Source organism: Maritalea mediterranea (assembly GCF_021568695.1).
Lineage (GTDB): Bacteria > Pseudomonadota > Alphaproteobacteria > Rhizobiales > Devosiaceae > Maritalea > Maritalea mediterranea.
Map to the genome: position 1 here is coordinate 742,419 of NZ_JAKGTI010000001.1, position 922,746 is coordinate 1,665,164.

Below are 922,746 nucleotides of genomic sequence, written 5' to 3' on the forward strand. Positions count from 1 at the left end.
CGCTCATTTTACAAATCGTGATTGGCGTGCTTGTTGTGGCCGGTGGCTGGTTTGCCATGCGCGCGATTCATCAGGAACTGCGCGCGCGCCAATTCGTCGAAAAGACAGTGATGTCGGTTCTGATCGCGGCCTCCGGCGTGGCGATTCTCACCACTTTGGGGATCGTGCTATCGCTGATTTTCGAAAGCGTCAATTTCTTCCAAAAAGTGAACTTTCTGGATTTCTTGTTTGGCACCCACTGGAGCCCGCAAAGCGCTTTTGAAGGTGTGGGCGAAGAGGCGACAGACCGCAACTCAGAGGTTTTTGGCGCCATTCCCGTTTTTGCCGGCACCCTGTTGATCACCGCGATTGCTATTCTTGTTGCAGCACCAATCGGTCTGATGTCAGCGATTTACCTGTCTGACTATGCTTCACCGAAAGTGCGCGCCACGGCCAAGCCAATTATGGAAATCCTGGCCGGTATCCCAACGGTGGTTTATGGCTTTTTTGCCGCGCTCACCGTTGCGCCCTTCTTCCGCAACACGGGGGAGGCGATTGGCATCTCCGTTTCATCGGAAAGTGCATTGGCCGCCGGGCTGGTGATGGGCATCATGATCATCCCGTTTGTCTCTTCCTTGTCAGACGACGTGATCAACTCGGTGCCCCAAAGCCTGCGCGATGGCTCCGCCGGTTTGGGCGCCACCAAGTCCGAAACAATCCGCCGCGTTATTCTGCCAGCGGCCTTGCCGGGCATTGTGTCGGCGTTAATGCTCGCCATTTCCCGTGCCATTGGCGAAACCATGATTGTGGTGATGGCCGCCGGGCTTTCTGCAAATATGACAGTGAACCCGCTTGAGGCGGTCACCACCGTAACTGTACAAATTGTAACCCTGCTGGTGGGTGACCAGGAGTTTGATAGTGCAAAAACACTCGCGGCCTTTGCCTTGGGCCTGGTGCTGTTTTGCGTTACCTTGCTGCTGAACGTCATTGCGCTTCGGGTGATCAAAAAATATCGAGAGCAATATGACTGATTTAACAGGTGGCAATGTGGAACAGGCCTCGATCCATACCAGCGAAGGCGCACGCCAGCGATTGGCCAAGCGTTACCGCGGCGAGTCCGTTTTTAAATGGCTCGGGCGTTCGGCAATCGGCGTGTCCGTCGCCTTCCTGCTCTTGTTGCTCTCCACCGTGGTGTTTCAAGGCATTCCGGCCTTTACCTTTAATTTCGTCAGCTTGCCGTTTGAGCTGACCGAAGAAAAACTGGGTCTGGACAATTCTGAGACGAGCTTGCGCCGCGCCAATTTTGACGCTGTGGTGCGTGATGGCATTCGTGACCAGTTTCCCACCGTAACTGGGCGGAGCGAAAAACGCGCCTTGAGCGGCATTCTCTCTTCAGGTGCTTCGGTCTATTTGCGCCAACAGGTGCTGGATAATCCGGCGTTAGTCGGCAGCGACGACACCCGCTTGGAAGTGCCAATTTCTGACTTTGCAGATCTTTATCTCAAAGGGCAGATCACCAGTGATTATCGCATCCAAGGTCAAGGCGCTTTAAGAGTGGATCGCACTGACAATGGCCTGCGCTTGATTGCAGATGAGCCGGTTTTTGCCGATGCATTGGCGCGCGCTAAAGAAGCCCTGCGCGATCAGGCCGCAAGCCTGCGCGCCCAGCAATCCGGTCTGCAGCTTTCACTCAACAAAACACGTGGTGACATTAAAGCGCTGCAAGAGCGAATTCCGGCAGAAACAAATGCCAACGTGAAAAACCGCTTGGAAGCCGAGTTGGAGCGCTATCAATCTGACATCACGGTGTTGGAAGCCCGTATCAAGCAGATCGAAGAGCAGACCAAAAAAATCGACAGCCGGGTAGCCAATCCCGGTTTGGGCGAAGATCTGACGGGCGAAATGATGTCTGTGCTCGTCTATATCGATGACGCCGTGCTGAAGGCCCAAAAGGTGACCAACACCACCGCCAATGTCGAAGAATTTATGCCGATCGATGCCGATGTCACCAATGTGGCGGCAGACCAATGGTATATTCGCGTGTTGGAAGTGCCCGAATCCAACCGCAAATTCACAGACCAGGAAATTGTGTGGACCGATGAGTTGGTGGAACGTGGCTATGTTCGCTCTGGTCTCAACACCATCTTCTTTACCCGCGGGGCCAGCCGTGAGCCGGAAATGGCCGGCGTACTTGGCGCCGCTGTGGGCTCTGCGCTTACCTTGATCGTCACCCTGCTGCTGTCCTTCCCCTTGGGCGTGGCTGCGGCGATCTATCTGGAAGAGTTCGCCCCGAAAAACCGTTGGACCACGTTGATCGAAGTGAACATCAACAATCTGGCTGCCGTGCCTTCAATTGTGTTTGGTTTGCTCGGCTTGGCCGTGTTCCTCAACTATTTCGAACTTGACCGTTCTGCCCCTTATGTCGGCGGTATGGTGCTGGCTTTGATGACACTGCCCACCATCATCATTGCTTCACGCGCCGCTCTGCGGGCAGTGCCGCCTTCCATTCGCGAAGCCGCCTTGGGCATTGGCGCTTCCCGTTTGCAAACCGTGGTCCACCATGTGTTGCCTTTGGCCATGCCGGGCATATTGACCGGCACCATCATTGGCATGGCGCAGGCTTTGGGCGAAACCGCACCGCTCTTGATGATCGGCATGGTGGCCTTTGTGGTGGATATCCCCATGGGCTTTTCCGATCCGGCCACCGTTTTGCCGGTGCAAATCTTCATGTGGGCAGATTTCCCAGAACCGGCATTCCAACAGCGCACATCTGCGGCCATTATGGTTTTGCTTGGGTTTTTGATTACAATGAACGCGCTGGCCGTTGTCCTGCGCAAACGTTTCGAACGCCGTTGGTAAGCCGATCTTTAGGTTGCCATACATATTGAGGTAGAGAATGAGTGTAGAAGCAAATTTGGCCGCCACTGCAGCAAAAGCGCCCGCTGCGAACGCCAGTAAGGTGAAAATGAGCGGCAACGGCGTCAACGTGTTTTATGGTGAAAAACAGGCGCTGTTTGATGTGGATTTGAACATCTACGAAAACCAAGTGATCTCTTTGATTGGCCCTTCAGGCTGCGGCAAGTCCACCTTTTTGCGGTGCTTGAACCGCATGAATGACACGATCGACGTGTGCAAGGTCACCGGCAAGATCGTTTTGGATGAAGATGATATTTACGACAAAAATATCGATGTGGTGGAACTGCGCGCGCGGGTGGGCATGGTGTTTCAAAAGCCAAACCCGTTCCCGAAAAGCATCTATGAAAATGTGGCCTATGGTCCGCGCATTCATGGCATGACCCGCACAAAAGATGAGTTGGACGATCTGGTCACCTCCTCCTTGCGCCGCGCTGGCCTTTGGGAAGAAGTGAAAGATCGACTGGACCAGCCCGGTACCGGGCTTTCTGGCGGTCAGCAGCAGCGTTTGTGCATTGCGCGTGCCATCGCCACCCAGCCTGAAGTGTTGTTGATGGATGAGCCCTGTTCGGCGCTTGACCCCATTGCCACCGCGATCATTGAAGAATTGATTGACGAACTGCGCGCCAACTTCACTATTGTGATCGTGACCCACTCGATGCAGCAGGCAGCGCGGGTGAGCCAGAAGACAGCGTTCTTCCACTTGGGAAAACTGATTGAAGAAGGACCTACTGACCAGATTTTTACCAACCCGATCAACAAAAAGACCCAGGATTACATTACCGGACGTATCGGGTAATATTTAAAGCGCAGGGGCGTTGCGATAACGGTCCCCAAAGCGGCACTCAGCACTAGCGGTGAAAGATAAAACAATGGCAACACCAGATAACGAACATATCGTCACTTCCTATGAGGATGAACTGACTTCTTTGACCCGTGCCATTTCTGAAATGGGTGGCATGGTTGAGGTGGCCATCACCAATGCCACGCAAGCGCTGGTGCGCGTAGATCATGAATTGGCCAAGCAAACCGCCCAGGCCGACAAGCGTGTGGATGATATGCAGCGCCTGATCGACGAGCAGGCCGTGTCGATGATTGCACGCCGCCAACCCATGGCGGGAGATTTGCGTCACATCGTTTCCGCCATCCATGTGGCCAACGATTTGGAGCGCATTGGCGACATAGCTAAAAACTTGGCGCGCCGCACCTTGCATATCGATAGCCAGCGCGTCTCCAAGCAGCTTTATAATGGTGTGCGCCACATGTCCGATCTGTCGTTGCAACAGGTCAAACGGGCGCTGGATGCATTCACCGCACGGGATGCAAAAATTGCCATTGACGTGTGCCGTCGCGACGATGAGGTGGATTCTCTCTACGTATCGCTGTTCCGCGAGTTTCTTACCTATATGATGGAAGATCCGCGCAACATCACCGATTGCACCCATTTGCTGTTCTGCGCCAAAAATTTGGAGCGGGCAGGCGACCACGCCACCAATATTGCCGAGGCCGCCTATTATCTGGAAACTGGCGGCAATCTCTACAATGATGTGGAGAGCGGCAAGGTCTCTTTGGGATAGTCCATAACATTGCGAGGATAGGGTGATGTCACCACATGTACTGATCGTCGAGGATGAAGCCGATCTGGCGGTTATGCTGCGCTATAATCTGGAGGCAGAGGGCTATAAAGTCTCTGCAGCTGAAAGTGGCGACGAGGCCGATTTGATCATGCGTGAGGAGGTGCCCGACCTGATCCTTCTGGATTGGATGCTGCCCGGCCTTTCCGGCATCGAACTGTGTCGCCGCTGGCGCACGCGTGAAGAAACCCAGCGCACACCGATCATTATGATGACCGCCCGCGGTGAAGAGGAAGAGCGCGTGCGCGGTCTGGCCACCGGCGCCGACGATTATGTGGTCAAACCCTTCTCCGTGCCCGAACTGCTGGCGCGGGTGAAAGCCTTGCTGCGCAGGTCCAACCCGCATCTGACGGCCCAAAGCCTCACCGCGGGCGATATTGAACTCGACCGCGAAACCCACCGCGTACGCCGCTCAGGCCGCGAAGTGCATCTCGGTCCCACCGAATATCGCTTGCTGGAATATCTCATGCAAAATCCCGGCCGCGTCTATTCGCGCGAGCAATTGCTGGATGGCGTTTGGGGCCATGATGTCTATGTGGATGAACGCACCGTCGACGTCCATGTTGGCCGCCTGCGCAAAGCCATCAATCGCGGCCGCTCAAAAGACCCCATCCGCACCGTCCGCGGCGCTGGCTATTCCTTCGACGAGAAATTCGCCACAGCTTAAGTCGAGCTGTGGCATGCACATGCCGCGAAGCTCACCCGCCATGAGCTAAAGCGCGCGAATGCGATTGTTGCGGGCGTTGTGTTCCAATTCGGCTAGTCCCAACAATTCTAACGTTGGTCCCACATAATTGGCGAACCGTCCGCGATATCCTTTGCGCAATCCATAATAGCCGCCAACGGGATTATCTGCCGAGCGGGCCCAGTCCTCCAGCGTGCCGGGTTTGGTTGGCTTGCCTTCATCCGCATTGCCCAATGGCATCCAATCCCCGTGCTGCTTGAGCATCGCATAGGCATCCTCCAAGGCCCGAAGCTGATAGGATAATCGGGTTTTGCCCACCTGCACCACCAATGCGGGCGGATCGTTCAACTCGTCTTTCCAAACCTGAAATTCAGAAGTGAGCGGTGGCGTTTTAAGCACCCAGGGGTCTTCCTGTGTGCCAGATCCAAAAACAACATCATTCATAATTTTCGGCCTTTTGTTTTAACGCCAATGCGAATTTCTCAAAACTTGGGTTCAAATCTGGCATGGATTTCACAATTAAACCAGCAAGTGCACCCTTAAAAATTTCTTCCATTTCGAAGATTGTCGTTTCGCCAGAGCGACGTAGGATGAAGGTTCGAGTGCCGGTGAATAGGCCAAAGGGCATGCCGCCTCGCCAGACCATTTTGTGTGGTGGCTGAAACGATATGATCTGCAACGCAAATGCGCGGTTGGGGTCGACTTCAGACCAAAGCTTCAGGCGCGAGCCGGCCGCGAGCTCGCCCTCAAGTTTGATAATGCCAAAAGGCTGCGGATCAGTTTGCAAGCCGTCCAGCAAGGCGCGCCAGACATTTTCGACGGATGCGGCAATTTCAATTTTTGATTGGTAGGTTTTCATATCTCTCTTCTGTCATTCAACTTATTGACAGCATCAAACCTAAATGACCTAATATGACATCTTATGTCATATTAGAAAGTTCAATTATGCGCGCTGCCCGCTTGCTGCAAATATTGCTCATTCTTCAAAATAGGGGTCGCCAGACATCCGGGCAGTTGGCCAAAGAGTTGGAAGTCGCGCCCCGCACGATCCTGCGTGATGTTGATGCGATGACCGAGGCTGGTTTGCCCATTATCGTGCATCAGGGGCAGGGTGGCGGCATTGAACTGGGGTTTAACTACCGCACGCGCCTAACCGGGCTTTCGCGGGATGAAGCGGCGGCACTTGGTCTTGTGCTTTGTGCACAAACACCCATGGTGGCGGCGTTGGGGCTCGAAGACGCCGCACAGCGCGCCCGCGCAAAACTAATTGAAAGCCTGCCTGACAAGCCCCGGCTTGAGGCGACAAAATTGGCAGCAAGGTTTGAACTGAACAAAAATACAAATGTTGAGGATCCACGTGTCCGCGCAATGGCCCACGCCGTGCGCGCTGCAACAATTGTGCGGCTCCGGTTTGCCAGCAAGACTGAACAGCAAATCCACCCGATCAAACTGACATTGGATGACACCGGTTGGTGTGTCCGCGATGGCCTCACCGCCAAAAATATACCTATAGCAGACTGGGGGCGGCTGAACATTTCGGCCATGCGCTTTTCAAGCGATACAAATGATTGAATGTCATTTCCGGCAAGGCGACCAGCATGATGGTGCAGGTTTCCCCTGCGTTGGGATTCGATCTGGTCGGCTGAACCCCAGGGCCTCGCCATCAAATTTTGATCCCGTAACTGATTACAAACGATTTTTGATGTAGCTTTGCTACATCCGCATTTTCGACCGTCGTTCGATGGCAAAAAGCCGCTTTAGAGATAAAATATGACATACGCCCGCACGATGGGGCAAAAATTTTGCCGGTCGCGCATCGCGTTTGCTGGCGTTAAAGCATTTTAGGAGCAAGGCATGATCAACAAATATAGATGGTACGAGATTGTGGGCATCTATATTGGCATCGCCATATTCCTCACCTTTATCCTCGCGCCCTTTATTGAAGCCTTTTTGGTGTCGCTGCGTCCTTGGCGGGAGATCGTGTCCATACCCTATGAGGTCTTCACCGATGGCATGAGCTTTGATGCCTATTTCACCGTGTGGAACCATGTGCCCTTGCTTGGGCACTATATTTGGAACAGCTTTTTCATTGCCAGCAGCGTGACCATCCTGACCTTGATTGCGGTGATCCCCGCCGCTTGGGCCTTTGGGCGATTTGAGTTCAAGGGTCGTGAGGTGTTGCTCACCGCATTTCTGACCATCACCATGATTGGGCCGACCGTTTTTATTCTGCCGCTGTTTAAAATTTTTCTTAAATTCGGACTTCTGGATACTTATTGGGCGGTGATTTTGCCCGGCGCGACCTTTTTGATCCCCGTGGGCATCTGGCTGCTACGTTCTTACATGTTGACCATCCCCCGAGAACTTGAAGAAGCGGCATGGGTTGATGGAGCCTCAAGGCTCTATATTTTGCGCCGGGTCATTATTCCCATCGCCATGCCGGGTATCGCCGTGGTTGCGATCGCCACCTTTATCGGCGCCTATTCGCAACAATTTGTAATCGCCTTTGCGTTTTTGTGGACACCGGAAATGCAGCCGCTGCCGCTTGGGCTATATCCCTATGCTGAAGGATCCGTTGCGCGTTGGAACGACGTGATGGCCGCCAGCCTGATTGGCATCTTGCCCGTCATGCTTATTTTCCCCTTTGTGCAGCGGCGCATGGTCGCCGGCCTCACCGCCGGTGCGGTGAAGCAATAGCGGCCCCGCCGCACCAAGAGGCCGGATTTCTCAACATATCCGGCTTGCATTCGGGATGGTCTATGGTTTAGAACACCCCTTTTCCGGTCGCAGCCTACCCGGATATCAAAACAAGGGCCCTAAAAATGAAAACACTCGTTATCTGCTCGGGCGGGCTGGATTCCGTTTCGCTCGCGCATATTATAGCCGATCAGCATGAGCTGACCCGGCTTGTCTCCTTCGATTATGGCCAACGCCATCGCAAGGAGCTTGATTTTGCAGCCGCCGCTGCCAAGCGCTTAAACGTGCCGCATCATCTCATGGATATGCGCGGCATCGGTGCCGCCTTATCTGGTTCTGCGCTCACCGACAATGTTGATGTGCCGGATGGACACTATGCCGAAGACACAATGCGCGTGACCGTGGTGCCAAACCGCAATGCCATCATGCTCACCATTGGCTTTGGCATCGCCGCGGCCAATGGCGATGAGGCTGTGGCCACCGCGGTGCATGGCGGTGACCATTTTATCTATCCCGATTGCCGCCCCGAATTCACCCGCGCATTCGATAAGATGCAAAAGGCAGCGCTGGATGGTTATGCAAATGTCCAGCTCTATACCCCGTTTGTGGAACGCAGCAAGGCGGACATTGTGAAAGAAGGTGCGGCACACAGCACTCCTTTTGCTGAAACCTGGTCTTGCTACAAAGGGGGCGAGGCGCATTGCGGCCGGTGCGGCACATGTGTCGAACGCCGCGAAGCCTTCCACCTTGCGGGCGTGGAAGACCCTACAGATTATGCTGATCCAGACTATTGGCTTGAAGCCGTGGCAGAAGGGGGGAAGCGATAATGTTTCGTATTCGCAAAGAATTTCATTTCTCCGCCTCGCATCAATTGGACCATTTGCCCGCAGACCATCAATGCGCGCGGTTGCACGGCCACAATTATATTGTTGTGGTGGAACTGGCCGCCGAAACCTTAAATCAAGACGGGTTTGTGCGCGATTATCACGATCTTAAACCGCTCAAAACCTACATTGATGATCACTTCGACCACCGGCATTTGAATGATGTGATGGATGGCCCTTCCACAGCGGAAAATATGGCGCTGCATTTTTATAAATGGTGCCACGCGCGGTGGCCGGAAACCAGTGCGGTTTTGGTCAGCGAAACGCCCAAAACATGGGCCGAATATCGCCCATGACTTTGCGCATCGCAGAAATTTTTGGCCCCACAGTGCAGGGCGAGGGCGCGCTGATCGGTGAACCTACCGTCTTTATCCGCGCAGGCGGTTGCGATTATCGTTGCAGCTGGTGCGATAGCCTTCATGCCGTGGAAAGTCAGTATCGCCACGATTGGGCCGCGATGAGTGATGAGGCCGTGTGGGACGAGGTGCTGCGGCTCTCGGACGGGCAACCGCTTACGGTGTCACTGAGCGGCGGCAACCCCGCCATTCAAGATTTTGGCCCGGTGATTGCGCGGGGCCGTGCGGCGGGGTATCGTTTCGCCTGCGAAACCCAAGGTTCCGTTGCACGGCCGTGGTTTGCCGAGCTGGACACATTGGTGCTGTCGCCCAAGCCGCCGTCCAGTGGCGAAGTGGTGAACTGGTCCAACTTCTATGAATGCCTAAAAGCGGGAGCTGCGGCGCGGCAAATGGTGATGAAGATCGTCATTTTCGACCAGGCCGATTATGATTGGGCAAAGCAAGTCCATGGTCGCTATCCTGATCTGCCGCTTTATCTTCAGCCCGGCAATCCGGAGGTGGACCCTCAAACCCCAATTGACCCGCAATCGCTTATCGATCGATTGGCGTGGCTGACAGACACAGCGATGGCTGATCGCTGGTTCGCCCCCCGTATCTTGCCGCAACTGCATGTATTGTTGTGGGGCAATAAACGCGGCGTATAGGAGAAACTCATGACTGAAAATATCTATGCGAACTTAAAGCAACTGGGCGGCGAAACCCGCATTCCAGCATCGCCGGAAGATGCAGAGCTGGAGCGTGTGCCCAACCCGCAAGCAGACGTGACCTACAATGTGCGCTTCACCGCACCAGAGTTCACCTCACTTTGCCCGATGACCGGCCAGCCGGATTTCGCGCATTTGGTGATTGATTATGCCCCCGGCGCGTGGTTGGTGGAGTCAAAATCGCTCAAGCTTTTTCTAACCTCTTTCCGCAACCACGGCGCTTTCCATGAAGATTGCACCATCTCCATCGCGCGCCGTTTGGTCGATTTTCTGGAGCCGCAATGGCTCCGGATCGGCGGCTATTGGTATCCACGCGGCGGCATCCCCATCGATGTGTTCTGGCAATCTGGCCCCGTGCCTGAGCAACTTTGGCTTCCCGACCAGGGCGTCCCCCCATATCGAGGACGCGGCTAATCCTTTGAACGTTCCGCAGCGGCCAAAGGGGACAAGACGGTCAAGCTCTGTGAGGGGCGCCGCGCGACTTTTCGCGCGCCTGCGCAAGTGCCCGCTCGGCTGCGAGCGAGATAAACTCCTTTTAAACCGAGCCGATCTTTCAGGGCCGCTCGAGCCTATCTCGTTGGTTGTTTGAAAACATAAAGGGGGGCGAGGGTGTCGTGCGCTTGATCGCCAAGGGTAGCGAAATGGTCCAAGTCGTACCCTCAGAATAGGTGACGGTAAGTTGGCCGTTTAATTGTTGGGCCAAGGCCAGAACGATTTGGCTACCTTTGCCCTTTCGCTGAGGCACTTCGTCCACCCAAACGCCATTGTCGGCAACCACAAGGACGAAGCCCTCCTTTTCATGTTTGAACACGACCCGGATTTCCCCGGAGTTGCGCCCTCTAAAGGCATGTTTGATGGCGTTGGTCACCAACTCGTTCACCAAAAGGCAGATTGGCAATGCGGTTTCAGCAAGAATCTCAATGTCAAGAACGTCGCACGCAAGCGTAATATGCGCTGGGCAAATCGCGTCTTGCAGGTGATCCAACAATGCCATGAGGACGGCTTTGGTGGTCACCGTTTCGGTTTCATTTCGTGCATCCAAAATGTCGTGGATTATGGCGATCGAATGTACCCGGGTTGCGGCCAACAAAAGCGCTTCAGTTGCTGCGGGGTGTTCGGCGGTTCGCGACTTGGTGCGCAAGAGTGCCGCGACAATGGCCAAATTGTTTTTCACCCGGTGGACCACCTCCCGTCTCAAATCTTCTGCCACTTGAATGGCCGCGCGTAGGCGTTCCTCGGTCTTTTGTTGAACAATCAGCTGGGCATTGAGCCGACGGACTTGCTCCGAATGTTCTGCAAAGCGAAGGGGGGCGGAAGGAGATTCCATCAATAGGATGTGCGGTTCGGCCCGCCCATCCACCATGAGCGCGCGGCCTTTTAACTCAATACGCTTCTCCCCACGATTAAGTGCAATGGGAACCCAGCTTGACGAGCCGGCAACCGAGCGCAACAGTTCCGTCAATTTGCCGCTGCGCGGTTGCCAGGCGTTAAGCTCGGATAACGCCAAGCGATCTTCCGGGGAAGAATAGAGCCTGCTGGCCCGCGGGTTACAGGCAATTATTTTGCCGTTCTTATCAACGATTGAGACCGCCAAAGGCAATTCCAACAAAACATGTTGGGCCAAATCTTGGTTGATATTTGGCGGCCCGGTTGTCACAGTTCATCCGCTAAGTCTGGGTCGAAAGCGCGATAATATTCGCGCTCATGCACTTCGCCCTTATTATCTTTATTGAGGCGAACCACAACTCTGCACCCCGGGTCTCCTTGAGCGATTGTTTCCTCCAGATCGACCCGTGCGTAGCCTAGATTATCGGCGGTGATGCGGCCGAAAACGTTTGAGGTCATCATGCAAAGCGACGGGCGGTCTTTCACAGCCGCGCCAAACGGACAACGCCGGTTTCCAAATACCAGCTCTTCTTCGGAGGCAGAGATAAGGTAAAAATCCCCACCAATGCGCCTTTTCAGATCAACACAAACTTTGGCGATCTCGGTCGGGCTCAAGCGAGGCTAGCCAAGCGCTTCCCTATAGCTCTCATCGATCCAGCCCCCGATTTTGCTGCCGACTGTGCTGATATACCCCTCAGCGGCTTCTATCCCAACAATATCTTCCAACGTGCCCGAAAGCTCGCGCAACAATTTTCGCAAAAAAATATCTCGATCGAGTGGGAGTTCGGCTTCCTCAACGCGCTGTGTCATGGGGTCTCCACCTGGGCACTGGTTCATTTTAAGTATAACACAAATATAAAATAATGATATTGTGATGTAATTCGCCCACTCTGGCAATAGCGAGGAGGCGACACAGGCGCAGACATTGCAAAAGATGCCGTAAAAGTCGCCGTCCAACCCTAAGCAAAAAGAAAATTGACCTGCAAAGGGAAAAGAAGGACGAGCGCAGCGAGGACCCCGGCGCACTTGTTCGCGCGCCCACGTAGTCTAGGTGACCAACCTCCCGCCGCGAGGGCAAAAATGGTGCCGCTCAGCCGTGAGCGAAAAAAAGAACACCTCAAGCACCCGTACCAACCCTTTTGGCACCTAAATAAGGCTTGGGCGGCTCAGCCCGAAACTTTTAAGTTTCGCGCCCGCGCAGGCTAGGTGGCCAGCCTCCCGGCGCGAGGGCAAAAATGGTGCCGCTCAGCCGTGAGCGAAATGAAATAGGCTCCCCAAAAAAATAGGGCCGCCCAAGGCGACCCATATTCAGTTACGCTGTTTAGCTTTTCTTGCGCCGGTCAAGGGAGTGATAAGCCCGCTTAGAGTGAAATTCGCAATAGGGCTTGCCTTCATCGCTGTGGCGTCCACAGAAGTGGAAGTCGTCAGCAACGGGGTCCCCGATTGGCCATTTGCACGTATGTTCGTTCAGTTCCATCAGGCCGATACGTTCGGCTTCGGGAATGAAAATCTCAGATTCAGCGTTCAACTCAAAGCTTTGCTCGGCTTCGGTGTCTGCGCTCATTTTCAGCGCAGTGTTGCCGGCCACTGCTGGTCCGCTTGAACGGCGCGGCGCTGAAGATGCAGCTGCCGGCCGGCTGCTGGCCGCCGGGCGTGCGCTCGTGTTTGAAGCGGCCCCACTTGGTCGTCTCGGTGTGCTGGACGCAGTTGCCCGTGGCTTGCGCGCCCGAGGTGCTGAAGACGCGGGCTTGGCCCGGCCTGATAGCTTAAGCCGGTGTACCTTGCCGATCACCGCATTGCGGGTTACCCCTTCGCCAAGCTCAGCCGCGATTTGGCTTGCGCTCAAGCCTTCCATCCAGAGTTTTTTCAAAATCGCAACGCGCTCGTCTGTCCACGCCATGGAGGTCCTCCATTCCAATCAAAAGATAGACTCCGATACCTCACCGAAAAATGTGTTCAATCCGGTTCAAATACCATCCATCGTATGTACTTATAGGTCCGCCACACGAGATATCGTGTTCCTATAGCCCCACTTTACAAGACCGGATGAATCCGTGACAAGGCTCGTCTCGCTTTATTTCCGGTTATCCAAGACATTTTTCACTGGCGTTGCATTTACGCCATTTCGCAACCAATTGACTTTTTCCGGTTAAACTGGTCATAAATGCTCTGGTTATCGCGTTGCGCCTTGGCGGGCAACGCGTTTTTTGCTTTATGCACGCACCTTGAACCTAAGGACAGAAAGGAAAATCAGGAAATGTCCGCACTCTACCAAAATTACAAACGCGCCGATCTCTCGTTTGAGCGGGGCGAAGGGGTGCGACTATTCTCGTCTGATGGCGGAGAATATCTTGATTTTGCCGCAGGCATCGCCGTGAATGCGCTTGGCCATTCTGATGCTCACGTGGTGAACGCGCTTAAAGAACAGTCAGAAAAGCTCTGGCATGTCTCAAATGTGTTTTCCATTCCAGAGGCTGAAAAGCTGGCGCAACGGCTGGTGGACATTTCTTTTGCCGATATGGTGTTCTTCACCAATTCCGGCGCGGAAGCGATTGAATGTGCCATCAAAACCGCGCGGCGCTATTTCTATGACAAGGGTCAACCAGAGCGCTACGAGATCATCACGCTCGAAGGCGCCTTTCATGGCCGGACATTGGGCACCATCGCCGCGGGCGGCAATGAAGGCTATTTGACCGGCTTTGGCCCCAAGGCTGAAGGCTTTCCGCATGTGGCGGGCGATCTGGAGGCGATCAAAGCCGCGATCAGCGATAAAACCGCTGGCATTTTGCTCGAGCCGATCCAGGGCGAAAGCGGCATCAATGTCTTTAGCAATGAGTTTTTGCGTGACCTCCGGGCCCTGTGTGATGCGCACGGCATTTTGCTGATTGTGGACGAGATCCAATGTGGCTATGGCCGGACCGGCAAAATGTTTGCTTATGAATGGGCAGGCATTGCTCCCGATATTATGGCGCTGGCTAAAGGCATCGGCGGCGGCTTTCCGCTCGGCGCCTGTCTGGCGAAAGAAGAAATTGGCGCCTCCATGGTGCCCGGCACCCATGGCAGCACTTATGGCGGCAACCCCATGGCCTGTGCTGTGGGCAACGCGGTGCTTGACCGGATTTCGGAAGTTGGGTTTTTGGCCCATGTGGACGAAATGGGGCAGTATTTGAGCTGGTCCTTGCAGCAATTGGCGCAAAAATTCCCTGACGAAGTGTTGGAAGTGCGCGGCAAAGGGCTGATGGCGGGCATCAAGGTCAAACAGCCGGTCTCCGATTTGCTGGCCAAATTGCGCGACCATCATCTGCTGGCCGTTGGCGCAGGCGACAATGTCGTGCGCTTTTTGCCACCGCTCATTGTTGAAAAACAGGATATTGATGAGGCGATGAACCGCATGGAAAAGGCCCTCTCGGCCTGATTTTCTGGCGCTCGGTCTTCGCTTCTCCCAAGCAACTTAACGCAAAGGACAGTCACCATGGCTGCAACGCAACATTTTTTGGACCTTGGTCAATTCACCAAGGACGAGCTGAGAAAAATTCTTGATCTGGCCCATGCGCTCAAGGCCAAGCTGAAAGAAGGCGAAAAACCGCCTTTGCTGGAAGGCAAAATGCTGGCGATGATATTTGATCGCGAAAGCACACGCACCCGCGTCTCCTTTGATGTGGGCATGCGCCAGCTGGGTGGCCAGACATTGATGTTGACTGGCGATGAAATGCAATTGTCGCGCGATGAGACCATCGCCGACACGGCGCGTGTGATGTCGCGCTATGTCGACGCCATCATGATCCGGTTGTTGAGCCATGATGACCTTGAGGAAATGGCGGCTGCAGCCACCATCCCGGTGATCAATGGGCTGACCCGCTTTTCGCACCCCTGTCAGATTATGGCCGATATTTTGACCTATGAGGAGCATCGCGGTTCCATTGAAGGCATTAAAATCGCCTGGCAGGGCGATTGTAACAATGTGTTGATGTCATGGATTCAGGCAGCCAATCATTTTAATTGTGAGTTGAAAATTGCGTGCCCCGAACAATATAAACCCAATCAGGCCATGCAGGCAGAAATTGACGCTACAAACGGGCGGGTGCAGGTCACTCAGGATCCCTTGGCCGCCATGCAGGATGCAGATTTGGTGATCACTGACACTTGGGTGTCGATGGGTGATTTGGACGCCACCATTCGCCGGGAAATTTTGTCGCCCCATCGGGTGACTGCCGAGTTGATGGCCGAGGCCAAGCCCGACGCCCTGTTTATGCATTGCTTGCCAGCCCACCGCGGGGACGAAGTGACCTCCGACGTGCTGGATGGCCCGCAATCTGTAGTATTTGACGAAGCTGAAAATCGGCTGCACGCCCAAAAAGCAATATTGTGTTGGGTGTTCGGCATTGAGGAGCTTAAATGACAGATGATTTTTTGAAAGCCGTTGGCCTTGATCGCGAAGAAAGCTTCAGCGACAAGGTTGTGCCGTTCGCCGTGGAAGATTTGGATGTGCGCGGGCGCTCGGTTAAGTTGGATGATGCGCTCAACACCATTTTGACGCGACATGATTATCCAACGCCCGTGGCGCGCCTGCTGGGCGAAGCCATTGTGCTGGCCGCTGTGGTCGGCTCTTCCCTCAAATTTGAGGGGCGCTTTATTCTGCAAACCCAAACCGATGGCCCGGTCAATATGATTGTGGTCGATCTGCAAACACCCAACGGTTTGCGCGGCTATGCCCGTTTTGATGAGGTCGCTCTCTCTGAAGCGGCAGAAAAAGGTGAGTTGGCACCTGAGCAATTGTTGGGCAAGGGCATTCTGGCCATGACCATTGATCAGGGCGAGATGACGGAGCGCTATCAAGGCATTGTGCAACTTGACGGGGCCTCTTTGGAAGAGGTCGCGCATCGCTATTTTATGCAGTCCGAGCAGATCCCGACCATCGTGCGATTGGCCGTGGCGCAATATAGCGAGAAAGGCAAGAAGCAGGATCAATGGCGCGCTGGCGGCATTTTACTGCAGCATTTGCCAGAGCATGGTAGGCGCACCATGGCAGATTTGCCCGGGGATGGTGATTTCGATAATCCTGAAACCCAGGATGAAACGTTTGAGCCCGAGAACAATTGGGTAGAAGCCAGCTCATTGTTGAAAACGGTAGATGATCATGAATTGGTGGACCCGGAAATTTCGGTCGAGCGACTTTTGTTCCGGCTTTATCATGAAACCGGCGTGCGCGTTTTCGACCCGATGGAGATGATCGAAAAGTGCGGTTGTAATGCCGACAAGATCGAAGCCATGCTCGACCAGTTCTCCAACGATGATATTGATGCGATGGTGGTTGATGGGGACATCGAAGTGGTTTGTGAGTTTTGCTCAACCGCCTATCACTTCAACCCGCACCAGTTCCGCAAGGACTAAAACGCACCAAAGCGCGACCCCGCAAGAGTTGTAAAAGGTCGGGATACTGTCCCGGCCTTTCTTTTTTGAGTGCGCCATTTGGCCTTTAACAGAGGCCCTAAAGCCGCGGGGAAAAGATTTTTGCTTGATCCGACCCCATCAACCCCTACGTAAAGATGAACAAAGTTTAATTTGTTGAATGTGCGCGTGCCGCGTAAGTTGAACAAAAACCGGGATCTTTACCATGGACCGTATGATGGATCAGGCTGAGCAAACTGATCAAAATACCCCGCCGCCGTCGCAACAACCGAAGCGCAAACGGGGGGCGATGGCCATCATCGGTCTGTTCGCGCGTCTGATCATCACATTGGCGATACTCGCAGGCGCGGGTTTTTTCGCGTTTCAATTGGTGTCCAGTCGCCCAGAACCGCCAGAACGGCAAGCCCGCGAACGCACCTTTACGGTGCGCACCATTGAGGCCACAGTTCAGACTGCCCAGCCGAACCTGACCTATTTTGGCGAGATTGTTGCAGCTGGGGCGCTGGATGTGCGGGCCCAAGTTGCTGGCGAAATTGTTGAAATTCACCCGGATCTGGCCGTGGGCAATCAGCTTGCGCAGGGCGATCTGATCGCGCGAATTGATGATTTCACCTATCGCGGGGCCCTGACGGAGGCGAAAGCCAGCCTGGCGGAGGCGCAACTCGCCGCCACTGAAGCGCGCGAGCGGTTGCAACTGGAGCGGGACAATCTCAGCTTTGCTCAGGAACAGTTGGATCTGTCAAAAAAAGATCTGGAGCGCGCCCAAACCCTGCTGCAATCCGGTGCATTGACGCAAAAAAACGTTGATGATCGGGAGTTGCTGGTGTCTCAGCGCGAGCAAGCGCTCAAACAAAGACAAGCCAACATCGCCATTCAACAGGCCCAGCTTGATCGGCAATTGGCCAGCATGGAGCGGTTTGAGTGGCAAGTCGAGCGGGCCGAACGCAATCTTGCCAACACCGAAATCCGCGCGCCCTTTGATGCGGTGGTCAGCGCGGAGTCGATTGCGCCCGGCAAAATTGTGAACGCCAATGAAGCCTTGGTCAGCCTTTATCGGCAGGACCAGCTTGACGTGCGCTTCACCATGTCGGACCGTCAATATGGCCAGATCTTTGCGGATGGGCTGATCGGGCGGCCCATTCGTGTGGTTTGGGAAGTCGAGCCGCAAAACTTGACGGCCAAGGGCACCATCACACGCGCGGGCGCACAAATTGATGCGGCCAAAGGTGGGGTCGAAGTGTTTGCGCGACTTGAAAATGCTGAGGCATCCACTTTCCGCCCCGGTACATTTGTCAAAATTCTTGTGCCCGGCCGCGCCTATGAAGATGTGATCCGATTGCCAGAAACCGCGATTTATGACAATCGCCTGATCTACACCATTGAAGAAGGCCGCATGGTGCCGCACGATGCGGAAATCATGGCCCGTGACGGGGCGCAGCTTTTGGTGCGTGCCGATGTGGCAGATGGCGCAAAGGTGATCACCACCCGGCTGGCGCAAGCAGGCGACGGGCTGGCCGTAGTTGAAGAAGGTGAGGCGCCACCCATTCCACCGCGCGACCCTGCCCGGGCGGAGAACCGGGGAGAGCGGGACAACCCCAATGGACAGGAGCGAGAGGGCAGGCGCCCCCCGCAACAACAAACACAGGCAAGCGAAAATGAGGAGCCAGCCTCATGAGCGCCACCGGTACAAATCGCGCGCGCTCTATCGTCGAATTGTTTGTGCGCCACCGCAACGCCGCCAATTTGTTGATGATCTTGATGATCCTTTTCGGCGCGTGGGGTATATCCAAACTCAATCGCCAGTTTTTTCCGACGCTGGAAGTGAAACAAATTCAGATTTCGTTGGTCTGGTCCGGGGCCAGTGCCGACGATATCCGTAAAAACATGCTGCAAGCGATCGAGCCTACCGTACGGTTTTTGGATGGCGTGCAGTCCATGTCGTCTCAGGCGCGCGAAGGGGCAGGGTCAATCACCCTCGTTTATGAACGCGACACCGACATGCGGCAAGCCGAAGCCCAAGTGGAAGCGGCCGTGGCGGGGGTCACCAATCTACCAATCGAGGCGGAGACACCAGAGGTCAACACGCCCAAATTCTTCGATCCAATTGCGGATATCGGCATTTCGGGGCCGTTTCCAGAAGCCACTTTGCGCCATTATGCGCGTGAGATACGCGACGGCCTGTTGGATGCCGGTGTAGATCGGGTCACCTTCACGGGCTATCGTGATCGCGAGATTAAGGTGGTGGTTGACGATCAAAGATTGCGCCAGCTTGATCTCACCACAGCCGAGATCGCCCAAGCCATCGCGCAAAACACTGCCGATCGTCCTTCCGGCTCTGTCGAAGGTGACCTGCAGGCGCAAATCCGCGCACTGGCCCCTGAAATTGGCGTCAATGCGCTTTCGCGGCTGGAAATCAAGACCACCTCGCAAGGGGACAAGCTGCTGCTGGGCGATGTGGCAACGGTAGCGGACGGGTTTAACGCGGATCAGAGCGTTGGCTTTATGGGTGGCGACCAGGCGATCCGCCTCTCGGTGTCGCGATCGGCCACGGCTGACACGGTGGAATCCTTCGAGACCATGAACAATTATCTCGAAGAAATTCGGCCCACTTTACCAGACTCCCTCAAAATCGAAGTGTTCAATGCTGCCGCTTCCCTGGTGGAAGACCGATTGAGCCTTTTGGTCAATAATGGCCTGCTGGGCCTTGGTCTGGTGTTGTTTGTGCTGTTCGTCTTTCTCGACTTCCGCATCGCCTTCTGGGTGGCGGTGGGCATACCGGTTTCCATCTTAATGACGCTGGGGGTGATGTATTTCACCGGCCAAACCATCAATATGATTTCCATGTTTGCCCTGTTGTTGACCTTGGGTATCATTGTTGATGACGCAATTGTGGTGGGTGAACACACGGCCACGCGCTATGCCTTGGGCGATGACCGGGCAGTGGCCGCCACCAAAGGCGCAGGCCGTATGGCCGCGCCGGTGATCGCAGCCAGTCTGACCACCATGGCGGCGTTTGGTCCGATTCTGTTGGTTGGGGATGTGGTGGGGCAAATCCTGTCCGCATTGCCCATGGTGGTGATCGCTGTATTGATCGCGTCTTTGATCGAGTGTTTTTTGGTGTTGCCCGGGCATCTTTCCCACGCCTTGCCGAAAGAGCGTAAGGCACCCGGTTTCTTCCGCCGCAACTTTGATCGCGGGTTTGAATTTTTCAAAGAACGTATTTTTGGGGCCGTCTCGCGCGTGTCCTATCGCTGGCGTTACGCCACCACGGCCATTGCCCTTGCGCTGGCCATTATTGGCGGTGCGCTCATTCCGGCGGGCAAACTCGGGTTCGAGTTTTTTCCTTCTGTTGAAGGGGAAACTGTGTCACTCAACGCCAACTTCCAGCCCGGTGTGCCGCAGGAAGATATGTATGCCCTGATCGAAGAGATGGGCAAGGTCGTCACCAAGGTGGAACAGGAACTGACCCCCGAGGGTGAAACCCTGATCGTGACCAGCTTTGCTTCGCTGGACGTCGAAAATGGCCGCGCAAACATTCAGGTTTATCTAACGCCGTCCGAACAACGCTCGGTGCGCACACGTGAAATCGGGGCGGCCATTCGGGCGCAATTGCCGCGTTTTGCCGGGGTGGACCGGATTGGCGTGCGAGAGCCGCGGGGTGGACCGCCGGGCCGTGCGATTGATGTAGAGTTCACAGGGGCCGATACCGCCACGTTGAAAGCTGCTGCCGAAGATTTGACCGCGGTGCTTGAAGGATTTGAAGGGGTGCAAGACATCAATGACACCCTCAATTATGGCAAACCCGAACTGGTGCTGGAACTGACACCTCGGGGCAGCGCGCTTGGTTTCAATATTGACAATCTGGGTAGCCAGATCCGCGACGCTTTTGAAGGGCGCGTGGCCCGCCGGGTTGCGGCAGAAGACGAAGAGATCACCATTCGCGTGGAACGAGATGGAGAAAACGAAGGCACCTCCGCCCTGCGTAATTTATGGGTACGCTCACCTGCGGGTAATTTTGTCCCCTTGTTGGAGGTGGCCAGCCTGAGTGAACGGCAAGGCTTTAATCGCATTGTACGCGAGGAAGGTAAAACGACCGTCCGGGTGATCGCGGACACCGACAACAACATCACTTCAGGTGCTGATGTCTTGGAGCGTTTGGAACAAGATTATATGGGCGCGATTGTGGCTGAACACGGCGTACAATATAGTTTTGGCGGCACACAGGCCGAACAGAACGCGGCCTTCGGCGATCTTCGGTTGGGCGGGATTATCGCGCTCGGCATCATGTATGTCATCATCGCCTGGATATTTGCCTCCTATTTTGCACCGCTTGCCGTCATGCTGATCATCCCCTTTGGGGTTGTGGGGGCAATTTGGGGACACTTTTTCATGGGCTACAACCTCACCATCATTTCGGTGATGGGCCTGTTGGGGCTGGCCGGTATTCTGGTGAACGATTCCATCGTGCTGGTGTCCCGCTTGCAGGAGCGCCTTGAAGAAGGCAATAGTCTTTACGAAGCGGCCACCGGTGCCGCGAGAGACCGGCTGCGCGCTGTTGTTCTCACCTCACTCACCACAATTGGTGGATTGGCGCCTTTGTTGTTTGAAACCAGTTTGCAGGCTCAATTCCTGATCCCAATGGCCATCACCATTGTGTTCGGGCTGGGCTTGGCGACCGCGCTTGTGTTGTTTTTGGTGCCGGCCTTTATCGGGATTGGCGCTGATATCGGGGCACTGATCGGCTGGTTATTTATGCGACCCAATGCCCCCACTTTTGGCGGCCTGTTGCGGGGCGAGCATCACAATGCCCCCCGCAGCCCAACTCCTGCAGAATAGGCAAGCATCAGCCGCGCCAAAAGCGCGGCAAAAACAAAACTAATACGGTGAAGATTTCAAGCCGTCCCACAATCATGCCAATGGCGATTAGCCACTTGGACAGGTCGGACAGGGGGCCAAAATTGCCGGACGGGCCAATAATGTCGCCTAAACCGGGCCCAACGTTCGAGATCGCTGTGGCGGCGCCGGAAAACGCGGTGAGACTGTCCAGCCCGGTGAGCGATAGAAGCAAGGCCAAAATAATGAAAAAGAAGAAGTAGAGAAAGATAAAGCTCATCACCGATGCGGAAACCGTGTCGGAGATGATCTGCCCATTATAGCGTTTTACAAAAACGCCAGAGGGGTAAAGGATTTGCTTAATATGCTGTTTTAAATCCAAAAACAGCACTTGAAAGCGGAAAATCTTGATCCCGCACGACGTGGACCCCGCACAACCACCGATAAAGGTGATGATAAAAAACAGGCTGATGGCAATGCCGCCCCATGACCCATAATCCGTTGTGGCATAACCGGTGCCGGTCATCACTGAGGTGACCGAGAAAATGGCATGGCGAAAAGCCACCTCGCCGCGGGCAATATCATCTGCATATTGCACAATGATCGCCACAAGTGTGACTGCTCCCAAAACCAGCAAAAAAGCGCGCACCTGGCTGTCGCGCCACAGGCTGCTTAAATTGCCGCGTACCATCTTCACATAGATTAAAAACGGCAGCGCCCCCAAAATCATGAAGCTCACCGCGATATAGTCAATCACGGCAGACCCGAAGCTGGCGATTGAGCCATCGCGGGTGGAAAAGCCGCCGGTGGCCACCGTGGTCATCGAATGGGCAATGGCGTCGAAAAGGCCCATCCCCGCAGCCCAGTAGCAAACGGCACAGGCAAAGGTGAGGGTGATATAGATGGTGGTCATATTCGACGCGATTTGGGCTGCCCGCGGCAAAATCTTTTCTGCCGTGTCAAAGGCTTCAGCCTTAAACATCTGCATGCCCCCGATCTGCAGCATGGGCAAAACGGCCACGGCCATCACGATGATCCCCAAGCCGCCAAACCATTGCAACAGGCTGCGCCAGAGCAAAATGCCCGGCGGCAGAGTGTCCAGTCCGGAAATCACCGTGGCCCCGGTGGTCGTGAGGCCAGACATGGATTCGAAAAATGCGTCCGTGTAGCTGAGATTGATCCCGGCCCAATAAAAGGGCAGGGCGCCGAAAACCGCCAACACCACCCAGATGATGGCGGTCATAAAAAAGGCCTGACGTGCATTGAGGCTCTGATCATGGCCAAATGAAGCAGCCCAGGTGCCCGCGCCCAAAAGCGTGGTGATCAGCCCGGAAGTGACAAACACAATCCAGTCATCATTGCCCACCAGCGCATCGGCGATGGCCGGCAAAAACATGGAGCAGCCCAGAATGGCGGTCAGCACGCCAATAATCATTAAAATCGGACGAAATTCCATAAATGTGCAAGTCCCGGATGGTTGCCGACTCTTCTGCCATGTCTGAACACATGTCTGATCACATGTCCGTTCAAACGTCGCTCACAATCATGTGCGCGCCATTCTCAACCCTTGAGTGATAGTTTAGTTTGCTTCGCAAGTGAAGCCTTGTAAAACTTTGAACGCGATCAAATCATTCAGGGCGATGTGAGGAAAACAGCCATATGCTTGACGGCCAAATGCGCAAATGGATCGATCCACCGCTCAATTATCTGGGCCGCAAAATCGCCGCGATGGGTTTAAGTGCCAACAATGTCACCTTCGTTGGGCTGGTCATTGGCCTGGGCGCCGCTGCTTTTGCCGCGATGGGCAATTTCCACGCCGCCCTGTGGATCATGCTTTTATCGAGGCTTTTTGATGGGTTGGATGGGGCCGTGGCCCGCGCGACCCAGAAAACCGACTTTGGCGGCTATTTTGACATCACCGCAGACTTTCTGTTCTACGGGGCATTCCCCTTGGCCTTCATTGCCTTTGACCCGGCGCAAAACGGGCTGGTGGGCGCGCTGCTGCTGGTCAGCTTCTATTTTAATGGCGGCACCTTTCTGGGCTATGCCATTTTAGCAGAAAAACACAAACTGCCCGCCACCAATCGCGGCTCAAAATCGCTGCACTTTTCCATCGGCCTCACCGAAGGTACCGAAACGATTGCCTTTTTCGTTGTGATTTGCATCTGGCCGCAGCATTTCAACCTGCTGGCCGGTCTCTTCGCCGCTGCGGTTTTTTACACAGCTTTTGCCCGCATGCTGTTGGCCTACCAGGAGTTCGGCGGCGTAAAAACCAAGGAATAGGGGCTGGCATTGATCCCGGCTCAAGGCCGGGATGGATGGGTCAAGAGCGCACGACGTAACACCTATTGGCCGCCCCGGACTTGATCCGGGGCCACAAAACGCCCCGACGCTAAGGGGCCACGAACAACCCTAGATCTGATCCAGTGCAAATTGCAGGTCGGCCAGCAAATCTTCCTCGGCTTCCAACCCCACCGACAAACGCAGCAGCGTTTCTGATATTCCCAATTCGGCCCGGTCTTCCTCGTCCAACCGTTGGTGAGTCGTGGTCGCTGGGTGGGTGATGATGCTTTTTGCATCACCCAGATTGTTGGAGATTTTGATCAGCGCCAAATGGTCGGCCACCGCATAGGCGTCGGCCTGTGTGCCCTTCACTTCAAAAGCCAGCATGTTAGAGCCAGCCTTCATCTGTTTTTGCGCCAACTCATATTGTGGGTGCGAGGAATGACCGGGATAAAAGATCCGCTCCACCTTCGGGTGGTTGGCCAGCATATCGGCAATCGCTTTGGCATTTTGCGTCATTTTTTCCACGCGCAGCCCCAGCGTTTCCAGCCCCTTGAGCATCACCCAAGCGTTAAACGGGCTCATGGACGGCCCGGTTTGCCGGATAATGGTGTGCACATCGCCTTCGATCAGCTCCTGATCGCCCACAATCACCCCGCCCAAACAGCGGCCTTGCCCGTCAATATGCTTGGTGGCGGAATAGACCACCATGTCCGCGCCCAACTCAAGCGGGCTTTGATAGATCGGGGTGGCAAACACATTGTCGACCACGAACTTCGCATCATGCGCCTTGGCGATTTTGGCCACGGCTTCAAGGTCCACCAATTCCAAAGTCGGATTGGTCGGGCTTTCCACAAACACGGCCTTGGTGTTGTCGCGCATCGCCGTTTCAAAATTCTTCGGGTCGCGACCATCCACTAAGGTGGAACTTACACCCCAGCGCGGCAGAAAATCTTCCACCACATAGCGACAGCCGCCGAACAAGGCCCGTGAGGCCACCACATGATCGCCCGCCTGCACCAGGCTCATTAGCGCCGTGGTTACTGCCGCCATGCCGGTTGCGGTGCCACGCGCCGCATCCGCGCCTTCAAGTGCCGCCATGCGGTTTTGAAACATTTCCACCGTGGGGTTGGAAAAGCGCGAATAAATATGCCCGTCCGTATCGCCCTTAAAGCGCAGCCGCGCATCTTCAGAACTGGGATAGGTAAAGCCTGAGGACAGAAAAAGCGCTTCTGAAGTTTCCCCATGTTGGCTGCGCTCCGTGCCGCCATGCACCGCCCTCGACGCCGGGGATTGGTTTTTCGGGTCCAGCAATGGATTTGTCTTGGTCGCCATAGTTCTTTTGGCCAGTGGCCAATCTCCAAACAAAAAAGCCGACCCAATTGGCCGGCATACGGTCGCCTTTAGCTACTTGTTTTAGGTGGCTGCAAGCAGACCGGCCAAATCACCACCGAATTATGTGATCTAATGCCAATTGTGGCTTGGCGTCAATGTTTAAGATTGATAACAAAAGTAAGTCGTCAAAGAATTAAATGGAAACGTCAGCCTAATGACTTTGCCCACCGGTATCTTTTCCGCCCGCATGATCAATCAAATGCATGATGACGGCGCCATTATTGTGCAAAACCCTTTCGATGCGGATCAGGTGCAACCGGCCAGCCTGGATTTGCGCCTCGGCACCATGGCCTATCGGGTGCGCGCCAGCTTTTTGCCTGGCCCCAAAACATCGGTGGCAAAGCGGATCAATGATCTTGAATTGCACCAGATTGACCTGACCGCCGGTGCCGTGCTCGAGCGGGGCTGCGTCTATATCGTGCCGCTGATGGAAGAGCTGGCTTTGCCCGCGGGCGTCAGCGCCACCACCAATCCCAAAAGCTCCACTGGCCGCTTGGATATTTTCACCCGTGTCATCACTGATGAGGGCCGCGCGTTCGACACAGTGCCCGCTGGCTACAAGGGCAAGCTCTATCTCGAAATCAGCCCCCGCACATTCCCCGCATTGGTGCGCCAAGGCTCACGCCTCAGCCAAATCCGTTTCCGCGCTGGCGATAGCCGTTTGAGCGTGGCCGAGCACAAAGAGTTACACGCCAAAGAAACCTTGGTGTTTGATGATGATGCCATTGTCGAACAGGGCGTGTCCCTTTCAATTGACCTTCTTGGCAGTGATCGCGGCGGATTGATCGGCTATCGCTCCAAGCGCCACACCGCTGTGGTCGATGTGGACAAAAAAGCAGCACTCGACATTCTCGATTTTTGGGAACCCTTGCATGATCGCGGCACGGGCGAGCTGATCCTCGACCCGGACGAATTCTATATTCTCGTCTCGCGCGAGGCGGTGCATGTGCCGCCAGATTATGCCGCCGAAATGGTGCCGTTCGACCCTCTGGTCGGCGAGTTCCGCGTGCATTATGCCGGCTTTTTCGATCCCGGCTTTGGCCACGCCGGCGCCGCCGGTGCGGGCAGCCGCGCCGTTTTGGAAGTGCGCTCCCGCGAAGTGCCGTTTTTGGTCGAACATGGCCAAACCATCGGCCGCCTGATCTATGAACGCATGGCCGAACGCCCTGATAATCTTTATGGTGCCGATCTTGGCTCAAACTATCAGGGCCAGCACCTCAAATTGTCCAAGCATTTTAAGCAGAACTGATCGGACATCGCCCCGACTAACGTGGATTGCCGCCGTTGCGCGCGGGTATAAGCATACCCAAATCGAGGTTTCGTTGATCCCGCCTCAAGGCCGGATGGCCACGAGGGAAGCCGGAAATGCCTCCCCTCGTGGCCGCCCCGGACTTGATCCGGGGCCAATCTCCCTATTCCAGCTCAGAACCATCCAGCTTGGTGAACCGGCGCGCCTGACCATCCCGATGAAAAACAAGATCATGATCCGGATAGATCACGCGATCAGTTTGCTGATTATTGCTCACAATCAAATAGCTGGCCTCGGCACCAGACCGGTTCTGCAAGCAATGTCCAATCTTGCTGCCTGCCTTCCAAGCCGCGCAATCACCCGGTCGCAAGATCGTTTCCTCTTCTTCCACCAGCACCAGTTCGCCAGTGAGCATCAGCAAAAATTCATCCTCATTTTCATGCCAATGGCGATGTGATGAGGCCGAACCCGGCGGTAACTTTTCCATGCGCACGCCTAACCCGGTTAAACCGGCGGCTTTGCCGAGTGCTTTTTCGGCATAGGGCCCATCATTCTGCCCGGTAAGCGGGTGGGGTTCGCTGCCCTGTGCCGTCCAATTCGGCATATCAATTTTGGGCATAAGTCTACCGCTTCAGCTTCACGCCGGTGCCGTAGGCCAAAATTTCCGCCGCACCATCCGTAATCAGCGATGTGGTAAAATTTACCCCGATAATCGCATCGGCACCCACGCTCTCGGCATGGGCCACCATGCGGTCATAGGCCTGCTCGCGCGCTTCAGCCATCAGCTTGGTATATTCGCCCACTTCACCGCCCACCAAATTTCGAAAGGCGGCAATAATATCGGTGCCCACATGTTTGGCGCGGATGGTGTTGCCGCGCACAATGCCGATGGTTTCAATGATTTCGCCCTCAGGCACACTCAGTCCGGTGGTTACAATCACTTGTCATTACTCCTGAATATTATCTTCGTAATATTTGTCTTCTTTATTGTTCAACTTGTCTGAAACAATACGGGACATGATGTAAACACCGATCGCCAGCAAAATGAAAAAGGGCCACAAGGGCACGCCGGACGCAAAAATACCAAACGCCATCACGCCGACATAAACCCCCGCCACGACAATCACAATGGCCAGGGCGATTTGATCGAGGGACATAATACCTCTCCTTCACTGTCGCTGCGCAAAACGCGTAGCACACAGCTTAAAGGTAGGTACTGTGGCGGCGCTTTTCAATCAAATTCGAGCGGTTGAAGCTCAATTCATCTGCAACCTCAAACGCCGTCATCCCCGTGAAAACGGGGATCCAGTCAGGCGCAACTCAAGAGGTAAAGTCTAACAGCTTGCCGCGTAGACAGTCCGGCCTGGATTCCCGCCTACGCGGGAATGACGCGGGAGAAGCGAGCTAGCTCGTCTCCCTCCCCTTGATGGGGAGGGAATAAGGGTGGGGTGTAACGCGCGAGGTGTTAGGTATTGCTCAAAACGCATGCCGCGCATGATGGCAGAGCGCAAGTCCCAACCCCACCGGTCATCCCAAGACTTGATCTTGGGATCCATTTCACCTGTCAGTTTGCCAATGGGGGTAGGGATTCACGAATGACAGTTTCCACAATACATGGGAATCGAAGAAACAAACCCTGCAATGACCTGCAGAATGGGGAGAGAGCATGCCAACCCGAAAAAAAGAGCGGGGAGCGATCAGACAGAAAGTGATCCCGGGTCAAGCCCGGGATGGTGCGGGTGAGGAGAGCTGAGGAAGGGATCAATCACCTCAACCACCCCGGACTTGATCCGGGGTGAGGAAGGTAACAACCATCTCAACCACCCCGGACTTGATCCGGGGTCTAACCCACCTTGACGAAATCATTTCCCCCGCAACTGCGAAATCGTCGCTGTCGGTGAAATCGCCTCGGCCGCCGTTTTGATATGAATAATCGCTGGCTTCCCGCTTTCCCGCGCCCGTTCAAACGCAAGCGGGAACTGGTCGGTGTGCTGCACGGTTTCGCCGTGGCCACCCATAGCGCGGGCCCAAGCGGCGAAGTCGGGGTTCACCAAATCCGTGGCGGAAATCCGCTCCGGATAATGCTTTTCCTGGTGCATGCGGATGGTGCCGTAAATGCCATTATCGATCACCAGCACAATGATGTTGGCGCCGAACTGCTTGGCGGCGGCAAATTCTTGTCCGGTCATTTGGAAACAGCCATCGCCGGCAAAGCAGATCACGTCACGCTCCGGGTGCCGCAACTTGCCGGCGATGGAGGCAGGCACGCCATAGCCCATCGACCCAGAGGTTGGGGCCAATTGGGTGCCAAAGCGCTGGAAGCGCCAGAAACGATGTAGCCAAATCGCATAATTGCCTGCGCCATTGCACATAATCGCATCGTCAGAAAGCGCTTCGCGCAGATAGGTCATCACGCCGCCCATTTGCACATCGCCGGGCGTTTCCGGCATCGCATCGGTCCAGGCGCGATAAATCTCGTTGGCCTTTTTGCCGCGGTCCGCTGCGGGCAGGGCATCAACATGATCCACCGCATCAAAGAAACATTCTGGCGTGGCATTGATGGAGAGCGTCGGCGTGTAAATCCGCCCCAATTCCTCCGCGCCCGGATGAATATGGATCAAAGTTTTGCCCGGATTGGGCATCCCTAAAAGCGTAAAGTTCTGGCTCGGATTTTCCGAAAAACGCGCACCCAGTAAAATCAGGCAATCGGATTGCTCGATCTGTTCTTTCAGCGCCGGGTTGATCCCCAGGCCCACATCGCCCGCATAATGGCTATCTGTGTGGTCAAACAATTGCTGCCGCCGGAACGAGCAGCCCACTGGAATGTCGTGCTTATGGGCAAAAGCCTTCAACTGCGCCACAGATTGCTCGGTCCACCGCGAGCCGCCTGCAACGATGAAGGGGCGTTCTGCTGTGCGCAAAAGTTCTTCAAACCGCGCTGCAGCCCGGACGCTCGGGGCAGGCTCCGCAACTTCGATGTAAGGACAAACGGGCACGTCCACTTCGTCGCGCAACATATCTTCTGGCAGGGCCAGCACCACAGGGCCGGGGCGACCAGACATGGCGATATGATAGGCATGGGCAATCACTTCGGGAATGCGCGCCGCATCGTCAATTTCTTCCACCCATTTGGCCAAATCGCCAAAAGTTTGCCGATAATCCACCTCCTGAAACGCCTCACGGCCTTTCATGGCGCGGCCAATTTGACCCACAAACAAAATCATCGGCGTGCTGTCTTGCTTGGCGATATGCACGCCCGCGGCGGCATTGGTGGCGCCCGGTCCGCGGGTCACCATGCAAATGCCGGGGCGGCCCAGCATCTTGCCATCGGCTTCCGCCATAATCGCCGCGCCGCCTTCATGGCGCGAGGTCACCACATCGATATTGCTGTCATGCAGCCCGTCAAGCACCGCCAAATAGCTTTCGCCCGGCACGCAGAACACGCGGTCCACCTCCTGCGCTTCGAGGCATTTCACCAAAATTTCGCCGCCGGTCATTTTCGCCATTTGTATGTGCTCTTTAATTATCGTTGAGAGCTTTAAGCTCGTTCAAAATTTCTTGCGTATGCTCGCCCACTTTCGGAGAAGGGCGATCAAATGTCAGTGCTGCGTCTGAGAATTGGATCGGCGTGCGCACGCCGGGTACCCCATCCATATCAAGCGCCATCTTGCGGGCCACCACTTGCGGATCGGCAAACACTTCATCAATCCGGTTGATGGGGCCGGCGGGCACGTTCGAGGCGTGCAGTGCGTCCAGCAATTTCAGCTTTTCCCACTTTTGAAATTCAGTTTCCAGCAGGGCGGTCAACTCAATCCGGTTCGCCACCCGCGCCGAATTGGTGGCAAAACGCTCGTCTTCGGCAATCTGTTCCTGCCCAATCAGCTTGGCCAAGCGTTGGAACTGCCCATCATTGCCGACCGCCAAAATGATGTGACCATCTTTTACCGGCAGCACTTGATAGGGGCAGATATTGGGGTGGCTGTTGCCCAATCGGTTGGGCGCGGTGCCGCTCGCCAGATAATTCATCGCTTGGTTGGCCAAAACGCCCACCATGCTGTCCAAAAGTGCCATATCCACTTGCTGGCCTTGGCCCGTGCGCTCGCGCTGCCACAGCGCCGCTTGAATGCCGATGGTGGCATAAAGGCCGGTGATGATATCCGCCAGCGCCGTGCCGATTTTTTGCGGTTGCCCATCCGGCTCGCCAGTGATGGACATCATGCCCGACATGCCTTGAATGATAAAATCATAGCCCGGCTGCTCGGCATAAGGCCCATTTTGGCCAAAGCCGGTGATGGAGCAATAAATCAGGCGGGGATTAATCGCCTTCAGGCTTTCATAGTCGAGCCCGTATTTTTGCAAGCCATTAAGCTTGAAATTTTCCACCAACACGTCCGACTGCTTGACCAGTTGGCGAATGGTTTCAAGGTCGTCCGCATCCTTAAAGTTCAGCGCGATCGAGCGTTTGCCGCGGTTGCAAGAATGGAAATAGGCAGCGCTTTTATCCTCGCCGCGTTCAATCCATGGAGGCCCCCAGGCGCGCGTGTCGTCGCCATTGGGCGATTCCACCTTGATCACGTCCGCGCCCAAATCCGCGAGGGTTTGGCCGACCCAAGGGCCAGCCAAAACCCGTGCCAATTCCAGCACTTTTAAACCTTTAAGCGGTTGCTCTTGCATTGATAATACCTTGCTGCCCGGGCTTAAAAGAAGGCCTGCAAGCCGGTCTGGGCACGGCCCAAAATTAGGGCATGCACGTCGGCAGTGCCCTCATAAGTGTTCACCGTTTCAAGGTTGATCATATGACGGATCACGTCAAATTCGTCGGAAATGCCGTTGCCGCCATGCATGTCGCGGGCCATCCGAGCAATGTCCAACGCTTTCACGCAATTGTTGCGCTTCATCAACGAGATCATTTCTGGCGCCGCTTTGGCTTCATTCATCAAGCGACCCACGCGCAGCGAGCCTTGCAGACCCAGCGTAATGTCGGTCATCATGTTGGCCAGCTTCATCTGGTACAATTGCATCTGCGCCAAAGGCTTGCCAAATTGCTTGCGCTCCTGGCCATAGCGGTTGGCCGCATGCCAGCAGGCTTCCGCCGCGCCCATCGCGCCCCAGCTAATGCCATAACGCGCCCGGTTCAAACAGCCAAACGGGCCTTTAAGACCTTCCACATGCGGCAGCAGCGCATCTTCGCCCACTTCCACATTGTCCATCACAATTTCACCAGTGATCGAGGCCCGCAAAGACAATTTGCCGCCCACTTTCGGCGCGCTCAAGCCCTTCATGCCTTTTTCCAGCACAAAGCCTTTAATCTTGCCATCATGGGCTTCTGACTTCGCCCAAACCACAAAAACATCGGCAATCGGGCTGTTGGAAATCCACATTTTTGTGCCGTTCAGCACATAGCCATTTGCGGTCTTTTTGGCGCGGGTCAACATGCTGCCGGGGTCAGAACCTGCATCTGGCTCGGTCAGGCCAAAACAGCCAATCAGGCTGCCATCAATCAGGCCGGGCAAATATTTCTGCCGCTGCTCTTCGGTGCCATAGGCATAGATCGGATAGATCACCAGTGAGCTTTGTACAGACATCATCGAGCGATAGCCGCTGTCCACGCGCTCAACTTCCCGCGCAATCAGGCCATAGGCGACATAACCTAAATCCGCCCCGCCATATTCTTCCGGAATGGTTGAGCCCAAAAGCCCCATTTCGCCAAACTCTTTAAACAAGTTCGGGTCGGTCTTTTCTTCATTGTAAGCTTCGCGCACACGTGGGCGCAGCTTTTCATCGGCAAAGGCGCGGGCTGTGTCCACCACCATGCGCTCTTCATCGGTCAGCTGATCGTCCAGCAAAAACGGGTCTTCCCATTTGAACGAGCTGAGATTGGGGCGGTCTTTATCACGAATTTTGGGGCGATCGGCAGTCATCCACTTATCCTTCTCTTGTGTTCGGTGCGTCTAACGGGCCGATATCCTCCGCGATATCCCATACGATGGCCCACGCACCCAGCAAGGTATATTTATGAGTTTGGAGCATTAAACGCTTTAAGATTGAAGGATTGAAGCGAAAAATAGGTATAAGTTCATGCATATATAGCATGAACCATGTGATCTAACTCGAAGATAGTTAATTGATGGTCGAGGTTTGGGTTTTGCCATGGTTTTGTTCCGGGCGATCATGGAACGAAAAGCGCGCCTGTTGGTTTCCCATAAACAACCAAATTTATTGCTGCACCGCGCCATCGTGGCAAATGTGCTTCTGCGCGAGGTGGCAGCAAGACAAACCTCACGATATTTAAGGAGATTGCGATGCCTAAGCTAAACGAGTCTAAAATCCTGATCATGGCGACCCATGGGTTTGAGCAGTCAGAACTGTTCACACCCCTTAAAAAACTGCAGGAAGCCGGGGCCACGGTGCATGTGGCGACACCAGATGGTGAAGCCATCATGGGCTGGAATGATAAGGACTGGGGCGAACCCATTGATGCAGATTTGAAGATCGCCGATGTGAAAGTTGATGACTATATTGCATTGGTGCTCCCTGGCGGCCAAATCAATCCAGACCTGTTGCGTGTGGATGAAACAGCGATCAGCAAAATTCGCGAGTTCGTCAAAAATGACAAGATCATAGCGGCCATCTGCCATGCGCCTTGGCTGCTGATTGAGGCCGGTGTTGTAGAAGGTCGTGAAATGACCGCTTACCCTTCCATCCGCACTGATTTGAAGAATGCGGGTGCCAAGGTGGTGGACAAGGAAGTGGCCATTTCCAACGGGATCATCACGTCGCGCAACCCCGGCGATCTGGACGCGTTTGTGTCTAAGATTATTGAGGAAGTGCGCGAAGGTGAGCATGCGCGAAAGGTGGCGTAATGCCCCTCAGCTCTAACAGCGCTCCCGGCTTAGGTCGGGGGCGCTCGCTCTAGCCATGCAAGTGATAGATGTCCGTGTCCAAACCATCTTCATCCTTGGTCTTGGCGAACAATTCGAAACCAATTTTCTTCAAAAGCTTAATTGATCGGCTGTTTTGAGGATCAACCGTTGCTTGCAGCGGGATAAGTTCATAACGGTCGCGGGCAGCATTCACCAGGCCTTGCACAATCTCCGTACCCAGCCCTTTGCCCCATTCTTCTTGAGAGAGGCCATAGATAATTTCAATTTCCTGCTCTGGGGGCTGCACATAGCCTGCCCAACCAATCAACTCGTCCTTATCCTTGTAGACAATCGCACCGGTGCCAAATCCATTGGTTTCAATATTTTTGCGCGACCGATCGATCCAAAGCCTCACCTGATCTGGCGACAAAGGTTGCCCGTCCCCCACATATTGATAAACGTGTGGATCGGTTTGCAGCGCCACCAGGGCGTCAAAATCATTCGCCTCAAAAGGGCGGCAGATCAGGCGTTCAGTTTCAAACAGGATTTCAGGCAGGGGCATCTTCGAACTCTCCAAACTCACATCTAGTGTATCAGATGTCAGGATGAAAAACGACGGTCAATTCCCACTGCTTCATAAATATCCTGCATCAATTGCATGGTGACGCGGCTATCCTCACCCCCGGTGAGTGCAGGCGTGTCGGATCGGATCGCCTGGATCGTTGCATCGAGCTGATAATCATAAGTTGTGTTGCCGCCCAACGTATATTTCCGATGAACCCCGTCAATTTCCGTTTCAATAAAGTGGCCGCTATGGGGGGCAATCGGGTTCTGCACAAAAAGTCGCCCCTTTGTGCCGTCCAGTTGCAAATAGGCGACTTCGTTCACCTCGTCTGCCATGTTGCACCCTAGCTCCACCTCCGTGTCTCCGGATGTGAATTGGGCGCTGATTTCTTCATCAACGCCTCTCGGCGTCAAGCGGGCGTTTGCGCGTTGTAATTTGAGGGGATGTTTAAGCAATGTCTGGGCCCAATGAACGGGATAGCACCCAAGGTCCATCAACGCCCCGCCCCCTAAGTCCAACTGATGGCGGAACGGGCTTTGGGCTTGCGGTATCGGCACGTCAAATTGAGCGCGAAAACGCTTTATGGTGCCAAATTTCCCCGCCTGGATCAGCTCGAGTAAATGCGCGAATAGCGGATGATAGCGGTGATGAAAGGCCTCGATCAAATGTTGTCCCGTCTCCCGCGCGCAATCAAGCATTTGCTTTGTCTGTTCGATATTGAGAGCGAACGGCTTTTCCACCAGCACATGCTTGCCTGCCCGCATGGCGGCACAACTCAAATCCATGTGCCGTGAGGGGATCAACGGATTGTAGATCAGGTCGATATCATCGCGGGCGATCAACGCATCATATCCGTCCACCGCTTCTTGAAACCCATATTCAGCAGCATAATTTTTGGCTTTGTCGAAATCTCGGGCAGCCACCGCCACCAACGTGACGTCGTCGCGGCGGCGTGCCGGCTTCACAAGCGCCTCGTGCGCAATTGCAGCGGCACCGAGCATGCCAATGCGCATTTTGGCTGGCGCTTTTTGCATAAATCACCTCGTTAGATTTCTGTTTTGCCGCCGTTCCAGCGAACTGAGTGCACTGGCGATGGCCAGCGTAAGGACCACATACAGGATAGCAGCTGTGTTGAACGGCGCAAAGGGCAGAAAGCTAGATGCCTGAAATTCTCGCATGCGTTGCGTAATATCGCGGACTGACAGGACCGACAGCAAAGAAGTGTCCTTCAGCATGGCAATGAATTCGTTGCCAAGTGCTGGTGTGATCACGCGAATAGCCTGTGGCAAAATCACCAGCCGGGCCGTGTGCCACTTGGATAGACCCAACGCCTGTGCCGCTTCGAGCTGCCCTTTGGGCACGGATTGAATGCCCGCGCGGAAGATCTCCGCCATATAGGCCGAATATCCAATGGAAATGGCCACAATGCCGCGCCAAAATCCGCTCATATCGATCACGCCATTGGAGATGTCGCGGATATTGCCCGCCAACGGCAAACCCACATACAGGATAATCACCAGCATCGGAATGCCGCGGATGGTATCAATGAATAATTCGGCTCCAATCGCAATCGGGTGTTTGCCGTGCTGAAAGCCCGAGAGGGTAAGCACCGCGCCGATAACGGCGAAAACCACAAAGCAGAAACCCAGCGTATGGTACAAATCAGGTAATATCTGCGCTGTCCATTCGGCCCGCATATCATTCGGCAGAAGTTCAGCTGGCAGCACAATGCCTGAAACATTGTCCCGTTCATCGAGCATTTTTAAGCCGCGTTCTAAAGAACTGGTGGACAAGATCGACAAGGGTTTGCCTGATTGCAGCACCCAGTCACTTTCGCGCACGCTGTCCAGCAATCGAGACGGGGTATCCTTCATGATCAGGACGCGCGCGCTGGCATCTCCAGCAACAACATAGGTTTGTTTAGGCTGCATAAAGGCGAAAACGGCTCCGGCAATCAGCAAAACAACCAAAACAATGGAAAAGTTAAACGTTTTCTTTTTGGGCTTCAGCCCCACAATGATGGCGAGAACCAGGCCAAGGATCGACGCGGCAATATAGGCGAACACAACCGCGCGGATGGACAAAAACAGACCGGAGGCAAAACCCAAATGCGCCACAAACAAGAGATAGAATAGAACAAGAGCGTTTGTGCCGATCAGGCCGCGCACAGCCCACTTTTTAATGATCGATCTGTTGGTGAACGTGCCCGCAAAGAGCAGGGCTGTCAACACGCAAAAGCCATCTAAAATCCACTGAAACAACAGGCGATATTTGGCAGCAGCGATTTCTGTAAGTTGCCACGGGGTAGAGCCTGGCACCACATCCTCAGAGCGGATTGCATCAATTGCATTCACCACCAGCGCATTCAAAAACGCGTCAAAGCTCACGACCCGTGTGAGCACGAGCAAGCCAACGGCTTGGATCAAAACCAGCCAGATCAACTGAGCGGGCTCAAGCCCCAACAGCTTCTTTTTTGCCAGAAAGCCTGCCAGCCCGAAAGTGCCAAGACTCAACGGCAGAATCAGCGCCAAAAATGAGGCCAGCATGGTCGGTGCACCGGGCTCAGCGCCAATTATGGCGATGAACGATCGGCTATAATCTGAGGAGGTGAAGGTGAGATAGATGAAGATGGGCAAAACAATCAGCAGAACCAGATTGCTTGATCGCATGTTCAAAAGTGCATTCATGCAAGTTCTCTTCGTGTTTGCGATGGGTGAGCGGGCGCCTGTTACGCCCGCTCATAATCGCTATTCTTTTCCGAAATATTCATTGATGAGGGCGTCCAAAGTGCCGTCAGCCTTGATCTCGGCCAATCCCTCATTGAACGCATCCACAAGCTCGGATCCTTCGGGGAATACGAGGCCAAGCGGATCACTTTCCAAGCCATTGATGGCGGGCACAAGCTCGCCGGCAAATTCCTGCTCGTAGGCCGTGGCGGACACGCCGTCCACCACAACGCCATCAATGTCGCCATTGGACAGGGCCAAAATCGCCGCTGCGCCGGTATCATAGACATTCATATTGGCGCGCCCCACCAGGCTTTCCGCCAATTGAGCGTTGGTGGTGCCAGTTTGTGCGCCGAGTTTCATCCCGGCTTTAACATCATCCAATGTGACATTCTCATCGTCCACCCGCACCATGATCGACTGACTCATGACCAGATAGGGGTCAGTGAAATCAACAATTTTGTCTCGTTCTTCGGTGATGGACACGCCGGAAGCGACCATGTCAAATTCGCCCTGAACCAAGGCGGCGAATATACCATCCCAGGCGGTGGTAACAAATTGCGCCCGACAGTTGATCTTCTCGCAGATGGCGTCAACAACATCCACGTCAAAGCCGACAATTTCGCCGGTGGTTTCGTCTACAGTTTCCATGGGTGGATAGGTGGTATCCGACCCCACTTTAAGGACCTTACCGCCCAAGTCGGCGGCCTGCCCGCCAAGGGTCATCAGTGCGGTCAAACCGATACTTGCGGCAAAGCCTAAGCTTTTTTTGATCATTTCTCTCTCCCTTTATGCATCAAAAGCATAGTCCAATTTCAACGATCCTTCTCGCCTCACACCGCAAAAAAGACAGCGTGGGCAGAAAAGTTAATCGTTTAACTTTTTAACGTAAACACTGTTTTTCAATTTTTTCAATTGAGAAGTTCAACTTACTCATGATTATTTGGCATCAAATTATGTGATGTCGGTATGTTGAATATTGATGAGTCCTCAGGTGTCAAAATGGTTCTTGACGCCATTCCCAAACCACGGCATATCAGGACAAGCCTTAAAAGCGGGTGTAGCTCAATGGTAGAGCAGCAGCTTCCCAAGCTGACGACGAGGGTTCGATTCCCTTCACCCGCTCCAGATGCCATTTTGTTTGATCATCAGCACAAAAGTGCGGCACCGGATACCTGCGCGCACCGCTTCTCTCCCGCTTATTGCCATTTGCTGTCGCGCCTGCGTTTCGTCGCTCAACTCGCGGATCGGCTATTGAAATGTTGCCGCCTGCAGTAGGCATAGAGGAAGAGCTGGCCGATACCAACTCAGCCGCCGATTTGGCCTAATTGGCTATTGAGTTCGAAAATCGCCAACTGAAACAAGCCTTCTAATGGCAGGGTATAGCCGCTTTCCTTTTCGCGTTGCCGCACCCGCGCCCAGATGTCATCTTCGCGCACCGCATCCAGAAAATCATGGCCATGCCAGGTGAGGGAATGCGGATACCAGGGGGCGGATTTGTCAAAGCCGCGGCCTTCGACAGCATGGATCAAATTGCCCTCATGCATCATGCGCACATGCTGAAAAACGGTCACATCATTATAATCGTCGTGGGGCAGATCGATGGTGCCAGGCTCGTCATCCACCGAATTTTCAATCGCAATCAAAATTTTGCGCACCAAATCCATATCCCGTTTCATAAATTCCCTTTCTGCGACATATCTCAATATAAGCATATGTCTCAGGCGCTGACGGTGCCTTGTCTTGGATCAAGTGGCGATCAAGGAACGGGTTTGAATGCTGGTGCAACTGAAAAAGTGGCCGCCCCGGACCTGATCCGGGGCCAACCCTCCAGTAACCGACAATGCCTATTGCGTCGGCATCAAAAAGATCTCATTCACCGCGCAGCGCGAATCCGCCTTAAGCGCGTGCATCACCGCATCAGCAATATCCTCCGGCTGCAATTTGTCGGGCTTAGGCTCATCAAAGAATGGCGTGTCCACCATGCCCGGCGCGATCACGGTGCAGCGGCCGCCAAATTCGCGCATTTCTTCCGAAAGATTGCCGCCATAGCCATGCACAAACCATTTGGAGGCGCCATAAACCGACCCGGCAATATGTCGACGTCCGGCGGCGGAGCCAGTGAGCAGCAGATGGCCTTTGCGTTTTTTGAGGTGGGGCATGGCGGCCTTCACGGTCCACAAAACGCCCATCACATTCACCTTGATCATCTGCTCCCACTCATCCGGGTCGCCCGCCTCGGTGCCCGGCGCAGAAAGACCAGTGCCCGCATTGGCATAAACCGCGTCAATGCCACCAACCTGATCTGCGAACTTGTCCACCGCGTCCTTCACGCTTTTAAAGTCGGTCACGTCGCCGGGCAGGGCCGTAGCCTTGTCGCCCAACTCATCCACCAACGCTTTGAGCTTGTCTTCGGAGCGCGCAAAAAGCCCCACAGTCCAACCGTTTTGAACAGCCTGCCGTGCCGTCGCCGCGCCGATCCCGCTGGATGCGCCGGTGATAAAAAGTGTCTTCTCGCTCATAAAAACTCCTCAGTTTGAAAATCCAGCTGTGGGCATAACGCACGGGCCGAACTTTGGTTGCTTCGCGCCGTCTTAGCGCCTTGATAGGGCGAAACGACCGCCCAGCCCATCTTGATGATCATAAAAGCGCGCGCCGTAAGTTAAGCCCTTGAACCACCAAACCAATCAGGCAATAATGCCGCAAAGGGCAGGCCATTCGGCAGGCCAGCATTGATATCCCGCCGCTCTGTCGGCGCGAACATTTCGGGAGACAGGCATGAGCGGGTTGATGGCACTGCTGGATGATGTGGCGGCGCTGGCCAAATTGGCCGCCGCATCAATTGACGATGTGACGGCACAGGCCGTCAAGGCAGGCTCCAAAGCCGCCGGTGCGGTGATTGATGATGCCGCCGTTACCCCCAAATATATGCAGGGCTTTTCCCCGGCACGCGAATTGCCCATGGTGTGGAAAATTGCCCGCGCCTCGCTGATCAACAAGCTGATTTTCCTCTTGCCCGCCGGGCTGGCCTTGTCCGCTTTTGCACCATGGATGATTCCGCCTTTGCTGATGCTCGGCGGCGGTTATTTGTGCTTTGAAGGCGCCGAAAAGGTTGCCCATTTCCTAGGGTTTGGCAAAGGCCATGGCGGCCCGGACGGCAGCCACACCGAAGGCGATGCCGCCCATCTGGAAAAAGAAAAGGTGGCCGGCGCGATAAAAACCGATTTTATACTCTCGGCCGAAATCATGACCATCGCCCTGGCGGCCATCCCCGAAAGTGCTCTCTGGATGGAAGCTGCCACATTGGCCATGGTCGCGGTGGGCATCACCGTGCTGGTCTATGGCGCGGTGGCGCTGATCGTGAAGGCCGACGATGTCGGTCTCTATCTGGCCGAAAATGGCCGCCTGAGTTTAACCCGAGCCCTTGGCCGCGGCATTGTCTATGGCATGCCCAAATTCATGACTCTATTGATGGTGGTCGGCACCACCGCCATGCTCTGGGTCGGCGGCTCGATCATTCTGCACGCCCTCGACCAAATGGGCTTCTCCGCCCCTTATGACATGATTCACCACGTCGCCGTAGACGCCGCCAACGCCATTGGCGCCTGGCAAGGCGCGATAGAATGGACCGTTACGGCCGGCTTAGACGGCATCTTCGGCCTCGCCCTCGGCGTGATCCTGATCCCCATCGGCGTCAAAATCATCAAACCCCTCTGGACCAGATTTGCCCCAAAGCCCGTGGCGGCACCGGAATAAGAGAAAGCCAAGCGCGGGCGAGGCATTATTTCCCTCCCCTTGATGGGGAGGGATCAAGGGTGGGGTGGAGCCATAAGGCACAACGCCAACCAACCCGCATCCCCCTTTTCCTCGGGCTTCACCCGGGGATCCAGTCCGGCGCAACCGCACGCGGCGAGCGAGTTACCCCAGCGCACTCATCCAAGCCACCAATGACATCAATGCGCGCAAGCTTGTCTGGACATTTTCAAATCAGTGCGAAAAACAAGACCAATCGGCAGACTTTGCCACAGGATTAGCCCATTCTTAATGAGTTCACCGCAAGTTCTAAAGCTTGGGACTTTGTAAAGCAGGCTTGATTGGCATGTCTAAACCTATTGGTTGTAACGGCTGTAAAAATGCGGACGCGAACAAATTCGTCGTGCCGTTCACGATGGCATTTCAACCCATCGTTGATTTGGCCAAGGGGCATATCTGGGGATATGAGTCCTTGGTTCGGGGGCAGAACGGCGAAAGCGCGTTTGACGTCCTCAGCCAAGTCACTGAGGAGAACAGATACGCATTTGATCAGGCGTGCCGTGTTAAAGCGATTGAACTCGCTGGCGAAAAGATGCCCCCCGTTCAAATGCGATGTTGTCGATCAACTTTTTGCCCAATGCGGTATATGAGCCAAAGGCGTGCATCCGCGCCACCTTGGCCGCATCAGCAAAGGCAAATTTTAGCCCGAGTCGACTGATGTTTGAATTTACCGAGCAAGAGGAAATGCGGGATACCGATCATGTTCAGCATATTGTGACCGAGTACCGCAAAATGGGGTTCACAACTGCCATTGATGATTTCGGGGCCGGGTTTTCTGGTCTCGGTCTTTTGGCACGCTTTCAAACCGACATTGTCAAAATTGATATGGAATTGATCCGAAATATCGACCAATCGCCAAGCCGGCAGGCCATTGTGCAAGGGATCATGACGATGAGCAATCTCATGCAATTCAAAGTGTTGGCAGAGGGGGTCGAAACAGCAGCGGAAACTGACACTCTGCTCGAGCTGGGCATCGATCTTTTCCAAGGCTATTTTATCGCCAAACCCGCGCTCGAGACTTTTGCGCGCGAGGCCGATATTCCAGCTCTCTCCAATGGCCTTGCTGGTCCATGAAAGAAGCCAGCGGGCACACAAACTTCGCTACCCGCCGAAGAAGCCCAACGAACCGCTTGAATTTTTCTCCCGTCTTAAAAGCCACAGGTCCAAACCGGGCCAAAGAGCGCAAAAAAGCCCGATAACAACAACCGCACTCACATTCTAAAACTCTGATCGCTTCACCCAAAGCGCGGCTTCAATCCGAAGCCTTTTTACCAGCTGAAAGTCCGTTCTGGATTCCCGCGTGCGCGGGAATGACGAAGGTAAAGGCGGTGCGATCGCCGAACAGGGGAGGTGTTGGTGACGCTCGACCTAACCCACCACCCCGGACTTGTTCCGGGGGCCACACCAACAGCGCCCATGGCAGTGCCTAAGCGCCAAACACCACCGTCATTGCAAGACATGATCTTGCAATCCATTTCACTTGTCCTCTTGGCAAGAGATAGGAGAAAGGCCGAACAAGCCTGCCACTTGGCCAGTCGCAAATGGACCCCAAGATCAAGTCTTGGGGTGACGGGAGAGGCAATTTAACTGCCCAATCATTGATGTCGAGCCGGAGCCCTACTGCACAATGCCAACACCCCGCAGACACGTCATCCTCGGGCTTGACCCGGGGATCCAGTCAAGCGCAACCGAAGGCGTACAACGCCAACGGTATACTCCGCAGAAAGTCCAACCTGGATTCCCGCGTGCGCGGGAATGACGAAAGTAGCGGCGGTTCGATGGCTGTACGTTAGATGGGCCAGCCACCTGCCCACACGTCACCCCGGACTTGATCCGGGGCCAAAGAGATAGCGCTCATGGCAGTGCCCACCCCCCAAACCCCACCGTCATTGCAAGACTTGATCTTGCAATCCATTTCACATTTTCTCATGGCAAGAGGGAGGAGAAGACCGAACAAGCCTGCCGCTTGGCCAATCGCAAATGGGCCCCAAAATCAAGTCTTGGGGTGACGGGAGGAGAATGCTGTCGGGCATAATCAGGGGATGTTGGAGCCATTTGGCACAACGCCAACACCTCGCTCCCTCGTCATCCTCGGGCTTGACCCGGGGATCCAGTAAAGCGCAAACTAGGACCGAAGCCGTAAACGGTTTGCCCAACTGAAACTCCAAAATAGGTTCCCGCCTGCGCGGGAAAGATGAAAGCATTAGCGGAGTCCGATTCAAGCGACTATGGGACCAGTAGCCTGCACAAACATCGCCTGGGCTCGATTCAGGGCCTATGTAGTATTTTCCTCTAACCATTGGCATTGCTGAATGTCTAATACAACCTTGCCGTAAAATCCAAATGATGTGGTTTAATATATGAAGATCGAGTCTCAGGACCAAGCAATAGAAGCATTGCTAAAGGGAACAGTATTTGAAATCCCAAGTTTCCAAAGACCTTACTCTTGGGAGTTGGATCACATAAATAAGTTTTGGGACGACATACTGGAAAACATATCAGATACATATTTCATTGGTTCAATGGTTGTCTACAAAGGTAATCGCTCGAAAGTTTTTGTTGTAGACGGCCAATAGCGGCTAACAACCATCGCGATATTGCTTTGTGCATTGAGAGAAGGATTTAAGAAGGTTGGTGCCAAAGCTCTTGCAGAAGGCATACAGGCATACATCCAACAAAGAGATCGTGATTCGCGTGTCGTCTACGTGCTAAAAACGGAAACAAGCTATCCGTATTTACAAGAAGAGGTGCTCAAAGACAAACCTTCAACTATTGCCACGCGGCTTGGTGACGAAGAACGGGCCATCGAAAGAGCCTTTTCAGAGTTCAATAAAAAGATCGCAATAGAAACTGACGCTATTCTAGGTAATCTTGAAAGAACGCCTGAAGAAAACAAGACTGAGGTTGTACGCTGGCTTACTGAAATTAGAGATACGGTGTTAGACCTGAACGTAATCGTTGTTACGCTTGATAATGAAAGTGACGCTTACACGATTTTTGAAACGCTGAACACCAGAGGTAAGGACCTCGCGCTCACGGACTTGCTACGAAACCATTTCAAAAAGATGATCGACGAAGGGACAGAAGTTGATCATGCAACACTGAAATGGCGAAATGTAATTGCAACTATTAGGGGCGCGCCGATAAACCTGGATCCGGATGAGTTTGTAGTGCATTCTTGGCAATCAAGATATGATTTCGTAACAAAGGCCAAAGCTTTCGCCAAGGCGAAGGAGCGGATCGATAGTAGCAATGCTGACAATCATCTAAATCGCTTCCAAAGTGACGCTGAGCACTGGAGGTCAATCTTTGATCCTGATTTTAGTTGGACTAATGATGAGAAAGAGGTTGCGAAGTCACTTCGAGCATTGCGGATATTCAAAGTGAAACAGTCCACGCCCGGCATTCTTTCTCTAATTCGAGCATATAGGGATGGGATCATTCGATACCGGCATTTGCGCGACGCACTCAACATGATTGAAAAATTTCACTTCACCTTCAATGCAGTTACGTCTTCTAGGTCCTCCGGTGGAATATCTGGAATGTTTGCTTCATTTGGAAAACAAATGTTCAATAGCAGGAACACTGAGAGCGCAGTGCAAGTCTTGCGTGATTTGAATCGTAAACTTCGTGATAGAGCACCTGATCCGGATGAGTTTGATGCTAACTTTCGCCAAATTGTCTTCACACGTGGTCAAACTTCGCAGAAAGAGCTTATTAGATATATCTTGAAAAAGGTGCAAAATGAGGAAGGTAGTCCGACTGTGGGTGAAAGTGATGATCTTACAATCGAACACCTTATTCCCCAGGCGTCTGACCGGGATGAGACCATAGTTGGTCAAATTGGAAACCTTATTTTGGTCGACAAAGTAACCAACGGCCGATTGGCGGATAGGAGGTTTTCAGAAAAGAAAAAGATATTGCATGAAAGCGGATATCGGCTTCCATCAGCGTTTACCGAAGTTGACGACCTGACCGATGAAATCATCGAAGAAAATACCATGCGTGTTTCTAAGTTATCGCGTTCAAAGGTTTGGAGTATCTAGGCCTTGATCGGTGAGTGTTATGATCGCCGGTATGAGTTATATCCTCCGCCACAAAAAAAAGCCGCCTCGCGGCGGCTTCCTCATTTTCTCCAACCGCTTAGGTCAGATCATCAATATTGGTGATCACCCGGCCCAGCAGGCCATATTCAATGGCCTCTTTGGTGTTCAGCCAGAAATCGCGGTTGGTGTCTTCGGCGATTTTTTCCGGTGTTTGGCCGGTGGCTTCGGCAAACAGAATGTCGAACCGTTCGCGCATTTGCTTGATTTGCTCGGCCTGAATCTGGATGTCAGAGACTTTGCCGCCCACGCCGCCGCTTGGTTGGTGCAGCAGGAAGCGGGTGTTGGGCAGGCACAGCCGGTTTTCGCGTTTGGCGCCGATAAAGATCAGCGCGCCGGCGCTGGCCACCCAGCCGCTGCCGATGGTGCGCACTTTGGGCTTAATGAATTTGATGATGTCATGCACCATGTCGCCACTTTCCACATGGCCGCCAGGTGAGCTGATAAACACATTGATCGGATCATCAGATTGATCGGCAAGTGCCAACAACCGACCAGAAGCTTCGCGCGCGAGCTTGTCGTTGATTTCGCCTGTGATCAAAACCGTGCGGTTTTTAAACAGGATTTTCTCAACGGTTGGGTCGTTCTTGTTGTCTTGTTTGTCTTCGTTTTCATTTGCCATAGCTAAAATCTGTCCTTGCCGTTCGAAATGCATCTTGGCTTTTTAATTCATGATTCGGCTAAATCTAACGTAAAATTGTGTTCAGCCAAACAATTCCATTTGCCATTGTTAATGGGGCATGATCTCTTAGGTGATATTGGTTGCACCAATGTTCAAGGGGAGACAAATGCCAGTTATCAATCGTGTTGCTGAATTTCATAAAGAACTGACCGAAATCCGGCAAGACATTCATGCTCATCCCGAGCTGGGCTTTAACGAACATCGCACCGCAGCGCTGGTGGCGGAAAAGCTTAAAAGCTATGGCGTGGATGAAATTGTCACCGGCATTGGCAAAACCGGCGTGGTGGCGGTGATCAAAGGGCGCGAGAACAAATCCGGCAAAACCATCGGCCTGCGCGCCGATATGGATGCGCTGCCCATCACCGAGATTTTGAACCATGAGTATAAATCGCAAAATGAGGGCGTAATGCATGCCTGCGGCCATGATGGCCACACCACCATTTTGCTGGGCGCGGCGAAATATTTGGCCGAAACGCGCAATTTTGACGGCACCGCCGTGATGATTTTCCAACCCGCGGAAGAAGGTGGCGGCGGCGGCAATGAAATGGTCAAAGACGGGATGATGGAGCGCTTCGGCATTGATGAAGTCTATGGCCTGCACAACTCCCCCGGTACCAAAACCAATCACTTTGAAATCCGCACCGGCGCACTGATGGCCGCTGCTGACTTTTTTGAAATCGAGATTGTGGGCAAGGGCGCCCATGCGGCCCATCCGGACCATGGCATCGATCCGATCATCGTCGGCACAGATCTGGTGCAGGCCTTTCAACGCATCGTGTCGCGCAATGTGGGCCCGCTCAAATCCATTGTTGTGTCGGTAACCACCTTTCATTGCGGCACGGCGGACAATGTGATCGAACAAACGGCTCGATTGTCCGGCACCGTGCGCACGTTGGATATGGACGTGCGCGACTATGCGGAAAAGCGGATGCAGGAAATCTGCAACGGCATTGCCCAATTGCATGGCGCCAAAATCAATCTGAACTATCAAAAAGAATATCCGGTCACCATCAACCATCCGGCGCAAACCAAATTTGCAACGGAGGTCGCCAAAGAAGTGGTGGGCGAAGATCGAGTGAAGGACGATATTGAACCGGTAATGGGCGCGGAGGATTTTTCCTTTATGCTGCTGGCCCGGCCCGGCGCTTATATTTTCTTGGGGCAGGGCGACACGCCAAATTGCCACCACCCGGAATATGATTTTAATGATGAAATCATCCCCACCGGCTCCAGCTTTATGATCAAGCTGGTCGAAAAAGCAATGCCGATTGGAAAAAATTGAAATTTCGCCATAAAAAGCTGGAGTTTTGCTGAAATAGACTAAAATTATGGCGCTCGATTTCAGTTTTTGCGCAAAAGAAAAGGGATTTCAGATGGTTACACCTGAAATCTCTCTCTAATTTCGATGATTTTGACCCTTAGAATGTTTTAAAGGTCAGCGTGGTCAACGAACGCTCAATGCCCTCAATATCCAAAATATTGTCGTTGATGAACATGCCCACATCGTCCCCTTCGGGAATATAGATCTTCATCATCAAATCAAAATTTCCCGAGGTCGAATAAAGCTCGGAAACAATTTCGCGCTCGTGAATTTTGTCGGCAACTTCATAAGTCTTGCCCGGCTTGCACCGCAATTGAACAAATACGCAATTCATAATTGTGTCCTCACATGCCAAAGTTCGGGGAATAGTTCCACATCCAGCATCCGGCGTAAATAGCTCACGCCACCTGTGCCGCCTGTGCCCCGTTTAAAGCCGATAATCCGTTCCACCGTGGTGACATGGTTGAAGCGCCAGCGGCGAAAATAATCTTCAAAATCAACAAGCTTCTCGGCGAGTTGATACAACACCCAGTGCTTTTCCGGGTCCTTATAAATGGTCGCCCAAGCCGCTTCAACACCGTCGTCGGCCACATGGGTTTTGCGCACATCGCGGTCCAGAATATCTTTTGGAATATCGACGCCATTGGCATGCACCAGTTGCAGCGCCACATCGTAAAGGCTTGGCACCTCAAGCTCTTTTTTGAGCATGGCGTGAATTTCTTCCCGGTGCGCATGGGGCTTCAGCATGGATTGGTTGCGGTTGCCCAAAATATATTCAATCTGCCGATATTGGTAAGATTGAAAGCCGGAGGATTGGCCCAATGTCTCGCGAAACTGGGTATATTCCGACGGGGTCATGGTGCGCAGCACGTCCCACGCATTGTTGAGCTGCTCGAAAATACGCGCCACCCGCGCCAGCATTTTGAACGCTGGCTCAAGGCGGTTTGCCTGCATCGCCGCGCGGGCCGCATGCAGCTCATGCACAGCCAGCTTCATCCACAATTCGCTGGTTTGATGCTGGATGATAAACAACATCTCATCATGCGCCGTGGAGAGCGGTTTTTGCGTGTTGAGGATGGTATCAATTTGCAAATAGTCACCATAGGACATGCGTCCATCAAATGACATTTGAGCGCCTTCTTCGCTCGGATCATATGGCTTGATCATGTAACTTTTGACCTTTTTTGGTACTTGGGATCGTCCCAAACCTTATCATTAATAATCGTACCAAGAATGGCCGCAGCGCCACGCACATCATCATGATCAACATAAAGCGGGGTAAACCCGAACCGCATCATATCCGGGGCGCGGAAATCGCCGATTACCCCGTTGGCAATCAGTGCCTGCATCGCCGCATAGCCATTCTCGAAATGGAATGACACTTGCGAACCACGGCGCTTGCCTTCACGCGGCGACCCCAATTGCAGTTGCGGGCAAAGCCGCTCAACTTCATCAATAAACAAATCACATAACTCGATGGACCGCGCGCGCACCGCGTCCATCTCCACCATGTCCCAAATGTCCATGCTGGCTTCCAAAACGCTCAGGGCGATGATCGGCGGCGTGCCCACACGCATCCGCTCAATGCCCGGCGCCGCGCGATAATCGAGATCAAAGGCGAACGGCGCTTCGTGACCCATCCAGCCGGAAAGGGCCGGGCGCGCCGCATCTTTATGCTTGTCCGCCACATAGATAAAAGCAGGGGCACCGGGACCACCATTGAGATATTTATAGGTGCAGCCCACTGCAAAATCAGCGTTGCAGCCTTCAAGGTCAACGGGCAATGCGCCTGCGGAGTGGGCCAAATCCCAAATGGTCAAAATGCCATTGGCATGGGCTTTTCCGGTCAGCGCTTTCATGTCGTGCTTGCGCCCGGTGCGATAATCCACCTCGGTGATCATCATCACGGCCACATCGTCGGTCAGCGCACCTTCAACTTCTTCTGGCGCGACCACACGCAGCTCATATTCGGCGCCCAAGCTCTTCAATAAACCATCGGCCATATATAGGTCCGACGGGAAATTGCCGCTGTCGGACAGCACGACCTTGCGGCCCGGATTGAGCTCCAATGCCGAGGCCAAAGCCTGATAAACCTTGATCGACAGGGTGTCGCCCATGACCACAGAACCAGCGGGCGCGCCGATTAATTTGCCAATCCGGTCGCCAATCTCGCTGGGCTTGTTGATCCAACCGGCCTTATTCCAGCCGGTGATCAGCATCTCGCCCCATTCATCTTGAATGGTGCGCTCCACCACGCCCATCGCCGCTTTTGGCAACGGGCCAAGGCTGTTGCCATCCAGATAAATCATGCCCTTGGGCAGATGAAACTTGGCTTTGGTCTGGGCGAAAATATCGGTCACGCTTGCTTCTCTCTTAACTGGAACCGTTGGATTTTTCCGGTTTGGGTTTTGGGCAATTGATCAGTGAAGATCACGGAGCGCGGATATTTAAACGGCGCAATGGTGGCTTTCACATGATCCTGCAAAATTTTGATCAATTCCTCTGATGGCGTGGCGTCTTCGGTTAGGACCACATGGGCTTGCACAATATGCCCGCGCTCATTGTCTGGCACGCCAATCACCGCGCATTCAAGCACATGCTCATGCGACAAAAGCGCTGCTTCAACTTCAGGTCCGGCGATGTTGTAGCCAGATGAAATGATCATATCGTCATTGCGGGCAGCAAAATGGAAATAGCCATTCTCGTCTTCCACAAAGGTGTCGCCGGTAATGTTCCACCCGTCCGTGACATATTTGGCCTGCCGCTCATCATTCAAATAGCGACAACCTGTGGGGCCACGCACGGCCAAACGCCCCGGTTCGCCACGCGGCATTTCGTTCATCTCGTCGTCAACCACTTTGGCTTCATAGCCGGTCACCGGCTTGCCGGTGCACGCAGGTTTAGCATCATCCAAGCGGTTGGAGATAAAGATGTGCAGCATTTCGGTGGCGCCAATGCCGTCCAGCATCGGCTTGCCGGTTTTTTTCTGCCATTCCTCAAACACAGGCTCAGGCAAGGTTTCACCCGCGGATACCGCACAACGCAAGGTGGACAAATCCGCCCCTTCATCCATGGCCCGCAACATCACGCGATAGGCGGTGGGGGCGGTAAAACAGATGGTGGCTTTGTGGGTCTCGATGATCTCGATCATGTTCGGTGGCGACGCTGTTTCCAGCAAGGTGGCCGTTGCGCCAAAGCGCAAGGGGAACACGGCCAAGCCGCCCAGCCCGAAAGTGAAGGCCAAAGGTGGCGAGCCGACAAACACATCCTCTGGAGTGACTTGCAACACCTCTTTGGCATAGCCATCAGCGATGATCAGCAGATCGCGGTGGAAATGCATGGTGGCTTTTGGTTCACCCGTGGTGCCCGAGGTAAAGCCCAACAGGGCCACATCGTCGCGACCCGTTTTCACCGCGTCAAACTTCACCGACTTGCCCAAGGCAACCCGATCCAGTTCCGCATCATGATTGGCCGTGCCATCAAAGCCGATAATGGTTTTGAGATATTTCGAGGTTTTGCCGCAGGCAACAATCTCGTCCATCATCCGCGTGTCGCACAAGGCAAATTCAATTTCGGCCTTGTCGACAATGGCACCCAATTCGCCCGCGCGCAGCAACGGCATGGTGTTCACCACCACCGCGCCTGCCTTGGTGGCGGCCAGCCAGCAGGCAACCATGGCGGGGTTGTTGGCAGAGCGGATCAACACGCGGTTGCCCGGCTTCACGCCATAATCTTCCACCAGCGCATGGGCCAAACGGTTGGTCCAGTCCGCCAATTCCTTATAGGTGCGCTGGCGGCCATTGCCGATCAAAGCAGTGTGGTCGCCAAAGCCTTTTTCCACCATCGCATCGGTGAGGGCGCGGCCTACATTCAAATATTCCGGATAGGTGAAATCTTCCGTATTGATCTGCGGCCACTGATCAAATGGCGGCAAGTTCTCCCGGCAAAAATGGTCCACATGTCCGGTTGGTCCTAAAGTTTCCATCATCCCCTCCCAAGCGGCGCCTAAGCCAAGGCCTGGCGCGCAATCACAATTTTCTGGACGTCTGATGCGCCCTCATAAATACGCAAGGCGCGAATTTCTCTGTAAAGGCTCTCCACGATCGACCCTTTGCGCACCCCGTCGCCACCGTGAATCTGCACGGCTTTGTCGATCACCTCTTGCGCTTTGTCCGTCGCGTAAAGTTTGGCCATGGCGGCTTCCCGCGTCACGCGAGCAGCGCCCATATCTTTGGTCCAGGCGGCGCGGTAAATCAGCAAGGCAGCCGCATCCACATCCAAGGCCATATCGGCAATGTGGCCTTGCACCATCTGCAATTCGGCCAAGGGCGCACCGAACAATTCCCGCGATTTGGCGCGAGTCAAAGTTTCGTCCAATGCCCGGCGGGCAAAGCCCAATGCGGCCGCCCCAACGGTGGAGCGGAACACATCCAAAACGCTCATGGCGATCTTAAAGCCAGCGCCTGCCTCACCGATCATGCCGGTTTTCGGCACATGCACATTGTTAAACTTGAGCCGTGCCAATGGGTGCGGCGCGATCACGTCCAAGCGTTCGGCAATCTCTAGCCCTTCGCTATCGGTTGGCACCACAAAGGCGGATAGCCCCTTGGCCCCCGGCGCTTCGCCTGTGCGGGCAAATACTGTGTAGACATTGGCGATGCCGCCATTGGAAATCCAGGTCTTTTCCCCATTGAGCACATAATGATTGCCCTTATCTTCGGCGCTCAATTCAATATTGGCCACATCCGATCCGGACTTGGGCTCGCTCAAAGCAAACGCCGAAAGCGCTTCGCCTGCGCGGGTTTTGTCCAGCCAAGCCTGCTGGTCCGGTGTGCCGAACAGCGACAGCGCCCCGGTACCCAAGCCTTGCATGGCAAAGGCAAAATCGGCCAGGCCATCATGCCGCGCTAAAGTTTCGCGGATCAGGCACAGGCAGCGCACATCCAGCGTTTCGCCTTGCTTCGCGCCGCTATATTGCAAAAAGCCTGCTTTGCCCAACGCGGCCACCAGATCTTTGCAGGCCTGATCCACATCGGAGTGATCGACGGGCAAATTGGCGCTGGCCCAAGCCTCTAGCTCAGCGTGCAAGGCGCGGTGCTTATCTTCAAAAAAGGGCCAGTTGAGAAAGCTTTGATCGGCCATTAATTGCCCTCAAACTTTGGTTTTTCTTTCGCGACAAACGCGTGATAGGCGCGCTCAAAATCCTTGGTTTGCATACACAAAGCCTGCGCCTGCGCTTCGCTCTCAATCGCTTGTTCGAGGCTCATGCTCCACTCTTGATTAAGCTGGGTTTTGGTGATCCCGTGGGCAAAAGTCGGTCCCGCCACCACACGCTCAGCCAGCTTCATGGCCGCATCATCTAACTCATCGGCGCTGTGCAGCGCGTTGAAAAAGCCCCAATTGTGACCTTCCTCGGCGCTCATGGAGCGACCCGTGTAAAGCAGTTCCGCCGCGCGACCTTGCCCGATCAGGCGGGGCAGCATGGCGCACGCGCCCATGTCGCAGCCCGCAAGGCCAACACGGGTAAACAAAAAGGCGGTTTTGGCTTCCAGTGTCGCCAACCGCATGTCGGACGCCATGGCGATAATCGCGCCCGCCCCGACGGCCACGCCATCGACAGCAGAGATGATCGGGGTGGAGCAATTGAGCATGGCTTTGACCAGATCCCCGGTCATACGGGTGAAGGCCAACAGCTCCTTCATGTCCATGCCCACCAACGGCCCGATAATGTCATGCACATCACCGCCGGAACAGAAATTGCCGCCATTACTGGCAAAAATTACGGCGTTGATATCATCGGCATAATGGAGTTCGCGGAAGAAATCGCGCAACTCGGCATAGCTTTCAAAGGTCAGCGGGTTTTTCCGGTCGGGGCGGTTCAATTGCACAATTGCAATGTCGCCCTTCATGGTCAGCAAAAAATGCTCGGGTTGATAATCGGCCAGTTTAGTCATGCTGATGATCCTTTCGGATATGGTTGAGCGCGTCGATAAAGTGTTCAATGTCCTGATCTTGCACATTGTCCATCAATTCATCGATCCAGCGTTCATGCTCGGCGGCCATTTCGGCAAATTTCTCGATGCCCTTCGGGGTGAGGCGCACCAGCGTGGCGCGCTTGTCGCCCTTCACGGAGACCCGCACCACATAGCCATCCTGCACCAGCCGATCGATAATGCCCGTCACATTGCCGTTGGAGACCATCAATTGCTGAGACAATTGGCTCATCAACAGGCCCTCGCGGGTGCGGTCCAGCATCGCCATCACATCAAAGCGGGGCAGGGTGGATTGGTAGGTGATGCGCATGCGCTCGCGCAGCTCATTCTCCACAAAGCGGGCCGTTTTCAGCATATGCAGCCACAGGCGCAAGCGCTGCTTGCTCATGGGGTGTCCCGTCACCGGGTCAGTTGCGCTCATACTTCGCCTCCTGAAATAGAAAGGGCCACACCGTTGAGCCCCTCACTATGCGGACCGCACAAATTAAGTGCCGCCGCGGCCACTTCTTCCGGCTCGATCAGCCGTCCCTGCGGATTGTTTTTTGCCAGTGCCTTAAGCGCATCATCTGCGCTCATGCCTGTCTTTTCCATAATATTGGCGATGGACCGCTCGGTCATTTCTGTATTGAGAAAGCCGGGGCAAAGCGCATTGGCGGTGATGCCGCTTTTCGCCACTTCCAGTGCCATGCTTTTGATGAGGCCGATCACCCCATGCTTCGCCGCCGCATAGGGCGCGACATAAGGATAGCCTTTCAGGCCAGCGGTAGACGCAACAGCGATCAAGCGCCCCCATTCTTCGCCCTTCAGCCGCACCAAACCCTCCTTGAGGGTCAGGAAGGTGCCGGTCAAATTCACATCAATCATGTGCTGCCAATCGGCAAGAGAGGTCTTGGCCAGGGGGGCGCTGGATGACGCGCCCGCATTGGCGACCACAATATCCATCACGCCGATCTCGTCAAACAGGGCTTTAACCGACTCTTCGTCGGTGATGTCGACGGTTGCCACGTTGATGTTGGCATGTTGGCTGGCCGCTTGTTCAAGCGTTGCACGCGTGCGGCCCGCCACGGTGACCGTGCCGCCCGCTTCAGCGAACTGCTTGGCCATCACCGCGCCCACGCCGGTGCCGCCGCCTGTGATCAATATGTCTTTGCCGTTTAGTGTCATACCTTGATCCCAATGCCTTCATTCCGCTCTGCCAGTCGCATCATTTGATCCCGACCAGGCAAATAGGGCAAGGGCCATTCGCTATCTTTGTCGCCAAGGGCGGCTGCGGCATGCAACGTCCAATAAGGATCAGCCAAATGCGGACGCGCTAAACATACCAGATCAGCCCGGCCTGCCATCAGAATCGAATTGATATGGTCCGGCTCATAAATATTGCCCACGGCCATGGTGTTCAGTCCGGTCTCATTGCGGATGCGGTCAGAGAACGGGGTTTGGAACATGCGGCCATAAATCGGGGCGGCATCAACTGAGGTCTGGCCAGCGGACACGTCAATAATGTCGATCCCCACGGCGGAGAACATTTGTGCGATCTGCACCGCTTCGTCTGGCGTTACGCCTTCTGCGCCCACCCAGTCATTGGCGGAAATCCGCACGGACATAGGCTTGTGATCCGGCCAGGCATCGCGCATGGCTTGCGCCACTTCCAGCGGATAGCGCATGCGATTGTCCAGTGAACCGCCATATTCATCCTGCCGATTGTTGGACTTGGGCGAAATGAAGGACGAAATCAAATAGCCGTGCGCGGCGTGCAGCTCGACCATGTCGAACCCGGCGCGATCCGCCATCTTGGTGGAAGCGACAAACTGGTCGCGCACCATATCCATATCGTCGCGATCCATGGCCCTTGGCGTCGCATTATCCGGCGACCAAGGAAGGTCGGATGCAGACAGAAGCGGCCAATTGCCGTCTTTCAACGGCGCGTCCATGGTTTCCCACCCCAATTGGGTGGAACCCTTGCGGCCGGAATGGCCGATTTGCATCGCCATTTTGGCGCTGGTCTCGCTATGCACAAAATCTGTAAGGCGGGTCCACGCCGCCTCATGCTCGGGGGCATAAAGCCCCGGGCAACCCGGCGTGATCCGCCCTTCGGGCGACACGCAGGTCATTTCCACATAAACAAGACCAGCGCCACCCTTGGCGCGCTCAGCGTAATGGGCAAAATGCCAATCGGTGGGGCAGCCATCCTTGGCCTTATATTGGGCCATGGGGGAGACCACCACGCGGTTCTTCAATTCCATATCGCGCAGCTTGAATGGCGCAAACATTGGCGCACGATGCACGCCCTTCGCGCCAGCCTGCTCCTGAAACCACATTTCAGCAGATTTCAGCCATTCCGGATCGCGCAGGCGCAGATTCTCATGGCTGATCCGCTGTGAACGGGTGAGCAGGGAATAGTTGAACTGCACCGGATCGAGATCGAGATAGCGCTCCACATCTTCAAACCATTCGGTTGAGTTGCGGGCCGCACTTTGCAGGCGCAGCACATCCAAGCGACGATCTTCCTGATATTTGCGGAACGCGGCGTCGAGAGTCGGCTCAGTGTGCAAAAACTCAGCCAGCGCAATGGCGCTTTCAATGGCGAGTTTGGTGCCCGAACCGATGGAGAAGTGGGCCGTGGCCGAAGCATCACCCAACAGCACGACATTTTCATGGTGCCATTTTTCACACAATACACGCGGGAAATTCAGCCAGGCCGAGCCACGAATATGGTTGGCGTTGGTCATCAGGCTATGGCCGCCCAAATGATCTTTGAAAATCTCTTCACAAATGGCGATGGTTTCCTGCTGGCTGATTTCGCCAAACCCAAACTTTTCGAATGTTTCAGGCGCGCACTCGACAATAAAGGTCGCCGTGTCCTTATCGAATTGATAGGCGTGGGCCCACACCCAACCATGCTTGGTTTTCTCAAAAATAAAGGTGAAGGCATCATCAAATTTCTGGTGGGTGCCGAGCCACACAAAATGACATTTGCGCGTATCGATTTCGGGCTTGAAATGCTCGGCAAATTCATTGCGAGTTTTGGAGTTCAACCCGTCAGCGGCCACCACCAAATCATATTCTTTCATCAGAGGCGAGGCGCTATCAATTTCGGTTTGGAACTCCATTTTAACGCCGAGTTCGCGGGCGCGTTCCTGCAAGGTCAGCAGCAATTGCATGCGGCCCACGCCGCAAAAGCCATGGCCGGTGGAAACGGTGCGGTGCCCATCATGCACCACCGCGATATCGTCCCAATAAGCGAAATGCTCACGGATCGCTTCGGCGCTTTCCTTGTCATTTTCGGCCATATTATCAAGGGTTTCATCGGACAAAACCACGCCCCATCCAAATGTATCATCTGGTTTGTTGCGTTCAAAAATCGTAATGTCGTGCGACGGATCGCGCCGCTTCATGCTGATGGCAAAATACAGGCTGGCCGGGCCACCGCCCAAACATGCGATTTTCATAATGTCCTCCCAATGGCGCAATGTTGATCACGCATGAAGGGTATGATTGCATCAGAAATGATATATTTCAAGCTCAAAATTTTAGGCTTGAAATATATTCAATTTTGGTGAACACTAAATGGCGATAGGGAGGACATATGGGCGAGCAAAATATGCTGCGCATAGAGCAGGTGGACATTAAAGGCCACAATGCCGCGTGGGCGATTCTCAGCATTGATCGACAAAAGCAGCGCAACGCACTCAACACAGAATTGTTGGGGCAAATTGCCGATGCGCTGGACGAATTTGCCCAATCTCCAACTGTGCGTGCCGTGCTGATTTGCGGCGAAGGCGAGCATTTCGCCGCGGGTGCCGACATTCATGAGATCAAAGACAAAGGGCGGGAAGAAGGCTATCTCGACCCGCGCAAAGCTCATTGGAAACGCATTCGCAATTGTCCGTTGCCGCTGGTGGCGGCCGTGGATGGCTTTTGCCTCGGTGGCGGGTTTGAACTGGCGCTGATGTGCGATTTGATCGTGGCGGGCACCACCGCCAAATTCGGCTTGCCGGAACCCAACTTAGGCCTGATCCCCGGCGCAGGCGGCATTGAGCGGCTGACCGCCATGGTGGGCCGCGCACGGGCCGGGCGCATTGTGCTTGGCGGCGAAATTGTCGATGCGATCACGGCCAATGATTGGGGCATCATCAGCTATATGGCCGAAGATGGGGCGCTGCCTTTTGCGGCGAAACTGACAGAACGCTTGGCCTTGCGCGCACCCTTGGCGATGCAGGCGGCGAAAAAGGCGATTGTCGCCAGCGCCGAAACCCCGCTTAAACATGTGATGGGCGAAACCAGAGGCGATTTCGAAACTTTGCTCGGCACCGCGGACAAAGCCGAAGGCGTGACTGCCTTTCTTGACAAACGCAAACCCGCATTTGAGGGCAAATAATGGCTGAGCTGAACAAAATCGGCGTGGTGGGCGCAGGCGTGATGGGGCGCAATATAGCGCTGTTCTTCGCGCAATCCGGCCACCAGGTGCAGCTCTTTGATGTGAACCATGACGCGGTGACCTCTGCGCTGGACGCGGTGGGACAGACTTTGGCACGGGCCGTGGATAAAGGACGGGTGAGCGCCGATGACGCGGCGGCCACCAAAGCGCGGCTGAGCGCCGCAAGTGAAATGGTCGATCTCGCCGATTGCGATCTGGTGATCGAAGCCATCGTCGAGCGGTTGGACATTAAGCAAAAGCTCTTCGCTCAACTGGAAGAAGTTTGCGGTGCAGAAACGCTGCTGGCCACCAACACTTCGTCGCTGAGTGTTGCTGATATTTTTGCCAATCTCACCCATAAAGACCGGGCGCTTGGCCTGCACTTTTTCAACCCGGCCCACATTATGAAGCTTGTCGAGGTCATCACAGCCCCACCCGTATCGCAGATACGATGTGATGACCTCGTCATTTATCTCAACCAGATCGGCAAAACCGCAATCAAGGTAAAAGATAGTCCGGGCTTTATCGTCAATCGATGCGCGCGCCCCTTCTATGGTGAGGCACTGGCGATTTTGGAAGAAGGTGATTTTTCGGCCCATCACATTGATGCGGCCATGCGGGCGCAAGGGTTCCGCATGGGGCCGTTTGAATTGATTGATCTGGTGGGTGCCGATATCAATCTGGCTGCCAGCGAAACCATGGCCAAAGCCTTTGATTTTCACCCGCGTTATCATGTGTTTGATCGCCTGCAACGGCAGGTGGATGAGGGCGCGCTGGGCCGCAAAAGCGGCAAAGGCTTTGTGACCGAAGATATCAAAGTTGAGCTTGCTGAGGCCGAACAGCAGCAAATTGCTGAACGCATATTGGCGACACTGATCAATGAGGCGGCGTCTGCCGTGGATCACCAGGTGGCGGCGCCGCAAGATATTGATCTGGCGATGCAATTGGGATTGAATTTCCCCAAAGGGCCATTTGCATTTTTGGCCGAAATCGGGCTTGATCGAGTGCGAGAGATTTTGGCGCAACTGGAAGCAAATGCCCCGACCTATCTGAAAGGGCGTTATCGGCCAGCCGCAGCCTTGCAAGGGGGAAAATTTGATGCGTGACGGACTGCCAAGCTGGACGACACCCAACGATTGGGATGATGCCTATGCCAACGCCGACCATATCGAAAATGCCGGCTCCTATGTTGAGCATTGGAAGCAGGCGTCCGAGCGGTTTCGTGAAGAGATGCTGGCGGCGGGACGCGCAGAACTTGATCTGGCCTATGGCGATGCCAAACGGGAGAAATTAGACCTGTTTTTGCCCGAAGGCACGCCCAAAGGCCTGTTTATATTTGTGCATGGCGGCTATTGGCTAAGTTTTGATAAAAGTGCCTGGTCGCATCTGGCGGCAGGTGCAATCGCCAAGGGGTGGGCCGTCGCCTTACCATCCTACACGCTGGCGCCGGAAGCGCGGATCAGCACCATGACCCAGCAAATTGGCGCGGCCATTCTTTACGCCGCCACCAAAGTGGAAGGGCCAGTGCACATTGCCGGCCATTCGGCTGGTGGGCACTTGGTGTCGCGCATGATGTGCGCCGATACGCCCTTATCAAAAGAAGTGCAGGCACGGCTGAAACATGTGATTTCCATTTCAGGGCTGCACGATCTGCGCCCCTTACTCAATACCCGTATGAATGAAGGCTTGCAGCTGGATTTGGCGGAAGCGCGCGCGGAGAGCGCTGCGCTGCGTGAGCCTCTTGCGGGCGTTAAGCTCACCTGTTGGGTGGGGGCGGACGAGCGCCCCGAATTTTTGCGTCAAAATCAGCTCTTGGCCAATATCTGGACAGGGTTGGGCGTGGATACGGATGCGGTGGAAGCGGACCACAAACATCATTTCAATGTGATTGCTGATCTAGAAGAGGCCGATAGCGGGCTGACCCGATTGGCAACGACTGAGGTGGAGGCTTGAGATATTTTAAGCATGATATTTTAATATTGAAATATATTGAAATTCATGCATGGATGTAACTATTGGAGCTTGCGGCAATTGGGTAGCTTAACCCTATTGTTGTCAGATTTGGCCTTTGCTTTGGGAGAGGCAAAGGGCAAACTAAATACTTCACCTGTCGTGAAGTATTGTAATCGGCGAACTTAGGTTCGCAGTTTGGGAGGAAACTATGAAGACGCTAAAAACTATTATGGCCAGCGCTGTGGCGATGAGCTTGGCCCTTGGCGGCTCGGCCATGGCTGAAGGCGCCAAGATCGGCATGATCACAACGCTTTCTGGCGGCGGTGCCGGCTTGGGCGTGGATGTGCGCGATGGCTTTATGCTGGCGATTGAACAAGCTGGCCGCGACGATGTGGAAGTCGTGATCGAAGATGATGCGCGCAAGCCTGACTTGGCCGTGCAAATCGCCGACAAAATGATCCAGTCTGAAAAGGTCGACATTCTAACCGGTATCATTTGGTCCAACCTCGCGATGGCGGTTATTCCATCTGCTGTGGCGCAAGGCAAAATCTATGTGTCGCCAAACGCTGGTCCATCTGCTTTGGCAGGCAAAGGCTGTAATGCCAACTATTTCAACGTGGCATGGCAGAACGACAATTTGCACGAAGCCATGGGCGCATACGCCAATGTGGCTGAATATACAAACACCTTCATTTTGGCGCCAAACTATCCGGCTGGCCAGGATGCGCTGAATGGCTTTAAGCGTGAATATCGCGGCCAGTTGGCGGGCGAAGTGTTCACCAAATTGGGCGCAACTGACTATGCTGCTGAAATCGCACAAATCCGCGATTCAGGCGCAGACAGTGTGTTCTTCTTCTTGCCAGGCGGCATGGGCATTGCGTTCATGAAGCAATATGCAGCCTCTGGTGTTGATCTGCCGGTGATGGGCCCTGCCTTCTCATTTGACCAAGGCATTTTGGGCGCTGTAGGCGAAGCGGCACTAGGCGTGCGTAACTCGTCACAGTGGAGCAAAGACATCGACAACGAAACCAACAAAGCCTTTGTTGCTTCGTTCCAGGAGAAATATGATCGGTTGCCATCGCTTTATGCCAGCCAAGGCTTTGACGCAGCAAATCTGATCCTTTCTGCCTTGGACAAAGCCGATGTGAAAGACACAGAAGCGTTCCGCGCAGCATTGAAAGAGGCTGACTTCAAGTCCACCCGCGGAGACTTCAAGTTCGGCAACAACAACCACCCCATTCAAGACATTTACGTGCGTGAAGTCGTGAAAGAGGGTGACGTATTGACCAACAAAATCTTGGGTCTGGCCCTTAAGGACCACCAAGATGCTTATGCTGAAGATTGCCCATTGCAATAATAGCTGAGTTGTTTGGCGGGGCGTTTGCGCCCCGCCAACATCCAAACCGCTGGGGAAAATATGTCCACCACTCTCTTGTTCGAGCAGCTTCTAAACGGCCTGCAATATGGCGTGACGCTGTTTTTGATGGCCGCTGGCCTGACGCTGGTTTTCGGCGTGATGGGACTGATCAATTTGGCGCACGGCTCGCTCTATATGATCGGAGCATTTGCCTGCGCAGCGGTGGCTGCGGCCACAGGTTCATTCTGGCTTGGCCTAGTGGCGTCTATAGTGGCGGCGGGCTTTGCCGGGGTCTTGATCGAGATGCTTGTGATCAGACGATTATATGATCGCGATCACCTCGACCAAGTATTGGCCACCTTTGCCTTGATCCTGATCCTTTCTGAAGGCTGCCGGATGGTGTTTGGCTCATTCCCCCTTTATCTCGACGCGCCGGGCTTTTTGGCCGGTCCCGTCACCCTGTTTGGCGGCTTTCAATATTCTGCTTATCGGTTGGCGATCATCCTAGTCGGTGGTTTGGTGGCGCTGGGGCTTTATCTCCTCATCACCAAGACCCGTCTTGGCATCCGCATTCGCGCCGGTGAGGCGGACCGCGAAATGATCGCGGCGCTCGGCGTAAATATCGGTACGCTTTATACCATCGTTTTCGCCATCGGCGCGGCCCTTGCAGGCTTTGCCGGGGCGATGATGGGTGCCATCCAATCGGTGCAGGTGGGCATGGGCGAACCCGTATTGATCTTGGCCTTTGTGGTGATCGTGATCGGCGGCATCGGCTCCATTAAGGGCGCGCTGATCGGCTCAATCCTCGTGGGCGTGGTCGATACGCTCGGCCGCGTCACGCTGCCCGGCTTTTTCAACCTGTTTATGGACACAGCCGCCGCCAACTCGGTGGGTGCCGCGCTCTCGTCCATGTCAATCTATGTGCTGATGGCGATCATTCTGATCTTCAAGCCGGAAGGATTGGTGAGCAACAATGCCTAGTCTTTCCCGCGAAACCTATTTGAACATTTTTCTCAGCCTCGCGCTGTTGGTGTTCCCCTTCATCGCCACCGCGATGGACGAACCCTTCTACATCACGCTGGCGACCCGCGTGGCGATTTTGAGCCTCGCCGCGGTGGGCTTGAACCTCGCCCTCGGCACAGGCGGCTTGGTAAGTTTTGGCCATGCGGCATTCTTCGGCATTGGCGGCTATGCCATGGGCATTTTGGCCAGCCACGCGCAAACCTACACGCCGATTTTCACTTGGCCATTCGTGATCGAAGGCACCAACCAGATGCTGATCATCTGGCTGGTGGCGATTGTGATGAGCGGTATTGCTGCCTTGTTTATCGGGCTGTTGTCCTTGCGCACGTCGGGTGTCTATTTCATCATGATCACCTTGGCCTTTGCGCAAATGATCTATTATTTCATGATCTCCTGGCCCACCTATGGCGGCGAAGATGGCTTGTCCATCTATGTGCGCAACCAGTTCCCGGGCGTAAACACGCTTGATCCCTCAAGCTTCTTCTATATCTGCCTAGTACTCATGTTTGCAGGGCTTGGCCTGTCGGCCATGATCAAAAACTCGCGTTTCGGCGCGGCGCTGCAAGCGGCACGGCAAAATGAGGAACGGCTGGCGGCCACCGGCATTCGCCCGTTCAACATCAAGCTCACCGCCTTTGTCATTTCCGGCATGATCACCGGCTTGGCCGGGGCGCTGATGGCGGATCTGAACCGCTTTGTGTCGCCCACCATGTTGTCTTGGCACATGTCAGGCGAGATCATGGTGCTGGTGATTTTGGGCGGCGTCGGGCGGCTTTATGGCCCCGTAGTCGGTGCGTTGATCTTTATCATTTTCGAGTTCATCTTCGGCGGCATGACAGAGTTCTGGCAATTCTATTTGGGTCTTGTGCTGCTCGGCGTGGTGCTGTTTGCCCGCGGTGGTGCCATTGGCCTGTTGGCCGGAAAGGCGCGTCATGACTGATCAACCCGTTCTGGAAATTCAAAACTTAAATAAGAGCTTTGGCGCACTCACCGCCACCGATGACGTGACCCTTGATCTGAAAAAGGGCGAAATCCACGCGCTGATCGGGCCGAACGGGGCGGGCAAATCCACCCTGATCAAACAGATCTGCGGCCAGCTCAGCTCCGACAGCGGCAAGGTGATCTTTAACGGCCGAGATTTGGCGGGCATGGATGTGGCCGACCGGGCGAGGGCCGGGTTGGGGCGCACCTTCCAAGTGTCCTCACTGGTGATGGAATTCTCCGCCCTGCGCAACGTGATGCTGGCCGTGCAATCCAAATTGGGCACCAGCTATCGCTTTTTCAAAAATGTGCGTGGCGACAAAAGCCTGACTGAACCTGCCATGGCGGCACTCAAACGGGTTAATCTGGAGGAACGTGCACATATCATGACGGCGGAACTGTCGCACGGCGAACGGCGGCAGCTTGAAATCGCGATGGCGCTGGCGCTTGATCCCAAAGCCTTCTTGCTCGACGAGCCTATGGCGGGCATGGGTCCGGAAGGTTCGAAAAAGCTGATCGGTTTTCTGGACGAATTGCGCCATGAAGCGCCAATCCTATTGATCGAACATGATATGGACGCCGTCTTTTCGCTGGCCGACCGTATCTCTGTGCTCGTGTATGGCCGGGTGATCGCCACCGGATCGGTGGAGGATATCCGCAACAACCCAGCCGTGCGCGAAGCCTATTTGGGGAGTGCAGCCTAATGTCAAACATTCTGCTTTCCATCAAAGATATTGAGGTGTTTTACGGCCCATCACAGGCGCTGTTCGGCGTGTCGCTTGAAGTGAAAGAGGGCGAAGTGGTGGCGCTGATGGGCCGCAACGGCATGGGCAAAACCACCACCATCCGCACCCTTTGCAAAATGTCCAAACCCACCAAGGGCGATATCCATTTTGACGGCACTTTGGTCAACAAATTGCCCAGCCACAAGGTGGCGAAGTTGGGGGTGGGGCTGGTGCCGGAAGGGCGGCGCTGCTTCTCCAACTTGACGGTTGAAGAAAACCTCGTGGCGGCCCAGCGCGATGGTGAATGGACGCTTGAAAAGGTCTATCAATTGTTCCCGCGGCTGGAAGAGCGCAAGGACCAATTGGCCAACACTTTGTCCGGCGGGGAACAGCAAATGCTGGCCATTGGCCGGGCATTGACCACCAATCCAAAATTGCTGGTGCTGGATGAAGCAACCGAAGGCCTGGCCCCCGTGATCCGCGAGGAAATCTGGCGGGCCGTGAAAGCGTTGAAAGCGCAAGGCCAATCCATTTTGATCGTGGATAAGAGCCTCAGTGAATTGCTACCGATTGCCGATCACTGCGTGATTTTGGAGCGCGGTGAAACCGTGTGGACGGGCACACCGGATGCGCTAACGGACGATCTCGCCGATCGTTATTTGGGGGTCTGATGAGCAAGATTTTCACCCACGATCAGGACATTTTGTTCCAGCACTGCGATCCCGCGGGCATTGTGTTTTATCCGCGCTTTTTTGAGATGATCAATCTCACCATCGAGCGCTGGTTCGACAAAGAGATTGGCTATTCCTTCGCGCAAATGCATGTGGCCGACCAAACGGCGGTGCCCACCGCCAGTGTGGAAGCAACGTTCAATGCCCCGGGCAAGCTGGGAGAAGAATGGCAATGGCACCTGACGGTTGAGCGGGTGGGCCGCACCAGCGTGAAAGTGCGCGTGTGGGGCACCCACGACCATCAAACCAAGGTGGAAAGCACCATGACCCTGGTGCACATCACCAAATCCACCGGGCGACCCATTGAATGGTCGCAACAGCTTAAAGACAAAATGACACTCTATTTGGAAAAAGAATAATGGCACATATTGTTGTACACCCTGAAGGATGGAAGCCCGCAAAAGGCTATGCCAATGGCATGCTTGCTGAAGGGCGCACGCTGTATGTGGGCGGCCAAATTGGCTGGACAAAAGATCAGGTTTTTGAAGCCAAAGACTTTATTGGCCAAATGGAACAGGCCCTGCGCAATATTCTCGATGTCGTGGAAGCGGCCGGGGGTAAGGCTGAGCATCTCACCCGTCTGACATGGTATGTGACCGACAAGCAGGAATATCTGGCGCACCAAAAGGAAGTGGGGGCCGCCTATCGCCGGGTGCTGGGTTATCACTTCCCGGCCATGACTATGGTGGTGGTGTCGGCCTTGGTGGAAGACGAAGCACTGATCGAAATTGAAGGCACCGCGGTGTTGCCCAACACCTAAGAGCTGGCCTTCAGCATAATTGGCGCTTGGCGAAATTCAGCGTTTGCTGCGGTGTTTCGCCAAACGCATCGCGATAGTCCTGCGAAAACCGCCCCAAATGGTTGAAGCCCAAAGCCGAGGCAATCTGCGTGACGGTCTGCCCATCATGGGCCCCTTGCAGCAGATAATGGGCGCGGCGCAAACGCTCTAGCCGCACCATTTGCATCGGCGTCAATCCATAGGTCTGTTTGAAGCCATATTGCAGCGCCCGCACCGAGGCACCAGCGGCCCGGGCAATATCATGCAGACAGATTTCGGCACTGAATTCACTTTTGATATAGGCCATGGCGCGCTTGATCTGCGCCGGGGCCAGATGCACCGGCGTCGCGTCAAAGAAGCATTGAATATTGCTCGGTGCCGCTTCCAAAAATTGCAACAGCAATTCCGACAGGCCATGCGGGGTAGCGCCCGAATCTAAATCCGCGAAAATGCGGCGCAACTGATTGCGCCATGGTTGGAGCTGCTTGGCCTGCATGCGTAATTTGGGATCGAACCGGATGGGCGCATCCAAGGAGCGACCCAGCATCATTTCGGCTTCCTTGCGCAAATGCTCTGCCTCAATTTGCACCAGCAGCATTTCGCAATCCGCGTGCCAGATCATATCGGTTTTGAGATCGGGGTTCAGGATGGTGGCAAACTCAATGGTGCTCTCCACCTCCATTTTGCCATTGGTGATCTGCGCCCCGCCAGCCAATGGAATTTGGATCAGATAAAAACGTTCCAACTCGCCGGGGGTGATGCGCACGGCACCACCATAGCGCATATAATTAAACGAAAAGCCGGGTAGCGCCACATGATTGTGCACCGCATCTAAACGTGACTGCGGCGCCGCAAAATCCAACCGATGGGCGCAATATTTGCGCGCCACCATTTCCCGCGCGCACTCCAACTCCGCTGAATGAAACAGCCGATATTTAGCCAAAGGCTCCATTGTTGTAGTTCTCCCAACGGCCGTACGCATTATTTTGCGTTTTTCGGATAGCCGTCTCCCTCTATCTGACATTTAGTTTAGGCATAAAATAATAAATGTTGCAATCGGCTTGGAGGAGGGGACGATGACAACGAAGAAAAAGGTGGCCGTAATCGGTGCTGGGGTGAGCGGTCTTGTGACCGCAAAGACGTTCAAGGAAAAGGGTCACGATGTGACCATTATCGAACGCAGCCACGATCTGGGTGGCGTGTGGGAACTTTCGCGATCCTATCCCGATGTGCAAACCCAAAGCCCTAAAGATTTGTACCGCTATACCGATAAGCCCATGCCGGATGATTATCCGGAATGGCCCAAGGGGCCGCAGGTCCATGCCTATCTGGACAGCTACGCCGCCGACTATAATCTGCGCGACCACATCCGCTTCAACACCAGCGTTTCAGAGACGTCTCGCCGCGCGGACGGGCATAAAGGCTGGACGCTGCATCTGGTGGATCAGGCGGGCAAGGAAAGCACTGAGGACTTTGATTTCGTCTCGGTCTGCACCGGACAATTCAGCGAAAAGAATATTCTCACCCATCCCGGTCAAGAGGCATTTGAAGCGCAGGGCGGGCAGGTGATGCACTCATCTGAATATACTGACCCGTCCATTGTGGAAGGCAAAAATGTCACCGTGCTCGGCTTTTCCAAGTCCGCCACCGACATTGCGGTGAATGCGGTGAAGTCAGGCGCAAAATCCGTCACTATCGTTTATCTGCAATCGGTCTGGCGTGTGCCCTATTTCATCGGCGGGCTGATCAACTTTAAGCGCATCCTTTATATCCGCAAACAGGAGCAAATGTTCCCGAGCTGGGGGCTGAACCCGATGCAAAAGCTGGCGCATGTGATCGGAAAACCTTTCGTGTGGGCCAATTGGCGTGCGCTTGAAGCCTTGCTGACCATGCAGCTCAAGCTGAAAAAGACCGGGCTGCGGCCAGAGATCAAAATTGAAGATGAAATCAATTGCTCGGTGCCGATTGTCACTCCCGGCCTGTTCGAGATGATCGCCGTTGGCCGCATCAATTGCATCAAAGGCACTTTCAAAGAATATGAGGGCGACAGCGTGGTGCTGACCGGCGGCGAAAAGGTGAAAACAGACCTCGCCATTCAGGCCGTTGGCTGGAAGCTGGGCGTGCCCTATCTGCCGAAAGAATATCAAGACAAGCTGGTGGAAGAGGATGGGCAATATCGGCTCTACCGCATCATCGCTAATCCCGATTTGCCGGACATGGGCTTTGTGGGCTTCAACTCATCCTTCTGCACGGTGCTATGCGCCGACCTCGCCGCCAACTGGCTGGTGCGCTATGCTGATGGCAAACTGGCCAAGCAGCCGACAGCAAAGCAGATGAACGACAATATCGAGCAAATGCTGCACTGGAAGCGATATGAAAAGCCGTCAGCCAAAGTCTATGGCGGGCTGTGTGTAGCCCCTTACCACTTCAAACATTTTGATGAATTGCTGGACGATATGGGCGCCAAGATCAGGCGGCGCAATCCGCTTGCGGAAAACTTCACCCCGCCCGACGCCGACGCCTATCGCCGCTTTTTGGATTCAACCCCGGATTATCGGGTGAATTAGGAGGAGAGAAAATGACATTAACACCAGGCATTACCGCCAAAGGAGAAGGGCTTGAGGGCACCAAATGGAACATTTTGGGCCAAACCTATATCCCCAAACTCTATTCAGAAAACGCCATGATCTGGCACGCACTTTTGCCTGCCGACAGCTTTGTGCCACCGCACATTCACCCCACGCAGGATGAGTGGATCACCATGCTGGATGGCGAGTTGGAGCTGGCCTTTGGCGATGAGATTTTAACCGCCCGTGCAGGCGACACGGTGCGCATGCCCATGGGCATCGCCCACGGCATCACCAACAAATCCGGCAAAGATGCGAACTGCTTTTTCGGCGTCGCCCCCAGCCGCAAACTCTTTGATTTGTTTGAAGCCCTGCATGATTTGGGCGACCCGGACGAAGTGGTGCGCCTCTCCGCATTGCACGAAGTGAACTTTCTCCCCCCACCATCTGAATAAGGTTTAACCTGACGCGTCTTCAACAGATGGCACAAAGAAAGAAGGGCGGGGAAATTCCCCGCCCTTTTGGTCTCGATGGAAGATGACTAGCCTAACAACAGACTCGGCAACCACAACACAATGCTTGGGAAAGCAATAAGCACCGCAATGGTGATCGCATCCGCGACAAAAAACGGGGTCGCGCCGCGGAACACATCTTGCACTGAGATATCGTCGCGCACACCGGCAACGACGAAACAATTGAGCCCAATGGGCGGGGTGATCAAACAGAGCTCGGCCATTTTCACGACAATAATGCCGAACCAGATGGCGCAGCCCCAGCCGCTCATGCCAAAGGCACTTTCTGCCGCGGTGACATCCATGCCGCCATTCAGCGCCATGACCGCCGGGAAGACCACGGGCAGGGTGAGCAGCAACATGCCGATCGCATCCATAAACATGCCCAGCACCGCATAGGCGAGCAAGATCATGATGAGGATGATCATCGGATGCTGATCCAGCGAGGTGACCCAATCTGAGAACGCGCCGGGTAGGTCGGCAAAGCCCAAAAAACGCACATAGATCAACACGCCCCAAATGATGGTGAAGATCATCACCGCCAGCTTGGCAGATTCGGTGAGCGCGTCTTTGAATTGCCCCCACCGCATGCCATGCAACAGGGCCATCACAAAGATGATAAAGGCCCCGATCGCCCCACCTTCAGTCGGCGTGCCCCAGGCATCGCCACCAAACGGATTGTAGATAAAGCAGATGATGATGATCACCACCGCAAAGATCGGCAGGGCAGGGGGCAGTGCCTTGAAGCGCTCGCCCCAGGTAAAGCCGCTCACGGATGGGCCCAGATCCTTATTGACGGTGGCCATCAGCACCACCAGCCCGCCATAAATAAGGGCGGAGACGGCGCCGGGAATAAAGCCCGCCAGCAGCAACGCGCCCACATCCTGTTCCACAATAATGGCGTAAATCACCAGAATGGCAGAAGGGGGGATCAGTGAGGCCAGCGTACCACCCGCAGCCACAACGCCTGCGGCAAAGCGCTTGTCATAACCGATCTTGAGCATTTCAGGGATGGCGATGCGGGCAAAGACAGCAGATGTCGCCACCGAAGCACCCGATACGGCGGCAAAGCCTGCGGTGGCAAACACCGTGGCCACACCCATGCCACCGGGTAGCCAGGCCACCCATTTCTTCGCGGCCTCAAACATGGCGCGTGTCAGCCCGGCATAATAGGCAAGATAGCCGATCAGAATAAAGGTCGGGATCAGCGACAGGGCCTGAGACGACACTTTGGAGTGCGGCACTTGCCCAGCTGTTTTCGCGGCAACGCCCAACGCCCAGAAAAACTGGTTGGGATCATAACCCTTTTTCGACCAGAACACCCACACCAGACCGATCACGCCGGCCATGGCGGCAGCAAAGGCCACACGCACGCCAATTAACACCATCAGGAGCAGCAGGCCCGTAACGATCAAGCCAATATCAATGGTGGTCATTTGCTGTCCTCCTCAAGGCCGGACACATGCTCGGCTTCGCGTTGAGCTTGCGTGGCGGCATCTTCGATCAGCGGCACGGCCACGGGATGGGCGGCATTGGTGGCAAAGGCGCGGCCAAAGCCCCACAATTGGATCACCAGCCGCAGGCTGAGAATGAAAAAGGCCACCGGTGCCAGCAACTTGGCGGGCCAGAGCGGCAGGCCGATATCAATAGATGAATCGCGGCTCCACATGGGGACGCTGAAATCAAATGACCGTTGGAAATGCGCCCAGGAGCCCCAGACCAAAAGGATCATCAGGATCAACATGGCGAGCGTGCCGACAAATTCGGCCAGCCAGAGCGGACGACCTTTGAGCTGCCCGATCAAAATATCCATGCGGATATGACCGCCGACCCGTTGGGTATAGGCAATGCCCACAAAGGCAATCAGCGGCATGATCTGCTCGATCCAGTCTACATAGCCGGAAAGCGGACGGTTGAAGAAATTACGCCCCCCGACAGAGAAAACCGCCATAACCATCAGCGAGAAAATCGCCAGGCCACCGATCAGAACCAGAATTTTTTCAATGGAAAAGAGCCGTTGATCCAAACGACTTAGAAAGCTGTTGTCCGTTAAAACGGATGCGGTGCCAGCCATGGTGTCCTCCCCCGAAAACCATCAGCAAAAATACCGGCCACACCCAAGAGGTGCGGCCGATAGGTCTGTAATTGGCTTAGTTTGCCAAGGTTGAGTTCACCAGGTCCAGCAATTCTTCGGCTGGCAGGCCTTTGGCCTTGTTTTCCTCAACCCAGTTTTGGGCAATGCTGCCGGCAGCAGAACGGAACTCGTCCAACTCTGCATCGGTATAGGTGATGCGCTCAATGCCGCGCTCATCCAACGCAGGACCCCATTTTTCCATGGTGTTGTTGTTGTAGTTGTCCACATAGTGCTGCAGTGATTCCGGAATAGAGCTCATCAGCGCTTCGCGGTGCGCGTCAGACAAGCTGTTCAGCGCATCCGTGTTGGCCACAACCGGGCAGTTCACTGTGCCGGGGTTCATGTTGGTGGTCCACCAGTCGCCGCTTTCAATGGTGCCGAAAGACATGTGGGCGTGCGGGGCAAAGGCCACCGCCTTCACAACGCCGGAATCAAGCGCCTGACGCACTTCTGTTGCAGACATGGAGTTGGGCACAGCGCCAAGTGTTTCCATGGCGCGGCCAATACCGCCTGTGGCACGCACAGAAAGACCTTCAAAATCTTCCAGCGTACGCGGTGCGTCGCCAACACCCACAAAGTTATATTGTGGCAACGGCGAAGGCATCAGCAAGGTCGCATTCCAGCGGCCCAAATCTTTTTGCGTGGCGGGGTGGTTGTAAACCGCCATCGACACTTCGATCTCTTCTTCCAAAGAAGAAACGCCCAGGAACGGCAATTCCAGAACGGTGATGGATGGGTTTTTGTCGGCGTGATAGCCCGCGCAAAACTGCGCCATTTCAAATGCGCCGATGGAAATGCCATCCAAGTTTTCGCGGTTGTTGGACAAGCCACCATAGGACAAGTTGAGCGTAAACTCGCCGTCGGTTTTTTCGTTCACCAACTCGGCCAAACGCTCCACATGCTCAGTGAAGGCGCGGCGCTTACCCCAAAGGGACACATTCCATTCCACCGCGACGGCTTCGCCCACAAAGGCGACGCCCAATAACGCAGCAATAGCTGTTTTCGTAATGGTCTTCATCTTGTTCCTCCCAAGAAAACCTGAACCAAATCTGATTGCATCAACCGACCCGGCAGGTGCCGAGTCGATGCTGGCTATAGATTAGGCAGGCAGCGTGGGATTGGGTATGAAGAAAACTGCCAATGGGAAAAGCACGCCCCTGCGGATTTCCGCAGGGGGGATTTGCGCAGTTGCGGGTCGCTGCGCCCACTCTTCGGCGCTCGCGCCGCGAGGCTGGCCCGGCCACCTCGGTATTTTTACACGCCGCCACCGGACACTGCGTGTCCGTCCCCGGCACCCCCGCCATGGGTGCCCCGCTTTAAAGCTGTGCAGGGCGCCACCCCACCCCCTCACGTCATTACCGGACTTGATCCGGTAATCCATGTAGCGTTAGCATTGGGCACTCCCCACCAATGTGGTGCACATTCACAAGCGCTGCTTGGACCCCGGATCTAGTCCGGGGTGACACTGTTGTGTGGCGAGGCGTCGTGACAAACATCTGCAAGGGAAAAGAGTTGCCGCGTGCATTTGTTTCCCAGATTTGGTCTTATGCCGTGTCGGCGCAAGCAACGGAGAGTGCTGAAATCTTATCCATTCTTACGGTGGCCGTCCCGGCCTTGAGCCGGGACCAGCTAGCCGTAACCGTTAAAGTTGGCCCCGGATCAGGTCCGGGGCGGCCGCGATGAGAGCGAGAGGCTGGGGAAATATCCACGAGAAAAGAGCGGGAAGGACGCGAACGATGGTTGCGCGTAAAAAGAGCGCCAAACAGACCTCGGACCAAACGTCCTCTACAACAACTCAGACTTATCCAAATTCAATTTCACGATCTTCTCATTGAGCGTGCGGCGACCGATACCCAGCGCCTCCGCCACGGCGTCCATGCGGCCTTGATGGGTTTGGATGGCTTTGGCGATTAGGCTGCGTTCGAAGCTGGCAACGGCTTCGCGCAGGGTTTCGGGCACATTGCCCATATCATTGTCGAGCCGCATGGAGGCGCCGATGGAGCCGCCACCACGGCGCGCGGCCAGCACCCGCCGCTCAGCGACATTGCGCAGTTCGCGCACATTGCCCGGCCAGGCATGCGCCAGCAGCGTGGCAATTTCTTCTGCATCCAGCTCGGGCGCGGTGGTCTCATAAAGCGTGGCATAATGGGCAAGGAAATGCTGCATTAGCAGCACAATATCGTCTTTGCGTGACCGCAGATTGGGCAGATCAATCACCACAGTGGAAAGACGATAAAATAAATCCTCCCGGAAGCGCCCGGCAGCGATGGCATCATTCAAGTTTTCGTTTGAAGCAGAAACGATACGGACATCAACAGACTGCGGCTTGTCTGACCCAATCGGGATGATCTCATGGTGTTCAATGGCCCGCAGCAACTTGGCTTGAATGTCCGGGTTGAGCGAGGCGACCTCATCCAGAAACAGCGTGCCGCCCTCGGCCTGCATAAAGGTGCCGAGACTTTCATTTTGCACGCCAAACACCATCCGCTCAAAGCTGCTGGCTTCAAAGGTGGCGCAATTCATGGCGATAAAGGGCTGGTCCGCCCGGTCGCTCAAATCGTGAATGGCGCGCGCCACCAGCTCTTTGCCGGTGCCCGTCTCCCCCGAAATCAACACTGGGGCCGGTGTGGAACTGAAATCGATGATCTGTTCGCGCACCGTTTGCAGTTGCGGCGACTGGCCCAGCAGCACCCGGTCAATGCCCGACAATTTGGCCAGCCGCTCCTGCAGGCGCTGGGTGTTTTGCGTCAGGCGATGGCGTTCAGCGGCATTGTTCATGATCCGCAACAGGCGTTGCGGGTCGAACGGCTTTTCCAAAAAACTATAGGCACCGGCGCGCATGGCCTCGACCGCCATGGGAATATCACCATGAGCTGAAATCAACACGATGGGTGGGGTGGGTTGTTCCATATGCAACAAATCGAGGCCCGAACCCCCGGGCATGCGCACATCTGACAGGATCGCATCGGGCTGCCACTGATGCAGCTTTTGCTCCACTTGCGCGATCCCGCTCAATAATTCCACGCGCCAACCGGCAGCTTCCAGCAAATGTGAAAGCGATTGGCGCATTTCTTTATCGTCATCAATCACCAGCGCGCGAAAGGGGCGTCTTTTTTGGTCACTATCGCTCATGTTTCGCCCTCTGTCTGGTCTTGCGGGATGGGCGGCAGCAACACAGTAAAGGTTGCGCCCCCATGGTCATTATCTTGCGCAAACAACTCGCCCGCATGTTCTTTCACGATGGAGGCGGAAATGGCAAGGCCCAGCCCCATGCCTTCTCCCGAGGGCTTGTCGGTGCGGAACGGCTCCTGCAATTCTTCAATTTGCTGCCCCTTCAGCCCGTGGCCATTGTCAGCGACATAGATCACCACCTGACCACGTTCGCGGGTCCAGCCCAACTCAATCCGTGGCGCTTTTGCCTGCTCCACTGCACTAATGGCATTGCGCAGCAAATTGACCAGCACCTGCTCGAAGCGCGCGCCGTTGCCCAGAATCTGCGGTCCAGGCAAGGGCGCTTTGATTTGCAAATCGATATCACGCTGCTTTAAATCATGGCGCACCAGCTCCACCGCATTCTCAATCGCTTTGGCCACATCAAACGGGGCCTGTTGATCCTGTTTGGGCTGTGCGAAAAACCGCAAATCGCGGGTGATGTTTTCCATGCGCCGCACCAGCGCCGAAAGGCGAGTGGCCAGACTATCCGGCTTCTGCGCCGCACCCATTTCTTCAATAGCGATATAATTGCGCATGGCGGACAGGGGTTGCCCCAACTCATGGGTCACCGACGCGGCCAATTGGCCCAACGCCGCCATGCGGCTGGATTTCTCCAACTCCTCCTGGGTTTTGGCCAGTGCTTTTTCCGTCGCCTTTCGCTCTTCAATTTCGCGCAGTAACCGTTGTCGATCTTGATGCGAGGCATGCAGCGCCCGGCGCAACCGTTCAGACCGCCAAAAGATAAAAAGGATCGCCAAGAGCGCGACGGAAATAGCCGCCAGAAACACCACGAATAAGGCACGCTCCTGTAATCCTGCGGTGTTGACAATAAAATGTAATTCCCAGGGCTGGCTTCGCACCGGCACGCGAACGCCAATGTGTCGTTCTCCAGCGAGAGCGATTTCATCATCACCCAACCGTTGCCAATCCAAAGGTTGCAGAGCCTCCTGTCCAAATTGACGCATATTGCGGATATCGAGCAGACGTTCTTCGCTGATGGGCGACAGGGTCTGGTAATGCCATTCCGGCTGGCTGGCCAACACAATGATTGAATCGAGGTTGGTGATCAGGATTTTTTCACCGGATGCTTGCCACGCCTCAACCAACTCGTCCAACTCAATTTTAAGCGCAATAACGCCGATGATCTTTCCGGCAGCGTTTCTAACTGGTTCAGCGACAAAAAAGCCGGGCCGCTTGGTGGTGGCGCCAATGGCAAAAAACTTGCCGCGCTGCCCGCTTTTCGCCGTTTGAAAATAGGGGCGGAAGCTATAGTTTTCGCCAATGAAATTCACTGCTTGTGCATGGTTTGATGCAGCAATGGTCAGCCCGTCCAAATTCATCACATAAAGCGCTTCTGCATTGGCGCGGGTTGCAAAATCTTCCAATCGGCGGTTAAGCGCGTCCCGACTGGTCGGGTCTGTTAGCCCGCGCACCACCGCCGGGTCTTGCCCCACGATAAAGGGCAGATGCTCAAGCCGGTCCAAGGCGCTTTCCAGCGTGGTCCGGTAAAAATCTGCTCGCCCCTGCGCCCGGTCCAACTCGCTGGCCTTAAAGGTAGAGAAGGCTGCAGCATAAATCACCAAAAACGCCACACTTAGCAAAAACACAGCGATGAGCGCTGCCGCAAGTCGGCGCCGTTGAGAGTGTAGGGATTTTGGGGCGCTTGCGGTGAACATTACACAATCAGGCTCGAAAGAAGGTCGTTTTCAGTAATGTCCTGATAGGAAAAGCCGCCGCGCGCCATTTTATCAAACAAGATTTGAAAATTCGCCGGGTCGTTGGTCTCGATGCCCAAAAGGACCGTACCGAAATTGCGGGCCGATTTTTTCAAATACTCAAACCGGGCGATATCATCATCCGGCCCCAGCATATTCAAAAAGTCTTTCAACGCCCCGGGCCGCTGCGGCAGGCGCAAAATGAAATATTTCTTCAGCCCGCGATAGCTCATCGCTTTTTCTTTGACCTCGGGCAGGCGCTCAAAATCGAAATTGCCACCAGACACGATGCAGACGATCTTTTTATTGGCGATGTGTTCAGCCGGCAAATCTTCAAGTACGTCAATGGAGAGCGCACCAGCTGGCTCCAGCACGAGGCCCTCAATATTCAGCAGGGAGCTGATGGTGGCGCACAAACGGTTTTCCGGCACCAGATGCACCTGATCGGCGGGCACATCTTTTAGCATGTCGAAATTCAGTGCACCAATTTGTGCCACCGCGGCGCCATCTACAAAATTGTCGATCTTATGGAGTTTGACGCGCGTTTGCGTTTCCAAACTACGCTTCAGGCTTGGCGCACCTTCGGGCTCCACAAACACAAATTCAGTTTTCGGTGCAATGTCCTTAAACAGCTGCAGCAGCCCGGCACTTAAACCACCACCGCCCACAGGCAGAACCACAATATCTGGCGCTTCGTCTGCCAACTGCGCCATAATTTCCAGCCCAATGGTGGCTTGACCTTCCACAATATGTTCATGATCAAATGGCGGCACCAAATGTGCGCCCTGATCTGCACAAAATTGCTGCGCCGCCGCCAGACATTGATCAAAAATATCACCCGTAAGGCGCACCTCAACAAAGTCGCCACCAAATGTTTCGGTTTTGTCGATCTTCTGTCTTGGCGTTGTGACCGGCATAAAGATGGTGCCATGCACCCCAAAATGGGCGCAGCTAAAGGCAAAACCTTGAGCGTGGTTGCCCGCAGACGCACACACAAAATGCGGGGGCTGTTCGCCTTGATGCGCCGCCAGTGCCTTTGAAATAAAGTTAAACGCGCCGCGCAATTTGTAAGAGCGCACAGGGGTTAAATCCTCGCGCTTGAGATAGATATCTGCGCCATATTGTTGCGTCAAATGTACATTGAGCTGCAGCGGTGTGGCGGGCAAAACTTGCTCGAGATTGGCTCTGGCCTGTTTAACTTTTTGTGTGAATGCGTGCACGACTTCATCCGGAATAAAAACGATCAGACTGGGATTTGTAAGTGGCCACCCGACAGAACGCAAGTCATCCCATCAGCTAAGAGAGGTCATCCAATGATCCAGATCGTCAATCGATCGGCCGTGCGGGTCGTTTGCCCTTTAACACAAACTGCCTTCGTGCCCGGCGCAGCTTAACCCGCCATCGTTTGGTGCGGTTTTGCTGACGTGGCCACAATGTGCGCATTACGCGGGTTTTGCCGTGGGTGGTTTTCTCCCACCCAAATGGGTCGAAAGCCAATTGCCACGCTGCGCGCAGTGTGGCGACAGAGGTGAGAATCCAGTATAGCGGCAGCAATAGCTGGTAGAATATAAGCAGCGGCTTTCCTGCCCGGATAAGACCTAATATTCCGATGATCAGGGCGCTGCCATAAGTCATCGACAGGACGATGAAATAGGGCCAGGCATGGGCCAGACGTGCGGGGAGCTCCGCTTGATAAATGAGGACCTCACTTACAAATTTGACCAGAAAAATACCGTGCATGGGCGCGGCAAACACCATGCCGCCAATATAAAGATAAAAGAAAAGGAAGTCTCGCCAACCCAATTGCAGATGCAACAAACGCAACTCGCTGGAATGGACCAGCAATGTTTGCATCCAACCCTTCATCCAACGCGTTCGTTGCCGCACCCATGGCCATATATTGATGGGCGCTTCCTCGCGCGTTGTCGAGGGCAACATGCCACAGCGCATGCCTATACGCGCCAGACGCAACCCTAAATCGGCATCCTCTGTGACATTGTAGCTGTCCCACCCACCCACATGGCGTAGCGAGGTGATCCTGAAATGATTTGATGTGCCGCCCAGCGGCATCGGCATAGCCAAGTCTGCCAGCGCCGGCATGATCAAACCGAACTGAGTGGCATATTCTGTTGTGAACAGCGCCGTGAGGGCGGTTTCTCCGCCATTATCGATCACAAGCTCGGCCTGAAAACAGTCTATCTCCGGCTGTTGGGCAAAAAGGGTCGCTGCCAATCGCAATTGGTCAGGGTGGGGGATATCCTCAGCGTCAAAAACAACGATATGGTCGCCGCGTGCCAGCGGCAATGCGAAGTTGATCGCTTTGGGTTTGGTGCGCGGGGCACCATCTGGCACTGTGACCAATTGAAATGGCAGATAGTTCAACTCCGCCTCCACAGCGGCAATCGTGTCCACGGATACCGATTCAACAACAAGCTTGATGTCGAGTTTTTCGGGCGGGTAGTTAAGCGCTTTCAGGGCTCTTGCAAGTTGCGGCACCAATGCAGCCTCGTCCCTTAAAGGCACCAACACGCTATATGTTGGCAATTCAGCATCACCCAGAAGCCGCGGTGGTTTGCTGCGACCCAGCATCAACCCATAGAGCGACGCATAAAGACGGAATGCTGCCGGACTGAGGTAAAGCAGCGCCAAGAACCAAAAGATGACAATTTCAAGAACCGGCGGGTCCCATGCAGAAAGGACGGCAACAAACAGCACAGCCCCCAAAAACAAAAAACGCTTGAAATCGCCCAACCCAAGATGCGCGCTGGCACGCGGCCAGACGCGCGCCAACCTTTGGATGGCGGCGTCGTAAAGTGTTGGATTTTGCGCCTCTTGCACCGCCTGGCGTAGCGCCCTGAGTGGCACGATACAAATTTGCGACCGCAACTCCGGTTGGCGTTTAAGCCGTGCATGCAGGGCGACTAACCGTTCTAAACTGGGCGCCGCGAAGATCAGTTCACGGTCAAATACCTTTCCGCGTATCTGCCGCATATCGGGCAAAAATTCCAGGCGGTCAATCTGGGGCATATTTATCGCGCCGGGAGGCACGGTGGGATGGTAGGCCAGCCCCAAGATTTCCGCGGCCCGGGCGTAAAGGGTGGTTTCCGCGATTCCATATCGCGCAGCGCATACATGCAACACGTCTAGATTCTGCGTCTCCGCGTGGGAGATCAGCGCGGATGCGTGGTAGCGATCCACCCGGAAGGGGGCCAACAATTGCTGCAATAGATCTGTCGCTCGCAGATCCGTCCGCAAATAAATCAATGTAAATCACTATAAAAAATAAATAAAATAAGCTTTACTGTGGCAAAATCCTTTGGCTGAGTCAAAATGTGAATGAGTGCGAATGAGTGATTTTTTCAGGCGGTTGCGAACTCTTGTGGCCAGCATGCTATTGGTTGGCCTATCGGTGCCGACCATCGCTGCCAGCGCCCAAACCCTGCCCAACCATGTGGATTTAGACGCCCACGAAGATGTGTTCGACGCCAGTCAGATCGGGGCCATCCGGTTTTTGACCACCGCCGACTTTCCGCCGCTCAATTTTCGCAATGGGCAGGGGGAGCTAGTGGGGTTTCATATTGAACTGGCCGAAGCGCTATGCGCTGAAATCCGGATCAAATGCACCATGCAATCCTGGCCGTGGGAACAATTGCCGACCGCGCTGGAAAGCAGTCAGGGCGATGCTGTCATCGCCGCAATTGCCGTTGGCCCGGATACCGTTGAAAAAATGGATTTTTCGCAAAGCTATTTGAAGTTTCCCGCCCGCTTTGTGGCACGGCAGGAGGGGCAATTGCGCTCCAGCGACGAGATCAAAAACAAAGTGGCGGTGCGCGAAGGCTCTGCTCAGGCGGCGTTTTTAGCGCAGCACTTCAATAATCTCGAGCCAGTGCCTTTTGACAATGAGGTTGAAGCGCTGGAAGCGGTGAAATTTGCCGATGTGGATCGTGCCTTTGTCGATGGCATGCGGGCCTCGTTCTGGTTGAATGAAAACCCCGATTGCTGCGCCTTTGATGATGGCCCTTATTTTTCCAATGACTATTTTGGAGCGGGGCTCACCATCGCTGTGCAAAAAGGCGATGATGCCACCCGCCGCGCCGTCAATATCGGCCTGCGCCGCCTTCAGGAAAATGGCAAATTCACTGAGCTTTATTTGAAGTGGTTTCCGGTGAATTTTTACGACTAAATTTTGCGTTCGTCTTCAGCTTGAAGAAGGGCAGCAAAATCGACCATAAAAAAGTCTCCGGCCCCTGATCCTGCGCATCCTTCTGCCCGATGATCATCTTGTCGTGACCCAGCTCCGGCTCCACGCTATAGACCCGGAACAACCGGTCCCAAACACTTAAGGCAAAGCCATAGTTGGTGTCATGTTCGCGCCGCTCAATCGAGTGGTGAATGCGATGCATATCGGGGGTGACGATAAACCAGCGCAAGACATGGTCCACCTTGGGCGGGATTTTAAAATTGGCGTGGTTGAAAATGGCCGAGCCATTGACCACCGCCTCAAAAATCACCACCAACACCGCATTGGCGCCCAACAAAAGCACTGCGGCGGATTTGATAAAGATCGAGAGAATAATCTCCAGCGGATGAAAGCGCACAGCCGTGCTGGCGTCCAGATCCTGATCGGTGTGGTGCACCCGGTGAATGCGCCACAGGAGCGGAATTTTGTGGGTGAGGACATGCTGGCCCCAAATCACAAAGTCGAGCACCAAAAACGCGATCAGCCATTCCAACCAGACGGGCCAGCTCAGCCAGTAAAACAGGCCGAACTGTTGCTGTTGGGCAAAAAGAGCGGTGACCACAGCGGTGACCGGCACCAGCAACACCACCAGTGTGACCGCCAGATAATCAGATAGCAAAATACCGAAATTGGTGGCCCAGCGGCGCCAGCGCGTATGACGCCGTTGCCGACGGGGCCAGACGGCCTCCAGCACCACCATAATCACCAAAATAGACGCGAAAGCGGCAAAGCGCCATGTCCCTTCGCTGGAACCGAGTTCCGGCATAGTCACTCCTTTATTGCCATTTCTTTAGCATGGGTGCGCCCGCCACAAAAAGCAAATGGCTGTGAACAGATTGTGAGCAACAAAAAGCGCGCGGTGTTTGACCGCGCGCCGCAAATGCCAGAACCTTCTAGAGCGCTTAAACCACGCGGTGACGCGCTTGCGCCGCTCGCTCAATGGCGGAGCTGGTCAGCCGGTCCAGTCCGAATTTCATGCGCAGCAAGTCCAGCACGCGGCTTTCTTCTGGACGGATCTGCAAGTCAGCGGCGGCAATCTCCACCGCCATGGCATAGGCCGTGTCGTTCAAGTGCGATGGCAAATCGCGGGTGATTTCGTCAATCACGCTTTGCAGATCGTTGGCCTTATCCAGCATTTTAGCGCAGTCGGCTGCGACCAGCGGCAGGCTGTCTTCAGAAAAATCTTGGAACACCGGCAATTGGCGCACCACTGAGCCAATGCGTTTCATCTCGCGATCGCTCATTTTCCGATCTGCTGCCGAAGTGACGACCATGATGTAAATCAGTGCTTCTTGTGGCGACAATGACATAAAAACCCTCTTTATTTGCCCCGAACATTATCGAAAAGCTAAGGTGCGCGCAGGGCAATTACAAGCATGCGCGCGCACCTTTGTGCATTTTCAAAAAATGTGCGCCTATTGACGCCACCCGCGCAACGTGCGAAATGCCGCAGGCACGGGCTTTGGCGCGGCAAGAGATGCGCCTGACACCCAAAAATAAAAAGATGATTGAAACCGGAAAGGGACGCCAAAATGGCAAATACCCCCACACTTTTTGACGCTGATTTTTTTGACGCGGCACAAGATGCCCGCGCATGGCCTTTTGAAGAGGCAAAAAAGGTGCTCAAACGTGTGGAAAAATCCGGCAAGAAAGAAGCGATTTTTGAAACCGGCTATGGACCTTCCGGCCTGCCACATATCGGCACCTTTGGCGAGGTGGTCCGTACCTCCATGGTGCGCCATGCCTTCCGGCTGCTGACCAAAGATGAGATTCCGACCAAGATCATCTGCTTTTCTGACGATATGGATGGCTTGCGCAAAGTGCCGACCAATGTGCCGAACCAGGAGCGTATGGCCGAATATCTCGGCAAGCCGCTAACCAAGGTGCCGGACCCGTTTTCGGACGAATATCCAAGCTTTGCGCACCACAATAATGCGCGTTTGCGTCGGTTTTTGGATGATTTTGGCTTTGAATATGAGTTTGCCAGCGCCACAGACTATTACACGTCCGGTCGGCTGGATGCCGCCTTGCTGCGCATGCTGGAAGTTTATGATGATGTGATGAAGGTGATTTTGCCTACCCTTGGGGAAGAGCGGCAAAAAACCTATTCACCCTTCCTGCCCATTTGCCCGCGCACCGGCATTGTGTTGCAAGTGCCGATGATTAGCCGCGATGTTGAGCACGGCACCGTGACCTATGTGGACCCGGAAACCAATGAGGAAGTAACCGTGCCGGTCACTGGTGGCGCGGTGAAATGCCAATGGAAAGCCGATTGGGCGTTGCGTTGGTATGCGTTGGGCGTGGATTATGAAATGTCCGGCAAGGATTTGATCGATAGCGTCAAACTCTCCTCCCGCATCGTGCGCGCCATGGGCGGCACACCGCCGGAGAGCCTAAGCTATGAATTGTTCCTCGACGATAAGGGGCAGAAAATCTCCAAATCGAAAGGCAATGGCCTGTCGATTGAAGATTGGCTGACCTACGCTTCGGACGAGAGCCTGGCGCTGTTTATGTATCAAAAACCAAAAACAGCGAAGAAGCTGCATTTTGATGTGATCCCGAAGGCGGTGGATGAATATTACACCTTCTGCACCAAAGCCGAGACACAGTCGCCGGCGGAAGTGTTGGAAAACCCGACCGTGCACATCCATGCGGGCATGCCGCCCAAGCATGATATGCCATTGAGCTTTGCGTTGTTGCTGAACCTTGTTTCTGCTGCCAACGCTTCAGATGCGTCAGTGCTGTGGGGTTTTATCACCCGATACGCGCCAGTGGCGACACCGGAAACACACCCTGAGCTGGACCGGATGGTGGGCTATGCCATTCGCTACTTCAATGACTTTGTGAAACCCACAAAGCAATTCCGCGCGCCAACAGATCAGGAACGTGCCGCGATGGAAAAACTGGCCGCCCGCCTGGACGAGGTGGATGACCAAAGCGATGCAGAAGCGATCCAGACCCTGGTGTTTGAGATCGGCAAAGAGTTCGAATTTGAACCGCTGCGCAACTGGTTCAAAGCACTTTATCAGGTGCTGCTGGGCCAAGACCAAGGCCCCCGCTTCGGCTCCTTCATCGCCCTTTATGGCGTGGCCGAAACCAAGCAATTGATTGCAGACGCGCTGGAAGGCAAGTTCGCGGCATAACAAAGGTTTGGGGGCGGCACCCCACCCCTAACCCCTCCTCATCAAGGGGAGGGGGATGATTATTGTCTGCATTTGCGGTTGAGTGGTGGCTTTTTTACGCGCCGCCACCGGCCGCTGCGTTCCCGCCCCCGGTACCTCCGGCTTTTTTTACGCGCCGCCGTCGCGCACTGGGTTCGCCACCCCGGCACACCCGCCAATGGGTGCCCCGCTCTTATGCTGTGCAGGGCGTGACGACGCCCACTCACGTCATTACCGGACTTGATCCGGTAATCCATGTAGCGGTGATGGTTGGTACGTCTACACTTATACGGCGCACACTCGCCCATGCTGCTTGGACCCCGGATCAAGTCCGGCGTGACGGCCGTGGGTGGGGAGGCGTTCCGGCCTATGCTGGCACGGGAAAGCGTGGACGAGCGTAGCGAGGACTCCAGACAACTTTTTGGCCGCGCCCGCGCAGGTTAGGCGGCTAGCCTCCTGGCGCGTAAAAAGCCGCCGCTCAACCGTGAGCGATAATCACTGACTCGCCCACAAAATCCGCGCAATCCAATCTAGGTCCTTTGTTTTGATGATCCGCGGCTCGTGGTCTGGGTTGATCGAGTGCAGTTCCACCTGATTTGCGGTCTGTCGATGCAGAATTTTCGCCATTACTTCCCCATCCTGCGTGCGGACCACAACCCGGTCGCCGCGGCGCACCTGTTCGGAAGGGGAAACAATGATCACATCGCCATCGCGATAAAGCGGCAACATGCTGTCGCCATTCACCTCCAGCGCATAGGCGTTGGCATCCGGCCCCACCGGGAAATGCACCTCATCCCAGCCATGGCCGACGGGAAAGCCGCCACTGTCAAAAAAGCCGCCGGTGCCCGCCTGGGCAAATCCAAGCAACGGAATGGGATGTTCATGCGCCTCCGGTTGGGAATAGACCCCGCCACCGGCCAAAAAACTATCCATTTCCTCATTGGTTGCATCTAAAATCTTTGCTAGACTCTCGGTGGACGGCCAGCGTTCACGCCCATCCTTGCTGGTGCGCTTGGAAGGGTTGAAGCTCGTCGGGTCCAGGCCCGCAAGGCGCGCCAACGCCGACACAGAGAGCCCTTTGCGCTCTGCCAAAGCGTCAATCGCGTTCCAAATATTGCGGTGAGAAATCATGGTTGGACCCTGTCGTTTACAGGAATAGTTTCGCAGATGCGGATTAAAATCCTATATCTTGGTAACTATTCTTAATAAATTTGTAAAGTAAAAAGGCTCCACATCGCTTGCACTTTTGTGCAGAAAGGACTAAGCCTTTGTTGAATAAACAATTTAGCGTTTAATACCCATGATCATTTATAAAGTCTGCCCCAAAGCTGATTACGAAGCGGCCAAAGATGAAGGCTTTTATCGCGGTATGCCCGTCGATATTGAAGATGGCTTTATGCATTTCTCCACTGCGGCGCAACTGCCGGAGACCTTGGAGAAGCATTTTGCCGGGCAATCCGACCTCGTGCTGCTCTATGTCGATGCGGAATGGGTGGAAAATCATTTGAAATGGGAACCGTCTCGCGGCGATGATTTGTTTCCGCATCTTTATGCCGAGTTGAATTTGGCACATGTGCTCAGAACGCATGATTTGAAAGTGGACGAGAACGGCAGATTTATCCTGCCCGACGATATACGATAGATGAAATCCTACATTTCCAAGATCCTGAACAACCCGCTGGTCCAAAATCTCACGCGGGACGCGTTGCTGAAGATGGACCCGGAGCAGGCGCACCGCACCACCATCAGCGCGTTGAAGTTGGGGGCAGTGCCCGAGCAGGAGGAAATGGACCCGGCGTGTCTGACCACATCGATTGCCGGGCTGGAGCTTAAAAACCCGATCGGCATGGCCGCCGGATTTGATAAAAATGCGGAGGTGCCCAACCAATTGATGCAAATTGGCTTTGGCTTTGTGGAAGTGGGCACCATCACCCCGCGGCCGCAAGAGGGCAACCCCAAGCCGCGCCTGTTCCGCTTGCCTGAAGAAATGGGCGTGATCAACCGGATGGGCTTTAACAATGAAGGCCATGAAGCCGCCTTTGAACGGCTAACCCGCAATAAGCAACCGGGCACCACCATCGGCATCAATGTGGGCGCCAATAAAGACAGCGAAGATTTTGTGGCAGACTATGTGCAAGGCGTGAAGCGCTTTGCCCCGATCGCCGATTATCTGACCGCCAATATTTCCTCACCCAACACACCGGGCCTGCGCAATCTGCAAAGCAAAGACGCGCTCAAGCGGCTGTTGACCGAAGTGCTGGCTGAACGAAGCCGCGCCTCTGTGCGGGTGCCGGTCTTCTTGAAGCTGGCCCCGGATTTGAGTGAAACCGAAATGGATGAAATCACCACCGTGATCGAAACGCTCGATCTGGATGGCTTGATCATTTCCAACACCACCATCCGCCGCGACTTGGTGGACGGGGCTGAACATGCTTACGAAGCTGGCGGCCTGAGCGGACGACCCCTGTTTAATTTCTCGACCCAACGCCTGGCGCAAATGCGCCAACGAGTTGCCAAGGATATGCCGATCATCGGCGTAGGCGGCATTTATTCTGCTGAAACCGCTTTGGCCAAATTTGAAGCGGGCGCTGATGCGGTGCAGCTTTATTCGGCGCTGGTGTTTGGCGGCATGGAATTGATGACCAGCATCAAAAAAGGGCTGGTGAGCGAAATGATGCGTTATGACTATAAGAGCGTCGCTGACATTTCCGGCTCCAAAACTGACGATTGGGCCAGCGGCAAACTCGAAATCTAGGCTGCTTCGCGCTCGGGGGGCTGTTCTGAAAACAAGCTGGGCACCCGCCGCATCAGCAGCCATAAAAAGATCACGCTGCGGGCGATGAAAAAGCCATGTAGCGCCAGCCACAATCCATAAATGCCGAACAAGGGCACCGCAACCGCCCAGATCGCCAGAAAGGCGAGGGCGGAGAGGAACATGCCATTGCGCATATCGGTGCCCATGGCTGCACCGGCGAACACCCCATCAAGCACAAAGGCCAGCACCCCGAACACCGGGGCAAGGGCGGCGAGCCATAAAAAGTCGCGTGCGGTTTGGCGCACCACATCGCTGGTGGTCATAAAGTCAATCAGCAGCGGTCCGTACAAAATGAAAATTACCGAGAGACAGCCGGAAAGCACAAAGCCGGAGAGCGACGACAGCTTGATGGCGCTGAAAAAGGCCGGGCGCCACCGCGCCCCAACCGCCTTGCCGCAAAGCTGTTCAGAAGCCGCGGCCAGCCCATCCAAAAAGAAGGAGGCGATCATCAAAAAGTGCAGCAAAATCCCATTGGTGGCCAAATAAAGGTCGCCTGCTTGTGCACCTTCACGGGCAAAGAAAGAAAAGACTGCATTGATGGTGACTGAGCGTAGTAAAATATTGCTGCTTAAGGACAGAAGCTTTTTGATCTCGGCCCGGTCCAGCAAATTGGCCTCATGCAGCCGCCGGGCCAATTGCGAAAACCCGCCCAGGGTATGAATAGCAACAAAGACGCCGATCACCATAAAGATCAGGGTGGCGATCACGGTGCCCCAGGCCACCCCGGCGATGCCCAGGTCAAACTGGAACACCAGCACATAAGACAAGATGATGTTGGTGAGGTTCAGCCCCGCCTGCAGCGCCAGCGCGGTGAGCGATTGGCCCCGGCCCAAAAACCAGCCTGCCAGCACAAAATTCATCAGGGCGAAAGGCGCGGCAAACAGCCGGATAAAGAAATATTGCTCAAACGCAGCATTCACCGCATCGCTAGCGCCATAGACCACCTTGGCAAATTGCGCGATGGGCCCGCCGAGCAGCAGGATCAATAGCCCGGCTCCTAGCCCGATCACCAAACCGCGGGCCAATTGCGCTGTTTGCTTCGCCTCGTCGCGCGCGCCAAACGCTTGCGCCGTAAGGCCTGTGACCGACATGCGCAGGAAATAGAAAAAGGCGAACATAAAGTCGAACACCAACCCGCCCAGCAGCAAACCGCCAAGCAGATCCACTTCGCCCAAACGCCCCACAATGGTGGTGTCGGCAATGCCGAGCAAAGGCTCGGTGACAAAGGCAAAGGCCGTGGGCAACGCGATGTACCACACATCCTTGTGCCGCACATCGAACGGATAGGTTTTGACACTCATGTCAGACGCTTTCATGCAGCGCGCGGACGCGCCAAAGGTGATTAGCCGCGGGTGATGGTGGGCGCGCTTGGGGTCTGCGCCACGGGCATCACCTCAACGCAGTTGATGTTCACATGCGCGGGCCGTGTGGCAAGAAACCAGACAATCTCTGCAATATCCTGCGGCACTAGCGGCAACACATCTTCATAAAGCTTTTCGTTGGCTTCTTCGCTGCCCGTGCGCACCAGCGTAAATTCAGATTTGGCCATGCCCGGCTCAAGACTGGTCACACGGATATCGCTGCCCGCCAGATCGCTGCGCAGATTGTAGGAGAATTGATGGGTGAAGGCCTTGGTGGCACCATAAACATTGCCGCCGGGATAGGCGAAGCTGCCCGCAATTGACCCCACATTGATAATGCTGGCGCCTTTGCCCGCTTTTTTGAGATGCGGCAGCAGATTGAGGGTGGTGTCCAGAACGCCCATAATATTGGTGTCCACCATGGTGCGCCATTGCTCGCGCGATACATTCGGCACCGGGTCTACGCCTAGCGCAAGGCCGCCATTATTGAACAGGCAATCGATGGTGCTGTGGCTTTCGGGCAGATTTGCAATGCCGGACTTGATCGAGTCTTCATCGGTCAAATCCATCTGAATCACATGAATCTGACCCTCGGGAAATTCGTCCTGCAGCTCCTTCAGCCGTTCTTCGCGCCGGCCCGTGCCCACAACTTTCCAGCCATTGTTCGCGAACAGCCGGGCGGTGGCTGCGCCAAAGCCTGATGTTGCGCCAGTGATGAAAATGGTTCTAGCGTCTGAAAAATCGTGGTGCGCCATAATAAACGACTCCGAAAAATGGTGGGACCACTTTTCTAGCAATGATTATTTTGCGCTGTAAAGCCGTGCGGCCGCGATAAAGTTCTGCGCTATTTAAAGGATTTCAGAATCCGGATGATGATCCACAAGGGGAACACCACAGCAGCGCCATAAGCAAACCAGACCGCAACGGTGGCAAAGGTGGTGCCGAAATCAGAAAAGATAGAGCCGATCCATCGGCCAAAGCCACCAAAAATATCACCCGGGGTCAGACCCGATTGATACATCACAAAGCCCACCAGCAGTGAAGCCAGAACCAGCTTTAAAAACTGTCTGCCACTGGAGTCGCGACGATCCTTATGGTCGTCAGCGTCATAGATGTGATCACGTTCAGGCATTTTTGATCCCCTCGGTCGAATTTAAGCTGGCGCGATGGCGTCTCATTTGTGAAATATAAGCACGATGGCGAAAACAACAAGAAATCAATCTGATTCTTTTCAAGTCGCCCCCGATTTGTTCACGCAAAGCTGGGGCCTGCCGCCGATTGTGCGCGACTGGTTTTTGGGCCGCAAGTGGGTCCCGCGCGAGCATCAGCTCGACATGCTGGAAGCCGATAGAGCGGGTAAATCATCACTTCTGATTGCCCCCACTGGCGCGGGCAAAACCCTCTCCGGCTTTTTGCCCAGCATTTGCGATTTGGCCGAAATGCCCCATGACGGGCTGCACACGCTTTATATTTCGCCGCTCAAAGCCCTGGCGGTGGATGTGGCGCGCAATTTGATTAACCCCATCGAGGAGATGGGCTTGGACGCGCGGGTGGAAACCCGCACGGGCGACACCCCATCTTCCCGCCGCCAACGCCAGCGCTTTGACCCGCCCCACATTTTGATGACCACGCCAGAGCAATTGGCGTTGATGCTGTCGCACAAAGAAGCGCCGAAATTGTTTGGCAATGTAAAGCGTGTGGTGCTGGATGAACTCCACGCACTGGCTTTGTCCAAACGAGGTGACTTGCTCGCGCTCGGGCTGGCACGGCTGGGCACGCTCTGCCCTGATCTGAAAGTCTCAGCCCTCTCGGCCACCGTGGCCCACCCGGAGATGTTGCGCGATTGGATTGCCGCCCCATGCCCTCAACGCGAAGTGGCGATGGTGACCCATGACGGTGGGGCCAAACCGCAATTGTCGATTTTGGCAAGCGACGACCGTGTGCCGTGGGCGGGCCACTCGGCGCAATATGCGGTGCCGGATTTGCTGAACATTATCAAAGATAATGGCACCAGCCTCTTGTTTGTGAACACCCGCTCGCAAGCGGAGCTGCTGTTTCAGTCCCTGTGGGAATTGAACGAAGAGTCGCTGCCCATCGCGCTGCACCATGGCTCGCTGGATGTGGAACAGCGCCGCAAGGTGGAAGCGGCGATGGTCACGGGCAAACTGCGGGCGGTGGTGTGCACCTCCACCCTCGATCTCGGCATCGACTGGGGCGATGTGGATCTGGTGATGCAAATTGGCGCGCCCAAAGGCTCGTCCCGCCTGTTGCAACGCATAGGCCGCGCCAACCACCGTTTGGACGAACCCTCGCGCGCCATTCTGGTGCCCGCCAACCGCTTTGAAGTGCTGGAATGTGAAGCCGCGGTGGAAGCCGCAGAGGAGGGGGCGCAAGACAGTGAAGACCCACAGCCCGGCGGGCTGGACGTGCTGGCACAGCATATCCTCGGCATGGCGTGTAGCGATCCGCTGGTTGCCGATGCACAATATGAGGAAACCCTGCGCGCTTGGCCCTATCGCGACCTCAGCCGCGACCTGTTTGATCGGGTGATCGAGTTTGTCGCCACGGGCGGCTATGCCCTTAAAGCCTATGAACGCTATGCCCGCATGCGCAAAACAGAAGATGGCACATGGCGCATTTCCCACCCCAAAGTGGCGCAGCAATATCGGTTGAACGTGGGCACCATTGTGGAAGAACCGATGCTGAAAGTGCGGCTGGTGCGTTCCAAAGCCTATAAGCGCGGCGCGACAACGGGCCCGATTGGCCGGGGCGGGCGCGTGTTGGGCGAGATGGAAGAATATTTCCTCAGCCAATTGATGCCCGGCGACACCTTTCTTTTCGGCGGCGAAATGGTGGCGTTCGAGGCCATTCGCGACAATGAGGCCTATGTGTCGCGCTCTTATAACAATAACCCGAAAATCCCCTCCTATATGGGCGGCAAATTTCCACTGTCGACCTATCTCGCAGAGCGAGTGCGGGCGACCTTGGCTGACCCGACAAGCTGGAAAGTACTGCCCGATCAGGTGCGCGACTGGTTGAGCTTGCAGCGCGATGTATCACTTTTGCCGGGCAAGGAAAGTCTGTTGGTGGAAACCTTCCCCAAGGCCGACAAATATTTCATGGTTTGCTATCCCTTTGAGGGACGGTTGGCACACCAGACTTTGGGCATGTTGTTGACGCGGCGGTTGGAGCGTGATCGCGCCAAACCACTCGGCTTTGTCGCCTCCGAATATGCGTTGGCCATTTGGTGCGCCACGGACATTGGCCATCAATTCAAATCTGGCCGCCTTAGTTTGGATGAGCTTTTTTCTGAAGATATGCTGGGCGATGATTTGGAAGACTGGCTGGATGAATCCAGCCTGATGCGCCGCACCTTCCGCAATTGTGCCATTATTTCCGGGCTGATTGAGCGCCGCCATCCGGGCAAGGAAAAGACTGGGCGGCAAATGACCATGTCGTCGGACCTGATTTACAATGTGCTCTATGAGCATGAGCCAGACCATATTTTGATGCAGGCCACGCGGCGCGATGCCGCGCGCGGCTTGCTGGATATTGAGCGGCTGGGCCATTGTTTAAAACGGATCAAACGGCATATTATTCATCAAAAGCTGGACCGAATCTCTCCGCTGGCAGTGCCGGTGATGCTGGAAATTGGCAAAGAGCCAATCTTTGGCGAAGGGCGCGAAAGCGTGTTGGTGGAAGCGGCGGAAGAATTGATGCGCGAGGCAACAGGACAATGAGCGAAATCGAAATCCGCGATCTACGGCCAGAAGAATGGCGCGATTGGGCCCGGATGCGCGGCACGCTTTTTGAGATCAGCTTCGACGAGGCCAGCGACGATGTGCATCGCTTCCTTGCAGGCACCGACCCAAACCTTAAGGCCGTCTTCTGCGCCGCCAGTGATGACCGGTTGATCGGCTTTGTCGAAATTAGCGAGCGATCCTATGCTGATGGCTGTTATGATGGGCCAGTGGCCTATATGGAAGGCTGGTATATCGATGAAAATTATCGTGGCACAGGCGTGGGCAAAGCGCTGGTGCAGCGGGCAATTGATTGGGCCAAGGCCAAAAATTATCCGCACCTCGGCTCAGATGCTGAACTTCGCAACACCAACAGCCAAAAGGCACATCAGGCACTTGGCTTCGAAGAAATAGGGCGGATTGTGCAATATCGGATGGCGCTAAAATGAGTTTGGCCGCACAGCAAAAAACAGATGCGTTAAGTTTCACTTTTGGCGGCCAGGATTTTGTGCCGCTGCTGTCGGGCGCATTGTTCTGGCCCAGCCAGAACGCGCTTTTGGTGGCGGATTTGCATTTGGAAAAAATGTCCTCCTTTGCCAGATCGCGTCAGTTTTTCCCGCCCTACGACACAAAGGCCACCCTGGCGAAATTGGAACGCGACTTGAACCTGACCGGCGCAACCCGCGTCTTCTCGTTGGGTGACAGTTTCCACCGCGATGAAGGCACCACCACCTTGTTGCCGCATGATCGGGAGCTGGTGGCCAGTTTCGTCGCGCATTATGAGTGGATTTGGGTTGCAGGCAATCATGACCCGAGTGCCCATGATCTGGGCGGCCATTGCTGTGATGAATTGTTTATGGATGGCCTGACCCTCTCACACGAACCGGACGCAAAGTTCGCGCCGCAAATCGCCGGTCATTTGCACCCGGGCGCCCGCATCCGCATCAATGGGCGGTCCACCAAGCGGCCCTGCTTTGTGTGTGATGATGATCGGCTGATCATGCCCTCATATGGCGTTTCCACCGGCAATCTCAATGTGTTGAACCCGGCCTTCAAGCCGGTGCTCAATAAAGACCAGATGCGGATTTATGCCATTGGCCGCGATCAGATTTATCCTGTGAGCGCCAAATATCTGGTCAAAGGCTAAAGCCGTTTGTGGTAGCCGGTTTTGTCTGGCTTTAGGCCGACCTCTTGGTAAAAGTGATGCGTACCCTCGGTCTGGCTGCCTGTAAGCAGCATGACCTTATAACAACCAGCCGCTTCAGCGCGGTCAAACGCATCGTGCAATACCTTTTTGCCTAAGCCCGTGCGGCGATATTGTTTGTGGGTCACCACATTTTCGATCAGCGCTATCGGGCGGTTGCCCCGGGTGAGGTTGGGCAGAATAAAAAGGGTGCAGCTGGAAACGATAATGCCATCCAGCTCGGCCACGATGATCATCCGGTCCGGATCTGCCAGCAGCGCTTCCAATTCCTGCTCAAACTGATCTTCATTGATTTTTGGATCATCCGGGTGAAGATGGGTGTAAATGTCCTGAAGGGCAATGGCATCGCGCTTCGTAGCGAGCCTGACCCGACAGCCCATCATAGGTTGACTATGATCCGTGCAATCAAAATGAGAATGAGCGTGATGCACACGAGCCAGGTCATCACCAATCGTAGCCGGGCATAGGCGGGCGGCACGCGCCCGCGAATGCCGGACCAAACATCCCACACGCCATGAATGCCGAATCCGACAGTGAGGATCAACAGCCCAATGGTGAGCGGCAGCAGCAAAGTGATAAACCCGGCAACGGAGCCAAATATGCCCACGATATAAGTCAGGTCGCTGCCCGCACCGCCCTGTAGCCGTATCCCCCAGCGAACGCCGCCCAGAAACGACAGAATCAGGGCGCCATAACCAAGCAGAGCCCGCTCAAAAATAACCGGATCAACCGGGGACAGGCCCGGAAAAATGACAAGAACAAATCCTGTGGCAAAAGGTACCCAGCCCGCCAGGGCGGCCAAGGAAACCGTGCGCGACCAAAAAATGGGAAGAGACATATTATCTCCTAAAAACAACCCCGCTCAACCAACCGGTGAATATGGCCAGAATGACGCAAACCACGCCATAAATCAAAGAATATTCTTTGGCGCTATTGGCAACAAACCGTTCAAAGCCAACGGTGCGCACCGTGAAGCGTTGGGGGGCATTGTCGATCAACTCGCCATTTTGAAATACATAAGTATTGGCCAGATAAGTGCCATTGGGCACGTGCGCTGGCAGGGCAATGCGGGCGGAAAAAAAGGTGTCAGAAAGAAACTGCACCCCATGCTCGTCCAATGAATAAAGCCCGCGCTTTTTCATCAGTCGGATCAGCTGTTGGGCAAACACATCGGTATTCTGGGTGCGTCTGACTGGCCGAATATGCGGCGAACTGTCAAATGCCAACCCATTGACACTGAGCACACCCGCATCTGCAATTTTCTCCAGTGGTGCGCTGGAGACCAGCGCAAAATAGGATGGAAAGCCTTCAAAGGCCTCCTGCTCGCCATTGAGCCAAATTCCATATTGGTGCGTCTTCTTCCGCGCCACATAAGTGCCGGCCGGCCCCTTGATGGAGATGACAATATTGTAATTATTGGTCACCTGATCATGTTCGAACCCGATATCTGGCTCGATCGTGCCGAAAATCGTGATGGTGTCTCCAGCAAAGTTAGAACTGATAGAGACCACGGGTTCGGACGTCGACATCACCAGGCGTTGCGCAGAGGCCTGTACCGTCATTACAGCCAATGTGAAAAGCGCCAGAAGCAAACGCATCATCCACCCCCCACACTTGAAAGGACCGCGACAGAGAAGGGATCACTCGGGGTGAGCAGCAATGACAGGGCAAACCGCACGGCAACCGCCAACACGATGAGGGCCAAAAGGGCGCGCAATTGGTCGCCGCGCAGATATTGACCGGCCGACACCCCAAACTGGGCACCGATCACAGAACCGGTCATCAACGTGAAGGCCAGAACAATATCGACGGTTTGCGAATTGACTGCGTGCAAAATGGTGGTGGCGGCCATAATGGCCAAGACCTGCAGCAAGGAGGTGCCGATCACAATGGAGCCGGGCACGCGCAGCAGATAGATCAGCGCGGGCACCAGAATAAACCCTCCGCCGATGCCCAACAATGAGCCCAGAAAACCGATGCCCCCGCCAATCAAAATAACAGGAAAGATTGAGACATACAGATTAGAGCGCTTGAACCGCACCCGAAAGGGCAGGCCATGCACCCAATTATGCTTGCCGGGCAATTTGGTGGGGCGGCTATCGCCCTGCTGTCGATGTTTGATGATAGAACGCACTGCTTCAATCAGCATCAGAGTGCCAATGGACCCCAAAAAGATCAGATAACCCAGTGAAATCACCAGATCGAGCTGGCCCGCGCTGCGCAACTGACCGAAAGTCCATACGCCTAGAAAGGCGCCGCAGACACCTGATACGATCAGAAACAGCGCCAACTTCAAATCGATGCCGCCCCGTCGCCAATATGAAAGTGCGCCAGAGGTGGACGCGGCCACAACTTGGCCCGTTACTGACGCCACGGCCACGGGCGCAGGAATGCCGGAAAAGATCAACATGGGGGTGAGCAGAAAACCGCCGCCAACGCCAAACAGACCGGAGAGGAAGCCCACAGCGCCCCCTAATCCAACCAGCATAAACAGGTTGAGCGAGAGTTCAGCAATGGGCAAATAAAGCTGCACGAGACGGTGATCCTAAAATTCGATAAACACCCATTTGGTGAATTGATGTGCGCCCGGTGTAGGCCGCACTATGTCAGCCTGTCAATTGGGCTGAACCAAGATTTGGTTCGAATTTTTAAATCACATGCCATTCGGCGCAAGATTAAATGGGCTGGCTGCTCAAAATGGCCATCAGACGTGGATTGATTGCGCCGCTTTCATTCATGCCCAGCGCCCGTTCAAATCCGCGGATTGCGTCTTCGGTTTTCGGGCCCATCATCCCGTCCGGTTGACCAACAGAAAAGCCGAGTTTCAGCAATGCGGTTTGCACGCCCAAAACCACTTCTTTTTTCTCAATAGCCGGGCCGGGATCAAACGCCGGATCCCAAGTGCCGATTGGCGCATAATTTGCCCCCAACGCGACCTTTTCAGGCTGCCAATTGGCCACGCGATCCTTCAGGTCCTGCATCTGCGCCGCGTCAATAGAGCGGGCCACATCATCCCGTGCCCCCTTCGCGTCCTGATCGCCCTGCAGAGCTGCCAGCGCAAACCAGAAATAGGATTTGCCCAAATCCTGTTCGACGCCGAGGCCGCGGGCATAAAGCATGCCCAGATTAAACTGGCTGTCAACAACGCCCTGATTGGCCGCGCGCTCAAACCAGACGCTGGCTTTGGAGAAATCCTGCTGATTTGCGTCTGCGGATGCAAACAGCGCGGCCAAATTGTGCATAGCCATCCGATTGCCGTTTTCGGCGGCCCGTTTGTACCATTCTTTGGCTTGATCGATATTCTGTTTGACGCCAATACCGTGTTCAAAAGCGGCGGCCAAGCGATATTGTGCCGGGGCATAACCGGCTGCAGCGGCCTGTTCAAACCATTTGCTGGCGGCTTGAGAATCCTTGGGAACAACTTGACCTTCCATCAGGATGGCCCCCATTTCAAACTGGGCCCGCACATCACCGCCTGCAGCAGCCATGCGCAATCCCTCGGGGCCAACTTCGGGAACAAGTTCCTCTTGTTCAGTTTTAATGGGCTCGGGGGAGATAGATGCTGTGGTCAAATCGCTGTCCACGCCGTCCGCATGCGGCGGGACCAAGCCTACATCCTGATCGGCCAAGGTGTTCTGGTCTGTGAGGGCAGCCAACTCGCCAATTTCGATTGCCGGCGATTGTGTCATATCAATTTGGCGTGGGGCAGATGCGTCGCCAAGCGCTGACACATCTGCGTCGGCCGGTTCGGAGATGGACGGGGCCGCACCAGTGGTCGCCGCATTCTTGTCGCTTGAATTTTGGTTGATCAGATTGACCGTCATGGCAATGATCGCCACGATTGATGCGCCCAGCAAGATCGGCTGCCGGTGACGGCTCAGAAAGCTTTCTTGCGCCTCTTCCTCATCCGGTGCCGTCTCATCAAGCGCGTCACGATGGTCTGGGTGACCGTCCAGTGAGATTTGATGTTCATCGTCAAAAGCACTCTTGGGGCGCTCGATTTTTTCTGCCTCTGGTGCCGGTGCCGCTTCTTCATCTTTCTTCTTGCCGGTGAACGGCATCATGAAGCGCTTACGGCGCTGCTCGGCGGCAACTTCCATTTCCTCAACATCGTCTTGAAGATTTTCACTGGCCTCGTGCAGATGGTTTTTGCTGCCGTTTAGAGGGGCCGCTGCCGGACGTTCAATTGTTGGTTCTGCAGATTGCGATGTTTCTTTTTCGTCTTTACCGGCCTTAATGCGAGCAAACGCGCGCCCCAGCAGACTAGTGGCTTGTTCCTGTGGATCGTTTTTCGCCACAGCAGCGCTGCGCGCGGCCGCAATAAAGCTTTGTCGGGCTTGGTGAAGAGTGTCATCCTGAGCTTGACCTTCTGGCCTGTCAGCAGCAGTCGATGAATGGGGCTGAGAAGCCATGCCTTCACTGCCGAACGACGCCGAGTTTGCCGTATCTGAAGCAGAAGGTGCAGGTGCGTTCCCATCATAAAGATCACTCAAAGAGCGGGGGCCATCATCGTAACCGGTTGTCTCCGTATCGAAAGCCGAACGGGGACGGGGGACATCTTCCTGCGCCGACGTTGCCGGTGTATCTTCCACGGGTGCATCGGCAGGTGTCGGAACATGTGTGTCCTGATCCTTTAACACGGGCGGCTCATAATGTGGCGCAGCTGTCTCTGGAGAAGTCAACTCAGCTGCGCTGGCTTCAGTGTACCCGTCAGACCGCTCTGCCGTGTCGTGGGTCTCCTCATCTGCGGCGATGTCCGCAAATCCCAGCCCAACGGGCGCATCAGAACCTTGATCTTCATCTGTCGGCGCGCTGCCTATGGCCTCTTCAAATGAGGGGGCGACAGCCGTCTCGTTGTGCGATGGCTCGATGTTGGCCGCGTGCGGCGCTGGCGCATCGGCTTCGGCCGCTGCGTCCCAGGCGGCAAGTTGACAGGCTGGATCATTAGATGGAAGTTCGGCTAAGGCCTCGGCGTGAGCTGGCTTTGCTGCCGGAGCGGACATCGTTTGCAATTTGGCATCAAGCGCCTCAAGCTGCGCGGTCAATCCAGCCTCAATTGCCTTCAAGCCCTCAAGATCAATTGCCGGTGCGTCTTGAGTTTGCGGTGGTTCGTGTGCGCCTTGCAAGGACTGGATAGCGTCAATGATCCGGTCTTCCATGCCTTTCAAGCTGCGATAGAAATTATCTGCGGGGGCACTGCGGTCCTGCTGTGCCCGATCAATGGAATCGATGGCGGCATTGAGCCGATCTTCCATAGATGTAAGCGCGCTCAAAACGTCTTCATTGTTTTGCGGCGTCAGTGATGCTGTTGAAGCATCACGCACCGAATCCAAACTGGAAATGGCGTCGTTTAAACGCTGCTCAATAGCGTGCAGTTCGCTTAAATCCGGCTGGGCAACTTCCAATGTCGGTTGGATTAAATTTTCCTGCAAACCTTCAAGCCGGGCCTCAATAGAGTCGAAACGCGGTTCAAGCGCCCCGGTCACCTCAGAGCGCACACCTTGCATCTCGCGGCGAATATGGTCGGTCACGCGCGTGGAGTGTTTATCATCCAACGTTGAGATCCGCTCGCCGATTTCCTGCAACTGGGCATAAATTTCCGGCAATTTTTGCGCCATGGATTCATCTTGCAAATGCCCAACCGCGCTGGCGATGCCCGCAACAGATCGAGCGATGGTGTCGAGCTCTTTGGGGGGCGCCCCAGCGGTGCGCTCCAGCGCATCCAGCCGCTCATAAAGATTATGAATGCCATTTTCCAGCCCCTCGATATTAATCGCTGGGGACTGGCTATTTTCGCGAAATTCCTCGAGTTGGGCCAGCTGCTTGATCTGGATTTCAGCCAGACGCTGGGTGGAATTCATCAGGTCATCCAACCGCGCGCCCACATCGTCGAGCGCCGGGTCACTGTGCCGTTGGATAAGGTCACCCAAAGCACTGATGCGCTTCTCAATTTGGTTGAAATTGGCACTATAGTGCTGCGGGTCCTGTTTCAAGCTCTGATTGGCCAGATCGCGCACGCTGCGGTGCAAACCCTCCATGCCTTGCATAATTTCATGCACATAAGCAGGTGGATCGATCGGTGCCAACTCTCGTTCTTTTTGCTGCGGGGCGGGACCATTTAGCCTTGGTTCATTGTCTTGCCGCCGAATATTCGGACGAATTTGATCTTGCCGCGCCCGAATTTGTGCCACGGCACGGTCCAGTCGCGCATTGCCACTTTCGCCGTCATCATGTCGCATGCTGGCGGGCTGCATGTTCTGCTTGCGGTCCATGCGGGCCACGGCAGATTGCACCTGCCGCAACGCGTCTTGTCGGCGCAAATCCTGATCGTTCATCTCTTGGGGTGAGGGGGCCTGTTGCATGAAATGCTGCGCCCCGTCGTCGGTGCCGTAGCGGCGCACAGGTTCGAGATGGTCCTCGCGCACCTCGCGTTGCTGCTTATGCTCATATTCGGCGATTTGTCCATGCACGTGATCCAGCAAACCTTCGAGCTCACCCTTCAGCGCATCCCACTCCGCGTTACGCGAAGGCGCTTGCTGATCGGAAGAGTATGTTTGCGTAGGGAACCGGCGGTTTGGCATTTTCTATCCATGTCGCGTGCAGGCAAATCAACACGCATGTTTGAGTTCTCGAACGCCCATACCATTTAACAGTCTTGGTAAAGAAGCTGTTAATTTGGGTCAAAAATCGCCGCAAATTGAGAAAATTCGCTCATTTTTGGTAGATTTTTTTGACTTTCAAGGCATCTCGCAACAAGTGTTTGTTAAGATTTTGCAGTCATGCCATAAAGGCAACAGACCCCATTTGGCCGGAATCGGGCTAAGACAATCAAACAGGCCATGACCATGTCGAACTCGACCCGCGATGATATGAACGAAACACAAAATCTAGCCGGATATGTCTATACCATCGGCGATTTGGCGGACTTCTTCGGCATCACCCACCGTGCCCTGCGCTTTTATGAAGATAAGGGCATGCTCAAGCCCAAGCGGGTGGGCCAAAAGCGCCTCTATTCCAAAAAAGATCGCACCAAGCTGCGCCTGATTTTGAATGGCAAGCAGATCGGCATGACCATTCGCGAAATTCAGGATTTCCTGGAAAGCTATGAATTGCGCGACGGCAATGATCGGCAGATGCGCGAGGCGCTCAATAAAATCCGCTCGCAGCGGCTGTTGCTGAAACAGCGCCGGGAATCCATTGAAATGAGCCTGGCGGAGCTTGAGCGGGTGGAGCAGATTATCGCCGGCATGGTGGATGGTGGGCTGACAGACGACTGACCCGGCTTTAAGATTTTTGTGACGGATGCATGACAAGCTGGGCAAAAGGCGACTTGTTTGCCGGGTAATTGTCAGCTAAACCAAAATAATCGGGACCAACCGGATAAATAAATGGCACAAATGCGCATTATCATCGCCGACGACCATCCGCTGTTTCGCGCAGCATTGCGGCAAACCATCGAAACCCAATTCGGCGACGCATCCATTGAAGAAGCTGGCGATATTGAAGCCCTGACCGGGCTTCTGGAACAAAATCGCGATTGCGATCTGGTGTTGCTTGATCTAGCGATGCCCGGCGTGCGCGGCTTTTCCGGCCTGTTGCTGGTGCGGGCACAATATCCCGATATTCCGGTGATGATTGTTTCCGCCAGCGATGACCAGCAAACCATGTCGCGCTCCATCGATCTCGGTGCTTCCGGCTTTTTGCCGAAATCCACCAATGCTGATGCCATCCAAACCTCCATGAAAACCGTTCTGGACGGCGGCATCTGGGTGCCAGATGGCTTCACCTTTGATGACGCGCAAGCTGAAATCGCGGAATACACCAAACGCCTGTCCACCCTGACGCCACAGCAAGTGCGCGTGCTTATGATGCTTTCAGACGGGTTGATGAATAAACAGATCGCTTATGAGCTGAGCGTTTCCGAGGCCACCGTGAAGGCGCACGTCTCCGCCATCTTGCAAAAGCTGAATGTCGACAGCCGCACCCAAGCCGTGATCGTGGCCTCCAAGCTGGAGCAGGGACAAATCGAAGCGGTTGCCGGGGCCTAAATCACCAAATAAAGCGCGCCAAACACGCCTGGTGCCCAGATCAGAAACTGGGACAAGGGGGTGTTAAACCGATATTCTTTGTGGTTGCGGCAGAGCCAGTGGGCGCCGATATGGGCGATGGCGAACAGGGCGAACCAGAACTTGGCCGTGGCCATCATCTGTGCATTGGTGAGGAAAAACAGCCAGTTCAACACCACAAAGAGCGGCACATGCAGGACCGTAAAAACCTGAAAGCCGAGCTGGTCGGGCAGCAGATTGGTGCCGGGGAAAATCCGCCATTCCTTTTGCTTGATCGCGTCGAGCTCATGTCCAATGATCAACGCATAGCAGATGAGAAAAATCCAATCAGCCATGGCCAATCCTAATCCAATCGCGACATCAGGGCGCGCAGGGCTGCGGGTTTAAGCGGTTTGGGCAGCAGCGAGACATTGCGTTCTTCCGCTAGATTTTGCACCTGTGCGCTGCGGTCCGCCGTGATCAGAATGGCGGGCAAATGGCCCCCCACGGTCTGGCGCAGCCATTGGATGGCGTCCAGCCCTGAGGATTGATCCAAATGATAATCCATCAACACAATATCGGGCACCCAGCCTTCCAACAGATCGAGTTGCGATATCTGCTTGAGCGATCGTGCCACACGCACATCGCATCCCCAACCGTCCAGCAGCGCCTTCATGGCTTCTAGAATGTCTGGCTCATTATCCACACACAAAATCTGTTTGCCCTGCATGGAGCCGCCATGTTGCGGCGGGGTCGCGGCCTTGGCGGGTGGGGGTGGCGGTGCGTCGGCGGCAGGCGGCAAATAGATCGAAAAGCGCGAACCGCGCCCGGGCACGCTGTCCAGTTCGACGTCCAAATTAAGCGCCTGGCCGAAGCGTTGCACAATCGACAAGCCTAGGCCCAGCCCTTGGGCAATGCGGGCGCCCGGCTCCAGCCGAGAAAACTCGGTAAATATTAGAGAATGCTGGTCTTTATCGATGCCGATGCCATTATCAATCACATCCAGCCGGATGCGGTTGCCGCGTTTGCGGCATCCCACCAGCACCGCGCCGCCCTTCGCAGTATATTTGATCGCGTTGGAGACCAGATTTTGCAGCACGCGCGCCACCATGCGCCGGTCTGTGCTCACCATGGCGTCGGCACCCACCAATCGCAAATTGATGTCTTTGGCGGTCGCCGCCGGTTCAAACTCCACCTTAACCTTCTTCAGCAATTCACGAATAGAGAAAGCAGAAATGGACGGCTTTAAAGCGCCGCTGTCGACGCGGGAAATATCGAGCAGCGCTGACATGATGTCTTCCACCGCAACCAGCGCATCATCCACATTTGCGGCAAGGCGCGCCAGGTCGGTGCCATGGGCCCGTTCCACCATGGTGGAGGTGTAAAGCCGCGCCGCGTTCAACGGCTGTAGCAAATCATGGCTGGCGGCGGCCAGAAAGCGGGTCTTGTCCAGATTGGCCGCATCGGCTTTGGCGCGGGCGCGTTCCAGCTCGGTGTTCAAGTGTGTGAGGGCCTTGGTGCGCTCCTGCACCCGCTTTTCCAACGATTGATTGACCTGCGCCAATTCGCGCTCCGCCGCAACGCGGGCGGAAATATCGGTGTAGCTGATCACTAGCCCCTCATTGGGCAGGCGATGCGTGCGTACCTCGAGATATTGGCCATTCGGCCCGGACCGCTCCAAATGGCCGGAAGAATTTCGCTCAATTTCATCCAACCGGGCTTGAGCCAATTCGGCCACGTCGCCCTCGCCATAATCGCCGCGCTCGGCCAAATGCCGCACAACATCGGCCAACGAGGTGCCACCCACACATAGCGAGCCGGGCAAATCCAGAATGGTTTGAAATTGATCGTTTGACATGTCGAGCAGGCGGTCTTGATTAAACACAGCAATACCCTGGCCCAAATGCTCCACTGCCAACCGCAAAGCGGATTCGTCACATTTGTGATTCTTGCTGTCGGCCATGCCCGCTCCCAAGCTGTTTTGCCTGTTATAGCCAATTCGCCCTGAAGGGCAAAGCGCCATGCAACAGGTTGTTCTCGATGCGCTTGCACACAACCAAGAGTTGTGATACGAGAAATAGGAAAATAAACCTATAAAGGAAATAAGTCACACATTTAGGAATAATATCTATGATAATTTACCTAAGGACTTGACCGGACTAGGCAAGCGTTTACGACCAAGCATAATTACGAATAGTGCAATGCTGCGTATTTTAAAGCATTGAATTCATACTTAATTCCAATTTGGGGCAGAACATGATGGTGATCATTACACTTCCGCCGTTACAAGCTTTTTTTCCTAAAGGATCGGGATGATGACCAATAACATCTATTATCCCAATGCCTTAAACCGCGACCTGCTGGTCAAAATAGTTGACGCGGACCCGGCCACCTGTGAAGCCCTAGGCGTGCTGTTCCGCTTGGAAGGCTTTCAGACCAGCGCCGCCACCTCCATTGCCGAGTTTCTAGGCTCTATCGAGCGCAAAATACCCGATGTGGTGATTATCAATATGCGTGTGGGCGAAGAAGACAGCTTGCCCACCGTGGCGCGATTTAAAAATATGCGCACCGGCGCCCCCATATTTATGCTTACCGAGTCGCAAAATATCGGTGGGGCCGTGGATGCCATGAAAGTGGGCGCGGCGGATGTGATCACCAAACCGATCGATACCGAACATCTGGTGCGGTCCGTGCGCCAGGCGCTGCAGCGTCATGTGCATATCGGCGCGGTACAATCCGGCTCCCATCGCCCCGTCGAAGTGCGCGGCTTTAGCCAACTCACCCCGCGGGAACGCGAGGTGCTGCAATTGATCACCAACGGCCAATCCAACAAAGAGGCTGGCCGCGAACTTGGCATCTCCCCCCGGACCATCGAAGTGCATCGCGCCCGGGTGATGGAAAAACTCGGCGCCCGCAACACAGCCGATTTGGTGCGTATCGTTCTGACAAGCTGAACGTCCCCCCTCAAGTGAGGTTAACTGGCGGCCCTTGATCGGGTCGCCTTTTTTCTTGCGCTTTGAAATTTGTGTTTTTAAGTTCGGTTTGTGGGACGGCCCACTTCTGAACTTCTTTCAGGACGACCTGACCCAATCGAAAGCGAAGGTATTATGTCCGACCCTTCTCCTAAAGGTGAAACAGATCTAAACACGTTGCTGGCGGAGATGACGCCGCAATTGGATGAGCAAATTTGGGTGTTCCTAACCCTTACGGCGCGGGATCATGCGCTGGAGGAAAAGGCGTTGATGCGCTTTGATGAGGAGGAGGGGGCAACCTACATCCTCAAAGAAGCTGATGCAGAAGGCTATGACGCAACCTTTCGCTGCCAGCGCATCACGCTGCAAATTCACTCGGCTTTAGAAGCTGTGGGATTTTTGGACGCCATTTCATCGGCGCTCACCCTGAATGGGATCAGCTCAAATGTGGTCTCGGCATTTTACCATGACCATTTGTTTGTGCCGGTTGAGAAAACGGCACAAACCATGTCTGTGTTAAAAGCGCTAAGCGCGTCCGCGCGGGAGTAGAGGCTTAGCCCCCAATCGTTGGCAGCACCAGATCACCTGAATTGAGCGCTTGGGCAGTGAGCTGCGATGTATCGATATTCTTGGGTAAGCCCAGCACATCCCACACTTGCAACAGAGCATCGCGCAATTCAAAGATCATCTCATCATTGTGCAATGGTGTTGGGGTGATCCGCAGCCGCTCTGTGTCTTTCGGCACAGTGGGGTAGTTGATCGGCTGAATATAGATATTGTGCTTTTCCAGCAGCATATCGCTGGCGGCTTTGCAGCCCCGGGCTTCGCCCACAATCAGCGGCACAATATGGGTTTCTGTCGGCATCACGGGCAGGCCGGCTTCGGTCAAAATCTCTTTCGTCCGTTGGGCCTGGCGCTGCTGGCCTTCACGTTCCACATTTGATTGCTTCAAATGATCGATGGACGCACGGGCCGCGGCGCACAATGCTGGTGGCAAAGCGGTGGTGAAAATAAACTCAGAGGCATAGGAGCGCACCGCATCCACAATCGGCTGGCTGGCGGTGATATAGCCGCCCATCACGCCAAAGGCTTTCGCCATGGTGCCTTCAATAATATCGATGCGATCCATCAGCCCTTCGCGCTCACAAATGCCAGCGCCGCGGGGGCCATACATGCCCACCGCATGCACTTCATCAATATAGGTGAGGGCGTTAAACTCTTCGGCCAGATCGGCGATTTCTTTGATCGGCGCCACATCGCCATCCATAGAATATACTGATTCGAACACAATCAATTTCGGACGATCTTTGCCCGCCGCTTCCAACAATTCGCGCAAATGCGCCATATCATTGTGGCGGAAAATCTTCTTTTCCATGCCAGACTGGCGCACACCCGCAATCATGGAAGCATGGTTCAATTGGTCAGACAGCACCAGGCAATTGGGGATCAGCCGCGCAATTGTTGAAATTGCCGCCTCGTTGGACACAAAGCCAGAGGTGAACACCAAAGCCGCTTCTTTTTTGTGCAGGTCGGCGAGCGAGCGCTCAAGCTCAACCAGTGGGCGGTTCGTGCCGGAAATATTGCGGGTGCCGCCAGCGCCAGCGCCCAGCTTGCCAGCTGTTTCCTGCATGGCGGTGATCACTTTTTCATTCTGGCCCATGCCCAAATAATCATTGGAGCACCAGATCGTGATTTCCCGCGCATTATCCGCAGCGTCCCGGAACACGGCGCGTGGAAACTTGCCCGCAACCCGTTCCAGATCAGCAAATACACGATAGCGTTTTTCACGACGTAGTGTGTCGATGGCGTCTTCAAAAAGTCCGCGATAATCCATCAACTCGTCCCCTTATTTCATGCCCGTGTTGGCCATAACCATAAGGCCAACTTAGTCGCAAAATACCACGCAAGCGATCCGGCAACATGACGCAGGTCAATTGATGAGATATTTTTTCGCGACCATATATGCAATAACGCGAACCTATTAACGATTGCAATTGATTTTGGTTAAATACCTTGAAATTCCGGCAGCTTGCCGTTCAAATCCATGTGAGAAGCGACTCTATTCTTCGTCGGTTTCCGGCACATATTCAAGCAAATCGCCAGGCTGACACTCTAAAACATCACAAATCTTAGAAAGGGTTTCAAAGCGCATGCCCTTGGCTTTACCGGTCTTGATCATCGACAGATTCTGCTCGCTCAGTTTCACCCGGTCGGCAAGGGTTTTCAGGCGCATCTTGCGCTTGGCCAACATCACATCCAAATTGACAATTATGGGCATAAATCCGCCTATACAAACCCTTGATTCTCTTCGTGCGCCGCCTGACCCACAGCGAAGATGTGTGCCACAACAAGCATAGCCAGCGCAATAAACAGGGTGGAATAGGTGTCAAACGTCACCTGAAAGATGATAGAGATCTGGTTGGGAACTTGCTGCAATTTAACATAGGTGACCAGAAACACGCCGCCGAAAATCTCATAGCAGACCACGGCCAGATTGGCCCAGGCAAAGCGGCGGAAACCGGTCACCGAAGCCTCGGATAACCAGCGGGCGGCGGCGGCTTCTCTAAAGGTTTGGCGCAAACCGGCAAAGCCAACCAATAGCGGCACCAGATAACCCGCAGCAAACACGCCCAGCACGATACGTATGGCCGGTGTAAATTCATCGGCTTGAACGTCAAGCACCTGATTGCCCAGCAAGGCCAATTTGAGTGTATCGCCAAACAGAACCAACAGCGCGATCATGATGGGGATGACATAAATCGCAATCGACAAGAGGACCGATAAAATACGCGCCAGTCGCGAGACGGCTTTGGGGGACATGAAAACACTCCTTAAAGTACGTAAATTCAAGTATTACTTTAATTAATGAAAGTCAATTGATGGTAGGGCAAAAAAAGGCCCGCCATGATGGCGGGCCGGAGGTGAGGAGGAACGTTGACTAATTGAGGAGGAAGAAGCCCGCATTTAATGCGGTGGCAAAGCCGATCCAGGCCATATAGGGCAGGGCCAGCCAGAAGCTGATGCGATCCCGCGTCCACAGCAAGGCCATACTGATCAGCACCACAATATCGAGCGCACCGATATAGATGAGCGCGATGCCGAGATTCTGCGCGCCGAAGAAACTGGGTGTCCAAATGGTGTTCAGAGCAAATTGCAAAGTCCACAGAGCGATCAGAACCGGTTTGATGTCGCTTTGCGGCAACATCACAATGCGATAGCCGATGGTGGCGACAAAAATATAAAGAATGGTCCAGACCGGGCCAAAAAGCCAAGCCGGTGGCGCAAAAAAGGGCTGCTCCAGCGCAAAATAGTAGGATTGAATTTCCCAAAGCGCCGCGCTGCTGGCGGCGACAATTGTGCCAAGATAAAAAATCACCCAAATCAGTATTTTGCGTGCCATAATGAACTCACTTTCATTTAATCAACGATGGGTATCTACTTTTGGATCATAATCGTTGAGGTTAAATATCCAACGAATTAGTTCAACTACTGAACTCTCCATCGGGTGGTCTGTTCCATGTCGATCTCGATAAAGAAACTCAATTTGAAGCTGGCCGAACGGCTCGAGCCCTACTATTTCCGGCTGGTGGGTGGATATGAGCGCTCCAATGCAGTGCGCAAACTGGAAAGGCTTGAGCCCTATACGATTGGCATTACAGGCAGTTGCGGTAAATCCACGACCACCAAACTTCTTTCGGAATTGTTGGCTGAAGCATATCAAGAGGATGTTCACTCGGGGTTGGGCAACAACACCAAACGCTGGGTCTATCGAGGTTTGCGAAAGCTGGAACGACCAAACCAAACATGGGTGCAAGAGATATCTGGTGGCGAACCCGGATATCTGGACTATGTCATTAAAGATATTCCATTAGATATCGCGATTCTCACGACCATCGGGGGCGATCATATTTCTGCATTTGGCACTGAACAGGCGATTTTGGACGAAAAGTCCAAGCTGATCTCCGCGCTAAAGGTTGATGGCGTCGCATGTTTAAACATAGATGACGAACATCTGGCTGGCTTGGCCGCGCGGTGCAAAGGCCGAAGCAACATCGTCACATATGGCCTGAACAGTGATGCTCAAATTCGCGCGAAGATTATCACTGCCGATTGGCAATCTCGACTGCAGTTCAAGCTGTTTGTGGGCCAAAAGCAGTTTGATGTAGCGACGAAATTTGTAGGTAGTCTGCTGTTGACCAGCATATTGGCGGCCCTTGCAGCCATTCACGCTAAAGGCTTGCCGTTGGAGCCGGCGATAAGAAAACTGGCCGAACTCGAGCCGATGATGAATCATATGAGCGTGCATCAATCGCCCTCTGGCCAGACCTATTTGATGGATGCATTTAAAGCGCCATATTGGGCTACAAAATTGTTTGCGACAGACCTTATCCAAATCAAAAACGGCAAAATTGTCCTCGTGTTGGGCCAAGTATCTGATACGGGGAGTACAGGGTCCCGCGCTTATCGACAAATCATGCGCGCTGTTGCCCCGCACTGCGACATGATTATCGGCGTTGATGGCGCATTCCGGGCCGCCCAGAAACTTCAGAACGAATTTGATCATTGTGAAATTGTGCCCTGCAACGATATTGTTGAAGTTCACCATAGATTGGAACAGCAAACCGATGCGTTGATTGTCGTGAAATCCGGTCGACGGTCAAAATTGTGGCGTCTTTGGGAAATGGCCAACGCTCCAATCGATTGTCAAATCATGCCCTGTGATCTGGAAACGGGCTGCCCCTACTGTCCCAAACTGCGCGCCTATTGATGAATCGACCCAAACCATCAATATTTGTGACCAAGATATTCAAAATGATCATATAAAACGGCCATTTGATTAATGACACTGATAAAGTGAGGCGCTAGCCTGCCGTTTCATGAGAAGGATTGCAGTCCGTGACAGTTTGCATAAGCAGGGGTAATATGTCGATCAAAACGGTTTTAAAGCAGCACGCATTTATCAATGGCGAATGGGTTGAGGGCAGCGGTGGCGATCGCTTCGAAATCACCAATCCAGCCACCGGTGAGGTGATCACCAGCATCAGTGATTGCTCTGCACAAGATGCACAACAGGCGATTGCCGCCGCAAAGGCCGCTTTTAAGCCTTGGGCTGCCAAGACTGCCAAGGAACGCTGCCAGATCATGCGCCGTTGGTTCGACATTGTGATTGAACATGAACAGGCGCTGGCCGAACTTCTGTCCACTGAGCAAGGCAAGCCACTGGCTGAGGCACTGGGCGAAATCCGATATGGGGCCGCCTATATTGAATGGTTTGCCGAAGAGGCGCGCCGAGCATATGGCGATATTGTGCCCACCCACAAAGGTGATGCCCGCATTCTGGTGATGAAGCAGCCGGTGGGGGTGGTGGCGGCCATCACGCCATGGAACTTTCCAAATGCCATGATTTCGCGCAAGGCCGCACCTGCATTGGCCGCTGGGTGCCCGATTGTGATCAAACCGGCAGAGGACACGCCGCTCTCGGCGCTGGCACTGGCCTATATGGCAGAATTAGCCGGGATCCCCAAAGGGGTCATCAATATTGTCACCACCAGCAAAGCGCAGGAGGTAGGCGAGGTGCTCACCACCCATGCGGATGTGGCGAAAGTTTCCTTTACCGGCTCTACTGAAGTGGGCCGCATCATTATGCGCAACGGCGCGGACACGATTAAAAAGCTTTCGCTGGAACTGGGCGGCAACGCACCCTTTATTGTGTTTGATGACGCGGATGTGGACCGGGCGGTTGACGGCGCGCTGATGTCCAAATATCGCAATTCCGGCCAAACCTGCGTTTGCGCCAACCGGCTCTATGTGCAGGCCGGCATTTACGATGAATTTGTTGAAAAATTCAGCGCCAAAGTAGCGGAGCTGAAGGTCGGTAACGCTTTTGAAGACGACGTGGTGCTCGGTCCGCTGATCAACACCGACGCCGTCGCGAAAGTGGAAGAACTTGTGGGCGACGCCCTCGATAAAGGCGCCAGCGCCACCATTGGCGCCAGCAAAAGTGATAAAGGCGAACTATTCTATAACCCGACCATCTTGCGCGATGTCAGCCGTGATGCACGGGTGCTCCGCGAGGAGATTTTTGGCCCCGTCGCCCCGGTGATCAAATTTGAAGATGAAGCCGATGCCATTGCCCTAGCCAATGATTCCGAATTTGGTCTGGCGGGCTATTTCTATTCCAAAGATATTGGGCGCGTTTGGCGCGTGGCCGAAGCGCTGGAATGCGGCATTGTGGGCGTCAATGAAGGCGTCACTTCAGCCGTTGAAGCGCCCTTTGGCGGCATCAAACAATCCGGCTTGGGCCGCGAGGGCTCCCACTATGGTCTCGACGACTATCTTGAGCTAAAATATGTGCTTATGGGTGGATTAAGCGAATAGGGCATATCATGAAAATATTGCTGACCGGGTTTGAACCATTTGGGGGCGAACAACACAATCCGGCGCAGCAACTGGCGCGGGCGCTTGACGGAGAAACCCACGAAAGCGACCGGATTGTCAGCGGTATTTTGCCGGTGGCGCGCTATGGCGCGATCAATGCCATGCAGCAGCTTATTGATGAGCATCAGCCGCAAATGGTGGTCGCGCTTGGCGTGGCCGCCGGGCGCGAAGGCATTACGCCCGAAAAGGTGGCGATCAATTTTGATGATTATCGCATTGCCGACAATCAGGGGAATCAACCTATGGGCGAACCGGTGGTCGAAAACGGACCCAATGCCTACTTCTCCACCCTGCCAATCAATTTGATGGTGAAGGAAATGGCGCATTTGGTGCCCGCCGGCATCTCATTCAGCGCGGGGACCTTTGTGTGCAATCATTTGATGTATGGCCTAATGCACCATTGCGCCCAACACCGCCCCAGCATGCGGGCGGGTTTTATCCATGTGCCGCAGGCCACAGAAAATCTCCCCCCGGAAGGGGCCGGTGACCTGCCACATCTGCCTCTGGCGCAGATGATCGAGGCGCTGGAACGTGCGATATTTGCCGCCGCCGCCCACAAAGGCGACGATCTTAAACGGCACGCTGGCGGCACACATTAAAATCAATTCCTAGTCCGACAACGCCTCGAGAACCGCGGCCACCAAAGGTTGCGGCTTGTAGTTCCATCGTGATGGGGTGAGGCCCATGCGCAGCACCACCAATTGCGCCTCTGGACTGATCGCAATAGATTGTCCGTCATGGCCCAGCATCCAGATCATATCCTTTGGTAGATCATAGCCGGCGTCCGGGTTGAGTTGATTTGGGGTGTCCCCGCGCGGTCCATGCAGCCAGAGCTGACCCTGGCCATATTCATTTTCTCCCCAAGGTGTGACCGATTTCGGGGTTGGTGAGACCATGAAGTCAAAAAATCTTTCAGGGATAATTTCATTTCCCAGCCATTTGCCGCGCGCTGCCAGCAACTGACCAAAGCGTGCCCAATCATGCGCGGTGGCGTAAAGATAGGACGACCCCATAAAGGTGCCACTGGCATCTGTTTCAAACACAGCACTGCGCATATTCAAGGGGCCGAACAAGGCGCGATCCGGCCAAAACAGGGAGTTGGTGCCCAGCTGATTTTGCCAAATCCGTGATAAGATGACACTGGTGCCTGAGGAATATTCAAACTCGCCATTGCCAAGTCCGTCCTGCAATTCCTTACCAGACGCAAATTTGGCCGCGTCGCCGGTTAAATACAGCATACGCGTCACATCTGACACATCTCCATAATCCTCGTTCCAAGCCAGGCCGCTCTCCATCGCCATCAGCATTTTCAGGCTGATATTGGCACGCGGATCATTGTGCCAAGCGGGCAATAAGTCGGCGCTGTTCAGGGTGAAATCCTCGGTTAACAGACCACCAATGAGCGCAGCATTGACGGTTTTGGTCATTGACCAGCCCACCAACGGCGTTTGGGCGTCAAATCCTTTGCCATACCGTTCTGCAACGATGCGCCCTTTGTGGACCACCACAACGGCGCGCATCTTTGGGCCAACCAAGGTCGGATTATCTAGAATAATTTGAAGTGCTGCATTGTCTGACTGAATGACCTTATCGCCCATCGGCCAGATTGCATTTTCGTCATAGTTTTGAAAGTCGGGCCGTTTCAGGGTGATATCCGCCAGCCGGGTTTTGTCCCCCGAAGGAAGGGACGCACAGCCCAATCCTGCGCGATAAACCGCTTGGCCCGGCGCAAAAATGCCCAGCAGCCTGGCGGTGACCTGCTGTCGGTCTCGATCAACGTCAATTTGAACATATTTGAGCAACGGATGTCCGGGGGCCTGAACGTCTTCGCGCAGAACCTGTTGGGGGTCGCGGTCTGCCACAAACACGTTGGAACAAACGATTTTCGCGGCGTAGTTTGTTCCAACACGCAGCAAGTCGGGTGGCGCGACAAGTAAGAAACCAATCGCCCCCACCACGATAATTACAATCGCTGCGATGACCCATTTAAGGGCAGACTTCACACGCTGCATATAAATCCCTCCCAGAATTTTTTGGCCATTGAAGGTGGTTTTGTTCCCGAAAGCAAGGTCAAGGTGACTTATGCTCGCTCTTCCCGCCAATCCTGTAACTGCATGCCCCAATAGGCGATTTGCGTCGCTGCCCGGCCAAGCATGCCGCCACCCCACCGGGCCTTGAAAGGGGCGAATAGCTTATAGCGATCCGAGTGTCCGGCTACGGCTTCTGCTACAAGCTTGCCTATGGTTGCCGTGGTGTTCAGCCCATGACCACCGGTTGCAGTGGCGGTCCAGATTCCGGGCTCTAGCTCGCGCAACAGCGGCATTTTATGCACGCAATAGCCCATCAGACCCGACCAGGCATAATCGATTTCAAGGGTATCTAATTGTGGATAAATGCGCGTGATGTCATTTTTGAGCATATTGGCCAGCTTTTTGGGTTCTGATTTTTGCGTCGTGATGCGCCCGCCCCACAAAAGCCGTTTGCCTTCATCCACCAGTCGATAATAATCCCCCGCACGGCGGGTATCGGAAATCGCGCCGCGATAAAGAATAGCCTCAGCCAGCAGGTTTTCCATCGGTTTGGACGTGACCACATAGGTGGCCACCGGCAGCACGGCCCCTTCGATCCGGGGATAAAGATTATGCAAATAGGCGGAGCCGCACAAAATCACCTGGGCGCAATGAACGCGCATGCCTTGTTTTGTGGTCAGCTCAAATCCTGCTTGCATTTTTTGCAGATCGACCGCTGGACTATGGGTAAAGATCTGCGCACCCTGGGCACGGGCATCGTCCGCTAGCCCAAGCACATAGTTAAGCGGATGGATATGAATGGCGCTGCCATCTTCAAGCCCTTGATAGTATGTATCAGACCTAAGCAATGTCCGCACTTCCGCCGTGCTGCGGGCTTCATATTGCGCGCCATATTCAGCGTTCATCTGCGCGGCATGGCGCAGCATGGCGTCGCCCACATCATGGCGCACCACTGCCATCCAGTTTTGACCCATGGGGACCTGCGGCGTCGCAAATCCCGCCATGCGGTCCTTCACATATTGTGTGCCTTCCTGCGACACGCGGAACAATTGTTTGGCGTGGTCTTTACCCAGCTTTTTCTCGAGCGCCGGCATACCTTCTGCAAACCCATCCGACACAAAGCCGCCATTGCGACCTGAAGCGCCCCAGCCCACCTCCTCGGCTTCCAGCACGCAGACTGATCTGCCAGCCACAGCCAACTCACGTGCAGCTGTCAGACCTGCCAGGCCAGCGCCGACAATGCAGACATCAGCTTCGATATGTTCGGCAAGGGCAGAGAAGGGCGCAATCTCTATGCGCGTGTCATTGTAATAGCTGTCGATATAAGTCATCAGAGTCTCAAAACAAAAAAAGGTTGGACCAATAGTCTAACTCGTTTCCACCTGATCGGGAAGTTGCCAATTGATGGGCTGACTCCCCTGATCAGCCAAAAACGCATTGGCTTTGGAAAAATGCCCACAGCCCAAAAAACCGCGATGCGCGGAGAGGGGCGAGGGGTGCGGGGCTTTCAGCACCAAATGTCGATTGCGATCGATAAAGCTGGCTTTTTTCTGGGCATAGCTGCCCCACAGCATAAAGACGCTCGGTTTGTCCTGCTCATTCACCTGCCGGATCACCGCGTCGGTAAATTGCTCCCAGCCTTTGCCTTGATGGGCGCCAGCTTGGCCCTGTTCCACAGTTAGCACACTGTTGAGCAGCAATACGCCCTGTTTGGCCCAGTCTTCTAAAAAACCATGCCGTGCCGGCGCGATGCCCAGATCGCGCTCGATTTCTTTGTAGATATTGATGAGGGACGGGGGAATCCGCACGCCGGGGCGCACGCTAAAGCTCAACCCATGCGCCTGCCCGGGACCGTGATAGGGGTCCTGTCCCAAAATCACGACTTTGACATTGTCGAGCGGGGTCAGATCAAGGGCGCGGAAATAGTTCGACCCGGCCGGAAAAATCACAGCGTTCTGCGCTTTGCGGTCCAGCAGAAACTGCTTCAATTGCTGCATATATGAACTGGTAAATTCATCCGCCAGCGCCGCTTTCCAGCTCTCTTCCAATTGAATGTCGGCCATGATTTCCCTCGCACTTTTTACTCAAGTGCAGACTAAGGATTTTTCAACCAACAGCAAGATGGCCGACGCGCCTACCATACCGAATCATCGGTTTGGCCAACTTCAGTTCGAAAGCTTTGTTCAAAGCTCTGGGAGTCGCGGGTAATATCTCCGAGTACCTCAGTTTAGAAGGAATTTTTGCGCAATGAACAATGGTCGCCCGCAATTAGGATAGGATGAACTAGGTGAAATAACAGGGACCAGGCTTAAACGCGCGAAACGGGTCAGCAAGTGTACGCAAATCGTCTACTATTATTATACATTCGTCTTCTTCTTTTTTCGCTGGGACATCATTAATTTTGTCCAATTGGCATTGCTGTAATTTTACGCCGTCACGAATATCAAGATCACCAGACCGACCTAGGAAGCAGAAGACATCGAAAAAGCACACGCCGTCGTTAGTTGGCTGGTATTCTGGGCTAGGGCATGACGCCAAGGCACCAGTAGTGCCAAACATTGCAAAAAATGCCACAGGCAATATGAATTTTTTCATCTCATTTCTCGCTTAACGATTTGTTAATCAATTGTGTGGTCGGAACGATCGCACGGATTTAACATCAGTGGCAACGAAAAAACGAATTTACCTACACATATAAAGCGACCGCAATATGTTGTTGGGGGCGACGGCCAGCGATACTTTAAAGAGAAAATGGTGCTGCCGGAGAGAATTGAACTCTCGGCCTCTCCCTTACCAAGGGAGTGCTCTACCCCTGAGCTACGGCAGCATTGTTGCGATCAAATGGTGATCTTACGTGGTGCGAACATTTTCGCAGCAAGCGCCGAGGTTACTGCCACAATGATTTCAACAACGCAAGGGGAAAACTGGACGAGAGCGCAAAAAACATGCAAGAAACGGATCGAACAAGGATGAGCCCGTTTTTCACCTAACAATGTGAAGTTTGAAGTGATGACATCTCAAAACCAAAAATCCAAGGAAGAGCAGCGCAAGGAACGGCTGGCCGCACAGTTGCGCGCCAATTTACGCCGCCGCAAAAGTCAGTCTAAAGCCCGTGTGGAAACCCCGACGGGACTGGCGGAACGCCCAAAAGGCAAACCAAGTGCCTTTGAAAAAATGAAAGAAAATAAAGATTAAGTGCGCTTTTGCTTCATCGCGTGCTACCTTTTGGCCGCATTTTTGGGCATAAGGTGCGCGAAACTAGTCTAAGACCGCTGTCGGGTCAGTTAAGAAGGAAATAATATGGATCGTATTCGATTGGTTGGTGGCAACGAACTCAATGGCGAATTGCCCATTTCAGGTGCAAAAAATGCCGCATTGCCACTTATGATCGCATCTTTGCTGACCAAAGATCCCTTGATACTCAATAATGTCCCCCGTTTGGCCGATGTGAAGCAGCTCGAGCGCATCCTAGAGAATCATGGTGTCGACATTTCCGTGCAAGGCCGTCGCCGCGGCGATGATGACATGCAGGGCCAGCGTATCACCTTCACTGCCCATGATATTGTCGATACATGCGCGCCTTATGAGCTGGTCTCCACCATGCGGGCCAGTTTTTGGGTCATCGGTCCGCTTCTGGCGCGGATGGGCGAAGCCCGGGTTTCCATGCCCGGCGGTTGCGCCATTGGCACACGGCCGGTGGATTTCTACATCGACGGGTTGCAGCAACTGGGCGCAGAGATTGAAATTGACGGCGGCTATGTGAATGCCAAAGCCCCCGGCGGCCGCTTGAAAGGCGGCAAAGTTGTGCTGCCGCGTATCTCTGTGGGGGCAACCCATGTGATCATGATGGCGGCCACATTGGCAGAGGGCACATCCGTGATCGAAAATGCGGCGATGGAACCTGAAGTCACCAATCTTGCCGAATGCTTGATCGCCATGGGCGCCAAAATTGAAGGGGTCGGCACCCGCACCTTGACCATTCAAGGCGTGGAGGCCCTGCATGGTGCTGAAGTGGACGTGATCCCCGACCGGATTGAAACGGGCACCTATGCCATGGCTGTCGCGATGACAGGTGGCAATGTGCTCTTGAAAGGCGCCAACCCCGAACATTTGCGTGCGGCGCTAGATGTGCTGAAGCAAACCGGTGCAGACGTGATCGAAGAAGAAGAGGGCGTGCGCATCGTTAAGAATGGCAGCGCGGTCAAACCGATCAATGTGGATGTGTCCGAATATCCGGGCTTCCCCACCGATCTGCAGGCGCAATATATGGCATTGATGAGTCGGGCCGACGGCAAATCCACCATCCGCGAAACCATTTTTGAAAACCGCTTTATGCATGTCAGCGAATTGGCGCGACTTGGCGCCCATATTGATGTGGAGGGTCAAGCGGCCGAAGTGACCGGGGTGAAAAATCTCAAAGGCGCTCAAGTGATGGCGACGGATCTGCGGGCCTCCGTGTCTCTGGTGATTGCCGGTTTGGCCGCCGAAGGCGAAACCATCGTCAACCGCATCTATCATCTGGATCGTGGTTTCGAGCGGCTCGAGGACAAATTGAGTCGCTGTGGCGCAAAAATCGAGCGCGTGACCGGATGAACATCAACGCCAACCACGAATAATTGAAGCAATGCCATTGTGAACTTGCGCCACAAACACTAGGTATGACCCACGGCTTGATAATGCAGGAAAACAAAATGGCTGATCTGAAATTGCTCGCGCTCGACCAAGAAGATTTGGATGTGATCTCTGCCTACACGCAGGATGCGATCATTAAAGTGGCAGATATGGGCTATGTGCCCGGCGACAAGCGCTTTGCCTTTCTGATGAATCGTTTCGCCTGGGAAAAAGGCGATAAATCGAAAAAAGGTGAGCGAAGACGCAGCGCGCTTCATTTCGACAATGTCTTGTCTGCAAAATCTGCTGGCTTTGACGTCAACGCGAAGGATGGCGTGTTAGAGTTGCTGACCATCCGTTTTGAAGAAACAGATGCGCCTTCGGGCACCATTACATTGAACTTTGCCGGCGGTGGCTCCGTAGCGCTTGAAGTGGAATGTCTTGAAGCCCGTTTGGCTGATCTGGGTGCGGCATGGCGTGCCAAGGCCAAGCCCGCACACGAAATCGAATAGGAAGTTTTATGCCGCAACGACTGCGCACATTTGATGCCGACTTTGAGAACAAGTTTGATCTGCTTTTGAATGCAAAGCGTGAATCCTCGGTGGAGGTGAGCGATGCGGTGGCTGAAATTCTGCATCAGGTGCAACAGCGCGGCGATGATGCGCTGATCGAATTGACCGAGAAATTTGATGAGCTGAAATTGTCATCGGAAGGCTTGGCCTTTGATCAGGACGAGATTGATCAAGCCTATCTCGACACCCCGGATGACCTGATTGACGCGCTGAAGCATGCCTATAAGCGGATCACCGCCTATCATGAGCGGCAATTGCCGAAAGACGAATTGTTCGAAGATGAGCAGGGCGTCACCCTCGGCTCTAAATGGAACGCGGTGGATGCCGTAGGCATTTATGTGCCCGGCGGCTTGGCCAGCTATCCCTCATCAGTTTTGATGAACACCGCGCCAGCCCGCGTGGCCGGCGTTGAACGCGTCGCCATGATGGTGCCCACTCCGGGGGGTAAGGTGAACCCAACGGTTCTGGCCGCAGCTAAAATTGCTGGCGTTGACGAGATTTACCGGATCGGCGGCGCCCAAGCCATTGGCGCGCTGGCCTTCGGTACCGAAACCATTGCGCCGGTGAACAAAATTGTTGGCCCCGGCAACGCCTTTGTCGCCGCGGCCAAACGTCAGGTTTTTGGCAAAGTGGGCATCGATATGATCGCCGGGCCATCAGAAGTGCTGGTGATCGCCGATGACAGTGCCAACCCGGCTTGGATTGCGGCAGACTTGCTGGCCCAGGCGGAGCACGACACCGCAGCGCAATCCATCCTTGTCACAACAAGCTCAAAATTGGCAGATGATGTGATGGCCGAAGTTGAGCGGCAACTGGAGCTGTTGCCCAAAAAACATCTGGCCGGGCCATCCTGGGCCGATTTTGGCGCGGTGATCGAGGTGAATGACCTTGATGAAGCGTTCGACATTGCGAACCGTATGGCACCTGAACATTTGGAATTGTCCTTGGATAACGCCGAGCAATATATCGACAAGGTACGCCACGCCGGCGCAATCTTTTTGGGCCACCACACGCCTGAAGCCATTGGCGATTATATTGGCGGCACCAACCATGTGCTGCCCACCGCGCGGTCGGCCCGTTATGCCTCCGGCTTGAATGTGCATGATTTTATCAAACGCATTTCCATTTTGGGCTGCACGCCAAGCTCGCTTTCTGCCCTGGCACCCGATGCCATCGCCCTGGCTGAAGCGGAAGATTTGCAAGCCCATGGACGTTCGGTCTCAATTCGGCTTAATCTGTAGCCGATAATTGTTTTGAGGCTGGATGCGCATTTTGGACCCGGAAACCGATAAGCTCGTCACCGTTACTCTTGATCCGGAAACCATCATTTCCATTGATCCGGATGAGGTGCATGAACGGCGCATCGCAGTTTATGATCTGGTGGATCAAAACGCCTTTGCCCCGGCCAATGGCGCCAGCGGACCCTTTGCGCTCCACTTGTCCATTCAGGGCAATCATCTGGTGCTGGATATACGCGATCCGGAAACCAGCGAACCGATTGCGGCGCACTTTTTGTCGCTCACGCCCATGCGGCAGATGATTCGCGATTATTTCCGCATTCGCGACAGCTATTATGACGCCATTAAGAGCGCCCAGCCCATGCAGATCGAAGCCGTCGATATGGGCCGCCGTGGCCTGCACAATGATGCGGCCGAAATGCTGCGCGAACGGTTGAAGGGCAAGTTGGACATGGATTTGAACACGGCGCGCCGCCTGTTCACCCTGATCTGCGCGGTGCAGCCCTATGCCGATCGCTCGGTCAGCGTGGCGCAAAAGCAGCCTTCGGTGCTGTTTGTTTGTTCCATGAACTCGGTGCGCTCGCCCATGGCCGCGGCCTTGGCGCGGAAATATTTCCCCTCCGAGCTCATTGCTCGCTCAGCCGGCGTTCGCTCTGGTCAGGTGGACCGCTTTGTCCATGATGTGATGGAAGAAATCGGCATCGACATGTCGGTGCACACCCCCCACACCATGGACGAATTGGTGGCCACCAGCTTTGATCTGATCGTCACCCTGTCGGAAGAAGCGCCTGCGGCGGTGGATGCCAAAAACTATGAGGCGGGCGCACGATTGCACTGGGATGTGGACGACCCGACCCTTGAAGAGGGCAATCGCGAACAGCGTTTGGATGCCTATCGGGCCTTGCGTGAAGATTTGACCCAAAGAATCAAGGCCGACTTGCCAGCCCACTTGACGGGCGTGAAAGCAAATGGTTCACAAAAGTCGTGATTTTGTATAGTTTGCGCCAACCTATGCTGCTATAAGGCAGAAAAATTAGCTCAGGAGACAGAATGGCTAAAGAAGAAATGCTCGAATTCCCGGGCGTCGTGCAAGAATTGTTGCCGAACGCGACCTTCCGGGTAAAGCTTGAAAACGACCACGAAATCATCGCCCACACAGCCGGGCGCATGCGCAAAAACCGCATTCGTGTTTTGGCAGGCGATAAGGTGCTGGTTGAAATGACACCTTATGATCTGACCAAAGGGCGGATCACTTACCGCTTTAAGTAAGCGAAACGCGCCCAAGGCGCTGTTGCGGAGATTTCATCTATGGTGGCCCGTCCGGACCTGATTTTGGCGTCTGCATCGCCGCGCCGTTTGGCGCTGCTCAATCAAATTGGGATTGAGCCAGATCATCTCGTGCCCGCTGATATTGATGAAACCCCGCATAAGGGCGAAACGCCGCGCAAATTGGCCGGGCGCTTGGCACATATGAAGGCCATCGCCACCCAGCACAAAGCCCGCCAAACCGGCATTGATGACAATGCGCTGGTTCTGGGCGGCGACACCGTGGTGGCTGTCGGCCGCCGCATTTTGCCCAAGGCCGAAATGCTCGAGGACGCCGCCAATTGCCTCAAGCTTTTGTCCGGCCGCACCCACAAGGTCTATACCGGCGTTTGCGTGTTGACCCCGGGCGGCCAGGCTCGCCGCCGTTTGGTGGAAACCAAAATCCGTTTCAAACGTTTGTCCAACGACGAGATTGAAGCCTATCTTGCCTCTGGCGAGTGGCAGGATAAAGCTGGCGGCTATGCCATTCAGGGCATTGCCGGGGCTTTTGTGGTCAAGTTGCAGGGGTCTTATCCGGCCGTTATGGGCCTACCACTTTTTGAAACCGTGTCGCTGTTGAAGGGCGAGGGCTATCCGATCCAGTTCAACTGGCTCAATTCTGCTTCGGGGATTTGATTATGGCTGACGATGCGAAAACCAGTGAGGTTAAGGTCACCGGCTTGCGCACGCCCAAGCCCTGTGTGATGTGCGGCAAGCCGAGCGACCGCAAATTTCACCCCTTTTGTTCCAAACATTGTGCCGATCTGGACCTGGGCAAATGGCTCAATGGCTCCTATGCAATCCCGGTTGTGGAGGAAGATGGTGCCGAATTTGACGAGGAAAATTAAGCGCTTGGGGGTAAGCCAAATTTTTCTCTCAAAATTTTGCATTTTTTGCATCTCGGCGCTGGACACAAGGGATTGAACGCCCTATAACCTCGCCATCATGCTGATTGCGCCACGCAATCAAATTGTGCCCAGGTAGCTCAGTTGGTAGAGCAGCGGATTGAAAATCCGCGTGTCGGTGGTTCGATTCCGCCCCTGGGCACCACGCTCTTCCCAAAATTATAACATTCTGGTTTTGCAATATAATTGCGTCCTGTTGACCTTTGGCTACCAATGCTTAAGGTGCAGCTTAATTGCTATTATTTATGTTATATTATGTTTCGACTTTTTTTATTGATGTTGCTGGTTGCCCAACTGGTGGTGGGCGCGTTTGCAGCCGAAGATCTTTATAAGCCTGCCTATTCGCGTGCTTTGCATGGCGTCTACTTGCTCCACAATCCTGACGATGAGATTACCCATTATTACCTCGTGGTCCATGCGGGTGAGGCGGACATGTCCGGCCCCCACGGATTGTCGCACTTTCTCGAACATTTGGCCATGTTTTCGGCTGCGCATAAAGATCGAGGCGAAAGCACCATCAAGGTTGATGAGAATGCCTTTGCCTACAAGACAGCCACCGTCTTTTTCGCAGCTGATAAAGAAAATGAGGGGCCAGATGTCGTTCTGGGGCGCCTGGCCAATGTGTTCGAGCCCATCCATCTCGACCGCCAGTTTATGCGCGAAGAGCGCCGCATTGTTGAACGCGAATTTCAACACCACCAACAGCGCTACCCTTATTCCCATCATAGTGATGCGGTGTTTAGCCGATTGCTTGATGGCCAATCGGTTGGTCGCTCTGTGCTGGGCACCCAAGAATCCATTCGCCAGCTCAGCATTGATGATGCGTTGCACGCGCACCAAAAGTTTTATCGACCCGACAATGCCTCGCTTTATGTGTGGGGCGATGTCAATTATTCGACCATTAACAAGCTGGTCAAAAAACACTTTTCGATCAAGGAGGAAAAGGGTGATCGCCACCAGCGCGAAAGGCTAGCGCTTGGCGACAAGCGCCATCAGGATGAGGCGCGAAGCGAAGATATTTTCCGTGATCGGGTCATGATCAAAAAACTCGTTCCGTTCCCGGCGCAATATAGTTGGGCGCAAAAAATGGTGTTGCGCGATCACCTGCATGACCTATTGACCTCAAATGGACGAAGCGGGCTCCGTCAGCCTCTGCAGTTTGACGCGTTTTGGGTGGCGGATTTGGAGATTGAGCTGGATTTTATCACACAAAATGTACTGGCTTTGGAGATATTTGCGGCCCCTGATTTTGATGTTGAACTGGAGCAGCTAGCAACAGAAATCGAAACTCAGCTCTCCAACCTTGCGACCGCTGGTGTTTCACGCGCCAGCTTTTATGATCTGAAGAATGACACAGAGTTTTTCTATGCCGATTTGCAGAACACCCCGGGTGATCTGCACGAATATGTTTTTAAGTCTCTTTTGCTTGGCGTGGAACCCGTCAACGGGCGAGACATCAACAAGGCCGCTAAGGGCCTGACCCACCTTGACTATGACGCCGTGATGCAAGCCATTGCCGCGCCAAGCGATATTGCCATTAGATTTTTGCGAGCAACGCCATGAAATACTTAAGACAATTGCCATTCATATTGATTTTTACATTCCTGTCAGGCTGCATCGCGGTAAATGCAGATCTGCCGGAAATCAAATCCGTCACCACGGATAAAGGCCACGACGTCTATTATATTCCCCTTGAAACAGAAACCGTCACCATCCACGCAGCCTTTAAGAATGACTATATTTTCACCGAAGGGGCGAACCCAGTGGTGCCGCACATCGGCTTGCAATTGATTCAGCAAGCAGGGGCCGGCGACATCGAGCCCGCAACCTTGTTGAGCGAATTTGAGGATTTGGGCGCAGACGCTCAACTTCACGCGCGCCCGGATGCGATACATGGCAAGCTGGTTGCTGATGTGGCGGATATTGAGGCGGCGGCCAAACTTGCCAATCAAGTATTGACGGATTCCACCCTGGATGAACGTTGGTTCCGCCGCGTCGCGGGCAATCTGGTTGAGAAAGCCGGTTTGGACCGCAATCATTCCGGTGTGTTGGGATGGAGCGCCATGCGTAAACTCAGTTTTGATCCTATGGTGGCGCGATTCTGGTCGGCCAGCTTCGCGGACACGCAGGCTGTCGAACTTGACCAGGTCAAGGACTGGTACCAACAATCATTCAATGCCGGCGATGCCATTATTGTATTGTCCGGCCCCAAAGACATGGCGTCTGGGCTGCGGGCGGTTGACATACTGCTTGATCAACTCGATCAGAAACAGCCCCGCGCAGTGACTGTTGAGCAGGAGCCCTTTGTGCCAGTGGCAAAGACGATATTAATCGAAAACTCTGCAGCTAATGATGCGCTGGTCTTGCTGTTTGATCACGTAAAAGGCGAAGCGCGCAGGCGCGAATTTGAAACCTATTTCACCGCTTATGAACTTGGTGCTACGTCGGAATCGCGGTTGCATCGTAAACTTCGCGACGAGCTGCGCGCGGCATATGAAGTTTTTACCCAATTCGCTGATTTTGATCGGCAAGTGCGATTGTTGGCGATGGGCGGACAGGTGTCACCGGATCAGGCCGTTGCGGCACTGCGCCTGGCCAGCGAGACCTATGACAATTATCGAGAGCAAGGCATGGACCAATCTGGTTTTGATCAGGTCAAAAAAGTCTATGTTGATCATTTCGAGGACATTCTAAATGAAGACAGCTTGCCCCCAAATCTGGTGCTTGAGGCGCTTTTGGAAGGGCATGAAGTTGAGTTTGTCAACTCGCTGTTGCCCACCGTCAGGGGAATGAATCTGATGACTCACAATGAGTTTTCTGCCGCGCATCTTTCTCCAAGCGACCAGCTTTTAAGAATTATTGTGGCGCCCGATATTGACGCGATCGAGCTTGATGTCGACTGTCGGGTCAAACAGCCGGAGCAGTTGGCTGAGTGTGTATAGGAAAGGGGAGGGCGTGTTCCCCATTTCGGTGCAGACGCCAGCCCACTCATTTTCAGCAACACGCACAGCCATTTGGCTTGATAATTTAGAATCGTTCTAAACTGTTGATTTTTCTCTTGAATTTCAATTTTGATGTGTGTAAGAAAATCGATATAAAAATATGATAATTAAAATCATATTAAGTGACGTGCAGATGCGTCGACCTTAAAATATTGCTGTCGATCGCGACCTTTGCGCAGCAATATTTGCACTGGAACGCAGGACCTTCCTGCGTTCCAGCTTTTTCATCCCGCGGAGGTGTGCCATGCAAAAATCGCAAACCCAATTCATCACAGAAAAAGGCTCACGCTATCTGGGTCAATTATGCAAGCATTTTGCTCATAAGATCGATGCGGGGTTTGAGGGCAATCATGGTTATGCCAATTTCCCGTTCGGTAGCGCCAAAATGCGGGCCGATGACAATCAGCTGGAAATTGCCATTGAAGCGGCAGATGAAGCAGCCCTCAACCGCACCAAAGATGTGATCGAAAGCCATCTGGTGCGCTTTGCCTTTCGTGAAGAGCTAGAAGAGCTGGAGTGGCGCGACGCCTTATAACCGGCAAGTTCGCTTTTGGATCTGACTTGTGGCGAACTCGCGTGTTTCGCGGCCCTTTTTGCGTGACTGGTGATGCCCAGCCAACCCCAATATTGGCTCTATTTTTTGCAACACACCTTTTATCACTTGACCTTACATTGACTGGAAGCTTTAGAACAGACACCATGTTGCCATTGGTCAGGCGCGCAATCTGATGCACACCAATGGTGCAATCAGTGCGCTGATAGGGCGTGACGACAAATGCTTTCACCGGTGAAAGGAATATAATGTCTATTTGCTGTGAAGAAAAAAGGGCGGACAATTTGCCAGCTTCGATTAAGGAGCTGTTGTGCAAGGCCCATGCCATTGGCTATTCCGAAGAAGAACTGGCGGAACTGCGCAAGCTTTATGGCCGGACTGAGGAGGTGCAACAATGAATATTGGTGCCGCCGCGGAACGAGCGAATCTGCCCAGCAAAACCATCAGATATTATGAGGATATCGGCTTGATCAAACCTGGCCGCGCTGACAATGGATATCGCGATTACTCCGATGAAGATGTGCATCGGCTACAGTTTTTGCAACGTTCGCGCAGTCTGGGCTTCACCATTGAAGAGTGCCGCACATTGCTCTCGCTCTATGACGATGAATCGCGTGCCAGCGCTGACGTGAAAGAGATTGCGCGAGAAAAGATCAAAAAAGTCGACGCCAAGATTGCCGAGCTGCAAAGCCTTCGCTCCACATTAAATGTGCTGGTCAAAAACTGCCATGGTGACCAGCGGCCCGATTGCCCGATCCTTGATGATTTGGCCGGCCACAAGGTCGGCGCTGCGGAACCCCAATCAGCCTGATATTTCTTGTCGCCAAGGCGGGTTGGCGCCATGGCGCGACACGGTGACAGCGGCAGCCTTGGCCCCCAATTCGATGGCGCGGGTTAATTGCTCTTCACTCAAGGTGAGAAGGCTGCCGAACAGCTCTTGTTCCTGCAAGGCGCACAAAAAGCCGGCGCTAAATGTATCGCCGGCGCCCACCGTATCGACAACTTGGGCGGGCGTCGATGGTACATCAAGCTGCACATGCTTGCTCACGGCCTCAACCCCGTCACCCCCTTTGGTGATCAGGATAAGCCTGGTGCCCAGGCGCAGAATGTGCGCCAACGTCGCCTCAACCGAACGCTTGCCAGCAATCCAATCCAAATCTTCGTCCGACACTTTCAAAATGCTGGCATGGCCAAACATCTCATCCAGCTCTGCGCGATAGCTTGCCTCATCTTGAATAAAGCCGGGGCGAATGTTCGGGTCCAGCATTACGGGCGCCAGTTGGCCAATCTGCGCCATCAATCGCCGATAATAGGGGCCGGACCTGTGGCCCAAAAGACTGATGCCGCCAAAAAACGCCATCTTCAGATTGTTCGGCAGGTGCGGCTTTTCATCGGCGGTAAAATCTTGCGCGGCGGTCCCTTCGTCATAAAATTGATAGCTGGCATGCCCGTCCTGCAGATGCACCATGGCGAGCGGACAGGGCAGGACGCTCGTCACCACCGGGTCAGTACCCACATGGCTCTCGGCTAAGGCGTTCAGCAGCTTTTGGCCCAGATCATCCGAAGAAATTTTGGAATGGAACTGCACATTGGCTCCCAACCGGCCCAATGCGATGGCGGTGTTGAACACGGAGCCGCCAACAGCTGGTGCAAATCCTTGTCGACCATCCGCCGCTTCAATCGGCAGCATATCCATCAATGCTTCGCCACAACACAAAATCATAGGGACAATCCTTGGTTAAACCCGGAAATATTCTTCCAAAGGCAGTTGCGCCTGCTTATTTGGTTTTATCAAGGCTTGGCCGCCGGTGCCATTGAAAATGAACTGACGCGTAGGCACTTTTTGATTGATCACGCTGGTGCCCTGGCCCAAAACACAATGGTCGCCGATCTCCGTCTCGCCGATAATCGCGCTGTTGGGATATACGATCACTCCCTCGCCGATGCGAGGTGCATGACCATGATTTTTCCCAACGGTAGAGTTTTGATATAGCACCAGATAATTGCCATAGGTGGCTTTGGCCAATACGATTCCAGCGGAATGGCCGATAAAAAACACGGGCGGCATATCAATCTCATAAAACAAATCAATGGCGTTCATCGCTTTATTGAGCAGAAAAAGGCGCGTGGGCAGTTCACGCTCGCCAGTTTGAGTGAAGATTTCATTGCTGAGCAGATAGAGAAAGGTGCAATATTGCGTTGAATGCAAATGGTCAAACTGCCCGGGCGTCCACATTTTCACATGTTTGATCAGATGATGCAGACGGTCCAATGCTGCGGGAAGGTGCGTTTCAATCTCCCTCTGTGCCCGCGCCAACACGGTGTCGGGCAGCAAATTGACCGTTTGTTGCGCCACATAGGTGGCTAACGCTTCATTATTCAACATCATGTTGCCTAAGCTGGGCAAAAAGATCTGTCAGCGCATCGCCACACAATTGAGCAGCCATTGTCTCGCGGGCAATTTGCGGCACAACCTCAAGCTTGACGCCATTGTTTTCAACATATGCACCCTCATAAGGCGGAAACCAAAACGCGCGTGCATATCGCTCGACCGTTTCCTGATCAGCGTCATTGGGTATTCGCTTTAGCGGCAGAAACTCTTCCAAAGAATGATACCGCACTTTGTGTGGTGGTTGTGGCTCTGCTGGCAGGTCAGCCCCGCGCTCAACCATCGCCACAAACTGTTTGAACAGAGTTATCATTTCTTTTTGCGCGAGCTGCTCCAAGGCAAAGCCAGTCAATACATCAGACTGGATGGGGAAACGGCGCACCTTTAACAATGGACCATCATCAAAGCCTTCGCCCAGATGATGGCAGGTGCAGCCAAATTCCGACTTTTGCTCCAAAATTGCCAAATTATAGGTGCCCCATCCACCATATTCCGGCAAGGGCGCCGCATGAAAGTTCACCGCCGCCAAGCCCGCTTTTTTTGCGATCTCAGGCTTTACCAAATGGCGGAACATATAAGAAATAACCACGTCGACAGGGCCGACCAGCGAGAACAAATCCTTTTGTCTGACCACTGGTAAGCCCAGTGAACGGGCCGCCATCTTCAGGTCCGGTTCTGGATACCATGGGTGTGAAATGGTGCCCGAAACACAAACGGCTTTGATATCCCAGCCTTGCTCGTGCAAATGAGTGAGCGCCACAACCGAGCCAGGCTTTGAACCCATGAAAATTACGCTCGGTTTGCTCATTTATGCCGCCTTGTTGGCAAAGAAATCACCAATCGTATCGCTAACCTGATCAACAACCGACAGCTCCATCATCGAATGCAGAGGCAGCGACAAGATCTCATGGCCCACGGCATCGGTCACACTCAAATCCCCCTTCCGACAGTCCTTCCAAAGAGAAAACCAATGGCCGGGTTGCCAATGTATACCGGTGTCGATGCCCTTTTCCTTTAGGTATGCGCGCAAATCGTCGCGATCTTCTTGCGGCACGCGGATATAATAAAGAAAAGGATTTACCTCATCGAAGCTAGAATTTGGGGTGCGCACCTGCGCAACAGAAGCCAGCCGTTCGGAATATCGCTTCGACGCAGCAGCACGCGTCGCACGAATTTGATCCAGCTTGGCAATCTGTTGCACCCCGATGGCGGCGTGCAAATTCAGCATGTGATAGCGATAACCCACGCGCTCCACATCAAAAGTCCAGGCGCGCTTGTTCTGATACATGACCTCAGACGGCTGCTGCATCCCCAATAGCCGCAGCTCGCGCACATATTTCTGCTCTTCTTCCGTGCGCACCACAACGGCCCCGCCATCAAGGCAGGTGATGGTTTTCACCGGGTCAAAGCTGAACACGCAAATGTCAGAATAAGACCCCACCGGCTTGCCCTTATAAAAAGATCCGAACGAATGACAGGCATCGTGGATGACCCGTAAATTATGCTTGTTGGCGAAGGCTTCCACCTTGTCATAATCGGAGATGATACAATCATAATCCATAATGATGATGGCCTTAGTCTTGTCGCTGACCAGCGCCTCGGCTTTATCAATGTCCATTTCAAGGGTGTCATCATCGCAGTCGCAAAATACAATGTCTGCGCCCACCCAACTGATGGCCTGATAATCGGCCGAGCAGTTGAACGCCGAAACGATCACCTCATCACCGGGCTTAACACCTGCCACCAAAAGTGCGACATGCAAGGCTGCCGTGCCGGTGCTGACCGCCGACACGAAGCGGTCGGGGGCATTAATGACTTCGCCGATTTTTTCTTCAAATTCGGCGACATAGCTGCCCATGCCCAGCCAGCCCATTTCCAGAGATTGAGTGGCCGCACCAATTTCGTCGGGACCAATTAAAGGTTTAAAGACAGGAATGTCGTTCATTGTGGCCTCACATGCGGATCGGACAATCGATTCGTGGTCAGTGTACCCTAAATCTGTTTTGTTGTGAGCCTTGGTATTGCCCAAGCAAACTCAGTGCCGACGCGCAATTCTGGCTGCAAATTCTGCATGATTTCCGGGGCGATGTTCCACGGCAAAATCAGGATCACATCCGGCTGAGCCTTAATCAGTTCCGGCGGTGACACGATGGGGATGTGACTGCCTGGCATGTATTTGCCTTGTTTTGACGGGGCTGCATCGGCGATCATGGGCACAAGGTCGGGTTTTATCTTGGCATAATTCAACAAGGTGTTTCCCTTTGCTGCTGCGCCATAACCCCAAATCGATTTGCCTGCTCGTTTTGCGTCAGCCAAATATTGCACCAACTCGTCTTTGATCCGGTCAACTTCCGGCTGCAAATTTTTGTAGGTGCTCAAGTTCATCAGGCCAAAATTGATTTCCTTTTGCAGCACCGCACCCACATTGCCACTGGGTGCTCGCGGGTCATGGGCATGGGCCAAAAATACTCGCAAACTGCCGCCATGAGTTGGTAATTGCGCCACATCAATGATTTTCAGATCGGTCTGGATGGCAATTGCGCGTACAGCAATCAGCGACAAATAGGAAAAATGTTCGTGATAAATCGTGTCAAACTGGCATTCGCGCAACAGATTGAGCAGATGGGGAAATTCAAAGCTAATGGTGCCGCCTGGCTTGAGCAGGTGTGCTGCTCCGGCGACAAAATCATTAATGTCTGGCACATGCGCCAGCACATTATTGCCGATGATCAAATCGGCCCGCCCATGGGTGGATTTGATCTCATCGCTGACCATCAGGCCGAAAAAATCGCGCCATTGCGGAATGCCCAAATGTTCGGCTGCATCCGCAGTGGCCTTTGTCGGCTCCACGCCGAGACAGGGGATGTGCGCAGCAGAAAAATTGCGCAGCAAATACCCATCATTGGAGGCGAGTTCGACCACAAAACTGGTCTCACTCAACCCAAATCGATCGATCGCCTGGCGCGAAAACGTCGCCGCATGCTTCAGCCAGCTTTGCGAGGTTGAAGAAAAATAGGCATAGTCTGGCGTGAACAGGGCGTCAGCCCGGGTGAAATCCTCTGTTTGCACCAGAAAACACTGATGACACACATTCACTTTTAACGGCAGTTTTGGCTCGAACTGCTCAAGCTCGTCTGGACGGATATAAGCATTGGATGGGGGCATGTCGCCCAAATCCAAAACCCGATGCTTTAGCGTGGTCCCACAATGTCGGCACTTCATATACGCACCCCGCCGCCGAAACGTGCAAGAGAGGGCAGCGACAGGTCCCGGGCGGACAGATTTCGGGCGGGCAAGGGCCAAGCGATATTCAGCTCGGGATCATCAAATCTAACACCGCCTTCAGCGTCGGGCTGATATGCTGCGGAATGATGGTAGATCAATGTGGCCTTTTCGCTCAACAGTTGAAAGCCATGCGCACAGCCTTTTGGTATCAAAAGGCCCTGTTGGTTTTCAGCACTTAGTTCAACAGCAATATGCTGTCCGTAGGTTTTCGAGCCAGCGCGCAGATCGACAGCCACATCCAGCACGCGACCTTCAATGACCTGCACAAACTTCATTTCTGCATGGGGAGCAAATTGCAGATGCAGCCCGCGCAACGTGCCTGCCTCCATATTGCGGGAAAGGTTGGTTTGAACAACGGCCCCCTGCCAGCCCAATGCCCCCAACTGATCGGCACAAAATAGTCGTGAAAAGCTGCCCCGCTGATCGCCAGCCTGCTGACGGGTGGTGATGGTGACACCTTCCAGTTTGGTATGAGCACCCTCAAATATCATCGCGCCTCCTCAAAGGCATCTATGTCCTGATTGCACAGCGTTTCGGCACGTTCGCCTGCATAAAAGGCTTTATACCACTTCATTGTGCGATGCAGCGCGTCCGCACTGGTCCATGTTGGCCGCACGCCAAATTCTTCAGCGATGCGGCGGGCGTCCAATTGCAGAATGCCAGCTTCATGCGGTCCCTCGTCCGCATTGTTTAATCTCAACTCGCCCCGGCCAAACGCCACACGCGCTTCATTCACAAGTGCGCCGACTTGCATTTTATCGCTGGTTTCGGGCGCAATGTTGTAACTGGCATGTTGCGCTTGCGCCGCATGCTCGCACAGATAGAGATAGCCGAACAATGGCTCCAGCACATGTTGCCACGGCCGCACAGCATTGGGGCGACGCACCTCTAACGGTTCATCTTGTGTCCAAGCCCGAACCGCATCCGGAATAATCCGGTCGATTGACCAATCACCGCCGCCAATGGCGTTGCCTGCGCGTACGCTGATCAGCTTGGTCGCGGCTTCTTTAAAAAAGCTCTGGCGATAGGACGAGATCACAAGCTCCGTAGCCGCCTTGCTGGCGCTATAGGGGTCGTGCCCGCCAAGGGGAGCGTCTTCCTTGAACGGCACACCTTGTTCCAAATTGCGGTAAACCTTGTCGGTTGTGGCAACGATACAAACCGAAGGCGCGTGTATTGTCCGTAAAATTTCCAGCAGGTTGGCGGTGCCCATCACATTGGTTTCAAATGTATCCAAGGGGGCGTCATAGGACGGGCGCACCAGCGCTTGTGCCGCCAAGTGCAACACAATTTCGGGCTGCGTGTCGCGCACTATTTGGCGCAATGTTGGCACCTGCCTTAAATCCCCAAATCGGCTGTCCATTCGGTCGCCCAGACCAAGCAGGTCATAAAGGTTGGGTGTTCCGTCGGGGGGCAGTGCAAAGCCAACCACATCTGCTCCCAACTGCAACAGCCAATGGCTTAGCCAAGCGCCTTTGAATCCGGTGTGCCCGGTAACCAAAACTCTCTTCTCCGCCCAGAAATTGCGCATCAGCTTTGGCTTGGCCATTTGTGCTCAATCCCAAACTTTCCAAGGTGCGGTGTCCGATTGCCATGCCCGTTCAAGTCTATTCTTGTCGCGTAGCGTATCCATTGGATGCCAGAAGCCTTCATGGCTAAAGGCCCGTAGCTGGTCGGTTTGGGCAAGTCTGACCAGTGGCTCCTCTTCCCAACTGGTCTGATCGCCTTCAATCATATCGAGGCATTGTGGCGACAGTACAAAATAACCGCCATTGATGGCAGCGCCGTCGCCCCTCGGTTTCTCGTTGAAACCCACCACAGCGTCGCCATCGGTTTCCAACGCGCCATAGCGCCCTGGCGGGGCCACCGCGGTGATCGTCGCCAGGCGGCCATGCTGTTTGTGGTAATCAATGAGTGCACCAATATTCACATTTGCTACGCCATCACCATAGGTCATGCAAAACGCCTCATCGTCGGCAACATAATGGGCAATGCGCTTGAGCCGACCGCCGGTCATGGTGTCGATACCTGTATCCACCAAAGTCACCTTCCACGGCTCCGCATAACGCTCATGCACATGCATTTCGTTGTTGGCGATGTCGAAAGTAACATCGGATTTGTGCAAAAAGTAATTGGCGAAATATTCTTTGATCACATAGCCCTTATAGCCACAACACACCACAAAATCATTGACCCCATGGTGAGAATAGAGCTTCATAATATGCCACAACAGCGGCATGCCGCCGATTTCGATCATTGGCTTGGGGCGTAAGTGGGTCTCCTCCGAAATGCGTGTGCCCAGCCCGCCTGCCAAAATCACCGCTTTCATATATCGGCCTCACAATACCGAACCCACATTTGGCGGTAAGCATTTTCCATGCGGTTGACGAATGCTTGTTCATCCATTGCCGGGCTGTTTTGCATATTTTCCCGCATAGTGGCCCGGATATCAGCCAGCTTGTCCAGATCGCTGGCCAGATTCACGGCAATATCAACATATTCCTCTTCGCTCTGTGCCACCCATTCGCCAAAGCCGGCATGGCGCAAAATGGCCCCGCCTAGCGTGCCGACGCTCGCACGATTGTAGAGGGTCACATAGGGGTTGCCCATATAAAGGTGCTCGAACAAGGTGGTGCCTGAATTATGCGGGAAGCAGTCGAGCGCGATATCGATTTCGCGCAACACATCCCAAGGCGGGCTGTTAAAGCCCATGATCAGCCGGTCACGCGTGATGCCATATTTGGCGAACTTTTCCGCGACTTGATCACACATCATCGGGTCTTGATAGTTGCGGCTATCCAGCCTCAATTTCGACCCATCTACCCGCATCAATATCTGCGCCCAGACCTTGATGGTATTTTCGTTCAAGCGTACGGAGCGCGATAGGGTACAAAAGGTGACATATCCATTATCTTTAGCAGGCAGGGGGCTGACCTCGCCCATGTCTGGCCCAGGTCGATAGACCACCGAAGGACCATCCAGGCGCCACACTTCGCGTTCGCCAAACAAATGATCGTCCCGTGCAGGGGTGACATTCTCATCACCTAAATAATAATCAATGGCATCCATCCCGGTGGTGTAGCCAAAATCGAGCCAATGCACCGACACTGGCGCGGGCCTGCGGGCAAAGGCCAAAAGCCGATTGCCTTTCGCATGACCTGAAATATCAACAAGAATATCGATCTGATCCTGACGAACACGCTCGGCCAATGCGGCGTCACTCATCCCATTGATTTTTATGAAATGGTCGCTGTGCGCCATATACCGTTTGGTATAGTCGTCAACTTTCGGCATGTCTGCATACGCGAATATTTCAAAATTTGCCTTATCGACATGCTCGAACAGGGGCAGCATGTGATATGCCACCGCGTGTTTATATAGCGTTGAAGAGACATAACCTATGCGCAGACGTCGCTCTTTGTCCTTGCTGTTATGATGTTCTCTTTGCTCGCTTTTCAACGGCTGCGCGAATACCGCATCGAACTTTTTGTACCACTCAAAAATCTCTTCACCGGATTTGCGTGGGTCATAGTTCATGGTGAACAGCATGTTTGAATAGGCTTCTGTGTATCGGGGCTCTGCAGCAATGGCCTGCTCAAAATGTTGTTGGGCTGGATCAAACGCACCATATTCTTGATGTAAAATGCCCATATTGTTGTGGGCGCTGGCAAAGTCTGGTCGCAACTCAAGCGCGTGTTCAAATTCTTTTTGCGCTTCCACAAGCATCCCGCGGCGCATAAAAGCATTGCCAGCATTATTGTGCATGCCTGCCGAATTGGGCGCCAATGCCAACGCCTTTGCATAGCTCGCACTCGCCTCTTTGCTGCGCCCCATAGCAAACAAGGCGTTGCCGTGGTCGTTGAACGCATGAGCGTGCTCTGGATTGATCGTGTAGGCGCCTTCAAAACAGGCGAGCGCGTCCGTGTAATCACCCGCGTCAGCCAAAGCCAAACCCAAATTATAATAGTGATCAGGATTTTGCGGCTCGATCTCAGCTGCCTTTTGCAGCATCTCAACGGCAGCAGATATTTCACCTTTGTCACGCAGGATAAGGCCCAAATTTCTCAGGGCAGGGGCGAATTGGGGATTGTCTGCGATGAGTTGACGATATTGCGCTTCAGCTTCGTCGGTCCGGGCAAGCTTTTGCAAGGCACTCGCACGATTAAATTGGCCGTCACGGAATTGTGGTGCCAATTTCAACGCCATTTCAATAAAGCTTAAGCCCTTCTCCGCCTCGCCATTTTCAATAAACAAATTGCCCAAATTGCTCAGGGCTTCGGGATTTTGCGGTTGCAAATCCAGTGCTTTTTCCAATGCATTCTGTGCAGCGTCAAAATTTTCGAGCGCTTTTTCGACAATCCCCAAACTATTATAGGCAGCCGCCAGTTTAGGGTCCGCCTCTGTCGCCAACAAATGATTTGCACGAGCACCTTCAAGATCACCCAAATCTTTTAAGACCCCGCCCATATTGTTGAGGTAATGAGGGTGATTGGGGTTGGAGAGGAGAGCTTTTTCCAAAAACTGTTTGGCAATGTCGAACTTGCCCACTTGCTTGGCCAAAAGTCCCATCAAATGGTTTGCATCGCCATGTTGGGGATTGATCTTCAGGATGGCCTGATATTGTTGCTCTGCCTGCGGCAGCTCGCCCTTTTGGTGGTGGGCCACACCTTTGGCCAGCATGTCCTGAATAGGGCCATGTCCTGTTCCCGCACCGGGCTGTTTTTTGGCCAGCTTTTCTTGGCGACGGCGTTCGGATCGGTTCATGTTGTCTGGCCCCAGATGTATTAAAGAATCAGTCTAAGTGAAATGCTAGCATCAAAGAATCTCAGCGCATAATGCCGCATTAAAAACAAAGGCGGGATGCAACGCACCCCGCCTTCATCATTTTGACCATTTTGAAATGGCTTATTCTTCAATCGTCACATTGGCGAAATAAGGTACGCCCAATGTGGAACGCCAGAAGCCTTTCACATGTGTCCCCATCATCATGTAAAGATTGCGGTGATACATTGGCAAAATCACATGATCATTCATCATGATCGCTTCGGCATTGGCCATGTGTTGCAAGGATTCTGACTGGTCAACTGCGGCCTTGGCAGCAGCGATTTCGGCGTCATAATCTTCGTTTGCCCATTTGGCCAGATTGTTCGGGCTTGTGGACACAAAGTTGTCGAGGAAGGTCATTGGGTGCGGATAGTCTGCGCCCCAACCCATTTGTGCAATTTGGTATTCAACTTTTTGCACTTCTGGGTAGTAAACTTTCCACTCGCTCACATCGATTTCAACATCGATATTGAGGTTCTCTTTCCACATTTGCTGAATAGCTTCGAGCAATTTCTGGATTGGAGGAGAAGCATAGGTCATGAAGACGGTCTCAGGGAAACCTTCACCGTTCGGGTAACCAGCTTCAGCCAGCAATTTCTGAGCTTCTTCAGCTTTTGCGGTTTCGCCCAAACCATAATCTTCAGCCACATCGCGGAAATCTTCGCCGGCAACATTCATGCCGTAAGGCACCAAGCCAGTTGCTGGCACGTCTGCTGATTGCAGCACGAACTCAACAATTTCCTGACGGTCAATGGCCATGGACAGCGCTTTACGCACTTTCACGTCATCAATCGGGCTTGCTGCTGGGTTGAAGAACGCATAGGTGGTGCCCAATGATGGGATCACCAAGAACGCATCGCTTTCAACTGACAAGCGTGGCACTTCTGATGCAGGTACGGATTCAATGCCGTCTACATCGCCAGCTTCCATCGCGGCCAGGGCAGTTGATTGTTGTGGGATCAAACGGAAAGTCAATTTGTCGAGCTTAACATTGTCCGCACCGTAATAGTTGGGGTTTTTCTCGAAAACAAAACCTTCACCCAAATTCATTTCGGTCACGCGGAACGGGCCGGTGCCGATATAGGTGTCTGGGTTGCGTGTCCAACCTTCGGGATCGGCTTCCACAATATCCTGACGCACAGGGAAATAGGTTGAGTAGGCCACAAGCTGCAACATGTAAGGCACGCGCTGCTTCAGGGTGAACTGCACGGTGTGCTCGTCAACAGCCTTCATGTTGGGCTCAGCGTCGCCGCCTTCATAAAACTCTTCAGCCCCTTCAATGTGATAAAGAAGGGCAGAGTTTTTCGCGCCGCTTGCAGGGGTCAGAACCCGTGTCCAGGCATAGATGAAATCGTCGGCGGTGACAGGTTCGCCATCAGACCATTTTGCATCTTCGCGCAATTTAAATGTGTATGTCAGGCCGTCGTCTGAGATTTCCCAGCTTTCAGCAAGGGCCGGCACAATTGAACCGTCTGGTGCGAATTTCACCAGGCCTTCAAATGTGTTGCCAATGATCGGTGCCGCAAAGGTTTCGTTTGTGGTGCCGGGATCGAATGTGTCAGACTCATTGTTGACCACATAGACAAGTGAAGATTCAGCGTAAGCTGCACCGCCAAGTGCCAATGAAGTTGCTGCAATGAGAGGGATCAGTTTTTTTAACATCTCACTCCTCCGTGGGGACTATCCCCATTGTTTTGTTCAGGCCCTTTTGGTTGGGCCTTTGGTTTAGGTGCCGATTATTCGGCGTAGTGGCAGGCAACTTTGTGGTTGTCGGCCAATTCTTTCAGCTCAGGCTCTTCTGCCGCGCACAAATCGGTTGCCAAGGGGCAACGCGTGCGGAACCGACAGCCTGAGGGCATGTCGATCGGGCTTGGAATTTCGCCCTGCATTTGATCCTGATTGTCCTTGCGCGCTTCCACCGGGTCCGCAATAGGAATGGAAGCCAAAAGCGCGCGGGTATAGGGGTGTTTCGGGTCGTCATAAAGCGCATTGTTTGGCGCGATTTCGACGAGCTTGCCCAAATACATCACGCCAATCCGGTCGGAAATATGCTTCACCATGGAAAGGTCATGCGTGATGAACAAATAGGTGAGGCCCAGCTCTTTTTGCAGATCCTCCAGCATGTTCACGACTTGCGCCTGAATAGACACATCAAGCGCCGAAATCGCTTCATCGCAAATCACCAGCTGCGGGTTCAACGCAATCGCGCGGGCAATGCCGATCCGCTGGCGTTGACCACCAGAAAACTCATGCGGAAAGCGGTTGGCGTGGTCTTTGTTCAGGCCCACCACTTCCAACAATTCATGCACCCGGGCCGTGCGGCTTTTATCGTCGCCAATGCCCGCAATTTCCAACGGCTCGGCGATCAAGTCGCGCACATTCATGCGGCCATTCAGCGAGGCGTAGGGATCTTGGAAGATCATTTGAATGTCGCGGCGATGCGGGGCCAAATCTTTCTCTTTGAGCTTGGCCAAATCCGCGCCGTTAAACTCAATCACGCCATCGGTCGGGCTATAAAGCCTGATCAATGTGCGGGCAAGGGTGCTCTTGCCACAGCCACTTTCGCCCACAAGGCCCAGCGTTTCACCGCGACGAATGTCGAGATCAACGCCATCGACTGCCTTCAAGAATTTCGGGTTTTGGCCAAAAAAGCCCGCCGAGACCTGAAAATGCTTCTTCAGGTCGCGAACGCGCATCAAAACCTCATCGTCACGCATATGTGGTTGCTTATCCATTGGAAACCTCGGGCGCGTCGAATATGGATTGCAGGGCTTTGGGCGCCTCTTCATGGTGCAACCAGCAGCGGGCCTCGTGCACAGTCGGCTTCGCGTTCGGGCGCTCAAACAATGGCGGCATCGCTTCTAAACATTGTTGGATCGCGTGCGGACAACGTGGCGCGAACGGACACCCTTCAGGCGGCCGCAACATATCTGGTGGCGAGCCGGGGATTGGCGTTAGCCGTTGCTTGGTGTGGCTGCGCACATCCGGAATCGAATGGAGCAGACCCGTCGTGTAAGGATGCTGCGGGGATTCAAACACGTCATAGACGTCTCCCGTTTCCATCACCATACCGCCATACATCACTAGAATGCGGTCAGCCACTTCGGCGATCACGCCCAAATCATGGGTGATCAAAATGATGGCCATGCCCAGCTTTTCCTGAAGATCTTTCAGCAACAGCAAAATCTGGCGTTGAATGGTCACATCAAGCGCCGTGGTCGGCTCATCCGCGATCAGCAATTTCGGATCGCAGGTGAGGGCCATGGCGATCATCACGCGCTGGCGCATGCCGCCTGAAAATTCGTGCGGATAATTATCCAATCGGCTCGCGGCGCTTGGAATTTTCACCAATTCAAACAGCTCAAGCGCCCGCTTGCGGGCTTCGCCGCGTGAAACAGGCTTGTGCGCGACAATGGTTTCGATCAGCTGCTCACCCACCGTCAGGGTCGGGTTCAAACTGGTCATCGGGTCTTGGAAAATCATCGCAATGTCGTCACCGCGGATGGTGCGCAATTGCTTGTCTGACAGGCCGGTAAGTTGCTTGCCTTCAAAATCGGCGGACCCGTCCACCACTTCACCATTGGCTTTCAGCAAGCCAAGGATTGAGAGGCAGGTGATCGATTTGCCCGAGCCGCTCTCGCCCACAATGCCCAAAATCTCACCCGGCTTCACGTCAAAGCTAACGCCGCGCACCGCCTGCACATCACCGCGCGAGGTGTGGAAATGGGTGGTGAGATTATCGACTTTCAATAAAGGTGCTGAACTCATTTGCGCAACCTCGGATCAAGTGCATCCCGCAATCCATCGCCCAAAAAGTTGAACGCAAACATGGTCAATGAAATTGCAGCTGCAGGGAAAAACAATTGGTGCGGATAGGCGCGCAGGGTTTCCACCGCTTCCGCGGTCAAGGTGCCCCAGCTGGCCATCGGCACGCTGACGCCCAGGCCGATAAAGCTCATAAAACTTTCGATAAAAATGGCGCTGGGGATCAACAGGGTCAGGGTCACCAAAATGGGGCCCATCGTGTTGGGCAGCAAGTGGCGGGTCAAAATCCGCTTGGTGCTCGCGCCCATGGTTTTGGCCGCCGCAACATAATCCTGATTTTTCAGCGACAGCATTTGCCCGCGCACAATCCGCGCCATATCCACCCAGAACACCGAGCCAATGGCGATGATGATTGAAAGGAAGCCGGACTGGAATACCACCATCATCAGGATCACATAAAGGGTGAGGGGAATGGTGGCGATGATCTCCACAATCCGCATCATCACATTGTCCACATTGCCGCCAAAATAGCCCGCAATGCCGCCATAAAAGACGCCGATAAAGAAGTTCACCATCGCCGCGACAAACGCCACGGTCAGCGAAATACGCGCGCCGTAAAGCTGACGCACCAACACATCGCGACCCAAACTATCTGTGCCGAACCAGTTGGTCTGGTTCCAGCGATAGCCAATGGACTCAATCGCATTGCCATCGCCATCCACAAGCGTGGCGGGCAGTTGGCTATAGTCCACACGCACTTCCGCATCACCAAACACATAAATGTGCTGCTTTTTCATCAAGTCTTTGCGCTTGGCGCGCACAAGCCCAAGAATTTCGCCATTTTCGGCCACTTCATAGAGCTTGAAGTTGCCGCTATTGAGAAACATATATTGCGCCGACGCGTCGGTTGGTTCTGTCTTGTACACCTCAAAAATCGGCGGAATATTGGAGAGCTTCAAATCCTGATCATAATAGGTGTGATGGGTAAGCATCGGCCCGAAAATAGCCGCCAAAATCAGCAAGATGATAAAGGCGAGGCTGGCCATGGCCGGCTTATTGCGCCACATACGCTGGCGCACATCTTGCCAATAGGTCAGGCTTGGCGCGGCGATAAATTCGGCATCTTGTGCCCCACGATCCACCGGTGCCCATTTTTCCTTCGGGACAGTCACATGAATGTCGGTCATTGTGCTTTCTCCCCAAGTTTAATGCGCGGATCGAGCACCATGTAGAGAAGGTCAACAATCAAAATCATCAGCATCAAAAACGCCGCATAGAAAATCGTAATGCCCATAATGGTGGTGTAGTCTCGGTTGGAAATGGACAGCACAAAGTGGCGTCCAATGCCCGGCAGGGCGAAGATTTGTTCAATCACGAAAGAGCCGGTCAGCAAGTTGGCCACAACCGGACCCAGCACCGTGACGATGGGGATCAACGCATTGCGCATACCGTGCTTGAACAAGATGGTTTGCGGATGCAGGCCCTTGGCGCGCGCGGTGACCATATAGTCCTGCCCCAACACTTCCAGCAGCGAAGAGCGGGACAGCCGCGCGATAAAGGAAAGCCAAAAGCCGGAGAGGGCGAGAACCGGCAAAATATAGCCTTGCCAACTGTCCAGCCCAAAGGTGGGCACCAACTGCCATTGCAAGGCAAACAGATAGAGCGCGATGGTGGCCAGCACATAAGAGGGAATGGCGACGCCCATGGTGGCGATTGCCATAATGGTTGTGTCCTGCCATTTGTTTTGGTGCAGGGCCGCCACAATGCCCAAAGGAATGCCCAGGGCCACAACGCACAACATGGCCAAAAAGCCGGTCTGTGCTGTTACGGGCAGGCCTTCGCGGATCAAATCATTCACCCGCACGCCGGGATATTTGAATGAGGGGCCGAGATCAAAAGTGATGATGCCCTGCAGATAGCTGAGATATTGCTGCCAAATCGGCTTATCCAGCCCATATTTGGCATTCAACGCCGCCTCAATCTCAGGTGCCAACATTTTTTCAGAGGTGAAAGGTCCGCCAGGAATGGCGTGCATCAAAAAGAATGTCAGCGTAATGATCAAAAAAAGGGTCAAGGCCATCATCAAGATGCGCTTGATCAGATAGTTTAACATTTACCGCCCCGCTGGATGGTTACATCGGCGTGTGCTTGACTTCCCCCATCAAGCAGCGCCCAACCAAATTGATACCAATCAAAATACAAGATTGGAGGGGCGAGTAAAGAAATTTTTATAGAAATAAAACTTTTTCGATATGCGTCAGTCGCTTTTGCCTAGATTTCCAGTGCTTAGCATGTTAATTTTTTCAAATGTCGGGGATTGCCCTTAAAAAGTAGGACAATTTGCCCATTTCTCATTTAAATTGTCAGTATTGTAACACTTTCATATTTGATTAAGTGCGAATTCTGATTAGGCTGCCAAAATCTGAACGAGGGAAACTGACCACATGGCTTCACCCCCATTGCTGATACTTGGGAACGTGAATATTGAATTGGTGATGGGCGATCTGGATCATTGGCCGGACTTTGGGACGGAAATGACCATGTCCTCGTCCGACTTTCGTGCCGGTGGCGCGGCGGGCACAACAGCGTTGGCGCTCTCAGGTTTGAGCGTCGACCATCGACTGATCGCCACAGTTGGGTCTGACAATTTGGGCACATGGCTGCAGGGCGAATTTCAACCCGGCACCACATCTTGGACCACCATTCCCACCGCCACCACCGTTTCAGTCAATATGCTGCATGATGGCGGCAATGTGGTGGTGTTCAACTCGACCGGCCATTTGCAGGACGTGACGCTCGACACCATGATCGATGCCATTCCTCCGGCCACCTCAAAATCGTCCTTCGCCCTGGTCACCGGTGCGCATTTGATGCCGTCGGTCACGGCGGGCCTGTCGCAGCTCCTGACCATGCTGTCCACCATGGGCTGGACCACCGCCCTCAGCCATGACCGCCCTTTTGAAGGGTGGACGGAAGACACACGGGCCGTTTTCCTCAGCTGGGTGCGCGCCACTGACTGTATTTTGATGCGTGAGCATGAGTTGCGGGCCGTGATGGAAGAAGACGATACCGACGAAGCGGAAAAAGCGTTGGTGAAGACGCTGGCGGACCACCAGGTGCTGGTGGTCTTGCGTGGTCGCACGCGGGCCGATGGCTTTTACCAGGGGCAAATGGTCACCGCATCGATCGATGAATTTGAGACCAACGACCCGGTGGGCTATTCCGACATCTTCAACGCCGCCTTCATTTCTTCTTATATGGCCGGCGAAGGCCTGGAAACGGCCTTGCAAAGCGGCCTCACCGTAGCGTCAATCGCTGTCAGCACTTCGCCACGCATCTATGGCGTTTTCGTTGACTGATCTCAAAAAAAAGGGGCGCGTGCGCCCCTATTCAATCCGATTTAAGATGCGGCTCAGTTGAGGTCGCGCTTAAAGCTGGCCCCAATGCCGTATGATCTTTGCCCGGCAATATGTCCTGCATCCAAGGCGTACATGACATCAAACTGTAGATCGCTGAACGCATCCAGTTCCATGAAATAGCTGGCCGCAAAATCAATTTCACGGCCGGATGGTGAAAGATCGCCAGTGACCTGATCATAAATAATGTTGCCGTCCTTATCCCGGCCCACAGGAAGGTTCATGGTCACGTTGCCCGAATCGGCACGGATTGGCTGCGCGAGAGACAACGTCACCCGGTCGCCCTTTTGCACAAGATTGGACTTGGCAACGCCCACATGAAAGCCCGAGAAATTGGCATCATCAAAATTTGTCACAAAGCCGTCGCCATTGGTCTGACCAACAGCACGCCCCATTTCAGCACCGCCAAACACCTCAAATCCGTTTGAAAGTGACGAGTTGAAACTCAGATTAACGCTTTGGGCGCTGGTCAGGGTTGGGGTGTTAAAGGCCTCATTGCCGACCATGCCCAAAAAGGCGCCGCTTTCAACCATTTGGTTGAGGCCCACACGCAGCGACGAATTGCCCAGATCAAATTGAGCCAGAGCACCCGCGCCAGAAAGTGAGCCGTTCACATTTTCACTGTGCTGGCCGCTAAAACCATAAAAGCCATAATGTCCAAATTCGGTTTTATAGTTTTGCGAAATTGCCGTTGCAGTTTCCGCGAAGGACAGCATGGAGACGTTAGACGCCAAATTGCTGGAAAGACCAAGATCAGTTTGCAACTGCGCCAACCCGTCTTGCGCCCCGAAATAAAGCACACTTTCAACCGAGTCACTGCTTTCCCCAAAGGAGAGGGAGGTTTTGGCTTGTCCCTTGTCTTGCAGTTGGTCCAGCGAGGCTGAGCGGTAGCGGTTTTGGTTTTCAGCAACAAAATAGTCTGCGCGGATCTCAAAATTGCCGTTCAATGCGTCAAAAACCGCCATTTCCTGCTCTTGCAACATGCGTGTCAGACCATCACCATATGTGCCGCTTGTCGAAATGGTGGCATCGCCCAATCGCGTGCGGGTGCCGGTTTCAAGATTGGAACCCCGAACGACAACCGCATCACCGATAGGCTGCAACGCTGCAGCCACGTCCATTACCCCATGCCCGAAAATGTTGGAATAGGCGTGTGTGATTCCGCCGCCAAAATTTGTGGAGCCGCTTTCACTACCGGCGAAGAAATTGTTATTGGCGGTCGCCAGCAAACGATCACGCCATTCACCCGGTGAAAGCGACGGAAATGCTTGCGCGACCAATGCAACGCCGCCCGCTATTTGCGGCGCAGTATAGGACGTGCCCCACCCGGTTTCATAGGCATTGTTTGCATTGTCGGACGCGCCTTTGGTGTCACCATCGCCCACGAGGCAGAACTGGGCGGCTTGTCCGCAAGGGGTGGAGATAAGGCTGGCGCTAATAATGTTATGATCGCTGTCGACCGAGAATTTCGCTTCCACTACCGAAATCCATGCTTCCTGTAATTCGGTGGCCAACAAGGGCAGGCCAGCACTCACATCTACATCACCTAGATTGTTGTTCGAGCTGGCAAAAACGATTACACCGCCATTTTGGAAGTTATTCAGTGCGTTGATATAGCTCTGCCAGTTTGCGGAGCTGTCGCCCACTTCTGCTGCCATTGCCTCGGCCGCAGTTTTGCCGCCTGACATTTGCGCCTGTGCGTCCCCGATAACAACATCAAATCCCCAGCTATTATTTTGGACGACAGCGCCTTTAGCTGCCGCATCATTGGTTGCAGCAGCGAGCCCACCCATATTATTGCGGGCAAATGAAGAAAGGTGCAGGTCTGCATTTGGCGCAACACCCATAATGTCGCCGGTGCCGTAATTGCCCGTGGCAATTGAAGCCACATGTGTGCCGTGATTTGAGCCCAAATGGGGTGTTACAACCCCATACTCATGGATGATTTTGCCGCTAAACTCTTCATGAGTGGTCAAAAAACCATCGTCCACAACTGCAACTACTTGACCTTCTCCAGAAACACCGGTCGAAAGAGCTCGGTGCACTTTTGTCAAAAGAAATGGGTGAGGGTCGACGGCCACACGCCCGGCACTATTGAAGTTTGCGGATCGAAACTCGGCTGTATTGGCAATACTTGTGGCGAGAGCTGCGTCCTCTGTGCCTGTAAAGCCCGCTGACCATGCAGCGATGATAGGATCGCCGCCGCCGCCGCCCGAACCGCCGCCCGGACCACATGCCGCCAGCAGCAAAACGCCTATGCAGGCTCCCGTTTTAAAAACCAATCGATGAATTTTATGGAAACCCTTCATAGCGTTGTCCAGCTCCCCCAAAAAGTAGTTGTAGTCAGTGTAAAGTATAAACTGTCTAAATGCATCAACTTGTTAACCATTAAACGAACTTCAAGTCAAAGCTTTTAGATTGATCGATTGGATACCAATCAAAACCAATTGAATCGGTTTCTCGCAATTTTCCACGGTAGGTTTTGTAGTTTTCTATCGAATTGCGGTTTGAATGATCGCCAATTGCCAGGATGACGTGATCAATAATATAATAAAATCAATTATTTAATATGTTATTTTCGTTTTTGAATTTGTCTTTGTACTTTTTGTAATTTTTTGGTTGCATAATGGTATTAAATTGGCTTTAATAGTCAGGGAGAGGTTGGGTGTCGTTGTAATTAACGGGCCTAATTCGATGAATATGGCGTCACCGGTTGTGTCGCGCGGGAGGGAGTGGTTCATGGCGAATCTGTTGAAAAATGCCACATTGTTTGATGGTGAGCGTTTTTTGAACAATCAGACTGTCGAAATTGTTGACGGCAAAATCTCTCGCATTGGTGATATTGCTGACGTCGAGCAGTCCGGTCACGAAATTGTAGATTTGTCTGGCCAGATTCTGGCGCCCGGCTTTGTTGATGTGCAGGTCAATGGCGGCGGTGGCGTCATGTTTAATGATCAGCGCAGCGTTGACGGGCTGGCCGAAATTGTGCGCGGTCATCGTCAATTCGGCTCTACCACATTGATGCCCACGCTGATTACTGATTCATTTGAGGTTATGCGCGAGGCAGCCGATGCCATCAGTGCCGCCATAAAGTCTGGCGTGCCCGGTGTGCGCGGCGTACACTTTGAAGGTCCCTATCTCAGCCTGAAACGGCGCGGTGTGCACGCGCCCGAGTTTTTGCGTGAAGTCGATGAAGATGCCTTTGATTTATTCACGCGTGGCGATTTGGGCGAGGTGATTGTCACTGTTGCGCCGGAATGTGTGCCCAGCGCCTTTATTGCCGACTTGAGCAAAAAGGGCGTGCATGTTTGCGCCGGGCATAGTGCGGCGACCTATGAACAAGTCGGTGAAGCGCTTTCCGTTGGCCTGCGGGGCTTCACCCATTTGTTTAATGCTATGCCGCCGCTGGCCAATCGCGCGCCGAGCGTGGCGGGCGCCGGTTTGGACGATCCAAACAGCTGGTGTGGCTTGATTGTGGATGGCTACCATTTGCACTTTGCGAGTGCGCGCATCGTCGTGCGGGCCAAGCCGCAAGGCAAAATTATGCTGGTGACCGACGCAATGGCTACGGTTGGCGCGAAGGAAAAGCACTTCAATCTTTATGGCGACACCATCCAAGCCGTGGATGGCCGTTGCGCGCTCGATGACGGCACTTTGGCCGGGTCGGATCTGGATATGATGCGCGCCGTGGAATTGACCCACAAGCAATTGGGAGTAGAGCTGGGCGAAGCGTTGCGCATGGCATCGCTCTATCCTGCCCAATTCTTACGGCTGGACGACCGCATTGGTCGGGTCTCGCCGGGCTTTGATGCAGATCTCGTGGCATTTGGCCAGGATGACATGAAAGTCACCCGCACCTGGATTAAGGGCGAAGGGGAGACGCATTAATGCCGGTTTGCTTTGACATTGGCGGCACCAATATCCGCTCGGGTTGGCCCGATGAGGTTGGTATTGTGCAGATTGCCGGTCAACGGGCAACGCCGGGCGACTCGCTGGCGGATTTTCTGGCCACCATGGTTGACATGGTGCAGCAGGCGCCCGCAGCGCAACAGGATTTTGTGGCCATTTCCATCGCTGGTTTTGCTGATCCTCAAACTGGTGCGCTGACGATCGCGAACATTCCTTGCCTCAAGGGCGAAAACCTTGCCGGACTGCTTGAAGCGCGGCTGAATATGCCGGTTGTGGTGGTCAATGATGCGGATTGTCTGGCATTGGCCGAAACCTATGCCGGGGCGGCCAAAGGGGCCGCGAATGTATTTGCCATTGTCTTGGGCACCGGCGTCGGCGGCGGCCTTGTGCTCAATGGTGAACTGGTTGTTGGGGTTGGTGGTATTTCCGGTGAATGGGGTCATGGCCCAATCGTTGATCCCACTGCGGGCGGACGCGTTGAAAGTCTTGGATATTTCCAATGCGGCTGTGGCCAAAAAGGCTGTCTTGATACGGTCGGCGGCGCGCGCGGCATAGAGAATGTGCACAATGCGCTGCACAACGCCGAGCGCAATGCAGAACAGATTTTGGACGCTTGGCGCGCTGGCGACGAAGCGGCCGCGCTGAGCGTTGAGGTCAGCACTGAAATGGTAGCCCGCGCCCTCAGCGCCTTTGTGAATATGCTCGGGCCTGAATCTATTCCCGTGGGCGGTGGCTTGGCACACGCCAAAGATCTGATTGCGCTTATCGATCAAAAAGTGCGCGGGATGGTGCTGACAACATATGAGTTGCCATTGGTCGTGCCCGCCCACAATCTGAAAAATGCGGGTTTGGTTGGCGCCGCTTTCATCAACCCCACCTCTGGGCGGCCCAACAAAGTGCGCGGGGTGTCCTGATGAGCAGGATTAATCTCGAAATTTGTGTGGACACGCCGCAAGCCCTGATCAATGCCAAGCAAGGCGGCGCAGACCGGGTCGAGCTGTGCTCGGCATTGGTGGCCGGTGGCTTAACACCCAGCCGCGGCTTGATGCAATTTGCAGCGGCGCAAAAAATGCCCGCCCATGTGATGATCCGGCCGCGCGAAGGCGATTTCTGCTTTGACGCGCAAGAAGTGCAGCTGATGTTGGATGATATTGCGTTGGCGCAGCAGGAAAATATGCAAGGCGTCGTGCTGGGGGCAACGCACAAAGATGGTCGTTTGGATGTGGAGGTGCTGCAAGAGCTGGTGGCCGCTGCAAGCGGCATGGACATCACCTTGCATCGCGCCTTTGATGTGACCCCTGATCCGTTTGTTGCGCTGGAAGAGGCGATTGTACTCGGGTTTAACCGTATCCTGACCAGCGGCCAGCAAAAGAGCGCGCTCGAGGGGAAGGATTTGCTTGCCGCTTTGATGGCTAAGGCCGGAGATCGCATTGAGATCATGCCCGGCAGCGGCATCAAGGCCAGCAATGTAAAAGAGCTGGCGGCCAACATGCCGTTGAGCAGTGTGCATGCATCTTGCGCAGTTCCGGTAGCGCAATCGCCGCAACGTGCGGTTGCGCTGGGCTTTGCCGACATTGAGGGGCGACGCGAAACCAGTCTGCAAGCGGCAAAAGAATTGGCCAGTGCGCTCAATGCGCTGGAATGGGTGATGCCATGACTACATCCACTTTCCACACCATGCCCGCAGAATTTGGCTTTAAAATTCAAGATTTTAACGCAATTTGTGAAATTGATTTTCACAAATTGCCGCAAAAATTACAAATCTGGCTTGAGAAATTGCAAATTTTGGTCCAATGTACGAAAATTAATTTCATAATGGATCGGGAGGGATCGTATGGCCTTTAGAATCGGTGTCGTTGGACTGGGATATCGCATTGGTTATTTGATGCAGGTCATCGGCCAAACTCAAAAGGACATTGAGTTTGTTGGCTATGTTGACCCAAATCCGGCTGGATTGGGCTTGGTGAACGGGGAGGGGGTGCCCGGCATCTCTGTTGATCCATCAGCGCTGAAGTCCTTTAACCCGGGCAAGCAGTTTGACAGCCTTGAATCGCTGATCGCGGAAGGTGATTTAGATTTGCTGATGGTGGGTTCGCCCAACCATATGCATTTGGAGCATTTGCGCATCGCGATCAAATCCGGCATTAAAACATTCACGGAAAAGCCGGTCGTCACCACGGAAGCTGAAACCTTTGAATTGTTGGAGCTTTTGCAAGAAGCCGGCAATGTTGACCAGGTGATGATTGGGTTGGTGCTGCGCTACGCGCCACTTTATCGCGATTTGATTGCGGCGCGCGACGCGGGTCAACTGGGTAATATCGCCTCAATCGAAGCCTCTGAACATATTGCGCCTTATCACGGTGCCTTCTTTATGCGCGATTGGCGTCGTAACTCGAAATATTCTGGCGGCTTCATGCTGGAAAAATGCTGCCACGATTTGGACCTTTATCAAGGCCTTGTGGGCAAGCGCCCGAAACGTGTGGTCAGCTTTGGTGGTCGTCGTTCTTTCGTGCCGGAAAACAAGCCGGCAGAATTGGCAAATGTTTATCAATATAAGCCGAGCGGTTGGAACGGCAGCGACAAGGTGTTTGATAGTGATGGTGACATCATCGATTATCAAACCGCGCTGATCGAATATGAGGGTGGCGAGAACCTCTGTTTTCACACCAATATGAATGTGCCTGACGAGTTCCGTCGCTTTGCGGTGATCGGTTCAAAAGGCATGGCGGAAGGCGATTTTATTCGCAATTTCTTCAAATTGACCGCAGCTGAAAACTCAGAAACGCTGGTCGATAAATCCTACAAATCCTCAAATCTGTCTGCGCACTACGGGGCTGACGAGCAGATGATTGAGGATATTTTCAATCACTTGCGGCACGGCGAAAAGCTCCCGGTTTCCATTCTGGACGGCCTGGAAGCAGGGCTGACCGCGATCAAATTAGACGAAGCACGCTTGTCGCATTCTGTTGTTGATCTCACCGAGACGTGGGCGAAATTTGACAGCTTCAAGCTTGCCAAGGAGGAGGTTGCTTAAATGCAGGCAATGGGGGGACGTCCAAATGTGTTTCCGTATTTGCTGCTTGTGCCAGCGTTGTTTATCACGCTGGCCATTGTGGCATGGCCGCTGTTGGAAACAGTTCGGCTATCATTTACGGACGCATCGCTAAAGCCGACGGAAGAATTTATCGGCCTGGCCAACTATGAGAAGATTTTCTCACGCCGTTTTCCTGAAGTCATCGGGCGCACATTCTACTGGATGGCGATTTCCGTGACCTTGAAAATGGTGGTTGGTGTCATGGGTGCCATGCTGTTGAACTCTGCGGTACCTGGGCGCGGCCTGATGCGCGTGCTGGTGATGCCCCCTTGGATTGTGCCGATCGCGATTGGCGTGTTTATGTGGCGCTGGATGTATAATGGCCAGTTCGGCATGATTTCGGGCGTGGCCCAATATCTGGGTATCCTCGCAGGCCCCTATGAATTTTTGGGTGACCGCACGGGCGCATTCTATTCCACAGTTGTAACCGACGTTTGGGTCGGCACCCCGATGGTCACCATTTATCTGTTGGCCGCCATGCAGTCCATTTCACCGGATCTGCACGAAGCCGCCTGGGTGGATGGCGCCAGCCGTTGGTACCGCTTCCGCCGCATCACCTTGCCGCTGATTATGCCAGCGGTGGCCACAATGGGGCTGTTGAGCGCGATCTGGACCTTTAACTCGTTCGACATCATCTGGATTTTGACCGAAGGCGGTCCGCGTGGATCGACCACAACCATGATTATCGACACCTATAAAACAGCGATTTCACGCAATCGCTATGGTGAAGGTGCTGCGCGTGCTGTGATGATTGTGATCTTCCTGTCCTCGTTCGCAGCGTTCTATTTCTACATGCTGTCACGCATGGCAAAACGGAGCTTGAGCAATGATAAATAAGTACCGTTGGTGGGAAATTGTCGGCATCTATCTGGGTATCGCCGTCTTCTTGTTGTTCATTCTGGCACCGTTTTTGGAAGCCTTTTTGGTGTCGTTGCGTCCGCTCAACCGCATCAATTCTATTCCGTACAAAATCATTACGGATGGGATGAGCTTTGAAGCCTATTTCACCATGTGGAAAAACGTGCCGCGGCTGCCCCTTTATATTTGGAACAGCTTCTTCATCGCCACCTGTGTGACCATCATTGTGTTGATTGCCGTGGTGCCTGCGGCCTGGGCCTTTGCCCGGTTCGAGTTTAAGGGACGCGATTCCATTCTGGCTGCCTTTTTGGCGATCAATATGGTGGGCGGTGCTGTGTTGATCATCCCCTTGTTCCAGCTGATGCGGGATTTGGGCTTGCTCAATACCTATATGGCGATGATTGTGCCCGGGGCTGCCTTCTTGATCCCCACCGCCATCTGGCTGTTGCGGTCCTATTTGATGAAAATCCCCCGCGAGCTTGAAGAAGCCGCCTGGGTAGATGGCGCCAGCCGCCCCTATATCCTTTGGAAAGTGATCCTGCCGATTGCGATGCCAGGGATCGTGGTGGTGGCTATTGCAACCTTTATTGGAGCCTATGCGCAGCAATTCCTGTTCGCATTGACCTTCAATTCCAACTCTGACCTGCATCCATTGCCGGTCGGTATCTATCAGTTCTTTGGTCGTCAAACCGTTGTGTGGAACGAGGTGATGGCCGCGAGTTTGGTCGGCATTTTGCCAGTGCTGATCATTTACATCTTCTTGCAGCGATACATCATCGCTGGCCTGACTGCTGGCGCAGTCAAGGAATAAGAAGCGCTGTACTAATTGGCAGAAAAAAGGGAGTTCAAGATGAAACTGACTAAAATTATGCTTGGTGGCGCTTTGCTGCTTAGCTCTGCAACATTCGCTGTTGCGCAAGATCAATCACTCCAAGTTATCCTTTGTGGTGACGACACTTGGGGTGGTGAAGTGAACACGAAGCATGCCGCTGAATGGGAAGCTGAAAACCCAGGCTACACAGTAGACTTCGAATATGTGCCTTGGGGCCAGTGCCAGGAAAAGGCAACAACATTGGCCGCTGCTGGCACACCGCCTGCGGTTGCTTATATGGGCTCTCGCACATTGAAGCAGTTGGCACAAAACGATCTGATCCTGTCGCACGACTTGTCAGACGAAGAGCTGAGTTCATGGGCTGGTCCAATTTTGGGCACCGTGACAGCTGACGGCAAAGTGTGGGGCCTGCCTCGCGCATTCTCAACAAAAGCCTTGTACTGGAACAAAGACTTGTTCGAAGCCGCTGGCCTTGATCCTGAATCACCGCCAAAAACTTGGGACGAAATGTACGACGCTGCGTCTGCCATTAAAGAAAAAACTGACGCCGATGGCTTCGGTTTGGCCGCTGCCTCGTTCGACAACACCATGCACCAGTTCATGAACTATGTGTACACAAACGGTGGTGAAGTGATCAACGCTGACGGCGAGATCGTTTTCAACTCACCTAACAACGTTCAAGCGCTTGAGTTGTACGGCAAAATGGCTGAAGTGTCTCAGCCTGGTCCAGTTGCTTATGACCGTGCGAAATTGCGTCCATTGTTCGTGGAAGGCAAAATTGGCATGTTCATTTCTGGTCCTTGGGAGCGGAACGCAGTTGGCGATGCTGTAAATTGGGGCGTAGCGCCAATTCCAGTAGGTCCAATGGGCACTCCGGGTACATTGTTGATTACTGACTCATACGCAGTGTTCAAAGGTTCAGGTGTTGAAGATGCCGCGTTGAGCTTTGCCAAGTACATGACAAGCTATGACAAGCAAATGGAATTTGAAATTGCTGCTGGCTTGACACCACTGCGTCCTGATCACCCAGAAGTTGCCAAAATGCGCGAAGAAGATCCTACTTGGAATGCCTTCCTTGACGCGATTGCCACTGGTGGTCCAGAGCCTTTCGTAACTGACTATGTTGGTCTGCAAGACGTGATCAACGAAGCTGTTCAAGGCGTCGTTTTGGGCGAAGTATCTGCTGAGGAAGCCGTAGAATTTGCTGCGGAAGAATTGGAAGAATACAAATAAGCCTTTGCAAACAAGTGGGGTCCGCCTTTGGCGGGCCCTGCAATGAAAACCGCAAATAAGGGGGAGGATGACCGTGGGTCAACTCAAACTCGATAACGTTAAAAAAAGCTACGGCGACGTTGAGGTCATTCAAGGTGTTTCGCTTGACGTTAAACACGGTGAGTTCATCGTGTTCGTTGGACCATCGGGCTGCGGCAAGTCAACTTTGTTGCGCATGATTGCCGGCCTCGAAGAAATTACAGCAGGTGATGTTGTGATTGACGACAAGATCGTCAACACATTGCCACCAGTGAAGCGGGGCATCGCGATGGTGTTCCAGTCATATGCGCTCTATCCGCATATGAGCGTTTATGAAAATATCGCATTCCCTCTACGTGTTGAGAAAAAATCGAACGAAGAGGTTGATGAAAAGGTACGCAAGGCGGCAGAAATTCTGCACCTGACCCCACGCCTCAATCACCGTCCGGGTGAATTGTCTGGTGGTCAGCGCCAGCGTGTGGCCATTGGCCGGGCTATTGTGCGTGAACCCAGCGTGTTCTTGTTCGACGAGCCTTTGTCAAACCTTGATGCGGCGCTGCGGGCAACCATGCGTGTTGAGCTGACCAAGCTCCACCATGATCTCGACGCGACCATGATTTATGTAACCCACGACCAGGTGGAAGCCATGACCATGGCCGACCGTATCGTGGTGTTGGATGGTGGCAATATTGCCCAAGTGGGCACGCCACTTGAGCTCTATCACAAGCCAGACAATCTTTTTGTGGCTGGTTTTATCGGCAACCCGAAAATGAACTTCATTGAAGTGACCGGAAAGGGTTCTGACAAAGATGGCGTGCGCGTGGAAGTGCCGAATGCTGGCGAATTCACCTTGCCCGTCACTCCACATGATGAAGACAAGATCGCCGGGCAAAAGCTCACCTTGGGTATTCGTCCCGAGCATACGCATTTGAGTGAAGGCGACATTGCGCTGAACATGACCGCCAATGTGGTTGAGCGTTTGGGCATTCACACCGTTGGCTATGCCAATCGTGATGGCGTCGACGAAGTGTTCTGCACCGTGCAGAGCGGTTCAGCCCCCATCAAGGCGGGCGCGCCATTCCAATTGCGTTTCAACGCCAAAGATTGTCACCTGTTCGACGCCGATGGCAAAGTTTATGAGCGCAAAATCGAGTTTAAGGATCTGAGCTTGCCAGACATGAACTAGAGCAGGCGTTCGTACTGATCAGCGAAATTCTCCTTTTGAGACTTTCTTGGCTCCTCCCCACGGGCCTGAACCCCATCCTCGGATGGGGTTCTTTTTTGGCCTATCCATTGGTCTCCAGAGGACACTCACCTTCCAGATGCCAAATCTTGGCCACGATCTGCCAGCCAGCCTTATCGTCCCAAACAAAATTGAGATGATCCGCGAAAATGTTGGTGCGTGAGCGCAGCCGCAATTTCACCACGGCGCTTAGGGGCGACAGCCAGTCAATTGTGATGATTTCGTCATATCTTTTTTGATTAAAACTGGCGGGCGAGGGGCGGTCGGCCACATCGGCGCGAAAGCTCGCGATCGGATCGACAAAAATCTCGCCATTGTCAGCATCGAATAGCGATGAAGAGGGGTGAAAAACCGCATCCAATTTGTCCACGTCGCAAAAATAGATGGCGTCGAAATAGGTTTGGATGGCGGTGAAAAGCTGATCGGTTCGAGACATAAAAACTCCGTTGAAATTATGCTGTAATTTTTTGGAGTTTTCTAAAATTTTAGCGGCACTTCCAGTGGCGGAAATGACGTTTTACGTCAAATTCCCGCCAAACTGAATGTCCGTGTAAAATGGTGATTACCAAACCCGACCGCGCGCGGCCACATCCACCATTTCGATGAACTCACCATCCCGGTGCAGCGCAATCTGATCCATCAAATTGCTTACCACGCAGGTATGGTTGGGAATGATGCGCACCTTGTCACCCACTTTCGGCTTGTCCTTGCAAGCCGAAAGGTCCACAACAGCGTGTTCTTCCGACAACCCGCTGATCACCGCTTCAGGATAATCAACAATATACCCAAAGTCAGAAAAGCCCAGCAGATCTGAGGTGAGGGCCTTGGACCCCGAATCCAACACTGCGCGATTATCGGTCGGGCGAGACACAACAGTGGCCAAAATGGTCATGGCGCAATCATCAAATGTGCAATGGCCAGCCCGCACCAAAGAGCGGTCATTATAGATGTAGGTGCCCGCGCGATGCTCTGTCGCGGATTTGGCTTTTTCCGCCGAGTACAAGCTTGGTGAGCCGCCGCTAGACAGTACGGGACAGGCAATGCCCGCCTCGTCGAGCAAAGCCTTGGTGGCGTTGAAGAAATCATCTACCGCCTCTTCGCCATTGGGGGACGGGTAGGTCATCAGCCCGCCAAAGGTCAGACCGGGGGCGGCGTTAATCTTCTCGGCCAATTCGAGCGCCTCTTGCGGCGATTGCACACCGCAGCGCCCGCCACCCGTATCGCACTCCACCAGAACCGTGAGCGGCTTATGACCCTCAAATGCAGCAGCAAGACCTTCAACCGTTGTGGCGCTATCCGCGACAACCGACAGGGTGATCTGCTCATTCAACTGACGCAGTGGCTCCATCTTTTCAGCGCCCACAATGTTGAAGGTCAGCATGATGTCGTCAATGCCAGCATCCGCAAAAACCTGCGCTTCTGAGATTTTCTGGCAGGTAATGCCGATGGCCCCGGCATCAAGCTGCTTTTGCGCAAAACGCGGAATTTTGTGGGTTTTGATATGCGGGCGGGATTTCTTTCCTGCCTGATCCAGATAAGATTGAACCCGCTTGATATTGGCATCCACGATGTTTTCATCGATCAGCACAACAGGCGTACTCAGATTATAAATCGAGTTGTTTTCGGTCATTATGATGTCCCGCTTGGCGCGTTTGATTTGGTGTTAGCCCAGATTATGCGGATCAGCGACTTTGGGCCAAATGTTTTTTGGCGCTTTTTGATAGTCGGTGGTTTTCGGATCATTCGGGTAAGGCCGCCCGGCCGAACAATAGATAATCTTTTCCGCAATTGGCGCGAATGAATCATAGAAGTGATTGGTGGATTTGATCAGCAAAATATCTTTTGCCGCCCAATCGACCCCCCCCACATCAAAAAGGCTTTTGCCAAAGCTTTGGCAGCGCGTTGAGTTGAGGATCACTTCAAACCCGTCAAAGCTGATCGTGGCAATGTCTCCCATGGGTACATAGCTGTCGCCAAACCGATGCTCGGCATTGATCACCAGCTTTTCAACCCTCACGCGCTTGTCGATGGGGTTGCCGGTATGGGGCGCGGATTTTGCGCCGAACCGCAAAGGGATTTCCGCCCCTTCGCCTGCGGCAAAGCAAATCTGCACCGCAATCGGGTCCCAGATGGTACCCACGGCCACATTGGTGGCGCCAACGCGCATCAGCTCTTCCAGGATCACGGTGGCATCGCCCGCCGTGCCGCCGCCCGGATTGTCCCACATATCGGTCAGCACCACCGGCTTTTCTGCACCCTTGGCGGTGGAAACAGCGTCAGCAACCGCTTGCACTTCATCCGGTTGTTCCGGCATGCATTTGCCCCGCATGGCAAACACATCCAAGCCCAACTCGCGTGCAAGCTGGTCGCCTTTTTGCTTTTGATTGTCGGTCACCACCACCATCTTCGTGCCCATTTCCGGCACATCAGAAGCCATAAAGCCATGGATGAGCGAAAGCGACAGAATGTTATCGTCACTTTTTTCCAAGGCAAACATCTTGTCCACAAAGCTGCGCATGGGCTCCCTGGAGGTGGGGAACACATCGATCATTTTACAGTCAAATACGCTCACTTCGGGCTTAACCTCGCCCGAGAGCGTGGCATCCAGAATGCGGTAGAGATCTTCCGCCCGATCAACAAAGTCGATGTGCGGAAATTCCTTGAACGCCATAAAAAAATCGAGCTGATCGACACGCTTTTGCGTCAATTGACTGTGAGGGTCGAAGGTGGCGCAAATCACGCAATTTTCGCCCACAAGTTCGCGCACGCGCGCCAGCAAATCGCCTTCCGGATCGTCATAATCCGCCGCAACCATCGCGCCATGCAAGCCAAGCGCCACCGCATCCAGCGGCAGCGCCTGCTTGACCTGGTCGAGAATTTCATCACGCAGGCTCTCAAAAGCCTGATGGTTGATGATGCCGGCGGGGTCAGCCCATGCGGCAGTGCCTTCAATAAAGGTCCACTGCCTGTCCTTTGCCCATTTGCGGCCAATTGGGATGACGGCTGAACAAAGGGTCGGGGTCTCTGGGTGGGTGCCAGGACGGGCGTAAAGTGATGCCTCAAAACCCCGCCGGTCAATCGCGATCGGAGAAAACGTGTTGGATTCGGTGGCCAAAGCTGCCGAAAAGACGCGCAAATTTGCCATAGTGACTATGCTCTTTCGCCACCCATTGGATTGGGCAAATAGCCGGTGAAGCCGGTGATTTTCCAGCGTCCATCAACATTTGCGCAGTAATAAACAGTTTGCCACAACATGCGGTCGCTCGTGCCATCTGTGCGCGGGATTCGACCATCAAATTTCTTGTGTACGATGGCCTTGTCACCGTTAATTTCAATGTCGCGCAGCACGGTGGCGTTGAAAATCGCGTCCATCGGGTCGCCTTCAAAGGCACCTGCCTGCGATTCTTTTTGAAAATTCTTGGCCTGATCCAGCCATTCGTCAGCATAATCCTTTAGCGTCGGAAAAGCCAAGCGCCAATGATCTGGATTGGCTGTATTGTGTCCATGAACGCCCATAAACCCTTGTTCTACAAAGTCATTTTCGACCATAGACCAATCGGCGGCGATAAAGGCTTTGATGTCACGATCCACCAACATTTCCCAAATTTGATGGCGCGCGCTGTCTGATTTTTCGAACGGATTTTGTTTTGATGTCACGATATTCTACTCGGCAAAAAATTTTCATTTTTGTTAAAATTCCTATAGAAAAACTGGATGATTTCTGCTCATATGTCAATCGATAAGAAAATAATTTACATTCTGAATAGTTTGGAGACGATCAATGACGTTGAAGCGTTATGGAGCGGAAAAATCTGGCGCGGGTGGTCAAAACCTGCCTTTTGCACGCGCGGTAGAAGCTGATGGCTGGCTGCATGTGTCTGGCCAGGTGGCCATGAAAGATGGCGAAATCGTCAATGGCAATATTGTGGAGCAATCCCACGTGGCCATCCAGAACCTGATCGCAATTTTGGACGAAGCCGGTTATGGCCTGGAACACATTGTGCGCATTGGCGTATGGCTTGATGATCCGCGCGACTTCTGGTCCTTCAATGGCGTCTATAAATCCTACTTTGGCGAGCATCCACCCGCACGCGCCTGTGTACAATCTAGCCTAATGGTCGATTGTAAGGTGGAAGTGGATTGCATTGCCTTTGATGCCAGCCGTAAATAGGGCTTTGGGCAGTTAAAGGAATGGGTTGATGGCGGACATTATCGCAACATTGCAAAAACAACATGATGAGCTGTCCCGCTCGGAACAGCGCATCGCTGAGATTGTTTTTGAAGATAAAGCGTTTGCGGTAAATGCCTCGATCATTGAATTGGCGGCGCGGGCTGATGTCTCGCCGCCAACAGTCACTCGGTTTTGCCGGCGGCTGGGTTGCAATTCCTTTTCAGAATTCAAGGTCAGGCTGGCTCAGTCTGCCTTTATCGGGACCCGATATCTGGAGCCGGAGATCAAAGTTTCCAGTGCTCAAGAGGTGATCGATACGGTGATGGGGCGGGCCCAATCCACCCTCAATGTGTTGCACGAAAATGTCGATCCCGCTGTGGTGGAAAAAATCGCTGAACGCATCCTGAAAGCAAAGATGATTTATGCTTTCGGTTCGGGCGGCAACTCCTCCCTCTTCGCCCACGAAGTGCAAAACCGTTTGTTTCGCTTGGGGCTGCGCGTGGCCGCTTCGGAAGATCATTCGATGCAATTGATGACGGCGTCGACCTTGTCTGAAGAGGATATGGTGATTGGGCTTTCCATTTCAGGTCGCAACCGCGAATTGGCGCGGGCTCTGGAGGTGGCGGCGGGCTATGGCGCGGCCACGGCCAGTGTGACAAAAGGCGAAAGCCTTGTGGCGCAAGCCAGCCAATTGAGCCTGGCGGTTGATTTACCCGAGGGCACGGACGTGTTGCGTCCTTCATCTGCCCGTTATGCCTTCCTGGCCGCCATAGACATGATTGCTTTTTTGGTGGCCATCAGACGTAAAGACAGCGCGATTGAACCTCTGCGCCGGATCAAGCGGCAATTGGTGACCTATCGCGATGAAGACGATACGCAAGTACTTGGAGATTGATAGTGTCAAAGCAAAGCACACAACAAACAGCCATCGTGACCGGCGCTGGTGGCGACATTGGCCGCGCCATCTGCATTGAACTGGCCAAAGATGGCTTTGCCGTTTTGGCACTGGATATTGCCAAAGCGCCAAATGACGAGACCATCCGGCTGGTGCACGAAGCAGGTGGCACGGGTGAAGCGCTGATCTGTGATATTCTGGACGCGAACGACCGCGCCAAAATGGTGGAGGCCGGACGCGAGCTGGGCGCCATTTCCTTGCTGGTGAACAATGTGGGCGCGATCACGGCCGAGAGCTTGCAGCAGGCCACAGTGGAAAACTTTGAACAAGATTTCAAAATCAACCAGCTCGGCGCATTTGCCTGTTTCAAAGCCATTGAAAAAGATCTGATCGAAAATAAGGGCGTGTTGACCAACATCGCGTCTGTGAACGGTCTTGGTGTGTTTGGCCATCCCGGCTATAGCGCGGCCAAGGCGAGCCTTTTGCATTTCACCCGTTTGGTGGCGGTTGAATATGGCAAGTTTGGCATTCGCGCCAATGCGATTGCCCCGGGCACCGTGCGGACCCAGGCATGGGACGAACGGGCCAAGAAAAATCCTCAAGTGTTTGAGGATGCAAAACGCTGGTATCCCTTGCAGCGTGTTGCAGACCCTGTCGACATCGCAAAAGTGGTGAGCTTTATTTCGTCTCCAGCTGCGGCTGCAATTTCGGGCGTCTGTCTGCCTGTGGATTGCGGACTGACCGCAGGGCAGGCGGAACTGGCCGGCACCTTTGCACAATCAGAAGACTATTAGGGAAATCCTGTCGATTTCCGTCCCTAAAATTTAAGAGGAACAAATTATGTCAACGCCAAAATTCCGTCTTGAGGCCACATGGGTGGACCACGGGGAGGAGCCAGCAAAGATGAAGCTGGCGCTGACAAACCTTTCTGGCGCAGACCTGAAAAATTTTCGCTTGTCCTACACAGGTTTGATGCGCGTGAAAGCAGATGTGAAGGAGGAGAACGCCACTTTCGTGAAACGCTTTGCCAATTTCCATCAGTTTGATCCGCTTGACGGCGTGGTCGTGGCTGATGGTGAAACCTGGGAATTCACGGTTCAAAATCTGACCAGCAATGCCCAACACCGCATGGATGGACCAAAGTCCGGCTATCTTACCCTTGAAGATGGTACACATGTGGATGTGGACACTGGCGATTTGCAAATTGAAGGCCGTCCAAGTGAATTTGCCGGCAATCTTGTCCCGGAAGGCAAATTGACTGATCCGATCGCAGTGGTGCCATGGCCAAACCATGTGGCCGTTGGTGATTTTGATACGCCACCAGTGGTGCTGTGCGCTGCTGAAGGCACAAGCGCTGACGAAAAGCGTGCGATCAACACCGTGGCTGCATTGGCCAAACGCCTGAAGCATGAGCTGCCAGACCGTTTGCGTCTGACAAATGTGCCCGGCGGTCGGAAATTGACTTTGGTGAACAACGCCGCTTTGGCCAGCGAAGCCTATGAGCTTTCGTTCGCGAAAGACGAAGTGGTGTTGACCTATGGTGACAAGGCTGGTTTGAACTATGGTTTGATCACCCTGTCACACATGATGGACGGGGCAAAAGCTGAACCGACCAAGTTCAAATTCCCAACATCAGGTGAAATCAAAGATGCCCCGCGTTATGAGTGGCGCGGGTCACATTTGGACGTGTCTCGCCAATTCTACCCCACGGATGCGGTAGAGCGGTTTATCGACATTTTGGCGTGGAACAAGCTGAACAAATTCCACTGGCACCTGTCTGACGATGAAGGCTGGCGTGTGGAAATCAAAGGCTATCCAAACCTCACCAAAGATGGGGCCGTAATGGGCGAAGGTCACGCCATGCCCGCACAATTGGGCGCAGGCCATGAATCGACGGGCGGTTTCTACACCCAAGACGAGATCAAAGAGTTGATCGTGCATGGGCAGGCGCTCAATGTGGAGATTATGCCGGAACTGGATATTCCGGGCCACTGTAACGCAGTGCTCGCAGCCTATCCTGAACTGCGTGACCCGGAAGAGCCCGAAGATAATTATCGTTCCATCCAGGGCTATCCAAACAATGCCATCAACCCCGGCATTCCCGCCACCTACAAATTCATCGAAACAGTGATGGAAGAAATTTCCGAACTGTTCCCGTCCAAATATATCCATGTGGGCGGCGATGAAGTGGATGAGAACTCTTGGTTGCAATCGCCAGCGGCCCAGAAGGTGATGAATGAAGAACGCTTGAACGGCACCATGCAGTTGCAGGCGCACTTCCTCGGCAAAGTACAAAAGACCATCCGCAAAAAAGGCAAGATTGTCGGCGGTTGGGACGAAGTCTCCCACGGCGGTGGCATCGATAAAGAAGGCGGCACCTTGTTGTTTGCATGGCAAAAGCCAGAGGTTGGCCTTGAGCTGGCCGAGCAGGGCTATGACGTGGTGATGACACCGGGCCAGGCCTATTATCTCGATATGGCGCAATCCCCCGCATGGCAGGAATCAGGTGCGTTTTGGGCAGGCTATGCCTCACCGGAAAAAACCTACACCTACGAAGCGGCGGGTGAGTTCCCTGACCACCTGAAAGGGCGGTTGAAGGGGGTACAAGCCTGTATCTGGTCTGAGCATCTGATCTCGCGACAAGTGTTCAACCATCAGGTGTTCCCGCGTTTGAACGCCATTGCGGAAGCCGGATGGACCGAGAAAGATAACAAGGATTGGCCGCGCTTTGCCGCCCAATGCAAATTGTTGCCACGCCTGTAAAACCTGAAACCATCACCCTACACAGAAGAGGGACGTCATAATGCGTATTGCCGTTGCCGGATTGCACACAGAGTGCAGCACCTACACCAGCGTGGAACAGACCAAAGAGAATTTCGATATCATGTTGGGCGATCAATTGCTCAAACATGATCTGTTCGCTTTTCTGGATCACGAGGGTGTGGACATTGCCCCTCTTTTTTATGCGCGGGCGACCCCCGGCGGGCCGGTGGCGGCAAAAGCCTATGACGGGTTCAAAACACAAACCTTGGCCGCGCTCGACGCGGCCTTGGACGAAGGCCCTGTCGATGGGGTCTATCTCGCCATGCATGGTGCCGTGCATGTGACCGGCATGGACGATGCGGAAGGTGACTTTATCGCCGCAATCCGCGAGCGGGTGGGCGATGAGGTGATCATCTCCGCCAGCTATGATTTACACGGCAACGTCACCCAGAAAGTGATCGACCAACTCGATATTTTCACCGCGTTCCGCCATGCACCGCATATCGACACTTATGAGACCTTTGAGCGGGCTTTCCTCTATCTTGTGGACGCGCTGAAAACCGGCAAGCGACCGAAATTGTGCTGGGCCCCGATCCCGGTGCTGTTGCCCGGTGAAAAGACCAGCACGGTGGATGAACCGGCAAAATCGCTCTATGCCCAATTGTGGGATATCGACAAGCGCAAGGGTGTTCTGGATGCCTCGCTGATGGTCGGCTATGTATGGGCGGACGTGACCCGCGGCACCGCAGCGGCTGTGGTGTGCGGTTATGACGAAGCGGCCATGCAACAGGCGGCAGAAGATATCGCACAATCCTATTTTGACGCACGCGACAAGTTTGCCTTTGGCGTGCCCGCTGCGCCGTTAGGAGAAACACTGGACGCGGCCTCAAAAATTGACACCGACCCGATTGTGATTTGTGACAGTGGCGACAATCCCGGCGGCGGTGGCGTTGGTGACCGGGTGGATGTGCTGAAAGAAGCCATCTCTCGCGAGATGAAAGATCTGCTGGTGATCGGCATCTGTGCGCCAAAAGCGGTGGCGAAATTGTTCGATGCCGGGCTGAACAAAAAGGTGGCACTGCAATTGGGCGCTGAGCTGGACACGCTGAACTCCCCGATCATTGAGGGTGCGGCAACGGTGTTGCGGCTGGCCGAACTGGCCAATGGTCAGCGGCTGGCGCTGGTAGAAGTCGGCGGCGTGCGCGCGGTGTTGAGCGAGAAACGCCAAATGTTCCACGACCCAGATGATGTTGCGCCGTTGGGGCTTGATGTGGCGGAAGAAAAGATGATTGCGATCAAATGTGGCTATATCTCTGCGGAGATGACCAAGTTCGCCAATCCCAATTTGATGGCGCTGACCGATGGGGCGGTGAACCAGGATATTGAGCGCTTGAGTAATCATCATCGACCCAGCCCCTGTTATCCGTTTCAAAAAGACTTCGCGTTCACTGCAAAAGCGCGCATGGCCAAATAGAAACGCCGCTATTTACAGCAGCCAGAATCGCCGGATAAGCTAGCGCCAACATTCTTTGGCGGCGCGCCAATGCGTCGCTTTTCCTGGAGTTGGGAAAAGCGGGCAGGGGGCAATTCTTGCATATGAGCGCCGTACCTCATCTGACGCGGATTGCTTTATGCTGTTTATCTTTAATGTCATCGCCCCTGTTTTCTGCCTTGTGGGGTTGGGCTATTTCGCCACCTGGTTCAAGCTCTTCCCCCAAGATGGCATCAAGGGCTTGATCGCATTCACCAATAATTTCGCCGCCCCGTTCTTGCTGTTCCGCGCCATGCTGACCATCGATTTTTCGTCGGCGCTGAACCCCAACCTAATTCTACCTTTTTACATTGCCGCGCTCACCGGCTTTGTTGTGGGCATCTTTCTGGCGCGCACGCGATTTGGTGCGCGGCCGGGTGAATCTGTGGCCGTTGGCTTTGCTGCCCTGTTCACCAACACGGTGTTGTTGGGCATTCCCATCATCCAACGCGCCTATGGCGAAGAGGCATTGACCACCACCTATATGATCATCGGGTTTCACGCCCCGCTGCTGATGACCGTTGGCATGCTCACCATGGAAATGTCGCGCCGCGACGGTCGACCGATCCGCTTTGCCCTGCGGGATGCGGGGAAGCGCATCGCGACCAACCCACTGCTGATCGGTATTGCCTCGGGCGTGATCCTCAATCTGTCAGGCATTTCGCTGCCCCTGTTCTTGGACGACACGACCAAACTGCTGGTGAGTGCTGTGCTACCCACGGCACTTTTCGGCTTGGGTGCGGCGCTCACCCAATATCGTGTGTCAGCGAGCTGGCCACCAGCGCTCTCCATGGCGCTGATCAAGAACCTGCTTCACCCCGCGTTGGCTTATGTGATGCTGGTGCCGATTTTGGGGGTGCAAATGGAAGTCGCGCGCATTGTGGTGTTGCTGGCGGCCATGCCGACCGGCATCAACGCCTATATCTTCTCCACTTATTTTAATCGCGGCACTGACGTGGCGGCCACCACCGTTTTGATTGGCACGCTGATTGGTGTCTTCACCATCTCATTTTGGCTTTGGGTGCTCTCATGAAAAATATTCTGATCGCTGGCAACCTGCCGCAAGATTGTCTGCAATTAATGAGCCAACATTTCACTCTATTTCGTTTGGATGTGGCCGAGGATAAATCGGCGTTTTTGGCAGAGCATGCCGCACAAATCGATGGCGTGAGCGGCGGTTCTGTCGATGCTGATTTGATGGACAAATTGCCCAATTTGAAGATCATCGCCAATTTTGGCGTGGGCTATGACAATATCGATGTGGAGGCGGCAAAGACGCGCAATATTGTGGTGACCAACACGCCCAACCGGCTAAATGCCGCCGTGGCGGAACTGGCCCTTGGGTTGATGATCGCCCTGGCGCGCCGCATCCCCAAAAACCATGAAATGGTGCGCAATGGCCATTGGCCCAGCGTAAAGCGCGCGCCGCTGACCGGGCAATTGGCCGGCGCCAAGCTGGGCATTTTGGGGCTGGGCCGCATCGGCAAAGCCATTGCCAAACGGGCGGTGGTCTGCGACATGGAGATCAGCTATTTTGGCCGCACGGATCAGCAAAATGACTATCGCTATTTTGATGATCTGACCGCAATGGCCCACTATGTAGACTGGCTGGTGATCATCGCACCCGGGGGCGAGGGGACCGAAAAATTGGTCAATGCCGAGGTGATCGAAGCGCTCGGCCCGGACGGACATTTGGTCAATATCGCGCGCGGCAGCATAGTGGATGAACCGGCCATGATCGCCGCGCTGGAGCAGGGTAAGTTGGGCGGTGCGGCGCTTGACGTGTTTGAAAACGAACCGCACATGCCCGATACCCTACGCAACCTGCCCAATGTCGTGCTATCGCCCCATGCGGGCAGCGCCACCCACGTCACCCGCCGGCAAATGGGCGCGCAAGTGGTGGACAATCTGGTGGCCTTTTTTGATACGGGCAAAGCCCTTGATCCGGTGATGTGAAATTACAGTTCACGGTGCAGCACCCCACCCCAGCCCTCCCCAACAAGGGGAGGGGGGTAGGCTGTGCATTTCGGAAACGCGCAGATTTAGAATTGAATTGCCCGTGGCCGGATAGTGCTGCGCGGCGACTGCCACGCACAAAAAAATCCCTCCCCTTGATGGGGAGGGACATAGGGTGGGGTGATCCCCCGAAAACGCCGTCCGTTTAGCTGTTCGGCATGGCCGTTTCCACAAGCTGCGCCCAGTAGGAGCAGCCATAGGGGATGATCTCGTCATTGAAATCATACTGGTCCTGGTGCAGGCCCGCCGTGTCGCCATTGCCAACAAAAATGAAAGCGCCGGGGCGCGCGTTGGACATAAAGGAGAAATCTTCCCCGCCAAGACTTGGCTCGGTATTGGCGTCCACACGCTCATCACCCACCAGTTTCTTCGCCACTTCGGTGGCGAAAGCGGTTTGGTCTGGGGCGTTCATGGTGACGGGATAGCCATCGCGGTAATCGACTTCCGCTTTGGCACCAAAGCCTGCGGCAACAGTTTCGGCGATGGAAATCAGCCGTTGCTTCACTTGCAGGCGCACTTCTGGATCTAGTGCACGCACGGTGCCAGCCAGTTCAACATTCATCGGGATGATATTGTGGGCCGAGCCGCCATTGATGATGGTGGTGGAAACCACGGCAGATTGCACAGGGTCCACATTGCGGGCAACAATGCTTTGCAGCGCTAAAACAATGTGGGACGCGACCACAATTGGATCGACGGATTTGTGCGGCATGGCCGCGTGGGAATCAACGCCCACCACCTTGATGTTCCACATATCTGCAGCCGCCATAATGCCGCCTTCGCGGATCGCGAATTCGCCCACCGGAATGCCGGGGAAATTGTGCATGCCGAACACTTCTTGAATGCCGAAGCGGTCCATCATCCCGTCATCCACCATGGCCTTGCCGCCCGCACCGCCTTCTTCCGCTGGTTGGAAAATCACCGCGACAGTGCCGTCAAAATTGCGGGTTTCGGCCAGATATTTTGCTGCGCCGAGCAACATGGCGGTGTGACCATCATGGCCGCACGCATGCATTTTGCCCGGTGTTTTGGAGGCATATGGCTTGTCGGTTTGCTCATGGATGGGCAGCGCGTCCATATCGGCGCGCAGGCCAATCACTTTGCCTGAACTGTCTTTGTTGCCCTTGATGATGCCCACAACGCCAGTTTGGCCAATGCCGGACACAACTTCATCGCAACCAAAGCTTTTGAGCAGTTCTTCCACTTTGCCCGCGGTGCGGTGCACATCATACAAAAGCTCTGGATGTTCGTGAAAGTCGCGTCGCCATGCGGTAATCTCGTCATGAAATTCTGCGATACGATTGATAATCGGCACGTTTGGTCTCCCTACATATATTGGTTTTGCGCGCCGTGGCGCGAAATTGGATGCGGCATAGTGCAACAAATCAATTGGTTTGACCAGAGGCCAGTGTAACCATCAACAAGGGCTCAGAAAATCTGAAAAATCTCAGCTCTGCCGGCGCGGAGAGGGACACGCAATTCGCTGCCGTTTAATGTCACCGGGCCTGCAATTTCGCCTGCAAGTTCAATGGTGCGCAACACCTCAAATCCATTTGCAAAGCTGATCATATGCAAACTTTTGCGGTTGGGGCCGGGCACAATTAAATCAGTAATCCCGTCGGCATTCATATCAGCCTGTGCGGAAAGCTGTTGCTCACGAGAGCCGAGGCGATGGTTGGAAAAGCCCACATGTGTCGAAACCAATGAAAGCTGTCCTTTTGTAAACCGCCATAGTTGCAGCTCTTTCGCTAAGTGTGGCTTGGAAACCAAAGCGATTTCCATGTGTCCATCGCCGTCAAAATCGGCAATACCCGCCGGGTTGAGCCAGCGATTGGGCTGGCCAATATAGGGCGTTTGCGCGCGTAGATTGATGTTGCCAGGGGCCAGATCATATATCGCTAGCGACGCGCCTTTTTGGATATGGCTTTGCACCAATATCAGTTCTTCATGCCCATCGCCTGTAAGATCCACCAGACGCGGCACCCGATCTTCAAAAACCTCAGTCGCGGGCAGGGTGAAATCCGATTGCGTGCCATCGCGATAAGTAACGCGAAAGCCAGCAGCCTCAAATTGATCGCTCAACACAAAATGTTGGTAGCGCTGGGTGGGCCCAATCAGTTCAACAGACTGGACAAGATTTGTGCCCGTTGCGGTGTGGCTGTGCGGCAGTATTTGTGCCCATGCCGTGGGTATTGCCAGCACAAAGCTGAGGGCAACAAGGGTGAAATTGAGGGCAAAGCAGTGAAATGGTCGCAAAATCTAGGGTCCTATGCGTCGAATGGCTAAGAATTCTATCTTGCCAAACGGGGTAAATCGCGTGCAAATCACTTGCACGTGAAACCATAAACGCCTACCAAAGTGCAGCGAACAAAGCGAACCCACAGAAGTTGGAAAGACAATGTTTGAAACTTTAAAACCCGCCCCGCAAGATAAGATTATTGCCCTGATTGCTGAATACGCAGCTGACGAGCGCGACAGCAAGATTGACCTTGGCGTGGGCGTTTATAAAGACGAAACCGGCAACACCCCGATCATGACCGCTGTGGCCAAGGCGGAAGAACGCCGGGTGAAAGAGCAAACCACCAAAACCTATGTTGGCATGGCCGGGAATGTTGGCTTCAACAATGCCATGATCGACCTTGTTTTGGGTGACTCAATTTCACGCGATCGCGTGCGCGGCGCGCAAGCGCCTGGCGGCACCGGCGCCCTGCGTTTGATTGCTGACTTGCTGAATGTGGCCAAGCCGGGCGCGACCGTTTATCTGTCAGACCCCACATGGCCAAACCATTTACCGTTGATGAAGGCCGCAGGCCTCAAAACGGCGACATACCCTTATTTTGACGCTGACACTGGCAAGGTGAAATTCGACGAGCTTTGCGCGGCACTGGAAAAGATGGGCGCTGACGATATTGTGCTGCTGCATGGCTGCTGCCACAACCCAACCGGCGCCAACTTGACTGATGAACAATGGGACACGGTGGCTGAAATCGTGGCGAAAACCGGCACTTTTGTGCTGGTTGACATTGCCTATCTCGGCTTTGGCGATGGTTTGGAAGCAGATGCCTATGGCGTGCGCAAACTGGCCAGCACCTTGCCGGAAATGGCCGTGGCGGCATCATGCTCGAAAAACTTTGGTTTGTATCGCGAGCGCGTGGGCTGTGCGATGATCATCGGCGCCAATGAGGAAGTGGCGAACATCACCTTCTCACAATTGCTCAGCGCTGCCCGCGCCAACTACTCCATGCCACCTGATCACGGCGCGGAAATTGTGCGCATCATTTTGAATGACGAGGCGTTGCGCAAAGAGTGGGAAGATGAGCTTACCCATGTGCGCAACCACATGGTGACCATCCGCGAAAAACTGGCCGAAGCCATGCGCGAAAGATCCAACAGCGCCAACTTCGATTTTCTGGCCGAACACCGCGGCATGTTCTCCCTGCTCGGCATTTCGCAAGACAAGGTTGAGCAACTCAAAAAAGACTTTGGCGTCTATATGGTGGGCAATTCCCGCATGAACATTGCGGGCCTCGGTATGGATAAGATCGAACAGTTTGCGGACGCTTTGGTGAAGGTGACTCGCGAGGGCTAATCACCTTCTAGTTTGAATGACTAAGGGCGCCGCTGGCGCCCTTTTTTATGGCAGCTTGCGGACAAAAGCGTTGAACTTGCCCATATCGCGCAACACAGGCCCGTGGCCGAAACAGATGATTTTCGGCTTAAGCGCGTAGAGCTTTTTGATGGACTGAATATTCTGTTGCTGATCGGTGGTGAACGCCGCAGGGGGCAGGCCAAGTCCAACGATCGTCGTCAACAAATTCATGTTCACCAAGGCGTCCCCAGCGATCAGAACGCCATCAGCGCGGCGGAAAAATGAGATATGCCCGGGGGCATGGCCCGGCGTATCCACCACTTCAAAGCTGCCCACCCGATCGCCTTCTTTCAGCGTCTGGTCCACCTTGTGGCCGGGCCCGGCCCAGAATTTTTGTTGAAAGCGCGCGATCAGGCTGTCGCGCTCTGGATAGTTGCGGGTGGCGTGGCCACTTTCGGCATTGTCGCGTTCAATCTCAGAGGTGAGTAGCGGAATGCCGAGACGGGTGCAGATGTCTTTACTTGCGCCCTGATGGTCCGCATGAGCGTGGGTGAGGACGTGTTTGCTGACCTCATGCCCTTTGAGGGCTTTGAGAATTTTCTTGCTGGAGCTTTTAATGCCTGCATCCACCAGCACATCGTCAATGAGATAGCAATTGATGGCGTTGCGTGGCATCAGCGGGATTTGAAATACGGCGGGGGCGATTTCATGCATCTTTTACTCCAAACGATAAATGCTGAATCAAATGCTGCTGCACCTGCTCTAGCGGGTGCAGAGATTTCTGCGTGCGCGCCAAAATCAACGCGCCTTCAAGGGCACAAAAGCTGAATTGCGCCAACTGTGCCGCCACCTCAGGTTGCTCGCCAAAGCGAACCAGCCGCTCGGCCACAAGACCCTGCCAATAGGCATAGCAATCAGAAATGGCCGCCGCGATCTCTGCTTCCTGTGCGCTTAACTCAAGCGCAAGGGTGGAGACAGGACATCCTTTTTCAAACTCTGATTGAATCAGACTTTGCGCAAAGCCTTGCACCAGAGCGGCGATGAAAGCCTCTTTGCTGTCGGCAGCGGCGCCTGCCTGTAGGATCGCTTTGCCAATTTCATTTTTCGCGCGATTCACCACGGCAATGGCGATATCGTTCTTGCCCTTGGGGAAATGATAATAAATCGACCCTTTGGGCAGGTCGCCCGCCTGGCAAAGCTCGTTCAGCCCCACCGCCACAAAGCCCTTGCGCTGGAACAGATCCATGGCAATGGCCGTCAGTTTCGATTTTGTCGTTTCGCCCTTGCGCTTGCGGCGCGGTGTTGTCTGTTTTGTGCTCATTCTATGTTATATAGACCAGTCGTCATAAAAAGCAAGTGGATTTTGTAGGAGGGGCAATTTGGCTCTTGAACGGCGCGCTTGGGTGGGCGAGGTTAAGTGCGGAGAAAGGTGGCCGAACGTGCTAAAAAAACTGATGAAATCGCAAAATCTCACGCTACGCGATGCGGAGCCGTCGGATGCTGCCGCGCGTTTTCAGATCGGCCGGGACCCTGAAATCACGCGCCTATTTGGCGTAAGCCGCAAAGATGTGATGCCACTTACGCATGAAGAATGCGCGGATTGGGTGAAGGGTGTGCAGGACAGCGATTGGGCCTGGGTGATCGATGTGAATGGCCCGATAGGCAGTTGTCGATTGCATAGTTATGACGCCACAACCAAATCTGCGACCTTTGCCATCGCCATTTTCAGCAACGCGCATCTGGGACAGGGCATTGGGACAATTGCCACCAATTTGGTGTTGGCATACGGCTTTGACGAGCTGAGCCTAAAGCTGATCAGGTTGCGTGTGCTCGCCTTCAATCCCCGTGCCATTGCCTGTTACAAAAAATGCGGTTTTGAAGAGGTGGCGCGCGAGCCGAAGGGCGAATTTGTCGATGGCGAATGGGTGGCGGATATCTTTATGGAACTTTCGCAAGCGACCTTCCAAAAGCGAAAGGCTGCCTCACTTCAAGCCTAGTTCTTGCGGCGACACGTCTTGGCGCAACCCAGCCAGAAATCGATCAATTTTTGCTTTAAGTGAGCCAAGTGGCACGCGCAACAAATCGTCTGGGGTAATGGAAAGCAATTCCAATTCCACTTGAAAGGCTGCGCGTTCCGCTTCCAGGTGCGCGGGCAAGTTGAGCTTCTTCGCTGCCTCCAGCATTGAAATCAGCCCGTGAATCTTTTCGACAATGGAGAATATCTCAAACATGGCGGCAGCCTGTTCCGGGTGATCCCGCCAGGAGGTGCCACCATAAATCTCCTGCGCAACGCGCTGACCCGCGCCAAAGCAATTATAGCGCACGCAGCCGGAAAAGCCTTTTTGATCAAGCTTGTCGTGAATCCCGCAAAAATGGTCGTTTTGCAAGTGCGGGCAGGGCACATTGGCGGGTTTGTCGAATGCAAAATAAGCGCCCTTGTCAAAGGCAAAGGCTGCGCAACAATAGGCCACGCAGTGATCACATTCGGGTTCCAGAGAAAATGCCGCCATATTTCTGTGCTACAGGGGAGAACTGACACAAACAAGCAATTTATTTTTGACCAAAAGGTCAAAATAATCTAGTTTCGTCAAACTTAATCGCCGCGGGAGCGGCTTTAACCCTTGCGAATGGCTCAACAAGTATGAGACAAGGCATCAATATTTCTAGACAATCGGGTGCATCATGAAGTTTTTTGTCGACACAGCAGAAGTCGCCGAAATCAAAGAACTCAACGAATCTGGCCTTTTGGATGGGGTGACCACCAACCCAAGCCTGATCGCCAAATCCGGCCGCGATTTTATTGAAGTGGTCAAGGAAATCTGTGACCTGATTGAAGGGCCAGTTTCCGCCGAAGTGGCAGCAACCGATTTTGACGGCATGGTCAAAGAAGGCGATTACCTCGCTTCACTGGCCGACAATGTGGTGATCAAACTGCCCTTGACCATGGATGGTTTGAAAGCCTGTCGCTATTTCACCGACAAGGGTGTGAAAACCAATGTGACTCTGTGTTTCTCTGTGAACCAGGCCCTGTTGGCCGCCAAAGCTGGCGCAACCTATGTGTCGCCCTTTATTGGCCGGTTGGACGATATCAATCTCGACGGCATGCAGCTGATCGAAGATATCCGCACAGTCTATGATAATTACGGCTTTGAAACCCAAATTCTGGCGGCGTCAATCCGTTCGGCCAACCATGTTAGCGATAGTGCGCTTGCGGGTGCCGATGTGGCAACGATTCCGCCTGCAGTGATCCGCAAATTGGCCGAACATCCATTGACCGAAAAAGGTCTGGATGCCTTCGTCAAAGACTGGAAATCCACCGGCCAGTCCATCCTGTAAGGACTAGAGGAACGTATTATGTCAGATAAGGCGCTGGAACAGTCAGTGCGCGAGGCGCTGGCCGATATCAAATTGCCTGGCGGGGGCGTATTGGCTGAATATCAGGGCCTTTCCGACATTATCGTCACCAAAAGTGCCGTGGCGTTCGCGATCACGGTGGCGCCCGGCATGGAACAAGCATTCCAGCCAATTTTGGAGGCGGCAAAACAGGCTGTTTCCAACGTGGCGGGCGACAAAAAGCCGATGATCTCGTTGACCAGCGACAAGGCCGCTGCGCAAAAGGCCCAGAGTGCGGGACAACCCAAGCCGACCGTGCAAAAAGAGCCGGTAAAGGGCGTGAAAACCGTGATCGCCGTGGCCTCCGGCAAGGGCGGGGTGGGCAAATCAACCACCGCCGTCAATCTAGCGCTGGCCTTTGCCCAAGAGGGCAAAAAGGTGGGCATCTTGGATGCGGATATTTACGGCCCGTCCATTCCCAAACTCTTGGGGTTGCAAGGCAAACCCGCCGTGCGCGAAGATGGCATCTTTGCACCCCACGAAGCTTATGGGCTGAAAGTCATGTCCATCGGCTCCATGCTGGAAGGCGATCAGGCGGTGATGTGGCGTGGCCCCATGGCCAGCTCAGCCCTTAAACAGCTGTTGCGCGAAACCGACTGGGGTGAACTGGACCTGCTGGTGCTCGACCTGCCGCCCGGCACCGGTGATGTGCATATCTCATTGGTGCAGCAGGTGGAATTGACCGGCGCAGTGATCGTGTCCACACCGCAGGACCTGGCCCTGATCGATGCCCGCAAAGCCATTGATATGTTTGCCCGCACCCAAACCCGGATATTGGGGCTGATTGAAAATATGAGCTATTTTGAATGCCCTGATTGCGGCAGCCAGCACCATATTTTCGGCGATCATGGCGCGGAGAATACCGCGAACGAGTTGGGCCTAAAATTTTTGGGCGGCATACCGCTGCAAATGGCGATCCGCGAGAATTCGGACAGTGGCAAACCCGTTGTCGCGACAATGCCGGATAGCCCGGAAGCCAAAGCGTTTCTGGAGATCGCGAAGAAGCTATAGCGCGTTAGCTCACCACCCTGTCATCCTCGGGCTTGCCCCGGGGATCCAGTCTAGCAGACGCCAAGGCCCAAATCGCAAACAATTTGCCACTTCGATATTCCAACCTGGATTCCCGCCTGCGCTGGAATAACGATTGCTGGCTGACTAGACCTGCAAACCAACCACCTACCGCACAATCGTAATCCGCTCGGCGGCGCGCGTAATCGCGGTGTAAAGATGCCGAGCGCGGTCTTCGCGGAAGGCATAGCTCTCGTCGAACAGATAGACATGATCCCACTGGCTGCCCTGCGCCTTGTGCACGGTGAGGGCGTAGCCGAAGTAAAAATGGTCGAGCTCGCGCTTTTCTCCCCAGCTTAACTCATCTTCCCGACCCTCAAAAAACTTCTCGTGGGTTTTGATTTTAGCGCGCGTACGACGGTCGCCCGCATCATCAGGCGAGAGCTCCATTTTGATCACGCCTTTCTTCTTTTCCCGCATTTCTTCAATGCGCCAAAGCTGGCCATTCAGCAGTTTTTTCTGATGGTTGTTGCGCAAACAGATCAGCTTGTCGCCCACCACGGGGATTTGCGCGGGTAGGTTCTTCAGCTCACGCACGCGATCATTGTAGGTGAGGCGGGTGGCATTTGTGCCGCATAAAATCTGGTCTGCTGCCAACACCTCATCCCGCTCCACATCGCGGCGCGAAATCACTTTACTGTCGCCATATTCACCATATTCCAAATGGTCGCCATTTCGGATCGCCATTGACAATTGGATTATTGGATTATCCGCCGCCTGCCGATGAATTTCGGTGAGCATAATGTCCGGCTCGGCATCGGTGAAAAAGCCTGTGTCGTGGATGGGGGGCAGCTGGAACGGATCGCCCAACACAAGGATTTTCTTGCCGAAGGACATCAAGTCACGCGCCAAACCTTCGCCCACCATGGAAACCTCATCAATCACCACCAGATCGGCCTTTTTCACCTCGCTGTCGCGGTTCAGCTTGAACTCGGGGCTACCGCCCAAATCCTCGTCATCCTTGCTATCGACATAGCGATAAATCAGCGAATGAATGGTGCTGGCATCGGTACAGCCCCGCCGTCGCATCACCATGGCTGCCTTGCCGGTAAAAGCCGCAAAGACCACCTTGTCGACGCCTTCAGCCAAATGCACCGCCAGAGTGGATTTGCCCGTTCCGGCCCAACCGAACAGACGGAAAATCTGCGGGGCATCCTTATCTGCCAGCCATTTTTCAACCGCGCGAAGGGCGTCTTCTTGTTGGGGAGACCATTGCATATGAGGCGCCAAAATCTTGTGAAACAAAGCGTGAAACCCTCACCCTAAATGAGTCGGCCAGCCGGGGCTATATCCAGCCATGATGCAGCCAAAAAGTGTACCGTTCGGCGGCTAAAATTGGCCAAGAACATACGGCACATCAGATGCAATATTTTTGGCGTGGCGCTACCCAAATGAGAGGATGCCAAACGCCGCTTAGGCTCTTTATTTTTTCGTTATCTAAGGGAGGTAAATCTATAAGTATATGAAATATATATTTAAATTAAATTGCTTTGGAAGTGAATTTCTCCACTTGGCAACATGCTACTTTTGTGTAAACTTAAATGGGCAAGCTTTTTGAACGCTTTTTTGTCGTGTTTCCAAAACGTTTTGGATTTGAGAGAGGATGACAAAATGGCGCCGCAAAAAATTGGGGCGCTAAAAGTGTTCAAAGCCAAATTTTTGTTTTGATGCACCGATTGGGAGGATTGCATGCAAAGAGTTTTGATTTCAGGGGTTTCGGCACTGGCTCTGAGCCTTGGGTTGGCGGGTGCCGCAACGGCGGACGACCATTCCATGGATCTGTCAGGCGAAACCATCACGGTATTTGGCCCTTGGCTGGGTGTGGACAAGGAGCACATTGAAGCGGTGCTGGCGCCATTTGAAGAAATGACCGGGGCCGATGTTGAATATTCGGGTTCGGACAGCTTTGAACAGCAGATTGTGATTGATGTTCAGGCAGGGTCTGCGCCAAATATTGCTGTGTTCCCGCAGCCCGGCTTGGCGGCGGACTTGGCGTCTAAAGGCGGCTTGGCGCCCTTGGAAGACGATACCACCGAATGGGTGAAAGAAAACTATGCTGCCGGTCAATCCTGGGTTGATCTGGGGTCCTATGAAGGCCCGGACGGCAACAAAAACCACTATGGTTTCTTCTATAAAGTCGATGTAAAGAGCCTTGTTTGGTACTCACCAGACAATTTCGCCGATATGGGCTATGAAGTGCCAGAAACCATGGAAGAATTGTTGGCGCTTTCTGAACAGATTGTGGAAGATGGCGGCACACCATGGTGTATCGGCCTTGGTTCTGGCGGCGCCACCGGCTGGCCCGCGACCGACTGGGTGGAAGACATTATGCTGCGCACCCAGCCCCCCGAAGTTTACGACCAGTGGGTGGCCAACGAGATTCCGTTTGACGATCCTCGCGTGGTGGAAGCCATCGAAACATTCGGTACATTTGCGCGCAATGATGATTGGGTAGATGGCGGCAGCGCTGCTGTTTCTGCCACCGACTTCCGCGACAGCCCGAAAGGCCTTTTTGAGGTGCCACCTAAGTGCTACATGCACCGTCAGGCCTCTTTCATTCCATCCTTCTTCCCTGAAGGCACTGAATTGGGCACCGATGCAGACTTCTTCTACTTCCCTGCGTTTGAAAGCAAAGATCTGGGCAAACCGGTTCTGGGCGCAGGTACCTTGTTCGGCATCACCAATGATTCAAAGGGTGCGCGGGCGCTGATCGACTATCTGCAAACCGCACAAGCCCATGAGATTTGGATGGCACGTGCGGGCTTCCTCACACCGCATAAGGGCGTGGACACATCCAAATACGCCAACGACACGCTGCGCGGTCAGGGCGAAATCCTGCTCAACGCCACCACCTTCCGGTTTGACGGCTCAGACCTGATGCCGGGCGCAATCGGCGCAGGTGCATTCTGGACCGGCATGGTGGACTATGCTGGCGGCAAACCTGCCGAAGAAGTTGCTGCAGAGATCCAGGACGCCTGGGACTCAATCAAGTAACTTGATCAATCTCGGAAGGCGCTGCTTTAATGCAGCGTCTTCCGCCTAAATGTTCGTTTTGCTATTGAGGGAGGAGCAAAATGATTGCGCAGATTTTGAGCGCAACCCAAACCGTGATCTTGGGGGTTGCTGCCTGTGTTATCTATTTTTGGGGTGCGAACTGGGTGCTGGACCGCTTGTTGGGCGGGGAGAATGCCACACCGAACAGAGAAAATAGACGCGCTGCCATTCGGCCTTGGGTGTTTTTGTTCCCAGCCTTGTTTTTCCTCTCTCTCTATCTGATTTATCCGGTTTTTGAGACGTTCCGCCTGAGTTTTTATAATGCCAGCGGCGCTGAGTTCGTCGGCATCTCAAACTTTGTTTGGGCGCTGGGCGATCCCAACTTCCAACAATCTGTGTTCAACAATTTGCTCTGGCTCATTGTGGTGCCGTCCTGCGCCACCGCCTTTGGCTTGGTGATCGCCGTGATGGCCGACAAATTATGGTGGGGCAATATTGCCAAAAGCCTGATCTTTTTGCCCATGGCCATTTCGTTCATCGGCGCCTCCGTGATTTGGAAATTTGTTTATGATTATCGCAGTGGCGACAGTGAGCAGATCGGCATTCTAAACGCGATTGTGCAAGGGCTCGGTTTTGAGCCGCAAGTTTGGATACAAATTCCGTTCTGGAACAATTTCTTTTTGATGGCCATCCTGATCTGGATTCAAACCGGCTTCGCCATGGTAATCCTGTCGGCCGCGCTGCGGGGCATTCCCGAGGAAACCTTGGAAGCCGCGCGGATTGATGGCGCCAACGATGTGCAGATTTTCTTCAACATCATGATCCCGCAAATTTTCCCCACCATTCTGGTGGTGTGGACCACAATTACAATCCTGGTGCTCAAGGTGTTCGATATTGTGTTGGCCATGACCAACGGTCAATGGGACACGCAAGTGCTGGCCAATCTGATGTTTGACTGGATGGTACGTGGCGTGGACTTCGGGCGATCCTCCACCATTGCTTTGGTGATCATGATCGCTGTGCTGCCCATCATGATTTGGAACATTCGCCAGGCCAGCAAAGAAGAGGGGACACGCTAATGCGGATGGATCTTTCACGCTTTTTCACCCATTTGATCTTGCTGCTTCTGGTGGTGGTGTGGACGCTGCCGACCCTTGGCCTGCTGGTGTCCTCTGTGCGGGATAAGGATCAACTGTCCGTTTCTGGCTGGTGGTCAGCGCTGACGACGACCGAGCGTACCGACCAGGCCCGTACGGGCACTGCCGACATCCAAGTGCAGGAAAATGGACAATATGTGATCTCCGGGGATCTTTTTGACGGCGATGCGGCCGGCAGAGAAATTCAGTTTTTTGGGGTCACGAACAACACCTATAACGACAACAAGGCGGGTGATACAATCACGTTGAAAAACGGCACTGCGCTGACCGTAAATGCAGATGGCAGCTATCGCTGGGTGTCGGACGAGCCTTTCGAAACCAGCCGCGGGCAGCGTGTGCTCTATATTGCAGCCACCCCACCGCGCTTCACGCTCGAAAACTATGAGGAAGTATTGGAAAGTGAAGGCATTGGCCGGTCTTTCATTAACTCTTTCACGGTGACGATCCCGGCCACCATTATTCCAATCCTGATTGCGGCCTTTGCAGCCTATGCATTGGCATGGATGCAATTTCCGGGTCGGGGCATATTGGTCGCATTGGTCGTCGGTCTGTTGGTCGTGCCGCTGCAAATGTCGCTGATCCCGATCCTGCGGCTCTATAATGGCGTGATGCCGCTCTTTGGTGCGGAGAGCAAATCCTATCTGGGCATTTGGCTGGCCCATACCGGTTTTGGCCTGCCGCTGGCGATCTATTTGCTGCGCAATTATATGGCCAGCCTGCCAAAAGAAATCATGGAGAGCGCGCGCATGGATGGTGCGTCGCACTTCAATATCTTCACCACCATGGTGTTGCCACTTTCTTTCCCGGCATTGGCGTCCTTTGCCATTTTCCAGTTCCTTTGGGTTTGGAATGATCTGCTGGTGGCCACTGTGTTCCTCGGGAACAACGATCGACAATTGGTGTTGACCGGCCGGTTGCGCGAGCTGATCGGCTCACGCGGCGACAATTGGGAAATTCTCACCTCCGGGGCCTTTATTTCCATCATTGTGCCGCTGATCGTATTTTTCGCCTTGCAACGCTATTTCGTGCGCGGCCTGCTGGCCGGGTCGGTCAAAGGCGGATAGAGTAAGCATCTATGCCAAGAATAGACGGCCCGGCGTTCAGCGCCGGGCCGATTTATAATGTAACCATAAAAAACGCGTTGCGGGCAGGCCGATGCCAATGGCCATAAAAGACAGTGCAACCATTTCCAACGGAATTGGATATTCGCCCAGCGCGACCGCCCCAAGCAGCGCCGTTGCAATTGGAATCCCCACTAAAAATAAAGAGGCAGTTTGCGAACCGAGGTGACGCGCGGCGAAAGTGGTCAAAAATAGAGCGATAGCGCCAGATAAGACCCCTTGGATGATGGCTTGGGAGAGGATTTCAGCAGAAGAAGCCACCAGTAAATTGCTGGGCATGGCCAAAAACATCGGCACCATCAACGGCCAGGAACACCAAACAACGCCAGCGGTTACCGCCAACGGGTCAATTTGAACGTCACGCACGGTAAGGCTGAAATAAGCAAATCCGGCCCCAACGGCAAAAAGGATTAGATCACCGGGCAGGGCCCAGGGGTCAAACAACAGATCATAGCAAACGAACAACCCCATGCCGCCGCCGATCAGGATGAGGCTGATGCGGCTTTGAAGCGATACCGGAGCTTTAAACGCCAGCATGCCAATGATCGAAGAAAACAGCACAACCGACGAGGGCAATATGGCTGCCGCATGAGCAGCGGGGGTGAAATCAAGGCCAATATTGATCAGAAAGGGATAAGGTGCACCGGCCAAAAAGGTAAGTACAATGATCCGTTTCCACCCCAGGCGGACAAAGGCGCGCACATGGCGCTGCCGCACAATAGGCAAAAAGAAAAGACCCGAGGCGATGATGCGAACAATCGTCAAGTCTGTGGAAGTCATTCGCGCCGTCTCACCCACGTCCGTAAGACTGAAGCGTGCGCCGACAAACTGCAGCGCATAAATGCCAATGGTGCTCAAACCGGCCAGAATGGCGAGTAAACGGATATTCATTTTGAACCCAGAAGTGTGCGATCAGCGGATGATCTTAAGGAGGGATATGCCTGCGGGCGGCAAGAAGACCACTATCAGCATATTCAAGGCTTATGGCAAGCAACGGGAGTACGTGTAATCGCGATTTTTCATCATCACATGGCGCGAGTTGCGCATAAAAAGCCCGGCCAATCGGCCGGGCTGTCGTTTGTGTTACCCTGATGGGTCCTATTGCCAGGTGGTATAGCCCAGCTTCATGGTGGTGCCCGCATAGCCGTTCAGGCGGAACTGTGAGATGCGGCCCTCATTAGTTTTGACACAGACATACGATCCGACGGGCATTTCCCAGATTGAGATTGGTGTGCTGGAAAAACTTTCGGTTTTACAGCCATTGTATCCACGGTTGGATCTGTCGCCGAGCGCCAGTTTTGCGCCATTGCGGGGTTCGATATATTTTTCCACTGGGTTGACCGCATGGTACCAGATGTCGGCGCCGGCACTGCCCACATTGCCATTGTCCAGATTGGCCATAAAGCTGGACTTCAAATTGATCGGCCCGGTTGAGTGGGTCACAGGCGGTGTAGGCGTCGGTGTGGGCAAGGGCACCGGAATAAAGCCGGTGAAGATGCGCAAGGACGACGCCTTATTGCGAATGGCCACGGGCAGATGCGTCTGGCTGCTGGTGTAGTTTTTGCAAAGGCCACTCAGATTTGCATTGCGGCACAAGCGCACTTTGGCGCTGCCATGCAATTTCACAGAAGCAATATTGTCGTTAAATGTGCCGTCCAGCGTATTGAGTACGGCTGGGCCGTGGCAGAACTCGCTGCCCGTAAAGTTTGATCCGGTATAGAAACAGGCCACATTGCCAGAAGGGGGCGCGGGATCAGGTGTGGGGGTTGGTGTTGGTGAACCACCGCCGCTGCTGCCGCCGCAATTAATATTGAGGCTCGGGCCGCCAGATCCAATATTGAAAGAGAAGCTGCAATCTTCCGCGGCACCTCCGCTGGGGCCACCACTGGCGGGCTCAAGATAGTTTGAGCTGACCCACCCGTCAGGCCCTTCATGTTCAATATAGCACCATCCATTTTCCGCGCATTCATTCACCTCAACCACTTCCCCTGGTGTGAGCGTGTCAACAACGCTGAAAGACGTGCCAGGTCCATTGCGCACATTTAAGGCGGTGGTGGATTTTGCGGAAGTTGCGTAGGCTGCCGCAGTTGAAAGTATAAAAGTAGTTGCAGCAAATCCGGCTGCTGTCATCAGTTGTTTAAAGGTCATTTCTCTCTCCCATTTCCAAAGCTGCCAGCATTGACAGTAACCTTGGTTGGCAAGAAAGCAAAATGTGCCTGAATGTTTCCTGAACGCAAAGTTTGGAAAATCTTTATGTAAAATTTTACTAAAAAGGAGGGACGCTACTCCACCACAAAGTGGTCGGGGATCAAATGAGCGGGCAAGTGTGGCCTTAATTTAAACCGGCCGGGCACCAATTCGCCGCTGGGGCCACCCTTGTTTTGAATGCGTTTCATCAACTGCCGCACAAGTGCATGCCCACTATCATTAAGGGGCGCGCGTACAAAACTAATCAACCCTTCCAGATGCCGCACATCCACGTGGCGCAACTCGTCATCCATCGTGGCGATCTCGAGATCTTCACCAACAGTGCGGTTGGACGCTTCAATGGCCGCCCGGCCCTCCACTGTCATCACAGCCGAGGAGTAAATGATCGCGGTGATATCAGGATTCTCAAGTGCCTTTTGCGTGAGCTGAAAGCCCGCATGCACCATCGGGTGCACCGCGTTATAGACCGATAGACCTTCAGAAAGTCCCGCCTTTTGAAAGGCCGACTGCACGCCGAGACGCCGTTCCACAGCAAAGGAATAGTGCTCGTCGCCATTAATAAAGGCAATCTGTTTGTGTCCGGCTGCCAGCAGCACCGTGGTCAGCGTTTCAAACAGGCCAAAATTGTCAATGTCCACCCAGGAATATTGATCAGATCGCGATTCGCGCCCATGTACCACAAAGGGCAGGTCGGTCTTTAACAAATAGTCGATGCGCACATCGTCAGGTTGCGGCAGTTCCAGAATAAACCCGTCCACACTCTGATCATTCACATAGCGCTGATAAAGCGAAATGATTTCCTGTTCCGCCCCCGAGGCAAACACCACATCATAATCATAATGCTTCACTTCACGCAGCACCCCGGCAAACACCTCCACAAAGTGGGGATCAACAAAGTGTTGCGACCCATCGCCCTTAATCCATCCCAGCGAGTGCGACTTTTGCGTGACCAGCCGCTGCGCGTTGCGGTTTGGGGTGTACCCCATTTCCCGCGCCGTTTGCTGCACCCGCTCACGGGTTTTGGCGCTCACATCAGAATAGCCATTCAGGGCGCGCGAAATTGTGGTGATCGACAGCCCGAGGGCCGCCGACAGATCCTTGATGGTGATCTGTTCCCGATCACGTCCTGTTGGACCATCTTCCTGCATAAAATTTCGATTCCCGGCCTGTGATTGTCGTCAATCAGTAATTTTCCAGATCGAACTTTCAACAATCGGTTGACGAGGGCAATATTATCCCGCTAAAAATAGTCTACCAAAACGTTTTGGAAAAAGAAATACCAACAGTTTTGCGCCATCGGTAATCAGATTGACGGGCAGGGGCAAAGCTAAAGAATCGACGACAAGAACAAAGGTATTTGATGAGCACCTTCGCCTTGCAGAATAACGCCAGCGACAAATGGCAAAAACAAAAAAATTGGTGGCGCGGCGCGGTCATCTATCAGATTTACCCCCGGTCTTTTCAGGACGGCAATGGTGATGGCATTGGCGATTTGCGCGGCATCACCGACCGGCTCGACTATGTTGCCGATTTGGGCGTCGACGCCATCTGGCTCTCGCCTTTCTTCACATCGCCGATGAAAGATTTTGGCTATGACGTGTCCAACTATCGCGATGTCGACCCGATCTTTGGCACTTTGGCAGATTTTGACCAGCTGTTGGACAAGGCCCACCGGCTGGGCTTAAAGGTCATGATCGATCAGGTGATCAGCCACACCTCGGAATTGCACGATTGGTTTGAGCAAAGCCGTCAGGACAAAACCAATGAAAAGGCCGATTGGTATGTCTGGGCCGATGCCAAGCCCGATGGCTCGCCGCCGAACAATTGGCTGTCCATTTTTGGAGGCTCCGCCTGGACCTGGGACCCGCGTCGCTGCCAGTATTATTTGCACAACTTTCTCGATTCTCAGCCGGACTTGAATTTTCATAACCCGGACGTGCGCAAAGCGCTGTTGAGCGAAGTGCGATTTTGGTTGGACCGCGGGGTGGATGGCTTCCGGTTAGATACGGTAAACTTTTATGTGCACAACAAATCGCTAAGCGATAATCCAGCCCTGCCCAAAGATCAGATCAACGCGACCATTGCACCGGCGGTGAACCCTTATAATTGGCAAGACCATCAGTTCGATAAAAGCCAACCGGAAAATGTGGACTTTTTGCGGGACCTGCGTGCGGTTTTGGACGAATATGATCACATCACCACGGTGGGCGAGATTGGTGATGCCCAGCGGCAATTGGAATTGATGGCCGAATATACGTCCGGCGGCAATAAGCTACATATGGCTTATACGTTTGACTTTTTGGGCGGCGAATTCAAGGCGCCCTATTTTGCGGACCGCATTAAGGCACTTGAAGAAATCGTCACCGATGGCTGGCCGTGCTGGGCGTTTTCCAACCATGATGTGGTGCGCCACGTTTCGCGATGGGCGGGTGAACGGGACCGTGAAGCCTTGGCCAAGCTTAGCGCAATGTTGCTGTTGTGCCTGCGCGGTTCGGTCTGCATCTATCAGGGGGAAGAACTGGCCTTGCCGGAAGCCGATATTGCCTTTGAGGATCTCGTCGACCCCTATGGCATTGAGTTTTGGCCAAACTTTAAGGGGCGTGACGGGTGTCGCACACCCATGGTGTGGCAGAAAAACGGCCCCAACGGCGGCTTCAGTATTGCCAACAAGACCTGGTTGCCCGTGCCACGCGCCCACAAGGAGCTGGCGGTGGACCAACAGGCGGATCACGGCACGTTGCAGCTTTATCGCGACTTTTTGCGGTTCCGCCAGCAGCATCCCGCTTTAAGAAACGGCGCGATTGAGCAGTTACAAGCAACCGACCAGATTCTGTATTTTGAGCGCGCCGATGCTGAGGAGCGTTTGATTTGCGTGTTCAACATGTCCGATCAGCCCGCACAATTTGCGCTGGATTTGGACAAGGTGCAAGATAGCGCTTGGCCACATGACGCAACCCGAGAAAAGAACGGGCTGCACTTACCGCCATTTGGTGCCTTTATCGGCATTAACGGCTAAACCTTTGGGAGGAGGGGATCATGGCTGATATTACCATCAAGGATTTGAACAAATCCTATGGTCCAGTTCATGTTTTGAAAGACATTAATCTAGACATCAAAACCGGCGAATTTGTCGTGTTTGTCGGGCCATCCGGGTGTGGTAAATCCACCTTGCTGCGCACGATTTCGGGGCTTGAAACCATCAGCTCCGGCGAGTTGAGCATTGATGGCCGGGTGGTGAATGATGTGGCGCCGTCCAAGCGCGGCATCGCCATGGTGTTCCAGTCTTATGCGCTTTATCCGCATATGAATGTGTTCAACAATATGGCCTATTCGCTCAAGCTGTTAAAATTGCCAAAGGCGGAAATCAAAGAAAAGGTAGAATCTGCCGCAGCAAAATTGCAACTGACCGATTATCTGGATCGCTTGCCCAAACAGCTCTCCGGCGGTCAGCGCCAGCGGGTGGCCATTGGCCGCGCCATTGTGCGCGACCCGAAAGTGTTTTTGTTCGATGAGCCCCTGTCCAACTTGGATGCAGCGCTGCGCGTGCAAATGCGTATGGAGATCGCCGGACTGAAAAATAGCCTGCCCAACACCACCATGATCTATGTGACCCACGACCAGGTGGAAGCCATGACCATGGCCGACCGGATCGTGGTGCTCAAAGATGGGGTGGTGCAACAGGTAGGTACGCCCATGGAGCTTTATGAGAAGCCCAACAGCCTGTTTGTGGCAGGCTTTATCGGCTCCCCCAAAATGAACTTTATCCAAGGTGAGCAGGCCAAACCCTTCAACGCCCACACGGTCGGCGTGCGTGCCGAGCACCTCGATATTGTCGACGCCAATGGCGATTTCAACGGCACGGTGATGCACACCGAAGTGCTGGGGTCCGACACTTATATCTACATCAATATCGGTGAAGAAGAGCCATTGGTGGTGCGCCGCGATGGCAACGCACCCCTTGGCTATGGCGAGAAGGTCGAGATCAAAACCCGCCCAGAATATATCCATCGCTTTGATCAGGATGGACAGCCTGTCTGAGTTAAACAATCCTCCCCGCTCGATCAATTGAGCCAACTTTGAGCCCGGCAATGGCCGGGTTCTTTTTTTTGGGGGGGGGGCAGCCTTCTGTCGCGTAGCTGTCATCTAGCTGTGCGATTCTGGCGCTGTGTCAGGATCAGGAGGCGCAAATGACCGTTACGATTTATCACAATCCCAATTGTGGCACCTCGCGCAATGTGCTGGAGATGATCCGCCGCACCGGCGAAGAGCCCAACATCGTCTTTTATCTGGAAACCCCACCCACGCGAGAAGAGCTGGAAATGCTGCTGGTGCAGATGCGGATGCCGGCGCGCGGTCTTTTGCGCCAGAAGGGCACGCCTTACGATGCGTTGGGGCTGGAGGATGAAACGCTCAGCGAAGATCAATTGATCGATGCCATGATGATGCATCCCATTCTGATCAATCGGCCGATTGTGATTTCTGAAAACGGCGCGGCCCTGTGCCGACCTTCAGAAAAGGTGCTGGACCTGCTGAAGACGCCGCTATATGGCAGTTTCACCAAAGAAGATGGGCAAGTGGTGCAACTTTAAACCGGCAGATTATAATGCCCGAGGGCAGGGCCGACCTCGTCCTCCTCATAGCCGAAATGCGACAGCAGCAAAGTCTCCAGCTTTTCATGCGCCTCAACAGTGCGTTCAAACTGTGCGTCACTTGGGTCATCGATCAGTTTCGCTGCTTCATCTGACAATTGCACGAGCAAGGCATGCACGACTTCATGTTCTTCACGCAGCCGCTTCACCACCTTATCAAGCGCAGCTTGCCGCCCCTCAAGCGCTGGGAACATATGCATATCTTCAATCTGGTGATGGCCATTGACCATCTGGCAGTGCTGGCCGCACAGATTGCCGAAAATCTGATAATTCTGGAAAATCGGATTGTCTTTAATCTGCGCGTGAAATTCTGAGGCGCTGGTATCGCCTTTGCGCACGCCCTCAAGCAGCGTCCGCATCATGCGCATATTGCGGCGATGATGCTCATGAATCGCGCGCAGATGGCGCATGGGCTGTTTTTCCTGCTCAGAAAGCTGGCCAAAATCAGGCGCCTTGGGGCGGGTCGAATCGTCGGGAATGATAATACTCTTGTCCATAAAGGCGTTATATCAAACAGATTTAGCTTTTAGAGCGGGCCCGATGGCAGAAGACTGTTCAGTTTATTCGAACAGTGTCCTCAGATTGATAATCGGGCGTCTAGCAGCTTTTTTGTGATCGCCGCCTGTGGATGATCAAACACATCCTCAACTTTGCCGTGCTCAACAATTTTGCCGTGGTCCATCACCATCACCCGGTCTGTGACCGCCCGCACCACATCCAAATCATGGCTGATGAACAAATAAGCCATGCCATATTTCTCCTGCAGATCATGCAACAAGGCCAACACGTCACCCCGGATCGACACATCAAGGGCGGAAACCGGCTCATCCAAAATCATCAATTTCGGCTTCAGCACCATGGCGCGGGCGATAGCCAAACGCTGGCGCTGACCGCCGGAAAAAGCGTGGGGATAGCGATGCAGCATGTCGATGGATAAGCCAACGCGCTGCACGGCCTCATGCACGCGCTCTTGCTTTTGGGCCGCTGACAGCTCCGGCATCAAATGCAACGGTTCCAGCAAGGCGTCCTGCATCCGCATGCGCGGGTCAAAGCTGCCAAACGGGTCTTGAAACACCATGGAGATTTCGCGCCGGGCCGCCACTGGAATGGGGCCAACGCCATGACCAAAGCGGTGCCCGTCAAACTGCACACTGCCGCCTTGCGCTGGGTCTAACCCTGCCACCATGCGCGACAGAGAAGTTTTGCCACAACCGGACGGCCCCACTAGCCCCAGCGTTTCACCGCTATGCAGCGCGAAACTGACCTGATCGACTGCTGTGGTGATATCGGGGGACTGCCAGAAATAGCGCTTTTGCTTGAACTGCCGGGTCAGCCCGTCAATCTCAAGCAACGGCACGCGTTGCGCCGGGCGTTTGAATTCGGGCCGTTTTGTCGGCTTTGCCGCGGCAACAAGGCGTTTCGTGTAAGGCTGTTGCGGATTTCTCAAAATGGCCTGACTGTCACCATGCTCCACCAATTTGCCTTTTTCCAGCACATAGATCTGATCGCAAAGCGCGGCCACGGCGCCGAGATCGTGGCTGATAAACAGCAGGCCCATTTGCCGGGCGCTGGCGATCCGCTTGATCAAATCGATCACACCGCGCTGGGTGATCATATCCAGGGCCGAGGTCGGCTCGTCAGCGATCAATAGCTCCGGCTCACCCGCCAGCGCCATGGCCAACCCGACCCGTTGGCGCTGGCCACCTGAAAGCTCGTGCGGATAGCGCCGGTGCATGTCGGCGCGCAAATCCACTTCTTCCAGCAACTGGCCAATATGGGCTTTGGTGTTGAGGTCGGGGCGATGAAGCGCCAGCACTTCACCAATCTGATCGCCAATGCGCATCAACGGGTTCAGCGCCGTCATGGGTTCTTGAAACACCATGCCGATCTGTGCCCCGCGATAGGGGAAAGGCAAATCCTCACCTAACTGCGTTGCATCGATCTTTGCAGCTTGGCCAAAATTCAATTGGAGCGCGCCCGAGGCTTCTGCGCTCTCAGGCAGCAAATTCATCAGGCTGAGCGCGGTGAGGCTTTTGCCCGATCCACTTTCTCCCACAAGCCCGACACGCGCCCCGGCTTCAATCTGCACATTGATGTTGGACAAAACCTCCCGATCGCCAAAACGAATGGAGAGATGATCAAGACTAGCCAGCGACATTGATGCCTCCGGCTTTGCTCAATTTCGGGTCCATCTGGTCACGCAACCCATCGCCCATCAGATTGAGCGCCATCACAAAGATGATGATGGTGAGGCCCGGCCACACCGCTTGCATCGGATAGGCCAGGAAAAAGCTCTGCGCCTCCTTCAACATGAGGCCAAGGCTGGTTTCCGGCGGCTGGGTGCCAAGGCCGATATAGGAAAGCCCGGCTTCGGCCAGAATGCCCAAAGACAATTGGATGGTCGCTTGCACAATCAACAGGCTCAAAATGTTGGGCAACACATGCCGCACTGAAATCTGCCACACTTTCAGGCCCGACAGGCGTGCCGCGTCCACATAGTCGAGCGTCCAGATGGAGAGGGCACCACCGCGTGCCACCCGCGCAAATACGGGGATATTGAAAATGCCAATGGCGATCATGGCATTGATGGCGCTGGGACCAAACAGGGTGGTTATGATGATCGCGGTGATGATGGCGGGAAAGGCGAACACAAAATCGTTGAGCCGCAGGATCAATCGCTCCAACCATCCGCCATGCCCAGCGGCCAACAGGCCGAGCGGCACGCCGACCACCATGCCGATGCCCACCGCCAAAACCGCCACCCGCAAACTGGTGAGCGCCCCCGCCATCAACATGGAAAAAATGTCGCGGCCGAAAAAGTCCGTGCCAATCACATGTTGAAGTGACGGCGAACCAAAGCGGGCGGCGATGTTGACGCCATTGGTGGGGTGCGGTGTCCACACGAGCGACAGGAGAGCCAGCACGATCAGAACGGCGCTCAGCACAAAGCCAATGGCAAAGCTGGGGTGTCGGAAATTGCTGGCAAATTGCTTAAACACGCGCATCAGTTGCCCGCCCGTTTTTTCAAGCGCGGATCAACCAGCGCATAAAGCAAATCCACCAGAAACATGATGATGACGACCAGGCCGACCAGCACCAGCAATGCGCTGCGCACCACAAATAGATCGCGGGCGGAAATGGCGGTGAAAATCAACCGGCCAAGACCGGGCAGGTAAAACACATTTTCAACAATGATGGTGCCGGCGATCAAAAAGGCGAATTGCAGGCCCATAATGGTCATCACTGGCAAGAGGGCATTGCGGACCCCGTGTCGCCAAAGGGCCTGATTTTTGCTTAAGCCCTTGGCGCGGGCGGTGCGGATAAAGTCCTGCCGTGCCACATCCACCAGCGAGGTGCGCATCACCCGCGCCAAAATCGCCGCTTGCGGCAAGGCGAGGGCAATGGTCGGCAGGATCAAGGCGCGGAAGGCGGCGGTCGGGTTTTCGGCCCAGGGCACAAACCCGCCGGGCGGCAGCCATTTGAGTGTCACCGCAAACACAACCACCAACAGCATGGCAAACCAGAAGTTGGGGATCGCGATACCAATCTGCGCCAAGCCCATCAGGCCCGCATCGCCAAACTTGCCTTGATTCTGTGCAGCAAAAATCCCCAAGGGCAAACCAATCAGCGTGGACAGCAGCAGTGCGCCAAAGGCGAGCGGCAGACTAAGCTGCATGCGCTCGAGGATCAACTCAGCGATAGGGGCACGCTGGCTGGCGCTCATCCCCAAATCGCCAGTGAATAGGCCCATGAGCCATTGGCCAAATCGCACAAATGCAGGCTGGTCCAGCCCCAATTGCTGGCGCAGGGCGTTCAACGCCTCGTCGGATGCATTGATACCCAGCATGAACCGCGCCGGATCACCGGGCAGCACATCCAGCAGAAAAAAAATGAGCGCCGCAGCGACCAGCAAGGTCAGTGCGACACCCAATAATCTTTGTATCAAATAGCCAACCATGGGCGTATCGGGCTGATTTTGCCCAGCTTTGTCAAGCGCAACTTATCCGGGGTCGATCAGTCGGCCCATTTCACCTGAGTCAGATCATTGCCCTCAACCGGTGAGTTCGGCCACATGCCGGAAAGGCGCGCATCCCACACCCCGGTTTTGGCCAGCTGGAACAAATACCCATTCACCGCATCTTCAGCGAGAATCTTTTGGGCCTCCTGCGCCAATTCCTTGCGGCGGGCTTCGTCTGTGGAGACGTTGAGTTCCTCAATCAGTTTTTGGAAATCTGCATTGTCATATTGGAAATAATAGTCCGGATTGGCGTAAATCCCGATATCAAAAGGCTCCACATGGCTGACAATGGTCAGATCATAATCCTTTTTGGTGAACACATCTTCCAGCCATTGTGCCCATTCCACATTGATCAGTTCCAGCTCAATGCCAATCTCACGCAATTGCGCAGCCAAGATTTGGCCGCCGCGACGCGCATAAGTTGGCGGTGGCAATTTCAAGGTGGCTTTAAAGCCATTCTCATAACCTGCTGCCGCCAGCAATTCTTTCGCCTTCGCCACATCGTGTGGATAGGTGTCGAGCAAATCCACATAATAGGGATGGTGTGGCGCAAAATGGGTGCCGATTGGCGTGCCATAACCAAACATCGCCCCATCAATGATCGCTTGACGATCAATCACATGGGCAATGGCCTGACGCACGCGCAAATCATTGAACGGTTCGGCCTTATTGTTGGTGGCCAAGATGGTCTCACCTTCTGTGGAGCCAACCACCACATCAAAGCGCGGATCGGCTTCAAAAATCTCAAGCGTTTCTGGTGCAGGGAAATTCGCAAAGCCATCCAACTCGCCCGCAAGCATCGCATTTTGCGCCGCATTCGGATCTGAAATAAAGGTGAAGATCGCCCGGTCCAGATAAACGTCATTGCCGACATAATCCGGGTTCTTTTCCAAAATCACCTTGGAGCCTTGTTGCCAATCCACAAATTTGAAGGGACCGGTGCCAACAGGGTTGGTCTGATTGGTCTCAGCGCTTTCCGGCGCCACAATCACCGCATCGCCGCGGCCCAGATTGAACAGGAAATTCCCTTGCGGGCTGGCAATCTCGATAGCGATTTTGTTCGGCGCCATCACTTCAACCTTGGTGATGGGGGCAAAAATGCCCTTTTGCGCATTCACACTGTCCTCAGCGCGGGCGCGATCCAGGCTAAATTTCACGTCCTCCGCATCAAAGCTGGTACCATCATGGAAGGTCACACCTTCTTTCAACGTAAATTCATAACGCGTGCCATCCTCAGAAATGGTCCAGTCGGTCGCCAAGGAAGGTTGCACGGCACCATTCTGGTCAATGCGTGTGAGGCCCTCAAACAGATTGGCATAAACCACCTCATCAATCGCAGCGGCCGCCCCTGCTGTAGGGTCAAGGTGAGGTGGCTCCAGCACCAACCCAAGACGAAGTTCATCAGCCAGCGTGGTTGAGGAAAACAAGGTTGCGGCCAAAAGGCCCGCAAGGTGAAGCGCAGAATTTTTCACGGATATTCGCTCCCATAGATTTTTCTTATCTTTATAGGAGAAGCGGGCAATCTGAAAAGGGAGCGCGCGAAATATTTATTTGACCATACGGTGAACAGCGCCAAGCAGTTTAGCGATTATGGCCCTGCAAGCGACCGCCCAGAATGGCGGGAATCAAGCCAATGCTGACAATCAATAAGGCGGGTACAGCGGCGGATTCGAAATTCTCGAGGCTAGCTTCTGCATAGACAAAGGTTGCCAGCGTTTCCAGCCCGATGGGCCGCAACAACAAGGTGGCGGGCAGCTCTTTGATGCACTCGACAAACACCAGCGTCATCGCCGCCACCAGGGCAGGGCGCAATGTGGGCAGGTCGATCTCGATCAGCGTGCGCCATTTGTTGGCCCCGAGGATATGGCTGGCGTCGAGCAGGTTAAGGCCGCGTTTCTTCATCGCCGCCTCGATATTGTTGTGGCTGACGGTCAAAAAGCGCACCGTATAGGCATAAAGAATGGCGAAAGGTGAGCCCGACAGGATCAGACCGACGGTGGTGCCCCAGATGGCACGGGTGCCGTCATTGATCAGTCCATCCAAAAAGCCAAGCGGCACCAGAATGCCGATGGCCAGAATGGTGCCGGGCACCGCATAACCAAAGGTGGCGAGGAAAGACCAGCCGCCGCGCCCATCGCGATTGACCATTTGTCGGGCCGTAAAATAGCCGATGGCCACACACAATAACGCGCCGCCAGCGGCCAGCAGGATGGTGTTGACAAAAGCGGGCCAGATGGATTCTTGCAGGGCCCCCCGCATCACCCGAACGATCGAGGTGGAGAGCAATTCAAGTACCGGGACACCAAAGCCCAAAAACACAACACCTGAGCAGAATGCAGTGACCATCAAGCCGGCCGGCAGGCTGAGTTTGATCAGTGAAGGGGGCACGCGGGAATCGCGCCGGGTGAGATAATCACGTTTGCGGCGGGCATATTGCTCCAGCCAGATCAGCGTGCCGATCAAAAGGATGGCTGTGAGCGCCAGTTGCGCCGCACCGGGCAGGTTGGAGCGGTTCAGCCAGGTGGTATAAACAATCTTGGTGATGGTGTTGACGCCGAAAAATTCCACCGCGCCCACATCATTGAGCACTTCCATCAAGGCCAAGGTTACCCCCACAATCAAAGCGGGTCGCGACAGGGGCAGAATGATCGCAAAGAAGGTGCGCCAGGCGTTGGCCCCAAGCGCACGGCTGGCAGCCACAAGCGCGCCGGACTGCATGAGGAAAAAGGCACGGCAACTCAAATAGACATAGGGATAAAGCACGAGGCTCATCACAATGGCAGCGCCATCAAGGGTTTGAATATCGGGAAACCAATAGTCGCGCACCAGTTCGGCACCGGTGATGCTGCGCACCAAGGTTTGCACCGGCCCGGAAAACTCCATCACCTCCACCCAGGCATAGGCCGAAATATAGGTGGGAATGGCCAGCGGCAGAATAAACGCCCACTGGAAGAATTTGCGTCCCGGAAACTCAAACGAGGACACTAGCCACGCGCTGAGCAACCCAACAATCGCTGTAAACACGCCGACAAACAAAAGCAGCAACCCGGTTTCGACCAAGGCGACCGGCAGCATGCGAGAGAAAAGACCGCCCTCAAGACTAAAGCGCCCCAGGGCCAGAAAAGCGAGCGCAAGAACGGGAAGGGCCATCAAAAATATGATGAATCCCTGAACGAAAGAAAGGCGCGAAACCGCGCCTTTCCAAAACTCAATTCTGTTTTGACCTATATTTGCGATAGGACAACCCCGTCTTAGTTTTGTGGGCCTTCGTCGAATTTAACTTCGTCGACCAACTTGCTGGCTTCATCACGTTTATCAGCGATTTCAGACAATGCAAGATCATCCGCTTTCAATTCGCCCCAGCTTGCCACAAGGTCGGACGCTTCAACACCAGGCAACACAGGGAATTCAAAGTTGGATTCCGCGTAGATAGACTGTGCTTCTTCAGACAGCAAGAAGTCGATGAATTTCTGACCGGCTTCAGCGTTTGGCGCATGTTTGGCCAACACAACACCTGAGATGTTCACGTGTGTCTTGCTTTGCTCGGCATCCGGATACACCAAGCGAACAGAAGCCGCCCAATCTTTTTGCTCTGGCTCAGTCTCGTTGGTCAGCATTTTACCCATATAATAAGTGTTGCCGATGGCAATGTCGCATTCGCCAGAATAAATGGCTTTAACCTGAGCGCGGTCGTTCCCTGTTGGTTTGCGGGCAAGATTGTCACGCACATCTTCGAGCCATTCTTTGGTGGCTTCTTCGCCATTATTGGCGATTTGGCTGGCGATCAGGCCGATGGAATAAACGTGCTGGCCAGAGCGTGTACACACGCGGCCCTTCCATTTTGGATCGGCCAAGTCAGCGTAAGAAAGATTTTCTTCTTCAACGCGGTCCTTAGACACATAGAAAACGCGTGCGCGCAGAGACAAAGCGGCCCAGGCGCCGTCTGGATCCACATATTGCTGAGGAATGTCGGCGGTGATTTCTTGTGGAATAGGCTGCCAAACACCAGCTTGTTTCGCGGCGTCCAAACGGCCAATATCAACGGTCAGCAACACGTCGGCCGGAGAATTTTCACCTTCTGAAACCACACGGTCCACAAGACCTTGTTTAGCAAACAAAACATTGGTTTTGATGCCGGTCTCTGCTTCAAAGGCATCGGTCAATGGCTTAAGCAGCTCAGGCTGACGATAGCTATAAACATTGATCTCCTCTGCATAGGCAGAGGCGGTGCCTGTAAGGGCTACGCCGAGTGTGGCAAGAAGAAGTGTCTTTTTCATTTTTTCGCTCCTGTTTTTCCGGGGTTAAGGCCCGTCGGTTGCGGTGGTTTTGCGCAAATGGTGCGTGAAAGTCAATCAAGCGATAGACCCTGAAAACGCCGAAAAATAGGCGTGTTTTAAAACCATTCTAAACTGGAGGCAAAAAGTCCATATTTTCCGGTTTGGACAGAAAACCGCATGCGCTTTGGGGTGTGGCGGTATGTCGCACCCGACCTAGCGTTGCTGAGTGGTTTTTTGCACGCGATGGCCGGGAATCCGTAGTGCCATCATCATGCCATGCTCGCCCAGCGGGTCGAGCGTGAGGCCAAAGGCATTGGCCTTTGCCAAAGACCGGGTGAGGGAAAGCCCCACAGCAGAGCTGGCTGTGGTGCCTGCGTCTTTGCTGTTTTCCCCATTATGGTGAAACACCGCGAACTTCTCGCTCCGGTCAACTTGGTTACTGCCATTGTCACGCACATGCACGGATACATCGCCATTATCTTCATGAATCGCGCTGACAATCACATTGCTGCCCGGTGGGCTGAGCGTTACCGCGCTGGCCAGCAAATTCATAATCGTTTGGCTCAACAGCTTTTGATCAGCTTCAACCAGATATTGGGCATCAGGAATGGCGCTGCGCACGAACACTTGCTGGGCGTTGGCCTGATTGCGAATTTTGCTGATACACACAGTCAGAAGATCACCCAGATCAATTTCCGCGGTTTCCAACTCATAGGTGCCATCGCGATAGCGACTTAGATCGTCCAGTTCGCCCACGACCCGTTCAAGCCGACGCGTCGCCAACTGGATGTCTCTAATATATTCTTTGTACCGGTCATTGCCGATAGGTCCATAGGCTTCTTCAACCATCAAGCTATTGAAGCCCGAAATCGTGGCGAGGGGACGCCGCACTTCGCGGCTGATCAACGGCAGAAGGTCGGCTTCGGCGCCCGTGTCCTCAGCGGTATCGCCAACTGGAGGCTCGGTGTTTTGCACTTCCGCTACAAGGCCAATCAATTGAAAATCATCACCAGGCGCCAAGGGATGGCGCAGAAAATGGATGTTGCAATGGGCCGCACCTGCAAATAGATGCACATCTGCCTCTTGCTTGGTGCCTGCCAGCAAGCCGAAATAGGCCGATCGGCTGTCCGCATCAATATATTCCATCAAGGTGCGATCCAGCATAAGCTCGCGACTTGGTCCAATAAGCGCCTCTGCTTCGGCCGAAGCATCAATTACATGCCCGCGATTGTCGAGCACAAGCAATCCCTTTTTCTGCGCTGTCGCAAGTCGCGTCAACAACTCAAGATCGAGGGCCGCAACCTGAGGGTCCTCATCCAAAAGGGCTGCATCATTCTGATCTTCATCGCCGTTGGCAAAACCGTCGGGCAGTTCTATCGGCTCTTGCCGCTCATCTTCTCGGGCGGTGAGCATGTAGGCAGATTTGCCTTGCCAGGTGGTCGTTTGCAAACGGGCTACGACGGCAATGTCGGTTCCATCCTTGCGCAACAGTTTGGTGACAGGCCCAACAGAACCATCACCGTCATCGGCGCGCGGAAAGATTTGGTCAAATCCAGCCTGCCGCAATTCGGTGCTGGTTTTATACCCTGCCAGCTCCGCCATGGCACGATTGGCAAACAACAGTTCCTGGTCGCGGAACAGCAAGATTCCCAAGGGCAAGCGGTTAAGCACCAGTGTCTCGTCGCTCAGGGCCACCAAAGCCCCGGAAATCGACGTATCTGACTTCTTTACGTCTCCAGGGCGCGCAGGGGCGATCGAGCGTGTACCTTGCCGGGGCGTGCGGCTTGGATTGGCCGGGGCGTCCATCGCGTTCTCAGGGATGCCATTGGCGTTCAGTTGTGCGGCGGCCTCGCTTTCGCTGGCCGGGGACCGGTCCAAAGAAACGGATGACGGTTTAGACGATGTCGAACGCGTCTCCGCCATATCATTGTCCTCGGCCTCACGTGCCGCCGCCGTTTCGTCCGGCCCCACCCGTTCGCGCAAGACGCGCGACAATTCCTCGAAATTGTAGCGGGCACTGGGGTCATCTGTCAGTCGGTCTTGCGACGAGGCCTTTTCAGATTTGATGGGCTCGGCCACGCTTGTTTCACCAGATGATTGATCGGTCAGCGCCACATTTGCGGACGCTGGCGGCTCGGCGGCGCTGGTCAGCTTATGTTTGGCCCGGATGATCCACAATTGCGGCGCCTTCGGCGCGTCTTGTGACGCATCCGTTTGATCAGACGGGCGTTCATCCTCAGCATCCGCCGTCAAATCATCTTCCATGTCATCGGCTTCGATGGAGGTGAGGCGTTCAGCTGATTCACTTAAGCCTGTGTTGGCTTGATAGAGATGATCGATTAATTCGGTCAAATCATGCGGCAATGCCTCATCATCAGACTCAAGTGCATCGTCGGGCAGTTCGCTTTCATCACGGTCTTCAGATGGCGATGCCCGAGAGTCCAGTTCAGTGGTGACCTCTTCAGCCGCCGTGTCGTCCTCTTGATAAAGACTGTCGGCGGGCGAGTGCCCTTGCCCATGCTCTGCCTCCGGGGCATCCCCGTCCAACTGATCCAGCAGACCATCTGCGGGCGCCGCATCGACGGTCGAGCTGTCTAAAGATGCGGATAGCGCATCGGCACCCATGTCCGCCAAATCCTGCAGCAAGCCAGGTTCAAACACCAGCATGCGTGCCCGCGCCGAAATATCGAATTGATCGGTAGCTGCCTGCTCCAGCAGGTCTAAAGCAATTTCCGATATGATTGGTGGCTCATTGTCCCCTTGCGGCACGCCGGCTCCAGCGACAACCTCGTGATTGTCGTCAACCACCACATAATCCAGCTCAGGCGTGAACATTTGCGCGCTGGCCGCCAAGTCATAGGCTTCGCCGCTAAATAGTTTCGGATCAATTGTGTCGGTTGAGATCACCAACAATCCCGTCAAATGATCATCAATCAGCGGAATGCAGCTACAGGTGGAGGAAACCGGCTTTTTGCCGATTTGAAAGCGCATCCGGGAAAGGCTGGCGCGGCCATGCGTGCCCAAGCGGATCAGCCGATTGATCTGTCCGCGCAGCGGCACGGGATCCGGCAGCAGTTTGACCCGTTTCTTCTTGGCTTTGGTGCGAAACAAGCGGGCCGCAAGGTTGCGCCACAGCAGGCGCGTGCCATCTTCATCCCAAAACCAGACGGGTCTGGGATCCAAAGTGTAGCTCAGGACCCGTTGGCCGATTTCGCTATGTACCCAATGTGAACGCATATACTTTCATCACCTTGCCAAGGCAGATTACCAGCTTTGCTGGAAAAATTTACGTTTTCTTAATATAATCAATAGCTCCAGCCGTCTAGCTTTGGGCCCCGGTGTGCGCCAAAAGACCTTTTTCATGGTTAAGATGGAAAAGTGCAATTTTTTTTGAAAGAGCGGCTTTTGCCCTCTTGCCAATTCAAATGTTCGGCCCTATGTTCGCGCGCACAAACAACGTGCCGCCTTAGCTCAGTTGGTTAGAGCGCTAGATTGTGGATCTAGAGGTCCCCCGTTCGATCCGGGGAGGCGGTACCATTCTCCCCGAACTTGTTTAATTACCCTACTTGGATATGCGAAGGTCGCTGAGCTGATCTGCGATGGCCAAGAATACACCCTCAAGTTCATCCGGGTCGGATGGGAAATAGGCCCGGCTGTCTCCTGATGCACAATCAGTCAGCATTGCGCCATTGGACGATCCTGCTGAAACCCCCAGACCAATCGTATAGACTTCAATGCCGTCAGCCTTTGCATTGGTGCATACCTGCAAGGTGCGACGGTTCATTTCATCGCGAATCTGCCGGGAGTTCGAATTCAGATCCCCCATACGCTCGTTGTAATGGAACCCATACATCGAATAATAGTAGGTGTTGTTGAATTTGTCACCAGACGGATAGGCAGTATTCTGTCCGTCAGTCATCACAATCATCACCTTGCTGGTGCCCCGGCCATAGTCATCGCCTTCAGAGAAGGGCGGCTGAGGTGAAAGCACACGCAATCCCCACATGGCACCCATGTGGATATTCGTGCCGCCTTCAGCATCCATCGATTTGATGCTTTTTTTGACATCTTTCATATCGTTGGTCAGCGGAATGACGGGGTCAACAGTGCAACTCCCGTTCGGAGATTTATAGCCAAGTTTTTTTGGCTTTGCCCCATCATATTTGCAAATACGTTCTTGGCGTTCGCGCAGACTAAGCGACTCGAATTTGGTTGCATCGCACCATTGCACATAGATGGTTCCCCGCTTTGAACCGCCCCAGTGCGAACTTTGCTTTGTGATGGTTTTATCTTCACAAGTGCAGGTGTTGTTTGGCATGCGATCATAGCCATACGTGGGGAAGTGATGGCTCTCCCATCCACTAGGATTGCGGTTTCTTCCGTTCCAATACCTATAACGGCATTCACCTATGACTTCTGTGGGACAAGATGGAGGGTTATCCTCAAGATAGTCAAACCGGTATCTGGTGTCATCCGGCGTGTCGGGCTGGAACAGGGGCACGATGTAAGTGTCCCCATCGGCCATTGTGGTGCCCTTATCATACACGTCCAGCCGTTCAGCAAAAGGAAGTGACTTATTGTGTGGGCGCGCCTCAACGCAGCCTGCCCAATCCACATCGGGCATAGCGTCATAAAGATCGAAACGACTCAATCTTTGCGCAGGATCCGAGATGTCATGGCCGGTCGACTCATCATCATCATCATCGAAATTGTCCCAGCTGATGGATGATACCCCCGCGGTATCCATCCAGCCTGAATAGCGGTTTGAAGGATCCACCTTGACCATGTCGGCAAAGGGGACAAGACCGAAAAACACCTTTTCCGGTTTGTCCTGATATTCAGAAATAACGTCAACTGCCAATGCAGCAGCTTCGCGCAAGCGCTTTATCTTTGTGCCGCGCATTGATCCTGAATTGTCCAGCACCAGTGAGACTTCCAGCCGGTTTCGGGCGCGGGTGGCCTCTGCCTCAATCAGCGCTTCCATCTTATCGATGCCGATAAACCTAACAAAAAAGGTCGGTCGGCTAATGCGGGCACTGAGAAACAAGCTACCAGCTTCTTTGTCGATCTCCGGGTCCAGCATGGTGGCCGTTACACTAGGGTTCGCGATGGCCTCATCAAGAAGCTTTGCTGCCGCATCTTTGATTGCAGCTTTACTATGGGTGTGGATTTTGGGTTGCAGGGCCAGGGCCGCGGCATCCAACGATATTTGCGCTGTCGCCCGGCTTTGCTGGATGTTCACAAAGTCGACAGCGGAGCCACCCGTGGCGATCAGGACAATCGTCATCACGCCAAATATGACGGCGAAAGCGCCGGATTCATCGCGATGAAATCGCTTTAGCAGCTTGGCAAGTAACAACATGTGGCTCACAAGTCATTCGAGTAAAGTTGATGAATTGTGGGCCAAAAAAGTAAACTAAATCACAATAACTTTGGCCCCAATTGAGGCGCGTTGATATAAATCGATAATATCATCATTGGTGAGCCGGATGCAGCCAGATGAAACCTTGCGGCCAATAGACCAGGGCGCGGTGGTGCCGTGCAGCCGATAAAGCGTGTTGCCGATATATAGGGCCCGGGCGCCCAGCGGATTATTGATGCCACCGGGCATAAAGGCAGGCAATTCAGGCTGGCGCTTGCGCATTTCGGCCGGTGGGGTCCAGCTGGGCCATTCCCGTTTCGCCGTAATCCGGTGCGTACCGCTCCATTCAAATCCTTCGCGCGCCACCCCGATGCCATAACGCATGGCGCGACCTTGCCCCAAGATCAAATAGAGATATCGCGCCGTTGTGTCGACAATGATTGTGCCCTTCGCTTCTTGTGAATTGTAGGGCACAACTTGCCGCAAATATTGTGGATGCTGCCCATATTTATTGCGCACCTGCAACTGATGTTGCGGCGTGCCGGTGGTCACACTCATGCCAGCAGGTGGCGCCACATAAATGGTTTGGCCAAAGCTGTTTTTGGTTTTTACCAGCCCATTGTCTGCCCAAGCCGTCGATCCGCCAACTAGGGCCAAAATCGTGACAATGCCCGTCAGCAAAATTTTCAACTTAAAAAGGGAATTACGCATAACAAATCACCCCGCCACAAGAATGTGGGTCCACTAAAATTTAAGCCAAATAATAACGGCTGACGCCAAATAAAGCGTGAAGTGAGATGGTATATAGAGGCTGAAAAAACAGAGTTTATGGGGTGTTAAGCAGAATGGTTAACGACTAACACATCTCAGATAAAGGCGGTGTCGATCAGGTCGTCATCCATAAACCGATCATCAAGATCATCTTCTTGACGCACTTTTTTCAATATGTCTGACATGGATTGCTGACCAACGCGCCCAGATTGCAACGACTGGCGCAGGGCCGTCTCTAAGTCCGTAGCATTGATTGGCTTGGCCACAACTTGATCTGCGCCAAGATGAAGCGCACGTTCAATATTTTCGCGATTGCGATAGGCAGACATTACGATCACGGGAATCGTGTGGGCCGGACCAAACCGCCGGTCACGGATGACACCAAGCATTCCTGCACCAGAGATTTCCGGCATATACCAGTCAACAATCAGCGCGTCATATGCATTGCTGTGCAATCGCAGCAGTGCCTCGGCACCGCTATCAGCTTCATCGATATTGTGGAAACCGATTTGCTTGAGATTGGCAATCGCCAAACTGCGTGCATACTGATTATCGTCAACAATCAGCAGTCTGAGATCCCGCAAGGCTGTATTAGAGTGGTCTGACAATTTATTTAACCTGTCAGTTTATGAATTAGCGCTCAAATTGATGAGTGGGAATTTAAATCAATTTTTTCAGAAAGCAACGCAAAAAATGGTGAGCAATGAAAATGTTACTCCCGACGCGAAACCCCGCTGTTTCTGGTGTGGGGATGACCCACAATATATTCATTATCATGATAGTGAATGGGGCTATCCGGTCGATGACGATCGGCGCTTGTTTGAAAAGGTTTGTCTGGAGGGATTTCAGTCCGGCCTGTCCTGGCTGACCATTTTGCGCAAACGCGAAAATTTCCGTGCTGCCTTTGACAATTTCGATATTGAGAAGGTTGCCCGATATGATGAGCGCGATGTGGATCGCCTGTTGGCCGACAAGGGCATTGTGCGCCACAAGGGCAAAATCGCTGCCACCATCAATAATGCCCAGCGTGCCATTGAATTGCGGGACGAGTTTGGCACATTGGCGGCCTATTTCTGGCAATTTGAACCGACACAAGACGAGCGGCCTGACGTGAAAGACGAGGCCACCTTGCGCAAACTTGCCCAGACCGAAGCATCGCAGAAACTGGCCAAGGATATGAAAAAGCGCGGCTGGAAATTCTTCGGCCCTACCACCGCTTATGCCTTCATGCAGGCTATGGGGTTGGTGAATGACCATACCGAAGATTGCTTCGCCCACCAGAAGGCCGAGGAAGCCCGAAAATCATTTGCACCGCCACAGCCTAAATAGGCCAAATTTTAGGCCTTTGACTTGTGCGATAGGGCATGATCGTTTAACTAGCGACGCGCATGGTGTTTTTTCCCGCCATGCGCATCAACCGAAACCGAAAAACTAGGTATGATCATGGCCAAAAAAGCAAAGCGTTTAACGCCCATTTTGCCGCGCGGATTCGTAGACCGCGACCCCGATGAAATCATAGCGGTGGATGCCATGATCCATCGGATCAAAGCTGTTTACGAACGCTATGGTTTTGATCCACTTGAAACGCCAATGTTTGAATATACCGAAAGCCTCGGCAAGTTTTTGCCGGATACGGATCGGCCAAATGCGGGCGTGTTCTCCTTGCAGGATGATGATGAGCAATGGATGAGCCTGCGCTATGATCTCACCGCGCCATTGGCCCGTTATTTCGCGCAGAATTTTGAAACCCTGCCCAAGCCTTTCCGTTCCTATCGCCAAGGCTATGTGTTCCGCAACGAAAAGCCGGGGCCGGGGCGCTTCCGCCAATTTATGCAGTTTGATGCCGATAGCGTTGGCGCGCCAGACCCGGCGGCAGATGCCGAAATGTGCATGATGATGGCCGACGTGATGGATGAGTTGGGCCTGTCCGGCAAATTCGTGGTGCGCGTCAACAACCGCAAAGTGTTGGATGGTGTGCTAGCAGCTGCCGGTTTGGCCGATGATGCCGAGACGTCCCTGATTGTGTTGCGCGCGATCGATAAGATGGATCGCTTGGGCGTTGATGGCGTGAAGCTGCTGCTGGGCGAGGGCCGCGAAGATGAAAGCGGCGACTTTACCAAAGGCGCGGGCCTGAATGGCGACCAGATCGACCGCATTCTCGCCTATGTGACTGCGGATGCAGATAGCGAAACATTGTTTGATGTGCTGGCCGAGCAGGTGGGCGACAATGAGCAGGGCCAACAAGGCGTGGCTGAACTCAAAGAAATGCAGGCGCTATTCGATGCGGCTGGCTATAGCCGCGATAAGGTAAAGATCGATCCGTCTGTTGTACGTGGCCTCGAATATTATACCGGGCCCGTTTTTGAAGCCGAGCTGACCTTTCCGGTGACCAACGAAAAGGGCCAGACTGTGATCTTTGGTTCTGTTGGCGGTGGTGGCCGTTATGATGGTCTGGTCAGCCGTTTCCGTGCGGAAGCGGTGCCAGCGACCGGATTCTCCATTGGCGTCAGCCGTCTGGCTCATGCCTTGCAACTTGTCGGCGAACTGGGCGACAAAGAGCGCTTTGGCCCCGTGGTTGTGCTGATCATGGATAAGGACGAGATCGCCAATTATCAGAAAATGGTCGCCGAATTGCGGGCCGCTGGCGTGCGGGCCGAGCTTTATCTGGGCCAGTCCAAAAATATGGGCAAGCAGATGAAATATGCGGACCGCCGCAATGCACCTGCTGTGGTGATTGAAGGCTCGGAAGAGCGGGCGGCTGGCGAAGTGCAGGTGAAAGATCTGGTGGCGGGCAAAATCGCCTCCAAAGACATCACCGATAATGCTGAATGGCGCGCCGCGCGCCCGGCACAGGTCAGCGTGAAGCGCGATCAGCTTGTTGAGCACATCAAATCGCTGGTGACACAAAACGAAACGCCGGATGCGGCGAACTGATATGGCTTTTACTCAAGCGGAATTGCAGCAAAAGCGTGAGGCGCTGGAAGCCAACCTCCGGCAACGAGCAGAAATGACCGCGCCGGACATTTTGCAAAAAGCCGATTTGTTTTTCGATTTGGCGGGCGAGGATATCGGCCGTCGGTTGTTGCTGACCACCGGTGCTGACGGCACGGATTATTGCCTGCGGCCAGACTTTACCCTGCCGATTGCCGCCTCCTATATCGAGAAATATCCTGAGTTCGAGCCAAAATCTTATGGCTATCTCGGCCCGGTCTTCCGGCAACGGGACAATGGTCCCGCCGAGTTTGATCAAGCCGGTCTGGAGTTTCTTGCCGCTGAAAATGGCGATCAGGCTTTTGAGCAATGCCTGGCCTTTGCCATCGAAACCGCTGCGCTCTATGGCGAAGAAAAACCGCGCCTGCATCTGGGTGCAGTTGATCTGTTTGAAGCACTGCTCGATCAGATCGAACTGCCGGATGTGTGGCGCCCGCGTGTGCGCGACCGGTTTGGCCATGATGCGGCCATGGGGCGGTTGTTAGACCGTCTGTTCGCCCCGGAAGATCAACAGGATCAGCCTGAACTGCCAAACGATTTTGACGGCGCCAAAGCCAAAATCCTCGAAATGATGGAAGAGGCCGGTTTGTCTCAATATACCGGCCGCACGGCTGAGGAAATTGCGGAACGCTATCTGGAAAAGCGGCAATTGGCTGAAGCGCCGGTTTCTGCCACCACAGTGCGCACTTTGCGCGAGTTTTTGTCGATCACGGGCCGCGCCCATGAGCAGGTGTTCCGCATCAGTGCACTGGCGCAAAAGGTTGGGATCAATCTTGACCCGCAATTGGAGCGGTTGAGTGCACGGCTGACCAAACTCAAGGCAGACGCACCGCATATTGAGGTCGAGTTTGACGCAGGCTTTTCGCCGCGCCTCGATTATTACACGGGACATGTATTTGAGCTGACTTCGCACCTGACAGGGGATGTATTGGTCTCTGGCGGGCAATATGACCGGCTGTTGCAGCGTCTCGGCGCGCAAAAACCCGTAACCGCGATTGGCTGCGCCATCTGGGTGGATCGGCTGGAGCAGGGAGGCGCACGATGAGTTCTATTCTTTTGGCCATTCCGTCTAAAGGGCGGTTGGAAGAGGCAACGCGCGAGGTTTTTGCTGACCTAGGGATGCCCATTGAGCGCCCGGGCGGCGCGCGCTCTTATTTGGGCGAAATGGCTGCCATGCCTGACGTGACCGTGCGGTTCCTTTCTGCCAGCGAGATCGCCCGCGAACTGATTGCTGGCAATATCGATCTGGGCGTCACCGGCGAAGATCTGGTGCATGAGGCGGCAGAGCGTGGCATTGAGCAGGTGGAACTAGCCAAGCCCTTGGGTTTTGGCGGAGCCGACGTTGTGGTGGGGCTGCCGGAAAGCTGGGTCGATGTGACCGCCATGCGCGATTTGGCGGATGTGGCCTCGGATTATCGCCACCGCCACGGCCAATGGCTGCGTGTGGCCACGAAATATATCAACCTGACCCGCAAGCATTTCGCGCTGCACGGCATTGCTGAATATCGCATTGTGCAATCCATGGGCGCGACGGAGGCAGCACCCGCGTCTGGCGCTGCCGAGTTGATTGTGGATATCACCTCGTCCGGATCCACACTGAAAGCCAATCAGTTGAAGGTCCCAAAAGATGGGGTGATTTTGAAATCAGAAGCCAATTTGGTGGTGGCCCGCAATGCCCAGTGGGATAAGGAAAAACTCAATCTGATGCGGGACTTTCTCGACAAAATGGAAAAGGGCCTCGGCGAAAAAATCACCGAAACCCTTTGAGATGACAAGGAGCGTAATTGATTAGTCTTTGTCGACAGCAAAGGCGCCTGGCCCATGCAGCCAAATGTACAAATAGCCGCCGGCCATCGCCAGGTTTTTCATGAAACTGGTCATTTGCGCTTGGTCTGCAGGCTGGAAGTGCGCCATAAAACCACTGGCCACGCAGAACACGGCCAACAAAAGTGCTGCAATACGCGCTTTGAAACCCACCAGAACAGCCAAGCCAGCGATCACTTCAAAAAGGCCGACCAGATAGACGCTCAAGCCAGGCACCGGAATGCCCAAAGCTTCAAAATAGCCTGCTGTTGCAGCAGCCGCTGTAAGTTTAGAAAAACCTGCCATGATAAAAATCAATGACATCAAAATGCGCGCCACAAGTGGCGTTACTTTATTTACCCCGTCCATAATTCTCTCCGTTTTTTGACGTAGCGCTCAAGTTAAGGGTCCTGCAATATAATACAATACACCAAAAACAGTACAACTTGTTCAATATTTGTATACAGTGCTGAGCGTGCATTTTGTCTGGTCCTGCAGTGCGCAGGGCGGCATAATGCAGCCAACCAACCGAAACGAGACCTTCTATGGAATTTGAAATAACCTTGCTGGTGATGATGGCCGGCGTCGGCTTTGTCGCTGGCTTTATGGATGCAATTGCAGGGGGTGGTGGGCTGCTCAGTGTGCCCGCCTTGCTGTTTGCCGGTTTGCCGCCGGTGGGGGCGCTGGCAACCAACAAGATGCAATCGGTGGTCGGCGCCATTGTGGCGGCGACGACCTATGCCCGCAAAGGTTTTGTCGATTTCAAACAATTGGGGGTGGCGATCATCTCCACCTTTATCGGTGCTGTGATTGGGGCTTTTGCGGCCACGCGCATGGACGCAGATTTTCTTTTGCTGCTGGTACCGATTTTGCTGATCGGCGTGGCGGCATATTTCCTCCTGTCCCCTCGCTTGTCAGATGATGCCCGCGCTGAACGGTTGAGCTTCACCCTGTTCGCGCCGCTTATGGGCTTCATTATCGGGTTCTATGATGGGATTTTTGGCCCCGGTACAGGTTCTTTTTTCACTGCGGGTTTTGTCACGCTGTTTGGCTTTGGCATCACGCGGGCGGTCGGGTCCACCAAGGTACTCAATGCCACGTCAAATGCAGCAGCTTTGATGTTTTTCATTTTTGCGGGGGAAGTGATCTGGATCATCGGCGCCGCCATGATAGTCGGCCAGATTGGTGGCGGATATCTTGGGGCGATAACCGGGATGCGTTTTGGGGCGCGTTTAATCAAACCCCTTATCGTGATCATTTCGATCGCGATGGCGCTGCGCCTACTCTGGCCACAGCTTATTGTTTTATTGAATGGTGGTAATGGCTTGTAACTTTTGCTTAATCTGGCATTAATCAACATGGTTCATATTGCGTTAAGGGGGGCCGAGTTTGTCGGCTGGGAACATTGCAATAATGGAGGACCAAACCTGTGTCTCAAAACCAAGATCAGGTTTCGATTAATGAGCGACGCAAGATTATGGAGCTTGATGCGCAAGCGGCCGATCGCGTGGCGCTTGCCAAAACACATATTCTGAAACATCTGCCCGAAGCGCTGGATCGTTATGAAGATAAGCTTCGTGCCTCGGTGCCGAACTCTCCATTTGTGGCGCCAGAGGCGATGCAGCAGGCGCGAGTTCGTCAATCCAATCAGTGGGAGCGGATTGCCAGCGGAAAGTGGGACGAAGAATTCTTGCGAGCAGGCCGTGAAGTTGGCCATGCCAATGCGGATAACGGGCTGGACCTGAAATATTATGTCTCAGGCTATGCCCTTGTTGTGGAAGATGTCATCAAAGGCGTGATGACAGAGATGCTGCATGCACAGACAAGCCGCAAGGGACCCTTTGGCCTGGCGGGGAAAGCAGATCACGCCCAAATCCAGCAGACAGCGCAAACGGTAAGCGATCTTGTTAAAGTCTTGATGTTGGACATGGAACTGGCCATCAGCTCCTATGTCTATCAAACGCGGCAAGAAACTGAGGCGGTAAATGCTGAAATGCAAAGCGTGCTCTCGGCTGCGGTCAATGGAGATTTCGGTCAGCGCATTGATCTGGCCGTGCAAGATGAAAATCTGAACGCCCTTATTCACAGCACCAACCAGTTGATGACAGAAATGGGTGATCGCCTGGAAGAGGCCGATGACGCGCTCTTCTCCATGGCCAATGCAGATTTGACCCATCGGATTGAGGGGCAGCGTACTGGGGCCTTCGCACGCTTGCAAAGCAATATAAATGCGGTTTCAGATCAATTGTCTGAGCTGGTAGGGAAAATTCAAACCACGTCAGGTTCGCTCAAATCAGCTACCGGCGAAATTTTGTCGGGTGCCAATGATTTGGCTGAACGCAGCAACCGCCAAGCGGCGGCGATTCAGCAAACGACAGCGACCGTCAAAAATATGTCTGAAGCTGTGGCGGACAACACCAAACAGTCGCGCGAAGCCATGCAACAAGCTGACGATGTGCGCCGCACGGCAGAAGAGGGCGGCGAAGTGATGAACAATGCCAGTCAGGCCATGGAACGCATCACCGAGTCGTCCAACAAAATCTCCAACATTATCGGGTTGATTGACGATATCGCCTTTCAGACCAATTTGCTGGCGCTAAACGCCTCGGTGGAAGCGGCACGCGCCGGAGAGGCGGGCAAAGGATTTGCCGTTGTCGCGGTGGAAGTGCGCCGATTGGCACAAAGCGCTGCTGAGGCCTCCAATGAGGTGAAGGCACTGATTGAACAATCTGCCCATGAGGTGACCGACGGCACCAAGCTGGTGCATCGCGCAGCCGAAAGCCTTAACGCCATGCTGGAAGCCGCGCGCAAAAACAATGAACTGATGGAATCCGTCGCGAAAAATAGTGAAGAACAATCCAGCGCCATTCGTGAAATCTCAACCGCGATCTCGCAAATCGAGGAGATGACACAACACAATTCATCGCTGGTGGAGCAAACCAATGCGGCGATCGAGCAAACCGAGAGCCGGTCTCAGGAGTTGGACAATATGGTGGATGTGTTCAAACTCACCACGGGGCATGAACATATGATGTCGCGCCGCGCAAGTTAAGCGCTCTCAAACAGGTTACAATAAAAAGGGGCGATCCGAAGATCGCCCCTAATGCTTTGTAGCGTTGGGAGGATGGCTTAGAAGCCCATGCCGCCCATGCCGCCCATACCACCCATGTCAGGTGCTGCTGGTGCGGAACCTTCCTTTTGTGGAATTTCAGCAACCATAGCTTCAGTAGTGACCAACAGGCCAGCAACGGAAGCAGCGTCCTGAACGGCAGTGCGCACAACTTTAACAGGGTCAACAATGCCCATTTCGATCATGTCGCCATATTCGCCAGTTTGCGCGTTGTAGCCATAGGTTTCGCTGCTGTTTTCAAGGATCTTGCCCACAACAACTGAGCCTTCGCCACCTGCGTTCTGTACGATTTGGCGAATAGGCGCTTGCAGCGCACGCTGAACGATTTTGATACCAGCTTCCTGGTCGGCGTTTTCGCCTTTAACAGAAAGTTTGGCAGATGCGCGAAGCAATGCAACGCCACCACCGGCAACAATGCCTTCTTCAACCGCAGCACGTGTTGCGTTCAACGCATCGTCCACACGGTCTTTACGCTCTTTCACTTCAACTTCTGTCGCGCCGCCAACTTTGATCACAGCAACACCGCCGGCCAATTTCGCCAAACGCTCTTGCAGTTTCTCGCGGTCATAATCAGAAGATGTTTCTTCGATTTGCGCTTTAATCTGGCTTACGCGTGCTTCAATGTCGTCGTTTGAGCCAGCGCCATCAACGATGGTTGTGTTTTCTTTGGTGATGTCGACTTTCTTCGCAGTGCCGAGCATGTCCAAAGTCACATTTTCCAACTTGATGCCAAGATCTTCTGAAATCACTTGACCACCGGTCAATACAGCAATGTCTTCCAACATTGCTTTGCGACGATCGCCAAAGCCTGGTGCTTTAACAGCAGCCACTTTCAAGCCGCCGCGCAGACGGTTCACAACCAATGTGGCCAAAGCTTCGCCTTCAACATCTTCGGCGATGATCAACAATGGACGGTTGGACTGCACAACAGATTCCAGAATTGGCAGCATGGCTTGCAGATTGCTCAACTTCTTGTCGAACAACAAGATGTAAGGATCCTCAAGCTCGGCAACCATCTTTTCTGTATTGGTGCAGAAATATGGTGAGAGGTAACCACGGTCAAACTGCATGCCTTCAACAACATCCAGTTCTGTTTCCAAAGACTTGGCTTCTTCAACAGTGATCACGCCTTCATTGCCTACGCGCTGCATGGCTTCGGCAATATCCTGACCGATTTGACGCTCGCCATTGGCAGAGATGGTACCCACTTGAGCAACTTCATCAGAAGTGGAGATTTTCTTGGCGCTCTTGGCCAATTTCTCAACAACTTCAGCAACAGCCAAATCAATGCCGCGCTTCAAATCCATTGGATTGAGGCCCGCGGCCACAACTTTCGCGCCTTCATTTACGATAGACTGCGCCAACACAGTTGATGTTGTTGTGCCGTCGCCAGCAATATCGTTGGTTTTGGAGGCAACAGTGCGCACCATTTGGGCGCCCATATTCTCGAACTTGTCTTCTAGATCAATTTCTTTAGCAACGGTTACGCCATCTTTGGTGATGCGTGGTGCGCCGAAAGACTTCTCGATCACAACGTTACGGCCTTTAGGGCCTAGGGTCACTTTAACAGCATTCGCGAGAATGTTGACGCCCTTGAGCATCTTATCGCGCGCTTCGGTGGAGAATTTTACTTCCTTAGCAGACATTATGTTTGCTCCTTAGAAACTTATTTTTGGGGAACGCTACAAAGGCTGAGATTAGCCTTCGATAACGCCCATGATGTCGCTTTCTTTCATGATCAACAGGTCTTCGCCGTCGATCTTGACTTCAGTGCCTGACCATTTGCCAAACAGAACGCGGTCATCAGCTTTCACATCAGGTGTGATGTGCTTGCCATCTTCGTCGCGCGCGCCTGGGCCAACAGCAACCACAACGCCTTCAGAAGGCTTTTCTTTCGCAGTATCAGGGATGATGATGCCGCCTGAAGTTTTTTCTTCAGAATCGACACGACGAACGACTACGCGGTCGTGAAGTGGACGGAAGCTCATGTTCGCTCCTTCAATTTCCATTAAATTGACGTTAATTCCGCTGCTATTAGCACTCTCATGAGGTGAGTGCTAAAAAGCATCGCACAGGAAATAGTGATCAGGGAGCTATGTGTCAAGAACGAGGGCGTGAAGTTTTTTCTTTTATTTTGTTTTTGGCCGAAAAATCGCAAAAACGAGCGGAAAAAGCACAACAAACGCGGCGCGCCAGGATTGCCTTTGCGCTCAACTAACGCTAAGCCTTCAGCGAATTTTCGCGAGGGTAGATGGGAATCCATGTCAGTGCAAGTTGAATCATCACAAATGGCTGCAGGCTGGAGTGCGCCCAAGCTGACAATCGTTGTGCCCACCTTTAATGAGCGCGGCAATATCGAGCTTTTGGTTGAAAAACTTGAGGCCGTTTTTCCAACAACGCCCTTCGAAATAATATTTGTTGATGACAACAGCCCTGATGGCACTGCAGAGCTTGCCAAAGATATTGGCAAGAAAAAGCCATGGGTTAAATGCATCAAGCGGATTGGCCGCCGAGGGCTTTCCTCTGCCTGCGTTGAAGGCATTTCCGCCAGCAACGCGCCTTTTGTGGCAGTGATGGATGCGGACCATCAACATGATGAAACCGTGTTGCCGCAAATGCTGGCGATGGTTGAGGCCGACAAAGATCTCGTCTTGGCCTCACGTTTTCTGGATGGTCGGTCTGCGGGCGATGGACTGACCAAATTCCGCGAAACGGCGTCTAATGTAGCCAATTGGATCGCCAATCTGGTCACGGGAACGAAAATTACCGACCCCATGACCGGCTTCTTTATGCTCAAGCGTGAGAAATTTGAACAGGTCGCGCCTAAACTATCCGATGAGGGCTTTAAAATTCTGCTCGATATCATCGCCACAGCGCGCAATATGGGCAAGCCGCTTCAAATCGGTGAAGTGGGCTTCACTTTTCGCGCCCGCCACGACGGGGAAAGCAAGATGAGCCCGCTGATCGCTGTCCAGTTTTTCGGGCTTGCATTGTCTAAAATGACCGGTGGTTATCTGCCCTCGAGCTTCTTTTTGTTTGCCGCTGTGGGCGGGATTGGCGTTTTTGTGCATCTGCTCGCGCTTACCCTTGCCAGCGGGTGGCTTGGTTTTAATTTCACCAACGCCCAGCTTTTCGCCACCATTGTGGCCATGACGTCAAATTTCCACCACAATAACATGTTCACTTATGCGGATCGGCAGCTGCGTGGGCTGAATTATTGGAAGGGATTGCTGAGTTTTTATGCGGTCTGCGCCATTCCCGCCATTGCCAACGTATCGGTCGCGGCCTTTATCTTTGAACAAAACTCACTCTTCTATTTGGCCGCAATCGCCGGCATTATTATCAGTATCGTGTTCAACTATGCGATGACGCGCATCTTCACCTGGCGAGCTTAGGATAAAATGAAAGCAGGGGCACGCAATTCTCGTAAGTTGTTCGCATGGTCCGACCAAGCGTCTCCTTTCGCCAAATGGGTGCTCTGGCTGATCGTCTTGACCGCTATTTGGCGGATCTGGGCAGGATCGATGGTGGGCTTTGGCATCGGCGAATCTTACTATCTCGCGTCCGCCCGCGCTTTGCGCCTGTCATATTTCGATCAACCACCCCTGTTTTTATGGATATTGTGGGCAACCAACTTGATAGTGCCGGGCGAGGTGCCTGCACTGTTGCGCCTGCCGTTCATATTGATGTTCAGCCTGAGCACTTGGATCATCTACCGCATCGGTGAACGGGTTCAAAGCGCCCGCGCTGGCTGGCTGGCGGCATTGCTGTTCAACATATCATTGCTTTTTCAGCTTTCCATTGGCGGTTGGGCACAACCCGAAGCCCCGCTAATGCTGTTCTGGCTGCTCACTGTTTGGTTCTTGCTGGATATATTTGTCGAAGACCCAAAAGCACCTTTGATCAGCTGGGTCTGGGTCGGCCTTATGCTGGGTCTGACATTTCTGTCAAAATATCACGCTGTCTTCCTGATTTATGGTGCCGGTCTCTATACGCTGGTCGCGCCGGGCGCGCGCAAATGGATTGTGCATCCCGGTCCCTACATTGCTCTAGTGCTTGCGGCTCTTGTTGCCGCGCCCGTCCTGATCTGGAATATCCAGAATGATTTTATTTCCTTCAGTTTCCAAGGGGGACGCGCATTTGGCGATGATTTCTCCCCGATGCGCCTTCTGCGCATGATCATCGGCCAGTTGGTCTACATCACCCCCTGGATTGCCCTGCCTGCCTTGGCGGCGGGCTTATTGGCTTTCGTGAAGGGGCCAGGTGGCCGTTGGCCGCGCGCCAAATCGCCAGGCATTGCGTTTTTCTTCATCATGCTGGCTCACGGCCCGATATTTTTGTTCACTGCCGTGGCGGCATGGTCGGAAACGCAGTTCCATTTCCATTGGCAGGCCCCTGGCTATATGATGCTGTTTTTGGTGTTGGCCATGTGGATGGACGCGGGGTGGGCCCGGCATAAGCGGGCTTTGTCAGCATTTTTGCTGCTCGCAACGCTGATCAATTTTGGCTTGATGAGCATTTTGGTCACCCACACCGCAACCGGTTGGTTACGCAACGTCATCCCCGGATTCAGTGAGGGCATCGATCCCACAAGAGACGCGCTGCCTTGGACGGCGTTGCGACAGTTCTTAGAAGAGAACGGCGCGCTGGAGAATGGGAATTTCGTGGCTGGTCTCCATTGGACCGAGTGTGGCCATGTGGATAACGCGACCAAAGGAGAAGTGTCGTTCCTGTGCATGTCCAGCGACCCCCGCAATATTGCCTTTGTTCAAAACCCAGCGCGACTCGCTGGCCTGGATGGCTATGTCGCAACATCGGTTTGGCCACACCAAGCGGTGTTGGACCAAATGTCGCCACTCTTCGAATCTTTCGAGCAGGTGGGCGAGGTGCTGATCACACGGGGCGGGCGTGCTGAGTTGGCCCCGGTGCGCATCTATCGCGGCGAAAACCTGATCATCGATCGAAGATATGGCCCGACCACTACGGGCAAATATAAGGTGCCCCTTCTGCCACTCACCAAAATTGCCCGCATCAACGGAACAATTGATGTGTTGGGGGCCCCCACCCAAATCAATGCTTATGTCGACGACCGGCAAGTTGGCGCAGCAAATGTGATGGAGGGTAAATTTGACATCGGGGTTCAAATGCCAGCCCAATTGGGACAACAAACCATCATGCTGGAACTGAAAGCGCCGGATGGAAAGCCCGTGTTTGCCAAATCAGTGTCGGTGAAGATTGACTATCATCGCTGATCTCCTGTCGCGGCATAAACCATCCGGACCTCGACATTATCACGATCAATAATTTCAAAGCCGAGTCGCGCATAAAGATGTTCAGCGTCACTTTGGGAGAGCGCGATCAAATGGATTTGTTTGCCCATTTGGTCCGCTTTGCGCTGCAATTCCATGACAATTGACCGCCCAATGCCACGCCCTTGATAGGCCGGCAGCAAATAGAGGTGAGCAAGACAAAAATGGTCCGCTCTCGGCAGCAACGCATAACAACCGACAATGCGGCCTTCATCAATAAGGATGGTGGTGTGTTCTGGCGCAAACTCATCAACAAAGCGTTGGCGTGCCCGCGCCGGGTTAAACCGTCCCAGTTTTTCAAGGCTGGGGCGCATGGCGATCAAACGCAACTCGATCAAAGCGTCCAAATCGTCTGGCCGGGCCGGCCGACGCGCGAGAGGTGAGGGCATAAAGCTTATGCGGCGCTTTCAGCTTCCATTTTCTCCCAAGACATTTTCTTGCGATAAATCGTGGAGGGGCTGATTTCCAAAGCGGCTGCCGCTTGAGAGATATTGCCGTCAAACAGGGCCAGCGCCTCTTCAATGATGCGTTGTTCCTGTTTCCAAAGCGGCTCCAGCGCAGCGGACTGTGCACGGGCATGTCGGTTAACTTCGGGCGCGGGTCGCACCGTCTTATGCCGGGCATGGGCTTGGCTTTCCACATCTGCCAAGCGCACCATGCGCGCCGTGACCAATTGTTCGTCATGCATCACCACAATGCGACGCACAAGGTTTTGAATCTGTCGCACATTACCTGGCCATTCCCGCGCCATGAACTGTTCCGCGGTCTCCCGGTCAAAGCCGATAAATTCTTTGCCCTCTTCTTCAGAATAACGGGCAAGAAAAGTTTCGGCGATTGGCATAATGTCTGCTGGGCGCTGGCGCAGGGGCGGCAAATGAATGGGCAGCACATGCAGGCGATAAAACAAGTCTTCGCGGAATTTCTTTTCCGTGATCATTTGCATGGGGTTGCGGTTGGTGGCGCAAATAATGCGCACATCCACCTTACGCGGCATAGCTTCGCCGACGCGATTGATGCTGCCCGTTTGCAAAAAGCGGAGCAATTTGGCTTGCAAGCTCAAATCCAATTCTCCGATTTCGTCCAGAAACAATGTGCCGCTATTGGCCAATTCCACGGCCCCTTCGCGATCTTGCATCGCACCGGTAAAGGCGCCCTTCACCACGCCGAATAACTCGGTTTCCATCAAATCTCGCGGAATTGCCCCACAATTAATGGCCACAAAGCGTCCCTCAGCGCGATTCGACCGTGCATGCAACGCTTCGGCGCACACTTCCTTGCCGGTGCCGCTTTCCCCGGTGATAAAAACGGGGGCATTAGACGGGGCGATACGTCCGATTTGTTCGTAGATCACCCGCATCTGGGGGGATGCACCAACAAATCCTTCGAAATCAAGACGATCTTCATTCTCGATCGGCGGTGAAAACTGATATTTCTTTCCATGCCGCGCGGACAGCTCTTCCAACCGGTCAAACAAAGTTTTGGCGATCACGGGTTTGGCGAAATAATCGTGGGCACCCGCGCGCATGGCGGCCACCGCCATGGTCACTGATCCACCTTCGGAAAGGGCGATAATCAGCGCGCCTTGGGAATAATGCGCGATTTTGGACAGCGCGATCTCAGCGTCGGGCTCCACGTCCCCAATGCTGTTCAATTCAACAAAGATAATATCGAAATCATGGGATTTCAGCGCGCTCAGGCTCTGCTCGCCGCTGGTGACATGGGTGCAGGAAAGCTGCATCCCGTTGCCCTTATTGTCCAAAAAGTCCTGACAATCATTCAGAAGTGAATTGCCATGGTCGACAATCAATAGACGCGGTGGCCGTGAAGAGCCGCATGAAACTGGCATTCTGCCGTTACTCCCGATTCTGGGTCATATATCGCATTCTTGCTGACCCATCTTTGCTAATTAGGGTAAACAAAGTGTTTGCATTTGATGCAAATTTGTAAAAATAGCGCAAAACATCAAGTTTGCGATTGCTTTGACGGGCAAAAAAGCGATGCTATGCTAAGGATTGGGGAATCTGGATTGAAGGGCCTTTAGTTTAACGTGCGCGCACTCATACTGTTTTTTATCTTTGTGGCGTGTTTGAGCGTTGGCATAACCGCCTATTTCGGGCTGGGTGTGACTCTCATGGATGCGCTTTTGGTCACCGGATTTTTTGCGTTGACTTGCGCTGTCGTGATTGAGGGCATGTTTCGCCGCCGCACGGAAAAATATCTGGCCCAACGTGTATCTGAAATAGCCCAACAATTGGGTGTGGTGGCCCGCACCAACGAGATCATGTCCGATCAGGTCAACTATTTGTCCAATATCAATGTGAACAACCGTTTGGAGGACGTAGAATCCGACATATCTGTGTTGGGCACGGTGGTACGCGAGTTGGCTGAAGCGGTGGCTGAAGTGGAAGAAACGCAGGCCACTCAAGCCATGGCGGTGCATCAAGCGGAAGAACCCCGGCCGCGTGATACCTCAAATGTTGCCCCCCTGAAAAGAGAGACCGGTTCGACAACGATAGAAGATCAGTCAACCGATGTGCCGATTTCGATCTTGCAAGATGCCTTGGCTGAAGGACGCTTGCGCCAATATTTGCAGCCCATCGTCACATTGCCGCACCGGCGCACGCTGGGCTATGATTTGGTGCCAAAAGTGGCCCAGTCAGGTGGTAAGCTGTTGAATGCAAGTGAGTTTTTGCCTCAGTCTGACCGCACAGGAACGATCGCCGAGCTGGAGCAAATGCTGGTGCGCCAAGGTGCCAACATCATCCATCGCTCCAACAGTGCCGGGGAGCCCACATCGCTATTTGTGCCGATTTCCTATTGCCTCTTAAATGACACCGACGCTTGTGAACAACTGATCGAGCTGGTGCGCTCCAACCGCGCGGTTACCGCCAGCCTGTTTTTGATGATGGATGAAGAGCGCTATGCCGCTTTAAACCAGGATCAACGGGCGATGCTGTCACAATTCGTAAAAATCGGCGTCGGCATCTGCTTAAACAAAGTGCGCAGTCTGCGTCTTAATTTTCAAGAGCTTTACGCTCGCGGCGTGAGATATGTTAAGGCGGATACACAGCGTTTTATTGACAAGCCTCAGTCCTATTCCGATTTGCACAATGCTGATGTCGCAGATTTCGTGCAACGCTATGATGTCGGCTTGATCATGGACAATGTGGTGCAAGAAGAGCAAATTTTGATGTTGCTGGACGACAAGATACCCTTTGCCCAAGGCGAACATATCGCACCACCTTCACCCGTTCGGCCCGATTTGTTGGGCGAAAAACAACGCGTTCAATCATCCGCCTATTGATGGCAAACTCCAAATAGAGCGAAAAATATATGTCTTTGAAAAAATTCGGTCTTTCAGACCTGATCAATCATTATGATGCCTTGTTTTGTGATGTGTGGGGCGTGCTTCACAATGGTCGGCTGGGGCACAAGACGGCAATTGACGCGTTGCGCGATGCCAAAGCAATGGGCAAGGCCGTGATCTTGGTGACCAATGCGCCGCGTCCCTCTAGCGAGATCGCCGCTGAAATCGCCGAATTGGGCGTAACGACCGATATCTACGACGCAATCGTCACCTCGGGTGATGCGACCCGCGATCTGATCCGGCCCTATGAGGGGCAATCGCTTTTCAGGCTAGGCCCGGAAAGCGACGGGGCCTTGTTTGAGGGTATTGCGGTGCAGTTTGGCCCCCTGGACAAAGCGCAAGCTATCATTTGCACTGATTTGGAATATGGTCGTACGCCAGAAGATTATTCAAAAGAAGTGCTCGATTGGAAGCGGCGCGGGCTGCCCTTTATCTGTGCCAATCCGGACAAGGTTGTGGAAGTGGGCGATGAGCTGATCTATTGCGGGGGAGCGCTCGCCGATGTGTACGAGCAAGCTGGTGGCGAAGTGCGCCTGGCCGGCAAACCATATGCGCCAATTTACCAGCGTGCCACACGCTTGGCCGCAGAGAAATTGGGTGAAGACCCGGCGCCAAATCGCACCCTGGCCATTGGCGACAGCATACGAACGGACGCCACCGGCGCTGCGCAAATGGGCTATGATTTTCTGTTTATCTCAGGGTCAATTCATGCTCAGGAGCTTGGCGATATCGAAAATCCGGACTTGGATTTGGTGACCAAACTGGTCGCGCAAAGCGATGCCAACACCGTCGGGTATGCCCCGCGCCTTTATTGGTAAGCGCAGGGCGTCCCGGGGGAGGGTCGCTGGGTTGACCGTTAAAACATCGCGTCGATGTCAGACTGAGAAACGCCTTCACCATCATGGGCTGGGCCGCTGACCAACTTGTCGCGATTGCGTTTTTCGCGGTCGGTCAACTCGCCGCTGGAGAGCGGGGCGATATTGTTGTTTTCAATCATTTTGCACAACACCTCAATCCGGTCTTCAATGACCTCCATCGTATGGATAATTTTGGTGACACGCTGGCCGGTTAGATCTTGAAAGCTGCAGGCTTCAAAAATCGCCATCATATGCTGCTCCACTTCGGCAGCGTATTTTTGGGGATCGGATTTATCCGCGGCCAATACCTGTTCGGCCACATTCATAATCGTGTCGGTAGCCACTTCTGTGGCTTTGACAATGGCGCTGAGCTCGCGGCCCATTTCGGGAATGCGTTTGGCGAAAATATCATTGGCGTCGACGCGCGAAAGTTCGCTGCGCAAGCCCTCAATGGCCTGCAATATCTCTTTAAGTTCCTGATGCATCGATCGATCAAGACTGCGCACCAACGGCTTAAGTGCGGTTGTGACTTTTTCAGCCAGGGCAATCACATCCTTTAATGGAATACGTTCATCATCGCGTTCGGCCAGATCGGTCAAATCCAGATCAGAGCCTGATTTTTCTGCTGCATGTCCCATGGGTTAGCCCGCCATCTGCTTTTCAAAAACCGCTTGCATCTTGGCGAACAAGACCTCGGTGGTGAACGGCTTGATGATATAATTATTGACCCCGGCACGCTTGGCCGCAATCACATTTTCCGTGGCCGACTCTGCAGTGATCATGATAAAGGGCACGTGGGCATTTGCCGGATCAGCGCGCACATGGCGCAGCAACTCATAGCCAGTCATCGGTTCCATATTCCAATCGGAAATGATCAGATCATATTTTTGTTGTGCGACCTTTTGCGCTGCCTCATGACCGTCTGCAGCGTCATCGACATTCTCAAATCCCAATTGTTTCAACAAATTACGCAATATCCGCAGCATTGTGGCATAATCATCCACAATCAGAATGCGCATGGAACGGTCCAGAGCCATTCTCTCACCCCCAGAATTCTTAAAATATGGTGCTATGGTAAGGTGGCGTGCTGAAATAGCGGTAAACCAAAGCCTTGGGAAAACCCCTTATTGCGATGTGGCAAAATATCGTCAGGCTCTGCTTGCAAATTTTCGTCAAAAGGGGCAGTTTGCGCCAATTCATTTCTGCCTTTGATTCAGTAAGCAGGGCTTTGCACTATGGCATTTACCATCGTTGAAAATCTGGGTGAGCTGCCGTCACATCTACGTGGCGGTGTGGTGGCCATCGGCAATTTTGACGGTTGCCATCGTGGCCACCAGTCCATTTTTGAGCGCGCGCAGCAAATGGCCCGCGCCAACAATGTGCCCGCCCTGGTGCTGACTTTTGAGCCCCATCCCCGCGACGTGTTTGCGCCCAAGCCCTTTATGTTCCGGCTGACCGAGCGCAACCAAAAGGCGCGGCTGGTGGAAGCGATGGGCTTTGATGGCATTGTGATCATGCCGTTCACCAAAGAATTTTCGCAAAAATCAGCGCCCGAGTTCATTGAGAACTATATTGTCGACCAGCTGGGCGCCTCGATTGTGACGGTGGGCGCCGACTTCCATTTCGGCAAAAATCGAGCCGGCACGCCGCAATATCTGGTGGAAGCGGGCCCGAAATACGGGTTTGATGTGGTGATCAACCATATGCTCGATGAGGGCGATGCGCCCGTATCTTCGACGCGGGTGCGCGAAGCTTTGCGCGAAGGCGAGGTGGAATTTGCCAATCAGTTGCTGGGCTATCACGCTTTTATCGCCGGTGAAGTCAGCCATGGCGACAAGCGCGGGCGCGAGCTGGGCTATCCCACCGCCAATCTGCACCTGTCGCCCCATGAAGGGCTAAAGCACGGCGTTTATGTGGTGCGGGCGCGGGTGAAGGGCAAAACCTATAATGGCGTCGCCAATTATGGCCGCCGCCCCATGTTCGACAATGGCACCACCCTGTTTGAAACCCATATTTTCGACTTTGCTGAAGAAGTCTATGGCGAATATATGGAAGTGGCCCTGTGCCAATATCTGCGCGGCGAAGAAAACTTCAATTCCCTCGATGAATTGATCACCGCCATGGATAAGGACAGCGAGAACGCCAGAAAGGTGCTGGCGGATGAACGTGCCATGTCCGAGATTGATATCAAGCTCGGCTTCTTTGATAAATAGGGCAAGGGGGCAGGCAAAACCTCAAGTTTTTCAGCCGAAAGATTGACTTTGCGCCCTGTTCTGGCCTAATGCCACTGAACCAACAATAAATCGGTGACCAACTCGTGGCCTTTTTTGATCACACGCTTAGAACTTTTCAAACCGTCGCTTTGCGGCGCGCGATCAACCCTGCGCAGATCATTCCGATTATTCGAATTATTAGCCGGCCTTCGTAACCAGCGCGAAAAAGCGCGAGCGAAGTGTCGGATAAAAATTGAGAACACGCCACGGCCATTCGCCCGTCGGCATTTCCAGTACAAATTGAATGACGGTTAGCACCATGAGCGACAATTCAGGCGCGGATAATCCGCAAAATGTTAAACAAGATTATTCGGCAACATTAAACTTGCCCAAAACAGATTTTCCTATGCGGGCGGGCTTGCCCAAGCGCGAGCCAGGTTGGCTCAAGCGCTGGGAAGATATGAACATCTACCAGCAGCTGCGCGACGCCTCTAAGGATAAAGAAAAATTCATCCTGCACGACGGCCCGCCCTACGCCAATGGCAACATCCATATCGGTCACGCCCTCAACAAAGTGCTCAAAGACATGGTGGTGCGCTCGCACCAGATGATGGGCTATAACGCGGCTTACATCCCAGGCTGGGATTGCCACGGTCTGCCCATCGAATGGAAGATCGAAGAGCAATATCGCGCCAAGGGCAAAAATAAGGACGAAGTGCCGATCAACGAGTTCCGCAAGGAATGTCGGGAATTTGCCCAGCATTGGCTGGACGTACAGCGCGAAGAGTTCAAACGCCTCGGCGTGAATGGCGATTGGGACAACCCTTACATCACCATGTCTTACGATGCAGAGGCGCAGATCGCCCGTGAATTGATGAAATTTGCCACTTCCGGCCAGCTTTATCGCGGCTCAAAGCCGGTCATGTGGTCTGTGGTGGAACGCACGGCGCTGGCCGAAGCGGAAATCGAATATCATGAATATGAGAGCGATGCGATCTGGGTGAAATTCCCGGTGACAGCCGCAGGCGGCACCGGCGATCAGGCCGACATGGTGGAAAAACTGATGGAAGCCAGCGTGGTGATCTGGACCACCACCCCGTGGACCATCCCCACCAACCGTGCCGTGTCTTTCTCGTCTGACATCTCCTATGGCCTTTATCAGGTCACCGACGCGCCAGAAGAAAACTGGGTGCAACAGGGCGAACTGCTGCTCCTTGCCGATAATCTGGCGGCAGATGTGTTTGGCAAAGCGCGGGTGGACGCCTATGAGCGCGTGGGCGACGTGCCTGCCGATGTGCTGGGCGGTATCGAGCTTGAGCATCCGCTGAACGGCCATGGCGGCGGCTATGATTATACCGTGCCGTTGCTGAACGGCGATCACGTCACCGATGAAGCGGGTACCGGCTTTGTGCACACGGCACCGGGGCACGGCGCGGACGACTTTGAGGTCTGGATGGAAAATGCCCGCGAATTGGAAGCGCGCGGCATCGACACGACCATCCCATTCTGTGTAGACGCTGGTGGCTATTACACCAAGGACGCGCCGGGCTTTGAAGGCGCGCGCATCATCGATGATAAGGGCAAAAAGGGCGACGCCAACAAGCGGGTGATTGCCGAGCTGTCTGCACGTGGTGCCATGGCGGCCCGCGGGCGTTTAAAACACCAATATCCGCACTCTTGGCGCTCGAAAAAGCCGATCATCTATCGCAACACGCCGCAATGGTTTGTCTATATGGACCGCGATATTGACGGCGCAGGCGATACGCTGCGCACCCGCGCCATGGACGCGATCGAGGCGACAAACTTTGTGCCGCAGACCGGCAAACGCCGCCTGAGCTCTATGGTAGAAGGTCGCCCGGATTGGGTGCTGTCGCGCCAACGCTCCTGGGGCGTGCCGATCTGCGTGTTCGTCAATGAAGATGGCGAGGTGCTCAGAGATGATGAGGTGAATAACCGCATCGCCGAGGCGTTTGAAGCCGAAGGTGCCGATGCCTGGTTTGCTGAGGGCGCAAAAGAACGGTTCCTCACCGACAAATATAATGCGGCCGATTGGGAGCAAGTGACCGACATCTTGGATGTGTGGTTTGACTCAGGCTCAACCCACGCCTTTGTGCTGGAAAAACGCGACCATCACCAGTCGCCTGCGAATGTTTATCTGGAAGGCTCAGACCAGCACCGCGGTTGGTTTCAGTCCTCATTGCTGGAGAGCTGCGGCACCCGTGGTGGGGCACCTTACAAAAATGTGGTGACCCACGGTTTCACCATGGCCGAAGATGGGCGCAAAATGTCGAAATCGATCGGCAACACCATCGCGCCGCAGGACATTATCAAGCAATATGGCGCGGATATCCTGCGCCTCTGGGTGGCCTCTGTCGATTATTCGGAAGATCACCGGATCGGCGACACGATCATCAAAACCACAGTTGATGCCTATCGCAAGATGCGCAACACATTGCGGTTCCTGTTGGGCAGCCTGGCCTATTATGACCCGGCGGAAGAAGTGGCGTTCGAGGATATGCCTGAGCTGGAGCAATATATGCTGCACCGCTTGGCCAAGCTTGATGAAGATGTGCGCGGCTACTATAAAGCGTTTGATTATAAACGGGTTTTCTCAACCCTGTTCAACTTCATGACCGTGGATTTGTCGGCCTTTTATTTCGACATCCGCAAGGATGCGCTTTATTGCGACCCGAAATCCAGCGTCAAGCGTAAAGCGGCCATGACCGTGTTAAACAAACTGTTTGAGTGCCTCACCGCCTGGTTAGCACCGATCATGGTGTTCACCATGGAAGAAGTGTGGTTGGAGCGGTTCCCGGAAGGCGATAGCTCTGTGCACAAGCGCGAGTTCCCCACAATCCCCGCCAACTGGCAAAATGTGGAACTGGCTGAAAAATGGGCCAAAATCCGCAAGGTGCGCCGCGTGGTCACCGGGGCGCTGGAAATTGAGCGCCGCGAAAAACGCATTGGCGCGTCGCTGGAATCAGCGCCGAAGGTTTATGTGTCAGACGCAGACCTCTATGTTGCGCTGCATGGCCAGGATATGGCGGAAATTGCCATCACCAGCCAGGCCGAAGTGCTGCAAAATGAAGGGCCGAGCGAAGCGTTCCGCATGGACGAAGTGCCCGGCGTTGCCGTGGTGCCGACCCTTGCCGAAGGCAAAAAGTGTGAGCGCTCCTGGAAGGTGTTGCCTGAAGTGGGTGAGGACCCGGACTACCCGGACGTTACCTTGCGTGATGCGCAGGCCTTGCGTGAACTAGCGCAATCATAGGAACTTAACAATGAAGGCGAATATTGCCCATAAAAGCCTGTTTGCCTTCATTCTGGCCCTGTTGATCGATCAGGGGCATAAGCTCTACATGCTCAATATTGCGGGGTGGACCGGCGGCGAGATCGTCAGTGTCACTCCGTTTTTTGACTATGTGCTGGCTTGGAACACAGGCATTTCTTATGGCTGGCTGGGCGAGTCATCACCCCTTGTGCTGATCGGCGTCATGTCTGTAGCCATGCTAGGGCTGGCCATCTGGTGGCTGACGGCCAAGACCGAACTAACCCGCTGGGGCATTGCCATTGTGCTGGGCGGCGCATTGGGCAATCTGATTGACCGCATTGCTTATGGCGCGGTCGCTGATTTCTTTTCGTTTCATGCCTATGGCTATTATTGGTATATTTTTAATCTGGCAGATGTAGCAATTGCCCTTGGCCTTCTTATCTTGTTATGGGATATAGTGCTAAAGCCTGAGGGGGAGGGTTCCTCAAAATAGCCTTTTTTGGGACCTATGGCCTTTGGGCAAGTTTTTTGGAGTGGCATGTATGTTCGGAACGAACCAGAAATTTCCTACTATCGCTAAATGGACAGGGATCGGGACACTTGTCAGTGCATCGCTTCTGGGCTTGTCCGCATGCACCACAGTGGAAGGCACCAACGCGTTTAAGGACGGCAACACTTTTGAACGCGAAGTGATGTCGGAAACATTGCGCGGGTTGGGCATTTTGGAGCGTGAGGAAAAAGAAGATATTTCCGCGCCGCGTGCGCCACTGGTTCTACCGAAAGACACGAAGTTTTTGCCTATTCCAACGAAAACAGCGGCTGCGGCTCTTCCAAAAGACTCTGATGAAGTTCTGCTGGATGAAACCAGGCTGACTGAAAATGAAATTCGCCTGATCCGGGGCGCCCGGGTGGTGGACTTGAATGATGCGACCGGCCGCGCGTTCACGCCGAAGGAAGCCAAGGAAGTCGCACGGCGCTTCCGCGAGCAGCGTATCGCCTATCAACAAGCGTTGAGAGATGGTGGAAGACGGCCGCTTTATCTGCCGCCTGAGAAGTATTTCACCAAAGTGGGCGGGCAGGATTTGATCTGTCTGGCTGAAAATGGCGATTTGGTGCCATTGGATAGTCCACTTTGCCCGCCAGAGATCAGAGAAGCGTTGCAAGGCTCGTAACAAACGGGTAAACCCGGCCGATATAATTTTCTTCGTAAAGGGCTCCCATGGCCAAAAAAGACGCTGGCAGCACAAATGACCGCCAGAAAGGTGATCGCATTGCCAAGGTAATGGCGCGCGCCGGATTATGCTCACGCCGCGCAGCGGAAACCTGGATTGCTGACGGCCGCGTGTCCGTTAATGGCAAAACAATCGATAGCCCGGCAATCAATGTGACGGACAAAGACCGCGTGTTGGTGGACGGTAAACCGCTGGGCGAGCGGGAAGCCACGCGCATGTGGCTCTACCATAAACCAGCGGGGCTGGTTGTGTCTGAGCACGACCCTGAAGGTCGGCCCACCATTTATGACGCTTTTGAAGAAGCGGGATTGCCCCGCGTGTTGACCGTTGGTCGTCTGGATATCAACACCGAAGGCTTGCTGCTGCTCACCAATGAGGGCGGATTGAAGCGTGTGCTTGAATTGCCGTCCACAGGTTGGGCGCGGCGTTATCGCGTGCGCGCCTATGGCCGCATCACCCAGGAAAAGCTGGACGAACTGAAAGATGGGATCACCATCGACAAGGTGCATTATGGCCCGATTGAAGCCACGCTGGAACGCCAGCAGGGCAGCAATGTGTGGCTGATCATGTCCTTGCGTGAAGGCAAAAATCGGGAAGTGAAAAATGTCCTCTCGGCTTTCGGGTTAGAGGTGAACCGCCTGATCCGCCTCAGCTATGGTCCCTTCCAACTCAATGAGTTGAAGCCGGGCGAAATTCAGGCCGTCAAAACCCGCGTCTTGAAAGATCAGCTGGGCCAGAAACTGGCCGATGCGGCAGGTGTGGATTTTGAAGGACCGATTGTGCCTGTTGTGCCGAAGGCGGAAAAGAAAAAGGCCGAAGAGAAGCCCGCCCAGTTTGGCCGCGCTCGTGGCCGCACCGGTGAACCGCGCAAGCCAAAAGATGATAAACGCGCCCCGCGTCGTCGGTTTGATGAGGCGGAAGAAACGCCAAAACGCCGCGTGTTTTTTGATGATGGCAATATTGGCGAACATGTGCCTCGCGCCCGCAAAAAAGATGATGAAGATCAGGGCCCCCGCGGCAAAAAGCGCTTTGGTGATAAAGGGGGAAAATTCGATCGCGATGATCGCGGCCCCAAGCGCGAATTCAACAAAGATCGCCGCGACGACAAAGGTAGCGACAAAAAGCCGTTCGAAAAACGTGATCGCAAAGAGGGTGGACGTCCCTTCGGCGAGAAAAAGTTTGGCGACAAGAAAGCTTATGGCGATAAACCACGGGGTGAGCGTGGTGGAGAGCGCAAACCGTTCGGTGATAAACCACGCGGTGGTGCAGGCCGTCGTGATGACCGTCGCCCGGATGATCGACGTGGTGCCTTTACGGACCGCAATAAAGAAAGACCAGAACGTGGCGAGCGCAGTGATCGCGGTGATCGAAAACCATTCGGCGATAAGCCGCGAGGCAAGCCCGCAGGCGGCCGGGGCAAACCGCGCGACGACCGCGGCGGCCAAGCTTTTTCTGATGCAGGGCGTCATAAAGGACGTCCAGCAGGAGAGCAGCGCGGTCCACGTGGCCGTGGTGGCAAATCAGGCGGTAAACCGTCCGGTGGTCGGCCCTCCGGCGGCAAACCCTTTGGCGGCAAGCCAGGCGGGCGTCCGCCGCGCAAATCGTAAGGCGGGCTGAGTTTTATGCGTATCGTTGCTGGCAAGTTTAAATCCAAAACCATTGCGGCACCGCAAACGAACGACATTCGGCCCACGTCAGATCGGGTGCGCGAAAGCCTGTTCAATATTTTGGCCAATTATTTTGGGCCGGTGATGAGCGAATGTCGGGTCTTGGACCTTTTTGCGGGCACTGGCGCGCTGGGCCTTGAGGCCCTGTCACGCGGCGCGGAGCACGCGACCTTTGTGGATACAGGCGTTGAAGCGCGGGCCTTGCTGCGTGAAAATATCCAGGATTTCGGTGTGGCCGGTCAATCCCGTATGCTGCGTCGTGACGCAACTGACCTCGGCCAAATCCAGCGCATCTTGCCGTGCAATCTGGTCTTTCTGGACCCGCCCTATGCCAAAGGCTTAGGCGACAAAGCGCTGGAAATCGCCCACAAAGGCGGCTGGATTGCCCCAGAAGCGATCATCGTCTGGGAAGAGCAAAAGGGTGTGGAAATCACGGCGCCGGAAGGTTTTGAACGTCTCGACGAACGCACCTATGGCGACACGGTCATTCACTTGTTCAAGGCACCTGCTGGCTAGGCGCAGCGCCCGCCAACTGCCCGCTCCGGCACAATATATCACTGCTCAGACCTCGCCCTCCCACGTGATTGCAAGACTTGATCTTACAATCCATTTGAGGGTAATGGCCCGGCACCTAATTGGTTGGTTTGAGCCTTCAAGCTGTTGTTCGGACTACAACGATCCTGCGCCTTCGCCAATGTGAAATGGACCCCAAGATCAAGTCTTGGGGTGACGGCGGGTGGGTGTTGATAGGGCGAGAAAATCAGTGGTGCGTGGCCCACATGCGGGGCGCAAACAAAAAAAGGTGAGCGCTGGGGCAACCGAAGAGAATCATCTCGGGGCTAGTCAGTCTTCGCCATATTGTTCCCATAGTAATTTTTCGAATGTGCCCCTTTCCTCTGGGCCGCCCCGGACTGGATCCGGGGCCTGTACCCCTGCGCTTGAGGGGTGGTCCCGGCTCAAGGCCGGGACGGCCCAGTGGGAATGGTTTTCTCCTCGCGTCAGTTCAAGCGCGGAGACACAGCGTGGTAGCAATTGGCGGGGATGCCGGGGTAGTGAGCGCTGCGAACGACGGCGGCGCGTGAAGATGCCGGGGATGCCGGGCCAGCCCGCCCGGCGCGAGGGCAGGAAAACGTGAGCGCTGCGAACGACGGCGGCGCGTGAAGATGCCGGGGGTGCCGGGCCAGCCCGCCCGGCGCGAGGGCAGGAAAACGTGAGCGTAGCGAACGACGGCGGCGCGTGAAGATGCCGGGGATGCCGGGCCAGCCCGCCCGGCGCGAGGGCAGGAAAATGTGAGCGCAGCGAACGACGGCGGCGCGTGAAGATGCCGGGGGTGCCGGGCCAGCCCGCCCGGCGCGAGGGCAGGAAAATGTGAGCGTAGCGACCGGTGGCGGCAAATCAATCGAACCTACCGCCGCCCAAACAGCCGCTCGATATCCGCTTTCTTCAGCTCCACATAGGTCGGGCGGCCATGGATGCACTGGCCGGAATGAGGCGTGGCTTCCATATCGCGCAGCAGCATGTTCATCTCCTCAGCGCGCAAGCGCCGCCCGGAGCGCACCGAACCGTGACATGCCATCCGGGCCGCCACTTCCTCCAAACGTTCGCGGACAATGGAGATATTGTCCCATTCGGCCAGCTGATCAGCCACATCATTGATCAGCTTTTCTACATTGGGATGCTTCAAAATGGCCGGTGTCTCATGCACCGCGATGGCACGAGGGCCAAAACGTTCCACGCCCAGCCCCACCTGTGCCAATTCTTCTTGCGCTTCTTCCAATCGGTCGCAATCTTCTTCCGGCAGCTCCACCACCACGGGGATCAATTGTCGTTGCGCGGGAACAGGGCCATCGCTCAATTCTTTTTTGAACCGCTCATAAACGAGCCGCTCGTGCGCCGCATGTTGGTCCACCACGATCAAACTGTCCGGCCCTTGGGCCACAATATAGTTCTCAAACAATTGGGCACGTGCGGAACCGAGCGGGAAATCATCATCTTCCGGCGGAATCTCTTCGCTCTTTTCCATGCGGGCGCTTGGCTGATGCAAATCCTGCATACGTGGTGCGCCAAAGCTGGGCGGTGGAGGCGTGAAGCCCGCGTGACCCCATTGTGGCTGCTGGGGCATGGCAAATCCATCGCCTGTTGCGTTCGGCGCCACATGTGACGGCTGAGATGGGGCAGCAGGTTGCGGTTGCGGCGCACCACCGGGTTGAAACGCATTCAACGTCGCATCCGACACCGTTTTTGAGGCGCGGAACCCTGCCGCATCGAGCGCATTCATCACGCCACGGATCACTGCCGCACGCACCAAGCCGGCATCACGAAAGCGCACTTCCGCCTTCGCCGGATGCACATTCACGTCCAAATCCTGGCTGGGCAAATCCACAAACAGCGCCGCAACCGGAAAACGATCGCGGTGCAAAAAGTCAGCATATGCGCCGCGCAAAGCGCCCAACAACACCTTGTCGCGCACGGGGCGGCCATTCACAAAGTAGAATTGCGAGAGCGAATTGGCTTTGGTGTAAGTGGGCAGGGCCGCCATGCCGCGCACGCGCACCGGGCCGCGCTGATAATCAATCGGCACCGCATTTTGCGCGAAATCCAAGCCCAAGATTTGCCCCAAGCGGTTCTTATCGCCCTGAAAATCATCCTCCGCGTCGGAAACCGGTTGGGCGGGCCAGTTTAGCGTTTGCCGATCAGAGCCAGACAGAATGAACTGCACATGCGGTTTGGACATGGCCAACCGCTTCATTACATCGGTGATCGCATTGCTTTCTGCGCGATCAGACTTCAAAAATTTCAACCGTGCAGGCACATTTTTAAACAGCTCACGCACCTCGATCACCGTACCGTGGGGCATGGGATGGGGCGAAATCACCGCATCGCCATCCACGAAGCGCAATTGTAAGCCCAGCTCCTCATCGCGTGGCCGCGTGGCAATGCGCAGATCCGCCACCGCGCTAATCGAGGCCAATGCCTCTCCGCGAAAACCAAGGGTAGAGATATGATCGAGATCATCTTCCGGCAGTTTGGAGGTGGCGTGGCGTTCCACGCTCAAGCGCAGATCTTCTTCGCCCATGCCATAGCCATCATCCTCAATGCGGATCAGGGATTTGCCGCCCGCACCTGTGGTGATGGCAATGCGGGTGGCGCCCGCATCCAGCGAGTTTTCCACCAACTCTTTCACGATGCTGGCCGGGCGTTCAATCACCTCGCCAGCTGCGATTTTGTTCACCAGATCGTTGGGCAGTTGCCGAATGCGCATGGCTGATTCTCCTATCCGCCAAGCATAAGGCGAACCGATAGGCTTTGCATCCTTTGCCAACCTATGGCAGGTAACATTTCAACAAGTAGGATGATGATGACCAAGCCAACCAAGCCCACACCCATGCAACAGGCCTTAGAACTTGCCCGGCAAGCCGCTGTAGCAGGCGAAGTGCCCGTGGGGGCGGTTATTGTGAAAGATGGTGAAATCATCGCCACGGCGCAAAATGAAATGAAGCGCATAGGCGACCCAACCGCCCATGCCGAGATGCAAGCCATGCGTAAGGCATTGGCGAAACTGGGCACCGGACGTCTTGATGGTTGTGATCTCTATGTAACGCTGGAGCCATGCACCATGTGTGCCGGGGCAATTGCCCATGCCAAACTGCGGCGCGTTTATTATGGGGCAGAGGACCAAAAGGGCGGGGCCGTGGATAATGGTGTGCGTTTCTTCACCTCACCCACTTGCCATCATCAGCCCGAAGTGATTTCAGGCATAGGCGAAGCCGAGGCCGCTCAATTGCTTATCCAATTTTTTGCTGAGAGGCGAGCATAAGGTCAATGCGCGTGGCCAGATCGCGCTTGAGCTTTTCCTTCACCGTGTCGCCTGCTGCCAGAATGTCCCGTACGCGCCAAAATTCATAGGCGCCAAAATGCCCCACAGGTGGACGCACATAGATATCAGGCGGGTAGGCGGCAATGGCATAGGCGCTGAGTGAGTGCATCATGATTTGCGCGGCGCCAAGTCCGACATCAATTGCCGAAGGCATGGTGGAGTCATTAACAGGCACCGGATCGCCGTTCACATCCACACCGATCAGAATATCCATATTGTGCGCCGCATGCTCCAAGGGCAGTGGGTTCACCACGCCACCATCCACCAGGGTCTGGCCACCATGTTCTACGGGTTTGAATAGGCTGGGAATCGCAATGGAGCCGGCAATGGCCGGGGCGATCTCGCCGGTATGAAACACAACCTGATGCCAGGAACGGTAATCAGTGGCAATCACCCTCAGGGGTATCTTCAACTCTTCAAAGTGAATAGGCAGTGTATCCGGCGCGAAGGAGGTTAACACCTTGGTGGCGTCAAACTGCATGGAAATGCCATCTTGAAACATGGCTTTAATGCCCGTCACCTGCGTGCGCCATAAGCGTGAACTCAGGGCGCGCATGGTGCCCAGCACATCAATTGCATAGCTTCGGATTTCACGCCCACTCATGCCAGCGGCCCAGCCAGCGCCAATAAAGGCGCCGATGGAGGTGCCGGCAATCAGGCTGGGCTTTAAGCCCAACTCGTCCATCGCTTCAATCACTGCAATATGCGAAAGGCCCCGTGCGGCACCGCCGCCAAGCGCAACGCCAATTCTGGGACCTGTTATCGCCATTTTAACACCTGAAGGTTCGCATTCAACTTAGATGTTAAATGAAATTGTTTAAACTTTTATATCTTCAAGTGCCGATCACGAAGATTTGCGCTCAAGTGCCCGCCAGGCGATATCTTTTCGGTAAAATCCATTGCCCCAATCCACGCGCTCAATTACCGCGTAGGCTTTGTCGCGAGCGGTTTGAATCTCATCCGCAACCGCAGTCACATTCAACACTCGTCCACCGGTGGCCACCAATTGACCCTCCTCAAGGGCAGTGCCCGCATGGAAAATTTTCACGCCATCGTCTTCTGCCGCGTCGAGACCGTTGATGGGCGTGCCTTTGTCATAAGAACCGGGATAGCCGTTTGAGGCCATCACCACAGTCAATGACGTTGCGTCCCGCCATTGCGGTGTATGCTGATCCAATGTGCCATTCACAGTGGCCTCCAAAAGGTCCACAATGTCTGACTGCAATAATGACATCAGCACCTGGCATTCCGGATCGCCGAAACGCACATTATATTCAATCAGCTTCGGTCCGGTTTTGGTGATCATCAGCCCGGCAAACAGCACCCCTTTGAAGGGAGTGCCCCGCGCCGCCATGCCTCGAATGGAGGGCGCGATGATTTCCTCATCTACCCGTTTGATCATCTCTTCGGTCATCACTGGGGCAGGAGAATAAGCCCCCATACCCCCGGTGTTCGGGCCTTTATCGCCATCATAGGCGCGCTTGTGATCTTGCGCGGAAGGCAACAATTTGTAGTTTTTGCCATCGCTGATGGCAAAAAGGCTGGCTTCTTCGCCCATCAAGCATTCTTCGATCACCACCGAGGCACCTGCAGAGCCAAAGGCGCCGTCAAAAATCGCAAACACGGCATCTTCCGCTTCTCGAAGCGTCTGCGCCACAATCACACCCTTACCTGCGGCCAATCCGTCTGCTTTCACCACGATGGGCGCACCCTCCGCCCGCACATAGTCAATCGCAGCATCCACATCGTCAAAGCGTGCATATTTGGCCGTCGGCACGTTCATTTCGTCGCACAAAAGCTTGGTAAAATGCTTGGAGCCTTCGAGTTGTGCTGCGGCTTTGGAGGGGCCAAAGACCTTGATGCCGGCTTGTTCCAAATCGTCGGTGATGCCAGCCACCAGTGGCGCTTCCGGCCCGACAACAACCAGGTCAATTTTTTTGTCAGCACAAAAGGCCGCTACCTTGTCGTGCGCCCCTACATTGAGGGTCACCAATTCACCACAGTCGGCCATGCCCGGATTGCCCGGCGCGATATATAGTTTGCCCAAACGTTCAGAGCGTGCAATCGCCCATGCGAGGGCGTGCTCACGCCCGCCAGAACCCAACAGCAATATGTTCATTTCTTAATCCAAATCCAAATCAGCCCAAGCGATTGTTCCCATATCATGTTGATTTAGAAAGGTCACCCTTGACGATTCAATTATGAACAGGCACCAGTTAATCTATGGAAGAGCAAACCGGTGCGCAGGCTTCAAACGCCCACGAATTCACAGTATCCGAAATCTCTCAATCGGTGAAACGCACCATTGAGGATCAGTTTGGTCACGTGCGCATTCGCGGCGAGGTTACTGGCTATCGCGGTCCGCATAGCTCCGGCCATGCCTATTTTGCCTTAAAGGACGAAAAAGCCAGAATTGAGGCGGTGATCTGGCGCGGTAAATTCTCGCGCCTGCGCATCAAGCCCGAAGAAGGCATGGAAGTGATTGCCACCGGCAAGCTCACCACCTATCCCGGCTCGTCCAAATACCAGCTGGTGATTGACGATATTGAACCGGCGGGCGCCGGGGCACTGATGGCTTTGCTCGAGCAACGCCGAAAACAATTGGCCGCCGAAGGTCTGTTTGATGCCGGGCGCAAGCAGGAACTGCCTTATTTGCCCCAAACCATCGGCGTGATCACCTCGCCCACCGGCGCAGTGATCCGCGATATTCTTCATCGTCTGGATGATCGGTTTCCAACACACGTCATCGTGTGGCCGGTGCGGGTGCAGGGCGAAACCTGCGGCCCGGAAGTCGCCAACGCCATCAATGGGTTCAATGCTTTGCCCGCTGATGGCCCGATCAAGCGGCCCGACCTGTTGATCGTGGCGCGGGGCGGCGGCTCAATCGAAGATTTGTGGGGCTTTAATGAAGAAGAGGTGGTGCGCGCTGCCGCGGCATCAACCATCCCGCTGATTTCTGCGGTGGGCCATGAAACAGACATCACCCTGATTGACTATGCGGCGGACAAACGCGCGCCCACCCCCACGGGTGCGGCCGAGATGGCAGTACCCGTAAAATCAGAACTGATCAACTATGTGCTGGATCAGGGTACGCGCCTGCGCGCGGCCCAGGCCCGGAACATCGCCACCGCTAAAGACAGGCTGCGTGCCGTATCGGCTGCCTTGCCCAAAGCCCAGGACCTGACCAACGTACCGCGCCAGCGCTTCGATATGGCGACCATGCGGCTCGGCAACGCCCTCAATCAGTTTGTGGACCGCAAGCGCGCAAGCTATTCCCAGATCAGCGCCCGCCTGTCGCCCCACGGCTTGCGGCAGAAACAGCAAAACTTCTCCGGTCAATTGCAAAGCCTGAGCGCCCGGTTGCGTCCCGCGGCCTTGGCCACGTTTGAGCGTAAGCAGACCAAAATTGAAAACTTGGGCAAGCTGCTTGATAGTCTGAGCCACAAAAAGGCGCTGGAACGTGGCTTTGCACTGGTCACTGACGCTGAAGGCAATCTTGTGCGTTCCGCTACGACACCCGAAAAGGGCGAGGGGCTAAATGTGCAATTTGCAGATGGGGATTTGGGCGTGATCGTGGCCGACGCGCCGCCCGCCAAGGCAAAACCAAAATCCAAGCCCAAACCGAAGGCTGACGCTGAAGAAAAAGAGCAAAAACAGAAAAGTCTGTTTTGATTTTTTGCTCGCCCCGTCCTAAATAAGGGGCGAAAGAGGTTTGACGATGAATATTTTTGAAAATGGTTTTGGCCAAAGCGAAGCCAAGTTGCGCTATCTGGATGCGGATTTTGCCGTAATCAAACCAGGCACCTTTGTGCGCTGCGCCGTCACCGGCCAACAAATTCCGCTGGACGAGCTTTCCTATTGGAGCGTGGATCGGCAGGAACCTTATGTGGATGCACACGCCTCGCTTGAAGCGCTGCAAAAAAGCAAAAAGTAACGCCGCATGCGCGTTTTGATCATCACCAATGGCATGGGCGAAGATGCCATGGGTGCCGCCTTGGCCAAGGCACTTGCCCCACAATGCGAAATGGAAGCCCTGCCCACAGTGGGCGAGGGGCTTGCCTATCGAAATATTTGCCCGTTAGTGGGACCACGCGGTCATCTGGCCAGTGAGGGCCACCGCAAACAAGGCTCTTTGATCAAAGATTTCCAACATGGTTTGGCGCTGACCGCTCTTAAACATGTGCGCTATATGCGCCAGCAACGCGGCCGCTGGGACAAGATAATTGTGTTGGGCGATATGGTTGGCTTGGCGTTATGCAAAGCCGGGGGGCATGCTGTCGACCTTTACCTGGATTGCTACAAGTCCGGCTTTGCCTCAACCTACTCTGCTGTGGAGAAACGATTGATAAAAGCCACAGCCGCCAAGACGCTATGTCGCGATGATATACTGGCGGGTCAATTGCGTGCCTATGGGCTTGATGCCGGATTTGTCGGCAACATCATGATGGACACAGTCCCAGAACTCGCCATGGATGTAACCCCGCTTGTTGGCGATAAGACTGCCGTGACGCTGCTGCCAGGCAGTCGCAACGCGGCCAAGGTGCTCTTTGAGCTGCAAATAAGAGCGTTGGGGCGTTTAACAGGAAAATACCCAATCAGTGTTTTAGTGCCTGTTGCCCCCACGGCGGATGCTAATCAATTGATCAGGGTCTCTGGACTTAGAGCCGTTGACAAGGAGCCCGACCTGACAGCACCGGAATATTTGGCAAAGGCCGAGATGGTGGATAAAACGCCAGTACATTTCTTTGATAAAGGCGTTGGCAGCCTTGCAAGAGTGTCGCGTTTTGTAGCCGGTCAGGCGGGAACCGCCGGTTTCCAGAGTGCCGGACTGGGCGTGCCAGTAATCGCCCTTGTGCCTCCCGACGCCCGGCCAAGCCGTGTTGCGAAAAATGAACGCCTCATGGGCGAGAGCCGTATAACAACATCTCTGGACGTCAATGAACTGACCGCTGCCATGGCATCGCTTCTTGAAGATGAAGCCGACGCCAAACGCCGGGGCCACATTGGCATGGAACGCATCGGCCCGGCTGGTGCTTTGGATTATGCAGTAAGACTCATTCTTGCGGGCGGCTGAGCCGCATCGAACTCATGCGGCTAATTGCTCGCTTCAGAACCTTGCGGATCAAAATCCGACCGATCCGGACGCGGCGGCAGTTCCTTGCTATCGGCCAACAAAAAGGCCCGTTTCAGCACGTTATCCAGCCGCTTCGCCAGCTCTTCAGAATAGGGCGTGAGGTCTTTTGCCGTGCGTGGCACATAGAGCGGTTCATCCACCACCGCAGAAATGCGGGAGAAGGGGTGGTTGATTTGCATCTTATCCCAAACTTTTTCCAGAACAGAGCGGCGCGAACTGGACACGGCATAAGGTATAATCGGGCGGCCGGAAAAGCGCGCCAACAGCGCCACCCCGTCAGAGACCTGCCGCCCGGGGATGGGGGGAATATCTGCCGTAATGCCAATAGATTGGCCATTTTTCATCGCCCGCACCATTTCGCGCATCGCCGCCATGCCGCCAGTGCCTTCATCCTGCTTCGGGCTGGCGCCTGAGCCATCAATATTGGAGCAGCCGAAGCTTTTGGCAGCGGCGGCCACCAATTGTCCGTCGGGGTGGCGCGAGGTGAGAATGGTCAATTGGCTGGCCTCAGGCACCAATTTCATGCCCAGCATGCCTTGCCCGTGCCAACACACATAGATGGCCGGCATCAAATCTGCACACTTTTGTTCTGCATTTGGCGGATCATAGACAAATTTGGACGTGGCTGAGGTCAGGCGCAAATAGCCGCCCAAAATATGCCATCCAATAAAATGGCGAGCTTTGGTGCTGTTCAGCCCCCGCCCGCCAGATGTCTTTCTAGATTTTGCGTTCACCGATTGGCCTTAGGCATCAGGGTCAAGCAAGCGGTGCATATGCACGATAAAATATCGCATATGCGCATTATCCACTGTCATCTGGGCCTTTTGCTTCCAAACGGCATAGGCGGATTGATAATTGGGATAAACCCCAACAATATCCAACTCATCCAGATTGCGGAATTGAATTTTTTCCAAGTCTTCCAGTTCGCCGCCAAACACCAAATGCAGCAATTGTTTTTCTTCGCTCATTTAAACCCCACCATTTTTGTCGTTTCTATGCTGCAGGACACCCATAGACCTTGCGCAGCACATCATGCACATCATCTTTTAGCGTCAGGTCAGACATTGCCGCAAGGGCGCCGTGACGAATTTCTCGCTTATTAAAGCGCGGCACGCCAACACATACATCTTCCAATGTATAATTGCATTCCGATAAGATAAGAGCAGGTGCCGCAATATCCCAATCCTGTGCGCCGCGTCGCGCCACCGCGACATCCAGCACGCCGGTTGCCACCTGGACCAGCCGATAGGCAAGCGAGGGCAGGGCCGGTCCGCGCACATAATCAATGCCGCGCTCTTCCAGTTCGCGATGCACCGCCCCCGGGGCCGGGATCACCGGGCCAGCGCCCAAACGGTTGCGCCGCTTGATCGGCGATTTGTTCAACAAAGCACCATGACCTGCCACTGCTTCATAGAGTTCATCGCGAATGGGCGCATAAAGCACACTCACTTTGGGCTGTCCGTCTTCAACCAGCGCAATGCAGATGGTCCAGCTATCTTCGCCGCGAATAAAGCCTCGCGTCCCATCAATAGGGTCCACAACAAACACTCGCCGACACTCCAACCGTAACGGGTCATCGGCTGTCTCTTCGCTCAGCCAGCCATAACCGGGCCGCGCTTTGGTGAGCATGTTTTTCAAGAAATTATCGACCGCATAGTCCGCCTCGGTCACGGGTGAGGCGTTATCTTTTGTCCAGGTTTTTACATTTTGCCGGAAAAAACCGGTCGCGATGATACCGGCGCCCACAACAGCATTTCGGATGAGGTCCAGATCGTCTTGCAAGTCAGCCATGTCTGGATTTGCCATCAAAGGCCCCCGAAACCCCAATAAATCTAAGCTCTTCCGTGCTTAATCGAGCGAACATGGAAAGGCAAGAACTTCGTTTCGGTTAATCCGTGGTTACCCCCGGTCATAACCTGCTAACCCTTTTGAGAACAAGGAAAACTTAACCCAATTTTTTAAAGGGATGCCAAACCTTGGCTGCTAATTTGGCTCGCATAAGAAGAGCAGCAAAACAAAGAATAGCTCTCAGGTTAACAGGAAGGCACGAGATAAAAATGGTGCAAGGAAAAACAGTTTCAGGATCGGATCTGATCTTGTTTGGAAAAGACGGTGTGAAATGGCCAATATTGTCGCCCGCAAATGACAATGGTCAGCGCGCGAGTGAGGTGCAAACCGTCACTGTACGCAAAATGCTGTCCAAAAGCGGTGTTCCGATCAAAATCAAAGTTCCGGTTAAAGAATATTACGGAGTAGCTGTCGCCACCAGCATCACTGAAGATGGCGAGCTCTTCAGCTCAATAGAATTGGTCCATGCGGACGAAGATTTGAACTATCGCGTGTTTGAAGAACAAGGTAACCACACCGTGGTGGCCGAATGGCAAAATTGGGGCAAGCAGTTGGGCTTGCCGCTGTTTATCCGGTCCGGCAATGGCGGGTTGGTGCCCTACTCGCAACATGTGGGTGGCGTTATGGTTGGGCAAGAAACCAACCGTCGCAAGCTGGGACCAGAGGCCACGCGCCGTCCACGCTTTCTCAATCGTCGCAAACTAGGGCTTGTGTCCGGCTAGATCGCATATTCGATATAGAGCGCAAGGGTGAAGCTGAGGCCCACCCAAAAATTGGATTTAAACCGGATCAGGCAGTTTGATGTCTGGTCCGGTTTCAGCGTGAGAATTTGCCAGGCCAAAAGCGCCGGGGCAACCCACATCACCCAATAATAGACCGGGCCTGCGCCCGCGCCATCGGCGGCCAAAAACCACAATATAGCAGCGCCAAGATAAAATAGCCCCGTGATGGGTTGCGCGTGATCGCCAAACAGCCGGGCAGTGGATTTAACGCCGATTAACGCGTCATCTTCCCGATCTTGCAGGGCATAAATCGTGTCATAACCGATGGTCCACAATATCGCCCCCGCGTAAAGATAAAAGGCGGGATAATGCAGTTCGCCAAACATAGCCGCCCATCCCATCAGTGCGCCCCAGTTAAATGCTAGGCCTAGAAAAAGCTGTGGCCAATAGGTGATGCGCTTCATAAAGGGATAAATGATCACCAGCCCAATGGACGACAGGCCCAATATCTTGGTGAAATCATTGAATTGCCAAAGAATAACCAGCCCCACCAGACATTGCGCTGCCAGAAACACAAAGGCTTGCGGCACACTGATTTTACCCGAGGGAATGGGCCGCAATCGAGTCCGCTCCACCTTGCCATCAATATTGCGGTCTACAATATCGTTTAAGGTACAGCCTGCACCGCGCATCGCAATGGCACCGAGAAAAAACAGCAATAGATAGGTGAAGTTGAAGCCGGTGGCCGGGCGCGCGACAGCGGCGAGTGCCAATGAGATTGCACAGGGCCAAAATAACAGCCAATACCCAATGGGCCGATCCCACCGCGCCATTTTGGCATAGGGGTGGATGGCTTTGGGGGCATAACGGTCCACCCAATTGGTTTTGCTGGCATCGGCAATTATTTCAGAATTGGGTTTGTCTTGCATCGCGCACCACTTCCACCTATTGAGTTGTTCGGAACGCTATTCTTTAGCCGCCAAAAGTCAAGCAAGAGGCACCAAAATGCCGCGCCAACATAAATCTTTGCCCCGCCTTTTTGTGGATCATCCCCTATCGGTTGATGGCCAGCTGAAACTGGATAAAGCCCAATCCAACTATCTTGTGAATGTGTTGCGCCTAAAAAAAGGCGGCGAGGTGATTCTGTTTAACGGGCAAGATGGCGCCTTTCGCGCCAGTCTCGTGCATGATTCAAAAAAAGCTGCCGAGCTGGCACTGCACGACCGGACCAGCACGCAAACCCTACCCAGCAAAATTGACTATATTTTCGCGCCCATCAAAACTGCGCGATTGGATTTTATGGTGCAAAAGGCCACCGAAATGGGCGTGAACGCCCTGCGGCCGGTGCAAACGCAGCACACGCAAATGGCGCGCATTAATTATGATCGTATGCAGGCCAACGCGATTGAAGCGGCTGAGCAGTGCGAAATCCTGAATGTGCCAGAGGTGCACGAAGCGACCACACTGGAAAAACTGATTGCCAATTGGGACGAGACCGACCCGGATCGCATTCTAATTTTTGCCGACGAGGAAACTGACGTGGCGAATGCGGCTGAAGCCCTTCAACCTTATACAGATCATCAGGTTGCTGTTCTGATCGGCCCGGAAGGCGGCTTTTCAGAAGCCGAACGGACCCTATTGCGGGCACAAAAATTTTGTGTTCCCATCAGCTTGGGACCGCGAATTCTGCGGGCCGATACGGCGGCGATTGTGGCATTAACACTTGTGCAATCAAATATCGGTGATTTACGATAAAAGGATTGCATCCTATTTTTTCCGCGTTATTGTCGCCAGCAAAGATCGCGCTGGCATAGCGGGACACAACACTGACGACCGGACGGACCTTCTATGGCCAATGCAGTTAAAAACGCCCCCCTTATCGAGTCGAAATCCGACCTGATTTACGCGCTGGAAAAAGGGTGCAAGCCAAAGCAGGACTGGCGCATTGGCACGGAGCACGAAAAATTCGTATTCTGTAAAGACAGCCATAAGCCCTTGCCCTATGAGGGAGAAAACGGCATTGGCGCGATTCTCACCGAAATTCAAAAACGCACCGATTGGACACCGCTTTTAGACAAGGGCCATTTGATTGGCCTGAAAGATGAAAGCACGGGCGCCTCCATTTCGCTGGAGCCGGGTGGACAGTTGGAGCTTTCAGGCGCGCCGTTGGAAAAGCTGCACGATACCTGCTCAGAAACCGGCAATCATTTGCGTTTGCTGCGGGGCATCACTGATAAGCTCAATATTGAGTTTTTGGGCCTGGGTGTGGCGCCAGCCTGGTCGCTAGAAGACATGCCCATGATGCCTAAATCCCGCTACGGGATCATGAAGCCCTATATGGAAAAAGTCGGCACACTCGGCACGTCCATGATGTTCCGCTCCTGCACCGTGCAAGTAAATCTCGACTTTTCGTCCGAAAAAGACATGGTCGACAAATTGCGCGCCAGTTTGGCGCTGCAGCCGATCGCAACAGCATTGTTTGCCAACTCGCCCTTCATTGATGGGAAGCCGTCAGGTTACCTTTCTTATCGCTCGAAGATTTGGCAGCACACAGACAATGACCGCACCGGCATGTTGGACTTTGCGTTTGAACCGGGCATGGGCTTTGAGCGCTATGTAGATTATGCCCTTGATGTGCCAATGTATTTCGTGATGCGTAATGGCGAATTTGTCAATTGTGCTGGCGAGAGCTTCCGCGCCTTCCTGAAAGGCGAGCTGCCGCAATTGCCGGGTGAAAAACCAACAATCGCGGATTGGGAGGATCATCTCTCCACCTTGTTCCCTGAAGTTCGGCTTAAAACTTTCTTGGAAATGCGCGGTGCGGACGCAGGGCCTTGGGATAGTATCTGCGCTTTGCCCGCCCTATGGGTCGGTTTGCTCTATGATCAAGGCGCGCTGGATGGCGCATTGGAGTTGGTCAAAGATTGGACCGCTGAGCAACGCAATCAATTGCGCATCGATGTATCAAAGTCTGCGTTAAATGCTGAAATCAATGGCCGCACGGTTTTGGATGTCGCCAAGGATGTCTCTAAACTAGCGAAGTCCGGACTGGTGGCGCGCAAGAACAAGAATTATGAAGGCTTTGACGAGTCTGTTTTCTTGAACATGATCAAAGAAACGCTCGATACCGGAAAAACACCCGCCGAACATATGCTCGACGCCTATAACGGCCCTTGGGAAGGCGACATCAGCAAAATCTATACGGAACGCTTGTTCTAGCCTGCGAGCTTCTCCACCAAATAATCAAACACCCTCCGCACACGGCGGTTTGTCTTTAGCTCCCTATGGGCCACCAGCCACATTGAGAAGTTGAGCGAAGGAAAATCCGGCAAAACTCGGCGCACGCCGGGTTCCCGGTCACCCACACTTGTGTCCATTATGCAGACACCTGCGCCGCTTTTCATCAGATTCCACATCACCACATAGCTATCCACCTGCAAGGGGAAGTTGGCTTCAGTCAGGTTCATGCCATGTGCATTTAAGCCATGCATCACCACATTTTCAGAATCCAGGCTGATAAATTCAGCGCGGTTGATGTTGTCCAGGGTAAGGGGCGGATTAAACTGGGTCAGGTAGGCGTCGCTAGCATAGAGCTGCGCTTGCACATCCATAAGTTTTCTTGCGTACAAGTCCGGCTCCGTTGGCCGGAAGAAACGCAGCGCAATATCTGCTTCGCGCCGATGCAAATCGCTCGCCCGGTTTGAAACAACCAGTTCTATTTCAAGTTTGGGTTCTGACCGACGCAATTCAGTTATGATGGGCGGCAACTCTGTTGCGGCAAACATTTCGGCAGCGGCAATGGATACGCGCCCTTCAATCGCACTGGATTGTCCGTGTGCTGCCAGAGAGAATGCGCCAGCCGCATCGCCCATCTTGCGGGCATGGGCCAATAGCTCCAGACCACTCGGGGTCAGGGTAATGCCGCGGCCATCGCGCTCAAACAAAGTGACCTTCAACTCCTGCTCCAGCGCTTCAATCTGCCGACCCAATGTCGGCTGCGCAATCCCAAGCGCGCGCGCCGCGGCAGAGAAGGAGCCTTCCTCCGCTGCCACCAAAAAGGCCCTTACCTTGCTCCAGTCAAAATCGATTCCACGCCAACTCATGCATTTATGCATAGCAGTTGCACGAAATTGGTCAATTTATAATAGCGATCAACTGGGATAGGACGGGCATTCGACATTGAAAATTTCAGGGCATATCCTCATGACACAACCCACATATCTAAATCGCAATGCGGCACGGCTGGCCGGCATCTTCTTTATTGGCTCATTCCTGTCCTATGGGATTGGCACCGCACTGATGGAGCCGCTTTTGTTGGCAGCAGATCCGATCACCACAATTGAGTCCCAGCGCATCACCTATTTAGTGGCAGCCTTTGCCGTGGCGATCCTGCACACCTTCACCAATGTGGGGGCGATCACGATTCTGTTTCGCGCCATGTCGCCTTTTGCCCCGCTCAAAGCGCTGGGTTATCTCAGCCTCACCCTGATGGGCACGATGGCACTGTTGGTGGGCAGCGTATTCTTGATGTTGGCCGTGCCCACAATCGACGCGACTGATCCCCTGTATACAGAAGCCTTCGGAAAGCTGCTTTATTATATCAATTTCTATTTCTACCAGTCCGGTATGACGCTTTGGGGCGTTGGCGGCTTGCTGATGTGTGCCGTGCTCTGGCGCACTCAATTGGTGCCGCGTTCGTTGGCGATTTTGGGGGTGGTCGGTTACACAATTTTTATTGTCGGCACGACTTCAGAATTTTTCCTGTCCGGCTGGGGCGTTATGCTATCCATTCCCGGCGGCCTGTTTGAAGTGGGCTTAAGCATATGGCTGATCGCCAAAGGGTTCAACGCAAGTGCCAACACGCCCCACGCGCATCAGGCCGCATCTTCCATGGCTTGATCCAACTCGGCCTTTATGTGCGCCACCAGCGCACTATAGATGCCGCCATAAGCATTGGCGGCCCGACGGATCGCAATATCTGCCGCCTTCAGGGGCGGCAGCCCGTCCTCCAGCCCCAACCGACGCATATCAGGCGTGATCGAGCTTTCGGCTAACACCCCCACGGCCAGCCCTGCCATCACCGCGCTGGTGATGGCAGTGGCATTAGAGGAGGTGTACGCCACCCGATAATTGATATTGGCATCGCGTAACGCGCTCTCTGCGTTGGAGCGCCAGCAGCATTGCTTGTTGCCACAGGCAATCGGCAACGGATCTTGTTTGTGCGCGTCAGAGTTGGGCCCGATCACCCAGGAGAGCGGCTCTGTGCGCAAGATTTCACCCGTTTCATGATTGGTGCCCTGGGTGAAGACGATCAAATCATAATCACCCTGCTGCATGTCGCTGATCAACTCTTCAGAGGATTTGCACTTCACATCCACTAGAATTTTGGGATGGGTTTGCTGAAATGAACTCAGCAGAATCGGCAGCACCTTCACGGCATAATCGTCTGGAATGCCGATTCGGATCGTGCCGGAGAGCACGTCTGAGGAAAACAAATCTTCAATCTCTGCGTTGATTTCCAGCATCCGCCGCGCATGGTGATAGAGCGCATCGCCCGCGCGGGTAAGCGAAATGGATCGACCGTCACGCACCAGCAATTCCTCGCCCAGGCGTTCCTCCAGTCTTTTAATCTGCATGGAGACAGCTGACTGGGTTTTAAACACCCGTCGCGCCGCTTCGGTAAAGCTGCCGCAATCGGCGATAACAGCAAATGTACGCAACTGATCAAGATCGAGGGGATTGGCCATATTCATCACAGAGATTGATTATTGAGATGAATACTATTTGTTAGACGAATGGGAAAAATGTCAATAGCGTGCAAGCATCATTCTGGTCCAACCATTATCTTGGACCACTAACCCCCGAAACTTTGTGCCGAGCGCCACAGGCGTCTCGGCAACTTTTTGGTTAAGGTTCAGGATGCGGGTGCTTCTGCCGCTTCCGCAGTATCGGCTGTTGTCGCTGGATCTTTGGCATCCGGAGTCAAGCGATCGATCAACCAAAAGGCGCCAACCACCGGCAATATACCAAAAAAGATCGCGCCGATGGCTGCGCCCCAAATGATGCCCGGCAGCCCGCCCCAGAGGCCACCGACATAGATAAAGGGCAAGACGCCGATTGTATGTCGGGCCCAGTTGGACAGTGTCGCCAAGAGCGGATAGCCCAAATTGTTGTAAGCCGCGTTGGAGACGAACAACATGCCATTGAATAGAAACGAACCCGCCAGCACCGTACAGAACAGGCGGATCACCAGCGCCATATTGCCCTCGGCCTGATAAATGGCAATGATCTGGTTTTGTGCGATAAACAGCAGAGCCCAGGCTACAAGCACATAAACGGCATTAAAGATCAGCCCGTCAATCAGCGCCTGGCGCACACGGCCCATTTGCAGGGCGCCGTAATTTTGGCCAATGATCGGCCCGACCGCACCCGAAAGGGCGAAGATCACACCAAAGGCGAGGGGGATCAAACGGTCCACCACAGATTGGCCGGCCACCGCGGCATCGCCATAGTCGGCCACAGCGCGGGCAATCAAGAAGGCCCCAACGGGTGCCGCCAGATTAGTGACCACGGTCGGCGCAGCAATCTTCAAAATGTCGCCAAGGTCCTTAAAAAAGCGGCTCAAATCAGGCAAGGTGATGGCTTTGTGGATGCCGATCAAATAATAAAGACCAAGAGCGGCGAACGACACACGCACAATCGCGGAGACGATTGCGGCGCCAATCACTTCCCAGCCAAACACAAAGATAAAGATCGGGTCTAGCACCGCCGTCAGGAAACCGCCGATCAAGGTGATATACATTGAGCGTTTCGCATCGCCATGCGCCCGCAATATCCCCATGGTGACAATGCCGATGGCAAAGAATGGGGTGGAGGGCAGCACGATGAAAAGATAGGTGCGTGCATAGTCGAGCGCTTCGCCGGTGGCCCCCAACAGGTCCATCAGCCAATCGGTCAACAAAAAGCCTAATGCTGCGATCAAAAAGCCGAAAATGGCGACGCTGATCACCGATGTGCCCGCATAGGATTTTGCTGCTTCATCCTGTCCGGCGCCCAATGCCCTCGCCACCATGGCCGAGGTGCCGATCATAAAGCCGACCGACATGCCGATAATAAAGGCAATCACATAGGAGGCCCGGCCCACAGCGGCTGTTTGACTAGGGTCTTCCAGCTGACTGATATAAAAAAGCGTAATGGCATCCACAAAAAAGATCGACATCAGGCCGATGGCCGAAGTCGTTGTCATAATAATGACATGGCGCATGGTGGAGCCGGTGAGAAATACCGCGCTTTTGCCGCTTGTGGATGCGTTGCTCATAAGCCTACTCTTAATTGGTGGCCTCTTTGGCCAAACAGTCATTAACCGGGCTTAACTAGACGCATTCACCTCTGCGGTTCAAGGCAATTCTTGTCGCACATAAATCTCATCAAAGCATTCTGCGGCACGGTCAGCCCTAAGGCAGGGCTTTGTAGCCCTCGCCAAAGCCGTTCATGGAAACGGGAATGCCAATGCCTTCTTCCGGTGTTTTGAACACAACAAACAAGGCGGTTTCCGCGTTCGACAGCTCGTCAATCAGCTCAGGCGTCAACACAACTTCCGCCATGCACCCATTGGGCAAGCACCGAATGAACGGCGCCCGTCCTTTGTCGTTGCCGTCCAGCACCAGGCCCAATTGGTTGGGCAGCAAAACACCAAGTGGTGCCAGAATGCGCAACAGCTGCGTTTTTTTATCTGCAGTCTTTAGAATAATGACGCTCAGGGCCACGCCAGGTTGGTCTTCGGCCGTCACATTCTGGATCAGCGCACATTGCTCAAAGCTGGCCCCTGGCGGCGTGTCGCAGGTCATTTGCCAATCGCCATAATCGCCTTTCACCGTGCCTTGCGCCTGCGCGCCAGAGAGCATCAGCCCAAACATCAGCAAAATGGAAATAAGCTTGAAAAAACGCATGATATGACGATTCCTTTACCCCAAGACTTGGTGACCTTGCGTGCTTTCGCCGCGACAGTCAATTCGGCACGCGGCGATTAGATTGCTTATTCACATGGCAAAATTGCGGCCTAAAACACACAGTCTCGCCCGGTCTGATGCAGAAATTTCGAGAAAAATACAGAAAAATGCTTCAAAACTGTCGATTGCAACCATATGACGCACTGTTTTATGGCGGTTTGGAATTGCTTTGCGCCGTCTGTTATGGTTTTAGTCTGTTTCAAGATTCTGCTCTTGGTCGTCTTAACGCGAATTGACAAGCCAGTTCGCTTGATCTTTAAGCGTTACCGACGAAAAAGGGCTTAAACATGTCGCAAAGGGAGACTGGCGTGAGCAAACTTCTTGCACGTCTGGCTAAAATCACATCTGCAATTTCACTGGGCCTTATGCCCACCGCCGCTTTGGCGCAAAACGGGCAGCCAGAGCCCGGCGCAATCGGTTTGCAAGAATCTGTAACCCCAATCATGGATGCAACCATTGCCTTTCATGATGGTTTGTTGATGTGGATCATCACTCTTATAACCATTTTTGTAACGGCGTTATTGATCTGGGTCATGGTTCGCTACAATAAGCGTGCAAACCCGACGCCTTCCAAATTTACCCACAATACACTGATCGAGATTGTTTGGACCGTTGTGCCGATCATCATCCTGATCGTGATTGCGGTGCCGTCATTTGGCGTGTTGTCAGATCAAATGACCATCCCGGACGGCGAGCGGAAATATTTGGGGTCAAATATCTTTTCTCGTGATGCAGGCGAAGTGATCCCCGAGCCTGAATTGACCGTTCGTGTAACAGGTCATCAATGGTACTGGGATTACGAATATCCTGACCTGAATGGGGCATTCTACTCTTCTTATATGCTCAGCAAAGAAGAGATTGCCGAGCAAAAGCCCGGGCAGCCCTATTTGTTGGCCGTGGATAATGAGCTTGTGGTGCCTGTTGACACAACAGTTCGCGTTGAAGTGACCGCCGGCGATGTGCTGCACGCTTTTGCTATGCCTGCTTTCGGTAACAAAACCGACGCGGTGCCGGGTCGTTTGAATGAGACATGGTTCCACGTGCGTAAAGAGGGTCTTTACTACGGCCAGTGTTCAGAGCTGTGCGGCAAAGACCATGCCTTTATGCCGATTGCGGTGCGCGTTGTTTCGAAAGAAGAATTCGCAGCATGGGCTGAAATCATGAAAGCCGAAGACGATGTCGAGGCTGCTAACGGGACTTTGGCGAGCCTTTAGGGCCCGCCGCTAATTTTGCCGCCCAAAGAGGGATCTCAAGGGGATCTTGGGGCGTTAAGGAAAGAGGCAAGGAAAGCAAATGGCGAACGCAACTGCTGCCCAAAATTCACATGATGCGCACGACCACCCAACGGGTTGGAAGCGCTATGTATATTCAACCAACCATAAAGACATCGGCACGATGTACCTGATCTTTGCGATCATCGCAGGGATCATCGGTGGCGCATTGTCTGGCTTTATGCGCTGGGAATTGGCTGAACCTGGCATTCAGATTTTCCCTGGCTTGGCGTCAATGGTTTATGGCCATGAATGGCAAAGCGCCGTGGCGCTGGATGCGGGCAAGCACATGTATAATGTGTTCACCACAGCCCATGGTCTGATCATGGTATTCTTCGTGGTGATGCCAGCCTTGATCGGTGGGTACTCTAACTGGTTCGTGCCGTTGATGATTGGTGCACCGGATATGGCGTTCCCGCGGATGAACAACATTTCATTCTGGTTGTTGCCACCGGCATTCATCCTGTTGCTGATGTCCATGTTCTTTGAGGGCCCTCCAGGCGGCATGGGCACCGGCGGCGGTTGGACTATCTATCCGCCATTGTCCACATCCGGTCAGCCTGGCCCCGCGATGGACTTCGCCATCCTGTCACTGCACGTCGCCGGTGCATCGTCAATCTTGGGTGCGATCAACTTCATCACCACCATTTTCAACATGCGCGCACCCGGCATGACCTTGCACAAAATGCCACTTTTCGCGTGGTCGATCCTGGTCACAGCCTTCTTGCTGCTGTTGTCCTTGCCAGTATTGGCTGGTGCCATTACCATGTTGTTGACCGACCGTAACTTCGGCACAACCTTCTTCGAACCTTCTGGCGGTGGCGACCCGATTCTGTTCCAGCACTTGTTCTGGTTCTTCGGTCACCCTGAAGTGTATATTATGATTTTGCCTGGCTTCGGCATTGTCTCGCACATCGTGTCCACCTTCTCTCGCAAGCCTGTATTTGGCTATCTGGCGATGGTTTATGCGATGGTGGCGATTGGCTTTGTTGGCTTTATCGTGTGGGCGCACCACATGTACACCACAGGCATTTCGCTTGATACTCAGCGCTACTTCGTATTCGCCACAATGGTGATTGCGGTGCCGACAGGGGTGAAGATCTTCTCATGGATTGCCACCATGTGGGGCGGCTCCATCGAGTTCCGCACACCCATGCTGTGGGCCATCGGCTTCATCTTCTTGTTCACCGTTGGCGGTGTAACAGGTGTGGTATTGGCCAACGCTGGCGCTGACCGTTCATTGCACGACACCTACTATGTGGTTGCACACTTCCACTATGTATTGTCACTGGGTGCCGTATTCGCGATCTTTGCCGCTTGGTACTACTGGTATCCGAAAATGTTCGGCTATATGTACAACGAAACATTGGGCCAGCTGCATTTCTGGGTAATGTTCATCGGCGTGAACCTGATCTTCTTCCCGCAGCACTTCCTCGGGTTGAACGGTATGCCACGTCGTTACATCGATTATCCTGAAGCCTTTGCATTGTGGAACATGGTGTCTTCCATCGGCTATCTGATCATGGCTTTGGGTCTGGTGTTCTTCTTTGCCTCTATCATCGAATCCTTGATGAAAAAGCGCAAAGCAGCGGACAATCCATGGGGCGAGGGTGCCACTACTCTTGAGTGGACATTGCCTTCACCTCCACCGTTCCACCAGTTCGAAACTTTGCCAAAAGTAAAGTAACCAACTGGCTAGATAGGGAAAAATGACAATGGCCTATATTGGCGATCAAAGGGACAACACAGCATGGGGCGGCGCGGAAGTCGAAGACTATTTCGCGCTGCTGAAGCCCCGCGTTATGTCACTGGTGATCTTCACGGCCATTGTCGGCTTGCTGATCGCGCCGGGTTCACTGCACCCGCTGCTCGCCGTCACAGCTATTCTGTGTATCGCGATCGGGGCGGGCGCATCTGGCGCGCTCAATATGTGGTATGATGCCGATATTGACGCGGTGATGAGCCGCACTGTCAATCGGCCTATTCCGGCGGGCCGTATCACGAAATCCGAAGCATTGAGCTTCGGGCTCGTACTGTCTGCATTTTCGGTGGCCATTTTGGGCCTGGTGACCAACTGGGTCGCCGCTGGCCTGTTGGCGTTCACCATTTTCTTTTACGCCGTGATTTACACCATGTGGCTGAAACGCTGGACGCCACAAAACATCGTCATCGGCGGCGCGGCAGGCGCGTTCCCGCCTATGATCGGTTGGGCCGCTGTCACCGGCACCATCACCATCGAAAGCACCGTGTTGTTTTTGATTACATTCTTGTGGACTCCACCCCACTTTTGGGCATTGGCGCTATATAAAAAAGGCGACTATGCGGAGGCGGGCATTCCCATGCTGCCTAACGTGGCCGGGGAACGGGTAACCCAAAACCAAATTTTGATTTATACCTTGATTCTGGCCGCGATCTCTGTCGCCCCCACCTTGTTGGGTTTTGCCAGTTTGGCCTATGGCATTGTCGCCGCAGGTTTAGGGTTGGCCTTCACCTTTTATGCGGTCCGCCTGTGGCAGCAAAAGGAAAGCGTTGCGCTGAAGAAAGCGGCGCGGCAGCTTTTTGCCTTCTCGCTGATCTATTTGTTCGTGGTTTACCTGGTGTTGCTCGCTGATGTGAGTGTAGCCAATTTTATGGCAGGGGGTAGCGCATGAATGACGAGGTGAAAATGACCGAAGAAGAAAAGCAGGCCAAGCGTCTTCGCAAGCGCTCTGTTGCGCTCGCCCTTGTTTTGGGGGCATTGGCCATCTTGTTTTACGCGGTGACGATTGTAAAAATCGGCCCGGCCATCTTCCAGCGGCCCTTGTAGGAGAACGCTGCAATGGCCCATATAGATACGCACAATTCTGAAAACCGCAGCAATAAGCGCATCGCTTATGGCTTGGTTCTGCTCGTCGCCCTGATGATCGGGATGTCATACGCTGCCGTTCCCTTATATCAGCTCTTTTGTCAGGTTACGGGATATGGCGGCACCACCCAGCGCGCCGAAGACAGCGCGGTCGGCATTATTGATCGCGAAATGATGGTGCGGTTTGCCGCGCAAGTGGACCCTGACTTGCCTGTGAAAATTGTCCCTGCGGCAACGCAAGTGGATAAGGTGGGCAAGAAAATTACGGTGAATTATCGCGCGACAAATTTGACAGACGCGCCGGTGAGCACCACCGCAAGTTTCAATGTTGCCCCAGCCTCCATGGGGGCCTATTTCAACAAGATTGAATGTTTTTGTTTCACCGAGCAAACACTTGCTCCGAATGAAACAGTAGAAATGCCGGTTCTATATTATCTAGATCCGGAGCTGGATTTAAACGATGAGCTTGATACTATTCGGGAGATCACGCTCTTTTACGCATTCCATGCTTCATAAGATTGGGAGAAGCTAAATATGGCCGCACACGCCAAAAATCATGATTATCACTTGGTCGACCCAAGCCCATGGCCATTTATCGGGTCTGTTTCAGCGCTCATTATGGCAATTGGCGGTATTGCTTGGATGCAAGACTGGACGCCATATGTCTTCTTCATTGGCCTCGCCGGTGTGCTTTACACCATGTATGGCTGGTGGCGCGATGTGATTAAAGAAAGCCATGCAGGCGATCACACCCCGGTTGTCCAACTGCACCACCGTTACGGCATGATCCTGTTCATCGTTTCAGAAATCATGTTCTTTGTGGCTTGGTTCTGGGCCTATTTCGATATGTTCTTCTATGTTGATGAAGCGCAGCAGATTGGCCGTGTTGCGGCAACGGGCGGCCACTGGCCCCCTGATGGCGTAGAATTGTTTGACCCTTGGCACTTGCCAATCTTCAACACATTGCTGTTGCTCACCTCAGGCATGACTGTGACTTGGGCCCACCATTCGCTTTTGGCTGATGATCGCAATGGCCTAAAATGGGGCTTGGTGCTTACTGTTATTCTGGGTGCCGTCTTCACCTTTGTACAAGGCGTTGAATATGCCTCTGCTGGGTTCAGCTTCTCAGGCAATATTTACGGTGCCACCTTCTTTATGGCGACCGGCTTCCACGGCTTCCACGTGTTTGTGGGCACAATCTTCCTGCTCGTGTGCCTGTTCCGTGCGCTGTCTGGCCACTTCACACCGAAGCAGCATCTCGGCTTTGAGTTTGCCGCCTGGTACTGGCACTTTGTGGACGTCGTTTGGCTGTTCCTGTTTGCCTCCATCTATGTCTGGGGTGCATGGGGCGTTGCCATTTCCCACTAAGGGAAGGGCAGAACCAATTTCAAGGGGCGCGCCATCGGTCGCGCCCTTTGTGTATTTAGGGCAAAGGCAAACTGAATGACTGACGAACCGGATATTTCACCCTTTTCAGCGGGGTTGCGCTGCCGATGCCCGCGATGCGGCGACGGCAAATTGTTACGCGGCTTTTTGCAGGTGGAAGACCAGTGTGAACGCTGCGGCCTGTCCTTCAGCTTTGCCGACAGCGGCGATGGACCAGCGGTATTCATCATGATGATTGTTGGCTTCATCATTGTGGGCGCAGCATTGGCGGTGGAAGTGGCCTTTTCACCATCGGTTTTGATGCATTTGCTGTTGTGGATTCCGGCCACTCTGCTGTTGAGTTTTGCCTTGTTGCGTCCCCTGAAGGGGCTGATGATAGCCCTGCAATATAAAAACGATGCGCACGAAGCAAAGTGGGCTGATGAGGAGAACAAGCCGAATGAGTGAGTCGAAACAAAATATTCGCCAATCCGGGCTCGGCAAATCTTTCTTTGTTGGCTTCCTGCTGCTGTGCATGATCCTGTTTCTTGCTCTCGGCTTTTGGCAGCTCGATCGCTTGCAATGGAAAGAGCAGCTTATTGCGTCGGCCAACGATCGGTTGAATGCCGAAAGAATGGATATTCCCTCAAAGGCCGCCTGGGCCGATCTCGATCCCGACACTTTTGATTTTCAAAAAGTGCGCATGACCGGTCAGTTCCTCGACTGTTGTGAAGCGCGCGTATTTATCTCATTGCCCAAAAAACGCGATCGATATTCTGGTCCCGGCTACTGGATTGTGACGCCATTTGAATTGGCAGAGGGCGGCGTGGTCTATGTCAATCGCGGGTTTGCCCCGCAAGAACTCACGCTGCCCAAGGCTGAATATGCCCGTGCACCGCAAGGGGAATTGACCCTTGAAGGCTATATGCGGCGCCCCGAACGTGTGGGCAGCGCAACGCTTGAGCCTGATCTGGCCAAACAGGTGGATTGGGTGATCAATCCGGCGCGTTTGAATGAAATTTTGTTTCCAGAGTTGGAAGATGTCGCGCCCTTTTATGTAAACCTTTCGAGCCCCACGGCCAATGATTTGCCACAGGCGCCAGACGAGGCAGCTCTCAATTTCACCAATCGGCATCTTGAATATGCGTTCACCTGGTTCGGCTTGGCGGCATTGATGCCCATATTGGCGATTTTTTGGCTCATTCGTACCCGTCGCCCCCGGCAAGAACTTGCGAAATCGAAAACGGAAGATTAGGGTGCACCCTCAAATTCACCTTCGGACGATCTTATGGAATATGTAAGTACGCGCGGTGATGCGCCGCGATTGGGATTTTGTGATGCAGTCCTTGCTGGTTTGGCGCGTGATGGCGGTCTTTATCTGCCCGAAAGCTGGCCGCAATTTTCGAGCGATCAAATCGCCGGCATGGCCAACCGGCCTTTTGCCGAAATCGCGTTTGAGGTGATCTCACCCTTTGTCGATGGCGAAATTGCCAACGACAAATTGCGCGAGATGGTTGAGGCCGCCTATGGCACCTTCCGGCATGAAGCCGTGGCCCCTTTGGTTCAGATCGCGCCGGGCCATTTTGTGCTCGAACTGTTTCACGGGCCAACGCTTGCGTTCAAAGATGTGGCGATGCAGTTTCTGGCGCGAGTGATGGACCATATTCTGGGCGAACGCGATCAGCGCGCCACCATTGTAGGCGCCACCTCGGGCGACACCGGCTCCGCTGCTATTGAAGCATTTCGCGGTCGCGACAACACCGATATTTTTATTCTCCATCCCAAGGGCATGGTGTCGCCGGTGCAACAGCGACAAATGACAACTGTGCTGGATGAGAATGTGTTCAACATCGCCCTTGAGGGCAACTTTGACGATTGCCAAACCATCGTCAAAGACATGTTCAACAACCACCATTTCCGTGATTCCGTGTTGCTGTCCGGGGTGAATTCCATCAATTGGGGCCGCATTGTTGCGCAGGTGGTCTATTATTTCACCGCCGCTGCTGCGTTGGGTGCGCCGCACCGTCAAATCAGTTTCACCGTACCCACAGGTAATTTCGGCGACATTTTTGCCGGCTATGTGGCCAAGCGCATGGGGTTGCCGATCAAAAGTTTGATCATTGCCACCAATGAAAATGATATTTTGCGCCGTACTTTGGATGAGGGCCGCTATGAAATGGATGGCGTCTCCGCCACCACAAGTCCTTCAATGGACATTCAGATTTCGTCCAATTTTGAGCGTTTGCTGTTTGAAGCGTCCGGTCGCGATGCGGAGCTGGTCAAACGCCAGATGGCGCAACTGAAACAATCCGGTGGGTTTGAACTGACCGCGACCGAAGCCAATGCCATTCGTGCTGAGTTTTCAGCCGGCACAGCTGATCAGGCGCAAACGGAAAAAACACAAGCCGATACTTTGAGCCATTCTGGCTATCTGCTCGACCCGCACACAGCGGTGGCTGTAGCAGTCGCCAATACGCAAATTGAACCCTCCACGCCGATGGTGTCGCTTTCGACAGCCCATCCGGCAAAGTTCCCGGCAGCGGTGAAAGCTGCCACCCAAATTGACCCGGCGCTGCCGGACTGGCTGAGCGATCTATATGAGCGCGAGGAGCGCTATCAAGTGATCGCCAACAGTCAGAGTGAAGTTGAAAACTTCATCAAGTCCAAATGCCGCGCCTATAAGGAGACCTAATGCCATTACGTTCGACCACCCTTGATAATGGGATGACGGTGATCACCCATTCCATGCCGAGCCTTGAAAGCGCTTCTGTGGGGGTTTGGGTCAAGTCCGGCTCTCGGTGTGAAACCGAAAAGGAACATGGCCTGTCCCACCTGCTGGAGCATATGGCCTTTAAAGGCACCGACACCCGCACCGCCCGGCAGATTGCCGAAGAAATTGAAAATGTGGGCGGCGATGTTAATGCCGCCACCAGCATTGAAAATACCGGCTATTTTTCACGCATCCTGAAAGAGGATGTGGGCCTTGCCGCCGACATACTGTCCGACATTTTGCAAAACTCACAATTCAGCAATGATGAGCTGACTCGCGAAAAGCATGTGATTTTGCAAGAAATCGGTGCCAGCCATGACGCGCCGGACGATTATGTGTTCGATTTGTTTCAGGAAGCCGCCTTCGAAGACCAAGCCATCGGTCGCTCGATTTTGGGCACCACAGAGTCAGTCGAGAGCTTCACGCCAGACGCCATCCGGGCCTATATGGACCGCATGTATGTGGGTGACCGCATGGTGATGAGCGCGGCGGGCAATGTGGATCATGATCAATTGGTCGACATCGCTGCTAACAAATTTAGGGATTTGAAAGTCAGTGGCGCCCCTGATCCGGTGGAGGCGAAATTTACAGGTGGAGATCGTCGGCTCAATCGCGATCACGAGCAAGCGCATATTCTGATTGGGGTTGAAGGCCGCCCCTACCACCATGACGGGTTTTATGCCTCGCAAATCCTTTCTGCCATTCTGGGCGGTGGCATGAGCTCGCGCCTGTTTCAGGAAGTGCGCGAAAAGCGCGGCTTGTGTTATTCCATCTTCGCTTTCCACTGGGCCTTTGCCGATACCGGCATTTTTGGCGTCTCCATGGCCACCGGCGATGATGATGTGCAAGAACTGATGCCCGTGGTGCTCGACCAGTTGCACCAAGCCACCCAAAACATCACGGAAGAGGAAGTGTTGCGCGTCCGTAACCAGATTCGCGCTGGCTTGTTGATGTCGCTTGAGCGTCCATCGTCACGTGCCGGTCAATTGGCGCGGCAACAGCTCTTGTGGGGCCGTCCCATTTCGTTGGAAGAAACGGTGGAGCGCATCAACCGGATCGATGCCGATCGGGTGATGGAGGTGGCGTCGCAATTGTTCCACAACGCCAAGCCAGTGGTTTCGGCCATCGGGCCTTTGGATCACTTTCCGTCCTACGATAAAATTCAAGACGGATTGAAAGCATAGGAGTGGCGGGGTGATTGGACGGTTCTTCTCGTTGCAAACGCTCACCCCGCTGGAAACCGAGCGGCTGCATATGCGTCTGCCGGAGCTTGAAGACTATCCGCAATGGGCCGAGCTGCGCGCTGCCAGTCAAGACTTTCTCAAACCCTACGAGCCAACCTGGGGCGAAACTGAACTGGCGCGCTTTTCGTTTCGACACCGCGTCAAAAAAGCGCGCAGCGATGCAGCGGCGGACAAGGCCTATGCCTTTTTGATCTTTGAGAAAGCGGAAAATCTGAGGCTGGTCGGGGGCTTGAACCTGTCCAACATTCGTCGTCGCGTTGCCCAGGCTGTCACCTTGGGCTATTGGGTCGGAGCCGAGCACATCAATAAAGGTATAATGAGTGAGGCGGTCGCCAGAGTTTTGCCATTTATTTTTGATGAACTAAGCCTTCACCGCGCTGAAGCGGCATGTCTGGTGGATAATCATCGTTCCATGCGGGTCTTGGAGAAAAATGGATTTGTGCGCGAAGGTCAGGCGGAAGGCTATTTAAAAATTGACGGAAAATGGCAGGATCACGTGCTTTTCGGGCTCACCAAAGAACGATATAAAAAACACAATAAGTCATGATCAGAACACTTTGAAGTCTGACAACAATCACGACAATAAAGTTGATGTAACGGTTTTTTCGGGCTACGAAAAACCGTTGGGGGTAAATATGGGAATGTACCGCGTGCTGCGTAGCGCTCTTTTTGTTTTGGCGCACCTTTGCCTTTTGTTCTGGGTCGGGGCGGCGACAGCATTGGAAGTGGTGACCATTCCGGAGAAGATTGGCGCGGTTGATCTCACCGCGGCTGTTGAACTTCGAGAGGGGCAAGAGGGCAGGGTGCAACTGTCCACCGCACCGGACGTCAATGGTATTATTCGCCGTATCGAAGTACAGGCCACCAATGCCAGCGCCAATCCCGATTGGGCGCTGATCGCAATCCATAATCCGTTGGATGTGCAAGTCGAACGCTTGTTGGTGGCGCCCTTTTTCCAGTTGCCCGGCTCTGGTGTGTTTCGCACCGATCTGGGTGGCAAACGCATCAATGTGATCACCGCCAGCCAGGGGTTCCGTCCCCAACGGGTGGCCGATCAGGAAGCTGATGTGTTTTCCATTACGGTCGATCCAGGGGCAACTGTCACCTATGTGATCGAGCTTGAAGGGGAAAAACTACCCGAATTGGTGTTGTGGGAACCGTCCTCCTATCGTGACTATGTCAATGCCTTCACGCTGTTCCGTGGCACAGTGTTGGGCGTTTCGGGGCTGCTGGCGGTGTTCTTGTCGATTATGTTTGTGGTGAAGGGCCGCGGCGTTTTCCCTGCGGCTGCAGCGCTTGCTTGGGCTGTCATGTTCTATTTGCTCGTGGACTTTGGCATATTGGCAAAGCTGATCAACATTCAGCCGACCCAGTTGCAGACCTATCGCGCCGCGGCGGAGGCGGCGCTGGCCACAACCTTATTCGGCTTTTTGTTTATCTATCTGAACCTGCACCGATGGCACATCCGCTTTATCCATCTGGCGTTGGCGCTGATGCTGGTCATGCTGGCGCTGATCATTCTGGCCTTCTTCCAGCCGGTGTTGGCCGTGGGAACGGCACGGGCGGTGTTGGCGCTGTTGGGTGTATTCGGCATTGTCGTGGTAGGCTTTTTGGCACTGCGCGGCTACGATCGGGCGGTACTGATCGTGCCCACCTGGATCATTTTCGTGGCCTGGCTGGTGTTTGGCTATATGGTTGTGTCTGGTGACATCACCAACGATATTGCCCAATCTGCGGTCGCGGGTGGTCTCGTGTTGATCGTGATGCTTCTGGGCTTCACGGCCATCCAGCATGCCTTCACCGAGGGGCAGGTATCCATTGGTGCCTTGTCGGAAGTTGAACGGCGTGCCCTGGCCTTGACCGGCAGTGGCGATTTTGTCTTTGACTGGAATATTGAGCGTGATCGTGTCGTCGTTTCTGACGGACTGGCCGCGCGTCTGGGCGAAGACCCGAATGCTCTTCGTGGTGACATTAAATTATGGCTGGAGCGTCTTCATCCGGAAGACCGGGACCGCTTTCGCACTGCACTGGATACATTGGTCGAGCTTCGGCGTGGTCGCGTCGCGTCTGACTTCCGCATCATCACCCATGATGGTAGCTATCGCAATTTCCGGCTGCGGGTAAAGCCAGTCTTGGGCGGCAACGATGAAGTATCGCGATGTGTTGGCACCTTACAGGATGTCACAGATGAACGTGTTGCGCGTGATCGACTTTTGCATGATGCAGTGCACGACAGTTTGACAGGCCTGCCCAATATCGAACTTTATCTAGACCGGCTGGATCGGGCATTGACCCGCTCGCGCGAATCTCGCGCCACGAAGCCGGCAGTTTTTTTGATCGATCTGGATGGGTTTACCAATCTCGATGAGCGGATCGGTCATGTGGCCGCTGATTCCGTTTTGCTCGCCATTGCGCGTCGTCTGTCACGTCTGATGCGGCCTCTTGACACGCTGGCACGCATTAATGGCGACCAGTTTGCCGTGATCCTTGTGTCAGAGGATAGCGCTGCCAAGATCGCCGGATTTGCCGAGCAATTGCGCAGGGCAATCCGGGAGCCGATCAAGTTTGGCGATAATGAGCTGTCTGTGTCCGCATCAATGGGCATCACCATTTATGACAACAAGCCGATCACAGCACAGCAAGTGCTGCGCAATGCCGAACTGGCCATGTTGCATGCCAAACGCGACGGCGGCGATCGGATCGAAGCGTTCCGCACCACAACAAGCGATACCGCAGCTGCCCGCAATCCGTTGGACGTTGATTTGAAAACGGCAATTGATAATCGTGAAGTTCAAATTCTCTTCCAGCCCATTTTTGACCTGTCCAACGGTCAACTGGCCGGCGCCGAGGCCTTGATGCGTTGGCACCACCCGCAGCGCGGGGCCATTAGCCCGTCTGAGTTCATTCCGTTGGCGGAACGGGCCGGTCTGATTGAAAAACTGGGCCGTGTGGTGATTGAACAAACCTCGTCACAGCTCAAGAACTGGCTGTCGGGTGGCGAAATGGATAAGAACTTCTTCCTCTCGATCAACCTGTCGGCGCAACAGCTTTCATCTGAGACCATGCTCAACGACATGCGCTCACTGGTATCGACAAACCCGAAAATCGCGCAAAGGTTCTTGTTGGAGGTGACGGAAAGTCAGGTCATGACCAGCCCTGAGCATTCGGCCTACGTGCTGGATTCACTCAAGAGCCTGGGCTTCCGCTTGGCGCTCGATGATTTCGGGGTGGGACATTCATCGCTTTCGTATTTGCACCGCTTCCCGTTCGACTTCATCAAAATCCCATCCACTTTTGTGCAGCTCGATGAACGTCACGGCATTGCGCAAACCCAAATGCCGATCATGAAGTCGATCATGTCCCTGTCCCACGATCTGGATTTGAAAGTGATTGCCGAAGGGGCGGAAAGCGATGAAGAAGTGGCGCGCATTCAGGGGCTCGGTTGCCATTATGCCCAGGGCTTCGCCTTCTCCAAGGCAATCTCCGGGGGTGAATTTGAGCAATTGTTGGCCAAGGATGCCAAGAGCCGGAAACAAGCTGCCCGCGACGCGGAGCAGCGGGCCCGTAAAGCCGAAAAACAAGCGCAGGCTAAAAAACTGGCCGCAGCAGAACGTCAACGCAAAAAAGAACTGGCTGACAAACGCGCTGCCGAAAAACGTGCGATTGCGGAAAAGGCTTCAAAAGTGGCCCAACCTGATCGGGTGCCAGAACCAGATAAACCGGCATCGCCGACCAAGAAGTCAGAGGAATAAATCACGGCTGAGCGTTTGAGCTGAAGCGCATCAATAGCGAGCGCCGGATCTAGGCGTTGCCGGAATGCGGCGTGAGAAATGCCAAATCGATGCCGGCATCTTTCAGCGCCTTGCGATAGCGTTCTTCCATCGGGGTGGAAAAAATGAGTTCGGCGCTGGCCGGCGCCACCATCCAACCATCGCGCACCAGCTCACTTTCCAGCTGGCCCGGTTCCCATCCGCAATAGCCCAACGCGAGCAAGGCCTTTTCCGGCCCATCCCCTTCGGCAATCGACCGCAAAATATCCAGCGTGGTTGATAAACACATTTCATCATCAACCGCCATAGAATTGTCAGCGGTTTGATAATCGGGGCTGTGCAGCACGAATCCGCGACCGGTTTCAACGGGACCGCCCACCACAATCGGCTGCTGGTATGGGTCGGCATGGCCTTCTTCCACATGGTCGGTGACCTTAATGTCGAACTGCGCCATCAAATCGGCAAACTGCATGTCGGGCATACGCTTGTTCACCACCAGTCCCATAGCGCCCTCTTTCTCATCGTGGGCGCACAGATAGATCACGGTGTCTTTGAACCGTTCATCTTCCATGTCTGGCATGGCCACCAGTAATTGACCTTTTAGTGAAAACGTCACGCCGTTCACCTTCGTTTGCTTAAAAAGAGTCTCGCTCTATCCATATGAATAAAGGCTTAACAGGTAAATGCGGTAAATCAAATATTGTTCACAAAGCCCTGAACAGGATTGTCTTTTCTGCGCCACAAATTTGGCGTATGAGACGCGTCATGACATCAAGACTTTTCCTTCTATTTGCCATTTTGATCGCCACGCTGGGCGCAGCGCGCGCAGACACGGGGGCGTGGGTCAATGTGGCGCCAGGTGCCAAGATCCGCTTGCTCACTGCCGATCAAGTGGGGCCGGATAGCAGCATGCTGGCCGGTCTTGAATTTCAGTTGCGGGACGGCATGAAAACCTATTGGCGCGTGCCGGGGGAAAGCGGCATTCCGCTCACCGCCGATTGGGAGAAAAGCCAAGGCATAAAAAGGGTCGACTTTTTATGGCCTATGCCCAAGCGCGAACTGGATAAGGGCTATTTCGACTATGTCTATAAAGAAGACTTCATCTTGCCGTTCGCCGTGCACCTTGATGAGAGCGACGCGGCGGTGCCGCCGCGCCTAGTGGGCGAACTGATGCTGGGCATATGTGGTGAGATCTGCGTGCCGGTGAAGTTTAAAATCGACCGAGCCCTTACGCTTGATCGAGAAGACCGGCCGGTCGGCTTTAAACTTAGCGCAGCCCTGTCCTATGTGCCTGTCGAAGATGACCGCGCTGACGCGCCCTTCGACGCAGTTTACTTTGATTCAGAAAACGATCAGCTGCTGGTTCCGATGTCATCTGATCCAAAGGAAAATGAGACATTAATCCTTGATTTACCAATCCAATCTTTGCTTTTCGACGTGCCTCAAAATCGCCCCGGTTCGTCAGTACTCACCATCCAACCGCTAAATGAGATTTCTTTGGCTGACCATATTGGGTCCGCGGTCAGACTGACATATAGTGGCCGCGCGGGCGCCTTTGAAAAAACGGCGCCCGTTTTATCGATAGAGGCGCTTGATCAGTAATTCGAGGGCATGGCTAGTTGAATGTATAGAGGGGATTTATGGCATTAGATATCGGCAGCAAGGCACCATCACAAAACGTCAAACTGGTAAACGCACAGGGTGTGCAAGAAGTTGATTTTGCGGATTTGGTGGCCGACGGCACATCTGTTATTTTTGCGGTGCCGGGTGCCTTCACAGCCACGTGCCACCTCAATCATATGCCAGGCTATATTGCACTGGCGGACGAGTTTAAGTCCGCTGGCGCGGATCGAATTTTATGCCTTTCCGTGAATGATCACTTTGTGATGCAGCACTGGGGCGAGCAAACCGGAGCGCTGGGCGTTGTTGATCTGGTGTCAGATGGCAATGCAGATTTGGCCAAGGCGCTCAAGCTGGACAAGGACTTTTCAGCCGCAGGTTTCGGCACGCGTTATGTTCGCTCTAGCCTTTTGATTAAAGATGGCGTAATTTCCCATGTGGAGATTGAAGCGCCGGGCGGCGATATCGTCGTAACTGGTGCGCCACATATGTTGGATGTGGTTAAAAACAGCCAGTAAATCGGGTTGTTGGGGTATTTCGGGGGGCCAAAGGGTCAAAAAGTGAGAAGCATGTCAGTACGCGTAATTTGCAAACAAATATTCCGCCATTCACGCATGGCGGGTGTTGGTGCCATGGCGGGAGCACTATTGCTGTCCGGTTGTGTCGGCTCGTTCACCGGCGGCAATACGGATAGTAAATATATCAATAGGTCCGCGAGCGAGACCGAAATCGCCAGCGCAGCACCTTCGGCCTTACCAATCATCGCCAGCGAGTGCCCCGAAATCAAAATTCGTCCGGGTGGTGAAAGTTTTGCCCTTTACGCGCGTGGTAAAGAAGGTGACCCTAAAGGCCTGCGGTATCAGGCGGTCATCGACAAACAATCCCGCAATTGTATTGTTTCTAACGGCTTGATCACCGTTAAAATGGGTGTTGTTGGTCGCTTATTGGCTGGGCCTGAGGCGGGCTCTGGCGCCGTCGATGTGCCCTTGCGGTTCGCCGTTGAGCGCGACGATATGGCGGTCTTTTCCGAAAAATACAATATCCCGATCACCATCACCCCTCCAAATCAAGGCGAAGAATTCGTCAAGGTTGTGGAAAATGTGGCCATCCCCTATGTGGGCGGCGAGCAGATCACCATTTGGGTTGGCTTTGATCCAAAAGGATAAATACTTAAAACGCAAAACAGGTTGACCTAGCGGAATTTACTGCTAGGTTACCCACTGCAATGCGGGAGAGATTGGGCCTTAGAGCCTGACGCCGAAGGAGCAACCGCCCCGGAAACTCTCAGGCAACAGGGACCGCATGCAAACATAACTCTGGAAAGCGAGTTGATCTTTTTAAGGTCGATTCCACCGAAGGGGGTAGCCGGAACGCTCGTTCCGGGAAATCTCTCAGGTTTACCCGACAGGGGGGGCGCCAGGCGACATAATTTGTCGCGTCGCTGGCACTTGTCGGATAAACAAATGAGGGAATAATGGCAGGGGCGGATTCACAGGATCTTTTGCAAACACCATTGCACGACACCCATATTGCATGGGGCGGTCGCATGGTTGGTTTTGCAGGCTATGCAATGCCGGTACAATATAAAGGCATTGTCGACGAGCACCATCACACACGAAATGAAGCATCGCTTTTTGATGTGTCGCACATGGGTCAATTTGCCGTTACTGGCGCGGACCATGACACAACAGCACGCGCGCTCGAAAGCCTGATGCCGGGCGATCTGGTGGGGCTGAAACCCGGCGAAATGCGCTACACGCTTTTGCTGAACGCTAATGGCGGTATCGAAGATGATCTGATCGTCACTCGCCCGGCAGAAACAGATCGCGATGGCACCTTGCTTATCGTGTTCAATGCGGGTCGCAAAGAGCATGATGTGGCCATTTTGCGCGAAAAGCTTGGCGACAAACTCTCCATCGAAACCTATTTTGACAGCAAGGCGCTGTTGGCCCTTCAAGGCCCAAAAGCCGCCGATGTGCTGTCACGCTATTGCGACTTACCGCAAAAACTCAGCTTTATGAACGCCGCCCCCGCCACCATCGAGGGCTTGGATGTTTATGTGTCTCGTGCCGGCTATACCGGTGAAGACGGTTTTGAATTGTCCGTCGCCAATGAAGACGCCGCAAAGTTGGCTGAATTGCTGGTGAGCAATGACGAAGTCGAACCTGCTGGCCTTGGCGCACGCGATAGTTTGCGCCTTGAGGCGGGCCTGTGCCTTTACGGTCATGATATGGATGATCAGCGCGACCCCATCAGCGCTGGCCTGATCTTTGCCATCGGCAAGGGCCGTCGCGTGGAAGGCGGTTTCCCCGGCGCATCGAAAATTCAAAATCTGATCTCCGACGGCGTGTCGGAAAAGCGTGTGGGCATTAAGTTTGAGGGCCGCATGCCGGTGCGAGAAGGCGCTGACATTGTTGACGAGAATGGCGATCCTATTGGTAAGGTCACTTCAGGCACATTCGGCCCCACCATCGGATCGCCAGTGGCGTTTGCCTATGTGCCGACAGATAAGGCGAAAATTGGTACAGAATTGACGGCCCTTGTGCGCGGCAAGCCCGCCAAAGGTACGGTGACCAAGCTTCCATTTACACCAGCAAATTATGTGCGTCTTTAATCCAAGGGGGAAGAAATGAGCGACACAAAATATACCGAAGATCACGAATATATCCGGGTTGAAGGCAACCAAGGCACCGTGGGCATCACCGACTATGCGCAAGAGCAATTGGGCGATGTGGTGTTTGTGGACGTGCCTGAAGTGGGTGCCAAATTTTCTAAGGGCGACGAAGTGGCCGTTGTGGAATCAGTGAAAGCTGCATCAGAAATCTATGCGCCAGTATCCGGCACCGTAACCGCGGTAAACGAGACCCTTGCTGATGAACCCGGCCTGGTGAACTCTGATCCGGTTGTAAATGGCTGGTTCTTCAAAATCGAAATTGATGATGCAAGCGAGCTGGATGGCTTGCTGGACGACGCTGCCTATAAGGCACATATCGAGTAAACGAGGATAAATATGCGCTATCTTCCAAATAGTGATCAAGACAGGCAGGTCATGCGCGATGCCATCGGCATCAAAAGCGACGATGAGCTGTTTGTACGCGTACCAAAAAAGGTTTTTGACACAGCTAAGCCAGACTTGCCTGATCATCAACCAGAATTTGCTGTAGAGGCGCATATTCGCCAACTGGCTCGCAAAAACCGAGCCGGTGGCGATGGTCCGTTTTTTGTCGGGGCAGGGGCCTATCGCCACCATGTGCCCGCAAGCGTAGACCATTTGATCCAGCGGTCAGAATTCCTGACTGCTTACACTCCATATCAGCCTGAAATCTCTCAGGGCACGCTGCAAATGCTGTTTGAGTTTCAAACGCAAGTGGCAAACCTGACAGGCATGGAAGTGGCCAACGCCTCGCTTTACGACGGTTCAACCGCGGCCATGGAAGCCGTGTTGATGGCCCGTCGCCTGAAAAAGCGTGACGGTGTTGTGGTGTCGGGTGGGTTGCACCCGCAATATCGCGACACCATCGCCACCTATTTGGGCAAAGACCCTGCATTCAAATGCATGGACGCTGACCCACAAGCGCAAGAAGACATTATTGCGCAAATTGACGACAGCACGGCCTGTGTTGTGGTTCAATCACCGGACTTTTACGGCAATTTGCGCGATTTGCGCCCAATTGCCGAAGCCGCCCATGAAAAGGGTGCGCTGTTGATCGCCGTGTTCACCGAAGTGGTGTCCCTCGGTGCCATCGAATCTCCCGGCGCCCAGGGCGCTGACATTGTGGTTGGCGAAGGCCAATCCATCGGCAACCCGCTGACTTTCGGCGGACCTTATGTCGGCTTGATGGCCACCCATCCGAACCTGGTGCGGCAAATGCCTGGCCGCGTGTGCGGTGAAACCGTGGACGCCGAAGGTAATCGTGGTTTCGTGTTGACGCTCTCGACCCGTGAGCAGCATATCCGCCGCGATAAAGCCACGTCAAATATCTGCACCAACTCTGGCTTGTGCGCTTTGGCGTTCTCCATCCACATGTCTTTGCTGGGTGAAAAAGGCATTGAACATTTGGCATTGCTGAACCATCAGCAAGCCGTGAAAACCGCCGACGCCTTGAGCAAGATCGATGGCGTTGAAGTGCTCAACAGCTACTTCTTCAACGAATTTACGGTGAAGTTGCCAAAGGCGGCTGCCCCAATCGTGGAAGCATTGGCTGAGAAAAACATTCTCGCAGGTGTGCCCGTTTCGCGCTTGGAGCCCGGTAAAAAAGAACTGGAAAATCTGTTGGTCATTGCGGCCACTGAGTTGACCAGCGATGCAGATATTGACGCATTGACCAACGCATTGAAGGAGGTCATCTGATGTTGAACAATCAAGGCCGTCCAACCGGTGTGGATAATGTCACATCATCAAGCGCTGTAAACGGCGCAGCCCTGTTGCCATCAGAGCCATTGATCTTTGAAATCGGCACCAAAGAAAAATCTGGCGTGGATTTGCCTGCGCTTGATCAAAATGTGGGCTCGAAATTGGGTAAATTTGCCCGCAAATCAGATATCGATTTGCCCGCCCTGACCGAGCCACAAGCCATGCGCCACTACGTGCGCATCTCCCGGTTGAACTATTCAATCGATGCGGGCTTTTACCCGCTTGGCTCGTGTACTATGAAGCACAATCCGCGCCTCAATGAAAAAATGGCGCGTTTGCCCGGCATTGCGGATATCCACCCGCTGCAACCACAATCAACTGTGCAAGGCGCAATTGAATTGATGGAAGAACTGGCTCATTGGTTGATGGAATTGACTGGCACTAAAGCCGTTTCCATGACACCTAAAGCCGGCGCACACGGCGAAATGTGTGGCATGATGGCCATCAAGGCGGCGCACGAGGCTAATGGCCAGAGCCATCGCAATATCGTGCTGGTGCCTGAAAGCGCCCACGGCACAAACCCGGCCACAGCAGCATTCTTGGGCTACAAGGTGAAGCCAATTAAAGCTCGCGAAGATGGCACGGTAGATGTGCAGGCTGTAAAAGACGCTTTGGATGAAAATGTGGCGGGCATCATGCTCACCAACCCCAACACTTGTGGGCTGTTTGAGCCTGACGTGATCGAAATCGCCGATGCGGTGCACGAGGCTGGAGCCTATTTCTACTGCGACGGCGCGAACTTCAACGCCATTATGGGCGTGATCCGTCCGGGCGATTTGGGCATCGATGCCATGCACATCAATCTGCACAAAACCTTCTCCACACCGCATGGCGGTGGTGGTCCAGGCGCTGGTCCGGTTGTGTTGTCTGACGCGTTGGCGCCATTCGCGCCACTGCCCTATGCGAAGCGCGATGGCGATAAGCTCACCTTGGTCGAAAACAAAGGCGAGGGCAGCGATCACTTGGGCCGTTTGTCAGCCTTCCATGGCCAAATGGGCATGTATGTCCGCGCCTTGACCTATATGTTGTCACATGGTGTGGACGGTTTGGGCCGCGCCGCGCGCGATGCAGTGCTCAATGCCAACTATTTGAAGGCAAAATTGTCAGATTTGTACAATGCGCCTTATGGCGACCAGCCCTGCATGCATGAAGTGTTGTTTGATGACAGCACCCTGAAAGGCACAGGTGTCAGCACTCTTGATTTGGCCAAGGCCATGATCGATGAGGGGTATCATCCCATGACCATGTATTTCCCATTGGTGGTGCATGGCGCCATGTTGATCGAGCCAACCGAAAGCGAAAGCTTGCACACGCTCGATCAGTTTATCGGCACCATGCGTGAACTGATGGAAGACGCCAAGGCAGGCAATGTGGAGCGCTTCACCAATGCGCCCATGAAAGCGCCGATGCGTCGGCTGGACGAAACCCGGGCCGCGCGTTCGCCTATCCTTAAATGGGAAGCACCGACGCAGCAAAAAGCGGCTGAATAACAAAACCGCCTCACGGAAATTCGTGGGGCGGTTTTTTCATCTCACGTGAGGTGAAAACGGACAAAAGCGGTAAAACAATAACAAATAAATGCCGCTTCATTAGGCGGTGGGTGCTGCAGAACCCACCGCCTTTTTCTTTGCCACGGTCCTGCTGCATTTTTGCGCCAGTCTTATGAAATGATTATCCGCGCAGCGCAGCCACATGAAGCACAGGAGTTGAGCGAGCTTTGTTTACGCTCCAAGGCCTATTGGCCCTATGACGCCGCCTTTATTGAAGCCTGTCGCGATGAGTTGACCCTGTCTGCCGCCGATATACAACACGGCAATATCCAAGTGGCCGAAATAGCCGGCCGACATGCTGGGCTGGTGCAACTGGAAAATAGTTGCCCCGTCGCAGAACTTGAATTGCTTTTTGTTGATCCAGATTTTATCGGCAAACGCGTCGGCCACGCGTTGTTGCAATGGGCGATCGACCAGGTCCGCAACAAGGGGGGGCAAAAGCTCATCACCGTCGCTGATCCCTAGGCCGCCCCATTCTATGCCCATATGGGATTTAAAAGGACAGGTTTTTCACCCTCCGCATCCATCCCCGGCCGCGAGCTGCCAGAGATGGAATACGCCCTGATTTAACTATCATGACGGGGCTGACACAACTGCCAGCTCACCCCAAATTTGTCGCTCACCCAGCCATAGCGTTTTGCGAAGTCATAGGCACCCAGATTCATCATAACTTGCCCTTCCTTGGAGAGCCGCTCATAGGCGAGATCAAGGCTAACCTGGTCTTCAAAGAACACAAACAGCGAGAAGGAGGGGGTGAAATCGAACGGTTGATCAATTGGGCTATCGATCATCAACAATTGATTTTGTCCAAACAATAGATTTGCCGATTCTATTGTACCATCCTCTCGCGTGCGTTTGTCGGTCACTTTTGCAGCTGGAATGGCGTTGGTATAATGTTCAAGTGCGGCGCTGGCATTGCCCTTGAACATCAACATGGGGTGCAATTTCATAAAAAGCCTCGATAATCAATAAAGTTGCATTGTGCCTAAATTGACCGCAATCTTCAATAAGGCATTGCAACTCATGATATTTGCATGCTTTTGCAGTGAGAAGCGGGCAGAAGAAGGAGTGAGAAGGTGCGAAAATTTTTTATATTCTGGCACGGTATGAAAGCCGCATTCGGCGACGAAACCGTCCGTACAATTCTCAGCGTCACCCTGATAATTATCTTTCTGACGTCGCTGCTCTATATGTGGATAGAGGGGTGGGGGTTCATAGACTCGCTTTATTTCTCTGTGATGACTATTTCCACAGTCGGATATGGCGACTTCACACCAAAAACTGATATCGGCAAATTTTTGACCATTGTGTACGTCATTTCCGGCATGGGTATTTTTGTGGCGTTGGTCACGCGCATTGCCAATACGATGCTGCGCCAGTCGGCTGAAGAGATTGAAGAACTGCGCCAGACATCAAAAAGGACGTGATGAGTGGTGCCTGCTCTTGATCGGCGGGAATTGGGGATTGGTATTGGCGGGAGAACAATAGCAGACATAAAAAAAAGCGGGCCATAAAGGCCCGCTCTAATTTGTTGACAGAGGTCCGGTTGACCCTAGTTCAGCTTGGCTGACACGTCCTTAATGGCAGCGTCGATCAACGCGTCGCCCTTTTCGGACATCTTGTCGGCCAGAACGATCCGCGCAGCTTCAACAGCAATATCTGCAGAGCGAGCGCGCACGTCAGCGAGCGCTTGGGCTTCCGCTTGGGCAATTTTCTCTTCCACCGCTTTGGTACGGCGGGTGATCAAATCATCCAGCGACTGTTGCGCTTCTTCTGTCATCCGGTCAGCTTCAGACTTGGCAGCTTCAACAATCTCGGCTGCTTCATCTTCCGCGGCCTTACGCTTACGCTCATATTCCGCCAGAAGGGCTTGCGCCTCTTCGCGCAACCGCTTGGCCTCTTCCAACTCATCCGCAATCTGTTTGGACTTGTCGTCCAGCGTGGCAATCACTTTTTTGGGCACGCCCAAATAGGTGATTAGTCCCAAAAAGACAACAAGACCGATAAACGCCCAAAGGGATGCATCAAGTTCCATCTTGTTATCCTTTCACCACTTTCGCGACCGCGTCTTTCGCAGCTTTTTGCGCGGTGCGGCCAACAATGTTGGTCACAATCGCCAAAGCTGTTTCAGATGCGATTTCCTCAACATGCTCCATAGCAGCCTGTTTGGTCTCGCGAATATCGTTTTCTGCTGCAGCCATTTTCTTGGCCAGATCGGCTTCGACCTTGGCGCGTTTCTTGTCGAGATCAGCACGGATGGTATCGCGTGTTTCCTCAGCAATATTATGCGCCTTTTGCTTGGCATCGGCCAATTCTGCTTCATAGGCCTGAATGGCTTGGTCGGTCTTTTGCTTCAGCCGTTCGGCTTCAGCCAAATCCCCTTCAATGCGGTCACGCCGCACCTCAAGAATTTCGCCAATGCGCGGCAAAGCCACCTTGCTCATCAGGAAATAAAGCGCAGCAAATGTAAGTGCTAACCACAATAGCTGAGATCCAAAGGTGCTTGGATCAAACGGCGGGAAAACGCTTGCCGCTGCTTCTTGTGCGCTATTTGTTTTGCTTGCCATGTGAATACCTGGTTTTTACCGTCGCCAATAAAGGCAACAAACAATGCATCTATTCTGCCAAAGTCGGGCAAAAATGCAATGAAAGGCAGCCCATTTGAAAATTGGGCTGCCTTAAAACTTTTAACGCGCGTTGATTAAACGGCGAACAAAAGCAACAGGGCAACCAAGAACGAGAAGATGCCCAAAGCTTCAGTCACCGCAAAACCGAAGATGAGGTTACCGAACTGAGCTTGTGCTGCTGAAGGGTTGCGCAACGCACCTGACAAGAAGTTGCCAAAGATGTTGCCCACGCCCATTGCTGCGCCTGCCATGCCAACACATGCGATACCGGCACCGATAAGTTTTGCTGCTTCCGCTTCCATTTTGAACTCCTTTAAAAGCTGGACCTTATTGCGGCATTTGCCGCATTGTTAGTTGAAACCGTAGTTGTTAATGGCTTGGGTGAATTGCATCATTCAGATACATAGATGTGAGAACCGCGAACACATAGGCCTGCAAGGCAGACACCAGGAATTCAAGCGCTGTTAGCGCAACGGTCATAGCGAATGGCAAGGTGGCACCCAAAACACCAACCGCACCAAGCGAAGAGAGGCTGACAATAAAGCCGGCGAACACTTTCAAAGTGATGTGTCCCGCAAGCATATTGGCAAACAAACGAACTGAAAGGCTGATCGGACGAGAGAGAAATGAAACGATCTCAATCGGAATAACGATCGGCAATACATATCCGGGCACGCCAGCCGGCACAAAGAGCTTCAAAAAGCCCAGGCCATTGCGCATAAACCCGTAAATAATCACAACGCTGATCACCAGCATGGCGAGGGCGAATGTGACGATGATATGGCTGGTTACTGTGAAGAAGTAAGGCACCATACCAAACAGGTTGGCCACCAGCACGAACATGAACAGCGAGAACACAAATGGGAAAAACTTCATCCCTTCCGTGCCTGCGCTCGATCGCACCATATTGGCCACAAACTCATACATCATCTCGGACAGAAGCTGCAGTCGCCCCGGCACAAGGCCGCGACCGCGGGTTGACAAGATCAAAAATGCTGAGATCGCGACAACAGTCAGCACCATAAAAAGGGCAGAGTTGGTGAACGCGATTTCAAAACCGCCAGTTTCGCCTTCGCCACCAATGGTGAAAATGTCCGTGATCTTAAACTGTTTAATTGGATCGTTTGCCACGCCCCAGCCCCTTATCGCTATTTTCCGTCAGCATCATCGCGATGCGTATCCGGCCCTAAATCCATCTTCGGTGTGATGATCGCTTCGGCATTCATGCGTGCGGCAGATCGCACAACATTCATCACACCAGCAACAAAGCCCACCAGCACCATCACCAATAAAAGCCAGGGCGATGTGCCCAAACCCATATCGGCAAAATAACCAATAAAGCCCCCCACAATGATCGCTGCGATAAACTCGGTGCCCAACCGCGCCGCCTTCGCGTGACCAGATAGGTGCTCTTTAGGTTCAGTCTTGTATTCACCATAACCACCTCGTTGCCGTGCCGCTCTAATGCGGGCATCGAGATCGCCAGTGGGTGGACCACCAACCAAACCTTTCGGGGCGTCTGTTTTGGCGCCATTTTCATCAGAATTGGACATTTTACCAACCCGCCAAAACTGGCTTTACGCACAAAATAGAGTGCCCCTCAAATTCGGGGGCAACATAGGGCTTTGCCATTTTGCTGTCAAGATTATGGGTGTTGCGTTAAGGTCTTGAATATAAATGATAAATGAGAGTGTGCGAATCTTTTTGCTGCGGCAAAATTACCGCGAATTTAACTTTGCGCACATTTTGAACATAAATCCGAGGACTGGCCATAGCTAAGATTCGGCAAGTGCTTGAATTTTGTACATATATGTATAAAAATAAGCTATCCAACTTGAGAGCATTATGGCCCGGCACAAATCCTTTCACCTTACAGATGCCTATGAAATATTACTGGACCGCTTCTGGCGGCATGGGTTGTCGTCGATGAGTGTGAAGGGCATGGCCGATTGTTTGGGGCTGACCCGCTCGAGTTTTTACAATGCATTCGGCAGCCGCGAGGCCCTGCTGCAAAATCTGGTGTTATATTATGAGGTACAATCACCGCAAATCGCATTGGTGGTCGCAGAGCCGCCAATCGATGTGAAATATCTCTTCACCGCTTTGATACGTGAGATGTGCGTCGCGCACCGCGCCGATCCCGACCGCAAAGGCTGTCTGTTGACCAACCTCGCCATTGAAACGCGCGACAATGAGCCAGCGCTGCGCAAACTGCTCCTGCAAATCAACGCAGATCGCATCGCACGATTGATCGAAATCTGTTTATGGGCCGTCGCCGCAAAAGACTTGCCCCGCACCACCGACTGTGAAAAACATGGACATCAGCTTTTCGCGCTGTTGGAGCAGATCAATCTTCTCGCCCGCACCTTACCCACTTGCGACCCGCTTGAGGAGATTGCGCTCACCCAGCTTGCCCGACTGGGGCTTTATGCGGAAGGTGAGGGGGAGCTTGAAGCCGTTGTCTGATAAGAAGCTTCACCTGCCGCCCCGGACTTGATCCGGGGCCAACCCAATCACCCCACATCCTCCAAAAAACTCTCTGCTGTGGTCAAATCCACGGAGACCAGATTGGAGATGCCCTTTTCCGCCATGGTCACGCCGAACAAGCGATCCATGCGCGCCATAGTGATGGGGTTGTGGGTGATGGTCACAAAGCGGGTGTCGGTTTTCTCGCGCATACTATCTAGCAAATTGCAGAACCGCTCCACATTGGCATCGTCCAGCGGTGCGTCGACCTCATCCAGCACGCAGATGGGGGCCGGGTTGGTCAGGAACACCGCAAAGATCAGCGACATGGCGGTCAGTGCCTGTTCGCCGCCTGAAAGCAATGTCATGGTTTGCGGCTTTTTGCCCGGCGGCCGCGCAATAATCTCAAGCCCGGCTTCCAGCGGGTCGTCACTTTCCACAAAAGTTAGTTCTGCTGTGCCGCCCCCAAACAGCTGGGTGAACAAGTCTTTGAAGTGGTTGTTCACCTTTTCAAATGCCTCGTTCAGCCGTTGGCGCCCCTCGCGGTTCAAGTTGGAAATGCCCGTGCGCAGCTTGGCAATTGCCGCGATCAGATCTTCGCGGTCGGTCACCATAATATCGAGCTGTTCTTCGGTTTCCGTGGCTTCCTGTTCAGCGCGCAGATTGACGCCGCCCAGCCGCTCACGTTCGCGTTTCAGCCGGTCCAGCTTGGCGTCAACCTTGTCGATTTCGGGCAGGGGCGCTTCCGGCTTCAGCCCTGCCACTTCAGCAGTACGGCTCGCGGGAATGTCCAACGTCTCGGATACCATCTGCTCAATCTGCATCCGCTGGCTGGCGAGGGATTTTAGGCGCTCTTCAATCCGTGCGATTTCTTCGCGCACTTTGGACAGCGCCGCCACCGCATCGCGGGCATCCTTATCCTCATTGCGCTGGCGTTCCATCGCCACAGCCACCTTGTCCGCCGCCCGTCTTTGCGCGTGAGCCGCATCTTCAATCTGATCTTCCAGCTTGGCCCGCTTGTCGCTGAACTGGTCCGGCGCGCTGGCCAATTGCGCCAACTGCTCGTCAATATCTGCCTTGCGTTTCGCCAGCACATCCAGATGCGCCTGCGTATCGTTCAGCCGGTTTTGCCATTTCTGCTGTTCGGCCCCGATGCGCTCCAGCCGCTGCTTGCGCATTCGCGCCGCATTCTCAAACCCGGCCAGCCGCATCCGTGCATCATTGGCCACGCGTCGCAGCTCGGCCAATTTTTGGTTGCCCGCTTCAATCTGTTGGGTGAGGGCGCTCTCATCCTCAATCTGCGCCAGCGCAGCTTCGGCATCGGTCACCGCAGCCTGCGCCTCGTCCTGGCTGGATTTCAGTCGAATTTCCGCTTCTTCCAGTGCCGAACGACGAGAGGTCAGGTCCACCAGACCTTTTTGCGCCGCGTCCAGCGCGCCCTGCGCCACATTGATCTGCCGCTGCGCCTCGCGATAGGCTTGGCGCGTGGCCTGTGCCTCTTGCTTGGCCGCATCCAGTTTGGCCGAAGCCGTTTGATATTGCGTGTCCAATTCTGCCGCAGCTGCTTTGGCTTTGGCCAAATCCGCTTCAATCTCTTGCAACCGGTTGCGCTGCGCCAATCTCTGTGCCGCCGCGCTTGGCGCATCCGCCCGCGCTACAAACCCGTCCCAGCGCCACAAATCACCCGCAAGCGTTACCAGCGCTTGGCCCACATGCAATTGGCTGTGCAGGGCCTTGCCGTGCGCAAATTCCACCAGCCCGATCTGATTCAACCGTCGTGTCACCAAATTGCTGCCGGTCACATACTGGCTCAGCGGCGTCACGCCCTCGGGCAGGGCGGGGTCATCAGCGCCCACCTCGGCCCCGGCCCAGTAAAGCGGTGCGCCTGCATCAGAAGACGCGTCCAGATCATCGCCCAGCGCTGCGCCCAGTGCCGTCTCATAACCCGGTGCCACCTGCAGCGCATCCACCACGGCGGGCCATAGCGATTTGTCATGCACATTGAGCATTTTGTCGATGGCCTGCGCTTCCGCCTCCAGCCGGGTGACTTCGCTTTTGGCGCTGCTGCGCGGCTCGGCCAGCGCATCCATCGCTTGCCGCGCCTGTTCCACTTGCGCTTCAGCCGCATCCGCCGCGTGCTCGCTGGCGACCAGCTTCGCTCTGGCCTCTTCCAACTCGCGCTCGCGAAGTTGAATGGTTTTATCTTCCTGCAACTTGGCCACAACCTGTCGCGCTTCTTCGCGCACATCGGCCAATTGCCGCGCCAGCTTTTCGGCCCGTGTGCGGGCATCATTCAGGCTACGTTCGGTTTGGGCCTTGTGGGCGCGCAAATTGCTCAGCTTGTCGCGTTCAGCGCTCAGCCCCTTCTCGAATTCTTCTGCCGCTTGGCCGGAATGCTCGGCTTCCTGTTGCGCCGCGGCCATATCCTGCGCCTCGGCCTCTTCATCCGCCAGCAAGCCCTTTTGCTCGTCGATCAGCCCGCGCAAAAACTCTTTGGCTTCTTGCACCTGCGTCTCATCGCGCTCCACATCGGCATGCACCTGGTGCGCGCGGCCTTCCAGCTCAATACGCCGGTTTTTCGCCCGCCGCGCATCGGCCTCCAACTGCTCCAGCGCCATTTTGACCCGCTGCAATGCTGCCGCCGCTTCTGCCTCTGCCTGCCGCAAGGGCGTCAGTTCGGCTTCCGACTGTTCCAGCTTTTGCCGCGCGCCAAGTTCCACATGGGTGGCGTCGGCCAGCAAATTCACCAACCGTTGATGCTCGGCCTGCGCCTCTTTTTCCGCCACCTTGGCGTTCACCCAGCGCAGGTGAAACAGCGTCGCCTCGGCCTTGCGGATTTCGCCTGAAAGCCCGCGATAGCGCGTGGCCTGCCGTGCCTGCCGCTTCAAATTTTCAAGCTGGGTGGAGACTTGGCCGATAATATCGTCCACGCGCTCCAGATTGTTCTCCGCCGCCCGCAGCCGCAATTCGGCCTCATGCCGGCGTGAGTGCAGGCCGGATATCCCCGCCGCTTCTTCCAAAATGGCACGTCGTTGCACTGGCTTGGCCGCGATCAATTCGCCGATCTGCCCCTGGCGCACCAGCGCCGGGCTGTGCGCCCCGGTGGAAGCATCGGCAAACAAAAGCTGCACATCACGCGCTCGCACCTCGCGCCCGTTTACGCGATAGACGGAGCCGTGCTCCCGCTCAAGCCGGCGTGTCACTTCCAGTTCGTCATCTTTGTTGAAAATGGCAGGGGCGGTGCGGTCTTTATTGTCCAACACCAAGCTGACTTCTGCCGTGTTGCGAGCGGGGCGGCTGGACGATCCGGCAAAGATCACATCATCCATGCCTGAGGCACGCATATTTTTATAAGAATTTTCCCCCATCACCCAGCGCAGGGCTTCCACCAGATTGGATTTGCCGCAGCCATTGGGGCCCACAATGCCGGTCAGGCCGGATTTCAGATGCAGTTCTGTGGAGTCGGGAAAGCTTTTAAAGCCGAGAAGCTTGAGGCGCGAAAATTTCATCTCGCGCCTCGTTTTTCGAAGTGCGAGGGCCTAAAGAAGTGGATCGATCTCTTTAGCCCAATTTTCAAGCGGCACTACCCCTTCAATCAACTTGCCGTTCACAAAGAACGATGGAGTCGCACTCAGGTTAAATTCCTCAATCGCCTGGGTCCGCAACAATTCTAGTTCCTTAAAAAGCGCTTGGTTTGTCAAGCTGGCGTCGAAGGTTTCCTGTGTAAATCCGTTATTTAGTGCAATTTCGGCAATTGCATCACGCGGCGTTTCAGAGGCAGCCCAAGTGCGTTGAGTCGCAAAGAACACTTTGAGGATCTCATAATAATCCACATTCACGCCTTCTTCCTCGCTTGCGGCGAGCATATAAACAACAGCATCAAGGATGTTGCGCACGAACGGGCGCACCACAAACCGGATTTTACCGGTATCGATATATTGCTCTTTGAATTCTGGATATACAGCATTGTGGAATGTGCCGCAGTGCGAGCAAGTGGGTGATGAATATTCGATCACGGTCACTTTTGCGTCTTCATTGCCGATCCAGCGATCTTCAAACGCCAGCGGTTTCATCAAATCGCCGGTCGGCGCATATTCCGTTGGGGTCTCGTTGTCAGCTGTATTGACGGTGCTTTTGTTCTCAGCCTGGGCATTGCCGCCATTGTTGTCGCACCCGGCCAGCATAAAGGCACCGGCCCCGGCGCCAACCATCAGCATATGTCTGCGAGAAAGATCCACGTTCCACTCTCCATCTATTGTTTGATGGCAACTTACACATAATAATGATGGCAGCAAGAGGGCAGGGCGCTATTGCCGTCCTGCCCCCACCTCACATTTGAGTGATGTGCTGCTTATTTCCGCAGCAAATACACACCGACCCAGATAAACCAGACGATAAAGCCAAGCCCGAAGATCGAACCGCCAATCTCTGATGCCGCTGGGATTAAAGTGGAAAGACCCGCCGTGCCGATCACCATGCCCAAAATATTCAGCGGCTTTTGCAGCTGGTTTGACAAAAACGCCCCCAGCGAAATCACCAGCACCCAAAAGCCCCCGGCCAACTCATTGCCGCCGCCAATTCCGTTTTCCACATGCGAGAGCGCCAGATAAAGCGTTGCGGCCCCGTCCGGATCGCTTGCCGCCATGCCCGTCACCGCCGCCAGTGAGATGTTCGACACCATGCCTGCCGCCAAAATCAGCCCGGCCCAGATCAAGCCGTAGGCAGATCCGATGGCCGCCAAGGTCGGCGCGCCGCCTTTCAGTCGATCATAAAGCGCCACGGCCAGCATCACCATGGCGAAGCTGTTCATAATCCAGATGACAAAATTCCACACGGCGAGCGTGGTCGTGTTGTCGATCATAAATTGAACCTTGTCCGCTGCCTCGCCTTCAAAATACCCCGCCGGGGCCAACACGGCGAGCAACAGGCCAAAGCCAAACAAATAGGTGCCACCAGCTACAATGCCTGCCACGCCGCCGGCTTTTTGCAATTTCACATTCATCATTTTCATCCTGCACAATTAACGTGGCTTGCACATAAGCTTCATTGGGCAGGGCGCAAATGACTTGAGAAATCATTTTATTGACCCCACATATCACCAGATTAAGATATGGGGCGTAGTCGGGGGGCGAAATGATGGAAAAAGGCAGCGTTTCAGCTGGTTATCTAAAATCAATCTTGGATTATGCGGTAGATCAGGGCGCGTCGCGTTCCGTGCTATTGGCCGCTGTCGACTTGGACGACGCCATTTTCGCCGATGCGGATAACCGCGTGCCGATGGAAAAGTTTCGCCGCATGATGCAGCTGGGCGCCGAACACACGAACAATCCCGCCTTCTCGCTGGATTATTGTTGGGACATGCCCTTTGTCCGCACCTCCATTGTCGGGTTGATCGCTGAATCCACCGCCAATATGGGCGAGGCGCTGGAGCAGCTCAATCGCTATGGCAAGCTTGTGGCCGAGGTGGATATTGGCACTGCAGGCGAGCGCTTCGCCCTGGTGCCTGAAGGTCAAGAATTATGGCTGGAAGATACGCGGCTGAACCCCAATGAGTTCCCCGAACTCACCGAAAGCACCTTTGGCCGCTTCATTTGCGAGTTCCGCCGCCATTTTGGCGACACCCCCTTTGTCAAACGCATCAAGGTCACCCACGAGCGGCCCGCTCATTATAAGGATTATGACCGGGTGCTGCAGGCCCCGGTCGAGTTCGCGGCAGACCGCAACGCCATGGAAATCGAAACCTCTTGGCTTACGGTGAAAACCGATTACGCCGACCGCTATGCCTTCGGCATTCTCTCCAAACATGCCGATGCGTTGCTCAAAGAGCTGGAAAGCAGCAAAACCATCAAAGGCCGGGCCGAAAGCATCATGATCCCCGTGCTGCATACGGGCGAACTGACCATGGATCAGGTGGCCGACAAAATGGGCCTTTCTCGCCAAAGCCTTTATCGCGGCCTTAAGGCCGAAGGCATCTCCTTCGAACAATTGCGCGACGATCTCCGCCACAAAATGGCCTGTCACTATCTGGCCGAGAAAAAAGTCTCCGCCAACGAAACCGCCTACCTCGTCGGCTTCTCCGACCCCAGCGCCTTCTCCCGCGCCTTCAAACGCTGGACCGGCCAAGCCCCGGGTTCGTGGCAGGCGGTGGGGTAGGGGCGAAGTGGTACTGCACCAATCAACCCCACCCGCGTCATTTTACGACTTTACTCCACCGATGAGAAATGCCCGAGGATAGCAATTCTTTGCTATTTCGGTGAGATGAGGAATAGATGATTGCAATGACAACGCATTACACATCAAGTCAAAGGTGGCTTTAAATATTTACCAATTGCCATTATTAAAGTGCCATGAATGACGTAAAACGAATCAAACTATTCAACCGCCAGAAGCTGCTTTTAGCGCTATTAAAAGCATTCGGCGGTGAACTTAAAAATGTAGATTTTCAGAAATATTTATTTCTGTTTACGAGAATTTGTGAGCAGGAGAAAAGTTTCGACTTTGTACCCTATCGATACGGCTGCTTCTCTTTTCAGTCCTATGCTGACAGGCGAAAACTCAAAGAACTGGGTGTGCTGGAGGGCGACAGCTGGAAATTATCGAAAGGTATTGATGACGTTCATATTGATATCGACGAAAGTGTTTCTAATAAAGTAAACCTATTTGCGGATAGGTATCGTGGAATTTCTGGTAAAGACTTGATACGCGAAGTCTACAAAAAATATCCCTATTATGCCATCAATAGCGAGATTGCAGACGAAGTTCTAAATCCGGCTCAGTTGCTAGAAGTTCAAAAAATGCAGCCATCGGTTGATGGCGATGAGAAAGTTCTGTTCACTATTGGCTACGAGGGGGGATCTATTGACAACTACCTCAATAGACTGGTTGCTAAGGGTGTTTCCTTACTTATTGACGTTCGAAAGAACCCAATAAGCCGCAAATATGGTTTTTCAAAACGCACTTTGTCTGATGCTGTTTCTAAGTTAGGTGTCGACTACTTACATATCCCTGAGCTTGGCATAAACTCAGTGGATAGGAAGTCATTGAATAACATAGATGATTACAAGAAACTTTTTGACAAATATGAAAAAGAAGTGCTCTTTTATGCTGATACTGAAGTAAAATTTATATTAGAAAAACTGAATACAAGGAAACGTGTTGCAGTAACCTGTTTTGAAGCTGATCATTGTATGTGCCATAGAAGTCGTGTTGCAAATTCAGTTGTTGCAGCTTCTAATTACGAGGTTGTGCTGCGCCATATTTAGTCGTTATGGCAATCGAAAAGATACTAATTACCGTAAAGACCTATCCGGTTACCTCCAAAAAGTATGTAGAAACCGTTTGTACAGCGGGCATTCGTGAGGATGGCTCATGGGTCAGAATTTATCCAGCACCGTTTCGTTTGTTAGGTAAAGAGTCACAGTACTCAAAGTACCAGTGGGTGGAATTGGACCTCGTGAGGAATGATACGGACTTACGTCCAGAGAGCTTTCGCCCAGTCAACATCGATGCTATCAGACCATTAAATAAGATAGATACTAAAAACAACTGGGCTGAGCGCAGGCGACTGATACTATCAAAAAACGTGGTAAGAACGAGGCTCGATGAGATCATTCGAGATGCGAATGAAAATCGTTACTCACTTTGTGTTTTCAAGCCAGCAAAAATCCGAAACTTCCTGGTAAAGCCAAAAACCAACGAGAAGCAGGATCGGCGAGCAGCCGCTCAGGAGCTAGCAAAACAGGGCATGTTGTTTTCCAGCGGCGAACAGGCTGAGCTTGAGCTCATGCCAGCAATTCCATATAGATTTCTATACGAATTCGAAGATGCTGTCGGTAGGACGAGCAAAATGCAGATTGATGATTGGGAAACAAGCCAGCTTTATCTATCATGTACAAACAGAGGTCATACTCCCGAGCAAGCAGCAGAGATGGTCAAAGATAAATATCTAAATGATTTTGCAAAAAAGAAAGACTTACACTTCTTTTTAGGAACAACAAAACGTTGGCATGGTCTCAGCCCAAATCCGTTTTTAATCGTAGGCACGTTTCATCCACCACACTCCCCACAACTAGAGATGCCTCTTTGACTAACCCCGCCCCCTAAGCCCCCGCCCTAGCTTCATCAGTGCCTCGCGTAGTTCCGCATCCTCAATGCCATCCAGCTCTGCATTCAGTTCCGCCTCAACCTTCGGCGTCAGCGGCCGCAACTGAGGCCGGGTGTCCTCTTGCTGCTGTGGAAGAAACGGGCGACGGGATGGTTTGATTTTATCCACCAGATAAAAGCCGAAATAGCGGTTGATTGCGCCTTTGATCATGTCGGTTTCATGGGTGAAGGCGAGGGCGTAGATGGGGTCGACGCTTACGGTGAGTATCGCGCCGGCTGCGCCTTCAATCTGCCCGGCATGGGGCCATTTGAGTTGGTCGGGGATCACCGATTGGTCAAACGGTTCGGGCACAATATGCGCCCAACGGGTCAACAATTCGGCATTAGCAAAGCCGCGCTTTTGCGCCAGCGGTTCAATCGCCCGTTCGGCCAATTCCGAAATAGACTTGGCGCGGTTCCAATGTTTGTACGGCCTGGTTTTTTTCTTCTCTGCCATCGGGTGCCCGTTCAAATATGTTGCGCACAAATGGTGCTTTTGGCTTGAGCCAGCGGCGCAACGCAGTAGAGTGCCCATCATGCATGAAAAAATCTCAAAAACTAGGGGGAAAAACGCCCCCACTTTAGACGCGGAAGCGATGCTCGAGTGGTATGACCGCTCAGCCCGCACATTGCCATGGCGCGTGGGGCCGCAGGCGCGGGCAAAAGGGGTGTTGCCCAACCCCTATTTCGTCTGGCTGTCGGAGATTATGTTGCAGCAAACCACAGTGCCGACGGTGGGGAAATATTTCGCCGCGTTCACGTCGCAGTGGCCGACTATTTTTGATCTGGCCGCCGCCCCGCGCGACGATGTGCTTAAAGCCTGGGCGGGCCTTGGCTATTATGCCCGCGCCCGCAATCTGCATGCCTGCGCCCAGGTGCTGGTTGAAGAGCACAACGGCATCTTCCCCGCCAGTGCCGAAGAATTGCAGAAGCTGCCCGGCATCGGGCCCTACACCAGCGCCGCCATCGCCGCGATTTGTTTTGATGAGCAGGTGGCCGTGGTGGATGGCAATGTGGACCGGGTGGTGGCGCGCTATACCGCTTTGGACACGCCGGTGCGCGATCAAAAGCCGTTTGTGCGCGAAGTGGTGGCGCGGTCGGTACCCAAGCGGGCCGGGGACTTTGCCCAAAGCCTGATGGATTTGGGCGCCACCATCTGCGCCCCAAAACGCGCCAACTGCTTGATTTGCCCCATCGCCGAAAATTGCGCGGGCCGCAAATCCGGCGCGCCGGAAAACTATCCGGTGGCCGCGCCGAAAAAGCCAAAGCCCCAGCGCTTTGGCCATGCCTTTGTGGTACAAAATCAGCGGGGCGACATCTTCCTGCGTCAGCGCCCGGAAAAGGGCCTCTTGGCCGCCATGACGGAAGTGCCGGGCAGCGAATGGGTTGGCGACCGCACCGAACCCGAGTTCCCGTTTGCCGGAGACTGGCACAAGCGCGGCACCATCGACCATGTGTTCACCCATTTCGCCTTGGAAGTGACCGTCTGGTTCATCCAAAGCGACACGCCCCCGGCGGCAGAAGGGTGGTGGCAACCAGGTGAAACCGTCGAGGGCGAAGCCTTGCCCACCGCCTTCAAAAAAGTGCTGCAAAAGGCATTGAAATAGTCATTAGCGCAAAATTCTCGCGGCGATGGGCGGGGCCAGCAGGTTTAAAAACCGCAGCAATTTGGCTTTGCCCACCCAGATTTCATTTCGCCCTTTGGCAAGACCATTCACCACCTCAAGCGCTGCCTGTTGTGGTGAAATCTTTCCGGTGCCACGGCCTCTGGTCATTTCCGTATCCACCAGCGCCATCACCGCTTCGCTGATCTGAACTTGCGGCGCTTCATCCTCACATTGATAGCGGATCGCGCGGGTGAAATGGCGCACCCACGCCTTGGTGGCGCAATAAACGGGGGAGGCCGCTTTCGGCGCAATCGCCAGCCCGGTGCTGATGTTGCAGATCAGCGCTCGCTCTTGCCGCGCGAACTGCGGCAGCAGCCCAAGGCTCAAAGAGATAAGCGCATCAAGATTGAGCGCGATTTCGTCGCGCCCATCTGCAATGTTCCGTGGTGCATCGCCAGCAAGCACATTCATCTCAACCTGCCGCGCGGCATTATTGATCAGCACATTCAGGTCCGGATGGTTGGTCAGCAGATGCTCAATCAACTGGTCAACCGCTTTGGCCTCCGCAAGGTCACTAGCATAGGGCGTCACCGCTTGAGGGAATTGCTGTTGCAGCCGCCGCAAATCATCTTCATTGCGACCCACCACAATAAGTTGAGCACCCCGCGCGATCAGTAGTTTCGAAATTTCCAGCCCGATCCCCCGCGCGCCGCCGGTCACCAACGCCTTGCAGCCCGAAAAGTCAAATCCCATCACCACACCTCATTTACAAAAAATCGTTGAGTGTGATAATTGAGTAATTACTCAGTTTTGGAAACTCGCATTTGTCTTCGCTCGCCAAACAACCCGCCAGTCCTCGCAAACGGCCGCGCCAAGCCCGCGCACGTGTAACTGTTGATGCAATTTTGCAGGCCAGCACTCGCATTTTACAAAAGCAAGGGTTGGAGAAATTCAACACCAACCACATCGCCGATGTGGCCGGGGTCAGCGTGGGCACGCTATACCAATATTTCCCGAGCAAGGACGCAATCCTAATCGAACTGATCCGGCAAAAGCGCAGCCAATTAAGCGATGCATTGGCAGACGCGGCAGCGCAATCTGCTGACCTTACGCTGGAACAGGCATTGGACAATCTGTTGCGCGTGACCATCGCCCACCAACTGAGCTGGCCGATGGTGGGGCGCACGCTCGATTATGCCGAGAGCTTTCTGCCTCTCGCGGATGAAAGCTTCAACTTCAAGCGAGAACTCACCGACATCATTTCGACATTGCTCGCCAAATTCTCAGTGCCGAATGCGGATATGGTGGCGCGTGATTTAATCTTCGCCTTAAACGGATTAATCGAGGGGATTTTGGCCACGCACAACGCAGATGCGGACCAAATCTTCACCCGCGCACAATTTTTGGCACACGGCTATATAAATGCAGTCAGAGAAAACTGAAATTTGCTGAAATAATCTAAAACTTTTTGGAGTTTTTACCCCGATTTCACCTGCCCAAAGAAAAAGCCGCTGATCTGACTTAGACCAGCGGCATCGAGGTTGCCTGTATGCAGTACTGGAGGTCAGGCTGATAATTTCTCCATGCGCGAGCGAATGTCCGCGCGTAATTCGTCAATCAAAACAAGGTCTTTTCCCTGTTGGATGTGCCAATAGGTCCAGCCATTGCAGGCCGTTTGCCCTTGCACCGCGGCGCCCACCTTATGGATCGAACCCTCATGCCCCTCGCATGAAAGTGACCCATCGGCCCGCACCACCGCTTTGAATTTCTTTTTTGAATCCAACAAGATAGCGCCTGGTTCCACCATGCCTTGCTCGATCAAAGAGCCAAACGGAATCCGCTTTTCCGCGCGCTTGCCCTTCACCGTTTCCAACACCACCTTGTCCAGCGGTTTGATGGCGGCGATGCGCTTCAGCGCCGCATTGATATAGTCGCTCTCGCGCTCAATGCCGATAAAATGGCGGCCCAATTTCTTGGCCACAGCGCCCGTCGTGCCGGTGCCGAAAAACGGATCAAGGATCACATCGCCCGGCTTGGTTGTGGCCATAAGTACCCGATATAACAGCGATTCCGGCTTTTGGGTCGGGTGTACCTTTTCGTCATTCTCGTCCTTCAACCGCTCTTGCCCGGTGCAGATCGGGAACAGCCAGTCCGACCGCATCTGCGTGTCATCATTGGCCTGCTTCAGCGCGTCATAATTAAAGACCGGCTTTGATTCTTGACTTCGACTTGCCCAGATAAGTGTCTCATGTGCATTGGTAAATCGCGTGCCACGGAAGTTCGGCATCGGGTTGGACTTGCGCCAGATAATGTCGTTCAGCATCCAATAGCCCAGATCCTGAAGGGCAGCGCCAACGCGGAAAATATTGTGGTAAGACCCGATCACCCAGATCGCGCCATTTGGCTTGAGAATGCGCTTTGCAGCGGCCAGCCAGTCGCGGGTGAATTGGTCGTAATGGGCGAAATCGTTGAACTTGTCCCAATCATCATGCACCCCGGCCACATTGGATTGGTCGGGGCGGGTAAGCCCTTTATCTAATTGTAGAAAATAGGGGGGATCGGCGAACACCAGATCAACTGATCCGGCGGGCAGGGCATTCATCCGTTCAATACAATCGCCAACCAGAATGGTGTCGATCGGCAAAACTTCTTTCGCTTCCTCAGAAGCTAGCGCCATATCCCGCGCCTCGGAACCCAACTCACGCAACATTTACTTAACCCTAACGCAATACTACCTCGCCAGTTGTAATTTGTTAGGGTTAAGCGAGCTTTAAATCTTATGGTAAACCAAAAGTAAACAATGAGATTGCGCCGCTAAAGCACTGTTTTGAATCAGTTTTCTTTGGCAATTATTTCTGCGATTGGCTTGAAATCTTTGCGATGATGATCGCAAGCCCCATGGTCAATCAATGCGGTCAAATGCTGCTTGGTGCCATAGCCTTTATGTTTCAAAAAGCCGAAATGGGGGGCATCGCGCTCCATAATCTCACAGGCCCTGTCGCGGGTCACCTTGGCGATGATTGAAGCGGCGGCGATGGAGAGGGAGCGGCTATCGCCCTTGATCAAAGAGTGCCCGGCGCAAGGGAGATTGGGCGGCACATCTCGCCCGTCAATCAGGGCGACGTGCGGCTGCTGCGCAAGCGCTTCCACAGCCCGCCGCATGGCCAACAGGGTGGCGCCACGAATATTGTGGGTGGCGATCATCTCCGGCGGCGCGCTGGCAATGCCAACTTGGGCACCGCTAAGGAAAATCTCATCATAAAGCCGATCCCGCACCTTCATGGTCAGTTTCTTGCTGTCATTCAGCCCGTCCGGCACGTTTTCGGGATTAAGGATCACCGCCGCGGCAACCACTGGCCCGGCAAGTGGCCCGCGTCCAGCTTCATCCACGCCGCACACAATTTTGCCCTGCGCACGGAACGCGTCCTCCAGCGACAGATCAGGACTGCCGAATAAATCTGATTGTGAAGTCGATGATGAGTCGGGTCTGGTCATGGCAATTTGTGCCATAGTCGAGGAGGCAAGTGAAGTGTGAACCCTTTGCTCGACCGGTTTGCATTCAGCCTATGCCCTGTTATGGTTTGGGGAACAAGATTTTAATCCCCCAAAATCCTCCAAGAAAAACAAAGCAGCAGGGAAATCGAAAAATGGAACAAATGTCCGAAATGGCAATTGGGTATGGCCCGATTGTGATCAATGCAATCAAAGCGCTGATCATTCTTGTGATCGGCTGGATTGTGGCCAACACGGTCTCACGTGTGGTGCGCAAAAAGGTGGCTGAAAACGATCGTATCGATAGCACCATTGGCAATTTCGCTGCGGCAATTGCCAAGTGGGTTATTCTGCTGATGGTGGCCATTGCCGTGCTCGGCCTGTTCGGCATTGAAGCCACATCGCTTGTGGCCGTTTTGGGCGCCGCCACGCTGGCCATCGGCCTCGCGCTGCAAGGCACCCTGTCTGATTTGGCTGCCGGCTTTATGCTGATCATCTTCCGTCCTTACAAAAACGGCCAGTTCGTTGATATTGGCGGCACTGCGGGCACGGTCGTGGACATCAATCTGTTTGTGACCGAATTGGTCACACCTGACAATGTGCAGATCATTATCCCAAACGGTCAGGCCTGGGGCGCAATCATTACCAACTATTCCCATCACAACACCCGCCGGTGCGATCTGACTTTTGGCATTGACTATAATGATGATGCGGACAAGGCGATGAAAATCATTGAAGATCTGGCCAAAGCCGACGATCGGGTGATGGATACGCCAGAACCGTGGCTGCGCGTGACAAATTTGGGCGATAGCAGCGTTGATATTTCGGTGCGCCTTTGGTGTCAGGCAGCGGATTATTGGAACCTGAAATTCGCCATGACCAAAGCGGTGAAAGAAGCGTTCGATAAAGAAGGCATTTCCATTCCATATCCGCACTCTGTGGAAATTAAGAAAGAAGGCTAAGGCCATTCGGCCAAAGCAAGGGCCCGCCGGACAACCGGCGGGCTTTTTTGATCCGGGCGGAACTATTGCTTGTTCAGCCACTCCAAGATGGCTTGATTGGTTTCCTCCGGCTTTTCCTGCTGAATCCAGTGGCCGCAATCAAGGCTGACCTCATCCACATTCGGCACAAAGTCAGAGAGATTTTCCGATTTAGGGATCATGTCCCGCTCGCCATAAATCATCAAAGTGGGCTGTTTGATGATCGGGTCCACATCGGCCAAGATGTGCCAGTTGCGGTCCATATTGCGATACCAATTGATGCTGCTGGTGAACCCGTTTTGCTCAAAACTTTGCACCAGAACCGTTAGTTCATCATCACTCAGCACTGGATCGCCCGGCGCCTCTTCGGCCTTGGCGAGATTGATCATCATATTGCCCGGCTCCGGCGGCGTCAGCGGTACATTTTTGCGAAACAGATTGCGGAGAAAGCGTTTGGTATTTTGATCCAGCACCGCATCGGCCACGCCCGGCTGGCGGTTAAAGTGGACAAAATAATGATCGCCGCCAAATATCTCTTCCAAAAACTCGATCCAGGGCTTTTCCGTCCGCGCCTGATAGGGCAGGGCCAAATTGATGATTTTACGCACACGCTTCGGGTGCAACTGGGCCATGCACCACACCACATTGGCTCCCCAATCATGGCCGACGAAAATCGCCTCGTCATAGCCGAAATGATCAAGCAGCGCGGCAAGATCGTTTGTGAGGTGGGTTATGTCATAAGCGGTCACCTCCGCCGGGCAGGAAGAATTGCCATAGCCTCGCTGGTTGGGCACGATGACATGATAGCCCGCCGCCACAAGGGCAGGCACCTGATGCCGCCAGGCAAAGGCATGTTCGGGCCAGCCATGGCAAAGCACAATCGGATTGCCCTTATTTTCCTGGCCGGCTTCAAACACCTCAAGCTCCACACCATTTACAGCGATTATGGTGGGGGGTGGGAAATTGGTTGAGTTGATCATCGTGTCCATTATTCACCTGTTCGTTCTGCGCCGCTGGGGCGCGCATTGGTCTTTATCGCGAGATTGGCTCGCTTTGAGGACACTATGGATATTTATGCCATTATTTGGCATATTTGTTTGATGGCAGACTCAAGTTTTGAAAAACGCGCAGACCGGCGCACACGGCTTTTGGGATTGCTCCGATCAGAAGACCATTGGACAACCGCTGATTTACGCACGCAATTGGGCGTCAGCCAGCGCACCTTGATGCGGGAATTGGCGGCGTTGAAAGAGGCAGGCTATCCCATCGAGTCGGACAGGGGGCGCGGCGGCGGCATTCGACTGGATGGGCGCTGGGGCATCGAGCGGCTTAATCTAAGCCATTATGAAGTGATCGAGCTGATCCTTTCCCTCGCCATTGTGGAAAGTCTGCAGTCACCGCTGCTCACCGGCAATCTTAAAGCCATCAAGCAAAAGCTGTTTCAAGCCTTTCCACAAAAACAACGCAGCGCCGTCAGCAATATCCGCAAGCGGGTGATGATCGGCGACAATGCCAACAAATCTATACTCTCCGCATATACGCCCCCGCCGCAGCACATCTCCGAATCCATCGCCGAAGCTTTTTTGCAGCAAAGCCTTTTGGAGATCGACTATCAAAACGAAGCCATGGCCCGCCGCACCCGGGTGATCGAAGCCCAATTCATCCTGCTCAACTGGCCCATCTGGTACATCATCGCCTGGGACCATTTGCGCGACTCGTCGCGGGTTTTTCGGATTGATCGGATTAAGAAGGCAAAAGTGGTGGACGGCAGTTTCTCCTTGCGCCCGAAAGAGGTTTTTACCGGGATATATCGGCCGTTTTATCAGACGATTTAAGGAAGTCGCTGAGGGCATTACGGTTTGATGTTGTGGGTTGGGCTATTTGCATGGATTCAACGCACAGCGTCATTCCCGCGTAGGCGGGAATCCAGTTGGGAACTTCTACTGTGCAATACCTAAATGATTGGGGTCTTGGTTGGCGCTTGCCTGGATCCCCGGACCGAGCCCGAGGATGACGTGGTGGGCGCGGTTGGTTTTGCGGATATCATCATTGCTGCTTTGGCCCCGGATGTAGTCCGGGGCGGCTATGGTGACGTTGGTTGTTGGATGCGAACCTGCGGCCAGTAAGTCAGAATTACCTGTTGCATTTACCGACACATGTCGGTATATACATCCTTATGCGAACACGATTGAGCAAAACTGACCGCCGTAAGGACATATTGAACAAAGCGCGACTGCTGATTGCGGCGCGCGGCTATGCGGGTACGGAAATGGAGGATATTCGGCTGGAGTGTCAGCTTTCGCGCGGCGGGCTTTACCACCATTTTGGCAATAAGCGTGCTGTGCTTGATGCATTGATTGAGGAAGAAGTGCTGGGGCTCGTCAGGGTGCTTGATGAGTCTGAAGTTTGGCCCATTGCAGTGCTTTTAGACTTTGGGTCCAGTCATCTTGGCAATGATCCCGGCATTGTTGCGGATCTTAATGCGCCAGAGGAGCGATTAGACTATCTCTCCAGCCTTGAGGTGGCTTTTGACCGTCATTTGACCCCAGTACTTGGCAAGAAAATGCAGGAGCACATTCTTCCCGAATTCGATGCCGCACATGTGTCTGAGCTCTTTGTAACGGTGAACGCGCATGTCAATCGCCGTCATATCCTTGGGGACTGGACGGATGAGCAAGCAGCAGGTTTTGCGGCAACAGCGCTTCAAGCCCTGGTGCCATTCTTAAAAGACCCAACCCAGCTTCACTCAACCATCGCCGAATTGAAAAAAGTGAGCACGTCATGATGCCAGTTTTCTTTCTAGGCCTAACCTTTGCCATATCGCTTGCGGGCTTTGCCTGTATTTGGGCCATTCCGGCTGCTAGGTCGCCTGAAACATTGATCGGACTTCCCTTCTGGCTGGTCATGGTATGGGGGCCGTCTTTGGCCGCGCTGATCGTGAGCGCGCGAAATGGTCAACTATCAGATTTGTTGGCGCGCCTTATAAAAGTCTCCTCCATTCCGCCAGAGGTCTGGCTGCTGATTGTTGCGCCCGTTCTCGTATTGATCATCTTGCGCCCTTTCGCACCAGACGCAACATCTCCCCTTAGTGTCGGTATGGTTGTTGCACTTGTTGGATTCAATCTGATCCTCGGGCCTTTGGGCGAGGAGCTTGGTTGGCGCGGTATACTGCAAGAGCATTTAAATCAAAGATTTGGCTGGCTTGAGGCCTCGCTGATGGTTGGCGTGATCTGGTTGATCTGGCACTTGCCCCTCTGGGCAATCGACTCGCCGCACGCGCAAATTGCGCTGCCTCTGTTTGCCGTGCATGTTATGCTCTATGCCATCATTATCGGTGCCGCCTATACGATCTCGGGCGGATCAATCCTGCCCGCTGTCATGATCCACCTCACCTTCAATGTGGCCGCAAACCTGGCGATATTTGCCGGCTATAAAGAAGCCAACGCCTGGTTTTCCATGAGTATCGGTCCCTATGTTCTGTTGGCCATTTGCGCATGTGTTTTTGTCTATATGCGAACTGGGCAGTCTGGCTTGAGATGGCTGCCATTCTAAGAATCCAATCTCGCCTCAAAAATATCCAGAGTGCCGCCCCAAGGCGTTGGAGTACCGTGCGGGGGCACGACAATTGGGGCGGGCACTCTGGTAGGGGAGCCAAGTCTGTTGGCATTAGGGCCGAAGGATAGGGGAATCCTAAAACAGACTTAGCTGCGGGTCTTCCACTTTTGGCGGAGTAAACAGGTCTGTGCGCAAATGCGGCATGCGCTTTTTCATGCCATAGCGCTCGATCGCCAGGTCAAATCGGCGTTGCAGCGAGAAAGCATAGGGGCCTTGCCCGGCCATGCGCGAATGAAAGCGCGGGTCGTTTTCGCGGCCCTGGCGCACATCGCGCACCAGATTGAGCACATGCCGCAGCCGATCCGGGAAATGCCGCAACAGCCATTCGCGGAACAATTGCCGCACTTCGCCCGGCAGGCGCAACATGATCATGGTGGCGCTTTGCGCGCCATTGGCCGATGCTGCCGCCAAAATTTTCTCGATTTCCGCATCATTGATCGCAGGAATGACTGGCGCGACGGCCACTGAAACCGGAATGCCTGCAGCACTAAGCAGCTCCACCGCTTCCAGCCGCCGCGCAGGCGAGGAGGCGCGCGGTTCCAATTTCCGCGATAGGATATGGTCCAGCGAGGTGATGGACATGGTGACATGCACCAGATTTTGCTTGGCCAATTGGGTCAATAAATCCAGATCTCGAACAATCAGGCTGGATTTGGTGGTGATGGTGATCGGGTGCTTATGCGCCACAAACATTTCCAGCAAAGCGCGCATGATCTTCTTGTCGCGCTCAATCGGCTGATAGGGATCTGTGTTGGTGCCAATGGCGATCGGCTTCACGCTGTATTTTTTGTTCAGCCACGCCTCATAGAGCCGCTCAGCTGCATTGGTTTTGGCATAAAGCTCACGCTCAAAATCCAGCCCCGCCGAATGGCCCAAATAAGTGTGAGTGGGGCGGGCAAAGCAATAAACGCAGCCATGCTCACAACCGCGATAGGGGTTGATCGAGCGATCGAAATGAATGTCCGGCGAGTCATTTTTGGTGATGATCGATTTGGACTTTTCGTCCCGCACAGTGGTTTTGACCGCCTCCAGCGCGTCAAGATTGCCCCAGCCATCTTCAACATTCTCGCGGCTAAAGCGTTCAAACTTTGAAGTCTGGTTGGATTGAGCCCCGCGCCCGCGATTAAGATGTGGCGCGATGATGCTGCGAGACAACATATCCGCATCGCTGCTTTTCGCAATGCGCGCCAGGCTTTCCGGTGAGGGCGGAAATACTGCGTTCATTCCCATTTTAGTCTCCGTGCCTTTGGCGCAAAGATGCGCGCTCAGTTCAAATCAGTGTGTTCCTGATTCTTAGCACGATTTGGAGAACAAAAAAAGAACATTTAACGCGATTTTAACAAAATCAGCGCGGGAAGAAGTGGCGCGAAGCCCCGTCAGTCATGGTCTGGCGCCATATTGAGCCGTGGAATATTATCGATGAAATTGCACGGCTTGTGGCGGCTGTCCAATTGATAGTTGATCACGCCCTGCCAGCCATCACGACACGCTCCTTTGGAGCCTGGCAGGCAGAACACCAAGGTGTTCCGAGCCAAACCGGCGGTGGCGCGGCTTTGCAGGGTGGAGGTGCCAATCTGGGCGGCAGAATATTGATGGAACAGCACGGAAAAGCCATCAATGCGCTTGTCGAACAAGGGCTCTAAAGCTTCCGGTGTTACGTCACGCTTGGCAAAGCCGGTGCCGCCGGTGGTGATCACCACGTCGATGTTCGCATCGTTGAGCCAAGGCTCGACAATGCCGCGAATGGCCTCAATATCGTCCTTGACGATCTGCCGATCCAGAACCTTGTGACCGCTCTCTTCGATCATGGATTTCAGCAACGCGCCGCTATCATCATTTTCCAGCGAGCGCGTGTCGGACACGGCCAAGATGGCGATGTGGAGCGGGATCAGTGTTTTGGTTTCATCAAGATTAAATTTGAACATAGGAATTCCGATTGAGAACTAGCTCTCATTTTGAAGAGCGCGTTTAAACTTGAGCATATCATGCCAAACAAGCGCCTTTTGCGCTGGCTTGTTCAGCAAATGGGACGGGTTCAGCGTGGCGAAGGCTTGGGCGCGGTGCCCATCAATCTCAACAGTGTGGGCTTGGCCGCGCAGGCGCAAAATGCTGCCCTTTTGATTGAGAATTGCGTGCGCTGCTTGTTCGCCAAGGCAGAGGATGAATTTTGGCTTGATCAGCCCAACCTGCCGTTGGAAAAACGGCAGGCATAAGTCATGTTCAATGGGCGAGGGGCGTCGGTCGCCCGCGGGACGCCACGGCAAGATATTGGTTCGATAAACCTGGCTGTAATCGAGCTGGATGGCGGCGAGAATTTTTTCCAGCAGCGCACCCTCAGCGCCTTGAAACGGTAAGCCCGCCAAATCATCCTGCTTGCGCGGCGCACCCCCAGCCACCATCAAATCGGCATCGGCGGGGCCTTCACCAAACACCAGCTTGTCCGCATGGCGCTTGAGCGGGCAGGCGTCAAAATGCATCAATGCGTCACGCAAAGCCTCTAAATTATCTGCTGCCTTTGCCGCTTTTGCGGCAATTTCAATCTCGGCTTTGCCGGCCATATTCTGGGGACGGGCAGCCGGTTTGGTCTCTTCCTGCTGCAAAAGCGGGTTCGCAATAGGCCCCGATCCATGGTTCACTGCTGGCGGTGCCGCATTTTGCGAGGTTTGTGACGCTGCAGCTGGGGCAGCGACGCCAGTTTTTGGCGCGGCAAACCGATCCACCGCTTCATCATCCACGGCCAAATCAACGCCCATCGCCTCGTACCATTCCAACAGGCTGGCAAGGCTGGCCATATCTGCGTCCAGATACGACGCGCCAGGCACAGGTGCAAAAGCACCTTTCTCAGCATTGTCATTTGGCGGTGGGGTATTTTCACTCATATTTTATTCATAGCCCATTGAATTCGGGGCGCATAGCGCCTGGCGTCTCAAGTGAACGATTTTTTTGATGCAATTTAATGTCACATCCTTGCACCTAGGCCATAAAATAGCCAATCTATGGGCCATATCTATGATTGTTCGAATCTAAATCAAACAAGGGCTATCCCAAACGTGATGAATTGTTCAAAAAAACTGCACCACCTTCTTCTGGCGTCAGCGATGGTGTTGGGCACAAATGGTTTCGCACAAGCCCAAGACATCACAAATATCGAACAATTCTCGCTTTATCACCCGTCAATCTCGGGCAGCTATCTGGCGGGACGTGGCGCGTTTGAAGACCGACAAAATGATTTGGCTGCCTCCTATTTTATGGATGCGCTGGAAGCCGATTGGGGCAATATTGCGTTGCTGGATCGTGCCTTTGTCGCGCTGGTTTCCGCCGGGCGCGTTGAAGAAGCTGAAATGGTGGCCAAGCAGTTATTGAGCGTGGAGCCGCAAAATGAATTGGCTCGCATCACCGTGGGTGTGGTGGCGCTGAAGGAACGGCGCTATGCCTCCGCGCTTAAAACGCTTGAAGGCATGTCTAAAGATTCATTGTTTGGCATCACCGGCAATGTGATCTGGTCCTGGGCTGTCACCGACGTGAAGAACGGCCAGGTGGGCGTGGAAAATCTGGAGCCGATCAGCCAACCGGGCTTTAAAAACTTTTTGGTGTTTCAAAGCGCGTTGATGGCGGACCTGTCTGGTGATCTGAAATTGGCCGAAGCATTGTATGATCAAGCCTACGAGGCGGATCCGTTTGTTTTCCGCATTGTTGAAGCTTATGCGCGCTTTTTGGGCAATCAGGGAAAATTTGACGCGGCATTGGACATTATCAAGCGGTATAATGACCGTGGGTTGACGCACGTCAACATTGAGACGTTGACCGAAATGCTGGCGCAGAAAAAACGTCCAGGACGGATGGCCAATAATGTGCAGCAGGGCGCTGCTGAAACCTTGCGTGGCCTGTCTTCCGCCTTGTCGCGTGAGCAGGCATCAGACATTTCGATCCTGATGATGCGCCTTGCCGGCTTCTTGCACCCCAAATCTGATTTGATCACCTTCTCCATCGCTGACTTGATGGAACGGGCCGACCGGTTTGAAGTGGCCAACGCCCATTATGCCAAGGTGGGGCGCGATTCGCCCCTGCATGGGGAAGCATTGGTGCGCACAGCCGAAAATTTGCAAGAAATCGGCGATGTAGACGAAGCCATTCGCAAATTGTCCAATCTGGCGAACACCATGCCCGACAACCTCACTGCCGTAATCGCGTTGGGGGACGCATTGCGGCGCGACAAACGTTATGAGGAGGCTGCCAAAGCCTATGACCTGGCGTTGGAGATGACTGGTGGCGAGCGCACCATTGATTGGCACCTCTACTATGTCCGCGGCATCGCCCATGAACGGGATGGAGCGTGGGAAAAAGCAGAACAGGATTTTCTACAGGCGTTGGAATTGAACCCCGACCAGCCGCAGGTTTTAAACTATCTTGGCTATAGCTGGGTCGATCAAGAAATGCAGCTTGAACGCGCATTGGAGATGATTGAAAAGGCCGTGGCCTTGCGCCCTGAGGATGGTTATATCGTCGACAGTCTCGGCTGGGCCTACTACCGGCTGGAACGGTTTGAGGAAGCGGTGGAAACCTTGGAACGCGCGGCGCGTCTGAGCCCGAGCGACCCCACAATCAATGATCATTTGGGCGATGCCTATTGGCAGGTCGACCGCAAACGAGAAGCCAGATATCAATGGTCAATCGCTCTGGAATTGACCACCGAGGATGATGAAGAGTTGGCGGAGGAAATTCGCAAGAAGCTGAAAGGCGATTTCAGCACCCTGAAGCGGGTGGCGGATTTGAGCAACTAGCCGATGAGCCCCAGCCCTAACGCGGAATGGTATGAGCCCGCCCCGGCCAAGATAAACCTGGCACTGCATATTGTGGGGCAGCGCAGCAATGGCTATCACGAGCTGGAAAGCCTTTGCGTGTTCACGCAATTGTGCGACGAACTGACAGTTCAGGCATCTGAAAAAGACGAGCTGGTGCTGACCGGGCCGTTTGCTGCTGGCTTGCGCGGTGAACGCTCGAATATCGTGCTGAAAGCGCTGGCTCTATTTCGCCAGAAATTCCCTGATAGCTTGCCCAGCGGGCTGAAAATCAAGCTGATCAAAGCTTTGCCGGTCGCAGCAGGTATTGGGGGTGGCTCGGCCGACGCAGCAGCCATGTTGCGCCTGGCCAATCGGCTGTCCGGCCTTAATCTGACTGTCAATGACCTGAAGGAAATAGCGCTTGAGTTGGGTGCGGACGTGCCCATGTGCTTGCTTTCGCGTACCGCCTTTGTGGATGGGGTGGGCGAACATATAGAGGCGCTCCCAGAATTTCCCACCCTGCAATTGGTGTTGGCCAATCCTGGTAAGCCTGTCTCAACGGCAGACATTTTCCGCAAACTGCGCGAAAAACAAAACCCGCCACTTAAGCGCGATGCCGCCGATTTCGGCCACATCACCGCCATCTCCATGTGGCTGGAAGGCACCCGAAATGATTTGCAAAAGCCTGCGATAGAGTATTTGCCTGAAATTGCTGACATGATGGCCGATCTTGGGGAGCAAAAAGGGTGCCTGCTTTCGCGCATGTCTGGCTCGGGCGCGACCATTTTTGGTGTCTTCGGGTCCTCGGCTGAAGCGATGTTGGCGGCACAAAGCTTTCGCAAAAATTGGCCGCATGCGTGGGTGGCCCAATCGGCAACACTCTGACGTCGGACATCAGTTTGTTTTGTAACTGGTTTTCGGTGTTCGGTGGCATTTGATCAAAATTAGCGATCAATTCTCAAGAGACAGATTTTAAACTTTGGTCAAACCAACCTGACTGACCGGAGGCCAGATGAATCGCGCCCAAATGTTGCAACCCATCCAACTGATTTACGTGAGTGCCGCGACAAGGCCGCTAGAGCCCGCGCAATTGCGCGACTTATTGGCCGTGGCCCGCAAAAACAACTACTCCGTAAAAGTCACTGGGGTACTGGCCTATCATGACCAATGTTTCTTGCAGGTTTGGGAAGGCGCGCGTGTCGCCGTTGAGGCGATATATAATCGTGTGAGCACTGATCCGCGCCATCAACAAGTCACAACTTTGTTGCGGCAGGAAATCGATCGCAAAGAGTTTGAAGAATGGTCACTGGCTTATTTTGACGGCAAAGACGATGCCGAGCGGCTTGCTGGCTTTGTGAAGTGTTTAAACGCACTAAAGCAACAAACAAAAGGCGAAAGCGCCGCCCTCAATATATTGAGCCAGTTTGAAAACGGTGATTGGCGGAATCTGCTGGAGCAAAGTCGAAGGGCGCAGGTGGCCTGATCTTAAAAAGACGCCTAGTAAGCGCGTTCCACGCAATAATCAGCAACATCAATCAGAATACGACCACCTGGATGGTCGGCAAATTCCTTGAGATGCGTTTTGGCGACATCCGCATGTTCGCGGGCACGCTTCAGCGCGTCTTCTAGCGCGTTGGTGTTGTGCAAAATCTCGACGACGCGCGAAACAGCTTCAGCACTCGCTTCTGCGTCGCCCAAATGGGCCTTGATGAAATCACAGTCCGCTTGGTTGGCATTTTGCAGTGCATGCAAAATGGGCAACGTCATTTTGCCTTCGCGCAAATCATCGCCAACATTCTTGCCGATGGTGCCGCTAACACCGCCATAATCAAGCACATCATCCACAATCTGGAAGGCGATGCCCAACTCGGCACCATATTGCTTCAGCGCCTTGCGCTGTGCCTCGGTGGCACCGCCGGCCATGGCCCCCACTTCGGTCGCAGCTTCAAAAAGCGCGGCGGTTTTGGCTTTAATCACGGCAAAATATTCGTCCACCTGAGTGGTCAAATCATTGGCTTTGGACAATTGGAACACTTCACCCTCAGCAATGATCGCTGCAGCTTGCGACAGCACGCCCAGCGCATCCACATCGCGGGTTTCCACCATCATCATAAAGGCCTGGCCGAGCAAAAAGTCGCCCACCAAAACGGACGCAGCATTGCCCCACACCATGCGGGCCGCCAGCTTGCCCCGGCGCTTAGAGCTCTCATCCACCACATCATCATGCAGCAAGGTGGCCGTGTGCATAAATTCAACGGCGGCGGCATAATTGATGTGATGCGTGTTTTGCGGCGTGAACAGACGGGCAGCGGCCACAGTCAACATCGGGCGCAAGCGCTTGCCGCCAGCATCGATCAAATAAGACGCCACTTCGGGCACCATTTCCACCCGGCTGCCCACGCGGGCCAGCAGCATTTCGTTAACCGATTCCATATCGTCGCGGGTAAACGCAATCAGCTCGTCAACCACATCTTTGGGTTTGACCTGATCAGCCATTGCCTGTGCGCCACTCATATTTCGCCCCATGGACAAATGTCCCAATTCGCTTAATCGAATTTTTGCTGTAATCTGGTGTCAAACTCAACAAAACTTGTTGCCAATCGTCGGACAAGATAACTCTATTCGATATTAAGATTCATATATGTGCTTATGTCCGTAGACCACCCGCAAGGGAAAGTAAAACAACATTGTGTCACATCTGACGCTTTTTTAGGGGGTAAACTCAATGTTTGCCAGCCCGAAAAGGGCTTTCGCGCAGGCGTGGATAGCGTCCTGCTCGGCGCGGCGGTGGATGACGATGTGAAATCATTGCTGGATTTGGGCGCTGGCGTCGGCGTGGCGGCCATGACAGCGTTGACGTACTGCCCCGGATCCACGGCGCTTCTGGCCGAAATTGATCCTGAAATCGTCGAGATTGGTCACGATAATTTGCACGACAATGGCTTTGTCACGCGCGGCACTTATAGCTTGATTGACATTATGTCTTCTGGACCAGAGCGAGTGGCTCAGGGCATGGCGCAGGACCATTTCGACAGCGTGATTGCAAATCCACCCTATTTCGACGAAAAGACCGTTTCACTGCCTGATGACAATTACGGCAAGCGCGCGCACGCCCACGCGATAGATTGTTTAGAGCGGTGGGTGAAAGCGGCGGTGAGCTGTGCTGCGGCTGGTGGTGAAGTGATCTTTATCCACCGTGCGGCGGAGCTGCAAAAGCTGATGAAGTATTATGATCGGCGGTTGGGCAACATTACGATTTTACCGATCACATCTCGCCCGGGGCAGGAGGCAAGCCGGGTGTTGGTGCGGGGGTATAAGGGATCGAAAGCGCCCTGCAAGCTCTTGTCGCCGCTGCATTTGCATGGCAGTGAAGGGCGCGAATTCACACCCCAACTGCAAGCCATTTTAATGGGAAAAGACAAATTGCACTGGTAGTTTGAATTTTAAACCTTACATTGTGGGCAATCATTGAAATTCAAAGCGCTGTGGCGCAAACAGGGAACTCTATGCACGACGATTTGACCGACAAAATCAAAGCACCTTGGCACGCACGACTTTTGGGCCGCGACAATGTGCAAATACCGGTTGTGCGCCTCACCGGCACCATTGAAGCCAGCCAAAAGCCCGACCGGATCAATATTGCCAATGCCGCTCCTTTGCTCCAGCGAGCCTTCAAGATCAAACAGGCGCCCGCCGTGGCCATTATCATCAATTCGCCCGGCGGTTCGCCAGTGCAATCGCGTTTGGTCGCGAAATATATTCGCGATCTGGCGGCAGAAAAAGACAAGAAGGTGCTGGTCTTTATTGAAGATGTGGCGGCCTCCGGCGGCTATTTTATCGCCACAGCGGGCGACGAGATCATTGCGGACCCCAGCTCCATTGTCGGCTCCATCGGCGTAATTTCGGCCACCTTTGGTTTTGTCGATGCCATCGAAAAGCTGGGCGTCAGCCGCCGGGTTTACACCGCAGGGGAGAACAAATCGACACTCGATCCGTTCCTGCCTGAGAAGCAGGAAGATGTGGACCGGCTTAAAAAGCTGCAGCTCGATGTGCATGAAGTGTTCAAGGACTATGTGAAAGAGCGTCGCGGTGACAAGCTGGACTTAGAAAAGGAAGGCCTGTTCTCCGGCGAATTCTGGACCGCAAAGAGCGCCATTGAATTTGGTCTTGTTGACGCGCTGGGCGACATATATGAAACTTTGAAAAAGCGTTATGGCAAGAAGGTCAAGCTGATGAAAATCGAGGAAAAGCGCGGATTGTTTTCGATGCCGCGTATCCCGTTTTTGGGCGGGCAGGTCGGCCAGCAATCTTTGAGCGATGACATGCTTTCAACCCTAAAGGCGCAGGCCCATTGGTCGCGTTTCGGACTTTAAGAGGCAAACGTGTTTCTTCGTATCGCTGTTTTTGTTCTGCTGGTGGTGCTGGTCTATTACGGCATCAAGAGCATTCGTGAGAATTTCAAACAGCATTTCAAAAATCTGGATGAACAAAAAAAGGCGCGCGATCAATCCGACCGCGCGCGCGGCAATATTGTTGATCTGGAAAAAGACAAAAAAACCGGCGTCTATAAGCCGAAAGACAAAAAAGACTGACGCATTTGCGGGAGCTGCACTTGTTTTGTAACTAACTTGCGCGCTCAATTACAAAAAGCCCGTTTAAGAGGCACGCGCACATGCACGACAAAACTTTGCAGTTCACCGACCATCCTTTTCGCGCCAAGGCGCTGGGCGAAATCCACGCACGACCGGTTCAGCCGCTCGGCCCCGAAGGCCGATTGCGAAAGGTGGCGACCTATTTCGGTCGCGAGCCAGGGCGCCACGATCAGATGCGTGAAGAGTTCGCCAGCTGGTGCCACAAAAACCAGATCAAGCCGCAATTCCTGACCGACCGCCAGGCGCGCTATCAGGTGGGCGAATATGCCGTCACCTGGCAATTGCATTCCGAACATGTTTCGATCACCTGGATGCCGGAAAGCTTGCCGGACGACCCTTGGCCCCAAGGGATTGGGCTGGAAGCGATCACGGCGGCGCAATTGTTGGTGACGACGCGGGTGGATCTGATCAATGCCGAAACCATTCATCAAAACGCCCTCAAAGGGTTCCGGCGGGCGAGCCTCTTCTATGCCAAGGTGGAAGAGGGGATGGCGGAAATCGCCACCGACTTCTTGCCGGACAAGGACGGGTTCACCCGACTTGAATTTGCCGGGGCAGGGATATCCGATGTGCGGCGCGGCGTGATTGCCCGCTATCTGCTGGAAGTGGAGACGTTCAGGTCGCTAGCCTTGGTGGCGCTGCCGGTGGCGCAGGATATTGGCCCCAAAGTGGATAATGTGGAGCGCGGGCTCGAAAATATTCTCAAGCGGCTGAACAGCGAACCTGATTCCGAGAATAATGAGGAACTTCTGGCTGAACTGAACAAACTGGCGCTGGAAACCGCGAATTTTCACAACGAAACCAATACGCTTTTTGCCGCCAGCTATTCCTATGATCAGCTGGTGCGGCATCGGCTGGGGCTGTTGGAAGAAAAGCGGGTGACTGGCCATACCAATATGGCGCGCTATTTGAGCAATCGTATGGACCCCGCCATGTCCACCTGCGCTGCATTGCAGAGCCGATTAAACGCATTGACGGATCGACTGACCCGCGCTGCCGAATTGCTGAACACCAAGGTGTCGATCGAGATTCACAAGCAAAACCAGGATGCGCTGAAAGCCATTTCCGATACCAGCGTGAGCCAATATAAATTGCAAACAACGGTGGAGGGGCTTTCCACCATCGCCATCACCTATTATGCGCTGGGTGTTATCGGCTATATTGTGGCCGGGCTGAATATTGAAGGTATGCCCTCAAAGAGCTTTGTGCTGGCGATTGCCGCGCCTTTTGTGTTGGCGCTCACATGGCTGGCCATGCGGCATATCAGGCAATTGCACAATAAGCATTAGCCTGCGTTCAAAATTTAGTTTGCCGCAAGGGCCACCTGCCGCTTGATAAATCGGCAAGGCGCAATTAGGTTGCAGCCCGATTACACCGATTGAAGCGACACGATCGCGGTTCTGCCAAAGGTCAAGTTTATGAGCGAACAAAATGTGCCGGCCCATCTGGACCCCAAAAAATCATTTCAGGGCCTGATTTTGACATTGCAAAATTTCTGGGCCGCCCAGGGCTGTGTGATTTTGCAACCCTATGACATGGAAATGGGCGCGGGCACCTTCCATCCGGCCACAACTCTGCGTTCGCTGGGGCCAAAACCGTGGCGCGCCGCCTATGTGCAGCCCTGCCGTCGTCCAACAGATGGCCGCTATGGGGAAAACCCCAACCGCTTGCAACATTATTATCAGTTTCAGGTTTTGCTGAAACCCAGCCCGGAAAAACTGCAAGAGCTTTATCTGCAATCGCTCTATGCCATTGGCATTGATCCGAAAATGCACGATCTGCGATTTGTAGAGGATGACTGGGAAAGCCCAACCCTTGGCGCTTGGGGCCTGGGCTGGGAATGCTGGTGCGATGGCATGGAAGTGAGCCAATTCACCTATTTCCAACAGGTGGCCGGTTTTGAATGCTCACCGGTATCTGGTGAGTTGACCTATGGTCTGGAACGGATCGCCTGCTATCTGCAGGATGTGGACAGCATCATGGAGCTGAACTTTAATGGTCGCGAAGGCGACGAGAAGGTCACCTATGCGGATGTATTTCTGCAAGCAGAGCAAGAGTTTTCGCGCTATAATTTTGAGCAGGCCAACACGGAAATGTTGTTCCAACACTTTAAGGATGCGGAAGCCGAATGCCGTGCCATTCTAGAAGCGGGTGATAACGGCAATCATCACAAAATGGCGATGCCAGCCTATGAGCAATGCATCAAAGCCTCACACATCTTCAATTTGTTGGATGCCCGTGGCGTAATTTCGGTGACTGAGCGGCAAAGCTATATTTTGCGGGTGCGCGAACTGGCCAAAGCCTGCGGCGGTGCCTGGCTGAATACGGAAGCGGGTGGCGCATAAGGCTTGAACGGTTGGGTGGCTCGCCCTATATCAAGGCGGCAAACCAAAGGAGCCTTGATATGCAGAAAAAGCACAAAAAGGCCCCGAACAGGCCCCCCAATATGGCTGCGAGAGCCTTGGGCGAGAAGCAATTCGGTGCCAAAGTGATTGAGCAAAAGCAAAAGTATTCTCGTAAATCGAAATTCAAAAAAGGGCGATTTGATGTTGATCAGTCGCCCTTTTATTTTGCTCATATGGACGCATCGGGCTTTTCGTGTAATGTTTGCGCTTAGATGTTGAAAGACATAAAAAAATTGGCTTGAGGCAAGCGGTAAGGCGGGAGACAAGAATGGACTTTTTACAGATCTTTTTGGCGGTGAGTGGAGTCATCGTCTTTTTTGGTATTCTCACCTACAACAAGCTGGTGAAACTGCGCCAATTGGTGCGTGAAGGCTGGTCTGGCATTGATGTCCAGTTGAAACGCCGCGCAGATTTGATACCGAACCTTCTTGAAACTGTAAAAGGCTATGTCACCCACGAGCGTGAAACCTTGCAGGCCGTGACCGAAGCGCGCGCAGCGGTGCAAAGCGCAGGCGATGCTTCACCCCAAGAACGCGGCAAGCTTGAAAGCATGTTGTCTGGGGCATTGGGGCGTTTGTTTGCGGTGGCAGAAGACTACCCTGATCTGAAGGCTGATAGCTCCTTCATTGAATTTCAAGAAGCGCTGCAGCAGGTGGAAGATGAGATCCAACTTTCGCGCCGCTATTATAACGGCACGGTGCGCAATTTAAACGTCACAGTGGAAAGCTTCCCTTCCAACATTGTCGCCAACATGTTTAATTTTACACAAGAAGAATACTTCGAACTCGAAAATGAATTGGATCGCGCTGTTCCAGATGTGTCCTTCTAATCGGTTTTGCCATAGCTTAAAGACGATTATTCTCGCAGTGTTGGCGGGCTTGTGGCTCGCCATATCCGCGCACGCGGCTGAACGGATCACGTCCTATGCCGTCAACATCGAAGTGCTGCCCAACGCCGAGCTGCAAATCACCGAACAAATTTCTGTGCGGGCCGAGGGCGATCAAATCCGCCGGGGCATCTTTCGCGATATACCCACCGTCCTGCAGGATGATGAAGGGCGTAAAATCCGCGGTTCCATCTATGACGTTGTGGTGACCCGCGATGGCGCGCGCGAGAACGTTTCCATCGAAGGCATCGAAGGCGGAAAGCGCCTTTATATCGGCGAGGAAGATGTATTTCTTGATCCTGGCATCTACACTTACGAGCTGAAATATAAGATGGACCGGCAGATCCGGTTCCGCACTGATCATGATGAACTCTACTTCAATGCCATTGGCCAGTTTTGGGCTTTCCCGATCGATAAGGCCGTGGTGCGCGTTGAGTTGCCTCCGGGGGCTGGAATTATTGATCACACAGCCTATAGCGGCCGCTATGGCGACGACACGCAGGATGTGAGCATTACGCAAAACACTGACGGCAATCTGACCTTTACCGCTACACGGCCCTTTGCACCTTATGAGGGTATGAGTGTGGCTGTTGCCCTGGAAAAGGGGGCCATCGCTGAGCCGGAAGGCATGAAAGCCTTTCTCTATTTCCTATCCGATATGCGCGGACAAATTTTTCCGCCCATTTTCGCCATTCTGATTTTGCTCTATAACGTGTTCGCTTGGACTCGCGTGGGGCGTGATCCACCGAAGGGCACGATCATCCCGCTGTTTTATCCACCCGAAGGCTTTTCGCCGGCGCTCGTTCACTATGTGCATCATTATGGATGGCATAAAGCGGGATGGCCGGCTTACATCGCGGCGTTGATTTCGCTTGCGGTCAAGGGGTTGGTGGTGATCGGTGAGACGGAGGATAAAAACACGACCGTCAAAGTCACCAATGCTGCAATGCCCTCGCTGCCGCCGGGGGAACTGCGCATTTATAATTGGTTGCGCTCAAAAGGTGAAATTGAGATCAACAAAGATATTGGTGGAAGCTTGCACGACAATCACAATGAAGTGCTGGAAACAATTGAAGACGAAAACCGTCGGACTTATTTCAATCACAATGTGGGCTATATCGCCTTTGGCGTCATCTTTTCCGCCCTCTCCATCTTCGTCATGGTGTTTTTCGAGATTATCGATTTTATATGGTTGCCTATCGCTGTGGCGCTGGCGGCGCTGATCATGACCGCAACCGCCGGCATTTCGCATCTGATGGCCGCTCGGTCCATGTTTGCTTGGGCTAAGGTCTTTGTGATTGTTGCGATTATTGGCAATTTTGTCCCGTTTATGTTCACCACAACAGGCCTGTGGGACACCCTGCAGGCGGCCTGGGATAACGGCACTTTCGAAAGCGTGCTGGCGAGTTGGCAGGGCGATATGGCGGTGATTTCCGTACTCTCGATTGTGGCAATCAATGCGATATTTGCCGTGCTGATGCGGGCCCCCACCATTCAGGGCCGCAGGGTGATGGACCAGATCGAAGGCTTTAAAATGTACCTGGAAACGGCCGAAAAAGAGCGGCTGAACCTGCATGATGAGCCCGAATTGAACAAGAGGCGCTTCGAGGCGATTTTGCCTTATGCTATTGCGCTGGGCGTCGAGAAGCCATGGGCAGAGCACTTCCAGAATGAGATGAAACGGGTGGCCGAGCGTACCGGTCAAAAGGCTGATGTGCATTTGGGCTGGTATAGCGGCAGACGCTTCACGGCCAACCGACTGGCCTCCAGCCTCTCCAAAACCACCGCATCGATAAGCGCCGCCATGATTGCCGCCAAGCCGCAATCTTCCTCCTCGTCCGGGTTTTCTTCCGGTGGCGGCTTTTCCGGCGGTGGCGGCGGCGGCGGCGGTGGCGGCGGCTGGTAAGCCGATTGGCCACCGAGTTGCGCCGCCAAAGGATTTGCCATGGACAAGCCGCGGTAAGCCCGTTATCAAGCCCCTGATATCAACACTTTTTAACAAGCGATCATCAATATGCCTGAACTCTTGCTTGAACTGTTTTCAGAAGAAATCCCGGCTGGCCAACAGCGCCGCGCGGCGGAAAACTTGAAAAAACTGATTACCGATCAATTGGTGGAAAAAGGCGTGTTGTATGAAGGTGCGGTGGCTCACGCCACGCCACGCCGCCTGACGCTACATATTGCGGGCCTGCCCAAGGCGTCCGAAGACGTCAAAACTGAACGCAAAGGCCCGCGAACGGATGCGCCGGAAAAAGCAATCCAGGGCTTTTTGCGCGCCGCTGGCCTGAACTCAGTTGACGAAGCGCAAGTGCAAAGTGACCCAAAAAAGGGTGATTTCTATGTGGCGGTGATCGAGAAAAAGGGTGAATTGACCACCGATATTCTCGCCAATCTGCTGCCGGGCACCATTGAGAAGTTCCCCTGGCCGAAATCTATGCGTTGGGGATCGGGCAAGCTGAGCTGGATTCGCCCGCTGCGTGCCATCACTGCGACCTTTGGTCATGAAGGCGAAGACCCGGAAATTATCGACTTTGAGGTGGATGGACTGAAGTCCGCCGATATCACTTATGGCCACCGCTTTATGGCACCGGATGCCATCAAAGTGCGCCGTTTTGACGATTATGCTCAGGCGCTGGAGCAAAACAAGGTAGTGCTGGACTTTGACCGTCGCAAAGAAATGATCCGCGCCGATGCGGCCAATCTCGCCTTCGCCCAAAATCTCAATGTGATTGAAGATGAGGGGCTGCTGGACGAAGTGGCCGGGTTGGTGGAGTGGCCGCAAACCATGATGGGCCGTTTTGATGAAAAGTTTCTCTCACTGCCCGAAGAAGTAGTGATTACCGCGATCCGCGCTCACCAGAAATGCTTCTGCCTGCGCGATGGCAACACAGGCAAACTGGCCAACCATTTTATTCTTGTCTCCAATCTGGATGCGGAAGATGGCGGCAAAACCATTGTGGGCGGCAATGAGCGGGTGATCAAAGCACGGCTGTCCGACGCGAAATTCTTCTACGATACCGATTTGAATGTGCCACTGGAAAACCGCTTGTCGAAGCTCGACAATATGGTCTTCCACGAAAAGCTGGGCACCCAGAGCGCCCGCGTGGAGCGGTTGATTGCGTTAAGCAAAGCCATCGCCGCGCAGATCAACGCGCCCACGCAGGATGTGGAACGCGCCGCCAAATTGGCTAAGGCCGATCTGGTGACCGATATGGTGTTTGAATTCCCCGAATTGCAGGGGCTGATGGGCCGCTACTATGCCGAAGCGCAGGCTGAGAAATCCCAAGTCGCGGCGGCATTGCAGGACCATTATAAGCCGGTGGGGCCAAGCGATAATGTGCCCGAAGATTTGACCGCAGCCGCTGTGGCGCTGGCGGACAAGCTGGACATGCTGACCGGCTTCTGGGCCATTGATGAAAAGCCGACAGGGTCAAAAGATCCGTTTGCATTGCGTCGCGCGGCGCTGGGCGTTATCCGCATCTGCTTGGAAAACAAGCTGGACTTTGCCTTTGATCAGCTGCTGGCGGACCACATGCAAAGCTTCACCGTTGAAGGTGAGGCGGAAGAGGTGCTGGCATCCTTGTGCAGCTTTATGGAAGACCGGCTGACCGTGCAAATGCGCGAGCAGGGTATCGCTCATGACGTACTTAGCGCCGTGCTCTATAAGAACGGCTTGGCCAAGGGCGTGAGCCTTGTGAACATTGCCGCACGGGCGAAAGAGCTGAACGGGCTGGTGAAAAGTGAGCAGGGGGAAAGCCTTGTGGCCGGTTATCGACGCGCGGCCAACATTTTGCGCGCCGAAGAGAAAAAGGATGGCCGCCGCTATCAGGACGAAGTGGACCACACCCTGTTCAAGACCGGCGAGGAAGAAAAACTCGCGACCTCGATCGAAGTGATCAATGAAGCGGTGGCCGCCAACATTGCCGCCGATGATTTTGCCACCGCCATCAGTGAGCTGTCCTCCCTGCGGGCGCCAGTGGATGCGTTCTTTGAGAATGTGCTGGTGAATGACGACGATCAGGCTGTGCGGGTCAACCGGCTTAATCTGCTGGCAAAACTGCGCGATACCATGCATTTGATCGCCAATTTCTCCAAGCTAGAAGGCTGATCAGCCCTTAATTTGAACAAATTGCAGTTTTAGTAAACGCCGTAAGCCGTAAGGTTTGCGGCGTTTTGTATCATTTTGGTATTTTTTAAATACTTCATTAACCACAAATCTCTAGACGCTAATATTCAAAATGCCTAATCTGCTGGGCGTTAGCGGGTGAGTAGAAGAAAGTGATGCAGTTGCGTAAGATTGTTTTAGCGATGGTGATGGCCCTTTTGCCCATCTCGGCCTCGGCCGCTCAATATGAAGTGCAAGCGCAAAATGGCAATGAACAGGGCTGGTCGCTCAAAGCCGATTGTGAGGCCAATTTAAGCACAAGTTGCACGTCGGCCTATTTTTGCTCCAATGAAATCTGGATGGCGAATGCCTCCTTTGATGCGGTGCAACAGCGCCGATATGATGGCCAGCAACTGGTGATCGTAAAAGATGGCAACCCCATTTGCGCGGTGAATTGATCTCCACCCGAACGGCCTATTACTTTTCCTTAAAAGGCGCCATACCCCGATTGGCCAACTGATCGGCGCGCTCATTGCCTTCATGCCCCGCATGGCCTTTCACCCAATGAAAGGTGACATCATGCTGCTGAAGTTTCGAATCAAGTTCCCGCCATAAATCTTCGTTTTTAACCGGCTTTTTAGATGCGGTGCGCCAGCCATTGCGCTTCCAATTGTGGATCCAGCCGGTAATGCCGCCTTTGACATATTGGCTGTCCGTATAAAGATCAATCGGGCAGGCACGCTTAAGCGCGTTAAGCGCCTGAATCGCTGCCATCAGTTCCATACGGTTGTTGGTGGTGTTGGCCTCACCGCCGCACAATTCCTTTTCCTTGCCGTTAAAGCGCAGCAGCGCGCCCCAGCCACCGGGGCCAGGATTGCCTGAACAGGCACCGTCGGTAAAAATGGTCACACGCTCAGCCACGCCACATCTCCCGCGTATATTTGTGAAACGTCAGTTCTTTGCCTGTTTCCTCTTCCGTCTCGGTGTGGGTGAACACCATACCGATGGACCGGAGAATATGTATAGAGGGCGCATTGGCCGTATAGGCAAAGCCCCAGCAAAAATCATGATCGGTTTCGCGAAACAGCCAGTCACGGATGGCAACCGCGGCTTCCTTGGCGTAGCCCTTGCGCCATTCTGATCTTAAGATCGCATATCCAAGTTCAGGTGTATTCTGGGGGCCATGCACGCCAAAGCCAGCGCGACCCACAAAGGCACCATCTGACTTCCGGATCAGGCGAAATTTGCAAAATCCAAATCGGGCATAGTTTTTGGCCCACTCATTCATGCGGGCTTGCGCGTCCTCACGCGTTTCGCGACGACCGAGCAAATAGCGCCCAACATCTTCATCATCGTGCAGCCTGAACACATCTTCAAGCTGGTCTGGGGTCCATGTGCTAAACACCAGCCGGTCGCTTTCAAACAAGGGCTTGCCGTCCATTATCAGGCCCGCAGCTCCCGCGGCACATTAAAGGCGATATTTTCTTCTGCCGTCACTTCAGTGGAGACGGTGATGTCATAATGTTCGGCAAATTTTTCAATGATCTCATTCACCAGCTCTTCTGGTGCCGAGGCACCGGCAGAGATGCCCAATTTGTTCACGCCCTCAAAGTCAGCCCAGACGATGTCGCTGGCGCGCTGGATCAAGCCAGATTTCGGGCAGCCTGCGCGATCGGCCACTTCCACCAGCCGCATTGAGTTGGAGGAGTTAGGGGCGCCAACAACCACCATGGCATCCACATGCGGCGCGACCTGTTTCACTGCCTCCTGCCGGTTGGTGGTGGCGTAGCAAATATCTTCCTTGTGCGGTGCGCTGATGCTGGGGAAGCGCTTTTGCAGCGCCGCGACAATCGCCGCTGTATCATCCACAGAAAGGGTGGTTTGCGTGACAAAGGCCAAATCATTCGCTGATTTGGGCTCAAACTTTTCCGCGTCCTCGACCGTTTCGATCAAAGTGATCGCGCCTTCGGGCAATTGGCCCATTGTGCCGATCACCTCCGGGTGCCCCGCATGGCCGATCAGTACAATTTCCTTGCCCTCATCATAATGGCGCTGGGCTTCCACATGCACTTTGGACACCAGCGGGCAGGTGGCGTCGAGATAGAACATTTTACGTTCCTGCGCATTGGCGGGCACCGATTTTGGCACGCCATGGGCGGAGAAGATCACTGGGGCGTCCGTGTCGGGGATTTCATCCAATTCTTCGACGAAAACCGCCCCCTTTTCGCGCAGGCCATCTACCACATATTTATTATGTACAATCTCATGCCGCACATAGACCGGCGCGCCATATTTTTGCAACGCCAGCTCTACAATCTGGATCGCCCGGTCCACACCGGCGCAAAAACCGCGTGGGGCACAAAGAATTATTTCCAAAGGTCGTTTTTCTGTCATAGTGGTGAGAGATGCGTTCTATTTGTGGTGAAGTCAAGGCATAGACAAAAGCTCAGTTGCCCTGAACTGATTTGATCCGCATAGTAATAAATGTGAATCTGTTTGTCTCGGGTGAAAATTGTGCCACATTCCATCAATCAGCAAATCTTTGCGCTTGCGCCGGCCAATGAGCCGCCGCGCCTGAACAAAGAGCAGGAGCGATTGGTCGTGGGCAAGGCTGCCTGGATTTATGCCATGGCACAATCCGGTGTGCCCACAGCGCCCACAATCTGCCTGACGCGCCAAGCCTGGGAAAATCTGAAAACCGCCGATGTGGGCAGCCCCATGGCCGCCCATTGGGTGGCGACCCTGTTCAAATTGGTCAAGAAGGGCCAGCAACCGCCCAAGCTGGTGGTGCGCACCGCCGCCCACACGCATTTGGCCGGGCTGGCACGGGTGCGCGGGGCCATCGACGCGCCGGCAAAGGACAAAGACGCGCTGGACGTGAAAAAGCCACTCGGCCGCGCCATTCAACGGGCATTCGATTCTTACCAGATCGGCACCCCGGTTTGGGCCGATGATGGTGCCGTCAATCTGAAGGACGAGCAGATCGTTATCGTGCAGGCCGCCTTCGATCAGCCTGTGGTGCAAATGCAAACGCGTGACCTCAATTCAGGCCTGATGGGGCCAACGGCCGTCAATGGAGAGCGGGCATTGCCGGAGAGTTTTACCGGCACCGCGGCGCAGGAGCTCTGTGCCACCGTAGATCGGTTGGCTGGCACGCATATGATTTGCCTGGCTGCTCTGGCGGGGAAACGTGTGGTGTTTCTATCGGCGCGTCCCGTGCAGGCCCCCATATCGGCCATTCTGGAAGCCGCCTGCGATCGAGTGGCGCGTGGTATTTGGACGCCAAGGCAGGCAGTGAGTAAAGTCGACCCGGGTCGACTGCCGCAATTGCTGCACGCTCGTTTAAAGAGTAAAAAACGCGCATCGCCGCTCTCAGTCGGCATGGGCGTTTCCCCCGGCGCGGCCAGCGGCGCTATTGTCTTTTCCGCTGAGGATGCGTCGCGCTATCAGGCGCGGGGCAAGGATTGTATCCTGGTTAGTCTCGAAACGGGACCAGCTGATATTGAGGGCATGCAGGCTGCAAACGGCATTCTCACCGCCCGGGGCGGGATCACCAGTCATGCAGCGGTGATCGCGCGGGTGACAGGCAAACCCTGCGTTTCCGGCGTGCGCTCTTTGGTGATCGACATGGAAAATGGCACTTTGCAACTGGGTGATCGCACCCTGACGCAAGGCGCGGAACTAACTATTGATGGAAACTCGGGCGAAGTCTATGCCGGTGCGTTGCCGCTGACACAGCCCAATATTGGCGGCGCTTTGGGTAAATTGCTGGATTGGGCGGATGGAAGCCGCACCATTGAAGTGCGCACCAATGTGGAAACCATCGAGGGTGCGCGAACAGCTCTGTCCTTTGGAGCAGAGGGCATTGGCTTGGCGCGATCCGAACATATGTTTTTTTCCGCGGAACGCATGGTGGCGCTGCGCCGCATGATGTTCAGCCAAGATCTGGATGATCGGGTGGAGGCGCTGCAAGGGCTAGTGGAATATCAAGCCAATGATTATGCCCAGCTGTTCACCGAAATGGAGGGGCGACCCATCACGGTGCGCCTGTTTGATCCGCCACTTCACGAGTTTCTGCCCCGCACCCCGGAGGAGGTTCAAGAGACCGCAGCCTCGCTCGGGCTCAAAATTAGTGATTTTGAGCGGCGACTGGAGCGGTTGATTGAGGTGAACCCGATGCTGGGGCATCGCGGTTGTCGTTTGGCGATATCTTACCCTGAAATTCTGGAAATGCAGATCAAGGCGCTGGTCGCAGGTGGGAATGCGGCGATACAGACCAATGATGTGCCGGTCAATCTGGAAATCATGGTGCCATTTGTTTCTTCTTCGCGAGAGGTCGCCTGGGTGCGTAGCCATATTCTGGCGCTGATGGAGCAATTGGGTATGTCGCCCTCCGAAACATTCAAATACTCCGTTGGCACCATGATTGAGTTGCCCCGTGCCGCGATCCGCGCCGGGGAGATTGCCAAACATGTTGATTTCTTCTCTTTTGGCACCAATGATTTGACCCAAACTACTTTCGGGATTTCGCGCGACGATGCGCCAGCATTTTTGGCGGCCTATCAACGCAAAAAACTTTATGATGCCGATCCGTTCGTCACCATCGACAAGAAGGGCGTTGGCGAGCTGATCCGCACCGCCATTCGCCGCGGAAGAGCCGCTAACAAAGATTTAAAGATCGGCATTTGTGGCGAACATGCGGGTGATCCGGAGAGTCTGAAGTTTTTTGCAGGTCTCAATGTCGATTATGTGAGCTGCTCCCCGTTCCGCATTCCCATTGCGCGTTTGGCCTTGGCACAGGCAGCAATTTAGGCCTTTATTTACCAAAGGGTCAAAATTTAGCCCCATAATCTCCTTTTCAGCGCTGCAAACCAACCACATTCAGACCGTGATTCGCGTTTACTCCCCATAAACCAAGATTCGACATACTAGGCCCACGGCGCGTTTATGCCTGTGAGTAGCATCGAGTAAAAAATGAGTTTGAAAATGGCTGGCCCGAAAGGGCAGGGGCGCGTAAAAAATAAGCCGCTATATAATGGCTTTTGCGCGATATTGAGCTTTGCAACGGTGATGATCGCTTTTACCAACGTTTCCCTGGAACGGTTGGACGAAAGCGCTGAGTTGTTTATCGATCCTATGCAGATCGACAAATTGCTGGCATCACGTGAAGCCGCACCCACTTTGGAAAATTTCTCTGTTGCGGCCGCTTTTGTCGGCCCAAATCGCGATGCCAAAACCGACCGGCGTCGCGGCCCGACCGCAATGGAGGTGGCGCAAAGCTTTGCCCAGACGCGCTTCAAACTGGCGGAGGCAAGGGCACCCAAAGTGGAAATGCCTGACCCAATTATGGTGGCTGCCATCGGTGACACCCCAAAAAAGACGAGAACGCCAGGCGAAGATGTGGAATTGGTCGCTGCGCCGCAGGAAATGCCCAAAATGGCCGCGCTTAAAGCGATTGATGCGATTTCAGGCACTGCCGAAAATGGTCCGGACGCCGTCGATCGAGACCCCAACCTGCCATTCCCAGTAAAAGTGCCAACAAAGCTGGCCTATGCGCGCGACAATGCCCCCAAAACAACAGATTTGACCGCGCCGCTGACGCAAGCGTCCATGGACGCGGACAAACGTGAAAAGTGGTGCATGGCAACAGCCATTTACTTTGAGGCGCGTGGCGAAAAATATCGTGGCCAGGTGGCCGTGGCTCAGGTCGTACGCAATCGGGTCAAGCACAAGGCCTATCCCAACACAATTTGTGGTGTCGTGTTTCAAAATCAAACTTGGCGCAATCGCTGCCAGTTCTCATTCGCCTGTGACGGCATTCCAGAGCGTGTTAATGAAAAAGGCGCGTGGGCCACCGCAGAGGAAATCGCCCATAAGGTGATCCGCGGCGATATATATCTGCCTGAAGTGTCGAATTCGACTCACTATCACGCCGACTATGTGAACCCGCATTGGGCCTCGCGCCTGAAGCGCATGACCAAAATCGGGACGCACATATTCTATCGCTTCAAACGCGGCTAATTCGGGTTTTGCGCGATCACTTTGCCATAGATTGGTAATAGTAAACGATGGAAGATGGGCTGTGCATCAGGTCAACCTGGCGCTGATGCAGCTCCGCTTTGGTAAAATAGGTCATTGAGCCATCTGTCACGCCGGGCACCAACGGGAATACCCGTTCAGCTTTAATGCCCGGATACATCACGCTGGATGAGGCAAAGCCATCGGTTGAATAGGTGCCAGTGCTGGTGTAGGCGATGCGGACATCGTGTTCATTGCCATAACCGATCTTACGCACTGTGGCGCTGGCAAACGGTTCCATATCAACATTATCGTTCGCCGTGATGCGAAAATGCTCATCATTGATGCGCACGAACTGGGTCAAATCAATGGGTTGAGGTGCCTGTTCATCCCGTATTTCATCAGCACCTGCTTGCACGCTGCGCACAAACTCCGGCCCCATTTCAGCTAGAGCTACGCCACCGGTCACAGCAAGCAAAAAGGCGAGTGGGCCAAAGTGGAAGCTTGAAAATGGTGAGCTGCGCATGATGAATCCTTTTTAAAAATATGTTGTTTAAGGATTTATCAACCATTGCCATGCGCGGTCAAAGCAATGCTTAAGAAATGGTTAACAGATGCGCCATAACGGGACGCTGTTGCTCGGCAAAAAAAGCGACGCAGTCGAAGTTAAATGCAGGGCATTTGCGGGTTAGCGTGCGGCAGGGCCGGAGATTTCAGAAAAGTTTTGCATAAATTGCTCATGCGCCACATGGATGGGCCAGGGGCGAATAAGGCTTTCGAAGTCCGGCATATCAAAGCTCGCAAGGCTTGGCTCGCCAAAAAGTTTGCGGGCCTCTGCCGGTTCAAATCCGGCCAGATTGACCGCCTCAAAATAGGCGGCCTGCTGATCGGCCTTTTTAATCTGCTTCACGACGCTGGCCGACGGATTGGCGGGCAAAGAAAAACGCACATGGATTGCGCCAAGCAATCGGTTTTCAAGTTTTTTGTACTCGCCGCCCATCGCCGCTTTCAAAGGTGAGATAATATCGCCCATCACATATTCTGGCGCATCATGCAGCAGCGCATAGAGCCGCGCCGACCCGTCAAATTTGGGATTGGCGGCGACCGCCAGATGCATCACCAGAATCGAGTGCTGGGCCACAGAGAAAGCATAGTCGCCATTGGTTTGCCCATTCCATCGCGCCACACGCGCCAAGCCATGGGCAATGTCGCTCAACTCAATATCCAGCGGCGAAGGGTCCAACAAATCCAAACGACGGCCAGACAGCATGCGCTGCCATGCACGGGGTTGCGATTTCGCCATGGGGGAGGGCTCTCCGGAATTGTGCGCAGGTTTAAGAATCGCTCAAATCGTAGCTGGCCCAGTGGGGCGCCGCAAGCTGAACTGGCTGCTCCCCGTGCAAAAAAGTGGCGCCCTTTTTGGCTTTATCGGTCCGCACCAGCGCCAACCCCAACCGGTCGCTGACATTCAGCAGATCGCCAATCTTTTTCTCATTAGCCTCGATGGGGCCGGGCGCGTCCAAGGGCGCTTCGGCCGAAACGCACATAATGCGCTTACGCGCGGTGCCGCGATGCTGCATGCGTGACACCACCTCTTGGCCAATATAACACCCTTTTTTGAAATCAATGGCGCCGGGCAGCAAATCCATGCCGATATCGTGGGCGAAAAAGCTGTTGGGCTCGAAATCAGCCGGGCAGGCGGCAATGCCATTTTCAAACCGGGTTTGCGTATAGGCTGCGGTGCCATCATCCCAATCCTCGGCATCGCCTATGGCCGCGTAATGGCGGAAGCCCATGCCGGGGCGGATATCTTTAAACGCCTCATCGGTCTCTTCGCTGGACCAGCCCACGGCCATATCCTCAACCGCTTCCATTTCCACATTGGCGCGCATCTTATAAAGTCGCATCCGCTTGAAAAAATCATCCACCAGCGCCGAATCGAGATCGGTATAAAGGGCATCGCCCAGCCGGAAGATTTGCCCTTCAAACAGGATTTTGCCCTGCGGCGACAGCAGCGCGAACCATTGGCAGGTCTTTTCCTCCAACGCGCGGACATTGGCGGTGAGCGTGTCATGCAGCAGCTTTTCCGCATCAGGACCGGAAAAGGAAATCAATTTGCGATCAAGTTTGAAAATAGTTGGCATAGGCCCTCTCACTTGGCTTGCCCTTTGTGGGGGCATCGCGTTAAACCGAATGAAACCTACATATCATCTAACAAAGAGCACACCACCATGAATGCGAAATTTGACAAAATTTTTATCAATGCAACGCTGGTCAATCATGATGGGGTGCACCAAGCAGATGTGGGCGTGATCAATGGCCGCATCGCCCATATTGGTGATTTGCAGAACGCAGAGGCAGGGGAAACGATCAATTGCAAGGGGCTGCATATCCTGCCCGGCGTGATCGACACTCAGGTGCATTTCCGCGAGCCGGGCGCAGAGCACAAGGAAAATCTTGAAACCGGGTCGCTGGCTGCGGTGATGGGCGGGGTGACCGGGGTGTTTGAAATGCCCAACACCAACCCGCTGACCATTGACCGCACCACTTTTGAAGACAAGATCAAACGCGCCACCCACCGCATGCATTGCGACTTTGCCTTCTATATTGGCGGCACCCACGACAATGTGGAAGAGTTGCCACTGCTCGAGAAGCTGCCGGGCTGTGCCGGGGTAAAAGTGTTTATGGGCTCGTCCACCGGCTCGCTGCTGGTGGAAGATGACGATGGGGTGGAAAAGATTCTTTCCGCCATCAGCCGCCGCGCCGCCTTCCACTCGGAAGACGAGCCGCGCCTGAATGATCGCAAGCATTTGCGCGTGGAGAATGACCCGTCAAGCCATCCGGTCTGGCGCGATGTGGAAGCGGCGGTGAAGAGCACCAAGCGCCTGCTTGCGCTCGCCCGCAAAACCGGCAAGCGCATCCATGTGCTGCACATTTCAACTGCCGATGAAATGGATATTCTGGCCGCCAACAAAGATGTGGCCACCGTGGAAGTCACCCCGCATCACCTCACTTTGGACGAAACGGCCTATGACCGATTGGGCACCTATGTGCAGATGAACCCGCCAGTGCGCAATGCCGAGCACCGCGCCGGCATTTGGCGCGGCGTGGATTTGGGCATTGTCGATGTGCTCGGCTCCGACCATGCGCCGCACACCAAAGAGGAAAAGGATCAGCCTTATCCCAATTCCCCATCGGGCATGACCGGGGTGCAAACACTGGTGCCCATCATGTTGGATCATGTGAATGCCGGGCGCATGAGCCTTGAACGCTTTGTGGACCTCACCAGCCATGGCCCCAACCGCTTGTTCCAGATCAACCATAAGGGCCGCATTGCGGTGGGTTATGATGCCGACTTCACCATCGTCGACATGAACCGCGAGCAAACCATCACCAACGACTGGATCGCCTCCAAACCGGTCTGGACGCCTTATGATGGCGTGAAGGTGCAAGGCTGGCCCGTCGGCACCATCCTGCGCGGCCACCGCGTGATGTGGGAAGGCGAGCTGGTGGATGCCCATAAGGGCGAGCCCATGCGCTTTGCGGAGAGCATGGCGGCGGAATAACTCCGTCGGACAGCGGATCGAGCGTTTGACCCCGGATCAAGTCCGGGGTGGTAGGTGCTTTGCTAAAGCCCCATCCGTTAACAACACCATCCCGGCCCTGAGCCGGGATCACTTGCAACCGCATAAACTGGCCCCGGATCAGGTCCGGGGCGGCCACCATGTGACACGTTAGGCGAATTGGTTGACAACCATATAGGTGAACTTATGCGTTTTGCGAAGAGCATGGCGGGGTAGATAGGGGTTTATGCGGCGAGGCAATATGAGGCAAGGCGGGTGTTTTGGCTGAGCGCGCGAAGTTTACTTTCTGCATCACTTCGAAGTCCGTTTTGAGGCCAAAGTTAGAAAATCTGCTAGGCAATTTTATACTGACTGCGATGCCTAAATTCGGCTTATTGCAACCGCTTCTTTTGCGACTACGGGGTCGCTTAAGATACGCTCGATCCATTCTTCCGTTTCAGAACTTGGATTTATGATTTTTCCGATTGCAGTTGCGTCGTTTGCCCAGAGTTCCTCACGAATGAACCCTTTGTCTTTTAGGTCCTTTAGGCATTCAAGTATTGCATATCCTCGCGGTACCAGACTCACCATATCTTCAATATCATCCATTGCTGCCTTCATATCGCGAGCAATGGTAACTACAGCAAAATGAGAAGCTGTTTCTGCAGGCGAGTAGCCACTCTCGGTTGATAACAGAGCAACTCCCGCACCGTAGGGTGTTAAATCTAATCCGAGATGTTTCGTAAATCTCTCAACTTGTTGAACTGGCGAAGCATTTGATTGCACAAAAGTTTTTCTCTTTTTGAACGGCCAAACCATGTTTCAACCTCTACTAGTAATCTTTTTCAATGTTTACATCGAGTATGCTGCCATCGTTCTAGGGAAAGCGCACTCAAAAAGGTTGATAGTTGACCATGACCAGCATTTTGGCTCATGCGTGCCTCGATTGCGACGGCATGCGAATGTCTAAAGGGTCCGCAAACCTGCCATTTCTCACAGCACAAAAAAGCCCCGGCAAAACCGAGGCTATTATCCTAATCACCCGCAACGAAGAACTGCCAGACGCCGTTTTCGTCGATGCCGACGCGGAAGAAGTACCAGCCGCCATAAAGGCGCATTTCTTCGACGTCCAGATGGCTCACAATCTTGTAGACCTCAACCAACTCCTGATCGCTTAACCCTTGCAGATTGTGGGTAGCATAAGCAGGCCAAACATACATTTTCGGACGGCCATCACCCAAATCCTGCACCGCATAGGGGGCTTCAAGAAGCTCCAACATAATGGCCATCAATTCAAGGCCTTCACCGTCGTTGGAGCTGTCGCGCAGAAATTGAATGGGTTGATCTACAACGCCGAAGCTGAATTGCGGTGCGTCCGGCTGTGCATCTATGATGGGGCGAAAACGTTCCACATCACCGGAGCGGGCCGCATCCATCAAAAGATCGCGGGTTTTCGCTACCTCTGGGGGCAAGACGGATAAATCGCGCTGCGGCTCTAGATTGTCATAAGCCGCCGCGCGCGCATCGGCGTTTTCGTTTGGTGGGATGATGATCTGATCGTCGCTCGGATCAGCAGGGCCGAATTGTGAGGTGACCTCGCTGTTCGCGTTGCTGCTATTGCCGCTGGTGCTGGCAATGGCAGGTGCGGTGAGGGCACCTGCCAACAAGGCAGCACTAATGGTCGAAGATGCAAGGAATCTCATCATTTCGCTGCCTTTCGTCGAGAGACGATTTACTGAATCGTGCGATCCACAGTGTATTCGCCTAGCTCAACTTGGCCAGGTAATTTTTCCAGCAGCTTGGCAATCGGCGCTTCGCCATATTGTTCCACCAGCGTGGCAATGGCAGCAAAAAGGGCGGCATGGGCCAGCGCTTCTTTTTCAACGCCTTCCACATCGGCATTGCGCCAAGCTTCAGCCAGATATTGCAGCGCCAGCTGGCGCTCCTCATCATCGCGTTCAAACAGCGATTGCGTGCGTGAATGTTCAAACATAAATTTCTCCTGACACCCAAGCTGTAGCACGGCTTTTGGGCGCGGACACCAAGCTTCTTTAATAAAGGTTAATTTGGCGAAGAAATCCACATTATTCCGCATAACGGATGTGGATATCGTAGCTGATTTTGGCCCCTTCCTCGAGAAAACGAGCCGTCAGAAGTGAAGCGGAATCGGTGCAGCGCACGTGCGATTGCTGAAAGTCATTGTAATTGGCGTTAAATGCGCCGGCCAGCCGTTCGCGCCGGTCTTCATCCACCTCATCCAAATCCATCAGCTCCGCCAACTCATTCCGCCAGTCCACGCCTGAACGCATGCACAAATCATCCAGGTGATACAGGGCGCCCATAATCTCCGCCAATCGCTCCATTTGGGGCTGATAAGCCGGATCAATGGCGCGCGCAGTCACGCTGCCGCAAAGCGCCAGCAAAAGCGCAGATAAAAATAGGCGAATCCTGTCGTGCAATTTGATCTCCCAAAAAAGCGGCATCGTCAGTCTTAGAACGATGCCGCCAGTCTAAGCAACTAGGGAGGTCATTTTTGTAATATTTTCAGGTCGTCCATAAAGGCGCGGGCAGCAAAGGCGAAGGTGATTTCATGCACCACGGGCTCTTCACCCTGTTCCGTCTTGCGGACCACTTCAATATTGCCCACGTCGCGCCCTTGGCTGATATCGCCACGGTCCAGCGCAGAGGCCTGGCCCGCCGACCAGCGGAAGATCAAATCTTCATGGATGACTTCGCCCATTTCCTGCAACAGCGGCAGTGTCACGCCAACGGGGGTGGGTGATTGCACCAGCGCCACGCGCATCATCGGGTTGATGTCGTCCGGAATTTCACCGCGGAACAAGAAGGGCCGGGCCGAGCTATCATAGCCAACATAAGGATTACGGCCCATTTGCGCGATGCGGCGCGGGTCCGGCACCAAAATCTGGCCGTCAGGGTAAGTCTCACGGAATAACTCAAGGCTCATCAAGCGAGAGGGATATGCTTTTAGCTTTTCACCGGCCCGGTCACCAACAATGGCCTCGCCGGTAAATTGCTGCCACCAATTTTGTTCGGACCGATCATACATGATCAGGTCGGAATGGCGCAGCTTACCTGTGGTGCCGAATTCCACAGCTTCGCCATCAAGCCGACGATCAAATACAATCGAGGTGTTGCACAAGGGGCAGTAAGTGACAGCTATCGGGGTGCCTCCCATGCTGTCATTGACAATTTCGTGCCACATCATGATTCGCAATGGATAGGCGCGGGCCTCGCCATTTAGTTCCAGTCCGATCACAGGTTCATTGCCAGGAATGCTGGCTTCCTCTGACACCGGCTTGAATTCAGGATCATCAATGGAGGGGATATTGTCGCGGGCGATAACGTTGATCACCTCGTCAAAAGGTACTGTGGCCTTGGAAAAATTGGTCTCCCAACCTTCAAGTTCCCAACGTTGCGGCGGCTCCTGCGCTGGAAGCAAGTCGTCCGCCACGGTGATGTTGGCGCTAACGACAAACGACAGTGCACTCACAATAGATAGCAGTTTTTGCATATCGGGCTCCTCTAGCTTTGGCACAGTGTGGCCCAAGCAAAGGCCTGTCACCAGTCAAATACACTCACAGTTAGGTGATAAGCCGGTGATGCGCGGCGCGAATAATCGGCCAAAGGTCCGGCGTGTAGGGCAAGTCCGGTATCTGTTTTAGCGATATTTGCCGCACCGCTGCCGCATCATCCAGCGCCGTCGCTTCGGCGATCGGCGCGGTGGCCGCAAAAACCTGCAAGGTGAACCCGGCGGATTTGTGCTTTTGCACCGCGAGGAAATGAGGCACTTTCAAACCGGTTTCTTCCTCAATTTCGCGATGGATCGCGGCGTGAGCCGTTTCGCCCGCTTTTATCCGACCGCCCGGCAGGGACCAATAATGCTGATAAGGCGCATTTTTACGCTGCACCAGCAATACTTGATCGCCTTCGAACAGGGCGGCACTGACCACATCGACCTGGGCACTCATAGGGGCGGCAGTCGGCGTTTGACCGGTGAGCTTTTGATGATCGAGCTGTTGGTGGCGGCATATTGGCTGATGGAATCAAGGATCAGATCCAGCTGCTCAATAGATTTGAGATGGATTTTGCACACGAAACAATCCTCGCCTGTCACCTTGTCGCATTCAGTAATTTCTGCCGTTTGCTGGATCAGCTTGGTGACCCGCTGCAATTGCCCGGGCATCGGGGAAACGCGCACAATGGCGCGCAAGGGATAGCCGATCTGGTCTGACGCGACATTCAGCGTATAGCCCTTGATCACCCCGCGCTCTTCCAGCCTTTTGAGACGCTCTGAGGTGCTGGGGGCGGAAAGCCCCACCTTTGCGGCCAGCTCTTTAAGAGGTGTTTTGCCATTTTCAAAAAGAGTGTCGATCAGCAATTTATCTGCATTATCCATATAAAAATGTCATTTCGCCTAATTATGTTCGGTATATTGACATGATAGCCGAATTTTTCACATGTGCAATATTGATACTTGGGTTTAGCGTTGATCCCCATTACAACTGGATGTGAAAGAGAAGAGCATGCAACGCAATTGGATAGGGGTGGTGGAGCTTGTCACCGCCATGATGATTTCCGGCACCATTGGCTTTTTCGTTGTGGTGTCGAACCAGCCCACCTTTAATGTGGTTTTCTCTCGCTGCCTGATCGGGGCAGCGGGCTTGGGCATCGTGTGTGCCGCCTTGGGCATGTTCAAACGCGAATATTTCACCAAGCGCAACATCATTTTGGCGGTGCTCAGCGGCGTGGCAGTGGTGACCAACTGGATCTTGCTTTTCGGGTCTTTTTCGAAAGCCTCCATCACCATTTCTACCGTGGTCTATCACACCCAGCCGATCATTCTGGCGATGATGGGCGTGGCCTTTTTAGGTGAAAAGCTGAACTTCTCCAAAGTCTTTTGGCTGCTGTTTGCCTTTGTCGGCATGATCGCCGTGGTCAGCGCGCGCGACATCTCCACCGATACGGGCACCGACTATCTGATGGGCGTGATCATGGCCTTCGGCGCAGCGATGCTTTACGCAGTGACCGTGTTGCTGGTGAAAAAGCTGACGGGGGTGCCGCCGCATCTGGTGGCGTTGACGCATGTGAGTGTGGGCACCATCATGCTGTTCCCCCTGATGCAATGGCAAATCATGCCCGCAGGGCAGGTGGAGTGGGGCGCCATCCTCGCACTTGGTCTGATGTGCACGGTGCTGATGTATATCATTATGTATGACGGCATTCAGCGGCTGGAAACCAGCGTTACCGGTGCCCTTGCCTTCATCTATCCCGTCGCTGCGATTGTGGTGGATTATCTGGCCTTTGATCGGCAACTCACCTGGCTGCAATGGGTTGGCTCTGCTGCCATCTTGCTGGGCGCTGCGGCGATGACCTTGCGCTGGCGCGTGCCCTTTATCGATCGGACAAATGGCGATAAAGTTGCGGTCAAAACAGGTTAGGCAAAAATATGTGCGGGCGGCTCGATTTACATCATCCACGGGAAGAATTGATCAATCTGTTCAATCTCGATGGAGATCTTGAAGATTTCCCTGCCCGCTACAATATTCCGCCCACTCAACCCGTGCTCAGCATCGTCAATCATGGCCGCGGCAATGAAGCCCATCTCATGCGCTGGGGGTTGGTGCCGCACTGGGTGAAAGACCCACGCGAATTCACGGTGCTGGCCAACGCGCGGGTGGAAACGGTGGCGGAAAAGCCGGCCTTCAAAAGCTCGCTCAAAAACCAGCGCTGTCTGGTGCCCGCCAGCGGCTATTATGAATGGCTGCGCCGAGATGGTGAAAAGCAACCTTTTCACATTCATAAAGAGGACGGCTCGCTGCTGGCACTGGCCGGGCTATATGCCACATGGGAAGGGCCGAACGGCGAGGAGATCGACAGCTTCACCATCCTCACTCAGGAAGCCACGGGCGAGCTGGCGGATATTCACCATCGTACACCGGTTCATGTGCCCGAAGAGAACATGGAGGCGTGGCTCGACACTAGAAACGTGAATGCGCAAAAGGCGCTGGATCTGGTGCGGCCGCTGATCAAGCACAATGTGACCAGCTATCCCGTCTCTAAACGGGTGAACAATGCCCGCAATGAGGGTGAAGATTTGATTGTTGAGGTTGAGCTGGAACCCGAAACCAAAGAAAAAGCCGCGTCCAAATCCAAGGATACGACGCAGCTGGATTTATTTTGAATCCCAATTGTGCTCAACGAGGGGACGGGTCAAACAGTGATGCCAGCGTGCCGAGATAAGCGCGCCACGCGGCATGTCCGCTCTGTGTCATTTCAGCGGTCGTCAGTGGCTTGCCCTCGACAAAACGCTTACTGATCTCAATATAACCAGCCGTTTCCAGCTTCTTCAGATGAACCGAGAGATTGCCATGGCTTGTCTCCAGAGCTTTGACCAGTTCAGCAAAGCTCGCCTTGGGCTGACTTGCGAGGTAGGCCATGATCCCCAACCGGATGCGCCCATGGATCACTTCATTTATCGCGTCGGGCTTGATCCCCGTCATTATACTTGCTCTGCCGTGTGGAGGGCGGGCGGCTCATGGCGCATCAGGATAAGTCCGGGCACAACCGACACCAGCACCACAACACCCGCCAGCGCAAGATATAACAGTGAACTGCCCGCCAATAGAGGCACACCTGCTGCCGCGAAAAAGGAAATCCAGGCTGGCACCCGCATCCATCTCAATTGCGATGCTGCCGCAGTGGCCAGGAAGGCGGCGCCATAAAGGGCCAGCGCCACGGCCGCAATCATATCGAACATGATTGGGGAAGCACCCTGCATTGTGGCCAATATCACGCCAATCACAAAGAGGAGAATGCCCAAGCCCGCACCTTGCCAAATCTCGCGTTGGACTACATTGCCCACAGCAAAAGCCCCTGGCTTCGGTGCCGTATTGCGCGACAGCAGAACGGTCCCCAAAGCCCCAAAGATGCCAAAAGCAGGCCAAAGGAACGCCAGGGTCTCAACTGGTAGTCCTGCAAATCCTGTGATTACGGCAAAATGCCCGAGATAGGTCAGAACCAGAAGGCCACCCCAAAGCAAAAGAAAACGACCGCCCAACAAGGGCGCACGGGCGGCGCGTTCGGTCATGGCGCGCACATAGGCAAGATCAGATTTTGGATCAGGATCGCTCTTATTGTCAGTCATTTGGTTGCTCCAATCTGTACCTGAGGCCCAGAAATTGCCAACTTTTCAAGGTGTGGCCCAAGGTTTTAGGGGACGAAACGTCCGCAGGAGCCTCAGTCAAATATAAATATAATAGCTATAAACAAGTTTATATATCAAACTACACAAAGATGTAAACTATTTCGGCAAGCGCTTATCGCGCCTATAGGTGACCTAAGTGTTATAATCGTCAGAGGGACGAAAAAGCTGACAGGCGCATTCGGTCCCATGCTATTGCTGGAGGGTTTATGACTCAGACCAAACCAATCTTTCGGTCATTGTAGGATTTGATCTTACAATCTTATTGAGATCAGCGGTTTGGCACCCAATTATTGGAAAAGGCACAAGGCTGTAGCGTTTTTTTGGCGTGCGCGCGCGGTCGTGGCTTAGGAGCGTAAAATTTTTCCCGGATTGAGAATGTTTTTCGGGTCCAGCGCCAGCTTGATGCTTTTCATCATATCCAAGGCGGTAGGGTCTTTCTTTTGCGCCAACAAGTCAGCTTTCATCTGGCCGATGCCGTGTTCGGCAGAAATAGAGCCGTTGAGCTTGGCCAAGATTTCATAAGTAGCCTTATGAATCTCGGGCGCAAAGGCTTTGAAGTCGCCTTCAAAACCCTCGGGCGCCAGAAAATCATAATGAATATTGCCATCACCCATATGGCCAAAAGCAATGGGACGGATGCCCGGCACAATACGCTCGGCGGCGGCGTCAACTTCATCCATTAATGTCGGGATGTCACGAATGGCAACAGAAATATCATGCTTTATCGACTGTGCCTCGCGGTTTTGGCACTCGGCATAATTCTCGCGCATCAGCCACATTAACTGCCGGTCACCCAGCGAGTTGCAAAGGGAGGCGTCGGCGACCAGCTCTTTCTCCGCAAGTTCCTCCAAGACGCCCAGCAAAGCGCCATCCTCATCGCCTTCAAACAGCGAAAGCTCTAACAAAATATGCCAGTTTGTCGGGGCGTCTTTGGCGCGCGGATCACGGGTGATCAGCTCGTGCTTTAGCTGCAAATCCATCCCAATGGTCGGCAGCAGCTCAAAGGAAGTAAGGCGATTGCCAGCCCGCTTGCGGACAATTTCAAAAACCTCAACACCCACCTGTGGTGATGCTATATTGAGCAGGGCGGTTTCGAATGCGCGTGGGCGCGGAAACATCTTCATCGATGCCGCAGTGATAATGCCCAGCGTGCCTTCGGCCCCCACCAGCAGATCTTTCAAATCATAGCCTGTATTGTCTTTGCGCAATTTTGAAAGGCCTTTGTAGAGGCGCCCATCGGCCAGCACTGCTTCAACCCCCATGCACAGATCGCGCGAATTGCCATAGGCCAAAACCGCGGTGCCCCCCGCATTTGTTGAAAGGATGCCGCCAATCTGGCAGGAGCCCTCTGACCCCAAAGACAGCGGGAAGAGCCGATCAGCTTCTTCGGCGTGTTTTTGCGCTTCCAGCACCGTGATTCCCGCTTCCAGCGTCATCACATTGGTTGAAGTGTCGACTTCACGGACCTGGCGCAATTTTGAAAGGCTCAGTATAATCTCTTTGCCAGTGGCGGGAACTTGACCGCCCACGAGACCTGTATTGCCGCTTTGTGGCACCACGGCAATTTCGTTCTGATAGGCAAACTGCATCACCTTTTGCACCATCTTCACCGAGGTGGGCGTGACGGCACATTGGGCGCCCTTTTTGTATAGACCACGCGGCTCCTCCAGAAAGCGCGTCAGGGCCCCTTCATCCTGATGAAAATTCGCCTCGCCGACAATTTCAAGGAGTTTATCAAAGGGTTGCGCTGGGGCCATAGCTCTGGTTGCTCATCTGGTCTGGTTGGAAAGGAATGTTAGAAAACTGCGACAAAAACTTGCCCGTTTTCGCCTGCTGTGTCAAAACCCAATGCAAAGGTTTTACTCAAGGAGTGCATTTATGACCAGCGGCAACCTGATGCAAGGCAAACGGGGCGTGATCATGGGCGTGGCCAACAACCGGTCCATCGGTTGGGGCATCGCCAAAGCAGTTGCGGGCCAAGGCGCCGAACTGGCGTTCACCTATCAAGGCGAGGCGCTGAAGCGCCGCGTGGAGCCCCTGGCGGCAGAAGTGGGCTCTGATCTGGTGATCGAGGCCGATGTTACCGATGAAGCGGCGCTGGACAAAGCCTTTGCCGCCATTGAAGAAAAATGGGGCAAGATTGACTTTCTGGTCCACGCGATTGCTTTCTCAGATAAAAATGAGCTGGAAGGCCGCTTTATCGATACAACCCCTGGCAACTTCCAGAACTCCATGAATATTTCGGTTTATTCATTCGTGGCGGTGGCCAAACGGGCCCGCAAAATCATGAATGAAGGCGGGTCACTGGTGACGTTGACCTATTACGGTTCGGAAAAAGTGGTGCCAAACTACAACGTCATGGGCGTTGCCAAAGCCGCACTGGAAGCGTCAGTGCGCTATCTGGCGGCTGATCTTGGCCCCGAAGGTATCCGTGTGAACGCCATATCCGCCGGTGCGATTAAAACGCTGGCCGCATCTGGCATTGGCGACTTCCGCAAAATGCTGTCATACGGCGAAGCCAACTCACCATTGCGCCGCAATGTGAGCATTGACGAAGTGGGGAATGCGGGGCTTTACCTGCTGTCAGACCTCTCGTCAGGCACCACCGGCGAAATCCACCACGTGGACAGCGGCTATAATGTGATGGGCATGCGGGTGCTCGACAGCGAGGAGTAGGCCGCGGCCACAAAAATTGTAAAGAGTGACCTTGCGCTATGGCACATGCTGAATGGCCGTTGATCTATTTCGTGCGGCACGGACAAACCGATTGGAACCGGACCAGCCGGTTCCAAGGGCAACGTGATGTGCCGCTAAACGATCATGGCCGCAGCCAGGCTAAATCCAGCGGCGAAATCTTGCGCGAGCTGATCACCCGTGACGGCGGCGACCCGGGCCAGTTTGACTGGTTCTGTTCGCCACTCGGGCGCACGCGCGAAACCATGGAGATTGTGCGCGCCCAGTTTAATGAGCCACTGCCTGAGGTGACATTCGATAACCGACTGCGTGAAATCTCATTCGGTCATCTAGAAGGTATTCTGGCCAGCGACGTGCAAAAATTGTTCCCCGAAGAACACGCGCAGCGTTCACAAAGCAAATGGCGGCATCGGCCAAAAGATGGCGAAAGCTATGCCGAAGTGATTGAGCGGGTGGACGAATTTATGCACGATCATATTCAACGCCCGTCCATCGTGGTGGCCCATGGTGGCGTGGCGCGCACCTTCCGTCATCTTGTGACGGGCGAGCCCGGCCATGTGCTCGACAAATGGGCGCCATCGCAAGAAGCGGTATTTCGCTTTCAGAATGGTCAATTTGCTGAATATCTTGCCTAGACAAGCAAAGGCAGCCCGCGCAACATTACGCTTAAGCCCAAAAGGAAATAGGACACACCATGTCGCACAATAGTTTTGGTCAACTTTTTCGCTTCACCACCTGGGGCGAGAGCCACGGACCGGCCTTGGGCGTGGTGATCGATGGATGCCCATCTGGGCTGGCCATTTCCGAGGCGATGATTCAGGAGAAGCTTGATCGCCGCAAGCCCGGCCAATCCAAATATACCACCCAGCGGCGCGAACCAGACCAGGTTAAAATCCTGTCGGGGACTTTTGAGGATGAGCGCACCGATGGGTTGCGCACGACCGGCACGCCGATCTCGCTGATGATCGAGAATACCGACCAGCGGTCCAAAGACTATGGCGACATTCGCGATAAGTTCCGCCCCGGCCACGCCGATTTCACCTATGAGCAAAAATATGGCATTCGCGACTATCGCGGCGGGGGCAGGTCTTCAGCGCGGGAAACCGCGGCACGCGTGGCGGCCGGTGCTGTGGCCCAACTGGTGGTACCGGACATAAAAATCCGCGCCAGTCTGGTGCAGGTCGGTCCGCACAAAATCAATTATGACCGCTTCGATTGGGATCAGGTAGATCAAAACCCCTTCTTCTGCGCCGACCCGGTGGCTGCTGCAGAATGGGCGACCTATCTCGATGGCATTCGCAAAGAAGGGTCCTCTGTTGGCGCGGTGATCGAAGTGGTGGCTGAAAATGTGCCGGTGGGCCTCGGTGCACCGGTCTATGGCAAGCTTGATCAGGATTTAGCCTCGGCCATGATGTCCATCAATGCCGTGAAAGCGGTTGAAATCGGCGCAGGCTTCGATGCAGCAGAGCTGACCGGTATCGAAAATGCCGACGAAATGCGCGCTGGCGAGGGCGCACCCTATTTCAAGAGCAATAAGGCCGGGGGCATTTTGGGCGGCATTTCCAACGGTGATCCGGTGGTGGTGCGCTTTGCTGTAAAACCGACCAGCTCCATTCTGGTGCCGCGCGAGACGGTGACCAAAGCCAATGAAAACACCGACATCATCACCAAAGGTCGCCACGACCCGTGCGTCGGCATTCGCGCCGTGCCTGTGGGCGAAGCCATGATGGCCTTGGTGCTGGCCGACCACTTCCTTCGCCACCGCGGCCAAACCGGACGTGAAGGCGGCGTAGGGTTTTAGGGGGAAATCGGCCTAAGTCGCTGTCACCCCACCCCAACCCTCCCCATCGAGGGGATCCGAAACAAAATGCGTGTTGCGGGTTCGTTACCGCCGCTTGGATCCTCGGGTCAAGCCCGAGGATGGCGGTGGTGGGGGCGGTGAATGCGGGGGGAGCCTATCGCCTTCCTCGGCGTCATTACCGGACTTGATCCGGTAATCCATGTAGCATTGGTGATTTGCCCGGCCGGGGGCGTCTCTTCACCCCGCCTTACAATACCAATGAATAAACTCCTGGTTCCCATCGCCGCCGGAAATGGGCGAGGGCGTGTCGCACTGTTTTTTCCCATCCGTGCGGCGAGTATATCATCCATCCGTTGGCGGGTGGTGGTGCTGTCTGATCACTTCCTTCGCCACCGTGACCAGATCAGTCGTGAAGGTGGCGTTGGGTTTTAGGGGGAAATCGGCCTAAGTCGCTGTCATCCCACCCCAACCCTCCCCATCGAGGGGAGGGGGATCCGCAACAAAATGCGTGTTGCGGGTTCGTTACCGCCGCTTGGATCCTCGGGTCAAGCCCGAGGATGACGGTGGTGGGGGCGGTGAATGCGAAGGAAGCCTATCGCCTTCCGCAACGTCATTACCGGACTTGATCCGGTAATCCATGCAGCTTCGGTGATAAGCCTCAGACAAGACGAAGCCTCACCCCGCCTTGCAATACCAATGAATAAACTCCTGGTTCCCATCGCCGCCTGAAATGGGCGAGGGCGTGTCGCCCTGTTTTTCCCAACCATGCTCGGAGAGAAAATCATCTACGCGTTGGCGGGCGGTAGTGATGGCGGATTGGTCTTTGACGATGCCGCCCTTGCCAATGGCAGCGCGGCCGACTTCAAATTGCGGCTTGATCAGCAACAGGGCATGGGCGCCGGGGGCACAAAGGTCTAGTGCCGGGCCGATCACCTTGAGCAGCGAGACAAAGCTGACATCACTGACAAGGATGTCGATGGGGTCAGGAATGTTCTCCGCCGTCAGCGCTGTGGCGTTGGTTTGTTCCATATTGATGATTTGCGGCGCGGTTTTCAGCTCGTCAGCCAACTGATCCTGCCCGACATCTACCGCATAGATTTTCGCCGCATCATGCTGCAGCAGGATCTGAGTGAAACCGCCCGTAGATGCGCCGAGGTCAAGGCAAACTCTGCCACTGACATCGAGCTGGCTGAGATTCAAGGCCGCTAAAAGTTTAAGGGCAGCACGCGAGACATATGGCGCGGAGGGGTCGTCGATCTCGACTTGATCAGCCTCGTCAACCTTATGCCCCGGCTTGCTGACCACTTTTCCATTGACGGTGACGCACCCGCGCACGATCGCGTCCCGCGCACGGGCCCGAGAGCGGGCCAGCTTGTGCGCGTCCAAATAGTGGTCAAGCCGCATCACCGCGAACTTAGCCTTCGATGTTCAGCAAACGCCGCAATTTCGCCACGGCGCTTTCCTTGCCCTCGCCATAGGCAATGGTACCGGCAAACTGACCGTTCTCATCCAGCAAAAATAGGGTGGCGGTATGGTTGACCAGGTAGTCCGAGCTGTCTTCATCAACAGCTTTTTCTGAGAAGATACCGAATTTCGATTTGATATTGTCCACCTGTTCATTGGTGCCGGTAAGCCCGATGATGTCGTCGCCAAACGAACTGAGATAGGCATCAAGTTGCTCTGGCGTATCCCGTTCCGGGTCCACCGTCACGAATACGGTTTTAATGTCTTTGCCGGTCAGGTCCAATGCTTGCCGCCAGACATTACTTTCATAAAGCGTAGTGGGGCATACATCAGGGCAGAAAGTATAGCCGAAAAACAGCATTGTCGGCTCGCCCTTCAAATCGTTCTGGTTGAAACTCTCGCCCTTAGTGGTGACCATTTCAAAATTGCCACCAATGCGCACCCGGTCAGAATCGGGGAGGGTTTGGCGATAAATCATCAGGATTGTGGCGGCGATACCTACAATCAAAACAAGGCCCCAAAGGACAAGGCGCACACGGGCGAGGTTCATCGTACATCTCCAGATAACTCAGAATTGTTTGAAACCTAATTTCAAACCATTGTAAAGGCGATGCGACCCATCGTCCTTGCGCTAAATCATTGAATCAAAATGTGAGGTAGCAGACTCTAATTGTGAGGAAGGCTTGATAGCGCGTTGAACTTAAAGCCCTTTTTCGATCAAACCTTTAATTTTGACGGCCTTTTCAAAGTGGTCAAGCTGATGGGTTTCAATCCACCAACGTGCCGCCTCCATTAGCGCATCAGGGGCATCATTCTTATTTTTGAAAAAGGCGTAAAACGACACGCCCACATTGTCGCCCTTTTGCGCAATCTTCTTGTCGCAGATTTCAATGGCTTTTTGTCGTAGGCTTTCGCGCACCTGTTTACCCGTCCAGCGGTTCGGTGCCCTGCGGCTGACCATTGCCATCAAGGGTGATTTTTTCAATCCGCGCTTCGGCCTGCTTCAGCAGTTTTTCACAATGTGCCTTCAACAATCCGCCGCGCTCATAAACTTCGATGCTTTCCTGCAAAGGCGCACGCCCCGCCTCAAGCTTGCCCACAATCTGTTCCAGCTCGGTCAGCGCGGTTTCAAAATCCATTTTTGCAATGTCGCTATGCTTGTTGTCGTTCACGCCAAATTCCTTCTAATTCTTTTGCCGCATCAAAGGGAACACCCATTTCGCCATGCTCTAGCATATTGATATGCGCTGCAACACCTTCGGCCAACGCATTTAAATGATATCCACCTTCCAATAGGGAAACGATGCGACCTTCACAGCGTTTGTCAGCAATATCCATGATTTTGCCAGTGATCCACGCATAATCGTGCGGTGTCCAATTCAAAGATGCCAGCGGGTCACGCGCGTCTGCGTCAAATCCTGCTGAAAGCAAGATGAAGTCCGGATTAAACCGGTCCAAAGCTGGCAGCAGGCGATCCAAATAGGCTTCACGCATGGCACTACCGTCGCCGCCCGGCCCGAGGGGTACATTGTATATATTTCCCGCGCCCGTTTCCCTCGTCATTCCGGTGCCGGGAAAGAGCGGCATCTCATGACTGGAGGCGTAGAACATGTTGCGGTCGTCATATAGAATATCTTGCGTACCATTGCCGTGATGCACGTCAAAATCCACAATGGCGATCCGCTCCATGCCATAATGCTCACGGGCCCAAAGCGCGGTGATGGCGATGGTGTTGAATAAACAAAAGCCCATGGGGCGGTTGCGTTCTGCATGGTGCCCCGGCGGGCGGATGGCGCAAAACCCGTTTTGGTGGTGGCCCTGCATCACGCTTTCCACAGCATCCATGGCACCGCCAATGCCGCTCATCACCGCTTCGAAACTGTTGGCGGCAATGAAAGTGTCGCCATCGATTTCGGCAATGCTTTCCACCGGTCGACGCGATTTCACCAACTGGATGTGCTCTTTGGAATGAGCCAGCGAAACAAGTCCCAAATCCGCATATTTGGCTTCATTCTGGTCAAAGTCGGCAAAGCGTTCATGGGCATAAAGCAGGTCCAGATAATGCAAGCGATCTGGATTTTCCGGATGGCCCTTGGGCATTTGATGCTGCGCGCCTTGCGGATGTTGAATAAGCAAACATGCCATATTGGTTTTTAACGCCTTCACGTGCGATTGATGAACTTGATTCTTGACCTTCTGGCAAAGCCTTGTCAAACAGCAGCCATGGAAGAGCCGCGCGATAGCACACAAATGGTTAAAATAGAACAGGCCGCCCGCATTTTGCAGGCGGGTGACGTGGTCGCCATGCCCACTGAAACTGTTTATGGCTTGGCAGGCGACGCCAGCCGCGACGATGCGGTGGTTAAAATCTTTGAGACGAAATCGCGTCCCCGGTTCAATCCACTTATTGTGCATTGCGCCACGATTGAGATGGTTGAAACCATCGCAATGTTTCCACCGCTTGCCAGAAAACTGGCGGACAAATATTGGCCCGGCCCATTGACAATGGTATTGCCCAAACATGTCGGGGCGCCGCTGTCGGATCTCGTGACTGCTGGGTTGGACACGGTAGCGGTCCGCATGCCAAAGCACGATATGGCACGCACGCTGATTGAAAAGGCTGGCTTTCCAGTGGCCGCCCCATCAGCAAATCCTTCGGGCAAACTTTCGCCAACTACGGCGCAGCATGTGCTGGATGGTTTCGACGGTCGGGTGCCCGTTCTCGAAGGGGGACCGTCCGTGGAAGGCGTAGAGTCCACCATTGTGGCAGTACAGGACGACCAACTGATTCTATTGCGGCCCGGCACAATTTCGCGTGATGATTTAGCTGCGGCAACTGGACGGCCGGTGCTTGATCCTGAGGATAAGACCATTAAAGCGCCAGGAATGTTACTTTCGCACTATGCGCCCAATGCGACGGTGCGGTTGAACGCGGATGAATGCTTAGATGGCGAGGCAGCGCTTAATTTTGGAAACAGTAAGCTGCGCAGCAAGGTCGCGACGCTCAATCTGTCGCCATCGGGGGATCTGGCCGAAGCCGCGCGCCATCTATTTAGCTGTTTGCGAGAGTTGGATCGACCGGACATTCGCACCATTGCGGTCGCTCCGATTTCAACGGCGGGTTTGGGCGAAGCGATCAATGATCGCTTGCGCCGCGCCGCTGCCGATCGGTCTTAGGTGTCCTCTCGGGGATTGTAAGGTTTCTGGTCGCGCCAGAACCGCATCAGGCTTTCCAAATCCGGGTCTTTTTGTTCCGGCAGCTTGATCCGCAAATTGACATAGAGATCGCCTTCACCAAACAGACCTTTGCCTTTCAGGCGCAAGGATTTGGTGGTATCCATGCCAGGCGTCACTTTCAACTCGACTGCACCGGAAAGCGTCGGCACGCGGACCTTGCCGCCCAGCACTGCTTCATAAAGCGTAATCGGTACATCGACGCGCAAATCATCGCCGTCCTTGCGGAAATGCTTGTGCTTTTTGACTTTGACCTGCACCAGCACATCGCCACGCTTGCCGCCCATGGGGGAAGATTCGCCTTGGCCTTTCAGCCGCACCTGCTGCCCATCATTTAGCGGATAGGGCAGATTGACTGACAACACTTTGCCGTTAGGCAGGGTGACGGGCACTGGCTCGCGCGCATTGATCTCTTCTAGGGTCACGTTCAGGCGTACCTTGATATCTTCACCTTTGGGGCGATTGCGCGCGCCTGTTGAGAAGTTTCGGGCGCTGCCCATGCCCATCGGGCCGGCACCACCGCCGCGGCCACCAAATCCACCGCCGAAGCCGCCCATGAACTCTTTCAAAATATCTTCAGGATTTATGCCGCCAGCGTGCTGGCCGCCTGCACGTGGCCCGCCACCGCCACCGCCGCCGCCAAAGCCGGAAAAATCAAACCCGGCCATTTTCGGGTTGCCGTCAGCGTCTATCTCGCCACGATCATATTGCTGGCGCTTCTGCTTATCGGACAAAAAGTCATAAGCATTCGTCGCCTCAGCGAACTTTTCCTGAGCTTTAGGGTCTTTATTTTGGTCCGGGTGATAGGCCTTTGCCAGTTTACGATAGGCAGACTTGATCTCCTGATCGCTCGCCGAGCGCGCCACACCCAAAACGCTATAGGGATCACGCATATAACGAGTCACTCCAAAATTTGGCTCTGACCGCAAGCGCCGCCAGAGCGATTTCACATTTGCTTCATATATGGAGATCGCAACCCGCAATGTCCAGTATTTCCGCGGAAAAGAAGGGGATTTTCTATGCGTTTAAATGGGCAGCGGCCGCTGTTCTTCAATCGCTTCCATGGCAAAATAGGAGGTAACTGAGTCCAATTCTACCTTCGAGATCAGCCGCTGATAAACATCGTCATAGCTTGACATATCCTGTGTGACCACCTTCAAAAAATAATCGTAATCCCCGCCAATACGGAAAAAATCAATCACCTCAGGAATTGTTGAGACATGGGCGCGGAATTTTTCCAGCCAGTCCGCCGAATGATGCCGGGTGCGCAGCATTACAAACACCACCAATCCGAAGCCGAGGTCTGCCCGATCCAGCACAACAGTGGAGCCCTTGATAAAGCCTGCGGCTTTCAAGTTCTGGAGTCGCCGCCAGCAAGCGTTTTGGCTGAGATGGACAAGTGATGCCAAGTCCCGCTGAGTCAGCGAGGCATCGCGCTGCATATGCCTCAAAATGGCGCAATCATACTGATCTAGTCTATGGCCCTTCATGTGGTCATTTGACCAAATTAATTTGTGATTGTCCATTTAGAATGAGAAAAAAATTCAGAATTTTCGCGTAATAATTGACTTGAATGATGCGAAGAGGGTCAAAATGTGTCGTTGGATCGCATATTTGGGTCAACCGACCCATATGGAAGACTATCTCTATGACGGTGAACGTGCCCTTTGTGGGCAGGCTATGAAGTCCCATGAAGCCAAACTGGGCGTTCATGGCGACGGAGGCGGCCTCGGCTGGTATGATCGTAAACCCTTTCCCGGCCTCTATCGCAATGCAGGCCCGGCGTGGGGCGATCCCAATCTACGCGAGCTAACGGCCCAATTGCAGGGCCATCTGTTTTTCGCGCATGTGCGGGCCTCCACCGGTGCGCCGAGCATTTTTGTAAACTGCCATCCCTTTCGATGCGACAATTGGTTGTTCATGCACAATGGTCAGATCGGGGGATTTGACGAGGTGAGGCGCGGTCTGGAGCATGGTTTGGATGATGCAGCCTATCGGCTGCGCCAAGGCAGCACGGACAGCGAACTGATATTTGCGCTGTTGCGCACCAACGGGCTGCAACATGATCCCGTCCGGGCAATTGAAGTCACGCTCAATAAGATCCTGACCCAAATGCGGCAAGCGGGGGTGAAATCCGCGTTTCGAGCCACATTTGCGTTGGCGGATGGTGACAATATCTGGGCCGTGCGCTGGTCCAGCGATGCTCATGCGCCCTCGCTCTATCAACGCCAGAATTGCGACCATCTTTTGTTGGCCTCAGAGCCGATCGACGAGCATGCAGACAATTGGCGCGAGGTACCCGCGAACGCCCTTGTCCATGCGCGCCGCAGCGCTGATGGGGCCGTAAATATTTCCCAATCATTTCTATTTGAAAAGGTGGCATAAATGTTTGATCAGTTTAAGCAACAGCTTGCGTCCCAATCCGATTTGCCGGCATTTCTGCGCGATCAATTGATCGGTGAAAACGCGATGATCGAAGGGCCGTTCGGCCCTAAAAAGCTGATCTATGCTGACTATGTTGCCTCCGGTCGGGCCTTGCGGGTAATCGAAAGCTTTGTGGCCGAAGAGGTGCTGCCCTTTTATGCCAATTCCCACACGCGGGCTTCCTATTGCGGACGCAAGATGACCGCGATGCGCGAAGCGGGGCGAATGGAAATTGCCCGTATTTTGGGGGCGGGGCCAGAACATTCAGTCATTTTTACCGGTTCTGGCGCCACCGCCGCCATTAATAGGCTGGTGAAACTGGTGGGTTTGGAAGATGCTGTGCGCCGTGGTGAAGCGCCGGTGGTGTTTCTGGGGCCTTATGAACATCATTCCAATATTCTGCCTTGGGTCGAAAGCGGTGCTGAAATCATCTATGTGCCCGAAGCTGCCCAGGGCGGTCTCGATAGCGAAGCGCTCGCGGAACTGCTGGACCAATATGCGGATCGCCAGTTGCGGATCGGCAGTTTTTCAGCCGCGTCAAACGTTACAGGTATCACCACCGATGTGATCGCGATCACCAAATTGCTCAAATCCAAAGGGGCCCTGAGTTTTTGGGATTATGCCGGCGGTGCGCCTTACATGCCTGTAAGCGTTAATCCTGCTGAGGGCGCAGAAATTGATGCCCTGTTCCTTTCTGCCCACAAATTTCCCGGCGGTCCCGCGGCGACCGGCATTCTGGCCATCAACAATAATATTGTACGGCGCGATGTGCCATCCTGGCCAGGTGGCGGCACGGTCACCTATGTCTCCGAATGGGGGCGGGACTACTCCGCATCCATCGCGTCAAGAGAGGAGGCTGGCACGCCCAATATTATTGGCGACATCCGCGCGGCACTTTGCTTTTTGGTCAAAGAGGCAATCGGTGCCGACTTCATGGCCACGCGCCAACGCCAATTGGTGCAGCAGGCCATGGCCCGATGGAACGCCAATCCCAATATTCATGTCTTGGGTAATCTTGAGGCGGAGCGACTGCCCATTTTTTCGTTTCTCATCACAGATGCGCATGGTCGACTTGTGCCCCACAATTTTTTTACCCGCGCTTTGTCTGATCTATACGGCATTCAGGCGCGTAGCGGTTGTGCCTGCGCAGGACCTTATGGGCATATCTTGTTGAACATTGATCAGCATCAATCTCAACAGGTGCGCGATGAGATAAAGCAAGGCAATGCACTGGCCCGACCCGGTTGGGTGCGGCTGAATTTCAGCTATCTGTTTGATGACCAAAAAGCCGGATTCATCATTGATAAGGTTGAAGAATTGGCCAATAGTGCAGGCACATATCTGGATCAATATCAGTCTGATCCGCAAACGGGCAGTTTTTGCCATATCGAGGACAGGCTGCAAGCAGTCGGCTAGGGCAAGTGCCCGATGCCGACCTGAACAAGGAGCGGCATATATGGCGCAGGACAATATCGAAGCCCTGGTGAAATCACGCAATCAGGACCTTTTTGACCCTGAGTTCACCGGAGACATTGACCCTTATGAATTGTTCGATCGCTGGTTGGAGCTGGCGTGGGAAAAAGAGCAGTTCAACGCTAACGCGATGTCGCTAGCCACGCTGGATGAAGATGGGCTGCCCAATATTCGGGTTGTCCTGCTGAAAGAGCGTGAAGCCGATGGTTTCACCTTCTACACCAATACCAACAGCAAAAAGGGGCAGGAGCTCAACAAACATCCAAAGGCGGCGTTGGGTTTTTACTGGCGAACGCTGAATTGGCAAGTGCGGGTGCGTGGCGATGTGAAGCCGGTGGCAGCAGACCGCGCCGATGCCTATCACACTTCCCGTCCGCGCGGGTCGCAGATTGGCGCCCATGCGTCGCACCAATCGCAACCGCTTAGTTCGAGGCAGGAGCTGATTGACCGGGTTGAGGAATTGACCCAGCACTATGAAGGGCAGGATGTGCCGCGGCCTGACCATTGGTCAGGCTACACAGTGATGCCCACCGAAATTGAGTTTTGGTGTGATGGAGAGTTTCGTTTGCATGATCGCGTGCGCTTTACGTGGTCGTCAGACGGTGCTTGGCAACATCAACGGCTGAACCCGTAGGGTCGCGATTTCGGTGCGCATCTTTATCAAAACATCAGCTTGGGCAGTATGGGCAGCGCGTTTGGCGCGTCTTGTTATCCCATTGTTTATTGTCGCTATTGGTGCGCACCATATCGAACTGATCGACAGCACTATATTTGTTGTCCTATTCGCAATGGCCACATTCTTGGGCGTTACCGCGCTGGGCTTGGGGATGATTGCTTTTGTCCGCCTCTGGTATACAGGCGACCATGGGTGGGGCATGGCAAGCTGGGCAAATCTTGTAGGTGTCGGCACTGCCGTCACGTTGGCGTTGACCGTGCTGCTCGGAACACAATATCCGCAAGCCAATCAAGTCAGCACCAATATTGAGTCCCCACCGCTGCTTGGCGTGGCCGTGTTGGACAGCGAGGCAAAGCTCAAGGAATTGGAGCGGATGGCGACCGAAGTTGCCGTGAGTTTCCCGACGGCGGTAACCCGCGCCTATCCCTTGGGAACCGACGAGATGTTGCCGCTGTTGGAACGTCAGATCAGCGCTGCTGACTGGGGCGGTTCGGTGACCAGACAATTTTCAAGCCAGGATACAACCCGCTATCAGGGAGACGTGAAGACGTGGCTCGGCTTCAAGGACAGAGTAGCGATTCGCGCGATACATGACGAAATGCAAACCGAAATAGATATGCGGTCAGCCTCCTATTTTGGTGAAGCTGACATGGGGGCAAACGGGCGACGCGTTCAGGATTTTCTGGCCGATTTGGATGCCGCAGTAAGACAAAAGCTGTTGCAACTCAGCCGTCAAGCGCCGTTGCAGGAAGAGCCTATTTCTGACGAGGTCGAAATCGAAGCGGGCGAGTAGGGAATTATTCGACAGCATAAAGTGGACGGCGCAAAAGGCGTCGTCTGCGGCTTAGTTCGCCCGCAGCGTGCAGATAGTGAAGATGCGCTTTAACCGTCAATAGGGCTGCACCTTTAACGGCCATCGGTACATCGGGATAAATCTGATCGGTCAACTGCCATGCCGTCAGCGGCCCGTTGGCATGCAACAATTCAACTATTTGGGTGTTGCGATTTAAACGGTGCGCTTTGAGGTCTTGGGCAAAGGCCTTGCCGTTTTTGATACGGTCGCCGTGGGCAGGCAAATAAATGGTGCCGGGGCAGGAGAGCAACAAGTCGATCGAGTCGAGATAGGGCCCAAGCGCTCCGTCCGGGTCGGCAATCAGCGTAGAGTTCCAGCCCATTATATGATCACCAGTAAAAATATGGGCCCGGTCGGACAGCGCAAAGCTGAGATGATTCGCGCAATGGCCCGGGGTTTCGATCACTTCCAGTTCAACAGCACCCAATTTGATCAAATCGCCTTGTTTCAACTGCTGGTCTGGCCGCAAACCATAATGGCCGGAACGCTTCATCGGATCAGTTTCCAGCATATTTAAAGGGCGGGCAGGCCGATGCGGCCCACCAAACATCAAGGGCACATCATATTTTCTGGCCAGTTTTGGGGCCAAAGATGAGTGGTCCCTATGGGTGTGGGTGAGCAATATAGCCGTGATTCTGCGTCCCTTTCGTGCACGATCAATCGCCAACATATGCTCAGAATCATCTGGGCCGGGGTCAATAATCGCCAACTCGTCCTGCCCCACCAGAAAACTATTCGTGCCGGTAAAGGTGTAGGGGCTGGCATTTGGTGCCACGATCCGTTCAACAAACGGGGCAACAGGTTCGGCCACGCCCACCTTGGGGGCAAAGTCAGTTTGATATTCCGGGGCCGTTTGGTGGTTGGACAATTCTGGCTACCTTGGCATCTTGGGCATGTTTGAAGTTGCCAATTTGTAGGGGCAATACCGTTTGACTGCAACAATGGGCAATTGAGTCAAATTGTGTGTGAACAAACCAGACTCGCTTTAGCATTTGCTCATTACTGGGTCGATGCGCAAAAACCGGCTCGAGGGCAATAATGATGCGGCGATATTCATCCGATTACGCGTCCAAACTCAGCTTTATGCAAAAAGTTTGAAAAAGGTGGTTTTCAACGGTTGCACATCCAAATGAAAACGCATATATACCGACACCGTTCAGTCATTAAATTGACGAACATGCTGGGGCGTGGCCAAGTGGTAAGGCAGCGGTTTTTGGTATCGCCATTCGCAGGTTCGAATCCTGCCGCCCCAGCCATCTTTTCCTGAACACTTCTGAACTGATTGTGGTGCTCGATCCGGGCGCAGCTTATTTGCGATTCGATCAGGCGTAATGCTTTTTCTTCGACATTTTGCCGATACCGGGATTGAATGAATTTGTCGGGTCGCAGCATTTATAATGGGCTGCCAAGTCGGGCTTGGCGGCATAGAGATGCCCCACATTATGTTCCGCCGGATATTCCGCCCCACGTTGATCCAAAAGCTCAAGCATAGCGGCTTTGAGTGCCTTGGTGTCGGCACCCTTTTTCACGACATAGTCCTGATGCAACACATGGCAGAAGAAGTGGCCATAATAGAGCTTGTGCACCAGTTGATCCTCAATGTGCTCCGGCAAGGATTCGTACCATGCCTCATCATTGCGTCTAAGTGCGATATCGAGCGGCAGAATCTCTTCCACCTCTTTGCGATGAATCGCCATATATCGCACTGCAGCGCCTGCCGCTGCGAATCGATGCAGACCTGCCAATTTGGCTTCGCGACCTGTACATTCGAAAAAGTCACCGTCGCGATCCGCAAATAGTTCGGTCAAATAGGTCGCCGCCTCTTCAACGCCCTCATCGCGCATCTTCAAGATCAAGTGGTGCCGATAGCGCTGACGGAACGCCATCATCCGCTTTGGCAGAACACGGGGGGTGAGGCGTGCAAAAAGCTGCATCGCGCGGTCTGTCAAATTGGCTAAAAGCGGGATGTCGCGTAGACGCGAGTCGACCGCACCCTTAAGTGCAAAGAAAGCCGGTAGGCGATCGGTCCCGAGCCAATCGATCATCATCACAGTGTCTTTGCCATAACGTTCGGTCAGGTCGAAAACCTCGCGCTCCATATATTCACCGGATACGGGCAGAGTTTGAAAATGGGTAAGAATATGCCGCCGCAATTGTGTGAGATCTTCGGTGTTGTTGGTGCCGACATAGAAGGTTTTTTCTTTTTGCGGCTTGGGATAGCTGTCCAAGCGCACTGCAAAGACAGCCAACTTGCCGGCTGAGCCAGACGCTTCGTGCAGCCGCTTCTTATCCGCATTGAAGCGGGCAGGGGTATCTGCGTCCACATCGCGCACATGGGTGGCATAGTCTGTTGCAGAGGCCTTGCGATTGCTCTCAGCGCCGCTTTGGTCATACGCACCATTTTCCAGCTGTGTGAGCATTTCTTCAGGCGTATCCCCCAGTTCTAGCCCCAAATGATTGACCAGCTGAAGCTGTCCATCGGCATCTATCTGCGCGAACAGGGACAATTCGGTATAGGCAGGACCGCGCTCCACCAAAGAGCCACCAGAATTGTTGCACACGCCACCCACAATGGACGCACCGATACAAGAGGAGCCAATCACCGAGTGCGGCTCGCGTCCCAAAGGAGCCAAAAGCTTTTCCAACGCAAACAAGGTGGAGCCGGGAAAACCGATCACCTGTTTGCCTTCGTCCAACACTTGGATTTGGTCCATGCGGCGGGTGTTGATGAGCACCACATCGCGATCATAGCTGCCCGAGGGGGTGGAGCCTTCGGTAAGCCCGGTATTGGCGGCCTGCATGATGATGATCTTGTCCGCCGCCCAACAGGCTTTGATCACCTGCCACTGCTCCTGCAGGGAACCCGGTTGCACCACGCACAACGCTTCACCCTCGCCCGAGCGAAACCCGCGGCGGAAGCGCTCAGTGGCGCGCTTGCCCGTTAAAACATGGCGCCGCCCCACAATGGCGCGCAGATCATCAATCAATGCAGTATTATTCACGCTAAACCTCTTTAAAGCGTACATTATCCCGGTTCAGCTCATCGACACGACTGACACCCATCAGCCGCATATCGCGTTCAATCTCCGCCCGCATCAGGCCAAGCGCCCGCTCCACACCGGGCTGTCCGGCGGCCGCCAGCGGAAACAGATATTGGCGCCCGACACCCACCGCCTTGGCCCCTAATGACAGCGCCTTGAGCACATGCGTTCCGCGTTGGACGCCGCTGTCCATCAACACGTCGAGGCGGTCGCCCACGGCATCAACAATCTCTGCCAGCTGATCAAATGGAGTGCGCGAGCCGTCAAGCTGACGCCCACCATGGTTCGAGAGCACAATGCCGGTGCAGCCAATATCGGCCGCGCGACGGGCATCTTCCACAGTCATCACACCCTTGAGGCAGAATTGGCCATCCCAATCTTTCACCATTTTCGCCACATCATCCCAGTTCAAAGTGGGGTCGAGCATTTCAGTGAAATAGCCGCCAATCGAGCTGGCACCGCCCCCCATATCCACATGGTCTTCCAATTGTGGCAGGCGGAATTTCTCGTGGGTGACATAATTGATGCCCCACATGGGCTTGAGCATAAATTGCGTCAGGCCCGCCAGGTTTAGCCGGAAGGGTATCGAAAAGCCGGTGCGCAGATCGCGCTCGCGATTGCCGCCGGTGATGCTGTCCACGGTCAGCATCATCACGTCTACCTTGGCCTCCTTCGCCCGCTGCATCATAGCTTCGTTCAATCCACGATCGCTGTGGAAATAGAATTGATAGATTTGCGGATTTTTGTGCTTTTGTCGAAGTTCTTCCAGCGATACGGTGCCCAAAGAGGAGACACCAAACATGGTGCCATATTTCTCTGTGGCTGCGGCCACCGCGCGTTCGCCGCGATGATGAAACAAGCGCTGCAGCGCTGTGGGTGAACAATAGACCGGCATGTCGAGCTTTTGCCCCATCACCGTGACAGACATATCGATTTCCTTCACGCCCGCGAGAACAGACGGCAACAAATCGCAGCGATTAAAGGCCTGACTGTTGGCAGCTAGCGTCACCTCATCATCCGCACCGCCATCAATATAGTTGAAGATGGGGCTGGGCAAACGGCGCTTGGCCAGTTTGCGAAAGTCTTGGAAATTGTAGCAATCTTTAAGACGCATAAACTTGCTCCTTGGTCGGGCCATCCGAAAGCCGCGTGGCGATTGCACCCAACAGGTGCAATGATGAGACCTATGTTCACTCTCTAAGCTTGCCGCATCGGTGCTCGGCGATCAAACCTATATTGTCATTAGCCTTTGTGAGGGTTCTGTCAAAGCCCAACAAACGCCCGGTCGGTCCACAATTGTCACAATTGTCATTGCGTCGGTCGTGGTGGAGTGCCTATTGGCGGAATGGCGCATTGGTGCGCTACGCTTGGTGTGCTATTGAACCCAAAAAAGGCCGAAAGCCAAATCAGACAGGGAATAAAATATGGATCAAAAAGCCAATCCGGTACTGGTTGAGTTCACGCGCGGCAACTGGGTGGAAAACCGTCATCGGGCCGCCTTCTGCATAGCCGACTCGAGCGGGAAAATCGTCGCCAACGCAGGCGACATAGAGCATCCTATCTATCCACGCTCAGCGATTAAATCGCTGCAAGCATTGGCGCTGTTTGAAAGCGGTGCAGTGGAAAAGTTTGGTCTCGACGATCGCGACTTGGCCTTGGCGTGCGCCTCGCACAAGGGTGAATCCGTACATGTAGAGGGTGTGACGCGCTTTCTCGATAAAATTGGCATGACGGTGGATGATTTGGAATGCGGTGCCCATGTGCCTTCAGATAAGGTCGCACGCAACAATATGCGCAAAAACGGAGAGGAGCCAAGCGCCCTCCATAATAATTGTTCGGGCAAGCACACGGGCATGTTGGCGGTGGCGAAAGCTCTGGGCGAAGACCCTAAAGGATATATCGAACAGGGCCATCCGGTGCAAAAGCTGGTGCGCACCTGTGTCGAAAAAACTGTGGGTGCGAGCATGAGCGCAGACCGGTGTGGACGTGACGGATGTTCAATCCCTACTTGGGCTTCACCTTTACGCGGATTCGCCACTGGATTTGCCAAGCTGAGTGACCCACACTCTGATTTGCCAGAGCTTTATAAAAAGGCCGGTCAGCAGCTTTTTGATGCCTGTGCGCAAAATGCCATGCTGGTAGCGGGCACCGACCGGATTGACACCGATGCCATGACCGCCTTCAAAGGCAAATTAATGATGAAAGTTGGCGCCGACGGCGTTTTTTGTGGTGCCTTGCGCGACAGCCACCTCGGCTTTGCGTTAAAAGTTGATGATGGCTCGGTGCCGGCAGCGGAGGCGATTGTGGCTGGCTTGGTGGAAAAGCTGGCAGAGGTCTCAGAGGAGCAAAAGACGCTATTGGCCAAATGGTCCCACAAACCGACGAAAAACTGGCGTGGCTTTGAGGTGGGGACAGCGCATCTGAGTGGCGAGTTCGCCTCCTTCTTTTAGGGCGAGGTTTTAATTCACCACATTGTTGGTGACATAAATATGGTCTGGCGATTCCGTTGCCAGATCATTAAAAGCAATATCCATCCACTTGCTGCCCACCATCGGCTGTTCGCACTCAAACAGTGAATTGCCGGTGATGTTGATTGGCCCATCGCCTTCCACTGCTGAGGCGGCGATACCATATTTACATTTGCGCACCAGATTGCCGCTGGCCAGCAAATTGCGATGGAAGGGGCCCCAGCCCAGTAATAGACCTGCGCCCGGCACATTCTCCACCACATTACCGGTGAGGCTGCAATCAGCCTCTGCTGCGATTCCCAACGGGATCGTGTCCGGATTGTTCGGGCTTTTTTCCCAGATGTTGCGCACAATATTGTTGGCACATACAGCCAGATAACCGCCATCATTATAGTTGGTGATCGAGATGCCGGTGGCGGCTTCATCAATCAGATTGTCGCTGATCAGAGAGCCGGAAAATCCAAATTCAGAAAAAATCGCGACTTCACCGAGATTTTTGCAGTTGTTGCCAATAATCTGGGTGTTGCGTGTGCCATTGGCCCGCACCGCCGTGAAGGCACAATCGCGGATAATATTGTTGGCAACAATGACATTTTGCGATCGAAAAACATTGATGCCGTTACCATTTTGGCCGTTGCCACCACTGCGCCATTCAATGGCTTCAATCTGATTCTGCGCAACGATTGTGCCATCATAACCCGGCTCGTCGCGCCAGATCAGAATGCCATTATTGCCGCAGCCTTTGATGACATTTCCACGCACCTGGGACCGCAATCCATTGTTCAAAAAGATTGCCGCGCTGCCCATCTGTTCAAACCGATTTGCATTGAGGTGAACCTGCGCATCATAGCCCAACACACCATGTTTCGCGCTGGCGAAAAAGCCGCATTCCTCAATGTTCACATTGCGCACAGATTGCATATATAAAATCGCGTTGGCGGCCAGATCTTGCGCGCCAACCAGATCGAACCGCTCAAGGCTGATATGCTGTGCGCCGACCATCGTAAAGATTGGCTTGTCGCTCATTTGAACCAGTTTTGTGGCAGCCCCTGCGCCAATGATCTGGGTATTGGACGGCAGGCCCACATTGGACACATTGTAACTGCCCGCGGGCAAAAACAACTTTTGCTTGGCGCTATTGGCTGCATTAACAGCGGTGGTGAGCGCCTCTGCCTGATCATAAGGCGCACCGGGCGTCAGACCAAAATTGCGTCCGTCCAGCAGCGCGCCATTGACCGCATTTTGCGCCAAGAGGGGAGTGGACAAGCCAAGGCTCGCCGCCCCGCCCAAAAACGATGCGCCACCTGCCAGCAAAAATTGTCGTCGACTGACCATACAATCCTCCCCAAATGATCGCTCCTATTGAGCGCAATCTTTGCGACAATTGCAAGTCATGTGTGGTGAGCTGGTTAACCTGAAGGCGGCGCTTTATATTTTGCGCAATTTGACCGCCGTGCCGGAGCAATTCACCATCAACATGGCCCCGCGCGCGCCAACCGTTTCATAATCAATATGAACACCAATCACCGCATCAGCCCCAATGGCGCGTGCTCGGTCGCACATTTCTTCTAGTGCTGCCTTGCGCGACTTGCTCAGCGTTTCCTCATAAGCGCCAGAACGGCCGCCAATGTAGTCGGTCACCGTCGCCATCACATCACGCACAAAATTAGCGCCCAGTATGGTCTCGCCCATCACAATGCCCATATATTCGGTGATTTCAAACCCTTGCAGCGAGTCTGTGGTTGTCGTCAGCATCTCTAGCCCCCAAATATCAATGATCGACAAATGGGGCGCGCGGCAGCGTATTTCAAGTCACGCCGGGTTTTATCCGCATCCAATGGGCATATTTGCCAAAAACAGCACACATCCTATTGAGCTTTGTTCACCCCAGCGCTTATATGAGAGTTCAACTGTGAAAAGGGCACTCTTGGATGTTTGTTGACGGTAAAGTCTATTTGGGCACCAGCGCCCGCGCGGAATATCTTGATTTGAAACTGGCCAACCGGCATGGACTTATCACCGGTGCAACCGGTACCGGCAAGACCGTCAGCTTGCAAATCATGGCCGAAGGTTTCTCGCGCGCAGGGGTGCCGGTTTTTTGTGCCGACGTAAAGGGTGATCTGTCAGGGATTGCCGTGAGCGGCGAAAGCAAAGACTTTCTTGAAGAACGCGCCCAAAATATCGGCTTTGACGACTATGTTTATGAAGCCTTCCCCACCATTTTCTGGGATTTGTTCGGTCGCCAGGGGCACCCGATCAGGGCCACGATTTCTGATATGGGACCGCTGCTGCTCTCGCGCTTGTTGGACCTGACCGAAGTGCAGGAGGGCGTGCTCAACATCGCCTTTGCCTATGCGGACGATGAGGGGCTGTTGCTGCTCGATCTCAAGGATTTACGCGCCATCTTAGGTGAAATCGACGAGAATGACGACGTCATCTCAAAGCGCTATGGCCGCGTGTCGCGCGCGTCAATCGGCGCGATCCAGCGGTCGTTGCTGGTGCTGGAGCAACAGGGGGCGGAGCATTTTTTTGGCGAGCGCGCGCTGGATATTCGTGATTTGATGCGCACCGACAAAGATGGGCGCGGCATTGTGAGCGTGCTGGCCGCGGACGAGCTAATGCAGTCGCCGCGCCTTTACGCGACCTTCTTGCTGTGGCTCTTGTCCGAATTGTTTGAAGAACTGCCCGAAGTGGGTAATCCAGACAAGCCACATCTGGTGTTTTTCTTCGATGAAGCGCATTTGCTATTTGACGATGCGCCTGACGCCTTGATGGACAAGGTGGAGCAGGTGGTCAAGCTGGTGCGGTCCAAGGGGGTGGGCGTCTATTTTGTGACCCAGAACCCGTTAGATATTCCCGATCCCGTATTGGCGCAATTGGGCAACCGGGTGCAACATGCGTTGCGGGCCTATACGCCACGTGAGCAGCGGGCGGTGAAAACCGCTGCCGATACGTTCCGCCCCAATCCCGACTTTGATACAGCAGAAGTGATCACACAGCTGGGTGTGGGCGAGGCATTGGTTTCCACATTGGAAAAGAAAGGTGTGCCCTCAATGGTGGGGCAAACCATGATGCGCCCGCCATCTTCGCGTCTTGGGCCCATAACGCCTGTTGAGCGTACCCAAATCATCAAAAATAGCCCCGTCGCGGCGCTATATAGTGAAACGCTGGATCGCGATTCCGCATTTGAAGAATTGCAACGCCGCGCTGCTGCCAAGCAGCGGGAGGAGCAATTGCAATTGGAGCGCGAAAGCCGTGATGATTTCGGCGATTTGTGGGAAACCCGCACCGGCTATCGAGATAAATATCGTGACGACAGGCCGAAAACCAAGCGCAAGTCGCGTCGATCAACCCGTCAAACACCCACCGAAGCGGCGGCAAAAACTTTTGCCCGCACCGTGGCGCGACAGTTGGGTAACCAGCTTGTTCGTGGTATTTTGGGTTCACTGAAACGGGGACGTTAGAATGAAGGGCACAAAGCCAATCAAAACGGCAGGTTTTCTGGTGCCAGCCGAACGGGCTGAACATCAAAAACAAATCACCACCGCCCACAAGGTTGGTGAATTCCTAGCCCAAAAAAATGTTGATCTGTGCTGCGCTATGCCGACCGGGGAAGTGGCCTCTGCCTTTGCCTCTGGTGCACTAACCAAAGGGGGGCGGGTGGTCATCTACCACCAGCAAAACACGCCAAGTGTTAAGCTGCCCGAAGGCGGCGAAATCATCGAGATTGACGGCTCCCCGATGAAGCCCGTGGCCGAATCTGTGTCGCACTTTTGGGTGTTGCCTTGTGGGGTGCGCGATTTGGGCCGCTATCTCGAAACCTGGCTGGCTTCAGCCTGCCGCCCGCTCGTGTGCTTGTCCGGTCATGATGAATTTTTGCTGTTGCGCGGTTTTGTGGAGGAAATCGTCTCAGTGGACCGGCCCGATGCCGTGGAGCGGATCATATTTGCCAAAACGGTTGAAGAAGGCTGGGACAAGATGGCGGCTCTGCTGTCCGATCGGTCCAAATAGAGCGTGAAACGGCCTTAGTCACTGATCAGTGTGGCTTGTTCGACAAGCCATTCATCCTGTCGCGATAGGCGGCAAACTCAATCACATTGTCATGCTGTGCGCTGATATGTTCGAGCTTGCGCTCATCGATGGGCGTGGGTCGATTTTCGTTGTCGGACGCCTCATCCCGCCAATCGCGGCTGGATGCGGCGGAAGTGGGGATGCGCACAAATTGACCATTGGCCCCCAAACGAGCGCTGACCCGCTCTTTAATATAAGCGGGCGACATCGGCTTGACGATGATCTCGTCAATGCCGGCATTCACCACACTGGCCTGCAACTCCCGATCAATATTTTTGATCATGGTGATCGTTTGCAAAGCCTCAATTTCGATATTGGGGTTCTTGCGTAAGCTGTTCAACACATCCGGTGCTGTGCGGTCAGCCAACTGATAATCCAGAATTAACAAATCGAGGGGAGCAATGTCCGCATAGCGCAGCAGGTGGGCTGCGCTGGAGAATTCCCTGAGCCGAAGGCCAGAAATGTCGCGCAGAACCATGGACAGGATCGAGCTGAGCGCCGAATTTTGCGTAAGAATCCCAACGACTTTCGTGTCAAACAAATCACCCCTCCTATGGTTAAAGAAGGGTTAACATTGCTTTGGTGCGTTTGCCTAGAGATTCGTTTGGTTTTTCACAGCACAAAAAAGGCCCGCCAAACGCAAAGGTTTGACAGGCCTCGATTTTTCGCAATCAGAAAAATTGCTTATTTTGCGGCTTCGTAAAGCTCCGCAACATATTCCCAGTTCACCAATGAATCGAAGAAGGCTTCGAGATATTTCGGGCGGGCATTGCGGTAGTCAATGTAATAGGAGTGTTCCCAAACATCACAACCCAGCAATGGGGTTTCGCCGTGAATCAACGGGTTTTCGCCATTTGGTGTTTTGGTCACGGCCAATTTGCCGTCCTTCATCACCAGCCAGGCCCAACCAGAACCAAACTGAGTCGCACCAGCATTCAAGAACGCTTCCCGGAACTCATCAACTGAGCCAAGGTCGGATTTGATTTGCGCTTCCAGATCACCAGGGATCGCGCCGCCACCATTTGGCTTCATCCATTTCCAGAAGTGAATGTGGTTATAGTGCTGTGCCGCATTGTTGAACAAGCCGGCATTTTTGCCATAGCTTTCGCGCACAACATCTTCCAGCGACTTGCCTTCAAGGCCTGAGCCTTCCAGCAATTTGCTGCCATTGGTCACATAAGCCTGGTGGTGCTTATCGTGGTGATATTCCAGCGTTTCCGCTGACATATAAGGGTTCAACGCATCGTAGGCGTAGGGGAGTTCTGGCAGTTCAAAAGACATGATTGGCCTCCAATTTATTGTCGTTTGTCTCGATATCCTCAACTCTTATAATCGGTTCTTTGTTCCGCAACAAGAGTTATGGAAAGAAAAAACTTTCTTTATTTTGCGCCCTTTGTAGTTTGCAATGCAAAGGCATAGGCGAGGGCAGTCTCCTTGATTTTCTCAAACCGGCCCGACATGCCGGCATGGCCTGCACCCATATGGGTTTTGAAAATCAGGGGATTCGCATCCGTTTTCATATCGCGCAGCCTGGCCACCCATTTGGCAGGCTCCCAATAGGTCACCCGCGGGTCGGTCAGCCCTGCCATCACGAAGATCGCCGGATAGTCCTTGGCTTCGATATTGTCATAGGGCGAATAGCTGGCGATATAATCATAATCCTCTTTTGAGGTGATCGGGTTGCCCCATTCCGGCCACTCCGGCGGAGTGAGGGGCAAAGTGTCGTCGAGCATGGTGTTGAGCACGTCCACAAAGGGCACCAGCGCAATGATGGAGCCGAACAGGTCTGGCGCCTGGTTGGCCACCGCGCCCATCAACATGCCCCCGGCTGAACCACCCATGGCGGCAATGTTGCCTTTTGCGGTGTAGCCTTGTTCCACCAGCATTTCGCCAGCAGCGATAAAGTCACTGAACGTATTCTTTTTATTGTGCTTCTTACCTGCGGTGTACCATTTATACCCTTTTTCCATACCGCCGCGAATATGGGCAATAGCATACACCATGCCCCGATCCACCAGCGACAGGGTGGAAATGGAAAAGCCAGCGCCCATCGACATGCCGTAGGAGCCATAGCCGTAGAGCATTAGCGGCGCGGTGCCATCAGGTTTGAAATCGGCCCGATGCAAAATGGTGACCGGCACTTGCTCACCATCCGGTGCGGTGGCAAACAGCCGGCGGGTCACATAATCTTCAGGATTGTGTCCGGACGGGATTTCTTGGGTCTTGCGCAAAGTACGCTCTTTGCTGTCGATCTTATAATCGAACACTTGTGGCGGCGTAGTGGGGGAAGAATAGAAATAGCGAATTTCGTCATTGTCAAACTCATAACCCCCGGCCACGGACAGCGTATAAGCTTCTTCCTTAAAGCTGATCTCTTCCTCTTCGCCGCTATCAAGCGTCCGCACAATAATGCGCGGCAGGCCTTCAAACTCCTCTTTGCGCACCAGATAGCGCGACTTTAGGAAGTAGCCTTTCAGCAACACGCCGGGCCGGTGTGGCACCAGATCTTCCCAGTTCTCAATGTCGGGATCAGCAACCGGTGCGGTGACCAGCTTATAGTCTTCGGCCCCATCATAATTGGTGTGGATATAGAATTGCCCATGGGCTTCTTCCACATGATATTCATGGCCATTCTGCCGCGCGGCAATCAATTTCGGTTCGCCCAGCTTATGCGCATCGATAAAGCGCACTTCGCTGGTTTCATGGTCATGGCTGTCAATCAGGACATAATTGCCCGAATTGGTTTTGCCCACGCCGAGGAAGAAACCGGAATCTGGTTCCTCATAGATCAGCTTATCCTTGGCCGGATCATCTCCCAGCGCATGGTGAAACACTTTGTGCGGGCGGTGATTGTCGTCCTGCACCGTATAAAAGAAACTCTTGGAATCGGCCGCCCAAGTGACGCTGCCGGTGGTGCTTTTGATCTGGTCTTCCAACTCATCGCCCGTGGCCAGATCGCGCACAAAGATGGTAAAATATTCCGACCCGTTCCGGTCTGCTGACCAGGCCAGCAATTTGTGATCGGGCGAATGGCTGGCGCCGCCGGAGCGGAAATAACCATCGCCGGCTTCTTTATTCATATCCAGCAATACTGTCTCGTTGCCGCCATCCCGGTCCGACCGACAGACTTGCGGATATTGTTGGCCCTCCAGCGTGCGGGTGAAATAGGCGTAGTCATCATGCTTGAACGGTACAGAGCTATCGTCTTCTTTGATGCGCCCGCGAATCTCATTGTAGATTTGCTCGCGCAAATCAGCACTGTTGGCCATATGGGCTTCGAAAAATTCGTTTTCCGCTTCCAAATAGGCGCGGATTTCCTTGTCCAGCACCTCTGGCTCGCGCATCACTTGCTGCCAATTCTCATCGCGCAACCAGTGGTAGGGATCATTTCGTTCAATCCCGTGGTGCGTGGTGAAATGGTCCTTCTTCTCTGCTTTTGGGGGCGTTAGATCGCTCATAATTTCACTCATCTTCCGGTTGCGGCACAAATTTTAAAGCTGTGCCATTGGTGCAATAACGTTTTCCAGTGGGTTGTGGCCCATCATCAAACACATGTCCAATATGTGATTGACATTTCCCGCATATCACTTCGATTTTCCGGGCAAAAAAGGTGCGTTGAACCTGTAATTTGACCGCGCTCTTCTCGCCAAGGTCGAAAAAGCTCGGCCAACCCGATCCTGAATCATATTTGTATTGCGCTGAAAAGAGCTGTGCACCGCAGCCGCGACATAGATAGTGCCCTCGCTTATAGAGCTGATCATAAGCGTGCGAAAAGGCGCGTTCCGTGCCCTTTTTGCGCAGCACATAATATTCTAGCTCGCTCAACTCGCTCTGCCAGTCCTGCTCAGACTTTTGCTTATGTGATGATTTGGACATGATCGGTTTGGAAAGAATTGCATTGGCGGTAACGCCCTAACTTGGGGAGCTTGGGCGCAACAATCAAGTCTTTGCAAAAACCAATACGATGTTTATACGGTATTTCTGCATTTTGTGATCTGAAATCACTGCAAAACCGTTGTTTGGTCGGCTCTTGCCCTTGTCGTTATCCTACAGACTGGGTCAAATTGTTTTACTTTTTTCTGCGATTCGGGACGCAACCAGAAAAAAGTGTGCCAAACCGCAAGATTTGCGCCCCATGCTGGCGCGCCGAATGGAGAGTGATCATTGTCCGACTTGCCCAACCATTATGCTTTGTTGCTGATCGCCTTGGCTCCCTTTATCACCGCCCTTTTGGCCCCTTGGGTTAACCGATTTGCCAACGGCGTCTCCGGTTGGATTTTGGCCACCGTGCCCGCTGCTATCTTTTTGGTGTTGGCCACCTATATCGGTCCAATCGCCGACGGCGGAACGGTCTCCTTCACAATGAGCTGGGTGGAGAGCCAATATTTTCACTTCCCGATCAATCTAAGCTTTTTTGTCGATGGCCTGTCGCTGATCTTCGCCCTGCTGATTTCGGGCATCGGCACCTTTATCGTCACCTATTCCGGGGGGTATTTGAACGGCCACCGGCATCAGGGGCGGTTTTTGTCGTTTATTCTCATGTTTATGGGCTCGATGCTCGGGCTGGTGCTGGCCGACAATATCATCACCCTGTTTGTGTTCTGGGAACTCACTTCGATCACCTCCTTCCTGCTGATCGGCTTCAACCACAATAAAGAAGCGTCGCGCCGTGCCGCCATACAAGCGCTGGTCGTCACCGGGGGCGGCGGCCTGTTGCTGCTGTTTGGCCTGTTGATGATTTTTGCCGTGAGCGGTCACAGCGAACTGAGCACCTTGATGATGGACCAGAATGTGCTGCGCGATCATCCGGCTTATTTGCTGGTGTTGCTGCTGGTGCTGGGCGGCGCCTTTACCAAATCAGCGCAGGTGCCGTTCCATTTCTGGTTGCCCAACGCAATGGAAGCACCCACGCCGGTTTCGGCCTATTTGCATTCGGCCACCATGGTGAAAGCCGGTGTTTATTTGATCGCCCGCATGAGCCCGGTGCTCAATGACACGATATACTGGAACACCATCCTGCCGATCTTTGGCGGCATCACCTTGCTGACTGGCGCGATCATGGCGCTGCGCCAGACCGATATGAAACAAATGCTGGCCTATACCACGCTCGGTTCGCTCGGCATGCTCGTTATGCTGCTCGGCCTCAGCGAGAAGGTGGCCATATTGGCCGCATTGCTGTTCCTTGTGGCCCACGCCTTCTACAAGGGCGCGCTGTTTATGGTGGTGGGCGCCATTGACCATGAAAGCGGCACCAGGGACCTCACCGAAGTCTCGGGTCTGCGCGCCAAATTGCCCTTTACATTCATTGCAGCCGTGTTAGCCGCCATCTCCATGGCCGGTTTCCCGATATCTTTGGGTTACTTCGCCAAGGAAGAAATTTATCTGCTGTTTGGTCCTGAAAATGTCTGGAGCATGGCACTGGTGCTCGTGGCCTTGATCGGCAATGGCCTTATGATGGCTGTGGGTCTGGCCATCGCCATCAAACCCTTCTTTGGCAAAATGCTGGAAACCCCAAAATCGCCGCACGAAGCGCCACTCTCCATGTATTGGGGGCCGATCATTCTCGGCGTGCTCGGTTTGGCTGCTGGCTTTTACATCACCGATGTCGGCCAAATTTTCTTCGCACCGGCGGCAACCGCCGTCTACGCCAAACTGGTGGAAACGCACCTCAAGCTCCACTTTGACGCCCTGTTGATTGCATTGTCCGTCGCCACCTGGGTGGTAGGCGGTTTGGCCTTCTACAAGCTTGAATCCATCCGCAGCTTCTTGCGTCGGGTGGCCACGGTATGGCGCTGGGGTCCGGATCAAGGTTTCGATCAGTTTATGTTTGGTTTGATCAGGTTGGCGGATCGTGTGACCCGCTTATTGCACCATGGCCGGTTGGAACTCTATTTAATCTTGGTCTTTGTCTGCCTTGCAGGCGCACTGTTCACGCCTCTTATCATGCAAGATGCGTTGCCAAAACTGCCAGCATTCCCCAATTTGCACTTTTATGAATGGTCAATCATTGCCATTGCCGCGATTGGTTTGATTGCGGTGATCGCCGCCAAAACCCGATTGGTGGCCATTGTGTCCCTCGGCATTCAGGGTTTCTCTGTCGCTGTGATCTTCCTGCTGTTCGGTGCGCCCGACCTTGGGTTCACTCAATTGATGGTGGAGACATTATCTGTTGTGATCCTCGCGTTGGTGATGACCAGATTGCACCTCGACCAACGTGACGCGCGAGTGCTGGAAGAAGCGGTGCGCGACGGCGCGATTGCCATTGTGTGTGGCTTCGGCTTCGTGGCAGTGCTGCTGGCTGTGCTCAGCGTGGAGTTGGATACCTCATTGTCCGACCTGTTTGTGGCGACCAGCGTGCCAATCGCCCACGGCCGCAACATCGTGAACGTGATTTTGGTCGACTATCGTGCGCTGGATACGCTGGGTGAAATCACCGTTGTAATGACCGCCGGTATCGCCATTCTGGCCCTGATCGGCATCCGCCTGGGTGGGCCCAAACGCGGGATCGGCGCGCCCAAAAAGGCGCCTAAATCCGGAGCGCCCAAACGCACCACACCAAGAAGCAAAGGAGCACGCGCATGAATACGGTGATTTTTCGAACAATTGCGCCGTTTCTGGCGGCTCTGATGATCCTGTTTTCAGTGTTTGTGTTGTTGCGCGGCCATAATGAGCCGGGCGGGGGCTTTATTGGCGGCTTGATCGCGGCTTCGGCCATCGCCATTTATGGCATAGCCGCTGGCGTGAATGAAGTGCGCAAAGCTTTGGTATTCCATCCCATTGCTGTCGCAGGCCTTGGCGTGTTTCTCGCCACATTGGCCGGTTTCATGTCGCTGTTCGTCGACGCGCCCTTCTTGAAAGGGTTGTGGCTGTTCCTGGAGTTGAGTGATGGTACAGAGTTGGCACTTTCCACTCCCTTACTGTTCGACATTGGCGTTTATTTTGTGGTGGTCGGCGCCATTTCGGCCATTGCGTTGGAGCTGGAAGAAGACGAGGAGACCCGCTAATGGAAATCGCCCTTGCTTTTCTTGTTGGTCTATTCTTTGCCGTGGCCATCTATTTGCTGCTGTCGCGTTCGCTGATCCGGATGCTTTTGGGTATCGCCATTATCGGCAATGGCGTGAATTTGCTGATTTTCACGGTGGGCCGCCTGACCCGCGAGGTGCCGCCGATTGTGCCGGATGGGGAATATGCGCCGCTGGAGCAGATCGCCAACCCTCTGCCGCAGGCACTGATCCTCACTGCAATTGTGATCGGGTTTTCCCTGTTTGCCTTTTTGTTGGTGCTGACTTATCGCGCCTATCAAGAGCTGGACGCCGACAATACAGACACCATGCGTGTGGCCGAGCCCGAGGATAGCCCTCGGCCGCCACTGAGCTACTAGGAGAAGTTGATGGCTGTTTCATCGACGCCAAAAAATCTCGAACTACCACCCGCGATGATCGAGGGTGCCACTGCTGCCGCAGATTGGCTGATCGTGTGGCCGGTGGCCCTACCAATGATTGGCGCTGCCATTTTGGTGATGGCGCGCAAACGTCCTGAATGGCAGGCTCCATTTGCCTTTACTATTCTGCTGGCCACGCTGGTCGCCAACTTCATGCTGTATATGCGCGTGCAGGGTGAGGGGCCGCTGACGATGACCATGGGCAATTGGCTGCCGCCTTATGGCATCAGCCTTGCCGCTGATTCGCTTAGCGCATTGTTTTCGCTGGTTAGTGCCTTCATTATGCTGGTGGTGATCCTGTTTGTGCAGTCTGAAATTGAGGTGCGCGAGAACAAGTTTGGCTATCACCCGCTGCTGCTCTTGTTGCTGGCCGGGGTCTCGGGCGGTTTTCTCACCGGCGACTTGTTCAACCTTTATGTCTGGTTCGAGGTGATGTTGATTGCCTCCTTCGGCTTGCTGATCATTGGGGGGCGCAAAATCCAACTGGATGGTGCCGTCAAATATGGCTTTTTGAACTTTCTCGCCACCACCTTCTTTCTGATCGCCATTGGCTTCACCTACGGCCTGGTAGGCACATTGAACATGGCGGATATTGCGCTGAAAGTGCCCCAGGTGGAAAGCGGTGCCATCTATGCTGTTGCGGCACTGTTCTTTCTGGCCTTTGCCATGAAGGCCGCCGCGTTCCCACTGAATTCTTGGTTGCCCGCCTCATATCATGCGCCGGACCCTGCCGTATCTGCGGTGTTTGCCGGATTGCTGACCAAGGTTGGCGTTTACGCACTCGTGCGCACCCATTTGTTGTTGATCCCGCAGTCGCACGCCTATTTGCAACTGCTGATTGAAATTATTGCCGGGTTCACCCTCGTGCTGGCCCCGCTCGGCGCGATGGCGCAAACCAATGCGCGTCGCGCCCTTGGTTTCTTGGTTATTGGCGGCATTGGGGCCATGATGGCAGGCCTTGCTATTGGAACGCCCACCGGCATATTCGGACTGGCCACTTATGCGGTAAACTCAATGCTGGTGATGACCGCGCTATATCTCGTGGTTGGCCTGGTGGAGCGCATGGGCGGCACCAGCGATATTCGCAAGCTGGGCGGGCTTTATCGCGCCAACAGTTGGCTGTCGATCATGTTTATCACCCTTGTGTTCGCAGTTGCGGGGTTGCCGCCCTTGCTCGGCTTTTGGCCAAAAATGGTCTTGGTTCAAGCCGGCATTGAGATGAGCAACTATTGGATGGTCTCATTGATCCTGCTGAACTCAATTCTGACGTCAATTGCGGGGACACGCCTGTGGGCGCATATTTTCTGGCGCGATGGTCGCGAAGGGGTGAACTCAGAGCAAATCAATACCCGAATTCGCCCCCTGCCGCCCCGTGCTAAAGTGTGGGGGCTTTGGCCAGCCGGCATGTTGGTGGCGTTCATTTTTGTTGCTGGCCTCGTGCCGCAACCTTTATTCAAGGCGGGGGCAACCGCGGCGTTCGCAGTCTATGATCCCGGTGAATATGTGGGTGCCGTGTTTGGTCGAGAAGCAGTGGCGCAGGAGTAAACAATGACCCTATTGCTCATATCTGTACTATTGGCCCTGACTTGGGCTGCCATCACTGGTACATTTTCCCTGGGAAATCTGCTCCTTGGCTTTGTAATCGGCGGTATGTCGCTTTGGGTGATACGCCTCCAAGTCGGGCAGTCTCAATTGCTACAAAAAATCCCAAAAATCATTTCGTTGGCGGCACTGTTTATTTACGAGTTGGTGTTGAGTGCGTTCAAGGTGCTGTTGTTGGTGCTCTCGCCCGGCATGCATAAGCGGCTCCAACCCGCAATTATCGCATTCCCCCTGCAGGCGAAGTCGGATGCTGAAATTACTTTGTTGGCCAATCTGATTACATTGACACCGGGCACGTTGAGCGTAGACGTATCTCCGGACCGGACTATGCTCTACGTACATGCGCTGGAAATGCCCGATAAAAAGAAAATGATCAAAGACATCGCCAATGGCTTCGAAGCCAAGATTATTGAGGTGTTTCAACCATGATGAGCGGCGTTGAATTTTTGGATCTGGCCATCAATATCGCATTAGGCTTGCTGAGTCTGGCCTTTTTTCTCACCTTGATCCGTATCCTGCTTGGGCCGACCCTGCCGGATAGGATACTGGCCTTAGATATGCTGTTGACAATCGGCATCGGCTATATTGCGGTTATTGCCATCAAAACCGGCTATGCGCTCTATCTCGATATTGCCATTTCACTTGCCTTGGTTGGGTTCTTGGCCACCGTTGCCTTCGCCCGCTTTGTGCTACAGCGTTGGAAAATTCGGGCCGAGCAACTTGAAAGTGCACACAAGGATATGGGAGCTGAGGAATGATGCAGGATATTTTGGCCTATCTGGTGGGCATATTTCTTATAGTCGGTGGCATTTTCTCGTTGGGCGCGGCCATCGGTTTGTTGCGCTTGCCTGATCTATATACGCGCATGCATGCTGCTTCTAAGGCGGGCACCTTGGGGGCAGGCTTTGGTTTTCTCGCAATCGCGCTGGCGTCCTTGGATGGATCTGTAATCCTACGGGCCTTTGCGGGGTTTGTTTTTCTGCTTCTAACAGCGCCGATTTCCGCACACTTGCTGGCGCGCGCGGCCTACTTTGCAGGTTATAAACCGTCGCCAGTGACAAAAGTTGATGAAATGGACCCTAAATAAATCCTAATGCGCGATTGAAAAATTGTTGGGCCACATAAGCAAATATTTGCAACTTTATACAGTTTGTTGGTTGCAATTTGAACTTTCGCGTAATATCTAAGTGTTAAATATTAGCATTCGCTAAGATAGAAGCAATCGGCAGGAAGTGGTTAAATAATGTCTGAGCAACAAGATAATAATCAAGTTGACCTTAAATCTGAAATTATTGAGCTAAGCACGGATATTGTGAGTGCATATGTCTCGAACAATGCCGTGAGTCAAGCAGATTTGCCAAAGCTGATTGCAGATGTTCACGCAACCTTGGCTGGATTGGCCGCCAGCCCGACAGAAGCTGAGCAGGAAAACCGCAAGCCCGCAGTGCCAGTGAAAAAATCTATCACGCCCGACTACATCATTTGCTTGGAAGATGGCAAGAAGTTCAAATCGTTGAAGCGACATTTGCGCACGCATTATGATCTGTCGCCGGAAGAATATCGCGAGAAGTGGGGCCTGCCCAGCGATTATCCGATGGTGGCGCCAAATTATGCCGCGGCCCGGTCTCGGTTGGCCCGTGAGATGGGCTTGGGGCGCAAAGCAGGAAAATAGTCTGCTTGAAACTGATCAATTTTCAAAGGCTGACCCCGAGTCAGCCTTTTTTATGCACTATCTAAGGTTGCATTTTGGAATTGGGTTAATGGACTTAACGCGTTGATATTTCGAGCAAAAGATGAAATGTCGTTAATTTTATCTTAATAAACTTATCCCCGGTCCTTCCAAGTCAGGTTATAGGAATATATACCTAAAAATGGAAAGACCATGCATATTTATCAAATTTATAGCTACACAGATCAAGTTGAAACTGACTTGAGCCCCAACTCAACCCGGCTTTTGGACAAGGACCCTGAGGCCCGGTTCATCTTAAACCTTGTCGCGTGCGCGCGTCAGGTGCCACCCCGCGCTTTGCTGAGCCGCGCCAGGGGGGACGGCAACATTTGTCTGGCACGACAAATGGCAATGTATCTTATAAATGTCGTGCTGCGCCGGTCGCTAACCTATACCGGCGAGTTGTTCGACCGTGATCGGCGCACCGTCTCGCACGCCTGCGCGCGCATCGAGGAGTTACGCGAACGTCAGCAGTTCGAGCGGGTAATGTGTTGTTTTGAACGAACATTGCTGCTGGCCATTGATGAGTTTTCGCTAGAATCGGGGTGGAACTAATGCAACAGATTCGACGGCAGCTTAAATTTGTGCGCCTGCTGCACAGGGGCGGCGCAGCTCAGAAGTACGGCCACCTAGTGCGGGTGATCGACAAAACTCAAAAAGCATCGCTCGACAGCCAAGCCGTTGCCGCGCTGGTGAGTCAAGGCGTGTTGCGTCAGCAAAACGATCGGCTGCTCACCACCAGCGAGGCACCACATTGGATGCGGCGGCAAAAACTCATGCTGGCTGATTTGCAGCAAACGACAGGCTCGCCAACATATAAGTCCACTAAGAATTTGGATCTGCCGCTGGTGGGCAACGGCCAACTCAATCGGCTGTGTGATCGAAAATCAGTTGGAGGTGGTCGCCTCACACCAGACCATATCTTGGTGGCCAACCGTCTGGAACATCTTATAGAACGGGCGATGCTGACCCCCCAAATTACTCGCAATTACGAACAACTCAGCCTTAGTTTGGGGCAGTCGCGTGGCTATGGTTCGGCAGATATCAGTGATATGGCCGCCGATGCCCGCAAACAATTGGCCCAGCTATACCAATTGCTGCCAACCGATTGCATGAATGTATTAGTGGATATTTGCGGCTTTGCCAAAGGTTTGCAGGAAATCGAGGCTAGCCGCAATTGGCCCCGTCGCAGCGCCAAGCTCGTTGTAAAAATCGGTCTTGATCAGCTGGGGGCAATCTGGGGCATTGGCGATTTGGCGCCACAAGGCCGAATGCGGGGAAACGGAAAATAATAAGTGCGCGGCAGCAGCCTAGGCCGCTGTCGCGATCGATTCCACGCGTTTGATCATCGCTTTCAGGCCATTGGCGCGCTGGGTGGTGAGATGCTCTTGCAACCCGATGGCAGAGAATGCTTGTTCCGCATCCATTTCCGCGATCTCATCCGTGGTGTGACCAGAGAAATAGGCGATGACGATTGCCACCAGGCCCTTTACGATCATCGCATCGCTATCGCCTTGCAGCGTAAGCAGGCGCTGGCCATCCTTTTCCTCGAAATCGTGGGTCAGCCACACCTGAGACACACAGCCCTCAACTTTGTTGACCGGACTGTAGGCGTCTTCGGGAAGTTTCGGCAGTGATTGCCCCAACTCAATGACAAATTTATAGCGGTCTTCCCAATCGTCCAGAAATTCAAGACTTTCTTTGATGTCCTCAAAGTCCATAGCGACACTCCTTTGCCATTCTGATATCCAAGTCAACGGAGTTTGACCACCCGACAGATCAAAAAAAGAGCCGTGGCACCCGGGGAAGGCGCACGGCTCAGAAAAAAGACCGCATTTGGAGTAGCATCGGGGAAGTGATGCGGTCTCGTTAAAGTCAACCTGCCCAATCGGGACGTGGTGGCGGCACCGGAAACGAAGATGTCCCATCTGATTTTGCAGATATAGTGACTGGCTTGGAGGCCAAAGCACTGGCGACAACAAGGGTTTTGACGCTGTTGCAACCAATTTCAGTACAGTCGAAATGGTCAGCATTTTGAACCACAAACTCAGAGGCACCGTTTACCGCGGCACTCGCTAGTGCTTTGCCCGCTTGTTCGGGTTCAAACGCGAAGGGTTTGATCACCAAAAAACCGATCAACAGCCAGAATGAACTACGCAAGATAAACATTTTGGCCCCCTTTTTGTCTCGACTTAAAAACTCATTGGAGCCAACCTAGCCAAGAGCTGTAAAACCAGGATGCAGAATTTCGATAAAATTTTAGACAAATTTGAATTGTCTGGTCGAATTCCCCGCAACATGTTGATTTTGCGCTCAGAAATAAAATGATGCCAAATGGTGGAGCTATGGGTGAAATAGAGATTATACCTTTTGAGGCAGGCTTTCGACAGGCGGTTATTGATCTCACAATCGATGTCTGGACCCCGATCTTTGCAAAAACGAAAAGGGAGGTGCCCGGATTTGTCTTTGAGGCTTTTTATCCTGATGGATGGGCCGCGCGTCAAAAACAGGACGTTGGGCACTTGCTCGATTCTGAACCTGCCAATATCTGGCTGGCCGTAAAAAACGGACGATTGGTGGGGTTCCTGGGGCTACGCTTTCATGACCAAGACCAGATGGGTGAAATCTATATAATCGCCGTGGCCCCACAATATCAGGGCCAGGGCATCGGCAGAAAGCTCATGCAGTTCGCCCAAGAAAGGACAGCTGAAATGGGCTTGAGCATGTTGATGGTGGAAACAATCGGCGACACAGGGCACGCGCCCGCCCGGCGCGCCTATGAAGCGTTCGGCTTTGAAGAATGGCCTGTGGCCCGATATTTCAAGAAACTCTAGCAGAGGATCGCCACTTAAGGTGGAACTTTCCTCAACATAGTGCCGTTGTGATCAGGAGAGGCGGTGTGATCGCCATTTGAATGTGCATTCTTCGCGCGGAGCGGGGCTGGTCAATCATGTTGAACTGGATCGTAAGCCACAGCCAAATCATCAATTCGATGATCAATCTCGCCATGTTGGTGGTGTGGGTGGCCTATTTGCAAACCTTTATCTCAAGCTACCACCGCCAGACACGTTCCAAGATCATGATTACGCGCAATGGCGTTTATAGCCTGAAATCCCGATGTCTCGTGTGTAATATGAGTTCCGAGACGATCTATTTGCTCAGCCTGTTGATTGAGCTGGATACGCCGGATGGCCATAAAAGCTACCCGATTACCGAAATTGAAGGATTTGATGCCTCACAGAAACCTTCAGATGACGATGTGCGCAGTCGCCAAGGGCCGCTCGAGTCTGGCAAGGTGCGGGACATGGGTTCTTTTCAGGAAATGATCGCCCATGCGCTTGGCGAAGGAGAGGGGACAATTTCGGCGGATGAGCAGCATTGGCCACCGATTGAAAGCCTGAAAGTGCGGGCAATCGCCAGCTACGGATCCGAGGATTTGCCCGTTGGGGCCTGCCGCAGCTTCAAAGTACGCCGCAAAGAGTCAGGTTGGGAAGTGCATCCCCACACCAGTGAGGCGCGACAGATTCGATCCCGTCGAGAGCGTAAGGAATTGAAATCATTGCTCGATAATGCGCTTGTATAGCGAAAATAAGCTCTAAATCGCGGCCGTTTGCTGTTCATTTTGAAGGCGGGGCGAACCGAGACTGCACAAACCGCGCACCGCATCGCCAGATGGAAAATACTTTGTTTACCACACTAGATAAAAGTGCGCCCAAGTCGGTTAATTCAGCCCCTCATTAGGTCACCGTTTAAGACCCTTTTAGATTCTTCCGGGCATGGTGTGGTCAATCAATAACTGGCATCAAGCGGAAATGTAATGCGTAATCCCTTGACCATGGTACAAGAGGCGTATCGGTCACCCCAAAATGGGGCAGTTCACGGCAGTGTCGACGATTTGCGGCAGCGGGTCATCCAAACCAATGCGATTTTCGGATTGGCCTTGGTTGTGCTCGCGATTCCGTTCGCGGTCTTCCTGGCGTCGCGCAATGACATCCAATTGGTCATACATGCTGTCCCGCTCAGCATCGGTTCGATTTTGTCTTGGCGGTTGGCGCAGACCGGCAATTTGCGCTGGGCGCTTGCTTTGCAGCTCATCGCCCTGACCGGCATGGGCGTGTGCGTGACGCTGCTCAATGTTGGGGCGGGCGCTGTGGGATTGACCATTGGCGCGGTGGCTGCACTCTACGGCTATCTGCTCGGCGACTTCAAAACCACTCGGTTTGTTTTTGGTATCGCCATTTTGGGAGGGATCGGCCAGGCCGCAATCCTCATATCGCATATGGTTGTGCCAGACATTGCCCCCCTCGCAATCGACCTATCTGTTTTGTATGTGCTGATTCCGTTGGGATTTGTCGCCGTCTCATTGACGCGATTGCGGCAAGCTTATTTCACACACTCCAAGACCCAAATGCGTGCCTTCAAGCATTTGGTGGAAAGCGTGCAGGATGCTGTTGCCCGTTATTCTGTGGAGGGCGATTTAACCTACCTCTCACATACAGCAGAGAACTTTTTTGGCTGCAAACGATATGAGCTGGCCGGCAACGGCTTTGTAGAGCGGATTCATGTGCTGGATCGTCCGGTTTACCTTAAGGCGCTAGACGAGGCGCGGACACAGGGGATGCCTCGCTCAGTTGAAATGCGAATGCAATGCGTGCGAGACGATCATTATAGCTTCATTTGGGTGGAGGCATCGCTTTCGCCGGTGCAGGAAACCGATCCTGACTCGGGCGGTCATGAAGTGATTGCTATTTTGCGGGACATTACCCAACGCAAGGATCAAGAAGTCATTACGCAAAAGGCGCATCAGGCCGCCGAACAAGCGAACCAATCGAAATCACGCTTTCTGGCCACTATTGGTCATGAGTTGCGCACCCCGCTCAATGCCGTGGTGGGCTTCTCTGACATGATGCTGGATAATATTGGTGGCGAGTTGAGCCAAGATCATCGGGAATATGTGTCGCTGATCCGCCAGAGCGGGACCCACCTGCTGGACACGGTCAACATGTTGTTGGATATGTCCAAGCTTGAAGCAGGTAAATTTGAGCTGCAAACCAGCGCTATGGAACCATCTTCATTGGTCGAGCCATGTTTTGCCATTGTGGCCAGTGCTGCCCAAGCCAAAAACATCAGTTTAGAATCTGAGCAGGTCAATGCGTTGCCGCCGATGGTGGCCGACGAAAGAGCTTGCCGACAAATTCTGATCAATCTGTTGTCCAATGCCATCAAGTTTAGTCCCGAAGGGGCCACAGTGAAATTGCGCATGCGGACAAAGGGCACACGGATCGAGTTTAGCGTGATCGATCAGGGGATCGGTATTTCCCAATCGGATATCGAACGGATTGGTGAGCCATTCTTCCAGGCCAACAATGGCCTGACGCGAGAATATGAAGGCACAGGATTGGGCCTTTCAATCGTACAAGGGTTAACCGCGTTGCATAGCGGCGAGTTTAAGATCAAATCTACCCTTAATCAGGGCACAACCATGATGGTCCTGTTGCCGCTGGAGGGGGCCAAGCCTGTGGATCAAATCGGCAACAATGTCGAGGAGTTGAGCGACTTGCAGTTCAAGGTGGAGGCGGAACGGGCCGCCATTGAAGCCGAACAGAAAAAAGCCGCAAAAGCAGGTTAATAGTTTAAAGGGGTCGGGGACATGAGCGCTTATAGCGTTGGACAGTCAGGAGAAGAGCGAGATATTCAAGGGGTGACCATGCAGATTCTAAATGGCGCATGGGCCATTGTGCGCACATATCCAACCAACACGATTTGCACTTTGCTGTTGACCGTCGGCATCGGCGTATCCGGCTGGAACGCCCTATATGGTCAGCAAAATATACATCCGGCACCCTTGTGGGGCGAAAGCCATGGCGCGGCGACGCAGCCTTCAGTAGAGACCGTGGCGACGCCGCCAGCAACGGTGCCGCCCGCGCCAACGCAACGCACCGTGCAGCCGAAACCGGCGCCGGTGACCGACAATGCCACTACCAGCTCGATTACCGCCCCCAAAACCACCCCGCAGCCCATTCCAGACGTGGTGACGGGCAACCCGACAACATTCCACATTCAAAAGAACCTAGCCAAGCTGGGCATTTTTAAAGAGAAAGTGGATGGCTATTACGGCCCGAAAACCGCCACCGCCATCCGGGCCTTTGAGAGCCAATATGGGCTAACGCCAACAGGCGCGGTGAGCGAAGAGTTGCTGACAAAACTGGAAAATATCGTAGGGGGTGGCCGCAGCGCTGCACCAACTGCAACGCCGCCCTCGACGACCAGCCAAGACCCGCTGGCCCAAATTGCGATGAGCGCAGCAGATGATGCAGAGGCCTCTGCGCCACAATCCTATTCGCGTGAATATGTGATCAAAATTCAAAAAGGTCTTTATTCGCTGGGATTTTTACAAGGCGCTATCGATGGCGTGCCCGGCGCGCAAACTGAACGGGCCATCCGACAGTTTGAAGTGTTCAATAATTATCGCGAGACCGGCGAAATCACACCCGAGCTTTACGACATGCTGCTCGCCGCCAATGCTAGCTTTGAATAGATGAAACGCTTACGTGCGGATCTGTGGGTGTCCGCCTTTGTGCGGCTGCACACCCAACGGGGCAATATGTGCGTCGTCCGCCAACGCGGGGATGAGATCGCCGGACAAATCTGGGTGGAGGTGGATCATCTGAACGGCACCAACAGCCTTTACGTGCCCGCCATGCAACTCGACTCAGACGGGCAGGAACGGGTTTTTGAAGCAAGGTTTGATCGTGCCAGCGCGCAAGAGGTGGAAGCCCGCATCCAGCAGGAACGCGCGTTTGATCCTGATTTTTGGGTGATCAGTCTGGAAACGCGGGATGCGGATATCGGCCTTACACTTGCCGAATAACTTTACCGCGCGTTGCGCAAACGGCTGACCGCATTGGCAGCCCTTTCCAGCACGTCCGAGCTTTGCGCTCGCTGCTTGGCCGCCGACGCAGCCACCAGCGTGCGAATGCTCTTGCGCCCGGCTGGCATATGTTCGGCCGGTTTGTCCAAAGCGCTCAACTCCACATCGCCACGCCATACTGAGAGGATGAACACCATAGCCTCGGGCTGCAAATGCTGGAACAAATGCGCATATTGCTTCAAATCTTTAGAGTTGTCGCGATCGCGGGAGCTAGCATGGATCAACACTTTCAATCCATCTTGAGCTTTGCAGCCAAACGCTCTTAACACCACAAACAGGGCCGCGCCACTCACATCATGGGCAATCTCGCCGCATTTCAATTCATCCAAGCCGGTCACCTGGGTCAACAATCGTGTCACCTTGGGTCGCTGATTCTTGGAGAGCAACTTCATCATCGCCTGCGTAAACTCGCTGGTCGCCACTGAGATATGCTCGAATGTCCGGTGCATTGGGGTTTTTGGGACTTGCCGCTGTTCGAATGCAGCCAAAACTTTGATTCGATCCGCTTCCTTCAGGTCAAAAAATGCGTGCAGCAAATAGGCTTTGTCGAAATCCTCACGGGCGGCAAGCGACCAGGCCACTTTTTGGTCCATCCCCGCAGCCTTTGAAATAGCGCGCAGATAAGGGCCTTTAAATTCAATGGATGGGTTTGCCGCAAGCGCGCGATAAACCTTGCGGCTGTTAATCGGAAACAACTTGGCCACCAGCTTGGGGCTCAAATTGGGACGGGCTGCAATTTTGGCAATTTGATCGGCATTATTGCGCGAAATGACGGTAAACAGAACCTCGTCGGGAACATAGTCTGTCTCCGATAGATATTGGTCGATATCTTCTCCAATATTGTCGGTGATCAGCGCTTTAAGTTTTGGTGAGAGATGTGGTGCCTTGGTAAGCGTCATCGCGGCGCGGGTGCGGGCCTCCGATTCGGCAGCGGGGAACAACCGTTCCGCCAGCGCCTCGAACTGCTGCAACTCGGCATAATCGGGTTTTGGTCGCTGGGCAAATGCATCGCAAGCCGCCACCAACAGGGTGTTTGCCCGCTCGATGCCACCATTCTCGATTAGCAATTTAAACGTTTCGTAGGGTTGGAAGCCGATCATTTCTTGCCTGAGTTTACCAAAGTGGGTCAAAACAAATCACTTACCCACTTTTTTCATTAATTCGTTAGCAGACTATTAACCTTGACGATTTCTTAATCATTTTTGCACAAACATTAACATGTCCGTCATTCCGATTGTGAGTATTGAGAGCTTTATGAAGACATAAACACAGATTTTTTGATGAGGTCCCCAATGGGGAAGATATTGTTTTTTCAACCGCAGCGCCGAACTTCGCGGCATGTCAAACTAGATATGAACGCGGAAAATATCGTGATTTTTCCGGGTGTACGTTATGAACGAGCCAACAGTGCAAGTGAAAAGAAACGCCGGAAAAATAAAGTGCGCAAGCCGCACTAGCAAAGCTGCGACGCTGACATTGCTGTTGCCCTTATTGGTGCTTGGCGCCTGTGCCCGGCCTGTAGGTGATTTTGGCCGCGCCGAAGACAGCGTAATTCATGATGAAATATTGCCGCGCGTGGGGGCCATGAGCGCCAGCAGCCGCGAAGAACCTGTGTCCCGGTTTATACTGACCGACGAAGAAAAGCTCATGCGCAATCGCGTTTGGCGATTCCTGATCGCACCGCATGCCAGCGACTGGATGTTTGACGCAGCTGTGGAGCGCCAGCGCACGCGCCTTAGCCCGCCGACTGATCTCAACTTTAATACTGACCGTTATTACACCCAATTGCGATTGGATGATTATCGGTCAACCAATACACGATATGTCACGATCGCTGAAGATGCAGACACCGATTTGAAAACCATTCCTGGCACCTTTGCCGCGATCTGTGACGTGATGGAGGTGGAACGACGGCGCAATACGGCAATGGAAGGGCTATACCCCAACAATGATGCGGTGCGTAAGGAAGTGCGGACTCGCGAGTTTGAAAACGCCAATGTGATTGCTTGGTTCACGCGCGCGCTGGATTATCGCTACAAAAGCTATGATGTGGCGCTTAATCGACTGTTGGTGGAAACACCTCACCAAGAAGCCGGGTTGTCGAATGTCGCACTGAACCGTCTGGCCATTTTTGTAGATCGTGCCAAGCGAGGTGAATTCTGTGACCCGTTCACGGACCAGACCTACACGGCGCATCAGGAACTGCCAGCGCTGCAATCGCGCTATGAGAACATGGATTACAACATACCCGCTGAGGCGGAAATCCTTAAATAACGCTGTCTTGCGTGCAACTGATGCTCTCCAGCGCCTGATCATAGCGCTGACGCAACGCATCATGGTCTGGCCAGAGCCGAACAATTGCGGTGAGTTGATCGCTGGGTGCGTTCACAATCAAAAAGCCCTGACCGATATCTAAGCCTTCTTCCGCCAGCAGACGGGATTGAGCCGGGTTAAATACCCCGATCTTAATTTCATCCCCGCTGCCCGCCCGGCTGGTGGTGGAATAGATCACCCGACCGTCGCGGGCGGCAACCGCGATCGACCAGAAACTATGTGGCAGCTTGCCGTCAATGAACATGGGGCCACGCGCCAGATCAAACTGGCAAACACCATAGCTTAGGGCGGGGTCCAGTTGCAGGGCACGGGCCAATTCCTCGTTCCCATGATCGAGCGCAATAAAGGCCTGATCGGGTGCAATCTTGGCCAGACGCGACCAGGCATCTCGCTCGGCAAAGTTGGGCACAAGCAAAATCACGCTGAGATGGATAATTCCCCCAAGGATCAAGCCAGCCAAAAACCAAAGTGCAAATCGCCCCATTAACACGCCTCCTTCACGAGCTGGGGCAGGGCAATTTCCTCAGACCCAAGTTTAGAAAACGCATTTGTATCATAAAGGGTGAGCAGCAATTCAATACGCTCCAGACCGTCAGTGTTCAGCCAGTTGCCGGGCTGCACCTGTGGGGCGATGGTCAAATCGATTTCACCATTTGGACCAAACAGCATCTGCCCGCTCTCCACATGGCCATAAACCTGACGGGTCACAGGATTGCGGACCTGCACGGTCCAAAGCGCATGGTTGGGCATATGCCCTTGCATGGTGTAACGGCAATCGCCGCGCAACCAGTTATCCTCAGCATCCTTGCGGGCGGCAAAGCGCACCCCTTCGCCTTTACCTAAGGGCAACATGCCCTGCCGCGCCAAATGCGCCCGGGAATAAGGATCAATCTGTGCTGTGCCCAATTCGGGCCAACCGGACCACACGCCATAGTGAGTTGCCGTGAGTTCACGACCATCTTCCAGGCTGTAATAGCTCAGCCCAAATCCCACAACAAGAGCGGTGACGACAACGATTAAAGGATAGAATAGTTGCTTCACAGCCCCGATTTCTCCTGATGGGCATTAAGCGCCGCATGGCGCTGCGAATCCGGATCAATATCCGCCTCAATTGAGGTGTGCAACTGATCAAACAATTGGTGAAGTTGGCGCAGTTTCTCTCCGGCATCCGGCGTGAGAGAGGGGGGACGCTGCAAAATCGTGTCAGCGTCTTCGGAAGTGTTGCTGCTTGGTGCAATCGGGTCTTCAATTCGCGTGAAGTCAGCGCCCGGTAGTTCCTTGATATCAATGTTTGAATGGGCATAGGCCATAAATTTTTGCCATGTTTGCGCAGGTAAACGCCCACCCGTCAGATTGTTGGTGCGGCTGTAATTATCATTGCCATACCAGACCGCGGCCACATAATTGCCGGTATAGCCACAAAACCAAGCGTCTCGATAAGACTGTGTGGTGCCCGTTTTGCCCGCGGCGGGTGTGCCGGGCACGTCAGCGCGGCGCCCCGTACCTGAGGTCACCACAGACCGCAGCATCTCATTCATGCCGACGACTGTTTTCTCGCTCAAAACGCGTTCCGGTGGCGGTTGGTTACGGGCGTCATAAACGGTTTGGCCGCGCAAAGTGGTGATGCGACTGATTCCGTAGGCCTTTGCCCGATAGCCGCCATTGGCGAACACGGCATAAGAGGACGCCATATCAATAACGCTGGTGGAAATCACGCCCAGTGGCAACGACCGGGTGACAGGGAAATCATTTTCGATGCCCATTTTGTGCGCCAAGTCCGCGATCGGGCCGCGACCGGTGGATTGCGAAAGCCGCACCGGCACCGTATTTATCGATCGCGTGAGGGCGTTTTTAAGGGTCACACGGCCAGCATAGGAACGGCCATAATTGCGGGGGCACCAGTCACCGATGCAGATGGGAGAATCTGAAATCACCGTGTCTGGTGAATAACGACCAGATTCCAAGGCGGTCGCATAAACAAAGGGTTTGAACGAGGAACCGGGTTGACGTTCCGGGTTGGTGGCCCGATTGAATTGGCTCTTGCCATAGTCAGTGCCACCGACCATGGCCCGCACGGCTCCATTTGGCTCCAAAACAACCATCGCGCCCTCACTCACTCGATAAGCCTGTCCTTCTTCGCGCAAGATCGAATTGACGCTCTCTTCTGCATGACTTTGCAAAACAGGATCAATGGTGGTGCGCACCACAAAGCTGACCGAGTCGCGCTCGTCTGCCACCAACACTTTGACCTTTTCAAAGGCCCAATCGAGAAAATAGTTGGGCGAGTTGATTTCATTGGTACGCTCAACCGGCGTCGCGGGGGCGCGGCGCGCCGCGGTGACCTGTCCCTCGGTTAAAAACCCGGCCTGCACCATATTGGTGAGAACCTCGTTGGCGCGGGCGCGCGCAGCGGCCAAATCAACATGGGGTGCATATTTGGTAGGGGCCTTAAACAGCCCGGCGAGCATTGCCGCTTCCGCCAGAGAAATATCTTGTACCGTCTTGCCAAAATAATATTCTGCCGCAGCCGCAATGCCAAAATTGCCGCCACCCATATACGCACGGTCGAAATAGAGCTTTAGAATTTCGTCCTTTGTATAATGGGTTTCCAGCCAAAGCGCCAAAAAGGCTTCCTTGATTTTGCGTTCAAATGTGCGCTCTGAGGTCAAGAACAGGTTCTTAGCCAATTGCTGGGTGATGGATGATCCACCCTCCACAACAGAATTGGCGCGCACATTGGTGATCAGGGCCCGTGTGATGCCCACCACATCGATGCCAAAATGGTCATAAAAGCGCCGATCTTCTGTCGCCAGCGCCGCTTGGATCATATAGATCGGCAATGTCTCCAACGGCACAGAATCGTCGGTGCGAATGCCGCGCCGGCCAATTTCGTTGCCATAGCGGTCCAAAAAGGTGACCGAATAATCCTCTGTATTGTTGAACTCGCCACTGGCTGTGGCGTAAAATGAGGGCAGGGCCAGCGCAGTCATTAAGACGAGGCCGATGGCAAGAAAGGACAAACCGTCAGACAGCAACTCGATCAGCAGGCGGCGAAAACCGGTGACCTTGAACTTGGCCATTATATCGCTGAAGGTCTGATATCCGCGCCCAAGCGACTGAAAAAAATCATAAAGCGACGAATCCAGCCAGGCATCGAACCGGATAAATTGGGACGCCTTTTTGCGCTTGGTCTTTGTATAAAACGGATCCTGCACCGATTCACCACTTTATTGGGTTGAGTACCAAATTGGATGCTTTGCCCCATAAAAGGCGCTAAGCGCTTGTACATAAAGCACTGATATAACACATGCTGCCCCATTTATGAGCAAAAACACAGGCGGAATACAATGAATTTTTGGGAAGAAAAGTCCCTTGACGAAATGAATGAGCAAGAGTGGGAAGCCTTGTGTGACGGCTGCGGCCGGTGCTGTTTGGTCAAGCTGGAAGACGAGGATACGGGGCAAATCGTGACCTCTGATGTGCATTGCAAGCTTCTGGACCCGCATAGCTGTAGATGCTCAAACTATGAAAAAAGGCAGGAAATCGTGCCGGATTGTGTGAAGCTGACACCAAATAATATTGCCGAAATACGATGGATGCCCGTCACGTGCGCCTATCGGCGCCTTTTGGAGGGCAAAGGTCTAGCCTGGTGGCACCCATTGATATCTGGCAGTCGCGAAACAGTGCATCAGGCGGGGATCTCGGTGCAGGGGCGCACCACCAATGAAGAACAGGTGCGCGATGACGAATGGGAGGATCATATCGTCGGCTGGCCCGAATTTGATCCCACAGCTGAACAAAATGGCGACCAGTGACGTTTGGCGACTATAAAGTGAGGAGCTGAATCAAAATGCTAAAGCCATTCGGAGACCAGATTTGGACAATCGATGGCCCCCCGATCGTTGCCGCTGCCGGGTTTCATTATCCAACCCGGATGGTAATTATTCGGCTCGCCGATCAAAGTCTTTTTGTTTGGTCCCCGATTGAACTGACGCCGGAATTGCGCGACGCTGTCAATCAGATCGGTGAGGTCGGATATCTGGTTGCGCCGAACGACATGCACCATATGTTTATCAAAGATTGGATGCATGCCTATCCATTGGCGAAAAGCTTTGCTGCGCCTGGCTTGGTCTCCAAGCGAAAAGACATTTTATTTGACTCGGTGTTGGGCGATACGCCGCATCCAGAATGGGCTGGGCAAATTGATCAGGTGGTGATGGATGGCAACCTCATCACTAAAGAAGTGGTTTTTTTCCACGCGCAAAGTGGAACGGTGATCTTTACCGATCTGTTGCAGCAATTACCCCAAGACTGGTTCAGCGGCTGGCGCCGGGTGGTGGCCAAACTCGATCTCATGCTTGATGACCAGCCGCAGGTGCCACGCAAATTTCGGGTGACATTTTCTCGCAGAAATGAGGCGCGGGAGGCGCTCAAGAAAATCAAAAACTGGCCTGCGGAACGGGTGATAATGGCCCATGGCACGCCAGTTGAACAGGGCGGTGGAGCCTTCATTGAACGCGCCTTTGCCTGGCTGAAATAAGAAAAAATGCATCGGATAGGAAAATAGTCCTTGACTATGTGACGCTCTTTTGCTAGTGTTTGGATATGGTCGAAGAAGTGCGGCCAATATGGTCGCCAGCGACTGAACATTATTGATGAGATTTTACACCCGCCCCCGCAAAGGCGGGTTTTTTATTGGGAAATTGCATTGAAATTGAGCGACGCGGAATGGGGAGAGATCAAAGAGGCCTATGAAACGAGCGATATGCGGGTGGTTGAAATATGTGCATCCTATGATGTGTCGCCCGCAACCCTTTATGCCTATGCCCGCCGCAACAATTGGGTGAAGCGTAACCAGAAGAAAAAGGCGCAATCGGGACAGGATTTCCGGGCGCGTCTGGCCACATTGCTGGACATGAAGCTGAACGCGCTGGAAGCGGACTTGACCCATGTGAAGGCCACTGACCTGACGGCCATAGCCAATTTGCTAAAGCTGTTCGATAAGGCGAATGAGAAACCGGGCGCGAATGAAGCAGCACCGCAAATTCGGCCCGACCAAGTGGCGGCGATGCGCCAACGCATTTTAAAGCGGATCGACGCCCTGCGCGACAATGCTAAATAGCGACCTGATTGCCGAGCTGAGCGATGCGGAAGTGCAGGCGCTTTATCATGATTGGCGATTTTGGGCGCGGCCCGATCAAGTGCCCCCACAAGGCAACTGGCTGACCTGGCTGATGCTGGGCGGCCGCGGCGCGGGCAAAACCCGGGCCGGCGCCGAATGGGTGCGCGAAAAAGCGCTGGGTCTCAACCAAAAAGCGGCAAGCCCAATTGCCTTGGTAGGCGAAGATATTGCCGATGCACGGGCGGTCATGATTGAGGGGGTATCCGGCTTGCTGGCCATTCACCCTGCAGACCAGCGGCCCGTTTTTCATAAGTCGCGCGGCGAGTTGGAATGGCCGAACGGGGCGGTGGCGAAACTGTTTTCGGCGCACGACCCAGATGCTTTGCGCGGGCCGCAATTTGCGGCAGCCTGGGCCGATGAATTTTGCAAATGGCCTGACCCGCAAAGCTGTTGGGACATGCTGCAGTTCGCCTTGCGCTTGGGCGAGGCACCGCAACAAATGGTGACGACAACACCGCGGCCGATCCCGGCGCTGAAAAAACTGATGCAGGACAAAAACTGTGTGGTGACGCGCTCCAGCACCAATGACAATGCCGCCAATTTGGCCCCGAATTTCTTTTCAACGGTCACGGCCCATTATGCGGGGACGCGGTTGGGACGGCAGGAGCTGGACGGTGAAGTGTTGGAAGCCGCGGAAGGTGCTCTGTGGCAACACGCGCAGTTCGATGAGTTGCGGGCAGGGAGCCCGGCACAATTCGATCGCGTGCTCATCGCGATCGACCCGCCGGTGACAAGCCACAAGCATTCTGACCAGTGCGGCATTGTGGTGGCCGGGCAGGTGGGTGAAATGACCTATGTAATGGCCGATCTATCATTTCAGCCCGCACCAGCGCTGCAATGGGCCCGCAAGGTGATCCACGCCTTTGATCAGTTCGACGCTGATCTGGTGGTGGCGGAAACCAACCAGGGCGGCGATTTGGTGGGGCTGAACCTCAAGCAATTGGTGCCCAATCTGCCGATCAAGCAGGTGCGGGCGCACCGGGGCAAATATGCGCGCGCGGAACCCGTGGCCATGCTCTATGAGCGCGGCCTGGTGCGCCATGTGGGTGACTTGCGGCACTTGGAAGACGAAATGTGTGCCTTTGCGCCCGGCCAGACGGGACAAGGATCGCCCGACCGGATGGACGCTTTGGTGTGGGCCGTCACCGAACTGGCTTTGGGCACAGACGCGCGCCCGCGCATTCGCAATTTTTAGAATTTAACGGAGACATTTCATGGCTTTATGGTTCGACCGCCTGCGCGGCCGAGGGCACAGTGCTGCGCCGGAGCAAAAGGCGCAAGCCACGGGCTTTATCACGCTGATGCGGCAGCAATCGGCCAAATGGTCGGGTAGAGATTTCGCCGCCCACGCCAAACTCGGCATGATGGCAAACCCGATCGCCTATCGGGCGGTGCGCCTGATCGCGGAAAGCGTGTCACGGGTGCCGCTTGAACTGGTGCAACATGACAAGAAACTGGCGGATCATCCCGCACTCACGCTGCTCAAGCGCCCAAATGGCGAGACGAGCTGGCCCGATTTTGTGGAAGAACTGACCACCTATCTGCTGCTGGCCGGCAGCGCCTATGTGGAGATGGTGCGGGTGGATGATCACGCGCAACTCTTTGTGCTGCGGCCAGATCGTGTGACCCCGCTGATTGGCAAGGATGGCTGGGTGAACGGCTATCTCTATGAAGTGGATGGTCATAAGCGCAAGATCAAGCTGGATGGCGCACACGGACGCACCTTGCTGCATTTGAAGCAGTTGCATCCTCTGAGTGACCATGCTGGCTTGCCACCCGCCGCCGCCGCGATGCAGGCGATTGAAACCCACAATACCGCGTGCGACTGGCACAAGGCGCTGCTCGACAATGCGGCGCGTCCGTCTGGCGCGCTGGTCTACAACGCGCAAAACGGCAATCTGAGCGACGAGCAATTTGCGCGGCTCAAACGCGAACTGGCTGACGGCTTTCAGGGCGCGGCGAATGCCGGTCGCCCGATGGTGTTGGAAGGTGGGTTGGACTGGAAGTCTATCGGCTATTCGCCCCGCGATATGGATTTTCTGGCCGCAAAGGACAGCGCCGCGCGCGACATTGCCACAGCCTTCGGCGTGCCGCCCATGATGTTGTGCTTACCTGGTGACAACACCTACGCCAATTATCGCGAGGCCAACCGCGCATTTTGGCGGCAAACCATTATCCCGCTTTTGACGCGGCTGAGCGCCGCGTTGGGGCCATGGCTGAGCGAACACTACCAGGAGCCATTTGAAATCATCCCGGACTTCGACTCTGTCGAGGCCATCGCCAATGAGCGCTTGGGCCGCTGGACGCAGATTGACGGGCTGAACGCGCTGACCGATCGGGAAAAGCGCGAACTGATGGGCTTTCGCCCACAAAAAACACGAAGGGGAGGACAATGAGTGAACTCACATCAACCATCATTGAACGTGGTGATCTGGCGCATTTAGCGCTTTTTTTATGGGCAAGCGGTGCCTCGACATTGCTGGTGTGGAACATGCGGCAACTGGCCGATGCCCACCGGCGGTTCAACATGTTTGTGCAGGAAATCGCAGCCCTGAATCGACTTTTCAGAAACGGGAGCTAAATATGCGTTTTTTAGAGACATTTTTTAATTCATTTAGGCGCCAGCGGGTGCGCGGCGAAGAGGCGCAACAGATTTTCCGCCAATTTGCCCAAACCCTGATGGTCATCAAATCGCGCCGCCAATCGCCCCGCTTGCGCAAGGCGGCAAGCCATTGAACGCCACCATTATGATTGATGCCAATGGCCGGTTTGAAGGCTATGCCAGCCTGTTTGGCAAGATCGATCAGGGCGGTGACGTGGTCATGCCCGGCGCCTTCGCCAAAAGCCTTAAAAAACGACCGGCCCGCCAAATCCGCATGCTGTTTCAACATGATCCAAAGGAGCCCATCGGGCGCTGGTTGGATGTGTGGGAAACAGATATCGGCTTGAAAGTGCGCGGGGAACTAACCGCCACGGTGCCCCGCGCTGACGCACTGGCCGCGCTGATCGAGCATGGCAGCATTGATGGGCTGTCCATTGGCTTTCGCACCGTCAGGGCCGCCCGGGCGCAAGCGGCAAAGCCGCGGCGACTGCTGGATGTCGATCTTTGGGAAATCTCAATCGTGACCTTTCCCATGCTGGGCAGCGCCCGCATCCAGCCCCCAAAACTTGCGCGGCAATTGCGCCGGGCCAGTCAACTTTTTGCCTCCAACACCTAAAGGATGATCAATGAAGAACAATTCCACCCCGGAACTTGAAATCAAAGCCCATACAGGCGGCGCAGATGATGGATCTGTGAGCGCCATGTTTGACGAATTTATGGGTGCCTTTGAAGAGTTTAAGTCCACCAATGATGAGCGGTTGAGCGCGCTGGAAAAACAGCGGGAAGATGCACTATTTGACCAAAAACTGGACCGATTGAACGCGGCAATGGACAGCCAGAAACAGGCCATGGACCGCATGGTGGCCAAGAATATGCGGCCCGCTCTGGGCGGCGAGAACACCGCTTTGGGCTTGGATGGCGAGTATAAGGACGCCTTTTCTGCCTATGTACGCAAGGGCGAAGAGAAGTCGCTCTCGATCGGCTCAAACCCGGATGGGGGCTATCTGGTGCCAGACGAAACCGATGGTGAAATTACCCGTCGTTTGACGGCCATTTCCCCGATCCGTGCCATAGCCAGCGTGCGGCAAGTCTCGTCAGCGATCTACAAAAAGCCCGTCTCCATCACCGGGCCGGCCGTGGGCTGGGTGGGCGAAAGTGATGCACGCCCTGAAACCAACAGCCAAACCCTGGCCGAAATTGAGTTTCCGACCACTGAGCTTTATGCGATGCCTGCCGCCACAGCGAGCTTTCTGGATGACGCGGCGGTGGATGTGGAGCGCTGGATTGCCGATGAGGTGGAAACGGCTTTCGCTGAGCAAGAAACCACGGCCTTTATCACCGGCAATGGCGTGAAGAAGCCCACTGGCTTTTTGTCCGCCCCGCAAGTGGCAGAGACGAGCTGGAGCTGGGGCAACCTTGGCTACAATGTGACCGGCGTTTCTGGTGATCTGCCCGCTGCGGATGAAAGCGATGTGCTGATTGATCTCGTCTATACCCTCAAAGCGGGCTATCGCCAGAATGCGAGCTGGTTGATGAACCGCATCACCCAGGCCGCCTTGCGCAAGTTGAAAGATGCCGATGGCAATTATTTGTGGCAACCCGCCACACAGCCAGGCGGCAACGCCAACTTTATGGGCTTCAATCTGGTGGAAGCCGAAGATATGCCGGATATTGCGGCAGATTCTACCCCGATTGCCTTTGGTGATTTCCGCCGCGGCTATCTGATCGTTGACCGCCAGGGGGTCAATGTGATCCGTGACCCATATTCCGCCAAGCCCTATGTGTTGTTCTACACCACCAAGCGTGTGGGCGGTGGCGTGCATGATTTTGATGCCATCAAGCTCCTGAAGTTTGGCACCTCCTAAGCGCAAGAATACGCCTTTCCCTCCCAAACTGGCCGGTCTTCGGACCGGCCTTTTTTATTTCCGAAAGAAGGGGCGACATGACCTCCATTTTAGTTGCTGGCCCGGCGGTTGAGCCGCTCAGCGTGGCCGAAACAAAATCTTATTTGCGGCTGGACCATGCTGATGATGATGCGCTGATCGCCACCCTGATCGCGGCGGCGCGCAGCCACATTGAAAGCGTGACCCGCAAAGCAATGATCACCCAGCGATGGAAGTGGGTGAGCGATGTTTGGCCCGGACACGGCATTACGCTGCCGATTGCGCCTTTTCAGGCGCTCGAAAGCATCAGCCTGTTTGATGATCCGGGCACCGAAACCATCTGGCCCCTGGCGGAAGTGAAACAGAACAAGCAAAGCGGTAAATGCACGGTTTTTCTGGCACCTACCAGCACAAGTGTGCCGCGCTTGCGCGATTATGATGCGGTCGAAATCACCTATCGAACGGGCTTTGGCGATGCAGCCGGTAATGTGCCGGAAGATCTGCGCCTCGCCATGCTGCGGCTGATCGGCCACTGGTATGAGCACCGCGAAGCGGTGGTCACGGCAGGTAGTGGCGCGGTGATCCCAACCCAATTTGATCTTTTGATCAGCAAATATTGCGAGGTGCGCCTATGAGTACTTTGCGCAAACAGCCGAGCCTCGCCAGCTTGCGCAATCGGGTGCTTTTGTGGCGCCTCATTGACACTCCAGATGCGGCAGGTGGCACTGATTTTACACTGAACAGTCTGGGCCAGAGTTGGGCGCGGATTGAGGTGAGCGGCAATGGTTCAGGCGCAGGCGCGGGCAAATCGCGGGCAGCACAGTTTGAATTTACCCTGCGCCATGACCCGCAGCTGGCCAATGGCGACCTGATCGAGTGGCAGGGCGCACATTATCAGATTGAACACATCGAAAATCTGAATAGGCGTAACGCCTATCTGATCTGCACCGCCACCCATATTGAAATGGAGGGCGCGCATTATGGCTGACTTTGCCCTTGAGCTACAGACCGAACTGGTGACGCTGCTGGCCAGTGATCCAACGCTGACCAATCTGATTGGCAGCGGCAAGATCGTGGACGCGCCGCGTCGGGGGCAGCGACCGCCCTTTATCATCATCAAGAGCCATCAGTATTCGCCCCGCGATGCGATTGCCAGTTCGCTGTTCGATCATGAGATCGAGCTGGAATTCTGGCACGCCCGCAGCGCACGGCAATTGGGATTTCAGGTGGCCGAACGGGTGGTAGAGCTGTTTCTCACGCACGATTTTGGAAGCAGCTTTCGCGCGGTGCGGCAAAACCATCGGCACACCAAAACAAGCATCGAACCGCGCACCGGCTGGGTCAAAACCCTGATCGGCCTGCGCATCACATTAGAGCCACTAAGCTAGACATAAGAGGATCATATGGGCGCACAAAGCGGCAAGGACATGCTGTTGAAGCTGGACGAATCCGGCAGCGGCAGCTTTATCACCGTGGCGGGCATACGTTCGCGACAATTGGCATTTAATGCCCAGACCATCGACACCACAGACAGCCAATCTGCCGGGCAATGGCGGGAACTGTTGCAAGGGGGCGGCGTTAAAACCGCGAGCCTGTCGGGCAGTGGCATTTTCAAAGATGCGCAAAGCGATGCGCGGATCCGCGAACTGTTTTTCGCGGGACAGGTGCGGGACTGGCAGGTGTTGATCCCCGATTTCGGCACTATAGAGGGCAAGTTTCAAATCACCGCGCTCGAATTTGCCGCCAACCACAATGGCGAAGTGACCTTTGATGTGGCGTTGGAAAGTGCCGGTGAAATCAGCTTTGGAGCGCTTTGATGGTCAATCCACGACGCGGCGAAATTGAGTTGATGATTGATGGCAAGCCACACACATTGTGCCTGACCCTCGGTGCGCTGGCCGAGCTGGAAGCGAAACTGCAACTCGATGATTTGAACGGGCTGGGTAAACGCTTTGAAGCCGGGCACATCAGCGCGCGCGACATGATCACGATCCTTGGCGCCGGGCTGCGCGGCGCGGGCCATGCCATCAGCGATCAGGATTTGGAAAGCTGCCACATCGAAGGCGGGGCGCTCGGCGCCGCCAAGGCCGTAGCGCAACTGTTGCACCTTACATTCGCGGCCCCGCTGGACCAATAGATGGCACCTTCACCCTTTCCCTGGACCGAGTTTGCCCAGATTGGCTTTGGCCTGTTGCGCCTGTCGCCAGCGGCGTTTTGGGCGGCGAGCCCGCGTGAACTGGCGCTGGCGGTGGAGGCCAAGCACAAAACGCTGGGTCATGCCGCGCCGCTGGAGCGGCAGAAGCTGGCCGAACTAATGGCCGATTTTCCTGATGGAGACAGACATGAATCTTGATGAATTAAACGAGCTTACAGGTGAGTCGGGCAAGTTGGACGACTTAAATACTGACCTGGAGCGCATCAAAGAATTGGCTAAAAGCGTAGGCGACACCATCACCGACGCCTTCACCCAGGCGCTGGTGAATGGCAAATCGCTCAAAAGCCTGTTGACGGATATTGCCAAAGCCTTTGCTCAAATTGCCGTTAAGGCGGCATTGCAACCCGTGGGCAACATGATCACCGGCTTTGTGACCGACCTGTTTAAGGGCACAAACAGTGCAAACCCCAAAGTAGAGCCTTTTGCCAAAGGGGGCGTTTTGAACGCCCCGACCTTCTTTCCCATGCAAGGCAATATTGGGCTGGCGGGCGAGGCGGGGCCGGAAGCGATCCTGCCCCTGAAGCGCAATAGCCGCGGGCAACTGGGCGTCGCCAGCGATGCGGGACAGGCGCCGATCATGATCTCCATGACCGTCAACACCAACAATGCGCATAGCTTTGCCCAGGCGGAAGCTGAGATTTCTGCCGGGTTGCTGGGTGCGATCAAGAGGGGGCAACGGGCAAGCTAATGGCATTTCATCATATACGTTTCCCCATCAATATTGCGCTGGGCGCGCGGGGCGGGCCGCAATGGTCGACCGATATTGTGTCGCTGGTGTCGGGTGCTGAAGAGCGCAACACGCGCTGGGCGCAGTCGCGGCGAAAATATAATGCAGGATATGGCGTAAAAAGCGCGGCGGATATGCGCCAGATCCTCAGCTTTTTTGAAGAGCGGCGCGGGCGCTTTCACGGGTTTTTGTTTCGTGATCCGTTGGATCATAGTTCCAACCAGGAGACGGTAACCCCCTACGATCAGGATTTGGGTTTTGGCGATGGCAGCCAGACTAACTTTCAACTGATCAAGCATTATGGCAGTGCGTTTGATCCTTATGAACGGCAAATCAAAAAGCCCGTTGCCGACAGCGTACGCGTGGCCGTGAATGGCAGCGAACTGGCTCCTGGCGCAGATTTCACGGTGGACGACACCACTGGATTGCTGAGCTTTGCCAGCGCCCCTTCATCCGGCGCCAGCCTCACCGCAGGTTTTGAGTTTGATGTGCCGGTACGGTTCGACACCGACCATCTGGATGTCGAACTGTCCAGCTTCGATGCCGGGCTGATCCCTTCCATTCCTTTGATTGAGATTCTGACGTGAGACAATTTTCACCGGCGTTCGACGCTCATTTAAAAAGTGGGGCCACGAGCCTGTGCAATTGCTGGCTGCTGACCCTGCGCAACGAACAGCAATTGGGCTTTACCGACCATGATCAACAGATCGCGTTCGATGGCCATGTGTTTGAGCCCAAAGCGGGGTTTCAACCCAGTGCCATGACCGACAAGCGCAACGAAGCAGTCGACACTGCAGAGGTGCTTGGCTTTGTGGATGATGAGAGACTGACCGAGCAAATGCTGCGGGCAGGGCTGCTGGCCAATGCCCAGGTCGATTGGTGGTGGGTGAATTGGCGTAAGCCAGAAGAGCGCCATTTGATGCGGCGCGACTATATTGGTGAAATCAAGCAGGTGGACAATCGGTTCGAAGCTGAATTGCGTTCGCACCATGCCAAATTGAACCAAAAACGCGGGCGCATCTATCAACGCCATTGTGACGCGCAATTTGGCGATGGACGTTGCGGCATTGATGCTAACTCCGCCAGCTTTTCCGGCACGGTGACCGTGACGGCCATCGCCGAAGACGGCACGATAACGGTGACGGGGCTGGAGGCGCGCGCGGAGGGCTGGGCCAGCAAAGGCACCATGCACTGGCAAAGTGGAGCCTACAAGAACGACCGCGTCAGCATCGCACAGCACGCCCGCACTTCGGGCGAAGATGTACTCACCCTATCGCATATCAAGCCCGAACTGATCGAAGTGGGCGATATGGCACGGGTGATTATTGGCTGCGACAAGCAATTTTCTACCTGCCGTGACAAGTTCAACAATAGCGCTAATTTTCAGGGTTTTCCGCATATTCCAGGCGATGATTTTGTGCTGCGCTATCCGCGCCCCGGTGATGATTTGAGTGGCGGGGTGCTGTTCAAATGATTGAATCCGAAAAGGTGGTGGCCGCCGCAAAAGAGTGGTTGGGTACGCCCTATTTGCATCAAGCTGCAAAGAAGAATCTGGGCTGTGATTGCCTTGGTCTGATTTTGGGCGTTGGCCGCGAACTGGGTGTCGATTTGCCCAGAACAGTGCCGCCCTATTCAGCCAGTTGGCGCGACCCGCAAGCAGGCACTTTGTTGCAGGATCGGGCCGACCATTATTTGCAGCGACAAGGTGACAGAACTCCGCGTGCTGGCGATGTTTTGCTGTTTCGCATGCGGCGCGATTTGCCCGCCAAACATTGCGCCATTCTGATTGCACCCGACCAGATGATCCACGCGCAAGAGGGCGCAGGCACAATTCAGCTGGCCTTTGATGCGCCATGGCAGCGTCGGTTGGTGGCGCACTACACCTTCCCGAATTGAGGATATTCTTTTGGCAACTTTATTACTTTCAGTTGGCGGGCAGGCCCTTGGCGCCGCGCTGGGCGGACCTGTGGGCGCGACCATCGGGCGGGCCCTGGGCGCGCAGGCGGGCAGCGCCATCGACAATCAGCTATTTGGGGAGGACGCTCCAGCGCCTAACGGCGCGGTGCGGCTTTTGGGATCGCGTGAAGGCACGGCCATATCCCGCCTTTACGGCTGGTCACGTCTTTCGGGCAATATTATTTGGGCCACAGAATTGGAGCGCCGGACCGCGGCGAGCAGCGGGGCGAAATCTGCCTCGAACCAGCAGGATGATGAGACCTATGTGGTCAATCTAGCGGTGGGTTTTTGCGAGGGCGAGGTGGCCCATCTGGGCCGCATGTGGGCTGATGGGCAATTGCTCGATACGCGCAATCTGACCTATCGCTTTCACAAAGGCAGCGCAGACCAGATGCCAGATAGTCTGATTGCGGCGATGCAGGGCGCCGACAATTGCCCTGCCTATCGTGGTCTTTGCTATATCGTGTTTGAAAATCTGGATATCGGCCAGTTTGGTAATCGCATTCCGCAGATTTCGGTTGAATTGTGTCGTCCTGTTGGGGATTTAGAGCAAAATCTGCGTGCGGTTTGCGTGATCCCCGGCTCAACCGAGTTTGGATATGATCCTTCACCGCGTGTGCGCTTGCTAGGATATGGCGAAACCAAAACAGAAAATGCGCACCAACAGGTGGGAAAATCAGACTGGGATGTCTCCATTAATGAGCTTAGCGCGCTATGCCCAAACCTGAAGCATGTGGCGCTGGTGATAAGCTGGTTTGGGGATGATCTGCGTTGCGGTGAGTGTAAAGTCGCCCCCCGCGTGGTTGACCATGGTCGGAATCTGAAGGATGTGAACTGGGAAGTGACCGGTTTGGATCGCCAGTCGGCAAATGTGGTGAGCCTGAGCAATGACGGTCCTGCCTATGGTGGTACGCCCTCTGATCAATCCATTATTGATGCCATCCATGATCTGCATAGTCGCGGCATCAAGGTGACGCTTTACCCTTTGATGATGATGGATATCCCGGCAGACAATGAGCTGCCCGATCCCTATGGCAACATTTATCAACCGCCTTACCCATGGCGTGGCCGAGTGACTGTAAATCCCACGATCGGCCGGCCTTCAAGCGCGGATCAGACTGCGGCTGCCGCAAGCCAAATTTCGCAATTTATGGGCCTTTGCCAGCCCGCAGACTTTACAGTCAGCAATGGAGTGCCCCTTTATAATGGACCAAGCGAATGGCGCTATCGTCGATATGTGCTGCAATACGCCAACCTCGCCCGCGCCGCTGGTGGCGTCGACGCCATGATGATCGGTGCGGAAATGCCGGGCTTGAGTTTCGTTCGTGACGGCAGCAAGAGCTTTCCCTTTGTGCAGGCCCTGAAACAACTCGCGGGCGATGTGCGTCAAATTGTGGGCGTAAGCTGCAAAATCACTTATGGTGCTGATTGGAGCGAATATCACGGCTATCAACCCGCAGATGAGCCGGGCGGCAAATATTTTCATCTCGACCCGCTTTGGGCCGATCCCAATATCGATGCGGTGGGTATCGACAATTATATGCCGCTTACCGATTGGCGAGAGCACTCAGATCATCCTGATGGTCAGGTATCCCGGCACGAAAAAGATCTGAATTATCTCGCCAAAAATATTTATGGCGGGGAGGGGTATGATTGGTATTATGCCTCGCCGCAGGACCGCGCAGCGCAAATCCGCACACCCATTACAGATGGTGTCGCCTCACAAGATTGGGTCTGGCGCTATAAAGACGTAAAATCCTGGTGGTCCAATCCCCATCATAATCGGCCCAACGGTGTCATTGACGGAACTGCCACGCCGTGGGTGCCTGAAAGCAAGCCCATTTGGTTTACTGAGCTTGGCTGCGGGGCGGTACATTTTGGGGGCAATCAGCCAAATGCCTTTCCTGACCCGAAGAGCGTTGAGAACAAGCAACCCTATTTCTCAGAAGGGACGACGGATTCTGCGATGCAGCGGCAATGCTTGCGGGCTCATCTTAGTCGCTGGCAAAACGGGGATGAAGTCCACAATCCGATGTCCGGCCAATATGGCGGCCCCATGCTGGATGCAGAGCGCATTTATTTTTGGGCTTGGGATGCCCGTCCATATCCCGCCTTTCCAATACTGACCCATGAGTGGTCTGATGGCGATGCCTACTTTACAGGTCATTGGCTGAACGGGCGTCTCGGTGGGGCAACCATTGACGAAATGGCAAAAGCGATTACGGCGGAGGCTGGCATTGACATTGATGTGGACGTGACCTCGCAATTGTTGATCGAGGGGCAGCTGACCAGCGCAAATGCCAGCCCACGCGAGGAGCTTGCCGGCCTGTTGACTTGCGAAAACTATTATATTGACGACCGGGCTGGCCGCCTCACATTGACCGCACCGCGCAGCCACCAGCCCGCTCAGATTGAGGCCGAGAAATTGGTGGCCAACAAGGATCGGGCCATTGAAATAACGTTCGGCGATGATGAAGACAGTGTGCGCCGCCTCGATCTGACCTTTTTGGATCATTTGGCTGACTATGGTGCAGCCACAGCCTTTTATGATCAAAACAAGTCCGAAGGGGGCCGCGCTTACTTGAATTGGCCCACAACACTTGATCCGAGTGCCGCAGCTAATATCGCCAAGGCCCAGTGGCAGAATGGCCAAAATGCAAAGGCGAAATATCAGTTTGAACTCCCGCCTTCATTGGCAGCCTATTCAATCGGCGATGTTATTGAAATTGCGGGTAAAACGGATAAAGCGACAGTTGACACAACCCAGTTGGCCCACAGTCAGCGTATAACAACTTCGTTGCCGCGCAGTGCGGGCAGTAAGGGACAAGCCGCACCAGTTGCGCGTCGCGGCCGGACTCCTGAGCCCTCGCAAAGCGCACCGCTGATCATTTTGGCGCAAATGCCGAATGAAAATGCGGATGAACTGAACACAAAACTGTTCGCGGCCGCCTATGCCAAGCCCTGGCCGGGCAGTGTGCGCCTGACCGACATGCAGGGCCAAAATGTGGCTGAGATTGAAAAGCCCAACCCCATTGGCATTGTGCAAGAAGACTTCGCACCTGCCACCCATTTTGATCTATGGGATCATGCGCAAAGCCTTCTGGTCCGCATGTTAGAGGGGCATTTGAGTTCTGCAACGCCATTGGCTGTGATGCAGGGTGTGAACCGCCTCTGGGTGGAAAAGACTGACGGGAGTTGGGAACAAATCGGCTTTGCCACGGCCGAGCTTGTGGCGCCAAAGACCTACCGTTTGTCCCGATTGTTGCGTGGCCTTGGCAAAACCCAATTCGCGGCACAGCAACCAAGCGTGGCTGGCGCGCGCGTTTTGGTGCATTCAGAGGGCAAGGCGCTTTCTGTGCCCAGCGAAAAAGTCCGGACTGAGCTTGGTCTTTATGCCTATGCCGGTGCGGCAAGCGCCGAACCGATTGAAGTGGCGATCACGCCAAGCGCCAATCCCTTGCTGCCACTTGCACCGGTTCACCTGAGGGCGATGCGGGTGGCAGGTTCAAATGATATTCAAATCAGCTGGGTGCGGTGCACGCGTGCGGGCGGCGATATGTGGCAGGGGCAAGATGTGCCTATGGACACGGAAAGCCTCAGCTTTGAATTGCGTATCGGCCAAGATGAAACAACGCTGCGCACGACCCAGATAACACAACCCACATTCACCTACAGTGCCGCAACCCAAACCGCCGATTTTGGCGGTTTAGTGCACTCCGCCTGGATCGAAGTTAGCCAAATCAGCGCCATTTGGGGTGCTGGCCATCCAAAAAGGATCAATTTTAGTGACTAATACTGCAAAGCTTGGCCTGCCGCTGATCCAACCGGATCAGGCCCTTAAACATATTACCCATAATGAAGCCATATTGGGGGTGGACGCCCTGTGTCAGATCCAGCTTGAAAATATTGGCGCCAATACACCTCCGGACCCGGCTATCAATGGCAAAGCCTATGCCGTAGGCGATACGCCGACCGGAGAGTGGAGTGGACAGGGCGGTAGGATCGCGCTCTCTACGGAGGCAGGCTGGCGGTTTTATACGCCACAAGAAGGGTGGCTAGCCTGGAATTTGGCCGACAGCACGCTATATCTTTTCACTTCAGGCGCCTGGGGCGTCTTTTTTGATCATCTCACTCAGTTGCAAAATCTGCAACAATTGGGGCTTGGCGCCACTGCAGACAGTTATAACAAAATTCTCGCCAAAACCCCTTCCAGCCTGTTCTCAGCCGAATATCCTGCCGATGGCGGGTCCGGCGATACCCGAGTGACTTTGAATAAGGCGGCCAGCACCCATGCCGCACTGGTGGGCTGGCAGAACAATTGGTCTGGCCGCGCTGAAATTGGGCTGCTGAACAATGATGATCTGGCGCTGCGTCTTTCTGATGATGGCAGCACCTGGCGGACCGCCTTGGTGGGGGATCGTGAGACCGGGAAAGTCCATCTGCCGCATGGCATCTCAGGTGAGGCTCCGGGCGTGGCGCAAAAGATTTCGATTTTGCCCGATAGCGGGCGCTTTGCTGCTGAAAAGACAGGAACGGTGACAAGCTTCGCCGCGCCAGCCTATTTGAAAAATGAAAACGGCTCCACCTTCACAAGCCATGGCAAATTTCACTATGACAGCAGCACTTATGGCGGGGCAGGGTCTGCGCTGGATAGCGAGGTGCAGGCGCTGGCGGATTTACTGCGCGAAAGCTGGGCAGCGCGTTACCATCCGGAATTCTGGGTGGCCAAATGCACCGCGGCATCCAGTGGTTATTACGAGAATACCCAAAGCGGCAGTTCAAAATACCGGCAAATGGCCTATGACGGGCTATTCGGCACCCGGCAGTCGGCCTCGCTTTATGTAAAGGCCGCCAGCGGCACCTGGCTGGTGTCCGCCAGCGAATGCGATGTGCAGATTGATGGCGCGGCAGTGACCGACTATCAAACACTCACCGCTGCTGATGGCTGGGTTCATGTCGGCACACAATTTGCAGCGGCGCCTCGCCAAGCCAAGCACCAGTTTGTCGATTTGCTACCCTTTTATGCCAATACCGGCGACGAACTGCTGCTCGCGTTGCCGGCCGTCTTCAATGACCGCATTCAGATAGACCCGTTGGAAGGTCTTATCCCATCCATCTTCTCTGTCTCGTAAGGGGCGTTCATGAATCATTTTCAAACAGCACTCGCGCATATTTTTGCGCAAGAAGGGGGCTATGTGGATCATCCCCATGATCCGGGTGGGGCCACTAAATATGGCATCACGCGCGCCACCTTAGCGCGCTATCGCAATATAAAGCCCGTCTCCAACTTGCCAAAATCTGCAGTGCGCCGCATGCGCAAAACCGAAGCAACACAGATTTACTACTGCTACTATTGGCATCCCATTTTCGGTTCAAAACTGTCAGCGGGGCTGGCTTTTTGCCTGTTCGACTTCGCTGTGAATTCAGGCCCGCCGCGGGCTATCAAGACGCTGCAAAACGTCGTCAACGTGCCTGCTGATGGGCGCATGGGGCCGATAACTTTGGCGGCAATCAAAACCTATATCTCCATGCGGGGCGAAGCGCAGCTTATTGACCGCATTTGCGCTGCACGCCTGCGATTCTTAAAGCGTTTGCGTCATTTTTCTACCTTTGGCCGCGGTTGGCGGCGGCGGGTGGAAGCAACGCGTGCACAAGCACTTAAACTTGCTAATCGCATCCCTAATAATGAGAGGAATAAGATGATTAATCTACAAGGCTATAAGACCTATATCACTGCAGGACTGATGCTGTTGGTCGCCATTGCGCAATTGGCTGGTGTTGACGTACCTGCATTCGACACTGCCAATACTGGTCAGTTGATGATGGAAGCTTTCGCCATCATCTTTTTGCGCAAGGGGATCAAAGAAACGGCGATCAGCTAGCCGCCAAGACGCGTTCATTTTGTGTTCAGCTTCTGACTGTTAATAAGGAGCCATGACACAGAACAGACTCTTCAACCGCATCGCGACGGCTCTTTTGGTGGCCGTTGCACTGATCACGATACCCACGGCACAGGCGCAAAATGCAGGCTGCACCGTGGACCGCATGGTGATCAATCAGGCGGTGCAAAACGGTGAAATTCAATCATTTGTGCAAATCAAAAAACAGATTAAGCTGAAACGTGGCGACCGGGTGCTGCGAGCTGAACTGTGTATGCGGCCGCAAGGTCCGGTTTACGCGCTGACCATTGTCAACGACAATGGCATGGAACGCCGTTTGGATGTAAATGCGGTCGACGGCACAATAATTCGGTAAATTGGGGTCAAGATTATGCGCGTGTTGGTGGTTGAAGATGATCCGGATCTAAATAAGCAATTGTGTGAGGCTTTGGAAGAAGCCGATTATGTGGTCGACAAAGCCTTTGATGGCGAAGAGGGGCACTTTCTGGGCGACACTGAACCCTATGATGCTGTGGTTCTGGATATCGGCTTACCCGTAAAAGACGGCATATCCATCTTAGAAGACTGGCGCCGGGAAGGGCGCAATATGCCGGTTTTGCTGCTCACCGCCCGAGATCGCTGGAGCGACAAGGTGCAAGGCATTGATGCAGGCGCTGATGATTATGTCGCCAAGCCTTTCCATATGGAGGAAGTGCTGGCACGGCTGCGAGCACTGGTACGTCGCGCGGCCGGTCATGCCTCTAACGCGATAGAGATCGGGCCGTTACGTCTCGACATCGGGGCGAGCAAAGTGACCCTCAACGGTTCTGCCATTAAACTCACCTCTCATGAATATCGCTTGTTGTCCTACATGATGCATCATAATGGCAAAGTGATTTCACGCACCGAACTGACCGAACATCTTTATGATCAGGACTTTGACCGTGACTCCAATACGATTGAAGTGTTTGTGGGTCGGTTGCGCAAAAAGCTCCCGGATGGCCTGATCGAGACCGTGCGCGGCCTGGGCTATAAGCTGTCGGCTGAATGACCAAAAGGTTCTCCATTTTTACGCGGATTTTTGTGGCCACGGCGATTTGTCTGGTCATCGGTCTGGGGGCTACCGCTTGGGCTTTGTCATTGGTTTATGCCCGCGCGCTTGAGCGCAATATCGACAATGTGATCGAGAGCCAATCAGATCAATTGATCGGGTCTATTCTTGATGAGGAAGAACCGGAAGACTGGTCGTTTCAGAATATCGATCCGCGCTATCAGGAGTTGGGCAGCGGTTGGTATTGGCAAATTACCGATATAAACGGCTCACCATTGGCCACGTCACCATCCACCTTTGGTGTCGACTTGCCTGACCTTAAAATTCCCTTCGATGATCAAAACCGACGACGGGCCGATCTGCGCGATGCAGATGGTATTTTGCAGCGTGTGTCTGAACGCAAACTCTTCACCCAACATGGCGATTACCGTGTATTGGTGACCGCAAATTGGGATGAGTTAAACGCCGACGTGGCCCTTTTCCGCAACCAGACCATCCTGGCGTTGACGGCAGTGGGCATTGTATTGGCACTGCTGGCGGCGTTGATCGCGCGCGTTTCCCTTGGGCCAATGAAAGAGTTGCGAGATGAAATTGGATTGGTCAAAGATGGCAAAGCCGAGCAGATTGAAGGTGTTTACCCGCCAGAAATGGCGCCGGTCAAAGACGAATTGAATGCGCTGCTGTCCACAAACCGCGAAATTGTACGTCAGGCGCAAAATCATGTCGGCAATCTGGCCCATGGGTTAAAGACGCCGCTGGCCGTGTTGCGCAATGAAGCCCGAGCAAAAGACGAAATTGAAAGCAAAATGGTACGCACGCAATTGCAGCGGATGGAGGAAATTGTCCAACGCTATTTGCAGCGGGCGCAAATGGCCGCGCGTTCACAGATACAAACAACGCACACACCACTGGTTCCGGCGCTCGAGCGTTTACTGGGCGCGATGCGCAAGATCCACCATCCCATTCAATATCATTGGCGAAACACTGATGCGGCCGATGCGCTAAGTGTGCGCATGGATTCTGGCGATCTTGATGAGGTTTTGGGCAATATACTGGATAATGCAGGGAAATGGGCAAAAAGCCAGGTGAGCATCAAAACAGAGTACAATCACAACCAGATCGAGATAACGATCTGCGACGATGGTGAGGGTGTTCCGCAACAGAAACTAAAAAAGATTGCCGAGCGCGGTCATAGACTGGACGAAAACACACACGGCAGTGGACTTGGTCTTGATATTGTTAAAGAACTTGTTCAACTAAGTGGTGGTCGGGTAAATTTTGAATGCCCGCAAGATTCGGGCTTGGCGGTTTGTTTGACGCTACCGTGTCGAAAAAGATGATGCGCCAATTTTGGCCGCAATTTAGAGGCAAAGGTAAGGGTATGGAAAAGCAAACACATAAAATCGCAAAAGTGGCTATTGTTCTTGGGGCGACTGCATTGATTGCTGGCTGCGCGCGCATGGATATTGGCACCAGCCGAACAACATATTCCACTGCTTCAAATGCAAGTGTTGCGGCGACACCGCCCGTGGTGAGCGCAACGCCAAGTGATGAGTTCCAATCCGGCCAAATTCTAGAATTTATCAAACCTGAGGCTGCCTCACTGCTGAGCGAAAAAGAAACCAGCGAAGCTGCGAGCGCTCAGTATTATGCGCTACAATTTGGCCGCGTTGGTGCCTTCCGTACATGGCAGGGTGACAGCGAAGCCAAAGGTGAGGTAACCGTGGGTCCCTATATCAAGGTAAATGGCCGCGATTGCCGTGAATTTACCCACACTGTCATCATCAGCGGCAAACGTTATGTTGCTACCGGTACAGCATGCCGCGCCGATAATGGCGAGTGGAAAGTCGAAACGGTCTAAAGAGCTGCCAGAAAGCGTTTATTTACAAAGCTGGTCTATGCTGAAATAGATTAGTTAGTAAAGTTGCGTTGAAATGCCCCTTGCCACGTCTCATCAGTTTGTGACGGAAGACCCTGACCCGAATGGATCGGGGCTTGATCCGTTTTATTTTTCGAGCGAGGACGAAGCCAAAGAACGCATCGCACGTTATGGATTGCTGGGTGCTGTCTTAAATCTGCTCGAGCCGGTCATGATGCGGTCAGAGCCCTTAATAAATGGCACGGCAATTGAGCGAAGAAAGCTGGAAAAGTTTTGGGTTTGGCTGGAACGGGATGGGGCACCAAAGCTGATCGAAGGGCTAAAAGCCAGCATTCTAGAAAAACCGACAAAAACTGATCATCTTGTTGTATCCGGATTCACCCAATTGGTTGCGCCGCTTGAACGCCAGTATGAAGCGGCTGAGCAAAACGAAGAAACGCGCCGTCGTTTAACAATTCAGTTGGGCGGTTATGAGGTTTATGCATCATTCCCGCTTATCCTGGCTGCGTTCAAGCATTTTGAAAAGTTGAGAGCGGCAGTCGAGTTGGCATTGCACATCCGGCAATATAATACAGAAAAAGAATTCTCAGATCTCATTGACGCTGTAGATTTGCCATCCGGCGAGGAACAAAAGCTTTGGTGTACAGCACTTGTGAATTGCATGGAGCAGCCCGACAAATTCATGCGGGGTGTGCTGGATCATTGCTATGGTGAGACCGAGCAAACGGTTAGAAAGTCGGGATATGGTCCCTATGGTGATGCCATGGTGGTCAATCTGCAGCAAATGGTCGACCAGATTGAGGACCAGGCCGGCATATATAGCGATGTGGATCTGATCTGCCTGTCGATAAGCAGGTTTCATCGCATCGCGCGTACATTGCATTATTATTTGGACCTCGGCAAATCCAGCCAGTGGAATCATTCTATCGAAATTCTGACGGGGCGCGTCTCGAAGGTATTGGAAAAGCGACTTGCGGAAGTGGTGCCACATGTCACCACTGTTCTGCATACGTCGACACAAAATGCGCATGCGCTTTTCACGACTGATAAGGTTTTGCAAGCATATAACAGCGTTTATCTTCTGGATGCGGCGCGCGGAGCGCGAGAGTCTTTGGCGGTAAACTCGATTGTTGACAAAAGCTGGACCGAGCTGGGCAAGTCGCTTGAAATCCTTTTGGAACGGGCGATGGTGGATCAGAAGGCCGCTCCGTTTGGCGATAGTTTGGCGATAGCAAAAGTCGATATTGCCATCAAGCTATGCGCTATCCGCTTTGGCGCAGAGTATGCGCAAATCATGATGAAAAAGCGGGATAATATCGAACGGCGCAAGCTGAACCCAGAAGCCATCGATCAAAAAACGCCTCAGTGATCAGGCCTCAATGGTGGCGCCTAACCGGGCAGGCAACGCTTGCCCGCCGCGCCGTTCAACGGAGACATTGAGTCCGGGACTTGCAAGGTTGCCATTGCAATGGGCCAACGTTCGTTCGCCATCAACCCGATAAATAATGCCCAACGGGCCCTCGGATTTCTCCTGCCCGGCGACGAAAATCATCTGGCCCACGCGCAGCTTTTCAGCGTTCTGTGGCACGATCTCAAAGCCTTGGCCATCGGGAATGGACTGGCTGAAATGTTGAGGGATTTGCGCGTCTAGTGCTTGGAGTGGACGGGCTGATGCAAAATATCCGTTCGCAAAGTACTGGCGCAAGGTTTGGTCGGTTGTGTGCAGTGCCCGCAAATAATAGTTTGTCGCTTCTGGAAAATCGTAGAAGGCGGTATTGCGACGGCGGAGCAATTGCGGCAGCTTATAGCGATATGCTGCCGGGCTTTCATATACCTGAGAATTGTGCTGTCGCTTGGCACCTTCACGCAGGCCTGATTGCCCCAGTCGAGACATTGCTTCAGCCACACTGGACAAGCAGTCGTTTTGAGAACTGTAGCCAGCCGCAGTGCCGACAATGGCAATATCTGCAGGACCGGCATCAGGCAAGATACGTGACGAGCGTTCATCCAACTCGCAACTTCCGCCAGCCTTGACCCAAAGTGAATTGTCTGGTTGTGGCGGGTAGCCGATGATCAACGCCTCACTTTCCACCTGAAAATGCTGATGTTGTGCATCCAAATGAGACGGGTTGAAGTGGCATTGAATTTTATCAGTTAGGGGGGCGATCGACTGCAACTGTACCGCGGAGCTCATTTTGACCCCAACGGCTTTTGCAAATTCAATGTGGCGCGAGTTGGGAGCGTCGCGTCCGTCATACGCCTTGTAGAATTCCAGCCCGGCCTCTTTCAGGTGCATCGCAAGTCGGTAGGCCCCGTTCTCCATTGTATAGAGGAGATGTTGGTCAAACTGAACCACCCCATAGGCCCAGATATCGCGAAACATTTCCTTGGCGTCGAGTACTCGGTAGGGAAGATGATTTTCCAGCGTAAAACCGTGATGATCACCTCCTGTCGCGATCACCAAATGATCAAAATGCAGCCAACTCAATTCGGTGCGCTGCTGATCGTTGTGAAATAGGCTATGTTGCAATAACAGGCTTTTGTCTCGTACATCCAACGCTTTGCTGCCGGTGAAGACGTGAACATTATCAAGTGTTTCCACTTTTTGAACCAACTCATCGATGAGAACAGCGGGATCGGTCTCGTCTTCCGATCTCCCATAATAGGCACACATGCCGCCCAGCATCTGGTCTTTTTCAAGCAGCAGCACATCATGGCCTGCTTTCGCCGCCGATATTGCCGCCTGTAGCCCGCTGATTCCTCCACCAACTACGACGGTTCGATGAACAAGACTGTTGGCGTGATTGAGGTCGAAATGGGCATTTTGACTCCAATTCAGCGCCAACGGTCCATTGCGTTGTCCGCGCATAAACCGCACAAGTCGCGACCACGCAGTGACCGGGGCCAACTCTACCTCTAAAGCATCGCCGTCATGCAGCACCAAGTCAGCGGCGAGGATAAAACTATGCCGCGAGGTTGTGTCGACATAGCGCGCAAATATTGGCAAAGTCGCGTTAAGAGCAAGACTTTCGCCCTTGGGGCCCGAAACTTCGGTGACACCATTTGCGATGAGCGCTGAATAGAGCGTGTCGCCGAAAAAAGCTTTCAGGCGCTTTCTATTGACAGTGATTTCGATTGGGCGATTGAAATCGACCAAATGACCAACTTTTTGCTTGCCAATTTGTTGAACGCGCTCACGCATCTTCTTGAGTTCCCAATGCACGCAACAGGCTACCTTCGCCACCCCGATTCTTACCCAACTGAGCATGCCCCCAAAACGAATCCTTCGGCGTGCTGTTGCCAGTCAGTTGCTTCGTTAGTTGTTCTGCCAATGTGGGCACCAACGCCAAACCAAATTGCTGAGCCCCAGCAAAACATAGGACTTGCCTTGCTCCTACTGTATCGCAGACCGGATAGCCGTCGAGCGTATTCATCATCAGGATTTGGTCGAATTGTCGAACGCGCCTATCCACGATTTCGCCGTGATATTTTATCAGGTGCGTGGCCAACTGATCCATCGTACCTGGCGCGCTGAACAGGATATCATGTGCGCCCAGTTCGAACCGCCAAAGTCCCGTGCTGATGTCCAACTGGCTCGCAAATGTTGGCGCCTTTTGCTGGTGAAAGCGAATAATATGTTGCCATTGGGGCGCAATGGGAGTGGCTTGGGGATGGGCAGCCAACTCATCATGGATCATATCTGGATCTAACATGAGGACGCGGTTTGCCGAAAAAGTCTGTGATGCTGCGCGTGCTGTGAAACGCCCATTCTTGGCGATGTTCGACGTGTCCAACTCTGACCGGTTCAGCAAGGTAAAGGGGTGCTCGTCTGACACGATGCGGTCAATCGCTGGCAATATGGCCTCGGTATCAAACTGCAACGCTTCTGGGAACACCAGTTGTTCTCCATCCGTTGTCGCATGCACGCGTCGCTCGCACACTATTTCTGCATGGATTGCTGCCCCCTCGGCAAATTCCAACAATGGTATGTGCTCTTGAAGGCGGGCAAAAACGGAAGTCGGCCTTGTCTGAATCAAATGTTCTATTTTGACCGATGCAAACAGCCGCTGCATTTGTGCAACGCCCAGTGCGAGATGCTCAAAAAACAATGGCGAAGTGCAAAAGCCCACAGAGAGCTGCGGCATTGGGGGCAACCAATGCGCCTGATCGGGATCAGAGACCAAAAGCACTTTCAGTTCATGCTGCGTTGAAAGGCTGAGGGCCAAAAGTCGGGCTGTTGCCGTACTCCCAAAGATGACCAAATCGTATTTCTCTGCCATATCAACTAATTGTGTTCGTCCCGCTGCCTTTGAGTTGCACCACGTCCAGCGCGATGCGTCAATCCGCCTAGTGATAATTGCTTAAGATTTTTCGCAATATGCGCTAAACAGTGCCTCGAGACCCTAACACTAAAAGGTTGGCCGAATTGAATAGCTTCTGGTTGTCCGCGCTTTTGCTCGCCCTAGTGGTCGCGCTTGTATTGTTGATATCGTCTTGGCGACGTGCCCCTTCACCCAACAGCCGTATCGCCGATGATGGTGATATGGCGGATGCCGACACCGCTTTTTTCAAAAGCCAATTGCAGGCACTTGAAAATGACCGCGAGGCAGGATTGCTTGATGACGAGCAGTTTAGAGTGGCACAGGCCGAATTGGCGCGTGAGGCCTTGGCCGCGCAGCAGAACGCCAAAAAATCAACTCCAGCGGGCAGTTGGACAATGGTCCATAGTGCATTTGCCCTGGTGGCTTTTCTGGCAATTGGGGTAGGCACATACGTTGCGCTTGGCACCCCGGCGCTGAAAAACCAACCGCTTGCAACCCGCCTCGCCGCCATCGAGAACCTCGATGTGAACGATGCAGTCGCCAAAATTGAGGCGCAATTGCAGGTTACCCCAGACGACCTGCGCGGGTGGCGCGTGCTCGTGCCCGTTTATGTGCGACAAGGCAATGTTGAAAAGGCAATCATCGCCTTTGAAAACATCATCCGTCTCGAAGGCGAGAATGCAGACAATGTGACCGATCTTGCGGAGGCTTACTTGATGCAAGCGGGCGGGGAGCCAACTCCGAAGGTAAATTCATTGTTGAAAAAGGCTGGCGAACTTGATCCACGTCACGTGCGGTCGCGTTTTTATCTGGCAAATATTGCGCTGAGACAGGAAGAGTTCGAGCTTGCCAAACAAAGGTGGCAGGCAATTTTGGATATTGCACAAGGTGATGAACCTTGGGTCGAATCCGCCCAAAATGGATTGAACGCTGCACGCGCTGGATTAGGCGAAGCTGAATCGACTGTCGGCCCCGCGCCGTCACAAGATGAAGTTGAGGCTGCCGCACAAATGGACGAGGCTGATCGCAATGAGATGATCACCCAAATGGTACGCGGGTTAGCAGATCGGCTTTATACCGATGGGGGGAACGTTGACGAATGGGCTCGGTTAATTCGGTCACGCATTGTGCTGGGCCAGCAAGCAAAGGCCGAGGCCGATATTGAAGCCGCGCGTGCGGCGTTCAAAAATAATGAACAGCGAGCTCGCGCGTTGGAAGACGCTCTTGCGCCGCTGCTGCAGGAGCTTGAAGAGGAGCAAGATCAGTGACACGCAAGCAAAAGCGTTTGGCCATTATTGGGGGCCTTTCCGCGGTTGTTCTGACCGCTGTGGTGTTCATCGCCATCGCCATGCGAGGCACCGCGTCCTTTTTTGTCGTACCCAGCGAAATCCAAACCCAAAATATCGCGATCAATCAAGCTGTGCGGTTGGGCGGCATTGTTAAGTCGGACAGTTGGGTGAAAGAAGGCACGTCGCACAATTTTCTGGTGACAGATTGTAAAACCGATATCGCGGTTCATTATGACGGAATCGTGCCGGACCTTTTCCGAGAAGGACAAGAGGTTATTGTGGAGGGCGCCTTGATCAACAATGAACTGTTTGAGGCCACCAATGTGCTGGCCAAACATGACGAGAACTATGTGCCAAAGGACATGGTGGACAAGTTTGAAGAGCAGGGGCTTTGCCCGGGCCACACAGATGAAGCATATGGGTAAGCAACATGTTGAGCATTGAACTGGGCCATTTCGCCCTCATTTTGGCATTCGCCCTTTCGCTGGTCCAGGTTGGCGTATCCGCCTATGCCTGGCAGCGGCCGAATGAAGGCGCCTTCAGCTTTGTGCGTCATGCTGGCGTCATGCAATTTGTGTTGGTGCTGCTGTCGTTTGCGGCGCTGACATTTGCTTTTGTCACGTCCGACTTCTCGCTTAAGCTTGCCTATGAACACTCCCATTCTTTGCAGCCCACACTTTATAAATTCACCTCAGTGTGGGGCAATCATGAAGGGTCCCTGCTGCTATGGGTGTTGATCTTGACCCTGTTCGGCGCTGCCGTGGCCGTGGGCGGTGCAAACCTGCCGAAAGCCTCGCATAATCTGGTTTTGGGCACGCAAGGTTTTTTGACCTTTGCCTTCATCGGGTTCACCATCTTCACGTCAAATCCGTTTGAGCGCCTGCCCGAGATGCCGCTTGAAGGGCGCGACTTGAACCCGATCTTGCAAGATATTGGCCTCGCCATTCATCCACCGCTGCTCTATCTCGGCTATGTGGGCTTTTCGGTTTGTTTTTCCTTCGCCATTGCCGCGCTCATCTCTGGCAAAATTGACGCCGCTTGGGCCCGCTGGGTGCGGCCATGGACCATGCTAAGCTGGATATTCCTCACCCTCGGTATCGCAATGGGGTCATACTGGGCCTATTATGAGCTGGGTTGGGGCGGCTGGTGGTTTTGGGATCCGGTCGAAAATGCCTCCTTCATGCCATGGTTGACCGGCACGGCGTTGCTCCATTCGGCACTGGTGATGGAAAAACGTGGTGCGTTGAAAATTTGGACCATCTTGCTGGCCATCATCACATTCTCGCTCAGCCTTTTGGGCACGTTTCTGGTGCGGTCGGGCATTTTGACGTCTGTTCACTCCTTTGCCACCGACCCATCGCGTGGGCTGGTGATTCTAGGCATGCTCACCTTCTTTATCTGTGGTGCCTTTATTCTGTTTGCCTGGCGAGCACCCACCCTCAAGGCGGGCGGCCTGTTTTCGCCCATTTCGCGTGAAGCCGCTTTGGTGTTCAACAATTTATTTTTGGCCACCGCCACCATTGCCGTTTTGGTCGGCACGCTTTATCCGCTGGTGCTCGATGCGTTTACCGGCATCAAAATATCTGTGGGCGCGCCGTTCTTTGATCTCACCTTTGGCGCACTCATGGTGCCGCTATTGCTGGTAGTGCCGTTTGGGCCGTTTTTGCCGTGGAAACGGGCGAGCATCGCGCAGGCGAGTAAGCGCCTGTTTGGCGCTATTGTCCTAAGCTTGATCTTGGCCATTATTGTCGCGGCCTATCTGTGGGAAGGCTTTACGCTCACTCCATTGGGTATTTTGCTTGGTTTCTGGGTGATCATCGGCGCCTTGGCTGATTTGGTCGAGCGCAGCAAACTGTTCAAAGTGTCTCCCAGCGTCTCTTTGCGGCGCCTGGCAGGGTTGCCCAAAAACGTCTGGTCCACCAGTTTCGCGCATATGGGGCTGGGCCTCACAGTGTTGGGCGTGGTGTTTGTGACCGCTTTTGAAACCGAAACAATCACCACCATGCAACCGGGTGATCAGATTGAAGCCCACGGCTATAGCGTGCGTTTCGTGAACGAGCAGAATGTACCGGGCCCCAATTTCACTTCCGAAACTGCAACGTTCGCAGTGGCGCCTGTCGGTAAACGAGAAAACCTGGTGGCTTCCGAAAAGCGCAACTATCCGGCCCGTCAAATGCCCACGACAGAAGCAGGCATCACAACCTTTGGGCTGTCGCAGGTTTATATTTCAATCGGTGATCGGGTCGAAGATAATGGCCGCGTCGTGCGGATCTGGACCAAACCATGGATCCTGTTGATTTGGATCGGTACGGTGGTAATGGCTCTGGCTGGAACTTACTCGTTGACGGATCGGAAATATCGCATTGCTGCACCAAACCTTGTTAGAAAACAAGCACTTGGAGCAACAAAATGAATCGAATTCTGATGATCTTGATTCTGATTGTGAGCTTCGTCCCGCAAGCTATCGCGGTTCAACCGGACGAGGTGTTGGATGACCCGGCGCTGGAAGAGCGCGCCCGCGACATTTCTGCTGGATTAAGGTGCCTGGTGTGCCAAAACCAGTCAATCGACGATAGCGATGCCGATCTGGCGCGCGACCTGCGCATTGTGGTGCGCGAGCGGCTGGTGGCGGGCGACAGCGATGAAGAAGTGCTGGACTATGTGGTCGATCGCTATGGCGAGTTTGTGCTGCTCAAGCCCACCTTTTCAGGCCACAATCTGGTGCTCTGGATCGCGGCACCTCTAGTTTTTGTGATTGGCCTTGTTATGGTGTTCTCTGTTTCTATGCGTCAGCGAAAGCTGTCCACTGCCGCCGGCATGACTCCTGAAGAGGAGCAAATGCTGGCCGCGCTAGCCGAAAGCGAGAACGACCATGCCGACAAAGATCAAGCCAGCCGCAAGCCAACGGATTGAATTTGAAAACAGCCGCGGCATCAAGATCGCCGCAGCGCTGGACCTGCCAAAATCGAGCATCCGCGCCTTTGCGGTGTTCGCTCACTGCTTTTCATGCTCTAAGGATTTTGCCGCCAGCCGCCACGTCGCGAATGCCTTACAAAATGAAGGTATTGCGGTGTTGCGCGTTGACTTTACCGGTCTCGGTCACTCTGACGGCGAATTCTCCAACTCCAATTTCTCCACCAATCTCGAAGATCTGCAGGCCGCCTGCGCCTGGCTTTCTGAGCATCATCAGCCCCCGCAATTGCTGATTGGCCATTCGCTTGGCGGCGCGGCCAGTCTAATGGCGGCGCTGGATATGCCAAACATCAAAGCCGTGGCCACAATTGGGGCGCCATCTGCGCCCGATCATGTGCTCAACCTACTGGGCGATAAACGCGACGATATTGAGCAGACGGGCGAAGCAGACGTGTTGCTGGGCGGTCGACCCTTTAAAATCCGGCGGCAATTCGTCGAAGATGTAACGGCCTTTAAGCTCACCGACCGCTTGCGCGAACTGAAGGCCGACTTGCTGGTCTGCCATAGTCCGATTGACGCGGTGGTGGGCATCGAGAACGCACAGGACATATTCGTTGCGGCCCGCCATCCCAAGAGCTTCATCTCGCTCGATCAGGCCGATCATTTGCTTTCCAAGCGCAAAGATGCGGCCTATCTGGCCGGCGTGATCTCGGCATGGGCGGCCCGCCATTTCCCAAGCGCCGACAAATATTATGAAGACGCGGGCCACATTATCGCAGCAGAAAGCGGCGAGGGGCCATTGCACCTCAATGTGAATGCGGCGGGGCACGCCCTACAAATTGACGAACCGGAATCCGTAGGCGGCACAGACCGCGGGCCCACGCCCTATGATTTGTTGGGCGCAGCCCTCGGTGGTTGCACCACCCTGACCTTGCGGCTTTACGCCAACCGCAAAAAGCTGGATGTGGAACACATAGAAACCTATGTCGACCATGAAAAACGCCACGTGAATGATTGTGAGCAATGCGAGGACGGCAAACAGCGCGTCGATCATTTCAATCGCCGCATCAAGATTGTGGGCGATATCACCGATGCTCAGCGGCAGCGCATGCTGGAAATTGCCGATATGTGCCCAGTGCACAAAACACTGGAGCAGCAATCGCACATTTCTACTGCACTGATGGACAATTGATGCCGCTTGCCAGCGCGCTGGCTTAAGGCTAATAAAGCGCCATGGACATCTTCCTGGCGCTTCTGCCGACTGACCTTGCCCCATCCTTCTCGCTGCTTTTGATCTTGGCGAGCTTTTTCACCTCAGCGACCACCGCTGCCTTTGGTCTAGGCGGTGGCGCCATGTTGATCGCGTTGATGACCACGGTCATGACCCCGCTGGTCGCTATCCCCGTGCACGGGGCCGTGCAGTTGGGCAGCAATGGTGGCCGTACGCTCTTGCGCCATAAACATATTGTTTGGCCCTTCTTCTTCTGGTTCTGCGTCGGCAGCGCGTTGGGTGTCGCCGTCGGCGGTCAGATTGCGCAACTCTTGCCCGAAGATCTGTTTCGCGCCGTGATCGGGTTGTTCCTGATCTATACGGCTTGGGGACCCAAATTACGCTCGGTCATCAAGTCACCTGTCCTTACAAGTTTCACTGGTTTCGTGGCGGCCACAATTTCCATGATTGTGGGCATATCCGGCCCCTTGGTTATGGGCTTCTTGCAAGGGTTAAAAGACCGCCGAGAAATGATTGCCACCCACGCGGCACTGATGACGGCACAAAATGTGCTCAAGCTCCTCACTTTCACCCTGCTTGGATTTCAGTTTGCCGCCTATCTACCGCTGATTCTGTTGATGATTGCCACCGGCTTTTTGGGAACAATATCCGGGTCAAAATTGTTGGACTGGATGCCGGAGCATGTGTTCCGGAAAATATTCAGACTCATATTAACGCTTTTAGCGTTGTGGCTGATTGTGCAAACAATTTTGGGATAGCACCGTTTCCCACTGGATAAATGCGACAAGAAAGCGTCAATGGATGCCATAGTTTAGCCCTCAACATTACAAAAGTTTAATGTGCGCGTAATCATGTTGAAAGGGACACATCCCCATATTGGCGGTCATAGAATTCCATTCCAATAAGGAGGTTTTGATGCAATCTGTGTCAAAGACAACTCGAAATCGATTTAAGGCAGTTGCGGCTGCCGCGCTGGTCTCAACCAGCGTCATCGCGACCGGCGTGTTAACGACCGGTGTGATGTCAACCGCACCAGCAAACGCGCAAATCTCAATTGAGAACGTGGCCCCGTTCAGCTTTGCTGATCTGGTCGAAACCGTTAGCCCCGCTGTGGTGTCAATCCGGGTGAAAACCCGAATCGAACAGGCCCGTGGCCCGATGACAAACCGCGATGGCTTCCGCATGCCGGATTTGCCAGAAGGGCATCCGTTTGAGGATTTCTTCGATCAATTTAAGGAGCCGCGCGGTAACGGCGATCGTCCGCGAGAACGCTTTGGTCAGGCCGTTGGCTCCGGCTTTATCATCTCTGCTGATGGTTTTGTGGTGACCAACAACCACGTGATCGAAGACGCGGATGAGGTGATGGTCGTTATGGAAAATGGCGACGAGATGGCCGCCCAAATCATCGGGACAGACCCGCGCACCGATCTGGCCTTGCTCAAGATTGAGGCGGCCAGTGACCTGCAATATGTCGAGTTCGCCGAAAATGAAGCGCGTGTCGGCGATTGGGTTGTCGCTATTGGTAACCCGTTTGGCCTGGGTGGTACAGTGACCGCAGGCATCGTATCTGCACGCGGCCGCGACATTAACGCCAACGCCTATGATGATTTTATCCAGATCGACGCGGCAGTGAACCGCGGCAACTCGGGCGGCCCAGCCTTTGACACAACCGGTAAGGTTGTGGGGGTAAACACAGCCATCTTCTCACCAAGTGGCGGCAATGTGGGCATCGCCTTTGCCATCCCCGCGGCCACAGTGAAGCAGGTTGTGTTTGACTTGATGGACGACGGTAAAGTCACCCGCGGCTTCTTGGGCGTATCCATTCAGAACGTCTCCAAGGACATTGCCGACTCCGTCGGGCTTGAAAAAGCCCATGGTGCGCTGGTGACAGAGCCAAGCCCGGACAGCCCGGCACAAAAGGCCGGGATCAAATCCGGCGACATCATCACCTCAGTCAATGGCGAGGAAATTGATGATGCCCGCGAACTGTCCCGCGTCATCGCGGAATATGCCCCTGGCACCATTGTTGAAATTGGTGTGTGGCGTAACGGCGAAAGCCTCGAACTGCGGGTAGAATTGGCGCGTCTTGAAGAAGAGCAGGCGATCGTTGAACCGGAAGAAACACCGCAATTGGATCCTGCCGAGCCACAGCATACCAGCACGGGGCTGACCCTTGTGCCCAATGATTCAGGCGATGGCTTGCTGATTGTGGACATTGACCCTGAAAGCCCTGCCATCGAAAAAGGGTTTGCGCCAGGTGATGTGGTGCTGGAAGCCAATGGTGAACCGGTCAACTCAGTTGCTGAATTTGAAGAGCAACTTGAGGTCGTCAAGAATGATGGCCGGTCCAACATTCTAGTGAAAGTCGCCCGTGACGGTGTCACTCGCTTCGTTGGCCTTGCGATTGAATAAAGATTAGGCCACCATCTGCCGCGCCCTTTTTTCGGGCGCGGCAGTTTTTTGACCCTAGCTTTGGGCGCAGCGTAGATGAAAGTACTTTTAATTGAAGATGATCGCGATGCTGCGAATTATCTGATTCAGGCCCTGGATGAGGTGGGACATGTGGCCCACCATGCCGCAGACGGTGAAACCGGCTACGCCATGGCATCGTCCATGGACTATGATGTGATGATTGTGGACCGCATGCTGCCCCGCCGTGATGGTCTGTCGATCATCGAATCTTTGCGCGCCGAAAACAACACCACACCGGCGCTCATCCTGTCCGCTCTGGGCGCGGTCGATGATCGGGTGCAAGGGCTGCGTTCTGGCGGCGATGACTATCTCACCAAACCCTACGCTTTTTCTGAATTATTGGCGCGTATCGAAGTGCTTGCCCGCCGGGCCTCTCCCGCTGAGGCCGCATCAACCTATCAGGTGGGCGATCTTATGCTGGATCGCCTCTCGCGGCAGGTGGAACGTGATGGCGAGCAAGTTAATCTGCAACCGCGTGAATTTCGTCTGTTGGAATATTTGATGAAACATGCCGGGCAAGTGGTCACCCGCACCATGCTTTTGGAAAATGTGTGGGATTATCATTTCGATCCGCAAACCAACGTGATCGACGTGCATATGTCGCGGCTGCGCACCAAGATTGACAAAGGCAAATCAAAGCAATTGCTGCACACAATCCGCGGCGCAGGATATATGATCCGTGAATAGAATTTGGCGCATTTGGAGAACCACAACGTTCAGGCAGAGCGGCTTTTTCGTGCTGCTCTTTGTGGTATTTTCCGTGTGCATTCTCGGCTATATCGCCTACCAAACCAGCATTCTCATCCAGCGGCAACAAGTGAGCGCGATCGATCGCGAACTCAGCCAACTCAGCCGCACCTATCAGCGCACGGGCACCCCAGGTCTGGTGCGCGGCGTGCAACGAATGGCAGACCGGCCGGGCCCGGGCATCTATTATGTCGCTGATCCCACCGGCCAGGTGCTGGCTGGCAACGTTGAGGAAATCCCCACATTTGTGCTGCAGGAACCCGGTATCCATAGCTTCCGTTATGAGGTGGAGGATCATTGGGACAATGATGATAACCGCATTCAGCGCGAGGAATATGACCGGCCTGACCGTGGGCTGGCTTTGGTGAAGAGTTTTCGCTTGCCATCTGGTTTTTATCTGGTCGTCGGCCGCGATATTGTCGAACGCCGTGGCTTCAGCGCCATCATTTTTGAGGCTTTCGGCTGGGGTGTCTTCTGGATCCTTATTCTGTCGGTGCTGCTGGGCACCATCCTGGCGCGAAACATATTGCGACGACTGGATATGATTTCCGCTGCGTCAAAAAAGATTATGACTGGCGATTTGTCCGAACGTCTGCCCCTGACCAAGCGCAATGATGAATATGATCGCGTGTCGGAAAATCTCAATGAGATGCTGGACCGAATTGAAAGCCTTATGGCGGGGTTGAAAGAGGTCACGGACAATGTGGCCCATGATTTGAAAACCCCGCTCACCCGCCTGCGCAACAAGGTGGAGCGTGCGCTCAATCGCAATGATGATCCAGAGCAAATGCGCCAGGCCTTGCAGGCGACCATTGAAGAAAGCGACCAATTGATTAGGACTTTCAATGCGCTTCTTTTGATTGCGCGGGTCGAGGCGGGGGCTCCCGATGGGAGTTTTGAATCAGTCGCAGTCAATGAAATCATCGAAGATATTGTCGATCTATATCAACCCGTTGCTGAAGATTCCGGAATCGAATTATCCACCAATCTTGCGCCTGTCTCCTCGGTAAAGGGCAGTCGCGAGCTGATCGGGCAGGCCGTTGTCAATCTGGTGGAAAACGCCATCAAATATGCCAAGGCAGCTGAAGGTGCACCCAAAATCGAAATTGCTTTGGAGCAGCAGCAAAACCATATCCGGCTTTGCGTCAGCGACAATGGCAAAGGCATTCCGGAGCGGGATCGCGAGCGGGTGCTGGAACGCTTTGTGCGACTCGAGGAGAGCCGTTCTGAAGCCGGCTCGGGCCTCGGCCTTTCTTTGGTCTCAGCCGTTGCCAGATTGCACAAAGGCAAGCTAGAGATATTAGACAATAATCCGGGCACCAAAGTGCTGATCACGCTACCAAAGGAAAGCTAATGTCGACACCGCTTCTCGCCGAATTGAAACCCGTTTCGTTCAATATAGGCACAGCGGAGACATTTCAGAACTGGCAGCGCGAATATGCCCCCAATGCCGATGCCGCGTTGGGCCCCATCCTTGCACCCATTATTGCCGCGTCACCTTTCCTGCACGACTGCGCCAGCAAGGAAGCCGATTGGTTGCTCGCCGCGCTGCACAAGCCATTCGACGCGACAATCGAAGCCTTGTTGGCCGAAACCGATATGCTGGGGCAGCGTGCGGAGGCTGCTGCGGATTTGTCCCGCCAATTGCGACAGAATAAGCGTCGCTTGGCACTAATCGCAGCGCTGGCTGAAGTGGGGCAGGCGACGCCCCCATCCACCACAACCAGCGCGTTGGCCTTGTTTGCAGATCGGGCCCTTGATGCCATTTTGGACCATCTGGCGAAAGAGTTGGCCCATCAGGATAAGTTGACGCTTCACAATAAGGCTCGGCCCAGCGCCCAACTTGGCCTGTGCGTTTTTGCGTTGGGCAAACATGGCGGGCTGGAGCTCAATTACTCGTCGGACATCGATATTGTCGTATTTTACGACCCTGACCGGTCACCGTTTGAGGACAGTGCGCGTCAGGGCCGCATCTATGAGCGTTTGGTGCGCCATATGGTTGCGCTAATGCAGGATCGCGACGAGCACGGCTATGTGTTCCGCACAGATTTGCGCCTGCGGCCCGATCCTGGCTCCACACCGGTGATCATCTCCACCCGCGCCGCCATGACCTATTATGAAAGTCGCGGCCAGAATTGGGAGCGGGCCGCCTGGATTAAGGCCCGGCCCTGCGCTGGTGATCTGGAGGCCGGCAAAGCGTTTTTGGCCGAACTCACGCCCTTCATTTGGCGCAAGCATCTCGACTATGCCACCATCGATGATATCCGTGCCATTAAGCGCCAGATCAATGTGGCCAAAAATATTGTTGGCCGCGAGGTCTATGGCCACAATGTGAAATTGGGCTTTGGTGGCATCCGCGAGATTGAGTTTTTTGCGCAAACCCAACAATTGATCGCGGGCGGGCGTGAACCGGGCCTGCGCACGCGTTCCACTGCGGATACTTTGGACGCATTGGCTGAGACGAACTGGATTTCAGCGAAAATTGCCGATGAGCTGGAAGAAAATTACTGGTTTTTGCGTGCAGTGGAAAACCGGGTGCAAATGCTGAATGACGAGCAAACCCATCAGCTGGGCGATAACGATGTCGCCATCGCACCGATTGCGTCTTTGATGAATTTTGATGATGTGGAAAGCTTTAAGACCGCCTACCAGAATTGCTTGGTACAAGTGGTGGGGCATTATGGCGAGTTGTTCTCTGACGATGGTGATGAGCAATTGGCCCATAAGCTGGTGTTCACCGGCAGCGATGATGATCCAGACACATGGCAAGCCCTGTCCGATATGGGCTTTCGCGATCCCAGCACCGCCATCACCACCATCAAAAAATGGCACTATGCCAGCTATCCGGCCACACGGGCCGACAAAGCAAGACAAAATCTAACGGCGCTTGTGCCGCATCTGCTGCAATCACTGTCCAATGCCCGCAATGCGGACGAGGCCCTGAAGCGATTTGATATTTTCCTTTCCAAATTGCCTGCGGGGGTGCAACTCTTTGCCCTGTTGCGCAACAATGAACGGCTGCGCCATTTGCTGGTCGATTTCATGGCGTCTGCCCCGCGCATGACTGATGCCATTCTGCGCCGGGTACACATCGTTGACGGGCTAATTGATCCAGCCTTTTACGACGAAATCCCCACAGCGGCCGCGCTCACAGAAAAGGCGAATGACTTTCTCGGCGAAGCCCGAAATTATGAAGATTTGATCGACCGGTCCCGTATTTTTGGCCAAGAGCAGATATTTCTCACCAGCGCGGGCCTGATTGCCGGGACCGTAACGCCTGAGCAGGCCACGGAGCAATTCTCAGCACTGGCGCAGAACTTGATGGAATGGCTGTTTGAAGGGGTACGCAAGGAGTTTGAAAAAAAGCATGGCAAGGTGCCGGGTGCACAAGTGGCGTTGCTGGCCTTTGGCAAGCTTGCCAGTGCCGAAATGTCCGCGACGTCGGATCTCGATTTCATCCTGCTTTATGATGCCCCCAAATCCAGCGACCGCTCAGATGGTGCCCGTCCGCTGGAAACGCCGCATTATTTCACCCGGCTGACACAGCGCTTGGTGGCGGCCCTGTCCGCGCCCACGGCTGAAGGGGTGCTTTACCAAACCGATATGCGCCTGCGACCGTCCGGAAATGCAGGGCCTTTGGCCACAAGTTTTCGCAGCTTTGATCGTTATCAGCACAAAGAAGCTTGGACGTGGGAGCACATGGCGCTGTCGCGTGCGCGTGTGGTGTTTTCTGATGGGGACTTGGGGGAACGAATTCACAAGGTGATTTCGGACACGCTGAACGCACCGCGCGACAAGAAAAAACTTGTCAATGACGTATGGGATATGCGCCACCGGATCGAAAAGGACAGGTCCGCCAAATCCGTGTGGGACCTAAAACTGGCCATTGGCGGCGTAATTGATCTGGAGTTTATCGCCCAGTTCGCCCAATTGGCATATGGCGATGAACTGGCGGTGCCCCAAGCGCCACCACAGCGCATTTTTGAACGTTTGGTGGAGACCGAACTTCTTATCGAGGCGCAGGAGCTAAAGGATATTCACGCCGAGTTCACCGCGGTATTGCAACTGATGAGCGCCTGCCTGAACGATCCTTTGAAGGTTGAAAGCTGGAGCGAGGGGTTTCAGGAGTTGCTCACCCGTGTCACCCATTTTCCCTCGCTGAACGCGTTGTCGACTGACTTGCAGGCCAAGCAAGAGCGGGTGCGGGCGTTGATGGAGAAATTTATTGTGGTCTAGCGGCCTGTCTTCGGCTTACGCGACAGCCGCATGGGGCAGCGGCATATCCTCAACGACTTCATAGCGGGGCAGGGTGATCAACACTGTGGTGCCGATGCCCACCGCGCTGTCGATATGAATACGTCCACCATTAAGTTCGGCGATGGCGCGAGCGGTGGAAATCCCCAGCCCAAGCGCATTCTGTTCTTTGGCGAAAGCAGCTTCCCCCAAAACAAAAGGTTGGTTCAACAGTGCCATGCGCTCATGCGGGATGCCAATGCCGGTGTCGGTGATTTCAACAATGATCCCGTCAGCAGCGTCCCAGCTATTAATGGCAATCTTGCCACCCTTGGGCGTAAACTTTACCGCATTGTCCAGGATGTTATTCAACATGCGCTGCATCAAGTTCTTGTCGGCGAACACATTCCCTGTTGCATTGGAGAAGTCGACAAACTCGACACCAATCCGTTCAGCGCGTGCTTTGAACTTGCCGGTTTGAGATTTCAATAGCTCATTAATCGCAATTGGCTCTGCCGACTGGATCGTGTTCCCGGCTTCAAGTTCGGACAGTTCTAAAATGGCGGCGAAGGATGCCAAAAGCGCCTCGCCAGATCGTTTGATATCGCCTAAATATTCGATATAACGCTTGTCACCCAACGGGCCGAACGGTTCGTGCTGCACCATGTCCGCAAACCCGATAATATGGTTGAGCGGTGTTCGCATGTCGTGGCTGAGATGGGCCAAAAACGACGTTTTGGAGCGGCTCGCCGCCTCTGCGGCCAGCTTGTCAGCAGTGCATTGGCGGATCAGCGCCTGCCGCTCTTTCTCCAACAGGTCATTGTCACGTTTGGCGCCCATTTCTTCGGAAATGTCAGTGACAATCGTGACGAAATTGCGTTGCGATTTTGCGATGTCCTCAATGCGGATATGGCGCCCATCCAAACAAGTGGCAGTGGCCACGCGATGATCGTCCACATCGCAAATGGTTTCAAAGCGGAAGGGGTTGGCGGCGAGTGCCATCAAATTTGTGAAAGAACGACCGCGCAATTTGGTGCCTTTAGACAGGCCCATCATGTCGCGATAGGCATGATTGTGCCAAAGTAGATTGCCATTGCGGTCCCAATAGGCGATTCCATGGGGCAGGTCGCTCATGGCGCGCAGCAACTCTTTGTCTTCACGCAATTCATTTAGATGCATTCGATAATTGAGTTGCGCCTGTTCATCAGCTGCACTCAATCTAATGAGCGCAATGCCACCAAGCCCACACAATATCCCAACGCTAATCAACTGAGCGGTCACCCCAAGCTCAGCGGTGAAAAAGACCGCGCCTAGCACAGCGATCAGCCATGCTAGCGCGAGTTTTCTCGTTGTTGGAACGAGCGTTTTTGGAGGCCTGATTGCGGTGTGAGGGGGGGGCGCAATCACTTTTTGTGTCTTTGCTTCGGCAAGCAAGGAGCGGTGTGTGTTGGGGTGTTGTCCAATTAGGGTGAAAGACTTCGATTTCAGAATTCTCAAACGTCGCGAAATGTTTTTAAAGAATCCTGTCCCGACTGCGTCGGATGTCTCCATCGACAACATATGAACTCTCCAAATTGACTAAAAAAGTGCCCCCAAAGGACTGTTTGTCGCCCTTTGATAAACTCAATTTGAATCAAAAAATGGGAGCTTGTCGACCCCTTTTAGATAGGCAAAAATTGCCTTTCTAAAAACCGTGAATCTTTTGAATCACTTAATTGGTAAAAAAAATTAACCGCCTAATGTTTTATTCACCATTTCCGACAAATTAGGCGAAATTTTCTCACTTTGCTTAATGCGCTCAAGCGCCGCCCGCGCGGCTTCACGGCGTTTTGATTCGTAGTTTTTCCAAATACGAAAGGCCACAGCAAATCGTCCTGCCACTTGCGGGTTAAATTGGTCAATCTGCAAAATCACATCCGCGATCAATTCAAATCCAGCCCCATCCGCGCGCGCGAATTGGGTGGGGTTGCCCTGTGTGAACGCACCAAACAAGGCATAGACTCTGTTCGGTGTTTCCAGAGAAAACCGATCATCGTCCATTAATCGTTTGATACGATCAATGGTCTGGGCATCATCAATACTGGCGTTCAGGCCCAGCCACTTGTCATAAACGGTCATGGCCTCTGTATAATTTCGCTTGAAATCGTCCAAAAGTTCAACCGCGCGGTCTGGTGCATTCGCACACATAATCGCCAACGCCGCTTGGCGGTCAGTCATATTTCGCGCCTCACGGTAGTGGCGTTCTACCAGTTCAAAAAGCTGCCCTTCCTTCAACGTGGCCAGCAGCGAGAGTGCCTGGTTGCGTAGATCGCGCATGCCAGACTGCTCGGCGTTTGGTTGATAGTCGTCTGGCAGATGTAAAGTGGAATAAAGCGTGACAAGTTGGCCACGCAATTTGTCGGCCACGACCTCGCTGACCTTTTGCCGAACGGTCTTAATCCGATCCGGGTCGATATTTTGGCCCAATCGTTGTGTATAGTCCTGATAGGTCGGCAATTTAAGACAAAGCGCCTTAAAGGCGGGTGATAAGTTCTGACTGTCGAGCGTTTGGCTCAGCGCCACGGCAACCGGCTCTAAAAGCTCAATATCCAGCTCAGGCCCATCCACATCCATGGCTGGCGCAACAATGTTCATGATGGCGGATTGTAAGCTTTCCCAACGGTTAAACGGATCACTATCGAGCCGCGCCCGGTGCAGATCTTCCTCAAGGCTGGCCTTGGTGTCGAGGGTGACCGGAGCTGAAAACCCGCGGAACAGCGAGACCACCGGCGCACTGGAAACGCCGTGGAACGTCACAGTCACCTCATCCTCATTCGTCACAATCAGATCATCTTGAACTTCAGCGCCTTCGGCGTGTTCCCATGTCAAATCCTCGCCATTATTGGACACGAGGCCAAACCTGATCGGCAGCACCAGCGGTGATTTTTCATCATCACCAGGGGTGGGGGGCACTTCTTGCTTCAATACGAGCGTGAACAGCTTCTGTTCGGCAGCATAAGAGGTGCTGTAACTCACGCGCGGGCGCCCCGCTTGTGTATACCATTTTTGGAACTGGCTTAAATCGCGTCCGCTTACATCTTCAAAACATTTGATGAACTGCTCAATCGTGGCCGCTTCGCCATCATGGCGATCCAAATAGAGATCGACGCCTTCATGGAAGGTCTGCTTGCCCAGCAGCGTCATCAACATGCGCACCACTTCCGCGCCTTTTTCGTAAACAGTAGACGTGTAGAAATTATCGATCTGCTCATATTGGCTGGGGCGCGGTGGATGGGCGAGGGGGCCGCTATCCTCAACAAATTGAGATTGGCGCAATCCCTTCACATCATCAATCCGTTCCACATCCCGAAACCGCTCGTCAGATGAGAATTCCTGATCCCGAAAAACCGTCAGCCCTTCTTTCAGGCACAATTGGAACCAATCGCGGCAAGTGACTCTATTGCCAGTATAATTGTGAAAATATTCGTGGGCGATGATCCGCTCAATCAGAGCATAATCTTGGTCAGTGGCGGTCGCCGGATCGGCCAGCACATATTTGTCGTTGAAGATATTGAGGCCCTTATTTTCCATTGCCCCGGCGTTAAAGTCACTCACCGCCACAATATTGAAAACATCCAGATCATATTCGCAGCCAAATCGCTCTTCGTCCCATTTCATGGAGCGCACCAGCGCGTCCATCGCATAGCGGCACAATTCGGCTTTGCCCGGCTCGGCATAAATATTGAGGTCCACATTTTTACCGGATTTTGTGGTGAACTTTTCTGAAATTTTATCCAGTTTTCCCGCCACCATGGCAAACAGATAGCAAGGCTTTGGATGCGGGTCGTGCCAAAGCGCAAAATGGCGGTTATTGCTCATTTCGCCCTTGTCCATCGGATTGCCATTGGACAACAGCACCGGCGCCAAATCTTTGTCGGCGACCATCTTCACAGTGAAAACCGACATCACATCGGGGCGGTCAATAAAGTAGGTGATGCGCCGAAACCCTTCGGCCTCGCATTGCGTGCACCAATTGCCCGAGGATCGGTAAAGCCCTTCCAGACTTTTGTTCTTCTCAGGCGCGACTTCCACGACCGTGCTCAGCACAAAGCTTTGCGGGGGATCAAGCAATTTAAGACCATTTTCGCTTAACTCGTACTGACCCGCACCCAAAACGTCATCGCCGATTGCTATCGACACCAATTCCACTTGCTCACCGTCCAGTTCAAGAGGCGTGCCAGCTTCCACACCGGCGCGACGTTCAATATGAAGATCGGTGGTGATCTGCGTGCGCTCTGGTGAAAAGTCGACCCACATCTCCGTTTTCGGAATGAGATAGTCGCTTGGCTTATAGTCTTGTAAATAAACAATTTTTTGCTCTTCGCTGCGCATAATCTGTTCCGCTTATCTTGGGATGGTGAGCCTAGATTGGCACATTTTGTCGCACTGTTGCCAATGGGCAACAGCCTCGAATCGTGTTTGCCGATATTCTGAACGGCTTGGTCGCAATTGCCTAGCGTCTAATCTTAAAGGTTCACAATGTTAAATTCTGTTTTTAATTGGTTCGAGCGGTTATACCCGCCAACGGAGCTTGCAAAAAATCCGCACCCGCCGCAAGGGGTGAAGGACTTCTATATTTATTTCTTATCACAATTTCGCTGGGGCCTTTTGGCAAAGATGGCCCTTGTGGCAGTGGGCGCAATCGTTGATGCGATGATCCCGGTATTTTTGGGCCAATTGGTTGAGGTCACCACCAGCGGCACCCCCGGCAGCATCTTTGCCACCCATGGCGCAATGTTGCTTGGCTTTGCTTTGGTGATCATTGTCCGCCCGGCGGCTTTCATTCTTAGCTCACTTGTGCATTTTCACACCATTTTCCCGCCGCTGATGGCGCGGACGCGCTGGCAGAGTCATTGGCATGTGGTGCGGCAAAGCTGGTCCTATTTCCAGCGGGACTTTGCGGGGCGGATCGCCAACAAAATCATGGAAACCGGCAATTCCCTTGAATCGAGTTCCATGCAGGTGATCGACTCGGTTTGGTACATGGTGGTTTTTCTGGTTGTGGCGTTCACTGTTTTGGCCAGCGTTGACATTATCTATGTGGTGCCATTGATCATCTGGCTTTTGGCTTACTTGGCCATCATGGTGCGGTTTCTGCCGCGCATTGCGCGTCGGTCTAAAGACAACTCCGATGCGCGCTCGGTGGTCACTGGGCGGATTGTGGATTGCTACACCAATATTCAAACGCTGAAGACCTTTGCCTCCAGCAAGTTTGAAGATGAATATGTGGCCAATTCCGTCAAAAACCACACCAGAGTGCTGCATCGGCTGATGCGCGAATATACGATGATGTGGACACTTCTGTTCTTGCTCAATGCCGGTTTGTTGATTGGTCTTGGCTATATGGCGATCAGTGCCTGGGATAGTGGCAACCTGTCGGCCGGCAAGCTTGCGACCATCATCCCATTTGCCTGGCAAACAGTGAACATTTCCGGCTGGATTTTGGAAGTTGCGTCGTCGATCTTTCGCGATTTCGGCACGGTGCAGGATGGGGTGGAGACAATCGCCCGGCCCATCACCATGGTGGACGCGAAAGATGCGCCAGACCTGAACGCCAAGAAGGCAGCGATCGAGTTCAAAAACATTCATTTTGCTTATGATGCTGACAAAACGAGCGACAAGCCGCGCGTACTGCAAAACCTTGATCTCACCATCAATGCCGGCGAGAAAATCGGCCTGATCGGGCGGTCGGGTGCAGGCAAATCAACATTGGTGAACCTGTTGTTGCGTCTGTTTGATACGCAGTCTGGCGAAATTCGTATCGATGGTCAGCGCATTGACCGGGTGACACAGGACAGCTTGCGCCGTGCCATCGGCTTTGTGTCGCAAGACACATCTTTGTTGCACCGGTCCGTGGGGGAGAACATTAAATATGGTCGTCCCGACGCGTCTGATGAAGACATGATTGCCGCCGCAAAGCAGGCCAAAATTCACGATGTGATTTTGGGCTTGGAGGATGAGAATGGCAATAAGGGCTATGATGCGCGGGTGGGCGAGCGTGGGGTGAAACTTTCGGGCGGTCAGCGCCAGCGGATCGCCATCACTCGTGTATTGCTCAAGGATGCACCTATTTTGATCTTGGACGAGGCCACCTCTGCGCTGGATAGCGAAGTGGAAGCCGCAATTCAGGAACAGTTGCAGCGTCTGATGGCGAATAAAACTGTCATCGCCATTGCACACCGCCTCAGTACCATCGCGGCGATGGACCGCCTTTTGGTCATGGATGAAGGGCGTATTGTGGAGCAGGGCACCCATGATGAATTGCTGAATGCCAATGGCCATTATGCCGCGCTGTGGCGGCGACAGTCTGGCGGCTTTGCCAATATGGAGGCGGCAGATCCGGCCATTCCCAACGGTTGAACTTTTAACGAACCTAGAATAAAGAAAGATTATTCTTTCTAAAAAGAGCGAAGAAAAATGATAACAAGAATATTTGAGTGGTTTGAGCGCCGGGTCGCACCTTTCCCGGAACAAGAACCGCAATTGCCGCCGAAAACGCTCGTGGCCTTTTGTCGGCACTATTCGAAAGGGATGGAGCTCTGGTTGCTGCTGATGGCGCTGGGTGCGGCGATGCTGGCGGTGCTGGAAGTGGTGCTGTTCGCCTTTCTGGGCAATGTGATTGACTGGCTTTCCGCCGCTGATCCGAAAACCTTTGTGCAGGATGAATGGCCAACCCTGGTGGCGATGACGGTGATTATTCTCATCATCAAACCCGCCACGGCTGCCTTTTCCTCCTTTGTGTTGCACCAAACGCTGATGGGCAACTTCCCCATGCGCATTCGCTGGGATGTCCATGGCTATTTGATCCGTCAGTCCATGAGCTATTTTCAGGATGAATTTGCCGGCCGCATTGCGACCAAGCTGATGCAAACCGCCTTGGCGGTGCGCGAAACCGTCATGAAAATCCTCGATATCCTCGTCTATATCTCGGTCTATTTCATTGGCATTCTGTTTGTGATGGCCAGCGCCGACTGGCGTTTGATGGCACCGTTCGCCATCTGGCTGGTCGCCTATATCGCCATCATGCGCTTTTTTGTGCCGCGTATGCGTGACGTGTCGCAAAAGCAAGCCGATGCCCGTTCGATCATGACCGGGCGAATTGTCGATAGCTATACCAACATCGCCACGGTAAAACTGTTTTCCCATTCGGGTCGTGAAGCACGCTATGCCCGCGATGGCATGAACGGCTTTCTCAAAACCGTTTACAACCAGATGCGCCTCGGCGCGAGCCTCGATATCATTATCGACACGCTGAACTCGCTGTTGCTGTTCTCCGTTGGTGCCATCGGCATCATCTTGTGGCTGAATGGCGCGATGACACCGGGGCCGGTGGCCATCGGCATCGGCATTGTGCTGCGCATTTGGGGCATGTCCCACTGGATTATGTGGGAAATGTCGGCTCTGTTCGAGAATATCGGCACGGTGCAAGATGGCATCAACTCCATCTCATTGCCGCGGCTGGTGTCCGACAAGAAGGACGCCAAACCGATTGGCGAGGTGAAGGGCGACATCAAGTTCAACAATGTCACCTTTAATTACGGGTCAGATAAGGGCGTGATCAACAATTTGAACCTGCACATTCCGCAGGGTCAGAAGGTGGGTCTCGTGGGGCGTTCCGGCGCGGGCAAATCCACCTTGGTGAACATTTTGCTGCGCTTTTATGATGTGGAGCAGGGCACCATCACCATTGATGGCAAAAACATTGCCGATGTGCAGCAGGACACGCTGCGTGAGCAGTTGGCCATGGTGACGCAAGACACCTCCTTGCTGCACCGTTCAGTGCGGGACAATTTGCTGTACGGACGGCCCGATGCAACCGAAGAGATGATGATTGCGGCGGCCAAAAAGGCCAAAGCCCATGACTTCATCCTTGATCTGGTTGATCCGCAAGGGCGCCGCGGCTATGACGCCCATGTGGGTGAACGTGGCGTGAAGCTCTCAGGTGGCCAGCGTCAGCGTGTGGCCATTGCCCGCGTGTTGCTCAAAGATGCGCCAATCCTGATCATGGATGAAGCCACTTCAGCCCTCGACAGTGAAGTGGAAGCAGCCATTCAGGAGCAATTGCATCAATTGATGGAAAACAAAACTGTGATCGCCATCGCCCACCGTCTTTCCACCATTGCGGAGATGGACCGGTTGATCGTCATGGATCAAGGCCAGATCATTGAAGACGGCACCCACGCTCAGTTGCTGGAAAATAACGGGCATTATGCCTCGCTATGGAAACGCCAATCCGGCGGCTTCATCGATTATAGTGATGACGAGGAAAAAACGGCATAAGGCAAGTAAGGGCGGCTCAGGCCGCCCTTTTTCTATTGAACTTCTAAATTATCGATCAACCGCACATTATCGAGAAACACGGCGGCAAACAGGCGGGCCGGGCGGTCCAATATGTCCAGCAGTACCAGATCAGCATTGTCGCGAAACTCAAAATAATCGACTTGGCCAAATCCAGCTTCCGCTAGGCGCAATTTTGCCTCAACAATCGCCTCGTCAATAGACTTGCCAGCCTGCACATCCAAAATGCATTTTTCCATAATGTTATGCAGGGCAGGGGCTATGGCGCGGGCCTCATCACTCAATCGGACATTGCGCGACGACATGGCCAAGCCGTCCTGCTCTCGCATAATCGGGCAGCCAATCACGTCAATGTCAATATTGAGATCAGCAACCAGCCGCCGGATCACCTGCAATTGCTGATAATCTTTTTCGCCGAAGAAGGCCTTGTCGGCGCCACTTTGCAAAAACAATTTGGTGACGACTGTCGCCACCCCATCAAAGTGGCCGGGTCTCGTGGCACCACAAAGGCAGTCTGCCAGCCCCTCCACTTGCACCTTGGTGGCAAAGCCCGCGGCATACATTTCATCAGCGTCGGGCATATACACCAGATCGACATCTAGCGGTTTTAATTTTTCCAGATCTGTCGCCTCGGTGCGTGGATACGATTCAAGGTCTTTGGGGTCATTAAATTGGGTCGGGTTGACAAAAATCGACACCATCACCTTGTCGCTTTGCGCCTTTGCGGCCTCAACAAGGCTCAAATGGCCTGCATGTAGCGCGCCCATGGTGGGCACAAAACCGATAATTTTGCCTTCAGCGTGCCACGCTTTGCGCACCGCACGCAATTCAGCGATGGAGCGTACAATCTGCATGTCTCAGCTCTTTTTTTTGGCCTGATATACATGGTCAAGGGTGGGGAAGGTGCGGGCGCGCACTTCTTTGGCATAATGCGCTATGGCATCATCAGCCTGATCGGCCAACTCCGCATAGCGTTTAACAAATTTCGGTTTAAAGCTGGAAAATAGCCCCAGCAAATCATCCACCACCAAAATTTGCCCGTCGCACTGCACCGAAGCGCCAATGCCGATGGTTGGGATTTCAAGCAAAGCGGTGATTTCGTTGGCCAAGGGTTCGGTCACCATTTCCAAAACAATCGCAAAAGCGCCGGCATCTTGAACCGCTTTTGCATCCTCCAAAATGCGTTGATGATCGTCGCCGCGCCCTTGCACCGAATAGCCGCCCATCGCCTTCACCGATTGCGGGGTGAGGCCGATATGGCCCATCACCGGAATGCCACGCTGTGTGAGATAGGCGATGGTCTCTGCCATATGCGCGCCGCCTTCAAGCTTCACCGCCTCGCAGCCGGTTTCGCGCATCAGCCGCGCCGCATTTTCAAAGGCCTGTTCCTTATTGTGCTCATAAGAGCCAAAGGGCATATCCACCACCAGCAGCGCTTGCTCCACCCCGCGGCGCACCGCTTGGCCGTGCAGGATCATCATTTCCATGGTCACGCTCAGCGTGCTTTCAAAGCCGTGCAGCACCATGCCCACACTGTCACCCACCAGCACCACATCGCAATGCTTGTCCACCAGCCGCGCCATGGGGGTGGTATAGGCGGTGAGGCACACAATCGGGTCTTGACCCTTTTGTGCTTTTAGCGCGTGACCGCTCGGGGTTTTAAATTTGGAATTGGCGCTCATATGCTGGTCCTTTTTGGGTTACACCCCGGCAAGCGCGGTGTTGGACAAATCTTGGCGCACTTTGGCCATTTGCTCTTGATAAATCAATAAGGCCTTCGGCTAGCACCACGCCCTAATCCTGGATGGCTCCATTAGGGGCACAATAAATGCCATAGAGCGTGCGCAGCACGGCCTCTACTTCGCCCGAAGCGAGTGAATAATTGATCACATTGCCCTCGCGCCGCGTTTTAACCAATTTGAGATTGCGCAACTTGGCCAAATGTTGCGAAAGCGCAGGCTGGGATAACCCCACCTGATCCGCCAGCTCGAGCACCGACATTTCATCTTCCACCAATTTGCACAATATCAGCAGCCGCTTGGGGCTGGACATGGCCGAGAGCAGTTCAGACGCTTCAGTTGCCCGTTCCTGCAAAAGTTCAAAATCGCTCGGTGCGCTCACAATCAGATCCTTTAAGCTGTTGTTGCGTTTTAACAAATAATGCCACCACCGCAAATTCAAATTTTATTCAAATTCGGGCTTGCATAATATTAGTATTTGCTTATATACCAATATGTGAGATGAGACAAACACCAAATAGATAGGGTGATTTATATGACTGAATTCACGCCAGTTGAAGCCATCATTGGCGGGGGCTTAATCGGCATTGCTTCTGTTTTGCTGATGGGGCTCCACGGCCGCATTGCAGGCATGACAGGTATTCTAGCGGGCATCTTGCCGCCCGCAGTGTCAGATAAGGTCTGGCGCATCGTGTTCCTGTTGGGGGCGATTGCCGGGCCTTTAGCCATCTTTTTGCTGACCGGTGCACCGGTAGATTTTCAAAATCCTGTACCCATCTGGGCCATGATTTTGGGCGGAATCATTGTCGGCATCGGCGTTAATTATGGCTCCGGCTGTACCTCAGGGCACGGCGTATGCGGCATGGCGCGTTTTTCCATTCGTTCCATTGCGGCCACTGCCACTTTCATGTTGTCCACCTTCATCACGGTTTATGTGGTGCGGCACATTCTGGGGGTGTTTTAAAATGCGATTGATTTCATTTTTCGCCATTGGCCTGATTTTTGGAATGGGTATCGCCCTTTCGGGCATGGCAAATCCCGCCAAAGTGCTGAACTTTTTTGATGTAGCGGGCAATTGGGACCCCAGCCTTTTGCTGGTCATGATTTCCGCCTGGCTGGTCACGGTCATAGGGTACTTCTTCGTTCTGAAACGGCCAAAGCCGGTCTGGGCTGATGTCTTTAATCTGCCAAAGGCCAAACAGATCGATTTGCCGTTGATTGGTGGTGCTGCCACCTTCGGCATCGGCTGGGGCCTGACCGGTTACTGCCCCGGTGGATCGATCCCTGCGCTCGGCCTTGGATTGCCCGAACCCTTTATATTTGTCGCCGCCATGGTTGCCGGGATCATCTTCGCCAAATTCTTGCGCGCCCGCGGCACATCTTCTCGTGCTGCCCGGCCATCGCAATAGAAATTCTCGACTTGAAAGGAGATCATAATGATTGAGCCTCTCCCCTTTACACCCGATCTGTCACAAAAACCGATCGTCACGCCATTCTTTGATGAGCCGACCAACACCATTTCCTATGTGGTGGCGGATCCGGACAGCAAAAAATGCGCCATTGTCGATAGCGTTATGGACATTGATTATGCCGCCGGTCACATCACTTATGATGGTGCAGATCGCATCATCAAATATGTGCAGGATGAAGGTCTTGAAGTGGAATGGTTGATTGAAACCCATGTCCATGCCGACCATTTGTCCGCCGCGCCCTATATCCAGGAAAAGCTGGGCGGCAAGCTTGGCATCGGCGAAAACATCACCATCGTGCAGGACACATTCGGCAAAGTCTTTAATGAAGGTACCGAGTTCCAGCGGGATGGCAGCCAGTTCGACCAACTCTTTAAAGATGGCGACAGCTACAAGATCGGCAATCTAACCGCCTATGTGATGCACACACCGGGGCACACCCCCGCTTGTATGACCCACACCATCGGCAATGCTGCCTTTGTCGGCGATACCTTGTTTATGCCCGATGGTGGCTCTGCCCGTGCGGACTTCCCGGGCGGCGATGCCCGCACGCTCTATCGGTCTGTGAAGCGGGTGTTGCAACTGCCTGATGAGACTCGGCTTTTCATGTGCCACGATTATGGCCCCAATGGCCGTGACATCGAATGGGAAACCACCGTCCAGGATGAGCGCGAGCACAATATCCACGTCAAGGACGGTGTCACAGAAGACGAGTTTGTGAAGATGCGCGAAGAGCGAGATGCCTCTTTGGCCATGCCCAAGCTGATTATTCCGTCACTGCAAGTGAATATGCGGGCCGGTCGGATGCCGCCAAAAGATGATGACGGCAATGTCTTTCTCAAAGTGCCCGTGAATAAACTGAAATAGGGGGTCACAATGCAACTCAAGCAAATCAACAACGACTATTTCATCTCCGGGCAGGTCGGTTTTGCTGACCTGCAGATCCTGGCCGATCATGGAATCAAATCCCTGATCTGTGCCCGTCCGGACGACGAGGAGGGCAATCAACCTCGCTTTTCGCACCTACAACAGGAAGCGGAAAAAGTGGGCATCAAAGCTGCTCATGTGCCGATCAAGCCTGGTCAGGCCTGCGGCGACGATGTGGACAAATTCGCCAAGGCTTATGATGAACTGCCAAAGCCAATTCTGGGCTATTGCCGCTCCGGTATGCGGGCCCATGCACTTTGGGAATTGAACGACGAAGCCAACGCAAACAGCTAATAGTTGAGTTGAAAGAAACGCCATATGCTTGATCGCGTCAAAAAGCTGCCCATCTTCGATTGGGGAAAATCATATAATGGTGAAGTGTTCACGGCCGACCTTGTGGCTGCGATCATCGTCACCATCATGCTGATCCCTCAATCTCTGGCTTATGCCTTGCTGGCGGGCTTGCCGCCGCAAATGGGACTTTATGCCTCCATTCTCCCGCTGGTGGCGTACGCGCTTTTTGGCTCCTCCCGCACGCTGGCAGTCGGGCCAGTGGCGGTGATCTCGTTGATGACCGCTGCTGCGGTGGGCAAACTGGCCTTGCAGGGCACCGCTGAATATGCGGCAGCTGCAATTCTTCTGGCGTTTATTTCGGGAGTGATGCTGCTGGCATTGGGCCTTTTCCGGATGGGTTTTCTTGCGAACTTCCTTTCCCATCCGGTCATCGCCGGTTTCATCACGGCCTCTGGCATTATTATCGCAACCTCTCAGCTTAAACACATTTTTGGCGTGGATGCCCACGGGCATAATTTGTTGGACTTGATACTCTCCTTGGTCGCCCATGTCGGCGAGATCAACTGGATCACCGCCGCCATCGGCATCCCCGCCGCCCTGTTCCTGTTTTGGGTGCGCAAAGGCTTGAAACCCTTGCTGCTCAAAATGGGCGTAGGGCCCCGCTTGGCCGATATCCTCGCCAAAACCGGGCCGGTGTTCGCCGTTGCGGTCAGCATCGGCATTGCGGCCTTCTTCCAACTGAATTCACAAGGCGTCGCGTTGGTGGGCAGCGTGCCGCAAGGTTTGCCCGCGCTGGCCTTACCTACATTCGACTTGGATTTGATTTTTGCCTTGGCAGGATCAGCAGCCCTGATTTCGGTCATTGGCTTTGTCGAGTCGGTCAGCGTGGCGCAAACTTTGGCGGCCAAACGCCGCCAGCGCATTGATCCGGACCAGGAATTGGTGGGTCTCGGCGCTTCTAACATCGCCTCCGCCTTTGGTGGCGGCTACCCGGTTACCGGCGGGTTTGCCCGCTCCGTGGTCAATTTTGACGCGGGCGCACAAACCCCCGCCGCGGGCGCATTCACAGCCGTTGGGATCGCTTTGGCCACCTTTTTCTTAACACCGTTTCTCTTCTTCCTCCCCAAAGCGGTATTGGCTGCCACGATCATTGTGGCCGTGCTCAGCCTCGTGGACTTTTCCATCCTCAGTCGCACCTGGCGCTATTCCAAAGCCGATTTTGCGGCGGTGGCCACCACGATGGCCATCACCCTGATCTGGGGCGTGGAGTTTGGCGTCACCGCCGGGGTCATCACCTCAATCGCCATCCATCTGTATAAAACGTCTAAACCGCACACCGCCGTGGTGGGGCGCGTGGACGGCACAGAGCATTTCCGCAACGTGGACCGGCACAATGTGATCACCTGCGATGAAGTTCTGTCCCTGCGCGTGGACCAGTCGCTCTATTTTGCCAATGCCCGTTTTCTGGAAGATAAGGTCTATGATCTGGTGGCGCGCAATAAGGATCTAAAACACGTCATTCTGATGTGTCCGGCGGTCAATGAAATTGACATGTCTGCACTTGAGAGTCTTGAGGCGATCAATGAACGGCTCGACAATCTGGGCGTCAAACTTCACTTCAGCGAAGTGAAGGGCCCTGTAATGGACAAGCTGGAAAAGTCTGACTTTTTGCATCATCTCACGGGCAAGGTCTATTTGTCACAATATCATGCCTATCGCGATTTGGCGCCGCACACATGCATGCCTGCCACAACCAGTATTGCGGCAAAATAATTGGTTCAACTGCAACGGAATTAGTGTCGTCCAATGGGTGGTATTAATTGTTTCAAATGCGTTCTTTTGCGGCATATTTTCATCAATGAGTACCGTTTAGGCTGGCTAAACCTTGCTGGCCTCACGAGTGAGCGGCAGGCGAAAACCGACAAAACGCGATAGGTCTGCCGACCTCGCTATCCTCACCGCATTAGCCACACCGTCCCCCAAGGTGTGGCTTTTGTCTGCGGGGGCGATCCCAAACAATATGTACTGCTACAACGTTTTGGTGTTGAACTGGTATGTCAACTTTCGGCCAAATCGCGCAATTAGCAGTTGCTTGTTGCATCTGAATTGTGAATGGTGCCTGCCATTGGGCAATAGACCCGTCGGGTTTGGACCCTGATATCCCTCAAATTGTTTCAGTTGGAGCTGAAACCGGAAAGGATGATCTGAGATGAATACCCCAAAAATCGCCGCTATGGTTGGCCTTGCCACGAGCTTGTTTGTAACGGCTGGAGCAGGCGCGGCAGAATATAATTTCAAATTACACCACTTTTTGGGGCCGCAAACCCCTTCACATCTTGAAACGGTTGCCCCATGGGCCGAGGCCATTGAAAAAGCGTCAGACGGCCGTGTCGAGATTGAAATTTTCCCTTCCATGTCCCTGGGCGGCACGCCGCCAGAACTGGTGGGGCAGGCCCGTGACGGGGTGGTCGATATTGTGTGGACCGTGAACGGCTATACCGCCGGCCTGTTCCCGCGCACCGAAGTGTTTGAATTGCCCTTCGTTCACCGCAACGACCCTAAAGCCACCAATTTGGCGATGCACGACCTGTTCGAAGATGAGTTGCGTCAAGAATATAAGGGCCTTGAAGTCATGTTCCTGCATGTGCATCAGGGCAATGGCCTGCACACCGTCGACAAAGAAGTGCGCAGCCCTGAAGATGTGGCTGGGCTGAAAATCCGGACCCCGTCGCGCACAGGCGCCTGGACCATCGAAGCGCTGGATGCCGCCCCGGCGGCCATGCCCGTGCCCAGCCTGCCGCAAGCGCTGTCCAAAAAAACAGTCGATGCGGCGTTTGTGCCCTTCGAGATTATCCCGTCTTTAAAACTGGAGCAGCAAACCAACTATCAAATCGAAGGTGCGGATCAAACCCGCTTTGGCACGCTGGTGTTCCAAATGTCCATGAATAAAGGTCGGTGGGACGCGCTGCCCGAAGATATTCAACAAATCTTCAAAGACCATTCCGGTCCCGAATGGCTCGCCCATCTCGGTCAGGTTTGGGCTGAAAATGATGATGAAGGCATCGCGCAGGCCATCGCAGCCGGCAACACCCATATTGTGCTGGATCAGGCCCAAACCGACGCTTTTGAAAAAGCGCTGGAGCCGGTCATTGCCCGTTGGGTCGACGAAGCCACCAAATCAGGCATTGATGGAGAAGGGCTGCTGCAAAAGGCCCGCGCTGCGATCGAAAAACACGTTGAATAGTCGGATACCTACAGGCATGAAAAAAGGCGCGGTTCGTTAAAACCGCGCCTTTACTGTCTTCACGATAGTTGGCTATTCGCCGATTTGATCGACAACCACATGCGTCCACGCATTCTTTGGAGGTGCAGAAATCACGGGGTCGGACCCACCAGCCAACAAAGTGGCCACTGTGCGGTTATAGTCGTCTTCATCCAAACGGCCGTCAGTGCCAGCGGTGAGCTTAGCGACTTCCCGCATCATGCGACGCTGATGCTCTTCTGTCTGCGCGCCGGTATCGTCATTTTCCAGCACAATGTCAGCGGCTTCGTCTGGATTTTCTTCCGCATATTTCCAGCCCTTCATGGAGGCTTCTACAAACCGGGCAAACTTGTCGACCATTGCGGGATCATTCAAGTCTTCTTCCAGCACATAGAGGCCATCTTCCAACGTGGCGACGCCAGCATTCTCATATTTGAAGGTAATCAGCTCATCTTCTGAAATGCCTGCGTCAATGATCTGCCAATATTCGTTATAGGTCATTGTGGAGATACAATCAGCCTGCTTTTGCAAAAGCGGATCGACGTTAAAGCCTTGCTTCAACACGGTCACGCCGCCATCGCTGCCGTCTGTTGGAATCCCGAGCTGGCTCATCCAGGACAAGAATGGATATTCGTTGCCGAAGAACCAGACGCCCAAAGTTCTACCGGGGAAGTCATCTGGTGAGGTAATGCCGCTTTCTTTCAGACAGGTCAGCATCATGCCTGAGCGCTTGAAAGGCTGGGCGATATTGACCAAGGGCACGCCTTTTTCGCGGCTGGCCAACGCAGATGGCATCCAGTCCACAATAATATCAGCTCCACCACCAGCAATCACTTGTGGGGGGGCAATGTCAGGACCACCGGCCTTGATCGTCACATCCAGATCAACTTCATCATAAAAGCCCTTGTCCTTAGCGACATAATAGCCGGCAAATTGGGCTTGCGTGACCCATTTGAGTTGCAGCGTGAGCTCGTCAGCAGCATAGGACACACTTGCGGTTGCAAGGCTTGCTGCCAAACTTAAGGCCAACGTTATTTGTCTCTTCATAGTCGTCTCCTCTTGAAATTGGCAGCCTTGCTTATGGTTATGATCTATATGAAGGATGCCAGAAAGTTACCGCCCTCTCTAATAGGGCGATCAGCCCGTAGGAGAGGGAGCCTGCAAGGGCTGCGACAAAAATCTCAGCCCAGACCATGTCGACATTCATCCGCCCCACCTCGGTGGATATGCGGAACCCCATGCCAACAATGGGGGTGCCGAAAAACTCGGCCACAATCGCCCCAATCAATGCCAGGGTGGAATTGATTTTAAGCGCATTGAAAATAAACGGCATGGCAGCTGGGAGCCGGAGCTTCATCAGCCGTTGCATATAATTTGAGGCATATGTATGCATCAAATCCCGTTCAATATGACCCGAAGCCGCCAAACCAGCCACAGTGTTCACCAGCATGGGGAAGAAGGTCATAATCACCACAACCGCCGCCTTTGATGGCCAATCGAACCCGAACCACATCACCATGATTGGCGCCATGCCCACGATCGGTAGTGCTGCCACCAGATTGCCTACGGGCAACAGCCCTTTACGCAAGAATGGAATGCGATCCACAATAATGGCGGCGATAAAGCCAGATCCGCACCCCATTACATAACCGGCCAACACCGCCTTGAGATAGGTTTGCTGAAAGTCGGCCCACAAGATATCGAGCGAATTGGTGATCCGTTCCCAAATCATAGAGGGCGGCGGCAACAGCACCGGTGGCACATTAAAGCCGCGGCACAACCCTTCCCATAGCACAAGCAGTGCGGCGCCAAACAAAATAGGAATGAAAACATCGATGCCGGTTTGGACGGTTTTGTCGCTAAATTGCTGCCTCGCCAGCATCTGATTGATGGCCCAAGTGGCAATCCAGAAGGTCAATGCCGCAAATATCCAGGTCAAATTCATGCTGCCATCCCCATCCGTTTGGTCACACTACGCCCGATTATATCCACCATCATCACCAAAAAGGCCGCCAGCAACGAAGCTGCAATCAGCGCGGACCAGATTTGAATGGTTTGACCATAATAGGACCCGGAAAGGAGCCTTGCACCTAAGCCAGCCGAAGCGCCTGTCGGCAATTCACCCACAATGGCACCCACCAGCGAAATCGCCACTGCCACTTTCATGGACGTAAACAAAAATGGCACCGAGGCGGGCCAGCGCAATTTCCAGAACACTTGGCTGCGGCTCGCATTATAGGTGTGCATCAAATCCAAATGCATCACTTCAGGCGAGCGAAAGCCCTTCACCATGCCCACCGCGACCGGGAAGAAAGACAAATACATCGAAATCACCGCCTTGGGCAGCAGCCCGGAAATCCCTATGGCATTGAGCACCACAATCACCATGGGTGCAATCGCCAAAATGGGAATGGTTTGCGAGGTGATGATCCAGGGCATCAGGCTCTTATCGAGCACGCGGGAATGAACTATGCCCACGGCCAGCAAAATGCCCAACACCGTGCCCATGGCAAAGCCCAAAAGGGTCGAAGATAGGGTCACCCAAGTGTGGTAGACCAGTGACCGTTTGGAGGTGATCTTTTTCTCCACCGTCGTTTCCCAAATCTCCACTGCCACCTGATGCGGTGCCGGCAGAATGGGCCGTTTTTGTACCATGGTGTTGCTGATCAGTTCGATGGTCGAAAGCTCGGTATCCGCTCGCGCAGCCTGGTCACGCTCAAAAGGCGCGTTCAACACCACGGTAAACACATACCACAACACAAATATGGCCAGCAGCACCGTGCCGATCGGGATCACCCGGTCATGCAAAAATGCCGAAAATCCTTCACGCTCCCTAACCATTGTCACTGTGCCCCAGCTTTAAGCCCTCGCGCACCTGATGTGCAATTTCGATAAACCGCGGCGTTTCGCGAATATCAAGGGTGCGGTTGTCGCCTAGGTCGCAATCAATGATTTCATGAATGCGTCCGGGACGAGGGCTCATCACCACAATCTTGGTGGACAAAAACACCGCCTCGGGAATGGAGTGGGTGACAAAGACCACTGTCTTTTTGGTTTTGGCCCACAGATCGAGCAATTGCTCGTTGAGATAATCCCGCACGATTTCATCGAGCGCGCCGAAGGGTTCGTCCATCAGCAGCATATCTGGATCAAAGCTTAGCGCCCGTGCAATGGAGGCACGCTGCTGCATGCCGCCAGACAATTGCCAGGGATATTTTTTCTCAAACCCATCCAGATTGACCAACTCAAGGTTTTTCTTGATCCGTTCAGCCCGTTCCGCCTTGTCGATCCCCATCACTTCCAAGGGCAAAGAGATATTGCCGCCAATGGTGCGCCAGGGATAAAGCGCCGCCGATTGAAACACATAGCCATAGGCACGGTTCATCCGGGCTTGTTCGGGCGTCATGCCATTCACTTCAATGGTGCCGCCCGTGGGTTTTTCCAAATCCGCAATCACCCGCAATAGTGTGGTCTTGCCACACCCGGATGGGCCGATAAAGGAGACAAATTCGCCCCGATCAATGCTCAGATCAATATTTTTTAGCGCGTGTACCGGGCCATCGTTGGTTTCAAATGTCAGGTCCAGATTCTGTGTCTGGACTACAGTTTGCTGCTCCATTATTTGGTTTAAACCCCGCTTGCCGGAATACCGGTCCGTTCAACTTTGCGGGGGGCGGTCAGCTCTTTCCAGGTGGAAAGGGCTTTGTTTGTGGCGCCAAAGGAGTCGCGCTTCACAAACTTGCCATGGCCTTCCTCGGTTTTCACCGCGCCATCATCAATCGCCACTTTGCCGCGGGTCAGGGTGAAGCGGGGCAGGCCTTTCACATGCTTGCCTTCAAACACATTATAGTCGATGGCCGATTGCTGCGTGCTGGCCTCAATGGTCTTTTCCTTGTTCGGATCCCAAACCACCAGGTCCGCATCCGCACCCACCAAAATCGCACCCTTCTTGGGGTACATGTTGAGGATTTTCGCACTATTGGTGGAGGTGACGGCCACAAACTCATTCATGGTCAGGCGGCCCGTATTCACCCCATAAGTCCACAGCATCGGCATCCGGTCTTCCAACCCGCCGGTGCCATTTGGGATCTTGGTGAAGTCACCAACGCCATAACGCTTTTGCTCGGTGGTGAAGGCACAATGGTCCGTCGCCACAACTTGCAGGCTGCCTGATTGTAAGCCCGCCCACAGGCTGTCTTGGTGCTTTTTATTGCGGAACGGCGGCGACATGACGCGACGTGCGGCATGGTCCCAATCCTTGTGCGCATATTCGCTGTCATCAAGGGTGAGGTGCTGAATGAGTGGTTCGCCAAATACACGAATGCCATTTTGCCGTGCGCGACGAATGGCTTCGTGCGCCTGCTCACTGGAGGTGTGCACAATATAAACCGGCACGCCTGCCATATCGGCAATCATGATCGCGCGGTTGGTGGCTTCGCCTTCCACTTCTGGTGGACGAGAATAGGCGTGGGCTTCCGGCCCATTATTGCCCTCGGCCAGCAACTGCTCCTGCAATTGGGCGACCACATCGCCATTTTCCGCATGAACGAGAGGCAGGGCGCCAATCTCGGCACAGCGCTTGAAGGAGGCATACATTTCATCATCTTCCACCATCAAGGCGCCTTTATAGGCCATAAAATGCTTGAAGGTGTTGATGCCCTGTTTGGTGATTTCAGGCATCTCGTTGAACACCTGCTCACTCCACCAGGTTACGGCCATATGGAATGAATAATCACAATTGGCGCGCGTGGATTTATTGTCCCACATTTGCCGCGCTTCCAGCAGCGATTGGCCAGGGCTCGGCAGGCAGAAATCCACCACCATGGTGGTGCCGCCGGCCAGCGCCGCGCGGGTGCCGCTTTCAAAATCATCGCTGGAATAGGTGCCCATAAAGGGCATTTCCATATGGGTGTGCGGATCAATCCCGCCCGGCATCACATAACAGCCTGTCGCGTCCAGCACTTCATCGCCAGAAAGGTTGGGCCCAATCTCGGTGATCACGCCGCCTTCTGTTTTGACGTCTGCCTGATAAGTCAAATCCGCGGTGACAACTGTCCCGCCCTTGATCACTTTCGATGCCATATCTTCCTCCTATGGGTCGCTCTTTTTGAGCCGTTATTAGTTCCTCTTAAATCTTAGAGTTGACCTCTAATGTATGCGCCGGATTTTTCCGGTCGTTTTGTTTTGCCCGATCTGATGTCGGGGTGTTTCTAAATAGTCCGTCGCTCTCTCAGCGCCAGCTTCTTTTCCCTTCCTGCCGATCCCGGCTCAAGGCCGGGAATGCCCCGTGGGGAGGGCACGGTATCTCTCCTTGTGGCCGCCCCGGGCTTGATCCGGGGCCACTCTCAACCTGTTCTCCCGAGGCCAATCACCATCACTCCACAATCTCCGCCGTCTCCACAACCGCATGGAACAACACATCTGCCCCGGCTGTGGCCCACTCAGGTGAAATCTCTTCATCCTCATTGTGGCTCAAGCCATCAACGCAGGGGCACATCACCATGGCCGTGGGGGCCGTGCGGTTGATCCAACAGGCATCATGGCCCGCGCCGGAGATAATGTCACGATGAGAATAGCCCAAGCGTTCCGCTGCGTCGCGCACGGCTTTCACACAATCCTTGTCGAACTCAACCGGATCGAAGCCACCAACTTTTTCAAGTTCAACCTCAAGTCCCATTTCATCGCAAATCTTCTTTGCGCCTTCGGCCAAACGCTTTTCCATATCTTGGATCACGCTCAAGTTTGGCGAGCGGAAATCCACCGTGAACACGGCCTTGCCGGGGATCACGTTGCGGGAGTTCGGGTAAACATCAATATGGCCAGCTGCGCCTACCGCATCGGGCTTGTGCGACCAGGCGATTTCATCCACCAACTCCAAAATTCGTGCCATACCAAGGCCAGCATTTTTGCGCATGGGCATCGGGGTGGAGCCGGTGTGGCTCTCCTTGCCGGTCACCGTCACCTGCGTCCATGAAAGGCCCTGGCCGTGGGTCACCACGCCAATATCTTTGCCTTCGGCTTCAAGGATAGGACCTTGTTCAATATGCAGCTCGAAGAAAGCATGCATCTTTCGATCGCCGACTTTTTCATCGCCTTTCCAGCCGATCCGCTCCAGCTCAGCGCCAAACTTTTTGCCCTCGGCATCTTCGCGATCATAAGCCCAATCCTGGGTGTGCATGCCAGCAAAAACCCCGGACGAGAGCATCGCCGGGGCAAATCGAGTACCTTCTTCATTTGTCCAGTTGGTGACCACAATTGGACGCTTTGTTTTGATGTTCATGTCCCGTAGCGAACGGACAATTTCCAGCCCGGCCAGAACACCCAACACCCCGTCATATTTGCCACCGGTGGGCTGGGTATCGAGGTGGGAGCCCACATAAACGGGCAGGGCATCCGGGTCTGTGCCTTCATGGCGCATGAACATGTTGCCCATTTCATCAACGCCCATGGTCATGCCGGCCTCTTCACACCATTTGCGGAAGAGGTGGCGGCCTTCGCCATCCTCATCGGTCACCGTCTGGCGGTTGTTGCCGCCACGCACGCCGGGACCGATTTTGGCCATTTCCATCAGGCTATCCCAAAGCCGGTCGCCATTGATTTTATGATTTGTCCCTGGTGCTCCCATTGGTCTCGTCCCTCAAATTGTTTTTGTTGTCTTAAGATGGGAAAGTGAAGACAGCGCCTTCTTTGATCCCGCCTGGCCATCTTGTGGTGATGGTTTTCAACCGTGTGTAAAAATGCACGCCTTCGGGCCCATACATGCCATGGGCACCAAAGGAAGAGCGCTTCCAGCCGCCAAAGCTGTGATAGGCCACGGGCACGGGGATCGGCACGTTTACGCCCACCATGCCCACTTCAATCTTGTCAGCAAATTCGCGCGCCGCGTCGCCATCGCGGGTGAATATGGCGGTGCCATTGCCATATTCGTGCTCATTAATCATCTTGACGGCTTCGCCATAGTCCTGCGCTCGCACCACAGAGAGAACTGGGCCGAAAATCTCTTCCTGATAGATCGACATGTCTGTGGTCACCCGGTCGAACAGGGTGCCGCCAACATAATAGCCGTTTTCATAGCCCTGAGGGGCGTAGCCACGGCCATCAACCACCAATTCGGCGCCAGCTTTTTCGCCTTCATCAATGTAGCCCAAAACCTTGTCCTGATGCGCTTTGGTGATAAGCGGGCCCATTTCAGCATCGCTGTCCGAAGCGGGGCCAACTTTTAGCGCTTCAACGCGCGGCTTCAGCTTGGCCACCAGCGCATCAGCGGTCTTGTCGCCAATCGGCACGGCTACCGAAATCGCCATGCACCGTTCGCCAGCCGAACCATAGCCCGCGCCCATCAAGGCGTCCGCAGCTTTGTCCATATCGGCGTCTGGCATAACAATCATGTGGTTCTTCGCGCCGCCCAGGGCCTGTACGCGCTTGCCCGCATCGGTGCCGCGCTTATAAACATATTCAGCAATTGGGGTAGAACCCACAAAGCTGATGGCTTTGACATCGGGATGATCCAAGAGCGCGTCCACCGCCTGCTTGTCACCATGCACCACATTCAAAACCCCATCAGGGAAGCCCGCTTCCTTGAACAAATCCCACACCAGCATCGGCGCAGACGGGTCGCGCTCGGACGGCTTCAACACAAAGGTGTTGCCGCAAGCAATCGCCACTGGGTACATCCACAAGGGCACCATTGCCGGGAAATTGAAGGGGGTGATCCCGGCGACAACGCCCAAAGGCTTGCGGTCCGCCACTGTATCGACGGACGGGCCGACATTGCGGCTGAAATCACCCTTCAGTAGGGAGGGAATCCCACAGGCAAATTCCACCACTTCAATGCCACGGGCCACTTCGCCCAGCGCATCATCATGGGTTTTGCCATGCTCTTTTGAAATTTCGCGGGCAATGTCGTCCGCGTGCTGGTTCAGCAATTCATTGAACCGAAACATATAGCGGGCGCGCTTCAGCGGCGGCGTGTCGCCCCAGGCCGGGGCCGCAGCCTTCGCCGCTTCGATCGCCGCATGCACCTCATCCACGCTGGAAAGCGGCAGTTCTGCACTTTGCTCGCCTGTGGCGGGGTTAAACACCGGCACCTTATTGGATGATTTTGAGGTGACTCTTTGCCCGTTTATGGCGTTTTGAATAATGTCCATTCTATGCGGCCTCGTTCAATACTGTGCGCAGCGTATCCACCAATTGGTCGATATGCGATTTTTCAATGATAAGTGGGGGCGACAGGGCAATCGTGTCGCCGGTTGTGCGGATCAATAACCCACGTTCATAGGCATCCAAAAAGCAAGAGAACGCGCGCTTTGTCGGCTCTCCAGCAATCGGTTCCAGCTCAATCGCGCCGATCAGGCCAATATTGCGAATATCGATCACATGCTTGGCGTCTTTCAACGAATGCAGCGCATCGGCCCAATAGGAATCCAGCTCCGCGGCGCGGGTCAGCAAGCCTTCACTTTCGTAAGTTTCCAACGTGGCTAGCCCAGCGGCGCTGGCGATGGGATTGCCTGAATAGGTGTAGCCGTGGAAAAACTCGATCAGATGCTCGGGCCCGTTCATAAAGGCATCGTGAATTTCGTCACGCACAAACACCGCACCCATGGGGATCACCCCATTGGTCAGACCTTTGGCGGTGGTGATAATGTCCGGCATCACATCAAAATGTTGGGCCGCAAAGGGCGACCCCAACCGACCAAAGCCAGTGATCACTTCGTCAAAGATCAGCAAAATGCCATGCTTGGTGCAAATATTGCGCAGGCGTTGCAAATATTCCTTGGGCGGGATCAGCACGCCAGTGGACCCGGCAACCGGTTCAACAATCACCGCCGCGATGGTCGACGCGTCGTGCAACGCCACAATGCGCTCCAATTCGTCCGCCAAATCAGCGCCATGCTCCGGCATGCCGCGCGTGAAGCGGTTTTGGTCGGGCAAATGTGTGTGCGGCAAATGGTCGACGCCCGTTAGCAAGGTGCCAAACATTTTGCGGTTGGCCACAATGCCCCCCACAGAAATGCCGCCGAAATTGACCCCATGATAGCCGCGCTCGCGGCCCACCAGCCGGGTGCGCGAACCTTCACCTTTGGCCCGATGATAGGCGAGGGCGATTTTCAGTGCTGTGTCTACTGACTCAGAGCCAGAATTGGTGAAAAACACATGGTTCATGCCGACAGGGGCAATATCGACCAACCGATTGGCCAATTGAAAAGCCTTTGGGTGTCCCATCTGAAACGCTGGCGCATAATCCAACTCGCCAGCCTGTTCTTGAATGGCCTCAGTGATTTTCGGTCGACAATGGCCTGCATTACAACACCAAAGCCCTGCCGTGCCATCCAGCACCTCGCGGCCATCGCTGGTGGTATAATGCATGTCCTTGGCGCCAACAAACATGCGCGGCTGTTTTTTGAATTGACGATTGGCGGTGAACGGCATCCAAAATGCGTTCAGATCATTAGGCACTATTGTGGCGTCGTTCATCGATGCTTACCTCCCCCAAGGCATTTAGATGCAGTTCAATCAGGTCATTAAACGCTGGAAAAAACGTTGCAAAAAATTGACTGCTTGATCAAAGTTTAGCAAAGCTATTTAAATGGTCAAGCGCAAACTGTGCAGGAAATATGGTTGAGAATTTCGGCCAAATTACGTCTGTTCAACATTGCGAAAAAAGCGGTCTTCTTAAAGTGGTCTGGCAAAGTAAGCAGCAAAAATACAAAGAGTTCGAGATAAGTTGGATCAAATTGAGAATTCAGGAGTGGGTGGCAATTCTGTTTTGTAATGGAGCGATGCTTATTACTTGATGGTGTGAGAGAAACGCCCGATGAGTTCTTCCTAAACGAAGGTCTGGGTGAAATGCACTAGACGTTTGGTTATGATAAGATTATGTAATGCGGGATTGTTGGTGCGTAGCGCGTGTGAACTTGTCCACAGCCATGCCGACAAACAGTATATGAAGGGATTGTAGATGGCTGGGGTCGGTATGCAGACGCCAAAGCGGCGCACGCGTATTCAGCGCGCGAATGAGAAAAAGATTCTCGAGGCGGCGCTGGAAGTGTTTTCACAAAATGGATTCCGCGGATCCACCATCGATCAAATCGCTGAAGAAGCCGGCATGTCAAAGCCCAACCTGCTATACTACTTCAAATCCAAGCAGGATATTCATGAAACGCTTTTGTCTCGTCTGTTGGATTCCTGGCTCGCCCCGCTGCGTGAACTGTCAGAAGATGGCGATCCGCTGGAAGAGATCCTGAATTATGTGCGACGCAAGACCGAAATGGCACGCGATTTTCCGCGTGAAAGCCGCTTGTTCGCCAACGAGATTGTGCAGGGTGCCCCACGCATCAAACCTATTCTTGAAGGCGAGATCAATGATCTTGTGCTGGAAAAATCCAAGATAATGGACAAGTGGATGCACGAAGGGCGGATCAAAAAAGTTGATCCCCGACATCTGATCTTTTCCATTTGGGCCACGACACAGCACTATGCCGACTTTGAAGTGCAGGTGAAAGTGGTGATGGGGCAGGGTATAGATGATCCAGCCCAGTTTGAGGCAACTAAAGCCTATCTGGAACAGCTGTTCACCTCGCTGTTGAAAGCAGATTAACGCCTAGTCTTCCTTGGCAAAGGCCAAAACCGCCAGCGCCAGAACAGTTACGAGAGCACCCATCGCGACGCTGGGGTTGACCCAACCGCGTCCGCTCACCCCTTCGATCAAGATGATAAAGCTGGGGGTGAGATAGCCATAAGACATGACTTTGGAAGCCGGCAGCCGCAAGCTGGCATATTGCAGCAAAAAGAAGGTGAGGGCAGTGGTGAAAATGGTCAGGTAAAGCCCGGCCCAATAAACCACCGCAGGCAAATTCAGCCAATCTGTTCTCAGGATTTCGACAAAGGCATAGATGAACAGGCAAAAGGCACAAGCTGCCAGGGTCCAAAAGGAAAACTGCACCACCGGCTCGCCCGTGTTCAGCCGTCGCACCAGCGGCGCATAGGCCCCATGAGCCACAACTCCGACAAAAAAGATCGCTTCGCCGGTGCCGATATTAAACGCGAGCAATGCATCCAGATCGCCGCGAAAGATCACCCAGATGGCGCCGATTGCGGCGATCATTAAGCTGATCAACATGCGAGGCGAGACGCGCTGGGCCAAAAAGACCACCCCGAACCCGGCGGATATCAGTGGCATCAGCGTAAAGACGGCACCAGTTGAAACCGGTGAGGCAATCTTCAGCGCTTCAAACATGGTCACGAAATAAACGCCCATCAGCGCGCCCAAAATCAAAAAACGATAGGGCTTTTGAGGTAAAATGGCGCGACCAGAGGTGAGCGGCACCCTTAAGAAGTATGCAATCAGCGCCATGACAATGGAGGCAAGCAAGAAGCGGGCGGCGCTGAGCGCGCCCGCATCAATATGCGGTGCGGCGAGGGCGCCAAAGGAAAAGGAAGCTGCGATCAACATGGAAAACAGGATCATAGCCAAATGGCCGCGAAGTTTTTCGCGGCCATCTATTGTGCGCCGGAATGAGGGGCGCTCAGATTCTAGTGTCGGGTTCTGGGCTATTCTGCCGCCTCCGGTTTGGCCCCTGGATTGTTGGGGTGAGTCGTCCAATTGGCATAATTGGGGTCAATTGGTTTGCCTGTGCGTGGATCCATCCCGGCAATTGGTTCCATGGTGATGCAATCATCCACCGGGCAGACATTGACGCATAGATTACATCCAACACATTCTTCGTCAATCACTTCAAAGCGGCGCTTGCCGTCCACCATATTGGTGATCGCCTGGTGCGAGGTGTCCTCACAAGCGATGTGGCAGCGACCGCACTCAATACATAAATCCTGATTGATTTTTGCCTTGGTGACATAATTGAGGTTGAGATATTGCCAATCCGTGACGTTGGGCACGGCGCGACCAACAAATTCATCAATCGAGGCAATGCCTTTTTCGTCCATCCAGTCGCTCAAACCGGTGATCATTTCCTGCACCACTTTGAAGCCATAGGTCATCGCCGCGGTACACACCTGCACATTGCCACAGCCCAAAGCGATAAACTCGGCCGCGTCGCGCCAGGTGGTGATGCCGCCAATGCCGGAGATGGGCAGACCTGCTGTTTGCGGATCGCGCGCAATTTCAGCCACCATATTCATGGCGATGGGTTTTACAGCCGGGCCGCAATAGCCGCCATGGGTGCCTTTACCATCAATGGTGGGTGAGGGGGCAAACTGATCCAGATCCACTGATACGATCGAGTTGATGGTGTTGATCAGGCTCACGGCATCCGCACCGCCAGCTTTCGCCGCTCGCGCTGGATATCGCACATCGGTAATGTTCGGCGTCAGCTTCACAATAACAGGCTTGGAATAGTACTTTTTGCACCATTCGGTCACCATCTGGATATATTCCGGCACTTGGCCCACCGCAGCGCCCATGCCACGCTCGCTCATGCCGTGTGGGCAACCGAAGTTCAGCTCAATGCCATCGGCACCGGTTTCTTCCACCAGCGGCAAAATCGCTTTCCAGCTGTCTTCATCACATGGCACCATCAGCGACACGATAATCGCCCGATCCGGCCAGCGCTTCTTCACTTCCGTGATTTCTTTCAGGTTCACATAAAGATCGCGGTCCGTGATCAGCTCAATATTGTTCAGCCCGATCAAATGCCGGTCATGTCCATAAATCGCGCCATAGCGCGGGCCATTTACATTGACCACGGGCGGGCCCTCGGCGCCAAGTGTTTTCCACACAACGCCGCCCCAGCCCGCTTCAAAGGCGCGCTCCACATTATAGGCCTTGTCCGTTGGTGGGGCCGAAGCCAGCCAGAATGGATTTGGAGACGTTATACCTAGAAAATTTGAAGTTAAATCAGCCATGAGTGTCTCCTCCTAACCCTGCAGAACTGAGTTGATATGTTGTGCGGCGATCTTGCCGTCCTCCACGGCCACAACCGTCAGGTCTTCGCCGCCGACAATGCAATCGCCACCGGCCCAGATTTTGGCATTGGAGGTCTGGCGTTGGTCATTCACCTTGATCCGCCCTCCTTCCAAATCAATCTGGCCGCCGCTCAATGCACTTGAATCAAATTTTTGGCCAATGGCCTTAAACACTTGATCGGCTGGAATAATCTGGGTTTCGCCGGTGCCGCTCAAGATGCCATCCGCAAGCGCGGTTGTTTCCACTTCAAGGCCACACACTTCGCCATCGCCATTCAGTTGAATAGCTTTGGGCTGCCGCCAATGTTTGATGTCCACCCCGTGGGTTTGCGCCAATTCCTGCTCATAAAGGCTGGCATTCATGGCCGACTGACCGCGACGATAGCAGATGGTCACGTTCTCCGCGCCCAGCAACTTGGTTTGAATGGCGATATCAATTGCGGTCATCCCGCCGCCGATCACGACAACATTGCGACCCACATTGAGGGTAGACTTGTCTTCTGCCTGGCGCAGCGCCGCAATATAATCGATTGCGTCTTCACAACCCGGCGCATCTTCACCCTCCAGATTCAGGCGATTGGTATTTTTCAGGCCCAGCCCCAAAAACACCGCATCATAGTCTGCGGCCAATTGGTCAAGCTCCACATCGCGCCCCAGCATCTGGCCATTTTTAATTTCAATACCACCAATTTCCAGCAAGAAATCAATTTCGCGTTGGGCAAAATTGTCGGTGGATTTGTAGCTGGCAATGCCGAATTCGTTCAGACCGCCGGGTTTATTCCGGGCATCAAAAACCACCACATCATGACCTTCGCGGGCCAAATGGTGTGCACAGCTCATGCCTGCGGGGCCAGCGCCAACAATGGCAATCTTTTTGCCGGTTTCGGGCTTGCGGGTGAAGGGGTGCGGACGTTTCTCGTCCATAAAGTGGTCGGTGGCATAGCGCTGAAGCTGGCCGATTTTTACGGGCTTGCCTTCAGCTTCCTCGCGTACACACACTTCTTCACACAAGGTTTCCGTGGGGCAAACGCGGGCGCACATGCCCCCCATAATATTCTGGTTGAAAATGGTCTTGGCCGACCCCACCGGATTATCCGTTGCGATCTGGCGGATAAACAGCGGTATGTCAATTGAAGTGGGACAGGCGGTCATACACGGTGCGTCATAGCAAAAATAACACCGTTCCGCTTCCACCTTGGCCTCGTGCCAATCAAGTGGCGCATGTAGATCGGAAAAATTCTCTTCATATTCAGCTGCGCTCAGACGTGCACTTCGTACATCACGCGATAAAACCTGCCGGTCAGACATCGTTCTCCCCTCCCTGATTTGACGCGGACGACTGTGCTTCAAACTCCAATGAACCAGTTTTCCTCGAACTGATCCTGCCATTTCCCAATGGCGCGGTATTCCGACGCCAACCGTTCGCGATCCGGTATCAAAATCTTGAATTATTTTTATCAAAAGGTCAAATTTTTATTTTCGCCTCGTATTTATCTTACGGAACCTTTCTCATAATGAGCCGTTTGGCCCGAAAAATCGCGGCATTTTGGTGCATAAGGCTAAGTAAGTCTTGTTAGTTTCAACAAGATGCATTAACAGCTGCACTGCGAATTGTTCGCATTCAAATAATGCTTTCCACCCTGATCGAAGGTGCTGATGTCCATCACGCGGACAGGGGGAAGCTATGTGTGTGAATAGTCAAAAGAATTTGTAAAAAATCGAGGTGATTACGATGGCTCATGTTGGCATGAAACTCCCGAAAGTGACCTTCCAGACTCGCGTACGCGATGAGTCAATTGAAGGCCCGAACCCATTCCGTTGGGAAGAAAAAACAACTGATGATTTCTTTAAAGGCAAGCGCGTTGTGCTCTTCTCATTGCCCGGCGCCTTCACGCCAACATGCTCCACTTACCAACTGCCAAACTACGAAAAAATGTTTGGTGAGTTTCAGGAAGAGGGTATTGATGCCATTTATTGCCTGAGCGTGAACGATGCCTTTGTGATGAACAAGTGGGGCAAGGACCAGGGCGTTGAAAATATCGGCCTGATTCCCGATGGCTCTGGCGAGTTCACCCGCAAAATGGGCATGTTGGTCAAAAAAGACAATCTGGGCTTTGGCTACCGCTCATGGCGCTATGCAGCAATCATCGACGATGGCGAGATTGTGGGCTGGTTCCCTGAAGAAGGCTTTGAAGATGATTGCGCGACCGACCCTTATGATGTGTCCAGCCCAGAGCATGTGATCACATGGCTGCGCGACAACAAGCCATTTGAAAAAGAGCAAGTTGCCTAGTTCGGCGAACGCCTGAACGATACAAATTTGGAAGGCGCGTGGTGAACGCGCCTTTTATTTTGCGCTATCGCGCGTTTGTAAGAACTGAATCAAAGACTCACTGGCCCCCAGAATATGCGCTCGGGTCAACGCAACGGCCTTGTCGGCATCCCGCGAGCTGCAGGCGTTCAAAATGCCCATATGCTCGCGCCTTGCCCGTTCCATCCCGTCAGTCAAAACCAATTGTGCCCGAAGATAGCTCTCAATCCGATCAAGCGCCTGGCTGACAATTTTCAGGTGATAGGGGCGCTCGGCCTTGGCATAAAGTGCATAGTGAAAATCACGATTGAGTTCGCCATACCGCGCCGAATCGGTTTCGGTGGCGAAGGCATCGCAAGCGCGGCGGGCTTTCTCGATCGTTTCATCGTCCATGTTCTCGACCGCATAGCGGATCACTTCGCCCTCCAGCAGCGCTCGAAACTCAAATATTTCGCGCACTTCATCCACGGAGAGGGAGGTGACCGTGGTGCCCTTATAGCGTTCTGTTTTCACCAGGCCTTGCTGCTCTAGCCGGGAAAGCGCCTCGCGCACGGGAATACGTGACGTGTTGAACATGTCTGCCAGCGCATCTTGCCGCAAATGCTCGCCCGCGCGAATTTCGCCGGTGAAGATCGCCTCGCGCAAGGCTTCAAAAATAAGATCAGCTGCCGAAGCCGATGCGCGCACGTTTGTTGCATTAAATTTCATAAGATTCGTATGCCCAAAAACAATTTGATCCCAACATAAATAGTCCGCCCCCCTTCGCCAAGCCTTGACTTAGCGCGCATTTGTGGCCGCGCTCAAAGCGGTCTTATCCAAAGGTATAGCATATTTTATAAAGAATATTGTAGATTGTATCCAATTTTATGTTATAGAGAAAATGTAAGACGCAAAATTGCCCTTGCTCGCTCCTGATTTTCGTTGCCCTTCATCGGATGGCGACTGGGGCAGAGGTCAAATTGCATCAACCTAACCGGGAGGACGGTATGAAATTTTTGAAAGTAGCCGCAATGGCGGCAATGGTGGCCGGATTGGCCGCGCCACAGGCATTTGCTGACAAGCTGGACGACGTGATCAACAATGGTGTGTTGCGTTGTGCTGTTGTGTTGGATTTCCCGCCCATTGGCTATCGCGACGAAAACAATGAGCCAGCTGGCTTCGATGTTGAATATTGTAATGATATGGCGGCAGCCCTTGATGTGGATGCGGAAATCATCCCAGTGACCTGGGCAGAGCGTTTGCCCGCCATCGTTACCAACCGTGCAGACATCGTGTTCGGCGGCACATCTGACTCGCTAGAGCGCGCCAAAACCGTCGGCTTTTCAATTCCTTACGCTATCTACTTCGCGCAAGCTGTTGTGGGTAAGGATAGCGGCATTGAGAGCTTTGAAGACATGAAAGGCAAGCGCGTGGCTGCCGCTGTGGGCACTGTACCAGAGCAAGAGTGGCTGAAGATTGCTGAAGAGTGGGGCGAAGAGAACCTCTATCAAGGTTATCAGAGCGAAAACGAAGTGTTCCTCGCCGTGGCGCAGGGCAAAGCGGATGCTGGTATCACCACCAACACCGCCGTCAAGCCAATCACCGAGCAATATGACAGTGTTGTGCCTGGACCACGTATGCCTTGGACCACAGACTACACTTCAGTTGCCGGCCCGCGTAAGGACGTGTCCTGGCTCAACTATATCAACCTGTTCATCACCCATCAGGTGCGTTCAGGTCGTTATGAAGAGCTTTGGCAGAAATATGTTGGCGATGCAGCTCCAGAACTGCGCATCCCTGGCGTAATGTACTAAGCGAAACCTGGGGTACTGACCCTTAGTCATCTGCTCGCGGCAACGCTCATGTGCTGCGGGCAGATTCCCCAACCCTAAACAAAGGAGGAGACGCAGGTGAACTTTGATTACACGTTCCACTGGCGTCCGGTGATCCGCAAACTACCAGAGCTGCTTGAAGCCAGCTTGGTCACCTTGCAGATTTCGGTACTCTCCATGATTATTGGCATTGGCATTGGCTTGGTGTTGGCCTTGTTGCGCATGGGTGGCCCGAAATATCTGTCCTGGATTGCCACCGCTTGGGTTGAAACCGCGCGCAACACGCCCGCTTTGTTCCAGCTTTTCTTCTTCTCTTTCGGCTTGGGTGCCTTTGGTTTGCACCTCACGCCTTATTTCATTGTGCTGGCCGGGCTGTCCTTTAACAATGCCGGTTATCTGGCAGAGAATTTCCGTGGCGGCTTTCAGGCTGTGCCCGACACGCAGATGCGTGCGGCGCGTTCCCTGGGCATGTCGGCCACGCAGGCTTACACGCGCATCATTATCCCGCAAGTGTTCCGCATTGTTTATCACCCCATGACCAACCAGTTGGTCTGGGCGGTGTTGATGAGCTCTTTGGCGATGATCGTGGGCTTCCGCGAATTGGCGGGCGAAACCCAGGCGCAAGCCTTCAAGACCTTCCGTATCTTTGAGTATTTCGCGGTCACCGCGCTCATCTATTACGTGATGGTGAAAATGATTTTGGGCATCTCCAGGCTGCTGTCCTGGCGTTTGTTCCGGTATTAGGAGGGGAGTGAATAAATGAACGATTCAATCGCATTCTTCTCTGGCTTTGGCCCCAAAGATCTTTGGATATTGGCGCAAGCGGCGTGGCAAACCCTGTTGATTTCGGCACTATCGATTTCAGGCGGAACAGTCGTCGGCATCTTTTTTGGCTGGATCCTGTCTGAATCGAAAGTGGTCGGTGCCATCACCATTGGCTTCATTCTGGATGCATTCCGGTCCATACCGCTGATTATTCAGCTGGTGTTGTTCTACAATTTGTTCAACGTCATCGGTTTGGCGGTCAGCCCGTTCATGGCAGGCGTGATCATTTTGGGGGTCTACACCTCCGCGCTTGTGGCCAGTGTGGCCCGTGGCGGCATCGAATCTGTGGGCACGCCTATGCGCCGTGCCGGGCGATCCTTGGGCTTGAGCTATTTTCAAACCATGCGCCATGTGGTGTGGCCTATCGGGCTGCGTGCCGTGTTCCCCTCATGGGTCGGTGTTGCGCTTGGTGTGCTGAAAGACAGTGCCCTGGTGTCCGTACTTGGCCATCCAGAACTCTTGAAAGTCGCGCGTGATCTGATCACGCGAACTCAACAACCCTTGCTTGTGCTCGCAGTGGCCGGCGCGTTCTATTTCGCGCTCTCATTTCCCATCTCGCGCTACGCAGCACATCTTGAAAGGAAGTGGCAGTCATGATCGAAATTAAAGAACTGCACAAATATTTCGGCGCTCTGCATGTGCTGAAAGGCATTGATCTCAATGTCAAAAAAGGCGAAGTGCTGTCCATCATCGGCGCGTCCGGCTCCGGCAAGTCCACCTTGCTTTATTGCATCAATGGGCTGGAGGCGATCCAAAAGGGCGAAGTGAAGGTCGATGGCGTGTCTGTGCACGACAAAGGCACGGACCTCAACAAACTGCGCACAAAAATGGGCATGGTGTTCCAACAATGGAACTCGTTCCCGCATCTGAGTGCGCTGGAAAATGTCGCCCTGGCCCCGCGCATTGTGAAGGGCAAATCCAAGTCGGAAAGCCGTGAAATTGCGCGAGCTCAGCTCGAACATGTGGGTTTGAACGACAAGATTGACGTGTACCCGTCAGCCTTGTCTGGCGGTCAGCAACAGCGTCTGGCCATTGCTCGCGCCTTGGCCATGGAGCCGGAATATATGTTGTTTGACGAAGCCACATCCGCGCTGGACCCTGAATTGGTGGGCGAAGTGTTGGACACAATGCGGCTTTTGGCAGAAGAGGGCATGACCATGATTTGCGTCACCCACGAAATGGGCTTTGCCCGTGATGTGAGTGATCGCGTGGCCTATTTCCATGAGGGCGTTATGGAAGAAATTGGCCCGCCAGAACAGATTTTTGGCAAACCGGAAAGCGCGCACACGGCGAAGTTTTTGGCCAACGTGCGATAGGTTTTCTATAACGAGTTGAGAGTGAATATGCGCAGGGCGGAATCGCCCTGCCACCAGTAAGCTATTGCGAAGGAAAAGGTGCAATGACTGCGAATATTTTTACGGGCTGCATCCCGGCTTTGATGACCCCCTGTAAGGCGGACCGCACGCCAGATTTTGATGCGTTGGTGCGCAAGGGCCAAGAATTGATTGAGGCGGGCATGTCTGCCGTTGTCTATTGCGGTTCGATGGGCGATTGGCCGCTCATTTCAGATGAAGACCGTCAAACAGGCGTGGCCCGTTTGGTGGAAGCTGGCGTGCCAACCATCGTTGGCACCGGCGCGGTCAACTCAAAAATTGCCGCTGAACATGCTGCCCACGCGCAAAAAGTCGGCGCCCATGGCTTGATGGTGATCCCGCGTGTTTTGTCACGCGGCACATCCATCACCGCGCAACGTGCCCACTTTGCAGGCATCTTGAACGCAGCGCCTGATCTGCCGGCTGTGATTTACAACAGCCCCTATTATGGCTTTGCCACCCGCGCGGACCTGTTCTTTGACCTGCGCAAAGATCATAAAAATCTGGTCGGCTTTAAAGAGTTCGGCGGCAAAGACGATTTGCGCTACGCCGCTGAATATATCACCAGCCAATCCGACGATGTCACGCTGATGATCGGTGTGGACACAACCGTTGTGCATGGCTTTGTCAATTGCGGCGCTGGCGGTGCTATCACCGGCATCGGCAATGCCCTGCCGAAAGAAGTGCTGCACCTTGTGGCATTGTCGCAAAAAGCAGCCACCGGCAACGCTGCCGCGCGGGTTAAAGCCAATGAGCTGGACGATGCCTTGGCTGTTCTATCCTCGTTCGATGAGGGCGCAGATCTGGTGCTTTATTACAAGCATTTGATGGTGCTCAATGGCGACACCGAATATGAGCTGCACTTCAACGAGACCGACAAATTGTCGGATGCCCAGCGTAATTACGTTGAACAACAATATGCTTTGTTCCGCGCTTGGTATAAAGATTGGAGCCAGCAACCGGACGTGTTGGCTCTCAACGATTAATTCGGATTTAGACCGAAAATACGCCAAACCACGATCCTGTAGATTGGAGTAACTAATGGAATATAAAAGCTTTATTGGCGGTGCCTGGCATGAGACATCTGACAGCACCCCCAATGTGAACCCATCGGACACCTCAGACATTTTGGGGCATGCCGCCGTGGGTGGCGCTGATGATATGGCCCGCGCAATTGACGCGGCCTCTGGCGCCGCCGCACAATGGGCAAAATCCACACCGCAGCAACGTTTTGACGTGCTGGACTTCATCGGCAGTGAGATTTTGGCGCGCAAAGCTGAATTGGGCGAATTGCTGTCGCGTGAAGAGGGCAAAACCTTGCCTGAAGGTATTGGCGAAGCCGCACGCGCTGGCCAAATCTTCAAATTCTTCGCGGGCGAAACCTTGCGCCAAACTGGCGATGTTCTCGCCTCCGTGCGCCCCGGCATTGGTGTGGACGTTACGCGTTCGCCCGTTGGCGTTGTTGGCCTTATCACGCCATGGAACTTCCCCATCGCGATTCCCGCATGGAAAATTGCGCCAGCTTTGGCGTTCGGCAATGCCGTGGTGTTGAAGCCAGCGGAATTGGTGCCGGGTTGCGCCCATGCGTTGGCGGAAATCATCTCCCGTTCCGGCTTGCCGGAGGGCGTGTTCAACCTTGTGTTTGGCCGCGGCTCTGTTGTCGGGCCGGAATTGATCGGTTCGAACAAGGTCAACGCCATCAGCTTCACAGGCTCCGTCGGCACAGGCCGTGCCATCGCCGCCGATTGCGGCAAATTGCTGAAAAAGGTGCAGCTTGAAATGGGCGGCAAAAACCCAATGGTTGTGCTGGACGATGCAGACCTCGACATTGCAGTTGATGTGTCCGTAAACGGCGCCTATTTCTCCACCGGCCAACGCTGCACTGCCTCATCACGTTTGATCGTAACCGAAGGCATCCACGACAAATTTGTGGCGGCTGTTGAAGAGCGGTTGAACAACCTCAATGTGGGCCATGCCTTGCGCAAAGAAACCCATATTGGCCCGGTTGTGGATGAAAAGCAGCTTCAGCAAGACCTGGATTATGTGGACATCGCAACCAAAGATGGCGGCAAAGTCACTGGCGGTCAGCGCTTGAATCGCGACACCGAAGGCTTCTTCATGGCGCCCGCCTTGGTGACTGAAACCACCAACGATATGCGCATCAACCGCGAAGAAGTGTTTGGCCCCGTGGCCAGCGTGATCCGCGTGAAGGATTATGATGAGGCGCTTGCCGTGGCCAACGATACGGAGTTCGGCCTGTCATCCGGCATCTGCACCACATCGCTGAAGCACGCGTCACACTTCAAAGCCAATGCCGAAGCCGGCATGGTGATGGTGAATTTGCCCACCGCGGGCGTGGATTATCACGTGCCATTTGGCGGCACCAAAGGGTCCAGCTTCGGCTCACGCGAGCAGGGCACGTACGCGGCGGAATTCTACACCACCGTCAAAACAGCTTACACCCTCCCATAAGGTGTGCGCCCGGCGGCGGTGCACGCCGCCGGGCATTTCTTCAAGATTAAGAGGCGCATATGGCCACGCAACCCAAACATGATGTGATTATTATCGGCGCCGGCATCATTGGCTTGGCCATCGCCCATTATGTGCAGCAGACCGGGCGTAAAGTCACTTTGGTGGACCGCAAGGGCGTGGCGCAGGAAGCCAGCTTTGGCAATGCGGGGGCCTTTGCCTTGGCTGATATTTTCCCGTTGGCGTCGCCGGGCATCATGCGCAAAGCGCCAAAATGGCTGCTTGATCCGCTGGGTCCGTTGTCGGTGCGTCCACAATATGCGCTCAATATCGTGCCCTATCTGCTCAAATTCTTCCGCGCCTCCTGGCCGGATCAATATCGCAAATCCATTGTCGCTCAATCAGCCTTGCTCGACCTTTCTGCCAGCGAAGTCGATCGCATGGCGCAGATTCCGCAGATCGGCACTCAAATCCGCACCGATGGTGCGCTGCAACTTTATGAAAGCGAGCGCGAGTTCGCCGCCAGCCAATCCAGTTGGCAGGCGCGGCTAGAGTTCGGCATCGAATTTGAACATCTCGATGCAAACCGCTTGGCTGACTTGCAGCCGGGCCTATCCGGCCACATCAAACGCGCGACCTTCATTCCCAAATGGCAAACGGTCAATGATCCCTTCGAGTTCGCCCAAATCCTGTGGCGCATGGTGCAGCAGGATGGCGGCGCGTTGATCACGCAAGAAGTTCAAGCCATTTCCAAAGCGGGCGAAGTGATGCTCGCCAACGGCGATATGCTTTCGGGCAATCACGTGGTGGTTGCCGCTGGCGCGTGGTCGCATCAGTTGGCCAAGCAGGTAGGCGACCATATCCCGCTTGAAAGCGAGCGCGGCTACAACACCACTTTGCCCGTCGACGCGTTCGACCTGAAGCGTCAAATGATCTTTGGCGAGCATGGCTTTGTTATGACTCCGCTTTCCACCGGCATTCGTGTCGGCGGCGCGGTCGAATTTGCCGGGCTGGACGCCGCGCCAAATTACAAGCGGTCTGAAATCATGTTGCAAAAGGCCAAGCGCTTTATGCCAGACTTGAAAACAGAGCAGGGTACCCAATGGATGGGCTTTAGACCCTCCTTGCCAGACACATTGCCCGCCATCGGCAAAAGCGCCCACACGCCCAATGTCAGCTATGCCTTCGGTCACGGCCATTTGGGGCTCACCCAATGCTTTGCCACGGGCAAACTGATGGCCGAACTGATTGACGGTCAAACGCCGTCACTTGATTTAACTCCCTTTAATCCGTCTCGTTTTTAGGAAACTCCCATGGCGAAACACAGCTTTTTCTGCATTGATGGACATACTTGCGGCAATCCCGTGCGCCTTGTGGCGGGCGGTGGGCCAGACCTGAAGGGCGCGAACATGATCGAAAAGCGCGCCCATTTTCTGGCCGAATATGATTGGGTGCGCCTTAGCCTGATGTTTGAACCGCGCGGCCACGATGTGATGTCCGGCGCGATCCTTTACCCACCCACCCGCGATGATTGCGACATCGCCATTCTGTTTATCGAGACCTCAGGCTGCTTGCCCATGTGCGGCCACGGCACCATCGGCACCGTCACCATGGCGCTGGAAGAAGGGCTGGTCACGCCAAAAGAACCGGGCGTGCTTTATCTTGATGCCCCTGCCGGGCGCATCAAGGCCGAATACACCATGAAAGACGGCTATGTGGAAGAAGTGCGCATCACCAATGTGCCGAGCTTCCTTTATGCCAAAGGCCTTACCGTTACGGTACCTGATCTGGGCGAAATCACCGTCGACGTGTCTTATGGCGGCAACTTCTACGCCATCGTAGAACCGCAGGAAAACTTCAAAGATATTGAAGGCCTGTCATCCCTCGATTTGATCCGCTGGTCGCCGCAATTGCGCGCCGCGCTCAATGAGAAATACGAGTTTGTACACCCCGAACATCCTGAGATCAACGGCTTGAGCCACGTCCTCTGGACAGGCGCTGCCCGCGATCCCGAAGCCACGGCCCGCAACGCGGTGTTTTATGGCGACAAAGCCATCGACCGCTCGCCTTGTGGCACAGGCACATCGGCTCGCATGGCCCATTGGGTCGCCATGGGCGATTTGGCCGTGGGCGAAGACTTTGTGCATGAGAGCATTATCGGCTCGCTGTTCCGCGGCCGGGTAGAAGCGGCCACTAAAGTGGGAGACCGTGATGCCATCATCCCATCAATTGGCGGCTGGGCCCGCAAAACCGGATACAACACGATCTTTGTTGATGATCGTGACCCATTCAAACATGGCTTCATTTTGCCATAGGCAAAAGGGCGACGGAGGACATTATGAAAATCACTGCACTGCGCGTTTATCAGATTGATTTGCCGCTGAGAGAAGGCCGGTACAACTGGTCAAATGGCAACTTTGTTGAAGTGTTTGATTCAACCGTTCTGGCGGTTGAAACCGATGCAGGCATCACAGGCTACGCCGAATGCTGCCCGCTCGGCTCCGCCTATTTGCCCAGCTATGCCAAAGGCGTGCGCGAAGGGCTGAAAGAACTGGCCCCCCACGTCATCGGCCTTGATCCACGCGATTTGAACATCATCAACAACGCCATGGATGCGGGCTTGCGCGGTCACCTCTACGCCAAAGCGCCCATCGACATCGCCTGTTGGGACATTTTGGGCAAAGCCACCGACCTGCCGGTTTACACCCTGTTGGGCGGCAAACAGCAGGAAAAGGTCGCGCTTTACCGCGCCATTTCGCAGGAAGACCCGGAAATGATGGCCAAGAAAATCGATGGCTATCGCAATGAAGGCTACACCAAATTCCAGCTCAAAGTCGGCGGCGATGCCAATGACGATATTGCCCGCATCCATGCCACCCGCGAGGTGCTGGACCGTGGAGAAGTGCTGGTCGCTGACGCCAATACTGGCTGGAACCGTCACGAAGCCGCGCGTGTCGCCGCCGCCGTGGCCCATCTGGATGTTTATATCGAACAGCCCTGCATGACCTATGAAGAGTGCCTGTCCATCCGCCGCCGCACCGCGCGTCCCTTCATTATGGATGAAAACATCTTTGATGAAGCCATGCTGCGCAAAGGCTTGGCCGACGATGCCATGGACGCGATCAATCTGAAAATCTCGAAAGTCGGCGGCCTCACCAAGGCGCGCCTGATGCGTGACATTTGCGTCAATGCAGGTCTGGCCATGACCATTGAGGACACATGGGGCGGCGACATCGTCACCGCCACCATCGCCCATCTGGCCGCGTCCACCCCGGAAGCATTCTCGTTCTCGGCCACGGACTTTAACTCCTACGGCACTGTCGATTTCGCCGCATGCGCCCCCAAGCGCGTGGATGGTTTTATGTCGCCAGCAGACGCGCCGGGCTTGGGCGTTGAGCCAGATTTCGACGTGTTGGGTGAACCCGAATTTGAATTGAGAGGCTAATATGCGGTCGAGCAAAACCATTCATGTGGTGTCCTGCCATGCCGAAGGCGAAGTGGGCGATGTGATTGTCGGCGGCGTGGCGCCGCCGCCGGGCGAAACCCTTTGGGAACAGCGCAAGTTCATCGAACAAGATGAAACGCTGCGCAATTTCGTGCTGAACGAGCCGCGTGGCGGCGTGTTCCGCCATGTGAACCTGTTGGTGCCGCCAAAGCACCCTGAGGCGCAAATGGGCTTCATCATCATGGAACCAGCCGACACGCCACCCATGTCCGGCTCCAACTCCATCTGCGTGTCCACCGTGCTGCTCGACAGCGGCATTTTGCCAATGACAGAGCCAGAAACGCATCTGACATTGGAAGCGCCTGGCGGGCTGATCAAAGTGGTGGCGCAATGCAAAAATGGCAAAGCCGAAAGCATCACCGTCACCAATGTAAAAAGCTTTGTCGACCAATTGCAGGTGCCGCTTCGAGTTGAAGGCGTGGGCGAAATCACCGTCGACACAGCCTATGGCGGCGACAGCTTTGTGATGGTCGACGCCGAAGCATTAGGCGTTGAGATTAAACCAGAAAATGCCAAAAAACTGGCAGACCTCGGCACCAAAATCACAGCCGCTGCCAACGCACAACTCGGCTTCACCCACCCGGAAAACCCGGATTGGGATCATATTTCCTTCTGCCAATTTATGGGCAAAACCACACGCGAAGGAAACATCCTTTCCGGCGCCAACGCCGTGGCCATACGTCCGGGCAAAATCGACCGCTCCCCCACCGGCACAGGCTGTTCCGCCCGCATGGCGCTGATGCTGGCCAAAGGCGAAATGGACGCGGGCGACAAATATATCGCCACCTCGATCACAGGCTCAAAGTTCAACTGCGATATAGCCGAGCAGGTCAAATGTGGAGACCGCAACGCCATCCTGCCGCGCATCAATGGCCGCGCTTGGATCACAGGCACCCATCAGCACATGTTGGACCCGTCCGACCCCTGGCCAGAAGGTTACCGCCTCAGCGACACTTGGCCGATGGATCAGGACTAAAGCTCATCTCCCAAGGGGTAAGCGACTTTCGCCAAGAGACGACACGTATAAGACCGGCGGTTATCGTTGGTGCTAGGAGCAAAAAACCTACAAACCCAAACCAATATCCCATTGTGCTCATAAATGCTGGCCCACTAAAAAAGAAAAAATCAAACAGGAGTTTGGTGGGCGTCAGGATGGTGCAGAGTAATAGGGCATTTTGCCAAAAGCCCATATAAAGCAACGGAGGTGTCTGCCATCCAAACTTTTTGTGCAGCCATAACGCAATGCGTGGAGGCTCAATAGGTTCGCTCGACCAAAATAGCTTTTTCTCGTGCAATTCGGTCAACGCTTGAAGCAGTTTATGTTCGTAAGATTTCATCTGAAATTCCGGAAATTGGCTTAAAGTATGGAGGCATTTTTTCTCGGTCTTCGTTTTTTCTTCAAGATATTGAAGCCAAATATGGATTCCGTCCACAAGGGCCTATAGCTCATCCCAAGGGGTAAGATTGTGTTTGTGGGCGCTTACGCGATAATAAAGGTTCATAAAGCCGCCAAAAAGCAAGCCAACCAGGATGCTGCTGCCCATCGCCAAGAGGGGCGGCACATTGCTATGCGACCAGAATAAAAACCACATCAGCACACCCCAGATGACACCGAAATATAGGCCGTTGAGCACAAACGCGTTCAGCGGCTTGCTATAATGCGGCGGCCGCACCTGCAGTCCAAACGCCCGCGCCAGCTTGTGTATTGGCGGCGTGTGGTTGGATTTTCAAATTTTGGTGGCCTGAAGCTCTTCTATCGCCTTTTGGTATTTTTCCTCAAAGCCCATAAGTGCTTGCCTCAAAGATCTTCCCAGCGCGAGAGGGCACAATCCTCCCGTTCATTTTCCACCTGGGCGCAGTAAAACACGGCATAGATCAGCCCGTAGCTCACAAACATCAGTGGTAAAAACGGCATGGGCATCGAAAAACCAAAAATGTTTTTCAGTAAAAGGCAACTGGAAGCACTCACCAGCAGACCGAACAAGATTGTTTGTTGCACAAACAGCTGCAAAGACTCCCGATAATGTACAGGTCGGATCGGTAATCCGATCCGATAAAGCAAAGCGTCAAATCTTTTCAGTTGAACAATTGAGTCTAACCGGCAATTTTCAAGTTCCGCCTGCGCTTTTGCAAGCTTGTCAGAAAAAGTCATTAATAATATCCGCAAACCATCCACATGAATCACTATCTAACAATTCGCAGATAATTACAATTCTTGTGAATTAACCCATTGCTGCCGATTGGTAAGTATAGGCAGTTCTTCTACAACAACCTCATCTGCCAGCGAAGAATATCCGCTGGATTAGGCTTCAACCCGTTTCGGCGCACTGCGCACGGCGCTGTCCAGTTCCAGCAACACCCGAATATTGCGTCGATTGTCGGTCAAATCAGCAATCGTATACTCGTCCAGCACGTCAAAAAACGCATTGAGCGCGCGATAGAGCGCATGGTTAAACCCGCATGTGCCGATCAATGGGCAGGTGTTTGATTCGAGATCGAAACATTCAGCCATGTCAAAATTATCTTCTGTGGCGCGGATCACTTCGCCCAGCCCGATATCTTTGGCCTCGCGTTTAAGCTTAATGCCGCCATGCCGTCCGCGAACAGTTTCCACAAAGCCTGACGCATTCAAAATCTGCAATATTTTGAACAGAAACGTCTCTGAAATATCGTAAAACTCGGCGATATCGGAGATTTTACTAAGGCTGTCATTGCTGGCGCAATACATCAATATGCGCACAGCATAGTTAGACTGTTTCGTTAAACGCATCGCATGGTCCTAACTTGAGATTTAGGCTCAGCATAAAGCCTATACCGGCAAAACTCAAATGGTTTCGGAGGCGAGAATGCCCCCATTGGCCGCGTGCGCGCAGGTGTCACATCCGCCAAAGCGTCTTGCCAATTGCCATTCCTGCAACACAAGTTTTAGATGCCAGAACGTATCGTTGCGAAAGCCAGGATCATGATTGAATTTTTGATTGCTCTATTTGTTTTTCTATTTGCGCATATGCTGCCACAAATAGGTGACTTGCGCGGCAAAATCATCGCGCGCACCAGCCGTAAAGCCTATATTATTGGTTATTCAGTTCTTTCGACATTGTTGTTGATCTGGATGATCTCAGCCGCTTTGCGCGCCCCACGCACCATACTTTACGCTGCCGATCCGCTCACGGTCCGTATATCGATGGGGTTGATGTTGATGGCCATCATCCTGTTTGTCATGGGCGCACTGCGGCCCAACAGCTTGTCTGTCAGCTTTCGCCGTGATCGCGGACACCAAAATTCAAACCCCGGCATACTCGCCCTCGTGCGTCATCCGATAATTGTGGCGTTTGCGCTTTGGGCTTTTGCCCATATTTTGGTGAATGGCGAACTGGCTAATATATTACTGTTCGGCATCATGCTGGCCTTTGCCCTGCTTGGCATTGCGCGCCTCAATAAAACCAAACCGCAAAAGCTCAGTGCCGCGGATTATGCCCGCGTGAAACAAAGAGAGGCAGGAAGTTGGGGCCAACGGTTACGCCGCGCTGGTGATCGCCAGCTGGCCATTGAGCTGGTTATCGGCATCGCGCTTTACATTGTGATCCTTCATGCCCATGGACCGATCATTGGCGTTGATCCACTGGCCTATCTTTAGCTTTTGGCGTCGCGCACCAAATATTTTTTGAGTGCAGGCGCGATGGAGACATTGAGCCCCGTGAGCCGCCATGTGGTGAACCAAATGGCACCCGCACCGGTGATAAAGGATATGGCCGCGGCAGTCGCCGCGCCCACCAGCCCGAACAGCGGCACCAGTACAAAATTGGCCGCCAGCAGCACCAGCAATCCAAGCAAAATGGCGGGCAGGCTTGCATATGGCTTTTTGCGCGATGACAGGATCACAGCCCCGGGACCAAAAGCGGCCCGAGCGATCAAAGCACTGCACAAAATGGTCAAGGGGATCACGCCCTGATTAAACGCAGGTCCAAAAAAGTAAAACACGATGGGGCTGAAAATCATCACCCCGACCGTCAATACCACGGCAAGCCCGGTGCCAACCAGATTGGCATCGCCGATTTTTGCCTCGAGCGCCGCAACATCCTGCTTTTCTTCTGCGTCCAACAGATCGGGGGAAACGACCGCACCAATGGCGATAATGCCGAAAGAGGCGAGCACGAACATGCGCGCGCACACCCCAAAGATCGCGATTTGTTCCTTGTCCAACAGGCTGGATAACAACAACAGATCGATGTCGAAAAAGAAGTCGGAACTCAGCGCCACAATGATCCAGGGCAGGGCATAAAACCACCAGCGGTTAAATTCGCGCTGCGGCATTTCAGTTTCCCGTGGCAGAGCGCGTATCGCGTGGATCGTCACAAAGAAGTGCAGGGTGGCAAGACCCAGATAGAATATCGCGACCCACCAGATCAGCGCGCCGACGCGATCGTCTTCGACGCCAATAAAAGCCACAATCAATATGCCCAAAACAATAAACAGCGGCCGGAAAATTGTGTCGGCGAACAAGCCGAAAAACGGCTTTTTAAGGCCCACAAGAATGGCCCCATTCAGATTCACGATTGCCGTGCCAAAGGCCATCATCGCGATGGTGGGCCAGATGCTTTGCAGCAATGTTCCCGCCGGGCCGATCAGGTGGATCAATTGCCCCACAATGTAGAGTAGAGCCAGACCCGGGAATATCGCCATGCCATAGGCAAGCACGGCAAAACGGGAGAGGGTGGCGCCATCCTGTTTGGCTTTATACTCAGCGGCAAAAAAGGCGCCGATGGTTTGAAACCCCAATGGAAGGGCAATCGCCATCAGATTGGCGGCAGCGATGGCCAGCAAATATTCGCCCAGTTGGGCCGCACCCCACAGCCGCGCGATCATCGCCTGTGCCAGAAAGATCACCCCGGCGCCACCAATGCGCACAACAAAAATCAACGCAGATTTGGACGCCAATTGGCGACGTTCGCCCATAAAATTCTCCAAAAAGATCTGCACTGAGATTAGCGCACATCATGTGTATTTCTTGCTAACGCGCCAATGACTTGCGGTTGAACAGCATATTGACGATCTTTTTGCGTTGTTCGGCGGGCAGGGCTTCCATTAAAGCTTTAAGCTTTGGCCGGATAAGTTTGAGCCAGAGCGTGGCGTAAAGATAGCCTTTGGCGTTCAAGGGCTTTATCAAATCACTGGCATCCACTTCACCCGTTGCGTAAACCATTTTATACGGGACAGAGGGGATGAGAAAATCAACCTGTTTGACGCCAATTTCATAACAATTTTTGATGATTTCTCCCAATTGCAGCCGCCCGGGTGCCGAATAGGAGTGTGCTTCATTCCAAGTCGACATATAGGCATAGTAACGGTCTTTATAGATAAAGCCCCACTGGTCCGCGACGGCTTCACCATCTAGTGTTAAGCAAAAGGCGATCGGGCGGATGTCTTCATCTGTGACGTTTTTAAACGAATTGAGAAATGTTCGAAAAGAATCATCCTGAAAGGCCCGAGAGGTCAGCCCCATGCGTTTTTGCCATTCAACACGGCCATCAAAGCAGCGATCGATCACACTTTCCAGCATACTGCCTTCAAGGGCATAATGATGTTGGAGTTCCCCCTCGCGTTCAAACCGGTTATAGGCATTCCGTAGCCGTTTGCGCGTCGCCTTTTTGAGGGCAGCATAATATTCGTCATAGCTGTTCCATGGTGTCAAATCCACAAAGGGTGCAGCCTTCTCTTCCATTGCGTGGTCGAGACATTCCTCACAGCCAGCGTAAAGCGGGCCATCATGTCGCACTTGTCCCAAATGGATATAGTCCGCGCCAGATTGGGCCAGCAGCGGGTGCATGGCTTCAAAAATATCGACGGCGCGGTGGGCGGGGTCGGCAAGCATTTCGGTATATTGCTGATAAGGTTCGCTCAACCCGGTCAGGATCTTGCGACCCTTCTTGTGCCAAATGGCCAGCGGCAACAGTCCGACCAAACTCTCGTTCTGAGAGGCCGCGATTACATAATATTCTTCATTGCCCGAGTTGCGGTTTAGTTCAAGAACGTGCGCGCACCATTCAAAACTTTGAAACAGCGCAACCCCTTCCGATTTTTCTTCCAGTGCCTGCCACTGGTCTTTTATCGCCCGAATTTCATCTGCCGAGCGATAAACCTTTACATCAAAGGTCATAAAAGCTTTGCCCCGAAGCTATTTTGTAAACTGATAAGCCGCAATATCCTTCACACCATCTGGCGCGTTAGGATCGACTGCAAAGTCAACTGTATATGGTTTAACATCTTTACGTTGAATGCCAGAAAATTTCACCGCCCCTGCCAATACCAGCTTGGTATAGAAGGTCAGCCCTCTGGTGCCGCGATCAAGATTTTTCAACCCCATCTTACGCAACATGCCATTGGCAAAATTCACCGCATATTTATTGCGCAGTGCATCGGTCCAATGCTCGGTGGTCACCGAAACATTCATGCAGTCATAATTGTCCACCCGGTGCGGACAATTGAGGGGCCAATGCAGCATCTCGCCCGGCTCAAGGTCATAAATGGTGGCATAATCATCGAACCAGTCCTGGAACTGGATGTCAGTTTCATGCGCCTCATTGATCACCACCTTCTCAATGCCATAGGCGCTCAAAAAGGGCGGTTCTGCGGGATAAACGAAAACCTTTTTGCGTCCCCGCACTTGCCAGAGCGACTGTCCGGGCACATCCACGTGATATTTCACCCGCACATTTGGCGAAGAAATCAGAATGGTCATATTCTGCTTGTACGTCTTTAAACCCGGCACATATTTTTCGAAATCGTCATAGATCGCGCGCAACATGTCATCAAAAGCGGGGTTTTGTCGCGCCGGGGCCCGCAAGTTGATCCAGATATTGCCGTTTTTGACGGCATCCAAAATTTCTTTGCCGCTGGCATTGCCGAATTCGCCTTCGCGGCGCACACCACTTTTCGGGTCCATATAATTAACGTGATAATCCTGCCGGTCGACATTCTCCAAAATGCCTTCCAGGGCCTGATCAGTGAAAAGCCCTGTGTCCGCTAATTTATGTTGTAAACATAGCGGGTGCTGGCCAAACAGGCCGGCATAATGCGCTTTCCAATCGGTCAGAACCCCATCAATCCGTCGATCGAGCATTGCTCTCTCTCCCCTCAAAATCCTATGGTTGAGTAGATTAGCGCGCGTTTATGTCGAATGCGTTAGTGTCAGCCCTTGCAACGGGACTTATTCAAACTAGGGTTAATTTTGGTTTGATCGATCCCTCCCAAAGCCGAGGGCCATCGCAATTGTCGAATCGAATGGATTACGCCAGACTGCCCGTTTTCAACGCAGTGAAATTGTCTCATGCCCCATCAAACTTCCGCCCAAAACGCGACCAAAGCCCGCCAGTTCGCCGCGCTCCATCGATCCGGCCCTTTCATTCTGGCCAATGTGTGGGATGCAGGCACCGCGAAGCTGATGGCTGCGCTTGGGGCCAAATCCCTCGCCACATCGTCTGCTGCTCATGCCTTTACGTTGGGGCTCACGGATGGGGGGCAATTGTCACGTGAAGAAGCGCTGGCACATGCCAACGAGATAAATGAGGCGACAGATTTGCCGGTAAACGGCGACTTTGAAAACGGGTTTGGCGATGACCTTGATGATGTACGAGAAACCATACGCCTTTCGATCGACGGTGGCTTGGCGGGCTGCGGCATTGAGGATATCCGGTTTCCCCAACATAAGCCGTACGCTTTTAATGAGGCCGTGGCGCGCATCGAGGCCGCGGTCGACGCCAAAAAAGCCGCCTGTGCGGCGCACAATGCAAAATTTACGCTTACCGCACGGGCCGATGGCGTCATGATCGACCAATATGATCTGGACGAAGCCATTCGCCGCATTCAAGCTTTCGCCCGGGCAGGGGCCGATGTGGTCTATGTGCCCATGCCAAAGTCATTTGACGATCTCAAGACCATCGTCAAAAGCGTCGACGTGCCGGTCAATGCCTTATGCGCCGGCCCTTACACGCAATATAGCGTTGCTGCGTTCGGCGATATAGGTGTGGCGCGCGTCAGCCTGGGCAGCAGCTTGGCACGGGTCGTGCACCGGGTCATCCTTGACGTCGCCAAGCCCATGATTGAAGCAGGTGATATGACCGCTTTATCAAATAGCATCTCCGGCGCCACTATTGATGAGCTACTGGCCAGTGGTGGCCGCAACACCGCACCATAGGTCGAGTGCTGCAAATAAATCACACTTAAACGGAATAGTTTTAAACCGGTATTCTCGCCCTTAAAAAGTCGCAAACTGGGGCCCATTTGAGGGGGTGCATTGAACCAAAATGGTCAATGTAGCGTTTAGGCCATTAGGCACAATAGGACCCGGTCGAATATGAATGCGCTTGCAAAATTTATAGCTATAGCGAGCACGCTTACGCTAGCCGCCTTCGCTGCGCCGTCGGCATATAGCCAAACTGAAATCACCTCGCTGGACACGTGCCTCGAGCGCGTACATGCTTTGGAAGACCGAAGCCTTTCAGTCCAGCTCAACGCCGAACAGTTTAACCTGCTGATTGAAATTCTGGTTGCGGCGACGGACTTGTGTCGCCAGCGCGTGCTTGATGAGGTGCCCCCTTATCTCGCGCAGGCAACAGATATCATTGAAGAAAATTCCTGATTTCAACCCTGTTTTTTGCGGTGGTGTCGCTCAAATGACGTTGCCAAATCTAAGCGCTGCGCCTAAGTTCGTTTTATGAAAAATGAGCCTTTTGCCCTTCGTCAGATTTGGCAGCGCGCGCTTTTTGTTGCGGCGACGCTGCTGTTTATGGTTACGCTGAGTTGGGCACAAGTCGCCAATCTTGACCAAAAGCTTCAACAGCTCAACGAGATTGAGCAGGAAATTGAAGATGTCGATCGCCTGATCAAAAATGCTGACAACGACAATACACTGATCGGTGCCCGCACAACCTTGCTGGATTTGCAGACGCGCGTGGACGAAGTGGTCAAGCCGGTCGAGGATCGATTGGCGGTGATCTCATCACAATTGGATGTATTGGGCACCGCGCCGCCACCGGGTGAAAGCGAAAGCCCGCAAGTCGCGGAGGAGCGGGCTGAAGCTCAGGCCGAGCGCAAGCAGCTGCGCATCATCTCCACCAAAGCCGACGAAATCGATCAAAAAATCATCAGAGAATATGATCAGATCGCGCAAATGCGGCGACAGATTTTTGCCAGCCGATTGTCTCAACGCTCTCCCATAACGCTCAGTTTGCTGACCAATATTGGCAGCGAGAGTGTGGCCACCTTCAGTCGGTTTCAGGCTAAACTCCGCACCTGGTGGACCGTTAAGATTGCACCAAATCCGGCACCGCTCTTCTTGGTTGGTGCCCTTTTCGCGGTGCTGCTTGCCGGGGCCTATGTGCTGTCGCGCCGCGCCAGCAATGTGTTGAGCCAGGGCACATCCCGTCTGAATGCCCTGATCTATATTTTTGTGACCGCCATGGTCCCCTCGGTCCTTTTGGCTGTGGCGTTGGCCGTCAGCTATTGGGTCATGGACTTCACCTCTTTATTCACGCTGGATTTGCGCGGCTTCGTCGGTACGCTCTTCATGGTGCTTTTGGGCCTGTTTTTCGTGCTGCGCCTGACCTACACCTTTTTGGCCCCGCACAACGCTGATCTGCGCATTGTGCCATTCTCCAGTTTTGCCGCCCAGCGCACCTATGTACTTGTCAGCTCTTTGGCTGTTGTCCACGCGCTTGACCATTTGGCCGGCAGATTGGGGCAATTGGTCAACGCGCCCTTGGCGTTTACCATCGGCAATAGTTTCTTGGCGGCTTTCCTGATTGCCCTGTTGCTGCTGGCTCTTGCACGCGTCCGTGACAACCCTGAAGATCCGCATTCACGTACATTGCCAGCCTGGGTGCGCATTCCGCTGCTGCTTGCCTCAATTGCCATCATTGTCGCCGCCGTGGCCGGATATATCGGCTTGGCGCGCTTTATGGCCCAGCAATTGGTGGTGACGGGCACCATTCTCGTGACCGGCTTTTTTGGCTATTTGCTTGCGCAAGAATTGGGCAAACCCGGCGTGTTGGTGTCCACACGTTCGGGCCGTTGGTTGCAGAACCGGCTGTCTCTTGATGAAAGTGATATTGACCAATATGCGCTGTTCACCAGTATTGGCTTCCTGGTGCTGATCGTCATGATCATGATCCCGGCCATTCTGTTGCAATGGGGGTCGCGGGTTGAAGATGTGGTCACCTGGGTACGGCAGGCCATTATCGGCTTCCAAATTGGCAGTTTTGAGTTTTCGTTGGCCAGCGTGTTTTATGGCGGCATCATATTTGTGCTTGGTCTGGTGCTCACCCGGATATTCCAGCGGTGGTTGGGCAACACCGTATTGGAGCGTACGCGGGCCGACCATGGGGTGAAAGACTCAATCCGCACTGGCGTCGGCTATGTCGGTATTGCCCTATCGATCTTTTTGGGCATCACCGGGGCAGGGGTGGATTTGGGCAGCTTGGCCATTGTTGCCGGTGCCTTGTCTTTGGGTATTGGTTTTGGCCTCCAAAATGTGGTCTCTAACTTTGTTTCCGGTTTGATCATGCTGGTCGAGCGTCCAATTAAGGTGGGAGATTTTGTCGAGGCCAGCGGCTTCTCCGGTACCGTTTCAAAAATCAGTGTGCGCGCCACCGAAATCAACACCATTCACAACCAGACCATCATCATCCCCAACTCCGAGTTCATCAACGCGCCCGTGGGCAACTGGACCCACAAGATACGTTCAGGCCGTGTCGATATCCCGATTGGCGTGGCCTATGGCAGCGATTTGGAGAAAGTGAATAAGATTTTGCTGGAGATTGCGCAGGATCATGACAATGTCCTGAAGCGCCCAGAACCCTTCGTGTTCTTCCAAGGGTTTGGCGACAGCTCGATCAATTTCCAATTGCGCATTCACGTGAATGACTACACCATCTATCCGCGGGTCCAAACAGATATATTGTTCGCCATCGATAAAGCGTTCCGTGAGCAGAATGTCGAAATCCCGTTCCCACAACGCGATTTGCATTTACGCTCAGCAGATCCGAAAATCATGGAAAAGCTTGGTGGCGCGTCGGCGTCACGCCCGAAACCCCGGGCAGCCACAAAACCCAAATCGGAGACCTGATCTAAATAATCTCGTCTTCGTCAAACAAGGTTGAGCCTTCGACATCGGCTGTGTGCTGATCAAGCGCGGTTTCCGCGTTGCGGTTACGTGCGGGCTGAGCAACGTGAAACGTTGCATCGCCCTCATTCACAATCGGCAATTCGCTGCGCCCGATGATCACACCATCGCTTTGGGCGGTTATTGGCGTCTCTATTTCGCCGAACGGGTCTGAAACCACGCCGAGTATATCGTCTTCGAGCACCGTGTCCCCGGACCTTTTGAACGTGCGCAAAAGCCCCCCGGCTGGCGAGCGTAACCAATAGCTGTTTGTGCAAAAGATCGATTTGGCCTTGGACGGCGCAATCGGTTTGCCAGAAATCATGCCAAGCCCCTGCAGGGTGCGCAGCACGCCTGTTGTGCCTACGCGTACGGCAAATTCATCGAACCGCAGTCCGCCACCAGCTTCATAGAGCAACACCTCACAATCCAAAGCGGATGCGGCTTCTCGCAGGGAGCCTTCCCGCACCTTGGATTTCAACAGGATGGGGGCACCAAACATGTTGGCCAGCTCTGTCAGTTTGGGGCGATTAGGCGTGACACGTACCTGCGGATAATTGTCGCGATGGCTCGCCGCGGAATGCAAATCAATGCCGTAATCAGACCGTTTGACAATTTCAGTGATGAATAAATGCGCCAGTCGCCCGGCCAGCGACCCAGTTTCTGATCCGGGGAAACTCCGATTGAGATCACGCCGGTCAGGCAGATAGCGCGAATGGTTGAGAAAGCCGAAGGCATTGACGATCGGGATGCAAATCAAGGTGCCGCGCAAGCCGCGCAGTTTGGGAGATTGCAGCACCCGGCGCACAATCTCCACGCCGATCACTTCATCGCCGTGAATGGCCGCGCTCACAAACACGGTGGGGCCGGGGCGCTTGCCGTGGATGACATGGGTGGACATGGTCACCGGCGTATGGTCAGACAACACGCTAACCGGCAAATCCACAGTCCGCCGATAGCCCGGTGCAATGCGCACACCGCCAATCTCAAATGCTGGCCGTGTCATAAGGCTTTAGCCCTTGCCCTTGGTTTTAGTGGCGCCAGGCCGATGGTTCTTTTCCATAAATTCGATGATCTTGCCGGCAATATCGAGGCCCGTGGCGCTTTCCACCCCTTCCAGCCCGGGGGATGAGTTTACCTCCATCACCACCGCGCCATGGTTGGAGCGCAACATATCCACGCCGCACACATTCAGACCCATGGATTTTGCTGCCCGCACTGCCGTTGACCGCTCTTCCGGTGTGATCTTCACTCGACGTGATGACCCACCGCGGTGTAGATTGGAGCGAAACTCGCCTTCAGCGCCACGGCGTTCCATGGCCGCCACAACTTTGCCGCCAATCACAATGGCGCGAATGTCGGTGCCGCCGGCTTCCTTGATGAATTCTTGAACCAGAATGTTCACCCCGGCACCACGAAAGGCCTCAATCACAGATTTGGCAGACCGGTCACTATCGGCCAAAACCACACCAATACCCTGGGTGCCTTCCAGCAATTTAATCACCAGCGGCGCACCGCCAGCAAGCTTCAACACTTCTTCAGTTTGCCGAGGGTCATGGGCAAAAGTGGTGACGGGCAAGCCAATGCCATCGCGCGACATCAATTGCATGGAACGCAGCTTGTCGCGCGAGCGACCGATGGCCACGGATTCATTAAGCGGATACACCCCCATCATCTCGAACTGGCGCAAAACCGCGAGACCATAATAGGTGATAGACGAACCGATGCGGGGGATCACCGCATCATATTGGGTGAGCTTCTCGCCATTATAGAAGACTTCTGGGCGTCGCGAGGCAATGTTCATATAACATCGCAGCGTGTTGATCATGTCGAGTTCATGACCTCGCGCCACAGCCGCCTCTTTCAGGCGTTTGTGCGAATATAGCGAGGAGTTACGCGCGAGCATGGCAATTCTCATAAGAACCTCAAGTAAGACGTTTCCCAGTAGTGATCGTTGCTTTGACGGACAGGAAGACCCCGCCACGTTCGTCCGTGCGCCGTGGCGCGGATCACAAAGCGTTTTTAATAGCATTGCACAGATCGTGCGTCGCTAAAAGGGGCATATCAGCCAAGCTCTTTCGACAACAGCATAAAAAGCGCTTGTGCGCAAAAAGTGGGGCTATTGCACCAGCGATTTTATCTCGCTCACCAACGCGCCGCGATGTTGGATAACCTGTCCCGCCACCTTATGGGCAAACTGGGCGGCGTCCACCATACTTTTCCCGTTCAGCCTAGCCGCGATATAGCCGCCATTGAAGCTGTCGCCAGCCCCTGTGGTGTCCACCGGGCTGATGGGGGCCGGTGGGCCAACCCATTCTTTTTCCGTGCCGTTGGTCACCAACGCATCGCCGGGGCCAGCCTTCACAACCACTTCCGAGCAACCAGCCCGCAAATAGCGCTCAGCCACCTGTTCGGATGAACGTTCGTCAAACAGCACATATTCGTCGGGCACTGTAGGCAATGCCATGGTGCTCACGGCAGAAGCTTTAGCTGTCCAGTCGGCCATTTCGTCACGATTTTCCCATAGGGAGGGGCGCAGATTGCTGTCAAAAATCACTTTTTGACCGTCGGACTTGGCTTTTTCTAACAATGTCAGGAACTGATCTCTGGTGTCTGGCTGCAAAATGGCAAGACTGATGCCCGAGAAAAACAATGTTTTGTCGGCACCCAGCAGCGAGCGTTCCAAATGCGCCATGTCGCGTGCCATCTCCTTGGCGGCAGACATTGCGCGCCAATAGCTGAACGTCCGCTCTCCCTGATCAAGCGATATCATATAAAGCCCCGGCGTTTTGCCCGGCAGGAATCGGATCAGGTCGGTCCCGATATTGTGGTTTTGGATGCTTTGGGCCAGCGCTTCGCTTTCCCCATCATCGCCAAGCGCGGTGAAATAGTCGACGCTTACCGATTGCGGCAGGAAAGCGCGGGCATAAAAGGCCATATTAAGGCTGTCGCCCGCATATCCCTTTTTATAAAGCCCGTTTTCCAATGCACTCATTTCGATCATGCATTCACCAATGGAAACTAGCTTGCTCATAAGGGAACTCCAACATGTTGGTCGCGCAGCGGCAAAGACCTTGCGCTTTTAGCCCCTTGAGTGAGGGGCTGGCAAGGCCTATCCCGCGCTATGCGGTTCGCTGTTGGTTGGGGCAGGATCAATCGGTGGGCACGGTTTCACTGCTTTCAAGGCTTGGGGCGTCCACAATTTCCGGATTTTCCGTATCGGTGTTGTCAGCAAAGATATAAATGGCGACAAAAGCCAAAATGATTAAGGGCAGCGAAATGAGCAGCACACGCGTGCTGAACCCGCGCTGTGCTTGGCGCGCTTCAGTTTTATTCAGTGTTTCTTGATTATTATCCTTGGTGCGTTGGTCTTGCATAATTACCTCCGTACGTTGTTAACGCGCGAACCGCTCTTGGGTTCCCGTTCAGTGAGCTACGACACGCTCGAGCTACCGGATTGATGATTTAGAGGGGCGGGTTCGCACTTCGGACAAATGTCCAGCCGCCTGATGTGCGCGCGCGAGCTCTATTGCCGCAGCTCCAGTGCGCAGCCTTTACATGAGAAGCGCTTGACCTGCGCTTGCCTTTCCCTATATCTGCGCGCAGTGTCCGGCGTGCAGCAAACAGGCGACAAGGCCAAGATTTTGTGCTAATGCACGCCACCAAATTCCAACAAATGTGACTGACAGCATGAGCCTAAAGCACGCGCGCAAATTTTCCGTAGCCCCGATGATGGACTGGACAGACCGCCATTGCCGGTTTTTCCACCGCCATTTGTCGCGGCATGCGTTGCTGTTTACTGAAATGGTCACCAGCGCGGCGCTCATCCGTGGCGGCGCCGACTGGTTGCTCAATTATAATGATGATGTGGAGCATCCCATCGCCGTCCAATTGGGCGGGTCCGATCCGCAAGAACTGGCCGACGCCACCAAGCTGTGCGACCGGTTCGGCTATGATGAAGTGAACCTCAATGTCGGCTGCCCGTCAGACCGGGTGCAGTCTGGCCGCTTTGGCGCCTGCCTGATGGCCGAACCGGAACTGGTGGCCGATTGCGTGCGCGCCATGCGCGACGTCACCGACACGCCAGTTACTGTGAAATGCCGCATTGGCATCGATGATCAGGACAGCGAAAAAGATCTGCGCACCTTCGTCGACCATATGTTGGAGGCCAATGTGGATGCGCTTTATGTCCATGCGCGCAAAGCATGGTTGCAGGGCTTGTCCCCCAAGCAAAACCGCGAAGTGCCACCGCTCGATTATGATCGGGTGTACCGCTTGAAAAATCATGTGGGCGATTTGCCGTTGATGATCAATGGTGGCATTGAAGATTTGGCGCAATCAAAAGACCATTTGCAGCATGTGGATGGGGTGATGCTTGGCCGCGCCGCCTATCACAACCCAACCCTGTTGTGGGATGTGGACCGCGAGATTTTCGGCGATAGCACGCCGCCGATCTCACTTGAATCACTTTGTGAAGTGATGACAAATTATGCTGAAATTCAAATGACTAAGGGCGCAAAACTGAACCAGATTGTGCGCCACATGCTCGGTCTTGGTTTTGGCAAACCCGGTGCACGTCGTTACCGTCAATTGCTCACCGTGGAGGCGGTGAAAGCCGCGCGTGGCGTTGAATTGATCGAAGAGGCTTTTGATCTGTTGATCGCCGCCCGCCAGGCTGCCGCCTGATCAGTCGGTGAAGGTCAGGCGATCACCTTCCACGCTAAAGCCCCGCAAAGTCTGCAAATAATTCATGCCCAAAAGGTTGGACTTTAGGGCCTCCGGTCGGGCCACCATGGCATCGATATTTTCGCGCACAATGCCGCCCACTTCTATCCGATCCAGCTTAACTAAGGCCGCTTCAGTTTGGCCATTCGCGGTCTGCACCGGGATAGAGTAGATCAGCCTGGTTGGATCATAACCGGCAGCACGCGCACTGTCGGCGGTCAACACAATGGCAGACGCCCCGGTATCGAACAGAAATTGTTGTTCAGTGCCGTTGATCTTGGCATTGATCACAAAATGTTCGTTGGCATTGCGGCTGAACATCACCGTGCCGCTTTCGGTATCGGTATAACCCGCGCCCGGCGAAAGCTGCGCCCATAAGCGGGCCCCAAAGCTTTCGAAATCTGCGCGAAAGCTATAGCCGATAATGATGGCCGCAAAAATTGCCACCCACATCACGATGCCCGAGAGCATTTCGCCCAGCCGAATGCGACGACCAAAGGCACCGCCGGCCACCAGCACCAACACAGCGATCAGCACCACCAATTGACCAAAATCCTGTTCGGCCAAGCCGATCAGTTGCCCCGCATTGGAGGAGATCAAAAAGGCGAGCGCGAACGCCACCAGCAGTGCGATGCCAATAAAAAACAAATCGGGTCCTTTCCTCGGGCGCGAAAAATCTAAATCAAAATAAAGGCACTCAATGCGGCAATTTCAAGAAGCAACTGTAATGCGCCAATTGTGTCACCCGTTTGTCCGCCGAGCAGTCGCGTCAACAATTTCAACCAGAATACGCAAAGCGCTGCGCCAAAGATCAATGCCAGAAACAGCGCGATCGGTCCGGCAAAGAGCAGCGCAACAAAACAAAACAGAACAAGGGCGGGGATCAACCCGATCACGAAATCTTTTTTCGATAAAATGCCCGCACCGGCCGAAGCGCCGTCGGCCCGTGCCGCAGGCAGCATCACCGCCACGACCGGCGCGGTCTGTCGTGCCAGCAGGGCGCTCACCAACCACAAAACAGCAGCCGCGACAGGGCTGAGGGCAATCAGCGTACCCAGCGTGATGACGCGCAACATAAAGGGAGCGATTAGCCCCAAAACGCCATAAGTGCCATGGCGAGAATCTTTCATGATTTCCAATCGTTTGGCCACATCATGTCCGCCAAACAAACCGTCCATTGCGTCGCCAAACGCATCCTCTGCCATGGCGCCGGTGATCACGGCGCTCATGGCAATCGCCACCGTGGCCACAAACAAGGATTGGACGCCATAAGCGCCAAGCAGCAAAATGGTCAGCGCCGGAAATACGCCAATAATCAAGCTGGCGACGGGCAGGAAATGAATCATTTTACCAAAATTGAGCGGCAGGTGGGGGCTATCGCCTGTTGGCAGGCGCGAATAGAACCGCAGACCCATCACAATAGCATCAACCGGCGAAAGCTTGGGAGAGGGTGGCGGGGCCACCCCATCATTATCATTGGTCGGGCGCACAGGGGGCGGTGTCGAACTGGTCAATTGCATTTCCTTAAATGTTGGCTAAAAGGGGACGTCCATTTAACCCAGACGCGAGTCGATACCATGACCGAACAGACCCAGAAAAGCCCTTTCGATGATTTCCAGGAACTGCTGATGTTGTTGCCAAACGGCAGTGAAGCGGCAGTGGAGGCGGTGCAAGCGCGCGATGCGCAGCTCACCAAACCGGCGGGATCGTTGGGGGAACTGGAGAAAATGGTTGAATGGCTCGCCCGCTGGCAGGAAAAGCCAAGCCCCACGCTCAACAACCCGATGGTGGCCATTTTTGCGGGCAATCACGGGGTGGTCAATCAAGGTGTTTCCGCCTTTCCGCCGGAAGTCACCCAGCAAATGGTGGCTAACTTCACCAATGGCGGGGCGGCGATCTCACAAATCTGCGCGCTGCACGAGTTGAACTTGCGCGTTTTTGAACTGGCGCTGGAGGTGCCCACAGGTGATTTCACCCAGACCGCTGCGCTGGATGATCGCGCCTGCGCCGCCACCATTGCCTATGGCATGGAAGCAATCGCAGGGCGGCCGGACCTGTTGTGCATTGGCGAAATGGGCATTGGCAACACCACGCCAGCCGCCGCGATTTACGCGGCGCTGTTCGGCGGCACTGGCGAGGATTGGGTTGGGTGCGGTTCCGGTGTGGATGATGCCGGGCTGAAGCGTAAGGCAGACGCGGTCAATCGCGGTCTCGACTTGCACAAAGACGATCTCGACACCCCCTTGAAAGTGCTGGCGCGCTTGGGTGGTCGTGAAATCGCCGCCATGGCGGGCGCCATCATTGCAGCGCGGCACAACAAATTGCCGGTGATTGTTGATGGATTTGTCGCCACTGCTGCGGCTGCTGTGGTGCATGCCGCCAATCCCATGGCGCTCGATCATTGCATCTTCGCGCACCAGTCTGCCGAAACCGCCCACAGCGAAGCGCTGGCGAAAATGGGCAAAAAGCCGCTCTTCGATCTGGGTATGCGTTTGGGGGAAGGCTCCGGTGCCGCGATTGCGGCCTCTATGGTCAAGACAGCGCTGCACCTGCATCTAAACATGGCCACTTTTGAAGAAGCGGCGGTGGCGGGCAAGCAGACCACGCACTAAAACAAGGGCGGAGGTTTAGGCCTCCGCACCGGTTTTGTAGATCTGCAACTTCCGGCGATTGTTGCGAACGGGTGCCATGGCTTCCATCACGCGAGAACGCGGGAAGGTGGCAATAACCTCGGTGCCAAAGCGGAGCTTGGAGAACAGGTCAAACCGACCACCATGCAATTCCATAATTTTCTGCACGATGGGAAGGCCCAACCCCGCACCTTGTTCGGCCGTTTTTTGCGCCAATGAGCCCTGTCCGAAAGAAGAAAGCACGGTGGCAATCTCGTTCTCGGGAATGCCGGGGCCATTGTCGCGCACCGAAATCATTTGGCAATTGTTCTCGCCTGCGGCCACCTTAAAGATGATCCGGCCTGACTGCGGGGTGAATTTGATGGCATTTGACAATAGGTTCAAACAAACCTGACGGATCGCGCGTTCATCACCCCACAATTTGGGGAGTTTGTCGTCAAACTCGGCCACAAGCTCAATACCTTTTGAGCGGGCGCGGATTTCCAGCATACGCCGACAATCTTCCGCAATATTCACCAGCGAAATGGCCTCTTCATTCAGCTCATATTTGCCAGCTTCAATGCGAGATAAGTCGAGTAACTCGTTGATCAAATTTAGCAAATGTTGGCCAGAAGAGTGGATGTCTGCTGCATATTCCTTGTAGCTTGGGTTTTCCATTGGCCCCAGCACCTCAGAAGACATCACCTCAGAAAAACCGATAATGGCGTTCAGTGGCGTGCGCAACTCATGGCTCATGGTCGCCAGGAACCGCGACTTGGCAATGTTGGCTTGCTCAGCCTCCCGACGCGCCTCATCCGACATGCTTTTAGCTTCTTCCAGCTCATAGATCAGCATATCTTTTTCAGCCCGATGCTCGAGCGATTTAATGGCTGACTTGTGCAAAGTACGCGCCAAAAAGCTGAAAAATATCCCGGCACCGACAGCGAGAACGGCCAAAGCATAGTTCAACATGCCGCCAGAAATGACCAGCATGCTGCCAACCGTAAGAACACCGGGCACCGAGTTGGCCAGCGTGGCTGAAGGGATGGCACGGGAAGAAATCGCATTTGCCGCCACACCAACCAGCAAGATCGCCCACTGGATCACCGCCACTTCTTGTGAAGCCCCCACAATGGGCAGGAGCGCAATGGTTGACCAGCCCGCGCCATAAATGGTCTCAACCATTACAAAGGTGGTGGTTTGCCGGCGCGCATTAAATTTCTTTTGCGGTGCATTTAAAAACTGCCGACAGGCGAGCATTACAGAGATATGCCCGACCACAACGATCGCGGCCCAGCCCAGCATATAATAGAGGGGAACCCATACCGAGGTGAGCAGCGCAATCGCCACCACAAGCACGGGCATGGCAAATTTGCCGGAAAGCCGGGTACTTGCATATTCCTGCAGCAACTCAAAATCGTAGGACGCCATCGTGCCAGAACTGGAGGTGAGGCGCTGGCGCGCATCACTTACGGCTCGCTGGTGGGATCGCCCACGATCAGCGCGCACAGCGTTTCGAGGCTCTTGTGAAGAGTCTATGGACATTAGAACGCAATACTCACAAATTGTCCGAAAACTACGGTTAAGAATACTCTAACGGCCGATGGTTAATCCCTCGTTACGAAAAAAACAGGAATAGGCATGCGACGCAGATTTTTTTCCCTTCGGCAGTCCCTCACTTTTGTGGTGATTGCAGCGGTGCTCGTGGCTTTGGTGATCGGCACGCAGACCCCTCAAAACCGGTCATTGCAAGGGGTTGCAGCGGTAAGTGACGGGGACTCGATTCGGCTCGGTGGTCAGCGCGTTCGCCTGATCGGCATCGACGCGCCGGAACTGGCCCAAACCTGTGCAAAAGGGCAAGAGAATTGGGCATGTGGCCAGGACGCCAAAGCGTCACTTCAAAGCAAGATAGATCAGCAACGAATCGTTTGCGTGGGCGACCGACGCGATCAATTTCGGCGGCTATTGGCCGTTTGCTATTTGGGGCGCGAAGATATTAATGCCTGGCTGGTGCGTGAAGGGTGGGCGGTATCTTACAATGATTACACTATTGATGAGGTGCTTGCCCGGCGTGATCGGCGGGGGATCTGGGCCAGTGATTTTGAAGTGCCACACAAATGGCGCGCGCGCCACGGTGCCAGTGAAAGTGGTATATTGTCTTGGTTATGGTCCTACTGGCCATTTTAGAATTTCAGTTTCAAATTCTGAATAATTCTTGCCCTGTTTTTTAAACTGGCGTATCTCTATCACGCTGAGTAGAACTATTTTTTATTTTGGTGTGCTATGCTCGACAAAATTGATCGCAAAATTCTTGCGCTTTTGCAAAAGGACGCCACTATGCCCGTGGCCGAAATTGGCCGCAAAGTAGGCCTGTCCACAACGCCATGCTGGCGACGAATCCAGAAAATGGAAGAAGATGGCGTGATCAAGCGGCGCGTCGCGGTGCTCGATCCGGCCAAAGTCAACGCCGGCGTAACCGTCTTCGTCTCCGTGCGCACCAACCAGCACAATGAAACATGGCTCAAAAAATTCGCCAGTGTGGTGGAAGCGCATGATGAAGTGGTCGAGTTTTATCGCATGAGCGGCGATGTGGATTATGTGCTGCGCGTCGTTGTGCCGGACATTGCCCACTATGACCGCTTTTATCAAAAGCTGATTTCGGAAATGTCGATGAGCGATGTCAGCTCGGCTTTCGCCATGGAGCAGATCAAATATACCACGGCTCTGCCGCTCGATTTTTCGGATTTGGAAAAAGAAAAATGATGTGGTCGCGGCTTAGCCGCCCGTCACTGACATATGGCGTTCCACATGTTTTTGCGGCTTTTGCCGGTCAATCTCAAAATCGTGGCCCTTTGGCTTGATCGCCATGGCGTGATCCAGCAAATCCGCCACCGCCTGCGGCCCATCCTGACGCAGCGCATCACGTAAATTCACTTTGTCATTCTGCCCAAGGCACAAATAAAGCTCGCCGGTGGCCGTCAGGCGCACCCGGTTGCAGCTTTCGCAAAAATTGTGGGTGAGGGGACGGATAAAGCCAACTCGGCCACCTGTCTCTTTCACCCGTTTATACCGGGCCGGGCCGCCTGTATCCAACGCGATATCGTCCAGCGTGTAGCGGGCGCCAATCGTCTCAATCACCTCGGTCAGCGGCAAATATTGGTCTTGCCGATCCACATCCACCGCGCCCATCGGCATGGTCTCGATCAAGGTCAGATCCATGCCCTTGCTGTGGGCCCATTCCATCATCGGCACAATTTCATGATCATTGCCGCCGCGCAGCGCCACCATATTGATCTTGATGTTCAAACCCGCGTCTAATGCACACTCAATACCGTCCAGCACCTGCTGCAGCCGACCCCAACGGGTGATCTTGGCAAATTTGTCCGCATCCAGCGTGTCCAGCGACACATTGAGGCGCTCAACACCGGCATCGACCAAATGAGTCGAAAAGCGCTTGAGCTGGCTGCCATTGGTGGTCAAGGTCAATTCGTTCAGCGGCCCATCTTTTTTCAGCTGCCCCAACCGTTCGATCAAGGTCATGATATCGCGCCGCACCAGCGGTTCACCGCCGGTCAGGCGCAGCTTCGTGACACCCCGTGCCACGAAAATCTTCGCAATCTGCTCAATCTCTTCCAGGCTCAACACCTCGGACTTAGGCAAAAAGCTCATATTCTCTGCCATACAATAGGTGCAGCGGAAATCGCAGCGGTCCGTCACCGAAATCCGTAGATAGGTAACGGCGCGACCAAACTGATCAATAAGCGGCTGTGGGGATGCAAGGTTCGTCATGGGCCGAAAATAGGGTTTTCCGTGTCTTGATGCAATCAAATGCGCACAAAAAAACCGGGCTTTTGGCAAAACCCGGTTCAATTCAATTTGATCTTGATGTGAGCCTAATGCCGCACAATCACCCGCGCACCAACCTTGGTGCGGTTGTAAAGATCGATAATGTCATCATTGGTCAGCCGGATACAGCCGGACGAAACCGCTTGGCCGATGGTCCAGGGCTCGGCAGTGCCATGCAGTCGATAAATGGTGCTGCCGATATAGAGCGCGCGAGCGCCCAGCGGATTATTGGGGCCGCCTGGCATATAGGCCGGCAAACCCGGAACGCGCTTGCGCATGGCAGGTGGTGGTGTCCAGCCGGGCCATTCTGCTTTACGCGTGATCCGGTGTGAACCGGACCAACGGAAACCATCACGCCCTACGCCCACACCATATTTAATGGCCTTGCCATTTCCGAGCACAAAATAAAGGCGCCGTTCTGATGTTTCCACCACAATAGTGCCCTTAGCCAATTTTGTTTCATATTCAACAGTTGTGCGTTTGATCCGAGAGCCACCGCGGCCAGAAGATTGCATCTCGCTGGCATCAACCCATCTTTTCTTGCGTACGTCGTAAACACGGTCGGCACTGGCGTCCATTACCAAAGTGCCCATTACCGCTACACTCAACAAAGCTACAATGAGCTGTTTAAGCAGTTTCATGGCCCCATCATCTCCAAAAAATTAATTAATGCTCAGCCGCGCGTGCCCCCACGCACCAGCCGCACCCCTCCTAAAAAGCAAGTTTTAGGTTAAAACAATATGAAACTGTAATCCTCTTGTCCAAAATATTTTTATAAATCGATAAACTTATTGTGAGAACGACAGGTTCTTTGCTATGGCGTTGGTTGAAATATTGGCCATTACAATCATTGTGAGATTATCTTGTCTGACGAACTGAAAAAACAGGCGGCCCTGGCGGCCATGTCCGAAGTTAAATCAGGTATGCGAATCGGATTGGGCACTGGCTCAACTGCCAAACACTTTGTTGATTTCCTTGGGGCAGAGGTTGCCAAGGGGTTCGATTGCCTGTGTGTGCCCACCTCAATCGCAACCATGAAACAGGCGGAATCGCTAAATATACCTTTGACCACATTGGACGAGATCGATCGATTGGATGTCACGGTTGATGGCGCTGATGAGATTGACGCGCAAATGCAGTTGATAAAAGGCGGTGGTGGCGCACTATTGCGTGAAAAAATCGTGGCCGCGGCCTCTGATAAGATGGTGGTGATCGCAGATACATCAAAATTGGTTGATCATCTGGGTCAGTTTCCGCTGCCCGTTGAGGTCAACAAGTTCGGGTTGGGTGCGACGCGAAATGCGGTAGCTGAAATCATGGCGGCGTTCAAAGCTGAGGGCAGCTTGGTTTTGCGTCAACAAGGGGACGCTCCGTTTGAAACCGACGGCGGACATTATATTATGGATGCATCTTTTGGCCGCATTTCCGATGCAAAAGCATTGTCAGCAAATCTGTTAGAGGTTCCCGGCGTTGTGCAACATGGTTTGTTTTTGGGCCTTTGCGCCAAAGCTTATCTGGCCGACGCAAACGGAGTTAAAGAGCTTGGATAGCCAAGCGGGGAGTATTTTGAACATGAAAAAACTGACTGCAATGATTTTTGCTGGTGTGGTGTCAGTTGCGGCACCGCTTGCTGCAAATGCTCAGGAAATTACGCCAGAGCATTTGGACACTGCCAAGAAATATGTACAGCTGTCCGACACAGCGTTTGTTTATGAAACCTCTGTGGTGAACGTGTTGAAGCGCGTTGCCGACGCTTTGGCAAAGCAAAATCCTGAAGTTTCTCGCGAAATTGTCGAGGAGGGTCGCGACCTTGCGCAGGAATATCTTGACGGTGAAAATAAACTTTACCCTCAATTTGCGCGCATTTATGCCTTGCGCTTCACACCGGAAGAACTTGAAGAGATTATCGCCTTCTACGAAAGCGAAGTGGGACAAAAACTGCTGGAAAATAACGTTGGCATCAACCGCGATCTGAAGGCAGCTGTGAAGGTTTGGGAAAACAATTTCCTGACCGACTTCGAAATGCAGCTGCGTGACCGGCTTGAGGCCGAAGGGCTGGAATTGCAGTAAGTCTCTGACCCCACGATTATGTGAAGCCCCTTGGGTTGCCCAAGGGGCTTTTTTGTGGTCAATCACAGGCAATTAAACAGGAGTTATGTCATGGGACGTCATTTTGATTTGATCGTAATTGGCGCTGGCTCGGGTGGCGTGCGCGCCGGTCGGTTGGCATCAACCTATGGGGCGAAAGTAGCCGTGATTGAGGAATATCGCTTGGGCGGCACCTGCGTTATTCGCGGTTGTGTGCCGAAAAAGCTGTTCGTCTATGCCTCTCGCTTTGCCGACCAGTTTGAAATGTCGAAAAGTTTTGGCTGGACCATCGAGAACGCTGAATTCAACTGGCAAACCCTACGCGACAATAAAGACAAAGAGATCAAACGCCTTGAAGGCATTTATGGCAATATTCTTGACAATGCGGGCGTCACCACGATCCGCGACCGCGCAGAGCTGACCAGTGGCACATCTGTCAAACTGAAAAAGAGCGGCGAAGAACTCACCGCTGACCGCATCTTGATCGCCACGGGCGGCACCCCGTTTGTGCCTAGCATTCCCGGCGCTGAATTGGGCATCACCTCCAACGAAGCGTTCCATTTGGAAAAATTGCCAGAAAAAATGCTGATTGTGGGCGGCGGCTATATCGCTGTTGAGTTCGCGGGCATCTTCGCTGGCATGGGCGTCAAGGTCTCGCTGGCCTATCGTGGACCTCAAATCTTGCGCGGCTTTGATCAAGATGTGCGTGACATGGTGGCCGAGCAAATGCAGGCGCGTGGGGTTGATATATTGACCAACACAGACCTGGAAGCGCTTGAAAAGTCCGGCGACGACATCAAAGTCAAGTTTAACACCGGTAAATCACAAAGCTATGGCGAGGTGATGTTTGCCACCGGCCGGACCCCCAGCACCAAGGGGCTGGGCCTTGAATATGCCGATGTGGAGTGCGGTGCGCGCGAAGAGATCATTGTTGACGAACAATCGCGCACCTCGTGCAAAACCGTTTTCGCCGTTGGCGATGTAACCGACCGGGCAGCATTGACCCCCGTGGCCATTCGCGAAGGTGCGGCGTTTGCGGAGACCTTTTACAATGACAACCCAACCTTCGTGCATCATGATCTGATCCCGACTGCTGTCTTCTCTGAACCTGAAGTGGGCACAATCGGTCTGACTGAAGCAGAAGCCAGCAACAAATATCACAAGGTTAATGTCTATAAGGCAACGTTCCGCCCCATGATGAGCACGCTGAGTGATAAGCCGGAAAAAGAAATGTACAAGCTGATCACCGATGCGGACACAGACAAGGTGTTGGGTGTGCATATTGTGGGCCATGCGGCGGGCGAAATCATCCAGACCACTGGCATCGCCGTGACTATGGGCGCCACAAAGGCCGATTTTGATCGGACCATCGCGGTGCACCCCACAGCGGCTGAAGAATTGGTGACCATGAAACAACCCAGTTATGTCTTGGAATATGGCAAAAAGGTCGATTAGCGGCGCCAAACGCCGGGCCGCGGGCCCGGCGTTTGTAACGCCCTAGCTTTAGGCCATGCCAACCAGACCGCGCAATCCAGCACCGACCAGATAGGCCAGCCCGGCTGCTGACATGCCGATGGCAAAGGTCTCAAGCGCGCTGACCCACCAGCTCCAGGTGGACCAAAGCGATTTAACCGCCCCGATAATCAAAAACACAATGCCGGTCATGACCGCAGCGATGAGTGCCCCGGCAGGCAGGCCGAGGAAATAGGGAAGAAGCGGCACTGCACCGCACAATAAAAAGGCCCAGAATGTGGCCAGTGCAGCCTTGACGGGCGAGCGTTGGACATTCGACAGCCCATATTCCTCGGTCATCATGGTCTCCAGCCACATATCTTCATGGGTGGTGATCAGGGTGACAATTTCATCAAGCTCCTCGCCGGAATAGCCCTTATTGGCAAAAATCTGCCGCACCTCTTCGCGTTCGCCTTCGGGGTGTTGGCGAATATGACGCTTTTCCACCTCCAGCATGCGCTTGTAATCGTCAATTTCAGCCTTGGTGCCGGAATAGTTGGAGGCTGCCATGGAAAACCCGTCCGCCAGCAGATTGGCGATGCCCAGCACAACAACCACGCCCGCTGTCAGTTCCGCGCCAACCACACCGGCAACAATTGCAAAAGTTGTTACCGCACCATCAATGCCGCCATAGATCCAATCGCGCAGATAGCTGATTTTGGGCCCCACGCTTAGTCGGGAATGTATGTCTGAAAATTTGTGAGAATGGTCGAGGTCGCGCATAATGAACTCCGTAAGGCGGGGTACGGGTGTCTTATATCGAACAATCCAATTGTTCAAAGTGACATTTTTTCGCGGTTACCGAACCCAAATGGCGCTTAATAACTGGTTTATGCCGATAAATTCTGGTAAATCCAGAGGGTTATGTAACTAGATCTATTTGAAAGCGAGTAAATTATGCATAACTGGACACCTGATAGCTGGAGATCAAAAGACATCCGCCAGGTTCCGGCTTATCCAGATAAGGCGGAGCTGGCTGCTGTTGAAGAGCGCCTTGCAAACTTTCCGCCGCTCGTATTTGCAGGCGAAACGCGGGGCTTGAAAGAACAATTGGCCGACGTGGCAAGAGGGAAAGCCTTTTTGCTGCAAGGTGGCGACTGCGCCGAAAGTTTTGCTGAACACCATGCGGACCACATCCGCGACTTTTTCCGCGTCTTTTTGCAAATGGCCGTGGTGCTCACCCATGGGGGCTCAAAGCCCGTGGTTAAAGTTGGTCGTGTGGCCGGGCAATTTGCCAAGCCGCGTTCGTCAGATAATGAAACAAAAGATGGCGTGACACTGCCAAGCTATCGCGGCGATATCATCAATGATATCGAGTTTACTGAAACCTCCCGCGTGCCGGATCCGCAGCGCATGATTATGGCCTACCGCCAATCTGCCGCAACATTGAACCTGATCCGCGCCTTTGCCTCTGGTGGCTATGCCAATCTGGAGCGCAACCACGATTGGACCATGGAATTCATCAAGGGCACAAACTCTTACGACAAATATGAGGGTGTGGCGCAAAAGATTGATGATGCCATCGACTTTATGCGCGCCTTGGGCATCACCGCGGACAACACACCGCAATTGCGTGAGACCAAATTCTATACCAGTCACGAGGCGCTGCTGTTGGGTTATGAGCAATCATTGACCCGCCGCGATTCCATCACCAATGATTGGTATGCCACTTCCGGCCATATGTTGTGGATCGGTGATCGCACCCGCGATATCGACGAAGCCCATGTGGAATATTTCTCTGGCATTAAAAACCCAATTGGCATGAAATGCGGCCCATCGCTGGAAACAGATGATCTGCTGCGTTTGATCGACAAGTTGAACCCGGAAGACGAAGCTGGTCGCCTGACATTGATCACCCGGTTTGGCTCAGACAAGGTGGAAGAGCACCTGCCGCGCTTGATCGAAGCCGTGGAAAAAGAGGGCCGCACCGTGGTCTGGTCCTGCGACCCGATGCACGGCAATGTGGTCAAAGCCTCCACCGGCTATAAAACCCGTCCGTTCGACCGGATATTGTCTGAAGTGAAGAGCTTCTTCGACATTCACCGTCAAATGGGTACCTATGCCGGCGGCGTGCATGTGGAGATGACCGGCAAGGACGTGACCGAGTGTGTCGGCGGTGCATCAGCGGTCACCGAGGCTGAATTGTCCAGCCGTTATCACACCTATTGCGACCCACGCCTCAATGCCTCTCAATCCATTGAGCTGGCCTTTTTGGTGGCGGAAGAAATGCAAACGCAACGCTCCGAGCGTCCGCGTAAACTGGCCGCGATCTAGTTCATTTCTAAGCAGAAATTGGGTGAGGGCGTCACAATTATGTGGCGCCCTTATCTGTTTGTTAAGACAAATTTAGCCGCCCATTAACCTTAATAGCTCATAAATAGCCGCAATTGTTTTGAGTTTTGGAGCGCAACATGCGGCACGCACCAGTTTGCTATATATTAACAACCCTTATCGGTATTTCTGCTGGCCAGGTCGCCAGCGCGGCCGACTTTCCGACTGATTTGCGTGGCGGCTACACTGAACAGGGATGGGCAGAATGGGACGACAACCCGTTGGTCGGCATTCGCGCGGGTATGCGATATTCTTATTCTTTAGGCGGCGGGTCGGTCACGACTGAGGGGGTCACAATCGGCCCGACATCCATTCCAGGGGGCACCTCCGAATTCTCTGACGTTGTGCATTCGGGTGAGCTTTATTTGCGCATAGATGATTACTCCACCAACACCTACCTGAAAGCTGTCGGCGGCTACTCGATGGCGTTGAGTGCAGATTATTCAAATTCCTACACATCAGGCACCACAGACGCGGGCAAGGTGGCACACTTCAAAGTTGATCTCGGATATATGCCAATTGAACTTGGTGACGACGAGAATGGGCTAAAAATTGGTGGTTTTGCCGGTTATCAATATATGCACGAGGGGCAACAGCTTGGCGCGGCAAATTTCAACCCGATTAACTCCAACGCAGACCTGTCTTGGGTCACCGATACTGAAAACTATTTCGTGCCGATTGACTATGCCCAACACAGCTTGAATGTAAATGCAATGCGCTTAGGGGTGAATAGCGAGGCAAAGCTTGGGCCTTTCGACATTGAAGCGGAATTCACAGCCATACCCTATGCGCAAATTTCCGGTGTTCTGGGTTTTCATGGGTTCAATGCCATCGATCAGGGAGCTTACACAACTTATAAATCAACTGCATCGCAGTTCGACGGCTCCGGCTGGGGCGGTGAAACCGAACTGATGCTGGGTTACAACATTAATGAGAACTTCGCGATCCGCGCAGGTGGGCGTGCTAGCTATCTTCAGGCGAGCGGTGACTTGGTGTATGGGCTTGCTGATGTGACCGATCCCGTAGATTCCGACACCGATGGCATATATGAAACAGGGCCGGCAACGGGCGGAACATATTATCTGGTGCCGGAAAAAATTGATGCGCTGTCTATGTGGCGCTATGGCATTTTGGCCGAACTCACTTATTCGTTCTAACCTCCAAAATAAACACACTGTTCAAGGCCGGGCTCTGCCCGGCCTAATTTCGTTTCAAGCTCTTGCTCTTAAAGGGCCGAAGCGTTAAAGCATGGGCTGTTTTGAACCTGCATGATGGACGGGCCGCGTGGCTGATAAATTGCGAATTGCACTGGCGCAACTCAACCCCACAGTTGGCGCCCTTTCCAAAAATGTTGAAAAAGGCAAAGCCGTCATAGATGAGGCGGTGAAAGCGGGTGCGGACATTTTGATGTTCCCCGAACTTTTCCCCACGGGCTATTTCCCCGAGGATTTGCTGTTCAAACCCCAGTTTGTCAAAAAGGCGATGGAAGCCGCCAAGGAATTGGCGGCCCACGGACGCGACAAGGACATTTCCTTGCTGATCCCCTCGATCTGGGTGGATAATTTCCAGCTCTATAATGCGGTGCTGTTGGCCGAAGACGGCAACATTATTGATTGGCGGGCAAAGCACGATCTCCCCAATGATGACGTCTTTTATGAAAAGCGCTATTTCACCCCCGGCAAGTTGCCCGGACCGTTCAACATTCATGACGTGCGTATCGGCGTGCCGATCTGCGAGGATGTATGGCGCAAAGATGTGGTGGAATGTCTAGCCGAAACCGGGGCGGAATTGCTGCTCTGCCCGAATGGCTCGCCCTATTGGCGCAACAAGCATGATTTGCGCATGAATGTGGTGGTGGAGCGCGTGGTGGAAAGTGGCCTGCCGATGCTCTATCTCAACCAGATTGGCGGGCAGGATGAATTGGTGTTCGACGGCGCGTCCTTCGGCGTCAATGCTGATCGTTCTCTGGCCTTTATCGGCAAAAGCTTTGAAGAAGAACTGATCATCACCGATTGGCACCGTGGTGAAACCGGCTGGGTGTGCGACACCGATAAGGCCGAGCCACTGGCCTCAAATGATGGCGCTCCATGGCGCGCCTGCGTGTTGGGCTTGCGCGATTATCTGCACAAAAACCATTTTGAAAAAGTGGTGTTGGGCCTCTCAGGCGGCATTGATTCCGCAGTGGTTGCAGCGATTGCCGTGGATGCCATCGGCGCAGAAAATGTGCACTGCATTATGCTGCCCTACAAATACACGTCCGAAGACAGTCTGAAAGACGCCAAAGACTGCGCTGAGATGTTAGGCGTGCGCTACGATGTGGTGGCTATTGGCGATGCAGTGGAAGCCGCAACCGACGCGCTGGCCCCTTTGTTTGCAGGCCTCAAGCCAGGGCTGGCGGAAGAAAATCTGCAATCGCGTATGCGCGGCACCTATTTGATGGGCGTCTCCAATAAACTCGGCTCCATGCTCATCACCACCGGCAATAAGTCGGAAATGGCTGTGGGTTACGCCACGATCTATGGCGACATGAATGGCGGCTTTAACCCGATCAAAGATCTTTATAAAATGCAGGTCTATCATCTGGCCGACTGGCGCAACCACAATATGCCGAAAAACTGCCTTGGCCCCAAGGGGAGGGTGATACCGCAACCCATCATTGAAAAAGCGCCAAGCGCCGAACTGGCACCGGATCAAAAAGACCAGGATAGCCTGCCGCCTTATCCAGTACTGGATGCGATTTTGGAAGGCTTTGTGGAAGGCGAAAAGAGCTTTGAGGAAATTGTCGGGGAGGGGCATGATCCGGAAGTGGTCGCCAAAGTGCAAAAATTGCTTTATATCGCCGAGTACAAACGTCGACAGGCCGCGCCTGGACCGAAACTGACCAAAAAGGCGTTCGGTCTGGGCCGCAAATACCCCATTACAAACGGTTTTCGCGACGAAGGAAATTAGGAAAAATTATGTCTACAGTCGTGCGATTTGCACCATCCCCAACGGGATATATTCACCTCGGCAATGCGCGCCCAGCTTTGATGAACTGGATGTTTGCGCTCAAAACAGGTGGTCAATTCATTCTGCGTTTCGACGATACAGATTTGGAGCGCTCGAAAAAAGAATATGCAGATGCCATCGAGAAAGACCTTGCCTGGCTCGGCATCAAACCGCATCGCCTGGAGCGTCAGTCAGAGCGCAAGGCCGCACACGACGCGGCCCGCGACAAGCTGATTGCCGATGGCCGCTTGTATCCCTGTTATGAGACAGCAGACGAGCTGGATCGCCGCCGCAAGCGCGCCCGCGCCATGGGACGTCCGCCGATCTATGATCGCGCCGCGCTCAAACTGACCGACGAAGAAAAAGCCGCTTTTGAAGCTGAGGGCCGCAAGCCCCACTGGCGCTTTAAGCTGGAAGGCAAAGAAGTTCATTTTGATGATGTGGTCCGCGGTGATCAGGTCGTGAACACAGACACCATGTCCGATCCTGTGCTGATCCGTGCCGATGGCTCTTACCTTTATACGTTGCCTTCTGTTGTGGACGATATCGATATGGGCGTTACCCATGTGATCCGAGGCGAAGACCACGTCACCAACACGGGTGCGCAGATTGAACTGTTTGAAGCCTTGGGCGCGACGCCGCCAACCTTCGGGCACCACAATTTGTTGACTGATGCCACTGGCGAAGGCTTCTCCAAGCGCAAGGGGTCGTTGTCCATCACCAATTTGCGGGAAGAGGGCTATGAAGCCATGGCCGTGGCACTGATCGCCATTCTCACCGGCACCAGCCAGCCCGTCGCGCCACACAACAGTCTGGAAGAGCTGGCGCAAACCTTTGACATTTCCATGGTGTCACGCAGCGCCGCCCGGTTCGATCCGGCGGAGTTGAGCAGTTTCAATGCCCGGATGGTTCATGGCATGAGCTATGAAAATGTGAAAGATCGTCTGGCGGAAATGGGCGTTAATGATGGCGAACAGCTTTGGAATGCAGTGCATGAGAACCTTGAGAAGGTGCAGGACATTCGCGATTGGCAAAAACTGGTCGCCGGACCGGTCAATCCTGTTGTTGCGAAAGAAGATAAAGATTTTATTGCCACTGCCGCCGAGCGGTTGCCCGCAGAGCCGTGGGATGAAAACACATGGTCAGCATGGACCAATGATTTGAAGGCGGAAACAGGCCGCAAGGGCAAACAATTGTTTATGCCCCTGCGCTTGGCGCTCACCGGTCAGAGCCATGGACCAGAGCTTAAGACCCTTCTCCCACTTTTGGGACGTAAGGCGTGTCTGGACCGACTATCCTAACGGTTTTATCGCCAAAATTCACAAGGCGAAGACCGGAATAAGAGCTGGCGGCAGTGACCTGAACGTTGCTGCCGCCATTTTCACGTCTTGGGTCCGGCCGTGGTAGCGGAATAAAACTGGCAGTCGTTACTTCCAATTCCAGCTTTTTGCGCGGATCGCGCCGGGGCAGGGGAAAGCTTACTTCACCAAAACTAATGATGGCTTTGGATGAATCGCCGCCCTCGGACAGTTCGATTTTGCCGTAGGTGGCGGCCTGTTGCGGCTGGCACGCCTCATCATAGACTTGGCGGTAGCGGAAGGCATTGGGACTTTCGCTATAGGGAGTGCCATTCATATCCACCATTGTCTCTGGCGAGCCGTCGGTATTGGAATAATAATAAAGCTTTACGTCACCTTGGCGAAAATTGCCCTGGCACACCGCTTGGTCGTCTGGCAAATATTCGGGCAGCGTTGAAAAGCTCACCGGCCAATAGAAGCCGTCGCACGAACGCGCGCAGACCGTGCGATATGTCTCGCGGTTATAAAGATCGTAATAGTCTTGTTCGATGATACCATTGTCATCTCGCGAGCCAAAAATGCGCTCGAATAGGGATTTGCGTTCCGGCTCACGATTATTGATGGTGCGCCCGCTATTTCGGTCCCCACAACTAAACCGGGCATATTGCTGCAACGCTTGTTCGCGCGCCTGCGCAATCTCGGCACCTTGTTGCACTTTGGCCCGCAAACTATTGAAATTGTCGCGCTCGCGCTGGATCTTGCGGCCGATTGAACGACAGGTTGAATCCAGCCGTTTACCCGCATTCAGCGCTTTTTGGCAGCCCCGACGCACAAACTGGCTTTCCCAGGCTTTTACTTCCTTTTGCTTTTCGCGCAATCCATTGTAATTTTCGCGATAGTTGCGAAAGTCGCGGTCGCGCTCGAATGACCGGATCTGCCGTTGCAGGTTACGACAGCTATCTGATTGCGCAAACGCCATTGTTTGCGGCAGCAGGACGGAAAAACAAAAGACCACAAGGGTTGCGAAGCGAAGCATAACACCGTTCATTTGTATCAAGGGCCTAACGTGAACGCCCTTTTAGACGATTTGGTGGCAAAAACTATCCGTCACTGGCAAATTTTTGTGCCAGAACCATAGTATATTCTGATTCTTAGGGTCTACACTCTAACCTAACAACAGCGACAGACGGGTGTCGCACAGCAGGGGGCAGCATGAAACTGGCAACTTTGGACAATGGCACGCGCGATGGACAATTGGCAATTGTGAGCAAAGACCTTAAGCGATGCACGTCCGCGTCCGCGATTGCTCCGAACCTTCAAAGTGCCCTTGATAGTTGGTCAGACCTCTACCCGGCGTTAGAAGATTTGAGCCGTAAACTCAATCAAGCTGATATTGCAGGCAAGGCTTTCGAGCCTCATTTGACTCTGGCCCCGTTGCCGCGAGCCTATCAATGGATTGATGCCTCCGCCTACTTGACCCATTTGCAGCGGGTGCGGGCCGCCAAGGGGTCGCTGCAAAACCCTCAGGACGAAAAGCCGATCATGTATCAGGGCGGTTCCGATCATCTGCTCGGGGCCGAACAGGATATCGAAGTGAATGGTGATGATCTGGCGCTAGATTATGAGGCGGAGATTGCCGTGATCTTGGGTGACGTGCCTAAAAACCCGACCGAAGATGAGGCGCGCAATGCCGTGCGGCTGATCACGCAGTGCAACGACGTGTCGTTGCGCCGGCTGGTGGCGGCCGATCTGCAGGACGGGTTTGGCTTTTTCCATTCCAAGCCCGCCACGGCCTTTGGCCCGGTTGTCGTCACCCCCGACGAGCTGGGGGCTGCCTGGCAGGATGGACGAGTGGCCGGGCAATTGCAGAGCCGCGTAAACGGTTTGCTCTATGGTCAGCCCCGCACCGAAAAAGAAATGGTGTTCAATTTCTATCGGCTCATTCAGGCCGCGGCCCAAACCCGGCACTTGCGTGCGGGTACCATTCTGGGCGGCGGCACCGTGGCCAACACCCATGATGAAATCCTGCCCATCTCCAGCGACGGCGTCGGCTTTTCCTGCATCGTGGAAGCCCGCATGGCCGAAAAAGCCGCCGACACCGATCAGCGCACGCCTTTCCTTAAAGATAAGGACCAGGTCTCGATTCAGTTCGTCACGGACGACGGTGACGCGCCCTTTGGCGAAATCAAACAGTCGGTCGCAGTGAAAACCGCCTGACCGTTTTATAACCCTTCAACCAAAGTCAGAGGTGGGGGCAGCAATTTGCAGTTGCATTTAGTTGCGCACGTAACTAATATGCCCATATAGTTACGAACGAAACTAATTATGGAGGGAAGAATAGAGATGAAGATCGAACAAATTCACCACGTCGCCTATCGCTGTGAGGATGCGAAAGAGACGGTGGAGTGGTACACCAAAATGCTCAATATGGATTTCGTGCTCGCCATCGCTGAAGACCATGTGCCATCCACTCACGAGCCGGACCCCTATATGCACCTGTTTCTGGATGCGGGGAACGGCAATGTGCTGGCCTTTTTTGAGTTGCCCACCAAGCCGGAAATGGGGCGCGACGAAAACACCCCAATCTGGGTGCAGCATATTGCGTTTAAGGTGAAAGACCGTGACGAACTGCTCGAGTTCAAAGATCATCTGGAGAAAAATGGCGTCGAAGTGTTGGGCGTCACCGACCACTCAATCTTCCACTCCATCTATTTCTTCGACCCCAATGGCCACCGGGTGGAGTTGGCCTGTCCCAATCCTGAAGAAGAAAAACTGCTCAAGCGTTTGGACGAGGTGAAATGGGACATGCTCGAAGAATGGTCCCGCACCAAAAAGGCGCCCAAACACGCCGACTGGCTGCACCAAAAAGAATTGGCTGACGTGTCCTAACCGGCCACGCGCAGCCTCATAAAGGCCGCATTCTTGCGGCCACCTATCACGTAAATGTGAGTGCGCGACAATCGAATTGTGCGCATTCGCCGATGCAATTGTTGTCATTCAATGGCATAATTGCGACAAATTGACATAGCAAAACCTTGCATGTGATAGGGAGAGATAAATATGAAATTCAAACTGATCGCGGTGGCCGCCACCTCAATTGCTTTGGCCATGGGCGGCGTGGCCGGCCTCAATGCACAGGAAGATGTGATTGCCGAGCGTCAGCAAGCCATGAAAGACATGGGCGCTGCCCTGAAGGCTGGCAATCCAGGTGATGTTGCGCCCTTGGCGGCCAAGTTAAAAATGCTCTTCCCTGAAGGCTCCACCAGTGCTGATTCTGAAGCCACACCGCTGATCTGGGAAGAATGGGATCAGTTTGTCGCGCTTTTCGACAAACTGGAAGCAGACTCCTTGGCTGGCGCTGGCGCGCGCGAGTTGGGCGGTACGTGTAAGGAATGCCACGACAAATATCGTGAGAAAAAGAGCTAAGCTTTTTCTACAGCAGCAAGAATTTGAGGGGAGCCGCCAGCGGCTCCCTTTTTATTTGACCAATTTTCCGTCTATAGGCTTGATTTTCTCCGCGCTTTTCGCTCAAAGTGCGCCCATGAAGCAAAACCGTAACCAAATTTGTATTATTGGCTGCATTATTATCCGCTAAATTTTAGCGGCGCGGTTTTGTATTTCCTAATTCCATGACATTGCAAAATCCTCGCCGCTGACGGCCGATTATGGCTGGCCGCAAAATCAATATTGGGCTGAGGGACATGACTGAAATTCAACTATACAACACGCTGACACGCCAAAAAGAAAAGTTCGAGCCAATCGATCCCAACAATGTGCGCATGTATGTGTGTGGCCCCACCGTTTATGATTATGCCCATATCGGTAACGGACGGTCGGCGGTTGCTTTCGATCTGTTATTCCGGTTGCTGCGTCATGTTTATGGCGCAGAAAATGTCACTTATGCCCGCAACATCACCGATGTGGACGACAAGATCAACGCCCGCGCCGCGCAGGAACATCCGGGGATGGAGCTGAATAAGGCCATTCGCGAAGTGACCGAGCGCACCGCCAATCGCTATCAGGCCGATATGCACGCCCTGGGCAATCTCGACCCGGATTTGCAGCCACGTGCAACCGACAATATCGCCGAAATGATCAAGATGATCGAAACGCTGATCGAAAAGGGTCACGCTTATCAGGCAGGCGGGGAGGTGCTTTTTGATGTCACCTCCATGGCCGACTATGGCAAATTTTCAAATCGGAATCTGGACGAGCAACAGGCTGGCGCCCGCATCGAGGTGGAAGAGCATAAGAAGAACCCCGGCGATTTCGTGCTGTGGAAGCTCTCTGATGAAAATCAACCGGGTTGGGACAGCCCTTGGGGCAACGGCCGCCCGGGCTGGCATCTGGAATGCTCGGCCATGACCGAGCGCTATCTCGGCAAAGTGTTCGACATTCATGCGGGCGGCATTGATCTGGTGTTCCCCCACCATGAAAACGAGATTGCCCAATCGCGCTGTTCGCATGGCACTGATCGCATGGCCAACTATTGGCTGCATAACGGCTTTTTGCAGATCGAAGGTGAAAAAATGTCCAAGAGCCTGGGCAATTTTTACACTATTGCTGATTTGCTGGAGACGACGAGTTTCGGCAATCGCAAATGGCCCGGCGATGTGCTGCGTCTTGGCCTGATCATGACAAATTACCGTGAGCCGATCGATTTCACCCTCAAACGGCTTGAAGAGGCGGAGAAAAACCTTAATCGCTGGAAGGCGACCAATTTGAAGCTGGGGTTGGATTTTGTGGAGGAAAACCGCGCCGAATATGAAGCGCTTGGCCCATGCTCAAAGCTGTTGGCGCATTTGGCCAACGATATGAACATGTCCGGTGTGTTGGCCGAGCTACACCGGCACGCAGGCGGCGACCGCGAACATAATGCACGGCGCTTGTTCGGCTCAATGCAATTGTTGGGTCTGGTCACTTTTGATGCCATGAAAGCCTATCAGGCGGCGCAAAATGCCGGTCCGCAACATGAGCAAGCCGACGAGATTGAAGCCAAGATTCAAGCGCGTCTGGATCATTTGAATGCCAAAGAATGGGGCGAGGCTGACGCGATCCGCGATGAGCTGACCGCCATGGGCATCAAGCTGAAAGACGGTAAAGACGAAGCGGGCAACCGCATCACCAAGTGGGAGATCGCGTAAATGTCCGAGACTATTCACACTGGAGGCTGCCAATGTGGTGCGGTGCGCTACAAAGCGCTGGGCGACGATTGTTTGTCTTCCCTTTGCCATTGTCGCATGTGCCAAAAACAGTCTGGAAGCTATTTTGGTGCGTTTGCCACTTTTGGCAACGATAAGGTGACATGGACACGGGGACAGCCGAGCTATTTCCAAAGCTCCACGGTGGCTAAGCGAGGTTTTTGCAAAGACTGCGGCACCCCGCTTACCTATGAATGGGACCGCGATGGCATTTCATTGTCGATCGGCAGCTTTGACGATCCAAACAAAGTCGCCCCCACCAAACAGCTTGACCATGCGGCACGCATCAGAAGTTTTGATCAACTGCATGAGTTGCCTATACGCCCGGAAGATCCTGACTTTCAGGCGCAACTATCTGCCATGAAAAACTTCCAGCACCCTGATTACGATACAGCCGAATGGCCCGAACGCGAGTCCTGAAATATGACCAAAGAACGCCTTTATCTTTTCGACACCACCTTGCGCGATGGGGCCCAAACGGCGGGCATCGAGTTTTCAGTTGAGGACAAGATTACCATCACCAAATTGTTGGATGATCTGGGCGTTGATTATATTGAGGGCGGCTATCCCGGCGCCAACGTGGTCGATACCGAGTTTTTCGAAAAAGACCGCACCAAAAATGCTATTTTTACCGCCTTCGGCATGACCAAACGCGCGGGCCGCTCGGTAGACAACGACCCCGGCGTTCAGGGTCTGCTCAATTCCGCTGCCAAGGCCGTTTGCTTTGTCGCCAAGGCGTGGGACAAGCAGATCGAATTGGCCATGGGCATCAGTCAGGCGGAAAATATAGATGCCATTGAGACCAGCGTTGCAGCAACCCTCGAGGCAGGCAAAGAATGCATCGTGGATTGCGAGCACTTTTTTGATGGCTATAAGTCCAACCCCGATTACGCCATCTCCTGTGCCCAGGCGGCCTTCAGGGCCGGTGCGCGTTGGGTCGTGCTGTGCGACACCAATGGCGGCACCATGCCAGACGAGATTGAAACCATCATCGAGCGGGTTAAACAAGCGGTGCCGGGTGACCATCTGGGCATCCATGTGCATAATGACACGGAACAGGCCGTCGCCAACACATTGGCGGCAGTGCGGGCCGGGGTGCGCCATGTGCAAGGCACGCTGAATGGCATTGGCGAGCGGTGCGGCAACGCCAATCTGATCTCACTGATCCCTACATTTGCGCTGAAAAAGCCATTCTGTGACCAACTTGAAATCGGCGTCGGCACCAAACAGCTTGAAAGCCTCACCACCATTTCACGCCAATTTGATGAGTTGCTGAATCGTGCGCCCGCCCGCCAAGCGCCCTACGTCGGCGCGTCGGCCTTTGCCACCAAGGCGGGTATCCATGCTTCTGCCATCTTGAAAGACCCATCATCGTACGAGCATATCGACCCGGCGCTGGTGGGCAATGAGCGGAATGTGATGGTCTCCCAGCAGGCCGGTAAGTCCAACTTGCTCTCTGTGCTTGAGCGTGTGGGCCTGACGGTCAAAAAGGACGATCCGCGACTAGATCAGCTTTTGCGCAAGGTCAAGGAACGTGAAGCCCGTGGATATTCTTATGACGGTGCGGACGCATCATTTGCCCTGCTCGCCCACCACACCTTTGGCCAATTGCCCGAATATTTCAGGGTGGAGAGCTTTCGCACCTCCGTTGAGCGACGCTACAACGCAAATGGCGAACTCATCACTATGTCCGAAGCTGTCGTAAAAATTGAAGTAGATGGCGAGTTGCTGATGTCGGTTGCTGAAGGCAATGGCCCGGTCAACGCGCTCGATTTGGCCATGCGCAAGGATCTGGGCAAATATTCAGACCGGATTGACGACCTTGAATTGGTGGATTTTAAGGTGCGTATCCTGGACGGCGGCACGGGCGCGGTCACCCGTGTACTGGTTGAATCGCGGGATAAAACTGGCGAACGCTGGTTTACCGTCGGCGTTTCACCAAATATCATTGATGCATCCTTCGAGGCACTGTATGAATCGGTGACTTATAAACTTATGAAAACCGAGTCTTGAGTGAATAGTTGGTCGTATAGGCGCCATCTTCACAAGACTAAGGGGAGGCGAAACTGGCGGAAACGGCATCTAAATCTAATCTATATGTTGCACTGGGCTTTGCGGCGGCCACAACCTTAATTGTAGGGGGCGTAGTTGCTGCCCCGGCCATCAATGCATGTACCGGGCAGGATGCTCCCTTTGTCAGTTGTGTGATCAATCAGATCACCAACCGCACACCGGTGCAGCAAAGCGCAAATGTGGCCACTGAAACGGATGAGCAGGGCGAAGCGGCAGAAGCTGACGCCGGCACTGATGAGCGGCTGGAAGCCACACCAGCAGACCAAGACACAGCGACGCAAGAAGCGGTTGAACAGATCGTGCCTGACTTTACGATTGCCCGCGCGGCGCCGGATGGTTCGGTTGTGATCGTTGGCACTGCCGATCCGGACCATGAAGTGTCCGTCCTGATTGATGGCGAAGTCGTTGGCACCACCGCGCCTGAACGCACGGGCGAATGGGTTTTTGTGCCCGCCCAACCTTTGGCCACCGGTGGCGTAGAAATCACCGTGCAGTCTGCCACACCCGATGGCGGCATCATCAAATCAGCCAAATCAGAAATTGTGCTGATCGATGAGAGCAAAAACAAAGAGCCGATCGTCATTGCGTCCGTTTCTGGCGAAGCAAGTGAAATCATTCAAGGCCTGAATGAAGAACCAGCGGCAGTCGCGGAACAGCCTGTCGAGACAGCCGAAGCCACTGGTGCCGAGGCGGAAACGGCCGATGCTGCTCCGGTTGAAACGGCGGACGCCCCAACAGCGGAAAGCGCCGAAACGGCAGAGGGCGACGTAACTGACGTGGCTGAAGCGGACATATCTGAAGAAGCGGACACCGCTGCGGAGGCGTCTGCTGAAGCTGATGCGGCCAGCGGCGACTCATCAGACGAGGAAATGGTGGTAGCTGACGCCAGCAACGCCGGAACCTCTGAGGAGATGACACAGCCCGCTACCGATGCGGATGCGACAAAATCTACGGCAGAGGAAACTGACGTGGCCTTGTCCGAGCAACCCTCAGAGGCCGAAACACCTGACCAGTCGCCGACTGAGCCAGCCGCATCAGGTGAGGAAACGCAAGTTGAATCAGAAGTTGAAGTGGCTGACTCTTCTGCTGAAGAAGCGACCGCAAGTGATTCAAATGACTCTGAAAACACCGCCGAGATGCAAGTGGCTGAGGCGGAGATGACCGCGGAGGCCAATACCGACGAACAAGCTGCTGCTGAAACAGCAGCGGACGCGCCGGTTGAAACAGACGCGCAAACCGCGGACGCTGCTCCAAGTGAAACGGCACAGGATGCCACCAGCGAAGACATGGAAGTGGCCGCGCTGGATAGCAACGAAAGCAGTGTGAGCGCCGAAGGTGAACCAGCCGAAATCGTCGATGAAGCCACCGAAGTGTTGGAAGCCATCGAAGCGTTCGTGCAGCCCACAATTGATGCCATCGAGATCGATGGGCAGCAAAACTTTATCGCGGGCGGTGGACCTGAAGGCGGCATTGTCCGATTGTATGTCGATAATGAATATGTCGCCGATGCCACCGTACAGGATGGGCGCTGGTTGGTGGAAACGGAAGAGCAAGTGCTTACCGAGCCAAGCCAGCGGGTGCGGGCAGATCTGATTGACCCGAACACTGCCAGCGTATTGGCTCGGGCCGAGGTGAATTTCGTGGTAGAGCGCATCGCCACTGCTGACGCGGAAGAGGCGACAGAAGCCACCGAAGAGACCACATCAACAGACGAGACTGCTGCGGAAACAGCGGCCACGGCAGAGGCTGATGCGGAAACCAGCGAAGCGACGATGGAAACTGCCGAGGCGGATATGGACACTAGCGCCACGGATGATCCTCAAGCAACGCCCAGCGAAACTGAAGTTGCTGAAGTGACGGAGGCACCTGTCAACGCCGAGGCACCCGCCACCGCCCAGGTCGCTGAGGCGCCCACGACGGAAGCTGACGCCACGGCCACTGTAGACATGGCCACTGCCGATGCCCCAAGTGAAGAGATGACCGAAATATCAGAGGTCACTGACGAAGCGGCAACACAAATGGCGGAAGCCGATACTGCTGAGACCAAAGCCGACAACAGCACCGCGTCAACCGAGGCAGAGAGCGCTATTGAGATGGATGTAGCAGAAGCAGCAGACAGCGCAACCGCATCTGAAGCTGAGGGGACGGCGACCCCAATGGCAGACGAGATGGCAAAAGCAGAAGCTGAGGTGACGACGGACGCGGATATGGCGGAAACTGACGCAGCGACCGATCAGGCCACCACGGAAATGGCTGAGGCTGATATGGATGCCGACAATGGTGTCGAGGCCAGCGCCGAGGACACCCTGCCGTCGACAGCCGATGCAGAACCCGCCCAAGATGCTGAGACCGGCGAAACCGAATCTGCCGACGCTGAAATCCCCACCATCACTGCGGTGCCTGTCGATGATGTGGAAGGACGGTTTGTCTCTGGCAAGGCGATTATTCGCAAGGGCGACAATTTGTGGACCATTGCCCGGCGTGTTTATGGTCGGGGTATAAAATACACCACGATTTACGAAGCCAACGCCAATGAGATCAACAATCCACATTTGATCTATCCTGGCCAAGTGTTCGATCTGCCAATAGATCAGGACATCAATAAATAAATTGCAGCTTGCAGTTTCAAACTAAACCCTTTATCGTAAAAATACGATAAAGGGTTTTCTGTTTGGCCCCGCTGACGCGCGGGTAGTCCTGTGCGACTTTTTTGCCGTTGAGCCCAATTCCTTTGTAAATGGAGTATATCCATGCGTTCGGATCCACGCGATGAAGAACTGGCAAAACTCACCCGCGCGCTGGGCCATCCGGCCCGCGTTGCAATTCTGCGCTATCTAACGCAGCAAAAAACCCCGTGTTGCGGCGATGTCACCACCTGCATCGATCTGGCCCAATCCACGGTGTCCCAGCACCTCAAAGTGCTTTTGGAAGCGGGCTTGATCGAACGAAAAGGGCAGGGCACTAAGAATTGCTATTCCATCTGTGTCGAGCCCTTCGAGCAGTTGAAGGCCGGGATTGATCAGATCCTGTCCGACCATCGCACCGCCACCCAAAAGCAAAAAGCGAGTACCCCGAGCTAATGGCAGATAATCAAGCCGATCAAAACAAGAAACAAACCGTCAGCGCCGAAGAAGGCGATGTCATCACGACGGTGAAAAATCTCTGGCCCTATATGTGGCCCAGCGATCGTCCCGAACTCAAAATGCGCGTTGTGCTCGCCATTGTGGCCCTTTTGGCCGCCAAAGGGGCCGAGGCGCTGGTGCCGCTCGCATATAAAGGCGTTGTGGATATTCTGGGCCAGCCCGATGGCATGGAAACCGCCATGTGGATCGGCCTGTCCCTGCCCATCATTCTGGTGATCGGCTATGGTATCGGCTCGATCCTTGAAAGCGGCTTTATGCAGCTTCGCGACGTGCTGTTTGCTCGTGTGGGGCAACATGCCGTGCGCCAATTGGCCCATCGCACCTTTAACCATTTGCACGCCCTTAGCCTGCGTTATCACTTGCAGCGCCGCACCGGCGGCCTCTCGCGGGTGATTGAACGGGGCACCAAAGGCATTGAAACCATTGTGCGTTTCACCATGCTCAACACCGCGCCAACCCTGGTGCAGTTCTTGATCATCTCCACCATTTTCACGCTGGCTTTTGGCTTTAGCTATCTGGCGGTGCTGGTGATCACCATTTGGGGCTATCTCTACTTTACCATCAAGGCCTCCAACTGGCGGATCGGCATTCGCCGCGCCATGAATGACAGTGATACGGACGCCAATTCCAAGGCGATCGATAGCCTGCTGAATTTTGAAACTGTCAAATATTTCGGCAATGAAGAAATGGAAGCACGCCGGTTTGACGGGGCAATGGCCACCTATGAACGCGCCGCCACCCGCATGTGGACGTCGCTTGGCTTCTTAAACTTCGGTCAGGCGGTCATTTTCTGGGTCGGCATGATCGTGATTTCCATCATGTCCGTCACCGGCGTGATGTCTGGCGATCTGAGCGTTGGCGATTTTGTGCTGATCAATATGTATATGATGCAGATTTATCGACCCCTCAACTTTATCGGCTTTGTTTATCGCGAAATCCGTCAGGGCCTCACTGACATCGAAAACATGTTCCACCTGCTGGATCAGGACGCTGAGATCGAAGACAAGCCCGATGCCAAACCGCTTAAGGTGGAGGGCCCGGTGCTCACATTCAACGATGTGAAGTTCCACTATGATGCAGACCGGGAAATCCTCAAAGGCATCAGCTTTGAAGTGCCAGCGGGCAAAACCATCGCCGTGGTGGGCCCCTCCGGTGCGGGTAAATCCACCATCTCCCGCCTGATCTATCGCTTCTATGATGTCATCGAAGGCAGCGTGGAGATTGACGGGCAAGATGTGCGCGACGTGACCCAGAAATCGCTCCGTGCTGCCGTAGGCATGGTGCCGCAAGACACAGTGCTGTTTAACGATTCCATCGAATATAACATCCGTTATGGCCGCCCTGACGCAACTGAAAACGAGGTGCGTGAAGCTGCACAACTGGCGCAAATTGCAGACTTTATTGAAGGCCTGCCTGATGGCTACAACACCCAGGTGGGCGAACGGGGCCTCAAACTGTCCGGCGGTGAGAAGCAACGCGTGGCCATCGCCCGCACCATCCTGAAAAGCCCGCCCATCCTCATCCTTGATGAGGCGACTTCGGCGCTCGACACCCAAACCGAGCAGGAAATCCAGTCCGCGCTGGATGCCGTTTCGCAGGGGCGCACCACGCTGGTCATCGCCCACCGTCTGTCCACCGTTGTCAATGCCGACGAGATCATCGTGCTGCGCGATGGCAAAATCGCCGAGCGCGGCAACCACGAAAATCTCTTGGCGCAAGACGGCCTCTACGCCCAAATGTGGAACCGTCAGCGCGAAGTGGACGAAGCCGGCGAACGCCTCCGCCGCGCCCGCGAAAGCGCCGGCAGCGAAGGCTTTATCACGGTGAAGAAGGATGAAGAGCCTGCTGAGTAAGTCAAGCAGGTCACCCCAAATTTAACGCACAAAAAAACGGCCCCGCGAGGGGCCGTTTCACTTTGGAGGTTGATAGGGCTGAAAACCTATTCAGCCGCTTCCGGGGTCGGGCGAGACACGATGGTCACGCCATTCTTTTCTTCTGCCAGCAGTGTGCCTTCCACCGGGGTGCGGATATATTGCTTAGCGCTATCCGCATGGCCGGGGATTTTTGCATCACTGGGCTGATCTTGCGGCGTTGCTTCTTGTTGCGCCGCTACTTGATCTTCTGGCACATCTTCCTCAGCAGGCGCTTCCGCCGCACCATCTTCAGTTTGGGCGGGCGTTTCGGCAGTCGCCTCAGATTTGCGGCCAAAGACCCACCGCACTGGAGCTGTGACAAACATCACCACCGGGCGAATGAACTGCCAGGCCCAGACGAAGAAGTCTTTCCACACGGCAGGGGCTGAAATCATTACCGGCACCATGACCAGCGTAAGCAGGGTAGAGAAGCTCAACCCGGCAATCACCGCTGTCGCCAATTGAATCCACCAGGCACCAGAGGGGTCACCAATCACAATTTCGCGGGCGAAAAAGTCGATGGAGAGGCCCATGGCCATGGGGATCAAGCCAAATACAGTGGTGATCGTGGTTAGCATAACTGGGCGCAACCGTTGTGACGCGGTCATCAGCGAGGCAGTCACTGGATCAACCCCATCTTCCCGCCGGAAGCGGTTATAAGTGTCGATCAACACAATCGAGTTGTTCACCACAATCCCCGCCAGCGATACAATGCCGACGCCGGTCATAATGGCCGAGAAGGCTTGGCCCGTGATCATCATGCCCAGCAGTACGCCTGCGACCGACATAACAACGGTAGAGAGCGTAATAAACACCTGATAAAAGCTGTTAAACTGGGTGAGCAATATCAGGAACATGAGGAACATTGCACCCAGACCGGCCTGCATCATAAAGGCATTGGTTTCTTGGGTCTGTTCGTCAGCACCCGCAAACTCAAAGTCAACGGTTGATGGCCAGGTCTGCGCGCCAATCCATTCTTTAAGTTCGTCTACCTTTTGAGCTGCCGTTACTGGGCTGCCATCTTCATTTTCAGCTGGTGCAACATTGGCCCGCACGCTCATTGTATATTTCTCGTTGCGGCGTTCAATGTTTGCCACCTTCGGCACCGCTTGGCGCTCGATGAAGTTTGATACCGGCACCAAACCCTGGTTGGTGATTACACGCAAACTATCAAGAGCATCAAAGCTGCGTTGGTCCTCAGGCAAACGCACCTGAATGTCCAACTCATCTTTAGCATCGTCGGGGCGATAGCTGCCAATGGTTACACCGGACGTGACCAGCTGCACATAAGGCGAGAGTTCGCGCACACCCAAACCAAACAAGGCGGCCTTTTCACGATCAACCTTGATTTCCCAATCGATGCCGGGGAGGGGGCGCCCATCCTCAACCTCGATCATATTGCCAAGGTCATTTTCGATGAACTGACGAATTTCAGCCACAACCGGCGCCAGCTCATCATAGCTTTGCGCCACAACCCGCATATTGACGTCTTTACCTGTCGGCGGCCCTTCTTCGGCCTCCAGCAATTCAACGCCAAGGCCAGAAATGTCTGCCACATTTTCGCGAATGTCGGCAAAGATCTCTTTGGCGTATCGGCGATCGCGGAACGGCTCAAACTCAAGCTGCAAATTGCCGATCGTGTCTGGTGGCGTAGACGTCACAGCACCGGTGGAGCCAAAGTTCAATACAGCATCTTCAATGCCGTCAACTTTGAGCACACGCTGTTCAACCTCAATCAACAGGTCGCGAATTTCCACTGGTGAATAGTTGCCGCGCCCTGTGATCGCCACGGTTGCATATTCAGGTTCAATCGAGGGGAATGCCTCAACGCCCGTGGGATTATTGGAGAACTGATAAAATATGCCACCAATAATGCCCAACCCCACGATCATGACGATCAGTGGGCGGCGGATAATGGCATTCAAGAACCGAACATATCCGCCGGTGAAGCCGGGCACCTTTTTGGGGTCGAAATGGTTGTGAACGGAGAGTGACTTCGCCGCATCCATTTCTTTCTGGCTCACCCGCTTGCGCGCCACCAGGCCGCCAATCACAGGTAAGAAGATCATGGCTGTGATCAAGGATGAAATCAACGTAATGATCACCATGATCGGCAGATAGCTCATGAATTTACCGATGATACCGGGCCACAACAACATGGGCGTAAAAGCCGCCAACGTGGTCGCCGTGGAGGAGACAATCGGCCAAAACATCAGCTTTGCAGCGCGAATAAACGCTTCCCGCCGCTCCATGCCTTCAGAGATTTTGCGGTCGGCATATTCCACAATCACGATTGCGCCGTCCACCAGCATGCCCACGGTCAGCACCAGACCAAACATGATCATCATGTTCACGGTGTATCCCAGCAATTGCAGGAAGAAGAACGCCATCATAAAGCTTGTTGGAATGGCAATGCCCACCATAATGGCCGGGCGAATGCCCAACATGGCGATGGTCACGATCATCACCAGGGCAATCGCAGTCAAAACCGCCGATTGCAGTGAGTCCAGCATGGTTTTGGAGAATTTAGCCTGATCCAACATATAGGAGGCGTGAATGGTGGTCGGCCAATCGGCCTTTGCCGCTTCCACCACTTTGCGCACATTGTCGGATGTGTCGATGATGTTAGCGCCGAGACGTTTATTCACTTCCAAAATGATGGCGGGTTCGCCATTTACGCGAGTAAAGTCAGTTGCGTCTTTAAAGGTACGCTGAATGGTGGCGACATCGCCAAAGGTGACAATGGTGCTGCCGTCTGTTTTCAGCGGCAGGTTAAACACGTCGCTTGCCTCTTCGATAAGGCCCGGCACTTCAAGTGCAAACTTGCCTTGACCTGTGTCCAACGTGCCCGCGGGCACAACCAGATTGTTCCGCGCCAAAGCGTCGAACAATTGGTTGGTGGTCAAATTGTAGCTTTCCAGCTTCAACAAATCCACAACGATGTCGAGCACTTCCTCGCGGTTGCCCGCCATGTTCACATCGCGGACGGTGCCGATGCCTTCAAGGTCTTCTTGCAGGTCCTGCGCCACGCGCAGCAAGGTGCGCTCCGGCACGTCGCCGGAGAGCGCCACCGTGATGGTGGCAAAGCCATTGGCCGAGATTTCGTGGATGGTGGGTTCGTTGGCATCGTCAGGCAGTTGCGACTTGGCCATGTCCACCTTTTCGCGGGTGTCTGTCAGCGCCTGGTCTTTGTCGAAGTTGATGTCAAACTCGAGGAACACAGAGGCATGGCCTGTGCTTGAAGTGGAAGAGATCGACTTCAGCCCATCCAGATTGCGCAGCTCTGTCTCCAGCGGACGGGCCAGCAATCGTTCCGCATCAGAAGGGGAAACCCCGGTTTGAGATACCGACACATAAAGGTAAGGCACATCCACATCGGGCTGGCTTTCCTTAGGCAGGTTGATATAGGCCGACACGCCTGCCAAAAGCATCACCAGCATCACAACGATGACAGTCTTAGGGCGGCGGAGTATGTTTTCGAGGGCACCAATCATGATGTTGTCTCTTCGCTTACATTGTCAGCCACGACCTGTTGGCCCGCGACCACATATTCTTGTCCAACGGTAATAATATCAACGCGTTCGGGCAGTCCGGTCACCCAGATACCGCTTTGGCTATCCCGCACAATTTGCACGGGGTAGAACGCAACCTTGTCACCTGTTTCAACAACGCGTACGCCCAGGGTGCCGTCATTATCCAATGTGAGTACAGACTGGGGCACCAAATGCGCGGGCACTGAGCCGAGCACTGCGCTGGCTTCTGCCGTCAACCCGGCACGAATATCGTTGTTCGGGTTTGGCAACTCCACTTCAACCGGAAAGGCGCGGGTGGCGGTGTTTGCGGTGGGGCTGATATAGGACACTTTGCCTTCAACTTCACGACCTGTCACTGTTTTCACGGTCACCGGCAAGCCGATGCGCACCGCGTCAATTCGGCTCTCCGCCACGTCGCCCACGAAAACAAGCGGGTTCAATTGCACAAGGGTAACGCACGTCCCGCCAGCCGAAAGCATATCGCCTGGCTGTGCCATCGGGTCTTGTACAATGCCGCCAGCTTCCGCATAAATTTCTGTGCGTTCCAGTTCAGCCTTTGCTTCATCCAATTGCGCTTTTGCGGCCTTCAAGCTGGATTCAAAAGCGGCTGCGGTGTTGGTCGGCGCCAACTCTTTTTCTCGCAGCTTCTTGTTGGTCTCGAAATCGGCCAATGCTTGCTGGTACCTTGCTTCAGCTTGCGCCAAGCGCGCTTCGCGGGTGCCTGCATCCAATGTGCACAGCAGTTCGCCTGCCTCCACCACATCGCCTTTTTCAACATGGCGTTTTTCCAAAATGCCGGTTGTTTCTGCGCGAATGGAAACGGTTGCCTTGGCCTTGGTGTTGCCGCGCAACGTCACCTCAAGCGGCAGCGCCTCAACGGTGAAGGTGCGCGTGCGCACAGATTGAAGTTCATCGGCAGCAGCTTGTTCGGCTTCTGCCTCTGCCTGCGCGTCTGCAGCGGCGGCATTCGCCTCTTCTTCACTCTCAATCAAGCCGAATTCGGTCATCAAATCCTTGGCTTTGTCGGCGCCGGGTAAGTCAACAGCGTCGAGCACTTGCGTTTCGCCATTTCCGGGCCCTTGGCCTCCTTGCACGATGTAACCCGAGGCCATCCAGCCGCCAATGCCAACCAACAGCAAAAAGGCAACGCCATATGACAGTAGAAAACGCATAAATCTTGTCCCTATTCGGCCGCGCGTTTGGGCACATTTTCGTCCTGTGCCAGCGCGATAATCTCATGTTTATGATCGATTAAATATTGGCGGGCGCCACGCATACAGTGCTGCCCGAATTTCAACACCCAGAGCTCGGAGGGTTTCGTAAATTCCTTCTCCAGTTTTTTGATGTTCTCTATGGCATCGTCGCACTTGGCGATCCGCTCATTCACCCGTTTCTCCACCAGCGATTTGGGTAAATCTTCCACAAACCGCAAAAACAGCAGAAACTCCGAGCGGAACACATCGTCGTTCAGCTCGTCATAAAGGGAGTTGATAAAGAAGGTGCGCCCGGTTTCGGTGATCTGGTAAACCCGTTTGGAGGGTTTGCCTTCCTGCGCCACCGTGCGGCTGGTGACATATCCTTCTTCTTCCAGTTTGGACAAAGCGGGATAGATGGAGCCAAAGCTGGCCTCCATGAAATAGGCATAATCGCCCTCAGTGGAGCGTTTGCGAATGTCATATCCGGTGGTTTCGCCTTGAGTCAGAATGGCGAGACAGATGGTTTTTACATTCATTATAAGTAGCGCCTTATATATGACCGATATATATCAACTCTATATATGACGGAAAATTATAATGACAAGTCCGTGGTCATCACTTTTTTGTAAAAGGGCAACAAAAGGTAAAGGCCACCTCCATCACATATCAGCGTAACGCCGTTATGTTGCAATTGGATTAGCTAGGTAGGTAAATGGGAGCTTAGCGCGCCTTTTCAAGCGCCTGGCGCATAATTGAGGCACATTCTTGCGCATGGGCAGGGGAGGCGGCAGCGGCGAAATAGGGGTTGAGAAAATCGACCTCCGTTTTGCCATAGCGCATGGGACCACCATTTGCTTCGATCAGCGCGCCGCCCGCCTGTGCCAAAATGGCATGTCCTGCCGCAATATCCCACTCGCAGGTGGGGGTGAAGCGTGGATAGTGAAGGGCGGCCCCTTCGGCCACCAGGCAGAACTTGAGCGATGAGCCGACAGACACATCCTCGCACGGGCCTGCTTCATCCAGAAAATACTTGATCGCCCCGTGTGCATGGGAGCGGCTGGCCACAATTTTACACCCCATTTGCGGATCGGTGGCGATGGGGGTCCATTGCCCGAACTGGGCGTCCACGATGATGGACTTGAAGGCACCCTCCGGCCCACCATAATAGGCGGTGTTCATCGCTGGCGCGATGATCACCCCATGGGTGGGGATGTGATCCTCCACCAGCGCAATATTCACCGTGAATTCCCCATTGCGCTTGATAAATTCTTTGGTGCCGTCCAGGGGGTCAACAACAAAAAATCGCTCACCCAATGTGGGTATCTTGCCCGCTGCAACGCTTTCTTCGCCCAACACCGGAATATTGAGACCACGCAGCCTTTCGATGATCACAGCTTCACCTGCCGCATCGGCGGCGGTGACGGGAGATCCATCCTCCTTGCGCGCCACTGTGATATGGCTTTGATAATGCGCCAGAATGGTTTGGCTCGCGGCCAGGGCAGCCTCCAGCATCTGTTGGGCGAGGGCGCTAAATGTGGGCATGGGGCAGACTATTCCTGGATATTTATATCGAGGCCGATATCGAGCGGGGTGGCCGCCATGGTGATCTGGCTGGTAGAAATGAACTCCACGCCCGTTTCGGCAACTTTGCGCACGCTCTCAAGATTAATTCCGCCAGACGCTTCCAGCCGCGCCGCCCCCTTGGCCCGATGCACAGCTTCGCGCAACTGTTTTGGGGTCATATTGTCCAGCAACACAGCGGTTGCCCCCGCATCGAGCGCCTCTCCAAATTGGTCCAGCGTGTCCACTTCCACTTCAATGGAGGTGAGATGACCCGCAAACGCCTTGGCCGCCAGAACGGCCTGCTTTACCCCGCCCGCCACAGCAATATGATTGTCTTTAATCAGGATCGCGTCATCCAGTCCAAACCGATGGTTCGACCCGCCACCACATTTAACCGCATATTTTTCAAAAGCGCGCAGGCCAGGCGTGGTTTTGCGGGTGCAGCAGATTTTGGCGCCGGTGCCGTCAATCTCGTCCACAAACCGCTTGGTAAAAGTGGCAATGCCGCTCAAATGGCACAAAAAATTCAAGGCAACCCGCTCAGCTGACATAAGCAATCTTGCATTGCCGCTGATTGTCGCGATGTCTTGACCGGGTGCGACCACGTCGCCATCGGCCACATGGGCCACAAACTGCAACCCCGCGCCGATCTGCGCGAACGCGGCTTCTGCCAGCGCCAAACCGCTGATCACCCCATGCTGTCGCACATTCATCACCGCCCGGGCCGTTGCGCTGGGCGGCAGGGTGGCCTGGCTGGTCAGGTCGCCTGCTTGGCCGAGATCTTCCAAAAGCGCATCGTCCACGGCGCGCCGCACAAGCGGATAAGCCAATTCGGCAGGCAATTGTGGATGTGGGGCCAAGATCATGTTCCTTTTGACGTTGATGCCATAGCATTAGCGAGGCCAAATTGCTTTATCAAGCAATGGCGTGCTCTTTCACCGCTATTTTGTAGGAAAAATGACCGGTTCATCGCCGGGTTGCCACGGCGAAAATTTAGGCATGATGGCCTCAAACCGCGCGCTGTCCCAAAAATAATCGAGCCAGGCGATCAAATGCGGACGGTCCTGCGCCCAGAACCAGTTGCGATCCACATGGGCAAATTGCCGGATAAACGGCCAAATGCCCAGATCGGCAACGCTGATCCGGCCATGGAACAAAAACCCGCCATCGCGCAAGCGTGCGTCGAGCATATCAAGGAACGGCAACGCATCATTTCGCGCTGGTTCACCGCTGTCCAGCTCGTATCGGCTTGGATATTTATAGCGGTCCAACAATGGCTTAAACTCCCGATCTAACTGCGCGATCAACGCATGCATCTGCGGCAGATCCTGGCCGCCATGCTGTAAATTTTCGGGGTCATGCTGCGCCAGCGCCCATTGCAGGATGTCGTGACTTTCCTCGATAACCTCGTCACCCAAATCCAGCACAGGCACGGTGCCCTTTGGTGATCTTTGCAAAAACAAGTCAGGCTTGTCGCGCAACAGAATTTCGCGCAATTCAACCTCAATCCCGGCGGCATGCAGGCCGAGCCGGCCGCGCATGGCATAGGGACAGCGGCGAAAACTATAAAGAATGGGTCTGCTCATATCCTGCTTATGACAAAGCCGACAGGGCGCAGCAACCCATAAAACGGGCGTCACATATGCCATTTTTGGCATTAAACTGTGGGTAAGTTTACAAATTTTCATTAAAAAATTTGTTTATCACATTGTTTTGAAACGGTTTTGGTTTTGTGATGGTTAATTGTTACATATTGCCAAAGGAATAATTTTGATTGAAACTTTCGTTAATTTGTTGTTAACTGGATGCGTATTTTAAAAATGTTTTAGTATTTAGTATCATGTCAGATAATGCAGTTTTAAGCCTGCAAAGTTCAAACTTTGTGGCCAATCAAAATCCCCAAAATGAACAAATGGTGCTGGCACCGCGTCAGTCAGCATCGACGACTCTGTCAAGCCAGTTCTGGCCCGAACTCGGGCAATTGGACAATGCATTTGATATTTCCCACAGCACCTTGTGGAGCTTTATGAATTTTGAGGGGCGGGCGGCCTATAACCCCGCTCTGCTAGACGATTTTCATGGGTGGCATCGCAATATTCGAGCGTTGAAAGAGGAAATGGGCGAGCACTTCAAATTTGTCGTGCTCGGCTCGCGACATCCGGATTTTTTCTGCTTGGGGGGCGATCTGAACTATTTCTCCCAATGTATTGATAATCAGGATCGGGATGGGCTCTACGAATATGGTCGCTCCTGCATTGAGATTTTGCACAACAATTGGCGCAGTATTGACAGCGAAGTTCTGACGGTGGGGCTGGTGCAAGGTGACGCATTGGGCGGCGGTTTCGAATCTTTGCTGTCGTTTGACTATATTTGCGCTGAAGAGGGCACAAAGTTCGGGTTCCCAGAGCAGATGTTCGGCCTTTTCCCTGGCATGGGGGCGCTAACCTTCCTTGGCCGATCACTTGGCTTTGCTAAAGCAGAGCAACTGGTGCGCACTGGCCGCACCCTGACGGCTGAAGAGCTATACGAAATGGGTGTTGTTCATATTTTGGCTGAAAAAGGGCAGGGGCTGAGAGCTGTGCAACGTTTCATTGCCAAAAATGAGCATAAGCACGCCGCCTTGTGCACCTACCGCAAGGCCGCCAAACGTGCCAACCCAATTCCGTTTGAGGAATTGGACGATGTTGTTTCCCTTTGGGCGGACGCCGGTATGCGGATTTCGGCCCGGGAACTGAAGGTGATGCATCGGCTAGTGGCAGCCCAATCCAAAAAAACATCGCCCGCTGCTGAGTAGCGGGCGATGATGATTTTTAATTATACAGAGCGGTCTATTGCGCCGCGGCGTTTTCGCTCCGCGTCTTAACCTGCTTCAGGAAATCTGAATCAAATTTGCCTTTGCCGATTTCCAGCAGGCTGGTCGTATCTTCATTGTTGAGCGGTCGGCACAAATAAAAACCTTGTATCTCGCTTACGCCAGCTTCGCGCAAATAGTCCATTTGCTCTTGTGACTCAACGCACTCCGCCACAACTCGTATATTGAGCGCCTGCCCAATATGTGCCACCGCTGTAGCAACAGCTTTGGAGCTGGTGTTGCTCTCCAGATCGCGCACAAACGATCCGTCAATTTTGATCTTGTGATAGGGGAAAGTGCGCAACTGTGAGAGCGAAGAAAACCCGGTTCCAAAATCGTCCAGTGAAATATTGACGCCAATGGCGCGGAACTGGCGCAAAATATCAAGTGTAGCCATTTCATCCTGAAAGAAGGCGGTTTCTGTGATCTCAAGCGACACACGTTCCGGCTTAACCTTGAAGCGCCGTAACTGTGATTTCAGATACTTCGGAAAATCGGTGTCTTGAAACTGAACGGCGCTAAAATTGATGGCGATCGGCGTATCCGTTGGCCATTTGGAAGCGCATTTGATCGCCTCACTCAGAACCCAACGGCCAATGTCGATGATTTGTCCGGTCTGTTCGGCCACCTGAATAAATACAGAAGGGGCAACGCGCCCCCGTTTTTCGTGGGTCCAGCGTATCAGTGTTTCAAACGCTGAGATTTCCAAGGTATTCGCATCCACAATGGGCTGGAAGGCCAAGCGGAACTGATTTTCTTCCAGCGCATATTTGATGTCGAGCTCCAAGGCGCGATCTTGCTGAGCTTTTTGATCCATCTTTTGCTCAAAAAACTCATATCGATTTCGCCCCATATTCTTCGCGGCATAAAGCGCCATGTCGGCCCGTTTGAGCAGCAGCGCCGCATCCTCACCATCCTTTGGAGAGATCGCAATCCCGATGGAGGCGCCGATGCGCACATAGTGCGAGGCCACATTGAAGGGCTGCTTCAGTGCTTCTATGATCTGGCTCGACAAAATCTCTGGCGTCCGCGCATGAGGCGTCAGTTTTTGCATCACCAAAAACTCGTCCCCGGCCATTCGGCCCACTTCGCATTCGTCAAGGCAAACATCGCAGATGCGCTTGGCCACTTGTTGCAACAAATCATCACCGACTGGATGACCGAGCGTGTCGTTCACATTTTTAAAGTGGTCCAGGTCAATAAAATAAACAGCGATCTCTTGATCAGAGTGGTTATTTTTCAGCAAGTTGCGAAAACTGGTTTGCAGGGAGGTCCGGTTCATCAAGCCGGTCAACTGGTCAACCAATGCCAAGTGCCGAATTTGGGCTTCGGCTTCCTTTTGTTCTGTCACGTCGGCGAATACCAGCACCCTGTTGCCTGTGGAGGTCTGCCGTGATGAGACGTCGACATAGCGGCCGTCTTCCAACTGGATGGTGTGTTCAAAATTGGCCTTCGCCCGGTCCTTATCAAGATCGCCATCAAATACGAAATGATCGCGATCTGCAGGATGGATGAGCTCGAGCACTTCTTGGAAAGATTCGCCTTTATGCAGCCTTTCGGGTGGGCAACGCAAAATGTCACAAAGAATCGGGTTCCACACCAACAGCTTATTGTCGCGATCAAACATGCAAAGCCCATGCGACATGTTTTTAAGCGCGCCATCAAACAGATTGGCCTGCTGTTCGAATGAATCGGCAAGCTCTTTATTTTTTTCTCGTGTTTCCAATGCGTTGATAATTGTTTTGCGCACGGCCAGGGTGATATCTGTCATGCCAAACATGAAGATGAGTAGCGCCGCGCCAACCACTTCGTAGAACAGGGTTTCATGCAGAATCAGACCCAGCCCCATTGGGACAGATGCAAAGTAGAGCTGCCCGAGCGCCACCCAGGGGCGGCTGGCATTGCGGCCCGCGATGGAAGCAGCATAGGCTGCCGTCGTGGTGGTCAGCATCAAGTGGATCGCGCCATTATCAACACGCAACACTGCGAACAAAGTTACCATGCCCAAACAAAGCGAAAAGGCAGTACCACCAATGGCATAGGCCCATTCCCATTGATTAACATTGTGAGGGGTTACCGGCTGCCCCGACCGCAAATAATAAACGCCCAGCGCAATTCGTCCGAGGGCAATCAGCACCACCGCATAGGCGAGGTTCACAACCAGTTGATCATTTGCAGTGAAGGACAATACGGCGGCAATAAACAGCCCAGCGACAGCCCCTGAAATTAACGAGGCAAAGGGATGAAACAGCCCATCAACAAGCTGCGCCCGAATGGTCGCTGAGAGCTCTTTTTCTGATCGGATGGTCTCTAATAGTCTTTTAAACATGTGATCACCAACTAAATTGGACGACGCGCAAGGTTTGAAATAAATTATATTACATCAAGATTTTAGAATATATTCTTCTTCAAAAAGTTAAGTTTTCCTGCAAAATCCGAATATCTTTCACCATTGCGCATTTGAACCCTTTGCTCTAGATTTGATTTCAACACGTAACACATCGTCATTGGGGCGCCGCTTTCAGCGTAGCGACCCGGACTGGATGGAGCAAATATAGAGTGACCGAAAAGATTCGGTCCGCAAACCAGAAAAGCCCATCACACCCTTCTATAAAGGGCACAGATGAGGGGCACTTGGCAACTGGTCCCAAGGACCAACACGCCAGAGGCGGCCAACGGCCTTCTCCTGGCCAATCGCGGACCCATAAACGAAATGGCCAACGCCACAAATCCGTGCGTGGCCCCGCCAAGCCAAATATTTATGGTGCCTTGGATTTGGGCACCAATAATTGTCGGCTTTTGCTGGCTCGACCCACCGATAGCGGCTTTAAGGTTGTGGACGGATTTTCCCGAATCGTGCGTTTGGGGGAGGGCCTGTCCACCACGGGATCGCTGACCCAGGCCGCCATGGATCGCACCATTGATGCGCTCAAGCAATGTCAAACCAAAATAGGCAATCATCGCATTGCCAAATTGCGTTTGATCGCCACCGAAGCCTGCCGTTCCGCCGACAATGCGGAAGAGTTTTTGCAGCGCATCCAGCTTGAAACCGGCATTGAACTGGAGGTGGTCGACCGCAAGACCGAAGCCCAACTGGCCGTTACTGGTTGCGCTGATCTTGTTGATCCGGGCGTGAGCGGTGCCGTGATTTTCGATATTGGCGGCGGTTCGTCCGAATTGGCGTGGTTGGATTTCCGCGGCGGACGCCCGAAAGCTCGTGGCAAAATGGCTGCCTCTATCCGGTCTTGGCAATCGCTTCCGGTGGGCGTTGTTTCGATCGCTGAAAAGTTTGACGGGGTCAATGTTACCCCCGAAAGCTTTGAGGAAATGATCGCATATGTGCGTACCTTTTTGAAGAAATTTAAGGGCCGCGAGAAGCTGAAGCGTGCCATTGCCGAGAATAAAATGCACCTTGTGGGCACCTCCGGCACCGTAACCACCCTGGCCGGTCTGCACCTTGGGTTGGACCGATATGACCGCTCCAAAGTGGATGGCCTTTGGATGGGCGAACAGCATGTGATCGACACGATGCGCGTGTTGTTGAACATGGACTATGACCGCCGCGTCGCCAACGCTTGCATCGGCCGCGAGCGCGCTGACTTGGTGATTCCCGGCTGTGCTATTTTTGAAGCGATCCGGCGGGAATGGCCATGTGACCGCATCCGCGTCGCAGACCGTGGGTTGCGTGAAGGCATTTTGATCTCCTTAATGTCAGAGGACCGCGTATGGTCGAAACGGCCTGGACGCAGTGCCCGGGGCAACAGGAAACCCCAAAAGCAACGCAATGAGGGGGCGAAACCATCATGAGCAAGAAGCCAAACAAGCCCGGTGGTGGCGGCAAGAAGGCCCGAGGCAAAGCGATTGCCAAAGCGGCCGGCAAGGCCAAGTCAAAAGCTTCAGATCGCAGCCTTAAGACGCGGGTCAAGACCGCCAAGGGCCGCAAAATCTCCTCTACCTTGTGGCTGCAACGCCAATTGAACGACCCCTATGTGCAGCGCGCCAAAAAAGAAGGGCGTCGCTCCCGTGCGGCCTATAAGCTGATTGAGCTTAATGAAAAGCACAATATTTTGCGCCCCGGCATGCGTGTCGTGGATCTTGGCTGCGCCCCTGGCGGCTGGTGCGAAGTTGCCACCGAAATTATGGGTGCAGATGCCGACGATCCGAAAATTGTCGGCATTGATTATCTTGAAATGGAACCGATGCCCGGTGTGATCTTCCTCCAGAAGGATTTCAACGATGATGACGCGCCCGAGATGCTGATCGATGCGCTGGGTGGTCACAAGGTCGATCTAGTGCTCTCCGATATGGCGGCGCCCACCACCGGCCACAAAGCGACGGACCATTTGCGCATTATGGCGCTCGTCGAACTGGCGGCGGACTTCGCCATTCAAATCCTGAAGCCCGATGGTGCCTTTGTCGCCAAAGTATTTCAGGGCGGTACCGAGAATGAATTGCTGGCGCACCTTAAGCGCCATTTCAAATCAACGTTCCATGCCAAGCCTCCGGCCTCGCGACAGGATTCATCTGAGAGCTATCTGATCGCCAAAGGCTTTAAGGGCAAGCAGGACTAGGTCCTGACCCTTGGCGATCAGGCCATTGGCTTGACCTTGGCCTTATGGCCAGACACATCGTCGCCCACCTGTTTTGACAGTCCCAATATAGGCCACATGGTCATTGCAGTGATCGCCGCCAGCACGAAGAAGGCCAGCTGCATTTCGCGCACACCCACTTCGGTGCCATTGATCAGCGAGAACACATCGAGCAACAGCGCGGCAAATGCTACGCCCAAGGCGAAGGCCAATTGAATGCTGACCGAGCTGATCACCGTGGCTGAGCCAGATTGATGTTCTGGTGTTTCAGAGAAGGTGAGGGTGTTGAGCGAGGTGTAGAACATGGAACGGAAGAAGCCCATAAACAGCAGGATCGACATCATCACCCAGATTGGTGTTTGCGCGGTGAAGAAGCCATGGGTGACGGCCAATAGCGTCGACATGATCACCGCGACAATCAAAAGGACTCTAAAGCCAAACTGTTGCAGCGCGGGCTTCAAGAAGAACTTCATGATGATGGCACCGGCGGCGCCGATAAAGGCGATCATGCCACTTTCGAACGGCGTATAGCCAAAGCCGATCTGCAGCATCAGCGGAAACAGGAACGGAAAGGCCCCGCCAGCGATGCGATAAATAAAGCCGGAGACAATTGAAGTGCGGTAGATCGGTTCCTCAAACACTTTTAAATCAAGCACTGGCTCGTCCACCCGACGCGCATGCCTCCAATAAATATAGCCCGCGCCAAAGCCCGCCGCTGCAACGCTGGCGCCAAATATGGGCGGCAGGGCGGGCATGGAAATAACGGACAGGCCGAAAATAATGCCGGAGAAGGCGGTGCCGGTGAGCAGAAAGCCGACAATATCGAGCTTTCGCTTGTCGCGATAGCCGGTGCCCGGCAGATATTTGCTGGCCAGCACAATGCCGATCAGCCCGATCGGGATATTGATATAGAAAATCCAATGCCAGGAGAAATAGGTGGTGAGGAAGCCCCCCACCGGCGGCCCGGCCAAGGGCCCGAACAGGGCTGGCATGGTGAGCCACGCCCAGGCATGGATCAAATCCTTTTTCGGCGTGTTGCGGATCAGAATTAACCGCGACAGCGGCGTCATCATCGAACCGCCCATGCCTTGCAGGAACCGCGCCGCGACAAAGGTGAACAGCGAGTCGGCAAAGGCGCAGGCCAGCGAGCCCAGCATAAACACCACAATCGCCCCGCGAAACACATTGCGGGCGCCATACCGATCCGCCATCCAACCGCTTATGGGAATAAAGATCGCCAGCGCCACCAGATAAGAGGCCAGGGCGAGTTTCAATGAAATCGGGTCGGTGCCAATATCGGCAGCGATAGCGGGCAGGGCTGTGGCGATGACGGTGGCATCCATCAACTCCATAAACAGCGCCACCGCCAAGATGAGCGGCGTGATGCGATCTTGCATGGATTATGTCTTTTTGATTCAGTGGTCCAACCAGTCTAACGCTCTTCTGCATCCCTGTCACCCCGGATGAATTTTTATCTGATTACGCGACGTTGTATGTGTGACCTGCATTGTGTTTGAACCGTGGGCATGGCTATAGTTTTGGCCAATAAGGAGGCATGTATGGCCAAAGGTGAATGCAATTGTGGCGCAGTGGCGTTTGAAATTCATAAGCCCATTCAGGATGTTATTATTTGTCATTGCTCTATATGCCGCAAGGCGACGGGCAATAATGGCATGGCGCTTGTGCTCGTGATGAATGAGGAGTTCACCTGGCTGCGCGGGCAGGAGCATATCCAATATTGGAAAAAGCCCGACGCGGATTGGGAAGGCTGGTTCTGCCAGATCTGTGGCTCCACCTTGCCCGGCCGCAATGATGATACCAAGCTGTATGTGCCGGTTGGATTGATCACCGAAGGCGGTGAAAATCTGCGTGTCGCCCATCATATTTTCACCAATTCCCGCGCGGCATGGGATGAAATTGGTGATGGCGGCGTGCAGCATCCGCATGAGTTTGGCTCTGGATTGGGGGTATAGCTTGGTGGTGGCTGCGGTTTGGTGTCGTTTGGTCCCGGATCAAGTCCGGGACGGCCATGTTGTGTGTCGGGGTTGGTGTTTCCTCTTCATGGTGATCTAGACCCTTTGGCAGTTGCTGAGGATTTTTGGCTTGTGCCCCAGATTGTGCGGTTCGGGAATATGCCATATCGCCCCTCCCTGAGGCCGTCCCGGACTTGATGCGGGACCAACTCACGAATACCGCCCATACCAAAGCGCCCGACATGCACAGCATTCGGGGGATCATTTGCGGGGCACGAGATGGTGCAAAACTCGTGTGGTTGCGCAGAAAAATGAGCCTATTCCCATCTCGCGCCAACGGCATTTTTCGCTCAGCCAAGCCGGTTCGAGGTGCTGACCCAATATCCCCATCCTCAAAAGGACGCCCTCGGTGTCGGGCAAAACCAACATGGCGGCGCGGCCACCGCGTCCGGCTAACCCACCGTTTCTCCCTTCTTGCTGCTCAAGCGCCGCATATACCCCGTCTGTTCGTCAACAAACCGCATGGGGCGGAAGATGAATATGATTTTATCACGGTCTTGAGGGGCGGGGATAAGTTTTTGCCGTGGCAGACAGGTAGGGATTAAGGCGATTGTGTCTTCAAAGTTGAATAATCACTTTAATTCAGTGTGTTAATCGATGGCACGGTCGCAATGTGGTCTGCCAGTCGCGAAATAGGCACAACTTAAAATTGTGCGAAATTGCTTGAAATGTGTGATTTGCTGTTTTTATGGTTTGACGCAGTTTGGTCCCGAATCAAGTCCGGGACGGCCTCTGGGGCGGGAGCGTCATGGGACGTCGCAAGGCTGTGCCCTCCGAGGTGAGTGTAAAAAGTCTGACTAATATTTGGGTTGACTAAGCCTTCACGCAAATGAGGTTACCTAACCTGTCCAAACGGGGTGGCGGTCCCGGACCTGATCCGGGACCAAAGGTCGTGAATCTCTTGCACGACAATTGCGGGATTTTTCCGTCTCATTGAAGCCAGATGAAAAAATCCCCGACAAAAGTCGGGGATCAAAACCTAAATGTTGTGACGACTTAGAAGTGCCAGAGGGCAGACGCGCCGAAGCTGTGGCCGGTGTTGCCGGTGTCGGACCAACCGAGATATTTATATTCGAAATCAAGCGTAACTTGATCGGAAACCACAAACTCGGTGCCAAGGCCGATGGACGTATATTGGTCGCCAGTGTCGTAAAAATGTCGACCAATGCCCGCATAGGCCAGCACATCCTGCGTGAACAAATAACCTGCGCGCGCCTCGATGCCACCACTGCCGCCCATTGCGCCAGAACCTTGATCGCGATAGCCGCCTAGCCAAATTTCTGCACCGATCAGGAAATCGTCTTGCGTTACATTCACGCCGACAATGGCATCAAGCTGAGCCATGGTGTCACCATTTATATTTGCGCCACCGATGCCAACGCCGGCATAAAACCCTTCCCAATCAAATCCAACCTGTACATATTCTGTTGGCAATGGCGGATAGTCGATCGCATCGCCTGCCAGCGCAGAACCAACCATTAACAATGTTGTGGCGGAAAGTGTAAGAATAGATTTGAGTTTGGTCATTGGTTCAGCCCCCTAGAATCACGGTCCTATTAATAATTTGTTAGGGTTAACAGGCGGTTTACAAACGGAGTTGCTTAGCTGAAAACCCATTGTTTGCGCGAGGCGTGGCCGAGTTGAAAATAGATACTTTATCATGTGCTCGAACTATTTTTTGCCCTTCAATGGTTTATTCCGTTCGCCTAGAGGCGGGGTAGTCCCACTTTCTTAAAACTGTCTTAAAAATTAAGTGCTGCCCCTCTATGCAAAAGGGGAGACGCGTGGTATTGACCCTCGCCAACCATAGTATGGTGGCGCTTCCCCCCACCGTCCTGTGATCGTTCCGAAAAATCTGCTTCCGACGGAGGGCTCGACCCGTGGCAAAAATCATTTCCACCGCAACCGGCGATATCGCTTTAACTTTTGACGACGTGCTGTTGCAGCCCGCTGAATCCAGCGTGATGCCCGCCGATGTGGATATCCGCACCAATGTCACCAAAGATATTGAGTTGACCTTGCCCATCCTGTCCTCCGCCATGGACACGGTGACTGAAAGCAAAATGGCCATTGCGCTGGCCCAGGCTGGGGGCATGGGGGTGATCCACCGCAACCTAACCCCGGAAGAGCAGGCCGAGCAGGTCAAACAGGTCAAGCATTTTGAAAGCGGCATGGTGGTGAATCCAATCACTATTGGGCCTGAAGCCCCGCTTGAGGCGGCATTGGCGATAATGGAGCAGCGCAATATTTCCGGCGTGCCCGTGGTGGAAAATGGCGGCCTGGGCGGCCGCAATGTGGGCAAGCTGGTGGGCATTCTGACCAACCGCGATGTGCGGTTTGCCGATAATATGAAGCAGCCCATTTCTGAACTGATGACCCATGAAAATCTGGTGACGGTTAAGGATGGCTCGACGCAGGATGAAGCCAAGCGCTTGCTGCACGCCAACCGGATCGAGAAGCTGTTGGTGGTGGACGACAATTATCATTGCGTCGGTCTGATCACCGTGAAAGACATTGAAAAAGCGCAACTGAACCCGAACGCCATTAAAGACAGTAAGGGCCGCTTACGCTGCGCGGCCGCCTCCACCGTGGGCGACAAGGGCTATGATCGCTCTTTGCACCTGATTGACGCGGAAGTGGATTTGCTGGTGATCGACACGGCCCACGGCCACAACACCGAAGTGGCCAAAGTGGTGTCGCGCCTGAAAAAAGAGAATTCCAAGGTCCGGATCGTGGCGGGCAATGTGGCCACCGCCGAAGCCACCCGCGCTTTGATTGATGCGGGCGCGGACGCAGTGAAAGTGGGCATTGGGCCAGGCTCCATCTGCACCACCCGTATCGTGGCGGGTGTTGGTGTGCCGCAATTAGCGGCCGTGATGGCATGTGCCGAAGAGGCGGCAAAGACCGGCATTCCGATCATCGCCGACGGCGGAATCAAATTCTCAGGGGATTTGGCTAAGGCCTTGGCCGGTGGGGCAAATTGCGCCATGGTCGGCTCGCTCTTGGCGGGCACAGACGAAAGCCCTGGCGAAGTTTATCTCTATCAGGGTCGCTCCTATAAATCCTATCGCGGCATGGGTTCTGTGGGCGCCATGGCCCGCGGCTCGGCTGACCGTTATTTCCAGCAGGAAGTCAGCGACAGCATGAAGCTGGTGCCCGAAGGCATTGAAGGGCAAGTGCCCTATAAAGGCCCGGCAGGCAATGTGTTGCACCAATTGGCCGGGGGATTGCGTGCCGCCATGGGCTATACCGGTTCGCCCAATTTGAAGACCTTCCGCGAAGAAGCGCAATTTGTGCAAATCTCCGGCGCATCACTGAGCGAAAGCCATGTGCATGATGTCTCCATCACCCGCGAGAGCCCGAACTATCGCGGTGGGCGTTAATGTCAGGCTTTGAGAAGCTTTTATTGCTGATCACTTTTGCGCAAGTTGCGCTGACGTTCGGGGTGCTGTTTTATCTGGGGCGGCTGCGGCTGCCCCTGGTGCAGGCGGGCGAGGTGAAGGTGGCAGACATCGCGCTGCATGATGGCAATTGGCCCGAAAAGTCGCAGCAAGTTTCGAATAATTTCAACAACCAGTTTCAATTACCTGTGCTGTTTTATGCGGCGGTGGCGATTTGCTTTGCGGTGCGGTTCGTGCCCGGCATCTTTTTGTTGTGCGCATTCGGCTTTGTTTTAAGCCGTTATGTGCACGCCTATATCCATTGCACCACAAACCGTGTATATCGCCGGTTCTATGCTTATTTTGCCGGGTTGGTGTTGCTCACCATTGGGTGGATTGACCTGGTGATTGAGCTGATGTTGGTTTTGTGAGGCGAAAATGCGGTTACCCGGCAGATTAAGTGCAGCGATTGAAGTGCTCAATGACATTGAAAAGCGCAAACGGCCCGTGGCCGATGCGCTGAAGGATTGGGGCTTGTCGCATCGCTTTGCCGGCTCGGGAGACCGCGCGGCCATCGGCAATATTGTTTATGACGCTTTGCGCAAAAAGCTGAGCAACGCCCATGTCGCTGGCGGCGACACGGGGCGCCATCTGGCCTTTGCCACCCTGATCCGCGATTGGGGCGAAACGCCTAAAAGCTTGCACGCCATGTTTGAGGGCGACAAATTTGCGCCCGAACCGTTGAGCGATAAAGAAATCGCCACGCTTACGCGCGCAAACCCGCTGGCCGATGCGCCGCTGCATGTGCAAGCCGATATTCCGGAATGGTGTCAAAACTCATTCGAACGCAATTTTGATGAGGAGTGGGTGGCTGAGGGCCAGGCGCTGGCCACGCGTCCGCCAGTCGACTTGCGGGTGAATACGCTAAAGGCCAATCGTGACAAGGTGCTCAAAGCGCTTAAGCGCGTGAAACCTGTAGCAACTGAAATCGCACTGAATGGCGTGCGCCTAAAGGCTGGCACAACTGACGCGCGTACACCCAATGTGCAGGCGGAAGAGGGCTACCAAAAAGGCTGGTATGAAGTGCAGGACGAGGGCAGCCAGATCGTGGCTGACCTGATCTTTGCGCGGCCGGGCGAAAAGGTGCTGGACCTTTGCGCTGGGGCCGGGGGCAAAAGCCTCGCCATGGCGGCGGCCATGGAAAATAAGGGCCAGATTTTTGCCTATGACAGCGACCGCAAACGCCTCTCGGCGATTTTTGAGCGCATCAAACGCGCCGGGGCGCACAATATCCAAGTGCGCCAGCCGGACGATGGATCGCTGGATGATCTGCTGGACAGCATGGATAAAGTGGTTGTGGATGCGCCGTGCACCGGTTCCGGCACCTGGCGGCGGCGACCCGATGCCAAATGGCGCCTCAGCCGCGAACAGCTGGATGTGCGCCTGCGCGAGCAGGAAGAAGTACTCTCGCAAGCGATTCCCTTTGTGAAAGTGGGCGGCTTCTTGATCTATATTACCTGCTCGGTGTTTCCGGAAGAAAATGAGGGGCAAATCTATGCCTTTCTCGATGAAAACCCCAGCTTTGAATTGGTGTCGGCAGGGGAAGTCTGGCAAGACCTTTATGGCTTTGACAAACCACAGCCCTGGTCGTCTGATCTGAAATCGATCACCCTGACCCCGGGCACCACGAACACCGATGGTTTTTATTTCGCCGTGATGCTCCGCAACGCTTAAAATTGTTAGCGTTTTAGCGAAAAATTTAACCTTGCCTGATAGCTTGAACGACAATCAAGTTTTCGAGGCAACCATGAGTTCTGGGACCCCACAGCAGCAGATTCATCTGGCCGAATTATTGGCCGCGCTCAGCCATGCGCTCGACATTACCGAGGGGCAACCGGTGGGCCATTGCGTGCGCGCCTGTTGGACGGGGTTGCATGTGGGACAGCAAATGGGGCTCAAGTCGGGCCAATTGTCCGATCTGTATTACACGATTTTGCTCAAGGATTTAGGCTGTTCCAGCAATGCAGCGCGCATCTGTGCCCATTATCTGGCCGACGATCTGACCTTTAAGAATGAGTTCAAAAAGGTCGATGGCAGCCTGCCGCAAGTGCTCAATTTTGTGATCACCCAGTCGGGCGTAAAAGCCAATATGGCCGATAAGTTCAGATCGATTATCACCACGCTGCGTCACGGTGGTCAGATCACCCGTGAACTGATCGAGACGCGCTGCCAGCGCGGCGCGGCCATCGCACGGCAAATGCATTTCAACGATGCGGTACAGCAGGGCATTTTGAGCCTAGATGAACATTGGGACGGCACGGGCCAGCCCGACAAGTTGCAGGGGCTTGAAATTCCGCTCTACTCGCAGATTGCGCTGTTGGGACAAGTGGTGGACGTGTTCTTTATGAATGACGGACGCGACGAGGCCATCAAGGCGGTGCGCAGCCGGGCGGGCACCTGGTTCAACCCCAAAGTGGTGGATGCTTTTCTCGCGCTTGAAACTGATGAGGCCTATTGGCAGACGCTCGCCCGTAACGATCTCTCGGACATTATTTATAGATTTGAACCCGGCCAGAGCGCCCGGATTGCGGACGAAGACTATCTCGACGATATTGCGCAAGCATTCGCTCAAGTGGTGGACAGCAAAAGCCCGTTTACCGCAGGCCATTCCGAACGGGTGACCCTGTTTGCCGATTTGATCGCCGAACAAATGGGCTATGCGGAAGAAAAGCGTCGCTGGCTGCGCCGGGCAGCCCTCTTGCACGATATTGGCAAGCTGGGCGTATCCAACTCGGTTTTGGATAAACCAGGACGACTGAATGACGAAGAGTTTGCCGAAATTAAGAAACACCCCGTCTATTCGAAAGACATCTTGGCCAATATCCGCGCATTCGGCGATATTGCACCGGTGGCTGGCGGTCACCATGAACGATTGGACGGTAAGGGCTATCCGTTTGGATTAAAGGGCGATGAAATAGATATGGACACGCGCATTGTCACCGTGGCCGATATTTTTGATGCGCTGACTGCCGATCGACCTTACCGCGCAGCAATGCCCGTGCCCAAAGCGCTCAACATTATGCGTGAAATGGTGGACGACGCCATCGACCGCAATTGCTTTACCGCGCTGTGCGCCGCCATTGCCAAATTTGATCAATTGCCCACTGCGGACCGGCAAGCAGGTGAGTTGAAAGCGGTAAGCTAGGCGCGCGCCAAGAAAATTTCGGGCAATAGCTAACTGTACGGCCATCCCGGCCTTGAGCCGGGATCAGCTTCCGTAACATGACCCCGGATCAAGTCCGGGGCGGCCCCAAATGGAGGCTTTGCAATCGACTGTTCGCATGACTGCGGTAATGTACCCGCCATATTGCAATTATTGACGCCCTTTATTCGAACATTCTCTTTCACTGCTTTCCTCAGCTTCGTCATACCCACCGCCGTCACCCCAAGACTTGATCTTGGGGGCTATTTCACATTGGCCGCAGCGCAGGGTGAGCGCAATTTTGGCCAAACTCATGCCAAGACATGAGTTGGAATGGATTGCAAGATCAAGTATTGCAATGACGATGTGTGTGGGGAGAGGACGTGCCGCACCTGAAACGCCAACTGGCCCCGGATCATGTCCGGGGCGGTGAGACTGGCGAGGGCATGTGAGTCTTCATAGGTGCGCGGCTCAGGTCGACAATGCATATTGTGCTGCATACCTGTCGGTCCCCTCCCAACTCCATCCCGGCCTTGAGCCGGGATCAATTCTCCCCATTAGCCGAATAGGCTCGCAACACCCGCAGTGCCATCAATGTGGTCCAGCGGCTGGGCTGGCGACCTTTTTCCATTTTGAAATGTACTTGGCCGGCGCGGGCCGCTTCGGTGCGCCAGCGGCCATCTTTGTGTCGTTTGGCCCGCAACACATCTATCGCGTCTAGCATCCGGTCATCCCAGGGCACCCGCGCGGCCTGAAAATGATCTAGGGCGCGCAAGATGTTATAGTACCAGCGCGGCGGGAAGCTGAGTTGCAAAAAGTCCTTGCGAATAATCTCGCCAGTGCGGTCCGACTTATAAAAGCGGTGCAGCAGCATGAACTCGCGCGCCGCAGCCGCGCAGTTTTTTAATTCTGCCGCGCGGTAGGTGTAGCCGTTGACGAGATATTCATGAATGCCTTCCAATACCGAGACGGTGGAGTGCAGGGAACTATGATGCGGCTTGGCGCGGTTGGAGCGGCAGTTAAATCCGCCATCCTGCATATGCTGGTCGATCAGAAAATCGACAATTGAGGTCAACTCTTCCGCAGGTGTGCCAAAATAGCTGGCATAGTTCAGCACCATGCCATTGACACAAACATCGCTGCGGGGGTCGGACTGCCCGCATCGAATGCCGCCATCATCGCTCTTTTGCTCAGCAAAAATCTTGCGAATGCTGTCGCGAATGGCGGCATGATCCGGGGCAATATTCAGCAGTTTCAGATCAAGCAGCGTATAGTGCGAGCTGATCCATTTGGGTTGATAAAAGCGATCGCCCCAAACCCCGTCAGACCCGCGCGCCGCCAAAAACTGCGCGCCCCAACCCTCCGTGGCAATGCGCGCACGAATATCGGGCCGCCCCTCATCGAGAAGGTCGCGATAGGTCTGATACTGAATGGCCGGATCGTCGGCCAATAGCCAATCAATGATTTCATCCTGAGTCATGGCAATAGATTAGCATGCGGCGCTGCTGATGAGTTGATATTGGTCAAGGGGCGCACGGCGTGTGGTTTTGGCCCCGGATCAAGTCCGGGTTTGCCCCAAATAGTGGCCTCGCAATATGCTGCCTGAAATTCAGCAATATTGGGAAGCTATTCGACCAGCATCCCCCGTTCTCCTCAGCATCACCACACGCACCGCCGTCACCCCAAGACTTGATCTTGGGGTCCATTTCACATTGGCCGCAGCGCAGGGTCAGCGCAAATTTGGTCAAACTTGTGCCAAGACTACAGGTGGAATGGATTGCAAGATCAAGTCTCGCAATGACGTAGTGGTTGAGGAGAAGGCGGGTCGCATCGAAACGCCGACTGGCCCCGGATCAAGTCCGGGGCGGTGAAGCTGGCAAAAGCATCTTGTGTAGCTGTAGGACAGCTGTCGCAGGAGGTTCGGGATGAGCGCTATTCAAGCTCATGCCTCCCCGTCACCATCCCGGCCTTGAGCCGGGATCAATTGAATGCATCTTGCAGACACATCAGCTTACAAATCGACAACGCACTTTTTAGAGTGACCACATTGCTTAACGTGGTTTTTGAAATGAAAGATTTCGCCAAGCTATTTTGGGTGCACCTTGTTACAAGGCGACAGCACCTACCAGTAATATCCACCGCCATCTTTGTTTGCGGTCAATGGCTTTTATAAGCGGTAAACGATAAACTTGTACCGACTTCAGTTTGGGCCTTTATTCTGGTCTTTTTATCTATGGTTTTAGAAACGCCCTTTTCATTTGCATTCTATGGTTTTGATCCTGACATAAAGGATCATCATACCGCATTGCCTAATGTCCCGCTAGGGAAGCAGTTTTGTGTCACACTTGTGGGATTGGGCGTGGTGTTAAGCTACTTCGCCTTGCTGGCTTTTCCAGTTTGGGCTTATCTAGTTGTGATGGCGTTTTTCTTGATAATATTGCATAATCAATATTGGCGCTCCAAACACGCTAAACGCCATAAACCACACAGCCCATAAAAAAAGCCGCCGGAAAATCCAGCGGCTTTCAAATCTTTACCCGTCAACCAAACTACGCAGCGTCACGGCGTGGCTTGCGGCTGCGTTGTGGCTTGCCGCCTTTGCGTGGGCCGTTTTTCGGGGCTGCATTTTTGTGTTGGCCATCGCGACCACCACCGCCATTGCGATTGCGGCCACCACGTGGTGGGCCACCGCGACCACGGCGTTGATTACGTTTTGGTGGGGCGCCGCGTGGAATTTCAATTTCCACTTCTTCGCCTTCCATATCCACGGCAGGAATATCCAACTGCACAAGGCGCTGGATCAGGCCCAGATAGGGCCGCTCTTCCGGATCACAGAAGGAAATCGCCAAACCAGATGCGCCGGCACGGGCCGTGCGGCCAATGCGGTGTACATAGCTTTCCGCCACTTCCGGCAATTCATAATTGACCACAAGGCCAACGCCGGGCACGTCAATGCCGCGGGCGGCAATATCGGTGGCCACAAGCACCTTGCAGGCGCCTTTTTTGAATTGCTTTAGGGCGCGCTCGCGCTGATTGTGCGACTTGTTGCCATGAATGGCCTGGGCTTTGATGCCCGAAACGCCAAGACGTTTGGCCACTTTGTCGGCACCGCGCTTTGTGCGGGTGAATACGATGGCGGTTTTGTCTTCATGCTCCAACAGCACATCAGAAATCGCTTCAATCTTGTCAGCTTTGCTCATCGAAATGACACACTGCTCGATTTTGTCGGCAGTCGGTTTGTTTGACGGCACAGACACTTCAAGCGGCTGGTGCAAATGGGAATTGCTCAGCTTGCGAATTTCTTTCGGCATGGTGGCAGAGAACAACATGGTTTGACGCTCAGTTGGCGTCAAATTCAGGATCTCTTTAATGGCGGGCAAGAAACCAATGTCGAGCATTTGGTCGGCTTCATCAAGCACCACCATTTGCACGTCATCAAGCGTCAAAGCATTTTGCTTCAACATATCTTGCAAGCGGCCTGGGGTGGCGATCAGAATATCAACGCCTTGCTGCAACTGGTTTTTCTGCACCCGATAGGACACGCCGCCAACAATGGTGGCTACGCGCAAATTGGTGCGGGCAGAGTAATTGCGCACAGATTCGTGAATCTGAGCCGCCAACTCACGGGTTGGCGAAAGGATCAAGGCGCGCAAGCGCTTATTTTTCGGCGCAGGCCCTTGGGCTTGCAGCTTATGCACGATCGGCAGCGAAAAGGCTGCGGTTTTACCAGTGCCGGTTTGGGCAAGGCCCACAATATCACGCCCATCCAAGGCAGCCGGAATGGCTTTGGATTGGATAGGGGTGGGCTCGTTCAACCCAAGTTTAGGCAAAACGGCAAGAATCGGCTTCGCTAAGCCGAATAGTTCAAAACTCAATGGAATATCTTTCGTTGTTGGCGCCGGCAGCATCCGAGTCTCGTTATGAACTAACTTTGCTCGGCTTATGACAGGGATGTCATTCTGATAGCGCGTGGCCAAAAATAATTTCGGGCCGGTCCAAATCTGCGCTCAAACAACATTATGCGGCGATAAAGTCAAGCGAATTCGCATAAATTGCCAAATGAAGGCTGCAAAAGGCAGATATTTTTCGCTTGCCATATATGAGAAAATATCTCATTTTAGAGAATATGAGGGCGCTATGGACAATTTTACATCGCAATTGGCGGAACGACTGAAAACATTGCGACAGGATGCTGACCTGACGCTGGATCAATTGGCGCAGCAATCTGGCGTTAGCCGGGCCACGCTGTCTCGCTTGGAAAAAGGCGAGGTGAGCCCGACGGCTGAAGTGTTGGGCAAATTATGCGCCGTTTATGGGCTGCCCATGTCGCGCCTGATGGCCATGGTCGAACAAGAATTTGTGCCGCTGGTGCGTCAGGAGGAGCAGGAGTTTTGGCACGATGCCAAAACTGGCTTTACCCGCACCAAAGTGTCGCCTCCCGCGGCCAAGCTAAAGGGCGAGGTCATTCGCGGCCGGTTGGAGCCGGGCTGTCAGATCATTTATGATCAACCGTCATTGGCCGGGCTGGAGCATCATCTGGTGATGCTGGACGGGGCGCTTTTAATCCGCATTGACGATCAGCATTTTCGCCTGAAGACAGGCGATTGCCTGCGCTATCAACTCTTTGCCAGTTCTGAATTTATCGCCCCGCCCGATAGCGGCGCGGAGTATCTAATTATGCTTGTGTGAGGATTTATGCAGATTTTGCGCGCCACGCTGGATCAGTTTGATCAGCATTTCGATGATCTGGTCGAAATTTTGCAGCAAACCGTCAACCACGGTGCGGCTGTGGGCTTTATCGCACCGCTCAGCGCCGAGCGGGCAGCACAATTTTGGCAGGAGACGATCCGTCCCGCCGTGGCCAGCGGCGACCGGGCCTTGTTTTTGGCGCTGGAGGAGGGGCGGGCCGTGGGCACGGCGCAATTGATATTGGGCATGCCCGACAATCAGCCCCATCGTGGCGAAGTCTCCAAAATGATGGTGCATCCTGACCATCGCCGCAAAGGCATTGCCCACCACCTGATCGCGCGGCTGGAAGAGGAGGCTAGGGCCCATCATCGCTGGCAGATCACGCTGGATACACGCACCGGCGGCGGGGCAGAGCCGTTCTATCATCGCATGGGCTATAAGGTGGCCGGGATCATTCCCAATTTTGGGAAAAACGCCACAGACGACGCATTCCATGCCACCACCTACATGTACAAAACGCTGGATGAGCGCCGATGCCAACAGGCTGGCTAATCGGCGGGCTGATGGTCGCCGCCATTTTGGGCGGCGCGCTGATCGCGGCGCAGGGGCCCATCTATGCCCGCATGGCTGTGGGCCTGGGCAATCCCATCACTGCAACATTGATGGCTTTTCTGATTGCCACTTGTGCTATCAGTTTGGTTGCCATCATAACAAAGGCACCGATGCCCGATGGGCAGGCGGTGCGCACCATGCCGCCTTGGGTGTGGCTTGGCGCGCTGGTCGGCGTTTATCAGGTGCTGGTGTCCATCTTTGCGGTGCCACGTTTGGGCGTGGCGCCCTTTATTTTGCTGGTGATTGTGGGACAGATTTGCGCCAGCCTGCTTTATGATCATTTCGGCCTGTTTGACCTCAAAATTCGACCCGTGAATGTGCAGGCGATGCTGGGTGCAACACTTGTCATTATCGGCGCGTTGCTGGTGATTTGGCGGTCAATTCTAGTTGCGCGGCAGCCCGGGCAAATAAAACCGTCAATTGCACTCATTTTTTGCCAGAATCGGCGTGAATCCCGGTTGCGGAATCTCACAATTGGGGGTAAAGCGTCGCCATGACAGACATCATCCACGACACCACCCAAAATATCCTCATTATGGACTTCGGTTCACAAGTGACCCAGCTTATTGCACGTCGCGTACGCGAGGCGGGCGTTTATTGCGAAGTTCATCCCTTCAACAATCTTGGCGACAAGCTTGAAACCCTCAAGCCCAAAGGCGTGATCCTTTCCGGTGGCCCGGCAAGCGTGACCGATGACATGGCGCCAGAAATCCACCCCGACATTTGGGCGCTGGATGTGCCGGTGTTCGGCATCTGCTATGGCCAGCAAGCCATGTGCATGTCGCTCGGCGGCAAAGTTGAAGGCGGCGACCACCGCGAATTTGGCCGCGCTGATGTGGAAATCACCGCGCCGTGCCCACTGTTTGAAGGTGTCTGGGACGTGGGCCAGAAATATCCTGTGTGGATGAGCCATGGCGACCGCGTGGTGGATATTCCCGAAGGGTTTGTGGTGAAAGGCAAATCGCCCGGCGCACCTTTTGCGCTGATCGCCCATGAAGCAAAAAAACGCTTTGCGGTGCAGTTCCACCCCGAAGTGGTGCACACCCCGGATGGTGCGAAACTGATTTCCAATTTCGTCCATAAAATCTGTGGTTGCGACAATTCATGGACCATGGCCGCCTATCGCGAAATGGCCATTGAACGCATCCGCGAAGAAGTGGGCGACGCCAAAGTGATTTGCGGCCTGTCCGGCGGCGTCGATTCCTCTGTGGCTGCGGTGTTGATCCATGAAGCGATTGGCGATCAGCTGACCTGTATCTTTGTGGATCACGGCCTTTTGCGGATGAATGAAGCGGAAGAAGTGGTGACCCTGTTCCGCGACCATTACAACATCCCGCTGGTGCATGTGGATGCCGAAGACACCTTTATGGGCGAGCTGGACGGCAAGTCGGACCCGGAAGAAAAGCGCAAAATCATCGGCCGCTTGTTCATCGAAACCTTTGAAGAAGAAGCGAAAAAAGTGGGCGGTGCTGAGTTTTTGGCGCAGGGCACACTTTATCCTGACGTGATCGAAAGCGTCAGCTTCACGGGCGGTCCATCCGTCACCATCAAATCGCACCACAATGTGGGCGGCTTGCCGGAAAAGATGAATTTGAAGCTGGTCGAGCCACTGCGCGAACTTTTCAAAGACGAAGTGCGCGAACTGGGCCGCGAGCTTGGACTGCCCGACAGCTTTGTGGGCCGCCACCCGTTCCCCGGACCGGGCCTGGCCATCCGCTGCCCCGGCGGCATCAACAAAGAAAAAGCCGACATTTTGCGCAAAGCCGATGCGATCTATCTCGATGAGATCCGCAAGTCTGGCCAATATGACAAGATCTGGCAGGCATTCGCCGTGCTGCTGCCCGTGCAAACCGTTGGCGTGATGGGCGATGGCCGCACCTACGAATTCGTATGCGCCCTGCGGGCTGTTACGTCGGTCGATGGCATGACTGCCGATTTCTATCATTACGATATGGAATTCCTCGGCCGCACCGCCACACGCATCATCAACGAAGTCAAAGGCATCAACCGCGTCGTCTATGATGTGACCTCAAAGCCCCCGGGGACTATTGAGTGGGAGTGAGGAGCGTTGGCCGTTAGGCCAGAAAAAGCCAATGATTTGGCTTTTTAAGCAACGAACGCCCCGAGCTTTGCGAGGGGCCAGACCGACTGGTAGCGTAGAATTGGTCCAGTGGACCAATTTGAGTTGCGAACGCCCGAAGCCAGCCTGCGTGGCGCGAACGCAGAAAGAAACAGCGCGGCGTAGGGCTAGGCGTTGGCCACTTGTAAGTTGCGATTGTCGCAAATACCTCAGGGTTTGGCCGCCGTTGAATTGGCCCCGGATCAGGTCCGGGGCGGCCGGAGTGAGCGTTGCCCACTCATCTCGTGGCATTCCCGGCCTTGAGCCGGGATCGGTTGGCAATTTTTGCTCGGCCTGGTGATCTTCGTGCATGTTGATGGCTGTTATGATTTCCTATGCCAACACAAGGGTGACACGGATACCAAGACCAATTCTAGCGCTGAGGCGGGGCCACGGATGAGGTCCGGGGCGGAGAGAGGGCTGGCAACCTAAAGCCACGCCGGTGCGCAACGCAAAATCGAATAAACAAACACCAGCGACGCATCATTTGATGCGCCGTTTTGTTGATCGCTATTGCGTCCAGCCAAAAGTCTTCCTACATTGCATTCAATAATTTTTAGGGGGATAAAATGGTCTGGTTAATCTTGGGCTTAGTCTTGTTTTTGGGCGTTCATTCGGCACGGATGTTGGTGCCTGATTTCCGGGAAAAATTCATCGCCAAACATGGCGAGATGATGTGGAAAGGGCTTTATGCCATCGAATCGCTGATCGGTCTGGCGCTGATCATTTGGGGCTATGGCCAGGCGCGCATGGACCCGGTTATTCTTTATGAAACACCTTATTTCTTCCGCCATATCGCCCATTTGCTGATGCTGGTGGCCTTCATCGTGCTGGCCGCGGCCTATGTGCCCGCAGGCAAAATCAAGGCAGCAACCAAGCACCCGATGATCCTGTCGGTCAAAATCTGGGCCTCCGCCCACTTGCTGGTGAATGGCGATCTCGCCTCGCTGATCCTGTTCCTCAGCTTCCTCGCCTGGGCCGTCTGGAACCGCATCAACGTCAAACGCCGCGGCGAACCCACACCTGACGCGGGGCCGGTGACCAATGACATGATTGCCGTAGTTATCGGCGGCGTAGCGTTTGTGATCTTCGCCTTCTGGGGCCACGGGACACTGATTGGGGTGCCGTTGTTTTAATGGAGTGTGAGGTTGGTTGCGAATGCTGAGGGCGCATCAACTTTCGTCAGTGATGCTTTGTTAGGAATGTCTGTAAATGAATGCAGAGTTTGCAGAGGTTCGAGGGTTCCTCGATAGCATCATTTCATTTAGGATGATCTAAAATTTAAGTGTGTGCTAGTAGATGATCAGTGAGCATTGGGAGAAGAGTATTTTTATACCTAGTCGCTTTTTATGGTGATTGTCATAGACCTTTACTAGTTCAATTTTATTTTCGGAGAACTTATGAAACGTTTTTTATTCCTTTCGCTATTTGCAGCATTTGTTTTGGCGGGCTGTAAAGCAGATAATGTGCAAATCGAGTTGCAGACTTCCGATATTGTTGACGTCGCCCAAGGTGGGGCAACAATGGTTGAGTTTGAAGCGGAGTTCTCCAATTTTGGTGAACTTGACGATGAGCAGCGTGCCCAGGTAAGTGCGCTTGAGTCAATCTTGGAGAATTATCTCACACTTAACGATTTTGAATTAGCGCATACAGAAACTGGCTTTAAAGTGACGATTGAAGGGGAAATTACAATGACCTCTGATTTAAACGTTGATGACGCCTATTTCATCGGTGTCGCACAATCGGATATTGTGAGAGATGCCACTTTAGTCCAGTTAAAGACCGGAAGTGATTTTGACCGAATGCAGCGAGAGATGAAGGCAGTAAATTTCATGTTGGCACCAGATGCCTTTCATCCTACTCGCTTTCGTCTGCGCGGTGAAGCGCCTATGGACATACTGGCCCCTGCCGTACAGATCGATGGTCACCATTATCTTATGTGGCAAGGTACAGCTCGAGATCGACTATCGTTGGTTTTTTCAGGTGGGGCTTTTGAAGAGGTTGGGGCAGGCTTTTTTATCCGCTAAAGGCAAATATTAGTGCTCACTCATTCCCCGCCGCACACCGAATGCAAAACGCGGCGGCCGGATCAACCTCGAGGCGCTGTTTCGCGATCGGATCGCCGCAATCTTCGCAAAAGCCGTAATCGTCATTTTCGATGCGGGTGAGGGCCATCTCGATGCGGGTGCGTTCGCGTTGGCGGTGGCGTTTTTGGGCTTGGGCCATGGCTTGCCCCTGCATTGCATCCATGCGGGAAAGGCGGCCGACGGATTGCTGGTCGAGTTCGACGGCTTGCCGTGCTTCTTCGCCCAGCGCGTCAATGGCTTGCAGCTCTTGCTGTTTGGCCAGCAAAATATCTTTGAAGGCCGCGATTTCTTTTGCGCTTAACTCATCCATAAGCCGCTGATTTTAACTGCTTTTACAAAAATTCAAAGGGGCCACGAATTTTCACTGCATTTTGCTTCAGATAAATTGCATTTTTGTTGGCTTCACACTATGGTGCAGCACTCAAATACAGCCCGAATAAAGAGCAATAGCATATGTCAGACGAAATTTTTCACGAAGTCGAAGAAGATTTGCGGAATGAACGCATGCGTAGACTGTGGCGCCAGTTTGGCCCCTATGTGATTGGCGCAGCGGTGCTGATTGTGCTTGTTGTGGCGGGCAATGAAGCCTGGCGCTGGTGGCAAAGCTCACAGCAAAACAGTTCTGCCGAACAATTTGTGGCGGCGCTGGACGAGGTGGAAGCCGGAAATTATCAGGCCGGCCTTGAAGCGCTGGACAAAGTGCAGGCCGAAGGTGCGGGCAAATATCCGGCGCTCGCGAGCTTCCGTGAAGCTGCCGCCTTGGCCCAGCAGGGGCAAATTGATGAGGCTGTGGCCACTTATGATGCCATTGCCGCAGGCCAAAGCGATCAGCGCTTGCGCGAATTGGCATCGCTATTTGCCGCTTATTTGCTGGTAGATGGCGGTGATCCCTTGGCGGTGAGCCAGCGGGTGGGCGATTTGCAGGTTGACGGACATCCGATGCGCAGTGCTGCGCGTGAGGCGCTTGGACTGGCCTATTACAGCGCAGGCGATTTCGCGGCGGCCTATACGCAGTTTGAGGCTGTGGCCAATGATCGTGGTGCACCGCGCAACCTGGCGCAGCGTGTTGGCCTTTATTTGGCCCAACTTGAATCGCAAGGCGTAACCGGTGCGCAGAGCGAAGAAGCGGCTGCTGCAACCGAAGAAGACGCCGCAGCGAGCGAATAACGCTGCTGGCGTAAAATCTGGCCGAGTGGAGCCATCAAAATGAGTGTATCTGTTGCGATCGTTGGGCGCCCCAATGTCGGCAAATCGACATTGTTTAATCGCCTGGTGGGCAAAAAACTGGCGCTGGTGGATGATTCCCCCGGCGTAACGCGTGACCGACGCGAAGGCACGGGCCGCATCGGCGATCTCACCTTCAATCTGATCGACACCGCAGGCTATGAAGATGCCGACGATGGCAGCCTTGAAGCGCGGATGCGCCAGCAAACGGAAGAAGCGATCCGCGTGGCGGACGTGATCTTGTTTATGATCGACGCGCGCGCGGGCGTGACGCCGATGGACGAGCATTTTGGCCGCCTGCTGCGCAAGGCCGACAAAAAGGTCACGCTGGTGGCCAACAAATATGAAGGCCAATTGGCCGATGAAGGCCTTTACGAGGCTTTCAAACTGGGCTTTGGCGAACCGATTGCGCTTTCCGCTGAACATGGCATGGGCCTGGCCGACCTTTACAATATTGTCGCCACCACCATTGAAGAGGCAGAAGAAAACCTGAAAGAGGGCGAAGCTGAATTTGAGGCGGCCGTGGCCAACCTTGATGAAAGCATGATGCCCGAAATCAATGTCGATCTGGAAGAAGACGGCAAAGGCGTTGAAGACGGCAAGGGCACCTATGACCCAAACCGCTTTTTGAACGTGGCCATCGTGGGCCGCCCCAATGCGGGCAAATCCACGCTGATCAACAAGATGGTGGGCGCGGAGCGCGTGCTGACCGGCCCGGAAGCCGGGATCACCCGCGACGCCATTATGGTGCCCTGGGAATGGCAGGGCCGAACCATCAATCTGGTGGACACGGCAGGCATTCGCAAAAAGTCCAAAGTGCAGCAAAAGTTGGAAAAGCTTTCGGTGGCCGATGCTTTGCGCTCTATTCAATATGCCGAGATTGTGGTGCTGATGCTGGACGCCACCATCCCCTTTGAAAAACAGGATCTGCAATTGGCCGATCTGGTGGAACGCGAAGGCCGGGCCATCGTGATCGCGCTCAACAAATGGGATTTGGTGAAGGACAAGCAGGGTCAACTCAAAGACATGAAAGAAGCGTGCGAGCGCTTGCTGCCGCAGCTCAAAGGCGTGCCATTGGTAACCCTGTCCGGCCTGCGCGGCAAAAATATCGACCGGCTGATGGAAGCGGTGCTGAAGGTGGAAAAGACTTGGAATTCAAGGATTTCCACTGCGCGTTTGAATCGTTGGTTGACCGGCATGACCGAAAGTCATCCGCCCCCGGCCGTGTCGGGTCGCCGCATAAAATTGCGCTATATGACCCAGGCGAAAACCCGGCCGCCCAGCTTTATCATTTTTTGTTCGCGCCCGGACGCGCTGCCAAAATCCTATGAGCGATATTTGGTGAAAGGCCTGCGCGAAACCTTCGGTTTGGAAGGGGTGCCCATCCGCTTGTGGATCAGGGGCGGGCAAAACCCATATCATGAAAAAGGCAAGTTTAAGCCATCATAGAATATCAAAGGGTCGCGGAAGCGGCCCTTTTATTTTCTTACGCCTTTTGCACCAGCGCGGCGGCCATGGCCGAGCCGAGCAAGCCCGTCGCCGCACCATATTTAAGGGTGATTTGCCCCGCATGATTTTCGAACAGGAGGCGGCTATAGCCCGCCAACAGGGCACAAATGGCAAATATCGCGAACACCAATCCCATAAACAGCGGCACCAGCACCATCAGCTGCGCCACAACGTCTCCCCGATGATCAATAAATTGCGGGAAAAAGGCGACAAAAAAACCGACCGCCTTGGGGTTGAGGGCGGTGATGGCGAACCCTTGGGTGAACGGGGCCTGAACCTTCTGATTGGCATCCAGCTTGATTTCAGCTGACGCCCGCAATTGCTTGATGCCCAGATGAATCAGATAGGCGACACCAGCCCATTTGACCAGATTGAACAGCATCACAGAACTCTGCAAGACAGCGCCAAGACCGAGGAGAGAGATGGTGAGCAACATCGCATCCGCCACCAACACACCGAGCGTGTATTTAAGCCCGGCAATCGTGCCTTGCCGAAGGCTCACCACAAGCAGCAGCAAGATGGACGGGCCGGGAACAATGGTGATCAAACAGGTTGCGATGATAAACCCAATTAGCATGGCAAATCTCCTTTGCCTCAATTAGGCATGGTTGCGTCATCAATCAAAATGATAAATAGGAATATGACTATTTATGATTCTGATGAAATTGGCTTGACGACGACATGGCGCGGGCATAGCTTGAGGTCAACTGACCATTGATTGAGTTTCTCACATGACCACTGTTTCTCTGATCGCTTATTGCATCGCGCTGGCCATCGCTGTGGCCATTCCCGGCCCGGGCATTATGGCCCTTTTGGGCACCGCGCTGGGCCGTGGCTTTAAACCGGCCTTCGCCATGCTGGTGGGCATCACCTTTGGCGATTTGACATGGCTGACTTTAGCGATCTTGGGGCTAGCCGCCGTGAGTGAGCTTTATGCAGACGCCTTTCTGGTGGCCAAATTTATCGGCGCCGCTTATTTGCTTTATCTGGCCTATAAGTTCTGGACCAGCAGCGAAGCGCCGCAAAAAACAGAAGTGGTCAATAAACGTGGGATCATGGCGCTGACGCTGAATGGTTATATTATCTGCCTCAGCAACCCCAAGCCAATCCTGTTCTATCTGGCGCTTGCGCCCGTGCTGCTGGATATGAGCGCCATTACGCTTTCAGACTATTTCGTCATTTTGGGCTGCACCGCCGCCATTCTGTTGCTGGTGGCTGTGCCTTATCTGCTGGTCGCTGCAGGCGCCCGCGAATGGCTCTCCTCCACCCGCGTCTATAAATGGATGAACCGCTCCGCCGCCGTGATCATCGGCGCCGCAGCGCTGGCAATCGGCTTTCGGGCGCACTAAGCGAAAGCAGGGTCTTTTCAATCGTCATTACCGGGCTTGACCCGTTAATCCAGATTGACTGTCGGTTTTTAACGGCCCAGGGCGTCGGGTGTTTTGCACTTTCGACAAGTTGCCTGGACCCTCGGGTCAAGCCCGAGGGTGACGGCGGTAGGAGTTGACGGCAGTTTGGGCCCCGCCTTTGAGGATCAATTGGCGGCTGGCGCCATTGCGCGCTATCTGGATGGTCGCTTGTCGCCGGAAGCGGGCGCAGCCGTGGCGATCTTTTCATCCTTTGAATGGGATTTGCTGGCGCAGCTTGAGCAATCTACATCCGGGCAGGAGTTGATTGAGCGCGGCTTTCAGGAAGATGTAATCTGGGCGAGCCAGCTTAATGCGTCCGATTGCGTACCGCGCTTGCAGGCCTTGCCGCGTTCATATGAAGAGGTGGGCATGACCGTGGACGATATGCCCGCTGGCATGACTGCTGGTCAGGCGATATGTTTTTATGCGGATCGTTTGGCGTAAGGGTCTGCCACCCAATCTCTTGAGGTTTTATCGCCCGACCCTAACCTCTCCCCAATCAAGGGGTGGAGAAATGGTTGGTGCCATGCGACGACTTCCCCCGTGGCCATCCCGGCCCTGAGCCGGGATCAAGTTAAATCGCTAATGCTGCCAGAACCCTCGGGTCAAGCCCGAGGGTGACGGGAGAGGTCTCATGACGTCACCCAAGGTGGTTTACGAGTTATAGCGGCGAGGTCTCGCCGTTATTCTTCAAATCGATAAACTGGCCGTTTTCAGTGTAAGACGGCGTGATCAGATCGACGAATTTCGGGGCGATCTCGCGGGGGTGGGGCAAGGTGTCCGGATTTTCGCCGGGCACGGCCTTGGCGCGCATTTGGGTGCGGGTGGGGCCGGGATTGACCACATTGATATTGAGCGGTGTGTTGGCATGTTCGCCGGCATAGGATTTTGCCATGGCGTTAAGCGCCGCCTTGGTGGCAGCATATAGACCCCAATAGGGCTTGCAGCTATAGGCGGAACTGGACGAGACAAACAAAACGCGCCCCGCATCGGATTGCTTCAATAGCGGCTCCAGCGAGCGGATCAGGCGGAAATTGGCGGTGACATTGAGCTTGAAGACTTTGTCGACCTCTTTCGGGTCCAGATGGCTGACCGGCGTGATTGAGCCGAGCATGCCGGCATTGCCGATCAACGCATCCAGCTTACCCCAACGTTCAAAAATGGCGCGCCCCATCCGGTCAATCGCATCACCATCCATCAAATCCATGGGCACCAGCGTGGCGCTGCCGCCTGCGGCCTGAATTTCATCGTCCAAATCTTCCAAACCGCCCACCGTGCGGGCAATGGCGATCACATGTGCACCGCGATTTGCCGCTTCAATGGCGGTGAAATAGCCAATACCTCGAGAGGCCCCTGTGACCACAATCACACGGCCGGCCAGATCTTGTTCTTCTGTCATGGATTATCCTGCCTCTCTGAGCATAGAGCGTTGTTTGATATTGCCTTTTTCCGCTTCCAGATCCACCAGGCGGGTCGGGTATTCACCGGTGAAATAATGGTCGGTAAATTGCGGATTTTTGGGGTCGCGTTTCACGCCGCCAACGGCCTCATAAAGCCCGTCTACAGAAAGAAAATGCAGGCTGTCGCAACCGATAAATTCGCACATGGCGTCATGATCTACATATTGATTGGCAATCAATTTGGAGGGATCTGGCGTATCAATGCCATAATAATCGGAATGGGTGATCTTGGGGCTGGACACGCAAAGATGCACTTCCTTTGCCCCGGCATCGCGGACCATTTGCACGATTTTGAGCGAGGTGGTGCCGCGCACCACAGAATCGTCCACCAGGATCACACGCTTGCCATCCAATTGCCCCCGATTGGCCGAGTGCTTCAACTTCACGCCAAAGGCGCGGATTTGCTGGCTCGGCTCAATAAAGGTACGGCCCACATAATGGTTGCGGATGATGCCCAACTCAAACGGAATGCCACTTTCCTGCGCGTAGCCAATGGCCGCCGGGGTCCCCCCATCGGGAATGGGCACAACCACATCTGCATCCACCTGCGCCTCGCGGGCCAGATTGATGCCCATATTTTTGCGCACATTATAAACGGAGCGTCCCGACACAATGCTGTCTGGTCGCGCAAAATAGACATATTCAAACAGACACATGCGCTCTGGCTTTTCGCCAAACGGCATGGAGGATTCAATCGTGATCTCGCCATTGGCCTGGCGTTCACAAATGATCACTTCGCCATTTTTGATGTCGCGCACAAATTTCGCGCCGATAATGTCTAAAGCGCAGGTTTCCGACGCCAGAATGGGAGAGCCGTTCAAATCGCCCAAGACCAGCGGGCGAATGCCGTTCGGATCGCGCGCGCCAATCAATTTGGTGCGGGTGAGGGCGATCAGGGCATAGCCGCCTTCCATCTGGCTGATGGCATCAATAAAGCGGTCGGAAGAGCGCTGTTTTTGCGACCGGGCGATCAAATGCACCACTACCTCGGAATCCGATGTGGATTGGCAAATGGCACCGTCTTTGATGATCTCTTTGCGCAGCTTGAGGGCATTGGTGAAATTGCCATTATGGGCCACGGCGATGCCACCGGCGCTCAATTCAGCAAACAAAGGTTGCACATTGCGCAGGGCGGTTTCCCCGGTTGTGGAATAGCGCACATGACCGATAGCGGCTTTGCCCGGCAGGCGCTCCAAGGTCGCGGCGTCGGTATAATGGTCGCCCACAAGGCCCATATGCCGTTCGGAGCGAAACTGCTCGCCATCAAAAGTGACAATGCCTGCGGCTTCCTGACCCCGGTGCTGAAGCGCGTGCAAGCCCAAAGCGGTGAGGGCGGCGGCATCATCTTGCTCGCCTAAAATCCCGAAGACCCCGCATTCCTCACGCAAACTATCTCCATCAAGATCAAATTCTTCATGGCCATCCTGGGTACCAGCCGCGCTGGTTGCGTGTGGTGCGTGCATCAGCAATTCCGCCCTATAGACAAAAAGGGGTTACCATATAATCGGCTCATTACGCCGCTCTTAGACGAGAGTCAACTCATCTCGCCCCGGATTCCAGTCAACAATTAGGCGCATAGGCCGCTAGGTCGAGCTGGTCTCCAATTCTTCTTCCAACTGGTCCGTACCTTCGGTCACCGGCACTTCTTGCTCTGGTCCGGAGCTGCCGCGCAGAAAGTCTGTGACCATTTCTTCCACATTATCCGGCAGGGCCGCAATCAGATCATCACCAATTGAGGTGAGCATCGGCATGGTTTTGCTGTCTGCCGCAAAGCGCTGCAGCTCATTGGCGAAAAGCCACTGGCCGAAAATCAGCAATACCACCACGATCAGAATGCCGCGAACGCCGCCAAACACAAAGCCCAACGACCGGTCGAGCGGGCCGATCTTACTGTCGGTCACCAAATCGGCGATCCACATGGTCAAGAGGTGCAAAATGATCAGCGCCACCACGAAGCTGGCCAGCACCGTCACAATGTCGGCCACAGTCGGGTCCGCTACATAATTGCGGGCCAATTCGGGATGGTTGGCATACATCCACCAAGCGAACACAGCAGAGCCGCCCCAAGTCACCAATGACAAAACTTCGCGGGTAAACCCACGCATGGTGGCCAAAAGCGCCGAGATCAACACAAGAACGCCAACGATAATATCAAAGGTGGTGATCATAAAAACATCCCTTTTGAACCACTTTGCGCTTCATTTACCCTTTATCGGCCAGCCTGCCAAGAGTTGATGGCCGAATTTAAAATTTTGTGCAACTGACGGTTAAACCGGCTCCCGTTGGGGATTTGCCCGCCCTTTGCTGGCAATTTGTGCCACCAGATCGGCCAATTGCTTATGACTGCCCAACTGCATCTCTAACCCTTTATCATGGTCCTTCAGCTTGGCCGTGTGGGCAATGCCAAAGCCCAGCTTTTGCGCCTCCTTCAGCCGCGTACCGGTATGGGACACAGGGCGTACGCCACCTGAAAGGCTGACTTCGCCAAAATAAACAGCGTCAGCAGGCAAGGGCGCATTGGTGAGCGAGGAGACAAGCGCCGCCGCCACCGCCAGATCGGCGGCAGGTTCGGTGATCTTGAGGCCGCCCGCCACGTTCAGATAAATGTCATTGGCCCCAATGCGCACACCGCAATGGGTTTCGAGCACCGCCAATACCATGGAGAGGCGGGCATTGTCCCAGCCCACAACGGCGCGCCGCGGCGTCCCCAAGGGGGAGGGCGACACCAGCGCCTGAATTTCCACCAGCACTGGGCGCGTGCCCTCCATGCCGGCAAAAACTGCGGATCCGGTGGCGTCTTTATCCCGTTGATCGAGAAACAAGGCTGAGGGGTTCGCCACTTCGCGCAGCCCCATATTGGCCATTTCAAAAACGCCAATTTCGTCCGTGGCGCCATAGCGGTTTTTAACCCCGCGCAAAATGCGGAAATTATGGCCGCCATCGCCTTCAAAATAGAGCACGGCATCGACCATATGTTCGACGACGCGCGGCCCGGCAATCTGCCCGTCTTTGGTCACATGGCCGACAAGCACCACGGCGGCACCGGTTTTCTTGGCATAGCGGGTCATGGCCTGAGCGCTGGTGCGCACCTGGGTGACAGTCCCCGGCGCGCTGTCGATCCGGTCGGTCCAGAGCGTCTGGATCGAGTCAATGATCACCAAATCTGGTTTGCCCGCCGCCTCCAAGGTCGCCAAAATGGTTTCCACATGGGTTTCGCTGGCCAGTTGCACCGGCGTGTCGGCCACACCAAGCCGAGAGGCGCGCAACCGCACCTGGGCAATGGCTTCCTCACCGGAAATATAAACCACATTGTGGCCTTTGGCAGCCAAGGCCGCGGCGGCCTGCAGCAACAGGGTGGATTTGCCAATGCCTGGATCGCCACCCACAAGGCTGGCGGAGCCCACAACAAAACCACCACCGGTGACCCGGTCCAGCTCGGCAATGCCGGTGATCACCCGCTGAGCATCGTCGGTGGCACCCGTCAGCGACACCAGCTCAATGGGGCGCCCCGCAGCCGTGGCGGTTTTGGGGCCAGAGCCGACCCCGGAATTGATTTGTTCCTCAACGATTGAGTTCCATTCGCCACAATTATCGCACCGCCCGGCCCAACGGGGCGTGACACTGCCACAGGACTGGCAGACAAATTGCGCCTTCTGCTTCGCCATCTAGGCTTCGCCCCCCACATAGGCGCGGCGATAGCGCCCGTGCAAATTGGTCAGCACTTCATAGCCAATGGTGCCCGCGGCGTCTGCAATATCGTCGATTGACACGTTCGGCCCTAAAATCTCAACCATTTCACCCGGCACCGGCCCGTTCGGTCCGAAATCAGTAACATCAATGGCGGTGGTGTCCATGGAAATGCGGCCAACAATCGGCGCCAGCTTCCCATTGATGGCAACGCGGGCGCCCATATGGTTGGTCGACGAGCCATTGGCACGGAAAAACCCATCGCCATACCCAATCGCGGCCAAGGCAATGCGGCTGTCGCGTTGCAAGGTATAATCGCCACCATAACCGACCGATTCACCGGTTTTGGCGTCGCGCACCTGCAAGATGGGCACTTCGAGATTGACCACATGCGACAGCGGATTTGTTCGGCCGGAAATGGCGCGGCCGCCATAAAGGGCAATGCCCGGGCGCACCAACTGAAAATGGTTATGCTTCGAGCCCATCAGCCCGGCGGAATTGGCCAGCGAGCCGGGAATATCTGGAAAATGCGCCATGATCGATTGAAAAAACGCCAATTGCGTGCGGTTTTTCTCATGGGTTGGCTGATCGCCGCAAGCCAAATGGCTCATGATCATTTGCGGCTGATATCCAGTCTTTTCCAACTGCTGGCGCACCCAGCTGACATCTGACAGGCGAAAGCCCAGCCGGTTCATGCCGGTGTCGAAATGCAGGCTGGAGGGATAGGCTTCCCCCTGTTCCACACAAAAGGCCAACCACTCTTCCAGCATCGCCATGGAATTGAGCACGGGCATCAGCCGCGCCTGCGCGTAAATCTCGGCTGTGCGTGGCCAAAGGCCACCCAACACGAAAATATGGGCGGCCGGCAGGGCCGTGCGCAAACGCAACCCTTCTTCCGGATTGGCAACAAAGAAAAATTGTGCCCCTTCCTTGGCCAGCGCTTTGGACACTTCTTCCAGCCCCAACCCATAGCCATTGGCTTTCACCACCGCGGCGGTGAGGGTCCCCGGCGAAATCTTGTCCAATGCCGCCCAGTTGCGCGCGATCGCATTCAAATCAATGGTGAGTTGACCTGAACTCAATAGCGAAGAAGCGGAGATGTCGGTCATATATGTGTCCAATGGCTCAATATTCGGCACCGCGATGCCCGTCAAACTAATCTAGCTGTTCTGGCAGATACTCATCTTTAGCCAAATTGCCAAAACGTGTAAGATTCGCATTAAAGTGTAGCTGCACTGTGCCCGTAGGACCATGCCTTTGCTTGGAAATAATCACTTCCGCGCGGCCCTCAACCTCATTCATCTTGGCTTGCCACTCAAAAAACTCCGGTGTGTTTTCCTGCGGCATCTTGCCTTTGAGGTAATATTCTTCCCGATACACAAACAACACCACGTCGGCGTCCTGCTCGATCGAACCCGATTCCCGAAGGTCAGCCAATTGCGGGCGCTTATCATCCCGCGCTTCCACCTGACGGGAAAGCTGAGAGAGGGCGATGATCGGTACATCCAGCTCTTTGGCTAGGGCTTTGAGACTGGTGGTAATCTCGGTCAATTCCTGTACCCGGTTGGCTTGCGATTTTGCCGACGAGCCGGACAGGAGCTGCAAATAGTCAACGATCAACAAATCAATGCCCTTTTGCCGCTTCAAACGGCGCGCCCGGGCGGCGAGTTGCGAAATGGCCAGGCCACCCGTGTCATCAATATAAAGCGGGGCCTTGGCCATGATATTGGAGGCCTCGACCAGCTTGGAGAACTGGCTTTCGTGGATTTTACCGCGCCGGATGTCGGACGAGGAGATGCCCGATTGTTCCGCCAGAATACGGGTGGCAAGCTGCTCTGCGCTCATTTCCAGCGAGAAGAAGGCGACCACACCGCCATTGGCAGGCTTAATCGAGCCATCGGGCAGCACCTCGGGCTCGTAGGCCTTCGCAATATTAAAGGCGATGTTGGTGGCCAGTGAGGTTTTACCCATGGCGGGACGTGCCGCGAGAATAATCAAGTCAGAACGCTGCAGGCCGCCCATTTTCTGGTCCATATCGATCAAACCAGTCGCCAAACCGGACAAAGAGCCGTCCCGACGATAGGCTTCCCCCGCCATATGCACGGCTTCGCGCAGGGCAGCACTGAAATCAACAAAACCCCCATCGGAGCGGCCTTTTTCGGCAAGTTCAAACAGGGCCTTCTCGGTATTTTCAATCTGCAGGGAAGGCGGGCTGTCAAAATCTGCCGTATAGGCCTCGTTGGCCAAGGTTTCACCCACAACAATCAGTTTGCGGCGGATCGCCAGGTCATAAATGGTTTGCCCATAATCCGCCGCGTTAATAATGGTCGTGGCATCAGCCGCCAGACGCGCCAGATATTGCGTCATGGTGAACTCGGGCGTCAGGTCGTCGGGCAGAAAGGTCTTTACAGTGATGGGGGTGGCGCGCTTGCCGGACCGAATGATCTTGGTGCAAACCGAATAAATATCCGCATGCACCTGCTCATAAAAATGTTCTGCCAGCAGAAAATCGGAAACCCGGTCAAACGCCTCATTGTTCACCATGATCGCGCCCAAAAGGGCCTGTTCCGCTTCAACATTGTGTGGCGCCTGCCGATAGTCTTCAGACTGTGCAACGTCGAATTTTTGTACTGCTTCCATTCTACATTCCCCTTGGGTCTCGACCCCGGATCAACCCATGGCCAATTGTCCACAATTTAACAGCTTTGGCCAGTGCTAGCTTTGATTGACAGGTACTTCTTTCATTGCCAATTCGCAGGCCTGTGATCAATGGGGAAAAGCGATGCGCCCATCAATATCCAAAGACCGTTTCTCATCAGCAACAAACCGGACAATAAAAAAGGCTGGAGCAGCGCCCCAGCCTTTAATTCAGATCGAAAAGAAGAAAGCTTATTCAGCTTTTGCTTCTTCTGCTTCGTCTTCAGCAGCCTGTGCTTCCTCGGCAGCTTCTTCCGCAGCTTCTTCGGCTTCCGCTTCAATTTCCGCAGGCACTTCGTCAAAATTCATCACGGTGAGATCTTCACCTTGTGCCTGACGATCCGCCTCATCTTGTGAACGGGCAACGTTCACAGTGATTTCGGAGGTCACTTCAGCGTGCAAAGCCAGGGCCACAGTGTGCAAGCCAACAGCTTTGATAGGCGCGGCCAGCTCAACTTGAGAGCGGCCCACCTTGATGTTGTCCTCAGCTAGGCTATCTGTGATGTCCCGTGCAGAAACAGAACCGTAAAGCACACCAGTTTCACCCGCCTGACGGATAATGGTGACGGTTTTACCGTTCACTGATTCGGCCACTGCCATCGCAGAATCACGACGCTCGGCGTTGCGCTTCTCGATTTCTTCACGCTCGGCTTCAAAACGGGCGCGGTTTGCTTCGTTCGCACGCAATGCTTTGCCTGTTGGCAACAAGAAGTTGCGGGCAAAACCGTCTTTAACAGTCACTTCGTCACCAATGGTGCCCAAACGACCAACGCGCTCAAGTAGGATAACTTTCATTTTATATCTCCAATGCTGTCCCGCAAATTGCGGTTAGGGGAGGTGTCCCCAACGTTCGGCGAACCGAACTTAACTTACAACGTAAGGCAAAAGGCCCAAGAAACGTGCGCGCTTGATGGCACGTGCCAATTCACGCTGCTTTTTCGCAGAAACCGCTGTGATACGGCTTGGAACGATTTTGCCGCGCTCTGAAACATAGCGCTGCAACAAACGAACATCTTTATAGTCAATCTTTGGAGCGTTGGCGCCAGAGAAAGGACATGTTTTACGACGACGCTGGAAAGGACGACGTGTTTGTGTACCTGATAGATCACGAATTGCCATGGTCAACTCTCCTTAGAAACGACGGCCGCCGCCACGACGATCATTGCGATCATCGCGCTTTTGCATCATTGGGGATGGGCCTTCTTCCAGCTCATCAACGCGCACAGTCATGTAACGCAACAAATCTTCGTTGAAGCGCAACTGACGCTCAACTTCCGCAATTGCGGTAGCTGGTGCTTCAACATTGAGCAAAGTGTAGTGAGCTTTGCGGTTTTTGTTGATGCGGAATGTCATGGATTTCAGACCCCAATATTCAGTTTTGGAAACTGTACCGCCATTGGCAGCAAAAAGGTCTGTAACAGTTTGGGTAAGCTCTTCCACCTGTGATGTGGAAATATCCTGACGTGCCAGGAAAATATGCTCGTACAATGGCATATTATTTCGCCTTTTGTTTGGTTTACACTTATGTTCATCCGCCGGCGCAAAGCCCCTTTGAAGCCTTCAAAAGGCGTCAAAGAAATCTTACAAAGAGCGGGAACACGGGAGGCCGATGCCCTTCCTGGCACCATCTGTCTGCATAACCATGTGGCAATGAAAAACAGTCCTCCGTTCAGCTCCCGGCCAAACGAACAGGGGCTTCATAAAGTGAGAAGCGGTAAAATGCAAGCCTTTTGCCGGTTTTTATTGCGCGGCCTATGCCCAGAAAATTCAGGACTTACACACAGGCGAAATGGCAAATAGCCGAGTTTGTCCTTGCGTCTCAATCTGAGCAAACTATAAACTCCCCCGAAAATTCAAAGATAAAAGGGGAGTGGCCAGCGCATGACCACGTCAAAAGTACGCCCGTTGGAGAGCGATGATAAAGAACGATGGAGCGAGCTTTATGCCGCCTATGCGCGCTTTTACAATGCAACCCAAAATGGCGAGATGCGCGAGCAGGTCTGGGCGTGGCTGATGGACGAGTCAAACGAGCTTAAGGGACTTGTTGCGCTGGACAAGAAGGACAATGTGGTCGGCATTGCACACTATCGCCCCTTTTTGCGACCGCTGGCGGCGTCAAAAGGCGCCTTTTTGGATGACCTGTTTGTAGACCCGTCGCACCGCGGTTCAGGGGCTGCAGAGGCTTTGATCGGCGAAATTAAAGCTGTGGCCGAAAAAGAAGGCTGGACCATTGTTCGCTGGGTCACCGCTGACAATAATTACCGCGCACGTGCTGTTTATGACCGTGTTGCGCGCAAAACTGACTGGCTGACCTACGATATTCAGCTTTAGATTATTCAGACCAATCAAGTGAGGCTTGAGATATGAGTTCAACCGCATTCACCTTTCCCGGACAAGGCAGCCAGGCTGTCGGCATGGGGCAAGAGCTGGCGGAACATTACGATGTGGCCAAAAAGGTTTTTGAAGAGGTCGATGACGCGCTGCAAACCAAATTGTCGTCCATCATGTTTGGCGGGCCTGACGACACCTTGCGGCTGACCGAGAATGCCCAACCCGCGTTGATGGCCGTGTCGATGGCGGTGATCCGTGTGTTGGAGAGCAAAGGCGTGAAGGTTGGTGATGTGGCCAAATATGTGGCCGGGCACTCGCTGGGCGAATATTCGGCCCTTTGCGCTGCTGGTGCGCTTTCAATTGCAGACACAGCGCGTCTTTTGCAAGTGCGTGGGCGCGCCATGCAACAAGCTGTGCCGGTGGGCGAGGGCGCCATGGCCGCCATTCTTGGCCTTGAATATGATGAAGTTGAGGAAGTGGTGCAAGCTGCCGCCCAAGGGTCAGTCGTGGAAATCGCGAATGACAACGCGCCGGGCCAAATTGTGGTCTCCGGGGCCGCGTCCGCTGTGGAACGCGCGGTGGAAATGGCCAAGGCCAAAGGCGCAAAACGTGCCATGCTGCTGCCCGTATCCGCCCCTTTCCACTGTTCCATGATGGGCCCGGCAGCGGAAGCCATGGAATCGGCCTTGGCAAGTGCTGAGGTGAAAGAACCGGTGGTGCCGGTGGTGGCCAATGTGTTGGCAACCCCGATTTCCGATCCGGCCGAAATCAAGAAGCGTCTGGTCAAACAGGTGTGCGGCAAGGTGCGTTGGTCGCAATCGGTGACCTGGATGACCACTGAAGGCGGCATCGACACATTGGTGGAGCTGGGCACTGGCAAAGTGTTGACCGGTCTGGCCCGTCGCATCAATCGCGACGCCAACGCACTGGCGATCAATACGCCGGACGATATTGAAAAATATGTAGAGAGCTTAGGCTAAGACCCAAACCTATAGGGGAACTAAATGTTTGATTTGAGCGGTAAACGAGCGCTGGTGACCGGAGCAAGTGGCGGTATTGGCCGTGCGATTGCCGAAAAACTGGCTGAAGCAGGTGCAACGGTGGGCCTATCCGGCACACGCGTGAATGTGCTGGAAGAAGTGGCAAACGGCATTTCCGGCGACACCCATATTCTGCCTTGCAATCTTTCAGACAAAGACAGTGTAGACGCCTTGATCCCGTCAGCCGTTGAGGCGATGGGCGGTCTGGACATTCTGGTGAACAATGCCGGCATCACCCGCGACAATATTTTCATGCGCATGAAAGACGAAGAGTGGGATGATGTGATCGCGGTAAATCTGACCGCGGCCTTCCGCCTATCCCGCGCCGCGGTGAAAGTGATGATGAAGCAGCGCTATGGCCGCATTATCGGCATCACATCGGTCGTGGGCGTCACCGGCAATCCGGGCCAAGGCAACTATGCTGCCTCAAAGGCTGGTCTGATCGGCATGTCCAAAGCGATTGCCCAAGAAGTGGCCAGCCGCAATGTGACGGTCAACACCATCGCGCCGGGCTTTATTGCTTCGGCCATGACGGATGAGTTGAACGAAAAACAGCGGGACAGCATTTTGGCCACAATTCCAACAGGCCGGCTGGGTACAGCAGATGAAATCGCCGCCGGGGCAGTCTTTCTGGCCAGCGACGAAGCGTCCTATGTGACCGGGCAAACCATGCACATTAATGGCGGTATGGCCATGATCTAAAACCGCTTTGATCTTACATGAGAATTTTTTTCTCAATATGGTCAAATGTGGAAAAGTATGATAATGCCCCGTCCAACACGGGTCCAATACATGCCTTAACCTTGATTTTATTCAAGATGAGGTGCATTTAAGCGGACAACACGCCACACAAAGTGGTGCCGTTGAACTAAATTGTAGACTTTTAGGTGAAGAGGAACCAAATATGAGCGATATTGCAGATCGCGTTCGCAAGATCGTTGTTGAGCATTTGAACGTAGATGCCGACAAAGTGACAGAAAAAGCCAGCTTTATTGATGATCTTGGCGCGGATTCGCTCGATCAGGTTGAACTGGTTATGGCGTTTGAAGAAGAATTCAGCGTAGAAATCCCTGACGATGCCGCTGAATCCATTCAGACATTTGGCGATGCCGTTTCTTTCCTTGAAAAGGCTGTGAAGTAAGACCAAGGGCTGAGCCCTTAGCAGCCGTAGGACATCTGAGATGAAGTTGCGCAGAATAGTTGTCACCGGTCTTGGCATTGTCAGCCCTTTGGGCGCCAATGTGGAGACCGTTTGGAAAAATATTCTTGACGGCAAAAGCGGTGCCAAAAAGGTAGAAGAATTTGATGTGTCAGATTTGGCTTGTCAAATTGCCTGCCGCATCCCGCTTGGTGACAGCGCCGAGGGCAACTTCAATCCGGATGACTGGATGGACGTAAAAGAACAAAGAAAGGTTGACCCTTTCATTGTTTACGCCATGGCGGCCGCAGGTCAGGCGCTTCAGGACAGTGGTTTTGAGGCCAAAACAGACGAACAAAAAGAACGGGCCGGTGTATTGATCGGTTCGGGCATTGGCGGCGTTGGTGGCATTTATGATGCCTCTGTTACGCTCGCTGAAAAAGGCCCGCGTCGGATCAGTCCGTTTTTTATCCCTGGTCGCTTGATCAATCTGGCGTCCGGCTATGTTTCAATCCGTCACGGATTGAAAGGGCCAAATCATTCTGTGGTCACCGCTTGCTCAACCGGCGCACACGCTATTGGCGATGCGGCCCGCTTGATCGCGCTGGATGATGCAGATGTGATGGTGGCCGGTGGCGCAGAATCGCCGGTAAACCGCCTTTCGTTGGCTGGTTTTGCGGCCTGTCGCGCCCTCTCAACCGGATTTAATGATGATCCGACACGCGCATCTCGCCCATATGACAAGGCCCGAGATGGCTTTGTAATGGGGGAAGGTGCAGGCACCGTCATTTTGGAAGAATATGAACATGCCAAGGCCCGCGGCGCCAAGATCTATGGCGAAGTGGTTGGCTATGGCCTGTCGGGCGACGCCCACCACATCACAGCGCCTGCCGAAGATGGCAATGGCGGCTATCGCTCCATGCAGGCAGCTATTAAGCGCGCCGGACTGGATGTGAGCGACATTGATTATGTAAACGCGCACGGCACCTCAACGCCTCTAGGTGATGAGATCGAGCTCGGCGCGGTGACACGACTTTTGGGCGAACATGCCAAAAACCTCACCATGTCTTCAACCAAATCTGCTGTCGGCCATTTGTTGGGTGCGGCAGGCGCGGTAGAGGCAATTTTCTCCATTCTCGCCATGCGCGACAATATAGCACCGCCCACCATCAATTTGGACAATCCGTCGGTTGAAACCGAGATTGATCTGGTGCCAAACAAGGCAAAAGCCAAAGAAATCAATGTGGCGCTGTCCAACTCTTTCGGCTTTGGTGGCACAAACGCCTCTTTGGTGTTCAAAAAGCTGGATTAGGTGAAGTGCAAAAGAGCGGGGATGAGCCATCTTCGCTCTTGTTTTTGCCCCATTCATCTATTCAGTATAGCGCCAAATTATAAGAAGCAGGGTGCCATGTTTGGAAAACGCAAAAACAAAAAAGTCCGCAAAAAACCAAATACATTCGTGCAAGTGGCCAACGCCTTTATGACCCTGATTATATTGGGGATCGTGATTGCCGGTGGCCTACTTTATTATGGCATCAATCAATTCAACGCTGCAGGGCCAGTTAAAGAAGAAACCATCTTCGCGGTGCCGCAGGGGGCGGGCGTTTCCACCATTGCCCGCAAACTGGAAGATGAAGGGCTGATCACTAACTCGTTCATCTTTCGTTTTGGGGCTGTGGCACTGGATAAAGATACGGAGTTGAAAGCTGGCGAATTCCGCATTGCGGCCGATTCTTCCATGCGCGAAATCCTTACAGAACTGAGCGAAGGCCGGGCAATCCAATACAATGTGACCATTCCGGAGGGGTTTACCTCTTGGCAGATCGTTGAACGGCTGAGGGCTGCCGAGCTTTTGACCGGTGAGATTGAGAATATCCCGGCCGAGGGCACCTTGCTGCCAAATACCTATAATTTTGAGCGTGGGGCAACACGACAAAGCGTTTTGGACCAGATGAAAGAAGCGCATGATGAGGCGCTGGCCGAAATCTGGGAAAACCGCGACGAGGGCCTGCCGATAGAAACGCCTGAAGAATTGGTGATCTTGGCCTCAATCGTGGAAAAAGAAACCGGCTTGGCTGAAGAGCGCCCGGAAGTGGCCGGGGTGTTTATCAACCGGTTGAACCGCGGCATGCGGCTGCAATCTGACCCGACCATCATTTATGGCATCACCAAAGGTGAGGGCACTCTGGGTCGCGGGTTAAAGCGCTCTGAAATTGACACCAAAACTGACTATAATACCTATCAGATCGATGGGTTGCCAATTGGGCCGATCGCCAATCCCGGCATCGAATCCATGAAGGCTGTGGCCAATCCGGCAGAGACAGATGCGCTCTATTTTGTGGCGGATGGCAGCGGCGGACATGCCTTTGCCAAAACCTACGATGAGCATCGGGCCAACGTCGCCAAATGGCGTCAAATTGAGAAAGAGCGGCAGGAAGCTGCAGAGGCTGCTGCCGAGGCAGAAAAAGAAGAGCTGCAACGCCAAGAAGCCGAAAAGCTGGACGAAAAGAGTAGCGACAGCGCAGAATAGACGCTGACAAGCGCGAAGAGGAGAGCGGAAATGTCAAAACCAATCGCCAGCATGACCGGTTTTGCCCGGGCGGCCGGGGGCATTTCTGGTGCAGCCTTTAATCTCGAAATTAAATCGGTGAATGCCCGAGGCCTTGATTTGCGCTTGCGCGTGCCGCCGGGCTTGGACGATCTCGAAAACCTGCTGCGTCAAAAGTTGACCAAGGCGCTGACACGCGGGGCTGTGCAGGTCAATCTCAACATCAGCTATGAGCATTTGCAGAGCGAAGTCAGCGTCAACCAGCAAGCATTGCAGACGGTGATTGACGCAATAGGCCAACTCAGCGCTAAAGTCGAAGCGGATAAGCCCCGCCTCGATGGCATTTTGGGCCTTAAAGGGGTGCTGGAGCTGTCCGAAGCCAAGCTGAGCGAAAAAGAGCTGGGTGATTTGAAACAGGCGGTGCTCGACGCCGCGGACAATACGATTTCCGATCTCATCGCCTCCCGCGAAGCCGAAGGGCTGAACATTCATGCCTTTTTGACCCAACGCCTGGTGGAGATCGCTGAGTTGACATTGAAGGCAGAAGAGCATCCTGCCCGAAGTCGCGAGGCGATTTTGGAAAAGCTCAACAACCAAATTGCGCTGTTGCAAGAAGGTGAGAACGGCCTTGCCGAAGACCGGCTCCACGCCGAGGCGTTGGTGCTGGCCACAAAAGCAGATATTCGCGAAGAGCTGGACCGATTGGTGGCGCATGTGGCCGCCGCGCGCAAGCTTTTGAAGCAAGGCGGGCCGGTGGGCCGAAAGCTTGATTTTCTGTCCCAGGAGTTTAACCGCGAAGCCAACACGCTGTGTTCAAAGAGCAATCATGTGGATTTGACAGCGATCGGACTTGATCTCAAAGCGGCGATCGATCAATTACGTGAACAAGTGCAAAACATAGAATAGGACCTGCCATGTTTGACCGTCGGGGCTTGATGCTCATTCTCTCTTCACCTTCAGGTGCAGGCAAGACGTCGATTTCCCGCACCATTTTGCAGCAGGATTCTAATCTCAAATTATCCATATCTGTGACCACGCGCCCAAAACGCGCCAATGAGGTGGATGGCGTCGATTATTTTTTCAAAACAGTCGAACAATTTGAGCAGATGCGGGACAATGGCGAGTTGCTGGAATGGGCCGAAGTGCATGGCAATTTCTATGGCACCCCAAAAGCCGCCATTGAGAAGGAGCTAGACGCGGGGCGCGATGTGCTCTTTGATATTGATTATCAGGGCGCGATCCAGCTCTATGACAAATGCCCGGAAGATATAATCGGCGTTTTCATTTTGCCACCTTCTATCGCCGAACTGAAACATCGGCTGGAGCGCCGGGCAGATGACAGCGAAGAGGTGATCCGTCGCCGCCTCACCACCGCGCAGCAGGAACTGAAGCAGTGGGAGAGTTACGACTATATCATCGTGAACCATGATCTTGAGGAGAGCTGTCAGGCTGTACGGTCCATATTGCATTCCGCCCGCATGATGCCATCACGACAAAAGAACCTGGCGGGCTTTGTGAAGGGCCTGCAGAGCGAGCTTGATTCAATATTGTAATTGCAATGCAGAGGCGAGGTGGTGAACCCTGTTCACCATTTTTGAATTTTTGCTTTCGATCACGGTCACAAGGCTATACACGAAGATGGGTTTGTGCTACTCTTAACGTGCTAACAAAGAGGTGTGCAGCGTCGAACGATTGGAAATTTTCCGCCAATTGCAAGGTGTTGCCAGTCCACCATCTTTTTGTATATGCGCTCACGATACTCAATATTAGGCACGAATATTGCTGTGTCCACCCGCTCGTGGTTCGAGCGGGTGTTTTGCATTTTAGGGGTAGGTTTTTGGCATGATACCCGCGATTACTACCCAGCCGCTCCCTTATCTGTCGATCAGATTTAACTCTGTTGCAGCGCCTCGATCCAACCGGCCATCGCTACAAATTGCGCCATCGATATTTGCTCTGCACGTTCTGTGCCCTTAAGCGACAGCGCTTCAAACAATGCGGGCAGATCTACATCTAACGCCTTCAGGCTTTGACGCAGCATTTTGCGGCGTTGACCAAAGGCGGCGCGGGTCACATGTTCAAGCGTTGTCGCCTTGATTTCATTAGCCGAGGGATTCGGCACCAGATGCACAATCGCCGAACTCACTTTAGGGGGCGGGGTAAAGGCGCCGGGGCCGACATTCAACGCCACATTTGCCTGACACCGCCATTGCGACAGGATTGAGAGGCGACCATAGGCCTTGCTGCCCACCGGGGCGCAGATGCGATCGGCGACTTCCTTTTGAAACATCAATGTCAGACTGTCGAAATAGGGTGGCCATGGATCTTCCAGCCAGCCCGTCAGCAAGGGGGTGGCGATGTTGTAGGGCAAGTTGGCGATGATCTTGGTCGGCCCATCTGCCAAAGCACGATAATCAATCTCCATCGCGTCACCTGAAATGACTTCCAGCCGCCCCGGATAGGCATCAGCTATTTCAGCCAATGCAGGAAGGGCGCGGTCATCGCGCTCAATCGCAATCACTTTTTTGGCGTCAGACGCGAGCAGCCCGCGCGTCAGTCCGCCGGGGCCGGGGCCAACCTCGATAATAGTATGATCCTCAAGTGGAGCCGCAATGCGGGCGATGCGGGCGGTCAGGTTAAGATCGAGCAAAAAATTTTGCCCCAGCTCCTTTTTGGCCCGTAACCCGTGCCGGGCAATCACATCGCGAAGCGGCGGCAAGCTGTCAATTTGGCTCATGCGTCACACCCGATCCATTCCGTTGCACTCAAGTGAGGGGCTTTTGGGTCATTTCGTCGGCAATGGCAAGGGCTTTCAAGAAACTATTGGGTGAGGCCTTGCCGGTACCGGCCAAGGTGAGGGCGGTGCCATGGTCCGGCGAGGTGCGCACAATCGGCAAGCCAAGGGTGATGTTCACGCCCTCATCAAACCCAATGGCTTTTACTGGAATGAGCGCTTGATCGTGGTACATGGCAATCAGTGCATCATAGTTGGACCAGATATGTGGCGCAAAGGCCGTATCTGCCGGCAGCGGGCCATCAACCGGGAACCCCTCTACCCGCAGACGTTGCAACGCCGGGGCAATAATGTCTATCTCTTCTTTGCCCATTGTCCCGTCTTCACCCGCATGGGGGTTAAGCCCAGTGACGCCAATTTGCGGCCGCTCGATCCGAAACCGTGTTTGCAAGTCACGATAGACGATCCGCACATTTTCTATAATCAAGTCTGGCGTGAGCGTCTCAAATACCTGCTTTAGGGCCATATGGATTGTCACCGGCACAGCGCGACGGCTCCCATGGGCCAACATCATAATCGGTGTGAGCGTGTCACCGCCCTTGGCGCAGAGACTTGCGAGATATTCCGTGTGACCTGGAAAATCAAATCCTTCTTTATAAAGATTGGCCTTGTGGATGGGCGCGGTGACGAGACCGCGGCACTGGCCGGCAAAAATAGCGTCCACACTTTGACGAATGGCATCGACCACTAGCGGTGCAGCATCAGGTGACAAGATGCCTGGTTGGTCTACGACGCGATGGCCCAGATCGACAACGGGTAGGGCATGATCGAAAATTTCGGGCGCCTGGCCTGGCGTGGTCGTTTTAATGGCAAGGTCATATCCCAGTCGCTTGGCGCGGGCATCCAACAAGTCCGGATCACCAAACACACAAAAAACGGGCAGCTTTTGCGCCACCCGCTCCTTGTAGATTTTTAAAATCAAGTCTGGTCCGATACCCGCAGGTTCTCCAATCGAAATGGCGAGAGGTGAGGGCATAAAAATGGCTTATCGATTTTCAATAGTGGCTTGCTCGCGCAATTTAGCGAGATACTCGTCCGCTTCATCCTTGAGCTTTTCTGATCCAACTTCGTTGCGCAACTTATTCTTCACAAAAGTCAAATCTTCCGCAGCGGTTTTGGCACATACGGCCAGCATCTGCACCCCGCTAGCAATAGTGCGGGGCTTGGAAATACCACCCACATTTAAGCCAGCCAGTTCTTGTGCAACCGGATCTGGCAGTTGCGTCGAATGACGACGACCCATTTTTCGCACTGCAGCATCGCGATAAGATAGAGCCAGATCGACGGCATTGTCGCAGCCATTAAAATTGCGGCGATATTGATTGGCTTCGTTGGTTCGTGAGCGTGTGTTGCCCGTGGTGTTCAAAAACACAATCTCGGTCAGCATAAAATCGTAATGCGTTGTGTTGCCGATCTCTTCCCGAGCAGCCAAATCCAGTTCCAAATCGGAAATCTGCACTTTCTTGCGCAACACCTGCCTGACGATTTCCTGCCAAGCCAACTGCGATCTAAGCTTGTTCTTGAGCGTTGTCGACTGCACGCCAGCAGCGTTCAAGATTTCTGTCAGCTTTGACGAACTGAGCTTTAGTCTGACGGCGACACGATTGTACGCATCGTTAACAGCGCGATCAGATATGGAGCCGCCTAGGCGTTTGAGCTCGCCCATAATCAGCGCTTCATCAATCAGCTCTTCTCTCGCTAAGCGAAGGCGATCGCTGTTGGATTTACCGCGGCGTTCCAGCCGAATAAATCCCGCACGTTGGCTGATATCATGATCGGTGATGGTTTGTCCGTTCACGACCACCTTCACAGTGGCAGCAAAACTGGACTGGCCAAAACTGGCCAAGCTCAGCATGGCGATGAGGACAAGGCTTAGAATGCGCATAGTCAATTGATCCCGATGATTACTTGAAAATTGTTTAGCACACATGCAGAACAAATGCGGCCATTTTTTGAGACAGGCTAGAAATCATAGTCATAGCCATAATCGCCGATCATTTTCAGATTGAGCTTGGCGCCAATAGTGTCCTTAGGGTCAAGCGTGTTGGCGGAAGAGCGGTTGTAATAAAGGGTACCGCCCAGATAGCCGTCATCATAGCTTAGATCACTGCCGTAGCTCACAAAGCTTTGATCGGCGATGTCATAGTTGGAGTAGGCGCCAACGCTCCAATAATCATCAATATAAACGCGCACATCACCCCCCACTTCATGACGATCCTGGGTGGCACCCGGCGCAACGCTTTGGTGCGCATAGCTGTAAAATGCTCCTGCGCTGAAAACACCGCCATTATATTGACCGGCGACCGAACCACGTGCGACCTGGCCATTGTTCGGATCAATGAGCGTTTTAGCTCCCAATGTTATGCCGTCGAATGGTGCGCCCTGGATGCCTGCAACAAAATAGGAGGGCGATTGATCTGCGCCACTGCCGATACCGGTCTGATATGGATTTGCGACTGCAGCCGCGTTGGTGCCGCCAAGATGGTAGGATTGACCCAAAACAATATCGACCCAACGACCATTGCCGAAATCCGCATTATAGTGCGCGCCCAGAGCGACCCTTGTGCCGCTATCTTGCCGATCTTCACCCGAAAAGCGATTGAAGCTGAACAGATTCGTATCGTCAAACACAAAGCTTTGCGCATCATCATTAGTAACGCCGGTGGTGGTGGGGCCGCCACGCGATACGATTTGAAGGCGCGGGGCAAAATAGTGTTTTGTGCCTGAGCTGTCGGTGCCGACCAACGGCCAGCTTACATCCAAGGCGGCAATCGGCGTGGCACTATATACGATATCTGCCGCAGGCGCGTCGGCATGACCACTGGCGCCGTCATATTGTGCAATATCTGCCCGAGCGCCCAAATACGGGGCGATCAACAAGCCGCCAGGGGCAACCCACTGTTTGCTCCAACCTGCTTCTAGGGTCAGGTGGGATTTGGCCCCTTCAAACCCAAACACATGCGGAGTGCCATTCACGCTGGTCGCATGATCCGCATCGCGCTCGAGATGAATAAGTTTGCCAGAAAGGCGGACCTCGCCCCAATCATTGGCCAATTGTTGCACATGATTGGCTTCGATCTTTGGTGCAATCAAGGCCTGACGTGCTTCATTCGCGGCACCACCTTCGCCCAATCCGACATATTGCTCAATGCGCCCATCCAAATAGCTGTCGCCTTCAAGATAAGTGCCGTAAACCCGATTGACAGCATATGAGCCTTCACGATTGCCAACATCATAATCTGTGAGGAAAGAGCGATCGGAAAACAAGGTGTAGGCACCGCCAATGGTCACATGCTCTGTCGGCGTGTAAACCGCGCTCGCTTGCACCGCGCCGCGCATGTTGCGATCACCTAGCTTGCCGCTAAAGGCTGAGGGGTTGAACTGATAGATACCATGGCCGGTGACCTTAACTGATGTCACCTTTGTCGAATGCGCCCAATCCAGTTGGCCCAATACGCCTTGATTGGTGAAAATGGTCGGCGTCAGGGTCAAATTGGTCCGCGGATCATGCAAAATGAAACCCGGATAGGCGATACCTACGCCCAGTTCAGCCGAATAGGACAGACGCGCTTTCAACAACTCATCATAATCTGTCAATGATGGGTCGGGAATCGTCAAATAAGGAATGGTCGCGATCGGCACGCCAGCAAACACCATCGATGGGCGCTCAAAATAGATGGTCTTTTCTTCAGTATTGCGCACGATGCGCACGGCTTTGATGCGCCAGCCGATTTCGCGGCCCTTTTCGTCAACACAGGTGCCGCAAGGGGTGATGTCCGCATCGTTTAGATCAAGACTGCGATTGGGTTTGATCTCTGCCTCCGCGGCGGAAAGCCAAATTCCTGCCTCATCTTGGAAAATCAGCTTCTCCAAAAAGCCCTGCCGGAAATCCCCAGTAAGATTTGCTCTGTCTGCTACATAAACGAGACCGGTCGGATCTTTGACCGCAACATTGCCAACAAGTTCGACTTCCCGGGTGCGCTTGTTATAAACGACACGGTCAGCCTTAACGAGATAACCTTCAGCAGAAACCTCCACATCACCTGTGGCTATAATCAGGCCTTGCGCGGACAGGACAGTTAAGGTTTGGGCACTGACTTTTAGATCACTTGTGGTGGAAAGGGCTTGGCCCGCGAAATAGTCAGTAGGCAGGAGTTGGGTTTGTTGCGCCGAAGCCGCAGGCGCAAAAGCGCAGGTCGCTAGCAATGCAACGCTCAGCAACGTCGACTTCAACTTCCCCTTATGCGTGCAAAAACGCGTCACGCTCATCCATCTTCCTTCAGCAACAGAACGGTTGTGCCAATGACAATCGCCACAATTGCAGGTCCCCATGCCGCCAATAGCGCACTGATATTGCCAGATTCCCCGGCGCGATCGGCAAGCTTTGTCAAAATATACACGACAAACCCTAACAAAATTCCGTAAATGATATGGGTTCCCGACGTACCCATACGTGAGTAACCCGATGTAAATGCGAACGCAATTAATAAAGTGCCAACAAGCACAATTGGCAAGGCCTCCAAGCGTCGCATCCGCATCTGCGCAACATATTCAGCGGGGGTTGTGACGGTTTTATCACGCAATTGCGATTTGAGTTCAAAAATGGACATGCGCGATATTGCGCCCAGTTGAAGCTGGAGCTGAGCGGCGCTAAATGATGTGGGCAACGAAAAAGTTTTAAAACTTTCAACGGGTTGGCCTGGTGAGCTGATGGTTCCTTCAATAAAGGTCCATGCAAAATTTTCATATCTTGCTTGCTCAGCCTCAATTTGCCGATTGTCACCGCCTTGCCCACCAAGCATGAACACCCGAACACCATTCATCACATCGCCGGTATTTAAGATCTGATCGGCCTTAATGATATAGCGCCCCTCGGCGTAGTCTTGTTCTATCCAACCTGAACGTCGTGTCGGTGCTGCCGAACCAGCAGATTGTGCCTTGATCTGCGCATCCACAAGATCATTGAGTTTCAAAATCACCGGATCGAGCGCATAGCTGACAGTCAGTCCGAGCAATATTGCAAAAATCACGGGTGCGCGCACCAATCCCCAGATGGAAATGCCCGACGCTTTGGCAACAATAAACTCGCGGTGATTTTGCAAATCGCTTATAGCAATCACACCGCCGATCACAAAGGATATCGGCAGCAAATCCATGCTCCAAACAGCGGCGGTGAGCGCTGCAGCAGACAAGGTTGTGCCGGGATTGCTCATCATATTGGTGCCCGGCTGGTTGCTGAATTCGACGATTTCGATCAGTCCCACCAAGCAAAAGAACAGACTCATCACCAGCAAGATGGATTTGCACAATTTTATGCTCACATGCAGGCCAAGGCGGGTCATCCGGTTCCTCCCAAATTCGGGGTGCGCTGCAACAAACCTTGCCTGAACACGGCAGGAACCGACACAACTAGCGGCAACATTGCAGGTGCGTAGACCAACGGCCACAAGGTGGGAGACCGAAATACATATTGTTCAACACCTGTGCCGATCACCTTGACGATAACAGCAATGGCCAACACCACAAACTCGATGCTGACGCGCGACTTGCCCCGCATAGTGTTCGGGCGGGAGACCATGAGAAAAGCCAAAAGCCCCATCGAAAATACATAAAGCGCTGCCACATTGCGCAAATGCAGATTCAGCGTATCGCGGGCGGAAAGCGGACTGCCTCCCGATTTGCGCAGCAGTTCCAATGAGTTCGGTGTGACGCTCGCGGCGGAATTGCTGCCGGACAAATCGGCCACGGCCAAAGAATAGGTGTCGAATTCCAGCCCGGTCATTTTGCGGGTGGCATAGGTAAAATACTGAATTGAGCCGCGGCGAAGCCGCACGGTCAACACGCCATCAATCTGTGCCAACTGCGACTCCTCGGCAATAATGGTTTGCGACCGCAGCGGATCGCGCGTGTCGTAAATGAAAAAACCCAGACCCGTGCCATCGGGCGCGCGATCGCGGATCATCATGGTGAGCCCGCTACTCACTTCGGTAAATCGACCGGGCCGAGACGAGTTGGCCACCAAATCTGCATTGATTTGATCACTTTGCACCGCGATGAGATATTTTGTTGCCGGCACAATAAAATGGGTGAGGGCGAGGCTGGTTACAATCGATATGCCAATAAACAGCGCCCAGGACCGCAAAAACGGTTTCAGGCCGACGCCAGCATAGATCGGAAATATTTCCTTCGAAAACTGCAACGCCCGCACGGTGCGCGAAATGCCCAGTGCCACGCACAAAAACAACACGATGTTGAGGATTTCCGGGAGACTTAAAAAAGACTGATAGACCATGGCCCCCAAGCCTTGGCCCTTATTGGTCACCAATTCTACCGCGCGTAGCAGTTGGATCAGCCAACCGAGAAAGCACAGCAAAAATGCAATGCCAGCTGCCGCAACCAGATATTTCTTGAGTATGTAGCGAGTCAGCAATTCCATAGAAAACTTTTGCCACAGCTTGGGCTCCACCACCATCTTTTTTAAGGTGATTTTATCCCTTAAAATCTTTTTGCTCTTGGTTGCACTTTTGCCCGAACTGACGCACCTTATAACAAAATCGCATGCGCGTTCGCGCACCACTTCAATTTATTAGGACGGTAAAATGGGGCAAAAATTGACAATTGCCATAGTTGAACATGGCAAGGGCACCGGCAAGAACATTGTGATCACGGCAAATGCCGATCTGGAATTGACGGCGAAGGGCCATGCCATCTGGGAAAAGACCGGGCTCGACCTTTCCAAACTGGCCCAAGCTGCAGGTTTTAAAGGCAAGAGCGGCACTTTCCTGCCCGTGTTGGCGCCACAAGGTCTTGATGCAGATGTGTTGCTGGTGGCCGGTGTTGAGGGGCTGAGCAAAGACAGTGCGAAATATGAGTTTGCGGATTTTGGCGGCAAATTGATCGACCAGGTCTCCAATCGTCCATCTAACACCACACGCGTGGTGCTGAATGATGACCTATTTACCGCGCCGCTGGTGGCCGAAGTCGCTGCAGGCATCAAATTAAGCCAATACCGTTTCGACAAATATAAAACCAAAAAGAACGATGATGACACGTCGAGTGAAATCGACATTACCCTTGAAACCGCCGATGCAAAGGCCGCAACTGCCGCGCATGAAGACCGTGATTGCGTAACCGCGGGCACCATTTTCGCCCGCGATCTTGTGAACGAACCGGCCAATATTTTGGGCACATTGGAATTTGCCGAAGCCGCTAAAAGCCTTGAAGCGGACGGCTTGGAAGTTGAACTGCTTGACGAAGCCAAGATGAAAGAGCTGGGCATGGGCGCGCTGCTGGGCGTGGCCCAAGGCTCGGTCCGCCCGCCGCGCTTGGCGATCATGAAATGGAATGGTGGCGCCAAGGATGAGGCACCGGTGGCCTTTATCGGTAAAGGGGTGGTGTTTGACAGCGGTGGCCTATCCATCAAGCCTGCTGGCGGCATGGAAGATATGAAAGGCGATATGGGTGGCGCGGGTGCCGTGGCCGGCCTGATGAAAACCGTCGCCTTGCGCAAGCCAAAGATCAATGTGATTGGCGTGATCGGTCTGGTGGAAAACATGCTCGATGCCAATGCCCAACGTCCCGGCGATATTGTGACCTCTATGTCCGGTCAGACCATTGAAGTGCTCAATACCGATGCGGAAGGCCGCTTGGTGCTGGCGGATGCGCTTTGGTATACCAAGGAGACGTTCAAGCCGAAATTTATGGTCAATCTGGCGACCTTAACCGGGGCCAACTTGGTGGCCTTGGGCAATGAGCATGCGGGCCTGTTTTCAAATGATGATCAACTTGCGGAACGCATCACCGCTGCTGGGTTGGAAACAAACGAAAAAGTGTGGCGCTTCCCCATGGGGCCAGCCTATGACAAGTTGATCGACAGCAAGAATGCGGACATGAAAAATATTGGTGGTCGGTGGGCCGGGGCGATCACCGCGGCGCAGTTTCTGAAGCGGTTTGTGGGCGATACCAAATGGGCGCACCTCGACTTGTCGACGGCAATGAACGTGCCATCAACGGCAACCAACAAGAGCTGGGCCACCGGTTTTGGCGTTTATCTGCTCGACCAGATGGTGCGCAACCATTACGAGTAAGCGAAAGGCTTTGGCAGCATGACCGAAATTCTGTTCTACCATCTGGAACAAAAGCCATTAGAGGCCGTGCTGCCCGTTTTGCTGGAAAAGACATTGGAACGGGGTTGGCGCGCCATGGTGCAATGCGGCAACCCCGGCAAATTGCATGCGCTGGACGAGGCCCTATGGACTTATCGGCCCGAAAGCTTTTTGCCGCATATGGTGGTGACGGATCAGGCCGAGCCGGACGAACTGGCTGAAATGCCTGTGCTAATTGCCGACAATGAACAAAACCCCAATAGCGCCCAAATCCGCTTTTTTGTGGAAGGCGCGGTGCCGGAACAGCCGAATGGCTACGAGCGCATTGTCTTTATGTTCAATGGCCATGATCCCGACGCAGTGACCCGCGCCCGGCAAGCCTGGAAGGCGCTCAACAAAGAGCATGAACTGACCTATTGGCAGCAAGAGCCCAACGGGCGCTGGGTGAAAAAGGCCTGACACCTAGTCGGCGAGGGCCGCACATGCTGCACCAATATCTGATTGAACTTTTCTGACTCTCCAGAAGCCGGAAAGTGGGCTTATTTTTCGAACGTGAAAAAGCGCTTTGTCGGGACTGAACCAGAGCGTGACATAAAGAGCGGTGACAAGGACGAGGGCGCACTGCGCGACGACAAAGCGTATTTTTTTAATCTGGCCATGAGTCCAAGGACTTAGCATTTTGAAAGAACCCTTGAAATTGGCGCTGCCGGGCGCGGTTTCAAGCGCCGCGTCCGACACATATTTTAAAAACTGCCCTCGAATGCTGGCAAAACAGGTTCAAAGGCTATTCTTCTGCCAACATGTCCTCAATCACAAGATCAAGGAACAGATCGGTCAGCTCATAGCACATGACGATCTCTACATTTTCTGGATCGTAAAACGCATTTTGCTCGTCACATGATGTGGCGCGAAAAGTCGTTGCTTCCGGCAAGGTTTCTGCGAAGCGCTGTTGTAGCTCTTCCATCATGCCCGACTGTTTGATGATCGTGGCGGAGAGTTCGGTTTCTGCTGTTGGTTCGTCATAAACAATGCGCGCGGTGTGTCCTTTGCCGCGCAAAGGATCAATGAAGGCTTCAGTCATCACCGCCCAAGAGCGCTCCAACTGTTCATAATCAACGCCGCAAAGATCAATTCGATCTTCATCCAGTCCATATTCGGCGGCAAATTCGCCGAAGGTTTCAAGGCTTTGGCCCGCCATCAAACATACGATTTGATAAGAGCGCTGGATATCAAGACTATGGCTCCCATAAAAGTCGGATTCTACGAAATCGGATGTGTTGCTCAAGTCGGAGAGGTACCATCCGTCCGCAGCATCAATCAGAATATTATCAAACTCTTCCTTACGCTCACTCAGCAGTATGACGGATGCTATATTGTCTGCCGCATCTTCTTCTTTGCCCAATATGGGTAGGCCGAATTGCGAAATAGCGAGATGACCAAACTCATGATAAAGCACAAAAATGGTATTGTTTTGGGCAAATCGGATTGCCTCGTCATATTGTTCGTCAGATAGATCCTGAGCATGTGCCGGGCCAATCAACACAGCCAAAATTGATAAAAGACCGATGATAAAGCGCATGTTTCCCCCCTTTTAGAGGCCCAGATCCTCCTGCGCCTCTTCCAAATTAGCCAGCTTTTCAAGCCAAAGCTCTTCAGCGGCCTCAATGTCTTTAGCTAAATCTGCCCGATCTTTGCCCAATTGCACAGCTTTTTCCTGATCTTTTTGAAATAAATCAGGGTCTTCGAGGGCTTTGTCGGTTTTGGCCAGCTGCTGATTCAGTTTTTCAACCTTTGATTCCAACTGTTTGATTTCTTTGCGCAATGGCGCAAGTTGTGCCCGCTTTTCCGCGGCAATCTTGCGTTCATTTTTTTTGTCGGACGGGCTGTTGGCCTTGTTGGGCTCGGGCTTGTCACGGGTGCCGGTGAGCGAGCGCTGATAGGTATCCAGATCATAATCGCAGACAGAAATCGTGCCTTCCGCAGCAATCCAAAGCTGGTCCACCGTTGCCTCGATCAAATGCCGATCGTGGGAGATGATCAGCACCGCGCCTTCATATTCATTCAGCGCCTGCACCAACGCATCGCGGCTATCAATATCCAAATGGTTGGTCGGTTCGTCGAGGATCAAAAGGTTGGGCCCGTTAAACGTCACCAGCCCCATCAAGAGCCGGGCTTTTTCACCACCGGAAAGGTTTTCCGCCAGCGTATCCATACGTGATGTGGTCAGCCCCATCTGCGCCACACGGGCGCGGCGCTTGGCCTCGCTATCGTAAGGCATGAGCGGTTCCACATGCTCGAGTGGCGTTTGCTTGGGCTTGAGCATATCCATCTGGTGCTGGGCGAAATGTGCGACGGACAATTTGCGCGCCTTTGTGAGGCGGCCATCCATCAGCTGCAACTCGCCCGCCAGCAGCTTGGCAAAGGTCGACTTACCATTGCCATTGATGCCAACCAGCGCGATCCGGTCTTCAGGATCAATCCGGCCATTAATGCGGCTCAAGACCGGCTTGCCATCATAGCCGGTGCTGGCATTTTCCATGTCAATGATTGGGGCGGCAACGGCCCGCTTGGGCTGCGGGAAGGTGAAGGGGGCCACATGTTCATCGAACAGCGCTTCCACCGGTTTGATCTTTTCAATCCGCTTCAAGCGAGATTGCGCCTGCTTGGCCTTGGTGGCCTTGGCACGGAACCGATCCACAAAGCTTTGCATATGGGCAATTTGTTCAAGCTGCTTTTCGCGCTGCTTGTTGTTGATGTCCATTTGCAAGCGGCGGTTTTCCTCAAACTGGTCATAAGCGCCGCGATAAAATGTGAGCCCGCCTTTTTCCAGATGCACAATGGAATTGACCGCTTTGTTCAGCAAATCCCGGTCGTGGGAAATCATAAAGACTGTGTAGGGATAGTTCGCCAGATAACGCTCCAGCCACAAAGTGCCTTCAAGGTCGAGATAGTTTGTCGGTTCATCGAGCAGCAACAGATCAGGCTTTGAAAACAGCACACCAGCCAGCGATACGCGCATGCGCCAGCCGCCAGATAGATTGGCGCAAGGCTCATTCTGCTTGGCCTGATCAAAGCCAAGACCTTTTAGAACGGCGCTGGCGCGTGCTTCAGCAGAGTGCGCCTCAATTTCGGCCAGACGGGTATGCACCTCGCCAATGCGCATTGGGTCGGTCACGGTTTCCGCTTCTTCCAAAAGGCGCAACCGCTCCTTATCGGCCTCCAGCACAATATCCATCACGCTGTCATTAGTGGCAGGCGCTTCCTGCGCCACCGAGCCCATTTTGGCGCGGTGATGAATTTCGATGGTGCCGGAATCGGTGGGGATCTCGCCCTTGAGCAACCGGAACAGGGTGGTTTTGCCCGAGCCATTGCGCCCCACAAAACCAGCCTTGGCACCGGCAGGCAAGGTAAGGCTCGCATTGTCAAACAGCGAGCGGCCTTCAATCGAGTAGTTTAAATTTGTAATTTTCAGCATTTTTTCAGCAGCTTTCGACCGGCCCAATTTTGTTCATTATTCGAGATTAGTTTGAACAGCACACGTCAAATGCGGCGCGAGAGAGCGTGATTTGACGTGCCTTTTAATATTTCAAACAGGTCTTGTAATGAAACTGCCGAAATCCATTATACTGTCTTTACTCTTGATTTTTGCAACACCCTTAGCCGCCAGCGCGCAGGGCGTCAACATTGGCCCGAAAATCCCGACCTTCAACACTCAGCCGTCTCCCGGCCTTTCGCCCGATAATGTGCCTACTGTGCGTCGCGTGGGCACTGATCAAGTGCATTTTGACTATATATATTTTGCCCCCAACGGCTGCTGGAACTTAGGTGGCCGCACTTTGCATGTCGGTCGCATTGTGGCGGACCTCACCTTCAATGTCACCGTGGAGGGTGGCATGTGCACCATGGCGATTAAGCCGCTCAATATGGAAGTCTGGTTCGATGCGCCAAAAGATCTGGAACGATTGCGCTTTGAGGTGAAAGATCAGGAAGGGCAAGTGATCGAAGCCCAGGAATTGCTGATTGAATAGGGGCAAATTGTCCCTGTCATCCGCCTGTCACAGCGAAATGATCTTGGTGCTTGTCATATGCGGTTTAGGTCTATAAAACGCAGGCCAACTCCACAAAGCAAAATAAGGGTATTTAAATGGCTTTGGAACGTACATTTTCTATTATTAAACCTGATGCCACCAAGCGCAACATCACCGGCAAAATCATCGCCAAGTTTGAAGAAGCTGGCTTGCGCGTTGTTGCATCAAAGCGCATTCACATGACACGCGAGCAAGCTGAAGGCTTCTACGCTGTGCACAAAGAGCGTCCTTTCTTTGGTGAATTGGTTGACTTCATGATTTCTGAGCCCGTTGTTGTGCAGGTATTGGAAGGCGAAGACGCCATCGCGAAAAACCGCGAAGTGATGGGCGCAACAAACCCAGCTGACGCGGCTGAAGGCACAATCCGCAAAGAGTTCGCGCTGTCAATTGGCGAGAACTCAGTGCACGGTTCAGACGCACCAGAAACTGCTGCTGAAGAAATCAAATATTTCTTCTCAGACGACGAAATCGTTGGCTAATTGCTGCGATTTTGCTAGGGTCAGGACCTATTAAATTGACTGAAATGGTCGGTGCGAATTTGTGCGGATGCAAGGAGTAAGTCCGCAGGAAGGCTATAGCCTTTCAAGGGATTACGACGAAGCAGCCCGTGCAAATTAGTCCGATCCGTGGGCAGCCTTAGGCAACGCTCGATCTGAAGTCGAACTGCTGCGTCAAAGACTTTGACCGGGGTGCAACCCCGCTCTGCAGTCTTTTCCTTGCATTTCTCGTCAGCTCGAACGCCATTACAGCCAATTTAATAGGTCCTGACCCTGGTTTTTAAGGGTCGCTTCGGCGACCCTTTTTTATGCCTTGAACCTTGCCCGAAAGGCCATTCATATGTCCGTTGCCCGCATTGAACGCACCGTCTGTCCTCACGATTGCCCATCCACCTGCGCGCTGGATGTGGAGATTTTGGAAGATGGCACCATGGGCCGGGTGCGCGGCGCAAAGGATGACCCCTATACCGCCGGGGTGATCTGCGAAAAGGTGGCCCGCTATGCCGAACGCGCCCACCATCCCGACCGGCTGCTTTATCCGCTGAAGCGGGTGGGGGCCAAAGGTGAAGGCAAGTTTGAGCGGATTTCATGGGATGAAGCGCTGGATATTGTGGCCGAAAAGTTCCTCGCGGCGGAAGAAGAGTTCGGCGCGGAGAGCGTCTGGCCCTATTATTATGCGGGCACCATGGGCTATGTGATGCGCGACGGGATCGACCGGCTGCGCAACGCCAAAAACTATTCGCGGCAATATGGCACCATCTGCTCCATGATTTCATGGGCAGGCTATGTGGCAGGCACAGGCCGCTTGCAGGGCGTGAACCCGGAAGAAATGGCCCAATCGGACGTGATCGTGATTTGGGGCACCAACCCGGTGCACACCCAGGTCAATGTTATGACCCACGCCATGAAGGCCCGCAAGGAGCGGGGCGCGAAAGTGGTCGTGGTCGATATTTACCGTACCGCCACCATGCAACAGGCGGATATGGGCGTGCTCTTGAAGCCTGGCACCGATGGGGCACTGGCCTGCGCCTTGATGCATATTTTGCTGCGCGATGGCAAAGCCGATCGCGAATATATGAGCAAATACACAGACTTCTCACCCGAGTTTGAATCACATCTTGAAAGCTGGAATCCTAAACGCGCCGCTGAGATCACCGGATTAGATGTGGCCCAAATCGAAGAATTGGCCGCTTTGCTGGGCAACAACCCACGCGCGTTCTTCCGGCTGGGCTATGGCTTCACCCGCCAACGCAATGGCGCCACCGCCATGCACGCTGCGCTAAGCGTGCCCGCCATGCTAGGCGCATGGCAATATGACGGGGGCGGGGCGTTTCACTCCAACTCGGGCACATGGGGCATCGACAAAAGCCTGATCACCGGATCAGACCTTGCCACCAAGCCCCGGCGCTTGTTGGATATGTGCGAACTTGGACCCATTTTGACCGGCGATCAAAAGGCACTGAAAAACGGCCCACCGGTGAAAGCCATGCTTATCCAGAACTGCAACCCGGCGGTGGTGACGCCAGATCAGGAGCTGGTGCGACAAGGCTTTAAACGCGACGATCTGTTTGTGGTGGTGCATGAGCAATTTATGACTGACACCGCCGAGCTGGCCGACATTGTGCTGCCCGCCACCATGTTCACCGAGCATGAAGATTTTTACACCCGCGGTGGCCACACGCGCATTCTTTATGGCCCGAAAATCCAAGAGGGGCCGGGCGAAACCCGCTCCAACCATTGGCTGTTTAAAGAACTGGCCAAACGGTTGAACGCCGAGGGCGCCGCCTTTGAAATGGAAGATCGCGAACTGATCGATGAGACGTTCCAAAAGTCGGGTTTTGGGTCGCTGAACGAAGTGGCCGAAGAGGGCTATATTGAACGCGCCGACAGTGTGGCCGACGCCCATTATCGCGATGGCTTCGCGTGGGACGATGGCCGCTTCAAATTCGCGCCGGACTGGCCCGCCACCCAAGAGCGCAAGGCAGTAGAATTTGTCTGCGATCCAGCCATTCTGCCCAAATTCGCCGACCATTGGGAAACCATCGAGGCGTGTGACGAAGCGCATCCGTTCCGCCTGGCCACAAGCCCAGCCCGTGCCTTCCTCAACACCAGCTTCACCGAAACCCCCGGTTCACAAAAACGCCACCCGGAACCCACCGTGTTCGTCCACCCAGACGATGCCACCGCGCTGAACATCAATGAGGACGACTACGTCACCGTCGGCAACAAACGCGGCGAAGTAGTGCTCAAAGCCAAAATCTTCGACGGCATGCAACGCGGCGTGCTGATCGCCGAAAGTCTGTTTAAGAACAAGGCCCATAAAGGCGGTAAAGGAATCAACACTTTAATCGGCTCCGACCCCGTGCCACCGTTTGGTGGAGCCGCGTTTCATGATTGTGCGGTTTGGGTGAGGTAGCAATTGTGAAGAATTATTGCCAATGTGGTAGCATTCGTTGAATTACGGGTGGAGTAAGACATGCGAGTGCGCAAGACGATCGACACTGTGAAAAGTGCGTCTGATAACGCCTTATCAAAAATGAAGAAGCGTGCCGAGTTGCGTGCTTTTTTTCGGCGTCAGAAAAGAAGAAATAGGCTTCATTTCCCAACAGTCTGGGACATAGAATCTTTTGCTGCAATCGACAATCTGGGTTCTGCTGAAGAGATAAGCGAGGACATTAAAAAGGAAGTTATTGAAAATCTACATAAAGGTAAGGAGCTACACTACAAACAGATTTTAAGGTCGCGCCTGCTAGCCGCTCCAATTTCATTGTTTATTGTATTTAACTATTTTGGTCTCAGCGAGCATATCTCATTTGCGGGTGTTACTCTCGATGCAACAAGTCTACCTTCGGCTGAAATCGCAATTTTGCTCCATTCAATTGTCATGTTTTTAAGCCATGGCACGCTGGTGAAATATCATACAATTGAGCGGATGCTGCAAAGAGCTTATTACAAGTTTTATGAAAATGCTCGTTCACAGATTTACATCCGCGCTTTGGTGGTCGACACAGAACCGATTCCGTTTTGGTTTGAAAACTTACCCAGTAGACATTGGGGCAAGGCTCGGAATTGGATTTCTAAATTGAACTTGTCAATAATATGGTTGCGTGGGCTTACGCCGTTACTTTTTGCTTTTCTGTTTTACTATTTGGCGTTTTCTAAGATTTTTAGCGAACCAAATTTACCAACGCATTTCCTTTGGCCATTGGTTGGTATTTGCATCCTGTTGCTTGTTGCCGTTTTGTTTAGGACATTTGTCTTTGGACTATTGTCGCCATTTAGAGACTGGAGCAAATTAGAAGAGCTTAGGTCTCTTCAGCAGTCAGATCCAGTCGGGGCAAACAAACTTAATTCTGAGTTATTTGATGAAATGAACCAAGATATAAATGAAATGCGTGCAAAGGGCGTGCTGCCTTCCGATGAAACTGAGTTTAACAAGATTTGGTCGAAGATGAGCGACAGAAAGTTGTTTTAGTATTTATTGCCCCAATTTACCCTTAAGCCTTCCATACGTTTTACACCCTCAACCCCGCGCCCAAAATGGTCACTAAGCGACTCATTTTGTCATGGCTGTTTCGGCGGCTTGCCAGCGTGGTATCCGCCGACGCGTAACGTGCCGGCGATCTCACTCATCTTTTAACCGCAGCCGTTGCCTCAATCTCAAACATCAGTTCCGGCATGGCCAGCCGTGTGACGCCGAGCAGCGTCATGGGTGGGGCATTGTTGAAGGGGCCGAACTTTTGGCCCAGCAGGTCAAAATTCTTCAGCGCTTCATCTACATCGGTGGCATAGATGCCGAGGCGGATGACGTGGCCGAGGTTCATGTCGGCGGCTTTTAAGACTTCTTCCAGATTGTCGAGCGCCAAGGCGATTTGCTGTCGCATATCGCCTGCATGTTGCGGGCGGCCCTCGCCATCAACGGCGGTTTGACCCGCGCAAATCAATTGGCGGCTCATGCCCTTGATCAGCTCGGCTTGGTTGTAGCCGAGTTGAAGCGACCAGGGCCACGGGTTCACAGCGTTTCGTTCCATTTTCATTATCACTTTCAAAAAGCTTGCCTATAATGAGAGGACCGTAGCGACAGTCTGCTGACAGCATGGTGTCAGGAGAGATGTCGTAAGCCTGATAAAAAGGAAAGAATATGCGGCGGGCAGATCGCTTGATTAAACTGGTGCACTTTTTACGCAGTCGGCGACGCGCTGTCACCGCTCAGCAAATTGCTGAAGAATTTGAGGTTTGCACCCGCACCGTTTATCGCGATATTCAGGATTTGGCGGCCAACGGCACGCCCGTTGTGGGCGAGGCGGGCATCGGCTATTTGATCGACAAAAGCTATTATATGCCGCCCATCGCCTTTGACGTGGAAGAACTGGAAGCACTTGGACTTGGCCTGAGCATGGCCGCCCAATGGACGGACGCGCATTTGGCCCAAAATGCTGAAAGCGCACTAGAAAAGATACGCGCCGTTTTGCCAAAAGATTTGCAGGGCGAGCTGGAGCAGATCACAACCTATTCCATGCCCAACCAAGCGGACGTGCCTTGGGTGATCAGCTTTTCGGACCTTCGTGAGGCCATTCGCAAACGGCGCAAAATCATCATCGACTATACAAATGAGGCGCAGCAAAGCTCAAAGCGCACCTTGCGCCCCTTGGCTCTAATCTATTGTGGGCCGGTTTGGCTGTTGGCAGCGTGGTGCGAAAGAAGGGATGATTTCCGAAACTTCCGCTTAGACCGCATCAGCAATATGCAGGATGCAAACGAACAGTTTGAAGATGACCCTGCAAAAAATCTAACCGCCTACAAAGCGCAAGATGGTTTGTGCTGAGCCTCACCCATAGACCTGCCAAAAGAAATACCCCGTCAGCCCCAAACCATAAACAATCACAAACCAGCGCACATAAATGGCGGGGATGAGATAGGAGAGGCGGGCGGCGAGGTAGCCGCCTAGGGTGGCGCCAACGAGAGCGACGGAACCTTCCAGCCAGAAGATGGAGCCGCCAATGGCCAGGCGGATCACGGCGGTGAGCGCCACGAGGGTGGAGAGCCACAGCTTGATGCCGTTCATGCCATTAATGTCTTTATAGCCCGCCAGCACCAGAAACGCCAAAAGGATGATGCCGAGCCCGGCATTGAAAAAGCCGCCATAAAAGCAAATGGCGGTGAGCAGCAAAATGCTGCCCACAAGCCCGGCGCGGGCCGCATGTTTGCTGCCGCTGCTGCGCGCCACCAGATAGGTGTTGAGCTGGCCGCCAAAGCTGAAGGCTAAAACGGCAAACAACATCAGCCAAGGCACGATGGCGCTAAACTGCGCGTCAGACACCATAAGAAGCGCTTCGGCGCCCAAATAGCCAGCAACCAAAGCGATGATCGAATACAGCACCAGCCGCTTCTTGTTGGCCATGATGGCGTCATAAAAGCCGATGGCGCCGCTGGCATAGCCGGGCAGGCAGGCGAACGTGTTTGTGGCATTGGCCGCCACCGGCGGCACGCCCACCAGCAACAGCGCCGGAAAAATCACAAATGACCCGCCGCCCGCCAGCGCGTTCAATACGCCCGCGCCCAATCCGGCAAAAAAGAGAATAATCCATTCCATAATCTGTCCTTTGTGACCTTATGCCCGGCAAATCATCAGATTGGCTAGGACAAAATGCAACCATTGCAGGGCTGAACACGTTTTTGTGTTGGGTGAGGGGTTGAATCTTTATCGTAGAATTACGATAAAGACGTGAATTACCATTCAAAACAGTGAGGCACAATATGTCAACGCAACAAAACGAGCCGATCGATCTCTATTATTGGCCAACCCCCAATGGCTGGAAGATCTCCATCCTGCTGGAAGAATTGAAAGTGCCTTATAATTTGCGCCTCATCAATATTGGCGCGGGGGATCAATTTGATCCGGAATTTTTAAAAATTTCGCCCAACAATAAAATGCCCGCCATTGTTGACCAGGAAGGGCCGGGCGGCGCGCCGATCTCTGTTTTTGAATCGGCCGCCATCATGAAATATCTGGCCAAGAAATTTGGTCAATTCTATCCGAGCGATGAACGCGCGCAGGTGAAGGTGGACGAATGGCTGTTCTGGCAAATGGGCGGCTTTGGCCCAATGCTGGGGCAAAACCATCACTTCTCCAAATATGCGCCGGAAAAACTACCTTACGCCATCAAGCGCTATGAGGATGAAACCCATCGGCTTTATGGCGTTTTGAACAAGCGGTTGGCTGAAAACGACTATGTGGCGGGCGATTATTCCATCGCCGACATGGCCATTTATGGTTGGGCCACCCTTTGGGAAAATCAGGGCATGGACATCGAAGAATTTCCGCATGTGAAGGCCTGGCTGGCACGCCTTGGAGCCCGCGATGCGGTGAAAAAAGGTATGGAAGTCGGCAAAGAAGAACGCGAGAAGCTGAGCTTGGCTGACAATAAAGACGCGCAAAAAGTGCTGTTTAATCAGCGCGCGAAATAATCAAGTTGGGTCAGGATCACGGGGCGATCTTGACCCAATCTTCTTTCAGGCAAAGGATGCTGTAAAACAGACAGCCTTTCAGCCTGATGGTTTGAGGGTCAGGCATTTTCGCCGTGCCCTCATACATTTTGCCATCCAATGGATTATATAGCTCGCCCACAAAGGTTTTTGGCTCGTCGCTTTTAGAAAATGTGATCAGCAAAATGCCTTCAATCGGGCGGTCGCGCAGTTTCGGGTCAGGATTGCGCTTGTCTGTTAAGCCCGGCTTGGCGGCTTTGGAAACGGTCCCGCAATATCGCTCGGCCCCGCACCGCTCAATCCGGATTTCGGCATCCAGCCGCGTGCGCCAGGTGCCCACGGGGTTAAAGGCCTGCGCAAAGCTCACCGTTGTGGGCAGCACCAGCACAAGCGCCAACACCAAACGGACCAAAGATTTTATAGCAGTCAACGGCATTCTTCTTCCCAAAACATATCTTTATAAATACGATTCGCGGCAAAACCAGGTTGTTTAGCCTTCAACCCATGGTCGCTACTCTAAAACATAATCCTGACAAAGCCGCGTTTCGCAATGCTTAATAAGCAACCCGATCACGCGACAATGCCGCGCCCTGTAAGATTATAGCTTCTAAAGTATGAACCCCAACACCTATTTTGAACAGGCGACCACAATACAATGTCAAAATTTTGAAAAAATACCTTGCATCCATCACAACGTTAAGGTTATTCACGGCCTCGGAGAGGTGGCCGAGTGGTCGAAGGCGCTCCCCTGCTAAGGGAGTAGGCGGTGTAGAGCTGTCTCGAGGGTTCGAATCCCTTCCTCTCCGCCATTTCCCTATATAAAATCTTTGCTTTGTTCGCTGTGAAACGCGGCTTGATCGCCCTTTGGCGTGGTTGGGCTGCAGGTTGCTGCTAGTCTGTCTTCTATCAACAGCCAAATGCTTGGTGTTTTATAGGTTGCGCTTCTCCACGCAGAAAATTGAACGCACGATGCGCCGCAGGGGCTGAACCTGTTTCCATAAGACAAACAGCAATCAGGACATTTTGATCAACTGGCTGACGCCAGTGTTTTCTTGGGGTCGAAGAAGGGGATTGGCACAATTGTTCCGACCCGCGTTTCGCCTAGTTTGTCCACGATCAGTTCGGTCCCCAGATCCGTATGCTCGACACGCAGCGTCGCAAGGCCAATGTTCTTTTCCAGTCTCGGAGAATAGACGGCTGAGGTTACAGTGCCGACCTGCGCGCCATCGCGCCTGATCGGCCAGAAGAAATCGTTGGTCCCGACGAACGGCGCCCCTTCAATCTCCAGGCCTACAAGCCGTTGTTTGACACCTTTTTTCTTAATTCGGGTCAGCGCTTCCTTGCCAATAAAATCGGCCTCCATCTCCAGATCAACCAACCGGTCGAGATTCAACTCATAAGGGTTGTTCGCAAGGTTCATATCGGCGTGATAGGACAGCATGCCGGCTTCGATGCGGCGAATGGCCGATGTGTGGCCCGGTCTAAGACCCATTGAATAGCCGATGTCCATAATATGTTCCCAAAGCCGACCGCCAGCGGCGCCGTCGCGCAGATAGATTTCATACCCCAACTCGCTGGTCCACCCGGTACGTGAGATGATGAGGGGTATGCCGTGCCAGTCATATTCCATGAACCGGAAATATTTCAGTTTGGTCGGTTCCTCCCCAAAGCACGCGCGCAGGATGTCTCGTGATTTCGGGCCCTGCAACTGAAGCGGCGAGACATCCGGTTCGGACAATTCAACATCCATGCCTGCGTTCACGGCCACACCGCGCGCCCAGAGGAGCACGTCACTATCCGCAATCGACAGCCAGAAATGATCTTCGGCCAGCTTGAGCAAGATCGGGTCATTGATGACTCCGCCGTCCTGATCCGTGATCAACACATATTTGCACTGACCCACTTCGCATTTGGAGAGGTCGCGTGAGCAGATATATTGGGTAAATTTCGCCGCATCTGGTCCTTTAATTTCAACTTGCCGTTCCACTGAAACGTCCGCCAACGTGGCGTGATTGACCAGGTTCCAGAAATTTTGTTCCGGATCGCCAAAATCGCGCGGGATATACATGTGGTTATAGACCGAAAACCCCTTGGCGCCCCAGCGAAGGGCCGCGTCGGAATAGGGCGATTTCCGCACCTGTGTGCCGAAACTGAAATGTGCAAACTCTAGTTCATGGGCCATGGCATTCATCCAATTAGTGGGTAAAGGTCAGCCTTGTTGGCGGACCAGATCGCGCAGTTCGTTCTTTTTAATCTTTCCTGTTGTGGTTTTGGGCAGTTCGGCAAAAACAACCTTTTTCGGTCGCATATACCCCGCTAACATGGATTTAGCGTGGGCCAGCAATTCCGCCTCCGTCGCGTCACCCGACAGTTCTACGAAAGCGCAGGGCACTTCACCCCATTTTTCGTCGGGCATTGCCACGACAGCAACCAGACTGACGGCCGGATGGGCATAGAGCGCTTTCTCAACTTCTATCGAAGAGATATTTTCGCCGCCGGAGATGATGATGTCCTTAGACCGATCACGGATTTCGATATAGCCATCGGCATGCTGCACAGCGATGTCGCCCGACCAGAACCAGCCATCCTTAAACGCCTTCGCCGTTTCCTCTGGCGCTTTGAGATATCCCTTCATCATAATATTGCCGCGAAACACCACTTCGCCCAGTGTTTCCCCATCCCAGGGCACAGGCACGCCGGTCTCGGTATCCAGAACCAGTACGTCTTCCTCAAGCTCATAGGCAACGCCTTGCCGGGCTTTGAGCTCCGCCTGCTGATCAGGGGGCAGTGCCGACCATCCGGGTTTTTCCGCACACACAACAGCGGGACCATAGACTTCGGTCAGCCCATAGACGTGGGTGATGGAAATGCCCATCGCTTCCATATTTTTGATCACACTGGCTGGCGGAGGGGCCGCTGCGGTCATCATCTTTATGTTTTGCGAGAAATTCCGTTTTGTCGCGGCGCCACTGATCATCGACATGATGATGGGCGCCCCGCAAAGGTGGGTCACGCCATGATCGGCAAAGGCATCATAAATCGCATCTGCTTTGGGCGTGCGCAAAAACACATGGGTGCCGGCCAGCAACGTAATGGTCCAGGGAAAACACCAGCCATTGCAATGAAATAGCGGCAGCGTCCAGAGATAGACGGGATGGTGCGGCATTTCCCACGTCACCACATTGTTCACTGCATTGGTCCACGCGCCGCGGTGAGAGTAAACCACGCCTTTGGGCCGCCCGGTGGTGCCAGAGGTGTAGTTGAGCGCAAGCGCGTCCCACTCATCATCAGGCAGCAAATAGGTAAAGTCAGGATCACCCTCGGCGAGCAGATCGTTATAGGTCAAGGTACCGATCCGCTCACCGCCCGGGCCCTCACTGTCTTCAATATCGATGATCAACAGATCGCGGCCCGACTGCGCCACCGCGTCTGCCGCCATTTTTGAAAATTCGGTATCGACCAGCAAAACCTTCGCTTCGCCATGGTCCAGAATATAGGCAATGGTGCCCGCATCAAGCCGCGTATTATTTGCGTTCAGCACTGCGCCCAGCAGGGGCAGTGCCAAGGCGCATTCCAGTGCCTCGGGAATATTGGGCGCGACTAGGGCTACCGTGTCGCCCTTGCCAATACCGCGTCTGGCCAAGGCAGAAGCAAGCCGCTTGCAACGCACGGCAACCTCTCCCCAATTGCGCCGAATTCGACCGTGAATCTGCGCGGGGAGTTCCGGGTGCACACGCTCAACACGTTTGAGGATCGAGACGGGCGACAGGGCCGTGAAATTCGCAGCGTTGCGTGAAAGCTCTGGCCCGTCATAAATCATTCGCCGGTCCAATCTGGCATGGGCTTTTTGAGGGTGAAGGCCTCAATGCCCGCCACCGTATCTTTTGCCATCATGTTTTCTGCCATCGTCCGGCCGGCAAAGGCATAAGCCTCGTCCAACGGCATATCGAGCTGTTCATAAAATGCACGTTTGCCGATTTTGACTGCTGCAGGGGATTTTTCAGCAATGGTTCGGGCCAAATCCATGCTGGTTGTTTCGAGATCCGCTAGCGGGACAACCCGGTTCAATAGCCCCATTTCGGCCACACGGGCCGCTGGCAGGAACTCACCCGTCAGCAACATTTCCATGGCCATTTTGCGCGGCACATTGCGCGACAAGGCAACCATGGGCGTGGAGCAGAACAGGCCGATATTCACACCAGACGTTGCAAAAGTCGCGTCTTCAGCGGCCACGGCCAAATCACAGGACGCCACAAGCTGGCAACCTGCTGCCGTGGCGATCCCTTTCACCTCCGCAATCACGGGTTGTGGCAAGCGCACCACGCGCAGCATCATCGCGGTGCATCTGGCAAATAGGTCTTGAAAATATTGGAATCCGCCGTCCGCATCTGCGCGACGTGCGGACATTTCCTTAAGATTATGGCCGGCGCAAAAATGCTTTCCGCCGCTGCGCAGGATCACAATTTTGACAGAGCGATCCAATGCAATGCTGTCCAGCAAGTCAGAGAGCGCCGCCAGCATCTTTTCCGACAAGGCGTTGATCGATTTGGGCGCATTCAGGGTGATGACGGCAACGCCGTCCTTATCTGACCGCAGAATGGGACTGCTATTTTCCAATTTGCCGTCCATAATCACATTCCTCCCTTGCGATTACGGTATATTTCTTGTAACGCAAGAATTGAATTCTCACAAGGTGAAAATATGCATCTGGAACGCCTGACTTGCATTCTCGAAATCATCGGCCAGAAGGGCGCGGCTACGGTGGGCGAGATTTGCCGCCACACGCAACTGCCAAAAGCCTCTGCCTATCGGCTTGTGCAAGATTTGGTGAGCGTTGGCTTGTTAGAGCCTGCGGGGCGCGGGCAATTTATGATTGGCACCCGCCTTAAGCGGATCACACATAACGAGCATTCAGACAGTGCACTGTTGGAGTTGATCGCGCCAAGTTTGAAGCTTGCCGCTGCCCAGTTCGGTGTAGCGTTTTTCTTGTCGCGGTTGCGCGGGAAGGCCGTGGAAATCATTCATGTCGAGACACCTGGCGATGGCGTTTCCTATCTCCATCCGGGTTTAGGGCGGCGCCCTGTTCACGCCTGTTCCTGTTCAAAGGCTGTCGCGGCTTTTTCACCCGAGGTGCTTTTCTCCAACGACCTGCACGGCCAACTTCGCGCATACACCGAATTCACAGTGACGAACATCGATGATCTTAAGGCGGAGTTTGAAATTATTCGGCAACGCGGTTTTGCAGAATGTGTCGAAGAGATTGAGCGCGGTATGTGTTCAGTGGCAGCCCCGCTCGCGCCAAGCGGCCCAGGGGCGACAATGTCGATTGGAGCTGTCGGCTCAGTCAGGATATTCTCGCCCACATTCAGAGAAAAAATCGGCCCCCAAATCGTTAAATTGGCGCGCGAACTTTCGACAACACTGGGTTGGGATGTCGCGCAGGATGAAAAAATCGTCGGCGCTCACTGACCTCGACCCTTGCAATGTCAGTCGCTACCATAATGAGGGGTGTGCACCTGCCGACGAGGGGGCGGCCCATCTTTCGTCAACGCAGATTCGGTGTGCCGAATTTGTATAATGCCCAACAAGATAATTGCTCACGTTTATTTATTGGCGCAACATAGAATAGGGCAGGTTTTAGGAAGGTGGCGAAGTTTTGGTGATGCGTTCGGATAGTACTAGTGAAAAGGGCCAGATTGAAACCGGGCAAGTTTCAGCGTTTGGCCGGACACCAAAAGGTGAGCAGGTACGACTTGTCAGGATTTCCAACGGCGGTTCCAGCGCATCAATTATGACGTGGGGGGCGTCGCTTCAGGATTTTCACCGCGTGGAGTGCGATTATTCTTTGGTTTTGGGCAGTCCTGATTTTGACGCCTATCTTGGTCCGATGCTGTATTTCGGCGCGATTGTAGGCCCTGTGGCAAATCGCGTGGCCAACGGCCAATTTTTGCTTGACGGTCATCTCGTTGAACTGGATCGCAATGAAAATGGAAAGACTACGCTGCATGGAGGCAGCTCAGGCACCGGGCAACGCAATTGGACATTGCTCGCCTGCAACGCGACAAGCTGTACCCTTGGTGTAACACACGGTGACGGGGTAGGGGGGTTCCCCGGCAATGTGGACGTTCGGGCGCATTATGCTTTAGATGAAACCGGCAGGCTAACTCTTGATATTGACGCTTGCACCGACAAGACCACGCCTCTCAATTTTGCCCATCACAGCTATTGGAACCTTGACGGTCAGGCGGATATCTCTCGCCACCATATGCAGATTAGCGCCAGTAAATACTTGCCGGTGGACGCGGAGTTGATCCCCGCCGATGTGCCCGCTCGTGTGCAGGGGACAGTTTTTGATTATCGCCTAGCAAAGCCCATCAGCTCGCCGGATCATATGGCGCTAGACCATAATTTTTGCATTGATGGTGCGGACGGGCAGGTGCGCCACCTATGTACAGTGCAAGCTAGGCAATTTTCGCTTGATGTGCACAGCACGGAGCCTGGCTTACAGGTTTTTGATGCCACGGGCATGGACACGACCCCATTCAAGGGACATCAGGGCCACCCTTACGGACCACATGCCGGATTAGCGCTTGAGCCGCAAAAGTGGCCCGATTCCCCGAATCGCGAGGCCTTTCCTTCAAGCTTGGTCCAGCCCGGAGAGACATATCACCAGCGTACGCAATTCCGGGTTACACCGCTGGCGCAAAAAGCCTAGCCGGGCTACCTCTTAGGTCACCGGCGGTGGCGTTGTCCACGGCAAGGCGATCGCGACCAGTCCGAACCAGAACAGGATCCAGAGCAGAATCGCCAAAGCGGCGGCCATGCCACTGACCGCATAGCGGTAACGCCCACCATAACTATAGGGCCAGCGTTCTCTGGTATAGGGCCAGGTTGGCCAACCGAGAACGACAAGAATCAGAAGAAATAGCCAGAAGTAGAACAGGAATTCAGCCATCAGTTCACCTCCGTTTCTGGAGTTGTTCTGCAGTCATAATGCATGACGCGCCCACCAGGTTCCGATGGCTAGGGTGACGAAATTGGTTAGTTGGCAGCCACGCCGGACAGTGCGTTCGTTTCAAGCTCAAACATTTCGCGCAGTCGGTCAGCGAATTTGCGAGCGGCAACGGGCAGAGTGCGCTTATATAATTGGCCGACAAACAAGAAACCCGGCTCAATCTCATTTGCTTTGAAGGGGCGATATACCAAATCGGCCTCTGTGGGAGAAGCGCTGATGGTCAGGGGCAAATCCAAGGCCAATCCAGCGCCTTGGCGGGCCAGATGTCGGAGCAGCGCCATATCATCGCTTTCAATAGCGGGTTTGCAATTCAATCCCTTTTTAACGCAGGCAGCCTCGACGATTTCGCGGATTCCTTCGCCACGCGGGGGCAGGAGCGGATGATGCTCCAAAAAGTCAACCAAACGCAATTCTGCATGCGCCGCCAAGGGGTGATCGGCCGCCAAAGCCACCGACAAATGCTGCTGCTGATGCGATATCACCTGCATATCCGCCAAGCGCAGCGGTTGAAACATAACAACAATATCCGCCTCAAGGTTTTGCAATTGCTGTTCTACCTGTCCCCGGTCATAGGCATGCAACGAAAATGTAACGCCCGGAAAATCGGCGCGATAGGATTGAATGAGCCGAGGCAATAAACGACCGCCAATTTCCTTTGTGGTGGCAATACGCACATGCCCGATTCGAACCCCGGAGAGATCGGCAATTTGGGAGCGGACACGTTCCAAATCTGCCATTTGCGCGCGGATATGGTGGATAAACAGCTCACCCGCGCTATTCAGCCGAACGCCCAGAGCGTGACGCTCGAAAATTTCAATGTCCAGCTCTTCCTCGATGGCCAAGATGCGTCGGTTCAGTGCGGATGGTGTGATCGCCAACACTTCGGCGGCCGCGCGGATGGAGCCAGCGCGCGCGACGGCATCCACATATTTGAGGGCCAGCATATGCCGCATAAACGCCTCCTTGGGTGTGTCCTTTTTTGCAACACATATTCGATTTTTTAGCAGCAGACAACAACGGGTTACTTTGGCAAGCTCGCATTTAGGTCAGTAATAGTGACGCGAAAAATCGCGCATAGCCCAACAAAGGCCGCAACAGGACGAGGTAAAATGCTTTCAAATCCGCTCGATAAACGACTTACGCGCCGCCGCTTCGCTGCAGCACTTTTGGGGTCAATTGCTGCCCTTGGTTTGAGCATTCCTGCCTTTGCCGAATGGTTGGATGTGGAGAAAGACGAGCTGAAACTCGGTTTCATCAAGCTGACTGATATGGCGCCACTCGCGATCGCCTACGAGAAGGGCTATTTCGAAGAGGAGGGGCTCTATGTGACGTTGGAGCCGCAGGCGAACTGGAAAGTGCTGCTGGACCGCACCATTACCGGTGAGCTGGATGGGGCGCACATGCTCGCGGGCCAGCCACTGGCAGCCACTATCGGTTATGGCACCGAGGCGCATATCGTAACGCCTTTTTCGATGGATTTGAACGGCAATGGCATCACCGTTTCCAACGAAATCTGGGAGAAGATGAAGCCGCATATCGAGCATGATGCGGAAGGTAAACCAATCCACCCAATCAGCGCCAAGGCGCTTAAGCCGGTGGTGGATGAGCTGAAGGCCAACGGCGAAAGCTTTAAAATGGGCATGGTGTTTCCCGTCTCCACGCACAATTATGAGCTGCGCTACTGGCTGGCCGCAGGCGGCATCCACCCCGGCCTTTATTCGTCGACCGATACATCCGGGCAAATTGATGCTGATGCATTGCTCTCTGTAACGCCGCCACCGCAAATGCCGCCCACCCTGGAAGCGGGCACCATTCACGGCTATTGCGTGGGCGAGCCTTGGAACCAAGCCGCGGTGTTCAAAGGCATCGGGGTACCTGTGATCACCGACTACGAAATATGGAAAAACAATCCGGAAAAAGTGTTCGGGCTCACAAAGGAATTTACCGAGAAATATCCCAACACCACATTGGCCTTGACCAAGGCTTTGATCCGCGCGGCCAAATGGTTGGATGAAAACGACAACGCCAACCGTGAAGAGGCCGTGGAAATCCTGGCGCGCTCAGAATATGTAGGCGCCGATGCGGAAGTGATCGCCAACTCCATGACCGGCACCTTTGAGTATGAAAAGGGCGACAAGCGCGCTGTGTCGGACTTTAATGTGTTCTACCGCTATTACGCGACCTATCCCTTTTATTCCGATGCCATCTGGTATCTGACCCAAATGCGCCGCTGGGGCCAGATCGACGCCCATAAGCCTGACGGGTGGTATGATGAGGTCGCCAAATCTGTCTATCGGCCGGACATCTATCTCAAAGCGGCTGAAATGCTGGTGGAAGAGGGCCATGTGGACCGCGAAGACTTCCCTTGGGACAGCGACGGCTACAAAGCCCCAACCCCGGCTGAAGACATCATTGATGGTATCCCATTCGATGCGAGATCACCTAACGCCTATATCGACAGTCTGCAAATCGGCCTTAAGACCGATGAGACCGTCGCATCAAATGGCAGTTAGGCAAGGAGGGCGCTGGTTGGCCGGGCCCCGCGGTTTGGCCAACCAGCGACAATTTTAACAGGGGCGAGGTGCCAAATGTCTGAGATTTCGAGCGCAGAACAAGTCAATGCCGAACCAGTATGGCGAAAGCGCCTTTTGAGTGGCCTTAATCGCGCAAATGGCTGGCTTGAAGCTCTTGGATTTGCCTGGGTCGCGCCCTTAATCAAGTGGGGCATAGACGAAAACCGCAAGGAACAGTCTAAGATTTTGCGCCAGGTCTTGCTGGTGCCGTTGATGGGCATCGCTGCCTTTTTGATGATTTGGGCTGCACTGGCACCGCAAGTTCAAACCTCTTTGGGTACTATACCGGGCCCGGTGCAAGTGGTGGAGCAGGCCGGCAATCTTTGGCAGGACCATGTGCGCGAACGGGAAAAAGCCGCTGCGTTTTATGAACGGCTGGATGCGCGCAACGCCAAACTGATCGAGCAAGGTCAGTCTGACCGCGTAAAGCATCGCGAGTATACCGGTCAACCGACTTATATCGACCAGATCGTCACCTCGCTTTTCACTGTGGCACTGGGCTTTGTGATCGCGACCGTGATTGCGGTGCCACTTGGGATTGCGTCTGGCCTGTCAAAAACATTCAATGGCGCTATCAACCCCTTAATTCAGATTTTTAAACCCGTTTCTCCCCTGGCCTGGTTGCCAATAGTGACGATGGTGATTTCAGCGACATATGCCAATCCCATGGATTGGCTGCCTAAATCCATGATCACCTCCGCCGTCACGGTAACACTGTGCTCATTGTGGCCCACATTGATCAATACGGCGCTGGGCGTTGCGTCTGTCGACAAAGACTTGATGAATGTGGGCCGCGTGCTGCAGTTGCCGACCTACAAAACCATCACCAAGCTGGTGCTGCCTTCGGCTCTGCCTTTAATTTTTACCGGTTTGCGTTTGTCGCTCGGGGTGGGCTGGATGGTGCTGATCGCCGCTGAAATGCTGGCGCAAAACCCGGGCCTGGGCAAATTTGTCTGGGACGAATTCCAGAACGGATCCTCCCAATCTTTGGCGCGAATTATGGTGGCCGTGCTCACCATCGGCATTGTCGGCTTTATGCTCGATCGGCTGATGTTCGCCTTGCAACGTGCTTTCACCTTTAGCGCAAATCGCTAGGAGCAAGAGATGACCATCCTCGAAATCTCCAAACTGTCGGTCCATTTTGGTGAGGAACCCAATTGCCACGAAGTGTTGACGGACATCGAACTGGATGTGGCCGAAGGTGAGTTTGTGGCGATTGTGGGCTTCTCCGGCAGCGGGAAAACCACTTTGATTTCGGCCCTGGCGGGCTTGATAAAACCCACCAAAGGCGGCGTGATCTATCGGGGGCGTGAAATTGACGGCCCCGGACCGGAGCGCGGTGTGGTGTTTCAATCCTACTCGCTGATGCCTTGGTTGACGGTGGAGGGCAATGTGGCGCTTGCCGTGGACCAAGTGTTCAGTGACAAACCGGCTGCCGAGCGCAAGGAAATTGTCACCCGCTATATCGAAATGGTTGGCCTCGACCATGCGAAGAACCGCAAGCCCGCCGAACTCTCCGGTGGGATGCGGCAGCGGGTGGCAGTGGCGCGGGCATTGGCCATGCAACCTGAAATTCTACTGATGGACGAACCCTTGTCGGCGTTGGATGCCCTTAATCGCGCCAAGCTACAGGATGAATTCTCCGATATTTGTCAGAGGGAGAAAAAGACCATCATCCTGATCACCAATGATGTGGATGAGGCCATTTTGCTGGCTGACCGGATCATCCCGCTCAAACCGGGACCAAACGCCACATTGGGGCCGGATTTCAAAGTGGATATTCCGCGGCCGCGTGACCGGACAGCCCTGAATGATGATGAGGATTTCATCAAATTGCGCGCCGCCGTTACCGATTATTTGATCGATGTGGGGGCCGCCCGGTCTGATGAGGCGGATGATGAGGTGGAGTTGCCGAACATCGTGCCCATGGATTTCAGCAAGGGCGAAAAACTGCCTGCTGCCTATGAAGAGGCCGCCAAAAGTGGCAAGCAGGAAGGCTTTTTGCACTTCTCAGACCTGAAAAAAGTCTATCCCACGCCCAAGGGGCCGCTCACCGTGGTGGATGGCTTTGATATGAAGATCAACAAAGGTGAATTTATCACCCTGATTGGCCACTCCGGGTGCGGTAAATCCACCGTGCTGTCGATGGCCGCAGGGCTGAACGAAATCACCGAGGGCGGGATTATTCTCGATGGTCGCCATATCACCAGTGCCAGCCCAGATAAAGCCGTGGTATTTCAAGCGCCCAACCTGATGCCGTGGCTGACCGCTTATGACAATGTGGCGCTGGGGGTCGACAAGGTTTATCCAAACGCCAGCAAGGGCGAGCGCCAAGATGTGGTGGAATATTATCTCACCAAGCTGGGGCTGAAAGACAGTATGAACCGCAAAGCTGAGGCCCTATCTAATGGCATGAAGCAAAGGGTGGGGATTGCGCGCGCCTTTGCATTGTCGCCCAAATTGCTGTTGCTGGACGAGCCTTTTGGCATGCTGGACAGCCTGACCCGTTGGGAACTGCAAGACCTGCTGATGGATGTTTGGAAACGCACCCAGGTGACCGCCATCTGCGTGACCCATGATGTGGACGAGGCGATCCTTCTGGCCGACCGTGTGGTGATGATGTCCAACGGACCCAATGCCAAGATCGGCAACATTATGGAGGTTGATCTGCCGCGACCACGTTCGCGCAAGGCATTGCTCAACCATCCGGATTATTACGCTTATCGCGAAGAACTGCTTGAATTTCTGGAAGCCTATGAAGGGGGTGCCAACCCAAGCGAGGACCAGTTGGCAGCCATCAAGCAAAAGCGCGCCGCACGGCTGGCCCGACAACGCCGTGCCACCGCGGCAGAATAGGAGGCCGACATGCAAAAGCAAAAATTGGTCATAATTGGCAATGGTATGGCGCCCGGGCGCATGCTGGAGCATTTGTTTGAGCGGGCACCAGTTACCTATGAGGTCACCATCTTCAACGCCGAACCGCGCGTGAACTATGACCGGATCATGCTGTCGCCCGTGCTGTCTGGCGAAAAGGCATATGAAGACATCATCATCCATGGGGATGGATGGTATATTGACCACGGGATCACCCTTTATAAGGGCCACAAGGTCACCGAAATTGATCGTGAAAACAAAACCGTGACCTCTGATCAAGGGGTGACTGAATCCTTCGACAAGCTGGTGATCGCCACCGGCTCCAACCCTTTTATAGTGCCGGTGCCTGGCCATGACCTAGCCGGCGTGCTCGCTTATCGCGATCTGGACGATGTCACCGCCATGATGCTGGCCGCGCAGTCGCGCGAAAAGGCGGTGGTGATCGGGGGCGGTTTGTTGGGGCTGGAAGCAGCCGCCGGTCTGCGCGAACGCGGCATGGATGTGACCGTGGTGCATTTGATGGACACGCTGATGGAGCGTCAGCTGGACCCGTCTGCCGGCTATTTGCTGCAAAAAGAGCTGGAAAGTCGCGATATTGCAGTGAAAACCGGAGCCAATACCAAACGTATTATCGGCGACAAGAAAGTAACCGGGCTGGAGCTGGAAAGCGGCGAGGTGATCGATTGTTCGCTGGTGGTGATGGCCGTGGGCATTCGACCCAATGTGGCGCTGGCGCAGGACGCTGAACTGGAGGTCGAGCGCGGCATCGTCGTGGATAGCGCCATGCGCACTTCGGACACCGATATCCTGGCGCTGGGCGAGTGTGCCCAGGTGGATGGCCGAGTTTATGGTCTGGTGGCCCCGCTTTATGACATGGCACAGGTGGCCGCGTGCACGCTGACCGACGACTTTTCCAAGCCCTTTAAGCATCAGGACACAGCCACCAAGCTGAAAGTGACTGGCATTGACCTGTTTTCAGTGGGTGATTTTGCCGAAGGCGATGACCGCGACGAGATTGTGCTGCGCGATGCCAATGCGGGCATTTATAAGCGCGTGATTTTGCAGGACAACAAGATTATCGGCACCGTGCTTTATGGAGACACGTCGGATGGCGCCTGGTTCAATGATTTAAAAAAGAAGCAAACCGACATCAGCGATATGCGCGAGAGTTTGATCTTTGGCCAGGCCTATCAGGGAGGGGCCGCGATGGACCCCATGACGGCCGTTGCAGCGTTGCCCGATGATGCAGAAATCTGCGGCTGTAACGGCATTTGCAAATCAAAAATCGTCGGCACAATCACCGAAAAGGGCCTGACCACGCTGGACGAGGTCCGCGCTCACACCAAGGCATCCGCCTCTTGCGGCACCTGCACCGGGCTTGTGGAGCAACTGATGGCCCTGACATTGGGCGAAGAGTTTGATGCGGATGCAGGCAGCTCCATGTGCCCGTGCACCGATCTGGGCCATGGCGACGTGCGCCGCCTGATCAAAGCCAAGGAGCTGAAAAGCATCCCGGCCGTGATGCAGGAGCTGGAATGGAAAACCTCCTGCGGCTGTGCTAAATGTCGGCCCGCGCTGAACTATTATCTCGTTTGCGATTGGCCGGATGTTTATGCCGACGATTATCAGTCGCGCTTCATTAATGAGCGGGTACATGCCAACATCCAGAAGGACGGAACCTATTCTGTGGTGCCGCGCATGTGGGGTGGGGTGACCTCCTCAAAAGAATTGCGGGCCATTGCCGATGTGGTGGATAAATTTGATATCCCGACCGTCAAGGTCACCGGCGGTCAACGCATCGATATGCTCGGCATTAAAAAAGAGGACTTGCCCGCTGTTTGGGCCGATCTAGGCGAGGCCGGATTTATTTCCGGACAAGCCTATGCCAAGGGCCTTCGCACCGTGAAAACCTGCGTTGGGACCGATTGGTGCCGTTTCGGCACGCAGGATTCAACCGGCCTTGGGATCAAGCTGGAGAAATTTATGTGGGGGTCTTGGACCCCGGCCAAACTAAAAATGGCGGTTTCCGGCTGTCCACGTAACTGTGCCGAATCGACCTGCAAGGATATCGGGATCATTTGCGTCGATAGTGGCTTTGAAATCCATTTTGCTGGCGCGGCGGGCCTCGACATTAAGGGCACTGAAGTGCTGGGCATGGTGCCAAGCGAAAATGAAGCGCTGGAACATGTGGTGGCGCTGGCGCAAATGTATCGCGAGCAGGGGCATTATCTGGAGCGCATCTATAAATGGGCCAAGCGCGTCGGTCTGGATGAAATCCGCAAGCAGATAATGGACGATGAGGAGCGCCGACAGGAATATTTCGACCGCTTTGTCTTCAGTCAGAGATATGCCCAGGTGGACCCTTGGTCAGAACGGGTGTCGGGTAAGGACAAGCACGAGTTTAAACCCATGGCAGCCCTTGAATTGGAGGCGGCAGAATGAGCGTGGTGCCGTTAATTCAAAAAGAGGATTTGGTGGACATTGGACACATTGACGAGGTGCCACGCCGCGGCGCACGTTGCGTGACCAGTGGCGATCTGCGGATTGCTATTTTTCGAACACAGGATGATCAGTTTTTTGCCCTTGAGGACAAATGTCCGCACAAGGCTGGGCCGTTGAGTCAAGGTATCGTGCATGATGGCTGTGTCACTTGTCCGCTGCACAATTGGGTGATCTCGCTCAAGAGCGGGGAGGCGCAAGGTGCTGACGAGGGGGCGACGCAGACGTTTAATGTTCAGGTGAGGGGCAACCGGCTTTTGCTGGACACCGCAGAGTTGATCTCATGAAAGAGGACGCTATCCGCACCACTTGTCCCTATTGCGGCGTGGGCTGCGGCGTGTTGGCCACATCAGGTAATGATGGGGTGCGCATCAAGGGTGATCCGGATCATCCGGCCAATTTTGGGCGGCTTTGTTCCAAGGGGACCGCGTTGGGCGAGACACTGGGTTTCGAAGGGCGTTTGCTGCATCCGGAGGTCAGGGGTGAGCGCGCCAGTTGGGACGATGCATTAACGCTGGTCGCGGACACCTTTAAACAGATCATCGCTGAGAATGGGCCGGACTCAGTCGGCTTTTACCTCTCAGGGCAGATGCTTACCGAAGACTATTATGTCGCGAATAAGCTGATGAAAGGCTTTATTGGCACAGCCAATGTGGACACCAATTCGCGCCTATGCATGGCCTCAACGGTGGTGGGGCACAAGCGCGCCTTTGGCGCTGATATTGTGCCGGGCTGTTACGAAGATCTGGAATTGGCCGATCTGGTGATTTTGGTAGGCTCCAACATGGCATGGTGCCATCCGGTCCTGTTTCAGCGCCTGCAAGCGGCGAAAGCCGAGCGACCTCATATGAAGATTGTGTTGATCGATCCGCGCCGCACAAAAACCGCGGAGATGGCCGATTTACATCTAGCTATCGCCCCTGACGGCGATGTGGCATTGTTCAACGGGCTATTACAAAATCTCGCAGATCAAGGGCAACTCGATCAAGACTATATAGATCGCCATACGAACAATTTTGACAAGGCGCTGGCTGCGGCAAAGATGTCGACAGCCACATTGTGCACCAAAACCGATCTCAGCATAGATCAACTGTCCAGATTTTATCAATTGTTCGCTGAATCGAAAAAAGTGGTGACCTGTTTTAGCCAAGGCGTGAACCAGTCGAGCGAGGGCACCAACAAAGTCAATGCCATCATCAATTGCCACTTGGCAACAGGCCGGATCGGTAAGCCGGGGGCCGGTCCGTTTTCACTAACGGGTCAACCGAACGCCATGGGGGGGCGCGAGGTGGGCGGCCTGGCCACCATGTTGGCGGCCCATATGGAAATTGGCAATGAGTTGCATCGCGGGTTGGTGCAACGCTTTTGGCAGTCTCCGCACATTGCCGCTGCGCAAGGCATGAAAGCGGTTGATATGTTCGATGCCTTAGCAAAGGGCAAAATCAAGGCGATCTGGGTGATGGGAACCAACCCAGTGGTGAGTATGCCCGCGGCGAACAAGGTGGCCGATGCGTTAGCCAACTGTCCATTTGTGGTGGTCTCCGACATATTGGCAGACACAGAAACTGCGCGCTTCGCGCAGGTGAAGTTGCCCGCATTGGGGTGGGGCGAGAAAGACGGCACGGTCACCAATTCAGAACGGTGTATTTCGCGGCAGCGCGCGTTTCTGCCAGCGCCGGGCAGGGCGCGACCCGATTGGTGGCAAATGGCAGAAGTGGCCAAACGCATGGGATATGATGCTGCTTTCGAATATCAGAGCGCCCGCGATATCTTTGCCGAACATGCGGCTCTTTCAGCTTTCCAGAATGAAGGCGAACGAGACTTTGATATTGGCGCCTTTGCTGACATTTCTGATGTCGACTATGATGAATTGCAACCAACTCAATGGCCGCGGCGCAAGGGCCAGAAAGCCGTTTCTCAACGCTTCTTTGCCGGCGGCCATTTTTTTACACCAGACGGGCGTGCCAACTTTGTCGCAACGCCCGCCACACCTGAAACGCAAGCCACAGTTCCATCAACATTACGCCTAAATACCGGCAGGGTGCGAGACCATTGGCACACCATGACACGCACCGGCAAAAGCGCCGCACTGAGCGCCCATATAGCTGAGCCGTTTTGTGAGGTGTCTCCTGAGCAGGCGTCAAAAATCGGCGTTCGTCCCGCCGAACTGGTTGAGATTACCACAGAGGGGCATAGTGTTTTGGCGCGCGCCATTTTGAACCCGCATCTGTCGGATGATCAAATATTTGTGCCGATGCACTGGAATGGCAATTTTTCGTCCAATGGCCGGATCAACGCGCTGGTTTGCGATCAGACCGATCCTTTTTCTGGCCAACCAGCACTAAAGGGCGCACAGGTAAAGCTGCGCTCCGCCCAAATGGGCCTTTATGGATTTATGGTGAGCCAAGCCGCGCCGGAAGCACTGTCGAGCAGCTATTGGGCCAAGGCAATCACCAATAATGGCTGGCGGGTGGATTTGGCGCAAAAAGATGTAGCTGGCGACATTGAGAAAACCGTGCGTGCTATGTGCGGATGGGAAGTGGCGGCAGCAGATGTTCACTATCACGATGCCACCACTGGCCAGCATCGATTGGCCTGGTTTGAAGGGCCGCAATTGCAATGCGCTCTTTTTCTTGCCCCGGAGCCCGTTGCCGTTTCAAGGGCTTGGGCTGTCGGTCAACTGGCAAAAGAGTTTGAATCGCCAGCGGAACGTTATCGTTTGTTGGCGGGGCGCCCCGGCAAAGATATGCCGGATCCCGGTCCAATTGTGTGCAGCTGTTTTTCTGTTGGCGCTAACCAGATTGCTGACGCGGTGCGAAACGGGAGTGTCAGTGTGGCCGCCATCGGCGAAAAATTGAGTGCGGGCACCAATTGCGGGTCGTGCAAGCCCGAGATTAGCGAGTTTATAAATGAATTTACCCTTTCTGTCGCGCAATAAAATCGAGATGGCTTCAAGCGGTCACCGCGCATCCGGTCGCATAGGGAAGTTGTCCGTGTTGCCGGTATTCTTTGATCTGACCGGCGAGAATATATTGGTGATAGGTGGAACCGACGCTGCTTCATGGAAAGCCGAATTGCTGGCCGCAGCGGGAGCTCATGTGCTGATCCATGCGCCAGAAATCAGTCCTGCATTTCAAAGATTAGTTGCAAGGTCGCCCCTGCATTTCAGCCGTAGAGATCCCAGCAAATGGGACAGTGATTTCGCCAATGTGAAATTGATTATATGCGATGCAGCAGATGCGGCAGAAGCGAAAAGGGTGCGATCCATCGCGTCACTCTATGGCTTGCCAGTCAATATCATCGACCAGCCGGAATACTGTGATTTTCAGTTCGGGTCGATTGTGAATCGATCTCCTCTTGTGATCGGCATTTCGACGCACGGGGCGGCCCCAATATTGGGACAGGCTGTGCGTCGCCGCATTGAGGCGATTCTGCCCGCGGCGCTCAATCAATGGGCCGCGCTGGCGCAAAAAATACGCCATCTTGTGATGACCCATTTGCCGATGGGTGAGAAGCGTCGCGCCTTTTGGGAGCATTTTGTCGATCATGCTTTTAGCGAGGTCCCAGGGCCGCATACCGAGGCAGCGTTGAAAAAACACTGCCTTGCGCTCTCAAATGGAGAAGTTGATGACAAGGGCAAAGCGCTGACCATGACGCGGATTGGCTATTGTGTTCTAGACCCGGAATTGGTGACATTGAAAGCCGTAAGGGCGATGCAGGCCGCCGACATGGTGCTCCACGATCGCCATACGCCGCAAGCAGTACTCGACTTAGCGCGACGTGAAGCTGAACATGTCCTGATCGAAGACTTTCGTGCGCGCGACCACGCCAAGCTCGAGGCCCGTAACATCGTTCAATTGGTCGCAGGTCAGCCTTGCCTTTTTGAACGTTTCGAGGGAGTCGCGACCGAATTTAGCGAATGCGGGCGTCGCTGCGCTGATCAAACAACATAACTCTCGATGGGTCAAAATCAATTCCAACTTTATCGCCAATACGCGGCAAGGTTTCATCCTGGCTCAATTCGGCGATCAGCCTATGTCCGTCGTCTGTGATTAGATAGACATAGGAAACACCGCCCAAATTCTCAATCAAATCCACCTTGAGCACATTGCCTTCAGGGTTAATCCTAACAGATTGTGGCCGTATACCGGCCCAGACGGATAACTTGTCCGCCGTTTTACTCTCCAGAACAACCGGTACGGTGTCGTGGCCGATTGCGGGCAGGGCAAGACTATTTTGGGACAGCTCGGCTGGCAGGAAATTCATGCCTGGCGACCCGATAAAACCCGCCACAAATTTGTTGTTGGGGTTGGAGTACAGCTCCATAGGTGAGCCGACTTGTTCGATCTGACCGGCGCGCAACACCACAATTTTATCTGCCAAGGTCATGGCTTCAACTTGGTCGTGGGTGACGTAAATCATGGTCGAATCGAGCGACTGGTGTAACCGCGCCAACTCGGCGCGCATTTCAACCCGCAGTTCCGCGTCAAGGTTGGAAAGTGGTTCGTCAAACAAGAACACGTCCGGACCGCGCACAATGGCGCGACCGATCGCTACCCGCTGCCGTTGGCCGCCGGAGAGGGCTTTGGGGCGACGCTTCAAATAGTCGCCAAGTTGCAAAATGCCAGCGGCTTCATCGACCTTTTCTTTAATGATGCTTTTGTCCACACCATTCATTTTCAAGCCGAAGCCCATATTCTCTTCAACCGTCATGTGGGGATAAAGGGCATAGGTTTGAAACACCATCGCCACACCCCGGTCGGCCGGTGCCGCGGTGGTCACATCCCGTTCGCCAATGGAAATGGTGCCCGAGGTTGTTTCTTCCAGTCCGGCAATCATGCGCAACAAGGTGGATTTACCGCAACCGGATGGCCCAACGAAAACGCAAAATTCTCCATCTTCGACCGTTAGGTCGACCCCATGCACCACTTGAGCCTCGCCATATTTCTTGATCACATTGTTGAGCTTAACGCCGGCCATATTGTCCTCCCGTTCCCTATGTGGGGAATTGCCATGATGTTGCTTCCCGTCCAATTTGTTCTGCGGTTTGCAAAAGAACGGGTTTGAATTCTTCGAGTTCGCTTAAAGATTTGCGCGCGGTTGAAGTGGCGATTGAGATTGCGCCAATCACCCGGCCTTCACTGGTCATGATCGGCGCTGCAATCGATATAATGCCTTGCTCATGTTCCTCCCGGTCAAAAGCGATGCCGTCTTTGCGCACTTGTTCAAGTTCGGCCTCCAAACTCGCTGCCGAGCAGTGAGTTGAAGGCGTATAGGGGTGAAATGCCTGCTGGCTGAGCGCCAGTTGCAGCCTTTTGGGCGCAATAAAGGCGAGCATCGCTTTGCCCACACCTGTGCAATAGGCCGGGGCGACATTGCCAACTTGGGCGAGTGTTTCGAACCGATCATTGGATTTGCGTTTGTCCACAAACAGGACCTGACCGGATTCGAATTGTGCCAAGTGCACTGCTTCTCCAACTTGTTGTGCCAGTTGCACCACATAGCTGCGGGCGAGTGGGGCAAGCGAGGTGGTTTTCCAAGCCGCATGAGCCAGTTTCACCAACCGCAAGCCGGGCGAGTAAGTGCCATCTGACTCGTCAAACCGCAGCATATTCTGGCTGACCAGGGTGCGCAGAAAGCGATAAAGCGTCGCCTTGGGGAAGGGGCTGTTCTCCAACAGGTCAGCAAACTTTACTGGACGGCCATAGGCCGCGACCGCATCCAACACAGATAAGGCTTTGCCAACTGTCCCGTCTGCCCCGGTTTGCTTGTTCATATTCACTCCCTCCCGCGCAAAATCCCTGCGCCAGCATTGACATTCATAAACTTTTAGCACACTATTTTCAATAGTTGAAGTAAAGTTTCATTATTTGGAACAACTTTAACGGAACGAACGGGAGGAATCAATGTTCCAATTTAAACTGCCGATCGCAGTCGCCTTGTCGGCTGCACTCATCGGCTCATCTGCTATTGCGGGTGAGCTTGTTATCAACACCGACACCTCGGACCCTGCGCCAAAAGCTGCCTTTGAGGCGCTGATCGCCGGGTTTGAAAAAGAACATCCAGATGTCACCGTGAAATGGAATTTGTTCGATCATGAGGGGTATAAAACCTCGATCCGCAACTTCCTGACCGCGGATGCGCCGGACCTGGCAAACTGGTATGCAGGCAACCGCATGTTGCCCTATGTAAATGCAGGTTTGTTCGAGCCCGTTGATGATGTTTGGGAAGAAAATGGGTTGAATGAATCCTTGGCCTCCGCGGCTGCCTCAATGACAATCGATGGCAAAAAGTGGGGTGTGCCATACACTTATTACCAGTGGGGCGTTTATTATCGCAAAGATCTGTTTGAAGAGCACGGCATTGAAGTGCCCACAAACTGGGATGAGTTTAAAGCCGCAGGCGAAACGCTGAAGGAAAACGGCATCACGCCAATCACAATTGGCACCAAATATCTTTGGACCGCTGGTGGTGTGTTTGACTATTTGAACCTGCGGACCAACGGCTATGATTTCCATATGGCGTTGACCCGTGGCGAAGTGCCATGGACCGACGAGCGCGTGCGCGCGACCATGAACAATTGGAAAGAACTGTTGGATGCCGGGTTCTTCCTGGAAAACCACGCCGCTTATTCCTGGCAGGAGGCATTGGCCCCAATGGTGCAGGGCGAAGCCGCCATGTACGTGATGGGCAACTTTGCTGTGGCACCGTTGCGTGAAGCTGGTTTGAGCGATGATCAGTTGGGTTTCTTCCAATTCCCCGTGATCAATCCTGATGTGCCTTTGGCCGAAGAAGCGCCAACAGACACAATTCACATTCCAGCCAATGCCAAGAACAAAGAGGATGCGAAGAAGTTCCTTGCTTATCTGGCGCGCGCTGACGTGCAAACTGAAATCAACAAGACGCTGGGTCAATTGCCGATCAACAAGAACAGTGAAGTCGCAGACGACAAGTTCTTGCAGGCCGGTCTAAAAATGCTCTCTTCAACAGAGGGCGGTATTGCCCAGTTCTTTGACCGGGATGCACCAGCTGAAATGGCCAAAGTTGGCATGGAAGGCTTCCAGGAGTTCATGGTGAAGCCAGACCGCTTGGATCAAATCCTTGAGCGCCTCGAAAAAGCGCGTCAACGGGTTTACGAATAATTTACTCCCTAAACCAAGGTTCACGCGCCCCCAGGGCGCGTGAACAATCAAGGTGAGGTGCCATGCAGGATTTCTGGAAACAAAATCAGCAAAAAATAGCGCCCTGGCTGTTCCTGGCCCCGGGCATCATCATGTTTTTGCTCTATGTGATTTATCCCATCATCGGCTCGTTTCAGATCAGTTTTTATGATTGGGATGGGCTGGGCCAAAAAGAATGGGTCGGGGTCAATAATTATATAGAGCTGATGGATGATGAGGCGTTTTACACCTCATTGAAAAACAACGTCATCTGGCTGGTTCTCTACATGTTGGCGATCCCTGCCGGTTTGTTCGTGGCGCTGTTCTTGAACCAAACAGTATTTGGCATTCGCCTTTATAAATCGCTGTTTTTCTTTCCTTTTGTTATTTCGCAAGTTGTGGTCGGCCTGGTGTTCTCCTGGTTTTATGACCCCAGCAATGGCTTGATGAACATCGCGCTCGAAGCCATAGGTTTTGACGCCATTCCAGTGCTCGCAGACGAGCGATATGTGACCTATGGCATCATCGCCGCAGGTCTTTGGCCGCAAACAGCCTATTGCATGATCCTATACCTCACCGGTTTGAATGCGATTGATCCCGAACAGATTGAGGCGGCACGGCTGGACAACGCCAAAGGCTGGCGCATGCTGTGGTATGTGATCCTGCCGCAATTGCGTCCGGCGACCTTCATTGCCATGGTGGTGACCGTGATTGGGGCCTTGCGCAGCTTCGACCTCATTTCGATTATGACCGACGGTGGGCCATGGGGATCGTCCCGCGTGTTGGCCTTTTACATGTATGAACAAGCCTTCTCCGAATATGGCTTCAGAATGGGCTATGGCGCAGCGATCGCCGTGGTGCTGTTCCTGATCATGATGGTCTATATCACCTTCTTTTTGTACAAAATGTACCGTGACGAGCGAGGCCAATAATGTTTCCCACACCCATCGAGAAAACTTCGCGGCTGACACAGGTCTTTTACAAAGTGGCCCTGCCATTGGCGCTGATCCTTTGGCTGTTGCCCCTGATCGCTGTAGCGCTCACATCAATCCGATCCGCCGGTGACATTAACTCGGGCAATTATTGGGGATGGCCCACCTCGTTCAACTTGGTTGAAAATTACACGGCAATCTTTCGCAACACGCCGATTGGCCAATATATGCTGAACAGCTTTAAGGTGACGATCCCCACCGTGATTGGGGCTGTGGCCTTGTCCTGCATGACGGGTTTTGCCTTGGCGGTCTATCGCTTCCGGCTCAATCTGCTGGTTTTCTTTATGTTTGTCGCGGGCAATTTCGTGCCGTTCCAGATTCTGATGGTGCCGGTCCGCGACCTCACACTGCAGCTGAACCTCTATAATAGCTGGCAGGGCTTGGCTTTGTTCCACATCGCCTTCCAAACCGGCTTTTGCACCCTGTTTATGCGCAATTTCATCAAAGCACTGCCAGTGGAATTGATTGAGGCCGCGCGGGTGGAGGGCGTCTCCGAGATCAAGATTTTCTGGTATGTGGTGTTGCCACTGATGCGACCCGCTATTGCAGCGCTCTCTGTGTTGATCTTCACCTTTATCTGGAACGATTATTTCTGGGCAACTGTTTTAACCCAAGGCGCGGAGAGCCAGCCGATCACGGCAGGGCTCTACTCCTTGAACGGGCAGTGGGTCTCGGCCTGGCATTTGGTGTCCGCTGGATCGATTGTTGCGGCGGTGCCGCCGGTTGCCATGTTCTTTTTGATGCAAAAGCATTTCATTGCCGGGCTGACCCTGGGTGCCGTGAAATGATACAAACTTGGCGACTGGATGTGGAACAGGCCACTTTGGTGCTGGCCCGTCGTGGTGACAGAATGGTGGAGATCGTCTATTTGGGGGCGCCATTGCCCGCAGATGCCGATTTGGACCAAATTGTCCAAGCCACCCAACGCGATGTGACGGGGGGGATGCTTGACCAAAATCTGCCGCTTACCATTTGTCCCGAGTTGGGCGAAAGCATACAGGGGCACGCCGGATTGAAATTGAACGGCCCAAGCGGCCAACTCATGCGCCCCACATTCAGCAATGTGCAAGTGCATCAAATGGATGCACGCATCGAGATTGAAGCTCGGGATCAGCAAAACGGGTTGACCTTCACCGCCACATTGGCCGCACACGCGAGTGAACAGGTATTCTATGCACGCGCTGCGCTTAAAACGTCGGAACCGTGCCGTCTGTCTTGGCTGAGTGCGCCAGTTGTCACAGGCTTTGCACATACGAACGGCATCTTGGATTTCACGGGCAGATGGTGTGGTGAATTCATCGAGCAATCCACCCCATGGCGGGCGGGTGCACATATGCGTGACAATCCCACTGGCCGTTCGGGCCATGAACATTTCCCCGGCGCATTTGTGTTGGGCAAGGGCGCAACCAACAATCAGGGTGAAGCCTATGGCTTCCACTATGCCTGGTCGGGCGGCCATTGCATGATCGCTGAACAATTGCCAGACGGGCAAAGACAATTACAGTTCGGTCACGCGTTGGACAGTTACAATGAGCTGGCCATGGAATTTGAAACCGCTCCGCTTTATTTTACTTACACTGCAGACCAAGGCTTGAATGGGTGCGCAATTGCATTTCAACGCTTGGTAAAGGCCAATCTAAAATCGGAGGTGCGCGATGAAGTGCGCCCCGTTCACTATAATTGCTGGGAAGCGGTATATTTCGATCATAAGCTGGAGCAACTTAAACATATTGCAAATAAGGCAGCAGCTCTCGGCGCCGAACGGTTTGTGCTGGACGATGGTTGGTTCGGCAACCGAAATGATGACACAAGTTCGCTTGGAGACTGGCAAGTCGACCCGAAAAAGTTCCCTGACGGGTTGACCCCACTCATTGAATACGTGCGTGGATTGAACATGCAGTTCGGTCTTTGGGTAGAGCCAGAAATGGTCAACGCAAACTCTGCGCTTTATCGCGCACATCCGGAATGGCTGCTCGGCCCTGCTGACCAGCTGCCGGGACGGCATCAATTTGTGTTGGATATGGCGCTGGAAGAGGTGCAGGACTATCTCTTCGACCAGCTTTCCGCGCTGCTCAATCAATATGAGATTTCCTATCTCAAGTGGGATCATAACCGCGTGTTGCCCTTTAAACATGCGGCACAAACCGAGGGCACATATGCGCTGTTGGCACGGCTCAACGATGCCTTTCCCAAACTAGTAATCGAAAGCTGCGCGTCGGGAGGTGGTCGTCTTGATTATGGTATATTGCAGCATACGCAGCGCGTTTGGCTATCTGACAGCAACGACGCGCTTGAGCGCGCTAAAATACAACATAATGCGGCCCTGTTTTTACCCGCCGCTGTGACCGGTTCCCATGTGGGGCCGCGCATTTGCCATACCTCCGGGCGGCAAATCGATATGCAAACCCGGGCCTGGGTGGCTGCCCAGCGACATATGGGGTTTGAAATGGACCCTGACGAACTGACTGATGAAGAGGCCGCAACACTGGCGGCGGTAACCGCGTGGTGGCAAAACAACCGCGAATGGATGCTTGATGCGGACTTGCTGCGGCTGGACGGTGGAGGGCAAAATATTTTGTCAGAACTGCACCTCGCGCGCGACAAAGGCCGCTTTGTGCTATTCGCCAACAAAATTGATACTTCAGATACGATTTTGGAGACGCCAATCCGGCTTGCACGGCTTGAAGCCGACGCGCACTATAAGATAGAAATTGTGAATCACGATCAATATCCGCATCTTTCACGTAGTGATTTGCCCATTAAAAACAAAGCTTTGACCTTGCCTGGGAGCTTTTTGTGCCAAACGGGCATTCAACTGCCGTGGAATTTCCCCGGCCGCGTGTCCGTCATCGAAGGAATTAAAGTATGAGTGACTCCAAAAAACGCCGCAGTCAGGCTTGGTATGGCAAGCAAGACCGCGATGGTTTTATCCATCGCTCTTGGATGAAAAACCAGGGTTTTCCCGATCATGTATTTGACGGACGCCCGATTATTGGCATTTGCAACACGTGGTCGGAGCTAACACCCTGCAATGCGGGTTTGCGTGATCTGGCAGAAGCGGTAAAGCGCGGCGTTTGGGAAGCAGGCGGTTTTCCGGTTGAATTTCCGGTTATGAGCTTGGGCGAAACGCAAATGAAGCCGACCGCAATGCTGTTCCGCAATCTCTTGTCGATGGACGTGGAAGAGAGCATTCGTGCCTACGGCATTGATGGCGTTGTGTTGTTGGGCGGTTGCGATAAAACCACCCCCGGTCAGCTGATGGGGGCAGCCTCAGTCGACCTGCCGACGATCGTGGTTTCGTCCGGTCCCATGCTCAACGGCAAGTTCAAAGGCCGGGATATTGGGTCAGGTACCGATGTCTGGAAATTCTCTGAGGATGTGCGTGCAGGCGATATGAGCTTGAAGGACTTTATGTCCGCCGAAGCGGGGATGAGCCGATCTGTCGGTGTGTGCATGACCATGGGAACGGCCTCAACAATGGCATCGCTGGTTGAGGCAATGGGTTTTTGCCTGCCAACCAACGCAGCGCTGCCGGCCGTTGATGCCCGTCGCGGCACACTCGCCCACCTCACAGGTAAGCGCATTGTGGAGATGGTAGAAGAGGACCTCACCATGTCCAAGGTGGCCACCAAGGCGAACTTTGAGAATGCCATACTGGCCAATGCGGCCATCGGCGGATCAACAAATGCAGTGGTGCATTTGCTCGCCATTGCGGGGCGTATGGGCATTGATTTGACCCTTGAAGACTTCGAGTTGGGCAAAGACCTGCCGCTGCTGGTCAATTGCATGCCCTCTGGCAAATATCTGATGGAAGATTTCTGCTATGCGGGAGGCATGCCCGCGTTGATGAAAGAGCTTGCGGCGCATCTGCGCCCATCCAACAGCGTGTTGGGCAAAGATATTTCCAGCTATTACAAAGACGCTGAGTGCTATAATCGCGATGTGATCTTTGCCTATGATGCGCCGATAAAGTCAAAGGTCGGTTTGCGGGTTCTAAAAGGTAGCCTCGCGCCAAACGGCGCCATCATTAAACCATCCGCCGCAACGCCAGCATTGCTCAAGCACGAGGGCGAAGCCTATGTGTTCGAAAACATCGAGGATTTTAAAGCCAATATAGATCGCGAAGATTTGCCGGTCACAAAGGATACCATCCTCGTGCTGAAGGGTTGTGGTCCCAAAGGCTATCCCGGCATGCCCGAGGTGGGCAATATGCCGATCCCTCGCAAGCTGGTTGCCGAGGGTGTGCGCGATATGGTGCGCATTTCTGACGCGCGCATGTCGGGCACCGCATTTGGCACAGTGGTGCTCCATACCTCGCCAGAAGCTGAGGCTGGCGGTCCATTGGCGCTGGTGCAAACTGGCGATCGGATCAAGCTGGATGCAGAAAACGGCCTGTTGGACCTTTTGGTTGAAGAGGAAGAACTGGAGAAACGTCGCGCCAATTGGAAACCAACGCCACCTCATTATGAGCGTGGATATGCCAGCCTCTATATCGAACGTGTTCTGCAAGCCGACAAAGGCGCAGATTTAGATTTCCTTGTGGGCAAAGACACACGCCCTGTGACTCGGGAGAGCCATTAATGCAAAGCTACGCCACATTTCACGACTTAAAGGACAAAAACGTATTCATCACCGGTGGTGGTGCCGGAATCGGTGCGGCTTTGACGGAAGGATTTTTGACGCAAGGCGCAAAAGTAGCCTTTGTTCAGCGGTCTGATGCCAGCGAATTTGCGGAAAAGATGGGTGATAAATATGGCCAAAAACCTCTGTTTTTGCCTTGCGATATCACCGATATTGACGCGCTTAAAGCCGCCATGGAACAGGCGGCAGCCGCGCATGGCGAAATTGACGTGGTCGTAAACAATGCGGCAAATGACCAACGGCATAGTTTGGAAGAATATGGCGTTGAGGACTGGGACAAATCGATCAATATCAATTTGCGCCCCCACTATTTCACCGCACAGGCTGCCGCACCCGGTATGAAAAAGAAGGGTGGGGGGGCGATTATCAATTTTTCCTCTGCCTCTTATATGATGGGGAATGCGGGCTATAGCTCCTATGTTGCGTCGAAGGCTGGCATTACCGGGCTGACGCGGGCGCTCGCGCGCGAATTGGGGCCAGATAATATTCGCGTCAATGCCTTGGTGCCAGGATGGGTGTTGACCAAAAAGCAATTGGACATGTGGGCGACAGAGGAAGACTTGAAAGCCCATTTGGACAAACAATGCTTAAAGGAGCATCTGGTGGAACAGGATATCGTTGATGCCACACTATTTTTGGCCTCAAAAACCAGCCGCATGATGACCAGTCAAGCGCTTGTGGTTGACGGTGGCGTGGTGATGACGGGCTGACCCGGCCAAAATACTGTAGCCCCCTGAATAAAGGACATTCTGATGACCCAAAAAGGCCTAGGCGTTTGCTATTATCCGGAACATTGGCCCCGCGAGATGTGGGCCAGCGATGTCCAGCGCATGGCAGATATCGGCCTGACATGGGTGCGCATCGGTGAATTTGCTTGGTCACGCATTGAGCCAAAGCCTGGGCAATTTGAATGGGCGTGGCTTGATCAAGCGGTCGAGACTTTGGCGGATGCTGGGCTCAAGATCGTGTTGGGCACACCGACAGCAACACCGCCGCGCTGGATGCTGAGCAAGCATCCGGATATGTTGGCGGTAGATGCGCAGGGGCGTCCGCGCAAGTTTGGCTCCCGTCGCCATTATTGTTTCTCCCATGAAGCCTACAAGAAGGAATGCGCCCGTATTGTGCGCCTCTTGGCCGAACGATATGGCGATCATCCCGCCATTTGCGCCTGGCAGACCGACAATGAATATGGCTGTCACGACACAACGATTTCATATTCTGACGCCGCGCGTCAGGGCTTCCAAAAATGGTTGGCAGCGCGCTATGACAATATTGCCGCCCTTAATGACGCATGGGGCAACGTCTTCTGGTCGATGGAATATGCAGCATTTGACGAAGTGGACTTGCCCAATCTTACCGTGACTGAAGCCAATCCGGCGCACCAGATGGCTTTTCGCCGGTTTTCATCCGACCAAGTGGTAGCTTTCAATAAGCTGCAAGTTGATGAAATCCGCGCCAAAAGCACAGCACCGGTCATCCATAATTATATGGGCCGGATCACTGATTTTGATCATTATCAAGTGGCTGCAGATCTCGACATCGCCAGTTGGGATTCATACCCATTGGGGTTTTTGGAAGACCGCATCGAGGCGGATGACGAGTTTAAAAACCAATATTTGAAACAGGGGCATCCGGATTATCAGGCGTTTCACCATGATCTTTATCGGGCGGTGGGCCGCGGCCGATGGTGGATTATGGAGCAACAGCCCGGGCCGGTAAACTGGGCCCCCTATAACCCGGCCCCGTTGCCGGGCATGGTGCGGCTGTGGGCCTTAGAAGCCTTTGCGCATGGCGCAGAAAATGTGCTCTATTTTCGTTGGCGACAAGCACCCTTTGCCCAAGAACAGATGCATACCGGCCTATATCTGCCGGACGACAGCCCCAACGTCGCCGCCAATGAGGCCAAGCAAGTGGCGCAGGATTTGTCACAATTGCAAGCCGACCAAATTGAGCCGGCGCGGGTGGCATTAATCTTTGACTATGAAAGCCAATGGGCAAGCGAAATACAGCCGCAAGGGCAGGGCTTTGACTATTTCGACCTGGTTTTTCATTATTATAAAGCTTTGCGCCGATTAGGCTGCAATATCGACATCTTGCCGCCTAACGCGACCAATTTTGGTGATTATACCGTGATCTTTGCACCCGGCGTGGTGACATTGACGCAAGCACAGCAAAAAGCACTGCGGGAAAGCGGTGCCAAGGTGGTTTTGGGGCCGCGCACGAATGCCAAAACATCAGAGTTTTCCATTCCACCGGCTCTGCCGCCCAATTTTGACGGACTGCCTCTCAAGATAACCAATGTGGAGAGCTTACGGCCCAGCGCTGGCGTGGCTTTGGAAAAGGGCCAAATCCGCTATTGGTTTGAACATATTGAAGGGGAGGTGACGCCGATCCTGAACACTGAGGACGGACGCCCCGCCATCGTCGAAAAAGATAATCTGATCTATTGTGCCGGGTGGCTGGACGAAACCGCATTGTTCAATTTTGTGGGCGCACTGCTTGGCGCAGTCGATATCCCGATCGAGCATCTGCCGGATGGGCTGCGGCGGCGCGAGACCAGCGATCATGTGGTATATCTAAACTACGCGCCGATCGCCATCAGTCACCGCGATGCCGAAATTCCGCCCGCTGGTGTACATTTTGTACGAAAATAGCCAGACTTGAACACACTATGCGTGTGCCAGTTGAGCTGTGCTTTGACGCGGTATCAGTTTCACGTCAATTTCTTGCACCTGTTTGGCAGGAGGGTGCACGCGTCCAGCGATCTGGTCGAGCAGATAGGACGCGGCAAGCACTCCAAGCTGAGTGCGGTTCTGCCGGATGGTGGTGAGTGAAGGGATAAAGCTGCCAGCAATTTCAATATCGTCGAAGCCCACGACCGAAATGTCTTCTGGCACCTTCAGCCCGCGCCGTGTGATTTCGGATATGAAACCCATGGCAATCAAGTCAGAGCCGCAGGTGATAGCGGTGGGGCGGTCGTCCATCTCCATAAAGGAACGCGCGGCTTGCGCTCCAGCATCCAGCGAAAACGCGCCGCCATCGATGAAGAAATCGCGATTAAAGAGGAGGTTCAAATTGGTCATTGCCGCCTCCACGCCGCGCAAACGTTCCTTTGTGAGCACATTATTGCGCGGGCCAGAGATGTGGCCAATTTTTCGATGGCCGAGTGCGTACAAATGCTCGACGGCCTGAATGGCGCCGCCAAAATTGTCACTGCGGACAGACGGGAATTTGAATTCAGGCTTCCACTCGCACGCAAAAACAATGCGCTGCCCAAAGGGCGAGTCTTGCAACTGACTCAATAAAGCGCGCGGGACCGCGCCGTCCAGAATGATCATACCATCCGCGCGCATGTCCATGAAATAATCCAAAATGCTGTCTTGGCGTATCCCCTTTGTGTCAGAAACCAACAAGCTCAAATCCGAGGTGGTGAACACACTTTCAATGCCGGAAAGGATTTGGGAAAAGAACGGGTTACCCAAATCAGGCAGCAGCGCCAAAATGGCATCGGACTGCCGTTTGCGTAAGCTCTTGGCGGCCCTGTTCACGCGATATCCGGTTTTCTGAACCGCGTCCAACACCAGGTCCCGCGTCTTTTGTGAGACCATATCGGGGTTGGAAAGGGCACGGCTGACCGTTGCAGTGGATACACCCGCAACCGCTGCAACATCTTGAATCTTTGGGTTTTTCCCGTTCATCCGGCCGTCCTTATATTAAAACTTAAACCCAGTCATAAACTAATTGTTGACAAAATCAATTCTTTGCGTGATCGTATGTAATCGATTGCAGAAAACGATTGCAGTTTTATGTAATCGATTGCACAAACGTTGCCGGTAGGAGGCTGGTTGCGCATGTGCTTCAGGTCGATTTTAGGGAGGAACGAATGGACCATTTGAAGAAAATACTAACTGCTACAGTTGCCGCAGGCGCCATGAGTGTGTCGAGCACCGCTTTGGCTGTTGAACTTGAAGTCACGCACTGGTGGACCTCTGGCGGTGAAGCCGCTGCTGTCGCCGAATTCGCAAAGGCGTTCAACGAGAACACCGAACACACTTGGGTTGACGGTGCGATTGCTGGCTCCGGTGGTACCGCGCGTCCCATCATCATCAGCCGCATCTTGGGCGGTGATCCCATGGGCGCAACCCAGCTGAACCACGGCCGTCAGGCTGAGGAGCTGATTGAAGCCGGGCTGATGCTTGATTTGACTGATGTTGCCGAGGCAGAAGGCTGGCGTGATATCGTGCATCCAACATCCTTGCTGGATAGCTGCACACTTGATGGTCGGATTTATTGCGTACCGGTGAACATTCACTCGTTCCAGTGGCTATGGTTGAGCCATCAAGCATTTGAAGATGCTGGCGTCGACGTCCCGACAAACTGGGGTGAGTTTGTAGCGGCCGCACCAGCACTTGGCGAAGCTGGTAAAGTGCCTTTGGCCATGGGCCAACAGGGCTGGCAAACATCAGGTGCTTTCGGTGTGATCAATGTGGCCATTGGTGGTCTTGATCTATGGCGCAAGATCAATGTGGAAAAGGATGCTGAAGCCGCTGCAAGCCCAGCAATGCTGGAGGTTTTCCAAGCCTTTGCTCAAGCACGCTTGCTGTCGCAGGGGTCAAATGTTCAAGACTGGAACATGGCCACCAACATGGTGATTACCGGCCAAGCCGGCGGTCAGATCATGGGTGACTGGGCCCAAGGCGAATTTCAGGTAGCTGGCCAAGTGGCTGGGGAAGATTATTCTTGCCTGCCTGGTCTAGGCGTGAACGCTGTTCTGGATACGGGTGGCGATGCATTCTACTTCCCGAAAACGGACGATCCTGAAATTACCGCTGCGCAAAAAGAATTGGCGAGCCTGATGCTCTCGAAAGAGGCACAAGTGGCATTCAACTTGAAAAAAGGCTCGTTGCCTGTACGCGGTGACGTGGATCTGGACGCTGCAAATGATTGCATGAAAAAAGGTCTCGATATTCTGGCCAACGGCAGCATTATGCCTAGTGGCGACATGCTGTTGACACCAGACACAAGCTCTCAAATCGAAGATTTGCTGGCTGAGTTCTGGAGCGATACCAGCATGACCCCAGAAATGGCGCAGGAACGCTACGCCAACATCATCGCAAACGCGGACTAATCACTCCCGCGACCGGGCCAGCCTTTTGCATAAGGCAAAGAGGCTGGCTCACGCGACAAGGGGTTCGCGGCCACAAATGTGGCACGCGGCCCTTTTCACAGAGTTGAGAGGCTTTACCCATGGCAGGCGCTAAAAAACCTGTGCGCATTTTGCGCAACTTGAATGCCAAAGTTGCCGCGCTGCCCATGATCACAACCGCTTTAGTGATTTTTGTGGGCTGCACGATCTGGACCATTGTGCATTCATTTACCAATTCGAGATTGCTGCCGAAACTAGAATTTGTTGGCTTCGACCAATATGAACGATTGTGGAGCACAAGACGTTGGTTGGTGTCGATCGAGAACTTGGCCTATTTCGGCATTGGCTCCTTGGTGTTCTCGCTCGTTATTGGCTTTTTATTGGCGGCACTTTTGGACCAGAAAATCCGGTTCGAAAACACCGTCAGAACCATTATTCTTTACCCGTTTGCTTTGAGCTTCATTGTCACCGGTCTGGTTTGGCAATGGATTTTGAACCCGGAGTTCGGCATTCAGCATATTGTGCGTGGTTTTGGCTTTGAGAACTTTGTTTTCGATCCACTCTACAATCCCGATATCGTGATTTTCGGTGTGCTGATTGCAGGTTTGTGGCAGGGCACGGGCTTTATCATGGTGATCATGCTTTCTGGACTGCGCGGCATCGACGGCGAAATTTGGAAAGCGTCACGCATTGATGGCATTCCAAAATGGAAAACTTACCTGTTTGTCGTGATCCCGATGATGCGCCCCACTTTTGTGACCGCACTGGTCCTCATTTCTGCAGGTATCATCAAGGTTTACGACCTTGTGGTCGCCCAAACGAATGGTGGCCCCGGCATCGCATCGGAAGTGCCCGCCAAATATGTGTATGACTCCATGTTTAGGAGTCAGAATTTGGGGCAGGGCTTTGCCGCTTCCACCATGATGTTGCTCAGCGTGCTGGTGGTTCTCATCCCTTGGGCATATTTAGAATTTGGGGGCCGTAAAGATGGCAAATAATTCAATAAACATCGCCGCTACCGCTGTTTCAGGCCCAAGCGGCCCAAAACCACGGCCCCTTTTGTCGCCACGCAATATCATGATCTACAGCACATTGTTTATCGTGTGCATGTACTATGCTTTGCCGCTTTATGTGATGATTGTGACAAGCCTGAAAGGTATGCCGGAAATTCGGCTCGGCAATATTTTTGCCCCGCCAGTAGAGATCACTTTTCAACCATGGGTTAAAGCTTGGGCCGAGGCCTGCACTGGGCTTGATTGTTCGGGCCTGAGTAAAGGCTTTTGGAATTCTGTAAAAATTCTAATTCCATCGGCAGCTCTGTCGATATTGATCGCTTCGATCAATGGCTATGCCCTGGCAAACTGGAAATTTAAGGGCTCGGAAGTGTTCTTCACCATCCTGATTTTTGGCGCCTTCGTACCGTATCAGGTAATTATCTATCCGATTGTGATCATTTTGCGCGAACTTGGTTTGTTCGGCAAACTACCAGGACTTGTGTTGGTTCATGTGATTTTCGGCATGCCGATCCTGACCTTATTGTTCCGCAATTATTTCACCTCGCTCCCTGAGGAATTGTTTAAAGCCGCACGAGTGGATGGTGCCGGGTTCTGGGGCATTTATTTCCGCATTATGGTGCCCATGTCGCTGCCCATCTTTGTGGTTGCGCTCATCCTGCAGGTCACCGGCATCTGGAATGACTTCCTTTTTGGCGTGATTTACACCAAACCAGAAAACTATCCCATGACCGTCCAACTCAACAATATCGTCAACTCGGTGCAAGGGGTGAAGGAATATAACGTCAACATGGCAGCGACCATGCTGACAGGCATTGTCCCGCTCATCATCTATTTTGCATCCGGTAAACTGTTCGTGCGTGGCATTGCTGCCGGCGCCGTGAAAGGTTGATCATGACCAGCGTTTCTATTCAAAATCTTGACCTGAATTTCGGCAGCGTCAATGTGCTCAAGCAACTCAATCTGTCTATTGAGGAGGGCGAATTTCTTGTGCTCTTGGGCGCATCGGGCTGTGGTAAGTCCACCTTGCTCAACTGCATTGCGGGGTTGCTGGATGTGAGTGACGGCCAGATATTTATCAATGGCAAGAACGTCACCTGGGCAGAACCCAGCGACCGAGGGATTGGCATGGTGTTTCAATCCTATGCGCTTTATCCGCAAATGACGGTGAAAGGCAATCTCAGCTTCGGGCTAAAAAATGCCCGTTTGCCCAAACCCGAAATTGAGGAACGGGTGGCGCGCGCGGCTGAAATACTGCAAATCGAACCGCTGCTTGATCGTAAGCCGGGCGCTTTATCCGGCGGTCAGCGCCAGCGCGTTGCGATCGGCAGGGCATTGGTGCGCGATGTGGATGTGTTCCTTTTCGACGAACCGCTGTCGAACCTTGATGCCAAGCTGCGGGCCGAACTTCGGGTCGAAATCAAACGCCTGCACCAAAAGTTGGGGAACACAATGATTTATGTAACCCACGATCAGGTGGAGGCCATGACCTTGGCTGATCGCATCGCGATTATGCGCGATGGCTTGGTCCAACAACTGGCGGGGCCAGATGAAATTTATAACCGTCCCGCGAACAAATATGTGGCCGACTTTATCGGCTCGCCGGCCATGAATTTCTTTGAAGGCCAGGCCAAGAAGGATGGAACGATCAATATTGGAAATTTGGACGTTGACCTGAAGGGTTATGAGTTTGCCGACGGGCCTGTTAATGGTCCAGTCTGGTTCGGCTATCGCCCGGAACATGTGGTGTTGGGCGAAGCAGCGCGCCAGCTTCCGCTGTGTGTTGAAGCCGTTGCTGACATTGTCGAGCCAATGGGCTCCGACACCCTGATTTGGACCAAGATCGAAGGCGTTGATTTCCGCATTCGCACGGATGGACAGGCGAAAGTGGCGGCGGGCGACCCGCTGCTGGTGGGGATGGACCCCCGCTACGCCTCAATATTCGACCAACAAACAGAAGAACGAGTTTAAGGACTTTAAGTATGGATTTGAGTTTTCAACTTTATAGCGCACGCGATTTTCAGCCTTGGAGCGATGTCTTTGCTGCGTTGGCGAAATATGGCTATGCCCAGGTCGAGGGTTATGGCGGTGTTTTTGAACAGCCTGATGAGCTGGCAAAATGGTTGAGCGTCAACAAGTTGCGCATGGATTCTGCCCATTTCGGCATCGAACAACTTGAAAATGATTATGATCAGTGCGTCGCTTTGATCAAAAGATTCAACATCAAGCGCGTGTTCAGCCCCTATTTAGAAGAGGAAAAACGGCCGAATGATGCAGCGGGCTGGCGCGCGTTTGCCCAACGCCTGAGCGCGGTAAACGAAAAGCTGGCAGCGGAGAATGTCGCTTTTGGCTGGCACAACCACGATTTTGAGTTTGAAAAGTTGGGTGACGGCCAGATGCCAATGGACATCATTCTTCAGAGCGCACCAGACATCGATTGGGAAGCGGACATCGCCTGGATTCATGTGGGGGGGGAAGACCCCATGAATTGGATTGAGAAATATGCTGATCGCCTCACGGCAATCCATGTGAAGGACCGTGCGCCCGAAGGCGAAAATATAGATCAGGATGGCTGGTGCGATGTGGGTGACGGCGTCATGGACTGGATGGCCCTTCTGGACGCAGTGCGCACCAAAACAAACGCGAAGATCTTTTGCGTTGAGCACGATAATCCAGCCGATGCTTTCGCCTTTGCCCAAAATTCGATCAACAATATCCGCAAGCTTTAGGAGAGGGTGCTATGACTGAACAACTTGGTGTCGGCATAATTGGATGCGGTAATATTTCTGCCGCCTATATGCGGCTTGCGCCCATGTATAAATCCATCAAAGTGCTCGCCTGCGCAGACCTAAATCCAGCCGCCAGCGCTGCCCGAGCGGCCGAATTCGGCTTGCGTGACTTGACCATTGATGAACTGTTGGCCGCCGATGATATTGATATTGTGGTCAACTTGACCATTCCGGCAGCGCACTTCGAGGTGAGCAAGCGGATATTGGAAGCCGGCAAGCATTCTTATTCGGAAAAACCGTTCGTGCTGAGCGTTGATGAAGGCAAAAAACTGGCCGAAATTGCGCGCGCGCGTAATCTATATGTCGGCAGTGCCCCGGACACCTTTTTGGGTGGCGCACACCAATTGGCACGCCATCTGATCGACCAAGGCGAAATCGGCAAGGTGATTGCAGGATCTTGCCATGTCATGAGCCATGGCATGGAAGATTGGCACCCCAACCCCGATTTCTTCTTCCAGCCCGGTGGTGGACCCGTGCTGGACCTTGCACCCTATTATATTACCAATCTGGTGAACATTATCGGGCCAGTGAAACGGGTGGCCGCTTTGGCCTCTAAGGGATCGGACACCCGCACTATTGGCAGTGGCGACCGCAAGGGCGAACAGGTGCCTGTGGATACCCCGACAAACATTCACGCATTGCTAGAATTCGAGAATGGCGCGACGATCACAATGTCAAATTCCTGGGATGTGTGGGCCCACCGTCACGCCAACATGGAGCTTTATGGCGCCGAAGGCAGCCTGTTTGTCCCGGACCCGAATTTCTTTGGCGGCGAGGTGGAAATGGCTAAATCCGACGGCGAGATCAAACCGGTCGAGATGTGGGCTCACCCCTTCGCCAAGCCCAATGAAGATGAGAATGCGAACTACCGCACTGTCGGACTGGCCGATATGGCAGATGCCATTATCAAGGGTCGTGACTATCGCTGTTCGCTTAATCTGGCGCTGCATGTGGTGGACGTCATGCTCGGTGTGCTCCGTTCGGGTGAAATCGGTCAGTTTGTGGCGATGACAACCACGTGTGAGCGGCCAGAGGCGCTAAGTCCTGAAGCCGCTAAGGCCCTGATGGCCTAATTTCGAACAAAGAGACGTCGCGATGAATATGATACGCAATCCTATATTGCCCGGCTTTAATCCTGATCCCTCCATTTGTCGGGTAGGGAGCGACTATTACATCGCGACGTCAACTTTTGAATGGTTTCCCGGCGTTCAGATCTTTCATTCGACGGATTTGGTGAATTGGCAGCTGGTCAAACGGCCACTGGAGCGGGAAAGCCAACTCGATATGCGCGGCAATCCCGATAGCTGTGGCATCTGGGCCCCATGTTTGTCGTACGCAGATGGGCTGTTCTGGCTGGTTTACACCGATGTGAAACGGCTGGACGGCAATTTTAAGGATGCCCATAATTATATTGTGACCGCCCCTTCGATCGAGGGGCCATGGTCTGATCCCGTCTATGCCAATTCATCCGGCTTTGACCCCACGCTCTTTCACGATGATGACGGGCGCAAATGGTTCGCCAATATGAAATGGAACCATCGCAGCGATGTGCCCTGGGCCCACCCCAAAAATGCAGCCTTTGACGGCATCTTGTTGCAGGAATTTGACCCAAAACAGGGCAAGTTGGTTGGCGAGATCACCAATATTTTCCGCGGCAGCGACCATGGTTTGACCGAAGCGCCGCATCTGTTCAAGCGCGATGGCTATTATTATTTGACCACCGCTGAAGGTGGCACCGGTTATGACCATGCGGTCACATTGGCGCGGGCGAAAACCATAACCGGCCCTTATGAGCTGCACCCGCAAACCCATGTGATGACGGCCAAGGACCATCCTGAATCAAAAATTCAGCGGGTGGGGCATGGCCAATTGGTGGAAACACCCGATGGTGAGTTCTATCATACCTTTCTGATGGGCCGCCCGATTGAGCGCCATCATGCGAGCAACCGGAAAAACTGCCCCATGGGGCGGGAGACGGGCATCGCCAAATGCGAGTGGCGCGATGATGGCTGGCTCTATCTGGCAAACGGCACCCAATTGCCGGACCCAACCCTTGACGCGCCGTGGGCCGAGCGTGCGCAGGACCCAGATGCCAAAATCACTTATCATTTTGACGGCAGTCTGCCGATCGATTTTCAATGGCTGCGCTCGCCCAAGCCGGAGCGGCTTTTTGAGGTGGGCGAAGGCCATTTGCGCCTGTTTGGGCGCGAAAGCGTCGGCAGCTGGTTTGAACAAGCGCTGGTCGCGCGTCGGCAGGAGCATTTTCAGTTCCACGTCACCACCATTATGCGCTTTGATCCGGACGACTATCAGCAGAATGCGGGTCTGATTTCCTATTACAACCGGCATAAGTTCCACTTTTTGGCCATGAGCCAGGACCAGGCGCGGGGGCGCGTGCTGACGATATTGAGCTGTAAAGGCGATTGGCCTGAATGCCGCTTGAGTTTCCCGCTGGATGGGGATTTGCACGTTGATGCAAGCGAAATTGAGCTCGGCCTCGCCACAGAATTTGAGCATCTGCAATTCTATTGGCGTCCTGCAGGCGGCCAATGGCAAAAGATTGGCCCGACGCTCGATGCGTGGGTGCTCAGCGATGAGGGTGGGCGTGGTGAACACTCCTCCTTTACCGGAAATTATGTTGGCATGGCTGCGTTCGACACATCAGGCCGCGGCGCAACCGCCGACTTTTCACAATTCACTTATGATCCCGGCAGAGGATCAATCGACATGGGAGTTGCATAATGGCGAACACAATGAAAGGGCCGGGGATCTTTCTGGCGCAATTCTTGGGCGATGATGCGCCTTTTAATAGTCTGGATGCCATTTCTAAATGGGCTGGTGATCTGGGTTATAAAGGCGTGCAGGTGCCAGCTTGGGACAAGCGCGTGTTCGATTTGGACAAGGCCGCCGGTTCCAAAACCTATTGCGATGAGATCAAGGGCATGTGCGCCGAAAATGGCGTAGAGATCACCGAGCTGTCCACCCATATGCTGGGCCAGTTGGTAGCCGTGCATCCCGCCTACGACAAGCAATATGACGGCTTTGTGCCGCCTGAGGTGCAAAATAACCCCAAGGCCCGGCAGGAATGGGCCACCGGCGAAGTGGTGAAAACCGCCAAGGCCTCGCGCAATCTGGGGCTGGATGTGACGGTCTCCTTCACCGGTTCTCTGGCCTTTCCCTATCTTTATCCTTGGCCACAGCGGCCGGATGGCTTGATTGATGAAGCCTTTTCAGAACTTGCGCGTCGCTGGCATCCGATTTTTGACGCCTATGACGAACAGGGCGTGGATATCGGCTTTGAATTGCACCCGGGCGAAGATGTGTTTGATGGAATTACGTTTGAGATGTTCCTTGAAAAAGTGAACAATCATAAGCGGTGCACCATCAATTATGATCCCTCGCACTTTTTGCTGCAGCAACTCGATTATCTCGACTTTATCGACATTTATCATGAGCGCATCACCGCCTTCCATGTGAAGGATGCTGAGTTTAATCCATCGGGCCGGCAAGGCGTTTATTCCGGCTATCAGCCCTGGTTGAGCCGGGCCGGGCGGTTCCGCTCCCTTGGTGACGGACAGGTGGATTTCAGCGGCATCTTTTCGCGTCTCGCCACCCACGGCTATACCGGCTGGGCAGTGCTGGAATGGGAGTGTTGTTTGAAGCACCCAGAAGATGGTGCCCGCGAAGGGGCCCCCTTTATTTCTGACCACATTATCCGACTGACAGAGAAAGCCTTTGACGATTTTGCCGGCGCGGAGACGGATCGCCAAACCCTTAAAGACATGCTGGGCATAGAATAGGAGCCACGCGATGCACAAAAGATTGAAACTGGGCATGGTTGGCGGTGGCCAGGGCGCCTTTATCGGCGCTGTGCATCGCATTGCCGCCCGCATTGATGATGAATTTGAGCTGGTGGCGGGGGCGCTTTCGTCCAAGCCGGACAATGCAAAGCAATCCGCCGCGCAGCTCGGCATTGCACCGGAGCGTGCCTATACCGACTTTAACGAGATGGCCAAGGCGGAAGCCGCGCGTGAAGATGGTATCGACGCCGTGTCGATTGTGACACCCAACCATATGCACTTCCCCGTGGCCAAGGCCTTTTTGGAGCAGGGCATCAATGTGATCTGCGACAAGCCGCTGACCTCGGCGCTGGCTGAAGCGGTGACGTTGGCGGAGATTGGCAAAAACAGCAAAGCCGAATTTGTGCTCACCCACAATTACTCCGGCTACCCGATGGTGCGCGAGGCGCGGCATTTGGTACAAAGCGGGGCGCTGGGCAAGCTGCGGCGCGTGAATGTGGAATATGTGCAGGACTGGATGAGTGAAGCCATTACCGATCCCGACAATAAGCAGGCGGCTTGGCGGTCTGACCCGAAACAATCCGGCAAGGGCGGCGCCATTGCGGACATTGGCACCCATGCCATGCAATTGGCCAATTTTATCACCACCGAAGCGCCTGAAAAACTGGCGGCCGACCTGACCAGCTTTGTCGAAGGCCGCTTGGTGGATGATGATGCCCATATGCTGATGCGCTATGCCACCGGCGCAAAGGGCTATTTGTGGGCCACACAAGTGGCACCGGGAAGTGAGAATAGCTTGCGTATTCAGATCTATGGCGAAAAGGCCGGGCTGAGCTGGGCACAGGAAAACCCGAACCAGCTTTGGTATGCCCCGCTGAACGAGCCGAAACGCTTATTGACGCGTGGTGGACACGGCACATCTGAATGGACCCAAGGCCAAACACGCGTGCCGCCAGGGCATCCGGAAGGCTATTTGGAAGGTTTCGCCACCATCTACAAAGAAGCTGCCGATTTGATCCGGAACGGGCGTACAAAAGACTGCATTTTACCCACGTTGGCAGACGGATTGCTGGGCATGCAGTTTATCGACGCGGCCATTCGTTCATCTGAGCATGATGCGGCGTGGACGCCGATTGAGGTCTAAAATCCTGCAAACTTAAAGGTTTAAGCAATAAAAAGGTGGTCGGTGGTGTATAGACGCCCCCGACCACCTCTGCATGTCTACATGTAGAGCAAACAAAACCCAGTTCAAGAGTTGAACAATTCGCAACTTGCGCCATGCTGTCTTCGTGAATTTAAAGGAGACATTATGCCCAAAATTCCACCGCATCCGACCCTTATTGGCCCCACACCTGTGCTGGGCAGTGAACGTTATCATTTTCAGTCGCTGAAAGTGGGCGGCACGTTTTTGATTGATATTGCCATGCCCTCCATGCCCGCGCCGGATGGGCGCAAGCCGGGGCTGTTGATTGTGCCCGATGGCAATCAATGCTTTTCCGCTGCCGCCGGGCTGGCCCGCGGCATGGGCATGGAACCTGGTGGCCCGCCACCACTATGTATTGTCGGGATCAGCTATGAAGTGAGCGGGCGGGGCGAAAAGGCCGAGCATCATAAAATCCGCCACCGTGATCTCACCCCATGCGCTGACGAGGCCTATGAAGCCATGATGCGCGCCGCACCGCCACCCTTTAAATGGGAGGATAACATCAAAACCGGCGGGGCTGCACAGTTTCGCGACATGATCCGCGACGAGCTATTGCCCTGGCTGGCCGAGAGTTTTGATGTGAATGCTGATGAGCGCACCATCGCTGGCATTTCGTTGGGCGGGCTGTTTGTGCTGGACACGCTGCTGCAGGCCCCCGATCTGTTTGATCGCTATATCGCCATCAGCCCCTCTGTCTGGTGGGCCGACAAATATGTGCTGAAGCAGATCGATAAGGCCAATTGGCCTGGTCGTCCAAAAGCGCTGCATCTGAGCGTGGGCAGCGGTGAAGAAGCGCAGGACCCGAATGCCAAGATGGTGAGCAATATGCAGGCATTTGTGGACGCCTTGCAGGACAAAAAGCCGGGTCAGCTCAGCGTGGCCAGCGAAGTGGTAGAGGGGGAAACCCATATGAGCATCTTCAGCCCCGGCCTCAGCCGCGGCTTGCGCCATCATTTCAGGCAGACGTAAATCAAAGTTCCGACCGGGCCTGTTGCCGCACGATCAGCCACACAAACAGGGGCACACCGATCATGGCGGTGACCAGCCCGGCAGGGATCTGAACTGGCGCGAAGGCCGTGCGACCGAACAAATCGGCCACTGCCACCAGCAAGCCGCCAACCCCGGCGGTGATCAGCAGGTGCAAACCGACGCCCGAATGGGTGAGGCGCCGCGTCACATGCGGCGCAACCAGCCCCACAAAGCCCAACGGCCCCACCGCCGCAACGGCAAAGGCGGCCAGCGTCACCGACAGGGTGATCAGGCCCCAACGGGCCAGAGACACGCTCACGCCAAGTCCTGTCGCGGTTTCCGGCCCCATGCGCATGGCGGCCATCGGGCGGCTGGCCCACATCAAAATCGGCAACAGTACCAAGAGACAGGCTGTGGTGAGCCAGACATCATCCCAACCGGAGGCATGGACAGACCCGGCGAGCCAACCCAGAGCTGCAGTGGCGCGGTTGATATCACCATAGGTCAACAGCGCCGAGGTGCCCGCCGAGATGAATGCGGCAACCCCTACACCGGTCAGAATAAAGCGCATGGTAGAGCCGCCGCTGCGCCCGGTGGACATGGTTTGAATGATAAAGGCCACCACCAGCGCCCCGGCAAAGGCAAAGAGGGGCCGATAAAAATAACTCATTTCCGGCATCAAAATGGTGAGTGCCACCACGGCAAAGCCTGCACCCTGACTCACCCCGACCAATGACGGGTCAGCCAGCGGGTTGCGCGTGACATTTTGCAAAGTCGCCCCGGACAGACCCAGCAAAGCGCCGACCATAACGGAGACCAGCGCCCGGGGAAAGCGAAATTCCCAAACAATGGTGGTGCCGGTTTTATCGGCGGGTTGGTGCCATAAAATATGCAGTACCTGACTGGCGGACAGCGGATAGCTGCCCATCATCAATGACAGCCCAACCACAAATGCCAGCGCCACCAGTACGCCGACAAGCGCCCAAATGGCGCGCACGGGCAAGCGCAGGGCAAGGCGTTGGTTAGGTGTGCGAACAATCAGGTCGGGCTTCATAATTTTGCCCTCACCAGCCAAACAAAGAAGGGTGCGCCCAAAAGCGAGGTGACCAGCCCGGTGGAAATCTCGATCGGCGCCAGCGCTACCCGCGCCACAATATCCACAAACAACAAATAGGCGGCACCAACGAGCGCTGAATAAGGCACAACAAAACGATAGTCTGTGCCCACAAACAGGCGCACCGCATGGGGGATCACCAGCCCGATAAAGCCCAGCGGGCCGGACAGGGTGACCGCAGAGGCGGTGAGGCTGACCACGGCGACAAGGCTCAAAACTTTGACTTGCGCAACGTTTACGCCCAGACCGATCGCCACTTCATCGCCCATGGCGAGCGAGGTGATCTGGCGCGCCACGGCCAGAGCCGCGAGAAAGCCGAGGCCGAGCCAGGGCAGGCACCAGCCCATATAGTCCATGCGGTTGCCGCTGATGGTGCCGGTGAGCCAGACCCGCAATTGCTCAAAATTCTCCTGATCCAGCAATTGCACCGCCGCGATCACCGCGCTCAAAAAGGCGGAAATGGCCGCACCGGCCAATATCAGGGTGAGGGGGCGTGCGCCGCCCGGCGCGGCGGTGGCAATCCAGAACACAAGGGCCGCCGCGGCTAACGCGCCGCCCGCAGCGACAAGCGGCATGATCGGCACAATGGCGCTGCCCCAAAGGCCATAGCCGACCACAACGGCGAAGGACGCCCCGGCCAACAGGCCCAATAGCCCCGGATCGGCCAGGGGATTGCGGGTGATGCCCTGCATCAACGCGCCGGAAACCGCCAGCGCCGCCCCGACGACCATGGCGATTAAGGCCCGCGGCATGCGCAAGTCCCACACCACAATATGATCGAACACTGTCTCGTCGCGGGCGATCAGCGCCGTAAACACATCGACCACGGGAATGGCTTTGGCGCCGATGGATATATGCAACGCAAAGAACAGCGCGATGACCGCAGCCATCACGCTAAAACGTCCCATTTCGCCGACGCGTCTCAAGATCATAAAGGCTTATCCGGTTAGCCGTTCAGATTGGGCATGCAGATGGGGCGACCCGCTTCCGCATCAAAAATAACCCGCGCATCCAGACCGAACACGGCGCGCAGATTTTCGCGGGTGAAAATGCTGTTCACAGCCCCTTGAGCGACGATCTCCCCACCGCGCATCATCACCAGATTATCGGCATAAGCGGCAGCGATATTAAGTTCGTGCAGCACAATCACCAAGGTTTTGCCCGCTTCATTGGCGGTTTGGGTCAGCAAATTCATCACATCCACCTGCACCTTCAGGTCCAAAAAGGTGGTCGGCTCGTCCAACAGCACCAGATCGGTTTCCTGCGCCAATGCCATGGCGATCCAGCAGCGCTGGCGTTGGCCACCGGACAAGGCATCGATGGGCCGCTCGGCAAATTGGGCAATATTGGTGACCTCCATCGCCCAATCGACGGCCTCGCGGTCTTCCTTTGTCCATTGCTTCAAAAGACTTTGATGCGGAAACCGGCCCTGGGCCACCAGTTCGCGCACCTTCAGACCTTCCGGGGCAATCGGCCCTTGCGCCAGCAACGCCATTTGCTGCGCCACGTGCCGCGTCGGCATTTGGTGCACATTCTGACCGTTCAGCATGACGGTGCCGTGGCTGGGGGTGATGATCCGGGCCATGGTTTTGAGCAAGGTGGATTTGCCGCAGCCATTGGGGCCCACCAGAATGGTGATTTCGCCTTCCGGCACCTCCAGATCGATGTCTTTGAGAATGGGCGAGTCCCCATAACCCGCGGTGAGGCGTTGAACGCGAAGGGCGCAAGCCTTTTCCGCTGCTGGCTGCGGCACCAGCGGCAACACTTTCACCTTGTCATTTTCAACCCATTCGGTTGCTGTGTGGGCCATAGCTTATCTCCATTGGATATGGCGGGCCAAAAGCCCGCCATTCTGGTTAGTTCCGGTCATCTGCATGTGTTGCAGGATCGCCATCAAGCGCGGCCTCCAGCGTCGGCACAAGCCGGTCAATGGTGTAGGGCAGGCTAAGCAGCGATGCATGTGAGAAAGCCCCGGTCACCTCTTTGCCCAAAAAGACCTCGTGGCCATCCTTGACCGCCGCAAGGAAAGGACGTGCCGCCAAATCGAGGATCGGCTGAAAATTACCGTCTGATGACAGCCAGATCAGCACATCGGTGTCGAGCGGTGACAAGTCTTCCGGGGACAATTGAGTCCAGAATGCATCGCCCACCGCGTCGTCAATCTTTTGCGGCGTGACGAATCCCATATTGCTCATCAACAAGGGGCGAATGTCGTTCGAGGCGTATACACCGGGCGTGCCATCCCATGCGGTGGCCACGGCGACAGTTTTACCAACCCAATCAGGGTGGCTGTCTTTCACCTCAGCCAGTTGATCGCGAATATCCTGCACCTTTTGCTGGCCCAGCTCTTCCTTGCCCACTGCATGGGCGGTGATCAGCGCCCGTTCATCCCAGGGCAGGGCATAATCGCCCACGCCTTTGGGCACAGCCACAACTGGTGCAATCAGGCTCAAACGCTCATAGTCCTCCGCACTGATGCCGGACCAAAGGCCGATGATCACGTCAGGCTTGGCCGCGGCAATGGCTTCAAAGTCAAGGTCACCGCGCAAAACAGTCGGTTCTGTGGTCAAAAGCGGTGCCGCCCAGGGCCACACCACTTCTTCATAATCCCCATACCAGTAGCGGATGGTGACCGGCTGTATGCCCAGCGCCAACAAATCATCTGCGCCCGCATAGTCAATGGACGCGACGCGTTGCGGTTTTTTCTCAATGGTGGTCGTGCCGAATTTGTGCTCGATGGTCAGCGGAAAATCATGTGCTTTGGCCAGTGTTGTGGCGCTGAGAACCAAAATTGCGACGAGTAGGTGCCTTATAAGCTGTTTCATTTATTCACTCTTTTCAAAGGGGATATAAGACCGGCCCACCACATGGCTGCCGATAATTTCAGCCAGGGCAAACAAGGAATCATAGGTGGCGGAAGAGGCCACCTCACGTGGTAGGTAAATCACCTGATTGTTGCGGCACGCGTGCAGCAGCTCGCACCAGTTGGGCAGAACTTCATCAAGGGCTGCGCGGGCGCTTTCCGGCGTTTCGCCACGGCTCGGGCGATAAGTCACAAAAATAAAGTCGCCATCGAATTCGGGATAGGATTCGCCTGAGAAGCTGACGCGGCCATTGCCTTCAATCTGATTGACGACGCCAGGGAAGGCAAAGCCTGCATCGCGCAGCACTTTGCCCAGCGACCCATAGGTGTTCCAGATCAGCAATTCGCCATTATAGCCCTGAATAACGCTGACATTGATGTCGCCAGTGTTGGTGAGGCTGTTCAGTGTGTCCAATTGTGTCTGATAGCGGATTTTCAGCTTTTCCAACCGGTCTGTGGTGCCGGTGACCTCCGCAATTTTGGCGTAGACATCAAAATCATCCGTAGTGTCGATATTGAACACATAGGTGGGCGCAATGCTGCGCAGCTGGTCAATATCGGCGGTTTGCCAATTGGTGGTCAAAATTAAATCCGGCTTGGTGGCGGCGATCTTTTCAATATCTGCAGGCAGATTGCCGACAAACTCGATGTCGCTATTGCCAAAATCATAGCCGGTGACCAGTGCGCCGGAACGAATATAGGGATCGCTGTCTCCCCTAGTTCGCCCATGGCTGCCCACAGGCACAATGCCCAGTTCCAAAAGCGCCACGGTGATTGAGGTGTCATGCAACGCCACGATGCGCTTTGGATCGATGGGCACGGCGACTTCGGTGCCGGTCGCATCTGTGAAAGAACGTGTTTGGGTGGCCAAAGCCGGTGTGGCCAGAGCCCACGACACCAACATCATCGCAATTGTCTTTTTCATTTTCTTCCTTTCGTCCGCTTTAGCGGATCTTGTTGTGCGACCTTTGACTGGGGTTAGGCGGCTTCTTCGCCGAGATATTTGCTGCGCAGATGGTTTTGCAGCCGTTCGATCATGCTGTCTTCGTCACGCAGCACGCAGGTGGAGCAATATTCGCCGCCATCTGCCGTGTAATAGCGGCAACAGCCGCCGCGTTTGCGGAACCATTCTGAAATCTCTGGGCGTTCAGGCAGCTTCACTTCGATAAAGTTTGACTGTTTTGAATAGAGCTTGGTGCCCTTGCGCTGCAAAATCTGCTCGCCTATGGAAATAGCGTGCTTGAGGCAGCCGAAATTCTCGCCCTGAATCAGCAGGCTGGTGGCCAGACTGTCGCCCACCAACCGCCAAAGGGCGGGGCGCGCCAGACCGGATTGTTGATGGTGCATTTCAACCAGCGGGGCAAACAAGGCCTCTATCTGGGTGGCGAAATCAGCGATTGTATAAGGGTCCGCGGAGCGCTCGTGCCAAACCGCCCCATTGCCATCCAGAGCAATGTCGATCGCCTGAAATACGCCGCTTTCACCCTGTTTTTGCCACGGAACTTCACGCATAGACAATTCGAACGCCGCCAGATCCGTGCCAGCGAACCAGAATTCGTTTAGCGCATAGCCGGCTAACGGCCGCAGCATGGCCCAGGAGAGCCGCCCCAGGCAGAATGCCGCGCCCATTTTGGCGTCCGCATTTTCATATTTGGCCGTCGCCAGTTTGAAGTAATAAGGCAATTGCGCTGGCGTGATCGCGCCAATATTCTGCGCTTCACCGCCCACCACCTGCAGCGAAAAACGCGGTGCAAAGGCACTATGGTCGCGATTGATTTGCGGCAAAAGTGTTTCTAGCTTTCTTTCCATCGCAATATCTGTGCGCGGCATATGAACCTCACAATCGTGCCTCTGCATAATTGGAGTTTAATAATCATATATAGCGAAAGGGCGCAATATTAACTGGAGTTAAATGGTCTACTTTAAAAATTTGCCTTGGAATGACGATCAGAGAGCAAAGGCCTTTTAGATAGTGCTTTAAAAACAAAGTGTTAAAGGATTCATTTGAATCAGAATATGATAACCCAACCGACTTTTTCGGCGCTGTTTTGTGGGAATAGGTATAAATTCAGAAAAATTTTTCCTGTTTAGAACCGGTCTAAACTTCGGGGTCGTTTTTCCTCAAAAATTCCGTATTTTCAAATATTTACATAAGAATTTCGACTCAATTTATAAGGCCGTTTCGTCGGGCAAGCCGATGAGGGGTTGGGCGCTTCAACAATCTCATTGGCCGGCGCGCAACCGGTGTTTTGGCGTGTTTACCAAGCCGTATACCCACCATCGATCACGAAGTTGGATCCGGTGACATAGCTGGAGGCCGGCGAGGCGAGATAGAGGGCGAGGCCCGCAATCTCGCGCGGAATACCAGCGCGGCCCATCGGGGTGCAAGACACGAATTTTTCGATGGCCTCTGGCGCTTTCTTTGTCCAGGCCTGATTAGGTTCTGTCATAAACAGGCCGGGGCTGATGCAATTGGCATTGATATTATATTGCGCCCAATCGACGGCCAGCGCCTTGGTGAAATGAATGATCGCCGCCTTTCCAGCTTCATAATGGCGACCCGCCACGCCCTGATTGATGATCATCCCGGAAATGGAGCCCATATTGATGATGCGTCCACCTTTACCACGGGCAATCATCGCTTGCCCGATCAAACGAGTCATTAAAAAGCAATGATCGACATTAAGCGCAAAACCTTCGCGCCATTCATCATCATTGGTTTCTTCTATTGTTGTGTTGGGTTTACGGCCTCCAACATTGTTGACCAGAATGTCAACGCCGCCTGGCAGGGCAAGGGCCTCTTCTGCCGCGCGCTTACATTCTGCGGGCAGGGTGATGTCTGCCACAATCACATTCGCCTTGGCCCCTTTGGCTGCAATGTCAGCAGCAGTTTGCTGCAAGCTGGCCTCGCCCCGCCCGACCAACACGATCTCGGCCCCCGCATCAGCATAGGCAAGTGCGATCTCCCGTCCAAGGCCGCGGCTGCCGCCGGTGATGAGCGCCCGCTGGCCGGTGAGTTGGAAATCGTCGAAAATTGAGGGTGACATAAGGAACTCCGTGAAAGGTCGCCTGACGACAGGCGCAAGTCGTGTTGGGTTGGTTCTTTCACAGTGCCTGTCTTATCTCAATGAAACAAGTGTTTTAAAGACCAATTAAAAACCTTTGCCACATTTCCACATGGAAGTGGCGGGAACAGCGAACTAATGTTGGATGCCAGTGCGCCAAAAAGACGATAGCTTCCAGCCCAGAGCTAAAAGCGATAGGACAATGTCTCGAGCGCGCTGATGGCTGGCACAACGTCAGCGGGTCCCGAAGAAAAAAACGCTCTTAATCGAATTCATGGTGTATAAATAGTTAAAATAATCAACAGGATAGGATCGATGCACGCCGAGGTTTGGTCAAAATCACCATAATTTTGACGCGGGAGTGCACAAATTGTGTCCAAAATGCAACATGGTCAGCAGAACAGACATTTCACGCGCCAAAAACTGAAATCTTAACTTGTATGTTTTCCTTTCATGGGTAGTTTGTGTCTTGCGAATCCATGCATGGAATCGTTTGTCGGTCGCGAATGCGACGTCAAACACACCCTCATAAGTGTGGTCGCGTTTCGACAAACAGCCGGAACAACCGGCAAAAATGAAAAACAAACTGATTTTGGAGGTCAGTACTATGAAAATTAAGAGCCTATTTCTCGGTTCTGCAGCAGCTGTAGCGCTTTCTTCAGGCGCAATGGCCGCTGATCCAATCGGCGTTGCTTTGGACACATGTTCATTGCTCGGCATCACTGGTTTGACAGTTTCTTCAGACAGCAACTGCTTGAAGTTCTCTGGCGAAGTTTCTTATGAATTCGTTTATGACTTGAGCTATGATGCAGCTGGCCCAGACGATGATGACGATTCATCTTCAGAGTTCGGTTGGGAATTCACCATGGAAGCTACAGCAGACAGTGACTTCGGTCCTGCTAAAGCTGTTGTGACCTTGGAGCAAGAAGACGGTTTGACAACATCTGACGATGTTCGTATCACAGAAGCGTTTGTTTCTATTGGTGACCAAACTGTTATCACTGCTGGTAACACTGGCTCAATCGCCAATGAAGATGACGACGAGTCATTTGGCTACTTCGAAGTTGGGTTTGCCGACATCGATGGCCGCACCTTCCCAGGTGGTGAATACAACATCGGTGGTCACGTGATCCAAGTGTCGCACGACGTTGGTAACGGTGTTTCTGTTTCTGTCGGTCTTGAGCACCTTGAAGGCGCCAACAGCGGTGGTAACTTTGGTTCTTTGGTAGGTGTTGTTGCTGCCGATCAGGACTGGGGTACAGCTCACTTTACAGTTGTTGCTGATGACGTTTTGCGTGATGGTGATGGCGTGAGCCCTTGGATTGTTCACACAGGTGCAACATTCAACGCTACTGACGAACTGAAGTTGCGCGCAGCTGCTTGGTTCGAAGACAATGGCACAACAAACATGTGGGCCGTTTTGGGTGCTTCTGAGTACACCTTCGATATGTTCACTTTGGCTGTAGCAGCCGGTGCAGAGAGCGCAGCAACAGAGCGTTGGTGGGCAGAGCTTAGCGGTAGTGCAGATGTAACTGACGGTGTTTCATTGACTGCAGCTTACATGTACGACAGCGTCGACAACTCAGTTTCAGATACTTACACACAGTCATTCGCTGCTGAAATGTCAGCAGACGTCTCTGACAACTTGACAGCGACATTCGGTGTTGAGCATGTGATCACAACCGTAACTGGTACAAGCACTGACGACACAGACATTTCTGCTGAGTTGGCTTGGGCACCAGGTGGTGGCTATGACGCCTCTATCGGTCTGACAGCTGACACAGACGGTGACGACACTCGTGTGACTGCTGAATTCTCTAAAGCATTCGAATAAGTCTTACCGACTTTTCAATGTGGAAGGCCCGGCATCTGCCGGGCCTTTTTTTATGAAAAATTGGCGATATTAGGCTGATTAGTCGAAAAAATATCTGGTTCTTTCAATTAGAAGCATTACACTCCGGCGTCGAGAAGGGTGCGCCTTGCCTCGGGGTTTGTTTCAAATGAGGCCGAGGTCGTGCGATAACTAATGTTGCGGGGAAATTGCTTGTGAAGTGGGTGAAGTATTTTGTCATCAGTGCAGTCAGTGTAGTTACGACTGGCGGTGCGACGGCATCGTCGCATAATGGGATCGAACTGAGGCCTGTAGCCGTTGACACTGAGATGAACTTATCGGGCAACCCGTTCCACGATGGTGTGCGGTCCACGCGTGCAGAGTATGACCAAACACTCTTTAGTCAAAACAACGCGTTAGAATTATTTCCTCATAAAGTGATTCAACAAACGGGCCATGTGTTGCGGGTTGCTCAGGCGGAGACAGCGACGCAAGAGCCCTTCACGTTTACAGCTAGAAAACGAGAAGATGGTACCCGCGTGTTTGAAGGTTTTGTGCCTGACGAAGCCATGCTGACCAATCTGGCAGACCAGGGGACGCTTGAATTGGAGATTGCGCCTGGCGCACCCGCACAATTCGAAGAATTTGTTGCGCTTGGAAACTCTATTCTCACGGGGTTAGAGCAGGGCACCTTGGCGTTTACCGGCGCGCAATGGGTTTTGGCCGGCGAAGCCAGCAGCTTCGAAATCAAGCAGGACCTGCTTGAACAGATCGAGGCCGCCGGTTTTGATGAGGAACGTTGGTCAATTGACATCAGCTCCCCACCGAAAGTGGCGGCCCCCTATTTATTCTCTGCGGAAAAAATGCTGAACGGCGACTTGTCAGCCAATGGTTATGCGCCCGCAAAGAACCTGATCGACCAATGGGCAGATGAATATGGTTGGCGGGCCCAACTGCAATTGGGAGCTGGCGCCCCGGACCAGTTCGCGAACCATGCTGAGATCGGCCTTGAGGCGCTTACCAAACTCGATGCCGGGCGGCTAAGCTTGGTTGATGGCCAATGGTCACTTATCGGTCGTGCGCCGTCCGACGAGCTATTGGCGCAAATTCTCAATATTTTAGCGCCCGCGAGCGATGCCTATCTGGTGGATGTACAAATTGTGCCGCCTATCGAAGAACTGTCGCTGCAACTTCAAAAAGATGAGGCGGGACAATTTGAATGGTTCGGCTATCTGGCTGATGAAACCTATTGGGAACAGGCCAATGATTTGCCGGTTGCCAAGGACAATTTGCTGCCCGAACGCGACCAATTTCATAACATGATTCAATTGGGTGTGGACGCCCTCAAGCTGTTGAATTCCGGGGAGATTATTCACGCGGGGGGACAGTGGAGTATCTCGGGTGAAGCGCCCGACCGCGCCGTAATGTCTGCCGTCAAGCTGATGGTTGAAAACGGGCCACTTGGCTCGTGGTATACCACATTAAACACACCACCAGTGCAGGCAGAAGTTGTTTCATCTGCTGAAAATGCAACCATAACCGACGCAGAGGCGAGCAACCAAGAAGAGGCGGCCGCTGTTGACCAAGAGGTGGAGGCGGCAGATGAAACACCGCCTGCAGCGACTGCCACAGAAACGGTCGATGCCGCATCCGTAGACGGCGAAGCGCCCTTGGATGCTGGCCAAGACGCAGGTGAAGAGAACGCTTCAAATGAAGTGAATGAACAACCGATAGATGATCAAGGCCTTGCCGAAGAGGGGGCAGCCGAGACGGACACAATTGAAACAGCCACTGAAGCTGAAACTGCAGAGGATGATGACGCTGCCGCCGCCGCTTCGGATGCAACCATGGAAGAAAATGTGTCGTCTGAAAGCGACGAAACGAGCTCGACACAAGAGACTTATGCGTCGCCAAGTGATGGCGCTGTCGCGGAAGATCAATTGCAAAATGAAACGGCGGATTTGGCTGACCAGCCAGAGACGGATGAGAAGCCGGCGGCCACTGAATCGGATAGCGATGCCGCTGCGCCCCTAGAGCAGCGGGACGCGCCGCAACCAGAATTTGAAACTCAGATCATCAAAACTGCAGATGGTGTTTTTGTTTCGGGGCATGTGCCCGACGCGGCCGCGGGCTACGCGCTCGAATTGAGCCTGGGCGATGCGACACGCCTGGACGTTGAGCCGAGTGCAGGCGCACCCGAGCGCTTTTTGGCTGAGGCACTCACCATCACCGAAGCGTTGTCTGCCGCCGAAAGTGGCGAGGCAGAATTGGAAAATGGGAACTGGACCATTACCGCCAAAGCAAACAGCTTTGCGGCGGAAGACCAATTGACGACATCTCTCGGCAGTCTGTCCAACGCACGCGTGACCATCGACATGCCGCCAGCCCACAAATTGTGCAACGCCAATGTGGAACAATTAATTGCCGAGCAGGCAATTTTGTTCCAATCTGGCAGCGCCCGTATAACGCCAGGATCTCGAACAGTTCTGGAACAGATCGCAGAGGAATTGGCCAATTGCCCGCAGTCTATTGTTGAGGTTGAGGGGCACACTGATTCGGATGGTGATGACCTCGTCAACCTGTCCTTGTCTGTGCAACGGGCTGAAACGGTGGTGAGCGAACTGGTGGAAATGGGGGTTGAGGCTACACGCCTCTATGCGCTTGGCTTTGGTGAGACGTTGCCGATCGCTGACAACAACACCAGCGTCGGAAAAGCGCAGAACCGTCGCATTGTGTTTACAGTGCGGCCCTCGCTGGAGTAGATTGCTGAAAAAAGGGAGGGTCAGATGTTTTTCCAAACCATTGGATTTCTGATTTCACAATATTGGTTATATTTCGGCCTAGCATTGATTATCGGCATACTAACCGGCTGGTTCAGCGTTTCCGTTGAACAGAATAAAGAGTGATCAGGAGGACATGATGACACCACATTTGATCGAAATTGTCCTGTTGATGCTGGCCTTTTTTCTTTTAGGCTGCTTGATCGGTTATTATCTGCGACGGTGGACGACAGGGAACGAGACTGCATCTGAACCTGCGCCGAATGTGACCCCGCCAAACCGGGAAGCCGAAAAGAGCGCGACAAATGAAAATGCGCCATCCTCGGCACCTGTAACGTCATCCGCCAGCGAGTCCGTGGTGGAAAAAACAGCGCCTGCTGCCAAACCAAAGTCGCCTGCTAAAAAGCCCGCCCAAAAGGCACCTGCGAAGAAGGCGGAGGCCAAGACCTCCGCCAAGAAAACAGCGGCCAAAGCACCCGCACCCAAAAAGGCCGAGGATGCGCCCGAACTCTTGTCAGCGCCGCGTGATGGGAAGAAAGATGATCTGAAAAAGATCAAAGGCATCGGGCCGAAAATTGAGACTATTCTGAATGAAAAGGGCATCTATCATTTCGATCAGATTGCCTCTTGGAAGCGAAAAGATGTGAACACGATGGACGAAGCACTGTCGTTCAAAGGACGCATCGATCGCGAAGAATGGGTGAAACAGGCCAAAGCGTTGGCAAAAGCCGACACGGCATAAATTGCAGCAGGCGGCGCGGCAACCTAGCCGCGCTTCTTGTGCCACTTGCAGGTGTGTAACACAAAGTCAGCAATGACACCCAGTTCATCGGCACCCTCTAAAAGGGCAGGTGAACCTTCACCTTTTATTTCGTAGTTCAGCGCTTCGGGGCGTTTCTTGCACATCATCTGAAACACTTCCGCCCGCAGCAAATCTGTATGTTGAGTGCGGATCAATAGAATGGGCATTTTGCCAAGGGCATCAAAAAGGTGCCAATTGGCCTGCAAGACATCGTCATTGTCAAACGCATTGAGTTGATCTGCCAGCCGCATGTCAAACCGCGGTTCCAGCCGCGCTTTGGGGGTTGGCACATGGGTGCGTGCACCGATTTGGTCCAACGTGCCATCGCCGAGATTGGGATAATCCACACGCAAAATGCGCCGCAATGAGTCCCGAATGGCGTTCTGACCGCGCAATTTACTGAGATAGGCGAGATTGTTGCGTAAACGCACCAAACCGCGCGCATTGATAATGGGTCCGGCATCACAAAGGATGGCACCAGCGATCACGCTGGGGTGCTGCGCCGCCAAAGCCATAATCACTTGTCCACCATGGCCCTGGCCGAACCAAATGGCGTCATCAATGCCCAGAGCGCGGCAAAACTCGGCCATGTCGGAGGCGTCTTGCAGGGTAGAATAGGGGCGATGGCGACGTTCCTTGCGGGCGTGGCCCCGGCCAATCAGATCGACGCGGATAATGGGCCAGTTGCGCTTGGCAAAGCTGGAGAACTGATCCGCAAATGCGGCGAAATCCGACATGTTGCGTTGATAGCCTGCCAGACAAATGAGGGGCAATTTTTGAGGATCATCAAAATCCCCTTGGACGTGATAGGCAATTTGGCGCGCGCCCGCCCCACAAGTGAGCAAGTGAACGGGCGGCTCTGAATTAGCCTGCTGCGCGGGTAACTGGTCCATAGTTTGGATATATCAGCTTTTCCGTCTATCGGACAATAAGGAGCAGGTCCAATTAATCGATCTTCATCAGATAGTTGGCCAACCGCAACCGACTGTCCCCAAGGCGCACCCGATAGACCTGATAATTGGCCAAGACTTTCTGGACATAGCCCCTTGTTTCGGTGAAGGGGATGAGTTCGATCCAGTCCACCACATCAATTTTGCCAGACCGAGGGTCGCCGAACCGCTTCAGCCACTTGTTTACATTGCCCGCGCCCGCATTATAAGCCGCCGCTGCCAGCACAAGAGATCCGTCATATCGTTCCAACTGAGCCTTCAAATAGGTAGAGCCGAGCAAGGCGTTATAGGACGGATCACTGGTCAGCCGTGACTTGGAATAGTTCAAGCCCAGTTTGCCTGCTGTCTCTTTTGCAGTGCCCGGCATCAATTGCATCAAGCCCAATGCGCCGGAATGTGATTGCGCAGTGCGGTCAAATCGACTTTCCTGTCGCGCAACCGCATAAACCGCTGCAGCATCCACTGCGGCCAGTTGATTGCGCGGTAGTCCGTCTTTCGGGAACTCGAACAAGTCAAGGTCAACGCCGCGGTTGCTGGAAATGCTCGCCATCAGGATCGCCAGATCATGCGCTTCAATATCCTGCGCCAGACGGGCGGTGAGCAACATTTCACCGGGCGCTTTCACCTGATAAATCAATCGGCGGACAAGAGGGCGGGCAAAGCCATACGTCTTGTTGCCTTCAAATAGTCGAATAGCCTGCACCAACTCTCTTTGGTTAAACCCAGGCTCGGCGTCGCGCCAGGCGGGCAAGGGCGAGAGTTGGATCTCTTGGATATTCAGTTTGTGCGCAGCAAGTTGACCGTAATAATAATCGTCATGCTTGGCAGCGCGCTGATATTTGGCGCGGGCCAGCTCGATCTGGCCCCTCGCCTCATGCGCGCGTCCCCACCAATAATGGGATTCGCTGATGGATGTGGGCAGAGTGGACAACGATGCCATTTTTTCAAAGTGCTTGGCAGCTGTAGCGGCATCCCCCAAGAACCGCAATGCGATCCAACCGGCATGGAATTGGGCATCTACGACACGGCCTTCTGGGCCATGTGTATAGCCAGCAGCGGCCAGATAGGCGTTCTTCTTGTCGCCTGCTTCCAGCAGTTCGCGCGCCAGATAGCGGCGCTTATACCACCACAAATGGCTTTCAGGCAGGTCGCCCGCGGCGCGGTTTAGGTGTGCTACGGCGCCCGCATTGGATCCGCGCAATTGCGCCCATTCGGCATTCGCCCAGTGAAACAGATTGTGGCTGCGATATTGGGGATCAACCCGGTCAAGCAGGGATTGCGCACTATTGTCCTTGCGCGCCACGGCGATAAACGCTCGCAACAGGCTTTGTTGCGCCGGCGTAAACTCATTGAATATCCGTTCCACAGCGCGGGCGCGATCATGCATCAGCAGCCGGTTGGCGCGCGCCCAATGGTCCGCATTGGTCAGTTGCCCCTTATAGCGGCGATAGAGATCTTGTTCGGTCGCGCGATCCAGAAAATTGTTCACCCAAACATGCTGAATAATGCGCCCCGCGCGCGCCACTTGCCCATCCTGCACATAGGCGTCTGCGAGCGCGATTTGCGCATCCACCAGTTGCGGCATCTCCCCGCCCAAAAGCTGGATGATTTCCTGATAAGACAGATCACGCTTAAGCAGCGATTGCTCCAAACGGATTTTATAGGTCGTTGCCGTGGCAAAATGCGGCGCATCGGCTTGGAAACGCAAAATTGTATTGTGGTCGATGTCATCCTTGCCAAAATAAATCGCTGCCCATTGGATTGCCCGGCGCTCCACATTGTTTGAAAAACCACGGGCTGCATTGTAAGCCGCCGCGTAGTTTCCGTCACGAAGCGCATCCAGTGCATTTTGAAATTGCTGACTGCCCTTTGCCCCTTGCATGATCACCGCGCCAGCACCGCCGGTCGAACTGGTGGTGACAGGATCAATATGAACTTGTGCCTGCGCCAATTGCGGCGCACCGACCAAGAGTGTCGTGCCCATCAACAGCGCGCGCAGGGCCATGCGGCTAGGGGCGATAAATTGGCGAAACGAAGCTGTGCTTGGGAGAAGCATTTTAAAACCTGTCAAATAACGCGATACAATTTTTGACGGCATTTTCGGGCTGCCGGACCTATGAACAAAGTCTAGCCCATTTAGGTGAATGATTGGTTTAGATACATTTTTAATCAAAATGATTTACCCATTCAGTGAAACAGGGCTTGTTGCCATCTTTTCAGCTCATTATGGTGCGCAACTCAGGTCTTTCTGCGCTCAAAGCGCGGAAAAAGTTTGACCTTTTTGCGCCAACATGGTGTCAACATGCCAACGAATAAAACGAAAAAAGGATGTGAAGGGATGTTTCGCGCCTCAATTACCGCATTGATCACGCCATTCAATAACGGCGAAGTCGATGAAGCCGCATTTAGACGCTTCATCGATTGGCAGATCAATGAAGGCACGTCTGGATTGGTTCCGGTTGGAACCACGGGTGAGTCACCGACCGTGAGCCATGAAGAGCATAAACGGATCATCAAGATATGTGTCGAGGCGGCCAACAAACGTGTGCCGGTGATCGCCGGGGCAGGGTCCAATTCCACGCGCGAAGCTATTGGTTTTGCTGAATTTGCTGAAGAGGCAGGGGCCGACGCGATCCTTTCGGTGTCGCCATACTACAACAAGCCCAATCAGGATGGCTTGTTTGCCCATTTCTGTGCCATTGCAAAATCCACCAAGCTGCCGATGATTCTTTACAATATCCCTGGCCGCTCGATTGTGGATATTGAAGTGGACACCATGAAGCGCTTGCGCGACGAATGCCCGAACATTGTGGGCGTGAAAGATGCCACAGCCGACATGGCGCGGGTGTCTAACCAGCGGCATGTTCTGGGCCCTGACTTTGTACAGCTGTCTGGCGAAGATATTTCAGCGCTCGGGTTCAACGCCCATGGCGGGGTCGGGTGCATCTCTGTCACGTCAAATATTGCGCCGCGCCTTTGCGCAGAAATGCAGCAAGCCACGTTGGATGGCAATTATGAGGCGGCACTCGCGATTCAGGATCGCCTAGCGCCTTTGCACAAAGCCTTGTTTATGGACCCAAGCCCGGTGCCGGTTAAATATGCGGCAGAACGGTTGGGGTTGTGCAATGCCGATACACGGCTGCCGCTCTCGCCGATAACGGCAAAAACCAAGCTGGCCGTGGATGAAGCCTTGATTCATGCCGGCCTGATCAACTAAATCATTCCTATGGCTCCCAAGAAGAAAAATTCATTGAAAAGCACTGGGCTCGTGGCGGAAAATCGCCGCGCCCGCTTTGATTATGAAATTCTCGATACAATGGAGGCCGGGTTGGTGCTGGAAGGCACTGAGGTGAAAAGCCTGCGCAATGGCAAAGCACAGATCACGGAAAGCTATGCCACGCCGGAAGGCGGTGAGATTTGGCTGATCAACTCGCACATTCCTGAATATCTGCAGGCGAACCGATTTAATCACAATGAACGCCGTCGCCGGAAATTGCTGTTGAAAAAGCGGGAAATGAGCCGCTTGATGGCCGCGGTGGAAAAGCAGGGGCAAACCATTGTGCCGCTCAAGCTTTACTTTAACGATCGCGGAATCGCCAAGCTGCTCATTGGTATTGCCAAGGGTAAAAAGCAACACGATAAGCGTGAGACCGAGCAAAAGCGCGACTGGTCACGTCAGAAGAATCGATTGTTGAAAGAGATGGGCTAAGCGATTCTAATCGCTTAATAATTGCCTGGCGCGCCTAAAAATCTCATCAAACATTTCCGGCGTGAGCACATTGGTGTTCACATTGTAACGTGAGCAATGATAACTGGCGAGCAGACGTTGCCCCGTGGGCAGTTCATGCTTAATGCCGTGACCAAACGGATAATCCCTTTTGCGCACATCAAAGCAGCTTAAAAATGCATTGTGGGCAATGCCACCAAGGGTGACAAACACCTCAACCTCTGAAAAATGCTTAAGCGTTGCCTGCAAATAGCGGCGGCAATTGTTCACCTCTTGCGCGGTGGGTTTGTTTTGCGGCGGTACGCAGCGTACCACATTCACGATGGCACAGTCGATCAGGCTGAGTCCATCCTGGGCGTCATGCCCATAGGTGCCCGCTGCAAAGCCTTGCCGGATCAGAGTTTGAAACAAAAGATCGCCCGCAAAGTCGCCGGTGAAAGGACGCCCGGTCCGATTGGCGCCCTTCATGCCAGGGGCCATGCCCACCACCATGACGCGCGGACGCGCCGCCGCCCAATTGGGCACGGGGGCATTGAAAAAGTCTGGATATTTTTTCTGTGCCTGTTTGCGGAAAGATTTCAGCCGCGGACATTTGCTGCAATTGGGAGCGGGATCTGTCGCGACCAAAATCTAACCTCAACGCTGCATTGAATGGCCGTTAGGGGCGAGACACTTAAGTGTCGCGACCCACTGACTTGGCCAAATCTGCGATGTCCATAAAATAGTCCGCCTGCCGCCGAAGATCGTCCGAAATCATCGGGGTGGAGGTGGCCTTTGTTGACACCACAGTCACCTTTTTGCCCTTGCGCTGCAAAGCCGCAACAAGCGCTGTAAAATCACCATCACCGGAAAATAGGACCAAATGGTCGTAATTGTCCGCCATGTCGAGCGCATCAATGGTAATTTCAATGTCCATATTACCTTTGATTTTGCGCCGACCTTGATGGTCGGTGTATTCTTTCGCCGGTTTTGTCACAACGGTGTAACCATTATAATCTAACCAGTCGATGAGGGGGCGGATCGAGGAATATTCCTGATCTTCCACCAGTGCCGTATAATAATAGGCGCGTAATAAATAGGCCTGAGATTGGAATTCTGAGAGCATACGCCGATAGTCCAATTCGGCGCCCAATGCCTTAGCTGTGGCATAAAGGTTCGCTCCATCCATAATCAGGATAACCTTTTCGCGAGGATCAAACATTAAACAATAGCCTTACTTTGCTTATCATTCGAATATAGCCCCATTCGTTTGATAAAACATTACCAGTCCACACGCACATTACCGTGCCACTGAATCACAGTGCCCACGGCAAAAAGGCCACCCTTGTCCAAGAGGTGACCTCCGTACTTAACGTACTCATAAATCATATTTGGTGAATATGTCGATTCAATTATATGAAACATTGTTAATTCATTTATTGGGTTGTAAATCTTAGCTGCTTGGTGTAGATCAGCCCATTGATTACCCAAAATTGCGGAGATTTGCTTTGGCGCGCGTTACCGTTGAAGATTGCATTGAGAAAATCCCTAACCGTTTTGAGCTTGTATTGTTGTCCGCACACCGGGCACGGCTTATTTCATCCGGGGCACCAATCACTGTTGATCGCGACAATGACAAAAACCCTGTTGTGGCCCTTCGCGAGATTGGCGACGGCACGATTTCACCAGGCGATTTGAAGGAAGACCTGATCCACTCCTTGCAAAAATATGTCGAGGTGGATGAGCCTGAGGCCGAAACTGCGCCGATGATCGAAAGTCAGGGCAGTGATGATGATGGCGGCATGGTGTTTGACACCATGAGCGAGGAAGACCTTCTGCGCGGCATTGAAGGCCTTTCACCCCCAGATCGTCGGGACGATTAATCTTGCATCTTTCCTTGAGCTGCACGATAATGGAAGGGCGCCTTGAAAGGCGCCTTTTTTGTGATTCTCGTCGCGTTTTTGACCAAGCTACGGAGCTGTTTTTCCGCCCATGATGCGCCAATATGAACTTGTTGAGCTGGTGCAGGCTTACAACCCGAAGGCGGATGAAGCCTTGCTCAACAAAGCCTATGTGTACGCCATGCAAAAACATGGTCGACAAACCCGCGCGTCCGGCGATCCCTATTTTGCCCACCCATTGGAAGTGGCGGCTATTCTCACCGAGCTGCATTTGGACGATGCGACCATTGCGGTCGCGCTTTTGCACGACACGATTGAGGATACGGATGCCACCCGCGCCGAGATCGACCAATTGTTTGGCCAGGACATTGGCGCCATCGTAGATGGTTTGACCAAGATTGACCGGCTCAATCTTGGCTCGCGCGAAGAGGCGCAAGCAGAAAATCTGCGCAAATTGCTTCTAGCAATCGCCGAAGATGTGCGCGTGTTGTTGGTGAAGCTGGCCGACCGTTTGCACAATATGCGGACGCTTGAATTTGTGCCGGAACACAAAAAGAAGCGCATTGCCCAGGAAACAATGGAGATCTACGCGCCTTTGGCTGGACGCATGGGGATGCAGGATATGCGCTCCGAGCTGGAGGATTTGTCCTTTCGCACCCTGCATCCTGAACAATATGAGGTGATCCGCAACCACCTGGATGCCTACGCCAAAGACAACAGGGCCGTTGTTGACGAGATTCGGATGGAGCTGGCCCAGCGCTTTATGAATGCGGGAATCATCGCCGACGTGACCTCGCGACTCAAAGCACCATTTTCCGTGTTTAAGAAGATGGAGCGTAAATCCATTAGCCTTGAACAGTTATCGGACATTATCGGCTTCCGCGTCATCGTGGACAATGTCGACCTCTGTTACAAAACCCTCGGCGTGGTGCATCAAACATGGTCTGTCGTGCCCGGCCGATTCAAAGATTATATTTCCACGCCAAAGCAAAATGACTATCGCTCCATCCACACCACCATTGTGGGGCCAGAGCGCGAACGGGTGGAATTGCAAATTCGTACCCATGAAATGAACTCGGTCGCTGAACTGGGTATCGCCGCCCATGCGCTCTATAAAGACGAGATTTCGGGCGACATGAAGCGGTTGGAGAAGGAAAGCCGCGCCTATGCATGGTTGCGCAACACAATCGGGCATCTCACAGAAGGCGAGAATCCGCAGGAGTTCTTGGAACATACGAAACTCGAATTGTTCCAAGATCAGGTTTTCTGCTTCACCCCCCGTGGCCGCTTGATTGCCTTGCCCCGTGGGGCGACACCGATTGATTTTGCTTTTGCGGTACATACCGATATTGGCAACAGCTGTGTCGGTTGCCGGATTAATGGCACCGCGATGCCTCTCACGACAAAACTGCGCAATGGTGACGAAGTGCAGATTGATCGCGACGAAAAACATCGTCCGCCACCAAATTGGGAAAACATTGCCATCACCGGCAAGGCGCGCGCTGCAATCCGCCGATCGCTGCGCTTGGCCGCACAGGAGCGGGCAGGGCGCCTCGGCAAACAGATTTATGATGCACTGCTGGAGCGTGAAACGTTTACCGTCAATCGTAAAGAGCAGGACGACCTGCTCAAGCGGCTGAAGTTCAAAAACATGCGATCGCTTTTTGTCGCGCTCGGCGAAGCACAGCTTTCCGGTGAGGATCTGGTGCATCAATTGGACGAGCTCAAAGGCTATGAGCGCACCCGCAAGCGCAAACCACTCGGCTTGCCGGTGGGCACCAGCAAGGATGGATGGTTTTCCTTGGCGCAGGGCGAGAATTTCAAGTTCCGCATTCCCGGTGGTCAAACTGTTGACGCAGACTTTTTGGGCGGTGCCCATCTGGAATTTGGCACGCCGGTTAAGATTTCCAGCGAAGGCGTTTTGCCGGGTGATCGCATGGTGGGGATTTTGCCGGAAGGCGACGGGGTGCTCACCATCTATCCTATCGGCTCAGATGCGCTGCTGGAATATCAGGACAAAGATGCACTGTGGATCGATGTGCTGTGGGATCTGGATGAAGACAAACACCAGAACTTCCCGGTGATGATGGTGGTTCAATCGGTCAATAAACCGGGGATACTGGGCCAGATTTCGTCTTCCATCGCGTCGTGCGATGCCAACATTGTCAATCTGATGTTTCGTACCGTGCGCTCTGATTTTTCCGATATGTTGTTCTGCATTGAAGTACAGGACATCTCCCAGTTTAACGACGTGACGTCGACCATCAAACGTATTGTCGGCATTTCCAATGTGCGTCGGGCGACTTGTGAAGAAGCCGAATTGATCGAAAATTTGACCCAGCAATATAAACAGCTTGAGACAAAGGTAACCTGATGAACCAGCAAGACGTGCTCGATATTTTCCGTTCCTGCGATGCCCTGTTGGAGGGACATTTCATTTTGTCCTCAGGGTTGCGCTCGCCAGTTTTCTTGCAGAAGGCCAAAGTGTTCATGCATGCGGATAAGTCCGAGATTCTATGCAAAGCATTGGCAGAGAAAATTCGGGCCGAAGGTTTTGGTGACGTCTCCCAGATCGTTTCACCGGCTGTTGGCGGCATCATTCCCGGCTATGAGACATCGCGGCATCTGGGCGTGCCAGCCATCTTCACCGAACGGGTCAATGGGGAATTTGAACTGCGCAGAGGCTTTCATGTCGAAAAAGGCGAGAAGGTGATCGTGGTAGAAGACATTGTCTCCACTGGTCTGTCCATCCGTGAATGTGTCAAATGCTTGCAGGATTTGGGGGCGGATGTTGTGGCCGCCGCCTGCCTTGTGGACCGCTCTGACGGGGAAGCAGATGTGGGCGTCCCTTTGGTCGCGCTCACCGGCTATAAAGTGCCGGCCTATCCGGCTGACCAATTGCCGCCAGAATTGCAGAATATACCTGCAGTGAAGCCGGGCAGCCGCGGCTTGCAATAGAGGACCAACACTTTGATCATCGGCATTGGCAACGATATCTGCGAAATTGAACGGGTCGAAAAAACCTTAGCGCGTTTTGGCGATCGGTTTGTGCAGCGCTGCTTCACCGAAATTGAGCAAAAAAAGTCTGATCGGCGCGCCCAGCGCGCCGCCAGCTACGCCAAACGCTTCGCCGCCAAGGAAGCTTGCGCAAAGGCGCTGGGCACCGGCATGTCGCGCGCGGTCTATTGGCGGGATATCGGGGTGGTGAACTTACCGTCCGGCAAACCGACGCTCGAATTGACCAACGGGGCGCAAAAAGCACTGGAAAGACTTGTGCCAAAGGGCTACACACCCTATCTGCATTTAACAATCACCGACGATAATGGTATGGCTCAAGCCATTGTTATTATCGAAGCCGAGCCAACACGCGCCTAAACCAAAAGAAAAGCAGTACATATGTCAGTAAAAGCAACGAAATCGGCCAAGAGCGAAGTTTGGGAAACCATAGTTGTCTTGGTCCAGGCGCTCATTATCGCCTTGGTGATCCGCAGCTTTCTGTGGCAGCCCTTTTCGATCCCCACCGCATCATTACAGCCCAACCTGTTGATCGGTGACTATGTTTTGGCGTCAAAATACACTTATGGCTATTCCAGCTATTCCTTCCCGTTCAACGCTATTCCGATCAATGGCCGCATATTTGGCCGTACGCCGGAACGTGGCGAAATTGCCGTTTTTGAACCGGTGCCAAAAGATGATGCCTATATTAAACGGGTGATCGGTCTGCCAGGTGACGAAATTCAGATGAAAAATGGCGTGCTGCACATCAATGGCGAGCCTGTGCAAAAAGAACGTACCGGCACCTCAATCGATACCGATAGCAATGGCATTTCTGTTGAAGTGACGACTTATAGAGAAACCTTGCCCAATGGCGTTAGCTATACGGTGCAGGAAATTTCTGACACCGGCGCATTTGACAATACAGCTATTTATAAGGTGCCAGCTGATCATTATTTCATGATGGGCGACAATCGCGACCGTTCATTGGATTCCCGCTCGCTCTCTTCGGTTGGCTATGTGCCATTCACCAATTTCATTGGTAAAGCGGAGGTGCGTTATTTCTCTATCGAAGATAACCTTAATCCATGGGCCATCTGGAACTGGCCCGGCAATGTGCGCTGGGGCCGCATGTTCGAGTCGATCTATCAATGACCCAATTCACGCCCAAAACTGAAAAGCTGGCAGAGCGGCTCAACTACCAATTCAAAGATCGGGAATTGTTGAGCCGGGCGCTGACACATTCAAGTGCGATTGCACCGTCAAACCGCACCAAGCAGTCCTACCAGCGGCTTGAGTTTTTGGGCGATCGCGTTTTGGGCCTCGTTGTCGCTGAATATCTGCACCTGCACCACAAAAGCGCCAATGAAGGTGAGCTTTCGCGCGCCTTGAACGCCGTGGTGCGCAAGGAAAGCTGCGCCGCTGTCGCTCGGCAGTTGAATGTGCCTGCCGCCCTAGCGCTTGGCCAATCAGAGGCGCGCACAGGTGGCGCGCAAAAAGAAGCCATTCTGGGCGATGTGTGCGAAGCTATTATTGGCGCGATCTATCTGGATGGCGGCTTGGCACCGGCGAAAACCTTTATCGAACGTGAGTTTGCCAGCTTCTTTAAATCGTCAATGAGCGGTCGGGGTGACGCAAAAACCACCCTGCAGGAATGGGCGCAATCGCGTGGGCTTGATCTACCGAAATATGAAGAGGTGTCCCGCGAAGGGCCAGACCATGCGCCAGTATTCACTATTGCGGTGAACCTTGAAAATCACGATATGGCGCAAGCCACCGGCAAATCCAAAAAGATTGCCGAACATGAAGCCGCGACCGCCTTTTTGGTGCGCGAAGGCATTTGGGAACAAGATGACGAATAATACAGAAACAAGATGTGGCTTTGTGGCATTGGTGGGGGCACCGAACGCGGGCAAATCCACATTGCTCAACGCATTGGTTGGCACCAAAGTGTCGATCGTGACCCACAAAGCACAAACCACGCGCACCCAGGTGCGTGGCGTGGTGACGCTGGATCAAAGCCAGATGATCTTTGTGGACACACCAGGTATTTTTAAACCCAAGCGGCGATTGGACCGCGCGATGGTGCATTCTGCCTGGTCCGGCGCAGCCGATGCCGATGTGCTCGCCTTGATCATCGATTGCAAAAAGGGCCTGAATGACCAGATTGAAGAGCTGGTGAATGGTTTGAGTGACTATAAGCAGCCGAAAGTCTTGATCCTCAACAAAATTGATCAGGTGGAGCGCAGCACCTTGCTGGCCTTGTCTCAAAAGCTGAACGATATGCTGACTTTCGATCAGACCTTTATGATCTCTGCCTTGAAGGGCGACGGGGTCAAAGATTTTGTCGATTATTGCGCCGAAGCAATGCCAATCGAGCCATGGCACTTTCCAGAAGACCATCTGACGGATTTGACCTTGGCGCTGACTGCCGCTGAAGTGACCCGCGAAAAGCTGTTCTTGCGCATTCACGAAGAAATCCCTTACGCCGCGACGGTGGAGACGGAGCAGTTCAAAACCCAAAAAGATGGCTCTTATCGCATTCAGCAGGTGATCTATGTGTCCCGCGACGGACACAAGAAGATTGTGTTGGGCAAAAACGGCCAGACCATCAAAAAGATCGGTGAAGAAGCGCGCAAAGAGCTGAGTGAGATTTTTGAAACCAAGGTCCATCTGTTCCTGTTTGTAAAAGTGCGGGAAAAGTGGGCCGATGACCCATCGCGCTATCGCGAGATGGGCCTCGAATTCCCACAATAGGCCTGAAATGGAATGGCAGGCTGAAGGTTTGATCATCGGCACCCGTAAACACGGGGAAAATGCGGTGATCATAGAAACCATGACAGCCGAATTTGGGCGCCACCTCGGGTTGGTGAAGGGGGGGCGTTCCCGCAAATATGCCGCTTTACTGCAACCGGGCAATTCCGTGCAATTGGTGTGGCGCGCGCGACTTGCCGATCACTTAGGCATGTTCACTGTAGAAGCGCTGAAGCTGCGGGCGGCGAATTTGATGGACAGCCGCCAGCGCCTGGCCCTCAGCCAGCTTTTGTGTGAGCATTTGCGCCTGCTGCCCGAACGCGACCCGCATCCGCGCCTATATGTCGAAGCGCTGGCCATGCTGGACAATGATGCCGACGGCGAAACGCTGGCGCGCGCGCTGGCCAAGTTTGAAATGCGGCTGCTGAATGAGCTGGGCTTTGGTATTGATATTTCGGCTTGCGCCATTACTGGCGAGGAGCAGGGGCTGTGCTACGTGTCGCCCCGCACGGGCCGCGCCGTCACCAAGGAAGCTGGCGAGGCATATAAAGACAAGCTGTTTGCCCTGCCGGAAATGCTGGGCGGGAGCCTGGAAATGGAACGCGGCGCGGCGATTGAGGCCGCGTTTCGGCTTACAGGTCACTTTTTGCACCTGCATATTTGGTCCCCACGGCAATTATCCCCACCTTCTATGCGTCAGGGCCTCATCGAAGCCTTGGTAAAGGGGCTATAATCAAAGTGATTCGGAAACACTGAACCAAAGGGATCCCCATGGGAGATCAAACGCCTGTTGATGGCGGCGGCGAGCTGCCAACAATCGATTTGCGCGGCGCACTTGAAGAGCGCTATCTGAGCTACGCCCTGTCGACCATCACCCAGCGAGCCTTGCCCGATGTGCGTGATGGCTTGAAGCCAGTGCACCGACGTATTCTGCACGCCATGCGCTTGCTTAAACTTGACCCGGGTCAGGGCTACAAAAAGTCGGCTCGGGTTGTGGGCGATGTGATCGGTAAATTCCACCCTCATGGCGACCAGGCGGTTTACGATGCGTTGGTGCGCTTGGCGCAGGATTTTGCTGTGCGTTATCCGCTGGCGGACGGGCAAGGCAATTTCGGCAATATTGATGGCGACAGTGCCGCGGCCATGCGGTACACCGAAGCGCGGCTCACCAGCGTTGCGGCCCGGCTTTTGGAAGGCATTACCGAAGACACCGTCGATTTTCGCGATACCTATGATGGGGAAGATGAAGAACCCATTGTGTTGCCGTCCAACTTTCCGAATCTGTTGGCCAACGGCTCGTCTGGCATTGCGGTGGGCATGGCAACCTCCATTCCGCCCCACAATGTGGCCGAACTTTGCGATGCGGCGCTGCATTTGATCAAAACACCCAATGCCCGCACCGAAACATTGGTCAATTATGTCCAGGGCCCAGACTTCCCTACCGGTGGTATTTTGGTCGACGACCGTGAGAGCATCATCCAAGCCTACGAAACAGGCCGTGGTGGGTTCCGCTGTCGTGCCCGGTGGGAAACCGAAGATCAGGGACGTGGTGGCTATCAAATTGTGGTGACCGAAATTCCCTATCAGGTGCAAAAATCTCGCCTGGTGGAAAAGATTGCTGATTTGCTGCTGGCGAAAAAACTGCCGCTGCTGCGCGATGTGCGCGACGAGTCCGACGAGAATATCCGGTTGGTGCTGGAGCCGAAAAGCCGGACGGTTGATCCCGTGTTGCTCATGGAATCTCTGTTTAAGCTCACCGATTTGGAAAGCCGGATTTCGCTGAACATGAATGTGCTGGCCCATGGCACTGTGCCGAAGGTGATGGGGCTGGGCGAAGCGCTGCTTTCGTGGTTGGAACATCGCAAGGAAGTTCTTGTGCGCCGCTCCAACTATCGCTTGGGCCAAATTGAGTATCGCCTGAACGTGCTTGGCGGCTATCTGATCGCCTACCTCAATATTGATGAAGTCATTCACATTATCCGGGAAGAGGATGACGCGAAAGCCGCGCTCATGAAGCGGTTTGAGCTGAATGAGGTGCAGGCCGAAGCCATTCTCAATATGCGTCTGCGCGCGTTGCGCAAGCTGGAAGAGTTTGAAATTCGCAAGGAATTCGACAAGCTGAGCGAAGAAAAGGCAGGGCTGGTCGATTTGTTGGGGTCCACCGAGAAGCAATGGGATGTTGTGGCGGATCAGGTGCGCGACATTAAAAAGGAATACAACAAAGATACAGAAATGGGGCGGCGACGCACCACATTTGAAAATGCGCCCGAAGCTAATCTGGATGATATTCAAACCGCGATGATCGAGCGCGAGCCGATCACGGTCATTTTGTCGGAAAAGGGTTGGATTCGCGCCCTGAAGGGCCATACCACTGATTTGAGCGGCGTCAACTTCAAGGCCGGTGACAAGCTGAAGTTATGGACCCACGCCCAAACGACTGACAAGCTGCTGATGCTGTCCACCAATGGACGGATATACACCATTTTGGGCGATAAACTGCCTGGGGGGCGCGGCCATGGGGAGCCAGTGCGTATTCTGGTGGATATGGAAGAAGGCACCGATATTGTCGATTTGGTGGTTTATAAAGCCGGGGCCAAGCGCTTGATCGCCTCCGATCTGGGCAATGGCTTTGTGGTGCCCGAAGATGGGTTGATCGCCAACACCCGCAAGGGCAAGCAGGTGCTCAATGTGTCAGGCAAGGTGGAAGCTAAAATCTTTACCCCGGTCGAAGGCGATATGGTCGCGGTGATCGGCCAAAACCGGAAATTGCTGGTGTTCCCATTGGAGCAATTGCCGGAAATGGGCCGCGGCAAGGGCGTGAGGCTGCAACGCTACAAGGATGGCGGCGTCTCTGATGTGAAGACCTTCAGCCGCGAAGACGGACTGACCTGGACAGACAGTTCGGGCCGCACCTATCGGCGCGAAGCCGACGAATTGATGGAATGGGCAGGGGAACGCGCCCATGCTGGCCGCCAGCCGCCGCCGGGCTTCCCAAGGAACAACAAATTCAAGGGCTAAAACATCCAAAAAATCCCCGTGCCAAACGCGGGGATTTTCTTATTCAGCTGGCTTTACGATGAAATCTGTGTACAGCGGATAATGATCCGACCCGCCATTAGGGCCTCTTTGTGCTGGCGAGGCGACAATATCCCCCCGACGCATCATTTGATCCAGCTGCAACCAGGCAGGCATCGGTATCGGATAGGTCGGCGGCGCCGGCCAAGTCGGGAGGCCTTTCGCAATCCGAATAAGGTCGGTCCGGGCAATCAGGTTCTTCAAGGCGTAGGAATAGGGGGTAGAATTAAAGTCACCCGCCACCAAAATTGGGCCGTCCGTGTTTTGTATGGCTTGGATCAGCCGCTCCATTTGGGCACGTTGACGGTCCGCCGGGATCGGCCAGTCCAAATGGGTGGTGATCACGCTAAACCCTGGCATATTTTCGGTGTCAGGAAATCGAACCGAGATGATCGATGTGCGCTGATTGGCCGTCAGGCTATCGAGACAATAATTGCCGGGTTGCGGCGCGAAGGGCATTTTGGCATAGAGCGCCACAAAGGACCGCCGCCCGCCCTGGCAATGCAGGGTGTAAGGGAATGTGTCGCTCAAACGCTCTTCCAAGCCTTCGCGATGCCACCGCCAATATTCCTGAAACACCACAATGTCAGGATCTACCTCCAAAACACTTAGCGCCAGCGCATTCAAATCATCATTTTTGGCGAAAATGTTAAACGTCATCAGCCGCAGGCTTTTGTCCTGCTCAATCTGCGGCGCTTCTTGCCGGAGCCCCGCCAAATATTCTGGCAGTACGATCGCAGTGGCGGCAAGAAAGCCGGTCGCGCTGAGCGCGATCACAAAGCCCCGGACCGGTTGACGGCTTAAAAATAGCGGTGCCAGCAGCAAACAAATTATGCATCCAATCAGCCAGATTGGTTGCAAATGATTGAATACATCAAACGGCCAGAGCGCGAAGCCGAGAAAGCCGACAATGGCGGCAATGGCAAAAAAGCCAGCCGTGGCGGCAAAGCCGAATGTGACAAAGCTGACTAGCGCTTTGCGCATAAAACCCTCATCAATATGGGGAAGATCAATCTTCCAACAATGTCCAGCGGTCGGCTTCGGTAAGCACTTCCAATGGCCTATATTCTGCCTTATAGGCCATTTTAGGCGAGTTTTTGACCCAATACCCTAAATAAAGATGCGGAAGGCCAGCATTTTTAGCGCGCGCAATTTGGTCCATGATCATAAAGGCCCCTAAACTGCGTTTGCGGGCGTCTGGATCAAAGAAACTGTAGACCATGGACAACCCGTCCGGCAACACGTCCACCAGGGCAACAGCCAAGAGCGGGTTCAATTCGTTCGGGTCCAACGAGCGCACCCGATATTCGACCACCAGTGTGTGAACCGGTGTATCTTCGATCATATATTCATAATCATAGGCTGACATGTCTGACATGCCGCCGCCCGCATGCCGCGCATTCAGATATTTGCGGAACAAACGATATTGCTCGCGCGTGGCCGCTGGGAAAACATCTTGGGTCACCAAATCCGTGTTTTTGCGCAAGATGCGGCGTTGTCGCGCGTTCGGCTCAAAATCATCAACCACAACCCGCGCGCTTTGGCAGGCAACACAGCCCTCGCAAGCGGGTTTATAAACAATATTTTGGCTGCGTCGAAAACCATGCAGCGACAGCAAATCATGCATTTCGCTGGCGCGACGGCCGCCAAGATGGGTGAAGACCTTTCGCTCCGTACGATTGGGCAAATAGGGGCAGGGACTGTCCGTTGTCAGATAGAACTGAAGTTCAGCGGTGCGATGTTCCGTCATCGTCCGGACCTTGATTTGGTTTTGTGTCGAAATTCAGTCTAAACGCCATAATAAATTGGTGCAACAACACTGAAGACCAGCCAGACAATTATGATCAGAGGAATACCTGCAATCATGAAATGCTTGAACCGGTAGTGTCCTGGCCCCAATACGAGCAGGTTTGTCTGATACCCGATGGGCGTCGCGAATGAAGCGTTTGCGCCTAAAATGACGGCCACAACCATGGGAAGCGGATCGATACCAAACGCTTGCGCGGTTGAGATGGCGATGGGCGTGAACAACACCGCTGTCGCGTTGTTGGACAAAAAGTTGGTCAAAATCGCTACAATGATAAAGATCAAAGACATAACCATCGCCGGGCTGACATTGGCCATCGCCATCGCTGTCCAGCTGGCGATTATGTTGGCACCGCCGGTCGTTTCAAGGGCCGTCGACATGGCAATCGCGGATCCCACCAGCAAGAATATGCGCCGGTCGATGGCGCGAGTGGCTTGGCGCACATTCAAGCACCCGCCCGCCAGCATGGCAAAGGCACCAGCAATTGCCGCGAAAACGACAGGCACAATGCCGGTGGCGATGGCCGCGACAGTACCTGCGAAGATCAATTGAGCGCGTGACGCAAAACGGTGCGGCCGCACCTCGGACGCACTCCATTCGATCACCACGACATCCTGCTGCCCACGTAAATTGTTGATGGCGCTTGATCGTCCGGCGATCAGCAATACGTCACCCGCATCCAGCCTTATGTCTGCAAGGCTTTGTCTGGGCATGCGGCTGCGGCGTTCAACCCCAAGAATAAGGCACCCATGCTGGGAGAGAAAACCGCGCTGGTCGATCCCGTTGTTGATCAAGCGCGATCCCGGTGGAATAAGCGCTTCACACACAACGATACCGTGATCAGTCGGGCCATCCTGATCGTCGGATATCCGCGGGTTTTCAAACGCGCGCCACTCCTTAAGTGCCTCGGTGAGTTGCTCGCGAGTGGCGGCAAGGATCAACACATCGCCTGAACGCAGCGTAATGTCTTCGAAGGGCGGCACATAGCGCTCAAACCCCCGCATAACCGCGCGCACGGTCATCTTTGTAAAGCGGGGGAACATGCCTGCAACGGCCTTTTCGCCGATGAGTGGGTGACCCTCATAAAGCCGGATCTCTGTAATGAATTGCAGGTTACGAGGCTGCACTTCCTGCCCGCGCTCATTGACTCGGCTCGGCAAAATATGGGGCATGATGAAAAGAACATAAATGGTGCCCGCACCGGCCATCATTAAGCCGGGAACCGTGAAGTCAAAGAAATCGATGGTGACCCCGTAACTGATGGCGATGCCTGCCGCCAGCAGATTGGTGGAGGAGCCGATCAGCGTTGTCATGCCGCCCAAAATCGAAATAAAGCTCAGCGGCATCATGATTTTTGGCGTAGCGAGTTTCCGCCGTGCAGCAACAGCCGTCAAAAGGGGAATAAACATCACCACGACGGGGGTGTTGTTGATGACAGCACTCGAAATGCCCGCAATCACCAGGATGATTGGGATAACGCGAGAGGGATGACGCGGCCACAGCCGTTCAAAGGCTTTGGTAATGCCGCCCAGCGCATCGGTTTGAAACAGGGCCTGGCCGATAACCAGCAGGGCCAGAATGGTCAAAAGCGCCGGGTTCGCAAAGCCGGACAAAAGGCTTTCTGTTGTTAACAGCGAGTCGGGTGCCCATAGCCCGATGGTCATCAAAACGACCAATACACCCAGCGCGACAATTTCCAGACTTACAATTTCAGTTGCAAACAGAACAATTGCCGCAATAATTACGGCAATTGTAAGCCACATGGCCATCGGTTGTGAAAGCGTGCCCGCTTGGATAAATGCGTCGATCATAGAGCCGCATTTTGCCGATAAAGCGATGTGTCACCAAGTGTTAATTGCTCTATCCAGCGTTTTTATTCAATTATTCTTGGTTATTGGCGGCGGATATCGACCCAGGGCTCTTCATATTGTTCAAACTCATCGCGCCAGAAGCGCACCATGGGCGATCGCCGCACCATAAGCGTGCCCACAACCAGATCATGTACCAACTGACGTCGCGGCGTGAACAGCCCGGCCAATAAAATGAACGGCGTAAAAAAGGCAATGCTCGCCCAGCCGACGATCGGGTGAAGTATCGCCAACCAACCTTCGAGCGGTGTGGAGCGCGTCGGCGTGAGGACAATGTCCATCATTTGCATGCCCAGCGTGGCGCGTACCGGCGTGCCAAGGGTGAGGGCGTAATACCCAATCCAAACCGCTGGCACCATGATGAAATAGCCAAGCCAAGCAAAACCAAGAGTTAAAACACCCAAAATGCCCAGCAAAACAGAGGCAATAACAATCAAGACGACTACGACGATCAAATCAATGACAAAGGCGAGCACCCGGCGCAGCAAAATACCATCAAAAAGTTCCGGCGCCGAATGCGGGTCCGGTAGATCATCCCGCACAAACCAACCAAACGAATTCTTGCCCATAATAATGCTCTCCAAATCTAACTGATTTTAACATGGCGACAAATGGACGAATTACAAGGGAACCAATTGAATAGCTCGACAGTTTCTTTTGGGACTGCCAAACTGATTCCGGTAACAAGGAGGGAATAAAATGGATATTGGAAGCTTATTGGTTTTGCTAATTGTTGGCGCCGTTGCTGGCTGGCTAGCTGGCCTGATTGTAAAGGGCTTTGGCTTTGGCCTTGTTGGCAACATCGTTGTGGGGATTTTAGGGGCCGTCATTGCCGGCTTCTTGCTGCCGATGGTGGGCATTGCGATTGGCGGCGGCATCATTGCCTCGATCATCAATGCCACAATAGGGGCAGTGATTTTGCTCTTTGTGATCAGTTTGATCAAGAAGGCATAGCGAAGAATTGGAGAGTGGGCCAACTCAAGGCCCACTCCTTTGTTGTTTGAGAGTTACCTGCGTAAACGTCTTGCTACGTCCAGCGCAAAATAGGTCAGGATACCGGTACAGCCCGCACGTTTGAATGCAATCAGGCTTTCCATCATCGCTGCATCCCGGTCCAGCGCGCCAGCGGCAGCGGCAAATTCGATCTGGGCATATTCGCCGGAGACTTGATAAGCAAACACCGGCACGTCGAATTGGTCTTTCACTTCCCGGACGATATCCAGATAGGCGAGGCCCGGCTTAACCATCACCCAATCCGCAGCCTCGAGCAAATCCTGTTCGACCTCCCGCAAGGCTTCCTCACGATTGTAGGGTTCGAGCTGATAGGTCTTTTTATCGCCCTTCAGACGCGCACCGGAGCCAACCGCGTCTCGGAACGGTCCATAGAAAGCCGAAGCGAATTTGGCGGCGTAGGACAAGAGGATGACATTTTCAAACCCGTCAGCGTCCAAAGCCTCGCGCAACGCGCCGATCCGGCCATCCATCATATCCGACGGGGCGATCACGTCCGCGCCGGCGCGCGCCTGATTCAGGGCTTGCTTAATCAGCACAGCAACGCTCTCATCGTTTAAAATGGTGTCGCCATTCATCAGTCCGTCATGGCCATGGCTGGTATAGGGATCGAGGGCCACATCGGCGATCAGCCCTATATCCGGCACGGCTTCTTTAATGGCGCGCAGTGCCTGACACATCAAATTGTCCGGATTATAGCTTTCTCGCCCATCTTCCGTACGCCGATCGTTCTGGGTGCAGGGGAAGAGGGCCAGCGCCGGGATGCCCAGGTCGCGTGCTTCCTTGGCAACAGTGATGGCCAGATCGATGCTCAAACGCTCTACACCGGGCATGGTGGCGATCTTTTCCCGCTGGTTTTCCCCCTCCAGTATAAAGAGCGGCAGGATCAAATCGCGTGCGGTCAAATCGGTCTCGCGCACCATCGCACGGCTCCAGCCTGTTTGGCGGGTGCGGCGCAAACGTTTGCCGGCCAGAAAGTCCAGATCGGCTTTTTCGCGGGTAGGGGGCATCATGGTTGCTCCTTGGTCCATTTATATCGACAAGTGTTATGTCAAAGCATAAATTGCGCCAAGGGGCTATATTCAAGCACAGTCATTTGGGTAAAATTTATGCGGCACCTTGCCACGGCCCCATGGTCAGGCTATGGGCAGGCAAGGCGGAAGGGGAATCCAGATGGCATTTTCAGAAAAACCATTATCGATCTTTGCACGCATTCTCGCCCTGGTGGCCCTAATCCATGGATTGGTGGCGATTTTTTATCATTTTGGGGTCACCCGAGATCTAAATGCGCCGGTTGAGGCGTTAGGAAATATTGCCTTCGCCATTACCATTTTATCTGCATTGTTGCGATTGCTGGCGGCTGTTGGTTTATGGAGTCTAACCGCCTGGGGCGGCGTTTTACTAATTGTTGCCAATGTTGTTGAGTTGGGCGCTGCCATTTGGGTGCCAGAAATCTTGAATTTTTCACCACAGGATTTTGGCCTAAGAGCCCTTGTTTTATTGGCCATTGCAGCGCTTTTGTTTTGGGCGAACTGGACCCATCATAACCGCCGCAACTATTTGTAAGGGTTTCTAATTCGTAACCGTGGGTAAGAAGTTAGAAAGCTAAAAATCCTAATTTTATCAGTAACATATTTTTAAGTCTGTATTTTAAACTGATCTTATTTGCTGGCCGCTAATTTGCTTCACATAGACACGAAAAATCGTGCGACCAATAACAGTGAGGCAAAAATGGGTATCAACACAATGAAAGTACAGGCACCTATGCCTGTCGAAGAAGATGCAGGTTTAAAACCCCGCTACTTGGAGGCGGTGTCACGCGTTGAACGTTTGCACCGTCGCCTGCTAGATCTCGTTAAAGACGAATTTGATCGAATGGGTTGGGACGACATCAATCCGGTGCAAGCGATCATGATGTTCAACATCGGCAACTCAGAACTGACCGCTGGCGAATTGCGCTCTCGCGGATATTATCTAGGCTCTAACGTTTCTTACAATCTGAAAAAGCTGGTCGATACAGGCTACATATTTCAAACGAAATCCAAAACTGACCGCCGCTCTGTGCGCATTCGGCTCACGCCAAAAGGTGAAGAAGTGGCCGAAGTGATTGATGAGCTTTATGATCGCCACTTGAAGTCAATCGCAGAAGTGGGTGGCTTGGATGAAAAGGAATTCGAGGGTTTGAATTCGGCATTGGCGCGATTGGAGCGCTTCTGGGTCGATCAAATTCTTTACAAACTTTAAGCGATTGCGCTGTCCTGATTGGTCGAATGGACTGGCGTCGGCAATGGTCCGGCGCCAGTGGCCAAGAGACGTTTGTGCATCACCAAAGTGCTGCAAAAAAGCAACAGCCACCCGGCCAAATATTTGAGGCGCAGGAATTCTGCCAAATTTCATCTTTTGGCCCCAAAGAAATAGAAACTGTCGTCGAATCGTTTGTTGTGAGCTGCAAGGCAACCTGCTAAGTGTCTCGCCACAATTGGGCTGAATTGTTTCGAAACTGGGGTCGATCGCATGAACCAACCAAACTGGCTGACAAAATGGACCAAACCTGCGCATAATTGGGTTGGCGCTTTGGCGCTGGGTGCGCTCATGCTGGGTCCGATACACGCGTTGGCCGACGAAGTAAGCAACAGCGCATCAGCGCGTGATGCTGTTGAGAGTGCCGAACCGGTCCTGTCCTACGAGACTTCATATAATCTGATTGCCGCCATCAAGCGATATGAGCAAATCGTAGCCAATGGTGGTTGGGAAGAAATGTCCCGAGGTGCTTTTGCCCTGAAAAAAGGCGATGATCGCGGCCATGTGCGGGCCTTGCGCCGACGCCTGATTGCGTCGGGTGATTTGGAAGATTCTGACCGTTTATCGAGTGAGTTCGATGATGAGCTGGACGCCGCCCTGCGCCGATTTCAGGCGCGTCACGGCTTGCATTTAACAGGCGTAATTGATCAGGAAACTTACCTGACGCTCAATGTTCCGGCCGAAACCAAATTGGCGCAACTCAAGCTCAATCTTGAACGGGTCAATCAAGTGGTGGGCGAATTGTCGAACCGCTATATCGTGGTCAATATCCCGGCGGCCAGCATTGAGGCAGTCGAAAATGGTATTGTTGAACGCCGGCACACAGCCATTGTGGGGCGGATTGATCGCCAAACCCCAATTTTGACCTCCAAGGTCCATGAGATCAATTTCAATCCCTATTGGCATGTGCCCAAAAGCATTATCCGCCGTGACATTATTAAATATATGAATCAGGATCCCAATTATCTCACAGATTATCGGATCAAGATTTATGACGCCAATGGAGAAGAGTTGGATCCGCAGTCCATAGACTGGTCAACCGATGAGGCCGTGCAATATTTGTTTCGACAAGAGCCAGGCGCGGAAAACTCTATGGGACATGTGAAAATCAATTTCCACAATCCGCATGCCGTCTATTTGCATGATACGCCGCAAAAGTCGTTGTTTGGGCAAAATCGTCGTTTCCACTCTTCGGGATGCGTGCGTGTGGAGGATGTTGACAAGCTTGTCTCCTGGCTGTTGCGCGAGAACGAAACCGATTGGAGCCTGCCGGCCGTCGATGCAGCCTTCGATTCGGGAGAGCGCATGGATGTGCGTCTAGAGCAACCGGTGCCAATCATTACCACCTATATTACCGCGTGGGCCAATCGTGACGGCGTGGTCAGCTTCCGCAGTGATATTTATGGTTATGATGAAGTCGGCAGAGTAGACTTTGCCAGTGCCGAATAGCATGATGAGAGTCGCAATCCCGTGCTGAGGCGGCATTGCCCAAGGGGAATAGCGACATGAAAGACCGGGACATGGCCCCAAATTTAGGGGAAGTGTTGTTTGAATTTGTGCAGATGGGCGGCCAGATGCGCGTGGCTGCCGTGCATGCCAAGACCGGCACCGAAGTCACCATCATCGCGCCGCTTTCCGCCAGTGAGTTTCAGATGAAAAATCTCGCAGTCGCAAAATTGCGCCGCGCCCTTGTAAGAAATGCCCAGGGAAACGCGAATTAGCCAAAAGGCGGCTTGGATAAAAACAGGGCCTGTGCTAAGCGATCTCCACCGAAACGAGGGCTCCGCCCTCTATCTCATCTATTCTGGGGATCTTTTTATGACTGAGATTTTTCCAAATTTCTTCTCCCATTCGCTGGCGCAATCAGACAATGAAATTGCGCAGGCTGTGGCCGCTGAACTGAACCGTCAGCAAACCGAAATTGAACTAATTGCCTCTGAAAACATCGTTTCAAAAGCGGTGATGGAAGCACAAGGCACTGTTTTGACGAATAAATATGCTGAGGGTTATCCCGGCAAACGCTATTATGGCGGGTGTCAGCATGTTGACGTGGTTGAAAATCTTGCAATCGATCGCGCCAAGCAGCTTTTCGGCTGTGACTATGTAAATGTGCAGCCCAATTCTGGCTCGCAGGCCAACCAGGGCGTGTTTCAAGCCCTGATCAAGCCGGGCGACACCATTTTGGGCATGAGCCTGGACGCTGGCGGGCACTTGACCCACGGTGCACGGCCCAACCAATCTGGCAAATGGTTCAACGCGGTGCATTATGGCGTGCGCAAGGAAGATGGCCTGCTGGATATGGATCAGGTGCGCGATTTGGCCAAAGAGCATCAGCCTAAACTGATCATTGCCGGTTTCTCTGCCTATTCCCGCGTTTTGGACTTTAAAGCCTTCCGCGAAATTGCTGATGAAGTTGGGGCCTATTTCTTGGTCGATATGGCGCACGTGGCAGGTCTTGTGGCCGGTGGCCAATATCCAAGCCCGTTTCCACATGCCCACGTGGCGACCACCACGACCCACAAAACATTGCGCGGCCCACGCGGCGGTATGATCATGACCAATGATGCCGATATTGCGAAAAAACTGAACTCTGCCATCTTCCCCGGCATTCAGGGTGGTCCCTTGATGCATGTGATTGCGGGCAAGGCAGTTGCCTTTGGCGAAGCGCTAACAGATGACTTTAAGAACTACACGAAACAAGTTGTTTTGAATGCGAAAAGCCTTGCTGACGCATTGATGAAAGGCGGCTTGGATATCGTGTCTGGCGGCACCGACAACCACTTGATGCTGGTGGATTTGCGCCCGAAAAGCGTGACCGGTAAGGCGACCGAGGCGGCGCTGGAGCGGGCTCACATCACCTGCAACAAAAACGCAATCCCGTTCGACCCGGAAAAACCGTTCGTCACCTCCGGTATTCGCGTTGGCACACCTGCTGCAACCTCTCGCGGCTTCGACGAATCGGACTTTGCCAAAGTTGGCGAGTTGATTGTTGAAGTGGTGGATGGCCTGAGCCAGAATGGTGAAGAAGGCAACGCCGAGGTGGAAGCCAACGTGCGCGCTGAAGTGAAAAAACTCACTGACGCGCACCCGATCTACCCAGCCTAAGGACGATCAATGCGCTGTCCCTATTGCGGAAATCAAGACACTCAAGTTAAGGATTCCCGGCCGACAGAAGACTATAACTCCATCCGCCGCCGCCGGGTTTGCACCGGCTGTGGCGGACGGTTCACCACGTTTGAACGTGTGCAGTTGCGCGACATTGTGGTGGCGAAAAAGTCTGGTCGCAAAGTGCCTTTCGACCGCGAGAAGCTGGCCCGTTCGATCAACACTGCTTTGCGCAAGCGTGAGGTGGAGCCTGAGCGGGTGGAGCGTTTGATTTCTGGTGTGGTGCGGCGGCTGGAAAGCCAAGGCGAAAACGAAGTCACCTCGGAAGAGATTGGCTTGCTTGTCATGGATGGGCTGAAAGAGCTGGACGATGTGGCATTTGTCCGCTTCGCGTCAGTATACAAGAATTTTTCTGGCGCCGACGATTTTGAATCCTTTCTCTCCACCATGAACGCCACCGAAGAAACGCCGTCAGGCGATAAATAGTCGCGAAACGGCCACATCTGCTGAGTTAGCGGTGGCATTCGCTGCCCGATTAAACTTTTTTATCGCATTGTGCGCTAGGGTCTGGTATGCGCTGGCGTTGAGCTGGCACAATCAGATGTGCCGATGGCCGATCCCCGATAGCGGAAAAATTGATGAGCAATTCAAAATCATCCCCCGATAAAAACGCGAATAACGCCCCGAAAAAAGCAAACCAGCGCGGCGCTGCCCGGTTAGCTGCGGTGCAGGCACTTTACCAAATGGATATTGGCCGGACATCGCTGGAACATACATTGACTCAGTTTATGAGCTTTTATATGGGCCAGGAAATTGAGGGGGACGAATATCTGCCCGCCGACAAGAGCTATTTTAAGCTTGTCGTGGAAGGGGTATCCAAACACCAGCTCAAAATCGACCCGATGATTGATGCGTCGTTGCTCGAGGGCTGGCCGGTTACGCGGATCGACAGCACCTTGCGCGCCATTTTGCGCGGCGCGACGTTTGAACTTCTTCACAAACGCGATATTCCGGCTAAAGTGATTATCACCGAATATGTGGATATTGCCCGCGCCTTTTTTGAAAGCGACGAACCCAAAGTCGTCAATGGGGTGCTGAACAATATTGCCCACCAAACACGTCAGGACGAGTTCACGTCCAAATAAGCTGGAGAAAATTATGAGCGTCGATGCGGATTTAAGGGCCCATGTGGGGCGCAATATAGGCCTTTTATCCCTGACGCAGGCCATTGTGGGCTCCAACCAGGCCATCATTATGGCTGTGGGCGCGTTGACAGCAGCGACATTGGCCCCAGACAAATCGATGGCGACATTGCCTACAACATTTATGATTGTCGGTCTGGCCTTGATGGCAGCGCCAGCCACCAAAACAATCTATGCGCTGGGGCGTCGCAAGGGGTTTATGCTTGGCGCATCCATCGGCATTCTGGCAGGCTTGGTTGCCGCTCTAGCGGTTTATCTAAGCTCGTTTTGGCTTTTTGCGATTGCTCTGTCCATTGTCGGCGCCTCCGCCGCATTCGGGCAACAAATCCGATTTGCGATCGCCGACAGTGTGCCTGAAGAGATGCAGGCCAAGGCGATCTCACTGGTCTTGCTGGGCGGTGTCGCCGCCGGTTTTTTGGGGCCGCGCCTGTCTTACATCACCAAAGACTGGATTGGTGGCGTGGAGTTTACCGGCTCTTTTCTCATTATCGCGGTACTCTCCGCGATCGGTGTTTTGATTCTAAGCCAAACCAAATTGGCACCTGTACGCCAGAAGCAAGAAGGTGATGCGGCGGGGCGCACCACGGGCCAATTGATCCGGGTGCCCGAGATTTTTATTCCCCTGGCCACGGGCATGGCCTCCTATGCGTTGATGACCTTTGTTATGGTCGCCGCACCACTGGCCATGGTGCATGTGTGCGGCCATTCGCCTGAAGCCGCCACCACCACCATCCAATGGCATATCATAGCCATGTTTCTGCCTAGCCTGGTGACAGGTCACATTATTTCCCGCTTGGGCACCCACGCGGTTGTGGGCATCGGCATGTTGTTGATTCTGGGCAGCGCACTCATCAATTTGAACGGCACCAGCACATTGCATTTTGATTTGGCACTGATTTTTCTGGGTGTCGGCTGGAACTTCGGTTTCATTGGCTCCACCACCATGATGGCCAAAGCCTATCGGCCAGAAGAAGCGTCCACCGCGCAAGCCCTGAACGAACCAATGGTGTTTGGCACCATGGCCGTGGCCTCAATCAGCTCGGGCTATTTGCTGGACAATCTGGGTTGGGAAGCCATCAATGTGATGGTGCTGCCGATTGCAACGGCCGCCCTCGCATTGCTGGCGTGGGGCGATTATCGCGCACGGCAGGCGAGGCGCGCTTAAGTCTTATCAACCATGTTTTGAAAAACAAAGGGGCGCTAAGGCGCCCCTAATAGATTCAACTTTTGGTTTTACTACGCAAATCAGAAGGATAGGGAGCCCAGCAATTGCTGCAGGAAGGAGCGATCCTGACCAAAGCCCGGTGTACGTCGCGACACAATGTCCACCACTTTTCCGTCTTCCAGGCCATAAACCGCTTTATCGGTTACGCGATCATTTTTATCAAAATAGACTGCCAAAACGGTGCGCGATTTTACCGAGGTGAGGCCAAAGGCGGTCTGCTCAACCTTGGTTTCCACATAATAATAGGCTTGCTCATCGCCAAATGTGTTGGTGGTTTGGGGTGACCCCAGCACAAACTCCACCAGCTCTTTGGACACGCCAGGACGAACCTGTTCAAGACTGCCCTCGGGGATATCATAGCCTTGGGTGCGTTGCTGCGTGAGGCAACCGGAAAGACCGACTGCGACAAAAACAACAAATATTAGGGAAAGAAAACGATTTGCAGAACGCAGGACCATCATATAATTGGCTTTCTGTGACAATCTCGATTAACTAGTCTAAACACGAATTGAGCGCGTAACACTGTTTAGCTGGCTAAGCCCCAACTTGGCAAGCCAACAAACGAAACGACACTCAACAACAGCCTTGCGGCATCAAACGACGAAAAGAAGATGATTTTCAACCCATTTCGCAAAAACCCACATGCCGATGCTGCCTATGCGGTCTATAACGCTATTGTGGCGCAATCTCGGCATCCCGACTTTTATTTGCACTATGGCATCAACGACAATGTGACCGGACGCTTCGATATGATTGCCTTGCACCTCTCATTGGTGTTTCATCGATTGCATGAGGAAGACGAGAAAACCAAGGCTTTTGCCCAAACATTGTTTGATTTGTTTTTCAAGGATATGGACCGATCGCTGCGCGAAATGGGGGTAGGCGACCTGACTGTGCCCAAGAAAGTCAAAAAAATGTCGGAATTGTTCTATGGGCTTCTCGGGTCGATCAAAGATCATTTTGACCCCAGGGATGTGGACGGCTTGACCGAAGCTCTTTCGCGGAATCTATTTGATCCTGAAGATCCGGAAAATGCCAAGATTTTGGCGTACTATTGCTTTGGGCAGCTGGATCATTTAGACCCGCAAGGTCAAATTGATAAAGGAACGCTCAATCTATTGCCGCCTCAAGAGGCGATCAAAGCTGGCGGCGGATAAGGTTTTTATGGCGGGGCAAGATATACACAAACTGCTTGATCTAGAGGTGCGCCTTTCAGAGGTGCCAAAAGACGGGCGATCATATGAGTTCGATGCCGATCAAGACGCAAAAGAGGCACTTGTGGCAGAGACCAAGCTTGAAGATGTGAAGTCGTTTTCAGGCAAAATCACCATGCGCCCCTTTCGAGGTGGCTATCAGGCCAAAGGCGAGGGGCAGGCAGTGGTCGAACAGGCTTGCGTGGTGACGCTGGAGCCGGTGGAAGAAGAAGTGGCGCTGGCGTTTGAGCGCATTTATATGCCGGGCAAGGCGCCAGAACCCGACGTGGCGCCAAATGCTGAGGTCTTTGTCAACCTAGACAGCGAACCGGACCAGGATTGGTATGAGGGCGATGCGATTGATCTGGCGCCCATGGTGGTGGAAACACTGATGTTATCGCTCAATCCCTATCCACGGAAACCCGACGCTGAATTTGCTGATCTTACCGAGGATGAGCGCGATGAAAGCGAGTCGCCTTTTGCAGCGCTTGCAGCGTTGAAAGACAAGAAATAAGTTGGTTTTTGCCGAAATCTACTTGTGTCATGGCCTGTCTTGGCTAAGCTGCGCCATAACGGAGTGCAAATAAGAAATAATGTCAGAGTCAATCACCATTTCCGTTGATGCCATGGGTGGCGACAATGGACCCGAAATCGTGGTGCAGGGCGCAGCCCTTGCACTGATCGAGCGTCCGAAAACCAAGTTTATCTTCCATGGTCGCGAAGATGAGCTCAAACCGCTTGTCGCAAAATATGAAAATCTTCAGGCCGTTTCTGAGATTCGCCATAGCAATAATGTGATATCCATGGACGACAAGCCGTCCCAGGCCTTGCGCAAGGGACGTGGCGACTCGTCTATGTGGAACGCCCTGCAATCTGTAAAAGATGGCGAGGCCGACGCTGCCATTTCGGGCGGCAATACCGGCGCGTTGATGGCCATGGCCACATTCTGCCTCCGCCCGATGGAGGGTATTTCCCGGCCTGCATTGGCCGCGCTATGGCCCACCTTGCGCTCAGAAAGCGTGGTGTTGGATGTTGGCGCCACAGTGGGCGCTGACGAAGAACAGCTGATCGATTTCTCCATTCTGGGCGCCGCTATGGCGCGCGCGCTGTTTGATGTGGATTTGCCCAGCATCGGCTTGCTCAATGTTGGGGTAGAGGAGGTCAAAGGCCTCGAAGCGGTGAAGGATGCCTCCAAACAATTGCAGGCGCACTCGGGGCGTGGCTTTAAATATCATGGCTTTGTTGAAGGCGATGATTTGGGCAAGGGCACAGTGGACGTGGTTGTCACCGAAGGCTTTACCGGCAATATCGCCCTCAAAACTGCTGAAGGCACCGCGCGTCAAGTTGCCAGCTATCTGCGCACAGCGCTCAGCCAGAGCTGGCTGTCTAAACTGGGCGCTCTGTTGGCCTCTGGCGCCATGCGCACGCTGCGCTCAAAGATGGACCCGCGGACGGCCAATGGCGCCGTTTTTCTTGGGGTGAATGGCATTGTGATCAAAAGCCACGGTGGTACCGATGAGATCGGCTTCAAAAGTGCTTTGGGGCTGACCTACGAAATGGCGCACAACAAACTAATCAAGAAAATCGGCGAAGGGCTGCAGGAATATGCCGCCCATGACGAGGCCGACAAGGCGCAACTTGCCGCCGAGCAAAGCGAAAAAGATAAGAGCAACGAAGAGGTAGGTTCGGCGTGACCAATTTGAAAACCATTGTGCGTGGCGTGGGCCATTATTTGCCGGAGCAAATTGTCACCAATGATGATTTGGCACAGCGTGTCGACACGTCGGATGAGTGGATTACCCAGCGGACCGGCATCAAACAGCGTCATGTGGCAGCGGAGAATGAATATACATCCGATTTGGCCACGAAAGCTGCACTGAGAGCGATTGAGGCGGCCGGTCTTACCCCGAATGATATCGACTTGATCGTGCTGGCCACGACCACGCCGGACCGCACCTTTCCTGCCGCGGCCACAACGGTTCAACGCAATCTTGGTATCCATCATGGCGCCGCGTTCGACATTCAAGCCGTATGTTCGGGATTTGTGTTTGCAGTGGCCACAGCCGACAGCCATTTGAAAAACGGCTTGGGCAAACGGGCGCTGGTGATTGGCGCAGAAACCTTCTCACGCCTGTTGGACTGGGAAGACCGCACCACCTGCGTATTGTTTGGCGATGGTGCAGGCGCCATGGTGCTTGAGGCGGTACCCGCGGACCAGGAAGATGATCGTGGCGTCTTGTCGTCCTCCCTGCGCTCTGATGGCGATCATTGGGAAAAGCTTTATGTGGATGGCGGCCCGTCCACCACCGGGACGGTGGGTTTTGTCCGCATGCAGGGGCGCGAAGTGTTTCGCCACGCCGTGGGCATGATCTCTGATGTGGTGGAAGAGGCGTTTGAAAAGGCCGACAAAACCGTGGAAGAGCTGGATTGGTTCGTTCCACACCAGGCCAATCGCCGGATTATCGACGGCGCGGGCAAAAAATTGCGCATACCGAGTGAAAAAGTTGTGGTGACTGTGGATAAGCATGCGAATACCTCCGCCGCATCGGTGCCCATGGCGCTCAGCGTTGCTGTGGAAGATGGGCGGATCAAAAAGGGCGATTTGGTGATGATTGAGGCCATGGGCGGCGGATTCACCTGGGCAGCGTCGCTCATTCGATGGTAATTGAGTAAAAGTCACACATTGACCGATACATTTGCGAGTTCTATGCTCATCAAATTATTGATCTTTTTGCGGGGGACACATGAGCGGTAAAACATTAACGCGTGCTGATCTCAGCGAAGCCGTGTATCAACAAGTTGGCCTTTCACGGGCCGAATCGGCGGAGCTGGTGGAGCGGGTATTGGAACTGATGAGCGACGCTCTTGTTGAAGGTGAGAGCGTAAAATTGTCATCATTTGGCTCTTTTTTGGTCCGATCAAAAAATGAGCGTGTGGGTCGAAACCCCAAAACAGGCGAAGAGGTGCCCATTCTGCCCCGACGCGTATTGGTGTTCAAACCCAGCAATGTATTGAAAAACAAGATCAACAAGTCTTTGCTCTCAAGCAAATAATAACACCTAGCGAGGGATCTGTTGCAAAAGTCGCCAGACGCTTTTCGAACCATTTCTGAAGCTGCTGACGAGCTTGATCTCCCGCAGCATGTTTTACGTTTTTGGGAAACGCGCTTTAAACAGATAAAGCCGCTTAAGCGCGGTGGTGGGCGAAGATATTATCGCCCGGATGATGTGCAGCTTTTGCGCGGAATCCGCTATTTGCTCTATGATGAGGGCTTCACCATCAAGGGCGTCCAAAAAATTCTGAAAGAACATGGGGCGCGGCACGTGATCGCCATTGGCGAGACTGGCGCGATTGAACCTGTGGCCCCGGTTGGAGCCCTGAGCAATGGGAATGGGCACGAAGATACCCCAGAAGGCGGTGAAAACAGAGCCGAAGCCAGCGACGGTACGCCAAATGTGCCCAGCGAAATCACCGTCAACGAGGCCATCGAAATCGCGAAGAAGGCAGGTGTTACAGACACCTATTCGCGTGCGCGCTTGAATGAAGCGCTGACCGAATTGCTCGAGTGCAAGCGGATTTTGGAAGAAGCGGTGAATTCCAAGTCGGACTGACAAATAACAAAGATATTGGACGTACAGGCCCATCTGGATTCCGCCAGCTGGGCCTTTGTTTTGGGAGGGTCATATCACAATGAAAAGACGTGGCGGTTGTTTTTGCGGAGCGGTTCAATATGAACTCAATGGCGCGATATTTGGGGCACGGTCGTGCCACTGCTCGCGTTGTCGAAAAGCATTTAGTGCCCAAGCCAACTCCTATGCTGTGATCACACCCGGTAGTCTCATATGGGTGAGCGGCAAAGAACATCTCAAGCAATACCCAACAGGCAATGAAGGCAGGCTCCTCTGTTCGACGTGTGGTTCAAGCCTATGTGGTGTTGTAAACGGCGAGATTCATGGCATCACGCTCGGTTGCTTAGATGATGACCAGGATATTGAAATCAAAGCCCATATCTTTGTGGGGTCTAAGGCATCCTGGGAAGTCATGCCCGAGAATGTACCGCAATATGACCAGTTTCCAGATAACATCGATATATTGACCAAGCCAGAATGATGAAACAGCCGCGCACATTAAGCGCGACATCACCGAAAACTGGTTACGGCGCGAGGATACAACTCGCGCCTTTATCGCGCAAAAAGTCGCGCTATCTGCGATATTCTACACCATGCATAGCCGCGAGCCGCGCCAGAATCTGATCGAGTTTTATGAACTCTTCAGGCGTGACAAAGGGCAGGCCGATATAGTGCAGCTGCTTGCCCTTAGCTCTCAAAGAAAGGCCCATGCGAAGCGGGCCAAACGCCAGGCCGCGACTGGGGTGGGTGAGGCGAATCTCATCTATTTCATGCCAGCTGGTGGCGGCGTTCATATATTCACCCGTGCCGCCAATGCCATCCACATTGGCATGAAACGGGAAGGTAATGTTCTCATTGTTGAACTGGCGAAACCAGAAGAAACTGAACAGACCGAAAACCACCACAAAGCCGGGCGCGGCAATTAGAAACTGACCAAGGCGTTGAAATTCGGCCAGTCCGGCCTGCAAAATCACGGCAACAAAGAAGAGCGAGAGATAGATAAACCAGTCCCAGCGGAACTGATATTCGCGCCAGGGGATATTAATCTCACATGCGGCGTCATCAAAAATAGGCTGTTTGGCATTAACGGTCTTTAACCGGGCGAGCAGCGACAATACAGGGCTCAAAAGTTCAACAAACGGCTTTAAAAATGGTCGGAGCGGCAGGATTTGAACCTACGACCCTCTGTCCCCCAGGTCTATCCCGAGAGAGGCTAAGTACAATTAAATAAAGGGAAAATCATGTTTTTCGAGGTTTGATATGCGCGCCGTGGTAGCAAACCAGCAGCGCGCATAATTTTTTTCGATTACATATCTCGGCGGAGGTAGTTCAAATAATCCAGCCCGGCCTCGACGTCGAATGTCGCATGGACCACAGCGTTTTCGCTATCTGTCTGGCGTCCGTCATCTCGCATAATTGACGTTGAGTTTTGCGCTAACTTTTTGAAAAGATGGGCCGCATTAGCGGTTCAAAAGCCCGCTTCACTCGAGTGCCGTAAAGGCTCCTCTAAAGCCAGTCTGAGTACTTTTTAGCTTGAGAATTGGCCAATCAACAAAAACGTCTTCCTGCGGGCTCTAATCGAAAGTACTCCACCGCAATACTAGGAGCGCTCCTTGAGCGCCCGCTCATTTCCAAGATTTTTAGTTATCAGGGTTTCTGAACTACTTCGTAGTCCCAACTGTAGTGGCTATAGAGGTATTCACCGCCACCTTCGCGATCTGTTAATTTTGCTTTGATTTTGAAACGTGTGCCGACCGGATAGTTCTTGGAAAGTGACTTAGAGCATTCGACATGCAGCGACTGCGGGTAACGTCCGCCTTCTACAGGTCGAATATGAACTTTGCCATGAAGGCCTGTCGTATCTGCAGGGCAATAGCTTTCAACTTCAATGATTTCATACGTGTTTTTCTGTGCCATTTACATCCTCCAACAACAATTGAATTCGATTAATGCACCCTCGTTTGCAGGTCAAACAGTACTGTTGCGGTGCTTCTTGCGCGGTGCGGCATCATCGCCAAAGAGTATACGACCAATTATTTGTCACCTCCTTCAGCATCAATCGTCACTCGTCCTGTATAGGTCCAGGCGCAGGGAAAACGACGGCGGATAGTTAGCTTTCTTCTCGAAATTATCACGCCATTTGTTTTAGCACCTCGGACGCGCGGGGTATATTGATGCGAGATGATGCGGCCATTCGTCAAGAGCTTGGAAAATCTGGTTCTAGCATTCTCCTATCAGGTCTACCAAAGTTACGGCCGCTTTCCCTTCGCTTTCGCTGGCACAATCTTTGCGGCGGGCAAATTCATCGCACTTGTCGTAGCCCTTGGCCGAAGCCGCCAAGTGCATTTGCCACGTTCTGCCAAACCTTCATCGTGAATCGTGGCGCTATGCCAGTGCCCCGCCGCGATCACTTCTGTCTCTTCGCCCACCATGGTTTCCTTAGTTAGAGCGGGAAGATCGTTCCATTAATCTTGGCGCTTGAAGCCCGGTCCTAAGAAATCTTTTAAGGGCGATGAGATAGCGTTTTTGTATATCCGTAAGCGGACGCGATTTCTTCAATAAGCTCAAGATCATGGGGTTTCTGGGTCTCAGGCATCGTTGGTCCGGGGCTCCATCATTTTTTATACCGAAGCGTTTCCAGACCCCTTGCGAATTTCTCCGTAGGGGAGGTGGCTTTACGACTTTGATTTCGGCTCGGGGGGTGGGGGTGGGGTACCCCCCGGGTCATTGAAAAGCTGATCTGGTGAAAATTCGTTATCGAACTGGCCAGGCGCGGCCGAAAAACCTAGCGATTGGTCGCGGCTATCTGTTTCATTGACAGAGGTTCAGGCGATATTTTGTCCTTTTGAATCTGATACTTATGCGATCACTTATTTGAGAGAGATTCTATTTGGTAGCGCGTCTGCTTCTAATCCATGGTCGTGACATACTTTTTTAGGTGAATTTGGGATCTTGTTTCTAAACAACGCATGACAGAGTGTGCACCAGCAAGAAAAATACCAACCCGCTCGGTTGCGACGGTCTAAATTCAACAGGCATGTAACGATGAGAATAGATAAACGTTCAAAATTGCATACTTGGAAAAAGAAATGAGATAAGCGCCGTGCCAAAAGCCCCTAAACCTGATTACGGCGCCGCGTAGTGGCGCATCTATGCAAATCAGCAAGTGACGCCCCTGCGTCTGCTGGAAAAGCTCGGCGGACCGATAAATCGTTTTGTAGAGAACGCTAATGTGGTGGTGTGGGGGAGTAAAAATTGATCTTTGAGACTGGATTAAAAACGCTTCATTTTTTCTTATGGTCATATGATCAAGCCAGTTAAACGTCGGTTTGAAGAACTATGTAATGCAAAGAGTTAAGCAGTCCAGAAGCCTCGCTACTTATAGAGGTCTTGGGAATATTAGAAAACAATCCCGCTATGTCTCCAAATGAAATTCAGGCCGTTCAGCAAGAAACAAGAAAATGGCGAACAGCATGGAAAATGAACGTTAATGGCGGCTTAGATTATTAAGATTCAATTGTCAGACGCCTTAACCTGACGCAGTGAGTTATGGCAAGTTGGTTATGCTTAAATAATACCCAATCGGATACGCAATAGATGCTATTATAAAATGAATACCAATTAACGGCCCACGTACTCTGAGCGCCAAAACAATGGCAAAACCAAATAATTGTGCAAGTAACCAAAAAACGATCCCTGCGACCCAACCAGAGTACAAAGCCACATAAATGGCCGGCCATATAGCGCATGGTATTGCGCCGACAGCGAGAATACTGCCAATGGATGACCGAATTATCAGAGGTGTGTAGCTACCTGAAATGTCCGCCTGATCTATTCGCAGTGATTCAATCATAACATTTGCTGCATAGACCATGAGGACTACTGAAACAATATTTCCATGATTAAAAAAACTATCGAACATACATTCTCCACGATATAGAATTCGGAATTACATCAAAATGGCCGTAAAATTGGGTCAAAAAGCAGTGTGAACCTTGAAGCGCTTCTTACGCTCACTTAAAATCCCAGTAGCAGACACGCTTTGCTTAGCGGTTTTCTTTAGTGTCCAACTGAGCAAGGATCAGGCGCGCATCAAGGGCATTTTGTGATCCTTGTTCGCCTTTATTATACATGACAACAATCACAGAATTTGTTTTTTCGGCGATCAGGATGGGCTGGCCGCCAGAATAGGTTGTGGTTGCGTAGCCCGTGTTGCCATAAACATTAACGTTCGTGTTGGCGTATACAGGTGTTGTTCCACCATATCGAGAGCCCTGGGCAGATTGCGGACGGGTAAGGATGAATTTGTCGTAGCCTTGCTCAATAGTAAGGTGGGCGACTTTGCGCATAAGATCATCTTCGACCTTGGAAACAGCGATTGCGCCAATGCCGCTGGTTGAAACCTGCCAAACATTTTTTTGAAGCGGAATCGCGGAAGAAGTGGTTTCGCAGCCAAAAAGAATGGCAGCGCTGATTAAAGCAAAAATTAAACGCATTAATAATCCTCTTAAATTTTTATCTCAAACTAAGCACATTCAATTTCAAGTCTCAAGTAGTTCTAAACTTAGCTGTTGATCCCAGAATAAGTAAATGATGCCATCACGATTGATGCCTTGATGACAGTTACAAGTGAGTGACAATTTGAGGTTGAACGGAAGTCCGGCAATCCGACTAAAAAGTACCGGTGGTCTTGACCTCAGCCTGATTCAATGTGTTTAAATTTGTACAGATTATGTAGGGTGTTAAATGGAGGAGCAAAAACAGAAGCACCTAAATCAAATTGGTTCAATTACTTAAACAGATTTCAAACGGCTATTCTGCCTCTGCCAATCCGGCAAACCTCCAAACATAAATAGCAAGAAATTCGAGGACGCTTTGTACGAGAACGCCTTTAACAAGATTGAGAAAGACCTCCGCGCAGAAGAAGGGGTTGCTAACGAGTTAGACTATGTGGAGCAGACGTCTTGGGTGCTGTTCCTGAAATATATGCATGATCTTGAAGTTGAACGTGCTGATCGTGCTGAGCTGAATGGTGAAGATTACAGGCCAATCATTGACGGCGATTTCCGTTGGGACAAATGGGCCGCGCCGAAAAAAGACGGCGAGTTTGACCATAACACCGCCCGCATTGGTGATGATCTGATCAAATTTGTTGATGATAAGCTGTTTCCTTACCTGGCATCCTTCCGCCAATCTGCGACTAGCCCACAAACGATCCAATACAAGATCGGCGAAGTCTTTACGGAACTACGCAACAAGTTCCGATCTGGCTACATATTGCGGGACGTGCTGGAAGCCGTAGATGGACTGTCCTTCAATACCCAGGCCGAACGGCACGAGCTATCTCAACTCTATGAAACCCGCATTCGGCGGATGGGAAATGCGGGCCGCAATGGGGGCGAATATTACACGCCACGCCCGCTGATCCGGGCCATGATCAAGGTCACAGATCCCAAGATCGGCGAAACGATCTATGATGGTGCCGTGGGCTCGGCAGGCTTCCTCTGTGAATCTTACGACTATATGCGCACCGACAAACTATCTGCCGATGAATTCGAGACCTTGCAAACCAAGACTTTCTACGGGCAGGAAAAGAAAGGTCTCGCCTACGTCATCGGGATCATGAATATGGTCCTGCACGGTATCGAAGCCCCAAACCTAGTCCACTCCAACACGCTCAATGAGAACGTGATGGATATTCAGGAGAAAGACCGCCACGACATCATCCTCGCCAACCCCCCCTTTGGCGGCGGCGAGCGGCGCGAGGTGCAGCAGAACTTCCCGATCCGCACGGGCGAGACGGCCTATCTGTTCCTGCAACACTTCATCCGCAAGCTGAAGGCAGGCGGGCGTGCCGCCGTGGTGATCAAGAACACATTCCTCAGTAACGCCGACAACGCTTCCATTGCACTGCGCAAGGAATTGCTGGAGGCGGCGGAGCTGCACACTATCCTAGATTGCCCGCAAGGCACATTCCAAGGCGCGGGGGTCAAGACTGTGGTGCTGTTCTTTGAGAAAGGCGCGCCGACGCGGGACATCTGGTATTACCAGCTCGATCCGGGCCGAAGCCTAGGCAAGACCAACCCGCTGAACGACGACGATCTGGCGGACTTTGTGGAGCTGCAACGCTCCCGCGCTACGGGGGCAAAAAGCTGGATCGTCAACCGCGCCGATCTGGATGAGGACACCGATGACCTGTCGGTCAAGAACCCCAACGCCCCCGAGGCTGAGGCACTACGCAGCCCCGAAGAAATCATCGCTGATATGTTGGCGCGGGATGCCGAGACCGCACAAATTCTCGAAGACATTCGGGGGATGCTGTGAAGGACACCGCAGATTTCGGCTGGCCAACGAAGCCACTTGGTGACTTAGTCGATGTGCTCGACCGATTGAGAAAACCGATCACTAAGAAGAATAGGAAGGCGGGCCCTTACCCATATTATGGAGCCACAGGCGTTCTTGATCACGTCGATGGATTCCTCTTCGATGAGCCATTGGTTCTGATTGGAGAAGATGGCGCGAAGTGGGAAGCTGGTGCCAACTCGGCTTTCGCTATTGCGGGCAAGACGTGGGTCAACAACCATGCGCATGTGATCCGTCCGCATCGAGATCGGGTCCTCGATGACTGGTTGATCTACTATCTCAATGGCGCGGACCTCATGCCGTTCATATCGGGTATGACAGTCCCAAAGCTCAACCAAGGCCGATTGCGTGAAATCCCAATCCCCCTCCCGCCGCTGGAAGAACAACAGCGGATTGTTGCGGTTCTGGACGAGGCCTTCGAGGGTCTGGCCCGCGCCCGCGCCCACGCCGAAGCAAACCTCCAAAGCGCGCGGGAGTTGTTTGAGAACTCACTAATCGCTATTTTTGCTAAAGTCGTAAACCATGCCGAACACCTGACCTTAGCAGAAGCATCTGTCAGCTTTGGTCGCGGGCGTTCCAGGCATCGACCCCGTAATGCGCCTTTCCTTTATGGCGGTCCTTATCCTTTCGTTCAGACAGGCGACATCAGAAACAGCGATGGAATATTGTCAACCTTCTCACAAAGCTACAGTGAGGAAGGATTGGCACAAAGCAAGCTTTGGCCAGCAGGAACTATCTGCATCACTATCGCAGCTAATATTGCCGAGACGGCTATTTTGGGTTTTGATGCTTGTTTCCCGGATAGCATCATCGGAATGGTAGCAGACCCGAAAACCACTTTCCCGGAATACGTGGAGTTCATGCTCCGTTTCTTTGCTGCCGATCTCAAGAAGCAAGGAAAAGGCAGTGCTCAAGACAATATCAATCTAGGCACATTTGAGCGCGCGCAGTTTCCGTTTCCATCGCTGCAAGAGCAAAAGGAAATCGTTGACAGATTGTCACGTCTGACAAATGAGACAACTCTGCTGTCAGATGGTTATTCTCAAAATCTTCAAGACCTACACGACCTTCGACAATCCCTTTTGCAGAAAGCCTTCGCGGGCGAATTGACATGAAGTCATCAAGCCCCAAAAAAATAAAAAAGGAGCAGCAAAAGAGACGTGACAGAGCGCACAATCTCGCAATTCAAATTGTGAATGCAGAACGCGAAAAGGAGTTTTTGAAGCGCAGGAAGAATGCTTCAAAAGATGATCTTAAGCAAATCAAGTGCTTGCAAAAGAAGATGTGGGATGCCGAAAAGGAACTCAGATCGTTAAATCAAGACGTTGGGCAAATAGTTGCTGACGCACGCTGTTATCTTAAAGAGGTCGACGAAATTGATGCGCAATCAAAGTCTCTAAGACGTGGCGGAGTAGGGGTATATCGCTTGGGCCAAAAGCTTAGGAGTTGGAAATGAGTGATCCCAAGTCAACCGTTGCTGAAAGTCCTAAGGGAGATACTTCTCTGGCGGGTGCCGATCTCGCATGGTCGAAGGATGCGCTTGTGGTACTCAAAAACAGCTTAGCTGAGGGACTGTCACCTGATGATTTGGGCGGCAAAATTGCTTTTGACTTTGGCCTTGGCTTGGAGGGTGTTTTTGCCGATACCCTTCCGCCATCCCGAATAAGGAGATCTGAAGTGTTTTCGTTGGCGATTGATCCCAATGTCAACACCGTAACGGTCTGCGCCGCAATCATGGCCTGGGGCGGTATGAACCAACGGTTTAGAAATGGATTCTTTTCTCTCGCCGATTCTGGTTGGCTGAAGCTTGCCGACAGCATTCGGGAAGGTAAGGTGCATCGCAGTTCTGCATACGATGCTTTTTCTGCTCTGCGTGAAGAGAAAAAACTATATGGCGTTGGCCCTGCCTATTTCACCAAAATGATCTACTTTCTTACTCCAAGGTCATCACCAAGGCAGGAGCCAGCTTATATAATGGACCAATGGGCGGGATGTTCAATTAACCTCCTTTTGGCTCAAGAGTTGGTGAAAATGGATGTCATCCGCAAATGGGAAAAAGAGGCATCAGCACCTAAATTCACTTACATGGTCTCTGATGCCAATACGGGTGAAAACTACGAGAAATTTTGCAATGCTGCGGAGGCGCTTCGCCTCCATCTAAATCTTACACATGATGAAACTGATCGCTTGATGCTTGCAAATGGGGGTAAAAATAAATCAAGCTGGCGGAAATACGTCATCGGATACCGAAGTATATGAGCATTTACGACGAAGCCGAAGCGGGTACCCGCGCCGAGCGCATAGATCCTGTCCTTGCAGCAGCGGACTGGGGCAAGAACGGCTCAAAGTTGCGTTGTGAAGTCATCTGCCCTAGACGCATCCAGTCAGGTGGTACGCGTGACAGACTACGCCGCTCTGTGTTGTACAAATCATGCACGAAGGAACTGATATGAGTTGGGCGAACGACCACGACGCCAGCCTCGATGTGCTACAGCAGGTTCAAGGAACCCTTACTGTAAGCCTCATCATGGTTCCACGCCAAGACCTTTCAACTTGTGTACAGGACGAAAGCGCGGCCCAAATTAAAGCTCGCAATGAAAACCAGTACAGCTTCTTTCCTGTGGTAGACCGGCATAATCGTGTGCTGGGCCTTTATAATGCCGAGCGATGGTTTGAAGATGAAGCGCCTGACCTTCCAATAGCTGATGACTTTGTCCGCCTCTCAGAGGATATCGTGATTGGAGCGGACGCCAGCATCTTCGACTTTGTGATGCAAGCTGACGAACACCAAACGAACCTCGTCGTATCAGGAAATCAGATCGCAGGGCTGGTCAGTCTATCCGACCTGCAGAAGTTACCAGTACGGGCTGCACTATTCGCGCTAATTACCAGCTTGGAGATGGCAATGGTAGTAGCTATTCAAAGGCGCTGGCCTCAGTTAGAGGATTGGATTTCGTTTCTGAGCGATGGACGTAAAGATATGTTGTTGTCCGAAATCGGTGAAGCCAAAGCACATGACGGTTTCGTCAGTGAGATAGCCTTTACTCAATTCAGCGATAAGGCCGACATCCTCCGAAAGGGGAAACTGCTCGCACCAAGTAGCGCAGAATTACGGAAACGCTTCAAGCGGATCAGAGTGTTACGGGATAGCGTCGCTCACGCAAATAACTATGCGGCGACACCGACGACTGCAAAGCAGGTCTGCGAGACTGTTCGTTGGATCTACGAAATAAAAGCCGAGTTATTAAAGCTAGTTTGAAGATGAGAATTTGACCAGATGAGCATTTACGACGAAACGGAAGCCGATACCCGAGCCGAGCGCATTGATCCTGTCCTGGCCAATGCAGGTTGGGGAAAGAACGGCTCCAAGGTGCGTCGTGAAGTTATTTGTCCTGGGCGTATCCGGTCGGGCGGCACGCGCGGCAAGGGACTGTCTGCCGACTATATCCTGATCCACAAGGGCCAAAAGCTTGCCGTGCTGGAAGCTAAGCGCGCAGGCGTCAGTCACCGCAACGGCGTTGGGCAGGCAAAAGACTACGCGACCCGTCTTGGCGCACGCTATGCCTATGCTTCCAATGGGCTGAACTGGTATCAGATCGATATGGTATCCGGCGCAGAGGGCGAAATGAAACTGCCCTTTCCGTCGCCGGATGAGCTTTGGGAAAGAACTTTTGCTGATCGAAACGAATGGCGCGAGCGCTTCGGTGCCGTGGACTTCGAAACCGATGGCGGCAAATGGGAGCTTCGCTATTACCAACACAAGGCCATCAATGCAGCGCTGGAAGCTTTGGCCAAAGGCGATCACCGTATCTTATTGACTTTGGCCACGGGAACAGGAAAAACATCCATCGCTTTCCAGATCGCGTGGAAGCTGTTTCACGCCAAATGGAATCTTTCAGGCGAACCGGTGCGCCGTCCGCGCATCCTATTCTTGGCTGATCGCAACATACTTGCCGACCAAGCCTACAACGCCTTCTCTGCCTTCCCGAATGACGCTGTAACCAGGATTGACCCTGGAACGATCCGCAAAAACCACGGCAAGCCGCCGAAGAACGCCAGCCTGTTTTTCACGATCTTCCAGACCTATATCACGGGAGAGGGGCAGCCCGTTTACACTCAATATCCGCCAGACTTCTTCGACTTTATTGTAATCGACGAATGTCATAGAGGCGGTGCCAAGGATGAAAGCGAATGGCGACAGGTGTTGGAGTATTTCGAACCGGCGGCACAACTTGGCCTGACGGCGACACCGAAACGGAAACACAACGCGGACACATATGCCTATTTCGGCGAGCCTGTTTACACCTACGCCCTGCGCGACGGGATCGAAGATGGCTTCCTAACGCCCTTCAAAGTGCGTCAGATGGCTAGCACTATTGACGAGTACGTCTATGATGGTAGCGATGAAGTGATTGCGGGTGATATCGAAGAAGGCGAGGCCTTTGCTGAAGGCGATTTCAATACACGCATAGTCATTGAAGAGCGCGAGCTCAGCCGCGTAAAAGAATTCATGCGCCAGATTGATCAGCGTCAGAAGACGTTGGTTTTTTGTGCCACGCAGGATCATGCAGCAATGGTCCGCGATCTGATTAATCAAGTGAAGGAAAGTTCTAACCCCAATTATTGCCACCGCGTTACAGCAGAGGATGGCGCCGTTGGCGAACAACATCTTCGCGACTTCCAAGACAACGAGAAGACCATCCCGACCATCCTGACGACTTCGCAAAAGCTTTCAACCGGGGTGGATGCGCGCAATGTTCGCCACATCGTTTTGATGCGTCCAATCCGCTCTATGATTGAATTCAAGCAGATCATCGGGCGCGGCACTCGAACTTATGAAGGCAAAGACTTTTTTACAATCTGGGATTTTGTGAAGGCGCACGAAAACTTCAACGATCCAGAGTGGGATGGCGAACCGCTCGCGCCCGAACCGTCCGCCGAACCTCGAACGCCTCCAACTGGACCACAGCCGGAGCCTGATGAGCCACACGAGCCAGATGATGGTGCGGACAACATTCCACGCGAAAAAGTCGTGGTTAAATTATCTGATGGCAGTGTGAGAAATATAAGCTACATCGCTGCAACCACTTATTGGAGCCCTGAAGGTAAGCCGATATCGGCGGCGGAGTTCCTAGAGCGCCTATTTGGCGATCTGAAAGGCATTGTCGCGGATGAAGACCAGCTTCGGGCCGTTTGGAGCGATCCTGACAACCGTGAGCGTTTTCTCGACCAGCTTTCCGACCGTGGCTATGATCAGGACCGCTTGGAGGATATCCGAAGCCTTGTTGACGCGGTCGACAGCGATCTGTTTGATGTCCTGAGTTATATTCTATTCATGCATGAACCTATTACACGCCATGAGCGTGCAGACATCGTGAGAGCAGGTGGCATGACCGAGGCGGATAACGAAATCAAAGACCTACTACTGTCAATCCTGAAAGCCTACGAGGCACGCGGCGAAAGCGAGCTCGCAACGAAGAAACTCGGTACGTTTCTGACAGCGCGTTATGGGAGTGTGAGTGAGGGAAAAAGCAAACTTGGCGGCTTGAACACTGTAAAAAATGCCTTCCGCGACATGCAAGTTACGCTTTATTCGAATTGAGATTGAACACGTATATAGTGCACTAGTCTCAACCTTCACCCTTTGAACAATCGCCGACGGCCAATGGTTTCCAACCCCGCCGCAAGCGCGCGATCGGTGATTTTTGCGACATTCTCTTCCAAATGTCGGATCCTCGCTTGCATTTGCCGCCATTCCTCATGCGAGACAACAACGCAACCAGGGCTTACAGACAAATCCACTTGAGCTGGCGCGTTTTTGGTGGCGGATTCGGCCGCAATTTCTTTCAACAGCCGCATGGCTTCACCAAACCAGTCCGCTGGCACATCCCGATACCGCGGGACCCCAAAATAGTCTTTGAGTTCTTCAAAAACCGCCTCGCGCGAATCCGCATCCCAATGGTCGGCGATAAACTTTTGAATTTGCCGCCATTGCGATTTGCAAATGGTCCTGGGCTCATTCGGCAACTCTTTCGAGGGCTTGGGCTTCAAAATAACGCCGGTCTTCACCTTAAAAAACACTTCGACCATCTCGATCGTCACGTCGACGGCATTCACCGCATTGGATTTAGCGCAGACGTAAAGCGCTTGCTTTTCGTTCAAAAAATAGGTTCGAGCAGGGCGTCCGCCCTTGGAATCCGGGGTTTGCGCCGATTTGCGCGCACTGGAAGTGCAAACAACTTTACCAAATTTTTTGAGTTCTGACATGTGCCCGCGAATAAGTCTTCTAATGTCTCTTTCACGTTCAAACCCTAGCGCTTCCGCCAAGTTAAGGTCTTCAATGCGGGGGCTAGAATCATCAACTTCAATATCAATATCTTCAATCCGAATCATAGGTGAGTTCATGCTGCACCCCCTTCCAACCGGTCGACGACCAGGCGCAAAAGCCGGGCGCACTCGCTATCAATTACAGCGTCAAGGGTCAGGACATAACGGACAATATCCGCAGACGTCATTTTAGAAAATTCGGGAGTATATTCAATGTCTTGTTCAAAAGACTGCAAAACGGTTTCCAATGGCAGGGGAAACGCGCTATTATTCAAAATAGCATTGGCCATGAGAAAGTTCTTTTCTCTCGTTGGTGTCAGCAGGCGCGGTTGTTGGTGCAACCGCCACAGCCCGGACACGACCATCCCCATAGGATGGACATAACGCCAGAAGTTCATAGTTTATACTCAAGCAAAATTACCCACGAATTTCTATTTACGCCCCCTTCACGAAAGCGTGAAATTCTTGATTTTAAACGATTTTCTTTAAATTAGGCCATTGACCGGCCAAAGGCGGGCTTTTTCCGACTGCTAAGTACAGATAAATAAAGGGAAATTTCTGTTGTCAGCCGCTTTAAACTGGCGATCGGCGTCGTCTGCGCTGAAGCTGCGACAACTGGTCGCCAGTTTACACGTTTTTGCGGATTTGTCAAGTAATAAATTATGCACAATTAGGTTTTAACGCTGGTCGTTTCCAAGGGTGGACATAGCAGGGCGGCCGCGTCACGACAGCCCCCAGCACTGGCCAATCCAAGGATGGTCGTGGCGCTAAATATAAGGTCCGCGGCGCCGCAATCGCGCCTTGGCCACTTCCAATAGCCGAATGCACTCCTGGTCGATGATGGCATCGGCCCCAAGGACATATTTAAGAATTTCAACCACGGGTTGATTTTCCGGGTCGAAGCCTTCTAGCGTAGGTTGTGACGGAAGCGATTCTTTTTCACTCTCGTTTGCAGCAGCACTCATACTTCCCCTCCTGTTCGCCGCCAGCCCCCAAGCATGGCGGGTTCATTTCTTCTTTTGGTTGGGTGTTGCACGCCACGGCAGCAGGCAGGATCGCCCGCGGCGCGATGGCGGGTGTGGGGTTACTCCACAAGATAAGGTGAGCGTGCTTCACCTGTCTGCGGGCTGTTGGCGCAGCCCGTCCCGCTCCCGCCCATTGGCGGGGGCGAAAATCGGGATTAAGGCTGGATCCACTCGACGGGATTGGCCCATTTAATATCGGACAAAGTAACGGTTTCATTATTCAAGCGTGCGAGCTGGTATTTGCCGCTCAATTTATCGTAGGACAGCTTGCCAACTTCCATGTGGCCGCTTTCGAGCTTAACGACGGCGAGACGGCCCACAGCCGCGCCTGAGACTTCATTCAGCGCCGTTTCTTTATAAAGGTACACTTGGCCCCCATCGACATTGCGGATGGCCTCAAAAGCCGCGTCCCAGACTTTAATGGACACCGGTTCGCGCGCGGCCAGCACCTTGCCTTGAATGATTTCATGGCGGATAGGCACATTGTGGCGCAGTGGGATAGGGTAGCCCACCTGTTCAAAGATTTCGGTGACGGGCACCCGAAAGAGCGCCGCCAGGTCAAATGCCTCACCGATTTGCAGCTTGCGTTCGCCCTTCAGCACTTTGTGGAACGACAGGTAATGCAAGTTCATCCGGCGCGAGACTTCGCGTTGTGACATATCCAGGTCTTTGAGCTTATTCTCAAAGTAGCGGACATTTACGTGGTTTTCGGTTTTCATTTTGATGTTTCCCCACTTGAAGTCGCAAATTTGCAGATCGAATGCGTCCATAATTATTCATTGGGCAGAGTGCTCTAATGTTTGATCAAAGTTTAAAGATGGCATACGCGTCGCTCTTGCTCATGCTGGCGACTAGTAATTGTGCGTCAGCGTGTTCATGAATTTTGACCTACCTAAGACTAGCTGCATTTATCAAATTGGGAAAAACATTTGAAAATTTGTCCAGTAAACTTCAAACTAGCCCACCGGGGGGGGGGATTCAAACTCAGATGAGGCTTTGGAGATTTAAACCTTGCTAGCGGATGACTTAGAAAAAATTAGAAAGAATTTTGGCAATATCTTACTAATCTTTGCAGTTTGCGTAGTCCTCGGCCAATTCAAACGAGTGTACGGCAATTTCTGAGTTTGTATGGCATTGTCTGAAACTCGCAAGGGCGGCGTTTAGGAAGCCATCCCCAATGGCCGCCCGTCCGATGTTATCCACCTTCTCCAATCTTTCGGCCAAGTCGTAGGCTTCGGAGAATGCCAACTGTCGGTTTGCTTCATCTGCTTCGATACGGCCGTGGAACCCAGCGTACTATTCCGCCCCTAGGATTCTCATCAAATTGTGGAGTTCCTCCATAGGTATAACAAGTTCGCACAGCTTCTTGTCCGGCACTCCATTTGTCATAAAGTTGTTGGACTTGTAGACGCTGAGAAATGTCGCGTGCCCTTCTTCGGCACCGGTGTCTTCGGGATCTGTCGCCTTCAAATACCGATCGGAAACCATGCAAGATGCGGTACGTGCGCCCCGCCTATTTCTTTCCATTTGCCATTTTGAGATCGGGAGTTTTGTCACGTTGCCTTCGGTCATGATTTTCCTTTCGTCCAGGGGGACGGCAAGATACTGCCGCTTTCTAGGCGGGGTCAATCACAAGAACGGACTTTGCCACAGCTTCGACCATCTCCCTAGATTTGCGGTCCATCAAATGCGCGTAGCCGGCCGTAGTTTGCGTGGAGCTATGGCCGAGCTGCTTGCCGGTCTGGTCCAGTGAATAGCCCAGATCGAGCGCCAAGCTGGCAAATGAGTGGCGCAGGTCATGCAACCGCACATCTTCAAAGCCCAGCTTTTGCCGCAACGCCACCCATGCTTTTGTCACACGATTTGGCACCGGCAGCTTTTTCCCAAACAATTTATTCTGCTTTGCCAATTCAATCACAAAGCTGGGCACGTGGATAAACCGGTCCCGGCCGTAGCGGTCGGTCTTGTGGTCGCGCAATACGATCACGCCATCGTCCACCAACAATTCGCGGCCCGCCACTTCGCTGCGGCGCGCGCCGGTCAAGAACAAAAGCCAGAAGGTTGCGGCCATGCGTGGCGTCACCAGGGCAGGGTCTTGCAACGCCGACACCAACTTGGCGATCTCTTCATGATTCAAATACCGGTCGCGCTTACGCTCGACATTCCGTTCAACCCCCTGGCATGGGTTTGTGCCTTGCGGCCGATAGCGCCATCGCTCCGCTTTAGCAAACACTTTTGACAGAAACGCCAGCACGCGGTTCGCCTGCACCGGCGTCTTCCGGCTGATCCTGGCGTGCAGGGCTTCGATGTCTTCCCATTCAACGGCTGAGACTTTTGTTTTGCCCAACGCAGATTTCGCGATGTGGCGCCGAAACATCGATCGATAGTTTTCAACCGTGGTCTTTTTGTTTTTCACGGACGCATATTCGTCGAGATATTTGGTGCAAAGATCGGCCACCGTGAATTTATCGCGGCGCGCAGCCTCCCACTCTTCGACCGGATCTTTACCCAACACAACTTGGGCCATGATTTCGCGGGCAGCCTGTCGCGCCATGGGAATTGTCATGGCCGGGTATTCGCCCACAAATGGGCGCCGCTGCTTGCCGGTCTTAGTGCGATAGAAATAGTAAAAGGATTTTCTCGATTTGAGAACGCGCAGACTGAGCCCGCGCACAACGGTGTCGTTTAAAACGTCGCCCGGCTTTGCGTATTGAGCGTTCGATGCGGTCAAGTCCTTTTTGCCCATGATTCAGCCTCAAATTTGGTAGCACACTGGTAGCAAGACCCCCAATATGGCCTCCGTGGTAGCACATTGGTAGCGAACTAATTTAATATCATGTTACTAAAAAAATAACAAAGTCGCAAAAAGAAAACCCCTCAAAGGGGGTTAGTGATACTTTTTTGATATTGTGATGGTCGGAGCGGCAGGATTTGAACCTACGACCCTCTGTCCCCCAGACAGATGCGCTACCAGGCTGCGCTACGCCCCGACTTGGGGCAATGTCTAACCAAGTTTTGGAAAAGGTGCAAGTCTAACCAAGCAGGCCATGCAATATTTTTGCATCTTCGCACTGTCTCGATTTCATTTTGGCAATCCAGCAAAAATGCGCTATGCCCCATGGCCAAAGGCGAGGGTGATATGCAGGATCAAATCGGACAGACAGGCATCAGCGCTGCTAAGCTGGCTGCCGCATTGCGGCTCTGGCGGGGATGGACTGACGCGCATTTTGAGCTGATCAACCACACGGAAAATGCCACTTTTTTGCTTCAACGCGATGACGGGACCAAATCCGTATTGCGGGTGCATCGCTTTGGTTATAACAGCGCCGCCGCGATCCATTCAGAATTGGCTTGGATGCAAGCCCTGCGCCGCGACCAACAAATGTTCACGCCATCACCCATTGCTGGGGAAAACGGTGCTTTTCTGCAATCTGCGCCGGTAAATATTGATGCGAATATTCCGGCGCAATTCATGGTGTTGTTTGAATTTGAGGGCGGGCGCGAGCCGCGCGAAGACGAAGATTTGCAACATTCATTTGCCGAATTGGGCCGGTTGGCCGCCAAAGCCCACACCCATGTGCAATATTGGACGCCACCTACAAATTTTGAGCGCCTTCGCTGGACCGAAAACAGCATTCTGGATGCCGATGGCCTGTGGGGCGATTGGCGCAAAACGCCGTTGATGGGCGATCATTTTAGCCTTTACGCCCAGCTGGACGAGGTGTTGCGTTATCGACTCGCACAGTTCGGCAAAGGCCCTGACCGCTACGGCCTGATCCATGCGGATATGCGGCTGGCCAATTTGCTGATCGACGGCGAACAGACCAAACTGATTGACTTTGACGATTGCGGCTATTGCTGGTTTCTCTATGATTTCGCCGCGGCCATATCCTTTATGGAGGACAGCCCGACGGTGCCCGCGCTCAAGGCGGCTTGGTTAAAGGGCTATCGCGAGATCAAAGACTTGTCCGCTGATGATGAAGCTGAAATTGACACATTTATCATGCTGCGGCGCATGGCCTTGACGGCGTGGATTGGCTCGCACATCTCGTCACCCTTTGCGGCGGAAACCGCCAAGGACTTTGTGCCGCGCGGTGTGCCGCTGATTGAGGACTATCTGAGCAAATTTGGCTGACTAGGGCAGATAGCGCTCGGTGCGCGGTGGCGGCACCTTGTCGTACCCCGCAGTAATGCCCCAGATAATGCCAATCACCAGAAAATAATGCCGCCAGTGATCGACATCAATGATGGCCGCCTCAAGACTCATGGGCACAAAAGTGGCCAACGCCGGAATCAGCAAAAGACGATTGGGTGAAGCGATCGCCATGCAGCGTATGCCGCGATTAAGCGTCATCAAAATCATCCACACAAACGCCATGCCACCAAACCAGCCATAGTCGAGAAACACCTTCAAATAGGTGTTGTGCGGCTCCTCAGTGATGCGCATGGACGAGAATTGCGATGGACCCGTGCCCAGCGGTGTTTGCAACGCCAGCGCGTAACCCCAGGCTTGCCGACCAAATCTTCCGGTTTCGCCGCCATCGTAGCTCTGCACTAGTGCAAAGCGCTGCACGAACAGCTCTTGTACATCAGGGATCGAAAGCAAGCCCAGCAGTGCGACAAACAAACTGATTGTGCCTAGTATGGCCAAAACAATCATCCGCATTTTTTCGCGCGCCGTCGCTTCCAGCAGAAAGTTGAGCAAAAACACAAGACCGGCCGTCGCGACCAAATGACCCCACGCGCCACGCGAGAACGAAACAAAGATCCCGATAAACAGAATCAGAAAGAAGATACTGTTGACCAGCATGTCTTTCGGCTTGCCCAGCAAAACGCGCTGAAACACATAGGCCGTCGGCAACATCAGAAATGGACCATAGACATTGGGGTCATTGAACATGGCCTTGGCGCGGCCAAACCGCAAAAACACGTCCCCTCCGGGCAAAATGCCAAGATAGGCGGTGATCCCAATTATGGCGCTGAGCATGGCGGCAAACAAATAGGCCTTATTGATGGTCCGCATGCGCCGCCAAGGGCTCTCGCTGATATAATTGGCGACGAAGTAAGCGGTGAGCATCAGAAAAAGCGTCACGGTGGTGAAGATCAAAGCCTCCATCAGCGTGCCATATTTGATCTGCGTCACCGCTATATAGGCGGGAGGGATAAAACACATAATGGCCAGCAGCAAATTGTTGGTGCGCCAATGCATTTTCATGCCACCGACTATGGCTAACGCAAACACCACGAAGAACAGCAGTTCATAGGGTGCCGGTTCGAAAAGCACAAAAAAGCCACTGCCGATCCAAATGGGCACCAAAAAGCGCATCGCGGCGTGCGCCAGCAAGGGCACGCCGCGATCTGTGGTGTCTATGGTTGTGGGGGAGGTGACGCTCATGCCATTCCGCCTTCAGCGCAAGAGGCGCCTAATAGGCGCCCTCATTTTTACTGACCAATGATATCGGCGTCATAAACAGGATATAGATATCCATAAAGATCGACCAATTCTCAATATAGTGCAGATCATGGCTCACCCGTTGCAGCAGCTTTTCGGTTGTGTCGGTTTCGCCCCGCCAACCGTGGATTTGTGCCCAGCCGGTGATGCCTGGTTTTACCCGGTGGCGGGCGAAATAGCCATCAACTGCATCATGATAGAGCTCGTTCGCCGCTTTGGCTTGGAGCGCGTGGGGACGTGGCCCGCAAATAGACAGTTCACCACGCAACACATTGAAAAATTGTGGCAATTCATCAATCGAAGTCTTCCGGATAAAGCGTCCAACTTTGGTCACCCGCGGATCATCCTTTGTGACCAGTTTTGAAGCTTGCGCGTCCGACATGTCGGTATACATGGAGCGGAACTTATAGACTTCGATCAGTTCATTGTTAAAGCCGTGGCGCTTCTGCTTGAAAAACACCGGGCCCTTGCTGTCGAGCTTGATCATAATCGCTGTGACCAGCATCACCGGCGACAAAAGGATCAGTGCTGTCAGCGCAACAATCTTGTCGAACAGCCATTTGACCACGAGGTTCCAGTCCGAGATCGGTTTGTCGGCCATATCAAAGACTGGCACGTCACCGAGGAAAGAGTAGGCCCGATTTTTAAATTTCAACTTGCTCATATGGGCTGAGAGACGAATATCCACCGGCAGCACCCAGAGCTGCTTGACCATATGCAGCACGCGCGCTTCCGCTGAAACGGGCAGGGACACAATGATCAGATCAACGCGGGTCTGTCGGGCGAATTCCAACAGGTCCGCCACTTTCCCCAATTTTGGACAGTCCGCGACGATATCTGGCGACCGCTTGTCGGCCCGATCATCAAACATGCCAAGCAGTTCCACATCATTCACGGCGGTTTGACGAATGCTTTCAATCAAAAACTCGGCCTCCTGGCCGCCGCCGACGATCACAGTGCGGCGCTTTAGCCGCCCCTGATTGGTCCATTGCATGATTTTTTCGCGTACAAAAAAACGAAACAGCACGATGGTGACAGCACCAAAACCAAACCAGCTAACCAGCCAGACCCGCGAAAAATATTCGCTCAATTTCAGCAGGAACAGCCCGACGAGCACAATGCCCAGCGTGGCAGCCCACGCGCCAAATGCGCGGCTGGTCTGCATGATCCGTGTGCGGTAGATGCCAATGTCGTGTGATTTGGCAATATTGAAGGCAAACAGAGAAATCAGAAGCGAAGCGGCGATAAGGGCTGCATAATGGCTGAATTCTTCATTGCCGACATAGGCGAAATAGATAGCAAACCCCAGTACTGCCAGCAAAAGAGTTTCGATTGCCTGTACCGCACCAACAATCACCAGGCTCGACATTGCAGGCTCTACGGGCTTGTCAATTATTTTGCGGGCGAGCGTGGAAAGCTTACCACCCCCCGAGCCGCTATTATTGCCCACATATTCAGCGACCACGCGCCTTGGATCTATCTGAAACATCTTTTTCCCCAAACTCTATTGTCGCAAATAATAGAGATGGAGAGTGAAAAGCGAGTGAAAGCAAAGGGTTAATATTCTATTTCGCCGCACTATATTGCGCAAGAATGCCATCGACCATGCGATCAGTGCTGAAATTGGATCTCACATGCTCAAAAAGGATCGAATCCGGCACTTCCTCACCAGAGGGCAGTGCCAGTGCGTCCTGCATTTTTTGACACAAGGCTGTGCTGTCAGCGGCAGCAATCAATTGATCAGCTCGCGGCCCATAGATTTCGGAAATACCGCCCACATCGGTGGCAATGACGTGTTTGCCGGCGGCAACTGCCTCCATCACAATGTAAGGCAGTGATTCTTTGAGTGAGGGCACAATTATTGTATTGGCTTTGGCGAAAGCGTCGCGCGCTGGCCGCGCGCCCCAAAAGTCGACCTTATCCGCGATTTTCAATAAATTTGCCTGATCCTCAAATTGAGCACGGTGCGGCCCGTCTCCAATAAGGAGCAGGCGCAGATCGCGGTCCGTTTGTTTCACCAGTTGGGCAAATGCATCCAACAGATAGGCGACACCTTTAAGGTCACGTAGTTCCCCCACAAACGCAAAAGCGTAAGTGTTGTCGCTGGAGATTGGTTTGAACTCGGTTTCATCCAGCCCATTATGAATCACCACGCCGCGCGCGCCCACCTGCGTAATCGCCTCGTTATAGGTACGCTGGGCATAAGCGCTTTCAAAGATGATTTTCTGGCTGGCGGGCACCAATAGTTTTTCAAGCGTGTGAAACACAAAACCCGCAGGGGATGAGGTGGAAAAGTGCAGCGCACCACCATGCGGGGTATAAAAGGCCTTTGCATGCAGCCCCAATGCGCCCAGCCTGGCGTGGAATCCGCCTTTGGCACCATGGCCATGCACAATGTCGATCTCAAGCGAACGCACTAAACCCCGTATCTTGAGCGGCGTGGTCAGATCGGCCAAGCCAAAAAGGCGCGGAATTGGTATTTGATGAATGCCCAATGTCGCGTGCGGCGCCAGCATAGCCAGCTTGTCATCAGTCTGCGTGTCTTTTGTGAGTTGATCGACCACAACGGCAACCTCATGCCCCTTGGCATGAAGGCCTTTCGTTAAATCACTGACATGTCGAAATAAACCGCCAACAGGTGCACGCAAGATTTGAAGGATTTTCACGATTGATCGCCTTTGTCAGTTGCCGCTAAATCCAGCGTTCGTGCACCACAATTGTGTCGCTGGGCTTGATCACGAAATCGAGCGGCACCTTATGCTCCCATACGCGGCCATTCTGCTTGCGATAAAGGGTGACACTGTTGCGTTGCGCCACATCGGTGAAGCCACCAGCAACCGCAATCGCGTCTCGCACCGTCATGCCGTAGACATAGGCAAATTGACCTGAGTTTGTAACCTCGCCCTCAATAAAGAACGGGCGGTAGGTCGCTACTTCTACTGCGACATTGGGATCGCGCAGATAGCTGCCTGCCAGGCGGGCAGTGATCAGTGCGCTGGCTTCGCTGGTGGTTTTGCCACGTAGATAAATACGTCCGACCAGCGGCATGGCCGTATGGCCAGAATCATCGATGCCATAAGTGTTGGTCAGTTGCTGATCGTTGTAAACCGAAACGCGGATCACATCCCCCGTGTCCAGGCGATAGGGGGCGCTGGTGGGCGTGACATCAAGCGTAGGTTTGCCCACATTTGCACAACCGGCAAGAGCAAGGAGAGCTGTGAATAGCAAAAGCTGTACAAGACGCATGATCAAACCCAGATGATTTCAATTGCACTATCCATGCCGGATTATAGTTAACAATAAGCAAAATATTGCTGAATTGACTGCAATTCTGCTTCACCCGCAAACAGCTGGATTAACCAAATGCTTACTATAAACAGGCATGAATGGACGGTGAAAGCTTGCTTATCAATGAAGGATTCGGCGCATGACCCAGAGTGGGGCTTCGAGCTATGAAGACGTTCAGATCAATATACATCATTTGCTCGGCGCGATTCTAAAGCGATTGCCACGCATCCTTATTGTGACCATTTTGGTTGCGGCTGCAGTTTATGTCCTCACCTCAATGATGACCCCAAAATATGACGCTACGGCATCAATCCTGGTGGAGGCGCGCCTGGACACATTTGTTAGTGCCGATGAGCGGCGCCAAAATGGGTCAAGTCAAGCGGCAGATGATGCCGCTATTGCTAGCCAAATCCAGTTGCTTAAGTCGCGGGAAACCTTGTTGCAAGTGGTGGACCAGCTGGATCTGCGCTCAAATCCGGAGTTTACTCAATCGAGCGGCGGGTTGATGTCCACCATCATGGGGTTGGTGGGGCGTGAGCAAACGGCACCGTCCAAAAGCTTGGATGATCGCATCGTGGCCAAGCTTAACGGAAACATAGTCGCGTCACGCGCTCGCGATAGTCGCGTTATCGATATCACCTATCGCTCGGAAAGTCGTCAGACGGCTGCCGATGTGGCGAATGCGCTGGCCGCAGCACTTGAAAAGCGGCGGTCAAATCTCACCATCGAAGATACAGCGAACGCCACGCGCTGGCTGGAACAGGAAATTGACCGGCTTCGCAAAGATGTCGCCGAAGCTGAAAACAAGGTTGCTGAATTTCGGGTGAACAATGATCTGTTCACCGGCCAAAGTAATAATTCGCTGCTTGGGCAGCAGCTTTCTGAAATTTCGCGCCAGATCAGCGCTGCGTCCGAACGCAAGAACGCGGCACTGACCCGCTCACGCTTGATTCAGGACTTGCTGAAAAAGGGCCAACCCGTTGAATCTGTTCCCGATGTGCGCGAGTCGCCCATTGTGCAACGCATGTTGGAACAAAAGGCCAATTTCCAAGCCTCCCGCGCTCAAAATGCAGCGACCTTGCTGGACAATCACCCCACCATCCAGTCACTGGATGCGCAGATATCAGATATCAATGCCCAGATTGCGGCCGAGGGGCGGCGCATTGCACAAGCGTTGGCCACTCAGGCCGAAATAGAAGCCGAGCTCGAAAAGTCGCTCCAAGATGACTTGACGCGTTTAAAGCTTTCGGCCTCGAACGCTGAACGATCTGGGGTGACTTTGGCTGAACTGGAGCGAGAAGCCAGCGCCCAACGCGATCTGCTAAACACGTTTTTGGCCCGTTTGAGCGAAGCGACAGCACGCACCAACAGTGGGGCCACATTCCCTGATGTGCGCACAATTTCAACCGCCAGCGTACCCAATTCGCCCGCTTCGCCCAAAAAGACGATGCTGACCATTGTGGCGGCTTCTTTGGCCTTGGTGGTTCAAATCGGGTCCATCATTGTGGGTGAGTTGGCGTCCGGTCGGCTTGTGCATTTGCGGCATGAAAAAGCGAAAGATGAAGGGCGAATTTCGGAGAAGGCAGCAGTTGCGGCAGTCCCATCGCCCGTTTCACAGCAAGCTAATGAGGCGCCAGCACCAGCAGCTCCAGAAGAACCCGACAACGCAAGTCTGACCGATAAGCAAGATGATGTGCAGCACAAAGGCGTTTTTGCCCAAAAAGATGTACACAAGATTGCCAACAGCGAGCCAAAAATCTCCGATGATTTGCCCGTTGTTTTGAGTGAACTCTCCTTATCGCAACAGCATATCATCCTTGTCGCAACGCCGAGAACGGGACGTGAAGATCAAAAACTGGCCGCCGAATTGATGACCAAGATTGCCGCCAATGGGCAAACTGCGGTTCTGGTGAATGCCGGTGGGGCGGATCATTTGCCCGACACACAGGGCCTGAGTGACTTATGCGATGGGGAAACAGAGTTTGGCGATATTATTCACGGCGGTCGAGAGGAAAACCTGTTTTTTGTCCCATGGGGCACAAAGGAGCGTTTGCGCTTCAACTCGCCTGATTTCATGCTGCTGATAGACGCCTTGAGCGCACTCTATGATTTCGTCATTGTCGAATGCGGCCAATTGGGCGCGCGTTCGCCCATCGTTGCCTTTGCCGATAGTGGCGCGCACCTTTTGTTGCCCAGCACCGGCATCAGCCGTGCGCACTTCGATAAGATACGGGCCGACGCGCAAAGCCTGGGTCTGGGCTTTTGTCGCATCACCGACCTTGAACATCGCGACTCCGACGTTGCTTGACCCTTACGCATTGGATGATTTGTGGCTGGCTTAAAATATAAAATCCTGCAGGCAGGCTTTGAAGGCCTTGCCGCAACTAGACTGAGTGGCCTGATCCGCCGTTTGTCGGCTTCAAAAGGCGTTATCTTTACGTTGCATCGGGTTTTGCCTGAGGCACCAGCCGCCTTTGCGCCTAATGCTATTTTGCAGATCACACCTGATTTTCTCGAACAGGCGATTTTGGCCTGTCGGGACAAAGATATAGATATTGTCGATCTCACCGAGGCGCGGAAACGCATCGAACAACCGGGGCGCACCAAAAAGTTCGCTGTATTCACCTTTGACGATGCCTATCGCGACAATAGCCAGTATGCACTGCCCGTTCTTCAGAAACACGGATGCCCGTTTACGTTATTTGTTCCAACTGCATTTCCTGACGGTGAGGGCGATATTTGGTGGCAGGCGCTTGAAGATATCATTGCGCAAAATCCTGCGATCGAAGTTGATTTAGGGGGCACGCCAACAGAATTCATCGCGCAGAACACCGACGAGAAAAACACTGCCTTTGATGAAATTTACTGGCATATGCGCAAAATGCCAGAGCATGATCGTGTGAAACTGATGCATGGGTTGGCGGATCGCTATGGATATGATTTAGGCAAGCAGTGCCGTGAGCTCATCATGTCTTGGGAAGAGTTGCAAACTGTCGCGCAAGAGCCGCTTTGCACAATTGGCGCACACACCGTTCATCATTATGAATTGAAAAAGCTCTTGGCGGATGAAGCTCGAGACGAAATCAAAACATCGTTCGATGTGCTGGAACAAAGGCTTGGCAAGCGGCCAACCCACTTTTCCTATCCGTTGGGCGGGCCGCTTTCTGCAGGCAAACGTGAGTTTGAAATTGCAGCAGATTTAGGTGTTGAAACAGCGGTCACCACAAGACCAGGCGGTCTTTATCATGACCATGCTCAACATCTGACAGCCTTACCGCGTGTGTCCCTGAATGGCCACTTCCAGAAGCAGCGCTATCTCGATGTGTTCCTGACCGGCGCAGTTTTTACCGCCCAGGCTGGCATGAAAAAAGTCAATGTTGACGGATAGTTAGGATTACAAATCCTTATAGGGGTCCTCATGCTCGCCCGGCCCGGGTGCAGACATCCACTTGATGGCCCAGGTGGCCGGATAAAACCAGCCAAACCCGGCAACGGCAAAATAGATGACCTGAACCCAATTGGGCAGGTGGATAAAGGTCCATTCATAAACGACGACGCCCAAGATTGCATAGATAAATGCGATCAGAATAAGCAGGGGAATACCCAACAGTTTTTTCGTGCGTCGCTTCATATCATCCTCATCAGTGCAGACACTGCGGCAATTTCTGGCATTGCACCGCCGCGCCAAAGGCTTTACCACACTCAACCAAATTAACAAGTTGAGAGTGTGTGATGAGCTCGACCGCGACGACAACGTCCCCCATGGAAGATCCGATGCGTCCTGTACGCATTTGGCTATATGTGCTGGCTGTCTTGATTTTGATCATGGTCGCCGTGGGTGGCGCCACCCGCTTGACGGACTCGGGCCTCTCCATAACGGAATGGAAGCCAATTTCAGGGATCATTCCACCTTTGACCATGGAAGATTGGCAAGCAGAGCTGGAGGCCTATCGTCAGATCCCAGAATATCAGCTCATCAATAAAGGGATGAGCCTTGAAGAGTTTCAATTCATCTTCTGGTGGGAATGGGGGCACCGCTTTTTAGGGCGTGTGATTGGTCTTGCCTTTGCAATTCCGTTCGTGATTTTCCTGTTCCAGAAACGTTTGAACTGGCAACTCGCACCCTCCTTGTTCATTCTCTTTTTGCTGGGCGGCTTCCAAGGCTTTTTGGGCTGGTGGATGGTCAGTTCTGGGCTCACAGAGCGGGTGGACGTATCGCAATATCGCTTGGCGACACATTTGAGTGCGGCCTGCATTCTGTTTATGGCCATTATTTGGGTGGTCAGACGGTTGCGTCATGTGGATCCAATTTGGGTTGAACGCGGTTGGCGCCCTATGATCTGGGCCTTTGGTGTGTTGGTTTTTGTCCAACTGATCGCCGGTGCATTCGTGGCGGGCATGGACGCCGGGCTGGCCTATAACACCTGGCCATTAATGGATGGGGCCCTGGTGCCGGACAATATTTACACTTCATCGCCCCCATGGCTCGACGCGTTTGAAGACATCACGACAGCGCAGTTCAATCATCGCACCTTTGCCTATATTATCGCTCTATTTGCAGCTTTTCTTGTCTATAAGGCGTGGAAAAACACCCAATTTGCCGGGGTACATGGCTGGATGTTGATCATTGGTGCGCTGGTGCTGACTCAGATTTTGCTGGGCATTTTCACCCTGATTTATGTGGTGCCACTTGGCTTGGCTTTGGCACACCAGGTCACGGCTTTTCTACTACTCGGTGCAATCATTGCCTATCTTGCTGATATGAAAGCAGAAAATGAGAGGTAATTTAATACCGCTAATGCAAGGCTTTGAAAATAAACAATAAAAACTTTTTGGTTGACGGCGATTGATTTATGCCCTAAATCCTGCGCCGAACCGACGGAATAGGGGGCTATGACCCCGTTCTTGACCAATCAAGGAATTATCTAATGAAGACCTACTCGGCGAAACCGAGCGAGATCGAGAAGCAGTGGATCTTGATCGACGCAACTGACGTGGTTGTGGGCCGCTTGGCAGCAGTTGTTGCCACCCGTTTGCGCGGCAAGCACAAGCCATCTTACACGCCGCACATGGATTGCGGTGACAATGTGATCATCATCAATGCTGACAAGGTGAAATACACCGGCAAGAAGCTTGATGACAAAATCTTTTATTGGCACACAGGCCACCCAGGCGGCATTAAAGAGCGCTCCATGCGCGATTTGTTGACCGGCAAATATCCTGAGCGTGTTTTGGAAAAAGCCATTGAACGCATGATGCCAAAGGGTCCTCTGGCCCGTCAGCAGCTCAAGAATCTGCGTGTTTATGCCGGTGCTGAACATCCTCATGAAGCGCAATCTCCAGAAGTGCTGGATGCAGCGTCCCTCAATGCCAAAAATAAGCGGGTGAAATAACATGGCTGAACAAGAGACCATCAATTCGCTCGAGGAGCTCGGCGAAGTAAACAACGCAGTAGCAGATGAAGCCCCCGTGCACGTTCAAAAGCTGGACGCTCATGGCCGCGCTTACGCAACTGGTAAACGTAAAGACGCCATTGCCCGGGTTTGGATCAAGCCAGGTGCCGGCAAAATCACTGTAAACGGCCGCGAAATGAATAAATATTTCGCCCGTCCAGTTTTGCAAATGGTTCTGCAGCAGCCCATCGTGGCCGCTGAACGTAAAGACCAATATGACATCGTGGCCACCGTTTCTGGCGGCGGTTTGTCTGGTCAGGCTGGCGCGGTACGTCACGGCATTTCAAAAGCCCTGACCTACTTCGAGCCTGAGCTGCGCAACGTATTGAAAAAAGGCGGCTTCCTGACACGGGACAGTCGCGTTGTGGAACGGAAAAAGTTCGGTCGCGCAAAAGCTCGTCGTTCATTCCAGTTCTCAAAGCGTTAGGATTTATCGCTTTCACGAATTTTCAGGGTCGCCTTTGGCGGCCCTTTTTTGTATCAGTTAAATAACAGGTCGCGACAAATCGGGAGAATCAATGTGAGCCAGAATGATCAATATCAACGGCCACAATATGATGAGATTGACTTAGGCGGTTTGCTGGTGGCCCTGTGGGAGGGAAAGTGGATCATTATTGGTGCCACTCTGCTTGCGCTGATCGCGGGGCTTGCCTATGTTTTTGTTCCCAACCACGCCCAGAAAGCCACATTGACGCTCTTCCCGATTAGCGCCGTCGAACAAAGTGTGTATGAGCCGCTTAACCGTACAGATTTTATCAACATCACCCGCGGTCGACTGCTGAATGAGTTCGTGCAAGAGTTGCAACTCCGCGATGTGATTGTTGAAGCCGCGCGAGAAGTGCTGGTGGACAGCGAATCAGGGAATGCGGAAGAAGCGGCTGTGGGTTTCGCCAACGGTGTGAGTTTGACTGCACCGACACCGGAAAACCCTGACAAAAGCAACTGGGTGATCAGCTTCACTATAGCTGACGAAGAGAAAGCACGTGTGTTAACGACTAAGATCGTTGAGTTGGGAACGGCTAAAGTGCGGCGGGATTTGGTTAGACTGTTTGAGCAACAACTGGAATTTGCTGATCAAAGTCGGCAATTGCAGCTGGAGGACTTACGCGAAGATCGTCAAAACGCGATCGCTGATTATGAGCGCAAAGTTGCAAATCGGTTGGCGTTTTTGGAAGAACAGGCCGCTTTGGCCAGAACGCAAAATCTGGCCCAAAGCGCGCTGCTGGAAGGAAGTACATTTGGACGGAACGCCACGGTTACTCAAATCGAAGCGGATGTTCCTTATTATTTTGCCGGCTACGTTGCCATTGAAAAAGAAATAGAGATCATGCGCGCTCGCGAGGACAAGGAGCGTTTTGTGCCTGAGCTTGCTGAAATTGATCGGCAAATTCGAGAGCTAGAGCAGGATCGATCAGTAGAGCGCGCCAAAATTGCGTTTAATGCAACACCTCTGGCGAACGACAATTTCTCAGCCATAAGCTATGACCCGCGTGATGTGCGGACCACAAGCACATTGAGGCGCAATCTGATTTTGGCGGGTTCAATTATGTTTGGTGGATTTTTTGGTCTGATGGTGCTGGTTATGCGCAATGCGCTACGCGATAGAAAAGGTCAACGTGAGTAAAGCCGAGTTGCTTTAAGAAGATAACAACAAAGCCGCTTTCGAGCGGCTCTTTTTTGCCTCTTGACTCTATTTCGAAACAAATCTAATTAGATTATAGTCTAAATAGGTGGAAAATGAACGCAGTATTCGAGGCTCTGTCGCATCCAGTGCGGCGCAAGATCATTCAGCAGCTTAAACGCGGGCCTAAATCGGCTGGCGAGTTGGCCGATATGTTTGAGCTGACCAAGCCGACCATGTCGACCCATTTCGCCAAGTTGAAGAGCGCCGATCTGGTCAGCACAAAACGCGATAAGAATACAATCATTTATAGCCTGAATATGAGCATATTGGAGCGGGCTTTGGCCGAGCTCATTGATTTTGGTGGAGATAAAGATGACGACAAATAGAGTGCTAAATCGCGTTCATGTGGCGCAATTGATCGTGGTGTGTGCGATTGCTGGCTTGGGGTATCTGACGTTAAATCTCAATCAGTCTGTGCCGATTCATTGGAACATTTGGGGCGAGGTGGATAATGTGTGGCCCGCCAGATGGGCTTTGCTGATAGGTCCTGCTTTAGCACTACTATTTCTCGGGCTATTCACAGTCATCAGTGCGAAAGAGCAGGGCAGCTGGGTTGCGCCGCTCACCACTTCAATTCTGGCTTTGTTTATTCTGCTGGAGACCATTATGCTGCTTACGGCGCATGATGTTGCACTTAATGTGCCACGCATTGTCACCATAGCCGTGGGGTTGCTGCTGGCGGTGGTGGGCAACTACCTGCCCAAAAGCCAACCCAACCATTTATTTGGCATTCGCTATCCTTGGACGCTGAAAAATGACAGCGTTTGGGCCCAAACTCACCTGTTTGCAGGTTGGTTTTTTATGATGGTGGGCATTGGATGCGCCCTGTTTGCAGCGGTCATTGACGTGGCTGCACCGTTTTATCTCGGCTTTTTGCTGGCAGGTATTGTTGCCGCGATGATCATCATCACCGCCTATAGCTACAATGTGAGCAAGAGGCTGGGTTAGAGCTGTGCGGACCGCTTATGCTGTTGCGCCAAACGGTGCGGCTGATAGCGGTCCATCATCTCTTCAATCAGATCACATGCCGTTTCACAGCCATTTTCAGCTTGCAGCTTTTGCGCCAGTTCCTGGGCGTTGTAAGCATATTCTGGAGTATTGGCCAGCAAGCGCAGGGCATCGGCCAAATCATCGGCCGTCAGCTTGCGCAGTCGGACCGGTTTGGGGCCACAACCTAATTCATAAACGCGCCGTCCCCAATAAGGCTGGTCGACGGTTTGAGGCACAACGAAAGTCGGCAATCCCTGGTGAAGTCCGGCAGAAGTTGTGCCGGCACCCCCATGATGCACCACGCCGCGCACATGCTGGAAAAGCTTGTCGTGCGGCGCTTTGCGGATAGCGTAAATGGTATCGGGCAAATCGTCAGGATTGATGCCACCCCAGCCACGGGCCACCACGACGCGACCGCCCCATTTGGCCACGGCCTCTTTTAAAATCTCGGTATTACGCTTGGCACCAAAGGGCATGGAGCCAAAACCGACATAGATCGGCTTTTCACCTTCTGCCAAAAACGCTTTAAACCTTTCACTCGGCTCCCAACCGGTATTGTCATTGAGCTGCCAATAGCCGGTTACCTTAGCGCTTTCCGGCCAGTCTGCCGGGCGCGGCGACACATGCTCGGAATAGGCATAAAAGGTTTCAAGGTCATTGCCCTGGGTATCTTTGAAAAAGCCACCCTTTTTGCGGGGTTTTAAGCCCAGCAATTCCTTGCGCAACCGGTTGCGGGGCAGATCGTAATAAAGCTGTTGCACATTCATGATGGAATAAGACAGCTTATTGAAGGTCTTGCCCAAATCCGGACCATAATAAGCGCACAGCGGGAATTCTTCGGTGGAGTTGAGCGGTTGCAACGCCGCCATAACAGAGGGGATGTCCAATGCCTCAGCAATATCAATGCCAAAGCTGGTGTTCATGTTCAGCACAAGCGCGTCTGCACCCTGGCACATTTCCCAAGAATGTCGTGCCGCCGTTTCCACAATCTTTTGACCCTTGGCCAAAAGCGACGGCATGTTCACCAACATGTTCTGACTCATCGCATTTTCGAAGTCAGATTGTTGCAGGAAGTTTTGGATCTTATCGCCGAGCGAATAGAATTGAAGGCCGCGGCTTTCAATCATGTCTTTGAAATCATCCGGTGCGCCCAACACCACGTCATAGCCACGATCTTGTAGTGCCATCGACAGAGCCACATAAGGCTGGACGTCACCTTGCGTGCCAATGGTGGCAACAGCGATGCGTTTTGCCATTTGTACCCTCACTTCCGCCGACTGGCCGAACCATAACCCCTGTTCAGCCCATTTACTTTACATATTCAAGCAAGTAGAACGGCTTTCTGGACATTTTCTTTCGCATAATCAACCAAGAAGGGCAAGAGATATGAGCAACAAGCTCAAAGCAGCACTCCTGGGCGCATCAGGTTATACCGGAGCAGATTTATTGCGAATAGGTGTCCTCCATCCCCAGCTTGAATTCACTGCACTAACTGCGAACACCCACGCAGGAAAGCCCTTGGGCGCGGTGTTTCCCCATCTAGATGGGTTAGGCTTGCCGCAATTGCAACAGACTGATGAATTGAATTGGCAAGATTTTGACGTTGTCTTTTGCGGATTGCCCCATGCCACCTCGCAAGAAATCATTGCGGAGATTGTGGAAAACCATGACCGGCCACGCATTATCGACATGTCTGCTGACTATCGGTTGCGCGATCCCGATTCCTATCAAAAATGGTACGGCAACAAGCATGTTGCACCTCATTTGCAGGAAAAAGCGGCCTATGGGCTCTCCGAGCATTATCGTGAGCAGATCAAGGATGCGCGTATCATTGCCTGCCCCGGCTGTTACCCAACAGCAGCGCTGATGGCATTGATTCCATTGGCCAAAGCGGCACTTGTTGACCCTGCCGATATCGTGATTGACGCGAAATCGGGCGTCAGCGGGGCCGGACGTGGCTTAAAACAAAACACACTGATGGCCGAAGCCGGGGAAAGCCTGTCACCCTATGCAGTGGCATCGCATCGGCACAGTGCCGAGCTGGATCAGGAAATTAGCCTGGCCGCGGGCAAGGACGTGGCCGTGGGCTTCACCCCGCACCTCATTCCGATGAGTCGCGGCGAATTGGTGACCTGTCATCTAAGGCTTGCAGCGGGCAAGACGGCAGCCGATTTGCGCGCCGCACTGAAGGCGCAATATGATTCTGAGCCTTTCGTACAAGTGTTGGATGAAGGCAAAATCCCATCCACTAGCATGGTGCGGGGCTCAAACCTCTGCAAAATCAACGTGTTTGAGGACCGTATTCCGGGCCGCGCAATTGTGATTGCCACACTGGACAATCTGGTCAAAGGCAGTGCGGGGCAGGCGATCCAAAACTTCAATATCGCCTTTGGGCTAGAAGAAACCAATGGTCTACAACAAGTGGCCATGTTCCCCTAAGGGGGGGCGGGAGAAAGAGTATGCCGACGCTGGAGCCTTTCACCGATGATGCAGAGATACGCGAAGCCCTGTTTGATGGGCTTCGTCAGTTCAATGCACGCCAAAATCCCGATATGAAAACGGACAATTTTGGCTATGTCCAACGCGACGAGAACAACGCCATCATTGCGGGTATCTGGGCCCGCGCCCGCATGGGCGCTGTCGAGATTGACTCCCTGGGGGTGGCTGATGCGCACAGGGGAAAAGGCTTGGGGCAAACCCTTCTTCTGACCGCCTTGGAAGAGGCCAAAACACGCGGCGCCAAAATGGCCCATCTCGATACACTCGATTTTCAGGCCCGTCCTTTTTATGAGCGGTTCGGCTTTAAAGTGTTTGGCGAGATCACCTTTCCCAATGGCACCTCAAAATATTGGATGAAGCTGGATTTGACCGCTGACTAGGACGTTCTCGTAGCTTTCCCGCCATGTCTTGACTTAATGACCAGGAGGCGTAGCTTTAGTAATAGGTTTACGCCACCTGCCTGCGCAAGCCCTAAGGGTATGGTGAAGGCGCATCATGAATATTGATCGTCACATCAGCGACGATGTTCAGTAATTTGCGCAACTGGCTTTAATCGTCGCGAATGAGGCGACCATGACTTACTATTCTGACCATGCCAAAGCGCTGGCCAAAAGGCTGCGCCAGTTCCTAAAACAGCGCGATATTGACCTGTCTCACAGCCAATGTCTTGAGATATTCTCCGAATTGACCGGGGAAATCAGTTGGAATCATTTGAACGCAAAGCTGAACACCAATCAAGATCGGGACAGATTGCCCTATGGTTGGTTTGCCCACGGAGAATATCTCAGCTCTTCCTATCAATTTGCGTTTGAAAAAGCGGCACGAACGATATCAATAGCGTGCGAAAAGCAGCGTCCTAGAACTTATGCGACGCTGATGCAGTTTTTCGCAGCGGACCGCTTTAAAGACACAACACTGATGTTTTCTTGGCAAATCAAGACCGAAGATGCCGATAGCGCGAGCCTATGGATGCGTGCCGATGGCGCGGAACGCGAGCGACTGGCGTTCGACAATATGCAAACACCTGAACCGGATCGCTCCATTAAAGGAACCACTGGTTGGCAGGATGTCGCCATTGAGCTGTTTATCCCAAGAGAGACGGAGAAGATCTTCTTCGGTGTGTTGCTGTCAGGCAAAGGCAAGGCCAGCTTCCGCAACCTTCAAATGATTGCACAAAATGGAGAAGCCTTGCCCCTTAATTATGACGACACTGACTCGCTTTATCCGGTTAATTTGGGGATGTTCGCTAGCCAAACAAAGTAAGCTGGGAGGCGTCGAATTCGGCTTGTTTTGCAGCGTCAGCCGCCTCTTTGACCTTTTTCGGTTCAGCTTTCTTTTTGGCTTTCGCAGGCGCTGTTCCAGGTTCGATGTTTGCCGCCTTTGGTGGCGTTGCGCCAATGCCTAACTCAGCCGCCGCCGTTTCCAGAGCGGCATAGGCGGCTTTGCCCGCTTGCCGCAGTTCGTCGCCCTTTGCAGTCAACACAATATGCTGTGCCCGCGCATCTTTTTTGCATGGCTTGCGCTTGACCAGCTTGCGCTTTTCCAGCTTGTCCATCATGGCGCTGGCCGAGGCTTTGTTCACGCCCATCATACGTACAATATCGTGCAGGTGTTGACCGTGGAAGTCCTTGTCTTTCGCAAGCTCTGCCTGCTCATAAATGGCACTGAGATATTCAAACTCGCTATAACTCATGCCCAGTTGAGATGTGTGTTTCATCCAATAACGGTGGGCGAGGCGGTGGAGCACTTCCAGATGTTCGGCACGCATATCTAACTCTTATTTTGGTACGCTTGCCGTACTAATTGGAAAAATACCGTGATGGTCAATTATCTTTACGCGCGGGCGCGCGATTTCAGATACTTATCAACGGATTTTCGCGGGCGAAAATCTGCGCCAACCGGTCACATCATGACAAATTCGGCTTTGCAAAACTTCTTATCCATTTAAAAACCATAATTTGTTACAATTCTAGCATGGAGCGGACGGCAAGGCGCCGTGCGCATTCAACATCGAGGTCGAAAGAGGAACCATGACCGAAGAATTTCACCGTATTCGCAGACTCCCCCCTTACGTGTTTGAGCATATCAATCCGATCAAGGCGGCGGCGCGAGCGGCGGGGAAGGATATTATCGACCTCGGCATGGGCAATCCAGACCTGCCAACCCCTCAGCATATCGTCGAGAAGCTGCAGGAAACGGTAAAAAATCCGCGGACCCACCGTTATTCGTCCTCACAAGGTATTCCGGGGCTGCGCAAGGCGCAGGCCAGCTATTATGGGCGGCGGTTTGGTGTGAAGCTCGATCCGGACACTCAGGTTGTGGCCACGCTCGGCTCCAAAGAAGGCTTTGCCAACATGGCCTCCGCCATCACCGCGCCCGGCGATGTGGTGCTGGTGCCCAACCCAACATATCCGATCCACTCCTTTGGCTTTATCATGTCCGGCGGCGTTGTGCGTTCCATGCCAGCTGAGCCGAATGAAGAATTTATGCGTGCACTTGATCGCTCTGTGCGGCACTCAATTCCGAAGCCAATTGCATTGATTCTCAACTATCCGGCCAACCCAACGGCCTATACGGCTGATTTGGATTTTTATAAAGAGGTCGTGGACTATTGTCGGCAGCATGAAATCTTTATCCTGTCCGATCTGGCTTATTCCGAAATATATTTTGACGGCACACCTCCACCTTCTATTCTGGAAATAGAGGGGGCGATGGATATCGCGGTGGAATTCACGTCCATGTCAAAAACCTTCTCCATGCCCGGTTGGCGAATGGGCTTTGCCGTAGGCAATGAGCGGCTGATCAAAGCATTAAAGCGGGTAAAGTCTTATCTCGATTATGGTGCATTTACACCGATCCAAGTGGCCGCCGCCGCGGCGCTCAATGGGCCTGATGATTGTGTGGCGGAGGTGCGCGATATCTATCAACACCGTCGTGATGTGCTGGTGGAAAGCTTCAGTCGGGCGGGGTGGGAAGTAAACTCACCGCCGGCCACCATGTTCGCCTGGACGCCTATTCCCGACCAGTTCGCCCATTTGGGGTCGCTTGAGTTCGCCAAATTGCTGATCACGGAAGCGGATGTGGCGGTTGCCCCCGGCCTTGGCTTTGGCGAATATGGCGATAATTATGTCCGTATCGCGCTGGTGGAAAACGAACAACGTATCCGTCAGGCGGCGCGGAACGTAAAACGTTTCATGCAAAAGCATGGTGGTATGGGCGACAATATTGTGAAGCTGAAAAGCTGAGCAGCAGATTGACAATCAAACAACATCCGCGCCGCACAAATTGTGCGGCGTTTTTTGTTTTAATCCGGAACCAATTCTTTTTGGAAATGTTGATGGGGTAGGGCGCGAGCGCGCGCTGCGTGAACGGGCGTCATAAAGGGGTTACGATGAAAAAGATTCTCCTATCATTAATGGCGGTAGGGCTGCTCGCAGCCTGCGATACGCCACAAGAAGTGCCTGAAGCTGAAAAAGAGGCTGAGGTGGAAGTCCAATCTCAGGAAAATTCGCAGCAACAATCTGAGAGTGCGACGGAAGACGAGCGTGGTGATGTGGTCAAAGACGCACAGACGCAAGCTGAGAAAGTCGCCAAAGACATAGAAAACAACGTCAACAGATTGACCGAAGAGGGCAAGCAAGCCGCTGAAAAGTTGGGTGAAGAGGCCAAAAAAGCGTTTGAGCAGACGCAGTCTGGCGCACAGCAATTAGCCGACGAGGCCGAAAAAGCACTCGACAGGCTGACCGATGGCGAAGCGGAAGAGGCTCACCAAGTTGTCGGGCCCGATGGGGAAATGCTCACATTGGAAACATGTGCCGCCTTTACCTATGACCCTGAGAACATGGATGCCAAAACCCGAGCAAAGGTAGAAGCTTGTGAGGCGCTGCAAGCGGCTGCGGAAGACGACGCCGGTAGCAATTGACCGCTAAAATTTGAACCAAGCCAAATCATTTGAGCCGCGCGTCAGCGCGGCTTTCTTTTGCGCGCGGGTATATTTCCTACACACAAGACTTGACCTGTAGGACTTTTATCTGTTTATCGGGGTGTAGGAAATGTGGTGTAGGATTTATAGGTATGTCCGAGCAGGCAGAATTTTTGGCACAAATAGAAGGGTTTTTGGCGGAAACAGGATGTTCGCCCAGCCGCTTCGGACGAGAGTTTGCTGCGGATCCCTTATTTGTATTTAACCTGCGCAAAGGTCGCGAACCGCGCGCAGAAACACGCAAAAGAATATTGGCGCAAATGCGCGAAACGGAAAGGCAAGATATGAAGAACGAAGCTCCCCTTCGTGTAGGCATTGCAGGTGTAGGTACCGTTGGGGCCTCGCTCATTTCAATGTTTTTGAACGATCAGGAGCGCATGACGCAGCGCTTTGGGCGGCAAATCGTGGTCACAGGGATCTCCGCTCGATCGCGGTCTAAAGATCGGGGAGTCGATCTGTCCGAGATGGCTTGGTTTGACGATCCAGTCGCGTTGGCAAAGTCCGACAATATTGACCTTTTTGTGGAGCTCATGGGGGGCGAGGACGGCCCAGCGCTTGCCTCGATTCGCGCTGCACTTGAACTCGGCAAGCCGGTGGTCACCGCCAACAAGGCACTGATCGCCAAGCATGGGGTGGAAATCGCGCATCTGGCCGAGCAAACCAACACCCAGTTCGGGTTCGAAGCGGCAGTAGCTGGCGGTATTCCGATTATTAAAACTTTGCGGGAAGGCCTTGGACTGGCGCAGGTACAGCGTGTCTATGGCATTATGAATGGCACCTGCAATTATATTCTGACGCGTATGACCAATGAAGGCATTAATTTTCAGGATTGCCTGAAAGACGCGCAGGAGCTTGGCTATGCCGAGGCTGATCCGACTTTTGATATCGAAGGGTTTGATACCGCACATAAACTGGCGATCCTCACCAGCCTGTGTTTTGGCTGCAAAATTGCAGCGGATCAAATGTATGTTGAAGGCATCACCCGCATTGATCAGGCTGACATCAAGGTGGCCAGCGATTTGGGCTTTGATATCAAGCTGCTGGGTGTCGCCCAGCGCACGCCGGACGGCATTGAGCAGCGTGTGCACCCCACACTTGTGCCAAAAACCAGCACTATCGCTGGAATTGACGGTGTACTTAATGCGGTGTCGTTAGAAACGGACCACGTGGAAGAATTATTGCTGGCCGGGCCTGGTGCAGGGGGCGATGCCACGGCAGCGTCTGTCATTTCGGATATTTTTGATTGCGTGCGGGGCACCCATGTGCCTCCATTGGGCTTGCCTGTGGCCGAACTCGAGCCTTACGATAAGGCACGCATGCGTGAGCATGAAGGCGGCTACTTTATTCGACTAAATGCTAGGGACATTCCTGGCGCACTTGCTGCTATAGCGTCACGCATGGGGGAAAGCGAAATTTCGCTTGAAAGCGTTATTCAACGGCCAGATCTGGTGGTGAATGACCCTGAGACAAAAAGCGAGGCAACGCGGACCGTTGTGTTGATCACGCAAAAGACCCTTGAGCAGTCAGTGCGGCAGACCATTGATCGGATTGCGGCAGATGGCTTTATCGTTGGAAAACCGCAAGTGATCCGGATCGAGCGGTTTTAACGCCAAAGTTGAAAAGGCAGAGGCAATAAAATGGCAATGACAGCTAAATCTACAATCACCGCTGAGGCGATTGTTGATCGTAACCTGACCCTTGAAATTGTACGCGTGACGGAAAATGCCGCCATTGCGGCCGCTCATTGGCGCGGCAAAGGCGACGAGAAATCGGCGGATCGCGCGGCCGTGGAAGCCATGCGCGAGGAACTAGGCAAAATCTCCGTGGATGGCCGTGTTGTGATCGGCGAGGGCGAGCGTGACGAAGCGCCCATGCTGTTTATCGGTGAAGAAGTGGGCATTGGCAAAGGGGCAAAAGTCGACATTGCTGTGGACCCGCTTGAAGGCACCACGCTGTGCGCCAAAAATCAGCATGATTCGCTTGCCGTTTTGGCCATGGCGGAACGTGGCGGGCTGTTGCACGCACCGGATGTCTATATGGAAAAAATCGCAGTGGGCCCCGGCTATGAGCCCGGCATTATCGACCTTGATCGCACACCGACAGAAAATGTCGAAGCGGTGGCCAAAGCACGCGGTGTGACGGTCGCAGATATCACGGTGTGTGTGCTGGATCGACCGCGCCATGCTCATATTATCGACGAGCTCCGCGAAATCGGCGCCTCGATCAAATTGATCAATGATGGTGATATCGCTGGCGTGATCCACACCACAGATCGCGACGAGACCGGTATTGATCTGTATATGGGCACCGGAGGCGCGCCAGAAGGCGTTTTGGCTGCAGCGGCACTGCGTTGCGTTGGTGGCCAAATGCAGGGGCGCCTGGTGCTGGACAACGACGAGAAGCGTGCCCGCGCGACGCGGTTGGGCATCACAGATCACGACCGCAAATACGCGGTTGACGAATTGGCCTCCGGCGATGTGCTTTTCGCGGCTACAGGTGTAACCGATGGATCCATGCTGGATGGCGTGAAAATTCGTCCCAAGCATGTGGAAACATCGACCATTGTTATGCGCTCATGGTCCAAGACTGTACGCCAAATCAATGCGCGGCATTTGCGCGATATATAGATCGACCAATTGACGGTTGAAGGCGCGCGATCACTGCGCGCCTTTTTTTTATGCCATTATTTGCTTCACATCATAGGGCGAGACCAGATAGGTTCGCGTTATGTTTGAAGAAAAAGACTTCTTTTTGAAGGTAGAAAAGTCCGTAAACGGACGCGCCTGGATTGACCGGTTGAACGCGGCGCAGATGCGCACAGCGACCGCCATGGCGCAGCAATATGGCATCAGCGAAATCTTGGCGCGCATTCTGGCGGGACGCGAGGTGCCCTTAGATGGTACAGAAGAGTTTTTGCAGCCCACCTTGCGCGATTTGATGCCCGATCCCAGCACGCTGACTCAAATGGATGCGCTTGTTGAGCGGTTGGTACAGGCCGTAGAACATGGCGAGAATATCGCGTTGTTCGGCGATTATGATGTGGATGGTGCTGCCTCCTGTGCATTGATGACCCGCTATCTGCGCGGGGTCGGGCTGGCGCCAGCGACCTACATCCCAGATCGCATTTTTGAGGGCTACGGCCCCAATATCCCGGCAATGGATCAACTGATTGATGAGGGCGCGCAACTCATCATCACACTCGATTGCGGTGCCACTTCTTTTGAACCTATTGCTCATGCGCGCCAACGCGGCATAGATGTGCTGGTGATCGACCACCATCAGGTGGCCCATGAATTGCCGAACGCCAACGCAGTGGTCAATCCAAACCGTCCAGACGATATTTCTGGATTGGGGCATTTGGCCGCCGCAGGCGTGACCTTTATGGTGCTGGTTGCGCTCAATCGGGTGCTGAAAGAACGGGGGAATTCGGGACAATTGCCCAATTTGATGCACCTCACCGATTTGGTGTCGCTGGCTACAATTTGCGATGTGGTGCCCTTGCAGGGATTAAATCGTGCCTTTGTTCAACGTGGGCTAGACGTGATGCGCTCCGGCAAAAATCCAGGGCTTGCAGCGCTTGCGCTGGCGGCGCGCGTATCGGGCCCGCTGAACGCCTATCATCTGGGCTTTTTGCTCGGCCCGCGCATAAATGCAGGTGGGCGAATAGGCGATGCTTCGCTAGGGGCACGGCTACTTTCTTGCGACGACCAGCATGAGGCGATGCATATTGCAGAGCAACTGGAAGGTTTGAATGCGGAACGACAAGCCATTGAAAAGCAGGCTGTGGAAGAAGCTGTGGCGGTGGCTGAAGCCGAAATTGGCGATGGGGAAGGCCCACCCGTTATCGTGGTGGCCTCGCCAGATTGGCACCAAGGTGTCGTGGGGCTCGTGGCCGCGCGGCTGAAAGAACGGTTCAATCGCCCCGCCTTTGCCATCGCACAAAAGGCGGATGGCTCAGGCACCGGCTCTGGCCGCTCCATCCCCGGTGTTGATTTGGGCAAAGCCGTGATCTCTGCGGTGGAGCAAAAATTGCTCACCAAAGGCGGTGGTCATGCCATGGCTGCGGGCATTTCAATTGGATCGGGCGAAATCGGCCATTTCCGAGCGTTTTTGGCGGAAAAATTGGCTGAGAATGTGCAGGACGCGCGCAAACAGAACACGATAAAAATTGATGCCGCAATGACCGCTCGTGGGGCGACGGCTGATTTTATCCATCAAATTGAACGGGCAGGCCCCTTTGGCGCGGGCAATCCTGGTCCATTGTTCGCATTTCCGGCACATCGGGTTGCCTTTGCCGACATTGTCGGTGTTGGCGGGCATGTCCGGATCTCCATCAATTCCCCCGATCGAGCACGGCTGAACGGCATTGCGTTCCGAGCAGCCGATACACCGTTAGGACAAATGCTGCTTAATGCAAAAAATAGTGATCCAATTCATATAGTTGGCGCGTTAAACATTAACCATTGGCAGGGTCGAGAAGAACCTCAACTTAGAATTTTGGATGCCGCAAAATCATCGTAAAAAACGCCTATGGTTGTCTGGGGTGGCAAAAATGTCATTTAAAATCAACAAGATTCCTAAAAGGCTTGAATTTTTCACATTCGCCGATAAAATTTTGAGCACAATTAGGGAGGTCTTGAGCCGGACAAAAAAGGTTAATTCCATCAAGTTTGGCGAAGGTTCAAGAGTATAGCGTATGAGTGATTTGGCATTTGACCAACAGCGGTCGTCACCGACTTTGGCCTCTAAATTTCTGTCTTTTATGTTGCACCGTGCCGCGCGCCGGATCATTAAAGATGTGCCCCATGGCAGTATCAAAGTCATTTTGCCTTCGGGCCGCGTCGGCTATGTGGGGAACCCAGAAAATGCCGGGCCAAAGGCAACGCTCAAGCTCAACAATTTTAGACTTCTGATTGAAGCGGCGCGCCGCGGTACGGTGGGTTTCGCTGCAGCCTATATGAACAAAGACATCGAATGCGATGATTTGTTGGCCGTATTCAAATTCTTTTTGATGAACCGCGAAGCGCTGAGTGAGGCTAAACCGGGCTTTTTCCACCGAGCGGCCAAGGATATGGCCTACCATATTTCGCGGCGGAACACGCGCGAGGGATCGAAAAAGAATATTGCTGAGCACTATGATCTCGGCAATGATTTCTACGAGCTCTGGCTGGACGAGTCGATGATTTATTCATCCGCCTATTATACGGCCGAAAACCAATCACTCACCGACGCGCAATGGGCCAAAAATCATCTCGTTGCCGATTTGGCCGGCGTGAAACCCGGCAGTGATGTGCTAGAAATCGGGTGTGGTTGGGGGGCCTTTGCCGAGACGATCGCCAAAGATTATCAGGCCAATCTGTGCGGCATCACTTTGTCGAAAGAGCAGCACAAATATGGTCTAAAGCGGTTGTCCGATAAAGGGTTGGACAATTTTTCTAAACTGGTGATTGAAGACTATCGCGACACCAAAGGTCAATTTGATCACGTATGTTCCATCGAAATGATTGAAGCGGTAGGTGAAGATCATTGGCCCACATATTTTCAAACCGTCCACGACCGGCTGAAACCAGGCGGCACCGCCTCCATACAGGCGATTGTGATCGACGAGAATGACTTTGAAGAATATCGCAACAATGTTGATTTTATCCAGCGTTATATTTTCCCCGGCGGCATGTTGCTCACCGACAGGGTGATGCGCGAACAGGGCGAGAATGTGGGATTGAAACTTGAGCAGCAAGTGATGTTCGGGCAATCCTATGCAAAGACGCTCGCGACGTGGCGTGAAGCATTTTTGGCCAATTGGGATAAGATCGAGAAACTCGGCTTTGACGAGACCTTCAAACGCAAATGGGTCTACTATCTGACCTATTGCGAGGCGGGCTTCGCCGAGAAGATGATTGACGTTGGTGTCTATCAATATAAGCGGATCGACTGATCGTTGGATTACGGCGTGAAATTGCGCCCCAGATATAGTTGATAGCGATAAATCTCCGCGCCAAATCGCGTGATCGTTAGCTCGTCAATAAGGTGCAGATCATCAAACCTTTGCGTCAGCAGTGTGTTTGATGCCACTTTATCCTTAAGAACCAGCACATCCTGTCCTTTTGCCGCATGGGGCAAGTGCCAATAATCAAATTGTGTAGGACGGCTATCGATTGCAAATATATCCAAATTGCCCGTCGCCAGGCTAAGCATGCTGGCGGACTGGAACCGCAGCGCGGCAATGTGATCGACATCCAAATTGTTCGCCTGGGTCTCCACCCAGTCTGCGATTTCCGGCCAGCCATAGACGCTGGAGGCTTCTTTGTCATAACCTGGAATCCACACAGTGACGGGCGCCACAATATAGTGAAAGCTGGTCAGGGTAATCAAAAGAAGCCCAAATATATAATGCCCCCAAATCGCAAGTTTTGAGCGCATAAGATATGGGATGAGCAGCAATAGGCCCAGATAAGCCAGATCGCTCCAATACCAAAGCGTATAAGCAAAGGCAGAAACGGTGGCAAAGGCGAGGGTGGAGAGCACAAATGTATATTGCACCAGTCGCATCAGATAGCGCGGGGCGTCTTTTGTATATTTGCGACGGAACTGATTGATGAGGGCTGTGATCAGGAAGGGCCCAAACAAGAACCAGGTCGCAGCAACAAAATTAAATAGCGCTATGGGGTTAAACCGGTCTAGCCAATCCGCCCCGTGCCTTTGATTCAAATGAAATCCGAAAGACGCCCAATCATTGAAAAAATTCCACGCCAACAACGGCAACATGCAGGAAAACGTAAGCAAAGCAGCCAGATAAAGATGGGGCGATTTCAATTGCCACCGCAATTTGCTGGAAAACAAGATCACCAAGGCAAGCGCCAGCCCCAAAAAAACTGAACTATATTTGGTGAGGCCCATCAGTCCCAAAAACAGGGCGCCCAGATAAAGACCCCTCAAATCACTTTGTTGGCGTCCTGCGCGATCCAGATAACGCCCTAGATAGAAATAGGCGCCACTGGCCAGAAAAATCAACAAATGGTCGTGATAGATCAGGCTGGACCACACCAGCATGGTGGGAGAGGCATAGAGCATTGTGGCCACAAACAGAAACAAGTGCCCATGAGAAATATGGGCGTCGTTGCTGCGATAATGGCCAATGATCTGCCAAATGAAATAGAGTGTGCCAGCTGTTGTCAGCAGTGTCACAGCACGCATGCCCAAAATATCACTCAGGCCGGCCGCTTGACCTGCTGCAATCAGCCATGCACCCAATGGGGGGTGATCGAAATAGGAGAGCTCGGGCGTTTGCGCCCAGCGCCAATAATAGGCTTCGTCACCGAGCGGTGCCATGCCGAATGTAATCGCCAGTTTTAACAGCAGCAACAGCCCCGCAACCACACCTAGTGATCGAATAGACGGCAAATAGGTTGGTTCTTTGGTCAATTGCATTTATTCAATCTTCTTGTGGCTGGGAATTGGTGCCGAAATAGAGCTGATAGCGGTAGATGGGAAAGCCAAAACGCTCAATATCAATTTCATCTACAAGCTGAATTTGTTCAAATTGGCCCGTAAGATGGTCAATTTTGGCTTGTTCGTCGTGCAGCACGAGCCCATTCTGACCATCAAGCGCGTCCAGATTTTGCCAGAAATCAAATTGGGACTTCTGTGGAGATAGCTCAAATATATCCTGCCGCTTTGCGTGATAATTGAGCTGAGCAACGGTTTTAAACCGGCTGGTGCCGATAAAATCAGCCTGATATTCACTTTCGGCTGCCTTTACAGCTGCCACAACTTGATCCCAGCCATATGTTTTGCCTGTTTCTACGTCATGCACACCAAAAAACGCAGCCAAGGGCAAAAGGCCATAATTGATTGTCACCAACACAGCTGCCACTAACCCCAGCGCAATATGGGGCCAAAGCAGCCAACTGGTCCCCATCAACACAGGGGCCAAGACAATAAGGCCAAGATAGGCAAGGTCAGTCCAATACCAATGGCTTGACACGGTCATCACCATCGACAGCAAAAATGCCATCGTGGTGCCGCTGACAAACAGCATCAGCCATGCCAGCGTGTTGGTGAACTGATTTTCAGCACGGATCAACCGAATGCGGCACAAGCTTAGCGCCAAAAAAGGGCTAAATAGGATGAAGGTGTAAAGGAAATAGCGAATGAAATAATGCGCCGCATAGCTTTGCCACCAGGGTCCAGAATGCCGATCGTAAAGATGAAAGGCGAAAGAGGCAAAATCATTTTGTAAATTCCAAATCAGTGTCGGCGCTTGCAGCGCAATCGCCAGCAACGCGGCAAAATAAAGATGAGGGCGCAGCAGATGCGGCCAGTATCTGGGGGAGCATATAATCACCAGAGCAAAACCGAGCCCGACGAACAGCGCGCTATATTTGGTTAGCGCCGCCAACCCCAGATAAAAGGCCGCCCAATATAGGGCGGCGATGCCGGTGCGGTCATCCGTGGGCGAATCCAGAAAACGCGCATAATTATAGATCGCAGCCAGACTCAAAAAGATCAGTAAATGATCAAAATAGACAATTGTGGTCCAGGCAAAAAAGGTCGGAGAGGCGAGCAGGGCAATCTCGGCGACCAGAAATGCCCTCAAAGGCGCCACAGGGCGCATACGACGCGCGAACAGCCATAACATGTAACTGGTGCCCGCAAAACTGAACAAGGCGCTCATACGGGCGCCAAGAATGCCATCGCCGAAAATCAACTGTGTTAAACCGATCAACCATGCGGCCAGCGCTGGATGGTCGAAATAGGCAAGCTGCGGCCGCTGGCCCCAAACCCAATAATAGGCTTCGTCATCAAGCAGGCCTGCCTGCGTCATCAACAGCAGCTTCAAAAGGATAAATGCCGCGATAATTGCAATCAGCAAACGATCAAAAATGTCCAACTTTTTTAGTGTTTTTAGCGCCATCAAGCTTCAGTCCCGCACCACATGTTCTTTGATGTATAAAGTGTTTACGGCCTTGCCGCCAGCCGAACATCCGTTTCGAGCGGTGCTGGCGCAGGGCAAAACCCGCGAGGTGTCACCGAGCAAATGAATTTAATTTGTAATCAATTTGTTAGGGTGATTTCTTAAAGCACAAAAAAACCGGCCAGAGGCCGGTTTCTTGTCGTTCGTTTGATCCTCACATCATGAGGACCGTTGGTACGCCCTACGGGACTCGAACCCGTGTTTCCGCCGTGAAAGGGCGGCGTCCTAGACCGCTAGACGAAGGGCGCCTCGAACGGTGGTTGTCCGTATATTGACGTTCTTCAAAAGACGCAAGAGGCTTTTTCATTTTTTTTCGTCTTTTTTTCAAAAAACTGACAAAAACCCCGAATTTCTCGCTATCTCAACATCCTTTAAATTGCACAGGTTGTTTATAACCGCTTGGCCGCCCTCGAATATCCACATGAATGAATTTGCGCCCCGGATAACACCCAAGCCCACCCACTTGTGATTGGGTGCGCATAAAGGCAATCAATTTGGATTTTGAGACGCCGGGGATAAAAATATCCGCTGCCATGCATTTCTGGTGATAGGAACCCCACGCGCCACCGACCATGAAATTGTGAATCGGATTGCGGAAGCCAGAGGACACCACAACCGGTCGGCCAAAACGCAACTCGGCTTTCCAAAGGACATAACGTAGCTTGGGCAACAGACAAAAAGTGTTCACATCATCATTGGCAACGTAGATGCCATATTTCTTGTCATAGTGCTTAGAGGCATCAAAGCCGCCCAAGGAGGCACAGCCCGCCAGAATCGCTGAAGTGATCAGCGCGGCAAGCAGCGGGCGCAGCAATGTAGTGAAATGTTGCATGTGGCCAAGCCGATTCCATTAAAGGAGATTGTTTTGCGTTTGGCCAAAAATAAACCGGCGATGCCTAATCGCCGGTTTAAACAAATGGTTAATTTTCTATTTTCAATTTTACCATTCGCCCGTGTTGCTCATGCTGGCCCAGGGCTCTTTCGGTTCTAAATGATCGCCTTCCTGCAAGAGCTCGATGGAGATTTTGTCCGGCGAACGGACAAAGGCCATATGCCCGTCACGCGGTGGGCGGTTGATGGTGTAGCCCATATCCATGAGATGCTGGCAAAGCGCGTAAATGTCCTTTACCCGATAGGCGAGGTGGCCAAAATTGCGGCCGCCATCATATTCTTCCGGGTCCCAATTGTACGTCAGCTCAACTTGAGCGTCTTCATCACCGGGCGCCGAGAGGAAAATCAGCGTGAATCGGCCTTTCTCGTTATCGACGCGCCGATTCTCTTGCAGACCAAGGCCCTCACAATAGAATCGGAGGCTTTCCTCAATGTTCGAAACACGAACCATTGTGTGCAGATATTTCATATTTTGCCTAACTTTTCTGGTGGATTAATTAGTCATGCGACCCAACGAACTGAGCATAAAATCGGTTCCGATAAAACCGCGGGACGTTCGCGCATGTTCAAAAAACCTTGAACAATCAGCCGCTTGGTTGAATGGTTAATAAAAAGCAATTAAACTCTTAACAAATCACTCTGAATCGGACAAACTCGTTTGATTAGGAGTAATTGAGTAACCTGGCTGTGGCGGGCAGGTCAATTTAAGAGGACACGGCAAAATGGGGGCCAAGAGCACACCGGATCTGAATTCCGATTTGGAATATGAGCGCGATCAAAGCAATCTGGACCGGGCGCGCAGTGACGCGGAAGAGGGCTCGGTTGATGTCATCGAGATTTCCGGCACGATCAAATGGTTTGACGTGGCGAAAGGGTTCGGTTTCATCGTTCCAGACAATGGCATGCCCGATGTGTTGGTCCATGTGACATGTCTACGCCGTGACGGCTATAAAACGGCCTATGAAGGCGCGCGCATTGTGTGCGAAGCGCTTGACCGCCCCGGTGGCTTGCAAGCCTTCCGCATTCTTTCCATGGATGAGTCCACGGCCAAGCACCCCTCGCAAATGCCTGCCCCGCGTACCCATGTGGTGGTAGAGCCAACCTCCAAACTTGAGCGTTTGGAAGTGAAGTGGTTTAACCGCCTGCGCGGTTTTGGCTTTCTGTCCAAAGGTGAGGGGCATCCTGATATTTTTATTCATATGGAGACACTGCGCCGCTTTGGTTTAACAGAGCTGCGGCCCGGTCAATTTGTGCTGGCGCGTTATGGCGATGGCCCCAAAGGGCTGATGGTCGCTGAAATTCGTCCAGATGATTGGGGCGAAGCACCGTCTTCGCACTAGATTGGTAGCCAACATGCTATGGAATCTTGCGCAACGCTCGGTAAAGCTGCTGGGCGTTATTTTTTTGGCGCTGGCGCTAAGCGGTTGCTGGCAAAGCGACAACAAAGTTGTGCTCCGAACTGATCTAGGCGACATTCCGATCACCGTGGAGGTGGTAGACACGCCGGAATCTCGCCGCAAGGGCCTAATGTTCCGCACCAAGATGCCGCGTGACGAGGGCATGTTGTTCGACTTTAAGGAAAGCCGCGAAGTCTCTTTTTGGATGCGCAACACTTTTATTCCGCTCGATATGATTTTCATCGATGAACAGGGTGTGATCAAACATATTCATCAAAACGCTATTCCCCAAGACCCGACGGCCATTCCCTCAAAATATCCAGTGCGCTTTGTGTTGGAGATCAATGGTGGGCTTTCGTCACAATATGGATTGAAGCCGGGGGATCAGGTGCGCCATCCGCGCATGAACGGATAAACGACGATGAAGTGGACGAATTGGCAGGTGGATGCCGCCCAATTGCGCCGCGGCGCAACATCTAAAAAGGCCTACAGCCTTTTGGCCACCACGTCTTTCCTGGAAAGCGCTATTCTGCCCATATCCGTCGATGTGATCGCCTTGCCCATGATGATAGGGGCGCCGAAAAAGGCGCTGACAATTGCCAATATCGCCTTGATTGCTTCAGTTTTTGGTGGCCTTGCAGGCTATCTGATCGGCTACGCATTTCTGGAAACGATCGGCCAATGGATTATCTCCACCTATGGGCTAGAGCGCGCTTTCGCCGAGTTTCAACAAGAAGCCGACCAAAACGCATGGGCCGCGATCTCCGCCATTTTTTTGGGGGCTGTCACTCCGTTACCCTTCAAACTGGTCTGCCTTGGCGCAGGTGTGCTGAAAATCAACCTGCTACTCTTTATTGGCGCGGCCTTCGCGGGCCGTGCGCTTCGCTTTTACGCCTTTGCCTTGGCCTTTTTGCTGCTTGGCGAACGCCTATCGGACTGGGCCGGGCAAAATCTCAAAGCGTTTGGCCTAATCATTGTTGCCGTAACCATTTTGGGGTTTGTGCTGGTAGCTTATTGGCCAAATGGATAGGGCATGCTTGACAGTGTTGGCCATACCGCCCATCAAAGCTGCGAGCGATTGGGGAACATATGACGCACGAGCCAAAAAGCAATAATGACGTGTTGCATCGCGCCGTTGACGGATTAGCCCTTCTAGGGGGTGCCTTGCTGGTGGGAGTTATTCTGGTCAATGTGTGGGCCACTTTGCTCAACGCGCTGGCCATTGGCTTTGCAGGCGACTTTGAATTAACGGAAATGGGCGTGGCGATCGCCGTGTTCTGTTTTTTGCCGCTGTGTCAGCGTGATGGGGCACATTTGGCGGCTGATATTTTTACCCAACGGCTTGGCGAACGGCCGCGCCGCTTGCTGCAGCAGGTGGCCACGTTGGTATCACTCCTGATCGCAACGTTGCTCCTGTGGCGCATGAGTTTTGGTTTGGTCGATCAATGGCGCTATGGCTATCAAACCGCCATTTTGCAATTGCCCCATTGGGTCGCATTCGTGCCGATATTGGCGTCTTTGTTTTTATGGAGCCTTGTGGCACTTGTTCAACTCGGCACCGGCATAAAGGACGCTTCGCATGATTGAGTGGCTGACCAGCGCCTTTGGCCTTGGCCTTTTGGGCACCTTCTTTTTGATTGTGTTGATCATTCTGCGCATGCCGATCGCATTCGCCATGATTCTGGTGGGCGGTATCGGCGTAACGCTGCTCAATGGCCCAGCGATCTTCTTGTCCCAGCTCAAAACGTTGGCTTATGGCCAGTTCTCCATTTATGATTTGAGCGTGGTCCCGATGTTTTTGCTGATGGGCGCGCTGGCCACAAAAATCGGCATGGGGCGTGATTTGTTTCAGGCGGCGCAGGCTTGGCTGGGCTGGCTGCGCGGTGGGGCTGCCATGTCTGCCGTGGCCGCGTGCGCCATTTTCGGCGCTGTATGCGGCTCTTCGTTGGCGACGGCCACAACCATGGGGAAGGTCGCGCTGCCCGAACTGGAACGCCTGAAATATGCTGGAAGCTTGGCCACCGGCACCATCGCCGCAGGCGGTGTGCTGGGCATATTGATTCCGCCGTCCGTTGTGTTGGTGATCTACGCAATCATCGTCGAGGCAAATATCGTCACTATGTTTATGGCCGCTCTGGTGCCCGGTCTGATCGCAGTTGTGTTTTTCCTGATCGCCATCGCCATTGTAGTGCGCGTGCGGCCCCAGCTGGCGCCCAAAGCAGAACGGATCAGCAAACAAGCGCGCCGCGGCGCCACCTATGCGGTGTTGCCGGTGCTGCTTATCTTTGCCGTGGTCATTGGCGGCATTTATCTTGGGCTCTATAACCCAACCCCCGCCGCCGCAATTGGTGTCTTTCTCGTGGCCGTCTATGGCCTTGTGCGCAAACAACTCAACTGGGCAGATGCCAAATCTGCCCTGTTTGATACGGCCCGCACCGCCGGCATGATCTATTTGATCCTCCTGGGCGCCGAAATGCTCAAAATCTTTATGTCGCGTGCTGGCGTCCCGCAAGCCGCTGCGTCCTGGGCCATTGAAAGCGGCTTGCCCGCCTTTTCCATTCTGATTGCGCTATTGATCGCGCTGATCATCCTCGGCTGTCTGATGGATTCCCTTTCGATGATCCTTTTGGTGGTGCCATTTTTCTGGCCGGTGCTCGTGGAAGTGAATGGCGGGCTTTATCAAGGCGCGGACGGTGCAGCCTTTGGCATGAGCACCGAGGATCTGAAAATCTGGTTCGGCATCCTTGCGCTGATAGTGGTTGAGCTGGGGTTGATCACGCCACCGGTAGGCATGAATGTGTTTGTGATTTCAGGTCTCAGCAAAAACACAACAATGGCTGAGACCTACAAGGGCGTCATGCCGTTTTTCACTGTGGAGCTATTGCGCGTCGCGCTCTTGCTGGCGCTGCCGGGTTTGGTGCTGTTTGTCCCGCATTTGCTGCAAGGATAGGGCGAGCAAGCTGAACCGGTTAGGTCGAATTATGCATTCTGCCCAGCACCCCCGGAATATCGGCGTCATAGCCGCTGAGCTGGCCCATATGCCAGGTTAATACCTGATTACTGGAGAGGCAGGGCAGGCCGGTCGTCTGCTCCATCTCATCAATAATATCGACAGTGCGCAGATTGGTGCAGCTCAAAAAGACGGCGTCAACATCTCCTTGGGCGGCTAGTTCTTGCGCGGCGGCGCGGATCGAGGTGGCGGAAATGCGCACAACTTTTGATTCCTCCGGTTCCTCAAAGCTGCCAAAAACGGGTGTCGCCACACCGGCGATCTGAAGAGCGTCTCGCAGCTTGACCGATACATCCGCCACATAGGGCGAAAGCAGCGCCAACCGGTGAATGGACAGGTTTTGGCAGGCGGCGATCAGCGCCGTCAGCGGATTGGTCACATGGGCAGTGCTGCGGCCCGCGCGCACATAATTGGCCACCATGTCGGCGCCAATTTCTGCCGCGCCAGAGGTACACCCATAGCCGATACAGTCAAACTGCGCTGCCGGCGGCAAAAGTGCTGCCGCCCCCGTCAACCGGGAGGCCATTGCAGCCAATGTTTCGCGGGTCACCGCATCCCCTGATGGGATTCGCGTGGTATGTAGCTCAACCCGCCCAGGCATCAAGCGTCGCATGTCCTGCTCAAGGGTTTCGTCCGCCTGCAACACAATTAGACCGAGCGCAGGCTTAAGATCAGGCACCGTTTCATACTCGATTTTCATCGCAACACCTCCAAATCTGCACCCGCGCGCGGACTGAGAAAACGACAGCCACTCTCGGTGATCACGATGTTTTCTTCATGAACCATCATCCGGCCCGGTGTCGTCTCTATGCCTGGCTCCAGGGTTATGACCATGCCCGGCCGCAATTCAGTGTGATCGCCCGGAATGAGCGAAAGCCCCTCGGTCAATTGCATGCCGAGGCCGTGGCCCAATCGCCCCGCATCCGATCCGCCCGCGCCGCCAGTCAGGACGTCGTCCATGGCGTGAAATAATTGCGCGGCTGTTGTGCCGGGGCAGGCTATATCGGCCGCCCGATCGATAGAGTCAATCAGCCGCGCCTGTGCATTACGAGCAGTGTCAGAAGCGGTTCGGATGGCAAAGTTTCGGTCGAAATCACAGAAATAGCCATCAAAAACCGCGCCAGTGTCCAGCATCAATACGTCGCCATCTGCGAGGGGGCGCTCAGTCGCTGGCGAAATCACATCGGCATAGCCCTCCGGGCCGGCGCCACCTGCCAGATAAGGCACCCAATCGGCTCCTTCATCGAGAAGCAATTTCTGGAATGCACGAAAAACCTCTGAAAGCGGGGTGCCCAGACCGGCAATGTCTGGCACTCGGGCAAAGGCACCACCCGCGATGGTGCAAGCCGTGGCGATCTTTTCAATTTCAGCAGGGGATTTGACTGCGCGAAGCATTGCAGTGATCCCGTTATCCGAAACGATGCTCCCCTTTGTTGCCCTGTCGATCCGCCGCCAATCCGCCTGCGGAACCCGGACAAAGGTTTCAGGCCCGGATGGTATGCCAATTTGTCCGGTGCCAGCGACGGCGTTCAGCGTGTCGCTGAGCAAGCTCACGCCATCATCGATAGGATGGGGCGCACACCAGGTTCGGATATCCTCAATCCAGGTCTGGGCCATCAGGGCGGCTCCAATGCTGGGGATCACGGCAATCGGCTTGCCACTGGCGGGAATCACAAGAAACCACGGTCGGGAAGGGCTCTCCCAGAAGCGGGTCAAAAAGCCAGTAAAATATCGAATCTCTGCCTCTGTCGTCAGGAGGAGGGCGGCGAGACCGTGCACTTGCATTTGCGTCTGCGCGCGGGCCATTCGAGCTTCAAATTCGCTCACCGGAAATCCGCGCGTCACGATTCTGGCCCTTCGCTGAGGATGGTGAGGACGACTGAATTCGAATCAAGGCCAAGCTTTGCTTTCTGCGCATTGGTTGACGACAGCAGCGCAGCAATGCCCGCAGCTCCGGAGGGTGCAGATGTCATCCCGGCGTCTTCCAACGCTTTCGCCCCGGCCTCACCCTCACTTTCAGAAAGCAGCGCAAAGGCATCCGCATCGCGGGCCAGTCCCTTGAGCGCGATGAGCGACGGCATCTTGCAGTCCAGCCGCCCCATAGCGCTGACGGGGCCGTTGCTCTCCACTGGGGCACCATTCTTGATTGATCCGTGTAGTGCTGGTGCCGCGTCGGGCTCGACCACAATAATACACGGCGCGTCACCCCAAGCCTTTCGGGCAAGCGCAGCGCACGCCCCGGCGAGGCCGCCAACGCCGGCCTGTAAAAAGATATGTGTGGGTGGCGTCGGCATTTGGCGAATGGCCTCTGCCATCAGCACCAAATAGCCTTCCATCAACCGATGGGGGCGATCAAAATAGCCGGGCCATGAACTGTCAGACAGCAGCGCCCAACCATTTTCCTCGGCAGCTTGATGCGCAGCAGCCATGCTGTCTTCATAGGTCGCACCGGCGCGACAGACCTCAGCGCCATGATCGCGCAACCGCGCGGCAAAGCTTTCGGGCACACTCTCTGCCAGATAGATCACTGAGGCGGCGCCAAAGGCTTGCGCCCCGGCAGCGACCGAAAGGCCGTGATTGCCTGCACTAGCCGCCACATAAGTGCGGCCCTCATGTTCACCCTTCTCTTTGTCGCAGGCAATCACATAGGCCGCGCCCAGCGCCTTGAAACTGCCCAGCCCCATCCGGTTGCGCTCATCTTTGATCCAAAGTTGGGCGATACCGGCCTGTGTGGCCAGCGATTTTGCGTCAGTCAGCGGGGTTTCCGCGTGTAGTGGACAACGCTCCACCAGCGCTTGCGCGCGTTGCGCGTCAACAGAAGGCTCAGGACTGTCGTTGAGATCAGAAACCAGCGCAGGGCGCGCAATTTTCAAAACATCCATTCGGCACTCCCCCAATTATGCGTGTCACCGCTAATCTTGTGGGGTTTTGGCCGTGTAAGCAAGGATGAACTTGGATGGACCGCAACTGCCCGAATGCGGCAGAAGCGGGCGCATTGCTTTTATATATTGCGAGATGGCAAAAATATCGCGAAATGCCTTGATTTTCGCCATCCAGCGAACGTTATGTAGACGGAGCGCCTTTTCGTCAAGCGCGCCGAGTTTCCGTTCAATTAGCCGCCAATCATAGGTGCGAAATGTGTACCCAAATAATAGGGCCAAACAACTAATCCGAACAGGCCCTGAATAAAGTTGAGGTTTAAAAAGCCGATTGTAAATAACCAGCCGACAAACCAAAGCATGCCGGTGCCAGAATGTTGTGTAATGTTGATTTTACGTTCCATTTTCTCCCCCAGAGTTAAGGACAATTGAGATGTGGGGAGTGAAATGGTTATTTCAATAGAGGTTAATTAGTTACACTTCACTTGTAACGAACAATTCACACGAAGCGATTGGGTTCATCATTAGTCGAGAGGGAACCGCGATATAGTGGCGATCCCGGCAGGACTCGAACCTGCAACCTATTGATTAGAAGTCAATTGCTCTATCCAGTTGAGCTACGGGACCCAGAAAAGCCAATGATTATTTAGTGGGTCCAGGGCGCTTTGCGATCAGACCGGAAATTGTCAGCGTAGGCGACTTTCTTCGGTGTCGTATCATGGGGCTGCTGCACCACATATTCAATGCCCTTGCGCTTGGCATAGCTTTCGGCCTCTTCAAGGCTGTCAAAATTCAGCTTGATCTGCGAAGTCATGTCAGTTGAAGAGGTGTATCCCATGAGGGGGTCGATCTCACGTGGGGCTTCGGGCTCAAACACCAACACCCAGTGTTTCGATTTGCCTTTGCCAGATTGCATGGCATTTTTGGCTGGACGAAAAATACGTGCTGTCATGATCTGTTTGTCCCCATTTTCTCGTGATGGTCGGAGCAGCAAGATTCGAACTTGCGACCCCTGGTACCCAAAACCAGTGCTCTACCAGGCTGAGCTATGCTCCGACGCTTCACACGAGATGTGATCACCGGACAGGGCTTTACACATTCTTGTGACGTCAGGCAAGTCATGATAGTTGCCCTTTTGAAAAAAAGTGCATTTTTTTCCAATTTATCACAAAAGGCGGCCCCTATGGTAAACATATTCACAGGTCCTGATCTCAAGAGGTGGTCGCCCATCACCTATCTGTTCATTCTGATTTTTGCTCCAGCCATCTTTTTTGTCACCGCCATGTGGATAGATGCGCCTGTGACGAACGCCTTGACCAATTGGCCGCCGCAAATCATCAACTTTTTCGAACTGCTTACTCGTTTGGGCGAATCGGACTGGATATTGATTCCCACACTATTGTTTTGGGGTGTTGCCCCTGTGAGCAACCTTTTGCCGTTGGGCTATCGTCTACAATGGCGGCTGCGGACCTTTGGTGCAGGTTGCGGCTTTGTTTTTGCCGCTGTGGCTCTGCCGGGATTGGTCTCGGCCTTGATCAAGCGCGGGCTTGGCCGGGCGCGGCCTGTGCATATGGACGAACTTGGTACGTTGCATTTTTCGCCGCAATGGGGGGATTGGACGTTTCAATCTTTTCCCTCTGGCCACACAACCACCGCCTTTGCTTTGGCAACTGCCATCTATCTTCTAACCGGACGCTGGGGCGCACTGGCCTATATCGGCGCCGTTCTGATCGCGCTTTCGCGCATCGTCGACGGTGTTCATTATTTCTCAGATGTAGTTGCGGGAACGTTTTTAGGAGTTGGCGGCGCCCTGTGGGTCTATCACCAATACCGCAAGCGCAAATGGGGCTTTGACGGGCACAAAAAAGGGCACCGCCTAAGATGGGCGGTACCCTACAAAATCTAAACCAACCCAGCTCAGTCCAGCTTTATATTAGCCATTTGGCGGTAGCGTTCAAAACCGGCCGACAAATCGGCCTGCAGGTCCTCTATGCCTTCTAGGCCGATATTCAGTCGAATCAAGTTGCCGTCATGGGGCCATTGTGTCACTGAACGCTGGCTGGAAATTTTGACAGGCAAAATCAAACTTTCGAACCCGCCCCAACTATAGCCCATGGCAAAAAGCTCCATGTCGTCGACCATCGCTGCGACGGCCTCTTCACCTGCTGGCTTAAGAATGAGTGAAAACAGCGCGCCTGGCCCAGTAAAGTCTCGCTGATAGATATCATGCTGTGGGTGCTGCGGCAGAGCAGGGTGCAGGACCGTTTCGACAAGGGGATGCTTTTCCAGCCATTTTGCCATCTCCAGCGCCTTTTGCCCTTGCTCACGCATGCGCAACTCCAGCGATCTCAGGCCGCGCGCGATCAAATAGCTGTCGTCCGGCCCCACGCAAACGCCCAAGGCGCGGTAGGTATTTTGTACCCGTTTTTCGTAGGTGGCATCTGTGGTGATGGTGCCAAACATGATGTCAGAGTGACCGGAGAACATTTTTGTACCGGCATGGACGACAATATTGGCACCTAAATCAAGTGGCTTATAATAGAGCGGAGAGGCCCAGCTGTTGTCAGCAATGATTGCGATTTCCTTCGGGCCACATACGCTGGCGATCGCGGGAATATCTTGAACCTCAAATGTAAGTGAACCGGGCGACTCAACCATGACCGCTTTGGTATTGGGCTGAATTAGCTTTTCAATGCCCACGCCAATCGTCGGATCGTAATAGCGCGTCGTCACACCCATTTTTTCTAATATCGAATCGCAAAATTGTCGGGTGGGTTCATAAACTGTGTCACAAACCAACAAATCATCACCTGTCTTTAGAACCGCCATCAGTGCGGTGGTGATCGCACTCACGCCCGATGGTGCCAAAAAGGTCTGCGCGCCATTCTCCAACTCGGTCACCGTGGACTGCACTGCATCATTGGTGGGGTTGCCATGTCGCCCATATCCATAGGGACGCTTATGCCCCTTTAGTTGATCATAGCTTTGAAAAATCACCGTCGACCCGCGCACGATCGGCGGATTCACGAACCCATATTGCTTTTCCGGGTCACGGCCGTAATGCGTAACTATTGTTGCAGGACTTCTTGGTTTTGAATTGGTATCGTCAGAGTTCATTTATTTTACCACTACCAAACATTTTTTTCTATCTGTGCGCATTACTTACCTGAGATTGGGTAGGAATTGCATTACTTTTATCAACACTCTTGACCGCAAAGCAAAAGTGCTTTTCGATAGCGCTTGTGCGCACAATCAATTGTGCAGCACGCAAAGCCTCCATCCAAGGAGGGGGAGGCAAAATAATTAAAAGGGTTAGGAAAAAGGCAACGTTATGAACAAAAAAATCGTAACAATCGCACTTGGTGCAGCGCTGGGCCTTACAGCGTCAGCCGCCTATGCGGACACTTTGGACGACGTGCAGGAAAAGGGATATATCCAGTGTGGTGTGTCGCCAAGTACTCCAGGTTTTGCGTCTCCAGATGAAAACAACAATTGGTCAGGTATTGACGTTGACTATTGCCGCGCAATGGCTGCTGCAATTTTCGATGATCCAGAAGCTGTGCGTTTCACACCTTTGACATCTAAAGAGCGTTTCACCGCGTTGTCTTCAGGTGAAATCGACGTGTTGTCACGCACAACAACCTGGACCATGAGCCGCGACACCAACTTGGGCATCAGCTTTGCTGGCGTTATGTTCTATGATGGCCAAGGCTTTATGGTGCCGAAGGATCTTGGCGTGAACTCAGCAACTGAACTGTCAGGCGCTGCTGTATGTATCGAAGCCGGTACAACAACAGAACTGAACGCTGCTGACTATTTCGCGACCAAAGGCATGGACTACAACCCAGTTGTGTTCGAAGACCAGGACGAAGTTGTGAAGGCCTATGATGATGGTCGCTGTGACGTGTTCACAACAGACTCATCAGCCTTGGCTGCAGAGCGTTTCTCTTTGGCAGATCCTGATTCACACAAGATCTTGCCTGAAATCATCTCAAAAGAGCCATTGGGCCCATCAGTTCGTCAAGGTGACGACGAGTGGTTCAACATCGCGCGTTGGGTATACTTCTCACTTCTTGAAGCTGAAGAGTATGGCGTAACCCAAGCCAACGTTGATGAGATGCTTGGTTCAGAGAACCCATCTGTACGTCGCTTGCTCGGCGTTGAAGGTGAGTTTGGCTCATATATCGGCCTGTCAAATGACTGGGCATACAACATCATCAAGCATGTTGGTAACTACGGTGAAATCTATGAACGCAACGTGACGCCAATCGGCATCGCACGTGAAGGTTCATTGAACGCTCACTGGACACAAGGTGGTATTCAGTACTCACCACCAATTCGCTAAACCGAATTGAGTTGTTTGGCTCGGCGCCCATCGGCGTCGGGCCATTTTTTCGGGGGAGGGCAATGCCCGCCAATAGGTGAATGAAAACACCTAGATAAGACTACTCAACAATAAGAAAAAGGGTAGCCATGGCCAAGAGTCAGGAACAGCTGCAGCAACGCCGCAGCTTATCATCTCTAATATACGACCCGCAATTTCGGTCCTACGCGTTTCAGATTCTGTTGCTCGTGGTCCTGGTTGGGTTTGGGTGGTGGATTGTTCAAAACACCATCGCCAACCTACAGGCACAGAACAAAACGACAGGCTTCGATTTTCTGGATTCAACAGCCGGCTTTGATATTGGATTTTCGCTGATCCCATATAGCCGGGCCTCCACTTATCTCGATGTGTTTTATGTGGGGATATTAAACACATTACTTGTGGCGATTACCGGTATTGTCCTTGCGACAATGCTTGGGTTTGTCATCGGTATCGCGCGGCTTTCATCCAACTGGATCATTGCGCGGCTTGCCACGATCTATATTGAAGTCATCCGCAACCTGCCATTGCTGTTGCAATTGTTCTTCTGGTACTTCGCGGTGCTTAAATCCATGCCGTCGGTACGCGATAGTTTGGAAATCATTGGTGGTTCCGTCTATTTGAACAATCGCGGGCTTTATCTGCCAGATCCAAACCCAAATGATGCGTTCATGTGGGTGCAGATCGCGGTAGTTCTCGTTCTGATCGGCGGTTTTTTCTTGCAACGCTGGTCAATCCGCCGGGTTGAAGAAACGGGCCAACGTTTTCCATATATCCCAGTTTTCATTGGGTTGTTGATCGTTGTGCCCACGCTCACATGGTTCGTGACCGGCGCTGCGCTTGACGTCAATTATCCAGAGCTGAACCGGTTCAACTTCCAAGGGGGCATTCAATTGCCGCCAGAATTTGTGGCGCTTCTGTTTGGCTTGGTGATTTATACCGCCGCCTTTATCGCAGAAATTGTGCGGGCGGGTATTGTCTCTGTGAGCTCAGGGCAAACAGAGGCTGCTCAATCACTGGGCTTGAAGGATCGGGACCGTTTGAACCTTGTGGTGATCCCACAGGCGATGCGGGTTATCGTACCGCCATTGACCAGCCAATATCTGAACTTGACCAAAAACTCATCACTTGCGGTGGCGATCGGTTATCCGGATATTGTGAACGTGTTTATGGGCACGGCGCTCAACCAATCCGGTAAAGCGGTTGAAGTGATCTTTATGACAATGGCGGTGTATCTCACCTTCTCATTGCTCACTTCGATAATCATGAACTGGTACAACGCGCGTATTGCGCTAACAGAGCGGTAGAGGGAGGCCCGTTATGTCGAATAAAGTCGCTTACGTGCGGACAGAAATGGCGCCCGATATGCCGCCACCGGTTACCCAAACCGGTGTGGTGGGCTGGATGCGTAAAAATCTGTTCAGCGATATTCCAAACACACTGATGACCCTGGTGGCCTTGGCCTTCTTGGTCTGGACAGTTCCAACACTGTTCAACTTCTTGATTGGCAACGCTGTCTTCATCGCTGAAGACGGGACGCCTTGTCGGGCACCGGGAGCCGGGGCTTGCTGGGCTTATGTTGCCGATCGGTTTGACTTCTATATTTACGGGTTCTATCCGGACTCTGAATATTGGCGTCCCAATGTGGTCTTTATCGTGGCCGCATTACTGATCACCCATTTGCTGTGGCCAGATCTTCCTTATAAAGGCCTTTCAGCCATCGCCTTCTTTATCGGCTTGCCGATTTTGGCGATTATTCTGTTGAACGGCGGCAGCTTCGGTTTGCCCCAGGTCACAACAGAAAAATGGGGCGGCCTGATGGTCACATTGATCATCGCTTCCGTGGGTATTGTGGTCTCTTTGCCATTGGGGGTCGTCTTGGCTCTCGGGCGGCGGTCTCAAATGCCGTTTGTTAAATATGTCTCGATTGCCTTCATTGAATTGTGGCGTGCGGTGCCGTTGATCACGGTATTGTTCATGGCGTCGGTAATGCTGCCGCTGTTCTTGCCTGAAGGCACATCCATTGACAAAATCCTGCGTGCTCTCGTTGGCGTTGCGCTCTTCCAAACCGCCTATATGGCGGAGGTTGTGCGTGGCGGTCTGCAGGCCCTGCCAAAAGGGCAATATGAAGCCTCTCATGCATTGGGTTTGAACTATTTCAAATCCATGTATCTGATCATTCTGCCGCAAGCGTTGAAACACGTGATTCCCGGCATTGTGAACAGCTTCATTGCCCTGTTTAAGGATACCTCATTGGTATCGATTGTGGGGCTGTTTGATTTGTTGGGCACGGTGCAAGCCACCACGTCAGCGGTGGAATGGAAAGCACCGCACCAGGCCACAACAGGTTACTTGTTTGCCGCAGCAATATTTTGGGTTTTCTGTTTCGGGATGTCGCGCTATTCCATGTATATGGAACGCCGGTTGGACACGGGACATAAGGAGTAAATAAGATGTCAGAAGTAAAAGAAGAAGATATCTCCGTAGATCGTACAAAGATGACCGTGTCCGAAACGGACGTGGCAATTGAAATAACGGATATGAACAAGTGGTTTGGTGACTTTCACGTGTTGAAAGACATCAATCTCAAGGTGATGAAAGGCGAGCGGATCGTGATCGCGGGCCCCTCAGGCTCTGGTAAATCCACGCTTATCCGTTGCATCAACCGCCTTGAAGAGCATCAGCAAGGCCAGATCATTGTAGATGGCATTGAATTGACCTCTGACTTGAAGCGGATTGATGAGGTGCGTCGCGAAGTGGGAATGGTGTTCCAACACTTTAACCTCTTCCCGCATCTGACCATTATGGAAAACTGCACATTGGCGCCAATGTGGGTGCGGGGCATTCCCAAGGCTGAGGCCGAGGAAACGGCTATGCACTATCTTGAGCGGGTGAAAATTCCCGAGCAGGCGCACAAATATCCAGGCCAGCTTTCCGGTGGTCAGCAGCAGCGTGTGGCGATTGCGCGTTCCTTGTGCATGAATCCGAACATCATGCTGTTTGATGAGCCCACTTCGGCGCTTGATCCTGAGATGATCAAGGAAGTGCTTGAGGTAATGGTGAATTTGGCCGAAACCGGCATGACCATGCTTTGCGTAACCCACGAAATGGGCTTTGCGCGTCAAGTGGCGAACCGGGTGATCTTTATGGATCAGGGGCAAATCATTGAGCAAAATGACCCTGAGCAGTTCTTTGACAATCCACAGCATGAGCGGACAAAATTGTTCCTAAGCCAGATTTTGCATTAGGAGCTCTTGCTTTATTGGTGGTTATTCGCTTTGCTGAATAGCTATCGGGGAATTAATTGAGGCGGCCCGATTTGGGCCGCCTCTTTGCATATTGGGTGTTCAGGTGCGTACAATTCTGGTTTTGATCCTGCTCCTTTTTGGTTTGAGCGCGACTTCGTTTGCCGACACGTTGGAAACCGTGCGGGAGCGTGGGGCGGTCAGGTGTGGCGCCAATGAGGGACATCGCGGCTTTTCGAACCTGTCGGCCGATGGCTTTTGGTTTGGATTTGATGTTGATTTGTGTCGGGCCGTTTCCGCCGCCATTTTCTCCGACCCGAACCGGGTGTCATTTATAGAGTATCCAGGCGAGTTCCGCATGACGCCACTGCGCGTGGGTGAAGTGGATTTGATGGCCCGCAATGGCTATTGGAACATGTCGCGCGACAATGAATATGGGGTGACATATACCGGAATCGCCTTTTATGACGGCCAGGCCATCATGGTGCGCGATGATACGGAAATCATTTCTGCTCTGGAGCTAGATGATATTTCGGTATGTGTTGTCGTTGATTCGCTGCAACATGCTGCGTTGGATCGATTCTTCTTCAAAAACCAAATTACGTACGAGGAGGTGATGGTTGAAGATGATGCCGACTTGGCGGGGGCCTACATGGCCGGCATTTGCGATGCCATCACTGCCTCAGCCTCAAAATTGCAAGAGATCAAAATCAACGCGGTTAACCCCTCGCAACATCGGATATTGCCTGAACGGTTGAGTAAAGAGCCCATGGGGCCGGTGGTGCGCAAGGGCGACATGAAATGGCAAACCATCATTCGTTGGGTCCTGTTTGCGATGATCAATGCAGAAGAACTGGGCGTTAATTCCCGCAATGTCGACACGATGATTGAGACCAAAAATCCGCGCATGCGGCGACTATTGGGCCTCGAAGGCGAATTTGGTCAGGCGTTGGGACTGAACCCGACTTGGGCACAGGACGTTATCCGCAATGTGGGAAATTACGGTGAGGTCTATGAGCGCAATTTCGGCAGCACTTCCGGTCTCATGATTCCGCGGGGCACCAATGAGCTTTGGACCAAAGGCGGGTTGCACTACGCGCCGCCCGTGCGCTAATTGGCCTCGGTGTCTGCAACGCTTAGCTTTGATCCCGTAACCTGCACAATCTCAAGCTCTTCAGCTGTAACATCAGCATTGTCGAGGCAATAGAAATTGACACCATATTCATCGGGTTTTGTACGCCGAGTGTGAAAAGTGTAGATGCCGCACACCTTGCAAAAGTAGTGTTTGGCAATTTTCATGTTCCACTGATAGAGGGACAGAAATTCTTCTCCGGCCAACAGTTTGAACTGCGTTTTGTGCACCCCAACCATAACAGCATTCTTTTTGCGACACAGCGAACAGTCACATTTAAGTGCGCTTTTTAAATCGCTCTCAATTTCAAACTTAACGTTGCCGCAATGGCAGCTGCCTTGATAGGTTTTCATCACTCATCCGCAAAATGAATCGCCACGCGGCGATTTTGTTTGCCCTTTTTTTCCACCTTGCCCAGGCGCATCATACCAATCTCCTGCGTGTTGGCCACATGCGTGCCGCCGCAGGGTTGCCAATCAATGGTTTCATCCCCATCCACGATGCGGATCATACGGATTTTGCCTTGCCCCGATGGCGGTTTGACCGACATGGTTTTCACAAGGTCCGGATTGGCCTCGAGCTCTTCTTCGCTGATCCATTCTTCCTGCACATCCAGATTGCGCTCAATCAGCGCGTTCAATTGATCTGCGAGCGCGTCCTTATCTTCAGGCGGTTCGGGCATCTGAAAATCGAGCCGCGATTTGGCCACGCCAATAGACCCACCTGTCACGGGCAGGGGAATAACTACAGAAAGCAAATGCAGCGCGGTATGCATGCGCATCAGTTTGTAGCGGTTATCCCAATCAATATGGGCGGTGACTTGTTCGCCAGCGCTCAAACCATGATCCGCGGCCTCAGGCACCAGCATGCATCTGCCCTTGTCCCCGTCCGGATGCACACAGGTGACAATGGCGATCTTGTCACCATTCTCTCGCTCCAAAAAGCCGCTATCGCCGGGCTGCCCACCCGAGGTGGCATAGAAATTAGAGCGATCTAAAAAGATGCCGCCATCTTCGCCAACGGACGAAATTGTGGCGGCAGCTGTTGTCAAATAGGCGTCGTTCCGAAATAGAAACTCAGTTTGCGTCATTCTCAAAAACCGTACTCATGTCAATGTCATGAGAGTGGCTCAAGAATTCCGGCACTGGCAAGCCCTTCTCGCGCAAAAACAACGGGTTAAAAATCTTCGACTGGTAGCGGTTGCCATAGTCGCACAATATGGTCACGATCGTGTGGCCAGGCCCCATTTCACGCGCCATCTTCACTGCCCCGGCAATGTTAATGGCCGTCGATCCGCCCATGCAGATGCCCTCATGCTGCAACAGGTCAAAGATGTAGGGCAGGGCTTCTTCATCAGAAATCTGATAGGCAAAGTCCGGCGTGAAGCCTTCAAGGTTGGCGGTAATGCGTCCCTGACCAATGCCTTCGGTGATCGATCCGCCCTGGGAGGAGAATTCACCGCTGGTGTAATAGCTGTATAGCGCCGCGCCCATCGGGTCAGCCAGGCCAATTTTAATGTCCTTATTGCGCTGTTTAAGCGCCGCAGAAACACCAGCAAGTGTGCCTCCCGAGCCAACCGCACAAATAAACCCATCGACCTTGCCGTCAGTCTGGTCAAAAATCTCGGGTCCGGTGGTCTCAATGTGTGCCTGCCGGTTGACAATATTGTCGAACTGATTGGCCCACACAGCGCCCTCAGGCAGCTCTTTGGCCAGCTTTTCGGCGAGACGACCAGAAACCTTCACATAGTTGTTGGGGTTTTTGTAGGGTTTGGCAGGCACCTCAATCAAAGTCGCCCCCGCGAGGCGCAGTGAATCCTTTTTCTCTTTCGACTGTGTTTCTGGAATCACAATTACAGATTTGTAACCCAGCGCATTGGCCACCATCGACAGGCCGATCCCGGTATTGCCGGCAGTGCCTTCTACGATTGTGCCACCAGGCTTCAACAATCCCTTGCGTTCCGCATCGCGCACAATATAAAGCGCGGCCCGGTCTTTCACAGATTGGCCCGGGTTAAGAAATTCGGCCTTGCCCCAAATCTCGCACCCGGTCGCTTCAGAAACCGCGTTCAACCGGATAAGGGGCGTGTTGCCAATAGCGCCCAGAATATCATCATGCTTTTGATTGTGCTTTGTCATTGGAAAATCCTCTGATGTGTTGGCCCAAAACTAAGCGGTGCCTGTGTGCTGATCAAGTGTAGAGTGCAGAAAAGAAAAGCGTTTTTCCATTTCGCCCATAAGACAATGCGAAAAAACTAATAGAGCAGGAAACAGCAAAAAATCCGGCTGGCATTCTTCTGGTCTTATAGGTGCGCAAACCCGGGGTGCGTGCCTGAAAGCCGGTTAAACAATGCGGAAATAGTTTACCCGCAAATGCATGATCTGCGCGAAATGATTTTCTCCCCCTTTAGGACGGCTAGTGCAAAAAACCATGGATATTCAATTGCGCGAAAAATCAGCGCCCATCCGTTTAAACCTTTGAAATTATTACTTGTTTCGGTGTGTTCCGGCAATTACTTTAACGCTGTTTAAACAAGCGGACTTTTATTATGCCAGAGATACGCCACAGCCACCTAGACGCTTTGGAAGCGGAAAGTATTGAGATTTTTCGCGAGGTCGCGGCCTCATTTGAGCGGCCAGTGATGATGTATTCGATCGGCAAGGATTCAAGTGTTTTGCTGCATGTGGCGCGCAAGGCGTTTTATCCTTCTAAAATTCCGTTTCCGTTGTTGCATGTGGACACCACCTTCAAGTTCCGCGAAATGATCGCCTTTCGCGATCGCATGGCCGAACAATATGGGTTTGATCTGATCACCCACACCAATCAAGACGGTGTGGCGCAGAATGTGAACCCGTTTGACTATGGCTCAGCCCGCTATACCGACATTATGAAAACCGCCGCCTTGCGGCAGGCCCTGAATGAGGGGCAATATGATGCCGCCATTGGCGGCGCGCGGCGCGACGAGGAAAAATCTCGCGCCAAGGAGCGTGTGTTCTCGCACCGCAACGCCCAACATGCCTGGGACCCGAAAAACCAGCGCCCCGAACTGTGGCGCTTGTTCAATACCCGTATTTCCCCGGGCGAAAGCATGCGCGTTTTCCCGCTGTCCAATTGGACCGAGCTGGACATCTGGACCTATATCTATAAGGAAGAGATCGAAATTCCCTCGCTCTACCTGGCCAAAAAACGCCATGTGGTCGAGCGCTCCGGCACGCTGATCATGGTCGATGATGACCGCTTGCCCTTGGAAGAGGGGGAAGTGCCGCAGGAAAAGATGGTGCGGTTTAGAACCCTTGGCTGCTATCCGCTGACCGGCGCGATTGAATCTGAAGCCACCACCTTGCCCGAAATTATTATGGAAATGAACGCCTCACGCACCTCAGAACGTGAGGGGCGCTTGATCGACAGCGATCAGGCCGGGTCGATGGAGAAGAAAAAACAAGAGGGCTATTTCTAATGAGCAATGTAAGCGTTTCGGAACAGGCCCCCCAACTCGATATTGAACAATGGCTGAGCGCCCAGACCGATAAAAGCATTTTGCGCTTTTTGACCTGTGGTTCCGTGGATGACGGCAAATCCACCCTGATCGGCCGTTTGCTTTATGATAGCCAGTTGATCTTGGATGATCAGTTGGCCTCGCTGCAAAAAGAAAGCCACAACCGCACCACGGGCGATGAGGGGATCGACTTCTCTCTGCTGGTGGATGGGCTGACCGCTGAGCGCGAGCAGGGCATCACCATTGATGTGGCCTATCGCTTCTTCACTACCGAAAAGCGCAAATTTATCGTCGCCGATACGCCGGGCCATGAGCAATATACCCGCAATATGGCCACCGGCGCGTCCAACGCTGACCTGGCCATTGTGCTGATCGATGCGCGCAAAGGCGTATTGACCCAAACCAAGCGCCACAGCTTTATTTTGTCCCTTATCGGGGTGAAGCATGTGGTGGCCGTGGTCAACAAGATCGATCTCGTGGACTATGACAAAAAGATTTTTGACGAGATTGACGCCGAATACCGCGAATTTGCGGCCCAGCTCGGCTTCAAATCGTTGGTGACTGTACCGATCTCAGCGCTGCGCGGCGACAATATCGTCACCAAAAGCGAGAATATGGACTGGTATCACGGCCCGCAATTGGTGCCCTATCTGGAAGAAATTGATGTGGCGGAAGATCGGGTGGAACAGCCGTTCCGTTTTCCGGTGCAATGGGTGAACCGCGCCAGCCTCGACTTTCGTGGCTTTTCCGGCACCGTCGCTTCCGGCGAAATCAAACCGGGCGATGAGGTGCTGGTCGCCGCGTCGCGTAAGCCCGCCAAAATTAAACGCATCGTCACCCTGGATGGTGACTTGCCCGTGGCGCGGGCAGGGGATGCCGTTACGCTGGTGCTCGACCGCGAGGTGGATATCTCGCGCGGCGATGTGCTGTCCGCACCCGGTGAAACGCCGGAATATTCGAACCAGTTTCAGGCCCGTCTGATCTGGATGCATGAAACCCCGGCCATGGCAGGGCGTTCTTATCTGATCAAGATTGGCAGCCAGATGGTGCCAGCGACCATCACCACCATCAAGCAAAAGACCAATGTGAACACGCTGGAGCAAAACCCGGCCAAGTGCCTGGAGTTGAACGAAGTGGGCACGGTGACCATCGCGACCGACAAACCCATTGCCTTTGACCCTTACGATCAAAACCCGCTCACCGGCGGGTTGATCCTGATTGACCGTTTGTCCAACGCCACTCTGGGCGCGGGCACGGTTGAGTTCGGCTTGCGCCGGGCGCAAAACCTGACCTATCAGGACTTTGACGTGAACCGAAAAGTGCGCGCCGAAATGAAGGGGCAAACCCCACGCATTGTGTGGTTTACCGGCCTGTCCGGTTCGGGCAAATCCACCATTGCCAACCTCCTGGAAAAGCGCATCACCGCTGAGGGCAAGCACACCTACATTCTCGATGGTGACAATGTGCGCCATGGCCTGAACAAGGATTTGGGCTTTACCGAAGAGGACCGGGTGGAAAATATCCGCCGGGTGGCGGAAGTGGCTAAACTGATGGCAGATGCAGGCCTGATCGTTCTGGTCTCCTTCATCTCGCCGTTTAAAAACGAGCGCCGTCTGGCGCGCGAAGTGGCGGGCGATATTGATTTTGTTGAAGCCTATGTGAACACGCCCCTTGAAGTGTGTGCCGAACGAGACCCCAAGGGCCTCTACGCACGCGCCAAAGCAGGTGAGATCAAAAACTTCACCGGCATCGACTCTCCGTTCGAGCCGCCTGAACGGGCCGACATTACCCTCAACGCCGCGGAAAAAGACCCCGCTGAGTTGGCAGGCGAACTTTATGATCTTCTCTTCGAAGGGCATCAGTATAGCGCCCTGTAGGTGAATTGCAGATACGAAAATAAGAGGGCGTCCAACGGGGCGCCCTTCTTTTGTTTCAAATTTTAATCTGCCCATTAAAGCCGCATTCGCCAAAAGCATAACGTTTAGGTGGCATTAACTTTTGAGAATCCCTTCATATGCAAAGTTATGCATAAATAAGCAAACCCTGCATTGGAGGAAATCAGGAAACGCACCCTGCTAGGTCTTGTGCCTGCATTAATGATGAGCACAGCACTGCCGGCAATGGCCGACAAATTGACACTAGACGGCTTATCAGACGTTACCCGTAATAAGCTGATCCGAGATTGTGAATCCTCTTCAAACGAATCCGGCAACAAGCCCGCCATTTGTGAAGCGCTTGAAGAATATCTCGAAGAGCTTGACGATGAAGACGACGACGATGAAGACTAGGACGAATTAGAGGACGAAGAAAACGAAGAGGACGACGACGAAGAAGAGGATGACGACGACGACGATGACGACGAAGAGGACGAAGAGGACGATGAATAAGTCTAGGCTGTAACTCTGATTCAAGAGAATGGTGACCAATTGGCCGGTATTCTCAATTTACAGAATTGACCTCTATATCTCTCAACCGTTTATCCAGTGCGTTCCTGTTGCAAACTTTCCTTGAGCGCAAGACCGCGAACACCGAATGCTATAAACCGCGTGGTGGTCAGTTTGGATATCGCGTGGTCGACCAACAGTTTAAAGAGCTGAGGGTCGCATAGGCACTTTAAAACACAGTGCTTTGGTTCAGCGAGCGATTGTGCGCTTAAGAAATTGAAATAAATTGGAATTAAAAATCGTCGGACAATGGAATTGCCGCCGAGCGGTCAGAATGTCGCAGGGTTCTGACACAGAGAGAAGAGGCTCGGCGGCAATGTTCTATTCGGCAGGCACTTTGTCGTGCCATTCATAGCCGGGGCGTTGATGATAAAACCCGTTGGAAAAGGGCGCATCCACGCTGTCGTCACGCATCTTTTTCAGCGCTTCAGACGGGCTGATGCGGTCGTTCAACACATCATCAAAGGCCTGAATAGCGGTAAAGGTGCCAATGCTTTGCGGCGAAATGCGGAAACGGTTGATGCCAATGGATTGTAAGTCATCCAAACAATCAATCAGATTGAGCACTGAATGAGACTGGGTTTGGATGCCATTGACGGTCAGGAACTGATCGCCCTCCAGCGTATCCAACCGCATGCCATCCGGATCCTCATCGCAGACAAATAGGCAGGAATCCTTGGTGCGATTGTGGGCGCGGGCATGGTAGCACCTGGCTGAAAGCGCTAACGACATGCGTCCATAAACCTGCACTTCCAGCTCCACCCCATGCCGCTCGGCCGCTTCTGCTAATGCGGCAATGCCCACGCGTGGCATTTCAGGATTGAGGCAGATGCTTTTCGCGCCATTGGCCGCATAAACCTCAAGCGCTTCTTCATTATAGCAATTCATCAACGGCCCGATATGGTGCGGCCCCGCTGCCATTTGCTGCAAAGCAGACACATCATTGGCTTCAATCGGAAAACCTTCAGACTGCGCGATGCGTTTCACCAGCCGCCGGTCAATGTCTGTGGTGACTTCCGACAGCGTAGAAAAGATCACATGCTTGCCCGCATCATGCAGGCGCTCCACCACGTCCGGCAGTTGATTGTCATAAAGCGGTGCGCGCTTCGAGCAGATGACTTCCCCGATAAAAACAGTTTCCACCGGCGTTTCATCGGCGACCTTAAAGTAGAAATCCCGCCAGTCTTCTGGCGCCCAATTATATTGTACCGGGCCAAGGGTCAGCTGTGCACTCATCTCTATCTCCAGCTCTTTGATTTAAAGGCGCCCTGGGTTTCTTTGTGCCCTTCGGTCAGCGCGATCAATTCGGTGATGTCCGGTTCTTCCCCCGCCGCATAAGCATCCACCGCATCGCGGAAGGCTGAAACAACCGACCGAATATAGGCGCGCGAGCGCTGTCGCCCCTCAATTTTCAACGCCGTGACACCGGCTTTCATCAAGTCGGGCAGCAAGCGGGTCAGATTGAGGCTGATCGGCTCTTCAAAGGCGTAATAGTTTTTCTTATGCGCCGTGTCATAGCGGCCTTTGCAGATGGTGGGATAGCCCGCGGTTTCGCCGCATGAAATGCAATCAATGGCGAAATCACCGAGCCGGGTTGTCAGCCCGTCATCCTCATCCGGTTCATAATCCACATGGCTGGCAGGTGAGCACACCCCATCCATATTGGTTGAAATGCCCGTGACATAGTTGGTCAGCGAGCAACGCCCTTCGGCCATCATGCCGATATTGCCGAACACAAAGGCCTCGATCTCGCAATCAATCGCGTCGTGCACTCGTTTGATTTCCGGCACGGTCAGAATGCGCGGCAACACCACGCGCTTCACATTAAAGCGCTCCACATAAAAATTGATCGCTTCGGGCGAGGAGGCCCCGGCCTGCACGGAAAGGTGTAACCGCTGATCCGGATGCTGCTCGGCCACATATTTGGCCATGCCGATATCGGCAATAATCACCGCGTCGATGCCGATGTCGACAGCATCATCAACCGATTGCTTCCAGAGATCGGTGCGTCCCGCTGTGGGGAAAGAATTAATCGCCGCCAGCACCATTGCGTCTTTATCGTGCGCATATTTCACGCTTTCCGAAAGTTCCTTTTTCGAAAAGTTCAGGCCGGGAAAATTCCGCGCATTGGTGGGGCCTTTAAAGCCGCAATAAACCGAGTTTGCGCCCGCATCAACTGCCGTACGCAAGCTGGCCGGCGTGCCAGCGGGACACACCAATTCAGGTTTGATCAAGTCACTCATGTTCTGGAACCTACAATTTTTGTTACCGCATCAATGCTGGCGCGCACAGGGCCGCGCAGCGGGCCAAAGGCGGTGGCCACATCGTCCGCCAGGGTGGCGTCCATATCGTCAAGCGCATTGCGCAGCGCCACAATCGCCTCGGTGTCACCCGTCACGGTAATGTCCCGGTTGAAAAACAGCGCATCGCTATCGGTTTTACTGTCGATCATGCGCAGCAAGGTTTTGAACTTGCCGCTCACCAGCACATCATAGGGGATTTCCTCGTGGCGCGATTTGGCCACCAGCATCAGATTGTCTGGATCTGGACGCAAAAGCAGCAAAAAAGGCATGCCTTTCGCATCGATCAAAAAATGTTTGCGGCAGCTGTCGTCCAGCCGCTCAAAAAGCTCCGGATGCAAATTGGCCACATGCTGCACAATGCGCCGCAAAATGGGCTGTATGGCAAACAGCGGCATGACCTTGGACACCGGGCCTGCTTGGGAATCTTTATAGATTCGAGGTTGATCGCGTTTATGTTTGTCTCGCATGCCCCCTGATTAGGATGCGTCACGTCCCATCAGTTTGCAAAAGTGCAAATAAAATTAAATTTTTGCCGAAATCTGCCCCTTGCCAAACGCTAAAAACGATCGCGCATCGCATAATAGGTCATGGCCAGATAGAGCAGCGGGCCACGCAGGGGCGGACCGCCGGGAAAGCGGGGGCTGGGCAGGCTGGCCATCAGGTCGAATTTCTCGGCCTGGCCCTGGGTCAGTTCGGCCAGAATCTGACCCGCCATCGTTGCCATACCAAGCCCGTGGCCAGAAAAGCCGGATGCCGAATAGATATTGCGGTCAAGTCGGACAAAATGCGGCAGGCGTTTCATGGTAATGCCCAGCGTGCCGCCCCAGGCATAGTCAATCTGGGCATCCGCCAATTGCGGAAAGACATTCAACATAGGCTTGCGTGATATGGTTGCTAGGTCGGGCGGAAAGCGCAGGCTATAGGTTTCACCGCCGCCAAACAGCAGCCGGTGGTCGGGTGTGCGGCGGAAATAGTTCACCACAAACCGACTGTCCGCCACCGCTTCATTTTCAGGAATCAGCGCTTTGGCACGGTCCTCGCCCAACGGTTCGGTGGCCACAATAAAGCTGTTGATCGGCATAACGCGCGCACTCACGCGTTTGTTGAGCTCACCCACATAGCCGTTACAGCCAAGAATTACGTGATCCGCTTTGATCGTACCGTTCGTTGTCTCCACCCACACTTTCGCACCGGGTTCAATTTGGGTGACGCGGCTATTTTCATATATTCTTGTGCCCGCCTTGTGCGCCAGTGCCGCCAGTCCGAAACAGAAGGCGAGCGGGTTTAAATGCCCCGCACCTTTATCAAGCGTGCCCCCAAAATATTGATTGCTGGCCACATGCTGGCGCATCTCATCCTTGCCAAGCGCTGAAAAGGGCTCATAGCCATACTCGCGGTTGAGCTTCTCCACATAGCGATGCGACTCTTCTACGAAACGGGCCTTATGGTCGGCTTCAATTATGCCCGGTGTGTAGTCACAATCAATGCCATGATCAAACACCAAGCTTTTGACCAATTGCTTGCCTGCTTCGGCAATGTCCCACAGTCTATGTGCGTTTGGTTCGCCAACCAAACCTTCAAGCGTGATCTGATCCAGCCGCTGGCCGCTGCCCAACTGGCCGCCATTGCGGCCAGAGGCGCCCCAGCCGATGCGATGGGCCTCCAAAAGCGCCACGTCATAGCCTTCCCTCGCCAAATGCAGCGCCGCGGAAAGGCCGGTGAATCCGCCACCGATTATGCAAACATCCGCTGTATTGTGCCCCATTAGCGGGCGATGCGGCGCGGGCGCGGGGCGTTGCGCGGCATAATAGGACAGGGGATATTGCCCCGTCACATCATTGGCGGTCAGAACATCAATCATCACATATTCAGCAACAAATGCTCGCGCTCCCACGGGCTGATTTCGCCCAAAAATTCGTCCAGTTTCTGAGGTTTGATGGCTTCATAGACCAGACAAAAAACTTCTCCCAGTGAACTGCGCAGCTCTTTGCTTCCTGCAAAGTGGCAAGGTACTTGATTTTGAGCACAGCCATCACGGATGGAGCGTTTGAAATAAAACACTTCATCGGTCAGTTTCGGCGGATCGCCATGCTGCAGATTTATTTCGATTTGGCCAACGCCGCCTTTCTGATCGAGCATATCGATCTCCAGTCCCCGTGCTTCGGCAAAATTGCATATATCGTTGATCACATCACCATATTCATCAACCGCTTTCATGGAATTGGCCTCATGATTGATGCCGTTGTGCCCGATATCGGTTTCCATCCGTTGAACCTTTATGATCCTGTTTGTACAGGCCCAGGTAATGCTTTGATAAAAGATCGACGTGGGAAGATAGAAGAGGGCGTCGGCGGAAAACTTTTCGGCGGGCATTGTCTTGCCGCGCGAAATGCCTACAATATCGCGCACGATACATTCGACTTCTTCAACCCAACGGCCTTCCAGCCAGTCCAGCGCGGCGCTTGGTAATTGATGAACCCATTTTTGTTTGTCGACCATATGATAGCCTTGCTGCTTAAATATTATGGCGCTCATTTCTTGTACGCCGCAAATTACTTCTCAAATAATGGCAACGCTAGGTGACTAAAGGAGGATCGCCAATGACCTTTCGGAAAAGACATGAATTCTTTATCAATGGCGATTGGGTGCAAGCCGCCGAAGCCCCCACGATAGAAATGCTTAATCCGGCAACGGAACAATCCATTGGAAGCATTGCTGCAGGCGACGAGAATGTGGTGAATGCCGCTGTTGCCGCAGCAAAGGAGGCTTTGCCGCAATTTTCAAGCACGTCAGTGGCGGAGCGCAAGGAATTGTTGCAATCGATTCTTTCAGTCTATCGCAAACGTCGCGATGAAATTGCCCATGCCATCATGCAGGAACTGGGCGCTCCGCGGCACCTGGCTTATGGCTCGCAAACCGCTGCGGGGGAGAGCCACTTGGATGGTTTTTTGCAGGCTTTGGGCACTTATAAGTTTGAAGAAACACTTATGAATGGTGACCTGGTGGTGCGTGAGCCCATCGGTGTATGTGGTTTGATCACGCCTTGGAACTGGCCGATCAATCAGATTGCACTCAAAGTGCTGCCAGCGCTTGCCGCCGGCTGCACAATGGTCCTCAAGCCAAGCGAATTCACTCCATTCAACGCGATGCTTTATGCAGATATTCTGTCAGAAGCCGGCGTGCCCAAGGGGGTCTTTAATCTGGTCAATGGTGAAGGTCCTGTGGCCGGCGCCGCTCTTTCGCGTCACCCTGATGTGGCGATGATGTCGTTCACCGGGTCGGTGCGGGCAGGGGCAGCTGTCAGCAAGGATGCGGCTGATGGTGTTAAAAAGGTCGCCTTGGAACTCGGCGGCAAGTCGCCCAACCTGGTGTTTGCAGATGCAGATGTCGATGACGCGGTGAAACGTGGTGTACGGCAAATGTTCAATAATACGGGGCAATCCTGCAATGCGCCTTCCCGTATGTTGGTCGAACAAAGCATTTATGACCGTGCCAAGGAAGTGGCGCTGAAAACAGCTGAACAGCAAGAGGTGGGCAATCCCGACGATGCCGGGCGCCACATGGGACCGCTGGTCAATCATATCCAGTTTGATCGGGTGCAGGAACTGATCAAAACCGGCATGGATGAAGGCGCCACCTTGTTATGTGGCGGCCTCGGAAAACCCGAGGGCATCAATGAGGGATATTATGTCAAACCGACAATTTTTGTGGATGTGCGCAACGATATGCGGATCGCGCAGGAAGAAATTTTTGGCCCGGTCCTCTGTATGATACCGTTTGAAGACGAGCAGCAAGCGATCGCCATCGCGAACGACACCGAATTTGGCTTGTCCGCCTATGTGCAAACCAAAGATGAGGAAAAGGCCATGCGCGTGGCACGTCAGCTCCAGGCTGGCATGGTGCATATCAACGGAAGCGGCATGGCGCCTGGTTCTCCCTTTGGCGGGTATAAAAAATCTGGCATAGGCCGAGAGGGGGGCACATTTGGTCTTGAAGAATTTCTCGAGGTGAAAACCATCACCCGTCCCAAAGAAACAAACTAATCCAGATACTGCCACCTCGCGTAGATCAAGAGAAAACGGAGAGGTGGTTATGCTAGATCAGGTTGAAGAAATAAACGCGATTATCGTTGGGGCGAACGGCGGCATTGGGCAAGCGCTCAAACAGAATTTGGCCAATCGTCCCAACGTGAAAAGCATTGAAAGCTTTGATCGCGAGCACTATCCACATTTCGACATCACGGATCCGGAGAGCTTTTCCCCTACGTTTGCTGGCTGGCAGCAGGAAGGGCGAAAGTTCAATCTCGCCATTATTGCCACCGGGGCGCTGATCATTGACGGTGCGCCGCCGGAACGCAGATTTGCGGAATTGGGTGCCCAAAATATGGCCAATCATTTTGCGCTTAACGCCATCGGCCCAGCCATGATGATCCAGCAGCTTCTACCGTTAATGCCGCGCGATGAACCTGCGGTCATCGCCGCACTAACTGCGCGTGTTGGCTCGATCGAAGACAATCATCTTGGCGGGTGGGTGTCCTATCGGGCCGCCAAAACAGCGCTCAACCAAATCGTGCGCACAGCGTCAATCGAATGGACACGCAAGAACCAAGAATCGGCATTGTTGGCGATTCATCCCGGCACGGTAGACACACGACTGACCCAAGACTATGCGCATCCCAAAAAAGTGAGTGCCGGTATCGCCGCCGACAAGATTATCAACTGCATCTACAACGCCAAGCCCCCAATGAGTGGTGGCTTTTACGACAATCAGGGCAAGCGCATACCGTTTTAGACGTGCAGACCCGACTTCAGAATTTGAATTAGGAAGCGAACGTAAGTTTTTGATTTTTAGGGAAAAGTGGCTCCCCGGGCAAGACTCGAACTTGCGACAAAGCGGTTAACAGCCGCTCGCTCTACCAACTGAGCTACCGGGGATCACAATGTGTGTATCTAACGAGTAGATGAGGCGGTGTTTAGCGTTTTTGATCGCGCTTGCCAAGACCTTTTTTAAAAAAATAGCGGCCTTTTTGCAAAAATTTTGTGGCAGCAATTATTAATCGGGATATTGGGCGGCATATCGGCTTTGAAGTGCCAACAAATCGTTCATTCGATTGGCATTTGCGAATGGGTTTTCATCATAAAATTGTTTGAAATCATGCTCTTGGGCATTGAAATGGTGCAAAACCGGGCGAACAGCAAATCCCTCCTGCGATTCCAGTATGCGGGTAATTTCTAGCGCCTGTGACAGTGGCCACAAGCCGCATACAGGATAGATATCCGTCCCATACCGACCGATGATGGGCGCGCGCTTTTCCATTTCATTGCGCACACGCTCAACAAAGTCAGAGGGGAAAAAGGGCCCATCTACTGGCGCGGTCAATATCCAGCTGTGGTCGGGCTGCTGCGCGTGCGAACTTGCCCAGCGTGCGCCGGTATAAATACCGCCCAGCGGCCCGATAGGCGGGTCAAAATGATCGGAAGTGCTGGGCAAGGAAGTCAAGGCGCCATGTTCGTGTGGTCCAACATAAACAAGACGCTGGCATTGCGATTCGAGCCGCTGTTTAACATGGTGCAAAAAGCTTCGTTTGCCTAGGCGAAGGCGCGCTTTGTCCACGCCCCCCAACCGGGTGCCTTCACCACCAGCCAAAATAATGCCAAAAATCTCCATACAAATACTGTGCCTTGGCCAACGGGTCTTGCCTAGAGGAAATATGCAATCAATTGAATTTTGGGGAGAATTTGGAGGCCACGCCCGGAATCGAACCGGGGTACACGGATTTGCAATCCGCTGCGTCACCACTCCGCCACGTGGCCTCAATAGATTGAGCTAGCTATAGCAATCGGGTTAAAATTTCAAGCAAAGTTTGGCAAAAACTTCACGGAAAAGTGAACATCGCCAAAAGGCAGGGTCCCCGCGTGCTGATATCGTCTTGCATCGCGGCTATAAGATGGCTATTGAACAGGTGAACATCAACTTCACATATACGGGTGCTCCAATGGATTTCGAACACGCACGCAAGTCAATGGTGGATTGTCAACTCCGCCCCAACGCGGTCACAGACTATCGCATTCTGGCTGCTATGAGCGAAATCCCGCGAGAAAACTTCGTGCCTGCTGCAAAAAAGCCTTTGGCCTATCTTGATGAAGATTTGCCTTTGGACACGATCGGTGCCCGAAAAATGATGGAGCCTATGTATCTCGCACGTCTCGCCCAGCTTGCCGAAATCAAATCGAGCGATCTGGTGCTGCACGTGGCCTGCAACACCGGTTACGGCACCGCGGTTATAGCGCAATTTGCTGATTCAGTAATGGCCATTGATGACAATGAAGACTTTGTCGAGATGGCGAATGATGCGCTTGCAGATCTTGAAGTTGGTAATGCTGCGGTTTTGGCGGGGGAACTCAAGGATGGCTTGGCCAAAGAAGCGCCCTTCGATGTGATTTTTGTTGAGGGGCATGTAGATGAACTGCCTGAAACCCTGTTCAAGCAGCTCAAGCAGGATGGTCGTCTGGTTTGTGTTGAAACCGAGAATGGTGTGCCAAGCGCTGTCTGCTATGTGAAAAACGCGGCTGGCGTGAGCCGACGGGTGGCATTTAATGCTGTCGTGCCGAAGCTTGTTGCCTTTGAAAAACAAAAAACTTTCACTTTTTAGTCACCGTCCTCTTGAACATTGTGTGAAAATCGCCACATCACGAAACATATATCGGCCCGTAATATCAAATTAACGAAAAGTTAATTTTATTTGCAGGCTGAAATGTGCATACTGGCGGCATAATTGTTCAGGGGTGAGTAAGTTGCTTTTTAAGAAGAGTGTTGTATTTGCAGGGTTTTTTGCCGCTGTAATGAGTAGTGCTGCTCAGGCAGAAAGCCTGACAGAGGCTTTGGCGCGCGCATATGTAAAAAATCCGGCTATTGCGTCGGCTGTGGTCAGCGTGAAGATGGCCTCTGAAGACATTGTGATGCGCAAAGCGGGGCTGCGGCCACAAATCGGCTTATCAGCAACGTCGCAATATAGCTTCACCATGACCAACGGCACCACCACAGATGGTGGCAGCACAACCCTGAATGTTTCATATAATCAACGCCTGTTCGACAATTTGCAAACCACGGCGCAAATCGATCAGGCGCGTGCGTTTGCGGATGCAGCAAAATATGGGCTGCGCAACACCGAACAAAACGTGCTGTTGTCCGCCGCCACCGCTTATATGGATGTGGTGCAGGACACAAATTTGGCCTCCTTGCGCGCAGACAATGTTAAGTTTTTACGTGCGCAGGTCGATAATGCCCGCAGCAGACTGAGTGTTGGTGAGGGAACAAAAATTGACGTCGCGCAGGCTGAAGCCCGTTTGGCGCAGGCTGTGGCGTCTTACAAATCTGCTGTGAACTCGTTGCGGACCTCGCAGGCTGCCTATGTTCGCTGGATTGGCGCAAAACCGTCTGGCTTGAATGAAGATTTCCGGTTTGGCCACATTATGCCAAAAAGCATCGATAGTGCGCTGCAATCTGCCCGTCGAAACCACCCCGCTATTTTGACCGCCCGTGCGCAGGTTGAAGCGGCACGCTATGGAACGGATGCGGCATTGCGCGCTTTCGGACCAACATTGGACCTGATCGGCTCAATCTGTGCCATTGATTGTTTGGGCGGCGGGGCAACGCCGAATGCAACGCAGGGATCAATTCGCTTGACGCTTTCAGTGCCGATTTATCAAGGTGGCCGACTGGGTGCTGCAGCGCGCAAAGCCAATCTCGGCCATATTAAATCTGAGATTGATGCGCAGGTGGCAGCCAATCAGGTTGAAGAGAGCGTGATTTCTGCCTGGTCTGGCCTCCAATCTTCAATTGCTGCAATTGAATCAGCTCAAGCCGCCGTTCGGTCTGGACAAATCGCCTTGGATGGGGTGATTGAGGAACGTAATGTAGGGCAGCGGACGACACTGGACGTGCTTAACGCGCGCGCAGAACTGACCAGTGCCAAGGAGGCTCTATACACGGCCAAGCGAAATCGTGTTGTGGCGGCCTTTTCGTTGATTTCTGCAACGGGACGATTGGATGCGGCATCTCTAAATCTACCTGTTCAGCTTCAGTCCAGCGATGGTTATCGTGCGCGAATTGAAGATGTTTGGGCGGAATTACGTGAATAAGTTCAGTCGTGGATAAGCGCTGATTGGTGCATAGCTGGACTAACGAACAAATATTCATCACAATACTATAATATTAGCGAATCGCGGGAAATCCGCGAATCGCAATTCGGTAGCGGCGGCGATGTATCAACATGTGCTGTATGCGTGTCCTCACCATTTGGTCGGGGCGCATGCGGGGCAAGATTAAATCAACGGATGTTGATACAAATGTTGAATATGTCATGTCGCGTCGATTGGGGTGGAACACGCCGTCGCAATTTCAGGCGTTGACCTTCCCAAATGTAGTAAATGTATGTCGAGTGTTGCTCGAAGGTGAGGCCAATATGAACCAACCTGCGTCTAAAGAACCGTCAATGGATGAAATCCTGTCGTCGATTCGACAAATTATTGCCGACGATGAGCCGCAGCAAGAAGAAGCCGCCACACCACCTGATGATGACGAAGCCGCTGCCCGCAGCGAATTAAGCGCTGCTCTGGGCGAAGTCGATGAAAATGGCGAAGCCACCACAATTGAAGTGGAAGACGGTCCCCACCCCGATATTGAAGCAGCACCGATCGAAAGAAAGGACGTCGCTGCGGAGGCATTGGCTGAAGCGAAACAGTCGCATATCGAGCCAGATGCAGACGCTGAAGAGCCGTTGACCTTGTCGATCGACCAAATGCTTAAACCATCCAACACAAACATTGAACCCGATCCTGCCGACGAGGAATTGATCGCTGATCCCGGCGCGTCAGTGCCAACGCCAGCAGATGATGTGGATATGGCCTCTTTGTTGATGGAAGAGGTGAGTGGGGAGGAAAAAGCACCCGAATCCGCTTTGGATGATGACGCCAAATCAATCGAACAGTCAGTGCCCGACAACGTTTCACAGGTCGTGCCCGACGATATTGCCTTCATCAATGACGACGATAGCGAGGATGACAACGCATCGGACTCTGAAGACAATGCGTTCGCCGGCATGGGCGTTGATGAAGAAGCAGATCCGGCCGAAGATATGGCTGCGGCAATGTTGGCGGCTGAAGCGCCTAGTAAACCTGAAGCGCCAACTCAACAGGCGCAGCAGCCACAACAGCAAACCGCTGCGCAAAGCCCGCTGCCCGACAAAGACCTGTCCAGCGATATCGCTGACAGCCTGTTGGAGCCCACTGCGCAGGCTGCCACCAGCCATGCCTTCAGCCAGCTCGATAATCTGATTATGTCGCAACGCCAAGGGCAGACTCTGGAAGATTTGATCCGCGAAATGCTACGCCCGATGTTGAAATCGTGGTTGGATGAAAATCTGCCCGGCGTGGTGGAGCAGCTTGTGCAGCGTGAAATCGAGCGTGTTTCGCGCGGAAAGCGCTGACCCGGAACACAAATTGACCGCTTAGCGGTTGACTTGTCCCACCAGCTTCGCTTTTAAATCCAATAGACAAATTTTCTCCCGCCCATCACCTGGGCGGGCAAAAGGTAATGGGCAAAATGATCGATAAAAATTATAACCCGCAAGACGTTGAAGGCCGCATCTATGATGAGTGGGTTCAACAAGACACATTTGCTGCAGGCGCTGGCGCAAAAGAGGGGGCAGAGAGCTACTGCATTCCCATGCCGCCCCCAAATGTGACGGGTGATTTGCATGTGGGCCACGCCCTGACCTTTACCATCCAGGATATGATCACCCGTTTTGAGCGCATGCGCGGCAAAAATGTGTTGTGGCAACCGGGCACTGACCATGCGGGCATCGCCACGCAAATGATCGTTGAGCGCAAAATGATGGAGCAGCAATTGCCATCGCGCCGCGAAATGGGCCGGGAGAAATTCTTGGAAAAAGTCTGGGAATGGAAAGAACAATCTGGCGGCACCATTGTTAGCCAATTGCGTCGTCTGGGGGCGTCTGCCGATTGGTCGCGCGAGCGCTTCACCATGGATGATGGCCTGTCCAAAGCCGTGATCAAAGTGTTTACCGAACTTTACAAGCAAGGCCTGATCTATAAGGACAAACGTCTTGTGAACTGGCACCCGGTGTTGCAAACCGCCATCTCCGATCTCGAAGTGGAAAATATTGAGATCAACGGCCATATGTGGCACTTGCGCTATCCGATTGAAGGCACCGATGAAACCATCGTGGTGGCCACAACCCGGCCCGAAACCATGTTGGGCGATACCGGCGTTGCCGTACACCCGGAAGATGAGCGCTACAAACACCTTGTCGGCAAAATGGTGATCTTGCCGCTCACCGGGCGCAAAATTCCGATCGTGACCGACGAACATGCTGATCCGGAGCAAGGTTCCGGCGCGGTGAAGATCACGCCTGCCCACGATTTTAATGACTTTGAAGTTGGCAAGCGCAACAATCTGGAACAGATCAATATCTTCACAGACGATGCCAAGATCAATGATGAGGCTCCTGAAGCCTATCGCGGCATGGACCGGTTTGAGGCGCGCAAAAAGATCATTGCCGACCTCGATGCCCTTGGCGCCTTGGTGGAAGTGGAAGATAAAGTGATTTCCGTTCCCCATGACGAGAAATCCAAAATGGTGGTCATTGAACCCTATTTGACCGACCAATGGTATGTGGATGCGGAAACCCTAGCCAAGCCTGCACTTGCTGCTGTGAAGGAAGGGCGCACCAAATTCGTCCCGAAAAACTGGGAAAACACCTATTATCGCTGGATGGAGAACATCCAGCCCTGGTGTATTTCACGTCAATTGTGGTGGGGCCACCAGATCCCGGCGTGGTACGGCCCGGACGGCGAATATTTCGTTGCTGAGGATGAAGCCGAAGCCCAGGCATTGGCCGACGCCCATTATGGCGCACCAACGCCGATCACGCGTGATGAAGATGTGTTGGACACCTGGTTCTCCTCCGCATTGTGGCCGTTCTCAACACTTGGATGGCCCGACAAAACGCCGGAACTCGAGACTTACTATAAGACGTCGACCTTGGTCACTGGTTTCGACATTATCTTTTTCTGGGTCGCCCGGATGATGATGTTTGGCATCCACTTTATGGATGAAGAGCCGTTTGAAAATGTCTATGTGCACGCGCTGGTGCGTGATGAGCATGGGCAGAAAATGTCCAAAACCAAAGGCAATGTGATCGATCCATTGACCCTGTTTGACGAATATGGCGCCGACGCCACCCGCTTCACCCTAGCAGCCATGGCCGCACAGGGGCGCGACTTGAAACTCGCCATTTCGCGGGTCGAAGGCTATCGCAACTTCGTCACCAAAATTTGGAACGCGGCACGCTTCCTCGAAATGAATGAGTGCAAGCGGGTAGAGGGCTATGATCCGGCTTCGGTCAATTCAACGCTCAATAAATGGATTTTGAGCCGCGCCGCCAAAACTGTTGCCGAAGTTGAACGCACATTGGAAGCCTTCCGCTTCAACGAAGCCGCCAATGCCGCTTATGACTTTGTCTGGGGTACATTCTGTGACTGGTTTGTGGAGCTGGCCAAGCCGGTATTCAATGGCGACGACGAAGAACTGAAAGCGGAAACCCGCGCCACAGCGGCCTATACGCTGGATCAAATCCTCAAATTGTTGCATCCCTTCATGCCGTTTGTGACTGAAGAGCTTTGGGCGCAAACCGGCAAAAACGGCCCGGCCCGCGAGGCGCTGCTGATCGTCAGTGACTGGCCAGAGCTCTCAAATCTGGTGGATGAAGCGGCAGAATCGGAAATGGGCTGGATGATCGATCTGATCACTGGCATCCGCTCGTTGCGCGTGGAGATGAATGTGCCAGCCGGCGCGAAAGTGCCGCTGGTGGTGATCGATGCCAATGATGAATCGAAGGCGCGTCTGGGCATTCAGGATCCAATGATTAAGCGTCTGGCCCGGGTTGAATCTATCGATTTCGCCGATGAAGTGCCCGGTGAGTCCGCCCAATTGGTACTGGGCGAAGCCACATTCGCCATGCCATTGGCCGGCGTGATCGATATTGCGGCTGAAAAAGATCGTCTCAACAAAGAGCTGACCAAACTGGATAAGGAAATTGATGGCGTGGCGAAAAAGCTGGCCAATGAGCAATTTATTTCCAAAGCTCCAGCGCATGTGATCGACGATCAGAAGCAGCGCAAAACCGACGCGGAAGAAAAAAAGGAGCGGGTTGAGGCTGCTTTGGCACGCCTGGGATAATCTGCGCCTACAGCTGTTGCATTTTGGCAACGAAAATCTGAAATTCACGATTCAGTAAGGGTGGCCTCAATTATGCTTTGGGGCCGCCTTTTTTTTAACCAATTCACAGCGCAAAACTGAATATGTTGTGTGAAACAACGGGGCGGATGATGTGCGAAAGGTTGGGCTGCGGCGAATAGAGCCGCCAATTGGACGCGCGCGACCTAAAGTGCCCTTGCATCAAATAGCAGCACGATTAAAAGTTTGAGCAGATATGTGCCTGCTTGCGGGGGAAAGGTTTTTAAAATGGACGCAAAAAACGTAGATAAATCAAAACTGCCAAGTCGCCACGTTACGGAGGGGCCGTCACGGGCGCCACACCGTTCCTATTATTATGCCATGGGGTTGACCTCAGGGCAGATCCACCAGCCCTTTGTGGGCGTGGCCACCTGCTGGAACGAAGCCGCGCCGTGTAACATTGCGCTGATGCGCCAGGCGCAGGCGGTGAAAAAAGGCGTTGCCGCAGCTCATGGCACCCCGCGCGAATTCACCACCATCACTGTGACAGACGGTATCGCCATGGGCCACCAGGGCATGAAGTCCTCATTGGTGTCCCGCGACGTGATCACTGACTCCGTAGAATTGACCATGCGCGGCCACTGCTATGATGCGCTTGTTGGCTTGGCCGGTTGTGACAAATCTTTGCCCGGCATGATGATGGCCATGGTGCGTTTGAATGTGCCATCGATCTTCCTCTATGGCGGTTCAATTCTGCCCGGCAGCTTTAAAGGCAAGCCGGTGACTGTTCAGGATGTGTTTGAAGCGGTTGGTCGCTATTCCGTTGGCGATTTTTCAGACGAAGATCTGGAAGAGCTGGAAAGAAACGCTTGCCCATCAGCCGGAGCCTGCGGCGCGCAATTCACCGCCAACACAATGGCCACCGTGTCGGAAGCCATTGGCCTGGCATTGCCATATTCAGCTGGCGCCCCGGCACCTTATGAAATTCGTGACCAATTCTGCGCCACTGCCGGTGAGCAGGTGATGGAATTGCTCAAGACCAATGTGCGGCCGCGCGATATCGTAACACGCAAAGCACTGGAAAACGCAGCGACCGTTGTGGCCGCTTCTGGTGGCTCTACCAACGCTGCGCTGCACCTGCCAGCGATTGCCCACGAGGCCGGCATTGAATTTGACCTGTTTGACGTGGCCGAGATCTTTAAAAAGACCCCATATGTCGCTGACCTGAAGCCGGGCGGCAAATATGTGGCCAAAGATTTGTTTGAGGCGGGCGGTATTCCATTGCTGATGAAAACTTTGCTTGATCAAGGCTTCTTGCACGGCGATTGCATGACCGTGACCGGGCGCACCATTGCCGAAAATATGGAAAAAGTGCAGTGGAACGATCAGCAGGATGTTGTTTATCCGGCCAACACGCCGATCACCAAAACGGGCGGTGTTGTTGGTCTGTCCGGCAACCTTGCGCCAGATGGCGCGATCGTGAAGGTCGCGGGCATGTCCAATTTGGTCTTTAAGGGACCGGCACGTTGTTTTGACAGCGAGGAAGAATGTTTCAAGGCCGTGACCAACCGTGAATATAAAGAAGGCGAAGTGTTGGTGATCCGCTATGAGGGCCCCAAAGGTGGTCCGGGCATGCGCGAAATGCTGGCCACGACTGCCGCGCTATACGGGCAGGGCATGGGCGACAAAGTGGCATTGATCACTGATGGTCGCTTCTCCGGAGCCACCCGTGGCTTCTGTATCGGCCATGTCGGGCCTGAGGCAGCCGTTGGCGGCCCGATCGGTCTGTTGGAAGATGGCGACGTCATCGAAATTGATGCCAACACCGGCTCGATCACAGTTGATTTGACCGATGAAGAGCTGGACGCGCGACGCAAAAATTGGAAACCACGCGAGACCGATTTCGGTTCTGGCGTAATTTGGAAATATGCCCAGCTGGTGGGGTCTGCGCGCTATGGCGCCTTGACCCATCCCGGCGGAAAGGCAGAGAAGGAGTGCTATGCAGATATTTAGTGCGAATTTGATTGGCGTGGCGCGCGCAACTTTTGTTGCGCTCGCCCTGTCGACATGTTCTGCATGGGCCCAAGATGAAGCGGCAGATATTCTGTCGATCTTTGGGCAGTTTGATACCGATGTATCAAATGAAAATCTGCTTGCCGCATTGGAAGATGCCGCGGAGGCGGGGCAGCCTATTGCGCTGTGGCGCCTCGGCGTTATGTATGAAAATGGTGAAGGTGTGGCACCTGACCGCACCAAAGCCTTCCAATATTTCTCCAAACTGGCTGATGGCCATGCCAACACCCCGCCCAAATCCTTGGAAGCGGATATTGTGGCGCAGAGCTTTTTGAAAGTGGGCGAATATTATCGTGAAGGCGTGCCCGATGCCGGTGTGCCCGCCAATGATGATCTGTCGCGCAAACTTTGGCTGCACGCAGCCTCCTATTTCGGTGACCCGGAAGCCCAGTTTAAAGTGGGTCAGCTTTATCTCGATGAAAACGAATTTGGCTATTCGCCGCTGCAAAGCGCGCGGTGGCTGGCGCTTGCTGCCCGCAAAGGCCATGCCGCAGCGCAGGCGACCTTGGGCAATCTTATGTTCAATGGCGACGGGATTCCAGCCGATCCTGTGGAAGGGTTGATGTGGCTTACATTGGCGGATCGCAATGCCACGGGCACTGAAGAAGAACCTTGGATTGCCGAGCTATTTGATCGCGCGGTCTCCATTGCCTCGCAAGATCAACGCGCGCAAGCCATCGCCGCCGCAGATTCTCTCGGCGGACGATTTGGCGGCTGATGCACCTATTTAAATATTGAAATGGCCGACGACCGGCACATGGTCGGACGGCTTCTCGCGTCCGCGCATATCCTTATGTACCTCAACCGTTTCTAACAAGTCGGCCGCTTGCGGTGACAGCATCAAATGGTCGATGCGGATGCCGTTATTTCGGCGCCAGGCTCCGGCCTGAAAGTCCCAAAATGTATAGGCTTCATCGCCATTTACGGCGCGCAATCCATCGGTAAATCCAAGATTGGAGAGGGCGCGGAACCGTTCCAGACTCTCGGGCCGAAACAGCGCATCGCCCCACCAGGCTTCCACACTATGCGTATCAGCGCCAGTTGGGATGATATTGTAGTCACCTAAAATGATAAATGGCTCTTCCAGCTTCAGGCGTTCGACCGCCCATTTGATCAGCCGATCCATCCAGCCCAGCTTATAGGCAAACTTTTCGCTCTCCACCGGATTGCCATTGGGCAGATAGATACCTGCCACGCGCACCGCGCCCTCGGGACGTGAAATCACGGTTTCGATAAAACGAGCCTGCTCGTCGCCATCGTCGCCCGGCAGGCCGCGATTGACTTCGTCAAAAGGATGAAGCGAGAGCAGGGCGACCCCGTTAAAACTCTTCTGGCCATGTGTCTCCACATTATAGCCAAGCGCCTCAATTGCCTCGCGCGGAAAATTCTCATCAATGCTTTTGATTTCCTGCAATGCCACAAGGTCTGGCTTATATTCATTTAGCCAATATTCAACCTCATTAAGGCGCGCTTTGATGCCATTAATGTTCCAAGTTGCGATTTTCACAATGCTTTTCCGATCCGAAAGGAAGTTGCCACGCGAGTCGCAATCATCCTATCGAGGCAGGGGGTGGAAGACAATCATGAGTTGGTGAAACTACACGGCAAAGCTGGTGCCGCAGCCGCAAGAGGCGACCGCATTTGGATTGTTGATCTGGAAGCTTTGACCAATCAGGTCTTGCACAAAGTCGATCTCCGCGCCTTGCATAAATTCAAGGCTGAGCGAATCGATCAGCACCGTGGCGTTTTTCTTTTGCAGCACAATATCGTCTTCATTGGCGCTTTCCTGCACCAGATTATATTCATATTGGAAGCCGGAACAGCCGCCACCGGAAACCGCAACGCGCAAAACCGTGCCTTCCGGCTGCTTTTCCAGGATTTTCGCTATGCGCTCGGCGGCGCGATCTGTAAGCTGAACCTGTGTTTCTGCCATTTGCGTGTCAGACATTTTCCCTATCCTTATCCTGATGGCTTTTAATGAAACCATCCGATTGCTAACACATAGATAAGCGTCATCATCGCCTTTGAAAAGAACCCTAAGGGGATAAAGGGTACAAATTTATGTCATCACAGCTCAACCTTGCCTCTTATGCAGCCGATCCGTTCAACAGTTTGGGGCGGCGCCATCAGACGGACGACAGTGCCACACGGAATGAATTTCAGCGTGACCGCGACCGGATTATTCATTCCAACGCTTTCCGGCGGTTAAAGCACAAAACCCAAGTCTTTCTACATCATGAGGGCAATCATTACCGCACAAGACTGACCCACACGCTGGAAGTGACCCAAATCGCCCGCTCAATCGCGCGTTCACTCAATCTGTGTGAGGACTTGGCCGAAGCCCTGGCCTTGGCCCACGATCTTGGCCACACTCCGTTCGGCCATGCAGGCGAGCGCGTGCTACACGAAAAAATGCACGACCTTGGCGGGTTCGACCATAATATCCAGGCCCTGCGCCTGGTGACCCGGCTGGAAAATCGTTATGCGGAGCATGATGGGTTGAACCTGACTTGGGAAACACTGGAGGGCATTATCAAGCATAATGGTCCACTGATGGATAGCGACGGCAAGCCCACACCAAAATATCAAAAGGAAGGTTTGCCCGGCGGGCTGGATGAGCCATGGGCCATCGCTGACTTGCGCTATGACAGTTATGCCAGCCTTGAAGCCCAGGCTGCCGCTATTGCAGACGACATCGCCTATAACGCCCATGATATTGACGATGCTTTGCGGGCCGGGCTGTTGTCGCTGGATGAATTGCGCGATGTGCCGCTGGTCGGCCCGATTGTGCGAGAAGTGCAGGGGAAATATCCGCTGGTCGACGAGGATCGCCAGACACACGAGGTTGTGCGGCGTTTGCTCACCCGCACCATTGAAGATGTGATTGCCGATGCCAAGGCGCGATTGGCGGCAGCGAACATCGAGACAGTGGAAGACGTTCGGCAAGCAAACCAAACCCTGATTGGCTTTTCGCCCCAAATGGCGCAAGCCGAAAAGGGCCTGAAAAGCTTCCTGTTTGCCAAGGTTTATCGCCATAAAAGCGTGATGGATCAGGTCGACAAGGCGCAACATATTGTCTCTAATTTGTTCGACGCCTACCTCGATGGTGAAGTTTTGCCTGGCGAGTGGAAAGAACGTGCCAAAGTCATCGAAAAACAGAAGATGCCGCGCCTCGTTTCTGACTTTATCGCCGGCATGACCGACCCTTATGCCACCGCGGAATATAACCGTTTGTTTGACGCGGACGAGGATTTCCGCTAACCGCAATGCGCTAACAACAAAATGGACTGAACCTCAATGGATTTATTCGCTTTATATCAATCGCGTATTGCAGATGCTCTATCTGCATTGTTCCCACAATTGGCCGAAACACCGGATGTGTTGCGCCGATTTGTGGTTGAGCCGCCACGCGATGCGTCTCATGGCGATATGTCCACCAATGCGGCCATGGTGCTGGCCAAGCCGCTCAAGTCCAATCCACGGGCCATTGCCGAGCAACTGGCTCAAAAGATTGGCGCTTTTGAGGGCGTCGAGTCCGTCGATATTGCCGGACCCGGCTTCATCAATATGCGGCTGTCGCCCAGCGTGTGGCAGGATGTGATCGCCACCATCAATGAAGAGGGCGACGAATTTGGTCGCCCAAAAGAAGCGCCCAGCGGCAAGGTGAATGTCGAGTTCGTATCCGCCAACCCGACCGGCCCTTTGCATGTGGGCCACACGCGGGGCACCGTTTTTGGCGATGCCTTGGCGCGGCTGATGGCGTTTTCTCGCTATGATCTGTCAAAGGAATATTACATCAATGATGCGGGTGGCCAGATTGACGTCTTAGCCAAGTCCGCCCTGCTGCGCTATCGCGAGGCATTGGGGCGGGATATTGGGGAAATCCCTAAAGGGCTTTATCCAGGCAAATATCTGATCCCGGCGGGCGAAACACTGGCCAAACAGTTTGGCGACGAGCTTCTAAACATGGATGAAGCCGCCGCCGTCGCGAAGATCAAGCCGATTGTGCTTGACGAAATGATGGCGTTGATCAAGGCTGATCTGGCCAAACTCGGTGTGCATCACGACCATTTCTTCTCGGAAAAGCAGTTGCACGGCGAAGATGGGGACATCCATAAAACGCTAGATTGGTTGCGTGACGAGGGGCTTGTCTATCAAGGCACCCTTGAGCCGCCCAAAGGTAAAACGCCCGAAGATTGGGAAGACCGCGAGCAAACCCTGTTTAAAGCCACTGACTTCGGCGATGACACAGATCGCGCTTTGGTGAAGTCTGACGGCTCTTACACCTACTTCGCAGCCGACATTGCTTATCACCGCAACAAATACCTGCGCGGCTTTAACGAGCAGATTGTCGTGCTGGGTGCTGATCATGCAGGCTATGTGAAGCGGTTGAAGGCCGCAGGCAAAGCCGTGTCCGGTGGTGAGGCCAATGTGGATGTCAAGATTTGCCAGCTGGTAAATTTGCTGCGCAATGGCGAGCCCGCCAAAATGTCCAAACGGGCAGGGACCTTCGTCACCCTTGGCGATCTGGTGGATGAAGTCGGCCCCGATGTGGTGCGCTTTATCATGCTTTTCCGCAGAAATGATGCGCCGCTGGACTTTGACTTTGATGTGGTCACAGCCCAAACCCGAGACAATCCGGTGTTCTATGTGCAATATGCCCATGCCCGCGCTTGCTCGGTGTTTCGCAACGCCAAGCGTGACCTGCCGGACCTGGATATCTCCTTGGAGGCATTGAAGAAAGCGGACTTGAGCCTGCTGAGCGATCCAGCCGAAATCGAGCTGATTAAAGTGGCCGCACAGTTCTCCCGCGTGATCGCCGGGGCAACGGAATCTCATGAGCCACACCGGGTTGCTTTCTATGTACATGACCTTGCCAGTGCGTTTCACACCTTCTGGACCAAGGGGAAAGAACGGCCAGAGTTACGATTTGTTAACCTTGATGAACAGACAATAACATTGTCGCGACTCGCTTTGGTGAATGCAGTTCGGCAAGTATTGGGAAATAGCCTGAAGATTTTGGGCGTTTCAGCGCCTGAAGAGCTATCATAATTCAGGCACAATGCTATGCTGATCTACCTTCGGGGCGAATGCTTATTCTAACTATAGGGGCAGCGCGGTTGCGCGCTGACCATTAAATGGCAGATTCAAAAAAACCTGCAGACCAAGACCTCGATCAGTCTGATGATCTGATTGCCGAATTGGCCCGCATTGTGGCAGACGATGCAAAACGCGCATCCGTGTCACAGTCTATTGAGCAGCGTGCGCAAAAAGAGCGCCCGACAGAAGAGCGAAAGCCAACCGTCTCGTCTGGAACTGAATCAAGTTCAGCAAAATCCTCTGCTTTTTCTGGTCAGCGAGATCGTCGTGAGCAACGTCAGGAGCCAACGTTCGCCACGCCCGCGGAGCCGAAAAAGCAAGAGCCTGCGGAGCCTCAATCAACTGATCCTTTCGAGTTTGACTTTGCCAGCAGCTACCGTGCCGAGCGCGAACAACAGCAGGAAACACCGTCTCGTCTGAGTGAGGATGTGGAACGGCTGGTGGCTGAAGCGGAGCGTGAGCCTCGGCCTGAGCCTGTAGCCCCACAAGCCCAGACAAGAGAAGAACGGCAGTCTGCTGAAGCGTTAAAGCAAGAAGTGAACGCGGCCGCTGAAGTAGATGAAATCGCCGAACTCATTTCCAAAGCAGATGAAACAGGCGGTGCGCCGCAATCATTATCTACTCAGGATGTAGAGGCTGAACAGCTGAAACCTGTTGAACCGCAATATGATCACGAAAGTGATGCTCTTTTTGCGGACGAGCCTTATATGGAACAGGAAGAGGTTGCGGATCAGCAACCACAGGCAGAAGCAGCCACACCAGCAATGGCAGCAGAGAAATCTGAGCCGAAAACGCACCAGGTGCAGGCACCTGCTGCGGTGGAAAACGATCCTTTGGCCGAAATCGAACGGTTGATACAACACACATCCGGCGGTCAAAAGGGCAGATCACCCCATTCTTACCTGGAAACACCTGGAGATCAGACCGGACGCGACCGCAGTCAGGACGAGGATCCCACAAGCGCCGCGGAAGCCGCCATTTTGGCGGCAATGGCCGCAGCGCGCCCGGCATCGGATGCTGCAGAGCCCCCAAAAGCAAAAGCACCAGTTGGGCCAGCACCAGAAGCTGCGCCGACCCCCGCTGCCGAAGCGGCACGGCAATCGAGCGCGCCCTATCTGAGTGACGCGCAGGGCATGCCCCAAAATGGCCAGGGCGGCAGCCAGGTGAAGGCTGATAATCATCGCAACAAATTGCCTTTTTACGCTGGCGGCATCGCCGCGCTCCTGTTGCTGGGGCTAGGCGGCGTAACCGTTTGGAACTTTATTGGTGGTGAACCGGACGGCGATGTGCCGTTGGTTACGGCACAAAACACTGACGTGAAGCAGACACCTGAAAACACAGACGAAAACACCGATTCACCGACGGTTTTCTCTGCGCTAGAGGGGCAACCTGAGGATACATCTTCCGAACAAATTGTCTCTCGGGATGACACGGGCGGCGCGTCCGGCGAAGGCGTATCGCGCGTCATTACGCCGTCCAGCAACAATCAGGACAGCTCAAGCGGTCTGACCAACCGAAAAGTCAAAACGGTGACTGTGCTCGCAGACGGGACCATCGTTACGGGTGACGAAGCGTCAGCAGGGGCCCAGCAATTGCCAGATATTCGTCCGAATGTGCCAGACGTGTCCGGTGGTCAGAGTGAAGGAACACCGCTTTCTGACGATCCGATCGGCCAGGCGATCCAAAGTGCTGAAAATGCCGGGGAAGCCCTGACAGACGTGGCTGAAGGCACCACTGAACAGTCCGGTACGGAGAGCGGCGAACAAAGCGCAACTGATGCAAATGCTTCTGAAGAGGCCGCCAGTGAGCAAGGAACGGGCGAGGAGACTGCCACGACCGAGGTGGCGACCGCGCCAACACCACCCGCGCGCCCTCAAGGCTTGGGGACAGACCAGCCATTGGCCTCCGCGGTGCTGAACAATCCGGCCCCGACGATCAACACCTCCGGTGATGATCAGCCTCTGGGGTTGGTGCCCGATTCGCAACCTGCCACCCCTGCACCGCAAACAAGCTCAGCCCCGGTCAACGCCACGACAAACCCGGTGAGTGCGCCATTCTATGTTCAATTGGCATCTCAGCGCAGCCCTGAAGCTGCTCAGCAAACTGTTTCGACAGTATCGCGCCAATATGCCAACGCACTAGGTGGCCAGACAGTGGGCGTCAACCGCGTCGATTTGGATGACCGCGGTACTTTTTATCGTGTCTTGGTGCCTGCCAACTCGATCGAGGCTGCCAACGCGATCTGCAACAATGTTAAGGCATCTGGCGGCGATTGCTTCGTGCGCAACAACTAGGTTCTGACCCTAAGTTGCCCAATCGCGCATAAAACAGTTGATGAACGCAGGGCTTTATTGACCCTGCGCTTATCTTTGCGCCATGATTTCTGTTCAGGCCGCAAGGATAAACAACCAATGTGCCCCAATATGCCCATGCAGGATGAAGAGTTCACCCAACAGCCGGAGCCGCGCCACAGCGTGATGTATGTGGACGTGAAGGGCTATGAGGGCCCGCTTGATTTGCTGCTCGACCTTGCGCGCAAACAGAAGGTCGACTTGGCGCATATCTCCGTGCTGTCGCTTGCTGAGCAATATTTGGGCTTTATCGAAACCCTCAAGGAACGTCGCATCGAGGTGGCGGCAGACTATCTGGTGATGGCCGCCTGGCTGGCCTATCTGAAAAGTCGATTGATGGTGCCGCATGACGATGAAGATGAGGAGCCCAGCGGCGAAGAAATGGCGGCCTTGCTGCAATTTCGGCTCAAGCGGTTGGAGGCAATGCGCGATGCCGCTGGCAAATTGGTAAGTCGACCGCGATTGGGCCGAGAAATTCATCACAGGGGTGACCCTGAAACGATTATAACCACCAAAACAAACCAGTGGCAGGCCACCTATTACGATTTGCTGCGGGCCTATGTGATACAGCGTGAAAAATCTTTCCCGCAGGACTATGCGGTAAAGCAACGCACGGTGTGGTCATTGAGCGAGGCTGAAGAAATTCTGGAACGTTTGATCGGGCAATCATTGGATTGGGCGCCGTTGCACGCCTATCTGGCAGATTATCTGGCTTCGGACGAGGAGCGGGTGACGGCCTTGGCTTCCTCATTCACCGCCAGTTTAGAAATGGTGCGACAGGGCCAAATAGAAATGCGCCAATCCTCACCTTTTTCGCCGCTGATGGTTCGGCGGCGTGCGGCCAAAACGCCAGACGATAACTAATGCTTGGACAGTTTTCTGAAAGTTGCTAGATAAGGCAAGGATTGCCCAACGAAAGGGCGCACAACTTGTCAAACGAGCGTCGAAAGCGATTTCATGGACCAAAACGACCAACATAGCGATATTCACACGCGCAATTTGCGGGTGTTGGAAGCTTTGTTGTTCGCGGCGAAAGAACCGCTGGGGGCGGAGGATTTACGACCTTTTCTGTCCGAAAATGCAGACATCGCCGATTTGCTCGACCAGTTGCAGCAGCGTTATCAGCATGCCGGGATTAATCTTGTGCGGCGGGGTGAAAAGTTCGCTTTCCGAACTGCTGAGGATTTGTCCTATCTACTGCGCCGGGATGACGTTGAGCAAAAACCCTTGTCACGCGCGGCCTTGGAGACCTTGTCCATTATCGCCTATCACCAGCCGGTCACCCGCTCGGAGATTGAGGAGGTGCGCGGCGTCGCAACCTCCAAGGGCACACTGGATGTGTTGATGGAAGCGGGATGGGTGCGCATGCGTGGCCGCCGGCGGACGCCAGGCCGTCCCGTCACTTATGGCACAACACTCGAATTTCTTGACCATTTTGGCCTGGAGCAGATATCCGATCTGCCTGGCCTCAATGAGTTGAAAGGTGCAGGGCTACTGTCCTCCAATCTGCCGCCCGATTTCAGCGTGCCTAAGCCGCGAGATGGGGCATTAACCGAAGATGAGGATCCGCTTGAACCCGATGATGCTGGCGACGACCTGCTGAGTGAACTCAACACCGCCCAAGACCCGGACAAAAACTGATTTATGACCCAATCCAAATTGGAAACAAGGCCCGCCAAATCTGATGTAAACTGGGGCCCTCGCGGCACGACGGGCATCAGTTTCGCTGCGGCCCTGGAGTTTCAGGACGTAGAGTGCAACGTGGGCAACAGCCATGTGCTGCATAAAACCAGCTTCGAAACGGCGCCGGGTGAAATCTTATGCCTGTTGGGCGAAAGTGGCTCAGGCAAATCGACCATTTTGCGCGCAGCCGCTGGCCTGCAGGAAATTGACGATGGGCGTATTCTGATCAACAAACGTGTTATGTCTGCCAAAGGTGTTACCGTACCGCCGGATAAACGTGGCATTGGCCTGATGTTTCAAGACTTTGCTTTGTTTCCTCATCTCTCCATTTTGCAAAATGTAGAATATGGGTTGAAGTCTCTGGGCAGGGAGGAGGCGCGCAAACAGGCGCTGCACGCACTTAAAAGGGTTGGTCTGGATCGACGTGCTGATGATTATCCGTCGCAGCTCTCTGGCGGACAACAGCAGCGTTTGGCTCTGGCGCGCTCCATCGCGCCTAAGCCCGGTCTTTTGCTGTTGGATGAGCCTTTTTCTTCGCTGGATGCGCGCCTGCGCGAAAGTGTGCGGGCGGAAACGCTCGCCGTGCTGCGTGAAACGCAGGCGACCTGTATTTTGGTCACCCATGACCCGGAAGAAGCGATGATTTTCGGGGATAAAGTTGCACTGTTGCGCGATGGGCAAATTGCGCAGATTGGGACGTCGGACGAAATTTACAATCAGCCCAAAGATCTTGATGTGGCGCGTTTCTTCTCGCCCATCAGCGAGATTCCCACAATTGTGCATAATGGCGTGGCAACCACACCGTTCGGCAATGTGGACGCGGCTGGTCGGGCTGACGGGACCCGCGTCATCGTAGCCATGCGCCCAATTGGCGCAGTCTATATCGACACCAGCGGCAAAGGCACGCCGGGCCGTATTGTGGCAAAGCGCGATGCGTTGGGCGTTGATACGCTGGAGGTTGCCGTGGCGGGCATCGACAACACAATTCGTTTGCGCCAACCAACCAATGTCAATATTCGACCTGGTTTGGATGTAAATATTGCGATAAATCCCGAACACGTGCTTGTGTTTGATGCGATTTAACAATATTTGATGGTGTGTAGATCGAATTGAGATCACCAGTTGAAGGAGTAAGAGAATGAATCCGGGTCCATGGGGTATTCTCATCATCGCCATCGCCGCCTTGCTATTGTTTGGCCGCGGTAAAATTTCAGGCATGATGGGCGAAGTCGCTTCCGGCATCAAAGCCTTCCGTAAAGGCATGCAGGATGACGATGAAAAGACCGGCGAGATCGAGAGCAATAAAACTGTCGAGTCTACCGCTACTGAGAAAGAAAAAGAAAAAGAGAAGCAGGGCTAATCACTTAGCCAAGCTGATTTGCCTTTAATCGGCGAAAATTCATATGAGGAGCGCTATGCTCAATATCGGCTGGAGCGAGATGTTGATCATCGCGGCAATTGCATTGATTGTCGTGGGGCCAAAAGATTTGCCCGCTTTGTTGCGCCAATTGGGCAAGGTCTTTTCCTCTGTGCGTCGCATGGGCAACGAATTCAAATCAGAGCTGAACAAAGTGGCAGCAATTGATGAATTCAAAGATGCCAAGAAGTCACTCACTGATCCGTTGAATCAAACGTCAAAACAAATTTCTGACGAGTTCAACAAGGTGAGCGAATCTGGCGTTGAGCCTACAGGCAAAATCAAGCCGAAGGTTGAGGGGAGTGAAAGCGTCGCTGATGAAATTCGCGAGGCGGCGGGGCTTCCCCCTGTGCCACAGCCTGATCCCGAAGCGGCAGCAGCTTCAATGAAAGAGGCGGTGAAACGCGGGCAGGAGCGGGCCGCGGAAGCTGCGGCACATGCTGAGCAGGTTAAGGCCGCTGCCAAGGAACGTGTTGCGGCGGAAAAAGCCGAAAAGGCGAAAGCCGCCACCGCAACGACCAGCGCACCAGCCACCAAAACAGCGCCGAAAAAAGCCCCGGCACGTAAGCGGGCCAGCACGGCGACCAAAACAAGCAGCACCACACGCAAGAGCAGCACGGCCAAACGGGCGTCAGCGCCGCGCAAAACAGCGGCCAGCACCTCCACCAGTGCCGCGAAGAAACCTGCCGCTAAAAAGCCGACAGCCAAAAAGCCCGCGGCAAAAAAAACAACAACAGCTGCGGCGAAGAAGCCGGCACCCCGTAAGACCACGGGTGCCAGCGCCAGCAGCAAGAAGGAGCAATCATCATGACCGAGCTCCTTGACGATCAGCAAAAACGTCAGGAATCTGACGATCAGGAGATTGCTGAAAGCGAAGCGCCATTGATGGAACATTTGGTCGAGCTGCGCCAGCGCTTGATCTATTCCTTGGCGGCCATCGCTGTTTTCTTTGTGGTGGCATTTTTCTTTGCCAGCCAGATATTCAACGTGTTGCTTGGCCCGTTTGAACGCGCGGTGGGCAACATCGAAGATGTGGAACTGATTTATACGGCACCACAGGAATTTTTCTTCACCCAGTTGAAGGTGGCGCTGTTCACGGCCATATTCCTGGCCTTCCCGTTGATCGCGACCCAGATATATCGCTTCATCGCGCCTGGGCTGTATAAGCGTGAACGCAAAGCGTTTTTGCCCTTTATTGTGGCCACACCAATTCTGTTCGTGCTGGGCGCAAGCCTTGTCTATTTCGGCGTGATGCCGTTGGCCCTGAAATTCTTTATTTCATTGGAACAAACTGGCTCTGGCCAGGCGTCAATCCAGATGGTCACGCGGGTATCTGAATATCTGTCACTCACCATGACATTGTTGCTGGCCTTTGGCTTTTGCTTCCAGTTGCCGGTGGTTCTGGTGTTGCTGGCCACAGCGGAATTGATCAGTTCTGACAATCTGAAATCCTGGCGCAAATATGCCATTGTTGGCATTTTGACCTTGGCCGCGTTCTTAACGCCGCCAGAGCCGATGACGCAGATCGGTTTGGCTGTGCCTGTATTTCTGCTCTATGAGCTGTCGATTTTTGCCGTTCGCTTTGTGGAGCGATCGCGCAAACCTCTTGAGACCGACACAGATTCCAGCAACTAATCATAAAAATAATAGCGGCAAACTGCCGGAGATGAAGAATGTTCGATATTAAATGGATCCGCGCCAATCCAGACCTTTTTGACCGGTCTCTGGCGCGTCGGGGCGCCGAGCCTTTGGCGAATGCTTTGATTGCTCTTGACGATGAGCGCAAAAAAACAGTCCAGCAACTCAATGAGTGGCAAGAGCAGCGCAATGCCTCTTCCAAGCAGATTGGTCAGGCAAAAGCCCAGGGCGATGAGGAAAAAGCGCAAAAGCTCTTGGCCGAAGTGGCCGATTTGAAATCAAAAGTGCAGGCCGGCGAGGATCAGGAGCGCGAGCAGACTGCTGAACTCAATAAAATTCTGGCCGGTGTACCCAATTTGTTGCTTGATGATGTGCCGGATGGTGACGATGAAGACGCCAATGTGGAGCGCCACAAGGTGGGGGAACCCAAGCGCTTCAATTTCGAACCAAAAGAGCATTACGAGCTGGGCGAAGCCCTAGGCCAAATGGACTTTGAGACCGCATCAAAAATCGCAGGCTCCCGCTTTGTGGTGCTGAAAAATGATGTGGCGCGGCTGGAGCGGGCCCTTGGCCAATATATGCTTGATTTGCACACACGTGAGCATGGTTTCACTGAAGTGGTGGCGCCGCTGTTGGTCCGTTCCGAGGCGCTGTTCGGCACCGGCCAATTGCCCAAATTCGCCGAAGATGCGTTCCAAACAACCGATGATCGCTGGCTGATCCCAACGTCTGAAGTGTCTTTGACCAATTTGGTGCGCGAAAGCATGCTGAGCAAGGACGAATTGCCCTTGCGCTTTACGTCTTTGACCCCCTGTTTCCGCTCAGAGGCCGGTTCCGCCGGGCGAGACACGCGCGGCATGCTGCGTCAGCATCAATTCTACAAAGTAGAAATGGTGGCCGTGACGACGCCAGATACCTCTTTGGACGAGCATGAACGCATGCTAGGTTGTGCCGAAGCGGTGATGAAGGGACTTGATATTCCATATCGTGTGATGCGCCTTTGCGCAGGCGACATGGGCGCCACCATGCAACGTACCTACGATATTGAAGCCTGGTTGCCCGGACAAAACACCTATCGCGAGATCTCATCTGTTTCTGTGGCGGGTGATTATCAGGCGCGTCGCATGCAGGCACGCTATCGCGATGAAGATGGCAAGCCGCAATATGTGCACACATTGAACGGCTCAGGCGTGGCCACTGGCCGGGCCTTGATTGCGGTGATGGAAAACTATCAGCAAGAAGATGGCTTGATCGCCATACCCGATGTGCTACAACCCTATATGGGCGGCCAGACCGTGATTGCGGCGGGCTAAATGACCAAAAAGCCGCGCATTCTAATCACCAATGATGACGGCGTGGACGCACCGGGCATCAAGGTGCTGGAACAAATTGCGCGGCAGATATCTGATGATGTGTGGGTGGTTGCGCCGCTCACCAATCAATCTGGTGTCGGTCATAAATTTACCCTTGGCCAAGAGTTGAAAATCGAGCAACGCGACGAGCGGATTTATGCGGTCAATGGCTCGCCTGCCGATTGTGTGGTGACGGGCATGACCCATCTGCTCAAAAAGAAGCCGGCTGATATCGTGCTTTCCGGGGTCAATCGCGGCCAAAATATAGCCGACTTGGTGAATTGTTCCGGCACGGCCGCGGGTGCGCGGGAAGGGGCCTTGCAAGGGGCCTTGGGTATTGCGCTCAGCCAAAGCATGGATTTCTCCAACGAACATTTGATCGAATGGGACTGTTCAAAAGCCTATGGCGCACAAGTGGTTGAGCAGATAATCAAGAGCGCGCGTGGCACTGAGACCTATTACAATATCAATTTTCCCCGCTGCACGGCAGATGAGGTGAGCGGCATTGAAGTGGTGCCGCATCAGCGGTTTTCAACCTCGCCCTTCGAATATTATCCGTCCGACAATGCGGGCAAACATTTTGTTGCCATTCTTGAAACGCCTAAACCGCTCACGCCAGAAGCTGATTGTGTGCGCCTGTTGGACCATAACGCCATTACCGTAACCCCACTATTGCTTCAACAAACCGATATGACAGAATTGGAACGGCTATCAGGTACGCTTCAATTTTCAAAGGTTAGTCGTGATGAAGGATGACGAGCCGGCAGAGTTAGAATGGGCGAAGGCCTCTTTGGTGTTGAGTTTGCGGCAAAAGGGGATCACCCAGCGCCAAATTGTGGACGCGTTTGAGCGGCTGCCGCATGAGCTGTTTGTGCCGGATGAATTTGCCGCCCATGCCTATAAGGACTGCGCGTTGCCCATAGACTGCGGCCAGTCTATGACGTCACCGGTAAAAGTGGCGCAAATGCTTTCCAAACTCAATTTTGATGAACCGGTGAGTAAAATCCTCGAAATTGGCACTGGTTCGGGCTATGCCACTGCCTTGCTGTCCCGTTTCGCCAAGCGTGTGTTTACCATTGAAAAATATGGCACCTTGTTGCGCCAGGCTCAGGCACGTTGGGAACAGCTGAACATCTCTAACATTGTCAGCCAACATGGGGATGGGCTAGCCGGGTGGCCGCTGCAAGAGCCTTTTGATCGGATTGTTCTCACGGGCTCAGTCAAGCAGGTTATGCCGGAGCTAATGGATCAATTGGCCGACGGTGGATATTTGCTGGCGCCGATCGGGGCCCCGAACGAGCTGCAGCAGCTGGTGCGCTACGAGCGATTGGGCACTCAATTTGCCGAGGATGTGGTGGGAAGCATTCGGCTGGCCCCACTAATGCACGGAAAATCTCAAACTCTTTAAACTCCCCTTTACCTTAATGAATTTATATTGGGGTGAGTAAAGTTGTATTGAGTATGAGTAAAACCATGATAGTGCGCCAAAAGTCACGGCTGTTGAAAAACAGCGCCGCCCTTCTTACCGTCCTGGGTGTCGCCGGAATTTTGGCAGGCTGCACCACAGCGCGTTCGCCGTTTATCGCCCAAGGCCCTCTGGTTACCAATTCCGTAAATACGGCTCAAAACGCTGATTTGAATCAGGCCATGCCTGCAGCTGTTGGCGCAATGCCCAGCAATAACGTCCAGTCGGCAGCGCCGGTCCGTGTGGCCCAGAACAATAGTGCGCCGTTCACGCCCCCAGCAGACGTGGGGGGCAGCCCTGTATATTCATCGGCTGGTTCAGGCTCACAAGACCCGTTGCTAGCGGGCGGATATCCGCAGACACAGGCGTCTAACTCTAATTTCGGCAATGTGGCCGCAACACCGTCTCAGGTTTCGCAGCAACCTTTGCCCAGTTTGTCACCACTTCCAGTAAAGAGTAACACCACCATGACAGCGTCGACTTCGCCTGCCGAAATCCAGACACAGCCGCAAACCTTGCAGCCACCGGCAACACAAACCGCCGCAACACCACGCTTGGTGCCGGAAAATGCCTTCATGCATAAAATTGAAGCGGGCGAATCACTTTATGTGATCGCGCGTCGATATGATGTCAGTCCGCAGGCGATTGTCACCGCCAATGGTCTGGCCTCAGCCGATCGCATCTTTGTTGGCCAGGAACTCATCATTCCAGGTCGTCCGGACCTGATCGCGCAAAAGGCACCCGCGCAACCAGCGCCACAAAAGGTGGCTGAAGCTAAGCCAGTGACCGAAGCTGCGCAGCCAAAAAGCGATGCTTCCCAGATCAGCCCGACACCGATTGCGCGTCCGTCTGACCTGAATGTCGCGGCCGCCCCGGCTCAAGAAACAAAATCAACGCCGCAGGTCGCTGTAACACCTGCACCTCAAGCGGCAACGAACCCGGCACCGAAACCGGATGAGATTAAAACCGCCTCTGTGCCAGAACAACAAGTTACGGCTCGGCCTCAGGCAGAGCCCCAAGCGCAAGGCTTTCGTTGGCCCGTTTCTGGCCGCTTGATCCGGGACTTTAAGGCCTCCAAAAACACTGGCATCAATATTGAAGCGCCAGAAGGCACTTCCGTGAAAGCAGCCGATTCTGGCACAGTTATTTACACTGGCAATGCGGTTGAAGGCTATGGCAACTTGGTGTTGATCAAACACGCCAATGGCTATGTATCAGCCTACGCCCATTTGAAAGACATCAGTGTGTCCAAAGGCGCGCAGATTGGTCGCGGCGAAGAAATCGGTCTGGTTGGCTTTACCGGCTCAGTGTCCCGTCCGCAATTGCACTTTGAATTGCGCAAAGGTGCCACACCAGTTGATCCAGCACCATTGCTGGCCAGCTAAGCTTTCAAAAAAAACGTTTTTTATAGAGGGCGCGTCAGGAAATGGCGCGCCCTTTTTTGCCGGCCAAGTGCCGAACGAACTGAATGGCCACGCGCCCGGATCGTGATCCGCGAGTCTGCGCCCACTCAATCGCTTGTGCCCGCAAGTCTTGAGGACTTTCCTCAATCCCGAAATGAGCGCAATAGCCGTTGATCATCTGCAAATAAGTGTCCTGATCGCAATTGTGGAAGCCGATCCACAGGCCGAACCGATCAGAAAGCGATATTTTCTCGTCATTGGCTTCATTGGAGTGGATGGCAGCGCGCGCTTCATTGTCAATCATATCGCGCGCCATCAAATGCCGACGGTTGGACGTGGCATAAAACAGCACGTTTTTTGGGCGTCCTTCCAGGCCGCCATCCAGCACTGTTTTGAGTGCCTTATAATCGGTTTCCTCCCGATCAAAGGACAAATCGTCACAATAGATTAGAAATTGAGCGTCATGCGGGGCAAGCTTTCGCATCAATTCGGGCAGGGTGGAGATATCTTCTCGATGGATTTCCACAAGGATCAGGCGACGAATGGTGGGGTCAGTTTCCGCACGTTCAGCAATTTCCCCGTGAATGGCCTTGACGATTGAACTCTTGCCCATGCCTTTTGCGCCCCACAAGAGGGCGTTGTTGGCGCCGAACCCCTTGGCAAACTGTAAGCTGTTGTCCAATAAAGTCTTTTTTTGTGGTTCAATGCCTTGAAGCAAATCAAGATCGACTCGATTGACCCGCGCAACCGGCAGAAGCTGACACACATGACCTTCCCATTGGTAGGCGTTTGCATCTGTCAGCTGCACACGATCTGCGCCAGGACGGTGGGCCAACACGCGTAATGACTGTGCGATATCGGCCAGGAACTCACTTAATTTCATTTTTGCTCCAAACTCATGAAAAAAGGTGGGGTTTTCGCTTTGCATTTCGAAAATCCCCCCTATATATTCCCGCAAAACCAAACCAACCCGTGGCTTCGGTTCTATTGCAGATTATTTGAAATCTGAATTGAACAAAAGCCACATCAAGGAGTATCCGTATGCTTGTTTCACCCGCATTTGCACAGGCCGCTGGCGCCCCAGGTGCCGCTGATTATTTGACCAGCCTGATGCCAATTCTTTTGATCATTCCGATCTTTTACTTTTTGATCATTCGCCCACAACAAAAGCGGGTGAAGGAACAAAAAGCCATGCTGGACGCCATCCGTCGTAACGATGTGATTGTCACCAATGGCGGCATCATCGGCAAAGTGACCCGGGTAAAAGATGATAACGAGCTTGAAGTTGAACTGGCTGAAAATGTGCGCGTAAAAGTGTTGCGCTCAATGGTTGCCGACGTGCGCACCAAAGCAGAGCCGGTCAACGACAATAAAAAATAATTCTTTAAACGCGAACGCTAGGTTTTCTTGCGATGCTAAATTCTTCACCCCTCCGCGCGGTGTTCATAGTTCTTGTTGCACTGGCTGGCATTTTGTTCACGCTGCCCAATTTTGTGGCACCTTCGACCCTGGACAAACTGCCAGACTGGCTGCCGAAAAAACAAATTGTGCTGGGGCTGGACCTGCAGGGCGGTTCGCACCTGCTGCTTGAAGTAAATCGCGAAGAGATCGTTGGCGAACGCATTAAAGAGCTGCGGCGCGAAGCCCGGTCGATTTTGGCCAATGACAATGGCATAGGCCATTTAATCAACACTGAGGGCTCAAAACTCACCATCGAGTTGACCGATCAGGAGAATTTCGACACGGCGTTGAATGCGCTTCAGGAGCTGGATATCCCGCTTTCGCAAACACTGGGCGGTGTTGGTGGTGTGGATGAAATGGTGATTGACCGGACGAGTGACGGCAATATCAGCATTTTGTTGACAGAAGAGGGCATCACTGAGCGGTTGTCTTCTGTTGTGGCGCAATCCATTGAAGTGGTGCGCCGCCGCGTGGATGAATTGGGCACAACCGAACCCACCATTCAGCGCCAGGGCAATGACCGGATTTTGGTTCAAGTGCCCGGATTTGATGATTCTGAGCGCTTGAAGGACGTGATTTCCAAAACTGCTCGTTTGACCTTCCACATGGTGCACCCCACCATGAGTGCGGCGCAGGCGAAAGTTCAAGGGCTGCCCGAAGGCACCATGATTCTGCCAAGTCAGGATGGCGGCGACGAGTTGGTGTTTGAAGAGGTGGCCATTGGGGGCGAGTCACTCGTGGATTCGCAACCCGGCTTTGATCCTCAAACCAACGCACCGATTGTAACCTTCCGGTTTGATACGCGCGGCGGGGTAAAATTCGCCGAAATCACGGCCAATAATATTGGTAAACGCTTTGCCGTGGTGCTCGACAATCAGGTGATAACGGCACCAGTCATCAACTCCGCTATACCAGGCGGATCTGGCCAAATTTTCGGTAACTTCACAGCCGAAAGCGCGAATGACCTGGCTGTGCTGTTGCGCGCGGGTGCATTGCCAGCCACGTTGGACATCATCGAAGAACGCTCTGTTGGCCCAAGCCTGGGCGCGGACAGTGTCGCTGCGGGCCAAGTGGCAGGCTTTGTGGGTGGCCTGTTGGTGATCATTTTCATGATCGCGGCCTACGGCACCTTCGGCGTTTTTGCCAACATTTCGTTGATCGTCAACGTCACATTGATCTTGGGCACCTTGTCCATGCTGGGCGCCACACTGACGTTGCCGGGCATCGCGGGTATCGTGCTGACAATCGGTATGGCAGTGGATGCCAACGTCTTGATTTACGAGCGGATTCGAGAAGAAAAGCGCGCCGGACGTGGGTCCATTCAGGCCATTGAGGCCGGGTTCCAACGCGCCTTCACCACCATTTTGGACGCCAACGTGACCACCTTGATCGCGGCAGCAATCCTGTTCTTCTTGGGGTCTGGCCCAATCCGCGGATTTGCCGTGACGCTGGCAATCGGTATCATCACCACATTGTTCACCGCATATATTTTGACCCAATTCATGATTTCAAAATGGTATGCGCGGCGTCGTCCCAAAAATCTCAAAATTGCGCTGCTGAAAATTCTGCCCTCAGACTTCTCATTTGATTTCATGACCTATCGAAAATTTGCGTACGCATTTTCAATCGTTACGGTGGTGGGTTCCTTGGCGCTGTTTGGGGTGAAAGGCCTTAATCTAGGCATCGACTTCAAAGGCGGGTCGGCCATTGAGGTGCAATCAAATGAAGGGCCAGCGGATATTGCGGAATTGCGCGAAATCGTTGGCGGATTGAACCTTGGTGATGTCCAGGTGCAGGAATTCGGCACACCTCAAGACGTTCTCATCCGCGTGGAAACACAGCCTGGTGGCGATGAGGCGCAGCAGGTGGCGGTGACCAAAGTGATCGAGGCGGTTGAAGCGGCCGGCTATGATAAACGACGGTCTGAAGTCGTGGGGCCGACAGTTTCCGGCGAATTGGCCACCACAGGCGCATTGGCCGTTTTGGCGGCAATGGTCGCTGTTCTGTCTTATATCTGGATGCGATTTGAGTGGCAATTTGCCATTGGCGCAATCGCTGCATTGGTGCACGATGTTGTGCTCACCATTGGCCTGTTTGCACTCACGGGGTTGGAATTTAACTTGGCCTCAATCGCGGCCATCCTCACCATTGTCGGCTACTCGCTCAACGATACGGTGGTGATTTATGACCGTGTGCGGGAAAATCTGCGCAAATATCGGAAGAAGTCGATTTCCGCGCTGATCAATCTGTCCGTCAATCAAACCCTTTCGCGGACCATTCTGACGTCAATAACCACTTTGATGGCTTTGGGCGCTTTGGTCGTGTTTGGCGGCGAGGTTATCCGCAGCTTCACCCTTGCGATGGCATGGGGCGTGCTGGTCGGCACCTACTCAACCATTTTTGTGGGGTCACCATTGTTGATCAATTTCAAGCTGACCGCCCGCAAAGAAGTTGCCAAAAAGGAAGAGCGACGCGCCGACGGGGCGTCGGTTTAAATCTTGACCGAGCAAGGCGCAAACGGCTTTCTTAAATATCAGGTCCCCATTGACGCCTATGGCAATGGGGGCTTTCGCTTTGGGGAAATGTCCCACAAGGGCTCCTTGCTCTGCCTGCCGTCGGGCATGCACAGCTGGGCGGTAGCATCTCCTGATCAAATCACGCATGAAAGCCTTTCAAAGGTTTGGGCTGAGGCGGGTCAGATCGATGTGCTTTTTGTCGGCACAGGTGATCAGCTTCTGGTACTAGAGAAGCCCATCAAACAGGCCGGGCGTGACCTGTCCATCATCACTGAACCGATGAGTACGGGCGCTGCGGCGCGCACCTACAACGTGTTGTTGGGGGAGAAACGGGCCGTGGCCGCCGCTTTGTTGGCCGTCGAGCGGGGCAAATGACCCAGTCAATTGCGAACACCAGCACGGCTGAGCTTATCGCCGCACAATTGCGGGAGCTGGACCGGGATGCCTATCTGGCCAGTCTGGTTTTGCCCAAACATGCGCGGCCGCCGGTGCAGACATTGCAGACCTTTGCCGCTGAACTAGCTGCCGTGCGCTACCGCGTCAGCGAACCCATGCCCGGCGAGATCCGTCTGCAATTCTGGCATGACGCGCTTGAGGGCCAGCGGCATGGTGATGTCGACAATAACCCGCTGGCGAAAGCGCTATTCGAAACCATCAAAACACACCAGCTATCCACTGTGCCCCTTTTGCGGATGGTGGCCGCGCGCCGGTTCGATCTTTATCAAGACCCAATGCCTAACGAAAACCAGTTCGAAGGGTATGCAGGGGAAGTCAGCTCAATCATTTTCCAATATGCAGCCCAAATCTGCATGCAAAACCTGGAAAACCCCGAACAGTTTAATGACGCAGCGGGCCATCTGGGCGTGGCCCAAACCTATGTGCGAGCGCTTTATAGCTTCGATTATGATTGCCGCCGCGCACAAATCTTCTTGCCGCTCAGCATTTTCCAGGCGTTCGGGCTGAAGGATGGGGACGTGCTCGCAAACACCCCGAAAGATAAAATTGTCGAAGCGTTGCGCGCCTTTGCTGACAGTGCGCAAACCCATCTGGACAAGGCCAATAGCGCCATCAAATGCTTGCCTTCAGAAGCAAAGCCAGCATTTGCCGCCTATCCTTTTATCTCCAGCGATCTGGCACGCGTCCAAAAAGCTTTGGCGCGGAACAATTGGGCTGCCGTAAAAATGTCCGATTGGCGAAAAATACTCAAGCTTATGCGGTGGGGTATCCGAAGATAGAAGCAGGCAAGGGGGATATGATGGAACTGAGTGCCTTTGAAAAGTGGCGAGCACACCTTGGCCCAGCGCTCAACAGAGCCATCCAACGTTTTCCCCTTTCCGTCGGTCTATTGAGTGTGGCAACGCTCCTATTCTTTGTGGGCATGAACCTCGATCCCGAATTTGAAAATGATCTCATCGGGCAAACTTTCGTCATTTGCGTGTTTGCCGCCTTGTGGTCAATCGCAGCACAATTGGCGCATGAGAGCGGTAATTTTCCCCGAATATGGGTTTGGTTTGCCGCGATCATGGGTACAATTTTAATTGGCATAACTGTCTATTGGCACGAACAACTCCCGGTAACGCCAGAGATTTGGCCACCCATTCTGGTCTTGTTGACCTCAATTTCGCCGGTATTGCGACCGAATGGGCCCGAAGGAGCGCAACAGCAACAAGACTTCTTCTGGTGGATTAATCATCGCGCCATTGTATCGGCATTGATCGCCGGTCTGGCCTTTCTTGTTATCCTATTTGGATTTGTTATCGTTGAGCGATCCTTGGCAATATTGTTCGGGCTCAATGCAGAGCATGTGGTCTATCGCTATCTTCTGCCGACTGCCGGCATATTGTTTGCGCCAATTTTCTGGATGACCACTATTCCTGAACCGCATGAATATGCCCCTCACGATCTAACCGAGCCAGATTTTATATCACGAGCCGCAGGTTTTTTGGGCCTTTATATATTTGCCCCGTTTCTTGCGTTCTATGCCCTAATTCTGGTGGCGTATGCCGTGCAGATCCTGGTGCTCCAGGCCTATCCCGAAGGAACAGTCGGCTGGATGGTCGTGGGCTTCATTTGTGTGGCGGGGCTCAATCATTTGTTGTTGTATCCCGCCTTCATGCGTGCAAATCCCATAGTCGTGCGCTATTTGCGCTATTGGCCATTTTTTGCAGTTATACCCGTGATGATGCTGGCCGTGGCGATCTATATTAGAGTCCAGAACTACGGCCTCACGCCCGAACGCATTCTCTTGATAGCGGGTGCCTTTTGGACCGCTTCGATCATCACACTTGGCATGCTAAATAGGCTCGACATCAGGCTATTGCCCGGATTAGCTGCAATCCTTTTGCTGATCATTTCGTTTGGCCCGTTCAATATTGAAAACTGGGCTCTGCGCGACCAGCTGTCCCGGTTTGAAAGCGGTTATGATCGCTGGCGTCAGGCCAACAATGCCGACGATGTGGAACAAGTGCGTAGCGCTGCCAACTATGTGATGCGGACACCGGAAGGTCGGGCGCAACTCACCGGACTACTTGAGCAAAAGGGCTTTGAGGTTGAAGGGGAGATAACCCGAAATCAGGTTAGTGAATTGCTCGGCCTGCCGGACCTGACACCCCAGGGTGACGAGCAGGGCGATTATGCGCACCTGAGCAACCAGCAGCCCATCAATCTTGTGGGCCAATTTGCTTTTTATGGCCATATTCAATTGCCATGTTGCAGCCAACAGGTTGGTCCCTACAGATTCAGCATCAATGGTCGCGAGCTGACGATCATGCGTGATGAAGCGAAATTGATCACCCATGATCTCACATCATGGGTGTCCTCTCTAGACTTGGGGGGAACCATACTGCACGACCGCCGCTTCCAGTTTGAAGCCGAGAACAAAACCTTTTTGGGGTTCGTCGATGAGGTGCATATTGAGCAAGATCCAGAGGGTGAGCGAACAGTGTCGCGGCTGCACTTCTTTCTCTTTGTCAAACAAAGCAATGACGTCAATTAGCGCCATTGCTCCAAATGTTCGAGTGCCCGCTTGGTTGTGGCCTGCTTTTTCGCGCGGCCACGATCCGGTCCCCGCCAGCGTTTCACGCCCTCTGGCTTAGTCACTTCGACCGGCGGGAACAGCCCGAAATTCACATTCATCGGCTGAAAACTCTTGATGCCATTGCTCTCGTCTGCCAAATGGCCGCCGGTGATGTGGTTTACGAGCGCGCCCAGAGCAGTTGTCTTTGGCGGTGCATCCAGCGGGTTGCCCAAAATTTCATTGGCGGCCAACCGGCCAACGACAAGCCCAAGCCCAGCGCTTTCCACATAGCCTTCCACGCCGGTGACTTGCCCGGCAAAGCGCAAGCGCGGATCAGCCTTTAAGCGCAGTTGGTCGTCCAACAGAGCAGGGGAATTCAAGAAGGTATTGCGATGCAGTCCACCCAGTCGCGCAAATTTGGCATCTTCAAGGCCCGGAATCATCCTAAAAATTTCCGCTTGCGCGCCATATTTTAGTTTGGTTTGGAAACCAACCATATTCCAAAGTGTGCCCAGCGCATTATCCTGCCGCAATTGCACGATGGCGTGCGGCTTCACATCGGGATTATTGGGGTTGGTCAGGCCCACCGGCTTCATTGGCCCAAAGCGCAATGTTTCGCGGCCGCGTTCCGCCATCACTTCGATGGGCAGGCAGCCGTCAAAATAGGGCACATTTTCCCATTCTTTGAATTCGGTCTTCTCGCCCTCCAGCAAGGCATCGATAAAGGCGTTATATTGCGCTTCATCCATCGGGCAGTTCAGATAGTCAGCACCGGTGCCGCCGGGGCCGGCCTTGTCATAGCGCGACTGCGCCCAGACAATATCGAAATTGATGCTTTCCTTATGGATGATCGGCGCAATCGCGTCGAAAAAGGAAAGGGAATCCTCGCCGGTCAATGACTGGATGCCCTGCGCCAACGCCTCGGAGGTGAGGGGGCCGGTGGCAATTATCACATGTTGCCATTCTTTCGGGGGGAGCCCGTCGACCTCACCACGCTCAACGGTGATGTTGGGGTGAGCTTCCAGCTGGGCGGTCACGCCCTGCGAAAACACGTCGCGGTCCACAGCAAGCGCACCGCCGGCCGGCAATTTTGCCTTGTCCGCGGCACCCATGATCACTGAGTTGCACCGTCGCATTTCTTCATGCAGCAGCCCAACAGCGTTATTTTCATGATCGTCCGAGCGGAAAGAGTTTGAACACACCAATTCGGCCAGGCCATCGGTCTGGTGAGCATCGGTTTCGCGCACTGGGCGCATTTCGTGCAGCACAACCTGAACGCCAAGCTCTGCGGCCTGCCAGGCCGCCTCGGAACCGGCAAGTCCGCCACCAATTATATGCAAAATTTTTGATTGATCTGTCATGAGGGCAGTTAGCAAGGAATGGGGGCAAAACGCAACAAAATTCAAACAAAAAAACACCCGCGAACAATCGCGGGTGCTTAGAGATTTGGGAGGTCTTGGAGAGTGCCTAACGCATTAGATGCGTTCTGCATGCTCACGTGCCAAAGGCTGAATGTCACCGCGTGTAATGCCCAGATCGTTCAGTTCACGATCATCAAGAACGCTCAGTTCACGAACAGTTTTGCGGTATGAAGCCCAGCGGCGAAAAGTTTTACCAAAATCCATTGCTCATCTCCTTGGTTTGCAGTGGTGTGTTCCGTTTGTTGACCCGTATATAACCCTGCACTTGGCGCATGAGTAGACGGTTTTTCTGCAATCCGCCTATGCAGTTTTTGCAACTCTGGTTAAGAATTTGCCGTGCGGGCCCGTGGATCTGTATCAAATTGGATTTCCGGTCTGATGATACCGAAATGATCATCTTCCGTGGTCACGCAGCAATCCAGCTGCAGTAGTGTTTGTTTGATATGAATCAAGTCTTTAAGGGAAGTCAGAAGGGTGCGGGACATGGCTTGAACCTCTCGCAATAAAGTTAAATACCTTGCGATTGTACCTGCTGTTAATTTGTCCCTGAAACGCAAAACATGCGGCCCAGATATGTCTGAGCCGCATGTGTCGCGAAAAAAACTGTCATAGAAATCAGCTAGACTGACTCTATTCGGCTGCATCCTGCCTATTGGGACGACGGGCCAGCAATTCTTTCAAGAAGTGCCCGGTATGCGAGCGTGGCTCATCAATAATTGCCTCAGGTGGGCCCTCGGCCACAACTTCGCCGCCGCCATCGCCGCCTTCAGGGCCCAGATCAATCACCCAATCTGCGGTTTTCACCACTTCCAGATTGTGTTCAATCACCACCACCGTGTTGCCTTGGTCAACCAGCTCATGCAGCACTTCAAGCAGCTTGGCCACATCATGGAAGTGCAGGCCGGTGGTCGGCTCGTCCAACACATAAAGCGTGCGCCCGGTGGCGCGTTTGGACAATTCCTTGGAAAGCTTCACCCGTTGGGCTTCACCACCCGATAGAGTAGTGGCCTGCTGGCCGATCTTCACATAGCCCAGCCCCACGCGTTGCAAGGTTACCATCTTGTCGCGGATCGATGGCACAGCCGAGAAGAACTCAACCCCTTCATCCACGGTCATTTCCAACACGTCAGAAATGGATTTGCCCTTAAACTGCACTTCCAGCGTTTCGCGGTTATAGCGCTTGCCCTGACAGACATCGCAAGTCACGTAAACATCAGGCAAGAAGTGCATCTCAATTTTCAGCACGCCATCGCCCTGGCAGGCTTCGCAACGTCCGCCCTTCACATTGAAGGAGAAGCGCCCTGGCGCATAGCCACGCGCTTTGGCTTCGGGCAGTCCAGCAAACCATTCGCGGATAGGCGTGAACGCGCCGGTATAGGTGGCTGGGTTTGACCGGGGTGTGCGGCCAATCGGACTTTGATCGATATCGATCACCTTGTCCAAAAACTCCAGGCCCAGCAATTGATCATGCGGAGCAGGGGTCAGGCGGGCGCCATTCAGCTTGCGGGCAATGCCAGCATACATAGTATCAAGGATCAGCGTCGACTTGCCGCCACCAGAAACGCCCGTCACCGCCACAAAGCAGCCAAGGGGCACATCCACGTCGACATTTTTCAAATTGTTGCCCGTGGCCCCGGTGACGCTGATTTTGCGAGTGTCCGAGATGGGCCGCCGTTCCGCCGGCACTTTAACGCCCATCTTGCCGGACAAATATTGCCCGGTCAGGCTCGTTTTGTGTTTCACAATATCCTGCGGCTTGCCCGCGGCCACAATCTGGCCGCCATGCACCCCGGCGCCTGGGCCAATATCCACCACATGGTCAGCGGTCAGGATCGCATCTTCATCATGCTCCACCACAATCACCGTATTGCCCAGATCGCGCAACCGACGCAAGGTCTCCAACAACCGCGCATTGTCGCGCTGGTGCAAGCCGATGGAAGGTTCATCCAGCACATAAAGCACGCCGGTCAAGCCAGAGCCGATTTGCGAGGCCAAACGAATACGTTGGCTTTCCCCGCCTGAAAGGGTGCCAGAATTTCGGGACAGGCTGAGATAATCCAGCCCCACATCCACCAGGAAAGTCAGGCGATCGCGGATTTCTTTCAAAATGCGCTCGCCGATTTCTTTTTGCGTAGCGGTTAATTTGGCGGAGATATTTTCGAACCAGATATGCGCTTCGCGGATCGATTTTTGTGAAACCTGGCCAATATGCAGCCCGTCAATTTTCACCGCCAGTGCTTCCGGTTTCAGCCGATAGCCGCCACAAGCGTCGCAGGGTGCAGAAGACATATATTTTTCAATCTCTTCGCGCATGCCCGCGCTTTCGGTTTCGCGATAACGGCGGGTGAGGTTGCCCACAACCCCTTCAAAGGCCTTTTGCGTCTTGTAGGAACGCAGGCCATCATCATAGACAAACTCGATCTTTTTCCCGCCAGTGCCATGCAGCACAGCGTGGCGCACGTCCTGAGGTAAATCCTGCCAGGGCGTATCCATCGAAGCGCCATAGGCTTTGCAAACCGCTTGCAACGTCTGGGCATAATAGGGTGCCGACGTCCGTGACCACGGCGCGATCGCGCCCTTTTTGAGCGACAGGCTGGTGTCGGGCACCACAAGATCTTCGCTCACCTTAGATTCGGCCCCCAACCCGTCACATTTCGGGCAGGCCCCAAATGGGTTGTTAAACGAGAACAGGCGGGGCTCGATTTCGGCAATGGTGAAGCCGGAAACGGGGCAAGCGAACCGCTCGGAAAAGACCAGCTGTTCGTTTTCACCTTCCTTGGCGACGATCTCAGCCACCGCAATGCCATCGGCCAACTGCAACGCTGTCTCAAAGCTTTCGGCCAGACGTGCCTGCATGTCGCCAGAAACGACAATCCGATCCACAACCACATCAATATTGTGCTTGAATTTCTTGTCGAGCGCCGGCGCGTCGGGGATTTCATAAAACTCGCCGTCAATCCGTACCCGTTGGAACCCGCGCTTCATCAGCGCGGCGAGTTCTTTGCGATATTCGCCCTTGCGCCCGCGCACGATCGGCGCCAGCAAATAAAGCCGCGTGCCTTCTTCAAGCGCCAGCACTTTATCCACCATCTGCGTGACTGTCTGGCTTTCAATCGGCAGGCCGGTAGCAGGCGAATAAGGGATTCCCACGCGCGCAAACAGCAAGCGCAAATAGTCATAAATCTCTGTGACCGTACCCACAGTGGAGCGCGGATTTTTCGATGTGGTCTTTTGCTCAATCGAAATGGCAGGAGAAAGTCCCTCAATCTGCTCCACATCCGGCTTTTGCATCATCTCCAGAAACTGCCGCGCATAAGCGGAAAGGCTCTCCACATAGCGGCGCTGACCCTCAGCATAAATCGTGTCGAAAGCCAAAGAGGATTTGCCGGAACCGGACAGACCGGTCATCACAATCAGCTCGTCCCGCGGCAAAGTCACATCAACTGATTTGAGATTGTGCTCCTTGGCGCCACGAATAATGATCTCGCGATTGTTGTGGGCTGATTTCGACATTTCGACTTCCTGCTGTTCCTGCCAAAAAGGGGGTCAGACTGTGTTCTAGGGTGCTTAAAAATGAATCACAAGAGTTGACTTTGCGCGAATTAATATGGAACATAAATAGAACAAATTAACGAACGTCAAGAGGCTTGTGGATGACTAGACAACACATCTTCATTCTCATGGCGTGTTGTGTGCATAAGCACTACGGTTAAATTATGAAATTGGATGAACATATTGTTCACGCAATATGACGCCTGAAAGGGAAGATGCGATGGCAGGCAGTGTAAATAAGGTAATTTTGGTTGGTAATCTTGGGGCTGACCCGGAAGTGCGCAGCACCAATGATGGTCGCCCCATCGTCAATCTGCGCATTGCCACGTCTGAGCGTTGGCGCGACAAAAACTCTGGCGAACAGCGTGAGCGCACCGAGTGGCACCGCGTGGTGATCTTCAATGAAGGTTTGTGCCGCGTGGCAGAGCAATATCTGCGCAAAGGTTCCACCGTCTATATTGAAGGCCAGCTCCAAACCCGCAAATGGCAGGATCAGGACGGCAACGATCGTTATTCCACTGAAGTGGTGCTGCAAGGCTTCAACTCAACCCTCACCATGCTGGGCGGTCGCGGCGACAATACCGGCAGCGGCGATTATGGCAGCCAGGGCGGCGGCTCTTACGGCAACAACAATCAAGGCGGTGGACGTCCGCAGGCCAACGCTCCGGCTTTTGATGCTGGCGACATGGACGACGATATCCCGTTCTAAGCCAAATTCTTCGATTGGACATAAAAAAGGCCGCTCAATTGAGCGGCCTTTTTGCTGAGCATTATCTGATCTATCAGCTTTTGCTGAAGGGAATGCGCGCCGTGGACTTACCACCGCTTTCCTTATGCAATATATCAAAATTCACGACGATCTGGCCGTTGCGCAGTTGCAAGCCAACGCCAATATCAAAGGCGTCATCATTTTCGGCCTGCACATTGACCATAGAGAAATTCAGGTTTTTGCCGGAGCGACGCCCAATCGCCACACCTTGAAAACTGGTGTTGGAAGACATGACCGCCTCAAACCGACGATTTTTTTCAACATAGGCCACGGTGCCCCGCATCGACAATGTCGTGCCAGCTAGAGAGCATCGGCCCTTCAAGCCAATGCGGTCATAGCCATTGTCGGTAAAGTCCATTTTACACAGGACCGTCTCTTTTTCGCCGGTAGAGGCCAGTTTGGCTTCGCCACGACCACGCCAATTGCCGACATAGCTTTTCAACAGCTCAATATCCGCTTTGCCGGCGAAGCTGGGTACCGAAAAGGTGCTGGCCAGAACCGCACCCAGAAGCAGGGCTTTCAAAGCATTTGCGATATGCTTCAATTTCATCTCTTTTGTCCTCCAAAGGATCTAAACAATCGCCCCCCGGCGATCAGCAGTGATGGCAAGATAATCAAATCGCCAAGCAATGCCAAGAAAAGTGTAAGCACGCAAAGTGCTCCAAATAGGGCAACTTGCGGCAACACGGAGAAGATAACCACTGTGGTGCCTGCACACAGAATGGCGGTTGTGGCAATCAAGGCGGGCCCCACGCGTTCCAGCGTGCGCATCACGGCCTCACGATGGCCGTACCCCTGATTTCGAGCGCGAACAAAGTGGTTCATAAAGTGAATGGTGTCGTCCACCGCAATACCAAAGGCAATGGTCAGCGAAATGACTGTCGTCAACTGCAAGCCCGCACCGGAAACCCACAAATAAAGCTCGGTTCCCAAAATTGGCGCGAAATTGGGAATAATACAAATCAGCGCCACCCGCCAGGAGCGGAAGGCAATGCCGATGATAAAGATTGAGAGGACCACAGCAATTGTCAGCCCGTCCTGCAATCGCTGAATCATATTGACGCTTTCATAAGCGGAAAGAACTCGAAACCCGGAAATCGACGCATCGCCCAATCCAGCTGCTTCCAAAGCGCTGTCGGTTTCCTCCACCAACTCTCGAATTTCTGCCGAGGTGAGTTGCGTCGGCATAAAGGCTGTGGCCATGGCCAGATCGCCTTCATCGGTGATAAAGCGCCGCTTCATAAACGGCCCGACAGCGTCAAAAATCTGATCGCGCGTAAACCCGGCCTCGCTATAATGATTAAAGCTGGCCCCGGAAATCACTTTGCCTTTGCCAAAGATATTTTCCAAAATATCGTGGACTGTCTCCACACGCGCAAAATCATCGTCGGTGATTTGCGGGTCTTCGTCCAGAAGCGGAATGGAGACATAGAGCGGCGCCACACCGCCAACCCCTTGGTCAATATCCTCAGACGTATCCAGCGCTTCCGATCCCTTGGGCAAAAACTGCTGGAACGAGAAACTGGGTTGTAATTGGAAATGGGGGTACAGCATAAACAAGAAAGCCAAAACACCGGCAATGGCCACCGGCCGATAGTGGTGCTGAGCCAGTTTGGATAGCGGCGGAATAATGGCGGTGAGCGCAACGCTGGGGGCTTTTTTAGGTTTATACCCAAATTTGGTGGCTGCCCGCAGCGCCAGCGGCAAAAATGTGACCAACGCCAAAAAGGCCAACGGAATGGCCAGCGCGCCGGTTATGGCAAATTCAAAAATGCCTTGGCCTGGTGCGATGGTCAGCGACAAAAAGGCGATGACGGTCGTCACAGAGGTGAGGGCGCAGGCCGGACTTACGCGGATAATCGTCTCGCGTATGGCCTCTTCATGGTCCATGCCTTCCCGCGATAAGCGCAGCCAGTGGAAGCAAAAGAACATGCTTTCGGCAAAAGCGATCACCAGTACAAGTGCTGTCAGAATATTGGTAAGGAAGGTGAAAGAGCCGAAAATCAGAACCACGCTGCCCACAACCCACAACACAGAGATAAAGGGCGCCATGGTGGCCAAAACGGCGCCCCAAAAGGTGCGGAACGCCAAAAAGGCGGTCAAAAAGCCAAGGATAATGCCTGCGGCGGTGAATTTAACCTGATCAGACTTACTGGCATTCAGCAGTTCTGCCTTCCAGATTGGCGGGCCAGTCAGCTCTATCTGATAACGCGGGTCATCATAAAAGCTGATCATTTCCCGCAATTCCGCAATCATGCGCTCTTCCCCATCTCCCTTTAACATATCGGGGTTGGGGAACATCAGCATGACGAGGCCGGTCAAATCCTCAACGATCAGATTGCGCATCATCGGATCGTTCTGTCGCAGATCATTCAGGGCCGCGGCAACTTCCTCGGCGCTTTCCATGTTTTCCGGCACGGCAGGGCGCGTCACCCCGTCATCCTGGGCGGGCTTGCGCAGTGAGAAGGGGGAGAGGGTGCCGCTGGCAAAGCTGTTCAATTCCAATTCAAGCGCGAGTTCGCGCATGGTTTCGATCACATCCGGATCGGTAAGCTGGTCCGACTTGACCAATATATAGGCATCATTTTCAAAGGTGCCGAACCGCTCGCCCAGCTCGACATAGGTGTCATAGAATTCGCCTGACCCCTTATATAGCCGCAACAGATCTCCATCGATTGTGATGCGCGGCACCTGCGCCACACACAACAGGGTGAAGGCTACCAGGATCGCGGTGACAATTTTGGGGTGTTTCAGGGTGACAAGGCCGATACGCTCGAGGCCAAAACCGATTGACAATGTACAGTGCTCCAATTGTGGTCGGCAGCTGGGGCCGCTGGCCGCAAGTCTACTTCACTTGTTTTGAGCAGAACTAAGCAGATTCTGAATTAAATTGCCACGATATTGCCAAGTTTGCGTTAAATTCGCGGCAAAAAGCACCAAAAACCGGTCATCAGATGTGAACAAGCCGTCAATCTCAATGGTGTTTCCTTACGGAATCACTTAAGAAATGAGGGTTAATGCACACGCAACAGCAATAAGAACAACCGTGACCGATACGCCCAACGATCAAACACCAGAAAATGAACCCAATTCAGAAATCTCTTTGATCTCTGTCACCGATGAGATGCGCCGCTCTTATCTTGATTACGCGATGAGCGTGATTGTGAGCCGGGCGCTGCCGGACGTGCGCGATGGGCTCAAGCCTGTGCACCGTCGTATTCTCTATTCGATGCACGAAAACGGCTATGAGTGGAACAAGCAGTACCGTAAGTCTGCCCGTGTGGTCGGTGACGTAATCGGTAAATATCACCCCCATGGTGATACGGCCGTTTATCACGCACTCGTGCGCATGGCGCAGGAATTCTCGATGCGGCTGCCGCTGATTGATGGTCAAGGCAACTTTGGCTCCATCGATGGCGATATGCCCGCCGCCATGCGGTACACTGAGGTGCGCATGGAGCGCGTTTCCACGGCGCTGTTGGAAGATATTGATCGCGACACCGTCGATTTCCGCGACAACTATGACAATACAGAGAGCGAGCCGACGATTCTGCCGGCACGCTTCCCGAACCTACTGGTCAATGGCTCGGGCGGTATTGCAGTGGGCATGGCCACCAATATCCCCAGCCACAACCTGGTTGAGGTGATCAACGCGGCGATTGCCCTGATGGACAATCCCGAGATCACCACTGAAGAGCTGATGGAAATCATGCCCGGGCCGGATTTCCCAACTGCGGGGATCATTCTGGGTCGCTCAGGCATTCGCTCCGCCTATGAGACGGGCCGTGGTTCAGTCCTGATGCGCGGTCGCGTGGAAGTGGAAGAAATCCGCAAAGACCGTGAAGCGCTGATCATCACCGAAATTCCATACCAGGTGAACAAAGCCTCGATGATCGAAAAGATCGCGGAATTGGTGCGGGATAAGCGCATTGAAGGTATTTCTGACATCCGCGATGAGTCGGACCGGTCCGGTATGCGGGTGGTGATTGAGTTGAAGCGCGATGCGGTGCCCGACATTGTGCTCAACCAGCTTTATAAATTCTCGCCGCTGCAAACCTCGTTTGGCTGTAACTTTGTTGCCCTGAACGGCGGCAAGCCAGAGCAGATGAGCTTGCGCGACATTTTGACGGCCTTTGTTGACTTCCGCGAGGAAGTGGTGACACGCCGCGCCAAGTTCTTGTTGAACAAGGCGCGCGACCGGGCCCACGTCTTGGTCGGCTTAGCCATTGCTGTGGCCAATGTGGATGAAGTGATCCAACTGATCCGCACCGCGCCTGATCCCGCGACAGCCCGTGCGCGCTTGTTGGAGCGGGCATGGCCGGCACAGGATGTGGAAGCTTTGATCAAATTGATCGATGATCCGCGCCACACGGTCAATGACGATGGCACTTATTATCTGTCCGACGAGCAGGTAAAAGCCATCCTCGACTTGCGCCTGCAGCGCCTGACCGCACTCGGTCGCGACGAGATTGGCGACGAGCTGAACAAATTGGGTGCCGAGATTGAGGATTATCTCGAAATTCTGCGTTCAAAAGAGCGGGTCATCGAGATTATCCGTGACGAAATGATCGAAGTGCGCGACCGGTACGGCACTGAACGCCGCACAGAAATTGTCGATGCTGTTGGCGATGTGGACGATGAAGATCTGATCGCCCGCGAAGATATGGTCGTCACCGTATCGCACGGCGGCTATATTAAACGTGTGCCGCTCTCTACCTATCGCGCCCAGCGGCGCGGCGGCAAGGGTCGGTCAGGTATGGCCACCCGCGACGAAGATTTTGTGGCACGGTTGTTTGTAGCCAACACCCACACGCCGGTCCTTTTCTTCACCAGCCGGGGTATTGTCTACAAGCTAAAAGTTTGGCGTTTGCCCGTAGGTGCGGCAAACGCACGCGGCAAGGCATTGGTGAATATTTTGCCGATGCAGGAAGGCGAGCACATCACCTCCATCATGCCACTGCCAGAGGACGAGGATACGTGGCAGGATCTGGACATTATGTTCGCCACCAAGCGCGGCACTGTGCGCCGGAACTCACTGGCCGACTTCATCAATGTCAACCGTAACGGTAAGATCGCCATGAAGCTGGAAGATGGCGATGGCATCGTCGATGTGGAGACTTGTCAGGCTGACGACAATGTGTTGCTCACCACGGCACTGGGGCAGGCCATGCGCTTCTCTGTCGATGATGTGCGGGTCTTCACCAGCCGGAATTCGGTGGGCGTGCGCGGTATTCGCCTCGCCGATGGCGATGAAGTGATCGCCATGTCAATTATCCGCCATCTGGATGCCTCTCCGGAAGAACGCGCTGCCTATCTCAAGCTGCGCCGCCTGATGGATGGTGACGCGGAGGAAAGCGCCGATTTGGATGAAGAATTGAGCGTAGGTGACGTCGAAATGTCGTCTGAACGCTACGCTGAAATGAGTGCGGCAGAGCAGTTCATTCTCGCCATTTCAGAAAATGGCTACGGCAAGCGAACCTCGTCTTATGAATACCGCAAGACCGGTCGCGGCGGCAAAGGCATCACCGCCATGGCCATGAGCGAACGGAACGGCCAGATTGTGGCATCCTTCCCCGTGGAAAATGACGACCAGATCATGCTCGTCACCAATGGCGGCAAGCTGATCCGAGTGCCTGTAGAGGGAATCCGCATTGCCGGTCGCGCCACGCAAGGGGTCACCGTTCTCTCCACCGCCAAGGATGAGCGTGTGGTCTCCGTTGAGCGGATTTCAGAACCCGAAGCCGATGAAGGCGAAGAGGGAGATGATCTCCCCGGCGATGACGCCCCGCCAACTTCCGGTGGCGATCAGCCTGAGAATGAATAATAATAAGAGGCCGAGATTTTCTCGGCCTTTTTCTTTGGGAGGAATTCATGCTTGATAGCACCATGCTTGTGGCCTTTATCACGGCCTGCTTCTTTCTAGCGATTGTGCCGGGCCCCACGATCACCATCATCGTCGCCAACGCGCTTTCGCGCGGCCTGCGCGGTGGCTTTGGTACCATTTTGGGCGCGCAAGTGGCCGTGCTGCTGATGGTCGGCATCGTGGCGTTGGGGCTGGAAGCGGTGATCGCGATTATGGGTAATGCTTTTATCTGGCTAAAATTGCTGGGCGCGGCCTATCTCATTTATCTGGGCATCAAAATGGTGCGCAATAAATCGGGCCTGAAATTTGAAGCCGATCAAGTGGATGGGCGCAGCTTTTTCGAATATATGCTGCAAGGGTTTCTGGTCACTATGGCCAATCCGAAAGCCCTGCTGTTTCTGGGGGCATTTTTGCCACAATTCATCAATACAGCTCAGCCCGTGGCACCGCAGATTATGATTTTGGGACTGATCACCGTGTCCTTTTTTGCCACCATTGATAGCTGTTATGCTCTTGCAGCCAGCAAGGCGCGTAACCTATTGTCAACACAGCGCGTCGCTTTGCTGAACAAAATGAGTGGCGGCTTTCTGATCGTCGGCGGCGCCTGGTTGGCGCTGCAACAAAAGAGTTGAGGCATTTATGGCGGACAAAAGAATTGGGTTTTACCCTGGATCATTCGATCCCATCACCAACGGACATATTGATGTCATTGAACGCGCCTGTCGCCTGGTCGACCGGTTGATCGTTGGCGTGGGCGTGCATCATGGCAAATCGCCCATTTTGACCGGAGATGAGCGTTTGGAGTTGTTGCAACAGGCCATTAGTCCGATTGCCAAACGCAATGATGTGTCCATCGAAATCGCGCAATTTGACGGGTTGATGATTCACGCGGCGCGTAATCTTCACGCAAACATCATCATTCGCGGCTTGCGTGACACCACCGACTATAATTATGAAATGCAGATGGTGGGCATGAACGCGCAAATGGCGCCGGACCTGCAAACCGTCTTTGTGCCGTCCAGCCCCCATGTTCGTCATATTTCAGCGACATTGGTGCGCCAAATCTCACAAATGGGCGGCGATATTTCTGCCTTTGTCCCCAACGCAGTTCTAAATGTATTGAAGAGTAAATGACAAAAACGAGCAATAAATCAAAATTTCTGCCTTTGATGGGTGTGGCCTTTGTGGGCCTGTTCGCCTATGCAGCATATAACGAATTAACAAAGTCACCCGGCCAAATCACGTCGCCGGCACTGGCCCAGTCTTACCCCGCGTGCGAAACCCCGGCAGCGCCTGACGGCGTTGAAACAGTGGCCATGGAAATGGAGTTGGAAACCGGCACGGTTGAGTTTGAATTGCGCCCGGATCTCGCGCCAAAACATGTGGAGCGGATCACAACTCTGGCCAATGAAGGCTTTTACGACAATGTGGTGTTCCACCGCGTGATCGAAGGCTTTATGGCTCAAACCGGTGATCCAACGGGCACCGGCATGGGCGGATCTGATTATCCGGACCTGCCAGCCGAGTTCACCGACACAAACTATCAGTGTGGCACATTGGGCATGGCGCGCAGCCAGAATCCGAACTCGGCCAACTCACAATTCTTCATCACCTTTGAAGATGCCGAGTTTTTGAATGGCCAATACACCGTATTTGGCTATGTCACAGATGGCATGGAACATATCCACCAAATCAAAAAAGGTGACCCAAATCGCAACGGGATGGTCGTAGAGCCCGATAAAATTGTTTCATTTCGTGTGAAAGACCAGTAAAACCCCTCTCGAAAAGCGGCGGGTGAACCCATCCGCCGCCCAACAAAATGACCGAACAACGCCGTCTGCGCGTTGAGGAGAACAAAATGGTTGATATTAAAGATCCTGAAAACACATTGCTTTTGGAAACCACAAAAGGCGATGTGACCATCGAATTGCTGCCAGATGTGGCGCCCAAGCACGTTGAGCGCATCAAAGAACTGGCCCGCGAAAAATTCTATGACGGGATCGTTTTTCACCGTGTGATTGAAGGCTTTATGGCCCAGGCTGGCTGCCCGAACGGCACCGGCACTGGTGGCTCAGACAAGCCTGATTTGCCACAAGAGTTCAACGACACACCACACAAGCGCGGCACATGCTCCATGGCCCGCACAATGGACCCGAACTCAGCCAACTCACAGTTTTTCATCTGCTTTGATGACCAATCCTTCCTTGACGGCCAATATACGGTTTGGGGCCAAGTGATTGATGGCATGGACGCTGTGGACCAGTTGAAGCGGGGTGAGCCGGTGGCCAACCCGGACAAAATCGTTTCCATGCGCGTGGCGGCAGATCAGTAAGGCTATATGCGCGTAGACGAGTTCGACTTTACATTGCCGGACGACCTTGTGGCACTGCATCCTGCGGTGCCACGTGATTCTGCACGTATGCTTGTGGTCAATCCGGTCACGGGACTGCAGGACCGTTCGGTCTCCGAACTAACTGATTTTCTGACCGAAAATGATGTTTTGGTGGTCAACAACACCAAAGTCTTGCCCGCTGAACTTGTTGGCACCCGCACGCGCGGCGAGGCGGTGGCGAAAATCTCCGTCAATCTGCATAAACGTGTCGATCCGCAACAATGGCGCGCATTTGCCCGTCCAGCCAAAAAACTGGCCATCGGCGATCAGGTCGAATTTTTGCGCGAAGGCGTAGACCCGTTACGCGCCGAAGTCGTTGAAAAAGCCGATGCGGGCGAAGTGCAGCTTAAATTCGCCGAAAAAGGCGCTGAGCTGGACGAGGCAATCAAAGCCCGTGGCGCGATGCCTTTGCCACCCTATATCGGGGCAAAACGTGATCATGAAGATCAGGACGATACGGACTATCAAACCATCTATGCCAAGCATGATGGGGCCGTGGCCGCCCCTACCGCTGGCCTCCATTTCACCGACCGTTTGCTGGACGCCATCCGCGCAAAAGGCGCGAAGATTGAAGAAGTCACATTGCATGTGGGGGCAGGGACCTTTCTGCCCGTTAAAGTGGACAACACTGAAGACCATAAAATGCATGCGGAATGGGGTGAGATCACCCCAGCGACTATAGACACCATCAAGAACGCTAAAGCCAAAGGCGGCCGTGTGTTCGCGGTGGGCACCACAAGCCTGCGTCTGTTGGAAAGCGCGGCAATGGACGGCGAGCTAAAGCCCTTTTGCGGTGAAACGGACATTTTCATCACCCCGGGCTATCAGTTCAACGCAGTGGATGTGTTGATGACCAACTTCCACTTGCCAAAATCGACACTTTTTATGCTGGTTTCGGCCTTTTCTGGCTTTGAGACCATGCAAAAGGCCTATAAACACGCCATCGACAGCAAATATCGCTTCTATTCATTTGGCGATGCCTCTTTGCTGTTTCGTGCTGATTCGGCGGCCAAGGATTAAGAATGACCCAAGACTTTGCTTTTGAACTGAAATCGAAAAGCAATGGCGCGCGCCTCGGCGAAATCTCAACGCCGCGTGGCGAAATCCGCACGCCTGCCTTTATGCCCGTCGGTACCGCTGCCACGGTGAAGGGCATGTATCCCGATCAGGTGCGCGAGACCGGCGCCGACATTATTCTGGGCAACACCTATCATTTGATGCTTCGCCCGGGCGCAGAACGCGTCGCCCATTTGGGTGGTCTGCACAAATTCGCCAATTGGCCGCGCCCGATCCTTACAGACTCTGGCGGCTTTCAGGTGATGAGCCTGGCGAAATTGCGCAAGCTGGATGAGAACGGCGTTTCATTCAAATCCCATATTGATGGGTCCAAACATATGCTCACGCCAGAGCGCTCCATAGAAATCCAAACCTTGTTGGGTGCGGATATTCAAATGCAGCTCGATGAATGTGTGGCCTTGCCATCCACCCGCGAAGATATTCAACGCGCCATGGAACTCTCTATCCGTTGGGCCGAACGGTCCAAAAATGCATTCGGCACCCAGCCGGGTCGGGCACTGTTTGGGATCGTTCAGGGCGGCGACCAAGAAGATTTACGCTTGCGCTCTGCGCAAGCGCTTACCGAAATTGGTTTCAAAGGCTACGCTGTCGGTGGCCTTGCTGTGGGTGAACCACAGGAAACCATGTTTGAGGTGTTGGACTATACAACACCTGCTTTGCCTGAAGATCGGCCACGCTATTTGATGGGCGTGGGCAAGCCGGACGATTTGCTCGGCGCGGTCAAACGCGGCATTGATATGTTCGATTGCGTGCACCCTACACGCGCCGGACGCCACGGTCATGCCTATACCAAATATGGTGTGATCAACCTCAAAAATGCACGTCATAAAGACGATGCACGTCCCTTGGATGAAACCTCGCCCAATCCCAACTGTCAGATCTATCAGCGGGCCTATTTGCACCATCTTATTCGTGCCAATGAGATGTTAGGTGCAATGATTTTGTCGCAGATCAATTTGGCTTATTATCAAACTTTGATGCAAGGTATGCGCGATGCAATTGCCGAGGATCGGTTTGATGATTTCGCAGCCGAAACCCGCGAAGGTTGGGCGAAAGGTGATATTCCACCTCTATAACTAAAAGGAAAGATCATGTCCCAGATCGATTCAGCTTTTACTGCGCTTTCCCATCATCACACCCGCTTGGCAGATGCCAAAATGCGGGAGATGTTTAAATCTGATCCGGAACGGTTCGGCAAATTTAGCCTCAAGCTGGATGATCTTGCCCTTGATTATTCCAAAAACCTCATCGATGAAAGCGCGTTCAATGCGCTGATCGATCTTGCCAAAGCCGTCAATGTTGAGGCACGGCGCGATGCCATGTGGGCGGGCGAGCATATCAATTCCACAGAAGACCGTGCCGTCATGCATATGGCGCTGCGCTATCAAGGCGATCAGCCTGTTATGGTCGACGGTAAAGACGTCATGCCCGATGTGCGTGAAGTCTTGGCCAATATGCGCACTTTTGCCAGCGCGGTACGTTCTGGTGACATCAAAGGCGCCACAGGCCAAAAAATTACCGATGTGGTCAATATCGGCATTGGCGGGTCAGACCTCGGCCCCGCCATGGTGTGCAACGCGCTGCGTCCATATATCGACGCGGGCATCACGCCACACTTCGTCTCAAACGTCGATGGCGCAGATATTGCCGACACGCTGGCGCAGCTTCAGCCCGAAAACACGCTCGTTCTGGTCGCCTCCAAAACCTTCACCACCGACGAAACCATGACCAATGCCAATACCGCCCGCAAATGGCTGGTAGATGCGCTGGGTGACGACGCGGTGAAAGATCATTTTGCGGCGCTCTCCACTAATTTGGACGCTTGTGCAGATTTCGGCATCGCCCAAGACCGCATATTTGGCTTCTGGGATTGGGTCGGCGGCCGCTATTCCGTCTGGTCCGCCATCGGCTTGCCCGTCATGCTGGCCATCGGCCCAGACCAGTTTGATGAATTTCTGGCGGGTGCCTATGAAATGGACCAGCATTTTCTTTCTGCGCCGCTCGCGGAAAACATGCCGGTGATCATGGCTGTCTTGGGCGTGTGGTATCGCAATGTGTGGGGCCATGCCACCCACGCCGTTTTGCCCTATGATCAACGCATGAACCGCTTCGCCGCCTATTTGCAGCAGCAAGATATGGAATCCAACGGAAAATCCGTTCAGCTCAATGGCGAAAAAGTCACCCGCAAAACCGGTCCCATAGTGTGGGGCGAGCCGGGCACCAACGGCCAACACGCTTTTTATCAATTGATCCACCAGGGCACTGACATCATCCCGGTCGATTTCCTCGTCGCCGCGCAAGCGCACGACAATTTGCCCGAACATCATCAGAAGCTGGTGGCAAACTGTTTCGCTCAATCTGAAGCCCTAATGCTCGGCAAAAGCGCTGATCAAGTGATGGCTGAATTGAAAGAGCAGGGCCTGTCCACTGCCGAAATTGAAGCGCTGACCCCGCATAAAGTGTTCGAAGGCAATCGCCCGTCTAACACGCTGATCTACACCAAGTTGACGCCAAAAATGCTCGGCAAACTGATCGCACTTTATGAGCACAAAGTGTTCGTGCAAGGTGCCATCTGGAACATCAATAGCTTCGACCAGTGGGGCGTAGAGTTAGGCAAACAACTGGCCAAGGCCATTCTGCCGAAGGTGAAAGATGCCAACGCCTCGAGTCGGCATGATGGCTCCACCGAAGGCCTGTTGGCGCAATTCCACGAATGGCAAGGCTAGGTCGAACTGACCAAAAGAATCATTGCGCAATTTAAAGGCTAAGCTATCGTAAAGGTCCAACCAATCTGGTGGATCATGTCTCAAGATAGCTTAGCCATTATTTTGCGCGTCGGATCAGGCATTTTATTTGCGCTGATGGTCGCGTGCGTGAAAGCCCTGTCAGATGCGGCGCCGACCGGACAAATTGTGTTTTACCGCAGCGCCTATGCGTTGATCCCGCTGGTGGCCTATTTGTGGATCAGGGGTGAATTTCCAAGAGGTCTCAAATCGAAATATCCGGTCAAACATGTGTTTCGCTGTTTGACCGGCTGTTGCGCCATGTTCGCGTCGTTCGCCACATTGGCCTATCTCACCATCGCTGAAGCCACAATGCTCACCTATTTGTCGCCCATATTCGTGGTGATCTTTGCGCAAATATTCTTGAAAGAAGTGGTGCCAGCTGTGCGGTGGATCGCCGTTATCCTCGGGGTAATCGGCACGGGGGTGTTGGTGGTGCCGGAGTTGATGAACAGCCGCACGGACAACGAGTCCTATCTGATTGGTGTTGGCCTTGGCGTATTGGCCGCCGTGCTGACCGCGGCTGCCATCATTCAAATCCGCAATCTCACCAAAACCGAGCATCCAGCGGCCATCGCGTTCTATTTCGCGCTCACCTGCGCCATTGTCGGCCTCTGCACCCTGCCTTTGGGGTGGGCCGAAACAGATTTCAGACAGGAATTGCTGTTGCTCGGGGCAGGGCTGTTTGGCGGCTTTGCCCATATTCTGGTCACCACCAGCTTTCAACTGGGCGAAGCGTCCAAACTCGCGCCTTTCGAATATCTATCTTTGATCTGGGCGGTCATCATCGGTGTCACCCTGTTCGGCAATATCCCCACGCTCAGCTTTTATGCCGCCGTGCCGTTTATCATCGGCAGCGCGGCGCTGATCGCGTTTAAGGACGGGTTTCGCCGCAATATGCCGCGCTAGAATCGGATTTGCCAAATAGCGCTTCCTCGCGATATTCTTGTCAGGCCGAGGGGAGGAGTCGGCCAAAAAATGAACTTTGCCCATTTTTTGCTTTTTGCTGCCGGGGTCATGACCGCGTTGTTGCTGACCTCTGCAAAGATCGTAAGTGGCGTTGTACCGCCCGGCCAGATTATTTTGTGCCTAGGCATATATTCCTTTTTGCCCAGCTTGATCTATTACGGGCTCGAAGGCGATATCCCTTATCGCTTGCACCCCGGGGTCCCACTTTTGCAATTAATAATGGGATTGGGTTGCCTCGCCGCATTTTGGCTGATGCTTTTGGCACTCAATGTTCACTCTCTGCTTTTGCCCGCCTTGCTGGTCTTCCTGATGAGCGCCCTTAATCTGATCGCGCGTCGCTCTGGTCGCCGTGACAAAGCTGACAGGTACGGTCGCATCGGTTTGGAATTTGTCATCGGTGGCGGACTGATGTTTGGATTGCCCATTTTGATCGGTTCACCACTTTCTCAAGCCAACATGCTGGCCGTGGCGGTGTGCCTATGGTGCATCGCGTTGCTGTTCGTGCAGCAATCCAAACACTGGCAGGTGCGTTGGCAGCGAGTATGGCCCTCTTCCATTGGCTTTTATGCGTCTGTACTTGCAGTATTTTTGGGCGCAGCGACGGTTGGACAGGGATGGGTGACCCCGACGACAGCGGAATCATTTCATCTGATCTGGATTGGTGTCCTGTTCGGCCTGATACAGATCGCCATCATCCATGCAAAGCGCTTGCGCGGGCGTAAACAGCTCCACTTCAGCTTTGAAACCGGATTTCTGATGATGGCGATTTTTGTGGAAATCGCCTATTTCCGGGAGCGCCCCGCCGCCAATATCCTGCTGGCGCTTCCGTTCTTCTTGTCCGCGCTTATCTTTCTCTCGTGGCGTTGGCGGCCCAACAGGGGCAGATCCTAGCCAACAGTTCGCTCATTCGTTGTGGGGACGTCATCCAGTTGCAATTGGGTGGCTTCCGGCGTTGTGGTGGCGGCAAGAGGCACAAAGGTATCTTTGTCATCTACCTTGCTCTTATCGCTTGTCACAATCCGCTGAATGCCGGTTGCGGCCATCACAAGCGCAACAACAGCGTAAAACACAAACATGCCAGCGCCTTCAAATTGATCGAGCGCGAAAGACCCGCCGATCGGGCCGATCACCATGCCGGCGGAGAACACCAAGACCAGGGTGCTGGACGCCGCCACCATTTGTTGTGGCTTCAAATAATCATTCATATGCGCCATGCAGATGGAATAAACCGGCAAGGTGAAGCCGCCCATGATCAAGAAACCGCCAAAAAGGATGACGGGGTAAAGATGCGGTGTGCCCACATAAACAAGCCCCAGACACACAATGCCGTTGATTAGCGACGACACAATAATCACCAAACGGCGATCGATTACATCCGACAGTTTGCCCAGCGGGAACTGAAAAAGCAGCCCCCCGAGGGTTGTGGCGGCCAGTAGATAACCCGTCACCACCACGCTCAACCCCACCTGTTGAGCGTAAATGGCTGTCACGAAAGATATCCCGCCATTGGCGATGCCGATGAAAAAGCCGCCAATAACCGCCATTGGCGAGATATGAAACAGCTCTCTTAAGGTGACACGCTGCGGTTCTTCCAGGCTAGGCTGTGTGGTGGCCGCAATCAGGATCGGAACCAACGCCACTGACAGCAGCACGGAGGTCACAATAAACAGGGTGATGTCGCCGGGCGCAGACAGGCCGATCATCACTTGGCCGACCATATAGCCTGCCGTTTGCACCACAAAATATGAGGAGAGCAAGGAGCCGCGAATCCGATTATCTGCCAACGAGTTCAACCAGCTTTCCGCCACAATATAGATACCGGAGAAGCAAAAGCCGGACAAAACCCGCATCGCCACCCAAATCCACGGATCATCGGTGACCAGGTGGATCAGCGCAGACGTGCTGGCAATAGATACCAATGCGGCAAACACCCGCACATGGCCGGAATGGTTAATCATCAATGGGGTGACAAAGCAGCTCAGGATAAATCCGAACGGATAGCCGGAATGGATGAAACCGATTGTGGTCTCACTAAAGCCAATATCTTGACCACGAATGGTCAACATTGAGGACAGCAACCCATTGCTGACCATCAAAAAGACCATACCAACAAATAGCGGCCACGCTGCGCGAATGGCTATCCACATCTTACAGTTCCAATTACGGCAAATCAGTCAAAAATCTACGGCACCCTAACCACGCAATTTTGGCGAGGACAAGCCAATTTTTTAACTTTATTCTATGATTGATCGGGAACGTTTGGGCCAGCAACGACTTTATAAGAAGGGCAAATCAATGCCGCAGACCTTAATGCTTAGCAACGGTATCACCGTCTTGCCACTGATGGCCACAACAGTTGAATATGGCGCGACACTTCAACTCCGGATTGACCCTTACATTATTGGGGTTGGGCCCGTAGAGGCAGCTATAAATACCGTCCGCTTCCTCTCGGATCTTAAAACGCAGAAATCGCTGCCTGACTATGTCATCTTGCTTGGGTCCGCTGGCTCCACCCAGCTGGCGCAAGGGGATGTTTATCAAGCCTCCAGCGTCGAATATCGCGACATGGACGCATCTGCCATAGGGTTTGAAAAGGGAAAAACACCTTTTCTGGACCAGCCAGCACGATTGACACTGGAACCCCAATTCTCCTTCTTGCCCTCGGCAAGCCTTTCGACAGGTGCATCTATTGTGGTTGGGGAGGGGTTTGCTCACACCGCTGCCGATATGGTCGATATGGAAAGCTACGCCGTCAAGCGCGCGTGCCAACAATTCGATCTCCCCTTGATCGTGCTGCGCGGCATAAGCGACGGAAAAAAAGAACTGCAAAAGTTTGACGATTGGACTGAGCTTTTACCGCTGCTAGATCTAAAATTGGCTGATGCTCTGGATCAGATATTTGAGTCCTTGATCGAAGTTTGATGTCTGCGTCCGCGACAACTGCACTGAGGAAATTCAACTAAGTGCCTCTTATCTAAGGGCCTCATCCTAGAAACCCCTGCACGATTGCAGCCCAACACCATTTTTGCCTTGCCACGAAAAAAAAATCATTTCACCCTTGCCGAAACCGGTTTCGGAAATTTTAGTGGTGCCCGTTGGAGGAGGAACAACAATGAACGCCATCGGCAAGCGCGTCACCATTGACGATTTGGCAAAGTCGCTCGGTTTGACCAAAAGCACGGTTAGTCGAGCCCTTAATGATTACGCCGATATTTCGGAACAAACCCGATTGCGTGTGCGCAACGCGGCCACGGCGATGAACTATCGGCCCTTGTCCCACGCCCAAGCCATCAAGACGGGGCGGGTCCGGTCGATCGGCTTGGTGTTGCAAGTGTCCGAGCATGACGGGCACCGACCCTTTTTGGCAGACTTTCTGGCCGGTATAACCGAAGCGGCGGCGGACCATGACTGGACATTGACTTTGGCGACAGCAACCAGCGCCTCGGACGCCGTGCGATTGTTGGAAAAACTGTCTCAGGAACGCAAGGCTGACGGATTCATTCTGCCTCGAACCTATATTGATGACATTCGGATCGACGCCTTGCGGGCGGCGCAAGTGCCGTTCATTCTCTATGGGCGCACCGCCAATATTGCCGATTGCGCCTGGTATGACATTGCCGGTGAAGTCGCGATGGAACAGGCGGTTGCCACATTGCACAAGCTTGGCCATTCGCGCATCGGTTTCATACCTGGGGGTGAGGGATATAACTACACCAAATTGCGTCGAGACGGCTATATCAATGGATTGGAACAAAACAAGTTAGCGCTCGACGATCAGTTGATTGCCGACAATGCGGTGAATAAACAGCAAGGCTATGCTGCCACGCGGGAATTGTTGGCGCAGCCCAATCCACCGACAGCCATTATCTGTTCTGTTGATCACGCCGCACTTGGCGCTTATGGCGCCATTCGAAGCCTCGGCCTTCGTGTGGGGCAAGATGTGTCGATTATTTCTTATGATGGCATACCGGAGGGCGCAGTGCTCTCGCCAGAGCTTTCTACCTACGCCGTGGACAACAAACAAGCCGGCGCGCGACTTGCCGAGTTGCTGATCCGGCGCGTGCGCGGCGAGCCGCCGCAGCAACTGCGCGAAATTGGCCAAGCCCGTTTTTTGGACCGTGGTTCACACGGTCCGCTAACGCTGTCATCCGATCAATTGGCAGCAAAAATTGAACTCAAGTCAGATCATCGGGAGGAATAAGATGACGAAAAGACTAAATCTGATGACCGGTGTCGCGCTTGCGACATTGCTGTCATGCAGCACTGCATTTGCAGATTCATTGCGCTTCTGGACCACGGAGGAACAGCCGGAGCGTTTGGCCAAACAAGAACAAATGGCTGCTCAATTCACTGAGGCTACAGGCACCGAAGTAGAGGTGATCCCCGTCTCTGAAAACGATCTCGGTACCCGCGCCACCGCGGCCTTCGCGGCGGGAGATTTGCCAGATGTGATTTATCACACGCTGCAATATGCGCTGCCCTGGGCCGAAGCTGGCATTTTGGACACGGATGCCGCCACCGAAGTAATTGAAGCACTGGGCGTTGATACATTCGCTGCGGGCCCACTGGAAATGGCCGCCTTCGAAGACGGGACAGCATCTGTACCCGTTGATGGTTGGACGCAAATGATTGTCTATCGCAAAGACTTGTTCGAACAACATGGCCTTGAGGCGCCCACCAGCTATGCGAATGTGCGCGCCGCGCTTGAAAAGCTACACAATCCGCCAGAAATGTTCGGATTTGTCGCCGCCACTAAGGTCGATGAAAACTTCATGTCACAAGTGCTCGAACATGTGTTCCTGGCCAATGGCGTCTCGCCGGTTTCCGCAGATGGTTTCTCCCCACTGGATGAAACCAAGACTATCGAAGTGCTTGAATTCTATAAAGATATCGTAGAAGCGTCGCCACCGGGCGATCTCTATTGGAAACAGTCCCGCGAACTCTATTTTTCCGGCGATGCGGCGATGATTATTTGGTCACCCTTTATCCTCGATGAGTTGGCCGGTCTGCGCGATAGTGCCCCCCCAACCATCAATGATGACCCCACATCGCCTGAACTGGCGTCAAAAACCGGCATTGTCACCAATTTTGCCGGTCCATCAAACCCGGATGGTGCTGCTTGGGCAGATATTCGCTATTTCGGCATCACCGCTGATGCAGACACAGATGCCGCCATGGAATTTGTCAAATATTCAATGGATCAGGGATACACCCAGACCCTGTCTATTGCTCCAGAAGGTAAGTTCCCTGTTCGGCGGGGCGATGAAGAAAATCCAACCGCCTTTGTTGATGCCTGGTCAGAACTGCCAGTGGGTGTTGATCGCAAGGCGCCATTGGGTGAGCTTTATGATCAGGAAATGATTGATCGTATTGTCGGCGGTTTGGATGTGGCGCAGCGCTGGGGCGTAAAAGAAGGGCAACTTGCTCTGGCCTCCAAAATCATCAACTCTCAGGTGATCAACCGCGTGGTCCGGCAATATCTGGATGGTGAGATCGAGGCTGCTCAAGCCGTTCAATCCATGAATGATGAACTGTCAGACATCGAGTAACTTACTTTAAACGGTGTCGGCGCTTTTGCGCCGGCACCTCTCTAAAGACAAAACATCATGCCCGAACATTCAACTCAGCCCATCACCAAAACCCCGCTTGCGCGACGCGAAGAGCGTCTGGCCTGGGGGCTTTTGGCACCGACATTGACCAGTGTGGCCCTGGTGGTCCTTTTGCCGCTGCTGGCGATCTTTTGGATTAGCTTCAAACCGATAAGTTTGGCCGACTTGCGTCCACCTGCGCCCATCGTCAAAGAGTCGCTCCGGGGCGCAGAAGACAAGCTGCGTATTGAATATCGTGTGCGCAACTCTAGTCGCACTAAGCCGATTTTTGACGTGACGCTCACCGATCAATTGCCCGATCTGGTCACCCTCACCGAGGCGGTGCCCGAACTCTGCACCGTCAACGGGGCGCAGCTCACTTGTAAGTTTGAGCGGCTTGAGCCTGGCTACAATGAAAAATTTGCGCTGCCGGTGCAGGCCGACGATGAGGATGCGGCAGAAGAAACCGTTGAAGGCTCGGAACCATCGGTCACCGGCACCGCGGACAATATCCTCACCAACTTCCAATTCACCTTGGAGAATTTCGCCCGTATCTTTGACGCGGATGAATTTTGGGCGGTGATAGGGGTTACCCTGTTCTATACGTTTTTCGGCACGGTAGGGGCCATCGTCGTCGGACTGTTCGCCGCCATGCTGCTCAATAAGTCATTCCGGGGGCAGGGGATTTTGCGCGGGCTCTATTTGTTCCCCTACGTCGCACCGGTCATTGCCGTCGCCTTTTCTTGGTTGATCCTTTTTGACCCCTTTTCCGGCTCCGCTAATGCGCTGCTGGTGCAAATGGGTGTGACCGATCAGGCCATCAACTTTTTTGGTGAGCGCCCGTTGGCGCTGATCATGGTCACCGTGTTTGAGATCTGGCGCTATTTCCCGCTGTCCTTTTTGTTCATTCTGGCGCGCATGCAATCCATTGACGTGGAAATGTATGAGGCGGCCGACATGGACGGGGCCAGCCCGTTTCAAAAATTCTGGTATCTCAGTCTCCCGCAACTTGTCGGTATCCTGTCTGTACTGTTCCTGCTGCGATTTATTTGGACGTTCAATAAGTTTGACGACATCTTCCTGCTTACCGGCGGCAATGCGGGCACGCGTACCCTCACGGTCAGCGTCTATGAACAAGCCTTTGCCGTCTCCAATATCGGGGCAGGGGCCGCTGTAGCTGTGGTGATCTTTTTATGCCTCGTCACCTTCTCGCTGCTGTTTTTCCGCTTTATTTCTCAGGAGGAAGGTCTGTGATCAAGCTACGCACAAAAGTATTGACGTCGATTGCGGTCGGCATCATCTGGACCTTTGTCGCCGCCGTCGTCACCTCATTCACCATGAGCTTTGCCACCGGCCTGCCATATCGGCCAGATCCCCTATGGATCGTCCTCTGGGGTGCCCTTGGTGGCGTGATCATGGGCCATGGCCGCATCATTCTGACGGGTGCCCTGTTGGTGGTGGCGCTTGCCGGCATGCTCAATCTGGGCATTGTCGCTGCAGATGATCCCACGGCTATGTTCGCAAATATCTTCACCCATGTGCTGGCTGCGCTGGCGGCGGTCGGGGGCACACATATCATCACTAAGGTGGCGCCCAATGGCCCGCTCAATCGCCATGAATTTGAAGAAGTGGTGCTGCGCTTGCTCACCGCCTTCGGCTATGTGTTTTTCACTGCCATCGTGGTGATCCCGTTTTATGTCATGGTGATGACAAGCTTTAAGAATCAGTCAGAACTCGTTCAAAATCCATTGGATTTTTCGTTGGATTTGTCGAAGGGCTGGGATTTGTTCCGCTCCTATGTCGAACTGTTCATGCATTTCGACTTTGGCATCTATCTGCTAAATTCGTTGGGCATTTCGGTGCTCACGGTTTTGATCACCTTGCTGTTTTCCATCCCTGGTGCTTATGCGGTGGCGCGGCTGCGCTTCACCGGGCGCGCAGCATTCTCTCGATCAATCTTGCTCATTTACATGGTGCCGATGATCGTCTTGGCGCTGCCCATCTATATCGCCTTCTCGCTCACGGGCCTCCGCAATTCCTTACTGGGCATTGTCCTGATCTATCCGGTCACCACCATTCCCGTTGCGCTTTATATGCTGCAGGGCTATTTCCGCGGCCTTCCAAGTGAGGTGGAGGAGGCGGGGTTGATGGATGGGCTGTCTCGGCTCGGGGTGATCTGGAAAATCACGCTGCCTCTGTCACTGCCCGCATTGGCGTCTGTCTCGCTCTATGTGTTCATGATCGCCTGGAATGAGTTCTTGCTCGCCTTTATGTTGCTGGACGATCCTCAAAAATTCACACTGACGCGCGGCATTGCCAGCCTCAATTCATCAGAAATTCCCCGCCAGCATCTCATGGCTGGTGCCGTGATTGCAACGGTACCCATCATGGCGCTGTTCCTGGGGCTCGAAAGATTTATGACCAAAGGCCTCACGGCAGGCTCAGTCAAAGGGTAAAACATGACCACAACAAAAGACTTGGACAAACAAGCACGCGATATATTGAAACAAAATGACCGGGGCGGATATACCATTCCAACGAAAGGGCTTTATCCCTATCAATGGAATTGGGACAGTGCTTTTGCGGCCCTTGGCTTCGCCCAATTTGATATTGAGCGCGCCTGGCAGGAACTGGAAACCCTGTTCACCGCCCAATGGGATGATGGCATGGTGCCGCATATCGTGTTTCATCAATCGGATCCGGGCTATTTCCCCGGCCCGGATATCTGGGGCGGCACCGGTCCGGTACCATCTTCGGGGATAACACAGCCGCCAATCGCGGCCACTATGGCGCACTTGATCTATCAACTGGACCCGCAAAAGGGAGAGCCGCACATGCGGGCGCTCTACCCAAAGCTGCGAGCCTGGCACGATTGGTTTATGCAATGGCGGCTGGATCAAGGCGCGGTCTACATCACCCATCCTTGGGAGGCCGGACGCGACAACACCCCTGAATGGGACGCGCCGATGGAGCGAATTGACCCCGCCAATGTAGGCGAATATGAACGCCGCGACACTCAACATGTCGACGGCTCCATGCGCCCCACCAAGTTCGACTATGATCGGTATATCTGGCTGGTGCAGATGGGCAAACGCCTCAATTGGAATCAACCACAATTGCGGGTCGAAAACCCTTTTCAGGTGGCGGACCCAACCATGACCTTCACCCTGTTGCGCGCGCAACGCGACCTGTTGGCTCTGGGAGAGGCATTAGGGCTTAACATCAATGGGCTAGCCGATGATATCTTACGCCTCGAGAGTGGAGCGCAAAGTCTTTGGAATCCAGAGCTGCAAAGCTTTGATGCGCGAGATGTGCGCACGGGTGAATGGGCAAATTGTGTCTCCAATGCTTCCTTTTTGTGTTGGTATGCGGGCATAGATTCGCCAGAGCAGTCGGCACAATTGGAGCGGGTGTTGAGCCAAGTGAAATATGGGGTACCCAGCCATGATCCCGCGAGCCCAAAATTTGATGGCCGGCGCTACTGGCGCGGGCCCACTTGGGCGATCATGAACCAGTTGATCGGGCTGGGGCTGGAGGAAATGAACCACCCGCTCGCCGAAAAACTGCGCGCGACAACACGCGACCTGATCGCGGCGCACGGCTTTGCCGAATATTTTGACCCCACCGATGGCAGCCCCGCCGGGGGCAAGGCCTTCACGTGGACAGCGGCGGTATGGCTAAGCTGGGCCAACAAAGCCGAGGGAGGAAACAATGGGCGCGATTGAGCTGAAGTCAGTTGAAAAATGGTATGGTGCCGCACAGGTGATCAAGGGGATTGATCTCGCGATCAATGAAGGCGAGTTCATTGTATTTGTCGGACCGTCGGGCTGTGGCAAGTCCACCCTGTTGCGCATGATTGGCGGGCTGGAAGATATTTCGCGCGGCAGTCTTGAAATTAATGGTAAGGATGTCACTGCCCAAGCCCCTGCGAAACGCGGACTTTCAATGGTGTTCCAAAGCTATGCGCTTTATCCCCACATGTCTGTGCGTGGCAATATGGGATTTGGGTTAAAAACCGCTGGTGCATCAAAAAAGGAAATCGCTGATAAGGTGAATGCCGCAGCGGCCACATTGAAACTCGAAGATTATCTCGATCGCCGCCCCAAAGATCTGTCGGGCGGCCAGCGCCAACGTGTGGCCATTGGTCGTTCCATTGTTCGCGATCCCACAGCCTTTCTGTTTGATGAGCCGCTTTCAAATCTTGACGCAGCATTGCGGGTGGAAATGCGGCACGAAATCGCCAAACTGCATCAGGCGTTAAAATCCACCATGATCTATGTGACACACGATCAGGTAGAGGCCATGACTTTAGCTGACCGGATCGTGGTGCTTGAGTTTGGGCAGATTGCGCAAGTGGGCACGCCGCGCGAGCTTTATGAGAAGCCGGCCAACATTTTTGTCGCCCAGTTTATCGGCAGTCCAAAAATGAACTTGATGGATTGCCAGACGGGTGAGGGAAGCTATGCGCTGGCAGGTGGGCGCGGCGACACATACAATTTGTCCGCGCCGGCCACCAAACTGGGGATTCGGCCAGAGCATATCGATATTGTTGCGGCTGGTGAGGGCCAATGCGATGGTGTTGTCGATCTGATTGAATATCTGGGCTCTGACAGCTTTGTTTTTGTCGATTGTGGCCAATTGGGCAAGATCAATGTGCGCTGTGTTGGCGGTACGGATTGCCGTCTCGGCGAAAAGGTCGGGTTGCGCTTTACGCCAGACCGGCTAAGCTTTTTTGACGAGCATGGTGTGCGCGTCGCCTGAAACCAACTTAAAATGCTGAGCCAACATGACCATTGATCCTAAGTCATTGTTACAACACCTGTTCGAGCGTGCCATTGCGGTGGCAGACCCGATGCAATGCATCGCCAGTCATTTGCCACCGCCGCCAAAAGGGCGGTTGGTGGTGGTTGGCGCTGGCAAGGCCAGTGCTCGTATGGCGGAGGCTGTGGAGCAGAACTATGAAACAGCCCTCGAGGGACTGGTGATCACCCGTTACGGCTATGCGCGGCCCACTGAACATATTGAGGTCGTGGAGGCGGCACACCCCGTGCCGGACCAAGCCGGTGTCAACGCAACGCGCCGCATGTTAAATTTGGTCAGCAATCTCACGCCGGACGATATGGTCCTCGCGCTCATTTCTGGTGGCGGCTCGGCGTTGCTATGCGCGCCGATTGACGGCATGACGCTTGAGCAAAAGCAGCAGATCAATAAAAAACTGCTGCAAAGTGGCGCCCCGATTAGCGCCATGAATGCCATACGGCAACACTTTTCAGCCGTCAAAGGTGGCAAACTGGCCGCCGCTTGTACGCCCGCACAGGTGCATGGGTTGATTATTTCAGATGTGCCCGGCGACGACCCTGAGATCATTGCTTCAGGTCCTACGGTGCCCCCCAGCAAACCGCTATCTGACATCCAAGCGTTGGCTGCCAAATGGCATCTAGATATTGAACCTTCGTTGATTGAGCTGGCGTCGAAGACAAAGAGACCGGCGTTTGCGAACACCTCGATCCTGAATCAAGTGGTGGCTGCACCCTCACAAAGCCTGACCGCGGCCAAGCAGGCCGCCAAGAGGCAAGGCTGCGATGTGGTTCTGCTCGGCGATGATTTAGAGGGCGAAGCGCGGTCACTTGGCAAAACCCACGCGCGAATGGTGCTTGAGCGGAGTAAAACACGACGTGCCAGTGAACCGCCACTGCTGATTTTGTCCGGCGGCGAATGCACCGTCACCAAGTCCGGCGATGGCATTGGCGGGCCAAACGCTGAATACGCCCTAGCAGCACTGATCGCGCTTGAGGGCGCGCAAAATATTGCTCTACTCGCCGCTGACACAGACGGCGTTGATGGCGCGGCGGAGGTGGCTGGGGCCTTTGTCCTGCCTGACAGTTGGCAGCGCGCCGGAGCGCAAAAATTGGATCCCACAGCCTATTTGTCTCGCAATGATGCCCACAGCTTCTTTGCAGCACTCGGCGATCAACTGATCACCGGCCCAACCTTGACCAATGTCAATGATTTTCGCGCATTTCTGATTTGGTGAGTATTTCCACCGTCACACAGAATCTATAGACCATCGCGCCAGGCATCAGGCTGTTGCCCCACCCGCAATCCTTCCTGGAACAGATTGCTCAATTGTTGCTCATCCAGCTTGACCTCAGGAATCGGCAATTCAAAATCAGTCCGAAGAGCCGCCAGCTTCAGTTGCCAGCCATGCCGGTTGGCAAATTGTTGGGCGGCCAAAATGCTTTGGCGCGAACTCGCCTTGATCGCCGTGCCGAAGGCCCGCTCTAAAATACTTACCGTGTGTGGTTTCACCAATTTATACTCATGGCCGATCTTACCATTGAACAACAGGTAGATCGTTGGCTTTTTGGGCAAATTTCGGTTGTCTCCGGCCTTCAAGATCGACTCGGGCAACAACATGATGTTGGCGGTAACGCCCCCATCCACATGCATTTCCTGAAAAATATGGTCCTTATGGGCCACACTGATCTGCTGGGGCGGCAAAACGCCGGGTATGCTGGCAGAGGCCAGCAAAATTTGCCTAAACAGCTCAAGGGCATGCGGTGACGTAGAGCTGGCAATCGCGCCCATATTCCAAATCGCGGTCCGCTGGGTGTCGATGTTGGTGGTGATGACATAGAGGCGGCGACCTTTGGCATGTTCCCGCGCAATATCCTCTAAAAGCTGCGGCGTAACATAGTGGGCAATCATGTTTTTCAACGGCTGGGCGCTAAAAACACTTTCGCCAAAAATTGCCGAAAGCCCGGCCACCCGGACCAATTTGCTGGTCCGCACCCGCGTGAAAAATTGCTCCAGAACTGGATCATATCTCGGACCGAGAAAGGCAAAAGGTGCCAAAAGCGCACCGGCGCTTGTGCCACTCACCACGCTGAAACTTGGCCGATTTCCGGTCTGGCTCCAGCCGGATAGAAGTCCTGCGCCAAATGCGCCCTCTGCGCCACCTCCCGACAGGGTTAGCATGCTCACCGGCCCTCGCGAATCCGACAAGATGTTGGGCGACCACAACCCGCCATTGGCAATGCGGGGGTCATCGGCCCATACGCGCGCGTCTTCGATATCCAGCACCGCGGCGTTGGTGCTCATATCCATGGTATAATCTGCGCGCATTGGCTGGCTGGCGCAGCCGCCGACTAGAGTGATGGCGAACAGCACAAAAAGTACGCTCGCTTGACGACAAATGGGGCGTTTCAACATGAACAATCTCTATCACTGCTTTGTGTGCACAATGCGGACAAAGCTGCTTGGTTCATTTTAGTTTATTTTTGATACTAAAGGCGGGAAACAATGTAGAACGACTGTGCCCAATCGTCACATTTGTCGCCCCAAGTCGACAGGAAACTCCGGCAACACGCGGCAGGCTTTCACCTGACCATTTGGGTGGATGAAGGTCGAACCCAGTTAAATCTGAATGTAAAGAAATGGTCTTAAGGCGCTGAAGGTAATGGTGTGCCCGGAAGGATTCGAACCTTCGACCGTCCGATTAAAAGTCGGATGCTCTACCAGCTGAGCTACGGGCACAAGAGCAGTGTTCATCAGCGAACAGCGCGGACAATAGTTTTATTCGCGTCTGTGTCAACCAGAATATTTCAACTTTTCAAATTTTTTCTAAATCAGCTCAAATCTTCCAGCGGAATGCCGTCATATCCGGCAGCTTCGCACACATATCCCTGGCGAATAATTTCTTTGCACAAACGCGTGGCTTCGCTCTCTTCCTGAAGTGGGCCCACCACCAGTTGAATTTTTTCCGACTCGTTCACCACCGGAATCATTTTTGGTTCTAGCCCCAGCAACAGGGTGCCTACATTCGATTTGATGTTCAGCCAGTTGAGTTGCGCTTTGTTTTTTTCAATTTTAGGGCCCAACACAACGCCATAGCTGATATCGGCTGCGGGCAATGCGGCCATCGAATCTATGCTAGCGGTTGTTTGGGGGTCCGTGTCTTGACCGCTCGCAACGTTTGAAGGCGGTTCAGACATGTTGTCACCTTGGGTGACTTCTGTTGGAATTTGGTTGCCATCAATGCTGGCCACAATCTCCGGCAGGTCCTGTTGGAAATCGGGGGGCGTACTCTGTGCCAACGGCAAATTCTCAAACAGATAGGAGCGGGCGACCTTAATATCATCATCCAATCGGATGATTTCTTCCCCATTGGCCTCGTTTATCGAAGCTGTAATTAAGCTTTTATCCAATTGCGCGCCGGGCGGTAGCGCTTCCAAAAGGATCGGCATGCTCGCTTCGAGCGCCCGCACTCGTTTGGATACAAAACTATTGCTTTCTTCGCCAAGGGTCAGCCGGCTATCCGCAACATTGGATTCACGTTGAAGTGCGGCAAATTCAAGCTTCATGGCGCGCAGTTCAGATTGGACCTGAGCCAACGTGCCCATATTGTCCGGCGTTTCCTTCAACACATGATTCCAGTTTTTCGGCAGCAAGAGACTGATCGAAGAAAACACCAGCATCGTGGTCAAAGCAGCAATAGCGACAAGCCCCCACAATCGCATATCCGATTGTTTAAATTGATTGAGTTCTTGCTCTGTCATCACTATTTTCCTCAAGAGTGCTGCGAATCAAACCGTTAACCACAATTAGTAATGCTGACATAAATTACCATTTTGCCAACACATTCGTGGCATATCCCGAACTGTGAGACGTCGTACGGGGGTGGGGACCTGCATTTAATGACCGATATTCTGACCATTATTTTGGGCGCCGGTGAAGGCACCCGCATGAAATCTGACCATCCCAAAGTGCTGCACAAAGTAGGCGGCCGCCCTATGTTGGGCCACGTATTGGCCGCTTGTGCAGAGGCTGGCGCAAATCAACGTCATGTGGTGCTTGGCCCAAACCATGACGAATTGCGCGACTATGCCAAATCTGTGGATAGCCAAATCACATCCAGTGTGCAGGCTGATCGCTTGGGGACCGGCCATGCGGTGCAGCAGGCGCGCGCAACCTGGTCGGATTTCGATGGCTATGTGCTGGTTCTGTTTGCGGATAATCCTTTGATTTCTCCTGATGTGATTAAAGACACGGTGGAAAGCCTCGACCACGGCGCCGATCTGGCAGTCGTCGGTTTCCAAACCGAAAATCCTTTTGGCTATGGTCGAATCTTGGTCGAACATGGACAGGTAAAAGCCATTCGCGAGGAAAAAGATGCCTCATCTGCCGAGCGCAAAATCAAGTTTTGCAATTCAGGCATTATGGGATTTAAGGCCAATTGTTTGCGCGCAGTCATTGATGAAATCAAAAACGACAATGTCAAAGGCGAATATTATCTGACCGATGCGGTAGAGCTGGCGAACGCGCAGGGGATGAAAGTCCACAGTGTGGAATGCCCCTTCGTCAATGTACTTGGCGTCAACGACCGCGCCCAATTGGCCGAGGCTGAGCGTATCTTTCAAGGGGAACGTCGTGCCCATTTTATGAAAGAAGGCGTCACGCTGGTGGCGCCAGAAACCGTCTTTTTCAGCTTTGACACCAAAATCGAAAATGATGTGGTGATTGAACCCAATGTGGTGTTCGGTCCCGGTGTGACCGTAGAAAAAGGCAGCCATATTCAGGCCTTTTCTCATTTGGAAGGCGCTCATGTAGGGCCGGAAGGGCAAATCGGCCCCTATGCGCGTTTGCGCCCCGGGTCCAAACTGGCCGCCAAGGTTAAGGTCGGCAATTTTGTTGAAACCAAAAAGGCTGACATTGGCGAAGGCTCAAAGGTCAATCATCTCAGCTATATTGGCGACAGCAAGATCGGAACTGGCACCAATATTGGGGCCGGCACCATCACCTGCAACTATGATGGAAAGAACAAAGCGGTCACGGAAATCGGCAACAATGCCTTTATTGGATCAAATAGTGCCTTGGTGGCCCCGGTCTCAATTGCTGATGGGGCCTATGTCGCCTCCGGGTCGGTGATCACCAAAAATGTCGAGAAAAACGCCCTGGCGATTGGTCGTGCACGGCAGGAAAACAAAGAAAACTATGCCGAGCGCATTCGTGCGCGCTGGGAAAAAAGCGAATAGGAATAAATTATGTGTGGGATCGTCGGTATCGTCAGCACGACACCAGTAGCTGATCGAATTGTGGATGCGCTCAAGCGGCTGGAATATCGCGGCTATGACAGCGCCGGATTGGCCACGTCGGTTGATGGAAAAATTGACCGCCGCCGCGCCCCGGGAAAACTGACCAATCTGCGCGAACGTTTGGAAGCCGAACCATTGCAAGGCACCATCGGGATTGGCCACACACGCTGGGCCACCCATGGCGCGCCGACGGAAGAAAACGCCCATCCGCACACCACGAATCGTGTGGCGATCGTACATAATGGCATTATTGAAAATTTCCGTGAGCTTAAGGCCGAACTGGATAAAGATGGCTACAAGCCCGTGTCTGAAACCGACACCGAGATCGTCGCCCTCATGGTCACCCGAGAGCTGGACCGTGGTGCGGCACCTTTTGATGCGGCGGCCAACGTGATCAAAAGGTTGGATGGCGCTTTCGCCCTCGCCATGATGTTTAAGGGCGAAGACAATCTGATTGTTGGTGCCCGCCAAGGCGCGCCGCTGGCCATCGGTCACGGCAATGGCGAGATGGTTTTGGGGTCCGACGCCATCGCTATTGCGCCGTTCACCGACAAAGTGACCTATTTGGAAGAGGGCGACTGGGTTGCCATCACCAAGGATGATGCGCGGATCTTCAACCGTGAGGGCCAACCGGTCGAGCGGGCCATGGCAAAAACGCAATTGGGCATCAATGTGGTGGATAAGGGCAACCACCGCCACTTTATGCTTAAAGAAATCTATGAACAGCCGGATGCGCTGTCCCACACCGTTTCGCACTATGTCGATTTAGCCAAAGGCAAGGTAAAATTGCCAGCAGATTTGCCCTTCGATTTCGCCAAACTGAATCGTTTGACTATTTCTGCCTGCGGCACGGCCTATTATGCCGGGTTGGTGGCGAAATATTGGTTCGAAAAATACGCTCGATTGCCTGTGGAAGTGGATGTGGCCTCCGAATTCCGTTATCGCGAACCACCCATGGATAAGGACGGGCTGGCCCTGTTTATCTCTCAGTCTGGTGAAACGGCAGACACACTGGCGGCGCTGCGCTATTGCAAGGCGCAGGGGCAGCACATTGCCTCCATCGTCAATGCACAGGAAAGCACCATCGCGCGGGAAAGTGATATTGTATTCCCCATCCTGTGTGGTCCGGAAATTTCGGTTGCGTCCACCAAGGCGACCACGGCACAAATGTCAGTATTGGCCTCCTTGGCCATCGCCGCCGGTCGCCAACGCGGCACCATATCCGAGGCGGAAGAATTCGAACTGGTCGATATGCTGGCCAAATTGCCCGGTGCCATCACCAAGGCTCTGGCGTCTGAGAAAAAGATCGATCAAATCAGCCACGAACTATCCAAAGCCAGCGATGTGCTTTATCTTGGTCGTGGCTCACTTTTTCCAATCGCTCTGGAAGGTGCGCTAAAGCTTAAAGAGATCACCTATATTCACGCCGAAGGCTATGCCTCTGGCGAACTGAAACATGGTCCTATCGCCTTGATTGACGAGACCTTGCCCGTGGTGGTGGTCGCCCCGTCAGATCCGCTGTTCGATAAGACCATATCCAACATGCACGAAGTGGCGGCCCGTGGCGGCAAGATTATTCTGATCACCGATGAAGCCGGTGCAAAATCTGCCGGAGACGATGTGCATGAGATTATTATTGTGCCGAATGCGCACGCATTTGTGATGCCCATTATCTGTGCGATTCCGGTACAATTGTTAGCCTACTACACAGCGGTATTTATGGGCACAGATGTTGATCAGCCAAGAAATCTGGCTAAATCCGTAACGGTTGAGTAAGGGCAGACTTCGTAATTGCAAGAAAATGCGCTAAGGCCGTTGTATTGCTGATCGCGCGGTCTATATAGGTTTCTATGACGAAAGATAAAAAAGACAAAAAGCATAGTGACGATTCGACAGACCACGTCCCACACGCGGGGCCGGGGCGTCGCCTAACGAACTATTTTTTGACCGGCCTGGTGATTGCCGCCCCCATCGGGCTCACCATTTATATCACCTGGTCGATCATTCGCATCGTCGATGATTTCGTCAAACCGCTCATTCCGTCGCAATATAATCCGGACACCTATTTGCCGGTCACCGTGCCTGGCTTCGGCTTGGTCATCGCCTTCGTTGCCATCGTGCTGCTGGGTTTCCTCACGGCCAACTTGGTGGGGCGTACCTTGGTGCAGTTTGGCGAAAGCATCTTGCACCGCATGCCTTTTGTGTCCGTGCTATACCGGGGGCTGAAACAAATCTTTGAGACGGTGGTCAGCCAAAGCCATTCCAACTTCAAACAGGTCGGGCTGATTCAATATCCGCGAGAAGGCCTTTGGGCGTTGGTTTTTATTTCCACCAGTGCAAAGGGTGAAGTGGCCGACAAGGTGCATGGCGAAGATATCATTAGCGTCTTTCTGCCCACAACACCTAACCCAACTTCCGGCTTTTTGCTGTTCGTGCCCCGCAAAGACATCAAGATTCTGGACATGTCGGTGGAAGACGGTGCCAAGTTGGTCATTTCCGCCGGGTTGGTCTCGCCGGAATATCAAGCCAAAATGGCTGAATTGGCAGAAGAGGCCGAAGAAGCCGTTCACGAGGAAAACAAGGCGGGCTAACCTGCCTTGATCAGCGGAATCGCCAGATCTTTCCGGAACAGATAGAGCAGGGTACGTACCGCTTCGCCGTGCTCGCCGGTCAGCCCCCGATTCTGCTCGATAAGATTGGCTGCATCTTCATGGGCCATATCCAGCAAATCCCGGTGAAAATCCGGAATAGCGATGCGATAGCCCGGCATACCGGACTGGCGCGTGCCCAGCAAATCGCCTTCACCCCGCAATTCCAGATCGCGCTCGGCAATTTTAAACCCATCCTCGGTTTCCTTGATGGTCTCCAACCGCTTCTGCGCAATCTCACTCAGATTTTCGCCATGCAGCAACAAACAGGCAGACTTTTTGCTGCCCCGGCCCACCCGGCCACGGAGCTGGTGCAATTGCGACAGGCCAAACCGCTCCGCATGCTCGATGATCATAATGGTCGCATTTGGCACATCCACGCCCACCTCAATCACGGTGGTTGCCACCAGAATCTGCAACGCGCCAGCTGCAAACTGTTCCATCACCGCCTGCTTGTCCGCCGCCGCCATGCGCCCGTGCACCAGACCCACACGTCCCGGAAAGGCTTGATTGAGGGCTTTGAACCGATCTTCCGCCGATGTGGCATTCAAATGCTCAGATTCTTCAACCAGCGGGCACACCCAGAATGCTTGCACTCCGTCCTGCATCCGCTGGCCCAGCCGCGCCACCACCCGGTCATAGTCTTTTTCTGAAAGAATGGCCGTATCAATCGGCTGCCGTCCTTTCGGCTTGTCCGTCAAAAGGCTCACATCCATATCGCCAAAGTGGGTCAACACCAATGTGCGCGGAATTGGCGTCGCGGTCATCACCAGCAATTCGGTCTTGCGGCCTTTATCTGACAAGGCCAAGCGCTGATGCACACCAAAGCGATGCTGTTCGTCCACCACCGTCAGGCCTAAATGCTTAAATTCAATGCTGGATTGAAACAACGCATGTGTCCCCACCACAATATCGATCTCACCATCGGCGATTTCCGCTTGTATTGAGCGCCGCTCGCCCTGCGGCATTTTCCCGGTGAGCAAAGCCACCTTCAACCCAACCTGATCGCATATGGCGGAGATCGAATGGAAATGCTGGGTCGCCAAAATCTCGGTCGGGGCCATCAACGCGCTTTGCGCCCCGCTTTCGGCCATCGCCGCCATGGCCATCAGCGCCACCACGGTTTTGCCCGCGCCTACATCCCCCTGGATCAGCCGCGCCATTTTCCGCTTTTGCCGCAAATCAGCATAGATATCGCTCAACGCCGCTTCTTGCCCAGGTGTCAGGCTAAAGGGCAGGGCGTTCCGCACCTTCTCGGCCAGAGAACCGCTGAATTCCCGTGCCAACCCGGTTTCGCGGGTGAGTGTCGAGCGCACAATTTGTAAGGTCAACTGCCCAGCTAGATATTCATCATAGGCCAGCCGCGCCCGTGCAGCCCCGTCCAACGCGGCCTCACCGGGCGTGTTGGGCGCATGGGTTTGTCGCATGGCCTCAGCAAAGCTCGGCCATCCATTTAAGGCCCGCCGATGTTCTGGCACCCATTCCGGCAGCTCCGGCAATTGCGCCAGCGCGTCCCGCACCGCACCTTGCAACTTTTTGGCGCTCAGGCCCTGAGTTAACGGATAAACCGGCTCCACTAGAGGCATCTCATCAAACTGATCCGGTTTCACCACAAAGTCCGGATGGTTGATCTGCTTTTGCCCCTGAAACGCCGTCACCATGCCTGACACAAAGCGCTGTTCGCCCTCAGGCAGCAGCTTTTCCAGCCAGGCGGCGCGTCCCGCAAAATAGGTCAACATCATTTCGCCCGTGTCGTCATGGGCGATAATGCGATAGGGCACACGCTTGTTGCCCCGCGGTGGCGGGCGATGTTGATCAATGGTCAGCAAAAAGGTGGAGATAACGCCGGGTTGCGCAAAAGCGACGCCCGGCTGTTGCCGACGGTCCACCAGCCCCGCGGGCATATGCATCAGCAAATCCAGCAGAATCGCGTCTTGCCCCTCCGGCGCGCCGAAAAAGCGGGCCATGGTGGTGGCCAATTGCGGGCCGATTCCCTTGAGTTTCTTGACCGATGCAAAAAGCGGGGTAAGTTGTTGCGGCCGCGCCACGCCATGTCCTTCCATATTTGTTCACAAATGAGAACAAGTCCGTCTACATCAGCCTAAAGGGGCAAAAAAATCAATCAGCCTGCTGACAAATCCAACGATTGATAATATTGAAGGCGTCACTTCCATTCGCGTCTTTGAAGGTGATGCCATGACCAGCGCAACTGACCAAGCCCATATCGACCGCCTGAAGCGCATCAAATATCGCGCCCACCATCGCGGCACGCAGGAAATGGACATTATTCTGGGTGGCTTTGTGGATTCCGAAATCAAAAATTTCGATGCGGCCATGCTCGATCGGCTAGAAGCCTTGATGAACGAAACCGACGCGGACCTTTATCAATGGATCATCGGCCAGCCCGGCACCACCCAATGTCAGGATGTTGAACTGCTCGACATGATCATTGCGCACCAACGCGAAAAAGCTGGTTCGGGAGCCTGATTTATGGCCGATCAGGGCGAGAGTTTCAGCCTGATTCCAAGCACCTATTTGTGCGGCGTGCCCGATGGCATGCAGCCGATTGTGATCAGCCAGCAGCTTGAAAGCTTACAAGCAGATGCGCCGAACGACCCGGCGACCGTATTTGTCGCGCGCGATGGTCGGCGTATGCAGAAGATGGCCGAGCATTTGCGCCATTTGTGCCCCAACCACGAAATATTGCTATTTCCGGCATGGGATTGTTTGCCCTATGACCGGGTGTCCCCAAACGCCGGTGTGCTGGCCGAGCGGATGACCGCGCTGGCGCAGCTCGCCAATGGCAATAATGCTGGCAAAATCGTCGTCACCACGGTCAATGCCATAGTGCAGAAAACCTTGCCGCCCGAGCTGGTGCAGCAATTCGCGCTTTTCTTTAAGGTCGGCGAAAATATCGGCACGGAAAAGCTAATCGAGTGGGCCAACGTCAATGGCTATTTGCGCGTGCCCACCGTGCGGGAAGAGGGCGAGTTTGCCGTGCGCGGCGGGTTGGTGGACTTATATCCTGCCGGTGCTGAGGCGCCCTTGCGGTTTGATTTTTTCGGCACCGCGCTCGAAACCATCCGCACCTTTGATCCTGAAACTCAGCGCACCCTGACACAGCAGCAATCAGCCGCGCTGGTGCCCATGAGCGAGGTTGTGCTGACACCAGAAGCGATTTCGACCTTCCGTCGTGCCTATACCCGCCAATTTGGCGGCGACACCGCCAATGATCCGCTATATACCGCCATCAGCGCTGGGCAGCGCTTTGCGGGCATGGAGCATTGGCTGCCGTTTTTCTATGAGGAAATGGGGCAATTCCGCGACTATACCGGCGAAGCGACCTGGATTTTGGATGATCAGGTCAGTCAGGCCATCTCGGAACGCATGGCGCAAATCGCCGATTATTACGAAGCCCGCTATGAGGCCTTGAACGAGCCACAGACCGGCGGCGCGCCCTATAAGCCGTTGCCGCCAGATTTGCTCTATGATTTGCAGGACGACACGACGGAGTGGTTGAGCACCAAGCTGCTGCAGATTACCCCGTTCCAATCGCTTGAACGGCCTGATGCTGAGGTGAAATCCCTCGATGGCCAGTTGGTCGCCAACTTTTCGCAAGAACGGCAGGCTAAAGACACTAATGTGTTTGAAGCCGTGCTCGAGCGCATTAGAACAAAGCAAGGCGATGGCAAGCGCGCCGTCATCGCCTGTTGGAGCGAGGGCACGCGTGACCGTATGGCACAAGTGCTCAAAGACCACGAGCATGAAAATCTCAAGCTGATTCAATTCTGGCAGCAGGCCGAAGATCTGGGCAAAAACACCATCGGCCTGATTGTTTTGGGCCTTGAATCGGGCTTTGAAACCGACCGCCATTTTGTGTTGTCGGAGCAGGATATTCTGGGCGAACGGATTATTCGCTCCCGCAAACGCAAAAAAGGTGCCGACGCCATCACCGAGGCAAGCGGTCTCGCCGCGGGCGATCTGGTGGTGCATGTGGATCATGGTATTGGCCGCTTTGTTGGCCTTAAAGCCATTGAGGTGACCGGCGCGCCCCACGATTGTGTGGAAATCGAATATGCTAAAGGCGATCGGCTCTACCTGCCGGTCGAAAACATCGAACTTCTGTCGCGCTATGGCTCTGAAGGCGGCGATGGCGTCTTGGACAAGCTGGGCGGTGTCGCCTGGCAGGCGAAAAAATCCAAGCTCAAGCAACGCATCCGCGAAATGGCGGATCAGTTGATCAAAGTCGCCGCCGCCCGCGAACTCACCGAAGGCGATGTGATCGAGCCGACCACCGGACTTTACGAGGAATTCTGCGCCCGCTTCCCGTTTGAAGAAACAGATGATCAGCTCAACGCGATCGATTCTGTTTTCGAAGATTTGACCAGCGGCCGCGCCATGGATCGGTTGGTTTGCGGCGATGTGGGCTTTGGTAAAACCGAAGTTGCCTTGCGCGCCGCCTTTGCTGTGGCAATGACCGGCAAGCAGGTCGCCGTGGTGGTGCCCACCACATTGTTGGCACGTCAGCACTATAAAACCTTCAAGGAACGCTTTGCCGACCTGCCCGTGCGGGTGCGCCAGGCCTCACGCCTCGTCTCCGCCAAAGAGTTGAAGGCCACAAAAGAGGGGGTGGCCAGCGGTGATGTAGACATCGTCATCGGCACCCATGCCTTGCTCGGCAAAAGCATCAAGTTCCACGATCTCGGCTTGCTGGTGATCGATGAGGAGCAGCATTTCGGTGTGGGCCACAAGGAGCGCTTGAAAGAGCTGAAATCCAGCGTCCATGTGCTCACACTATCGGCGACGCCAATTCCGCGCACCTTGCAGATGGCGCTGACTGGCGTGCGCGACCTGTCCATCTTGGCGACACCACCGATTGATCGCCTGTCCGTGCGCTCATTTGTGATGCCGTTCGACAGTCTGGTGATCCGCGAAGCGCTGTTGCGCGAAAAATATCGCGGCGGGCAAAGCTTTTATGTGGTGCCGCGCATCAAAGATCAGGCGGACATTGCCGCTTTTCTGGATGAGCATGTGCCCGAAATCAGTTATGTGGTCGCCAATGGCCAAATGTCGCCGGGCGAACTCGATGACATTATGAACGCCTTTTATGATGGCAAGTTCGATGTGTTGGTCGCCACCACCATTGTCGAGTCGGGACTGGACATTCCAACCGCCAACACGTTGGTGGTGCACAGGGCTGACAATTTCGGCCTATCACAACTGCACCAGATTCGCGGCCGGATCGGTCGGTCAAAAGTGCGTGCCTACGCGCTCTTCACCACGCCGGCGCATCAAAAACTCACGGATACGGCCACCCGGCGCCTTTCCGTGCTGCAATCGCTGGACAGTTTGGGCGCGGGCTTCCAACTGGCCAGCCACGACCTCGATATTCGCGGTGCCGGCAATATTTTGGGCGAAGAACAGTCGGGTCATATCAAGGAAGTCGGGTTTGAGCTTTATCAGGCCATGCTTGAAGAAGCGGTGGCGCAGCTTAAGACCGGCAATGATGAGGATGAAGTGGAGGACCAGTGGTCACCGCAGATCTCACTCGGCATGCCGGTGATGATTCCCGAAAATTATGTGCCTGATCTGCAGGTGCGCATGCAGCTTTATCGCCGTTTGGGCGACCTCACCGAGGCCCAGGAGATTGATGAGTTCGGCGCCGAGCTGATCGACCGGTTTGGGCCGCTGCCGGAAGAAGTGAAGCACCTGCTCAAAATCGTGCTGGTCAAATCCTTGTGCCGCCGCGCCAATGTCGAAAAAGTGGACGCCGGGCCGAAAGGCGCTGTGATCAGTTTGCGCAATGGTGAATTCCCCAATCCAGCAGCGTTGGTACAACTTATTGCAAATCCAGCAGAAAAAGCTAAAGTGCGGCCGGACCAAAAGCTTGTTTTTGCCCGCAACTGGCCGGACAACAACAAAAAGTTGACCGGTGCGGCGCGGATTTTGGCCCAATTGGCCAAGCTCGCTGAGCAGGGGTAGGCGGGGAATTTTAAAGAACGACGTTAAGGATGGGCAGAAACCATTTTGATGAAATCCGGTTTGATTGCCGTTTTTGTCATGTTATTGCCCGATTTAGAACGTCAATAGGGTGGAACTGAAAACGCGAGCCATTCATGTGCTCGCGAAACAAACAGGGTGCGTTATGCTCAATATTTTTAAGTCAGGTGCAAAACTTGCAGCAGCCGGCATGTTGGTCATGTCACTTGCTGGTGGCGCGTTGGCACAAGACGCTCAACCAACTGAACGAAAGCCTGAAGATAACTGGCTGAAAGTTTGCGACAAGCTAAGCTCCGGTGATTTGGCCTGTATCGTGCGTCAAGTCGTTTATAAAGGCGGGAACAAAATTGGCGCGTTCACCTTGCGGGATGATCCTTCTGGTGAAAACCGCTTTCTTGCCATTGCCGAAATGCCATTGGCGGTCCTGCTGCCATTCGGCTTGACCTGGCAGGTGGACAGCACCAAGCCAATCCGGATGCCGTTTGTAACCTGTGACCCCACCAAATGTACCGGCCAATTGGTGGTCAACGAAGCCTTTATCGGCGCATTGAAACGCGGTGCGAAGTTGAAATTGTCGGCCAAAAACCGCGCCAACAAGGATTTGGTGGTTGAGGTGAACCTTTCAGGCTTCACTGCGGTCTATGAAGGCGACGAATATTTCACCCCGGCTGAGTTCCAGGCCCAGTCTTCAGGCCAAAATGCGCTCGAGCAACAATTGCAGGGCGTTGCCGAAGAGTTGCGCAAGGAAAAATCAGGTGAGGGCAACGCCCAGCCTGCCGAAAACAGCGGCAATTAGAGTTTGCTGTAATTTGCTAAAATTATAGCTGAATTTCTTGGATGTTTGGGGCGCTGTTTAGCGCCCCATTCCTATTTTAAAGGCCAGCTTGCGAAGCGGCGGCACAGATTTGAGTGCCCATAATCCAGACAGCCGCAAAAGCTGTGCGGGCAGAAAGTCCGACAACAGCGACTTGAACAACCCATCCACAAAACCACTGGTCTTGATCAGATCGGGTGTGCGCTTGGCCGCATAGCTGGCGCTGATCCGGTCTGCCTCGGTGCGCCCAATCGCTTGACCTTCAGGCACAATGGCATCAATCGCCTCAATCAAAGATTTAACATCCCGCAGCCCCAAATTTAGGCCCTGCGCCCCAATGGGCGGGAAGGCATGCGCCGCTTCGCCCACCAGCACCACACCATCTTTGCCCGCAACACGCATATGCAAATTGGAGAGGGGGAAGACAAAACGTTTGGTCAGTAATTTCGCGTGGCCAAACAGATGGTTGGCCTTTTCTGCCAATAACTTTTCAAACTTCTCGTCCGTAAGCGCCAGCGCCTCATTCAGCACTTTATGCTGATCCAGCCAGACCAGATTGATCTTGTTATTGTGCGCTGGCACCAGTGTGAACGGGCCGTTTTCATAGTGAAACTCAATCGAGCAATCGCCAATTGGGCGTTCAAACTCGAAGTCACACACCAATGCGGACTGGCCAAACTGTTCTTCATCGACTTCAAAGCCAAACTGTTGGCGCACGACCGATTTTTTGCCGTCAGCCCCCACCAGAAGCCGTGCCCGATGTTCATTTTGATGCGCATCAGTGATCACGAACACACCGTCAGCTTGCCGGTCAATCAGCCCCACGCGGGCTTCCACCTTGGTGATTTCACCCGGTTGATCATCTGCAAATGCTTGGAAACGTGGCAGCAAATCTGCATTGGGAAAGTTATAGCCAAATTGCGGATGCCCCGCTTCGCGGCTGTCAAAAAGCGCCTCAGGCCCACGCAACAATCGTTTTGTGGCGTCGATAATGCGAATTTGGCGCAGCGGATACCCCAAGGAATCCGGATCGGGACACAGACCTGTCTCTTTCAAAAACTCAACAGTCGGCATCATCAAGGCCGAAGTGCGGTAATCCTTCTCCATCGCCGGCGCAAAATGCACGATGGAATTGCCACGCGCTTTCAACAACCCGGCCAGCGCCGCGCCAGTCAGGCCGCCCCCTACAATTGCAATGTCATAAACGGTCATAAATCATCTCACAATCTGAAGCTGATTATGGCTGATCCGTTGACAAATGGCTAAGGGGAAATTGTCGCATTTATTCGTTAGACGAGCGCCAGTGTTGCTATATCCTGAATAAGCTGCGCACCAGAAATTCTCGCGCCAAAAGTGCGGTTTTTGGGCAGGGCGGCCTTTTCTTTCGGTATATAAAGCTGCAAGCTGCGCAACCAATATGCGCAAGATCAAAAAGGGAGACACCTCATGCAAAAGATTGTGATCAATCAAACCGGCGGCACGGAACAACTCAACCTGGTCGATTTTGAACTGGGCACACCCGGCGCAGGCGAGGTGCAAATCAAACACACCGCCATCGGCCTCAACTTCATTGATGTCTATTTCCGCACCGGGCTTTATCCGGCCGAAAAGCCGTTCACGCCGGGCATGGAGGCTGCAGGCATTGTAGAGCAGGTAGGTGAGGGCGTCACCAACGTCAAATCAGGCGACCGTGTGGTCTATTGTGGCGCTCTTGGCGCCTATGCCACCCACCGCAATATCGCCGCCGACAAGCTGGTTCCCATTCCAGATGGCGTTTCCGACGACATTTCGGCAGCATCACTTTTGAAAGGTTTAACAGCGCATTATTTGCTTTTCCTCACCTATAAGTTGAAGAAAGGTGATGCCATGTTCGTCCAGGCCGCAGCGGGCGGGGTGGGGTCGATTCTCTGCCAATGGGGCAAGCATCTGGGCGGCTATGTGATCGGCGCCGTCGGCTCCGATGAAAAGGTGCCGCTGGCCAAGGAAAATGGCTGCGATGTGGTCATCAACTTGTCCAATGAAGACTTTGTCGAAAAAGTGCGCGAGGCAACCGATGGCAAGGGTGTGCCCGTGGTTTATGATTCTCTGGGTAAGGATACTTTTGAGAAAAGTCTCGATTGTTTACAGCCCCACGGCCTGATGGTGTCCTACGGCAATGCCACCGGACCGGTTTCAATCCCCGATCTCGGCATTTTGTCGCGCAAAGGCTCACTCTATGTGGTGCGGCCAAAACTGTTCGACTACACCAACACCCATGAGGAACTGGTCAACAATGCGAACGCCTTGTTCGACGTGATTCAAAAGAATGTGGTGAAGGTGAATATCGGCCAGAAATTCGACCTGAAAGACATCGCCAAAGCGCATAACGCCTTGGAAAATCGGCAAACAACTGGCTCGACAATTATTTTGCCGTAAATTTTTGATGAGATTGGTCTTTAGCCCCTTGCAACTGATCGCAAGGTGCGATAGATCACCTCTCACATTGCGGGTGGGTGGCAGAGCTGGTTGAATGCACCGGTCTTGAAAACCGGCGAGCGTGCAAGCGTTCCGGGGGTTCGAATCCCTCCCCACCCGCCATGTTATCCTTTCTAAAATATTGTTTTATTTCTAGCCGCGCATGTTATCAATTGGATTGTCCTGCGCCTGACGCCCCCCTAAACATTCCGCGCAAACCAGTCGCGCGTCGCTTGGTCGGCGGGAAGCATGGTTTCCAGCCGCAATTCATCCAGCGCAGCGTTTGTGCTGGCGCCGATGGTGGCGGTGAGGGAGAAGAATCGCAGATCTGCGCCCCCCATGCGGATATGAATGGTCAACACCGGTGCGGGATAGTCGGTGATCGGCTTGTCCAGCAGTGTGGCCACGCCGGGCAAGGTCTTCAACTCGGCCAGAAAATCTGCAGTGCCGGGCTTATTCGGGTGGCGGGCCAGTTCGTAGTGCAACAACCGCATCAGTGTTTGCGCCATTTCATCCCAATTCACCACTGACGCGCGCAACGGGCCGGGCTGCAAAAAGGCGCGCAACAGATTGGGTTTTGGATCCAGCCCGAACAGGGCGAAGAACCCATCAGCGCCCTTATTTGTTTTTTGCACCTGCCACAAACAATCGATTGAGACAGCCGGGTAGGGGTTGTGACCGTTCAACACATGGTCAATTGATTGTTCTATGGCCTCGCGCTCTTGTGCACTCCATTGCGTGGCATCCGACCGGGCGGTAAAGCCAGCGGCCATCAGCATATTGTCTACTTCCCCTGCAGGCATGTCCAGCGCCACGCCCAATTGGGAAATGGCCTGGCGGCTGGGGCGTGCCCGTCCGGTTTCCAAAAAGCTCAAATGCCGTTGCGACAGGCCCGCTTCGAGCGAGAGGTCAAGCTGGCTGAAGCGGCGACGCTGCCGCCAATCTTTAAGCAGTGAAGAAAAATCAGAACGTGTTTTTTTGGCCATGGCGACAGCCTATGCCGCATCGATGCTGAATTCAATTACCTTCTTGGTAATTGTTATGATTACGTCATCATGCCTAGAGTGCGGCCACCTAATGAAAGGAATGGCCAATGCAAATTGAACAAAAAATTCGGGTGATCTTGGGCGGTAATGGCGCCTTTTCGCTGCTGTGCGGCGTGATCATCCTGATCAATCTGGACGGGCTGATCGCCACCATGTTTGCCACCCAGGCGCCCTGGCAAATGGCACTCTTTTTCTGCCTGGGGCTGGGATTGTTGTTTTATGCGGCGATCCTGTTTGTGCTGGTGAGCAGTCGCACGATTACTGTGCCGATTGTTTGGGTATTCATTGGCGCCGATGCCTCCTGGGTGCTGGGCAGCGCACTGATCCTGTTGCTCTGTGCCGGTCAGTTTACGGGGCTGGGTCTGGCGCTTATTGCGGGGATCGCTCTGATTGTGGGTGGCTTCGGCGTGGCCCAATGGCGGGCGGTGCAGCATATGAAAGCGGGTGCCGGTCCGTTCAAACTAGGCAAATGGCGCTGGGGCGCCGTTGGGGCGGCGCTGTTGGGATTGAGTTTTTCATTGTTGGCGGGGATCTCTGGCCTAATGGCGGCAACTGAGGACATGCCGCCTGCGCCGGGCAAGCTATATGAGGTGAATGGCCAGCGCATCCATATTCACTGCCGCGGTGAAGGCGGTCCCACCATCATCGCAGATATGGGGGTGACCAATTGGTCATTGCACTGGCAATCAGTCGGCGATCAAATCGCCCAAACCACTCGCTTTTGCGCTTATGACCGTTTTGGATTCGGCTGGAGCGGGTCGCTACAGTCTGAAATAACGCCGCACATGCTGGTGGATAATCTGCATCAATTACTGGCGCAATCTGGCGAAACGGGGCCGTATATCCTGCTCGGGCATTCTTTTGGCGGCTATGTGGCGCGGCTTTACCGCGACCAATATCCGGAGCGTGTCGCCGGGCTGGTGCTGGTGGAGGCGGCCCATGAAGAGCAATGGGACCGTTTTCCTGAAGAGGTTGGACAGGCGACTGCGGCAGCGGTGGAGCTGTTGGGCATGGCCAAAACCATCGCCTATACGGGCGGCTTGCGCTTTATCGATCTGCCCGCCGCCGATCCGCTGCCCAGTGCCGAACAATTGGCCTTGCAGGATCGGGCCATGCGCAGCCTGCAATTTTATCATAGCGCCGAGGCGCATTTCGCGGCTGTGCCAGCCCTCGCAGATGCGGTGGCCAATACTGCACCACTTGGCCATACGCCGCTGCTGGTGATCACAGGCGGACGCAGCGCGCAATCCTATTGCGGCGAACAGTTTGGCGTTGACGTGCCTTGCGACGAAACCCAACGGGTTTGGGATGAATTGCAAGCTGAACTGGCCAGCCTATCAGCGCGATCAATCCACGCCATCGCGCCTGAAGCGCGGCATACTATTCAACTGGATGAGCCTGCCTTTGTGGTCGAAGCCATCTGTGGATTTGTGGCGCAAATCAAAGGCTAAATAGTTTGGGGTGGGGCGTCAGCTTCACCCCCGGCGCGCCCGATCATAACTGGCCACCTTCATCAGCCGCTGAAAGGTGGGGCAATGCAAATGATCGGGGTGCGGGCAATCGGCCGCATGCAGCAGGCCATCGCGCATGGCCACCAGCCGTTCAATCTTGCGGTCAATCTCATTCGCCTTGTCGCGCAGCTTGTCGCGATCAATCTGTACCTGCGGCGCAGCTACATTGCCCGCGCCGAACATGGCCTTGATCTCATCAAGCGAGAACCCAGCATTTTGCCCCAGCGCGATCAGCGATAACCTAATTTCAGCATCCGCATCAAACAGGCGTTTCAAACCCTTGCGGCCCACGGATTGGATGAGACCGACCTCATCATAATAGCGCAGCTTGGAGGCCGGCAGGCCGGTCTTTTTCGACAATTGAGCAATATCAATCATGGCGTACCTCAAATTCAAGTGAACTTGAATTTAGCAGTAGGAGCCAGTTGCCGATAGGCTAGTTTTGCGCGGGCAGGTGTTTTTCCAGCGCAATAAACAGGCCATAAAGGAAGGCAATGGCGACAAACAGCAGTGTCGCATTCCAAAGAAAATGCGACCAGCCCAGCACATCCAGATTGATAAAGGGATAGGGGTATTCTCCCACAATCAAACCGCGCACCAGCGCCCACACCAAATAGACCAGTGGCACGACCAACATTTTCGACATTTCGCCCATGTGCGCCGGTTCTATGCGCCGATGCAGCAGCCACCAGGCCAGATAGAGCAGCGGCGTGACATAATGCAGCCCGATATCCGCCACGGCCATCAGGCCCTCCGGCTGCCATAGCTGGGCCAGTACAAAGTAATAAACCAGCATCACCACAAGGATCAGCACGGCAAACATGGAGCGCACATAGGGCTGGCGAAACCAGTTAAGCGCATTTGCCGTTGTGCGAGCGGATACATGCACCAACACAATCCCGATATTGGTAAGGATGGTGAAAAAGCTTAGGAGAAACCAGAGCGCCCCCAAAAGATTGTCACCTTTGCTGAGGCGCAATTGCAGCGAAATGCCGGATTGTAGCAACAAAAAAGCAATGCCGAGGCTCAGTCCAGCCCACGACAAATATTTGGAAATACGCATAAGAAACTGCCAAAAATAGATTTGGCGAAACTATAGGCGACACAGCCCCCTAGTCGTCAAGCGTGCTAAAAAACCGTTGTGCATCATGCCGGATCGCCTCGATCTTCTCATCCTTCATGCGGTTCAGCGTGCCATAAGCGTTGTTGAGCCTCGGATTGCCTTTGAGTTGGTCCTTGTTGCGTAAAAAGAAATCCCAATAGAGATAGTTGAACGGACAAGCCTTGGGGCCGTTCTTCTGGCTGACTTTGTAGCTGCAATTCTCGCAATAATTCGACATGCGTTTGATATAGGCACCCCCGGCAGCATAGGGCTTGCTGGCCAGTTCGCCCCCATCGGCGTAAAGGATCATGCCGGTCACATTGGGCAGTTCCACCCATTCGTAAGCGTCCGCATAAACGATCAAATACCATTCATTGACCTGCTTCGGGTCGAGTCCGGCCAACAAAGCAAAATTGCCCAGCACCATCAATCGCTGGATGTGGTGCGCATAGGCATTTTGCTTGGTTTCAAGAATGCATTGGCGCAGGCAGTTCATGTGCGTCTCACCGGTCCAGAAGAACCAAGGCAGGTCCCGCGTGGCATTCAGCGCGTTTTCCTCGGCATAGTCTGGCATTTTTAGCCAATAAATGCCGCGCACATATTCGCGCCAGCCCAGGATTTGCCGAATAAAGCCTTCCACCGCATTAAGCGGCACATCACCATCATAATAGGCAATCTCGGCCCGTTTTACGACCTCGCGCGGATGCAACAGGCCGCAATTGAGGTAAAAGCTGATATGGCTGTGAAACATCCATGGCTCGCCTTGCACCATGGCGTCTTGGTAGTCCCCGAACTGACCGAAGCGCTCCGCAAAAAACTTATCCAGCGCATAGAGCGCCTGATCGCGCGTCACTGCAAAATAAAATGGCTCCAGGTCACCAAAGTGATCATCAAATCGGTCGGCGACCACGTCGAGGCAATCCTTCGTGATGTCGTCAACCTGCCCGCGATATGGGGCAGGGACATCCATCTCTTTTTCAGGCGGCTTTCGATTGTCCTGATCATAATTCCATTTGCCGCCCTCGGGCTTATCGCCATCCATCAAAATGTTGTGGTCTTGCCGCACCTGCCGATAGAAATACTCCATGCGCAGCGATTTGCGGCCCTTGGCCCAATCGGCGAATTCATCCGGTGTGACAAAGAAGCGGTCATCCTCCCGGATATCGACACTTACGTCGAAACGTGTGGACCACGATTCGATTTCCTGCAGCACCCGATATTCGCCGGGAAAGGTGACCACCAGTTTTTGTGGCGACAGCCGTTTAATGGCCCGCTCGACCTCGCCGGAAAAGGTGCCGGAATTGTCGGGATCATCCAGCTTGGTGTAAGTGAGGGGCAAACCCTCTGCTTCCAGCTCTTGCGCAAAGTGCCGCATGGCCGAAAACAAAAAGGCGATCTTCTTTTTGTGATGCTTCACATAGGTGGCTTCTTCCCACACTTCACACATCAAAATGTGGTCCTGTGACGGATCAAAGTCTCGCAGGCTGCTCAGGTCGCGGGAGAGCTGATCACCAAGAATCAAAATCAGATTGCGCATAAAAGGTCCCAGCAGGCGGTGAGAAATTTATTTTACCTTGCGATGTACGCACGACGCCTCGACAAAGATCAACATATCTTCATTGTCCACACACGGCGGCACCGGTCATGGGCTGGACAATTACAAAATGAACGCGTTTAATCGCGTCAAAAAATCTGTGGGGACAGACATGAGTTATAAATCTGATATTGAAATCGCGCGTGCCGCGCGTAAGCAGCCAATTGCGCAAATTGGCGAGAAGCTTGGCATTCCATCCGAACATCTTTTGCCGTTCGGGCATGATAAAGCCAAAGTTTCACAAGAGTTTATCAAATCACAAGCTGACCGCGAAGATGGCAAGCTGATTCTGGTGACTGCCATTAACCCGACCCCGGCAGGGGAAGGCAAAACCACCACAACCGTTGGATTGGGCGACGGGCTGAACGCCATTGGCAAAAAGGCGGCCATCTGCATCCGCGAACCCTCACTTGGCCCCTGTTTCGGCATGAAGGGCGGCGCTGCGGGCGGCGGCTACGCCCAGGTGGTGCCAATGGAAGATATCAATCTGCACTTCACCGGCGACTTCCACGCCATCACCTCGGCTCACAATTTGCTATCGGCCATGATCGACAATCATGTCTATTGGGGCAATGACGAAGAAATTGATGTGCGCCGCATCACCTGGCGACGCGTGATGGACATGAATGATCGCGCTTTGCGGTCCATCGTCTCCTCGCTGGGCGGTGTCGCCAATGGTTTCCCGCGTGAGGCCGGTTTCGATATCACCGTAGCCTCAGAAATCATGGCCATTCTTTGCTTGGCTGATGATCTTGAAGATTTGCAGCGCCGGCTCGGCAATATCATCGTCGCCTATCGCCGTGACCGGACGCCCGTTTACTGCCGTGACATCAAGGCTGATGGTGCCATGACCGTGCTGCTGCAGCAGGCGATGCAGCCCAATCTGGTGCAAACTTTGGAAAACAATCCCGCCTTTATCCATGGCGGGCCATTCGCCAACATTGCGCATGGTTGCAACTCGGTTATCGCCACAAAAACCGCCCTGAAACTTGCCGATTATGTGGTAACCGAAGCCGGATTTGGTGCTGATTTGGGCGCAGAAAAATTCTTCGATATCAAATGCCGGAAAGCTGGCTTGTCGCCGGATGCGGTTGTGGTTGTTGCCACCGTACGGGCATTGAAGATGAATGGTGGACTTTCCAAAGATGAACTAGGCGATGAAAATGTTGAGGCGCTGAAAAAAGGCTGCGTCAATCTCGGTCGTCATTTGGAGAACATCAAAAAGTTCGGCGTGCCCGCCGTCGTCGCCATCAATCATTTCGTGACCGATAGCGACGCCGAAGTGGATGCCTTGAAAGCCTATGTGGAAGCGCAGGGCGCCAAAGCCATTTTGTGCCAGCATTGGGAGAATGGATCGGATGGCACGAAGGCGCTGGCCGAACATGTTGTCGAAATGATCGATAGTTTTGACGGCAGCTTCTCACCGCTCTATCCTGATGATGTGAGTTTGGCGAGCAAAATTGAAATCATCGCTAAAGAGATTTATCGAGCAGACGAAGTGGTGATGGAGAAAAAGATTTTAACGCAGCTGAAGAATTGGGAAAAAGCAGGCTATGGCAATTTGCCCATTTGCATGGCGAAAACTCAATATTCCTTCACGACCGATCCAAATGAGCGCGGGGCGCCTACTGGCCATTCAATTCCGGTTCGCGAGGTTCGCTTGTCTGCTGGCGCCGGTTTCGTTGTGATCATTTGCGGGGAAATCATGACCATGCCCGGCTTACCAAAAACCCCATCGGCCGAAGCCATTAAGTTGGATCCAAGCGGCCGTATTGAAGGATTGTTTTAAAGCCTTATGCCGGAACCTGAATTGCCACAAACCCGCGGTCCGCGGGTCAAATTGCAGCCCTTAGGCGACAAAGCCATCTTGGTGGTGTTCGACCGCGAGTTAAACCTAAAGGCCAACCGACAGGCGATTCAGTTTTCCCAACAAGTGCAGGACAAATTGGCCCCCCATATTGAGGGGGTCAGCTCCAATTTGCTCTCGTGTTTGGTGCGCTATAATCCGAAAACCATTAGCTTCACTCGGTTGCGACAAGAACTGCAATTGATGTTGTCGCGATTTGATTTGGTTGGCGAACGGCCGCCTATGGAAACCTCACCGGTCACGATCAATGTACATTATGGCGGTGAGCAGGGGCCCGACTTTGAGTCAGTGTGTGCCCAGCTTGAAACGTCGCCGAACGATTTCGTGGCCACGCACACCGCGTCAGTTCTGGATGTACTGGCTTTAGGGTTTTCCCCCGGGTTCATCTATCTCGGCCTGCATGAATGCTGGCGAGAATTTCCCCGGCGCACCGCTCTAAAGGAAAATATTCCTGCAGGGTCAGTTTTATTTGCGGCGGGTCAAACAGCGATCACCGCCGTGCCGATCCGCACAGGATGGAGCGTGATTGGCCATTGTGATTTGCTCAACTTTGACGTGTCCCGAGATCCTCCTGTGAAGTTGCGACCGGGACATAATGTCAAACTGAATGCGGTGGAGGTGACACATGGCTAAGTTGACGCTTCAGCGCGTATCACCCCATTCGACAGTGCAGGATGCTGGGCGCACAAATGGTCTTCAATATGGATTATCTGCCAGCGGGCCAATGGACCGCCCAGCTTTCGACCAATGCCTGACTTTGCTGGGCGAAGCCGCGGCGACGGGGCTCGAATTCACATTTTTGGGCCTGAGCTTCACCTATGAAGGGCCAGCAATGGCTATGGCGGGGGCTGGTGGTGAATTTTTGCTCAGCATTAATGGTGCTGCACAAAATTGGCCAGTCAAAACCGAGTTGCACGATGGTGATAAGGTGGACATTCAAACCGGCCCAAACGGCATGTATGGGTATGTGCGTTTTGCTGCCGACATTGATGTGCCTCTGCTTCTTGGCAGCAAATCCACAAATCTTGCGGCCCAAATTGGTGGGCTAAGTGGCCGCGCGCTGGCCATCGGCGATGAAATTTCGCTTAAACAGGGCGCTGTTTTGACCGCGGCACAACATGTGAAGGACCCACCATTGCAGGAGCCTGATCCGGTTGTCACTCTGCGAGTCCTGCCCGGGTTGCACGCCGATTTGTTGGGCCCCAATATTTGGCACAACCTGTTTGAGCATGAGTTCCAGATTTCTGCATCGACCGACCGCATGGGCGTTCGTTTGGTGGATGCGCATGATCGCTTTGCCAGCATGGAAAAGTTGAACCTGATTTCGGACGCGGTGGTGCCAGGGGATGTTCAAATTTTGGGCGATGGCACACCGGTCATCCTGATGCGCGACCATCAACCCACGGGGGGATATCCGCGCATCGCAACTTTAATAGATAAAGACCTTGACCGTGCGGCCCAATTGCGGCCAAACACGCGCATAAAATTTCAATCAATAAGTCTAGAGAAAGCGCATTATTTATTATGACCCAAACGGCTCCTACCAGCATCGACTTGAATGCGGATTTGGGCGAGGGTGCCGGAACCGACCAGGAATTGATGCCGCTGATCTCCAGCGCCAATATTGCCTGCGGCGGTCATGCCGGCGACGAGCAGACCATTCGCGAATCCATTAAACTGGCTCTTGCCAATAATGTTGCGATTGGTGCTCACCCCGGTTTTGAAGATAAAGAGAATTTTGGTCGCGATCGGCTCGATTTGAGCTTTGAGGAATTGCGCGACCAACTGTTGCGGCAACTCGAGCGCTTCCAAATAATCGCCGAGGAAGAGGGCGCCAAGATACGCTATGTGAAAGTGCATGGCGCGCTGGCCAATATGGCCTGCGAAGATGCAGAAATCGCTGATCGCGTGATGCGTGTCATCAAGGAATTTGATCCTGAAATGCCAGTTTTAGCTCTCGCCAGCACTGAACAGACCATGGCGGCCATTCGCCACGGTTTGCCCGCCTACGACGAAGCCTATGCGGATCGTGCCTTTACTTTTGAGGGCCACTTGGCGCCGCGTGACATGAAGGGGGCGGTATTGCACGATATCGACCAAGCGATCGCCCATGTTGAGAATATCGTGCATAAACAAGGCGTTTTGGCCATGGATGGAAGCTATGTGCCGCTCAAGGCTCACTCCATTTGCGTGCATGGGGATAGCCCCGATGCGGTAGAGATGGTGCAGGCCATTGTGCACACCCTAAAACAACAAGATATAGAAATACGGTCCTTTTTGGACGTTCAGGGAGACAATTGATGAGTGCCCAGATCATCGATGGCAAAGCCTATGCCAAACAATTGCGTCAGCGCATCGCCGAACATGTGGATCGTTTGAAAAACGAACATAATTTGACACCGGGGCTGGCCGTTGTAATTGTGGGTGAAGACCCCGCCAGTCAGGTCTATGTGAACTCCAAGTCGAAACAGACCAAAGAAGTGGGCATGAACTCATTTAAATATGAGATGCCCGCGGACACCAGCGAAGCTGACCTGTTGGCGTTGATCGATGAGTTGAATGGTCGCGACGATGTGAATGGTATTCTGGTACAATTGCCTGTGCCCGATCATATTGACGCCGACAACATCATCAAACGCATTTCACCGGCCAAGGATGTGGACTGTTTTACGCCTGAAAATGTCGGCAAGCTGGCCATTGGGCTGCCAGGACCTGTCTCCTGCACACCATTGGGCAGCCTGATGTTGCTGCGCGACCATTTGGGCAAGCTGGAAGGGCTGAATGCCGTCATCATTGGCCGATCCAATCTGGTGGGCAAGCCCATGTCGCAATTGCTGCTGCGTGACAATTGCACCGTGACCGTTGCGCACTCGCGCACCAAAGATTTGGCAGGTCTTTGCCGCACGGCCGATATCGTTGTGGCCGCGGTGGGCCGCCCTGAAATGGTCAAAGGCGACTGGATCAAACCCGGTGCGACGGTGATCGATGTGGGCATAAATCGGGTGGACGCGCCGGAAAAAGGCGAGGGCAAAACCAAACTGGTGGGCGATGTGGCCTATAACGAAGCGGCAGAAGTGGCAGGAGCCATCACGCCCGTTCCTGGCGGTGTTGGTCCCATGACCATTGCTTGCCTTCTGGCCAACACCATCACCACCACATGTCTGGCGAACGGGCTGACGCCGCCAAGCGATCTCACGGCATAAACAGCAACGAGTAAAGCTTTTGGCTGGCTAGCGCCGTTCGCGCCGTCGTCCGCCGCGCCGTTTGGGTTTTTCGCCTGCTTCTGCGGTCTTTTTCACAAAGGCCCCCATATCGAAATGGGCGCGGGTGAGGGGAAACGCATCGGCGCTATTGGGAATGCCCATCGCGTCAACAAAATGCTGCTGAAAGGCCGGTTCCAGCGCCGTTTCGATTTTGGTGACCGTTTGCGCGGTCTCTTCGATTGATCGACGTTCGCCCCGGCTTAACAAGGCGCGCAGTGCACCTTGGCCGGCGGCGTTGCCCACAGCACGGACATTTTCCACGGTGCAATCAGGCACAAGGCCCAGCAACATCGCATAAGCCGGGTCGATATAAGACCCGAATGCCCCGGCGAGTTTTATTTTGCCCAGCGTCTCCAGTTGGGCATGATCCATCAACAATTTGACGCCCGCATAGAGCGCAGCTTTGGCCAATTGAATGGCGCGCACATCATTTTGGGTCACCACCAGCCGTGGTGTGCCTTCGCGCACCACAAATGACCAGGTGCGGCCATGCTCCACCAAAACCTGTTTTTCAGCTTCACTTTCCGGCGCCCGGATGATCCCGTCATCGGTCAAAATGCCCGCCAGACGCATCTCGCCGATAATCTCGATAATGCCGGAGCCGCAGATGCCGGTGACGCCAGTGGTTTTTACCGCCTCGTCAAACCCATCTTCATCTGACCATTGCTCGGTACCGATCACTTTATAGCGGCAGGACAAATCATCGCGATTGATGCGAATGCGCTCAATGGCCCCCGGGGCAGCGCGCTGACCGCAAGAGGTTTCCGCCCCTTCAAAAGCGGGACCGGTAGGCGAGGAGGCGGCAAAAAGCTGCGTACCATTCCAAAGCGCGATTTCCGCATTGGTCCCCACATCCACAATCAGTGTGGGCTCTACATTTTCCTGGGGCCGTTCTGCCAGCAACACGGCTGCCGCGTCAGCGCCCACATGCCCTGCAATCAGGGGCAGCAAATAGGTTTGGGTGCCCTTGGGCAGGTCAAGCCCGATCTCATAGGCAGGCACATGCACGGGTGTCGATTGCACCAGCGCAAAAGGCGCTTGCCCGATTTCTGTAGGGTCCCAGCCCAAAAACAGATGGTGCATCACCGGGTTGGCCACAAACACACAATCGAGCAAATGGCTGCGCTTGCGCCCAGACATGTCAAGCAATTGCCCGATCAGATCATTAACGGCCTTCAGCACGGCTGTGTTGAGATCATCCAGCCCGCGCTCATTCATCATCACATAAGAGACGCGCGACATCAGATCTTCGCCAAAGCGGATTTGCGGGTTGGCGACGCCGGCGGAGGCCAGAATTTCTCCGGTCGACAAGTCGGTGAGGTGAGCGGCGATGGTGGTGGAGCCGATATCAACGGCAATACCGCCCATCTCATCGCTCAGGCCCTCATAGAGCGCCACGATTTCGGGCTGCGGTCCGTCCAGATGCACAGCCGCTGTCACCTCCCAATTGCCATTGCGCAAAATCTTTTGCAGTTCGGCCTTCAAATGGTGCTGAATGCGCAGATTTTCCAGATCAAACTGTTCCTCAATTGCCCGACACAGCCGATCGCCATCCCCCATCGGATTGTGCATGTCAGGCTGATCCAGCTCCACATAGCACAGCCGTATCGCGGGATCGCGCAGCATGCCCAGCGTATTGGCATCTTTGCGGATGGTTTGCCCAGCCACACGGAAAGCATCGGGGATGTCGATAACAATATCGCCCTGCAAAGTGGCCGAGCAGGAGAGGCGCATGCCCGGCTCAAGGCCGCGCTTTTGATCATAGCGCTCTTCTTTGAAGCCTTTAGGTGACAAGCCCTCTTCACTGCTTTCAATGCCAAATTTGGCAAATTTGCCGCTGGCGACGCTCACCTGACATTTGCCACAAATGCCGCGCCCACCGCACACACTTTCCACATAAACGCCAAGCTCACGCGCAGCATCCAATATGGGCGTGCCGATGGGGAAGCGTCCCTTGCGTCCAGAGGGCTGGAAAACAAGCAATGCATCTTGGGGCGCGGTCATAAAATCTCCTATCCGCGGGCGCGACGACGACCAGAACGGCGGCGGCGACCCCCGCCAGATTCCCCGCCTTCACCTTCAGGTGCAGCCGGGCGGTTGGCGCGCAACCATTCGCCACAATCCGGGTCAAACCCGTTCAGCACATTGGCTGCGCGGATCGCATCCATCTGTTCCTTATGGGTGGCGCCCATGATGGCTGAGGTCAACCCGTTTGAGGCGGCCATGGCTAAAAAGTGACCGGTCATCAACTGGCGGTTGGGAATGCCAAAGCCGACATTGGACGCGCCACATGTTGTGTTCACCTGCAATTCCTCGCGCAACCGGCGCAATAGGGTGAAGACCTGACGGCCCGCATCATTCATCGCGCCAATGGGCATCACCAGCGGGTCAACCACAACATCTTCTTTCGGAATGCCGTGGTCCTGCGCCCGTTCCACGATTTTTTTCGCCACTTCAAAGCGCACATTTGGATCGGTGGAAATGCCGGTTTCATCATTGGAAATGGCCACAACCGCGGCGCCATATTTCTTGATCAACGGCAATACCCGTTCAAGGCTCTCATCTTCGCCGGTCACGGAGTTGACCAACGGTTTGCCCTGATAGACCGAAAGCCCGGCTTCCAGCGCATCAATGATTGAGCTGTCGATGGACAAGGGCACATCGGTCAGCGATTGCACCAATTGTACACAATCCGCGAGAATTTTCGGCTCATCCGCCAGCGGTACGCCCGCATTCACGTCCAAAACATGTGCGCCTGCCGCCACTTGCGCCAACGCGTCTTTCTCGACGGTGCTGTAATTATGCTCTTTCATTTCCGCCGCCAGCTTTTTGCGGCCGGTAGGGTTGATCTTTTCGCCAATCACGCAAAATGGCTGGTCAAACCCGATGATCACTTCTTTGTTGGGTGAACTTAAAACAGTGCGTACAGTCATTTATGCCTCTAAAGTGTTGCGGCCGCCATTTTGGGCCAATTGTGCAAGAATCTTTGTCGGATATTCAGCTTCCAGTTCGTTGGCGATGCGCTCCATCGCGTCTTCCGGCGCTTCATCGCCAATATCGATTTGTTCGCGCCGCCACTCTTCCAGATAGGCATCGTCATCTGCGGCGCCAGACACCATGGCAGCCTTGTCCACGGCCACCATGAAGCGGTCGGCAAGGGGGCGTTTCTTGGCCTTACGGCCTTTGCCAAAACTGATTTGGGTGGGGATGTCGCGCCAATATATAACGGTCAAATTCATCTCAGCTTGCCTTGTTCAAAAACGGTTCAAGATCGCCATAACCTGTGTCACGGATTTCAAGTCTAAGTCCCAGCCGTTTGGCCGCGTGCAAGGCTTTCTCATTCAGCTTGGGATCATTGTTCTGCCGCAGGTAGAGCAATCGGGTATAATTGCCGAAGTAAGCGTCGCGCAGCTCGGGATGCTGGTCCAGCCCCAGCGGTTTGAACACCAGCGTATCAAACTGCCGCACCAGATAATCGGTCAGATAAAAGGTGCCCGGCTCATGATCATGCACCACATCAAACTCATCCAACCCGAGGAAAAAAGCATAGCAATGCGCGCCTTCCAACCGGGTGGCCTTATATTTCTCCAGCACATGATCAAGCTTGCCGGCGGTGCCACAATCAGCATAGCCGACCAAAAGCTGATCGCACTCTTCAGCCATTTCGGCCAGCGCTGCATCCACCGCCGCGGGAATGTCCCGTGGCCGGGCATGTAGTTCGGCGGGCAGAAATTTGAGCTGCCAATGATCGCCGCCCAGCTGCTTTTGCAATTGCAAAATCTCACGCGCCAAGGCGCCGCAGGAAACTATTCCTACGCGCGGCGTCTCATTTTGATGTGCTGCGTCATTACTCAACATAGTGCCCGTTTGTTATGCCTGCTGTTGCGAAATCAACCGCTTGGCCGTGTCCACGGCCACCGCTGCATCCCGACAATAAGCGTCCGCTCCGATGGCTTCGCCAAATTCCTCGTTCAGCGGGGCACCGCCCACGATCACGATCAATTCGTCGCGAATGCCTTTTTCTTTCAATGTTTCGATCACAACCTTCATATAGGTCATGGTGGTGGTCAAAAGCGCGGACATGCCCAAAATATCAGGCTTGTGCTCTTCAATCGCGGCGAGGAACTGATCCACATCGGTGTTGATGCCCAGATCGATCACTTCAAAGCCAGCGCCTTCCATCATCATGCCCACAAGGTTTTTGCCGATATCGTGGATATCGCCCTTCACGGTGCCGACAACCATTTTGCCCATTTTCGGGGCACCGGTTTCGGTGAGCAGGGGACGCAGAATGGCCATCCCGGCCTTCATGGCGTTGGCGGCCAACAACACTTCAGGCACAAATAATATGCCATCACGGAAATCATCGCCAACGGTTTTCATGCCTTTGACCAGCACTTTGGTCAAAATGTCATAGGGCGCCCAACCACGTTCAAGAAAGATATTGACGCCTTCTTCAATCTCTTCTTTCAGGCCGTCATAAAGATCGTCCTGCATCTGCTCGGACAGTTCTTCATCGTCCAGTTCAGATAGAATGATATCGTCTTCTTCATCCGCCATAAGATTGTCCTCAATAGGTGACGAAAATTAACCGCGACGCCGCCGACGGTTGCTTCGATCAGATTTCTTGCTTGATTTGGGGGACACAAGCGGCCCCAACGTTTCGATGATTTCTTCCGCCGTCGGTGCATCGCCGCCATTATGGGCGCGCATCGCCTCGGCCATGGCTTTCACATGCTCCGGGCTGTTGCCGCAGCACCCGCCAATAATCGACACGCCCAAATTCATCGCCAGTTTCACATAGTCAGCCATCAATTCAGGTGAGCCGGAATAAACGACCTTGTCGCCTGCGATTTTTGGGATGCCCGCATTGGCCTTGGCCACAACTGGCAAGCCATCCGCATTGGCCACCATATCAATGGCCGCCACCAACAGGTCAGATGCGCCCACGCCGCAATTGGAACCAAAGGCTTGAGGGCGCGGGTTCTTGCCAGCCATTTGCTGGGCAAAGGCGGCAGGCGACAGGCCCATCATGGTGTTGCCCGCCGTGTCAAAGCTGGCTGTCGCGACATAGTCGAGCCCCACCTTGTTCGCCGCTTCAATGGCCGCGTCAATTTCATCAGGGGAGGACATGGTCTCGATCCAAGCCACATCAGCGCCACCCTCTTTCAAGCCGGTCATTTGTTCTTCAAATGCCTCTACGGCGCCTGCGTAGGTCAGCTCACCAAGCGGAGCCAACAGGTCACCTGTGGGGCCAACTGAACCGGCCACGACAATTTCGCGCCCGGATTTGGCCACCAAATCACCAGCAATCTCTGCCGCTGCGCGATTGATCTCGACGACGCGATCCTGCAAATCGTGAAGGTGAAGCCGACGGGCGGTGCCGCCGAAGGAATTGGTCACCACAATGTCCGACCCGGCGTCAATAAAAGACTGGTGCAGCTTCTGAATGCGGTCCACATGATCAAAGTTCCAGGCTTCAGGTGCTTGTCCCGAATCGAGGCCCATCGGAATGAGGTTGGTGCCCGTGGCGCCATCGGCCAGCAAGGTGCCTTTTTCTTTCAGGAGTTTTTGTAGCTTATTCATGCTGATCCTTCTTGGTCCGCGAGTGTTGGGTTGTCATATCACATTTGAGATATAAAGAAACCTTTATATCCCTAAAAAGTGATTTTTTCCATTATTCTGCCACATCTGCGCCGCATTTTACCATGAACTACGCTTCGGGCGGTTTTTGAAATGGGCTGGATTAAACAATTCGAAACCATGCGCCCAATGTACGGTGGGCAACTGCGCTAAAAATACGTTATAATAACGGTTAAAATTCGAACCATAAAAGCTGAATGCGGATAATGAAGAAAACCACAAAAAATGTGCGCGCACTGGTTGCGCTCGTAGTCAGTTTGCCTCTGCTCGCCGCCTGCGGCAATGCCACGAGTTGGATGAGCGATAACATCAATACCAAAACGAAATTCTCTTCCTCTGAATATGGAGTGTCCGCGTCTCCGCGTTTAACCTCTAGCAAGAATGTACGCAAAGGGGGTGGGCGTTACCAGGTGGGGAAGCCGTATAAAGTGGCTGGCCGTTGGTATCATCCTGAGGAAGATCCCAACTATGATAAGGTCGGTCGCGCGTCTTGGTATGGTCCAAACTTTCATGGTCGCCTGACCGCTAATGGTGAAATTTTTGACCAGAACCATTTGAGCGCCGCACACCCCACATTGCCATTGCCCTCCTATGTGCGCGTAACAAACCTGGATAATGGACGCTCTGTAATCGTCCGGGTGAACGATCGAGGGCCATTTGCCCACGGTCGTGAAATTGATTTGTCCAGCCGTACCGCAGATGTGCTTAAATTCAAAAATCAGGGCACGGCTAAAGTGCGTGTCCAATATGTTGGGCGTGCACCATTGGAAGGCGACGACACACGTTTCTTGGTGGCCAGCATCAACACACCCACTGAAATGGAACTTAACAGTGGTACACGTCTTGCATTCGCCGACCCAAACAATTTGACGCCCATCCAAACAGCAGCGCTGGCGCCTGAAACCGTGCCTGTCCGCCCGTCGCGAACCAACTTGAGCGCTTTGCAAAGCGGCAATAGCGGATTGGCAGCTGACGCGGCATATGACCAGCAATTTTCCTCTTACGTAGACACTAGCCGTGTTGTAAATGGCGCTCACGCGGCTGCCAACGTAATGGCCGGACAAGCAGGTGCTTTGCAGCAGTGGCAGCAGAGTATGGATCTAGAAGCCCGTACCATCAATAAAACTCTAGGGTTCGAAACTGATGCAAATGCCGCTCATGAATTGGCGATGGAATTTGCGCAAATTGCAGCGGTCCGCACTGTTCCTGGTACAAAAAATGGCCGTGAGGGGTATGGCGTGCTGATCGAAACACTGCGCCCCGGCGTCACCAAACAAGATTTGCTCGAATTGACCCGGAGTCTTGGCCTAGACGAATTCCTCCTATATGAATAAGGCAATGGTGCCAATCAGTTGGCACCAGTTCAGTGCCGGCGAGGGGGAGGTGAGTTGCCATGTTATTCAGGAAGGCCTGCACATTCATTTGTGCCATCGGGTTGGTTTTGCTTGGTCTCTTAGGCGCAGCCTTTGCGCAGGTTGAATTTGAAAGCCGCGCCGAATTTGCCATCCTAATGGATTATGAATCCGGCACGGTCCTCTACCAGAAGAACGCCGACAAGCCTATGGAACCAGCGTCCATGGCCAAGCTGATGACCATTGCGGTCGTGTTTGATCGTTTGAAATCTGGTCAGCTTAAAATGTCCGATGAGTTCTTTATTTCGGAAAAGGCTTGGCGCGAGGGCGGCGCGGCCTCTGGCGGCTCAACCATGTTTGCCGAACTCAATTCTAAAGTCAGCGTGGAAAATCTGATAAAATCAGTGATCATCCAGTCAGGGAATGATGCAAGCATTGCCCTGGCCGAAGCCATTGGCGGTACGGAAGCTAGTTTTGCTCGCGTAATGAACGATAAAGCCGCAGAACTTGGCCTCGAAGATTCACATTTCACCAACTCTACCGGCTTACCCGACGAAGACATGCATGTCACGGCACGTGACCTTGCCAACCTGGCGCGTTACATTATCAAAACCTATCCTGAATATTACGACATGTTTGCTCAAGATGCGTTTGAATGGAATGGCATCAATCAACGCAACCGCAACACGCTGTTGGATGATGGGATTGGAGTTGATGGCCTGAAAACCGGGCACACCGAATCTGCAGGTTATGGCATCGTTGCCTCAACAACTGAAGGAGGGCGCCGACTGGTGGCGGTCCTGCACGGCATGGAGAGCAAGAGCCAGCGCCAGGAAGAGGCCCGGAAATTGATCACGTGGGGAACGCGTACCTTTGAAAAGCTCGAGACCTTTGACGATGGTGAGCTTATCGGTGAAATTGGCGTATATGGCGGCGAAGTGCCCACGGTGGGCCTCATCGGCGATGGTCCCATAGATCTTTATGTGCCAAAAGGGTCGCGTCGCTGCCTCAGCGCCCGCATTGTCTATCAGGGCCCCATCAAGCCTCCTGTGGATCGCGGTCAATATTTGGCCGATCTGCATGTATATTGTGATGAGAATCTGATTCAAAAAACGCCGCTTTATGCGGCAGAAACTGTAGAGCAGGGCGATCTGGTGCGGCGAGCAACGGACGCATTGAAAGAATTGACCCTAGGTTGGCTGAAATAGGCCGCAAGCAGAAAGTCATTATGCAGGCGCGATTTATCACATTTGAAGGCGGTGAAGGGGTGGGCAAATCCACTCAAATTCAACGCCTTGTCGCCAACCTTAACAAGCGCGGCATTGAAGCGGTGCGCACAAGAGAGCCCGGCGGCACCCCGCGGGCCGAGGCCATCCGCTCCTTTTTGCTGCAAGGCAAATCGGAAGAGTGGGGCCCCAGTGCCGAAGCAATTTTGTTTGCCGCGGCGCGGCTGGACCATGTCAACGCCATGATCCGTCCCAATTTGGAAAGCGACAAATGGGTCCTTTCGGACCGCTTTCACGATTCCACGCGCGCCTATCAGGGGTTGAATGGTGGCGTGCCCACCAAATTGATCAGTGCACTGGAACAACTGGCACTTGATGGCACCCAGCCCGACATGACAATTTTGATCGATATGGACCCTGAACTGGCCTTTGAACGGGTGCGCAAACGTGCGGCAGAGGACGGGCTGGACCTGCCGCCAGATCGTTATGAAAAGGAAAATCTCGATTGGCACCGCCAGTTGCGCCAGAATTTCCTCGATATTGCCCAACGGGAAGCCCAACGATTTGTGGTAATCGACGGTGATAAGTCCGCCAATGATCTGGAAAGCGCTATTTGGGAGGCCGTGGAAAACCGTTTTGCCAATGAGTTTGAGCACTAATGGCGGACACGGAACTAGAGCTGCAAGCAGACCAATTGTCCAACGCGCCCTTGCCGGAGCAATCCACCGCGCTGTTTGGCCATCAAATCCAGTTTGAGCAGCTCTTGCACGCCTATGACACCAATAAGCTACATCATGCCTTCCTGATTGCTGGGCCGAAGGGTATCGGCAAATCCACTTTTGCTTATCATGTGGCGCGACAACTGTTCGCCAAGTCTGGCGATGAGCCGTTAGATCGCGTGGCCGAGCAGATGCAACAGGGGGCGTTCCCCAATCTCAAAGTCATTCGGCGCCAGAAAAACCCAAAAACCGGCAAGTTCGCGGCACAGATTTCGGTCAATGATGTGCGCGACGCGGTGAAGTTTTTTCAAACCAGTGCGGCGCGTGCCGGCGTTCGTGTTTGCATCGTCGATTGCGTTGATGATTTCAACGCCAACGCGGCAAACGCTTTGCTTAAAACGCTTGAAGAGCCGCCGCAAAACGCGGTCTTTTTGCTGGTCACTCATCGGGTAGGCGGTGTGTTGCCCACCATTCGCTCCCGCTGCAATCTGCTGCCGCTGAAGCCGATCAGCGATCAGGATGTGCAGGCGGTGTTGAACCAGGCTGGCATCCACATGGACGGCGACGACCTCAACCAAATCCTGACCATTGCCAAAGGCCGGCCACGCAAAGCATTTGAGGCCCTTGAAGTGGCGGACAATCCGGCGCTGAGCGCGCTATTTGCTTGGTTGGAAGCGCCCGATCAACATGGCGAAACCGCCATGCTGGAGTTGGCCGCGGCACTGGGCGACCCCAAAGCCGAACAGGTTTGGCAATTGGCCGTGGAAATGATTGACAATCACGTGGCGGCGATTGCGAAATATCTCAGCGCACAGAATGCGCCGCGATCCCTGCTTGCCAAAGCCCTTACGGTATGGGAAAAGACCCAGGAATTGGTGGCCGAGCAGGCCATTTTCAATCTCGACAAGAAACAAACCATCACCATGGTGCTCGAACATATCCGTATGTTAAATCAGGCGGCCATGATGAATGAGCATCAAACTGTTTAAGCAAGACCCGAGGCTTATGAGCGATAAATCCTATTATGTGACCACCGCAATTCATTATCCTAATGGCGTGCCGCATATCGGCCATGCCTATGAAATGGCGGGCGCGGATGCCATGGCCCGGTTTAAACGGCTTGATGGATATGATGTCAAATTTCTGACCGGGACAGACGAGCACGGCATTAAAATGGCGCAAACAGCCGCGGCGCGGGGAATCACCCCAAAAGAACTGGCCGACGAAAACTCAGCTCAGTTTTTGCGGTTGGCCGATGCGCTGAACCTGTCCAATGACGATTTTATCCGCACCACAGAAGAGCGGCACAAAAAGGCGTCTCAAGCTATTTGGCAACGCATGCAGGACAAGGGCGACATCTATGAGGACATTTATGCCGGTTGGTATTCGGTGCGCGATGAAGCCTATTATGACGAAAGCGAGCTGACCAAAAACGAAGCGGGCAAAAAAATATCGCCTCAAGGCACGCCCGTGGAATGGGTTGAGGAGAAAAGCTTCTTCTTCCGCCTGTCTGCCTATAGCGACAAGCTGCTCGCTTTCTATGAGCAGCATCCGGAATTTATCGGCCCCAAAGCGCGCCGGAACGAAATCACCTCATTCGTAAAGGGCGGCCTGCGCGACCTGTCCATTTCCCGCACCACCTTCGATTGGGGCATTCCCGTGCCTGATGCGCCGGAACATGTGATGTATGTTTGGGTCGATGCGCTGACCAACTATATCACCGCGCTCGGCTATCCCGATATTGACGGCGACGATTTCAAAAAGTTCTGGCCCGCCGACGTGCATGTGATCGGTAAGGACATTACCCGTTTCCACGCCATCTATTGGCCCGCCTTTTTGATGAGCGCCGATATTGATGTGCCGAAAAAAGTCTATGCTCACGGCTTTTTGACCGTGGACGGGCAGAAGATGTCCAAAAGCGTCGGCAATGTGGTCGATCCGTTTGAACTAATTGAAGAATTCGGGTCAGACGCCTTCCGCTTCTATTTCTTGCGCGAAGTGAATTTCGGCAATGATGGCGACTATAGCCACGAAAAATGCGTCAATCGCTGCAATGCCGATCTGGCGAACGATTTTGGCAATCTTGCCCAACGCTCCTTGTCCATGATCGCCAAAAACTGCGACAGCAAAGTGCCCACGCCCGGTGAATTGACAGATGAAGACCAGGCGTTGCTGGACAGCATTGCCCCGGCGCTTGAAGAAGCCCGCACCGCCATTGACGAGTGCTTGTTGCATGACGCCGTGGGCGCCATCTGGCAACGGGTGGGGGATGCCAACCGCTATTTTGCCAGTCAGGAACCCTGGGTGCTGAAAAAGAGCGATCCGGCCCGCATGGAAACGGTGCTTTATGTGACCGCTGAAGCCATCCGCCGGCTGGCGATCGCGGCACAGGCATTTACGCCGATCGGCGCGGGCAAGTTTCTGGATATGCTGAACATTCCGGCCGACAAGCGCCAGTTTGCGCATATGAGCGAGGCTGAAAAGTTACAGCCCGGCACCGACTTGCCTCAACCAAGTCCTGTCTTTAAACGTTTCGAACATGAAGCGAAAGAATAGAAGGCCGCGACTTTATGCTTGTCGATAGCCATTGCCACTTAGACTTTGACGCGCTGCAGGCCGACATTGACGGCGTGATGGCGCGCGCCAAAGAGGCGCGTGTGGAGCGCATGGTCACCATCTCCACCCGCGTCAAAAAGTTCGATCAAATCAAGGCACTTGCGGAGAAATATCCGCACGTCTTTTGTTCCGTCGGCACCCATCCGCACAATGCCGATGAAGAGCTCGACATCAGTGTTGAGCAATTGGTGGAACTGTCCGCCTATGAAAAGTGTGTCGCCATTGGCGAAGCCGGGCTGGATTATTACTATGATAACGCCCCGCGCGAGGCCCAGGCAATCGGGTTCCGTCGCCATATCGAGGCCGCCCGAATCACCCAATTGCCGCTGGTGATCCACACGCGCGACGCCGATGACGATACAGCACAGATTCTAAGCGACGAAACAGAGAAGGGGGGCTTCCCCTTTGTGCTGCACTGCTTTTCCGCCGGGGAAAAACTGGCGCTACACGGCATTGAGCTGGGCGGCTATGTGTCGTTCTCCGGCATTGCCACGTTCAAATCGGCGGCTTCTATCCTGGAAACCGCAAAAAAACTGCCGCTGGACCGCATTCTGGTGGAAACTGACGCGCCTTATCTGGCGCCGGTACCGCATCGCGGCAAATCCAACGAGCCGTCTTTTGTGCGCCATACGGCCGAGCACCTGGCCACACAGCTTGGGCAAGATTTTGAAACGTTCGCCAAACAAACCACCGAGAATTTCGATCGATTATTTAATAAGGCGGTAAAGTGACCCAGCACAACAAGCCAAAAATTGTTGCAACAATTCTCGGCTGTGGGTCATCCGGCGGCGTGCCGCGTGTGGGCGGTCATTGGGGCGATTGTGATCCCAACAACCCGAAAAACCGGCGTCGGCGTTGCTCTTTGCTCCTGCAGGGTTTCTACGAGGAAGGCGGGCCCGCAACCAATGTGTTGATCGACACCGGTTGCGATATCCGCGAGCAATTGCTCGATGCTGGTATTTCCAGCCTCGATGCCGTGTTTTACACGCATGAACATGCAGACCACACCCACGGCATAGATGATTTGCGCGTGCTGGCGCTGAATGATCGCAAACGCGTCGACGTCTATGCTTCCAAAGCCACGTTCGCGCGCCTGAACACCGCCTTTGACTATTGTTTTAGCGCCCCGCCCCACAGCCCTTATCCGCCAATTTTGAACGGCCATGAGATGGAAGCGGGTGACGTAATCACCATCGAAGGTGAGGGTGCACCAATCCGTCTCTCCGCCTTTGATCAGGAACATGGCAGCATCCGCTCGCTTGGTTTCCGTATAGGTAACCTGGCCTATTCCTGTGACGTATCAGACATTCCAAAATCGTCATATGAAGCGCTGTCCGGGCTTGAGTGCTGGATTATCGACGCGCTGCGGCGCAACCCGCATCCCAGCCATTTCAACCTTGAAGACGCGTTGCACTGGATTGAGCATATGAAGCCGAAGCGCGCCGTGCTCACCAATATGCATATTGATCTGGATTATCAGCAGGTGCTGGACGAAACGCCAGGCCATGTTGAGCCGGCATTTGATGGTATGCAAATCGAGATCAGCTAGTCTCAGCTAAGCGCAATGCAGACACAATGGTTTCATCGTCTGGAAACCGAACCTTCGATAAAGGTGCTCAGCGCTGCTGTCCGCATCGGCCTCCAGCATGATGTCCATTGTCGGATCAATGCCACGCACATGTTGAATGGCAACGCCAACAGACTGCGGCAAAAGCCTTGGCCGCAATAGTCAGGATGCGTCTCCACATTCTGAAACCGCGCAACGCCATCATGATATAATAGGCCCAGATCCGCCACCAGGCGCTCACCAACAAAGGCACCCAGCCAAATCCCATGCTTTTGTTCGACAAGCCGACGTAAAACTACAAAGCCGCTTCCTGAGCACAGCTTTATCTTCCAGCGTGTAACCATCGCCGGAAACCATCTCTTGAAACGCGAAGACTTGACGCCAATCCTTTTCGCCGTCAATCGACCGAACGGTCTCTAGCTTTGGCGCTTCTGGCAATATTTGCGCCATCGGAAAATGCAAACCAGACGTTGTGTCCAGCTCATAACCCAAATCTTCAAACTCAGCCAAGAGCTGAAATGTTGGCGCCGCATCACAATACTAAACAATCGCCACATGATTAAGCGCGTCGCCAAAAGCTTTATTGAATGCGGAAATCAATCGCGCCGGTCTCTTAATACCCGAGTCCCGCACAATCATAAAATTGCCCCAATAAAAATCAGGCAGGTGTGGCGTGCGCACAATCAAGAAATCATCAATGCCATTGGGTATGCGTTTCCGTGGGCAGCAAAAACAAATCGCTGGCAAAAATGTTGGACGTCAGTTTCATGAGGACATCATAATGCGATTTGAGGCGCATGTCAGTCTCGACGCGGTAGAATGAACTGGCCGACAATCAAGCGAAAGGTGGCGACGTAATGTATTTCCCTGACAACCCATTGGATTAGCTATACAATAAAAGTTCCATAATATATATTATACGAATTATGTATGTTAGCGGGTGTGCGCTACCTTGAAGTGCGACTTTTGTTTGAAAACAATAAGTTATCAAACGGAGGGATTATGCCATGGGACAAGCTTATTCGCAACTCACCCTTGAAGAGCGTCGCAAGATTGAACGCTGGCGCCATGCACGCGTATCTGTTGATGAAATCGCAAAGACCTTAAATCGTCACCGATCAACAATATTTCGAGAGCTACGACGCAATTATTTTTTGGATCCTGAGTTACCAGATGTGAAAGGCTATTTTGCGGTTGCAGCACAAACGCGTTCATCAAATAGACGTACTCAGCAACAAAAACTGATCAAGTTTCCTGATCTATGCCGCCGCATTGTAGAGAAGATAAAAATTGGCTGGACGCCAGAGCAAATTGCCAACCGCATGATTTTTGAAAACATACAACCAAGAGTCTGCCAGGAAACAATCTATCGCTACATTTATTCTGAAACTGGCATGGAACAAGAATTATGGTGGTATTTGCCCCTGCACCGCAAATCACGCTTACCCCGTAGAGCGCGAAAGAAGTTACCGTCTAAATTCCATCGTGACGTCAGTATTTTATTCCGTCCCGAGGCTGTCGCCCATCGCAGTCAATTTGGGCACTGGGAAGGCGATTTGATGCTGTTTAAGCAACATTTTGGTCAAGGCAATGTCACCTCGCTTGTGGAGCGTGTCAGTCGATTTACTGTGCTGTTGCGCAACTCGAGTAAACACACAAACCCTGTGATGAAAAAGATCGCTTCAGCGATAGGCTCCCTCCCCTTTATTGCGCGCCGCTCTATCACGTTTGACCGCGGTACCGAATTTGTATCCTGGCCGCACCTGCAATCGGAAATCGGGACACAAGCCTGGTTTTGTGATCCATCAGCACCTTGGCAAAAGGGCACGGTAGAAAACACCAATAGAAGAATAAGGCGATGGCTACCTCGCCAAATCAACCTCAAAGCGATCACAGATCATGAATTGAAAATGATCTGTGATCGCCTCAACCAAACACCGAGGAAATGTCTTGGGTGGAAAACGCCTGCCGAAGTGTTCAAAGAAAAGATGCTGGAGCAAGCCGAACGAACGCGTTAAAAAAGGAGAACAAAAGTCGCACCTCACTTAGCGGTCACACAAGTTGACAATTGAGAACAGCCATCCGGGCATTGAGCAACATTCGGTAGTTATGGGCTCAATGCTGTCATTTGGCATCAGGGTTTTGTCTTTGACCCAATTCCCAAAAGCGGACATTGAATGGGGTGGATCTAGTTCTCCCAAACAAGAGGTTAAAACACTTCATCGAATGAATTGACTTTGGTCTGCTGGGTGCCGATTGCGTCGGTGGCGGATGAGTTGTCCGACCCTTTGATGGTTTTATAAAAGTTAGACCAACCCAAGCTTTTTCTGAACATACTCAGCGTTAAGGTGTTTCGATACATCCATTGGATCGCATCGGCCATCTGGATCAAAGTCAATTGGGCCGATTTTATTCGCGACCATTAAGGCGGCTGCGTTTAAGGTCGCGGTGCGTTTGCCCATCCCCATTAGAGCAGCGGCCATCGCCATGAGCACATTGACGCTTTGGTTGCTGTAACGCTTATCTATTTTTTCGACGTGGGTAAGAAAATATCCCTCGCTAGGTGCACTCTTGCGCTTGTCCTTGGATATTTCATACAGCAAGCCGTAACCACAACGCACTCGTTGATGGTCGTCACTTTCGATCCATTTATCTGCCAACTCCACAACAAAAGGCGTTTTCGCCAATTTCGCATCACAAGAAGAAAAAACATGTGCCAAATATCCACCATTCAACTGCTCCACTTGGCGCTCGGCTTGCTCGATGGTTATCATTTTTGGGTCATCAATAAGCAACGACAGGATTTTCATTTCATAAATGTCAGTGTGCCAGAGCTCGTCGGCGAGATCCGCGTCGCGACCTATAGTTTTGGCAAATTTTCGCAATCGCGTAAGGCCGATGCCGAAGCTTTTCAGGCCGCCAGACTTGTCGACATGCTTTTGCCAATGCGCGATGCCACGTTCATCTTGGTTCGACTGCAAAAATTCAAGGATGTTCAACTTGTTCATGCCGTGCGCCTCGCCACTTGATTGCTTTCAGTATGCACCTAATGGCTCGATATGGACATAACAGCCATACAAATTATTGTAACACTAAGTTCGACCGCATTTCGCTTTGTTGAAAAATAATTGGTATTGCCCTAAGCTATCTCATGCCAAGATTTTCTGATCATGATGATTATATAGCAGCAGCGCCCGAACAGTTCCGTCCGCTTTTGGAGCAAGTGCGCAAGCAATTGGCACGAGCCCTCCCAGACGCGGAAGAGCGAATTATGTATGACATGCCAGGTTTTGCGATTGGGGGCTCAATTGTCGCCGGCTATGCGGCCTTCAGCAAACAATGCGGATTGTATGTCAGCAAAGGTGCCATAGCATTACATGAAAAAGACATCACCAGTGCGGGTCTCAAGGCGAGCAAGACAGGCGTGACTTTCACAACTCGTCAACCCATTGCGGATGAACTAGTTAAAAAGCTGGCGATCTCCTCGCGTAAGGAACTTCAACTCTAGAATTCAAGCTCAACGTCGTTCTCACTGTTTGTAACCATATTAATCTGCTACATCCCAAGAGCTGCCATTCGTGCCATTTGTTTTGAATTCCTCCAAGCTGCAATGGACGTACTATGCCAAAAGCGAACATGAACGCTCGGCGAGTTGTCGCAGGGGTATGTGATGAAAAGGCTTCGACCTCTTGTACTGGCTTGAACGTCTACTGTCCCATCACACAGACCTATCGTAGGCGCGTGCTTGTGCCGGATGACCCACCCATCCATTCGATCGCGAGACAATCCGCGTGCTTTCTTCCCCGATTTTATTCTTTATTAACGCAGTAAAAATTTTAGGGCTTAGAGCTGCTAAATTTCATTGTCTTTTAGGACACGTTTGGCAGTATCCCCGAAAAAACATACAACGGTTTTGAAGAGGGCAATATGCATGTCAAATTTGATCTTCTTCTCGAAGATCTTCCACGACCACCTACGCGAATGTGGCCTGACGGTGTTTGGTTTGCTCCTGCATTTTCGTCAGAAACCCTCGCGGTACACCTTTATACACCCAAAACCAACAGCTACCCGGCACCGCCCGGAGTAAATATTATTTATATGGCAATTTGTGGTCGGTCAGATATTTCAATAGCTGGTCGGGTATATGATATGCAGCCCGGCGACGTTGTTACAGTCGACGCCGATACGCCTCACGAATTTATGAGATATACTGGCGATTTTGCCGTATATGTTATCTTTTGGCGCTCGCTGTCACAGATAAAGGCACAAAAGCAAGCGAAGACGCGACATCGTCCGTCTGCCAAACGCATAAGCGCTTAAAACCAGAAGTACATTGTGCATACCCCGCACTACCTCAGCCGCCATCACCTTGTCTCATAGAGTCGAGAGGACGGCGGCCTAACCAGTCTTAGACCGCTACGACTTTGCGCGTCATTCCATCACGAGAATAATACAACCTTTTCCTCAGCAGCCGCATCAATAAAGGATTGCGTCTGATCGGGAAGCATTGGTTTTGAAAAAAAGTATCCTTGAAAAGTTGTGCATCCGAGTTTCTGAAGTTCGACGAGCTGCGACCGATCTTCAATGCCTTCTGCAATGCAGCCGAGCTGCAGTGATTTACATAAATCAATGAGCGTAGATGCTATATGGCGTCCTCTTGTGTCGCTGCCAATAGATTGAACGAAGCTCTTATCAAGTTTTACATGATCCAAAGGTAGATGTTGGAGGTAACTCAAACTGGAGTGACCGGCCCCAAAATCGTCCATCGCAATGGACATTCCGGCTTCTTTAAACGCCTTTAGACACGCTATAGCCCCTTCAAAATTTTGAATTGCAGCAGTTTCTGTGATTTCAATCGTTATTCTTTTGGGGTCAATGTCGTGCTTTTTGCACAGATGCACCAGATCATCGACAATATCTTGGTTCAATATATCGACCGCCGAAATGTTTAAGCCAATTTTCAGGTGGTTTGGCCAATCCTTTGCCGCACGCAAGGCTTTCTCAAAAATACACTTTGTGATTTTGGTAATAATTCCGGTGGTTTCAGCGATGGGAATAAACTCGTTTGGAGGCACGTTACCAATTGTCGGACTGTGCCAACGTGCAAGTGTTTCAAAACCTACAAGCGTCTGATGCTTACTATCCCAAACAGGCTGAAAATTTACCAAAAGCTCTGAACAGAAATCTGCATCTGAAAGCGCTTTTGTTGTGCGAGCGGTGGACAAAATGTAGTCAGCATGCCCCTCTTCAAAAAATACGATTTCACTTCTTGAAAATTGTTTTGCATGGCATAGCGCAATATCAGCGACTTCAAATAGGCTTTCACGAGAAGCGCAGTCGTTGGGGTAAGAAGCTATACCCATTGTCGCGGTAAGCTTGAGCATAATGCCGTTAATTTCGGCCGGGTTATTGATTGCGGTCATCAACTTTTGGGCGAAGCGTCCGATGGCATCCACATCGGTGCCAGCACACACAATTGCAAACTCATCGCCGCCGACTCGACCAAAATAGCCGTCAATCGGGATTTCAGCCTTAAGTCTTTGCGCAACCAGTTTTAGAATTTTGTCACCAAATGCATGGCCATAAAGGTCATTCAGCGCCTTAAAACCGTCGAGATCAATTAGGAGTAGTGAGCAAGCAGTTGTCGAATTGATTTCACCAGCGTCAACTTCCTGTTGCAGTTTTCTGAAAAAACTTCTCCGGTTGGGCACGTTCGTCAATGAATCTATGTTCGCCAATTTATTCATTTTGGCATTCGATTTTTTCAAACGCGCTCTACTCTCCACCTCGCGACGAAAATACTTATCGTGATTGCTAATGATGGAAAGTAGCAATGTGACGACCATCACCATGTTGAACGCAATTTCGCTAAATATTCTTTCTTCTTGCAGGAATAGAAAAACTGCGGCCGGTATCGTCGCCAGGAAGAGAATTAGCATTGGAGCTTGAGGAAGTGCAGTGAGGCCAAACATACAGCCCGCTATGGTAAAAACCATGAAAAACAAAATATGATATTTGCACTCCAAATCAACTTGTACAAACACCACAAATGCCCAAGCATTCAGAAGCAAAATGAGAGCGCAAAGTGACCAAAATACACCTCTCAAAAAGCGCCGAGCTTCAGAAGCCTCAAGTCGATTTATGTCTAGCTTTACCCATGTGAGCATCCTTATCACGCCACCGAGAATGAGAGCTCCAGGGATAGGGACGGTCAAAACAAATGGAGCATTCCCATATAAACAAAAACACAGTACCGCCATGTTCACGATCAAAATCGAGTACATTAACGGCACTTGACGCTTTGCCGCATGTAAGCGCTCAATTAAAACTTCGTCATTTTCATTGGCGAATGAAAAGTAATCGAACGCCTTTTTGTAAACATCTGCCAACATATACCCCCCCATTATTCGCCACTATCTAAATGAAAAAATTCAACGAAAATATTGAATAACAATCTCATTCAAGTCCGTGCGAATAACCCTAGATTTTTCCATCGCCCAGAAACTTAGTGAGCTTTGGTGCACGTCTTTTTCTCAAACAGATGCTGAAACGGATTGAAGAAACAGGGCGCGCCACAGAAACCGCACTGAGCAGCGCACAAAAAGTCGAATTCACCGGCAAAAATAGCTTTTGCCAAAGTTTGTATAATTTCCCGGGACATGCTTGCGACAATGAATGAGCTTTGCATGCTAAATTCCCGCACCCTTTTTGAAGTGCATCAAGGGCGCTCCGTCAGCACCCAGAACCTCGGTAATCAAGTCTGTGGGGATTGTGCGAGCCAATCCAGATTTGTCCACAATTTCAATACAAAAGACTTTATTCGTTTTCCTGCATTCCGACCGTCGGATGTTGACTATCCGACCGACCACGTGGTCGGTCGTTTCATTTTCTCGCCAGAAAATTTTTATTTGCGAAGGTGGGGCCATCATAAAACACCTTGAATTTGCCAGCTTCAGAGCATCTCATCCCCAATACCTTGCAAGATGCCGGATTAATTTAGAATGAAGTTTTACGTTCAAAAGTGATAAAAGAAATATTTTTCTCTCAAAGGACCGGTATAACTTAGTTTTGTCGGTGGCTACCTTTAGCCCCCACAACCCGAGTGCCCATATACTTTAAAGATAAGGCAATATTTTACTCCGAAACAATGCGGCGACGTACTGATATATCAGTGCCCACAAATACACCGTGCTACGACCTTCAGCAGGGCGGATTATTTGCTTAGATTATTCCGCTTTCAATCTGCTTTACTTCCGCCTCGTCATGCACCTTAGCAAGACCTTTGAATGGTCAATGGAAATTCTTAAGAAATTCGAGATACGATTTTCCTCGATTTAGTCCTCAATCATGCGAGACAACGTGGAAGAGTTCGACCTATTTTCGGATGATATTGACGCGGCAAACACGATCGTCAAGACGCAGGAGTCACTGTTTGACACCGAACAGCGGTTGGGTGCAATGCTGGATGCTATGCCGATCGGTCTCCTGTTTCATACGCAACAGGGCATTCTCTATGCCAATAATATGGCATGCGAATTATTGTATAGTCAAAAGTCAGAATTGGTTGGTCGGCATTTTCTGGACTTTATAAGGGAGGACGAGTTTTCGGCCGTCGATAGTTTGTTGCAACGGGCTTTTAATGTGTTTGATAAGGCCGTGGAAACTGAAAGTGTTCTCGTAATTAGGGACAAGACAAATAGGCTGGTCAAGATTACCACCGGCCGATTGCCCTGGGAGGGCACGCCGGTGATCCAAATCTTGTTTCAAGATATAACGGCCCAAAAGCGGGCGGAGCAATCATTAAGAAAACTCTCAATTACCGATGAATTGACGGGAGCATATAATCGGCGCCATGTCTTTTATGAAGCGGAATCGTATCTGCAGCAAAAGAATTCTCCGCCTGTCACCATTGCCATGCTCGACATTGACCATTTTAAATCTCTGAACGACACATATGGTCACGCGGTGGGCGACACAGTGCTGAAAGATGTGACGAAGATGGCTCACGATTTCGTCCCTACAATTAGAAACTGCAGTTCTGCAATGTTTGCGCGTATTGGCGGCGAAGAGTTTCTGTTCTTGTTGCCTGGGCTCAAAGTGAATGAGGGATTTGCCGTTGTTGAAGAGTTTCGGCAATCGTTATCGCGGCTTAGGGTGGCGCAAAAGGGCGAAGGACTGGTCAATATTACCGCAAGCTTTGGTGTGGCAGAGTTCAGAGAAGATGATAAAACCATCGAGAATCTTTTGCGTCGAGCCGACGATGCGCTCTATCAGGCAAAAAATAACGGGCGTAATCAGGTCTGCAAGGCTGTATAGAATTTCCTGGTATGCAAACAGCACAATCTTGAGCACTCTGTGAGCCGCCGTGGAAACTATCATGATAACGCCGTGGCTGTGAACTTCTTCATCCTTTTAAAGCGCGAGCGCACTCGCAGGAGAACATACAAAACGCGCGATCAAGCAAGATCAGACGTGTTCGACTACATCGCGATGTTCTATAATCCGAAACGCAAACACGCCAAAAATGGCATGCTGTCACCCGCAGACTTTGAAAACCTGCAAAAACTGAACCCGCAGGGTGTCTAGAAAAAACCGGGCTATGCTATTGCACAAATCAAAGCGCGCAAACGCGCCCAAAGTGCAGCTCGCCTAAAATCATAAATGCGCCGTTCAGATATTTTGAAATTGTTCGCGAAATAGCGACATTCGAAACTATCCATACATCTGCTTATATTCCCGATGCGCCGCCTTACGGCGATCGTCGATATAGGCTGCCAAATCTTGGATATGGACACCGCGGGCGCTCTTTTGGCTGTTCTCAATCCTCACCAGCTGCAGCGGTATCTGACCCTCACTGACTTTGCGCAGAAACTTCGGTAGGGTTAGGTGGGGAAAGAAATCCTCGCACACTTGCTGGGCTGGGATGATGGGCAGGCCGTCATATTTAGCCATCAATAGGAACGTTGTGTTCATTTCAAATTCCCTTCGAAGGATCTCATGCCGCGTTGCTTTGCGGTTGAGGTTTAAGGGCAACTCATTGATGTTGCCGCTTAAGGCGGTTGTGAATGGCCGATCAGGCAGGCCTGAAAAATGCTTTGTCATGGCATTGCAGCAGGGACAGTTTGCATTTTCATTGAACATTTTTGATATCTGGAAACCGCTTTGTGGCGTTACGCCGCCGATACAGACGAGGCTTTATTGATGTCAGCCGAGCCACTCATTTGGGGTGGTGACCGATTTGCTATCCATGACCCTAATCCCGGTTTTGGGGCGCTGTGCGCTGTTCGCTTTACATATCATCCAGTCACATTGTGTAGCGGATATTGCCTTAGATGATCGCATCAACCCGTTTCATGGGCTGGATGGTTTTGCGCAATGGGAGAAATTCCTCGCGCACATTAACGCCCGGATGATCGCGCCCCACATCGCGAAGCTATGTTGCGATGATGATTTGGTTTGCCGCGGCGATTTGCGATTTGATGATATATATGCACGCGCCCTTTCCCGGCCTCCTTCGCGCTGTATAGCGCAATATCTGCCGCTTGGAGTACTTGCTTCATTGTTTCGCTTGGCAGAAAGCTTGTCATGCCGACGCTCACACTTATTTGCTCAATCCCCTTTACATTTGTCAGCGATAGGTTCTTAACGACGTTCTCAGCAAAGTGACGTGCAGAGTCGGGCGTATACCCTTTTAATACTGCAACAAATTCATCCCCTCCAAGCCGGGCCAAAAAGTCGTCACGGTGCAATGAAGAAGCAAGATATCCAGCAAAATGTTGAAGAATTTGGTCGCCAGCAATATGCCCGAGTGAATCATTTACATCCTTAAAACCGTCGAGATCAAACAAAAGCATAAATAGAGTTTCAACCGTGGAATTTGGTGTCTCTGAGAGGCCCTCAATATGCCTCTCGAGCGCCGCGCGGTTCCCTATACCTGTCAGAACATCTTCTAATGCCAACTTCTTCAGGCGTTCTGTTGCGTTTCTTTTATTTGTGACATCTCGCTCGATTGCACCAAAATATCGAATGGTCCCGGTTTCGTCGCGCAATGGAACAATGTGAATATCCAACCAATAGGGCGTTCCGTCCCGCGAATAGTTTAATAATTCTTCTTGACATTCACTCCCTTCTCTCAAGGCCAATGAAATGCGGTGGAGTGCCTTTTGAGACGTCCCCGGCCCTTGTAAAATCCGAGGAGATTTTCCAATTATTTCTTCGGGACTATAGCCGGAAATCCTACAAAAAGCAGGGTTGGCATAAATTATTAGTGGACCAGGACGGTCCAGATCATCAGCAGAAGTCACAACGATAGCATCGTTAGTAGCCTCAACCAGATCGAGCAATGCTCTGTTCACAATCGTCTCGGTACCGGCCATTCCTATAAGCTCCTCTATGCAAAGTTGTATATTTTACATCTTGATTAAATGTAGAAATGACTTTGTTAATATAGCGCTGTCAAAAACAATTCCGCGACAGATCGGCATCCGATATATTACAATTATGGATGTGGTATTATTTAAATATTACTCAGGCTCACAGTTAAAAAACAATTTAAAAAATTACCCGCTTTGAATTTTGACTTTGGTGGAAACGGCTGATATTTTAAATTGGTCCAACCACACCCCTCTTGATTTGTGATGATTGGAACGACTTGGCCCGCATGAAAAGCTCATACCGTGCGGGCCTTCTTCAATTTGGGAGGTGTAATTTCCGAATTTGGATTATCGGCACAGTCAGTGGCGACTGGGTTATGATTGAAATTGTCCGCCCCATCCCAATAGCTGCCGCTCGGGGTCCTTGTTTTGCATTACTCAAAGCAGACCTTCGTCGGCCGCAATGCCAGGGTTTTGCTTAGGGCGGCCTACGGAAATCTAATCCTATCCCCGAAATGGCGGTGGTTAGGCTTCCTGTGAAAGTCTTATCGCTATCTGCCACCTAAGACATCAAGTCCAATATAGCCCGTTCAAGCGGCCCGTTGTCGCCGCGAAAACTTGCAATCATTGCCTGCATGAAAATGTCGGGGTCAATTTGGTCTTCGTTCATGGTGAAACCAGAATTGACAAGAAGAATATCGAGCAGCGTAAGCTGGCAGCGCCCATTGCCTTCTCTAAAGGGGTGAATAGCGTTGATTTCAGCGATGTAGTATGCCGCGCGCTCCGCAAAGTGTTTTGAGTTAGTAAGCCCAATTAAATGGTCTTCATTGACAAGCTGACCAAAAATTCTAGTCATTTCGCCATCAATATACTCGGGAAAACAAAACCAGTTTCCACCTTTTCCGGTCCTGATTTCGCGGGATTGGCCGGCCCAGTCATATACATCCTGGAAAAAATGATGATGAATACGCTTGTAATGCTCGTAGTCGAGGTTACCCGTGGGTAGCGGTTCTTCCGCCCGCGTCAAATACATTAGCTGCTCAAATTGATCGAGCTCATCCTGATCGCGTAAACCCGCCTTGTTTATAAGAACTTGTGTCCCAGGATAGCAAAAAGGATCTTCGGTGGCGTTATAGCGACTCATTAGCCCTGCTTGGTGGCAAACGAACTCATGATTTCTTTGCGCAACGCATCACCTTTAAGCCCGCGGCGCTCCAGCCGCGAGATCAGGTCGCGAGAATCTGAATTCAAAGACATACCTTCGACCAAGGCGAATTTTGAAGCTTTCGCTTTGCCGAGGTTGGTTTGGATAAACCGCCCTGTAGATGCTTCGCGTTGTGTTTTTACGATCTTGCTCATAGGAAAACTTTACCACAATTTCGCAATTAAACGCAAAGGGATTAGCTGCACCCTGTCCCCAATTTGCCAATTGCATCAGTCCGGTGAGATAATAGCTTGCTAAATTTCGGAGTGCTGTGGTTGGAGGGTATGGTGAAAAGGACCTGTCATGTCAGCTTCAACAAACCTACCAATGGTCATTCCATCCAATCGGGCTTGGAATCGTGGGCGTATTATCGGCCAAAAAAGGCCACTTCAGCCCAAACATGTTTGGGCAATTCGCGTGCGCCTGGAAATTGCAAATGCGGTGAGAGACCTCGCACTGTTTAACACCGCAATCGACAGCAAGCTACGTGGGTGCGATCTCGTCAGATTGAAGGTTTCTGATGTTTATAGCGCTGGCGCCATCAAAGAACGTGCTTCGGTCCTACAACGCAAAACCAAGTCACCAGTCAGATTTGAATTGACCGAAGGCACCAGAGCATCGCTCAAAGAGTGGATCGATGATCCCATAATGAGCGGCCACAGCTTTCTTTGGCCTGGACGATTTCATGATCGACCCCATATTTCAACCCGACAATATGCCCGGATGCTCAAAGGCTGGGTCCAATCAATTGGTGTGGAACCAAGTGCCTATGGGACGCACTCAATGAGGCGAACTAAAGTCGCGCAAATCTACAAGAAGACTGGCAACCTAAGAGCCGTGCAGTTGCTTCTAGGCCATACAAAGATGGAAAGCACTGTGCGTTATCTTGGCGTGGACCTCGATGACGCTTTGTCGATATCTGGAAGTGTCGAGATTTAATTCGACAAATGGGTCGACTAATCAGCACGACCCTTTCCGCACCTCATTTCTCAGCAACTTTACCGGTGCATAAGTTTAAACCAGTGTCTAGAAAATGCGGGGCGATGCAATTTTATTGACCACATCTAAGACGCATCTACCAGACCACAAACCGTTACACGCGCCTTCATGGCAAAGCAATTTGGGTATCTACTCATGTCAGTCAAATACGAAACGAAACTCCCCGAAATTTTCATAGGTGATGCGGTTTTTGAACAGCTAAGCAATCTCGCCGAGGTCGCAAAAGGGGCGACACAGGAAGTCGCGCACCAGCTGATCAATGAACTAGAAAGAGCAACAATGTTACCACAAGCAAAATTGTCTGACGACGTCGTCCGGATGGGCTCCTACGTCAGTTTTATTACAAGCGATGGTTTCGATCGTTCGTTTCAACTTGTTCCGCCGGGAGATGCAGACGTGTCAAATGGCAGAATCTCTGTTTTGACCCCGGTTGGTGCGGCATTGATTGGGCTTTCTGGAGGGCAAACGATCCCATGGAAAACTGCAGATGGACGCATGCTCGACCTGACGGTTCGCACGGTCAGCCAAGTGCCGCCTCCCTGGCGGTAGGATCGTAACGAACGTAGTCCTTATCAATTCAAAATCTCTCTAACCGCTGACCGTCTAGAAAAAGGCAATCCTTCTTAGCGGCAGGTTTTTGCTGACCTGCCGCAACCTTCAATCGCGCTAAAACCTTGCGCTTAGTTCAAAGAAACGTGAAAACTCCAGAGTAGGTAACCCATAAGTTTGAAGCTGCAATGAATAAATTTTTTAACTTAAGTGCAACATTTAATTTACCTTAGTATTAATTAATCTTTTCTGTATACGAGAGGTGAACAATTCGGGCTTACGATCGTGAACGAGAAAACGAGGCCCGCTATGAGGAACCACCTAAACCGACACATCTCCATTCTACTGCTTGGGGCTATAATTGTGACGTCGCTTACCATTGGTAGCGTGATATTTTGGATGTCGACCGAGCAAAACCGGATGTCGGCGACAGATTCTAAAACCATGATTAGTGGCGGTCTTGAAGGCATTCAGGAAAGCTTGAAAAAAATCAATGTTGATTATTCGTGGTGGCAGGATGCCTTCGACAATGTAACAGCGGAAAACTCAAGTTGGGTCTCGAGCAATATGCAGGTCGGTGTCTCGGAATCCGGCACGATGGATTTACTCGTCATTATTCAGCCCGACGGTCGCGTAATTTATAGCTGGACCCGCTATAGCGGCAAAGCAAGCGACCCAAACATTCTAGACCATGCGTCGCTAAAAGCGCTCGTTGATAGTTTGCAAGACGTACCCACAACCGATGTGCAAGCGAGGGCTCAGTTTATGTTTGTGGGGGAAGACCTCTATCTTCTGTCCGCCGCCAGAATTACGCCAGTAGACACAACTTCGGTGCGCCCGGGTCAGTTGCCCATTAACATAATGGGGTTCCATTTTCACGATGAAAGAGTAGCTGCGCTGGGTCAGTCATTTCTGACACCGGATTTGACCGTGTCAAAAGTGGTGCGGGAAGGACGCATGAATATCCCGCTCTTGGATGGCGACGGAAAAAATATCGCTCATTTGACGTGGTCGCCGCCGAAGCCTGGTCAAAAATTGTTGGCAAAAAGCGCGACTCCAATTTTTATTGTGTTGGTCATGTTCTCATTGATCTCAGTTGTTGTCGCAAAGGCGGCCAAACTTTCCGCAAGAGAGTTAGCCAACAAAGAAAAGTCTTCCTATGTCGCGGCACGCACCGATGGTCTAACCGGGCTGCCGAACAGATTTCGGTTTGAGGAGCGCCTGAGGAACCAACATATTGTTGCGGCAAGTCGTTCTGGCAAATTGAGCATTCTATTTTTGGACCTTAACGACTTTAAATATGTAAACGACACACTCGGCCATGCCGCAGGGGACACTCTAATTCGCCAGGTCGCCCAAAGGCTGACAAATAGACTACCCAAAAAATCTTTCTTAGCACGCGTGGGAGGAGACGAATTCACAATCCTACTGGATGCCGAAAATGCGAAGGCAGAGACAACAGCCATTGCAATTGAAATTATCAATGACATTCAACATGATTTTCACCTGTGCGACAAAACAATCAATGTATCGGTGTCGATCGGCTTTGCCATTGCAGATGGCAAAGCCCTACCAGAGGAACTTGTCCGCCGAGCGGATGTCGCAATGTATGATGCCAAAAAAAGGCGATTGCCAAAACCACTCCAGTACAAAACCGAAATTGAAACCAATATTGTGAAAAGTAGAAAAGTGATTGAGGCACTTCGCGGTGCGTTGATCGAAGAAACGCTTGATGTTCATTACCAACCTATTGTTGCGGCGAAAAGCGGGGAATTGAAGTCCGTAGAGGCGCTGGTGCGTTGGAATTCTGAGGAGTTGGGCCTTTACCCTCCCGCCAGTTTCATTCCACTTGCAGAAGAATCCGGCTTAATCCACAAACTAGGCTTATATGTTTTTAGGCGGGTGTGTGATGACATCGCCCAAATGCCAGATTTAAAAGTGAGCATTAATTTATCGCCGGTGCAATTGCGCGATTCAACGCTCGTTGATGCGTTCGCTACAATATTAGACGAGACCGGCGTTTCGGCAGAACAAATTGAAATAGAATTGACCGAAGGAATTCTGGTCACGCACCCTGACATCGCAAAAGCGAGGATGCTGGAACTTAAACGCATTGGCTTTTCTATGGCTTTGGATGATTTTGGCACGGGCTTTTCTTCAATTGGTTATTTGCGTCTACTTCCTTTTGACAAGTTGAAAATTGATCGCAGCTACATAATGGATATAGAATTTGATAGCGAAGCGGCCGCATTCACGCAAACGATCGTCAATTTGGGTCGCGCCCTGAACATGTCGGTGGTCGCTGAAGGGGTGGAAACACAAGAGCAACTCAAGATCGCACGGCTCGCGGGCTGCGATTTGATTCAAGGTTACCTTTTCAGCAAACCGCTCTCGCTTGCTTGTCTAAAACAGTGGAAACAAGGCCCGCAGGATACTCTGCGGCTGAGCTCATAAACTTTGTCTGTAAAAATATTTCGTGGTTGGCGTCACAAAAGCGATTTAGGTGGCAATTGTAGGACGCGCCAAACTGTCCTGCGGTGACTTGTAATCTCCATTTAAACAGCAGTGATGAGGGGTCATGCCGCGGGTGACTTCGTTTCCGCGAACCAACCTGAATTGACAGCCCGGACACAGCTAGCTTCGATTGTTTTGACATCCCCTTCACCCGCAGCGTGTCCCAAGAGCTCTCTTTACTAAACTGTAACCGGCTTTTCACTACAGTGGCGTTTAAAACAATAGGATCACGTCCAATTGAGGGGGGCTCCGATGGGCAAATTTTCAAACTTCATATGCGCTGCCGTTACAGTGATCAGTATCGGACTATGTTTTACATCGGCCAATGCAGATGATGGGCGCGTTGTGCTGACCATTGACGGGGAGATAGCAGGGTCTACACCTCGCAACTTCACCTTGGAGCAGCTAGAAGCAATTGGAATGGAAACCATCAAAACAGCAACGCCCTGGCACGAAGGCGAACAGACATTTGAAGGTGTGCCGCTTGCTGCACTTATGCAGCATGTCGGGGCCAATGGCGATATCGCCTATGTGCTCGCACTCAATAATTATAGCACCGAAGTGCCGATAACGGACTTTGAGGAACATGGTGTAATCCTAGCTTCACGCAAGGGTGGCGAGGCGATGTCAGTTGCCGAAAAAGGCCCGCTATTCATTATTTATCCCTATGATTCCGATCCAGCCCTCAGAACAGAGTTATATTATACACGTTCGGCATGGCAGGTTCGGCAGATTACAATCGAATAGAGATGAACCTGCTTTGGCTCATAAAGCTTGGATGGGTGAAGGGCCGGGTATTTGCGTACTGTGCGCTCGGCACACTTTTTGTCGCTGCAATTCTTCAGGTTACTCTATTCGCGGCAACTGAGGACGCTGTTTCCCGATCCATGCACTACGACGTGAGCTGGGCAGGCGCAAATGGGCGTATTGAGGCCGCACATTTCGAGAAGCACGCAGCGCGTTTTGCCGCACTTGGAGACCAAGTAGACGCGGAAAAGGCGCGATTGTTTTACGAAATTTTTCTCAGTCGTCTTAAGACATGGGATTCGGGCGGCTTCCCTAGCCTGGTCCTAGACCGCAACCCTCGGCAGCGCGCCCGGTTCGAGAAATTACGGTCTTTAATCGATAGCATCGCCGATGATGTCGCCAACCTGGAATATCCAGAAGCGCACAGAAATGTGCTCTCCGTACTGGCCCAGGCCGCTCCCATCATTGATAGGATTGGATCGGATGCACATACTGTCTCGGTTTCCGAAGCAGATATTGTGCGAAGTGAACTTCAGCAACGGCAATTTCACCAACGTCTGATCATACTGGCGCTTTTGATTGGCGCTGCAGCCTTGATTGGACTGATCATCCGTCAAAACACTTCTTTGCATCGAGCAAAAGTCGCAGCCGAGAGAAGCGCTAAGGACTTCTCATATCTCGCGCGTCATGATTCACTAACCACCCTTCCAAATCGAACTGCTTTTGATGAACATTTCCGATCCATACTTGCGGGCAAAACAATCGGAAAAAAGGCGACCATTTTCACACTCGATCTTGACGGCTTCAAAGCGATAAACGACCTGCTTGGGCATCCTGCTGGAGACGCTCTGTTGGTAAGTGTTGCGCGGCGGCTCATGACGTGGGCCGCTCGTTGCGGTGAAAACTATTTGGTTTCAAGGTTGGGGGGCGATGAATTTATAATTCTGGCCGAATTGGAACAAGAAACCAACGCCAGCCATGTGGCAGAAGATTTGCTGAAGCAATTCAAGACTCCTTTTGAAACAAAGTTCGGCAATATGGCGGTTGGCGCGACGGTTGGATTTGCATCACGACCCATTAGCCTGCCTGAATGTGAGAACCTTCTGCTCGATGCCGACCTTGCGCTTACAGAAGCCAAAGCTCAAGGAAAAGGACGCGTTCTCGAATTTGAACCCAACATGCGTTCTAATCTTCAGCGCAGACAGCAGATTGAGCGGGACATTTCATTTGCGGTCGAAACGGGTCAGATTGAGCCCCACTATCAGCTGCAAGTTGATCTCAGGACGGGTCAAATATTTGGTTTCGAGGCGCTGGCCCGCTGGAAACACCCTGAATTTGGGTGGGTTTCCCCTTCCGAATTCATCCCCATTGCCGAGAGTTGTGGTGATGTGGTGGGACTAGGAAAGTCAATCCTTAGATCGGCATGTTTCCACGCCAACCAGCTGCCAATGGAGTTGAATGTCTCGGTAAATCTGTCAGTTGTGCAGCTTCACAGTGAACAGCTGGTGGAAGATGTCGCAGAAATTTTGCAGGAGAGTGGCTTGGCACCACATCGCTTGACGCTGGAAGTGACCGAGTCAATCATGATCTCAGACACAACAACCGTTTTGCAGCGCCTCGATCAATTGAAGAGGTTAGGTGTGGCCATCGCGCTTGACGATTTTGGTACTGGCTATTCAGCCCTCTCCTATCTGACGAAATTTGCCTGGAACGAGCTGAAGATCGATAGATCTTTCACCGAAGCTGCACGGCAAAACCCTGCTAACTGGACCATTATTAGAGCGGTGAACATTCTGGCAAATAACATTGGTGCACGGGTCATCGCCGAAGGCATTGAAACCACAGAGCAGGAAGCAACGCTGAAAAGCATTGGATGCGATATTGGCCAAGGCTTTTTGTACAGTCGCCCTCTTCCCTTTGAGGATTTGGAGGCGACATTGCGCCGACTTATCGCACAATCTCATCAGATGTTTACCGAGGACGAATTGGCTGAGGAACCCATGCGGTCTATTCGCTAGGCCAAAACGCCTTTAGGCAAAATTGAGCGTGTTTTGTCGGTCAATCGCAGTGCCAATCGACCACGATTGATATCAAACACACCGGTGCCTCCTCTTGGCGGGCACATGTAAAATGTGCTCAAGGGGTTCCAGAATTCTGCTTGTCAGTTGATTTCTACCCGTCAAGACTTCTTCGGAACTATCTCGTTACATGCACTGCGCAGCGCGCATGGCGCACCACGCGGCCCGCTGTCGATCCCAATAGATAGTCTTGCAAGCCCGGCTGATGCGAAGCGATGATGATGCAATCAATATCATGGTCATCGGCAAATTCAACGATGACGCGTCCGGCATTACCAGACATGACCACAGGCGTCACATCTTTCACGCCGCCCAATTCAGCTGCAAGTCCAGCTTGGGCCTCATGTCTGCGGGTTTCATGATGGCCTTCTGGTAAGTAGGGCTCAACATAACCGGAAATCGGCTCCATAACATGCAATGCCGTGATTTTACCCCCCTCTGCCAGCAGGCACTGGGCGACATTCAAAGAGCCACCAATTTTGCCGTCATGTTCCAATGCTACGCCAATCAAAATGTTCTTATACATGTTCAATCCTCCTCTGCAGCCTCAGAATAGCATTTAAGGCAAGTCATGTGTTGATCTAGATCACCTTCGCGCATTCAAGACAGAGCGGCTGCGCCTTACCCTGTACCGTTGCTCAAGACACGGAACCGTCTTCAGCCTGATGTTCGTCGACCAGACCTCAACCGGCCTCGACGAAAGCCCGCAAAAGGTCGGACCGGCTCAAAATGCCAACAAGCTGACCGTCATCCACCACTGGGAACAGGCGGCAGGAGCTGGAAAGGAAACACTCTGCCGCCGCCACCACATCCAGTTCTAAATCCAGAGTGACCGGGTCGTGCGTCATATATTGTTCGACAGTGCCGCCCCATTGTTTGTAGTAATTGGCGTTGAGCGCCGCGCGGAAACAGTCTTTTTTGGTGAGCATGCCCGTCAGCTCGCCAGTATCATCCACCACCGGGGCGCCGGAGATATGTTTTTCCAGCAGCTGCGCCACCGCAATATTGATTTCAATGTCCGGCGAGAGCGTAATAATATCAGACACCATAAATCGGGCGATGGTCTGGTGCGGCGTCATATGCTGTTCCGTTCATGGTTGCGATGGGGACAATCCTTGCAGTCGAGTTTGTCGATACACGCCAGACCGCCACAGGAGCCTTTGATTGGGCCTCGTCCAAAAACAAGGCCCAGGGACATGGCGGCCACGGCACCCAAAATGATCAGAAATGCAGGAAGCAATATTTCCATTAAACTCTTCTTTCCTATGCGATGACCCATTGGGCAAAATTGCCAGTAAAGACCGGCCGCAACCGGTCACCTTCCTTCAGCAAAAATAACGCATCCAACCCTTCGCGCTCAGCCACACCAATGGCCTCCTCTTCGGACATGGCCATCAGGGCCGTCGCCCAGCCATCGGCCAATGTTGCTTTTTCAGCCATCACCGACACCGATCTGGTGCGACCGACCATCGGCGCGCCGGTTTGGGGATTGATGATATGGCCATAAGTCAAACCCGCCGGTTTATAAGATTGCACCCCCAGCCCTGAGGTGGCAACGCTTTGACCGTTCAGCGCGACGATATGGGCAAGGCCCTTAGCATCGGGCGTTTCAACTCCAACCTGCCAGGGGCGACCGCTGGGGTGCAGGCCGTGTGCAGCCACCTCACCGCCCAAGTCGAGCAGATAATCGGTGAGGCCAAAGGCCGCCAAATCAGCTCGCAATTGATCAAGCGCATAACCCTTGGCGATGCCGCAAAGATCAAGGGTCAAGCCGACGCGTGCTTTGCGTATCTTGCCGGGAGTGAGGCTGATTTCGTTATATCGACCAGACCGCCCCGTGATGGGGCCAAACCCATAACGCGCCACGTTAGGACCTATGGTGGGGTCAAAAGCACCGTTGCTGCGTTCGGCCAATGCAAGGCTGGCCGAAACAAGCCTATGCAAGGGGGGCGGCACCTGAATCCAGTTGGTGCTGGCTTGCCGGTTGAACTCACAAAGCGTGCTGTTGGCCAGATAGGGTGAAAACAATTTGTCGACCGCCTGAATGGTCTGATTAAACCGCGCCGTAAGTTGTTTGCCATCAAATATGTTCGCCGCCGAAAGCCGCCAATAGGTGCCGAAGGCCGCGCCACCGATTGTGGCAATATCCTGCGCGGACGCCGGCAAAGACGTCAATGCCAGTCCGCCGGCAGATAAGGCTAAAAATTTCCGTCGCGTCAGCATGATCATATTCCAAAATCATCGTTAAAAATGGCCGCGGGCTCCACCCCACAACTATCCAGCATGGCCAAGACCGTCTGGATCATGAGAGGTGGGCCACACAAGTAGAATTCGCAGTCTTCCGGTGCCGGATGGGTTGCCAGATAGTGGCGAAAAACCACCTCGTGAATAAAACCGCATGCGCCCGTCCACTGATCGTCAGGCATGGGTTCCGACAGGGCCAGAGTCCACGAGAAGTTTCTATATTCAGCTGCAAGTTGATCAAACTCATCAGCGTAGAAGATGTCGGTGCCACTGCGGGCACCATACCAGAACGAGATTTTGCGTGCCGTCCCTGCCGCCAACTGCTCATGGATCATAGCGCGCAGAGGCGCCATACCCACACCACCACCAATAAACACCATTTCCCGATCCGTGTTTTGCACCCCGAAATCTCCGAACGGCCCAGAAACCTTGATGCTGTCGCCTGGCGCAAGATTGAACAGGTAAGACGACACAATGCCCGGCGGAATATGTGTGTCGCTGCCCGGGGGCGGCACGGCCAAGCGGATGTTAAATACAATTTTGCCCCGGTCCTTTGGACGGGTGGCAATCGAATAGGCGCGACGGGTGATCACTTCATTGCGGGCGACGAGCTGCCGCCATCCCATGGCGTGCCACACCTTTTCATGCGGTTGGTCCACCGTGAGGCTGGAAAAGTCCAGCTTGTAGGGTGGTGCTTCCAGTTGCATGTAGGCCCCGGCACGGAAATCAAAATCCATGCCGGAGGGCACCTCGAGCACCAGTTCTTTGATCAAAGGTGCCAGCATTCGGTTTGACACCACGCGGGCTGTCCAGCTTTCGGCGGTCAAAATATCTTCGGGTAAGACCAGTGATAGTGGCGCGCGCACGACAAGCTGACAGGCCAGCCGCTGCCCCTCCCCCAGATCGGCACGCGACAGGCGCGCCAGCTCGGTGGGTAAAGGGGCATCACCACCTTTGGTGACCTTGACCTTGCACAGCCCGCATGTCCCCGCTCCGGCACAGGCAGAAGGCACTGGAATATCGGCCTGATTAAGCAAACTGAGCAGTTTCTGACCTGTCGTGCCCGACACGTTCAAAGACCCGTTCACCGAGATCTCGACCGGTAATGCAGGTACCAGCAAAGCCCGAACAGCAATCACCACAATGCAAAGGAAAAGAACCAGCACCACAATCAACAATGTGCCCATCACAATCTCGGTCATAGCCGTACCCCGGCAAACGCGGTGAAGCCCATAGACATCAGACCGGTCACAACAAAGGCCATGCCAAGGCCGCGAAGCCCGGCTGGCACATCGGCATAGTTCAACCGTTCGCGAATGGCGGCAAGGCCCATGATCGCCAAGGCCCAACCAATACCCCCGCCAAAGCCGAATATAACGCTCTCCCCAAGGCTATGGTCACGCTCTGCCATAAACAGGCTGCCGCCAAGAATGGCACAATTGACCGTGATCAGCGGCAGATAGATGCCAAGTGCTCGATAAAGGCGCGGGACGAAGCGATCCAGAACCAACTCAAGTATTTGAACGGTGGCAGCAATCACACCGATAAAGGCAATCAGGCTCAAAAAGGTCAGGTCTACATCGCCAAGGCCCAGCCAGTTCCAAGCGCCGGGTGCCAAAAGATGGGCCAAGATGAGATGGTTGAGCGGCACTGTGATTGTTTGCACGACGATTAGAGCAATGCCCAGCCCGGCGGCAGTGTCCAACCGCTTGGAGACGGCAAGAAAGGTACAAACGCCGAGAAAGAAACTAAGGATCAAATTGTCGGCAAAGATGGAGCGCAGCAGCAAGTCAATCATGGCGCTCTCCTGTTGGGGTCGATTGTGATCTTATAGTCAGGCGGTTCTATTTGTGCGGGCCGGAAGGTGCGGATGCCCCAAATCAACAAGCCGAGAATGAAAAAGGCACTTGGAGCCAGCAACATAAAATTGAGGGGCGTGAACCAACCGCCATCATAAATCGAGACAAAGACCGTGAAGCCGAACAAGGTTCCCGCGCCCAAAAGCTCCCGGATGAAGCCCACAATTAACAAGATCAGGCTATAGCCCAGCCCATTGCCCAACGCGTCAAGAAGGGCGGGGCCTGGTGGGTTCTGCATGGCAAAGGCTTCGGCCCGGCCAAGCACGAGACAGTTGGTGACAATTAGCCCCACAAAAATGGACAGACGCTGGCTAACGTTAAATGCAAAGGCCTGAATAAGCTGATCTGCAACAATCACCAGTGAGGCAATAATGGTGATCTGCACAATCAGTCGGATCGTGTTGGGGATATGACGCCGAATGGCGCTGATCACCAGACTGGAGATCACCAGAACAGCGATTAGCGCAACCGCCATGACCGCAGATGTGGTCATCGACGTGGTGACAGCCAGAGCCGAACAAATGCCAAGGATCTGCAAGGTAATCGGATTTTGGTCAATAATTGGGCTGTAAAGATGTCGGAGTGCCCTCATTGGTCAAGCGCTCCTGCGCGCAGTTTATCCAAAAGCGGGCCATAGCCAAAGTCGCCCAGCCAGAACTGAACCGCCTCAGTCACCGCATTGCCGGTGCGGGTGGCACCAGTGATTCCATCAACCTCATATTCATTTGTCGCCCGACCGCGCACCACCGAGAGACGGATCTCCCCTTCCGCATTGGCCAATTTTTTACCCGGCCAAAGGGCCTGCCAGGCCGGTTCTTCTATCCGCGCGCCAAGCCCGGGCGTTTCTCCCTGCTCAACAATGGATAGACCGGCAACGGTGTTAAGGTCTCCTTGGAGGGCGAGGTTAGCATGGATTGTGGACTGATAGCCTGCCGCCGAGATAGGCAGAATGACCAACCGCAACGCGTCGCCACTACGCAAAATATGGACCACGGCATAATTTGTCCGCCGTCCCAATCCGGCCACATCCGCCTCTGGCGGAATCGGTGTAGACGTTTCAGGATCCGTTGCGGCGGCGCGCATATCAAATCCCGCGGGATCAATATCTGTTACCGCGGTTTTATTGAGATCAACCACCACGCTTTCCAGACGATCAGCACCGGATTCGGACAGGATATCTGCCATGCCCGGCATGGCTGCCATCATGGCCTCCAGCCGTGCTTGCCGTTCGGCGGCACGGTTTGCCTCCTGCAAGGGTTCTAGAATGACCGCAGCACTAGATACCACCAGCGCACATACGCCTGAAACAAGAAACGCCACCGCAAGAGTTTTGGTGCGGCTTTCATTGGGCAAGGCCAGCAATTTCAACCACCATGAAATTGGATTGAGATCAGGCATTATGTGGGCTCCATTGCTTTGTGGTCATGGCGATAATTCCGGCATCGATCAGCGGGGCGAAGATGGCGGCCAACAACGCGGCAAATACCACCGCCTGCGGCGCGCCAATCCCCACATCCGCCCAGCCGAGCAAGGCAATCAGCCCGCCCGCCAAGGCACCATAAAGCCAGCCTCCACCCCGGGTGCTGGCGGCGCACACCGGATCCCCCACCAAAAAGATCAACCCAAAAATGAGACTGCCCTGCATAAAGGGTGCCGCAGGCGCGTGCCCAAACACCATTGTCAACAAAACAAGCCCGATCAGCGCGCCGACCAGCACCCGCCAAGACAAAATGCCGGTGACCAGCAAGATCAATGCACCCGGCGCAAGGGCCAGTGTCACCAGCGCGCCGGTGCCCGCATGAGACACCTCGGGAAACGCGAAATATAAGAAGGCGGGTGCGACAACGCCCGCGGGGATAAAGTTACGGCCCCAACCACCAAATATCTGCTCGCCAATAACAGCCCCAAAACTGGCCGCCAGCACGATCTGCCACAACTCGGTGGTGCCGGATGCCAGGAGCGAAACGGCAAAAGCCGTCACCAAAGCAATGGGGGAGAATGGCTGCGCCCGCACAATCATAAAAACGCCTTGCCAGAACAAAAGGGTGGCCAGCGCCACGCCAAAGCGCGCGGCCGCAATTCCCCCCTGTTCCACCAAAACGGCGGCGGCAGCGGGCAAAAGAGCCGCCACCAGCAGCCATGCCACCATATTTCGATGCCAAATGCCCACGTTCACGAAGCCTCCAGCACATCTAGGACAGAACGGAGGCGCATTCCAAAATCAATTTCACCACCTGTGACGTAGGTGGCCAACGCCAAATCTTCCTCGGCAAGTTGAAGGCAGCCAAGCCGAGCAGCTGTCTCGGCATCGCCAATGCTCAAAGCGCGCAAAAGGGGCACCACATGTAGCTTTGGCCCCAACGCTCGCTCCAACGCTTCAGTGGGGACAAACGCTTCCGGCACCGCAGCGGCCCGCAACGCCGCAAAAAACCAGTGACGCGGCGCCACAGCTTTTGCGTTTAGCACCGTCGCTTGCAAATGGTAACGCGTCAAAAACTGACATTCGCGGCCGACAATAACGGGGCCGGAAAGAATGCGTTTTTGCCCTGGTGTCATTTCGCGCCGCGCGAGCGCGTGTAAATCCGCCCCCATCGGCACCTGCAATTGGCGCGGTTGCCTTAATCCCTCTCCGGTGAGCGTGATGGTCCGGACGGAAATCAAATGACCTTCTGTCAACACTTTACCCAGTGCCAACACATCCTGATAGCCAATGTGCCAGACCGGCCCCTGCCGCGTGGGCGGATGCAGCCGATTGATGTGGGTGCCCACCAACCCTGCAGGATGATGACCCGAGACGTTCACAATCACGATCTGCGGGTCAGCTTCTGCCAAGGCTGCACCAGCATTTTGACACAAATAGAGCTTGCCCTGCGTCAAATGCTTGAGCGCAGCCAAGCCGCGGGTAAAGATATTTTCCTGACCCGCCAGCACATGGCGGGGATTGGGTGCGTTTGGGTAGGTGTCCGTTGCCGTCACAAAAATCGCTGCAGCCTTGCCCTCGATCGACGGCACTCGATCAAAAGGGCGGGTGCGAAAACTGGTCCAAAGCCCGGTTTCTTGCATCAATGCCCGCACGCCATCGTTACTGTTCGCCCGTGAAACATCAAATCTCAGTGGCGCCTCATTGTTGGCGGCCAGCACAATGGACGACAGACGCCGCTTCGCACCCATATTGATCTGTAAAACTTTGCCGCTGACCGGTGCTGTACCGCGCAGGCCTGGTTTGCCCCGATCCTCAAAAAGCGGAGCGCCCGCTTCTACAATATCACCTTGATCCACCAGGATTCGCGCCCGCATGCCGGGATAGTCCGCGCCCAACAACGCGACCCGTTCCGTCGTTGCGACTTCGGTTGTCCCGTTCACCGGCGACCCAACCGGCGGCAACGGCAGCCCCCCGCGCACCCTTATTTTCATGCCATTGTTCATGCGTTTGTTTCTCTCAAAAATATCTGCTCGCATTTGCCTGGCTAAATGGATGTCCGCCCACTGCGCTGAGCAAATCTCACACAATTGGACACAGCCAATGGTGCCCAATGTCCGACCCCCTGATCGTCGTAGATTTTGCGCTTTTTGGCGGGATTGGTCGTTGATCTAAGTCAATGGTGCAGACCCACCCATGGAGTATATTTTTGGAGTAGATTTCTGCCGCCGGGGCCATACTTTGTCTGGATGCAGAACATTTTTCTTGAATTTTAATGGTTTTACCTGCTCGCACCCCAAAGACCTGCACACAACCGCATCGACGCACGGGAGGAGATTACTGATGAAACGGAGTATAGCTGCCGCCATATTGGTGGCATTGGCTTTTTTACCGATAGCCGCTGCGCAGGCGCAGGAGAAAGCGCCCGAACCATCGCTTATTGAGCTTTGGCAGAAATCTGGTCACGGCAATTCACAATCCTCCGCCTTCACCCATTGGAATGACGAAGGGGAAATACCCGTCAATTGTGCAGCCTGTCATTCAGGTGAAGGCTTTCGCGCCTTTCATGGCCTTGATGGGTCAACGCCGGGGGGTGTTGATCAGCCCATCGCTACAGGCGGGGTGGTAGATTGTGCCACCTGTCACGAGGACGGCATCAAAGAGATTGCCACCATCCGCTTTCCTTCAGGGGCTGAGATCACACCACCGCGTGGCACGGCCACCTGTCTCACTTGTCACCAAGGACGCGCGGCGGGCAACAGCGTCGACCAACAGACCGCCAACATGGTCGACGACGAAGTCAATGTCGAACTGGCCTTTGTGAACCCGCACTATGCCGTTGCTGCAGCGACCCTTTTTGGCAGCCAGGTAAAGGGGGGATATGAATATCCGGGACAGGATTATTCTGGACAGTTCGCCCATGTTGACGCGTTTTCCAGCTGTATTGACTGTCATGATCCGCACAGCACTCAGGTGAAAGAGCTAAGTTGCACGTCTTGCCATGAAGGGGAGACACTTCGCACCATCCGCACGTCAAAAACCGACTTTGATGGCGATGGCGACGTAACCACTGGTATTTATAGCGAGATTTCAAGTTTGAAGGCGAAACTGCTGTTGGCGATAGAGACCTACGCCGCCGAACGAACAGAAACGCCAATCACCTACGCCAGCCGCTATCCCTACTTCTTTATCGCAGACACCGAACTGACCTATGCCAACCGCTATAATGCGTGGACACCAGCCTTGCTGCGTGCGGCTTACAACTATCAGTTTGTCACAATGGATAAGGGAGCCTATGCCCACAATCCTCACTATGCAGTGCAGGTGCTTCACGATTCAATCACGGACCTTGCACACCGCGCACCCGGGATCAATATCGAATTGGGACCTCGCCCCTGAACTTAAATGTGGAGCCGCTTTGCGCGGCTCTCACAAATGCTCAAGCGTTCACAATTTGGCTAAATCAGCTTTTTCGGCGTTTCCAAAAGAGCTCCGAAATGCACCATGAAGCGGGCAGCATCGGCACCATTGATCACGCGATGATCATAGCTCAAATCTAATGGCACCATTTGGCTGGGCTGCCAGTTTTTTCCGTCCCATTTGGGTTTGGTTGTGGTGCGGCTAATGCCCAATATCGCAACTTGTGGCGGATTTACAATTGGCGTGAAGCCGACGCCGCCAATGCCGCCCAGATTGGAAATGGTGATGGACGCGCCGCCCATTTCTTCGAGGCGGACTTTGCGCTGTTGTGCGCGTTTGGCCACATCGTTGATTTCCGCGCCAACCTGCAACAGCCCTTTTTTGTCCACGTCGCGGATCACCGGCACCATCAAGCCATGGGGCGTGTCCACGGCCACACCAATATGTACATATTGCTTGAGGTAAAGGGTTTTGCCGTCAGACGACAAGGAGGCATTAAAGCGGGGAAAGGCCTTTAGTGATTGGGCCAATGCTTTGAGGTGAAACGCCAGTGTTGTGAGTTTCACGCCCTTGGCCACCAGTTCCGACTTCAAGTCAGCACGAAACGCTTCGATTTCGCCAATATCGGCCTCTTCATGATGGGTGACTTGCGGGATCATTGCGTTGGCAGCGGCCAAATTTTGCGCCGATACTTGTGCGAAGCGCGACATGGTCTCTGCAGTCACTTCACCATATTCGCTGTGATCCACGTCCCAATATTGGGCGTGGCTGGCATTTGCGGCCGCAGCGGCAGGCGTGCCACCGCTGCCCCGCAAATAATTGTCCACATCTTCACGGCCGATCAATTCGCGGCCCGTTTGGCGGGCCAGTTGATCCAAATCGACGCCGTGTTTGCCCGCATAGGAGCGGACCGATGGACTTGCCACAAAGCTCATATCACCATTCCGCTGAGATATATTGGGTTTCCATAAATTCAAGGATTCCTTCATGTCCACCTTCACGGCCCAGACCAGATTGTTTTACCCCGCCAAAGGGAGCTGCCGGGTCTGACACAAGCCCCCTGTTCAGGCCGACCATGCCATATTCCAACCGTTCACAGACTTGCATGGCACGTTTCATATCCTCGGAAAACACATAGGCCACGAGCCCATATTCCGTATCATTGGCGCGCCGAATAACATCGTCCTGATCTGTAAAGGTCTGAATGGCAGCGACAGGGCCAAAAATCTCGTCATGCACACAATCTGCGGTTTCGGACACGTTGGTCATGACGGTTGGTGGATAAAAATAGCCCTTTTCATTTGGCACGTGCCCACCAATTTCGATCTTAGCGCCCTTGGCCACCGCATCTTCAACAAAGGCGGCGACTTTATCGCGGGTGTCTGCATTGACCAATGGCCCCACATCCACGCTTTCATTTAGCCCGTTGCCCATTTTGAGCGCGCCCATGGCCGCGGAGAATTTCTCTACAAATGCACGCTCCACTTTTTCATGCACATAAAAGCGGTTCGCCGCCGTGCAGGCTTCGCCCAGATTGCGCATTTTGGCCAACATGGCCCCTTCAACCGCTTTGTCGATGTCAGCATCATCAAAAACGATCAGCGGCGCGTTGCCGCCCAGCTCCATCGCAGGTTTCAGGATTTGGTCCGCCGCACTCTTCAACAATTTACGCCCTACGCCGGTTGACCCGGTGAACGAAATCACGCGGACACGTGGATCGTGCAGCATATGCTCTACCACTTCGCGTGTTTTCTTGGTGGGCAACACATTCACCATGCCTTTGGGCACGCCCGCTTCTTCCAGCAACGGCATTAGCGCCAACATGGTCAATGGCGTTTCGGATGCGGGCTTGATAATCACCGGGCAACCTGCAGCCAATGCCGGCGCGATTTTGCGTGTCCCCATGGCCGCCGGGTAATTCCAAGGCGTTACCAACACGGCAATGCCTGCTGGTTTGTGCTGCACCAAAATGCGCGCGCCTGAGGCGGGCGCATGGGTGATCAACCCATCGGTGCGCACCGACTCTTCGGAAAACCAGCGGAAAAACTCGGCCGCATAAGTGGCCTCGCCCCGCGCATCATTGCCGGCTTTTCCGTTCTCCAACGTAATCAAGCGTGCGAAATGATCCAGCCGCTCGGTCATAAGTTCCCAGGCTTTGCGCAAGATTTCGGCGCGTTCGCGCGGTGTTTTCTGGTTCCAAATCGGCATGGCCTGCGCTGCCGCATCCAACGCCGCGTCCGCATCAGCTGTTTCGGCAGAGGCCACACTGGCCAGCGCGTCTTCGGTTGCCGGATTGACAACCTCAAACCGCTCCCCTGCTGCGCCTTCAACCCATTCGCCATTGATATATAGATTTGTGTGGTCCATTTTGTATTCCTTAGAGCAAGTGCCGCAATGGCTCATTCAAGCGCGCTGTGAACTCTGCCACAAATTGAAGGGCCTGATCGTCGCTTAGCTGGTCTGATTGATAAGCAAGCGACACCACAAACGCCTTTTTTGACCGTGCAATAGAGAGCGTTGGACAAACAGCAGCGCTAGCCTGCACCATGTCGATAGCGGTCTCTGTCAGATCGCGCAGAATGAAGTTCGGTGCTGCGTTGCTTTCGCTTGGCGCGATCTCCACCAATTTTCGACGGTCCGCATTTAGATATGAGAGATAGCCGCCAGCTTCGCTCGACAGCACGCAAACATCTTTCTCTGTGGCTTCAAGAACCGCCCGGAAAGCGCTGGTGGCAAAGCCAAGCCAGATCGATCTATTCTCAATTTTAGTCTGGTGGTCGGTCTTGAACCAATCCTTAAATGCGTCCAACTTCTTGCGCGGCACGGAGGCACCAATATGGAAAGTTTGTGGGCCCGACACCGTGCTGGTGCCAACGCCTTGCGCGCCACGCAATTGCTCCAGATCTTTCACGTGATAAGGCTGCGGCACGCCCTTTGCCGCCAATTGTGCGATATCAAGCCCCTCTTCAAATGCCAGCTTTTTGGCCTTTGGCGATGCCAAGATTTTGTCGCCTGTATTTGCCGGCGTGACGCTGACTTCTTTGGCTGGCGCTGGTTCAGGCTTGGCCGGTTCAGCTTGCGCTTTGGGTGCTTCTTCAGCCGGGGCTGGCTCGTCTTTTGCCGCAGCAGCTTTCGGCTTTTCGCCACCTTCCACCACTTCATCGGCACTTTCAGAGATATAGGCCACGACATCGCCAACAGGCACGTCTTCGCCAGCTTTCGCGCGGACATTGGTCAAAAAGCCAGAGGCTTCTGCCTCCACTTCCATGGTCGCCTTGTCGGTTTCCACTTCCATAATGGCATCGCCAGCGCTGATTTTATCGCCTTCGTTCTTGAGCCAAGACACGATCAGACCTGTATCCTGCGCCATGCCCAAAGCGGGCATAATCACTTCATGCGCCATGGAACAATTCTCCTTTAATGGCTTTCAATGCCTGCTCAACCACGCGCTCGGGAGTTGGCACGGTGATGTCTTCCAATGCGGGTGAAAACGGCACGGGCACATCCATTGCGCCAAGGCGCTGCACTGGTGCATCCAAATGGTAAAACGCCTTCTCGTTCAAGCGGCTGGCGATTTCACCAGTGATGCCGAAACTTTGGTGCCCCTCATCGACCACGATGGCACGTGAGGTCTTTTTGACGGAATTGATCAGCGTGTCTTCATCCAGCGGAACAATAGTGCGGGGATCAATCACTTCGGCCTCAATGCCCTGTTCCGCTAATATCTCCGCCGCCTGTTCACACACTTGCACCATGGAAGAGGTGCCGATCAGCGTAATGTCGCGCCCTTCCCGCAAAATATTTGCTTCACCAAACGGGATTAAATATTCCTCGTCGGGCACTGGCGCCTTATCATTATACATCAGCTTGTCTTCGAAAATGACCACCGGATTTTCGTCGCGGATGGCTGTTTTCATCAGGCCTTTTGCCTCGTAGGCACTGGACGGCATCGCAACCCTCAGGCCCGGAATATGAGCAACAAGCGCATGCAATGATTGTGAGTGTTGCGCGGCGGATCGGCGGGTGGCCCCGAGATTGGTGCGCAACACCAGCGGCACGCTCAGTTTGCCGCCAGACATATAGTGGGTTTTGGCCGCCTGATTGCACAATTGGTCCATAACCAAAAAGATAAAGTCACCAAACATCAAATCGACAATAGGTCGCGACCCGGTCATGGCAGCGCCAACAGCCATCCCCATAAAGCCGGGTTCAGAAATCGGTGTGTCCAAAATGCGATTTGGTCCGAACTCCTCTACTAGACCGGATAGCACTTTGAAGGGTGTGCCGGCTTCGGCCACGTCTTCCCCCATCAAAAAGATGGCGGGGTCGCGGCGCATTTCTTCGGCGATGGCCTCATTTACGGCCTTAGAAAGTGTGATTTCCCGCATCATGCTGCGCCTCCCACCGGATTTTGCTTATAAACATGCATATCAACCTCCGATATGTCGGGATATTTCGCCGCTTCGGCATAGGCCACCGCATCTTTGGCGTCTTGACTGACCTCATCATGGATCTGATCAAGCTCTTGCTGGCTCAGCACCTTTTCTTTCAGCAGCCATGCCCCGAAATTTGTGATGGGATCACGCTCGGTTTTCCAAAGCTCTTCTTCGTCTTTTGGGCGATAATATTCGCGGTTGATGTCGCCCACATGGTGGCCGTGATAGCGGTAGGTGTCGAGCTGTATGAAAAATGGTCCTTCACCTTTGCGGGCCCGTTCAACAAGCTCTTCACTCAGTTTATTGACCGCCAGCACATCTTGGCCGTTCACCACAAAGGTTTCAATGCCAAAGGCTTTGGCGCGTCCCGTCAGTTCGCCCGCCGCCATTTCCTCAACTTTTGTATATTCGCCATATAGATTGTTTTCGCAGGCATAGATAACCGGCAAATTCCACAAGGCGGCCATGTTCATCACTTCGTAAAGCAAGCCTTGGCCCAATGCGCCATCACCAAAGAAGCAAACGGTCACATCATCTTTGCCCAAATGCTTGGCAGAGAGTGCCGCGCCCGTTGCAATCCCAGCGCTGCCGCCCACTATGGCATTGGCGCCCAAATTGCCATTCTCCTGATCGGCAATATGCATGGAGCCGCCCTTGCCGCGGCAATAGCCTTCTTCTTTGCCCAAAAGTTCGCAGAACATTTCCTTGAAGTCCGCGCCTTTGGCGACACAATGGCCATGCCCGCGGTGGGTGGAGGTGATTTTGTCCGTGCTTTTCAGCGCTTCACAAATCCCCACCGCCACAGCTTCCTGCCCGGAATACATATGGGTCAGGCCCGGCATTTTGGCCGCCAGATATAGCTTGTTTGCATTGTCTTCAAAGGCCCGGATACGCACCATTTGCTGATACATGCGCACATAGGCCTCGTGATTGGATTTTTTGGCATTTCTGCTCATGGTGCGGTCCTGCTTAATAGCGGTTGGCGATCGGAAGTTCTTCGGCGGGGAACAGACTGATCACTTCACAGCCCGTGTCTGTCACCACCACTTCTTCTTCGATCCGTGCTGCGGAGTATCCGTCTGCTGCCGGGCAATAGGTTTCGAGTGCGAACACCATGCCGGTTTTAATTTCCATTGGATTATCCAGGCTCACGGCCCGGCTGATGATGGGCCGCTCATGCAGAGCGAGGCCCAAGCCATGGCCGAATTGCAAGCCGAACGCGGAGAGTTCATCGGGGAACCCAAATTCTTCCGCCTTGGGCCAAAGCTTGGCTACCTGATCGGTGCCCACGCCCGGCTTAATTGCTTGGATCGCTGCATCCAGCCAGTCACGACATTTCACATAGGCATCGCGCTGTTCAGGCGTTGATTTGCCGATATTGAATGTGCGGTAATAGCAAGTGCGATAGCCTTGATAGCTTTGCAAAATATCAAAGAAGGCCTGATCGCCCGGGCGGAACATTCTGTCGGTAAAGTTGTGTGGGTGTGGATTGCACCGCTCACCGGAGATGGCGTTGATGGCTTCCACATCGTCTGATCCCATTTCGTAGAGCATCTTGTTGGACATGGCGACGATATCGTTCTCGCGTACGCCCGGCTTCAGCTCTTCATAGATCATGTGATAAACGCCATCGACCATTGAGGCCGCCTGGGTCAGCAACTGGATTTCGTCCCAGTTTTTGATTTCCCGCGCACTCAGCATGATTTGCTGACCGTCCACCACGTTCAGCCCCGCCTCTTTAAGCGCATAGAACATGGCTGTTTCGGCGTAGTCGACACCCACGGGCATATCGATCATGCCAGCGTCGCGAATAAGTCCGGCAATCTCTTCGGCATATTTCTTCATAAGACCGAAGCTAGGGGGAATTGTCCCGCGCATGCCAACCACGCCTGCCCGACAATGGTCGGGAACCAGCCAATCAGAGAATTTCTTATGGTGCACGGCTGCTGAGCCAAAGTCCCAAACATAAGGTGCATCATCGCCAGTCAGCAGGCAAAAGCGGCACATTTTGTCCCGTTCCCACTCGCCAATCTTTGTGGCGCTGACATAGCGAATATTGTTCACATCAAACAGCAAGAGCGTGCCGCAATCAGACGCTTTGAGCGCTTCGCGGGTGCGCGACAGGCGATAGCGGCGCAAACGGTCATGGTCGATCCGGCGCTCAAAATCAACTGAGGTGTGCCCCCAAGCTGGCAGGCGCCCTTCCCATTGCCAATTCGGGTCCAAATCCTGCGGGGTCAAAATGTTGGGTGTCAGAGCATTTCTCATCTTTGTGTCCTTTGTTCCGGCGCTTCATGGCGCCATCTTCGCCAAATATCCGGCATGGAAATCTGGCGGAGCAGCTATATTGGTTGGGGCTATTGAGTGGTCATTGCATGATCATGCCGCCATCAATCATGATGAGCTGGCCGGTCATGTAGTCACTTTCATCTGAGCATAAGAAGGCCGCCGTGCCTTTCACATCGTCAGGGGTCGACAATTGCTTCATCAGGATCATGGTTTGCGCCAAATGATCCATGGATTGGCCTTCTTTTTCGAACATGCCAATCTCAACCAAATCTTTGTCCAACTGCTCCCAGAGCTCGGTTTTCACCACGCCAGGGCCATAGCCATTCACGGTAATTTTGTGCTCCCAAAGGGCTTTCGCGCCGCCAATAATCATGGCGAGAGCGGCGTATTTTGAGCAAGAGTAAGGAATAACGTCTAGAAATGCGGTGCGAGAAACGATCGAGCCTACATTGATGATTTTATAAGGATGATCTTCCATTGGGCCTTGCTTGATCATCTGACGTGCTGCCTCTTGCATGCCCAACAGCATGCCCTTGGCATTCACATTCATGATCATGTCCCAATTCTCTTCATCGATGTCCATAAACATGCGCGGCTTATTGATGCCGGCATTCATCAGGGCCACATTGATGGAGCCAAACGCTTCAACGGTTTTGGCCACAGCGGCGGCATTGTCCGCGCGGCTGGTGACATCAAGCTTCACGGCAACTGCTTCGCCGTTGCCCGCGTTATTAATCCGCTCAGCAACTTCTTGGACCCCGTCAACATTCACATCACCAAGGCAAACATTTGCCCCTTGAGCTGCGAAATATTCTGCATTTGCTGCCCCCATACCTTGAGCGGCACCAGTGATGAGAATATTCTTTCCTTTCAAACGATTAGGGTCCATTTTTTCCTCCTCGAAACCTAAGTCTGCATGATTTGTTCAGCGCGTTCCTGTGCCCGCTGCAACGCCATTTCGGCGGGTTGGACCCCGCGCAACATGTCGTGCAGCTCTTCGCCACAAACGCGAATAATGTCGGTGATCTGCGGTATGGGTGGCCGCGGCCAGAATTGCAGCTCGTCGCGCCAAGACATGCCGTCCACCGCCTCAAACACAATTGAGGAGCGGCGCACTTCCGGGTCGGACGCCACCGAATATCTCGGGTTGGTCAGGCTGCCATTTTGGATGTAGAGTTTTTGTGCCTCTGGCGAGGTGAAAACAATCAACGCCTCCGTTGCAGCATGCAGGCGATCTGGCGCAATATTGGTTGGTATCGCCAGCGCGTATCCGCCCACCGGTGCAATTTGCTGCGCACCCATGCCTGATGGGTGCGGCAGATAACCGGTTTGTCCTGAAGCTGGTGAAGTCGAATCCTGCTCGAAATATGGGGCAAGCAATGTGTAGCCATAGGCCATGGGGATCTCACCGGAGGCATAGGGACGCACCCTTTCAAACCAAGACATGGAAAGAATGTTTGGCGGCGAATATTTCAGCAACTCCAGCAAATAGTGCGCCGCAGCCAGCCCACGCTCGGTATTGATGCTGATCTTATAATCTTCGCTGGCAAGCTTGGAGGCATCATACCCGCCGGCAATTTCAGGCAGGTCCAGTATGGGTTGCCCAAAATCGGCCAACGTCATCAAAAAGGTGTGCCCAAGCGCGGTGCCCTTGGCCGCGTTCCACGCAATGCCATAGCGTCCTTGCGTTGGGTTATGGAAATAGGCGGCTGCCCGCAACACCTCATCGGTCGTCACCGGCGGTTCAATGCCCGCATCCGCGAACAGATCTTTGCGATAGAACAGCAATTCCGGCGTTGTTTGCGCAGGCACACCATAGGCACGGCCATCCCAATGGGTGGCGGACCAGCCGGCTGTGTGAAAATCTGCAGGGTCCAATCGTGCGGGGTCCAAAACGGAATCGAGCGGCAACAACACGCCTTTTTCCACCAATTCGCCAATCCACGGCAGGTCGACTGCCACAATGTCATACATGCTGGCCTTGCGATCGGCATTGCGCAGAATCTCCTCTCGCAAGCGGTCGATCGAAAATGCCCTTTGATGGATCGGCGTGCCAACTACCTGTTCAAATTGGCGCTTCAATGACTCCATCACCATGAAGGTTGGGTCACCGTGCACCAATACGCGCAATCCGCCGTTCAACTTCAATGGCTCAGGCAAAATTTTCATGGGTGGGATAGATTTAGCGGCCATGTATGAACCACCAAAGTAATAGTCTGCCGCTCCCTCTTCGCCTTCTGCACCAACAAAGCTTTGACTAGCGAGACGCTTTGCACGTTCGGAAAACTGCATCCAAGATTTCAACAGCTTGTCGCTTGGATGCATGGAATAAGTCTTGCCGGACTGGGTGCGCGGGCGTTGGTCTACAAGACCGCGCTCCACCATCTCATTCAAACGGCGGTTCGCCGTCGCATAGGGAACGCCAGACGCACCAATCAGTGATGTTGGCGTCACCGTCTTCCCTAAAAAGTGGTTTTGAATGAGATGCAAAGACATTCTGATATACGGATTTGGCGCGTATACCTCAAAAGCATGGTCAAGTTCGTCCATAAAGCTGTCGAGAAATTCAACAGTTTGCAGGATATCTACCCTGTGCTGTGACGAAGTTGCCTGTTCTGATGCGCCATTCCTCCCCATGATTTTTGGCCTCGCTCTTAAAGCGTTCGCCATGGCTGTTTTTGACCGTCGAGAACCATCATGTTTTCCTTTCGGCATGTTCACCTCCATAAAATGTTCAAACTGAATGCCGTTAAATGCCCATTCTATCCATATTGGACTAAAAAATATCCATCATGGATATTATTTCGACTATTTATGTGTGAGTTATTTGCTTCAATCGAGTGAGCTATTCGATCTCGGATGGTGTCTTGGGTTTTCACCTCAAGAACAGTTTGTGAATTCGATTCACTGGAATTCATTGGGAGGAAAGAAATGAATTTGAAAAAAACGCTTGTCGTTTCAACAGCTTTAGCAACGTTTGCGATGGCGGGGGCTGCCAGCGCAGCTGACTTCACCATTGGCATCACGCAAAATAATGTGGGCGTCGACAGCTATCAAACCACCTATGAAAAGGCCTTTATCGCGGCGGCGGAAGCAAATGATAAAGTTGACGCTGTGGTGTTGGATGCCGGTGGCGACGTTGCCCGCCAGATCGCGCAGATGGAAGACCTTATCCAGCAAAAAGTGGACGCCATCATTATCTGGCCAACCAATGGACAAGCGGTTATCCCGGCTGTGCGCAAGGCATTTGGTGCCGGCATTCCCGTGATTGTAACCAACTCGAACATCGCTGCAGAAGGTGCTGAGTTTATCGCCTCCTTCTCTGGGCCCGATAATATCACTCAGGGTTCTCGCTCAGCCGAAATTATGTGCGACAAATTCAAGGAAATGGGCATCGAAGACGAAGCCCAGATCGTCCAGATTTCTGGTCAGCCCGGCTATACAACCGCTATTGAGCGGGCCGCTGGTTTTGAAGATCGTCTCCCCGAAGTTTGCCCGAATGTGACGCTTATGGAAACTCAGCCGGGTGACTGGAATCGAGAGAAATCACAGCAGGTTATGGAAGCCTTCCTGGTGAAATATGATGATATTGATGGTGTATATTCCGGTGACGACAATATGGGTGTGGGCGCCCTGAACGCAGCCAAAGCTGCTGATCGTGCCGATGACATCATTTTCGTTGGGGCCACAAACTTCGCTGTGGGCTATGAAGCCATGGAGCGCGGCGAATATTGGGGGTCAATCTACCAGTCTCCCGTTGATGATGCGGAAGCTGCATTGAAAACGGCCATTGATGTGTTGGAAGGCAAAGACGTGCCGCTTTTGAACTATTTCGACACTCCAAAGATTACGCAGGACAACATGTCCGAGTTCGATAAGCCTGTTTTCTAGGCAACGCTATGTCAGGCACGTGTGAATAGTGTTCACGCGTGCCTGAGCTATACTTATCTTTCAAAATTTGCCGCACCGTTTGCTTTGAGGGGGGACCATGGCGCAGGGTAATTTGAAGGTGATCGGGGAGTTATTGGCCAAGCATGGCATCCTCGTTGCCTTTATCATCTTCATGATTGTATTCACCGTGCTAAACCCACGCTTTATCACATCTGATAATGTGCTTGGGGTCGTGCGGTCATCTGCCATTCTGGGCGTGATGGCCATCGGCGTCACCTTTGTGGTGGTGAGCGGCAATCTTGATCTATCTGTCGGCTCCATGATGTCCTTCTCCACCATTGTTGTTTTGGACCTGCACGATAAAATCGGCCCAATTCTGGGCATACCCGTGATGTTTGCGATGACCATGGCCCTTGGGGCGCTCATCGGATTTCTGGTGGGGTATCTCAAGCTAAATTCGCTCATTGTAACGCTGGGCATGCTCTCAGCCATTCATGGACTAACCTTGACCTATAGTGGCGGCAAAAACATGGACATCGCCGACAAAGACGGCACATGGTTCAGCATCTTCGGGCAAGGCGAGATATTAGGACTACCTGTCCCGATTTTGCTTTTCGCGTTGCTGGCGGCGGGGTTAACCCTTCTCCTCTCAAAGACACCATTTGGCCGAAAAGTTTATGCGGTTGGCGGCAACGGGGTTGCCGCCACCTTTTCCGGCATTCCGCGCGCGCGTATCGTGTTTTACTGCTACCTCATTTCCTCATTTTGCGTGGCCGTGGCAGGGCTTATTCAAGCCAGCCGAAGCCTTGGAAGTCAAAACACAGTGGGTCAGGGCCTTGAACTTGAAGTTCTTGCCGCCGTCATTTTGGGCGGCGCCTCTTTGTTAGGGGGCTCTGGCACCATTTTTAAAACCGTGATCGGTGTGCTCATTCTCGGCTTTATACAAAATGGACTATTGCTGATCGGGCTTGAGTTCTATGTGCAGTACATCGTCACCTGGGTCATCATCATTCTGGCGGTCTGGCTCGATATTGCCGCCAAACGCGGCCAATTGTGGTCGCCAATCGCTTGAGGACCTGATGATGAAGAGGACAATTTTTGCAAAACACCTCCGCGAAAGCGCAATCTGGATCTTTATTGCACTGGAGTTGGCGTTTTTTGGCATTGCCGGCGAGTTCTTATCGCTGTCCGAAGGCAGCTTTTTGGCCCCGGACAATATGCTGCTTTTGATCAAGCAAACCGTGCCCTTGGGGATCATTGCGCTTGGCATGACCATCATCATGATTAATGGCAATATCGACCTTTCGGTGGGCCCGATCTTTGCCCTGTGTGCCATCGTGCTTCTTGATACAATGACCTGGCCGATTTTTGCCGGTCTCGGCGATTGGGTGATCCCCGTTTCTTGGACATTGGCCATTCTGGTCGGCAGTATATTGGGTGCGATAAATGGCCTGATTGTTTGGAAAACCGGCGTGGACGCCTTCATTGTCACCCTTGGCTCCATGCTTGGTTATCGTGGGCTGGTGTTCCTTTATAATGGCGAGCAGCCCACCTACCATTTGAACTGGACTTTGGTCGACATTGCGGAATCGACACCTCTGGGCATTCCGTTGCCCATCTTGATTTTTGCGGGGTGCATTGCTTTCACATGGTGGCTGACAAAACGCACGGCCCATGGACGCAACGCCTTCGCCATAGGCGACAACCGCACCGCCGCCGTCAATGCAGGCATTCGGGTGGGGCCGCACATGGTGTGGAACTATGTATTGATCGGCTTTCTCGTGGCGGTGAGTTCCGTCACCTTCTATTCGGCCAGCGGGTCGGTGAACCCTAATGACGGGATGCTGTATGAGCTTTGGATCATCACAGCCGTTGTGCTGGGTGGCACCAAACTTGCCGGTGGCCGCGGCTCGATCATCGGCACAGTAGGTGGCGTGATTGCCATCCAGTTGATGCGCAAAGGGCTGGGCCATATCGGTGCAGATACGGCCATGGTGAACCTGGTGATCGGCAGCATTTTGATTGTGGTTCTCTATATTGACCGCCAGCTGAACCGCAAAGGCGAACAGGAGTTGAAGGCATGAGTGATCAAAAACCGGTTCTGACCCTCAAAAATATCGTCAAAACCTTTCCTGGTGTTATCGCGCTGAATAAGGTCAGTCTTGATATTTTGCCGGGCGAAGTGCACGCTCTGATGGGCGAAAACGGCGCCGGCAAATCAACGCTGATGAAGGTTTTGGGCGGCATCTATCAGCCCGATGAGGGTCAAATCCTAGTGGCCGATAAGCCAACCATTTTGCGCACACCGCTTGAGGCAAAGAACAAAGGCATTGTGTTCATCCACCAGGAGTTGAGTCTTGCCGAAGAACTCTCAGTTGCAGAGAACATCTATATGGGCGAGTTGCCCTTGAAAAGCTTCGGCCGGGTCGACTGGGCCAAGCTTTATAGCGACGTTGATGAAATCCTTGATCGACTGAATTGTGGCTTTAAAGCGCAAACCATTGTGGGCGACTTGTCAATTGCCAACAAACAGATGGTTGAAATTGCGCGTGCCCTAACGGTGGACGCAAAAACAGTTATTTTTGACGAGCCCACCGCCTCATTGACCGATGCCGAAAAAATTGTGTTGTTTGACATCATCGAGGACCTGAAATCAAGGGGTGTGGGTATTGTCTATATTTCCCACCGGATGGAGGAAATTTTCCGGATTTCTGATCGCATTTCGGTGCTGCGCGACGGCGAATATCGCGGCACACTCAAGACCAGCGAGACAGACCATGATGAACTGACCAAACTGATGATTGGTCGCAGCCTTGAACACACCCGGCCTGAAGAATCGGCGACAAAAGAAGAGATCACGCTGGAAGTGAAAAATCTGAGCTGTGGCGATTTGTTTAAGGATGTGAGTTTCAATGTCCATGCTGGTGAAGTGGTTGGCTTTTACGGACTGGTGGGCGCTGGCCGCACCGAACTGGCGGAGACGATCTTTGGCATGCGGCGCAAGACCAGTGGCGAGATCTATCTCAATGGCAAACATGTGGAGATTAACTCGCCCGCCGACGCCATCAATCATGGTATTTCCTTGGTGCCGGAAGACCGAAAGGGGCAAGGGCTGGTTTTGGGTATGAATTGCCGAGAAAATATGACATTGCCACAGATCGACGACCTGACCGTAGGCAACCTGACAGCACCAGCAGCGGAACAGGATATTTTCCAAAAATACAAGGAAAAGCTAGAAATCAAAACGCCCAATTGGAAGCAGATTGTGGGCAATCTCTCTGGCGGCAATCAGCAAAAGATTGTCATTGGCAAATGGCTGTCGATGCACCCCAACTTGCTAATCGTGGACGAGCCGACCCGCGGCATTGATGTCGGGTCTAAATCGGAAATCCATAACCTTATCCGGGAGTTGGCGGGCCAGGGCTATGCGGTCATCGTCATTTCGTCCGAAATGCCAGAGATCTTGAGCGTTTCAGACAGAATTGTCGCCATGTTCCACGGCGAAATCATGCATACATTCACCTCTGATGAGGTGACAGAAGATAAGCTTGTTCAAGCCATTTCGGGCATCTATGAAAATGATAGCGCTGCCTGATCTGCGTGTTTATCGGTCTGAGAACCTTGGAGGTGAGCCGATCAATTTCAAGGATACTTTGGTAAACGTTTGTAAGAAAATGAAATAGAGAGCCAAGCCAATCACCACCCTGTGAATTCAGCCACCTCATCGTCACCAACCATGCCTGACGCAGCATCTTTGATCGCCTGCGCCAATATTTGCGCGCCGGTCTCCGCTTCATTTTCAGTTAGAATAAGTGGCGGTGTCAGTTCGAGCACGTTGGAATTCATACCCACATAATAAAAGACCGCGCCAAGTTGCCATGCTCGGTAAACAGTTTTGCGCGCCAGATCTGCATCTGGCTCAGCATCCTCCTTTCTTATGAGCTCGACACCAATGGCCAACCCCCGTCCGCGTATATGCCCGACCTCAGGTTGCTGCGCCGTTGCACCGGCGATATGGCTTGTAAGGATGCGCCCGACTTCTTGTGCTCTTGAGACGAGACCCTCCGCCTGAATCGTTTTCAACACAGCCAGAGCCGCCGATGCACAAACGGGATTGCCGTGCAACGTCTGCATGGAGAATGCTGGCGCGTGATCCATGAGCCAAGATGGGCCAACAACAGCTGAAATGGGTAAGCCACCCCCCAGCCCTTTGCCAAAAACTACGATATCCGGCACGATGCGCTCATGTTCAAAACAATGCAAAAGACCCGAGCGCGCCAACCCAACCTTCACTTCATCACAAACCGTCAGTATTCCATAATGCGCACATATTTCTGACAGACGCGCCAGAAAGCCTTCGGGCGGAACAATTAAACCACCATCTGCCTGAATAGGCTCTATGAAGAAACAAGCCACCTCATCGCCGGGACAACTTGTCGCGAGCAAACGTTCAATATGGGTCAGCAAAGCATCGCCGGTGGGGTCGTTTTCAAACGGCCGAAAGGAATCGGGGTAAGGCACCAAAGTGAGGCCCTCAGCCTTTGTAGCACCCTCTTGAGCACTATGTCCTGATACAGACATCGATCCTTGCGTGCCCCCGTGGTAAGCTCCCGAAAATGCCATGATGCGCGACCTCCCGGTAGCAGCAGGCACAACCCGCGCAACAGTTTCATTTGCATCACTCCCAGAATGTCCCAACCAAACGCGGCGATGATCGTCCTTTCCGGGCGTCAATTTCAACAGCATTTCAGCCAATTCGACTGCGGGTTCATTTGTTCCCGAAAGGATCGATGCGCCAGCCTGATTGGACAGCGCCCGCTCTATAGTTGCCCGCATAGCAGGATGACCATGTCCAAGACTAGCCGCGCCCCACGACGCAGAGAGATCCAACAACTCCCGCCCACCTTCTTCGATCAGCAGGCAACCCGCACCACCAGTAACAGAAAGAGGAAAAAACCGCAGTTTCTGCAGCGATGAAAGGGCTGCCCTATCGCGCTCATAAAGGGGTGTCATGTTCGTTTTGCTCCAGTCCGCCAATCAGATTTAGCCGCTCAATACACCTTGGAGTAGAGCGCGCATTTTTCGAGATCGGACAAGTCTTTGACATGTTCAATCTCGGCGCGTTTGAGGGCCAGATAGACGTCGCTGAATTGCGGATCAAACCAAGAGCGCACGGTTTCATTTTGCTCGAACCGATCAAGTGCCTCGCTCAATGTTTGGGGCAAACGCACATAGCCGCGCGCGTGCAACTCGCTCTCAGGCAATTCGGACAAATCTTCTTGTGTCACATCCGGCATGGGCAAATTGTCTTCAATGCCTTGTGCACCGGCATGTACCAATGCGGCCATCACCAGATAGGGGGAGGCGGCGGCGTCGGCAGCGCGGAATTCAAAATTATATTGCTTGGCGCGTTTCTTTTCGTCTTTGGCGGTGATCGGGCAAATCCGCACTGAGGCTTCCCGATCATGATAGCCAAGATTATTGTACGCGGCGCTCCAACGATGCGGGGTGAGCCGCAAATAAGAAATGTCGCTTGGGGCCGTGAGCGCCAAAAAGCTATCGAGATATTTCAAAATACCGGCAATAAAAGACCCAGTTGTGGCGCTCATGCCATAAGGATGGTCGGCATCATAGGTGGCCGGCGCATCGTGCTGATCCAAAAAGCTGATATGCACGTGCACGCCATTGCCCACACCGTCGGGGTCGATGATCGGTACAAAGCTGGCATGATGGCCCATGGTGCGGGCCAAACGTTTTGTCAATTCGCGCAACAAAACCGCCCAATCTGCAGCTTTTTTGCCCAGCGCTGGCGCATTGGTCACTTCAAACTGACGGGCACCATATTCTTTTAAGAATGTGTCGGGCTTGATGCCCCCCGCCTCCATGGCGGCCACCAGTGCCTCACCAAACACGCGGTGATGGCTGAAGGCCCCATAATTGAAGGCCTCGCCAGGTTGCAGGTCAAGATCGGGCATTTGAAACTCATGTTCGAAGGCGGCATTGACCTGCAAACCCGCGGCACGATCCAGCCGTTCAAGTGCGGCTTGCAATATGGAGCGTGGGCACAGCCCCCAAGGGGTGCCATCCAACGTGCAAATATCGCCAAGCGCCAGGCGTTCAGCGGGGTTGCCTTTTTCGAACTCAACGCAGATTTCCGCCTTCTCGTCTGGAACAATAACCAAATCGCCCAAAGCACCAAACGGCGACGGCGCAATGCCATCAAAGCAAGTGATCAGGCTGTTGGTCGGTACCCAGCCAATCCCTTTTTTTGCGCGACCAGCGCGTTCAGACACGGGAAAGGCTTTGCCACGTACTTGACCAGACAAGTCACAGGTCGCGGCAAAAACAAGTGGGCTATTGATCATATTTTACGTCCTTCAAAATTCAATCGAGCCGCGTCCCAGGCTTCAATGCGATTGCGGGTTTGATCCCAGTTGGTCTCGGTCACACGGGCGACAATGGCCTCAGCCAGAGCCAGCGCCGCTGCATAACTGTCCCAAACAGTTCCGCTATCAATGGGGACGGGCAAAACTTCTTGTGCATCTTTTGAAATGGGCGACATCCATTTATCGGTGATCAGCACCAGCCGGGCACCTTGATTATGGACCGCCATCTGCGCCAATTCGGCGAGTGATTTTTGATAACGCCGAAAGTCTATGGTCACCAAAATATCCTTGGGCCGCATGCGCAGCAAATATTCCGGCCATACTTCAGGGTCCGAGGGCAAGTGAAACACATTGGCGCGATATTGGCGCAAATGACGCGACAGATATTGCACGATAGGGTCACTCATCCGACCACCAATCAAGAAAAGCCCGCGTTTGTCATCTGACAACATAGCGCAGACCCGCTCAAATTGGCTGGCGGCGATCATGTCGCAGGTTTCGTGCAGCAATTGCTCGGCCCGCTGAAAAAATCCTTTCAAATAATCGTCGCCTTCCACCTGTCGCCTTGTCGGGTGCAAATCCACTGGCGATTTTTGGCCTTCTTTCAATTCAGCAATCAGTTGCTGCTGGAAATCTTGAAAGCCCGCATAGCCAAGCTTGGTCACAAAACGAGAGATGGTGGGGGCAGAAACGTTGGTCTTCTCGGCCAACGCCTGAATGGGCGCCAACCCAGCAAACGGATAATCCGCCAATATAGCAGCGCTGAGCTTGCGCTCATTGGCGGTAAATTCATCCGCTTTTTCTGCGAGCTGTACCCGAACTGTCATAAATTCCTCCCCACATTTGCCATTATTGCAAATGAAAAAAATTCGTCAATCAAAATTTTATATGTTGACTTTGAAAAATATTTATCAAATCCTAAAAGCGTCCAATCTCTTGGGGGAGAATAAATGATCACTGCACCACAGCGCCATATTGTTTTTGCCTCGGCGGCGATTTTCCTGGTGATTATCGCGATTGCCGGCCTCACCAGTTTTGGCAGTGGTGCCTTGGAACGCACCATGATCGTGTTTCTGGTTTCCCTAATCGGGGTGGCTGGCATTGGCGTATATAGCGGCAATAGCGGCATTTTGAGCTTTGGCCATGTGGGCTTTATGGGCATTGGCGCCTATTGCGCGGCACTGCTCACATTGCCGGTGCCGTTGAAAACAGCAACCCTGCCCAATCTCCCCAGCTGGTTGGCGGCCACGCAACTTGACTTTGTTTCAGCAACCCTCATTGCCGTGCTGTTTGTCGGTGTGGTCGCCGCCATCATCGGGGCGGCAATCGGGCGATTGGAAGGCTCTGCAGCCACCATCGCCACCCTTGGTCTCCTGATTATTGTGCATGGCGTCACCATTGGTTGGCGCGATGTCACGCGGGGGGCACAAACCTTTTTCGGCGTGCCGCGCGAGACCACGCTATGGACCGCCGCCATCGCATGCATCATTGCCCTGATCGCGGCGCGGCTCTATCGGGATTCGGTGTCTGGTTTACGCTTGCGCGCCGGGCGCGACAATGCCATCGCCGCCAATGCTGTGGGCATCAATATTCAAAAAGAGCGCCTGATTTCTTTTATCGTGAGCGCCATGTTGATGGCCTTGGCTGGCTCGTTGCTGGCGCATTTTCTGGGCGCGTTCAGCCCCAAAAAGTTCTATTTTACGGACACATTCTTTTTGCTGTCCATGTTAATTGTCGGCGGCATGTCCACAGTCACCGGGGCCTTTACGGGCGCAGTGGTGATCACATTGATCACCGAAATTTTGCGTCGGTTTGAAAGCGGCTTCACCCTGTTTGGGTTTGAGATGCCCACCATTTTCGGCACCACCCAGATCGGCATCGGGTTAATCATCTTGTTCGCTATGTTCCGTAAGGCCAATGGTTTGGCCGGGCTCAAGGAATGGGAAGAACGATTCTTCGCCCGCGACATCTCTCCCCCAAATGCTCCCGTGGCCGCAAGGCCGGTGGAAGAGCGCACCGAACTGCAAGCAAGTGGACTGGTTATGCAGTTCGGTGGATTGACGGCGGTGAATGATGTGTCGCTGACCCTTAAACCCGGTGAGATTTTCGGCCTGATCGGCCCCAACGGGTCTGGCAAAACCACAGTGATGAACATGCTGTCTTGCGTGCTGAAGCCAACAGTGGGCAGCGTGAAACTGGGCGAGATAGAATTGATTGGCCGTAAATCCAATCAAGTGGCCAATTTCGGCATTGCCCGTACCTTTCAAAATATCCGCTTGTTCCCGGATTTGACGGTTTATCAAAACGTGCATGTGGCCGCGCTGTCTACCCGAGGGGGGCAGAACGCTGAGGCACGCACCTATGCGGCCCTGGAGCGGTTGGGCATGTTGGATCGCGCGGATGCGGATTCCGGCACCCTGTCCTATGGCGATCAACGCCGGGTGGAAATTGCCCGCGCCCTCGCCTGCGAACCCACCTTGTTATTTTTGGATGAGCCTGCCGCGGGCATGAACCGCGAAGAGACAGATGGTCTGATGGAAACGCTGCGCAAGCTTTGTGCGGAGTTGGGCATCGGCATTCTGATCGTCGATCACGATCTAAAATTGATCAATGAGCTTTGCGACCGCGTCGCGGTCCTAAACGAAGGCAAAATGATTGCTGAGGGGACACCTGAACAAGTCCGAAACAACCCAGCCGTTGTGGAAGCCTATTTGGGCCGGTCGGCATAGCCGACCCGCCATAAAAGGAGAGGAAGACATGAAAAAGACTTTGCTCACGACCGGTATTTTGGCCATGGCCCTTTCGGGTAGCGCCTATGCCGACACACTTAAAGTGGGTGTGGCCACCGCGCAAACCGGCGCTTTGGCCCACTATGATGGCCCCGTCGTTGAGGGCCTGCAAATGGGCGTTGATGAAATCAACGCGGCCGGAGGTATTGGCGGCACCCTTAAAATTGAACTGGTGCAAAAAGATGTGCGCTCAGACGCGGCGCAAACCGCCATTGCCACGCAGGAACTGGTTGACGCCGGCGTTAAAGTGCTGATCTTGCCATGTGATGCGGATCCATCATTGGCGGCAATTTCCATCGTAGACAGCGCACAAGTGCCCGCCATTTCCACCTGCGCCTCATCGCCCACCCTGCCCATGATTGGCGGCGACTATATGTTTGCCAACTTCCCGGGCGACAATGTGCAAGCCACCGTGTCTGCCCAATGGGCATATGACCAGGGCATGACAACGGCCTATATCGTCTATTCGCCAGATACCCAATATACCTCCATGCCGCTCTATTTTGCGGATGTTATGGAAACCTTGGGCGGTGAAGTTGTTGGCAAAGACACATACACGCTTGGCCAACAGGATTTCTCTGCGATTGCCACTCGAATTGCCAATATGGATCCTCAGCCAGATGTCGTGATGACATCTGCTTATGAGCCTGACTTCCCATCCTTCATCAAAGCGTTGCGGGCAGCGGGTGTCACCAGCCAGGTGATTGGTTCTGACGGCATTGATAGCCCAACCACCTTTGCAATCGGGCCAGCAGCTGACCGTTTGGTGTTCACCACGGCCGGTCACCCCACTGAAAACAGCGCAATGGCTGAGTTTAATGCCAAATACAAGGAAACCTATGGCGAAGAGTCCCAAACAGTGTTCAACGCGATTGGTTACGACTTGGCGAAAGTGATTGAAGCCGCCAGCCTTGCGGCGGGGCCTGATGCCACCTCACAAGAATTGCGCGATGCCATTGCCAATTTGGAAAATGTGCAGGGTGCAACCAGCCTGATCACCTACAAAGGCACCAACGGCATGCCTGTGCGGGAAGTGACCTTGATCGGAGTGATGGATGGCAAACGTCAATTGATTGGCCAGCCTTCTCCTAATCCAGCCATCATTCCTGCCCCCAAAATGCAGTAAGGCAAAGGAGCATTGATCATGGTTCAACCGCTACTCCAAGTCCGTTCGCTTGATGTGCGCTATGGCGCGGTCCAGGCGGTTGACGGGATCAATTTCGAAGTTGAGCAGGGCGAGATTATTGCCCTGCTCGGCGCCAACGGCGCAGGCAAATCTTCAACCTTGAATGCCATTGCCGGGCTGGTGCCCACCTTCGGTGGCGAGGTACAATTCGACGGGCAAAATATCACCAATCTGCGGCCTGAAATGTTGCCTGGCTTGGGCATAACCCTGTCGCCTGAAGGGCGGCGCGTGTTCGGCACATTAAGCGTGGCAGAGAATTTGCAAATGGGCGCCTTTGGCATGAAGGACCCACACGAAATCGCTGCCGCGTGGGATCGGGTCTATACCCTCTTTCCCATTTTGGCGGAGCGGCGCGACCAATTTGCAGGCACCCTTTCTGGCGGACAACAACAAATGCTGGCCGTTGGGCGCGCGTTGATGAGCAACCCCAAAATGTTGCTGCTGGACGAGCCGTCCCTTGGCCTCGCACCCAAAATTATAGAACAGATTTTTGAACTGATCACCACATTGAACCAGCAAGGCGTGACCATTTTGGTGGTGGAGCAAAATGTCTCCATGGCCCTAGAAGTGGCCAACCGCGCCTATGTGCTGGCCAATGGACGGATCGCCACCTCTGGCGCGGCGAAAGACCTTGCGGCCAGCACCAACTTGCAAAATGCCTATTTAGGGGGCGCGTAAAATGGAACTCTTTTTACAACAAACGGTCAATGCCTTCGCCCTTGGCGGCACCTATGCGCTTTTGGCGCTTGGCTTGGCGGTGGTCTTTTCCATTATGGGCCTGATCAACTTCGCCCACGGCGAATTGATGACCATTGCTGGCTATGTGCTGATGTATTGTGGCTTGGCAGGCATCTCATTTGTGTTTGCCGTGCCGCTCGCCCTTCTCGCGTCCACTTTCGCAGCAGTGTTGATGGAGCGCGTCGCCTTTAGACCTGTGCGCAACAGTTCGGGCGCCACCATGTTGGTCACCAGCTTTGCCGTGGCGATGATTTTGCAAGTCTTGTTCCAAAACCTGATTTCAGTGCGGTCACAACCGGTGCTATTGCCCGAAGCCCTTTCCGGCAGCATCATGATTGGTGGCCTGGTGATCGGCGTCAATAAATTGGTTGCGATCATCTCAACAGTGATCATGCTGATCTTTCTGGATCGCTTTTTGTCAAAACAGAAATATGGCATCGCCATGCGCGCTGCGGCAGAAGATTTCGCCGTTGCCCGTCTGATGGGTATCCGCGCCAACACCGTGATTGCCGGGGCATTTGCCATTTCTGGTCTGTTGGCGGGCGTGGCCGCCATCCTTTGGGTCAGCCAGCGGGCTTCCGTTGACCCTCTTATGGGCTTCACCCCAGTATTAAAAGCGTTCATTGCGGCCATTCTCGGCGGCCTGGGCAGTTTGCGCGGTGCGGTAGCAGGCGGGTTTCTCCTGGGCTTTATCGAGATCTATCTCGCCGCCTTCCTGCCGCCCGCGCTGCAGGAGTTCCGAGACCCGATTGGCCTCGGCCTTGTGGTCCTCGTGTTGCTGATGCGCCCCAACGGCCTATTGCCAGCCGCTTCTTTGAAAGCCGAAAAAGTTTAGGAGACGCGACATGGCTTTAACTGACCCTGCACAGCGTCTTCTCACAGACGCTGACCCGAACCCCATTGACTTTTTCAACCCCGAAGGCGATGCCGACGTGCTTTTGGTGTGCGAACATGCAGGACAAATGGTGCCCGAAAAACTCAATGGTTTAAATCTCGCCGACACCGATATGGACAAGCATATTGGCTGGGACATTGGCGCGGCAGCCGTCACCAAAAGGATGGCCAAACTGCTGAATGCCCCTGCGCTCTTGCAGCGCTATAGTCGGCTGGTTGTGGATTGCAACCGCCCGCCGGAGGCACCCGATGCTATGCCTGAAATTGCGGACAATGTGCCAATTCCCGGCAACCAGAATTTGAGTGCCATAGCCCGACAACAGCGCGTTGATGAAATCTTCTGGCCGTTTCACCACGCGGTGGAAGACGCCATTCACTCCAAGCGTTATCGCTTGGTGCTCTCAATTCACAGTTTCACGCCAACATTGGGTGAGGAGCCCCGACCGTGGCCCCTCGCCTTTCTCTATCGGGGTGATGCGGCGACGCCGACCATGTTGGCAAAATATGTTCAGCAGGCACAACCAGACCTCGCCATCGGCATGAATCAGCCTTATCAAATAGATGATGAGAGCGATTGGTTCGTGCCGCATCATGGTGAGCGAAACAATATTCCACATTCTTTGATTGAAATTCGCAACGATCAAATATCGACAGAGAATGGACAAAATCTATGGGCCGCGCAGCTGGCCCTGGCGACCACACAATATTTGGATGATTTATCATGACCCCACTTTCGCGCAATATTCCACTTGACGCCCATCAATCCGGCATCCTGTTTATCGATGTTCAAAATTTCGCCGCCAAACGCGACGGTGGCGAATTCAAGGATCTGAGCGATGCTGATTTTGAAAAGGACTATGGCTGGTTCTTTGAGCAGATGAAGCAGCAGGTGGTGCCCAATATGCAAAGGCTGCAACAGGCGTTCCGGGCAAAAAAAATGGAGGTGCTGTACACCACCATTGAAAGCCTCACCTTGGACGGACGTGACCGGTCGCTCGACTACAAAATTACCGGGTTCAACGTGCCCAAAGGGTCCTGGGACGGCCAAGTGATCGACGAACTGGCGCCGGGTGAGGATGAAATTATATTCCCTAAATCCTCTTCATCGGTCTTTGTGTCGACCCACATCGATTATGTGTTGCGCAATCTGGGCATTAAGCAGTTGGTGATCTCTGGGATCATCACCGACCAATGTGTGGAAAGTGCCATTCGTGATGCCTGCGATTTGGGCTATCTGGTCACCCAGGTCACCGATGCCTGCGCCACCTATAGCCAGGCGCGGCATGATAATTCACTCAACACCATCAAAGGCTATTGCCGACAGGTGACCACCGACGAGCTGCTGGCCGAAATTAACGGCTCGTAAACCTGGCAAGCGGGAAACACCTCTGCCGCTGATAACACGTCGCGAAAGCCCCGGGACCGAACGCATTGATCGCGCGGCGATCCATTCGCCGCGCCACCATCACGTCACCAATCGGCGCAATAGCGAATCCGAGGTGACCATTCCCACTGGCTTCCCGTCGCGCGTGACGACAACTGATTGATGGGTTGCGCTCAGATCGGCGGCGAACTCCATGACCGGGGTGTTTTCGTCCACCTGCAAATCACCGCTCATGTCCTCATCGGTCATCACATCTTTTGCCCGCAAGAAGGTGAGCGGATTGGAGTGGGCGACAAATTCTTCCACATAATCGCTGACCGGGTTGTTGGCGATGCCATTGGGCGTGTCGCATTGCACAATGCGCCCGCCTTCCATAATCGCAATGCGGTTGCCCAGTTTGAAAGCTTCATCCAGATCGTGGCTCACAAAGATGATGGTGCGTTTCAGCCGCTCCTGCAGCTCCAAAAGCTCGTCTTGCAATTTGGTGCGGATCAGCGGATCGAGGGCGGAAAAAGGCTCATCCATCAAAAGGATGGGCGCCTCGGTGGCGAAGGCGCGGGCCAGCCCCACGCGCTGTTGCATGCCGCCGGAAAGCTCGCTCACCTTATTGTCTGCCCATTCGGACAGGCCCACAAGACCCAGCTGTTCCATCACCACTTCGCGGCGTTTTGCTTTCAACATGCCGCCCAGCTCTAATCCGAGCCCAACATTTTCTGCCACGCTACGCCAAGGCAGCAGGCCAAATTGCTGGAACACCATCGCCACGCGCTCTCGACGTATACGGCGCAAATCAGCCTCCGACGCTTCGGTGACATTCATCAGTCCATCGCCTTCATCCACGTGCACGGCACCGCGCACCACCGGGTTAAGGCCATTTACGGCGCGCAAAAGTGTAGATTTGCCGGAGCCGGACAGGCCCATCAGGACCAATATTTCGCCCTCATTCACCTCAAGCGAGCAATTATGCACGCCCAGCACTTGATTGGTTTTCTCCTGCACAGTGGAGCGGTCCAACCCTTCATCCATAAAGGGCAGTGCACTTTCTGGCGCATCACCGAATACGATGGAGACATTATCGATTTTTACAGCAACACTCATTGTTCAGAAGACCCCCGGTTCAACATACGGTCCAGCAAAATAGCGACCACAACAATGACAATTCCGCTCTCAAATCCAAGGGCGGTATTCACCTGGTTCAACGCCCGCACCACTGGCACGCCAAGGCCGTCAGCGCCCACAAGCGCGGCAATCACCACCATCGAGAGGGCCAACATAATGGTCTGGTTCAACCCGGCCATGATTTGAGGAAAGGCAAAGGGCAGTTCGGCCTTGATCAGCACATCGCGATCCGTGCCACCAAAAGCGCGCACGGCTTCGGTCAACCGGCTGGGCGTGGATGAAATGCCCAATTGGGTCAAGCGGATTGGGGCGGGCAACACAAAGATCACGGTCGCGATCAGCCCGGGCACCATGCCAATGCCGAAAAATACAATCGCGGGGATCAGATAAACAAAGGTGGGCAAAGTCTGCATCAGATCAAGCACCGGACGCATCATGGCGTATAGCCGCGGTCGGTGCGCGGCGGCAATCCCGATCGGCACACCAACAGACATACAGACTATGCAGGCCGACAGCACCAAAGTCAGGCTCTCAGTCGTTTCTTCCCAATAGCCTTGGTTGAAGACAAAAAGAAAGCCAAGTGCGACGAGCAAACAGGTTTTCCAGCTGCGTTGCATGATCCAGGTGAACACCACAAAAGCGGCAATCACCAGCAAGGGATGTGGGGTCTGTAACAGCCACAAAAAACCATCAATCATGGCCTCTAGAATGATCGACAGCAGGTCGAGCAATCCCTCAGCATGATCTCTAATCCATTCAAAAATCGCACTTGCGACTTTGCCTACGGGAATTTTGTATGACGTCAGCCAATCCACGATGTGGGCCCCCTTTATGGTCTGATGCTAGAAGAAAATCGGCCCCGCGCCCTGGCGCGAGGCCTTGATTTCAGGGTTGTGCCTTAAAGGCCAAGCGCTGATTTAACAGCAGGCAGTCCTTCGTCGCCATCTTTGGTGTTGACGCCAGCCAACCAGCCGTCAAGCACGGAGGGGTTTTCTTTCAACCATGCTTTTGCTGCATCGCTTGCATTTTCACCATCATTGAGAATGGCGCCCATGATCTCGTTTTCCATCTCAAGTGAGAACTCGAGGTTCTGCAACAATTTGCCAACGTTCGGGCACTCGTCTACATAGCCCGCGCGGGTGTTGGTATAAACGGTCGCGCCACCATAGTTTGGCCCGAACCAGTCATCGCCACCGGCAAGATAGGTCAGCTCAAAATTGGCGTTCATGGGGTGCGGCGCCCAACCGAGGAAGACGATCGGCTCGCCCTTTTTGGTCAAGCGGGCCACTTGCGACAACATGCCTTGCTCCGAGCTTTCTTTCACGTCGAAGCCTTCCAGGCCAAACGCGTTTTCCGCAATCATATCCAGAATCAGACGGTTGCCATCATTGCCTGGCTCAATGCCGTAAATGGTTTCATCAAGGGCATCGGCATGCTCAGCGATCGAACCAAAATCGGTGATGCCAAGCTCAGCGCCAGCGGCGTTTGTGGCCAGTGTATATTTCGCGCCCTGTAAATTGGCGCGCACAGTGTCCACGGTGCCTTTTTCGCGATAAGGCGCAATATCGGCTTCCATGGTGGGCATCCAGTTGCCCAAAAACACGTCAACATCGCCTTCTTCGAGTGACACATAGGTTACAGGCACAGACAACACACGGGTTGTGGTGTCATAACCAAGTGCTTCAAGCACGGTGGTGGTGGCAGCTGTTGTGGCGGTGATGTCGGTCCAGCCCACATCAGAGAAGGTGACTGTTTCGCAACTGTTGGCCAGCGCAGAAGTTGCGCTCAGCGTGAGAATTGCAGCGGTAAGTGTACGCTTCATGAGGTTCCCCTTTAAAGTTCGTGTGATCAATACGCGAGTTATTGATTGACGGGTCAATTAATAATATATTAATCGAGAAATGCAACCTTCGAATCTGGAAAGACCTCTATGGCACGCAAATCGGAAGCAGAAAGACGCCAGGAACTCATCGCTGCGACCATCCGGGAAATCGGTGCAAAAGGCACGTTGAACGTGACCACCAGCCAGATTGCCCAGAGTGCGGGCGTGTCGCCGGGCCTAGCCTTTCACTATTTTAACGACAAGGAACGACTGTTTCTGGCCGCCATGCGCTCAATCCTGAGCGAATATGGCAATGATGTGCGCCAAGCCTTGCGCGGAAAAAAAACACCGGACGAACGGCTGGGGGCCATCGCCGAGGCCAGTTTCGGCATGACCAGCTTTCGGCGTGAAGCCATTTCCGCCTGGGTTAATTTTTACGCCTTGTCGTTGCGTTCAGAACAGGCGCGCCGCCTGTTATATGTGTATCAGCGCCGGCTGCATTCCAATCTTGTCGACGCCTTGCGCCCCAAAATCGGCGAACGGGCGCCCGACGTGGCCCGGCGGATTGCTGGTCTGATTGACGGGCTCTATCTACGATATGCGCTTGATACGCGCGGCGTGAGCAATGCCGATGGCGAAGCGCCCGAGTTGGACGGGTCCGAAGGCTCACAACATGTGATGCGCGCCATCGCGGCCGAATGCACCGAAATTTCAGAAAATGATGTGATCTCCACCGAACAGGCAGATCCCGATCCAATGGCCATTCTTGTTGGGCCCCAGGAGTAAAATAAGCATGACCTATCAACCCCAAGCCAGCCACTTTGTGAACGGCCAATATGTTGACGATGCGGACGGCGATAAGATTGAGGTGATCTATCCGCATACCGGCGAAGTGATCGCCACGCTGCATGCGGCCACACCTGCGATTATCGATGCGGCATTGGACAGCGCCAACGCGGCGCAAAAGGCATGGGCAGCGCTGTCCGGCACCGAACGCGGCCGCGTTTTGCGCCGTGCGGCCGACCTAATGCGCGACCGCAACCGCGAACTCTCTGAACTTGAAACCATGAACACCGGCAAGCCCTTGTCCGAAACCCTGATCGCAGACCCGGCCTCTGGTGCCGACGCACTTGAATATTTCGGCGGTTTGGCGGGCACATTGACCGGCGAGCATATTCCGGTCGCGGGCGGCGATTTTGTCTATACCCGCCGCGAAGCCCTTGGCGTGTGCGTTGGGATCGGCGCCTGGAACTATCCTATTCAGATTGCAAGTTGGAAAGCCGCACCAGCGCTGGCCTGTGGTAATGCCCTGGTGTTCAAACCCTCCGAAGTCACGCCCCTCACCGCCCTGAAGCTGGCCGAAATCTTTAAGGAAGCGGGCGCACCGGACGGCCTGTTTAATGTGGTGCAAGGCGCAGGCCCCGTTGGCGGCGCATTGGTGACCGACCCGCGCGTTGATAAAGTCTCCCTCACCGGCTCGGTGCCCACAGGCCGCAAAGTCTATGCCGCCGCCGCAGATGGCATTCGCCATGTCACCATGGAGTTGGGCGGCAAATCGCCGATTGTGGTGTTTGATGATGCGCATCTGGACAATGCCGTCGCCGCCGCGATCAATGGCAATTTCTATTCCACCGGCCAAATCTGCTCGAACGGTACCCGCGTTTTTGTGCAAGATGGGCTTTACGACAAGTTCGTCGCGCGGGTGGCCGAGCGGATGGCAGACGCAAAGATTGGCGACCCGATGAACGAGGCCACCACCATCGGCCCCATGGTGTCTGCTCGACAGCGCGACATTGTCGAAAATTATATCCGCATTGGGCAGAACGAAGGCGCCCGTCTTGTTAAAGGCGGCAAGGTGATTGAGGGCAATGGGTTCTATATTGAGCCGACCCTGTTTGCTGACGTTACCGACGAGATGACCATCGCCCGCGAAGAAATCTTCGGCCCGGTCATGTCCGTGTTGCGGTTTAGCGATGAGGATGAAGCGATCCGGCGCGCCAATGCCACCGAGTTTGGTCTGGCCGCAGGCGTCTTCACCGCTGACCTCACCCGCGCCCATCGCGTGGCCGCGGCGTTTGAAGCCGGCACCTGCTATATCAACGCCTATAATTTGACACCGGTGGAAGCGCCCTTTGGCGGCATGAAAGTCTCAGGCGTTGGTCGCGAAAATTCAAAGGCTGCCATTGAACATTACAGCCAACTCAAAACTGTTTATGTCGGGATGAACGACGTGGAAGCCCCGTTTTAAGGATTTAGTTGTGCACGCAGAATATGTGATCATCGGCGCTGGCTCCGCAGGCTGCGCCATTGCCTATCGCCTCGCAGAAGCGGGCAAAAAAGTCATTGTCGTGGAATATGGCGGCACCGACGCCGGACCCTTTATCCAAATGCCGGGCGCCCTCTCCTACCCCATGAATATGAAGCGTTATGATTGGGGTTATGAGAGCGAGCCGGAGCCGCATCTGGGCGGCCGTCGCCTGGTTACCCCGCGCGGCAAGGTGTTGGGCGGCTCCTCTTCGATCAACGGCATGGTTTATGTGCGCGGCCACGCGCGCGACTTTGATCACTGGGCCGAAATGGGCGCGCAAGGCTGGGCTTATGCCGATGTGTTGCCCTATTATAAGCGCATGGAAAATTGGGACGATGGCGGCCATGGCGGCGACCCCTCCTGGCGCGGCAAGAACGGACCTTTGCACGTCTCCCGTGGCAAGCGCGACAACCCGCTGGTGCAAGCCTTTGTGAAAGCAGGCGCCCAAGCCGGTTACCAGACAACAGATGATTATAACGGCGAAAAGCAGGAAGGCTTTGGCCCTTATGATGCGACCATTCACAAGGGTGAACGCTGGTCGGCCTATAAGGCCTATCTCAAACCGGCGCTGAAAACCGGCAATGTCTCAGTCGTGCGCGGGCTGGCCCGCAAGATCGTCATTGAAGATGGTCGCGCCACCGGTGTTGAAGTTGAACATGGCGGCCAAACAGAAGTGATCAGTGCCGAGGCGGAAGTGATCGTTGCCGCCTCGTCTATCAACTCGCCTAAACTGCTGATGTTGTCGGGCATTGGCCCAGCCGCGCACCTGCGCGATCACAATATCGATGTAATCGCCGACCGCCCGGGCGTGGGCCAAAACCTGCAAGACCATCTGGAGCTTTATATCCAACAGGCCGCCATCAGGCCGGTGTCACTGTTTAAATATTGGAATCTGTTGGGCAAAGCCTTTGTCGGCGCCCAGTGGCTGTTCACCCGCAAGGGCGTGGGCGCTTCCAACCAGTTTGAAAGCGCCGCCTTTATCCGCTCCAAACCGGGCGTTGAATATCCCGACATTCAATACCACTTCCTGCCGATCGCCGTGCGCTATGACGGCCAAGCCGCCGCCGAAGGCCATGGCTTTCAAGCGCATGTGGGGCCCATGCGGTCAAAATCCCGCGGCAGTGTCACGCTGAACTCGGCCGACCCTGCCGCCGACCCCAAAATTCAGTTCAACTACATGTCGCACCCGGAAGATTGGGAAGATTTCCGCACCTGCATCCGCCTGACCCGCGAAATCTTCGCCCAAGACGCCTTCACCCCCTATCGCGGCCACGAAATCCAACCCGGAGAACACGTACAAAGCGACGAAGAGCTCAACGCCTTCATCCGCGACCATGCCGAAAGTGCCTACCACCCCTGCGGCACCTGCCGCATGGGCAAAGCCGACGACCCAAACGCCGTCGTCGACCCAGAATGCCGCGTCATCGGCATAGACGCCCTGCGCGTCGCCGACAGCTCCATCTTCCCCCGCATCACCAACGGCAACCTCAATGCGCCCTCCATCATGACCGGCGAAAAAGCATCAGATCATATTCTGGGCAAAGCACCTTTGCCGCGGGAAAATGTAGGGCCATGGATAGCACCGGATTGGCGGAAGACGCAGCGGTAGGCGGGAGCTGGTGGCGGGTTGTTCGTTGGCAACCACTTTTTGGGTTGGTGTGGAATGCCGTTCGGTAGATATCTTGGCACACCTCCAATATCCCTGAGCCACGAAGGAACAGATATTCACAGCTTGTTCTTGATCTAAAGATCGTCGATCGTTCCCATGATGAAGATAAAGAACCTTCTTAACAAAGCATGCCGGCAAACGAAAAAACTAAAGAGAAAGAGATTTAGCAAATACTTATATAGCCTGTCCCACCCACAAAAACAGTGGGACAGCACCCAAATTCAGTGGGACAACATCACTTAAGTTATTGAAAATATTGACATAAAAAAATATGTCATTTTTTCACATCGGAAAATCCAATAAGTTATTGATAAACCTACGGCTTTCTCCCTTTGCATGGGGGTGCGTAGCGTGTGAAGGGATATTGAGGACGGCATCCGATTTGGTCCAAAATAGGAATAAGAGTAAGATGTTGGTTTAATTGGAAGTTTAGGCCGCAAGAGAGCCCGAGTGGCGATTGAGCGGCCCTTCTCCTCCCTGCTTCCCCGCTTTTCCTGAGCGCTTTCCAGGGATTTGCGTGGATTTTTTCCTGAAAGCAGAGGAGGCAGTCATGCCAAAACTAAAAGTGGTACCCACTAGCCAAAAACACCCAGTAGATAGTTCCAAACCTGACAGCGTTGTTTGGGATGATATGATCCCTCAATTGGGTCTACGTATCCGCAGCGAAAAACAAACGTGGATTGTCCAAACCAGAATAAATGGCAAATCCATAAGACGAAGTCTTGGTGGAGTTGACGGCATAGGATTGGCACAAGCACGTATCTTGGCCGAGGCCTGTTTAGATGGATTGCAGCTTGAGCATCCAAAGCTATCGGCTCACACATCAATCAAACAATTTACGCCCTTGTATTTTGCACAGTGTAAAAGCGGATGGAAGCCCGCTACACGAGGCGGACATCTGTCGAATCTAAAAAATCAGATTTTGCCCATATTGGGTGATCGAAAGGTGAGCCAGATTGAACGTTACGATGTGGTGACCTGGTACAACCAGTTGGGCGGATCAGCAGGAACAAAAAACCGTGCCCTAGCTGTACTATCCGACCTGATGAACCATGCCGAGATTGTCGGTCTACGTCTCCCCAGCAGCAATCCATGTAAGGGGCTAAGGCGGCATAAATCTGAGTTTGTCGCAGAGTATTTGGACCCAGATGGCTACGCCAAACTTGAGCAATCCCTTCAAATTGGGATCAGGAATATTCAATCGAATTAGCGTTTATCAGGTTTGTTGCGCAGACAGGGTGTAGAAGAGGTGAAGCAGAAGCTGCCTGTTGGCACCAGCTGGAACAAAACCGCATCATACTGCCTGATTCAAAAAATGGCCCCAAATTTATCTGGCTGGGTAAACCCACCATCAAATTGTTGGCCTCACTGCCTCGAAACAATGATCACATCTTTGTCGGCGAAGTCCCTACTCGTTTCGCCAATCGGGTGAATCAGATTTGGCAAAAGGGTCGCACGGATTTGGGACTACCAAGTTTCAGAATTCACGATTTGCGCCACAGTTTCGCGTCCACTGCTGTCAATATGGATGTTGATCTGACAATCATTGGCGGCTTGCTTGGCCACGCCGATCAAGACACCACTGCCGGTTACGCTCACTTAAACGAGAAGAGTGTTTCGAACGCTAGCAAGCGGGTGGGTGCGCACTTTGAAAAGACATTTTCGGCGAAATCTGTTTCGAGGCAGCCAATCCTGCATGGCAAGTCAATATTCAAGCGCTTCAGCAATTCAAAACTCTCTCTTTCTGCATTTTGTAAAAACGAACAGCTAGATCAAAAGCAGTTCAGGAAAGAACTCATCGAGTGGCGGCGGGCCTTATAGGAAGGAGCGACAAAATGAAAACGCTAACGCTACTTACACCTCTGCTTTTATCTGGTTTAAAGCTACAAGATAAGGAATACACCCTTTATGATGCCCAATGCGAAGGCTTGGCCTTACGCGTTCAGCCATCTGGGTCATTCTCATGTGCATCGGCCCGCATTTTCTAGACACCCCGCGGGTTTAGTTTTTGCAGGCTTTCAAATTCTCCAAGTACCAAGCGTATGTCTGCTCGATACCTTCTACCAAGCCTATTTTGGGGGACCAACCTAAAGTGTTTAGACGAGTTGTATCAGTAAGCTTCCGTATGGTTCCGTCCGGCTTGTTATGATCGGTCGCAATCTTACCACTAAATCCAACAATATCTGCGATTATATTCCCTAGTTCAATGATTGCAACATCCTTGCCCGTGCCAATATTTATATGACTCAACATCGGGCTGGTTTGCTCCTCATATTTCAGTTTTGGTAAATCTAAAATGAAAAGTGAAGCGTCTGCCATGTCGTCTACATGAAGAAATTCCCGTCTTGGCTTTCCAGTTCCCCAAATTTCAACTTTCTTTGCTCCAGATCGTACAGCTTCATGAAATCGACGAATCAAAGCGGGCACAACATGACTATTACTCTCATGGAAGTTATCGTATGGACCGTAAAGGTTTGTGGGCATAACCGATCGAAAGTCAACACCATGTTGGCGATTATAGCTCTCGCAAAGTTTGATCCCCGCAATTTTTGCAACCGCGTAAGGTTCGTTTGTGGGTTCTAGCGGCCCCGTCAGCAGTGCACTTTCTTGCATCGGCTGGCTACCATCTCGTGGATAGATGCATGTTGAACCGAGTTGCAATAATTTTTTCACCCCCGCCTCAAAGGCCTGATGAATTACATTACATTCAATCATGAGATTATTGTAAATGAACTCTGCAGGATAGGTGTTATTCGCATGGATACCGCCGACTTTGGCAGCAGCCAAAATGACCACATCAGGCTGCTCCTCCTGCATAAAAGCCCTAACAGCTGACTGCTCCAAAAGGTCGAGTTCATCATGCGTGCGAGTAATCAACTCAATTTGCACTCCGGCGGTTTGCCGAGCTAAGAGCTTGCGCGTGATGGCACGACCGACCATCCCTCGATGACCTGCCACATAAACTTTCAGCACTTTACACTAACCTTCTAAAGACACTGGAATATCAAGGCCATATTTTTTCAATAAAGCGTAACGCTTTGCGCTTTTTAGATCCTCCGAAACCATCTCGCTGCACATCTCTTGTGCTGTGATTTGTGGCTTCCAACCTAATTCTTTGTGGGCAAGAGTTGCATCTCCTAGGAGGGTGTCAACCTCAGCGGGACGAAAATATCTTGGATCTACACGCAGCACTACATCACCACTTTTTAGGGCGGGAGCGCTGTCACCTTCTACCGTTGCCACAATAGCAATTTCATCAACGCCACTTCCTGAAAACTCTAATGTAACGCCCAGCTCCTTTGCCGCCCAAATGACAAATTGACGAACCGAGAATTGTTGTCCTGTCGCAATTACGTAGTCTTTAGGAATATCTTTTTGAAGCATCATCCACTGCATACGCACATAATCTTTGGCATGCCCCCAATCGCGTTTTGCATTCAGGTTTCCTATAAAAAGGCATGACTCCAACCCCTGGGAAATGTTGGCCAACCCTCTCGTAATTTTTCGTGTAACAAAGGTTTCGCCACGACGTGAACTCTCATGATTGAAAAGCAAACCATTGCACGCATACAATCCGTAAGCTTCTCGATAATTCACTGTGATCCAGTAAGAATACAATTTTGCAACAGCATATGGCGAACGAGGATAGAACGGCGTATTTTCGTTTTGGGGGGACTCTTGTACAAGACCAAAAAGTTCCGAAGTGGAGGCTTGATAGAACTTCGTACTATCCTCCATTCCCAAGAAGCGAATTGCCTCCAGTAGACGCAATGTACCAATGGCGTCGACATCAGCAGTGTATTCAGGGACCTCAAAGCTCACAGCTACATGGGATTGTGCTCCAAGGTTGTAAACTTCGTCGGGGTTTACCTCCGAAATTATCCGTGTCAGATTCGATGTATCTGTGAGATCTCCATAGTGCAATTTAAATCTGGCGGAATCAGTCTGCGGATTTTGGTAGATGTGATCAACTCTGTTGGTGTTAAAAAGCGAAGAACGTCTCTTAATACCGTGTACTTCATATCCTTTTTCCAATAGTAATTCAGCGAGGTATGAACCATCTTGTCCAGTGACCCCGGTTATTAGCGCTTTCTTCATACCCAATTTCTTCACATCCCAATTCAAATGAACTGTTGCAATTTACGTAGCTTTTTTAAGAGCAGACCACTTAATGGCAACCCATGTTTATTTGATATTTCAAAATCCTCACTTAGTTTAATTAATTCGGTATAGAATGCCCTCGTACTAGTACCACCTAAACTCATATGAATAGTCTCAGTTGGTAAATACTTAAATTTTAGGCCCGTTAAATTAAATAGACGAAGCATAAAATCAAAATCTCCCGATATTCTATAATTAGAATTATAAAAACCAACTCTATCAAAAATACTCCGTTTTATAAATAATGTTGGATGAGGTGGAACCCACCCCATTCTTAACAACCGCGGATGAAATTCTTCACTTTTCCATTTTCTTACAACTTTGAATGATCCATCTTCGAGGAAAACTCCTAAAGATAAATCTGAATAAACTACGTCAATATCAGAACTGCGAAATAATGTCATAACGTCTTCAACAACGTTTGAGTATGCGAACACATCGTCAGAATGCAAAAGACCAATAACATCCCCCCTACAACGTACAATTGCGTTGTTTATCCCTTCGTATATGCCTTTGTCGGGCATTCGTTCATAGCTGACATTCGGATGTAATTTTTCTGCAATTACCGTTTCTGTATTGTCCACAGAGCCTCCATCCTGAATCACATGCTCAATGCGATTGTGACTTTGATCTTCTACCGAGCTCATGCAACGCGCTATTACGCTCTGGCAGTTTAGCGTCGAAGTAACTATTGACACATCAAATTTCCGTTTCATTTACATTGCCTATCTGTCAGATAGTTATCCGCCCAAAGGAATGCCAATGCACTCCACTGGATCGAAAACCAAAGCTGCGGAGATACTGTGCAAAGAACTAAAAAAATCAAGAAAATACGAATATTTATTCCAAAGAATACCAAGAACATTACTAACCCCAATACTCCTATTTGCATCGCAATCCCGTAAATCGGTATAAAAGCATATACTTGCCCAAAATCGAAACCTGTTATAAATCCAAACACATTAGAAATATTTACCTGTGGAAAATAAAATCTCTCAAATATCGAACGGAGGAAAAACAATCCTCCGAACTCACTGGCGATAAACTTGCTCACAAGAGGGAAGCAAAATAGGCACAAAAACGCGACGACTAAAGCCGGTCTTGGCGCCCGTATTAAGAACACCAGTAATATGAACAGTGCTGGGCCAGTAGCTGACCGTGTGGTAAAAAATGTAAATACAATGCAACCAATGGCTAAAGCCATCTTTTTTAGAGAAAAGGAATTCAACCAGATTGCAGTGATCGTCGAGACCAACATTGATAGATGGGAGGGCTCATAAAAGAACCCAGAATTGCGGTAGCCAAATTGATCCCTAACAAGAAAATTAGGACTGGCGCCTTTGATAGGAAACACAAGTTCTGTTATGAACGGTTTCGATAATAACATAATCATTATACCCATTAATATCTGGGTAAATATAAGTAAAAATAACACTCGACTGATTAATAAATTGAATCTACTTTTACCAATAAACCTAAGTCCATGTGTGATAAAAGTCAGCGTCACAATGTTAAAAATAAACTTTATATAAGCCGTAAACCTTACTGTCCCACCAAAATCATAAGTACCAATTGAAAGTGTCTCTCTGTATTTCGCGAGCGCAACAGGGCCGATGATATATCCACTTTGACTCATTAGTAGCTGAATGAGCGGAATGCAGGCAATAAGCGAAATAATAGCAAGCTTAGCCCACACTTCCCTATTAGCTAATTTCGTTGAAAAAAAAGCTACAAAGGCAAGATTTACCAAATGAAATACCCCCCCCCCCACTATTGCAGGGAAAGAATGAACAAGTAGCATATTTTCCAACTTAACGCGCTTCAAAGCGAAAATTCTCATGGCTTTATTTGGTCTACTTTTCGGTTATTCACTTTTCCAATGTTACTAAAAAGGAAAATAATGTTTAGCGCATTCAATAGGAACATCGCTTCTGCGGGTAATTTGGTCACAGATACCAGAACTAATATAATCAAATGTATAGCCAGAAACTCCACCACATATTTCGAAATATTCGAAATTGTCCCGATTTGAAAGCTAATCTCTAGTTGAGGCCCAAATATAATAAAAGAAGCTGAACTCAGCAAAATAGAGAACAAAATCGACAACGAAAAAGCAAAATAATCGAAGTAATAAATATAAACAAAAATAATTATTGATCCAAAAATCGCAAACAATGCTGAAACTATCTTCAGATAACGAACTTCCGTTTTAACTTTGATCCATTTTTCTTCTGAATGGACGCTCTCACTAATCTGTCTCTGTGCATACATCAGATAAACTAAAAATGGCATTAACACCAAAGACTTAAGCTGATGTGAAATTTTCACATCTGCAGCTACGTTACCTCCAAATAAGACATTAGCTACAATGACATCGGTACTGACATGGTACAATTCAAAACCCGCACAAAAAAGTGCTGGTAACCCATAAATATTTGGAAGCGCAGAACACCGTACAGTAAATCGCAATGGATACGGGCTTAATATTACAAAGGTTACTGCTGTTACGAATACAATTACACCCATTACTAGTAGCAACTTATCCGAATCGATATTAATTTTCGTTTGCGTTAATATGAAACATACAAGTATAAAACCTGCAGGACGAATTATCTGTGCCTCCAAATTTCCCAATACAAATCTTCCTTCCGCTCTATACAAGGCTGAGAAAATACTGAGCATTACAACGCTACTTCCGATGAGCAGTATGAGAGAGATACGGAACTGCAAAAATATAAGAAGTATCGCTAGGGAACACCCGATAGCAAATGAACTAAAATATGTATTTACAATATTCATAATTGATGGAGTTACTTCGCCACCTTGAATGGCAACTTTCCTGACAAGTTCACGAACAATTACGCCCGTCAGCGGAAAAACCAGCAAATTTACGATAGATAGCAGCCCAATATATTCGCCAAACTCTCTCTTCCCAAACCATAGAACGAGCAAGATAGTGGATGCGAAGCTTAAAGTGATGGCGGACACCTTTATTGTAGCCATCATCAATACATTTTTGACGAACATCAAAAATTATGCCTAGAAAGAAAGCTTAATGCTTGCCAAAAACCTCTTCCATTATTCTTATGGCCTTGCCAAATCTCAGGGATAAATTGGGCATCAGGATTGACGCGCTGAAGTATAGTTCCCAACTTACGAAAATCTATATCGCCAGCGCCCATCTCGACTCCTTCCCCGTCAACCCCATAAGAGTCAACGATGTGCATATGAGGAGACAATGGCCCAATTTTCTCAACCGCTTCATAAAAATCAAAGTCAAAGAATGTTGCCGACATCATGGTATGCGACACATCTAAGCAAACTCTCAAGCCCGAGCGTTCACAGAACTCCACAATTTCTTCGGGCTTAGTGAAAAGATTGTGGTAACGCTGGCCGCCAAAATGCCATGGGAAAGGTGGCATAGTTTGAATAAGAATTTCAACATCGCCTTTGTCGACTTGTTGAAGCGCATCTAGCAAGCGGTCATATTTAACAGTTAACATCTCTTTTTCGACGAAACCGTTTTCTGAGAAACCTCCCGCATTTACAACCAGATACGGTCGCTCAGTCTTACTGAAGAACGACACTATTCTCTTAGTGACGCGAATGGTCTCGTTCAATAATTGAATACTCTTACTGCGGTATTCGTTGTCATCGCTTGCAAGATCTAGTATATGATCTCCTTCGAACAGTTCCGGCGCATGTACAGCACATCTTTGGATGGTGTTCGGTCTAATGTAAATATTGGGATCCCGCTTTAAATCCGAAAAGCTAAGATGGAATTCCACAAAATCTAATTGTTTGTTGTCCGTCAGGGAATTGAAATCGTGGTACCTGACGGGGATTCCAGCTGGACGGCTAAATCTCCAACTACCAGCCTCCAGGACTTCTTCAACAATGTCAGATCCGTACAGGAAGCCGCCTGGTGGAATATCTCTTACAGCGACTTTACCGATAAGCTCATTCAGCCTATTGGGTTGCAATCCTTGCCCAGGACTAACAAATTCGAAATGCTCTGGTGAAAATTTATCTCCCACCTTGATAGAGTGTTTGGCAACGATACTCTTCGCAAGGTTCTCTCGATTGATCATCTCGCCTTGCGTGATTTGTCGATTTGGAGTGCCTAAAGAGTCCGAAACGTTGCGGATCATCTCTACCATTTGTTTTAGTTCAGGATGCAGTAACGAGACTTTATGATCACTGCCTTCCCAATTTTTGTCTAGAGTAAAGTGTTTTTCCACAATTGAAGCACCCAGCGCGACAGACGCAACCGGGACTTCTACTCCGCGTTCATGACCCGAGTATCCAATCACACCACCATGTATTCTCCTTAGCTTTTCAAGGTATTTAAGATTAACATCTTTATATGGTGTAGGATAAGTTGAATTACAATGTAGCAATGCGAAATCGGCGCCAAGCGATTCAAGCAAAGCAACTGATTGTTTAATTTCCCATTCAGAGGACATACCAGTCGAAACAATTAAAGGCTTACCAGTATTGGCCAACAGACGTAAGAACGAGAGATTCGTTAAGTCTGCAGATGCTACTTTGTAGCCCGGCAAATTATACTCCTCTAGGTCCTCGAGGGAATACTCATCCCAAGGAGTACATAATGGTATCAAACCCACTTCTCGACAAAAATCAAATGCTTCAAAAAGTTCTGACTTCGGCAGTTGGAATTTTGACAGCAATTCTAGCGTATACTCAGTACCAAGATCATGCGCGTTTTCTTTGTTGTCGATTTGCCGGTAAAGCTTTTCGATATTTCGATACTGAAACTTAACGCAATCCACACCGCATCGCCCTGCCAATTTAATCATTTCATGTGCAGCGGCTAACTTCCCATTATGGTTATTCCCGATTTCGGCAATAAGAAATGGTTGATATCCTTCTCCAATTCGGCGGCCATCGATTTCCAAGAACTCCATTCCTGGCAAACGCACTGCAACAATTCGTCCATCGGTTCGATTTATGATGGGTAAAAACTGAATCCTATGATTTAGCTTCCGAGAATTTATACGATCATGATACTCAAATTGGAAAGTCTTATTGCAAATTTGTGTGATGGTTGTTTCTAATCTTGCTCCTCTAAGAAGCTCTCTGCGGATATCCCCATCCGTAATAGATCCGATGCATTTTCGGTCGTTATCTACGACTAAAGCAAATCCCATTCTATTGGATTCAATAATATGCATGCAATTTCGAATGTCATTGGACGCATTCACTAGCAAATCATCAATATTACGCACCAGTGGCACTGTAAAACCCCTTCGCGATACTCTCGATTACTACCCAATCCTCGTGCGTATCGATCTCAAGACTCTCGAAAAACGAGGTCTGAAAGCACTTAATTTTCCCTCCGAGTCGATTTTCACTTGATAAGAATTGCCTTTTACTTGTTACATACACAGAACCCGTTTCTCGGAGTCTGATACGCCCTATATCTTGACGGCGTGGCCGGTTCTCATAGTCGTAATCAGCTCTCAATCGATCATCATCCTCATACCACCCAAAACTATGATCGGGTGCTACAGTAAGCAATGAATCTGCATTTGTACGCTGTGCCTTCTCAATACACTGGTCGATCAGATCAGATGACCTTATCGGTGAGGTCACTTGCAATAGCACGAGATAGTCGAACTTATATTTCTCAAGCGCAAGGAAATCGACACAATGCGACATTACACATTCTGTAGTCGCTTCATCTGTTGACAGATGGGGAGGACGCAAAAATGGTACTTCTGCACCGTACTGGCGCGCGAGCTCCGCATAGCTTTGGCTATCTGTAGACACGATGACCCTATCGATATGTTTTGCCTCCAAAGCGTGGCCAATCGTCCAATACATAAGCGGTTTGTTCAGGAAATGCTTAATGTTTTTATCCGGAACAGTTTTTGAACCGGAGCGAACAGGTATAATTGCTACCGACTTCATTAAATCCAAAACTCCCGCAAGTTAGTACCCAGCTTCTTGCTGATCTTCTCTGCCACATTTATGGCGTCCAACATATTGTCTTCTATACTACAATATTTCCATTCCCCGTAGCGGCCTACGGAATAAACATCTGCTTCCCTCAACACGTCAAAAAGTTCAAGCTTCCTTCTCTCAGCAGAGGAGGTAATGTGGACATAAGCGGGATCCATTATTACTTTTTCAAAATCCACTACGTTTGCTGTATGAGGAATGATGCCTACACGCTTCAGATCTTCCACAACCCGCTCTAGTCCGAAGTTGCTGGGATCAAACTCGCCTTTGGGAAGTCCAATTTCCACATAAAGACTGGCAAAGGGGTCGCCAAAGATATGATCATAGGAACCAACGCGATAGAAAACTTCATCCCCAGGGAAATATGCCCAATGGAACTTTTTAACTGTCTCGGAATCAAACCCAATATTGTAGACTAACACTGCATTTGCTGTCAGTTCCTTTAAATCGTCTTGTTCTTTTAAACCACAAAGTTTGATTAATCGATTCAAAGGGGTAGTGCTCACTAGGGTTGAATATTCAAACGTTTCCTCGCCCACGGTTACGGTTTTATCAATAAGGTTTATGGAACTAACTGGAGAGTTCAAGTTCAATTCGGCATTTTGTGGAAGCGCACCAACCAAAAAGTCAATCAACTGACTCGCTCCCTTCTTCGGGTATAAAAATGTCGAGTTGTAAGATTCGGCCCCTTTCTGGAGTGGCTGCAAAATGATATCATCAAAGTCTACGTCAGGAAAAAACCTTCCCATGGAAGAGGCCTCAAGATTATTCAAATCAGTAGCATACAGCTTCTCGTTATAAGGGATGAGAAAACGATCAGATATTCCCCGCCCATATTTAGATCGTACAAATGCCTTAAAAGAGGAATTATCCACCTCCGATTTCGAAGCTAAATAAGCGTCTATCAGACATGTGATATAGTCTGATTTAGGCAGTTGATGGATGTTAGATTGAAAGGGGAAGTCAATCCAATTCTTGTTGAAATAGATAAGAGTGTGTTTTTTTACGCTAACGTAGTTTTCACCCAACACATGTCGTTCAAAAAAAGACTTCATACGCATATCTCTGAAATGAAAAAAGTGCCCAGCTCGGTCCCAAGTGTAGGGGCCGCGCTTCGTTGTGCGACAATAGCCGCCCGCTTCTTCACTTTGTTCAAATATCTTCACAGAGGCGTTTACCGAGTTGGCAAACGTTAGACCAGTTACCCCTGCTCCTAAAACTATTAGCGTCATTTGAGAAACTCCAATGCGTTTTTGGTCCAACGACTTATGGAAAAGCGGTTCTTAAGCTTCGCTGTATCTGGAGAATGTGGCCCTTCGCGCAACCATTGACTTACTATTTCATATTCGCCAGGTTGGAAAAGCACCCCCTCGCTTGATTGACAGATTAGGTCGTTCAATCCGGGACGGTCATATGCAATTACTGGTGTACCAGCTATCAATGATTCGATCCCCGCCATAGGAAGAGCTTCCCCCTCCGACAGAATAATACTGGCATCATATTTTCGAAAGTCAGACGCTGGATCGCTTGAAAACCCTTTAAATACGACGACATCTTCAAGGTCATTTGAACTAATTTTTTGTTTGACTTTTTCCAAATAATCAATCTGGGCGTCGTTGTTGGCCTCACCATAAATATGAAGTGAGACATTTTGGAAGTGACTTCTTATGAGATGAGACAGGAGTTCAACCATGGAGATCAGGTTTTTGATTGGAGATATTCTCCCAATATAGACTAAAGAGACCTGCCCTCGAGCTCCTTTGCAGCTCCCATCCGCACCCATCTCCAGCAGATTATGGTCTATTTCAACCGGGGTATCAATTACCAATGAGCGGGGGAAGCGACGAACATTTAAATTATCAATAGAATTCTTAATATACTCTGTTGGACATAGATAATGCGTAATCCTAAATGAAGATATCCGCAGAAAAAGCCTGGATACACTTCCGGTAAAAGGTCTAGTTGAGTGTAGATACAGCGCTCGAACGTCTACAGGAAAAAAAGCGAGATAAAGTGCTGCGATTGCATCATGAGCCAAGATACAATCGGCATTTTCCTGGCGGATTGCTTTGCGTATTTTAGGAATACTACTCAGCACACGTAAGGCTTTAAATAATAGCTCAATAAATGTAAGGCCTTGAAAGTCACGATTAAGTGTTGGAACTTCAAAGCTAACACTTATATAGGGAATGTTGCGTCTGTCCAACTCTTTGCGTACGGCAGTTGATTCCTGATGAACGATACCGAAAACTTCCAAACCGTGATCCCTCAAACCTCCAAGGGTGTTGATAAATACCTTAGGCACGCCGCCATTTAGGTGATCGCCGGGAATTATCATAGGAAGAAAAATACCGACACGCTTCACTGAAATTTCTCCTTCAGTACTTTCATCAAATATGGCCGTCCCACGGGCTCTGTAGGTTGCTTTGTCCTTGCGACTTTTGTGGTCTGCAAGTCAATATATATCACTGGAACACCTTCAATTTCTTCCAATACTGAGGAGTAAAAGCCATAGACCGCATTGACATCCAATGTATCAACCTCCGAAAAGTAGCTCGTATTCACACTCTCCCCGTATATGGAAAACTTTCTGCCGTTTTCCTTAGGATGAAGGATAATTCTGCTTATATTATACCGTTCGATGATGACTCCAACAGAGTGCATGTACTGTTCTTCACTTAGGATTTCGTCTTCCACGAACGGCTGCGATATTAAAATGTTTTCACCTTGCACATCACTCCTGATTTTTCTAGCAATCTCACTTTTGCCGATGAGTAATTCGCCTTCGAAGCTCTCAAAAAAAATTGCATCCTCTGCAATGAAGAGGAAAACAGAATCAAATAGCCGCACGTCAATCCGACGCTCTCGCATGAACCGTATGCCAAAGCCACGGGTCGCCAAAGTCAACTTTAGGGATATTCCGATTCTCTTCTTTAGTCGTCGCCAGAAATTTCGTTTTAAACCCGAATCAATTTCCCATTGTGCCCCTTTTATCGAACCGTGCTGAATAAATACACATTTATTGGAAGATGGAATCGAATTAACAATACAATTTATAGGCACGCTCAGTGTGTCTAAAGTAAAAAAAATACTATTGTTGGCATTTCGGAAGTTTACTCGCTCTAAGCCCAGTTCGATATAGGAATCAGCATATTCTCTATTTTCTTTCTTAATCCCTTCTAAGTATACCACAACGTCCGGGGAGATGGCCGAGATGACGTCTTTTACAAATGACGTTACCAATTCCGGACTATACAAAATTAGAACTTTCTTTCTATCGAACATGTGGCTTATTTTCTTTTCTTACCATAGATTGAGTCATACGAAATCCAAGGAAACGTCTCCATTCAAAGCTCAGGCAACAAAAGCATCCTGTAGTCTACAAACGAACTATTGGCCAGCACGCTCGTCATCACAGATGTACTTTTTAGCTATTTGGGTATGCTTTGAAAATAACGGCTTCATTGCACCACGATAGTGGGCCGATGTTTAATGTAGTTTGCCAGCGGCGTAAAATGCTATCTCTCCCATGTTGTTGTCTGGGGCTGATAATGTATTGAAGAAATCTAAATTGGTATTTTTATTTCAATTGCGGCCTTTTGGTCGTGCATTTTTTTGCCTATTTGGGCTATGGCTTATTCAAATTATTTGTACTGGACTCGATGTATACTAATTTTTCAAAGTAAAACAAAACGTTAGAAAAATTGCGCTACCCCTATTAAAAGTTTGGTGTTGCCCGTGCATAAAAGTTTACATTCTAGCTCAGTAATAATCAACAATTTTGCTTCTGTATCGTGCGGGCTAGGTTCTGTTGACAAACAGGATTCACAAATCAGCTAGATTCTGATTCAAGATAACTTTTGTTGGAGGTTATCTTGGCTCGTTTGTTGATGGAAGATGCGGAATGGGCGTTTTTCGAGCAGTTTGTTTTGTCTATTCGCGGCTAGGGCGGTTGTCGCGGGTCTAATCACCGGCTGGTTCTGAATGGAATATTCTGGATTGCACGAACTGGTGCCCAGTGGCGTGATCTGCCGGAGGAATTTGGCAAATGGTCGAGCGTCTATCGCCAGTTTCGTCGCTGGACGTTAGCAGGATTGTGGGAACTGGTTCTCGAAACCCTCAATGTGAGCACGACGGTTCCCGATCAAGTGGAAATGATCGACAGCACTATTACCCGGGCCCATCATTTGTCGGCTGGCGCAAAAGGGGGGCTCAAAAAGAAGGTTTTGGCCGTTCAAAAGGTGGCTTCACGACCAAAATTCACCTCATTGCCACCGCTCACGGATTGCCTGTCAGGGCGGAAATAACCGGCGGGGAAGTTTCTGACTACAAAGGCTTTGATTTGCTGGTGGATGATGATGCACCTGCCGCAAAGGTTTTCATTGCAGACCGGGGCTAAGACGCCGATCATATCCGCCAAAAAATCGAACAACGCAACGGAACGCCGGTTATACCCGAGTGCAAAAGTCGAAAGGTAGATATTCAGATCGACCCTTTCATATATGCTGTGCGTAATCACGTCGAGCGCTGTTTTAACAAACTCAAATGCTCAAGAAGGTTGGCCACAAGATATGACAAAACAGCAACAAGCTACTTAGGCTTCGTCCAAATTGCCGCCGCGAGACTTTGGACAAAGCAGTTTGTCAACAGGACCTAGACCGTCTGGGCCGGTTACTAACCGTCCATAATGCTGGTTTTCAAATGTAGTGTCCCGAGATCTGCTTTTTTGGCCATAGAAGAAATATAGCCCAAGGGATTGTGTACAATCCCTTGAACATGTTTTTCAAAGGTTAATCCAAGGGCAATTGCAGACGAGTATTGACCGAGCTTTGCTTTTATGCGGCCCCACTGGTTTGCATCAATGCCTAACATGAGTGCCATTTTTTCTGAAATGTGGGCCAAGTCTCTCCAGCTTTTTGGCACATGCGCCAGTTTGTTGGCATAGTTTATATAGTTTGGACAAGCACTACAAAACTTTTCAAAAGTAATACCATCTGTTTTTCCCGGGGTATGATTTGGCCTTTTCGTTGGCTTGTTGTTCATGGATGATTGAATTGTAGTGTATTTATGGGGGTCATTTCTGAGCTGTGTGGGGGTCGGTTCTTCAACTTCTTGTGTGACTGGGAGGGTTGCATCAACCTTTTGGAGCGCGTTCGAATACAGATTTTCGATTGTTTGGCAAAGCTTCGTAAATCGTTGGCAAAGGCTTCTTAGCGTCCCCAGCGGTTTGCCGGATCGGGGCATCTCGGCTAGCATCACCTCAAACTCTTCCTGCAATGAGAGCCAGGGGCCACTCAGTCGCTGTTCTAAAGCGGCCATGAGGTGTGCACGGATGGTGCGGCGGGTGCATGTCAATTTTTTACGCAATTGCTTTTTTTCTGCACGCTCGGCCATAATTTTCTTGTGCAGGGCCTCGAACTCCCCTGCCCGTGCGGCCAGCGGCCCTAAATCAAAACCATAAGCCTCTACGATGCGTTCTGAGCGGTCGCGGTGGCCGTAGCGTTTGCCATTGGGGCTGTCGTGGAAGTGTATGAGGCCCAGCTCGCCCAGACGCCGCAAATGACGCTTGAGGGCCGGCAGACTAAAGCCGGTTTGATCCATCAGATATTGATTAGAGGGCCACACTAAGGGCCGTTGGCCCGCTTCCCAGTCCTGAGGCTTGGAAAAGGCGAACAGAATGTCGAGCAACATCAATTGTGCCGGCTTTAATCCGATGTGGGTTGCTACTTTTTTGACAGCGATGATTGCCTTTGATTTCGGTACAGAAAGCCCCTCACCGACTTGGGCATGCATTTCTGCTGCCACAAGACCCGGTGTCGGCTTGCGCCAACCTAGATTTTGCATAACTTTTCAAAATTCAGACAAAGAAATACGCCTTGCCAAACATGAATGCTTGACATTTTTTGCCGAAAGTGATTCCTTGATAGGTGCTTAAGTTATCGAGGAAGGCTTTCGAACCGTCGGGTTTGGAGGCCTTTTTCTTTGTTTAAATTTCCTTTCCTGTTTTGTTTAACATTAAAACCTTGTCAGTTGACAAGGTGGGTTATGACTCCTTGCGAAGTCGGTTATATTTTTCCAAAAGCGTGTCCATTTCTCGCTCCAGAAAATTTGCAAATTCAACCTGATGTTGTTTTTTTAACTTGATCCGAACCTCATTTTTGCCCCTTTGCAAGGTGCCTACTTCGCCCAATGAAAGCGAGGGCGCCCGTTGTGTGGAGGGTTTTTCAGGTTTGGCCAGCTTTAGTGTAAGGCCGAATCGGTCGTCCGGGGATAAGTTTGTTTGCACCTTGTCAGTTGACAAGGTGTCTAAAAGTCGGTCTTCATCGACGCCTTCTTTCAGTCGGTCGGCCAATTCAATCCATCTGGGGCGACCAATGCCGGGCGCGCGGCCGATCAGTTGAATGAGGGGTGCGCCGACCTGCTTGATGACATAACGGAACTTCGAAAGCTGCGCGTCATCCACATTGAGGGCGGCTTTGATGTCTTTGGGCTTTAGGCCTGCGCGGTGCATTTCATCGGCGAACAATGCCCGTTCAATCCAGCTCAAATCTTGCCGGCTGGCATTTTCGATGCCCTGGGCGACCACGAGATCGCGATCGGAATAGTCGACCAGAATCGCCTTGATCGGCTGGCCCAGTTCCTTTAGGGCGCGCCAGCGACGGTGGCCATAAACGATCTGATATCGATCTGGTTGGTCGGCATGAATGCGCACCGTAATGGGGACCTGCTGCCCCTCCTCCGCGAGGCTTTGCTTAAAGCTTTCGAAGGCGTCTGGATTGTCGTCGGGCAATCGGTCCTGAAACGGGGACGGATCAATCTTTTGGGCGTCGAGTTGTAAAATCTTATCGGCGCTTTGCGCATCGGCCAGCAATTGATCGCGTTCCTCGCGCAGTTGCGACAGGGTGCGTTGAGTGGTGCCGATAATGCCAGCGGCCACCCGGCCCGGCGCTTTTTGCTTCTCGTCCGATTTGGTGTCTTGTTTGGCAGGAGGGCTGTCGCCCGTTAGATCGCCAAAGCTGGAGACAATGGATTTGCGTTTGCTCATTTGCGCCCCCAGGCTTCGTGGATCAGATCGAGGATGGCACCATTCACCAAATCCATGGCCTCGCGCGCCCGCTTCAATGTGTTGCGCTGCACTTCGCCCGCTTCCACTTCATAAATGGAGCGCTTGCCTAAACCCGCGGCTTCGACCGCCGTGCTTTCAAGCGCGGTGGGCAGCAGCACATCGGTGGCGAACAAATGGCGCAACAGTCCCACAATTTGGGCTTGCGCCTGATCGTTCGGGTCGTGTCGCGTCACCAGATAGCGCATAAAATCTTTCTGCATGGTGGCGCCCGCATTGCGGATCACGCCGACCAAATCGCCCATCATCAGCAAGAACTGGTTCATGGACGCCACATCCATCATGGCCGGGTGCACCGTCACCAACAGGCCGGTTGAGGCGTAAAGCGACGCCAAAGTCAAATAGCCGAGGGAAGGGGGCGTGTCCAAAATCACCACATCATAATCATTATCGACCTGCTTGAGCGCCTGGTCCAGGCGTTCGAAAAAGATCGAGCCATGATTTTGCTCATTCAATGCCAGGACCCGCGGGGTATCATATTCAAACTCCATCACCTCGATATTGCCGGGAATGAGGTCCAGGCCCGGGAAATAGGTTTTGCGGATCACATCGCGAATCGGGCGCTGCTGATCGTCATAGCGCAAAGCGGCATAGATGGTTTCGTTGCTGGCGACATCAAATTCAGGCTGGGTGCCGAACATGGCGGACATGGAGGCCTGCGGGTCAAGGTCGATGGCCAGAACACGGTAGCCTTGCAAGGCCAGATAGTGGGCCAGATGCACACTTGAGGTGGTTTTGGCGCTGCCGCCTTTAAAGTTGGCGATGGCCAGAACCTGCAAATGCTCGCCCTCGCGCCGGTGCGGTAAAAAAGTGAGGGCATCGTTGGGGTTCTTTTGGGCAAAATATTGCCGCAGCTCGTTAATTTGCTCCAGCGTATAGGCGCGGTGATTGTTTTCCAGCCGCTCCGGGGTGGGGCCTTTGCCTTCAATGGAAAGGGTGCGCAGGCTGGATTCTGAAATCGAGGTGAGCTTGGCCACTTCCGGCGTCATAAACCGGCGCAGGGACTTTTGCGCCTGCGGTGGATACATGCGCTCGCGCAGATTTTGCAGCTGGTTGGACAGCATTTCTGCATGCCGCAAAATCTTGTCGACGGAATCCTCTTCGTCCGGGTTGACGCTGATTAAATCTTCTGTTGCCATTTTCTGCTCTGACGTAAAAATTCACGATGACGGCTTTTTTGCGTCAGAAAGTTGCCACAGATTCGCGATTCCGTCCAGAAATTTAAGGTTAACGCATGGTTAAAGTGCCGACAAGCACAGAAATGTTCTGTAATCTCAAAAAAATCCTCCTGTTTGTCATGACAAAATTGACTTGTTGACGCCCATTGCACAAGATTGACGCTAATGGCAATTTCGTCCAATAACCTAGCTTAATCCATCCATTTAAGCGATTTGAAATAGAGTTTCCTATGCCGCAGAACCAAAGTCAGATTGTCCCGATCGTCCTTGCCGGGGGACGGGGAACGCGATTATGGCCGATTTCTCGTTCTTCACGACCCAAACAGTTTCTTGCACTGGGAGGAGCGGGCAGCTTGTTTCAAGAAACATTGCAGCGGGTGGCGGATCCGGATCAATTTGCAGCACCCATCATTGTAACCAATGAAGACTATCGTTTTCTGGTGGCAGAGCAGGCCCAGGAGATGGGCATTGAACTCGGTGCGATTTTGCTGGAACCGGCCGCGCGCAATACAACGGCGGCCATTTTGGCGGCGGCGCTCTATGCCCAACAGCAAAATGAAGAGGATCAGGTGCTTTATGTGCTGGCCTCGGACCATAAGGTTAAAGCTGATGCCGGCTATCATGAGGCGGTGAAGTTGGCAGCAGAATGTGCGGGGGAGGGGGCGCTGGTCACCTTTGGCATCACGCCGACCGAGCCGGCCACAGGCTATGGCTATATCAAACAGGGCGAAGCCCTGCCCAAGGGGGGCCACAAGGTTGCTGAGTTTGTCGAAAAGCCGCAGCTTGAACGGGCACAGCAAATGCTGGATGAGGGCGGCTTTTATTGGAATTCTGGCACCTTCATGATGCCGCGCGATGTTTATGTGGCAGAATGCGAACGTTTGGCGCCGGAAACGAGCGCCGCGGTGGCTGAGGCCGCGCAACGGTCGGCAATCGATATGGACTTTGTGCGTCTGGACAAGAAAAGCTTTGAACAAGCGCCGGACATTTCCGTCGACTATGCCATTTTTGAGAAAACAGACCGGGCCGTGGTCGTGCCCAGCGCCTTTTCCTGGTCCGATCTGGGCAGTTGGGATGCGGTGTGGAAAGTTGGCGATAGTGATGAGGGGGGCAATGTCACCCAAGGGGAAGTGACGCTGTCAGACACCAACAATAGCCTGGTCTATTCCGATTATGCCCATGTGGCGGTGCATGGGCTGGACAATGTGGCCGTTGTCGTAAGTGAAGACGCGGTTTTTGTTGGCAATCTCAATGAAGCCCAACGGGTGGGCGACATTGTGAAGCGGCTGAAAAGCCAACAGGAGACACAACCGCTGACCGAGACACATAAAACCAGCTATCGCCCTTGGGGTGGGTATTCCTCGCTGGTGATGGGGGATCGTTTTCAAGTGAAGCGGCTCTTTGTGAAGCCCGGCAAGCAATTGAGCCTGCAAAAGCACCATCACCGTTCAGAGCATTGGGTGGTGGTCACCGGTACCGCTGAAGTGACGGTAGGCGATAAGGTACAGCTATTGGGGGAAAATCAATCTGTCTATATCCCGCAAGGCGAGGTGCACCGCTTGGCCAATCCGGGCAAGATTTTGCTGGAATTGATCGAAGTGCAGACAGGGGCTTACTTCGGGGAAGACGACATTATTCGCCTTGAGGACGAGTTTGGGCGAGCATAGAAATCTATTTCGCGCCGCTTCCGGTCACCATCACTTTTATGGTTCGCAATGCGATCAATATGTCTAGACTCAAAGAAACGTTTTTGGCGTAAAAAAGGTCATAGGCGACTTTTTCGCGCTCCCCGTCGATTGTCGCTACATGGCCATGGTTGACCTGCGCCCAGCCGGTAATCCCGGGTGGAACCAGATACCGAAGGTCATATTGTGAAAACTCAGATCGATACCATTCCGATAATTTTACCGCATTTGGTCGTGGACCAATCCATGCCATTTGGCCCAAAAGAATGTTGAATATCTGTGGTAGTTCATCCAAGCGCGATTTTCTGATGAATTGCCCAGCGCGTGTTATACGTTTGTCGTCCTCTTTTGTTTTTGCGTCTTCAAGCGATGTACTTCCAGAAGACTTATGACTCATGGTGCGAATCTTGTACATCCGGAAGGGTTTACCTTTAAAACCCGTGCGCTCTTGGATATAAAAAACGGGTCCGCCATCATCCAACTTTATCCAGATGGCGAGAATTGCCAATATTGGTATGAAAAAGGGAAGGGCGAATAAAGCGATTATCCAATCCAAATATTTTCTGATAAACAGATAGCCCCGTCCCCAAATAAGTAATGACCGATCGTTAGCAGTGACCTTGTCCAGATCTACCTTTCCGGTCACAGCCTCTTTGATTGCGTCCACAGTATAAACCGGCAGATTATCTAGTCGCGCTCGCGTGACAAACCGTTGCCAATCCGGTGGTATTTCCGCCTCATTACTGACAACCAAGGCATCGAGGACTTCATGACTTTGATTGGGATTGGTCAAATCCTCCCAATTGATTCTGGGAAGTTGTTCGAGCTTACTTTTTGTGATCGGCGGGACCAAGCCAATGCGCCCTATCTCATAACGCCGCAACAAAATTGTGCCAATAATATACCAGATTACCAAGCCGACGAAAGCAGCGCCGAGAACGACCCGGCTATAGTCAATGCGCAGAAAATATAGCGTTGTGGAGAGGACCAAAAAGTAGAAGGCTAAAATGGGGATTGCTAGAAATTGTGGTGCAGACCCGGGAATACGCTCCGTCGCCAAGTAACTTAGATGGGCCACCAGTAATAGAGACAAGGCAGCCCCGGTACTGATGAGAATCGGTTGTTGAGTGGGGAACTTAGGATGCCCAAAAATGATAAGCTGAGCCAATAGAATGCTACACAGCGAGAAAAACACTGCCGTAAGTACAAATAAAATATTGATTGTCCACGACCTTTTCAAAGATCGTAGAGAAAGGGTCTTCATGATTTAGTTTCCATGGATGTGCTGCATGCGCACCGGTCTGCAGATACAGGGCGGCCTTGTCAAGTGATTAGGGCAAAGTGGCCCCATTTAGATAATAAAGTGTGGCCCGACCAACGCAAAGGCGCCAACCCAGAAGGAAAAGCGCCTTTCAATTTTGGTTCCTACATTTTGCGCTGCTGTTACCGTACATAGGGCATGGTCGCCCAATAGGGCAGCACACCATAGTGGTTATAGATGGTTTTACCCTGTTCAGGCGTCCAAAGGGCGTCATCTTCGCCTGGTGACTTAGGGGCGCCCTCAACTTGGTCACGGTCCACATCAAGGTGGTAGCCATCTAGCTCTTCGTCATAGGTCAGCTTTTCCCAAGGCAGGGGATAGGTGTGGCCGCCAAGGCCGAAAAAGTCACCAAAGCGGACCACGGCGTAGCCGACGCGACCGCTGGATTTTTCGATCATCAGCTTTTCCACCTCGCCAATATCATTGCCCTTCAGGTCATAGACTTTGGTGTTTTCCACCTTGTTAGAACTGATCAAGTTATGGGTTTCTTCCTGTGCCATGATCGTCCTCGCTTTCGTTTCGTGTTGTAAGACGAACGAATAGAAGCAGCGAGAGTTCCGCAGGCTGCGTAAGCTATATCAATTGCGGTGAGATTTTTGCGGCCTACGGCCGCATTTCGCTTTGGAACAAAGCGGGCCGAAATTTCGGGATTTTGCCGCCGATTCTGCGGATATCCTAGCACTTTGCGGGGGCAAATAGATAGGCGGGCACCGCAAAGCGCGCCCGCCTGCAATTTAGATCATCGCCAGGGCGAGATAGAGGGGCAATCCGAAGGTGAGGTTGAACGGAAAGGTGATACCCAGCGACAGGGAGAGGTAAATCCCTGACTTTGATTGCGGCAGCGCCAGCCGCATGGCGGCGGGCACTGCAATGTAGGACGCGGAAGCATTGAGCACCATAAACAGGAAGGTGCCGCCGGTTGAAAGCCCGATAGGTTGCGCTACAACCCAGCCGATCAGGGCGCCCAGCAAGGGCATAGTCACCCCAAAGGCCAACAGGCCCCATGACAAGTCGGCGCGGTTCAGCATTAGACTCCGGCCCGCCGAAAGGCCCATATCCAGCAAAAACAGACACAGAACCCCGGTAAAGGGCAGCACAATAAAAGGTTCGATCTGGGCCAGACCGGGTTTGCCTGTGGCGGCGCCGATCAAAAACGCACCCACCAACAGCACAATCGAGCCATTGGCCAGAATGTGCCGCGCCAGATTGGTGTCGACCTTGGTTTGGCCTTTGTCGCGCGCGGCCAACCACAGGGCAGACACAATGGCGGGGGCTTCCATGATCGCGGCCACGGCCACCAGATAGCCCTCGCTATCAATGCCGCTGGTTTCCAACAGGCTGGCGGCGGTGACAAAGGTGACGATCGAAATCGAGCCATAATGGCCCGCCACCGCGGCGGCGTTGACCCGGTCGAGCTTGGTGATCGCCCGCAAAAGCGCATAGGCCAGAACCGGTAAGAGCAGCGACAGCAGGGCCCCGGCGGCCAGGCTGGCCAGCAATTGCCCGGAAATACCACTTTCCGCGACGCTGACCCCGCCTTTAAAGCCGATGGAGAGCAGCAAATAGATCGACATCACCTTGGCGGCACCTTCGGGGATGGACAAATCGCTTCGGGCAAAGGCGGCCACAAGACCGAGCACAAAAAACAGAATCGTCGGGGCCATCAGATTATTGGCCAACATATCAACAGAAAACGACATCAAAACTCCTTTCAAGGGGCTGCCGGATAAAACCGGACTTGCTCATGGCGGAGTTGAGATATAATTTCAAATATATATATGCGTTGATATACATAGGTTAAAACTATATTGGTGCCATGATGAGACCGACCATTCGCCAGCTTGAATATATTGTCACCGTGGCCGATCTGGGCCGCATCGGGGCGGCTGCGGCCAAGCTGCATGTCAGTCAGCCCAGCCTGTCGGCACAATTGGCAGAAGTGGAGGCCGATCTGGGGGTGGCGCTGTTCCATCGAGATCGCCGCGGGGCGACGCCCACTGAAGAGGGCCGCGAGATTGTGCGCCGGGCGCGGTTGATATTGCGCGATATGGCCGACTTGCGGGCGGCGGCCAGCGGGGGCGGGGCCTTTGTGGGCCGGTTACGGCTGGGTGTGTTGCCCTCGATCAGCCCCTATTTGCTGCCCAATGTGGTGAAAAGGTTGCACTCGGACTATCAGGATTTGCGCCTCGTGGTGCGCGAGGAAAGCACGCGCGGATTGGACGAGGGGTTGCGCTCGGGCCGGTTGGATATGATCATTTCAACGCCTGAGGACCACGCCGCCGGTTTGGCCACCCCCTTGTTCAGGGAACGTTTATGGGCCGCACTGGCGCTTGATGATCCATTGGCCAAAAGCGGCGCAGCCATCAGCTTGGACCAACTCGCCAACCGCACTTTTTTAACCCTGGGTCCGCAGCACCGCCTCTCGCATATTGTTGCAGGCCTGGCCGGTCAGGTTGGCGGCTATCTGTCTGACGAATATGAGGGCACCAGCTTGGATGCAATTCGTGCCATGGCGGCTGCCGGGGTTGGGGTTGCGATATTGCCCGAAATTTACACCAAAACCGAAGCTCAGCGCGGCACCGATGTGCGGTTGCGTCGTATCGATGTGGACCGGGCACAGCGGGACATTGCGTTGGTGGAACCGCATCGAGGTGCCGCCAGCCAAAAAAGCGCTGCGCTGGCACAGGTGTTGCGTGACGAAGCGGCAAAGCTGCTCAGCCAATAGTGTTAGCTGTTGCCCATCAGGCCCAGTTCCTGATCGCTGGCGCGATGGTTATACTTATCCTTGGGCGGCCAGGGCCGTTCGCGCCAATCGGGGGTGAAGGCAAAGCTGGATTTCTCACGACCGTCCAATAGCGCCCCATTGCCCGCGCCCAGGGCGTAATCATAATAGAGTTTTACGATCTCTTCGCGGCTGACCTGTTGTGTGGCCGGATGGGCCAGACAGGCATCGCGCCATGCCAAAAGTCGGCTAAAGGCATCTGTTTGCGGGATGTCAAAATCCTCATAATAGTCCAGAAACCAGAAGCGCATGAAGAGCGGCGTATAAACAGCCTCGGCCAACCCGAATTCATCAAACAGATATGTGCCATCAGGGCTATGATGGGCCAGAAAATCGTTCAGCGTGCGATAATGGCTGAGCATTTTATCGATATAGGTTTGCCGCTCATCCGGATTTTGGTTCATCACCATCATATAACCGCTCATGGTCAGCGGCCCTTCAAAGGCAATCAACATGTTTTCAACCGCATGCCGGAGTGCCTCTCGTTGACGGATCGGTCGGCCGATCACCTCATCCAGATAACGCAGGATCACCAGACTTTCCTTCAAAATCTCGCCATCCGTCGTTTCCAGTACAGGCAAAGACGTGGTGCCGCGGGTTTTGGCCAGCAGTTCGGGGTCGCGTGGCTTGGTGATGTCCACCACTTGAAAGTCAACCGCGTCTTGCCGACCCTTCAGGGCCAGCAAGATCTCGAGCCGTTGAGAAAAAGGGCAAACGGGGATGTGATAAACTGTAATTTTTTGGCTCATTTGTTTGCCCTTTCGTTGGATTTATTGTTTTACGCCCACGCCGTGGCGCAGGATCATAAAGATAAACAGGCCCATGGTGGCGATGGTGACAATTGATCCCACTTTGGCCAGCGTTTCCCCCGCGCCGCTGATCGCCATGGCAATACCTGGCACCAAGATGATCACGGCCAACACACTGATGCCGAGATGGATGGGCGCTAATTTGGATTTTGCAGCCCCCGGCGTCAGCGCATAATAGATGCCATAGATCGTCAGGGTGACAAAGCCGATCAGATTCAGGTGCCCATGGGCAGGCGACAATGTATGGTCATTTGTGGCCGACATCTGGATGCCCCATGCCATGCCGATAAGGGCGCTTAACGCCCCGGCGGCAAAAAACCATTTTGTTAGATCCCTCATTTTCTCCTCCTTCGTTTATTTTGCTTCAAGTGGGGGGCCGGTAAACCGCAAATTATGGCGCTTTGCGGCGGCCTCAATCGCCGGCATATCGGCCGGTATATCGAATTGGCCAGCGGCCATTTCAGTGAAGAAATATTCAAATCCCCCTGGGGTAAGGATTACCAAATGGCGTGAGGGCGCATCACCAATAATCTGGAATGTATGCTCCGCACCGCGGGGCACATAAACACTCTCGCCCGGCCCCTTTTCGAAAGTTTCACCTTCCAGCCAGAAGCTGCACCGCCCGGTGAGCACCACGAAGGTCTCATCCTCGGCTTCATGCACATGGCGTGGCGGGCCGCTGCCCACAGGGGATAAGCTATCCACCACCGAAATGCTGCCACCCGTCGCCTCGCGCGGTAACAGGTTTTTATAAAGCACACCGCGCCAATTCAGCACTGTGTCGTCAACTATGAAATCATTCATCGTTCCTCCTCCTTTGGATGAACGAAAGCGCTCCCGTTGCCAGAACGTTAAATCTGCAGTTAAAATAAACCAAACTGATTTTATTTATATAGGTTATTGACCAAATGAATTTCGCTGCATTTGATCTGAATTTAATGCGGGTGCTTGACGCTTTGCTGCGCGAAAAATCCACGGTAAAAGCGGCGCAGAAATTGAACTTGTCGCAATCAGCCGTTTCCAGTGCCCTTTCAAGGCTGCGGCATGCGCTTGATGATCAATTGTTTATTCGACGGGGCAACCGGTTGGTGCCTACCGATTATGCGGAAAAAATTGCGCTGCCCTTGCGCGAAGAGCTGGATCGGCTTGAAGCGCTGTTTGCGCAGCCTAAATCGTTTGAGCCGGCCGCAGAACATATGGATTTCCGCATTGCCGCGTCTGATTTTTTTGCTGAAATGCTGATGCCGTCGCTGGCCAATGGAATGGCACAGGCGGCGCCAAATATTCAACCCAAACTGATCGATTTGGTGCCCCATCGTTATATTCAAACAGTGGAGCAGGGCAGTTCAGATTTGGCGTTAATTCCAGATGAGCCCTTGGGCAACTGGGCGGAAAAACAGTTTCTGTTCCACTCGGCATTCGCCGTCATCGCCAGGCGAAATCACCCTGCGCTGCAAAAAGCCAACATCAAAGCGGGCGAAATGATGCCGCTTGACCTGTTTTGTGCTCAACGCCACGCCCTGTTCTCGCCAGAGGGCAATTCATCCGCCATGGGCGATGCGGCCTTGGCCAAACTCGGCCGCACGCGCAAGGTGGGCATGACCCTGCAGGTTTTTTCCGGCGTCTGCCGGGTGGTGAGCGAAAGCGAGATGATCGCGCTGATCCCTTGGCAGCTGGGGCAAAAATGGGCCGATCAAATGCAACTCGACATTTTCGTGCCGCCCATGCATATCCCCATCGTCAAAATTGTCGGCGTTTGGCACAAACGCTCCACCAACAATCCAGCCCACCGCTGGGTCCGCGAGCAGATCTTTAAGGAAATGAAAAAGCTGGACGCAATCCAGCCCGACCTGGCGGCATGGCCGCAGGCGGGGCAGTAGGCTATATCGCCTTCATATTCACCCGCTTTGAGAGCTCCTCACTTGTTTCCACCCGCTCGGAATAACGGTCCACCAGATAGGCGGCGGTGCCGCGGGTGAGGAGGGTGAATTTCATCAATTCTTCCATCACGTCCACAACCCGATTGTAATAGGGGGAGGGGAACATGCGGCCCGCTTCGTCAAATTCATTAAAAGCTTTGGGGACCGAGGATTGGTTGGGGATGGTGATCATGCGCATCCAACGGCCCAACACCCGCATTTGATTGACGGTATTGAAGCTTTGCGACCCGCCGCACACTTGCATCAATGCCAAGGTGCGACCCTGGGTGGGGCGCACGCCGCCAATGGGGGCAAGGGGGAGCCAGTCGATCTGGGTTTTCATCAACCCGGTCATGTTGCCGTGCCGCTCCGGCGAACACCAGACTTGTGCTTCTGACCAAAGCGACAGCTCGCGCAGTTCTTGCACCTGTTCATGCTCGACATTGTCTTCATCCACTAGCGGGAGACCTTTGGGATTGAAGAGTTTCACTTCTGCACCCAATGCCTCCAGTATCCGCGCCGCTTCCTCGGTTAAAAGCCGGGAGAAGGAACGTTGGCGCAAAGAACCATAGAGCATCAATACGCGCACGGGATGGGCGGGCTGCGCTGCGAACAAATTGCTGTGGTCAATCGGGTGCAACTGGTCGGCGACCAGATTGGGCATATCGGGTTTTTGGTCCGTCATTGGGTTGTTATCCGGGGAAATGTTGCTTGGTGCGGTTGGCCAGGGCGACAAGCGACAGCATTACTGGCACTTCCACCAGCACACCGACCACGGTGGCCAGCGCTGCGCCAGAATTGAGGCCGAATAAGCCAATCGCCACGGCAACGGCCAGCTCAAAAAAGTTGGAGGTGCCGATCAGGGCGCAGGGGGCGGCGATGCGGAAGGGCACTTTCATTTTCCACGCGGCCAAATAGGCAACGGCAAAAATGCCATAGGATTGCAGCAACAAGGGAATGGCGATCAACAGGATCAGCAGCGGATTTGCGAGGATGATTTCGCCCTGAAAACCGAACAACAACACCACAGTGGCCAACAGCCCGGCGATGGAAGCGGGCTTGAGTTTGGCGGTGAACGCATCAACGGCGGTCACATTGTGGGCGCGGGCGATCAGCGCTTTGCGGGTGAGATAACCCGCCACAAGCGGCACCAGCACATAAAGCACCACGCTCAACATCAGCGTATCCCACGGCACGGGTATATTGGTGACGCCGAGCAATACCGCCACAATGGGGGCATAGGCGAAGATCATGATGAGGTCATTGACGCTGACTTGTACCAAAGTGTAGTTCGCATCGCCCTTGGTGAGGTGGGACCAGACAAACACCATGGCAGTGCAGGGCGCGGCGCCCAGCAAGATCAGCCCGGCAATATAGCCATCGGCTTCTGCGGGAGTGATGAACGCCGCAAAGATATATTTGAAAAAGACGACGCCCAACAGCGCCATGGTGAAGGGCTTGATCAGCCAGTTCACCACCAAGGTGATCGCTAGGCCCTTCGGTTCTTTCGTCACATCTTTGATGGAGCTGAAATCGACCGACACCATCATTGGGTAAACCATCGCCCAGATCAAAATCGCCACAGGCAGATTGACCTTTGCCACTTCCAACTGCGCCAGAAACTGCACCAATCCGGGCATCACTTGCCCAAGGCCGATGCCAACGATGATGGCGAGGGCGACCCAGATGGAGAGGTATTTTTCAAAAGTGCCAATGCCGCCAGGGGCGGTGGTAGTTTGCTCTTGCGTCGACATTTAGGCCACCTCTTCCATTTGGCCGATGGCCATCATTTCTTGTTTTAAAGCAGTGGGGTCGAGCCGATCGAATGGCAGTGCCAAGAAGCGCGAAATGCGCGCGTGCAATTGGGCATAGGCCAGATCAAATGCAGCTTCTACCGCCCTCGGAGGCGCGGTCACCGCGGCGGGATCTGGAATGCCCCAATGGGCCGTGGTCGGTTTGCCAGGCCAAATCGGGCAGGTTTCGCCCGCCGCATTGTCGCAAACCGTAATGATATAATCGAGCGCTGGCGCATCGGCCCCGGCAAACTCGTCCCAGCTTTTAGATCGAGCAAAGCCAGTGTCGATCTTATGCTTTTCGAGTATTTTGAGCGCTTGCGGGTGCGGTTCGCCCTTGGGCTGTGACCCGGCGGAATAGGCAGCAAAATCTGGGGCACCGAGATGGTTGATCAGCCCTTCGGCCAAAATAGAACGGGCCGAATTGCCCGTGCACAGAATAAGTATGTGAGCGGGATTACGCGTCATTACAATTGTCCGTTGAACAGGTGATCTGTTGAATAAAGGGCTGGCACAATTGCGGCTGGCCGCCGCAACAATCCTCCAGCAAAAAGGAAAGCATGGCAGTGACCCCCTCCATATCCGCATAATAGCGAATGGTGCGACCCTCGCGCTTGTTTTTCACCAGGCCCGCATTCAGCAGCACTGAAAGATTGGCCGACATGGTGTTTTGCTTTACCTGCAGCTTTTCGCCAATTTCCCCGGCCAACAGCCCATCCTCACCGGCTTTCACCAGCAGGCGGAACACGTCAAGCCGTGTGGCTTGGCTGAGGGCGGCAAACGCTTGGGTTGATTTATTTGTATCCATATATCATGAATAATTGATATATTTGAGCGGGTCAATGGAAAGATGATGTTTTTTGAAGCCCGGATTAATCGCCCTTCATTGTTTCCAACTCTTGGTAAACGGACAGGCTTCTAACAGTAGGCTACCCGAACAAATCCTCAATCATCGGGCAGTCTGGTGCGTTATTTGATTGACATTTTTGATGCAGGCTTTGCAACTTGCTTTCGAGTCGTTTCAGCTCTTTGATCTTGTCTTGAACATCCGCCAGATGGGTGGCGGTGAGGGCGCTGACTTGGCGGCAAGTCATTTCATTTTCGTCGGCCATGATGAGAAGCGAGCGGATTTGGTCTATGGAAAACCCCAGATTTCGCGCCCGCTTGATAAAGCTGAGCTGCCGTTTTTGCTCTAGACTATATTGGCGATTGCCACCGGCGGTGCGGTCTGGTGCGGGCATCAGCCCGATCCGTTCATAATAGCGGATGGTTTCAATATTGACGTCTGTGGCGCGTGAAACCTCGCCAATGGAAAAAGCTTTGCCCGTCATCACATTTCCTTGAACAGATTTCGCTTGCATCTGTAGTTACTACAGATCGTAGACTTTGGCTAGATGAAGGCCTCTTGCCCCGTGTTTCTTGGACGCACCAACGAAACTCATCAGACAGGCCGACATTCGCCCAGCGACGGGAATATCGCTGGGTCCATCGAACCAACGGGGTTCGGTGCACGCCGGGAAGTGGGGGTGGCGAGTGGACCGACACCCTAGTGCACTCGAACCCTGTTGGCAGATGTTTTTGCCGAACGCCGGTAACATTGTGAGGAGAACAGATTGGCACATATTAACGCCACAAATCATCAATCGGAAACGGAAGTGCCGGCCGATAAGGCAAAAGTGGCCACACTGGCGGGCATTTTGGCGGCCATTGGCGCGTCATCCTGTTGCATTGTGCCGTTGCTCTTGTTCAGCTTTGGCATTAGCGGGGCGTGGATCGGGCAACTGACCGCCCTCGAACCCTATAAGCCGATCTTTATGCTGCTGGCCGGGGGCTTCCTCGCCTATGGCTATTGGCGCGTGTACAAGACTCGGCAAGCCAAATGCGCGCCGGGCACAGCCTGTGCCCGCCCTCAATCAAATAGGCTGGTGATGAGCGGGTTGGTGGCAGCCACCATGTTGGTGCTGCTCTCCCTGTTTTGGCCCCTTCTGGTGCCCATCATTCTCAGCTGAAAAGGAGATGTTTCAATGAAACACATGCTAAAGCCCTTGCTTCTTGCGGCCATGCTCAGCCCATTTTCGGCACTTGCCGCAATGGCGGCAGAGCGCACCATCACCCTTTCGGTCCCGGGCATGTATTGCGCCAGTTGCCCCTTCATTGTGAAGGGGGCCATTTCCAGACTTGAAGGTATTGTGGCGGTGGAAACCGATCTGGACGCGCGGCAGGCCTTTGTGACGTTTGAAGATAGCCAGACCAGCCTCGATCTGATTTTAGAGGCAACGGAGAATGCGGGTTACATGTCCACCCTCGCCGAAACTGACGGGAAGGGCAGCGAGTGACCAATTCAATCGGCGACACAAATGGCGCGGTGATTGTGCTTCACTCGACCATCACCTGTCCGCACTGCGACCACCAGGCAACGGAAACGATGCCCACCGACGCCTGCCAATGGTTTTATGAATGCTCAAATTGCAAAACACTTGTGAAGCCGAAGCCCGGTGATTGCTGCGTTTATTGCTCTTATGGCACTGTGGCGTGTCCCCCCATTCAAGAGGGAAAAAGCTGCTGCTAAGATGCGGTGCTAACTCTGTAGGGCTGCGCCAAACAGCACTTTGTGGGCACCCTCCACCGTGTCAATTTGTTCGCTATCCATCAAGCAAAAGGCGGTAGACAATCCGTCGGCGCGGGCAGCAGACGCGTCGACCACGCTCAGGCTGCGCCATTGGCCGCCGGGCTGCCCCAGTTCGGGGTGCAAGATATGGCCAATCTCGCCAGCGGGATCGAAATGCGTGCCGCGCGGGGCCGACGTGGCGATGGCCTGATCGGCAAGGCCCAGCGTTTCTTGGGTTTCTTGCAAGGTCACCGGCCAAGGTTGACCGTTTGGCGCATGGCCCATGGCGGCAATTTCACCTGTATTGACCAGCACATTTTGAATGCCTTCCTGCCGCAGAAAATGGGTCACCTTGTCGGCGATAAAGCCCTGGGCGATGCCGTTAAAGGTCAATCCCATGCCCGGCACGGCGAAGCGAATTTGATCACTGCCGATCACCACCTTGTTCATGCCGATTTTGGCTTGCGTGGCCGCGATATCGGCCTTGCTCGGGGTGCTGCCCGCCGCATATTCTTGCGCATAAAGGTCCCAAAGCGGTTGAATGGTAGGATCGAATATCCCGCCAGTTTCGCGGTGCAGCCTTGCGCTGAGATGCAACAGTTCCACCAATTCAAGCGCGGGGGCGCTGAGCTGCCCGGTGCGATTGAGCTGCGATAGCTGACTGTTGCCCTTATAGAGTGAAAAGATGTTTTCGAGGCGGATCATTTCCAGCCGGGCCATCTCGATCAGGCGGTCGGCGTCGGGATGATCCAGCACAATGCTGGCCTCAGCCCCCAGCGCAATGCCCTGCCATTTTTGCGGCGAGGCAAATCCATTGGCGCCCATCAGGGGCAGGGCGGTCATGCCGCCCAGAATGGAGAGCATACGACGACGTGTGATCATTGGTGGTCTCCTTCATGGGCGTCGACGGGGGCAAGCACGGTCTCGGCGGAGATATCGCCCAGCCGTTTCACCATGCCGCCGCGATTTTTTGCAAAGGCAATTGCGTCCGCTTCGCTGGAAAAGGGCACCAGTTCGGGGGCGCCCATGCCGCCAATGGCATCGGAATGCACCACGAAATAGGCTTCATCGGCGCGGATCCAATTGTCGACGCCGGGTTCAGACCAGTTTTTCGCTTTGCTCATATCATTGACGTAGGTGACGAGGATTTTGGCTTCCTGCTCCGGCGATTTGATATAGGCCAGCCCATCGCGGACCTGAGAGAACCACAGCGGATGTTCATACCCCGCCAGATACATCTGCGCCTTTGGCCCGTCATGTTCCAGAATGGTCATCTGGCAATAATGACCCGCCGCCTCGGCGGTGAGGGTGATCGGATCGGGTGCGTCCGGGGTGCTGGCTTCGCTGGCGCAGCCCGTCAGCACCAATGCGGTCAATAGGGCAAGGGAGGAGCGAGCAAACATCATGGTTCTACCTTTCTAAAGGCGATAAAGGCCAGAAATAGTGCCAGGAGCGGCCATGCCAGCAGTGAGGTGAGCTGCCCGGCCAATCCGGACACGCTGCCCGCCGCGCCAAGGCCGGAGGCCAGCAGATTAACGGTCTGGTCCGGCGTGTTGAGCAGCCGGAAGGCATCGGCCGGGTTGGCCACAAGCGCATAGGGGAAGATGGTTTGAATAAAGGCACTGCCGCTATCGGCCACCAATATACCCAACAGCCCCAGATCATAAAGCACGACCGCGATCAACCAGAGGGCAATCGCCACGCCGGAAGCGGCACCGGTTTGATTGACCAGCCCGGAGATCATATAACCCAGCCCCAAAAAGGTGGCGCCCAGCGCCAGCGACGTGAAATAGAGCCGCAGCAAAGGCCCCCATTCGATAACGCTTACGCCATGGCGCATCACCAGAATGGCCAGCGTCAGCCCCAGCCCGATGGCGAAGGCGATGGCCAGCACCACCATATGGGCCAAAAATTTACCGATTAATATTTCGGCGCGCGACAGGGGATAGGACAGGCCAAGGGTCAGGGTGCCACGCTCGCGTTCGCCCACAATGGCGTCGAACGAGAGGAGCAGCGCAATCAGCGGCACCAGATAGACCGACAGGGTGGTGATCGAGGTGAGCGCAATGGTGAGCGGGCTG

The 922,746-nt window shown here is 53.5% G+C and carries 870 protein-coding genes, 14 tRNA genes, 10 pseudogenes and 2 riboswitches (2 of these 896 running past the window's edge); of the genes and pseudogenes, 502 read left to right on the top strand and 392 right to left on the bottom strand.

Annotation, left to right across the window (positions count from 1 at the left end; all coding sequences use genetic code 11):
* The 6 genes and pseudogenes from pstC to phoB form a co-directional block, all read left to right on the top strand.
* Positions 1-1,010, top strand: the 3' portion of a protein-coding gene (pstC, locus tag L1I42_RS03590; RefSeq protein WP_236113128.1) for a phosphate ABC transporter permease subunit PstC. Its footprint begins 355 nt before the window's first position; 1,010 of the gene's 1,365 nt are visible here — the last part of the coding sequence; its start codon lies beyond the left edge, outside the window; the stop codon is at positions 1,008-1,010.
* A pseudogene (locus tag L1I42_RS03595) lies at positions 1,003-1,491 on the top strand (DUF3333 domain-containing protein); the annotation flags it as partial. The gene pstC and the pseudogene L1I42_RS03595, both read left to right, overlap by 8 nt.
* A gap of 531 nt (positions 1,492-2,022) precedes the next feature.
* Positions 2,023-2,838, top strand: a pseudogene (gene pstA, locus L1I42_RS03600) (phosphate ABC transporter permease PstA); the annotation flags it as partial.
* Positions 2,839-2,944: 106 nt separating this feature from the next.
* On the top strand, positions 2,945-3,691 hold the full coding sequence (pstB, locus tag L1I42_RS03605; protein ID WP_236114160.1) for a phosphate ABC transporter ATP-binding protein PstB: 747 nt from the start codon (positions 2,945-2,947) through the stop codon (positions 3,689-3,691).
* A 73-nt stretch (positions 3,692-3,764) separates the two neighbouring features.
* Positions 3,765-4,469, top strand: a complete 705-nt coding sequence (gene phoU / locus L1I42_RS03610) for a phosphate signaling complex protein PhoU (protein WP_236113129.1) — start codon at positions 3,765-3,767, stop codon at positions 4,467-4,469.
* 25 nt (positions 4,470-4,494) lie between these two features.
* Positions 4,495-5,193, top strand: coding sequence for a phosphate regulon transcriptional regulator PhoB (gene phoB, locus L1I42_RS03615; protein WP_236113130.1), 699 nt, complete (start codon positions 4,495-4,497; stop codon positions 5,191-5,193).
* Positions 5,194-5,238: 45 nt separating this feature from the next.
* Here the strand turns inward: phoB and L1I42_RS03620 are convergent, their stop codons facing one another.
* A complete protein-coding gene (locus L1I42_RS03620; protein ID WP_236113131.1) occupies positions 5,239-5,655 on the bottom strand; it encodes a DUF6855 family protein in 417 nt (138 codons plus the stop codon).
* Positions 5,648-6,070 (bottom strand): SRPBCC domain-containing protein, encoded by a 423-nt coding sequence (locus L1I42_RS03625; RefSeq protein ID WP_236113132.1) that lies wholly within the window; start codon positions 6,068-6,070, stop codon positions 5,648-5,650. Before L1I42_RS03625 ends, L1I42_RS03620 begins: the two co-directional genes overlap by 8 nt.
* Positions 6,071-6,156: 86 nt before the next feature.
* Here L1I42_RS03625 and L1I42_RS03630 point away from each other — a divergent pair, with 86 nt between their 5' ends.
* The 6 genes from L1I42_RS03630 (at position 6,157) to queF (ending at position 10,266) form a co-directional block, all read left to right on the top strand.
* Positions 6,157-6,783: a helix-turn-helix transcriptional regulator gene (locus L1I42_RS03630; protein WP_236113133.1), complete on the top strand. Its 627-nt coding sequence runs from the start codon at positions 6,157-6,159 to the stop codon at positions 6,781-6,783.
* Positions 6,784-7,065: 282 nt separating this feature from the next.
* On the top strand, positions 7,066-7,908 hold the full coding sequence (locus tag L1I42_RS03635; protein ID WP_236113134.1) for a carbohydrate ABC transporter permease: 843 nt from the start codon (positions 7,066-7,068) through the stop codon (positions 7,906-7,908).
* A 125-nt stretch (positions 7,909-8,033) separates the two neighbouring features.
* Positions 8,034-8,735 (top strand): 7-cyano-7-deazaguanine synthase QueC, encoded by a 702-nt coding sequence (gene queC, locus L1I42_RS03640; protein ID WP_236113135.1) that lies wholly within the window; start codon positions 8,034-8,036, stop codon positions 8,733-8,735.
* A complete protein-coding gene (queD, locus tag L1I42_RS03645; protein ID WP_236113136.1) occupies positions 8,735-9,088 on the top strand; it encodes a 6-carboxytetrahydropterin synthase QueD in 354 nt (117 codons plus the stop codon). The genes queC and queD overlap by 1 nt, the downstream gene beginning before the upstream one ends.
* Positions 9,067-9,792: a 7-carboxy-7-deazaguanine synthase QueE gene (queE, locus tag L1I42_RS03650; protein ID WP_236113137.1), complete on the top strand. Its 726-nt coding sequence runs from the start codon at positions 9,067-9,069 to the stop codon at positions 9,790-9,792. Before queD ends, queE begins: the two co-directional genes overlap by 22 nt.
* Positions 9,793-9,801: 9 nt before the next feature.
* Positions 9,802-10,266 carry a preQ(1) synthase gene (queF, locus tag L1I42_RS03655; protein ID WP_236113138.1) on the top strand — a complete coding sequence of 155 codons (465 nt, stop codon included), beginning with the start codon at positions 9,802-9,804 and terminating at the stop codon, positions 10,264-10,266.
* A gap of 139 nt (positions 10,267-10,405) precedes the next feature.
* On the opposite strand, the gene L1I42_RS03660 is transcribed toward queF, so the two are convergent.
* The 4 genes from L1I42_RS03660 to L1I42_RS03675 all read right to left on the bottom strand — a co-directional run bounded on the left by L1I42_RS03660 (position 10,406) and on the right by L1I42_RS03675 (position 13,138).
* Positions 10,406-11,446: a sensor histidine kinase gene (locus L1I42_RS03660; RefSeq protein ID WP_236113139.1), complete on the bottom strand. Its 1,041-nt coding sequence runs from the start codon at positions 11,444-11,446 to the stop codon at positions 10,406-10,408.
* A gap of 59 nt (positions 11,447-11,505) precedes the next feature.
* Positions 11,506-11,853 (bottom strand): methanogen output domain 1-containing protein, encoded by a 348-nt coding sequence (locus tag L1I42_RS03665; RefSeq protein ID WP_236113140.1) that lies wholly within the window; start codon positions 11,851-11,853, stop codon positions 11,506-11,508.
* A gap of 6 nt (positions 11,854-11,859) precedes the next feature.
* Entirely contained in the window at positions 11,860-12,048 is a 189-nt protein-coding gene (locus L1I42_RS03670; protein ID WP_236113141.1) for a hypothetical protein, read from the bottom strand.
* Between the two features lie 511 nt (positions 12,049-12,559).
* Complete coding sequence (locus tag L1I42_RS03675; protein WP_236113142.1) at positions 12,560-13,138, bottom strand: GcrA family cell cycle regulator; 579 nt, start codon at positions 13,136-13,138, stop codon at positions 12,560-12,562.
* A 357-nt stretch (positions 13,139-13,495) separates the two neighbouring features.
* Between L1I42_RS03675 and L1I42_RS03680 the strand changes: the two genes are divergently transcribed.
* From L1I42_RS03680 to L1I42_RS03700, 5 genes are all read left to right on the top strand, one after another.
* The gene (locus L1I42_RS03680) at positions 13,496-14,653 is read left to right on the top strand and encodes an aspartate aminotransferase family protein (RefSeq protein WP_236113143.1); all 1,158 of its coding nucleotides are present in this window, start codon (positions 13,496-13,498) and stop codon (positions 14,651-14,653) included.
* Positions 14,654-14,710: 57 nt separating this feature from the next.
* The gene (gene argF, locus L1I42_RS03685; RefSeq protein WP_236113144.1) at positions 14,711-15,637 is read left to right on the top strand and encodes an ornithine carbamoyltransferase; all 927 of its coding nucleotides are present in this window, start codon (positions 14,711-14,713) and stop codon (positions 15,635-15,637) included.
* Complete coding sequence (locus L1I42_RS03690) at positions 15,634-16,629, top strand: Hsp33 family molecular chaperone (protein WP_236113145.1); 996 nt, start codon at positions 15,634-15,636, stop codon at positions 16,627-16,629. Before argF ends, L1I42_RS03690 begins: the two co-directional genes overlap by 4 nt.
* A 223-nt stretch (positions 16,630-16,852) precedes the next feature.
* Positions 16,853-18,322 carry an efflux RND transporter periplasmic adaptor subunit gene (locus tag L1I42_RS03695; RefSeq protein ID WP_236113146.1) on the top strand — a complete coding sequence of 490 codons (1,470 nt, stop codon included), beginning with the start codon at positions 16,853-16,855 and terminating at the stop codon, positions 18,320-18,322.
* The gene (locus tag L1I42_RS03700; protein WP_236113147.1) at positions 18,319-21,483 is read left to right on the top strand and encodes an efflux RND transporter permease subunit; all 3,165 of its coding nucleotides are present in this window, start codon (positions 18,319-18,321) and stop codon (positions 21,481-21,483) included. Before L1I42_RS03695 ends, L1I42_RS03700 begins: the two co-directional genes overlap by 4 nt.
* A 7-nt stretch (positions 21,484-21,490) precedes the next feature.
* On the opposite strand, the gene L1I42_RS03705 is transcribed toward L1I42_RS03700, so the two are convergent.
* Positions 21,491-22,936 carry a TrkH family potassium uptake protein gene (locus L1I42_RS03705; protein ID WP_236113148.1) on the bottom strand — a complete coding sequence of 482 codons (1,446 nt, stop codon included), beginning with the start codon at positions 22,934-22,936 and terminating at the stop codon, positions 21,491-21,493.
* A 203-nt stretch (positions 22,937-23,139) separates the two neighbouring features.
* Here L1I42_RS03705 and L1I42_RS03710 point away from each other — a divergent pair, with 203 nt between their 5' ends.
* Positions 23,140-23,763 carry a CDP-alcohol phosphatidyltransferase family protein gene (locus L1I42_RS03710; RefSeq protein ID WP_236113149.1) on the top strand — a complete coding sequence of 208 codons (624 nt, stop codon included), beginning with the start codon at positions 23,140-23,142 and terminating at the stop codon, positions 23,761-23,763.
* A gap of 129 nt (positions 23,764-23,892) precedes the next feature.
* On the opposite strand, the gene metZ is transcribed toward L1I42_RS03710, so the two are convergent.
* The gene (gene metZ, locus L1I42_RS03715) at positions 23,893-25,098 is read right to left on the bottom strand and encodes an O-succinylhomoserine sulfhydrylase (protein ID WP_236113150.1); all 1,206 of its coding nucleotides are present in this window, start codon (positions 25,096-25,098) and stop codon (positions 23,893-23,895) included.
* 47 nt (positions 25,099-25,145) lie between these two features.
* A riboswitch (SAM riboswitch) is annotated at positions 25,146-25,224 on the bottom strand.
* An 88-nt stretch (positions 25,225-25,312) separates the two neighbouring features.
* Here metZ and L1I42_RS03720 point away from each other — a divergent pair.
* Positions 25,313-26,407: a 2'-deoxycytidine 5'-triphosphate deaminase gene (locus L1I42_RS03720; RefSeq protein WP_255768314.1), complete on the top strand. Its 1,095-nt coding sequence runs from the start codon at positions 25,313-25,315 to the stop codon at positions 26,405-26,407.
* Positions 26,408-26,570: 163 nt separating this feature from the next.
* Here the strand turns inward: L1I42_RS03720 and L1I42_RS03725 are convergent, their stop codons facing one another.
* The 6 genes from L1I42_RS03725 to L1I42_RS03750 all read right to left on the bottom strand — a co-directional run bounded on the left by L1I42_RS03725 (position 26,571) and on the right by L1I42_RS03750 (position 32,328).
* Positions 26,571-27,026 (bottom strand): cupin domain-containing protein, encoded by a 456-nt coding sequence (locus tag L1I42_RS03725; RefSeq protein WP_236113151.1) that lies wholly within the window; start codon positions 27,024-27,026, stop codon positions 26,571-26,573.
* A gap of 4 nt (positions 27,027-27,030) precedes the next feature.
* The gene (locus L1I42_RS03730; RefSeq protein ID WP_236113152.1) at positions 27,031-27,348 is read right to left on the bottom strand and encodes a YbjQ family protein; all 318 of its coding nucleotides are present in this window, start codon (positions 27,346-27,348) and stop codon (positions 27,031-27,033) included.
* A 6-nt stretch (positions 27,349-27,354) separates the two neighbouring features.
* A complete protein-coding gene (locus L1I42_RS03735; protein WP_236113153.1) occupies positions 27,355-27,564 on the bottom strand; it encodes a hypothetical protein in 210 nt (69 codons plus the stop codon).
* 705 nt (positions 27,565-28,269) lie between these two features.
* The gene (locus tag L1I42_RS03740) at positions 28,270-29,913 is read right to left on the bottom strand and encodes a thiamine pyrophosphate-binding protein (RefSeq protein WP_236113154.1); all 1,644 of its coding nucleotides are present in this window, start codon (positions 29,911-29,913) and stop codon (positions 28,270-28,272) included.
* Positions 29,914-29,926: 13 nt separating this feature from the next.
* Positions 29,927-31,081, bottom strand: a complete 1,155-nt coding sequence (locus L1I42_RS03745; protein ID WP_236113155.1) for a CaiB/BaiF CoA transferase family protein — start codon at positions 31,079-31,081, stop codon at positions 29,927-29,929.
* A gap of 23 nt (positions 31,082-31,104) precedes the next feature.
* On the bottom strand, positions 31,105-32,328 hold the full coding sequence (locus L1I42_RS03750; protein WP_236113156.1) for an acyl-CoA dehydrogenase: 1,224 nt from the start codon (positions 32,326-32,328) through the stop codon (positions 31,105-31,107).
* 381 nt (positions 32,329-32,709) lie between these two features.
* On the opposite strand from L1I42_RS03750, the gene L1I42_RS03755 reads away from it, so the two are divergent.
* Complete coding sequence (locus L1I42_RS03755; protein WP_236113157.1) at positions 32,710-33,270, top strand: type 1 glutamine amidotransferase domain-containing protein; 561 nt, start codon at positions 32,710-32,712, stop codon at positions 33,268-33,270.
* 49 nt (positions 33,271-33,319) lie between these two features.
* On the opposite strand, the gene L1I42_RS03760 is transcribed toward L1I42_RS03755, so the two are convergent.
* The 4 genes from L1I42_RS03760 to L1I42_RS03775 are packed head-to-tail and all read right to left on the bottom strand — an operon-like array spanning position 33,320 to position 37,338.
* Complete coding sequence (locus tag L1I42_RS03760) at positions 33,320-33,832, bottom strand: GNAT family N-acetyltransferase (RefSeq protein WP_236113158.1); 513 nt, start codon at positions 33,830-33,832, stop codon at positions 33,320-33,322.
* Positions 33,833-33,870: 38 nt separating this feature from the next.
* Positions 33,871-34,869, bottom strand: a complete 999-nt coding sequence (locus L1I42_RS03765; protein ID WP_236113159.1) for a Gfo/Idh/MocA family protein — start codon at positions 34,867-34,869, stop codon at positions 33,871-33,873.
* A 3-nt stretch (positions 34,870-34,872) separates the two neighbouring features.
* Complete coding sequence (locus L1I42_RS03770; RefSeq protein WP_236113160.1) at positions 34,873-36,522, bottom strand: amino acid ABC transporter permease; 1,650 nt, start codon at positions 36,520-36,522, stop codon at positions 34,873-34,875.
* 60 nt (positions 36,523-36,582) lie between these two features.
* Positions 36,583-37,338 (bottom strand): basic amino acid ABC transporter substrate-binding protein, encoded by a 756-nt coding sequence (locus L1I42_RS03775; protein ID WP_439651467.1) that lies wholly within the window; start codon positions 37,336-37,338, stop codon positions 36,583-36,585.
* Between the two features lie 277 nt (positions 37,339-37,615).
* Here L1I42_RS03775 and L1I42_RS03780 point away from each other — a divergent pair.
* Positions 37,616-37,689: transfer RNA gene (locus tag L1I42_RS03780), tRNA-Gly, on the top strand.
* Positions 37,690-37,868: 179 nt separating this feature from the next.
* Here the strand turns inward: L1I42_RS03780 and L1I42_RS03785 are convergent.
* Both L1I42_RS03785 and L1I42_RS03790 read right to left on the bottom strand, forming a co-directional pair.
* Positions 37,869-38,240 (bottom strand): DUF2513 domain-containing protein, encoded by a 372-nt coding sequence (locus L1I42_RS03785; RefSeq protein WP_236113161.1) that lies wholly within the window; start codon positions 38,238-38,240, stop codon positions 37,869-37,871.
* 168 nt (positions 38,241-38,408) lie between these two features.
* Positions 38,409-39,083, bottom strand: coding sequence for an SDR family oxidoreductase (locus L1I42_RS03790; protein WP_236113162.1), 675 nt, complete (start codon positions 39,081-39,083; stop codon positions 38,409-38,411).
* Positions 39,084-39,339: 256 nt separating this feature from the next.
* Here L1I42_RS03790 and L1I42_RS03795 point away from each other — a divergent pair, with 256 nt between their 5' ends.
* The 4 genes and pseudogenes from L1I42_RS03795 (at position 39,340) to L1I42_RS03810 (ending at position 44,420) form a co-directional block, all read left to right on the top strand.
* A complete protein-coding gene (locus L1I42_RS03795) occupies positions 39,340-40,317 on the top strand; it encodes a DUF808 domain-containing protein (RefSeq protein WP_236113163.1) in 978 nt (325 codons plus the stop codon).
* A gap of 343 nt (positions 40,318-40,660) precedes the next feature.
* Positions 40,661-41,448 (top strand): annotated as a pseudogene (locus tag L1I42_RS03800) (EAL domain-containing protein).
* A 1,286-nt stretch (positions 41,449-42,734) separates the two neighbouring features.
* Positions 42,735-43,421: pseudogene (locus tag L1I42_RS03805) on the top strand (DUF262 domain-containing protein); the annotation flags it as partial.
* Positions 43,422-43,940: 519 nt separating this feature from the next.
* Positions 43,941-44,420 (top strand): HNH endonuclease family protein, encoded by a 480-nt coding sequence (locus tag L1I42_RS03810; RefSeq protein ID WP_236114163.1) that lies wholly within the window; start codon positions 43,941-43,943, stop codon positions 44,418-44,420.
* Between the two features lie 97 nt (positions 44,421-44,517).
* Here L1I42_RS03810 and L1I42_RS03815 read toward each other — a convergent pair whose 3' ends face one another.
* Positions 44,518-45,099: an ATP-dependent Clp protease proteolytic subunit gene (locus L1I42_RS03815; protein WP_236113164.1), complete on the bottom strand. Its 582-nt coding sequence runs from the start codon at positions 45,097-45,099 to the stop codon at positions 44,518-44,520.
* A 166-nt stretch (positions 45,100-45,265) separates the two neighbouring features.
* Between L1I42_RS03815 and L1I42_RS03820 the strand changes: the two genes are divergently transcribed.
* Complete coding sequence (locus L1I42_RS03820; protein ID WP_236113165.1) at positions 45,266-46,441, top strand: M20 aminoacylase family protein; 1,176 nt, start codon at positions 45,266-45,268, stop codon at positions 46,439-46,441.
* Positions 46,442-46,577: 136 nt separating this feature from the next.
* Here the strand turns inward: L1I42_RS03820 and L1I42_RS03825 are convergent, their stop codons facing one another.
* The 9 genes from L1I42_RS03825 to L1I42_RS03865 are packed head-to-tail and all read right to left on the bottom strand — an operon-like array spanning position 46,578 to position 55,922.
* Entirely contained in the window at positions 46,578-46,814 is a 237-nt protein-coding gene (locus L1I42_RS03825; RefSeq protein WP_236113166.1) for an Lrp/AsnC ligand binding domain-containing protein, read from the bottom strand.
* Positions 46,811-47,647, bottom strand: coding sequence for a tryptophan 2,3-dioxygenase (gene kynA, locus L1I42_RS03830; protein ID WP_236113167.1), 837 nt, complete (start codon positions 47,645-47,647; stop codon positions 46,811-46,813). The genes L1I42_RS03825 and kynA overlap by 4 nt, the downstream gene beginning before the upstream one ends.
* Positions 47,644-48,840: a kynureninase gene (kynU, locus tag L1I42_RS03835; RefSeq protein WP_236113168.1), complete on the bottom strand. Its 1,197-nt coding sequence runs from the start codon at positions 48,838-48,840 to the stop codon at positions 47,644-47,646. Before kynU ends, kynA begins: the two co-directional genes overlap by 4 nt.
* Positions 48,837-50,465, bottom strand: a complete 1,629-nt coding sequence (locus tag L1I42_RS03840; RefSeq protein ID WP_236113169.1) for an AMP-binding protein — start codon at positions 50,463-50,465, stop codon at positions 48,837-48,839. The genes kynU and L1I42_RS03840 overlap by 4 nt, the downstream gene beginning before the upstream one ends.
* Before the next feature lie 20 nt (positions 50,466-50,485).
* The gene (locus L1I42_RS03845) at positions 50,486-51,622 is read right to left on the bottom strand and encodes an acyl-CoA dehydrogenase family protein (RefSeq protein ID WP_236113170.1); all 1,137 of its coding nucleotides are present in this window, start codon (positions 51,620-51,622) and stop codon (positions 50,486-50,488) included.
* Positions 51,622-52,434, bottom strand: a complete 813-nt coding sequence (locus tag L1I42_RS03850) for an enoyl-CoA hydratase family protein (RefSeq protein WP_236113171.1) — start codon at positions 52,432-52,434, stop codon at positions 51,622-51,624. Before L1I42_RS03850 ends, L1I42_RS03845 begins: the two co-directional genes overlap by 1 nt.
* Positions 52,427-52,894 (bottom strand): MarR family winged helix-turn-helix transcriptional regulator, encoded by a 468-nt coding sequence (locus L1I42_RS03855; RefSeq protein WP_236113172.1) that lies wholly within the window; start codon positions 52,892-52,894, stop codon positions 52,427-52,429. The genes L1I42_RS03850 and L1I42_RS03855 overlap by 8 nt, the downstream gene beginning before the upstream one ends.
* Positions 52,891-53,637, bottom strand: coding sequence for an SDR family NAD(P)-dependent oxidoreductase (locus tag L1I42_RS03860; protein ID WP_236113173.1), 747 nt, complete (start codon positions 53,635-53,637; stop codon positions 52,891-52,893). Before L1I42_RS03860 ends, L1I42_RS03855 begins: the two co-directional genes overlap by 4 nt.
* Positions 53,634-55,922, bottom strand: coding sequence for a bifunctional salicylyl-CoA 5-hydroxylase/oxidoreductase (locus tag L1I42_RS03865; protein ID WP_236113174.1), 2,289 nt, complete (start codon positions 55,920-55,922; stop codon positions 53,634-53,636). Before L1I42_RS03865 ends, L1I42_RS03860 begins: the two co-directional genes overlap by 4 nt.
* 137 nt (positions 55,923-56,059) lie before the next feature.
* Here L1I42_RS03865 and L1I42_RS03870 point away from each other — a divergent pair, with 137 nt between their 5' ends.
* The 10 genes from L1I42_RS03870 (at position 56,060) to L1I42_RS03915 (ending at position 64,420) form a co-directional block, all read left to right on the top strand.
* The gene (locus L1I42_RS03870; RefSeq protein ID WP_236113175.1) at positions 56,060-56,851 is read left to right on the top strand and encodes an enoyl-CoA hydratase-related protein; all 792 of its coding nucleotides are present in this window, start codon (positions 56,060-56,062) and stop codon (positions 56,849-56,851) included.
* Positions 56,851-57,996, top strand: coding sequence for a 3-hydroxyacyl-CoA dehydrogenase NAD-binding domain-containing protein (locus tag L1I42_RS03875; protein ID WP_236113176.1), 1,146 nt, complete (start codon positions 56,851-56,853; stop codon positions 57,994-57,996). Before L1I42_RS03870 ends, L1I42_RS03875 begins: the two co-directional genes overlap by 1 nt.
* Positions 57,989-58,843, top strand: coding sequence for a hormone-sensitive lipase (locus tag L1I42_RS03880; RefSeq protein WP_236113177.1), 855 nt, complete (start codon positions 57,989-57,991; stop codon positions 58,841-58,843). The genes L1I42_RS03875 and L1I42_RS03880 overlap by 8 nt, the downstream gene beginning before the upstream one ends.
* Positions 58,844-59,051: 208 nt before the next feature.
* The gene (locus tag L1I42_RS03885; protein ID WP_236113178.1) at positions 59,052-60,200 is read left to right on the top strand and encodes an ABC transporter substrate-binding protein; all 1,149 of its coding nucleotides are present in this window, start codon (positions 59,052-59,054) and stop codon (positions 60,198-60,200) included.
* A 60-nt stretch (positions 60,201-60,260) separates the two neighbouring features.
* The gene (locus tag L1I42_RS03890; RefSeq protein WP_236113179.1) at positions 60,261-61,181 is read left to right on the top strand and encodes a branched-chain amino acid ABC transporter permease; all 921 of its coding nucleotides are present in this window, start codon (positions 60,261-60,263) and stop codon (positions 61,179-61,181) included.
* Positions 61,174-62,163: a branched-chain amino acid ABC transporter permease gene (locus L1I42_RS03895; protein WP_236113180.1), complete on the top strand. Its 990-nt coding sequence runs from the start codon at positions 61,174-61,176 to the stop codon at positions 62,161-62,163. The genes L1I42_RS03890 and L1I42_RS03895 overlap by 8 nt, the downstream gene beginning before the upstream one ends.
* A complete protein-coding gene (locus L1I42_RS03900) occupies positions 62,156-62,908 on the top strand; it encodes an ABC transporter ATP-binding protein (protein WP_236113181.1) in 753 nt (250 codons plus the stop codon). Before L1I42_RS03895 ends, L1I42_RS03900 begins: the two co-directional genes overlap by 8 nt.
* Complete coding sequence (locus tag L1I42_RS03905) at positions 62,908-63,600, top strand: ABC transporter ATP-binding protein (RefSeq protein ID WP_236113182.1); 693 nt, start codon at positions 62,908-62,910, stop codon at positions 63,598-63,600. The genes L1I42_RS03900 and L1I42_RS03905 overlap by 1 nt, the downstream gene beginning before the upstream one ends.
* Entirely contained in the window at positions 63,600-64,019 is a 420-nt protein-coding gene (locus L1I42_RS03910; RefSeq protein ID WP_236113183.1) for an acyl-CoA thioesterase, read from the top strand. The genes L1I42_RS03905 and L1I42_RS03910 overlap by 1 nt, the downstream gene beginning before the upstream one ends.
* Positions 64,019-64,420, top strand: coding sequence for a RidA family protein (locus L1I42_RS03915; protein WP_236113184.1), 402 nt, complete (start codon positions 64,019-64,021; stop codon positions 64,418-64,420). Before L1I42_RS03910 ends, L1I42_RS03915 begins: the two co-directional genes overlap by 1 nt.
* Positions 64,421-64,430: 10 nt before the next feature.
* On the opposite strand, the gene L1I42_RS03920 is transcribed toward L1I42_RS03915, so the two are convergent.
* Positions 64,431-65,390 carry an AraC family transcriptional regulator gene (locus tag L1I42_RS03920; RefSeq protein ID WP_236113185.1) on the bottom strand — a complete coding sequence of 320 codons (960 nt, stop codon included), beginning with the start codon at positions 65,388-65,390 and terminating at the stop codon, positions 64,431-64,433.
* A gap of 124 nt (positions 65,391-65,514) precedes the next feature.
* Between L1I42_RS03920 and L1I42_RS03925 the strand changes: the two genes are divergently transcribed.
* Complete coding sequence (locus tag L1I42_RS03925) at positions 65,515-67,005, top strand: flavin-containing monooxygenase (RefSeq protein ID WP_236113186.1); 1,491 nt, start codon at positions 65,515-65,517, stop codon at positions 67,003-67,005.
* A gap of 11 nt (positions 67,006-67,016) precedes the next feature.
* Positions 67,017-67,460: a cupin domain-containing protein gene (locus L1I42_RS03930; RefSeq protein ID WP_236113187.1), complete on the top strand. Its 444-nt coding sequence runs from the start codon at positions 67,017-67,019 to the stop codon at positions 67,458-67,460.
* Positions 67,461-67,546: 86 nt separating this feature from the next.
* On the opposite strand, the gene L1I42_RS03935 is transcribed toward L1I42_RS03930, so the two are convergent.
* The 7 genes from L1I42_RS03935 to L1I42_RS03965 form a co-directional block, all read right to left on the bottom strand.
* Complete coding sequence (locus L1I42_RS03935; protein WP_236113188.1) at positions 67,547-68,953, bottom strand: TRAP transporter large permease; 1,407 nt, start codon at positions 68,951-68,953, stop codon at positions 67,547-67,549.
* Entirely contained in the window at positions 68,950-69,591 is a 642-nt protein-coding gene (locus tag L1I42_RS03940; protein ID WP_236113189.1) for a TRAP transporter small permease subunit, read from the bottom strand. The genes L1I42_RS03935 and L1I42_RS03940 overlap by 4 nt, the downstream gene beginning before the upstream one ends.
* A 76-nt stretch (positions 69,592-69,667) precedes the next feature.
* The gene (locus tag L1I42_RS03945) at positions 69,668-70,669 is read right to left on the bottom strand and encodes a C4-dicarboxylate TRAP transporter substrate-binding protein (protein ID WP_236113190.1); all 1,002 of its coding nucleotides are present in this window, start codon (positions 70,667-70,669) and stop codon (positions 69,668-69,670) included.
* A gap of 767 nt (positions 70,670-71,436) precedes the next feature.
* Positions 71,437-72,783 (bottom strand): sigma-54-dependent transcriptional regulator, encoded by a 1,347-nt coding sequence (locus tag L1I42_RS03950; RefSeq protein WP_236113191.1) that lies wholly within the window; start codon positions 72,781-72,783, stop codon positions 71,437-71,439.
* On the bottom strand, positions 72,780-74,540 hold the full coding sequence (locus L1I42_RS03955) for a sensor histidine kinase (protein ID WP_236113192.1): 1,761 nt from the start codon (positions 74,538-74,540) through the stop codon (positions 72,780-72,782). The genes L1I42_RS03950 and L1I42_RS03955 overlap by 4 nt, the downstream gene beginning before the upstream one ends.
* Positions 74,540-75,799 carry a threonine ammonia-lyase IlvA gene (gene ilvA, locus L1I42_RS03960; protein WP_236113193.1) on the bottom strand — a complete coding sequence of 420 codons (1,260 nt, stop codon included), beginning with the start codon at positions 75,797-75,799 and terminating at the stop codon, positions 74,540-74,542. Before ilvA ends, L1I42_RS03955 begins: the two co-directional genes overlap by 1 nt.
* 106 nt (positions 75,800-75,905) lie before the next feature.
* On the bottom strand, positions 75,906-77,843 hold the full coding sequence (locus L1I42_RS03965) for a glycosyltransferase family 2 protein (protein ID WP_236113194.1): 1,938 nt from the start codon (positions 77,841-77,843) through the stop codon (positions 75,906-75,908).
* A gap of 82 nt (positions 77,844-77,925) precedes the next feature.
* Between L1I42_RS03965 and L1I42_RS03970 the strand changes: the two genes are divergently transcribed.
* A complete protein-coding gene (locus L1I42_RS03970; RefSeq protein ID WP_236113195.1) occupies positions 77,926-78,762 on the top strand; it encodes a transporter substrate-binding domain-containing protein in 837 nt (278 codons plus the stop codon).
* Here L1I42_RS03970 and L1I42_RS03975 read toward each other — a convergent pair.
* Together L1I42_RS03975 and L1I42_RS03980 are read right to left on the bottom strand one after the other, a co-directional pair.
* Positions 78,716-79,585, bottom strand: coding sequence for a sterol desaturase family protein (locus tag L1I42_RS03975; RefSeq protein WP_236113196.1), 870 nt, complete (start codon positions 79,583-79,585; stop codon positions 78,716-78,718). The genes L1I42_RS03970 and L1I42_RS03975 overlap by 47 nt on opposite strands.
* A gap of 136 nt (positions 79,586-79,721) precedes the next feature.
* Positions 79,722-80,129, bottom strand: coding sequence for a tellurite resistance TerB family protein (locus tag L1I42_RS03980; protein ID WP_236113197.1), 408 nt, complete (start codon positions 80,127-80,129; stop codon positions 79,722-79,724).
* Between the two features lie 222 nt (positions 80,130-80,351).
* Here L1I42_RS03980 and L1I42_RS03985 point away from each other — a divergent pair, with 222 nt between their 5' ends.
* On the top strand, positions 80,352-81,962 hold the full coding sequence (locus L1I42_RS03985; protein ID WP_236113198.1) for a lysine--tRNA ligase: 1,611 nt from the start codon (positions 80,352-80,354) through the stop codon (positions 81,960-81,962).
* A gap of 513 nt (positions 81,963-82,475) precedes the next feature.
* Here L1I42_RS03985 and L1I42_RS03990 read toward each other — a convergent pair.
* Positions 82,476-83,111: a S24 family peptidase gene (locus tag L1I42_RS03990; RefSeq protein ID WP_236113199.1), complete on the bottom strand. Its 636-nt coding sequence runs from the start codon at positions 83,109-83,111 to the stop codon at positions 82,476-82,478.
* A 169-nt stretch (positions 83,112-83,280) separates the two neighbouring features.
* Between L1I42_RS03990 and L1I42_RS03995 the strand changes: the two genes are divergently transcribed.
* Both L1I42_RS03995 and L1I42_RS04000 read left to right on the top strand, forming a co-directional pair.
* Positions 83,281-83,622, top strand: a complete 342-nt coding sequence (locus L1I42_RS03995; protein WP_236113200.1) for a DUF952 domain-containing protein — start codon at positions 83,281-83,283, stop codon at positions 83,620-83,622.
* Positions 83,623-84,735, top strand: a complete 1,113-nt coding sequence (locus L1I42_RS04000) for a quinone-dependent dihydroorotate dehydrogenase (protein ID WP_255768335.1) — start codon at positions 83,623-83,625, stop codon at positions 84,733-84,735. It begins immediately after the preceding gene.
* Here L1I42_RS04000 and L1I42_RS04005 read toward each other — a convergent pair.
* The 3 genes from L1I42_RS04005 to L1I42_RS04015 form a co-directional block, all read right to left on the bottom strand.
* Positions 84,732-86,096, bottom strand: a complete 1,365-nt coding sequence (locus tag L1I42_RS04005) for an MATE family efflux transporter (protein WP_236113201.1) — start codon at positions 86,094-86,096, stop codon at positions 84,732-84,734. The genes L1I42_RS04000 and L1I42_RS04005 overlap by 4 nt on opposite strands.
* A 41-nt stretch (positions 86,097-86,137) precedes the next feature.
* A complete protein-coding gene (locus L1I42_RS04010; protein ID WP_236113202.1) occupies positions 86,138-86,911 on the bottom strand; it encodes an SDR family NAD(P)-dependent oxidoreductase in 774 nt (257 codons plus the stop codon).
* Positions 86,912-87,000: 89 nt separating this feature from the next.
* Positions 87,001-87,288: a DUF6460 domain-containing protein gene (locus L1I42_RS04015; protein WP_236113203.1), complete on the bottom strand. Its 288-nt coding sequence runs from the start codon at positions 87,286-87,288 to the stop codon at positions 87,001-87,003.
* A gap of 64 nt (positions 87,289-87,352) precedes the next feature.
* Here L1I42_RS04015 and L1I42_RS04020 point away from each other — a divergent pair, with 64 nt between their 5' ends.
* From L1I42_RS04020 to pdeM, 3 genes are read left to right on the top strand one after another with little or no spacing between them, the layout of a single operon-like run.
* A complete protein-coding gene (locus L1I42_RS04020) occupies positions 87,353-89,896 on the top strand; it encodes a ligase-associated DNA damage response DEXH box helicase (protein WP_236113204.1) in 2,544 nt (847 codons plus the stop codon).
* The gene (locus tag L1I42_RS04025) at positions 89,893-90,345 is read left to right on the top strand and encodes a GNAT family N-acetyltransferase (RefSeq protein WP_236113205.1); all 453 of its coding nucleotides are present in this window, start codon (positions 89,893-89,895) and stop codon (positions 90,343-90,345) included. Before L1I42_RS04020 ends, L1I42_RS04025 begins: the two co-directional genes overlap by 4 nt.
* Positions 90,342-91,043, top strand: a complete 702-nt coding sequence (gene pdeM / locus L1I42_RS04030; RefSeq protein WP_236113206.1) for a ligase-associated DNA damage response endonuclease PdeM — start codon at positions 90,342-90,344, stop codon at positions 91,041-91,043. The genes L1I42_RS04025 and pdeM overlap by 4 nt, the downstream gene beginning before the upstream one ends.
* Here pdeM and L1I42_RS04035 read toward each other — a convergent pair.
* From L1I42_RS04035 to L1I42_RS04055, 5 genes are all read right to left on the bottom strand, one after another.
* Positions 91,040-91,483, bottom strand: coding sequence for a GNAT family N-acetyltransferase (locus L1I42_RS04035; RefSeq protein WP_236113207.1), 444 nt, complete (start codon positions 91,481-91,483; stop codon positions 91,040-91,042). The two genes, pdeM and L1I42_RS04035, sit on opposite strands and share 4 nt — an antisense overlap.
* Entirely contained in the window at positions 91,480-91,938 is a 459-nt protein-coding gene (locus L1I42_RS04040; protein ID WP_236113208.1) for a DUF3429 domain-containing protein, read from the bottom strand. Before L1I42_RS04040 ends, L1I42_RS04035 begins: the two co-directional genes overlap by 4 nt.
* Position 91,939: 1 nt before the next feature.
* Entirely contained in the window at positions 91,940-92,701 is a 762-nt protein-coding gene (locus L1I42_RS04045) for a TIGR02186 family protein (RefSeq protein WP_236113209.1), read from the bottom strand.
* Positions 92,698-93,633, bottom strand: coding sequence for a sulfite exporter TauE/SafE family protein (locus L1I42_RS04050; protein ID WP_236113210.1), 936 nt, complete (start codon positions 93,631-93,633; stop codon positions 92,698-92,700). The genes L1I42_RS04045 and L1I42_RS04050 overlap by 4 nt, the downstream gene beginning before the upstream one ends.
* A 142-nt stretch (positions 93,634-93,775) precedes the next feature.
* Positions 93,776-97,681 carry a peptidoglycan-binding protein gene (locus L1I42_RS04055; RefSeq protein ID WP_236113211.1) on the bottom strand — a complete coding sequence of 1,302 codons (3,906 nt, stop codon included), beginning with the start codon at positions 97,679-97,681 and terminating at the stop codon, positions 93,776-93,778.
* 264 nt (positions 97,682-97,945) lie between these two features.
* Between L1I42_RS04055 and L1I42_RS04060 the strand changes: the two genes are divergently transcribed.
* Positions 97,946-98,377, top strand: a complete 432-nt coding sequence (locus L1I42_RS04060) for a MerR family transcriptional regulator (RefSeq protein WP_236113212.1) — start codon at positions 97,946-97,948, stop codon at positions 98,375-98,377.
* Positions 98,378-98,488: 111 nt separating this feature from the next.
* Positions 98,489-99,148 carry a response regulator transcription factor gene (locus L1I42_RS04065; RefSeq protein ID WP_236113213.1) on the top strand — a complete coding sequence of 220 codons (660 nt, stop codon included), beginning with the start codon at positions 98,489-98,491 and terminating at the stop codon, positions 99,146-99,148.
* On the opposite strand, the gene L1I42_RS04070 is transcribed toward L1I42_RS04065, so the two are convergent.
* The gene (locus L1I42_RS04070; protein WP_236113214.1) at positions 99,145-99,501 is read right to left on the bottom strand and encodes a DUF6713 family protein; all 357 of its coding nucleotides are present in this window, start codon (positions 99,499-99,501) and stop codon (positions 99,145-99,147) included. The two genes, L1I42_RS04065 and L1I42_RS04070, sit on opposite strands and share 4 nt — an antisense overlap.
* An 8-nt stretch (positions 99,502-99,509) precedes the next feature.
* The gene (locus tag L1I42_RS04075) at positions 99,510-101,108 is read right to left on the bottom strand and encodes an ATP-binding response regulator (RefSeq protein WP_236113215.1); all 1,599 of its coding nucleotides are present in this window, start codon (positions 101,106-101,108) and stop codon (positions 99,510-99,512) included.
* 352 nt (positions 101,109-101,460) lie between these two features.
* On the opposite strand from L1I42_RS04075, the gene L1I42_RS04080 reads away from it, so the two are divergent.
* On the top strand, positions 101,461-102,099 hold the full coding sequence (locus tag L1I42_RS04080) for a response regulator transcription factor (protein ID WP_236113216.1): 639 nt from the start codon (positions 101,461-101,463) through the stop codon (positions 102,097-102,099).
* Positions 102,100-102,252: 153 nt separating this feature from the next.
* Positions 102,253-102,666, top strand: a complete 414-nt coding sequence (locus L1I42_RS04085; protein WP_236113217.1) for an ACT domain-containing protein — start codon at positions 102,253-102,255, stop codon at positions 102,664-102,666.
* Positions 102,667-102,670: 4 nt separating this feature from the next.
* On the opposite strand, the gene hemA is transcribed toward L1I42_RS04085, so the two are convergent.
* From hemA to L1I42_RS04105, 4 genes are all read right to left on the bottom strand, one after another.
* The gene (gene hemA, locus L1I42_RS04090; protein WP_369413064.1) at positions 102,671-103,951 is read right to left on the bottom strand and encodes a 5-aminolevulinate synthase; all 1,281 of its coding nucleotides are present in this window, start codon (positions 103,949-103,951) and stop codon (positions 102,671-102,673) included.
* Positions 103,952-104,176: 225 nt separating this feature from the next.
* A complete protein-coding gene (locus L1I42_RS04095; protein WP_236113218.1) occupies positions 104,177-104,395 on the bottom strand; it encodes a helix-turn-helix domain-containing protein in 219 nt (72 codons plus the stop codon).
* An 8-nt stretch (positions 104,396-104,403) separates the two neighbouring features.
* Positions 104,404-104,937: a DUF2975 domain-containing protein gene (locus tag L1I42_RS04100; protein WP_236113219.1), complete on the bottom strand. Its 534-nt coding sequence runs from the start codon at positions 104,935-104,937 to the stop codon at positions 104,404-104,406.
* A 118-nt stretch (positions 104,938-105,055) separates the two neighbouring features.
* A complete protein-coding gene (locus L1I42_RS04105; RefSeq protein WP_236113220.1) occupies positions 105,056-105,517 on the bottom strand; it encodes a TspO/MBR family protein in 462 nt (153 codons plus the stop codon).
* 117 nt (positions 105,518-105,634) lie between these two features.
* Between L1I42_RS04105 and L1I42_RS04110 the strand changes: the two genes are divergently transcribed.
* The 3 genes from L1I42_RS04110 to pcp all read left to right on the top strand — a co-directional run bounded on the left by L1I42_RS04110 (position 105,635) and on the right by pcp (position 109,154).
* Complete coding sequence (locus L1I42_RS04110; RefSeq protein WP_236113221.1) at positions 105,635-106,885, top strand: Mur ligase family protein; 1,251 nt, start codon at positions 105,635-105,637, stop codon at positions 106,883-106,885.
* 155 nt (positions 106,886-107,040) lie between these two features.
* The gene (locus L1I42_RS04115; protein WP_236113222.1) at positions 107,041-108,495 is read left to right on the top strand and encodes an NAD-dependent succinate-semialdehyde dehydrogenase; all 1,455 of its coding nucleotides are present in this window, start codon (positions 107,041-107,043) and stop codon (positions 108,493-108,495) included.
* 8 nt (positions 108,496-108,503) lie between these two features.
* Entirely contained in the window at positions 108,504-109,154 is a 651-nt protein-coding gene (gene pcp / locus L1I42_RS04120; protein WP_236113223.1) for a pyroglutamyl-peptidase I, read from the top strand.
* Between the two features lie 9 nt (positions 109,155-109,163).
* Here the strand turns inward: pcp and L1I42_RS04125 are convergent, their stop codons facing one another.
* The 5 genes from L1I42_RS04125 to L1I42_RS04145 all read right to left on the bottom strand — a co-directional run bounded on the left by L1I42_RS04125 (position 109,164) and on the right by L1I42_RS04145 (position 113,412).
* Positions 109,164-110,567, bottom strand: coding sequence for a serine hydrolase domain-containing protein (locus tag L1I42_RS04125; RefSeq protein ID WP_236113224.1), 1,404 nt, complete (start codon positions 110,565-110,567; stop codon positions 109,164-109,166).
* Between the two features lie 68 nt (positions 110,568-110,635).
* Positions 110,636-111,916, bottom strand: coding sequence for an NAD(P)/FAD-dependent oxidoreductase (locus L1I42_RS04130; RefSeq protein ID WP_236113225.1), 1,281 nt, complete (start codon positions 111,914-111,916; stop codon positions 110,636-110,638).
* A gap of 36 nt (positions 111,917-111,952) precedes the next feature.
* Positions 111,953-112,648, bottom strand: coding sequence for a uracil-DNA glycosylase (gene ung / locus L1I42_RS04135; protein ID WP_236113226.1), 696 nt, complete (start codon positions 112,646-112,648; stop codon positions 111,953-111,955).
* A 220-nt stretch (positions 112,649-112,868) separates the two neighbouring features.
* Positions 112,869-113,180: a hypothetical protein gene (locus L1I42_RS04140; protein WP_236113227.1), complete on the bottom strand. Its 312-nt coding sequence runs from the start codon at positions 113,178-113,180 to the stop codon at positions 112,869-112,871.
* Between the two features lie 157 nt (positions 113,181-113,337).
* Positions 113,338-113,412 (bottom strand) — tRNA-Thr (locus L1I42_RS04145).
* Positions 113,413-113,594: 182 nt separating this feature from the next.
* On the opposite strand from L1I42_RS04145, the gene L1I42_RS04150 reads away from it, so the two are divergent.
* The 15 genes and pseudogenes from L1I42_RS04150 to cueR all read left to right on the top strand — a co-directional run bounded on the left by L1I42_RS04150 (position 113,595) and on the right by cueR (position 123,582).
* Positions 113,595-113,780: a hypothetical protein gene (locus tag L1I42_RS04150; protein WP_236113228.1), complete on the top strand. Its 186-nt coding sequence runs from the start codon at positions 113,595-113,597 to the stop codon at positions 113,778-113,780.
* 105 nt (positions 113,781-113,885) lie between these two features.
* Positions 113,886-115,178, top strand: coding sequence for a UDP-N-acetylglucosamine 1-carboxyvinyltransferase (gene murA / locus L1I42_RS04155; RefSeq protein ID WP_236113229.1), 1,293 nt, complete (start codon positions 113,886-113,888; stop codon positions 115,176-115,178).
* A 98-nt stretch (positions 115,179-115,276) separates the two neighbouring features.
* Complete coding sequence (locus tag L1I42_RS04160) at positions 115,277-115,708, top strand: DUF2948 family protein (RefSeq protein WP_236113230.1); 432 nt, start codon at positions 115,277-115,279, stop codon at positions 115,706-115,708.
* An 8-nt stretch (positions 115,709-115,716) separates the two neighbouring features.
* Entirely contained in the window at positions 115,717-117,009 is a 1,293-nt protein-coding gene (gene hisD, locus L1I42_RS04165; RefSeq protein ID WP_236113231.1) for a histidinol dehydrogenase, read from the top strand.
* 22 nt (positions 117,010-117,031) lie between these two features.
* Positions 117,032-117,496, top strand: a pseudogene (locus L1I42_RS04170) (UPF0262 family protein); the annotation flags it as partial.
* Positions 117,497-117,553: 57 nt separating this feature from the next.
* Positions 117,554-117,994 (top strand): arsenate reductase ArsC, encoded by a 441-nt coding sequence (locus tag L1I42_RS04175; RefSeq protein ID WP_369413088.1) that lies wholly within the window; start codon positions 117,554-117,556, stop codon positions 117,992-117,994.
* A 62-nt stretch (positions 117,995-118,056) separates the two neighbouring features.
* On the top strand, positions 118,057-118,275 hold the full coding sequence (infA, locus tag L1I42_RS04180) for a translation initiation factor IF-1 (RefSeq protein ID WP_027833738.1): 219 nt from the start codon (positions 118,057-118,059) through the stop codon (positions 118,273-118,275).
* Positions 118,276-118,314: 39 nt separating this feature from the next.
* On the top strand, positions 118,315-118,947 hold the full coding sequence (locus L1I42_RS04185) for a Maf-like protein (protein WP_236113232.1): 633 nt from the start codon (positions 118,315-118,317) through the stop codon (positions 118,945-118,947).
* Positions 118,948-118,949: 2 nt separating this feature from the next.
* Positions 118,950-119,159 (top strand): DNA gyrase inhibitor YacG, encoded by a 210-nt coding sequence (gene yacG, locus L1I42_RS04190; RefSeq protein WP_236113233.1) that lies wholly within the window; start codon positions 118,950-118,952, stop codon positions 119,157-119,159.
* 126 nt (positions 119,160-119,285) lie between these two features.
* Positions 119,286-119,361, top strand: a tRNA-Phe gene (locus L1I42_RS04195).
* A 110-nt stretch (positions 119,362-119,471) separates the two neighbouring features.
* A complete protein-coding gene (locus L1I42_RS04200; RefSeq protein WP_236113234.1) occupies positions 119,472-120,779 on the top strand; it encodes an insulinase family protein in 1,308 nt (435 codons plus the stop codon).
* Positions 120,776-122,158, top strand: coding sequence for an insulinase family protein (locus tag L1I42_RS04205; protein WP_236113235.1), 1,383 nt, complete (start codon positions 120,776-120,778; stop codon positions 122,156-122,158). The genes L1I42_RS04200 and L1I42_RS04205 overlap by 4 nt, the downstream gene beginning before the upstream one ends.
* A gap of 304 nt (positions 122,159-122,462) precedes the next feature.
* Positions 122,463-122,753, top strand: a complete 291-nt coding sequence (locus L1I42_RS04210) for a DUF2218 domain-containing protein (RefSeq protein WP_236113236.1) — start codon at positions 122,463-122,465, stop codon at positions 122,751-122,753.
* Between the two features lie 266 nt (positions 122,754-123,019).
* Positions 123,020-123,169: a hypothetical protein gene (locus L1I42_RS04215; protein ID WP_236113237.1), complete on the top strand. Its 150-nt coding sequence runs from the start codon at positions 123,020-123,022 to the stop codon at positions 123,167-123,169.
* On the top strand, positions 123,166-123,582 hold the full coding sequence (gene cueR / locus L1I42_RS04220) for a Cu(I)-responsive transcriptional regulator (RefSeq protein ID WP_236113238.1): 417 nt from the start codon (positions 123,166-123,168) through the stop codon (positions 123,580-123,582). Before L1I42_RS04215 ends, cueR begins: the two co-directional genes overlap by 4 nt.
* On the opposite strand, the gene L1I42_RS04225 is transcribed toward cueR, so the two are convergent.
* The 14 genes from L1I42_RS04225 to L1I42_RS04290 all read right to left on the bottom strand — a co-directional run bounded on the left by L1I42_RS04225 (position 123,574) and on the right by L1I42_RS04290 (position 139,147).
* Positions 123,574-124,494, bottom strand: a complete 921-nt coding sequence (locus L1I42_RS04225) for a carbohydrate kinase family protein (RefSeq protein WP_236113239.1) — start codon at positions 124,492-124,494, stop codon at positions 123,574-123,576. The two genes, cueR and L1I42_RS04225, sit on opposite strands and share 9 nt — an antisense overlap.
* A 15-nt stretch (positions 124,495-124,509) precedes the next feature.
* Positions 124,510-125,157, bottom strand: coding sequence for an LbetaH domain-containing protein (locus tag L1I42_RS04230; RefSeq protein ID WP_236113240.1), 648 nt, complete (start codon positions 125,155-125,157; stop codon positions 124,510-124,512).
* A complete protein-coding gene (locus L1I42_RS04235) occupies positions 125,147-125,968 on the bottom strand; it encodes a formyltransferase family protein (RefSeq protein ID WP_236113241.1) in 822 nt (273 codons plus the stop codon). The genes L1I42_RS04230 and L1I42_RS04235 overlap by 11 nt, the downstream gene beginning before the upstream one ends.
* The gene (locus L1I42_RS04240) at positions 125,969-127,105 is read right to left on the bottom strand and encodes a DegT/DnrJ/EryC1/StrS family aminotransferase (protein WP_236113242.1); all 1,137 of its coding nucleotides are present in this window, start codon (positions 127,103-127,105) and stop codon (positions 125,969-125,971) included.
* Between the two features lie 47 nt (positions 127,106-127,152).
* A complete protein-coding gene (locus L1I42_RS04245; RefSeq protein WP_236113243.1) occupies positions 127,153-128,382 on the bottom strand; it encodes a class I SAM-dependent methyltransferase in 1,230 nt (409 codons plus the stop codon).
* Positions 128,379-128,936 carry a dTDP-4-dehydrorhamnose 3,5-epimerase gene (rfbC, locus tag L1I42_RS04250; RefSeq protein WP_236113244.1) on the bottom strand — a complete coding sequence of 186 codons (558 nt, stop codon included), beginning with the start codon at positions 128,934-128,936 and terminating at the stop codon, positions 128,379-128,381. The genes L1I42_RS04245 and rfbC overlap by 4 nt, the downstream gene beginning before the upstream one ends.
* Positions 128,933-129,994 (bottom strand): CDP-glucose 4,6-dehydratase, encoded by a 1,062-nt coding sequence (gene rfbG, locus L1I42_RS04255; RefSeq protein ID WP_236113245.1) that lies wholly within the window; start codon positions 129,992-129,994, stop codon positions 128,933-128,935. The genes rfbC and rfbG overlap by 4 nt, the downstream gene beginning before the upstream one ends.
* Before the next feature lie 6 nt (positions 129,995-130,000).
* Positions 130,001-130,774 carry a glucose-1-phosphate cytidylyltransferase gene (gene rfbF, locus L1I42_RS04260; RefSeq protein ID WP_236113246.1) on the bottom strand — a complete coding sequence of 258 codons (774 nt, stop codon included), beginning with the start codon at positions 130,772-130,774 and terminating at the stop codon, positions 130,001-130,003.
* A complete protein-coding gene (locus L1I42_RS04265; RefSeq protein ID WP_236113247.1) occupies positions 130,771-133,209 on the bottom strand; it encodes a tetratricopeptide repeat protein in 2,439 nt (812 codons plus the stop codon). The genes rfbF and L1I42_RS04265 overlap by 4 nt, the downstream gene beginning before the upstream one ends.
* A 141-nt stretch (positions 133,210-133,350) precedes the next feature.
* Positions 133,351-134,931: a peptide ABC transporter substrate-binding protein gene (locus tag L1I42_RS04270; protein ID WP_236113248.1), complete on the bottom strand. Its 1,581-nt coding sequence runs from the start codon at positions 134,929-134,931 to the stop codon at positions 133,351-133,353.
* 74 nt (positions 134,932-135,005) lie between these two features.
* A complete protein-coding gene (locus L1I42_RS04275) occupies positions 135,006-136,004 on the bottom strand; it encodes an ABC transporter ATP-binding protein (RefSeq protein ID WP_236113249.1) in 999 nt (332 codons plus the stop codon).
* Complete coding sequence (locus L1I42_RS04280) at positions 135,997-137,037, bottom strand: ABC transporter ATP-binding protein (protein WP_236113250.1); 1,041 nt, start codon at positions 137,035-137,037, stop codon at positions 135,997-135,999. The genes L1I42_RS04275 and L1I42_RS04280 overlap by 8 nt, the downstream gene beginning before the upstream one ends.
* On the bottom strand, positions 137,034-138,221 hold the full coding sequence (locus L1I42_RS04285; protein ID WP_236113251.1) for an ABC transporter permease: 1,188 nt from the start codon (positions 138,219-138,221) through the stop codon (positions 137,034-137,036). Before L1I42_RS04285 ends, L1I42_RS04280 begins: the two co-directional genes overlap by 4 nt.
* Complete coding sequence (locus L1I42_RS04290; protein WP_236113252.1) at positions 138,218-139,147, bottom strand: ABC transporter permease; 930 nt, start codon at positions 139,145-139,147, stop codon at positions 138,218-138,220. Before L1I42_RS04290 ends, L1I42_RS04285 begins: the two co-directional genes overlap by 4 nt.
* A 331-nt stretch (positions 139,148-139,478) precedes the next feature.
* On the opposite strand from L1I42_RS04290, the gene L1I42_RS04295 reads away from it, so the two are divergent.
* The gene (locus tag L1I42_RS04295) at positions 139,479-140,393 is read left to right on the top strand and encodes a carbohydrate kinase family protein (protein WP_236113253.1); all 915 of its coding nucleotides are present in this window, start codon (positions 139,479-139,481) and stop codon (positions 140,391-140,393) included.
* 53 nt (positions 140,394-140,446) lie between these two features.
* On the opposite strand, the gene L1I42_RS04300 is transcribed toward L1I42_RS04295, so the two are convergent.
* Positions 140,447-142,759, bottom strand: a complete 2,313-nt coding sequence (locus tag L1I42_RS04300; protein WP_236113254.1) for a S8 family serine peptidase — start codon at positions 142,757-142,759, stop codon at positions 140,447-140,449.
* 430 nt (positions 142,760-143,189) lie between these two features.
* Between L1I42_RS04300 and nagA the strand changes: the two genes are divergently transcribed.
* From nagA to L1I42_RS04340, 8 genes are all read left to right on the top strand, one after another.
* Positions 143,190-144,338, top strand: a complete 1,149-nt coding sequence (gene nagA, locus L1I42_RS04305; protein WP_236113255.1) for an N-acetylglucosamine-6-phosphate deacetylase — start codon at positions 143,190-143,192, stop codon at positions 144,336-144,338.
* Entirely contained in the window at positions 144,338-145,273 is a 936-nt protein-coding gene (locus L1I42_RS04310) for an ROK family protein (RefSeq protein WP_236113256.1), read from the top strand. The genes nagA and L1I42_RS04310 overlap by 1 nt, the downstream gene beginning before the upstream one ends.
* A complete protein-coding gene (locus L1I42_RS04315; protein WP_236113257.1) occupies positions 145,273-146,016 on the top strand; it encodes a copper homeostasis protein CutC in 744 nt (247 codons plus the stop codon). The genes L1I42_RS04310 and L1I42_RS04315 overlap by 1 nt, the downstream gene beginning before the upstream one ends.
* Before the next feature lie 177 nt (positions 146,017-146,193).
* Entirely contained in the window at positions 146,194-147,393 is a 1,200-nt protein-coding gene (locus L1I42_RS04320) for a Gfo/Idh/MocA family protein (protein WP_236113258.1), read from the top strand.
* Positions 147,394-147,402: 9 nt separating this feature from the next.
* Positions 147,403-148,290 (top strand): carbohydrate ABC transporter permease, encoded by an 888-nt coding sequence (locus tag L1I42_RS04325; RefSeq protein ID WP_236114166.1) that lies wholly within the window; start codon positions 147,403-147,405, stop codon positions 148,288-148,290.
* Positions 148,280-149,122, top strand: coding sequence for a carbohydrate ABC transporter permease (locus L1I42_RS04330; RefSeq protein WP_236113259.1), 843 nt, complete (start codon positions 148,280-148,282; stop codon positions 149,120-149,122). Before L1I42_RS04325 ends, L1I42_RS04330 begins: the two co-directional genes overlap by 11 nt.
* A 39-nt stretch (positions 149,123-149,161) precedes the next feature.
* Positions 149,162-150,376 carry an ABC transporter substrate-binding protein gene (locus L1I42_RS04335; protein WP_236113260.1) on the top strand — a complete coding sequence of 405 codons (1,215 nt, stop codon included), beginning with the start codon at positions 149,162-149,164 and terminating at the stop codon, positions 150,374-150,376.
* 67 nt (positions 150,377-150,443) lie between these two features.
* Positions 150,444-151,580 (top strand): ABC transporter ATP-binding protein, encoded by a 1,137-nt coding sequence (locus L1I42_RS04340; RefSeq protein ID WP_236113261.1) that lies wholly within the window; start codon positions 150,444-150,446, stop codon positions 151,578-151,580.
* Positions 151,581-151,680: 100 nt separating this feature from the next.
* Here the strand turns inward: L1I42_RS04340 and L1I42_RS04345 are convergent, their stop codons facing one another.
* From L1I42_RS04345 to L1I42_RS04360, 4 genes are all read right to left on the bottom strand, one after another.
* On the bottom strand, positions 151,681-152,073 hold the full coding sequence (locus L1I42_RS04345) for a nuclear transport factor 2 family protein (protein ID WP_236113262.1): 393 nt from the start codon (positions 152,071-152,073) through the stop codon (positions 151,681-151,683).
* 126 nt (positions 152,074-152,199) lie between these two features.
* Positions 152,200-153,267, bottom strand: coding sequence for a D-TA family PLP-dependent enzyme (locus L1I42_RS04350; protein ID WP_236113263.1), 1,068 nt, complete (start codon positions 153,265-153,267; stop codon positions 152,200-152,202).
* 33 nt (positions 153,268-153,300) lie between these two features.
* The gene (locus tag L1I42_RS04355; RefSeq protein WP_236114167.1) at positions 153,301-154,773 is read right to left on the bottom strand and encodes a M81 family metallopeptidase; all 1,473 of its coding nucleotides are present in this window, start codon (positions 154,771-154,773) and stop codon (positions 153,301-153,303) included.
* 14 nt (positions 154,774-154,787) lie between these two features.
* Entirely contained in the window at positions 154,788-155,234 is a 447-nt protein-coding gene (locus tag L1I42_RS04360) for a hypothetical protein (protein WP_236114168.1), read from the bottom strand.
* A 184-nt stretch (positions 155,235-155,418) separates the two neighbouring features.
* On the opposite strand from L1I42_RS04360, the gene L1I42_RS04365 reads away from it, so the two are divergent.
* The 7 genes from L1I42_RS04365 to L1I42_RS04395 all read left to right on the top strand — a co-directional run bounded on the left by L1I42_RS04365 (position 155,419) and on the right by L1I42_RS04395 (position 162,953).
* A complete protein-coding gene (locus L1I42_RS04365) occupies positions 155,419-155,808 on the top strand; it encodes a RidA family protein (protein ID WP_236113264.1) in 390 nt (129 codons plus the stop codon).
* Positions 155,809-155,836: 28 nt separating this feature from the next.
* A complete protein-coding gene (locus L1I42_RS04370; protein WP_236113265.1) occupies positions 155,837-156,703 on the top strand; it encodes a MurR/RpiR family transcriptional regulator in 867 nt (288 codons plus the stop codon).
* A 2-nt stretch (positions 156,704-156,705) separates the two neighbouring features.
* Positions 156,706-157,497, top strand: coding sequence for an SDR family oxidoreductase (locus tag L1I42_RS04375; protein WP_236113266.1), 792 nt, complete (start codon positions 156,706-156,708; stop codon positions 157,495-157,497).
* A gap of 46 nt (positions 157,498-157,543) precedes the next feature.
* The gene (locus L1I42_RS04380) at positions 157,544-159,466 is read left to right on the top strand and encodes a beta-N-acetylhexosaminidase (RefSeq protein WP_236113267.1); all 1,923 of its coding nucleotides are present in this window, start codon (positions 157,544-157,546) and stop codon (positions 159,464-159,466) included.
* Positions 159,467-159,506: 40 nt separating this feature from the next.
* Positions 159,507-160,940, top strand: coding sequence for a M81 family metallopeptidase (locus tag L1I42_RS04385; RefSeq protein WP_236113268.1), 1,434 nt, complete (start codon positions 159,507-159,509; stop codon positions 160,938-160,940).
* A gap of 157 nt (positions 160,941-161,097) precedes the next feature.
* Positions 161,098-162,030, top strand: a complete 933-nt coding sequence (locus L1I42_RS04390; protein WP_236113269.1) for an AEC family transporter — start codon at positions 161,098-161,100, stop codon at positions 162,028-162,030.
* Positions 162,027-162,953: a 2-hydroxyacid dehydrogenase gene (locus L1I42_RS04395; protein ID WP_236113270.1), complete on the top strand. Its 927-nt coding sequence runs from the start codon at positions 162,027-162,029 to the stop codon at positions 162,951-162,953. Before L1I42_RS04390 ends, L1I42_RS04395 begins: the two co-directional genes overlap by 4 nt.
* Positions 162,954-163,158: 205 nt before the next feature.
* On the opposite strand, the gene L1I42_RS04400 is transcribed toward L1I42_RS04395, so the two are convergent.
* Both L1I42_RS04400 and L1I42_RS04405 read right to left on the bottom strand, forming a co-directional pair.
* The gene (locus L1I42_RS04400; protein ID WP_236113271.1) at positions 163,159-164,328 is read right to left on the bottom strand and encodes a M20 aminoacylase family protein; all 1,170 of its coding nucleotides are present in this window, start codon (positions 164,326-164,328) and stop codon (positions 163,159-163,161) included.
* Between the two features lie 113 nt (positions 164,329-164,441).
* Complete coding sequence (locus L1I42_RS04405) at positions 164,442-165,269, bottom strand: FG-GAP repeat domain-containing protein (protein ID WP_236113272.1); 828 nt, start codon at positions 165,267-165,269, stop codon at positions 164,442-164,444.
* 142 nt (positions 165,270-165,411) lie between these two features.
* Here L1I42_RS04405 and L1I42_RS04410 point away from each other — a divergent pair, with 142 nt between their 5' ends.
* Entirely contained in the window at positions 165,412-166,602 is a 1,191-nt protein-coding gene (locus tag L1I42_RS04410) for an amino acid aminotransferase (protein WP_236113273.1), read from the top strand.
* A gap of 45 nt (positions 166,603-166,647) precedes the next feature.
* On the opposite strand, the gene L1I42_RS04415 is transcribed toward L1I42_RS04410, so the two are convergent.
* A complete protein-coding gene (locus L1I42_RS04415) occupies positions 166,648-167,316 on the bottom strand; it encodes an MBL fold metallo-hydrolase (protein WP_236113274.1) in 669 nt (222 codons plus the stop codon).
* Positions 167,309-167,923 (bottom strand): TetR/AcrR family transcriptional regulator, encoded by a 615-nt coding sequence (locus tag L1I42_RS04420; RefSeq protein ID WP_236113275.1) that lies wholly within the window; start codon positions 167,921-167,923, stop codon positions 167,309-167,311. Before L1I42_RS04420 ends, L1I42_RS04415 begins: the two co-directional genes overlap by 8 nt.
* Positions 167,924-168,041: 118 nt before the next feature.
* Here L1I42_RS04420 and L1I42_RS04425 point away from each other — a divergent pair, with 118 nt between their 5' ends.
* Positions 168,042-168,599, top strand: a complete 558-nt coding sequence (locus L1I42_RS04425; RefSeq protein WP_236113276.1) for a GNAT family N-acetyltransferase — start codon at positions 168,042-168,044, stop codon at positions 168,597-168,599.
* On the opposite strand, the gene L1I42_RS04430 is transcribed toward L1I42_RS04425, so the two are convergent.
* On the bottom strand, positions 168,585-169,112 hold the full coding sequence (locus tag L1I42_RS04430) for a hypothetical protein (RefSeq protein WP_236113277.1): 528 nt from the start codon (positions 169,110-169,112) through the stop codon (positions 168,585-168,587). The two genes, L1I42_RS04425 and L1I42_RS04430, sit on opposite strands and share 15 nt — an antisense overlap.
* Positions 169,113-169,284: 172 nt before the next feature.
* On the opposite strand from L1I42_RS04430, the gene fsa reads away from it, so the two are divergent.
* Positions 169,285-169,938 (top strand): fructose-6-phosphate aldolase, encoded by a 654-nt coding sequence (fsa, locus tag L1I42_RS04435; protein ID WP_236113278.1) that lies wholly within the window; start codon positions 169,285-169,287, stop codon positions 169,936-169,938.
* Between the two features lie 18 nt (positions 169,939-169,956).
* A complete protein-coding gene (locus L1I42_RS04440; RefSeq protein WP_236113279.1) occupies positions 169,957-171,006 on the top strand; it encodes an Mrp/NBP35 family ATP-binding protein in 1,050 nt (349 codons plus the stop codon).
* A gap of 165 nt (positions 171,007-171,171) precedes the next feature.
* Here the strand turns inward: L1I42_RS04440 and L1I42_RS04445 are convergent, their stop codons facing one another.
* Positions 171,172-172,281: an ATP-dependent DNA helicase gene (locus tag L1I42_RS04445; RefSeq protein ID WP_236113280.1), complete on the bottom strand. Its 1,110-nt coding sequence runs from the start codon at positions 172,279-172,281 to the stop codon at positions 171,172-171,174.
* Between the two features lie 471 nt (positions 172,282-172,752).
* Here L1I42_RS04445 and L1I42_RS04450 point away from each other — a divergent pair, with 471 nt between their 5' ends.
* From L1I42_RS04450 to L1I42_RS04460, 3 genes are all read left to right on the top strand, one after another.
* Complete coding sequence (locus L1I42_RS04450) at positions 172,753-174,057, top strand: ABC transporter substrate-binding protein (protein ID WP_236113281.1); 1,305 nt, start codon at positions 172,753-172,755, stop codon at positions 174,055-174,057.
* Between the two features lie 80 nt (positions 174,058-174,137).
* On the top strand, positions 174,138-175,136 hold the full coding sequence (locus tag L1I42_RS04455) for a carbohydrate ABC transporter permease (RefSeq protein ID WP_236113282.1): 999 nt from the start codon (positions 174,138-174,140) through the stop codon (positions 175,134-175,136).
* Positions 175,136-176,278 carry a carbohydrate ABC transporter permease gene (locus L1I42_RS04460; RefSeq protein WP_236113283.1) on the top strand — a complete coding sequence of 381 codons (1,143 nt, stop codon included), beginning with the start codon at positions 175,136-175,138 and terminating at the stop codon, positions 176,276-176,278. The genes L1I42_RS04455 and L1I42_RS04460 overlap by 1 nt, the downstream gene beginning before the upstream one ends.
* Positions 176,279-176,314: 36 nt before the next feature.
* On the opposite strand, the gene L1I42_RS04465 is transcribed toward L1I42_RS04460, so the two are convergent.
* The 3 genes from L1I42_RS04465 to L1I42_RS04475 all read right to left on the bottom strand — a co-directional run bounded on the left by L1I42_RS04465 (position 176,315) and on the right by L1I42_RS04475 (position 179,691).
* The gene (locus tag L1I42_RS04465) at positions 176,315-177,226 is read right to left on the bottom strand and encodes a DMT family transporter (RefSeq protein ID WP_236113284.1); all 912 of its coding nucleotides are present in this window, start codon (positions 177,224-177,226) and stop codon (positions 176,315-176,317) included.
* 207 nt (positions 177,227-177,433) lie between these two features.
* A complete protein-coding gene (locus tag L1I42_RS04470) occupies positions 177,434-178,483 on the bottom strand; it encodes an SH3 domain-containing protein (protein ID WP_236113285.1) in 1,050 nt (349 codons plus the stop codon).
* Between the two features lie 134 nt (positions 178,484-178,617).
* Positions 178,618-179,691, bottom strand: coding sequence for a LacI family DNA-binding transcriptional regulator (locus tag L1I42_RS04475; RefSeq protein WP_236113286.1), 1,074 nt, complete (start codon positions 179,689-179,691; stop codon positions 178,618-178,620).
* A 212-nt stretch (positions 179,692-179,903) separates the two neighbouring features.
* On the opposite strand from L1I42_RS04475, the gene bglA reads away from it, so the two are divergent.
* The 3 genes from bglA (at position 179,904) to arsC (ending at position 183,132) form a co-directional block, all read left to right on the top strand.
* Positions 179,904-181,559: a beta-galactosidase BglA gene (gene bglA / locus L1I42_RS04480; protein WP_236113287.1), complete on the top strand. Its 1,656-nt coding sequence runs from the start codon at positions 179,904-179,906 to the stop codon at positions 181,557-181,559.
* A 20-nt stretch (positions 181,560-181,579) separates the two neighbouring features.
* Entirely contained in the window at positions 181,580-182,581 is a 1,002-nt protein-coding gene (locus L1I42_RS04485; RefSeq protein ID WP_236113288.1) for an ABC transporter ATP-binding protein, read from the top strand.
* A 149-nt stretch (positions 182,582-182,730) separates the two neighbouring features.
* Entirely contained in the window at positions 182,731-183,132 is a 402-nt protein-coding gene (arsC, locus tag L1I42_RS04490) for an arsenate reductase (glutaredoxin) (RefSeq protein WP_236113289.1), read from the top strand.
* On the opposite strand, the gene L1I42_RS04495 is transcribed toward arsC, so the two are convergent.
* From L1I42_RS04495 to L1I42_RS04530, 8 genes are all read right to left on the bottom strand, one after another.
* On the bottom strand, positions 183,129-183,689 hold the full coding sequence (locus L1I42_RS04495) for a hemerythrin domain-containing protein (protein ID WP_236113290.1): 561 nt from the start codon (positions 183,687-183,689) through the stop codon (positions 183,129-183,131). The two genes, arsC and L1I42_RS04495, sit on opposite strands and share 4 nt — an antisense overlap.
* An 80-nt stretch (positions 183,690-183,769) precedes the next feature.
* Positions 183,770-185,350, bottom strand: coding sequence for a dipeptide ABC transporter ATP-binding protein (locus L1I42_RS04500; protein ID WP_236113291.1), 1,581 nt, complete (start codon positions 185,348-185,350; stop codon positions 183,770-183,772).
* Positions 185,337-186,197 carry an ABC transporter permease gene (locus L1I42_RS04505; protein WP_236113292.1) on the bottom strand — a complete coding sequence of 287 codons (861 nt, stop codon included), beginning with the start codon at positions 186,195-186,197 and terminating at the stop codon, positions 185,337-185,339. Before L1I42_RS04505 ends, L1I42_RS04500 begins: the two co-directional genes overlap by 14 nt.
* Entirely contained in the window at positions 186,197-187,150 is a 954-nt protein-coding gene (locus L1I42_RS04510) for an ABC transporter permease (RefSeq protein WP_236113293.1), read from the bottom strand. The genes L1I42_RS04505 and L1I42_RS04510 overlap by 1 nt, the downstream gene beginning before the upstream one ends.
* A gap of 56 nt (positions 187,151-187,206) precedes the next feature.
* The gene (locus tag L1I42_RS04515; RefSeq protein ID WP_439651487.1) at positions 187,207-188,688 is read right to left on the bottom strand and encodes an ABC transporter substrate-binding protein; all 1,482 of its coding nucleotides are present in this window, start codon (positions 188,686-188,688) and stop codon (positions 187,207-187,209) included.
* A gap of 103 nt (positions 188,689-188,791) precedes the next feature.
* Positions 188,792-190,360 carry an ABC transporter permease gene (locus L1I42_RS04520; RefSeq protein WP_236113294.1) on the bottom strand — a complete coding sequence of 523 codons (1,569 nt, stop codon included), beginning with the start codon at positions 190,358-190,360 and terminating at the stop codon, positions 188,792-188,794.
* A gap of 101 nt (positions 190,361-190,461) precedes the next feature.
* Positions 190,462-191,487, bottom strand: a complete 1,026-nt coding sequence (locus L1I42_RS04525; protein WP_236113295.1) for an extracellular solute-binding protein — start codon at positions 191,485-191,487, stop codon at positions 190,462-190,464.
* 213 nt (positions 191,488-191,700) lie between these two features.
* The gene (locus L1I42_RS04530) at positions 191,701-194,724 is read right to left on the bottom strand and encodes a sensor histidine kinase (protein ID WP_236113296.1); all 3,024 of its coding nucleotides are present in this window, start codon (positions 194,722-194,724) and stop codon (positions 191,701-191,703) included.
* Between the two features lie 223 nt (positions 194,725-194,947).
* Between L1I42_RS04530 and L1I42_RS04535 the strand changes: the two genes are divergently transcribed.
* A tRNA-His gene (locus L1I42_RS04535) sits at positions 194,948-195,024 on the top strand.
* Positions 195,025-195,049: 25 nt separating this feature from the next.
* On the opposite strand, the gene L1I42_RS04540 is transcribed toward L1I42_RS04535, so the two are convergent.
* The 3 genes from L1I42_RS04540 to L1I42_RS04550 form a co-directional block, all read right to left on the bottom strand.
* The gene (locus L1I42_RS04540) at positions 195,050-196,849 is read right to left on the bottom strand and encodes a hypothetical protein (RefSeq protein ID WP_236113297.1); all 1,800 of its coding nucleotides are present in this window, start codon (positions 196,847-196,849) and stop codon (positions 195,050-195,052) included.
* A gap of 54 nt (positions 196,850-196,903) precedes the next feature.
* Positions 196,904-197,560 (bottom strand): L,D-transpeptidase, encoded by a 657-nt coding sequence (locus tag L1I42_RS04545; RefSeq protein ID WP_236113298.1) that lies wholly within the window; start codon positions 197,558-197,560, stop codon positions 196,904-196,906.
* A gap of 155 nt (positions 197,561-197,715) precedes the next feature.
* Positions 197,716-198,228: a response regulator gene (locus L1I42_RS04550; RefSeq protein ID WP_236113299.1), complete on the bottom strand. Its 513-nt coding sequence runs from the start codon at positions 198,226-198,228 to the stop codon at positions 197,716-197,718.
* Positions 198,229-198,313: 85 nt separating this feature from the next.
* On the opposite strand from L1I42_RS04550, the gene L1I42_RS04555 reads away from it, so the two are divergent.
* The 4 genes from L1I42_RS04555 (at position 198,314) to hisG (ending at position 202,378) form a co-directional block, all read left to right on the top strand.
* Positions 198,314-198,949 (top strand): DNA-3-methyladenine glycosylase I, encoded by a 636-nt coding sequence (locus tag L1I42_RS04555; protein ID WP_236113300.1) that lies wholly within the window; start codon positions 198,314-198,316, stop codon positions 198,947-198,949.
* A 114-nt stretch (positions 198,950-199,063) separates the two neighbouring features.
* Positions 199,064-200,554: a histidine--tRNA ligase gene (hisS, locus tag L1I42_RS04560; protein WP_236113301.1), complete on the top strand. Its 1,491-nt coding sequence runs from the start codon at positions 199,064-199,066 to the stop codon at positions 200,552-200,554.
* A 1-nt stretch (position 200,555) separates the two neighbouring features.
* Positions 200,556-201,656 carry an ATP phosphoribosyltransferase regulatory subunit gene (locus tag L1I42_RS04565; RefSeq protein WP_236113302.1) on the top strand — a complete coding sequence of 367 codons (1,101 nt, stop codon included), beginning with the start codon at positions 200,556-200,558 and terminating at the stop codon, positions 201,654-201,656.
* Positions 201,653-202,378 (top strand): ATP phosphoribosyltransferase, encoded by a 726-nt coding sequence (gene hisG, locus L1I42_RS04570; RefSeq protein ID WP_236113303.1) that lies wholly within the window; start codon positions 201,653-201,655, stop codon positions 202,376-202,378. The genes L1I42_RS04565 and hisG overlap by 4 nt, the downstream gene beginning before the upstream one ends.
* Before the next feature lie 21 nt (positions 202,379-202,399).
* Here hisG and L1I42_RS04575 read toward each other — a convergent pair whose 3' ends face one another.
* Positions 202,400-202,783: a DoxX family protein gene (locus tag L1I42_RS04575; protein ID WP_236113304.1), complete on the bottom strand. Its 384-nt coding sequence runs from the start codon at positions 202,781-202,783 to the stop codon at positions 202,400-202,402.
* A gap of 176 nt (positions 202,784-202,959) precedes the next feature.
* Here L1I42_RS04575 and L1I42_RS04580 point away from each other — a divergent pair, with 176 nt between their 5' ends.
* Together L1I42_RS04580 and L1I42_RS16335 are read left to right on the top strand one after the other, a co-directional pair.
* The gene (locus L1I42_RS04580; protein WP_236113305.1) at positions 202,960-203,745 is read left to right on the top strand and encodes a TSUP family transporter; all 786 of its coding nucleotides are present in this window, start codon (positions 202,960-202,962) and stop codon (positions 203,743-203,745) included.
* A 98-nt stretch (positions 203,746-203,843) separates the two neighbouring features.
* Positions 203,844-205,466, top strand: coding sequence for a methyl-accepting chemotaxis protein (locus tag L1I42_RS16335; protein WP_236113306.1), 1,623 nt, complete (start codon positions 203,844-203,846; stop codon positions 205,464-205,466).
* Between the two features lie 77 nt (positions 205,467-205,543).
* Here the strand turns inward: L1I42_RS16335 and groL are convergent, their stop codons facing one another.
* Together groL and L1I42_RS04595 are read right to left on the bottom strand one after the other, a co-directional pair.
* Positions 205,544-207,190 (bottom strand): chaperonin GroEL, encoded by a 1,647-nt coding sequence (gene groL, locus L1I42_RS04590; protein ID WP_236113307.1) that lies wholly within the window; start codon positions 207,188-207,190, stop codon positions 205,544-205,546.
* Positions 207,191-207,241: 51 nt separating this feature from the next.
* Entirely contained in the window at positions 207,242-207,532 is a 291-nt protein-coding gene (locus L1I42_RS04595; RefSeq protein ID WP_236113308.1) for a co-chaperone GroES, read from the bottom strand.
* Positions 207,533-207,805: 273 nt separating this feature from the next.
* Between L1I42_RS04595 and L1I42_RS04600 the strand changes: the two genes are divergently transcribed.
* Complete coding sequence (locus L1I42_RS04600) at positions 207,806-208,939, top strand: glycosyltransferase (RefSeq protein WP_236113309.1); 1,134 nt, start codon at positions 207,806-207,808, stop codon at positions 208,937-208,939.
* Positions 208,940-209,068: 129 nt separating this feature from the next.
* Positions 209,069-209,623: pseudogene (locus L1I42_RS16420) on the top strand (glycosyltransferase family 39 protein); the annotation flags it as partial.
* Between the two features lie 1,163 nt (positions 209,624-210,786).
* Here the strand turns inward: L1I42_RS16420 and L1I42_RS04610 are convergent.
* On the bottom strand, positions 210,787-211,242 hold the full coding sequence (locus L1I42_RS04610) for a GNAT family N-acetyltransferase (protein ID WP_236113311.1): 456 nt from the start codon (positions 211,240-211,242) through the stop codon (positions 210,787-210,789).
* Positions 211,243-211,247: 5 nt separating this feature from the next.
* Complete coding sequence (locus tag L1I42_RS04615; protein WP_236113312.1) at positions 211,248-212,699, bottom strand: sigma-54-dependent transcriptional regulator; 1,452 nt, start codon at positions 212,697-212,699, stop codon at positions 211,248-211,250.
* A 240-nt stretch (positions 212,700-212,939) separates the two neighbouring features.
* Here L1I42_RS04615 and L1I42_RS04620 point away from each other — a divergent pair, with 240 nt between their 5' ends.
* Positions 212,940-214,157 (top strand): EAL domain-containing protein, encoded by a 1,218-nt coding sequence (locus L1I42_RS04620; protein ID WP_236113313.1) that lies wholly within the window; start codon positions 212,940-212,942, stop codon positions 214,155-214,157.
* 29 nt (positions 214,158-214,186) lie between these two features.
* The gene (locus L1I42_RS04625) at positions 214,187-215,038 is read left to right on the top strand and encodes a TIGR01459 family HAD-type hydrolase (protein ID WP_236113314.1); all 852 of its coding nucleotides are present in this window, start codon (positions 214,187-214,189) and stop codon (positions 215,036-215,038) included.
* A 38-nt stretch (positions 215,039-215,076) separates the two neighbouring features.
* On the opposite strand, the gene L1I42_RS04630 is transcribed toward L1I42_RS04625, so the two are convergent.
* Both L1I42_RS04630 and L1I42_RS04635 read right to left on the bottom strand, forming a co-directional pair.
* Positions 215,077-215,715, bottom strand: a complete 639-nt coding sequence (locus L1I42_RS04630) for a protein phosphatase CheZ (RefSeq protein ID WP_236113315.1) — start codon at positions 215,713-215,715, stop codon at positions 215,077-215,079.
* A 3-nt stretch (positions 215,716-215,718) separates the two neighbouring features.
* Entirely contained in the window at positions 215,719-216,114 is a 396-nt protein-coding gene (locus tag L1I42_RS04635) for a response regulator (RefSeq protein WP_236113316.1), read from the bottom strand.
* 198 nt (positions 216,115-216,312) lie between these two features.
* Here L1I42_RS04635 and L1I42_RS04640 point away from each other — a divergent pair, with 198 nt between their 5' ends.
* The 6 genes from L1I42_RS04640 (at position 216,313) to rsmD (ending at position 223,973) form a co-directional block, all read left to right on the top strand.
* On the top strand, positions 216,313-217,290 hold the full coding sequence (locus L1I42_RS04640) for a bifunctional riboflavin kinase/FAD synthetase (protein ID WP_236113317.1): 978 nt from the start codon (positions 216,313-216,315) through the stop codon (positions 217,288-217,290).
* Between the two features lie 319 nt (positions 217,291-217,609).
* Positions 217,610-220,558, top strand: coding sequence for an isoleucine--tRNA ligase (gene ileS, locus L1I42_RS04645; RefSeq protein ID WP_236113318.1), 2,949 nt, complete (start codon positions 217,610-217,612; stop codon positions 220,556-220,558).
* A 10-nt stretch (positions 220,559-220,568) separates the two neighbouring features.
* Complete coding sequence (gene lspA / locus L1I42_RS04650) at positions 220,569-221,051, top strand: signal peptidase II (RefSeq protein ID WP_236113319.1); 483 nt, start codon at positions 220,569-220,571, stop codon at positions 221,049-221,051.
* A 49-nt stretch (positions 221,052-221,100) separates the two neighbouring features.
* Positions 221,101-221,730 (top strand): hypothetical protein, encoded by a 630-nt coding sequence (locus tag L1I42_RS04655; RefSeq protein WP_236113320.1) that lies wholly within the window; start codon positions 221,101-221,103, stop codon positions 221,728-221,730.
* 47 nt (positions 221,731-221,777) lie between these two features.
* Positions 221,778-223,397, top strand: coding sequence for a pseudouridine synthase (locus L1I42_RS04660; RefSeq protein WP_236113321.1), 1,620 nt, complete (start codon positions 221,778-221,780; stop codon positions 223,395-223,397).
* A 15-nt stretch (positions 223,398-223,412) separates the two neighbouring features.
* Positions 223,413-223,973: a 16S rRNA (guanine(966)-N(2))-methyltransferase RsmD gene (gene rsmD / locus L1I42_RS04665; RefSeq protein ID WP_236113322.1), complete on the top strand. Its 561-nt coding sequence runs from the start codon at positions 223,413-223,415 to the stop codon at positions 223,971-223,973.
* A gap of 889 nt (positions 223,974-224,862) precedes the next feature.
* Here the strand turns inward: rsmD and mutL are convergent.
* Entirely contained in the window at positions 224,863-226,719 is a 1,857-nt protein-coding gene (gene mutL, locus L1I42_RS04670; protein WP_236113323.1) for a DNA mismatch repair endonuclease MutL, read from the bottom strand.
* A 123-nt stretch (positions 226,720-226,842) separates the two neighbouring features.
* On the opposite strand from mutL, the gene L1I42_RS04675 reads away from it, so the two are divergent.
* Positions 226,843-227,274, top strand: coding sequence for a nucleoside deaminase (locus L1I42_RS04675; protein ID WP_236114170.1), 432 nt, complete (start codon positions 226,843-226,845; stop codon positions 227,272-227,274).
* On the opposite strand, the gene L1I42_RS04680 is transcribed toward L1I42_RS04675, so the two are convergent.
* Together L1I42_RS04680 and purD are read right to left on the bottom strand one after the other, a co-directional pair.
* Positions 227,243-228,103 carry a patatin-like phospholipase family protein gene (locus L1I42_RS04680; RefSeq protein ID WP_236113324.1) on the bottom strand — a complete coding sequence of 287 codons (861 nt, stop codon included), beginning with the start codon at positions 228,101-228,103 and terminating at the stop codon, positions 227,243-227,245. The genes L1I42_RS04675 and L1I42_RS04680 overlap by 32 nt on opposite strands.
* 75 nt (positions 228,104-228,178) lie before the next feature.
* Complete coding sequence (gene purD, locus L1I42_RS04685) at positions 228,179-229,453, bottom strand: phosphoribosylamine--glycine ligase (RefSeq protein WP_236113325.1); 1,275 nt, start codon at positions 229,451-229,453, stop codon at positions 228,179-228,181.
* A 104-nt stretch (positions 229,454-229,557) separates the two neighbouring features.
* Here purD and xseA point away from each other — a divergent pair, with 104 nt between their 5' ends.
* From xseA to L1I42_RS04700, 3 genes are read left to right on the top strand one after another with little or no spacing between them, the layout of a single operon-like run.
* Complete coding sequence (gene xseA, locus L1I42_RS04690) at positions 229,558-231,006, top strand: exodeoxyribonuclease VII large subunit (RefSeq protein WP_236113326.1); 1,449 nt, start codon at positions 229,558-229,560, stop codon at positions 231,004-231,006.
* Between the two features lie 46 nt (positions 231,007-231,052).
* Complete coding sequence (locus L1I42_RS04695) at positions 231,053-231,268, top strand: DUF2093 domain-containing protein (RefSeq protein WP_236113327.1); 216 nt, start codon at positions 231,053-231,055, stop codon at positions 231,266-231,268.
* Positions 231,269-231,274: 6 nt separating this feature from the next.
* The gene (locus tag L1I42_RS04700) at positions 231,275-232,408 is read left to right on the top strand and encodes a hypothetical protein (RefSeq protein WP_236113328.1); all 1,134 of its coding nucleotides are present in this window, start codon (positions 231,275-231,277) and stop codon (positions 232,406-232,408) included.
* 20 nt (positions 232,409-232,428) lie between these two features.
* On the opposite strand, the gene L1I42_RS04705 is transcribed toward L1I42_RS04700, so the two are convergent.
* The 3 genes from L1I42_RS04705 to L1I42_RS04715 are packed head-to-tail and all read right to left on the bottom strand — an operon-like array spanning position 232,429 to position 234,274.
* Positions 232,429-233,202, bottom strand: a complete 774-nt coding sequence (locus tag L1I42_RS04705) for a lysophospholipid acyltransferase family protein (RefSeq protein ID WP_236113329.1) — start codon at positions 233,200-233,202, stop codon at positions 232,429-232,431.
* Between the two features lie 9 nt (positions 233,203-233,211).
* A complete protein-coding gene (locus L1I42_RS04710; RefSeq protein ID WP_236113330.1) occupies positions 233,212-233,436 on the bottom strand; it encodes a DUF4170 domain-containing protein in 225 nt (74 codons plus the stop codon).
* A 25-nt stretch (positions 233,437-233,461) separates the two neighbouring features.
* Positions 233,462-234,274, bottom strand: coding sequence for a 3'(2'),5'-bisphosphate nucleotidase CysQ (locus tag L1I42_RS04715; RefSeq protein ID WP_236113331.1), 813 nt, complete (start codon positions 234,272-234,274; stop codon positions 233,462-233,464).
* Positions 234,275-234,582: 308 nt separating this feature from the next.
* Here L1I42_RS04715 and L1I42_RS04720 point away from each other — a divergent pair, with 308 nt between their 5' ends.
* Positions 234,583-235,038: a DUF6101 family protein gene (locus L1I42_RS04720; protein ID WP_236113332.1), complete on the top strand. Its 456-nt coding sequence runs from the start codon at positions 234,583-234,585 to the stop codon at positions 235,036-235,038.
* On the opposite strand, the gene ubiA is transcribed toward L1I42_RS04720, so the two are convergent.
* Entirely contained in the window at positions 235,035-235,967 is a 933-nt protein-coding gene (ubiA, locus tag L1I42_RS04725; RefSeq protein ID WP_236113333.1) for a 4-hydroxybenzoate octaprenyltransferase, read from the bottom strand. The two genes, L1I42_RS04720 and ubiA, sit on opposite strands and share 4 nt — an antisense overlap.
* A gap of 76 nt (positions 235,968-236,043) precedes the next feature.
* On the opposite strand from ubiA, the gene L1I42_RS04730 reads away from it, so the two are divergent.
* The gene (locus L1I42_RS04730) at positions 236,044-236,793 is read left to right on the top strand and encodes a 16S rRNA (uracil(1498)-N(3))-methyltransferase (protein WP_236113334.1); all 750 of its coding nucleotides are present in this window, start codon (positions 236,044-236,046) and stop codon (positions 236,791-236,793) included.
* Between the two features lie 93 nt (positions 236,794-236,886).
* The gene (locus L1I42_RS04735) at positions 236,887-238,257 is read left to right on the top strand and encodes a glutamate--cysteine ligase (protein ID WP_236113335.1); all 1,371 of its coding nucleotides are present in this window, start codon (positions 236,887-236,889) and stop codon (positions 238,255-238,257) included.
* Here the strand turns inward: L1I42_RS04735 and L1I42_RS04740 are convergent.
* Entirely contained in the window at positions 238,254-239,141 is an 888-nt protein-coding gene (locus L1I42_RS04740; protein WP_236113336.1) for a LysR family transcriptional regulator, read from the bottom strand. The two genes, L1I42_RS04735 and L1I42_RS04740, sit on opposite strands and share 4 nt — an antisense overlap.
* A gap of 100 nt (positions 239,142-239,241) precedes the next feature.
* Here L1I42_RS04740 and L1I42_RS04745 point away from each other — a divergent pair, with 100 nt between their 5' ends.
* Positions 239,242-239,937: a DUF4386 domain-containing protein gene (locus L1I42_RS04745; protein ID WP_236113337.1), complete on the top strand. Its 696-nt coding sequence runs from the start codon at positions 239,242-239,244 to the stop codon at positions 239,935-239,937.
* Here L1I42_RS04745 and L1I42_RS04750 read toward each other — a convergent pair.
* The 3 genes from L1I42_RS04750 to L1I42_RS04760 all read right to left on the bottom strand — a co-directional run bounded on the left by L1I42_RS04750 (position 239,913) and on the right by L1I42_RS04760 (position 242,987).
* Positions 239,913-240,785, bottom strand: coding sequence for a LysR substrate-binding domain-containing protein (locus tag L1I42_RS04750; RefSeq protein ID WP_236113338.1), 873 nt, complete (start codon positions 240,783-240,785; stop codon positions 239,913-239,915). The two genes, L1I42_RS04745 and L1I42_RS04750, sit on opposite strands and share 25 nt — an antisense overlap.
* A 167-nt stretch (positions 240,786-240,952) precedes the next feature.
* On the bottom strand, positions 240,953-242,356 hold the full coding sequence (locus tag L1I42_RS04755; RefSeq protein ID WP_236113339.1) for an MATE family efflux transporter: 1,404 nt from the start codon (positions 242,354-242,356) through the stop codon (positions 240,953-240,955).
* Between the two features lie 136 nt (positions 242,357-242,492).
* Complete coding sequence (locus tag L1I42_RS04760; RefSeq protein ID WP_236113340.1) at positions 242,493-242,987, bottom strand: invasion associated locus B family protein; 495 nt, start codon at positions 242,985-242,987, stop codon at positions 242,493-242,495.
* A 368-nt stretch (positions 242,988-243,355) separates the two neighbouring features.
* Between L1I42_RS04760 and coxB the strand changes: the two genes are divergently transcribed.
* The 12 genes from coxB to L1I42_RS04820 all read left to right on the top strand — a co-directional run bounded on the left by coxB (position 243,356) and on the right by L1I42_RS04820 (position 256,294).
* Positions 243,356-244,261: a cytochrome c oxidase subunit II gene (gene coxB / locus L1I42_RS04765; RefSeq protein WP_369413066.1), complete on the top strand. Its 906-nt coding sequence runs from the start codon at positions 243,356-243,358 to the stop codon at positions 244,259-244,261.
* A gap of 79 nt (positions 244,262-244,340) precedes the next feature.
* Entirely contained in the window at positions 244,341-246,005 is a 1,665-nt protein-coding gene (ctaD, locus tag L1I42_RS04770; protein WP_236113341.1) for a cytochrome c oxidase subunit I, read from the top strand.
* Between the two features lie 28 nt (positions 246,006-246,033).
* Entirely contained in the window at positions 246,034-246,969 is a 936-nt protein-coding gene (locus L1I42_RS04775; protein ID WP_236113342.1) for a heme o synthase, read from the top strand.
* Complete coding sequence (locus tag L1I42_RS04780; protein ID WP_236113343.1) at positions 246,966-247,124, top strand: cytochrome c oxidase system small membrane protein; 159 nt, start codon at positions 246,966-246,968, stop codon at positions 247,122-247,124. Before L1I42_RS04775 ends, L1I42_RS04780 begins: the two co-directional genes overlap by 4 nt.
* A 12-nt stretch (positions 247,125-247,136) precedes the next feature.
* Entirely contained in the window at positions 247,137-247,679 is a 543-nt protein-coding gene (locus L1I42_RS04785) for a cytochrome c oxidase assembly protein (protein ID WP_236113344.1), read from the top strand.
* Between the two features lie 18 nt (positions 247,680-247,697).
* Positions 247,698-248,531: a cytochrome c oxidase subunit 3 gene (locus L1I42_RS04790; protein WP_236113345.1), complete on the top strand. Its 834-nt coding sequence runs from the start codon at positions 247,698-247,700 to the stop codon at positions 248,529-248,531.
* A gap of 75 nt (positions 248,532-248,606) precedes the next feature.
* A complete protein-coding gene (locus tag L1I42_RS04795; RefSeq protein WP_236113346.1) occupies positions 248,607-248,996 on the top strand; it encodes a DUF983 domain-containing protein in 390 nt (129 codons plus the stop codon).
* A complete protein-coding gene (locus tag L1I42_RS04800; protein WP_236113347.1) occupies positions 248,989-249,783 on the top strand; it encodes an SURF1 family protein in 795 nt (264 codons plus the stop codon). The genes L1I42_RS04795 and L1I42_RS04800 overlap by 8 nt, the downstream gene beginning before the upstream one ends.
* Before the next feature lie 33 nt (positions 249,784-249,816).
* The gene (gene thrC / locus L1I42_RS04805) at positions 249,817-251,220 is read left to right on the top strand and encodes a threonine synthase (RefSeq protein WP_236113348.1); all 1,404 of its coding nucleotides are present in this window, start codon (positions 249,817-249,819) and stop codon (positions 251,218-251,220) included.
* Entirely contained in the window at positions 251,220-252,482 is a 1,263-nt protein-coding gene (locus L1I42_RS04810) for a M16 family metallopeptidase (RefSeq protein ID WP_236113349.1), read from the top strand. The genes thrC and L1I42_RS04810 overlap by 1 nt, the downstream gene beginning before the upstream one ends.
* A gap of 10 nt (positions 252,483-252,492) precedes the next feature.
* Complete coding sequence (locus L1I42_RS04815) at positions 252,493-253,089, top strand: GNAT family N-acetyltransferase (RefSeq protein WP_236113350.1); 597 nt, start codon at positions 252,493-252,495, stop codon at positions 253,087-253,089.
* A gap of 88 nt (positions 253,090-253,177) precedes the next feature.
* Positions 253,178-256,294, top strand: a complete 3,117-nt coding sequence (locus L1I42_RS04820) for an EAL domain-containing protein (protein ID WP_236113351.1) — start codon at positions 253,178-253,180, stop codon at positions 256,292-256,294.
* Positions 256,295-256,343: 49 nt separating this feature from the next.
* On the opposite strand, the gene L1I42_RS04825 is transcribed toward L1I42_RS04820, so the two are convergent.
* A complete protein-coding gene (locus L1I42_RS04825) occupies positions 256,344-256,928 on the bottom strand; it encodes a YqgE/AlgH family protein (RefSeq protein ID WP_236113352.1) in 585 nt (194 codons plus the stop codon).
* Positions 256,929-257,077: 149 nt separating this feature from the next.
* On the opposite strand from L1I42_RS04825, the gene L1I42_RS04830 reads away from it, so the two are divergent.
* The 8 genes from L1I42_RS04830 to L1I42_RS04865 all read left to right on the top strand — a co-directional run bounded on the left by L1I42_RS04830 (position 257,078) and on the right by L1I42_RS04865 (position 264,361).
* Positions 257,078-257,914, top strand: a complete 837-nt coding sequence (locus tag L1I42_RS04830; RefSeq protein ID WP_236113353.1) for a protein-disulfide reductase DsbD domain-containing protein — start codon at positions 257,078-257,080, stop codon at positions 257,912-257,914.
* 38 nt (positions 257,915-257,952) lie between these two features.
* The gene (locus tag L1I42_RS04835) at positions 257,953-258,450 is read left to right on the top strand and encodes a peroxiredoxin (RefSeq protein ID WP_236113354.1); all 498 of its coding nucleotides are present in this window, start codon (positions 257,953-257,955) and stop codon (positions 258,448-258,450) included.
* 51 nt (positions 258,451-258,501) lie between these two features.
* Complete coding sequence (locus tag L1I42_RS04840; protein ID WP_236113355.1) at positions 258,502-259,098, top strand: hypothetical protein; 597 nt, start codon at positions 258,502-258,504, stop codon at positions 259,096-259,098.
* A gap of 52 nt (positions 259,099-259,150) precedes the next feature.
* Positions 259,151-259,243, top strand: a riboswitch (glycine riboswitch).
* Between the two features lie 163 nt (positions 259,244-259,406).
* Positions 259,407-260,546, top strand: a complete 1,140-nt coding sequence (gene gcvT / locus L1I42_RS04845; RefSeq protein ID WP_236113356.1) for a glycine cleavage system aminomethyltransferase GcvT — start codon at positions 259,407-259,409, stop codon at positions 260,544-260,546.
* Between the two features lie 15 nt (positions 260,547-260,561).
* Positions 260,562-260,930 (top strand): glycine cleavage system protein GcvH, encoded by a 369-nt coding sequence (gene gcvH, locus L1I42_RS04850; protein WP_236113357.1) that lies wholly within the window; start codon positions 260,562-260,564, stop codon positions 260,928-260,930.
* A gap of 12 nt (positions 260,931-260,942) precedes the next feature.
* Positions 260,943-262,283: an aminomethyl-transferring glycine dehydrogenase subunit GcvPA gene (gene gcvPA, locus L1I42_RS04855; protein ID WP_236113358.1), complete on the top strand. Its 1,341-nt coding sequence runs from the start codon at positions 260,943-260,945 to the stop codon at positions 262,281-262,283.
* A complete protein-coding gene (gene gcvPB / locus L1I42_RS04860) occupies positions 262,283-263,836 on the top strand; it encodes an aminomethyl-transferring glycine dehydrogenase subunit GcvPB (RefSeq protein WP_236113359.1) in 1,554 nt (517 codons plus the stop codon). Before gcvPA ends, gcvPB begins: the two co-directional genes overlap by 1 nt.
* Positions 263,837-263,995: 159 nt before the next feature.
* Complete coding sequence (locus L1I42_RS04865; RefSeq protein WP_236113360.1) at positions 263,996-264,361, top strand: GNAT family N-acetyltransferase; 366 nt, start codon at positions 263,996-263,998, stop codon at positions 264,359-264,361.
* Positions 264,362-264,462: 101 nt separating this feature from the next.
* On the opposite strand, the gene L1I42_RS04870 is transcribed toward L1I42_RS04865, so the two are convergent.
* A complete protein-coding gene (locus L1I42_RS04870) occupies positions 264,463-264,846 on the bottom strand; it encodes a VOC family protein (RefSeq protein ID WP_236113361.1) in 384 nt (127 codons plus the stop codon).
* A gap of 126 nt (positions 264,847-264,972) precedes the next feature.
* Between L1I42_RS04870 and L1I42_RS04875 the strand changes: the two genes are divergently transcribed.
* The gene (locus tag L1I42_RS04875) at positions 264,973-265,323 is read left to right on the top strand and encodes a potassium channel family protein (RefSeq protein ID WP_236113362.1); all 351 of its coding nucleotides are present in this window, start codon (positions 264,973-264,975) and stop codon (positions 265,321-265,323) included.
* A 125-nt stretch (positions 265,324-265,448) separates the two neighbouring features.
* On the opposite strand, the gene L1I42_RS04880 is transcribed toward L1I42_RS04875, so the two are convergent.
* From L1I42_RS04880 to L1I42_RS04900, 5 genes are all read right to left on the bottom strand, one after another.
* Positions 265,449-265,931, bottom strand: a complete 483-nt coding sequence (locus tag L1I42_RS04880; protein WP_236113363.1) for a F0F1 ATP synthase subunit B family protein — start codon at positions 265,929-265,931, stop codon at positions 265,449-265,451.
* 4 nt (positions 265,932-265,935) lie between these two features.
* The gene (locus L1I42_RS04885) at positions 265,936-266,463 is read right to left on the bottom strand and encodes a F0F1 ATP synthase subunit B (RefSeq protein ID WP_236113364.1); all 528 of its coding nucleotides are present in this window, start codon (positions 266,461-266,463) and stop codon (positions 265,936-265,938) included.
* 134 nt (positions 266,464-266,597) lie between these two features.
* Positions 266,598-266,825 (bottom strand): F0F1 ATP synthase subunit C, encoded by a 228-nt coding sequence (locus L1I42_RS04890; protein ID WP_236113365.1) that lies wholly within the window; start codon positions 266,823-266,825, stop codon positions 266,598-266,600.
* A gap of 67 nt (positions 266,826-266,892) precedes the next feature.
* Positions 266,893-267,654, bottom strand: coding sequence for a F0F1 ATP synthase subunit A (locus tag L1I42_RS04895; protein ID WP_369413067.1), 762 nt, complete (start codon positions 267,652-267,654; stop codon positions 266,893-266,895).
* Positions 267,655-267,671: 17 nt separating this feature from the next.
* A complete protein-coding gene (locus L1I42_RS04900; protein WP_236113366.1) occupies positions 267,672-268,076 on the bottom strand; it encodes an AtpZ/AtpI family protein in 405 nt (134 codons plus the stop codon).
* Positions 268,077-268,368: 292 nt separating this feature from the next.
* Between L1I42_RS04900 and L1I42_RS04905 the strand changes: the two genes are divergently transcribed.
* Positions 268,369-268,989: a TetR/AcrR family transcriptional regulator gene (locus tag L1I42_RS04905; protein WP_236113367.1), complete on the top strand. Its 621-nt coding sequence runs from the start codon at positions 268,369-268,371 to the stop codon at positions 268,987-268,989.
* Between the two features lie 47 nt (positions 268,990-269,036).
* Here L1I42_RS04905 and L1I42_RS04910 read toward each other — a convergent pair whose 3' ends face one another.
* From L1I42_RS04910 to L1I42_RS04920, 3 genes are all read right to left on the bottom strand, one after another.
* Positions 269,037-272,498, bottom strand: coding sequence for a chromosome segregation SMC family protein (locus tag L1I42_RS04910; RefSeq protein ID WP_236113368.1), 3,462 nt, complete (start codon positions 272,496-272,498; stop codon positions 269,037-269,039).
* A gap of 30 nt (positions 272,499-272,528) precedes the next feature.
* Positions 272,529-273,227 carry a thioredoxin domain-containing protein gene (locus tag L1I42_RS04915; protein WP_236113369.1) on the bottom strand — a complete coding sequence of 233 codons (699 nt, stop codon included), beginning with the start codon at positions 273,225-273,227 and terminating at the stop codon, positions 272,529-272,531.
* Positions 273,228-273,340: 113 nt separating this feature from the next.
* Entirely contained in the window at positions 273,341-273,994 is a 654-nt protein-coding gene (locus L1I42_RS04920; protein ID WP_236113370.1) for a DUF4386 family protein, read from the bottom strand.
* 128 nt (positions 273,995-274,122) lie between these two features.
* Here L1I42_RS04920 and L1I42_RS04925 point away from each other — a divergent pair, with 128 nt between their 5' ends.
* From L1I42_RS04925 to L1I42_RS04935, 3 genes are all read left to right on the top strand, one after another.
* Entirely contained in the window at positions 274,123-275,142 is a 1,020-nt protein-coding gene (locus L1I42_RS04925; RefSeq protein ID WP_236113371.1) for an AraC family transcriptional regulator, read from the top strand.
* 194 nt (positions 275,143-275,336) lie between these two features.
* Positions 275,337-276,251, top strand: a complete 915-nt coding sequence (locus tag L1I42_RS04930; protein ID WP_236113372.1) for a DUF488 domain-containing protein — start codon at positions 275,337-275,339, stop codon at positions 276,249-276,251.
* A gap of 5 nt (positions 276,252-276,256) precedes the next feature.
* Positions 276,257-277,075 carry a DUF8758 domain-containing protein gene (locus L1I42_RS04935; RefSeq protein ID WP_236113373.1) on the top strand — a complete coding sequence of 273 codons (819 nt, stop codon included), beginning with the start codon at positions 276,257-276,259 and terminating at the stop codon, positions 277,073-277,075.
* On the opposite strand, the gene L1I42_RS04940 is transcribed toward L1I42_RS04935, so the two are convergent.
* A complete protein-coding gene (locus L1I42_RS04940; protein ID WP_236113374.1) occupies positions 277,076-277,588 on the bottom strand; it encodes a DUF721 domain-containing protein in 513 nt (170 codons plus the stop codon).
* 79 nt (positions 277,589-277,667) lie between these two features.
* Between L1I42_RS04940 and mutY the strand changes: the two genes are divergently transcribed.
* Positions 277,668-278,738, top strand: coding sequence for an A/G-specific adenine glycosylase (mutY, locus tag L1I42_RS04945; RefSeq protein ID WP_236113375.1), 1,071 nt, complete (start codon positions 277,668-277,670; stop codon positions 278,736-278,738).
* Between the two features lie 3 nt (positions 278,739-278,741).
* Here mutY and L1I42_RS04950 read toward each other — a convergent pair whose 3' ends face one another.
* Positions 278,742-279,491 (bottom strand): SDR family oxidoreductase, encoded by a 750-nt coding sequence (locus tag L1I42_RS04950; RefSeq protein WP_236113376.1) that lies wholly within the window; start codon positions 279,489-279,491, stop codon positions 278,742-278,744.
* Between the two features lie 71 nt (positions 279,492-279,562).
* Between L1I42_RS04950 and L1I42_RS04955 the strand changes: the two genes are divergently transcribed.
* The gene (locus tag L1I42_RS04955; protein ID WP_236113377.1) at positions 279,563-280,180 is read left to right on the top strand and encodes a TetR/AcrR family transcriptional regulator; all 618 of its coding nucleotides are present in this window, start codon (positions 279,563-279,565) and stop codon (positions 280,178-280,180) included.
* Between the two features lie 122 nt (positions 280,181-280,302).
* Here L1I42_RS04955 and L1I42_RS04960 read toward each other — a convergent pair whose 3' ends face one another.
* Positions 280,303-281,415 carry a site-specific DNA-methyltransferase gene (locus L1I42_RS04960; RefSeq protein WP_236113378.1) on the bottom strand — a complete coding sequence of 371 codons (1,113 nt, stop codon included), beginning with the start codon at positions 281,413-281,415 and terminating at the stop codon, positions 280,303-280,305.
* A 155-nt stretch (positions 281,416-281,570) separates the two neighbouring features.
* Positions 281,571-282,233, bottom strand: a complete 663-nt coding sequence (gene rnhB, locus L1I42_RS04965; protein WP_236113379.1) for a ribonuclease HII — start codon at positions 282,231-282,233, stop codon at positions 281,571-281,573.
* 152 nt (positions 282,234-282,385) lie between these two features.
* On the opposite strand from rnhB, the gene L1I42_RS04970 reads away from it, so the two are divergent.
* Entirely contained in the window at positions 282,386-283,192 is an 807-nt protein-coding gene (locus L1I42_RS04970) for a mechanosensitive ion channel family protein (RefSeq protein ID WP_236113380.1), read from the top strand.
* A 62-nt stretch (positions 283,193-283,254) separates the two neighbouring features.
* Here L1I42_RS04970 and L1I42_RS04975 read toward each other — a convergent pair whose 3' ends face one another.
* Positions 283,255-284,199, bottom strand: a complete 945-nt coding sequence (locus L1I42_RS04975) for an alpha/beta fold hydrolase (RefSeq protein WP_236113381.1) — start codon at positions 284,197-284,199, stop codon at positions 283,255-283,257.
* A 75-nt stretch (positions 284,200-284,274) separates the two neighbouring features.
* On the opposite strand from L1I42_RS04975, the gene L1I42_RS04980 reads away from it, so the two are divergent.
* From L1I42_RS04980 to L1I42_RS04990, 3 genes are all read left to right on the top strand, one after another.
* Positions 284,275-285,045 carry a helix-turn-helix transcriptional regulator gene (locus tag L1I42_RS04980; RefSeq protein WP_236113382.1) on the top strand — a complete coding sequence of 257 codons (771 nt, stop codon included), beginning with the start codon at positions 284,275-284,277 and terminating at the stop codon, positions 285,043-285,045.
* Between the two features lie 353 nt (positions 285,046-285,398).
* The gene (locus L1I42_RS04985) at positions 285,399-285,995 is read left to right on the top strand and encodes a TetR/AcrR family transcriptional regulator (RefSeq protein WP_236113383.1); all 597 of its coding nucleotides are present in this window, start codon (positions 285,399-285,401) and stop codon (positions 285,993-285,995) included.
* Entirely contained in the window at positions 285,992-286,762 is a 771-nt protein-coding gene (locus L1I42_RS04990) for a CPBP family intramembrane glutamic endopeptidase (protein ID WP_236113384.1), read from the top strand. Before L1I42_RS04985 ends, L1I42_RS04990 begins: the two co-directional genes overlap by 4 nt.
* Before the next feature lie 138 nt (positions 286,763-286,900).
* On the opposite strand, the gene L1I42_RS04995 is transcribed toward L1I42_RS04990, so the two are convergent.
* From L1I42_RS04995 to L1I42_RS05005, 3 genes are all read right to left on the bottom strand, one after another.
* Positions 286,901-288,049, bottom strand: a complete 1,149-nt coding sequence (locus tag L1I42_RS04995) for a PA0069 family radical SAM protein (RefSeq protein WP_236113385.1) — start codon at positions 288,047-288,049, stop codon at positions 286,901-286,903.
* A gap of 152 nt (positions 288,050-288,201) precedes the next feature.
* Entirely contained in the window at positions 288,202-288,750 is a 549-nt protein-coding gene (moaB, locus tag L1I42_RS05000) for a molybdenum cofactor biosynthesis protein B (RefSeq protein WP_236113386.1), read from the bottom strand.
* Between the two features lie 18 nt (positions 288,751-288,768).
* The gene (locus L1I42_RS05005; RefSeq protein WP_236113387.1) at positions 288,769-289,704 is read right to left on the bottom strand and encodes a uracil-DNA glycosylase; all 936 of its coding nucleotides are present in this window, start codon (positions 289,702-289,704) and stop codon (positions 288,769-288,771) included.
* 174 nt (positions 289,705-289,878) lie between these two features.
* Between L1I42_RS05005 and L1I42_RS05010 the strand changes: the two genes are divergently transcribed.
* The 3 genes from L1I42_RS05010 (at position 289,879) to L1I42_RS05020 (ending at position 293,089) form a co-directional block, all read left to right on the top strand.
* Complete coding sequence (locus tag L1I42_RS05010; protein ID WP_236113388.1) at positions 289,879-291,606, top strand: tetratricopeptide repeat protein; 1,728 nt, start codon at positions 289,879-289,881, stop codon at positions 291,604-291,606.
* A 3-nt stretch (positions 291,607-291,609) separates the two neighbouring features.
* Positions 291,610-292,491: a 4-(cytidine 5'-diphospho)-2-C-methyl-D-erythritol kinase gene (locus L1I42_RS05015; RefSeq protein ID WP_236113389.1), complete on the top strand. Its 882-nt coding sequence runs from the start codon at positions 291,610-291,612 to the stop codon at positions 292,489-292,491.
* Between the two features lie 127 nt (positions 292,492-292,618).
* Entirely contained in the window at positions 292,619-293,089 is a 471-nt protein-coding gene (locus tag L1I42_RS05020) for a BLUF domain-containing protein (protein ID WP_236113390.1), read from the top strand.
* 14 nt (positions 293,090-293,103) lie between these two features.
* Here L1I42_RS05020 and L1I42_RS05025 read toward each other — a convergent pair whose 3' ends face one another.
* Positions 293,104-294,138 carry a polyprenyl synthetase family protein gene (locus L1I42_RS05025; RefSeq protein WP_439651488.1) on the bottom strand — a complete coding sequence of 345 codons (1,035 nt, stop codon included), beginning with the start codon at positions 294,136-294,138 and terminating at the stop codon, positions 293,104-293,106.
* 117 nt (positions 294,139-294,255) lie between these two features.
* Here L1I42_RS05025 and L1I42_RS05030 point away from each other — a divergent pair, with 117 nt between their 5' ends.
* The 9 genes from L1I42_RS05030 to L1I42_RS05070 all read left to right on the top strand — a co-directional run bounded on the left by L1I42_RS05030 (position 294,256) and on the right by L1I42_RS05070 (position 304,112).
* Complete coding sequence (locus L1I42_RS05030; RefSeq protein ID WP_236113392.1) at positions 294,256-295,041, top strand: tRNA1(Val) (adenine(37)-N6)-methyltransferase; 786 nt, start codon at positions 294,256-294,258, stop codon at positions 295,039-295,041.
* Positions 295,042-295,112: 71 nt separating this feature from the next.
* Positions 295,113-295,979 (top strand): S49 family peptidase, encoded by an 867-nt coding sequence (locus L1I42_RS05035; protein ID WP_236113393.1) that lies wholly within the window; start codon positions 295,113-295,115, stop codon positions 295,977-295,979.
* 9 nt (positions 295,980-295,988) lie between these two features.
* The gene (locus L1I42_RS05040; RefSeq protein ID WP_236113394.1) at positions 295,989-296,198 is read left to right on the top strand and encodes a hypothetical protein; all 210 of its coding nucleotides are present in this window, start codon (positions 295,989-295,991) and stop codon (positions 296,196-296,198) included.
* Between the two features lie 80 nt (positions 296,199-296,278).
* Complete coding sequence (locus L1I42_RS05045) at positions 296,279-297,547, top strand: DUF3422 family protein (protein ID WP_236113395.1); 1,269 nt, start codon at positions 296,279-296,281, stop codon at positions 297,545-297,547.
* 129 nt (positions 297,548-297,676) lie between these two features.
* Entirely contained in the window at positions 297,677-298,603 is a 927-nt protein-coding gene (locus L1I42_RS05050) for a glycine--tRNA ligase subunit alpha (protein WP_236113396.1), read from the top strand.
* 328 nt (positions 298,604-298,931) lie between these two features.
* Complete coding sequence (locus L1I42_RS05055; RefSeq protein ID WP_236113397.1) at positions 298,932-299,492, top strand: LemA family protein; 561 nt, start codon at positions 298,932-298,934, stop codon at positions 299,490-299,492.
* A complete protein-coding gene (locus L1I42_RS05060; RefSeq protein ID WP_236113398.1) occupies positions 299,455-301,455 on the top strand; it encodes a DUF2207 domain-containing protein in 2,001 nt (666 codons plus the stop codon). Before L1I42_RS05055 ends, L1I42_RS05060 begins: the two co-directional genes overlap by 38 nt.
* Positions 301,456-301,563: 108 nt before the next feature.
* Complete coding sequence (gene glyS, locus L1I42_RS05065; RefSeq protein ID WP_236113399.1) at positions 301,564-303,657, top strand: glycine--tRNA ligase subunit beta; 2,094 nt, start codon at positions 301,564-301,566, stop codon at positions 303,655-303,657.
* Positions 303,658-303,830: 173 nt separating this feature from the next.
* Entirely contained in the window at positions 303,831-304,112 is a 282-nt protein-coding gene (locus L1I42_RS05070) for a hypothetical protein (protein WP_236113400.1), read from the top strand.
* Between the two features lie 19 nt (positions 304,113-304,131).
* Here L1I42_RS05070 and rnhA read toward each other — a convergent pair whose 3' ends face one another.
* From rnhA to ispH, 3 genes are read right to left on the bottom strand one after another with little or no spacing between them, the layout of a single operon-like run.
* Complete coding sequence (gene rnhA, locus L1I42_RS05075; RefSeq protein WP_236113401.1) at positions 304,132-304,575, bottom strand: ribonuclease HI; 444 nt, start codon at positions 304,573-304,575, stop codon at positions 304,132-304,134.
* Positions 304,568-305,095 carry a GNAT family N-acetyltransferase gene (locus tag L1I42_RS05080; protein WP_236113402.1) on the bottom strand — a complete coding sequence of 176 codons (528 nt, stop codon included), beginning with the start codon at positions 305,093-305,095 and terminating at the stop codon, positions 304,568-304,570. Before L1I42_RS05080 ends, rnhA begins: the two co-directional genes overlap by 8 nt.
* 2 nt (positions 305,096-305,097) lie before the next feature.
* Positions 305,098-306,048: a 4-hydroxy-3-methylbut-2-enyl diphosphate reductase gene (gene ispH, locus L1I42_RS05085; protein ID WP_236113403.1), complete on the bottom strand. Its 951-nt coding sequence runs from the start codon at positions 306,046-306,048 to the stop codon at positions 305,098-305,100.
* A 120-nt stretch (positions 306,049-306,168) separates the two neighbouring features.
* Between ispH and L1I42_RS16340 the strand changes: the two genes are divergently transcribed.
* The gene (locus L1I42_RS16340; RefSeq protein ID WP_236113404.1) at positions 306,169-308,466 is read left to right on the top strand and encodes a putative PEP-binding protein; all 2,298 of its coding nucleotides are present in this window, start codon (positions 306,169-306,171) and stop codon (positions 308,464-308,466) included.
* Positions 308,467-308,628: 162 nt separating this feature from the next.
* Entirely contained in the window at positions 308,629-309,675 is a 1,047-nt protein-coding gene (locus tag L1I42_RS05095; protein ID WP_236113405.1) for a cell wall hydrolase, read from the top strand.
* 16 nt (positions 309,676-309,691) lie between these two features.
* On the opposite strand, the gene L1I42_RS05100 is transcribed toward L1I42_RS05095, so the two are convergent.
* The 3 genes from L1I42_RS05100 to ygfZ all read right to left on the bottom strand — a co-directional run bounded on the left by L1I42_RS05100 (position 309,692) and on the right by ygfZ (position 311,816).
* Positions 309,692-310,198, bottom strand: a complete 507-nt coding sequence (locus L1I42_RS05100) for a hypothetical protein (protein WP_236113406.1) — start codon at positions 310,196-310,198, stop codon at positions 309,692-309,694.
* A 162-nt stretch (positions 310,199-310,360) separates the two neighbouring features.
* Positions 310,361-310,975 (bottom strand): HD domain-containing protein, encoded by a 615-nt coding sequence (locus L1I42_RS05105; protein WP_236113407.1) that lies wholly within the window; start codon positions 310,973-310,975, stop codon positions 310,361-310,363.
* Positions 310,976-311,006: 31 nt separating this feature from the next.
* On the bottom strand, positions 311,007-311,816 hold the full coding sequence (gene ygfZ / locus L1I42_RS05110; protein ID WP_236113408.1) for a CAF17-like 4Fe-4S cluster assembly/insertion protein YgfZ: 810 nt from the start codon (positions 311,814-311,816) through the stop codon (positions 311,007-311,009).
* Here ygfZ and L1I42_RS05115 point away from each other — a divergent pair.
* Positions 311,697-313,238: a dihydroorotase gene (locus L1I42_RS05115; RefSeq protein ID WP_369413068.1), complete on the top strand. Its 1,542-nt coding sequence runs from the start codon at positions 311,697-311,699 to the stop codon at positions 313,236-313,238. The two genes, ygfZ and L1I42_RS05115, sit on opposite strands and share 120 nt — an antisense overlap.
* A 378-nt stretch (positions 313,239-313,616) precedes the next feature.
* On the opposite strand, the gene L1I42_RS05120 is transcribed toward L1I42_RS05115, so the two are convergent.
* The 7 genes from L1I42_RS05120 to L1I42_RS05150 form a co-directional block, all read right to left on the bottom strand.
* Complete coding sequence (locus L1I42_RS05120) at positions 313,617-314,054, bottom strand: hypothetical protein (protein WP_236113410.1); 438 nt, start codon at positions 314,052-314,054, stop codon at positions 313,617-313,619.
* Positions 314,055-314,269: 215 nt separating this feature from the next.
* On the bottom strand, positions 314,270-314,941 hold the full coding sequence (locus L1I42_RS05125) for a hypothetical protein (protein ID WP_236113411.1): 672 nt from the start codon (positions 314,939-314,941) through the stop codon (positions 314,270-314,272).
* A gap of 26 nt (positions 314,942-314,967) precedes the next feature.
* Positions 314,968-315,228: a hypothetical protein gene (locus tag L1I42_RS05130; RefSeq protein ID WP_236113412.1), complete on the bottom strand. Its 261-nt coding sequence runs from the start codon at positions 315,226-315,228 to the stop codon at positions 314,968-314,970.
* A gap of 91 nt (positions 315,229-315,319) precedes the next feature.
* Entirely contained in the window at positions 315,320-315,694 is a 375-nt protein-coding gene (locus L1I42_RS05135; RefSeq protein ID WP_236113413.1) for a TIGR02301 family protein, read from the bottom strand.
* A gap of 68 nt (positions 315,695-315,762) precedes the next feature.
* A complete protein-coding gene (locus L1I42_RS05140; RefSeq protein WP_236113414.1) occupies positions 315,763-316,767 on the bottom strand; it encodes a DUF3179 domain-containing protein in 1,005 nt (334 codons plus the stop codon).
* Between the two features lie 70 nt (positions 316,768-316,837).
* Positions 316,838-317,224 (bottom strand): NUDIX hydrolase, encoded by a 387-nt coding sequence (locus L1I42_RS05145; RefSeq protein ID WP_236113415.1) that lies wholly within the window; start codon positions 317,222-317,224, stop codon positions 316,838-316,840.
* Positions 317,221-317,652 (bottom strand): Lrp/AsnC family transcriptional regulator, encoded by a 432-nt coding sequence (locus L1I42_RS05150; RefSeq protein ID WP_236113416.1) that lies wholly within the window; start codon positions 317,650-317,652, stop codon positions 317,221-317,223. Before L1I42_RS05150 ends, L1I42_RS05145 begins: the two co-directional genes overlap by 4 nt.
* Before the next feature lie 127 nt (positions 317,653-317,779).
* Here L1I42_RS05150 and L1I42_RS05155 point away from each other — a divergent pair, with 127 nt between their 5' ends.
* Positions 317,780-318,694: a DMT family transporter gene (locus L1I42_RS05155; RefSeq protein ID WP_236113417.1), complete on the top strand. Its 915-nt coding sequence runs from the start codon at positions 317,780-317,782 to the stop codon at positions 318,692-318,694.
* Positions 318,695-318,702: 8 nt separating this feature from the next.
* Entirely contained in the window at positions 318,703-319,437 is a 735-nt protein-coding gene (locus tag L1I42_RS05160; protein WP_236113418.1) for an SOS response-associated peptidase, read from the top strand.
* A 13-nt stretch (positions 319,438-319,450) separates the two neighbouring features.
* On the opposite strand, the gene L1I42_RS05165 is transcribed toward L1I42_RS05160, so the two are convergent.
* The 3 genes from L1I42_RS05165 to L1I42_RS05175 form a co-directional block, all read right to left on the bottom strand.
* Positions 319,451-319,756: a winged helix-turn-helix domain-containing protein gene (locus L1I42_RS05165; RefSeq protein WP_236113419.1), complete on the bottom strand. Its 306-nt coding sequence runs from the start codon at positions 319,754-319,756 to the stop codon at positions 319,451-319,453.
* Complete coding sequence (locus L1I42_RS05170) at positions 319,756-320,400, bottom strand: hypothetical protein (protein WP_236113420.1); 645 nt, start codon at positions 320,398-320,400, stop codon at positions 319,756-319,758. Before L1I42_RS05170 ends, L1I42_RS05165 begins: the two co-directional genes overlap by 1 nt.
* 404 nt (positions 320,401-320,804) lie before the next feature.
* Positions 320,805-322,217, bottom strand: a complete 1,413-nt coding sequence (locus L1I42_RS05175; protein ID WP_236113421.1) for an FAD-binding oxidoreductase — start codon at positions 322,215-322,217, stop codon at positions 320,805-320,807.
* Positions 322,218-322,338: 121 nt separating this feature from the next.
* On the opposite strand from L1I42_RS05175, the gene fabI reads away from it, so the two are divergent.
* Genes fabI through aroC form a run of 3 tightly spaced genes read left to right on the top strand, consistent with a single transcriptional unit; the run spans position 322,339 to position 324,955 of the window.
* Positions 322,339-323,136: an enoyl-ACP reductase FabI gene (gene fabI / locus L1I42_RS05180; RefSeq protein WP_236113422.1), complete on the top strand. Its 798-nt coding sequence runs from the start codon at positions 322,339-322,341 to the stop codon at positions 323,134-323,136.
* Positions 323,137-323,174: 38 nt separating this feature from the next.
* Entirely contained in the window at positions 323,175-323,789 is a 615-nt protein-coding gene (locus L1I42_RS05185; RefSeq protein WP_236113423.1) for a histidine phosphatase family protein, read from the top strand.
* A 59-nt stretch (positions 323,790-323,848) separates the two neighbouring features.
* Positions 323,849-324,955, top strand: a complete 1,107-nt coding sequence (gene aroC / locus L1I42_RS05190) for a chorismate synthase (RefSeq protein WP_236113424.1) — start codon at positions 323,849-323,851, stop codon at positions 324,953-324,955.
* A 675-nt stretch (positions 324,956-325,630) separates the two neighbouring features.
* Here the strand turns inward: aroC and L1I42_RS05195 are convergent.
* From L1I42_RS05195 to L1I42_RS05215, 5 genes are all read right to left on the bottom strand, one after another.
* The gene (locus L1I42_RS05195) at positions 325,631-326,359 is read right to left on the bottom strand and encodes a TlyA family RNA methyltransferase (RefSeq protein ID WP_236113425.1); all 729 of its coding nucleotides are present in this window, start codon (positions 326,357-326,359) and stop codon (positions 325,631-325,633) included.
* 10 nt (positions 326,360-326,369) lie between these two features.
* The gene (locus L1I42_RS05200; RefSeq protein WP_236113426.1) at positions 326,370-326,969 is read right to left on the bottom strand and encodes an SCO family protein; all 600 of its coding nucleotides are present in this window, start codon (positions 326,967-326,969) and stop codon (positions 326,370-326,372) included.
* A gap of 150 nt (positions 326,970-327,119) precedes the next feature.
* A complete protein-coding gene (locus tag L1I42_RS05205; RefSeq protein ID WP_236113427.1) occupies positions 327,120-327,338 on the bottom strand; it encodes a DUF6500 family protein in 219 nt (72 codons plus the stop codon).
* A gap of 4 nt (positions 327,339-327,342) precedes the next feature.
* Positions 327,343-327,558: an exodeoxyribonuclease VII small subunit gene (locus L1I42_RS05210; RefSeq protein ID WP_236114173.1), complete on the bottom strand. Its 216-nt coding sequence runs from the start codon at positions 327,556-327,558 to the stop codon at positions 327,343-327,345.
* 13 nt (positions 327,559-327,571) lie between these two features.
* The gene (locus L1I42_RS05215) at positions 327,572-328,564 is read right to left on the bottom strand and encodes a histone deacetylase family protein (protein ID WP_236113428.1); all 993 of its coding nucleotides are present in this window, start codon (positions 328,562-328,564) and stop codon (positions 327,572-327,574) included.
* Between the two features lie 30 nt (positions 328,565-328,594).
* On the opposite strand from L1I42_RS05215, the gene L1I42_RS05220 reads away from it, so the two are divergent.
* A complete protein-coding gene (locus L1I42_RS05220; protein ID WP_369413069.1) occupies positions 328,595-329,596 on the top strand; it encodes an L-threonylcarbamoyladenylate synthase in 1,002 nt (333 codons plus the stop codon).
* Here the strand turns inward: L1I42_RS05220 and L1I42_RS05225 are convergent.
* Positions 329,593-330,546 carry a DnaJ C-terminal domain-containing protein gene (locus L1I42_RS05225; RefSeq protein WP_236113429.1) on the bottom strand — a complete coding sequence of 318 codons (954 nt, stop codon included), beginning with the start codon at positions 330,544-330,546 and terminating at the stop codon, positions 329,593-329,595. The two genes, L1I42_RS05220 and L1I42_RS05225, sit on opposite strands and share 4 nt — an antisense overlap.
* A gap of 132 nt (positions 330,547-330,678) precedes the next feature.
* Positions 330,679-331,143: an Lrp/AsnC family transcriptional regulator gene (locus L1I42_RS05230; RefSeq protein ID WP_255768452.1), complete on the bottom strand. Its 465-nt coding sequence runs from the start codon at positions 331,141-331,143 to the stop codon at positions 330,679-330,681.
* A gap of 103 nt (positions 331,144-331,246) precedes the next feature.
* Here L1I42_RS05230 and L1I42_RS05235 point away from each other — a divergent pair, with 103 nt between their 5' ends.
* The 4 genes from L1I42_RS05235 (at position 331,247) to L1I42_RS05250 (ending at position 335,019) form a co-directional block, all read left to right on the top strand.
* A complete protein-coding gene (locus L1I42_RS05235) occupies positions 331,247-332,038 on the top strand; it encodes a class II glutamine amidotransferase (protein WP_236113431.1) in 792 nt (263 codons plus the stop codon).
* A complete protein-coding gene (locus tag L1I42_RS05240; RefSeq protein WP_236113432.1) occupies positions 332,039-333,493 on the top strand; it encodes an aminotransferase class V-fold PLP-dependent enzyme in 1,455 nt (484 codons plus the stop codon).
* A gap of 40 nt (positions 333,494-333,533) precedes the next feature.
* On the top strand, positions 333,534-334,184 hold the full coding sequence (pdxH, locus tag L1I42_RS05245; protein WP_236113433.1) for a pyridoxamine 5'-phosphate oxidase: 651 nt from the start codon (positions 333,534-333,536) through the stop codon (positions 334,182-334,184).
* Positions 334,185-334,245: 61 nt separating this feature from the next.
* Entirely contained in the window at positions 334,246-335,019 is a 774-nt protein-coding gene (locus tag L1I42_RS05250) for a DUF1499 domain-containing protein (protein WP_236113434.1), read from the top strand.
* A 4-nt stretch (positions 335,020-335,023) separates the two neighbouring features.
* On the opposite strand, the gene L1I42_RS05255 is transcribed toward L1I42_RS05250, so the two are convergent.
* Positions 335,024-335,947: an MBL fold metallo-hydrolase gene (locus L1I42_RS05255; RefSeq protein ID WP_236113435.1), complete on the bottom strand. Its 924-nt coding sequence runs from the start codon at positions 335,945-335,947 to the stop codon at positions 335,024-335,026.
* Positions 335,948-336,260: 313 nt separating this feature from the next.
* Here L1I42_RS05255 and L1I42_RS05260 point away from each other — a divergent pair.
* Positions 336,261-336,335, top strand: a tRNA-Gln gene (locus L1I42_RS05260).
* Positions 336,336-336,401: 66 nt separating this feature from the next.
* Here the strand turns inward: L1I42_RS05260 and dld are convergent.
* Together dld and L1I42_RS05270 are read right to left on the bottom strand one after the other, a co-directional pair.
* Positions 336,402-338,081 carry a D-lactate dehydrogenase gene (gene dld, locus L1I42_RS05265; RefSeq protein WP_439651468.1) on the bottom strand — a complete coding sequence of 560 codons (1,680 nt, stop codon included), beginning with the start codon at positions 338,079-338,081 and terminating at the stop codon, positions 336,402-336,404.
* A gap of 1 nt (position 338,082) precedes the next feature.
* The gene (locus L1I42_RS05270; RefSeq protein WP_236113437.1) at positions 338,083-339,234 is read right to left on the bottom strand and encodes an alpha-hydroxy acid oxidase; all 1,152 of its coding nucleotides are present in this window, start codon (positions 339,232-339,234) and stop codon (positions 338,083-338,085) included.
* Between the two features lie 310 nt (positions 339,235-339,544).
* Between L1I42_RS05270 and L1I42_RS05275 the strand changes: the two genes are divergently transcribed.
* The gene (locus L1I42_RS05275) at positions 339,545-340,570 is read left to right on the top strand and encodes an asparaginase (RefSeq protein WP_236113438.1); all 1,026 of its coding nucleotides are present in this window, start codon (positions 339,545-339,547) and stop codon (positions 340,568-340,570) included.
* Positions 340,571-340,579: 9 nt separating this feature from the next.
* Here L1I42_RS05275 and L1I42_RS05280 read toward each other — a convergent pair whose 3' ends face one another.
* The gene (locus L1I42_RS05280) at positions 340,580-341,923 is read right to left on the bottom strand and encodes a TIGR03808 family TAT-translocated repetitive protein (RefSeq protein ID WP_236113439.1); all 1,344 of its coding nucleotides are present in this window, start codon (positions 341,921-341,923) and stop codon (positions 340,580-340,582) included.
* A gap of 93 nt (positions 341,924-342,016) precedes the next feature.
* Positions 342,017-342,343 (bottom strand): YbjQ family protein, encoded by a 327-nt coding sequence (locus tag L1I42_RS05285; RefSeq protein ID WP_236113440.1) that lies wholly within the window; start codon positions 342,341-342,343, stop codon positions 342,017-342,019.
* Positions 342,344-342,519: 176 nt separating this feature from the next.
* On the opposite strand from L1I42_RS05285, the gene L1I42_RS05290 reads away from it, so the two are divergent.
* Both L1I42_RS05290 and L1I42_RS05295 read left to right on the top strand, forming a co-directional pair.
* Positions 342,520-344,052, top strand: a complete 1,533-nt coding sequence (locus L1I42_RS05290; RefSeq protein WP_236113441.1) for a helicase HerA-like domain-containing protein — start codon at positions 342,520-342,522, stop codon at positions 344,050-344,052.
* 1 nt (position 344,053) lies between these two features.
* Positions 344,054-344,599: a hypothetical protein gene (locus L1I42_RS05295; RefSeq protein WP_236113442.1), complete on the top strand. Its 546-nt coding sequence runs from the start codon at positions 344,054-344,056 to the stop codon at positions 344,597-344,599.
* A gap of 25 nt (positions 344,600-344,624) precedes the next feature.
* Here the strand turns inward: L1I42_RS05295 and L1I42_RS05300 are convergent, their stop codons facing one another.
* The 4 genes from L1I42_RS05300 to msrB all read right to left on the bottom strand — a co-directional run bounded on the left by L1I42_RS05300 (position 344,625) and on the right by msrB (position 348,535).
* Positions 344,625-345,200 carry a response regulator gene (locus tag L1I42_RS05300; RefSeq protein WP_236113443.1) on the bottom strand — a complete coding sequence of 192 codons (576 nt, stop codon included), beginning with the start codon at positions 345,198-345,200 and terminating at the stop codon, positions 344,625-344,627.
* A gap of 143 nt (positions 345,201-345,343) precedes the next feature.
* The gene (locus L1I42_RS05305; protein WP_236113444.1) at positions 345,344-345,940 is read right to left on the bottom strand and encodes a superoxide dismutase; all 597 of its coding nucleotides are present in this window, start codon (positions 345,938-345,940) and stop codon (positions 345,344-345,346) included.
* Positions 345,941-346,038: 98 nt separating this feature from the next.
* The gene (locus L1I42_RS05310) at positions 346,039-348,117 is read right to left on the bottom strand and encodes a S9 family peptidase (protein ID WP_236113445.1); all 2,079 of its coding nucleotides are present in this window, start codon (positions 348,115-348,117) and stop codon (positions 346,039-346,041) included.
* Between the two features lie 4 nt (positions 348,118-348,121).
* On the bottom strand, positions 348,122-348,535 hold the full coding sequence (gene msrB / locus L1I42_RS05315) for a peptide-methionine (R)-S-oxide reductase MsrB (RefSeq protein ID WP_236113446.1): 414 nt from the start codon (positions 348,533-348,535) through the stop codon (positions 348,122-348,124).
* 288 nt (positions 348,536-348,823) lie between these two features.
* On the opposite strand from msrB, the gene L1I42_RS05320 reads away from it, so the two are divergent.
* The 10 genes from L1I42_RS05320 (at position 348,824) to L1I42_RS05365 (ending at position 356,723) form a co-directional block, all read left to right on the top strand.
* Positions 348,824-351,241 (top strand): putative monovalent cation/H+ antiporter subunit A, encoded by a 2,418-nt coding sequence (locus L1I42_RS05320; protein WP_236113447.1) that lies wholly within the window; start codon positions 348,824-348,826, stop codon positions 351,239-351,241.
* Positions 351,238-351,663 (top strand): Na+/H+ antiporter subunit B, encoded by a 426-nt coding sequence (locus L1I42_RS05325; RefSeq protein WP_236113448.1) that lies wholly within the window; start codon positions 351,238-351,240, stop codon positions 351,661-351,663. The genes L1I42_RS05320 and L1I42_RS05325 overlap by 4 nt, the downstream gene beginning before the upstream one ends.
* Positions 351,663-352,040, top strand: coding sequence for a Na+/H+ antiporter subunit C (locus L1I42_RS05330; RefSeq protein WP_236113449.1), 378 nt, complete (start codon positions 351,663-351,665; stop codon positions 352,038-352,040). The genes L1I42_RS05325 and L1I42_RS05330 overlap by 1 nt, the downstream gene beginning before the upstream one ends.
* Before the next feature lie 9 nt (positions 352,041-352,049).
* The gene (locus L1I42_RS05335; protein ID WP_236113450.1) at positions 352,050-353,645 is read left to right on the top strand and encodes a Na+/H+ antiporter subunit D; all 1,596 of its coding nucleotides are present in this window, start codon (positions 352,050-352,052) and stop codon (positions 353,643-353,645) included.
* Between the two features lie 3 nt (positions 353,646-353,648).
* Positions 353,649-354,131 carry a Na+/H+ antiporter subunit E gene (locus tag L1I42_RS05340; protein WP_236113451.1) on the top strand — a complete coding sequence of 161 codons (483 nt, stop codon included), beginning with the start codon at positions 353,649-353,651 and terminating at the stop codon, positions 354,129-354,131.
* Positions 354,128-354,460 carry a cation:proton antiporter gene (locus tag L1I42_RS05345; protein ID WP_236113452.1) on the top strand — a complete coding sequence of 111 codons (333 nt, stop codon included), beginning with the start codon at positions 354,128-354,130 and terminating at the stop codon, positions 354,458-354,460. Before L1I42_RS05340 ends, L1I42_RS05345 begins: the two co-directional genes overlap by 4 nt.
* Positions 354,457-354,789: a monovalent cation/H(+) antiporter subunit G gene (gene mnhG, locus L1I42_RS05350; RefSeq protein ID WP_236113453.1), complete on the top strand. Its 333-nt coding sequence runs from the start codon at positions 354,457-354,459 to the stop codon at positions 354,787-354,789. The genes L1I42_RS05345 and mnhG overlap by 4 nt, the downstream gene beginning before the upstream one ends.
* Positions 354,790-354,945: 156 nt before the next feature.
* Complete coding sequence (locus tag L1I42_RS05355; RefSeq protein ID WP_236113454.1) at positions 354,946-355,374, top strand: Ros/MucR family transcriptional regulator; 429 nt, start codon at positions 354,946-354,948, stop codon at positions 355,372-355,374.
* Positions 355,375-355,584: 210 nt separating this feature from the next.
* Positions 355,585-355,986 carry a helix-turn-helix domain-containing protein gene (locus L1I42_RS05360; protein WP_236113455.1) on the top strand — a complete coding sequence of 134 codons (402 nt, stop codon included), beginning with the start codon at positions 355,585-355,587 and terminating at the stop codon, positions 355,984-355,986.
* A complete protein-coding gene (locus tag L1I42_RS05365) occupies positions 355,986-356,723 on the top strand; it encodes a DUF6456 domain-containing protein (protein ID WP_236113456.1) in 738 nt (245 codons plus the stop codon). Before L1I42_RS05360 ends, L1I42_RS05365 begins: the two co-directional genes overlap by 1 nt.
* An 18-nt stretch (positions 356,724-356,741) precedes the next feature.
* On the opposite strand, the gene L1I42_RS05370 is transcribed toward L1I42_RS05365, so the two are convergent.
* Together L1I42_RS05370 and L1I42_RS05375 are read right to left on the bottom strand one after the other, a co-directional pair.
* Positions 356,742-357,152 carry a SufE family protein gene (locus L1I42_RS05370; protein ID WP_236113457.1) on the bottom strand — a complete coding sequence of 137 codons (411 nt, stop codon included), beginning with the start codon at positions 357,150-357,152 and terminating at the stop codon, positions 356,742-356,744.
* Between the two features lie 154 nt (positions 357,153-357,306).
* The gene (locus tag L1I42_RS05375; RefSeq protein ID WP_236113458.1) at positions 357,307-357,600 is read right to left on the bottom strand and encodes a hypothetical protein; all 294 of its coding nucleotides are present in this window, start codon (positions 357,598-357,600) and stop codon (positions 357,307-357,309) included.
* A gap of 176 nt (positions 357,601-357,776) precedes the next feature.
* On the opposite strand from L1I42_RS05375, the gene L1I42_RS05380 reads away from it, so the two are divergent.
* The 5 genes from L1I42_RS05380 to L1I42_RS05405 all read left to right on the top strand — a co-directional run bounded on the left by L1I42_RS05380 (position 357,777) and on the right by L1I42_RS05405 (position 362,302).
* Entirely contained in the window at positions 357,777-358,265 is a 489-nt protein-coding gene (locus tag L1I42_RS05380) for a GNAT family N-acetyltransferase (protein ID WP_236113459.1), read from the top strand.
* An 80-nt stretch (positions 358,266-358,345) separates the two neighbouring features.
* Complete coding sequence (locus L1I42_RS05385; protein ID WP_236113460.1) at positions 358,346-359,014, top strand: hypothetical protein; 669 nt, start codon at positions 358,346-358,348, stop codon at positions 359,012-359,014.
* A gap of 234 nt (positions 359,015-359,248) precedes the next feature.
* The gene (locus tag L1I42_RS05390; RefSeq protein ID WP_236113461.1) at positions 359,249-361,060 is read left to right on the top strand and encodes a PAS domain-containing sensor histidine kinase; all 1,812 of its coding nucleotides are present in this window, start codon (positions 359,249-359,251) and stop codon (positions 361,058-361,060) included.
* A 21-nt stretch (positions 361,061-361,081) separates the two neighbouring features.
* Complete coding sequence (locus L1I42_RS16310; RefSeq protein ID WP_305067703.1) at positions 361,082-361,969, top strand: peptidoglycan-binding domain-containing protein; 888 nt, start codon at positions 361,082-361,084, stop codon at positions 361,967-361,969.
* Positions 361,970-362,302, top strand: a complete 333-nt coding sequence (locus L1I42_RS05405) for a DUF1491 family protein (protein WP_236113462.1) — start codon at positions 361,970-361,972, stop codon at positions 362,300-362,302.
* 2 nt (positions 362,303-362,304) lie between these two features.
* On the opposite strand, the gene L1I42_RS05410 is transcribed toward L1I42_RS05405, so the two are convergent.
* Positions 362,305-363,462, bottom strand: a complete 1,158-nt coding sequence (locus L1I42_RS05410; RefSeq protein ID WP_236113463.1) for a DUF2336 domain-containing protein — start codon at positions 363,460-363,462, stop codon at positions 362,305-362,307.
* Between the two features lie 292 nt (positions 363,463-363,754).
* Here L1I42_RS05410 and L1I42_RS05415 point away from each other — a divergent pair, with 292 nt between their 5' ends.
* A complete protein-coding gene (locus L1I42_RS05415) occupies positions 363,755-364,636 on the top strand; it encodes a hypothetical protein (RefSeq protein WP_236113464.1) in 882 nt (293 codons plus the stop codon).
* Here L1I42_RS05415 and L1I42_RS05420 read toward each other — a convergent pair.
* From L1I42_RS05420 to L1I42_RS05430, 3 genes are read right to left on the bottom strand one after another with little or no spacing between them, the layout of a single operon-like run.
* The gene (locus L1I42_RS05420; RefSeq protein ID WP_236113465.1) at positions 364,629-365,180 is read right to left on the bottom strand and encodes a DUF1254 domain-containing protein; all 552 of its coding nucleotides are present in this window, start codon (positions 365,178-365,180) and stop codon (positions 364,629-364,631) included. The two genes, L1I42_RS05415 and L1I42_RS05420, sit on opposite strands and share 8 nt — an antisense overlap.
* Positions 365,180-365,737 (bottom strand): DUF1214 domain-containing protein, encoded by a 558-nt coding sequence (locus tag L1I42_RS05425; protein ID WP_236113466.1) that lies wholly within the window; start codon positions 365,735-365,737, stop codon positions 365,180-365,182. The genes L1I42_RS05420 and L1I42_RS05425 overlap by 1 nt, the downstream gene beginning before the upstream one ends.
* Complete coding sequence (locus L1I42_RS05430) at positions 365,734-367,911, bottom strand: transglycosylase domain-containing protein (protein ID WP_236113467.1); 2,178 nt, start codon at positions 367,909-367,911, stop codon at positions 365,734-365,736. Before L1I42_RS05430 ends, L1I42_RS05425 begins: the two co-directional genes overlap by 4 nt.
* Before the next feature lie 132 nt (positions 367,912-368,043).
* Here L1I42_RS05430 and L1I42_RS05435 point away from each other — a divergent pair, with 132 nt between their 5' ends.
* From L1I42_RS05435 to L1I42_RS05460, 6 genes are all read left to right on the top strand, one after another.
* The gene (locus L1I42_RS05435; protein ID WP_236113468.1) at positions 368,044-368,511 is read left to right on the top strand and encodes a YcgN family cysteine cluster protein; all 468 of its coding nucleotides are present in this window, start codon (positions 368,044-368,046) and stop codon (positions 368,509-368,511) included.
* A 35-nt stretch (positions 368,512-368,546) separates the two neighbouring features.
* Positions 368,547-369,236 carry a DUF4336 domain-containing protein gene (locus L1I42_RS05440; protein WP_236113469.1) on the top strand — a complete coding sequence of 230 codons (690 nt, stop codon included), beginning with the start codon at positions 368,547-368,549 and terminating at the stop codon, positions 369,234-369,236.
* A gap of 168 nt (positions 369,237-369,404) precedes the next feature.
* Positions 369,405-369,818: a hypothetical protein gene (locus L1I42_RS05445; protein ID WP_236113470.1), complete on the top strand. Its 414-nt coding sequence runs from the start codon at positions 369,405-369,407 to the stop codon at positions 369,816-369,818.
* On the top strand, positions 369,808-371,073 hold the full coding sequence (locus tag L1I42_RS05450; RefSeq protein WP_236113471.1) for a DNA-packaging protein: 1,266 nt from the start codon (positions 369,808-369,810) through the stop codon (positions 371,071-371,073). Before L1I42_RS05445 ends, L1I42_RS05450 begins: the two co-directional genes overlap by 11 nt.
* A 19-nt stretch (positions 371,074-371,092) precedes the next feature.
* Positions 371,093-372,274: a phage portal protein gene (locus L1I42_RS05455; protein ID WP_236113472.1), complete on the top strand. Its 1,182-nt coding sequence runs from the start codon at positions 371,093-371,095 to the stop codon at positions 372,272-372,274.
* Positions 372,271-372,459 carry a hypothetical protein gene (locus L1I42_RS05460; RefSeq protein WP_236113473.1) on the top strand — a complete coding sequence of 63 codons (189 nt, stop codon included), beginning with the start codon at positions 372,271-372,273 and terminating at the stop codon, positions 372,457-372,459. The genes L1I42_RS05455 and L1I42_RS05460 overlap by 4 nt, the downstream gene beginning before the upstream one ends.
* A gap of 29 nt (positions 372,460-372,488) precedes the next feature.
* Here the strand turns inward: L1I42_RS05460 and L1I42_RS16235 are convergent, their stop codons facing one another.
* On the bottom strand, positions 372,489-372,611 hold the full coding sequence (locus L1I42_RS16235) for a hypothetical protein (protein WP_255768474.1): 123 nt from the start codon (positions 372,609-372,611) through the stop codon (positions 372,489-372,491).
* Here L1I42_RS16235 and L1I42_RS05465 point away from each other — a divergent pair.
* From L1I42_RS05465 to L1I42_RS05560, 20 genes are all read left to right on the top strand, one after another.
* Positions 372,611-373,096, top strand: a complete 486-nt coding sequence (locus L1I42_RS05465) for an HK97 family phage prohead protease (protein ID WP_236113474.1) — start codon at positions 372,611-372,613, stop codon at positions 373,094-373,096. The genes L1I42_RS16235 and L1I42_RS05465 overlap by 1 nt on opposite strands.
* Before the next feature lie 10 nt (positions 373,097-373,106).
* A complete protein-coding gene (locus L1I42_RS05470) occupies positions 373,107-374,345 on the top strand; it encodes a phage major capsid protein (RefSeq protein WP_236113475.1) in 1,239 nt (412 codons plus the stop codon).
* A gap of 77 nt (positions 374,346-374,422) precedes the next feature.
* A complete protein-coding gene (locus L1I42_RS05475; RefSeq protein WP_236113476.1) occupies positions 374,423-374,998 on the top strand; it encodes a head-tail connector protein in 576 nt (191 codons plus the stop codon).
* Complete coding sequence (locus tag L1I42_RS05480) at positions 374,995-375,351, top strand: head-tail adaptor protein (protein WP_236113477.1); 357 nt, start codon at positions 374,995-374,997, stop codon at positions 375,349-375,351. Before L1I42_RS05475 ends, L1I42_RS05480 begins: the two co-directional genes overlap by 4 nt.
* Positions 375,344-375,751 carry a tail completion protein gp17 gene (gene gp17, locus L1I42_RS05485; RefSeq protein ID WP_236113478.1) on the top strand — a complete coding sequence of 136 codons (408 nt, stop codon included), beginning with the start codon at positions 375,344-375,346 and terminating at the stop codon, positions 375,749-375,751. Before L1I42_RS05480 ends, gp17 begins: the two co-directional genes overlap by 8 nt.
* Positions 375,752-375,766: 15 nt before the next feature.
* Entirely contained in the window at positions 375,767-376,180 is a 414-nt protein-coding gene (locus L1I42_RS05490) for a phage major tail protein, TP901-1 family (RefSeq protein WP_236113479.1), read from the top strand.
* Positions 376,180-376,500, top strand: a complete 321-nt coding sequence (locus L1I42_RS05495) for a gene transfer agent family protein (protein ID WP_236113480.1) — start codon at positions 376,180-376,182, stop codon at positions 376,498-376,500. Before L1I42_RS05490 ends, L1I42_RS05495 begins: the two co-directional genes overlap by 1 nt.
* Positions 376,501-376,716 carry a rcc01693 family protein gene (locus tag L1I42_RS05500; RefSeq protein WP_236113481.1) on the top strand — a complete coding sequence of 72 codons (216 nt, stop codon included), beginning with the start codon at positions 376,501-376,503 and terminating at the stop codon, positions 376,714-376,716.
* Positions 376,706-377,266: a phage tail tape measure protein gene (locus tag L1I42_RS05505; RefSeq protein WP_236113482.1), complete on the top strand. Its 561-nt coding sequence runs from the start codon at positions 376,706-376,708 to the stop codon at positions 377,264-377,266. Before L1I42_RS05500 ends, L1I42_RS05505 begins: the two co-directional genes overlap by 11 nt.
* Positions 377,266-377,892: a DUF2460 domain-containing protein gene (locus tag L1I42_RS05510; protein ID WP_236113483.1), complete on the top strand. Its 627-nt coding sequence runs from the start codon at positions 377,266-377,268 to the stop codon at positions 377,890-377,892. Before L1I42_RS05505 ends, L1I42_RS05510 begins: the two co-directional genes overlap by 1 nt.
* Positions 377,889-378,779 carry a phage/gene transfer agent baseplate hub protein gene (locus L1I42_RS05515; protein WP_236113484.1) on the top strand — a complete coding sequence of 297 codons (891 nt, stop codon included), beginning with the start codon at positions 377,889-377,891 and terminating at the stop codon, positions 378,777-378,779. Before L1I42_RS05510 ends, L1I42_RS05515 begins: the two co-directional genes overlap by 4 nt.
* Positions 378,776-379,201: an NlpC/P60 family protein gene (locus tag L1I42_RS05520; RefSeq protein WP_236113485.1), complete on the top strand. Its 426-nt coding sequence runs from the start codon at positions 378,776-378,778 to the stop codon at positions 379,199-379,201. The genes L1I42_RS05515 and L1I42_RS05520 overlap by 4 nt, the downstream gene beginning before the upstream one ends.
* A gap of 10 nt (positions 379,202-379,211) precedes the next feature.
* Positions 379,212-383,054, top strand: a complete 3,843-nt coding sequence (locus L1I42_RS05525; RefSeq protein WP_236113486.1) for a baseplate multidomain protein megatron — start codon at positions 379,212-379,214, stop codon at positions 383,052-383,054.
* Positions 383,047-384,393: a DUF2793 domain-containing protein gene (locus L1I42_RS05530; RefSeq protein WP_236113487.1), complete on the top strand. Its 1,347-nt coding sequence runs from the start codon at positions 383,047-383,049 to the stop codon at positions 384,391-384,393. Before L1I42_RS05525 ends, L1I42_RS05530 begins: the two co-directional genes overlap by 8 nt.
* A gap of 9 nt (positions 384,394-384,402) precedes the next feature.
* On the top strand, positions 384,403-385,143 hold the full coding sequence (locus tag L1I42_RS05535) for a glycoside hydrolase family 108 protein (protein WP_236113488.1): 741 nt from the start codon (positions 384,403-384,405) through the stop codon (positions 385,141-385,143).
* Between the two features lie 52 nt (positions 385,144-385,195).
* Positions 385,196-385,516 carry a PepSY domain-containing protein gene (locus L1I42_RS05540; protein WP_236113489.1) on the top strand — a complete coding sequence of 107 codons (321 nt, stop codon included), beginning with the start codon at positions 385,196-385,198 and terminating at the stop codon, positions 385,514-385,516.
* Between the two features lie 15 nt (positions 385,517-385,531).
* A complete protein-coding gene (locus tag L1I42_RS05545) occupies positions 385,532-386,191 on the top strand; it encodes a response regulator transcription factor (protein WP_236113490.1) in 660 nt (219 codons plus the stop codon).
* The gene (locus L1I42_RS05550; RefSeq protein WP_236113491.1) at positions 386,188-387,531 is read left to right on the top strand and encodes a sensor histidine kinase; all 1,344 of its coding nucleotides are present in this window, start codon (positions 386,188-386,190) and stop codon (positions 387,529-387,531) included. The genes L1I42_RS05545 and L1I42_RS05550 overlap by 4 nt, the downstream gene beginning before the upstream one ends.
* Positions 387,532-387,572: 41 nt before the next feature.
* Positions 387,573-388,052, top strand: a complete 480-nt coding sequence (locus tag L1I42_RS05555) for an RT0821/Lpp0805 family surface protein (protein ID WP_236113492.1) — start codon at positions 387,573-387,575, stop codon at positions 388,050-388,052.
* Between the two features lie 73 nt (positions 388,053-388,125).
* Positions 388,126-389,439 (top strand): hypothetical protein, encoded by a 1,314-nt coding sequence (locus L1I42_RS05560; RefSeq protein ID WP_236113493.1) that lies wholly within the window; start codon positions 388,126-388,128, stop codon positions 389,437-389,439.
* Here L1I42_RS05560 and L1I42_RS05565 read toward each other — a convergent pair whose 3' ends face one another.
* Both L1I42_RS05565 and L1I42_RS05570 read right to left on the bottom strand, forming a co-directional pair.
* On the bottom strand, positions 389,440-390,939 hold the full coding sequence (locus L1I42_RS05565) for an FAD-dependent oxidoreductase (protein ID WP_236113494.1): 1,500 nt from the start codon (positions 390,937-390,939) through the stop codon (positions 389,440-389,442).
* Positions 390,940-391,264: 325 nt separating this feature from the next.
* Positions 391,265-392,215, bottom strand: coding sequence for a hypothetical protein (locus tag L1I42_RS05570; RefSeq protein WP_236113495.1), 951 nt, complete (start codon positions 392,213-392,215; stop codon positions 391,265-391,267).
* A gap of 281 nt (positions 392,216-392,496) precedes the next feature.
* On the opposite strand from L1I42_RS05570, the gene ccmI reads away from it, so the two are divergent.
* The 10 genes from ccmI to L1I42_RS05620 all read left to right on the top strand — a co-directional run bounded on the left by ccmI (position 392,497) and on the right by L1I42_RS05620 (position 405,280).
* Entirely contained in the window at positions 392,497-393,660 is a 1,164-nt protein-coding gene (ccmI, locus tag L1I42_RS05575) for a c-type cytochrome biogenesis protein CcmI (RefSeq protein ID WP_236113496.1), read from the top strand.
* Positions 393,657-394,106: a cytochrome c maturation protein CcmE gene (gene ccmE, locus L1I42_RS05580; RefSeq protein ID WP_236113497.1), complete on the top strand. Its 450-nt coding sequence runs from the start codon at positions 393,657-393,659 to the stop codon at positions 394,104-394,106. Before ccmI ends, ccmE begins: the two co-directional genes overlap by 4 nt.
* A gap of 8 nt (positions 394,107-394,114) precedes the next feature.
* On the top strand, positions 394,115-396,094 hold the full coding sequence (locus L1I42_RS05585) for a heme lyase CcmF/NrfE family subunit (RefSeq protein WP_236114176.1): 1,980 nt from the start codon (positions 394,115-394,117) through the stop codon (positions 396,092-396,094).
* Positions 396,091-396,594, top strand: a complete 504-nt coding sequence (locus tag L1I42_RS05590; protein WP_236113498.1) for a cytochrome c-type biogenesis protein — start codon at positions 396,091-396,093, stop codon at positions 396,592-396,594. The genes L1I42_RS05585 and L1I42_RS05590 overlap by 4 nt, the downstream gene beginning before the upstream one ends.
* Positions 396,554-397,786, top strand: coding sequence for a bifunctional alpha/beta hydrolase/OsmC family protein (locus tag L1I42_RS05595; RefSeq protein WP_236113499.1), 1,233 nt, complete (start codon positions 396,554-396,556; stop codon positions 397,784-397,786). Before L1I42_RS05590 ends, L1I42_RS05595 begins: the two co-directional genes overlap by 41 nt.
* Positions 397,787-397,827: 41 nt before the next feature.
* Positions 397,828-398,583, top strand: a complete 756-nt coding sequence (locus tag L1I42_RS05600) for a sulfite exporter TauE/SafE family protein (RefSeq protein WP_236113500.1) — start codon at positions 397,828-397,830, stop codon at positions 398,581-398,583.
* A gap of 157 nt (positions 398,584-398,740) precedes the next feature.
* On the top strand, positions 398,741-400,237 hold the full coding sequence (locus L1I42_RS05605; protein ID WP_236113501.1) for a Do family serine endopeptidase: 1,497 nt from the start codon (positions 398,741-398,743) through the stop codon (positions 400,235-400,237).
* A 75-nt stretch (positions 400,238-400,312) separates the two neighbouring features.
* Positions 400,313-400,984 carry a response regulator transcription factor gene (locus L1I42_RS05610; protein WP_236113502.1) on the top strand — a complete coding sequence of 224 codons (672 nt, stop codon included), beginning with the start codon at positions 400,313-400,315 and terminating at the stop codon, positions 400,982-400,984.
* On the top strand, positions 400,977-402,398 hold the full coding sequence (locus L1I42_RS05615; RefSeq protein ID WP_236113503.1) for a sensor histidine kinase: 1,422 nt from the start codon (positions 400,977-400,979) through the stop codon (positions 402,396-402,398). The genes L1I42_RS05610 and L1I42_RS05615 overlap by 8 nt, the downstream gene beginning before the upstream one ends.
* Complete coding sequence (locus L1I42_RS05620; protein ID WP_236113504.1) at positions 402,398-405,280, top strand: bifunctional [glutamine synthetase] adenylyltransferase/[glutamine synthetase]-adenylyl-L-tyrosine phosphorylase; 2,883 nt, start codon at positions 402,398-402,400, stop codon at positions 405,278-405,280. Before L1I42_RS05615 ends, L1I42_RS05620 begins: the two co-directional genes overlap by 1 nt.
* Before the next feature lie 15 nt (positions 405,281-405,295).
* On the opposite strand, the gene L1I42_RS05625 is transcribed toward L1I42_RS05620, so the two are convergent.
* Both L1I42_RS05625 and pepN read right to left on the bottom strand, forming a co-directional pair.
* Positions 405,296-406,495 (bottom strand): sensor histidine kinase, encoded by a 1,200-nt coding sequence (locus L1I42_RS05625; protein WP_236113505.1) that lies wholly within the window; start codon positions 406,493-406,495, stop codon positions 405,296-405,298.
* Positions 406,496-407,005: 510 nt separating this feature from the next.
* Positions 407,006-409,648, bottom strand: a complete 2,643-nt coding sequence (gene pepN / locus L1I42_RS05630; RefSeq protein WP_236113506.1) for an aminopeptidase N — start codon at positions 409,646-409,648, stop codon at positions 407,006-407,008.
* 285 nt (positions 409,649-409,933) lie between these two features.
* On the opposite strand from pepN, the gene L1I42_RS05635 reads away from it, so the two are divergent.
* Together L1I42_RS05635 and L1I42_RS05640 are read left to right on the top strand one after the other, a co-directional pair.
* Positions 409,934-411,676, top strand: a complete 1,743-nt coding sequence (locus L1I42_RS05635) for an ABC transporter ATP-binding protein (RefSeq protein ID WP_236113507.1) — start codon at positions 409,934-409,936, stop codon at positions 411,674-411,676.
* Positions 411,677-411,733: 57 nt separating this feature from the next.
* Positions 411,734-413,596, top strand: coding sequence for an ABC transporter ATP-binding protein (locus tag L1I42_RS05640; RefSeq protein ID WP_255768487.1), 1,863 nt, complete (start codon positions 411,734-411,736; stop codon positions 413,594-413,596).
* 32 nt (positions 413,597-413,628) lie between these two features.
* On the opposite strand, the gene panC is transcribed toward L1I42_RS05640, so the two are convergent.
* The 3 genes from panC to L1I42_RS05655 form a co-directional block, all read right to left on the bottom strand.
* Entirely contained in the window at positions 413,629-414,468 is an 840-nt protein-coding gene (panC, locus tag L1I42_RS05645) for a pantoate--beta-alanine ligase (RefSeq protein WP_236113508.1), read from the bottom strand.
* A 3-nt stretch (positions 414,469-414,471) separates the two neighbouring features.
* A complete protein-coding gene (panB, locus tag L1I42_RS05650; RefSeq protein WP_236113509.1) occupies positions 414,472-415,296 on the bottom strand; it encodes a 3-methyl-2-oxobutanoate hydroxymethyltransferase in 825 nt (274 codons plus the stop codon).
* Between the two features lie 112 nt (positions 415,297-415,408).
* Entirely contained in the window at positions 415,409-415,735 is a 327-nt protein-coding gene (locus L1I42_RS05655) for an ArsR/SmtB family transcription factor (protein WP_439651470.1), read from the bottom strand.
* Between the two features lie 153 nt (positions 415,736-415,888).
* Between L1I42_RS05655 and L1I42_RS05660 the strand changes: the two genes are divergently transcribed.
* From L1I42_RS05660 to L1I42_RS05685, 6 genes are all read left to right on the top strand, one after another.
* Positions 415,889-416,317 (top strand): YeeE/YedE family protein, encoded by a 429-nt coding sequence (locus L1I42_RS05660; RefSeq protein WP_236113510.1) that lies wholly within the window; start codon positions 415,889-415,891, stop codon positions 416,315-416,317.
* 1 nt (position 416,318) lies between these two features.
* Complete coding sequence (locus tag L1I42_RS05665; RefSeq protein WP_236113511.1) at positions 416,319-416,762, top strand: DUF6691 family protein; 444 nt, start codon at positions 416,319-416,321, stop codon at positions 416,760-416,762.
* A 27-nt stretch (positions 416,763-416,789) separates the two neighbouring features.
* Positions 416,790-417,689: an MBL fold metallo-hydrolase gene (locus L1I42_RS05670; RefSeq protein WP_236113512.1), complete on the top strand. Its 900-nt coding sequence runs from the start codon at positions 416,790-416,792 to the stop codon at positions 417,687-417,689.
* 9 nt (positions 417,690-417,698) lie between these two features.
* On the top strand, positions 417,699-418,043 hold the full coding sequence (locus L1I42_RS05675; RefSeq protein WP_236113513.1) for a protein tyrosine phosphatase family protein: 345 nt from the start codon (positions 417,699-417,701) through the stop codon (positions 418,041-418,043).
* Positions 418,044-418,067: 24 nt separating this feature from the next.
* The gene (locus L1I42_RS05680) at positions 418,068-419,816 is read left to right on the top strand and encodes a SulP family inorganic anion transporter (RefSeq protein WP_236113514.1); all 1,749 of its coding nucleotides are present in this window, start codon (positions 418,068-418,070) and stop codon (positions 419,814-419,816) included.
* Positions 419,817-420,252: 436 nt separating this feature from the next.
* A complete protein-coding gene (locus L1I42_RS05685; protein ID WP_236113515.1) occupies positions 420,253-421,287 on the top strand; it encodes a TRAP transporter substrate-binding protein in 1,035 nt (344 codons plus the stop codon).
* A 72-nt stretch (positions 421,288-421,359) separates the two neighbouring features.
* Here the strand turns inward: L1I42_RS05685 and L1I42_RS05690 are convergent, their stop codons facing one another.
* From L1I42_RS05690 to aptA, 8 genes are all read right to left on the bottom strand, one after another.
* A complete protein-coding gene (locus tag L1I42_RS05690; RefSeq protein ID WP_236113516.1) occupies positions 421,360-422,352 on the bottom strand; it encodes an ABC transporter substrate-binding protein in 993 nt (330 codons plus the stop codon).
* A 37-nt stretch (positions 422,353-422,389) separates the two neighbouring features.
* Positions 422,390-423,250: an ABC transporter permease gene (locus tag L1I42_RS05695; protein ID WP_236113517.1), complete on the bottom strand. Its 861-nt coding sequence runs from the start codon at positions 423,248-423,250 to the stop codon at positions 422,390-422,392.
* The gene (locus L1I42_RS05700) at positions 423,247-424,146 is read right to left on the bottom strand and encodes an ABC transporter permease (RefSeq protein ID WP_236113518.1); all 900 of its coding nucleotides are present in this window, start codon (positions 424,144-424,146) and stop codon (positions 423,247-423,249) included. The genes L1I42_RS05695 and L1I42_RS05700 overlap by 4 nt, the downstream gene beginning before the upstream one ends.
* A complete protein-coding gene (locus L1I42_RS05705) occupies positions 424,139-424,924 on the bottom strand; it encodes an ABC transporter ATP-binding protein (protein WP_236113519.1) in 786 nt (261 codons plus the stop codon). Before L1I42_RS05705 ends, L1I42_RS05700 begins: the two co-directional genes overlap by 8 nt.
* 8 nt (positions 424,925-424,932) lie before the next feature.
* Positions 424,933-426,387 carry a dihydropyrimidinase gene (hydA, locus tag L1I42_RS05710; RefSeq protein WP_236113520.1) on the bottom strand — a complete coding sequence of 485 codons (1,455 nt, stop codon included), beginning with the start codon at positions 426,385-426,387 and terminating at the stop codon, positions 424,933-424,935.
* A 292-nt stretch (positions 426,388-426,679) separates the two neighbouring features.
* Positions 426,680-427,930 (bottom strand): Zn-dependent hydrolase, encoded by a 1,251-nt coding sequence (locus L1I42_RS05715; RefSeq protein ID WP_236113521.1) that lies wholly within the window; start codon positions 427,928-427,930, stop codon positions 426,680-426,682.
* 31 nt (positions 427,931-427,961) lie between these two features.
* A complete protein-coding gene (locus L1I42_RS05720; RefSeq protein WP_236113522.1) occupies positions 427,962-429,452 on the bottom strand; it encodes a CoA-acylating methylmalonate-semialdehyde dehydrogenase in 1,491 nt (496 codons plus the stop codon).
* A 1-nt stretch (position 429,453) separates the two neighbouring features.
* A complete protein-coding gene (gene aptA / locus L1I42_RS05725; RefSeq protein ID WP_236113523.1) occupies positions 429,454-430,779 on the bottom strand; it encodes an omega-aminotransferase AptA in 1,326 nt (441 codons plus the stop codon).
* A 499-nt stretch (positions 430,780-431,278) separates the two neighbouring features.
* On the opposite strand from aptA, the gene L1I42_RS05730 reads away from it, so the two are divergent.
* Complete coding sequence (locus tag L1I42_RS05730; RefSeq protein WP_236113524.1) at positions 431,279-431,902, top strand: TetR family transcriptional regulator C-terminal domain-containing protein; 624 nt, start codon at positions 431,279-431,281, stop codon at positions 431,900-431,902.
* Between the two features lie 3 nt (positions 431,903-431,905).
* On the opposite strand, the gene L1I42_RS05735 is transcribed toward L1I42_RS05730, so the two are convergent.
* Genes L1I42_RS05735 through L1I42_RS05745 form a run of 3 tightly spaced genes read right to left on the bottom strand, consistent with a single transcriptional unit; the run spans position 431,906 to position 435,534 of the window.
* Positions 431,906-432,907, bottom strand: coding sequence for a DMT family transporter (locus L1I42_RS05735; protein WP_255768494.1), 1,002 nt, complete (start codon positions 432,905-432,907; stop codon positions 431,906-431,908).
* Positions 432,856-434,166 carry an NAD-dependent dihydropyrimidine dehydrogenase subunit PreA gene (gene preA / locus L1I42_RS05740; protein ID WP_236113526.1) on the bottom strand — a complete coding sequence of 437 codons (1,311 nt, stop codon included), beginning with the start codon at positions 434,164-434,166 and terminating at the stop codon, positions 432,856-432,858. Before preA ends, L1I42_RS05735 begins: the two co-directional genes overlap by 52 nt.
* A gap of 12 nt (positions 434,167-434,178) precedes the next feature.
* A complete protein-coding gene (locus tag L1I42_RS05745) occupies positions 434,179-435,534 on the bottom strand; it encodes an NAD(P)-dependent oxidoreductase (RefSeq protein ID WP_236113527.1) in 1,356 nt (451 codons plus the stop codon).
* Between the two features lie 424 nt (positions 435,535-435,958).
* Here L1I42_RS05745 and L1I42_RS05750 point away from each other — a divergent pair, with 424 nt between their 5' ends.
* On the top strand, positions 435,959-436,519 hold the full coding sequence (locus L1I42_RS05750; RefSeq protein ID WP_236113528.1) for a peroxiredoxin: 561 nt from the start codon (positions 435,959-435,961) through the stop codon (positions 436,517-436,519).
* 54 nt (positions 436,520-436,573) lie between these two features.
* Here L1I42_RS05750 and L1I42_RS05755 read toward each other — a convergent pair whose 3' ends face one another.
* On the bottom strand, positions 436,574-437,245 hold the full coding sequence (locus tag L1I42_RS05755) for a GntR family transcriptional regulator (RefSeq protein ID WP_236113529.1): 672 nt from the start codon (positions 437,243-437,245) through the stop codon (positions 436,574-436,576).
* Positions 437,246-437,523: 278 nt separating this feature from the next.
* On the opposite strand from L1I42_RS05755, the gene L1I42_RS05760 reads away from it, so the two are divergent.
* From L1I42_RS05760 to L1I42_RS05805, 10 genes are all read left to right on the top strand, one after another.
* Entirely contained in the window at positions 437,524-438,330 is an 807-nt protein-coding gene (locus L1I42_RS05760) for a transporter substrate-binding domain-containing protein (RefSeq protein ID WP_236113530.1), read from the top strand.
* A 96-nt stretch (positions 438,331-438,426) separates the two neighbouring features.
* Positions 438,427-439,092, top strand: a complete 666-nt coding sequence (locus L1I42_RS05765) for an amino acid ABC transporter permease (protein WP_236113531.1) — start codon at positions 438,427-438,429, stop codon at positions 439,090-439,092.
* A gap of 15 nt (positions 439,093-439,107) precedes the next feature.
* A complete protein-coding gene (locus L1I42_RS05770) occupies positions 439,108-439,770 on the top strand; it encodes an amino acid ABC transporter permease (RefSeq protein WP_236113532.1) in 663 nt (220 codons plus the stop codon).
* Entirely contained in the window at positions 439,767-440,489 is a 723-nt protein-coding gene (locus L1I42_RS05775; RefSeq protein ID WP_236113533.1) for an amino acid ABC transporter ATP-binding protein, read from the top strand. The genes L1I42_RS05770 and L1I42_RS05775 overlap by 4 nt, the downstream gene beginning before the upstream one ends.
* An 83-nt stretch (positions 440,490-440,572) precedes the next feature.
* Positions 440,573-441,532: a dihydrodipicolinate synthase family protein gene (locus L1I42_RS05780; protein ID WP_236113534.1), complete on the top strand. Its 960-nt coding sequence runs from the start codon at positions 440,573-440,575 to the stop codon at positions 441,530-441,532.
* Positions 441,533-441,587: 55 nt separating this feature from the next.
* A complete protein-coding gene (locus L1I42_RS05785; RefSeq protein WP_236113535.1) occupies positions 441,588-443,018 on the top strand; it encodes an aldehyde dehydrogenase family protein in 1,431 nt (476 codons plus the stop codon).
* A 59-nt stretch (positions 443,019-443,077) separates the two neighbouring features.
* On the top strand, positions 443,078-444,319 hold the full coding sequence (locus L1I42_RS05790; protein ID WP_236113536.1) for an NAD(P)/FAD-dependent oxidoreductase: 1,242 nt from the start codon (positions 443,078-443,080) through the stop codon (positions 444,317-444,319).
* Between the two features lie 9 nt (positions 444,320-444,328).
* Positions 444,329-445,330, top strand: a complete 1,002-nt coding sequence (locus L1I42_RS05795) for a 4-hydroxyproline epimerase (protein ID WP_236113537.1) — start codon at positions 444,329-444,331, stop codon at positions 445,328-445,330.
* A 23-nt stretch (positions 445,331-445,353) separates the two neighbouring features.
* Positions 445,354-446,460 carry a cis-3-hydroxy-L-proline dehydratase gene (locus L1I42_RS05800; protein WP_236113538.1) on the top strand — a complete coding sequence of 369 codons (1,107 nt, stop codon included), beginning with the start codon at positions 445,354-445,356 and terminating at the stop codon, positions 446,458-446,460.
* Position 446,461: 1 nt separating this feature from the next.
* Positions 446,462-447,496 carry a trans-3-hydroxy-L-proline dehydratase gene (locus tag L1I42_RS05805; protein WP_236113539.1) on the top strand — a complete coding sequence of 345 codons (1,035 nt, stop codon included), beginning with the start codon at positions 446,462-446,464 and terminating at the stop codon, positions 447,494-447,496.
* On the opposite strand, the gene L1I42_RS05810 is transcribed toward L1I42_RS05805, so the two are convergent.
* From L1I42_RS05810 to rirA, 4 genes and pseudogenes are all read right to left on the bottom strand, one after another.
* On the bottom strand, positions 447,465-447,857 hold the full coding sequence (locus tag L1I42_RS05810) for a DUF6404 family protein (protein ID WP_236113540.1): 393 nt from the start codon (positions 447,855-447,857) through the stop codon (positions 447,465-447,467). The two genes, L1I42_RS05805 and L1I42_RS05810, sit on opposite strands and share 32 nt — an antisense overlap.
* Positions 447,858-447,959: 102 nt before the next feature.
* Positions 447,960-448,235 (bottom strand): annotated as a pseudogene (locus L1I42_RS05815) (DUF6404 family protein); the annotation flags it as partial.
* An 83-nt stretch (positions 448,236-448,318) separates the two neighbouring features.
* Positions 448,319-448,672 carry a DUF6404 family protein gene (locus tag L1I42_RS05820; RefSeq protein ID WP_236113542.1) on the bottom strand — a complete coding sequence of 118 codons (354 nt, stop codon included), beginning with the start codon at positions 448,670-448,672 and terminating at the stop codon, positions 448,319-448,321.
* A gap of 150 nt (positions 448,673-448,822) precedes the next feature.
* A complete protein-coding gene (gene rirA / locus L1I42_RS05825; protein ID WP_236113543.1) occupies positions 448,823-449,290 on the bottom strand; it encodes an iron-responsive transcriptional regulator RirA in 468 nt (155 codons plus the stop codon).
* Between the two features lie 192 nt (positions 449,291-449,482).
* Between rirA and L1I42_RS05830 the strand changes: the two genes are divergently transcribed.
* On the top strand, positions 449,483-450,157 hold the full coding sequence (locus L1I42_RS05830) for an NnrU family protein (protein WP_236113544.1): 675 nt from the start codon (positions 449,483-449,485) through the stop codon (positions 450,155-450,157).
* On the opposite strand, the gene L1I42_RS05835 is transcribed toward L1I42_RS05830, so the two are convergent.
* From L1I42_RS05835 to L1I42_RS05845, 3 genes are read right to left on the bottom strand one after another with little or no spacing between them, the layout of a single operon-like run.
* Positions 450,154-451,476 (bottom strand): lipopolysaccharide biosynthesis protein, encoded by a 1,323-nt coding sequence (locus L1I42_RS05835; RefSeq protein WP_236113545.1) that lies wholly within the window; start codon positions 451,474-451,476, stop codon positions 450,154-450,156. The genes L1I42_RS05830 and L1I42_RS05835 overlap by 4 nt on opposite strands.
* Positions 451,477-451,531: 55 nt before the next feature.
* Positions 451,532-452,677, bottom strand: a complete 1,146-nt coding sequence (locus L1I42_RS05840; protein WP_236113546.1) for a GNAT family N-acetyltransferase — start codon at positions 452,675-452,677, stop codon at positions 451,532-451,534.
* A gap of 18 nt (positions 452,678-452,695) precedes the next feature.
* The gene (locus L1I42_RS05845; RefSeq protein WP_236113547.1) at positions 452,696-453,640 is read right to left on the bottom strand and encodes a cupin-like domain-containing protein; all 945 of its coding nucleotides are present in this window, start codon (positions 453,638-453,640) and stop codon (positions 452,696-452,698) included.
* A gap of 207 nt (positions 453,641-453,847) precedes the next feature.
* Between L1I42_RS05845 and L1I42_RS05850 the strand changes: the two genes are divergently transcribed.
* The 3 genes from L1I42_RS05850 to L1I42_RS05860 all read left to right on the top strand — a co-directional run bounded on the left by L1I42_RS05850 (position 453,848) and on the right by L1I42_RS05860 (position 457,642).
* Complete coding sequence (locus L1I42_RS05850; protein ID WP_236113548.1) at positions 453,848-454,714, top strand: isocitrate lyase/PEP mutase family protein; 867 nt, start codon at positions 453,848-453,850, stop codon at positions 454,712-454,714.
* A 159-nt stretch (positions 454,715-454,873) separates the two neighbouring features.
* Positions 454,874-455,158 (top strand): hypothetical protein, encoded by a 285-nt coding sequence (locus L1I42_RS05855; RefSeq protein WP_236113549.1) that lies wholly within the window; start codon positions 454,874-454,876, stop codon positions 455,156-455,158.
* Between the two features lie 75 nt (positions 455,159-455,233).
* A complete protein-coding gene (locus L1I42_RS05860) occupies positions 455,234-457,642 on the top strand; it encodes a mechanosensitive ion channel domain-containing protein (RefSeq protein ID WP_236113550.1) in 2,409 nt (802 codons plus the stop codon).
* Position 457,643: 1 nt separating this feature from the next.
* Here the strand turns inward: L1I42_RS05860 and L1I42_RS05865 are convergent, their stop codons facing one another.
* From L1I42_RS05865 to L1I42_RS05880, 4 genes are all read right to left on the bottom strand, one after another.
* A complete protein-coding gene (locus L1I42_RS05865) occupies positions 457,644-458,684 on the bottom strand; it encodes a succinylglutamate desuccinylase/aspartoacylase family protein (protein WP_236113551.1) in 1,041 nt (346 codons plus the stop codon).
* 6 nt (positions 458,685-458,690) lie between these two features.
* The gene (rimK, locus tag L1I42_RS05870) at positions 458,691-459,596 is read right to left on the bottom strand and encodes a 30S ribosomal protein S6--L-glutamate ligase (RefSeq protein ID WP_236113552.1); all 906 of its coding nucleotides are present in this window, start codon (positions 459,594-459,596) and stop codon (positions 458,691-458,693) included.
* Between the two features lie 201 nt (positions 459,597-459,797).
* On the bottom strand, positions 459,798-460,712 hold the full coding sequence (locus L1I42_RS05875; RefSeq protein WP_236113553.1) for a sugar kinase: 915 nt from the start codon (positions 460,710-460,712) through the stop codon (positions 459,798-459,800).
* A 118-nt stretch (positions 460,713-460,830) separates the two neighbouring features.
* Positions 460,831-461,055 (bottom strand): hypothetical protein, encoded by a 225-nt coding sequence (locus L1I42_RS05880; RefSeq protein ID WP_236113554.1) that lies wholly within the window; start codon positions 461,053-461,055, stop codon positions 460,831-460,833.
* A 313-nt stretch (positions 461,056-461,368) separates the two neighbouring features.
* Here L1I42_RS05880 and dusA point away from each other — a divergent pair, with 313 nt between their 5' ends.
* Positions 461,369-462,364 (top strand): tRNA dihydrouridine(20/20a) synthase DusA, encoded by a 996-nt coding sequence (gene dusA, locus L1I42_RS05885; RefSeq protein WP_236113555.1) that lies wholly within the window; start codon positions 461,369-461,371, stop codon positions 462,362-462,364.
* Here the strand turns inward: dusA and L1I42_RS05890 are convergent, their stop codons facing one another.
* Positions 462,365-463,051 carry a retropepsin-like aspartic protease family protein gene (locus L1I42_RS05890; protein WP_236113556.1) on the bottom strand — a complete coding sequence of 229 codons (687 nt, stop codon included), beginning with the start codon at positions 463,049-463,051 and terminating at the stop codon, positions 462,365-462,367.
* Positions 463,052-463,080: 29 nt separating this feature from the next.
* Positions 463,081-463,917 carry an adenosylcobinamide-GDP ribazoletransferase gene (locus tag L1I42_RS05895; RefSeq protein ID WP_236113557.1) on the bottom strand — a complete coding sequence of 279 codons (837 nt, stop codon included), beginning with the start codon at positions 463,915-463,917 and terminating at the stop codon, positions 463,081-463,083.
* A gap of 63 nt (positions 463,918-463,980) precedes the next feature.
* On the opposite strand from L1I42_RS05895, the gene cobT reads away from it, so the two are divergent.
* Complete coding sequence (cobT, locus tag L1I42_RS05900; RefSeq protein ID WP_236113558.1) at positions 463,981-465,015, top strand: nicotinate-nucleotide--dimethylbenzimidazole phosphoribosyltransferase; 1,035 nt, start codon at positions 463,981-463,983, stop codon at positions 465,013-465,015.
* A 15-nt stretch (positions 465,016-465,030) separates the two neighbouring features.
* On the opposite strand, the gene L1I42_RS16345 is transcribed toward cobT, so the two are convergent.
* Entirely contained in the window at positions 465,031-466,521 is a 1,491-nt protein-coding gene (locus L1I42_RS16345; RefSeq protein WP_236113559.1) for a sensor histidine kinase, read from the bottom strand.
* 132 nt (positions 466,522-466,653) lie between these two features.
* Here L1I42_RS16345 and L1I42_RS05910 point away from each other — a divergent pair, with 132 nt between their 5' ends.
* The gene (locus L1I42_RS05910; RefSeq protein WP_236113560.1) at positions 466,654-467,199 is read left to right on the top strand and encodes a thermonuclease family protein; all 546 of its coding nucleotides are present in this window, start codon (positions 466,654-466,656) and stop codon (positions 467,197-467,199) included.
* Positions 467,200-467,295: 96 nt separating this feature from the next.
* A complete protein-coding gene (locus L1I42_RS05915; protein ID WP_236113561.1) occupies positions 467,296-467,775 on the top strand; it encodes an Lrp/AsnC family transcriptional regulator in 480 nt (159 codons plus the stop codon).
* Between the two features lie 12 nt (positions 467,776-467,787).
* On the opposite strand, the gene moaA is transcribed toward L1I42_RS05915, so the two are convergent.
* Positions 467,788-468,801, bottom strand: a complete 1,014-nt coding sequence (moaA, locus tag L1I42_RS05920; RefSeq protein WP_236113562.1) for a GTP 3',8-cyclase MoaA — start codon at positions 468,799-468,801, stop codon at positions 467,788-467,790.
* Positions 468,802-468,905: 104 nt separating this feature from the next.
* The gene (locus L1I42_RS05925; protein ID WP_236113563.1) at positions 468,906-469,499 is read right to left on the bottom strand and encodes a L,D-transpeptidase; all 594 of its coding nucleotides are present in this window, start codon (positions 469,497-469,499) and stop codon (positions 468,906-468,908) included.
* A gap of 219 nt (positions 469,500-469,718) precedes the next feature.
* Here L1I42_RS05925 and rpiA point away from each other — a divergent pair, with 219 nt between their 5' ends.
* From rpiA to gor, 3 genes are all read left to right on the top strand, one after another.
* Positions 469,719-470,408 carry a ribose-5-phosphate isomerase RpiA gene (gene rpiA, locus L1I42_RS05930; protein WP_236114179.1) on the top strand — a complete coding sequence of 230 codons (690 nt, stop codon included), beginning with the start codon at positions 469,719-469,721 and terminating at the stop codon, positions 470,406-470,408.
* 22 nt (positions 470,409-470,430) lie between these two features.
* Positions 470,431-470,928 carry a DUF2059 domain-containing protein gene (locus L1I42_RS05935; RefSeq protein WP_236113564.1) on the top strand — a complete coding sequence of 166 codons (498 nt, stop codon included), beginning with the start codon at positions 470,431-470,433 and terminating at the stop codon, positions 470,926-470,928.
* Between the two features lie 90 nt (positions 470,929-471,018).
* Positions 471,019-472,401 (top strand): glutathione-disulfide reductase, encoded by a 1,383-nt coding sequence (gene gor / locus L1I42_RS05940; RefSeq protein WP_236113565.1) that lies wholly within the window; start codon positions 471,019-471,021, stop codon positions 472,399-472,401.
* A gap of 48 nt (positions 472,402-472,449) precedes the next feature.
* Here gor and L1I42_RS05945 read toward each other — a convergent pair whose 3' ends face one another.
* The gene (locus L1I42_RS05945) at positions 472,450-473,181 is read right to left on the bottom strand and encodes a VIT1/CCC1 transporter family protein (protein WP_236113566.1); all 732 of its coding nucleotides are present in this window, start codon (positions 473,179-473,181) and stop codon (positions 472,450-472,452) included.
* 171 nt (positions 473,182-473,352) lie between these two features.
* Between L1I42_RS05945 and L1I42_RS05950 the strand changes: the two genes are divergently transcribed.
* From L1I42_RS05950 to gltX, 4 genes are all read left to right on the top strand, one after another.
* On the top strand, positions 473,353-474,732 hold the full coding sequence (locus L1I42_RS05950) for a class II 3-deoxy-7-phosphoheptulonate synthase (RefSeq protein ID WP_236114180.1): 1,380 nt from the start codon (positions 473,353-473,355) through the stop codon (positions 474,730-474,732).
* 137 nt (positions 474,733-474,869) lie between these two features.
* The gene (locus L1I42_RS05955) at positions 474,870-475,946 is read left to right on the top strand and encodes a hypothetical protein (protein ID WP_236113567.1); all 1,077 of its coding nucleotides are present in this window, start codon (positions 474,870-474,872) and stop codon (positions 475,944-475,946) included.
* 127 nt (positions 475,947-476,073) lie between these two features.
* A complete protein-coding gene (locus L1I42_RS05960) occupies positions 476,074-477,738 on the top strand; it encodes an NAD+ synthase (protein ID WP_236113568.1) in 1,665 nt (554 codons plus the stop codon).
* Between the two features lie 8 nt (positions 477,739-477,746).
* Positions 477,747-479,078 carry a glutamate--tRNA ligase gene (gltX, locus tag L1I42_RS05965; protein ID WP_236113569.1) on the top strand — a complete coding sequence of 444 codons (1,332 nt, stop codon included), beginning with the start codon at positions 477,747-477,749 and terminating at the stop codon, positions 479,076-479,078.
* On the opposite strand, the gene L1I42_RS05970 is transcribed toward gltX, so the two are convergent.
* Positions 479,023-480,111: a DUF2865 domain-containing protein gene (locus L1I42_RS05970; RefSeq protein WP_236113570.1), complete on the bottom strand. Its 1,089-nt coding sequence runs from the start codon at positions 480,109-480,111 to the stop codon at positions 479,023-479,025. The genes gltX and L1I42_RS05970 overlap by 56 nt on opposite strands.
* A gap of 176 nt (positions 480,112-480,287) precedes the next feature.
* On the opposite strand from L1I42_RS05970, the gene L1I42_RS05975 reads away from it, so the two are divergent.
* From L1I42_RS05975 to L1I42_RS06015, 9 genes are all read left to right on the top strand, one after another.
* Entirely contained in the window at positions 480,288-481,292 is a 1,005-nt protein-coding gene (locus L1I42_RS05975; protein ID WP_236113571.1) for a fumarylacetoacetate hydrolase family protein, read from the top strand.
* 126 nt (positions 481,293-481,418) lie between these two features.
* Positions 481,419-481,964 (top strand): VOC family protein, encoded by a 546-nt coding sequence (locus tag L1I42_RS05980; RefSeq protein ID WP_236113572.1) that lies wholly within the window; start codon positions 481,419-481,421, stop codon positions 481,962-481,964.
* 171 nt (positions 481,965-482,135) lie between these two features.
* A complete protein-coding gene (locus L1I42_RS05985; RefSeq protein WP_236113573.1) occupies positions 482,136-482,501 on the top strand; it encodes a c-type cytochrome in 366 nt (121 codons plus the stop codon).
* 275 nt (positions 482,502-482,776) lie between these two features.
* Entirely contained in the window at positions 482,777-484,219 is a 1,443-nt protein-coding gene (gene cysS, locus L1I42_RS05990) for a cysteine--tRNA ligase (protein WP_236113574.1), read from the top strand.
* The gene (locus L1I42_RS05995) at positions 484,220-484,696 is read left to right on the top strand and encodes a GFA family protein (RefSeq protein WP_236113575.1); all 477 of its coding nucleotides are present in this window, start codon (positions 484,220-484,222) and stop codon (positions 484,694-484,696) included.
* 3 nt (positions 484,697-484,699) lie between these two features.
* Positions 484,700-486,289 carry a citramalate synthase gene (gene cimA, locus L1I42_RS06000; RefSeq protein WP_236113576.1) on the top strand — a complete coding sequence of 530 codons (1,590 nt, stop codon included), beginning with the start codon at positions 484,700-484,702 and terminating at the stop codon, positions 486,287-486,289.
* Between the two features lie 191 nt (positions 486,290-486,480).
* Positions 486,481-488,958: a LysM peptidoglycan-binding domain-containing protein gene (locus L1I42_RS16350; protein WP_236113577.1), complete on the top strand. Its 2,478-nt coding sequence runs from the start codon at positions 486,481-486,483 to the stop codon at positions 488,956-488,958.
* Positions 488,959-489,099: 141 nt separating this feature from the next.
* Positions 489,100-489,429 carry an ArsR/SmtB family transcription factor gene (locus L1I42_RS06010; protein WP_236113578.1) on the top strand — a complete coding sequence of 110 codons (330 nt, stop codon included), beginning with the start codon at positions 489,100-489,102 and terminating at the stop codon, positions 489,427-489,429.
* The gene (locus L1I42_RS06015; protein ID WP_236113579.1) at positions 489,429-491,345 is read left to right on the top strand and encodes an ABCB family ABC transporter ATP-binding protein/permease; all 1,917 of its coding nucleotides are present in this window, start codon (positions 489,429-489,431) and stop codon (positions 491,343-491,345) included. The genes L1I42_RS06010 and L1I42_RS06015 overlap by 1 nt, the downstream gene beginning before the upstream one ends.
* An 86-nt stretch (positions 491,346-491,431) precedes the next feature.
* Here the strand turns inward: L1I42_RS06015 and L1I42_RS06020 are convergent, their stop codons facing one another.
* From L1I42_RS06020 to L1I42_RS06045, 6 genes are all read right to left on the bottom strand, one after another.
* Positions 491,432-494,899: an efflux RND transporter permease subunit gene (locus tag L1I42_RS06020; protein WP_236113580.1), complete on the bottom strand. Its 3,468-nt coding sequence runs from the start codon at positions 494,897-494,899 to the stop codon at positions 491,432-491,434.
* Positions 494,896-496,110 carry an efflux RND transporter periplasmic adaptor subunit gene (locus L1I42_RS06025; RefSeq protein WP_236113581.1) on the bottom strand — a complete coding sequence of 405 codons (1,215 nt, stop codon included), beginning with the start codon at positions 496,108-496,110 and terminating at the stop codon, positions 494,896-494,898. Before L1I42_RS06025 ends, L1I42_RS06020 begins: the two co-directional genes overlap by 4 nt.
* Before the next feature lie 11 nt (positions 496,111-496,121).
* Positions 496,122-496,670, bottom strand: coding sequence for a PadR family transcriptional regulator (locus tag L1I42_RS06030; protein WP_236113582.1), 549 nt, complete (start codon positions 496,668-496,670; stop codon positions 496,122-496,124).
* Positions 496,671-496,854: 184 nt separating this feature from the next.
* Complete coding sequence (gene cysQ / locus L1I42_RS06035; protein WP_236113583.1) at positions 496,855-497,676, bottom strand: 3'(2'),5'-bisphosphate nucleotidase CysQ; 822 nt, start codon at positions 497,674-497,676, stop codon at positions 496,855-496,857.
* Positions 497,677-497,684: 8 nt separating this feature from the next.
* Entirely contained in the window at positions 497,685-498,560 is an 876-nt protein-coding gene (gene nadC / locus L1I42_RS06040; RefSeq protein ID WP_439651489.1) for a carboxylating nicotinate-nucleotide diphosphorylase, read from the bottom strand.
* Between the two features lie 78 nt (positions 498,561-498,638).
* On the bottom strand, positions 498,639-499,283 hold the full coding sequence (locus L1I42_RS06045) for a glutathione S-transferase (RefSeq protein WP_236113585.1): 645 nt from the start codon (positions 499,281-499,283) through the stop codon (positions 498,639-498,641).
* Positions 499,284-499,537: 254 nt separating this feature from the next.
* On the opposite strand from L1I42_RS06045, the gene L1I42_RS06050 reads away from it, so the two are divergent.
* Complete coding sequence (locus tag L1I42_RS06050) at positions 499,538-500,491, top strand: crotonase/enoyl-CoA hydratase family protein (RefSeq protein ID WP_236113586.1); 954 nt, start codon at positions 499,538-499,540, stop codon at positions 500,489-500,491.
* 34 nt (positions 500,492-500,525) lie between these two features.
* Here L1I42_RS06050 and L1I42_RS06055 read toward each other — a convergent pair whose 3' ends face one another.
* Positions 500,526-502,877: a putative bifunctional diguanylate cyclase/phosphodiesterase gene (locus tag L1I42_RS06055; protein ID WP_236113587.1), complete on the bottom strand. Its 2,352-nt coding sequence runs from the start codon at positions 502,875-502,877 to the stop codon at positions 500,526-500,528.
* 305 nt (positions 502,878-503,182) lie between these two features.
* Between L1I42_RS06055 and L1I42_RS06060 the strand changes: the two genes are divergently transcribed.
* Together L1I42_RS06060 and L1I42_RS06065 are read left to right on the top strand one after the other, a co-directional pair.
* Entirely contained in the window at positions 503,183-504,355 is a 1,173-nt protein-coding gene (locus L1I42_RS06060; RefSeq protein ID WP_236113588.1) for a Ppx/GppA phosphatase family protein, read from the top strand.
* Positions 504,352-505,119 carry an RlmE family RNA methyltransferase gene (locus L1I42_RS06065; RefSeq protein ID WP_236113589.1) on the top strand — a complete coding sequence of 256 codons (768 nt, stop codon included), beginning with the start codon at positions 504,352-504,354 and terminating at the stop codon, positions 505,117-505,119. The genes L1I42_RS06060 and L1I42_RS06065 overlap by 4 nt, the downstream gene beginning before the upstream one ends.
* Positions 505,120-505,136: 17 nt before the next feature.
* Here L1I42_RS06065 and L1I42_RS06070 read toward each other — a convergent pair whose 3' ends face one another.
* Entirely contained in the window at positions 505,137-506,534 is a 1,398-nt protein-coding gene (locus L1I42_RS06070; RefSeq protein ID WP_236113590.1) for an MFS transporter, read from the bottom strand.
* A 162-nt stretch (positions 506,535-506,696) separates the two neighbouring features.
* Between L1I42_RS06070 and L1I42_RS06075 the strand changes: the two genes are divergently transcribed.
* Positions 506,697-507,110: a GFA family protein gene (locus L1I42_RS06075; RefSeq protein WP_236113591.1), complete on the top strand. Its 414-nt coding sequence runs from the start codon at positions 506,697-506,699 to the stop codon at positions 507,108-507,110.
* Between the two features lie 1,056 nt (positions 507,111-508,166).
* Here the strand turns inward: L1I42_RS06075 and L1I42_RS06080 are convergent.
* Positions 508,167-508,697 carry a hypothetical protein gene (locus L1I42_RS06080; protein WP_236113592.1) on the bottom strand — a complete coding sequence of 177 codons (531 nt, stop codon included), beginning with the start codon at positions 508,695-508,697 and terminating at the stop codon, positions 508,167-508,169.
* A gap of 353 nt (positions 508,698-509,050) precedes the next feature.
* On the opposite strand from L1I42_RS06080, the gene guaB reads away from it, so the two are divergent.
* The 4 genes from guaB to L1I42_RS06100 all read left to right on the top strand — a co-directional run bounded on the left by guaB (position 509,051) and on the right by L1I42_RS06100 (position 513,755).
* A complete protein-coding gene (gene guaB / locus L1I42_RS06085; RefSeq protein ID WP_236113593.1) occupies positions 509,051-510,553 on the top strand; it encodes an IMP dehydrogenase in 1,503 nt (500 codons plus the stop codon).
* Positions 510,553-510,981, top strand: coding sequence for an MAPEG family protein (locus L1I42_RS06090; RefSeq protein WP_236113594.1), 429 nt, complete (start codon positions 510,553-510,555; stop codon positions 510,979-510,981). Before guaB ends, L1I42_RS06090 begins: the two co-directional genes overlap by 1 nt.
* 7 nt (positions 510,982-510,988) lie before the next feature.
* On the top strand, positions 510,989-512,284 hold the full coding sequence (locus tag L1I42_RS06095; protein WP_236113595.1) for an RsmB/NOP family class I SAM-dependent RNA methyltransferase: 1,296 nt from the start codon (positions 510,989-510,991) through the stop codon (positions 512,282-512,284).
* 73 nt (positions 512,285-512,357) lie between these two features.
* Positions 512,358-513,755 carry an HD-GYP domain-containing protein gene (locus tag L1I42_RS06100; RefSeq protein ID WP_236113596.1) on the top strand — a complete coding sequence of 466 codons (1,398 nt, stop codon included), beginning with the start codon at positions 512,358-512,360 and terminating at the stop codon, positions 513,753-513,755.
* A 541-nt stretch (positions 513,756-514,296) separates the two neighbouring features.
* On the opposite strand, the gene L1I42_RS06105 is transcribed toward L1I42_RS06100, so the two are convergent.
* Both L1I42_RS06105 and L1I42_RS06110 read right to left on the bottom strand, forming a co-directional pair.
* The gene (locus L1I42_RS06105; protein WP_236113597.1) at positions 514,297-515,232 is read right to left on the bottom strand and encodes a hypothetical protein; all 936 of its coding nucleotides are present in this window, start codon (positions 515,230-515,232) and stop codon (positions 514,297-514,299) included.
* Between the two features lie 1,069 nt (positions 515,233-516,301).
* Positions 516,302-517,627: a DEAD/DEAH box helicase gene (locus L1I42_RS06110; RefSeq protein ID WP_236113598.1), complete on the bottom strand. Its 1,326-nt coding sequence runs from the start codon at positions 517,625-517,627 to the stop codon at positions 516,302-516,304.
* 262 nt (positions 517,628-517,889) lie between these two features.
* Between L1I42_RS06110 and L1I42_RS06115 the strand changes: the two genes are divergently transcribed.
* The 6 genes from L1I42_RS06115 to L1I42_RS06140 all read left to right on the top strand — a co-directional run bounded on the left by L1I42_RS06115 (position 517,890) and on the right by L1I42_RS06140 (position 523,199).
* Entirely contained in the window at positions 517,890-518,441 is a 552-nt protein-coding gene (locus L1I42_RS06115; RefSeq protein ID WP_236113599.1) for a helix-turn-helix domain-containing protein, read from the top strand.
* A 6-nt stretch (positions 518,442-518,447) separates the two neighbouring features.
* Positions 518,448-518,993 (top strand): GNAT family N-acetyltransferase, encoded by a 546-nt coding sequence (locus L1I42_RS06120; RefSeq protein WP_236113600.1) that lies wholly within the window; start codon positions 518,448-518,450, stop codon positions 518,991-518,993.
* A complete protein-coding gene (locus L1I42_RS06125) occupies positions 518,975-519,550 on the top strand; it encodes a DMT family transporter (protein WP_236113601.1) in 576 nt (191 codons plus the stop codon). Before L1I42_RS06120 ends, L1I42_RS06125 begins: the two co-directional genes overlap by 19 nt.
* Positions 519,547-521,115, top strand: a complete 1,569-nt coding sequence (guaA, locus tag L1I42_RS06130) for a glutamine-hydrolyzing GMP synthase (RefSeq protein WP_236113602.1) — start codon at positions 519,547-519,549, stop codon at positions 521,113-521,115. Before L1I42_RS06125 ends, guaA begins: the two co-directional genes overlap by 4 nt.
* A 626-nt stretch (positions 521,116-521,741) precedes the next feature.
* Positions 521,742-522,308 carry an NnrU family protein gene (locus L1I42_RS06135; RefSeq protein ID WP_236113603.1) on the top strand — a complete coding sequence of 189 codons (567 nt, stop codon included), beginning with the start codon at positions 521,742-521,744 and terminating at the stop codon, positions 522,306-522,308.
* 264 nt (positions 522,309-522,572) lie between these two features.
* Positions 522,573-523,199, top strand: a complete 627-nt coding sequence (locus L1I42_RS06140) for a hypothetical protein (protein WP_236113604.1) — start codon at positions 522,573-522,575, stop codon at positions 523,197-523,199.
* 16 nt (positions 523,200-523,215) lie between these two features.
* Here L1I42_RS06140 and L1I42_RS06145 read toward each other — a convergent pair whose 3' ends face one another.
* Positions 523,216-523,569: a TraR/DksA family transcriptional regulator gene (locus tag L1I42_RS06145; protein WP_236113605.1), complete on the bottom strand. Its 354-nt coding sequence runs from the start codon at positions 523,567-523,569 to the stop codon at positions 523,216-523,218.
* A 143-nt stretch (positions 523,570-523,712) separates the two neighbouring features.
* Here L1I42_RS06145 and L1I42_RS06150 point away from each other — a divergent pair, with 143 nt between their 5' ends.
* Positions 523,713-524,426 (top strand): tetratricopeptide repeat protein, encoded by a 714-nt coding sequence (locus L1I42_RS06150; RefSeq protein WP_236113606.1) that lies wholly within the window; start codon positions 523,713-523,715, stop codon positions 524,424-524,426.
* Positions 524,427-524,465: 39 nt separating this feature from the next.
* The gene (gene der / locus L1I42_RS06155) at positions 524,466-525,932 is read left to right on the top strand and encodes a ribosome biogenesis GTPase Der (protein ID WP_236113607.1); all 1,467 of its coding nucleotides are present in this window, start codon (positions 524,466-524,468) and stop codon (positions 525,930-525,932) included.
* Between the two features lie 37 nt (positions 525,933-525,969).
* On the opposite strand, the gene L1I42_RS06160 is transcribed toward der, so the two are convergent.
* Positions 525,970-526,569 carry a LysE family translocator gene (locus L1I42_RS06160; RefSeq protein ID WP_236113608.1) on the bottom strand — a complete coding sequence of 200 codons (600 nt, stop codon included), beginning with the start codon at positions 526,567-526,569 and terminating at the stop codon, positions 525,970-525,972.
* A 154-nt stretch (positions 526,570-526,723) separates the two neighbouring features.
* Here L1I42_RS06160 and L1I42_RS06165 point away from each other — a divergent pair, with 154 nt between their 5' ends.
* Both L1I42_RS06165 and L1I42_RS06170 read left to right on the top strand, forming a co-directional pair.
* The gene (locus L1I42_RS06165) at positions 526,724-527,341 is read left to right on the top strand and encodes a LysE family translocator (protein ID WP_236113609.1); all 618 of its coding nucleotides are present in this window, start codon (positions 526,724-526,726) and stop codon (positions 527,339-527,341) included.
* Positions 527,342-527,479: 138 nt separating this feature from the next.
* A complete protein-coding gene (locus tag L1I42_RS06170; protein ID WP_236113610.1) occupies positions 527,480-527,845 on the top strand; it encodes a 2-phosphosulfolactate phosphatase in 366 nt (121 codons plus the stop codon).
* Positions 527,846-528,062: 217 nt separating this feature from the next.
* Here the strand turns inward: L1I42_RS06170 and L1I42_RS06175 are convergent, their stop codons facing one another.
* The 9 genes from L1I42_RS06175 to rpsF all read right to left on the bottom strand — a co-directional run bounded on the left by L1I42_RS06175 (position 528,063) and on the right by rpsF (position 536,739).
* Positions 528,063-528,800 carry an SDR family NAD(P)-dependent oxidoreductase gene (locus L1I42_RS06175; RefSeq protein ID WP_236113611.1) on the bottom strand — a complete coding sequence of 246 codons (738 nt, stop codon included), beginning with the start codon at positions 528,798-528,800 and terminating at the stop codon, positions 528,063-528,065.
* 3 nt (positions 528,801-528,803) lie between these two features.
* On the bottom strand, positions 528,804-530,324 hold the full coding sequence (gene purF, locus L1I42_RS06180; RefSeq protein WP_236113612.1) for an amidophosphoribosyltransferase: 1,521 nt from the start codon (positions 530,322-530,324) through the stop codon (positions 528,804-528,806).
* A 120-nt stretch (positions 530,325-530,444) separates the two neighbouring features.
* On the bottom strand, positions 530,445-531,029 hold the full coding sequence (locus tag L1I42_RS06185) for a CvpA family protein (RefSeq protein WP_236113613.1): 585 nt from the start codon (positions 531,027-531,029) through the stop codon (positions 530,445-530,447).
* A 99-nt stretch (positions 531,030-531,128) separates the two neighbouring features.
* Positions 531,129-532,526, bottom strand: coding sequence for a DNA repair protein RadA (gene radA / locus L1I42_RS06190; protein WP_236113614.1), 1,398 nt, complete (start codon positions 532,524-532,526; stop codon positions 531,129-531,131).
* Complete coding sequence (gene alr, locus L1I42_RS06195; protein WP_236113615.1) at positions 532,527-533,657, bottom strand: alanine racemase; 1,131 nt, start codon at positions 533,655-533,657, stop codon at positions 532,527-532,529.
* Positions 533,658-533,703: 46 nt separating this feature from the next.
* A complete protein-coding gene (locus tag L1I42_RS06200; protein ID WP_236113616.1) occupies positions 533,704-535,188 on the bottom strand; it encodes a replicative DNA helicase in 1,485 nt (494 codons plus the stop codon).
* A 249-nt stretch (positions 535,189-535,437) separates the two neighbouring features.
* A complete protein-coding gene (gene rplI, locus L1I42_RS06205; RefSeq protein WP_236113617.1) occupies positions 535,438-536,040 on the bottom strand; it encodes a 50S ribosomal protein L9 in 603 nt (200 codons plus the stop codon).
* 69 nt (positions 536,041-536,109) lie between these two features.
* Positions 536,110-536,364, bottom strand: a complete 255-nt coding sequence (rpsR, locus tag L1I42_RS06210) for a 30S ribosomal protein S18 (RefSeq protein WP_255768534.1) — start codon at positions 536,362-536,364, stop codon at positions 536,110-536,112.
* Positions 536,365-536,376: 12 nt separating this feature from the next.
* Positions 536,377-536,739: a 30S ribosomal protein S6 gene (gene rpsF / locus L1I42_RS06215; RefSeq protein WP_236113618.1), complete on the bottom strand. Its 363-nt coding sequence runs from the start codon at positions 536,737-536,739 to the stop codon at positions 536,377-536,379.
* A 387-nt stretch (positions 536,740-537,126) separates the two neighbouring features.
* Here rpsF and L1I42_RS06220 point away from each other — a divergent pair, with 387 nt between their 5' ends.
* The 8 genes from L1I42_RS06220 (at position 537,127) to gmk (ending at position 543,855) form a co-directional block, all read left to right on the top strand.
* A complete protein-coding gene (locus L1I42_RS06220) occupies positions 537,127-537,576 on the top strand; it encodes a GNAT family N-acetyltransferase (protein WP_236113619.1) in 450 nt (149 codons plus the stop codon).
* A 32-nt stretch (positions 537,577-537,608) separates the two neighbouring features.
* Positions 537,609-538,556, top strand: coding sequence for an ACP S-malonyltransferase (gene fabD, locus L1I42_RS06225; RefSeq protein WP_236113620.1), 948 nt, complete (start codon positions 537,609-537,611; stop codon positions 538,554-538,556).
* A 24-nt stretch (positions 538,557-538,580) separates the two neighbouring features.
* Complete coding sequence (gene fabG, locus L1I42_RS06230; protein ID WP_236113621.1) at positions 538,581-539,318, top strand: 3-oxoacyl-[acyl-carrier-protein] reductase; 738 nt, start codon at positions 538,581-538,583, stop codon at positions 539,316-539,318.
* A gap of 202 nt (positions 539,319-539,520) precedes the next feature.
* The gene (locus L1I42_RS06235; RefSeq protein WP_133572318.1) at positions 539,521-539,757 is read left to right on the top strand and encodes an acyl carrier protein; all 237 of its coding nucleotides are present in this window, start codon (positions 539,521-539,523) and stop codon (positions 539,755-539,757) included.
* A 46-nt stretch (positions 539,758-539,803) separates the two neighbouring features.
* Positions 539,804-541,066 (top strand): beta-ketoacyl-ACP synthase II, encoded by a 1,263-nt coding sequence (gene fabF, locus L1I42_RS06240; protein WP_236114181.1) that lies wholly within the window; start codon positions 539,804-539,806, stop codon positions 541,064-541,066.
* Positions 541,067-541,162: 96 nt separating this feature from the next.
* Complete coding sequence (gene mltG / locus L1I42_RS06245) at positions 541,163-542,284, top strand: endolytic transglycosylase MltG (protein WP_236113622.1); 1,122 nt, start codon at positions 541,163-541,165, stop codon at positions 542,282-542,284.
* Positions 542,285-542,314: 30 nt separating this feature from the next.
* Positions 542,315-543,208, top strand: coding sequence for a YicC/YloC family endoribonuclease (locus tag L1I42_RS06250; protein WP_236113623.1), 894 nt, complete (start codon positions 542,315-542,317; stop codon positions 543,206-543,208).
* Positions 543,209-543,216: 8 nt separating this feature from the next.
* The gene (gene gmk, locus L1I42_RS06255) at positions 543,217-543,855 is read left to right on the top strand and encodes a guanylate kinase (RefSeq protein WP_236113624.1); all 639 of its coding nucleotides are present in this window, start codon (positions 543,217-543,219) and stop codon (positions 543,853-543,855) included.
* Between the two features lie 338 nt (positions 543,856-544,193).
* Here the strand turns inward: gmk and rsmA are convergent, their stop codons facing one another.
* From rsmA to L1I42_RS06285, 6 genes are read right to left on the bottom strand one after another with little or no spacing between them, the layout of a single operon-like run.
* Positions 544,194-545,039, bottom strand: a complete 846-nt coding sequence (rsmA, locus tag L1I42_RS06260; protein ID WP_236113625.1) for a 16S rRNA (adenine(1518)-N(6)/adenine(1519)-N(6))-dimethyltransferase RsmA — start codon at positions 545,037-545,039, stop codon at positions 544,194-544,196.
* Between the two features lie 28 nt (positions 545,040-545,067).
* Positions 545,068-546,072 carry a 4-hydroxythreonine-4-phosphate dehydrogenase PdxA gene (pdxA, locus tag L1I42_RS06265; protein WP_236113626.1) on the bottom strand — a complete coding sequence of 335 codons (1,005 nt, stop codon included), beginning with the start codon at positions 546,070-546,072 and terminating at the stop codon, positions 545,068-545,070.
* 9 nt (positions 546,073-546,081) lie between these two features.
* Positions 546,082-547,026: a peptidylprolyl isomerase gene (locus L1I42_RS06270; RefSeq protein ID WP_369413073.1), complete on the bottom strand. Its 945-nt coding sequence runs from the start codon at positions 547,024-547,026 to the stop codon at positions 546,082-546,084.
* 32 nt (positions 547,027-547,058) lie between these two features.
* A complete protein-coding gene (locus L1I42_RS06275; RefSeq protein WP_236113628.1) occupies positions 547,059-549,365 on the bottom strand; it encodes an LPS-assembly protein LptD in 2,307 nt (768 codons plus the stop codon).
* The gene (locus L1I42_RS06280) at positions 549,362-550,438 is read right to left on the bottom strand and encodes an LptF/LptG family permease (protein WP_255768542.1); all 1,077 of its coding nucleotides are present in this window, start codon (positions 550,436-550,438) and stop codon (positions 549,362-549,364) included. The genes L1I42_RS06275 and L1I42_RS06280 overlap by 4 nt, the downstream gene beginning before the upstream one ends.
* A complete protein-coding gene (locus tag L1I42_RS06285) occupies positions 550,435-551,532 on the bottom strand; it encodes an LptF/LptG family permease (protein ID WP_236113629.1) in 1,098 nt (365 codons plus the stop codon). Before L1I42_RS06285 ends, L1I42_RS06280 begins: the two co-directional genes overlap by 4 nt.
* A gap of 163 nt (positions 551,533-551,695) precedes the next feature.
* Here L1I42_RS06285 and L1I42_RS06290 point away from each other — a divergent pair, with 163 nt between their 5' ends.
* Both L1I42_RS06290 and L1I42_RS06295 read left to right on the top strand, forming a co-directional pair.
* On the top strand, positions 551,696-553,183 hold the full coding sequence (locus L1I42_RS06290) for a leucyl aminopeptidase (RefSeq protein ID WP_236113630.1): 1,488 nt from the start codon (positions 551,696-551,698) through the stop codon (positions 553,181-553,183).
* Positions 553,184-553,201: 18 nt separating this feature from the next.
* Complete coding sequence (locus tag L1I42_RS06295; protein WP_236113631.1) at positions 553,202-553,660, top strand: DNA polymerase III subunit chi; 459 nt, start codon at positions 553,202-553,204, stop codon at positions 553,658-553,660.
* A 325-nt stretch (positions 553,661-553,985) separates the two neighbouring features.
* Here L1I42_RS06295 and L1I42_RS06300 read toward each other — a convergent pair whose 3' ends face one another.
* Positions 553,986-554,780 (bottom strand): DUF4344 domain-containing metallopeptidase, encoded by a 795-nt coding sequence (locus L1I42_RS06300; RefSeq protein WP_236113632.1) that lies wholly within the window; start codon positions 554,778-554,780, stop codon positions 553,986-553,988.
* 12 nt (positions 554,781-554,792) lie between these two features.
* Positions 554,793-556,676, bottom strand: a complete 1,884-nt coding sequence (locus tag L1I42_RS06305; protein WP_236113633.1) for an ABC-F family ATP-binding cassette domain-containing protein — start codon at positions 556,674-556,676, stop codon at positions 554,793-554,795.
* Between the two features lie 127 nt (positions 556,677-556,803).
* Here L1I42_RS06305 and L1I42_RS06310 point away from each other — a divergent pair, with 127 nt between their 5' ends.
* The 4 genes from L1I42_RS06310 (at position 556,804) to L1I42_RS06325 (ending at position 561,261) form a co-directional block, all read left to right on the top strand.
* On the top strand, positions 556,804-557,229 hold the full coding sequence (locus tag L1I42_RS06310) for a hypothetical protein (RefSeq protein WP_236113634.1): 426 nt from the start codon (positions 556,804-556,806) through the stop codon (positions 557,227-557,229).
* 116 nt (positions 557,230-557,345) lie between these two features.
* Entirely contained in the window at positions 557,346-557,768 is a 423-nt protein-coding gene (gene ndk, locus L1I42_RS06315; RefSeq protein WP_236113635.1) for a nucleoside-diphosphate kinase, read from the top strand.
* Between the two features lie 358 nt (positions 557,769-558,126).
* Positions 558,127-560,202, top strand: a complete 2,076-nt coding sequence (locus tag L1I42_RS06320) for a molybdopterin-containing oxidoreductase family protein (RefSeq protein WP_236113636.1) — start codon at positions 558,127-558,129, stop codon at positions 560,200-560,202.
* Between the two features lie 66 nt (positions 560,203-560,268).
* Complete coding sequence (locus tag L1I42_RS06325; RefSeq protein ID WP_236113637.1) at positions 560,269-561,261, top strand: hypothetical protein; 993 nt, start codon at positions 560,269-560,271, stop codon at positions 561,259-561,261.
* Positions 561,262-561,415: 154 nt separating this feature from the next.
* On the opposite strand, the gene L1I42_RS06330 is transcribed toward L1I42_RS06325, so the two are convergent.
* On the bottom strand, positions 561,416-561,817 hold the full coding sequence (locus L1I42_RS06330) for a RidA family protein (protein WP_236113638.1): 402 nt from the start codon (positions 561,815-561,817) through the stop codon (positions 561,416-561,418).
* Between the two features lie 110 nt (positions 561,818-561,927).
* On the opposite strand from L1I42_RS06330, the gene L1I42_RS06335 reads away from it, so the two are divergent.
* Positions 561,928-562,611, top strand: coding sequence for a helix-turn-helix transcriptional regulator (locus L1I42_RS06335; RefSeq protein ID WP_236113639.1), 684 nt, complete (start codon positions 561,928-561,930; stop codon positions 562,609-562,611).
* Positions 562,612-562,614: 3 nt separating this feature from the next.
* Here the strand turns inward: L1I42_RS06335 and L1I42_RS06340 are convergent, their stop codons facing one another.
* Positions 562,615-563,379, bottom strand: coding sequence for a sulfite exporter TauE/SafE family protein (locus L1I42_RS06340; protein ID WP_236113640.1), 765 nt, complete (start codon positions 563,377-563,379; stop codon positions 562,615-562,617).
* A gap of 164 nt (positions 563,380-563,543) precedes the next feature.
* On the opposite strand from L1I42_RS06340, the gene L1I42_RS06345 reads away from it, so the two are divergent.
* Positions 563,544-564,254, top strand: a complete 711-nt coding sequence (locus L1I42_RS06345; protein ID WP_236113641.1) for a glutathione S-transferase N-terminal domain-containing protein — start codon at positions 563,544-563,546, stop codon at positions 564,252-564,254.
* A 16-nt stretch (positions 564,255-564,270) separates the two neighbouring features.
* Here L1I42_RS06345 and L1I42_RS06350 read toward each other — a convergent pair whose 3' ends face one another.
* On the bottom strand, positions 564,271-564,708 hold the full coding sequence (locus L1I42_RS06350; protein WP_236113642.1) for a DUF2147 domain-containing protein: 438 nt from the start codon (positions 564,706-564,708) through the stop codon (positions 564,271-564,273).
* Between the two features lie 280 nt (positions 564,709-564,988).
* On the opposite strand from L1I42_RS06350, the gene L1I42_RS06355 reads away from it, so the two are divergent.
* Positions 564,989-565,081, top strand: a tRNA-Ser gene (locus L1I42_RS06355).
* A 218-nt stretch (positions 565,082-565,299) separates the two neighbouring features.
* Here L1I42_RS06355 and L1I42_RS06360 read toward each other — a convergent pair.
* Genes L1I42_RS06360 through L1I42_RS06370 form a run of 3 tightly spaced genes read right to left on the bottom strand, consistent with a single transcriptional unit; the run spans position 565,300 to position 568,901 of the window.
* The gene (locus L1I42_RS06360; protein ID WP_236113643.1) at positions 565,300-566,454 is read right to left on the bottom strand and encodes a glycine cleavage T C-terminal barrel domain-containing protein; all 1,155 of its coding nucleotides are present in this window, start codon (positions 566,452-566,454) and stop codon (positions 565,300-565,302) included.
* Between the two features lie 27 nt (positions 566,455-566,481).
* The gene (locus L1I42_RS06365) at positions 566,482-568,092 is read right to left on the bottom strand and encodes an AMP-binding protein (RefSeq protein ID WP_236113644.1); all 1,611 of its coding nucleotides are present in this window, start codon (positions 568,090-568,092) and stop codon (positions 566,482-566,484) included.
* A complete protein-coding gene (locus L1I42_RS06370; protein ID WP_236113645.1) occupies positions 568,089-568,901 on the bottom strand; it encodes an enoyl-CoA hydratase in 813 nt (270 codons plus the stop codon). Before L1I42_RS06370 ends, L1I42_RS06365 begins: the two co-directional genes overlap by 4 nt.
* 72 nt (positions 568,902-568,973) lie before the next feature.
* On the opposite strand from L1I42_RS06370, the pseudogene L1I42_RS16355 reads away from it, so the two are divergent.
* From L1I42_RS16355 to L1I42_RS06380, 3 genes and pseudogenes are all read left to right on the top strand, one after another.
* A pseudogene (locus L1I42_RS16355) lies at positions 568,974-569,108 on the top strand (helix-turn-helix domain-containing protein); the annotation flags it as partial.
* Between the two features lie 33 nt (positions 569,109-569,141).
* On the top strand, positions 569,142-569,741 hold the full coding sequence (locus L1I42_RS06375) for an IclR family transcriptional regulator (RefSeq protein WP_236113646.1): 600 nt from the start codon (positions 569,142-569,144) through the stop codon (positions 569,739-569,741).
* A 193-nt stretch (positions 569,742-569,934) separates the two neighbouring features.
* Positions 569,935-570,987 (top strand): aldose epimerase family protein, encoded by a 1,053-nt coding sequence (locus L1I42_RS06380; RefSeq protein ID WP_236113647.1) that lies wholly within the window; start codon positions 569,935-569,937, stop codon positions 570,985-570,987.
* A gap of 12 nt (positions 570,988-570,999) precedes the next feature.
* Here the strand turns inward: L1I42_RS06380 and L1I42_RS06385 are convergent, their stop codons facing one another.
* Together L1I42_RS06385 and L1I42_RS06390 are read right to left on the bottom strand one after the other, a co-directional pair.
* Positions 571,000-571,227 carry a hypothetical protein gene (locus L1I42_RS06385; RefSeq protein WP_236113648.1) on the bottom strand — a complete coding sequence of 76 codons (228 nt, stop codon included), beginning with the start codon at positions 571,225-571,227 and terminating at the stop codon, positions 571,000-571,002.
* An 86-nt stretch (positions 571,228-571,313) separates the two neighbouring features.
* Positions 571,314-572,240 carry a LysR family transcriptional regulator gene (locus L1I42_RS06390; RefSeq protein ID WP_236113649.1) on the bottom strand — a complete coding sequence of 309 codons (927 nt, stop codon included), beginning with the start codon at positions 572,238-572,240 and terminating at the stop codon, positions 571,314-571,316.
* Between the two features lie 156 nt (positions 572,241-572,396).
* Here L1I42_RS06390 and L1I42_RS06395 point away from each other — a divergent pair, with 156 nt between their 5' ends.
* The 7 genes from L1I42_RS06395 to L1I42_RS06425 all read left to right on the top strand — a co-directional run bounded on the left by L1I42_RS06395 (position 572,397) and on the right by L1I42_RS06425 (position 583,186).
* Positions 572,397-573,800 carry a CmpA/NrtA family ABC transporter substrate-binding protein gene (locus L1I42_RS06395; RefSeq protein ID WP_236113650.1) on the top strand — a complete coding sequence of 468 codons (1,404 nt, stop codon included), beginning with the start codon at positions 572,397-572,399 and terminating at the stop codon, positions 573,798-573,800.
* Positions 573,801-573,875: 75 nt separating this feature from the next.
* Positions 573,876-574,955, top strand: a complete 1,080-nt coding sequence (locus L1I42_RS06400) for an ABC transporter permease (protein ID WP_236113651.1) — start codon at positions 573,876-573,878, stop codon at positions 574,953-574,955.
* 9 nt (positions 574,956-574,964) lie between these two features.
* Positions 574,965-576,716 carry an ABC transporter ATP-binding protein gene (locus tag L1I42_RS06405; RefSeq protein ID WP_236113652.1) on the top strand — a complete coding sequence of 584 codons (1,752 nt, stop codon included), beginning with the start codon at positions 574,965-574,967 and terminating at the stop codon, positions 576,714-576,716.
* 9 nt (positions 576,717-576,725) lie between these two features.
* Positions 576,726-579,176 carry a nitrite reductase large subunit NirB gene (nirB, locus tag L1I42_RS06410; protein ID WP_236113653.1) on the top strand — a complete coding sequence of 817 codons (2,451 nt, stop codon included), beginning with the start codon at positions 576,726-576,728 and terminating at the stop codon, positions 579,174-579,176.
* Positions 579,173-579,520 (top strand): nitrite reductase small subunit NirD, encoded by a 348-nt coding sequence (gene nirD, locus L1I42_RS06415; protein ID WP_236113654.1) that lies wholly within the window; start codon positions 579,173-579,175, stop codon positions 579,518-579,520. The genes nirB and nirD overlap by 4 nt, the downstream gene beginning before the upstream one ends.
* Positions 579,517-582,171, top strand: a complete 2,655-nt coding sequence (locus tag L1I42_RS06420) for a nitrate reductase (RefSeq protein WP_236113655.1) — start codon at positions 579,517-579,519, stop codon at positions 582,169-582,171. Before nirD ends, L1I42_RS06420 begins: the two co-directional genes overlap by 4 nt.
* On the top strand, positions 582,143-583,186 hold the full coding sequence (locus L1I42_RS06425; protein WP_236113656.1) for an NAD(P)-dependent oxidoreductase: 1,044 nt from the start codon (positions 582,143-582,145) through the stop codon (positions 583,184-583,186). The genes L1I42_RS06420 and L1I42_RS06425 overlap by 29 nt, the downstream gene beginning before the upstream one ends.
* Here L1I42_RS06425 and L1I42_RS06430 read toward each other — a convergent pair.
* Both L1I42_RS06430 and L1I42_RS06435 read right to left on the bottom strand, forming a co-directional pair.
* Complete coding sequence (locus L1I42_RS06430; protein WP_236113657.1) at positions 583,146-584,213, bottom strand: ABC transporter ATP-binding protein; 1,068 nt, start codon at positions 584,211-584,213, stop codon at positions 583,146-583,148. The genes L1I42_RS06425 and L1I42_RS06430 overlap by 41 nt on opposite strands.
* Positions 584,214-584,229: 16 nt before the next feature.
* Positions 584,230-585,009 carry an IclR family transcriptional regulator gene (locus L1I42_RS06435; RefSeq protein WP_236113658.1) on the bottom strand — a complete coding sequence of 260 codons (780 nt, stop codon included), beginning with the start codon at positions 585,007-585,009 and terminating at the stop codon, positions 584,230-584,232.
* Positions 585,010-585,139: 130 nt separating this feature from the next.
* Between L1I42_RS06435 and L1I42_RS06440 the strand changes: the two genes are divergently transcribed.
* The 7 genes from L1I42_RS06440 (at position 585,140) to L1I42_RS06470 (ending at position 594,680) form a co-directional block, all read left to right on the top strand.
* Positions 585,140-586,375 (top strand): ABC transporter substrate-binding protein, encoded by a 1,236-nt coding sequence (locus L1I42_RS06440; RefSeq protein WP_236113659.1) that lies wholly within the window; start codon positions 585,140-585,142, stop codon positions 586,373-586,375.
* Positions 586,376-586,437: 62 nt separating this feature from the next.
* Positions 586,438-587,325 (top strand): carbohydrate ABC transporter permease, encoded by an 888-nt coding sequence (locus tag L1I42_RS06445; protein ID WP_236113660.1) that lies wholly within the window; start codon positions 586,438-586,440, stop codon positions 587,323-587,325.
* Entirely contained in the window at positions 587,325-588,173 is an 849-nt protein-coding gene (locus tag L1I42_RS06450) for a carbohydrate ABC transporter permease (RefSeq protein ID WP_236113661.1), read from the top strand. The genes L1I42_RS06445 and L1I42_RS06450 overlap by 1 nt, the downstream gene beginning before the upstream one ends.
* A complete protein-coding gene (locus L1I42_RS06455; RefSeq protein ID WP_236113662.1) occupies positions 588,170-590,254 on the top strand; it encodes an alpha-galactosidase in 2,085 nt (694 codons plus the stop codon). The genes L1I42_RS06450 and L1I42_RS06455 overlap by 4 nt, the downstream gene beginning before the upstream one ends.
* The gene (locus L1I42_RS06460) at positions 590,251-591,966 is read left to right on the top strand and encodes an IlvD/Edd family dehydratase (protein WP_236113663.1); all 1,716 of its coding nucleotides are present in this window, start codon (positions 590,251-590,253) and stop codon (positions 591,964-591,966) included. The genes L1I42_RS06455 and L1I42_RS06460 overlap by 4 nt, the downstream gene beginning before the upstream one ends.
* Positions 591,966-592,736: an SDR family NAD(P)-dependent oxidoreductase gene (locus L1I42_RS06465; RefSeq protein WP_236113664.1), complete on the top strand. Its 771-nt coding sequence runs from the start codon at positions 591,966-591,968 to the stop codon at positions 592,734-592,736. The genes L1I42_RS06460 and L1I42_RS06465 overlap by 1 nt, the downstream gene beginning before the upstream one ends.
* A gap of 42 nt (positions 592,737-592,778) precedes the next feature.
* Positions 592,779-594,680 (top strand): beta-galactosidase, encoded by a 1,902-nt coding sequence (locus L1I42_RS06470; RefSeq protein WP_236113665.1) that lies wholly within the window; start codon positions 592,779-592,781, stop codon positions 594,678-594,680.
* 15 nt (positions 594,681-594,695) lie between these two features.
* Here the strand turns inward: L1I42_RS06470 and L1I42_RS06475 are convergent, their stop codons facing one another.
* Positions 594,696-595,724, bottom strand: coding sequence for a LacI family DNA-binding transcriptional regulator (locus L1I42_RS06475; RefSeq protein WP_236113666.1), 1,029 nt, complete (start codon positions 595,722-595,724; stop codon positions 594,696-594,698).
* Positions 595,725-595,909: 185 nt separating this feature from the next.
* On the opposite strand from L1I42_RS06475, the gene L1I42_RS06480 reads away from it, so the two are divergent.
* The 10 genes from L1I42_RS06480 to L1I42_RS06525 all read left to right on the top strand — a co-directional run bounded on the left by L1I42_RS06480 (position 595,910) and on the right by L1I42_RS06525 (position 606,947).
* Positions 595,910-597,154: an ABC transporter substrate-binding protein gene (locus tag L1I42_RS06480; RefSeq protein WP_236113667.1), complete on the top strand. Its 1,245-nt coding sequence runs from the start codon at positions 595,910-595,912 to the stop codon at positions 597,152-597,154.
* A gap of 119 nt (positions 597,155-597,273) precedes the next feature.
* Complete coding sequence (locus L1I42_RS06485) at positions 597,274-598,170, top strand: carbohydrate ABC transporter permease (protein ID WP_236113668.1); 897 nt, start codon at positions 597,274-597,276, stop codon at positions 598,168-598,170.
* The gene (locus L1I42_RS06490) at positions 598,160-599,077 is read left to right on the top strand and encodes a carbohydrate ABC transporter permease (RefSeq protein WP_236113669.1); all 918 of its coding nucleotides are present in this window, start codon (positions 598,160-598,162) and stop codon (positions 599,075-599,077) included. Before L1I42_RS06485 ends, L1I42_RS06490 begins: the two co-directional genes overlap by 11 nt.
* A gap of 2 nt (positions 599,078-599,079) precedes the next feature.
* Positions 599,080-600,156, top strand: a complete 1,077-nt coding sequence (locus tag L1I42_RS06495) for an ABC transporter ATP-binding protein (RefSeq protein ID WP_236113670.1) — start codon at positions 599,080-599,082, stop codon at positions 600,154-600,156.
* 11 nt (positions 600,157-600,167) lie between these two features.
* Positions 600,168-600,914, top strand: a complete 747-nt coding sequence (locus L1I42_RS06500) for a sugar phosphate isomerase/epimerase family protein (protein ID WP_236113671.1) — start codon at positions 600,168-600,170, stop codon at positions 600,912-600,914.
* Between the two features lie 11 nt (positions 600,915-600,925).
* The gene (locus tag L1I42_RS06505; protein WP_236113672.1) at positions 600,926-602,047 is read left to right on the top strand and encodes a Gfo/Idh/MocA family protein; all 1,122 of its coding nucleotides are present in this window, start codon (positions 600,926-600,928) and stop codon (positions 602,045-602,047) included.
* Positions 602,048-602,075: 28 nt separating this feature from the next.
* A complete protein-coding gene (locus tag L1I42_RS06510; protein WP_236114183.1) occupies positions 602,076-603,716 on the top strand; it encodes a glycoside hydrolase family 43 protein in 1,641 nt (546 codons plus the stop codon).
* Positions 603,716-604,774 (top strand): sugar phosphate isomerase/epimerase family protein, encoded by a 1,059-nt coding sequence (locus tag L1I42_RS06515; RefSeq protein ID WP_236113673.1) that lies wholly within the window; start codon positions 603,716-603,718, stop codon positions 604,772-604,774. Before L1I42_RS06510 ends, L1I42_RS06515 begins: the two co-directional genes overlap by 1 nt.
* A gap of 10 nt (positions 604,775-604,784) precedes the next feature.
* Positions 604,785-605,918, top strand: coding sequence for a Gfo/Idh/MocA family protein (locus L1I42_RS06520; protein WP_236113674.1), 1,134 nt, complete (start codon positions 604,785-604,787; stop codon positions 605,916-605,918).
* 165 nt (positions 605,919-606,083) lie between these two features.
* On the top strand, positions 606,084-606,947 hold the full coding sequence (locus tag L1I42_RS06525) for an alpha/beta hydrolase (protein ID WP_236113675.1): 864 nt from the start codon (positions 606,084-606,086) through the stop codon (positions 606,945-606,947).
* A gap of 1 nt (position 606,948) precedes the next feature.
* Here L1I42_RS06525 and L1I42_RS06530 read toward each other — a convergent pair whose 3' ends face one another.
* From L1I42_RS06530 to L1I42_RS06560, 7 genes are all read right to left on the bottom strand, one after another.
* A complete protein-coding gene (locus L1I42_RS06530) occupies positions 606,949-608,001 on the bottom strand; it encodes a FecCD family ABC transporter permease (RefSeq protein WP_236113676.1) in 1,053 nt (350 codons plus the stop codon).
* Entirely contained in the window at positions 607,998-608,993 is a 996-nt protein-coding gene (locus L1I42_RS06535) for a FecCD family ABC transporter permease (RefSeq protein WP_236113677.1), read from the bottom strand. The genes L1I42_RS06530 and L1I42_RS06535 overlap by 4 nt, the downstream gene beginning before the upstream one ends.
* 14 nt (positions 608,994-609,007) lie before the next feature.
* Positions 609,008-609,871 carry an ABC transporter ATP-binding protein gene (locus L1I42_RS06540; protein WP_236113678.1) on the bottom strand — a complete coding sequence of 288 codons (864 nt, stop codon included), beginning with the start codon at positions 609,869-609,871 and terminating at the stop codon, positions 609,008-609,010.
* A 46-nt stretch (positions 609,872-609,917) separates the two neighbouring features.
* A complete protein-coding gene (locus tag L1I42_RS06545) occupies positions 609,918-610,886 on the bottom strand; it encodes an ABC transporter substrate-binding protein (protein WP_236113679.1) in 969 nt (322 codons plus the stop codon).
* Positions 610,887-611,849 (bottom strand): ABC transporter substrate-binding protein, encoded by a 963-nt coding sequence (locus tag L1I42_RS06550; protein ID WP_236113680.1) that lies wholly within the window; start codon positions 611,847-611,849, stop codon positions 610,887-610,889. It abuts the gene before it with no gap.
* Positions 611,850-611,902: 53 nt separating this feature from the next.
* The gene (locus L1I42_RS06555) at positions 611,903-612,754 is read right to left on the bottom strand and encodes a (2Fe-2S)-binding protein (protein ID WP_236113681.1); all 852 of its coding nucleotides are present in this window, start codon (positions 612,752-612,754) and stop codon (positions 611,903-611,905) included.
* Between the two features lie 428 nt (positions 612,755-613,182).
* On the bottom strand, positions 613,183-613,971 hold the full coding sequence (locus L1I42_RS06560; protein ID WP_236113682.1) for an SDR family NAD(P)-dependent oxidoreductase: 789 nt from the start codon (positions 613,969-613,971) through the stop codon (positions 613,183-613,185).
* 625 nt (positions 613,972-614,596) lie between these two features.
* Between L1I42_RS06560 and L1I42_RS06565 the strand changes: the two genes are divergently transcribed.
* From L1I42_RS06565 to L1I42_RS06575, 3 genes are all read left to right on the top strand, one after another.
* Complete coding sequence (locus L1I42_RS06565; protein WP_236113683.1) at positions 614,597-615,823, top strand: porin family protein; 1,227 nt, start codon at positions 614,597-614,599, stop codon at positions 615,821-615,823.
* A 434-nt stretch (positions 615,824-616,257) separates the two neighbouring features.
* The gene (locus L1I42_RS16360; RefSeq protein WP_236113684.1) at positions 616,258-618,582 is read left to right on the top strand and encodes an OmpA family protein; all 2,325 of its coding nucleotides are present in this window, start codon (positions 616,258-616,260) and stop codon (positions 618,580-618,582) included.
* Between the two features lie 157 nt (positions 618,583-618,739).
* Positions 618,740-619,342, top strand: a complete 603-nt coding sequence (locus L1I42_RS06575) for a helix-hairpin-helix domain-containing protein (protein WP_236113685.1) — start codon at positions 618,740-618,742, stop codon at positions 619,340-619,342.
* A gap of 23 nt (positions 619,343-619,365) precedes the next feature.
* Here L1I42_RS06575 and L1I42_RS06580 read toward each other — a convergent pair whose 3' ends face one another.
* Positions 619,366-620,295: an alpha/beta fold hydrolase gene (locus L1I42_RS06580; protein ID WP_255768565.1), complete on the bottom strand. Its 930-nt coding sequence runs from the start codon at positions 620,293-620,295 to the stop codon at positions 619,366-619,368.
* A gap of 52 nt (positions 620,296-620,347) precedes the next feature.
* The gene (locus tag L1I42_RS06585) at positions 620,348-622,408 is read right to left on the bottom strand and encodes a lytic transglycosylase domain-containing protein (protein ID WP_236113687.1); all 2,061 of its coding nucleotides are present in this window, start codon (positions 622,406-622,408) and stop codon (positions 620,348-620,350) included.
* A 282-nt stretch (positions 622,409-622,690) separates the two neighbouring features.
* Between L1I42_RS06585 and dapA the strand changes: the two genes are divergently transcribed.
* Positions 622,691-623,569, top strand: a complete 879-nt coding sequence (gene dapA / locus L1I42_RS06590) for a 4-hydroxy-tetrahydrodipicolinate synthase (protein WP_236113688.1) — start codon at positions 622,691-622,693, stop codon at positions 623,567-623,569.
* Positions 623,570-623,578: 9 nt separating this feature from the next.
* Entirely contained in the window at positions 623,579-624,061 is a 483-nt protein-coding gene (gene smpB / locus L1I42_RS06595; RefSeq protein WP_236113689.1) for an SsrA-binding protein SmpB, read from the top strand.
* Positions 624,062-624,067: 6 nt separating this feature from the next.
* Here smpB and L1I42_RS06600 read toward each other — a convergent pair whose 3' ends face one another.
* Entirely contained in the window at positions 624,068-624,706 is a 639-nt protein-coding gene (locus L1I42_RS06600) for a uracil-DNA glycosylase (RefSeq protein WP_236113690.1), read from the bottom strand.
* A gap of 46 nt (positions 624,707-624,752) precedes the next feature.
* Positions 624,753-625,280, bottom strand: coding sequence for a LabA-like NYN domain-containing protein (locus L1I42_RS06605; RefSeq protein WP_236113691.1), 528 nt, complete (start codon positions 625,278-625,280; stop codon positions 624,753-624,755).
* Between the two features lie 286 nt (positions 625,281-625,566).
* Here L1I42_RS06605 and rpoZ point away from each other — a divergent pair, with 286 nt between their 5' ends.
* The 9 genes from rpoZ to parC all read left to right on the top strand — a co-directional run bounded on the left by rpoZ (position 625,567) and on the right by parC (position 634,725).
* Positions 625,567-625,941, top strand: coding sequence for a DNA-directed RNA polymerase subunit omega (rpoZ, locus tag L1I42_RS06610; RefSeq protein ID WP_236113692.1), 375 nt, complete (start codon positions 625,567-625,569; stop codon positions 625,939-625,941).
* Positions 625,942-626,050: 109 nt separating this feature from the next.
* On the top strand, positions 626,051-628,333 hold the full coding sequence (locus tag L1I42_RS06615; protein WP_236113693.1) for a RelA/SpoT family protein: 2,283 nt from the start codon (positions 626,051-626,053) through the stop codon (positions 628,331-628,333).
* Complete coding sequence (pyrE, locus tag L1I42_RS06620) at positions 628,333-628,917, top strand: orotate phosphoribosyltransferase (protein WP_236113694.1); 585 nt, start codon at positions 628,333-628,335, stop codon at positions 628,915-628,917. Before L1I42_RS06615 ends, pyrE begins: the two co-directional genes overlap by 1 nt.
* Positions 628,918-628,929: 12 nt before the next feature.
* Positions 628,930-629,334 carry a holo-ACP synthase gene (acpS, locus tag L1I42_RS06625; protein ID WP_236113695.1) on the top strand — a complete coding sequence of 135 codons (405 nt, stop codon included), beginning with the start codon at positions 628,930-628,932 and terminating at the stop codon, positions 629,332-629,334.
* A 21-nt stretch (positions 629,335-629,355) separates the two neighbouring features.
* Positions 629,356-630,108: a signal peptidase I gene (gene lepB, locus L1I42_RS06630; RefSeq protein ID WP_236113696.1), complete on the top strand. Its 753-nt coding sequence runs from the start codon at positions 629,356-629,358 to the stop codon at positions 630,106-630,108.
* Positions 630,105-630,815 carry a ribonuclease III gene (rnc, locus tag L1I42_RS06635; protein WP_236113697.1) on the top strand — a complete coding sequence of 237 codons (711 nt, stop codon included), beginning with the start codon at positions 630,105-630,107 and terminating at the stop codon, positions 630,813-630,815. Before lepB ends, rnc begins: the two co-directional genes overlap by 4 nt.
* Positions 630,805-631,710 carry a GTPase Era gene (gene era, locus L1I42_RS06640; RefSeq protein ID WP_236113698.1) on the top strand — a complete coding sequence of 302 codons (906 nt, stop codon included), beginning with the start codon at positions 630,805-630,807 and terminating at the stop codon, positions 631,708-631,710. Before rnc ends, era begins: the two co-directional genes overlap by 11 nt.
* A 7-nt stretch (positions 631,711-631,717) precedes the next feature.
* Positions 631,718-632,440, top strand: a complete 723-nt coding sequence (recO, locus tag L1I42_RS06645; RefSeq protein ID WP_236113699.1) for a DNA repair protein RecO — start codon at positions 631,718-631,720, stop codon at positions 632,438-632,440.
* A 38-nt stretch (positions 632,441-632,478) separates the two neighbouring features.
* The gene (gene parC, locus L1I42_RS06650; protein WP_236113700.1) at positions 632,479-634,725 is read left to right on the top strand and encodes a DNA topoisomerase IV subunit A; all 2,247 of its coding nucleotides are present in this window, start codon (positions 632,479-632,481) and stop codon (positions 634,723-634,725) included.
* Between the two features lie 39 nt (positions 634,726-634,764).
* Here the strand turns inward: parC and L1I42_RS06655 are convergent, their stop codons facing one another.
* From L1I42_RS06655 to L1I42_RS06670, 4 genes are all read right to left on the bottom strand, one after another.
* Positions 634,765-635,766 (bottom strand): endonuclease/exonuclease/phosphatase family protein, encoded by a 1,002-nt coding sequence (locus tag L1I42_RS06655; RefSeq protein ID WP_236113701.1) that lies wholly within the window; start codon positions 635,764-635,766, stop codon positions 634,765-634,767.
* Between the two features lie 25 nt (positions 635,767-635,791).
* Positions 635,792-636,532, bottom strand: coding sequence for an arginyltransferase (locus tag L1I42_RS06660; RefSeq protein WP_236113702.1), 741 nt, complete (start codon positions 636,530-636,532; stop codon positions 635,792-635,794).
* Positions 636,533-636,570: 38 nt separating this feature from the next.
* Positions 636,571-638,400, bottom strand: a complete 1,830-nt coding sequence (locus L1I42_RS06665; RefSeq protein ID WP_236113703.1) for an SLC13 family permease — start codon at positions 638,398-638,400, stop codon at positions 636,571-636,573.
* Positions 638,401-638,480: 80 nt separating this feature from the next.
* Positions 638,481-639,026: an RDD family protein gene (locus L1I42_RS06670; RefSeq protein WP_236113704.1), complete on the bottom strand. Its 546-nt coding sequence runs from the start codon at positions 639,024-639,026 to the stop codon at positions 638,481-638,483.
* 130 nt (positions 639,027-639,156) lie between these two features.
* On the opposite strand from L1I42_RS06670, the gene L1I42_RS06675 reads away from it, so the two are divergent.
* Positions 639,157-639,411, top strand: a complete 255-nt coding sequence (locus tag L1I42_RS06675; RefSeq protein ID WP_236113705.1) for a GlsB/YeaQ/YmgE family stress response membrane protein — start codon at positions 639,157-639,159, stop codon at positions 639,409-639,411.
* Between the two features lie 53 nt (positions 639,412-639,464).
* On the opposite strand, the gene hemB is transcribed toward L1I42_RS06675, so the two are convergent.
* A complete protein-coding gene (hemB, locus tag L1I42_RS06680; RefSeq protein WP_236113706.1) occupies positions 639,465-640,481 on the bottom strand; it encodes a porphobilinogen synthase in 1,017 nt (338 codons plus the stop codon).
* A gap of 160 nt (positions 640,482-640,641) precedes the next feature.
* On the opposite strand from hemB, the gene L1I42_RS06685 reads away from it, so the two are divergent.
* From L1I42_RS06685 to L1I42_RS06720, 8 genes are all read left to right on the top strand, one after another.
* A complete protein-coding gene (locus tag L1I42_RS06685; RefSeq protein WP_236113707.1) occupies positions 640,642-641,034 on the top strand; it encodes a DUF6163 family protein in 393 nt (130 codons plus the stop codon).
* A 165-nt stretch (positions 641,035-641,199) separates the two neighbouring features.
* A complete protein-coding gene (ldtR, locus tag L1I42_RS06690; RefSeq protein ID WP_236113708.1) occupies positions 641,200-641,712 on the top strand; it encodes a transcriptional regulator LdtR in 513 nt (170 codons plus the stop codon).
* Positions 641,713-641,982: 270 nt separating this feature from the next.
* A complete protein-coding gene (locus L1I42_RS06695) occupies positions 641,983-643,218 on the top strand; it encodes a L,D-transpeptidase family protein (protein WP_236113709.1) in 1,236 nt (411 codons plus the stop codon).
* A gap of 56 nt (positions 643,219-643,274) precedes the next feature.
* Positions 643,275-643,490 carry a DUF6898 family protein gene (locus tag L1I42_RS06700; RefSeq protein ID WP_236113710.1) on the top strand — a complete coding sequence of 72 codons (216 nt, stop codon included), beginning with the start codon at positions 643,275-643,277 and terminating at the stop codon, positions 643,488-643,490.
* 97 nt (positions 643,491-643,587) lie between these two features.
* Positions 643,588-644,874, top strand: coding sequence for a serine hydroxymethyltransferase (gene glyA / locus L1I42_RS06705; RefSeq protein ID WP_236113711.1), 1,287 nt, complete (start codon positions 643,588-643,590; stop codon positions 644,872-644,874).
* 9 nt (positions 644,875-644,883) lie between these two features.
* The gene (gene nrdR, locus L1I42_RS06710) at positions 644,884-645,360 is read left to right on the top strand and encodes a transcriptional regulator NrdR (protein ID WP_236113712.1); all 477 of its coding nucleotides are present in this window, start codon (positions 644,884-644,886) and stop codon (positions 645,358-645,360) included.
* 152 nt (positions 645,361-645,512) lie between these two features.
* Positions 645,513-646,019, top strand: coding sequence for a transcription antitermination factor NusB (nusB, locus tag L1I42_RS06715; RefSeq protein ID WP_236113713.1), 507 nt, complete (start codon positions 645,513-645,515; stop codon positions 646,017-646,019).
* A gap of 13 nt (positions 646,020-646,032) precedes the next feature.
* Positions 646,033-647,241: an MFS transporter gene (locus tag L1I42_RS06720; RefSeq protein ID WP_236113714.1), complete on the top strand. Its 1,209-nt coding sequence runs from the start codon at positions 646,033-646,035 to the stop codon at positions 647,239-647,241.
* Between the two features lie 80 nt (positions 647,242-647,321).
* Here the strand turns inward: L1I42_RS06720 and L1I42_RS06725 are convergent, their stop codons facing one another.
* On the bottom strand, positions 647,322-647,762 hold the full coding sequence (locus tag L1I42_RS06725) for an outer membrane protein assembly factor BamE (protein ID WP_236113715.1): 441 nt from the start codon (positions 647,760-647,762) through the stop codon (positions 647,322-647,324).
* 150 nt (positions 647,763-647,912) lie between these two features.
* Here L1I42_RS06725 and L1I42_RS06730 point away from each other — a divergent pair, with 150 nt between their 5' ends.
* The 7 genes from L1I42_RS06730 (at position 647,913) to L1I42_RS06760 (ending at position 652,604) form a co-directional block, all read left to right on the top strand.
* Positions 647,913-648,458: a ubiquinol-cytochrome C chaperone family protein gene (locus tag L1I42_RS06730; protein WP_236113716.1), complete on the top strand. Its 546-nt coding sequence runs from the start codon at positions 647,913-647,915 to the stop codon at positions 648,456-648,458.
* A gap of 7 nt (positions 648,459-648,465) precedes the next feature.
* Entirely contained in the window at positions 648,466-649,008 is a 543-nt protein-coding gene (locus tag L1I42_RS06735) for a YceD family protein (protein WP_236113717.1), read from the top strand.
* 79 nt (positions 649,009-649,087) lie between these two features.
* Positions 649,088-650,188 (top strand): phosphate acyltransferase PlsX, encoded by a 1,101-nt coding sequence (plsX, locus tag L1I42_RS06740; protein WP_236113718.1) that lies wholly within the window; start codon positions 649,088-649,090, stop codon positions 650,186-650,188.
* Complete coding sequence (locus L1I42_RS06745; protein WP_236113719.1) at positions 650,185-651,159, top strand: beta-ketoacyl-ACP synthase III; 975 nt, start codon at positions 650,185-650,187, stop codon at positions 651,157-651,159. Before plsX ends, L1I42_RS06745 begins: the two co-directional genes overlap by 4 nt.
* A gap of 79 nt (positions 651,160-651,238) precedes the next feature.
* On the top strand, positions 651,239-651,547 hold the full coding sequence (locus L1I42_RS06750; protein WP_236113720.1) for an integration host factor subunit alpha: 309 nt from the start codon (positions 651,239-651,241) through the stop codon (positions 651,545-651,547).
* A 21-nt stretch (positions 651,548-651,568) separates the two neighbouring features.
* Positions 651,569-652,105, top strand: coding sequence for a MerR family transcriptional regulator (locus L1I42_RS06755; RefSeq protein ID WP_236113721.1), 537 nt, complete (start codon positions 651,569-651,571; stop codon positions 652,103-652,105).
* A 79-nt stretch (positions 652,106-652,184) separates the two neighbouring features.
* Positions 652,185-652,604: a GFA family protein gene (locus L1I42_RS06760; protein WP_236113722.1), complete on the top strand. Its 420-nt coding sequence runs from the start codon at positions 652,185-652,187 to the stop codon at positions 652,602-652,604.
* 91 nt (positions 652,605-652,695) lie between these two features.
* Here the strand turns inward: L1I42_RS06760 and L1I42_RS06765 are convergent, their stop codons facing one another.
* The 4 genes from L1I42_RS06765 to L1I42_RS06780 all read right to left on the bottom strand — a co-directional run bounded on the left by L1I42_RS06765 (position 652,696) and on the right by L1I42_RS06780 (position 656,619).
* Positions 652,696-653,238: a hypothetical protein gene (locus L1I42_RS06765; protein ID WP_236113723.1), complete on the bottom strand. Its 543-nt coding sequence runs from the start codon at positions 653,236-653,238 to the stop codon at positions 652,696-652,698.
* 532 nt (positions 653,239-653,770) lie between these two features.
* Positions 653,771-654,040, bottom strand: coding sequence for a hypothetical protein (locus L1I42_RS06770; protein WP_236113724.1), 270 nt, complete (start codon positions 654,038-654,040; stop codon positions 653,771-653,773).
* A 1,630-nt stretch (positions 654,041-655,670) separates the two neighbouring features.
* Positions 655,671-656,045, bottom strand: a complete 375-nt coding sequence (locus L1I42_RS06775) for a hypothetical protein (protein WP_236113725.1) — start codon at positions 656,043-656,045, stop codon at positions 655,671-655,673.
* Between the two features lie 124 nt (positions 656,046-656,169).
* Entirely contained in the window at positions 656,170-656,619 is a 450-nt protein-coding gene (locus tag L1I42_RS06780) for a CC0125/CC1285 family lipoprotein (protein WP_236113726.1), read from the bottom strand.
* Positions 656,620-656,998: 379 nt separating this feature from the next.
* Here L1I42_RS06780 and L1I42_RS06785 point away from each other — a divergent pair, with 379 nt between their 5' ends.
* From L1I42_RS06785 to hsdR, 6 genes are all read left to right on the top strand, one after another.
* Positions 656,999-658,447: a class I SAM-dependent DNA methyltransferase gene (locus tag L1I42_RS06785; RefSeq protein WP_236113727.1), complete on the top strand. Its 1,449-nt coding sequence runs from the start codon at positions 656,999-657,001 to the stop codon at positions 658,445-658,447.
* The gene (locus L1I42_RS16365) at positions 658,444-659,601 is read left to right on the top strand and encodes a restriction endonuclease subunit S (protein WP_236113728.1); all 1,158 of its coding nucleotides are present in this window, start codon (positions 658,444-658,446) and stop codon (positions 659,599-659,601) included. The genes L1I42_RS06785 and L1I42_RS16365 overlap by 4 nt, the downstream gene beginning before the upstream one ends.
* On the top strand, positions 659,598-659,942 hold the full coding sequence (locus L1I42_RS06795; protein ID WP_236113729.1) for a hypothetical protein: 345 nt from the start codon (positions 659,598-659,600) through the stop codon (positions 659,940-659,942). Before L1I42_RS16365 ends, L1I42_RS06795 begins: the two co-directional genes overlap by 4 nt.
* Positions 659,939-660,745, top strand: a complete 807-nt coding sequence (locus L1I42_RS06800; RefSeq protein WP_236113730.1) for an 8-oxoguanine DNA glycosylase OGG fold protein — start codon at positions 659,939-659,941, stop codon at positions 660,743-660,745. Before L1I42_RS06795 ends, L1I42_RS06800 begins: the two co-directional genes overlap by 4 nt.
* Positions 660,746-660,935: 190 nt before the next feature.
* On the top strand, positions 660,936-661,745 hold the full coding sequence (locus tag L1I42_RS06805) for a CBS domain-containing protein (protein WP_236113731.1): 810 nt from the start codon (positions 660,936-660,938) through the stop codon (positions 661,743-661,745).
* Between the two features lie 24 nt (positions 661,746-661,769).
* Positions 661,770-664,088, top strand: coding sequence for an EcoAI/FtnUII family type I restriction enzme subunit R (gene hsdR / locus L1I42_RS06810; RefSeq protein ID WP_369413091.1), 2,319 nt, complete (start codon positions 661,770-661,772; stop codon positions 664,086-664,088).
* 35 nt (positions 664,089-664,123) lie between these two features.
* Here hsdR and L1I42_RS06815 read toward each other — a convergent pair whose 3' ends face one another.
* From L1I42_RS06815 to L1I42_RS06845, 7 genes are all read right to left on the bottom strand, one after another.
* Positions 664,124-664,891, bottom strand: a complete 768-nt coding sequence (locus L1I42_RS06815) for a Rha family transcriptional regulator (RefSeq protein WP_236113733.1) — start codon at positions 664,889-664,891, stop codon at positions 664,124-664,126.
* Positions 664,888-665,211, bottom strand: a complete 324-nt coding sequence (locus L1I42_RS06820) for a hypothetical protein (protein ID WP_236113734.1) — start codon at positions 665,209-665,211, stop codon at positions 664,888-664,890. Before L1I42_RS06820 ends, L1I42_RS06815 begins: the two co-directional genes overlap by 4 nt.
* Before the next feature lie 369 nt (positions 665,212-665,580).
* Positions 665,581-665,778 carry a hypothetical protein gene (locus L1I42_RS06825; protein ID WP_236113735.1) on the bottom strand — a complete coding sequence of 66 codons (198 nt, stop codon included), beginning with the start codon at positions 665,776-665,778 and terminating at the stop codon, positions 665,581-665,583.
* A 215-nt stretch (positions 665,779-665,993) separates the two neighbouring features.
* Entirely contained in the window at positions 665,994-666,557 is a 564-nt protein-coding gene (locus L1I42_RS06830; RefSeq protein ID WP_236113736.1) for a helix-turn-helix domain-containing protein, read from the bottom strand.
* Positions 666,558-667,134: 577 nt separating this feature from the next.
* On the bottom strand, positions 667,135-667,410 hold the full coding sequence (locus L1I42_RS06835; RefSeq protein WP_236113737.1) for a hypothetical protein: 276 nt from the start codon (positions 667,408-667,410) through the stop codon (positions 667,135-667,137).
* 43 nt (positions 667,411-667,453) lie between these two features.
* The gene (locus L1I42_RS06840) at positions 667,454-668,584 is read right to left on the bottom strand and encodes a site-specific integrase (RefSeq protein ID WP_236113738.1); all 1,131 of its coding nucleotides are present in this window, start codon (positions 668,582-668,584) and stop codon (positions 667,454-667,456) included.
* 167 nt (positions 668,585-668,751) lie between these two features.
* A tRNA-Pro gene (locus L1I42_RS06845) sits at positions 668,752-668,828 on the bottom strand.
* A 149-nt stretch (positions 668,829-668,977) separates the two neighbouring features.
* Here L1I42_RS06845 and L1I42_RS06850 point away from each other — a divergent pair.
* The gene (locus L1I42_RS06850; RefSeq protein ID WP_236113739.1) at positions 668,978-669,973 is read left to right on the top strand and encodes a phosphotransferase enzyme family protein; all 996 of its coding nucleotides are present in this window, start codon (positions 668,978-668,980) and stop codon (positions 669,971-669,973) included.
* On the opposite strand, the gene L1I42_RS06855 is transcribed toward L1I42_RS06850, so the two are convergent.
* The 4 genes from L1I42_RS06855 to L1I42_RS06870 form a co-directional block, all read right to left on the bottom strand.
* Positions 669,974-671,233, bottom strand: coding sequence for an O-antigen ligase family protein (locus L1I42_RS06855; protein WP_236113740.1), 1,260 nt, complete (start codon positions 671,231-671,233; stop codon positions 669,974-669,976). It abuts the gene before it with no gap.
* A 28-nt stretch (positions 671,234-671,261) separates the two neighbouring features.
* Entirely contained in the window at positions 671,262-672,779 is a 1,518-nt protein-coding gene (locus L1I42_RS06860; protein WP_236113741.1) for an undecaprenyl-phosphate glucose phosphotransferase, read from the bottom strand.
* Between the two features lie 76 nt (positions 672,780-672,855).
* The gene (locus L1I42_RS06865) at positions 672,856-673,956 is read right to left on the bottom strand and encodes a glycosyltransferase (protein ID WP_236113742.1); all 1,101 of its coding nucleotides are present in this window, start codon (positions 673,954-673,956) and stop codon (positions 672,856-672,858) included.
* A gap of 25 nt (positions 673,957-673,981) precedes the next feature.
* Positions 673,982-674,536 (bottom strand): polysaccharide biosynthesis/export family protein, encoded by a 555-nt coding sequence (locus tag L1I42_RS06870; RefSeq protein WP_236113743.1) that lies wholly within the window; start codon positions 674,534-674,536, stop codon positions 673,982-673,984.
* A gap of 181 nt (positions 674,537-674,717) precedes the next feature.
* On the opposite strand from L1I42_RS06870, the gene L1I42_RS06875 reads away from it, so the two are divergent.
* Together L1I42_RS06875 and L1I42_RS06880 are read left to right on the top strand one after the other, a co-directional pair.
* The gene (locus L1I42_RS06875) at positions 674,718-676,886 is read left to right on the top strand and encodes an exopolysaccharide transport family protein (RefSeq protein WP_236113744.1); all 2,169 of its coding nucleotides are present in this window, start codon (positions 674,718-674,720) and stop codon (positions 676,884-676,886) included.
* Between the two features lie 21 nt (positions 676,887-676,907).
* A complete protein-coding gene (locus L1I42_RS06880; RefSeq protein ID WP_236113745.1) occupies positions 676,908-677,966 on the top strand; it encodes a polysaccharide deacetylase family protein in 1,059 nt (352 codons plus the stop codon).
* A gap of 6 nt (positions 677,967-677,972) precedes the next feature.
* Here L1I42_RS06880 and L1I42_RS06885 read toward each other — a convergent pair whose 3' ends face one another.
* Positions 677,973-678,209 carry a DUF2842 domain-containing protein gene (locus tag L1I42_RS06885; protein WP_236113746.1) on the bottom strand — a complete coding sequence of 79 codons (237 nt, stop codon included), beginning with the start codon at positions 678,207-678,209 and terminating at the stop codon, positions 677,973-677,975.
* A gap of 101 nt (positions 678,210-678,310) precedes the next feature.
* Here L1I42_RS06885 and L1I42_RS06890 point away from each other — a divergent pair, with 101 nt between their 5' ends.
* The 6 genes from L1I42_RS06890 to L1I42_RS06915 all read left to right on the top strand — a co-directional run bounded on the left by L1I42_RS06890 (position 678,311) and on the right by L1I42_RS06915 (position 682,663).
* On the top strand, positions 678,311-679,363 hold the full coding sequence (locus L1I42_RS06890; protein WP_236113747.1) for a COX15/CtaA family protein: 1,053 nt from the start codon (positions 678,311-678,313) through the stop codon (positions 679,361-679,363).
* 143 nt (positions 679,364-679,506) lie between these two features.
* The gene (rplM, locus tag L1I42_RS06895; protein WP_236113748.1) at positions 679,507-679,971 is read left to right on the top strand and encodes a 50S ribosomal protein L13; all 465 of its coding nucleotides are present in this window, start codon (positions 679,507-679,509) and stop codon (positions 679,969-679,971) included.
* A gap of 1 nt (position 679,972) precedes the next feature.
* Positions 679,973-680,458, top strand: a complete 486-nt coding sequence (rpsI, locus tag L1I42_RS06900; RefSeq protein WP_236113749.1) for a 30S ribosomal protein S9 — start codon at positions 679,973-679,975, stop codon at positions 680,456-680,458.
* Between the two features lie 93 nt (positions 680,459-680,551).
* On the top strand, positions 680,552-681,655 hold the full coding sequence (locus L1I42_RS06905) for a Wzz/FepE/Etk N-terminal domain-containing protein (RefSeq protein WP_236113750.1): 1,104 nt from the start codon (positions 680,552-680,554) through the stop codon (positions 681,653-681,655).
* Between the two features lie 113 nt (positions 681,656-681,768).
* The gene (locus L1I42_RS06910; protein ID WP_236113751.1) at positions 681,769-682,041 is read left to right on the top strand and encodes a metalloregulator ArsR/SmtB family transcription factor; all 273 of its coding nucleotides are present in this window, start codon (positions 681,769-681,771) and stop codon (positions 682,039-682,041) included.
* On the top strand, positions 682,028-682,663 hold the full coding sequence (locus tag L1I42_RS06915) for an SdpI family protein (RefSeq protein WP_236113752.1): 636 nt from the start codon (positions 682,028-682,030) through the stop codon (positions 682,661-682,663). Before L1I42_RS06910 ends, L1I42_RS06915 begins: the two co-directional genes overlap by 14 nt.
* Here the strand turns inward: L1I42_RS06915 and L1I42_RS06920 are convergent.
* Positions 682,660-683,961 (bottom strand): glycosyltransferase, encoded by a 1,302-nt coding sequence (locus L1I42_RS06920; protein WP_236113753.1) that lies wholly within the window; start codon positions 683,959-683,961, stop codon positions 682,660-682,662. The two genes, L1I42_RS06915 and L1I42_RS06920, sit on opposite strands and share 4 nt — an antisense overlap.
* A gap of 130 nt (positions 683,962-684,091) precedes the next feature.
* On the opposite strand from L1I42_RS06920, the gene argC reads away from it, so the two are divergent.
* From argC to L1I42_RS06935, 3 genes are all read left to right on the top strand, one after another.
* Positions 684,092-685,144: an N-acetyl-gamma-glutamyl-phosphate reductase gene (gene argC, locus L1I42_RS06925; protein ID WP_236113754.1), complete on the top strand. Its 1,053-nt coding sequence runs from the start codon at positions 684,092-684,094 to the stop codon at positions 685,142-685,144.
* A 20-nt stretch (positions 685,145-685,164) separates the two neighbouring features.
* The gene (locus L1I42_RS06930) at positions 685,165-685,584 is read left to right on the top strand and encodes a GNAT family N-acetyltransferase (protein ID WP_236113755.1); all 420 of its coding nucleotides are present in this window, start codon (positions 685,165-685,167) and stop codon (positions 685,582-685,584) included.
* A 193-nt stretch (positions 685,585-685,777) separates the two neighbouring features.
* Positions 685,778-686,467, top strand: a complete 690-nt coding sequence (locus tag L1I42_RS06935; protein ID WP_236113756.1) for a glyoxalase superfamily protein — start codon at positions 685,778-685,780, stop codon at positions 686,465-686,467.
* On the opposite strand, the gene L1I42_RS06940 is transcribed toward L1I42_RS06935, so the two are convergent.
* The gene (locus tag L1I42_RS06940; protein ID WP_236113757.1) at positions 686,451-686,972 is read right to left on the bottom strand and encodes a MarR family winged helix-turn-helix transcriptional regulator; all 522 of its coding nucleotides are present in this window, start codon (positions 686,970-686,972) and stop codon (positions 686,451-686,453) included. The two genes, L1I42_RS06935 and L1I42_RS06940, sit on opposite strands and share 17 nt — an antisense overlap.
* 262 nt (positions 686,973-687,234) lie before the next feature.
* Here L1I42_RS06940 and L1I42_RS06945 point away from each other — a divergent pair, with 262 nt between their 5' ends.
* The 6 genes from L1I42_RS06945 to L1I42_RS06970 all read left to right on the top strand — a co-directional run bounded on the left by L1I42_RS06945 (position 687,235) and on the right by L1I42_RS06970 (position 695,121).
* On the top strand, positions 687,235-688,449 hold the full coding sequence (locus L1I42_RS06945) for an LL-diaminopimelate aminotransferase (RefSeq protein WP_236113758.1): 1,215 nt from the start codon (positions 687,235-687,237) through the stop codon (positions 688,447-688,449).
* Positions 688,450-688,595: 146 nt separating this feature from the next.
* On the top strand, positions 688,596-689,126 hold the full coding sequence (locus L1I42_RS06950) for a hypothetical protein (RefSeq protein ID WP_236113759.1): 531 nt from the start codon (positions 688,596-688,598) through the stop codon (positions 689,124-689,126).
* A gap of 344 nt (positions 689,127-689,470) precedes the next feature.
* Positions 689,471-690,793, top strand: coding sequence for a homoserine dehydrogenase (locus tag L1I42_RS06955; RefSeq protein WP_236114184.1), 1,323 nt, complete (start codon positions 689,471-689,473; stop codon positions 690,791-690,793).
* Positions 690,794-690,823: 30 nt separating this feature from the next.
* A complete protein-coding gene (gene glpX, locus L1I42_RS06960) occupies positions 690,824-691,813 on the top strand; it encodes a class II fructose-bisphosphatase (RefSeq protein ID WP_236113760.1) in 990 nt (329 codons plus the stop codon).
* 100 nt (positions 691,814-691,913) lie between these two features.
* On the top strand, positions 691,914-693,707 hold the full coding sequence (gene recJ / locus L1I42_RS06965; RefSeq protein WP_236113761.1) for a single-stranded-DNA-specific exonuclease RecJ: 1,794 nt from the start codon (positions 691,914-691,916) through the stop codon (positions 693,705-693,707).
* 175 nt (positions 693,708-693,882) lie between these two features.
* Positions 693,883-695,121 (top strand): SAM-dependent methyltransferase, encoded by a 1,239-nt coding sequence (locus tag L1I42_RS06970; RefSeq protein WP_236113762.1) that lies wholly within the window; start codon positions 693,883-693,885, stop codon positions 695,119-695,121.
* A gap of 8 nt (positions 695,122-695,129) precedes the next feature.
* Here L1I42_RS06970 and L1I42_RS06975 read toward each other — a convergent pair whose 3' ends face one another.
* From L1I42_RS06975 to L1I42_RS06995, 5 genes are all read right to left on the bottom strand, one after another.
* A complete protein-coding gene (locus tag L1I42_RS06975; RefSeq protein WP_236113763.1) occupies positions 695,130-696,614 on the bottom strand; it encodes an ArnT family glycosyltransferase in 1,485 nt (494 codons plus the stop codon).
* A gap of 4 nt (positions 696,615-696,618) precedes the next feature.
* Positions 696,619-698,100 carry an ArnT family glycosyltransferase gene (locus L1I42_RS06980; RefSeq protein WP_236113764.1) on the bottom strand — a complete coding sequence of 494 codons (1,482 nt, stop codon included), beginning with the start codon at positions 698,098-698,100 and terminating at the stop codon, positions 696,619-696,621.
* 232 nt (positions 698,101-698,332) lie between these two features.
* Positions 698,333-698,408, bottom strand: a tRNA-Glu gene (locus tag L1I42_RS06985).
* Between the two features lie 113 nt (positions 698,409-698,521).
* Positions 698,522-698,992 (bottom strand): YcbK family protein, encoded by a 471-nt coding sequence (locus tag L1I42_RS06990; protein WP_236113765.1) that lies wholly within the window; start codon positions 698,990-698,992, stop codon positions 698,522-698,524.
* Between the two features lie 108 nt (positions 698,993-699,100).
* Positions 699,101-699,520 carry a VOC family protein gene (locus L1I42_RS06995; protein WP_236113766.1) on the bottom strand — a complete coding sequence of 140 codons (420 nt, stop codon included), beginning with the start codon at positions 699,518-699,520 and terminating at the stop codon, positions 699,101-699,103.
* Between the two features lie 253 nt (positions 699,521-699,773).
* On the opposite strand from L1I42_RS06995, the gene L1I42_RS07000 reads away from it, so the two are divergent.
* Genes L1I42_RS07000 through L1I42_RS07020 form a run of 5 tightly spaced genes read left to right on the top strand, consistent with a single transcriptional unit; the run spans position 699,774 to position 703,398 of the window.
* The gene (locus L1I42_RS07000) at positions 699,774-700,391 is read left to right on the top strand and encodes a cold-shock protein (protein ID WP_236113767.1); all 618 of its coding nucleotides are present in this window, start codon (positions 699,774-699,776) and stop codon (positions 700,389-700,391) included.
* A 13-nt stretch (positions 700,392-700,404) separates the two neighbouring features.
* Positions 700,405-700,863 carry a DUF192 domain-containing protein gene (locus tag L1I42_RS07005; RefSeq protein ID WP_236113768.1) on the top strand — a complete coding sequence of 153 codons (459 nt, stop codon included), beginning with the start codon at positions 700,405-700,407 and terminating at the stop codon, positions 700,861-700,863.
* A gap of 6 nt (positions 700,864-700,869) precedes the next feature.
* Positions 700,870-701,478, top strand: a complete 609-nt coding sequence (locus tag L1I42_RS07010; protein WP_236113769.1) for a YqaA family protein — start codon at positions 700,870-700,872, stop codon at positions 701,476-701,478.
* Between the two features lie 59 nt (positions 701,479-701,537).
* Positions 701,538-702,035 (top strand): TRAP transporter small permease, encoded by a 498-nt coding sequence (locus tag L1I42_RS07015; protein ID WP_236113770.1) that lies wholly within the window; start codon positions 701,538-701,540, stop codon positions 702,033-702,035.
* A complete protein-coding gene (locus tag L1I42_RS07020; RefSeq protein ID WP_236113771.1) occupies positions 702,028-703,398 on the top strand; it encodes a TRAP transporter large permease in 1,371 nt (456 codons plus the stop codon). Before L1I42_RS07015 ends, L1I42_RS07020 begins: the two co-directional genes overlap by 8 nt.
* Positions 703,399-703,417: 19 nt before the next feature.
* On the opposite strand, the gene L1I42_RS07025 is transcribed toward L1I42_RS07020, so the two are convergent.
* The 7 genes from L1I42_RS07025 to L1I42_RS07055 all read right to left on the bottom strand — a co-directional run bounded on the left by L1I42_RS07025 (position 703,418) and on the right by L1I42_RS07055 (position 707,393).
* Complete coding sequence (locus tag L1I42_RS07025) at positions 703,418-704,158, bottom strand: maleate cis-trans isomerase family protein (RefSeq protein WP_236113772.1); 741 nt, start codon at positions 704,156-704,158, stop codon at positions 703,418-703,420.
* On the bottom strand, positions 704,155-705,264 hold the full coding sequence (locus L1I42_RS07030; RefSeq protein ID WP_236113773.1) for a M24 family metallopeptidase: 1,110 nt from the start codon (positions 705,262-705,264) through the stop codon (positions 704,155-704,157). The genes L1I42_RS07025 and L1I42_RS07030 overlap by 4 nt, the downstream gene beginning before the upstream one ends.
* Positions 705,265-705,299: 35 nt before the next feature.
* Positions 705,300-706,340, bottom strand: a complete 1,041-nt coding sequence (locus tag L1I42_RS07035; RefSeq protein ID WP_236113774.1) for a pyridoxal-phosphate dependent enzyme — start codon at positions 706,338-706,340, stop codon at positions 705,300-705,302.
* A 230-nt stretch (positions 706,341-706,570) separates the two neighbouring features.
* Positions 706,571-706,741, bottom strand: a complete 171-nt coding sequence (locus L1I42_RS07040) for a hypothetical protein (RefSeq protein WP_236113775.1) — start codon at positions 706,739-706,741, stop codon at positions 706,571-706,573.
* Positions 706,742-706,887: 146 nt separating this feature from the next.
* Positions 706,888-706,964: transfer RNA gene (locus L1I42_RS07045), tRNA-Arg, on the bottom strand.
* A 19-nt stretch (positions 706,965-706,983) separates the two neighbouring features.
* Positions 706,984-707,289, bottom strand: coding sequence for an ETC complex I subunit (locus tag L1I42_RS07050; protein WP_236113776.1), 306 nt, complete (start codon positions 707,287-707,289; stop codon positions 706,984-706,986).
* 27 nt (positions 707,290-707,316) lie between these two features.
* A tRNA-Pro gene (locus tag L1I42_RS07055) sits at positions 707,317-707,393 on the bottom strand.
* Positions 707,394-707,409: 16 nt separating this feature from the next.
* Here L1I42_RS07055 and L1I42_RS07060 point away from each other — a divergent pair.
* Positions 707,410-708,243, top strand: a complete 834-nt coding sequence (locus tag L1I42_RS07060; protein ID WP_236113777.1) for a phosphatase PAP2 family protein — start codon at positions 707,410-707,412, stop codon at positions 708,241-708,243.
* Positions 708,244-708,254: 11 nt separating this feature from the next.
* Here L1I42_RS07060 and metC read toward each other — a convergent pair whose 3' ends face one another.
* Entirely contained in the window at positions 708,255-709,454 is a 1,200-nt protein-coding gene (gene metC / locus L1I42_RS07065; RefSeq protein WP_236113778.1) for a cystathionine beta-lyase, read from the bottom strand.
* 214 nt (positions 709,455-709,668) lie between these two features.
* On the opposite strand from metC, the gene L1I42_RS07070 reads away from it, so the two are divergent.
* The 5 genes from L1I42_RS07070 (at position 709,669) to L1I42_RS07090 (ending at position 715,059) form a co-directional block, all read left to right on the top strand.
* The gene (locus L1I42_RS07070; RefSeq protein WP_236113779.1) at positions 709,669-710,682 is read left to right on the top strand and encodes an amino acid ABC transporter substrate-binding protein; all 1,014 of its coding nucleotides are present in this window, start codon (positions 709,669-709,671) and stop codon (positions 710,680-710,682) included.
* A 128-nt stretch (positions 710,683-710,810) separates the two neighbouring features.
* Positions 710,811-712,007, top strand: a complete 1,197-nt coding sequence (locus L1I42_RS07075; RefSeq protein WP_236113780.1) for an amino acid ABC transporter permease — start codon at positions 710,811-710,813, stop codon at positions 712,005-712,007.
* A gap of 13 nt (positions 712,008-712,020) precedes the next feature.
* Positions 712,021-713,148 carry an amino acid ABC transporter permease gene (locus L1I42_RS07080; protein ID WP_236113781.1) on the top strand — a complete coding sequence of 376 codons (1,128 nt, stop codon included), beginning with the start codon at positions 712,021-712,023 and terminating at the stop codon, positions 713,146-713,148.
* Positions 713,149-713,153: 5 nt separating this feature from the next.
* The gene (locus tag L1I42_RS07085; RefSeq protein WP_305067705.1) at positions 713,154-713,948 is read left to right on the top strand and encodes an amino acid ABC transporter ATP-binding protein; all 795 of its coding nucleotides are present in this window, start codon (positions 713,154-713,156) and stop codon (positions 713,946-713,948) included.
* A 103-nt stretch (positions 713,949-714,051) separates the two neighbouring features.
* Entirely contained in the window at positions 714,052-715,059 is a 1,008-nt protein-coding gene (locus L1I42_RS07090; protein WP_236113782.1) for a transporter substrate-binding domain-containing protein, read from the top strand.
* On the opposite strand, the gene L1I42_RS07095 is transcribed toward L1I42_RS07090, so the two are convergent.
* The 3 genes from L1I42_RS07095 to L1I42_RS07105 are packed head-to-tail and all read right to left on the bottom strand — an operon-like array spanning position 715,056 to position 717,215.
* On the bottom strand, positions 715,056-715,430 hold the full coding sequence (locus L1I42_RS07095) for a GFA family protein (protein ID WP_236113783.1): 375 nt from the start codon (positions 715,428-715,430) through the stop codon (positions 715,056-715,058). The genes L1I42_RS07090 and L1I42_RS07095 overlap by 4 nt on opposite strands.
* Entirely contained in the window at positions 715,430-716,167 is a 738-nt protein-coding gene (locus L1I42_RS07100; protein WP_236113784.1) for an alanyl-tRNA editing protein, read from the bottom strand. The genes L1I42_RS07095 and L1I42_RS07100 overlap by 1 nt, the downstream gene beginning before the upstream one ends.
* Positions 716,154-717,215 carry a cysteine synthase A gene (locus L1I42_RS07105; RefSeq protein ID WP_236113785.1) on the bottom strand — a complete coding sequence of 354 codons (1,062 nt, stop codon included), beginning with the start codon at positions 717,213-717,215 and terminating at the stop codon, positions 716,154-716,156. The genes L1I42_RS07100 and L1I42_RS07105 overlap by 14 nt, the downstream gene beginning before the upstream one ends.
* Positions 717,216-717,625: 410 nt before the next feature.
* Between L1I42_RS07105 and cysD the strand changes: the two genes are divergently transcribed.
* From cysD to L1I42_RS07120, 3 genes are all read left to right on the top strand, one after another.
* Positions 717,626-718,534, top strand: coding sequence for a sulfate adenylyltransferase subunit CysD (gene cysD / locus L1I42_RS07110; protein ID WP_236113786.1), 909 nt, complete (start codon positions 717,626-717,628; stop codon positions 718,532-718,534).
* Positions 718,534-720,450, top strand: coding sequence for a sulfate adenylyltransferase subunit CysN (gene cysN / locus L1I42_RS07115; RefSeq protein WP_236113787.1), 1,917 nt, complete (start codon positions 718,534-718,536; stop codon positions 720,448-720,450). The genes cysD and cysN overlap by 1 nt, the downstream gene beginning before the upstream one ends.
* A 222-nt stretch (positions 720,451-720,672) precedes the next feature.
* Positions 720,673-720,861 (top strand): hypothetical protein, encoded by a 189-nt coding sequence (locus tag L1I42_RS07120; protein ID WP_236113788.1) that lies wholly within the window; start codon positions 720,673-720,675, stop codon positions 720,859-720,861.
* 477 nt (positions 720,862-721,338) lie between these two features.
* Here the strand turns inward: L1I42_RS07120 and ubiV are convergent, their stop codons facing one another.
* The 5 genes from ubiV to L1I42_RS07145 all read right to left on the bottom strand — a co-directional run bounded on the left by ubiV (position 721,339) and on the right by L1I42_RS07145 (position 725,855).
* Positions 721,339-722,253, bottom strand: coding sequence for a ubiquinone anaerobic biosynthesis protein UbiV (gene ubiV / locus L1I42_RS07125; protein ID WP_236113789.1), 915 nt, complete (start codon positions 722,251-722,253; stop codon positions 721,339-721,341).
* A 2-nt stretch (positions 722,254-722,255) separates the two neighbouring features.
* A complete protein-coding gene (ubiU, locus tag L1I42_RS07130) occupies positions 722,256-723,260 on the bottom strand; it encodes a ubiquinone anaerobic biosynthesis protein UbiU (RefSeq protein ID WP_236113790.1) in 1,005 nt (334 codons plus the stop codon).
* Positions 723,257-723,787: a ubiquinone anaerobic biosynthesis accessory factor UbiT gene (ubiT, locus tag L1I42_RS07135; RefSeq protein WP_236113791.1), complete on the bottom strand. Its 531-nt coding sequence runs from the start codon at positions 723,785-723,787 to the stop codon at positions 723,257-723,259. The genes ubiU and ubiT overlap by 4 nt, the downstream gene beginning before the upstream one ends.
* A gap of 89 nt (positions 723,788-723,876) precedes the next feature.
* Positions 723,877-725,181 (bottom strand): NAD(P)/FAD-dependent oxidoreductase, encoded by a 1,305-nt coding sequence (locus L1I42_RS07140; RefSeq protein ID WP_255768903.1) that lies wholly within the window; start codon positions 725,179-725,181, stop codon positions 723,877-723,879.
* On the bottom strand, positions 725,181-725,855 hold the full coding sequence (locus tag L1I42_RS07145; protein ID WP_236113793.1) for a type I glutamate--ammonia ligase: 675 nt from the start codon (positions 725,853-725,855) through the stop codon (positions 725,181-725,183). The genes L1I42_RS07140 and L1I42_RS07145 overlap by 1 nt, the downstream gene beginning before the upstream one ends.
* A 65-nt stretch (positions 725,856-725,920) precedes the next feature.
* Between L1I42_RS07145 and L1I42_RS07150 the strand changes: the two genes are divergently transcribed.
* Complete coding sequence (locus L1I42_RS07150) at positions 725,921-727,363, top strand: aldehyde dehydrogenase family protein (protein WP_236113794.1); 1,443 nt, start codon at positions 725,921-725,923, stop codon at positions 727,361-727,363.
* A gap of 49 nt (positions 727,364-727,412) precedes the next feature.
* Positions 727,413-728,111, top strand: a complete 699-nt coding sequence (locus tag L1I42_RS07155) for an SDR family NAD(P)-dependent oxidoreductase (RefSeq protein WP_236113795.1) — start codon at positions 727,413-727,415, stop codon at positions 728,109-728,111.
* 67 nt (positions 728,112-728,178) lie between these two features.
* On the opposite strand, the gene L1I42_RS07160 is transcribed toward L1I42_RS07155, so the two are convergent.
* The 3 genes from L1I42_RS07160 to L1I42_RS07170 form a co-directional block, all read right to left on the bottom strand.
* Positions 728,179-728,254: transfer RNA gene (locus L1I42_RS07160), tRNA-Asn, on the bottom strand.
* Positions 728,255-728,372: 118 nt separating this feature from the next.
* On the bottom strand, positions 728,373-728,987 hold the full coding sequence (gene mobA, locus L1I42_RS07165; RefSeq protein ID WP_236113796.1) for a molybdenum cofactor guanylyltransferase: 615 nt from the start codon (positions 728,985-728,987) through the stop codon (positions 728,373-728,375).
* Positions 728,988-729,059: 72 nt separating this feature from the next.
* Positions 729,060-729,133, bottom strand: a tRNA-Cys gene (locus L1I42_RS07170).
* 182 nt (positions 729,134-729,315) lie between these two features.
* Between L1I42_RS07170 and L1I42_RS07175 the strand changes: the two genes are divergently transcribed.
* From L1I42_RS07175 to L1I42_RS07200, 6 genes are all read left to right on the top strand, one after another.
* Entirely contained in the window at positions 729,316-729,972 is a 657-nt protein-coding gene (locus L1I42_RS07175) for a protein-L-isoaspartate O-methyltransferase family protein (protein ID WP_236113797.1), read from the top strand.
* Positions 729,973-730,162: 190 nt separating this feature from the next.
* Positions 730,163-731,461 carry a TolC family outer membrane protein gene (locus tag L1I42_RS07180; protein ID WP_236113798.1) on the top strand — a complete coding sequence of 433 codons (1,299 nt, stop codon included), beginning with the start codon at positions 730,163-730,165 and terminating at the stop codon, positions 731,459-731,461.
* Between the two features lie 323 nt (positions 731,462-731,784).
* Positions 731,785-732,807 carry a DUF2497 domain-containing protein gene (locus L1I42_RS07185; protein ID WP_236113799.1) on the top strand — a complete coding sequence of 341 codons (1,023 nt, stop codon included), beginning with the start codon at positions 731,785-731,787 and terminating at the stop codon, positions 732,805-732,807.
* 116 nt (positions 732,808-732,923) lie between these two features.
* Positions 732,924-735,581 carry a valine--tRNA ligase gene (locus L1I42_RS07190; protein WP_236113800.1) on the top strand — a complete coding sequence of 886 codons (2,658 nt, stop codon included), beginning with the start codon at positions 732,924-732,926 and terminating at the stop codon, positions 735,579-735,581.
* A gap of 285 nt (positions 735,582-735,866) precedes the next feature.
* Positions 735,867-737,591 (top strand): dihydroxy-acid dehydratase, encoded by a 1,725-nt coding sequence (gene ilvD / locus L1I42_RS07195; RefSeq protein ID WP_236113801.1) that lies wholly within the window; start codon positions 735,867-735,869, stop codon positions 737,589-737,591.
* Positions 737,578-738,369: a tetratricopeptide repeat protein gene (locus L1I42_RS07200; protein ID WP_236113802.1), complete on the top strand. Its 792-nt coding sequence runs from the start codon at positions 737,578-737,580 to the stop codon at positions 738,367-738,369. Before ilvD ends, L1I42_RS07200 begins: the two co-directional genes overlap by 14 nt.
* A gap of 9 nt (positions 738,370-738,378) precedes the next feature.
* Here L1I42_RS07200 and xth read toward each other — a convergent pair whose 3' ends face one another.
* On the bottom strand, positions 738,379-739,158 hold the full coding sequence (gene xth / locus L1I42_RS07205; RefSeq protein WP_236113803.1) for an exodeoxyribonuclease III: 780 nt from the start codon (positions 739,156-739,158) through the stop codon (positions 738,379-738,381).
* Positions 739,159-739,248: 90 nt separating this feature from the next.
* Complete coding sequence (erpA, locus tag L1I42_RS07210) at positions 739,249-739,584, bottom strand: iron-sulfur cluster insertion protein ErpA (RefSeq protein WP_236114186.1); 336 nt, start codon at positions 739,582-739,584, stop codon at positions 739,249-739,251.
* A gap of 128 nt (positions 739,585-739,712) precedes the next feature.
* Between erpA and L1I42_RS07215 the strand changes: the two genes are divergently transcribed.
* The 13 genes from L1I42_RS07215 (at position 739,713) to L1I42_RS07275 (ending at position 754,042) form a co-directional block, all read left to right on the top strand.
* The gene (locus L1I42_RS07215; protein ID WP_236113804.1) at positions 739,713-740,912 is read left to right on the top strand and encodes a deoxyguanosinetriphosphate triphosphohydrolase; all 1,200 of its coding nucleotides are present in this window, start codon (positions 739,713-739,715) and stop codon (positions 740,910-740,912) included.
* 36 nt (positions 740,913-740,948) lie between these two features.
* Positions 740,949-742,703: an arginine--tRNA ligase gene (gene argS, locus L1I42_RS07220; RefSeq protein WP_236113805.1), complete on the top strand. Its 1,755-nt coding sequence runs from the start codon at positions 740,949-740,951 to the stop codon at positions 742,701-742,703.
* A gap of 86 nt (positions 742,704-742,789) precedes the next feature.
* Positions 742,790-745,045, top strand: coding sequence for an SPOR domain-containing protein (locus tag L1I42_RS07225; protein ID WP_236113806.1), 2,256 nt, complete (start codon positions 742,790-742,792; stop codon positions 745,043-745,045).
* A gap of 117 nt (positions 745,046-745,162) precedes the next feature.
* Complete coding sequence (locus L1I42_RS07230) at positions 745,163-745,966, top strand: segregation and condensation protein A (RefSeq protein ID WP_236113807.1); 804 nt, start codon at positions 745,163-745,165, stop codon at positions 745,964-745,966.
* A 93-nt stretch (positions 745,967-746,059) separates the two neighbouring features.
* Positions 746,060-746,743: an SMC-Scp complex subunit ScpB gene (scpB, locus tag L1I42_RS07235; protein WP_236113808.1), complete on the top strand. Its 684-nt coding sequence runs from the start codon at positions 746,060-746,062 to the stop codon at positions 746,741-746,743.
* Positions 746,744-746,746: 3 nt separating this feature from the next.
* The gene (locus L1I42_RS07240; RefSeq protein ID WP_236113809.1) at positions 746,747-747,868 is read left to right on the top strand and encodes an ABC transporter ATP-binding protein; all 1,122 of its coding nucleotides are present in this window, start codon (positions 746,747-746,749) and stop codon (positions 747,866-747,868) included.
* Positions 747,869-747,923: 55 nt separating this feature from the next.
* Entirely contained in the window at positions 747,924-748,145 is a 222-nt protein-coding gene (locus L1I42_RS07245; protein WP_236113810.1) for a twin-arginine translocase TatA/TatE family subunit, read from the top strand.
* A gap of 55 nt (positions 748,146-748,200) precedes the next feature.
* Positions 748,201-749,013: a Sec-independent protein translocase protein TatB gene (gene tatB, locus L1I42_RS07250; RefSeq protein ID WP_236113811.1), complete on the top strand. Its 813-nt coding sequence runs from the start codon at positions 748,201-748,203 to the stop codon at positions 749,011-749,013.
* Positions 749,010-749,837 carry a twin-arginine translocase subunit TatC gene (gene tatC / locus L1I42_RS07255; RefSeq protein ID WP_236113812.1) on the top strand — a complete coding sequence of 276 codons (828 nt, stop codon included), beginning with the start codon at positions 749,010-749,012 and terminating at the stop codon, positions 749,835-749,837. Before tatB ends, tatC begins: the two co-directional genes overlap by 4 nt.
* A 38-nt stretch (positions 749,838-749,875) precedes the next feature.
* Entirely contained in the window at positions 749,876-751,153 is a 1,278-nt protein-coding gene (gene serS / locus L1I42_RS07260) for a serine--tRNA ligase (RefSeq protein ID WP_236113813.1), read from the top strand.
* Positions 751,154-751,948, top strand: coding sequence for a 5'/3'-nucleotidase SurE (surE, locus tag L1I42_RS07265; protein ID WP_236113814.1), 795 nt, complete (start codon positions 751,154-751,156; stop codon positions 751,946-751,948). It abuts the gene before it with no gap.
* The gene (locus L1I42_RS07270) at positions 751,938-752,600 is read left to right on the top strand and encodes a protein-L-isoaspartate(D-aspartate) O-methyltransferase (protein ID WP_236113815.1); all 663 of its coding nucleotides are present in this window, start codon (positions 751,938-751,940) and stop codon (positions 752,598-752,600) included. Before surE ends, L1I42_RS07270 begins: the two co-directional genes overlap by 11 nt.
* A gap of 53 nt (positions 752,601-752,653) precedes the next feature.
* Positions 752,654-754,042, top strand: a complete 1,389-nt coding sequence (locus tag L1I42_RS07275; RefSeq protein WP_236113816.1) for a peptidoglycan DD-metalloendopeptidase family protein — start codon at positions 752,654-752,656, stop codon at positions 754,040-754,042.
* 34 nt (positions 754,043-754,076) lie between these two features.
* Here L1I42_RS07275 and L1I42_RS07280 read toward each other — a convergent pair whose 3' ends face one another.
* Entirely contained in the window at positions 754,077-754,943 is an 867-nt protein-coding gene (locus tag L1I42_RS07280) for an ATP-binding protein (RefSeq protein WP_236113817.1), read from the bottom strand.
* A 158-nt stretch (positions 754,944-755,101) separates the two neighbouring features.
* Between L1I42_RS07280 and yajC the strand changes: the two genes are divergently transcribed.
* Genes yajC through L1I42_RS07305 form a run of 5 tightly spaced genes read left to right on the top strand, consistent with a single transcriptional unit; the run spans position 755,102 to position 761,032 of the window.
* Positions 755,102-755,440: a preprotein translocase subunit YajC gene (gene yajC / locus L1I42_RS07285; RefSeq protein ID WP_236113818.1), complete on the top strand. Its 339-nt coding sequence runs from the start codon at positions 755,102-755,104 to the stop codon at positions 755,438-755,440.
* A gap of 32 nt (positions 755,441-755,472) precedes the next feature.
* Positions 755,473-758,016, top strand: a complete 2,544-nt coding sequence (secD, locus tag L1I42_RS07290) for a protein translocase subunit SecD (protein WP_236113819.1) — start codon at positions 755,473-755,475, stop codon at positions 758,014-758,016.
* A 3-nt stretch (positions 758,017-758,019) separates the two neighbouring features.
* A complete protein-coding gene (locus L1I42_RS07295; RefSeq protein WP_236113820.1) occupies positions 758,020-758,412 on the top strand; it encodes an Mth938-like domain-containing protein in 393 nt (130 codons plus the stop codon).
* A complete protein-coding gene (locus L1I42_RS07300; protein WP_236113821.1) occupies positions 758,409-759,272 on the top strand; it encodes a phytoene/squalene synthase family protein in 864 nt (287 codons plus the stop codon). The genes L1I42_RS07295 and L1I42_RS07300 overlap by 4 nt, the downstream gene beginning before the upstream one ends.
* A gap of 20 nt (positions 759,273-759,292) precedes the next feature.
* On the top strand, positions 759,293-761,032 hold the full coding sequence (locus L1I42_RS07305; protein ID WP_236113822.1) for a DUF4153 domain-containing protein: 1,740 nt from the start codon (positions 759,293-759,295) through the stop codon (positions 761,030-761,032).
* Here L1I42_RS07305 and trmFO read toward each other — a convergent pair.
* The 3 genes from trmFO to uvrA form a co-directional block, all read right to left on the bottom strand.
* Entirely contained in the window at positions 761,029-762,414 is a 1,386-nt protein-coding gene (gene trmFO / locus L1I42_RS07310; protein WP_236113823.1) for a methylenetetrahydrofolate--tRNA-(uracil(54)-C(5))-methyltransferase (FADH(2)-oxidizing) TrmFO, read from the bottom strand. The genes L1I42_RS07305 and trmFO overlap by 4 nt on opposite strands.
* A 114-nt stretch (positions 762,415-762,528) precedes the next feature.
* Complete coding sequence (locus tag L1I42_RS07315) at positions 762,529-762,678, bottom strand: DUF1127 domain-containing protein (RefSeq protein WP_084634168.1); 150 nt, start codon at positions 762,676-762,678, stop codon at positions 762,529-762,531.
* A 426-nt stretch (positions 762,679-763,104) separates the two neighbouring features.
* Positions 763,105-765,987 carry an excinuclease ABC subunit UvrA gene (gene uvrA, locus L1I42_RS07320; protein ID WP_236113824.1) on the bottom strand — a complete coding sequence of 961 codons (2,883 nt, stop codon included), beginning with the start codon at positions 765,985-765,987 and terminating at the stop codon, positions 763,105-763,107.
* 259 nt (positions 765,988-766,246) lie between these two features.
* Between uvrA and L1I42_RS07325 the strand changes: the two genes are divergently transcribed.
* A complete protein-coding gene (locus tag L1I42_RS07325) occupies positions 766,247-766,735 on the top strand; it encodes a single-stranded DNA-binding protein (protein ID WP_236113825.1) in 489 nt (162 codons plus the stop codon).
* Between the two features lie 73 nt (positions 766,736-766,808).
* On the opposite strand, the gene L1I42_RS07330 is transcribed toward L1I42_RS07325, so the two are convergent.
* Both L1I42_RS07330 and L1I42_RS07335 read right to left on the bottom strand, forming a co-directional pair.
* Positions 766,809-767,345, bottom strand: a complete 537-nt coding sequence (locus tag L1I42_RS07330) for a hypothetical protein (protein ID WP_236113826.1) — start codon at positions 767,343-767,345, stop codon at positions 766,809-766,811.
* Complete coding sequence (locus tag L1I42_RS07335) at positions 767,342-769,591, bottom strand: efflux RND transporter permease subunit (RefSeq protein WP_236113827.1); 2,250 nt, start codon at positions 769,589-769,591, stop codon at positions 767,342-767,344. The genes L1I42_RS07330 and L1I42_RS07335 overlap by 4 nt, the downstream gene beginning before the upstream one ends.
* A 328-nt stretch (positions 769,592-769,919) precedes the next feature.
* Here L1I42_RS07335 and gyrA point away from each other — a divergent pair, with 328 nt between their 5' ends.
* The 10 genes from gyrA (at position 769,920) to L1I42_RS07385 (ending at position 780,770) form a co-directional block, all read left to right on the top strand.
* Complete coding sequence (gyrA, locus tag L1I42_RS07340; RefSeq protein ID WP_236114187.1) at positions 769,920-772,619, top strand: DNA gyrase subunit A; 2,700 nt, start codon at positions 769,920-769,922, stop codon at positions 772,617-772,619.
* 47 nt (positions 772,620-772,666) lie between these two features.
* Complete coding sequence (locus tag L1I42_RS07345; RefSeq protein WP_236113828.1) at positions 772,667-773,290, top strand: LysE family translocator; 624 nt, start codon at positions 772,667-772,669, stop codon at positions 773,288-773,290.
* Between the two features lie 7 nt (positions 773,291-773,297).
* A complete protein-coding gene (gene coaD, locus L1I42_RS07350) occupies positions 773,298-773,792 on the top strand; it encodes a pantetheine-phosphate adenylyltransferase (RefSeq protein ID WP_236113829.1) in 495 nt (164 codons plus the stop codon).
* Positions 773,789-774,430: a peptidylprolyl isomerase gene (locus tag L1I42_RS07355; RefSeq protein ID WP_236113830.1), complete on the top strand. Its 642-nt coding sequence runs from the start codon at positions 773,789-773,791 to the stop codon at positions 774,428-774,430. The genes coaD and L1I42_RS07355 overlap by 4 nt, the downstream gene beginning before the upstream one ends.
* An 86-nt stretch (positions 774,431-774,516) precedes the next feature.
* The gene (locus L1I42_RS07360) at positions 774,517-774,990 is read left to right on the top strand and encodes a peptidylprolyl isomerase (protein WP_236113831.1); all 474 of its coding nucleotides are present in this window, start codon (positions 774,517-774,519) and stop codon (positions 774,988-774,990) included.
* A 6-nt stretch (positions 774,991-774,996) separates the two neighbouring features.
* A complete protein-coding gene (gene queA / locus L1I42_RS07365) occupies positions 774,997-776,070 on the top strand; it encodes a tRNA preQ1(34) S-adenosylmethionine ribosyltransferase-isomerase QueA (RefSeq protein WP_236113832.1) in 1,074 nt (357 codons plus the stop codon).
* Between the two features lie 2 nt (positions 776,071-776,072).
* Positions 776,073-777,203, top strand: coding sequence for a tRNA guanosine(34) transglycosylase Tgt (tgt, locus tag L1I42_RS07370; protein WP_236113833.1), 1,131 nt, complete (start codon positions 776,073-776,075; stop codon positions 777,201-777,203).
* A gap of 15 nt (positions 777,204-777,218) precedes the next feature.
* Positions 777,219-778,853: a glucose-6-phosphate isomerase gene (gene pgi, locus L1I42_RS07375; RefSeq protein ID WP_255768624.1), complete on the top strand. Its 1,635-nt coding sequence runs from the start codon at positions 777,219-777,221 to the stop codon at positions 778,851-778,853.
* Positions 778,854-778,928: 75 nt separating this feature from the next.
* Positions 778,929-779,819, top strand: a complete 891-nt coding sequence (locus L1I42_RS07380; RefSeq protein WP_236113834.1) for a DMT family transporter — start codon at positions 778,929-778,931, stop codon at positions 779,817-779,819.
* 69 nt (positions 779,820-779,888) lie between these two features.
* Positions 779,889-780,770 (top strand): hypothetical protein, encoded by an 882-nt coding sequence (locus L1I42_RS07385; RefSeq protein ID WP_236113835.1) that lies wholly within the window; start codon positions 779,889-779,891, stop codon positions 780,768-780,770.
* Here the strand turns inward: L1I42_RS07385 and L1I42_RS07390 are convergent.
* Positions 780,767-782,026, bottom strand: coding sequence for an MFS transporter (locus L1I42_RS07390; RefSeq protein WP_236113836.1), 1,260 nt, complete (start codon positions 782,024-782,026; stop codon positions 780,767-780,769). The two genes, L1I42_RS07385 and L1I42_RS07390, sit on opposite strands and share 4 nt — an antisense overlap.
* A gap of 148 nt (positions 782,027-782,174) precedes the next feature.
* On the opposite strand from L1I42_RS07390, the gene L1I42_RS07395 reads away from it, so the two are divergent.
* The 8 genes from L1I42_RS07395 to L1I42_RS07430 all read left to right on the top strand — a co-directional run bounded on the left by L1I42_RS07395 (position 782,175) and on the right by L1I42_RS07430 (position 791,501).
* A complete protein-coding gene (locus tag L1I42_RS07395; RefSeq protein WP_236113837.1) occupies positions 782,175-782,801 on the top strand; it encodes a 5'-methylthioadenosine/S-adenosylhomocysteine nucleosidase in 627 nt (208 codons plus the stop codon).
* Positions 782,802-782,991: 190 nt separating this feature from the next.
* Complete coding sequence (locus L1I42_RS07400; protein WP_236113838.1) at positions 782,992-784,080, top strand: LacI family DNA-binding transcriptional regulator; 1,089 nt, start codon at positions 782,992-782,994, stop codon at positions 784,078-784,080.
* 1 nt (position 784,081) lies between these two features.
* On the top strand, positions 784,082-785,428 hold the full coding sequence (locus L1I42_RS07405) for an ABC transporter substrate-binding protein (protein WP_236113839.1): 1,347 nt from the start codon (positions 784,082-784,084) through the stop codon (positions 785,426-785,428).
* A gap of 57 nt (positions 785,429-785,485) precedes the next feature.
* Positions 785,486-786,721, top strand: coding sequence for a carbohydrate ABC transporter permease (locus tag L1I42_RS07410; protein WP_236113840.1), 1,236 nt, complete (start codon positions 785,486-785,488; stop codon positions 786,719-786,721).
* Positions 786,718-787,923, top strand: a complete 1,206-nt coding sequence (locus L1I42_RS07415) for a carbohydrate ABC transporter permease (protein WP_236113841.1) — start codon at positions 786,718-786,720, stop codon at positions 787,921-787,923. The genes L1I42_RS07410 and L1I42_RS07415 overlap by 4 nt, the downstream gene beginning before the upstream one ends.
* 3 nt (positions 787,924-787,926) lie before the next feature.
* The gene (locus tag L1I42_RS07420) at positions 787,927-789,192 is read left to right on the top strand and encodes an MGH1-like glycoside hydrolase domain-containing protein (protein WP_236113842.1); all 1,266 of its coding nucleotides are present in this window, start codon (positions 787,927-787,929) and stop codon (positions 789,190-789,192) included.
* Complete coding sequence (locus tag L1I42_RS07425; protein ID WP_236113843.1) at positions 789,179-790,228, top strand: ABC transporter ATP-binding protein; 1,050 nt, start codon at positions 789,179-789,181, stop codon at positions 790,226-790,228. Before L1I42_RS07420 ends, L1I42_RS07425 begins: the two co-directional genes overlap by 14 nt.
* A gap of 25 nt (positions 790,229-790,253) precedes the next feature.
* Complete coding sequence (locus L1I42_RS07430; protein ID WP_236113844.1) at positions 790,254-791,501, top strand: glycerate kinase type-2 family protein; 1,248 nt, start codon at positions 790,254-790,256, stop codon at positions 791,499-791,501.
* A gap of 23 nt (positions 791,502-791,524) precedes the next feature.
* On the opposite strand, the gene L1I42_RS07435 is transcribed toward L1I42_RS07430, so the two are convergent.
* From L1I42_RS07435 to L1I42_RS07445, 3 genes are all read right to left on the bottom strand, one after another.
* Entirely contained in the window at positions 791,525-792,679 is a 1,155-nt protein-coding gene (locus L1I42_RS07435) for a patatin-like phospholipase family protein (protein WP_236113845.1), read from the bottom strand.
* Positions 792,680-792,927: 248 nt separating this feature from the next.
* Positions 792,928-793,003 (bottom strand) — tRNA-Lys (locus L1I42_RS07440).
* A gap of 92 nt (positions 793,004-793,095) precedes the next feature.
* Positions 793,096-794,025 (bottom strand): hypothetical protein, encoded by a 930-nt coding sequence (locus L1I42_RS07445; RefSeq protein ID WP_236113846.1) that lies wholly within the window; start codon positions 794,023-794,025, stop codon positions 793,096-793,098.
* 138 nt (positions 794,026-794,163) lie between these two features.
* On the opposite strand from L1I42_RS07445, the gene glmU reads away from it, so the two are divergent.
* The 3 genes from glmU (at position 794,164) to L1I42_RS07460 (ending at position 798,152) form a co-directional block, all read left to right on the top strand.
* A complete protein-coding gene (gene glmU / locus L1I42_RS07450; protein WP_236113847.1) occupies positions 794,164-795,501 on the top strand; it encodes a bifunctional UDP-N-acetylglucosamine diphosphorylase/glucosamine-1-phosphate N-acetyltransferase GlmU in 1,338 nt (445 codons plus the stop codon).
* A 9-nt stretch (positions 795,502-795,510) separates the two neighbouring features.
* A complete protein-coding gene (glmS, locus tag L1I42_RS07455) occupies positions 795,511-797,337 on the top strand; it encodes a glutamine--fructose-6-phosphate transaminase (isomerizing) (RefSeq protein ID WP_236113848.1) in 1,827 nt (608 codons plus the stop codon).
* A 74-nt stretch (positions 797,338-797,411) separates the two neighbouring features.
* Positions 797,412-798,152, top strand: coding sequence for a DUF502 domain-containing protein (locus L1I42_RS07460; protein WP_236113849.1), 741 nt, complete (start codon positions 797,412-797,414; stop codon positions 798,150-798,152).
* On the opposite strand, the gene recG is transcribed toward L1I42_RS07460, so the two are convergent.
* Complete coding sequence (gene recG / locus L1I42_RS07465; RefSeq protein ID WP_236113850.1) at positions 798,149-800,272, bottom strand: ATP-dependent DNA helicase RecG; 2,124 nt, start codon at positions 800,270-800,272, stop codon at positions 798,149-798,151. The two genes, L1I42_RS07460 and recG, sit on opposite strands and share 4 nt — an antisense overlap.
* Positions 800,273-800,405: 133 nt before the next feature.
* Between recG and L1I42_RS07470 the strand changes: the two genes are divergently transcribed.
* The 3 genes from L1I42_RS07470 to L1I42_RS07480 all read left to right on the top strand — a co-directional run bounded on the left by L1I42_RS07470 (position 800,406) and on the right by L1I42_RS07480 (position 805,005).
* Positions 800,406-800,696, top strand: coding sequence for an FAD assembly factor SdhE (locus L1I42_RS07470; protein WP_236113851.1), 291 nt, complete (start codon positions 800,406-800,408; stop codon positions 800,694-800,696).
* 3 nt (positions 800,697-800,699) lie between these two features.
* On the top strand, positions 800,700-804,191 hold the full coding sequence (gene mfd / locus L1I42_RS07475) for a transcription-repair coupling factor (protein WP_236113852.1): 3,492 nt from the start codon (positions 800,700-800,702) through the stop codon (positions 804,189-804,191).
* A gap of 163 nt (positions 804,192-804,354) precedes the next feature.
* Positions 804,355-805,005 (top strand): invasion associated locus B family protein, encoded by a 651-nt coding sequence (locus L1I42_RS07480; RefSeq protein ID WP_236113853.1) that lies wholly within the window; start codon positions 804,355-804,357, stop codon positions 805,003-805,005.
* Between the two features lie 57 nt (positions 805,006-805,062).
* Here the strand turns inward: L1I42_RS07480 and L1I42_RS07485 are convergent, their stop codons facing one another.
* Positions 805,063-806,235, bottom strand: a complete 1,173-nt coding sequence (locus L1I42_RS07485; RefSeq protein WP_236113854.1) for an FAD-dependent monooxygenase — start codon at positions 806,233-806,235, stop codon at positions 805,063-805,065.
* A 234-nt stretch (positions 806,236-806,469) separates the two neighbouring features.
* Between L1I42_RS07485 and L1I42_RS07490 the strand changes: the two genes are divergently transcribed.
* Complete coding sequence (locus tag L1I42_RS07490) at positions 806,470-807,438, top strand: quinone oxidoreductase family protein (RefSeq protein WP_236113855.1); 969 nt, start codon at positions 806,470-806,472, stop codon at positions 807,436-807,438.
* A 71-nt stretch (positions 807,439-807,509) separates the two neighbouring features.
* Positions 807,510-807,600 (top strand) — tRNA-Ser (locus L1I42_RS07495).
* A gap of 77 nt (positions 807,601-807,677) precedes the next feature.
* Here L1I42_RS07495 and L1I42_RS07500 read toward each other — a convergent pair.
* Complete coding sequence (locus tag L1I42_RS07500) at positions 807,678-808,463, bottom strand: helix-turn-helix domain-containing protein (RefSeq protein WP_236113856.1); 786 nt, start codon at positions 808,461-808,463, stop codon at positions 807,678-807,680.
* A gap of 107 nt (positions 808,464-808,570) precedes the next feature.
* On the opposite strand from L1I42_RS07500, the gene L1I42_RS07505 reads away from it, so the two are divergent.
* Positions 808,571-809,974, top strand: a complete 1,404-nt coding sequence (locus L1I42_RS07505; RefSeq protein WP_236113857.1) for an alpha/beta fold hydrolase — start codon at positions 808,571-808,573, stop codon at positions 809,972-809,974.
* 24 nt (positions 809,975-809,998) lie between these two features.
* Here L1I42_RS07505 and L1I42_RS07510 read toward each other — a convergent pair whose 3' ends face one another.
* Genes L1I42_RS07510 through L1I42_RS07520 form a run of 3 tightly spaced genes read right to left on the bottom strand, consistent with a single transcriptional unit; the run spans position 809,999 to position 812,673 of the window.
* Entirely contained in the window at positions 809,999-810,412 is a 414-nt protein-coding gene (locus L1I42_RS07510) for a helix-turn-helix domain-containing protein (protein ID WP_236113858.1), read from the bottom strand.
* A gap of 58 nt (positions 810,413-810,470) precedes the next feature.
* Positions 810,471-811,097 carry a Pr6Pr family membrane protein gene (locus L1I42_RS07515; RefSeq protein ID WP_236113859.1) on the bottom strand — a complete coding sequence of 209 codons (627 nt, stop codon included), beginning with the start codon at positions 811,095-811,097 and terminating at the stop codon, positions 810,471-810,473.
* A 49-nt stretch (positions 811,098-811,146) separates the two neighbouring features.
* Positions 811,147-812,673, bottom strand: coding sequence for a cryptochrome/photolyase family protein (locus L1I42_RS07520; RefSeq protein ID WP_236113860.1), 1,527 nt, complete (start codon positions 812,671-812,673; stop codon positions 811,147-811,149).
* 169 nt (positions 812,674-812,842) lie between these two features.
* On the opposite strand from L1I42_RS07520, the gene L1I42_RS07525 reads away from it, so the two are divergent.
* From L1I42_RS07525 to folD, 5 genes are read left to right on the top strand one after another with little or no spacing between them, the layout of a single operon-like run.
* Positions 812,843-814,519: a formate--tetrahydrofolate ligase gene (locus L1I42_RS07525; protein WP_236113861.1), complete on the top strand. Its 1,677-nt coding sequence runs from the start codon at positions 812,843-812,845 to the stop codon at positions 814,517-814,519.
* A 6-nt stretch (positions 814,520-814,525) separates the two neighbouring features.
* Positions 814,526-815,230, top strand: coding sequence for a 5-oxoprolinase subunit B family protein (locus tag L1I42_RS07530; RefSeq protein WP_236113862.1), 705 nt, complete (start codon positions 814,526-814,528; stop codon positions 815,228-815,230).
* The gene (locus L1I42_RS07535; RefSeq protein ID WP_236113863.1) at positions 815,223-816,125 is read left to right on the top strand and encodes a 5-oxoprolinase subunit C family protein; all 903 of its coding nucleotides are present in this window, start codon (positions 815,223-815,225) and stop codon (positions 816,123-816,125) included. The genes L1I42_RS07530 and L1I42_RS07535 overlap by 8 nt, the downstream gene beginning before the upstream one ends.
* Complete coding sequence (locus tag L1I42_RS07540; protein ID WP_236113864.1) at positions 816,122-816,898, top strand: 5-oxoprolinase subunit PxpA; 777 nt, start codon at positions 816,122-816,124, stop codon at positions 816,896-816,898. The genes L1I42_RS07535 and L1I42_RS07540 overlap by 4 nt, the downstream gene beginning before the upstream one ends.
* Complete coding sequence (gene folD / locus L1I42_RS07545; protein ID WP_236113865.1) at positions 816,898-817,800, top strand: bifunctional methylenetetrahydrofolate dehydrogenase/methenyltetrahydrofolate cyclohydrolase FolD; 903 nt, start codon at positions 816,898-816,900, stop codon at positions 817,798-817,800. The genes L1I42_RS07540 and folD overlap by 1 nt, the downstream gene beginning before the upstream one ends.
* Positions 817,801-817,827: 27 nt before the next feature.
* On the opposite strand, the gene L1I42_RS07550 is transcribed toward folD, so the two are convergent.
* Genes L1I42_RS07550 through bmt form a run of 6 tightly spaced genes read right to left on the bottom strand, consistent with a single transcriptional unit; the run spans position 817,828 to position 823,446 of the window.
* On the bottom strand, positions 817,828-819,864 hold the full coding sequence (locus L1I42_RS07550; RefSeq protein ID WP_236113866.1) for an ASKHA domain-containing protein: 2,037 nt from the start codon (positions 819,862-819,864) through the stop codon (positions 817,828-817,830).
* Positions 819,865-819,872: 8 nt separating this feature from the next.
* Positions 819,873-820,793: a dihydropteroate synthase gene (locus tag L1I42_RS07555; protein ID WP_236113867.1), complete on the bottom strand. Its 921-nt coding sequence runs from the start codon at positions 820,791-820,793 to the stop codon at positions 819,873-819,875.
* A complete protein-coding gene (locus L1I42_RS07560) occupies positions 820,794-821,099 on the bottom strand; it encodes a virulence factor (protein WP_236113868.1) in 306 nt (101 codons plus the stop codon).
* A gap of 1 nt (position 821,100) precedes the next feature.
* Entirely contained in the window at positions 821,101-821,718 is a 618-nt protein-coding gene (locus tag L1I42_RS07565) for a DUF1638 domain-containing protein (protein ID WP_236113869.1), read from the bottom strand.
* A 12-nt stretch (positions 821,719-821,730) separates the two neighbouring features.
* On the bottom strand, positions 821,731-822,420 hold the full coding sequence (locus L1I42_RS07570; RefSeq protein ID WP_236113870.1) for a corrinoid protein: 690 nt from the start codon (positions 822,418-822,420) through the stop codon (positions 821,731-821,733).
* Positions 822,421-822,447: 27 nt separating this feature from the next.
* Positions 822,448-823,446, bottom strand: coding sequence for a betaine--homocysteine S-methyltransferase (bmt, locus tag L1I42_RS07575; RefSeq protein ID WP_236113871.1), 999 nt, complete (start codon positions 823,444-823,446; stop codon positions 822,448-822,450).
* A 467-nt stretch (positions 823,447-823,913) separates the two neighbouring features.
* Here bmt and L1I42_RS16425 point away from each other — a divergent pair, with 467 nt between their 5' ends.
* From L1I42_RS16425 to L1I42_RS07615, 8 genes are all read left to right on the top strand, one after another.
* Positions 823,914-824,837, top strand: a complete 924-nt coding sequence (locus tag L1I42_RS16425; protein WP_439651474.1) for a septal ring lytic transglycosylase RlpA family protein — start codon at positions 823,914-823,916, stop codon at positions 824,835-824,837.
* Positions 824,838-824,896: 59 nt separating this feature from the next.
* A complete protein-coding gene (locus L1I42_RS07585; RefSeq protein ID WP_236113872.1) occupies positions 824,897-826,063 on the top strand; it encodes a D-alanyl-D-alanine carboxypeptidase family protein in 1,167 nt (388 codons plus the stop codon).
* 20 nt (positions 826,064-826,083) lie between these two features.
* Complete coding sequence (gene tmk, locus L1I42_RS07590) at positions 826,084-826,740, top strand: dTMP kinase (RefSeq protein ID WP_236113873.1); 657 nt, start codon at positions 826,084-826,086, stop codon at positions 826,738-826,740.
* Positions 826,740-827,789, top strand: a complete 1,050-nt coding sequence (locus L1I42_RS07595) for a DNA polymerase III delta subunit-related protein (RefSeq protein WP_236113874.1) — start codon at positions 826,740-826,742, stop codon at positions 827,787-827,789. The genes tmk and L1I42_RS07595 overlap by 1 nt, the downstream gene beginning before the upstream one ends.
* A gap of 16 nt (positions 827,790-827,805) precedes the next feature.
* The gene (metG, locus tag L1I42_RS07600; protein WP_236114189.1) at positions 827,806-829,356 is read left to right on the top strand and encodes a methionine--tRNA ligase; all 1,551 of its coding nucleotides are present in this window, start codon (positions 827,806-827,808) and stop codon (positions 829,354-829,356) included.
* Positions 829,357-829,370: 14 nt separating this feature from the next.
* Positions 829,371-830,147, top strand: coding sequence for a TatD family hydrolase (locus L1I42_RS07605; protein WP_236113875.1), 777 nt, complete (start codon positions 829,371-829,373; stop codon positions 830,145-830,147).
* A complete protein-coding gene (locus tag L1I42_RS07610; RefSeq protein WP_236113876.1) occupies positions 830,144-830,965 on the top strand; it encodes an MBL fold metallo-hydrolase in 822 nt (273 codons plus the stop codon). The genes L1I42_RS07605 and L1I42_RS07610 overlap by 4 nt, the downstream gene beginning before the upstream one ends.
* Before the next feature lie 1,025 nt (positions 830,966-831,990).
* Positions 831,991-833,001, top strand: a complete 1,011-nt coding sequence (locus L1I42_RS07615; protein WP_236113877.1) for an IS30 family transposase — start codon at positions 831,991-831,993, stop codon at positions 832,999-833,001.
* A gap of 288 nt (positions 833,002-833,289) precedes the next feature.
* On the opposite strand, the gene L1I42_RS07620 is transcribed toward L1I42_RS07615, so the two are convergent.
* Positions 833,290-833,991 carry a DNA alkylation repair protein gene (locus tag L1I42_RS07620; RefSeq protein WP_236113878.1) on the bottom strand — a complete coding sequence of 234 codons (702 nt, stop codon included), beginning with the start codon at positions 833,989-833,991 and terminating at the stop codon, positions 833,290-833,292.
* Positions 833,992-834,134: 143 nt separating this feature from the next.
* On the opposite strand from L1I42_RS07620, the gene L1I42_RS07625 reads away from it, so the two are divergent.
* Entirely contained in the window at positions 834,135-834,491 is a 357-nt protein-coding gene (locus L1I42_RS07625; protein WP_236113879.1) for an iron chaperone, read from the top strand.
* Positions 834,492-835,422: 931 nt separating this feature from the next.
* Here L1I42_RS07625 and L1I42_RS07630 read toward each other — a convergent pair.
* Positions 835,423-837,375, bottom strand: a complete 1,953-nt coding sequence (locus tag L1I42_RS07630; RefSeq protein ID WP_236113880.1) for a putative bifunctional diguanylate cyclase/phosphodiesterase — start codon at positions 837,373-837,375, stop codon at positions 835,423-835,425.
* Positions 837,376-838,342: 967 nt separating this feature from the next.
* Between L1I42_RS07630 and L1I42_RS07635 the strand changes: the two genes are divergently transcribed.
* On the top strand, positions 838,343-839,299 hold the full coding sequence (locus L1I42_RS07635) for a sensor domain-containing diguanylate cyclase (RefSeq protein ID WP_236113881.1): 957 nt from the start codon (positions 838,343-838,345) through the stop codon (positions 839,297-839,299).
* A 15-nt stretch (positions 839,300-839,314) separates the two neighbouring features.
* Positions 839,315-839,569: pseudogene (locus L1I42_RS07640) on the top strand (IS3 family transposase); the annotation flags it as partial.
* Positions 839,570-839,695: 126 nt separating this feature from the next.
* Here the strand turns inward: L1I42_RS07640 and L1I42_RS16370 are convergent.
* The 4 genes from L1I42_RS16370 to L1I42_RS07660 all read right to left on the bottom strand — a co-directional run bounded on the left by L1I42_RS16370 (position 839,696) and on the right by L1I42_RS07660 (position 842,715).
* Positions 839,696-840,124, bottom strand: a complete 429-nt coding sequence (locus L1I42_RS16370; RefSeq protein ID WP_369413081.1) for a pyocin activator PrtN family protein — start codon at positions 840,122-840,124, stop codon at positions 839,696-839,698.
* 257 nt (positions 840,125-840,381) lie between these two features.
* Positions 840,382-841,359: a sensor domain-containing diguanylate cyclase gene (locus L1I42_RS07650; RefSeq protein ID WP_236113882.1), complete on the bottom strand. Its 978-nt coding sequence runs from the start codon at positions 841,357-841,359 to the stop codon at positions 840,382-840,384.
* A 559-nt stretch (positions 841,360-841,918) separates the two neighbouring features.
* Positions 841,919-842,500 carry a Fic/DOC family protein gene (locus tag L1I42_RS07655; RefSeq protein WP_236113883.1) on the bottom strand — a complete coding sequence of 194 codons (582 nt, stop codon included), beginning with the start codon at positions 842,498-842,500 and terminating at the stop codon, positions 841,919-841,921.
* Positions 842,500-842,715: a hypothetical protein gene (locus tag L1I42_RS07660; RefSeq protein ID WP_236113884.1), complete on the bottom strand. Its 216-nt coding sequence runs from the start codon at positions 842,713-842,715 to the stop codon at positions 842,500-842,502. Before L1I42_RS07660 ends, L1I42_RS07655 begins: the two co-directional genes overlap by 1 nt.
* 148 nt (positions 842,716-842,863) lie before the next feature.
* On the opposite strand from L1I42_RS07660, the gene L1I42_RS07665 reads away from it, so the two are divergent.
* The 5 genes from L1I42_RS07665 (at position 842,864) to L1I42_RS07685 (ending at position 849,387) form a co-directional block, all read left to right on the top strand.
* Positions 842,864-843,499: a tyrosine-type recombinase/integrase gene (locus L1I42_RS07665; RefSeq protein ID WP_236113885.1), complete on the top strand. Its 636-nt coding sequence runs from the start codon at positions 842,864-842,866 to the stop codon at positions 843,497-843,499.
* 168 nt (positions 843,500-843,667) lie between these two features.
* Complete coding sequence (rnk, locus tag L1I42_RS07670) at positions 843,668-844,108, top strand: nucleoside diphosphate kinase regulator (RefSeq protein ID WP_236113886.1); 441 nt, start codon at positions 843,668-843,670, stop codon at positions 844,106-844,108.
* Positions 844,109-844,507: 399 nt separating this feature from the next.
* Entirely contained in the window at positions 844,508-846,562 is a 2,055-nt protein-coding gene (locus L1I42_RS07675; protein WP_236113887.1) for a putative bifunctional diguanylate cyclase/phosphodiesterase, read from the top strand.
* A 312-nt stretch (positions 846,563-846,874) separates the two neighbouring features.
* The gene (locus L1I42_RS07680) at positions 846,875-847,369 is read left to right on the top strand and encodes a putative pterin-binding protein (RefSeq protein WP_236113888.1); all 495 of its coding nucleotides are present in this window, start codon (positions 846,875-846,877) and stop codon (positions 847,367-847,369) included.
* On the top strand, positions 847,339-849,387 hold the full coding sequence (locus L1I42_RS07685; RefSeq protein WP_236113889.1) for a putative bifunctional diguanylate cyclase/phosphodiesterase: 2,049 nt from the start codon (positions 847,339-847,341) through the stop codon (positions 849,385-849,387). Before L1I42_RS07680 ends, L1I42_RS07685 begins: the two co-directional genes overlap by 31 nt.
* A 178-nt stretch (positions 849,388-849,565) precedes the next feature.
* Here L1I42_RS07685 and L1I42_RS07690 read toward each other — a convergent pair whose 3' ends face one another.
* The 9 genes from L1I42_RS07690 to L1I42_RS07730 all read right to left on the bottom strand — a co-directional run bounded on the left by L1I42_RS07690 (position 849,566) and on the right by L1I42_RS07730 (position 856,976).
* Positions 849,566-849,973: a universal stress protein gene (locus L1I42_RS07690; RefSeq protein ID WP_236113890.1), complete on the bottom strand. Its 408-nt coding sequence runs from the start codon at positions 849,971-849,973 to the stop codon at positions 849,566-849,568.
* Positions 849,974-850,130: 157 nt separating this feature from the next.
* Positions 850,131-850,526, bottom strand: coding sequence for a CBS domain-containing protein (locus tag L1I42_RS07695; protein WP_236113891.1), 396 nt, complete (start codon positions 850,524-850,526; stop codon positions 850,131-850,133).
* 184 nt (positions 850,527-850,710) lie between these two features.
* Positions 850,711-851,670, bottom strand: coding sequence for an FAD:protein FMN transferase (locus tag L1I42_RS07700; protein WP_236113892.1), 960 nt, complete (start codon positions 851,668-851,670; stop codon positions 850,711-850,713).
* Positions 851,671-851,672: 2 nt separating this feature from the next.
* Positions 851,673-852,893, bottom strand: a complete 1,221-nt coding sequence (gene nqrF, locus L1I42_RS07705) for an NADH:ubiquinone reductase (Na(+)-transporting) subunit F (protein WP_236113893.1) — start codon at positions 852,891-852,893, stop codon at positions 851,673-851,675.
* Positions 852,890-853,489: an NADH:ubiquinone reductase (Na(+)-transporting) subunit E gene (gene nqrE / locus L1I42_RS07710; RefSeq protein WP_236113894.1), complete on the bottom strand. Its 600-nt coding sequence runs from the start codon at positions 853,487-853,489 to the stop codon at positions 852,890-852,892. The genes nqrF and nqrE overlap by 4 nt, the downstream gene beginning before the upstream one ends.
* Entirely contained in the window at positions 853,486-854,142 is a 657-nt protein-coding gene (locus tag L1I42_RS07715) for an NADH:ubiquinone reductase (Na(+)-transporting) subunit D (RefSeq protein ID WP_236113895.1), read from the bottom strand. The genes nqrE and L1I42_RS07715 overlap by 4 nt, the downstream gene beginning before the upstream one ends.
* A complete protein-coding gene (nqrC, locus tag L1I42_RS07720; RefSeq protein WP_236113896.1) occupies positions 854,139-854,948 on the bottom strand; it encodes an NADH:ubiquinone reductase (Na(+)-transporting) subunit C in 810 nt (269 codons plus the stop codon). The genes L1I42_RS07715 and nqrC overlap by 4 nt, the downstream gene beginning before the upstream one ends.
* On the bottom strand, positions 854,941-855,726 hold the full coding sequence (locus L1I42_RS07725; protein ID WP_236113897.1) for an RnfABCDGE type electron transport complex subunit D: 786 nt from the start codon (positions 855,724-855,726) through the stop codon (positions 854,941-854,943). The genes nqrC and L1I42_RS07725 overlap by 8 nt, the downstream gene beginning before the upstream one ends.
* A complete protein-coding gene (locus L1I42_RS07730) occupies positions 855,723-856,976 on the bottom strand; it encodes a Na(+)-translocating NADH-quinone reductase subunit A (RefSeq protein WP_236113898.1) in 1,254 nt (417 codons plus the stop codon). Before L1I42_RS07730 ends, L1I42_RS07725 begins: the two co-directional genes overlap by 4 nt.
* Positions 856,977-857,313: 337 nt before the next feature.
* Between L1I42_RS07730 and L1I42_RS07735 the strand changes: the two genes are divergently transcribed.
* Entirely contained in the window at positions 857,314-858,369 is a 1,056-nt protein-coding gene (locus L1I42_RS07735) for a cytochrome c3 family protein (protein WP_236113899.1), read from the top strand.
* Positions 858,370-858,428: 59 nt separating this feature from the next.
* Here the strand turns inward: L1I42_RS07735 and L1I42_RS07740 are convergent, their stop codons facing one another.
* The 8 genes from L1I42_RS07740 to L1I42_RS07775 all read right to left on the bottom strand — a co-directional run bounded on the left by L1I42_RS07740 (position 858,429) and on the right by L1I42_RS07775 (position 867,569).
* Entirely contained in the window at positions 858,429-859,325 is an 897-nt protein-coding gene (locus L1I42_RS07740) for a 2-oxo acid dehydrogenase subunit E2 (protein ID WP_236113900.1), read from the bottom strand.
* 1 nt (position 859,326) lies between these two features.
* Positions 859,327-860,757: an NAD-dependent succinate-semialdehyde dehydrogenase gene (locus L1I42_RS07745; protein WP_236113901.1), complete on the bottom strand. Its 1,431-nt coding sequence runs from the start codon at positions 860,755-860,757 to the stop codon at positions 859,327-859,329.
* A 10-nt stretch (positions 860,758-860,767) separates the two neighbouring features.
* Positions 860,768-861,793 (bottom strand): biotin/lipoyl-containing protein, encoded by a 1,026-nt coding sequence (locus tag L1I42_RS07750; protein ID WP_236113902.1) that lies wholly within the window; start codon positions 861,791-861,793, stop codon positions 860,768-860,770.
* Complete coding sequence (locus L1I42_RS07755) at positions 861,783-862,781, bottom strand: alpha-ketoacid dehydrogenase subunit beta (RefSeq protein WP_236113903.1); 999 nt, start codon at positions 862,779-862,781, stop codon at positions 861,783-861,785. Before L1I42_RS07755 ends, L1I42_RS07750 begins: the two co-directional genes overlap by 11 nt.
* Positions 862,778-863,782: a thiamine pyrophosphate-dependent dehydrogenase E1 component subunit alpha gene (locus L1I42_RS07760; protein ID WP_236113904.1), complete on the bottom strand. Its 1,005-nt coding sequence runs from the start codon at positions 863,780-863,782 to the stop codon at positions 862,778-862,780. The genes L1I42_RS07755 and L1I42_RS07760 overlap by 4 nt, the downstream gene beginning before the upstream one ends.
* 13 nt (positions 863,783-863,795) lie before the next feature.
* The gene (locus tag L1I42_RS07765; RefSeq protein WP_236113905.1) at positions 863,796-865,094 is read right to left on the bottom strand and encodes a M24 family metallopeptidase; all 1,299 of its coding nucleotides are present in this window, start codon (positions 865,092-865,094) and stop codon (positions 863,796-863,798) included.
* Positions 865,095-865,194: 100 nt separating this feature from the next.
* Entirely contained in the window at positions 865,195-866,004 is an 810-nt protein-coding gene (locus L1I42_RS07770) for an SDR family NAD(P)-dependent oxidoreductase (RefSeq protein WP_236113906.1), read from the bottom strand.
* 17 nt (positions 866,005-866,021) lie between these two features.
* Complete coding sequence (locus L1I42_RS07775) at positions 866,022-867,569, bottom strand: extracellular solute-binding protein (protein ID WP_236113907.1); 1,548 nt, start codon at positions 867,567-867,569, stop codon at positions 866,022-866,024.
* Between the two features lie 477 nt (positions 867,570-868,046).
* Between L1I42_RS07775 and L1I42_RS07780 the strand changes: the two genes are divergently transcribed.
* From L1I42_RS07780 to L1I42_RS07795, 4 genes are all read left to right on the top strand, one after another.
* Positions 868,047-869,006, top strand: coding sequence for a sugar ABC transporter substrate-binding protein (locus tag L1I42_RS07780; RefSeq protein ID WP_236113908.1), 960 nt, complete (start codon positions 868,047-868,049; stop codon positions 869,004-869,006).
* Between the two features lie 97 nt (positions 869,007-869,103).
* Positions 869,104-870,078: an ABC transporter permease gene (locus L1I42_RS07785; protein WP_236113909.1), complete on the top strand. Its 975-nt coding sequence runs from the start codon at positions 869,104-869,106 to the stop codon at positions 870,076-870,078.
* 7 nt (positions 870,079-870,085) lie between these two features.
* The gene (locus L1I42_RS07790; RefSeq protein ID WP_236113910.1) at positions 870,086-871,090 is read left to right on the top strand and encodes an ABC transporter permease; all 1,005 of its coding nucleotides are present in this window, start codon (positions 870,086-870,088) and stop codon (positions 871,088-871,090) included.
* On the top strand, positions 871,087-872,601 hold the full coding sequence (locus L1I42_RS07795; RefSeq protein ID WP_236113911.1) for a sugar ABC transporter ATP-binding protein: 1,515 nt from the start codon (positions 871,087-871,089) through the stop codon (positions 872,599-872,601). The genes L1I42_RS07790 and L1I42_RS07795 overlap by 4 nt, the downstream gene beginning before the upstream one ends.
* A 101-nt stretch (positions 872,602-872,702) precedes the next feature.
* Here L1I42_RS07795 and L1I42_RS07800 read toward each other — a convergent pair whose 3' ends face one another.
* Genes L1I42_RS07800 through L1I42_RS07810 form a run of 3 tightly spaced genes read right to left on the bottom strand, consistent with a single transcriptional unit; the run spans position 872,703 to position 876,219 of the window.
* Positions 872,703-874,019, bottom strand: coding sequence for an aspartate aminotransferase family protein (locus L1I42_RS07800; protein WP_236113912.1), 1,317 nt, complete (start codon positions 874,017-874,019; stop codon positions 872,703-872,705).
* Between the two features lie 38 nt (positions 874,020-874,057).
* The gene (locus tag L1I42_RS07805) at positions 874,058-875,371 is read right to left on the bottom strand and encodes a glutamine synthetase family protein (RefSeq protein ID WP_236113913.1); all 1,314 of its coding nucleotides are present in this window, start codon (positions 875,369-875,371) and stop codon (positions 874,058-874,060) included.
* Positions 875,368-876,219, bottom strand: a complete 852-nt coding sequence (locus L1I42_RS07810) for a MurR/RpiR family transcriptional regulator (protein WP_236113914.1) — start codon at positions 876,217-876,219, stop codon at positions 875,368-875,370. The genes L1I42_RS07805 and L1I42_RS07810 overlap by 4 nt, the downstream gene beginning before the upstream one ends.
* A gap of 123 nt (positions 876,220-876,342) precedes the next feature.
* Here L1I42_RS07810 and L1I42_RS07815 point away from each other — a divergent pair, with 123 nt between their 5' ends.
* The 6 genes from L1I42_RS07815 to L1I42_RS07840 are packed head-to-tail and all read left to right on the top strand — an operon-like array spanning position 876,343 to position 882,365.
* On the top strand, positions 876,343-878,121 hold the full coding sequence (locus L1I42_RS07815) for a branched-chain amino acid ABC transporter ATP-binding protein/permease (protein ID WP_236113915.1): 1,779 nt from the start codon (positions 876,343-876,345) through the stop codon (positions 878,119-878,121).
* Positions 878,122-878,149: 28 nt separating this feature from the next.
* Positions 878,150-879,307, top strand: a complete 1,158-nt coding sequence (locus L1I42_RS07820; RefSeq protein ID WP_236113916.1) for an ABC transporter substrate-binding protein — start codon at positions 878,150-878,152, stop codon at positions 879,305-879,307.
* Positions 879,308-879,325: 18 nt separating this feature from the next.
* On the top strand, positions 879,326-880,045 hold the full coding sequence (locus L1I42_RS07825; RefSeq protein ID WP_236113917.1) for an ABC transporter ATP-binding protein: 720 nt from the start codon (positions 879,326-879,328) through the stop codon (positions 880,043-880,045).
* Between the two features lies 1 nt (position 880,046).
* Positions 880,047-880,940 (top strand): branched-chain amino acid ABC transporter permease, encoded by an 894-nt coding sequence (locus L1I42_RS07830; RefSeq protein ID WP_236113918.1) that lies wholly within the window; start codon positions 880,047-880,049, stop codon positions 880,938-880,940.
* 10 nt (positions 880,941-880,950) lie between these two features.
* Positions 880,951-881,724 (top strand): N-formylglutamate amidohydrolase, encoded by a 774-nt coding sequence (locus L1I42_RS07835; protein ID WP_236113919.1) that lies wholly within the window; start codon positions 880,951-880,953, stop codon positions 881,722-881,724.
* A complete protein-coding gene (locus L1I42_RS07840; protein ID WP_236113920.1) occupies positions 881,721-882,365 on the top strand; it encodes a cysteine hydrolase family protein in 645 nt (214 codons plus the stop codon). Before L1I42_RS07835 ends, L1I42_RS07840 begins: the two co-directional genes overlap by 4 nt.
* A gap of 99 nt (positions 882,366-882,464) precedes the next feature.
* Here the strand turns inward: L1I42_RS07840 and choV are convergent, their stop codons facing one another.
* The 3 genes from choV to choX form a co-directional block, all read right to left on the bottom strand.
* Positions 882,465-883,481, bottom strand: coding sequence for a choline ABC transporter ATP-binding protein (gene choV / locus L1I42_RS07845; RefSeq protein WP_236113921.1), 1,017 nt, complete (start codon positions 883,479-883,481; stop codon positions 882,465-882,467).
* Positions 883,478-884,317: a choline ABC transporter permease subunit gene (gene choW / locus L1I42_RS07850; protein ID WP_236113922.1), complete on the bottom strand. Its 840-nt coding sequence runs from the start codon at positions 884,315-884,317 to the stop codon at positions 883,478-883,480. Before choW ends, choV begins: the two co-directional genes overlap by 4 nt.
* A gap of 83 nt (positions 884,318-884,400) precedes the next feature.
* On the bottom strand, positions 884,401-885,324 hold the full coding sequence (gene choX, locus L1I42_RS07855) for a choline ABC transporter substrate-binding protein (RefSeq protein ID WP_236113923.1): 924 nt from the start codon (positions 885,322-885,324) through the stop codon (positions 884,401-884,403).
* A 108-nt stretch (positions 885,325-885,432) separates the two neighbouring features.
* Between choX and betI the strand changes: the two genes are divergently transcribed.
* The 5 genes from betI (at position 885,433) to L1I42_RS07880 (ending at position 891,122) form a co-directional block, all read left to right on the top strand.
* Positions 885,433-886,110: a transcriptional regulator BetI gene (gene betI / locus L1I42_RS07860; protein WP_236113924.1), complete on the top strand. Its 678-nt coding sequence runs from the start codon at positions 885,433-885,435 to the stop codon at positions 886,108-886,110.
* A 7-nt stretch (positions 886,111-886,117) separates the two neighbouring features.
* Positions 886,118-887,572, top strand: a complete 1,455-nt coding sequence (gene betB, locus L1I42_RS07865) for a betaine-aldehyde dehydrogenase (protein WP_236113925.1) — start codon at positions 886,118-886,120, stop codon at positions 887,570-887,572.
* 10 nt (positions 887,573-887,582) lie between these two features.
* A complete protein-coding gene (gene betA / locus L1I42_RS07870) occupies positions 887,583-889,241 on the top strand; it encodes a choline dehydrogenase (RefSeq protein WP_236113926.1) in 1,659 nt (552 codons plus the stop codon).
* Positions 889,242-889,851: 610 nt separating this feature from the next.
* Positions 889,852-890,511, top strand: a complete 660-nt coding sequence (locus tag L1I42_RS07875; RefSeq protein WP_236113927.1) for a tyrosine-type recombinase/integrase — start codon at positions 889,852-889,854, stop codon at positions 890,509-890,511.
* A 5-nt stretch (positions 890,512-890,516) separates the two neighbouring features.
* Positions 890,517-891,122: a tyrosine-type recombinase/integrase gene (locus tag L1I42_RS07880; protein ID WP_236114191.1), complete on the top strand. Its 606-nt coding sequence runs from the start codon at positions 890,517-890,519 to the stop codon at positions 891,120-891,122.
* A 180-nt stretch (positions 891,123-891,302) separates the two neighbouring features.
* Here L1I42_RS07880 and L1I42_RS07885 read toward each other — a convergent pair whose 3' ends face one another.
* Genes L1I42_RS07885 through L1I42_RS07930 form a run of 10 tightly spaced genes read right to left on the bottom strand, consistent with a single transcriptional unit; the run spans position 891,303 to position 902,732 of the window.
* Positions 891,303-892,271 (bottom strand): GDP-L-fucose synthase family protein, encoded by a 969-nt coding sequence (locus L1I42_RS07885; RefSeq protein ID WP_255768918.1) that lies wholly within the window; start codon positions 892,269-892,271, stop codon positions 891,303-891,305.
* A 9-nt stretch (positions 892,272-892,280) separates the two neighbouring features.
* Positions 892,281-893,399 (bottom strand): GDP-mannose 4,6-dehydratase, encoded by a 1,119-nt coding sequence (gmd, locus tag L1I42_RS07890; protein WP_236113928.1) that lies wholly within the window; start codon positions 893,397-893,399, stop codon positions 892,281-892,283.
* 23 nt (positions 893,400-893,422) lie between these two features.
* Positions 893,423-894,178, bottom strand: coding sequence for a glycosyltransferase family 2 protein (locus L1I42_RS07895; RefSeq protein ID WP_255768668.1), 756 nt, complete (start codon positions 894,176-894,178; stop codon positions 893,423-893,425).
* The gene (locus L1I42_RS07900) at positions 894,175-895,287 is read right to left on the bottom strand and encodes a hypothetical protein (protein ID WP_236113930.1); all 1,113 of its coding nucleotides are present in this window, start codon (positions 895,285-895,287) and stop codon (positions 894,175-894,177) included. The genes L1I42_RS07895 and L1I42_RS07900 overlap by 4 nt, the downstream gene beginning before the upstream one ends.
* 11 nt (positions 895,288-895,298) lie before the next feature.
* Positions 895,299-896,489, bottom strand: a complete 1,191-nt coding sequence (locus L1I42_RS07905; RefSeq protein WP_236113931.1) for a hypothetical protein — start codon at positions 896,487-896,489, stop codon at positions 895,299-895,301.
* Complete coding sequence (locus L1I42_RS07910) at positions 896,489-898,720, bottom strand: N-acetylneuraminate synthase family protein (RefSeq protein ID WP_236113932.1); 2,232 nt, start codon at positions 898,718-898,720, stop codon at positions 896,489-896,491. The genes L1I42_RS07905 and L1I42_RS07910 overlap by 1 nt, the downstream gene beginning before the upstream one ends.
* Positions 898,704-899,396: an acylneuraminate cytidylyltransferase family protein gene (locus L1I42_RS07915; protein ID WP_236113933.1), complete on the bottom strand. Its 693-nt coding sequence runs from the start codon at positions 899,394-899,396 to the stop codon at positions 898,704-898,706. The genes L1I42_RS07910 and L1I42_RS07915 overlap by 17 nt, the downstream gene beginning before the upstream one ends.
* Positions 899,396-900,679, bottom strand: a complete 1,284-nt coding sequence (locus tag L1I42_RS07920; protein ID WP_236113934.1) for a protoporphyrinogen/coproporphyrinogen oxidase — start codon at positions 900,677-900,679, stop codon at positions 899,396-899,398. The genes L1I42_RS07915 and L1I42_RS07920 overlap by 1 nt, the downstream gene beginning before the upstream one ends.
* Positions 900,676-901,812 carry a glycosyltransferase gene (locus L1I42_RS16380; protein WP_236113935.1) on the bottom strand — a complete coding sequence of 379 codons (1,137 nt, stop codon included), beginning with the start codon at positions 901,810-901,812 and terminating at the stop codon, positions 900,676-900,678. Before L1I42_RS16380 ends, L1I42_RS07920 begins: the two co-directional genes overlap by 4 nt.
* On the bottom strand, positions 901,809-902,732 hold the full coding sequence (locus L1I42_RS07930) for a glycosyltransferase family 52 (RefSeq protein WP_236113936.1): 924 nt from the start codon (positions 902,730-902,732) through the stop codon (positions 901,809-901,811). The genes L1I42_RS16380 and L1I42_RS07930 overlap by 4 nt, the downstream gene beginning before the upstream one ends.
* Positions 902,733-903,337: 605 nt before the next feature.
* Here L1I42_RS07930 and L1I42_RS07935 point away from each other — a divergent pair.
* Positions 903,338-904,104 (top strand): annotated as a pseudogene (locus L1I42_RS07935) (IS5 family transposase).
* A gap of 17 nt (positions 904,105-904,121) precedes the next feature.
* Here the strand turns inward: L1I42_RS07935 and repC are convergent.
* The 3 genes from repC to repA form a co-directional block, all read right to left on the bottom strand.
* Positions 904,122-905,291, bottom strand: coding sequence for a plasmid replication protein RepC (repC, locus tag L1I42_RS07940; protein ID WP_236113937.1), 1,170 nt, complete (start codon positions 905,289-905,291; stop codon positions 904,122-904,124).
* Between the two features lie 199 nt (positions 905,292-905,490).
* On the bottom strand, positions 905,491-906,492 hold the full coding sequence (repB, locus tag L1I42_RS07945) for a plasmid partitioning protein RepB (protein ID WP_236113938.1): 1,002 nt from the start codon (positions 906,490-906,492) through the stop codon (positions 905,491-905,493).
* A complete protein-coding gene (repA, locus tag L1I42_RS07950; protein ID WP_236113939.1) occupies positions 906,489-907,709 on the bottom strand; it encodes a plasmid partitioning protein RepA in 1,221 nt (406 codons plus the stop codon). Before repA ends, repB begins: the two co-directional genes overlap by 4 nt.
* Before the next feature lie 269 nt (positions 907,710-907,978).
* Here repA and L1I42_RS07955 point away from each other — a divergent pair, with 269 nt between their 5' ends.
* Positions 907,979-909,415, top strand: coding sequence for a mannose-1-phosphate guanylyltransferase/mannose-6-phosphate isomerase (locus tag L1I42_RS07955; protein ID WP_236113940.1), 1,437 nt, complete (start codon positions 907,979-907,981; stop codon positions 909,413-909,415).
* 4 nt (positions 909,416-909,419) lie between these two features.
* Here the strand turns inward: L1I42_RS07955 and L1I42_RS07960 are convergent, their stop codons facing one another.
* The 3 genes from L1I42_RS07960 to L1I42_RS07970 form a co-directional block, all read right to left on the bottom strand.
* Entirely contained in the window at positions 909,420-910,697 is a 1,278-nt protein-coding gene (locus L1I42_RS07960; protein ID WP_236113941.1) for a sugar transferase, read from the bottom strand.
* Positions 910,698-910,876: 179 nt separating this feature from the next.
* Complete coding sequence (locus L1I42_RS07965; protein ID WP_236113942.1) at positions 910,877-911,254, bottom strand: PRC-barrel domain-containing protein; 378 nt, start codon at positions 911,252-911,254, stop codon at positions 910,877-910,879.
* Positions 911,255-911,488: 234 nt separating this feature from the next.
* Positions 911,489-912,454, bottom strand: coding sequence for a sodium-dependent bicarbonate transport family permease (locus L1I42_RS07970; protein WP_236113943.1), 966 nt, complete (start codon positions 912,452-912,454; stop codon positions 911,489-911,491).
* Positions 912,455-912,573: 119 nt separating this feature from the next.
* On the opposite strand from L1I42_RS07970, the gene L1I42_RS07975 reads away from it, so the two are divergent.
* Positions 912,574-913,479, top strand: a complete 906-nt coding sequence (locus L1I42_RS07975; RefSeq protein WP_236113944.1) for a LysR substrate-binding domain-containing protein — start codon at positions 912,574-912,576, stop codon at positions 913,477-913,479.
* Between the two features lie 2 nt (positions 913,480-913,481).
* Here L1I42_RS07975 and L1I42_RS07980 read toward each other — a convergent pair whose 3' ends face one another.
* Genes L1I42_RS07980 through L1I42_RS07990 form a run of 3 tightly spaced genes read right to left on the bottom strand, consistent with a single transcriptional unit; the run spans position 913,482 to position 915,149 of the window.
* Positions 913,482-914,285 carry a glutathione S-transferase family protein gene (locus L1I42_RS07980; RefSeq protein WP_236113945.1) on the bottom strand — a complete coding sequence of 268 codons (804 nt, stop codon included), beginning with the start codon at positions 914,283-914,285 and terminating at the stop codon, positions 913,482-913,484.
* Positions 914,286-914,306: 21 nt separating this feature from the next.
* Positions 914,307-914,684 carry a hypothetical protein gene (locus tag L1I42_RS07985; RefSeq protein ID WP_236113946.1) on the bottom strand — a complete coding sequence of 126 codons (378 nt, stop codon included), beginning with the start codon at positions 914,682-914,684 and terminating at the stop codon, positions 914,307-914,309.
* A 15-nt stretch (positions 914,685-914,699) separates the two neighbouring features.
* Positions 914,700-915,149, bottom strand: coding sequence for a cupin domain-containing protein (locus L1I42_RS07990; RefSeq protein WP_236113947.1), 450 nt, complete (start codon positions 915,147-915,149; stop codon positions 914,700-914,702).
* A 104-nt stretch (positions 915,150-915,253) separates the two neighbouring features.
* On the opposite strand from L1I42_RS07990, the gene L1I42_RS07995 reads away from it, so the two are divergent.
* On the top strand, positions 915,254-916,225 hold the full coding sequence (locus L1I42_RS07995) for a LysR family transcriptional regulator (protein WP_236113948.1): 972 nt from the start codon (positions 915,254-915,256) through the stop codon (positions 916,223-916,225).
* A gap of 1 nt (position 916,226) precedes the next feature.
* On the opposite strand, the gene arsH is transcribed toward L1I42_RS07995, so the two are convergent.
* From arsH to L1I42_RS08020, 5 genes are all read right to left on the bottom strand, one after another.
* The gene (gene arsH, locus L1I42_RS08000) at positions 916,227-916,949 is read right to left on the bottom strand and encodes an arsenical resistance protein ArsH (RefSeq protein ID WP_236113949.1); all 723 of its coding nucleotides are present in this window, start codon (positions 916,947-916,949) and stop codon (positions 916,227-916,229) included.
* A gap of 7 nt (positions 916,950-916,956) precedes the next feature.
* The gene (gene arsB / locus L1I42_RS08005; RefSeq protein ID WP_236113950.1) at positions 916,957-918,018 is read right to left on the bottom strand and encodes an ACR3 family arsenite efflux transporter; all 1,062 of its coding nucleotides are present in this window, start codon (positions 918,016-918,018) and stop codon (positions 916,957-916,959) included.
* Positions 918,019-918,525: an arsenate reductase ArsC gene (locus L1I42_RS08010; protein WP_236113951.1), complete on the bottom strand. Its 507-nt coding sequence runs from the start codon at positions 918,523-918,525 to the stop codon at positions 918,019-918,021. It abuts the gene before it with no gap.
* Complete coding sequence (locus L1I42_RS08015; protein ID WP_236113952.1) at positions 918,515-918,865, bottom strand: ArsR/SmtB family transcription factor; 351 nt, start codon at positions 918,863-918,865, stop codon at positions 918,515-918,517. The genes L1I42_RS08010 and L1I42_RS08015 overlap by 11 nt, the downstream gene beginning before the upstream one ends.
* Before the next feature lie 121 nt (positions 918,866-918,986).
* Positions 918,987-919,388, bottom strand: a complete 402-nt coding sequence (locus L1I42_RS08020; RefSeq protein ID WP_236113953.1) for a MerR family transcriptional regulator — start codon at positions 919,386-919,388, stop codon at positions 918,987-918,989.
* A 282-nt stretch (positions 919,389-919,670) separates the two neighbouring features.
* Here L1I42_RS08020 and L1I42_RS08025 point away from each other — a divergent pair, with 282 nt between their 5' ends.
* Genes L1I42_RS08025 through L1I42_RS16315 form a run of 3 tightly spaced genes read left to right on the top strand, consistent with a single transcriptional unit; the run spans position 919,671 to position 920,626 of the window.
* Positions 919,671-920,066, top strand: a complete 396-nt coding sequence (locus L1I42_RS08025) for a mercuric transporter MerT family protein (protein ID WP_236113954.1) — start codon at positions 919,671-919,673, stop codon at positions 920,064-920,066.
* Positions 920,067-920,081: 15 nt separating this feature from the next.
* The gene (locus L1I42_RS08030; RefSeq protein WP_236113955.1) at positions 920,082-920,393 is read left to right on the top strand and encodes a cation transporter; all 312 of its coding nucleotides are present in this window, start codon (positions 920,082-920,084) and stop codon (positions 920,391-920,393) included.
* A gap of 32 nt (positions 920,394-920,425) precedes the next feature.
* A complete protein-coding gene (locus L1I42_RS16315) occupies positions 920,426-920,626 on the top strand; it encodes a GDCCVxC domain-containing (seleno)protein (protein ID WP_236114193.1) in 201 nt (66 codons plus the stop codon).
* A 9-nt stretch (positions 920,627-920,635) separates the two neighbouring features.
* Here the strand turns inward: L1I42_RS16315 and L1I42_RS08040 are convergent, their stop codons facing one another.
* The 3 genes in view from L1I42_RS08040 to L1I42_RS08050 are tightly spaced (each overlapping or abutting the next) and all read right to left on the bottom strand, a layout consistent with a single transcriptional unit that may run on beyond the window.
* Entirely contained in the window at positions 920,636-921,547 is a 912-nt protein-coding gene (locus tag L1I42_RS08040; protein ID WP_236113956.1) for an FAD:protein FMN transferase, read from the bottom strand.
* Entirely contained in the window at positions 921,544-922,071 is a 528-nt protein-coding gene (locus L1I42_RS08045; protein ID WP_236113957.1) for a nitrous oxide reductase accessory protein NosL, read from the bottom strand. Before L1I42_RS08045 ends, L1I42_RS08040 begins: the two co-directional genes overlap by 4 nt.
* Positions 922,068-922,746, bottom strand: partial view of an ABC transporter permease gene (locus L1I42_RS08050; RefSeq protein WP_236113958.1) — the 3' portion only. 143 nt of this gene lie beyond the right edge of the window; the window shows 679 of its 822 coding nt (coding positions 144-822); its start codon lies beyond the right edge, outside the window; the stop codon is at positions 922,068-922,070. Before L1I42_RS08050 ends, L1I42_RS08045 begins: the two co-directional genes overlap by 4 nt.

Coding starts and splice junctions, on each gene's coding strand:
- pstB (WP_236114160.1), top strand. CDS start 2,945: ATGAGCGGCAACGGCGTCAACGTGTTTTATGGTGAAAAACAGGCGCTG.
- phoU (WP_236113129.1), top strand. CDS start 3,765: ATGGCAACACCAGATAACGAACATATCGTCACTTCCTATGAGGATGAA.
- phoB (WP_236113130.1), top strand. CDS start 4,495: ATGTCACCACATGTACTGATCGTCGAGGATGAAGCCGATCTGGCGGTT.
- L1I42_RS03620 (WP_236113131.1), bottom strand. CDS start 5,655: ATGAATGATGTTGTTTTTGGATCTGGCACACAGGAAGACCCCTGGGTG.
- L1I42_RS03625 (WP_236113132.1), bottom strand. CDS start 6,070: ATGAAAACCTACCAATCAAAAATTGAAATTGCCGCATCCGTCGAAAAT.
- L1I42_RS03630 (WP_236113133.1), top strand. CDS start 6,157: ATGCGCGCTGCCCGCTTGCTGCAAATATTGCTCATTCTTCAAAATAGG.
- L1I42_RS03635 (WP_236113134.1), top strand. CDS start 7,066: ATGATCAACAAATATAGATGGTACGAGATTGTGGGCATCTATATTGGC.
- queC (WP_236113135.1), top strand. CDS start 8,034: ATGAAAACACTCGTTATCTGCTCGGGCGGGCTGGATTCCGTTTCGCTC.
- queD (WP_236113136.1), top strand. CDS start 8,735: ATGTTTCGTATTCGCAAAGAATTTCATTTCTCCGCCTCGCATCAATTG.
- queE (WP_236113137.1), top strand. CDS start 9,067: ATGGGCCGAATATCGCCCATGACTTTGCGCATCGCAGAAATTTTTGGC.
- queF (WP_236113138.1), top strand. CDS start 9,802: ATGACTGAAAATATCTATGCGAACTTAAAGCAACTGGGCGGCGAAACC.
- L1I42_RS03670 (WP_236113141.1), bottom strand. CDS start 12,048: ATGACACAGCGCGTTGAGGAAGCCGAACTCCCACTCGATCGAGATATT.
- L1I42_RS03675 (WP_236113142.1), bottom strand. CDS start 13,138: ATGGCGTGGACAGACGAGCGCGTTGCGATTTTGAAAAAACTCTGGATG.
- L1I42_RS03680 (WP_236113143.1), top strand. CDS start 13,496: ATGTCCGCACTCTACCAAAATTACAAACGCGCCGATCTCTCGTTTGAG.
- argF (WP_236113144.1), top strand. CDS start 14,711: ATGGCTGCAACGCAACATTTTTTGGACCTTGGTCAATTCACCAAGGAC.
- L1I42_RS03690 (WP_236113145.1), top strand. CDS start 15,634: ATGACAGATGATTTTTTGAAAGCCGTTGGCCTTGATCGCGAAGAAAGC.
- L1I42_RS03695 (WP_236113146.1), top strand. CDS start 16,853: ATGGACCGTATGATGGATCAGGCTGAGCAAACTGATCAAAATACCCCG.
- L1I42_RS03700 (WP_236113147.1), top strand. CDS start 18,319: ATGAGCGCCACCGGTACAAATCGCGCGCGCTCTATCGTCGAATTGTTT.
- L1I42_RS03705 (WP_236113148.1), bottom strand. CDS start 22,936: ATGGAATTTCGTCCGATTTTAATGATTATTGGCGTGCTGACCGCCATT.
- L1I42_RS03710 (WP_236113149.1), top strand. CDS start 23,140: ATGCTTGACGGCCAAATGCGCAAATGGATCGATCCACCGCTCAATTAT.
- metZ (WP_236113150.1), bottom strand. CDS start 25,098: ATGGCGACCAAGACAAATCCATTGCTGGACCCGAAAAACCAATCCCCG.
- L1I42_RS03720 (WP_255768314.1), top strand. CDS start 25,313: ATGACTTTGCCCACCGGTATCTTTTCCGCCCGCATGATCAATCAAATG.
- L1I42_RS03725 (WP_236113151.1), bottom strand. CDS start 27,026: ATGCCCAAAATTGATATGCCGAATTGGACGGCACAGGGCAGCGAACCC.
- L1I42_RS03735 (WP_236113153.1), bottom strand. CDS start 27,564: ATGTCCCTCGATCAAATCGCCCTGGCCATTGTGATTGTCGTGGCGGGG.
- L1I42_RS03740 (WP_236113154.1), bottom strand. CDS start 29,913: ATGGCGAAAATGACCGGCGGCGAAATTTTGGTGAAATGCCTCGAAGCG.
- L1I42_RS03745 (WP_236113155.1), bottom strand. CDS start 31,081: ATGCAAGAGCAACCGCTTAAAGGTTTAAAAGTGCTGGAATTGGCACGG.
- L1I42_RS03750 (WP_236113156.1), bottom strand. CDS start 32,328: ATGACTGCCGATCGCCCCAAAATTCGTGATAAAGACCGCCCCAATCTC.
- L1I42_RS03755 (WP_236113157.1), top strand. CDS start 32,710: ATGCCTAAGCTAAACGAGTCTAAAATCCTGATCATGGCGACCCATGGG.
- L1I42_RS03760 (WP_236113158.1), bottom strand. CDS start 33,832: ATGCCCCTGCCTGAAATCCTGTTTGAAACTGAACGCCTGATCTGCCGC.
- L1I42_RS03765 (WP_236113159.1), bottom strand. CDS start 34,869: ATGCAAAAAGCGCCAGCCAAAATGCGCATTGGCATGCTCGGTGCCGCT.
- L1I42_RS03770 (WP_236113160.1), bottom strand. CDS start 36,522: ATGAATGCACTTTTGAACATGCGATCAAGCAATCTGGTTCTGCTGATT.
- L1I42_RS03775 (WP_439651467.1), bottom strand. CDS start 37,338: ATGATCAAAAAAAGCTTAGGCTTTGCCGCAAGTATCGGTTTGACCGCA.
- L1I42_RS03785 (WP_236113161.1), bottom strand. CDS start 38,240: ATGAAACGGGATATGGATTTGGTGCGCAAAATTTTGATTGCGATTGAA.
- L1I42_RS03790 (WP_236113162.1), bottom strand. CDS start 39,083: ATGAGCGAGAAGACACTTTTTATCACCGGCGCATCCAGCGGGATCGGC.
- L1I42_RS03795 (WP_236113163.1), top strand. CDS start 39,340: ATGAGCGGGTTGATGGCACTGCTGGATGATGTGGCGGCGCTGGCCAAA.
- L1I42_RS03810 (WP_236114163.1), top strand. CDS start 43,941: ATGTTCAATAGCAGGAACACTGAGAGCGCAGTGCAAGTCTTGCGTGAT.
- L1I42_RS03815 (WP_236113164.1), bottom strand. CDS start 45,099: ATGGCAAATGAAAACGAAGACAAACAAGACAACAAGAACGACCCAACC.
- L1I42_RS03820 (WP_236113165.1), top strand. CDS start 45,266: ATGCCAGTTATCAATCGTGTTGCTGAATTTCATAAAGAACTGACCGAA.
- L1I42_RS03825 (WP_236113166.1), bottom strand. CDS start 46,814: ATGAATTGCGTATTTGTTCAATTGCGGTGCAAGCCGGGCAAGACTTAT.
- kynA (WP_236113167.1), bottom strand. CDS start 47,647: ATGATCAAGCCATATGATCCGAGCGAAGAAGGCGCTCAAATGTCATTT.
- L1I42_RS03840 (WP_236113169.1), bottom strand. CDS start 50,465: ATGGAAACTTTAGGACCAACCGGACATGTGGACCATTTTTGCCGGGAG.
- L1I42_RS03845 (WP_236113170.1), bottom strand. CDS start 51,622: ATGGCCGATCAAAGCTTTCTCAACTGGCCCTTTTTTGAAGATAAGCAC.
- L1I42_RS03850 (WP_236113171.1), bottom strand. CDS start 52,434: ATGACTAAACTGGCCGATTATCAACCCGAGCATTTTTTGCTGACCATG.
- L1I42_RS03855 (WP_236113172.1), bottom strand. CDS start 52,894: ATGAGCGCAACTGACCCGGTGACGGGACACCCCATGAGCAAGCAGCGC.
- L1I42_RS03860 (WP_236113173.1), bottom strand. CDS start 53,637: ATGACACTAAACGGCAAAGACATATTGATCACAGGCGGCGGCACCGGC.
- L1I42_RS03865 (WP_236113174.1), bottom strand. CDS start 55,922: ATGAAAATCGCATGTTTGGGCGGTGGCCCGGCCAGCCTGTATTTTGCC.
- L1I42_RS03870 (WP_236113175.1), top strand. CDS start 56,060: ATGGGCGAGCAAAATATGCTGCGCATAGAGCAGGTGGACATTAAAGGC.
- L1I42_RS03875 (WP_236113176.1), top strand. CDS start 56,851: ATGGCTGAGCTGAACAAAATCGGCGTGGTGGGCGCAGGCGTGATGGGG.
- L1I42_RS03880 (WP_236113177.1), top strand. CDS start 57,989: ATGCGTGACGGACTGCCAAGCTGGACGACACCCAACGATTGGGATGAT.
- L1I42_RS03885 (WP_236113178.1), top strand. CDS start 59,052: ATGAAGACGCTAAAAACTATTATGGCCAGCGCTGTGGCGATGAGCTTG.
- L1I42_RS03890 (WP_236113179.1), top strand. CDS start 60,261: ATGTCCACCACTCTCTTGTTCGAGCAGCTTCTAAACGGCCTGCAATAT.
- L1I42_RS03895 (WP_236113180.1), top strand. CDS start 61,174: ATGCCTAGTCTTTCCCGCGAAACCTATTTGAACATTTTTCTCAGCCTC.
- L1I42_RS03900 (WP_236113181.1), top strand. CDS start 62,156: ATGACTGATCAACCCGTTCTGGAAATTCAAAACTTAAATAAGAGCTTT.
- L1I42_RS03905 (WP_236113182.1), top strand. CDS start 62,908: ATGTCAAACATTCTGCTTTCCATCAAAGATATTGAGGTGTTTTACGGC.
- L1I42_RS03910 (WP_236113183.1), top strand. CDS start 63,600: ATGAGCAAGATTTTCACCCACGATCAGGACATTTTGTTCCAGCACTGC.
- L1I42_RS03915 (WP_236113184.1), top strand. CDS start 64,019: ATGGCACATATTGTTGTACACCCTGAAGGATGGAAGCCCGCAAAAGGC.
- L1I42_RS03920 (WP_236113185.1), bottom strand. CDS start 65,390: ATGGAGCCTTTGGCTAAATATCGGCTGTTTCATTCAGCGGAGTTGGAG.
- L1I42_RS03925 (WP_236113186.1), top strand. CDS start 65,515: ATGACAACGAAGAAAAAGGTGGCCGTAATCGGTGCTGGGGTGAGCGGT.
- L1I42_RS03930 (WP_236113187.1), top strand. CDS start 67,017: ATGACATTAACACCAGGCATTACCGCCAAAGGAGAAGGGCTTGAGGGC.
- L1I42_RS03935 (WP_236113188.1), bottom strand. CDS start 68,953: ATGACCACCATTGATATTGGCTTGATCGTTACGGGCCTGCTGCTCCTG.
- L1I42_RS03940 (WP_236113189.1), bottom strand. CDS start 69,591: ATGGCTGGCACCGCATCCGTTTTAACGGACAACAGCTTTCTAAGTCGT.
- L1I42_RS03945 (WP_236113190.1), bottom strand. CDS start 70,669: ATGAAGACCATTACGAAAACAGCTATTGCTGCGTTATTGGGCGTCGCC.
- L1I42_RS03950 (WP_236113191.1), bottom strand. CDS start 72,783: ATGAGCGATAGTGACCAAAAAAGACGCCCCTTTCGCGCGCTGGTGATT.
- L1I42_RS03955 (WP_236113192.1), bottom strand. CDS start 74,540: ATGTTCACCGCAAGCGCCCCAAAATCCCTACACTCTCAACGGCGCCGA.
- L1I42_RS03970 (WP_236113195.1), top strand. CDS start 77,926: ATGAGTGATTTTTTCAGGCGGTTGCGAACTCTTGTGGCCAGCATGCTA.
- L1I42_RS03975 (WP_236113196.1), bottom strand. CDS start 79,585: ATGCCGGAACTCGGTTCCAGCGAAGGGACATGGCGCTTTGCCGCTTTC.
- L1I42_RS03980 (WP_236113197.1), bottom strand. CDS start 80,129: ATGTCATTGTCGCCACAAGAAGCACTGATTTACATCATGGTCGTCACT.
- L1I42_RS03985 (WP_236113198.1), top strand. CDS start 80,352: ATGGCAAATACCCCCACACTTTTTGACGCTGATTTTTTTGACGCGGCA.
- L1I42_RS03990 (WP_236113199.1), bottom strand. CDS start 83,111: ATGATTTCTCACCGCAATATTTGGAACGCGATTGACGCTTTGGCAGAG.
- L1I42_RS03995 (WP_236113200.1), top strand. CDS start 83,281: ATGATCATTTATAAAGTCTGCCCCAAAGCTGATTACGAAGCGGCCAAA.
- L1I42_RS04000 (WP_255768335.1), top strand. CDS start 83,623: ATGAAATCCTACATTTCCAAGATCCTGAACAACCCGCTGGTCCAAAAT.
- L1I42_RS04005 (WP_236113201.1), bottom strand. CDS start 86,096: ATGAGTGTCAAAACCTATCCGTTCGATGTGCGGCACAAGGATGTGTGG.
- L1I42_RS04010 (WP_236113202.1), bottom strand. CDS start 86,911: ATGGCGCACCACGATTTTTCAGACGCTAGAACCATTTTCATCACTGGC.
- L1I42_RS04015 (WP_236113203.1), bottom strand. CDS start 87,288: ATGCCTGAACGTGATCACATCTATGACGCTGACGACCATAAGGATCGT.
- L1I42_RS04020 (WP_236113204.1), top strand. CDS start 87,353: ATGGCGAAAACAACAAGAAATCAATCTGATTCTTTTCAAGTCGCCCCC.
- L1I42_RS04025 (WP_236113205.1), top strand. CDS start 89,893: ATGAGCGAAATCGAAATCCGCGATCTACGGCCAGAAGAATGGCGCGAT.
- pdeM (WP_236113206.1), top strand. CDS start 90,342: ATGAGTTTGGCCGCACAGCAAAAAACAGATGCGTTAAGTTTCACTTTT.
- L1I42_RS04035 (WP_236113207.1), bottom strand. CDS start 91,483: ATGATGGGCTGTCGGGTCAGGCTCGCTACGAAGCGCGATGCCATTGCC.
- L1I42_RS04040 (WP_236113208.1), bottom strand. CDS start 91,938: ATGTCTCTTCCCATTTTTTGGTCGCGCACGGTTTCCTTGGCCGCCCTG.
- L1I42_RS04045 (WP_236113209.1), bottom strand. CDS start 92,701: ATGATGCGTTTGCTTCTGGCGCTTTTCACATTGGCTGTAATGACGGTA.
- L1I42_RS04055 (WP_236113211.1), bottom strand. CDS start 97,681: ATGCCAAACCGCCGGTTCCCTACGCAAACATACTCTTCCGATCAGCAA.
- L1I42_RS04060 (WP_236113212.1), top strand. CDS start 97,946: ATGTCGAACTCGACCCGCGATGATATGAACGAAACACAAAATCTAGCC.
- L1I42_RS04065 (WP_236113213.1), top strand. CDS start 98,489: ATGGCACAAATGCGCATTATCATCGCCGACGACCATCCGCTGTTTCGC.
- L1I42_RS04070 (WP_236113214.1), bottom strand. CDS start 99,501: ATGGCTGATTGGATTTTTCTCATCTGCTATGCGTTGATCATTGGACAT.
- L1I42_RS04075 (WP_236113215.1), bottom strand. CDS start 101,108: ATGGCCGACAGCAAGAATCACAAATGTGACGAATCCGCTTTGCGGTTG.
- L1I42_RS04080 (WP_236113216.1), top strand. CDS start 101,461: ATGACCAATAACATCTATTATCCCAATGCCTTAAACCGCGACCTGCTG.
- L1I42_RS04085 (WP_236113217.1), top strand. CDS start 102,253: ATGTCCGACCCTTCTCCTAAAGGTGAAACAGATCTAAACACGTTGCTG.
- hemA (WP_369413064.1), bottom strand. CDS start 103,951: ATGGATTATCGCGGACTTTTTGAAGACGCCATCGACACACTACGTCGT.
- L1I42_RS04095 (WP_236113218.1), bottom strand. CDS start 104,395: ATGCCCATAATTGTCAATTTGGATGTGATGTTGGCCAAGCGCAAGATG.
- L1I42_RS04100 (WP_236113219.1), bottom strand. CDS start 104,937: ATGTCCCCCAAAGCCGTCTCGCGACTGGCGCGTATTTTATCGGTCCTC.
- L1I42_RS04105 (WP_236113220.1), bottom strand. CDS start 105,517: ATGGCACGCAAAATACTGATTTGGGTGATTTTTTATCTTGGCACAATT.
- L1I42_RS04110 (WP_236113221.1), top strand. CDS start 105,635: ATGTCGATCTCGATAAAGAAACTCAATTTGAAGCTGGCCGAACGGCTC.
- L1I42_RS04115 (WP_236113222.1), top strand. CDS start 107,041: ATGTCGATCAAAACGGTTTTAAAGCAGCACGCATTTATCAATGGCGAA.
- pcp (WP_236113223.1), top strand. CDS start 108,504: ATGAAAATATTGCTGACCGGGTTTGAACCATTTGGGGGCGAACAACAC.
- L1I42_RS04125 (WP_236113224.1), bottom strand. CDS start 110,567: ATGCAGCGTGTGAAGTCTGCCCTTAAATGGGTCATCGCAGCGATTGTA.
- L1I42_RS04130 (WP_236113225.1), bottom strand. CDS start 111,916: ATGACTTATATCGACAGCTATTACAATGACACGCGCATAGAGATTGCG.
- ung (WP_236113226.1), bottom strand. CDS start 112,648: ATGGCCGACATTCAATTGGAAGAGAGCTGGAAAGCGGCGCTGGCGGAT.
- L1I42_RS04140 (WP_236113227.1), bottom strand. CDS start 113,180: ATGAAAAAATTCATATTGCCTGTGGCATTTTTTGCAATGTTTGGCACT.
- L1I42_RS04150 (WP_236113228.1), top strand. CDS start 113,595: ATGACATCTCAAAACCAAAAATCCAAGGAAGAGCAGCGCAAGGAACGG.
- murA (WP_236113229.1), top strand. CDS start 113,886: ATGGATCGTATTCGATTGGTTGGTGGCAACGAACTCAATGGCGAATTG.
- L1I42_RS04160 (WP_236113230.1), top strand. CDS start 115,277: ATGGCTGATCTGAAATTGCTCGCGCTCGACCAAGAAGATTTGGATGTG.
- hisD (WP_236113231.1), top strand. CDS start 115,717: ATGCCGCAACGACTGCGCACATTTGATGCCGACTTTGAGAACAAGTTT.
- infA (WP_027833738.1), top strand. CDS start 118,057: ATGGCTAAAGAAGAAATGCTCGAATTCCCGGGCGTCGTGCAAGAATTG.
- L1I42_RS04185 (WP_236113232.1), top strand. CDS start 118,315: ATGGTGGCCCGTCCGGACCTGATTTTGGCGTCTGCATCGCCGCGCCGT.
- yacG (WP_236113233.1), top strand. CDS start 118,950: ATGGCTGACGATGCGAAAACCAGTGAGGTTAAGGTCACCGGCTTGCGC.
- L1I42_RS04200 (WP_236113234.1), top strand. CDS start 119,472: ATGTTTCGACTTTTTTTATTGATGTTGCTGGTTGCCCAACTGGTGGTG.
- L1I42_RS04205 (WP_236113235.1), top strand. CDS start 120,776: ATGAAATACTTAAGACAATTGCCATTCATATTGATTTTTACATTCCTG.
- L1I42_RS04210 (WP_236113236.1), top strand. CDS start 122,463: ATGCAAAAATCGCAAACCCAATTCATCACAGAAAAAGGCTCACGCTAT.
- L1I42_RS04215 (WP_236113237.1), top strand. CDS start 123,020: ATGTCTATTTGCTGTGAAGAAAAAAGGGCGGACAATTTGCCAGCTTCG.
- cueR (WP_236113238.1), top strand. CDS start 123,166: ATGAATATTGGTGCCGCCGCGGAACGAGCGAATCTGCCCAGCAAAACC.
- L1I42_RS04225 (WP_236113239.1), bottom strand. CDS start 124,494: ATGATTTTGTGTTGTGGCGAAGCATTGATGGATATGCTGCCGATTGAA.
- L1I42_RS04230 (WP_236113240.1), bottom strand. CDS start 125,157: ATGTTGAATAATGAAGCGTTAGCCACCTATGTGGCGCAACAAACGGTC.
- L1I42_RS04235 (WP_236113241.1), bottom strand. CDS start 125,968: ATGAGCAAACCGAGCGTAATTTTCATGGGTTCAAAGCCTGGCTCGGTT.
- L1I42_RS04240 (WP_236113242.1), bottom strand. CDS start 127,105: ATGAACGACATTCCTGTCTTTAAACCTTTAATTGGTCCCGACGAAATT.
- L1I42_RS04245 (WP_236113243.1), bottom strand. CDS start 128,382: ATGAAGTGCCGACATTGTGGGACCACGCTAAAGCATCGGGTTTTGGAT.
- rfbC (WP_236113244.1), bottom strand. CDS start 128,936: ATGATATTTGAGGGTGCTCATACCAAACTGGAAGGTGTCACCATCACC.
- rfbG (WP_236113245.1), bottom strand. CDS start 129,994: ATGGCCAAGCCAAAGCTGATGCGCAATTTCTGGGCGGAGAAGAGAGTT.
- rfbF (WP_236113246.1), bottom strand. CDS start 130,774: ATGAAAGCGGTGATTTTGGCAGGCGGGCTGGGCACACGCATTTCGGAG.
- L1I42_RS04265 (WP_236113247.1), bottom strand. CDS start 133,209: ATGAACCGATCCGAACGCCGTCGCCAAGAAAAGCTGGCCAAAAAACAG.
- L1I42_RS04270 (WP_236113248.1), bottom strand. CDS start 134,931: ATGTTAAAAAAACTGATCCCTCTCATTGCAGCAACTTCATTGGCACTT.
- L1I42_RS04275 (WP_236113249.1), bottom strand. CDS start 136,004: ATGGATAAGCAACCACATATGCGTGACGATGAGGTTTTGATGCGCGTT.
- L1I42_RS04280 (WP_236113250.1), bottom strand. CDS start 137,037: ATGAGTTCAGCACCTTTATTGAAAGTCGATAATCTCACCACCCATTTC.
- L1I42_RS04285 (WP_236113251.1), bottom strand. CDS start 138,221: ATGACCGACATTCATGTGACTGTCCCGAAGGAAAAATGGGCACCGGTG.
- L1I42_RS04290 (WP_236113252.1), bottom strand. CDS start 139,147: ATGTTAAACTATCTGATCAAGCGCATCTTGATGATGGCCTTGACCCTT.
- L1I42_RS04295 (WP_236113253.1), top strand. CDS start 139,479: ATGGCTTCACCCCCATTGCTGATACTTGGGAACGTGAATATTGAATTG.
- L1I42_RS04300 (WP_236113254.1), bottom strand. CDS start 142,759: ATGAAGGGTTTCCATAAAATTCATCGATTGGTTTTTAAAACGGGAGCC.
- nagA (WP_236113255.1), top strand. CDS start 143,190: ATGGCGAATCTGTTGAAAAATGCCACATTGTTTGATGGTGAGCGTTTT.
- L1I42_RS04310 (WP_236113256.1), top strand. CDS start 144,338: ATGCCGGTTTGCTTTGACATTGGCGGCACCAATATCCGCTCGGGTTGG.
- L1I42_RS04315 (WP_236113257.1), top strand. CDS start 145,273: ATGAGCAGGATTAATCTCGAAATTTGTGTGGACACGCCGCAAGCCCTG.
- L1I42_RS04320 (WP_236113258.1), top strand. CDS start 146,194: ATGGCCTTTAGAATCGGTGTCGTTGGACTGGGATATCGCATTGGTTAT.
- L1I42_RS04325 (WP_236114166.1), top strand. CDS start 147,403: ATGGGGGGACGTCCAAATGTGTTTCCGTATTTGCTGCTTGTGCCAGCG.
- L1I42_RS04330 (WP_236113259.1), top strand. CDS start 148,280: ATGATAAATAAGTACCGTTGGTGGGAAATTGTCGGCATCTATCTGGGT.
- L1I42_RS04335 (WP_236113260.1), top strand. CDS start 149,162: ATGAAACTGACTAAAATTATGCTTGGTGGCGCTTTGCTGCTTAGCTCT.
- L1I42_RS04340 (WP_236113261.1), top strand. CDS start 150,444: ATGACCGTGGGTCAACTCAAACTCGATAACGTTAAAAAAAGCTACGGC.
- L1I42_RS04345 (WP_236113262.1), bottom strand. CDS start 152,073: ATGTCTCGAACCGATCAGCTTTTCACCGCCATCCAAACCTATTTCGAC.
- L1I42_RS04350 (WP_236113263.1), bottom strand. CDS start 153,267: ATGACCGAAAACAACTCGATTTATAATCTGAGTACGCCTGTTGTGCTG.
- L1I42_RS04360 (WP_236114168.1), bottom strand. CDS start 155,234: ATGTTGGTGGATCGTGACATCAAAGCCTTTATCGCCGCCGATTGGTCT.
- L1I42_RS04365 (WP_236113264.1), top strand. CDS start 155,419: ATGACGTTGAAGCGTTATGGAGCGGAAAAATCTGGCGCGGGTGGTCAA.
- L1I42_RS04370 (WP_236113265.1), top strand. CDS start 155,837: ATGGCGGACATTATCGCAACATTGCAAAAACAACATGATGAGCTGTCC.
- L1I42_RS04380 (WP_236113267.1), top strand. CDS start 157,544: ATGTCAACGCCAAAATTCCGTCTTGAGGCCACATGGGTGGACCACGGG.
- L1I42_RS04385 (WP_236113268.1), top strand. CDS start 159,507: ATGCGTATTGCCGTTGCCGGATTGCACACAGAGTGCAGCACCTACACC.
- L1I42_RS04390 (WP_236113269.1), top strand. CDS start 161,098: ATGCTGTTTATCTTTAATGTCATCGCCCCTGTTTTCTGCCTTGTGGGG.
- L1I42_RS04395 (WP_236113270.1), top strand. CDS start 162,027: ATGAAAAATATTCTGATCGCTGGCAACCTGCCGCAAGATTGTCTGCAA.
- L1I42_RS04410 (WP_236113273.1), top strand. CDS start 165,412: ATGTTTGAAACTTTAAAACCCGCCCCGCAAGATAAGATTATTGCCCTG.
- L1I42_RS04415 (WP_236113274.1), bottom strand. CDS start 167,316: ATGCATGAAATCGCCCCCGCCGTATTTCAAATCCCGCTGATGCCACGC.
- L1I42_RS04420 (WP_236113275.1), bottom strand. CDS start 167,923: ATGAGCACAAAACAGACAACACCGCGCCGCAAGCGCAAGGGCGAAACG.
- L1I42_RS04430 (WP_236113277.1), bottom strand. CDS start 169,112: ATGGCGGCATTTTCTCTGGAACCCGAATGTGATCACTGCGTGGCCTAT.
- fsa (WP_236113278.1), top strand. CDS start 169,285: ATGAAGTTTTTTGTCGACACAGCAGAAGTCGCCGAAATCAAAGAACTC.
- L1I42_RS04440 (WP_236113279.1), top strand. CDS start 169,957: ATGTCAGATAAGGCGCTGGAACAGTCAGTGCGCGAGGCGCTGGCCGAT.
- L1I42_RS04445 (WP_236113280.1), bottom strand. CDS start 172,281: ATGCAATGGTCTCCCCAACAAGAAGACGCCCTTCGCGCGGTTGAAAAA.
- L1I42_RS04450 (WP_236113281.1), top strand. CDS start 172,753: ATGCAAAGAGTTTTGATTTCAGGGGTTTCGGCACTGGCTCTGAGCCTT.
- L1I42_RS04455 (WP_236113282.1), top strand. CDS start 174,138: ATGATTGCGCAGATTTTGAGCGCAACCCAAACCGTGATCTTGGGGGTT.
- L1I42_RS04460 (WP_236113283.1), top strand. CDS start 175,136: ATGCGGATGGATCTTTCACGCTTTTTCACCCATTTGATCTTGCTGCTT.
- L1I42_RS04465 (WP_236113284.1), bottom strand. CDS start 177,226: ATGAATATCCGTTTACTCGCCATTCTGGCCGGTTTGAGCACCATTGGC.
- L1I42_RS04470 (WP_236113285.1), bottom strand. CDS start 178,483: ATGACCTTTAAACAACTGATGACAGCAGCCGGATTTGCTGCAACTACT.
- L1I42_RS04475 (WP_236113286.1), bottom strand. CDS start 179,691: ATGCAGGAAGATGGTCCAACAGGACGTGATCGGGAACAGATCACCATC.
- bglA (WP_236113287.1), top strand. CDS start 179,904: ATGAGCACCTTCGCCTTGCAGAATAACGCCAGCGACAAATGGCAAAAA.
- L1I42_RS04485 (WP_236113288.1), top strand. CDS start 181,580: ATGGCTGATATTACCATCAAGGATTTGAACAAATCCTATGGTCCAGTT.
- arsC (WP_236113289.1), top strand. CDS start 182,731: ATGACCGTTACGATTTATCACAATCCCAATTGTGGCACCTCGCGCAAT.
- L1I42_RS04495 (WP_236113290.1), bottom strand. CDS start 183,689: ATGGACAAGAGTATTATCATTCCCGACGATTCGACCCGCCCCAAGGCG.
- L1I42_RS04500 (WP_236113291.1), bottom strand. CDS start 185,350: ATGTCGCTGGCTAGTCTTGATCATCTCTCCATTCGTTTTGGCGATCGG.
- L1I42_RS04505 (WP_236113292.1), bottom strand. CDS start 186,197: ATGCGCGTGTTTAAGCAATTTGCCAGCAATTTCCGACACCCCAGCTTT.
- L1I42_RS04510 (WP_236113293.1), bottom strand. CDS start 187,150: ATGGTTGGCTATTTGATACAAAGATTATTGGGTGTCGCACTGACCTTG.
- L1I42_RS04520 (WP_236113294.1), bottom strand. CDS start 190,360: ATGGCCCTTCCCGTTCTTGCGCTCGCTTTTCTGGCCCTGGGGCGCTTT.
- L1I42_RS04525 (WP_236113295.1), bottom strand. CDS start 191,487: ATGAAAAAGACACTTCTTCTTGCCACACTCGGCGTAGCCCTTACAGGC.
- L1I42_RS04530 (WP_236113296.1), bottom strand. CDS start 194,724: ATGCGTTCACATTGGGTACATAGCGAAATCGGCCAACGGGTCCTGAGC.
- L1I42_RS04540 (WP_236113297.1), bottom strand. CDS start 196,849: ATGTTGTTACTTGCCAAGCTGCTAAAGCGATTTCATCGCGATGAATCC.
- L1I42_RS04545 (WP_236113298.1), bottom strand. CDS start 197,560: ATGCGTAATTCCCTTTTTAAGTTGAAAATTTTGCTGACGGGCATTGTC.
- L1I42_RS04555 (WP_236113300.1), top strand. CDS start 198,314: ATGGTGAGCAATGAAAATGTTACTCCCGACGCGAAACCCCGCTGTTTC.
- hisS (WP_236113301.1), top strand. CDS start 199,064: ATGGCCAAAAAAGCAAAGCGTTTAACGCCCATTTTGCCGCGCGGATTC.
- L1I42_RS04565 (WP_236113302.1), top strand. CDS start 200,556: ATGGCTTTTACTCAAGCGGAATTGCAGCAAAAGCGTGAGGCGCTGGAA.
- hisG (WP_236113303.1), top strand. CDS start 201,653: ATGAGTTCTATTCTTTTGGCCATTCCGTCTAAAGGGCGGTTGGAAGAG.
- L1I42_RS04575 (WP_236113304.1), bottom strand. CDS start 202,783: ATGGACGGGGTAAATAAAGTAACGCCACTTGTGGCGCGCATTTTGATG.
- L1I42_RS04580 (WP_236113305.1), top strand. CDS start 202,960: ATGGAATTTGAAATAACCTTGCTGGTGATGATGGCCGGCGTCGGCTTT.
- groL (WP_236113307.1), bottom strand. CDS start 207,190: ATGTCTGCTAAGGAAGTAAAATTCTCCACCGAAGCGCGCGATAAGATG.
- L1I42_RS04595 (WP_236113308.1), bottom strand. CDS start 207,532: ATGAGCTTCCGTCCACTTCACGACCGCGTAGTCGTTCGTCGTGTCGAT.
- L1I42_RS04600 (WP_236113309.1), top strand. CDS start 207,806: ATGTCAGTGCAAGTTGAATCATCACAAATGGCTGCAGGCTGGAGTGCG.
- L1I42_RS04610 (WP_236113311.1), bottom strand. CDS start 211,242: ATGCCCTCACCTCTCGCGCGTCGGCCGGCCCGGCCAGACGATTTGGAC.
- L1I42_RS04615 (WP_236113312.1), bottom strand. CDS start 212,699: ATGCCAGTTTCATGCGGCTCTTCACGGCCACCGCGTCTATTGATTGTC.
- L1I42_RS04625 (WP_236113314.1), top strand. CDS start 214,187: ATGTCTTTGAAAAAATTCGGTCTTTCAGACCTGATCAATCATTATGAT.
- L1I42_RS04630 (WP_236113315.1), bottom strand. CDS start 215,715: ATGGGACATGCAGCAGAAAAATCAGGCTCTGATCTGGATTTGACCGAT.
- L1I42_RS04635 (WP_236113316.1), bottom strand. CDS start 216,114: ATGGCTCTGGACCGTTCCATGCGCATTCTGATTGTGGATGATTATGCC.
- L1I42_RS04640 (WP_236113317.1), top strand. CDS start 216,313: ATGGCATTTACCATCGTTGAAAATCTGGGTGAGCTGCCGTCACATCTA.
- ileS (WP_236113318.1), top strand. CDS start 217,610: ATGAGCGACAATTCAGGCGCGGATAATCCGCAAAATGTTAAACAAGAT.
- lspA (WP_236113319.1), top strand. CDS start 220,569: ATGAAGGCGAATATTGCCCATAAAAGCCTGTTTGCCTTCATTCTGGCC.
- L1I42_RS04655 (WP_236113320.1), top strand. CDS start 221,101: ATGTTCGGAACGAACCAGAAATTTCCTACTATCGCTAAATGGACAGGG.
- L1I42_RS04660 (WP_236113321.1), top strand. CDS start 221,778: ATGGCCAAAAAAGACGCTGGCAGCACAAATGACCGCCAGAAAGGTGAT.
- rsmD (WP_236113322.1), top strand. CDS start 223,413: ATGCGTATCGTTGCTGGCAAGTTTAAATCCAAAACCATTGCGGCACCG.
- mutL (WP_236113323.1), bottom strand. CDS start 226,719: ATGCGCATTCGGCAACTGCCCAACGATCTGGTGAACAAAATCGCAGCT.
- L1I42_RS04675 (WP_236114170.1), top strand. CDS start 226,843: ATGCAACAGGCCTTAGAACTTGCCCGGCAAGCCGCTGTAGCAGGCGAA.
- L1I42_RS04680 (WP_236113324.1), bottom strand. CDS start 228,103: ATGGCGATAACAGGTCCCAGAATTGGCGTTGCGCTTGGCGGCGGTGCC.
- purD (WP_236113325.1), bottom strand. CDS start 229,453: ATGAACATATTGCTGTTGGGTTCTGGCGGGCGTGAGCACGCCCTCGCA.
- xseA (WP_236113326.1), top strand. CDS start 229,558: ATGGAAGAGCAAACCGGTGCGCAGGCTTCAAACGCCCACGAATTCACA.
- L1I42_RS04695 (WP_236113327.1), top strand. CDS start 231,053: ATGAATATTTTTGAAAATGGTTTTGGCCAAAGCGAAGCCAAGTTGCGC.
- L1I42_RS04700 (WP_236113328.1), top strand. CDS start 231,275: ATGCGCGTTTTGATCATCACCAATGGCATGGGCGAAGATGCCATGGGT.
- L1I42_RS04710 (WP_236113330.1), bottom strand. CDS start 233,436: ATGAGCGAAGAAAAACAATTGCTGCATTTGGTGTTTGGCGGCGAACTG.
- L1I42_RS04715 (WP_236113331.1), bottom strand. CDS start 234,274: ATGGCAAATCCAGACATGGCTGACTTGCAAGACGATCTGGACCTCATC.
- ubiA (WP_236113333.1), bottom strand. CDS start 235,967: ATGCAAGACAAACCCAATTCTGAAATAATTGCCGATGCCAGCAAAACC.
- L1I42_RS04730 (WP_236113334.1), top strand. CDS start 236,044: ATGCCGCGCCAACATAAATCTTTGCCCCGCCTTTTTGTGGATCATCCC.
- L1I42_RS04735 (WP_236113335.1), top strand. CDS start 236,887: ATGGCCAATGCAGTTAAAAACGCCCCCCTTATCGAGTCGAAATCCGAC.
- L1I42_RS04740 (WP_236113336.1), bottom strand. CDS start 239,141: ATGAGTTGGCGTGGAATCGATTTTGACTGGAGCAAGGTAAGGGCCTTT.
- L1I42_RS04745 (WP_236113337.1), top strand. CDS start 239,242: ATGACACAACCCACATATCTAAATCGCAATGCGGCACGGCTGGCCGGC.
- L1I42_RS04750 (WP_236113338.1), bottom strand. CDS start 240,785: ATGGCCAATCCCCTCGATCTTGATCAGTTGCGTACATTTGCTGTTATC.
- L1I42_RS04755 (WP_236113339.1), bottom strand. CDS start 242,356: ATGAGCAACGCATCCACAAGCGGCAAAAGCGCGGTATTTCTCACCGGC.
- L1I42_RS04760 (WP_236113340.1), bottom strand. CDS start 242,987: ATGCGTTTTTTCAAGCTTATTTCCATTTTGCTGATGTTTGGGCTGATG.
- ctaD (WP_236113341.1), top strand. CDS start 244,341: ATGGCGAACGCAACTGCTGCCCAAAATTCACATGATGCGCACGACCAC.
- L1I42_RS04775 (WP_236113342.1), top strand. CDS start 246,034: ATGGCCTATATTGGCGATCAAAGGGACAACACAGCATGGGGCGGCGCG.
- L1I42_RS04780 (WP_236113343.1), top strand. CDS start 246,966: ATGAATGACGAGGTGAAAATGACCGAAGAAGAAAAGCAGGCCAAGCGT.
- L1I42_RS04785 (WP_236113344.1), top strand. CDS start 247,137: ATGGCCCATATAGATACGCACAATTCTGAAAACCGCAGCAATAAGCGC.
- L1I42_RS04790 (WP_236113345.1), top strand. CDS start 247,698: ATGGCCGCACACGCCAAAAATCATGATTATCACTTGGTCGACCCAAGC.
- L1I42_RS04795 (WP_236113346.1), top strand. CDS start 248,607: ATGACTGACGAACCGGATATTTCACCCTTTTCAGCGGGGTTGCGCTGC.
- L1I42_RS04800 (WP_236113347.1), top strand. CDS start 248,989: ATGAGTGAGTCGAAACAAAATATTCGCCAATCCGGGCTCGGCAAATCT.
- thrC (WP_236113348.1), top strand. CDS start 249,817: ATGGAATATGTAAGTACGCGCGGTGATGCGCCGCGATTGGGATTTTGT.
- L1I42_RS04810 (WP_236113349.1), top strand. CDS start 251,220: ATGCCATTACGTTCGACCACCCTTGATAATGGGATGACGGTGATCACC.
- L1I42_RS04820 (WP_236113351.1), top strand. CDS start 253,178: ATGGGAATGTACCGCGTGCTGCGTAGCGCTCTTTTTGTTTTGGCGCAC.
- L1I42_RS04830 (WP_236113353.1), top strand. CDS start 257,078: ATGACATCAAGACTTTTCCTTCTATTTGCCATTTTGATCGCCACGCTG.
- L1I42_RS04835 (WP_236113354.1), top strand. CDS start 257,953: ATGGCATTAGATATCGGCAGCAAGGCACCATCACAAAACGTCAAACTG.
- L1I42_RS04840 (WP_236113355.1), top strand. CDS start 258,502: ATGTCAGTACGCGTAATTTGCAAACAAATATTCCGCCATTCACGCATG.
- gcvT (WP_236113356.1), top strand. CDS start 259,407: ATGGCAGGGGCGGATTCACAGGATCTTTTGCAAACACCATTGCACGAC.
- gcvH (WP_236113357.1), top strand. CDS start 260,562: ATGAGCGACACAAAATATACCGAAGATCACGAATATATCCGGGTTGAA.
- gcvPA (WP_236113358.1), top strand. CDS start 260,943: ATGCGCTATCTTCCAAATAGTGATCAAGACAGGCAGGTCATGCGCGAT.
- gcvPB (WP_236113359.1), top strand. CDS start 262,283: ATGTTGAACAATCAAGGCCGTCCAACCGGTGTGGATAATGTCACATCA.
- L1I42_RS04870 (WP_236113361.1), bottom strand. CDS start 264,846: ATGAAATTGCACCCCATGTTGATGTTCAAGGGCAATGCCAGCGCCGCA.
- L1I42_RS04880 (WP_236113363.1), bottom strand. CDS start 265,931: ATGGAACTTGATGCATCCCTTTGGGCGTTTATCGGTCTTGTTGTCTTT.
- L1I42_RS04885 (WP_236113364.1), bottom strand. CDS start 266,463: ATGGCAAGCAAAACAAATAGCGCACAAGAAGCAGCGGCAAGCGTTTTC.
- L1I42_RS04890 (WP_236113365.1), bottom strand. CDS start 266,825: ATGGAAGCGGAAGCAGCAAAACTTATCGGTGCCGGTATCGCATGTGTT.
- L1I42_RS04900 (WP_236113366.1), bottom strand. CDS start 268,076: ATGTCCAATTCTGATGAAAATGGCGCCAAAACAGACGCCCCGAAAGGT.
- L1I42_RS04905 (WP_236113367.1), top strand. CDS start 268,369: ATGGCCCGGCACAAATCCTTTCACCTTACAGATGCCTATGAAATATTA.
- L1I42_RS04910 (WP_236113368.1), bottom strand. CDS start 272,498: ATGAAATTTTCGCGCCTCAAGCTTCTCGGCTTTAAAAGCTTTCCCGAC.
- L1I42_RS04920 (WP_236113370.1), bottom strand. CDS start 273,994: ATGATGAATGTGAAATTGCAAAAAGCCGGCGGCGTGGCAGGCATTGTA.
- L1I42_RS04925 (WP_236113371.1), top strand. CDS start 274,123: ATGATGGAAAAAGGCAGCGTTTCAGCTGGTTATCTAAAATCAATCTTG.
- L1I42_RS04930 (WP_236113372.1), top strand. CDS start 275,337: ATGAATGACGTAAAACGAATCAAACTATTCAACCGCCAGAAGCTGCTT.
- L1I42_RS04935 (WP_236113373.1), top strand. CDS start 276,257: ATGGCAATCGAAAAGATACTAATTACCGTAAAGACCTATCCGGTTACC.
- L1I42_RS04940 (WP_236113374.1), bottom strand. CDS start 277,588: ATGGCAGAGAAGAAAAAAACCAGGCCGTACAAACATTGGAACCGCGCC.
- mutY (WP_236113375.1), top strand. CDS start 277,668: ATGCATGAAAAAATCTCAAAAACTAGGGGGAAAAACGCCCCCACTTTA.
- L1I42_RS04950 (WP_236113376.1), bottom strand. CDS start 279,491: ATGGGATTTGACTTTTCGGGCTGCAAGGCGTTGGTGACCGGCGGCGCG.
- L1I42_RS04960 (WP_236113378.1), bottom strand. CDS start 281,415: ATGGCGCTAGCTTCTGAGGAAGCGAAAGAAGTTTTGCCGATCGACACC.
- rnhB (WP_236113379.1), bottom strand. CDS start 282,233: ATGACCAGACCCGACTCATCATCGACTTCACAATCAGATTTATTCGGC.
- L1I42_RS04970 (WP_236113380.1), top strand. CDS start 282,386: ATGGAACAAATGTCCGAAATGGCAATTGGGTATGGCCCGATTGTGATC.
- L1I42_RS04975 (WP_236113381.1), bottom strand. CDS start 284,199: ATGGACACGATGATCAACTCAACCAATTTCCCACCCCCCACCATAATC.
- L1I42_RS04980 (WP_236113382.1), top strand. CDS start 284,275: ATGGATATTTATGCCATTATTTGGCATATTTGTTTGATGGCAGACTCA.
- L1I42_RS04990 (WP_236113384.1), top strand. CDS start 285,992: ATGATGCCAGTTTTCTTTCTAGGCCTAACCTTTGCCATATCGCTTGCG.
- L1I42_RS04995 (WP_236113385.1), bottom strand. CDS start 288,049: ATGAACGCAGTATTTCCGCCCTCACCGGAAAGCCTGGCGCGCATTGCG.
- moaB (WP_236113386.1), bottom strand. CDS start 288,750: ATGTTCAAATTTAATCTTGATGAAACCAAAACACTGATCCCGCTCCAC.
- L1I42_RS05005 (WP_236113387.1), bottom strand. CDS start 289,704: ATGAGTGAAAATACCCCACCGCCAAATGACAATGCTGAGAAAGGTGCT.
- L1I42_RS05010 (WP_236113388.1), top strand. CDS start 289,879: ATGAATTGTTCAAAAAAACTGCACCACCTTCTTCTGGCGTCAGCGATG.
- L1I42_RS05015 (WP_236113389.1), top strand. CDS start 291,610: ATGAGCCCCAGCCCTAACGCGGAATGGTATGAGCCCGCCCCGGCCAAG.
- L1I42_RS05020 (WP_236113390.1), top strand. CDS start 292,619: ATGAATCGCGCCCAAATGTTGCAACCCATCCAACTGATTTACGTGAGT.
- L1I42_RS05030 (WP_236113392.1), top strand. CDS start 294,256: ATGTCCGTAGACCACCCGCAAGGGAAAGTAAAACAACATTGTGTCACA.
- L1I42_RS05035 (WP_236113393.1), top strand. CDS start 295,113: ATGCACGACGATTTGACCGACAAAATCAAAGCACCTTGGCACGCACGA.
- L1I42_RS05045 (WP_236113395.1), top strand. CDS start 296,279: ATGCACGACAAAACTTTGCAGTTCACCGACCATCCTTTTCGCGCCAAG.
- L1I42_RS05050 (WP_236113396.1), top strand. CDS start 297,677: ATGAGCGAACAAAATGTGCCGGCCCATCTGGACCCCAAAAAATCATTT.
- L1I42_RS05055 (WP_236113397.1), top strand. CDS start 298,932: ATGGACTTTTTACAGATCTTTTTGGCGGTGAGTGGAGTCATCGTCTTT.
- L1I42_RS05060 (WP_236113398.1), top strand. CDS start 299,455: ATGAATTGGATCGCGCTGTTCCAGATGTGTCCTTCTAATCGGTTTTGC.
- glyS (WP_236113399.1), top strand. CDS start 301,564: ATGCCTGAACTCTTGCTTGAACTGTTTTCAGAAGAAATCCCGGCTGGC.
- L1I42_RS05070 (WP_236113400.1), top strand. CDS start 303,831: ATGCAGTTGCGTAAGATTGTTTTAGCGATGGTGATGGCCCTTTTGCCC.
- L1I42_RS05080 (WP_236113402.1), bottom strand. CDS start 305,095: ATGGACGGCAAGCCCTTGTTTGAAAGCGACCGGCTGGTGTTTAGCACA.
- ispH (WP_236113403.1), bottom strand. CDS start 306,048: ATGACAGAAAAACGACCTTTGGAAATAATTCTTTGTGCCCCACGCGGT.
- L1I42_RS05095 (WP_236113405.1), top strand. CDS start 308,629: ATGAGTTTGAAAATGGCTGGCCCGAAAGGGCAGGGGCGCGTAAAAAAT.
- L1I42_RS05100 (WP_236113406.1), bottom strand. CDS start 310,198: ATGCGCAGCTCACCATTTTCAAGCTTCCACTTTGGCCCACTCGCCTTT.
- L1I42_RS05105 (WP_236113407.1), bottom strand. CDS start 310,975: ATGGCGAAATCGCAACCCCGTGCATGGCAGCGCATGCTGTCTGGCCGT.
- ygfZ (WP_236113408.1), bottom strand. CDS start 311,816: ATGCCAACTATTTTCAAACTTGATCGCAAATTGATTTCCTTTTCCGGT.
- L1I42_RS05120 (WP_236113410.1), bottom strand. CDS start 314,054: ATGGTTTGGCCGTTCAAAAAGAGAAAAACTTTTGTGCAATCAAATGCT.
- L1I42_RS05125 (WP_236113411.1), bottom strand. CDS start 314,941: ATGATGAGATTCCTTGCATCTTCGACCATTAGTGCTGCCTTGTTGGCA.
- L1I42_RS05130 (WP_236113412.1), bottom strand. CDS start 315,228: ATGTTTGAACATTCACGCACGCAATCGCTGTTTGAACGCGATGATGAG.
- L1I42_RS05140 (WP_236113414.1), bottom strand. CDS start 316,767: ATGCAAAAACTGCTATCTATTGTGAGTGCACTGTCGTTTGTCGTTAGC.
- L1I42_RS05145 (WP_236113415.1), bottom strand. CDS start 317,224: ATGAGTGCCCAGGTCGATGTGGTCAGTGCCGCCCTGTTCGAAGGCGAT.
- L1I42_RS05150 (WP_236113416.1), bottom strand. CDS start 317,652: ATGGATAATGCAGATAAATTGCTGATCGACACTCTTTTTGAAAATGGC.
- L1I42_RS05155 (WP_236113417.1), top strand. CDS start 317,780: ATGCAACGCAATTGGATAGGGGTGGTGGAGCTTGTCACCGCCATGATG.
- L1I42_RS05160 (WP_236113418.1), top strand. CDS start 318,703: ATGTGCGGGCGGCTCGATTTACATCATCCACGGGAAGAATTGATCAAT.
- L1I42_RS05165 (WP_236113419.1), bottom strand. CDS start 319,756: ATGACGGGGATCAAGCCCGACGCGATAAATGAAGTGATCCATGGGCGC.
- L1I42_RS05170 (WP_236113420.1), bottom strand. CDS start 320,400: ATGACTGACAATAAGAGCGATCCTGATCCAAAATCTGATCTTGCCTAT.
- L1I42_RS05175 (WP_236113421.1), bottom strand. CDS start 322,217: ATGGCCCCAGCGCAACCCTTTGATAAACTCCTTGAAATTGTCGGCGAG.
- fabI (WP_236113422.1), top strand. CDS start 322,339: ATGACCAGCGGCAACCTGATGCAAGGCAAACGGGGCGTGATCATGGGC.
- L1I42_RS05185 (WP_236113423.1), top strand. CDS start 323,175: ATGGCACATGCTGAATGGCCGTTGATCTATTTCGTGCGGCACGGACAA.
- aroC (WP_236113424.1), top strand. CDS start 323,849: ATGTCGCACAATAGTTTTGGTCAACTTTTTCGCTTCACCACCTGGGGC.
- L1I42_RS05195 (WP_236113425.1), bottom strand. CDS start 326,359: ATGCGGCTTGACCACTATTTGGACGCGCACAAGCTGGCCCGCTCTCGG.
- L1I42_RS05200 (WP_236113426.1), bottom strand. CDS start 326,969: ATGAACCTCGCCCGTGTGCGCCTTGTCCTTTGGGGCCTTGTTTTGATT.
- L1I42_RS05210 (WP_236114173.1), bottom strand. CDS start 327,558: ATGGATTTTGAAACCGCGCTGACCGAGCTGGAACAGATTGTGGGCAAG.
- L1I42_RS05215 (WP_236113428.1), bottom strand. CDS start 328,564: ATGGCATGTTTGCTTATTCAACATCCGCAAGGCGCGCAGCATCAAATG.
- L1I42_RS05220 (WP_369413069.1), top strand. CDS start 328,595: ATGAACTTGATTCTTGACCTTCTGGCAAAGCCTTGTCAAACAGCAGCC.
- L1I42_RS05225 (WP_236113429.1), bottom strand. CDS start 330,546: ATGCGTGATCCCTATAGCGTTTTGGGTGTGGCGCGCTCGGCGAGCGAT.
- L1I42_RS05230 (WP_255768452.1), bottom strand. CDS start 331,143: ATGAAGGGCCATAGACTAGATCAGTATGATTGCGCCATTTTGAGGCAT.
- L1I42_RS05235 (WP_236113431.1), top strand. CDS start 331,247: ATGTGTCGTTGGATCGCATATTTGGGTCAACCGACCCATATGGAAGAC.
- L1I42_RS05240 (WP_236113432.1), top strand. CDS start 332,039: ATGTTTGATCAGTTTAAGCAACAGCTTGCGTCCCAATCCGATTTGCCG.
- pdxH (WP_236113433.1), top strand. CDS start 333,534: ATGGCGCAGGACAATATCGAAGCCCTGGTGAAATCACGCAATCAGGAC.
- L1I42_RS05270 (WP_236113437.1), bottom strand. CDS start 339,234: ATGCGTCTTAAAGATTGCTACAATTTCCAAGACTTTCGCAAACTGGCC.
- L1I42_RS05275 (WP_236113438.1), top strand. CDS start 339,545: ATGGATCAAAAAGCCAATCCGGTACTGGTTGAGTTCACGCGCGGCAAC.
- L1I42_RS05280 (WP_236113439.1), bottom strand. CDS start 341,923: ATGGTCAGTCGACGACAATTTTTGCTGGCAGGTGGCGCATCGTTTTTG.
- L1I42_RS05285 (WP_236113440.1), bottom strand. CDS start 342,343: ATGCTGACGACAACCACAGACTCGCTGCAAGGGTTTGAAATCACCGAA.
- L1I42_RS05290 (WP_236113441.1), top strand. CDS start 342,520: ATGTTTGTTGACGGTAAAGTCTATTTGGGCACCAGCGCCCGCGCGGAA.
- L1I42_RS05295 (WP_236113442.1), top strand. CDS start 344,054: ATGAAGGGCACAAAGCCAATCAAAACGGCAGGTTTTCTGGTGCCAGCC.
- L1I42_RS05305 (WP_236113444.1), bottom strand. CDS start 345,940: ATGTCTTTTGAACTGCCAGAACTCCCCTACGCCTACGATGCGTTGAAC.
- L1I42_RS05310 (WP_236113445.1), bottom strand. CDS start 348,117: ATGAGCGATCTAACGCCCCCAAAAGCAGAGAAGAAGGACCATTTCACC.
- msrB (WP_236113446.1), bottom strand. CDS start 348,535: ATGTCCAAATCATCACATAAGCAAAAGTCTGAGCAGGACTGGCAGAGC.
- L1I42_RS05325 (WP_236113448.1), top strand. CDS start 351,238: ATGAATACGGTGATTTTTCGAACAATTGCGCCGTTTCTGGCGGCTCTG.
- L1I42_RS05330 (WP_236113449.1), top strand. CDS start 351,663: ATGGAAATCGCCCTTGCTTTTCTTGTTGGTCTATTCTTTGCCGTGGCC.
- L1I42_RS05335 (WP_236113450.1), top strand. CDS start 352,050: ATGGCTGTTTCATCGACGCCAAAAAATCTCGAACTACCACCCGCGATG.
- L1I42_RS05340 (WP_236113451.1), top strand. CDS start 353,649: ATGACCCTATTGCTCATATCTGTACTATTGGCCCTGACTTGGGCTGCC.
- L1I42_RS05345 (WP_236113452.1), top strand. CDS start 354,128: ATGATGAGCGGCGTTGAATTTTTGGATCTGGCCATCAATATCGCATTA.
- mnhG (WP_236113453.1), top strand. CDS start 354,457: ATGATGCAGGATATTTTGGCCTATCTGGTGGGCATATTTCTTATAGTC.
- L1I42_RS05355 (WP_236113454.1), top strand. CDS start 354,946: ATGTCTGAGCAACAAGATAATAATCAAGTTGACCTTAAATCTGAAATT.
- L1I42_RS05360 (WP_236113455.1), top strand. CDS start 355,585: ATGCATATTTATCAAATTTATAGCTACACAGATCAAGTTGAAACTGAC.
- L1I42_RS05365 (WP_236113456.1), top strand. CDS start 355,986: ATGCAACAGATTCGACGGCAGCTTAAATTTGTGCGCCTGCTGCACAGG.
- L1I42_RS05370 (WP_236113457.1), bottom strand. CDS start 357,152: ATGGACTTTGAGGACATCAAAGAAAGTCTTGAATTTCTGGACGATTGG.
- L1I42_RS05375 (WP_236113458.1), bottom strand. CDS start 357,600: ATGTTTATCTTGCGTAGTTCATTCTGGCTGTTGATCGGTTTTTTGGTG.
- L1I42_RS05380 (WP_236113459.1), top strand. CDS start 357,777: ATGGGTGAAATAGAGATTATACCTTTTGAGGCAGGCTTTCGACAGGCG.
- L1I42_RS05385 (WP_236113460.1), top strand. CDS start 358,346: ATGTGCATTCTTCGCGCGGAGCGGGGCTGGTCAATCATGTTGAACTGG.
- L1I42_RS05390 (WP_236113461.1), top strand. CDS start 359,249: ATGCGTAATCCCTTGACCATGGTACAAGAGGCGTATCGGTCACCCCAA.
- L1I42_RS16310 (WP_305067703.1), top strand. CDS start 361,082: ATGAGCGCTTATAGCGTTGGACAGTCAGGAGAAGAGCGAGATATTCAA.
- L1I42_RS05405 (WP_236113462.1), top strand. CDS start 361,970: ATGAAACGCTTACGTGCGGATCTGTGGGTGTCCGCCTTTGTGCGGCTG.
- L1I42_RS05410 (WP_236113463.1), bottom strand. CDS start 363,462: ATGATCGGCTTCCAACCCTACGAAACGTTTAAATTGCTAATCGAGAAT.
- L1I42_RS05415 (WP_236113464.1), top strand. CDS start 363,755: ATGAACGAGCCAACAGTGCAAGTGAAAAGAAACGCCGGAAAAATAAAG.
- L1I42_RS05420 (WP_236113465.1), bottom strand. CDS start 365,180: ATGGGGCGATTTGCACTTTGGTTTTTGGCTGGCTTGATCCTTGGGGGA.
- L1I42_RS05435 (WP_236113468.1), top strand. CDS start 368,044: ATGAATTTTTGGGAAGAAAAGTCCCTTGACGAAATGAATGAGCAAGAG.
- L1I42_RS05440 (WP_236113469.1), top strand. CDS start 368,547: ATGCTAAAGCCATTCGGAGACCAGATTTGGACAATCGATGGCCCCCCG.
- L1I42_RS05450 (WP_236113471.1), top strand. CDS start 369,808: ATGCTAAATAGCGACCTGATTGCCGAGCTGAGCGATGCGGAAGTGCAG.
- L1I42_RS05455 (WP_236113472.1), top strand. CDS start 371,093: ATGGCTTTATGGTTCGACCGCCTGCGCGGCCGAGGGCACAGTGCTGCG.
- L1I42_RS05460 (WP_236113473.1), top strand. CDS start 372,271: ATGAGTGAACTCACATCAACCATCATTGAACGTGGTGATCTGGCGCAT.
- L1I42_RS16235 (WP_255768474.1), bottom strand. CDS start 372,611: ATGGCTTGCCGCCTTGCGCAAGCGGGGCGATTGGCGGCGCGATTTGAT.
- L1I42_RS05470 (WP_236113475.1), top strand. CDS start 373,107: ATGAAGAACAATTCCACCCCGGAACTTGAAATCAAAGCCCATACAGGC.
- L1I42_RS05475 (WP_236113476.1), top strand. CDS start 374,423: ATGACCTCCATTTTAGTTGCTGGCCCGGCGGTTGAGCCGCTCAGCGTG.
- L1I42_RS05480 (WP_236113477.1), top strand. CDS start 374,995: ATGAGTACTTTGCGCAAACAGCCGAGCCTCGCCAGCTTGCGCAATCGG.
- gp17 (WP_236113478.1), top strand. CDS start 375,344: ATGGCTGACTTTGCCCTTGAGCTACAGACCGAACTGGTGACGCTGCTG.
- L1I42_RS05490 (WP_236113479.1), top strand. CDS start 375,767: ATGGGCGCACAAAGCGGCAAGGACATGCTGTTGAAGCTGGACGAATCC.
- L1I42_RS05495 (WP_236113480.1), top strand. CDS start 376,180: ATGGTCAATCCACGACGCGGCGAAATTGAGTTGATGATTGATGGCAAG.
- L1I42_RS05500 (WP_236113481.1), top strand. CDS start 376,501: ATGGCACCTTCACCCTTTCCCTGGACCGAGTTTGCCCAGATTGGCTTT.
- L1I42_RS05505 (WP_236113482.1), top strand. CDS start 376,706: ATGAATCTTGATGAATTAAACGAGCTTACAGGTGAGTCGGGCAAGTTG.
- L1I42_RS05510 (WP_236113483.1), top strand. CDS start 377,266: ATGGCATTTCATCATATACGTTTCCCCATCAATATTGCGCTGGGCGCG.
- L1I42_RS05520 (WP_236113485.1), top strand. CDS start 378,776: ATGATTGAATCCGAAAAGGTGGTGGCCGCCGCAAAAGAGTGGTTGGGT.
- L1I42_RS05535 (WP_236113488.1), top strand. CDS start 384,403: ATGAATCATTTTCAAACAGCACTCGCGCATATTTTTGCGCAAGAAGGG.
- L1I42_RS05540 (WP_236113489.1), top strand. CDS start 385,196: ATGACACAGAACAGACTCTTCAACCGCATCGCGACGGCTCTTTTGGTG.
- L1I42_RS05545 (WP_236113490.1), top strand. CDS start 385,532: ATGCGCGTGTTGGTGGTTGAAGATGATCCGGATCTAAATAAGCAATTG.
- L1I42_RS05550 (WP_236113491.1), top strand. CDS start 386,188: ATGACCAAAAGGTTCTCCATTTTTACGCGGATTTTTGTGGCCACGGCG.
- L1I42_RS05555 (WP_236113492.1), top strand. CDS start 387,573: ATGGAAAAGCAAACACATAAAATCGCAAAAGTGGCTATTGTTCTTGGG.
- L1I42_RS05560 (WP_236113493.1), top strand. CDS start 388,126: ATGCCCCTTGCCACGTCTCATCAGTTTGTGACGGAAGACCCTGACCCG.
- L1I42_RS05565 (WP_236113494.1), bottom strand. CDS start 390,939: ATGCGCGGACAACGCAATGGACCGTTGGCGCTGAATTGGAGTCAAAAT.
- L1I42_RS05570 (WP_236113495.1), bottom strand. CDS start 392,215: ATGCCGCAGCTCTCTGTGGGCTTTTGCACTTCGCCATTGTTTTTTGAG.
- L1I42_RS05590 (WP_236113498.1), top strand. CDS start 396,091: ATGAATCGAATTCTGATGATCTTGATTCTGATTGTGAGCTTCGTCCCG.
- L1I42_RS05595 (WP_236113499.1), top strand. CDS start 396,554: ATGCCGACAAAGATCAAGCCAGCCGCAAGCCAACGGATTGAATTTGAA.
- L1I42_RS05600 (WP_236113500.1), top strand. CDS start 397,828: ATGGACATCTTCCTGGCGCTTCTGCCGACTGACCTTGCCCCATCCTTC.
- L1I42_RS05605 (WP_236113501.1), top strand. CDS start 398,741: ATGCAATCTGTGTCAAAGACAACTCGAAATCGATTTAAGGCAGTTGCG.
- L1I42_RS05610 (WP_236113502.1), top strand. CDS start 400,313: ATGAAAGTACTTTTAATTGAAGATGATCGCGATGCTGCGAATTATCTG.
- L1I42_RS05620 (WP_236113504.1), top strand. CDS start 402,398: ATGTCGACACCGCTTCTCGCCGAATTGAAACCCGTTTCGTTCAATATA.
- pepN (WP_236113506.1), bottom strand. CDS start 409,648: ATGCGCAGCGAAGAGCAAAAAATTGTTTATTTACAAGACTATAAGCCA.
- L1I42_RS05635 (WP_236113507.1), top strand. CDS start 409,934: ATGGCCCTTGTGGCAGTGGGCGCAATCGTTGATGCGATGATCCCGGTA.
- L1I42_RS05640 (WP_255768487.1), top strand. CDS start 411,734: ATGATAACAAGAATATTTGAGTGGTTTGAGCGCCGGGTCGCACCTTTC.
- panC (WP_236113508.1), bottom strand. CDS start 414,468: ATGCAGATTGTACGCTCCATCGCTGAATTGCGTGCGGTGCGCAAAGCG.
- panB (WP_236113509.1), bottom strand. CDS start 415,296: ATGAGCGCCAATTCCAAATTTAAAACCCCGAGCGGTCACGCGCTAAAA.
- L1I42_RS05660 (WP_236113510.1), top strand. CDS start 415,889: ATGACTGAATTCACGCCAGTTGAAGCCATCATTGGCGGGGGCTTAATC.
- L1I42_RS05665 (WP_236113511.1), top strand. CDS start 416,319: ATGCGATTGATTTCATTTTTCGCCATTGGCCTGATTTTTGGAATGGGT.
- L1I42_RS05670 (WP_236113512.1), top strand. CDS start 416,790: ATGATTGAGCCTCTCCCCTTTACACCCGATCTGTCACAAAAACCGATC.
- L1I42_RS05675 (WP_236113513.1), top strand. CDS start 417,699: ATGCAACTCAAGCAAATCAACAACGACTATTTCATCTCCGGGCAGGTC.
- L1I42_RS05680 (WP_236113514.1), top strand. CDS start 418,068: ATGCTTGATCGCGTCAAAAAGCTGCCCATCTTCGATTGGGGAAAATCA.
- L1I42_RS05685 (WP_236113515.1), top strand. CDS start 420,253: ATGAATACCCCAAAAATCGCCGCTATGGTTGGCCTTGCCACGAGCTTG.
- L1I42_RS05690 (WP_236113516.1), bottom strand. CDS start 422,352: ATGAAGAGACAAATAACGTTGGCCTTAAGTTTGGCAGCAAGCCTTGCA.
- L1I42_RS05695 (WP_236113517.1), bottom strand. CDS start 423,250: ATGAATTTGACCTGGATATTTGCGGCATTGACCTTCTGGATTGCCACT.
- L1I42_RS05700 (WP_236113518.1), bottom strand. CDS start 424,146: ATGGTTAGGGAGCGTGAAGGATTTTCGGCATTTTTGCATGACCGGGTG.
- L1I42_RS05705 (WP_236113519.1), bottom strand. CDS start 424,924: ATGGAGCAGCAAACTGTAGTCCAGACACAGAATCTGGACCTGACATTT.
- hydA (WP_236113520.1), bottom strand. CDS start 426,387: ATGGCATCGAAAGTGATCAAGGGCGGGACAGTTGTCACCGCGGATTTG.
- L1I42_RS05715 (WP_236113521.1), bottom strand. CDS start 427,930: ATGGGAGCACCAGGGACAAATCATAAAATCAATGGCGACCGGCTTTGG.
- L1I42_RS05720 (WP_236113522.1), bottom strand. CDS start 429,452: ATGGACATTATTCAAAACGCCATAAACGGGCAAAGAGTCACCTCAAAA.
- aptA (WP_236113523.1), bottom strand. CDS start 430,779: ATGAACGACGCCACAATAGTGCCTAATGATCTGAACGCATTTTGGATG.
- L1I42_RS05730 (WP_236113524.1), top strand. CDS start 431,279: ATGCAGACGCCAAAGCGGCGCACGCGTATTCAGCGCGCGAATGAGAAA.
- preA (WP_236113526.1), bottom strand. CDS start 434,166: ATGGCTGATTTAACTTCAAATTTTCTAGGTATAACGTCTCCAAATCCA.
- L1I42_RS05745 (WP_236113527.1), bottom strand. CDS start 435,534: ATGTCTGACCGGCAGGTTTTATCGCGTGATGTACGAAGTGCACGTCTG.
- L1I42_RS05750 (WP_236113528.1), top strand. CDS start 435,959: ATGGCTCATGTTGGCATGAAACTCCCGAAAGTGACCTTCCAGACTCGC.
- L1I42_RS05755 (WP_236113529.1), bottom strand. CDS start 437,245: ATGAAATTTAATGCAACAAACGTGCGCGCATCGGCTTCGGCAGCTGAT.
- L1I42_RS05760 (WP_236113530.1), top strand. CDS start 437,524: ATGAAATTTTTGAAAGTAGCCGCAATGGCGGCAATGGTGGCCGGATTG.
- L1I42_RS05770 (WP_236113532.1), top strand. CDS start 439,108: ATGAACGATTCAATCGCATTCTTCTCTGGCTTTGGCCCCAAAGATCTT.
- L1I42_RS05775 (WP_236113533.1), top strand. CDS start 439,767: ATGATCGAAATTAAAGAACTGCACAAATATTTCGGCGCTCTGCATGTG.
- L1I42_RS05780 (WP_236113534.1), top strand. CDS start 440,573: ATGACTGCGAATATTTTTACGGGCTGCATCCCGGCTTTGATGACCCCC.
- L1I42_RS05785 (WP_236113535.1), top strand. CDS start 441,588: ATGGAATATAAAAGCTTTATTGGCGGTGCCTGGCATGAGACATCTGAC.
- L1I42_RS05790 (WP_236113536.1), top strand. CDS start 443,078: ATGGCCACGCAACCCAAACATGATGTGATTATTATCGGCGCCGGCATC.
- L1I42_RS05795 (WP_236113537.1), top strand. CDS start 444,329: ATGGCGAAACACAGCTTTTTCTGCATTGATGGACATACTTGCGGCAAT.
- L1I42_RS05800 (WP_236113538.1), top strand. CDS start 445,354: ATGAAAATCACTGCACTGCGCGTTTATCAGATTGATTTGCCGCTGAGA.
- L1I42_RS05805 (WP_236113539.1), top strand. CDS start 446,462: ATGCGGTCGAGCAAAACCATTCATGTGGTGTCCTGCCATGCCGAAGGC.
- L1I42_RS05810 (WP_236113540.1), bottom strand. CDS start 447,857: ATGAAATCTTACGAACATAAACTGCTTCAAGCGTTGACCGAATTGCAC.
- L1I42_RS05820 (WP_236113542.1), bottom strand. CDS start 448,672: ATGACTTTTTCTGACAAGCTTGCAAAAGCGCAGGCGGAACTTGAAAAT.
- rirA (WP_236113543.1), bottom strand. CDS start 449,290: ATGCGTTTAACGAAACAGTCTAACTATGCTGTGCGCATATTGATGTAT.
- L1I42_RS05830 (WP_236113544.1), top strand. CDS start 449,483: ATGATTGAATTTTTGATTGCTCTATTTGTTTTTCTATTTGCGCATATG.
- L1I42_RS05835 (WP_236113545.1), bottom strand. CDS start 451,476: ATGGGCGAACGTCGCCAATTGGCGTCCAAATCTGCGTTGATTTTTGTT.
- L1I42_RS05840 (WP_236113546.1), bottom strand. CDS start 452,677: ATGACCTTTGATGTAAAGGTTTATCGCTCGGCAGATGAAATTCGGGCG.
- L1I42_RS05845 (WP_236113547.1), bottom strand. CDS start 453,640: ATGCTCGATCGACGGATTGATGGGGTTCTGACCGATTGGAAAGCGCAT.
- L1I42_RS05850 (WP_236113548.1), top strand. CDS start 453,848: ATGCCCCATCAAACTTCCGCCCAAAACGCGACCAAAGCCCGCCAGTTC.
- L1I42_RS05855 (WP_236113549.1), top strand. CDS start 454,874: ATGAATGCGCTTGCAAAATTTATAGCTATAGCGAGCACGCTTACGCTA.
- L1I42_RS05860 (WP_236113550.1), top strand. CDS start 455,234: ATGAAAAATGAGCCTTTTGCCCTTCGTCAGATTTGGCAGCGCGCGCTT.
- L1I42_RS05865 (WP_236113551.1), bottom strand. CDS start 458,684: ATGACACGGCCAGCATTTGAGATTGGCGGTGTGCGCATTGCACCGGGC.
- rimK (WP_236113552.1), bottom strand. CDS start 459,596: ATGAGAATTGCCATGCTCGCGCGTAACTCCTCGCTATATTCGCACAAA.
- L1I42_RS05875 (WP_236113553.1), bottom strand. CDS start 460,712: ATGAGCAAGCTAGTTTCCATTGGTGAATGCATGATCGAAATGAGTGCA.
- L1I42_RS05880 (WP_236113554.1), bottom strand. CDS start 461,055: ATGCAAGACCAACGCACCAAGGATAATAATCAAGAAACACTGAATAAA.
- dusA (WP_236113555.1), top strand. CDS start 461,369: ATGAGCCTAAAGCACGCGCGCAAATTTTCCGTAGCCCCGATGATGGAC.
- cobT (WP_236113558.1), top strand. CDS start 463,981: ATGACCGAACAGACCCAGAAAAGCCCTTTCGATGATTTCCAGGAACTG.
- L1I42_RS05910 (WP_236113560.1), top strand. CDS start 466,654: ATGCGACGCAGATTTTTTTCCCTTCGGCAGTCCCTCACTTTTGTGGTG.
- L1I42_RS05915 (WP_236113561.1), top strand. CDS start 467,296: ATGCTCGACAAAATTGATCGCAAAATTCTTGCGCTTTTGCAAAAGGAC.
- moaA (WP_236113562.1), bottom strand. CDS start 468,801: ATGACGAACCTTGCATCCCCACAGCCGCTTATTGATCAGTTTGGTCGC.
- L1I42_RS05925 (WP_236113563.1), bottom strand. CDS start 469,499: ATGAAACTGCTTAAACAGCTCATTGTAGCTTTGTTGAGTGTAGCGGTA.
- L1I42_RS05935 (WP_236113564.1), top strand. CDS start 470,431: ATGAAAAAACTGACTGCAATGATTTTTGCTGGTGTGGTGTCAGTTGCG.
- gor (WP_236113565.1), top strand. CDS start 471,019: ATGGGACGTCATTTTGATTTGATCGTAATTGGCGCTGGCTCGGGTGGC.
- L1I42_RS05945 (WP_236113566.1), bottom strand. CDS start 473,181: ATGCGCGACCTCGACCATTCTCACAAATTTTCAGACATACATTCCCGA.
- L1I42_RS05955 (WP_236113567.1), top strand. CDS start 474,870: ATGCGGCACGCACCAGTTTGCTATATATTAACAACCCTTATCGGTATT.
- gltX (WP_236113569.1), top strand. CDS start 477,747: ATGTCTACAGTCGTGCGATTTGCACCATCCCCAACGGGATATATTCAC.
- L1I42_RS05970 (WP_236113570.1), bottom strand. CDS start 480,111: ATGCTTCGCTTCGCAACCCTTGTGGTCTTTTGTTTTTCCGTCCTGCTG.
- L1I42_RS05975 (WP_236113571.1), top strand. CDS start 480,288: ATGAAACTGGCAACTTTGGACAATGGCACGCGCGATGGACAATTGGCA.
- L1I42_RS05980 (WP_236113572.1), top strand. CDS start 481,419: ATGAAGATCGAACAAATTCACCACGTCGCCTATCGCTGTGAGGATGCG.
- L1I42_RS05985 (WP_236113573.1), top strand. CDS start 482,136: ATGAAATTCAAACTGATCGCGGTGGCCGCCACCTCAATTGCTTTGGCC.
- cysS (WP_236113574.1), top strand. CDS start 482,777: ATGACTGAAATTCAACTATACAACACGCTGACACGCCAAAAAGAAAAG.
- L1I42_RS05995 (WP_236113575.1), top strand. CDS start 484,220: ATGTCCGAGACTATTCACACTGGAGGCTGCCAATGTGGTGCGGTGCGC.
- cimA (WP_236113576.1), top strand. CDS start 484,700: ATGACCAAAGAACGCCTTTATCTTTTCGACACCACCTTGCGCGATGGG.
- L1I42_RS06010 (WP_236113578.1), top strand. CDS start 489,100: ATGCGTTCGGATCCACGCGATGAAGAACTGGCAAAACTCACCCGCGCG.
- L1I42_RS06015 (WP_236113579.1), top strand. CDS start 489,429: ATGGCAGATAATCAAGCCGATCAAAACAAGAAACAAACCGTCAGCGCC.
- L1I42_RS06020 (WP_236113580.1), bottom strand. CDS start 494,899: ATGATTGGTGCCCTCGAAAACATACTCCGCCGCCCTAAGACTGTCATC.
- L1I42_RS06025 (WP_236113581.1), bottom strand. CDS start 496,110: ATGCGTTTTCTACTGTCATATGGCGTTGCCTTTTTGCTGTTGGTTGGC.
- L1I42_RS06030 (WP_236113582.1), bottom strand. CDS start 496,670: ATGAATGTAAAAACCATCTGTCTCGCCATTCTGACTCAAGGCGAAACC.
- cysQ (WP_236113583.1), bottom strand. CDS start 497,676: ATGCCCACATTTAGCGCCCTCGCCCAACAGATGCTGGAGGCTGCCCTG.
- L1I42_RS06045 (WP_236113585.1), bottom strand. CDS start 499,283: ATGAGCAGACCCATTCTTTATAGTTTTCGCCGCTGTCCCTATGCCATG.
- L1I42_RS06050 (WP_236113586.1), top strand. CDS start 499,538: ATGTCAGATAATGCAGTTTTAAGCCTGCAAAGTTCAAACTTTGTGGCC.
- L1I42_RS06055 (WP_236113587.1), bottom strand. CDS start 502,877: ATGTTTAAAAGACTATTAGAGACCATCCGATCAGAAAAAGAGCTCTCA.
- L1I42_RS06065 (WP_236113589.1), top strand. CDS start 504,352: ATGAGCAAGAAGCCAAACAAGCCCGGTGGTGGCGGCAAGAAGGCCCGA.
- L1I42_RS06070 (WP_236113590.1), bottom strand. CDS start 506,534: ATGCAAGATCGCATCACGCCGCTCATCTTGGCGGTGGCGCTGTTTATG.
- L1I42_RS06075 (WP_236113591.1), top strand. CDS start 506,697: ATGGCCAAAGGTGAATGCAATTGTGGCGCAGTGGCGTTTGAAATTCAT.
- L1I42_RS06080 (WP_236113592.1), bottom strand. CDS start 508,697: ATGACCAAACTCAAATCTATTCTTACACTTTCCGCCACAACATTGTTA.
- L1I42_RS06090 (WP_236113594.1), top strand. CDS start 510,553: ATGTCAGGCTTTGAGAAGCTTTTATTGCTGATCACTTTTGCGCAAGTT.
- L1I42_RS06095 (WP_236113595.1), top strand. CDS start 510,989: ATGCGGTTACCCGGCAGATTAAGTGCAGCGATTGAAGTGCTCAATGAC.
- L1I42_RS06100 (WP_236113596.1), top strand. CDS start 512,358: ATGAGTTCTGGGACCCCACAGCAGCAGATTCATCTGGCCGAATTATTG.
- L1I42_RS06105 (WP_236113597.1), bottom strand. CDS start 515,232: ATGACTCAGGATGAAATCATTGATTGGCTATTGGCCGACGATCCGGCC.
- L1I42_RS06115 (WP_236113599.1), top strand. CDS start 517,890: ATGGACAATTTTACATCGCAATTGGCGGAACGACTGAAAACATTGCGA.
- L1I42_RS06120 (WP_236113600.1), top strand. CDS start 518,448: ATGCAGATTTTGCGCGCCACGCTGGATCAGTTTGATCAGCATTTCGAT.
- L1I42_RS06125 (WP_236113601.1), top strand. CDS start 518,975: ATGCCAACAGGCTGGCTAATCGGCGGGCTGATGGTCGCCGCCATTTTG.
- guaA (WP_236113602.1), top strand. CDS start 519,547: ATGACAGACATCATCCACGACACCACCCAAAATATCCTCATTATGGAC.
- L1I42_RS06135 (WP_236113603.1), top strand. CDS start 521,742: ATGGTCTGGTTAATCTTGGGCTTAGTCTTGTTTTTGGGCGTTCATTCG.
- L1I42_RS06140 (WP_236113604.1), top strand. CDS start 522,573: ATGAAACGTTTTTTATTCCTTTCGCTATTTGCAGCATTTGTTTTGGCG.
- L1I42_RS06145 (WP_236113605.1), bottom strand. CDS start 523,569: ATGGATGAGTTAAGCGCAAAAGAAATCGCGGCCTTCAAAGATATTTTG.
- L1I42_RS06150 (WP_236113606.1), top strand. CDS start 523,713: ATGTCAGACGAAATTTTTCACGAAGTCGAAGAAGATTTGCGGAATGAA.
- der (WP_236113607.1), top strand. CDS start 524,466: ATGAGTGTATCTGTTGCGATCGTTGGGCGCCCCAATGTCGGCAAATCG.
- L1I42_RS06160 (WP_236113608.1), bottom strand. CDS start 526,569: ATGCTAATTGGGTTTATCATCGCAACCTGTTTGATCACCATTGTTCCC.
- L1I42_RS06165 (WP_236113609.1), top strand. CDS start 526,724: ATGACCACTGTTTCTCTGATCGCTTATTGCATCGCGCTGGCCATCGCT.
- L1I42_RS06175 (WP_236113611.1), bottom strand. CDS start 528,800: ATGACAGAAGAACAAGATCTGGCCGGCCGTGTGATTGTGGTCACAGGG.
- purF (WP_236113612.1), bottom strand. CDS start 530,324: ATGCACGCACCACACGCAACCAGCGCGGCTGGTACCCAGGATGGCCAT.
- L1I42_RS06185 (WP_236113613.1), bottom strand. CDS start 531,029: ATGATCACCACCTTTGATATTATCGTTGGCGTTCTTGTGTTGATCTCG.
- radA (WP_236113614.1), bottom strand. CDS start 532,526: ATGGCGAAGCAGAAGGCGCAATTTGTCTGCCAGTCCTGTGGCAGTGTC.
- alr (WP_236113615.1), bottom strand. CDS start 533,657: ATGACCGACATCTCCGCTTCTTCGCTATTGAGTTCAGGTCAACTCACC.
- L1I42_RS06200 (WP_236113616.1), bottom strand. CDS start 535,188: ATGGAAGCAGTACAAAAATTCGACGTTGCACAGTCTGAAGACTATCGG.
- rplI (WP_236113617.1), bottom strand. CDS start 536,040: ATGAAAGTTATCCTACTTGAGCGCGTTGGTCGTTTGGGCACCATTGGT.
- rpsR (WP_255768534.1), bottom strand. CDS start 536,364: ATGGCAATTCGTGATCTATCAGGTACACAAACACGTCGTCCTTTCCAG.
- rpsF (WP_236113618.1), bottom strand. CDS start 536,739: ATGCCATTGTACGAGCATATTTTCCTGGCACGTCAGGATATTTCCACA.
- L1I42_RS06220 (WP_236113619.1), top strand. CDS start 537,127: ATGACCACGTCAAAAGTACGCCCGTTGGAGAGCGATGATAAAGAACGA.
- fabD (WP_236113620.1), top strand. CDS start 537,609: ATGAGTTCAACCGCATTCACCTTTCCCGGACAAGGCAGCCAGGCTGTC.
- fabG (WP_236113621.1), top strand. CDS start 538,581: ATGTTTGATTTGAGCGGTAAACGAGCGCTGGTGACCGGAGCAAGTGGC.
- L1I42_RS06235 (WP_133572318.1), top strand. CDS start 539,521: ATGAGCGATATTGCAGATCGCGTTCGCAAGATCGTTGTTGAGCATTTG.
- mltG (WP_236113622.1), top strand. CDS start 541,163: ATGTTTGGAAAACGCAAAAACAAAAAAGTCCGCAAAAAACCAAATACA.
- L1I42_RS06250 (WP_236113623.1), top strand. CDS start 542,315: ATGTCAAAACCAATCGCCAGCATGACCGGTTTTGCCCGGGCGGCCGGG.
- gmk (WP_236113624.1), top strand. CDS start 543,217: ATGTTTGACCGTCGGGGCTTGATGCTCATTCTCTCTTCACCTTCAGGT.
- rsmA (WP_236113625.1), bottom strand. CDS start 545,039: ATGAGCCAAATTGACAGCTTGCCGCCGCTTCGCGATGTGATTGCCCGG.
- pdxA (WP_236113626.1), bottom strand. CDS start 546,072: ATGCCCTCACCTCTCGCCATTTCGATTGGAGAACCTGCGGGTATCGGA.
- L1I42_RS06270 (WP_369413073.1), bottom strand. CDS start 547,026: ATGTGTGCTAAACAATTTTCAAGTAATCATCGGGATCAATTGACTATG.
- L1I42_RS06275 (WP_236113628.1), bottom strand. CDS start 549,365: ATGAGCGTGACGCGTTTTTGCACGCATAAGGGGAAGTTGAAGTCGACG.
- L1I42_RS06280 (WP_255768542.1), bottom strand. CDS start 550,438: ATGACCCGCCTTGGCCTGCATGTGAGCATAAAATTGTGCAAATCCATC.
- L1I42_RS06285 (WP_236113629.1), bottom strand. CDS start 551,532: ATGGAATTGCTGACTCGCTACATACTCAAGAAATATCTGGTTGCGGCA.
- L1I42_RS06290 (WP_236113630.1), top strand. CDS start 551,696: ATGGGGCAAAAATTGACAATTGCCATAGTTGAACATGGCAAGGGCACC.
- L1I42_RS06295 (WP_236113631.1), top strand. CDS start 553,202: ATGACCGAAATTCTGTTCTACCATCTGGAACAAAAGCCATTAGAGGCC.
- L1I42_RS06300 (WP_236113632.1), bottom strand. CDS start 554,780: ATGCGCTTTATCATCGGTCTTTTATCAATTTTGGCTGTGTTGATTGGC.
- L1I42_RS06305 (WP_236113633.1), bottom strand. CDS start 556,676: ATGCTGAAAATTACAAATTTAAACTACTCGATTGAAGGCCGCTCGCTG.
- L1I42_RS06310 (WP_236113634.1), top strand. CDS start 556,804: ATGAAACTGCCGAAATCCATTATACTGTCTTTACTCTTGATTTTTGCA.
- ndk (WP_236113635.1), top strand. CDS start 557,346: ATGGCTTTGGAACGTACATTTTCTATTATTAAACCTGATGCCACCAAG.
- L1I42_RS06320 (WP_236113636.1), top strand. CDS start 558,127: ATGTCCGTTGCCCGCATTGAACGCACCGTCTGTCCTCACGATTGCCCA.
- L1I42_RS06330 (WP_236113638.1), bottom strand. CDS start 561,817: ATGGAACGAAACGCTGTGAACCCGTGGCCCTGGTCGCTTCAACTCGGC.
- L1I42_RS06335 (WP_236113639.1), top strand. CDS start 561,928: ATGCGGCGGGCAGATCGCTTGATTAAACTGGTGCACTTTTTACGCAGT.
- L1I42_RS06340 (WP_236113640.1), bottom strand. CDS start 563,379: ATGGAATGGATTATTCTCTTTTTTGCCGGATTGGGCGCGGGCGTATTG.
- L1I42_RS06345 (WP_236113641.1), top strand. CDS start 563,544: ATGTCAACGCAACAAAACGAGCCGATCGATCTCTATTATTGGCCAACC.
- L1I42_RS06350 (WP_236113642.1), bottom strand. CDS start 564,708: ATGCCGTTGACTGCTATAAAATCTTTGGTCCGTTTGGTGTTGGCGCTT.
- L1I42_RS06360 (WP_236113643.1), bottom strand. CDS start 566,454: ATGGCCCATGAACTAGAGTTTGCACATTTCAGTTTCGGCACACAGGTG.
- L1I42_RS06365 (WP_236113644.1), bottom strand. CDS start 568,092: ATGATTTATGACGGGCCAGAGCTTTCACGCAACGCTGCGAATTTCACG.
- L1I42_RS06370 (WP_236113645.1), bottom strand. CDS start 568,901: ATGGACGGCAAATTGGAAAATAGCAGTCCCATTCTGCGGTCAGATAAG.
- L1I42_RS06375 (WP_236113646.1), top strand. CDS start 569,142: ATGATTGGCACCCGCCTTAAGCGGATCACACATAACGAGCATTCAGAC.
- L1I42_RS06380 (WP_236113647.1), top strand. CDS start 569,935: ATGCGTTCGGATAGTACTAGTGAAAAGGGCCAGATTGAAACCGGGCAA.
- L1I42_RS06385 (WP_236113648.1), bottom strand. CDS start 571,227: ATGGCTGAATTCCTGTTCTACTTCTGGCTATTTCTTCTGATTCTTGTC.
- L1I42_RS06390 (WP_236113649.1), bottom strand. CDS start 572,240: ATGCGGCATATGCTGGCCCTCAAATATGTGGATGCCGTCGCGCGCGCT.
- L1I42_RS06395 (WP_236113650.1), top strand. CDS start 572,397: ATGCTTTCAAATCCGCTCGATAAACGACTTACGCGCCGCCGCTTCGCT.
- L1I42_RS06400 (WP_236113651.1), top strand. CDS start 573,876: ATGTCTGAGATTTCGAGCGCAGAACAAGTCAATGCCGAACCAGTATGG.
- L1I42_RS06405 (WP_236113652.1), top strand. CDS start 574,965: ATGACCATCCTCGAAATCTCCAAACTGTCGGTCCATTTTGGTGAGGAA.
- nirB (WP_236113653.1), top strand. CDS start 576,726: ATGCAAAAGCAAAAATTGGTCATAATTGGCAATGGTATGGCGCCCGGG.
- nirD (WP_236113654.1), top strand. CDS start 579,173: ATGAGCGTGGTGCCGTTAATTCAAAAAGAGGATTTGGTGGACATTGGA.
- L1I42_RS06420 (WP_236113655.1), top strand. CDS start 579,517: ATGAAAGAGGACGCTATCCGCACCACTTGTCCCTATTGCGGCGTGGGC.
- L1I42_RS06425 (WP_236113656.1), top strand. CDS start 582,143: ATGAATTTACCCTTTCTGTCGCGCAATAAAATCGAGATGGCTTCAAGC.
- L1I42_RS06430 (WP_236113657.1), bottom strand. CDS start 584,213: ATGGCCGGCGTTAAGCTCAACAATGTGATCAAGAAATATGGCGAGGCT.
- L1I42_RS06435 (WP_236113658.1), bottom strand. CDS start 585,009: ATGAACAAGCAAACCGGGGCAGACGGGACAGTTGGCAAAGCCTTATCT.
- L1I42_RS06440 (WP_236113659.1), top strand. CDS start 585,140: ATGTTCCAATTTAAACTGCCGATCGCAGTCGCCTTGTCGGCTGCACTC.
- L1I42_RS06445 (WP_236113660.1), top strand. CDS start 586,438: ATGCAGGATTTCTGGAAACAAAATCAGCAAAAAATAGCGCCCTGGCTG.
- L1I42_RS06450 (WP_236113661.1), top strand. CDS start 587,325: ATGTTTCCCACACCCATCGAGAAAACTTCGCGGCTGACACAGGTCTTT.
- L1I42_RS06455 (WP_236113662.1), top strand. CDS start 588,170: ATGATACAAACTTGGCGACTGGATGTGGAACAGGCCACTTTGGTGCTG.
- L1I42_RS06460 (WP_236113663.1), top strand. CDS start 590,251: ATGAGTGACTCCAAAAAACGCCGCAGTCAGGCTTGGTATGGCAAGCAA.
- L1I42_RS06465 (WP_236113664.1), top strand. CDS start 591,966: ATGCAAAGCTACGCCACATTTCACGACTTAAAGGACAAAAACGTATTC.
- L1I42_RS06470 (WP_236113665.1), top strand. CDS start 592,779: ATGACCCAAAAAGGCCTAGGCGTTTGCTATTATCCGGAACATTGGCCC.
- L1I42_RS06475 (WP_236113666.1), bottom strand. CDS start 595,724: ATGAACGGGAAAAACCCAAAGATTCAAGATGTTGCAGCGGTTGCGGGT.
- L1I42_RS06480 (WP_236113667.1), top strand. CDS start 595,910: ATGGACCATTTGAAGAAAATACTAACTGCTACAGTTGCCGCAGGCGCC.
- L1I42_RS06485 (WP_236113668.1), top strand. CDS start 597,274: ATGGCAGGCGCTAAAAAACCTGTGCGCATTTTGCGCAACTTGAATGCC.
- L1I42_RS06490 (WP_236113669.1), top strand. CDS start 598,160: ATGGCAAATAATTCAATAAACATCGCCGCTACCGCTGTTTCAGGCCCA.
- L1I42_RS06495 (WP_236113670.1), top strand. CDS start 599,080: ATGACCAGCGTTTCTATTCAAAATCTTGACCTGAATTTCGGCAGCGTC.
- L1I42_RS06500 (WP_236113671.1), top strand. CDS start 600,168: ATGGATTTGAGTTTTCAACTTTATAGCGCACGCGATTTTCAGCCTTGG.
- L1I42_RS06505 (WP_236113672.1), top strand. CDS start 600,926: ATGACTGAACAACTTGGTGTCGGCATAATTGGATGCGGTAATATTTCT.
- L1I42_RS06510 (WP_236114183.1), top strand. CDS start 602,076: ATGATACGCAATCCTATATTGCCCGGCTTTAATCCTGATCCCTCCATT.
- L1I42_RS06515 (WP_236113673.1), top strand. CDS start 603,716: ATGGCGAACACAATGAAAGGGCCGGGGATCTTTCTGGCGCAATTCTTG.
- L1I42_RS06520 (WP_236113674.1), top strand. CDS start 604,785: ATGCACAAAAGATTGAAACTGGGCATGGTTGGCGGTGGCCAGGGCGCC.
- L1I42_RS06525 (WP_236113675.1), top strand. CDS start 606,084: ATGCCCAAAATTCCACCGCATCCGACCCTTATTGGCCCCACACCTGTG.
- L1I42_RS06530 (WP_236113676.1), bottom strand. CDS start 608,001: ATGAAGCCCGACCTGATTGTTCGCACACCTAACCAACGCCTTGCCCTG.
- L1I42_RS06535 (WP_236113677.1), bottom strand. CDS start 608,993: ATGATCTTGAGACGCGTCGGCGAAATGGGACGTTTTAGCGTGATGGCT.
- L1I42_RS06540 (WP_236113678.1), bottom strand. CDS start 609,871: ATGGCCCACACAGCAACCGAATGGGTTGAAAATGACAAGGTGAAAGTG.
- L1I42_RS06545 (WP_236113679.1), bottom strand. CDS start 610,886: ATGAAACAGCTTATAAGGCACCTACTCGTCGCAATTTTGGTTCTCAGC.
- L1I42_RS06550 (WP_236113680.1), bottom strand. CDS start 611,849: ATGAAAAAGACAATTGCGATGATGTTGGTGTCGTGGGCTCTGGCCACA.
- L1I42_RS06555 (WP_236113681.1), bottom strand. CDS start 612,754: ATGCCGCGCACAGATATTGCGATGGAAAGAAAGCTAGAAACACTTTTG.
- L1I42_RS06560 (WP_236113682.1), bottom strand. CDS start 613,971: ATGTCACCCTCAATTTTCGACGATTTCCAACTCACCGGCCAGCGGGCG.
- L1I42_RS06565 (WP_236113683.1), top strand. CDS start 614,597: ATGAAAATTAAGAGCCTATTTCTCGGTTCTGCAGCAGCTGTAGCGCTT.
- L1I42_RS06575 (WP_236113685.1), top strand. CDS start 618,740: ATGACACCACATTTGATCGAAATTGTCCTGTTGATGCTGGCCTTTTTT.
- L1I42_RS06580 (WP_255768565.1), bottom strand. CDS start 620,295: ATGGACCAGTTACCCGCGCAGCAGGCTAATTCAGAGCCGCCCGTTCAC.
- L1I42_RS06585 (WP_236113687.1), bottom strand. CDS start 622,408: ATGCTTCTCCCAAGCACAGCTTCGTTTCGCCAATTTATCGCCCCTAGC.
- dapA (WP_236113688.1), top strand. CDS start 622,691: ATGTTTCGCGCCTCAATTACCGCATTGATCACGCCATTCAATAACGGC.
- smpB (WP_236113689.1), top strand. CDS start 623,579: ATGGCTCCCAAGAAGAAAAATTCATTGAAAAGCACTGGGCTCGTGGCG.
- L1I42_RS06605 (WP_236113691.1), bottom strand. CDS start 625,280: ATGTTTGATCCTCGCGAAAAGGTTATCCTGATTATGGATGGAGCGAAC.
- L1I42_RS06615 (WP_236113693.1), top strand. CDS start 626,051: ATGATGCGCCAATATGAACTTGTTGAGCTGGTGCAGGCTTACAACCCG.
- pyrE (WP_236113694.1), top strand. CDS start 628,333: ATGAACCAGCAAGACGTGCTCGATATTTTCCGTTCCTGCGATGCCCTG.
- lepB (WP_236113696.1), top strand. CDS start 629,356: ATGTCAGTAAAAGCAACGAAATCGGCCAAGAGCGAAGTTTGGGAAACC.
- rnc (WP_236113697.1), top strand. CDS start 630,105: ATGACCCAATTCACGCCCAAAACTGAAAAGCTGGCAGAGCGGCTCAAC.
- era (WP_236113698.1), top strand. CDS start 630,805: ATGACGAATAATACAGAAACAAGATGTGGCTTTGTGGCATTGGTGGGG.
- recO (WP_236113699.1), top strand. CDS start 631,718: ATGGAATGGCAGGCTGAAGGTTTGATCATCGGCACCCGTAAACACGGG.
- parC (WP_236113700.1), top strand. CDS start 632,479: ATGGGAGATCAAACGCCTGTTGATGGCGGCGGCGAGCTGCCAACAATC.
- L1I42_RS06655 (WP_236113701.1), bottom strand. CDS start 635,766: ATGCGCAAAGCGCTAGTCAGCTTTGTCACATTCGGCTTTGCCGCCACG.
- L1I42_RS06660 (WP_236113702.1), bottom strand. CDS start 636,532: ATGACGGAACATCGCACCGCTGAACTTCAGTTCTATCTGACAACGGAC.
- L1I42_RS06665 (WP_236113703.1), bottom strand. CDS start 638,400: ATGATCGACGCATTTATCCAAGCGGGCACGCTTTCACAACCGATGGCC.
- L1I42_RS06670 (WP_236113704.1), bottom strand. CDS start 639,026: ATGGGCAAGAATTCGTTTGGTTGGTTTGTGCGGGATGATCTACCGGAC.
- L1I42_RS06675 (WP_236113705.1), top strand. CDS start 639,157: ATGGATATTGGAAGCTTATTGGTTTTGCTAATTGTTGGCGCCGTTGCT.
- hemB (WP_236113706.1), bottom strand. CDS start 640,481: ATGATGCCCCCTACCCGCGAAAAAGCCGATCTGGACTTTCTGGCCGGC.
- L1I42_RS06685 (WP_236113707.1), top strand. CDS start 640,642: ATGGCATTTTCAGAAAAACCATTATCGATCTTTGCACGCATTCTCGCC.
- ldtR (WP_236113708.1), top strand. CDS start 641,200: ATGGGTATCAACACAATGAAAGTACAGGCACCTATGCCTGTCGAAGAA.
- L1I42_RS06695 (WP_236113709.1), top strand. CDS start 641,983: ATGAACCAACCAAACTGGCTGACAAAATGGACCAAACCTGCGCATAAT.
- L1I42_RS06700 (WP_236113710.1), top strand. CDS start 643,275: ATGAAAGACCGGGACATGGCCCCAAATTTAGGGGAAGTGTTGTTTGAA.
- glyA (WP_236113711.1), top strand. CDS start 643,588: ATGACTGAGATTTTTCCAAATTTCTTCTCCCATTCGCTGGCGCAATCA.
- nrdR (WP_236113712.1), top strand. CDS start 644,884: ATGCGCTGTCCCTATTGCGGAAATCAAGACACTCAAGTTAAGGATTCC.
- nusB (WP_236113713.1), top strand. CDS start 645,513: ATGAGCAATTCAAAATCATCCCCCGATAAAAACGCGAATAACGCCCCG.
- L1I42_RS06720 (WP_236113714.1), top strand. CDS start 646,033: ATGAGCGTCGATGCGGATTTAAGGGCCCATGTGGGGCGCAATATAGGC.
- L1I42_RS06725 (WP_236113715.1), bottom strand. CDS start 647,762: ATGATGGTCCTGCGTTCTGCAAATCGTTTTCTTTCCCTAATATTTGTT.
- L1I42_RS06730 (WP_236113716.1), top strand. CDS start 647,913: ATGATTTTCAACCCATTTCGCAAAAACCCACATGCCGATGCTGCCTAT.
- L1I42_RS06735 (WP_236113717.1), top strand. CDS start 648,466: ATGGCGGGGCAAGATATACACAAACTGCTTGATCTAGAGGTGCGCCTT.
- plsX (WP_236113718.1), top strand. CDS start 649,088: ATGTCAGAGTCAATCACCATTTCCGTTGATGCCATGGGTGGCGACAAT.
- L1I42_RS06750 (WP_236113720.1), top strand. CDS start 651,239: ATGAGCGGTAAAACATTAACGCGTGCTGATCTCAGCGAAGCCGTGTAT.
- L1I42_RS06760 (WP_236113722.1), top strand. CDS start 652,185: ATGAAAAGACGTGGCGGTTGTTTTTGCGGAGCGGTTCAATATGAACTC.
- L1I42_RS06770 (WP_236113724.1), bottom strand. CDS start 654,040: ATGGCACAGAAAAACACGTATGAAATCATTGAAGTTGAAAGCTATTGC.
- L1I42_RS06775 (WP_236113725.1), bottom strand. CDS start 656,045: ATGTTCGATAGTTTTTTTAATCATGGAAATATTGTTTCAGTAGTCCTC.
- L1I42_RS06780 (WP_236113726.1), bottom strand. CDS start 656,619: ATGCGTTTAATTTTTGCTTTAATCAGCGCTGCCATTCTTTTTGGCTGC.
- L1I42_RS06795 (WP_236113729.1), top strand. CDS start 659,598: ATGAAGTCATCAAGCCCCAAAAAAATAAAAAAGGAGCAGCAAAAGAGA.
- L1I42_RS06800 (WP_236113730.1), top strand. CDS start 659,939: ATGAGTGATCCCAAGTCAACCGTTGCTGAAAGTCCTAAGGGAGATACT.
- L1I42_RS06805 (WP_236113731.1), top strand. CDS start 660,936: ATGAGTTGGGCGAACGACCACGACGCCAGCCTCGATGTGCTACAGCAG.
- L1I42_RS06815 (WP_236113733.1), bottom strand. CDS start 664,891: ATGAACTCACCTATGATTCGGATTGAAGATATTGATATTGAAGTTGAT.
- L1I42_RS06820 (WP_236113734.1), bottom strand. CDS start 665,211: ATGAACTTCTGGCGTTATGTCCATCCTATGGGGATGGTCGTGTCCGGG.
- L1I42_RS06825 (WP_236113735.1), bottom strand. CDS start 665,778: ATGAGTGCTGCTGCAAACGAGAGTGAAAAAGAATCGCTTCCGTCACAA.
- L1I42_RS06830 (WP_236113736.1), bottom strand. CDS start 666,557: ATGAAAACCGAAAACCACGTAAATGTCCGCTACTTTGAGAATAAGCTC.
- L1I42_RS06835 (WP_236113737.1), bottom strand. CDS start 667,410: ATGACCGAAGGCAACGTGACAAAACTCCCGATCTCAAAATGGCAAATG.
- L1I42_RS06840 (WP_236113738.1), bottom strand. CDS start 668,584: ATGGGCAAAAAGGACTTGACCGCATCGAACGCTCAATACGCAAAGCCG.
- L1I42_RS06850 (WP_236113739.1), top strand. CDS start 668,978: ATGCAGGATCAAATCGGACAGACAGGCATCAGCGCTGCTAAGCTGGCT.
- L1I42_RS06855 (WP_236113740.1), bottom strand. CDS start 671,233: ATGAGCGTCACCTCCCCCACAACCATAGACACCACAGATCGCGGCGTG.
- L1I42_RS06860 (WP_236113741.1), bottom strand. CDS start 672,779: ATGTTTCAGATAGATCCAAGGCGCGTGGTCGCTGAATATGTGGGCAAT.
- L1I42_RS06870 (WP_236113743.1), bottom strand. CDS start 674,536: ATGCGTCTTGTACAGCTTTTGCTATTCACAGCTCTCCTTGCTCTTGCC.
- L1I42_RS06875 (WP_236113744.1), top strand. CDS start 674,718: ATGACCCAGAGTGGGGCTTCGAGCTATGAAGACGTTCAGATCAATATA.
- L1I42_RS06885 (WP_236113746.1), bottom strand. CDS start 678,209: ATGAAGCGACGCACGAAAAAACTGTTGGGTATTCCCCTGCTTATTCTG.
- L1I42_RS06890 (WP_236113747.1), top strand. CDS start 678,311: ATGAGCTCGACCGCGACGACAACGTCCCCCATGGAAGATCCGATGCGT.
- rplM (WP_236113748.1), top strand. CDS start 679,507: ATGAAGACCTACTCGGCGAAACCGAGCGAGATCGAGAAGCAGTGGATC.
- rpsI (WP_236113749.1), top strand. CDS start 679,973: ATGGCTGAACAAGAGACCATCAATTCGCTCGAGGAGCTCGGCGAAGTA.
- L1I42_RS06910 (WP_236113751.1), top strand. CDS start 681,769: ATGAACGCAGTATTCGAGGCTCTGTCGCATCCAGTGCGGCGCAAGATC.
- L1I42_RS06915 (WP_236113752.1), top strand. CDS start 682,028: ATGACGACAAATAGAGTGCTAAATCGCGTTCATGTGGCGCAATTGATC.
- L1I42_RS06920 (WP_236113753.1), bottom strand. CDS start 683,961: ATGGCAAAACGCATCGCTGTTGCCACCATTGGCACGCAAGGTGACGTC.
- argC (WP_236113754.1), top strand. CDS start 684,092: ATGAGCAACAAGCTCAAAGCAGCACTCCTGGGCGCATCAGGTTATACC.
- L1I42_RS06930 (WP_236113755.1), top strand. CDS start 685,165: ATGCCGACGCTGGAGCCTTTCACCGATGATGCAGAGATACGCGAAGCC.
- L1I42_RS06935 (WP_236113756.1), top strand. CDS start 685,778: ATGACTTACTATTCTGACCATGCCAAAGCGCTGGCCAAAAGGCTGCGC.
- L1I42_RS06940 (WP_236113757.1), bottom strand. CDS start 686,972: ATGCGTGCCGAACATCTGGAAGTGCTCCACCGCCTCGCCCACCGTTAT.
- L1I42_RS06945 (WP_236113758.1), top strand. CDS start 687,235: ATGACCGAAGAATTTCACCGTATTCGCAGACTCCCCCCTTACGTGTTT.
- L1I42_RS06950 (WP_236113759.1), top strand. CDS start 688,596: ATGAAAAAGATTCTCCTATCATTAATGGCGGTAGGGCTGCTCGCAGCC.
- L1I42_RS06955 (WP_236114184.1), top strand. CDS start 689,471: ATGAAGAACGAAGCTCCCCTTCGTGTAGGCATTGCAGGTGTAGGTACC.
- glpX (WP_236113760.1), top strand. CDS start 690,824: ATGGCAATGACAGCTAAATCTACAATCACCGCTGAGGCGATTGTTGAT.
- recJ (WP_236113761.1), top strand. CDS start 691,914: ATGTTTGAAGAAAAAGACTTCTTTTTGAAGGTAGAAAAGTCCGTAAAC.
- L1I42_RS06970 (WP_236113762.1), top strand. CDS start 693,883: ATGAGTGATTTGGCATTTGACCAACAGCGGTCGTCACCGACTTTGGCC.
- L1I42_RS06975 (WP_236113763.1), bottom strand. CDS start 696,614: ATGCAATTGACCAAAGAACCAACCTATTTGCCGTCTATTCGATCACTA.
- L1I42_RS06980 (WP_236113764.1), bottom strand. CDS start 698,100: ATGGCGCTAAAAACACTAAAAAAGTTGGACATTTTTGATCGTTTGCTG.
- L1I42_RS06990 (WP_236113765.1), bottom strand. CDS start 698,992: ATGCAACATTTCACTACATTGCTGCGCCCGCTGCTTGCCGCGCTGATC.
- L1I42_RS06995 (WP_236113766.1), bottom strand. CDS start 699,520: ATGAAATATCTGCACACAATGGTTCGTGTTTCGAACATTGAGGAAAGC.
- L1I42_RS07000 (WP_236113767.1), top strand. CDS start 699,774: ATGGGGGCCAAGAGCACACCGGATCTGAATTCCGATTTGGAATATGAG.
- L1I42_RS07005 (WP_236113768.1), top strand. CDS start 700,405: ATGCTATGGAATCTTGCGCAACGCTCGGTAAAGCTGCTGGGCGTTATT.
- L1I42_RS07010 (WP_236113769.1), top strand. CDS start 700,870: ATGAAGTGGACGAATTGGCAGGTGGATGCCGCCCAATTGCGCCGCGGC.
- L1I42_RS07015 (WP_236113770.1), top strand. CDS start 701,538: ATGACGCACGAGCCAAAAAGCAATAATGACGTGTTGCATCGCGCCGTT.
- L1I42_RS07020 (WP_236113771.1), top strand. CDS start 702,028: ATGATTGAGTGGCTGACCAGCGCCTTTGGCCTTGGCCTTTTGGGCACC.
- L1I42_RS07025 (WP_236113772.1), bottom strand. CDS start 704,158: ATGAAAATCGAGTATGAAACGGTGCCTGATCTTAAGCCTGCGCTCGGT.
- L1I42_RS07030 (WP_236113773.1), bottom strand. CDS start 705,264: ATGGCCCGCGCGCAGACGCAAATGCAAGTGCACGGTCTCGCCGCCCTC.
- L1I42_RS07035 (WP_236113774.1), bottom strand. CDS start 706,340: ATGGATGTTTTGAAAATTGCGCGCCCTGCGCTGGTTTCTGATCTCAAC.
- L1I42_RS07040 (WP_236113775.1), bottom strand. CDS start 706,741: ATGGAACGTAAAATCAACATTACACAACATTCTGGCACCGGCATGCTT.
- L1I42_RS07050 (WP_236113776.1), bottom strand. CDS start 707,289: ATGACAGCACGTATTTTTCGTCCAGCCAAAAATGCCATGCAATCTGGC.
- metC (WP_236113778.1), bottom strand. CDS start 709,454: ATGAACTCTGACGATACCAATTCAAAACCAAGAAGTCCTGCAACAATA.
- L1I42_RS07070 (WP_236113779.1), top strand. CDS start 709,669: ATGAACAAAAAAATCGTAACAATCGCACTTGGTGCAGCGCTGGGCCTT.
- L1I42_RS07075 (WP_236113780.1), top strand. CDS start 710,811: ATGGCCAAGAGTCAGGAACAGCTGCAGCAACGCCGCAGCTTATCATCT.
- L1I42_RS07080 (WP_236113781.1), top strand. CDS start 712,021: ATGTCGAATAAAGTCGCTTACGTGCGGACAGAAATGGCGCCCGATATG.
- L1I42_RS07085 (WP_305067705.1), top strand. CDS start 713,154: ATGTCAGAAGTAAAAGAAGAAGATATCTCCGTAGATCGTACAAAGATG.
- L1I42_RS07095 (WP_236113783.1), bottom strand. CDS start 715,430: ATGAAAACCTATCAAGGCAGCTGCCATTGCGGCAACGTTAAGTTTGAA.
- L1I42_RS07100 (WP_236113784.1), bottom strand. CDS start 716,167: ATGACGCAAACTGAGTTTCTATTTCGGAACGACGCCTATTTGACAACA.
- L1I42_RS07105 (WP_236113785.1), bottom strand. CDS start 717,215: ATGACAAAGCACAATCAAAAGCATGATGATATTCTGGGCGCTATTGGC.
- cysD (WP_236113786.1), top strand. CDS start 717,626: ATGCCAGAGATACGCCACAGCCACCTAGACGCTTTGGAAGCGGAAAGT.
- cysN (WP_236113787.1), top strand. CDS start 718,534: ATGAGCAATGTAAGCGTTTCGGAACAGGCCCCCCAACTCGATATTGAA.
- L1I42_RS07120 (WP_236113788.1), top strand. CDS start 720,673: ATGAGCACAGCACTGCCGGCAATGGCCGACAAATTGACACTAGACGGC.
- ubiV (WP_236113789.1), bottom strand. CDS start 722,253: ATGAGTGCACAGCTGACCCTTGGCCCGGTACAATATAATTGGGCGCCA.
- ubiU (WP_236113790.1), bottom strand. CDS start 723,260: ATGAGTGACTTGATCAAACCTGAATTGGTGTGTCCCGCTGGCACGCCG.
- ubiT (WP_236113791.1), bottom strand. CDS start 723,787: ATGCGAGACAAACATAAACGCGATCAACCTCGAATCTATAAAGATTCC.
- L1I42_RS07140 (WP_255768903.1), bottom strand. CDS start 725,181: ATGATTGATGTTCTGACCGCCAATGATGTGACGGGGCAATATCCCCTG.
- L1I42_RS07145 (WP_236113793.1), bottom strand. CDS start 725,855: ATGAGCGCCATAATATTTAAGCAGCAAGGCTATCATATGGTCGACAAA.
- L1I42_RS07150 (WP_236113794.1), top strand. CDS start 725,921: ATGACCTTTCGGAAAAGACATGAATTCTTTATCAATGGCGATTGGGTG.
- L1I42_RS07155 (WP_236113795.1), top strand. CDS start 727,413: ATGCTAGATCAGGTTGAAGAAATAAACGCGATTATCGTTGGGGCGAAC.
- mobA (WP_236113796.1), bottom strand. CDS start 728,987: ATGGAGATTTTTGGCATTATTTTGGCTGGTGGTGAAGGCACCCGGTTG.
- L1I42_RS07175 (WP_236113797.1), top strand. CDS start 729,316: ATGGATTTCGAACACGCACGCAAGTCAATGGTGGATTGTCAACTCCGC.
- L1I42_RS07180 (WP_236113798.1), top strand. CDS start 730,163: ATGAGTAGTGCTGCTCAGGCAGAAAGCCTGACAGAGGCTTTGGCGCGC.
- L1I42_RS07185 (WP_236113799.1), top strand. CDS start 731,785: ATGAACCAACCTGCGTCTAAAGAACCGTCAATGGATGAAATCCTGTCG.
- L1I42_RS07190 (WP_236113800.1), top strand. CDS start 732,924: ATGATCGATAAAAATTATAACCCGCAAGACGTTGAAGGCCGCATCTAT.
- ilvD (WP_236113801.1), top strand. CDS start 735,867: ATGGACGCAAAAAACGTAGATAAATCAAAACTGCCAAGTCGCCACGTT.
- L1I42_RS07200 (WP_236113802.1), top strand. CDS start 737,578: ATGCAGATATTTAGTGCGAATTTGATTGGCGTGGCGCGCGCAACTTTT.
- erpA (WP_236114186.1), bottom strand. CDS start 739,584: ATGGCAGAAACACAGGTTCAGCTTACAGATCGCGCCGCCGAGCGCATA.
- L1I42_RS07215 (WP_236113804.1), top strand. CDS start 739,713: ATGTCATCACAGCTCAACCTTGCCTCTTATGCAGCCGATCCGTTCAAC.
- argS (WP_236113805.1), top strand. CDS start 740,949: ATGGATTTATTCGCTTTATATCAATCGCGTATTGCAGATGCTCTATCT.
- L1I42_RS07225 (WP_236113806.1), top strand. CDS start 742,790: ATGGCAGATTCAAAAAAACCTGCAGACCAAGACCTCGATCAGTCTGAT.
- L1I42_RS07230 (WP_236113807.1), top strand. CDS start 745,163: ATGTGCCCCAATATGCCCATGCAGGATGAAGAGTTCACCCAACAGCCG.
- scpB (WP_236113808.1), top strand. CDS start 746,060: ATGGACCAAAACGACCAACATAGCGATATTCACACGCGCAATTTGCGG.
- L1I42_RS07240 (WP_236113809.1), top strand. CDS start 746,747: ATGACCCAATCCAAATTGGAAACAAGGCCCGCCAAATCTGATGTAAAC.
- L1I42_RS07245 (WP_236113810.1), top strand. CDS start 747,924: ATGAATCCGGGTCCATGGGGTATTCTCATCATCGCCATCGCCGCCTTG.
- tatB (WP_236113811.1), top strand. CDS start 748,201: ATGCTCAATATCGGCTGGAGCGAGATGTTGATCATCGCGGCAATTGCA.
- tatC (WP_236113812.1), top strand. CDS start 749,010: ATGACCGAGCTCCTTGACGATCAGCAAAAACGTCAGGAATCTGACGAT.
- serS (WP_236113813.1), top strand. CDS start 749,876: ATGTTCGATATTAAATGGATCCGCGCCAATCCAGACCTTTTTGACCGG.
- surE (WP_236113814.1), top strand. CDS start 751,154: ATGACCAAAAAGCCGCGCATTCTAATCACCAATGATGACGGCGTGGAC.
- L1I42_RS07270 (WP_236113815.1), top strand. CDS start 751,938: ATGAAGGATGACGAGCCGGCAGAGTTAGAATGGGCGAAGGCCTCTTTG.
- L1I42_RS07275 (WP_236113816.1), top strand. CDS start 752,654: ATGAGTAAAACCATGATAGTGCGCCAAAAGTCACGGCTGTTGAAAAAC.
- L1I42_RS07280 (WP_236113817.1), bottom strand. CDS start 754,943: ATGAAATTAAGTGAGTTCCTGGCCGATATCGCACAGTCATTACGCGTG.
- yajC (WP_236113818.1), top strand. CDS start 755,102: ATGCTTGTTTCACCCGCATTTGCACAGGCCGCTGGCGCCCCAGGTGCC.
- secD (WP_236113819.1), top strand. CDS start 755,473: ATGCTAAATTCTTCACCCCTCCGCGCGGTGTTCATAGTTCTTGTTGCA.
- L1I42_RS07300 (WP_236113821.1), top strand. CDS start 758,409: ATGACCCAGTCAATTGCGAACACCAGCACGGCTGAGCTTATCGCCGCA.
- L1I42_RS07305 (WP_236113822.1), top strand. CDS start 759,293: ATGGAACTGAGTGCCTTTGAAAAGTGGCGAGCACACCTTGGCCCAGCG.
- trmFO (WP_236113823.1), bottom strand. CDS start 762,414: ATGACAGATCAATCAAAAATTTTGCATATAATTGGTGGCGGACTTGCC.
- L1I42_RS07315 (WP_084634168.1), bottom strand. CDS start 762,678: ATGGATTTTGGTAAAACTTTTCGCCGCTGGGCTTCATACCGCAAAACT.
- uvrA (WP_236113824.1), bottom strand. CDS start 765,987: ATGTCGAAATCAGCCCACAACAATCGCGAGATCATTATTCGTGGCGCC.
- L1I42_RS07325 (WP_236113825.1), top strand. CDS start 766,247: ATGGCAGGCAGTGTAAATAAGGTAATTTTGGTTGGTAATCTTGGGGCT.
- L1I42_RS07330 (WP_236113826.1), bottom strand. CDS start 767,345: ATGAAATTGAAGCATATCGCAAATGCTTTGAAAGCCCTGCTTCTGGGT.
- gyrA (WP_236114187.1), top strand. CDS start 769,920: ATGCGCCGCTCTTATCTTGATTACGCGATGAGCGTGATTGTGAGCCGG.
- L1I42_RS07345 (WP_236113828.1), top strand. CDS start 772,667: ATGCTTGATAGCACCATGCTTGTGGCCTTTATCACGGCCTGCTTCTTT.
- coaD (WP_236113829.1), top strand. CDS start 773,298: ATGGCGGACAAAAGAATTGGGTTTTACCCTGGATCATTCGATCCCATC.
- L1I42_RS07355 (WP_236113830.1), top strand. CDS start 773,789: ATGACAAAAACGAGCAATAAATCAAAATTTCTGCCTTTGATGGGTGTG.
- L1I42_RS07360 (WP_236113831.1), top strand. CDS start 774,517: ATGGTTGATATTAAAGATCCTGAAAACACATTGCTTTTGGAAACCACA.
- queA (WP_236113832.1), top strand. CDS start 774,997: ATGCGCGTAGACGAGTTCGACTTTACATTGCCGGACGACCTTGTGGCA.
- tgt (WP_236113833.1), top strand. CDS start 776,073: ATGACCCAAGACTTTGCTTTTGAACTGAAATCGAAAAGCAATGGCGCG.
- pgi (WP_255768624.1), top strand. CDS start 777,219: ATGTCCCAGATCGATTCAGCTTTTACTGCGCTTTCCCATCATCACACC.
- L1I42_RS07380 (WP_236113834.1), top strand. CDS start 778,929: ATGTCTCAAGATAGCTTAGCCATTATTTTGCGCGTCGGATCAGGCATT.
- L1I42_RS07385 (WP_236113835.1), top strand. CDS start 779,889: ATGAACTTTGCCCATTTTTTGCTTTTTGCTGCCGGGGTCATGACCGCG.
- L1I42_RS07390 (WP_236113836.1), bottom strand. CDS start 782,026: ATGTGGATAGCCATTCGCGCAGCGTGGCCGCTATTTGTTGGTATGGTC.
- L1I42_RS07395 (WP_236113837.1), top strand. CDS start 782,175: ATGCCGCAGACCTTAATGCTTAGCAACGGTATCACCGTCTTGCCACTG.
- L1I42_RS07400 (WP_236113838.1), top strand. CDS start 782,992: ATGAACGCCATCGGCAAGCGCGTCACCATTGACGATTTGGCAAAGTCG.
- L1I42_RS07405 (WP_236113839.1), top strand. CDS start 784,082: ATGACGAAAAGACTAAATCTGATGACCGGTGTCGCGCTTGCGACATTG.
- L1I42_RS07410 (WP_236113840.1), top strand. CDS start 785,486: ATGCCCGAACATTCAACTCAGCCCATCACCAAAACCCCGCTTGCGCGA.
- L1I42_RS07420 (WP_236113842.1), top strand. CDS start 787,927: ATGACCACAACAAAAGACTTGGACAAACAAGCACGCGATATATTGAAA.
- L1I42_RS07425 (WP_236113843.1), top strand. CDS start 789,179: ATGGGCGCGATTGAGCTGAAGTCAGTTGAAAAATGGTATGGTGCCGCA.
- L1I42_RS07430 (WP_236113844.1), top strand. CDS start 790,254: ATGACCATTGATCCTAAGTCATTGTTACAACACCTGTTCGAGCGTGCC.
- L1I42_RS07435 (WP_236113845.1), bottom strand. CDS start 792,679: ATGTTGAAACGCCCCATTTGTCGTCAAGCGAGCGTACTTTTTGTGCTG.
- L1I42_RS07445 (WP_236113846.1), bottom strand. CDS start 794,025: ATGACAGAGCAAGAACTCAATCAATTTAAACAATCGGATATGCGATTG.
- glmU (WP_236113847.1), top strand. CDS start 794,164: ATGACCGATATTCTGACCATTATTTTGGGCGCCGGTGAAGGCACCCGC.
- glmS (WP_236113848.1), top strand. CDS start 795,511: ATGTGTGGGATCGTCGGTATCGTCAGCACGACACCAGTAGCTGATCGA.
- L1I42_RS07460 (WP_236113849.1), top strand. CDS start 797,412: ATGACGAAAGATAAAAAAGACAAAAAGCATAGTGACGATTCGACAGAC.
- recG (WP_236113850.1), bottom strand. CDS start 800,272: ATGGAAGGACATGGCGTGGCGCGGCCGCAACAACTTACCCCGCTTTTT.
- L1I42_RS07470 (WP_236113851.1), top strand. CDS start 800,406: ATGACCAGCGCAACTGACCAAGCCCATATCGACCGCCTGAAGCGCATC.
- mfd (WP_236113852.1), top strand. CDS start 800,700: ATGGCCGATCAGGGCGAGAGTTTCAGCCTGATTCCAAGCACCTATTTG.
- L1I42_RS07480 (WP_236113853.1), top strand. CDS start 804,355: ATGCTCAATATTTTTAAGTCAGGTGCAAAACTTGCAGCAGCCGGCATG.
- L1I42_RS07485 (WP_236113854.1), bottom strand. CDS start 806,235: ATGACCGTTTATGACATTGCAATTGTAGGGGGCGGCCTGACTGGCGCG.
- L1I42_RS07490 (WP_236113855.1), top strand. CDS start 806,470: ATGCAAAAGATTGTGATCAATCAAACCGGCGGCACGGAACAACTCAAC.
- L1I42_RS07500 (WP_236113856.1), bottom strand. CDS start 808,463: ATGGCCAAAAAAACACGTTCTGATTTTTCTTCACTGCTTAAAGATTGG.
- L1I42_RS07505 (WP_236113857.1), top strand. CDS start 808,571: ATGCAAATTGAACAAAAAATTCGGGTGATCTTGGGCGGTAATGGCGCC.
- L1I42_RS07510 (WP_236113858.1), bottom strand. CDS start 810,412: ATGATTGATATTGCTCAATTGTCGAAAAAGACCGGCCTGCCGGCCTCC.
- L1I42_RS07515 (WP_236113859.1), bottom strand. CDS start 811,097: ATGCGTATTTCCAAATATTTGTCGTGGGCTGGACTGAGCCTCGGCATT.
- L1I42_RS07520 (WP_236113860.1), bottom strand. CDS start 812,673: ATGCGCAATCTGATTTTGATTCTTGGTGATCAGCTCTCCCGCGACCTG.
- L1I42_RS07525 (WP_236113861.1), top strand. CDS start 812,843: ATGAGTTATAAATCTGATATTGAAATCGCGCGTGCCGCGCGTAAGCAG.
- L1I42_RS07530 (WP_236113862.1), top strand. CDS start 814,526: ATGCCGGAACCTGAATTGCCACAAACCCGCGGTCCGCGGGTCAAATTG.
- L1I42_RS07535 (WP_236113863.1), top strand. CDS start 815,223: ATGGCTAAGTTGACGCTTCAGCGCGTATCACCCCATTCGACAGTGCAG.
- L1I42_RS07540 (WP_236113864.1), top strand. CDS start 816,122: ATGACCCAAACGGCTCCTACCAGCATCGACTTGAATGCGGATTTGGGC.
- folD (WP_236113865.1), top strand. CDS start 816,898: ATGAGTGCCCAGATCATCGATGGCAAAGCCTATGCCAAACAATTGCGT.
- L1I42_RS07550 (WP_236113866.1), bottom strand. CDS start 819,864: ATGACCGCGCCCCAAGATGCATTGCTTGTTTTCCAGCCCTCTGGACGC.
- L1I42_RS07555 (WP_236113867.1), bottom strand. CDS start 820,793: ATGACTGTACGCACTGTTTTAAGTTCACCCAACAAAGAAGTGATCATC.
- L1I42_RS07560 (WP_236113868.1), bottom strand. CDS start 821,099: ATGAATTTGACCGTTATATATTGGCGCGACATCCCCACCCAAATCAGT.
- L1I42_RS07565 (WP_236113869.1), bottom strand. CDS start 821,718: ATGTTGAGTAATGACGCAGCACATCAAAATGAGACGCCGCGCGTAGGA.
- L1I42_RS07570 (WP_236113870.1), bottom strand. CDS start 822,420: ATGGCGGATGAAGAAGACGATATCATTCTATCTGAACTGGACGATGAA.
- bmt (WP_236113871.1), bottom strand. CDS start 823,446: ATGAATAAGCTACAAAAACTCCTGAAAGAAAAAGGCACCTTGCTGGCC.
- L1I42_RS07585 (WP_236113872.1), top strand. CDS start 824,897: ATGTTATTCAGGAAGGCCTGCACATTCATTTGTGCCATCGGGTTGGTT.
- tmk (WP_236113873.1), top strand. CDS start 826,084: ATGCAGGCGCGATTTATCACATTTGAAGGCGGTGAAGGGGTGGGCAAA.
- L1I42_RS07595 (WP_236113874.1), top strand. CDS start 826,740: ATGGCGGACACGGAACTAGAGCTGCAAGCAGACCAATTGTCCAACGCG.
- metG (WP_236114189.1), top strand. CDS start 827,806: ATGAGCGATAAATCCTATTATGTGACCACCGCAATTCATTATCCTAAT.
- L1I42_RS07605 (WP_236113875.1), top strand. CDS start 829,371: ATGCTTGTCGATAGCCATTGCCACTTAGACTTTGACGCGCTGCAGGCC.
- L1I42_RS07615 (WP_236113877.1), top strand. CDS start 831,991: ATGGGACAAGCTTATTCGCAACTCACCCTTGAAGAGCGTCGCAAGATT.
- L1I42_RS07620 (WP_236113878.1), bottom strand. CDS start 833,991: ATGAACAAGTTGAACATCCTTGAATTTTTGCAGTCGAACCAAGATGAA.
- L1I42_RS07625 (WP_236113879.1), top strand. CDS start 834,135: ATGCCAAGATTTTCTGATCATGATGATTATATAGCAGCAGCGCCCGAA.
- L1I42_RS07630 (WP_236113880.1), bottom strand. CDS start 837,375: ATGTTGGCAGATGTTTACAAAAAGGCGTTCGATTACTTTTCATTCGCC.
- L1I42_RS16370 (WP_369413081.1), bottom strand. CDS start 840,124: ATGTTCAATGAAAATGCAAACTGTCCCTGCTGCAATGCCATGACAAAG.
- L1I42_RS07650 (WP_236113882.1), bottom strand. CDS start 841,359: ATGGCCGGTACCGAGACGATTGTGAACAGAGCATTGCTCGATCTGGTT.
- L1I42_RS07655 (WP_236113883.1), bottom strand. CDS start 842,500: ATGAGTCGCTATAACGCCACCGAAGATCCTTTTTGCTATCCTGGGACA.
- L1I42_RS07660 (WP_236113884.1), bottom strand. CDS start 842,715: ATGAGCAAGATCGTAAAAACACAACGCGAAGCATCTACAGGGCGGTTT.
- L1I42_RS07665 (WP_236113885.1), top strand. CDS start 842,864: ATGTCAGCTTCAACAAACCTACCAATGGTCATTCCATCCAATCGGGCT.
- rnk (WP_236113886.1), top strand. CDS start 843,668: ATGGCAAAGCAATTTGGGTATCTACTCATGTCAGTCAAATACGAAACG.
- L1I42_RS07675 (WP_236113887.1), top strand. CDS start 844,508: ATGTCGACCGAGCAAAACCGGATGTCGGCGACAGATTCTAAAACCATG.
- L1I42_RS07680 (WP_236113888.1), top strand. CDS start 846,875: ATGGGCAAATTTTCAAACTTCATATGCGCTGCCGTTACAGTGATCAGT.
- L1I42_RS07685 (WP_236113889.1), top strand. CDS start 847,339: ATGGCAGGTTCGGCAGATTACAATCGAATAGAGATGAACCTGCTTTGG.
- L1I42_RS07690 (WP_236113890.1), bottom strand. CDS start 849,973: ATGTATAAGAACATTTTGATTGGCGTAGCATTGGAACATGACGGCAAA.
- L1I42_RS07695 (WP_236113891.1), bottom strand. CDS start 850,526: ATGACGCCGCACCAGACCATCGCCCGATTTATGGTGTCTGATATTATT.
- L1I42_RS07700 (WP_236113892.1), bottom strand. CDS start 851,670: ATGCTGACGCGACGGAAATTTTTAGCCTTATCTGCCGGCGGACTGGCA.
- nqrF (WP_236113893.1), bottom strand. CDS start 852,893: ATGACCGAGATTGTGATGGGCACATTGTTGATTGTGGTGCTGGTTCTT.
- nqrE (WP_236113894.1), bottom strand. CDS start 853,489: ATGATTGACTTGCTGCTGCGCTCCATCTTTGCCGACAATTTGATCCTT.
- L1I42_RS07715 (WP_236113895.1), bottom strand. CDS start 854,142: ATGAGGGCACTCCGACATCTTTACAGCCCAATTATTGACCAAAATCCG.
- nqrC (WP_236113896.1), bottom strand. CDS start 854,948: ATGCCTGATCTCAATCCAATTTCATGGTGGTTGAAATTGCTGGCCTTG.
- L1I42_RS07730 (WP_236113898.1), bottom strand. CDS start 856,976: ATGAACAATGGCATGAAAATAAGGGTGCGCGGGGGGCTGCCGTTGCCG.
- L1I42_RS07735 (WP_236113899.1), top strand. CDS start 857,314: ATGAAACGGAGTATAGCTGCCGCCATATTGGTGGCATTGGCTTTTTTA.
- L1I42_RS07740 (WP_236113900.1), bottom strand. CDS start 859,325: ATGAGCTTTGTGGCAAGTCCATCGGTCCGCTCCTATGCGGGCAAACAC.
- L1I42_RS07745 (WP_236113901.1), bottom strand. CDS start 860,757: ATGGACCACACAAATCTATATATCAATGGCGAATGGGTTGAAGGCGCA.
- L1I42_RS07750 (WP_236113902.1), bottom strand. CDS start 861,793: ATGGCGCATGAAGTGATTATGCCCGCTTTGGGCATGGCGCAGGATACA.
- L1I42_RS07755 (WP_236113903.1), bottom strand. CDS start 862,781: ATGATGCGGGAAATCACACTTTCTAAGGCCGTAAATGAGGCCATCGCC.
- L1I42_RS07760 (WP_236113904.1), bottom strand. CDS start 863,782: ATGAGCAGAAATGCCAAAAAATCCAATCACGAGGCCTATGTGCGCATG.
- L1I42_RS07765 (WP_236113905.1), bottom strand. CDS start 865,094: ATGAGAAATGCTCTGACACCCAACATTTTGACCCCGCAGGATTTGGAC.
- L1I42_RS07770 (WP_236113906.1), bottom strand. CDS start 866,004: ATGGACCCTAATCGTTTGAAAGGAAAGAATATTCTCATCACTGGTGCC.
- L1I42_RS07780 (WP_236113908.1), top strand. CDS start 868,047: ATGAATTTGAAAAAAACGCTTGTCGTTTCAACAGCTTTAGCAACGTTT.
- L1I42_RS07785 (WP_236113909.1), top strand. CDS start 869,104: ATGGCGCAGGGTAATTTGAAGGTGATCGGGGAGTTATTGGCCAAGCAT.
- L1I42_RS07790 (WP_236113910.1), top strand. CDS start 870,086: ATGATGAAGAGGACAATTTTTGCAAAACACCTCCGCGAAAGCGCAATC.
- L1I42_RS07795 (WP_236113911.1), top strand. CDS start 871,087: ATGAGTGATCAAAAACCGGTTCTGACCCTCAAAAATATCGTCAAAACC.
- L1I42_RS07800 (WP_236113912.1), bottom strand. CDS start 874,019: ATGACACCCCTTTATGAGCGCGATAGGGCAGCCCTTTCATCGCTGCAG.
- L1I42_RS07805 (WP_236113913.1), bottom strand. CDS start 875,371: ATGATCAATAGCCCACTTGTTTTTGCCGCGACCTGTGACTTGTCTGGT.
- L1I42_RS07810 (WP_236113914.1), bottom strand. CDS start 876,219: ATGACAGTTCGGGTACAGCTCGCAGAAAAAGCGGATGAATTTACCGCC.
- L1I42_RS07815 (WP_236113915.1), top strand. CDS start 876,343: ATGATCACTGCACCACAGCGCCATATTGTTTTTGCCTCGGCGGCGATT.
- L1I42_RS07820 (WP_236113916.1), top strand. CDS start 878,150: ATGAAAAAGACTTTGCTCACGACCGGTATTTTGGCCATGGCCCTTTCG.
- L1I42_RS07825 (WP_236113917.1), top strand. CDS start 879,326: ATGGTTCAACCGCTACTCCAAGTCCGTTCGCTTGATGTGCGCTATGGC.
- L1I42_RS07830 (WP_236113918.1), top strand. CDS start 880,047: ATGGAACTCTTTTTACAACAAACGGTCAATGCCTTCGCCCTTGGCGGC.
- L1I42_RS07835 (WP_236113919.1), top strand. CDS start 880,951: ATGGCTTTAACTGACCCTGCACAGCGTCTTCTCACAGACGCTGACCCG.
- L1I42_RS07840 (WP_236113920.1), top strand. CDS start 881,721: ATGACCCCACTTTCGCGCAATATTCCACTTGACGCCCATCAATCCGGC.
- choV (WP_236113921.1), bottom strand. CDS start 883,481: ATGAGTGTTGCTGTAAAAATCGATAATGTCTCCATCGTATTCGGTGAT.
- choX (WP_236113923.1), bottom strand. CDS start 885,324: ATGAAGCGTACACTTACCGCTGCAATTCTCACGCTGAGCGCAACTTCT.
- betI (WP_236113924.1), top strand. CDS start 885,433: ATGGCACGCAAATCGGAAGCAGAAAGACGCCAGGAACTCATCGCTGCG.
- betB (WP_236113925.1), top strand. CDS start 886,118: ATGACCTATCAACCCCAAGCCAGCCACTTTGTGAACGGCCAATATGTT.
- L1I42_RS07875 (WP_236113927.1), top strand. CDS start 889,852: ATGCCAAAACTAAAAGTGGTACCCACTAGCCAAAAACACCCAGTAGAT.
- gmd (WP_236113928.1), bottom strand. CDS start 893,399: ATGAAGAAAGCGCTAATAACCGGGGTCACTGGACAAGATGGTTCATAC.
- L1I42_RS07895 (WP_255768668.1), bottom strand. CDS start 894,178: ATGAAACGGAAATTTGATGTGTCAATAGTTACTTCGACGCTAAACTGC.
- L1I42_RS07905 (WP_236113931.1), bottom strand. CDS start 896,489: ATGTTCGTCAAAAATGTATTGATGATGGCTACAATAAAGGTGTCCGCC.
- L1I42_RS07915 (WP_236113933.1), bottom strand. CDS start 899,396: ATGAAGTCGGTAGCAATTATACCTGTTCGCTCCGGTTCAAAAACTGTT.
- L1I42_RS07920 (WP_236113934.1), bottom strand. CDS start 900,679: ATGACGCTAATAGTTTTAGGAGCAGGGGTAACTGGTCTAACGTTTGCC.
- L1I42_RS07930 (WP_236113936.1), bottom strand. CDS start 902,732: ATGTTCGATAGAAAGAAAGTTCTAATTTTGTATAGTCCGGAATTGGTA.
- repC (WP_236113937.1), bottom strand. CDS start 905,291: ATGCAAAATCTAGGTTGGCGCAAGCCGACACCGGGTCTTGTGGCAGCA.
- repB (WP_236113938.1), bottom strand. CDS start 906,492: ATGAGCAAACGCAAATCCATTGTCTCCAGCTTTGGCGATCTAACGGGC.
- repA (WP_236113939.1), bottom strand. CDS start 907,709: ATGGCAACAGAAGATTTAATCAGCGTCAACCCGGACGAAGAGGATTCC.
- L1I42_RS07955 (WP_236113940.1), top strand. CDS start 907,979: ATGCCGCAGAACCAAAGTCAGATTGTCCCGATCGTCCTTGCCGGGGGA.
- L1I42_RS07960 (WP_236113941.1), bottom strand. CDS start 910,697: ATGAAGACCCTTTCTCTACGATCTTTGAAAAGGTCGTGGACAATCAAT.
- L1I42_RS07965 (WP_236113942.1), bottom strand. CDS start 911,254: ATGGCACAGGAAGAAACCCATAACTTGATCAGTTCTAACAAGGTGGAA.
- L1I42_RS07970 (WP_236113943.1), bottom strand. CDS start 912,454: ATGTCGTTTTCTGTTGATATGTTGGCCAATAATCTGATGGCCCCGACG.
- L1I42_RS07975 (WP_236113944.1), top strand. CDS start 912,574: ATGAGACCGACCATTCGCCAGCTTGAATATATTGTCACCGTGGCCGAT.
- L1I42_RS07980 (WP_236113945.1), bottom strand. CDS start 914,285: ATGAGCCAAAAAATTACAGTTTATCACATCCCCGTTTGCCCTTTTTCT.
- L1I42_RS07985 (WP_236113946.1), bottom strand. CDS start 914,684: ATGAGGGATCTAACAAAATGGTTTTTTGCCGCCGGGGCGTTAAGCGCC.
- L1I42_RS07990 (WP_236113947.1), bottom strand. CDS start 915,149: ATGAATGATTTCATAGTTGACGACACAGTGCTGAATTGGCGCGGTGTG.
- L1I42_RS07995 (WP_236113948.1), top strand. CDS start 915,254: ATGAATTTCGCTGCATTTGATCTGAATTTAATGCGGGTGCTTGACGCT.
- arsH (WP_236113949.1), bottom strand. CDS start 916,949: ATGACGGACCAAAAACCCGATATGCCCAATCTGGTCGCCGACCAGTTG.
- arsB (WP_236113950.1), bottom strand. CDS start 918,018: ATGTCGACGCAAGAGCAAACTACCACCGCCCCTGGCGGCATTGGCACT.
- L1I42_RS08010 (WP_236113951.1), bottom strand. CDS start 918,525: ATGACGCGTAATCCCGCTCACATACTTATTCTGTGCACGGGCAATTCG.
- L1I42_RS08015 (WP_236113952.1), bottom strand. CDS start 918,865: ATGGATACAAATAAATCAACCCAAGCGTTTGCCGCCCTCAGCCAAGCC.
- L1I42_RS08020 (WP_236113953.1), bottom strand. CDS start 919,388: ATGACGGGCAAAGCTTTTTCCATTGGCGAGGTTTCACGCGCCACAGAC.
- L1I42_RS08030 (WP_236113955.1), top strand. CDS start 920,082: ATGAAACACATGCTAAAGCCCTTGCTTCTTGCGGCCATGCTCAGCCCA.
- L1I42_RS08040 (WP_236113956.1), bottom strand. CDS start 921,547: ATGATCACACGTCGTCGTATGCTCTCCATTCTGGGCGGCATGACCGCC.
- L1I42_RS08045 (WP_236113957.1), bottom strand. CDS start 922,071: ATGATGTTTGCTCGCTCCTCCCTTGCCCTATTGACCGCATTGGTGCTG.